This is a genomic window from Dictyobacter aurantiacus (genome assembly GCF_003967515.1).
Classification (GTDB): Bacteria; Chloroflexota; Ktedonobacteria; order Ktedonobacterales; family Ktedonobacteraceae; genus Dictyobacter; species Dictyobacter aurantiacus.
On sequence record NZ_BIFQ01000001.1, the window covers coordinates 57672 to 980417 of the forward strand.

Here is a 922746-nt window from a genome sequence, read left to right on the forward strand (position 1 = left end):
TACCAACCCCGCCTTGACTCGGCTGCTGCTGGCTACACGACAAGTCTCTCATGATATTCCTCTCGATAAAGACGCTGTGCTCATTAACCGTAAGCAGTTCGCTTGCCTGTCGCGCCTTATCCCACCTCGCTGCTATACACCACGGCAGATTCTGCAAGCTTATCAGATTCGGCCTTTATTTGAGGCTGGCATTACAGGTAAGGGTCAGACGATCGCCATTATCGGCTTTTTTCAGAGCCCTCATCTCTTCACCGATGTACATATCTTTGACCAACTCTTTGGGCTACCAGATCCCCATCTCACTATCTTTGCTCCTTTAGGATTAATGCCCCTGGATAGAAGTAACCGCAGTCAATTGCTCGCGGCCCAGGAGATTAATCTCGATGTGGAATGGGCCCACGCCATCGCGCCGGACGCAAAGATCAATCTCGTTTTGAGCAAGTCGGCGGGTATTGAAGACCTGTATGCCACTACCCGCTTCGCTATTCAGCATAATCTGGGTGATGTGCTCACGCAAAGTTTCGGTTTTCCCGAAACCGCCATTGCTGTTAAAATGCTGCGTAAAGAGCATGCCCTGTTTGAGGAGGCACGAGCCAGGGGCATCTCGGTTTTTGCCTCCTCCGGGGATCGTGGAACACTGGAGCCGGTATATAATAATGTGTTGAAGCTTATTTCTCTGGGTCCGGGGGTGGAATATCCCGCCAGCGATCCATTGGTGACCAGTGTGGGAGGTACACATCTATCTTTATCTCCATCAGGGATCTACCAACAGGAAGAAGCCTGGAGCAACAGACTTGGCGCAACAGGAGGCGGCTTTAGCCGGCGCTTTCTACGCCCTTCTTATCAAGATGGCTTTGTTGGCGCTAGCCGCACCCGCGGCGTGCCTGATGTGGCCTACGTTGGAGATCCCAGAACCGGGGTTCCCATTATCTTTAGCCTGAAACAAGGGCCGGCATTTATTCCGATTGGGGGAACAAGCGCGGGCGCGCCACAATGGGCCGCCCTGGCCGTATTGGGTAATCAATTGGCGGGAAGAAGGTTGGGGTTTTTAAATCCTTCACTGTATGCATTGAGTAAAAATCCTTTCTACCCACATGTCTTCCACGATGTTTTGAGTGGTAGCAATACCTTGGCGGTCCATGTCCTGCGTTCAACTGTCTCGTTTCCTGGCTATAATGCTCGGCAGGGATGGGACCCTGCGACAGGACTCGGCTCTCCAGTCGCCAATCGGTTACTGATTGCGCTGGCACAAAACAAGTTATTCAATCCAATCACCCTACACTATACGAAAAAAACAACCTCGGCACGTATGTATATACCGCTGCGGCGGCATTGGCATCTTGCTTTCTATGGATTTACGAGGCATAGACACTACAGGCGCATCTATCGGCGAGCCCTTATTCTCCATAGCGACTACCTCCATTGTCCTCTATACGGCTATGTCTTTTTCCACTTCTACCATACCTATACTCCCAGACGCTTAATTTGCTAGTTACATACGGTATATGCATAAGAAGATATATATCCTGGCACCTCTGGTTTACCAGCCATCTCTCCCTGGAGTCAGTTTTTCTCAAGCGTACCATTGATATAGTCAATTCGGCATTCACATGGTACTCTATGCAGTAATAGAACTTCGATCACGAACAGCAAATTATCTGAAAGTTAGCGTACCTGGACCGGACCTTGTTAACATTGGTCTTTGCTGGCAGTACAAAACTTCATCAGGAGGAACCAGATAAATATGCCGATGTCCAAACGTTGTATCCCCTATACCCCTCGCAATCGAGAGTTAAAAGATACAGTTTTTGCTCTTGTCAGTACTGCGGGTGTCCATCTACGCGAGCAGGAACCTTTTCATGTCGAGGGAGATAATAGCTGGCGCCTCATCCCCGGAGACAGCGAGAGTAGCCAGTTGATGATTACCCATAGCCATTATAATCACCATGATGCCGATGAAGATATCAATTGTGTCTTCCCACTCGACCGCTTACGCGATCTGGCATCGCAGGGAATCGTCGGTGGCGTTAGTGATAAGCATCTGGGCTTTATGGGCTTTACACAAAATTTTCGCGAGCTCTATGAAAAAACAGCGCCCGACATGGCGAAGATCATACTGCGCTCTCAAGCAGATGGCGTGATCTTGACCGCGGGTTGTCCGCTCTGCCATCGGGTGGTCTGTGCCATCGCTCGCGAGATCGAGATGGTTGGCATTCCGACGGTCCTGATTACGGTCGCACCGGAACAATCAAAACAGGCGGGCCCTCCACGCGCTATAGCGCCCCGGCACTTTAAACTTGGCCATAGCCTGGGTGGCCCCCACCAGGTTCAACTTCAACAACAGGTGCTATTGGATGCGTTAAAGCGCTGGGAGGCTCGTGAGGAACCAGGTCAGGTCTGGGATATCCCTTATCCAGAATATGATAGTAGCGACTGGCAACCTATCGATCTACAGGAGAGCTAGACTGATAGGACGAAAAAAGATCGCCTATCCATGAAGTTCGGGCACCCTGGTTTTGTAAGGATATGCCTGATTTAAGAATATTTGCCTTAAGCTGCATTGACCCTTCTAACCATATTTCTCAGGATAAATGCCTTACGAAACAAAATAATCTCGTCCTTCGTATAATATAAAAAGCTAAAAACAGGTGGAAATAGGTCTAGACATTATGGATGAAGAAATCAACAATTCGCCAATCCTGATTGTAGACGATGACGCGGCTCTGTTACAGGCTCTTCCCCAGGTCGTAGATCTGCGTATGAAAAATGTTCAGGTAGAGACAACAGATTCGGCACAACATGCACTTGAGCGCGTTAAAGAGTTCGATTTTGATGCCATTATCAGTGATATAAAAATGCCCGGAATGGATGGCATTGAGTTACTCTCGCATATCCGCGAGCTGCGCCCTGATACGCCGGTGTTGTTGATTACCGGCCACGGGGATCATGGCCTGGCCATTCAGGCTATTAGAGGGGGCGCGTACGATTACATTTTGAAGCCCATTGATCGTGATGCGTTCGTGAATGCGCTACAACGCGCAATCCAGACACGACAGCTGCGGCGTAAGGTTACTGAACAGCAGCTGGCACTATCTCTTCACGCGAGATCACTCGAACGCCTGGTGGAAAAACGCACCAGTGAGCTGGTTACTGCCAATGCTACCAAGGATAAATTCCTTGACATCGTTTCTCAAGAATTGAAATCCCCTCTCTCTAATTTGAAAGGCATGACCCAGTTGATGCTCCATCAGTTAGAACGAGGGGACGCGACAGCAGCGGTACATCAGGCTCTGGTCGACATGGAGCGTTCTATTACACGTACTGAGGTGCTGGTCCAGGATCTGCTTGATACGTCGTTAATGGAGACAAATCTGTTTGTTCTGCATCGTGAGCGCTATAACCTGGTGGATTTGTGCCGCGAATTGCTCGACGCCTATACGACGCGCGCCGTTCTTTCGCTCAATTGCGAACTATTGGGCGATCCTATTGTGGTAGAAATTGACAAGGATCGTTTCTCACAGGTCCTTATTAACTTACTCTCTAATGCGCGTAAATTTTCTAAAAAAGGTTCCCCCATTACCATTACACTTCAGCAGAGTGGCTATGAAGTTATCGTTTCGGTTCAGGATACAGGCATCGGTATACCAGAGGAGTACCTTCCCAATATCTTTGAGCAATTTTTCCGTGTCCCGGATGTTAAGATCCAGTCAGGGAACCGTCCAGGTCTGGGCCTTGGTCTGTTTATTGCTCGTAAGATTGTGGAACGTCATGGAGGTCATATCGAAGTGCAAACAGTGCTTGGGCAGGGAAGCGTTTTTAGCGTGGTACTCCCTGTTTATGTTGACCCAACGGTTATCAACCAGTCGGACCCTCCCCCTTCACTCCACACCCAGGCCGTCTGGACTATTACACATTAAAACTTTCACGCCGTACGCTGGAGCTTTCTCACCTGCAGTGTCTCAAAATCATTTCTGAGGTAGCGCATCAGGGAAACCCATGTATCCCTGTCATACTCACATAAGCCCGGTTTTTTATAGAGGCAATGGAACAAAAAATGGCGCGTGAAGCGCCATTTTTTGTTCCATTGCCTCTATAAAAAACCGGGCTGCCGCATGCGCGGCAGCCCGAGCGGGGGCTATCACGCCCCTGGTAAAAAGCGTGTCTGACACCCTACAGCTTTCGTAAAGATTCAAAGAGATCTTCGTTATCCGGCATCTCCCCTGGTGAATGCTGTACTTCAATATAGCGAATAACGCCTTCTTTATCGATGACAAAGAGAGCTCGCTCAGGCATTCCAGCCATGTGCCGCACCCCATACAGATCAACCACCGCACCTTGAGGATAGAAGTCTGAGAGCAAAGGGAACGTTGTATGCATGGATTGAGACCAGGCATTTAGCGCATGCGTGCTGTCCATACTGATACTCACGACTTCGGTGTCAAAATCATGAAAACGCTCTAGCTCAGCTTCGTATGAAGGCAATTGCGCGGAACACACGCTGCTAAACGCGAATGGAACAAAGGCCAGGACGACGTTTTTCTTGCCACGAAAATCATTGAGATGCCATTGCTCCCCCTTGGCAGTCTTCAGTGTAAAGTCAGGCGCAACGTCCCCTACTTTCAGAGTTTTCGTTTCGGTGCGGTTTTTACTGTCCATGAGAAAATCCTTCCACTAAAATATTCCTGTTTCATTCAGGAGCAACCATACGTCTTGTAGTTATGGTTACGATGAAAGATAATGTTTCTTGAACACGCTGCTCGCGATTGTAGCATTGACACCCAATACTGTCAAATCTGCGTAAAGAGAGGACTTACAAACTTTTGTTACCTGAAAAAGCTATACCTGACATAGAAGATAAAACCAGACTTTCCTATGTAAAAGCACAGCAGAAATTATCTCAATATGGCACCCTGGCAAGCGCTATTCCGGTTGCTATTGTTACTTTGCTGATGTTTATTGGTGCTGCGGCCCAGGGTTTTTGGCCGTTGACCGATCCTGCTCGCTACCAGTGCTACGCCCTTACGTTCTGGCTTGGGAGCAATGCTACCCGCCTGCTTCCATCAGTACAATGTTCTTTTTTGAGCCTGGCAGGCTCCCACCCGGCATTTCATATGCTTCCACTCGAATATCCTCCACTTACGCTACTTCCATTCTCCCTCCCTCTCCTTGCACCTCTGGCTTACTACCAGGTGGCGTTTGCCTTTCTTATGTCGCTCGTTATGGTCTTTATTTACTGGCTGATGCTGCGCTACGGACCTCCAGGAGGAGCAGTCGCTTTTCTGATTTTTCTCGTGATTGGTGCCTGTGCACTGGCCCCTATGCGCTACGACCTGTTGCCGGCCACCTGTACATTGCTTAGTCTGATTATGGCCCACCAGAAACATTGGCGTATGGCTTATGTTATGCTGGCAATCGCGGTACTACTGAAGATTTATCCAATTCTACTCTTTCCCGCTTTCTTTATCGCGGAGCAACAAAGCACTGAACGCATCTATGTGCCTGCGGATAGTCCCTTGCGAAAGCTACCATCCCATCTCTATCGCACATTGTTGGGATGTGTGCGCTGGCGCTGGTCCAACTGCCTGTTCTTCATTGTGCCTTTGCTGGCTGTTACCGGTTTTTTTGCGCTGCTGGATTTCAAAAATGCCGTTGTCAGCCAGTTCTCCTATTTTTTGCACCGCCCCATCCAGGTTGAGTCGCTGGGAGGAAGCCTGCTCTGGCTGGCTCATCTGGGGGGTCTGAGCTGGCGCATTGTCTATGACTTCGGCTCGATCAATATGTATACATCACTCAACGGCCTTGCTGCGCCAGTATTGACCATTCTGTTTGTGCTCGTGGTAGCCTATATTTTCTGGCTGCAATGGCGGTCGCGCCTCACACTGGCTCAGGCAGTCATTGCTCTGACACTGGCGTTTATTACGACGGGTAAAGTATTTAGTCCCCAGTATCTGATCTGGCTTATCCCTCTGCTGGCCTATACAGGCGCCTTTAATAAAGCCTGGACCATCCTCTGGGGATCGGTGTCCGTTCTGACGACGTTCATCTATATAGCTTTTTATTCGCAAATTCTGAACTCGACGCATATTCATATGCCTGTCGGATTTTTTGAGGTCGCATTCGTCCGCAATATATTGCTCGCATTGCTCACCCTGGCCTATCTTTTTAACTGGTTTCGTACACGTGAGCAGCAAACAATCACACCGCAATGCCTTGAATTAACACCACCCTCTTTCTCAACTCCATTCACACCACAGGCACCGGAATAACCTCATACACATCCACATATGTTTGCTTCCTACGCAGCAAACATAGTACCCCCAGAAGAACGGACCGGCGTACTCAGAAAGGAGGGTATGCCGGTCCGTTCTTCTGTGACGTTTCAACCTGTCCTACAGGTTATGCTTGCCTGTTGGAGTGGGCAGTGATAAAACGCAATACCCGATTCCAGGCGTCGGTCGATGCCTCCGCGAACTCGGTGGAACGACGGTCGAAGAAGCTGTGGGGAGCCCCTGGATAGGAGATAATTTCGTGCTCTATCCCCGTGTCGGCTAGCTTCTGGTCCAGCGCCTGCACCTGGTCATTGGGAATTCCCTGGTCGGAGCCGCCAAAGAGTCCAAGTACTGGATACTTAATTTCGCCCGCACGATCGAGCAGGGTCCCCTGGCCGTCCATGTTGCGGCTCATGCCTGCATAGAAACCAACCAGACCGGTAAATCCCAGATCCTGGGTGCCGCTCAACATTGATAAGGTACCACCCAGGCAAAATCCTACGGCAAACGTGGGTGCGTTCCCTCCCTGGCTACTGTGCAGATACTCCTGCGCCGCTTTGACATCTGAGAAGAAGGTTTCAAGATGCAACTGCTGCACATGGGGCATGTACTCAAATGAGTCATCGCGTGCGGTGAGGCCAGCGGTACGCCCAAAATAGTCTATCGCGACTGCCTGAATGCCGGTTTCGGCAAAGCGCAGCGCTAGTTCTTTATAAAACTGATGCAACCCGCGTACATCTGGATAGATAATGACCTGAGCACCCAGCGGTTTATCAGGATAGGCGCTATAGGCAGCAAAACGCGTACCATCGGCAGCGGTCAGTACAATATCTTCACCATGGGCACTACCGCCATCAACAGGGGGCAATGGTGGGCGAGCGTTGTCATCATAACACATATTCTACAATTCTCCTTTTCTTCTGCTTTACAAGTCGTTTCCATGCCACTACTTGCTACATGTATAGGATACAATTTCTAGCACGCATCGGGTTACATCCAGGTTGCATAACAAGGCATGTAAACGTTCCTCGACATGCAAACGTTCCCCCGTAGGTGCCAGGCTTGCCTCGGCTTTGCTAATGATCACACGGTCCTTCGACAGTCCCGGCAGCATATGGTATGATAGCACATACGCTAAAGCACTGATAACACAACTCTCGCTCGTTAGCGATAAATCTAATGACCCCTCTCTTTATTAATGTGTAGTCAGGAGATGCCAATACAAATGAGTACTCAAACGCGTGTTAACATGCAAAAAGGGATTGTGTCAAAATATCGTCCTTTCGCACCTATCAACTTGCCCGATCGGCAGTGGCCTTCTAAGATGATTACAGCCGCGCCTATCTGGTGCAGCGTAGATCTGCGCGATGGCAATCAGGCCCTCCCCATACCGATGAGCGTGGAGGAAAAGCTGGAGATGTTTGACCTCCTGGTGAAAATCGGGTTTAAGGAAATTGAGGTCGGATTTCCTTCTGCATCACAAACGGAATACGATTTTACGCGCCGCTTGATAGAAGAGAATCGTATTCCCCATGATGTAACTATCCAGGTACTGGTACAGGCGAAGGAGGAGCTTATCTATCGCACCTTTGAGTCTCTACGCGGTGCCAAAAGAGCGATTGTGCATATCTATAACTCTACATCGGAGCAGCAGCGGCGCATCGTTTTTGGCCTGGATAAGCCCGCTATCGTGGGGATAGCTGTGCGTGGTGTCCAGTTGATAAAAGAGCTTGCTTCTACACTCCCAGAAACAGATATTACCCTGCAATATTCACCGGAGAGCTTCTCGCTCACTGAGATCGATTTCGCCCTTGAGATCTGTGAGGCGGTCGTGGATGTGTGGCAGCCAACGCCGGAGAAAAAAATTATTTTGAATCTCCCGACGACGGTAGAGGTTTCAACCCCGAATATCTATGCTGATCAGATTGAATGGTTCTGCCGCCACTTGCGCAACCGTGATACGGCTATAGTCAGTCTGCACACCCATAATGATCGTGGAACCGGCGTAGCATCCAGTGAGCTTGGCCTTATGGCCGGAGCTGAACGGGTCGAGGGCACGCTCTTCGGAAATGGTGAGCGTACCGGTAATGTCGATATTGTGACACTGGCCCTGAATATGTATACCCAGGGTGTCGATCCAGGTCTCGATTTCAGCGATATTCAGGCAATCCAACGGGTATACGAGAAATGCACTCGCTTGCCTGTACCTATGCGCCAACCATACGCGGGCGAACTAGTCTTTACCGCTTTTTCAGGTTCCCACCAGGATGCGATTAATAAGGGCATGAATGCGCAGGAGACGTCTTCCAGCGAGCTCTGGGATGTGCCTTACTTGCCTATCGATCCAAAGGATATCGGTCGTTCCTACGAAGCGATTATTCGCATTAATTCTCAATCTGGTAAGGGTGGTGTGGCCTATCTGATGGAAAGCGAGTTTGGCTTGCAGCTACCAAAGGCGATGCATATCGAGTTTGGCAAGGTTATCAAGCAACTGGCCGATACTCGCGGTTCTGAGATTCTCTCCACCGAACTTTTTGCCGCATTTGAAAATGAGTACCTGGCACGCACAATCCCTTTCGCCCTCCAGGCATTTGAAAGCCGGACCATGGTACACGATGATGGATCAAAGGAGATAGAGTGCGTGGCCTGCGTCGAGGTCGATGGCGTCACCAGAGAGATTAGAGCCAGGGGTAACGGTCCCATTGATGCGTTTGTGCGTGCGTTAAATGAACATGACCTGGCTTCCTTTAAACTCCTTACCTATACCGAACATGCTGTTGGTCAGGGCGCTGAAACGCAGGCTGTTGCCTACATCCAACTTCAGACAGTATCGGGCACCTTCTTTGGCGCCGCCATGGATTCCAATATCGAAATCGCCTCGATTAAAGCGGTCTTGAGTGGCCTCAACCGCTCCCAGGCCTATGCCTGATCAGACCCGCTCTTGCTTGTTCTCTCCGGAGACATGCCACATACCTGTGACTGCCCCGGAGAGAACAACCGGCTCTTTTCTTCCACTTTTCCTTAAACCTCCTACCCCTAAAAGTACCACACATTTCTCTTTTTTGCTCGTAGCTTCTAGAATATAAGAAAGATGCTTGTAACATCTTTTGGAATGGATACTTTGAGATGGACCTCGATAGCTACTATGAGAAAGAGAGATCGAGAGTGCAGATAAGCATCGATAACTATGAAATTTCTTTTAATCCACAACATCCTGAACAGATTCGTATTTATGATACCGAAACCACAAATGTATTAGACCTTTCCATAGACGAAGCATTTTCACTTCTTCAGGTTATGCTTAAACATCGTGATGAACTATATACCCAAAAGCATGGCTAGTTCGATATTTTCAGCATAAAAAAGCATCCCGGTGCGAACAGGGATGCTTTTTTATGCTCGTTGGATATGTGTACAACTCATGAAATAAATTTAGCTACTACATCCAGTAATTCATCTATATCAAATGGCTTGGCGATCACTGCGACATAGTTACAGTCTACCTGGCTAAATGCTTTATGTACCGCGGTCATAAAAATGAGCGGGATCGTGTGATAACGCGGGTTAGCAGACATCCTTCGGCATAGCTCTCTCCCATCTAACACAGGCATCATTACATCACACAATACGAGGTCCGGGCGCGTTTCATCTAAGCAAGCTAACCCTTCCTGTCCATTACTAGCGGTCATGACCTCATATCCTTCATCTGCAAGTACATCCTGCAACACTTCGATAATTGATATTTCATCATCGACGACTAGAATAGTGCTCATTGCGGCTCCTTCTGTGAGGTTAGGGGATCACCCATTGCAGATTCTTGACCAGTGCTCTCACCAGAATGTGCAATCCCTGACAAGATGGCTTCCGCACTGGTAAAAGTTGCATCAACATCTAAGCCGCTATCGCTTATACGAAATTCTCGTATAGAAGGATCGTATTTGCTTTGCCGCATTTTCATAATGGAGATCAGTCGGTATAGCTGCGAATACAGTTCGACATGTCGCAAAAGGACAATATTTTCGACCAGGGCGGCCATTTTACTGATCGTTGCAGGCATTATAATGGTTGGATTCAGTAGATCCGCTAACTCTATCGTCCAGATGGTTGTAACATCCAGATTCCGCAGCGTGGTAAATAGCGATGAGAGAAAAAGGTCCATGCGCTCCTGCGACGCGATCGCGTTCTGAAAACCGGATAATCCGTCAATAAATAGCCGCTTCACTTTTTTTTTGCGCACAGTTGCCATAATCTGCTCGCCCAGAACATCAATGATGTCTTCTGTTGGTGACTGCGTCAGAATCTCCAGGTACCGGCTCACCTCTTTGTCATCAATGTTCAATTGTAATTCAGCCAGGCGCCGCTTTAGTTGTACCGGGGATTCATAAAATCCAAAGTAAAGACTCTGCTCTTGCCGCCTGACGCCAGCCCCTAAGAAATGCAAGCCTAACAGCGTTTTCCCGGTGCCCGGTGCCCCTAATACCGCTGTCATTGACCCTGTTGGTACTCCCCCCTCTATCATTTCATCTAAACGAGCCACGTCAAAAGCCATCCTTCCTGCTGGGTGAATTGAGGTTAGTGAAGTTGGCAGAGGAATGGGATTGGTCTTCATGAGCGATTCTGCACGTGGATAAATTTCTATTCCGTGCCTATCAATAATATATGAGTGGCGACCTTCAAGAAAACCACTTCCACGAAATTTGTGTATCTGTATCTCACGAAGCAAACGCCAGTCATGCAGTTGCGCGGTAAGATGAAAAAGACCATCAACCATAGTGTGCTCTGGCTGGTCATAGACACCTCTGTCATACTGGGTTAATAACAGCGTCGTACAGCCGGAGGTTTCCGTGGTTACGCTCAAAGCATGCAGGAACTCTTTGCGCTCTCGTAGAGATGCTGTATTTTGCTCAATAGTCAATACCCCATCTATAACAAGCAATGTAGCCCTCTGCTTGCGGACTTCCTTGCGAATAAGCTTTGTTAGCGCATCCAACCCTTGTTGCTCCAGTGTGGCATAACCGCTGATATAGGTAAGCTTATCAGCTAGCGGATCCTCTGAAAAAAAATCGAAGGTCTGCATATGAGCCAGCATACGGCTATGCATTTCCGCTAGTAATGTTAAATATATAGCGCGCCCTCCAGTGGCGATATGATGAAAACACATTTGATTGCCAAAAATCGTTTTACCAGCTCCCGGTGGTCCCATGAGCAGATATGTCTCTCCCTTGATCAACCCCCCATGTAAAAGCTGGTCAAATCCTTCAATCCCACTGGGTACACGCTCTATTGGTGCAGTCTGATTTGTAGTATCTGTCATTTACACACTCTCCTCATTTAGTTACGACTAAAGTATCAGGAGTCGTTTCAGCTGGCTATTTGGTACTTATAACAGCGGTATATAGACATGGGGTAGCTCTTGAGCTCATTTGCCACGCCAGGATAAAATATTTCTCGCGGTAGTATTGTATGTAAATACTCGATTGCCTTTCAAATAGGATATTAGATGACTACAATAGAGTGGGGATAATTTCTGGCATGTCTATTGTTATAGAAACAAGAACAAATTTGTACGCTTATTTTTGGTTACTCTCCTAAAAGGAATTTACAATGTCACTTCCTCTTTCTATTCTTGATCTTTCGCCGGTCGACTCGGGTTCAACCAGTGCGCAGGCGTTACATAATACGATTAAACTGGCCCGCCTGGCCGATCGATTAGGCTACACACGGTATTGGTTGGCCGAACACCATAATACGAGCATGACGGCTAGTCCAGCTCCAGAAATCATGATTGGGCACGTCGCCCAGGCCACCAACCACATTCGCGTGGGTTCGGGAGGTGTTATGCTACCCAATCATTCTCCCTTAAAGGTGGCTGAAAACTTCCAGATGCTGGAGGCATTGCACCCTGGACGCATTGATCTGGGCCTTGGCCGGGCTCCCGGAACCGATCCCAGAACGGCGCTGGCCTTACGCCGCTCTCGCGAAGCCTTGAGCGCCGACGACTTCCCACAACAGCTGGCTGAACTTCTAGCTTTTTCAGGTGCGGATGAAACCTTCCCGTCTGGTCATCCCTTTAAATCGGTGAGGGCCATTCCAACCGGTATCTCTCTTCCGCCTATCTGGCTATTGGGCTCAAGCGATTTTGGGGCACAGGCTGCAGCTGCAATGGGCGTTGGCTTTGCCTTTGCCCATCATATCAATCCTGATTTCGCGCTGCCAGCCATCCAGATGTACCGCGATCAGTTCACCCCGTCTAAAACCATGCAGTCTTCCAGGGTCATTCTGACAACTGGTGTTATCTGCGCCGAAACCGATGAGCAGGCGCAGGAGTTAGCGGCGGCCATGGCTCTGGCCTGGTTGCGGCTGCGCACCGGTCACGCAGGTCCCCTGCCATCACCAGAAGAGGCCCGCAATTATCACTACACAACGGCGGAACAGGCGGTAGTCAGTGAAACGCGACGACGACAGATCGTTGGTCGTCCCGAGGTGGTACGCGAGAAATTACTTGATCTGGTGCAGCGCACCGGTGCCGATGAGCTGATGATTTCTGCTATGGTCTATGGACATGAAAATCGAAGTAAAGCCTTTGAATTGCTGGCCTCGGCATTTCAATTGCCTGCTTCGATAGAAGGTACGACAGCGCCCACATCCAGCGAAGCTGAATATCAGGTGCCTTCCCTCTAAGCCAGCATGTGTGATCGGTGAGGCATATACATCTGTCCTCGCCGATCATGTTCAAAGATCCTTGTGCCATAGCAACTGGTGATGAGGCAGGAACAACTGACTGCTCACGTGTGTCTTGCACACGTTTGCGTAGGAGAAAGGTAGCAGGATCAGTGAATCTCATTGGGAGGGCTCGGGTAGGGCTTTAAACCCCAGGCCGGACCCAGATGATCCGCTGGCGCCATTAGCTTCCGGGCCTTTTTAGACAGCGCCAGGCAGACAAGCTCTACAGCTGCGTGCAGGTCTAGTATCCCTGTGTTAATAATGATGTCATAAAGGTGGGCATCATTATCATCCCAGCCATATTGTTCTTTAATGCTCTGATGCCTCCGATGTTCTTTCAGCCTGATGCGCTCTCCCGCTGCTTTTGCATCCAGGCCTTCACGCCGCATTACATACACAATGCGCTGTGGCAGTGGAGCTACAATGCGCACATGCATAACACTTCTATCGGTTGCCAGAACGACCTGCGAGGCACGGCCGACAATAACTACGTGGCCCATATCAACCGCTGTACGCAAGACCTGTCCCAACGCATGACTATAGGCGAGATCATTCACTGAAGGTCCAATAACCTCGCTCAAGGCGACCGGTGGCATAAAATATTGGGTCGCCTCGAACAGGCGTTGCGCAAATCCTTCTACCTGCTCATCATGCGACTGCGCAACTGCTCTGCTGATACCCAGTTTCTGTGCCACCAGTTGAATAATCTGTACGTCCAGCAACTTCCATCCCAGGCGCTCAGCTAGCATGCGCGCAATCTCCCCACCCCCACTGCCATATTCTCGCGATACAGTAATACCACGCATTTCATTCATTCGGGATATATCGTTCGCCATAATTTCACCCCTATTGAAGCTAGCAATACTGGCTATAAACAATATATCAGGTTGGTTATACGACGAACTCCTCCAATCAGGGGATTCTACTGGTTGATTTCCGGGCTTTTCAGTGAAGATCCGCCAGGTATAAAAAGAGGCAAAATCATTTTTATAAAAAATCAGTACCTCCCTCATTGTCATATATGTTTTGTGACGATAAAAGCTTGACGTTTTGATTGCAATATGTTATGTATTCAATAGCTATTAGCTATGAAAATCGCCATAATCATCTTTTAGAGCGTTTATTAAACATAGATAGCATCAAATGCCGATGTCGTAATAACACGAGTAGAATGTCCTGAATCATACCCATCATGTTGCCAGTTTAGAATGCTTCGTAGCTTGCCCAAAAGCATGTTCCGTGCCGCTTCCGCAATGGTTGCGTCCATTCCATGCTGGTCTGCAATCTTCCACTCGTAGTACATCTTTCCACCACATGTCACGTAAAACGAAAATTGCGCCGATGCGTCAATGCTCCTCAGCGAATCTAGAAGTTGCAGGGCAGACTCTTCGTTATCAATGTTACCCATCTGGTTCAGAATAGCACCTATCCTTTCATCCTTTATACGAGCAGCAAGCAAAGTCTTTCGCTCTTATCAGGGTATTTCTTTTTTGAATTGCCGAAAGCGGTAATTATCGCATTTTATTGTATATACATCATTTCTTGATGGTTGACGGCTAAGGGAGTAGCATATAATCAGATATGAAGACCTGTAGATCTGTTAGTTATCTTTTTCTTGAGGAGCATGCATGTCCACGAAGGTTATATTAGATACGGACATCGGTAGCGATATTGATGATGCTGTCTGCCTCGCCTATCTGCTCGCCCAGCCGGAATGTGAATTGCTGGGCATCACCACGGTTACGGGAAAGGCGCAGAAACGCGCTATGATGGCCAGTGCGTTGTGTAAAATCGCTAACAAAAACATCCCTATCTTTCCGGGCGCCGAAAAACCATTACTTATCCAGGCACAGCAGCCAGAAGCACCTCAGGCGGCAGCATTAGATAAATGGGACCATGATACGGTATTTCCACAGGGTGAAGCTATTGAGTTTTTGCGCCAGACGATCCGCACTCATCCAGGGGAGGTGGTCCTGTTAGGCATTGGACCCCTGACCAACCTTGGCTTGCTGTTCAGCGTTGATCCTGCCATTCCCAAACTATTAAAGGGACTCGTCCTGATGTGTGGCGTATTTACCGGTCAAGTGGCGGGACGACCTGAACGCGAGTGGAACGCGTTAAACGATCCCCATGCCGCACATATCGTTTATCAGGCCCCGGTACGCCACCATCGTTCACTCGGTCTGGACGTTACCACCAGGGTAAAGATGAACGCTGACCAGTTTCGGGCAAAGTGTACCGCGCCGCTCTTGCGTCCAGTCCTTGACTTTGCTAATGTCTGGTTTAAAGGGCGCGATCAAATCACTTTCCACGACCCCCTGGCCGCGACAACCATCTTTGATCCCTCGATCTGTACCTTTACACCCGGAACGGTAGAGGTAGAGTTGGACGATAAAGAGCTAGCGGGAAAAACATACTGGACGACTCATGAGAACTCCCCAGCGCATGAGGTTGCCCTGGATGTCGATCCCGAACGCTTCTTCGAAACCTATTTCCGCGTCTTTTAATGTTAAAACAAAAAACAGGAGGGCCAGCGTCCCTCCTGTTTTTTTAGACCGTTGGGGTTGGGCTGGCTTTGGGTTTTGCACCGTTCCCGGGCTGCATATCCAGATAGCGATCAAGCGTCTGTGGCTGCTTTAGCATGCGGTTAATCAAAGCATTAACCTGCTTTTGTGTCAGATTACCACTATTGACCGCTGGCTGAAATCCTTGCTGAAAGGCAGTTTTCACCATTGCCTGCAACTGACTGTTGGAGATGCCCTGCGCGGAGGCGACGCTGCTCAGTGTCGCTCCCCCTTTCAGGCGAGATACCAGTTGATCGACAGGCAAGTGTAAACCCTGAGCAATCTGAGTGCGAATCGTACCTCGATACCGCGCCAGATAGGGTGCATAGACGTTTCTGTTCGCGGTCCTGGTAGCTGTCACGGTCGGTGTCACGCTGGTGGTAGGTGTAGCAGCGGGTGCCTGATTAGATGCACTTGCATTCAGGTTGGGTAAGATCACCAGCGCACCAATAACCAGGATGAGCAAGACCAGGATGCCCACACCTCCAATGAGCAGCATGTTGTTGGGCGAACGCTTCCCTGGTACTCCCGTAGTAGCAGGCGGTAGGTTTCCCATAAAAGGGGGAGCTGGCTGAACAGGGTTTTGAGGGAAATCCGGGCCGGACGCCACAAATGGCTCGGACTGCCCATAAGCAACGGTGGGGGCATCATAGTCAGAGGGTGGAAGCCCCGCGGGAGGGGCTTCAAAATCTTTCTGCATGGGAACTGTCCGCTGATCATCTTCTGGCTCAGGATTATTATACGCCTGCCCATCATTGAATGGGAAATTAGGATTATATGACATAGCTCAGTATTCCTCACTTAATGCCGATCTTCATTATCTGCTTGAGATGCGGAGGGGCCAACTGTATGCCAGTTAGCCTGTACCCTGAGCATTATACAGAAGATATCTATTGAAGCCGTTTAGAAAAACTCAAGAAAGCTTCAAAATTCCCTCATGAGCATAAAGACAATGGTAATTGACTATAAGAATATGACACGGAACTTGATCGCCCCCCGCAGGCGCCAGAAGATCGATAACGGTGGAATCAGCACCGATGTAACGATCATCTCGGCGACATGCTCAGGCCGATGATTCGTGTTACGGAGACGCCTCAGACAAAATCGGCTGGTAAACCAGAACCAGAACCCGATCCCTACCACCGTCTGCCGCTTTGATCGCCGTAACAGACTATGCATGACACATAAATACGTGCCAAGGATGCGGTAATAATGCCATGGCGGCTGCGATTGAATCCTGTCTCGATATAGCCGGGGATGCTTCTTGTAGAGCAAAGCATTAAACATGCTTTTTCGCTGCTGCTGTATGCTGATTCCCCATTTGCCAGAGCGAACAGGATGGAGCACAATCGCTTCTGGCGCGTATACCCACCTGCGTTTCTTCTCCAGCAAAGAAAAGAAAAGATCCGAGTCTTCACGCCATGCCGCCGTAAAGCGCTCGTCGAAACCGCCAATGCACTCAAGAGTAGTGCGCAGATAAAAGCAGTTAGCGGTTGCGAACTCGCTATTCTCCAACTGCGCGGTGCTAAGCTCGTAGTCGCTGGGATTCTCTGGCACCGGCACAACGATGCGCCCGGTTACCGCCTCAATGTCCCCGGTGAAGGCGGCTCGTCCCGCCTGTAACCAGTTAGGGGCAGGAAGGCAGTCATCGTCGGTAAACGCAATGATGCGTGCGGTGCTCTGCCTCCATCCTACATTGCGGGCCGCCGCCGGACCCCGGCGTGCCGTGGACAGATAGTGGATGCAGATGCCAGCCTGCTCTCCACACTGCTTCCAGCGCTCGATCTGCTGACGCGTCTGCATAGAGACCGCATTATCCACGATAAGGATGTCATAACAGAAATCGGGATGCCTCTGCAGCAAGAGCGCCTCCAGACAGCGCTCTAATGCAGCAGGACGATTATAGGTCGGTACAACAATCGAGACATCTACACCCATCAGGCCATCTCCCTCGGCTTCTGTAGCAGAAATGAACCAATTACCAGAGCGTTCAGCGGCGAGGTCCAGAAGGACTCGATGGCGTCGCGAGGGGTACACACAATGGGCTCACCGCGAGTATTAAACGAGGTGTTAACAAGTACCGGCACCCCGGTGCGGCGCTGAAAAGCTTTAATCAGGTCGTAATAGAGTGGATGCTGATCACGCCGAATGGTCTGGATACGGGCGGTTCCATCAATATGGCGCACGGCGGGAATCTGTTTAGCTCGCTCAGGGTCGACATCATAGACAAAAAGCATGTACGGGGATACAGAACCATTGACAAACCAGTTCGCGACTTCTTCTTCCAGCACCACAGGAGCAACAGGACGGAAGTCCTCACGATCTTTGATGTCGTTGAGACGATTCTGCATTTCAGCTTGAATCGGCGATGCCAGAATGGAGCGTGCCCCTAACGCACGAGGCCCAAATTCCATCCTCTGCTGATACCAGCCAATAACCTGATTATCGGCCAATATATCCGCAACCTCTTCGGCGATATTGTCCAGCCTACGATAAGGAACATGCGTCCAGCGTAAGAACTGCTCAATTTCATCATCAGCAAAAGCCGGGCCTAAAAATGCATGCTCCATTACATAGCGCCGCTCCTCGCTTTTGCGCTCCTGCGCGTCGATATACAGCGCCGCTCCCAACGCCGTTCCGGCATCATTGGCGGCTGGCTGCACCCATATATCGCGGAAGGGCCCGCGGTCACGCAAACGAGCGTTAAGCACGCAATTTAATGCGACCCCTCCGGCCAGACAGAGATTCTCCATGCCCGTCGCCTGCTGGAACCAGGTAACCAGCTCTAGCACGGTTTCTTCCAACACTACCTGCAGCGAATGCGCGATATCATAGTGGCGTTGCTCTAAGGGCCCCCCCTTTAAGCGCGCTGGTCCAAAGAGCTCTTTCAGGTCTGCCTTGTCTATAGTATAGTGGCCTTCACCCGTGATATGAATCAAGCCGCGAAAGGTATCAGCATAATGTGGCTTTCCATAAGAAGCCAGGGCCATGACTTTATATTCATCAGAGGAATGGAGAAACCCTAAATATTCAGTCACCTGTTCATAGAGAATTCCCAATGAGTGGGGCATGTTGACCTGGCTCAGGCGCTCCAGCCCGTTTTTGTGCCCGATGCTATAACTGGTGACAGCCTTTTCTCCTCGACCATCAAGCACGAGTACGGCAGCATCCTCAAATGGTGAAGCCAGAAATGCGCTGGCCGCATGGGATAGATGGTGCTCTACAAAATGCCACTGGTAGTCTCCCTGGGACCGAAAACCACGGAACCGTGGTTGAAGGTGAAGAGGAACACCACCCGCCAGTTGACGGGGCGCATTGACAATAGATGAAAGAAACAGGGGATCCCAGGGTGATTCCCAGGGGGGCGCAACCGGATGCGCACTCGGCTCAAGCGGCAATACCAGTTCTGTTTCTCGCCCCCCTGGCCCAAGCAATAAAAAAGGATCATATGAATAAGCAATGTGCTCTACATCAGTCAGCCGTATATTGGCTTCCTGCAAACAGTAGTTGATGGCATGGAAAGGTAATTCATATGTGGAGAAAGGAATCGGCCGTTTGCCATGCTTGATATGAGTAAAGCGTTCTTCTTCAGCAGCCGCAAGCACCTGCCCGTCTTTGACCAGGCAAGCCGCAGGATCGTGATAAACCGAGTTTATACCTAAAGTGTACATGTTTTCGTCTCCTGATGAAAAAAATTCCTCGCCTCTACACTAACTCATCCTATTTATGATACGCGATAGGCTAAAAAAAGTGTCTCATCCATTGAAGTACTCAAGCCTAATATCGCACACTTCTTGCTTTTGTGAAACTGTTCCTGTGGCTTCTACGTAATTGTTGTTATAACGCTTATTACTAATAGTTGTGAAACTCAACAACTACAAAGGGGGCTTGTTCAACATTTATAATTTCTGCTTGCGTCTTATGAAAATAAATCTCAGTTGATAAGACAGATAAAAAGTAGAGGCGCACTAATGCAAGAGATAATACAAATACGGAAAGGAGTTTTCTATAGAGCAGCATTATAAGTCAAGCATCTTATGGCGAAGATCGATGGCACCACCCGGTTTCTATAGAAATAGCCTATAACCGTGTGTCGTTATCATATCTGTTGCTCCATTGAAGGCAAAACTCGACCTTCAGCTGCTCCTGGAGCTCCCTCCGTAGATGCAGAGACATGGGTAGTTTTTTAAGTGCAAAAAGGATGAGGCATGGATAGAAAATCACGCATCAGCTCTATGGTTACAACAGCTTCAATGACTGACTCTACGGTTGATTGGGAGCAAAAAATTAAACAGTCACTGACTATACACCATCAGGTGCTTGAGAATGCTTTCCATTCACTCTATTCAGAAGTTTCTTCACTGGCACAGATCGTCCAGAAACTTATCTTCACCCTGCAGTCAGGACACCGCGTCCTTGTGATCGGAAATGGCGGCAGTGCCGCAGAAGCACAACACTTTGCCTCTGAGCTGGTGGGGCGCTTTAAACTTGAACGCAAACCCTACGCCGTTATTGCTCTCACAACCGATACCTCCATTCTTACAGCCATCGCCAATGATTATGGCTACCAGGATGTTTTTATGCGCCAGGTATATGCTCTGGGGCAACCGGGAGATATGTTGCTCGTCTTTAGTACCAGCGGAGAATCCCCTAATGTCCTGAGCGCGATACATGCCGCGGAACATTGTCAAATGCAGACGGTGGCCATCACCGGAACCCATACCAATCAATTGGCGCATTTAGCGCAGTTAACCGTTGGGGTTGCGCAGGAAGATGTGGCCACTATACAAGAAATACATATGGTTGTGACCCATCTGTTATGTAATTTAACCGAGGCTTGCCTTGCCTCACAAGAAACTCCCCGTTGAGGGATGGCATTAGCTATACCAATGATGGGAGAATGCTATGGAAAAATACCACCGTGCCGTTTTCTTAGATCGTGATGGGACGCTTGTACATCCTTTTCATTACCCTTCTCGTCCGGAACATTTACGGGTATATGAGGGCATTGGCCCTGCTTTACATCGTTTACAAGCACAAGAATTTGCCTTGATATTGATTACTAACCAATCTGGCGTTGCACGAGGATATTTTAATGCAGAGGATCTTGCGCGCATGCATACATATCTACAGAATGAACTGGCAATCACCTTTGATGGCATCTATTTTTGCCCTCATCACCCTGATGGCATTATTCCTGAGCTATCTATCCGCTGTAATTGTCGCAAACCCAAACCCGGAATGCTTCTCCAGGCAGCCAGTGACCTTGATCTGGATACATCTGCCTCCTGGTTCGTTGGCGATATTCTGGATGACGTTGAGGCGGGAAATCGGGCAGGCTGCCAGACTATTCTGGTTGATCTTGGAACTGAACAGGTTCCAGAACTGGCCATTCGCAAACCTGACTTTGCGGCCCGTGATACGCTGCATGCACTGACAATCATAGAAACAGTATCATCACTTGAACGCGATGTAGACCTTGCCTATTCGCCTTCTTCATGGCATACAGGATCACCTTATGCATAAAGATGTTATATTCACGCAACAGAAGGTCCCCACCACTGACATACTACATACGGCCATCGAGACGGTCGAGCGCTTTAGCAAGCTACGTATCCTTGTGCTTGGCGATGCGATGCTCGATTCATATCTCGAAGGCACTGCTTCACGCTTGTGTAGCGAGGGACCCGTCCCTGTTGTGGCAAAAACCAGTGAGCAGCACCTGGCAGGCGGGGCCGCCAATACAGCGATGAATATTCGTGCCCTGGGCGCCCATGTTGATCTGCTTGGTATCATTGGGGACGATGGTACCGCAAAGTTGTTACGTACAACGTTACAACACCATCAGATCAATGATCAATGGCTGCTCGCGGACCCAGAAAGGCAGACGCTTCATAAGGTCCGTATCCTGGCCAATAATCAATACGTTGTGCGCTTTGATGAGGGCTACCTCCCCGATCAAACAGGTGACAGCCAGGCGCAACTAACATCTCAGTTGTTGGCACACCTTGAAACGCTTTATCACCTCTGTGATGCGGTTATCATTTCAGATTATTGCTATGGGACGGTGACCGAAGAGGTAATTGCCCGCCTGCAGATGCTACATGAGCGGGATCCCAGACCTCTACTGGTCGATTCGAAGGCGCTCTGGCGTTTTCGTACACTCCCTATGACCGTTGCGACTCCCAATCTCGGTGAGGCGCAACACCTCCTTGCTACGATACGTTCAGGAGGAAGCGGTCAGATCAAGGCTCAGGTTGATCCACGCGATACGGCTCAGGTCTCCTCACTGGCGCAACAACTGCTTGAGATGTTCGCGGCACACTCTATAGTGATCACTCTGGGGTCGGATGGAGCATTGCTCCTGCACGCGGATCATCCACAGCAGGCGCTCCATGTGCCCGCTCATTCAGTGCCACATGCCAATGACGTCGGTGCCGGTGACTCCTTCGCCTCTACCCTGATCACCGCTCTTGCTGCTGGCGCGGATATACAGGATGCGGTCTATCTCAGTCGTGACGCGGCCAGTATTGCGGTAACGAAATCATATACCGCCACCGTTTCCCAGCAAGAACTTCTTCAACATGTTCATCTCAGGCTTAACTTGCCCCTGAGAGACACCTCTATTCATGCTTTACCATATATCATGAAGCAACTGGAACATAAGCGGGGTTCCGGCAATCGTATCGTTTTGACCAATGGTGTCTTCGATATTCTGCACCGGGGACATATACAGTTGCTTCACCAGGCCAGGCAACTGGGAGATATTCTGGTGGTCGCCATTAATAGTGATCGTAGCACGCGTCACCTGAAGGGTCCGACCCGTCCTATTAATGGCGAAGAGGATCGCCTGACATTGGTGGCAGCGCTGGATATGGTAGACTATGCCTTCATTTTTGATGAAGATACACCCGAGCGATGCATCCGCCTTCTTCGCCCTGATATCCATGTGAAAGGTGGCAACTACATGGGAAAAACATTGCCGGAAGAAACGGTTCTTCAGGATATTGGCGGGCAACTGGTCATCTTGCCATTTGTGCCGTCGCATAGCACCAGCCATGTGATTGAGCGCATTGTAGCAATCGCTTCCGCGAGTAAGCACGATGGTTATACGTAATTCTCTCATCTGATCAAGCAAATTTGAGATACATCTTATGTTCTTTTGTCAGTAATAAAATGGAGGTTTGTACAGATCGTGTCGTCACCATGGTTCGCCTGTAAAAATATCTTGCTTGTTCGACTCGATAATCTTGGTGATGTCTTGCTGACAACGCCAGCGTTTCGTGCTGTCAAAACATCGGTTCCTCAAGCGCGGCTGACATTGCTGGCTAGCCCCGTAGGTGCTCAGATTAAGGAGTTCGATCCCGACCTCGACGATGTGATCGTTTATCAGGCCCCCTGGATGGACCCCTGGCACAAGCGTCCCCAGGATAGCCAGTACGAGCAGCAGATGATCTCACTGCTGCGTGAACGGCACTTTGACGGCGCGATTATTTTTACGTCGTTTCGCCAGAGCGCGCTACCATCCGCTTACCTCTGTTATCTCGCGGATATCCCGCTCCGGGCAGCCGCCTCGATTGACGGACCGGGCTCATTGCTCACCATGCGCCATAAACATCCCGAGCAGATGATGCATGAGGTCGAGCGTGGATTGGATCTGGTCGGTGCCCTGGATATGGCATGTGATGAGAAAGATATGGTGCTTCAGGTGCCATCCACAGCAAGGGAAAACCTCAGGCAACGCCTCGCAGCTTTCGAGCTCGATCCGACACATCCTCTCATCGTTGTCCATCCCGGTTGTAGTATGCCGGCGCGTACGTATCCCTGGGAGATGTATGCGGAGGTCATTTCGCTGCTGGTCCGTCAGCTTCAGGCATCTGTCATAGTAACCGGTATGGAAGATGAGCGCCCGCTCGTTGAGAATATTCTCAATCATGTTCCTGTCGGGCAGCGTGATGCGGTCTATGCCCTAGCGGGGGTGCTGCCTTTTACAGAATTCTGTGCTTTGATTCAGCATGCGGATCTTACGATCACAAATAATACCGGGCCTATGCATGTTTCGGCGGCGGTGAAGACGCCGGTGGTCGCCCTCTTTGCGCTGACCAACCCGCCAGAACAGTGGGGGCCGTGGCATGTGCCACATCAGCAGCTCTATCACGAGGTCTCTTGCCGACTTTGCTATCAGCGTATCTGCCCCTATCAACATGAGTGCCTGCGCCTGGTCTCGCCGCAGATGGTTGTTGACGCGGCACAGTCATTATTGAATAGCTCGCCTTCCACTCCCTCAGAGGATGTGAATAGCGACTGGCTTTCCGCCGGGGAGGTGCAGTGATGAATGAGTGGTTGGCAGCAAAAAACATCCTGGCGGTTCGCATGGATAATATAGGCGATCTCCTTATGCTGGGCCCTGCCTTACGGGCGATCAAAGAGAACTCGCCACAGGCACGCCTTACACTGCTGGCCAGCCCCGCTGGTACAACAGCGGCCACACTGTTACCATGGGTCGATGATACGATTACCTGGCGCGCCATGTGGCAGGACATTGGTGATTCTGCGCCCTTTGAACCCGAACGTGAACAGCAGTTGATTCAGCTCTTGCGGGAGCACCACTTTGACGCCGCCTTTATCTTTACATCGTTCAGCCAGGATCCACATACCCCCGGCTATGTCTGCTACCTGGCAGGTATCCCGCTGCGTGCGGGCGATTCCAAAGAGTTTGGCGGCAAGACGCTCTCGACGGAATTACGAAACACACCGACTGAATTGCATCAGGTTGAACGCAATCTGCGCCTGATCGAGCACGTTGGCTTTATGGTTCACGATCGTCGTCTGGTTGTCTTTCTGACGAAAGAGGATCATGCTCAGGCTACTGATATTCTGCGTTCCCTGGATATTCAATCTGGCACGCCATATATCATCATTCATCCGGGGGCCAGCGCTCGCGCGCGTCGCTATCCCATCCAGAAATTTGCCAGTGTAGCCAGTATGCTTGCCGAGCGTGGCTGGCCTGTGCTAGTCACGGGCAATGCTCGTGAAGAAACATTGCTAAAAGAGATGCAGCAAAGCGCTCCCGGTGCGCGCTACCTCCCGGGCCAGACATCGTTGGGCGGCTATGCCGCCCTGATAGAAAAAGCGGCCCTGGTAATCTGCAATAATTCATTGCCGCTGCACCTGGCGGATGCGCTCAATACACCCGTCGTGGCCCTGTTTGCGGGAACGGACCTGGAAGAACAATGGCGCCCCCGCACCACCCGTGCCCGTCTCTTGCGTCGTCCGACCCCATGCCATCCCTGCCATCTATTTACCTGTCCTATTGGTCAACCGTGCCTGGATATTCCACCAGAAGAAGTTGTCGCAGAGGGGGAGGCGATCCTTGAATAACACGATTCGTTCTATTGGCATTTTTCGTGCGCTTCAATTAGGCGACCTGTTGGTGGCCGTTCCGGCGTTGCGCGCTATACGCCACCGTTTTCCACTGGCGGAGATCAGCTTGATCGGACTCCCCTGGGCGGATGCGTTTAGCAGGCAGTTTTCCTGCTATATCGATCGCTTTGTGGAATTTCCTGGCTATCCGGGGATTCGCGAGCTACCCGTTGATCCTGCCAGAACGCAGGCCTTTATTAAGCAGCAACGCGCCTATAAGTACGATATGCTGATTCAGATGCATGGCAGCGGAAAAACCAGTAATCCCTTCGTTACATCTCTTGGGGCCCGCATAACGGTGGGTCACTACGTGGAAGAGGACGGCCCTCCCCGTGATTTAACGCTGGCCGCGCCTTATCCAGAAACGTTGTCGGAGATTCAACGCAACCTGGGCCTGGTCGCGTTGCTCGGCTGCGACGTTTCTGACACCAGCCTGGCATTTCCACTGTCAGCACAAGACTGGCAGGAGGCGGAAACATTGCTGGCTCCCATCCTGGACACTAGTCGTCTCTGCATCGGTATTCATCCAGGAGCACGTCCTCCCTCGCGGCGCTGGCCTGCTTCCTACTTTGCCTTTGTAGCCGATACCTTAGCCGAGCGCTATCAGGCCCATATCGTTTTTACAGGCTCTCCATCAGATCAGCCACTCATTCAAGAGGTGATCGCGTACATGAAAACCCCGGTACACAATCTGGCGGGGAAAACTTCTCTGGGCGGTCTGGCAGCCGTACTCAAACATCTTCACCTCTTTCTCAGCAATGATACCGGTCCAGCACACCTGGCGAGTGCTGTTCGCTGCCCATCAATCACCCTGTTCGGGCCAGCAGACTTTCAGCGCTGGGCACCATTAGATGATCCAGTACGGGTTGCGCTGCGTCGTCCGGTTGCCTGCAGCCCCTGCAGCTTTTTTGAATGCCCCATCGACCATCGCTGCCTGCGCTGGCTAAGTCCATCTCTGGTACTGCGAACAGCACAGGACATGTTGCGGCATTCAATTCCCGCAAACGATCTATCACAAGTCTATAAGAAATACAACGTAGAGTTGTTGAAGAGGAACTGATATGAAACGCTTGAACATTTTGATCTGGCACATTCATGGCAGCTATCTCAATACCCTGGCACGTATTGAGCATAACTGGTACTTGCCAGTAAAAGAAGGGCGACCCGAGGGATATGGAGGTCGCGGCCCTACCTTTGATCTGCCAGACTATGTCCATGAAGTTGCCGCCGATCAGGTCGCGAACCTTCCACTGGATCTGGTTATCTTCCAGACACCCAAAAACTACTTTACCGATCAATATGAGATTCTCAGTCCCGTACAACGTGAATTACCCAGAATATACCTGGAGCATAATACGCCGCGGCCACATGCCTCCGATACATCCCATCCCATCAATGATCCTTCTGTTTTGCTGGTTCATGTGACACACTATAATCGTTTGATGTGGGATAATGGTCAGACCCCCACTACCGTCATTGAACATAGCGTGGCCATCAATCCAGACGCTCACTTTAGCGGTGACTATGCTAAAGGCATCACTATTGTCAATGGGATACAGAAACGGCCACGTATCGCTGGCTATGATCTCTTTCTCCAGGCACGCCAATCTGTTCCACTTGATATCGCCGGGATGCAGACCGAGGAGCTTGGTGGATTGGGCGATATCCCTTATCGCGAACTCCATGGGCGTATTGGACGCTATCGTTTCCTCTTCAGTCCAATACGCTATACGAGCCTGCCTCTGGCCGTCATTGAGGCGATGACCATTGGCATGCCAGTAGTCGCGCTGGCCACAACTGAACTACCGACCGTTATTGAAAACGGCAAAAATGGATATATCTCCTGCGACATAGATGTGTTGATGAAGCATATGCGCCACCTGCTTGATAATCCATCGCTGGCTCGACAGATGGGTGAATCTGCTCGCCAGGTGGCGCTCGAACGCTTCGGCCTTGATCGCTTCATTCGGGATTGGAATGAGGCCTTTGCCAGCGTAACCAGGAATTCAGCCCTGTCAACCTGATTCCGGATAGCGATGGAAAGGATTTGAGTCGGTCAATGTGTAGAATTGCATTTTTAAGTGAACATGCCAATCCCCTGGCTGCTCGTGGAGGAGCAGATGCCGGAGGACAAAATGTCTATATCAGTGAGTTGTGTCAGCAATTAGCACAGCGCGGCTATCAGGTTGACGTCTTTACCAGGCGCGATACTCCTGATGGCCCTGAAATCATTAACTGGCTGCCAGGCATACGAGTCATTTCTGTACAGGCAGGGCCTACGATAGTTTGTCCTAAAGATAGTATCTGGCCATTTATGCACGAATTCATGCTGGGCATCCTGGCTTTTCTCACTCGTGAGCAGCGCCAGTATGATCTCATCCATAGCAATTTCTGGATGTCTGGCTGGGTCGCGGTCGAGTTAAAACGTCGCCTGACCCTGCCGGTCGTTCACATCTTTCACGCGATGGGAAAAACCAAGCAACGCAATCAGGGAACACTGGATAGCAGCCCGGCGGAGCGGCTCGAAATCGAGCAGTATGTCATCAATGGCGTTGATCGCATTATCGCTCAATGCCCGGAAGAGCAACGCGAGCTCATTGAGGACTATGATACGCCAGCGCATAAGGTCGCTGTCATTCCTTCGGCAGTGAACATCAACGTTTTTTCACCGGTTGACTGCCAGCAAGCCAGACATACGATCGGTTTTGATAGTGATGATTTTATTGTCGTTTATGTCGGCCGCCTGCTTCCCCGTAAAGATGTACGCAATGTTGTGCGGGGCGTTGCCCATCTGGTGGAGCTAGTGCGCCGGGATACGCGCCATACATATCCCGGTATCAAGTTTTTGATCGTGGGTGGCGAAACTGATATCCCATCTCCATTACATACTCCTGAAATTGCTGTGCTGCAGGAACTTGCCGCTGATTTGCATATCGACGACGTTCTGCATTTCATCGGCAAACGTCAACAGGAGATGTTGCGTTACTACTATAGCGCTGGCAATGTCGTGGTGACCACACCGTGGTATGAACCCTTTGGGCTGACGCCGTTAGAAGGGATGGCCTGTGGGCGTCCGGTAATCGGCTCAGCGGTAGGTGGTATTACATATACCATTGCTGACGGGATAACTGGCTTTCATGTTCCCGCCAAAGATCCAGCAGCCCTGGCGCGCAAACTCTTTCAGCTCTTTCTGCAGCCATCACTCGGTATACAGATGGGCCATGCTGCGCGCCAGCGTGTGGAACAGCTATTCTCCTGGCACATCACTGCGCAACGCACAGGTGAGCTGTATAATGAGGTCCTGTCCGAAACACAGATATCCTCAAACTTCACAATCAATGAATATAACCAGAAAAAGGAGTTTTGATAATGCCAAAGCAGACATACTCATTAGCGGAAAAAGTGGTGCTCGTGACAGGCGCGGGCAGCGGACTGGGCGAAGCTACCGTCCGTGCCTTTGCCGACGAAGAATGTTCCGTCGCCTGCATCGATCTCGATCCATCTGCCATTAAACGTGTCAACGCAGATATCAAACGACAGGGAACACGTAGCCTCGCCATCACCTGTGATGTGAGTAGCGCGGAAAGCGTTCAGTCAGCAGTTCAAGCTGTAGTAGACCAGTTTGGTCGGCTTGATATCCTTGTCAATTGTGCCGCTATCGACCATACACTCTCAGTCGAGGAGATGTCCATCGAGCAGTGGGACCAGGTCATTAACGTGAATCTTCGTGGTCCATTTTTACTGGCCAAGGCCGCCTGGCCGTTCTTCAAACAACAACACAGTGGACACATCGTGAATATCGCTTCTACGGCGGCACTGCGCTCATGGGCGAACGCCTCGGCCTATCATGCCTCTAAGCGTGGTGTAATCGGCTTTGGTCAGGGTTTAAGCGTCGAGGGCCGCCCATATGGTATTCGCGTCACAACGATTATTCCCGGTGGCATGAATACCCACTTCTTTGATCGCTTCGCCCAACAAGATATCCCGATGCCTGATCCTCAGCATCTGCAGGACCCCGCTATTGTGGCGGCAACCATCGTCCATGCTGCTCATGTGCCTCCTACATCCGCTATCCAGGAAGTATTAATTACGCCGATGACCGAAACAAGCTGGCCATGATCGCTTCAACTGTGGTGGTTGTAATCACTGGTTGCACGCGCACCAGTATCTATCAAAATGTTTTGTTCACTGAAAGGATGGTTCAATGATGTATGTTGATATTCAGCGCTACTGGCAAGAGCTTACCGACGCCTGTGAAACCATACCGCTACAGAAGCTTAATCAGGTGGCCGAAGTCCTGTTCTCCTGTTATCAACGGGATAATACCATCTTTTTAATGGGCAACGGAGGAAGCGCGGCGACCGCTTCCCATTTTGCCTGCGATCTGACCAAGGGGACAAAGAGAGAGGGTATGCCGGCGATACGCGCTCTGGCCCTCAATGAGAATGTGGCACTGATGACGGCCTGGGCCAATGATACCCACTACACCCGTATCTTCGCGGAGCAGATCGCTGCGTTGCTACGCGCCGATGATGCCATCATCGTCATCAGTACCAGTGGGCAGTCACCGAATATCTTGCAAGCTGCTCACAAAGCGCAACAACAAGGTGCGATGGTTATCGCACTTACAGGGTGTCCTGGAGGAGAGTTGGTGAAGCTTGCGGATGTCAGCATTCAGGTTGCTGGCCATTCCATTGAGCAGGTAGAGGATCTGCACCTTATCGTTGCCCATAGCCTGTGTGTGGCGCTGCGCAAACGCCTTGATGAAGCTGCTACCATGGCTCCCGTTGCTTCGCTAGGCAAACGACCTTCCAGAGGCACCCTTTGAACAACCGCAATAGCAAGTGCAATAGCAACTCATATATATTAACCTTTCTCTTCTCCAGTTTCTTCGTTAGATTGCTCCAGGCCTTTGGAAACGGGTGAGTTGCGTTCACGAAAGAAGATAGAGAAGGCAGCCAGTAACCCCGTAGAGAGAAAGCCTGCCTGCCAGTTGCGTGTCGATTGTAGCCAGAAAAACGGATCGCTCACATAGCTCCACAACGAAACTGCAGGTTGGCCATGTTCTAGTTCGGTTGAGTTATAGGACTGCACTCCTACCAGAGCATGGCCCACAAAGGAGGCGAGAAAGAGCAGGAGAAAAGCGAGAAAGAGCGAGTGCTCATACAACCATCGCCACGGCTCATGCATACGCTCGGTGCGATTGCTGGCCTTACCTGATTGGGCTTTGTGGCGCTCCTCCTGCTGCTCTTCCTGTTCATATGGAATGTGCTTCTGCCCTGGCTTGCGGGACTCCTTGGCCCCTTTCTCAACCACAAAACTGGTCAGCATAACATATGCGGCCAGCGAGATAAATTCACCTTCAAAATTTTCAAAGACGGTCTCCCAGTAGTCGCTTCCACCTGCATACTCTAGATAGGAGATTGTTGGCTGATGATGTTGCTGCTGTTGCGTATTATAGTTCAGATAACCTGTGATGCTCTGCACAATGAGGGAGAGTACACAAAGCGAAATCAACAGCGATGAAACGCTATGGTTACGCAAAAAAGACCACATACTCCTCTTCGCTCCTCCTAAAAACTAGCACTATCATTGTCACGAATGTGCTTGCTCGATCGTGCCATAAGGCCGGATCTGAATGTTCCTTACAGCCTGGCTTTTACTGCATCCTCTTATTTACTTACTTCGTACTAGAATTATCTCTATACGATAATCCTTTTGGATAGGAGGGATGATGTTTCTGCAGTATGGCATAAAATTTATTATAGGAGGATTGCTTGTTTGTGCGTTCGCGTTGATCTCCGAGGTCTGCATGCCAAAACAGTTTGCCGGTACCTTTTCTGCTGCCCCCTCAGTCCTGTTGGCAGGGTTGGTTGTTACCCTGATTATGCAGGGTGCGAATAAAGCAACCTTATCTGCAGAAGGTGCGATCGCTGGCGCCATCGGCCTGGTCCTGTACTGCATGGTGGCAACGCCGCTGATAAAGCGCTATACGACGTTGAAAGGATCACTCCTGGCATTGCTCATCTGGGGCCTGGGCTCTCTATGTGCTTTTGTGGTATTGAGTGTACTACTGAAATGGTAGCGGGAAAATGAAGGCGCTTCTGCTCGTGGATGAACACATATATTTTCTGTAGAAGAAAGGTATAGCTCAACAATGGAACTGTGGCACCTGGATCTATCAAAGCTCAAACAAATCAGAATGAAAGACTATATTATTCGCTTCTTCTTTGGAGGTGCCATTTCTGTTATTGCAGCCCTGATTACACAGCTCACAAATGGCCGCATCGGTGGCATATTTATGGCCTTCCCTGCTATTCTCCTCGCCAGCCTGACCATTATCAATCGTAAGGATGGACAACACAAGGCGGAAGAAGATGCCAAGGGGGCGATTATCGGTGCTCTGGCCTTTGTCCTGACCGCGATTGTGCTTAGCCTGACTCTGCAAAAACTTTCTGGCGCTCTATCGCTTTTGCTCTCTTTAGTTGTCTGGCTGCTTTGCGCCTTTGGGCTGTATGCGCTCAGCTACCGCTCCAATTGGCTCCGTGTACGTAAACAGCCATCCCCGCAAGCAGCTAATAAAGAACAACAGCATTAACCTCCACGCCACCAGAAGCTGCTCACCCCTGGTGGCTCAACATCACCCCGCAACCATTCCCCACTAGGATGAACCATCAACTTTCCAGACAATCACGGTCTTGTCGTCTGATGCAGAGGTTACATAGCGACCATCAGGTGACCAGGACAGATCATAGATAATCCCACTATGACCACCCACCTTGCCAAAGGATAGGACAGGTTGTTGCAGACCCGTTCTGGTCTTTCTGGGATGAGGATCTTGTAGGTCCCAGACATATATCAGGGAACTGCTAATATATGTACCCGCGATATAGCGACCATTGGGGGACCAGGCCAGCGCGCCCATCTGTGGCTCATAGAGAGCTTTTATTGTAGCATCGACCATAATCGCTTTATGGGCGGCAGGATCATCAGTCCCAAGCTGATGAAGTATTTTTTTCTGCTTTAGGTCATAAACTACAGCGCTATCAAGATTCGTTGTCACAAACTGATCCGGCGTATGAGGCGCACCTTTGAGCGAAGGGAGCAGTAGCATCACCTGTAGAGGATCATGAGTACCAGACAAGTATTGCGCACGATCAGGCAGATTAACGACCAGCGGCTCCGCGTTCTTCCCATCCTTGATGGCCCATACCAACACGTCGAACACAATATCAGTACCACCGCCCGCATTCAAAGTCATCACATTGGCCCCGTCCTTCGTCCAGTCGAGCGCGCACTGTATGAAGCCACTCTGGTCATCAGGCAACTTCCAGGATATCTGTAAGGATGGTATTCCATTGTTTATCTTCCATGCACCGGTATGGTCGCCATTTATATTGTGATAAAGCGTAGCAACGGTGTTATCGATTGGGGACCAGGCCAGTTGAGCATTATTTGCCTGTAGTTCTGCATCGCTTGCATGCTTAGAAAAAGCGGGCCTGGCATTTGATACGAACACATTAAGTAGGGCTATTTCATGATTATAGTCGATCTGATTAATGGCGGATAACACCGCCAGTTGCTGTCCATCGGGTGACCAGGCCAGGTGATTTTGTGGAAAAGCATTGTCGGCCCATTCACCAAAGGCCCAATCCCTCTCCGGAACGGCGATCGATTGCGTGTTTCCTGTTGCTTTCAATCCATCAATGTTCCATAACATAACATGAGCGTCCTCCCCTCCAGTCGCCAGGTACTGCCCCTGAGGGCTCCAACGCGCATTCTTCACCGTCTTACTATGGCCAGTCAGCTTGAATAGCGCCTGTCCGGCAATGAGTGTTGTGGGTCCGCCCACCTGCCCCTGTTTGTTCAAAAAGGTTGAGAGAAGATAGCCGCCCTCAGCCAGCATCGCCAGCGCCGCCACGCCACCTATCAAGAAGGCGCGTCTCTTTATGCGGGTACGCTGTTTATTGGTTACCTCCTCTGACTCTACCTTTCCTCCGGTCGGATTAGTAGATAGGGGGCGCTCACCAGGCCGGATCATGGGTAGATCAGATGCCGGGATAACGGTCTCCATAGAGTCTAGGCGCGTAGCGGAAAGTTGGGTGGGATAATTGGCTTTGGCCCGCTTGCTCCAGGGAGCCAGCAGGGTGGCTTCAGGATCAGCATCGGCGGGCATAATGTTGGCCAGTGTATCGCGTTGCCAGCCCTGCTCCAATTCCGTAACAAAAGCCAGGCATGAGGAGGGACGATCTGCCGGACGCTTGGCGATCCCCCGTAAAATAGTACGCTCCATCGCCTCTGACAGGTGGGGATTAAACTGACGAGGTGCTGGTGGATCGTTTTGGATGTGCATGACAAAAATTTTAATGGGGTCCTCGTCCTGAAAAGGGACACGACCTGTCAGTAACTGGTACGCAGTGATTGCCAGGCTGTAAAGATCACTGGCTGGCTCAGCCTGTCCCTGAATCTGCTCAGGCGCCATATACTGGGGCGTGCCAGCACCAGCATGAGTATGACTTCGATGGGTAGTGCTGGAAAGCAGTTTGGAGATACCAAAGTCGGTCAGGAAAAGCCAGTTCTCTTGCAAAAGCATGTTGGCTGGCTTGATATCTCGGTGAATGATATGATTGCTGTGCGCATAATCGATAGCCATAGCCGCCTGGCGCAAATAGTTCAGGGCCTCCTCGACGGCAAACAACTGCTGGCCCGCCCTCGACATCCGCTGGCGTAGCGAGCCACCCTCCACCAGTTGCATAATCAGATACGTTACGACCTCGTCATCGCTGGTAATCTCACCAAAATCATGCACCGGCAAAATATGTGGATGTTCAAGCGCGGCCGCCATACGGGCTTCATCGGTAAAGGCTTTAAGGTACGCCTGTTCATTGGCTAACACAGGAGGCAAAAGCTTTACCGCCACGTGGCGATGTAACACTGTGTCTTCAGCGCGCCAGACCTCTCCCATCCCCCCTCTTGCCAATACATCAAGCAGGCGATACCGCCCAAACATCTTTCCCGGTCCTGTGATAGAAGGACGTGAGACCATATTTAGCACCTCATAATTTCCAGATCAAAATCGATGATTGCTGATCAACAAAACTGGCGGCAAGCCATTTTCCATCCTGCGACCACGACAGCTGCTGCACCGCCGCCTGGATACCACTCGTCCTGAGTTTTGTTGGCGGTGAAGATGAGGCAGAATCCGTGGAGAGCTTCCAGATGGAGATCTCGCCCCTACTATCGCCAATCGCAACCATCCGAGAAGTGGCCGCAATGCAAGTATATTCATCAGCTATGGTCGGGAAATCCGGCAGGGTCAGTTCAGAAACAGGCTGAACGGCCTTTTGTGAAGTTGAAGATAAAACATTCTGTATGGGGATAATACCCAGGCTCCATTTATTCATATCGGCATTGGTGGTACCATACACCGCCAGCAAACTCTTCCCGTCAGGCGTCCAGGCCATGCGTTGCATATTCATAGGTACACTGATATGCCCCCTTGCCCGCCAATAGGCTTTATCAGAAATAGTTACCTGCCCTACCGTGATCTGATTATTGTATTGCACCGCCAGCAGAGAGCTGCCTTTGGTCGGATCTGCCAGGATCCGATTGACTGAGGTGATCTGGTAGGGGATACTAACTAGTACGTTAGCGAGTTGTTCAGCTTTCAAAACCCACTGTCGCCGTGGCTCTGCAGGATCAATCACGTACAATGCATAACTGTATTTCCTGGTATCACTTATATTTCCGAATTGACCAAGTCCCACCAGGTAGTTACTCTGTAACCAGGCGGCACCAGCAAAATACTGCACCTGCTGGACATCCAATTTTCTAGGCGCCTGCAGATCTGCCGTGCAGGTAATAATCTGCGTGCTTTTACCCTGAACGATTGCGGTATTGAAAATAGCAATCTTCTGCCCATCCGGTGACGATGCAAGATAAAAAGACAGCAGTGATTTCAGATCATCACTGGCAGGTGTTCCAGCAAGTCGTGCGCTATAGAAGGGCTTACCAGGAGCTCTATCAGGGTACTGTTGTAGACGTCCGATATCCCACAGCAACGTCATCGTATCCTGGTCGATCGATATTAATGAATTCCGAGACCACAGCAAAGACGAAGCCTCCCGCTCATGACCGGTAAGCACCAGTACAGGCTGATTGGGACCGCTCTGAGTCGGACGGGCGGAGATAGAAGTAGGAGCGGTTAATGCTACCTGGTCCGGTGGTCGGTGTGTAAAATATTCCCAGATGTCTAAGCCTGCGCCAGATACAACCACGGCGGCTGTGGTTCCTCCCAGTCCCCACAATACTCTGCGACGCGTAAGCTGCTGGCGTTGTCGCTGCTTCTCCTCCGGGCTCACTTCGGTTATAGTACTATCTTCATGAAAATTTAGAGCGGACAGGTCACGTATGGTAGATAAAGCCGTAGGCTGAAAAGATATATCGGTGAGGGCTCGCTTCAGCTGAGACACAAAATCAACCGCCTGGGCAGGGCGCTGGTTTGGATCCTTCTCCAATCCTTGTAGCAGAATCTGCTCAAAAGCGGGAGTAAGCGCGGGATTGAACTGGCGAGGCGCTGGCGGCGGCTGCAGTTGATGTTGCATCATGGTCGCCAAAGCCGTCTCACCTTGAAAAGGAAGTCGACCAGTGCTTAACTGATAGATAATTACGGCCAGGCTATAATTGTCGCTGGCGATCGTTGCCTTCCCTGATGCCTGCTCAGGAGCCATATAGCCTGGCGTGCCGGCCAACAGGTTTCCCTGCGTCATATGATCTGCGTCGCTCACGATACGCGCAATACCGAAATCGGCCAGCAATACCCAGTCGTTATCCCGTAATAACATATTGGCGGGTTTAATATCCCGGTGAATAAGGCGTTTTTTATGAACATAATCAATCGCCTGGGCGGCCTGTTCTAAGAGCGAAAGCATCTCGAACAACGGCGGCATCATGCGCCGTTGTTCATAATACGCAATACGGTCTGCAAGCGTTCCACCCTGGATATAAGACATCACGATATAGGTCACAACCGACCCATCCAGCATCGTCTGCTTCCCATAATCATGCACCGACAAAATATGTGGATGAGCCAGGGAAGCCGCAGCTTCAGCTTCACGTTCAAAACGCGTTACAAATTCCTGATCACCTTGACTGTGCGATGGCAGAGTCTTAATCGCAACCTGTCGATGCAAGCGCGGATCCTCACATAGCCAGACATCACCCATCCCACCACGCCCAATCCGGCGCAAAACGCGATAGCGTCCTATCATACTCAGGGACGGCACCGCACCCACTTGCTGCTCTTGTTCCATACTACATGCCTTCTACTATATACAATAACAGATGTATTTGATGGCTAATGATAAATTACAATGGGGAAACCAATGCAGATATATTGTGATGCTACTATTATTTCTGCATCTCTTCCGCTATTCTAGCAAAAAAATACACACATGTATATTTACAGGGCAGGTAGTACTGAATGCCCTAAAAATTCGGAATCATTGATACTGGACTTCCTTTTTTACAGAAAAAAATCTTCGCCGGACACACGGTAAGGAAAAACGTCTGGTTGGCTAGCGGTCTCAATCACCAACACAAGGGTCCTGGAGCATTTTACACTGAAGCACCGACCCGGTCGATTTTATCCGACCGGGTCGGTGCTTCAGGCTAGAGGCGTGCTGAGAATGGTATCGTAAAACATAAGCTCGTATTCATGGCTGAGGCGGATCGCACGCGTAATTTTGATGCGCTCCGCAGGGTCGCTATAGCGTTGCAGTAGTTGCTGATCGATAGGGGCAACCTTTTCTTCCAGACTTTCATGTCCCCAGAAAAATTCGACCTGCGCCTCTGTGAGGCCATAGTGCTTGATTAACGCCGGCGCGATGCGCAGACAGATCTGGATAAAAATATCTTCGCTGGCACTCACGGCGGCCAGCCGTTCGCCGGGTGAACCATAGGCGAGCATCCAATAGAAATAGTTCGTCAGAGCCATGCAGCCAGCCAGAGGCTCAACCTGCTCAAAGTCCGGGCGTTGCAATCCGACCGCCTCGCCAAAGCGGATCAGGACCTCGTGCCCACCAACCTTGGGGATCAGCTTTTTGAGCAGCAACACTTGAGCATCAATATCGGTCTCACCAGCAATAGCCAGCGCGTCCAGGCGATACATCTGCATTACAACCAGAGCATCCTGTAAAGCGAACAGGCGCAAGCGTTCGACAGGCAGTGTTCCCTGCTCAATTTCGGTCCACAATGGATGGTATAGCAATTTCTGGCGCAGAGTCGCCAGATCTTCTGTCAATATATTATCCGCGAAACTCATACTAGATTCATCGGTCCTTATCTTAATGTGTACGCTACAAACGAAATTTAGTATCCTTATCCTATCAGAGAGTGCCACAACAATATCAGGAGTAAATGATACTCGTGATCATCTATACTATACACTTTTCTTCTCCAGCATCTCTATCAACTGCTTACTCCCAATAGCCTTCCTGGCAGACGCACGGCTCAAACAGCGTCCCGCACCATGACAGCAGGGACCAAAGCACTACTCCATCAATCCCGGCACGCCGGTCAGCATGAAAGAGCAGCGCCCTATATTTCCGGGAATGAAAACTATGCGGGACTTTTCCAGTATCGCCGAATGTCCCACAGGCAAGTAAGTTTCAAAAGGAATGCAACAGAGAGAAATACATTAAGGCTGGTTGCCTAGGGTGCGCAACCAGCCCTGGCTTGATGCTCTAATACCCGCTACCAGTTACCCTTTTTAGTGCAGGCCCATTGTGAGCAATGGCATATCTCTTCTTTATAATGATGTTTTTCACCGGGCAAGACTGGAAAACAATCTCCTTTTTTCTTCCCGGCTTTCTGACAATGTACACAACTAACTTTCACGCACATTAGCTTTTGATGAGACGTGCATTTCGGCTTTGCTTCTGCTGCGAGCACATGAGTCCGGTGAACTTGACTTACACTCCTGGCATCACTGGCTACGTTTGCTCGCGCATCAGGTGAAATGCTTGTAAAGACAAGCGCTTCACCTAGAAGCAGCAAAACGACTACACCTAAGAGCAGAACGAAGTTCATGACCTTCATGTTGTTTTTCCTTTTCTGCTGTGATCTCGTCGCTGTACCAAACAAACGCTTATCCTCATGGGTAACAGATAAAATATACTTTGCTGGAGAACACGCTGTGATCATAAGATATAAAGCGAGGTAAAGCAAACACATCAACCGCGCCAGGGATGCGCTAAAGAGCAGAGGCTGAGAAAAATTCCTGTCTGGATACGGCACATGCAATCACTTCAGCAAGCGTTCCAGGCTTGGGGCTATATACATACCTCAGCAAACAGTTCCTCTCGGTGATACCACTCACATCCATTGATGTTCATCTACATCTCAGCTTCCATGGTCGGGCGCGCCACGACCAAACTGGGGCGAGGTCAGTTCTTGATGAAGGTACCTCTCGTAAGAGAGATGTCCGCGCGTTACAATGATGATAAGCAACGCTACCACGATGTAGAGAACATACAGCGCCATGTAGACCCGCAGTGATCCAAGACCAGGGATACAGGCATCTATGGATGCATGCAGCAGGATGGCCAGCAACACACTCCCCCGCGTGTGATTGAAGACCCAGGTAAAGACGACGGAAAGCGCGAGCACGCCGAAGAGGAATGGCACCAGGGCACGACCGACCCCAATCATACCTGGTTCAGCCCCAAGGTGGCCTGGAATGAAGAAGATGGGCAGGTGCCAGAACGTCCAGAGTACTCCCAGCAGGAGAGTACCCCGTAGAGGTCCAAAGCGCGGGTAGCGCGAAGCCCCGCCAGCCAGGTTCTTCAAGCAATGGTGTATTCGCAAGGGTCACGAGGTAACTCACAGGATAGAGTGGTAACTCAGCCAACCAGCGGCGAACGAGGACCTGGCCTTCTGGGAAGACCATGAACGCCAGGAGTTGCAGTATCGGGACAGCGACCAGTACCAGCAGGTACCAGTGTACGCCAACGCGCCAGAGCACATAGCGGCGCAACAGGCGACTCACGCCTGCTTTCCCGTCCGTTGTCGCTGTCATGAGAAAAGCGGCGATGGTTGGACCACTGACTGTCAGTTGCCATGCTAGCCAGGATTTTTGTTGGAGCAGGTACAGAAAACCAATACTCCACGTTACGGCATACGCAATGAGAAAGTACCAGAACAACGGGTGGCTCCGCAATACTTGCAACACATACCTGAATGGGGTCATCGCTCGAATGGGGTCATCGCTCGCCCCTGAATGGGTAGATGTATCATCGAACCCTCCTGCTGTCGTTGTACAAAGACCTTTGGCTCCTGCCACGAACCAGGTGAGAGATTTGACTAGCCACGGTAGAGAGGGTGATGCGTCCATTGCCCACGATCTCCCCTCATCTAGTGCACCGATGCTTGAAAAACACAAGCGGCCTAAGAAAGCGCTGGTAGAATCTCTCTCTCTACTTTAATGATGATAAAAGAAATGTCAACATCATCCAAAGCGTTCCCCGAGCATGGAGTGTCTGATATTCTCAACTCCTCTCGCCTGCGATACGCATCCATAGCATTACTCCGCCTGCTCGCTCTTATCCTACCCTCCTTCGTTGATCACTATGATGACGATAGCATCAGTTGTAAAATAGTTTATTTCCTATATATAGATATTTAATATTAATTATTTGTCGCGTTTGCGTTTTTCCTTATTGGAAAATAATATATTTTTGATCGATGCAGCATCACATATCAGAGCAATGACGTAGTTTCGTCTCCTGTACGAAAAAGCCAGCGTAGCTCAAAAGGCAATCCCAAGCAGCAAAGGAAAGGATGAAAGAACCATGATACGTAAGGTAGTGTTCAGAGCACGTTTCTTCCTCTTTTCATGCTTACTGGCAATATCGGCCATTGGCCTCAGCATTGTCATCAGTCATAGTACTGCAAAGGCTGCAACGCCTGGTGCGGTTATATACTCCCGATGCAACTTCACAGGTAAGCACCTCACAGGTAAGCATTGTACGCGACAGGGTGGACTCTATTATGTTCATAATGGTGTGATCCTTGGAGTAACGAAAGGCAATAGAATACATTTTCGCCATTTTGGCAAAAGTTGGCCAAACAAAGATGATTGGTTTATATGTGGAAAGAGCCGGGCAGAACAAGCGGCACTGGATTATCAAAAAGGCAAAAAAAGCCAGGAGAAGTGCGCTGGTGATTGGAATGACGGATCATGGAAACCATGGGTATGGGAAACTTATCATCCTTCTTATGCAGGCATAGCCTTTGGATATCACCTCAACGGCAATGGCACCCATAATGGTGGCTTCACAAACTTCTATAATAAAAAGAAAGGTACATGGTCTAATAAACTCAAGGATGCGCATGGTCAAGGTATACTGTACTATGATCACTACGTTAATCCGACGAAGAATCCAAGTAGTAATCAGGGCTACAGTGTAAAAGCATTTAAGCATCAGTCTACATCGAGAGAAGGAACCATCACGACCAAACCGCTCCCATAGGACAAATAAGGAGGAGAGCTATCTGATGGTTGCATGGCCATATCGTATGCGATATGCATCAAAAGCTTTTCTCATACTGCTCGTTTTCATCTTGCTCACCTGCAATGCGAGCAGAGCACTGGCCCATGCCCTCCCGGTGATGGCACCTTTTCCACCATCGGCGGGCCCCGGTGATTCTCGCGAACTGGAAACCTTTCTGGACCGGGAGCTTGGAGCGCAACTGGCCAAAAAGCATATTCCAGGGGCCACGGTGTCTGTGGTCAAGGATGGCCGCCTCTTCTTCGCCAAAGGCTACGGCTACGCTGACCTGCAGCATGGCACCCGTGTAAACGCGGAGACCACACTGTTCCGCATCGGGTCGGTGAGCAAGTTGTTCACCTGGACAGCAGTTATGCAGCTTGCCGAGCAGGGCAAACTGGACCTGCATGCCGATGTCAACCGCTATCTCAAGACCTTTCAGATTCCAGCGACCTATCCGCAGCCGATTACTCTGGCCCATCTCCTGACTCACACCCCCGGCTTCGAGGACCGAGGTACCGGCATTATGGCACGGACACCAGGAGATCTGGAACCGCCAGGCACGTGGCTTGCTACGCACATCCCGGCGCGCGTGCGTCCACCTGGCACACTGGTCTCCTATTCCAACTATGGCGTCGCCCTGGCTGGCTATATCGTCCAGCAGGTATCCGGCATGCCATTCGATCAGTATGTGGAAGAGAAAATCTTCCGTCCATTGAAGATGACGTACAGTACCTTTCGCCAGCCCGTTCCCGCCAGGCTGGCCCCCAATCTCTCCAAGGGGTATCAATATGAGAATGGAAGCAATCGCGTTCTTCCGTTCGAACTTTTCCAGATAGCCCCCGCCGGTTCCATGAGCAGTACCGCGACGGATATAGCCAATTTTATGCTCGCGCATTTACAAGATGGCCGCTTCAATACCCAACGCATCTTACAGGAGGCAACCGCACGCGAGATGCACCGGCAACACTTCACTTCTGACACGCGTCTGCCTGGCATGGATTACGGCTTCTACGAGATGCAAGTCAATCGGCTGCACCTAATCGGCCACGGTGGTGATACCACCGCGTTTCACTCGTTACTGGCGTTATTGCCCGCGCAACAACTGGGCCTGTTTGTATCCTATAACAGCAGCAGCGGAGAAGGCGCCCGCGAAGAGCTCTTGCAAGCGTTTCTGGATCACTATTTTCCGGTCCCAAAAGTGCAGCAGCATACACCGCAAATTTCTGGCTTCTCGGGTCGGGCCAACCAGATCATAGGCACCTACTGGCCTACCCGTCGAAGCTATACTACCTTTGAGAAGGTCTTCCTGCTCAAAGATCCAGTTACGGTGAGCAATGGGAGCAATAGCGATCTAACAATTACAGGAGTGAGCAAAACGCCGCTGAACATGAGAGAAGTCTCCCCCTGGGTCTTTCAGGAGAAAGGGAAGACAATGGTTGTCGTCTTTCAAACGCATTCTGAGGGCACCACCATGTTCGTGAGCAATTCGCTGAGTCCTTTCATGAAGGTTGCCTGGTACAATACACCTACCTTTCAGTATCCGCTGCTGCTAGTGTGCGCGTTGATCTTCCTGTCAGCCCTCCTGCTCTGGCTTTTCCAAATGGTGCGCGTCAGGCATCGGGGGCAAACACATCCTCCCCTGGCCGGTTTCTGTCTCGCGCGCTGGTTGACTGGAATCGTCTGTTTGCTTAATCTGATCATTTTAGCGGTCCTCATCGTACAGATCCTCGCGGAGCAGGTGAAAGAGATCATGTTCGGCGTACCGCCCTGGCTGGTCGTTCTCTTCATTCTGGCTCTAGCGTCGGCGCTGCTGACTATTGGGGTACTTGTGTGTACGGTCTTGCTGTGGTGGAAACGCTGGTGGAGTCCGGCGGTGCGCATCCACTATACGCTGGTAGCGCTTGCCGCGCTCATCTTTGCGGCTGAACTGGCCTACTGGAACCTGCTTGGCTTTCGCGCATGAGCATTGCCCTGAAGCCCTGAGTCTTCACCCGGCACATAGGTAAACTTGCATGTGGGTATAGAATTTCCTTGTTGGTCAGCCCGCCTCCATCAAGAGGGCGAAAAGCACTTCATGGGGGGAACGCAAGGCAAGAAAGGAAAGGAGCGATGAGACCATTCAAATCACTCCCCACGCACCGCAAGATCTTTGCCCGGCCCCGGGGCAGGAGTATTCTCGCTGTCTTTTTATTGAGCTGCCTTTTGCTCTTTGCTGTCGTGCTCACTCCCCTCAAGCTCGTCCAGGCGGACTCGGCCTCCGAACCTGCTGGCAATCTCTCTGATGGGCATGATCTGCAAACCTTCCTCGATCACACGTTCTCGGCACAGATGCAGGCATACCATATTCCGGGGGCCACCGTCTCCGTCGTCAAGGATGGTCGTGTGCTCTCTGCCAGAGGCTATGGCAAAGCCAATCTCCAGCGCGGGACTCCGGTCTCCGCGAGCACGACCCTCTTCCACATCGCCTCCGTCAGTAAGCTCTTCACCTGGACAGCGGTTATGCAACTGGCGGAGCAGGGCAAGCTCAATCTGCATACCGATGTGAACCGCTACCTCAAGACCTTTCAGATCCCGGCCACCTATCCCCAACCGATTACCCTGGCCCATCTGTTGACCCACACCGCTGGCTTTGAGGAGAGCGCGCCATCCGATTCAACAAATGCCGCTGACCTGGAACCATTGGGGAGATGGCTGGCGGCCAATATCCCGGCGCGTGTGCGCCCTCCGGGTGAGATTGCCTCGTATTCCAATTATGGCGCGACTCTGGCTGGTTACATTGTGCAGCAGACCTCTGGTCTGCCCTTTGAGCGCTATATTGAAGAGCACATCTACCAGCTTCTGGGCATGAACCACAGCACGTTCCACCAACCTATCCCCACCCCTTTGAGCGCTGATCAAGCTCAGGGATATACATACAGAGGCACAAGCTACGAGGCAACCCCTTTTCCCTACATGCAGGATACCCCCGCGGGCTCCATGGCCTCGACCGCGACCGATATGGCCAGGTTTATGCTGGCGCATTTGCAGGATGGGAGACTGGGCACTGCCCGGATACTGCAGTTGGCAACCGCACAGGAGATGCACCGACGCCAGTTTACCAATGATCCTCGCATCCCTGGCATCACCTATGGCTTCTTTGAGCAAGATGTGAATAACCAGCGTGTAATCATGCATTCCGGAGACGATCCATCTTTTCACAGCCTGCTTCTCCTCTTACCAGTTCAGCGGGTGGGACTCTTTGTCGCCTACAATAGCGATGGGGGAAGCGAAGCGCGCGGAAAACTGTGGCACGCCTTCCTCGATCGCTATTTTCCCGCGCCATCACGACACATGAGCATGCCAAAGCCATTACCAGAGTTTGCGCAACGGGTCAAACAGATCACGGGGAGTTACTGGCCAACCAGGCGTAACGACACGACCTTTTGGAAAGTGCCTACACTATTCGAGACAATCAATGTGCAGGACGAAGGCAATGGGAGGATACGGGTCCAGAGAATGTTCCAGGGATCACCAGCGGGGCAAACGGCTGTCGAAGTCCAGCCCTGGCTCTTTCGTCAGGTCAATGGACAGGGGCTCTTCGCTTTTCAAGTAGGACAAAACGGGACCATCATGCTGCAGAATAATGCGCTCGACGCATATACGAAGCTGGGCTGGTATGAGACGCCTCTGTTTCACCTCATACTGGTTTCTTGCACGCTCTTGCTCTTTCTGTCAGCCTTCCTGCTCTTGCTCTGGCTCCTGCTCCAGATGTTCCGCTTCCGGCGCATGGGAGCACCTCAGGTGAAAAGTACGTCTTCCCGGATCGCGCGCTGGATCATGGGACTGGTGAGTGGCGTCAACGTGATGATCCTGCTCTTGCTCGCGGTGCTTCTCCGGTTTGTCGTCATCTTCAACTTCCAGGGCATCACCTTCTTTACGAGATCCGGTCACATCCTGTTGTTCGCACTTGCCCTGGCCTCCGTGATCCTCACAGTTGGCACTGTAGTATGCGCGGCCCTGGTGTGGAAGCAACGGATCTGGGGTCGCGGATTGCGTCTGCATTATACCCTGGTCACCCTCGCGGCTCTGGTCTTTGTCTGGGAGGTAGCGTATTGGAACCTGCTTCGATGGTGAGCCCGCTTTGCGGCGCGCGAGAAAGGCTATGGATTTCCGTATGTTAAGGAAAACCCATCTCCGGTCCTTTTTAACCCTTAACAACCACTATTGGATTCAAACGCACGACGAGACTGGCCAGGCCAGCATTATGCACAACATTGACGGCCTGCTGGGCATCCTTGTAGGCCTGTGGATCCTCTTCGGACAATAGGTTCTTGCTGTGAACACGGATAGCGATGCCTTTCTTCTCTAGCTCCTGAGGAATAGAATAGCGATACACCAATATCCCTTTAAAATAATGCAGTAGTACTTCTTTGCTTATTAATTGATTTGTCTGTATGACTTGACTATTATCTTGAAGATATGTATTTCTACAAAAACATGTGGATCAAAATAATAATCACATGGAGATAGAAAGGACCATTTTATAATGGAAATTATTGGCTCACACAAAGTTAATGCCAGCCAATTACAAGTATTTCAGGCACTGCTGGACCCAGCAACTTTAAAGGAGTGCGTTCCAGGTTGTAACGAGGCTGAATATACGGAGGTTGGCTGGGCTACTGGCCGTCATATTCGCCTGGGTATTTCACTGAATATTCCTGGTCTGTCCGGGACATACAATATCTTTATCAAGCCAGAAGATGTTATCGAACCATCACACCTGGTACTGGTTAGCACGCCCAGCAGTGCTGTTGGCTCCATCAATGCACGCTGCGTAGTTGACCTCGTGGATGAAGGCGCACAGACAGCCGTCAACTATGCCACCGAGGCAATGCTGGAAGGAAAGGTCGCGGCTCTCCCTGAGTTCGTCGTCAAACCCGCCGTTAAAGGCGAGTTGGATCGCTTCTTCAAAAACCTGGAGAAGCATTTCAAATAACGCCTATCAGGAGAGCCTATGCCCTCCCGGTGCGCCCGCCCTGTATGATTACAGGGCGGTTTTTTGATAGTACGCGTCCTTCGGGCTGCGCCCTCACCAGAACGAGGTAAGCTCGTTCCCTACGGTTTTGCCGTGTTTACAAGCTGGGAAAGCTGCTATATTATTTGAGCGCTGTAAAGCTAACCTGGTAGGGGCTCAACGCGATGGTAGAGTTGTTAACGTGCACTTGCACACTGCTGGCAGTCTGATTGACAAGTAGCAGTTGTTTTTGCGATGCCAGAGCTGCAACACTGCCTGGATCAGAGACAGTGGTGCGATAGAGCGTAGTACCTGACCCGAAATTTTCTGTCAGTGCTTTATAACTATCATACCAGGGATTGGCCTGCTCTCTCCCGGCCTTCTGCGTCGGAGACCACAAACCATAATCAGACCCACCATTACCAAAGTTGTTCCAGGACAAGGCGATCCCTCCACCAGCCTCGATAAATTGAAGCATTGTAACGGTCTTGAGCGCGTTATCCTCCTGTAAACTGGTATTATCTGTCTCGGTCCACGAGTACCATTCAGCGAGCCAGATGGGCAACGTGTTTGCGCCGGGATAGAGCGTAGGATTCAGTGAGCGAATCCACCTGACAGTATCAGCAAAGATGCTGGCTGAGACAAACGGTTGCTGGTTCAAAATCTTTCCGGTATCACGATTCTCAAGAGAAGCATCAAAGGTAATAAAGCCCGCGCCAGCCTTATGCTGCAACCAGTACTGCACAACATTAAGGGAACGCTGATCAAAGACGCCATAGGGCTTCACAAGCCTGGATGGGTGACTCTGCTGCGCATTGGAGGACCAGGTATCCATAACTACATAGGGGCCGCCAACGTTGACTTCCTGCTGGGAAACATGTAACGAACTGGCAACGTTCATTAAAGTCGTATAGACCTGATTATACATGTACGTATAACCGTGCCGGGCGTTGGGCCCATCGGGATTGCCAGCACTGGTGGTGAAATCGTAATTGTTGATATCAGGATCGTAATAGCCTTTGAGCTCATTCCAGACCTGGAAATAACGCACATTATACGGAGGCCGCATATAGCGCTGTGCAACCGCCTGCACCAGGTGCGTCCACGCATCCATTTTATTATCCAGGATACGAGATTCATAGGCCTCCACCTGCCACTCCTGATCAGCGGTCAACGGCTGCGTCTTGCCATGACCAACGTACATCCCTTTCATCCACCAGGGGGCTTCGGCCAGCGTAATCACTGGTGTCTCCCCCAGACGCTGCACCAATTGCACACGAGCGTCGAGCGAGTCCCAATCGGTCGGACCAGGCGTGGAGGGATCGGGCCAGGGGTCTGGTAAGCCCCAGGCCATAATTGGCGTATTTACATATTTAACACCTTGCTTGATCATCGACTGCACACTGGAAAGCACACATTGATCACTACTGCCTCCATCCATGATCTGATTATCCGATTGCGTCAGGCCTGCCGCAAACTGCGATACGCTTGTTGCCTGTCTATCATAGGAGACAGTCACTATTTGAGATCCTTGATGACGACGATTGCTGGTTAGAGCACTCTGCTGACCTGTACGAGAGAACATGTTCGACGTGATGGTAGCATCTGCCGGAGTGGAGAACGATTGTGTCGTCTTGCCGCCCCCGGAAGGATTACACTGTTGCGCAACCTGTTTTGTGCTTTGCGGAGCCTGTTTTGATTGATGCGGCTGATTCGCACAGGATGATAGAATTGGGATCACAGCTAATAAGATAAAGCAGAAAGAATACAGGTAGGACCTACCATATGCTTTTATCAAGACAGTTATCCTTTTGATGTTTAGACTGGCTACGTTTCGCTTAACTTAGCAGTCAGCTCTCCCAAACACAAACATGCTTGTCAGAATGACTATCTGCACGCTCCTTTTATCGCTCACAGCGCTCAACATTGCTTGCGCTCTACTTCATCGTAGTGAAGCTGACCTGGTAGGGGCTCAGCGGGATAACAGAGCCATTGACGTGCACCTGTACACTATCAGCAGTCTTATTGACAAGCAACAGCATTCCGCTTGATGCCAGCGCATCCACACTGGCCGGATTGGAAACATTCGTTTGATAGAGCTTTGTACCCACCCCAAAATTTTCCATCAACGCTTTATAGCTATCATACCAGGGATTGGCCTGTCCGCCTCCCACCTGCAGAGTAGAAGTCCAGAGGCCATAATCGGATCCACCATTGCCAGCATTATTCCAGGATAAGGCGGTCGCGCCGCCTGCTTGAATAAATTGAACCATAGTAGAAGTTTTGAGCGCGTTATCCTCCTGCAAAGACGTATTACCCGTCTCAGTCCATGAGAACCATTCCGATAAATTGATCGGCAATGTGGTAGAACCAGGATAAAGTGTGGGATCAAGCGAGCGAATCCACTTAATCGTATCGGCAAAAAGGCTATCTGCCACAAAGGGCTGCTGATGCAGGACCTTCATGGTATCGCGATTCTCAAGAGAAGCATCAAAGGTAATAAAGCCTGCACCAACCTTATGCTGCAACCAGTACTGCAACACATCAAGAGGGCGTTGGTCAAGGATTCCATAAGGCTTCACGACATTTGAGGGATGGCTTTGCTGCGCATTGGACCAGGTATCGACAAAGACATAAGGGCCACCAACTTTTACCGTCGATTGGTCGATCTGGAGTGAACTGGCAACGTTCATCAAAGTTGTATAGACCTGATTATACATGTACGTATAGCCGTGCCGGGCGTTCGGTCCATCAGGATTGCCAGCACTGGTGGTGAAATCGTAATTGTTGATATCAGAGTCGTAATAGCCCTTGAGCTCATTCCAGACCTGGAAATAACGCACATTATACGGAGGCCGCATATAACGCTGTGCAACCGCCTGCACCAGATGCGTCCACGCATCCATCTTATTATCCAGGATACGAGATTCATAGGCCTCCACCTGCCACTCCTGATCGGCAGTCAACGGCTGCGTCTTGCCATGACCAGCGTACGTTCCTTTCATCCACCAGGGAGCAGTGGCCAGTGTAATCACCGGCGTTTCCCTCAGATTCTTTGCCATCTGCACACGGGCATCAAGTGCACTCCAATCGGTCGGGTCGGGCGTGGAAGGATCGGGCCAGGGATCGGGCAAGCCCCAACCCATGATTGGCGTATTTACATATTTAGCACTTTGCTTGATCATCAACTGCACATTTGCGACCGCGGTCGGGTCGCTGCTATTGCCTATATCTAGAGAACCATCGGACAATGTCAGACCTGATGCGAACTGCGAGGTTGTCACGCATTGCTTGTTGATTGTAACGGTTATCTCTGCCGCAGCGGTATTCGTGGGCTGCTTGCCATTGCACATCGCATTATACGTGGCAGTAGCGGTTGCGCTTGTATTGCTTGGAGCACTATTTTTACTCCCAAAACTATGAAACTGTGCATCACCCGGATTTTCTTTGCTAAATGGATTTGAGCAAGAAACCAGTAGTGGAACCAACAAGACGAGGAGAACCAGAGCATTAAAGGAGCGGACCCTCCAGGTTTTCATAACGATCCTCATTCTTCAATAACGCGATACGCAAGTGCCTATCAGTGGGATCTTCAATTTTCTCTTCCTTCATCATTCAGGGTGGTGAAAAAACTTGCACACGCAGTTAAATATAATTTTGATGGCATTTCGGCAAAAAAATATGTCAGAGTCTTACGCTCGTTATTACTAGAGCTTTTTCTAAACTATATTATGCAACAAAAGCGTAAAGATGAGTCAAATCCATAGGAAATATAGAGCATCACCGAATCACGTAAAAGTACTGATCGGCTGAAGTAGCAATCAGCTTTGAGAGTGATAGATAGAAACATATAGTATTTTCTTCTTATTTGCGGAAAAGATGCTAAACACCCAACCATCTATACTGTATAGTAACAGTAAGATCTTATTCCAAGAACCAACGTCGCTATCACAGCAACTGTTACACACTCAGGTTTTCTAATCAGCAGTAAGATCCTATTCTGAAAGCCAACCTACTATCGTTGTGCCATTGTCAAAAGTAATTGACGATATAGCCCAAAAATATTTTTGGTATTGTTTTTTTTTGTTATGGATAATATTATAGATGCGCAAACTTTTTCGACGCTGGTACAGCCACATTAAGTGATGAAGGTCTGCTTATTCAAGCTCATTTTTGAGAACTCTTCACCGGATAATGGGGCTCTACCTCAAAATTTCTATATACTTTAATTATCTTTTATTGTAGTTTTTGTACCATCCATTACACAAGCATCAAAAATGCTTTATGTATGATCGGATCAGCGATAAGCTGGAGGTGTTCTTGATACCGCTTGGCACTAGCGATACGTTATCGCCATATTTAAATACGGCAAATAATGCATATAATGCACGTATTTCTTCCATCATCACCGGTGTGGTGACGCGTTTTCACACAAAGATTGCTCTTATTTCAGCGCAAGAGACGCTCACCTATGATGAACTGAACAGGCGCGCGAACCAACTGGCTCACTACCTCCAATCCCAGGGAGTTGGACCCAATACCCTTGTTGGCTGTTACCTTGAGCGCTCCACCGACTTCATTGTGAGCGTGCTTGCCATACTCAAGGCAGGCGCAGCTTATATTCCAATGGACCCATCATATCCAGTCGGGCGGCTCAACTATATGATACAGGATGCACAGATGCCGCTGGTCGTGACAAAACAGGAGTTGGCGGAACAGCCAGGGCTGGAGTTGCCGCAGGCTATTTTACTGGATACACAGGCAGCATTACTTGCGGCACAAGACCAGTCAGACCCTGAAACAACGGTAACTGGTGAGGACCTGGCCTACGTGATCTATACTTCGGGTTCCACAGGTCTGCCCAAGGGAGTGCAAATTACACACAACAATTTAGCAAACCTGGTTGCATGGCATCACGAAGCTTTTGCCGTCACAGCTGACGACCGCGCAACACAAATCAGCAGTCCGGCCTTTGACGCGGCGGTCTGGGAAATCTGGCCTTATCTCACCAAAGGGGCTAGCCTCTACATTCCAGACGAAGAAACACGTGTGACGCCCGTTGCCCTACGTGACTGGTTACTCCAGAATAAAATTACCATCACCTTCTTGCCAACTGTGCTGGCCGAAAGCTTGCTGCAATTGGAGTGGCCTGGCAGCGCCCCGTTACGCTATCTGCTCACAGGTGCAGACACACTGCACCGCTATCCTACTCCTGCATTGCCATTCGCGCTGGTCAATAACTATGGGCCATCCGAAACAACAGTCGTCGCAACCTCAGGAGTCATTCCCCCCACAGAGCATCCTGAGACGCCTCCTTCTATTGGGCGCGCTATTACGCATGTCGATATTCATATTCTGGACAAAGATTTGCAACCAGTGCCAGTAGGGACAACGGGCGAGATTTACATTGGCGGAGCCAGTGTTGGAAGCGGCTATCTTCACCGTCCTGAGTTAACGGCTGAGCGCTTCATTCAAGATCCTTTCAGCAACAGTACACAAGCGCGACTCTATAAAACCGGAGACCTGGGCTACGCGTTACCGGACGGACAAATTATGTTTATTGGTCGCGAAGACCACCAGATCAAGATCCGTGGCTATCGCATTGAGCCTGGAGAAATCGTCCACTGGCTCAACGAGCTAGAAGATATTCAAGCAAGCGTAGTAGTCGCCAGCAAGGATGAAGATGCTGAGCAGAAGTCATTGATCGCCTACCTGGTCATGCAACCAGAGACAGAGCTAACAGCCAGCGAGATACGCGACGCCTTAAGCAATCACCTTCCCAGCTACATGCTTCCTGCTACATTTGTACAGATTGAGCAACTACCGTTGACTGCCAACGGAAAACTTGACCGCGCAGCCTTGCCGGAACCCGATGATGAGAATATGCTGCCAGATGAAGAAAGCGATGAGCCAGCCACAGTAATTGAAGAGCAGGTAAGCGAGATCATCGGAGAACTGCTGCACATAGAATATGTGGGCAGAGATGACAACTTCTTTATGCTGGGTGGACACTCCTTGCTGGGAACACAAATGATTGCACGTATACAGGCGTTATTCGAAGTCACACTCACCTTGCGCACACTCTTTGAATCTCCGACAGCGCGGCTCCTTGCAGATGAAATTGAGCAGCGCCTGATAGACAAAATCACAGCCATGAGCGAAGATGAAGCGCAATCATTACTGCGTCAAGGGCAAAATCAATAGCTTATACCAATATCATCCCTATTTATTAAGTAGAAGAAGATAAAAGGTTACATTATTATGGCACTTAAAAAGGCTGCAGCGGCAAAGCAGCAACAGACCGCTGCCTTAAGTCTATTTCATCTGCTTGACCCGCAGGTTCTGGGCAATCCGTATCCGCTCTATCAGCGCTTACGTACCGAGGATCCGGTGCACTGGGATCATTTTCTGCATGCCTGGGTCGTCACGCGTTATGACGATGTACGCACGGTCTTTCAACAGTTTTCCGCTGATCGCGCCTTTACTGACGAGCAATTAAGCACAATGGGTCTGGAGAAATTGGCCCCGCTGGCACGCGTGATGGTCAAGCAGATGCTTTTCATGGACCCACCACAACACACTCGTATTCGTAGCCTGGCATCAAAGGCGTTTACGCCACGGCGTGTCGAATTATTGCGCTCACACATTCAAGATATCTGCGATGATCTGCTGGATGCAGTACAAAGTAAAGGCAGCATGGATGTCATCGCGGACCTTGCCTACCCCTTACCCGCGATTGTCACGGCCGAAATGCTGGGCGTCCCAACCTCCGATTGGCGGCAACTTACTGCGTGGTCCGCCGACTTCGCTCAGATTCTGGGAAACTTCCAGCACAATCCAGACTTTGCCGCGCAAGCCTTGAAGACCGTAGAAGAAATGCTGGAATATTTCAGCGCCCATGTCAAAGATCAACATGAACATCCCCGTGAAGGACTGATCAGCGCATTTATCTCCGCCGAAGTAGATGGAGACCATCTGAGTGATGATGAGATTGTCGTCAATACCATCATCACGATGGTAGGCGGTCAGGAGACGACAACCAATCTGATCGGGAATGGGTTGCTCACGCTGTTACGCAATCCAGAGCAACTGGAGAAGTTAAAGACCAATCTGGCACTGGTCCCATCCGCCGTCGAGGAAATGCTGCGCTACGAGAGTCCAAGCCAGCATACCGCTCGTCTGGCACCAGATGATATCGAGCTTGGTGGAAAACAGATCAAGAAACGTCAGGCCGTCATTGCCGTAATGGGTGCCGCCAATCGTGACCCCGAGCGCTTTGAGGATCCGGATCGCTTCGATATTACACGCACCAATAATCGACACATGGCCTTTGCCTGGGGGAATCACTTCTGCTTCGGAGCACCACTGGCCCGCATTGAAGGACAGATCGTCTTCGATACGGTACTCAGGCGTATGCCAGATCTGCAGTTGGTGCCAGAACCGATTCAATGGCGCGATAATCTGGGTCTACGTGGGATCAAGTCACTGCCAGTCACCTTCTAATTATGACGCGCCCTGGCACCGTTTGTATCGGGAAAGTACCAGGCCAGGGCGCTTTTGCCCATTTCGGGGTAAAAACGATATAATTCTTGCGATAAATATAAGGACATGTTTAATGGTGAAGTCAAAAAAATTATCAGATGCACAACGTGCGCTTTTAAAACAATATGTCCAGGGTAAACATCCATCCAATGCACATAAAACAATAGACGCTATCCCTAAACGTCAGCAAGCTAACTGCGCACCGCTCTCATTTGGGCAACAGCAAATGTGGTTATTGGCGCACTTGATCCCCGATGTCCCTGTGTACAATGAGTCCGTGACGGTCCGTATCCCTGGCCAGGTCGATGTGCATGCACTTGAGCAAAGCCTGAATGCCTTTATCCAACGCCACGAGGTGTGGCGTACAACGTTCCCGCTCGTCGATGGAGAACCAGTGCAGATGGTTCATCCTGAATACACTCTACACATGCAGGTGATTGATCTACGCGATCGACCACTTGCCGAGCGGGAACCAGAAGCTATACGTATAGCAACAGCACGGGCCAAACCATTGTTTGACCTGACTGAACTCCCGCTCTTACGGGCGACGCTGATCCATCTGGATGATGATGATCATCGTCTCTACCTGACATTGCACCATATTATCTTTGATGGCACCATCTACAAAATTTTTTTACCAGAGCTCTATAAGCAGTACGAAGCTATCATCACACAGGGACAGCTCGCGGCTCTGCCTGCACTACCAATTCAATACTCGGACTTCGCCGCATGGCAACGTGAACGTGCGCAGGGAAAGCAACAAGAGGAGCACCTGAACTACTGGAAGCAGCAACTCATGGATGCTCCGACGCTTGAATTACCAACGGACCGACCCTATCCAGCACAACAGACCTATAATGGAACCCGCCTGGGCTTTACACTCTCACAAGAACTGACTGAAGGACTGAAAAAGCTGAGTCGCACGCACAGCACAACGCTGTATGTCACCCTGCTTGCGGCCTTCAATATATTGTTATGGCGCTACTCGGGTCAGGATGACTTCCTGGTCGGGAGTACCACAGGCGGACATACCCATCCCGATGTGCAACAACTCATCGGCATCTTCGTGAATACAGTTGTGCTGCGTGCCGATATGTCGGGGAATCCAACCTTTCTCGAACTGCTCAAGCGAGTGCAGGACGTTGTGCTTGACGCCAACGCACACTCAGATGTGCCATTTGAACATGTCGTCCGAGAGCTACAAGTTGGGCGCGACCCGGTACGCAATCCACTTATTCAGGTCATGCTCTCGCTCGAACCACCACTACCAGTGCTGTCCTCAGGTTGGACTATTACACAATCCGATGTTGAAATCAAGACAGCAAAGTTTAATCTTGTGATGCAACTTGATGATCGGCCAGATGGCTTTGATGCCTGGTTGGAATACAATACGGATCTCTGGCGACCAGAGACGGCACAACGCATCGTCGGACACTGGCGTACCATTCTGGAAGCCGTCGTGGCTGATCCAACCCAACATATCGCCAGCCTGCAACTGCTGACCGCAGCAGAGCAGCAGCAAATCATAGTAGACTGGAATGATACAGAGGTACGCTATCCAGAGGAATGGTGTCTGCATCAGCTCGTTGAGCAGCAGGCTGAGCGTACACCACAGGCTATCGCGGTACACTTTGAAGAGCAAACATTAACGTACCAGGAACTCAACCAGCGTGCGAACCAACTGGCTCGCCATCTTGATAGCCTGGGAATCGGGCCCGATATGCTTGTTGGAGTATGTATGGAGCGCTCACTAGAGCTCGTCATCGCCATACTCGCCATCTTGAAAGCGGGAGGAGCCTATGTACCGCTCGATCCCGACTATCCGGCCGATAGACTCGCATATATGATCGAAGACGCGCAGCTCTCACCAGTTCTGACACAAAGCCATGTACGCCAGGTCATCGCCGCAACAGGCGTCCACATGATTTGTCTGGATGAGCATCATTACCTGACGGCAGCGCTGGATAGCAGCAATCTGCATAAACCGGTGCAGCTAGATAATCTGGCCTACCTGATCTACACCTCCGGCTCCACCGGCAAGCCCAAAGGGGCCATGAACACGCATCGAAACATCTACAACCAGTTAAGCTGGCGCCAGGCAGCATCGTGTCGCATCACGGCTCAAGACCGTATCTTGCACAAAACGTCCTTCAGCTTTGATGTCTCGGTCTGGGAGTTCTTCTGGCCCTTAATAGTGGGAGCTAGAATCGTCATCGCACGTCCAGAGGGACATCGTGATCCAGCGTACTTGAAAGAAGTGATCATCAAGCAAAAGATCACCACCATGCACTTTGTGCCATCGATGCTGCAACTTTTCCTGCAGGAACCAGGCCTGGAGCAGTGCAGTAGTCTACGACAGGTCATGAGTGGTGGCGAGGCACTGACGCCAGAGCTACAACAAACCTTCTTCGCGCGCTTCCCCGAGCCAGTCCGTTTATACAATATGTATGGGCCTGCCGAGGCAGCCATTGACGTCACCGCATGGGAATGCCGACGCCAGGAAAAGGATCAGAGAACCATCCCCATCGGCTATCCAATCGCCAATACGCGAATATATATACTCGACCCTCGACTTCAGCCCGTGCCCATCGGAGTCGCTGGTGAACTGTACATCGGAGGTATGAGCGTTGGTCGTGGCTATTACAGACGCCCGGATTTGACCGGGGAGCGTTTCATACCCGATCCATTCAATAACGTGGCTGGTGCGCGGCTCTACAAAACCGGAGACCTGGCACGCTATCGCCCGGATGGCGCCATTGAGTACCTGGGACGTATCGACTACCAGGTCAAACTGCGTGGCTTCCGTATCGAACTGGGTGAGATCGAAGCGTTATTACAACAGCAAGCTGGCATTCAACAAGTCGTTGTCATCGTACGTGAGGACAAACCCGATAACAAGCAACTGGTAGCCTATCTGGTCGCGGACCAGACTCATGCCAGCAAAGAGAGTCTGTATACCGTCCTCAAAGAGCATCTGCCGGAGTATATGGTGCCATCTGCATTCGTTTTTATCGATGCACTTCCATTAACGCCTGGCGGAAAAGTTGATCGGCGAGCATTGCCTGCTCCAGACATGAGCCAGGCAACCATCGGAGACAATAACTATAGTGCGCCCACCGAGATCATACACTACCAGTTGCTCAATATCTGGGAAGAGCTTCTGGCAGCTCGCCCCATCGGTATCAAGGACAATTTCTTCCATCTCGGGGGACATTCATTGCTCGCCGCCCGTCTCGTCATGCGTATCGAGCAGGTCTTTGGCAAGAAACTCTCATTATCAACACTCTTTGCCGGGCCAACGATCGCAGATATCGCGCGTGAGTTAACACAACACACACAGGCAAGACCACGCTCACCATTGATTCCAGTGCAAACAGCTGGAGCAATTGGGCAAGTTGGAGCCAAGAAACCTTTCTTCTTCTTACATGGGGATTGGACAGGAGGTGCATACTACTGTTTCAAACTGGCTAAGCAAGCAGGGCCAGATCAACCTTTTTATGTATTAGAGCCCTCGGCCTTCTTTGAAAAAGGCTATGACATCCCAACGATTGAAATGCTCGCCGCATCATATCTGCAACTGGTTCGTTCGGTACAACCCGAAGGTCCTTATTATCTGGGAGGATATTGTAATGGTGGTATGATTGCCTATGAGATGGCACAACAATTGCAGCAGCAGAGCCAGCAGGTTGCATTTCTCCTGCTCGTCAATCCATCCGCGCAGTCACTTGCGACAAAATTTGTCACTATTTTTGACCGTATACTGCATTTACCCAAACGGCTACAATGGAAACTCTATCTGCAACTGCGTCATGTCTTTATCCGCAAAGTACGGCCAGCGCTGTTACATCTGACACAGCAAGTTGACCAGCAATTAATGGCGGGTATCGCGGTCCTTATCAATCAAGATCCAGCGTTTAGACGGCTTATAGCACCGATACAGACGCTCAAGAAAGACTACAGCACCGCCTTTTCCTGGGCCTTAGAGCACTATAGATTCCAGCCCTATCCGGGCAAAATCACCTATCTATGGTCACGTGAAGACCTTATGAGCGGAACTAAGGATGCCTGGTTACACCACGTCCAGGCCAGGGAGAGCGAATCATTTCTTATTCCCGGCACACACTATAGCATTTTAACCAAAGAGATTGAGGCCTTTGCACGCTTATTGGGCAATAGTTTACAAGTCGCGCAGGAGCAGCAAAAAATAGCAGAAGATGCCTAATTACTGTCTGAGAGCGAGAAGGATGCATCTACCAATCGTAGTACTTTACAAGCATGCCGATTTTAGTAAAAAATTAATTATAAGTTCGAACAGGATGAAATTTCATGCAAGAAGCAAAATATTATCCTAATATTAGTGTTGTCATACCAACGCGAAATGAAGCAGAAAACCTCTACCATACACTACCGATGATTCCCTCGATAGTAACGGAGGTCATACTCGTAGATGGTCATTCTATTGACAATACAATAGAAGTAGCAAAATCTCTTTATCCATCGATTCGCATTTTAGAGCAGACAGGAACAGGCAAAGGGGACGCGATGCGTCTGGGTTTTGCCAATTGTACAGGAGATATTATCATCATGCTGGATGCCGATGGTTCGGCACATCCAGCAGAGATTTATCGCTTTGTTGAAGCCTTGATGGCCGGCTATGACTTCGCCAAGGGCTCCCGCTTTATCAAAGGTGGAGGCAGCGATGATCTTACATGGCTCCGCCGCCTGGGAAACTATGGGCTATGCGCATTCGTCAATATACTCTTTGGGCAAAAATATAGCGATCTCTGCTATGGCTATAACGCGTTCTGGCGTCGGAGCCTTGACTACGCGCACCTGGATTGCACGGGGTTTGAGATTGAGACGCAGATCTGTTTGCGCATGTACAAGTCCAAAATGAAGATCACGGAAGTTCCCAGCATGGAGCACGCGCGCATCCATGGTCAAAGCAACCTTCGCACATTCCGCGATGGGTGGCGTGTCTTGAAAACCATTATACGTGAGCGCAGCTTGAGTGGAGTCACGCCAAAACCGCAGGACGTCTCATTTACGTCGGAATATGAGAGCCGAACATCATCGCCATCTTTATCCACAGAAGTCACACTGTAGAAGATCATCTGCTCCTTATGCGTTAGCAGCTATAGTAAAAGAATTGCATATATGAATACAGCAACCGAACTTACGGTATCAGTAATTATTTGTGCCTATACACAAGACCGCTGGGACTGGCTGGTGCAAGCAGTAGAATCGGTGCAAAAGCAAACACGGCCAGCATCTGAAATTATTGTCATTATCGATCACAATCCATCTTTACTCGTAATGGCTCAGACGCAACTACGAGAAATTATAGTCAGTGGCAATCGCGAGACACGTGGTCTATCGGGTGCACGTAACAGCGGTATTGCCCTGGCACGAGGTGAAGCGCTTGCGTTTCTTGACGATGATGCGATAGCGGCTCCAGATTGGTTGGAACAACTCACGCAGAGCATGCATGATCCACAGATATTGGGAACGGGAGGAGCAGTGCAGCCATACTGGACAAAACAGAAACCAGCGTGGCTACCGGAGGAATTTTACTGGGTTGTCGGCTGTACGTATCGAGGGCTACCAGACACAACAGCACCCATACGCAACCCCATCGGTGCCAACATGTGTATACGACGCGAAGTCTTTAGTACAATCGGAGGATTCCGCAGTGGCATCGGGCGTGTAGGAACGCGTCCAGTCGGATGTGAGGAGACAGAGCTGTGCATTCGAGCGCGCCAATACTGGCCGCAGCGCACATTCCTCTTCCATCCACAGGCGCAGGTTAGCCACGTAGTACCCGAGCAGCGAGCGAACTGGCGCTACTATCGGTCACGTTGTTACGCGGAGGGCATCTCAAAGGCATTTGTAGCACGCTTTGTAGGGGCGAAAGACTCCCTCTCGTCAGAGAGCGCCTACACATTACAAACACTGCCCGCCGGGGTGCTCAAGAATATCAAAGCAGCGCTTGTTGGGCGTGATAGAGCAGGCTTCGCGCGCGCAGGTGCAATTATCATGGGGCTACTGATCACGGCGATCGGCTACCTCGTAGGACGTTGTTTCGCGCAACCAACTAAAGATGAGCAGCAACTTACCCCAATACCTGTCGTTGACGACACACTACAGGCACCAACAATATGATGTCGAATGTCTAATTATCAACAATAAGACTTATTAAAACCTCTAAATTGCAACGGGAGCTTTTGTTCGTGAAAATTTCGTTACTCATACAATGGTTCAAAAAGAATAGCGTCATGCTGTTGAATACAGGGTCGCTTATTGGTACCATGTTAGTAACATCGGGTCTGGGCTTTGCCTACTGGTTCGTTGCAGACCGACTCTTCCCATTAAGCGCGGTGGGTCTGGCATCAGCCGCCACATCGACCATGATGTTGCTCTCAAGTATCTGTTTGCTAGGTCTAAGCACCCTGCTGATTAGCGAAATACCACGCAATCGAGGGAAAGAAGGCACGATTATTAGTGCCGCCCTTCTCCTGGTAGGCGGAGTTGGCACCATTGTTGGCATCATCTTTGCCCTGCTGACTCCGCTCATTTCCAAGAATATGGCACCCATCGGAGCCAGTTTCACGAACATCATCCTGTTTGCACTCGGCATCGGCCTGACCTCGATGACGATCATCCTGGACACATGTATGATCGCGGTACTGCGAGGATCATTACAGTTCTGGCGTAATGCGATCTTCGCAGTCCTCAAGCTTGTCCTGCTCTTCTTTGCTTCAATCTTTATAGCAGAAAAGACTGGCATCAATATTTATGCAACCTGGGCCGCCAGTAATCTACTTTCAATGGTTCCCCTTGTTATCTATGGCGTAATCAAAGCCAGAAAGACCGGACGCAGCCTTCGCCCACAATGGAGCATGCTACGCCGACTTGGTCGCTCCGCCATCCAGCACTATATTTTAAATCTGGTCTATCAGACACCGGCCCAAATTTTGCCGGTCATCGCCACAATCATGCTTTCAGCATCAGCTAATGCCTGGTTCTATACGGCATCGATGATCGCCAATTTCCTGTTCGCGGTTATCGGCTCGCTCACCACAGTCCTGCATGCCACCAACGCGGCCCAAATACATACATTAACCCAGAAATCACGTATGACCGTCGGGTTAGCAACCGCAGTCAGCGCATGCGCGGGCTTGATACTATTTCTAGGAGCTCATATCATTCTGAGCTTTTTCGGGCAAAGCTATGCCGACCAGGCATCCTGGAGCCTGCGTATTCTCGCCCTTGGCGCATTTCCCCTCATCATCAAATATCACTATCTCGCGATACATCGTATCAAGGATGAGGTTTCAAAAGCCATCATTCCCATTAGCGTTGGGAGTGTTTCAGAATTGATTATGGCTGTAATATTCACACACTTTTTCGGACTCACCGGACTGAGCCTGGGTTGGGTTGCCGGCATGTATCTAGAGGCAGCTATCATGAGTCCGGTTGTTGTGCGCACACTGCGTGGAGTCGATACACAGGTCGAGTTTATTAGCTCGACAGGTGAACTGGCAACAGAAGATATCTTCGGTGTCGGCGACTTGGAAGAAAGACCAACTGAAATCTCGATGAAGATCATGGCCATTGAAGCAACAACCGATATGATCCGTAGCATCGTGATCATGGATGCACCAACAATCAAAATACAATCCTCACAACTGTATGGAGACGAGGATATGAATACGCCAACGATCAGACTCAACGAAGGGCAAATACATAAGGGTCTGGCCGAAAAGAGAGAGCGCGTACAAAAAGGTACAGCGATCCAGCCCAGACAGGTTGTCGAGTTCATGAACGCACCAACCATTAAGATGCAAAGTATTAAGCGACTAGGTTCGTCTAAGCCTATCAAGAAAACGCATGTGGAACGCTTAGACACGGCCGAATTTCAGAAAATAACAGCAGCCAGGCGTGATCAAGAAGAAAGAGAGCAAATGAAGCATTGATAAAGAATAACTTATGTTCTATAAACATAGCTATTTATCATAGTGAAAAAAGGATAGAGAATAAATAAATGATAAAAGTTAGCTCAATGCCAACTGAAAAAACGCACCGTGGGCTACCGGATCTACATCTCATGGATATTATATGTTGCCTCTTACCACTGGCTATTTTTGTACTCTGGTTTGCCTCGCTGGAAAATGTACATATGGGGCAGATCACAGATTACGGATTGGTCTCGGTTATGCCGCCCATGATGATTGCGGCAATTGCGCTAATGAGTCTCAGTTTCTGTATCACCTTACAGCGTAGTACATACCGGGCCCCCCTTTTGCTATTGCACGTGGCACTTATCATCTTTATTCTGTATGGTGTCACACCACTGATCGAGCAAATGCCACGTTTTGACATTGTCTATCGCCACGCAGGCTACACTGAATATCTGCAGCGAACCGGGACGACCAATCCTAACCTGGACGCCTATTTTAGCTGGCCTATATTTTTCACACTGGCAGCTTTTTTTAATAGTAGCGCAGGCTTCAGCAATATCCTGCCATACGCGGACTGGGCACCAGTTGCATACTGCATCATGTACCTGGGTCCACTCTATATGATCTTTTCATCCTTCACAAGGAATAAGCGCATTGTCTGGCTGGCCATCTGGTTCTTCTACCTGGCAAACTGGATCTGGCAGGATTATTTCTCGCCACAGGGCTTCAACTTTTTCATTTATCTTCTGATCATTGCCATCCTGGTCAAATGGTTTAAAACACCAGTGGATCTCCCCGCGCGTCCACTCTGGCGACGTTTGCGGCGTATTCCTTTCGCGACAGAGATCTATGACTGGCTCACAGCGCCCGATCCATTACAGACACAGGCCAGCCCGGCATTACGCGTTGGTCTGCTGCTTTTTATCCTGGTTATTTTCGCCTTCGATGTAAGCAGCCACCAGCTCACACCTTTCTTTACGATATTAAGTGTCGGAGGGCTGATCATCTGTCACCGCACACCGCTCTGGTGGCTACTCATCGCAATGATTGCGATGACAGTTTTCTGGCTCCTTGTAATGGCCCAAACATTCCTGGTTGGACATACAAGTATGGTCTTCTCCGGCCTCCATATCTTCTCGTCCTTCAGCGACAATGTCTCCAACCGCGTAGCAGGCAATCCTGGTCATACACTGGTTGCAAAACTACGTATTTATATGTCGGTACTCATCTGGGGTCTGGCATTTTTGGGTGCGCTGGCTCGCCTGCTCAATAAAGAACGCGATGCCTCGCTTGTCATCCTGGCAATAATGCCTTTTCCATTATTTATCATTCAACCATATGGCGGCGAGATGTTGCTGCGCAGCTACCTCTTCGCGTTGCCTGCGATGGCCTTCTTTGGTGCATCACTATTCTATAGCTATAGCGCGCCGATAGCTATGGCGCGGCGTCTGCCATTCCTGCGACGCCTACCACTAGCATTTCTGCAACGACCAGCCTGGCACTATCTCTCACTTATATGCGTGAATATGTTGCTGGTAGCCCTCTTTCTTTTCGCACGCTATGGCAATGAGCGCGACGACTATATCACCTACAATGAGTTCAATGGCGTCAACTACCTGTATAATAGTGCGCCGCCAGGATCGTTGTTTATGACCGCGTGGCTGGGAGGCCCCTGGCAGTACAAAGACTACGAAAAATATACACTCGATAACCTGGGGGCAACCGAGACAACGGATGTTGCCATTTATCCGATCAATGTACCAGTCATTGTCAAATATATGCAACAGGAAAGTACCGGAGGTCACGCCTACCTCATCTTCACGCGCAGTGAAATCGCAACCTTTGACGCAACCTCAGGTATGCCGGCCGGGAGCCTGGCCAAATTGGAGCAGGCAGTAACAAAATCGGGCGACTTCAATTTGATCTACCGCAATCCAGACGTGCAGATATTCGCCCTGGTCAGTTCAGCACAAGGAGGTCAATAGACATGAGATACGCACGATGGTTCTGGCCGATCATTATCATCTGCTTTGCACTGGCCGCGCCAATCACGATGCGTGTCCTTCCAAGTAGCCCACTACGGCCACTTGTCATGATGGTGTTTCTCTTCATCTGCCCTGGTATGGCACTTATACGCTTCCTGCATCTGCGAGAGCGCGCATCAAAACTGGCACTGGCACTGGCAGTAAGTTTCTCGGTTGATGGTCTTATCGCTGGCGTCTATCTATATAGCTATCACTGGTCCCCACTGGGGATTATGAGTACCCTGGCACTCATAAGCATCGTCGCGGTAATTGTTGAGGTCACGAATGCCCACGTGGCACTTTACCAGCACATCAGCGTGCTACGGCGACTTGGAACCCTGCTCACACATCCATTGATCATTGGCACGAGCCCCGTCAGGCATGTACCACTCGATATCGTCGAGACACCAACGGTTCAGATCCCCAGTATGCAAGTACATGCTCAGGCAAAAGGGAGATCGTACCAGAATGGAGATGCTCCATGTATTGAAGAGACGCCAACGATGCTTCTCCCAAGCTCACAGGTCACAAATGGAGGGATAGAGGATCGACCTACCGCTCGGGAAGAGATTGGGCACACACCAAAGATAGCAGCGGAGGTTGAGGACCTTCCTACCGCTCAGTTAGGGGCTGTAGCAGCCCCGCAATCAAACGCAGAGATCGAAGATCTCCCTACCACGCAACTAGGCGCTGTAACAGCCGAAAAAACGCCGCCACAAATAGTAGAGAACACTGCCCAGGTAGACCAGGGAGCCGCCAATAAAAAACGGCCTCCTATGCAGTTTGTCATACACAAAAAAGCCAGAGAGGAAGAGATCGAGCATAAGCCCGCCAGGCTAGAGGATGAGATGGTACAGAAACCTGCCATAGAGACACCCAGAAACGAGTCAGGCAAAACAGATGCACCTGGTCATGATATAGCCTCTACCAGCCAACCACTCCAGATGCCTGGTCAACGACCCCGCATTGGCCGGTCACGCCTACAAAGCGCACCAAAGGAAAGTAATCCTAAATGATGAAAACCATGGTAAAGCCTATACAATGATACTTATCTGCCAGTAGAAGATAATGATCGATTATTAATCGTTATAGCCGGCTACGCCACGCTACATCCTGCTGGAAGGAGATAAAAAATAAGCGCATCTATCTCCAGGAAACCTACGAATACATATCAATTTACTTATAAATGTATATTTCTATATTGTTATGCTGGTCTGAAAGGTTTTTTTGTGTACCAAAAGCAGAAGCCATTAAAAGTATTGATGGCAACGCCCCGCTACTTCCCAGAGACGGGTGGAACGGAAATGCATGTTTATGAAGTAGGACGGCGCCTTGTCAAAAGTGGAGTTGATGTAACATTATTAACGACCATCCCTCATACACACATAGGGTCAATACCCACAGAAGAAAAAATAGAGGGCATGCGCGTTGTACGCTTGCATGCATGGTCACAGCCGCCAGAATTTTTTATCACACCAGGTATAAGCTCTTTTATACAACAAGAACATTGGGATCTGATCCACTGCCAGGGATGTCATACATTGTTTCCAGTATTAGTTATGCGTGCGGCCAGAAAAGGAAAGATACCGTATGTCACCACATTCCACTCAGGAGGTCACTCATCGCACTTGCGCACACGGCTGAGAGACACCCAATGGAAAGTTATTCGTCCACTGCTGGCAAACGCGGAAAGGCTGGTTGGCGTATCCAGCTTCGAGGCCAACTATTTTCGCAATGTGCTACAACTGCCAGAAAAACAGTTCACCGTCATTCCTAATGGATTTAGCGTATCAGATCAGCCATCACCAACAGAAAAGAAAGCTATTGAACCTGGCTTAATCGTCTCAGTTGGACGCCTGGAGCGCTACAAGGGCCATCATCACCTTATTCAAGCGCTTCCTCGAGTGCGTGAGACCCATCCTGATGCGCACTTATTGATATTAGGAGCAGGCCCTTATGAAACGACCTTGCGCAAACTTACACAGCAACTTGGTATGACCGAGCATGTAACGATCCGTGCAATACCCGCGAACAGTCGTCAGGAAATGATGTCGCAGCTCTCACAGGCCGCTCTGGTTACTTTGTATAGTGAGTACGAATCGCAAGGCATCGCGATCATGGAGGCCCTTGCACTACAACGTCCAGTGCTCGTAGCGAATACCTCCGCCCTGCAAGAGTTCGCAGAGAAAAAGCTGGTGCGTTCTGTCGCCCTTAATAGCACGCCAGAAGAGCTAGCAGCCGCGATTGTCAGACAGTTAGATGATCCGCTCATTCCAGAGCAACTTGACTTGCCCACCTGGGATGATTGCGCGAAAAGCCTCAATATGCTTTATCATACAGCAACCAGACAAACATCGAACTGCTTTTAAATCCCCCTTTTCCAGCGATGCATTTAAAAAGTCTGCCCGTCAGATTGTCTGACGGGCAGACTTTTTAAATGCATCGCTGGAAACAAGCGACGAATTACCCTCATAATATGAAGCACCCGCCGCTTACGTTTCCATGACCGTTATGTCAGTTAGCCTTTCACGACGATAATCGGCTTCAGCCGTACAACCAGGCTGGCCAGTCCGGCGTTGTGCACAACATTGACCACCTGCTGGGCATCCTTGTAGGCCTGGGGAGCCTCTTCAGCTAGCAGGTTCTTGCTGTGAACACGGATGGCAATGCCTTTCTTCTCCAGCATCTCCAGCAGTTGCTTGCTCCCCACGGCCTTTTTGGCGGCGGTCCGGCTCAAGCGGCGCCCCGCACCATGGCAGCAGGAGCCAAAGCTCTGCTCCATCGATCCCGGCGCGCCGACCAGCATGAAGGAGTAGCGTCCCATATCACCGGGGATGAGCACCGGCTGGCCGACCGCGCGGTACTTCTCTGGTACCGCCGGATGTCCCGCAGGAAAAGCACGGGTCGCGCCCTTGCGGTGGACACAGACACGCTTCATCTCACCATTGATCTCATACTCCTCCATCTTGGCGATGTTGTGACAGACATCGTAGACCATTGGCATGTCTTTGGGACGTGCTTTACGGCCAAAGACGCTGGAGAAGGCCTGGCGCACCCCATGCATGAGCAGTTGACGATTGGCCCAGGCGAAGTTGGCGCCACAGGCCATCGCTCCCAGATACGCCTGCCCCTCTTCAGACTGCAAGGGCAGGCATGCCAGTTGACGGTCGACCAGGTGAAATCCATATTGCTGCTGCTTCGATTCCGCCAGCTTGATATAGTCTTCCGCCACTTGATGACCGAATCCGCGTGAGCCGCAATGGATCGTAACGACGACCTGGCCTTTCTGTGCAAGTCCAAGCGCCTCGGCGGCTTTTTCATCGTAGATGTGATCCACGACCTGCACTTCACAGAAGTGGTTGCCTGATCCCAGGCTGCCCAACTGTTTCATGCCGCGCAAAACAGCCTGGCGACTCACCGCCTCGGGCCTTGCTCCAGCCAGGCGCCCATTCTCCTCGGTAACCTCAAGGTCAGCGGCGGTCCCATACCCCTCGTCCACAGCCCATTCCGCCCCACGCACCATCACTTCGCGCATCTCTGTCTCGTTGAGCAGACGCATACCGTCTCCGCCCACTCCAGATGGCAGATTACGGTAGAGCTCGTCGGCAAGCCGGTCAATGCTGCCTTTAATCTGGTCGCGCAGCAGGTCAGTGGCAAGCAGGCGCACACCACAGTTGATGTCGAAGCCAATACCGCCGGGAGAGACAACGCCCTTCTCTGCATCGGTCGCCGCCACACCTCCCACCGGGAATCCATAGCCCCAGTGAATATCAGGCATTCCCAGAGAATGACCGACGATCCCAGGTAGCGTCGCCACATTCGCCACCTGTTGCAAGGCATTGTCATTCAGAATCATTTCTATCAGTTCGCTATCCGCATAGACGATCCCCGATACGTTCATAGCGTCATTATAGCGCCGGGGGATGCGCCAGCGGTTGTCATCAATGCGTTCCAATGGGATTTTATCGCCCATTCGTTCTCCTCTTCTCTATGTACGGTGGGCAGATACGGCGGCATTGGTGCATTCTCATACATATACGGCCGTATCTGTCCTTGTCTCAGTTACTGATCTGTGTAATCAGTCTTTTCGCCGAACAGATAGGTGTCGCTGACATATTTCAGAATGACGCGGCCAATCTTGGGATTGTTCCGCTCGACCAGCGGCCGAACCACCAACCCTTCACGCATGTGAGCGCCATTCTCCATCAGTAAGGTTTTACCTTCGCTATAGCGCTTGACCTCCTGCAGATCAAATGGGATGGTGGCCACGACTGGCACGGTTTCGATCCCATACTGCTGACAGATGGCCAGAAAATCCGGCCAGTTCTGATACTGGCCATCGATCATGAGATCGAAGGCACGGAAACCCAGGATACCTTTGTGCCCATAGTGCAAAGACTGTATCTTGCTCCCATAGACTTCCCCGAATAGTATGATCTGCCGATGATATTTTCCCAGTTCCTCCAGTACGTTTCGTACCGGCTCCAGGGCTAGTGGCGACCAGTAGATGTTCGAGGAAAAAGCATCATCGGCCGGACGCTTGCGCCTGACGGCTTTTGAGCCCCCCATCAATTCACCCTCGATCAGACCAACGCGGCTATTAGTGCCGTGAATTTTCTCGGTCAGCACAACGGTCTCACCCTCTTCAAAGATGGCTGGATAGTTGCGCATGTTTTCGATATCTGTGTATTCCATGAATAATGGATGATCCTGCTCGGCATCGCCCTGACCCGGCCGGATAGGTGGCTCGAACTTTTTGGCGCCATAGTAGTCGGCTACGTTTTCCCCTATCTCCCAGCTTTCATCGTCAGATCGAACAGCCAGGCCGAATGAAGGCTCCCCCCGTAGCCTGGCACAGCGAATGCGCTGCTTTGAGAGATATTTCGTTACGCCAAATCTCTCACTGACCTCAAGCGGCAACACAGTATCTACCGGGAAGTAGACGATCTTATCACCCACCTCGTACTGGTCCTTCTTGATCACCAGCTGCCAGCCTAAGACCTGAGCCAGTTCTAATGCATCGGCATTACTGTGCGGCGTTATCTTTTCAATCACGGCGACCGGCACAATAAGTGTACTCACAATACGCACCTTTCTTCAGGTATCTATACATAACTCATCTATGCAAAGGCACATGAATACTTCACAGGTAGATAAAAATTTGAATATCCCACTTTTGGGCACAAGATTACCCCGGGACATGATAAAGTCGTGATGAGACAAGCATGCCACAACACGGAATATGCTCCTGGGATGCAGGACCCGATAAAAAAAAGATTCGCTCTGGCAGCATAAAAAAAGAAGTGTGTGACGCCCCGATCTTAGAGATCGAAGATGATGCGGGCCCGGTAGCCCTCGTCGGTATGCATAATGGAGGCTTCGTGCCAGGTCACGGCTTTGATGGCGCTGCTCAAGTCGTGGCGCTGAGCATCGTAGGGCTCTCCACCAGCCCGGCCCTTCACCTGCGTCTCTGTGATGGCCTCTATCTCGAAGTGGCGAAAGAGAAGATATTCAGTATCGAATAAGAAAATCAGTTCGTTGAGCCAGGCGATAAGAAGAGAGACGGGATCATGCCCTTCAACGCTGATCTGGCGACTGGTCATAACACGTACCTGCTCGGGCACAACCATCAAACTTTCCATGCCTTGCGCGGCATGGCAAAAAAGCTCTTCAATGGTATCTCCAAAGGCGTGTATACCAATATCGGCGGTGTGTTCGAATACTTCATAAGGCTTTCGCATTACTATCGTGCTGCCAGGGTACTACGCGCGTTACGCGGTCTTTCACACGTGCTGCTTTGATATCCAGAATGATATGTTTGCATACGTACCCTCCTTTTCCTTTCGTGAAGTATTCATATCTCCATTTCATAGTAATCAATTATTTGTTATTTGTCAATACAACGAAGGACCAATTTGTGCCGCTCATAACCTTTTCGCTAAAATTGATGGTATCATGGCTAACACTGCTCATCCTTTAAAAAAGCTGGAGCGACCGACCAGAGTAACGAATGTAGTTACTCTGGTCGGTCGCTCCAGCTTTTCTCCGTCTTTGTGGTGTATGTTTTTTAAGGATGAATCTGGTGCGCCCAGAACTCGAGCAGATCGCTCTTGGTGACAATGCCTGCAAGCACATCTCCATGCATAACGGCGACCGCTGATGTGCAATCGCTAAACACCGGGTAAGCGTCTTTAGTTGGTGTATTGGCTCCAAGGGTCGGGAAGGCGTCCCCTTGAATTTCGCCTACCGCGCTACTGTCCAGTGGCTCTCCACTGGCCAGGCGGCGCAGTAACAGATCTTCGGTCAGGCTGCCGATCATGCGACCATCCTGCATCACGGGTGTCTGGCTGATACCATAGCGGCGCAACAGTTCCACAGCATCGGCAACCGAATCGTTGGGGGCGACGCTGACGACAAGCGGCATGCTACGGCTATGCGTGCGGCGGTAGCTCAACACGTCGGATAATGTGGGCTGCTCACTTTCAGCCTGCACCATCAGATCGTTCTCGCGCATCCAGGTCTCGTTGAACTGTTTACTGAGATAGCCACGACCAGTGTCGGGCAGCAGGATCACGACTACATCGTTGGCGGTCAGGCGTTTGGCATAAACCATGCCGGCGGCCAGCGCCGTTCCGGCGGAACCACCGGTCAGGATACCCTCTTCGCGTGCCAGGCGCTGCGCCCAGTGGAACGAGGTACGATCGTCAACTCGGATCACCTCGTCTACCAGTGTGGGATCATAGTTGCGCGGGAACATATCCATACCAATACCCTCAACCTTATAAGGCTTGGGAGTATCACCTGAATATACCGATCCCGCGGGGTCAGCGCCAATGATCTTGATATTGGGATTGACCTCTTTTAAATAACGACCCGTGCCAGAAATCGTGCCGCCGGTACCGATACCTGCTACAAACGCAGTCACCTTGCCCGCCGTATCGCGCCAGATCTCGGGTCCGGTCGACTTATAATGGGTAGCAGGATTGGCTGGATTGGAATATTGGTCAGGACAACAGGCGCCTGGAATCTCTTCGGCAAGCCGGTGCGCGACGTTTTTGTAGTAATCGGGCGATTCGTGGGTTGCACTGCTCGGACAGATCACCACCTCCGCTCCATAGGCGCGCAACAAACTACGCTTCTCTTCACTGGCCTTGTCCGTCATGACAAAAATACAGTGGTAGCCTTTAATCGCGGCCGCGATTGCCAGGCCATGCCCTGTATTACCACTTGTAGGCTCAACGATCGTACCACCGGGTCGTAATAACCCCTGTTGTTCGCAGTACTCGATCAGATTGGGACCAATGCGATCCTTTACACTGCCGCCTGGATTCATCATCTCCATTTTAACAAGGACGAGCGGTGCAACGTCGCTGGCAATCCGATTGAGGCGTACGAGGGGAGTATTCCCGATTGTGTCGAGTACCGTTGGGAAGTAATGCATCTCTCCCATCGCAGGTTCTGTTGTTTCTTTCACGTATTTTTGCCTCTTTGAGGTTAATTCCTGATGAGCACAAAACGAACCGCACAAACCAGGCGCTCTGGTCCCGTGCGGTCCTTCGACAGGCTCCAGTGCCAAGGACGCTCTTAATCTCTCTGCCTGAGAAATATCGTATCTACCCACCAGGTCTAATCTATATGAGTGTATAATCTAGCCCATAGTATAGCACATGGGCGCTCCTTCGTCTGTAATGATTCTATGGCTATAAGAATTCAGCCTGTTGCTTGTCAGGGAGATTCATTTCTTCTATGATAAGCATCTATATTCTTATTGATATCTATCTACAGCTATGTTTCTGCTCAAAAGGATAATCTATGGTGCAAAAAAAAAGATGGCTTTCTGATGGTTCACTGTTGCTCATTGCTGCTATCTGGGGCCTGACGTTTGTGCTGGTGCAGGATGCGATCGCGACGCTTCCTCCGTTTTCGTTTGTGGCTATACGCTTTAGCTGGGCTGCTCTGTTTCTGCTTCCATTTCTGGCCAGAAAAACGCGCGAGTCCGCGACACCAGTGGCGATTTCACGCTGGCGCATTCTGATCAGTGGAGGCGTGCTGGGCTTTTTTCTCTTTCTCGGCTATAGCCTGCAGACCTTCAGCTTGCTCTATACAACCTCTGGCAAATCAGGCTTCTTATTGACCTCAGCATAAGGTTCTAAAGTCGTCCATACTCAAACCGATAAAAGGAGGTATGAGCAAGAAAGAACAACATCCCAACGATTGGCGTGAATGGCGACGACTGCGCGCTTGGCAGCTGTATACGCAGGGCTGGAGACAAAAAGACATCGCCGTAGCCCTTGGAGTAACCGAAGGAGCGGTGAGTCAGTGGATGAGCCGAGCCAGGAAAGAGGGCTCGGAGTCCTTGCGACAACAACCGCCACCAGGTCCCCAGCCCAAACTGACCGAAGAACAGCGAGCCCAGTTGCCCGATCTGCTGGCCAAAGGGGCCGAGCACTATGGGTTCCGCGGCCAGGTATGGACCACAGCCCGCGTGGCAGTGCTTATCAGGCAGCACTTTGGGGTCAGCTATCATCCCGCCCATTGCAGTCGCCTCCTGCGGAGCCTCAAGCAGAGTGTCCAAAAACCGGAGGAACACGCCAGCCAACGCAATGAAGAGGCGATCAACGCCTGGACAGACGAACGGTGGCCCGCGCTTAAAAAAAAGCCGAGCAGGAACAGCGGCAGATCGTCTTTGTAGACGAGTCGGGCTTTTACCTGCTGCCGATGGCGGTGCGCACGTATGCTCCGGTGGGCCAGACACCAGTGTTGCGAGTGCCGCTGACACGCGATCATGTCTCGGCGATTGGGGCGATTACCCCGCAGGGACGTCTCTTTATGCAGACGCAATCTCATTCCTACAAAGGAGAGGATGTGGTTGGTTTTCTCAAGCACCTGCTTCGCCAGATTCCCGGGAAGTTGCTGGTGATCTGGGATGGATCGAGCATCCATCGCTGCCAAGCGGTCAAAGACTTCTTGGCGCAGGGAGGCGCAGCTCGCCTTCACCTGGAACGCTTGCCTGCCTATGCGCCTGAGTTCAATCCGCAGGAAGGGGTGTGGAATTTGCTCAAACGTCGTGAACTTAAGAATGTGTGTTGCAAGGATTCCACCGAGCTGAGTTATGCCTTGCTGCTGGCTCTTGCCCGCCTTCGGCATCGCAAGCAGACCTTGCGTCACTGTTTCGTTCATGCTGGCTACTCACTTTAGCTTTTTATGCTGAGATCAATAACAGGCTTGTCGGTGGCCCTGGTTCCACTACTGGCATGGCTCATCTTACGTTCACGCCCTCCACTTCTGACACTGGTTGGCGTGGGAGTCGCAACCATCGGGCTTTATTTATTGGCCTTTGTCAATATCAGTACCATCAATCCAGGAGACCTGCTGGCGTTTTTATGTGCCATCGCCTTCGGATTACAGGTCGTTTATACAGGAAAATATTCGGGGCGCGCCCCGGCTCCTATGCTGACGCTGATTCAACTGGCAACGGTAGCTGTACTCAGCACTGTGGCGGCCCTTATCTTTGAACCCTGGCAAGCAATTTTTCAGCACTCTATCCTGCTACAACCTCCGGTAATTGTAGCGCTGATCGTGACCTCTGTCTTCGCGACCGCACTGGCATTCCTGGCGCAAACCCACATTCAACAATATACAACCCCCAGCAGAGTCGCCTTGATCTTCGCGACCGAACCGGTCTTTGCGGCTCTGGCAGACTACCTCTGGCATGGCACTACACTTGGACCACGTGCCCTCCTCGGCTGCTTCCTCATCCTTAGCGGTACCCTGCTTACAGAGGTCAAATGGCCCTGGCGTACAGCCCCAGAACATCCATAAAGGTAGAGTATCATCCGGCGTATATAAATACTGCCCAACTACAAACCATCTTCCACAAATCTGAGCGGCTATAATCATAGCTCCATATGCCCTTACGATCGACGTTGTCAGGGCGTATGGGGCTATAAAACAGGAAATTTCTGCCTTATAATATGATATTCCCCATCACAGTCGTCCAGGGCTCTATGTCACGGTGAATCTCATCTGGATTGCTGTGCTTGATGCGAGCAATCTCAGCGGTTAAACGCTGCAAGGGAACGATAGAAACCAGGGGCCGCACCAGGCGTTCAACGGCGCTAAAGAGCAGATCTGCCTGTTGAGTTCCACAGCTATAGACTTCCGCGCCCAGCTCTCTCAGACTGTCCAGCAACAGATGGCTGCGCTCACCGTCTTCCCAGTCCGGCATGATAACAACTGCACCCATGCCCGGTCGGATGGCCGCTGGTGGACCATGCAAGGCATTTTCCGTCTCAAAACCTTCGGCCCACTGGTAGGTCCCCTCTTTGATCTTGAGGGCCGCCTCGGCCGCTGTAATGGCGTCTATACCCATTCCCGCCAGCATGATCGGTTCTCGACTCACCAGCTTCTCAGCAATGGTGCTCGGGGCTGACTGCTCCAGCGTACGTTCTATGGCATCGGGAACACCCTGGATGGTTGAGAGGAAGTGGCGTCCCGCCTCTTCTGTAACACTGGCAGCCAGGTGCGCCAGCGCGGTCAGGGCGGTTGTATATGAAACCGTATGCGTCCCCGCTAGCTCTCCGGGACAGGTGTGGATGGTATGGTCAGCATCCTGAGCAGGTGCGTCGCTGCTGGTGATAGCGATCGTCAGCGCACCTGCCTGACGCGCGCGTGTCAATGCCTGGCGTGGGAAACGCTTGGTACCACGATGACTGACGACGATTACCTGATCCTGGCTTGAAATAGGCGCAGAAAGCGCCAGGTCATGAGAGTTGAGAACGCTGGCACGGATACGCCCGGCGCTGAGTTCATACAACCAGTATGCCGCCACGCGGCAGGCGTGCCAGGAGGTGCCGATGCCAGAAAAGATAAATGGTCGCTCACTATCAAGAACGGGCACACTGATATGTTCCATCAATGAACGAATCGCATCAGGCTGGGAGACAATCTGTTTATCAAGCGCAAATTCCATGCAATACTTGCTCCTTCTCCTGTTAGAATGACTCGCGTTAAAAAATGCCACCACCTGCAAATGCAGGTGGACTTATGATAGAGCAAAAGTGGACTTGTGAACAGAACCAGTTTCTCTTATAATAACCATACCACTTCAGGCCTATAGAAAGATGGAGCGCAAATTGATGGACAATAATATATTAAGAGCTTCGTTACTCTCACCGATGCTTGATCCAGCATCTGGGGTTGCACTCTATCGACAATTGTATGAGACGATGCGACAGGCAATACTGAAGGGAACCTTAGCAGCGGGAACAAAGTTGCCATCCACGCGCACACTGGCTCAGACGCTAGGTATCTCGCGTACAACGGTGATACAGGCCTTTGATCAATTGCTGGCCGAGGGATATATCTACGGCAAAGCCGGCAGTGGTACCTATGTGGCGCAGGCTCTGCCGGATGAGTTGCTCCGCTTACCGGCCCCACAGGCGCATAGCGATGATATAGAAGAAGTCTCCCCTCCATCCAACCCTCTTTCGCAGCGTGGAAAGACGATCGCGTCCTCGGCCGTGGCTCCAGTTCAAAAATGGGATCAGGTAATACAACACCAGGCATTTCGTCACGGCATACCTGCATTACACGAATTTCCATTTAAGCTCTGGTCTCAGTTGGCGACCCGCAGATGGAAGCATATCGAGCCCGCCAGCTTTGGCTATAGCGATCCCGCCGGCTATCGTCCATTACGACAGGAGATTGCCAGGTATCTGCAGGCGGCGCGTGGAGTCCACTGCACTGAAGAGCAGATCATCATTATGGCTGGTTCGCAGCAAGCCCTGCATCTGGCGGTGCAGCTTTTGATTGATCCTGGGGATGAGGTATGGATTGAAGATCCTTGCTATATGGGAGCAAGGGGAGCCTTGCTAAGTGGAGGGGCGCGACTGGTATCGGTCCCCATTGATGATGAGGGGCTGAACGTGGCACAGGGAATCGCCAGCAGCCCCCGGGCACGCATGGCTTATGTAACCCCTTCGCACCAATTTCCTGTTGGGGCGGTAATGAGTCTGGCGCGCCGCCTGGCCTTATTGCACTGGGCCTCGCAGACCGCGCGTTGGATTCTCGAAGATGATTATGATAGTGAATATCGCTACACGGGCCATCCCCTGGCGTCTTTGCAGGGACTCGACCAGGGGGGCCGCGTCATTTACATCGGGACGTTTAGCAAGGTTCTCTTTCCAGCTCTGCGCCTTGGCTACCTGGTCTCTCCGCCTGAACTCATCGATGCCTTCAGGGCGGCTCGCGCCGCCGCCGATCGCCACGCCCATATGCTGGATCAGATGGTGCTGACCGATTTCATGGCACAGGAACACTTTGCTCGTCATCTGCGCCGCATGCGCTCTCTCTATGAGGAGCGCCAGGGCATCCTGCTTGACACTATTCTAAAAGAACTGGGGGATATACTCTCCGTCAAAGCGGCCTCGGCTGGTATGAATCTACTCGCCCACCTGCCATCCTATCTTCAGGATACTATGGTAGCGCAACGAGCAGCAGACAATGAAGTTTCCGTTACGCCTATCTCAAAATACTACATTCAGCATCCTCCATTCAATGCCCTCCTGCTCGGCTACGCTGCCTACAACCAACAAGAGATCCATCAGGGCATCCATAGACTTGCCCTTACGCTGAGGTCGCTATCACCCTCATACATTCAAGAAAACACATAGAAACGAATGAGAAACAAGATAAGACCGCTATGGCTCTACCTCAACAATAAATCCCTTTGATTTGAGGCCTGCAGCCAGGCCAAAGAGACGTGCGTCTCCTTTAACCACCCATATGAGTTCAGGCTGCCTGGCTTTATTTGCATTCTGCTCCCATTCGCATTCATACGTACCCGTCCATTGACGATGCTGCACCCTGCCCTGATATTGCCACGCATTAGCCATCGGACGGCGATTATTAAAACCAAATCCAGACCCCTCAACGCTGGCAAAATCTTTACTCCTAAAAATAACCTTCATTTTGCTCCTCTTAAACATTATTTGCTAAACCTGATTGCGCACGCTGACAGGCCACCCTGTAGTATACAACCTCTCCCACCCTATCAGCATAGTCTCCTTGTAGACAACCAATTGCTATCAATGATAATTTCTGAACTGTCCTCAAAAATCGAAACAAAATGAAAAAAAGTAACGTATCATTAAGCGTATACAGACCTACAGAAGCGATCAATACTGATCGATCTCTGTGTTTAACCTGTGTATCAACTGGTTGACGCTATTTGCGATAGATGAAGAAAGAGAGCACTATGTCAACACTTGTATTCTGGATCGATGTCGATAATACCTTACTTGATAATGATAGGGTTAAAGAGGAGCAGAATCAGTTTCTGCTATCAGAGTTGGGGCCAGCCCTGACGGAGCATTATTGGAACCTCTATGAAGAAGTGCGCAAAGAACGGGGCGTGGTCGATATTCCTCTGACCCTGCGGCGCTTCCGCGAAAAAACTTCTCAAGACGAGTTAGACGCGCAAACCTATCAGCATGTGGTCTCAATGTTTGAGAATTATCCTTTCCAACAGGCGGTATTCCCTGGCGTCTTTGAAACATTGCAGTATTTAAATACTATTGGTACCGTCGTCATTGTCTCTGATGGAGATTTAAATTACCAGGCTGAGAAAATTTTTAATAGCGCGCTCGCTGACGCAGTTAATGGTCGTGTCATGCTATTTGTCCATAAACAGGAACACATCGATGAGATCACGAAACGCTATCCTGCGGATCATTATGCCATTATTGATGATAAACCCAGGATACTGGTTGACGTTCAGCATCTTATGCATGATCAGACTACTACGGTATTTGTAAAGCAGGGCAAATATGCAAAAGAAGCGTTTCCAGATGGCTTTGTTCCAGATATCGCGGTAGAGCATATCGCTGACCTCAAGAACATACCGGCGGAACAGTTCTGGCATCAGAAGCAGGGCTCTCGCTAGTACGATTGTATCTACGATACTATAGCAGACTACCATATCAGGGATAAGCCAGTTCGATAGCTCATCAACTGCCTTTATCCCTGCTCCTCCTATATTTGTACCCAGATATCTGTACAACCATACATCTTGCCAGCTATGCTATAGTAGCTAAAAACATACATCATAAGCCAGGCGCATCCTTTATTTTTTTGGACACCAATTGGGAATCCTTTCAAGGAGTATGTATGAATCAATATCCCGCCCCGTATCTCTCACTTAAGAAAGAAACTCTTTCTACCTTGTTTGAGGATATTTCACAGCGCCCGGACATAGAAGCCTGCGGTGTACTGCTAGGCTCTATTGATGCTCATGGGAACTGGCATGTCGATCAGGCCTATCCTCTGCGAAATACGGCAGCTTCACCCGTGTATTTTGAGTTTGCGCCAGATGAACTGCTGCAGATCGAGCTTCTATCCCCGGGTCAGGTCATTGGCGTTTATCACAGTCATCCAACCGGCTTTCCCAGAGCCAGCGCTACCGATTGCGAGAATATGCAACGCGTCAATCAGGACCAGCAGATCCCATGGGCCTGGATTATTATCAGAGGCCCTTTCGATGCGGCTTCCCTTCACACCATGCATGGAGAAATTACCCCTTCTTCTATGATCGCCTACCATCATTTTGAGTGCACTGGATTAAAAATTATCCCTATCGTCATTCAATCGTCTTAATACGTATCAGGCGCATAAAAAGTTGGTCATACATCTAGCCACACTTCTGTAAATGCGTTATAATCGATTTCCGAGGCGGTGTGTACGAGATGGACTCGCTCCTATCTTCATTGCAGCATCCTTTATCCCCGTAAGGGGTAAGGATAATAGTTCACGTCACAGACGGTCCTTGACGAGAAATACAATGCGCTAAAGCACATAGAAGGAGGCGTGCATCGATCCCTTGTCTTATGGCAGGGGTAGCTGCACAATAGAGCGAATGAAATGTTCAGGCTGTGGCAATGAGCTACAATCCGCAGGAGAGGTCTGTAGGGATTGCGGAAACACACCAGCATTTGATCCAACCTATGTGACACCTGGTGTTTCCAGCGAGTTTCATCAAGGTGAAACGGAAGCGATCAACCTTCCTCGCCGAAACAGCCAGCAGCTGCCTCATCAGCGTAACCCTTATCCACCGGATCCCAACTATGAAGCATTCCAGCACCAACCGTATAACGCTCAATCCGGTGGTCCGCCTTCTATGGCCAGACTACGCCGGGGACCTTCTCATTCAACCATCCTGGTCGCATGTATTTGCCTGGTACTGGTATTTATAGGGGCCATTGGCCTTTCTACCATGTATGTGACCAGCCAGGGTAATCAACAAAAAGCAACACAGGAGCCACTTCATACGTATAAGACTACGGTGGCTATGCCTACTACTACCACTGCTGTAATGTCCGCGACAGCGACACCGCTAGTTGTCCCAACAACGGTTCCAGAGGCCGGTTTTACATGGTGTGGTAGTGATTGTGCTCCAGATGGCTTTATAGATCAGTTCCCTGTCGGATGGCAGGCCAGCGCGCTTTCTGGCGTTACTGGTTTCCAATTTGTCAATCTGCAACAACCGGATCAGGTCGCTGTCTTTAAGCGTCTGGATAATCCGACAGGGACCGCGGATCAACTATTGGCGACCGAGATTCAAGCAGTATACGCCAGTAAGCCCGGCTATGAGGCCCCCCAGCCACCCACCGGTCAGACGGCAACGATTGGAGGCGAAACCTGGTCAACCACAGCTATTGCGTATATGAATAATCAAACCAAAGAACATGTTACTATCTGTGCAACTGTTCATCAAGGAAAAACCTTTGTGCTGGAATTTCAGGCGCCAGATGCTCAATTTGCACAAGTAAGTACGGCGTATTACAATATCATGATTGGTAAGTTCCAATTTACACAAACCGGGACACCATAATCGGAGGAAATGTTGAAATACTTTCTGAGCGGACTGGTGTTCGTAAGTGGCATGACAAGTTTAGCTCTTGAGATGTGCGCATCACGTCTCCTGGGGGCCTATTTTGGTACCTCACTCTTTATCTGGGGCAATCTCATCGGTCTGATTCTGCTTTACCTGATGGTGGGTTACTTTTTGGGTGGACGCATTGCCGATCGCTATCCTCATACACAGGTGCTGTGTGTGATTACGGCGACCGCGGCTCTCTCCATTATCATTATTCCCTTCGTATGTCAAAGCATTCTCACCTGGTCTGTCACTGGGCTCGAACAAGTTTCCGTCGGCATTTTTCTTGGCTCGCTGGTTGGCACAATGTTACTGTTTGCTATTCCAGTTATTTTGCTTGGACTCGTTTCGCCGTTTGCGATCCGCTTGATTACAAGTGATGTGAAAAAGAGTGGCCGGATCAGTGGCTCACTCTATGCTATTTCTACCGTTGGTAGTATTCTGGGCGCCTTTTTACCGGTGCTCTGGCTGATTCCTACCTTCGGCGTACGGCGCACACTGCTTATTTTTGGCGTTGTTCTCTTCGCGGCCTCGCTATGGGGCATCTTTCCCCGCTGGCGACGCGCCACATCGCTCCTGCCTGTGCCAGCGGTGATTATCCTGTTGATCGCGGCCCTGGCAGTGCCACTGGGCCCTTTGAAAGAGATCCCCGATCTGATCTATGAACAGGAATCTTTCTATAACTACATTCAGGTAACGCAAACTCCCGATGGCACACGTCAACTCATTCTGAATGAGGGAGAAGCGATTCACTCGGTGTATAACCCCAATAACCCCACCCAGTTGACTGGCTGGTACTGGGACTACTTCCTGGCAGCGCCTTATTTTAATCGGGGATTTAAGCCTGATCAGTTGAAACGCGTGGGCATTATCGGCCTCGCTGGCGGTACGGTAGCACGCCAGTTTTCTCAGGTCTACCCACGGGTGCAGATTGATGGCGCCGAGATTGATCCCGCTATTGTCAATGTGGGACGCCGCTACTTCAATATGAATGAACCCAACCTTCATGTATATACCCAGGATGGACGAACATTCCTGGCTTCATCCCACCAGACCTACGATGTCGTGGCTATTGATGCGTTCCAACAACCATATATTCCTTTCCAATTTACAACGCGTGAGTTCTTTACCCAGGTTCGCGAGCATCTTTCACCAACGGGCGTGGTCGCACTGAATACTGGACATACCGCGCATGACTATCGTCTGGTACAGGCCTTTGTCAATACGTTAAGTACGGTTTTTCCCAATGTCTATGTGTTCAATGTGCCGGGTACCATCAATACTGAGATTATGGCTACTATGCAACCAACCTCACTTGAAACGTTCCATTCGAATCTTTCTCAGTTCCCAGTCGATACAACCCTGGGGCAACTCGCCAGTGAAGTTCTACCTGTAGCTACACGTGGTCGCACAGACGGAGGCATCGTCTTTACTGATGACAAAGCACCAATTGAACAGATTACAGATCAGTTGTTGCTCAACTATATTTTGCAGCCCTGAATATTGACAGCAGCAAAGTAAATTTGTTGTAATGGGATAAGGGTTCTCTATCAGGCCTGAATAGATGAACATAGAAAGCTGAGAGGATATACGATCATGGCGGTAGTAGCAGTTATTGGTGCGCAATGGGGAGATGAGGGCAAAGGCAAGGTTGTTGATGAGCTGTCGATGCGGGCCGATTATGTGGTGCGTTATCAAGGTGGCAACAATGCCGGCCATCGTGTGGTGCATGATGGAGGTGAGTTTTCCTTTCATCTCGTCCCTTCGGGTATTCTTTTCCCTAATACTACTTGCATCATTGGCAATGGAGTCGTTGTCGATCCTAAAGCTCTGCTCGATGAGTTGGCGTTGTTACAGGCACAGGGCATAGACGTTTCGCGACTCTATATCAGTGAACGGGCGCACGTCGTTATGCCATATCATTTTGTGTTGGATCGTCTGGAGGAAGAATCACGCATAGGAGAGAAGTTAGAGGGAACACCACGTGGTATCGCTCCCGCCTATGTGGATAAGCACGCACGCACAGGGATCAGAATGGCGGAATTGCTCGATGTCGATGCCTTTCGCGCGAAATTGTCGATGATTCTGCAACAGAAGAATCGCATGATCACCCAGATTTATGGACAGCCAGCCCTTTCATTGGAAGAAATCCACGGCGAGTATTTTAAATATGGCCAACAGCTCTACTCACACGTGGCTGATACACAAAAAATGCTGCTAGATGCATTATCAGAACATAAGACGATCCTCTTAGAAGGTGCGCAAGGCGCTCTGCTGGATATCGATTTCGGCACCTATCCTTACGTTACCTCTTCTTCTACCATGGCGGCTAATGCGGCCGTAGGGGCGGGACTGCCCCCCCGCTGCATCGATCGCGTGGTGGGTATCTATAAAGCTTATACGACCCGCATCGGCAGCGGTCCGATGCCCACCGAGATCTTCGATGCCGCCACCGCTGATGTGCTACGCGAACGCGGTCACGAATATAAGATCCATAATGGCCGTGAGCGTCGCTGTGGCTGGTTTGATGGCGTGGCGGGACGCTTCATCGCTCAGATCAATGGCCTGGATGCCGCTGTCATCACCAAACTGGATGTGCTGGATACGCTCCCCACTATCAAAATCTGTACCGCCTATAGTCTGCGGGGACAGACCATCCATAGCCTCCCCGCCGCTCCCAACGATCTGGCTGCATGCGAGCCAATCTACGAAGAGGTCGAGGGCTGGCAAAGCAATACCAGCGGCATCAGCACATACGATGAACTGCCCGCCGCGGCCAAGAACTACTTGAAGCGGCTAGAGGAGGTGCTGGAGACCCCGATCGTCATGGTTTCATTGAGCCCACAGCGCGGCCAGACCATTCAGATCCAGGATATTCTGGCCGAACCTACCTATGATAATCATTATCCACGCAATGCGTTTAAATAGGCATGTATCTTGTGCGCATAATCGGCGCCAGTAGCATGGGGGCACGTGAGCACCCCCGCAACGCGGCCGCACGTTTTTTGTAGTGGGTGGGTGCATGAGGTGCGCGGATGCGCACCTCATGCACCCACCCACTACAAAAAACGGCTGCACTAACTCAAACCAGGGGGCTTTTGGTGAGGGCAGCCCAGGAGCGAGGATATTGCGTAGGACAGGCTTTATACTGTTCCCAATATAAGAGCCTACGACCATCGTCCAGGCCGTTCAGAGTCACTGGTACGTCGCTCTTCAAGCGTATCCCCAACAGGCGCGCTGCCCCCTTCCCCTGTAGCAGTTCTTCCCCCATCTCCCCCTTCTTTGGCAGCACAATAGCCCCTCCTACACGACAAAATGGGGCGCTACATTCAAGCAAGGCTGATAGCGAGGAGACAGCCCGCGCCGTCACCAGGTCAAAATTTCCACGATAGCCACGCTTATGCGCGAAGTCTTCAGCCCTGCCGTGGATAATCTCAACATCTTTTAAGTGAAGCAGGTCAACCATGTGTTGCAAAAATGTTGTTTTCTTACCTGTTGCCTCGATCAAAGTGACCTTCCACTCAGGGCGCGCAATCTTTAATGGCAGACCAGGAAATCCTGGTCCTGTACCAATGTCAAGTAGACGTATTTCCTTTTGTACATCATAGATCTGCAGCAACGACAATGAGTCGAGGAAGTGTTTGATCAACACTTCCCCTGGATCTTTGATTGCTGTCAGATTAAACCGCGTATTCCAATCCAGCAGTTCCTGCCGGTAGAGCAAAAAGGCCCCCTCAAGTGATTGAGGAAGACCCAGTTGCTCTAATCCTGATTGGAATACGGATAAGAAATCTTCAGACATATTACGATACTAACTTCCGCTTACTATTGAGATAATCAACCAGGAGATACTCTCCCAGATTGTCTTTATCCGCGTAAAATGTGCGGCCATGGTTGATCTGGGCCAGCTGGTTGACGAACGCTACCATCCAATGATCATCATAGAGCATGAAGGTATTAATGGTAATGTTCTCACGCGTGCAGCGCTGTACCTCCAGCAGGGTCTGCTGCTCGGCAAAAGGACTTGGGTAGGCAAATTGCCAGCCATATTCTTCCTCGTGCCAGACAGTTGGCCCACCATCAGTAATCATGATGATCTGCTTGTTGGCCGAGCGCTGTCGGGCCAGCAATTGACGCGCTAACATCAGGCCATGCGCCATATTGGTGCCGCGATCATTGTCATATCGGCTGAGCTCTATCAGCTCGTTGGGCTTGTATTCCCTGGCCATATAGGAAAAGCCAACGATATACAGGTTGTCACGTGGAAACTGTGAGCGAATCAGACTTTCCAGGGCAACCGCGACCTTCTTGGCCGCCTGCTGGCAGCCGTTATAGACCATACTAAGGCTCATGTCGATCATCAGCACGGTCGATGATTGGGTCGTCAGCTCAGTACGATAGACCTCGAAATCTTCTTTGGTCAGGTTGACGGGCGTGCCGGTGCCGCGGCGGTGCACGGCATTCATCAACGTTTTTTCCAGGTCCAGCAGGAATGGATCACCGAATTGATAGGCTTTGCTCTCATCGGTACGTTCACCACCGACACCACGGAAAGGACTGACATGCCGGCCAAAGCCGTCGCGCTTCATCTTGTTGAAGATATCCTGCAAGGCTTTCTGGCCAATTTTTCGAATACCACGAGCCGTGAGCTCCCAGCGGTTACCCTTTTTCTGGATGTAGCCAGCTTCTTCCAGCGTCTTCATCAGCTGCTTTAGCTGCTCGACCGATTGGTATTCTTCATCACCCAACAGGTCTTTCACCTTCTGGCTGTCGATGGCTTCCATATTCTCCAGGCGCCGCGCCTCTTGAAGCTGCTCCTCCAGCCCCTCCATCTGCTGCATACGTCCCATGACGCGCATAGCTTCGTTCAGGGGCAGGGACTCCTCGCCACGGAAAGGGAAGCGCGTGCGCATCTGATCTGATGGGGCAAGCGCCTCCAGATTCTGCGCCAGTTCCATCATGTCTACGCGAATGCGATCGTCTCCCATCAGCTGGTCCATCAGGTCCTGTAGTTCCTGACGTTGTTCTGGCGAGAGATTATCCATAATCCCTTGCATGGCTGCGGATTGCTGCTGCATCTGCTCGATCAGATCGTCCAGCGAGTTGACCCCTGGAAAGTACTGACCATGCTTCTGCATAAATGAGTCGAAGTCGGGCTCAAGACCCTGCTGGCGCTCGCGCAGCATCTTATTCAGATCACGGATCATTTCACGCATGTTGGCGATGTCTTCCGGGGACATATTCTGCAATGATTGCTGCATACCCTGGAAGAATTGCTGCATCATCTGCTGCTGCAGGCTTTGCATCAACTCGTTGAACTTTTCACGCGCCTGATCGTCCATGAAGTCGTAATCAGATAAACCTTTGATCTGGCCGGGAATATCCTTCGGCAGCCCATTGAGAAAATCTTGCTTGCGCTTGGCGATCATCTCCAGCATGCGCTGCTTCTGTTCAGGCGTTAAGCCATCCCCCTCTGCGCCACCTTGATCTGACTGACCTTGCTGGCCAGCCTGGCCCATCTGACCTTCACCCTGGCTTCCCATCTGAGACTGTTGACCAGCCTGGCCTTGCTCACCCCTCTGAGATTGCTGGCCCTGCTGGTTGCCCTGTTCAGATGGATTTGAGTGGGACGCTGGCTGCTTGCCATCCAGACGCTGTTGGATGCCTTCACGCTCAAGCTTTTTGATCTCTTCGAGCTTTTCACGCAGATCATCCATGACGCCCGACGCCATGTTGTAACGATTGAGCTGCTCCCTGCGCGTGTTGCGCATGCGCTCCATCATTTCACGCAACCCCATGGTGCGCTGACCATCCTGCCCCTGAATGCCGTCCCGCATTAGACGCTTTAACGCCTGCTGCAGATTGCCATCCTCCATGTAGTCATCGGCAAGAGCGTTGAGGATATCATCCGCATCGATCCCTTCGATCTTTTGCGTTCCGTCCCAACGGCTATAACCATAGCGATTTCGGTAAAATCGATTGAACATGCTTGCGTCCTCTAGCGTCGATAGCGCGTTTTACCACCTACTTCATCCTTATTAAGACGTCGGTTCAGATGGAGGCCTTCGAGGATAAACTCAATGCTAGACGCAACTAAAGCTGGATTTCCCCGGCCGTGCAGTTTGTCAATCGCTTTGCTCAGACCACCGACCTTTGAGAGTTGGTTGACATATTCCATCGAGGGCATGTCTTCACCAACCTGAACATTTAGTCCACGCTCAAAACCTGCTACTAATTGCTCAAATTCACGCTGCTCGAAGTACTGTCCAAACACGCTGAGAATAGCGTTATTAATCAACTTCTGAACGACACGCTCTTCTTTGATATCACCAACAGCGTCCAACTCGATCTTGCCGCTGGTCGATGCCATGATGGCCTCCAGGTCACTAACGCGGGGCACAACCTGCCGCTCCTTTAAGCGGAGCGCCCTGCGACTGGCATTGCTGAGCACATTTTCGTAGTTCGAAACGGTGACACGCACACTCACACCAGAACGCTGGCTGATGTCGTTGCTGTGCCGGGCCAGGTGGGTCACTTCCGCGATCACTTCTTTCATAAATTGCGGGACCACCACATCCAGACCCTCGGTCAGGAATTTGCTGCTCTCCTCTTCCATGATCGCAATTTCATGATCAATGGTGAGAGGATAATGGGTACGAATTTCTGAACCAACTCGGTCTTTCAGTGGTGTAATGATACGACCACGATTGGTATAGTCCTCCGGGTTCGCGCTGGCAACTACATATACATCCAGTGGCAGGCGAATCTTATATCCACGGATCTGGACGTCGCGCTCCTCCATAATATTGAGCAGACCAACCTGGATACGCTCGGCTAGGTCTGGTAGCTCATTGATACAAAAGATGCCACGATTCGTGCGCGGGATCATACCATAGTGGATGGTCAGCTCATCGGAAAGATAACGGCCTTCAGCCACACGGACCGGGTCAACCTCACCCACAAGATCGGAGATAGTGATATCAGGAGTCGCTAGCTTCTCACCATAACGACGATCCCTTGAAATCCACTCGATTTCCGTGCGATCACCAAATTCGGCGATTTTATCGCGGCCAGCCTTGCTTATCGGATCAAACGGATCATCATTGATTTCACTGCCGGCAATAATTGGAATATATTCATCTAATAAATTCACCAGGCTGCGTGCGATACGCGTCTTGGCCTGACCTCGTTCACCAAGGAAGATAATATCTTGCCCTGAGAGGATAGCATTCTCAATCTGAGGAATCACGGTGTCCTCGTAGCCAATGATCCCTGGGAATAGCTCTTCTCCATCACGAATCTTCTGGATAAGATTTTTCCGCATTTCTGCTTTCACGGAAAGCACCTTATATCCACTATCACGCAATTCACCAATAGTGCGCGGTCGTGTAGTGATAGTCATTCAGTTTATGCTACCTTTCTTGGGGGGTTGGCTCGTGTGATACATGTCTGGGATTGAGGGCGGGTAACCGATCCGGCATGTTCCAACGGGACCAAAAAACATGTGGAACCATACTTGATTCTACAGCCTGCAATGAGAAAACGCAAGGGTAAACCATCTGTAAACGTTTGCTACAGTTGCATTTTCATGCCTTTTTCTGGTTTATCCTTGCGTTTTTTGTCGCAGAGTGCGTTTTAATCCGCTACGCTAGACCGCTCTGGCCATGCGTGTGGGCAGATGCTGTGGTACGCTGGTGACGACGATGCCCGGCCGGAAGAGCAGGGCAGCCTTGAGGGTCAGCGCCGTCTGGTTGTGCAAAAGGTGCTCCCATAGATGGGTCACGATAAATTCCGGTAGTAATACGGTCAGCGTGTAGTCCGGATACAGTTCATGAACGGTATCAATATACGCCAGTAAGGGGCGTCTCAGCGAGCGGTATGGTGATTCGATAACCACCAGTTCGGTCTTTTCGCTGGCCCCGATATTGGGACGCCACTGCTTCCATGCTTCACGCACGCGCTGCTCGTCTTCCGCATCGATCGCGACATGGACAGCGATGACATTATCAGAGATCGAACGGGCATAGGAGAGACTCTGGACAGAAACCCGGTCCATACCCGCGATCGGTACGATGAACAGGTGCTTGATGTCAGCCGGTTTGGCTGGAATGTTCGTGGTACGCTCCTGTTCGACCCGCTTGTAGTGAGCATGAATTCCCATGAACATTAATACCAGCACGGGGATCAATACGACAACGATCCAGGCGCCGGATAAAAACTTGGTATACGCGATGACCAGCGCTACCAGGGCCGTCGTCAGGGCACCCGTTCCATTGATAATGGCGCTGCGTATCCAGTTCTTTTGCTGGCCTCGCAACCTCCACCAGTGCAATACCATACCACTCTGGGAGAGCGTGAAGGACATAAAGACGCCCACTGCATATAAGTCAATCAGATGGTCGACGCTGCCATCAAAGACCAGCAACAGGGTGCTGGCCATAATCGCCAGGCAGACAATGCCGATCGAGAAGGCCAGGCGGTCCCCACGAAAGGCGAACTGATGGGGCAAGAAGTTGTCGCGCGCCAGCAAGGATGCCAGGCGTGGAAAATCCGCGTAACTGGTGTTGGCCGCCAGCGTCAAGATCAACAGGATTCCGAGCTGGAAGACGGGAAACATGAAGGCCAGCGGACCACTGAAGACATGGGTGGCGATCTGCGCAATCACGGTCTGGTTACCGCTGGGATCTGGCGCGATCCCATTGGTGAGGGTAAGGATGGTGATGCCGCCGAATAAGAAGCCAAGGATGATAGCCATCCACATCAAGGTGGTTCTGGCGTTTCTGGTTTCTGGCTTCTTAAAGGCTGGTACCCCGTTGGAGATCGCCTCAACACCTGTCATGGCGGAACAGCCCGAGGCAAATGCCCTCAGGACCAGGAACAGCGAAACGGATTCGGTTACTTTGACCGCCTGGTTATTTATCGTGTGAAACGTGCCAATCAACGGCTGATGATGGATCACAAAGGCATCAAAAATACCTACAATAATCATCAAGGCCGCGCTAAAGACAAAGAAGTAGGTAGGAATGGAAAAAATAGAGCCCGACTCACGTACACCGCGCAGGTTTACGACTGTAATGAGAATTACCAGCGCCACATCCACCCAGGCCTCTAAATGGGGCGCATTCAAAAAGTGAAAGAAAGGAATTGAAGCAAGATTTTGCACACCCGAAGCCACGCTTACCGAGACGGTTAACACATAATCGATCAGGAGCGAGGCGGCTGCGATCAGTCCAGCCTGTACACCCAGATTGTCTTTAGCCACTATATAAGAACCACCACCGTTGGGATAGGCAGGGATTGTCTGGCTATATGATAGGGCAACGATTGCTAATAGGACAATGATGGCGATACTGATGGGCAAGATCAAATGTAAAGAGGTTAATCCCGCGAAGATGAGAACCCCCATACAGGCTTCAGTGGCATAGGCTACTGAGGAGATCGCGTCCGACGAGAGGACCGCCAGCGCTTTGAATTTGGTCAGCCGCTCATGTTCCGCCTGCGAATTAGCCAGTGGGGCACCAATCAATGCCCTTTTAATATAGTAAAAGATGCGACTCCCACCCTGCGGCGGGGCTAGCATCTCATCGGTAGCCTTGAGTAATCCAGGACTGACGCTCTCCAGAGCCTTTTTACTGGGCCGAACCGTTCGAATCCGTTCGTAACTGGGATACTTCCCTCGAATAATTTCTGTACGAACAATGCGAGCAGGATCATCTTCATCGATGAAACCTGGAGCCTCCAGCATATCTTCTTGTACGTTCTTGTCAGAGGTATTGAGGATCCGTGTTTCCTTCTGATCCATCGCTTGTGCTCTCCTATAGTGCCACAGCATCGAGAATAAGGTGGACAGCGATTCCAGCAGTGTTCAACATACATAGCGTATCCTGTACACAAAGTCGCCGGGCAGCGTCCAGCTTCACATAACTGATGAATTATATGGCATAGGATCTCAAGAAACCCTAAAGAAAAGAAGCGATTCTCTCAATATTTTATCAGCGCTCTTTTTCTATTGTCCTGGTAGTGTTCAGGCGTCCGTCACTACCGGGTGCGCATCTATGTCTGCGGCATCAATGCTGGCTTCTTTTTGCTCGCCCGGGACATACGCGACAGCCAGAAAATAGAGCGCTCTTTCCATCTCTGCCATGTTGGATATCTGAGAGGCAAACTAACAATGAGGAGAGGAATGTGGCTGTTGAACAGTAATTGCTGCATCTCCTCATGGCTGATTAGCAGCGCTTTTTTGTGGCGCATAAATAGTAAGATGGCGTCACATTCCATTTCGCTGGATAGAGCCTGCATGCTTTTAGCGCTATCGATGCTATAGAACTCTATCGATTCAACCGGTACCTGAAAGCGCCGCGCTTTGTAATCAGCCAGAATCAAAAAATCTTGCGATTGCTCGATATGACCTGGCAATGGACGTTGCGATTTTCGATCTGTAGATCGCGTAAGCCACGATCCCACAACCAGTGTCGCCTGCGTCTGGCGCGCAAATAGAAACGCATAATCGAGGGCGGGGCCATCGATGCCATGCGTAAAAGGAAGCAACAAACGTCTCATCGAGAACGTCTCCCCACTCTAGCAACTGTTGGATCTTACTACATCACAGTTTCAAAAATAAAATATCAGCGCATGTATATGCTTTGTAAACAACAACAGTCCGCACCTATCAGGTCATTCCCGAACTTATTCCTGGCGCCCGGGTCTACGTTTGAGGGGAACCAGGTGGATATCGGCATCAGAGGTTAAACGCAAAACGCGATTGGTGACCGAGCCATACAGCAGGACCTCCCACCGGCTATGCGCTGGCTGCCCCAATACGACCTGGGTAACATGCTTTTGCTTCACCAGATCCGCAATAGTGCCAGCGATGTCGGTGCTGCTACGCCGAATAATTTCCGCGCCCAGGTCTTCAGCCAACAAGGCATGCTCGTCTACTTTCTTTTGGATCTCTGCGTATCGCTTCTTTATATCGCTGCCATATTTAATGAATGCGATGGCTTTACGTAGAAATGCAGGATAGCCGGTTAGCTGGATCGAGACCGCGATCAGGTCCGCATGCAGTCCATGCGCTAGTCTCCAGGCGTCGCGAATGATTTCGCGGCTCTGTGGCCGGTGGTCAAAACCAACCAGCACGCGCTCGGTAGTGGGCCACTGCGCTTTGATGTCATGTTCGGTCATATACCTCTGCAGCTGTGACTCTGCTTTATTCGCCGTTAGACGCAGAGCTAACTCGCGCAGAGCGGTCAGGTTCCCTTCGCGGAAAAAGTTTTTTAAGGCCGGCTCAATACGTTCCGGCGGATAAATATTGCCGTGCTTCATGCGCTGACGCAAGGCGTAGGGTGCGATATCAATCAGCTCAACTTCGTCGGCCTGGTCCAGAATACGGTCAGGCAGGGTTTCGCGCACGCGCACACCAGTGATGCTCTCCACTAAATCATTGAGGCTCTCTAAGTGCTGCACATTGAGCGTGGTTACGACATCGATTCCGGCATCCAGGATATCCAATACGTCCTGATAACGCTTATGGTGCTTCGAGCCCGCGACGTTGGTGTGAGCCAACTCATCTATCAACACGATCTGTGGATGACGCGCGATAATAGCTCCAGTATCCATCTCCTCAAGATGCACTCCTCTATAGGCGATGGTTTGACGAGGGATGATCTCAAGGTCACCTATCTGCGCCTGAGTCTGCTCGCGCCGGTGGGTCTCCACATAGCCGATCACGACGTCAGAGCCTCGCTCTTTGCGGCGGCGCCCTTCGTTGAGCATGGCATAGGTCTTTCCGACACCCGCTGATGCGCCAAGGTAGACGCGTAAACGTCCACGGCGCTTGTCTCCTTGATCGTGGTCGGTATGCGCAATGCTGCTGGATTGCTGATCACCATCATCCTCACGCAAGCGATAGCGGTCCAGCAAAGCCTCTGGATCTGGACGGCCGTCATCCTGTATGCGTTTATCTGGAGGCAGTGCACCCATATGTCTCTATCCATCTCCCCATCATTGGTAGCTTGCTTACCGTTTCTTCCCTACTTTACCACACTATAGGGCCGCGACAGCTCTGGTGTTGGCGTCGCAGTCCATGGGTGTGCGGGCCCATTTATTTTTCCAGGGCATCCAGTGCCAGGTTCAGATCCAGTACATTGACATGATCTTCGCCCAGGATACCCAGGAAACGACCCTGTACATGGTTCATCACCAGCGTCTTCACGGCCTCCTGACTCAGACCACGCTCTTTAGAGATACGGGGTATCTGGAAGAGGGCCCCTGCCACCGAGATGTCCGGGTCCAGACCCGATCCAGAAGCGGTAACCAGGTCAACCGGTACCGGCGTGCCAGGATTCTCCTTCTGCAACGCCTGAACGTTCTGCTGCACATTTTTTAGCAGCGTGCTGTTCGTGGGTCCGAGATTGGAGGCCGATGAGTTCTGCGCATTATAGGGCTCGCTCTTACTGGAGTCCGTCTCCGAGAGGGTCGCGGATGGCCGGCCATGAAAGTAGCGAGCCGATGTCCAATATTGTCCGATAAGGTCGGAGCCAACCTGCTTCCCATCTGAAGTCGTGTGGATACTGCCGTTGGCCTGATAGGGAAAAATCAGCTGAGATAGACCTGTGGCGATTCCCGGATACAGAAAGCCTGTGACGATTGTGAACACGAGTGTTAAAACAATCGCTGGCCGAATATTTTTTTTGATGGTCTTCATTTCACTTCCCCTATCCTTGCTAGGCGAGATGCAGCAACACTAGCAAGAGGTCAATAAGTTTGATACCTATAAATGGAACAATCAACCCACCCAGTCCATACATCAATAGATTACGCCGCAGGAGCGGGCCCGCGCCCAATGGACGATAAGTCACTCCGCGCAGAGCCAGTGGGACCAATGCGATAATGATCAGGGCATTAAAGATTACCGCCGACAAGATGGCGCTATGTGGTGTAGCCAGGTGCATAATATTTAAGGCGCCCAGTTCGGGAAAAGCGACCGTAAACATAGCCGGAATAATCGCAAAGTATTTGGCAACGTCGTTGGCGATACTGAACGTGGTCAACGCTCCCCTGGTCATCAATAACTGCTTGCCGACTTCGACAACTTCAATTAATTTGGTGGGATTCGAGTCGAGGTCGACCATGTTGGCGGCCTCTTTGGCGGCCTGGGTGCCCGTATTCATGGCGACACCGACATCGGCCTGCGCCAGCGCGGGAGCGTCATTGGTGCCGTCACCAGTCATAGCCACCAGACGTCCACCGGCCTGCTGCTCTCGAATCAGCTGCATCTTGGTCTCAGGTGTGGCCTGCGCCAGGAAATCATCAACACCAGCCTCTTTGGCGATAGCGGCGGCCGTCAGCGGATTGTCACCGGTGATCATAATGGTGCGAATGCCCATGCGACGCAACTGATCAAAGCGCTCATGCATGCCACCCTTGACGATATCTTTGAGCTCAATGACGCCCAGGACTCTGGCCTCTTTCTTCGTCGCTCCATTGGAACCAATGCGCTGGGATTCCGCGACTACCAGTGGCGTGCTGCCACCACGAGCAATCGAACTGACCAGTTGCTCCAGTTCACTGTCCGCTGAACCTCCCAGTTCTTTGACATAGTTCAAAACCGACTCGGACGCGCCTTTACGCACCGAGTGCATCGAGCCGTCGGCATGACCATTGAGGTCCACGCCGCTCATGCGCGTCTGGGCAGAGAAAGGGACAAAGGTCGCATGCCCGTCAGCCTCTTCATGCAACCCATAGCGCTCATTCGCCAGCGCCACAATTGAGCGCCCTTCAGGCGTCTCGTCCGCCAGGCTGGACAGGAGCGCGGCATGCGCCAACTCTTTCTCCTCCACACCTTTCAGTGGGACAAAGCGACTGGCCATGCGGTTGCCCAGCGTAATCGTGCCGGTCTTATCCAGCAGGAGCACGTCGACATCGCCAGCGGCCTCAACCGCGCGCCCGCTCATGGCCAGTACGTTGCGCTGCACCATACGGTCCATCCCCGCGATGCCAATGGCGGACAACAGACCACCAATAGTAGTCGGGATCAGGCAGACCAGCAAGGCCACCAGCGTGGTGATCGAGACCGGACTGTGCGAGTAGATGGCAAAAGGTTCCAGGGTTACAACCGCCAGCAAGAAGATGATGGTCAGGCTGGCCAGCAGAATATTCAAAGCAATCTCGTTCGGCGTTTTCTGACGCGCCGCGCCTTCCACCAGGGCAATCATCCGGTCAAGGAAAGTCTCGCCGGGATTGGCGCTGATCTGGACTACAATCCAATCCGACAGGACCCGCGTGCCACCGGTGACAGCGCTGCGATCACCACCACTTTCGCGGATGACCGGGGCCGATTCTCCGGTAATAGCGGATTCATCGACCGACGCGACACCTTCTACTACATCACCATCACCCGGGATGACGTCACCGGCCTCAACCAGCACAAAGTCTCCTTTGCGCAGGTCCGGCGCGGCTACCTCTTGATAATCAGACTGCCGTCGGCCCTGCTTAAGTCGCTTCGCCATCGTGGTGGTGCGGGTCTTGCGCAGGGTGTCGGCCTGTGCTTTTCCTCGTCCTTCCGCCATGGCTTCAGCGAAATTGGCAAAGATGACGGTAAACCAGAGCCAGATCGAAACAGCCAGCACGAAGAAGGTTTCACTGGCGGGACCGATAAAGAGGTAACGCACAAATTCCACCGTTGTAATCACGCTGCCGATCTCAACCACAAACATGACCGGATTCTTGAGCTGCCAGCGTGGATCCAGCTTCTTCAGCGAGTCCACCAGGGCACGGCGTATAATCGGTCCATTAAAGATGGAACTGGCACTTTTGCGCCGCGTCTTCCATTGCTTTGCTTCTAGTGAATCAGTACTCATCTCTTAAAATCTCTTTCCAACCAGCATCAGTAGATGTTCAACCACAGGACCCAGCGCATAGGCCGGGAAGTAGGTTAGAGCACCCACAATCAAAATCACACCGATTAGCAGAACCACGAACAAAGGTCCTGTGGTTGGGAACGTACCCGCGTTGGCCGGCACCACTTTTTTCTTCACGATCGCTCCCGCCAATGCCATGACAGGTACCACAAAGGCGAAACGCCCGATCAACATCGCGAAACTCAACGTCCAGTTATAGAATGGTGTGTTCGCACTCAAACCGCCGAATGCAGAGCCGTTGTTACCTGTACCGGATGTATAGGCATACAGTATTTCTGATAAGCCATGCGGACCTGGATTCAAAATCGAACTCATACCCGCCTGCAACACAGCCGCGATAGCCGTAAAGCCCAGGATGGATGCTGGCAAGATCAAAATCGCCAGGGCGGCCATCTTCATCTCTTTCTGCTCGATCTTTTTGCCCAGGTATTCGGGCGTACGGCCAACCATCAAGCCAGCGATAAACACAGCCAGGACCGCGAAGATGAGCATGCCATACAGTCCAGAGCCAACGCCACCAAAGATGATCTCGCCTAAAGCGATGTTGAGCATCGGAATCATGCCACCAAGAGGCGTGAAGCTATCAAAAAAGCCGTTAACAGCACCACACGAGGCATCGGTGGTGATGGTCGAGAAAAGCGCGGTCTGGGTAATCCCAAAGCGTACTTCCTTGCCTTCCATATTGCCACCCGCCTGATATGCGGTGACCGCCTGGTTAGCTCCTAGATGTGTCAGGAGAGGGTTGCCAGACTGCTCGGCAGGCAGGATCACAAACACCCCGATCAGGAAGAGAATCCCCATCGCCGCCCAGATCGCCCAGCCCTGTCTGGTGTTACCCGCCATCTTGCCAAACAGGTAGGTCAGACCTGCCGGGATCGCAAAGATGGCTAGCATCTCGACCATGTTGGTAATAACATTTGGATTTTCAAATGGATGCGCCGAGTTGGCATTAAAGAAACCTCCGCCATTGGTGCCGAACTCTTTGATAATCTCCTGTGAGGCGACCGGTCCCTGAGCAATCACCTGCTTGACCCCTTCCAGGGTCACGACCTGGGTATAAGCATTAAAGTTCTGAATCACTCCCTGTGAGACCAGGACCAGGGCGCCAACAATTGAAATCGGTAACAGAACATAGAGAATGCAGCGAGTAATATCTACCCAGAAATTCCCCAGATGCTGCGCGCTGCGCCTGGTCAGACCACGCACAAAAGCCAGCGCCAGGGCGATGCCGGTCGCCGCCGAGGCGAAGTTATGGAAAGCCAGGCCCGCCATCTGCGTAAGATAGGACATGGTCTGCTCGCCAGCATATGCCTGCCAGTTGGTGTTGGAAGTAAAGCTGGCAGCAGTATTAAAGGCCAGTTGCGGCTCGACCGCGCCAAATCCCTGGGGATTGAACAGGGGACCATGCCACTGCTGGGTGCGCTCGAAAAGATAGAGCAGCAACATGCCGGCCACGCTGAATAACAGCATCGAAATGGTATAACCGGTCCATTTCTGCTCTTCCTCGGCATCAACACCCGAGAGACGATAAAACACACGCTCTACGGGAGCGAACACAGGGGTTAACCAGGTTCGTTCACCCGTAAAGACTCTTGTCATATAGAGACCCAACGGCTTGGTAATCAGTAAAAGAATTACCAGGTAGATAAGAACCTGTATGACGCTATTGGGCGTTATAGGCATCTTTTCTTCCTCAATTTCAATCTATTAGAACTTCTCAGGTGCCAGTAAGGCGATAAACAGATAAACAGCAATGATCAGTGTCACAAGACCAACCAGCAGATACTCCAGCGGCGTGTTCATTGCGCTCACTCCCTATAAATGCTCACACCCGAAGGTGAAGCCGATACAACAAAGAAAAAAAACAATGCTGACAAGCATAATCAGGATATCAAGCATGAAATCCCTCCCCGTTCACTTTCATTCTGGCGCACAGCTCGCGCCTCTCAGCTGCTTCAGCTGCCAGGCGCAACACCGCTTCCATGGGAAATGGTTTCGGCAGGTAAGAGAGAGGATGAAATTCTGCCAGGCGGTGTGGACTCACCCTGACCGCCGAAAGCACTACCACAGGCAACTTCCCCTGCAGCATTTCATCTTCCTCTCCTAAAGAACATTCGCCACATTGAATGGCTCGCAATACATCCCACCCGGTCTGATCCGGCAGATTGATGTCTAGCAATATGAGATCGATTGTTTTGGTACGCAGATAATGAAGAGCACTTTGAACATTGGTGGCACAACTTACTTCGTGTCCCCGCGCCAGCAGATTGCGCTCTACCACATTGCGTAAGACATCATCATCTTCAACCAGCAGAATTCGCGCCCCTGTCATATCTATAAATCTTTCTATGGTGAGACCATCAAATCTTCCTCATACCTGCTCCGAGATCAAATATATCCCCTATCTGCTCAATGCGCGGTCAAAAGAAAAAAAACAATCCTCAAAAATCCCTCAAGATATCCTGAGCATGAGCCTGACCATTGCCATTGTGGTGGAACGTGAACGCCCCCGCACTCGCGTCCGCTACGCGGCCGCATTGTTATTTTGAGATGGTGCCTGGAGGGCGCGGATGCGCCCTCCAGGCACCATCTCAAAACAGGCTTGGGAGCATCCCCAGGTATCAAAATAGCCCATATGGTAGTACAGCCAGGGCGCATCCACATCCTTCGGGCACCGTCTCAAAACAGGCTTGGGAGCATCCCCCAGGTGTCAAAATACCCCATATGGTGGTGCAACAGAGCACATCCGCGCCCTCCAGACACCATCTCAAAACAGGCTTGGGAATACCGCTGGTATCAAAATAGTCCATACGGTGATGCAGCCAGGCACATCCGCGCCCTTCAGGCACCACCTCAAAACAGGCTTGGGAGCACCATCGGTGTCAAAATACCCCATATGGTGGTGCGTCCAGGGTGTATCCGCCCTCCATGTACCGTCTCAAAACAGGCTTGGGAGCATCCCCAGGTATCAAAATAGCCCATATGGTAGTACAGCCAGGGCGCATCCACATCCTTCGGGCACCGTCTCAAAACAGGCTTGGGAGCACCATCGGTGTCAAAATAGCCTGTATAGTGGTGCAACCGGGGCGCGGATGCGCCCCGGTTGCACCACCATCACAACCAGCGCGGCCGCGCAGCGGACGCGCGTGTGAAGGTGCTTACCTCAAAGATTTATCAGAAAAAAAGCCATTATTATCAAAAATGGGTCAAGAGAACTAGCCAAAAGCTAAAAATTATGTCAAAATTTACCCTTAAAAGGTTTTACTTGTCCTATCCTGCTGTGCTACACTATGGAAGCGTACATTGTTTCGACTACGTATATTGTTATAGGGCTATTCGTAGTGTGGTAAGGGTAGTCCACACGTTGTAGTAGGAACATAGATAATTTCCCCCTTTCAAAGGACGATTAAATAGTATGGCACAGGAATCTGTGACTCAGAACACACACACCATCGTGCAAAACCAGGAAGACGAACATTCGTCAGGCAAAAATTTGCTTGGACCCCTTCTCTGCTGGGCTGTTGTCTTCGCAGATATTGGCACCTCTGTCTATTACACCCCCGGTATTCTTTACCAGACGGTACAGGGACTGGCGGGCTTTTTCGTATTTCTGACGATGTCCGTCTTTATCTTGCTCGCCCTGAAGTACGCGGAGGTAACCCATCGTTTCCCTCAGGGTGGCGGTGTCGTAACAGTAGCCGCGCAAGCCATCAACCCCTGGTTCGGGGCCTTGGGCGGTATGTTTATCCTGGTAGACTACTTTCTGACTGCCGCGATCAGTAGTCTGTCAGGTATCCTCTACTTTAGCGTGGTCTTCCCCGCTATCGGTGGTGTGACTATCCCGCTCTTTATTACTATTGGCGTGTTGATACTTCTGGGTATCTTGAACTGGGTTGGTATCAGCGAAAGCGCGAAAGTAAGTCTGATAGGTGCGATCATCGCCTTCGTCAGCGATATTGCCATCCTCGTGACTGTTTTTACCCATCTTTCACTGCCGGAATTCTTTGGCTTGATCGGCAAAATGTTTACCAGCCACAATCTGACGCCATTTTCGCTGCTGGCTGGTTTCGCGGGTTCCTTCCTGGCTTTCTCAGGCCTGGAGAGTATCTCGCAGCTCTCACCGGTCATGAAAAAGCCGCATAAGAAGGTCGCCGGGATCGCATTGACCCTGGTCGTCCTGACAGTTGGTATAACCAGTCCGCTGTTAACGATGCTTTCGACGCTGTTGCTTCCCAGTGCCGCGCAGAACGCGACGCAGTCGGCACAGATCATTTCTTTGCTGGCGGGCAAATGGGGTGGGCAGGTGTTACAGACAGAGGTGGCCATAAGTGCCAGTGCCCTGCTTGTCTTCGCCAGCAACACCGCGATCATCGGCGCCTATCACGTCTTCATCGCCCTGTCACGCATGGGATTTCTGCCAGAATTTATCCTGCAGCGCAATAAACTACGCGGTACTCCTCACCTCTCCATTGCCCTGGCGACCGGTATCCCCATCGCCGTGCTCCTGCTGGTATGGGGAAATATTAATATTCTTGGCGATATGTACGCCTTTGGTCTGCTCGGCGCGTTCTCACTGACCTGCCTGGGACTGGACATTGTACGTCTACGGGATTTGAAGCGTGCGCGAGCATTAAAGCAGGCAGCGAGCACGCAGCGCGAGACGCAAGAAAAAGAGACGCACAAGGCCGTCGAAGTGCATGATTTGATGAAGTCTAACGTTCAGCCAGCAACAACTGCAGTTGATAAGCACTCCAATGAAATGGGCGGCCTGGGAGGCCAGGTCAATGAGACATATGAAGCAACCAGGCTGTGGTTTAAAATCAATCTAGGTCTGGGTATTCTCACGACGGTGCTGGTAATTGTGGCCTGGAGCACTAATCTGGTCACCAAGCCGCTGGCCACAGCCTTCGGCGGCGGTGTCACAGTCATTGGCATGGGTCTCGCATACTATAATCATAATCGCCAACAAAAGGAAGGAAGGGTACCTGTACCGGTTGTGGTTACGCGACTTCAGGGTACCTATCCTAAAACTACCCTGGCTATCCTTACACCGCACAATCCACACAATGGCGCGGTCATCCGAGCGGCGATCAACAATGCCAGCGCCGATACCCCATTGCTGTTCCTGTACCTGGCTGGTAAGCGGCCGCGTCCAAGTGCTCCACGTATGATGGAAATTATCGATCCTTACCTGGACGATCAGGAGGCTAAAGATACCTTCAGTAAGGCCGAGGCTTTAGCCATTAAAGCCAAAGTCCCGAACCGAACCTATATCTATCTCCAGGAGGAGCCTGAATTAGCTACACAGATCTGGCAGTCGATCCATCCACGCGATACCCTGGTTGCTATTGAAAATGATAGTCAATTTAAAGATATCAACCCGGATCGCGTTCGCTATGAATTAACGCCGGAAGGGAAAGTAGCGCATCTGCTGAAGCGGTGGTAATACCGCTTCAGCAGATGGCTGGTCCCGGACGTTACGCACCTGGGTACCATAAGAAGAACGTGAGCGGTGGTCTAAAAAAGCGTGCTGAGCACGCTTTTTTAGACCACCGCTCACGTTCTTCTTATGTTCTTTATTCTTCGGTATTAAAGCGGTAGCCAACTCCCGATACGGTCAGGATAAAGCGGGGATGAGCAGGATCGGGCTCGATCTTGCGTCGTAACTGACCAACGTAAACGTGCAGGTAGTGCGCTTCGGTTCCATATCCCGTTCCCCAGACCTGTGACAGCAGCATCTGGCGCGTCATGATCTTTCCCCGGTTCTTGATTAATGCCTTCAATAGATCATACTCTGTAGGGGTAAGCTTGACCTCTTTTCCGTTCACCTGTACACCCCGTTGCGCGAAATCCACTCGGAGTGGTCCAGCCGTAAAGATCGGCTCGGTGCCAGACTGGATCTGAGCCGTATGCCGCAGGGCAACCCTGACGCGCGCCAGTACCTCGTCTATACCAAATGGCTTGGAGACATAGTCATCAGCACCCAGGTCAAGCGCCAGCACTTTGTCGCGCTCGGTGTCTTTAACGGATAAAACAATGATCGGCAGGTTGGACTGTTCACGTACCTTACGGCAAACCTCCAGGCCACTGATACCCGGTAGTCCCAGGTCCAGGAGTATGAGATCCGGCCTGTGCTGCCCTACTTCTTCCAACGCCACTTCACCGCTTTCAGCGGTAAATACATCATAACCATGGGCGACAAGACTACGCTGCAGCGCACGTAAAATTTCGATCTCATCGTCAACAACCAGTATACGGGCTCCACTTTTACTCATGCGTGTGTCCTTCTATATGTGCCAGAGGCAAGGTAAATCGGAAAATAGCACCACCGCCAGGCCGATTCTCTGCCCAGATACGACCACCATGGGCCTCGATTAATCCGCGGCATACCGCTAATCCCAGGCCGGTCCCCATGATACTCGTTGCTCTCCTTGTAGCACCAGAGACTCTGTAAAATTTATCAAAAATACGTTCTAGATCGGATTGGGGAATACCAGGTCCACGATCCGCCACACTCACTCTGATCTCACTATCAGTGACATCAACAGTAATGTCTATTGGAGAGTCAGGAGGAGTATAGCGTACGGCGTTTTCTAGCAGATTGGTAATGACCTGGTCTATCTGTAAATAATCCAGTTGCACCGGCGGCAAATCATCGGGCATATGGATAGTCACATTTCTATCCCGCAATACTCCTTGCATATGTCCACTTACGTCGTGAATAAGCTCACCAATAGGATACCACTCTTTTTCGGCTTTGAGGGCCCCTCCTTCAATACGTGACATATCTAATATATTGCCAACCAGTCGATTGAGCCTGTCTGTCTCTTTTTCAATGGCCTGCGCAAAACTTTTCTTGGACTCCTCATCCCATTCTACATCTTCCTGCAGCAAACTACTGGCGGCCGCTTTAATCGATGAGAGCGGTGTGCGCAGATCGTGTGAGACCGATGAAAGCAGCGCGGAACGTAGAGCATCGGTACGGCGCAGCAACTCGATCTGCAATGACTCGCGATGCAGCCTTGCTCTCTCAATCATAGCGGTCGCCTGGTCAATAAAGGCCCAGAAAAAAGCATTCTGGTGGTTGAGGTCTTTTCCCTCATCGATGAGTGCTCGCTCGATTGGGAAACGGCGCGACCCACCTACCATCAGGAGGCGCGCCACCCCTACGACTTTCTGCGCCTGGTGCATAGGTACCAGGCGCACGTAGCTGTGCGCCGAAGGAGTTGCCTGAATTACGCGCCGAAAGCGAAATGGGAGCGCCTTGTCCGTGTCGATATAGAAGTCAATGATCCTTCCCTCCAACATAACAGATTCAGCTGTCTTAATCTCATCTGAAGAGAGTTGCAGGTGTGTGGCATCTTGCAACGCATCCGCCTGCAAGCTCAGTTGTCCGTGTTCGTCCGGCAATAAGATAGCACAGTCGATCACTCCAGCCGTCAAGAAGTTATTCACAATCGCATGCGCTATGATATCGAGTTGCCGCTCCAGATGCTCTTCATTGGTGGTGGCGTTGACCAGTTCATAGAGCGCCCGCGTCTCCTTCTCGCGCTGCGTTGCTTGCTCAGCCCTCCGACGCAACGCGGAGGCGAGTTCACCCGTAATAATCGCAGTGACCAGAAATATAAAGAGCGCCAGCCATTCTTCAGACTTCTGAATTGAAAAAGTAAAGAACGGGGGTACCAGAAAGAAATCAAAGGAGAAAAAAGCGATTATCGATGCAATGACTGCCGCATATAGTCCGCGCGTCGTGGCCAGACCCAGGACCACCAGTAAATAGAGAAACGAGATATTTGGAATAGCAGGATAGAGCCTGGCAAGGTAAATGATGCCAGTAATCAGCAGCGTGAGCAAGACAGCCAGGCAAGCATCGATGATCACCCTTCGCGTATGGTGTTCTTCGGTAACGCCCAAAAAGAGAACTTGTTGCATGTTTTTCATGGCTTCAGCTTCATCATCCTCTACCATTTTGGGATCAATACTGTCGTATTCTTGATATTTTACGATGAGAGCATATCACATAATCGATAGAAAAAAGGAGACATTCTTTTATGTCCAGTCTCTTGACCAGGCTTATTTACGCCCTCTATACTCAACATATAAAAAAATGCATTATTATCCTTCTTCTTCTCATGCTGTGTCAGTTGCTCGTGGCCTGTACCCCCGGACACACAGGGAGTAACCTGGTGGCTTTCCTCCGGGATGGACAACTCTGGACCAGTGATCCCGATGGGGCCAACACATTCTCAGTGGTTTCTCAGTCAACACCGGTCGTTGGCTATGCCTGGTCACCTAACCACCAGTTGTTGGCTTTCCGTACATTGGATACGGACTTCGCCAAGACACCGGCCGCCAGATCCCTTACACACTATCCACAGGCGCCAGTGATAAAAGATGTGCCCGGAACATTGAACACCATTGGAGTCGATGGAGGAACGCCTATTGCGATCGCCTTTTCCAGTCCAGATTTTAGCTATAATAACCCTCAATGGAATAGTAATGGTGCTCGTTTGATCTATCGGCAGACCCCCAAAAATTTTTCAGCCAATCCTGCCAATGCTCAATGGTGGATCGCTCAGAATGATCAGCCAGGCGGCATTGCGGCGAAACCCTTTCCCCATACTTTTTCTATCCCTTCTTTCTCCTATAATAGCCAGCGTTATTTGCTAATCGGCAATGCGGACAAGGGGGTATTTACAACAACGATTGCTAATACGCAAAAAACTCAGCAGGTCGGTCCCCTGGCTGGTCATCCATTACCGGCCTCCCTTGAACGTCTCCTGTGGCGCCCGAACCACCAGAATCAAAGCTTCTTATACGCGATCGAGGCAACCACGGCCAGCCGTACCAATCAGCCAGCCGCTCAACTCATGGTAAAGCTGATGTGGCACACACTGGAGGGTCCTGCCACTACCGTTGCGACATGCGCCTGCACACAATTCTCCTGGTCTCCTGATGGAAACTATATCATATATAGCACTGGCACGAAGATAACTGTTCTCAACGTTATACACAACACTTCATTTACGATCAAAACCGAAGCCAATGCCGTTCCTTACTGGTCACCCGATAGCAAGTTCTTACTGCTAGACAGTTCTCAAACCCTCTCCCTCGTCAATATCTCAAGCAAGCAACAAACACTGCTATTGACGAGATCGGACGGACAAACGGTACAACCATCAGCGCTTTCTTCTACAAATAGCCTGTTACAGCCTGTGCCTAATAATGTATGGTCCGCTGATAGTCGCCATTTTATCTTTGTCAGTTATAGTCATTCAAGCTGGCAACAACATACACTATTGAATGGTCAGGCGCTCTATATGGTTGCGCTAAATGATAGCGGAAAGCCAGCGGGAGCGCCGACGAAAGTCGCTAGCGGGGCTATCAACCAACCTGGATGGACATATGAAGATCCCAATACATCTTTTCTATTCTAAGCATCAAGCCAGAACCATAGCTATAAACAACCCCGTTCATCGTCTCTAGATTAGAGAAAGTTATTGTCTGTTTGTTATATAAGAATGTGTCTTACTTCTGTCACCTGGGAGTACATGATAGCCCCTTCATTCGCGTCCGCTACGCGGTCACGCTTTTTTTATGTGTTACTGTAGCAGAAGTGCATTCGCGTTCCTGCTGCCCCAACACCCTATAGGGTATTGAGGACTACAGGATGACGGGAGTCAGATACGCTCTCAAGAGGAGAGTTTCTATGCAGGAAGAGGTACAGCACCTGGCAGGAGAAGATTTTTGCTATCTCACCACCACTGGCCGCCGTTCGGGCAAAGCACATACCATCGAGATCTGGTTCGCATTGAATGACACGACGCTCTATCTCCTCTCAGGTGGTAGAGACAGGGCAGATTGGGTGAAAAATATCCACCAACAACCCGCAGTACAGGTCAGGCTCGGCCCGACGACATACATGGGGCGGGCACGGATTCTTGCCAGGGGGACTGAGGATGAACTGGCGCGCCAGATCGTGTTCGCCAAATATGCAGCGCGTAGTACCGATGATCTAACAGAATGGTCGCGCGCTTCGCTGGCTGTTGCGATCGATCTCCTCAATGAGGTAAAGTAATGAAAGGAACTTTCATGATACAGGCCCGCTACAATGAATGTATATGCTACATAAAGAGGAGAGACGTGAGTAAGAAAGAACCCAGGCTACACCTGGTCGGCCAGCAGCCAGAGCCGACCGATGACTTTGACGATTCAGACGAACTTGATGCCATGGAGCAATTAGAGCTCCTGGAATCTCTACGTGAAGATATGGAGGATCTAGGAGTGACAACGCTGGCAGAAGTGATCGAGCGCATTTCAGAACTGCATCGCCAGTTGGATAAGCAGTAAGCGCACGTCAGAAGTTCGTCATGAAAAAGAAAGTTAAGCATCCACCTTTGGATGCATATACTTCTTGTCTGGATGGATACGGCCTCTGTGTTTTACATAGCAGCCATATCCATCCAGGCCTTTTTGTTATCTCCGTTATCCACCTAGATATGCCTGGCGTACCAGGTCGTTGGTCAGCAGGTTTTTCGCTGTATCGCTCAAGACGATTTTGCCCGTCTGTAACACATATCCACGATCGGCCAGGCTTAAGGCCATTGATGCGTTCTGTTCTACCAGAAAAATGGTCATGCCCTCTGATCGAATGCGTAGAATAGTATCAAAAACGGTCTCCACCAGCTTGGGAGAGAGTCCCATGGATGGCTCGTCCATACAGATCATCCTGGGGCGCGACATGATGGCACGCCCCATTGCCAGCATCTGTTGTTCGCCACCAGACATGGTGCCCGCCAGCTGCTTTAAGCGCTCTTGCAGGCGCGGAAAAATCTGGCAGACATGATCCATATCGTCCGCGATCTCTTTCTTGTTGGCGCGGGTAAACGCTCCCATTTCCAGATTTTCTCGTACCGTCATGCGAGGAAAGATGCGTCTCGCTTCAGGCACCAGGGCCAGGCCGGCCTTAACAATGTCACCGGTTAACTTGCGTTCAATATCCTGGCCATCAAAGTTGATCGAACCACTGCTGGGACGTACCAGGCCAAAAATGGTCTTCATGGTGGTTGTCTTGCCCGCGGCATTGGCCCCAAGCAGGCAAACAATCTCGCCCTTTTCTACATCAAGCGAAATATCCTGTAAGACATGGCTGGGACCATAATATGTGTTGACATTAACCAGTCGTAACATCGTAGACCTCTTTATCGTTTTTTTGCATCGCTATGCCTCTGATTCCGACGTGGATTCTGTCTCCGATTGTCGACCCAGATACGCTTCGATTACCCGCTTGTCATAGCGTACTTCTGCGGGCAAGCCATCGGCAATCTTTTGCCCATAATCCAACACAGCAATATGGTCGGACATACCCATCGTTACCGCCAGTTTATGCTCAATCAAGAGAATCGTCAGTCCAATCTCGTCGCGCAAACGGCGAATATATTTCACGGCCTCTAACGTTTCAGCCTCGTTCATACCTGCCGTTGGTTCGTCAAGCAACAGAAGCTTGGGATTCGCCGCCAGGGCACGAGCGATCTCAACACGCCGACGGTCCGCATACGAGAGATTCATGACATACTCATCCTGCCGTGCTACCAGGGCCGTCCCAAAAAAGCCGAGCAATTCTAATGCTCGCTCGCGCGCACGTCGCTCCTCTTCAACGACATGGCGCGGACGGAACAGCGAGCCCAGAATTCCTGCCTTCAGGCGCGTATGCTGACCAACCAGCACATTCTCCAATACGGTCATATTGTTGAACAGGCGAATATTTTGAAAGGTACGCGTGATCCCCTGCACGACAATCTTATCCGGCGATAATCCAACGACAGATTTTCCATCGAGAATGATATCGCCGCTCGTAGGCTGATAAATCCCTGTAATCAGGTTAAAGACCGTAGTCTTGCCAGCTCCGTTAGGACCAATCACGCTGACAATTTCGCGCGGCCTCACTATCAGGTCTACCCCGGACACTGCTGTCAGTCCGCCAAACCTCTTGGTGACCGCTTTAAGTTCTAGCAAGGCGTTCGTTGTAGCTAGAGCGGATGCAGAGTGGCCATTCAGCTTTACCTGTTCAGAACTCATCTTTTTTCTCCTTCATCGCTGCTAGTCTACGGGCATTTCCGCTTCAAACTCAGGGGTTCCAGGCGGCTGATCCAGGCTCGATTCCTCTAACTTTTCGTCCTCGTTCTCTGTATGATGTAGCTCGCGCCTGCGCCTCGCACTTGGGATCAAACCTTCCGGTCGGAAGATCATGATGGAAATCAGGATGATGCCAAACAGCAGGTTGCGGATATTGTCAAAGGAGAAGTTAGAGAGATGTTGAGGCAGGAAGTGCAAGAAATTGTTCGGATCAGCTGCGTAGGTATCCAATTGATTGAGAATAAGCAGATTGATCGCGTACACTACGACCGCGCCTACCAGGACACCAGGGATACTCCCCAGCCCACCAATAACAACCATCGCCAGATAGATGATGGAGTCGCTTGAGTTAAAATCGCTGGGAGTCACAGTCCCTAATTTTGCCGCGTGATACACGCCGGCAATGCCAGCAAAGAAGGCTCCAGCCGCGAAGGCAAACAGCTTGGTGTTCACCAGGTTAATGCCTGATGAAGAGGCCGCGATCTCATCCTCACGAATGGCGATCCAGGCGCGTCCCAACTTGGAATCACGCAATCTGACGTTAGCAAAAATGCAGGCGCCAATGATAATCAAAATGAGATAGTAGTATGGTGTGGGGCTATTGGACCAGTTGATGCAAAACGAACCAATACATGGCGTCGCCGGTGGATACACGCCAGCGATTCCGTCGGTGCCGTTAGTGTACTTGTCCATCTGTGTAAAGACGATGGGAATGATTTCTCCAAAGCCCAGCGTCACAATGGCCAGATAGTCGCCGCGCAGGCGTAACGTTGGCGCCCCAAGCAGAATCCCCCATAAAGCGGTAATCAGCGCTGCAATGATGATCATCGGCCAGAAAAACCAGGAGAAGGTGCTGGGATTGGCAATAATGCCGGTCAATTTGTAGAACTGAGTGGAACCAACCAGCGACCAGGAATAGGTACCAATCACAAAAAAAGCGACATAACCCAGGTCAAGCAGGCCGGCGAAACCAACGACGATATTCAGTCCCAGAGCCAGAATAACATAAAACCCGAGGTCTCCGTAACTGGTGATGCGTCCCTTGGAACCAGATCCAAACAAAATAGGGTCCAGAATGGGATAAAGCACAACAAATACCATGAGCATCAACATGTAGATGCGGGTCGCGCCCCTACTTTGGAGCGGCCTGTCGTTGGGGACGACATCCTTTGCTTCCTCTTTAGCACGGCTCGCGGACAGGCTATGCAATTGTTGTTCACGACTGACTTTACGCGCATTACTGCGCCAACCCTGGCGCCCATTCTCAGCCTGACCGTTGTTCTGCTTCTCTTCAACACCCTCATCAGGTTTGACGACATAGCGCAAAGCAATGATGCCACCCAGGTGCCCAAGGAAATAACCCGCAACCGGCAAGAGGATAGTACGCGCAACAACCCAGATCATCAACAAGTCGGGTAATGCGCCAGACGCATAAAAAATCAGGTCAGCCACCAATGAAATGACGGCAAAGATGGTCGCGAACCAGAAACCAGCCTGTCGTGCCACCCGGACCAGCACGGTCCTCCCCTGCTCATCCATTACATGCAGGCTCTCCAATGGCGGTGGCGGCGTATAATGCATAGCCCGACGCACACGATTACGCACAAAGAGATAGATTCCCCAGATTACAGCGCCAAGCCCCAGGCTAATTAACAGGTCAGTGGTGATGGTGAGCAACACCAGCGGAACCACTACGGCAAACAACACATCACACCAGATCTCTATCATGTTACGGCGGCCGCTATCGGCCGCCACCAGATAACCAGCTAACACGATAGTTGACAGGTAAATGATCAACATGAAGACGGATTGCAGGAACAGAGACCAGAGATCATGATCATAAAGCTGATTCTGCGGATAGAGAATACCCAACCATATCTGATTGACGATCTGTTCGCCTATCCAGACAAAGGTAAATACACAACTGGGCACAAGTAAAGCTATAATCCATTTTATAAGGAGCGCGCGCGTCTCGGGCGTTGGAAGTAGCCTTCTGGGGCTTTCTGATACAGCCACGTTTTATCACCTCGCTTTTACACTTGATTTGTTTTGCTTTTGCGTAAAGTGTTCTGCTACACTTTCTCAGGCGTGTTCTGTCCAAAGAGGCCAGATGGACGAAAAACAAGGATCAAAATCAAGATGGCAAAGATTACGGCATTGTTCCAGGCATTGCCACCGTGTGGCAAAACCGTTGGCGGGATCAGGGTAACCAGCGAATAGATCAAACCAATCAGCAACCCACCAAACATAGCACCGACCAGATTCCCGATACCACCCAGGACCGCGGCGGTAAAAGCGATCAGACCTTGCTGAAAACCCAGGTAGAAATAGGTGTTCGGAAACTTGAGGCTGTAGATAAAGGCGGCAGCACCAGCTAAACCTGCACCAACGAAAAATGTGAAACCAATGATCAGGTTGACATTTACGCCCATCAGGGCCGCCGCATCACGATCCTGGGCAACAGCTCTCATCGCTCGCCCAATACGGGTGCGAGTAACCAGCAGGTGCAGGGCAACCATCAGCACGATAGCCACCACCAGAACAAAGATATTGATGACATCAATATCGATGAGCCCCGTATGCACAACGCCGATTGGCAAGGAGACGAAAGCGACGTTTGTATCGCCAAACCAGAGCTTACCAACGTCCTGGAGAACAAGAGAAACGCCGATGGCAGAAATAAGGGGAGCCAGACGAGGCGCATTACGCAGGGGACGATAAGCGACACGCTCAATGACCACACCTAATACAGCGCAGAAGAGAAATGAACCAATACAGGCCAGAGCCAGTTCACTGACCAGCACCCAGCTCATAACGGAAGGAGGATTGGCCGCCGTCACTCCCAGCGCGCTGAGAATGGCAATGGTCACAAACGTGCCCAGAGTAAAGATATCGCCATGAGCAAAGTTGATCAGCTCGATAATGCCATAAACCATCGTATAACCCAGCGCGATCAGTGCGTAGATAGCACCCGTGGCCAGACCTACGATTAACAGGTTTAAGAAAGTAGCCATTGGCTGGTTACTCCTTATCTTCGAGTAGTAACAGATTACAGGAACACCTGGAGAGGATTAAAATGAAAAACCTGGAGAAGTATCAGCCAGAGAAGGATCCTGCTAATACCTCCCCAGGTACCTTGCACTCCTTTTTATCTTTCGAGATAAAAGGTTCGAATTGTCTTCACCTCGTTACTGCAAGGTGCTGGTGTCGATCTGTTCCAGATACTTCCAGCCATCACCTGTATTCAAATCACCAATGGTATACAGTGAGACGAAGTGATTAGAGGTGTCGCCATTCTTGTCGAAGCTGTGGTGACCGGTGACTCCGTCATACTGAACATTCTGTACCGCATCGATCACTGCCTGGCGGAAGCTAGAGGCACCACTATCATCGTTCGAATCCTTTGGTGCTGTGGCTTTTTTGTCCTGAACAGCAGACTTAATAGCCTGCAACAGAATCTTGGCGCAGTCATAACCACCCGCGCTATACGCACCAATGGCACCGGCACCAAACTGCTTGGTATAGGCATCAAAGAAGGTCTTGGAGGCCGGAGATTGGCTTGGATCAATACCCGGGATCGAGGTAAAAACGGGTCCGCCACCCAGGGGCTTGACCGCTTTGGCCAGGGCCGACGTCTTGGTACCATCACCTCCCATGAACGGTGTGTTCGCCAGGCCAGCGACACTCTTCATCTGCTGACGAATCGTGATACCACCAGTCGAGTCGTTACCACCAAACATGATAAAGTCGGGCTTCTTGGATGCGATCTCGGTCAGAATGTTCTCGTATGAGTTCGTCTGCTTGATGCTGGCACTACCAAGGATTTTACCACCCAGCTTCTGCCAGTAGGTTGTAAAGTTCTTCGCCAGACCTACACCATAGGCTTCAGTATCATCAATCACATACGCCGTACGGTAGCTCTTGTTTTTGTACGCATACACGGCTAACGCAGCACCTTGATACTGGTCAATGGTGGCGGTACGGAAATAGGTCACCTTCCCGGTTGGACGCAACGCAGCAAGCTTGCTGTTGGCGCCACCACATTCAAATGCGGGAGTCTCTTTGGTCAGGCAGTCATTGGTGTTTGAAGGACTGATAAGAGCAATCGGAGCCTTGTTTGTGGTTGGAATCTCAGCCAGGGCCACGCTACTATTGATAGGACCAACAATACCAGCTACCTGGGCATCGCCGATCAGGTCGGTTACGTTTTTCTGGCCAACAGTCGGATCGTGGGTGCCATTGGCACCAACGTCGTCTTTGGCTACCAGCGCGAATTTGTAACCGGGTAAGAAGTTAGAGTCGTTGGCCTCTTTAACAGCCAGCTCCACACCATCTTGAGCCGGCTTACCCGTTGAAGCATCACCCGATGTTGTAGGGAGTTCAGAACCAATCTTGATGGTTATTGTCTGCTGGGTACCACCATTACCATTACCATTGCCGGTATTTGTTGACGGGGTACCAGCACCACAAGCCGCAAGAATGGTAATAATGAGCGAGAAGCCTATCATAGAGGCTAAAATACGGGACGGAGGTCGTCGCATAATGTAGTCAGCCTGCCTTTCATCAAGTGCCTCACTGTCGAATTGAAACACTTCCACCTTTAGATAACCAATAAAAACAATGCGGAAAAGGGGTCACAGGTTGATGTCTAATAGTAAGGACGTTGATACCTTACAAAAATAAATACGTCTCCTGAAACTCTGATCTCACCAACTTTCGTAAACTCATCATATTGGTCCCGTTAGCGATCGGGCGCTATCAGCTTACACGGGCAAGAAAAGCTTCAGCTGCGTAATTACCGTTGCTCTCTTGAACAAGGAAAAGAGATTGAGGGAATTATACGTATTGTCATTTTCACTGTCAATACGTATATTTTATCCTAGATAGGCGTCGAAGAATTGGTCTACGCGCGTTTCGTACTCGGTCGGGTCCAGGGAAAAAGATTGCGCGTGCCCCGCCCCATTAACTACCCAGGATTGCTTAGGACTCCCTGCCGTGTTGTACAACGCATACATACCGTCGAGAGGAGTCTGATAGTCTTTGTCTCCGTTAATGAAAAAGATCGCTGTACGCCCGCTTAGTTTGTTGACCACATCAATGGGACGCGCCAGGGTGATATCAACCCCATACACCTCTTCTACAAGCTGCCGATCCGCGTCGCGCACCTGATCATTGGGGACATCACCCGGCACACGCGTAGCATCCACAGGACAGCTTTCGGCCACCAGCGCGCTGATATCCGTGCTGCGCGCCGCCGCCAGGACAGACGCGGTCGCTCCCATTGAGAGTCCCAGCACCCCTATTTTACTATCGATAGTGTCGGGATATGAATGGAGAAAAGCGATCGCGGCTAAAATATCTCCCGATTCAACCATTCCTAATGTCGACATGACGCCCTGGCTCTTGCCATAACTTTGAAAGTCAAATAATAATACCGTATATCCATGCTTAAATAGGAATGCAGCCCTCTTCACCATATCGACACGATCACCTGGTGTTCCATGCGTTAAGATGATGACCGGCGCATGTGGAGAAGATATCGCCAGCCATCCTGAAATAAGATTGCCTCGCTCGTTATAGAACGAGACATCAAAGACAGGGATATCCTGCACATCCTTTGCATCAGGTATCGGCTGACTTTGCCCCGGCCTTAGCGCTCCTGTCAATTGGAAGAGCTCTGATTTTGTAGAGCTATTCAAAGTGGAAGCATTTCCGGTATTATGCATTTCTGACTGTAATGTTGATTCAAGTAGCTTATTTCTAGCCTGGACCTGTGTTGTCTGTTTTAAAGTACTGGCTGCGCTATTGACAGGCGAGACATAAACAGCATGAATACACCAGACTACAGAAACAACAAAAACCATACAAATACTTACAGCATATGTACGTAAAATTGACGATCTGTGCATCTCATAATCTCCACATATAGACTATACAATGGAAAATTGTGAGCAGAATCTTTTGAATGCTGCTGCAACTTGCTGGTAAGTAGCCTCAGAAGTTCCTCCATTGTCAATGATCTCATCAACCATGGCTCGTTTCGCGGTAATGTCCGGTTGAGCCCTGATACGCGCTCGGGCCTCATCTAGACTAATGATATTTCTCCGCATCAAGCGTTGCAGTTGCTGATCTTCGGGGCATTCGATCAGCCATTTTGCATGACAAAAAGCGCTGGAACCACCTTCCAGCAACTTGACAGCATCCAGAACCGCGATTCCATGAGGACTGACGCTTTCCAGCTCCTCTTTGACCGCTTTATGCACCTCTGGATGAACTATGCTTTCTAGTTGTTTCATCGCCTTCGGATCATGAAAGACGATGGCTCCTAATGCTTTACGATCAATACTTCCATCCTCTGCAACCACCTGCGACCCAAATAATTCTGCGACCCGTATAGCAATAGGTTGGCCCCGTTCGTACAATCGGTGTACTAACAGGTCCGCATCAATATACCTTTCAGCCCCCAATTGCACTAGCATCTGCCCTACAGATGTTTTACCACAGGCGATATTGCCAGTAATGCCTATCACATACGACATACCAGGTTATTTTAACCTTTCTTAGCTACTCACTATATAATAGTTTAAACGTACTATCCTAAGGAAGAGCATACACTTTTTTATCAGTAACATCATTCTTCGCGATTGTGGGCCACAAAAAGATCTGCCATCTCATTCATTGTATCAAAGGTCACAACGCCTTTTTGTGTCTGACACATATTAGTAATATGGTGTTGATGGAAAAGACAAAAGTCCTCATTTTTTTAATATTCCTTCACTCGATGGTGTATACTTGCGATGTAACCTTACAGCACTATTGGCAGTTACCAAGCATCAAATCAGATATCTCTTGTTTTCATGTCGATGTTTGATGTGGGGATTGATTCCACTAAAAACAGCCCCCTCCCGGGACTACATGTGCAATGAGAACGAAGAACATATATGCCACTCCCACTCAACAACAGGGGGCATAAACACATAATGATGAGGATATCTTATCTCTCCCCGTTCATTATGGAGAGGTAAGGAAAAAATATATTGCTATATCAACACTGGAAGGAACAAAATGTATTCTGGAGAGTTGACAAGAACGCCGCCAGAGAAGAGGGCATCAAGGCATATCGGGCTCATTGTTGGTATGAACCGCTATCAGGATAGTACGTTTCAGCAGCTACAATTCGCAGAAAACGATGCCCGAGCCCTCGCTCAATGGTTGGTGAATAATAAGGGGGGCAAGTGGTCTCCCCCGGATGTGCAGCTCGTACAGGGTCAACATGCCACCAGGGAACTTATTGAATCTCTGATTACGCAAATATGCCTTCATAAAGCAGAGGAAGGGGATTCAATCCTGCTTTATTTTGCGGGTCACGCCTTTATCGACGAACGTTCAGGTGAGGGGTACCTGGCCCTGACGAATTCACGCTACCAGGACCCGAACACCAGCTTGAGCCTGCAGGCTTTTTCTCAACATGTCTTGACCCAAAGCCGAGCAACACAGATTCTGTGTATTTTTGATTGTTTCCAGACGGGGCAACTCTGGAGTATGCGTCGGACCTCTCCCTTTGACTCCAAACCGTTATTGAACAGTTCGGTACTCTCTATCCTGCAATCATACCCCAATCGATTGTTTATGTGCTCATGCCGAGGAAATGAACATGCTCCAGAAAGCGGCGCACGTGGGCTGAGTCCATTTATCCATCAAATGATCCTCGGCCTTTGCGGTCCGGCGATCGACCAGGCTACGGGGGTAGTTACGCTATCCAGATTACATGCCTACCTCTTTGGAGCCCTCAGCGAGCAGCAGCGCCCGCAACTCTTTGGGCAGCAGGAAGTTCCTTTTAGCATTGTCGGGGATATTCCAGAGGTCACCGCAACCAGACAGACAACGGCGTCGAACTTCACTGCCGGGTTTCAACCAGGAACAGAATCACCATCCAGTAGCATGCTCCTCAAAAAAAGCGGGCCCTTTGGAGCAGCGGCATTAACAGCAACAGCCCCTCCAGTACAGACAACTTCTCCGTCCACATCAGGACATCTTTTGTCTTCGGCGCTGGAGCAGCAACGAGAGCAGCAAAGCCAGCAGATGGTGGCACAGGCACAGCAGCTATTTCAGGCCCAAAACTATGGGGAGGCCTTTAATCTGGTAGAACAAGTTCTGCAGAATATGCCCAATAATGTGCTCGCTTTAATATTAAAGGGACAGTTGCTGGGTACGGCAGGCCGCTACGCCGAAGCACAACAGGTCATCGAGCACATTCTCCAGTTGGATCCAAATAATGCCATGGGCTGGAGCATGCAAGCTGTAGTCTCAAGCAATCTAGGACAGCACCAGCAGGCACTCACTGCAGTCGAGCGTTCGCTGGAACTGGATGCTCAAAATCCAGAAACCTATGCCATTAAAAATAATATTATGAGCAACCTGGCGGTAGCCCAGACACAGACACCAGAACAACCTAAAAGTAAGCAGCAGAGTGATACAGCGCCGCAGAAAGCCTCGCAGGGCTTTATCCGCGGACTCGCACTCAGTATTCTCGGGATTGTCGCGGGGCTAATTGGTTTCGGACTGATGGCCTTTATCGCCTCAATCCCTTATATCGGGCTCTTCGTGATCTGTATCAGTGTTGCAATACTGTGCGTAAATGCGGCCAGAGGCACATTCCGTTACGGATTGGCCCTGCTCGTAGAAACGATTCTGGTCTCAGTGGTGCTGGCAGGGATACTAGGAGCCATGTATAAAGTTGGCCAGGCATCCTTGATACATCAGATCAATCTGCACCCATCGCTGTTTATGCCCCTTCTGGCATTGGTAGCATGGCTGATCATCGCGGCTGCAGTACCTCCTATCCTGGCACTGGGAGGCTTTGTCGGCGGCTTTGCCAGCCGCCAGCGCCATAAAAAAAGCAGGTAGCATATGCTACCTGCATGCCAGGCGTAAACGTCGGGCTTTTTCTAGCTGACCATATCCGCCAGTTGTTCCCACTCTTGCAGTAATTCGTCTACCCGCGCTCGCGCCTGTTCATAATCCGCTGAGAGCCGGGTTAGCTCCTCGGCGTCAGCTTGTAGAGCGGCCTGCGAAAGTGCCTCTTCCAGGCTCTTTACCTTCGCCTCAGCCTTCTCAACATCTTTCTCAACGTCTTCCAGAGTGCGGGCTTTGACTTTTCCGTTCTTCTTGCTGCTGGTTTTAGCGGGCGCGGCTGCCTTAACAGGGGCGACCTTGACAGGTGTCTTAGAGCCGGACGCATTCAATACTATCTGCTGATGGCGGGTCCGGTATTCGGTGTAGTTACCCACGTAAGGATAAAGTACCCTGTCTTCAATGGCCCAGACTTTCGTGGCCAGGCTATCAATAAAGTAACGGTCGTGTGAGACAAAGAGCAGCGTGCCTTCAAACTCACTCAGTACCTCTTCCAGAAACTGGCGCGACTGGAGGTCGAGATGGTTGGTCGGCTCGTCGAGTACCATCAGGTTTGGCCCCTGTAAGGTCAATTTGGCCAGGGCGACCCGGCTTCTTTCGCCACCACTCAGGCTACCAATCGATTTGAAGACGTCATCACCTGAAAAGAGGAAACGCCCCAAAAAGCTGCGAGCCCCTTCCTCACTTAATACACTGACCTGGCGTATCTCATCGACAATGCTGCGCTCCATGTTTAGGCCAGCATGCGTTTGAGAGTAGTATCCGATGCGCACACCATGGCCGATGTGGACCTGGCCACTCAGTGGTGGCAACTCGCCAATCAAGGTACGCAACAGCGTCGTTTTCCCCGTACCATTCGGTCCGATCAGGCCAACCCGATCACCCCGTAACATTTCTAGATCAGCCACCTGAACAAGGACGTTGGTATCATGCTCTCCAGGTCGGCCCGCTTTTGCGCCCGTACCATAACCAACAGCTAGTTTCTGCGTCGAAATGACGACCAGGCCGCTATCGGCGACTGGTGTGAACTCAAAGTTCAGTTCCGGCATATCCTGCGGACGAGCCACGCGCTCCATGCGATCCAGTAAGGTTTGCCTACCTCGCGCCTCGCGACTACGCTGACCCGCTTTATAGCGCCGTATAAACTCTTCAGTATGTGCAATATATGCCTGTTGTGCCTCGTACTCACGCCGTCGGCGCTCCATGCGTTCTTCACGTAGCGAGAGGTATTTGGTATAGTTGCCCGGATATTCCTCAATACGCTCAAAGGCGAGCTCGATGGTACGCGATACCACTTTATCCAGAAAGTAGCGGTCGTGTGCCACAATGACCATGGCCCCCTTCCAGGAGGAGAGGTAGGTTTCGAGCCATTCCAGGGTAGCCAGGTCCAGGTGATTGGTCGGCTCGTCGAGTAGTAATACTTCCGGCTCCTGTAGCAGGAGCTTCCCCAGCGCAGCGCGTGTCTGCTGCCCACCGCTTAATTGCATGATGGGCGCGGCCTGCTGCTCACGCGTGAATTCCAGGCCGTCCAACACCTGGTCAACCCGATTTTCATAAGTATAGCCGCCAGCATGTTCATAACGCGCCTGCAGTTGATCATAACGCTGCAACAACGATTGGTGCTGGTCCGTCTCCGGCTGCGTTGAGGACATCTCGATAGCCAGTTCACCCAGCTCCTGCTCCCACTGACGCAGTTCTGCAAAAACGGAGATCATCTCTTCGCGTAAGCTATTATCTGGTCGAAAATCCGTCACCTGTGTGAGGTATCCAATGCGGGTGTTACGAGCAATAGCAATTGAGCCTTCATCAGGTTCTTCCCGTCCAGCCAGAATGTTGAGCAAGGTAGACTTTCCAGCTCCATTGGGTCCGACGAGGCCGATTCGGTCTTGAGGATCAATTTGAAAATTGAGACCAGAAAATATTCTTTCCGCCCCAAATGACTTTCCTAAATTTACGACACTGATTACTGGCATATGTCTTCACCCAAATTCAAACCATTATTTTATCATATACGTTTTGAGCTAGCGTATCATATCAGCCCGCCCTACGCAAGAGTTCATGCGGGATGCGTCCCATTGCAACCCGACGCATAACCTGATCGTATACAATGGCTAGTATCATTTAGTGTTAATATAATGAAATGTAACCCATTGTATTCAATCTCATAGGTTAGGCGACAATCGATAAAAGGTTGGCTGAACTTATGCGATTATGATATACTTATGAAACAAATCCTTCTGCTAAGAGAAAGGATGCTGAGGTGGCGAAAGAGCAGTCTCTGGATAATTTGTGGTTGGCACAGATCCTATTTGATCTGGGTGGAGTACAATTTGGCAATTTTACAGTGAGTGAATCCGCTGTAAGCTCGCCCATTTTCGTAAATCCCAAAGTTTTAATTAGTAACCCAACCGCGCTACGTGTTGCAAGCAAGTTGATGCAACAGGAAATTGATTTAGCCCAATCATTACGTCGTCCACGTGTTCACCCCTTCTCCGTTATTGCGGGGGTTCCAGTCGGTGGACTCCTATTGGCCACAGCCTACTCATTAGAAACAAATATTCCCCTGATCTATGCACGCAGCCGTCCCGAAGGCACCGGCAAGCGTGGGATAGAAGGACATTTTAATCAAGGTGATACGGCTATTATCATCGACGACCTCATCACTCGTGGTGGCAGTATCCTTGAAACAACATCGCTCCTTGAGGAAAATGGTCTGAAAGTAAAAGATGTCATCGTTCTTATTGACCGCGAACACGGCGCAGCCGAGCGTCTACGCCGTCATGGATATAACCTGATAAGCATCTTGAAGCTTGATATCATGCTGACTCACTATATGTCGAAGGGCTTGATTACAGAAGAGACCTATCGTACATGTGCTGAGTATCTGCGTTCCAAACAGGGTGAGCCAAATACCGGCCCTCTCGGTTTGTAGTTTACGAATCAAACAATGGATCAGGGGTGGTCAGTGAATCGCTGACCACCCCTGATCTGTTTTGGACCTGGCTATGATGTCACGCGAACGACCTGTGAGAAATGGTTTCAATCGGCGCATGCTACGATTGCGCCGATGAAATCGCGTCCCAGTTGATTGGTAACCCCTCCATTTGCATGATGCGTAACGCATTGCGCGTAGGACTCGGCCCTTCACGCAGCAGATACTCGAATACCATATGTCCTTCGATAATATTCTCACGGAAATGGGCATTTTTGATGATCGGGAACAAATCCGCAAGTTTGACCAGTTCAAGATCATGGGTTGAGATGGCGCCGGTACACTTCTTTTCAACCAGGGCCCGTATATATGCTTCGCTGCCGATGAGGCGCTCGTAGTTATTAGTGCCCTTAAAGATCTCGTCAATTAAGAAAAAGATGGGATAGCGTAGATCCTCATCAATGGCATCCAGCAATCCCTTCAGACGCCGTACCTCGGCATAGAAGTATGAGTAGCCGTCCGCCAGTGAGTCGGTGACGCGTATACAGGCATAGATCTCAAACAATGAGAGGCGTAACGAACTGGCATTCACCACGCTACCTGCATAGGCAAGACACATGTTAACGCCTAAAGTTCGTAAAAAGGTACTTTTCCCGGCCATATTGGAGCCGGTAATCAGCAAAATTTCTCCATCTTCTTCCAGTTGGAAATCATTGGCCACTTTGTGCTCTTTCGCGATCATTGGATGACCCAGTTCTCTGGCCTGAAAAACGGTAGCCCTGCTGTTCTTTTTGTCCACCACAATCTCAGGAAAGACATACTCTGGATTGAGATAGGCGAAGTTGGCCAGAGAACAGGTGGCCTCCAGTTCATACCAGACATCAAGCCAGATTGGTAGATACTGCGCGATCAACGCTTTACACTGGTCCAGTCGATAAGCGGTAAGAGCTCCAATGGGGAGAATGGCGTTGGCAATAGCCCAGGCTTCCGGACTACGCGCCAGCGTGGCCAGGCTGGTGATCCGTTCCAATTGCTTTAAAAGCAGCGAGGGACGCCGATCCCCGTGCTCAAAAAATGGGGCGCACAGGGTACGCAACTGCGATTGCCTGGCATAGGGATATTTTTCGAGATAGTTGAAAATGAATTGCAGTTGTCCGAAAGCAACGCGCTGCGCGTGCGTATCCTCGGCCAGGTTGCCCTGCTCCTTCCTAGTCATTAGATACCAGACGAAGGAAGCGATCAAGGTCACCGCACAAAACAGGGGCGAGGTATGCTCAAAAACGAACAGGAGCACGGATAGATAAAATAAGACCGCCAATCCACAGGCCACCAGCAGCGAGGTAAGAGTCTGTTTGGATTCAGCCTGCGCCTCCAGCCAGTCTAACAGACGATCTCCATCGACCGGACCACTGGTAAAGCGCGTCGCGAAGGATGAATACAGGAGCAATTTATCACGAAAGCGGGTTAGTGGGGTTAACTCACGTACCAGTGCCTGCCGATCGTGAATGATGTCAGGGTCTGGCTCAAGCTCCAATAACCAATCGCGTAGACGCAGCGTTCCTTCTAAGGAGACAGCAGTATTGAGTAAGCGGTGTACAGAGCGTTCTCCACTGATATCCAGGTCAATCTCAAAGGGATGGTCGATTTCTTGCTCCTCGCGTGGCGGCACCGACGGCATACCGTCCCAATCGAGCCGCAAGCGCGCTTGCTGGGTCTCTAAAATGCGCAGCCAGACCTGGTAACGCAGGACGCTTTGATTGACGTTGGGCTGAAAACGCGCCAGAAGATAAAAGCCCAGACAGGTGGCTAGCAAAAAAAGAAAGCCCAGCCAGTGTACCGTGGCCAGGCCAACAATGGTCAGGAAGATCCCTCCACCAATAACGCCCAGGGTTCTCACTTTATTATTCTGGTCGAGTTGCCGCGTTTGCGCCAGGCGCCGCTGGACATGCCCGATCTGACGCTCAAGAAGCTCTTGCTTTGAGAACTGTGATTCCATATCCGAATCCTTAGAGGATAATGTGAAGAAAGTACTTCACATGACCACAAACAGAAAATGCGTCTCACAATAAATATATGTTTTGCCGGCCGCCTGGTTGCGGATCGACAACAGGCTACAGGGCATTGAGCAGTCCATGAATAAAACCTGTGCTTACCGAGAGCCAATCAAATGATTGCGTCCAGGCAACCCAATCCTGCTGCCTGGGCCAACCCGGTCGATAGCGCGGCAACATATCCTTTGGCATCACGATCGCCCATTTGCTTCCTTCCCCAAGTCCTCCCGGCGTAATCCGTACGGAAATATTAAAGACCGTCTCATCAGGCAGGTGCTGCTTCCAGTCTGGCATCTTCTTGAGCAATGGTTCATGCCGCCATTGGCTAAACAGGACCGGGCGATCCTCTCCCTGGGGAGTTCGCTGCAGGGTCAATACCTGCCCAACAACCACGCTGCGCTCCCACTCCGGAAAACGCAATGAGACGCTATAACGGTACTCGTTCAGGCCGGCTGCGCTAATAAACGTGGCCAGATTTTCAGGCTGACAGCGTTTTTCGGTATCGCTTTGCCAGATCTTCACCATGGCGTCCAGGCGTTTTTTTTTGTCTTCGGCACTTAAGCAGGCCAATGAACCAGTATCGGGCGGGTATTCTTCGGTTCCCATTGCTGTTATACCTTTCGTCATGTCTGCGCGTTCAATATCAGCCAGGCCTTCCAGAGCGCTGGACAGTTCTGCTTTAGCCAGTCACAAAGATCCGCGGGCAGCGCTGCCCTGAAGTGGCAGGTATCATTTTGAGGATAGCGCCGCAGGGTCAGGCTATACGCGTGCAGAAACTGCCGCGTCAGGAGAGGCGTGTGCGCGAGCACATGTTCAGGCGGCGCATACATCTGATCGCCCACGATGGCCATCCCGGCGGCGGCCAGGTGAGCCCGAATCTGGTGGGTACGCCCCGTGATAGGCTGTACTTCCAGCAAGGCGAACGGCTCAGCTACCGCCAGTACCCTCACCGCCGTACTCGCAGCCTGTCCGTCTGGACCAACAATACAGCGTCGGCGCTCATCAGGGTCGCGCTGTAAGGATCCATGCAGCATAAATACATCACTACCGGTGGCGGCATAGAAACTCGTGCCATCAACCGCTGTCGTCTGGCCGCCTGCTGAATGCCTGGTAATGGTAAATGTGGCTCGTGGCTGCGCCCACCCACAGGCGCCGCGCGCAATAACGGCCAGGTAGCGCTTCTCGATGGTGTGATCATGAAATTGCTTGATCAGGTGTCGTCGCGATCGCTCGGTTCGTGCCAGAGCAACAATGCCCGATGTATCTTTATCCAGGCGATGCACCAGACATGGCCGGGGGAGCAGGCCATCTTCTTTCCACAGGCGTTCACGGCGTTTTTCACGCAACATATCTCTGATAGCAGGCGGCGCCCCGGCCCACTCAGGATCATCAGGCAGGAGCGGTGGTTGCCAATCATCTCTCCCCTGCTTGTCTAAATAGGCCAGCACAGCATTCCACATCGTGCCATCTGAGTGTTTATATGTGGGATGAATAACCAGCCCGGCCGGTTTATTCACGATCAGCAGGTAGTGATCTTGATAAATAAGTGAGACGTCAGCAGTTTCCATGCCGTGAGTATAGGTCTTTCTCCGTCAGACGTCAATATCGCTACACAAAATAGAGCAGTACTTTCTTTCCATCATACCGATAGACAGGCATAATACGATAAAAATTGATGTAGAATGGCTTGTGGAGCGGTTTCAAGTAGATAAGGGATTGTGTAGCTGTGATAGAATGGTAACAACATATTTGCTTGGAATAGAACCAGACAGGCAGATAAAGAGGGATGGACATGTCACAAATACACTATCATAATCAGCCAGAATTGCGTGAACCGATTGTTGTGGTGGCCTTTGGAGGCTGGAACGACGCCGCCGATTCAGCAACGACAGCCATAAAATTTCTTGTCGATCGCTGGCTACCAGAAAAAATTGCCGAGATAGACGCCGAAGACTTTTTTGTGTTTACTGAAACACGCCCAACTATTAAGTATTCCGATGGAAACCAGCGTAGCATTACCTGGCCAGCCAATCAGTTCTTTGCTCATACTGACCCGGACCTCAACCGTGATGTGATCCTCTTTCTTGGTACCGAGCCGCAACTGAAATGGAAAACGTTTTGTACGGCATTCCTGGATGTATGTAAAAAGTTTCATGTGTCCGAGGTGGTGTTTTTGGGTGCATTGCTCGCCGATGTCCCCCACTCCATTACTGTTCCCATTACCGGAGCTTCAACGGATAATGATGTCATGGAACGACTCCACGAGATGGATGTCAATAATTCGCGCTACGAGGGTCCAACTGGCGTCATTGGAGTGCTCCACGATGCTTGCCATCGCGCGCACATCTCCTCGGCTACACTGTGGGCCGCCGCTCCTCATTACCTGGCGGCAACCCCAAACATAAAGGTAACGGCGGCACTCCTTACCTATCTCAATCAGTTCCTCTCCTTCGGACTCGATCTCCATGAGATCCAGTCGGAGGCTGTACGCTTCGAAGAACAGGTGACAGCGCTGGTCGCCAAAGATCCTGAGGCACGTGAATATGTACGCAGGTTGGAGGAGCAGATAGCCAACGGGGTCGACCTGGATGACAACGAAGAGGACGATGATGAGGCGCTGCTGTTCGGCCCCGATCATACACTGAATAGTGGTCCGCTACCCAGCGCTGATAGCCTTATTCGCGACGTGGAGGAACTCCTACGCGAACAACGTGGGAACGGACAATCCCAACAATCTGACGATGAAGAGGAGAGTGAATGAGTATTTCACCCTATCTATTAGAAGAGGTTCTGCAACCGCGCTCAGTAGCGATACTGGGCGCATCTCGTGCCCCGCAAAAATGGGGACACGTTGCGGCCAGACAATTGATCGCCGGGGGATTCGCCGGCGATATTTATTTGATCAATCCATCGGTCTCTGAGATTCTGGGCAGGCCAACCTATCCCAGCTTGCGCGATGTTCCTGGGCACGTCGACCTGGCCGTGATTGCGACGTCGTTTAATCACGTTGAGAAAGGGATCGACGATTGTATTGCCCATGGCGTAAAAGGGATCGTTATTATTACCGCCGGCTTCAGCGAGACGGGTCCCGAAGGCCGCGAATTGGAGCAACAGATCGTCGCCCGTTGTCGTGAACACGGTATCCGCGTGATTGGCAGTAACTGTATGGGCCTGTATGTCCATCGCTCCAAATTGAATGCCCTGGGCATGGTCTTTCCCCTGCCAGTCGGCCCTATCGGGTTGGTATCTCAAAGCGGAAATCTGGGCATGTACTGGTACGCCCAGGCCCACCTGGATGGACTGGGCTTCAACACCTTTCTCAGCGTGGGAAACGCTGCCGATGTATCGTTCCCAGAATGCATGCAATACCTGGCTCGCGATCCACAAACGACGGTAATCGCCGGCTACGTCGAAGCCATTCAGGAGGATACGCTACGCCAGGTAACCAGAGAGATGTATGCCAACGGCAGCTATAAACCGACGGTGATCTTTTTAAGCGGTGCCACCGAGGTTGGCGTGCGTTCAGCATTAGCCCATACCGGTACCCGGGGAACTGTGCGGCCAGATAATGATACCAGCCTGCTTGGTAGCGGCGTTGTACGTGTCTTGCGCTCTGATGAGCTTTTCCCTGTGGCACAGGCACTGGCCCTGCAACCACCTACCCCAAAAGGTGGGCGGCGTATCGCCATCGTCGGCGACGGCGGTGGGAGCTCGGTCGCGACCGGAGACGCGGCAGCCCGCGCCGGCATGGAGGTGGAGATTCTCTGCGAGGAGACGCAGGATAAATTGCGTCAGCTGATGCCCGCACGCGCAACCCCGACCAATCCCATCGATGTCGCCGGGGCAACCGACGAGGATCCCCTATCATTCGCAACGATTACAGAGGTGTGCCTGCAAGATCCGACGGTGGATGGCGTCATCATTACTGGACTCTTTGGCGGCTACAAGATGCTGCTCACTGAGGATTTCGGGGCTCGCGAAGAAGAGGCGGCCCGTATGCTGGGTCAAATGGTCAGGAAATATAAAAAACCAGTTCTGGTCCAGACGGTGTATGCACGCCACGATATTCCGGCACTCAAGCTCCTGCGCGAAGAGAACATCCCCTACTACGAATCAGTCGAGATCACCTGCCGCGCCATGGCGGCGCTGGCAGAGGTTGGCCAATTTCTGGAGACGGCACAGGAATACTAGATTATAGCAGACAGGCAGGTCTCACCCCAATTATGTCTCGGGTGAGACCTGCCTGTGCATTTAACGCTTAAAATATTTGCTGCAGACGCTGAACCTGAGTATAAGCCTCCCGTACGGTGCGCTCAATCAGCTCCTGCGCGGTTGGAATATCATGGATCAGTCCAATCATCTGACCGGCCCATACGAAACCTTCATCCAGCTTCCCTTCAAGTGAAGCTCGGGTATTTACTTCGCCTCGAATATGCGGTAACAGGCGCTGTAAACGCTCCTCCGGTGTGGCCTGGGAACGTTCCAGTTCCTGCTCTATCTGTAAGATGGCATCTGGAACCGGTCCCTTGAGCACACGCGCAGGCCGGCCAATGGCCCGCTCGATCACCACGGTATCCGTTTCCTTTGCCTCCACCAGGGCCTGCTGATAGGCTGGATGAGCGTTGCTTTCACGTACTGCAACAAAACGGGTTCCCAGTTCGATGCCATCAGCTCCCAGCGCCAGGGCGGCGGCCAGCCCACGTCCGTCGGCCAGGCCGCCGCTGGCCAGAACGGGTATACGTACCGAGTCCAGAATGCGTGGTACCAAAACAGTGGTGCCGATATCATCTCTGCCTAGGTGCCCACCACCCTCGAAACCTACCGCGATCACGGCGTCGGCCCCCAGGCTCTCAGCCTTCTGAGCCGCTCTGACACCAGCCACCAGCACCATGGTGCGTACGTTGACACCGCTTTGCTGAATGCTGCGCAGCAGCTTTTCGGGATTGCCTCCCGTAATGCTGATAGCCGCCGGTGCCTCTTCCAGAGCTACTTCTAAAAAACCATCCAGCGGAACATGGCCAATGGGGAAATTAACCCCGAAGGGCTTATCCGTCAGTCTTTTGACCTTCTGCATATCGGCGCGAAGATCTTCCGGTGTGGCAAAGCACGCGCATCCAAGCTGGCCCAGACCACCAGCATTAGAGACGGCAGCGGCCAGTTCAGCATATGAAAGGTGAGATAGCCCACCCTGTACGATCGGGTAGCGAATATTCAGCAATTCGGTGAAACGCGTATGCATCTTTGCGGGTAGCGTTGACATAGACCCGTACTCTCTTTCCTCGCTTAAATATGCATGCCTGGACATGGAACATGTACCAGGCATACTATTCCTTCAAAAGGATAATGTACATATCTAAGCTACATCATACCGTACCGGGCGTTAGAGGACAACCGTAACCTGGCGTCGTTTCCCTCCGCGCAGAAAGGTAATAATAGCTTTCTCGCCAGTCTTATGGCGGCGGATCAGCCGCTGCAGGTCACCGGGCTCACTGACGACCTCTCCATCGGCAGCGATGATGATATCCTGCCGCTTCAGCTCGGCCTGTTCAGCAGGAGTGTGGGGACGGATCTCGACGATCTCCATCCCTGCTGGCTGCTCCAGCCCGAGGGCGCGCCGTACCTGCTCATCAAGGGATACGCGCATGCCACCCACACCCAGGGAGGCGCCTGTGATCGTAGCCTGACGTTTTTGCGCCAGCCGGGCCAGCACCGTCTTAACCGTGTCCAGTGGGATAGAGAAGCCAAGTCCTTGCGCCATCGGCAACATGGCCGTGGTAATGCCCACGACACGACCGGCGCTATCCAATAGCGGCCCTCCAGAGTTACCAGGATTGATTGAGGTGTCCGTCTGTATCAGGTTCACCATTTTTTTGGAGCCGGGTACATCCAGAGTGCGCCCCAGGGCACTAACAACGCCAGCAGTAACGGTCCAGTTCAGGCCGTAAGGATTACCCACAGCGATCACCAGCTGACCGACACGCAGCGGTTGACGGCCCAGCTCAGCCACCGGGAGATGATCCGCGCCAATGCGTAGTACAGCCACATCTACCTCGGAATCACTGCCGACCAGGCCAGCGGGGAATTTGCGTCCATCCGCCAGTGTGACAAAGATCCGCCTGGCCTTTTCAACTACGTGTGCATTGGTGAGAATCTGCCCATAGGAGGAAAAAATGAAGCCAGATCCAAGTCCCGCACCAGGAGGCGGCGCGTAGCGTCCATAACGGGGCGCCATGTCACGTTCTATATCTATACGTACAACGGCCGGGCCCACTCGCTCGGCAGCGGCGGTTACAGCGTTGGAATATGCATCCATAGCCAGCGCATCTCGCTCATATGTACTCATGCCATGCTAACTTTCTGTGGAACCCAATGGAGTTTATCGTGCGTGCGAGGCAGCAACTCATTAAGTTTGATATCTATTGTATCACATTTTGTGACAATAATAGACGCGGCAGTCTTAAACGTAGAACATCGCAAGAGGAGACCATCTTGTTAAACATTGCGGTTAGCATAAAAAAGTCCTGCTCTCAGGATAGAGATCCTTACCCGCCCAACCCCATATCATGCCATTAATCAAACCCGAGCATTAGTTCTCGCGAATACTTAATGCGCTGCTGATTGCCGAAATCAACTCCTGAAACGTGAATGGCTTTTCAATAAAGCTTGCTTGCGGTGCGATACTCAGCGCGCTTGCAACTTCAGAAGAGGATGCAGCGGTACAGAAAATCAGCGGTAAAGATTGCGTACGCGGATTGGCACGTAAAAAGCGCAAAACATCGATGCCAGTCATATCGGGTAGATGCAGATCTAAAATCAACACATCAACCGGCAGAAGAGCCAGAGCTCGAGATGCTACAGGGTGATATGCAACAGCTGATCTGCCCGCTCTTTCGGGCATGAGCGCATCTAAACATTCACGAGGATGCTCATATACAATAACATGATGACCAGCATATTGCAGCATTGTTGCACAAAGCTTTGCGATACGTGCATTATCTTCAAGTAGACCTACCTGGGCCATAGAATATCAAAAGTCCTTATCTGATGGCAACTTCGTCCAAATTGTAATGTTTCTATACACGTATGTCAAGAAAATCCATTCTTTTGCCCCATCTCGGCTAGTTGCTCATCCATTTATACGAGATTTTTCCAGCATTTCCGTTATCCTCCCTCGACGCTTTCATAAACTTAGTGTACAATCTAGGCAATACTTTTGATTTTCAAATAAACGGAACAACGCATGAGTGATAATGAAATAGTACGCAAACATCCGATTAGCGTCGTACGCTTTGGTATGGGCAAAGAGATCCAACTCTATTATGATGAACTTGTCGTTACCGGGATCGAACAGGACCAGGAATTACGTGTACAGTTGGATGCCATGCGGCGCCTGACACTGGTTCCCGGTGAACCAACACCCTCCAAACTCGTCTTGATGGCTGATATGGATGACGGCGAAACGATTATTCTCGCTGAAGGTATGACGAATGCCAAAGACTTTCGTGAAATGCTGCCCAAAATTACAGAGATTTGTCCTGATCTACAACTCGATCCACCCGATATGGCTGAGCAGTTACGGCAGGCCCTCAACAACAAGCGGGCCTGGAATATTACGTGCTATGTCGCCTGTATCATGGTTTGCGTCCTGATCTATGCCCTCTATCTGCTGGTCGCTTTTCTGGGCTCCCTCCACCATTAATATTGGAGATAGAATGTTACGGCTCTGGTGGAGCATCGGACTCTGATGTCGTGCTCCCCTCTTTGGGATTCGACGCGGATAACGTGTTCATCCGACGCTTACGTCTCCCCTGGGCAAAATAATAGAGTAGAGCGAAGAAGCCAATAAAGAGCACGATGGGGAAGATATTTGAACCTGAACCTCCACTATTGCCCGGGTAAAGATAAATGTCATTTACGGCCGCCAGCAACTGGGCGTAGTGGTCTCCCCCCAGCGCAAGGGCATTGACGGTTGTAATCTTTGGCAAACCAGGAGCAACAGCGCGCCAGGTCTGCCCTTGATCATCGCTCTGCAAAGCGCCGGCCCCGGTACCGATATAGATGGTTCTGGCATCCCTCGAACGAAAATCCAGCACAATAGATGTAACAGGCACCACCGAGAGACTATCTTTGCCACGGGCCCAATGGGCGCCGCTATCGGACGAGATAAAGAAACCCTGCTCACTTCCAGCGTAGATCAAGCCTTGCTCCCCCCCATTGAGGGTGGCGGGCACCACCGCATTGATGGCGACGTGCGCGGGTAAGCCTGCATTGAGCGCTGTCCAGGTGGCACCCTGGTCAGCCATTCGATAAATGCCCGTTGAGGTGGCGGCCCAGAGTTGATGCTGATCAGAATCGTAGGTCAGAGCATTGACAATGGTCTCAAGTGGAAACGTTTTAACAACGCCGGTCCAACTATTCCCTCCATCAGAGCTCATGAAAATTCCGTGTCTGGCTGTTCCTACATAGAAATGGTTCGCTGCCTCCAAATCGAAGGCCAGTGCAGTATATTTATCGGCAGGCAATGTCTGCTTGACAATGGCATTCCATGTCTGCCCACTATTAGCGCTTGACCATAAGCCACTATCGCTGGCAACATATAATTGTTTGCCGGCCTTATCAAAGCTCAGTGCATTAATGGCCGCCAGATGGGGAATATCAGCTTTGGTACGCACCCAGTGTTCACCACTATCGGCAGTGACAAAAATAGCGCCCTGCTCACTACCGGCAAATATCTTCTGGGGATTGTTGGGATCTGTGGTCAGGGAGCGGAAACGATAGCCTGTAATGCCACCAGGCTGCCAGTTACCACCAGCACTTAAAATGCCAGAACCGGTACCGCAACCGGCCAGCAACAATAATAATCCAAGGCATAGGATGCCCAGCGCGAAAAAACGCGGAATACGAAATATTGTTAGCGGATAATACATAGCATCCTCTTCTGCAGCGAATATCTGGTTGCAATGATAGCATACCTCCAAGGATTTGTGCCATACCACCCAGCCACCATATCCGTGCAAAGAGAAAGACAAAGAGCTTAAAAACGAAAATGCCCTCGTAGGTGCTGGGCTTGCCCCAGCTTGGAGCCATCAGGCGACCCCGTACCCGGGCGCATACGTTTCATTAACGATGACCATCTTCCCTGGGAACGATCCAGTATTGAATGAATCGTACGCGCCCGGGTACGGAGCCGCTTCGCGGCAAGCGTCCGCAAGGAGCGCACCTACTAGTTGGTACGGCGAATAATGCGGCGTACCGCCACCACCGTCTCTTCGATCTCATATCCCTTTGGCAGGCGAGTCGTTTTATTGTTCTGTGGAAATACCAGATCTCTCATCTCTCCAAGAGCTGGCAGTCCACGTTCCACGCTGCGCTTTGGCTGTAAACGGGCCAGCAGATTTCGCCGTAATAGTTCAATTCCTACACCAACGGCCACCGCCCCCACACCCGCGGCAACATTGCGAGGCACGGGAGAATGATAGAGTAAAGCGGGCAGGTTGGTCTGTATGGGGATGATACTGGTCGCTTTCTTTGTCAGGTCAGCTCCGCATTGCTGGCAGTACAGATCATCCTCGGTATAGTTCGCATGACAATTAGGACACTGCATAAGTCGTATTCCTCCAGAGTATATGGTTTTACTGGTCTTTTGTTCGTCTGTTGCCGCCTTTAATCTGCACACGCTAGAAGAAACATCTCCCCACTCATAATACAGAAGAACGGAGCAATACAGGATACACTGATCTAAATATGTTCGTAATCAATGATAATAGAGAGCCTTTTCTGTAAACCTGTATACCTTTACGTTTTGGGTGCAAGCGCAACATTCCATTTTCAATTCATCATATGCTTGTACAATACTCCAGATAACGCTACCATGTGAGGAGTTATCGGAGGCGATGGCGATAAATTTGGCCCTCTCTTTAAAGTACGTTCCCTCTGCTACATTATACTACTTCATAGCCCCTAAGTCCCGCAATTCAAGCCTTGCGGGAAGATAGTACGCTACTTCCCCTCTCAAAACCTGTACACAGGGCATATTGAAGTGTTCCCAGCGCCTGTAGAGCGTGATTAACCGAACTACTGTGTAACTTTCCCAACCATAGAACCGTGTCACTTATAATGACCAATTATACCAGGCATATTTGCCAATCTCCAATAGAGACGAATTCAGATAAAACAGGCAGATATGTATTTTCCCCTTGCCATCATTTTCATGACCGAAAAAGAAAAAGGAGATAACGACAATTTCATGGCAGAAACACAACGTAACCCTATCTGGCGTGTGAAGCCAGTTGATCTTATTTTAAAACAGGGCAATGAAGGTGAGCACTCCCTGAAACGCACGCTGGGGCCGCTCAGTATCACGGCCATGGGGATCGGGGCCATTGTAGGCACCGGTATCTTTGTTTTAACGGGGGTAGCCGCGGCCAAATATGCGGGGCCAGGCTTGATCCTCTCATTCATTGTTGCGGGCATTGCCAGTGGACTGGCGGCGATCTGCTACGCGGAATTCGCCAGTACGGTGCCGATCTCCGGCAGCGCCTATACATACTCATATGCTACACTGGGCGAATTAATCGCCTGGATCATTGGCTGGGACCTGATACTGGAGTACGCCGTAGGTGCGGCGGCGGTCAGTATTGGTTGGTCAGGCTATTTCACCGATTTTCTTAAAAGCCTGTTTGGCATCACCATTCCCAAGGCTTTGATAGCCTCTCCTTTCTCAGGAGGCATCGTTAATCTACCAGCAATGCTCATTATCCTGCTGATTACCGTGCTCCTGGTTATTGGTACATCCGAAAGTAGCGGCTTTAATAACATTATGGTGGGCATCAAACTGCTGGTAATCCTCTTTTTTATCGTCGTTGGTGCCTTTCATGTCCATACGATGAACTGGCAGCCATTTCTCCCCTTTGGAGTGGGTGGAGTCTTCAGTGGAGCCAGCATCATCTTCTTTGCTTATATTGGCTTTGACCAGATCTCCACTTCCGCCGAGGAGGCACGCAATCCTTCCAAAGATCTACCGATTGGCATTATCCTGAGCCTGACAATATGCACGCTGTTATATATCCTGGTGACGGCGGTCTTAACCGGCATGGTATCGTATAAACAGCTAGATGTATCTTCACCGGTATCGCACGCCCTGATCCTCGTCGGCCTCAATACCGCGGGCTCAATCATTTCAGTCGGGGCCATTTGTGGACTGACTACCGTTCTGCTGGTTCTACTCTACGGGCAGAGCCGCATCTTCTTTTCCATGGCCCGCGATGGATTGCTCCCGGCATTTTTCTCACACGTCCATCCTCGCTTCAAAACCCCTTACCTGTCCAGCATACTGATCGGCGTTGTGGTGGCGCTCGTTGCAGGACTGACACCCATTGATATCGTAGCTGAACTGACCAACATCGGGACCCTGACCGCCTTTGTGCTCGTTTCCGCGGCGGTGTTGATCTTGCGGCGCACGCAGCCGGACCTGCGTCGCGGCTTCCGCGTCCCATGGGTTCCCGTCATACCGATCCTTTCGATCCTGGCTTCACTGATCTTGATTGTCAGCCTTCCCCTGGTAACAATCCTGCGTTTTATTATCTGGCTTGTGCTAGGGCTCATCGTCTACTTCCTATACAGCAGGCACGCCAGTAAATTGGAGAAAAACTATGCTGATTAAACAATAGTAGATGCAATCAGCATTCAGGCTTCATGCCGCAGAATTTTACTGTGAGTCCTGCAGCATGAAGCCTGATTTAATGGGGCAAGGCGCTTTTATAGAAACATAACCTCGCGATGATTCGTGTCAGGATCTGAAGTTATTTTCCATCTGATCCAATCGATCTTCCATCATTTACGCCGTTTAACTGTTTTTTTTCGGCGAGGAATTCACAAACGTGATATATTATTCAGTGGCAAACATATGCGAGATACAACAAGCATATTGAATGCGAAAGGAGAGCCATCGTCCACCACGTTCGAAATGCCTGAACTGGCTCTCTACTTCGTAGGGAGATATTTTCTTGCTTTGTTCGCATTACAATCCAGGGTTTGATTATGTATATCCTCATAAGAAAATGCGAACATGCCAAATAAAGAAAGGAACATCTTATCATGGAACTTGGAATGATTGGAATTGGTCGAATGGGCGCCAATATGGCGCAGCGACTGGTACGTGCCGGACACAAAGTTGTCGGTTACGCCCGTACAGCGTCTACCGTTGAGCAGCGAGTTAAAGAAGGCGCGATTTCAAGCGGTGCTACCTCGCTTGAAGATGTGGTGCATCAGCTGAGCACCCCCCGCATCCTCTGGCTGATGGTACCAGCTGCTTCTGTCGACGATACGATCGCTCAGTTACTCCCTCATCTGTCCGAAAACGATATCATCATCGATGGCGGTAACTCTAACTATCAGGATGATATTCGGCGCGCGGCTGAACTGAAGAAGCACAATATTCACTATGTTGACTGCGGCACCAGCGGTGGCGTATGGGGACTGGAGCGCGGCTACTGTGAGATGATCGGTGGCGAAGTGGAGACGGTCAAATATCTAGACCCCATTTTTAAAGTTCTGGCTCCTGGCATCGAGGCCGCTTCTCGTACCCCAGATCGTACGACTCAGGGTGGTACGGCTGAGTATGGCTACCTGCACTGCGGCCCTCATGGCGCCGGCCACTTCGTCAAAATGGTACACAACGGTATTGAGTATGGCATCATGGCCGCCTACGCCGAGGGACTCAACATCCTGCGCCATGCCAATATCGGCAAGAATCAGGGTCTGATCGATGCAGAGACCGCCCCGGTGCAGAGTCCTGAGCATTATCAGTATGATATGGACCTGCCCGAGATCGCCGAGCTCTGGCGCCGTGGTAGCGTTATCAGCTCCTGGCTGCTCGATCTGACTGCCCACGCGTTCCAGCAGAGCCGCGACCTCAGCAATTTCTCCGGTCGCGTATCTGACTCCGGTGAGGGTCGCTGGACGGTAAAGGCCGCGATCGACGAAGGCGTACCAGCACACGTGTTGAGCGCTGCCCTCTATGATCGCTTCGAATCCCGCAACGAGGCCGAGTTCGCCAACAAGGTTCTGTCGGCTATGCGCTTCGAGTTCGGTGGCCACCACGAGCGCTAAGCATCTGGTGACGCCATCTATCGGCAGGTAAGCATATGCTTTGCCTGCCGTCGCACCAGTCCGGCCGCGCTATACAACAGTAAGGCCGGGCTGCTCTAGTTATATACTTTAGCTATCACGCTTGCTCCACAGCACCTGCACGCTCTGCGCCACCTGCTCGGCAGCCGCATCGACCTCCTTTTCAGTCGTCCAACGTCCCAATGTCAGGCGTAGCGCTCCCAGGGCGCGTTCGCGCGAGAGTCCCATCGCGGTCAGCACGGCGGATGGTTCAGTATTGCCTTCATGACAGGCTGATCCTGTAGAACTGGCAATCCCCGGAGTCGCCTCAAGCACCTCTTCTCCCAGAACACCATCAATGCTGATGTTCAAGGTATTCGGCAATCGATCCGAAGGATGCCCGTTCAGATGGGTGGCATGCGGCAAGCGTTGCTCCAGTTTCTGCTGCAATCGGTCGCGCAGTTGCTGCAAGCGCGCTTTGCTACTCGGAAGCTTCTCGCGCGCCTGGCTGGCCGCCGCTCCCAGCGCGACCATAAAGGCAACATTTTCGGTACCGGCACGCACACCAGACTCCTGCCCTCCACCATACAGGAGTGGCTCTAGCTGGAGCCCACGCCGCACATACAAAGCACCAATACCCTTGGGCGCGTACAACTTATGACCTGTCAGCGTTAAAAAGTCGACGCCCAGGCTCTCAATATCTACAGGGACCTTCCCGACGGCCTGTGAGGCGTCTGTGTGCAGGAGAACGCGATGCCGACGAGCGATATCGGCCAGTTCGGCGATCGGCTGTATGGTCCCCGTCTCATTGTTGGCATACATGATGGAGATCAGCGTCGTCTGCTCGTCAATGGCCGCCTCTAATTCAGCGGGATCGATACGCCCATATTTATCGACCGGCAGATAAGTAATGCGAAAACCGTGCAAGCGCGCCAGCGACTTACATACGTTGATGACCGCGGGATGCTCGGTGACCTGGGTAATAATGTGGTTGCCATGAAAGCGATTGGCCAGGGCGGCCCCCCGGATAGCCAGCGCATTACTTTCTGAGCCACAACTGGTAAAAACTATCTCCTCAGGGATACATCCGAGCAACAGTGCCACCTGCTCTCGCGCCGTAGCCATCGCCATACGAGTTACCTGTGCGTATGCATGCGCGCTGGACGGATTACCAAAGTAGGTGGAGAGATACGGCAACATCGCGTCAACAACACCTGGATCAACCGGTGTTGTGGCGTTATAGTCAAGATAGATCGGACCGTCTTTGAGACCTGGATGAGCCATAATGTTAATCCCCTCCAACGTAGCTATCCTAAGCTACAGCTTCTTCGTAATTATGCTTTTTTATAGCATAGCGCACATGTATAGATTACGCTACCAGCCCACAAAAAGCTCCTATCCACGTCTGAGCTTTTGCACCCGCTCACAAAAACCAGTACGGCCGCGCAGCGGACGCGCGTGCGGGGGCACTCACCTGTCCCCAGCGTGACGCGAGAAAAATACGAAAAGAGCGCCAGCAACGCGTGTCAGGCACGCGTTGCTGGCGCTCTTTTCGTATGAGAGGGGCTGTGCTTCGCGGTCAGTACACTGACCGCGAAGCACATAGCTTCTTATTTCGCCAGCTCGGGAAACTTGGCAGACAGATCGCGGGCGTTGGGCTCAACCAGGACCGATCCGTCGGGGAAGACGATGGTTGGAACGGTACGCGAACCGCCGTTGACCTTCGTGACATAGTCAGCAGCCTGCTCGTTTTCCTCGATATTAATATAGTCATACGCGATACCATGTGAATCAAACCAGCGCTTGGCGAATCGGCAATCACCACACCAGGTAGTTGCATACATAGTAATCTTTTTTTCCGTTTGTGGGGTCTCCACGTTAGCTTCAGACACAGTCTTCTCCTTGATATATCCCGCGTGGGTTGTGCATATAACTTCTGCTATCTCTAACACTCAGCCATGGGCGCTTATTCCCATTCAGCTCTATTGGACGCTTACCGCCACAGGTTTGTTGATGCGCTCTAGCATCCTGTCAAGGAAGCGCTTGCCGCCCGTGGCGATCAGAGACGGATTGCGCGCCAGAATGCCCATCACCAGGCTGGCGGTAAAATCACCGCGTAAAGCCTGGGCAGCCTGAGCCGGGGTGAGGCGCTTGAGAAGATCCAGCGAGCTATCCCACTGGGCATCGCTATATGCCGTGATGTGCTTGTTGATCATATACGCGATATCCATGTCACGCGCAAAGCGCGCACGCCAGCGCTGATCAAAGCGCGACAGATAGGCGCCCGAGGTATCGCCAGCCTGAACGGCTTCAGCGGCAGTCTCACCAGCCATCTGACCCGAATAAATCGCGAATCGAATGCCCTCACCTACCAGGGTGGAACCATGGCCACCGGCGTCACCGGCCAGCAACAGACCATCGCGCGAGAACGCAGGCAGAGTGCCTTCGGAAGGGAAGAGCCCGGTGTGGTATTCCAGGGGGCTGGCGCCTTTAAAACGTTGTGCCAGTTGTGGGATCTCGCGCATGATGCGGTCCAGGTATACACGTGCATCCTCATCATTATCAGGATGGATCACGCCCACGCCCAGGCGAACGCGGCCGTTGCCACGTGGAAAGGCCCAGGCGTACCCCTGTGGAGCAAAGGCGCTCCCCATAATCAGAAACAGCTCATCCTGAGGATAGTTGGGAGCGTAAAGATCGTATTCTGCCCCAAACCCATAGCGATGAAATGCCCCACCCATGTCGGAACGTACACCAATATGACGCGAGAAGCCGGAGGCGTCAATAGTGACATCAGCATGCACCGTCATGCGCTCACTGACGTGGGTCTTGGCCGTGACACCAACGACGCGTCCCTGCTCGAGCAGCGCCTGCTCTACCGTATGACGCACACGCAGTTCCGCGCCAGCGGCTACCGCGCGGGCGGCAAGGTGCTGGTATAAACCACGAATATCTACCACACAGGCAACCGCAGGATTATACTGGAACGAAACTTCCCGATGTGGAGTTAAGAAATAGACAGTTTTGACCGGATGATACAGGTGTTCAGGTATTCCCAGTGCCTGCATATCCTTGATCCAGGTCCCACCACTGGTATGAATAGGATAACCAATTTCGTTTTGACGCTCTAAAACCAGTGTGCGAACGCCTCGCCTGGCAGCGGTCTCTGCAGCCGCCAGACCAGCAGGCCCACCGCCCACTACGAGCACATTATAATCGTCTGACATGGAAGTCCTTCTTTAGGAGAATGATGCATAAAGAAAACGTTGCCCATCATTCCCATGAAACGTTCAAGGGATGCATACAGGGGCATGTTTCTCACTCTTATCGTGGTTAGTATAGTCGAACTATGTTGGACTGTCTATACTGATAGACAAAACACCCTGCTGCATTTCAATACTACCCGTATACTATTCAGTCAGCGTGCCAAGCGGATCTATACCGTCCCAGGTTCCAAAGGAGGCCAGCGGGCGAAAGCGCGCGAACATTTCTTCCCTGTACCACTGCTCCTTCCTCGTTCGTTTGATGACATCAGCATGCGCGGCAGGCCCATATGCAAACTGCTTTACCGAAGGTAATGTAGACCAGATACTCAGCGTTGCCTGGTAAAACAAAGGCGCCTCTCCCACGCCAACCGATTGCAGCAGGGTTGGCTGTTGAAGCAGTTGCTCGGCGACCGCTGGCACAGCCTGCAGAAACGCCCTCACCCGCCCTGGGCGTATGGTGGCACGAGTCAGGATAATCCATGGATCTGATTGAGAGGGAAGAGCAGCCGAGAACCCCTGAAAGGGATCATTACCACCCCATGTGCCATGCCAGCTGACAGGCAGCATATGCACAGTCCAGAATTCTTCCGCGCGTTGATAGATGCGTCCCATCACGGCTGACGTGCTTTCAAAACGCCGCAGATCCTCCAGCGAACGCCAGACGGTAAACAGGGCGTAGCGCTGCAGATCAGCGTGCGGATCAAAGACCCGTCCCTGCCCCACCCCGAGTAAACGCCAGAAACGCAGACCGGGAACGTGCGCGAGCGGCCAGCGATCAAGACCCAGGTGCGCCAGAGTCCGTACACGCTCCCGGCGTGGATATCGAGCCAGGGTGAACGCGACAACCGGCTCGTGATCAGCAATATTCATATACTGTTTTCTTTTCTCTACTATAAGCTCTCAAATAAAATATCCTCACCCTACTTCGATCCGCCTGTAGACTGCCCTGATAGGGCAATGTTTTATTTGACGTAAGCTCGAAAAAATGCTATAATTAGAACAAGATTTCGAACACTTGAGCATTCATTTTTTGGTATCTTTTCATCCTTCGTCCCTCGTATGTTCTCCGTTTTTACTAGCCAGAAAAAGAATTTCCCTATATAGGACGTTACACATCGAACAGGGGGAGCAACGTATATGAGTATTATGCAAATTACCCAGACGGTTCATATCATGCCAACGCTTCTACCCAGATCTAGCAAGAATACTGCTCAGCTTACGTTGCCAGGTATGGAAAAAGAACCTGAACCGACTCCAAAAATTACCAATCGACAGATCGCTGAGGTGCTCTCAGAGATCGCTGATATGCTGTCTGCGCAAAATAGCAATGTCTATCGCATCCAGGCCTATCGCAACGCTGCTCGCGGCATTTTAGAGCTTGATGAACCCGCTGCCGATATCCTGGCGCGTGGAGAACAGTTGCCCATTGCTGGCCTCGGTACACGTTTGCATAGCCGTATTCGGGAACTGGTCGAGTCAGGTACCATGACCATCAACAACGGCTTCTGTATGGACACCCTTCCCCATGGGGTCATTGCATTGATGTCCGTCGAACATGTTGGTCCCTATACCGCCATTCGGCTCAATCAAGAATTAGGGATCGATTCGATCGAAAAGCTCTGGTGGGCGGCTCAGCAGCAACGCATTCGTAAGCTGCCAGGATTTGGCCCCCGCAGCGAGGCGCGCCTGAAAGCGGCCGCGGAACAACTACTGCCAGAGAACAGAACAGCCAATCATAGTGCCCCGCGTGGCGCGGCCTAATAGATTCGGGCTCGAAGCCCGAATCTACGGTATTACCCTTCTTGATACATAATCAAATTAGGGGAGAGAAAATCTTAAGAACGTGTCTGACTCTCACGATCATCGCTCTGAGCATGCTTGAGTTTGCGCACCTGCGGTGCTCAAGAGTCCTTTGTGTGCTGGTGCATCGGGTGCGCGGATGCGCACCCGATGCACCAGCACACAAAACCAGCGCGGCCGCGCGGGGGCGCTGACGTGCCCCTATATGACAAGGGTAAGACATGTTCTAAAAGTTTCCCTGCTCAACCATCTCAATAAAACGTTGCTCCAGCTCATACGTACGCGCTCCTGGTTTTCCATTGCCAATCACTATATCGTTGATCTGCACCACCGGTGTGATCTCTTTTGAAGATGAAGTAATAAATGCTTCGTCGATGCTACCCAACTCATGAAGATGAATGGGACGCTCTTCAACAGCGAACCGCCCACGTGCGAGCTCTAAGACAACATTCCTGGTCACGCCGATGAGCACCTCGTGCTGAGGCGTAATCAATGTGTCACCATGGAAGACAAAAAAATTACTCCTGGTACTTTCTAACACGTGACCATGCTCATTGACAAAGAGCGCGTCACTGGCCTGCTGCTGGGCTGCCTCCTTCAGGGCTCGAATCGCGGAGACGTAATTAGACGTTTTAGCCTCGGGCAAGGCACGTGTGAGATGAGTCGTGATCAGCTTACAGCCACGGCTAAAGCGCTCCATATCTCGCTCAGCTAGCGGCGTAACCATGACGGCCAGTCCGGATTGACCGGCGGGCAACACACCGTCCTCGCTAATACCACCTGTCACCAGCAGACGAATGGTGGTGTGTTCGTACGTATTGCGCTCAATACTCTCTAGCACAATATTCCTCAAAACATCAAAAGAAAAGGTAACATCTAATTCGATCAACTGAGCCGAACGGTATAAACGCTGCAGGTGCTCATCTAGATGGAATGGACGGCGATGATAGGTGCGCAATGACTCAAAGACACTATAGCCACGTAAAACCCCAACGTCATTGATCGAGATGCTCGCCTCATGCGGATGCACCCAGTTACCGTTGACATACCACCATGCCTGCTCATCCATAGCTCTTACCTCTTTCTCGCAAGCTTATAGCTGCTCTATATCATCAAGTTAATGCATTGGCTGGATACTGTTTTTGAAACCAGGCCACAAACGTGTCGGGTACAGCCATCGTTGAAAGTCTGCTCTGACGGATCAGGCTCCAATCATCAAAAAGATGGGTCTCTTTAATCGCTTTCAGGGTGACCGGCTGTGGGAACTGGCGCACAAATGCCATATCAACCACCCAGCTTCTGGCATCATCAACAGCGGGGCGCGGATCAGAGGTCACGCGAGCCAGTCCAACGATCGCCGCGGCACTCATGCTATGATAAATCAAAACCATATCACCGGGATGCATGGTTTGAATAACACGAACGGCCTGCGCATTACGTACCCCATCCCATACCGTCTCTTTCTCCGACGCAAAACGCTCGATTGAATACGTCTCTGGATCAGTTTTTGCTAAAAAATACGCCATCTACATTCCTTCCCTGCATCTTCGCTCTGCTTCAGGCAACAGGTCATTGAGCCGCGAGGATGCAGTATATAATCATAATTTCATCATAGCAAACAAAAATACAGGCGTATAGAGCCACCACGAAAAATATCCTACAAAAGTGCATGCGGATTTATCTAACCAAAAGCCGTTCTGTTACGTATACAAGGTGTAGTCAACAAATTGATGACATCCATGTTCATCGTAAAACAAACCAGGCGCCGGTTGCTTCTACGAGGATACATCTGTTTACGCATCTACTAAATATTGTTGAAGATTCTATCGGAAGCGTTATTGTAGACGCATATAAGGAGAAGCTTTTAGTATGAACCAGACAGATCCAAATCTCGAGCCCAAATCAGGCTATGGAGTAGAAGAGCTACAAGTTGTTGGAGAGCAGCTACTGGCCAAGGTGAAAGAACTTGTCCATGAGGGCAATGTACGCCGCATCATCATCAAGCAGGAGGGCCGCTCAATCATTGAGTTTCCCCTGACCCTTGGCGTTGCCAGTATCGCCATCGCACCCGTCTGGGCCGCCCTGGGCGTTCTGGGCGCATTGATCGGCCAGTGCTCAATTGAAGTGGTTCGTACCGATGCGCCAACGACCAACCCAGCCGATCTGGCCGGGGAGCATAGCGTTGATGAAGTAAAGCTCGACGGTGGCGCCACCCTCTAAGCGACCACATCACATACAGGGAAAAAGCCCTGGCGGAAGAGAGTTTTCCGCCGGGGCTTTTTCGCTTCCCTAGAAACCTCAACTTAATGGTATATAATAACCAGATAACGATGACATTTGTATAAGCGAAAGGATATTCTGTGCATGCCCGTTGCTACAAGTGAACAACTAGAACAATATGCGGCTATTCCAACACAGATTGCCAGGGCCGTCGAAGGATTGAGCAAAGAGCAACTTCTACAAACACCCATTGAGGGTGAATGGACGATTCATGAGGTTATTATTCATCTGGCTGACAGCGAAGCGGTTGGCTTCTGGCGACTACGTAAAACCCTGGCAGAACGAGACTCTCTATTGGCGGTCTATGATGAAGATGCATGGAGCAAAACGCTTTTCTATCGCCAGCAGGATTATCGCCTGGCTCTAAAGCTGTTTACAGATCTCCGCGCCTCCAGCGCGGCTTTGCTCGCCCTTCTACCCTCCCAGTCGTGGGAACTAACCAGCACCCATGCTGAACGCGGCAAACTCAGCCTCTATGACCTCTTCCAGACATATCTAGAACATGGAGAAATCCACCTGCAGCAGATAGAGCGCATCAAGCAAGCCCTGACAACGACAGGCCACCCGTAGGTTCGACCCTCGCGGCCGATTTCTCCTCGCCGCACGAATATGCATCACACATTCGTTTCCATGATCCTCACGTTTGGTGGACATGGGTGTGCGTGAAGCGGAAATCGGCCGCGAGGGCCGAACCTATGGTTCGGGGTCGCGGCGGCGCTCATAACTTGATGATTCTATGCACCGGTCCGGTGACGATCGCTTCTCCTGCATGGGAACGCAAAAAGGTTTTAATATCCGCGGCCTTCTTGACGATGGCCTGTTCATTCTTGCCATTTGCCACAATGATCAAGAAGGTGTCATCTTCTTGCGCCAGCATAGTCTGCACCACATGGTCATTAGCGGCCAATTCAATGGTAAGAACGCCAGCGGTCGCTCGTCCTTTCTGGGCAAATTGACCGATGGGGACCTTTTTAGCTTTTCCACTCTCGGTGACTACCAGCAGGTTGGTCACACTAAAGATATCGCGATCAGCTTCAATGGCCGGCTCGCTATCCAGGTAAGAGGCGCTTACAACAGTACCACCCTTATTCAGGGCAATCGCGGCAACCCCCTGACCGCCACGTCCCTGGCTACGCAGCTGCTCATCACTGAAACGTAACGTCAGGGCGTTATCGGTCGAAACGATGTATTCTCCACGCCCATAAGAGATCAGGGCGGTAGCCACCGTGTCACCATCGGCCAGCTTCATATCCTGAATGCCATCAACATCGGTCGCTTTATACTCACTCAGGGGCGATTTCTTAACCTTGCCAGAAGCGCTAAATATGACCAGGTAGCGGTCCTCGTCATAAGCATCAACCGGGAGCACGCTGACAACCTCTTCATTGGGAGCCAGCATCAGCAGATCATGGATGAACTCACCCTTATTTGAGCGCGTAGTGACCGGGATGCGGTGCGTGGCGATCTGGCAGACCCGGCCGCTTGAGCATACACATAACAGGTAGTCCTGTGTCGTTGCCGCGACCAGCTGGCGCAGCTGCTCATCTCCCCGCACCGGCGTATAGACTGCATTGCCATTTTTGCCTTTCGGCCTGTACGTGTCTATAGGCAACGCCTTCAAGGCATTGTTGCGGGTAAAGCCAATCAGCAAGGGTTCGCGCTCGTGGAGGCTCTCAACCTTCTCAATTGGTGTCAGCACATGGCTTTCAGCATCAATGATGGTGCGTCGCTCATCACCAAATTGTTTGATGAGTTGCTGCATCTCTTTCTTCAAGGCAGTGATCAGAGCCTTACGGTCAGCGAGCAGGTGCTGCAGCTCTTGAATGCGTGTTTGGAGCTCTTCCCGTTCGCGTGCATACTTGCTGCTATCCAGACGCGTTACCTGAGACAGGGTCATCGAAGCGATAACATCAGACTGAATGGCGGTAAGCTTGTAACGGGCCTCGATCTCTCTGCGCGCCGCCGTCCGATCTTCAGCCTGCTGAAAGATCTTGACGATCTGCTCGGCATTGGCGGCACCTATCACCAGTCCCTCGACCACGTGCAGCCGTTCCTGGGCCTTGCGTAGATCATACTGTGTGCGCCGGGTAAAGACATCTATCTGATGCCCATTCCAGTAGTTGAGGAGCTCAACGACGCCCACCTGCTTCGGTTGTCGACCGGGCTGCATCGATTCACCAAAGAGGAAAACCATCTGGAACGAGAGCGCGATCTGCAGATCCGTCTCTTTGAACAGCTGCATCAACGTCTGCGCGGCGTCCGCGTCTTTACGCAGTTCCAGCACGATACGTGTCCCTTTTTCGGTGTCGCTCTCATCACGTAGATCGGGCATTAAACCTTCGAGCTTGCGCGCGTTGATCGCTTTAACGATGGAGGCTTTGAGCTTATCACGGCCGATGGGAGGGATCTGGGTAACAATCAGCGCACGATTGCGCGGCGTCTCTTCCAGCCGCACGTCCGCGCGCACAATGATGCGTCCCTTGCCGGTGGTGAAATAATCTTTAATACCATCAATGCCAATAACGCGGCCGCCCTGCGAGAAATCTGGCCCCTGGATATAGGTCATGATCTGCTCAACCGTCATATCGGGATGATCCAGCAAAGCGATACAGGCCCGCATCACTTCGCCTAGATTATGGGGAGGGATATTGGTGGAAAGTCCAACGGCGATACCGCTTGAAGGATTGACAATGGGCGGTATACGGCCAGGCAGGTAATCCGGCTCCTGCACCTTGGGATCTTGCTTGTAGGTAGGGTGTAGCGGCACGGTGTCGCGCTCGATATCTGCCATCAGGGCTTCTGCCAGCGGCGAGAGCCGCATTTCGGTATAGCGATAGGCGGCGGGCGCATCGCCATCTTCACTCCCCATATTGCCCTGACCCTCAATCAAGGGATAGCGCATGGTAAAGGGCTGCGACATCCTGGCCGCAGCTTCATATACCGAGACATCCCCGTGAGGATGATAGTTTCCGAGAATCAGTCCCACAACTTCAGCGCTCTTGACCGTGGGCCGCGACGAGAGATAGCGCGCGTCAAGCATCCCTGCTAGAATGCGTCGCTGCACAGGTTTGAGACCGTCACGCGCATCGGGCAGGGCACGATCGGTAACCACCGAAAGTCCATAAGTCGCAAAGGCTTGCGACATAATTACAGAAAAATCTTCGCGGATAATTCCCGTTCCAGAAGAATCTGTTTCTGTTATATTACTAGCCATCTGTTATACGTCCAGTTCCTTAATTTTGCGGGAATGTTCGGCCAGGAATGTACGTCTACGCTCCGCATTTTTATCTTCCATCAATTCTGCAACAAGCCTGGCTGCCAGGACTCCATCTTCCATGGTGACACGCTTGAGCATCCGTCTTGCGGGATCCAGGGTGGTATCGCGCAATTCTTTGGGATTCATCTCTCCCAGGCCTTTAAAACGCTTGAACTCGAGATTCTGCGCGTCTGGATGCAGACGAATAAATTGGATGCGTGCCTCGTCATCCAGTAGCCAGTGCACCTTGTTTTTGTATTTGACCGAATAGAGCGGTGGACAAGCGATATAGACATGTCCCGACTCGATCAGCTCGCTGAATTCCTGATGAAACAGGGTTAAGAGCAGACATTGAATGTGCAACCCATCCACGTCGGCATCGGTGGCGATAATAATGCGACTAAATTTAAGACGGCTGAGGTCAAACGTGTCGCGTGTACCGGTGCCCAGCACGTTGATGATGGTGCGAATCTCCTCATTTTCAACGATGCTCTTCAAGTCGGCCTTGGCCACGTTTAGTGGCTTTCCCTTCAACTTGAGCACAGCCTGGAAATCCGAGAAACGGCCCTGACCGGCGCTACCACCGGCGGAATCACCCTCTACGATAAAAAGCTCGGCACGCGAGGAATCACTGGTGTTGCAGCGCAAAAACTTTTTCGACAGACTGGTATCGATCAGTTCGCCACTCTTTTTGTTACCAGCACGCGCCAGTTCTTCTACCAGTTGTGCCTCATTGCGGGCTTTCTGCATCTGTTGGATCTTCTTGAGCCACTCTTTGCCTGCACTGACATTGGACTCAAACCAGTCTTTGAGGCCTTCATCAACCACGGAACGCACCAGACCCTCGACAGGTGCATTGTTCAGGCGATCCTTGGTCTGCCCCTGGAATTGGGGATTGGTGAGCTTCACCGAGATAACAACGTTTAATCCTTGCTGGATCACTTCTGGTCTGAAGCCATCGCGTTCGCGGTTTTTAATGATGTTCCATTTTAACGCATAGTCATTCACGACCTTGGTGAGCGCGGCTTTAAAACCAGTTTCATGTACCCCACCATCGCGTGTTCTCACAGCATTGGCATAGCTGTACATGGAGATTTTATAGCCAGACGTTGGCTGCAAGGCAACCTCGACCCGCACCTCATCTTTCTCTTTCATGATGCTGATGACATGCTTGAATAACGGCGTATTAGTGGTCGTCGCCAGGTCGCGTACATAATCAGGCAAGCCGTCGCGCGAATAGAAGACGCGCTCAACCTGCTCGTTCGTGGCGTCGTCCCAGGCATTAAGATGAAAGGTCACGCCACGGTTAAGATAGGTGGCAGCTTTGAGACGACTCTCTAATGATTCCAGAGAATAATAGACATCTGGATCAAAGATTGAACTATCATATAACCAGCGCAGTTGGGTGCCGTGCAGTTTGGGATCGCATGGTGTAATCTGGTGCGGCATAGCCGTCCCACGACTAAATGTTTGATAAAATTGCTGGCCATCTTTCCAGATCGTCAATTCGAGTTTTTCGGAGAGCGCGTTAATAACTGTCGAACCCACGCCGTGCAAACCACCCGCCGTCTTATATGCCCCCTCAGCAAATTTTCCGCCCGAATGAGGCACCGTCAAAATAACGGTAGCCGCTGGCAAATATTCTCCCTGATAGAGCATTGGATCGAAAGGCATACCGCGCCCTTCGTCGCGAACTGTCACCCACCCATCCCGGTCGATCTGCACCCAGATGTGTTTACCATATCCCGCGACCGCCTCATCCACAGCATTGTCTAATGCTTCCCAGATCAGGTGGATCAGTCCAGAGGTAGACGTAGAACCGATATACATGCCCGGGCGATGTCGGATAGCAGCGATACCTTCCAGTACCTGGATATCTGCTGATGAATAGGTTGTTGCACTCTTTTTGGTGCGTGTCGCTTGTTTTGCTTCTGCTTTATTTAAAATCATTTCTTCAGTATGTTCACCTGTTCTCCTCGTATCAAAGAGAGAGAGTTGCTCATGTGTGGCATCCGACTCATCTCGTAGAGGAGGGAGTGCATTGGGGGAACGAAACATCTACCCTTTTACCTCTCTTCAGAATGCTTTGATTGCTTATTCAGCATACAGCCTTCATTCCTGAAAGTCAAGATGGGATTGGACCAAAAGTTCTAATTCCCAATAGCTTTTTGATCATGTGTTCTCATAAGGCTTGTACGTCTCTATTCTTGTCCTCAAAAATGAAAATGGAAATGCTCTCGTGAGCTGCGGCATTGAACATTATAAAACGACTCGGCAAATGATCAATAACTCTACCCCTTTGGGCTATTTTTGAGTTATCGCATGGAGCGCATGGATGAACATTCCATGCGATAATACACAGTACCAGCGCGGCTGCACATGCGGAGCTCTCACGTCCCCTTATAACTTGCGGCCTGCATGGCGTTTCGCACCTGCGGTGCTCAGCAATCCATGGTGTGTTGGTGCATGGGGGCGCGGATGCGCCCCCATGCACCAACACACCACTTAAAAGAACCAGCGCGTCCACTGCGCGGACGCGCACGCCAATAAAGTGCTATAGTATACAATAGTTCGTTCTTACTACAATATTCCTGGGAATAAGGGGGGGTCAACAATATGAAACCTATTGTTGGTCAATATGAGTGCGTACATAGTTCGGGGGTTGGTCTGGATTACTTTACGTCCCGCATCGATCGACTGGTGCTCCAGTCAAATGGCAGTTTTGTACTGACAACGCAAACCCGGAGCCGCGCTGCCAATGCCGCTCAATCATTGCTCAAAGGGCAGCAGGTTTCACCTGCTGCGCCTGAAACGCGCATGGAAGGGACGTATACACAGCAGGATTTGCTGGTCTATCTGCAGTTTAATAACGGCGGCAGTGAACAGGCTCACCTTCCTCCTGATGGCTCTGGTATACAGGTTGGTCCGAATTACTTTACGAAAGTTTCAGATTCTACGCTGCTGCCCCCTACCCACCGGTTGCAGAAAGATATGGACGATATCGCCAAAGGGTTAAAGATCGCCAGTACGCTGGGTGGCATGGCGGTAAAAGCAGCCAAAACCATTCATGGAACAATTCAGTCGGTTCAGGAGTCTGGCAACCAGCAGCCAGCTGAATCAGCACAGCAACCCGCCGGTCCCTCAGCGGTGGCCCCGGCCAGGCCTGCTTCCGCACCTACAGCAGCGGCGGCTCCTCAGCAACCACCAGCACCACAGCGTGTCGTCAATCCCACGCCCGCTCCCCCCCCAGGGCAGCCAGAGGCCATCTTCTGCGACCAATGCGGAGCACGCTGTCGTCCCGGCAAACGGTTCTGTAATAGCTGTGGAGCACGCCTGGCATAACATATCACCGCGACCTGCCTATCTTACCTGGCATGTTCTTTCGCCAGGTACTCATAGGCAGCAATGATACGCTGCATCTCTTTAGGATCCCCTCCACAATCCGGATGATGGCGTTTCGCCAGTTTGCGATAGCGCCGCTTAATCTGTTCCGGGGTTGCATTCGCAGGCAATCCCAACACAGCCAGAGCCTGTTGCCGCTGTACAATGGGGCGAGCGGGATTGGCACCACTCTGCCAGAACGTCCGCACCCCGATCCGTACCGCATCCCATAATAAAAAGACAAAAGATCTTGGCGGTTTTGAGCTCATTTTCTTCTTTTCTACTCATCGGGCAGATGCTACTGTTACATTTGCCTATACTATACGCTATTCTTTCACACAATGAAACGCCTATCAAGCATCACCCGTAAAATACATAGCAGGAATAGAAGTTCTATAGTATCGGATTTCTGTAGACACCTGACTGGCTGGCTGGCCTGACATTTCATGCTATATAACTGACTATCTCTGCTGAAAACAGACCATTTCACACCGGTATTATCCCAAATACTCTTTTACCAGCTATAAGTGAGGTGTTTCTATGGCAAGTGAGAATTCGAACAAGGATAATTCACTCAAATCAACATCCAAGAATGTGATGTCTACGGCGGAAAAAAATACGAAACCGATGAAGTTGTTTTTGCGCAAGTTCAGCAATGACTGGGGAACGACCTTTTCAGGTGCACTGGCCTATAGCCTGCTAACTGCGATGCTTCCCATCGCCATTGCCATTGTAGCAATTTTAGGCTTTATCTTTATGGCTATTCCAGGCACGCAGCATAGCGCCAACATCCTGGATGCGCTCAGTAAAATCCCTGGGCTGGGTGCGGCACAGAAGGATCTGATTGCCAGTGTTACCGACCGCCTGGCCAAGTCGGCTGGCTTCCTGGCTGTTCTGGCCGTTGTGCTGGCTGTCTTTGGCGGCTCTCGCCTCTTCGTAGCCATCGAGCATGTACTGGATATCATCTATCGCGTACGCCCTCGACCTGCCTTGAGGCAAAACGCGATCGCTATCGGCATGATGTTGATCTTTACCATCCTTGTCCCTATTATGGTCTTTGCGGCTACACTTCCTTCGATAATGCTTAATATCGTTGGTAATAATCCTGCACTAAAGGCTATTCCGTTTCTATCAACCCTGGCCGACAATCCAATCACTATTCAGGTAGGAGGCTACATCGGTGGCCTGATCGCTGCGTTTCTGTTGTTTGAAGCGATCTATATAATTGTGCCTAATCAGCGCATCAATCCCCGTAATAGCTGGCAAGGAGCTATCGTCTCGGCCGTCTTGCTAGAAATCTTTATCGCGCTGTTTCCGTTCTATACGTCTCGCTTTATGGGGAACTACCAGGGACAGATTGGCTTCGCGGTCGTGCTGCTGGTATTCTTCTACTACTTCGCGGTCATCCTGATATTGGGCGCGGAAGTGAACGCCTTCTTCTTCGAGAAGGTTCGCCCCCTGCCCAATGACCTGGCGACCTTCGTGAGCACGATGGGTGGCAAACTCAATCAGGATCGTCCAGAGGCAGAGTCTCCAAGCCATGTCGACTCACAGCCCACGGATCGCGCCGACTACACGCATATTGCGCGCACACGCCAGCACGAAGAGAAAAATCAGCAGCGCAATATGCAGCACCAACAGCAACTTAGTCGTCGTCAGTTGAGGCAGGCACAACAGAACGAGAAAGATAAAGATAAAAATAAGCAACCAGGCAAAGGCTCTACCACACTGGCGGTTGTCGCTGGATCATTACTGGCGATGGTCATTGAGATGTTCCGCATTCGTAGTGGCAAATAACTGCCGCACGACTTCCGCAGCCAGGCCGGGCCGACTCAGCCCATATGCGCAAAGAGCGGCCCCCTGCGCGGCTTCAAAGTCCGCAAGCTCGGTTTCAAGCTGAGGATAATGAAAAAATCGATAGCGATCAGCAAAGTGATCAATGATTACTTCTTTGCGCAAGGCGGCCGGTTGTGTGGTATGATCCAGGACAACAATATCTTCAATGTGATGGATAGCCATCATAGCAGCCAGTTCTCTCGTCAGTTGTTCCAGAAGCGCCTGCCTCTCTACATCTTTTCTCTTCTGACTATCCACTTCTCTGCAATCCGCCACCGGCAATACCTTCCATTCACCAGATCCATCCACCAGCTGTCCATGTTGTAAAACCACCAGCCGATAGGCATTGTCCAGCAATTCCAGGTAGTAGAAGGTAAGCTCTAACCATGGAGCATCTTGCATCCTCATCTGATAGAGCAGATAGGCGATGTGGCATATGCTAGCGGCTGAACCGAGACTCGGGCGCATGGCGCGCTTATGTGCTGCGATTGTGGGTAAATATTGAACAGAAGGCAAAAGATGCCCCTGCAGAGAAAGGGGGAGAAGAAACGAGGCTGCATCTTCACAAATTTGCTCTCCCATTACTGGTTCATCACGCCATTGAGCCAGAGACATAAACCTGTTTTCGCCAGACGTGGCAACCGCGATGCTGATATCAGGATAACGGAAACACGCTTGTTGTAGATAGGTCTGCAGCACACCATCATCCTGAAAATGCTTCCATTCTAAGGGAGTTTCATCCTGTGCCAGGCAGATTCTCCAGTCCGCGGGTAGACAATCGATACCCATATACACACCCATAACGTCTCCTCATTTGACCTCTTACAGCGTTCGCTCACCGTGCCGGTGTCGTGGCGGTATTATAGCATGCACGCAATAATACCACCACGATACCAGCATGGCGTCAGATCCTTTTGACCGCATTGGCGCATTTCTTGACGCGAAGTAGATGAATCTGCTACACTTTGACTCAACAAGACAAAACCTCGTACAGACATGGTTTGCACCGTTGCTGGCAATACATCTCCCTGTCTTTATGCTTTGATAGCATTTCTTATAAGAGGTCAACATATATGCAAAGTAAACGTTTCTCATCTGCGGATAGCCAGGAGCAGAACCGCCTACGCAAAGCTTTGCGCGAAAGTGAACTTTTACGAGATTTGGCAGAATTATTGGCCTCTTCATTGGATCCCACGCGCATTCTGCAGGTGCTTGTAAGGCGCGCTACCGAGGTCTGTGACGTCTCTCGCTGCACGGTCTGGCTCCTCGATGATTCCCACACCACATTTCTTCCATCCGCCTATCATATGTCAACCCTCAATATTAAAAGCAATGTTCTGCAGGCCGCCGACCGCGTGTGGCGCCATAGCTCGATCTCCTTTGAGAATCCCGTCATCCAGCAATTATTACGTGCCAATGGCTTGCTCTCCCTCCCCGATCTTTCCACCGAGACATCCATGCTGCCGCTGGCGGAAAAGTTTTTTGTACGCTCGGTCTTACTGGTCGCGCTTATTCGCGAGGATCGGCCGGTCGGCATGATGTCGCTCGATAATCCGGGACGGTGTACAGAATTTAGCCATGATCAGCTACAGATGGCGCGTGCGATCGGCCAGCAGGCCGCGGTAGCTATTGATAATGCGCGTCTCTACCAGGAAGCTCAAATAGAGCGCAAGCGCGCGGAACGATTGATTGAAAGAGCACAATCTATTTATCAAGTCGCTATGGCGGTCAATTCCGGTGACGAGCTTCCCGATGTACTGGAAGTTGCTGTCCAACATCTCGCGCGAGGACTCCACACAGACCAGGCTGCCATTGCTCTGCTTGAGCACAATCAACTGGTACTCACGAATCGCTCCTGCCTTCCACTCGTGTCCAACGCGCCTGCCGCCCTGATCTCAACCTTTGAGAATTGCTGCGCTGCAATCAGTCAACAATATCCTGTATTTATACATCAAGAGCAGCTCACGCGGGCTGAACAATCCTGGTTTGAGCACCTGAAGATGCACAATATCCTGATCATTCCCTTACTGGTTGGCGGAACACATTATCAGCTAACACATCAGCAGGAATGCACTCCCAGCCATGATAAACATTGTGTCGGCTTTGCATTCGTCAATTACAGTCAGACACCCAGGCCGCCTTCTTCAGGATATCTCGCCTTTGCGCAAGATATCGCCGCCCATTGCGCACTTGCTATTGAGAAAGCACACCACCTGGCCGAGTCACAAAGGGTGCAAGCCCTGGCCAACGAACGGGCAAATACCCTGAACGCAGTGTTCAACGCTATGACCGAGGGACTGATCGTATGCGATACGCAGGGCAAGGTCATGCTCAGCAATGAAAACGCTGAACGCTTTCTGGGACTCACCGGCAAGACACAAAAGCAACTCGCGGACTATCTTCAACATCATCCAGTCTATACACTCACAGGCCAACAAATTGCCCCCGAGCACTTTCCACTTACCAGGGCGTTGCACGGCGAACGCGTCCGTGGTGAACGTTACCTGGATACATCCCATGATGGAAGCGAGCAGGCTATCGAGGTCAATATTGAGCCACTACTCGATAACAACCTGCAAAAGATTGGTATCGTCAGTGCCTTTCGTGACATTACTGAACAGGTCCGGGTCGAACGCCGCATTCGCCGTGCTCTGGACACCATGCTGCACGCGGCTGAAGCGGTATCAGGCCTTACCGATATCAAGGAGATCCTCTATCGCGTCCTCGCGATGACGCTGACCGCCCTCAATTGCGAGCGCGGTGTAGTGCAGATCTATCAGGAAGAGCAGCAGGACTTCGTACCTCTTCTCGCCATTGGCTTTGTGGAAGACGAGGCTAGAGCCTGGTTGGATGAACACGCGGGCTGGTTTTCACCAGACGCGAATCACCATCATGGCATTCAGGAGCAGTTGAGAGAGGGGCATGCAACCCTGGTAAGCGAAGAGCATGTCATATCAGCGCAGGAGCACTCTGACATCATCAATCAGACTCTGGTACTGGCTACTCCGATCACGCACAATAAACACTTGCTCGGTATGATGCTGCTCGATCGCTCAACTTACTATAAGAAAGCCACCTCCCGCACGCCCGGCGCGACCCGCCCTCTTCCTGCACCAGGCTTTAATGCCTGGGATATGGCCGTGGTCGAAGGGATCGCGCAGTTTGCGGCTCTGGCCATTGAGCAGACACGCTGGCAACAAGAAGCAGAAATAGCTCGGACCAATGAAGCGACGATGCGGGAATCCAACGCGCTTAAGGATGAGTTTTTGGCCATTACGGCCCATGAGTTTCGCACCCCTCTGACCATTATTCTGGCCCATAGCCAGATGATGTCCCGCTTGCTTGGAAAAGCCGTGGAGGTGGTACCGGAGCTCAAAGAGCGCCTCAATGAAAGTATTTCATACATTGAGGAGCAGACGCGCCAACTGACAAATATCGTCAACACGTTTTTAGAGGTGACGCGGCTTAATCGTGGACAAATAGAGCTCAACTCTGAAGAGCTCAATCTGGCCGATCTCTTGAAGGAAGCGGTCCATAGTCAGAGCGCGACTTCGTCTATACATCATATTAGCCTGAATATAACCAGGGCCCATAAACCATATATTATACGCGGCGATCGCGCCCGGCTTCAGCAAATTTTTGTTAATCTGCTTCAAAACGCCATTAAGTATAGTCCCGATGGCGGCCCCATTACCATCACGATAGCTCAGACTCAGCGCAATGGCGCAACACCTCAGATCGAGGTGACAGTCGCCGATAAGGGCATCGGCGTCCCGGTGCAGGCGCAGCAGCATCTTTTTGAGCGCTTCTATCGCGCTCCCAACATCAGCCATAGCCAGGCCCGTGGAGTTGGACTCGGTCTCTATGTGGTCGCGGAGTTTTTACGCCTGCACAATGGTACCATTGAAGTAGAGAGTAGTGGCATCGCTGGCGAAGGAAGCCGTTTTACAGTCAAACTGCCACGCTTTGAAAAAGATTCCTCTTCGGCATAAATACATTCCCAAAACCATCAATACCCAATCCACGGCCCGCCACATTCACAATTATATGGCGTTTTTGGTACTTGAGGATGAGCCAGAGAGTGCCATCGGCATCTTTCTGGCAGGCGCTGGCTCTTGTATAGTGATGGTCTCAAGCTTGCGTGGCGTGCGCTCAATACGTTTGCATAATTTTTCACCCAGGCGCATACCTGGAAGTTCCACCCAGCGATACAGTGTAAATGCTAGCGGGATCGTCGTCACCCCTACCCACAACACATAGACGATATATTGTGCCGTACCGCTCCAACCCAGATTCTGAAATCGTGGCAAGAGCGCACTCAAAAAATAAATAACAAATGGATCATGCCACATGTACAGGCTAAACGAAACGAACCCGATCCAGCGCAATGGCGCCCATTCGAATGGCCTCTGCAGCCAACGCGAACCATGCAAAATGGCGAACAAGATAACACCATAGGCAATAGAAAAACCATCCTGCATAACAATATCACGATAGCTTTCCATAAAGTCCTGGTAGGGATCAAGAAAATGAAAGGCGCGATGAATCATGTAGATCACATAATAATGCCAGATATTGACCACAAATAATAGAACCAACCCTACCAGGAGCATAAAAGGGCTGTAGCGCTCCAGGCGCCGCTTGCACCTGCCTGCATCAGGCGCGTTGTGCAGATATACATACAACATGCACACAAACATACCAATCGCGAATGACTCGAAAAACTTACCAACCGTCCCAAAGATGTATGGCCGGAGCATCTGTGCGAAGCTATATGGCACAACAGCATCTAATTGATGCGTATCGGCCAGCTTAAATCCCCAGTAACGCGTCAGAAATCCCCAGGCCAGTAAGAGGATTAAGCATAAACTCATCTTGAACAGGCGCAGACGCAGCGATCCGCCACGTACTACGCGACCCATCAGCCAGGCGACCAATGGCAGAAGCAGATAAAATTGAAACTCGATGGCCAGCGTCCAGAAAGGAGCATTCAACTGCTGATAGGTAGCCGGGAAATCCATGCGAAACGTCAGAAAAAGCAACACTTTATCCCAATTAGCGGCACGTAGATAGTCAGGACTGAGGTAAAGAAGCATCAAAAAGAGGGCGACATAATAACCGGGCAGGATACGAAATATGCGGCGGATATAAAAGCGCCTCAAAGAGGGCCAATCACCATCAAACAACATGGCTTTGGCATAGGGGAGAAAAAGCAGAAAACCCGACAGGAGAAAAAAAAGCAGCACCCCTGTCTCACCAATCAAAGCCAGCGAGCTTACCATAGCTCCGAAGTTGTCTAAAAAGGGAGACCAGACATGACCAACATAGGCCCAGAGATTTAAGTGAAAGCTGACCACACCCAGGCAGGCGAGAGCTCGAACGCCATCCAGCGCATAAATTGTTTTTTTCTGCTTACCATCCTCAAGCGAAAAGGTCACAGACTGGCTCCATGCACGCATGCTGCGCATAAGATCATGAGCAATGGGCATTAATGATGCCTTCCACCACCACATCTCAGTACCATCCTTTACACAACCTTGATCTTACATCACACATTTTAACTTCATTTTTATTTTAAAGCATGCGAAAAATTTTCTCGATATGAAACGGTCACAGCAGCAGGAAAACATGTTGTTGTTTATGAGGTAATGCAACAGAGATCATGAAAAAAAGGGCTAGCCCTGCGGCTAACCCCATCCATGCACTCTGCATGACACAGTAGTCAGGTGTGCAATCTAAAACAATTCACCTAATAATACGATATAGTTAAACGAGGTATGCATCGCGGTGGGTGCCGTCAGATGTACAGTAAACCCCATCTGCGGCTGCAAAGAGACATATTGAACTACGACAGGGCCTGGATTTGAAGTCAGCGTGATCAGTACCACGCTGGCCGCCGTAATATGAGGGTTAGCAACCGTGGCCTCCCTTTGTCCAGGAGCAAAAAAAGCGGTTCCGGATAAGCTCCCCTGGGTAGCGCGCTTTAGCGCTCCCGTGGTCTCAAATCTCGGCATTTCCTTCTCTGCCTCTGATAAACGATTGCCGTTAGAACTCTCTCCCTTTTTTGCATTTACGGTGGGAAGATGCACACTGGTCGAACTGGCATCTTCGCGTCGTAGATGGTGTACAGGAAGATGCATCCCTGTGGTAGTGCTATCTTCCAGATCAAAAAAAGATTTTTGTTCTACAAAATCTTTTTGCTCTATCTCTTCAATAACCTTGTCACTGCTCTGCCCATGCGCTGTTCGCGCAGGCTTATTCTTCTGAGAGGCTGGATTGGGCACTACTTCCAGACGGATGCGCGTGGTCCGACCGGCCAGGCGTTGTCGGGCATGTCCATCCTTCGCCACAATAGGGGACTTTTTCGGCGCCGAAGGCATTGACCCGGTTACGGTTGAGGCGGTGCACACCTCTACATCCGCAATGGCACACAGGGCAGAGGCTTTCATCCCTACGGCAACAGGCTGGCTAAAGTTTGAAGCAGTAGATACCAGCGTAGATGCCTCTTCTGCTGGGAAGGGACCGTTCAAGGCACTAAAAGACGAAGTTAGACGTTGCGCGAAACGCATCAATATGTTCGTATTCTGTGTTGCGGTATTGAGCTTCCCCTCTTCCACTTCACCAGAAGAAACACCAGTATATGAGCTTGCATCAACAATAGTATCCCCTTCAGGTTGGATCGCCGCAATCGCCCTGGATTGCAAACGCAGACGTGGCAGCACCAGCGATGGCTCATGAATTGACTGAGTATAATTTGTCATTCCATGCTCATCGTCTTCTGACCAGCCCAATTCCCCTGAAGAGGCATCCCCCATTGTTTCCTCAACAGAAACAGAGAGGTCTTGCCGCTCCCGTGCTACACGAGAGGACCATGCTTGCTGATTTTGCTCATTATGTTCTTCGTTCAAAATCATCACAGCTCCCGATATATAACACACTTCTTTTTATTATACGATACAATTTAAGATACACAGAGCATTATATCACAGAAATATATACTTACCGCTATCTATAGTATATTTTACTTATTAACGCTAAAAGAACATATAGTTAAATATATCTTATAGGTATAAGGAGCAAGCTAGGAAATTTGGTATGTTCCTATCCCCCTACTTGAAAGTATCGGGAGAAACCGCTACAATAGTGCCTGATCGGATAGATCGACACGAACGCATATAAATGCGTTCGTCAACAGGCGTGGTGGGACGTCATATTTCAAAAAAGAGGAAGGATTTTTCCTACATGAAGCTCAGCGGAACACATAAATTCAAAGCCAGCAGCGTTCAAGTCTTCAATGCAATTCTCAATCCTGAGGTCCTGAAAGCCAGTATCCCAGGTGCCAATAGCGTTAGCTACGAGAACCCCAATACTCTCTATGTTGAGATCACCACATCTCTGCCCGGCCTGCGCGGACCTTATGGTCTCAATCTCAATATCGTGCGTCGCCAGGACCCCAGCTATCTCGAACTGCAGCTCCTGCGCCAGGGCAAAGGCGGTTCGATCAATGCCGTTGCTCAGATAAGCCTGGTTGACGAAGCCGATGGTGCCCTGCTTACTTACAATGGGAATGCGGAGCTCGAAGGTCCTGTTGCTATCGCCAGCAATCCACTTGGCCAGGGTATTGTGAAGAACTCTCTCAGCAGCTTCTTCAAAAACCTGGAAAAGAATATCGCTTAATATCCATATTGTAAGCGTATTTCGTTCAAAACGAGGCGCGTCGTTGCACATTATATGATGTGCAACGACGCGCCTCGTTTTGAACGAAATACGCCCGCCTCTACTCTGCTTTTGTCTCCTGCGGGGCCTGCAGGTTCGTCTTCAAGCACGAAAAAAATTGCCCGGTAAGCTTTTCTGCCGTACTACTCATCAGTCGGGCACCCACACTGGCCAGCGTCCCCCCGACGACGACATTGGCTTTCCAATCCATCTGCGTCTGGTTGGCCTCCAACGATGTCAGGTTCATATTGCCAGACAGGTCTACGGTGCTTCCGGGCGCTTTTCCACGGGCTTTCACAACCATCTTTTCGGGCTCAACCATTTCTGGTCGAGTGACGTCCAGCGTGAATTTTGCCTTCACAGGACCAACCCCAACCGAAACCAGCGCTTTCCAGTGCTCGGGCTCAATGACCTCCAGGCTCTGAAAACCAGGAGCGCAGGCAGCGACTTTGTTAACATCCAGCAGATATGCCCATACCGTCTCGATAGGGGCGGCAATCGTTTGTGAACCAGAGAATTCCATAGTGAACAACTACCTTTCAACCAGGATATTTCACCCACTTTTAGCTCGTGGCACATATAAACACGGATTTAAATCATACCACAGACTGACTTATTGACCGGCAAACGTTACAAGTACTATCAGCATATCATACAATCAAAAACATCAGAAAATGCCGCTATCCAGCGGCTGCCTTCATCACTACACGTCCATCAACCATGATAATCCTGCCGTTTCTAGCCACATGCAGAACTACGAAACGGTTGCGCTCTCCAGACGGGCAGCATATTATTGCACGCGACAGAAAACTGATTTGAGATATGCTGTCTCGGGCATAGCTAAATGAATAGGATGGTCCACGCCATGGGTATAAGACTCAAGCAATTGTACTGAACGGTGCAGGCGTTGCGCGCTAAGCGCCACAGCCCCCAGAAGATCATCCATCCCCACCACGCCAGAACAGGAGCAGGTTAGCAGAATTCCCCCTGGCTTCAACACCTGCATTCCAAGCAGGTTTAGACGACGATAGGCTTTGAGAGCCTGTGTACGGGCGCCCTGTGACTTGGCAAAAGCCGGTGGGTCTAATACTACCACATCAAAGAGCTCACCCCCTTCACGGGCCTCTGCTAGATAATCAAAGACATCCGCGACAAGAAACTGATGAGGAGAACAATCCAGCCCGTTCATGGTAAAGATCTGGCGCGAGGCTTCTATAGCCGGTGCGGAGATATCGACACTGGTAACCTGAGCAGGTGGCGTGTTCAAGGCCGCATAGACGGAAAAACCACCTGTGTAACTGAAGCAATTAAGCAAGCGCTTGCCACGGGTATATTTACGCAGAGCCTCCCGTTTATCGCGCTGGTCCAGAAAAAATCCAGTCTTCTGGCCCTGCCAGAAATCAACGAAAAATGAGACGCCATTTTCGCACACCTGTACCTGCTCGGGGACATCACCCGCAACGACTTGGGGTTCCTCGATCGGTAAACCTTCCCGCCGACGTGACTGACCATCGTTGCGCAGCAGAATGCCATGGGCTCCCGTCTCCTGCATGAGCGCCTCAATCAACAGTGGACGCAGTCGCTCCATCCCCGCTGTGTGGATCTGCGCCACCAGAATATCAGCGTAACGATCCACCACCAGCCCGGGCAATCCATCACCTTCGGAATTAATCAGGCGATACGCATTCGTACGAGCGGAATCGAACACCTCGCGCAAGGACTGCGCGCTGCGGATGCGACGCCGTAAAAAATCAAGGTCGATATCCTCTTCGGCATCGCGTGTCAAGATACGAATCGCGATATCTGTGTTCGGATTATAATAGCCGCGGGCAATAAACTGGCCGGTGGCCGATTTTACATCCAGGATGCCACCGTTTTCAACCCAATGGGGCGGTTGTTGCAAGGCCCCCGAGAAGATCCAGAGATGCCCATTTAATAAGCTCTCATCGCGTCGCGGTTTTAAACTCGTGGCGGGGTAATGAATCGCAGACACTAGACCACATACTCCTTCATCCATACTTGCGCACATGTCATCCTGACTCATTATCGCATAGATAGACAAGCGCGCCAAAACAAAGAGGGGAACGCTTCCAGGAGCGTCCCCTCAGAAAAAAATGAATAATTGCGAGAATAATAAAGATAGCCAGTACTTATTGTTGCTGCAAACGAATTGCGGCAATCAGTGGATCCGTATGTTGCTCGGCCATGCGAATTTCTGCTTTTCTTAAGTTATTGGCACTATTGATAAGAGCTATATGGGTAAAGGCCTGTGGATAATTTCCTAGAGCTGTACTATTTACAGAATCAATCTCCTCAGAAAAAAGTCCCAGACGCCCTGCATAGGTTAATAAACGCTCGAACAGCGAGCGAGCCTCATCTATGCGCCCTTGCATAGCTAGATTATCAACTAACCAGAACGTGCAGATGGCAAATGTTCCTTCGGAACCATCCAGGCCATCCTCAGCATGATAGCGATAGACAAAACCATGTTCATCAGTGAGTTGCTCAATTGTGCGATCAACCGTAGAGCGCATACGTGGGTCATCTGGCGCGATAAACCCAACCAGCGGCAGCAACAGATTTGATGCATCCAGGGTGGCATCCCCATATGACTGTGTAAATGCACCCAGGTTGGTATCGTACCCATTCATCAGAATATCCGCTCTGATCTGGTCACGTACGGCGATCCAGCGCACCAGGTCGGCCTCCAGATGCATTTGCTCAGCCGCTCGAATACCGCGATCCAGGGCTACCCAGCACATGACTTTGGAGTAGACAAAATGACGTAATCCACCACGCACCTCCCAGATGCCGCTATCAGGCTCCTGCCAGTGAGCACACACATGATCTACCAGCGTGCGCATCATTGACCATAGAGGCCCTTCCAGCGTCTCACCATAGCGCTCAAAGCATCCCTGGCGCCGATAGAGATGGATACAGTCTAATACCTCACCAAACACATCCATCTGTTTCTGTTCAGCCGCGCCATTGCCGATACGCACCGGGCTCGAGTTGCAATAGCCGCTCAGATGGTGTAATTCAAATTCCGTTAAATCTCGCTCACCACGAATACCATACATAATTTGCAGATCTTCACCGTTTGCGTAAGAGAGGCGACGCAACCAATGGGTAAAGGCACGCGCTTCTTCAGTGAAGCCCAGTACATTAAAAGCATACAAAGTAAAGGTAGCATCACGTAACCAGGTAAAGCGATAATCCCAGTTGCGTACTCCCCCCATGTCTTCGGGCAGCGATGTTGTCGGCGCCGCGACAATAGCTCCGGTGGGAGCATATGTCATGAGCTTCAGCGCAAGCGCGCTGCGCTCAACCCACTCGGCATACGGACCCTGGTAGCTACTCCCAACGATCCATTTGCGCCAGGCATGAAGGGTATGCGCTAATTCAGCATCAAAGTTACGGGTTGGCAATTCTTCTTCTACCAGCCGTCTGGCTGATTGAGCCGTTCGCCCCATACCAACAGCGAATAAGAGGCGCTCCCCCTCACGCAATGTTACCTGCGCGACAACTGTAGCATGAGCCTCATTATTTTCTTGTACCACCTGCACGGTATATGAAGGCAGCAAGTGCGCCCCTACAATTGCCAGGGCCACGTGTTGCTTACCACTGGAAATAAAGGCTCCCAGATGCTCAGGAATCAGTTCAACCGCGCAGGGGTCGGCTGCGTAGTTCGGGCTGACCTTCAACCTCATGGTAACCGACATTTCTCCGTGGACGCATTCAACGATGCGCACCAGACAATGGCAGGAACCGTCTTCGCGGGTCCAGGTATTATTATTCATTGCCTTATACGGCCATGCACTTAGTGTTTCAACTGGCATAAAATCCGTAAGGACAATCTCACCCGCGATGCTGGCAAAACGTGTCTGCAACACGTTACTTCCGCGCAGGTAGCGCTGTGAGCCAGGAATGTTTCCTTCCGTTGGTGCGATCTGGAAGTAACCCCCACGCTCCGCATCTAACAAACGACAAAAGATGGCCGGGCTATCAAAGTCCGGTAGACATCCCCAGTCTACCGACCCGTCTGGCGATACGAGTACCGCTGAATGGCAGTCCCCAATGACGCCATACGAATTAATCGGCAGATATGTGCGATTGAGTTCGTTCATCCCAACCATTACACAACACTTCTCTCTTTTAAAAACTTTGCGATGACAACACCCTTAGAAAACCATTAAAATTTCCTTAAAAAATCCTTAATAAGGATAGGAGCCTTATACCAAAGAAAAACGCAATAGCATATGGAATGGTAACAGGATTTTGAAGGATTTTCTTTTTTTAATCTTTTAGCTTTTAAAAGTGCTTACAGAGGTGCACTATAGGTACAACGATCAATTTTTTTGCTGTTTCCTATGGACAGCGATAGCCCATATATGCTACCTTACTTTTAGTAGGATTTGCGCCTACGAACCCTACGGAAGAGCCAGACTATCCATGCTAGAGGCAACCACTATTAGTATAAAAGGGCGGCCATACATGCGAGCACTCCAACAAATGATGCGGCACCCCGCGGGTAGAATCGGAATCTCTATCGGCCTGACACTCGGCCTGATCGCTACAGTCATGGGCGAGACAAGTAAAGCCTTACTGTTCGCAGGCCTGTGTCGTTTGATCGCTAGCAAAATGAAGCGACCGGTATAACAATAGCGGCGCTGGTATAGAATATCCAGCGCTGTCTTCCCCTATAATAGTAGCGCTGGCTATCACTGATAACCAGCGCTGTCTTTCTTCGCTACTATAGCATATTCATCAAGCTTTAGCTACGGAGCCAGTGGGCGACGTCGGGGGCGAAGTAGGTAATAATCATGTCCGCTCCCGCGCGTCGAATGCTCGTCAAGAGCTCCATGACGATGCGTTGCTCATCGATCCAGCCGTTCTGGGCGGCTGCCTTGACCATCGAGTATTCACCGCTGACATTGTATGCCACCACGGGCAAATCGCAATGATCTCTTACCTGACGAATAACGTCTAGATAGGACAGGGCCGGCTTGACCATGACCATATCAGCTCCTTCGTTGATATCCTGCTCAAGCTCACGTAAAGCTTCACGAACGTTGGCCGGGTCCATCTGGTACGCTCGCCGATCCCCAAATTGGGGCGCAGAGCCGGCCGCTTCGCGGAATGGACCATAAAAGCCTGAAGCATATTTAACCGAGTAGGCCATGATCGGAGTCTGGTTAAAGCCATGCTCATCAAGCGTATGGCGCAACACCCCGACCCGGCCATCCATCATGTCTGATGGCGCCACAATATCCGCACCAGCTTCCACATGAGAGAGGGCCATCTGGGCTAGCAAATTCAGGGACTCGTCGTTTTGAACGGTGCCATTATGAATGACCCCGCAGTGACCATGGTCGGTATATTCACACAGGCAGACGTCGGTGATGATCAGAAGTTCCGGAATCTCGGCCTTCAAACGACGAATGGCTTCCTGAATGACGCCGTGCTCGGCATAGGCCTGTGAGCCAACGGCATCTTTCTCATTGGGGATACCAAAGAGCAGAATGGCCGGGATACCAAGATCAGCGATACGCCTGGCCTCCCCGGTCACCTGGTCCAGTGGCCATTGCATGATACCCGGCATAGAAGCTATCTCTTGCGGCTCCTGCACTCCCTCGGCGATAAACATGGGATAGATTAACTGGTCCACTCGCAAGTGGGTCTCTCGCACCAGGCTGCGTATTGTTTCGTTTTGACGCAAGCGGCGTAAACGTACATGCGGAAAATTATTCATCACTTCCAAATCCTCTCCTAACTTACTACTCTTATGCATTCACACTTGCGGCCGCTGCCTGAATAGTCTCTTCGATCATATCGTCATCAAGCGCAAGTGAGATAAAACAGGACTCAAATTGAGAAGGAGGAAGGTAGATACCGCGCTTCAACATACTCCAGAAGTAACGGGCAAACCGTTGTGTATCTGAACGCTTCGCGCTGGGATAATCTACAACGGCTTCGCGTGCGAAGTAGAGGCAGAACATGGCACCAATACGTTGAAAGGTTGCCTCAACATTGTTGTCCTGTAAGGCTTTGTTGAAGCCTTCCTCTAAGCGCTGTCCTTTTCTTTCTAATTCTTCATATTGGCCAGCTTTGCGTAGCTCGCTTAGCGTAGCGATGCCTGCTGCCATAGCCAGTGGATTGCCAGAGAGCGTACCAGCCTGGTACATAGGTCCTGCTGGCGCGACCATCTCCATGATCTCTCTGCGACCACCATAGGCTCCTACAGGTAAACCACCACCAATAATTTTGCCAAAACAGGTCAGGTCAGGTGTTATCTTGACGCGTTCTTGCATGCCACCCAGAGCCACACGAAATCCAGTCATGACCTCATCAAAGATCAAGACAGCACGATACTTCTGTGTCAATTCGCGTAGCTTTTCCAGAAAGCCGGCCGCGGGTGGCACCAGTCCGATATTGGCGGCGATCGGTTCCACGATCACAGCCGCGATATCATCGGGATAACTGGCAAAGAGCTGCTCTACTTCGGCTGCATTGTTATAATCGGCGGTCAGGGTGTTCTGCGTCGTCTGCGCGGGGACGCCTGGACTATCTGGCAGTCCCATCGTTGCTACACCCGAGCCAGCCTGCACCAGCAGCATGTCGGCGTGTCCATGATAGCAACCGCTAAATTTGATAATTTTGTCGCGTCCGGTATAAGCGCGTGCCAGGCGCAACGCGCTCATGGTCGCCTCTGTACCAGAGTTCACAAAGCGAATCATTTCAACCGAAGGCACGCACTCGATTACCAGGCGTGCCAGTTCGCTCTCGGCCTCGGTAGGAGCTCCAAAGCTAAAGCCACGCTGGGCGGCCGCCTGCACAGCATCTAGCACCACTGGATGTGTATGGCCCAGGATCATAGGACCCCAGGACTGTACATAATCCAGATAGCGGTGTCCATCTACATCATAGAGATATGGGCCGTCCGCGCGCTCAATGAACACGGGATCACCACCCACCCCTCGAAAGGCGCGCACCGGGCTATTTACGCCTCCTGGCAGGAGTTGCTGCGCCTCCTGGTATAGCTGATGCGAACGCTCCTGCGAAAAGGTTTCAGAATTTGTTGTGAGCATGTAATCTCTCCCTATCATCCCTGTCTTGCTAGGCACCAAGCGCATCCAGAATATCGGCAAATGGCTCGGCAATGCAGGTGTACATGGGAGTGTCGCGCAACGTGTACATGCTGGCCTCGGTCTCGCGCAGTTCCTGTACCAGATCCAGGAAATCCGAGAGGTTGTCAGTTTCAAAGGCTACTACGAATTCCTGGTCGTCGATACCAAATGAATACGTCGTGTTCAGAGAGACACTCGGATATTTGAGGCCTACTCGGATGTGCTCGCCCATCATGCGCTTGCGGTCTTCCATTGGCAGTGCATACCAGGGACGGGTCTTCACAAATGGATAGACAAACAGGTATTTTCTATCTTCAGGTGTAATCACCAGGCGTGGATCGTGTGCGCCACGGGCATTTTTTCCGACATAGACGGAACGCTTCGTCATAGATAGCATTGAACGCTCTTCACGCAGGTATGGCCCCATGATGCTGCGACGTACCAGGCTGCTAAATGCACGTAGCTGCTCGATGTCATAGGTCGCCTGCCAGATCATAAAATCTACGTCAGAGCGCACACCGTAAAGGGCAAAACTGCGGATCAGCTCGTCCTGGGCGGCGTAGTCGGCATACATCTGCTTGAGCTGCTGCTTACCCTGCTCGCGTACATCAGCAGGTAAGCGCTGCCACTGTGGATCCAATTTATAGAAACTAAAGCGAACGAGCTGACGGGGTTGCTTTGGCTTCGGCTGCGACGGTGCGGCCTGTGTCTCGCGCTGAGAAACGTTATCTGTATGTGTTGTGGTTGCTTGATCTACCATGATTTTCCTCATATAAAACTATTGCTTGCACTAACCCCTCGATGGTGAATTCTGTGGCCTCAATATCAACATTGAGGCCCAGTTCACGCGCGGTCTGTGAAGTAATGGGACCAATGCTGGCGACCTGTACGTGCTGTTGTACGTCATCTAACGCGGGGATGGCTCCTTCAACAACACAACTCTGTAGCCAGGCGACAAAATTGCGAACGGTAGAAGAACTGGTAAAGGTCAAAATATCAAGCTGGCCTTGCTGCAATAAGCGTAGTACTTCACGGCCACGCTCGTCGTCCCGTGCCACGGGAACGGTATAGTAGGCTGGCACTTCGTCTACCTGCGCGCCGGACTGGCGTAGCTCGGCGGGGAGAATCTTACGTGCCTCTGCGGCGCGCGCTAACAGGATGCGCTGCCCCGCCAGGGGAACCTGGCGCGCCACAGCATCTTGCTGAAGCGCATTGATGACTCCTTCGGCGATATACTCGTCGGGGATCAGGTCAGCGGTAACTCCGTATTGGGCCAGAGAAGCTGCGGTCGCAGGACCGATAGTGGCGATCCGCAGCCCCTGATTATTTTGCAGGTCGGCTGGCTCGTAGCCGAGCGTTTGCAGGCGCTGCATGCAGATATGCACGCCATTGGCACTGGTCAAAATCAACCAATCATAAGCGGACCCATCATGCGCGTATAAACGCCGGAGGGCTCGGTCCAGTTCCGTCCAGTCCTCTGGCGGCACGATATGAATGGTCGGGAATTCGACGGGAATAGCACCCAGCGAGCGCAGGCGTTCACATAGAGCACTCGCCTGTTCCCTGGTACGGGTCACCAGGATGCGTTTTCCCTGTAACGAGACAATGCTTGGCTTAGACATTGAGATGCTCCCGATCGCGAGGTAAGGCTAACTCCCGGATGATTTCACGCGCACCTTGGGCCAGCGCTTGCTCGGCCAGGGCAATACCCAGTTGTTCAGCCTCGGCTATGGTAGAATGTTCTGTCCAGGAAATCGACTGTCGTACACGGATACGTCTCAGGCCATCCAGGCTGGCCACAATACCGGCGATTTCCAGTATCTGCGCTTTAATGGTACTGTACGCAGCCACCGGTAGGTAACAGCCCGCCCCCAGACGACGCATAAACATACGTTCAGCGGTCGTCGTGGCCAGCACCTGTTCATCCTGAAGCGGAGCCAACAACTCTAGCATGCGATCATCAGCGCGGCATTCGAGGGCGAGGGCACCCTGCCCCGGGGCTGGCAGCAGGTTTTCAACAGGAAAGTACGTCAGCCGTTCCGCCAGCCGCTCTTGCATGCCTAAGCGATGCAGGCCCGCGGAGGCTAAAACGATGCCATCATAATCACCAGCATCCAGCTTACGCAGGCGCGTATCCACGTTTCCTCGCAGCGATAGAATCTGAGCATGAGGTGCCAGATCTCGAATCTGCGCGGTACGCCGCAAGCTACAGGTGCCGATACGCAACGCATCTGAAAGATCGGCAGACTCTTCTACTGGCCCCAGCCTCCCTTCGCTGATCTGAAAGGGGACGCGAGACACAAAGACATCACGTACATCTTCACGCGGGCCGACAATCACCAGCCGTAAGTCGTCTGGCTGTACCGTTGGTAGATCTTTTAAGCTATGAACGGCCAGATCGATGCGGCCCTCATGCAGAGCGTGCTCGATCTCGGTAACGAACACACCATCACTGCCAATCTGAGAGAGGGGCACGCTCGTAACGCGGTCCCCGGTCGTATGAATCTGCTCAATAACAACGTCAAGGTTTGGCCACTGCTGACGTAATCTCTGGACAATCCACTGGGTCTGGGTCATGGCGAGCTTGCTGGCTCGCGTTCCGATGGTCACTCTCATGATTATTCTCTTCTAAATCAAACAGATAACGCATAGCTTCAGCATAAACATGTCCTTGACCGGCCGCCGCCGCGTCCTTTAGTCGTAACATAGGCGTATGCAATAGTTTATTCATAAGGCGTTTTGTCAGTTCTTGTACAGCCGCTACTTCTCGTTCCGAGAGAGTAGAGGAGAACTGGCGTAGTATACGCGTTAATTCCTGCTGGCGTAATTCATCAGCTTTTTGCCGTAGATCACTGATAGTATCCACAACACTGAGGGAGGCTAGCCAGCGCTGGAAGGACTGAACTTCTTCTTCAATAATACTTTGTACATGTTCAGTTTCTAATAAGCGTAGCTGTATTCCTCGTTCTACTTCAGATTGCAGATCATCAAGATTATAAAGATGAATATCTGAAATTGCTCCTACAGCGGGATCTATATCGCGTGGGAGTGCAATGTCAATCATCAATAGGGAGCGCTCTCCGCGCTGCCGCATAACCTGTGCCATTATTTCAGGCGTAAGGATGGCATGCGGCGCTTTGGTTGAGCTGATAACAACATCGGCCTCCAGTAATGCTGCCGATAGTTCTTGAAAGGGTCGTAATGTTGCTTGCAATGACTCCGCTAGCTCGGTCGCGTGCGCCTGGGTACGGTTAACAATGACGATCTGACGCGCTCCGTTGTCCTTTAAGTTACGGGCGGCCAGCTCGCTCATTTTACCAGAACCGATCAGCAGCACACTGGCCTGGTGAAAATCTGGTAAGAGGTGACGCGCGAGTTGGACAGCGACATGACTCAATGAGGCTGCATTTTTACTGATGCCAGTTTCGCTGCGCGCCCGTTTTCCCGCCACAACCGCTGCCCGAAAGAGGGCGGATGTCACAGGACCTGCATAGCCGCTTCCCTGCGCAATCTCCAGTGCATCAACTACCTGCCCTTGAATCTGTGGCTCTCCTGGAACCAGGGAATACAGGCCAGCGGCAACACCGAAGAGATGCGCAGTTGCACGTTCGTCAATAAAACAATAGCAATGAGCTTCTAATTCATCGAGAGCAACCTGACGCATCTCGCTCAGAACACGAAGTAGGTCTATACGCCCTTGAATAGCATCCTGACACACTGCATACAGTTCAATACGGTTACAGGTAGAGAGAAAAACACATTCACTGGCAACCTTACTAGCTGCTTGGAGCTGCTGCGGAATATAACGCGCAGAACACGCGAGGCGCTCACGCAATGCAATAGAGGCGGTAGTATGATCAACGCCAACAACAATGATATGCATGCAAACCTCATAAACCTCTAAATAATTTATAGTCTATAGAGATTTTAGCGTTTTTTTGCCGTTAGTCAAGGCCGAATTGCCCGATATCTTATCAGGAGAACACCCTATATACGATAGTACATTCTGGCTTACGCTGGCGATCACCGATAAAAATACCAGATTCTACATTGGCGTCCGAGAAAAACGAACTTGACACGTAACGCTTGAATCAACAAAGCCTGGACTGGGAGCACCTACACAGGTTACCCATTCTATACACATACAACATCAACATAAATACATAGGATAACGCAGAGGAAAAAAAGAGCATGCCTCCTGTGGTACGCGCTCGGGCTGATGGCCTCTCAAGTCTATCCTATGTCATTTTTATCTCCCACTATCCCTAATAGCGTTTTATTGCCTAAAATATAGAGCAATTAGAGCGTCTTTTATATACCCAAATTTCCTATCGTCATCAAAAACTCTGGCATTTATTTACTTTACGGGTTATTTGTTTACGATCCGAGGTGAGGTATATGCTTTTCTACTAAAATTATTATTCTGAAGTTCCGATCAATGCCCGGGTGTGTCTTCATTGTGGCTTTGGATTAGCTCCTCCTACGTTACAGCGACATCCGACCACGCTGCCACTATTCTTCGGATTGTTAGCAGGATATAACATCTCAAACGAAGAGTCAAAGTAGACTCCGCTCGCGGTCAAAAAGTTGTATCATATCAGCACACCCCTCTGATAAAAACATTGACAGTGTGTGATGAGCTGGCTTAGGTGAAGGGACTTGAGCTGGTTCCAGGACCGTCCATCCAGGAGTAATAGTGCATGATTCACCTTGATCCGCGTTTTACAGCCATTATTAGTATACTTTTTATTGCGATGGGACTCTATAACATCTATGTCGGGCAGAAACGCATGCGGGCGATGCGCAGCCGTGGCGACAAAGTGGCCTGGTACAAACAGGTCGGTATCTTAACCGGTATAGAATATAGCTTGCTTGGCGTGGTCCTTCTTCTTAATCTCGGCATCTCCACCAGCCTCTTCCCCGATTCTATGGCGGCGATTGTTGTACCTCTCTACACTATCGTGCTGGTCCTGGCGGCGGCGGTGCTTCTGCTCATCCTTTTACAGACGCTGGCTGCTACGCGCCGTCGTGCTCGCCGCACGTCCACCCCAACGGCCCGGACAACGGTCTCTGAGGGAACGGAACCACAGGAACGCCCAGCCGACCAACGAGCAACCCAGATACGTCACCGCCGCGAACGGCGCAAGAAAGCTGCAGCGGCGCGGCGGCGCCAATCTGGCAGAGCCAGATAGCGAACATTCCTATATCCTCTTTATATCAATAATCCTGCTATTGCACATTAGATGCATGTCCAGCTTATACTTTTAGCGTGCATCTAATGAATATGCCTCAATCGTTATCATACAAAGAGGGCAGTCACATACGCTGACACCACCTCTCAGAGTGGACCTGAAACACGGGTCTATCTATATATATGGTCTTCATAAAATATTCCACAACATACATATGCACAAATAAAAATAAGCGCTATAGCATGTAAATTGTATCATTGTTACCTTTACTCTACTTTATTGGGCTCCAGGTTCATTACTTACGTCGTTTTAGTGGGGAGGTTTGCATGTCTAATATTAATAAAAAAATCGTGGACCCTGTGTTTGACGAGATCGGGCATTACTTTGGCTTTATTCCTCCTGTCTTTATGGCTGTCCAGGCTGACTTCAATCTGCTAGATGCATTATGGCAACAAACTCGTAGTACCTATATCAATAATCCTCTTCCACCTGTACTTAAAGAAAAATTTTTCCTTTATATATCATATTCTTGTGATATACCTTATGATTTGCGCAGCCATTGCATCTTGCTCAACAAATATGGCATAGCTGAACATGAAATTATGGCTCTGCTCCAAACACCACTCCCTACTGTGGAGCAAATCGATCAGCATCTTCAGCAGCTACACACCATATCTGAGACCCTAGATAGCTGGCCAAAAAACGGTACAAGCCTCGAACCGATATTCTTCTCCTGCATCGTTCATCTCTTTTTGCAGCATACACGTGCCTCAAGCAAGTGCCGCAAGGAGTTGCAACGGCTATTAGGAGAACACTATATGTTTCTCGTCGCACTCTTTAACTATATTCATACCTGCCATCGGTGGATCGAGTCGAATCCGGAATTATATAAAAAAAAAGATGAACAGATCATGAATCACTTCGATGCGGCATTTGGAACCAGTACTCGGTTGCATACTGTTATCAATGAGCAATTTGAACACGCCTCCCAGCTACATCAGCAATCAAACCTTAGTTCTCTTGCCTCCAGACACGGAAAGATAGAGCCCGCGCAGGTCTCACCAGAAGCCGAGCAACATATGAACGATTTTTTAGGTCTTGCAGCCCATGAGATCAAAACTCCCATAACCACAATCAAAGGAACTATCCAGATTTTATTGCGCACAATTGCACGGGAAAGACAAAAAACCTGCATCAGCCCTGAAGAGTATATACGTACAATCGAGGTAGTGCAGCGCTTGCTGACACGTGCGGATAACCAGGTGCGCCGCCTGACCCATCTGATCAATGACATCGTCTATATCTCGCGTATCCAGGATAAAAAACTCGATCCCAGACTTGAGCGGATGGACATTAATAGTATCGTAAGAGAGGTAGTGCAGCAGCAGCGCCAGATAAGTCCTCGCCGCACAATCCAGGCTTCCGATGCTGCAATGCCTGTATTTGTGCTTATAGATCGCAATCATATTGGGCAGGTAATTATGAATTATCTTTCAAACGCGCTCAAATATAGTTCAGAAGAACAACCAGTAGAGGTTTCGCTTAACGTGGAAGGTCCCAAAGTCAGAATCGCTGTCCATGATCATGGTCCTGGTATAACAAAAGAAGATCAGCAGCACATATGGGAGCGATTTTATAGGGTTCAGCATACTGAAGTGCTGAGTGGATCAGGAGTTGGTTTTGGCCTGGGTCTATATATCAGCCGCTCGATCATAGAGAAACACAATGGAGAAATTGGAGTGGAAAGTACGCCTGGTCAGGGAACGACCTTCTGGTTTTCGCTGGCCCAGGTTGAATGAGTTGCGTGCTGTATTTAAGAAGAGATTTTCTCAATACAGCACGTGTTTACTAGATGAACACCTACCTGCAGGGCATCACGCTATCTAACGTGCTTCTGTACGCTGAGCCGCCTGTTGCCAGGCGGCGGCAATACATTGCTTGAACAGCAAGGCATTGGTTAAAGGGCCAACGCCACCAGGGACGGGAGTGATCGCGCCCGCAACCTCCTGCACGGTAGCATAATCTACATCACCGACCATTCCGCCCTCTGGTAAGGCATTGGTACCAACGTCAATGACGGTTGCTCCTGGACGTACCATCTCAGCCTTGACCATGGTCGCGCGACCTACGGCTGCCACCAGTACATCGGCCTGCCTGGTAAAAGACGCCAGATTGGGTGTGCGCGAATGGCAGATCGTGACGGTCGCGTTTTTCTGGAGCAAGAGCAAAGCCAGCGGCTTTCCAACCACGTTGCTTCGTCCCAGCACAACCACGTGCTTGCCTTCTAGCTGAATCTTGCCGCGCTCTAAAATCTCTATCACAGCCGCGGCAGTAGATGGCTGAAAGCTGGGAAGACCCAGGCAGAGGTTGCCAGCATTCTTTGGACTGATCCCATCAATGTCCTTCTCAGGCGCGATAGTGTTTGCGACCAGCTCTTGAGGGAGGTGGGCCGGTAAGGGCATCTGCACAATGATCCCGTGCACACTCTCATCACTGTTGAGCCTCAGCAAAGCGGCTCGCAGTTCCTCGGCAGTCGTCTGCGCAGGTAAGGGCTCGAGGCGCGCTGCGGCCCCGATCTCTCTGGCGATCTTTAAAATGGCTTTGCTATAGAAACCGGACGCGGCATCGCCTTCGACAAGCACAATGGCTAATCCAGGCACATGCCCATACCGGTGCTCGTAACGCTGTACCTCCTGGCGCAGTTCATTTTTCAATTCGGCGCTCATCGTACGCCCATTGAGAATTGCAGCTGTCACGCTCTTTCTCCTACAATCGCGACTACGCGCTGGCTACCTGCCTGGATAGTATCCAGAGCAGCATTTAAGCGGCTATTCAACGCACTAATACGTTCAGCATCCTTCATAGAATTTAGATTAGCGCGTACCATCCAGGCGGCGCCTGTACCTGCTCCAGAAGCCATCATGGCCGCGGTAGCGATATCGCTCAAGACGTTCTTGTTACCGATCTCTGCGATGCGCTGGCAATGCTGAACCAGTTCGGAGGCGCGCTCGACCATTTCCAACGGTACCAGGGCAGCCTCTACAAGTCCAGATTGAATAGCCTGTGTACGGGCCGTTTTCTCTTCAGCTGTTCCACGCGGCAACTTAAAATGTGCTGAAAGCTTGCCATAAGCATCTATATCGGCCTGCATAAGCTCTTGAAAACGTGTACGCAGCCGCTCGGTCTGCGTCAGGATCGTTTCGATTTCGGGATGCACATCCGCGTAATCAGCTTTGCTCAGTGTTAGCCGGGAGACCATACAGGCCAATGCTGAACCCATGGCCCCACTTAAAGCGGCGGTAGAGCCACCTCCCGGAGTAGACTTTGAGGAGGCTAAATCGTCCAGGTATTCTTGTAGCGGTTTATCTAGATACATGTTCTCTCTTCCAAATTCTGTTTAGTCGATCCCAGATACCATCTCTCGCTATACATGTGCGTACTTCTGTATGCAGATAGCTAGAGCCTATCCACCAGGATACTTCCCTTGCATTCTAACATCCCCCCAAAGCTAACGTCGAGTGAGACAACATACATGGACCCCTTCTTCACTTGGTAGTAAAGAAGAGGTCCATAAATATGATGGCTTACTTATTCCTTGTGGTTCAGAATGGCGACACCAGACCAATCCCCAAAATACAGTCCATCACTATTGAGGAAGACTCCCCGTACCCAGTTGGGAATTAACGCAGCCAACTGCCGATGATCGAGCGGAATGATAACGGCGTTGGAAAGAAGCTTCTGTTCCGCCTTGTGGTATAAGCTCAGACGGCTCTTACCAGTGGTCATTTCGGCCTGCGCTATCAGGTGATCATAGTCAGCATTGTGCCATTGCGCAACATTCTGTTGGGAGCTAGCAAGAAATTTTTCCGCGAAAAAGTAGGGATCAGCTACCTGCGCACTCCAGGATACAAAACCGAATTGCACATCGTGATCGGTCAGGGCCTGCTGATACGCCTCGTCCTCTAACGGCCTCAAATTAACCTGAATACCCAGGGACTTCTGCCACATACGCTGGAGAGATTGAGCCATCTGCAGTGAGACCTGTGAATTAGGATAGGTAAACGTTACTGTTGGAAATTTAGACGTATCGGGATAAGCAGTCTTTAAAAGTTGCCGCGCTTTGGAAGTTGCAAACATCGGCTGCTGCTGCTGGTAGCCAGGCATAGACAGAGGAAATAGCGTTTCAGCCGGGGCCACAGAATCTTGCATTACTGTGTGAGCAAATTTCTGCTTATCAAGAGACTGGGCCAAAGCCTGACGTACGGAGAGAGAAGTAAAGGGCGCCTTGCTGGTATCAAAAAACAGCGTGTCGGTCTGTAGCTGCTCGGTGCGCATAAAACCCGCCAGTTTGACCGCAGGCAACTGATCCTGCTGCGCCAGGTCCCAGTCAAGATCGTACCGACCGGCTCGATTGGCAATATACGCAACACGGGGATCATTGACGAAATAAGCGTCGACCTGTTGAATAGTCAGCTTATGTCCATAGTAGTGTGGATTAGGGACCAGCGTCATTTTCACAGCACCGGTCACATCCTTTACTACAAAAGGTCCCGTACCAAGTCCTTTTTGGGCCGCATCGATAGCCTCAGGTTTAAGGCTATATGAATTCCGATATTTCTGGTTGGTGGGGACAAAAATTGAATTGGTCAGAGCAGCCAGGAAGTATGGTGTTGGTCGGCTCAGCGTAACCTGAAGCGTATGAGCATCGATAGCCCTGGCACCTACAAGGGTTTGTGAACGCCCCTCGTGTACATCACGGGCGCCAGCAATAGCATACATCAGACTGGTCACCAACGGTGATTGATTCGCTGGCCGTGCTGCATATGTCCAGGAATCGACATAGCTTTGCGCCGTTACAGGACTCCCATCCCCAAACATAAGCCGCGACTTTAAACGAAATATATATTGTTTCTGATCAGCCGAGATCGTCCAGATCGCCTGATCTGGAATCACCTGAAAATTCTCGTCGGTACGGACAAGACCGCTATAGAGCATATTCATCAATACTTTTGTGCTGGCATTTTGCTCATCGGTTGGATTAAAAGAAGGAACATCTGTCATGCCGATCAGAGGTATCGTCAAATTCTGTTGCGCTGCAAGGGTAGGCTTTCCATTGGTAAGCAGCATCGTTCCGCTTCCAGCGCCACAGCCCGTCAATATTAGAACCGCAACACAAATAAATAGGAGAACAACACCAGACTGGTGTGCGTGTATATACAGGGAACGATGGCACATTCCAGAACCTCTCTTTATCAGTTCTCAATTCAATAAGGACATAATTATCTCTTAAGGCAAGATACAGCATAGATAGCTGTGATCATTATACCGGAGGTTACTCATTATGACAAAGGAGGTGATCAAATTAATGTTTAAATAGGATCTATCACCTATCAATTCTGATATACAACATTTAATAACAAGCGATAAAAAAAGACCTTACTTCCTCAGAAGTAAGGTCTCTTAGTCTTACGCAACTGCATACCATGTATCCTCAATTTTGCCGAGCCATCAGCCAGTCAGAGACTGAAGCAGAAGACACGCATCGCATGCGTCCACGATGAAGATACTGTGTGGTGAAACAAGCCGTACGATCATTAGGGCGACTTCGCTGCGCCTGTTACCAGGTGTCCACGTGTCGTCTATCGACCAGGTCGTCTTCCTGGGATCTTGACTCTTCAAGAGAGTGGGAGAACTCGTCTTGGGTGCGGCTTCGCGCTTAGATGCTTTCAGCGCTTATCCCTTCTCGACATAGCTATCCAGCTCTGGCCCGGGCAGGCCAACTGGCACACCAGCGGTCGAGCCATCTCGGTCCTCTCGTACTGGAGATGACGCCCCTCAATTCTCCTACGCCCACGACGGATAGAGACCGAACTGTCTCGCGACGTTCTGAACCCAGCTCGCGTGCCGCTTTCATGGGCGAACAGCCCAACCCTTGGGACCTACTCCAGCCCCAGGATGCGACGAGCCGACATCGAGGTGCCAAACCTTGCCGTCGATGTGAACTCTTGGGCAAGATAAGCCTGTTATCCCCGGGGTAGCTTTTATCCGTTGAGCCACACTCCTTCCACTCGGGAATGTGGGATCACTAAGCCCGACTTTCGTCCCTGCTCGACCTGTCCGTCTTGCAGTCAAGCTCCCTTGTGCCTTTACACTCTGATGGGTGATGTCCATCCACCCTGAGGGAACCTTTGGGCGCCTCCGTTACGCTTTGGGAGGCGACCGCCCCAGTCAAACTACCCGCCTGATCCTGTCCACGTCCCGGCTCACGGTGACGTGTGAGAAACAAAACACAACGAGAGTGGTATTTCATTGGCGTCTCCCCTACCCCCACAAGGATAGGTTCTCCGACTCCCACCTATGCTACGCACGCTCTGCCTCGTTTCGAGGTCAAGGTGTAGTAAAGCTCCACGGGGTCTTTTTGTCCTGTCGTGGGTAACCCGTATCTTCACGGGTACTTCAATTTCGCCGAGTCCTCTGTCGAGACAGTGCTCAACTCGTTACTCCTTTCGTGCGGGTCGGAACTTACCCGACAAGGAATTTCGCTACCTTAGGACCGTTATAGTTACGGCCGCCGTTCACCGGGGCTTAGATTCGCAGCTACGTACACCGCTCCTCGTAACCTTCCGGCACTGGGCAGGAGTCAGCCCCTATACTTCCGCTTTCGCGTTCGCAGAGACCTGTGTTTTTGGTAAACAGTCGGTTGAGCCAATTTCTTGCAACCCCCTCACGCCACTCCGAAGAGCCTCGCTACTAGGGCACCCCTTCTTCCGAAGGTACGGGGTCAATTTGCCGAGTTCCTTAACAGAGGGTCGCTCGATCACCTGGGGAGTGTTCCCCCTGCCTACCAGTGTCGGTTTGCGGTACGGGCGGAGATGACTCTGGCGAGAGGCTTTTCTTGGCGGCCTAGGGGCCGATGACTTCCGCGGACCAACGTCCGCTCGCTGCACGTGTCATGCACAGGAAGCCGGGATTTGCCTCGGCTTCGCACTTCAACGCACAGACCCATCCTGTCCAATCGATGGGCTCACCTTCCTTACCGCGTCCCCCCATTGCTCATCACGAGCATCTCCGGTGCAGGAATCTCTGACCTGCTTTCCATCGCCTACGGCTATGACGCCCTCGGCTTAGGACCCGACTCACCCTGGGACGTTTGACGGTGCCCAGGAACCCTCAGGCATTCGGTGTGTCTGGTTATCACAGACATGACGCTACTCATTCCGGCATTCTCACTTCTCTTCGCTCCACCAGTCCTTGCGGTCTGGCTTCTCTGCTTGAGAACGCTCCCCTACCAATCTCTCCAAAGAGAGATTCCATGGCTTCGGTAATCCGCTTGAGCCTCGGTACGTTGTCGGTGCCACGACACTCGACCAGTGAGCTATTACGCACTCTTTAAATGGTGGCTGCTTCTAAGCCAACATCCTGGCTGTTTGGGCGTTGTGACCCCCTTTTACACTCAGCGGATACTTGGAGACCTTAGCCGATGGTCTGGGCTGTTTCCCTTTTGACGACGAAGCTTAGCCCCCGCCGTCTCACTTGCATGCATGCTGTCCTGGCATTCGCAGTTTGCTTGGGTTTGGTAACCTGCACGAGGCCCCTAGCCCATTCAGAGCTCTACCTCCAGGATAGTGTGTCATACAGCTGTACCTCAATACATTTCGGGGAGAACCAGCTATCTCCGTGTTCGATTGGAATTTCTCCCCTATCCACAAGTCATCCCCCAGTTTTGCAACACTGGTGGGTGCGAGCCTCGACGGACTGTCACATCCGCTTCACTCTGCTCATGGATAGCTCACACGGTTTCGGGTCGCATCGCCGCAACCGCTCGCCCTGTTCAGACTCGGTTGCCCTATGGCTCCCCAGCTTTAACGCTGGTTAACCAGGCTACGACGATGCACTCGCCGGATCATTCTACAAAAGGCACGCCATCAGCCCTTGGTTCCTCGTGGAACAGTGGCCTCTGACTGCTGGTGAGTACGTGGTTTCAGGGTCTCTTTCATCCCCCTCTCGGGGTGCTTTTCACCTTTCCCTCACGGTACTTGTTCGCTATCGGTCGCTAAAGATGTGTAGCCTTGGAGGGTGGTCCCCCCAGCTTCCCACAAGATTGCACGTGTCTCGTGGTACTCAGGATCCTAGCCGATTCGAGTTCTCCGTCCTTTACGGGACTCTCACCCGCTCTGGTCGCGCTTTCCAACGCGTTCAAGTGGAAATCTCTCCTGTGTTGCTAGTCCTACAACCCCGATGGACCCGAGGGTTCATCGGTTTGGGCTCCTCCCGGTTCGCTCGCCACTACTACGGGAATCTCGGTTGATTTCTCTTCGTCGGGTTACTGAGATGTTTCAGTTCACCCACTGCCCCCCGTCACTGCCTATGTGTTCAGCAGGCGGTCTCCAGACATCACTCTGGAGGAGTTGCCTCATTCGGAATCTCGGGGTTCATCGCTTGTATGCAGCTCCCCCCGAACGTTTCGCCGGTCTCCGCGTCCTTCTTCGGTCTTTAGCGCCAAGGCATCCACCTCGTACTCTGTGTAGCTTGTTCTCTACGTCTCTTTATCATGGTCTATGAATGCTTTGACTTATTCTTTGCGAGAATAAATCGATCCTCTGCTTCAACTCTGGCTGACCTTATCGCTCAGCAAAATTGAAGATACATGGTATTCAGTTGTGAAGGTGCACTGTTGTGGCTCTCGCCACACGCTTGCCGCCTGCGGCGGCGCGCGGAAGAGGGAGAAGATCCTAGGGGACACCCCCAGACCCCTGGCATGGGGACTGCCGTCCCCCTGCACCCCCTGGTGCGCTGTGCGCAAGAGGGAAAAATACTGGGAAAACATCCCCACACCTCTGGTATGGAAACGGTCATTCCCTGCACCCCCTGGTGCGCATGGTTGCGTGTTGCGGTGGTTGTACCCCAACAGCTCAAGAGTGGAAACCAGCGTCGCTTCTGGCAACGCACATCGTACCAATGTCCTGGTCGACCTGGAAGTGGAACACGCTTAGATGTCTGAAGTGTCTTCAGACGCGTGTTCAAGCTCCCTAGAAAGGAGGTGATCCAGCCGCACCTTCCGGTACGGCTACCTTGTTACGACTTCACCCCAATCACTGACCCCACCCTCGACGCTTGCCTCCCAGATGGGTTAGCCCAGCGGCTTCAAGTGTTGCCAACTTTCGTGGTGTGACGGGCGGTGTGTACAAGACCCGGGAACGTATTCACCGTAGTGTGCTGACCTACGGTTACTAGCAACTCCAACTTCATGGAGGCGGGTTGCAGCCTCCAATCTGAACTGAGGCCAGGTTTGACGAGATTAGCTCCCCCTCGCGGGTTCGCAACTCTTTGTCCTGACCATTGTAGCGTGTGTGTCGCCCAAAGCGTAAGGGCCGTGCTGACTTGACGTCATCCCCGCCTTCCTCCGTCTTATAACGGCAGTTTCGCTAGAAAAATCCAACTAACGACAGGGGTTGCGCTCGTTGCGGGACTTAACCCAACATCTCACGACACGAGCTGACGACAGCCATGCAGCACCTGTGAACCCGCCCCGAAGGGACAGCCCGTTACGGCTGGTGCAGGTTCATGTCAAGCCTTGGTAAGGTTCTTCGCGTTGCATCGAATTAAACCACACGCTCCGCTGCTTGTGCGGGTCCCCGTCAATTCCTTTGAGTTTTAATCTTGCGACCGTACTCCCCAGGCGGACCACTTATTGTGTTAACTACGACACTGAAGGGGTCGATACCCCCAACGTCTAGTGGTCATCGTTTACGGCTAGGACTACCAGGGTATCTAATCCTGTTCGCTCCCCTAGCTTTCGCACCTGAGCGTCAGGTACTTCCCAGGACACTGCCTTCGCCTTTGGTGTTCCTCCGGATATCTACGCATTTCACCACTCCACCCGGAATTCCGTGTCCCTCTGAAGCCCTCAAGTCAGACAGTTTCCGTAGTACTTCGTCAGTTGAGCCGACGACTGTCACCACAGACTTACCTGACCGCCTGCGTGCGCTTTACGCCCAGTAACTCCGGACAACGCTCGCCTCCTACGTATTACCGCGGCTGCTGGCACGTAGTTAGCCGAGGCTGATTCCTCTGGTACCGTCCGTTCTCGTCCCAGAGAAAAGCAGTTTACGATCCGAAAACCGTCTTCCTGCACGCGGCGTTGCTCGTTCAGGGTTGCCCCCATTGACGAAAATTCCTCACTGCTGCCCCCCGTAGGAGTCTGGGCCGTTCTCAATCCCAGTGTGGCTGATCGTCCTCTCAGACCAGCTATCGATCGCGGTCTTGGTAGGCCATTACCCCACCAACCAACTAATCGAGCGCAGGCTCATCCTCGGGCGCTCTTGCGAGCTTTCTTCTTACGAAGCTATGCGGTATTGTCGGCGATTTCTCGCCGGTATTCCTCACCCCAGGGCAGATGACCCACGTGTTCCTCACCCGTCCGCCACTCCCTACTTGCGTAGGGCGTTCGACTTGCATGTGTTAGGCACGCCGCCAGCGTTTATCCTGAGCCAGGATCAAACTCGCCATCCAATTGTTTATCTGAACATCGCGCTCAGCGAGCGGATGTGCAATTGCATGTGAATTGCGATCATGGCCAAGTTACATAACATTGGCTTGTTTCGCAGATTATTATGGATACTTGATGGTGATCATCAAGCCTCCGAATTGACAGGAACTGGTTCGTTGTGTTGTTGTTCCAGTTGCTGTTCTGCTTTCCACTCTTCAGTTGTCAAGGTACTGAGTCAACAAAACCGGAGTTTTGTTCTCGGACAGGCGGTTGGTGTTTTTTCGTTCGCTTGTCTCGTGTGCTGTAGTATCGCATATCCGTTGTGCTTTGTCAAGCGGTTCTGGGACCACTTTTGCGAGCCGTCCGAAATCTCGTTGCTCGTCCCGGTTCCGCTGGGAACCACCATCAAAAACGGCCTGAAACGCTCACGGACGCGGTGCTTCCGCGTTGGATAATTCAGAAGGGGAAGTTGATCCCGGAGGCGCTACCTTACCGTAGCACAGCTGCGATACGAGAACAGGAGCACCCACGTATAGTGAGGTGGGTGATTGTTTCGTTTGTTGACAGCTCAATGATTATGCCATAGCTATCCCGCGCTGTCAAGCCTTTTTGAGAGAAAAAATAAAGTGTTGGGTTATTACTTCTCAGAAGAATGCGATGCATGCCATTGCTGTCGTTGTTGCTGGGTTCTGGCAAATGATTCGTCTATATGTTTGTCGTGCCTGACAATATGATCGCGTAGCTCAGAAAGCTTTAAAACATATATATCCAACCAGCGCACAATAGCATCACTATTCGTCAGGCAGATATCACGGTACATCTCGGGATTGCCAGCAGCCAGCCGCGTAACATCTCGAAAACCAGACGAGGCCAGCAATGAGGCATCCCCCCAGGTTGGGTCATCAGCAACAGTAGCCATGAGGGCGGTTGCAGCCAGAAATGGGAGATGGCTGATGCCAGCTACCAACCCATCATGTTCCGCCGGATCCAGGAAACGTAGACGAGCGCCAAGGGTTTCGACTAAGGTAACAACCATGCTTACGGCTGTCGCCGGAGTGTGGCTGGTTGGCGTCAGGCAGTAAATGCAATCTTTGAATAGATCGGCATCAGCGACCGCCACACCACTCATCTCTTTTCCCGCCATGGGATGCCCACCAACAAAAAAGGCGTGCTCGGGCAAAAATTCTTCGGCCCAGTTGATGACCTGGGATTTTGTGCTGGAAACATCCGTAACCACGGTGCCCGGCGTTAATACGGGAGCAATCGTTTGCAATAGGGATCGTACCGCGCCAACAGGTGTCGCCAGGATAACCAGGTCAGATCCTTTCACCGCATCCACTATGCTCTCATAGGCCTGATCGATTGCTCCAACTTTAGAAGCCTGCGCGCTTACTCCACGACCCAGGTCATAACCCGCAATCTGCTTCACCGCGTTCGCTTTGCGCAAGGCTAACCCAATCGAACCGCCAATTAACCCCAGACCGATAATGCTTACCTTATTAAACATAACAAAGCACTCCTTCTCGCACCGTAAATCTCAAACCCCACACGTTCCCAATATGAATTGAGTGCCATTATACTAAAATGGCACCCAAAAGCATAGAGGAAGCGAACACCACTTAAAAGAGAGGAGATAGATGCCAGAATTGAAGATGTTCGCATACGCCATTTAGAGCAAGTGCTCCCGCATAATGCGGATCCGCAGGAAGCGCATAGAGTGTCCAGTGGCTCACAGATTGGGGATCCTCCCGACAATCCAGCAAGCGGGGATCTTGATCAGGCAGTAATGTAACGTCAAAGGAATCCAGTGGAATCGATAGGCCCTTGCCACGTGCCTTGATATAGGCCTCTTTCCTGGTCCAACCCGCGAAAAAAGCTTGCATTTTTTGTTCAATCGACATCGCCTGGAGCTGCGCTTTTTCTACGGGTGAGAAATAATGCTCTGCCAATTCTTCGTATTCAATATTAGTACGCATATACTCTACATCAATGCCAACACGATTAATATATGTGAAGGCGTAGACAATGGTGGTATGTGAATGGGCCAGATTAAAATAGAGTGGAAGGGATAAGTCATTGGAGGCTAAATCAGGCTTGCCAAATTCGTTGTAGCATAACATGATCATTGACGGGTCAAGCGCACAGTATCGCCCCAGTAATACCCGTAGCACCCCCCGAGCGATAATGGAACAGTTGCGGTCCCGCTCAAAGTAAAATTTCTGCGCTCGTGCTTGCTCGTCTGGACTTAAGAAAGCACGCAGTTGTGGTAGCGAAGCAAGCCACTCGTCAACAAAAACGCGCCAGACGTGGATCTCGTCAGGCTTCAAAACCACTGCTGGAGGTGACTGTGTCCATGCTCTTTCCAACTTTACCATCCTTTGGCTCGCTGGCTTTGTCAAACAAAAAAGGAGGGCACGAGCATCCCAACTCCATGCCCCCTTTTCACAGAGAGAAGCCGGTATAGTTCGCAGTTGCAGCAATTAAAAATACACTAATTCTTCTAACCATTCTTCCGATTGAGGCCCGATGGCTTCCACTAACATATTTGTAACCTGATCACTTAACAACTCGGACTGTTCGGTCCGGTAAAGGTTCAAAAAGCGCTGTATCAGTGAAATATCGTAACGAGCTAGCAGGTCTGATGCCAGTTGTTCAAGCAGAAGTTCATAGGTAAGATACTCCTCTGGCGTTGTGTCATCGTACCAATCAAAGCCTCGCACCGTTACCGGCGTCTTTCCATCAGCTTCCGGCTCAAAAGCTTCGCTATATTGCTCGTGCAGATCTTTATTGACCACTCCCTGGACCCCATCAAGCTGCTGTGAAAGCCAGAGGGCGATAAACTTAAACTGCCACTCATCCGCCCACAATGGCGTCACTTCTGGCCAAGGACGAGGATCGTCTTCGAGGTAAGCGACCGTTAGCTCATGGTACAGCATAAAAGCGAACTTTTCCGGCGTAATATCTCCAAAAATTGGATCAAGCTCGGTTGGCACAACTAGCGTCGGCGGGGTAGTGAGATCAGTTATATATGGATGAGGCGCATCAACCTCTTCAGATTCACTATGAGGCACCAGCGGCCAGTCCTCCATATCAACCAGCAAAACTTCAAAATCAGGCAGGTCAATATGAAGAAGATTAGAGAGCCGCTTGCCAGCCAGATCAATCTTTTCAGTTACCTGGCGAGCAAGCACCTCCTCACTCGCCGGATAATAGATAGTGAACGGCTCGTTCAGCGTCTCATAACGGTCATAGGGAAAGAGCATGGGCACGGCTTAAGCCTTTCCTTCTTCCAGAAGTCTGCGGTCAGATTCCTGTACTAATGGTTCTGATTTGCCTGTTTCTATTTCTTTTATCATCTGCTCCTTTAGATCTTGTGGACTGGTATCCTTGCGGAAGCGATGATAGAAGCTTTTATACAGTTGTTGCAAGCGTTTCGGGCTCAACTGCTTGTTCTCTTCATAATACTCAAGTGCAACCTGACCAATGGACCAGGTAGCGGCGCCCGCTATAGCACCGGCCACGAAGTCTCCTCCAAACGGAACGGCTTTAGCAGCCTGTTGGGCCAGGTAACGCAATCCCAGGCCACCGGCAATCGTGGCGATCAATTCACGCGCATGCTTTCTGGAGTCTGCGCTATCCATCTGCTCGCCATATAGCGCGGCCAGGCGCAATACCAGGCGAATCTGCGTACCAAGCAGGATAGGAATATCAACAAACGGAATTGGCTCCAAACCAGCCGCCAGGCTAACCAGAGTTGAATTGCGAATGATACGCTGGGCGGCCGCACGCCGGTAAGCAGGCAACTCTCGTCCAATCGCCAGAGCGGCTTCAGGACTCGATTCAATGATAACCGGTATCAGTTCTTCAGCGATATTTGCACCAGTCTTGGCTGACACTGGAATGACGCCGGGCGCTTCAAGCTGTACGGCAACTTCTGTTGCCAGTTGATCACCACCCTCACCACCTCTAAGCTCATCGATTTTGTTGACCGCGACGATCGTTGGTTTGTCAAAACGCTTGATCACGTTATACAACTCACGATCGGCTGCCTGCAAGCCCTTCGATGCATCGATCAAAAACACAATTACACTGGCCTGATCCATGCCACTCTCCATCACATCGGGCAAGTGCCCCGGGGTATCCACAAGGGTGAACGGACCAAAGTCGGTACGCACCAGGGTGCGGGTCGTACCGGCCTGTGAAGAGGCAGGAGAAAGGTTTTGCCCCTTCAAAGTGTTAAACAGTGTGCTTTTACCTGTATTTGGTTGTCCAACAATAACAACAGTATTGTTCAGGTTCTCTAACACTTCTTGCTGGGCCAGATTCCAATTGACCGCCTTCATCAAGCCTTGCACCATCGAGATATTCGCTGGCAGATTCCGCAGGGTGTGCAGCCCTAGCTCTTTAAAATTCTTGGGCTGTTTCCGTTCACGTAAAATGCTGGCAGCCAGGTCTTTTCTCAGCTTTTCCCTGTCAGCATTTGCATTGGTGAATTTTTTATTAGCCACGCTCAACTTCCTTCCCTGACATCATTTACGAGACTTCTATAAAACAATATGACGTGCGTACAAACTCGCTGTCTGTGCCCGCTGGTTATGTTCAGCAACACAGTTTACAACAATAGTACGAGCGTCTATAAGAGTGCGTTTCATATAACTTACGACATACTGCATAATTCCCATCCACAGATCCCTTAGAGAAATATTTCTCCCCTGATTCTAACATACTGCACAGCTTTTAGACCATGATATTTTCCACCTTACCCCATACGGTATGAATGCAATAAGAGCAGAGCTGGCAGAACACCTTCTCTCCTATCTGCGGTCGCACAGGCAAATTATGAGTCACGTACAGCTATTCTTGACATGTAAGCCTATTTTCTGACATAATCGGACCTGTAGAATGACATTTCAATCAGCGACACTCCGTCTCATTACATTTTCGTTATAGAGGCAATATATGCAGAATACACCGATGCGCAATGATCCAGCAGAGCAAGATTATGTGGCTGGCTTTGAGCGTATTATGTGGTTGTCAGAACAGGCCAGACTTCATGGTTGGCGCTTAAGTGATCGCCAGCTTATTCACGAAATCGTACAGCGCGAACGAGCTGCCCGCATCAGTGAGAAGAGCTCTCTCCCCATTATCGGGTCTGAAGTCCGATCCGCGGCCTGGAATCGGGGTCAGGCCGACGCGTTACGCAATCTGCTACGCGCCCAGCGTGAAAACAATAAGTAATATGAATGTCGCCACACCCATTTATACTGGACCACAACCTGGCTCTCCCGAACAAGTCCAGGCAATCATTACTGAGCTACGTCGTCTCTATCCTGAAGCAACTTGCTCGCTGAATTTTTCAAATCCACTGGAGCTGTTGATTGCGACCCAGCTCTCAGCTCAATGTACTGATGAGCGAGTCAATATTGTCACCGCCAGGCTGTTTAAGAAATATACCAGTGTTGAAGCCTTTGCCGGTGCCTCTCAGGAGGAGCTTGAACAGGATATCCGGTCCACGGGTTTTTATCGCAATAAAGCGAAAAATATTCGTGCAACCTGCCAGCGTTTGATTACCGCCTATGATGGCAACGTTCCGCGCACTATGGAGGATCTGTTGACGCTACCAGGAGTGGCGCGCAAAACCGCCAACGTCGTGCTGGGCAATGCCTTTGGGATTGTAGTTGGTTTCGTTGTTGATACTCACGTGGGACGCCTGGCACGGCGCTTTGGCTGGACAACAAGCACTGATCCAGTCAAGGTTGAACAAGAGCTCATGCTGATTGTGCCAGAAAAAGACTGGCTCGATCTTTCACATCTCCTTATCTTCCATGGACGCGCCATCTGCGATGCCCGTAAACCCTTATGCGAGCGGTGCTCACTTGCCCACCTTTGTCCTTCAGCTTTTAAAGCAACGCCAATACGCGGCGCTAAGCCCAGCTAGATACCAAATGAAGAAAAGGTAGACTGATTAAAATTGTATAAATATAATTAGTACTTCTTTACTTTTTCCAATAAGGGGTAGACAAGTAGTGTATAATAGAAAAACGCCGTAGGTGCGTGATTGCTTAGAGTAGATTGCCTATTGGAAGCAGCGCGATAGCGAGCGTTTAATTACAACACTGGGGTATTACCCCGAGAATTGAGAATGTGAAATGTCATATACCGATCAAATCCTTAACTGTCGCGATTGCAACCAGGAATTTACCTTCACCGCCGGTGAGCAAGAATTTTTTGCTAGCCGTGGCCTGACCAATGCCCCCAGTCGCTGCCCATCATGCCGCGCCGCCCGCAAGCAGCAGGGGGGTGGACAGAGCCGTGGTGGTTACAGCCGCGGTGGCAATGGTGGTTACCGCAGCGAGCCACGCCAGATGTATACCGCTATCTGTGCCGGTTGTGGCAATGAGGCTCAGGTACCTTTCCAACCACGCGAAGATCGCCCTGTCTATTGCAGCGATTGCTTCCAGAACCAGCGCGATAGCCGCTCGAGCGGCCGAGGCGCCCGCTGGTAATCTGTAACCAGTTCGCTGGTACACACAGATAATACTTGTATGGAAACGGCCCAACTTGTAAGTGCGACACGCAGACGTCTGCCAGTGCGCTTAACAGTTGGGCCATTTATGTAACTCATTTATGTGCTCGTCTAGCTGCTCCTCTCGTTACCAGTTTCCACATAGATAAAGAGTCAGTAGGTCAGGCAAGAGCGGATGACTATTCAATAGCACATACTGCTATGTATTTTCCTCACTCAGCGTACACCGGCCATATTTGTAGAGCAGGAAGGATGCTTCATGAAAACCAGCAACCAATCTCGCAATTTCACTAAACAGGTTCAGACAGATTTACTTGCACTCAGTGATGCTGATTTAGCCATTACAATTCATCAATGGATGGGTGGTAAAAATCTGGATGCATCGGTATTGAATGTTGCCGAAGATACATGCCTTGCTCTGGGATATACCCGCGTATCCACTGATTCCGCAACGGAGGTCAGTTGGCTGGCCCCTTCTTCCATACAGTTACGCGCGTTGCTTACAGCGATGGATATCAATCAATTTGCGCACCACGTTATCCCCCTGGCCTTCCAATCTCTGCATACGATCTACCCTGAGTGGTATGAAGGGGTAACTTTTAATGCTCATCTGGCCAATTATTTACGCCGGCTACGCGCCTCCAGGACCACCCAGAATGCTTAATTCAAGGAAAAGGAGGCTATTCGTGCCAGGATAGCTCCCTTTTTGCTGCATCTACAGACGTATCCATAAAGCACCCGGCAAAATGACTGCATCAGCTACAGTTACGCTTGCATCTTCTCCGTCGGCCTGCAACGTAACAGGCCGCTTACTCTCAATATGGATGGATCGCGCTCGATAAAAAGTGACTTCCGGTTCGTTTACGTGTTTGCCCTGCTTGACGCCTGGAAAGATCTGGAGCACACGCCAGAGTGGGGTGTAATCGACGATGCAGACATCGAGCAGACCATCTGTATAATCGGCCCGGGGATTAATCTGAAAGCCTGCACCGTAAGCTGGTCCATTGGTTACAGCGATCAGGACATAGCGTTTCTCAGTCGTCTGCTCAACAATTCCATCATCCAGGCGAAAAGTCAACCATGGACAACGATTGAAACCAAAGATAAGCTGCCTCAGCGCCGCCACATAGTACAGTCCCGCCCCACTCATCAAAGGGATATTCTTCATACGATTGGTAAGCGCGCCAATCTCAGCATCCATTCCGATGCTAAAGCCGTTGGCAAAATAGGTGTCATTCACGCGACCCGCATCGACATCGGTCAGACGACCATTGAGCGCACGTTCAATTGCCGCCTCTGGCTGACGCGGGAGCTTTAACGTATTACAGGCAAAGTCATTGCCAGAGCCAGCTGCTACAATACCCAGAGGCACACGGCGACCAGCGGTTAGCAATCCATTTACAACTTCATGAACGGTACCGTCTCCACCTACAACAATAACCTCCCGATTGGCCATCGCGGCTTGCTGTGCCAGATCTTTAGCCTCGCCGGGTCGGCGCGTCTCGCTATAATCGATGCGCTGCTGATCCCGATGGCGCTGTAACAAGCCGCGATATACCTTCATATTGCCCCGATTGGCAGCCGGATTCAAAATAACAAGAGGTTTCCCTACGGGAGCCGATGTCGCCATGGCAACAACTCCTTCTAAACTGAGATACAATGCCAGCCATTGTAACATCTTCGTTCGTTGACAGCAATGCTCACTCGCTTACTACATCTGCCTGAGATTCAGACCCCTGTTACGCTTTCTACGACTGCCTGCGACAATGGCTAATCCAGGTGAAAAACTTCTTCTAATTCCAGCATAGCCTGATCGGCATGCAGGCCGGGAGTAATCTGGAAGAAGCCATCCATGTACGTTTGCCAGCGTGTATTGATCTCTTCTTGATCCATTCCCTTCAATACAGCCGCGAAGCTATCCTCAACCTCGACGTAACCAAATATCGTACCATCCTCGCGCATGAACAGGGAATAATTGTGCCAGCCGTTGCGACGCAGTGCCTCTTGCATCTCCGGCCAGACTGCGCGGTGCCGTTCGCGATACTCCTGGATCTTTTCGGGTTTAACTTTCAATAAAAATCCAACACGTTTCATAATACAGCTCCTTCTATAACTAGAGACGATAGAATTTTCGTGCATTGTCAACCCAGAGCTTGCGCCGGGCAGTGGGAGAAAGACGTGAGGTCAAAGCATCCAGGGTTTCAACCCAACGCGGATAGCTGGTGGCCTGTAAAGCCACCGGCCAGTCACTACCGTAGAGGATGCGGTCCTCTCCAAAGGAGGAAATAACGTGACCCACATAGGGCGCCAGGTCCTCAAGGGTCCAGTGTTCTGGATCAGCTTCCGTGACCAGTCCACTGATCTTGCAGACGATGTTAGGATGCGCCGCCAGGGCTTCGATATGCTGCCGCCATGGATCTAATAGATGACCTTTGATGTCGGGCTTGGCGATGTGGTCAAGGATGAATGCGGTATCGGGACAACGATGAACCAGTTCGACCGCGCTCTCTAATTGTGTATGGCGCACGCAGATATCAAAAGAGAGTCCATACTCGGACAGGATCTGAACACCACGAATGAAGTCGGGCCTCAAGCAGTACGCATGGTCCTGTTCACCTTGTAACAGCCGCCGCACGCCTTTGATCAGGGGACTGATGCTGACCAGTTCGTCAAGGTAAGATCGAACACGCTCACCATTTTCGACCGGGGCATACGCAACGATCGCACGCAAACGAGGATCTTGTCTGGCCTGCTCAACTACCCATCTTGGTTCGATCAAGGTGTAGTGCGGATCAATATCTACTTCAATGTAAACCATCCCCTCGATATCTATCCCCTCTGTCTGCTGATGATATTCGGGGAGCGCATAGCGACGATTTAATAGTGCATTCTCGTCTAACCAGCTCATGCGAAAGCGTTCGGGGTCCCACAGATGGACGTGGGTATCAATGATCGGGAAGTCAGGCATATGTATGATACTACCTTTCTACTGGCAACGCTGCGTTAAAGGTATAATTTCATATCTGCTATTACGTAATAGCATTCACTTCATAACATACCAGGCGGAGTGAATGGTGATTCCCAGGCATCACCATTCACTCCGCCTTCGACAGACATAGCCATCCATACCCGGACGCTTACAGGCGGATTTTGGGGCGATATTGAATGGCTTCGGCAACGTGATTGGCGGCGATAATATCACATTCAGCCAGGTCAGCAATCGTACGGGCCAGCTTGAGAACGCGGTGAAACGCGCGTGCAGAGAGGTGAAGCTGCTGCATCGCCGCCTTCAACAGTTTCTCGCCACCAGTGTCTACATCACAGAAACTGCGCACCTCTGCTGGCCCCATCTCCGCGTTACAGGTGAGGCTGGTACCTTTCAAGCGATGCAGCTGCCGTTCACGCGCCTGCTGAACACGAGCCTGAATCGTAGCCGATGATTCGGCGTTACGCTTGTCGGCCAGCTTTTCATAGTCGACGCGTGGCACTTCAATGTGAATGTCGATGCGATCGAGCAGCGGTCCGCTGATGCGCTTCTGATAGCGAGCAATCGCGGTGGCCGAACACGTGCATTCGCGCACAGGATCCCCGTAAAAGCCACAGGGACAGGGGTTCATGGCGGCCACCAGCATGAAGTTGGCGGGATAAGTGATGCTGCCATGCGCCCGCGAGATGGTGACGATCTTGTCTTCCAATGGCTGACGCAGTACCTCCAGAACGTTTTGACCAAACTCGGGTAATTCATCCAGAAAGAGTACGCCACGATGGGCCAGGCTAATCTCTCCCGGCCGGGGGATACGGCCCCCGCCAACCAGTCCGGCATGACTGATGGTATGATGCGGCGCACGGAATGATCGTTGACGAATAAGCGGCACGTCGGAAGAGAGCATACCACTAACGCTATAGATCTTGGTCACCTCTAGAGCCTCTTCAATCAGCATACGCGGCAGAATCGAAGGTACAGCACGCGCCAGCAGGGTTTTGCCCGAGCCGGGAGGTCCACTCATCAAAAGATTATGTCCGCCGCTGGCGGCCACTTCCAACGCCCGCTTTACATGCTCCTGCCCACGGATCGCTGACATTTCCTGACCTGTATGAAGCTCACTATCATGGTCAAGCAGGCTGCTATCAGGGGTATATTGTTGAATCCTGGTGACGCCGTTTAAGTGTTCGATGAGTTGATATAACGTTTCAACAGGATAGACCTCGATCCCCTCAACCAGCGTGGCTTCTAAGGCGTCGACGGCTGGCACAAAAACAGTTTTGACATGCCGCTCACGGGCCAGAGCGACCATTGGCAGCACACCGTTGGTGTGTCGTACACTGCCATCCAGAGAAAGCTCTCCCAGAAACAGGGCGTTATGGATTAATTCACCATCCGCTATCTGCTCCGAGGCGATCAAAATGCCGATCGCGATCGGCAAATCATACACCGGACCCTCTTTACGCAGGTCAGCGGGCGCGAGATTGACAGTAATACGCTTGAAAGGAAAGCTACAATTGCTGTTTTTAATCGCGGACCGCACGCGATCCTTGGCTTCGTTCACGGCCGCATCAGGCAACCCAACAATTGTGAAAGCGCTCATTCCGGTCGCCAGGTCCACCTCAACTTCAATCAGAGCCCCTTCCAGCCCTACCACTGCACAGCTACGAGCCATTGACAACATATCTCGTAGGTCCTCCTCTATGTGGTTTTTCTCTCTCTATTAATGCGCATTATGTACAGGCAAAGAGGAAATTGCAAGAGATTTCAGTATCCGTGGCCCTTTATCACAAGCGCCACCACTGCTGATAACGTGTGAGCGCACGCTGAAGCGCCTGCCGGGTATCATGACTGAAGATCGTCTGGCAGGTCTTGAGCTCAGGAGCGGTATCGTATAGGTCAATAATACCAGTATCCGCACCCATCAGGGCCTCAACCGTGGCCGCTGAGCAGTAGGGGGCGTAAGGTGCACTATACCCACCTTCAGTCAGCACAACGAGATGCCCTTCACAGACTTCAGTAGCCAGTTTGACCGTCATTGTAGCCAGATCGCGATACCCATCCATGGTCATCATCATTTGTGCCAGCGGATCCAGCCAACAGGCGTCCTGGCCGGCAGAAATCAGGATCAGTTGTGGCTGATACTGACGTCCAATCGGGAGAATAATGCGTTCAAAGGCGGCACGATAACCACGATCACCGGTGCCAGGTGGCAGGGGAATATTAATAGTATAACCTTCCCCGGCACCACAACCTACCTGCTCTAAGGTTCCGCTATTCTCAGGAAACCAGTCCTGCTGGTGCAGCGAGACAAACAGCACGCCGGCATCTTCATAAAAAGCATCCTGCGTGCCGTTACCGTGATGCACATCCCAGTCGATAATCATGATGCGCTCCAACCCATAGACACGTCGGGCATAGTGCGCGGCCACCACCACGTTGTTAAAGATACAGAATCCCATTGCCTGGTTGCTGGTGGCGTGGTGACCTGGTGGGCGCAAGAGGGCAAACGCGTTCGATACACGTCCTTCCAATACGGCCTGAACAGCATTCATGGCTCCTCCGGCCGCGTAAAGAGCAGCTTCCAATGAACCAGGACTCAACACGGTCTCTTCGTCGATCTCCCCCCAGGGCGCGCGCAGTGGTCCTTGCGTGTTTTCCCTGGCCCATATAGCGATGCCGTCAATGTATTCAGGAGTATGGTAATAGCTCAGTTCAGTGGCGCTGGCGGGACGAGCTGAAATGCGCTGCATCTGCGCGCTCAGGCCGGCTCCATCTAGAAATTCTCTGCTGCGTTGCGTAATAATCGCCGCGGATGGATGGGGCTGGGGCGAGAGTTCAAATGTGCCTGTACGCAACCGTACCCTGGCCTCGCTGCCGGTGTCATGCTCAAGAAACCGCTCATCATAGACCAGCCCCGTACGCAACGTCGTTCTATCCGTGTCGTCCATTCTATTCGCTATCCCTCTCAGAAATATAGAACTTGCTCTATCAGATATGATAAATGATCGATCAACCCGGGCATATATCGAAAATGATCTGCCACACGTGTTAAGGATAGAGGGTCGGTAATCCATTGCGGGGAGGATGATCAAGGAGTCCTACGCCTGGCTCATTAGCGTGTACATGTTTCCCGAACTAGTGTATAATGCGAATGCGGGCTTGAAAGCTGCCCGGGCAAAATAATATTTATTCATACTAAAAAAATCGTCCTGCTTAGCCATACGATGAGCAGTCTCCTCGTCGGATATTTTATAGACTTACAAACTTACAAGCTACAAATTTACGTTTACATGCACATAACATGCGTGCCTTCAATACGTTACATGGCATAACCGTGGGTGCGTAGTTCTTGTTACATGTTGTTATAACAGCGGACGCACAGCTCAAACAATCGAATACGCCGCTCGGCCGTGGCCATTTTGCTCCTTCAGATCAATCTCAGGGGTTGATTGCCGTGTCATAGATACGCACCAGGTCGCTGACATGTAATGGAGCCTTGGACCCGATAGCCCTTGGAAAGCGTTATGATAATAGTATGATGGTGGGGGAAGATAAACATCGCTATTTCCTATTTTCATCCCCCAATACATTCGGTGTTCCCCGTTTACAAGGCAGGGCAATTTCACTGGAGGAACGAATGATAGAGACAGTACCATCTGGTACAATACTCCACGGACGGTACCGTATTGAACGTGTACTGGGTAGCGGTGGCTTTGGCCACGTATACCTGGCGCTCGACCAGATGACAAATCAGCAAGCTGCGGTTAAAGAATATTTAGTCACCGGAACCAGTGGCCAGGAGCAACTGAAGCATGAGGCTCGGGTGCTCAGCCAGCTGCATCATCCTAACCTGCCTGCCTTCATGGATACCTTTATTGAACATGGCCGCTATTACGTGGTCTTGAGCTATATCGAGGGCGAGGACCTGACGGACCTGATTCGCGTGACTCGTCAGCGCAATGAGGTCATTCCGATCGCTCAGATATTAAACTGGATTCTGTCGATCTGTGATGCGGTGATGTTTATGCATAGTCAGCGTCCAACGGTCATCCATCGCGATATCAAACCGGATAATATTCGTATTACCCCCAATGGGACGGCCGTCCTGGTCGATCTGGGTAACGCCAAGGCAGCGGCCGATGGCGCACGAACCCTGTTCTTTATTCGCCACCAGGGCACTCCCGGCTATGCACCGCCCGAACAATATCCAGGTGGCACCGGCACCGATACGCGCTCCGATGTTTATGCGCTGGGTGGCACGCTCTATTTTGCCCTGCTCGCCGCTGAACCTCCCAGTGTCTCTACGCGCAACCAATCGGTTCAGCAGGGTCGCCCGGACCTTCTTTCGCTGCAAGAACACCTGGCCAATAATCCACCGGAAGAAAGTCCAGAGGCGAACGCGGCCCGGCAGTTCCGCCTTGGTGTGAGCAAACCATCCAAGCCAGCACCACGCCATTCACGCCATATTGCTCAACTGGGCAATTTATCGCCACAGGTGCTGAACGCATTGAATCATATCATTCAAAAGTCGATGGCACTGCGTCCAAGAGATCGCTATCAATATGTCGCGGACTTCGCCAACGATCTGAAGAATGTGATCACGGCCCTGCCACAGCCACCATCTCCTCACCGGCCTAAAGATCCAAATAGCACCCAGCCTAACCTGGCTGAGATCTATGATACCCTTCAGGCCAACAAGGGGAATGCCACCAATCAACCCAATCCACCGCTAACGCCACCCGCGTCGCCCGCGCGTGGTTCCAATAGGGCATGCCCACGTTGTAACAACCCGCTGGCTCCCAATGCCTCTTTCTGCCCGCGCTGCGGCCTGTCTTTGACCAATCCAGGCGGCCATCCAAATATACCAACCCAGCATGCCAGTACGTCTGTCGCCCAGGCTGACCAGACCTTGATTATGTCTCAGGAGCAAATGCGGCAGTCGGCCACTACGACACGTGACCATGGGCAGCAGCCTGGCCATATGCAGGCGCCACCAACTACCCCCAGGTCTGAGAACTACCCGGCATATCAACATGGGAGGTCATCTCAGGCGCAGGCAATGGCCATGCCGGCTCCATCGCTTCAATCAAATATGTCAACTGGCCACCATTCATCCTCACATCCAGCCACAGGTCGTGCCGGTAGCAGTAATAACATAGGACAAGAGATACCGCGCTGGCTAATCATTGGCGGCATTATTATTCTGATTATCGTGCTCATAATGATCTTTGCACTTATGCGCCACCTGTAGCTTCGGCCTCCAGGCCTTTATGGCCGGGCCGATTTGCTGAGCTATGCCGCCTTTATTCCCACATTTCTGCGAATGAGCGACGAACACGTCCCAACCAGGACGGCAATGAAGTTGCCCAGGCCAGGCGCTCAAGCAGATCATCAATTACTGCGCTTTCAGCTTCTTCATCAGCATAAAAGAGATCTTCCAGCGGCCCGTTCAGGGTCGCGATGGGTGAGATAAGTGTAAGGGCATCTACCAGCAGATTGGCCTCACCACTGACCGGGGGACAGAGGCCACGATACCCCTGCAAGAAACTACGTACGCGCTCAGGCGCCATCCCACGCTTAACCAGTGGAGGTGTAGCGTTGCTGCCGGGTAACCAGGCCAGAGCGCCGAAATAAAAGAGGGCATACGCAACTTCAAAGATGCGCTTCTCCCAACGCGCCGCTTCCAACCCGGTCACAGCACTAACCCCAAATGGTCCAAACCGCAGGTTTAAGGCATGGTAGTCACCATGGATGTGAAATTCGGGCAGGCTGTGATTGCCTCCAATCGACATCATCGCCTGTGGCAAAACGGCTTCCCATTGGTCAGCCCATTCTTGCAATGCCGAGTTGAGGGCCTGCAGCGACCCTTCCGCTGCCCTGCTGCGGGCGAGGTTGAGGTATCCCTGCACCAGGCTGCCGATCTGAGCCTCAACCGGCCAGCGATTTTGTGCTCCCCTGTATTGTTGAGAAGCCTGGTGGATGCGGCCAAGCATCGCCCCTGCCGACTCAACCCAGTCCAGGCTCCGTTGACTGGAGGTACTGAAAAGCTCTCCTCCAATCTGCTGCTGAATCTCAAACAGGTCTTCGCCTATCTGTACCGTTGGATCACCCTGCGGTGTGCGTAAAAAAGACGGCACCGGGATGCCCGCGTCCTTCAGGTGCTGCTGAAAGGCATAACGAAACTGTATATCTTCTCCCAGTGGACCCTGCGGACGCTCACGCAGTACATAAGGCTGTCCTGCTATTTCAACCGCCAGGCTCAAATTATCACTACCTGGGACCTCTAGCGGTCCTTGATTGTTCCAGGTGGAAATGCCAAAAGCCTGCATGACCTCGTTGAGATCAAGCAGGTTTTCGTCTGTGGCACTATCTTCAGTTGGCTGTTGTTCGAATTCGTTTTCATTCATGAAAGGTTGATTTCGTTCTAGTGCTCTTAGATTTCTACCGGCAGGTCCTGGCGAATCCCCCATTCGTTCCAGGAACCGTCGTAGTTGGTTAACTGTGGATACCCCAGCATGGCCAGGCTAAATAGCACGGTCGTGGCGGCAACCCCACCATTGCAGTACGCGACCACGTGCTGCTCAGGTTCAAGGTTGGCGGCTTTGAAGATGCGCTGCAATTCCTCGGTCGAGCGAAAGGTCCCATCTTCAGGGTTGATTAATTCTTCACGCGGCAGGCTGATAGCTCCGGGAATATGACCGGCGCGGCCCGCGCCACGTACAACGGTGCCTGCATATTGGCCGCTGTCTCGCGCATCCACCAGGATAGTATCCCTCTGGTTGACGAGCGCCAGTACCTCTTCAGCGGTCGCACGCAGTTCTGGCCGTGGTTTTGGGGTAAAGGTGGCACGTGGATAACTGGGAATGATGCGATCCACGGGACGCCCTTCGCGCTTCCATTTGGCAAACCCACCGTTCAACACGACGACGCGCGTGTGCCCATAATAGTTCAAGGCCCACCAGAGCCGTGTGGCAAACTGCGAGGCGGGATGGGTGTCGTAGGCGACAACCAGGTGTTGATCTCCGATACCAACGCGTGCCATGGCGTCGGCAAACTGCGAGGCAGGAGCAAGTTGTGCCTCGACAGGATCATCATGGTTGACGATATCCTGCGTCCAATCGATATACACCGCTCCTGGAATGTGCTCCTGGGCATACTCATCAGGAGCGCCCGTATACACAGCTTCCTGCTTCCCCTCCTTCACTACTGTCTTCACATAACCGCGCATATCGACTACGCGAATAGCTGGATCAAACAGGTTCTCCTCCAGCCAGTCAGTCTCCACCAGAAATTGCGAACGGCGCTCCTGTTCCATATTACAGTTCCTCTTTCTAAGAGAATAAACCGGCCGCGTCAGGATTGTCTGTGCTGACGAAGTGGGCCGGAGAGCCGAAGACGGTCATTGGTTTTACATCCAGGATACGCATGGATGTGTTGGGCGTCTGCGTTGTTACATAACGCTGCACGACCAGGCCGAGCGGCCGCGCCAGCACCAGGGCCGCGGTTGATGCCAGAATGACGTTGTTGGCGGTGCTGTACGGTCGACGTAGTTTGGCAACCGCCATGGAAGAGAGACCCGTTAGCAGACCCGCGACCGCCAGGTTGGTACCACAACGCTCGTGTACCGCCAGTTCAGGCTCGGAGGTGCGCAGCAGTTGCAGAGCCTGCTGGGCCGCCGGTAAGATCGCTTCGGTCGGCACATCCCCAAACACAAAAAAGCCGGCGGCAAACGAAATGCCGGAAAAGCGTACCTCCGGGAATTTACGGGAAAGCAGAACGATGGTGGCATGTTCCAAAGCGTGATTCTGCTTGACCGCGCCACCTAATAACATCTGCTGGGCAACTTGTACGACGGGATTGATCGAACTCATAGTTTCTTGTCCTTCCATAGGAGCAGGCAACCCGGCGCCCCCTGGCGCCCACTTACAAACACGACTGCTTGCATGCTGTTAACAACTTCCTGCTCGCTGTCCATATGTTACGGACCATATGTAATATTAAATACGACTATTTCGTCCCCAAAGTTGATGACATCACCGTCATTGAGCATGACCGCTTGAAAAATTCGTACATTATTTACCAGTGTGCCATTGGAACTCCCCACGTCATCCAGGTACCAATGCCCTTCTGAAAACCAGAGTCGGGCATGTCTGCGCGACACCGAGCGACCAGGAATGATCAGATCGTTCCCATTGGTGCGACCAACAGTCGTCACATCCTGGTGGAAGCGATAAGAACGCCCCACCAGGGACTCCGGTCCGGTCTGTAAGGTCAGACGCGCCAGCACCGGGCGCCCGTTGACCAGATAGGTGTCTTTGCTGGCCCGTGGATTGGACAATTCATCACCACAGGTCGTGCAGTAAAGCCGCGAACTGGGATTGGACGCGCCACAACGGAAACAAATCACCGGGGTGCCCGCCAGGGATCCACTGGGCATAGAGCTGATGTTCACACCTGAGCCGCTGGATTGGTTGGGCAGCGTGCCGGGATGTGAACCTCCTCCCGTGGCAGGGGGGATCGGTGGCGCGACCCTGTAGAGACGTGGCAGCGATAGATGCGACGCAGCCAGCGCGCCCGTCAGGGCTTCTATCAGGTCTTCCGCTGCCTGATAGCGATCAGCAGCTTGCTTGGCGGTCATCTTTTGCACAACCTGGATGACGGGTGCCGGCACACCTTCGGCCGCCATGCGTTCAACCGGCAACGGTTCGTTCAGATGCTTGACGGTAATCGTCAAAGGACTGTCGGCGATAAATGGGACGCGACCTGTCAGACAATGGAAGAGGACAATACCCAACGAGTAGAGGTCGCTGCGGCGATCAACCCTTTGCCCCATGCCTTGCTCAGGCGCCATGTATTGTGGCGTGCCGATACCGGTACCGACCCGGGTTAAACTGGTCGATTCCTCAAGGATCTTGGCAATGCCAAAGTCAGACAAGAGGAGATGTCCGTCACGACGCAGCAACATGTTCGCTGGCTTGACATCACGATGGACGATACCATTGCGATGCGCGCAATCGAGACCTTCGGCCGCCTGAATGATGAAATCAACCGCTTCGGGAACCGGTAACGCGTGCTTGAGACGGTCCTTGAGCGTGCCTCCATCCACGTATTCCATGACGATATATGTTATATTATCCTGCTCACCGAAATCATGTATTTGCACTATATTAGGATGCGCAAGCTTGGCTACTGAACGTGCCTCCTGCACAAACCGTTTCACAAATACAGGATCTTTGGCATGATAAGCAGGTAACACTTTGATCGCCACATGACGATCCAGGGTTGGTTGATATGCTTTGAAGACCGTCGCCATACCACCAGAACCAATACGTTCGACGATACGAAACTGCCCCAGGGATTTCCCTATGAGTGTGCTCATGTCGCCGCTGTTCCCTGCCTGCTGAGGATAGTTATTTCCTGGTTGCATAACCCTGACGACTCCCTCTATTCCTGCCATGTGATGAAATGACCAGCATATCCACTTTTAGCAATATAGTATTCTGCCAACGCTCCATTGCCGGGAAAGCGGGGATGCAAGCGAACATGCCGGGGGACATGCTCAAGCGACGAGCCCCAGGCCGGGGCAAGCCCAGCACCTATGGGGACTCGGGGGCACAGCCCCCGGCAACTCCTCCCCCCTCGCCCACGTAGCGGGTGAACAACACGATCCGTGATCTGGCCCATCATTGGCTGGGCCAGACCAGACGGCCATTGTTTCTTCTCTATCTTCCTGATTATACAGGTATTAACGCGCGATGTCGAGCGAAACAGGGTATCGGATTATCCTTCGAGGAGGAGGGATTCCGGGTCTTCGACCAGTTCTTTGATGGTGGCAAGAAAACGCACGGCTTCACTCCCATCAACAATACGGTGATCATAGGAGAGGGCAACATACATCATCGGACGAATGACGACCTGGCCGTTGAGGGCGATCGGACGCTGCTCGATCTTGTGCATGCCAAGAATACCAACCTGCGGTGCGTTCAGGATGGGGGTAGAAAGCAGGGAGCCAAAGATGCCGCCATTGGTAATTGTAAAGGTTCCACCTTGCAGATCGTTGAGCGTGAGGGCGTTGGCGCGGGCTCGTTTGGCCAGTTCGGCGATCTCACGTTCGATTTGGGCAAATCCTTTGCGGTCGGCGTCACGCACTACGGGCACGACCAATCCTTCATCGGTAGAAACGGCGATGCTGATGTCGTAATAGTGCTTAAGCACAAGGTCGGTGCCCTGGATCTCGGCGTTCAGGCGCGGATAGGCCTTCAAGGCTCCAACGGCCGCTTTGGTAAAGAAAGACATAAAGCCGAGCGAGACGTTATGCTTTTCTTTGAAGGCGTCCTTGCGCCGGCTGCGTACATCCATTACAGCGCTCATATCGATCTCGTTAAAGGTCGTGAGCATAGCGGCGGTATGCTGCGCCTCAACCAGGCGCTGCGCAATAGTTTGACGCCGGCGTGACATACGCACGCGCTCCTCACTTCGCCCATCTGCGGCGGCAGGCTGCGCGGCCTTTGCGACCGGAGGCTGCGCAGCCTGAGCAGGAACAACGGGCGCGGGCGTGGGCGATCCTTGAGCTACGGCGGGCGCGGGCTCTCGTCCGTTTTGCTCCAGGTAACTGATGACGTCTTCTTTGGTCACACGCCCGTGTGGACTACTCCCTCGCACCTGCGAGATATCGACGTGGTGTTCGGCAGCAATACGACGTGCCAATGGGGATGGCGGGCGCTGGGTATCTGAAAATAAAGGTGACTCATTAGCACCTGACGCGTTCTGTGCCTGCTGTTTGTCAGGTGCGGCTTCAGCATTAGCGACTGATACTGCCTGAGATGAGGAGCCATTGGTCGCGGCCGCCGCATCACCTATCGTGCAAATAGCTTCACCGACCGCAACCACGTCCCCAACCTGCTTTAATATCTTCTGAAGAACGCCATCTTGCTCGGCATTCACCTCAACATTAATCTTGTCGGTCTCAAGTTCGGCGAGGGTGTCGCCGCGCTTGACGGCGTCACCCTCTTGTTTTAACCAGGATGCGATGGTCGCATCGACGATTGATTCTCCCAGGGCAGGGACTTTAATTTCAACGGACATAGTTTCCTCCGGGTTGTTTCAGCGGTAAAGTGGAGGCTTCCGTGATGATTTTTTCCTGCTCCGCAATATAAAGATCCCAGAAGCCCGCCGCTGGACTTGATCGTTCGGGACGAGAGATGACATCGATGGTGACCGTGTTGTCGACGATATCGGACAAACGGGGGGAGATATAACTCCACGCTCCCATATTTCTTGGCTCCTCTTGTACCCAGATTATCTCACGCGCATGTGGATAATTTGCCAGGACTTTTTTGATTTCTTCGCCAGGGAAGGGGTAGAGCATTTCTACCCGCACGATGGCGATATCTTCATTATGGGCATGCTTGTCGTACGCAAGCAAGTCGATGGCAATTTTGCCTGTACAGAGGATAACACGGCGAACGTCGTTTGGATGCTGTTGCGCCCTCTGATCATCCAGTACCGACTGGAAGGTGCCCCCGGCCAGATCCTCCAGTTTGGAGGCTGATTGCGCGTTGCGCAGAAGGGCCTTGGGTGTCATGATGATTAATGGTCTTGGATAGTTCTTGAGGTTATAGGCCTGTAAGCGCAGGAGATGATAATACTGGGCCGCGGTCGAGCAGTTGGCAACACGCCAGTTGTCCTGGGCTGCAAGCTGCAGATAGCGCTCCAGACGCGCGCTGGAGTGTTCTGGCCCCTGACCCTCATATCCATGGGGCAAGAGCATTACAATCGATGAGTTCTGCTTCCACTTCGCCCGACCAGAAGCGATAAATTGATCGATAATAACCTGGGCGACATTGGAGAAATCACCAAACTGAGCCTCCCACAACACCAGCGTGTCCGGCGCATGAACGCTATACCCATATTCGAATCCCAGTGCCCCCACCTCGCTTAATGGACTATTATAAATGGAAAATGAGGCCTGTGAATCAACCAGGTGTTGCAGGGGGATATAAGTTTCATTGCTATCGGTGCTATGTAAAACGGCGTTGCGATGGCTAAACGTGCCTCGTTCTACGTCCTGACCCGTCAAACGAATAGGCGTTCCTTCGGCCAGGATAGAAGCGAAAGCCAGTGCTTCGGCCTGTCCCCAGTCGATGCCGCCATCGGGTCCCAGGGCATTCGCACGGCGCTGCAAAATGCGCGCCAGTTTGGGATTGGGCGTAAAGCTCTTGGGCCAGCTCAATAGTTCGTCGTTGTACGCCTGTATCTGTTCGGCGGACACGGTTGGGGGAACCTCCAGGGTTGGGCGCACGCGCTTACTGATCTTCTGCTCCTGCGTGGTATATACCCCCTCGTCGGCCTCGCGCTTGGCCTGCTCCAGTACGGCGAAGGCGTCATTCACCAGCGTCTCGGCCTCTCCAGGTTCGATCTGCTTGTGTTGCTCTAACATGCGAGCATAGAGTTCGCGTACGGTTGGGTGCGTACGGATAATATCATACATCTGGGGCTGGGTAAATGCGGGTTCGTCGCCTTCGTTATGACCCCAGCGACGATAGCCAACCAGGTCGATGACCACATCTTTATGAAATTGATCTCGATATGCATGCGCGATACGAACAGCGGTTAAACAGGCATAAGGATCATCAGCATTGACATGAATTATCGGAATACTAAAACCTTTAGCAAGATCACTGGCAAAAGGAGTAGAGCGGCTATCTTCGGGATCTGTTGTAAAACCTAACTGGTTATTTGCGATAATATGAATAGTTCCACCAACCCAGTACCCACGTAAGTGCCATAAATTCATTGTTTCGGCGACAACGCCTTCGCCCGGGAATGCGGCGTCACCATGGATAAGGATGGGCAACGTCTTATCGACGTCCTGCAGTGGGGCGCCGGCAACGGTGCGGATCTCTTGCGCAGCACGCGCCATGCCTCCGATGACGGGATTGACAAATTCCAGATGACTCGGATTTGGCGATAGCAGAACTTTGAGATCGACGGACGCCCCCTCGCCAAAGAGGTGCTCAGCTCCCAGATGATATTTGACGTCTCCAGTCCAGCCAAAGCCAAAGCTATCGGTTAGTGGCACTCCCTCTTCGTGCTTGGAATGGGCGAACTCGGCCAGGATCGCGCCATAAGGCTTGCCCAGTGTGTGGGCCAGGACATTCAGGCGCCCACGGTGCGCCATGCCGATCACAACTTCTTTGGTCTCTGAGTCTATAGCACCGGAGATGATCTCATCCAACATCGGCACCAGCATATCGATGCCTTCAATCGAAAAGCGCTTCTGACCGGTATAGTTCTGGTGGATGTAGCGCTCAAATACCTCAACCTGGGTCAGGCGCTGTAATAACCTGCGCGCCTCCGCCGTCCTGGGATCGCGATGATATAAATTGAGTCCTACGGCATCGCGCAACCAGCGTCGTTCGTCGGGACTCTTCACTTGGTCGAACTCATAGCTAATGGTGCCCGAGTACATCTGCTTGAGAGCGGCGATCGCCTCCAGGGCGTTCTCAACCCCTTCCGCCGAATGCCCACCTACGACGCGGGGCGACAACTGCGCCAGGTCTTCCTGCGACAGACCATACGTCTCAGGAAGCAGCGCGGGGTCTCCAATCGGTTCGCTCCCCAATGGATCCAGGTGAGCCCCCAGGTGCCCCTTTTCACGAATAGCGTGGGCATAGGTAGAGGCCGCCACGATCTTCATTACCTGGGTACGCGAGTAGGCCGGGGTATCTTCTTCGTGGGCTTCGACTGGCGCGGGAGAAGTTGGCACAACACCTGTACCTCGCGGGCTGGCGGCGACCGCGCCCGCGTCTTCAGCCGCCCAGGAATCAAATGTGGCACGCGTCACAGCATCAACGGATGCGGGATCCTGCTGATAGCGCTCATAGAGTTCCTGCACATAGCCTGCATTTGGACCATAAAATTTCTCTAGGTTTTGCATGTATATTCCTTAGGTTACATTAACACAGTTTGTATAACTTACGGAACACGAAATTGAGGAATGAGCCTCGTTGCTCGTGTCTCTGATCCAGCTATTGTATTCTACCACGTACTATGGTATCATAGCTTTACCATACTCCAAAATATTCACGGTACTAACACCTACAGGACTTAGGACGAACAAACAAGCTCATTCGTTTCTTTATTGCGAAACACCCGAAATCCTACTGTGCAGAGACCGCACGAATAGCGGAGTACAAGCGACAACCTTACGCGTGCAATGCACGAAGAAGCATATATACACAACAATACAATAGATAATCAACAGCGATGACGGAGCCAGTAGGCCGCAGCCCCTGCTATAGAGAGTCCGGGGATGGTGAAACCGGATACAGGTCGCGTGCCGAATATCACTCCAGAGCTACCAGCCGAAACCAGCACGTGTGGTCATGTGATCAACACAGGAAGTAGGCGCAGTCGGGTCCTTCCCGTTATCATGAAGGCATGTAGTCCGCCGTTCCTTTATGCGTTCCAGCACTTCTATACTTTTACAAGATGAGTTGAACCGCCATCACGGAGAAACTCTCGCTGGGGAACTGTCCGGAATATGTGTATTGAGTGAGCCAGGCCATGGAAGTGCCATGCCAGGCTAATCAGGGTGGTACCACGGGAGTTCCTCTCGTCCCTTTGTCGGGCGAGGGGTTTTTTGTTGAGGAAAAGGAAATTACAGATGAAAACCAAACTCCTTTACCATATAAACAGTTTCACGTACGAGTGTACAGCCACGGTTGTGGCTGTGGAGGGTGATGATATCGCGCTGGATGCTACCGTCTTCTATCCCGGCGGCGGTGGGCAGATGGCCGATCGAGGTATGATTACCTGGCCGGGGCAGGATTATCCCGCCAGCGTGATCGCCATGCATAAACGCGACGATGTAGTCTGGCATACCCTGGACTATCCACCTCCTCCTATCGGCACGGAAGTTGTTGGTACCATCGATTGGGATTTCCGCTATCAAATGATGCGTACCCATACGGCGCTCCATATCCTGTGCGGCGTCATCTGGAAAGAGTTCAATGTCCAGGTGACGGGAGGACAGATGTACCCGGATCGCGCGCGCATGGATTTCGCCATGGAAAACCTGGATAAAGAGCGCATCGCCTACATTGAGGAGAAAGTAAACGAGGCAATACAGGCAGACTACCCCATCCGGGTCTATACTCTGCCACGCGAGAAGGCATTCTCTATTCCCGATCTCGTACGCACCAGGGTCAATCTCTTGCCACCCGAGATGGAGGAGATACGTATCGTTGAAATAGTCGGCCTCGATCTGCAGGCCGATGGCGGAACGCACGTGAACCATACCCGCGAGGTGGGCGGCATTCATATTACAAAAACAGAGAATAAGGGCAGAATCAACAAACGTCTGGAGATTATGCTCGATTCTCGACAATAAATATTCTTTTTGGATTTATCAAGGTAGTTATTCTACAGCTGCTATATTCATCTGCGAGGCTATCTCGATATAGCTGTGAACGCAGAGGAGGACACTGTGTCAGTAAAATCTAGTGTATTCAAACCGGTTGTGGCGGCCGATCGCGTCGATTATCCACAACTGGAGCATGCCATCCAGCATTGGTGGGACGAGCAGAATGTTCGTCAGCAATATCTGAAACGCAATGAGAATAGCGACAAAAAGTATTCTTTCCTGGATGGTCCCATCACCGCCAATAATCCCATGGGCGTCCATCACGCCTGGGGGCGCACCTATAAAGATCTGTATCAGCGCTTTAAGACGATGCAAGGCTACAAGCAGCGCTATCAGAATGGTTTCGACTGCCAGGGCCTGTGGGTCGAGGTAAACGTTGAGCAGGACCTGGGCCTGCAAACCAAACGCGATATCGAGAAATATGGGATCGCGGCCTTTGTTGAAAAATGTAAGGAGCGCGTTTTCACATTTTCGAAGCGTCAGACCGAGCAGTCGGTTCGCCTCGGTTATTGGATGGATTGGGGCAACGATTACTTTACGCTCTCAGATGAGAATAACTATACCATCTGGCACTTTTTGAAGCAGTGTCAGGAGCGCGACCTGATCTATAAGGGGCGCGATGTGATGCCCTGGTGTCCGCGCTGCGCGACCGGCATCTCAAATATGGAGATGGAGGCCGAGGGCTATAAAGATCTGACCCACCTGAGCCTGTATGTCCGCTTCCCCCTGGTGGATCGCCCGGGCGAGTATCTGCTGGCCTGGACCACGACTCCCTGGACGCTGGCGGCCAATGTGGCGGCGGCCGTTAATCCCGACCTGACCTACGTGAAGGTTGAGCAGGATGGGGAGTACTACTACCTGGTTGAGCAGCTGCTTTCGGTATTGAAAGCGCTCAAGGGACATGATAAGGGCGACTATAAGGTGGTAGAGACCCTGAAGGGCTCTGATATGGTCGGCTGGAAGTATCGCGGTCCCTTCGATGAGCTGCCCGCCGAGAAGGATGTGGCGCATACCGTGGTCCCCTGGAAAGAGGCTAATGCGACCGAGGGAACCGGCATCGTGCATATCGCTCCTGGCTGCGGTCGCGAGGACTTTGGTCTCTCCAAAGAATTTGGCCTGGCGGTGGTGGCCCCGGTCGATGAGTTTGGCGTCTACAAAGAAGGCTTTGACTGGCTGACGGGCAAGCATACCGCTGAGGTGGCAGACCTGGTGGCGGAGAACCTGACCCAGAAGGGCCTGCTCTATCGCTCTCAAAAGTATAAGCACCGCTACCCTACCTGCTGGCGCTGTAAGACCGAGCTGATCTTCCGCCTGGTTGATGAGTGGTTCATCTCGATGGAGAACCTGCGCTACGAGATCATGGATGTGGTACGCCAGATCCAGTGGATCCCGTCCTTTGGCTTCGATCGTGAGATGGATTGGTTGCGCAATATGGACGATTGGATGATCTCCAAGAAACGCTACTGGGGACTGGCCCTGCCGATCTTCGATTGTCCAAAATGCGGCAATTTTGAGGTCATCGGTAGCCAGGAGGAACTGAAGGAGCGTGCCGTCGCTGGCTGGGAGAAGTTTGAAGGCCATACTCCACACCGTCCGTATATCGACGAGGTCAAGATCGCCTGTAAACATTGCGGCAGCGAGGTCTCGCGCATCAAAGATGTGGGCAATCCCTGGCTGGACGCGGGTATCGTTCCCTATTCGACGCTCAACTATCTCACCAATCATGAGAAGTGGCAGCAGTGGTTCCCGGCCAACTTTGTTACCGAGTCTTTCCCGGGCCAGTTCAGGAACTGGTTCTATTCGATGCTGGTCATGAGTACGGTGCTGCAGAAGAAGGCACCATTCCAGACCCTGTTTGGCTATGCCACGCTGATGTCGGAAGACGGCACGCCGATGCATAAGTCCAAGGGCAACATGGTCGTCTTCGACGATGCGGCCGAGAGCGTCGGTTCGGATACCATGCGCTGGCTCTATAGCAACCATGTGCCCGAGCAGAACCTGAACTTCCCGGCGATCCCCAGTTTGGCGGCTGTGGAGCAGGCTCGCGCGAAGGGCGTTCCGGTGCGCCTGAGCGAGAAGTGGATGCTGACGCGCCGTACACTGGATAAAATCTGGAACGTCTACTGGTTCTTTGTTACCTATGCCAATATCGATCAGTTCGATCCGGCGCAGCATCAACTGCCAGTGGCGCGACGCAGTGAGCTGGATCGCTGGATCATCTCGGAGCTGCATCAGACCATCCGCGAGGTGACCAGCGGCCTGGAGCAGTACGACACGACGAAGCCAGCCGAGGCTATCCAGGGCTTCTTGGAGGATCTCTCGAACTGGTATCTGCGCCGGAGCCGCGAGCGCATCTGGAAGTCGCAACTGGATGATGATAAGGTCGGCGCCTACCTGACTCTCTATGAGAGCCTGACGACGATGATCACCCTGCTGGCTCCCTTTATGCCCTTCCTGACTGAGGAGCTCTATCAGAATCTGGTGCGCAGCGTCGATGAGCAGGCACCGTTGAGCGTCCACCTGCAGGACTGGCCTGAGGTCCGTCCCGAGCTGATCGATGAGAAGCTGACCAACGAGACCCACCTGGTGATGCGTATCGTTGGGCTGGGTCGCGCCGCCCGTGAGAAGGCACAGATCCGCGTGCGCCAACCCTTGAACGCGCTCTACGTCCACGTGCCCACCGGCGCGGAGGAGGAGGCCCTGCAGCGCCTGAGCGAACAGGTGCTGGAGGAATTGAATATCAAGAGTCTGGAGCTGATCAGCGCGGATAGCGATATGCTGGCCTACACGGTGCGGCCGCAGGTGAAGATCCTGGGACCCAAGTATGGACCGCTGGTTCAGAAGATCCTGGCTCACCTCAAAGGTCTATCGGCCCACGAGGCGCAGGAGGCTGCAACCCAGCTCAATACGACCGGCACCCTGACCTTTACGGTTGCCGATAAAGAAGTTAGCCTTACCGCTGATGAGGTTTCCATCCTGGCCACTGCACGACCGGGATTTGTGACCGCTGAAGAACGTGGCTATATCGCTGCCCTGGAGACTACCATCACGCCCGAGTTGCGTGAGGAAGGGATGGTGCGCGACCTGATCCACTTCATACAGGATATGCGAAAAAAAGCCGGCTTCAATATCGAGGACCATATCGGGGTGGCGCTCTACACCGAGGTTGAACTGGCGCATATTCTGCAGCCATATCAGCAGGAGATCATGGTCGAGACACTGGCCTCGAACCTCTTGCTCTCGATCAGCCAGCGCGACTACCCTTCCTTTGAGGAGGTCTATCGCGAGCGCATCTCGCCCGAGTCCAGTAAAAAGCTTGAGAACTATACTATCGAGGTTGTTCTTGGCAATAATGTCCGGGACAATACCCATCTTTCGTCATAGCCGTCATCAAAAAAATGATGTTGTGCCCTCGCGGCACAACATCATTTTTTGCATCTCATTTATTTTATCCCGCGAACATGGCTTCGCACTTAACCAATGGAATATAGCAGGTACATTCATGCATTTGGAAGAAGTTACCATTAATGAGCTACAGGCTTCTATGGCCGCCGGCAAACTGACAGCCCGCCAGTTGGTTGAATACTACATAGAACGTATCCATACCCTCGATCAAAATGGCCCCACCCTGAAATCAGTGATTGAGCTGAATCCAGAGGCTCTGGAAATCGCGGATGCCCTGGACCAGGAACGCGTCAGCCAGGGCATACGCGGTCCTCTGCATGGCATTCCGGTGCTGATTAAGGATAATATCGCCACGGCGGATAAGATGCAGACGACGGCGGGCTCGCTGGCCCTCGTTGGTGCGCGAGTACCACGAGACGCCTTTGTGGCGCAGAAGTTGCGCGCGGCCGGCGCGATCATTATGGGCAAGGCCAATCTGAGCGAGTGGGCTAATCTGCGTGGGCGGTCGTCGATCAGTGGCTGGAGTGGCCGTGGTGGGCAGACACGCAATCCTTATGTATTGGATCGTACTCCCTGCGGTTCCAGTTCAGGTTCAGCAGTGGCGGTCGCCGCCAATCTGACAACGGTCTCTCTGGGCACCGAAACGGATGGCTCGATTCTCTGCCCGGCTTCGATCTGTGATGTGGTCGGCATTAAACCTACCGTTGGCTTAACCAGTCGGGCAGGCGTCATTCCGATCTCACATAATCAGGATACCGTCGGACCCTTTGCGCGCACGGTAGCCGATGCCGCTATCCTGCTAGGCGCAATCGTCGGCGTGGATGCGCGTGATACGATGACCTCCGAAAGCAAGGGGAAATACCATACCAACTATACGCAGTTCCTGGATGCGAATGCTTTGCAAGGGGCACGCATCGGCGTGCCACGCGAAGGTTACTTTGGCTACAGCCCAAAAGCCACCCGCTTGATCGAATCAGCTCTGCAGGCACTTCAGGAGGCGGGCGCGATCCTGATCGATCCGGCCAATATCCCCACCGCGAAACAGATGGAATCTTCATCGGCCGAGAACGTGGTGCTGGTCACGGATCTGAAGGCCGATCTCAATACTTACCTGGGTGAGCTACTGGAGTCACCCGTTCACAACCTGGCTGAAGTGATCGCCTTCAATGAAGCGCATGCTGAGCAGGAGTTGAGCCTGTTTGGGCACGAACTGTTCATCGAGGCTGAAGCAACCGCCGGTATCGACGATCCGGCATATATTCAGGCTCTGGCCGAGAGCCATCGCCTCTCTCGCCAGGAAGGCATCGACGCTATTATGGATCAGTATCAGCTGGATGCCCTCGTTATGCCGACCTGCAGCCCGGCCTGGTATATCGATAATGTGAATGGCGATCACTATACAGGCAGTAGCGCACAGCCCGCTGCCATGGCTGGCTATCCTGCGATCAGCGTCCCGGCAGGACATGTCCAGGAGTTCCCGGTGGGCATCACTTTTATGAGCCGCGCCTACAGCGAGCCCACCCTGATCAAGCTCGCCTACGCTTTCGAACAAAAAACCAGGGCTCGTCAGAAGCCAAAGTTCCTGCCCACCATTTAAACGCCAAAGCACACCTGAACTTTCGCACCTATGGTGCTCACAAGTCCATGGTGTGTATTGGTGCATCGTGTGCGCATCTGCGCACACGATGCACCAATACACAAAAACAGTGCGGCCGCATAGCGGATGCGCGTGCGGGGGCGCGCATGGGGCACAAACATGATGGAAGTCAAACACGCTCTTTGAGCGTTATTGCATGTTGAGAGTTTCGAGCAGGGGCAACAGCTCAGCGAGATGGGTAATAATGGCCGTTGGCTGAATATGAGCAGGCTCGGGCCATGGATAAGGGGTCTTTTTCCAGATGCCGCGCATACCTGCCCCTAAAGCTCCTGAGACGTCGTCGACCAGGCGATCACCAACCATAATGCACTCAGAGGGATCAACCTCCAGCAACTTGCTTACGATGCGAAATACTTCGGGATGCGGCTTGGAGTGGGGAAGCTCAGAGGTATACAACACAACGTCCAGCAAGCTGTCCAGACCGTGCGTGGCCAGGTCGGAGTTATGCCAGGCCGCTGCCCACCAGGTATTGGAGAGCAGGCCAATCCGATATCCCTGCTTGCGCAGGCTGAGCAGGGTCGGGACGGCATCGGGAAAGACCATCGCCCAACCATTGACGGCCTGACCATAACCGTCAAGCGCTATCCGCAATTCAGCATCGCTAACGGTACAGCCCAGAGTCTGAAAACCTTCTTGCAGCACTTCTTCCGGCGTGGCACTGGCCTGAATCGTGTTGACGCGTTGCCAGTGAGCCAGTTCAGCCCCGCGCATCGCATCAACATAACATTCCTTCGCTGGCCAATCTCGATCAGGCGCTTTGGCGCGGAGATAGTCATATGATAATCCCCAGCGACGCAGTACATCCTCATCCCAATCGGGCCAGTCAATCAGCGTTCCACCCAGATCAAAAATCACAGCATGAATAGCCATCCTGCCAGTTCACCCCTTCTAAACCTCTAAAGTTTCGTCCACCAGAGCCAGAACTTCCTTTACAGTTTCGATGCGTGGCCCTTGCCAGCCATCTACCTCTTGCTGGTGTTCACCGTGTCCCTTTTCCTTTTCATGCGGCGCACAGATGAGCACCGCCTGCATACCAGCGTCTGTCGCACCGGTCAGCTCACGGCTCCCCCCGTCTCCCACATACAGGCAGCGCTCGGCGGGAATCCCCAGACGCTCAAAGGCCAGCGCGTAGATATGTGGATCCGGCTTCTTTAATTTAACCACACACGAGAAGATCGGTACATCAATCAGGGGTGCCAGAGCCGAACTTTCCCATAGCTGGGGAATCTCCATCGAACAGTCACTGATCAGTGCGCGAGCATAACCGGCCTCTTTCAAACAGCGCAGCGTCTCTACCGTGTCCACGCGCGGTACCAGGGAACGGCGCGAATAGTCGTAGCGCATGCGCGCCGCCTGTTCTAGCTGTTCTTCTCCAGGCTCTACACCCAGACGGGCACAGACATAGCGGAAGGTTTCGTGCATGGTAGCGAACTCACCACGCACGCGCCTGGGCCAGAGCTCACCATTCCAGATATGAATAAATTCTTCCGCAGGCGCTTGCAATACATCGGCAATCTGGGTCAATAGTTGCCTGAAAGCTATCGGTGGAAAGTTATCTACCAGCGTCCCGAACAGGTCAAATATTACGGCCTCATACTTCATACACCCTCCGCTCAGCTCGGTAAATTTACATACCATTATATCACTATTGCATTTTTTCCTTCTCGAGAAATGTGAGGGGTCCACCTGACACTCAATCTCGGATGGACCCCTCACTATATGTAAACTCAAATTTTTATAATGATGCATGGGATGTGCAGATGCGCATCCTATGCATCATTATAAAAATTTGAGTTTACTCCACTAATCCTTTGCGGCGCATCTGTACCAGGTCGTATTCGACAGGGGCCAGGGGACTGATTCCGGCGGAGACACAGGCCCAGCCGATGAGAGCAAAGCCAGCGGTGAGGCCACGAACGTATTGCGTTGACTCCTGGGAGGAGAGAGCTTCAACCGCTTTCTGACGTAGCTCGTTTACCTGGTTCTCGCTATACTGCGCGATAAAGCCCTGCAGGATGGCGGCGTGCGGGTTAAAATCATCATATTCCATCTGATTGATGGCCGCCAGTAAGAACAGCCAGTATCCTACCTGGCTCCCCTCCAACGTGGTATCCTCCTGCACGCCGGTATGGACGTGTTCACCTGTTTGCACACCCACCAGTTCCCCCAGTTCATCGGCCAGCCGCCCTACGAGGAAACTGTGATTCTTTTCATGCAGCAGGCGCGATGTATTAGAGGTCGTGGTATGATCCTCATCACGCAACAACACATACACGCTATAGAGTCGGCGCAGTGCTTGCTCAAGCTCTAATGGCGTCTGCGATTGACCGTCCTCGGGGATAACAGGCTCGTCCTCGCTCTGTTCAGATACATACACGTCTTCCGGGTCAAAGATGCGTTCAGCCACGGTTTCATAACTCTCATCGGGCAGGATACGTCGGTAATAGCAGCTGTGGTATCCTTCGTGGCAGGCGGCCTCGCCATGCTGCTGGACGCGGATCAGCAGGCTGTTCTCTTCGCAATTGATGAAGATATCTCGTACTTCCTGCATATTTCCCGATTGCTCACCTTTATGCCAGATTTTGTTGCGTGAGCGGCTAAAGAAATGGGTCTGGCCGGTCTGGCGGGTAAGCTGGTAGGCCTCCTGATTCATAAAAGCAACCAGCAGGACGTCTCCGGTGGTGTCATCTACGATTACGGCCGGAATCAGGCCCTGGCTATCAAATTTCAGCATGGTCGTACTATTACCCCTTTTGTTTGCAAGTAGTGCTTGACGTCGCGCACTCGAAATTCACCGAAGTGAAAAATTGAGGCCGCCAGCACCGCATCGGCACCTCCACGGGTAACACCCTCATACATATGCTCCAGCGTGCCAACGCCACCCGAAGCGATCACTGGTACCGTCACGGCGGCGGATACTTTCGCGTTGAGCGTTAGATCATAGCCGCTCTTGGTGCCATCCCGGTCCATACTGGTCAGCAGAATCTCGCCAGCGCCCAACTCGACGCCGCGCTGCGCCCATTCCAATACATCCATTCCGGTGGGCGTGCGTCCCCCGTGCACATAGACCTCGTAGCCGCTGGGCATGTCGGAATTGGAGCGTGCATCTATGGCCAGCACGATGCACTGCGCCCCAAATTGCTCGGAGCCCGCGGTGATCAGTTGTGGATTCTGGACGGCCGCGGTGTTGAGCGAGGTTTTATCGGCACCCGCTCCCAGGGTCGCGCGGATATCTTCAACAGAGCGGATACCTCCCCCGACTGTGACCGGGATAAACACTTGTTCCGCGGTCCGTCGTACAACATCGAGCATGGTGGCCCGGTTTTCATACGATGCAGTGATGTCAAGGAAGGTGACTTCGTCCGCGCCTTCCTGATTGTATAATTTTGCCAGTTCGACTGGGTCACCCGCGTCGCGCAGATTGACAAAGCTGACCCCCTTGACGACACGTCCATTCATGACGTCCAGGCAGGGAATAATACGCTTGGTGAGCATAGTGTTTACCTCTTCTCTATTTCGCCAATCGCTGCCGCGAGGTCGACCGCCCCCGTGTAGATGGCTTTGCCTACAATAGTACCTTCTACACCGCTGTGTGATAAAGCTCGCAGGTCGGCCAGCGAACTGACACCACCGGATGCGATAAGGGCGCTTGTTACCGCCTGCCGCATCTCGTTAAGCGCTTTCAGGTTGGGACCCGTCAGGGCGCCATCGCGGGCGATATCGGTGTAGACGAAACGCTGAACACCCAGCGCCTCCAACTCGCGAGCTAGATCGACCGCAGCGACCTGCGAGGTCTCCAGCCAACCGGAGATGGCGACCAGCCCGTCGCGCGCGTCCAACCCCACGACGATGCGCTCACCCCAGCGCTCCACCGCCTGCCGCAGTAGGTCCCGGTTGGTGATGGCAACCGTCCCCAGAATAACGCGGTCTACACCCAATCCCAGCACCTGCTCAATCTGCGCTGGCGTGCGCATTCCACCACCGACCTCGATATGCATGGTGGTCACCGCCCGGATACGCTTGATCAATTCGGCGTTGACGGGATAGCCCTCTTTCGCCCCGTCCAGATCAACCAGGTGCAGCCAGGAGGCTCCCGCCTCCTGCCAGCGTAGCGCCACCTGTACCGGATCGGTATCATAGGTGGTTACTTGCGCGTAATCTCCCTGAAAAAGGCGCACGCAGCGCCCATCCTTAATATCAATCGCAGGTAAAATGATCATTGCTTCACCCATTTTACAAAATTGTTGAGCAGTTGCAGCCCAACATCACCACTCTTCTCGGGATGAAATTGTGTGCCCCAGACCTGATCGGTGGCAATCACGCTACAGTATGGAGAGCCATAGTCGGTCACGGCGGCTACGCCGGTCTGGTCCTGCGGCTCAACATAATATGAGTGCGCGAAGTAGAAGTACGCGTCGGCTGGCAGCCCGGCGAAAATAGGCTGGTCTGGCTGCAGGGTCTGAATCTGGTTCCATCCCATGTGAGGTATCTTGGGACCATGTGGAATCCGGCGCACCGAGCCGCGAAACAGGCGCAGGCCCTCCACTTCACCCTCTTCGTGGTGATCCGCCAGCAGTTGCATTCCCAGGCAGATGCCTAAAAATGGTTTGCCCTGAAACGTGGCTTCGCGAATCGCCCTGTCCAGTCCGCGCGAGCTCATACGCGCCATAGCCGCCCCCCCGGAACCCACTCCCGGCAGCACCACAGCCTGTGACTGCGCTACTACCTGGGGATCATCCGTCACCTGCACCTGCGCGCCTACATGCTCGAGCGCCTTCTCAATGCTGTGAATATTTCCCGCGCCATAATCGATGATAGCAATCATGCTAGAACCCTCCTGACATAAAATCAACCACTCTTCCCGGTTTTTTATTTAGAATATGTCTTATTCTCATGATCATCACCTGCGGAACGTTTGAACTTTCGCACCCATGGTGCTTACGAGTCCATGGTGTGTTGGTGGAACAGGAGCGCAAATGCGCCCCTGTTCCACCAACACATAAAACCAGCGCGGCTGCGCAGCGGACGCGCGTGTGGGGGCGCTCACGTGCCCCCAGGTGACAGGGGTCAGACCCTTTCTTAAAGGATCGGAATATTCCCCATCTGCACGACCTGTGAGAGTCCCAGCCAGCAAATGGCGGCCGATCGCTTTGTGTCATCTAACAGGTTAACGGTCAGCAAGGGACAGCACAGCAAGGCCAGTCGCACGATCTCTTCCCAGTTCTCTGGCAGCGCGTGCCGCTCACGCAGGAGCTCGATCAGTTGTGGCAATAGATAGGTTCTCTTGGCGTCCAGTATGGCCTGCCGCACTGGTGTCAGGACATAGTTATGCTCGACGATGATCTTTTTATCCCGCACCTCTACAGCGATAGAAAGCTCCTGCTCAATCTCCTTTGGAAAGTACATCCAGGTCGCGAACACATTATGAAAATACGGTTTGACGATATCCAGCAGGGGTGTATGCCGCCCGGCAAAGGCTGGATCAAAGTACTGATAATGCGTCTGCTGCTCCAGGAAAACATTGCCAAAGTGAGCATCACCATGACCGATAACGGTTAACCCTGCCTGGGAGGGATCCAATACATCTTTTGCTCGTTCTAGCAGCTGTCCCAGCGTTCGGCCATATACGCCTATCTCTTCACCATTGATCATCCATTCATACTGTAACAAATCAGCAAAGGATAGTCCCTTTTCTTCTGACTGCGGCTGATCGGGCAAAGGAAACCATTTGTCTTCATAGAAACTGGCCAGCCGTCCACCGGTCAGACGATGCCAGAACAACTGGTGAATGGGAGCCTGCGCGTGTTCCTCGGCTGTACTCTCTTTGAGGGTAGAGCGATAAATCTCTAGCAGGCGCTCGCATTCACGTCGCTCGGTCGCCGCCAACAATTCTACATCCGCCTGCGAGGTGTCGCCAGTCTCGACGGCTCTCATCAGGTCAAACATTACCGGGGCGCCGATTACCGGATAAATGACCATCTGCTGACCCTTTTCGTGCACGGTCCGCAGCGGTCGTACGATGTTATAGCCAGCTTTGTGCAGGAGTTCGGCGTGATAGTACTCTTCAAGGATACCCTGCTCTTCTACATGCGTCTTAAAGAAGTACTCTTCCGCCCCCAATCGATACACGCCATTGAAGGAGTTGAGCGAGACCGCTTTAGGGGTCAAACGCACCTCGTCCACGTCCAGGTCCATATGGTGCATAAACCAGCGCTTCAATAATACTTCAGCCTTGTCGCGCTCCAGAAACTGCATGCGCTGAATCGTCGCCAGGTCATCCAGGCGCTGCAGTAGCTCTGGTACCCTGGTGACATCGGGGATCATAAAGTCGGGCTGGCTCTCTTCCAGCAGGCGACGCGCTTCCAGGGTCATGGCACCGGTCAGAACAGCGATGACCAGGGCTCCGGCCGCATGTCCTCCGCGTACATCGCTGGTGGTATCGCCGACTACAATGAAGCTACCGCGTGCAGGCAGCGGCTGGTGCGGTTGATACGCTGGATCAGCGGCGGCTAAAAATTGATACGGATGGGGCTTGACCAGCGAGGTGTTATCTCCCCGACTCCGCAAACGCTCTTCGGCCTGCGCGACCTCGGCGTGAGTCATTACACGTGCGGGATCAAAATATTCGAACAGGCCGTAATTTTGGAGCGGAACAATGGCCTCACGTCCCGGTCGGCCGGTAGCCACACCCAGCGTATACCCCTGCTTACGCAGGGTCTGCAATGTCGCGCGCAGCACCTCAACGTCCAGAATAGGCTTCTCCAGGTAGATACATCCATAACGAGCCGGTTGCGAAGGGGCGTGATGATATTCCTGCTCAAACAACTGATCACCCAGGTACGCCTCCTGAAACAGATCCTGGCACAGTTTCCAGAAAGGACTGTAGCGGGCGAAGACCCCTTCAACTGGCTGGCCAAGAAGCTCGCTGGCATACTGATTCAGGCGCTCAAAAAGCTCAAAACCACTATAATTTTGAAAAGGAGCTTGTTTCAGTAGCTCATAGCAGGACCTGATAGACACCTCTTCACCCTCCAGTTGACCGAGGGACCGACGGAAGCGCTCAACCCAATGGGCATCCCAGGGCTGCAGCGGAAATAAAGCGGAGCGATCGGGTAGCCGGGACAGTAAATCAACCAGGCAGACGCTGACCGCGGCATAACAGGTATCCCAGTTAGAATTAATCGAGCGGGCCTTAAAGCCCAGCATGATCTCTACCGGCAATACCTCGTGGCTTAAACGGTCACAATCTTCAGCTGTGGCTGGTGGCACATAGCTTTCAACCCTGTGCAAATTCCAGTAGCGAGGACTATATGCGATTTCGTGAAGCACCAGGCCCGCCGTAATCCAGTAGGCCTCTTCACTGGTAATGACACCATCTAAATCAAATACAACAACGTTGCTCAAGACATCCCTTTCAATTGTTTAAACACACTCGGCCACTCTCGGTAATACCTATCTCAAAGATAGTGTATCATCCCGGTGCGAGCTTGGCGATAAACGTACGGGCAGACGGCACAAAAAAGGACAGCCAACGATCTCCTGGCTGTCCCCTTTGACGACTATGCTCGTTGTGCCGTGGCTAGCGAATAATCATTGTGCCCGCACCCTTATCGGTGAACAGCTCGCGCAGCAGGACGTGGGAATCCCCACCATCTACGATATGGACGCGAGGTACCGCGACCAGTGCGTCCAGGCAGGCCGTCACCTTTGGAATCATGCCGCCATGAATCACGCCCTCATCAATGAGCTTTCTGGCATCAGATTCGCGCAGTTCGGAGATCAGGTTGCCATCGGAGCCACAGATGCCGGCTACATTGCTTAAAAAGATGAGCTTCTCGGCGTTTAACGCGCCCGCCAGGTGTGCCGCCACCAGGTCGGCGTTGATGTTCAGGCAGGTACCATCTGGCCCTTCACTCAGCGGGGCCACAACCGGAATATAGCCATCTTTTAACAGGGCTTCCACTGGCGTCGGATCCACCGAGTCGACCTCACCCACAAAACCAAGACGCTCATCTATCATATGCGCCCGCACCATACCGCCATCGGTTCCAGAGAGGCCAATGGCCTTGCCACCCATCTGCGATGCCATCAGAACAAGGCCCTGGTTCACCTGGCCCAGCAACACCATGCGCACAATTTCCAGTGTGGCCGCATCGGTGACGCGCAATCCATTGACGAAACGGGTCGGCAGATTGAGCTTTGTCAGCCATTCATTGATATAAGGACCCCCACCATGCACCAGTACAGGGTAAGCACCCAGCGCACGCAGCCAGATGATGTCTTGCAGAACCGAACGCTGATGCTCCAGGGTGCTCCCACCCAGTTTGATCACCAGCGTTTTGCCCTTTAAAAAGTCAATATACGGCAGCGCTTCACCCAGTACCTGTGCGATAAGATGATGGTCGCTGATAACATCACCCTCTGGGGTGCGTGAAAATGAGATTGCCATAAACTGTACTCCTCAGAATAGATGATTGCAAAAAAATCTTATATGTGATGTAAAAAGTATTATGGATGTACGCCTAGCGAGGACAAACCGGTTGTCTCTGGCAATCCATAGAGCAGGTTCGCGTTTTGGATCGCCTGCCCGGACGCTCCTTTGACCAGGTTATCCAGACAGGAAACGACGATCAACCGTTTTGCTCGCTGATCAACAATAGGATAGATAAAACAATGATTGCTTCCATAGGTCCATTTGGTGTGCGGCGGTTGATCGACCACATGCACAAATGGTTCATTGGCATAGTACTGTTCATAGAGTGCGCGGATCTCGGTGGTTGCTGGCAAGGCCCCATTTTCGCCTTCCTTGAGGTCAGCATAGCAGGTAGCGAGAATACCGCGCGTCATCGGCATTAAATGCGGGACAAATGTAATACGTAACGCTTTCTCAAAAGGATGGCCATGGGCGGCGGCGACCGCCGTCAGTTCTTGCGCGATCTCCGGCATGTGCCGGTGGCCGGACAGGCCATAAGCGCTTACATCTTCATCGGCCTCAGGAAAGTGATAGGCCGCACTCGGATTGCGCCCACCACCACTGATGCCGGTCTTCGAGTCAATGATGACGTCGGGTCGAATGATATCGGCGGCAAAGGCAGGGCTCAAAGCAAGGATCGACGTGGTGGTATGGCAGCCCGGATTGGCTACCAGGCTGGCGTTTCGGATCTGCTCGCGATAGGTTTCGCATAGACCGTAGACCGCGTTCTCCAGCAGGGCTGGCGCCGGATGGGTATGCTTGTACCATTCTTCATAGGTCACGACGTCACGTAGCCGGAAATCGGCCGAGAGATCCACCACCTTTGTTCCACGCTGCAACAACTTGATCACGGCTTCGCCTGCCGCCGCGTGCGGCAGGCACACAAAAGCCAGGTCGGTCTGAGCAGGCTCTTCAGTAATCACGAGCGCTGGATCTATTGCTGGCTGCTGACCCTCCAGGGTAGGGATGCCCGCGCGCAGATAGGGGAATACCTCTTCCAGGCGCTTCCCTACGGTACTACGCCCGGTTACAGAGGTCACCACAAAATCAGGGTGCTGCGCTAATAAACGCAGCAGTTCCGATCCTGTATAGCTTGTTACATTCACAATAGAAACAGTCGTCATTGCCGTCCACCTCGCAAAAAACTTTTACCAATAAAAAAAGCCTTCATCCCTTATACTTCATTCTGCAAGGGACGAAAGCCATTGTTGCTCCCGTGGTACCACCCAGTTTGTCTTCCACATTTATCTGAGAAGTTGCTTAAACAACTACTCTCCTCGTACCACAGTGTAGCGAAGGTGGAAAGACCACTCTTTCTAGCTGTTGTGCTGCATGGGAGCCACCCATCTGTCCTACTTGCCCTGGCACGCTGCCCTTTTTCTTTCATTTGCCCTTCACAGTCTCTCTATTTACTAAAAAGGCTGGCACGAGAAAAAAGAGACACATCGAGCGAATTTTTCAACCAGGACTTTCTTCGGATAGCCGCTCACAAAGGGGTTCTGAGTGGGTACACCGTTCCGAACTCTCACCAGGCGTCGGATCTCTGTTGGCTCCCAATCTCATACTGAGTTTGATCATCGCGGGTCAGTCTTTATATATCAAGTTGTTATCAACAGCATAACAGCATAACATGTCTGTGTCAATTCATATTTTTTATGGTAGTAGTATAATCATATAGCACTATTAACCATATCCGACTGTACGCCTATTCGATCTCGCCCCCAATTAAATTTTTTTGCGTGAATCATTCTATAAAAAGTGGTTACTCTCATGATTATCGTCCAGAGCACACTTGAGCCTTCGTACCTGTGATGCTCAGGAGCTCACTGTGATTTAATGCATGGGGAGAGCTAAGCGCTCCCCATGCATCAAATCACAAAACCAATGCGGCCGCGCACGCGGACGCCTGTGTGGAGGCGCGCAAGTACCCCGATAAGATGAGGGTAAACATTTTACAAAAAATTCTTGCCGTGGATCATTGCATCGAGTAAAATGGGGAACGATGTGCCTGGAAGAGCAGGCACGAGCAAGCATACGCTTTTTTGATAGAGGAGGCAGTCCGAGAGCATGTCACTTTCAAAGAGTGCCCAGCGGGAAAAGACGCTGGCCGCCATGTCGTCGGTAATGGCAGCCATCGGCTTGACAGGCTTGAAAATTCTGGTCGCGGTTCTTACCGGGAGTCTGGGTATTATGGCCGAGGCGGCCCACTCGGGTCTGGACCTGGTAGCGGCGCTGATGACGTTTTTCGCAGTACGCGTCGCCGATCGTCCCGCCGATGCCAATCATAACTATGGCCATGCCAAGGTTGAAAATCTCTCCGCTTTCTTAGAGGCCTTGCTGCTGCTGGGCACGGCCATCTGGGTAATCATTGAGGCCTCTCGCCGTTTACTCTATCACGAGGGCCATGTCGATGCCAGCATCTGGGCTTTTGTGGTCATGCTCATTTCGATTGCGGTTGATGTGACCCGTTCACGCGTGTTGCTGCGCGTCGCCAGAAAGCTGGGAAGCCAGGCGCTGGAGGCAGATGCACTGCATTTCAGTACCGACGTCTGGAGCTCGGCGGTCGTGATCTTTGGCCTGCTGGTCGTTTACCTGACAAATCTCTTTCATTGGCCAGCGTGGCTAGCCCAGGCAGATGCGATTGCCGCATTTGGCGTCTCGGGCATTGTGATCTGGGTAAGCTTGCAACTGGCACGTGAGACCATCGATGCCCTGCTCGATCATTCTCCAGGCGCGCTGGCGACCCAGATCAAACAACGACTGACCAGACTGGATGATGTGATAGAGGTGAGGCGCGTGCGTGTGCGTCGCGCGGGCAACAGATGTTTCGCGGATGTGATTATATCGGCTCCACGCACGCTGACGTTTGAGCAGATTCACCATCTGAGCGATCTGGTCGAGGGTGAAACAACGGACGAGGCACATACCTTTTCAGCCGTGGATGACATCGATGTGGTGGTACACGTCGAACCGGTTACCTCTCCTAAAGAGACGGTCACTGATCAAATTCATTACCAGGCGGAACGCCATGGGGTACATGCACATGATATCCATGTGCGGGAGGTCGCCGGTAAGCTCGAAGCTGACTTTGATGTCGAGGTCCATGCCGATATGAATCTGGAACAGGCCCATACCATCGCCACGCAATTAGAACAGGCCCTGCTCCAGAACAATAGACAGCTGCGCCGTGTAACCACCCACCTGGAAGCGCCCGATGAAAATATCGTGCAGCGCCAGGATGTCACGATACAGTACCCAGAGATGGCCGCCAGAATGTGCCGCATCGCCGATGGGATCGCTGGCGCAGGAAGTGCCCATGATATCCACCTCTACCGGCCGCATAGATTAGTAGCAGAAGTAGGGGGTCATGGTACAAAAGGGGCACCCGAATTAGATCTTGTTTTGCATGCAATTTTCGATGCACATGCGCCCCTCAGTCAGGTCCATATTGACGCAGAAAAAATCAAACGCGCCCTACGCCGCTCATACCCCAATCTCAACACCGTCGTCATACACACAGAACCGCCAGAGGATCCAATCTGCTGAGATTATGTCGCCTCTTTCAACCTCTAGTACCGGGCTCTATCACCCGGCGCCAAGGTTGACGTACACGAAACGTCTATTATAATGGGTTAAGAACTAACACAATCTCACCTTCTATCATCGCCTGCGGCCCACCTGAGGTTTAGCACCTGCGGTGCTCAAAGGTCACATGTTTATTAGTGCATCGGAGGCGCGAATGCACCTCCGATGCACTAATAAACAAAACCGGCGCGGCCGCGCGCACAGGGGCGCGTGAGCGCCTCCTGGCAAAGAAAAAAAAACCATAACTTTTTTCGCACACAACCTTTTCTCCAGCCATACGGCCCGGGAAAAAGTATGGTACCTTATATACATAGGAAAAGCACAGCAAAAGTTGATAGTAAAAAGGTATGAATAGTAAACCAGGAAAATAGGAGCCATTAAGGAAATCACTTGCAACGATTCTGTCCACAATGAAAAGATCGGCCAATACATTTGCCAGGGGCTGGACAGGATGTCAAAGCTACACTCCTTAATTAGAAATCTTTCTCATGCAAACTACCAACCAGTTGATCTATTTCATTGAGAGGAAACACGAGCGTGGTAACAGATAGCAATGAGTTACTAGGGCAAGCGCTCGGAACATGTACACTCCAACGTCTCCTCGGACGCGGTGGTATGGGTGCAGTGTATCTGGCGCGCCAATCACGGCCACGGAGAATCGTGGCCGTTAAAGTACTTTTACCTGGCCTTCTTCTTGAGCAGCGATCACGTAACGAGTTTCTGGCCCGTTTTCGTCGCGAGGCAGATGCAGTGGCGGCACTGGATCATGTCAATATTATGCCAGTGTATGAATATGGTGAGCAGGGGGATCTTGCCTACCTGGTTATGCCCTATGTTACCGGTGGAACGCTGCGTGAGGTACTTGAGAAGCGCGGTATCCTTTCGCTGGAAGAGGTGGTTCCGATCATTGAACAGGCGGCTGCCGCACTGGATAGTGCGCATGCACAGGGCATTGTGCATCGCGACTTAAAACCAGGCAATATTCTGTTGCACGCCGATGGCCGCATCCTGCTGGCCGACTTTGGTCTGGCCAAAATGCTCAAAGATGTAACCGATCAGGAAAATACCAATGGTCACCTCACCAGCATCGGCACTATTGTGGGAACGCCGGAATACCTTTCACCTGAACAGGGAACCGGCAATAGCATTGATTATCGCACCGATGTCTATTCTTTAGGGGTGGTGCTCTACCAGATGCTGGCCGGTCGTGTGCCCTTTACGGGTACGTCTCCGGTGGCCGTGGCCATTAAACATACACTGGAACAGGCACCACCCATTACGCGCTTTAATCCACAGGTCCCAAAGAATGTCGAAGCGGTGGTAATGAAAGCGATGGCGAAATCTCCCGCCGATCGCTTTAACAGTGCTGGCGTCTTCGCGCAGGCATTGCGCCAGGCCGTGGCTGAAGCACTGGGAGATCGCTTCCCCAGCGTCGCGCCTCCCTCCCTTGGAGAACATATCACTCCTGTGCTTTTACCACCATTGAAGATGGAAAACGAATCCGAGACGCCGTTTGAACCAGTGACGTCTGATGATGAAAAGCTCGCTCAAGCAGTGGGGCAGCCAGATCAAAAAGAAGAGGCGACACCAGCGTCAATGTCAACCATGCAGGTCGAGCATGCCAGCGGTGATAGATCAGATGAGCAAGATGAAACCAGACAGGCCGAGGTGACACCTCTCCTTTCCGAACATACACAGAATCGCTTACAGGCAATGCCGACTGTTATCACCGAAATGGATGCTACCATTGCCGATCACGCTCTCCCGGAGACCCTGGCGGTACCGCTGGCACATGCGCCTGTGCACTCGGGCACGCCTACCGTCGATCCACCGGAGGCGCACTACTACCGCGAGGCAGAGACCGTGGGCAAACCAACACCATCACCATTGCCAGCTGCCAGCTCACAGCCACCGCAGGTCCAGTCCGCTCACGAGCTGCGTCAGCCACAGATCCAGGTTTATCCCGAACGGCTTTCTCACGCCAGGCGCCGTCAGCCTGGCGTACTCATGCCGCGCTACCTGGCACTCGCCGGCGCCGTGCTGGCCGTGGTTCTCGTTATCGCGACCGCCAGTATCATTTTCAGCAACCAGCACAGCGGTTCGCCTCATTCCCAGCCAGCTGACATTACCCAGGCCTCATCACCAGGCACGGGCACCGCGGTCAACATCGGCAAGACTGATCCCAGCAAGTCAGCTACGCCTTCACCGACGACGACCGTACACGCGAAATATCCTTTGCCTGATCCCAAAGTGAGCGGCATGGGAAGCCTTATCTATGGTACCAACTATCCAGGCACTTGCGATCCTCAAGGGGCGAAGTGGCAGGATACAAGCATCCAGGCGGTGTGCGGACCGGACGATTTACGTCTATCGAGTCCCTCATCCACTGCCGCCGGTACATTCCTGACCCAGTTACCCAACGGACAGACGCTGCCCGATAGCTATTATATCCAGGCACAGGTAAAGTTGAACACTCCTGGCAGCCAGTTTGGCTTCTATTACCGCTATAAACCTGATGGCGGCTACTACACCGTTATGTTTAACAGCACCAGTTGGACCACGACCTACACCGATAAAAATGGCAATCCATCTCAACTGGCCTCGATTGGATTGCATGGTACCCAGCTGGACAGCGATACCGCCACAATCGATATCCTTGTCCAGGGGAACAACTTCATCTACTACGTAAATGGTGTTCAGCAAGGAACGGCCAGCGGCAACTTCGGTGATAGCAATACCGGTGGCAGCATCGGTCTTACCGTTGCTTCAGGTTCAGATGTCTCCTTCAAAAATGTCGCCATCTACACAGCCTGACCTATACGCACCAACAAAAACGGACCCCGCCGGTGATCGGCGGGGTCCGTTTTGCCATCAGATGGACAGCAAATTAGCCTCTTATTTATTGGTGTAGATCTGTGAGAGATTATCCACAGGGGCGATTATTTTTTGCGATACCAGGAACTGCTCGGTCGATTGCCAGGTCGCGGGATCGTTATACCCCAGCTTTCCTGTGCCCTGGTAAATCGGGATGGTGGCCTTTAGTACCGCCAGCGCCTGATCGGTATTCATACCGGGCACGTAGCTCTTACTGATATCCACCGCTTTCTGGGGATCGGCAATGACATCTTTCAGTCCTTTGATGGTGGCCTCGACAAAGGAATGCACCGTCTGCGACTGGTTGGTGTAGGTGTCCTGGGTGGTAATGATGCCGTTGGAGACCAGTGGCGTGTAATCCGACACCGCAAAGGTGCGCACATGAAAACCATTCCGCTCCAGTTGCAGGGGCTCATTATTGGAGTAGCCAACCACGGCATCGACTTTGTGGGTGATCAGAGCCGAAACCTGGTTGAACCCGATCGATTGCAGCTTGACATCAGATGGCGTCAGTTTGCCCGCCTGCAGCAGAGCGAGCACCCCGGTGTGGGTCGCCCCAAAGGGTCCCGGCTCACCAATAGAATGACCTTTTAGATCAGCCAGAGTGCGAATTGAGGAGTCTTTGGGGACAATGATGCTGACAGGATAACGCTGAAAGATAGTCGAAACATCTATCGCCTGCAGGCTTTTATTTTTATCATGGGCCACCAGCAATTCATCGCCACTGGCAAACACGAAGTTGTTCTTCCCCGCGGCCATGGTGCCGATCAGATCGGTGACGATACCGTGGTTGAAGGTCACATTCAGGCCCGCATCCTTATAATATCCCTTGCTCTGGGCAACGTAAAAAGGGGCAAACTGGATATCCGGATTGTATCCTAACCCGATCGAAATATTCTTCAGCGATTTATCAGAGCTACCGCCGGAGTTGCTGCTGGTGCTATTTGTTGTCCCCACCTCTCCACAGGCGGCCAATAACACGGTGCACAGTACAGCGAGTGCTATCAGTTTCCAGGTCACAGGTAAACGATGAGATATGAATGACATCGAAGTAGTTTCTGCCTTTCAATTCGTTTTAAGACATGAGAATAGTAAACAGGTAGGTGCTTGTTCTACCGGTTACAACAAGATGTTTGCCGGTTGAGCAACACGCACAGCATGAGCGTCTAACGCGTTCTACTGTTTCTCAGTTAAGGGAACAATATGCATAGGCATATCATTCCCCGGTGGCGCTCCCTTTTATTAATAGATCCTATCCGCCAGTTTAATCAGCAGCCAGGTCGCGCTATAGTACAGGGCCGCCAGTATGGCCAGGATGATTACAGTGGCGAACATAAAGGACATGTTGTACTGATGCAGGGCCATCTGGATCAAGGCGCCCAGACCCTTGTCGGGGCTGCAGAAAAATTCCCCTACCAGCGCTCCCGTGATTGAGAGCGTCAGACCCGTGCGCACCGATGCCAGCACGGCGGGTAACGCCAGCGGGAACTCGATGTAGGATAATAATGAGAGCCCCGCCGCACCTTCTAGCCGCGCCGCGTCCAGCAACTCACGATCAATGGTCTGCACGCCAAAGATGGTGTTGATGACCATGGGGAAGAGCACGACCAGCATGCAGATGATCGTTACCGGCAATGGCCCGGTATTAAACCAGAGAAACAGAAATGGTGCGAGCACAATAGCTGGGATCGCCTGGCCGGCCGATAGGTACGGCTGCAGCATATTGGCCAGGAAGCGTGATTTGGCGACCCCATAGCCCAGCGGCAACGCCACCACCACACCCAATAAAAAGCCCGCCAGGCTTTCCTGCACGGTTACAAGAATATGCTCCCAGTACAGTCCTCCAACCAACCCATCAATCAAACTGGCAAACACGTCTTTAGGTGGTGGAAGGATAAACGCGTTAATGCGCCCGGTAGCAGTAGTAATATACCAGGCGAACAAAAGTAGTAGCCCTAAAACAAATGGAGGCAAAAAATTCCAGACGGTATTGAGTTTTTTCCAGGAGCGCGCCCGCCGGGCTGCTCCACCATTCTTTGCGTCCAGTTCAACAGATCTGGCGCGTCGATGTTTGCGCACATCCAGTTGCGCGCTATCAGTTCTTGAAGTTGTAGCACTCATAAGAATTGATATCCCTCGGTTCTTAGCCAATACCGACATCTCTTTTCTGAAAAAGGCAAAAAAGATAGATGTCAATTTAACTAACCCAGGGGGACATAAGAGGGAGATGTGATTAAACCAGGCGCCGGAGTGAATATACGAAAACACTCCATCCGCCACGGCGATGCCGTCAGACGCATGACACTGGTTCACATTATAACCTTCTCCCATCCGGACTATACCGTCGGCTTCGGCTTCTCACCGAATCTGTTCGCCATTGATCAAGAAGCAATCAATGGCAAACTCGCGGGCTCGACACAGCGTTATACGCCCTGTCATACCGCCGGTAGGGAATTTCACCCTGCCCCGAAGGTTTTATTTGTGGTTATTATGCCATATACGAGTCGAAATATGCAAGTGCTTAAGTTCGCAAGCTAACGGTTCTCGACACGATGAAATTCTTCACCATAACTGTAGCCGTACTTCTGGCCTATCTGGGCATTCAGGTCGCGCAGAAATTTTTCGAGCTCGGCGAAGCTCTCTCCCACCTGACTGTCGTGCGCCCGCAGAGCCTCAAGCTTGAGATCGATAGTTGAAGCAATATCAATGCTATGATTTTGCACCGGCGTACCAGAGATGTATACTTCCGAAACTTTGTGCGGCTGCAATCCTTCCTCCAGCAGTTCAGGGAAATCCCAGGGATTCTGGGAAGCGGGATAGATGGCCGATAACGTGGCCTCGCCGGCCGCCAGGTGATCGGGATGATAGCGGGGAATGATCAATTCAGGCGTCCAGGTACGTTCAGGTGACTGGCAGATAACACGCGAGGGACGATAGGTGCGCAATTGGCGTACGATCGAACGGCGTAGATCCAGGTCTGGCTGCAAACGACCATCAGGATACCCCAGAAAGATGACGTCTTTCACCCCCAGGATGCTGGCAGCGGCACGCTGCTCTTTCATGCGAGTCTGACTTACACGCAGCCTTGCTTCCAGACCGACGTCAGTCGCGCTATCGGAACCGCCACCACTGGCATCCGTACAGATAACATAATAGACATCCCAACCCTCACGCACCCACAGCGCCACGCTACCCGCGCAATCAAACTCTGCGTCATCGGGATGGGCAACTACAACCATGGCTACTTTATGCTGTTCTTCTTGCATCGCGATTTCTTTCGTTTGTATTTAAATATGTCCAATATGGAACCTGCAAAGACGCAGGAAATGCCCGCAAGAAGATGCCCACAACCAGCTTTTCATCTATCAGCGTTGCTCGTAGGCCGCACCTTGCGGGCGATAGTCTCTGCCATGCGGTCTCAAAAAACTGTTGCGGCGCACCGTGTTATCATTTGACCGCTCAGGCACCAACTGACCAATGTTTATTGTACACTATACATTAATCATTTTTGTTGGCAAGCACCATCAACAGGCCGCCCAGTGTAGAAAGGTTCTTGAAAAAGTGTACCTGGTGATTGGCACGGCCCGCGGGAGTCTCTTCTTTCCAGAAGGGATGCCCCACAAATGTTGTGGCTGTCAATGAACCAAGCAGCGCTAGCGCGGAGAGCTTTGGCAGCACACCCGCGGCCAGCGTGCTACCCGCGACAACCATCACTGCTCCATTCAAAATGGTAGCCTGCCGTGGCTGCGGCACACCCGCGGCCTCCACTTTTTGTACTCGTCCACCTGGTTCAGCAAACGCTCCTGCTCCACCCACAATAAAGATCGAACCTAGCAGTAATTGCCCCAGAGTCTTAAACATATCAGCTACTCACAATCCTTCGTAACAAAAGTGACTAATTAACACACTCTAGTCAGTCTATATAAAACAAGCAATTTCGCTTGCTCTCTATATAGCGCAATTTCAGGAGCAACGGTTTCACCTACCATACATCCTTCCCACGCCTGAATATTACTTCTATCCATGCGCTACCAGACACCGATCAACTACTTAATCATTATTGCACCTCTGGCTTTACATACCTCCGAATGATGGAACATCATTTATACTAAATGCGTCTTCACTGTAATCATTAAACGCACTGTAAATGCATGTCTATCCACTGGAGGGTAAATAAAGTTATGTGTAATTATGACGTCAGGCAGCATTTGATCACGCCACAACGCGGCTTTCATGCATTACGCAGACTCGCCGTGAGCGCAGTGATCTTTTGTGGTTTGCTGCTGCTATTAACCAACTGCAGGCAGCAGGGACAGCAACCTGTTCGATCACACTCGGTAGCTACGCATCCAGCAGTAAATGACACCAGGCGGCTCACCCAACCAGATGGAGGCGCTATCTCATTTCGTGCCACCACCTCGTATGCCACAGCTTTACGTATCGTAACCAATCTGGGACTGCAGCTCGCTATAGGATGCGCGGGACCGACTCTGCCCTGGCAGCCAATCGGTTCGAAAGATTACTTCAAGGTCACGCATGCCGTGGGCACTTCTGGAAAAATAGGAGCCACGCCCACAGTAACCTACTATACATACTTGCCCACAATCATGGCGAGGTCAACACCTTTAACCCCGGCCAATTGGCAGGCTCGTCTACTCAGCAATCCTGAAGTTGCCAACATTAAACGCCCTTTAGTTCTTCATTGCCCTATGATACCCACCAGACTGCCAGCCGAAGCAATGGGATCACTGACCCAAAAGCAAGCGGGAACCTATGTCAATGTCCATTTTGCCGCTAATGTAACCTATGATGATGCGCTGTATGCAGCACAAAACAATGGTTTTCGCCTGGCTAACTATTGTTATGAGCACGAACCAGGACAGCCGGCTGACTGGTTACCTATGAGTCAGGATCAGATCTTCGCCCATTCACATACACTGATCGTAGCTACCACTATCCTATCGTCAACAGATTGGGCGAAACGCATGGTTAGGGTGCAAGGCGTTATCTCCTTACAATATCCTTTTTCGAGCGCATGCTCATAATACTTTTGCCCGTGCATCAGCATTCACTGTGAGCGACCGGGTAGCTGTTGCTTGGCAGGACCTCTTCAGAGGGGATATAATGTTTTCACGAGGAGGCCTATGAGCACAGAATTACGTATTATACCAGTTACTGGTATTGGTGAGATCGACCCGGGCATTGACCTGGGAGTTCTCATTTATAAAGCATTACAAGAGCAACAGCTAACATTGGAAGCTGGCGATATACTGGTGGTGACGCAAAAAATTGTTTCCAAAGCAGAGGGGCGCCTGGTCAATCTAGAGACGATTGAGCCATCAGAGTTTGCGAAGGCTTTCGCAGAACGCAATCAAAAGGATGCACGCCATGTAGAGGTAGTATTGCGTGAGAGTAAGCGTATCGCGCGCATGGATCGTGGCGTAATGATCTCTGAGACGTATCATGGCTTTATCTGTGCCAACGCGGGCGTTGATGAGTCAAATGTCGAGGGTGGCGAGTTCCTGACATTGTTGCCAGTAGATTCTGATGAGTCGGCCCGCCAGATCCGGGGCCGTTTACAGGCGTTGTCCGATACACAACCACCGCTGGATATCGCGGTGATCATTTCCGATACCTGGGGACGCGCCTGGCGCAATGGGCAGGTGAATATGGCCATCGGCGTTGCGGGCATGGAGGCGATGGCTGATTATCGCGGACAGCGTGATGCCTACGGCTATGAGATGCGCGCCAGCATGATCGCGGTAGCCGATGAACTGTCCGCCGCCGCTGAACTGGTCATGGGGAAAGTCGATCGAGTTCCGGTTGCGCTGATTCGTGGCTACCACTATACACCAGCCGAGGGAACCGTTCACACGTTGACACGCGATAGTGCCACCGATATGTTCCGCTAGTCAAAATGGATTCCGTAGTATTTTCATGAAAGAAACCAATACAACTAATGATAGCGTGGCTGACCGTCCAGTTACCACACCCAAACGTGTCGCTGATCTTGCCACGTTGATGCGCAGTCGCCGTAGTGTTCGCCAGTACCAGGATAAGGCGGTACCGCGCGAGATGCTTCTGCAAATGCTGGAAGCGGCGCGCTGGGCTCCATCCCCACACGGGCGTCAACCCTGGCGCTTCGTCGTGCTCACCAGACCCGATCTCAAACAGCGCCTGGCCGATGCGATGGGCGCAACGTGGCGGGAAAATCTTGAAATGGATGGACAGTCTCCAGAGATCGTTACCATTCGTCTGGAAAAATCGTATCAGCGTATTCTACGTGCGCCAGCTTTGATTATGCCCTGCCTCTATCTGGAGGACCTGGATCAGTATCCCGATGCACGGCGCCAGGAAGATGAGAAGACGATGGCGGTCCAGAGCATCGGGGCCGCGATTCAGAACCTGCTCTTGACCGCCTATGATCTGGGGCTGGATACCGGTTGGATGTGCGCGCCTCTGTTCTGCCCAGAAGTTGCCTGCGCGGCCCTGGATCTGGATACCCGCTTGATCCCACAGGCGCTGATTCCCGTAGGCTATGCTGCGGCGGATCCCAAAAGGCGCCCGCGCCTGCCTTTAGATAGTTTAATAGTTCGCTTTGATTGAGGTAACAGATGATTGTCGTTCTAGCCGGTGGAGTCGGCGCCGCACGCTTCTTACAGGGCCTCGTCCAGGTCGTGCCACAGGAGGAAATTACGGTCATTACCAATACTGGTGATGATCGCGTCTTTTATGGACTCAATGTCTCACCCGATACCGATATCGTGATGTATACCCTGGCCGGTATTGTCGATGAGAAAAATGGTTGGGGGATTCGCGGTGATACCTTCCATACCATGGAACAATTGACCAGCTATGGCCATGAAGACTGGTTCGCGCTGGGAGATCGGGACCTGGCAACGCATATTCATCGGACCGCACGCCTGCGCGAGGGCAAGTCATTAAGCGAGGTGGCCGATGAACTGCGTGCGCACTTCGGCTTAAAGCTACGCATCCTGCCTATGAGTGATCAACCTGTTGCTACCCATATTCAAACGCCGGCCGGACTTTTTCATTTTGAGGAATACATGGTTCAACGCCGGTGTTCTGATGAAGTACAGGATGTTGTTTTTGTGGGGGCCAAAGAGGCGAAGCCCGCGCCCGGCGTGCTGGAAGCGCTTAAAACAGCCGATGCCATCCTGCTGGCGCCCAGCAATCCTATCGTGAGCATTGGCAGCATTCTGGCCGTCCCAGGCATCCACGATGCGTTGCATGAGACCAGTGGCATGATTGTCGCGGTCAGCCCGATCGTGGGGGGTGCGCCCATCAAAGGACCCGCGGATAAGTTGATGCGGGGCCTGCATATGGATGTATCGGCGGTTGGCGTTGCCCGCCACTATCGCGATTTCCTTGATGTCATGGTCATCGATACTCGCGATGCACACCTGGCCGAGGCTATTGAGGACCTTGGCATCCCTACGTCTGTCACCAATACTATTATGAGTGACAGTCAGGCGAAGGCCGAGCTCGCCCGCCATGTCCTGCGTGCAGCGGGCCTGGATAATTGGTGAAGGTAATAGGAAAAGCTTGTGAAATATACAGCCCTTGTCCCTGTGAAATCGCTTGAAGCGGCGAAAAGCCGACTCGCTTCCCACCTGACAGCCGAACAACGCGCCAGTCTTATGCTGGATATGCTCCACCATGTTTTGCAGACCTTGCAGGTAAGCCAGGTCTTCGAGCATGTCTCGGTTGTTAGCGCTGATACTCGCGTGCTACAGCAAGCTCAACATTGGGGGGCGCAGGCTCTGGTAGAAACACAAGCTGGTCACAATCCCGCTTTGACCGCCGCCGCTACCCATGAGCTTTTGCAGGGGGCCGATGCCCTGTTAACCATATCAGCCGACCTGCCTTTGCTGCAGGTGGCTGATATTGGCCAACTTGTTGAAGAATCGAGATGTCACGATGTTGTCATTGCCACATCACAGGATGGCACCGGGACCAATGCCCTGCTTACCCATCCTCCACTGATCCTGCCCTATAAATTTGGCGTGAATAGCCGCTACCATCACCAGAATGAAGCCCAAAAACGCCATCTTAGCTACACGGTCCATCATAGCCTTGGACTTTCCCTGGATATCGACACGATTGAGGATATCTCGGCCCTTGAGCGCTATGATATGACTACATTTGCCTCTTGCGGTCGCCTGGTTCTCTGATACAGGCGTCAACAACACTTTAGTGTGGACCTGCCATGCCAAATTCGGTGCCACAGGGTCCACCATCAGTATTCTCAGCAATGGAGACCTCTTCACCGTTCAGGGTTAGGATCGGTCGGTACCAGAGCGACATGCGCTCGGAGGAGCGGCCAATATAGTGACAGATGAATGAGCGCCGATAGCGGTCCCGGCTGGTGTTGGGCTGCGAACCATGAACCAGGCTGCCATTGAAGAATAAGACATCACCCGGCTCCATATCCACCGGCACCGCCTGCAATCCCTCGGGGATAGGAACATAGTCTTTGGTAAAGGAGACGCTCTCATCAGCCTCTTCTGGACAGCAGATACCCATGTTCTGCGTTCCCGGCACCACCTCCAGACCACCATTCTCTCGATCCACCTTGTCCAGCGCAATCCAGGCCGCGATGCACGTTCCCGGTTCAACACGCAGGAAAAAGTTGTCCTGGTGCAGCGCCTGCCCTTTCCCACCCGCCGGCTTAAAGTAGAGCATGCTCTGCGCGGCCAGCGGTTCCTCTCCGAATAGATCTTCCAGAATATTCCCTAGTCGTGGATCCAGCAGATAGCGCAGAGCCATATCGTTAAAGCGATGTGGATGCATGATACGCGGATATTGCTTGAGTATATCTCCATTGGCCTGCTCGGCGGGAACCGGCTCAAAGTAGCCGGGAACGCGTCCTCGGGCATGCACCTGCATGAAATTTTGGATCAGTGCTTCGACTTCGGAGGGTGCCAACAGGTTCTGTATCACCAGGTAACCATCTTGCTGAAATGCTCGCAGTTGCTCAGCTGTTAGTCGCTTCATCGTCGTTGACATGCTTATCCTCTTCTTTCTCAATAATTAAGCTGGCAGCGTTTCTGACTCCCGTCCCCCTGGGGGCACGTGCGCGCCCCCATGACCGGATAACTGCCCTGCCTTTACTGTAGCTGACCCTGGCAGAAAAAAGAATAGACAGGCCGGTCGAGAACATGTACAATCCTGCTATATGACAATTGAAGAAATGACCTCACCACCACCAGCGATTCTCGTTACAGGCTCCTTTCAAGAGCATGAGGATTACGCAGTTTATCGCGCACATGGATCAGGCAACTGGCTCATCACCTATACACTCGCGGGTCAGGGGCTCTATCGCCAACCTGGCGTGCAGTTGCTGGCCACGCCAGGAACGCTTGTCTTGCTGCAACCGGATGCCGTTCACGATTACTCGGTTCCCCGTGATGGCTATTGGGAGTTTCTCTGGACCCATTTTCAGCCACGTTTGAGCTGGCTGTCGTGGTGGCAACTACCTGAAAAAGGACGCGGATTGTATGCCATCTCTTTATCATCTTCAGCGATACGTGAACGGATACACAATACATTCCTACAACTGCATGCCGATGCCAGCGCTCCCTCAAGCCATCTTTCCACTTCTCGGCCGGAGAACAACTCACCAGGCGTCCAGAGAAGCATGGATATGCTGCAACGTGAACTGGCACTCAATGGGCTCGAAGAGATCTTATTGCTGGCTACCCGTGCATCAGCGCAACAGGTCAGGCAGGCGCTAGACCCACGCATCCAGTCGCTGCTGCAGATGATGGCGGAAAACCTTAAAACACAGTATGATCTGAAGACGTTGGCCGCGCTGGTCGCGCTTTCTCCCTCACGCCTCTCTCACCTTTTTAAACAGGAAACAGGTAATTCGCTGATCAACGTGCTGATCGCCCTGCGGCTGGACAAAGCTACCAGGCTACTGGAGTTCAGCAACCTCACCATCGCCACCATCGCGGAAGAAGTAGGTTTTAGCAGCCCTTTTTATTTTAGCAGACAATTTCATCAACGCTTTGGACAGAGTCCTAGCGAGTACAGGCAGGCATTGGAGCAGCATACTGCACACCAACCACTGACACCATGAAAAGACTCCCTACCAAAACATACATGCCTTTCCATATCCTCATGTACGAATTGCACAAAGCAGGTAACTACAGAAATCCACAAAACACAAAATCAGGTCATCCCTTAAGCAACGATATGAGCGCGAAAGGACATAATACCAGGTTATATTCTTGTATCAACCATTTTTCAGCATGCCACCCATGTAGAGAAACCTATTTTGTGTTTAGTATGCACATCGATTCTGGAGACGACAAATCCCCCTGGCACGGTCGTGGTTGTCTAAATAGACAGAAAGCCGAACATTTTTCAGCACGGATTGTGCATTGTGCACAATTTATGGTCGGTAAGTTTCGGATAAACTGTCTGTAGTATACTCCTCTATAACCGTCATATTATAAAGGCAGGCAAGTACAATCTCGTGGGCACGAGGTTAATGAGCTTAATACTATGTATTAATCGCTTACGGCACTATTGGGCAATGCATGCCATCATTTCCTGCAATGATGCGAGGATACCATGTTAAGAGGAGAACAAGACAGATGACCCCAGAGGAAGTCTTAAAGCTAGCGAAAGAAAACGGAGTCAAGATTGTCGACTTCAAATTTTCTGATCTACCAGGTACCTGGCAGCATTTCAGTGTGCCCGTGCATGTATTATCAGAAGACTTATTTTCCGAGGGCTTGCCATTCGATGGTTCCAGCGTTCGCGGCTTCCAGACCATCAATGAGAGTGATATGCTGGTGATCCCCGATGCCGATACGGCGTTCCTGGATCCATTCACCAACATTCCAACTCTGAGCCTCACATGTGATATCGCTCATCCTGGTCGAGCCGGTAGCCAGAAGCCCTATAGCCGTGACCCACGTTATATCGCGCGCAAGGCGGAAGATTACCTGCGCAGCACAGGCATCGCCGATACCGCCTTCTTTGGTCCGGAAGCGGAGTTCTACATTTTTGATAACGTTCGCTACGCTTCTGGCGATAATATCCAATATGCAGAGGTCGATTCGGAAGAGGCTCACTGGAACAGTAAGGGCCGTGAAGATGCTCGTAACCTTGGACACCTGATGAACGTCAAGGGCGGCTATTTCCCGGTTGCCCCGAGCGATACTTACCAGGATCTACGTTCAGAGATGGTGATGAACCTGGAGAACCTGGGCATTACAGTTGAAGCCCACCACCACGAAGTTGGCGCCGCCGGCCAGTGTGAAATTGACTATAAGTTTGGCACCTTGCTCAACACAGCGGATAAGCTCCTGCTCTTCAAATATGTGATCAAAAATACCGCCCGCAAATATGGGAAGTCGGTCACATTTATGCCCAAACCAGTCTACGGCGATAACGGATCAGGCATGCATACCCATCAGAGCCTGTGGAAAAATGGCCAGCCGCTCTTCTATGAAGAGGGTAGCTACGCCAACCTATCGCAGATGGCTCGCTACTACATCGGCGGCGTGCTGACCCACGCTCCTTCGATCCTGGCGATCGCGGCCTCCTCCACCAATAGCTATAAACGCCTGGTTCCAGGCTTTGAAGCGCCAGTAAATCTGGTCTTCTCACAGGGCAACCGTAGCGCGGCCATTCGTATCCCACGGACCGAGAGTCCCAAAGCGACCCGCGTGGAGTTCCGCCCACCCGATCCAACGGCGAACCCATACCTGCTCTTCTCCGCCTTACTCATGGCCGGTCTGGATGGTATCCGCAACGAGATCGATCCCAGCCAGTATGGCTATGGTCCCGTCGATAAAGACCTGTACAGCATGAGTAAAGAAGAATTAAGAGAGATCAGCTCGGTACCAGGATCACTGGATGAGTCCCTTAAGGCTCTTGAGAACGATCATGCCTTCTTGCTTGAAGGTGGCGTCTTTACCTCGGACGTACTGGAAAAATATGTGGATCTCAAGCGTGAGCAAGCCGACCAGGTTCGCCTGCGCCCAAATCCCATCGAATTCTCTATGTACTACGACGCCTAGTCGATACCATAGCGCAAAAAAAGATCCCGACTATTTTAAGTAGCCGGGATCTTTTTCTTGAAGAACAGCTATCAGTCGCCTCCTGGTATATTGTGTCTGTGCTGTTGGCGCACTGCGCCAACAGCACAGACACAATATACCAGGAGGCGCTCAAACTCCTTTTACAAACGAAAATAAGACATCTTCAAAACAAATTTAATAAGAAGTGCAAAAAATCTTACCTGCTTTGATGCCTCCCATTCATCATTGTAGAGATTGGTAATGCAGCCGGCGAATTCCTTAATAGTCTGTATCCCATACACGTCATAACAGTAGGTATCCCACATGCGTCTACAAACGTGCTATAGTATGACATAAAAGCACGTTCGTTAGACTTACATATAGAGGGGCACAGATATGAAATTACTTGTAGATAGCTATGGACGACGTATTAAAAGTATGCGTATCTCGATTACCGATAAGTGCAATTTTCGTTGCACCTATTGTATGCCTGCGGAAGGACTCCCCTGGCTTAAGAAAGATGAGATTCTTTCTTATGAAGAGATTATACGTATCGCGCGCGTTTCGGTACAGATGGGCATTGAACAGATCCGTCTGACCGGCGGCGAACCACTGGTGAGACGTGATGTTCCGGAACTGGTTCGCCAGTTGGGACAACTTGAGGGGCTACGTAGCCTGAGCTTAACGACGAATGGCATCTTGCTGAAACAACAGGCGAAGGCGCTGGCCGAGGCAGGGTTGACACGCATCAATGTCAGCCTGGATTCTCTCCTGCGCGAGAAGTTCGCACGCCTGACGCGACGCGATCAATTAGATAAGGTTCTCGAGGGGCTGGCCGAGCTAGAACACTATCCTTCTATTCGCCCGATTAAGATCAACGCGGTGGCGATGCGTGGCTACACTGAGGAAGAGGTCCTCGCGTTTGCCCGCCTGGCTCGTGATAAAGCATACGTTGTACGTTGGATAGAATTTATGCCACTAGATGCGGATCAAATCTGGCGCAAAGAAGATATTCTAACTGGAGCCGAAATCAAACAGATTATTGAATCCGAATATGGCCCCTTGCAAAGAATTACCTCTGGAGACCCATCCGAAACCGCTCGTCGCTACACATTTAGTGATGGCATTGGCGAAGTCGGCTTCATTAATCCTGTGAGTGAGCCTTTCTGTTCTACCTGTGATCGTATTCGCCTTACGGCGGATGGGCAATTGCGCACCTGCCTCTTCGGTACCGAAGAAACCGATCTCCGCACGATTGTACGCACACATACGGACGATGAGCCACTCGTGGAAGCGATCCGCCAGGCGGTGCTCAACAAAGAATTAAAACATTATATTGGTGATAAACGGTTTCGTAGAACTAACCGGACGATGTCAAGGATCGGCGGATAGTTCAATCAAACGATTGATAGTACACCTACTTTACATATAAAAGTGATACTTTTTTGTAGCTATCCACCTCGTTACTACAGTGTAAAGATTTGCAAAAAGAATGTTACAAAAAAACGGCAGGATCGTCATTATAGTTAATAGACAAAATATATATTGTCTGACATATTATTTTGTCTTAATGCATTAACATCGTAGTAAATATTCATCCGGTCTGACTAGAATCGCAGGCCAGAAAGAGGAAATTGTGGCAAACGAGGAAGCGGATCTGTTAACAGTTGGCGAGGTGGCAAAGCAACTACGTGTTGACGATACAACCGTTCGCCGATGGATTAAAAGTGGTGTGCTTGAGGCGATCTCACTTCCCCATAGTGGTATACGCCAGGCATATCGAATTCGCCGTTCAACACTGGAAGCCTTACTTGCAGCCCCATCCTCTCTTCTTGAAGAGGACAATGTCGGAGTAGAAACAGATTAGTATCTCAGCTTCCGAACTGCTAGTATTTTCCCCCCCACTAGCAGACGGAGGCTTTTGTGCGCATTTATGTATCCCGCTCTTTGCAGCTCTGCCATTTATTACTATATTTCCATGCGATAGAGTTGCAAGCCATCAATATTAAATTGATGCACGACTGCTAAATCACATTTTACAGCCAGCTGAGACGACGCCTGATCAGCACCTGGGAGTAAGGCCTCAAAGTAGATCGGCACTCCCTCAGCTTCAGCTTCAAATTCGAAATCTGAGGCCAGCAGCCGCGCCCGATTTAAAGCCCCGACCAGTAATGCGCGACCCGCACCTCTACGCCGATGCTCGGGATGAACCGCACCTCGGCAGCGTAAATGATAGCCTTCAGCATCCCTCAGGCATTCTACAATGGTGTAACCGACAATCTCCCCTTCTATCCCTTCCAGCGTTCCTGCCTGCCCCCAGGTTAACAATTCATCGTCGTCATCGGTCATTACGAAGGCATTCGCCTGGGCTTCACGTTCGGGGGCTAGAAACCAGGCAGTGAATGCCTCTTCGCTCGTCGTCGGAATGCGATCGGCAATGGCGGCCGCCTGTCGAATGTTGATAATGGTAGAAATATCTCCCGGACGAAAATAGCGAATACGCATAGACTTGTCCATCTTTCTCTAAGTAAACATTTTCAGCTATGTATACTATACTATGTCGTTCCGGACTCGCATAGCGCCAGTCAGCATCATTCGTATATACCCAGGGAATTGTTCCTTTCATCCATACAAAAGGACGAAATATCCCAGCCCCCCCAACAGCGGAGCAACATATATATGAGTTATACTATAAGCACATACTGTTACTATACAGCCTGCGACCACATATCACTGTTCGCCAAATGTATCACGGTCGCACCTATACTAGAGGAGATCATCTATTTTGGCTGCGCTTACCCATCTTCAAGAAATCCGCCAGGCCCTCCCGGCCACGATCAGACAGATCTATTTAAATACCGGTACCTTTGGTCCTTTGCCCGATTGTGTACCTCAGGCGATAACGGCCCGTATTCAGGAAGAATGGCAGGAAGGTCGCCTGGGACCTCATGGTTTTGGAGGGATCACGACGATCTCTCAGCAGGCACGTGAGCATGTCGCTCGTTTGCTCCACTGCCAGGAAGAAGAGATTACGCTCACGGATAATACCGGTGAAGGTATGAATATCGTGAGTTATGGTATTAACTGGCAGGCCGGCGATGAGGTGATTACAACCAACCATGAGCATATCAGTGCATTGGCCCCTCTCTATCAGATACGCGATCGCACAGGCATCGTCATCCGCATCGCCGATCTGGGTCCCCAGGCCAATCAATCCGCCCGGACCGCTATCGAGCAGTTGATCACGCCACGCACACGTCTCATCTCCCTTTCCCACGTCACCTGGACCACCGGGGCCATCGTGGATGTGCAGGAAGTAGCTGACCTGGGCCGCGCGCACAACATTCCCGTCCTCATTGACGGAGCTCAATCCGCCGGTAACATCCCCCTCGATGTTGCCGCGCTGGGAGTGGATTTCTATGCCATCCCAATGCAAAAGTGGCTGTGCGGACCTGACGGGACAGGAGCACTCTATGTGCGCAAGGATTCGATGCACTACATTCAGTCAACGTATGTAGGCTACCATTCTATGAAGTTTGGCCCTGCTGGAGACTGGGAGTTGCACGATCACGCACAACGCTTCGAGGTTGGTGGCCGTCAGACTGCGGCCATTAATGGTCAGAGCGCCGTTCTGCACTGGCTGGAAACGGTGGTCGGCTATGACTGGCTCTTCGCACGTATCAAAGAGCTGAATAGCTACGCCTACCAGGCACTTAAACAGATCCCTGATCTGACTATCCTCACTCCCGAACCTGGCCACAATGGCATCCTCTCATTTACTATCGCCAATACAGATGAAGCACAGCTCGTTACTTATCTGCGCGAAAAACACAATATCGCCACCCGCAGTATTCCAGACAACAAAGCCCTGCGCATCTCAACCGGTTTCTTCAATACTGAAGAGGAGATCGATACCCTGGTTCGCGCACTTCTAACCCGCGAATAACCTTCATCCACCGCGAAGAGGCACCCTTGAACGGTGCCTCTTTTCCTTTTGCCCCTACATCCTTTACGCTTTTCATGCCAGCTGTAGCTTTTCTCAACTTGAGCAAAAGCGTTTTTAAGTTTACAATAATAAAGTCTATGCTAGATCATAAATCTCTAGTAAAGACCTGATATATTGATCACTTTAAAGCGAAAAACAGGTACAACATTGAACCTTCTGGAGGAGAAAAGACGACATAAAAGCTACAGGCATGCATCCTCTGCCGGAAAAAGGCTGCTGTCTGCCTTGCTTCAGCTCACTCGGTTCGACAGCCTGAGCTTAATTGAAGGAGTTATAGCGTGGCAAAAAACATTCAAGATCATCCAGTCCTGGCACAGTCGTCACCTCGACAAGCCCTGCTGGAAGATTACCTGCGTGTGCGTCGCTTCTCAGAGCAGCTCTGTGTCCCTCTGGTAACAGAAGATTATGTGATTCAGTCGATGCCCGATGTTAGCCCTACACGCTGGCATCTGGCCCACACTTCCTGGTTCTTTGAAACGTTTGTGCTATCATCGTATATGCCAGACTACACGTCTCCTCATCCACAATACGCCTATCTGTTCAATTCTTACTACAATTCGGTCGGTGAGCGCCATTGCCGGCCCAAACGAGGCTTGATTTCACGGCCTACCGTTCAGGAAACATATGCTTATCGCCGGTATGTGGATGAGTGTGTCAGCAACTTTTTATCGACATGTACCGACGAGGCCCTGACCAAAGCTGCGCCAGTGGTAACATTGGGCATCCATCATGAACAGCAACATCAAGAATTGATGGTGACGGACATCAAACATGTCCTCTCCTGCAATCCTTTGCACCCGGTTTATCAGGAGCAAGCGCTTTCTTCCACCACGCCTCCCTCGGCGCTAAGCTGGATCAGCTATCCAGAACAACTGGCCTGGATCGGATATGAGGGTGATGGCTTTTTTTACGACAATGAAGGACCATACCATCGCGAGTTTGTAGATGCTTACCAGTTGGGCTCACGCTTGATCACCAACGGCGAGTATCTCCAATTTATTGAGGATGGAGGCTATCAAAATCCTTTGCTCTGGCTCTCCAGCGGCTGGAATACGGTTCAGAGTGAGCAGTGGCAGGCGCCGCTGTACTGGGAGAAACATGAGGGACAGTGGATGATGATGACGTTGAGTGGTCTGCGACCAGTTGAACCGACCGAACCGGTCTGCCATGTCAGCTATTATGAGGCCGATGCGTATGCACGCTGGGCCGATGCACGCCTGACAACCGAAGCTGAGTGGGAACTGGCGGCCAGGCAGGTACCGACCGAGGGTAACTTTGTTGAAAACCAGCAGTTCCATCCGGTTCCGCTGAAAAAAACGGTCGATCCTATCAAACCGGAACAGATGTATGGGGACGTCTGGGAGTGGACGCAAAGCGCGTATCTACCGTATCGTGGTTATCATCCCGCACCCGGTGCGCTGGGCGAATATAACGGCAAGTTCATGTGCAATCAGTTTGTTCTGCGTGGCGGATCTTGCGCCACCTCCGTTACCCATATTCGTCCCACTTACCGCAACTTCTTCCCACCAGATGCACGCTGGCAATTTATGGGCATTCGTTTAGCACGAGAGGTGTAACATCGTACAGAGCATTCAGGAACAACTTGAGCGGTATGATTTCGCCCCTAAACAGAAAACGGTTCGGATGGAAATTTTGCGAGGCTTGCAGAAGCCGATTAAAGAACTTCCGAGCAAGTACTTTTATGATGAGGTTGGCTCACAATTATTCGATCGTATTACAGAACTCGATGAGTACTATCTTACACGTACCGAGTTGCAGATTATGCAGCAGCAGATCCAGGATATCGCGGCCACCCTGGGACCATGCTGCATGCTCATTGAGTATGGCAGTGGGAGCAGCATGAAGACGCGGCAGTTGTTAGATCACCTGGCGCAACCAGTGGCCTATGTACCTATCGACATTTCTAAAGAACATCTGCTGCAGGCCTCTCTCAGACTGTCACAGTCCTATCCAAAGCTCGAAATCCTACCCATTTGCGCGGACTATACGAGCAATTTCGCCCTGCCCGATCCGACACAGCCAGGAGCTCGTAAAGTAGCTTACTATCCAGGCTCTACAATCGGGAACTTTGATCGAGGGCCAGCCAGAAAATTTCTGGCTCAGATCGCTCATACCTGTGGCCGGGGCGGCGGCCTTTTGATCGGAGTTGATCTGAAAAAAGATTTCGCCATCTTACATAGCGCCTACAACGATCGGGCGGGAGTTACCGCTGCTTTTAATCTGCATCTGCTGGAGCGGCTCAACCATGAGCTCAACACTGATTTTCAGCTAGATCATTTCGGCCATTATGCGTTCTACAATCCAGCTGAGAGCCGCATTGAAATGCATCTGGTAAGCCAGCGAAAACAGCAGATCCAGGTGGGAAAAGAAAAGATCGTATTTGATGAGTACGAGAGCATCTGGACTGAGAGCTCTTATAAGTACACGCTTGATGAGTTTGGTCAGCTCGCTGCCAGCGCTGGCTTTAAAGTTGAACGCATCTGGCTTGATACGCAGAAGTTCTTCAGCATCCAATACCTTTCCGTCATCTAGCCTTTTACCGGTTACCGGCAGGCGCTATCTCTATTAGGGAGTGTTTGACTTCGGTCACTCTGGGGGCACACGAGTGCCCCCGTACGCGCGTCCACTGCGCAGCCGCGCTGGTTTTATATGGTAGTACAGCAGGAGCGCGGATGCGCTCCTGTTGTACTACCATATAAAGAGCTATTGAGCTTCGCAGATGCCCACGAGTCCATTGGGTAGTGCTGGCGCACGCCAGCACCACCCAAAACCAGTGCGGAGGCGCCCATGGGTCCCCACGATGACGGGAGTCAGGCTCACCACTGGTATTTATAGTGCTTTATTTGCCTACGTAGGCAATGACGTCGATCTCTACCATGAAGCCTGCTAACTGGCTACCGACCGTGGTGCGAGTGGGTTTGGGATCGGAGAAATAGCTGGAATAGACCTTATTATAGTCGGCGAACAGGCTGAGATCGCTGAGGTGAACGGTTGATTTGACCACGTCGTCCAGCGTGGCTCCGCCCGCAGCCAGGATCGCTTTGATATTTTCCAGCACACGTGCCGTCTGTTCCTCAATTGTCTGACCCACAATTTCACCAGTGGCTGGATCAATGGGTCCCTGGCCGGAAACAAAGATAAAGTCTCCGGCGCGCAGTCCTTGCGAATATGCGCCTCGCGGCGTCGCACCTTGCCGGGTAGAAATCTGCTGCTTTGGCATACACAATCACTCCTTCTCTGCTGACTACTTCCAATCAATAGCCATACATTCAAAGACTCTGATAGCTCTTATTGTATCAGACCGCGGCAGGCTACGGGCCACGTGACCTCTACCTGCTCATTGCGGATCCCCACGATCTGGTTGAAGAGGTTGGTGACGGTACAGCAGTGATTGGGAATCACGGTCAGGCGCTCGCCAATTGAGGGCTTGTGAGCGCAGGCGGAGAAATCTACGTGACCGTGTTCTTCGGACTGTGAGTAGATGACGGCCTCGGGATATTCCAGAATGAGGCCATAGCCGGGCGCGCTTCCCAGATCAGACGAAAATGTTTTGCTTCCGCCATCAATGATACGTCGGTTATCCGTTGGCTGGCTGACGACCGTGACAGTAACCTTGAAGGCCAGTTCGTCCAGGGTCAGCGCGCCCGATTGCAGAGCATGACGATCTCCATAAACATATTCGCCCGCCCGGTGCTCGTTGATCTCGGAAAAATCCTGCGCCTGCCACGAACAGTGGGTGCTCCCACCGCTGGTACGCTCCAGTGGAAGCTGGTCGGCGGCAAGCAAAGCCCTGGTTTCGCGTACAAAAGTGTTGGCACGTTCACTGCTAGGATAGGTCATCAGGCCAGCGAAGTGGAGACCGGGAGCATCAGCAATCAGACGGGCCAGCGTGGCGGCGGCCTCAGGAGTCTGTACGCCGCAGCGCTCCAGTCCGGTGTCGCATTCAACCAGCACAGGCAGCGTCAGGCCAGTTTGCGCCATCGCCGCCGAAAGGCCACGTACTACGATCTCATCATCAGCGGTAACGCTCATACGGCATCGACGCGCCAGTTCAACCAGGCGGTCCAGCTTTCGCTCGCCGATGATGTTATAGGGGACAAAAATATCCTGAATACCCGCGTCAGCCATGACTTCAGCTTCGCCAAGCTTCTGACAGGTAATACCTACCGCGCCATGTTCAATCTGCATGCGAGCAATCTGAGGGATCTTATGGGTTTTAATGTGCGGTCGATTAGCGATCCCATATCGATCCAGATGCGTCTGCAGACGTGCAATATTGCGTTCTAGCTTATCCAGATCTACCGTGGCAACTGGAGTTTCTAGCTGATCTCTATGCATGATGTGGCGACAACCTCCCTGCTCTCATTACCATACGTTCGGACCTCGCGTCCGATTAAACCTTGTACCACTACGCAACAAAAAAGCCACTCGTGTGGGCAGGTGAGACGGCGACTTCCTATTTTCCCACGCAGTTGCCCACGCAGTATCATCGGAGAGGAAGAGCTTAACTTCCGTGTTCGGGATGGGAACGGGTGTACCCTCTTCGCTATAGTCACCAGCTCACCTGCACATACAAGCGGCTTTTCTTGACAGAGAGAATACTATCACAGCTATCCTCCCCTGTCAATACCTTCGAAATCACTCTTATAAAAAGGTTATCCTGCTTGACCAGGCAGCGGTGGCGGCACCGCAACCGGTTGCAGCCCATAAGCGATTTTGAGCTCTCTCACCTTGTGTGGCCGCAAAATAATAACAGCATTAATAAGCAAAATAGCGCAATATATTCCAGAGCTTAACAACGCCAGGTTTAAGGATGTCGACAAAACCTGTCTGGGATTTACCGTCAATAAGATCAAACCTGGAATGTCTTTTGCCGCATGAAATAAGATGCCCGGCCAGATTGAGCCCGTACGCAGGCGCAGCCCGGATAACAGCACCCCAAAGCCAAACGCGAACAGCGCCTGCCCGAAGACATAGTTCCAGGTAAAACCAGCCAGAATATTACTCAGGTGAACCACACCGAAGAATACCGAGGAGATAAGGACGGCGGGCCAGATCCCCATGGGAAGCGCACTCTGCAAAAGCAGTCCGCGAAAGAGACTTTCTTCGGTAAAGCCTACCAGCAGCGCCGCAATCAAGGCCAATACAATAATTGTTGTGCTGCTCTGCCTGTTGACAAGCGGAAACGCGACGATCGAGGGAAGGACAATAACGATAAACGGTATAATATACAGGGCGATGTCCCTGCCCCGCACACCGCGCGTAAAACCTATCTGCCTCCACCAGCCCAGGAGCGATAGAGGGATGACTGCCAGCACCACATAAAAGCATTCGCCGATAATATTTTTGATGATAAAAGATGGATGCCAACCTTTCATTACCAGCAGGAGAAGATAGCTAAAAAGGCGAGAGGCAATGATGAAATAGAGGAGGAACAATACAGTACTGAGGAAAGGATGCTGCCGACAAAATCGGTTTAAAGGACTATTCTTTTCCTCAACCATAAATCTGCCGGGCTGAGGCCGGTACGATTCAGCCATAGGGTCTTGCATTTCACTTACTTTCCTTTTGATTTTTAGTCATTACCACAGTTGATATGATACGGCTATTCGCCCCAGACATGGCGCAGCAAGCGCAGCCAGTTGCCATGTAAGATAGCTGCACAATCCGCTTCGGCATATCCGCGCTGCGTTAAAAGCGATCTCAACAGTTGCAGGTCTGCGATGGTATCCAGGTCCTGTGGTGATTGCTCACGGCCGAATCCACCATCCAGATCACTGCCAATGCCCACATGCTTGCTATTCCCCGCCAGCTGGCAGATATGATCTATATGGTCCACAACCTGATGCAGGCTGACAGGTGGATTGTGCCGGCCCCCACGAATCCAGCCAAACTGGAGCATAATCAGGTCGAGCGGCATCCCGATCACCCCGTCACGCTCAATGATAAGCTTGAGCTGCTCATCATCAAATTGGCGTTGATGCGGCACCAGTGAACGACAACTGTTATGGCTGGCAATCATAGGACCATCATACAGCCGCGCCGCCTCCCAGAATGCCTGGTCTGACAGATGGGTAGCATCCAGGATTACATTATACCGCTTCATCTCGCTCAACAGCTTGCGCCCCAGAGGCGTCAATGGCAATTCGGTACCGGTACCACCCGCGTACCGTCCTGGACCATAGTGCGCAGGACCAATCAGCCGTACGCCCGCCGCCTGCCACTCGCCCAACTCGTCTGCCTCAAGAATAGGATCGGCACTTTCCATGCTGATAATCAGCCCCAACGGTGGTTGTTTGGCCCCATCGGACTGCTGATCAGCATCCCAGGCCTGCCATTCCTGCATATGCGCATCTAACGCTGCTCGCTCATAAATGATGCGCACATGACCTGTTTTTTCCAATGCCTGGTAATAGGCTAGCTGTCCTCGAGCAACGCCATAGGCCTGGGCGGCAGATCCATAATCGATATATGCTTCTGGTCGACCGGTTGAACGGGCCAGCAAAGTCGCAAAACACAACGCCACCCTTCCTCTGCGCAGCTCGGGCAATGCGGTTGTCCCCATAGCTCTCCCTGGTCCCACTATACCAACTTCCAGCATACGCAGCGTGGATGTGGACAGCTCTAGATTACGATTCCACTGCAAAGCATTCCAGCCTAAATCCAGATGGGCATCTATAATAAGCATATTTATACCCTTTCATCCTATATCAGCATAGTTCAACATCTAAAAATTTAGCTCGCTCGTATTATAGGAGAAAACGTGTTCTCTCAGAAAGGAATATGCTGTTTGTCTTAGCCTTCAAATAAAAGTCCTACACATTAAAGGTGTGCGGGCTATTTATTATGGAGATTATTCAATAATATTCATTAAACACAGCATGGTTTACGCATACCTATGAATAATATTCAAAATGTTATCAGCTTAATTCTAGCTCCTGTGGTGATGATTTCAAGTTGTACACTCTTTATGAATGGATTGCTCCAACGCTATGATTCGCTCAGCGCGCGTCTACGTGCGCTGCATATCGAGCATATGGAATTGTTACGCTCGCTCCAACAAGAACATGCGGCAAATCAATGCGACCCGCGCGAAACTGGTAGTCTCTGCAACTTGAGTAAGGAACGTCTTGTAGAGCTTGAATCCGAGATGCCTCATCTCTTAAAACGGCACCGACTGCAGTGGAACGCTATTCTCGCTGCTGAAATCTCTATCGGGTTGCTGGTTTTCAGTATGTTTGAGATCGGCTTTCATGTTATTAGCCATATGCCATGGGTAGAACCGGCGGCGCTGTTTACCCTGCTGATGGGGGCGCTGGTCTTCTTAACCTGTATTATGATTACCGCGGTCGAATTTGCGACCTCGCCCAAAGCCGTTACCTTTGAAGTCAAACACGGGCTGGAGCTCGGGCGTTGATAGACATGTGATCGGAGGCGTTATCACATCATAGCGCCTCCAGGTATAGATATCGTCAGGCTCTCATCACCCATAAGTTCGGACCTCGCGTCCGATTAAAACCACACAACAAAAAACCGCCCGTGTGGGCAGGTGAGACGGCGACTTCCTATTTTCCCACGCAGTTGCCCACGCAGTATCATCGGGGAGGAAGAGCTTAACTTCCGTGTTCGGGATGGGAACGGGTGTACCCTCTTCGCTATAGTCACCAGCTCACCTGCACATACAAGCGGCTTTTCTTGACAGAGAGAATACTATCACAGCTATTCTCCCCTGTCAATACTTCCTCAGCAATTTCTCGCTAGCGGCTGGCAGAGGCTGGCACCTGCTCAAGACGCAATGAGAGTAGTCGAGAGGCGCTTTCGCGCATGGTGACGCCATAAATGGCCTGCGCCGCCGTCATGGTTACGCGGTTATGGGTGATCACGATAAACTGGGTACGCTGAGCCAGGCGTTTCAGGATATCGCAGAAGCGGGTGACGTTGGACTCGTCAAGGGCGGCATCCACTTCATCCAGCAGGCAAAATGGTGGTGGATTGATCTCTAGCAGCGAGAAAAGCAAAGCGGCCGAGACCAGAGCCCGTTCACCCCCTGAGAGCAGCGAGAGGTCCTGCACCTTTTTGCCGGGCGGCTGAACAATAACTTCGACACCGGCTGGCATACTGGAGGGGACTGCTCCCTCTTCGTCGTTGGTCTTTGCCGCCATCAATTCCAGACGCGCGGTACCACCATTGAAGAGGGTTGTGAAATGCTCTTTGAAGCGCGTATTTACGGCCTGGAAGGTCTCCTCAAACTGCCTGGCCATGGTAACATCGAGCTGGCTGATAATAGTATAGAGTTGCTGGGCCGCCTGCTCCAGATCCGTGATCTGCGCGGTGAGAAAATCATAGCGCGTCTGGGTCTCTATATAGATCTGCGGAGCATTGGCGTCGCAACCACCCATCGCCTTGATGCGCCCCCTCAAGCTCTCTATGCGTCGGCGGTATTTACGCAGCTGCGTCTCTTCCTCTTCCGTCAGCTGATCTACAACGCCTGCCTGCGTGTGCGCGCCGTTATGCATCGTTACAACAAGCGCATGCTGGCCATTGTTTCCATGTACCTGTTCACCCGCATCGGAAATCTTATCCAGCATAACACCTGTGTGTTCAGTATGACGATTCAGCTCTTCTGGATCGGTGATATTCATTTCCTCCTGCAATTGGGTCAGCAGGGATTCAACGGCGTCGCGCGCCTTCTGGCTGTCCAGCAGCGAGCGGCGATAGGCAGACTCCAGTTCACGGGTGTGTTGCTGTACTTTGATGCGCTGCTGCTCCTGAGAAAGGATCTGCTCTTCAATTTCAGTCAGGGATTCCTCTATGACGTGCAGATCCTGCGTCAGCGTATCCGCACGCTGGCGCGCCTGCTCCAGGTCCTTGCGCTGCAGAGTAATGGATTCCTGTACGTCTTGCTGCTGCTGTTCCGCCTCTTTGATGCGCTTGACCTGCTGCTGGATCTGATTTTTGAGATCCTGAGCCTGATTTTGTAGATTTGAGAGTTGCTGGCGCAGGGAGCGCGCCTCCTGACGCTTCACAGCCACCGCTGTGCGCTCACGGCCCAGTTCGTCCTGCTTGCGCCGGTATGTGATGGCCCGCTCCTCTATTTCGATCTGCAGCCCCTCGACCAGGCCGCTCATTTCGCGCTGCGACTTCTCATGGGTGCGCACGCGTTCTTGAGCGGCTGTGACCTCTTGCTCCAGACCCGCTACCTCGGAAGACAACTGCTGCTCGATCGAGGCGGCCATGCGGATCTCTGTCTGTACGCGCTCCAGTTCTCTCTGGGAAGCGCTGATTGTTTTATTCATCTCATGGATGCGGCCGCTAACCTTCTGGAGCTCTTTTTCGGTGGCGTTCTGCTCGGCGCGGCGACCCTCTTGTCTGCGTTGCGCCTCGCTCATCATATCGTGCAACTGATTAATCATGAGATTAATCTCTTCCAGGTGCTGCGGAAGCTCGCGCAGTTCGCGTTCATAGGCCAGCAGTCCCTGTTGCGAGCCAGCTTTGCCATTGCCGCCGGTCAACCAGCCATCTATATGCAAGACCTCGCCCGCCGCCGTGACCAGCGAGGTAAAGGGTAGATCGCTGTCTGATGAGATGCTAAGCTCCATCCCCCAGGCCAATAGTTCCTGGGCGGCGGCCAGGTCCTGGGCCAGGACAACCCCATGCAAGAGGCGCATAAAAATAGGAATGAAGCGGGGCTCACATTGTAACTGCTTCCAGGCAAATCCCAGGATACGTGGCTTCAATTCGGGAACCGTCTCCAGGTAGCGGTCAAGCACCCGTTCTTCGACCTGGCCCTGAATCGTGCGTACCTCATGCATATCCTCATCCTCATCCTCTTCCACGCGTTCCATCCAGATAATCATGGCGCGACCAGCCTGGATTTTCTGTAGATACGCCAGACCCCGCTGGGCATCAGCCAGCGTTCGCACGACGACGGCCTGCATGTACGGTCCCAGGGCGGCCTCCAGTGCCACCTCCATCCCACTGGCAACGACGCCTAACTGTGGCACAGGACCCACCAGGCCGCTGAAGTCAGAGGCGGGGGCCCGCAGCAGCGCGCGTACACCATCGCTATAGCCGCTGAGGCTCTGCCGCCAGTTTTTGAGCATATTCAGGCGATCCACCGTGGTGCGCTTGCGCCGCTCAGCTTCCGTCAAGGCGGACTTCATGCGCTCCAGTTCTTGCTGGGCGTCAGCGATGGTTTTGGCAATAGTTTGTTTGCGCTGGAGGATCTGCTGCTCCTCGGTACGCATCTCATCAAGACGGCCCCGTTCTTCAACCAGGCGCCCTTCAAGGGTGCGCTGGGATTGCTGGGCCTGGGAGATCGTGTCGCGACGACTGGCCAGGGTACGGTTGCGCTCTCCTAGCTGCTTCTGCAAACGTCCTAGTTCGGTCTGGGTTGAACCCAGACGCGCCTGCACCTGTACCAGGTCGCTCTGAGCCGAGCGCAGTCGGCGCTCGTCCATCTCATATTCTTTCTGCGCCTGCGCTACCGTCCCTTCTAAACTGGCAAGTTGCGCGGACCCATTATCGACTGCCTCGTCCGCCAGGTCACACTGCTCCTCCAGATCGATCACTTGCTTCTGCAGGGCAATCGAGCGCTCACGTAGCCGGCGCTCTTCGGTCTGCATCTCGCCACGCTGGCGCTCCAGGCCACCGATACGCTCTTCATTGACGGCCAGGTCGCGCTCCAGCCGCCGCGCCAGTTCATTGGCCTTGTCACAGGATGCACGCGCCTCACCAATCTGGACCTGTATCTGCTGACGCTGGTTGCGCAATGATTGGGACTGCTCTGTGAGTTGCTGCAATTCGGCCTCGACCTGGCGCACCTTCTGACCCTGCTCACGTTCGGCCTGTTCAGCGTATTCGCGTGTCGCGCGTAGCCTCCGCCATTGCAGGGCATACCAGGATAATAGCACCTCATTGAGCTCATCATTTAGTTGCGCGAACTCCAGCGCTCGTTTGGCTTGCTCGGCCAGGGGAGCCAGACGTGGCTCGATCTCGCTCACGATATCACGCAGACGCTCCACATTCTGCTCGGTCTGCTTCAAACGCGTCTCGGCATCGGTGCGCTGCACCTGAAAGGGACGTATGCCGGCGGCATCCTCAAACAACGCACGCCGCTCTTCCGCGCGCAAGCTCAAGGCCGCATCGATCAGACCCTGACCCACTACGGTATAGGAATCATGCCCGATGCGTGCCTGGGCCAGCAGCAATAAGACGTCTTTGAGGCGCACCTTCTGCTTGTTGATCAGGTATTCGTTCTCACCCGAGCGATAGCTGCGGCGCGTGACGGTAATCTCACTGTACTCGGAAGGGACCCAGCCGGTGCTGTTGTCGAGCGTCAGCGACACCTCCGCCATACCAAGAGGGGCTTTTCCCTGTCCACCCGCGAAGATAATATCGTCGCTCTTCTTGCCACGCAACTGTCGCATGCTTTGCTCTCCAAGTACCCAGCGCATGGAGTCCGCCACATTGGATTTTCCCGCCCCATTGGGCCCCACCACCGCTGTGATGCCGGGGCTAAATTCAAGCATGGTGCGTGCAGCAAAGCTTTTGAAACCGAGCATTTCTAATCGTTTAAGATACACCGCCTGGCTTTATCCTCTTCCTGAAAAATATCAAAAAACGTCGCCATGTCGTTCAAATATAGTATACTCTTACACAGCCGTCATGGCAGATAATTGTCGCTTCTCCATGACCATCTTGCTGTACCGTATCTCCTATATCCACTGCGCCCTTTAAGCTATAAGAAACAGCATCTACTGCCAGTAGATATCCGTTTCCGTGGAGAACTTCAACAGGCCGTTCGACACTGGCGACGCCGCGGATAAAATTGTAGAGTCGTCGCGCCCCCCACTCACGGGCATTCACAACATAGTCATTGTCCCCCGGATATGGATGATAGCTACTCAAGGCTTCATCCTGGGCACGTGCATGGCATTGCCCGGACGCTAATGCCCCGACTGTCTGCGCCAGGAGCCGCGCACCTACCCCGGCGCAGAGCACCTCCAGTTCCCCGTAACGAACCCCCTCGGGTACCGCGATCGTTTCCTGCGCCAGGATCGGCCCGCTATCCAATGCCGTGGTTAATCGATGGATCGTGACGCCGGTCTGCTCCTCGCCCGCCCGCAAGGTCCAGAAAAGCGGCAAGGGACCTCGATTGGCCGGGAGCAACGAAGGATGAACATTGATCCCACCCAGGCGCGGTAGCTCTAAGAGAGCACGCGGAATGATCCTGGAGAAACAGGCGACGCAAAGAATATCGGGTTGGTAAGCGGCCAACGTTGCTAGCGTCTCGGGATCTTTCAGCTCGCGTACCTGCCAGACCGGGATAGCATGCGCCCACGCCATCTGCGTCAGCGAGGCGGTAGCGGTCGTAAACATGGGCAGACTGCCACGCCGGCTCCGGGGAGCAACCTTCGGCACTATCGCGGGCGCGACATGTATACCCGGCAAGGTATCTCCATCGGCAGGGATAACGACGGCGCACACCTCAAAGCCGTTCTGGAGTAGCGCGGTGAAGGATGGTAGTGAAAAATCGCACTCCATTCCAAAGAAAAGGATGCGCATCCCTGGTGAAAAAGCCCCTGACATCTTTCTTACCTTTTTCATCGTACTGCCTGCCAGTCCGCTGCTCTGTTTGGACAAACAAACGTTCAAAAATAGTAGCAAATCTCTCACCCACTGTCAAACAGCAACCACGATCAACAGGAGCATGCAGGGCTTTTTAATATTCGTCTGGAGATAGTCGGGAGATCACGAGCAAGCGATACGATGTGTGGAGTGTGTGGTGGGCGGCCGCAGCCACACTCCACACGCCCAACCCGGCGCCGCAGGCGCCAAAGAGGAAAATTAAAAAAACCTTAGATGCATGCGAGAAGGCGTGCAATAATAGCTGCCGACATAGTACAATAATGAGTAAGATGCTACAGGGCATCGGCTGACGTTTTCCATTAACGGCAAGTGCGAGCTGCTCAATGGTTTTTATTATTACCCTTTATGAGGGGGAGTTCATATGCCAAGAATGGTTTATTGCGTCAAGTTGCAGCGTGAACTTCCTGGTCTGGAGAAACCTCCGTTTCCAGGAAAGCTGGGGCAGCGCATTTACGAACAGATTTCACAGCAAGCCTACGATATGTGGCCGGCACAACAGGTGTTAATTATCAACCACTACGGTTTGAATATGGCCGATCCCGAGGCTCGTAAGATCTTACGCGAACAGATGGAGGAATTTTTCTTTGGGCAGGATGCCGCGATGCCGGAAGGATGGGCTCCTGAGACAGCCGGAGCGGGTAGTAAGGGCGCGCCACAGCGCAAAGGGGGGGGAGGCGCGCCACGAAGGAAATAAGAAAGCATGGAGATGTTCTGTTGATCTCGTGCTATGAATTGGGCCATCAGCCTTTCCACCTGGCATCATTGTCGGCCATGCTTGAGCAGTCCGGCTACGCGCCGGTGTGTGTCGATACGTCCATTGATTCACTTTCAGATGAGGCGATTCACCAGGCACGCTTCGTGGCCATCTCGGTCCCTATGCATACAGCGATGCGCCTGGGCGAGCAGGTTGCGCAACGCATTCGTACGCTCAATCCCACGGCGTATATCTGCCTGTATGGCCTGTATGCGCTGCTCAACGCCGATCACCTGCTTGAACAGCACACCATTGATGCAGCCATCGGGGGCGAATATGAGGTCCCGCTGTGTCAACTGATCGCCGCGGTCGAACAAGGTAAAGATGATGGTATCCCGGGCGTCTATAGCCGTGGGCATATCAGCGGACCCTGGATTCAACGTACGCCATTTATAGTACCCGAGCGCGATCATCTACCCGCCCTGGATCGCTATGCGCGTATGGAACGGGGAACAGAGACACGGGTGGTCGGTTACACCGAGTCTACACGCGGCTGCAAGCATACGTGCGTCCACTGTCCAGTCACGCCGATCTATCATGGACGCTTCTTCGCGGTCCCGGCAGATGTTGTGCTGGCGGATATTCGCGCCCAGGTGGCCGGAGGGGCACAGCATATCACCTTTGGCGATCCCGATTTCTGGAATGGTCCCACCCACGCCCTGCGCATCACACGTGCGATGCACCAGGAGTTTCCGGACCTGACCTTCGACGCCACAATCAAGATTGAGCACCTACTCAAGCATCGGCAGTTTCTGCCGGAAATGAAAGAACTGGGCTGCGTCTTTGTGGTGTCGGCGGTTGAATCGTTGAACAACAGGGTACTCCAGGAGCTAGCCAAGAATCATACCGCCGCCGATGTGGCCGAGGCTTTCGACGAGATGGAGCGAGTCGGGATTACGCTGCGTCCATCACTGCTGCCTTTCACGCCCTGGGAGACGCTCGATAGCTATATTGAGCTTCTTAATTTCTTCGAGCAGGGACACTTCATCGAGCATATCGATCCGGTTCACCTCTCGATTCGCCTGCTTATTCCTCCCGGTTCAGCACACCTGGATACCCCGGGCAGTTCAAGCTGGATCGGTGAATTTGATCCTACCGCCTTTGGCTATCGCTGGGCTCATCCCGATCCACGCATGGACGAATTGCAGAAGCAGGTCGCCACGCTGGTCGAGCAGGCCGAACAGATGGGGTCAGACGCGGTAATGACCTTTTTCCAGATCAAAGCACGCGCGCTTGCTATGAAGGGAGAGAAGCTATCCGCCTTCAAAGCCATGCGCCAGTATGGTGAACGGAAAGAGCTTCCCCACCTTACCGAGTCCTGGTTCTGCTGCGCAGAACCCACCAGCAATCAACTCTGCGCCAGGCGCGCATAAAAAACAAGTAGACATAGTTGTGCCGATATGACCGGTACAACTATGGCTGCTCCTACGAAAAAGTCTGGAAATGTGTCACCTGACTCCTGGATACCTTTATGCTTGATACGTCAGCTTATAGACGGTGCCGCTTAGATCATCAGAGATAAAGATGTTGCCCTGCTGATCAATCGCGGTATCAACCGGACGGCCCCAGACGGATGTGTTATCCTGCCAGCCCGTGACCAGGTCGATCTGCTGTCCCGGCTGCTGTGATTGATTATTCCAGGGGAAGTAGATGACTTTATAACCCGTGGGCACGGTCCGATTCCAGGAGCCATGCAGACTGATCAATGCACCGGTGTGTTGTGGGTTTGGCGCAGAAGGATCCTGCAGAAAAACCAGACCCAATGGCGCAGAATGGGCCTGTATCCCTTTATCAATGCGCTGCATCTGATCACAGTTCACATGACCATCGGCATTAAACTCGACATCGCGATCGAATGGCATGTGGTTGACGCCCTGATCGGGATTGGGATTACAGAACGGCCAGCCGTAGTTGGCCCCTTCCTGAATATGGGTAAACTCTTCAGGCGGATGATTATCAACATACGCTGGAATCCGCTGCTGGTACTGACCCGTCGCATCCTGGTGGGGATAAAGGATATTATCGCGATTGTTCACCGCTACCCACAGGTGGTTCGTACCCGGTACAAAGGCCAGTCCCTCGGCGTTACGCAATCCATGTGCGTAGAGATGTCCCTGGGTGCCATCAGCATTATACTGATAGATAGCGCCCCGCAAAGGATTGCTCTGGGTATCCGCCAGACAGGCATTACAGGTCGAGGCGATTGAGACATATAACTTGTTATTGCTGTCCAGCGCGATATTCTTGAGCTCATGCCCATAAGCGCCATGCAATTCAGGACTGCTGCTATCGGGTAATCCCTTCACCACAATCTGGCGATCATGAGCCTGTATATCCCCTTTCTAATAGAGGAAACGATCGATCTGGTTTGTCTCGGAGATATAGACATATGTCTGCTGGTCAATGGTATGAAACACGATATCCTGCGGACGCCGCAAGCCACTGACAAAGGTCGATACGTCAGGGTTTCCCTGTTGATTGGACCGCACCAGGTCAACTTTCCCCTCATCAGGCACCGAGACCAGCAGATCACCAGCCGGTGTAACCGCCATAAAGCGAGCTTTAGGGATGCGTGTATAGACTGAGATCTGCATATGTGGGGGCACGTTCAGATAGCGATCCTGCTCAAATGCTCCACCGCGCATGTCAGAGGCAACAGATACCCTGACACGCTGATTCCCTGCTGTAGGCTGGGCCAGGATCGCTGAAACGGCCGATGGTGAAGTTCCCTGCGTGGACGTTGCCGTCGCACCCGCCGGCGTACTGGTATGGGTCGGTTTTGAAGCGCTCGGTGGTGCGCTGCTAGACCCACAGCCACTCAACACCAGCAGCAAACACAAACAGAGCGTCGTTATCCCCCCGGATATTGAATACCTTCGCACAGCGCAAGCTCCCCTTTCCCAAACATACAAGTGCATTTTCTTAAACTCTTCGCATCTCAAAATCATCTTGTCCCATATACACGTATTTCCAAGCAAATCAATACAAATATAGTGGTAAAGTACTAGCTGCCAGATGCTGGCCTGACCTCAGGTACAGGTGACTGGATATGGGACCCATCCAGAGATTACAATAAAGATACATACTATAGCAAAAGCGAGGTGAACCATGGACCCGGCAGTTAAGAAGCAAGCATTGCGTACATTTACGTATGGACTCTATGTGATTATGAGTAAGGAGGGCGAGGTTGTAAATGCATTTACAGCCAACTGGCTTACCCAGGTCTCTTTTGAGCCCCCTCTGATCGCCGTCTCTATCGAGAACGATGCCAAATCGCTCTCGATGATTCAACATAGCCAGACCTTCACTATCAACGTCCTGAAAACGGGACAGCGTGAGCTGGCTGGCCAGCTCGGTCGACCGTACCTTAAAAATCCGGACAAGCTGGCTGGCATCGCATATACAATGCAGCAAGATGCCTATCCAGTACTCAACGATGCCCTGGCCTGGACCGCCTGTAAAGTACAAAACAGCGTACCAGCTGGTGACTCAACCGTGGTCATCGCAGAGGTCGTCGAAGCCGGCGTACAGTCTGAAGGCGCCTCTCTTACCATGAACGAGGCCGGCTTCCGCCACGCGGGCTAAACCGTCACAACCTCAAAATATCATGTCAGGATGCTATACAAAGGTACAGCATCCTGACATGATATTATATATAGGTATACACATTCTATACCTAAAAGAGGAAAAACAAGCAAAGGAGCTCACCGCATGCAGCGTCAGAGCAGCGCATCGTCAGATACCCATAGCACATCTATGCTGGATATAAAACGCGACTGTACATTCTGTCAGATAGACCGTATCGCTCCACTGATAATGAAGGAAACACCGAATTTACGCCTGGTGGCCGATCATGCCCCACTGGTTGAAGGCCATATCCTGATTATCCCTAAACAACACTATACCTGTTATGGGGATGTCCCCTCCAGCCTGGACGACGAACTGTTCGGACTCAAGCAAGAAGTGCGGCGCTTTTTTGAGCTCTACTATACCGAACCGGTGTATTGGGAACATGGGATCTTCCATCAAACAGTCTTCCATGCCCATCTTCACTGCTTCCCCATCGGCCCACTGACCTATGACCTGGAACACCACGGACATGGTCAACGCATCCATAGCCAGGAAGATATTCGCAGCTGGCATCAACAAAATGGTCACTATTTTTATCTCGAAGATACCCACCACGGCTACCTGTTTCCCCCTGAGCCCGAAACCTATTCATCCATCATCAGAAATGTGCTGGGACCAGCCGTCGCGGCCCACAGCAGCTATAAGCAGTGGCGTCTGCCTCAGGAGCGCCAGATCGATGGCAAGCCGCTGATCGCATCTGCCATGGCCCACTGGAAAGAGTTCGAGCACACAGGGCAGGCTGGTACCCGCTCATCGTAAATAATGGGCCTCATTTCGTTTTTGCAGCAGGGCTCAACAAAAAAAGCGTATACTATAGCTAGCTACTAGCTTATTTTTTGATTTAGAGGAGACTATGGCATCAATGGAAATTCGCAAAGTTGGCGTTATCGGATGCGGCTTAATGGGTGGAGGCATCGCGCAGACCTGCGCGCAGTCGGGTTATACCACGGTTGTGCGCGAAGTTAATCAAGAACTGCTCGATAAGGGGCTGGCGCGCATAGAGGCGGCCTGGCAAAAGATGGAGAGCAAAGGGAAGCTTACAACGCAGCAGGCAGCTGAAACTCGTGAACACCTGCGCGGCACAATCAACCTGGAAGACCTGGCCGACTGCGACGTCATTATTGAGGCGGTCATCGAGAATATGGAGGAAAAATTACGTCTCTATCCCGCACTTGATCGCCTGCTCAAACCCGAGGCCCTGTTATTGAGCAATACCTCATCATTGAGCGTCACCCAGATGGGAGCAGTTACCAAACGACCTGGCAAAGTAGCGGGCCTGCATTTCTTTAATCCAGCCCCGGTCATGCAACTGGTCGAAATCGTACGCACCATCTCCACGTCTGATGAAACGATCGAGACCGTCCAACAATTCGCCCGTTCACTCGGAAAGACGCCAGTACTGGCCAAAGATACGGCCGGCTTCATCGTCAACTTCTTGCTCATCCCTTATTTGATCTCGGCCGTCCGTATGCTGGAAAACGGTGTCGCCAGCCGGGATGACATCGATACAGCCATGAAGCTCGGCTGTGGCTATCCCATGGGCCCTTTTACGCTACTGGACTATGTGGGGCTCGACACAACGCTCTGGGCGGCGGAAGCGATCTATGATGAATACAAGGATCCCCTGTATGCCCCTCCTCCCCTGCTGCGTCGCATGGTGCAGTCGGGATACTATGGAAAAAAGAGCGGCAAAGGATTCTATGATTATCAATAATCTGATTTTTCGTACCCGCGGTGCTCAGAATTTTATTGTGTGTTGGTGCTGGGAGCGCGAATGCGCTCCCAGCACCAACACACAATAACGAGTGCGGCCGCGTAGCGGACACGCTTGTGGGAACACATCTATTTGAGGTGATGATGCATCGGCGGCGCGGAACCTCATCTTGTTGGGACACGAAGACAAAAAAAAAGATGCGAGCATTGCTCGCATCTTTTTTGATGTGCTTAGTCTGCGGCCGCAACACGAGGTGGGAGAGATCTACGTGTATTGTAGCCACGACGGTCAGATACATAGCGCTGAGGAGTCGGACGAACCTCATCAGGATGATATGAGCCAGCCGCATCAGTATTGATACCAGGAAAATTGGGACCATAGTTGTAGTGACCGGTCTCGGCAGGAGATAGCGGACCACGCGCAAACATTGGAACACCTTTTATAGCTGGCACACCATACTCGGGCGACTCATCGTAGAGATCAGCTGGCACACGGTCAAGACTACGCTTGAGCAGATCCACTTCGCTAACCTTCAAACGCACAGTATTATTGATAATGTCATTCTCAATAAAGCGTAACGGCACATAATAGACCTTCATGGAGAAACCACCACGGTCAGCCAGAATGTAATTGCCCATACGAGCCTGCACAGTGCCCAGTGACTCGCCATCTCTATCAATGACAGTTTGACCAATCTGGAATTTCGCCAGAGCTCCGCCCAGCTGTGGAGAAGAAATATACGTTTCTTCAGGCGCAGCCATCGGATCTTCTAGTGCCCATCCCAGAATACCTACCAGAATGAAGACAGCACCAACCAGAGTCAGCCACGGCGCATCAGGAATGAACAACAAGCCAACTATCGAGACCAGAATTGCGACACTGAGTAGTGCAGGCCACAAACTTGGATTCGGTAAGTGGATATGATGTTCCTCCTCAGCAGCCAGTGCATCCTCCTCATAATCAGTGACAACAGTGCTCTCTCTATCGTCTGTAGCGGGATTAGCACGTTGAAGAGAACTATCCATAAGCATTTCCTCTAAGAATGTAGTACGATCTGTGAGGACGAGTATTCCCAATTAATTGTCCTGTTCATAACAATAACACAATTCCCCATTTTTGACCAGAGTATAGCCCCCCACGACGTCCGCATCGCGCTCATCACTCTACAGTTCTTATGCAAAACTAGTTGGCGCTCTCCCTTTTTACACCTGTATTTCTTTCATCTCTAACAAGATGGTATTCACTGGGTAGCTTCATGAACTTCAAAGCAGGAATACGTCTAAAGGGGCTTCTTCGTGGTAAGACTGTCAAGACCATGTATGTTTTTCCACTATAGTTCTACCGGGACATACAGCGTTCTTAAACCAACACCTCCTCTGGAGCCACAGGAGCAACGCCTGGCACCCACGGCTTCTGAGAGCCGGATCTGATTATCACCCAGCCTTAAAACACACCATCTCAAGAGAACGACCTCTTTTGGATCTCTTCTGGACCCCTTCTGGCCCAGAAGAGGCCGTTCTGAAACTGAGCACGCTTCTAACCCGTATTCGCCTCATGGATCAGTTATTATTTTGCAGGGGGAAAAAGATGGGAAACAAAAATGCCTGTATCATCGTTGATCTTAGATCAGGGGAGCACCTGGTGCATGTCCCTGAGATAGTGACCGTTCTAGCCGCCGCGGGATGGAAAACCGACGTCGCCCTGAAGGAATATGGGGGAGAAACACTGCAACTGGCACAGAAAGCCGCCAAAGAAAATTATGCGCTCGTGATCGGCTACGGCGGCGATGGGACCTTGAATGCCGTCCTCAATGGCACCATGTATGGTCAGGGAAAAGGGACCATCGCCGATATACCAGGAGGCACCTTCAACGTGTGGGCAAAGGCCATAGAGATGCCAGAAGATCCTGTGAAAGCCGCCCTGGCTCTCGTAGATAGCGAACCGCGCAGCCTTGATCTCGGCCATCTCGAGGCAACCTGTCTGGCCTCTGCCAATACTTCCAAAGACGCCCAGCTACCATTCTCCAATGGAAAAAAATCGAAAAAGTCAAAAGAATCAACAAAAACCAGACACTATTTCTTGCTAAACGTTGGCATCGGTCTGGATGCAGCAATGATGGCGCATATGTCCAAGCCCCTGAAGTATCGGGTCGGCCCACTGGCCTTCGACCTCGCCGCCGCAAAAGAGCTTCCCAGGCAGCGCCCGTTTCCCGTCGAACTTCAGCAAACAGACGATAAGGGCAATATCACTGCCCACTGGCGTGGAGATGTCTGGGAAGCATATGTGAGCAAGGTACCCCTCTTCGCGGGGGCGATCAACATAGAACCAGGCTCACGCGCCGACGATGGATTGCTCTACGTCACTTTGATTACCGCCAATGGTCCGCTAAAGACGGTCGGCCAGGCTGTTTCATTACTTACGCAGCATAAGCCGGATAGAAATGTCACAACCTTTTTCCACGGCACGCATTTTTCGCTGCGCATCCCCGCCTCTATCAATATCCAGGTGGATGGGAGCACGGTCAAACCCGAAGATCTCCTCTCAACAGCGGAACAGCGTGCCTTACAGCAAAGCAATGATCCAGAACAGATACTGGTCGATTATCACTTCGATGCCAGGCCAAAGGCGCTGCACGTTGCCGTTCCACGCACCTATACAGGTCCATTGTTTGAGAAAACAACGCAGAAAGAAAATACCTCTCCTCATGGACAACTCCTGCTCTCTGAACTGCAGACAGCAAACACGCCACAACAAAATCGTCCACAAGGCGAGGAGCAGACCTCAACCTGGCAGAAACCAGCCTATAACATAGAAGTTATTGGAAGCGTTGCTTCTCGAGGGAAACAGCCAGCTATCATCATCGCAGGCAGGTTCAAAAAACAGGATACAGACGAGGTCCAGGTCCTCGCGGTGCGCGTAAACAAGCGAACGCAGGTACTCAACCAGGCAGGAGAACACGTACCGCCCGCAGGGCTCCTGTCCCTACAGAAGGGCCAGAGTATCCAGGCCGAAGGGAAGAAGACGAAACGCGGCGTCATCAAAGCTACACGAGTGAAGTTAACCAACTGAACCGGTCCAGTGAGTCAGAAACCCCGCACGTGTGCGAAAGCTGCACAAAGAGATTGAAAAAGACAAGGCCACTCACGCTGAGGCATGAGTGGCCTGTTATTAAACAAGACCTCAACTATAGGAAATATGGGGCATACAGATGAGCAAATATTTACAAGCATGAGTCTATAACTTATCCTTGCATAAATTGAAGTGTTATATTTTTTGTTGCTATTTACACAAATGATAGCGCCTCAATTTATGCAACATTTATCTGGAATCTACGATAAATGCCGCATCTTTTCAAACGTTTTAAATTGATACATATAGGAGTAGAACGCATGGTGCGCAGAAAGGGATTTTACTGTCTTTTTGCTCTCGCATTAAGCTTTGCTATTGGACTCACCGCTATTTCGCCTGTAACCCACGCCAGTGCTGCCTCGTATGCTACAAAACCTTCGTCGCCAAACAGTGTTCTATGGGGGACTGACTCCGTGAGTTTCATCACGCCATCGTTCCTGGCACAGATCAAGAAGAGCTATGGAACACCTCAGTTTGTCGGTCGCTACCTCAATGCTAAAACATTTTCACCGATGAACGCGTCTGAAGCCTCTTACATCCATAGCCAGGGTATCCGCATTCTTCCTATTCAATCTGATTTTGGGAGCGATGTCGGTTACAACAATGGGGTAACCCATGCTAATGATGCACTGACAAAAGCGCGTGCCCTGAAAATTCCAAAGGGAACTGTCATCATCGATGATATCGAGAGCAATTCGGCAGTAGACGCCGGCTTCATTGAAGGCTGGTATACAACCATTTCCAGCGCAGGCTATACTGTTGGGTATTACGAGAACCCGTATGCGGGTAGCAGCCACTTCGGTAGCGCTTTTTGTACGGCCGTAGGCAAAAATCCTGCTATCGGCAATTCAATCTTGCATTCTAGCGAGCCGTCTACCGGTCGAACCGCGAGGAACAAGGCTCCCGCGTTTGCACCAAAGGGAATATCTTGTAAAGGACATACTAGCGGTCGTACGGTCATCTGGCAATACGGTCTTGATGCTGGAGGCTCCGTCAGTGTAGATACCGACGAGGCTCAGTCTTCGGTTCCGCTCTGGTAAATACATTGAAATTCTTATATTTAGCTTGCGGCAACAGATTGAAGCATGCTGTTCGGCAAGAAACAGCTTGAGGAGTATCGCTGTTTCAAGAATGCCATCAGACCCCTGTTGTAGAAGGGGTCTGGTGGCATTCTTATTTCATGATAAATCAGGGTGATAGGTAAGTAACTCATATCAAAATATATACTAGCAAAACAATCGCCAATCGTTGAAGCATTGATATTTTTTGAGTAGTCGAGCGTTTTATACACAAGAAGATTTTTTCGCCACTTCATTGCATGTTCTACTAAAGGGGTGCAGCATGTAGAACACAATTTATCAATGGAGATTGCAAGTGTATGAGTAAGCTGGAAGTACAAAATATTTCGAAGCAATACGACAATAAGCTGGCCGTACATGATGTCAGCTTTACCGTCAATGATGACGAGCTTTTTGTGTTGCTGGGACCATCCGATAGCGGCAAGACGACCATCCTGCGTATGATCTGTGGCTTCGAAGAACCCGATACCGGCAATATCTTGCTCGATGGAGAAGATATCACCTTGAAAGAATCCGCTGAGCGCAATATCGCGGTGGTCTTTCAGGATTATGGCATCAATCCAACAATGACGGTATACGAAAACATTGCTCAGAGTCTGCGCTTCCGCCGGTTGCCCAAATCAGAGATCGAGCTACGCGTACAGATGGTAGCAGAGATGCTTGGACTTAAAGAAAAACTGCCACGCTCAACAAGAAATCTGTCCGGTGGTGAGTTGCAACGCGTGGCAATTGGACGCGTCATGGTCAAAGACGCCGATCTTTACCTCTTCGATGAACCAATCTCACAACTGGACCCTTCTACGCGCCGGCGTACGCGCCAGGAAATTTTGATGGTGCAGCGCATTAAGAAAAAGCCAGGCATCTTCATTACCCAGGATCACTATGAGGCCTTCAGCATGGCCAATCATATCGGCGTAATCTCAGAGGGACGTATACAACAAATAGGAACTCCTGATGAGCTTATCCAGACACCGGCCAACCTGTTTGTGGCTCGCTTCCTGGCCGATCCACCCCTCAATATCGTTGAGGGATATATTCAGTTCGTGGGGACGCGCTATCAGTTGCTCACAGACAGCCTGAGCATGTCCTTTCCGCCTCAATGGACGCCCTTGCTCTCACGCCTGGGGCTCCAATCCAAAATCATCATGGGCATTCGTCCCAATATTATTGTGCCAGAGTGGGGTATCAATGGTATGGGGCCAGCACCTCGCGTGATGATGCGCGCCCAGGTTATCCATTCGGGCCCCTTGATGGGTCGCCGTACGGTAATCCTACGCGTGAGCCAGCATACAGAATTGCTGGCTGAATTCAAAGATAACGTTGCTATTCATAGCGGTCAGATCTTGACCATCGCCATCAACCCTGACCAGATATTCTTTTTCCATCCTCATAGCGAAGAACTTTTGAATCCTACGGCTCAGTCGGTTTTTAGCTTGAATCGATAAATTTAAATACAAAGTTCACACATGCTTTATTTTTACCTGCATGGCCGGTCCATACATAACTTCTATAGCATCAACAAAGAGCTAGATAGAAGATACCGCATGGACCGGTTCTTTTCGTCGATAGACGTGGACAGGTTATCCTGGTGAGACGTTAGACGGCGATGTTATCCTCGGCGAGGAGAAGATTCTTTTCGTAGATACGCCGAATAACATCTTCAATTTCCGGCTCCATGAAGGTTACGTCGCGCAGACGATAGCGGGCACCTAACCAGGCAACTAATTCATGCGCCGGCGGCGCAGCCCCTCCAAACCTCAATTCTAACCGTGGCCCCTCTAGCTTTTGTACATACACATCAGCCGGAAGATCGGTCAGCACAGGAAGCCCCGCTTCATCCCGGGGCAACTTTGCCAGGGTAGCGACCTCACTCGGCTCCAGCACGGCCACCAGGATGCGCTGACCCCCAAAGCGCTCACGAATGGCATCGACCGTTCCATCATACAGCTTGCGCCCATGATCTACAATCAACATGCGGGGGCAAAGTGTTTCTATATCATCCATATCGTGCGTGGTAATCAGGACCGTGGTGCCACGTTCCGCATTCAACGATAGCAGAAACTCGCGAATGCGCGCCTTGGCCACAACATCCAGGCCTATGGTGGGCTCATCAAGATACAGCAATGCCGGCTCATGCAGCAAAGCGGCGACCAGGTCGCCGCGCATGCGTTGACCTAAAGACAACTGACGCACCGGTGTATCGATAAACTCGTCCAGGTCCAGCATCTTGCGTAGATGGTTAAGATTCTGCTGGTGGCGCTGCTCTGGCACGCGATAAAGGTGGCGCAAGAGCTGTAGCGAGTCCCGCAATGGCAGATCCCACCACAGCTGCGTTCGCTGCCCAAAAACCACGCCGATACAGCCTGCCAGTTCGCGGCGCTGACGGATCGGTAACAGACCAGCGACACGTAGCCGGCCTGCTGAGGGCATCAGAATCCCGGTTAACATCTTAATAGTGGTACTTTTGCCCGCGCCATTGGGACCTACCAGACCGATCATCTCGCCCTGCTGCACCTGCAACGTCAGGTCTTGCACCGCCGCTACGGTACGCACCTCGGGATCGACGATACTACGTATACCTCCCAGCAGGCCTGGACGGCGTTTGGCGATGCGAAATGCCTTGCTTAGACCTTCAGCCTCAATCATGGTCGTCATGGGGTATTCCTTTCTCTGCTCTATACCAGGCTCACTAACTGCCGGTGCTCTGATAGTGATGAACACCAATAATCCATACCCATCCCGCAATCAGCGCAAAGACCAGCGCGGCCAGCGGAGAAGCAAAGGCCAGCGCACGCGGTAAGCCAAAGGGCAGTGGCCGATCCAGGATGTAGCAGGTTGGCACGTACGAGGCGAAAGCTACAGGTACAATAAAAAGGAAGAAACGCTGCAGTAATTGATGATAGATGGTGATCGGATAGCTGAGCATTTCGCGCGAGCCATATGTCAGAATATTGACCACCTCAGTGGTCTCAACCGTCCAGAAGCACAGGGTCGCCCCCAACAATAAGATTGAGGTAAAGATGACGGTCCCGCTCAGGATACTGACACCCAGCACAATCAGCTTATCTGGACTCCAATGGAGCGGTGGCAAAAAATGCAGCGCCAGGGTGAAGGCCAGGGCTCCCTGGGTGATACGCCCAAGGCGGCGCAGGCGAAAATCGCTTCCGATGACCTGGATAAAGGCGTTCACGGGACGCAGCAGGACGCGATCAAATTCGCCACGCACGATCAGCACGGAGAAATTGTCGATGCCCGCGCCAATCATTTCAGACAGCCCGAAGCTCACCGACATAATCGCGGCCAGTAGGGCCACCTCGCCCACATGCCAGCCCAGCAACGTCGGAAAGGGAATGAAATACAATAATAAGGAGAGAAACTCCAGCCCCGTCACCCCCAGGTAGGTAGAGATGTCCAGGAATAAATTCATCTTATACTGTGTCTGGGATTTCAATTGAATGGCGATCAGCCGCCAGTAGAGATGGAGATCGCTCCAGGTATTCTGTAGTAGCATCTGTCCTTAACCTCCCTGGGCAATCACGCGCTGCTTCGCCACACCGGTTAATAGTTGCACACCCAGCGTGAGAACCAACAACCAGCCAAGCTGTCGCAGCACATCGAAGGCAAGTACCCCGCCCGCGATCTTTCCCAACAATACCTCCACAGGTAGATCCATAAAGCCATGAAAAGGCAACCAGTCGACGATGCCTTGCAGCCACGCAGGCAACAGAGGAATAGGTACATACATACCGGTCAGAAACTGGGCGATGGTAATGGCGAACGTCATCATAGCGCGTGCCTCAATGATCCAAAAAGCCACCACGTTATAGAGAATTCGGTACGCTATGCCAAGCATCGATCCTACGGGCAGAACCAGGGCAAAGACGAGCCAGGATTGCCAGCTTAAGGGAATTCCAAGTTGAAACAGTAGCATACCCACCGCGTAAGTGGGCAGACCGCGAAAGAGCATGTAGTAAACATTGCGCCCCATTTCACGACTAAACCAGTAGATGTAAAAATCGCAGGGTTTACTTAGATCGGAGACCACGTCTCCAGTACGGATGGTTTGCATTAAATCGTTCCAGCTAAATGGGAGCACGATCATCAGCAAGGCCTGCATCAGCCAGCTGTAGCGCAAGGTATCGCGTACATCATAACCAGCTACAGCGGGACGAGCATGATAAAGCGCAATAATGACGTAGCTAAAAATGATGGCGAAAAAAACGTTGGCACTCAGCCCTGCCAGATTAGCCCACCGATAGATGAGCTGGCGGCGAAAGGCCGTACGCGCCACTTCCAGATAAAACCGTAGCATCACCTTATCCCTCATCAAAACTGCAAACAGCAGAATAAACCAGGAATCCTCAACAGACCCTGGTCCAGACTAGTTCTCCATATGCACTTACGCAGGATGGTGCAAAACTACCCTGTGCAGCCGTTCCTTGCCGCTATGCCCTTCCAGATACATGCACAGATAGCCGAAATCAACATCAGGGCAACACGAAACAAAAGATGGGAATCAGTGGTCAAAAAGCTTTTACAGACACAGATAACAGGACTATCAAGTGGTATGGCATCAACAAGGGTGCATGACGCAGAACGGACAGACATTATAATTGAAAGGCAGGTTCCCGTCAATACTTAATCTGAGCATGTTGTTACGTGACAAGCGCTACAAGTCCCAGTACAACCATAGAGAGAAAAAGCACAGCCTTATTCATCTGTACCGCTGGATTCGCTCATTGTTGATCGAGTGCGCGGGGAATGAAAACTATGCAGGGCGGAAGGGCGGTGCACACCGTTCTGTGTCGGATGAGCACGCTCCAGGGGCAGTTGCTGGTGATGATAGAGCCGATTTGAGATCAACGAACTATTGGCGGTCATTGCAACCTGCATCGCCTCAATGAGATGCTCCAGGCGCTCAATGTTTTTCGTAGCATCGGCGGTGGGCTGAGCACCGCTCGCGCTATTTGCTGACGGGGAGGCATTACCCTGCGCTGATGTGCTGGGAGCAGTAGGCATATGTGTAATAAGCGACTGTTGCAGATCCTTCACTGCCGTCAGTATGCTTTCCTGCAACACGGATATGCGTTCTTCCAGCGCATGATCAACCAGCGTCGCCAGTTCATCCCAGGGAATTTCGGTCTGCACCTCAATAGTATCAAACTGGGCCTGCCCTTCCTCTATATCATCGGGGAAAAACTCTGTGGATGGAATGAGAGAAGGTAGGCGCTGATGAATGATCTGCTCGATGGCTAATAACTGGGCGGCAAGAGGACGCTCTATCGAGGCTTCCAGGCGTCGTTGCTGCTCCTGCTGCTGCAACTCTAAACTCTGCTCAACGGACTCGACAAGCCGGGCATGCTGAGCTTCAAAATTTTGCACCAGCATCTCACGTGTCCGGGCATGTTGGTCAATGAGGCGTTGAGATATGGTGCTCAATACATCACTCTTCACCGTTGCTATCCGCTGCTCAAAATCGCGTCTCAACCCCTGCAGGCGCAGATCAAAAGTTCGCTCCAGTTCGTGTCGCTGCGTTGCAAGCTTTTGTTCGAGAATAGTATTTAGCGATTGTAGTTCGTCTTGCGTAAACGCCATGGATGGTACCATCCCTTCTCCGCATCCACATATATACGTATGGTATGCGCTGTACCGTGTACCACATGCTACGACCAGTAGCGATGCGCAGTGAGCCAGCCGCTACGCCGCCCATCTAATTGTACATCAGGTTTGCTATTCCCCTAGTATAAAAACAGCATCACAAGGTGTCAACGTCTCTATATGAATAAACCCACGTTGGCTATTGGGCGCGCTTGTGGCCTGTATGTAGCCAGCATTGACGAAAGATTATATATTGATAAATTCAACACTATGCATACAAATCCATAGTTAATCTGCACATTACAATCTCAAGCTGAAGCTTGTATAATTCGTTTCATAGGAAGGAAACCTCCCTATGAGGCAAGGAGGCCTCGGATAAACATTCACAGCAGAAATGTTCCGAAACTTCCTTCTCCATCAGCATATCTTCAAACAGTAGTCACATCAAATATCATCAATAACTTTTTCTCCCCATAGTCTCTTACTATATCTTATCAACCACATTTTGGGAGTAATCTCCCCCAAAATACCCAGGTATCTATCTCATTTAGAACGTGTCTGGCTTCCGTCATGTTGGAGGTGCATGGGGCGCGCATCAGCGCGCCCCATGCACGAACACACAATGGAATCCTGAGCGCCGCAGGTGCGAAACCCCATGCAGGCCGCAGGCCATCATCATGAGAGTCAGACACGCTCTTAGCTCGACTTTGTACAAAAGTAGCAAAATAAGCTCCCAGAATACGATGATCCAGATCCTTCCTTAGCTCAAAGAATGAAAAATGTACAAAGTCGATCTTCCGTCACTCTGGGGGCACTCATATGCCCCACACGCGCGGCGGCTACGCAGCCGCCGCGCGTGTGGGGCGAGCACGGGCAATCAGGTCGATGGAAGTAGACACATTCTTAGAGGCAAAAAAAATCTTAAACCGGAGGGCGATCCAAGGCTATCTTTAGCCAGTGCCAAACAAAATGTCTATTCTCGCGCTTCTCCCCCTTATGCATTGCCTATAAATCGGATATAATTTCAGTTGAGATGATGACATACTCACAATACGGCCTCTCATTCAAAGGATGCGCATGGTGAACGATAAATTATTAGGTAGCCAGCTCGGCAGTTATGTCCTCGTGGAGGTATTGGGTCACGGGGCCTTTGGCAGCGTCTACCTGGGCAGGCACTTTCTGCTGGAACATAAGCCTCCAGTAGCGGTCAAGGTCTTAAATACAACCTTGAATACTCAGGAGGAAATCGACCGTTTTTTCCAGGAGGCGGTGATCCTTGATAAATTGACCCATCCCAATATTCTTCCCATAATCGATGCCAATCTGTACGAGGGCTATCCCTTTTTTGTGGCGGAGTACGCCCCTGGCGGATCTTTGCGCGATCGCTTAGATGCTCTCAATGGCTCTCCCATGCCATTAATGGATGCGATGCACATCCTTAACCAGGTGGGGCAGGCTCTACAGCACGCCCATGATCTGGATATCGTCCACCGGGATTTAAAACCGGCTAATATCCTGTTCAATGCCGAAGGGGATACGGTGCTGGCCGATTTTGGTATCGCCATCCAGGTTCAGAAAACGCGCCGCGTGGATGAGATCGGGACCCCTCCTTATATGTCGCCAGAGCAGTTTAAGGGGAAGATCAGTAAGAAAAGCGATCAGTATGCACTGGGATGTGTGGCTTATGAACTGCTGACGGGACAGCAGCTCTTTGTGGCTGATGACCCCTATACTATCGGTTACAAGCATATCTATGAGCAACCTGTCCTGCCCAGCGAACTGAACCCGAATATTCCACCCTCGATCGAGGAAGTCATTTTAAAAGCACTGGCAAAAGAGCGCGATGATCGTTTTGAGAATGTGGCCGATTTTGTGATCGCTTTGCGGGAAGCTTTCGGGTTGCCAATAACCGAGAGTACGCCACTCCCACCGCTGCAATCGCCGCCTCCGGTATCTCCACCGTCCATGCAAAAAACCCCGGTGAAGCGACTCAACCCACTGCCTGATCCACATCGCACCCAGGCTGAAGGCAGCGGTGGCCTGGGACAGAGCTCTCTTCGTCCTCCGGCGCAGACGCCGATCGCGAATCGGGCGCAACGTTCACAGGGGCGCAACACGAGTAGCAATCCCGCGCGTACGACGCTGGCCTGGTCTGTTACAACGGGGCTGGATCATACCTATTATTCGGAGCCTGCGGTGCTTAACAGCGTGGTCTATGCGGGAACTTACACCACCAACGTTGATAATCCCCATAAAGAGGCCAATCAGTTGCGCGCACTGGATGCGCTGACGGGACAGCAGCTATGGGCAGTAAACACACACTATGGCATTTATGATGCGCCTGTCATTTCCAACGGGATCGTCTACGTCTGTACCGGCAATATTAATCTACCTGGTGAGATCTACGCAGTGGATGCCGCCTCAGGAGAGGTGCGCTGGTCCTTCCCTACCGATGAATTTATTAAAGTGCGGCCAACGGTCGCCAACGACATCGTCTATGCCTATCCAGATCATGCCGTCTACGCCCTCGACGCCAATAGTGGACGCGAGATATGGGCCGTCACGGTCAAGGCCGGGCTGGCTCACCGTCCTGTTATCGCCAGTGGCCATATGTATCTGATTACAGAGCGTGGCATTTGCTATGAACTGGATGCTTTGACCGGGCAAAAGCTGGAGACGTACGCCGATATGGGGGAGATCCTGGCAGCCGAGACGACCGTTACAGGCATTAATTGCCTCTGCTTCGCCGATGGCGAACTTTACGCCATGGACATGCAGAAACAGCAGCGCGTCTGGGCGACCCGACTCGATATCCAGATCTCGGGTGACCTGATCCTTAGAAATGGCGTCGCCTATGTTGGCTCACATGGAGGCTTTGTCGGTGACTCAGCCAACACAAAGCTACACGCCATCGATACAACCAATGGCAAGATCCTCTGGGTCGCTCATCTGAGACATGAAATTGAATCAGCTCCAGTGATCGCTGATAACAATATCGTCTATGTCAGTACCTTTGGACGCGAGCTCTATGCTATCGATAGCCACAATGGCCACATCCTCTTTACGTCGAAGATCGGTCGGGGTCGCATCAATCGACCGGCTGCCGAACAGGGAATGATCTTTGTGAGTACCGGAGAGATGCACGCCCTACAGATCAGTAATCCCTGACCTTGCCGCGATACACCAGTATCTGATACATGTCACTGATGTACTACGATGTTTATAGGTAGGAAGTATAATTACGACGCTTCTGGTGAAGATTGACATATCCCGGGTCATCTTCACCAGTTCAGTATAATTCACCGTCTATGCCATTAATGGAACAGCCTCATAAAGCATAACCCGCGGATCAAGCGCAACCATGTTCGGCCAGGGTCTGGTCGATCAGGTGCTGCAGGCGCCGAGGCTGGGGCCCGATGTAGCGAGCGATCTCCTGCCCGTGATGGAAAACGATCAGGGTCGGCATTCCTTGCACGTGGTAAGCAGATGGAATGCGGGTATGCTGATCGCAATCAAGCCTGGCAAAGCGGAGCTTACCCGCGAACTGCTCGCTGAGTTGCTGATAGACCGGGTCCAGATTGCGGCATGGAGGGCACCATGTCGCCCAGAAATCAACAATCACAGGTTGAGAGGACTGAAGTACCTTCTCCACGAAATCCTGGTCTCCAACCACAAACAGATTCTCATGCGCGCCAATAACATCATGTACCTGCATAGCTTTTTTCCTTTTCACGTACGATAACTCTCATGATACTTGCGACTTCAGCGTACAAAGTCTACAATAACAGCAGTGTACATGTTCAAGTTAACTTGAAGTCAAGCCCACGTAAAGGACTATTTTCTAAATGGAAGAACTGACGATTAGCCAGGTCGCGGCAAAGGCCGGTCTGCGCCCATCTGCGATTCGCTATTATGAGAGCATCAATGTCTTACCGGCCCCACGGCGCATCAGCGGACAACGGCGCTATGATCCAGCGGTATTAGATCACCTGGCTTTTATTCAGATAGCGCAGAAACTGGGATTCTCGCTCACCGAGATTCAGTTTCTCTTTGAACAGCGGGGAGAGGAGACGCCGCTGGCAGATTACTGGCAGAACGTGGCCCGACAGAAGCTGACTGAAGTTGATGCCTTGATACGGCAGGCGACGCATATCAAACATATGCTGATCCAGGGGATGCGCTGCAACTGTCCCAACCTGTCGGATTGTATCAATTGTGTGCTCACCAATTGCCAGTCCTCCACCCAACAGGCGGGACAGCTGCGCTTAAACGTGCTGCACCCCAACGGCCACCCGGAACCTTAGGTGGCGGTGCTGATCCTGGCTTTGAACAGGCTCGGGACCAGGGCAACGATAATCAGGGTAGAAACCATACAGGCGATCCCACCACTGATAACCGAAAACTGCGTTGTGGTTAAACCGGCCACCAGGCCGGACTCAAATTGTCCAAGCATGGGTCCCCCGACCACGAACATCGCCGTTACAGCTCCCATACGGCCACGGAACTCATCAGGGGTTGTCAATTGCACCAACAGGTGACGCAACACCATACTGACCATATCGGCGGCCCCGGCCCCAGCCAGTAACAGAGCAGACAGCCACAGCGGTCCAGGCGCAATTCCAAATAGAATGATGCAGATTCCCCAACCCATGATTGCCAGCACAACACCCATGCCCTGACGGGCGATGCGACTGATCTTTCCCGTCAACGGCGTCAGAGCCACAGCACCAAAGGAAATAGAGCCGAGTAAGATACCCAGACCCTGCGGCCCGACATGTAAAATATCGCTGGCATAAACGGGTAGCAGCGCTTTCGGCGAACCAAAGAGGGTAGCAAAGAAATCCAACGAGAGAACCGCCAGCAGAAGTGGATGGGTGCGCAGAAAACGAAGCCCATCGCGCATACCGCCCCAGCCAGCCTGAGCACGCTTCTCCAATGGAATACGCGGGACAACCATCAACAATAATGAAACGATGACGATACAATACGAAAAAACATCCAACCAGTAGGTGTTCACGACACCAATCTGGGCAATGGCCAGTCCACCTAACGTGGAGCCACCAATCATCGTTACCTGCATCATAACGGTATTGAGCGAGACGGCATTTGCTATCTGTTCAGGAGGCACCAGCGAAGGGATCATCGATTGCCGCGAGGGAAATTCAAAGGCCGAGACGGTGGCTGAAATCAGTACCACACCGCAAAAAATAGCGATATTAATGATCTTAAATGCCGTCGAGAGAGCCAGAATCGCTGAGGCAGTCGCCAGAATCACCTCGACGATCAATAGCAGTTTACGACGATCAAAAGTATCAGCCAGCACTCCACCAACCAGTGAGAAGATAAGCCGTGGAATGGCCTGCAATAACCCGATAACACCCAGCATGACCGCCGAGTGCGTTAACTGGTAAACCTGCCATGAGACAGCAACGACCTGCATCTGGGTACCAGTCGAGGAAAGCAGTTCCCCCCAAAAAAAGAGAGCGAAATTGCGATTGCGCAATACGCTCCACTGGCCTGGCACTTTGCTGACCGCCGTTTGATCAGCAGCCGTAGCTCGCGGTGTTGCATCTCTTTGTGATTTGAGTGTCATAGCATGTCCAACTCTAGCCAGAAAAATACAACCATAGAAAAATACTTTTTAAGTATACCATGGACGTTCTTCATAGTTGAGTCTTTTAGAGTTTCTTGAAAACTGCACACGCTTTTCTAGAAATAGCATCAGGCGTTGAACGTTGTCGGAAGGACGATCACTTCTTGTCCCGGACTCAGTACGGTCTTCAGGCCTTCATTGCCGCTGATAAGCTGGTTATTCACAAAGATTCTGACATGTTCGCGAATAGCACCCTGTTCGGTGCAGAGGCGCTCCCAGACGAGAGGATGTTCTTTATGTAAAGCGTTCAACAGTTGCTCAACCGTCTCTGCTTCAACTGTGATCTGGCTCTTGCCTCCGCTATAGGCACTCAATGTGGAGGGCAGGCGCAGGGTCGCGGTTACCTTTGCTGAATCGCTCATAGACACCCCTTTAAATAGTTCAAACAATAGCTTTTTTGGTGGTATTTACATACAAAAAGCACAGGCATATACACTGTCTTCTCAGGCTTGGTGAAAGTATACGAGTAAGCGCTCGGGATTGCAAGCCTCCTATGATAGAGACGGGATACTCTCCTCTTGTTGAGGTACCTGGATGCCGCCAATTTTTATATTGGTGCATCATGCATCAGAGGCGCATTTGCGTCCCTGACGCACCAATATAAAAATGACATTCGCACGCTTCAAGTATGAAAATATATACCGTCCGCACAGTTCTAAGAGGTGGTACATCGTGGGCGCGGATACGCCCACGATGTACCACCTCTTAGAACTGTGCGGACGCCCGTGTGGGAACGCTCACGTATGCTAATAGTGTGCAGACAAACCCATACATTGTGTTGACATGTCACAACATAATTTGCTATACTGAATACAGAGAAAGTCGAATTGAGAAAATCGAGGTGCTGATCATGACCATTTCTTGCCAACTACGTCTGATGCTGGCTAGAGCAAATGTTGAGCGAGCCAGGCTGGGCGAACCCGCGTTGAGTTTGCGTCGGCTTGCCGATGAGAGCGGAGTATCATTAAGTGTGCTCGCGGCTCTGCACACGGGAAAGAGCCAGCGTATCGACTATACGACGATTGATCATCTCCTCACGTACTTTAGCCGCTATTTTCGGGTCACCACCGATGATCTTCTGAACTGGGAGTTCCCGCCAGAGCGTGAGAAATCACGGCAATATTCAGAATATGACAGGGACGCAACCCAGAAATCATCATACGCGTGACCCGCTTTCCATGTAAAAAGAGGATAATATGGCAATTTTACTCAAATCTCGCAAAGAGATCGATAAATTACGCGAAGCGGGACGCCTGGTTGCCCAGACGTTTGAAGTGCTTCGCCCCTATGTAAAACCTGGTACAACCACGGCCGAACTAGACAAGATTGCGGAGGATTTTATCCGCAGTCACAATGCTACTCCAATATATAAAGGATATGGTGGTCATCCCGGCGGCAACGGGCGGCCCGCTATTCCACCATTTCCCGGCACGATCTGCGCTTCAGTCAACGAGGTAATCTGTCACGGTATCCCCAGCGACAAACAGGTGCTGCAGGATGGAGATATCATTGGTGTCGATATTGGTGTCATCCTCAATGGCTGGGTCGGAGATTCCTGCATGACCTATGCCGTCGGCAACGTCGATGAGGAATCACAGCGCCTGATGGAGGTCACTCGCAAGAGTATGGAACTGGGCATTGAACAGGCGCGCCACGGCAATCACCTGGGTGATATCGGAGCGGCCATCCAGACCTACGCGGAATCCCACGGGTTCTCCGTTGTGCGCGACCTGGTAGGACACGGCGTAGGACGCTCACTGCATGAAGATCCCAATGTCCCTCACTTTGGCCGTCCCGGCACCAATAAGCGTATTCAGAAGGGTATGGTCTTCACGATTGAGCCAATGATCAACGTTGGCACCTATAAAACCGAAACCCTGGCCGACCGCTGGACCATTGTGACCGCTGACCGCAAGCGCTCAGCCCAGTACGAACATAGTCTGGCCATCACCGATGGCGCTCCTGAACTGTTGACCGTACTATAAACAAACATGCGCGCAGCCCGGACCTGGGCTGCGCTGCCTCATCGCAGATAAAGTACACCCGACTTTATTCCCAGACAATGGCGACCTTGCCGGTCTTGCCACTATCAAAGGTTTCGTAGGCTTCGCGCGCCTGGTCCAGGGTAAAGCGATGGGTGACCATGATGTCGGGATGCAGCTTCCAGCGTACCAGGTGCTCGACCAGCTCTTCCATTTGCTGGATACTACAGACCCAGGAACCAAAGAGGCTAAGCTGTTTGTGGATCAAGAGCGGGCTGGGCGCAAAGGAGACGGTCCCCCCTTCTCCCACATAGACGACGCGGCCCCACTCGCGAGCGGCCTCCAGGCACAGGTGGCGCGCATCGGCGTTGCCGGAACAGTCGATCGCGACCTCAAATCCTTCGTCGTTGGTTTTGGTCTGCAACTGCTCCAACACCGCATGCCCCTCTTCCGGACCCACAACCTCCGCGATACCTAATTGGCGGGCCAGTTCCCGACGCTCGGGCATGTACTCCACGCCAACAACACGCGCCCCCATTGCCTGGCAGAGCAGGGCCACACCCAGACCTACCGGACCAAGTCCAGTGACAAGCACCGCGTCCCGGCCCGAAACGCCGGCGCGCACACAGGCCGCGTAAGCCGTGCCGACTCCACATGCCACCATGGCCCCGTCAAGATATGTCAGTTCATCAGGCAGGGCGACCAGGGTACGTTCCTCGGCTAGCAAGAAATCAGCATGTCCACCATTGCGCTGCCAGCCATAAGCGGCCCGTCCATTTTGCTCTTGCGTACAGCTGATCATCCAGCCGCTACGGCAATTATGACAGACACCACAGCCGGCAATATGATAGAGCACCACCCGATCACCCGCCTTGAAGCGCTGCACTCCCGCTCCCACTTTCTCAATGATGCCGCACGGCTCATGGCCGGCGATCACCCCTTTATAGGCTTCAGGCCCTACACCCTGATCCGTGGGACGATAGATGGCGCGCAGATCACTACCACACAGGGATGATGCCTTCATGCGTACCAGCACCTGCCCATGCCCCGGCTTCGGAACCTCAAAATCGCGCATCTCGACTCGCCGATTTCCCGGTAAAACGACACCCTTCATTGTTGTCATGATAAAAACAGACTCCTTTCGTAATGCCTGATCTTCATCATACAACAATTTATTCAATCAAAGGCATACGCGATATGCTTGCGCGTCTCTTCAAGAAGAGCGGCGGTCGAATCAACGCTAATCGCTCCAGCCTGCATGAGCTGTTGTAGGCAGCGTAGTCCGTCACCACCGGTATAGTCGCGCGCGGCAAAGAGCTGCAATAATTGCGCTACGCCCTCTTTATGACTATCAGAAATCGCGTCAGGGGCGCAGGTGGTCTGCAGAGGAGCCGCGACCAGAATCACGCGCAGACCGTGTCTGGCTGCCCGCAGAGCTTCCTGAAACAGCGGCAGGTTCCCTGGCCCAATCGCGGCTGGACACAGAATTAAGAGATCAACCTGCTGTAAGCGTTGCCGTACCTGCTCCAACACACTGGCGGAGATCGGCGTATAGGGCTGCTCTGTAATCACATCTTCGGCCAGCCGCAGAGCCAGGGTGTGATCGCTGTCTCCAATATTCAACGCACCAGCGCTAAATGGAATATGGGCGTCGGCCAGGGCGCGCATCACCAGTTCACCCGATCCCCCACCGGCAATGAGATGGACACGAGATGCAGGTTTGTTGCTTTTCAAGGGGAGAGCATCTCGACTGGGTGGTAGGACGCTCAGGTGTTCGGCGCCACGCAGGATACCCACCTGTACATCGATGCCGTAGACACGGCTGAGCAGTCCCGGTTCCAATACCTCGGCCGGCGTGGCATCGGCCACGATACCGCGCTGGAAGAGCAGCAGCCGAGAGAAATAGCGCGAAGCCAGGTTAAGATCGTGCATAGCAGCGATAACGGTCATACCACGCTGGCGGTTGAGATGCTGCACCAGTTCCAGCGTCTCGATCTGATACTTGATATCCAGGTGCGAGGTTGGCTCATCCAGCAGCAGGATAGTCGGTTGCTGGGCCAGGGCCATGGCAATCGTAACGCGCTGGCGTTCACCACCGCTCAATTCATTGAAGATCCGTTCGGCCAGCGTGTCGACCCCGGCCTCGCGCATCGCTTGCTGAATGATCTCGCGATCATCGGAATTTCCCGAGCCCCAGAACGAAGACACAAAGGGGGTACGGCCCATACCAACCATCTGCGCTACAGTATAGGCGAAGGGCATGTGTAATTCCTGCGGCACCACGGCGATACGCTGCGCGGCCTTACGCCGTCCCCAGTGCCGCAGTTCGCGACCCTCCAGCAGAATCCGTCCCTGGTGTGGCTGCAGGACACCACTCAGCAAACGCAGCAGGGTGGTCTTGCCCGAGCCATTGGGTCCCAGCAGGCCAACCATCTCTCCCGCCTGGATGGCGAGAGAGACATCGTATAGCAAGGCCTGTTGTTTATAACCAAAGGCAACTTCTTGTACTTCCAGTACCGGTATGGACCTGTCTACCATTTATACTCTCGCTTACTGCTGCGCAATAGAAATAAGAAGAACGGGGCACCCACGAGGGCGGTAAAAACGCCGACGGGAATGACGGTTGGGGCCAGAATGGTGCGCGCCAGCAGATCGGCCAGGGTCAAAAAGATAGAGCCACCCAGAGCCGCCGCTGGCAGCAGGGCGCGATGGCGCGGTCCCAGCAGCAGGCGCATGAAATGCGGCGTTACCAGACCAACAAAACCGATCAGACCGCTGATAGAGACCGCAGCCGCCGTCAGGAGCGAGGCCACTACTACGATCAGGAAGCGCATCCACTCGACATGCAATCCCAGGTGGGCCGCCGCATCTTCTCCCAGCGCGAATACATCCAGCACGCGAGCCAGCGCGAACGCGACCAGCAATCCCAGCAGGACAATGATTGTGACGACGGCCAGTGGTCCCCAGCCGACGATAGCGATTCCTCCCGAGAGCCAGTTATACAGGCCCAGCAGGCGTCCAAAGTCATTGGAGGGCCAGAGGTTTAAAATCAGGGTCTGTACGGCGGTCAGAACTGCATTGACGACAACGCCGGCCAGCAGCAGCATGATCACCGGGGTGCGCCCATCTGAACGTGCCATGGCGTAGACAAATACAACCGTCAGAACGGCCCCGCCAAAGGCCAGCAATGGCGTCAAGGGAAAAAAGTTTCCATAGACAGTATCAAAAGGTAACACAAAGGCGATCGTTGCTCCCAAAGCTGCTCCCGATGAGGTTCCCATCAGGTAGGGATCAGCCAGCGGATTGCGCAACATACCTTGAAAGAGCGTTCCCGCCACCGCCAGGGCTGCTCCAACCAGGACCGCGCTAACCACTACCGGTAGGCGCACCTGCACGATAATGATCTCCAGTGACGGATCCCAGCGCACCGGAAAATGGAACAGGCCCGTGCTGTTCAGCAAAATTTGTACAATCGTCGGTACAGGTACAGGAATAGAGCCAAAGCTTATCGAGATCAGCATCACGATAAGCAGCAATATCCCCAGGCCGCCAAGTACAAATGGTGGCGCGATACGACGTTGCTGTGGCCGCTCAGAACCCGGAGCTGTCCGAGTTGGACGCGTTACTGTTTTCATGTCTAACCGCTCATCCAGGTGTTTTTGTAGCAGTCAGAAGGAGAGGCATCTGCCAGAACTGACGGGGAGGAAAGCTTTGCGCGACTCGCACATCGTAATTCATCCTGGTGGTTCACTCCTTTGACGCGAAGGAACGTGAGCCTCTCACCGGGCAGGTCTCCTGGCTTACGACTATTGACGCGGTTGACACTGGCCTTCCCATCCCCTTCAGCATACGCAGGGACAGTGACTACGATGGTGGAGAAAATATATGAACCGCTCGCCGATGACAGTAGCGCGACTGCGTCGGATTTTCACCGACTTCCCTATTCTGCCTGGATCCTATCCAGGCCACCCGGTAAAGACACTGTTAACATATTTATCTGTACAAGAGTATATCGACCATCACCACCAAAGTCAAGAAAATACCTTAACCGCTCTATTATGTAGGAGGTGGTGCAGATGCGAAACCTACGGCTTTCTGGCGCGTTCAGGCGGTAGCATACATAGCAAAGTTGCTGACGGTAATAGTCCCTCCCTGGTCAACAGCCAGGCCGGCCGTGCCACCACCGTACGTAGCATCACTGACACTGCCCAACGCTTTGCCGTTGGCATAAAAGTTAAACTGCGATCCCTTGACGACAACCGCGAGCTTGCTGGCGGCGTGGATATCGCCGAAGGTCCCTTTAGAAAGTACTTTGGGCGCTCCGGTCGCGTTATCATAGACGGTCGCCTGCCAGCTACCATCGGGCGCGATCAGAAAGGTATAGGTTCCCTGCTGGTTGCCAGGCTGGTTGCGAAAGTAAAGGCCAAAGCTACTATTGGAGCTCTGCGCTTGCTGCACGTTGACTTCGAGCACATAGTCATTGGGATAATTTTTACCCGGCAAGGCGGTCAGAAAAACGCCCTGCAGAACTTGAGAGGTCGCGGTATTGGTAATCTGTGTACCGTTGCCCTGGCAGTCGATGTTCGCGCCATTGTAAATCGTCCAGGTACCACTGCCTGAATCGCAGGCCGGACCAGGACTGGTTGTAGAATAGAGCAATGGTCCAGTGGGCACGTTGCCAGTAGCCGGAGGAGCCTGCGTTGGGACGGTCGTAGGCCTGGGAGCCGGAGTAGCGGTTGGCGCGACGGTTGGCTTGGCGGTTGGTCCACTCGTGGGTGTTGCCTGGGCTGTGGGAGTTCCCGTCACGCCAGTCGCGGCTTTATTTTTAAATAGCTGGGTACCAGTAATGATTCCCGCCAGCACCAGTACCACAGCACAGATCACCAGGAGTGGTACGAGCCACCATGGCCCCTGCGATTTCTGCGGCGCGGGTGCTGGCTGCGGTGGCGATGGCGGCAGAAACACGGGGGTGGGTGTATTGCTAGGCCGCTCGCTAAATGATCCATAATTCATAGCAGACGCATTCGTAGTCGGTGTAGAGTCAGAGATGCCGATGCCAGAGGGGGACGTATTTGCTGCCAGTATCGTTGGCGCTCCACCGGGCTGTATTACGGTTGGTAGCGCATCTTCTCCCCGTACCTGATAGCCGTTCGGCTGCTCAATAGCGGCATGCAGAGCCCGGGCCATATCATGGGCTGAGGCATAACGCTGCGTACGATCTTTGGCGGTCGCTTTCTGGATGACCGCGTCTACACCTGCGGGAATTTCAGGGTGCGCTTGATGTAAAAGGGGTAGCGTCTCTTGCAAATGACGCGTAATCACAGCCAGTGAACTGGAACCGGTAAAAGGCACATGGCCACTCAGGAGCGTATAGAGCACCACCCCCAGTTCATAAATATCAGCCCGATAATCGATCGCCTCGCCCAGTGCCATCTCGGGCGCCATGTACTCGGGCGTCCCTAGCGTCACACCGGTCCTGGTTAAGGTCGCGCCAGGCACAACATCATCAGCAAAGCGCGCGATTCCAAAATCGGTGAGCACCAGGCGTCCATCCGCATGTAGAAGAAAATTCGCTGGCTTCAGGTCACGATGGATCACCCCTTGCGCATGGGCGTAATCCAATGCCGATGCCGCCTGATCCATATAGGAAACGACATCTCTCAGCAGCAATACCCCTTGCCTCTTCAGCCGCTCGCTCAGGCTGCCACCGGTCAGATACGGCATCACCAGGTATGCAAGACCATCCTGCTCACCGTATTCATACAGCGGCATGATATTCATATGCTCCAACCGGGCTACCACATCTGCTTCGCGACGAAAACGTGTCAGAAATTCCTGTGAAAACTCCCCATCGTTGCCGCCCAGGTACGAATGAAGTACCTTAACCGCTACCTGGCGGATCGGACGCTGCTGCCGTGCCAGGTAGACCGCTCCCATACCACCCTTCCCGATCAACTTCTCCAATGTACAGGTTCCAAGCGTCTTCCCGACCAGGTCCTTTGAACTTCCCTGCATAATGCTGTGTGCTCCTCTGACTCGCGTCGTTTTTCTTATCTATTATAAACGATTGGACACCCCAATTATTTATTCTTAACCCATATGCTTAAGTTTAATGACCAGATTGTCATAGAACCATAACCAAACTATTGATTATTACAACTATCTAATACATAGATGTTTCACCAGGCTATCTCTTAACAAAGCCGTCTAACGCTCATGGTCATCGCCTGCAACCTGCATATATTTTCGTACCTGCGGTGCTCAGGAGCCAGTTTTATGTTGGTGCATGGGATCCCATGCACCAACATAAAAAACAGTGCGGCCGCGCCGGGGGACGCCCGTGTGGGGCGCTCACATTCGCCAACACGATGGGAGTAGGGCTTACTATCCTACGATAGTGGGTCGCGGTTAGAAAAAAGATGGAGGGAAAATTATAATGCACGGTGAAGTGCCTCTCAAAACCCTACGACCGGGTGCTGTTTTTATCACCCACGATGGGATATACGCAGTAAAATCACAATATCAGTATAACCGTTCTCACAATGCTCAATCCTTATGTATCCTGCTGGAAAATGGTGAGATCGCGTATTTTGATGATGGTAACAACACGCTTGTTCGCGAAATAAAATGTTCCTTTGATTCTATGCTATTAGTCGATGAACGTGAATCTAGATAACTAAGGAGGGACAACCGGTGCCTGATGCTTTTGTGCCACCGCTATAACGATAGTTTCATGCAGGTTCAAAGAGTCTCATTTTATTGTATGCGGAGGGATGCCCTTCTTTCAGAGCAGGTGCACAACGCATACAGATAGCCAACAGTACCATTTCAGGCCTGTAATCCTGTACGGAAGGTCAGTTGACAAGTGGTTGCGTGCGCGTGATACTCTTAACTAAAGAGTAGTCGCCCTGGCACAATACAACTTCTCTATTTATGGTGATTGAGATGCAGGGGGATGGAACCAACCACTGCGTTCAACGCGGAGCCAATGGCGTTCCTACGTTTTTCTATCTTCCATCTGAAGGAATTATCATGGCTATCGAAAAAGAACTTTTCAGGCAGGTAATGGGGCGCTTTGCTACCGGTGTGACGGTTGTCACGACGAGCAGTAATGATGTCCTTGCAGGCCTGACTGTCAATTCATTTTGTTCGGTTTCTTTAAATCCACCATTGGTTCTCATTTGTATTGATAATAATAGCAGCACGCTACCGTTTCTGCGTGAAAGCAAGATCTTCGCGGTTAACATGCTGACAAAACATCAAGAGCAGTGGTCGCGTGGCTTTGCGACCAATAGCCCCGAACGCTTTGAACATTTCTGCAATGCTCCCCACTATACCGTGGCCACCGGGGCGCCCATTATTAAAGATGTGCTGGCTTTTATCGACGCGCGAATCGTCGCGGAATACCCGGGTGGCGATCATGTCATTTTCCTCGGACAGGTGGTGGCGATGGGAACCCCACAGCAGATGGGGTTTGTTGATGAGCACGGAAATGTTCAACCTGCGCCCGACAGCCAGCCAGCAACCAATGGTCACGGTATTCATAAAGACGAGGAGCCTTTACTGTATTATGGCGGTCAGTATCGGCACCTGGCTCGTCTGTTTCATGAACCTAGTTTGATAGAAGAGCAGCACTCGAAAAATGTTGGAGAAGCAGCACGCAACTAAGGAGACAGCGGAGGCCCTGGCTGAACTCCAGCAGCAGATCCGGAGTTGCCGGCTCTGTCAGGAACATGGATATATTCCCGTAGCCCATCCAATCGTGAGCGGACGCGGCACCGATCGTATTCTGGTCATTGGACAGGCACCCGGCCATCGTTCGGTGGCACAGAACCGGCCGTTCAGTGGTCCAGGTGGTCGCGTACTACAATCGTGGTTGGAGGCTGCGGGTTTTCCACCTGGCTATCTGCATGATCATACCTATCTCAGTTCCCTCACACGCTGTGATCCCGGCCGCCATAAAAGTGGGCACGGCGATCGCAAACCCTCGCCAGCCGAAATGGCTCTGTGCCGCCCCTATCTCAATGCCGAACTACGCTTGCTGCGTCCCAAAGTGGTGCTGCTGGTGGGTACAATGGCCATTGAAGCGTTCTGCGGCAAGGTCCGACTGGAAGAATGTATCGGCTCATATATTGAAGACAATGGGACGCTCTACCTGCCCCTTCCCCATCCCTCGGGCGTGAGTCGCTGGCTCAATGATCCCGAACACAAAAAATTGCACCAGCGAGCCCTGACAATTCTGGCCCACTGGCGCGATCTATATCACTTTTGACATCTACTGTTAGTGCTGATGATGGTCGTAGTTGGCCTTATCGGCGCGCTGGCGCATATCGAATTCGTGCACACCCTTTTTCAAAGTGCCCAGAGCCAGGGTTGCGCACGTAGGCCGGGTCATGACGACCTCGCGGCCCAGCTGGTCCATCAGGTCTTCGAATGTAATATTTTCGATCTCCTCGGCGCTCATCCCCTGCACCATCTCGGTCACATATGAGGCGGCGGCGCGGCTAATGGTACATCCGGTACCATCCCAGGCGATCTCTTTGAGCTTGCCGTCTTCACCAAAGCTGGCCTGCATGGTAATCACGTCGGCACAGCCAGGATTGCCACCATTCAAATTAACATCTGGATGCTCAATTTCGCCTTGATTGCGAGGATTCTCATAGTGATCTAATAGAAAGTCAATTGCTTCTTGACGGTTCATAACTTCTCCTCTTTGGAGGGGTATAGTATCAAAGGGCCCAATGATCTGCGCCCTACTCCATCCACCAATTATAGCATGCTTTTATGAGCATACATGTTCTATCCATAAAATACGATAGTTGAATGCCCGATGTTCCATCTTTTAAATGAAAACACAATCCATACCATGCTTATTCCCACTCACCATGCATTATCTATTCTTAAAAAGGAGGGGGCGCGTCAGCGTATACCTTTTCGAGCAGGCGTTCGGCGAGGCCCGTGTTACGCAAGGCGACGCGATCATTACGCACGGCGTACTCAAGGGCGGCCGGCTGACCGACAATGACACAAAAGCGTTTGGCACGCGTGATCGCCGTATAGAGAAGGTTGCGCTGCAACAGCATATGATGCTCACGCACCAGCGGCAACACGACGGCGGGATATTCACTTCCCTGACTTTTATGCACCGTCACCGCGTAGGCCAGCAGCAATTCATCCAGTTCATGAAACTCATACTCGACCAGCAAGGGACCGGCCTCCTCAGCGAACTCTACTTTGGCCAGTAGATTCTCGCGATCGATGCGCCGGATAAAGCCAACGTCCCCGTTAAACACCCCTTTGTCATAGTTGTTTCTGATTTGCATGACCTTGTCGCCAACGCGCAACAGGCGATCTCCCCATTCTACCTGAGCCGGCGCGTTCGGATTAAGCTGGGCCTGCAGGCGTTCATTGAGGAGCTTCACCCCTACCGCACCTTTGTACATGGGCGCCAGCACCTGAATGTCAGCGATAGGATTAAAGTGATACCTGGCCGGAAGCCGGCGCTGGACCAGGTCCAGCACCAGTTGTTGGGCCCGAAATGGATCGTCTTCGCGCATAAAAAAGAAGTCGCTTTTGGCCTCGATGCGCGGACTGGGGACGATGCCGCTATTGATCTGGTGCGCGGTGACCACGATCTTGCTCTGCTGAGCCTGGCGGAACAGTTCGGTCAGGCGCACCGCCGGGATCGCTTCTGAACGCAAAAGATCGCGCAGGACGTTGCCGGGTCCCACCGAGGGCAACTGGTCTGCATCTCCCACAAGTAGCAGGTGAGAGGTACGTGGCAGGGCCTTGAGCAGGTGGTAGAACAGCAGGATATCGACCATCGAGAACTCGTCCACGATGACAAACTGGTGTGGCAGGGGATTGTCCTCGTTGCGCTGATAGCTGTTGTCGTGAGGCGCATATTCAAGCAGGCGGTGCAGCGTTTTGGCTTGAACACCAGTGGCTTCGGTCAGCCGCTTGGCCGCCCGACCGGTAGGCGCGGCCAGGGCCACGTCCACCTTGCGCGTGCGCAGCAGCATCAGCAGGGCACGCAGGGAGGTAGATTTTCCGGTACCCGGTCCGCCCGTCAGGATAGAAACCTTTTGCTGATAGCCCACCTGGACCGCTTCGCGCTGCTTTTCCGTCAGCTCCATATGGCGCTGCTGCTTGAGGCGCTCAAAGACGAGCTCCCACTGGCGCGCTGTGGTCGGTGGCAGGCAGCTCGGGGCGCCGCGCAGGATGCGCAATAAGCGCGTCGAACCGTTCTCCGCGTACCAGAAGGGTCCATAGTAGATGCGCGACTGCGCTTCAGCTATGGCGGCCTGGGCGCTTGCTGGTTCATAGCTGGCAGGTTCTTCGGCTACCGTATGGTTGTTGGCCTTCTCTATAGTGGCTGTAGTTGTCGTCGCTAGCACGGGTGCGGTCTCGACAAATATATCCCGCTCCAAGCGCAGTTGCTCCATCGCGGCCTGCAATGTTTCTGTGGGGACCTGCAGGATCTGTGACGCGCGCTGAATCAGATCATTTTCCAGCAAGTAGCAATGCCCGTCATCATTGGCTGCCTGTGTCAGCACGTATTTCAAACCGGTCGCCAGGCGCGGGATCCCATCCGCTGGCAGCCCAAGCTTAACCGCGATATCATCAGCGGTGCGAAAACCGATGCCATGTACCTCTTCCGCCAACTTATAAGGATTTTCGCGCACGACCCTGATCGACTCGCGACCGTACTCCTTGTAGATGCGGGTGGCCACGTTCATGGAGACATCGTGAGACTGCAAAAAGAGGTGTAGCTCTTTAATGTCTTCCTGTTCCAACCAGGCCTTTTCGATCCGCTCGCAGTCTTTGGCACTGATCCCCTTGACCTGTGTGAGCAGTTCTGGCTGCTGCTCGATAATGGCCAGCGTCTGCTCTCCAAAATGGTCAACAATGGCCTGAGCCTTCTTCGGTCCAATGCCCTTGATCAGGCCCGAGCTTAAATAGCGTACCATCCCCTCGGTGGAAGCCGGTAGACGCTGCACAAAACTGACGACACGCAGTTGCCGACCGTAGCGTGGATCGCTCTCCCACTCACCCTCTACCGATAGCAATTCTCCTGGATGAATACCGGGCAAAAGCCCTACGATGGTGGTTAGATCATCTCGAAACAGGCGCCCACGATCGTTCAAGCGAAAGCGCGCCACCGTATACTGATTATCTTCATTGCGAAAAACGATATTCTCAACAGAACCTTCGAGCTTTGGCATAATTTATCAATCTATCTATCGGCCCCCTGCGGACACTTCTATTCTTCCTGCACAAAATAACATTCTCGCCGGTTGTAGCAATTCCGGTTATAGACGTCCTGGAATCAATGCGGTCGTCTGATCCTGAAGAGGTGGATAGTTACGTTGCTCATAACGCGAGCCTGAAAAAAACCACTATCTGTGCCATGAGGTGCAGGTGGTCAGGCATATATTCCTTCTATGCCTGCCGCATGGTCCCCCTTCTGGAGACTATATCACTTTTTGGCTCTTTCTTACAATATGACATGCGTCCATTGTATGTTGGTACATGTTGGGAGCGGGGTCCAGGGGCTGCCGCCCCTGGCGGGGTTTCAGGGGTGTCCCCTGATTTACTCTCTCCTTGTGCCGCCGTCAGGCGGCACTTGAAAGGGCGCTACATGCCCCTCCGATATGTTATCCTTCTCTCAATGGAACAAACAACGAAAGAATATACTATAATAGCTTTAATGGTTGTGTTTCAAATCTCGATCAATTTTGCAAAGAAAGCTGTTTCTTATGCCAACCAATTCATCTGATGAAAGCAATGAACAAAAGAAAGCCCAGGTTCAGGCTTATTTTAGTCGAACGGCGGCCAATTATGTTACCAGCACCTCACACCGGACTGGTAGTGACTTGCAGCGCCTGGTCGCTCTGGGAGAGTGGGAACCATCGCTCCGCGCCATCGATCTCGCCACCGGTGGTGGGCATACAGCGCTCGTGGTGGCTCCCCATGTGGCGAAGATTACGGTCACTGATCTGACCCCCGCTATGCTACAGCAGGCTCAGACTTTTCTGCTGGAGCAGGGGGTGACAAATGCCCACTTCCAGATCGCCGATGCCGAGCATTTACCGTTTGAGGATGCGAGCTTTGAACGCGCTACCTGCCGTATCGCACCCCATCATTTCCCCAATGTCACTCAGGCGATCAGCGAAGTTGCGCGTGTCCTCACACCCGGTGGCCTTTTTCTCCTCATCGATAGCTGCGCGCCCACCGATCCCCAACTGGATATTTTTGATAATACGATTGAAAAATGGCGTGACAATTCCCATGGTCGCTCCTATAATCGTCTTGAGTGGAATGCCTTCTTCGAGGGTGCCGGACTCCTGGTCGAGCGCCAGGAGATCTTCCGCCGTACACACCAGTATCAGGATTGGACGGCCCGCTCTCAAATGTCAGACGAAGAGAAACAGAAGCTTGAAGAATATATCCTGAGCAGCACTCCTGCTATACAGCACTATTTTGAAGTGACCAGAGAAGCAGATGGCCGTCTGAAAAGTTTATCTATGGACTTTATCTTGCTCAAGGGCCGCAAGCCAAAGGTATAGCTACATTCTTTTTAGACAATTCAGGACCGATTGTTACCTTTACTCCTGCTATGCTGTACCAGAAACAGAGGAGAAGTACGTTTACAGCCACCCCAGACTGATCCTGGCTGAACAGCAAACTTCTCAGCAGAGCAGTATGTACGAAAAAAGGAGCAAGCGATGAAACTTATCTGTGTCCGTTTGTTGATCAATAACTTTGCGGCCTCGCTCAAGTTCTGGCGCGATATCGTCGGTCTCACTTTAACATACAGTGACGAGACCATGGGCTACGCTTATTTTGAGCTCGATGGAACGGGGCTGGAACTGTTCAAGAGAGACGAGTTTATGAACTCGATTGGAGCAGTAACCACGGGACAAACATCTGGAGAACAGCAATCGGTACTCAATTTCAAGGTGGAAGATGTAGATGCAACCTATGCGGAACTGCTCCAACGCGGTGCCAATGCGATCTCCAGACCTCAGGATCGTCCGGCCTGGCAGGCCCGCACGGCCCATTTCAGCGATCCAGATGGACATATCCTCGAAATTTATAGCCCCCTCAGCAGAAATGATATTCCAACAGCCTGACTGTGTGCAAAAAAGCTATAAGTTTGTTCTAATGGGTTGGTGCAATATAACGGGTGACCGCAGCTGCGGTCACCCGTTATATTGCACCAACCCATTAGAACAGGTGCAGCCGCTTGTGTGAAGCGTGCAAACGCTCCCATACAACGCAAGTTTGGCACATTAAAGAAAAAGTACTAACCTGAATGCACATAATTTATAACATATAGGCTAGGCTATTGTGGGGCCGCCATTAACTAGGTTATAATAGACATTAATACTACACATGTGACATTATTCAGCTATAGAAGGTTATTATTGACCTCTTCACAGCTACAATTTGTCTCAATAGGCAGATAGGGAAGTAAGATGAACGGAAAAGTCACCTATCGCCAGCAATTTACACGCTGCGGAAAAGAACGTTGCCGTAAATGCAAGGAAGGCTCAGGGCACGGACCATATTGGTATGCCTATTGGAGCGTGAATGGCCGTACCGTCAGTAAGTATATTGGGACGAATCTCCCCGAGGCGGTAAAACAGGAACAGCTAGTCACCACTACTCCCTCTACAGCTTCTTCTCCATCCGGGCCTCTTTTGCGCGTGTATGTTCTGGGCCAGTTCAGGATTGAACGAAAAATGGAACAGGGTACCTGGCAGCCTATCGATGGTCGACTCTGGCATCGGCGGCGCGCCCGTTCACTGCTTGGCTGTCTATTGAGCAGTCCTAATCGGCGTTTGAGCCGTGAGCAGGTTATGGATCAGCTCTGGCCCGACCTGGAGATCGATATCGCCGCCAATCGCCTCAATGGCGCGGTTCACGAACTGCGGCAGATGCTCGAACCAGACCTGACCCGACCCGCGGCCTCGCGCCTGCTCAAGCTGGAGCGCGATGTACTTGAACTGGCCGGTCACCAGCAGATCTGGGTCGATGCGGAAGCCTTCGAGAACCTTATTAAGGAAGCGGATACCTCTACAGATCCGGTACGCACGAGGCAGTTGCAGGAGGAGGCGGCAAATCTGTATCGAGGCAGCTACCTGTTAGAGGAGTTATACTCGGAATGGGCAGGCCAGCGCCGCGATGCGCTCCAGCGGGCATGGGTGGGGTTGCTGCTCAACCTGGCTCAGAGCCAGGCGGAAAATGAGGAGTACGCCAGCGCCATTGAGACCCTGGACCGACTGCGCACCGCGGATCCCACCAATGAGACCGCTCTTCAGCATCTGATGATGCTCTTAACACAGCGCGATCGCCGCGGTGAAGCGCTACAGGTGTACAAACGCCATCAGGAGATGCTGGAGCGCGACTATGAGAGTGAGCCCCTGCCCGAAACGATTGAGCTTTATGAGAAGCTCCGCAATGGACACGTGCCCGCGTTATACACACAGAAAACAGAGAGCGCACCGATAACAGAACCATTGGAAGAGATTCAACCGCTTGATCTCACGTTCACGCGCCCTCTCTTCCAGCTGGGCAGGCACTATCAGAGTCGCTTGATCGGCCGCGAGCGAGAAATTCAGACGCTACGGCAGGTTATGCGCTCGCTGGAAAAAAAGGCTGCGCGACCGGCGACCTCCACAAGTAAGGATCACCCTCTGCTGCCGCCCGGTACCCGGCAATCGCAATTCCCACCATCGTCAGCGTCACGGCCCCGTCATACCCATTTTGTCTTGCTACGCGGTGAACCCGGGATCGGGAAAACACGCCTGGCTGAAGAGCTGAGCCTTGAAGCATATCAACATGGCTGGACGGTCGCCTGGAGCCGATCCTACGAGCAGGAGAGCACGATCCCCTATCATCCCTGGACCGATCTATTGCGCACCCTTTGCAAGAGCACATCGATACTTGCTGATATAACCAATCGGAAACAAGATGTTACCACCGATATGATGCTGCGCGAGCTGGCTGCTTCCCCACTAAAGCTGGAACGTCTGGGTACGCTCTTGCCTGATCTGCAAATTTTGCAGCCAGGCACCGGAAAATCAGCGATTCCGATCTCGCTAGAACAGGAACGGCTACACCTATGGGAAGCCGTGCTCGGACTGATCGAAACCTTTAGCAAGCAGCATCCGTTGCTGCTGGTGCTCGACGACCTCCATTGGGCGGATGATAGCAGCATCGATCTTTTGACCTACCTGATCCATCACCTGCAAGAACAGTCCGTCCTGTTAATCGGTACCTGCCGCGAGGGAGAGCTAGCTCCCCAGCATAAGCTGCGCACATTGATCGCGGACCTGCAGCGTGAGCAGGCCGTAGTCGTGGTTCCGGTCCTGCCGCTTACCTCTACCCAGATTGGGACGCTGGTTGCCCACCTGCCACAAAATTTGGTAGAGAGCATTCAATCGCAGGCGGCGGGCAATCCATTTTTTGCGGAGGAGCTGGCACGCTATGTAGATATATCAGCTAATGAGCAGAGCGATGCCAGCAAGCTAGGCGCGCTGACAACCCTAGATGCGACGCCGCCAGCCGGACAGTCTTTCGGCAGCTATAGCACGCACCAGAAGATGAACGGAGGGGCAACCCAACCAGAACCTGAACATCAGCCAGCCTCGATCTCGCTGCCAGAGGCGATCGCGGCCGTGCTGGAACGGCGCCTGGGCAGACTCAGCCAGGGCTGCCAGCAACTCCTCGGTAAAGCTGCCGTTATCGGTGGCTCGTTTGAACTGCGTCAGCTCGTTCCCATGGCAGGCGACGCCGCCGAGGATACGGTCCTGGACCTGCTCGACGAGGCGTTGAATGCTGGCCTGCTAATCGAAGAGGGGGCGGGCGCGAACATTGCCTACCACTTCTGGCATCCACTGATTATTAGCCACCTGTATAGCCGGCTCTCGGCGGCACGCCGGGCCCAGCTCCATCGCAGGGCGGCCGAAACGCTGATCGCCACCTCTAGCAGTCAACCGGAGAAGGCCGCCACCACCATCGTCTATCACCTGAGCAAAGGGGGCGGAGACCGTGAAACCCTGGCCTACTACGCGGAGATTTCGGCGAATCAGGCCTATGGGTTGGCAGCCTATACGGAAGCACAGCAATATTATATCCTGGTCTTTCAAGCACTCAGCGGCAATGAGTTCACGGCCGCCAACCAGATCAATGCCCACCACTATATCCAGCACATCATCGCCAGGGATTGCGAGCAGCTCCCATTTCATGATCCTCTGCACCTCTGCCGTATTTTGGAGCGTATCGCTGAATGCAGCATCATCCTGGGATCGTTCGCTGATGGACGTCAGGTCTACGAGTATATTTTGCACCTGCGCACCTGCGCACGCTTTGAACGCTACCTTTCAATGGAACTAGCCATCTCTCTGGAAGAAGTTGAAGAGCTCAGGAAGAAAGAGGCGCAGATTCAGGCTATGCTCTGGCGCGAAATCGGCAATACCTGGACCTATACCAGCGAATACGAACCAGCGTATCGCTGCTATGAACGGGGTAAGGCGGCCATGGTGCAGGCGGGTATCACCAGTGGAGCGGCCTGGGCCTGCCTCCATCTGCAATATGGCGCCCTCTTCCGCCTGGAAGGCGACTATACGCAAGCCCGGCGCTATTTACAGGAAGCCCTGACTATGCTCGAAGAGGTTGTACAGACTCCGCATCTTCCGTATCAGAGAATGGATATCATGCGCGAACCGGGAGTACAGACCAGGCGCGTCCATGATCTTTCGCTTACCCGCATTGAGCGAGCACTCACTGGCGATCCACTGGAGATTGGCTATGCGCATGAAAGGCTCGGGATCGTGGCGGTCAGCCTGGGTGAAGTAAATAGCGCTCTGGAACACCTGGATGTCGCGCTGACAATCTACGAACAGAGCGAGCTGGTCTCGGAAATGGTTCGGGTGTGCGGCAATCTGGGAGCCGTCAATATCGTTAAGGGAGCGCACGATGAGGCGCGTCGCTATATGCAGCGCGCATTAGAGTTGGCCGAGCGTAGCGGCGATATACCCAACATGACCTTTATCACCCATAACCTGGGCGATGTAGCCCAGAGATCGGGCTCCTTACGGGAGGCGGAGGGCTGGTTCAAACGCAGCCTGGAACTGGGCGAGCTCATCAATGATCGTGAACGTCTGAGCTGGAGCTATATCGCGCTGACCGCCATACAGGCCGATATGGGCAATCTTGAGGAGGCAACCAATAGCATTCGCCGCGCCATCTCTATCAGCCGCGCCATCAAGAGTACGCGCTGTATCCGCTATGCACTGCTGGGATTGGCCGACCTCAGGATTACGCAGGCGATCGCGACCCGCTATTATCCCGATGACGTGGTACGCAATCGCTACCAGGCACAATTGCTCGCCCGGGCCAGCAAAACCTTACAGCGCTCGATTACCCTTGAGGGGATGGAGGCTGAAAACATTATCGACGCCAAACACTCGCTGGCCATGGTGTATTTCTTGCAAGGGGATTTACAGAGCGCCCACGAGGTCGCGCTGCAGACGCTCAAGGATGCCCAGGATTATGAAACCATGCGCATTGTCGAGAGGGCATATCGGCTCCTGGGCCGTATCATGCATGCGCAGAAACAGCCAGAACAGGCCGTAGCTTATTTCCGGCAAGCGCTACACATCTGTCAGGAACATGGTTTGCGCCTTGATTATGCGCGTACCCTGGTCTGCTATGGAGCGCTACTGCTTGAACAGGATCAAAACGTCGCTCCCGCTACACTTGCTCTGGGAAATGATACGTCCGATACGCCTCTTCACCATCGCGGTCTGCACTATATCGAAGAGAGCTATCAGATTTTCCGTGAATGCCATGCCGCTATCGACCTGGCGATGGCGGAACACCTGCTATCCCAGCCAGCCCTGGTCCGTAGCTTGACGTAAACTTATATCTTATGGTACTCTTGTTGATGGGCACCGATCATAGTGTCCATTTTTACCACTTCACTTCCTTCTTCAATAGGAAAGGGCTGCAATTAACGATGGCTAAGGCGAAAGACAAACATCTGTTTGCCCGCTGTGGCTGCCGTCTGTGCATCTTTGCACCCGGACAGCGCCTGATCGCCCATAGCCTCACTATGCCCTTTTTCAGGTCAGGCGCACAATCCATCGTTCCCATCGCAACTCTATAACCTGACCCACTTCGCATAGCAACAACAGCCATCAGGCCGTGGGCGCATACTCCTATACATTCGCCAGAAGCCTGCATGTGCCTGTTTCATACAGTATCCGACCCTATTCGCCTCTTTAAGCAAGCTCTACTATGAATGCATAGGAATGCGCCAATATAAGCATGCGAAGCGTTCGTGAGACTTTTCAACATGAACCATCGATTCCTATGCACCAAAGAATGGAGTATCCCTGATGACCACTATCAACCTACCAACAGATCTGACCGTTCGCGCCGCCCGGCGAGAGGATGCCCAGGCGATTGTCGATCTCTATGCCCTGGTCGAAGAGGCCGAAACCGGACACAGCGACAATTCCATCGACGATGTCTATGACCTTTGGGATGGAGAACACGTGGACCTGGCCCATAACTCTTGCGCCATCTTCGCCGCCCATGGGAAACTGATCGGATATACAGCGGTCGCCAATACCGGCCGGGGCGTGCTATTGGATGTCCATACACAGGCTCACCCGGACTATACTGAACTTTCGCTGTTCAGCTACCTCATTCAGTTCGCCGAGGAACGCGCGCGCGCTTTGCTGGAGACCGACCAAAAGCTGCCACGCCGTCTCTATACCTGGGGCTTTACCCCGGCCAGTACCGCACGTTTTGTCCAGCATGGCTTTACCATCGAGAACAGCGACTACCGCATGGAGGTGGTCTTACAGACAGAGCCACCACAGCCACAACCTCTACCGGGTATCACGATCCGCCCATTTATAGCGGGAAAAGAGGAGGGCGCCGTATATGACGTGATCGCCGAAGCTTTTCCAGATATCGACGGCAAGCCGTATCGGCCATATGAGGACTGGTATGAAAAGGTCTTCGAGAAGACGCCAAGCTTTGATCCGGCCATGCTCTATGTAGCCGTCGCCGATGGTCAGATTGTAGGGACCATCAGCTGCCGTGTCTATCCCCAAAACGGCGAGGGCTTCATCTGGCAGGTCGCGATGCGCCGTGCCTGGCGCAAGCGTGGTATCGCGAGCCTGCTCATGCGTACCGCCCTGGTTGCATACTATCAGCGCGGCATGAAACGCATCCAGCTAGATGTCGATGCCAACAACGCCACAGGTGCCCATCAACTCTACGCCAGCCTTGGCATGCACAAATACTCGCAGGTCGATAGCCTGCAAAAAAGTCTATAATCCTATCTTATGAGTTATCCCGAACTTTTTGAGCAAAAGTTTGGGATAACTCATAATCGGTTTCATCATCTAACATCGTGTCTGACTTCTGTCATGTTTGGGGCGCGTGCGCGCCCTCGCACGCGCGTCCACTACGCGGCCGCACTGGTTTTGTGTATTCTTGCACGGGGCGCGCTGATGCGCACCCCGTGCAAGAATACACAACGGAATGCTGGGCACCGGAGGCGCGAAAACCCATGCAGGCCGCAGGCGATGATCATGAGAATCACTTGCAGCATGCCTGAGCTTTCGCACCTCTGGTGCTCACAAGTCCATGGTATGTTGGTGCAGCAGGGGCGCGAAAGCACCCCTGCTGCACCAACATACCAAAGCGTAGTGGACGCCCGTGTGGGGGCGCGCACGTGCCCCCAACATGACGCAAGTCTGAAACATTCTAAGCATTCATAAATCCCGACAGGTTGATCCCTTTGATGATCTGTTTCTGGAAGATACCGTAGAAAACGAGCGGTGGTATCACAGCGATAGCCATGGCCGCAAACTGAACATTGGCTGGCAGACTATTGGTGTCGCGCAGGTTGACATAAAGAGCGGTCCCGATCGGCCATTTCGCCGCATCGATAATGTAGAGGTATGGACCAAAGAACTGCTGCCAGCTCCCAATAATTGAGAAGATGGTAATCACTGAGATGACTGGACGCGACAGCGGCAGGATGATATGGTAGAGAATCTGTAAAGGGTTGGCTCCATCAAGCACCGCTGCGTCGCTGAGTTCATCGGGGATACTATCGAAAAAAGCCTTCAAGATCAAGATATTAAACGCGCTAAAGGCCCCCGGTAACCAGAGAGACCACCAGGTATTGACCAGCCCCAGATGAACGATATTCAGATATTGGGGAATAATGTAGACGACGCCCGGAATCGTCATCGTGCTTAAGAATAAGACCATGATGGTTCCACCAAATGCTGGCCGCAATTTGGACAAGGCATAGGCTGCGCAAATATTGACGGTCATTGGAATGAACCAACCAATCACGGTGATCACCAGCGTGTTAAAGAAGTAGAGTCCAAAGTTGATGTCGCTCCAGGCCGCTCCATAGGTGCTCCAATCAGTATGCCTGGGAAGCAGGGTTGGTGGCACCTGTAATAATTCCGGTGCCGACTTGATCGCGCCGATAAAGAGCCAGCAGAGAGGCACCAGAAATGAGAGAGAAATCGCGATCAGGATGATCAGGATAAGGTTGAGAATGATGCGCACCCCCAGGTGCTGTCGTTCCAATGGCGAGATCAGTGTACGCTGGCCGCTGTCTGCGTCATCCTTTGGCTTTTTGCGTGCCGCATTACTTGATTTTATGTTCGGTAGAGCTATACTCATTACGAAGCTTCCTCCTATCTTCTGCCCATCCCTCAATAGAGAGAGAGAGAATGGCAAGCTATCCATCGATATATACATATCTATCAATATTTCCCCAACCCGGTTGTGCGGCGCATCAGGTAGAGATATAAAATGGAGAAAATCATCAAGAACGCGAACAGGATCAGCGATAGGGCATTGGCGGCGCCATAGTTTCCCTGCTCAAATGCATATTTGTACACCAGCAAGACAGGGGTGACGCTGGAGTTCACCGGACCACCACCGGTCAGGAGAAATGGTCCGTCAAATGTTTGGAAGGCCCCCATGATGGCAAACATCAGGTTGAGCAGGAGGATGATGCGCATCTGCGGCAGAGTTATATGCCAGAACTTGCGCCAGATACTGGCTCCATCGATCTCGGCCGCATCGTAGAGATGAGGTGGGATATTCTGCAGTGCCGCCAGGTAGATAAGCATGCCACTTCCCGTGCCTCCCCAGATACCAATAAAAGCCATTGAAGGGATTACCGTTGTTGGCGAGTCCAGCCAGGCCAGGGTGGGCAGGTGCAGGGAGGCCAGAAAGACATTAATCAAACCTGCTCCGCTGGGATCATACATCCACTTCCAGAGATAAAAAGTGACAACCGGGGGCAGGATGGCCGGCAGGTAGTAGGTAAAACGCAGATAACCACCCCAACGGGGCAACTCGTTGACAATCATGGCCATGAAGAATGGAATCAGGAAAGGGATCAGAGCCCAGAGCAGAAATGTAAAACAATTCTCCACGGAAATGAGCAACAGCGGATTTCTCAGGACGGTGACAAAGTTGAAGAAGCCAACCCACCTGGGAGGGTTGACCATGTCATAATACTGAAACCCGATGATAAAAGAGCTGATGATCGGGTATACAGAGAAAAGGGCAAACCCCAGCAGCGCTGGCAACAGGAAAAGATAGGCAACCAGGTTTTTCCTTATAACTTTACCCACCGGAACATTATTCCTCTTGACAACCGCTTGCTCCGCCTGCCGATGATCCGCATAACGTTCTTGCTGGCGATCGAGACTTTTTTGCATGTGAGCAATCCTCAAGGTAAAAATATAAATGGAGAGGCAACGATAGGCACTCTAATGGCTACCACGCAAAATTGAAAGCAGTGAGAGGTCCGGACTCTGTTGCTGAGATGAGTCCCTACCCTCTCACTGACCAACTATCACCAGTCGCTACATGGTTGCCTGATCAATAGTATCCTGGAACGTCTGGGCTACGGTGTCTAATTCCTTTTGTGGATCGGCGTTAGGATCGCTCAGCATTTTCTGCACCACGGGGTCCATCAGAGCGTAGTAGGTCTGGCTCTGGATCGCAGGTTCGGGAACGATTTCCTGTTTGGCAGAATAATATGGCTGGGTCATCTCTTCCGGAATATTGGCGTACTTCTTTAAGATCGCCATACGCTGCTCGAGCAGTTGACCACCAAAGGCAGCATTATCAGGGAAACCGATCGCCTTTCCCTGCGATTTTTGTGTCTTAAGATCATCCTCAAAGTTTTTCATGTCAAAATACTTGAATTTCACCCATTCGACGCCACCATTTATCTGCTCTGGCGTACACTTTGGATTGAAGATCCAGATGTTGCCACCTCCCAGACAGCCGTTGCCGCCATTGGTAGGCATCGGCCCCACGCCAAAGGTATCCAGGGGAAGCTTGAAATCATTGATCAGGCTCGCCAGTTCGTCAGAGCCACCAATCACCATGGCGACTTTCCCCTGGCCCAGCGGATGATAGGTATCGCTAACGACCACATTGTCCCCGATCGATTTATCGCGCCAGCGCATATCTTTGTACATCTGCAGAGTTTTTACCCCGGTGGGCGAGTTGACGACGCATTTCAGCTTGCCATCGACCATATCTTCAACCTTGCCACCCGCGGTATAGAGCCAGTTGGTATAGTGCCAGCCGCCCTGATTGTTGGTCGTCAGTTCCATAAACCCTGAAACGCCTTTGCCAGTCAACTGTTTCGCGTATCCCATAAATTCATCCCAGGTCTGCGGTGGCTTATCGGGATCAAGGCCCGCCTTCTGAAATAACTTGCGATTGTAGACGAGCGCTAATTTATAACCATCGATCGGGAAACCATAAATATGCCCCTGAGGTCCGGTTACCACATTCAGTGCCCCCGGCGTAAGATCTTTGAAGTGCTCCCATTTCTTTATCTGATCGGTGATATCCGCAACGAAGTGATGGCTGATCATATATTGAGGTTCGGTGTAGTAGACCCGTACGGCATTTTCCGCCTGGCCTCCAGCGAAACGAGCATAGTAGGTTTTAGAGTCAAAATAGTAGTTATGCCCGACAATCTTGTATTGAGGAAATTGCTTTTGGAAAGCCAGAACCTGTTGTTTGAAGGCGGCCAGATTTGCTTTGTCAGACTCGGCCGGCATATCGGTTACGGTAATGGTGGTTGGACCGCTGCTCGCTGACGTGGCAGAATCACAGGCTGCTATCAGGCTACCCAGTCCGATCAGACCGGCACCAACAGCGGTGGTTCCTTTGAGGAAGTTACGACGGCCCATCGTTCTCGTGTGAAACATCTCTTGTTCCATTATGGTCTCCTTTGATGCATATGATCATGCAAAATAGTATCGAGGAGTAAAAGGCCAGGAATAACAACAAACAAGCAAACGAACAAAGGATCTTGCATGTTAGAGAGAAACCACTATATTCTCTCGCTTTGCAAATTTTTTCATGAAACGGGGTCACCCTCAGAACACTTCTTGAACGTATTCTGCAGAATACTTGCTTCATTTTTACCATGAAGGCGCGCAATTGTCAACTTTTTTCAATAAATTTGCAAAAATACACCTTGACAGCAGATATTCAGCCAATTATATTAATAAAAGTTGTGAAAAATATTTCAAAAAAATAGAGCTCTTCAGAATTGACGGAAATGCATTGTTTTCAACTGGAGGTTTTCATGCATGTTGTCGTTACCGGCGCAAGTGGGCGGCTCGGGAGAACGGTGGTTGCTTTATTGCAGGCAAAGGGTTTTAAGGTGATAGGCATCGATAAGCGTCCCTGTGCCACGCTTCCGGTACCATTGATCCAATTAGATTTATGCAATATCGATCAGGTGCAAAAAGCCATGGCCGGGGCCGATGCTATCGTTCATTTAGGAGCCATTCCTTCACCAGGGGGATTTCCAGCAGAGGTTGTCTATAGCAACAACATCCTGGGCACATTTAACGTTTTCGAGGTGGCCGACAGATTGGGGATTCGCCGCGTCGTCTATGCTTCAAGTGTATCCGCTCTGGGATTCCCATTCCAACGTCTCTGGTCAGAGCCGGCCTATTTTCCCATCGATGAGGCTCACCCTCTGTTGCCACAGGACCCCTATGGTTTGTCTAAGGCCAATGGTGAAGAGATTGCCGCCGCCTACTGCCGGCGAGGAGCTGGCAGCGCAGCCAGTCTGCGCATCTCTACGATTGTTGATGAAGCGGATCTATCCGAGAAGTTCGAGAGCGCGCGCATTGCCCCCGAAAACTGGGCCTCTTCTCTTTGGTCCTACGTTGAGGTGCGCGATGTTGCTCATGCTTGCTTCCTGGCCCTGACCACGCCTTTCGAGGGCCACCTCCCCTGCTTCATTACCGCGGCCGAAACCATCTCTGAGATACCAACCAATGACCTTCTCCAACGCTGGTTTCCACATGTACCGTATGTCGTCGGGGAATCATCCCCCCACTGGTCATTGCTCAATGGTTCATGCGCGCGCGACAGACTCGGCTATGTACCCCGCTATCGCTGGTCTGACCTGCTGCTGCACCACCATGAGAAGGTGAATAACTAGAAAAAGATACAGTCTCACATCAACCGGCTACAGGCGCCGTTGTCCCACGGATGACAAGGTGGGTGGAAAGTTCGGTGCGAGCGAGCGCAATCTCTTGTAACGATCCACCACCCTTGATCTGCTCAATGATGCGGAACAGGGTATCTACAGCGATATGACCGATCTCCATGAGCGATTGATGGACGGTGGTCAGCGCCGGCGTTGTGTATTGCGCGGGAGCAAGGTCGTCAAATCCTACAATAGACAGTTCGTCAGGAACGGCGATGCCGCACTCATGCGCGGCTCGCAATGCACCAATCGCCATAAAGTCGTTAAAAGCGAAGATAGCGCTCGGACGCTCGGGGAGGTTCAGCAACTGCCTGGCACATCGATAGCCACTATCCATGTTTGAGTCACCCTCAACAATGAGATCTGTCCGTACGGGCAGACCAGCAGAGGTAAGCGTAGAACGATAGCCCGCCAGCCTTTCCTGCCTGTACTCCCAGTCGGCTCCAACGATGGCTCCGATACGTTTATGACCGAGCGTTAAGAGATAGCCAACCGCCTGCCTGGCCCCTGCTTCATTGGTTGAAGAAACGACGGGGAGTCCATCCGGTACCCTTCGTCCCGGATCTACCAGCACAAAGGGGATATTGTGTTTTTTCAGATCCATAACCTCAGAGACATCCTCTGAAAATCCCAGCAGCAAGGCCCCCTCTGTGACTGTCTGCATAATACGTTCAGGTAACGGCATCCCTACGCTATACCTCATAGGGATAGGGCAGATCACGGGTCGCGCATTATGATAATGCAACTCCTCTACGACGCCCGCAATGATATCGGGATAGTAGTCACCACGCATACTTGATGAGGTGAGAGCTATCAGTCCGGTTCTCTCGTTGATGAGCCGGGTACTCACATAACCAAGCGCGCTGATGCTGTTGAGCACTTTGGCGCGCGTGTCCGGCGCAACGTTGACGTTCCCGTTGAGTACACGCGAGACGGTAGAAATAGAGACGCCTGACATCTCAGCAACTTTACTGAGAACGATACGCGAGTTCCCTCCTGGCTGCTGATTCGTTTCATCGAGCTGTTTTCTGTCCATAGTTCTCTTCACTTGAAATTTTTTGCAATCTGGATAGTACCACGATCAACCGTCTGTGCGCAGAGACATAGAACGAGTCCCGTCCATTTCATATCTTCAGACAACTATAAGGGGAAGAGGTTTTCCTTGTCAAGCAGAGAGTGGCAGAAATACTGTTTCCGCATGCAGCGCTGCATCCAGCCAGAACACCACTCAGTGCTTGATAGCACCTCAAAAACCAGTAAATCATAAAGCGCATACCCATAGCATTGACAGAATCCTTTTCTACATGTTATGCTAGGCCCAGGCTTATGAAAATGTTCCCGCAAATCATTTCAAAACTATTCCCCGTCGGCTCGTCCTACATCATCTTTTAGCGAAGGAGCGCAAGAGATATGGAACGTTCTGGCTGGCCTGTACGATACAGGCCCTCCACCTACCACGGTGTTCGTATTGTCAGTGCTGTATTGCTTATCTTACTCAGTTGCTTATCTATCTTCATCAGTCCGGTAGCTCATGCCGGTAGTGGAGAGCAGGCTATCAGTGCCGATAGCTTTGTCGATTCCATCGGCATCGATACCCATATGGGTTATACCAATACCCCTTATGGCAACTACAACGCGATCAAACAGAGCTTACAAGCCCTGGGCGTGCGCCACATTCGCGATGGTGGCAGTGCCAACTCTACAGTCAACAACGAATACAATGATCTCGCGAGCATTGGCATCCATTCCAACTTGATTCTCGGTGATGCCAATATTAATTTAAATCCCCCTCCTCCCGGCACGGCCGTCGGTACGTCCTATCCTGGTTGTCTTAATACCCCTTGCTACTATATCAAGGACTATCTCAATATCGTGAAACCTGCCATCGACCAGGTTGAAGGACTCAATGAATACGATGCCTTCAATACTTCGTATCCCGTAACGGCCGAGTTCAGACCCTATCCCAACACCCCCTATGGCAATACCACCTGGTACCGTGTCCTGTGTGACTATATGCAACAGCTACATGATACCCTGCGTAGCGATCCCAACTGGAGCTATCTGCCAATCACTGGCCCATCTTTTGCCTCTTACTCGGCTTCAACCTATATTGCCAATACCTGTGGCGATTGGAGCAGTAAATGGGTTGATAGCGCTACCTTACATGATTATGTCGGTTCACCAATGCAACCTGGTATTCAAGCCAACATTACAAATATTGGCAAGGCCTTCCCAAATGTTCCGTTTGAAACCACTGAAACAGGCTGGAACACGACCGCCAACGCGGCTCATCCGATCAGTGATACGGTGCAGGGAAAGTATATACCCCGCCTGCTATTTGAACAGATCAATCAGGGGATCAAGCGAACCTATACCTACGAATTGATCGATGAGGGGAACGATCCCAACAACTCAGAAGCCAATTACGGTATCCTGCATAACGATTTTTCACCCAAACCCGCGTATACGGCCGAGAAAAATTTGATCTCTCTGCTGTCCGATGCGGGCGATCCGATCCAGCCGGGCAACCTGGATTATACGATCTCGACGACTAATACCAGCGTCCATCATACGTTGTTGCAGAAGCGCGATGGGACCTTCTACCTGGCACTCTGGCAGGACGTGGCCAGTGCCGATAGCGATGTGACCACCCCTGTCACGCTCCAGTTTAACACGTCGATCGCGCAGGTGGATAGCTACGACATTGGCGCTTCGACCACGCCAACCGGGAGCCAGAGTAATCCCACGACAATGACGGTGAATGTGCCCGATAAAGTCTTACTGCTAAAGATTACACCCACAACCCTGGTGCCGCCCGCGAAGGGACAAAATCCTCCTCCTCCCACGCCCTGTCCCGCCAGCGGCTGTCCCAAACCCGACCTGCCTCCTCCACCGCCACCAGTCGGACCGCTGCCAGACCTGACGGTTACCCGGGTGAGCTATAGTGGCAACCCGGTCGTTGGGCAACCATTGAGCTTCACGGCGACGGTGAAAAATATTGGCTATGGTCCCACACCCGATGGTATTACAATAGGCGTAGCCTTCAGCGGTCCCGGCGGTCTGCTCTGCTTTGAGGATCAGTATAGCTCATCGCTGGCGGTGGGCAAATCGGTAGACCTTTCCTGTAACCCAGGCTTTACCTGGACGCCAAAGAACGCCGGACCGGTTACGGTGACTGCCAATGTCGATGATGTCAGTCGCATCCAGGAGACGACAAAGAGCAATAATACCAAAAGCATTACGTTCAACGTTCTCGCCACAGATGACAGGACGACCGATATGCAGGCTACGGCTGGCAATAGCGCTGTCTTCCTGAACTGGGGCGGCACCACCGCGGCCACCGGCTATACTATCAAGCGCACGACAATCGTACCGGGTGGCACGCCGGGTCCACAGTTACCAGAGGTCACGGGCTCTACCGCTGCGGCGCCGGCAACCGTTGATCTGACCAGCGAAGGAACCCTGGACTGGGGGCATTGGGGACTGAGCTCGGGTTCGAGCTTTGATCATAAAGCCAATGTCACATCCCAGATCAGCAATGTCTCCCAGGTCAATGCCGGCTATGTCGATAAGTTCGGCAGTTCGACAACCTTCAACTGGAGCGACGGCACTCCTACGACCAGTGGCAGCAACAATAATGGTATCTACATGGGACCCTACGTTCCCGGCAGCGGCTTTAGCTTTACCGTTCCGGCGGACACACAACCACGAGTGCTGAAAGTCTACGCGGCCGCCCGCAACTTCCGCGCCTCTCTAAGCGATGGTAGCGCGCCGGATTACAACGTCTCGACCGATGGTTCGAATACAACGCAGTTTACCATCATCTACAACGCGGCTTCGGCGGGGCAAAAGTTAACGATTAGCCTGACAGATCCATCGTATAACCATATTAACCTGCTCGGCGCCACCCTGGCAGGTCCGATCGCTCTGGCCCCATTCACCACTATCGCGACTCACGTCAAGGGCACGTTCTACGCCGATACGAAGGTCACTCCCGGCACCACCTACTTCTATACAGCATCGGCTATCACGTCTTCGGGGCAGGGCAGCAATTCGAACCTGGCTGGCGCCACCCCCGTTCCCGGTACGGCCTCGATCCATCCTATCGTGGAATGCGTTAGCAATAATGGAGGTGGAAGCTATACGGCCTACTTCGGCTATCAGAATACCGGTACGGCCGTGCTAGAGATCCCATATGGCCCGCATAATAGGTTCTCGCCCAGAACATCCGATCCGTTAGATCGTTCACAGCCAACCTTCTTCCAACCCGGTCGCACACCGGCGTTCCCACATGCCGCCTTCAGCGTCGACTTCGATGGAAACCCGCTGGTCTGGCAGCTTAATGGGCATACCGCGACGGCGAGCAGCAGTTCTCAGTCCTGTCCACAGGCACAACTGATTGGTAGCATTCAGTCGCAACCGGCCAGCGTCAATCTCACCAGCGAGGGTACACTGGACTGGGCGCATTGGGGATTGAGCACCGCCAGCGACTTTAACCATAAGGCCGGTGTTACGCAGCAGATCAGCAACTATACGGTGGTACAGGCAGGCTATGTTGGCCAGTATGGGAAGGATAGCCCGGCGGTAAGTTGGAGCGATGGTTCACCAACCGCCAGTGCTACGACCGGGAACGGTATATATCTGGGTCCATATGTCGCCAACGCTGGCTTCAGTATCACGGTTCCAGCCAGCACGACTCCTGAGACGCTACGTATCTACCTGGGAACCTATCAATCGCAGGTTAGCTTCCATGCCAGCCTGAGCGACGGCATCGCCGCCGACTATAGCGACTCGACGCTCATTGATCGCGTTGGCTCCAGCCAGGCCCTCTATACGTTAACGTTCCAGGCCTCCAGGCCCAATCAGACCCTGACGGTAACCTTCATCGACGCGACCTTCACCGGCAATATCAGTCTGCAGGCCGCAACACTGGCAAAGGCGACCTGATAACCGGCCTCGCACATAATCCCGGCGATCACTATAAAGCAGAGCTCTGGATTTTGTTGTATGATGGAAACAAGTCTCCGCTGCATCAGTGCCGTTTGAGCGGCACTGATGCAGCTTGATCTTGCTGCTTTATAGCGCCAAAGGAAAGGTGAATCATTGTATGTCCGATAGCACCTTAGAACAGCAAACGCAGAAACGCCATGAGATTGAAGAGCAGATTGCACAGCTCTTTGCCCCCGAAGATGAGGGGCTACGCCACGCTTTGCAGGCCGCTAAAGAAAAAGGCCTGCCAGAGATTCAGATCAACCCTGTTCAGGGAAAGTTGCTCCAGGTTTTTGCCGCCGCCAATCAGTCGCGCAAGATCCTGGAAATTGGTTCGCTAGCCGGATACAGTGGTATCTGGCTGGCCCGGGCCTTGCCCGCCGATGGCCGCCTGATCAGCCTGGAACTTGATCCCAGGCATGCCGAGGTGATCCGCGCCTCATTTGCCCACGCAGGGGTGGCAGAGCGGACAGAGGTGCGTGTGGGAAATGCCCTGGATCTGCTACCAGGACTGCAGGCTGAGGCCCCCTTTGATCTTATTTTCATAGATGCTGATAAGGCCAACTACCCCCATTACCTGGAATGGGCCATTAAACTTAGCCGCCCGGGAAGCGTCATTATCGCCGACAATTGCGTTCGTGATGGCAGGGTCTTCGCGGCTTCGCCCAACATGGATGCCGATACAGCGGGACTGGTCAAATATAACCAGCTCACGCGCGAGCATCCACGCCTGACCACGATCGTACTGGCCAATGACAACGACTATACCGATGGCTTCAACGTCGCCGTCGTTAAATAGTGATACATGAGTTACCCCGAACTTTAAGAACGGGAGTTCAGAGGTAGGAAAAAAGGGGGAAAAAGGCACCAAAGAACCCTTCTGAGATAAAACATATGTAGAACAAACCACTCAGGAGGGTTCTTTGTATGCACACACAGTATCGCACAGTTCCGGAACAGGAACAACTCATGACGCGCCTTGACCAGGAAGTGGCGGGCCAATTCGTCCATCGCTTGGATGCATGGCTCGCTCCGCTCTACGTCCTCTTAGATGCTTATCTCGATCGCCGCCTGGTTCGCACCTTTGCCGATGTGATTGTCAGCATCATCCAACTGCGGCATCGGGAAGCGGGTCTGTTGCAAACAGAATTGGGGGCTATGCTGCTGTCGCCCCAACATGCCCCGGCTGCCAGCAAGCGGATCCAGCGACTCTTGAGCAGCACCAAGTGGGGAGCCTGGCTCATTGACCAGTTTCTGTGGCAGCAAGCGACCAAGCAGTTAGAGACGTTGGAACACCAGGGGTGCCTGGCGCTGGTTCTCCATGATGGCAGTGAGTTGGAGAAACCCGAAAGTGTCAAGGTCGAAGGGTTGTGCCCGGTTCGTTCGTCCAAAGGACGGCGACTGAGCCGCCCGCGCCCCAAAGCCCACTGCATCAGCCCAACCAAGGGGGCTCCCATTCTGGTTCCAGGGATCCATTGGCACGGGGCCGTGCTCATCGGACTGCAGAGCCTGCCAAGTGTCATCAAGATGCACTACTGGAGCAGCCGCGGAAGCCATGCGAGCACGGGCCGGATTGAGGAAGAACGCGTGGTGCGTCACCTGGCTCAGCAGTGGGGCCGGAGGGTGATTCATGTCTTTGATCGCGGATGGGCTGGTGGCCCGTGGTTACAGGTCATGCATCGACTCGGGCAACGGTTTGTTGAGCGTTGGACGGGTCGCTATGAGTTGGTGGATGAGCAAGGTACCAAGCGCAAAGCGTGGGAAATTGCCCGGGGCAAACGCCAGAGCGTGCAAGGAACGCTCTGGTGGGCCGCGTTTGGTCGGGAGATCACCTTGACTATCAAATGGCGCCTCGTGCGGCATGCGGAGGTGGAAGGCATGCCGCTCTATCTGGTGGTGGCCAGTGCCAAAGAATGGAGCAGTCCCTGGTATTTGCTCACCAATGAGCCAGTTGAGGAAGCTGAAGCCGCCATGCGAATCGTGAACATCTACTGCCGCCGCTGGCAAATCGAGTGGAGCTTCCGCTTTGAGAAAAGTGAATTGGGGATCGAGCATATGCGGGTACGTGGATGGGAGAGGCAGCTGAAATTCCTGGGAATGGTAACGCTGGTCTATGCCTTTTTGCTCCAGCTGCTGATGTGTGAAGGGACGCTGGTACGTCTGTGGGCGCTCGATCGCTGGGATCATCAAACCGGCAAGCGGGCGCGTCAGACCCGGCAACCGCTCTATCGGCTGCGCCGAGGTCTCTCACGGTTATGGCAAGCGTACCGTCCGCAAGCGCAGGATCGGCCAGCGTGGCTCGGGGCCGATCTTGCGACGAGGACCCCGAACTTTTGTTCAGAAAGTTCGGGGTAACTCATGTTGAAGGCGATCTTAATTCGCCAGCAGTTTATCCCAACCGATCAATTGCAGGGGCCCCTGTCCGGCTGGAACCGTCAGGGACGTGCGCGTCCCGCTCGTGAGGTCAATGGACCAGAGCTGATAGACCTGGGCCTGATTGGTCCCACCAACAACCAGCTGGCGACCGGTTGGGGAGAGCGCCAGGCTATTATCACAGATAGCTCCATCTGCTGGCGGATTATTACAGAGCGCTTTAGCCTGCCCACCCATAATATCGCTTAACAGGACTTCGCTGGAGGAGGTTTTCTTGAGGTCAAAGCCGCCGGTGCCCTGATTCCAGCTGACATAGACAATGGACCAGGTGTTTGCCGCATCCCTGGAATAGCCAATCGGGGTGCCGTTGGATTGCACGACATAATCCGCTGAAGGTGGCGTGTTGCCCGGATGCATATAAATGTCCTGCTGCGCGGCGGTATTCTTCTTGACGTAATAAATGTTTTCAGAAATCGGATCCATCCAGAACACCCTGGAATCAGCCTGGGATACCACCTGTTGCTCCTGGCTCTGATCATCATCCACGTTGATACGATAGAGGCCCTGGGCGCGCATATAATACAGAAAATGGTTGCGGTAAAAAGCCAGCTTGTCCGCCTGAATAGTCTGCGCCAATCTTGTGGGATCCTTATCGCGATCCTTTGTATCTACCTTCCACAGTGAGCCGTCGTTGGTAGCCAGAAAAACGCTGCTGTCATCGGTCGACCAGACGGCGTTTAAGCCACGTCCGTTAAAGTAGTATTGCTCACCGGAAAGAAAAGTATAGATGGTCTGCTGCGCATTACGATTGTATATGTGATAGATCAGGTTATCGCCGGCGTGTGAAACACTATCTACCGTAGCGGTATTGGCGGCGGTAACCAGCGGAACGGACCGCTTGCGGGCCGGATCGTAATTTTCAACGATCATATTCTTGCCATCCGCCGAAAAATGGGTCATGACAACTGATGACCAGGTAGTGGTTTTGTGTACGCTGGCCGACAACGGGACGGTCTTCTCAGGTACCTTTTTGTGCGCATATCCGGGACTGGATACTTGAGAGGATTGAGCACCAGGCTGATGGGCAAAATGGGCAAACAGCTGCATCGAAGAGACGATGAGTACGGCTGCCGCAACCAGAGCAAACGCCAACCCTGCGCTCTTGCGTGATCGCCTCGCGGCTGACTGTGGCTTCTGAATATATATTGGAGGCCTGGCAGCAACAGGTACGTTGACCTCCTCGACAGCATCTATAGTGGTAGGGAATAAGGACTGCGGCTCACTACGCAGTGCCGCCAGAATAGAGGCAGTTGTTGAAGGCACGGCAACTTCACCTTCAGCCAGATACTGCTGTAAGGCCTGGCGCTGTTGTTTGCGTTTCTTGCGCAATGTCGCCATCGTTGCCTGGCATGTTTTGCAGGTACGTAAATGTTCTTGCAAGAGAGCGATCTGTTCTCTATCACCTGCATTACCCACAACACCAGAGAGATTCGGCGCGGCCTGCGCATGAAGTGCCTCCACTTCATCGAAATAGCGCGCACATGTAGCGCTCATCGGGCAGAGCGGCAGATTGAAACTCTGTGGGTTGGGATAGCTTTCCTTCATTATCTTCCTTCCTGATCGAGACGGTTGTATATGCGTTGGAATGCCTGACGCGCTCGCGATAGCCTGCTGCGCACGGCTGATAGTGAGTCTTGTAAAGCTTCAGCGATTTCATTGTAGGAAAATCCTTCTGCATCCAGAAGCAAGCACATCGCGGAGGACTCGGGCAGTTGCGCCAGGGTACGCCGCACCAGTTCTCGCTGCATCACCTGCTCCTCAAAATGCTCATTGCTGACAAGAAAATCCTCGCCCTGCTGATCATCAAAAGAGCTATCATCATTGACGATTGGTGATGAAAAAGGGACCATCTTGATGTGTTTGTGGCGTCTCCATTCGCTGCGCACAAGGTTCAGGGCAATACGATAGAGCCAGGGCGCAAAACGCAGATCTTTATCTTCCATACGTGGCAGCGCGCGGTACGCGGCTAGAAAGGTATCCTGACAAAGATCCTGTGTTAGCTGTGCATCCTGAGTCATTCCGTATATCATGCGCCTGATGCGCGGTTCATACAGTTTTACCAGAGACTCAAAGGCATCAAGTGACCCCTGGCAGGCTTCCCTGACCAGTTGAGCCTCGTTTTCCACTACATTCATTTAGTCCCGATATCCACTTAGAGCTGCTGAATTCAGATCTCTACAAAGAATAATACAAAACCCACGGTTTTTGTCTCGATTAGAAAGGCTTTTTTCAGTATCTATTCTCTCTTTAGTATGCAGGGTCTTTCACTACAAAACTATGAGCTTCGTCACATTTTGACCGCACAATGGGGCTTCAGTGGCCGTCTTCCTCTTTTGCTTCTTCCGGTGGTGAGATAGCGGTGAGCTGATGCTCGATGATCTCCAGGGTCGTTCGCTGTATCTGATCATAAGCCTGCCCCAGCAGTTGCGCCAGGTTGTACCCTTTGACGTTAAAGGGGGCGTCACCCAGGCGCTTAAGCAGGGTTTTATCCACCGGTGGCAGTTGCGGCAGACCGATATGGGTGTCGATAGAGGGTCCGGCCTGCCAGAAAGTGGCAAGATGGTCCTCCAGGTGAAGCCGGGTGGGGGTCGGTTGCGCTGTGGCTACGCTGGTCTTCTCCTCCTGCACCTGTGGGTCGAATGGGACGTCGGAACGTTTAAGGCGCAGGCTTGAAATGATCTGCTCCTTACCGCGTCCTCGCAGGGCAAAAATCAGGAAAGGATCTGTATCAAACTGCTCGGCCAGAATATAGTACACAGCGGCAACATGTTTACAGGGATTAGCCCAATCGGGACAGCTACAACTGGTACGCAGATCGGAGGCCGCGGTTGGGAAGAGGGGATGGCCAGCTTCGATAAAGGCTTCTTCGATATCACGCGGCATCTCCCCGGCCAGCAATTTGGCGGCAAAGAGGGCCTGCTCGGACATAACGGTGATGACCTGTTCCCATTGTTCATCATCCAGGGGCGATAGTTGAATCTCAATTGTATATGGAGTTCGCAGGGATCCTTGCACGCGCGCATTAACCTGGCCTGCTTGAATATCGATCGAGAGCACCTGTCCCTGGCGCGCATAACTACGACCACGTGTCAGGCGCGATCCCATGCCCAGCGCCTCCAGAGCCCGCAACCAGCGCCTGGACCACCAGCTTTCACCGATACTGCCATAGGCTTTTCGCGTCTTTAAACCGCCAGCTACTTTGCGCGGCCTCTGATCAGAATAATAATCCCACCCCATCTCGTCCACCCAATCATAGCGATTATCCATATACCTGCCTTCTACTCTATGATCGCGAAGCGATCTAACGCGAAAAGCTCTTTGAGCTGATCGGTAGATAGCTCCGTTAGCCAGTTTTCGCCACTACCTACGATGCGCTCGGCCAGGTCGCGCTTCTGTTCTATCAGCTGGTCGATGCGCTCCTCCAACGTACCACTGCAGATAAATTTATGTACCTGCACATGCTTTTGCTGTCCGATACGGAATGCACGGTCCGTGGCTTGATTCTCGACCGCTGGATTCCACCAGCGATCATAATGAAATACATGGTTGGCCGCGGTCAGATTGAGGCCGACCCCACCAGCTTTCAGGGACAGAACAAATAGCGGCACACCACGCTGCTCCTGCTGAAAGCGCTGGATAAACAGGTCGCGGCGCTTCTTGGGCGTTCCGCCATGCAGGAACAGCGTTTCCACCCCTAACGTATCCTGTAGATATTGGTGCAGCAGGCCGCCCATTTCGGCGTACTGCGTAAAGATCAGGGCCTTGTCGCCTTCGGCCAGCACTTCCTCAAGCATTTCGCGCAGACGCTCTAGCTTGCCGGAACGATTGACAAGCTGACTATGATCGTCCAGAAATTGGGCGGGATGATTACAGACCTGCTTGAGCCTGGTGAGCGCGGCCAGAATCAGCCCGCGACGCTCGATCCCCTCGGCCTGGTCAATTTTTTCCATCATGTCCTGGACCACCGCTTCATAGAGCGAGGCCTGTTCGCGTGTCAGATTACAGAAGACCTTCATCTCCATCTTCTCAGGTAGATCCTGGATGATGGCCTTGTCGGTCTTGAGGCGCCGTAACACAAAGGGTTGGATCAGGCGTTGCAGAACATTTGAGCGCTCGGCATCATGATAGAGCTCGATCGGCAAAGCAAAGCGTTTGCGGAAATCGGCTCCTGATCCCAGATAGCCCGCGTTGAGAAAATCCATGATCGACCATAACTCTTGCAGGCGATTCTCGACCGGGGTACCGGTCAGGGCAATTTTGTGCGTTGCCTGCAGCGTTTTGATAGCTTGCGTCTGTTTGGCACTTTCATTTTTGATGTTCTGGGCTTCATCCAGCACGAGCGTCTCCCATGGCACGGCGGCCAGGTGTTCCCGGTCGCGCAGAGCCAGTGTATACGTGGTAATGACGATTGCATATGCATCAACCTGCGCGAGAAACTCTTTTCCACTCAGGCGTTCGCTACCGTGATGAATCATCACAGACAACGAGGGCGCGAAGCGCTGCAGCTCATGATACCAGTTCCCTACTACCGACATGGGACAGACAATCAAATTGGGCCTGGACGCATCCCCCCCGACCTCACGTTGATGGAGTATATAGGCAATCAACTGGATGGTTTTTCCCATTCCCATGTCATCGGCCAGGCAGGCACCAAAACCACACAGCCGTAAAAAGGTCAACCAGGAGACGCCCCTCTCTTGATATTGTCGCAATTGGCCCAAAAAGGTAACGGGAGTGGAAATCTGGGGGATGGTGGCGCGCTGCTCCAGGCGTTCGATAAGCTCCTGTATCCAGCCCTGCGCGCTTAATTCCACCAGTGGCAGGCCCGACTCCCCCACATCTTCCGTCAAGCCAACCTTTAGCGCTTCTCCCAATGTGATATCTGTTTGCCTGGCCTGGCGCTTGAAGAAGGTGAGCGCCTTTTCAACCTCTTCTGGACGCAATTCAACCCACTGGCCGCGTATATTCACCAGAGGTAGCTTCATAGCTGCCAGTTGTCGAAATTCGGCCAGCGTCAGGTCTGCATCCCCGATCGCCAGCGTCCAATCGTACTCAACCAGACTATTCATACCCAGCAGTCCAGAGCTCATATTGATATTCTCTTTCGGCTTGATGCGCAAACGCGCACCCAGACGAATGGGCTTCTTCCACCATGAGGGGACAAGTACGCCAAAGCCACTGGCTTCCAACAGGGGAACGGCCTGACGCAGAAATTGATATGCCTCCTGGGTCGTCACAGTCACCTGCAGTGGATGCGCGACTTTGAGCCCCTGCTCCAGTCTGGGAAAGAGGCGAGCAGCGCGACCCAGGTCCTGCAGCAACAGTTCCTGTGGCTGCTCAATGGTATGCGTCAGCCAGTGCAGGGTGGTCGAGCTCTCTTGCCAGATCTGTTCAGCGGGTAGCAGCAGGCTGGGATCGTGGCGCGCCTGCAAAAAGAATTGAATGGTCCAGGCGTCGTCCCCTCCTTCAGTTGGCGGCTCGACTTTAAAGCAGGTCCGAAATGAGCGTTGGGCCGTTGCCGCCTCATTGGGGGCCAGCCAGCGCTGCAGCTTCTTTGCAAATACCTGCAGGATTTCCGCGTTTTCCATAATTGTGTGGTGGGACGAGGTCAGAGCGGTAAGCCAGCGCTCAGGTAAGGTAGGGGCGGCCGAACGTGTAAAGAGCGTCTGCTGGCTCAGGCTTCCTCGGATAAAAGCGTCGATCCCGCGCTGCAAAAAGTCCAGTATACAATCTTGTAATACGCGGCTCGTGACCTGCTCTTCGGGCTCAAAAAAGGACCAGCATACAGGGGGCATGTGTTCGGCAAAGAGGCGCACCTGCTCGCGTTCACCCTCCGATAGTTCCAGTTGCCAGTATGCATCCCCATGATCGCTGCCGGGGGTATATTGCAGGACAGGAACAAAACTCTGGCGCAGCAGCAATATCTGGGCGAATAGGACCATACGCTGCCAGAAGCGGAGATCGCTTCCGGTTACATGACCTACAGGCAGGGTGTACGGCCACGCCAATAACAGATCCAGGGCATGTCTGGGTTGAAATGCCAGCGTCTCTACGCGCCAGGATGCTAACGCGGGCTCTTCGGTGGAAGCAGCATCGGCCAGCACTTCGGGCGAAGGGAGAGGAGACTCCGCGATTGAGGGCAGGCGCAATATCAGTGAACTGGCCTGTCCTTGATTCGTCAGGGTGCGTGGAATGAGCGGCCGTAGCGTCATGGCAATCTCAGACGTGGGAAGCATGAAAGGATGAAGCCAGGGGTTAAACTCCCTGGCTCTCTTTTTAGCTCGTGCTGATTGTTTTTTAATCAACTCTGAGGATTCGGCCCAGATGTGCAGTTGGCCACTAGAAGAGTCCCAGATCGCATGCCACACAAACATATTTTTCTTATCCTTAGCAGATGGTTTCCCTGACCTCCGCGCATCACTCCCTGCGCTGGTTATAGCGTACCGGATACTCAAGTTAAGGGGTGCAGGGTCCTCCCGCATTGGGAGTGCAGAGGGGTAGCCCTCTGCTTGACTTGACACCAATGGGAACCACCTCGATGGATCTATTGGCTATCGGGCTCGTAGCGGTACACCTTGCTGGCCCGGTTTGAGCGCGAGGATGCTTTTTCACGTCCACGCACCAGCCGCTCTTCATCGGTCGGTATCAGCTTTTTGGTGGCCAGAAAACGCCTGCGCAGTCCCTGTATGTCAATTGACTCATTGGCCGGGAAAAATGCTCGATAGAGGAGAGACGCTTCCGCCAGCGTTACTGTGCCATCTCCGGTTTCCGGCTCTTTCATCGCCTGCAGAGGCATCGTTTCACGGCTCTTTGTAGACCTGGGGCGCTCCTCTTGCTGCCACCAGTCCTGACCCGGTTCCGCCGGACTCATCGTATGCATGTCGGCCAGGTAACGCAGCAGGATTTCAGGCTCATGCTGGATATGGGCACGCAACGATTGCAAGGCAGATAAAAAGCTGGGCTGAATTTCCGGGTCCATCGTCTGCTGCCCCGCTTCTATATCTGCGACCGGCACCCATTGTACATGCAAACTCGGGATCGGCTGGAGATGGAGATTGGGACGTAGCTTATCGCGCTGCGCACGCAAAAGGATGCTATGGATTAAAGAGACGGACGACCCTTGCTCTGAACTTCCCCAGACCTGCACTTGCTGTTCCTGCCACCCCGAACGCAACTGTACCAGCGTAGCGGAATCGGCCCAACACAACAATGCATCCAACGTTCTCGCGACAGCCTCGGCTACCGATTCCCTGCCCAATACTAACCGCATTGGTGGCCCCCACGGACCCACACGGAGCAGGGCCCACAATGACCAATCGCGAACGGCAAACGCGACCACACTGGCCGTCACGATCAAACGCCGTGGAACCGCATCACGTACTGGTCGCGCCGAAAGCGATGACTTCGTCCCGGGTTGCATTGAGCTCAAAATAACACCAATCTACCATACAAAGCACAGCCAAATATTCGCACAGCCTAGCTCAATTGTACTCACTTTCAAAAGTACATGCAAGTACCTCTGTTGCTGGCAGCGAAAAAGAAAGTACCCATCAGAGGATTTTATCCCCCTGACGGGCACCGCGCCTGCCTATAAGGTGATAACTATTGTTTTTGCTTAGCGTCCAAAGATGAGGTGGAGGCCAAGAGCAAAGCCACTAGAAATCAGCAGAGTAATGAACATATAGAGACGATAACGTGCATATTTTACTCGTTCGTCAATTGCTATAGCTTTTGCACCACTAGTTCTACGCTTTGGATCTGGTCTTTGCATCGCCTTCCCCCTGATATCCTAAAAGTAGGAGGGTGACCTACTTAAACTAATTTCTAACTACATTATATACGGTTTAAATAAGGGTTTCGTTGTAGTTAATTTGAGTGTACTTGATCCAATCAAAAAAAGCTATAGAACCTTGATTGCACTTGACAAAATAGCTATGCTGCTCTACAGCATAGTGCCAGTTGTGACCTGCATACAGCCCTGTTTGCTATACGCGAAACGATGATGGTGGGGAGATGGGTTCGTCGTTGGATGGCTCAGGTTGTTCGCCGCATGGTGAGCCCGTCTGCTCAGCAGCCGAAGGGTGATACGTCCATTCATAGTTCATTTCGAGCAGGCGACGAGCCCTGGAAAAATCACGCACCTGCAGGACACGGAAAACTTGCTCACAAACAGCGATAGCTTCAGCGGCCGAGGCACGCGCAATCGCGGTGTACGAGCCAAGCACATCGTGCCGCCTGGCTGAACGAAACGAGAGATGTACTTTTTCGAGCGTCTCTGAGAATTCGGCCTGCAACTGATCGTTCCATTCCTGCTTCTCAACCAACTCCACTGCCCGGCTGAGAAAACGCGCACAGACATTGACCACCTTGTTGTAGTCAGCGTTGCGGCAATCCAGCAACGCATGGAGGATGCGCTGCTCATCAGCGACATCAAGCGCCACTACGGAAAAAATACTGGCCTCGCCTCCCATCTCTTGAATATCGTGGGCTAACTGCCGAAAAAGCTTTTCTACCTCATCTGAGTACGGCAATAGATACACAGAGTTCTGTAACGCATAAGCACCAAGGTTCTGTAGCCGGCGCCAGACCCAGACACGTTTCTGGGACGGCTCACTGGGTACTTTATAAGTAAGTTGTAGCCAGCGCATGACTCCATGCTCTTGCATCTCTGCTCTCCCGCTAGAAAAATGATCGCTTTGTATCCACTGTTACCAATCGTTGCTATCGTACTCCAAAAAAAGCTGTGAAGTCAAGCATATGTCGATGTACAAGCATATCTAAACGGTAGCCGCCCCATCAACCTGGCACAAAATGATATACTGAAGGGCATCCCGAGACTAGATAGGTTTAGCTCTCTATTTTCTAGATAACGAGGTACACGCACGATGCACACATGGCGGCAGAAGTTTGAGCGGATGCGAGCATCCCTGTATGCTGGCCTGCTCGCCCCTCAGATCATCGGCATATTGTTCGCCTGGCAACAAAGGATGTCTCTGAACTGGTTCATGCTGGTCCTGGCCCTCTTGGTGAACCTGATCCTCTTTATGCTGCTGCATAGCTATCTCATCAAACCAGGCGGCGATACAGTCGACTGGTATTGCATCTTCCTTCTCAGTCTGGCCAGTAGTCTATTTGTCGTCAGCACGTGTATCCTGCAAGGAGGCTGGTCCGGCGGCGCCGCTATCCTGGCCGCCGTGCCCATTGGATTTTACACGGCGGTCGTCGCCTATCTGCAGCAATTTTCAGCGCTTCGTTCGAGAACTCGGAGAGAAAACGTAGCACCCGCGGCTAGAGAGGCGCGCCTGACCGGGGCTACCCTGGTCGGCCTTATCACACTGGCGATCTTGCTGGATTGTCTGCTGGGCATCTATCCATGGTATGCCAGCATCGCCATTCTGACGACGTTCCCTCTGCTCTTCGCGCTTTACCAGATTGACCAGGATCTCCAACTACGCATCAGCGCCCGTGGAGCTTTCTGGCAAACCGTTCTCCTCTTCTCTATCGCCCTGCTCGTTCATGGCCTGATCGGCGTTTAAATCCACTTATCGTTCGCAGGCAGGTTACATTTTCTGGAGCGCCAGCGAAAATTGGGCCCCAAAACTCTTTATAAAGCCTTTTTCATTTCTTATAATAAGATAGAACTATAGTTGGAGCGTCAGAATCAGCAGAAACGCCTATCACCTGTCCATTCGATAGGCACTCATTACCGGGCCAACAGCAGAATGTGTTGGTCATTGACATTGAAACCGTAACGCCACCTGTTCTACAATGGAGTATCTATGGTGGGCTGTACAAAGTAGTCAGCAACGTCGCTTTCGCGGCACGCTGCTTCACAGTGCCATGAAACATCTCCGCACAGTCCTTTTGTATTGAGGAGGATACATTGGCCATGAATAATAATCTCTTTGAGGACACCGATTCAATTTTAACAGAGGAGCGTATTTTTACCCCTACCCCGGAAATGGTAGAAAAGGCGAATATCACTGCCTACATGAAATCGAAGGGTTTCGATGACTACGAGGCTTTCTACAAGTGGTCATTAGCGAACCGCGACGAGTACTGGGAGGATCAGGCGAAGGAGCTCCACTGGTTCGAGCCATGGCAGAAGACGTTCGAATGGACCGATAAGCCTTTCTTTAAGTGGTTTGTCGGTGGCAAGTTTAACATCGTCTACAACTGCCTGGATCGCCATATGGAGACACCAGTACGCAATAAGGTGGCGTTCTACTGGGAAGCCGATAATGGCGAAACACGCTCGATGACGTATGAGCAGTTGTACGTGGAGACCAATCGCCTGGCGAAGGGCCTGCAGAACCTGGGTCTGAAGAAGGGGGATCGTGTCGCTATCTATATGCCGGCGGTACTTGAGCAGATTATCGCGGTGCTGGCCGTAGCCCGTCTGGGCGCCGTCCATACGGTAGTCTTCGGTGGCTTCGCTGCCAATGCGCTGCGCGATCGCATCATCGACGCCCAGGCTAAGATGGTGATTACGGCGGATGGCAATCATCGCGGCGGCAAGCTGATTCAGTTGAAAAACATTACTGATGAGGCTGTGGCCGAGACGCCAACTATCGAGAAGGTAGTGGTCTACAATCGCGAGGGGCTCGATGTGTCCATGAAAGAGGGACGCGACATCTACTGGCACGATCTGCTGACCGATATTCCTGCCGATACTGTGGTGCCGTGCGAGCCAATGGATAGCGAGGACCTGCTCTATATCCTGTATACCAGTGGCAGTACTGGAAAACCCAAGGGTGTCGTTCACGTCCATGGCGGCTACGCCGTTGGCGCCTATACGACAACCAAGTTTGTCTTTGATATCAAAGATAACGATATCTTCTGGTGCACAGCAGACGTGGGCTGGGTAACGGGACATAGCTATATCATCTATGGGCCACTGATGACCGGCGTGACCAGCGTACTCTTTGAGGGCACGCCCGCCTATCCCAATCCCGACCGCTGGTGGAGCGTGGCCGAGCGCTTTAAGGTCACGATCCTCTATACCTCCCCAACCGGCATCCGTGGCCTGATGCGCTTCGGCGAGGAGTGGCCGGCCAAACACGACCTCTCCCACCTGCGCCTGCTCGGCTCGGTTGGTGAGCCCATCAATCCCGAGGCCTGGATGTGGTACCGCCATAACATCGGACATGATGAACTGCCAATTATGGATACCTGGTGGCAGACCGAGACCGGCTCGATCCTGATCAGTCCCACGATCATTCAGCCGTTGAAACCGGGGAGCGCGACCCGTCCTCTTCCCACTATCGCCGTCGACATCGTGGATAAAAATGGTAAATCAGTGGGACTGGGCAAGGGCGGCTTCCTGGTGGTACGCCAACCATGGCCCAGCCAGATGCGCACCATCTACAACGATCCCGCCCGCTACCTGACGTACTGGGAGACGTTACCGGATGTCTACTTCGCCGGAGATGCCGCGACGATCGATAAGGATGGCTTCATCCGCGTCCAGGGCCGCGTCGACGATGTGATCAAGGTCAGCGGACACCGTCTGGGCTCGATGGAGATTGAGTCCAGCCTTGTCAGCCATCCAGCGGTAGCTGAGGCGGCCGCCATCGGCAAGCCAGACGAGTTGAAGGGCGAACACGTCAAGGTCTTTGTCATCCTGAAGAACGGTTATGAGCCCTCCGATGAGATGGCTAAAGAGCTCAAGCTGCATGTGCGTACAACAGTTGGTGCCCTGGCGGTGCCTGAGGAACTGGAGTTTACCCCCAGCCTCCCAAAGACACGCTCGGGCAAGATTATGCGCCGCGTTATCCGCGCCCGTGAACTGGGTGAGCCAATCGGCGATACCAGCACACTTGACGCATAACACATTTGTGAACCGGGATACCTTTTCCTGAGAGGGCGGGCAAAAATATGCCCGCCCTCTTTATTATGTTGGGGAGCAGGCCGCGGTGCGCTCAGGCATCCAAAAATGCTTGACCATAGGCACAACCTACGATATAGTAAGTTGCAACATTCAGGTGAAAGAGGGGGTTTGATGACAGTACTAAACGAGGCACATGCTATGACTGAATCAACACCACAAGATATTCATGCATATCTTACTGGTATTATGCAACAGGCGGTCGCGTCATATCTGGAACAGGAACATATCGATTTCGATGCGACCCAGCTACCCATCGACCTGCGACTCTCCGCGCAGGCGAGCTTTGGCGATTACTCTATTCCCGTGATGGCCTGGTCGGGCAAGCTAAAACGACCACCATTGAAGATCGCGGAGGGACTGCTGGCTATTTTACAGGCCAATGCACAGGCCGATATTCAGGAGATCACAGCGACGAAACCAGGCTATCTGAATTTTCGCCTGAACCGGCCTGTGGTTGGACACAACATCATTGAGCGTGTCCTGGAGGCAGGGGCCGACTACGGGCAACATAAAGTTGGCGTGGGTACCAAGGTCATTGTCGAACATACAAACATCAATAGCAATAAGGCCGCCCATGTAGGCCATCTACGCAACTCCTGCCTGGGTGATACGGTCGTGCGCATGCTGCGCTCGCAGGGCTACCAGGTTGAGGCCGATAACTATATCGACGACTCTGGCGTCCAGGTCGCCGATGTCGTGGTTGGCTTTACGCTGCTACAAAAAGGATTGCTTGATCTCCCCGGCGGCAACGAGCAGTTGCCCGATGAGTCCTTTGACTACTTCTGCTCGCGCGTCTATACAACCGTCAGCAGGGTCTACGATGACAAAGAATCCGAACTGGGTCAGATGGCGGCACGCCTGCGCAAAGAGGTCCTGCATTCGATCGAGCATGGCGACGAGCCCCATTCGGGTCCCGACTATCCGGCACTGGCAGCCGATCTATCTCACCAGATCGTGCAGGCCCACTTAAAGACGATGGGACGTCTCAATATCTCCTATGACGTTCTCCCCTGGGAGTCCGCGATCCTACGCGCTGGACTGTGGCAGCATACCTTTGAGATGCTGAAGTCGCGCGGCTTGCTGGAGAAACCCGAGACCGGCCACGCGGCTGGCTGCTGGATCCTGCCCTTTGGTGAAGGTGAGAGCCAGACCAGCGAGGGCGATCGCAATAGCGATAAGATCCTGGTTCGTAGCGATGGTACGGCAACCTATACAGCGAAAGATATCGCCTATCAGCTCTGGAAGTTTGGCCTGGCCGATCAGCTCGGCGTCGAGTTCCATTTTGTGCCCTGGGGCATTCAGCACGATGGGCGCAAGCTGTGGACGATGCGTACACCCAATGATCCCCAGTTGAAGGCTGTCACCGATGAAGCACCCGCCACCAAATTTGGACATGCCAACCGCGTGGTTAACGTCATCGATGTACGCCAGTCCTATCTGCAGCAGGTGGTCTATGAGAGCCTGCGCCGCCTGGGCTATGTGGAGCAGGCCGATAATTCAAAACACCTGGCCTACGAGGTCGTGACCCTCTCCGCCTCGACCGCCGCGCGCCTGGGCATCGATACCTCGGATAACCGCAGCTACTACGCCATGTCGGGCCGTAAAGGCATCGAGATCAAGGCCGACGATCTGATCAATGCCGCCATTCAACGCATGCAGGAGATCAGCCAGGAAGAAGGCAAACAAGAACTTCCGGCAGAAACCGCCAGTGTCCTTGCCGCCTCCGCCATCCGCTACTTTATGATCCGCTTCAATCTACAGCAGATCATCGCCCTGGATATGGACGAGGTGCTGCGACCAAAAGGCGATACCGGCGTCTACATTCAATACGCCTACGCGCGCTCCAACAGCATCCTGCGCCGCCTGCAGGAAACCGGCTATACCATTCCTGCCACCCTGGAAGCGCTACCCGAACAGTTAGAGCAGAGCGAATGGGATCTGCTGCGCCACATCGATGCCTATCCGCGTCGCCTGGCCGAATACGCCGAGCAGATGGCTCCATCCCTGCTGGCCAGCTATGTCTATGACCTGGCCGCTCACTTCACGGACTTCTTCGAGCATACCTCGCCTATCATCCGTGAAGAGAATGAGCAGATCAAAGCCTTCCGCGCCTTCCTGGTCCAGGCTACAGCTCAGACCATGAGCAACGCGATGCGTGTGCTTGGCTTCGAGCCTCTCGAACGCATCTAACACAAAACACTGGCCAGCAACGAAATGGAGCGAGTGCGGCTGACGTCAGCCGCACTCGCTCCATTTCGTTGCTGGCTTTCTCTGGCAGCTACTCTATCCGAGCTGGCACCAGGGCTTCATGCATGAAAGCGGACATTCAGTATAAGGAGAGAGGAGCAAACGTTTACTTGCACCATGAAGCGCGATGGGATAGACTGAATAGTCTACTTTAGACGTAAGAAATGTCCGTATTTTCACGAAGGAGAGTAGTGTATCTATGGCTCACCTGAGTTTCGGCGTGAAGACCGCCCCGCAATGGACAACGTATGAGGATATGCTGGCGATCTGGCAGGCGGCTGATGAGGAGCCCTTGCTGGAGCATGCCTGGCTCTTTGACCACTTTTATCCGCTGACGCCGGATATGAGTGGTCCCTGCCTGGAGGGCTGGTCGGTCCTGTCCGCCTTTGCGGCGGTCACCAAACGCATTCGTCTGGGTCTGATGGTGACGGGCAACACCTATCGCCATCCGGCGGTGCTGGCAAATATCGCGGCCACCGTCGATGTGATCTCGAAAGGACGCCTTGATTTTGGGTTGGGGGCGGGATGGAACGAGTACGAGCATACGGCTTATGGCATTCCGCTATATACAGTTGGAGAGCGCCTGCGCCGTCTGGACGAGGCCTGCGAGGTTATCAAGCGCCTTTGGACCGAGAAGCAGGCCAATTTCGAGGGCCGCTACTATCAGATCAAAGATGCGTACTGCGAGCCCAAGCCGGTCCAGCAGCCCTATCCGCCATTTGTGATTGGCGGCGGCGGCGAAAAGGTCACCCTGCGTATCGCCGCCAAATACGCCAGCGTCTGGAATATGGCTGGTGGCTCGCCCGAAGACTTCAAGCGCAAAAACGCCATCCTCGATGAGCATTGCGCCGCGGTTGGACGCAATCCGGAGGAGATCGCGCGCTCCATCCAGGTTCCCATTAATCCCGATAACCTGGCGGAGACGCGTCAGAACACCGAGAATTATATCGAAGCTGGTGTCAACCACATTGTCCTCAACATTCGCCCTCCCTATCCACAAGGTATCGTGCACCGCCTGGTAGAGGAAGTTGTGGAGCCACTCAAATCCCTACAGATGTAGCCCGCCATGGGCGTGTCTAAAATCAATGCGCCCGCTGCGCGGACGCATTGATTTTATGTGTTGGTGCGTGGGGCGCACGCCCCACGCACCAACACATAACACACTCGTGAGCACCACCTGATGCAAAAAGTCAGTTCTATATTGGTGCATGGAGCGTGCCCACGCACCAACACATAACACACTCGTGAGCACCACCTGATGCAAAAAGTCAGTTCTATATTGGTGCAGGGTGCGCGAATGCGCACCCTGCACCAATATAGAAAAACAGTGCGGCCGCGTAGCGGACGCCCGTGCGGGAGCGCCCATGTGCCCACATGATGGCGAGAGCCAGACACGCCCAATATGTATTTAAAGCACTGCATAGCAAAATATGCCATTTTGATTGATAAATGAAAGTATTCTGGCGTCTATATACTTAGAGTAGGATAGATAAAAAGGATGCTTTACAGCTATGGCGAGAAGTATAGGACGATTGCTGGGTACCTTCATCCTCCTGTTTTTGATCATGACTGGTGGCCTCGTTTACTGGCAGGTGGTTAAGGCGGATAATGTACGCTCAGCAGAGCATAACGTGCGTGACTTCGTCGGCGAGAATTGTCCTCGCCGCGGCCGCATATTTGATCGCAATGGCATCCTGCTGGCGGAGTCGCTAAAAGACCCGCTGGCTCCATGCGGTTATATTCGCCACTATACCGAACCTTCCCTCTCTAATTTGATTGGCTACTATGTCGCGGGCTATCCCCCTTATGGGGTTGAAGCAGCATTCAACGATATTCTTTCAGGGCAGGTCGGGATCACCGCGATGGATCAATTTGTCAGGCATACGCTGCATGAGCCCTCGGTGGGCAATGATATCTACCTGACCATCGATGTACGCATCCAACGCGTCATCAATCGAGACTTTGACACGTTTAATCCGCCCGACAATAAACTGGTCTATGCGTCCAACCGGGGGGCCATTGTCGTCTCGAATCCCCACACCGGTGAAATACTGGCCATGTTGAGCCGCCCCTCCTACGACGCCAATAAGATGGTTCAGACGCTTTCGGCAGGCGGCAAACATCGCGAGGATTACTTCAAGCAGGTGAACAAAGAGAACGCGCTCATCAATCGTCCGCTACAGGCCCGCTATATTCCCGGCTCCATTTTTAAGACGGTGACCTTGATGGGGGCCCTTGATAGTGGGACCTATACGTTGGACTCACAGTGGAACATGCAACAATCGCTAGGACCCATCATTTACGATAGCAGCCTGATCGGGCCAGATAAGAACCTGGGCTATCCCTTTTTTACTCCGAAGTTTCCTATCACCACGCAATATGCCTACTCAAACTCTGATAACGTGGTCTTCGCGCAGATTGGCGTCAAAATGGGGGCGCAAAAATGGCTGGATTATACCAGACGCCTGTATATCAATCAGGATATCCCCTTTGACCTGCCGGTGGTCCAGAGCTCGGTACTCAATCCGGATGGTCACCCGCTCTCAACCTGGCAACTGGCGGAAGATGCCTTTGGACAGGGGGTAGATTTTGTGACGCCGTTGCAGATGTCTTTGGTTGACAACGCTGTAGCCAACGATGGGATGTTGATGAAGCCTTCTCTGCTCACCAGGGTCGTTGACCAGGATGAACAACCAGTAGCGATTACGGAGCCGCAGCAATTGAATCAGGTGATCAGTAGCCAGACGGCCAGTGAGGTTCGGCAGTCGATGTTCGCGGTCACGCGCTGCAACGGTGGCTATCCTTCGATCCCTATTCATACCTCTCCCTGGGGAATTATGGGCAAGACTGGTACCGCCGAACTGGGAACCGGACAGCCTCCTCATAGCTGGATGCTTACCCAGGCCCCCTACTATTCCAGCGACCCAACCCAACAGCCCGCCATCACGGTCGTGGCGATGAAGGAGAACGGTGGAGAAGCCATTAATGCGATCGGACCCATCATCGCTCATATCTATCAGGATATCTTCAGCCAGCAACTGGTCAAGGTCGAAGCTCCCAACAATCCTGACTCGGACATCTATTGTCCAGCCCACCACCTCTGGAAACAATAACGGCGTCATCCCCCAAGATGCATCTCTACCGCGAATATGTGATACATAGCTGAACAGGTACGTACATATTGTAGCGTGCGTTCAACATATGCAAGTGTGTAAATACAATAAAGGATGTGACATGCTTAAATCTCTTCGCCTGCTATTTTTGTGCGCCCTTCTCCTAACGCTGGCAGCCTGTACGACACAGGAAGCGGCCCAACCATCTGCGACCCCTACCCCAACGCCAGCGCCTGCTGCAACACCTACCGCGACAATTCCAGCCATCGCATCAAGCATGGTGCACTTCAAAACCTCGGATAATGTTACCCTGGCTGGCTCACTCTATAAACCACAGAGCGCTCCTACTATCAAAAGTAGCAAAATCTTTGTTATCTGCTCTCATGAAATGGGAAAGACCAAAGAAATATGGAAGGATAGCAGTATACCACAGCGTCTGGCCGCCCTCGGCTACTATGTGCTGGCCTACGACTTTCGCGGCAATGGTGATTCTGAAGGCGCCCCCGATACCTCGATATTAGATACCGATTTAAAGGCGGCGCTGGCCTTTGCGCAGACACAGCAAGCGACAAAGGTCGTACTGTTAGGGTCCAGCATGGGCGGGACCGCGTCATTAAAGGTGGCGGCCCATACCAATGTGGCGGCCGTCATCACCCTCTCATCGCCCGAGATGTTCTCCACTGAGGTTACCGATGCGGATGTCAAGGCCATCAAGGCTCCCAAACTCTTCATCAATAGCGAGGGCGATGGCTATGTTGACGATACCACTCACATGCACCAGGTAGCCAATCCTCCCAAAGAGCTCCATATCTATCCAGGCAACCAGCACGGTGTTGCTATCTTTGGCACAGAAAATAGCGCTGACCTCACTCAGCGCCTCCTGACATTTATTACGCGCTATGCGCCATTAAGTTAAAAGAGTGTCTGACTCACGTCACCCTGGGGGGACGTGAGCGCCCCGCACGCGCGTCCGCTACGCGGCCGCACTGTTTCTGTGTGTTAATGCGCCCCTACTGCATTAACGCACCATGGAAAAGAAGCGCCTCGTATGAGGCGCTTCTTTTGTTGCACTGCTTCAATAGAAGCTGTGCTTGTATGCATGTTAGCCGCGATAGCGATTGATTTCAGCCTCTAAAGCGGCGGTCGCGCTACGGGCGGCCTGGGCAAAGTCGGTAGACGAAGAGGCATAGATAATGCTACGTGAGGAATTGATGATCATACCCCAACCACGACTGTCGCGGCCAGCCTGTACAGTGGCCGCGACGTCTCCTCCCTGGGCCCCGATGCCAGGTATGAGCAGAGGAAAGTCCCCGACAGCCTCACGCACACGTTTGAGCTCAGCGGGATAAGTAGCACCGACGACCAGCGCGCAATTGCCATTGTCGTTCCAGTAGCGGGCCACATTGCGCGCCACGGTCAGATATAGTGGCTCCTTCTGCTCACCCACCAGCAGATCCTGAAATTCGCCCGAGCCTGGATTAGAGGTCTTGGCCAGGACGATCACGCCTTTATCCGCACGCTTAAGAAAAGGCGCCATAGCCTCTTTTCCCAGGTAGGGATGTACCGTGATAGCATCCGCCTGCAGCAGGTCAAATGAGGAGCTGACATAACCCAGGTTGGTGCTGCCGATATCGGCCCGCTTAGCATCCAGGATCACCGGAATCTCTGGCCTGCTCTTCTTGCTGTAGGCAATAGTCCTTCCCAGGGCGCGTAGACCGGCGTCGCCATACGCTTCATAAAAAGCTATATTAGGTTTGTAGGCGCAGACCAGGTCGGCAGTTGCGTCGATCAATTCGCACGCGAAGTGCGTCAACGCCTCTTCCTGGGAACGTCCCTCTTTTACCGATGCTGGCAGACGCTCGTACTCGGGATCGAGGCCCACGCAGACAAAATGGCCCTGCTGCCAGCGCTGCTCTAGCCGCTTTAGAAACGTCATCGACTCATCTCCCATAATCTTTCTCTCTTACTTGCCTTGCGCCTTCTGGCGAGCCAGAAAGGCTTTACCTTTGCCTAGTTCGGTATTCACAGGCACGTTCTGCTGACAGAAAGGACATTCATCCTCACTGTAGGTTTGCAAGGAGAAGGAGACCAGGGCGTGAATGGCCACATCTCCCACGTCCCTGGGCTGCACGCCGCCGCGATTGCAGAGGGCGCTGATGCCGACGACATTGCCGCCATGATGGCGCACCAGGTCAACCACCTGGCGCACCGAGCCGCCAGTCGTCAGCACGTCCTCAACCACCAGCACATTTTTGTCGGTGATAAAACGGTCATAGCCGCGATTAAACGAGAACTGCTTATCGGGACTATCGCTCCCCTTTTCCGCGAATACGGCCAGGGTTTCGCCCCTACTGCGTCGCTGATTCAGATAATGGGCAACCCACTGTGAGAGCACAACCCCTCCGATAACGGGCCCAACCACCACGTCGACCTGATCCGCGTTATATGGCTCGGCCATATAACGGCAGAGTTCTGAAATCACTCCCGTATGCAGGTAGATGGCGTCTTTGTTGATATAGACCGAACTGTGACGTCCAGAGCTATAGACAAAGTGACTGTCGCGCACCACGGCGCCGACATCAGCAAACAGTTGCACGATTTTAGGATCGTTCTGATCATTCATACGAGATTTCCTTCTAGAGTTCGTTGGTCTGATATTCGTCCCAGGCTTTGATGGGAATGGTCGCCAGGTCTTGCTCAACCAGGGCTTTAGCGAAGAGGCGCGCCTGCTTGATCTTGGTAAAGAGCTGGATGTTATGATCTACTGCGTAGCGGCGCATGGCGTAGTCATCGTCCAACTCTTTATTAATGTGCCCCTCGACGATATTGATAGCCAGGTCGATCTTGTTATCGGCGAAGTAGGTCAGGACGTTGGGCGCCTTCTCTTCGTGAATTTTGTAGAGCATGGTGGTCTCTACCCCGTGCTCGCGCAAGAAGGCACTGGTCTTCTCGGTCGCGTACAGCGGTACTCCCAGGGTGCTCAACAGTTTGGCGCTCTCCAGGAACTTGGCCTTCTTTTCATCGCCACCCAGGCTGATAAAGATTCCCTTCCTAGGAATACTACCACCGGTGGCAATAATCGCTTTGAGGTATGCTTCCTCTATGTCATCGCCGAAGCAGGCAACCTCGCCGGTGGAGGCCATCTCTACACGCAGCACCGGATCAGCACCGGTCAGACGTGAGAAGGAGAACTGGGGCGCCTTGACGGCGGTGAAGTTGATACGCGGCAGTTCGACCACCGGGATATTCTCCTGGAAGAGGGCGTCGACAAACAATTCGATGAAGTTGACACCCGTCACCTTGGAGATAAAGGGGAAGGTGCGCGATGCGCGCAGGTTTACCTCGATCACATAGACCTGGTTGTCTTTAGCCAGAAACTGCATGTTGAAGGGACCGGTGATCTTCAAGGCTTTGGCGATGGCGCGACCAACCTTTTCGATACGCTCTTTGGTCTCACTATTGAGAGTCTGGGGCGGCAACACGATGGTAGCGTCGCCTGAGTGGACACCGGCGTTCTCGATATGCTCGGAGATCACGAAGACCTTGATCTCGCCATGCTGGGCCACGGCATCCAGTTCGACCTCTTTCACCTTGCGCATAAATTTGGAGACCGTGACGGGATGTTCGGGAGAGACCGCCGCGGCCTCCTTGACGTACTGCTCCAGTTCTTGCTGGTTGTAGCAGATGTTCATGGCGCTCCCCGAAAGGACATAAGAGGGGCGCACCAGGACCGGGAAGCCGACGCGCTCGGCGAAAGCGGTCAGGCCAGCTACGTCAACGAAGCTGTCCCACTCCGGCTGGCGAATCTCCAGTGAGTCGAGCAGGGCCGAGAACTTGTTGCGATCTTCGGCGCGATCGATGTCGTTGGCGTCCGTTCCTAGCAGGCGGAAGCCATACTTCTGCAGGGCGCGCGCCCGGTTATTGGGAGTCTGACCACCAACAGAGACGATCACACCCTGCGCCGCCTCAAATTCGCAGATGTCGGCGATGCGCTCAAAGGTCAGCTCGTCAAAGTAGAGACGATCCGACGTGTCGTAGTCGGTTGAAACCGTTTCGGGATTGCAGTTGATCACGATTGAGCGCTTATTGTACTTACGTAGCGCCTGCACGGTGCTGACCGAGGTCCAGTCGAACTCGACCGAGGAGCCGATGCGATAGGGACCCGAGCCGATGACGACAACGCCGCTCTCTCCCGTAGGTGTTACATCGTTGTGCTGGCCGTTATAGGTGGTGTAGAGATAGTTGGTCTCGGATGGAAACTCCGCTCCCAGGGTATCGATCTGGAAGACAAACGGGACCACCCCCGCCTGCTTGCGGATGGCGCGAATCTCCAGTCCTGTCTTGCCCAATAACTGGCCGATACGCTTGTCGGAGAGGCCCGCCTGCTTCAAGGTGCGCAGACGGGGCGCTGACAGATCCGCGTCCTGGCTCAGTCCCTCTTCCAGGTTGACGATATGCTTGATGCGCTGCAGGAACCACAGGTCGATGCCGGTAATCTCGTGGATGCTCTCCAGGCTATAGCCGTTGCGCATGGCCAGCGGCAGGACAAACATGCGCTTGGGAGTCGGCGTATAGAGATATCGGTTGATGACGGCGTCGGTGCTCTCGCCGTTATTAAAGACCTTTTCGGAGGTGGCGCCCTCAAAGTCCAGGTCGAGCATGCGAATGGCTTTCTGGTACGCCTCCTCAAAGGTACGCCCGATACCCATCACTTCCCCCACGGACTTCATGCCGGTGCCGATGGTCTCGTCGACGCCTTTGAACTTGTCCAGGTCCCAGCGCGGAATCTTCACCACCACGTAGTCCAGACTGGGCTCGAAGCAGGCGCGCGTGACGCCGGTGACGCGATTGGTGAGTTCGGTCAGGGAATAGCCCAGGGCCAGTTTGGCCGCCACATAGGCCAGGGGATAACCGGTCGCTTTACTGGCCAGGGCGGAACTGCGCGAGAGGCGAGCATTAACCTCGATCACCGAGTACTGTGAGGTCTCGGGATTAAGCGCGTATTGTACGTTGCATTCGCCGACGATGCCCAGGCTGCGCACGATAGCCACGGAGGCCGAGCGCAGCATATGATATTCGGCGTTGGTCAGGGTCTGGCTGGGCGCGATCACCACCGACTCACCGGTGTGGATGCCCAGCGGATCCATGTTTTCCATATTACAGACGGTGATGCAGTTGTCGAAGGCGTCGCGCACCACCTCATATTCGACCTCTTTGAAATGGTGCAGATACTGCTCGATCAGCACCTGGGGCGCGAAGGCCAGCGCGCCATTAACGATGCGCTCCAGGTCGGCCCGCGTTTTGGCGATGCCCGATCCCTGGCCGCCCAGCGCGAAGCCGGCGCGCACCATCACCGGAAAGCCGATCTCCTCGGCGATCTGCAACGCCTCGCCCAGGGTCTCGGCGGTCCGGCTCTGTGGCGTGGGAATATTGATGCGGCCCAGATGCTCGGCGAACTCCTGTCGATCCTCGGTCAGGATAATGGCCGAGATGGGGGTGCCCAGAATCTTCACATTGTATTTTTCTAAGACGCCATTGCGATGCAGATCGATGCCGCAGTTCAAAGCGGTCTGGCCGCCAAAGGAGAGCAGGATGCCGTCCGGCCGCTCTTTCTCGATGATCTTCTCGACGAAGAAGGGCGTTACCGGCAGGAAATAGACCTTGTCCGCCATCGTCTTCGAGGTCTGGATGGTTGCGATATTGGGATTGACCAGTACCGTGGCAATCCCTTCCTCTTTTAATGCTTTGAGTGCCTGTGAACCAGAATAGTCAAATTCACCGGATTGTCCGATTTTAAGAGCACCTGCTCCCAGTACTAATACCTTGCCTGGCTTATTCATGTTCGCCTCTCACCCTCTCCAGAAAGTAGTCAAAAATCCAATCGGTATCCTCGGGACCGGGCGCGGCCTCGGGATGGAACTGTACGGAAAAGAAGGGCAAACTGCGATGTCTGATACCCTCGTTACTGCCATCATTGGCGTTGATAAACCAGGCATCAAAGTCCTGGGGCAATGTGCCAACCGCGAACCCATGGTTCTGGGTCGTGATATAACAGCGCTTGCTTCCCTGCATGAGTGCAGGCTGATTCTGGCTGCGATGGCCGAATTTCAATTTATAGGTGTCGCCGCCGGCGGCCAGGGATAGGATCTGGTGTCCCAGGCAGATGCCCATGGTGGGGATGCCACGCTTCATAGCCTCGCGCACGGTGGCGATGGCTTTATCGGCCATCTTCGGATTGCCGGGTCCGTTAGAGATCAGGATGCCGTCAAAGTCGAAGTCGCACTCGGGCGAGAACAGATCATAATCCCAGGGTACGGTAATCACTCGTACGTGCTTGGCGACCAGGCTGCGCACGATGTTGCGCTTGGCCCCGCAGTCGATCAGCGCGATGGTGGTCTCCCCTTCTCCATGTTGCTGCACCTCGGTACCCGAGACGCGCGCGACCAGGTTCTCGGTGTTGGGATCGTAGAATGGGATGTCTTCGTCAAAGACGATCTTGCCCAACATCGCGCCATGCGTGCGAATATACTGCGTGAGCAAGCGAGTATCCTTGATCTCAAGCGCCGGCACCTTCTCGCGGCGCAGCCATTCCCCCAAACTCATCTTGCTCTGTGGATGCGAAGGGGTGTCGACGTAATTTGAGACGATCAGACCCGATACATGAATTTTATCGTCTTCCCATAAGCTTTCATCCGGCACACCATAGTTGCCCATCAAGGGAAAGGTCATAGTCAGGATCTGACCCGCGAATGACGCGTCGGTCAGGGCCTCCGGATAGCCAACCATTCCAGTACAGAAAACAACCTCACCGGCCGAGGCGCCCTGATAACCAAAGGAGCGACCTTCAAATCGAGTACCATCTTCCAGCACCAGGGCGCCATAGACAGGGGTTTCTGCCTGCCATGATTGGTTGCTCGTCCCGCTCTCCTCTAGCTGCGGCGATTCCAGCAGGTTGCCAGAGGTATTTGTGTTATGCATATATTTATCCTCTCAGAGAAATCATTCTTTTCAGCAAAGTCCGCTCCACGCACCCGAGATCTCAGTCACGTCTGGAGCGGCCCATACGTAGTTACGCTATAGTGTATTGATTTATATTCTGCCCAGAACCAGGGCCAGTAAGGCCATGCGCGTATAGACGCCATTTCTAATCTGTGAACGGAGATAGACGGCTCGCTCATCCGCGTCTACGGCCGGATCAACCGATGCGACACGCGGCAAGGGATCCATTAAGATCATGTCTTTGCTGGCATATTTGTTCAGCAGCTCTGGGGTCGCGACGACGATCTCGCTCTGCGCCTGGCGGTACTCTTCAGCAGAGGCGAAGCGCTCTTTCTGCACGCGGGTCCAGTACCAGAAATCGCAGTCCTGCGGGATGTCCTCTTCGCGATGGATCTCGATCAGGCGGATGCCACGATCCTGCAGACTGACAAAATCATCGCGCGAGAGCTGCAGTTGTCGCGGCGACAGCACATACATGGTGTTATTTTCATACAGTGAGAGTCCACGCAGCAGTGAGTGGATGGTGCGACTGTTCAGGGCATCCCCGGCCAGCAGACCGGTCAGATTATCCAGGCGTCCAAAGCGCTCATAAAGGGTATACATATCCAGCAGGGTCTGGGTGGGATGCTCGTTGTTGCCGTCACCGGCGTTGATAACCGGCACAAAGCTGGCCGCTCGCGCCGCCTGCTTCGCCGCGCCAGAGATGCGATGCCGCAGCACGATCGCGTTGGTGTACGCCTCCATCACCTGGATGGTGTCCTCGAAGGTCTCACCCTTGCTGACCGAAGAAAAGGCTTCCGGATTCTGCATCTCGATGGTCTGGCCACCCAGGCGCTTGACGGCCGCCGAAAAAGAGCTAAACGTACGGCTCGATGGCTCAAAGAACAGCAGACCCACCAGTAAACCTTCGAGCAGCCGCGATGGCTCGTTGTTCTCAGCGATGCGCTTCATCTGACGTGTCACAGTAAACAATGTATTGAGATCCGCTACCTCGAATTGATCGAAGGATACAATATCTTTCCCTTTAAAGTCTCCATGGATCATCTCAATATCTGTTTGTAGATGAGATATAGCCTGGAACATATAACCTCCCCTTAACAGTCGCGACGACAGGTTGATAGGTCATCCTTTTCTGCCTCTACAATCAACAATGGCGAGTTGCCCATTAAAGTAGAGGAGGAGCCTCTTCTTACCGCGCAGCTTGCGCATGCAAAAAAAAATTCCTCACCCCTGGAATGAAAGGGGTGAGGAAAAAATACTTTTCCTATGAATAACAATACCGGGTCCGTCATGGAAATGAAGCGATCGACATATCTTTTGTGATATGTTTTCGATCTGCCATTGCCTGTTTTTTCCCATGCGGATACCCTGCCTTTATTTTTTACTAGTTTTGGGAACCAATTCAAATTGCTAAGAGTATACCTTATACATTTCATCGATGTCAAGCGTAATTGGTAACAACTTTGTGGGGCCGGCTATGGAAAAAACCACTACTCCCTCACCACTCTACGCCACTATGTACATGATCAGAGATTAATCAACCTGAGTTTTTATGTTGTGCTCATTTTTTATTGCTGTATTTAAATCTTGTTGTTAGAATGCGGGAAGCAAACTTTTAGCGCTAATAATCGCCAAAAACAGAAAAGAAGGATTCATTATGTCTTACAATCCTGATCAAGGAAGCTATCCTGGAGCTTTTCCGCCGGGAAGCGGCTATGAACCATATGGACCTGGTGACGTTACAGAAACACCCTCACAACCTTTACCATTGCGCGAGGCCGTCTGCCAGTTACCGATTCAGTATTTCAGGGTACTCACCAGGCCGAACGCGAGCACCTTTATGCGAGAAAAAGGCAAGGCCGCCTGGAACATCATCTGGGCACAGGTTCTTATGCTGACCGTAATTTCGGCTATCTTCACCATTCTCAGGATCATTATCCTGCCACCAACCAGGGTAATCCCCATCCGCAACGGTAGCGTTTTAAATTCTATGTTGATGGCACTTCAGGCGATTAACTCACTTGGACCAGCCTTCGAAGTCATCGTCTATGTGATCTGGGCGGTTGTAGCTTTCTTCCTTAGCACCAGCATCAATTATCTGATCGCCAGGATCTTTGGGGGGCGAGGGACATTTAAGCAATATAGCTATAGCAGCTTATTGATCTCTACACCGCGAAGGGTAGCCGATGGCTTGATCGGATTGATCCCTATCGCGAGCATAAATGCGCTGTTCATTATGGGAACCTTTGTTTATCAGGTTATTTTGCAGATTTACATGACGATGGCGGTCCATCGCCTGCGTGGTGGTCGCGCCACCATGGCTGTCTTGCTCTTGCCCATTATTATAGTTATTCTGGCCTGTATCGCCGCGTTCCTGATCGTCGCCATGCTTCTCGCCAGCCTCCACAAATAAAAATCTATCGCCATTTTTCACGATATAATTAGCAAGCTAACCACTATAACTATAGCTCGAACCCCACAGACTGTAGATAATCTGTGGGGTCAATGAACCTGTACGACATCCTCTTCAAAAATAAACCAATTCCGTTACTCGATACCGATGCATATATTCTGGCAATAACACGTGAGGGCGTTAATATTGACTCATCCTTAGATTGAATTATTTTTATTTTCATATTAAAATGATTTCAGACAGGTCTTTTAGCAATTATTACGTTCTGTTCCATATAGAAGAGAGAAGGGTGTACGATGTCTTACGATCCTAATCAGGGCAATAATCCTGGTTATAATCCACCACCGCAAGGCGAAAATCCCGGTGGCTATCCGCCACCGCAGAGCCCATATACCGGCTATGGCACCCCACCACCTTCGCAGGAAGGCTACCCTGGCGGCTATCCTCCTCCCCCGCAACAGGGTGGGTATCCCGGCTATCCCCCACCTTCGCAGGAAAGCTACCCCGGTGGCTATCCCCCTCCACAGCAAGGCGGTTACTCACCTTATGGACCTGGTGGCTACAACGAACCACCGGCCCAGCCTCTGCCACTGGGTGATGCCATCCGGCAGCTGCCAGCACAGTACCTCAGGGTCACTACAAAACCGGGCGCCAATACCTTCGCCATGGAAAAGGGTAAAGCCGCCTGGAACATCGTCTGGGTGCAGTTGGTTTTCCTGGCCATCGTAACAGGGCTTCTCACCGCCATTTCTACAGTAATCGCCCTGCCCAATGCGTTGAATAGCTTCAACAACAGCAATCTTCCAGCCTCCACAGCGGAGCAGATGAGGACAATCTTTGCCACCCTTCCTGTTCCAATTGGAATCGGCTCAGTCATCCTGACAATTGTCGGATTTTTCATCGGCACAGGAATCTTATTTCTGATCGCCAAGGCTTTTGGTGGACAGGGAACATTCCTGCAATACGTTTATAGCTACTTGCTGTTTGAAGTTCCGCTAGGAATTCTCAGCTCACTGCTCGCGCTAATACCTATATTGGGATCGCTGGCAGCTCTAGCGCTGGGTATCTACCGCATTATCTTGCAGGTATACATGACAATGGCGGTCCATCGTCTGAGCGGTGGCCGAGCCACTATGGCCGTCCTGTTACTGCCAATCATCGGTATCATTCTTGCCTGCATCTTCGTCATCATACTGGTTGCCGCCGTCTCTAGAAGCATACCCAGCCACTAATCAGTAACACATAGGGCAGAGCTTACCTCTAGCTACTGCCACCAAAGAGAGGTGAACGGGTTGTGGTTGTTAACCCGTTCACCTCTCTCTTTGTGCCGGGTCCAGCGACCAACGTGGCTATCATAGTAGCGGATACCGAACTTGATGAGCCCGGTGGTGCTGTCGTAGTAGCCGCTGACGTAGCCCCAGGAGTTGTAGACTCCGCTCTGTACGCTCTTGCTGCCGTAGTTGCCGAAGGGATCGTAGCCGTAGCTGGCCACGATGGCTCCTGTGCTGTCGGTCATGGCCACCACCGAATCCTGGCCGTCGAAGAGGTAGTAGTAGGCCTTGCCGGCTGAGGTGCGCTCGCTATTGAGCAGACCGCAGCTACAGCGCACGTACTCGTAGTTCGTGCTCCCCACCTTTTCGCTGCTCAGGCCCAGATCGGCGTAGATCGTGTTAGCAAAAGTATACAAACTAAGCCCTTCGATTTTTGTATATTGAATAGAGAGAGGGCAATAAAGGCAAAACCTATTCTTTTGTCCACTTTATGCCGTAATAAATAGATAATCCAAATTGTGTTGCACATATACCAGCAAGCACGAGGTCTTGCCTCTGAAAAGCAAGCAATCCTAATGTTACGGTAGTGACAATTAGAATTCCAACTGGGAGCGGCAGCGTTTTTTTCTGTCTATCCATATATTCCTCTCTTCAGAGTATATTTGTAGTATCAGTTATCAATAAGAGCTCGAAGTTGTTGCTTCGAGCGGAATGCAAAACATCAATATGCCGATTTTGTCTTTACACTTGTCTCAACTGGTAGAATGTGAAAAGACTTTTCACATTCTACCAGTTGAGACAATTAAAGGCTTATTGATGTATTTCTAAACACAAACCCAAGAAAGAAGATCAAGAAAACCAGCTACCTGGTAAAAACTGCCCTGTAAAAGGGGGGATTGGGAGTACCAAAGCTACTGGACTCGCGTAAAAGGCCAAGCTTCCATCTTTGCTAAGACCTTGCTCAATCGTTAATGTGGCGCCCACTGCTGGATTCGCGAATGAAGCAATCGTTATAAGTTGAGCACAAGGTGCAGGAAAGAGTACCTTTACGATCAATCCTGAATAATAACCAGACACTCGAATTTTATTCACATCACAATAATCTGCTCCATTCATATCAACATAGTTGACAGGATTATTTCCTGCATATTCATACGGGTTGGCTTTGAGCGTTTCGGCGAGGCTGCCGCCAACGGGGGTGCGCTGGGTCCAGCGACCGACGTGGCTGTCGTAGTAGCGGATACCGAACTTGATGAGCCCCGTGGTGCTGTCATAGTAGCCGCTGACGTAACCCCAGGGGTTGTAGACTCCGCTCTGCACGCTCTTGCTGCCGTAGTTGCCGAAGGGATCGTAGCCGTAGCTGGCCACGATGGCTCCTGTGCTGTCGGTCATGGCCACCACCGAATCCTGGCCGTCGAAGAGGTAGTAGTAGGCCTTGCCGGCTGAGGTGCGCTCGCTATTGAGCAGACCGCAACTGCAGCGCACGTACTCGTAGTTTGTGGTCCCCACCGTTTCGCTGCTCAGGCCCAGGCCACTGTAGACGGCGGTATTGCCGGTGTTGGTGACCCGATCGGTCTGGTTGCTGCCACTGTAGCCGTAGATGTAGTTGGTAGAGGTACCCGAAGCCGTTCCACTCCCGCTGATGTCCTGGTTGGCAGCGTTGTAGGTGTGCGTCTGGGCGTGGGTCAAGGGTCCAGAGCCGCTACTGCCGTTGGTGACCGAGGTCAGGTTGCCGTTGCCATCATAGTTATAGGTCGCCGACCCGCTGTTGCTGCCAGTGGAACTGCCCGAGGTCAGCTCGTTGTCAGCATTATAGCTCATGGTGGCATCGAAGGTCGAGGCACCGGAATAGGTACGCGTCAGGTTGTTGCCGTTGGCATCGTAGCTCAGCGTCCAATGCTGGTTCGGGTTCTGCACGTCGATCAACTGATTCTTACTGTCATAGCTTCGGGTCGCCGTGACCGAAGAACTGTAGTTGTTGACGCTATGAACCGTTATCGTTTGCATCAGCTCCGTCTGGACATTCTGGGAGTTCGTGTAGGTATAGCTGTAGCCGGTCAGCGGCGTACTGACCTGCGACGAGCTGCTACAGGTGAGCCCGTTCATCTTGCCCCCGACGTTGTTGGTCTCGCGACCCGCGGCATCGTAGGACAGCAGCATGCCGATCTGGTTGGGATAGATGATGCAGGTGCGGCGATTGGCGTTGTCATAGCCATAGCTGCTGGTCGCACTGCCCGGATCCTTCAAGCTGGTCATGCGATTGGCGGCATCATAGCTATAGGTCGTGGTACCTGTCCCATCGTTGAGGCTGGTCAGGTTGCCTACCTTGTCGTAGCCCGAGATCACTTTGGTCGCGTTCGGCAGGGTCTTCTGGGTCAGGCGGTTGAGCTCGTCATACTGGAAGCTGGTGATGCCGGTGGCATCCGTCTCCGTCAGCATGTTGCCGTTGTCGTCGTAGGTGTAGCTGACCGATGAGGCATCGGCGTAGGTAATCGAGCGCACCCGGTCCAGATTGTCGTAGGTATAGCTGGTCTTGTGGCTGTTGCCGTCCTGCAGCCAGGTGACGCGGCTGGTCAGTGTATCGGGCTGCAGGGTCGTCTTGCCCATCGGTGCCGGCGGGGTGACCGAAGTCAGATTGCCATGACTATCGTACCCGAACGTAGTGGTGTTGCCATTGGCATCTTTCTGGGTGCTGACCGTCCCATTACTGTTATAGGTATAGGTCAGGCCCTTGCCGGTGGTATGATCGTTCACCGTCAACATATTCCCGGTACCATCATAGGTATAATCCGTCTGATTGTTCTGGGCATCGGTTGACGAGCTGGGATAGTAGGGGGTTGTGCCAGCTGTGTTGTAAGCATAGCTGGTGGTTGCACCCGTAGGGTCCTGGCTCTTCGAGAGATTATTGTAGCCGTCGGTCGAGAACGTCAGATTGGAAAAGTCGTTGAGCGCATCGCCGTACTGATTGATGTTATAGGTCGCGGGATCAATCTTTTGCGATGAAGTGTGCTCCAACGCATCTTTGCTGTAGGCGGGTTGGAACTGCGTGTTGTAGGCGACCGTGGTGTTGTGCCCATTGGCATCGGTGACCACCGTACAGGGCAGGGCCGACTGACCCGAGGGTACGATGCCGCTACACGCGCTGTCCGTGCTGGCATGGTAGGCAAAGCTGGTCTGGCCATGCTGCGCGGTGGGATCGGTGATCGTCGCCACCTGCCCGCTGGTGGTGTAGGCGATGTTGGTGGTGTGGTTCAGCGGATCAGTGATGCTGGTGAGCTGCTCACTGGCATTGTAGCCAAAGGTGGTCACCTTGCCATTGAGGTCTGTGATCGTGGTCAGATCGGCACCACTGTAGCCATATTTGACGGTGCGGCCGCTGGGATCGGTGATCTGCGTGATCTGGCCGTCGCCATCGGCCTCGTACTGGAACGTGGTGGTGCGTCCCTGCGTATCGACCGCGGAATCGACCAGGCGGTTGTCGGTCGCGTTGTAGTTGAAGGTGATGCTGTTGTTATTCTTGTCGGTGATCTTCTGCAGCTGGGTTGAGCCGCTGGTAAAGGTATAGGTGGTCCCACTCTGGTGGAAGAAGATCGTCGACTGCTGGGTATCAGCGTGCCAGACCAGGTCCGCATTCATACCGGGAGGGGAGACCCAGCCATTACTTCCGGGTGTAAAGGTCCAGGGATGACCCGTTGGATCGGTATAGGTCTCAGAACCATCGGCATTGTCAAGGATATTCACCGAGTAGCCGAAGTTCGAGCTCCAATTCTGGCCGTGCGTGGTCCAGGTGTTGCTCTGGCTATTGTAGATGCTCCCCAGAGAGAGATCGATGCCCGTACCCGCGATATGCAGGTCATTGGTAGTGAGCACCAGGTTGCCGCTACCTTCATTGACCTGGAGATTGACGTAGTTATTGATGGTGTGGCTGGTGTAGCCATAGAAGGATGTCTGGCCTACGGCGCTGGTATTGCTGGCGACCATCGGCGTCAACTGGGCGAATGGGCGCCAGGTGGTGGACTGCGCCGTCGCCGTTCTGGTTGCCATGGTCGGTTTGGCGCTGGCGGCGTGCATGACGTTGGGCCCCACGCTCAAGAAGCTATCCTGAATCTGATCCTGCGCATTGAGCGCCAGGACCTCAGGTTCGCCGGAGCGTGTCAGCGCCAGGGTCACCTGCCCGTGCACTTTCTGACTGGCTGGATTGAGCTGTTTCCAGGTGGTGGACTTCCCCTGCAAGACGAGCACATTATCCTTCGCATCCTGCGCAAAGAGGAAGCGCGTGCCATCGCTGCTCACGGCAGACTGCAGTGAGACACTGCCTTTGGGCGCCTGCCCAAGAGCGGTCAGGCTCGTCAGGGTTCCTGTACTCTGGTAGATCTTGCCGGTATTACTCAGGGCCAGCAACGTGAGTGCGCCCTGACCATCAGACTGCAGCACGGGAACAGCTGAGAAAGAAGTCCCGCTCGGCGCGGCCATCCGTGACCACGTTGTGGCTCCTGATCGTTGTGTATAGAGAGCATGGTCTGTTCCAACCACCACGGTTAGCAGAGATCCATCCGAGGTCTCGGTGACCACAGGTGTGCTGGTCAGTGCTGGTGTTCCTTGCGGCGTAACCGGTGTGAAGCCTCCCCAGGTCGAGCCGGTTGCGCTCTGTTTCTTTTGATACAAGACATGATCGGCCCCGATCACAGAGAGCATCAAGCTTCCATCCTTTTGCGGCGTCAGCACCGGCTGGCTGGTGATAGCTACGGCCGGTTTCCCAAGCAGCTGCCACTCGCCCCACATCCCCTGTGTCTGCGTCAGGCTGTAGAGCTGATGATCACTCCCCAGGGCGACCAGCACCACATTCCTGGCGGCATCCTGTGCCGCGGCTAGTGTTCCCGTGAGCGCGACCGGGGCAGGCTTTGCGATGGCCTGCTGGGTGCTCCATCCCTTGCTCACCGTTCCGCTCACCTGCGTGATGGTGTAGATGCGAGCATCGCTGCCGATGGCGAAGACGGTCAGGCGGTTATCCGCAGAGTGAACTGTGGTCAGCGATGAGGGGAGCAGGTGTGGCTTGTTCGAGTTGACGACCGTCCGTTGCTCTGCCGGCTGTTGTGAGAGACCGACATGGTTGGTCTGCATACTGCTCAAGCTCGCGGCATAGGCTGAGGGAGCCAGCGTGGCCAGGTTAGCCAGGGCAGTCAGGGTCGTGAAGATAACAGCTAAGGCGATGCGCAGCCAGAGGCCACCACGCCAGAGCAAGCGTACCGCGGCGGCACAGCGAGCACGCAACTGCTCAGCCTCCGGGTGCGACATGCGTGATTTGGGCATACAAACCCTCCTGTACGGCAGAAGCGCGTACATACATAGGAAGACAAACAGCAATGATATGTGAAAACGAAGCATGACAAACAACACATGGCAGTAACCAGGCATGTGGGGGTTCGCCGTTATGGCTTCGAAACACAACATAATGAGGGCCAGTGCATCCGTACATGGCCGGAGAAAGGGCGTCATGCTCCTTTAACTATTGACGAGAATGAGGTGAAGGAAGGAAAATCGTTTAAAAGAGACAGCTGGCACTGCCATCTCCTTCTAGACGTTAAATAGATAAAGACGTCCTTCAGGAAACATCCAAATCAAAAAAATAAAGATATGCTACTTTACCATTCCGTTGATTGAAAGAAACGGTTGATGTTTTTTTTATCAACATTTGCGTTAAGTACACTATATAGTATAAATAAGCACAATGATAAAAGTCAACCTTATATGTAAATATATTTATTTTTTAATCTTTTTCTAATATTCCTTCTAGAAGGCTAATTGTTCGATAAAAAATTAAAAACATCATTTGCTATTCGTGTTATAAATAGAAATGGCGAAGTGAGAACAATAGTTTTCGGAGTTTGGAGATCGAGGTAAAGCAGAACCCATGGCAGGGATAGTTTCTATGGGAAAAAGAGTAACTGCTTCTCATTGGTGATGTCTGAAGAAGCTTTGGTCATTCACCGCTCTATTTCACTATCCGGGCCTCTGGTTCTCATCGCTGCTTGTGGAAACCACATAGAAATTGAGAGACTTCTCCGTTTGAAAACCTCTCAAAGGACATTGTCAGGCATCCTCTTGAAACCGTCCATGGCTGTTGTGAAAGAGCATAGAGATGACTCCGATATTCAGGCGCATATCAGGCTCACGGCAGCAGTATGATACTGGTCCCGATACGGCGGCAAACCTTCAATCGTGTCATACCTATCTGGCAAAGCACACTGCTTGGTAAGTGGTCATCTGTAGCACATAGAGTAGGATCACTAAAAGTGGGATAGATCCTACTCTTCTGAGAAGCGGCAAAAGCATTTTTATATAAAAAATATACTTTTTCACCTTAGACTTTTTCTAAACCGATAATATCTTGCAGTACACCTGTCAGTGGTTTCGTGAAGGGAGTGCTATGTACATAGCACTGTGGATTGCAAAGGTCGCGAGTAGGATGGTAGAGGAGTATTCCTCCCTGCGTTGCTTGTAGAGATGTCAAAACCTCTTCCGGAGTAGAGATAGAGAGGTGACGCTGTGCCTGATGGCAAAAATGCTCCCAGCACCAGGCAGTAGTCGTAGTGATAGTATACACGCCCTCTGCCTGTTTCCGTGCTACGCAGGCGGCTGCAAGTTGGGTGATCCGCTGCTCGCTCACATTACTCCACCTGGTTGCCCGATCAATGGCTTCAAGGATATCAAAATAGTGATCGATTTCACAGAGGGCTGGATATCCGCATTCCAGACACGGTTGCACTAATTGATGATGGCGTTGCCATGGACGGTAATGAGCCTCAACTAAAACAGTGTTCATCGATGGACTTCTTTCTCTTTTCATATTCGCTTGGGCAACATCGTCCAACTCTGGACAATCCTGTACTCATTGGGGAACACCCATAACTGCTCTCCCCAGAGAGTAAACGCCTATCGAAAAACCAACGATAGCTACCACTACACCAAAACCCGCTTCTGCTGTAGCTATGCCTGCGACACCTATAGGGTAGCCCACAGAAGCGATCCCTAAATCTGCTGGTGCCCATTTATCATGAGTCTATACGTTACATGCACCACTCGGATCCACTTCATTGACAGGATCATTATCCGCATAGACAGTCGGGTTGACTTTAAGCATTTCCGCGAGGCTGCCACCCATCGGTGTTCTTTGGGTCCAGCGACCAACCCGACCATCGTAGTACCGGATGCCGAACCTGGTGAGCCTGGTGGTGCTATCGAAGTAACATGCGTAATTTGGGCATGCAAACCCTTCTGTACGACTGAAAGACGTACACGAATGAGAAGATAAACAACGATGATATGTGAAAACGAAGCACGGCAAACAACACATAGCAATGACCACGTATGTGTGGATTCTCCATTGTGGCTTCGAAATACCTCAAAATGAGGGCCAGTGCATCCATACATGGCCGGGGAATTGCGTCATGCTCCTTTAGCTATTGATGAGAATGAGTTGGAGGTGATGCATAAAAGAGGTAACTGGCATGTTACCTTCCCATACACGCCTGGTTATGGAAATAAAACCTCAGGAAACATTCAAATCAATAAAATAGAAAGTATGTTATGCAAGCTCCATAGTACTGAGAAAGCTACTGCTGCTTCTTTAGCACCAGATGTATTACTATATTATGTAGTATATAAAAGCAGGAGTATAAAAGTCAACCCTTCATGGAAACCTATTTATTTTTCTAACATTTTACATGGAAAGTTATTTTCTCGCACTTAAAAGAAAAAAGCTCATCAGTATACACATGCTACAAATATTGTCAACAGGATGAAGATAAGTGCTTCGGCTTGTTTCTTCTGAAAGTCCCTAAATCTTTCCAGCTCCTTGGTGCGCTGTAACCGCTCTATGATAAGCTGCATCACAAAATCATCTATCTCACTACACTTGATGGTAAAAGAGGCTTTCTTCCTCTCCCCCTGCTCTCAAAGAGCGCGTAGAACGCATACGGGATCGGGGATGCCCCGAGAATGTGATCATGGGCGCCACCATGCACAAAGCCTTTGCGTCCGTGCTCTAACGTGGCTCAGGGAGCCACGTTAGAGCACGGGGGGAGGTGGTTTGTTTTGTCTCCACGGGAGGCAAAACAAGAAAAAACGAGAAGGCAAGCAAATCGAACAAAGGGCTTAACAGTGCTTCCAGCATCTAGAAGCTGGCACATCTCCCAGGATGAGCCTCTATCTCACCCCAGAAGGCCTGACGAGCAAATAACCCATCCTAAGAGTTAGGTGGGATGGGTTGATAGATGGTGTACCCGGGCACGGAAAAGACCCGGTAGGAGAGGTGCTGGTCCTGGAATCGGCGCTTCACGATCCCCGTCAAATCCTTAATATCTTTCATGGATATATAAATCGTTGAGTCAGGCGACGCAGGAATCACATAAGATGCGTAGGGATCGCGCTGGGCCGCCGTCAAATAGGGCGTATACTTATTTTGAAAGAGCCGCAAAGTGTGATCATTGGCGTGATTATAGATGTACGAGGCGCCAGTAACCTGCTCATTGCTATAAAAAGCGATCCGATATGTGAACCAGTATTCCGCATAGATATGCGTAACATGGTGCGCCTGCAGGGTCTGCACAGTTGCCTCGGCGGATTGCTTGGACGCTTTCGCCAGAGGAAGCTGAGTGACCGCGAGCCAGCTGCCATAGACATAAATCGCCAGCAATAAAGTCAAACAGGCAACGCAGGACGCTCGCAGTCCCACAACGGTCCAGCGACGTCTGCCCAGCGAGGAGTTCCGCAATCTGGTCCCTCCGGCCCACAATGGCCACAGCAACGCCGGAAATCCAATCCAGGTTCCGAGCAGATAGCGGGCATTCCCTCCCGGACCAGTTAACACAGGCATACTGCGCAGATAGGGCACAACCACTCCCACAACACCCAACAAGAGCAGGAGATGGGCGGTCAGGCGCACGATATGCTGGTGTTCGGTCAGGGTGAGCACATGTTTCTTGCGCCAGAGCATGAACGCCTTCCCCAGGGCAAAGAGGCCTATCCCACCCGATGCCAATCCCAACGCGCCAAAGAAAAGAGACCAGCCAGCGCCTAGCGCCATACAATGAGAAGACCAGTCGCTTTCAAAACCCCAGTAATGCAAAAAGAGATATTCCGATTTATGGCAGGTGGGCTCGCCACTGATGATCGGGAAGCTGATAGTAAACGTATTGAGAATCTGCTCCTTTAACGTGTGAAGCGTGAGCGGGGCCTTGCCAACAATAGAAAAAAGGACGGTGAGCGTATCATGCCCTGGTTGTGCACCCACATTATAGATGATCAGCGGCGTACTTCCGATGAGCAAGCCAGCCAGGAGGGCGATCAGCCCACCCTTCAACAGCAGTTCACGCCAGCAAAAAATGAGCAGCAACAGACCGCTACAGGCGATCCAGGGTATGATGGCGCTATAACTCCAGAGGCCAACACTGATGGCTACCGCCCACAGAAAAAAGCAAAGATATTGGAGCAGATGCTGCTTTTTTCCTTCTGGAAAAGGGTGGAATGCCGGCCAGAGAACCACCGTAAAGGCCAGAGCGACAAATAGTTCAACTTCAATATAGCCACCAATAGCAACCAGCTGCCGTGACAATATGGCGGTCGAACCAAACCCAAAGAGTGCCACCATCCAAAGCGCGAACTGCTCTGTATAGATTTGACGAACAAACAGATACAAAAAGACGAGGAAGCCGACGTAGAACAGGGTCATGCCCAGGCGCAACGCGAAAACAGAGCTGCCCATAAAGGAAAAGAGCATCGCCCCGATGTACGCCTCCAGGACCCCCATATAATCCTGACCATAAAAAACAACAGGACGCTCCCCTTGCTGAATATGCCGGGCCATGATACCCATGACCCCTTCATCAGCGTTGAAATAGGGCCAGTTATAATAGGCAAGCACCACACGGAGAGCAATAGCAATAAGTAGAATAAGGGCAAGAAAAATATAATGCGGCTTTATAGTGATCGTAAATTTCCCCAATGTATCCTATTTTAGCAGTATTCACAGGATGAAAATTGCTATATCCTTTCTCAAAGTCATAAAAATGATACAGCCCATTTTATTGTATAGCAAGAAGTGTACCCATAAAAGGCTAATAGCAATATATCTCTACAGAATAGAAGTTTTTTTTACAAAGCAGACGAAGCAGTAAAACGAGGGGGAAGAGAACCATACGACGAGAGGGAAACATAAAAAAGACTCGATTGCCAATCACATGGCCTGAGAATGACAGGAATAACTTGTGCTTCATGATTTTTATAGCGATCAAGTGTTATTTGCATTTCGACTTCATAACAATAATCGGATGAAAGAGAGTCAGGGCTTACAAGGAGCAGAATGATATCAGCATTTTTAATATGTTGATCCAACCCTTGAAATCGAGAACTACCTGCTACAATTTTACGATCATGCCATCCTTTAATAAGACCCTCACGTTTCAATTGCTCAAGGTGTTTTTCCAAGCACGCTAACATATCCCAATCATCTTGAGCGTAGGGAAAAAGAGAGTTATAATCATGCCCATGTTAAATGTTGCCCTTAAAAAGTATTATTATTACTCATTATATATGTCATTCTAGCATATTGATGTTTAAGTAAACCAATAAAAAGGCATCCTAGATTACCAAAATTTCCTAAGCGATATAGTCAACTTGCAAAAAACACAACAACCATTATGCTGCTGATCTCTAGGGCTTCCTGGATTTGGAGACCACTCTACTAGGGTCTGGATAAAAGTAGAGCAATGACCACAGAAGCTGGCTGTGAATTACTACAGCCAGCTTCTGTGGTCATTGCTCAGTATCTTAACCTATTTTTTATATTAATTGCTTGATTTTTCCTCTAGAGGCTTGCTAGCTGGTTCTGTCCCGACAGCTGCATCGGCAAAGACCGCTTCATCAGGCTGAGAATTGCGCTCTTTCAAAATCTGGTAGAGGATGATAGAGGCAAAGGTGGCCAGGCCAATGCCATCGATGGCAATGGTGCCAAACTGAACGGCAAGCCCGCCCGTCATGCCAGCGCCGATAACCAGGGCCACGCCAGCCGGAATGAGATTGCTGCTCTTCGAGAAGTCTACCCTGTTCTCAATCCAGATGCGTCCTCCCGTGACAGCGATAAGACCAAAGAGCACGATGGAAAGCCCACCGAACACACCGCTGGGTATGGTGCCTACAACGGCCCCAAACTTCGGACAAAAGCCGAACAGGATGGCGATGCAGCTGGCGATCACAAAGATAAGCGTGGAATAGACGCGGTTGACCGCCATCACGCCGATATTTTCAGCGTAGGTCGTCACACCCGTGCCACCAAAAGAGCCAGCCAGGATCGTGGCTACAGAGTCTCCCAGAAACGCACGGCCCAGGTATTTGTCAAGGTTGTGCCCGGTCATGGCTCCGACCGCCTTGATGTGTCCGATGTTTTCAGCGGCCAGAATGATGGCGACGGGGGCGATAATGCTGATGGCATTCGTGTGAAAGACGGGTGTCGAAAACTGCGGCAACCCTATCCACGCGGCCTTACTGACCTGGGTAAAATCGATCCTGGGGCCGATACCGGCTAATCCAAAGAGAGCATACACGACATATCCCACGATGCCGCCGATCAAAATGGGCAGCCGGCGCAGCAGGCCAGGAGCATAGACGGAAACCAGGGCCACAGCAATAATGGTGACCAGCGCCATCCACGCGTCAAAGGACGTGGTGGCCGCCTGCTTGATGGCGGAAACCGAGAGGTTGAGACCTATCACCATGACAACCGTACCTGTAACAACCGGGGGCATGAGATAATCTAGCCACCGGTATCCTGCTAGCAACACGGCTATCGCGATGATGGCATACACCACTCCGGCCGCGATAATACCACCCAGGGCTACCGAAATATTGGGATTGGGTCCTGTTCCCAGTGGATGGCCCGTCGCGGTAGCGACCACCCCGAGAAAGGCGAAGCTCGAACCGACATAGCTGGGTACGCGTCCTCCAACGAACAGGAAAAAGATAAGGGTGCCGATGCCGGAAAAGAGGATCGCTGTATTAGGAGGGAAGCCCATCAGAAGAGGGGCCACGACGGTCGAACCAAACATCGCCAGCACGTGCTGGAAGCCCAGCAACAAACTCGGTCCCCAAGGTAATCGTTCGTCGGGGGCCACGATTCCACCGCTCGTATTCACCTTCCAGCGGGGAAAATACCTGGTTTTACTATCCATTGTCATTCCTTTCTCCCAGGACAAATCAATAAGTGCAGAGTAAGTACATAAAAAAACTCATCCACCTGGGATGAGAAGTAGAAGAGAGAACCTTGTCTATAGAATGGCCCAATTAATTAAACTTGTGGCAGTATATGTGCTCTGCAGGCAAAAGTCAAGCTACGCTATTTTGAGTATGTCTGACTCTCGTCATCATGGGGGCACGCCAGCGCCTCCGCACAGGCGTCCGCTGTGCGGCCGCCCTGTCTTTGTGCGTGGTGCAACAGGGGCGCGCATGCGCGCCCCTGTTGCACCACGCACAAAACAATGTGTCTGAAAAAAACCGCTGTTTAGCCGGTTGGGGAGCTCTGTTGTGGTGGCTGCGTAAAGGCGACCGCGGTCACGTCAAAAATGAGGGTCGCGTTGGCAGGGATAATCACCTTGCCACTCTGGTCCTTCTGCGCACCGGAGCCATAGCCCAGGCTGGGGGGAATGATCAGGCGACGCGTCTCGCCAATCTTCATGCCGGTGACGCCGTCTTCCCAACCTTTAATGACCTGTCCCTGTCCAAGGGTTACGGCGAACGGCTGACCACCATGATCATAGCTACTATCGAATTTCTTGTTGGTGCCTTTAATCCAACCGGTATACTCAAAAGCAACCGTGCGGCCGCTCTGAATGGTATCACCATCGCCGGCTTTGATAATTTGATACTGCACCCCCGAAGAGGTCTTCTGCACAGGGCTCGTCACCTGGGGAGGAGTATCCGGGCCTTTGGGATTGGCCTTGATCAAGGATTGTACATTGGCGGTGGCCTGAGCGTTGACCGCGTTGGCGGTCTGGGTGGATTGCGCGACCACCGCGTTGGCCGTCGCGGTCGCGTGCGCGTCGGCACGGGCGGCTTGATCACTGCTCTCGCGAGCAGCCATTATGGCCCATGTTACGGCGGCAATCAAGATTAGCAGCGCGACGACACCGCTAATTACTAACTGTCTGCGACGGGCGCGACGTCGCTTCCGTAGCTCGCGCTCCCGCTGGCGCTGCCCCGGACGGCCGGCGCCCGATGGGGAAGAATTTAGATTTTTCGTAGTCTGGGTCACGGAACAATCTTCTCCTCTGGATGATAGGCATAATCATAGCAGGTCGAGGTTACCACTAATTTACATATCTGACAAGGGGTAGAAGCAAGTGAAACACTCACAGTATGCTTCTTCTTGACATTCTTGCTAAAATAGACTCAACTATAGTACTACTCGGTTAAGGAGTATCCATGTGACTGAGTTGTCGTCTATGCATTATCCATCCTCTAGTTCGGAACAGCTGAACAAAAGGTTTTACCATCAGTTTAAGTCTGAACATGCTTATGCCGTCAGACAACTTCGTGGTGCACCAGATGAAGCTGAAGGACACACCTATATCACCACGCTCCTCCTCCGATTGATGGTCCTGTTTTTTCTGCAAGCCCAGGGATTTCTTGATCACGATCAACGGTATCTCTTGCATTACCTTCAACTGGCCCAGCAGCGCTCAGGTTCCGACTGCTTCTTTCGTGAATATCTGTTGCCCCTCTTCACGACATTGTATACGGGTCAGCCCACTACAGCACATCACAGCTCTGGCCATTTGCCACGAGTAGAGATCCCGCTTTTTCTGCCAGAGGCACTGGAATTACGCTCTCCTCACCTCAAACTATCAGATGCCACTTTCTTTCGACTGTTTACCTTTTTGCACACTTACCAATGGAAACTTGATGACCAATCCGAACCGGAAAATAATGCGCTCCGGCCCTCGATTCTGGCTTTTATCTTTGAGCACCACTGTGATCAAAAGCTAACAGGGACCTACTATACGCAGGACGATATCGCGTTCTATATCACCAGCAATACGATCCTGCCGCGTTTGTTTACGCTGGTTGCCGAAGATCAGCCGGAGGATTTAGGGGAGCAAGCACCGTGCTGGCAACTACTCAGCGAACAGCCCGATCGCTATATCCCGATGGCGATACAGACAACAAGCTATCTGCCAGAAGAGACTGAGCGTGAGTATGCATATCGCCAGCAGCGCTATCGCGCTCTTTTGTCCAAACTCAGGACTGGCTCAATCCATGATATTGTAGATCTTACCACCAATGGCCTGGATCTGCAACGCTTTCTGATTGATATCCTCTCGCGTAGCCAGAAGCTGACTTTCTTACAGGCCTTTTTACGGCGGCTACAGCGGCTTACGGTGCTGGATCCTACCTGTGGATCAGGGGCATTCTTGCTGGCTGCGACCAGGCTTCTCTATCCGCTCTACACCTGTTGCCTGGAGCAGATAGATCTGCTTGCAAGCACATCACAGGTCCTCTGTGGTGACGATACTTCCCAACAGTTCGCAGAGGTAACATCGGGCACGGAAGCTCCTCAAGCAGCAACTGTGGGGTGTGTGCTCCCACGCCCGGCAGCCATTATGCGTACGATCCTGTCCTTTAATCTCTACGGAGTAGAGCTCCTGCCAGCAGCCAGTGAGATTTGCCGCCTGCGTCTCTACCTGGCCCTGCTGGCATCGATCAGTCAGATTGAGAATGTGCCCCCGATGAGCGCGCTGCGCCTGCATATTCGAACCGGCAACGCGCTGGTCGGAGAGATACGCCGCACTGGCCCCATACCGCCTCAGGGGTCTGCACCAACCTTACACCATCCGCCAGCGTTTCACTGGCATTTCGAGTTTCCTCAGGTATTTAGCAGGGGTGGATTTGATGTTATCATCGGGAATCCTCCCTACCTGGAACACAGCAAGATCAGACATGAGTACGCGGTTCATGGCTATGAGGAGACGAGCTGTGGCAACATCTACGCCGCCGTTATCGAGCGTTCCCTGGCGCTGTGTAAACCAGGCCAGGGACGGCTGGGATTCATTGTGCCGATCAGCCTGTGCGGCGCGCAGCGCTTTGTCGCGCTGCGCCAGAGCCTGTTGTCGATCAGCACCACCCTGTGGCTGGCCAATTTTGAAATCTTTCCCTGCCGCCTCTTTGAAGGAGCCTTTCAACGCCTCTCGATCCTGCTGCTGCACGTGCAAAACAGTTCACGCGTCGCATCGGTCAGTACCCTCTACGTCACACGCATTCATCGCTGGTATAGTGCTGAACGCCCCTACCTGCTCGCTCTACTCATGTACACGAGTGTGCCATCTATGCCTACCGATTGGCCGCTTGTTTTCCCGAAACTGGCCGCGACCCAGCAAGCTCACCTGCTCAACCAGCTACGTCAGCAAACGCGCGGCATGGATATAGGAAAATCCATCACTGAACGGCCGAGCGATCATTTTATTTATTACCAGGAGGCAACCAATTATTGGACCAAAGCCGTCTGCCATATCCCGTTTTATAAGAAAAACGGGGTGGTTATGATCCCTCCTCACGGTCGCTTGCTCTATTTCGCGCGCAGGAATACTGCATTGAATGTTATGGCTGTCTTGAATAGTTCGTTATTCTATGTCTGGTTTGCCACCTACTCGGATGGCTTCCATCTATCCGATACCCTGGTCAAACATTTTCCGCTCAGCCAGGAGGTATTGGAGTCAACAGAACTGGCAGAGATGGCGGAGCAGTTGGAGGCAGAAATCCTGCGCAATGCTCGCCTGAGCACACGCAATACCAGGCGTAAACAGGGCACAGGCCATCAGATAGAGTTGGCCGAGTATTATATGCGTTTCTCCAAACCCCTGCTGGATGAGATCGATCGCCTGCTGGCCCGGCATTTTCAGTTGACGCCAGAAAACCTGGATTTTATCCTCCACTACGATGAAAAACATCGCATAGCGCGGCAAGGCAAGAGGTAGCCAATCACAAGAGATACGTATAGCACACTTTACGATTTTTTTATATTCGTTAATATTATAAAGTGTAAAATACATTTGCGACAGAACGGGATGAAGCTGTGCTTGATAGTGGACATGATTCAGCTTTTCAAAATATTGAGCAGATCATTAAGCTCTTCTACGAACGCTTTAAAGTTGAAAGGGCAACAGTTCAGCAACAGTTTGTTTGCGAAACTCCAGGTATTACGGTAGCCGAGCAGGAGCAACTGACCTCACTTCTCCTGAATCGCCTGATGTTCATTTATTTTCTGCAAAAGCAGGGCTTTCTCAATCGTGATCATCAATACCTTTCCCATCAGCTCCAGTTGACGCAGCAACGTTGCGGGCGTGATCACTTTTACCGCTCATTCCTACTTGCCCTCTTTCACGACATTCTGGGCAAGCCCGAACGCAGCACGGAGATGCTGGTCCAGTTCGGCCAAATTCCCTATCTCGGCGGTAGCCTCTTCGCAGTGCGGCCAATCGAGCGGCAGTATCCTGAGGTCTCCCTTCCCGACCACACGTTCGAGCGTCTGTTTGCCTTTTTTGATCTCTATCGCTGGTATGTAGATGAGCCAGCGGGACAGGAAAAGAGTCTGCTCACGCCCGATATCCTGGGCTATATCTTTGAGCAGTACGTCAATCAGCAGCAGATGGGGGCCTATTATACACGCGAGGATGTGACGACCTATATCGCGAATAATACCATTATCCCGGCCTTCTTTGATGCCCTGGCTCGCCGCCATCCCTGCGTTTTTGCTGCCGATGGCACGCTATGGCGCCTGGTACAGCAACAGCCAGAGCGCTATATCCACGAGATCCTGGCCGAGACGGATTATCTACCCGATGAAACACCACGCGAACATCTGCAACGCCTCCAGGTATACCAGCATCTGTATGCGCGGCTCGCGGCCGGTCATATCAGAGGCATCGACGACTTTATTACCTACAACCTGCGGATTCATCAATTCGCACGCGATGCTCTGCGCTCACTGGAAGATACTACTCTGTTACAGGACTGCTATCTGCAATTGCAACAGATGACGATCCTGGACCCTACCTGCGGCTCTGGCGCTTTTTTGCTGGCGGGTCTGCGTACCCTCCTGCCTTTGTACGAGACCTGCCTGGATCAGATGCAGCGTGTGAATGGACCTTCCATCTGTGACGAGCAAAAATCTGTACGTCGCGCCAGTATCCTCAAAACAATTATTACCAGGAACCTGTATGGCATAGATATCATGGAGGGGGCGGTTGAAATTTGTAAACTGCACCTCTTTCTTAAATTGATGGCGCAGGTCGCACACGCCGAGGATATCGAGCCACTCCCCGACATTGATGGAAATATCTGCGTGGGCAATACGCTGGCTGAGCTTCATATTCCGTGCCGCTCCATCTCCTTGCGGCAGATCACGGATGAACATGCTGGAACAGCCCTGACTCCCGGCTGGCAGCTGGCGTTCAGGCACATTCTGGAAGATGGCGGCTTCACCGTTATCATTGGCAATCCGCCCTATGTGGAGTACAACGAACAACGTTTTCCCTATAGCCTCGACCACTTTATCACACATGGGTGCGCCAATCTCTATACCTGTATCGTCGAACGCAGCAAGCAGTTACTTTCTCCACAGGGACGCCATGGCATGATCCTGCCTCTGGCCGCCTTTGCCACCAAAAATATGCAGCCATTTCTGAGCGCTTTTCGGTCCTGGTTTCCGGTGAGCTGGCTCTCCTTCTATCATTTTCGTCCCTCAATGCTCTTCTCTGGTGGCAAAGTCGCCAGTATCCCGACTACCATCTACCTGGCCAAACCCGATGGCCCAGTACAGCGCTACAGTACCCATTTGATGAAGTGGACCCACGAGCAGCGTCCGTTTCTCTTTACCCGCTTCCGCTATCACGCGATCAGCGCGCCCATCGACCCTTTAAACCGGCATTACTATCCAAAATTCAGCCACGCGTGCGAAGATAGTATCCTGGCTCGTCTGCTGACGCATAGACCTGTCAGCCACTATATCTCGCGCATCCCCAATCTCAATACTATGTTCTACCGCACCGCCGGGGGCTTATACTGGAAGGTCTTTGTAAACTTTCCCTGGCCCTACCATACAACCTCTAATAAACAATGCTTCTTTCAGGCCAACTTTGACCGCGATGTGTTTGTCGCGCTTTTCAATAGTTCGCTCTTCTGGTGGTACTACACAACCACGTTTGATACCTTTAATCTGAAAGACTATATGCTCTTCGGATTTCGCTTCAACTATCCAGAGCAGCCAGACCTCGTTGAGGCTCTACGCGAGCAAAGCGTGCTTTTGATGGCGGATTTTTGCCGACACGCCCGGCACCTCAAACGTGGACAGACCGGGAGCTATACCATCTATGCCCGTAAGTCGAAGCCCATCATCGATACAATAGATATACTGCTCGCTCGCCACTATGGCTTCAGTGACCAGGAACTGGATTTTATTATCAATTATGACATTAAATATCGCCTGGGTCTGACATACCATACAGAAAATGCTGACGAATAAGCCCAGGCGTTTCTATTGGTGGTACTAGACAAAAGCGAGCCAAAAATTTACTATTATATTACGCGTTGGATCTATACCATTTTGTCTCAAGAATAACCATAATTCGTCAGAATATGTCTATCGTTGCATGCGATGGTCCTTATGTAAGGGCATAGATATTCACCTGCTGGTGCTTAACTCATCCGTTGCCGGGGGGAAGAAGTTCGCAACCACTTAACTGTCACTCTTAGCGACGTTTTGACACTGTGGGAAAGGGCCATTTCGCATGCGTATCAGCCACATGAGCTGGCTCACAACCGTAAGCGCACAGAAAAGGGTTATATATAGCTGTATTGGAATATGCATGCTGATACTCATTAGCTTTGTCTTCTATCGCCTTTCCCTTTCACCATCGCCATCTCATTCCGCCAATGCGTCCATCCGACCAACCATAACCATCGATGCTGGCTTTGAGGATACCTACAGGAGCGGGTACTGGACGCCCGTCAGGGTGACTATCGATAATAGCGGACCAGCCTTTCAGGGTAAACTCTCAGTACAGACGTTTTCAGGCGGGGCCCATCAGCAGCGTATTGACATGCTCTCCCCATGGAGCTTTGAGGAAGCGGTAACCCTGGCCCAGGGTGCGCAGAAGCAATTAACGATCTATGCCCCCCACTATACAGGCAATTTGATTACACGTGGTTTCCTGGCTACCCTGCGTAATGAACGTGGACAAACGGTCAGCATACAGTCCAGCAAACAGGGTTATGAGGTACAGCCAGGAGATACGCTGGTCGGGGTACTGTCGGATAATGCGGATCTCGAACCACAATTAACAAGGATCACCTTGATTAATCAATCAGGCTCACTCAATGTATCACGCTTAGATGCCCATACTATGCCAACAATAGAGACGGCACTGGAAAATTTTGATGTGCTCATTCTAGATAATTTTGCCACCAATACATTGAGCACGCAACAGTTGGCAATGCTGCAGACATGGGTTAATCGAGGCGGCACCCTGATCGAAGTGGGCGGGCTCAACTGGCAGCGTACCCTGAGCTCCTTGCCAGCGCACCTGCTTCCCGTTGACGTACACGGCCTGGATCTGCTGCCCGCGGGCACACACCTGCAATCATTTAATGGCAATACCATAGTCCCGGTCACCAGCGATATTCCACCGAGCCAACCAACGATCAGTACCGCCCGGCTTGCGCGGCAAGAGGTCTTCTCTAACGTCCAGACCGTGCTCAGTAGTGCGCAGACACCTTTGATCGTGCAGGCACATCAAGGGTCGGGAGCGATCTACTACCTGGCCTTCGATCCCGCTGCGCCTCCGCTGGATAGCTGGAATACTTCGGCCAACATCTGGCAGATGATCATACAACGCGCACTGGGCGATCGGCTACTCATTTCTAGCGGCGCCCAGAGCTACGATGACGGTCCCGGTCAGATTTTGACGCGAGGGGGGCTGGTGAGCTTTCTCAACCCTGGCATGTCCTCCACCACCAATGTGCTGCTGTTCTTGCTGATAGGCTATCTGCTCTTCCTGGGGCCTGTCCGCATGTGGTACATCCGAAAACGGCCGGCCGCGCAGATGTACAATGGGCGCATCGTTCTCTCCAGCGTTCTAGTCTTTTCGGTGTTGACGTTTGGCATGGCAGGCTATGAGAAAGAGGCAGGCGTCACCAATAATAGTGTTTCCATGCTGCAGATCAACCAGGATGGGACGGCAGGGCACATCACGACGTACATGAGCGTGCTGGCCCCCAATCAGGGCGACCTCCACATGCAGATCCCAGGGGAGAATCTGAGTGAACCCATTGATATTCAGTACCTGGATCATAATTCGGCCATCAGCACCAGCCAGATGCCGCCTGGAGGCATTCCCACAAAGGTAACCTACAATCCAGATAATACCAGCCTGGCGTTGAGCAATAGCAATCTCTGGTCCGTCGATCCAATCGTCTCAGAACAGGATCTGCAGCTCCAGGGCCAGCTCTCCGGCTACCTGACTGTGCGCGATAACCATGTGCTGGGCAGCGTGCAAAATAACCTGCACACCGCATTGAGTGATGCATATATACTACTTCCACATACTTTTATCACCCTGGGACACATCGACGCGGGTCAGACGCGCAATTTCGATGTCCAGCTCCATGCTACCCGGCCGGTCTCGGAGCAGACCCTGGCTGACCAGATTGCGCACCAGGTCGGCTTGCCGGGACAATACTTCCCATTTCTACAAAAGGCACAACCCCAGACCGAGCTGCAAAAGCATATGGCCCTGCTTTCAGCCCTGAGCGGAGTGGGCTATAACTATACGGCCTGTGAAGGATCATGTATGACGCACGCCATTACCGGCAAAAATACCATCTATGTCACAGGTGGACAGATACCTGATCCAAACCTCAAAAATGATTATGATCCTTTGCTCATTCCCGACGCCCAGGCTACTTTTATAGCCTGGGCCGACCAGTCTCTGAGCGGACAGCCGCTCCCGACAGTCAATGATCAGACGCCTCAGGGCCAGCACACAATGTTTGTGCAGATGCCGATGAAGATTCACTACTCAGGTCTGGTGACCATTCCTCAGGATAGTGTCACCGGCAACGTTGTAGATATCGCCAGCTTTGATGCCGGTGCCATCCTGCCTGGCTCCTATACCCTGACCAGCGGCAATGTAAAATTTGAATTGGATCTTCCGGATGTGCCACGTCTCTACATCGGCGGCCTGACGATCACGATACCCAACCTGATTACCCATCCATCCGGACCCGGCTCTGGCATCACTACCTATAACAACAATATTACGGCCAAAATCTACAACTGGTACACCCAGAAATGGGAGCGCATGCAGACTAACGCGAATGATGCCTTTACGACCAATCAACCAGCGACATACACCGGACCCAACGGGCGCATCCTGGTTCAGGTGGGAAGTAAAAAAGCGACACAGATCTACTTTGGGAAACCGACACTCAGCATTAATGGAAACGCCATCCCATAAGCCATTGCCATGACAAATTCCCATTCTATCTGCTACAATAAGACGCATGTTTAGCCTGGAGGAACAAATACAAGACGCGGTCGAGCTGCTGCAGGAAGCGCACCAGATCGTCGCCCTGACGGGTGCGGGTATCAGTACTGAATCGGGTATTCCGGATTTTCGCAGCCCTGGCTCAATCTGGCAACAGGTGCCACCCGTCAATTATCGAGATTTTATCAGTAAGCCGGAGGCGCGCAGGCAATACTGGCAGACCCGCAGAGAACTATCGGGAAAAATGGCGGCCGCCCGGCCGAATGCCGCACACCGCGCGCTGGCTACGCTGGAGCGAGAGCAGCGTCTGCTCGGCGTGATCACGCAAAATTTCGATGGTCTGCATCAGGAAGCTGGAAATCGGCCCGAGCGGGTTATAGAACTGCACGGGACCTCACACCAGGCGGCCTGTACCCTGTGTGGGCGTCGCTCTTCAATGGCAGCCCTGCAGCGGCGCATAGACGCGGGCGAACCGGATCCAACCTGCGCGCATTGCGGCGGCTATCTCAAGGCCGCGACCATCCTCTTTGGCCAGCGGGTACCAGACGCTGAGCTTCAACGCGCGAAGGCGTTGGCCAATAGCTGTGACCTGTTTCTGGTCATCGGTTCATCGCTCAAGGTCGTACCGGCCTCTATGCTGCCGCGGCTGGCCCTGCGACGTAACGTTCCCATTATTATCATCAATCAGACCCCTACCTCACTGGATACGGTAGCGGACGTTGCCATCCATGCTAGCGCCGGACGCATCCTATCAACCCTGATCGCCCAACTCTAACTCTCCTTAGCAGCGCCTCTCCCCATTAAAGATCCCTGCTGGGATGACGATAGTGTCGTGTACAGAGATCTATACATGCCAAATGGTATTCATATCTTTCTGCGACTTTATGTATGAGGGAGACGATCGTGAAAAATAACGCTGAGATACGCTCAAAACATCTGTCTGTGATCATTCCAGTCTATAACGAAGAGGAGAGCATTCCGCATCTGCATAAGCGCATCCATACGGTCATGGCCGAACAACCCTTCTCATACGAAGTGCTCTATATCGATGATGGTAGCACCGATGATACGCTTCAGCAACTCAATCGCCTGGTGGAACAGGATACACATGTGCGCGTGATCAGCTTCCGACGCAACTTTGGGCAAACTGCGGCCATGTCGGCCGGGGTAGCTTACAGTCGGGGCGAAATCCTGGTCTTTATGGATGGTGACCTGCAAAATGATCCGGTGGACATTCCACGCCTGCTGGAGAAGCTTGAGGAAGGATATGACGTGGTCAGCGGCTGGCGAAAAAATCGTCAGGATGCGCAGTGGAGCCGCAAATTTCCTTCCATGCTGGCCAACAAGTTGATCTCTCAGGTTACCGGTGTGCGTCTGCATGATTATGGCTGTACCCTGAAAGCGTATCGCTACGAGGTGCTGCGCCACGTACGGCTCTATGGCGAGATGCATCGCTTCATCCCCGCGTATGCCGCCCTGGCCGGCGCGCAGGTGACCGAAATGGTCGTGGATCATCACGCGAGGCAATTTGGAAAATCGAAATATGGCATCTCTCGCGTGGTGCGCGTCATATTGGATCTGACCACCTTAAAATTTCTTGGCAGCTTTGGGACCAAGCCACTGTACGCCTTTGGTGTTACAGGCCTGAGCTCTCTCAGCCTGGGATTTGGGACCGGCCTGTACAGTCTTCTGCGCGCCTGCCTGCCCGGTCAAAATAAAGGCCAGCGCTCAGCACTTTTTCCGACCTCATTACTCTTCTCAAGCTTTGGCCTGCTCAGTCTGATTTCAGGATTGATCGCGGAAATGCTTACACGCATCTATTATGAAGCGCAGGACAAACCGACATATGTAGTAAAGCAGGTACAGCCAGAGTCATCTCCGCGCTCACCAGGCAGTGGTGAACGTCCTCAGGCCCCGACGGAATCGCAACATAATGGAAACCGGGAAAGGACGGCTAGCCACTAACCTCCTGCGCCGCGAGCGATCCCATATCCAGAGAGGAGAATGGTTTCATGCTCCTCTCTGGCGGTAAAACAAGCACATTCTGGTCAGGTATCACAGTATCAGCCATACAGATGAAAGGAAAGACGGTGAGAATTTTAATGATTGCTCCTCAACCATTCATGGAGGAGCGTGGGGCGCCATTTGCCATCTATCATCATATCAAAGCACTCTTATGTATGGGGCACACGGTTGACCTGATCACGTATCACATTGGGAAACCAGTGAACCTGCCAGGATTGCGCATTTTTCGGATACCAGCTATCCCAGGCATTCACCAGGTGAAGGTGGGGCCGTCAATGGCGAAGTTTCCCCTGGACCTGCTGGTCTTTTTGCTGGCTCTCGGACAGATGTGTAGCGCGCGCTACGACTGTATCCATACCCATGAAGAAGCGGGCGCCATGGGAGTGCTTTTAAGCGGTATCTTTGGCTGCAAGCATCTCTATTATATGCACTCTGACCTCTCACAACAGATTGTCAGTTCAGAGTTTACGCATAACCGGTTTCTGATCCGTTGTGTCGCGGCCATCCAAAAATTGATCGTGCGTAAAGCCCATGGCGTCATCGCCATCTGTCCCGACATCGCGAGTACGGCCCACAGTATGACAGAGACAACCCCGATTTACATGATTGAGAATTCGGCCGTGGATGAAAATCTACCGGCTCCAGCCCCAGAAGCGATACTGCGGATCCGCCAGGAATTGGAACTGGGCACAGGTCCCGTCCTGCTCTATACAGGTACGCTGGAGAGCTATCAGGGCATCGATCTTCTGATCCACAGCATCCCCGCCGTTCACAAACACTTTCCAGATGCGAGCTATGTGCTGGTCGGCGGGCAGAGCGCGCAGATTGAACAATTCTATGACATGGCCAGGGAACTGGGCATTCATGACGCGATCCGCTTTGTGGGGCAGCGACCGCTGGATGAGATGCCAACGTACATGGCCCTGGCCGATATCCTGTTGAGCCCACGTTGTAAAGGCACAAATACACCATTGAAATTGTATACCTATCTCCATTCAGGGAAACCAATTCTGGCCACTGAAATCTATTCCCAGACCCAGGTGCTCTCGTCAGAGACCGCGCTCCTGGTCCCACCAACGGCGGAGGGATTGGCGCAAGGCGCGATTGAGCTCCTGAGCGATCCACACCAGGCGAGGATACTGGGTGAGAAAGGACGTCTGTTCGCGCAAGAACATTATAGCTGGCAGGTGTTTCTCAAGAAAAGCACACGCATACAGGAAGCATTTGCCGACAACCTTGTAGATACGACCGATAGAGCTGCGTAAAACGTTTACACATGCTCATACGAAGGAGAACTTCATGCGCTGTTTAGTTACAGGTGTCGCAGGCTTTGTTGGCTCTCACCTGGCGGAACGCTTATTGAAAGATGGTCATGAAGTCTGCGGGGTAGATGCCTTTATAGATTACTATGATCGCGCCATTAAAGAAAAAAATCTGGAAGGCCCTCGTTCATGGAATACCTTTTCTTTTATTGAAGGCAACCTGATTCATCTTCCTCTGGAGACGTTACTGGATGGGATCGATTGGATCTTTCACCAGGCGGCCCAGGCAGGCGTACGGGCCAGCTGGGGTGAAGAGTTCGCGCGCTATACTGAGTGCAATGTGCTGGCGACCCAGCGTCTACTGGAGACCGCGCTGCACGGAGGCAGCATTAAACGCTTGATCTACGCGTCTTCATCCTCTGTCTATGGAGATGCCAGGTCTTTTCCCATTCTGGAGGAAAGTCAACTGCGTCCATTCTCGCCCTATGGCGTTACCAAGCTGGCGGCCGAAAATCTCTGTACGCTCTACTACCATAACTTCCAGGTACCAACCGTCTCGCTACGCTACTTCACGGTCTACGGCCCGCGCCAACGACCTGATATGGCCTTTCATAAGTTCTGTAAAGCTATATTGAACCATGAACCAATTCGCATCTATGACGATGGCTATCAGACGCGCGATTTCACCTACATCTCGGATGTGGTGGAAGCCAATATCCGCGCCGCTACCTGTGAGGCCGCGGTAGGGCAGGTGATGAATATCGCCGGAGGTTCCAGAGTCACCTTGCGTAGTGTAATCGATATCCTGCAAGAGGTGAGTGGTAGCCCCGTCAGGGTAACGTTTGAAGAAAGACAACATGGAGATGTCCGTCACACTTTCGCCGATACACAACGAGCTCAGCAATACCTGAACTATAGCCCATTGATCACGCTCCAGCAAGGGCTGGCGGAAGAATTCGACTATGCCCGCTCCATCTATCGTCTCGTCAAGACAGCCTGAATGAATAGCGACAGGAAGGAGCGGTTGACTGCCCATCAGTCAGCTGTCTCCTCTCGTCTGTCGCCACGGAGGTATCATGAGCATCCCACTGCCAGAAACAAGCATGCCTCCTGAGGAGAAAAACAACGTGACTTCTCCCCCGGAAATCGCAGCTGAGGGTCCGCCATCTCCACCCAGACAACGCTTCAAGTGGCTTAAATTTGGGCTCCGCCTCGGTTGCGCATTGGTCTTGCTCACTTTTCTCTTCAAATCCATCTCCTGGTCTATTGTGCTACAGAAATTACAACACCTTGACGATGGAGAAGTAGTAATAGGGCTGATCGTTGGCTTGATCGGTGTCATCTTGAGCTCCTATCAGTGGCAGAGTCTGCTGGATGGAGAAGGGATTCATATCGACTTGAGACGCCTGATCAACCTCTATCTGATCGGCATCTCGTTTAACCATTTCTTACCTACGGGGATGGGAGGTGATGTGATCAAAGCCTACTGTGTAGGCAAGGAAGGACACAATGCCGCTGGTTCGGTCAGCGCGGTCGTCATGAGCCGCGTCACCGGCTTTGCCGGTATGCTCATCATCTCAATCCCGATACTGATCATCTATCACCAGGCCTTCGCCCCCTGGATAGTCGGGACTTTTTTACTGGCCAGCCTGGGTATATGTGGTGGACTGGTGGTCGTGTTTTTTGCCGTTGCCTTGCTGCCAACATTGATTAAAGGAAAATGGACCAGCTATCGCATTGTCTCTTCGATGTTTAACATTGGGATGACGCTGCAGAAAAGCCTCAGGCAACCACGAGCATTGTGTAGTGCAATAGTGTATGGAGTGCTTTTCCATATCAGCGCCGCGCTTAACTATTATGCTTTTGCCATGATTTTGCATATCCAGGTGCCACTTCCTTTCTATATGGTTATCATTCCGTTCGTTTCTCTGGCCGTAGTTTTACCCACTACTATTAATGGCTATGGCGTACGTGAGAGCGCGTTCATCGCCATTTTCGCGTCACTACATGTTGACATGTCGACGGCAGCAGCTCTGGTTCTTCTAATGGACGCGCAGGGCATTTTCTTTGCTCTCATTGGAGGTGCTATCTACCTTTTTACGCATAATCGAAAAGGAAACACGGCTCAGAAAACTCATCTATGTCGCCTGACGGCTGATTAGCCTGTTTACATATCGCAGGCCGCCAGCGCCCGCCAGCCACATCATCATGTATGCAATGGGAACTTTCAACTATGGAGAGATGAAACAATGGATGAAAGACGATCTCAAGTTTTACCAGAATATACGAAACCCTCCTCTGACGATTCAGTTACGGAGACGTTGCCAAAACATGGCAAAAAACAGACTCCAGCTCGAGAAAAAGAGCAAAAGGTTATTGTGTCCGATGGGTTGAATGCTGGTGCAACGAAAAAGAAAGGTGGCAAGGCGGGACGCCCCTTTTCCTCGTTGCTCTATAGCTCAAAGGAAAGCATTCAGCATTCAACAAAGTCTTTTAAGACGCGCTACAAGCGCTCACGGGCGCTGAATGTCGCGGCAATCGCAGCGGGTCTGGCACTATTGATCTTCGCCTTCTATACACTCTGGTATGCCTTTCTGGCCACGCAGCCGGTGACCGTGTTTCAAGTAGGCAGACAGCAGGTGGTGACCCAGAACGTTGGTGGTGGTGGCCTCGTCGATGCTAAACAAAACTTTAACCTGCAATTCCCTCTGGCCGAGCGGGTGATCGGGATCATGGTCAAACCAGGCGATCACATCAAACGCAACCAGGCGCTCATCCACCTGGATCCATCACAGCTCAATGCCCAGGTGCAGCAGGCCTCTAATGACGTGGCGGCCGCCCAGGCCTATCTGAACTCGGTCTCGGCCAGCGCGGTGAATCCTATTACGGTAGCTGCGGCCCAGCAGGCATATCAGGTCGCCAATAACCACTATCACGCCTTACTGGCTCAGACTAATGGTCCGACCCTGCATAACGGCAACCTGATCTCACCGGTCGATGGCGTGGTCATTACGGTTACCATCAATCCCGGCGAAGTCTTTGCCGCCAATACAGTCTTGATGACACTGGCCGATCAGTCTTCCCTGATCGTACATGCCCAGATTCCACTGGCCAATCTGCAACAGGTTCATCTCAAGGCTCCCGCACAGATCACACCATCAGCCCTCCCCGGTGTGACGCTGGATGGCACAGTTAGCGCCATTATTCCGCAGGCCAATGCACAGACCGATACGTTCCAGGTAGATGTCACGGTCACCAACACACAGCAGTTGCTCATCCCTGGCATGAGCGCCTATGTTCGTCTGCAGGGTCAGCAGAATGCCTTTGTTGTTCCACGCATCGCGGTCCTCAATCCAGATCACGAGTCCAGCGTCTACCTGGTCCAGCACGGTCATGTCTATCTGAAGCAGGTTCATGTTGCCGGTAGTGCACCCGATCTCTTCTATGTCGATAGCGGCCTGTCAGCCAGAGACCAGATTGTGGTCCTGCCGCTCAATCGCCTGCATCAGGGTCAAACTGTGGCTATCAATGCGGTTGAACACTAGGGTCGAAAAAAAGAGGGGATATAACATGGCTAGCTCGAAGCAACGACCCTGGTCACCCCAGCATAGCTGGAGACCATACCGGGTCATCATGCCAGGAGCGGCGGGCGTGGTAATGCTGATCGCCAGCCTATGCTCCTGGTTTAACAACCCCTCGGGCACACGCCTGATGGCATGGCAGATGCCGGTCGATCTGGGCTGGCAATTGAGCTTGCCTGCGTTCAACTATGGGGTCCTCTGCGCGTCCTGCGCCCTCTACATCTTTTCTATAACCTACCAATCATGGCGCGCCCTACGCGCCGAGCAGAGCGCTGACCCGGTGCGGGTACTGACCGCGCCCGACTCAATACCTGACCATTGCTATGTACGGGCCATGTTGCTCTGCCTGGTGCCACCCGCCCTGTTCCTCTTTCAGTTTCTCTGCTCGGATATGGTGACTATCGCGGAGGTGACACGACAGCAGGTTCAGTTGGAACTGGCACGCTCGCATCTGGGTTACGCGGCAACGCCTGAATATACTCCAATCCTGCCGTTCCTTTTGGACAGCAGCCAGTTACCCGATCGCTTTGCCATCCTGACCGATCAGTTGGATATCGGCTGGTTTATACCGCTCTTTAGCGCTGGCATACTACTGATGGCACGTGCGTTCCTGCCTCTGCGCCTGCGTCTTGTAGAGACGGCGATCGCTTATCGGCGTCCGCCGCGCCGCGGCCGCTTCGGCATGTTCGCGTTAGCGCTACTGCTGGGCGCGATCATTTTTGGGCGGGCGCCGGCCGCCATGGCCAGTCAGGCCCAGGCCGGGCATCTGCTAAGCATCGGTGATTACAGTGGCGCGCTGAAGTGGTTGGATGCCGCGCGCCTCCTTAATCCAGAACTGGATCAACTGGTTGCGTATCACCTTGCGCGTGGTGAAGCCTGGTTCTACCTGCATCCCGAGCAGCCCAATGCTGAAAGTCGGGCCTACCTGGGGCATTACTATCGTGCCCAGAAGGATTTCTATACTTCCTACCAGACCATGCTCACAGCCTGGCATACCTACCAGCATACCTCCTGGCTGCAGGATGAGGTCAGTCTTTCACTGGCGCAGATGGCCGAAGTGAGCGCCCCCCTGAAGGGCACGCCTAAGGACCATCTGGCCCATGATGAACCCGCTTTGCCCTGGCTAAACGAGCTATTACAGATCAATCAAAACAATTTTTATGCCCAGTTCACTGTGGGACGTATTCTCTATGACTTAGGCGACTACGCAGGCTGTGAAGCGCATATGCGCATGGTCCTCAATATCAGTCCCGGCGCGGAGATGCAGTCGGCCGCCTATACCTATATCGCTTTAAGCAGGTTTGATCTAGGAGATAACAATAATGCACGCGAGTACCTGTATAAAGCCCAGGATCTCGATCCTGCCTATCGTAATAATACCGCTCGCCAACATATGTCGGGGATGCGTTAGTGGATGACGGAATGTCTACGAGACACGGAGAAAGGTAATGAGCGTCACTTCCTCAGGAACTCCAGAATTTCATACACTTTCCAAACAGGCTCCATCTTTACAGGGAAAGATACAGGCGCTGGTCGTACAACGGGCCAGACGGCGCCTGGCCCGTTGTACCCTGTGGTTCTGCCTGCTGCTGGCCTGCATGGGAACCAGCTGGTTCGTCTTCCAGTACAACTTGATTCCCCAGGCCAGAACCTATGTGCCACAGTGGAGAGGTGCTCGCTGGATCGCAGCGGCAGATACCAATGCGCCGGTGGCCTATTATCGCTACACCACCAGTTTACCGGCGACCCCTGATAATGCCTTTGTTATGATCACCGCCAATCAGGTCTTTCAGCTCTATGTGAATGGCATCTTTATCGGTACCAATACGCAAGATTTTGACCATGGTGAAACTCCCAGAACCTATATGTTTGATGTGAATGTAGCGCTGCGCAAGGGAGTGAATGCTTTTAGCACACGCGTGGTGGATGCCGATCAGAAAAATCCACAACTGCGCGCCCTGATCGGCATCGGCTGGGGTGGGCAAATACATTATATTGGGAGCGATGCCTCCTGGCACGCTACAGGCCAGACAACACTGGCCCATCCACGAGGAGCCGCTAAGAGCTTTAGCTGGGCGTTACCGACCTTTGATGATAGTCTCTGGCAACCCGCGAACCGGATCTCGTCGCCCGTGGCCGCCGATTCACTGCTCACAGTCAACCCGATCATCTATACCCGGCCCATGCCTTCTCACTGGCTCAGCGCGGAAGGAGGCCAGGATGGCTACTTTGTGCGTCAGATCGAAGTACCAGCGCACAGCGATAGCATCCTGCTGCGCCTGATCGCCGCCGGACAGGCGGATGTGTTTATCAACAATCACCAGTACATGCAATGGAATGGCCAGGCCACGGTGCCACGAGAAAACCTGACCACCATCCTGGACGACCTGGGTATGCCAGTGGTCTACCGCAACGGCTTGATTACGGGCGTCTACGATATTACCCCCTATGTGCATAAAGGTAGCAATACGCTGGCGATTCATGTTCAGGCACCCGGCACCAGTACAGCTAAGGTGGGGCTGGACGCGCAGAAGAACGCGCTCTCCCTTGATGTACTGGCCAGCAGCGGCAACACAGTTACCAACCTGGCCGAGTCCGACGATAAATGGCATGCATCAACACAGGCTGTTGATAATTGGACAAGCAATGATAGTGCCGCCGCGCAGTGGGCGCCCCCCAATCCTATCGGTCGACCCGGCGCCAGCCTGTCCTACTATCTGCCCGATACCACCACCTTGCGCAATGTGGTGACGCTGCCCCCTATGCTGATCATCGAGCTGATTGTGTATTGCTGCGTCGCTGTACTGGCATTCTGGCTCCTGATGGCCCTGGTGGTCCTACGGCGCTACTATCCATCGCGCGGGGCCGCCCTTGAGGCAGCCAGCCTGGTCTTCCTGCCAGCCCTGGCCGTGGAAGCGCTATTGATTGTGCTGGACCACGAACCGATGCTGCCACAGCCGTTTCCATATACAGCCCCCTGGGGCCTTTTCCTGATCTTTCTGGTTGCCTCCAGCGCGATCGGACTCTGGCTACACGCGCGCCAGCGTCAACGGGTGCCTTATGTCACGACCAATGAATCAGCGGCGCTGAACAACGATTTCCTGGCGCTGGTCGGGAACTCGGTTCCGCTAGAGTCCCAGCCAGTCCCATTATGGAGGTTGCGCCTGCTGGCATGGCTGCGCCAGAACTGGGGCATCATCCCAGTCATGCTATTGATCATCCCCATGGCCTGCTACCATCTGGGCTATGAACCATTCTGGCAGGATGAGCTGTCCAGCTACAACGCGGCGCGCAACATTATGCTCCAAGGCTTCCCGGCCTTCCCCTCCGGCTTTACCTATCCGAAGGGAGAGCTCTACTCCTACCTGCTGGCGGGGTTGATGTTTATCCTGGGGACGAAGGGGACGGTGGTTCCACGCCTGATAAGCATGGTTGAATACCTGGTCAGCATTCCCATGCTGTATATCCTTACACAGCGTATGTTTAACCGTCGGATCGCGTGGCTGGCAGCGGCGATGCTGGCTTTTTCACCCTACGCCATGACCTGGTCGCGTCAGACCCGCATGTATGAGCAGGCCCAGTTTACGTTGATCCTGGTCGTCTTTACACTTTACCAGGCGATCAGGCAACGTGAACGTAAGCGTCCCGTCTACCTGGCCCTCACCTGCATGGTTATCGCGTACCTGAGCCATGAGGAGAATTTCATTACCTTGCCAGCGGCCCTGGTCTGCGCGTTACTGGCCACCCGCGAGGCCCCCTACGGGATGCCCTATATCCTGCGCAAAAAGCACTGGTGGGTTCCGGCATTGATCGCCTGCGCCATTATTATCATCCAGTTGCTCGCCGTATACTGGACGCATCCTCCAACCTTCGCCACCGATCAGAGTCGGCGTCCGCAGATCCAACCCAGCCTGGATAACCTGCCCTATTATGTCTCACTCCTCTTCAAGCCGATCGCCATTAAAGATACGGCGGCGCCCTGGCTGCTTACCCAGCCCTGGCTGCTGATCAACTCATCGCTGATGGTGCTGGGCTGTATCCTGGCCTTTATACGCCGGGATCGACGGGCTCGCTTCCTGGCGCTCTTCCTGATTCTATCAAGCGTCGTCTTGATTACGATCTTCACGATGGAGGCGGACCGCTATTACTATCCACTCTTGCCCATCTACTACATTCTGGGCTCGTACGCTTTCTGGAGCATCTTACAGCAGATCTGGCGCTTCGCGCGGCCCCACCTGCTGCAGGTTGAGCGCAACCTTGATGGTCAGCCACACCCGGTCGTCTCGTTACCGCTGCGGATCGTGCTGGCCACGATGGCGGGAATACTCTGCCTGAGCATATTGCTCTTCCCGGCGCTACCGCTGAGCAACTATAACCTGTTCGTTAGCCGTTCCCTGGGACTAAGCTATCGCCATCACTTCGCTGATTACGATAACGTAGGCCAGTACATGAAGGATCACTTCAAGAAGGGCGACGTGGTCGTCTCGGTCGCGCCGGCGGTCTCGGTACTCTACTATGTGGGACAGGTTGATTACTACTTTTCCATTGACCGGGCCCTCTTCCTGATCGAGCAGAATCGCAAGGTTATCGAAACGACATCTGGAAGCCATCCTTTGTTCAACCAGCAGGACTTTCAGAATGTGCTGGCCGCCCATAGCCGCATCTGGCTGATCACGGACAACGGAGGCTATCAGGGCGGCGTCACGAAAAATGGCCGCTTCACCTTCCCACCGCCCGATTTCCGCATGGTATATGAAGGCTACGGATCAGCGGTCTACTTCCGTGGCGTTGATAACTAAGTCTATGGCACAGATATTCCGATAATAATAAGCAGACAGGCTCGCACAAGAGAAAGTAGGTCATCGTATGCAGCAAACTCCTTCCATGGCAGAGTTGCCCGCTGCCGATTCTTCGTCCACAGATAATCTCGTATGTGAAGATCAAGGGCTACGGTTGCAGGAAACGCCTGTCCAGCAGAAGGCGCAACCGTCCGGACAGGTCTGGGCCTACCGGCTCCTATGGGTGACGTTCTTCATCTTTTTTGCGTCCACCGGCGCCGGCAAGCTCTGGGATCGTGTCTGGCATGCGACGGTTCGCTTTGATACGTTCTGGTCGCCGCCACATTTCTTTGTGTTTGTGATGACGTCGATCACAGCCGCACTGGTCGCCACAATCGCCTTTACGCCCAGATTACGCACCTGGTATGGACCATGTGTGCGCGTGCCCTTCCTGCCCTTTGAGGTCCCTGGTTCGCTGGTGATACTGGGTGGAGGTCTGACCGCGCTATGCATCACGATCATGTTTGATAACTTCTGGCATTCGACCTATGGACTGGATGAGACGCAGTGGTCGGTCCCGCACTGCATGCTGGGCTGGTCGTGGCTGACCATTATCCTGGGCTTCGTAGCAGCCCGTATGGCGTTCCGCCAGTATCGACCCATCAACTGCCTTACCAACCTGGTGATGGCGCTCTTGATCCTTGAATTCCTCTGTCCCGCGGTGCTGGGGCCTTTCTACCTGATGTATTCGCCTCACCTGGTCAATGCGCTGAAGAATATCCCAATCGTGCGTACAGAACCTTCGGCTCAGCATATGTATCGCATCTATGAACACTTTGGGCTGACACGCCAGACCAATCCTTTGTACATTCCTATTGTGACCGGTTTCGCGGGCGCCGCCCTGATGCTGCTGCGCCGTCTGGATGCGCGTAAACGCGTCTTTCTCCTGGCCCCCTTCCTCTGGTCCATCCTCCTGATGGGGCGCGACTGGTATACCATCTACTTCCTGCACTACCAGGGGACACATACGGTCGCGGGTATCTTCCATGTGCTTCCAAAGGAGCCTTCGCTGTGGGTGCCGATTCCGCTTTTTGTGGCGGCCGTCCTCTATACCCTTTTGCGGCGAACCAGCCTGCAAGAACAGCGAGTTCTCATCATATGTGGCGTCGTCTTCGCCATCTGCACCTACTTCATCTGGCATACCACCCCGTGGATGCTGCTGCTGGCTATCCCATCTGGTGGCACGGTCCTCCTGGGTGCCTGGCTCGGCAACTATATCTATGACATGATAGAGAAGCCGCGCCTGCATTCCCTGGTAAGCTTCCTGATGGCCAGTTGCGCGCAGATTCCGGCGGCCCTCGGCATCATCGACCTGTTCATGCGCCGCGCCACCCCATAACAATCTATGTATATGCTTCTTAACGATAGAGATCGAGGTTACCTGCCCCGGCGGTCCGGGGCAGGTAACCTCGATCTCTATCTTGGTATGTCTAAGAAGATTTGATATGCTCGTCAACTGCTCGCCTGTTTGGCGTAGAGGCCAGTTTGCGAGACGTAGATATCATAGGTTTTGCCATCAGCGGGCTCAAAGACACCATTGCCATATGTAGCATCCACAAACGGTTTGGTCAGCGAGTTCCCATAGGTCTGGTTAAAGAAATCGCCGGTCCCTCCGTTGAGTTCAACGACAACGTGATGAGAAGAACTTTCTAGCCTGGCATCATTATATGAGCCTTCCAGGCGGGTCAATTTATAGCTGGAGTGAATACCGAGGATGTTCATCCAGGCCGGAAATTTGATCATGACACATTCCAGGCGCCATAGATCTCCGTTGATCTGGTAACTCTTCGTTGAGGTTGGATTGCCATTTTTATCCAGCATTGTCAACTGCAAATCCATATTATGTGGAGCGTTCTCAAAGCTGGTGGCCTGGACGCGGGCCACTTTGATGTCGTTGGTCAGCCCCAGATAGCTCTGAACGGCAAAGGTGAGCCAGAGCAACGATACAGCCAGGACCAACATGATAATCCCGCTGGCGCCACGCCTCCAGCGTAGCTCGCGGCGGCGCTTGCGCCAGCGGCGATAGCGCTGACCGTATTCATCCTCAAATTCTTCCAGTTCGCGCCGACCACCAAACAGGCCCATGAGCGATGAGATCAGCAGACCAACGCCGAGTACCGCGACCAGGAACAGAACCAGTTGCGGAGGACCAATCTGTACAGGTGTATTCATATGAGTGCAGCCTTTCGGATGATATTCGCTATAAGTTCAAATGAGCTCAAGTATACCTCTTCTTAAATACTATACGAGCAGAACATTTTTTTCAGTTCAAAATACCCTCCTGAGAAAAAAATGCCACTCTCTCAGGCAGAGGCAAGCCTTTGTATATGATTAAACGCAGTCATTGAGGAAAGCTCTAATGTTATTGAAAGGTACCCGTCTTAACAGGTAGATAGGATACACATCCTCTATTTCCACGTAATTTAATCAACGCGGCTTATACTATCTTACAGAAGCTATGAGATATATGCCCTTGTTAAGGGCGTCAGTGTCAACATTTGACGGTGCTCTACGTTTACAATCTAGAGGGCTACGGCGTATGCATAGGCGGGGTGCAGCAGCATCTCAGGCGAATGCAGTTGTAATACTTTTCATACCGTGAATCCGGTATCTATGCTAGCTCACTCCTGTAAAGCAACGAATACGCCATACCAAGATAACAAATAATAAAGAAGGCGAGGAATGAAAGATGCCCAAAGCGAAAGCGATCCTATTCGATTTAGATGGTGTGCTGACCGACACATCGGAATATCATTATCGTGCCTGGAAACAGTTAGCGGATGAAGAGGGCATCCCTTTGACACGTGAGGAAAATGACGCACACCTGCGTGGTGTTGGTCGACGTGATTCGCTGATGTACATTATTCGCGGCCGCCAGTATAGCGAAGATCAGATTCAGGAAATGATGAAGCGCAAGAACGATTATTACAATAAGCTCATTGAGCAGATGAGCCCCAAAGAGGTGGTCGCCGGTGGTCGCGAGCTGCTGCAGGAGATTCGTCAGGCGGGACTGAAAAGCGCGGTGGCCTCGGCCAGCAAAAACTGTCGCATCGTTTTGGAGCGACTGCAGATAATCGATCTCTTCGATGGCATTGCTGATGGCAATAGCGTAGTCAATGGTAAACCTGCGCCCGATATTTTCGTGTTTGCCGCGGGCCTGGTACAGACATCCGTGATTGACTGTATCGGAGTTGAAGACGCAGACGCGGGTATCGAGGCGATTAAAACCGCTGGCATGTATGCGTTAGGAGTTGGTCCCAAAGAACGCTTCAAGCGTGCTGACAAGGTGGTACCAACGATGGAAAATATACGTTTAAAAGATATATTGGCAGATGCATGAGCACCATGAAGGTGTTCTGCTAGACTTCTGCCCACAAAAGCAGAGCTAAGCATGGAGGATGCGACGTGGGAAATCTCTGGCAAGTAAACGAGGAATCGTTTAGTCCCAATCTCAAGCAGATACGCAGCCAGGAGACAGTGTTTACCATTGGAAATGGCTACTTTTGTACACGCGGCACCTTTGAAGAGGGCTATCCGCACGAAACGGCAGCAACCCTCCTTTTTGGTGTCTTCGATAGTGTCCCGGTTTCCAAGGAAGAACTGGCTAACGCCCCCGATTGGGTCGGACTGCAATTGTTTGTCAATGGCGAGCGCTTCCGCCTGGATAAGGGCAAGCTGCTGGCCTATACTCGCTCACTAAATCTGCAAAACGGACTGCTGACGCGTACCGTTCATTGGGAAAGTCCCCTGGGTGTACGGGTACGTATCAATAGTGAGCGATTTGCCAGCCTGGCGGATGAGCACCTGGGCATGATTCGCTATAGCGTCACGATCGATGACTCGCCCAAGGACCTGCCTGTGGCCATTTCATTGCGCGCCAATTTTAACGCGGCCCGCGGCAATTATGATGTGATGCACTGGGAAACCACCGATCAGGGCCATAGCGCGGACCTGCTCTGGCTGCAAAGTGAGACACGCAGCACACACGTAACCCTGGTTCAGAGCATGAGCTTCAACGCGGATACAACCGCCTTCCAAAAGGAATTTGTGGATGGCGATATCGAGCCGAGTATTCGCCTTACCGGCGCGCTGAACCCCCAGGAAAGTGTGGTCGCCGAAAAAGTGGTGGTGATGTATACATCGCGCGATAATGAGGACCCTCGCAAGGCCGCGCTTATCCACCATCAACAAATGCTCAATACGGTTGCGGAGGAGACGCACAGCAACGCCCACAACGTTTTTGTCTTTGACTATCAAATACAAAAACAAGATGAAGCCTGGGCTCGCTTCTGGGAACAGACGGATGTGGTCATCGAAGGCGACGAAAAAGCACAGGTCGGCTTGCGCTACAACATCTATCAGTTGCGCATCAATACCGCCGATAACGATAGCCGCTATAGCATTGCCGCCAAAGGCATGACCGGCTTTGGCTATCGAGGACACATCTTCCATGATACCGAGATCTTTATGCTGCCTTTCTTCACCTACGAACTACCACACATTGCGCGCAATCTCTTGCTCTATCGCTATCATCTTCTTCCTGCCGCGCGCAAAAAGGCCGCCAGCAATGGCTACGCCGGTGCACAGTTCCCCTGGGAGAGTACGCTGAACGGCGAAGAGACCACCCCTCCCTCGATCGTCCACCCGGAAACCGGTGAGGTCATCCCTGTCCTCAATGGCTTTATCGAACTGCATATCACATCCAGCATCGCCCACGCGACCTGGGAATACTGGCGCGTCTCCGCGGATGACGAGTTTATGCGCGACTACGGAGCAGAACTCTTGTTGAGTACCGCCCTGTTCTGGGATAGCCGGGCGGAGAAAAACGGGGAGAAGGATGAATATATCATCACAGACGTGATTGGGCCCGACGAATGGCATGAGCATGTCAACGACAATGCCCATACCAATTTCATGGCCAAACACAATATCCGCATCGCCCTTGACGTGCTTAAATGGTTGCAGCAAACCGCCCCTTCTAAAGCCAAAGCTCTGATTGAACAGTTGGATCTGACAGATGAGCGCCTGGCACATATGCGCGATGTCATGGAACACCTGCGCTTCCCACAGGACCCGGTTACGGGACTGATCGAACAGTTTGATGGCTTCTTCAAACTGGCGAAATTCGACCAGGAAAAGTATCGCGGCCGTAAAGATTCCTATCAGGGTATCCTGGGTGTGCAGGAGGTACAGAAATATCAGCTCATCAAGCAGGCCGACGTCTTAATGCTGCTTACGATGATGCGCGACGAGTTCGACTACGATACCAAAAAGGTTAACTGGGACTACTACTTCCCGATTACCGACCATGACTATGGCTCCTCATTGACGCCTGCCCTGCATGCCATTCTGGGCTGCGAGCTAGGCCATACCGAGGAGGCGTACCGTATGTTTATGAAAGGAACCCTGGTCGACCTGGAAAACCTGCGCGGCAACACACCAGAAGGCGTCCATGCCGCCTGCGCCGGAGCCGTCTGGCAGGCCGCTATCTTTGGCTTCGCGGGACTGCGCATCACCGGTGATGGCTATACGGCCCAGCCCCACTGGCCCGACAACTGGCAGCGCCTCAGCTTCCAGTTTAAACATAAAGGAGAGCCGGTCAACATCGACTTGAAACGCTCGTAATTGCCGAACTCGCCTCCCATTGGCGTTAAATCAAGGGGTGCAGGGTTCTCCCTGCACCTCCCGCTTCGAGACCGAGCAGGGCTATTTAAAAGTAGCAATCAGCGGGGTCAAGGGGCGGCTAGCCCCTTGCGGGGCGTGGGGTGTCCCCACTCACCCTCTTCCCCACTCGCCGCCGCCGAAGGCGGCAAAAAAGACTTTTAAATGCCCCTGGAGACCGAGAAAAAAAGCTTGACAAAAAGCCAGAGCCGGGTTATTATATAACGCGTGATCGATACACAATCACCATAAGGCGCATTCGTCTAGCGGTTTAGGACATCGCCCTCTCAAGGCGGAGATCACGGGTTCGAATCCCGTATGCGCTACCAGGAAAAGAGGCCCAGGTGGAACTTCACCTGGGCCTCTTTTGACACGTTTGCTTTTTCACATCGGTGATAAATAGCAGCGCTTCAACCCCGGCGGATCATCCACCGAATGGGAAAAATGCTGGCTTCTTGTCAATCTGACGTTTTTTTGCTATTGATTATTAAGAAGAGGTCAAGCAGATTAAAAGTAGTGCTTAGCGGGGACGTAAGGGGCGGTGAGCCCTTTGACTGGGGTTGTGGGGCTGTGCCCCCAACTCCTCCTCTCTCCCTTCAGCCGCCGAAGGCGGCAAAAAAAGACTTTAAAATAGCCCCTGTTTTCGGTCTGGCATCTTTGCTATATTGACAACATTTTGCTATAGTAGGAGTGTCCCCAGACAGGATACCCTTGTCATTATTCAATCGATGGAGACGAACAGCTTTCTCAAGGAGGACTTCGAGGAACCCTATGAATAAAAAGATCCTGATTGGACTTTTAGCCCTTTCTCTTATCACCGTTCTATTCTCTGCCTGTAGAGTGATCGACGCCAACTCTATTCCAAAGAACGTGGCCGCCCATATGGGTGCTTCAACATTTATCGAATCCGAGGTGACCGTCCCTAAAGGACAGAAACTGGACCTGATTGACAACGTTGCCGCTCCCCACGTTATCAAAAACGGTACCTGGAATGGTTCCACCCCAGATCCTACCACAGAGCCAGGTGCCCCCACTGTCAATGCGAGCTTCACCGGTAACGATAAACAAACGGTCGGGCCTTTCAATACCGCGGGTACATTCAAACTGTATTGTACGATTCACGGCGGCATGAAGATCACTATCATTGTGAAATAGCGCATTATCCTCTATCTTGAGAAGCACCACTGATTATCAGCGGTGCTTCTTCTCTTTTTCTTCCCTTTTTCCCACCATCTACCTTTCATTGGCCCGCATAGACCTCAAGTATGGAAAGATATAGTACTTTCATGGCAGGTCTGGCACAAATTCAAGGGCGCATACGGGAGGTGTGCTATACTACGCAGCAGTACTGAAAATATTCGAGGGTTATAGTCGATTTATGCAACAGAAAACAACCAATCCGGAAATAAAAGGAAAATCAGACTCGCTTATTCTCAAATGTGGAGCGATGCTGCTGTTTTGTGTACTCAGCGTTGTAGTAGCTGCCTGTGGAGCGAATGCCGATAATACCAACGCGGCCGCCCAGGCGCAACCGACGCCGACTATTAATCTCAATGGAACATCCCTGACTCCCACACCAACCATCCCGCCGCAAGCCTGCGGTGTGTGGATGGTCAATGCGTCCCCCACCTACAGCCCCGGTGGCGTGATCCCTATTTATGCTAAATTTGTTAAGATGGATGCAAATGGCAATCCCGTCGGCATCGGCGGCGCTGGCGTCGCCTTTAATATCGCCTGGGGCGATATGACAAACGAGCCGGTTAACGCGGTAACCACCAGCGACGGTCTGGCAACCATCAAGCTACCCATGGGTAACCACGCCGGCGCCATCAACCGGCTCTCATTGATTACGGCCCACTTCTCCGCCGGAAATGTATCCTGTGATGTGGACAATACGCGACCTCAGTCGTTTGTCATGAGGAGTGTCGGCAAGCCCGGAACCACCACTCCCACGACGAGCACTGGTGGAGTTAACACCGGTGGTGGTGGTAATACCGGTGGTGGTGGCAAGAAGCATCATTGACCGGCGATCAGGGCAATCCAGTTAGTGGTAGTAGTCCTCAACAGTAATATTTTAATTGAGCAAAAAGGTGAGAACGCCATGAACACGTTCTCACCTTTTCACGTTGACAAGCTAACCTCACGTGTGCTACGCTCTTCTCGTTATAGAATTCCTTTTCTGGATGTCCTAAGGGAGGGTCTTGAAGCGGCGGATGGAAAGGTATTCACGTTACCCTTCAGTCAACGGACAAACATTGATGAAATTCGATATTTGGTCGCTATCTGATTCTACATGTGGTAGCGCTGTTGGTTGCTTTATTCCATCTTTCCGTTGCCTTCCTTTGTATGGAATGAAAGGAGTCAGGCCGATTTCTCAAAGTAGCGTACACTGAAGTTAAAGAATGATCAAAATCATTCATTCATTCCTCACGGGCACAAGTAAAGAACAGCAAACTATTTTGTATCGTCAGTTGCAAAGATGCGTCGTGCTCGGACCTTTCCAGGCTGGCGAAAGGGGCACGACTAGCAGAGGTAAAGAAGGTAGTATCAATGACTACGAAGCGTTCAATCACCGTCACCGTCAATGGGCAAAAGCATCAGAGCGAGGTCGAGCCGCGTACATTGCTGGTCCACTATTTACGTGAAACCTTAGATCTCACTGGCACCCACATCGGCTGCAATACCTCACAGTGCGGAGCCTGCGTTGTACTGGTTAATGGCGAGGCTGTTAAGTCCTGTACCGTGCTGGCAGTTCAGGCCGATGGCGCCGAGGTGACAACGATCGAGGGGCTGGCGCCTGAGGGCAGCCTGCACCCCATTCAGGAAGGCTTCTGGGAGAAACACGGCCTCCAGTGTGGTTTCTGTACTCCTGGCATGATTATGGCCTCTTATCAACTGCTCAAAAACAATCCTCACCCAACCGAGGCGGAGATTCGTCGCGGTCTGGAAGGCAATATCTGCCGCTGTACGGGCTATCAGAATATTGTCCGTGCCGTCCAGGACGCGGCCGAGCGCATGAGCACCAGCGCGGAAACCCCGGTTCCCACAGGAGACTAGCACCTTTTTGTTGCGCAAGGATGCTCTCTAACCAGTGTTGTGTATGGAGTAAGTTTCATTTCTCAACGTATGAGAAAGGATATGTATACTCATGGGCATTGCAGCTATGCTTGGGACGCCGATTAAACGGCGCGAGGATCCCCGCTTGATTACTGGTCAAGCAACCTATGTCGATGACATCAAGCTTCTAGGTATGCTCCACATGGCGGTATTTCGTAGCACCTACGGACACGCCAGAATCAACAGCATCAATACGGACGCCGCCCGCCAGCTTCCTGGTGTGGTCGCAGTCTATACCGCGCAAGATCTAAAAGGTACCGTTGGCAATATCCCTGTGGCCGCACCTCTCCCCCCACATATCACCAATGGGATGGGACGGCGCCTGCCGCTGGCCGAAAATAAGGTCCGCTTCTATGGAGATCCAGTGGCCATCGTCATCGCGGAAAACCGCTATGTGGCCCGCGATGCCCTGGATCTCATCGACGTAGATTATGAGCCGCTACCGGCGGCCATCGATATCGAACAAGCTATGCAGCCTGATGCCCCGCTGCTCTATGAAGATTTCAAGAGCAATATCGCTGTCTCGCTTCGTCCTTCATCTGAAGCTATCGACAAGGTATTTGCCGAGACAGTAGCCAATGGTGGCGTCGTCGTCAAAGAGCGCTTTGTCAATCAGCGCGTGGCTCCATCTCCCATGGAGACCAGAGGGGTTGTAGCGGAGTTCAGGAAGTCCGATAAATCGCTCAACCTGTGGAGTTCGTCCCAGATTCCCCATCTACTGCGCAACTACCTGGCGGAACAACTCGGGCTAGCCCAGCACCGGGTACGCGTGATTGTGCCAGAGGTGGGAGGCGGTTTCGGCTGTAAACTGAATATTTATCCAGAAGAGGCGTTGGCCGCCTTCGCGGCCATGAAGACAGGTCGCCCGGTGAAATGGATCGAGGATCGGGATGAGAATCTGGCAGCCACCATCCATGGCCGCGACCAGGTCAATTATGTTGAGGCGGCCGCCACCCAGGACGGAAAAGTCGTCGGGCTCAAATTCCATATCATTTCGGACCTGGGCGCCTATCTACAGTTCTTCACCGACGTGATTGCGATCGCCTTTACGCTGCCCATGCTCAGCGGCTGTTATGATATTCCCAATATCTACAGTAGCTGCGACACCGTCTTTACCAATAAGGCACCAACGGACGCATATCGCGGCGCGGGCCGTCCCGAGGCCACCTATATGGTTGAGCGAGCCATGGACCTGGTAGCCAATGAGCTCAAGCGTGATCCAGCTGAGATTCGCCTGCGCAACTTCGTGCAGCCAGAGCAGTTCCCACATACGATGGCGACTGGCGCCCTCTACGATAGCGGCAACTACGCCGCGGCCCTTGAAAAGGCCATGGATATTATCCACTATGATATGCTGCGCGAGGACCAGAAACGTGCGCGCGCTCAGGGAAAGCTGATGGGCATCGGCATCTCGTCATACGTTGAGATCTGCGGCATTGGACCCAAAGGGACTACCCCCTTCGGCCTGTACGAAAGCGCCCGCGTGCGCATCGAGCAGACCGGAACGGTGATGGTCTATACGGGGTCGTCGCCCCATGGACAGGGTGAAGAAACAACCTTCGCGCAGATCGTGGCCAGTGAATTCGGCATTCCACAGGAGAAGGTCCTGGTCCTGCACGGCGATACAGATTCCACCCCTGAAGGACGTGGCACCTATGGTAGCCGCACCACCGCCGTCGGAGGAACGGCCGTCTATCAGGCATCGACGCGCCTGAAAGAGAAGATGAAAACCATCGCCGCCGCCATGCTGGAGGCCAGCGCCTCCGACATCGAGGTGGAAGATGGCAAGTTTACCGTTGCCGGCTCACCGCAAAAATCTGTCTCGTTCGAAGATGTGGCCGCCACCGCCAATACATCCAATACACTGGCTCCCGGAATCGAACCGGGACTGGAGACCACCGTCTTTTTTGAGCCTGAAGCCTGTACCTTCCCATTTGGTACCCACATCTGCGTCGTTGAGATCGATCAGGATACGGGAGAACCCGAGATCACGCGCTATGTGGCAGTCGATGACTGTGGCAAACAGCTCAATCCTCTCATCGTTGCCGGACAGGTGCATGGTGGCATCGCGCAGGGCGTGGGGCAAGCGATGTACGAAGAAGTGGTTTATAATGAAGACGGACAATTGCTGACGTCGACCTTCATGGATTACGCCATGCCGATCGCGCCAGAGTTGCCGTTCTTTGAGCTAGATCATACCGTCACGCCAACGACCGTCAACCCACTGGGTGTCAAGGGCGTTGGAGAAGCTGGCACGATCGGTTCGACACCAGCGGTCGCGGCTGCCGTAGCCGATGCTCTGAGTGTCAATCATGTCGATATGCCGCTTAAGCCTGAAAAGTTGTGGCGGATCATCCATAAGCAATAGAGAGGAAACATGTATGTCTGTACCAGCAGCATTCGATTATCATCCCGCCACAACGGTGGACGAGGCTATCGCGCTTTTGCAACAGTACGGAGATGAGGCAAAGGTGCTGGCCGGCGGCCATAGCCTGATTCCGGCTATGAAGCTGCGCCTGTCCCAGCCGGAACACCTGATCGATATCGCCAGGATCAGCAGCCTCTCCTACATCCGTGAGGAGCAGGGAAGCATCGCCGTGGGCGCCCTGACGACCTATAGTCAGATTGAAAAATCCGATCTGTTGCGCAAGCATTTTCCTTTGCTGCCAGAGGGAACGGCGATGATCGGCGACCAGCAGGTGCGCAATCGCGGCACCATTGGTGGCAGCATCGCCCACTCCGATCCCGCCGCCGATATGCCGGGTATCGTCCTGGCATTGAAGGCTGAAATTGTGGTGCGGGGACCACAGGGGCAGCGCACAATCGCGGCCGACGATTTCTTCGTGGATACCTTTACGACCGCATTGGAGCCCACAGAGATCGTCGTCGAACTGCGCCTGCCGATCCCGGCTGCCCAGACCGGATCGGCCTATGAGAAACTGGCTAACCGGGCATCTCATTATGCTATCGCTGGCTGCGCGGCCGTCATCACACGTGGCAGCGATGGGACCTGCTCAGCGGCCAGCATCGCCATCACCGGCGCAACCGTACGCACCATTCGTGCCAAAGCGGTCGAGAGCGCGCTGGTGGGCAAGCAGCTGGATGAGTCAACGATCAGCGCAGCCGTCAGCCACGCCACCGACGGTGAGGATGTGATTTCGGACATCCACGGTTCCGAAGAGTATCGCCGCAAAATGGCCGCCGTAGTTGCTCGTCGCACTATTCTCAAAGCCATCGAGCGTATTTAACACATCGTATATCCGCCCGGCGGCATGCTAATTCCCCACATGTTGGGAATCAGCATGCCGCCGAGCGTGTTCTCACCTGCGGTGCTCCGTAATCCATTATATATGGTTTGGTGCAGGGAGAACCTTGCACCTCACGTCTCAAGAGCGCAGAAAGCAGCTTCTCTGCTTAATTTTGTAATCTGGTGCATGGGCTGTGCGAATGCACAGCCCATGCACCAGATTACAAAATTAGCGCATCCGCGAAGCGGATGCGAGTATGGGGGCGCCAGTGCCCCATACTATTGAGAAGCAGCCACCCTCATAAAGTTTGTATAATAAGGAGACATATCTAAGATCTCATCCATCGCTAGAAAGAAGCCATGAACTCATGAACGATATCCGCATAGAGCGCTGGGCGCATACACTGGTCCACTACTGTCTCTATCTCAAGCCGGGGGATATCCTCGCCATCCAGGCAACGCCGCTGGCGACACCGTTAATTGAGGCCGTCTATCGCGAGGCGCTACGAGTCGGGGCCCAGCCGATTCCTCTGATCGAACTTGAAGAATTGACGCAGATCCTGTTACGTGAAGGAAGCGATAGTCAGCTCACAACACTTTCGCCGGTCACCCTGATGATGGCAGAGAAGGCAACCGCTCGCTTGAATATTTCATCCAGCAACAATCCTAAAGCGTTGAGCACCGTTCCACCGGCGCGCAGTGCCAAACGTCAGCAGGCCTCTCGCTCGATCGCATCGACGTTCCGTCAGCGCGAACAGGCCGGTGAGTTTCGCTGGTGTGGCACTCTCTATCCCACCACCGGCTATGCCCAGGAAGCCAACATGTCCCTGAAAGAATTTGAAGAGTTTGTCTTTGATGTCTGCTTCCTGAACGATCCCGATCCTATTGCACGCTGGAAGGAACTGGCCGGCCGCCAGCAGCGCTATGTCGATTGGCTGGTGGGCAAAAAACAGGTCCATGTGCTGGGCGAGGGCACAGATCTCAGACTATCGATCGCCGATCGCATCTTTATCAATAGCGATGGCAAACGCAACTTCCCCAGTGGCGAGTTCTTCACCGGTCCCATTGAGAACAGCGCCAACGGTGTGATACAATTCGATGTCCCGGCCACTTACGGCGGGAGGTCCGTCGAGGGGGTACGCCTGGTATTCCAGGAAGGTAAGGTCGTCGAGGCCAGCGCGCGCCAGGGTAATGACTATCTGCAGCAGATGCTCAATATGGATGACGGGGCTCGCTACCTGGGAGAGTTCGCCTTCGGCATCAATAAGGGTGTCACCCAGGCCACCAAACAAATCTTATTTGATGAGAAGATGGGTGGCACCATCCACATGGCCCTGGGCGCCAGCTATCCCGAGACCGGAGGACTCAACAAGTCCGCCCTGCACTGGGACATGGTCTGCGATCTGCGTACATCCGGTGAGGTATGGATCGATGATACCCTCTTCCTTAAAGATGGTCAGATCTTGATTTAATTCTCGCCAAAAAAAGATACACTATCATTATTCATTGGAAATGCTACCTTAGCACGTTTTGAAAGGCAGGCTTACGTTGGAGCAGGCACAGTTTAGCCAACCGAACAACTTTGCAACGATTGAAGATGTACAACGTGCAATGTCCGAGCAACATTACATCACAGATCGCAGTCTGGCAACTGCTATCTTTCTATCACTCAAACGACGTAAGCCACTCTTACTGGAAGGTGAACCCGGCGTAGGCAAAACAGAGATCGCCAAGGTGCTGGCGACCCTGCTGGGAACGCGCCTGATCCGCCTGCAGTGTTACGAGGGCATCGATATCAATACGGCGGTCTATGAGTGGAACTATACGCGCCAGATGCTACACATTCGTTTGCTAGAGGCCAGCGCCGTTAATCAGCCAGCCGAGATGAAAGAGATCTTTGGCCCCGATTTCTTGATGCAGCGTCCACTTCTGCAGGCCATTGATCCCAGCAACCCTACCCCACCGGTGCTGCTCATCGATGAACTGGATCGTAGCGATGAAGAGTTTGAAGCCTATCTGCTGGAGCTGTTGTCGGACTTCCAGATCACGATTCCAGAGATCGGCACCATCCAGGCTAAAGAGCCTCCATTCGTGATCATCACGTCCAATCGGACACGCGAGATTCACGATGCGCTACGCCGCCGCTGCCTCTACTATTGGATCGATTTCCCGACGCTGGAAAAAGAATATCAGATTATCCTGGCCCGCATGCCCGAGGCACCCGAGCGTCTGGCGAAGCAGGTCACCCACTTCGTCCATGAGTTACGCAACCAGGAACTGTATAAAGCTCCGGGCATCGCGGAGACGCTGGATTGGATGAGCTCGTTACTGGCCCTGGATCAACAGGAACTGACAGAAGGCGCAGTCCGCGACTCGCTGGGCGCCCTGCTCAAATATCAGGATGATCTGCTCAAAGTGGGTGGACTCGACATCGGCAAAATCTTACAGAAACTACGGGGAGCCTCCTGATGACAAACGCACAACCACCAGAGGAGCAGGCGGCTCAGGTGCTCACCCCCAGAGACATCGAGTATGGAGAACGCCTGCTCTATCGCCTGACCGAGTTTGGTCGTCTCCTCTGGGAATCAGGCATCAACGTCGGACCGCATCAACTTCTGGAGGTGGCGGAGACGTTGAATGCTATTGATATCACCAATCCAGAGGATTTTTACGCCGCCCTCAAGTGCAGTCTCCTGACGCGCCATGAGCAGGAACCGATCTTCGACCAGATGTTTAACTACTTCTGGTCGCTGCGGAACAACCTGGATAAAAAGCTTGAGAACAATACCAACAACGCCATCAAGCGCGAGGAGCGCCAGATGCGCCTGCCACCCTCGGAACGCAAACGGCTGGCCGAGCACCTGAAAACCAGTGAGACGCGCAAAGAACTGCGCGGCGAGATGCGTCCCTCGGAACGCAAACGCACAACCGAGGAGGACGACAAAGAGACGAAGAATGACCTGGGCGAGCCGCAGGGAACCGCCTACAGCGCCATTGAACAACTGCGCAAGAAGGACTTTGAGAACTTTACCTGGGAGGAAGTGCAAGAAGCCAAGCGCCTGATGTCCGAGATGCACTGGAATCTGGGACAACGTTCCACCCGGCGCAAGGCTCCAGCTCGCACAGGCTCGTATCCCGACATGCGACGCATGGTCAGGCGCAATCTCAAATATGGAGCGGAAATGATCGAGCTGACGTGGCGTGAGATCAAGCAGAAGCCACGCCCCCTGGTCATTATCTGTGACATCAGTGGCTCAATGAGCCTCTATTCACGCCTGCTACTCCACTTCATTCATACCGTCTCAAACGGCCTGATGAATGTGGAAGCCTTTGTCTTTGGCACGCGTCTGACGCGCATCACGCGCCAGTTGAAGAGGCGCGACGTGGATGACGCCGTGCGCGACGTCTCTAAATCGGTGCAGGACTGGTCGGGAGGAACACGCATCGGGGATGCCCTGCACTACTTTAACTATCACTGGTCAAAGCGCGTCCTTGGGCGCGGCGCCGTGGTCTTAATTATCAGCGATGGCTGGGACCGGGGCGAGGCCGGGACGCTGCAGATCGAGATGGATCGTCTGCAACGCAGCTGCCATCGTCTGATCTGGCTCAACCCATTGCTTGGTTCACCCGACTATCGACCACTCACCATCGGCATGAAAACATCGCTCCCGTTCATCGATGATTTCCTGCCCTCAAACAACCTGGATAGCCTGATCAACCTGGGCCATCTTCTCTCCAACATCAATGAGAGTCGGCCGGATCGCAGCGCGGCCGCACGGCGCAAAGCGGTCGAGGCATGGAGCAAACCCAAAAAACGTTATTGATATTCTATGCAAGAGGCGCTGTTTAGTTAAGCGCGGAGGAAACAGATATGCGCGACGTACTACCCGATATTGAGAAATGGCGTGCACAGGGTGAAAAGGTCGCGGTGGCGACGGTCATCAGTATGATCGGCTCGGCGCCCCGTCTTCCTGGTGCCAAACTGGCCGTCAGCGAAAAAGGTGAGCTAACCGGCTCCGTCAGCGGAGGCTGTGTCGAGCCAGCCGTGGTGCAGGCCGCCATGGAGGTTATCAAAAACGGCCAGCCCCAGTTGCTCGAATTCGGCATCAGCGAAGCCGATAACATCGAAAAAATCGGCCTCGCCTGCGGTGGCACCATCCGGGTCTTCGTTGAACGCCTGGATTGGTAACCCCCAACCCCGCAAACCCCGTAGGTGCCGGGCTTGCCCCGGCTTTGATGCATAACGTTGAACGTATAATCCCGTGCGGGCGCATCATGCCACATACACACAACAAAGGTAGGAGGAGATCCCATGGGTGGACTCTATGAAGAATTCAGGGATAGATTGGGACAGGAGCAAGGTATCGCCATCGCGACAGTGGTGCGCGGCCCGGCACACGTCGGGGCAAAGATGCTTATCTATCCCGACGGCAGCAACCGGGGGACGCTGGGCTCCTCCCACATCGACCAACAGGTAATCGGGGACGCCACGCAGGCCATCTGGAACGGAGTCGCTTCGACCCACACCTATACCACAGAAGAAACGGGTTCCCAACCGCTGGAGGTCTTCATAGAAGGTTTCCCGCCACCCCCCGAACTGATTATCGTCGGAGCCGGTCACATCGCCATTCCACTCACCACCTTCGCGAAAACCCTCAATTATCGCGTCGTTGTGATCGATGCCCGCGCCGCCTTCGCGACCGAAGAACGTTTCCCCCATGCAGACGAATTAATCGTGGCCTGGCCGGACGAAATCTTAGCCCAGCGACCAATCTACCCATCGACATCGATCGCCGTCCTGACACACGATCCCAAGTTCGATGAGCCGACCCTCAAAGTCGTTCTCGAACGACACGCAGGCTATGTAGGAGCAATCGGTAGCCGCAAAACCAGTGCCGAACGCGCCGAACGCCTGAAACAACAGGGACTCAGCGATGAGCAGATCGCCCGCATCCATGGACCCATCGGCCTCAACATCGGTGCCACCTCTCCCGAAGAGATCGCCCTGGCCATCATCGCCCAGATCGTCGCCTATCGCCACAACCAACAACTCTAAACACCATCTTGCGCCGACGCATTTCTCTCTTCCGCGCCGACGCAATCTCACCCCATCCTCTTTCATGTGAGGTGAAGTGGGACCGGCTGCGGCCGGTCCCACTTCACCTCACATATTCCCTTAGGCGCCGAAGGCGCCTGCAATTGCATTAGTACTTTGATGGGATAGATGAGGTCAAAAAAATTAATATGAAACTTCTCCAACCTTGAATCGTCTTTATGTAAGAGTCTATAATTCACGATTCTTTACATTCATGGGGTCAAGCAAATGATCCAAAACATGTATTATGCTATATCATACTAGCGCAACAAATTTCTAAGCAAAGGATATACAATGTCGGATAATCGCTATCGACCGGACGATGCAACCGAGGCATTCCCTCCGCATCAACCACAATCGGGTCAGGGCCAGGGACCTCAGGGAAAGTTGATTCTTGGCAACTTTCATCAGCAGCAGCAGAATCAACGTCCGGCACAACCATTTCCACCACAGCAGCCTGGTGCGCAACCCTTTAACCAGCCGCACCAGCATACGCCAGCGCAACATCAGCAGCACAACTATGTGCCTCAGCAACCCGCACCCAATGCGTATCCTTCTCATCAGCCAGGGCCTGGACCACGACCTGGACAGGGTGGGCAGGCTGGCAATACACCGCAGCCGCCGATGAAGCCGCGTAAGAGAAGGAACAAGCGCAAGATCGGCTGCCTGAGCGTCCTGGCCGTCCTCGTCGTGCTCATCATTGTTGGGGCGATTACGACACAGCGCGCGCTGGCCTTTGGTTCAGCCATCTCCACTCAGGCACCACTTACGACACAGACGGGCTATATGAGCACCGATCAACGCACCAACCTGCTGGTAATGGGTTATGGTGGTGGCACTCATGATGGAGCCAACCTGACCGACTCGCTAGTCGTGATCAGTATGATCCCTTCTACCAGACATACCTCGCTGGTTTCGATACCCCGCGACCTATGGGTGCAGAATCCTCCAAACTCGGGCAACTTTTCAAAGATCAACGCGGTCTACCAAACAGCCTCCAACAACGGGCAGAATCGCACGGCAGGTGCCGATGCAATGACCACCAAGGTTTCACTGGTCACGGGTATGGACGTCAAATATTGGATGATGATCGACTTCACCGGCTTTAAGACGTTTATCGACTCTATTGGTGGCGTCGATGTCTATGTGCCAGACTCATTCAATGCCTGCTATCCCAACAATGACGATGCCGCCAAAGACGCCAGCTGGAGGGTGGTAGATTTCGAAAAGGGCAATCAGCATATGGATGGGGCGACAGCGATTGCTTACGCACGCGCGCGCGAACCCATGAGCGTGTGTAGCGATAAGCCCTCTAAGAATCAGGCCGAATTAACCGACTTTGGGCGTTCCGCGCGCCAGCAGATCATCATCAAAGCGGCCCTGGCCAAGCTGCGCGATATCGGCACCTGGCCGCGCTTCTTCAGTGCGATGGACGCGCTGGAGAAGACCGTCCACACCAACATGTCGCTGGCCGACCTGGGTCTATTCTCACAAAAAATGGACCTGAACGATCCGCATACCGCGCACATCGGTCTGAGCACCAGCAACGTGATGGCTATCGATACCGCCAGCGATGGTGAATCTATCGTTGTCCCACAGGGAAATAACTGGGGGCTCATTCCTGCTTACATCAAGCAACACCTTTACAACTAATAACTGGAGATAGCCTGCACGCATAAGCCCGAAGTTCTTCTCATCCAGAAAGGAGCTTCGGGCTTTCTCTATTATTCTCACTATTCCTGGTTTGTGTTACAATGCCAGCAGCGATACGGCGCATCAGGAAGGTGCGTTCCTCCTCAGTTGAAAGGAATAGCTATGCCACAACGTGATACGCGTCTCATTGGTGGAATTTACCGCATCGGACAAACTATTACAGCCGGCGGCATGTTGACCACAGCAACAGCTTATAACCACAATACAAATGACGTGGTGGGACTGTATGTGCTAAATATTCCTTCTACTGATCTGCTGGATACCCTTCCTGCCCTGCTGAGACCATATGAGAAACGCCGCGGCATCAACTCTCCACATATATTGCGCGTGCTGGATTGGGGTATGGATGGCACACGCATCTATATCGCTACTGATCCTCCACGGGGCATTACACTGCAACATGTGCTGGATACGGAAAACATTAACCTGCCGCGAGCACTGGATTTTTGTCGTCAGCTGACCATTGGTCTGAAGGCATTGCATGCCGCTGACATCTTTGGCCTGGACCTGCGTCCGCAGTTGATTACTGTTGATACCCTCGGTATACAGGACAGGGTGCAGATTGATGATATCGGCCTGCGTTCGTTACTACAGCAGCTGCGTTATGTTCCCCGTCAGAGCAACGAAGACATTGGCTATCTGGATCCCCGGTACGCGCCACCGGAATACATCAATCACCAACCATCCCGCCCTCAAAGTGATATCTACCAGGCGGGTCTGTTACTCTTTACCCTGGTGACGGGTCGGCTCCCATTTGTGGGGCGCACGACCGCTGAGACGGGCATCCTGCAAACCAGTAGCCCGGTTCCATCGATGCGCGTCTTCAAGCACCAGACACCTGACGAGGTACAACAACTGGTTGAGCGGGCAATGGCCAAAGATCCAGCCAGGCGCTTCAGCAACGCGGATGAGCTGCTTATGGCGCTGGAACAGGTGCAGAAACAGACGCAAAGGCAGAGCCCCGTTCCAGGTGCTACCTCCAATGAAAAAGTAGCTGAACTTGACAGGAGTATCAGCTATACGGCGGAGATATCACAGGCGGAAATGGAAGCCGCCTTAAAGGCGCCAGTAAAGCGAACAAAGTCCGCCTCGTCCGCTGATGCCGCAAAGGCGCCCCGATCCATGCAACCGTTACCAGCCAACCTGCCCACCAGCCAGGGCGTTTATGCTTACCTATGTTTTGAGCAGGGAGACTATCCACAGCGCATTGCGCTTACACAGCCCAGCACCATCATTGGCCGCTTGGATCCCAAACGAGGACTGAGCCCCGACCTGGACCTCAGCCATATTGATCCAAAGATGAGCATTTCACGCCAGCATGCGCGTATCCGCTTTGAAGGTACCTTCTTTACATTGGAAGACCTCAAAAGCCGCAATAAGACCCGGATGGAAGATCAGGTGCTGACCCCGCTGAAACCAGAACTGCTCAACCACGGAGCGCAGATCTCCTTCGGCAGTGTACGCCTGCACTTCGAGGTTCCAGGTATGGAGAGTCGCCAGCCCCATAAGCCTGCTAATAATTAGAGCGCCGACCAGGCACGAGTCAGAATAGGTTCCACATCCACGCCTGCAGGCAAGGTGCCAAAGGCATGGCCACTTTCTTCCGCCAGCCGTGATGCACAGAAGGCATCAGCGACCTCTGAGGGTGCATGCTGGACCAATAGAGATGCCTGCCAGAGAAGCGCCATCCTTTCAACCAGGCGGCGTGCCTGCCATTCACGTTCCTCCGGCGCCATACCAACGAGCTCGTGCTGAAAACGGGCACTGGCCCTGTCCAATCGCTGATCGGCGCAACGGCCGCGCGCTATCTCAGCCAGAAACGCATCGAGCGCCTGGGGATCTTTGCTTATCGAGCGCAGCACGTCCAGGCAGATAACGTTGCCAGAACCTTCCCAAACCGAATTGACCGGCATCTCACGATACAGGCGCGGCATCCCGCTCTCCTCCACATAGCCGTTACCTCCCAGGCACTCCAGAGCCTCAGCGGCAAGTTGCGGACCTCGTTTGGTCACCCAGTATTTGGCGATGGCCGTTCCCAGGCGTTGGATAAGGCTCTCGTGCGCATCGGATCGGGACTGGTCGCAGGCATGCGCGAGACGGAAGGCCAGAATAGTGGCGGCATCGGACTCGATGGCCATATCAGCCAGAACATTGCGCATCAAGGGCTGCTCCAACAGGCAGCGGCCAAAGGCCTCGCGGTACGTAGCATGGTGAATGGCCTGGGTCACCCCCTGCCGCATCAGGGCAGCTGTTCCCAGCACACAATCCAGGCGCGTACAATTGACCATCTCGATAATCGTTCGCACCCCACGTCCCTCTTCACCAAGCCGTAGCGCCCAGGCGTCCACGAATTCCACCTCGCTGGAGGCATTGGAACGATTGCCCAGCTTATCTTTTAAGCGCTGCAGAAAGAAGTTGTTGCGTGTACCATCGGGCAAGATACGTGGCAGCAAGAAGCAGGTTAGTCCACCAGGAGCCTGAGCCAGCACCAGGAAAAGATCGCTCATAGGGGCCGAGCAAAACCACTTGTGTCCCGTTAATACATAAGCCGGCTCGCCATGCTCCCACATCACCGGACGGGCCTGTGTGGTATTGGCTCGCACATCTGACCCTCCCTGCTTCTCGGTCATCCCCATCCCACACAACAGCCCCCGCTTCTCCTGAGCAGGTCGTAGACCTGGATCATAGGTATTGGTGATCAGTAGCGGCAGCCAGGGAGCGGTTACCTCGGGATATGCACGCAAGACAGGATACGCGGCATGCGTCATGGAGATGGGACAACCATGGCCGGCCTCGGCCTGGGTACATAAATAAAAAATAGCGGCCCGCGCCACATGGTTGCCCTGGGACTGCTCCTGCCGCCAGGAAAGGGAGTGTGCCCCATGCTTTACCGACATCTGGAGAAGTTCATGCCAGGCTGGATGGAACGCTACCTCGTCGATACGCTGGCCATAGCGATCATGGGTACGCAAAACTGGCACGGACGTGTTGGCTGTCTGACCCCAATCGATGGCCTCCTCGCTCCCCACTAACGCGCCCAATTCAGTCAAACGCGCCTCGGCCCAGTCTGCTCCTTCGCTCCGTACGCAATCCATTAACGTCTGGTCCTGCGTGAACGCATTATAGTTCACCAGCGGCGGCGGCTGATTCAAAACCATATGGGTCGCGTGCAGCCCCGCAGCATGTTCAACTCTATTCACCATAATCTCCTTTGATCTGACCGAATAGCTCCTTCAAAGAATATGATACCTTCAATTTGGGGCGAAAGCCACCGTTTTTCTACAGGAAAACCCGATTATTCCTCTGACTCACCTTTCCGGACAACTAATGAGCAGAGATCATCGTGTAATAAACAGTATGCTACTTATGCTATACCTATACCAGATACAGCCTTGATACTCAAGGTAGCGGGTAAACACATATGCATACGGCCAGATAGATTTTTAGCTATAAGAAAAGAGATAAGAGACATGGGTACAAATCAATATCATGAGCCTGCTGCAGAACTTTCACCTCAGACACGCACATTCGCACGTATCATAACGTCGCTACAGGAGGAATGCGAGGCGATCAACTGGTATCAGCAGCGTATTTCAGTGGAGCCAGATCCAGAGGCGAAGGCGATTATGCAGCACTCGCAGGAAGAGGAGTTCCTGCACTTTTCGATGGACCTGGAATTTCTGCTGCGCCGCACACCTAAGTGGAAGGCGGCCGCGCAAAATATCCTGTTCAAGGATGGCAACATTATAGACAATGCCGAAGAAGGTGAAGAGCAAGAAGAGAAGCTCGATTAATCCGCGAGATAAATACGCCGTACGGGCGGCCGCTGGCTCGGCGGGATCTGGTTTTTATATTACTGCAAGGGCGCGCATTCACGCCCTTGCAGTAATATAAAAATTGACCCCATTGGTGTTATCTGTTTATAGCGTCTTAGCGATGGCGATCACATCGGCCAGCAATCCCTGGCCGGTCTGTAGCCGTCCAGCGCCGGGGCCGCTGATGGTAACGGTAGAGAGGGAGTCACCATGGAAGGTGATGGCGTTCATGGCGCCATCGACATGGGCCAGAGGATCCTCCAGCGGCAAAGCAACGGGTTCGACACTAGCCTGCAGTTGTTCCCCATCGCGGGAGAGCGATGCGATCAGTTTGATGCGTCTGCCATCACGGGCAGCCTGCTGCACCTGTTCAAGCGTAACGCCGGTAATACCCTGACGCTGAACCTGAGCCGGCTTGATAAACTGACCAAAGACCAGGGCGGCCAGGATCACCGTTTTGGCCACCACATCATACCCTTCGACATCCGCGGTCGGATCTGCTTCGGCATAGCCCTGAGCCTGCGCCTCAGCCAGCACCTCGGCATAGCCACGTCCTTGAGCCATGGCGCTCAAGATATAATTCGTGGTGCCATTAAGGATGCCACGTACCGCGTGCACTTCAACGCCGGCCATCCCCTCACGCACCGTGCTCAGCACAGGAGTTCCCGCCATCACAGTGGCCTCCATCCGAAACTGGACCCCTTGCTGGCGAGCCAGATCCAGCAGTTCGCTGGCGGCCAGAGCGGCTGGACCTTTGTTAGCCAGCGTCACGTGCATTCCCTGCTGCAAAGCCGTACGTACATGGCTCAGTCCCGGCTCGGCATCCCGCAGATTCGTCCAGGTCGCCTCAGCCAGTATATCGGCCTGAGTGGCCTGCAAACCTTCCAGCGCACTGGACCAGTGGCGTACACCCGGATGCTGAGTGAGAGGCTGACGCCGCGCAGCCAGTTCAAGCAGGGTAGCGATATCCAGCCCCTCTTCACGATAAATGAAGCCGTGGCGGCTATTGGCCACGCTCACCAGCGCAACATCCAGGTCATACTCACGCCGCAACAGATCCCGCTTCGTCTGCAAAAGTTCGGCCAGGCCCTGACCAACAACGCCAAAGCCGATAAGAGAGAGACGTACTTTTTTCATACACACCAACCAGCCTGAACTATATCCACGATAATTTGAGACGATCCAGAATACGCTTGATGGGTCCCAATTCCTGGATACCCAGGAAGCGCGAAGCGCGTACATACACAAACAGGCCCACAAAAACTTCCACGCCCAGTTTGATCATCGCCTCAATAGTACCGATAAGACCGGTGGACTGTCCATTCGTGGTATCCAGAAGACGGTCGAGCAACTCGCGCGCAACAAAGACCACCACTGCCATGGCCAGCGAGGCCAGCAATACACGTCCGATAAATCGCAACAGTTCTCTGGCCTGCAGACCTCCCAGGCGCTGATTTAATAGCCAGAAAAGAACCGTTGCCTCCAATATATTCGCCGCCGAGGTCGAGAAAGCCAGTGCCGCCAGACCCCAGTTGGTTCCCCAGACTGCCGCGTTGACCACCACCAGACTCAACGCGATCTTAAACACAAATTGCGCTATACTCACAATCACCGGTGTCTTGGTATCGCGTAAGGCATAAAACGAGCGCGTTAATAATTCAACTCCGCAAAGACCCGCCAGGCCGAGCGAAAACGCCGCCAACGGCCAGTAAGTCGCCTGCGCACTATCTAAATTATAATGTCCATGCTGCAAAAGGACCTGAATCACAGGCAGGCCCAGAATGATCAATCCTATGCCGGAAGGGATCGTTGTAAAGAGGACGCTACGCAACGTCTCAAGAATTGTGCTGCGTACACGATCGAAGCGTCCCTTGGCCACGTTTTCGGCCAGCGTCGGAAAGACGGCGGTCGCCGGTGAGAGACCAAAGATACCGAAAGGCAATAGCACCAGTTGGAACGCCTGATAGTACTGGGTGACACCACCACCGGCGGAGCCCACAACCAGCAAGATCAGGTTGCGATCAACGAATGTCGACAGATAGATCATTGCCGAGTTGCCGATACGCGGCAACATTGAGCGTGCGATCTGTATTACCCCTGGATCTTTCCAGTCGAACGAGCGGGTATACTTCATGCCCACCTTCGCGAGTCCAGGGACCTGCGCGCCAACCTGTAGCAGAGCGCCAACGACCACGCCCCAGGTGGCGGAGTAGACAGCCAGCTGGGGGTTGCCCCGGCCAGCAAAGGCAATGAAGATACCAGGGACCAGACCACCGATCAGGCCAACATTATAGAGAACCGAACCGATAGCGGAAAGCTTGAAATCCTGTTGCGCGTTCAGCACTGACGTCACGATGACACCGCCACCCAGAATGACCGATTGCAACAACATGATGCGGGTCAAAGAAGCAATCAGATCCAGCTGAGCAGGTGGGGCTCCAATATTATAAATGGGAACAATTTGACGCGCAAAAATGATGCCAATCAATGCCAGGACGGTCATGATCGTGATCGCCAGGTTTAAGGCTGAACTGGCTACGTGCCAGGCCTTCCGCTCGTCTTTTTCACCAACCATATAATTAGTGAACACAGGGATAAAGGCCGAGCTGAGAGCACCACCGGAAACGATATTAAAAATAAAGTCAGGGATCAAAAATGCCTGCAGGTACGCATCGGAAACAGGACTGGTACCAAAGACATAGGCGAACATTGACGTACGCAAAATACCCAGGATACGACTGGCCACAAACGCGATCGTGAGAATCGACATCGCGCGACCTACGCGCACTTTCTGGATCATACCGGTGTCTTGAGATGAAGACGACGCGGGCTGCAGATTGGCATTAGCGTTAGCCGTAGGTGGCTCACGCCTGGGCAGCCGCAGGCTCTCTGGTGGCTGGGTAGACGCGCGTATCGGAGCCACCGTCTCTTCATTGTCGTAATCTGGCAATGATACCCGCGGCGAAAATTGAGATGGCGGGGCCGGTGTGCGCGGCACCCTGGGACTGGCACTCAACGAGCCACTGGGAGGTGGCAGACTATCAGCCTCGGCCCGTGCCGATCTGTTCCCGCCCTTCCAGGGAAACATGGCCGTGACATCCCCACCACGAATACGGCGCTGTTGACGCCGCATACGCTCTTCGCGCAACTGCTGCAGGCGCTCCTGACGCAACTGGGCCATGGGTTGTGATGGTTGGGGCACGTCAAAGTACTGATATTCGGTCCCCTGACCAAACCCCAGAGTCATGCCCATATCCTGCATCGGTCGCTGGGATTGCTGCTGATATTGCTGCTGATATTTAGAAGGCACCTGTGTCTGTTGAGGATCCTGTGCCTGCGAGGGATGCTGCGGTAATGGCCGTCCTGGTGGAGAGGCAAATGACCGAGGAGGAGCACCTGAAGGAGTGGGAGGCCTCACTTCGGTGGCATCCTGATCATACTGCCATCCATAATACCCTGGCTGTTCTGATTGCCTCTGATCAGATCGAGGCCGCTGTTGTCCTTCGTTTTCCACGTTCTTCTCTATCGATAAATCGCAATGAGCATAATAACTCAATCCAATTACATTTTTATACAGTATTGTGCGTCAAGCATACCATACTGGCACGGCTCCTGACTAGAGGATCAGTATGATGGTACTCATCACTTCTCTTCCCTCTGTCCATTATCGGCAGGCAGCAGCCGGCTGTGAAGCAGTGCATACACAACGAACATAGGAAAATCGGGACCTGTCTAAATCGTGTGAAACAAATCAGAAATAGATTGGCTCTTACTTACATAACAACTGTCAAGATAAGTCACAGATAAGATTCGTCTCGCAGAGAGATGTATGAAATCTAGCAATAGCGCAATCGGAGGTTTGATGAAATCCAGTCCCCTGTATAAAGCTGTCCTTATACTTGTAGTAACACTTCCCTTCCTGGCCACGATATATGCGATGTGGGCCCTCTGGAATAGAGCGGTCTTCCTATCAGATATTGTAATGCTGCTTATTATGTACACCTGCATTACCTTTGGCGTTACCGCCGGCTTTCATCGCATGTTGACGCACCGCAGCTTTCGCGCCCATCCCATCATTAAGTTCCTCTTGCTGGTCTTTGGATCGATGTCCCTGGAAGGATCGGCCTTAGAGTGGGCCTCCACCCACGTCAAGCACCATGCGCAGGCCGATAAAGAGGGTGATCCACATAGCCCAACCGAAGGCTTTGTTCACGCGCACCTGGGCTGGCTCTTCAAAGATCGTATGGCCGATCCCAATGTCTATTGCCGCAACCTGGTCAATGATCGCATGGTTGTCTTTGTCAGTCGCACCTTCCTGGTGTGGGTGGTGCTTTCTCTGCTTATCCCCCTGGCCATCGGTGGCTGGCATGGCCTGCTCTGGGCGGGACTGGTACGTATCTTTATCGTGCACCATGTAACCTGGAGCGTCAACTCTATCTGTCATACCTTTGGCAAGCGCGAGTTTGAAACCACTGATAAGAGCCGCAATGAATGGATCGTTGGACTGCTGGCCTTTGGTGAGGGCTGGCACAATAATCATCACGCCTTCCCCCGCTCAGCCTTCCATGGCCTTCACTGGTGGCAGGTCGATCTCTCAGCTTACCTGATTCGGGCGCTGGAGAAAGTAGGACTGGTCAAGGACGTGTATCGCATCCCTACCGATATGCTCAAAAATCGCTATCAAAATATGACGCCTAAAACAACACTGGCACCTTCAACCCCAATCATGGAAAAAGTGGCAAGCGTCAGCAAATAAGCCCTGTAACAACATCCACCCATGATGCCTATAGTATGCCAGGAGGACTGTCCTGTCCTCCTGGCATTTTAGTTCTACAGTTTGACAGCGGCTGCAAACACCGATACAATCCCCCATAGACTAGATACGCGACAACAGATTTCCGCAATCAGTCATAGTTGACAATGCAGGATTCGCAATAGGAGGCGGATAAGCTCTTTATGAAACATCTTAATGCCGTCATTTTAGCGGGTGGCAGCGGCACACGTTTATGGCCCCTGAGTACACCCAGCTTTCCCAAACAATTTCTCCCACTTCCAAGTGGTCAAAGCATGATACAGGAGACGCTGGACCGTGTTGCTCCACTCGTGACTCCCGAACAGTCCTGGGTTGTCACAGGGGACGGTATGGCGGACCTGGTACAGGAACATCTGCCAACGATACCCGCCAGCCATATTTTACGTGAACCAATGGGGCGCAATTCGGCCCCCGCCATCGCCTGGGCCGCCGCGTCGATCGCCCGGCAGGATCCAGATGCGATTATGGCCATCTTTAGCGCGGACGCGGTGATCACACAGGTCAAAAGCCTGCGTCAAACTCTGGGCCTGGCCTATGAGCTGGCCGAGCAGGGCAAGCTAGTCACGATTGGCATCCAACCGACCTCGCCCGAAACCGGTTATGGCTATATTCGCTTCGCCGATGAGATGGCACAGGGCGCCGGCTACAAAGCATTCCAGGTGGAACGTTTCGTGGAGAAACCCAACCTGGAAACCGCCCAGAGCTATCTTGATGACGGACACTACGTCTGGAATGCGGGGATCTTTATCTGGAGCGTCAAGGCTATTCTGGCCGAGTTTGAGGCCCACCTGCCACAGGTGGCCAGGCAGATACAAGACATCGTCGATGCGGCTCCAACCAAACATAGCAAGGACACGCTGGCTAAGGTATGGCCAGAGATTCAGTCCATCTCCATCGACTATGGTATCCTCGAAAAGACACAGAACCTGGCCGTCATACCGGCACAATTGGGCTGGAACGATGTCGGCAACTGGCAGCAGTACGGCGCGCTCTTCCCCTGTGATGACCAGGGCATCCACGCGGTAGGTTCCCACATCGGCCTGGGCAGCCAGAACGTCATCGTGTACAACAACACCAAACGCCGCGTGTATACCATCGGCCTGGAAGATATGATCGTGGTTGAGATGGATGATATCACCGTCATCTGCCATAAAACCCATGTCCACCGCGTCAAAGAATTAGCCGAGCAGCAGCACAAAAAAGCATAAGGGAAATTTCGTGCTTCTGTAAAAAATGGGCCGATGCGCATGCGCATCGGCCCATTTTTTACAGAAGCACGAATCAATATGCTATAATTGTTCAGAGATTCGTAATGCCTCATTGAAAAGGGGGTTGCCCATGTTACTCTCCAGCGATATATGCTCCGATAAAGATACACGCATCCCATCGCTTTTAGACCTCTCACCGTGGCAACAGACGTATATGTTCCAACACCTGCAGCGCACAACTATGGACCATTAGTACGCAATCAGCAGGTATGTTTCTTCTCAAATAGCAAAGGGATACTCCAGTGAGGCATAAATACATGCAGATACGTGCCATCGATATACAATTGCTCACGACTATGATAGACTTTGGGCGCTACGTCTACTTGGTTACGTTGACCCAATGATATACAGCAGGTATGTCCCACGAAAAGGAACCGCGCACAGCCAGAGTTCCACAGCAGTCACGCAGAGGAAAACAGCACCCGGACATGACTACAAGCAAACACCATACCGTATTCATACGCTGGTGCTTCATCGTTACCCTGTTCGTGACATAAATGGAAGGATGGAATGGGACCAGGAACGTACTTTCGAGGGACTACCGACCCGTATACCCGCTATATCGGGCTGGTAGGAATGTTTCGTGGATAGAGTTTAGAGTAGCAAGGAAGGACATTACAGATGACTACCCGTCCATATCGTCAAAGTATTCCCGAAGAAATTCTCGCGCTTTCGCATGAACGTGACCTCCTTCGGCGTAAAGGACAATACGATCGCGCTGACATGCTCAAGCAGCAGCTTGAGGATGCTGGCTACGTCGTCAAAGATAATCCACATGGAGCCCACCTGGTGATTCTGCCCCACATTTTTGTGGATGGCACGTTGTATCGTACAATCCGCCAGATGCCTTCATTGCTCGATGAAGCTGACCTGTGCACCTTTTCAGTCAATATCCTTGCTCAGAACAACAGCGAGCAGACGCGCCGCTGTGTCGATAGTGTACTCAGCCACGCGGGCAATACGTCGATTGAAGTTATTCTGGTAGATAATGCTTCACAGGATGGCCTCGATATCTGGGCGGAAGCGCTGCAGCACCAGGACAGCCGGGTGCATGTCCTGCGAGCCACGCGCAAGATGGGGATCGCCGAGGCGCGCAACATCGGACTCCAGCAGAGCCGCGGCCGCTATATCCTGTTTCTCGATAGCAATGTCGTGCTCACGGGCGACATCTTTACCCCTCTGGCTAAAACACTTGAGGACCCCCAGGTCGGCCTGACGGGTCCGCGTGGTCTGCGTACCGATGATCTGCGCCATTTTGAGGAGAGCGAGGAGAACGAGGTTGAAGTCATCGATGCACAGTGCATGGCCTTTAAGCGCGCGCTCTTGAAAAAAGCTGGCCTGCTCGATGAGGGATATCGCTATCCAGACTACATGGATGTCGACTTCTGCTTTGCTATCCGCGACCTTGATATGAGTATTGTGCGCACCCCGGATCTGCCCTTGCTGTCTCATCCCGTACCACTCAATCCTGCGCAATCGGAGTCCGAGCGCACGCGCCTGAAGAAGCGTAACTTCTATCGCTACCTCTCCAAATGGGGCGCGCGTGAAGATCTGTTGCTTGAGGGATTTGATGATGATGAGGAGTATGAAGACGAAGAAGAGGAGTAGTGCTTTCATTAGCTTTCACACCTGCGGTGCTACACATACATGGTGTATTGGTGCAACAGGGGCGCTTTCGCGCCCCTGTTGCACCAATACACTAAAATAATGCGGCCGCGTAGCGGACGCGCGTGTGGGGACAGGCACGCTCCCCCAGAGTGGCAAGAGTAAGACACATTCTTACATCTGGCGTCCCCAAAAATTGGTGTTTCTGCCCCTTATTTATGATAAGCCACGCCGCTCTCTCTCCATGGTGGCCTGGCACATTCTCGGTCCAGCGCAGCAACAGCCCCAGGAAAAAGTTCAGATGTGTATATTCCCGCATAGATGGAAGGAATCGGCATCCCGGCGCTCTGAACTATGGGCGCATCCATAGAGGAAACGCCTGTCACCGGGGCTGGGGACATATGATATTATGTGAGTACATCCAGAAACAAACAGGACCGTTTCCTATCATTGATGAAAGGTCGTACCAACATTGCAAACGTTTAAGAAGCGTGAAGAGATCCCTACCGAGTATACCTGGAACCTTGAGAGCATCTATACGCAAGATAACGGCTGGGAGAGTGATTTCCAACATATCCAGCAGCGCCTGCCAGCATTGGAAGCGCTCAAGGGAACACTGGCACAAAGCGGGAGCGCCCTGTTAAAAGTGCTGCAGACACGCGATGAGATCACAGAAGCACTGGAAAAACTGTATGTGTATGCCTCCATGCGTAAGGATGAGGATACCACCAATAGCAAATACCTGGCGATGGCTGATCGGGCGATGCAACTATTCGTGCGCACATCTACGGTCGCGGCATTCATTGAGCCAGAGATCCTCGCTCTTCCGCAGGAGACACTCAATCAATACATCCAGCAGACGCCGGGCCTGGAGCTCTATAATGTCCAGCTTCAGGATCTGAATCGCAAGCGGCCGCATGTGCGTTCCGCTGAAGTAGAGGCCGTGCTGGCGGCCGCCGGCGAAATTAGCGATGCTCCAGATGCGATCTTCTCAATGATTGATAATGCTGACCTGAAGCTGCCCGTGATCCGCAATGAAGAGGGCGAAGAAGTTGAGCTGACGCAGGGCAACTATCTGACCTTTATCCGCAGCAAAGATCGACGCGTGCGTAAGGATGCCTTCGAGGCCCTGCATGGCACGTTCTTGAAGCAGCGCAATACCATCGCGGCCACCCTGGCGGCGCAGGTAAAAACCGATATCTTCTATACACGGCAGCGCAACTACAGTTCCAGCCGCGAACGCGCGCTCTCACGCTACAATATTCCGGAGAGCGTCTACGATAATCTGATCGCTACGGTCAGCGAGCATATCCCACTGCTCAATCGCTACATGAAGCTGCGCAAGCGCATCTTGCAGCTTGATGAATTGCACATGTATGATCTCTATACCCCGATTGTGGAAGAGACCAGCGATACCATTACGTATGGACAGGCTCGCGATACCATTATTCAGGCGCTGGCACCGCTGGGCGAAAACTATATTTCCGTGCTGAAGGATGGCTTTTCAAAACGCTGGATCGATGTGTTTGAAACACCGGGCAAGCGTGGGGGCGCCTATAGCGGCGGCGCCTATGGTACCCAGCCGTTTATCCTGCTGAACTTCCAGGAGAAGCGCGAGAGCATGTTCACCCTGGCGCATGAGCTTGGCCATTCGATGCACTCGTACTTCACCCGCAGCAATCAGCCCTACCAGTATGGAGACTACACCATCTTTGTCGCCGAGGTCGCCTCGACCCTCAATGAGGGCCTGCTGACCGAATACCTGCTGAAAAACACCGACGATAAAGCGCTGCGCATCGCTATCCTCAACCATGCGCTGGAGGATATCCGGGCCACCCTCTTCCGGCAGACGATGTTCGCTGAGTTCGAGCAGCAGATCCACGGTCACGCCGAGAGTGGCGAGGCCCTGACCGCCGATACCCTGACCGCCCTGTACCGGGGCCTCAATGAGAAGTACTATGGTGGCGAGGCCGTCATCGATGATCTGATCGGCATCGAATGGGCGCGCATCCCCCACTTCTACTACAATTTCTATGTCTACCAGTATGCGACTGGCATTTCGGCCGCCTCAGCCCTGGTGCAGCAGATCCTTACCGAGGGTCAGCCAGCGGTTGAGCGCTACCTGAAATTCCTGAGCTCCGGCTCGTCCAACTACAGCATTGATCTGTTGCGCAATGCCGGCGTCGACATGACCACACCGGAACCGGTGCGACAGGCGTTCCAGCTCTTCGAAACCCATCTATCCCAGATGGAAGAGCTTCTGGGCTAATAGCTCTTTCAGAGCAGACGCAGGGCGGCCGCTGACGCGGCCGCCCTGTTTTTTTATAGTAGTGCAACAGGGGTGCGTCCGCACCCCTGTTGCACTACTATAAAATATATAGATATGTTTTATACAACAATATTGTTAAAGCATGTGGATCTATTGATAGTAGAGGTTATTTGTATCCATCTGGTCCCTCTAATGAGTATCACAAGGGAAGGGTGAAAATTACTTCATCCTAACGCAATAAAGCGCAAGAAGCTTCATTCAAAGGAGAAAAATCATATGAGCGACTACAATAACGACCGCAAAGACTTAGGCGACCAGGGCACTGAGGATACCTTGAAGGGTAAGCTGAAAGAGACCGCTGGTAAAGTCCAGAGTAAGCTCGGCCACGCTACAGATAATCCTAAGGAAGAGGCTCGTGGCGATTCTAAGCAGTTCGAAGGCAAGACCCAATCGACTGTTGGTCATACCGAGCGCAAGATTGACAACACCCTCGATCCAAATAAATAAGGTGCCAGTAGCCACTTCTCCCCACTGTTAAAAGTGTATGCTACTACACCAGAAAACAGAAGAGACGAGCAACCAATCGGCTGCTCGTCTCTTCTGTTTGTATCCGGCTACCGCATCAGGGATTCACCCATTCACGGCCATCGCGCTCGATCAATTTATTCGCCTCTTCAGGACCCCAGGTGCCAGCGGCGTAAGGATAAACGGTCTCTGGCCCCATCTTTGCCCAGGCGCTGGTGATACTATCGATGATGCGCCAGGATTCCTCGATCTCGTCACGACGGATAAACAGAGTAGAATCGCCCAGAATACAATCGGCGATCAGACGCTCGTATGCCTCTGGCAGTTCGATACCAAAGACGGTCTTATACGAGGCATCCAGATCGATGCTTGAGAGATCATTGGCCGCGCCGGGTTTCTTGGCGCCAATACAGAGCGAGATCCCCTCTTCAGGCTGGATACGCAAGATCAGGCGATTGGGCTTCATGCCACTGATTTCATCTTTGGAGTACAACTGATGGGGCACACGCTTGAACTGAACCATGACTTCGGTGCTGCGTTTAGGGAGACGCTTGCCGGTGCGAATATATATCGGCACATCAGCCCAGCGCCAGTTCTCGATATACAGCTTGAGGGCCATAAACGTATCAGTCGTGGAATTAGGATCGACCCCTTTCTCTTGTTTATACCCCGGAACCTGCTGACCATCCATGGTACCCGCGGTATACTGACCCCGCACGGTCCTTTCGGCCACCTCCTCGGGTGTCAGCGTACAGATAGCGCGCAACACTTTAACTTTCTCGTCACGAATATCGTTGGCCGAAAAGTCAGCCGGCGCCTCCATACAGGTCAAGGAAAGAATCTGCATCACATGATTCTGCACAATATCCTTAATGGTGCCCGCATGCTCATAATATTCGGCTCGGCCCTCAATGCCCAGGCTTTCAGCAACCACAATTTGAATATGATCTATATACTTTTGATTCCAGAGCGGTTCCATAATACTATTGGCGAAGCGCAAGGCCACGATATTCTGCACGGTCTCTTTTCCCATATAGTGATCGATGCGGTAGATCTGATCCTCATGGAAAACACTTCCGATGACTTTATTCAAAGCTTTGGCCGATTCCAGATCATGTCCAAAGGGTTTTTCTGTGATGATATGCACCCAGGATTTTTTCTCTTGTTGGCCGTTGCTGCCATTCTGGGATGTCTGCTCGGGCTGGGCCAGTCCAGCTTTGCCCAGCGATTTGATAATCTCAACATCCGTGTCGGGTGGCGTCGCCAGATAATAGAGACGGTTCCCACCGGTTCCCTCTTCTTTATCTAATTTCTCGAGTAGTTGCTTTAAACGCTGGTAGCCCTCATCCTCGTCAAAGTTTGACTGGCAATAGAAGAGGCGTTTGGCGAAGGCTTGCCTGGCCTCATCGTCCAGTTTGTCATCTTCAGGCATATATTTATCGAGCGATTCGAGCACCATGGAGCGCCAGCCATCATCACCTAACGGTCGACGGGCAAATGCGACGATACACATAGTCTCGGGCTGGGGATGGTCGTGGATAAGGTGTGCCAGGGTTGGTAGAATCTTACGTTGCGCCAGATCGCCGGTGGCTCCAAATAGCACAATGGCACAGGGATCTGGTGTACGACCACTTTGCCAGATCGTGTGCTTCTTTAAGTGAGGAGCGGTAGCTTGCTGAGTCATAAAGGTTTCTCCTTAAGAATACGAAACAATCTTCCCAACCTGTACGTGTCCCTCTACTGAATGACATTGGCGGACCCGGGCAAACGTACACGTCTATGATATATACGTACCACATATATCACACTTTGACACGTAAACCTTTCAGGTTGTTTTTTTTGTGTAGGTGCAGCCGCTTGACGCGGCTGCACCTACACAAAAAAGCATATTTCACAACGCTCAAGGAGAAGAGAACACTCTTATGAATTATGATCTCACCATTATTGGAGGAGGCTCGGCGGGGCTGACGGCGGCCCGGATCGCGCATTCGCTGGGTGCCCGGGTACTTCTCATCGATAAAGAACGATTGGGAGGCGATTGTCTTCATTATGGATGCGTGCCCAGCAAAAGTCTGATCCATGTGGCTGACCTGGTCATGCAGGCGCGCCAGGTCGCGCGATTTGGCGTACAGGGTGGACAAGGGCAGATCGATATGGAAAAGGTTGGTCAGTATATTCAAGAGGTGATTGGACGCGTTGCCGCCAATGAGCAGGCAGATATTGAAGGGGTAGATATAGCCTTCGGCAAGGTAACATTTCAATCACCCGGTGTACTGCGGCTCAACGACAAGAACATCACCAGCCGCTATACCTTAATCGCGACCGGCTCGCGTCCCGCCATACCGGCTCTCCCTGGTCTGGCAGAGATTGGTTTTTTGACCAATGAAACGGTTTTCGATCTCACCCGCCTGCCGTCTTCTCTGATTGTGCTGGGTGGTGGGCCGGTGGGCGTGGAGATGGCGCAGGCACTGGCCCGGCTGGGAACACGAGTAACCATTGTACAACGCGCGCCGCAATTGTTACCACGCGAAGAGCCAGAAATCGCTGAGACTCTCGCCGATCTGCTGCGCGCGGATGGCATCACTATTTATACCAAGGCCCAAGCACTCCAGATCAGTCAGCATGATGGTCAGAAAAGGCTCAGTATCCAGCAAGATGAGCAGACGCTGCTTTTGGAGGCGGAGGAGGTGCTGGTCGCCACGGGCCGCCGGCCCAATGTTGCGGGACTGGAGCTAGCCTCTATCGGCCTCCATCATACAGAACGAGGTATCGTGGTCAACGATTATCTGCAAACAAATCTACCGCATATCTTCGCGCTAGGCGATGTGCTGGGCGATCTTTTCTTTACCCACGTTGCAGCCTATCAGGCCGGGGTAGCCGTGCGCAATGCGCTCCTTCCGATTGGAAAGCAGAAAGTCGATTATCGCGTCCTTCCCTGGTGCACCTTTACCAGGCCCCAGGTCGCTCATATTGGCCTGACACACGCGCAGGCGCAGGGCCAATATAAACATGTACGCGCGGTTACCTTTCCCTGGCGTGAGATTGATCGCGCTCAAACAGAACATGAACAGGCTGGCTTCATCAAGTTAATCCTCAAGGGTCGCAAGGAGGAGATCGTGGGGGCCCATCTGATCGGGTCACAGGCAGGAGAGTTGCTGGGGGAGCTATCGCTGGCCATGAAACACCACCTCACCATCAGCCATATCTACAATACCATTCATCCTTATCCCACGTACAGTACGGGCCTCCAACAGGCAACATTTCACGCCTACCTGCTTGGAAGCACGGTTAACACCAATCGCAAGCTGATTCAGACGATTCTGCGCATGAAAAAATAAGCGCCTCCCAGGAGGGAGGCGCGTTTCACGCTACTCATGCCGCGTCGGACGAAGAGGGGGCTGCGTATTTCTTCCGCTGCGGCACGCTCTCACGCACATGTTTCAAGAAGCGCACAGGTGGACTGACCATAATCGCCACCAGCAACGCACAAAGAAGAATCGGCAATAAGAGAGATAACGTCACTGCTCCGCCCAGCGCGATATGCAAAAGTGCCAGGCAGACAAACTGAGAAATAACCAGCAACAGGAGCAGACCAGCGGAAGTCGAGAGCGTGACTGTCTTCCAACGCGCACGAAAGCGGTCATCTAAGAGCTTCTGACGCATCTGCGCCTGTTGGGACGCACTCTGTTGTAAGGTAGCCAGCTGGCGCCTCTCTTCATCGAGGTGCTGACGCTCCTTAGATAGCGTATCTGTTATGCGCTCCATCTCGCGCTTCAAATGAACCGCCTCAGCCAGGTATCGATCTCCATCGCTGCGGGCGCGCAGCTCTGCCGATTGCACAAAACGCAACAGGGGGGCTGGCATCTCCGCTTCTACCGCCAGACCATCTAATGTCTGAGCCATTGCATTCAGGCGCTGCTGGATCTCCTCATCGACCGACTGCTCAAAGCGTTGGGCAAAATCCTGCTGCGCCACTTTCAGTGCCGCACACTCATCATGCAGGTGATTGCGCTCATCCATCAATTCTAAGAGATGGGTTTGATAGTGTGCAATATCTTGCTGATGCCCGCTATGGATGACGGCAATCTCCTCCTCAAAACGGCCCTGCAGTTGCGCCTTCTCTTCATCCAGTTGCCTGGAACGTTCCTGCAATTCCTCCAGAGAGATCCGCAGGCGCCGATTCTCTTCACGTAGCTGCACCATCTGTCGCCAGACGAATCTAGCACCAGGGGTTTCCGACCCGAGAGAGGGCAGGGTGTCCGTGTTCTTTTCGACCTGCTTCTGCTGTAAAATGTGTTGACGACGCTCATTCAAAGCACTACGGTGATCGAACGTACGTGGGAGCTGCTCGAGAGACTCAGTCGTCTGTGGGGGCTGCTCGAGAGCTTCAGTCGTCTGTGAAACCTCTTCCATTGGAAACATTTTTACGTTTGCTCCTTCATGTACAGCAAAAACATACATAGATGATAGAGTGCATAGAATGCAACTACAATGTTGAGCGCTTCTTGTAATAGATTATGCACGTAAGTTCGCAAATATGCAAGGGGAGGGATCACAATGTTTATCACAAAATGGCTTTGTGCCTGTTCCAAAGATGGAAAAATATGTTGATGCGGCAGGGTGCGGATCCGCACCCTGCCGCATCAACAGGGATGAGTATGGGGACGTCTGCGTTCCCCATGCCCTGGGCATACGAGGAAGCAGAAACATTTAGAGCTGACGATGGCGCTCAGGCAAAGCATCGGCGAGATGCCTGGCTAAAAATGACTGAATGACCAGGTCATATTGCAAAGGATTCCAGCCGTAAGCACCACAATGGACTTTGGCGTCGACAAAGTAGGTCTCGAGAGGAGCCCCATAGGCAGCCGCTTCAGCCCTGATTTGATGGGCGTGATCTATTGGTATCAGATTATCTCCAGATGAGTGGATTAAGAGTATGGGTATAGGATGATACTTTAAAATCTTTTTCGAGCGTTGCTTCCAGCGTTTAAAGCTGGTGTCGGGTCGCGCGATGACAGTAAAACCATAACGGAGCCGGAACACGATGCGGCTCATGCCAACGATGCTCCAGGCCAGCAGCGTCACCAGCAATTGTGGCAAAGGTTGTCGGGGGTAACGCTTGAGCCATTCATCAACCAGTCGAAAGGCAACCAGGCGGCGTAGAATATCATCTGAGCGAGCATAGGGACTATCAGCAATGATGGCAACCACATCTGGATGTGGAGGAGTCAGCAGGGCAACCGCCGCTCCCATCGAAAAACCATGGATGATAATCTTGCCGGGGAGGGTCTCTGGTTGATGGCCGGCCACAAAGATCGCCGCTTCCATGTCGCGTACCTCGGCATTGCCGGCGGTGGTCATGACGCTTTCGCTATCTCCATGGCCGCGAAAATCAAAGAAGAGAACATTGTACCCTCGCGCATATTCCAGTTGCGCCACCGAACGCAGATGAGAGCGCGAAATGCGATAGCCATGGCAGAGGATAACGGTTGGCGCCGGCTGCGGTTGGGCCCAGAAATCCCCGCAGAGCAGCGTTCCATCGGCAGTACTAAAGAGCAACGAACGCTGCGCCATCTGTGGCGGCTCTTCAATCAGGACCGAGGGCATCCCCCAGTCCATCGCCGAATCCGGGATAGGGGTATGAGGACGTGAAAACTCCTGTACAAAGAAATGCGCTACAAGTGCCAATCCGCTGGTGACTGTCAGTCCCAGAATGCTCGCGGTACTGGTCGCAAGCCCTAGCGCCCATCGATGTTGCCCAGCCATAGACAAACTCCTTTACTTCCAAACTGGATCACCGATTAACACACACATGTCAACCGAACACAAGGAGGTGAAGTGAAGAAATAGAGGATCTCCAATTCTTCACCACACGAAATAGCAGGGCGAGATACGACCTTCTCTATCCCCAAAAACATGTTCTGATATGGGCTATGTTTTCAGGATAAAATCATATCATAACATTCCCTTTGACGCTGGCGCCAGCGACTGCATCGTCTGATCGAATGCGCTAGCTCCAATCATATCTGCTACTATTTTACCCGAACTCATGACCCCAGGTAAACCCGCACCGGGGTGAGTTCCGGCTCCAGCAAAATATAGATTGGAAATATCCTCGCTAACGTTGTGGGGTCGGAACCAGGCCGACTGCGTCAGGATGGGTTCGACGGAGAAGGCGCTGCCAAGATAGCTGTTGAGCTCATTGCAGAAGTGGAGCGGATCAATGTGGTGCTCGGTCACAATATGCCGGGACAGGTCCGGCATGTAGTGCTCTTCCAGATACTGGATGATTGAGTCACGATAGGGCCGGGCAGTCGTGGTCCAGTCGGTATCACTTCCAAGGTGCGGCACAGGCGATAAGACATACCAGGCATCGTGGCCCTCGGGCGCCAGAGAGGGGTCGGTAGCGGTCGGTCGATGCAGGTAGAGCGAGAAATCTTTGGCCAGGACCTTGCGCTTAAAGATATCGTCCAGTAATCCTTTATAGCGCGGCCCCATCAGGATTTCATGATGAGCCATATTCTCATACTTGCGATCGGTGCCAAAATAAAGCACAAACAGCGACATCGAGTATTGCATATTTTTGAGCTTGCGATCGCTATTCTTCTGACGAAAACGCTCAGGGATCAAGCGCATATAGGTAAAGGCCACATCTGCATTGCTGACGACGATATCCGCCGGGAAAAACTCACCCGCGCGCGTACCCACTCCTTCGGCCCGCCTGCTCCCCTCATTGATGACGATCTCGCTTACTTCCTGGTTGAGATGAAGCTGGCCGCCCATATCCTCAAAGAGACTGACCAGCGCACGCACCAGGGCACCGGTCCCCCCCATAGCGAACCAGACTCCAAAGCGCTGCTCCAGCGTATGGATCAGGGCATAAATGGAGGTGCTCTGGAAAGGATTGCCGCCAATCAGCAAAGGATGAAAGCTGAAGACCTGGCGCAGACGCTCGTCTTTGATATACTGGTTCACAAAAGCGGCGACAGATTTCTGGGATTGTAAGCGTACCAGGTCAGGCAAGACCTTAGCCATCGAGCCAAAGGTGGTAAAAGGTTGATCGATCAGCTCAAAACCGGTTTTGAAGATCTTCTCACCCGCGCGCGCAAACCGTATATATCCCTCTTCATCCTCCGGATTAAATTCCCGAATCTGCCGCAGCAACTGTTCACGATCAGCGTTGTAGCGGAAAATCGAGCCATCCTCAAAGCGAATATTATAGAAAGGATCGATGGGTACCATTTTTACATAGTCTTCGGTTTTCTTGCCACACAATTCAAAGAGATCATGAATGAGCCAGGGGGCCGTAATGATGGTCGGACCACCATCGAAGGTGAAACCATCCTGCTCATATACATATGCCCTCCCACCGGGCTTATCACGCTTCTCAAACATGGTTACCTGGTGGCCCTGAGCCTGTAACCGAATGGCGGCGGTTAACCCACCAAAGCCACTACCAATGACAGTGATATTCATAGTTGCTCCTCATCATAAAGGATGGTGATATGTATCTATTCAGATAACCTGCTGCGTGCACGAGTAAGAAGCCGCTGCAATGATGGGCATGCATGAGACCGCTACCACTCGCAGCACTGTGCATGGTTATCTATAGCTGCTAACAAATAAATGCACTGGCTACCCCCGGGGTCGTATTTGATCAACCAGAGCACTATAGTGACGCCAGATGCCTATGAAGAGGGTAGCAGGCTCAACAGATAGCAAGCACACGAATAGTATACAAGAGTGTCCAGCATAACAAAGAAAACCATACTTGTTTCTGTATGGTACAATGGTAGCACTTAGAGTGATATTGTAAAAAATACACTAAGTAGCAGCGCGCAAACGGAAGAAAGGGAGTAGCTATGAATCGTCGTGCCCCTAGTATACATCCAGGATTGATGACAGATATGTACCATCCAGACTCAGCATATGTCTCCTGGCGGACAGGACAGAATGGATCGACCACTTTTGATCTCTACACGCGCAGGGCCCCCTTCGGAGGTGCCTATTTACTGGTGGCCGGGCTTGAGGCGGCGGTAGAGTTTGCTCAGTCATTCCGCTATACAGATGACGAGTTAAAGTTTCTGGCCCATATTCGCGATTACGATGCGGCCTTCCTTGATGAACTGGCGGAACTCCGCTTTACTGGAGAGATCCTGGCCATGCCTGAGGGGAGCATCGCCTTTCCTCACGAACCTATTTTACGGGTCACGGCACCATTTCGTGAAGCCATACTGCTCGAAGCCGGTCTGCTACAGGCCATTGGGCTATCTACCTTGATCGCGACCAAGGCTTCTCGTATCGTTTATGCAGCCGAACAGGGGCGCCCACGACGCGTATCCGAATTCTCGTTTCGTCGCGCACAGGAACCCATGACAGTGGCGCGCGCCTCCTACATTGGAGGTTGTTCCAGCACCTCGCTGCTCAACGCAGCCTATGAATATCGCCTGCCCGCGACTGGCACGGTCCCTCACGCGCTGATCGAGATGTACCCTACGGAGAAAGAGGCTTTTGAAGCGGTGGCTGAGGCGTACAATCGCTATACGCTACTGCTGGACACCTATGATGTGCGGCGTGCCATTCATACCGCGATCGAAGTAGGATTGCGCTTCCAGGAAACGCTGGGGCATACGCTGGCGGCGGTACGTCTGGATAGCGGAGACCTGGTAGCTGATAGCATCTATGTACGAGAGCAACTGGATAAAGCAGGACTGCATAGCGTACGCATCCTCGCCAGCGGAGATCTGGATGAGTGGAAGATCCAGGAAATACTGCAGAAGGGCGCGACCGTCGATTCATTCGGGGTAGGGACGGCATTGGGCAGTGGTGCGGGGTCGCTTGAGCAACAGGTAGAGGGGGGCGCGCTGGGCACCGTCTATAAAGAAGCCTGGTATGTAGATGATCTGGGCAATGAATACCCTAAAATTAAAATCGCCGGCGCCAAAAGTACCTGGCCGGGCAAAAAAGAGATTTATCGCCATCCCGAGTGGAAAGAAGATATCATCCAGCTATCCCATGAGCCACGGCCCGACAGCTATCACCGACTACTCAAACCCGTCGTTCGCAATGGAGAAGTCGTGCCCGGCAGCCTGCCACCGCTCTCGGAGATTCGCGAATTAGCTCAGTATAATCTCAACCTTTTGCCAGAACATTATCGGCAACTCACGGTCACAGAACCATATCCAGTGCACTTCAGTGAAGGCATGCAGGCATTACGCAAACAGGCCTTTGACCTGGTTGGAGGCATCGAGGAATAAACCTGCGGTGCGCCAAAAGTTTATGCAGTGATGGGACACAACGGGGCGCAGATACGCCCCGTTGTGTCCCATCACTGCATAAAGAGGGCCGACCATTAGGATCTCTGGTTGCCAGTGTGCCAGATAGCAGAACTCATTCGTTAGAAGAATAGATTCAACAAAATATAAAGATAAGGCTATTTTTTGTGACGGATACAAACATGCAGTCTTCAACACATTCAGATATTATTTCCCAGCCAGAAGAAAACATAACTGGCACCCAGGCCATCATCTGGACGCCACCGTTTATTGTTTTCTTCGCGGCCTTGCTTGGCTTTGGACTGGGCATTGCCAGCCTGATCACATTCATCTGGCTCAATAGCGGTCTCTACTCGGTTGAGCGAGTGGCCATGGTGTATAGCGTGGTCCTCATGGTTGCCTGGCTGGTGGTATTGCTGACTGGTCACTCCTGGTGGGTACGTGGAGGAGCCCTGTTTGGGCTTATCTGGGCTGCCTGCAACTTTGGAGGATTCTGGTTAAGCAAACATGGCGTGGGTGCGCAGGATCCCTTAACGATTCAGATACACGCCGCTACCAGCAGCGCCTTGCTTGCAGGCGCCCTCTGCCTCTCTGTAGCTCGCGTACGACTGAAGTTATGGGATGCAATCCTGCTCTGGCTGGTACTCCTGGCCTTCTGTGCCTACCTTGGCTATAGCTATCTGAAAGTGCCCGCAGGGACCAGTTCGCTCATATTCATCGAGGGCAGGATCGTATCCTGGACACTCTATCTGAGTCTGGCGGTCTGGTGGCTGCGCCCCTCATGCTGGCGTGATCAGCCCGGGCTCACCTTTCTCTTTGGCCTGGCAACCTTCCTGCTCATCGTTCTTAACAGGTCCAGCACGTTAACCACTGAGCAAAACGTCTTCTTCCTCCAGGTAAGCTTCCTCTGCCTCTTACTCGCTGCCATCAGGGTTTTTCAAGAAGAATGGCGTCTCCATCGTCAGACCAATCACTAACCTGCGAGCAGGAGGCGAAACGGCTGCATACAGGATCAGATATGGACCCCGTGTACAGCCAGAATGATCAGCAGGGCGCTCAGGCCATTGTTTAAAAAGTGTAAGAAGTAGCCGGGCCAGTAAGAGCCAGTCGCCAGGCGCAGAACAGCGAGAGCGATACCAATGAAGAAGAGGACCGGTAGCGAGGCAGGATCACCATGGGCGGCCCCAAAGATCAAGGCGCTCAATATCACCGCCATCACCGGTGGCATACCGTTTTTGAGTCCCATAAATGAGAAGCTTCGGAAAAAGATCTCCTCGCAGAAAGGCGCCACGACAACCGCGATGAACAATGAGACATAGGTCGTGATGGGAGCAGTCTTCGCGCGCTGCAAAACAAGCTGATCATTCGTTTGCAGAGGAAGATGGAACGTCGTAATCAGGTACGAGTAGACCTGGTTCAGTAAAACGATCAGCACCAATGAGCCGAGCACCAGTAGCACCGCCAGGCCCACATTACAACGGCGGAACCCCAACAGTTGCCAGACTGAACGTTGATCGGCTCCAGTTGTCTGACTGTAACGCCGGGCATAAAAGAACGGCGCCATCAAAAAAGCGCTGTAGATAATCAGTGAAAAAATAAGCGAAACCACGGCGTTGGCTATATCTGCCTGTAGATTAAGAGGTTTGGCCGCCTGACCTGTAGTGCTGGTGCTGAATAGAGAGCTTACAACTGTAAATGCAATCCATGGAACCAGGGTCAAGAAAATTCCATTGAAGGTCTGGGTAGTAGTCCAGGGGACGCTATCAAACTTCTGTTTAAGCAAGAGCTTACTCCGGTTTTTTCATAATCAATTATACCATTACACCCCCCACACTGTCTGTAGTCATACCCCTATTACTACAGAAAAGATATGGTATACTAGGTGCAAACCATCGTTTTCACATATAGCACGTCACATATAGTTAGGAAGGATACCTGGTTGGCAGGGACAATCGAAACAAATCCAGCAGAAAATTCCAACTGGCGCAGGCACAAAAATGCTTGCCCGTTTTACCGGGAACGTTGGTTCCCATGCAATGATGTATCGGGAGAACCAATGTATCAGGTGTTCTGTCTCAAAGGCACCCCACCTGAGACCCTTGACGAACAGGAAAAGTGTTTCCGTAGCAAGGCTTGTTGCTGGCGTCTCAGCAAGAAAAGAAAACAAGCTCAGCATGCCACCGCTGAGGAACCTACGGCCGCCGGGGCAACCTCACGTTAACGCATCAGGCGAAAGATACCAGATCGCCGCTATCAATCCACGATCCATGTCCACCTGGAGCACACGTCTCTATCTTGATCCTGGACACGCGTCGACAATTTATCAGGACCTGAGCAAGTTCAGAATACATCTGAACACAATTGTCCTCACCATACATGTTATCGCCTTCACCTCTTCATCCATATAGGGCCTGCTCTGGCAGGATCATATATGTGTGTCGATGTGGCTGCGCTGCATGATACTATGTAAGAAAAGGGCCAGCGAATGCTTTCCCGCCGGGAAAGCATTCGCTGGCCCTTTTCTATAGCAGGCGCTTTATTTAGCGCTCGGTGGAGTTATAGACGTAATCCTGCAGGATGTCGTCGTACTCAAAAAGCTCTTCAGGCTTGAAGAAGCGAGGTACCTCAACCTGCGCGGTCTCCAGGGAATCGGAGCAGTGGATCAAGTTGGCCTGCATGCTCATAGAGAACTCACCACGAATAGTGCCAGGCGTGGCCTCACGGGAGTTGGTAACACCGGCCAGCAGGCGAACGGCGTCCACACATTTATAACCCTCGACACAGATCGCGACGACAGGGGTGCGCTGCATAAAGGACTTCACCTCGGGGAAGAATGGGCGACTAACCAGGTGACTATAGTGCTCATTCAACAGTTCGCTGGAAAGGCTCATCAGCTTCAAGCCGACCAGCTTGAGGCCTTTGCGCTCCAGGCGGGAAATAATTTCACCGACGAGATCTCTTTGTACCGCATCGGGTTTAAGCAAAATCAATGTACGTTCCATAACGTTACAGAAACTCCTTATGTGTATTAATAACTGGCAACCAACTGGATCAGTTGCTGGCAGGCTTTTTTCATCTCTACGCGTACGCGCCCAAGATTTCCTGTGCCCTGTGTGGTAACGATGAGGATCAGGTCACCTGCTTCTTCCATTTGGATTGTACCAGTTTTTGTTTCGACAATCACGTGCCTCGCCTCACCATTATGTACCTGGGTAGTTAAGTCGCTAATGGAGCCAAAAGCGGCGGCCGCCATCGCCCCAGTAACTTCCTCGTCCTCGCTGTGTAGTATACCAGAGACAATCAGGCCATCTTTCCCAACAAGAATCGCGTCATGTACCTCTTCGAGGTCTGTTAAACGTTGCAGGATGGTTTCCACTTAAAGACTCCTTCTTTCTGGATGATGTACCATACTCACCAATATCAGGCTTTCGCCTTCTTGGCCATTGTTAGCGCCTTATTGTATGCTTCCATCGCCTGTAAGTACTCCCCTTGACGCATATACGCGTCACCCAGGACGCGATATCCAGAAGAATAGTTAGGGGCCAGCTTCAGTAACGCGCGTACATTACTAACGACCTCACCAAGCAATTCAGGGGCGTTCCTGATAATCACACGATACTCTTGCATCGCGTTATCAAAATCTCCAATTAATTGCGCCTGGTAACCTCTAATCAAGCGCTCGCGATGGCTGATGTTTCCGCCCTCGGCAACACGCTGTCCCGCCCTTTCACCACTACGTGTACGATTTGCTCCCATATGACCCGCGTCACGGGTGGTCGTACGCTGCACAGGCTGTAAGCGTACAGCCGGTCGCTTCATGGTAGTTTCGAGCTCACTATCCAGTAGAGGATTCACGTGTGCTACAGAGGCCGCCTCAGGTTCTGTGGACACATGCTCCGATGGCTGGAATGCAACCGTTTCAGCCGGTCGCGATGGGGCCGCGTATGGCTGCGCAAGTACAGGAGGCTGCCGCGTATCGGTGGTCTCTGGGGCAGTCTCCACGATCGGCTGCTCAGGGGCTGGAGCCTCTGAGGGCGGCGTATTTCTCGCAGCAGGAACCGTGCCCAGCGCCGCTAACCAGGATGGCTCAGCGGATGGGGCCTGGGTCTCTATTGGAGTTGGCTCAGCCGGTCGCGGGAAGAAGTTCCCCAACTCAGCCAGAGCCGACGAGAGAGAAGGCTCGGACGTGCTTGCGGATGAGGAACGATCGCCTTCTGCCGCCTCTTGCGCTTGTTCCTCTGACTCCTGTCCATTTTCCTGGCTCTGGGCAATGCTAGCCAGTGAATTTGGCTCAAGCGGTGTAAAACCACGCGAGAGCAGTCTTTGCTCTAACTCTTCCAGGGTCGTGACCAGATTTTGCTCCTCGGCGGCTTGCTGGCCCTCATCGGGTTTTTCATCAGGTGCATTGGTTGTCTCTTCCTGTGCTACGGGTTCGCTGGCGGATGGTTGGGTGCCTCCGGCCAGTTGAGCCAGCCAATCATAGTCGATCGACTGCGATTGCGCCTGCTGATTGAGAATAGCCCAGGGATCTTCCACGACGGGCCGGGCAGGTTCAGCAGATGGAACGCTTTCCGCTGGCTGTACGGTCTCTTCACGCGCAGGCTCCGGAGCTTGCTGCTCGTACCAGGAAGGGTTAACCTGCTCGGCTGACTCCTCATATGTTACATCAGAGTTCTGATCGGATGAGGAGGCGCTGCTTTGACTTAGCTGCTGCATCCAGGAAGGCTGCTCAAGTGGCGCAGGCTCACGATTAGACTCAAATGAAGACCAGAAATCCTGGTTCTCAGCCGGCTGCTGCTGCCCTTGAGAAGGAGCATAGGCTGATTGCCAGGCAGCCCAGGGATCAGCGTCCGCCGGTGCACTCTGTGACGCTTCAACCAGCTGGTTCAGTGCGGATTCAGCGGTTGATGAAGCCGCAGGAGATGGTTGCTGGTCAGATGGTTGTGCATCAGGTAGCTCCCATGTAGGACTGCTCTGCTTCTTTTGGGTCTGGGATGGGGACTCCAGTAACCAGGAGGGATCCTGGAATCCCTGCGCTTTTGGTTGCGCGACTGTTGGCCCGGGTTGCTCCCACGAGGCTCCGCTACTCTTCTGTGCCCCGGGTTGCTCCCACGAGGCTCCGCTACTCTTCTGTACCGCAGGTTGTTCCCATGAGGCTCCGCTGCTTTGCTGGCTCGGAGCGGGGATCTCGGGTTGGGGTGATTGAGTTGGCCGAGCTTCAGCAGAAGCGGCCACGACATCTGGTTGAGAGGGGAGATCGCCGGATTGTCGCTGTCGTACTAATTCAGAAAAATCATACGCGCCGGTACCCTCCAGGGAAGCCGCACCAAGAGACTTCAGCCATGCCGGGCCAAAGGGCAATTCCTCCTCCGACTCTTCTTCAGGTTGAGGAGTGTCAGCTCGCTCTGGTGTTGGTTCAGAGGGTTTGGCAAGCTCAACAGAAGGCTGAGACTGGTCCGCCGGTCCCGGCTGAACCGTCTTCTCAGACGAGACAGGTTGCTCTTCCTGGGGCTTCGCTACCTCTGGCTGGTGCGATTCTGTTTGTTTGGCTTCATCTTGAGCGAGCATGTTTAACCAGGCGGGGACCGCCGCATTATTTTTTGCCGCTTCAGGGATCGCAAATGACCATGACTGACCAGCATCCTCCCCTATATGATCATCGGCAGCAAGCTCTGTCTCCTGGCTATCAGAGGCATCGGCATTTGCATGCTGCGGAACAAAGCCAATGCCACTTGTGTCCGGCCACGCTGGCGCGTTGGACTCTTCCAGACCCGGATCGGACGCTTGCCTGGCTGCGTCAGGATTGATGCTATTCAAGGCATTCTGCAAAAGCTGCCACGGCTCCGCCTGGTCAGGTTGCTCAGTGGGCGTCGATGCCTGCTGTGGAGCAGCCGCGTTCCAGGCGTCGTTATTATCCCATGAAGACGTCGTGCTCTGTGATTTAGATGGAATATCCTCAGACATCCACGAGGGTAGCGACGGAATGTCGGGCTGAGAGGCAGCCTGATCTGAACGCGGCTTTACCAGCGTTTCATCGTTATTCCAGCTTGCATTACTACCCCAGGCGGATAAGGCATCAGCGGAAACAGAGGACCCACCGACGTTTAACGCTGCCTGGGCATCTGCCGATTGAGAGGGCGATATGGTAGCCGCTGAGCCAGGTGCCCCCATTACCGCGGGCGACTTGCTTAACAATTTCAGGAAAGGATCGCCAGCCTGATTGGCCATATGGTCAGCAAATAAATCATGGGCAAGCACCAGGTCCGGGTCGAGAGCCTCTACCTGTTTGATCAACTCCTGTGAGCGCAACATATCCTGTGGCGCCCTCATGTAGGCCAATAACAATAACGCCTTGATACATCCCGGCACATCCCGCAGGATCTGTTCCGCCAGTGGGATAGCCTTTTCATAAAGGCCCTGCCGCCAGTAGACTTCCAGTAGACCGGTGCGAGCATCCAGGCGATCAGGGTACATTGAGAGCACAATATCCCACTCTTGAGCGGCCTGGATCAGCAGATCACCTCTCATATAGAGGCGCGCGAGTCCCGCGCGTGAGAACATGAAACCGGGCTGCCCCACCTTCTCACTCAGTTGATTAAATGCCTGCCGAATCTGTCCGTTTCCCCGGCTCAGCTCATAAGCCTGCTGGTAACAATCCAGGGCGGTATCGTAGTCAGACATACGCTCACTGACCAGCGCACGACTACAATAGGCAATGACATTATCAGGATCATTGGTCAATACCCAATCGAACGCCTGCTGCGCATCCTCCAACTTACCTTGAGCCAGATATACCTCACCAAGAAGACGTTGCGCCTCAAGCGATTCTGGAAAAAAAGCCAGAACATACTGACAACTGGCAAGAGCCTCATCGACGCGTTTCGAACTAATTGCGTCCTCGATCTCTTGCAAATAATCACGAAGCGTTATTTGTGCCATAAAACTTGGTCTCCTCTTCCCGCCTATGCCCCCATGAGCAATCTGTTAAATTGCTCAACCCGATGGGGAGAGTCTGGCCCGATAATCGCCAGACGACGCCATTCAGGAGCAAAGCAGTTCCGCGCTACACGCTGTATATCCTCAACAGTGACAGCATCCACCTTTGCAATTACCTCGTCCACGTTCCACACGCGGTTATAGAGGCATTCCTGACTTCCCAACCAGGAAGCCATCTGTTGCGTTCCTTCTAAACCGAGCAGAATGCCACCCCGAACATACGCTTTTATTCGCTGCATCTCATCAGCAGGAACCGGCTCCTGACGCAATCGGGTAAGTTCAGCAATAATTGCGCGAACGGCCGCCGATGCGCGCGAAGGATCAACACCCGCGCTGACTACCAGGCTACCAGTTTCATAATAACTATTGATATAGCTTCCAATATCGTAGGCCAGGCCCTGCTCTTCACGAATCGACTGGAAAAGACGCGAACTCATTCCATCACCAAGGATACCATTAATCAGCAGCAGAGGATAATAGTCTGAGGATGCATATGCGGCTCCAAGCGTGGCTAAACAAATATTTGTCTGCTCCGTATCTTTTTGAATCATACGCACGGGGGAAACACCACGAGGCGGAAAACTTTCCGTCCAGAGAGGATGATCCGCAGGCTCCCAATCCTCAAATAACTGCTTTACCTGCGCGATGACTTGCTCATGGTCAATATTACCCGCGATACTGAGCACCAGGGAGTTGGGTCGATAATAGGTACCCAGGTAGTCCAGCATCTGTTGACGCTGGAGACGCGACACAACCTCCACCGAACCAGCATCATCGCGCCCCAATGGCAAACCCGGCCACATGACCTCATCGGCTAAAAGATTGACCCACTCTTGCGGATCATCCTGAGTGGCACTCAGTTCCTCAATAATAACGCCACGCTCTTTCTCCACTTCCGTGGGATCAAAAAGCGGGCGTCGAATCATATCGGCCATGGCCTGCAGTACCACCGATAAATATTCGCCGGGGACACGCGCGGTATAGTTGGTCAGCTCTTTACCGGTGCTCCCATTAAAATTACCTCCCACCCCTTCGATCGCATCAGAAATAGCCTTCGCACTTGGATACTGCTGAGAGCCCTTAAAAAGCATATGCTCAATAAAATGAGAAACGCCAGAGATCTCCTCTGGCTCATAGCGAGAACCAACATTAAAAAAGAAAGCGATACTCGCAGAGCGCATACCAGGCATATGGGTGGTAAGTAGGCGTAGTCCATTATGTAGTGTTGTTCGCACGTAATTCATTCGCTAATTGGGCACAGAGCCTCATTCATGGTGAAAAGAGTGCCCCGATCTCCTTATAGTACCTGATCAAAAAAATACTGATACAAATCCGATGGTTTAACTGTTCTTCAATTTCCTGCATACAAATTTAGATTACTCGCAGTATTATAGACGGTTTAGCAGGCTGCCGCAACAGAACACAAACGGAATAGGAAGAAAAGCCGCAAGCTTGACTTATGGTTTCATCAGTGCATATGAACACGCCAGCAGCGGTGCGAACGGTGTGGATGGAGTAGATATGCACATACTCCATCCAGAAAGGGGAGATTAAATCAGGCCGATATCGTCAGCCAGTCTACCCAGGCCGCCCAACATTCCATCGTCATCATCACGGCGATGATGGTGACGATGACCCCCCATACCAATATCGCCTTCAATCTGATTTTCGATGCCGTGCATCAACATTTCACCACCCAGCACAGCGGCGGCTCCACCTAACGCACCCATGGCAAATTTACCACCATTGCCTTGCAAAAAACCACCCATACCTCCCTGCTGACCCTGCATGGTAACAGGAGTCGGCACCACGCCAGCCAGGCTGGTTCGGCAACTCACACAGTTGGTCGAGCCAACAGGCGCCATAGCCATACAGGTCGGACAGCGCAGGGCCAGCGGTGGCTGTCCCATCATCGGCTGCGCCTGATAGCCGCCCTGTCCATAGGGCTGAGGCTGCTGGGGATACGGCTGTGCATATGGCTGCTGATAGGCAGGATTAGGCGCTTGTGGAGCGTACTGCCCCGACTGATTGCCCAGGGGTGCACCACAGCCGCCACAAAATCTCATATTGGCGGCATTAGCCTGACCACACTGCCTGCACTGCAGACCTGTGGGCTGGGCCGGTAAACGCATATCCTGCCCACACTGCGTGCAAAACGCACTATCCAATCCCACCTGCGTATGACACGCCGGACACGGACGCGTCGCAGGTGGGGGTGGAGTCACAGGAGCCGCAGCCCCCTTCAATGACGCGCCACAATGCATACAAAAAGACGCATCTGTCCGCACCTCACCCTGACACTGAGGACAGTGCCGTACAGCCGCCGCAGCTGGCTGTACGGCGGTACCACACTCAGGACAAAACTTTTTTCCTGTTACATTAGTTCCACAAAATGTACACGTTGCCATTCCGCGCCTGCCTTTCGCAACGTAGAACGTTGTATTTGCTACCTGTATATTTAAACGCAGTGTAGCATAGTTTCTTCAATTCGTCGAGCCACATATAACAAATCTTCTTTCATCCCCTTTTGCCCTCAAGGAGCTATAGGAGCACCTCTAAACCTTACAAAGGAGTTTTTTATTCATTGGTGCAACACAACGGGTGGGGGCATTTGTCCCCACCCGTTGTGTTGCACCAATGAATAAAAAAACTCTCTACTTTCTCTATTCAGCCAGTAGTTCGCTCAGTTTGGCTTCAATGGTGATGGCGGTTGGATAGAACTTCTCCTCTTCGCTCCCGCTATAGGGTGAGGGAGGAGCGGGAACCGCCGCCAGGAAAGCGGGTGTTCCATCCAGATCATAGAAACAATTTTGCACGATCCAGGAATGAAGGTGGCGACCAAAGCTGGTCAGGTCGATCTCTTCGGTGACAACAATCACACGATTAGCCTCTTTAACGGCGGCCGCGACCGCCTCTTTGTCAAAGGGCTCCAGGGTACGCAGATCCACCACTTCAATGCTCACGCCAGCATGCCGAGCCATATTAACGGCCGCGGTACAGGACTCCAGAACCATCGTGCCCCAGGCGATAATGGCAACGCTCAGAGGTCCTGTGCCAAAACGCAGACGTCGGGCCTTACCGATAGGCAGGGTATAGTATCCTTCAGGCACATTCCAGTATTCAGCCATCTCGGGAATGATCTTGCCGTTGGCGTCCTTCGGTGGCTCAGAGCGATAGAGGCGCCCACGCTCTAAAAAGACGACCGGAGATTGCGCACGAGCCGACTCTAGTAGCAAGCCCTTGGCATCAAATGGTGAAGCAGGACAGACGGTAATCATGCCTGGAATATTAGTGAACCATTGTTCACCTGTATTAGAATGCCCATAGGCACCACCGCCTGCGGTACTACTAGAGATTGGACCACCGCCCCCACTACCGGACTTGGTGCGGATTAACAAGGGGGAATTCCATTTGCCGTTTGTCTGATAAGGGATGCGCGCAGCCAGGCGGATCGTCTGTGTGGCGGACTGATGATAATCGACAAACTGGATCTCGGCACAACGAGCCCTGCCATCACGCAATCCCGCGCCCGAAGCGATGCCCACAATCATTTGCTCATTTAAAGGACTACTGATCGCGCGACCGGGCATTTGTTTGACCAGCGAGGCGGTCGCGCCAAAGACGCCACCCTTGGGACTCCCAACGTCCTGCCCGTACACGAAGAAACCGGGATCACGCTGGGCCAGTTCAACCAGGGCCTCGTTGATCGCCCCCAGCATGGTCAGTGTGCGTCGGTTGCCCCGTGGTGTATTCTCACGCCACTCGGGCACATTCAATATATGCTCCAGCACGCGCTCGGGGCCCGGCTCGGGCTCTTTTAATACATCCTGCTCAATACGCTCAACCTGGGCACGAATTTCCTTCCTGGTCCGCTCTATATCAGCATCTTGCAATATTCCCTGTGCGACAAGCCAGCGACCAAAGTTCTTAACCGGGTCTTTGGTGGCGGTCGTCTCCTCGATCTCTTCCTTTGTACGGTAGGAGCGAATATCGGTGCTACTCGAATGCGCGTCAAGCAGGCCCAGGCGCAGATGCATCAGGGCGGGCCCCCGACCCGAACGAATATGCTGCACCAGGCGGCGGGTCGCCTCATAGGTCCTCATCACATCGGTGCCGTCAACCTCTTCCGCGTATACATTTCCCGCATTCGCCCAATCGACCAATGAACCCGACCATTGATTTCCGCCAGGCTGGGTAATGGCCCAACCATTATCTTCAACGACGATCAAAATAGGGAGACGATGAATACCAGCCTGTCGAAACAGCACGTTAAAATCATTTGTTGCCGCCCCACCATCACCGGTAGAACACAAAATTAAGGAGTCGCTTTTATCCCATTTCAGCGAAAAGCCAACTCCGCCAGCGAAGGGGCACAGGCCAGCAACCTCACTCACCGATGGAAGAATTTGATGTTGCTTACTGGCATAGTGCGCTGGCATATTTCGACCAGCATTCATTGGCCCCGTCACACGCGAGTAGGCCTCACGCAGAGGTCCATACACATCACCCGTCCGTTGTAACCAGGCGCCCAGATCGCGATAATATAATGCGAGCCAATCACTTTCATCCAGAGCCGCCACGACGGCAGCCATTACCTCATGCCCGGCACAACCAATGTAAAAAGGGAATTTTCCCTGTGTCTTACGTGTTTTCAACAAGTCATTAATGACTCTGGCGGTGACCATGGTGCGATAGAGCGTAACGACATCCAGCGGCCCTGCTGGCATCTCTGTCTCTGTTGCTCGAAGATTCGTTGTCATATTTGTACTAATGCCTCCACATATTTGTCTGCGTTGACGCTGTAGGCTTCATCGATGCTCCTAACATAATAAATCACATCACCATTATAATGGTTGATGGCTTTGAAAAGCAATAATCGCTCCTTTTTCGCTACTCGATCGACAAAGCAAAAAACCAGAGCACATACTAGACATTCTCTCTGGTTGAGCACTATAATGTGTCTAACTATTTTTTTCATCGGAACATGTCTCACCAGCGAAATACTGGTTGGTGGCAGAGAAGATCATGGGTACCCAAAGAGATGTATCAGTAAATGACGAGCATAGCTCCATCTTCAGCAGTTTTACGAGATCTCTACACTAAGATGCTCTTAACTCGCATCGTCGATGATTGCGCATGGAGGTTATACGCACAGGGATACATCGATTTTGTTACCAGCAGTCGCGGACATGAAGCAGCCCAGGTAGGTAGCGCGATCTGTATCGAGGTCGGCCAGGATTTTACCCTCCCCTATTACCGGGACCTAGGAGTCGTTCTGACCATCGGAATGACGCCCTATGAGGTTTTCCGGACCTGCCTGCATTCCCAACGCCAGCAGCAGGCAGAAAAAAAAAGGGGGGCCGGACCGTCCTTTCAGCATTGGGGCTATCAGAAACACAATACAATCACCGGTCCAGCACCGGTGGCAACCCAGCTGTTACATGCCGCTGGCATCGCATTTGCCAGCAAACTCCGTAAAGCCACGGTGGCTACGATTGCTTACTGCGGCGATGATGCCATAAAAGAACCGGATTTTGCAGAAGGGATGCGTTTCGCCGCCCAGCATGCATTACCCGTGGTTTTTATCTGTGAACAAGACTGTACCCAGATCTGGGGTACAGATAACTTTGCTACCTCGCTTCCCCCCTCCTGCCTACCCAAAGACGCTCTACCAGCAGGAATCGCCTATCAACGAATCGATGGCACAGACATTGTCGCTGTCTACACTGCGATGCGCCAGGCAATACAGTATGCACGCGAGGGGCATGGCCCGACATTTCTAGAAATGGCGATCACCCGCTCTCAACCAGCTGTACTACTTCCCTATGGTCGGGATCTCTCCAACGTGGTACAGTATGCGCCTCCCCAATCCAATGCAGGAAAGCTCTTTGATCCCCTGGTGCGATGTCAGCACATCCTACAAGAGCAGGGCATATGGGATGAGGAATGGGCCGCCCAACTGTCTACACGCATGATGACTGAGGTTGAGCGAGCACTCCAAAACGCGCTACGCGATACGCTCCAGTCAAAATGAGAAAGCCGAGCAGAGGAGATGACAAATTCACGCCTGGAAAGTATTGATTTGCGACACCTTACCACCAATCAGCCCTTTTGCGCTGGCGTCATTCTACTGCAGCAGGGGCATTTGATCGTAAGGCTCAATACTGACTATCTTCCCTCTCAAAAGGGGAAACAGACTGCCGCGTACCGGATCAAGGGCCTGGGTGGGGATCAGAGGCAAGGAGAAACGATCTGGGAGTGCGCCTTACGCGAGGCACAGGAAAAACTACAGGTTGAGCTTCAACTGCTCCCCTCCCCTTCAACCTATTTCCATGAGATAGATACAGGTGAGCAGTACCCTGTTACATCGACCGATATCGTTCCACCTTTCCTTCTTGAACGCCAGAGCAATCTCTACCCCTACACCCCTTTGCGCCCAGGGCTCCCTACTGGTCCTTATACATATTATTGTCTATTTCTCGCCCGCACCCTGCAGCCACTGACCCATACCGGGACAACAGAGGGTCTGTTGTATATTCGACCTGAACTCTGGCCGACGTTACTACAGCAACCGACGTTAGAGAGCATGCTGCAACAGGGTGCAAGCATCCTTGATGGGTCAGGACTTTCACACCAGCGCCAGCTCTGGGTCCCCTCCTGGGAATCCGTTTCGCTGGCCGCGTCTCTGCTCCAAAGTCATCCAGATCTTCTGGAGAGTGTTTGATGCCCCTCATCATGGGGACAGGTAAGCGCCCCCACACGCGCGTCTGCTGCGCGGCCGCACTGTTTTGGTGTATTGGGGGGCCGCAAGGGCTAATACATTCAACATAACATGCTGGCGCCTCTGTGAGAGGGGAGATGGTATCGTTGGTGGAACGTGCGCGCTCGGGCACGGGGCCGCTTCGCGGCCAAGCTGGGGCAAGCCCAGCACCTACGACGATCTTCATTTGCGATGTTGCTACATTGAATGTATTGGTCGCAAGGGTGCGAATGCGCCCCTGCGGCACCACCATACCAAAACGGCGCGGCCGCGCGTGTGGGATCGCTCAGAAAAACTTAAGCAGGGGAACAAAGATAGCAGCGCTTTGATATAATAGAATACTATAGATGCCTTCCCGATCAGTCAGGAGCGGGGCATCTGTACGTGGCATACACCCATTATTCAAATTGCCTGCTTCAGATAAGCGTAAAGATAATGGTGTCAATCTTTTTCTATGAGGAAGTAGTAAGCTATGCAACATCCATTACCAGGCCATATCTTGTATGGTGGTGATTACAATCCAGAACAATGGTCAGAAGATGTCTGGCTGGAAGACATGCGCCTGATGAAACTGGCCAACGTCAATATGGTCTCGATAAATATTTTTTCGTGGGCCCTGCTTGAACCCAGGCCAGAACACTATCACTTCGAACAACTGGATCGCATTATGGATCTGCTACACGAGCATGGCATCGCCGCGGACCTGGCGACCGCGACAGCCTCGCCGCCAACCTGGATGAGCCGTCTCTATCCATCGATGCTTCCAGTGACCAGAGAAGGGGTGCGCATGTCGCATGGATCGCGCCAGCACTATTGTCCCAATAGCCCCGATTTCCGTCGCAAGAGCGCGGCGCTGGTACAGCGTCTCGCGGAACGCTACGCGCAGCATCCAGCCTTGAAGATGTGGCACCTCAACAATGAATATGGCTGCCATACCAGCCAGTGCTATTGTGATAACTGCGCCGAGGCGTTCCGCGTCTGGCTACAGGAACGCTACAATTCACTGGAGGAGCTCAATACGGTCTGGGGCACCAACTTCTGGAGCCAGCGCTACTACGAATGGGGAGATATCCTTCCTCCGCGCGTCAGTCCGGCGCAGAATAATCCAGGCCAGACCCTCGATTACTGGCGCTTCATGAATGATTCACTGCTCGGCTGCTATCGCATTGAGGAAGACATCCTACGCGCGGTCACGCCAAATGTGCCTCTGACCACCAACCTGATGGTGGCGTTCAAACCCGTTGACGCCTATGATTGGGCCAGGCATATGGATATCGTCTCCTTTGATATGTATCCAGCCCATGGAACCGATCCGGCCTGGAATGCGCTGCACCACGATCTGATGCGCTCCGCCAAAGGAGGTCGCCCTCATATGGTGATGGAGCAGAGCCCCAGCCAGGTCAACTGGCAGCCCCAGAATCCGCACAAGCGTCCCGGTCAGATGCGCCTGCATTCGCTGCAGGGGGTCGCCCATGGCGCCGATGGCATCCTGTTCTTCCAGTGGCGACAATCTAAAACGGGCGCGGAAATGTTTCACAGTGCCGTCATTACCCATGAGGGGGATGAACACAACCGCATTTTCAAACAGGCCGCGCAGGTGGGAGCCGAGCTGGCAAAGCTCTCTGCGAGCGTGGCAGGCGCCAGCACCCAATCCGATGTCGCCATCCTACTGGATTGGGACAACTGGTGGGCGGTCGAATATCTGCCCGGTCCCAGCAATCGGCTGAAGTATATGGAGATTGTGGGGCGCTACTACCATGCCTTCCATCAGCAGAACATCAGCATCGATATCGTCAAGCCGGATAGCGACCTGAGCAAGTATAAAGTCGCGGTAGCGCCATTGCTGTACATGCTGAGTCCCGGTGCCGCCGATAACCTGGAGAACTTTGTAAGTAAGGGCGGAACCTTGCTGACCTCCTTCTTCAGTGGTATCGTTGACGAGAACAATCATGTCGCCCTGGGCGGTTATCCGGGGATGTTACGCAAGCTGCTGGGTATCCACGTCGAAGAATTTGATCCCCTGACACCAGCCATGCACAATCAGGTGGTCATCAAAGAAGGAGCGCTGGCAGGCAGTTATCCCGCAGAGTTGTGGGGAGAGCTGGTGCATCTGGAGGGGGCACAGGCTTTGGGGACCTTCACCGATGATTACTACGCCGATCAGCCAGCGCTGACCGTCAACCACTTCGGTAGTGGCAACGCTTATTACCTGGCCACGCAGAGCAGTCAGCAGTTTCTCGACAGGCTGGCGCAAGAGATCTGTCAGCAGGCGGGCGTCCAGCCCCTGCTGTCACTCGGAAGCGAGATCGAGGTGACGCGGCGCGTCACCAGCAGCGGTGACAACATCTACTTCCTGCTCAACCACCAGCAACAAGATCAGCAGGTCACCCTCCCCGGTGGTACCTACACCTCACTGCTGGATGGCGAGACGGTCAAAGATCAACTAACCATCCCGGCGATGGATGTTGTCATCTTACAGGCCCGTTAGCCTTTGTAGCTATAAGAAAAGCGGCGGTCGAGGAGATCTTTCCTGACCGCCGCTTTTTCTTGCGTCGATTGCCGAACCCGATCAGGATTCAAACGAGCTAAAGAGGTTGTTCAGGGATTCGGCGAGGGTAGGGTGCGCGAAGACGCCATCACGCAATGTGGTGTAAGGCAGCTTGCCGAGCATGGCAATCTCAAGCATCGACATGATTTCTCCGCCCTCCAATCCCAGAATACAGGCTCCCAGGATCTGGTCGTTGTCGGCATCGACGATCGCTTTCATGACGCCGCGTGCCTCATCAACTTCCAGGGCGCGCGCGACATACTCCATGGGCATTTTAGCCACCTTGATCTTGCGCCCCTGCTGCCGGGCCTCTGTTTCGGTAAGACCAACGCGGCCCAGTTGTGGATCGATAAAGACCGTGTAGAGCACGAGGCGGTTGGCGATGCTGGCGTTGCCGTGCTCGATCAGGTTGGTGCGCAGGATGCGGAAGTCGTCATAAGAGATATGGGTAAAGGCGGGGCCACCTTTTACGTCGCCGAGGGCATAGATGCCGGGCACATTGGTTTCCAGATGATCGTTCACCTCGATATAGCCTCTTTGATTGGCTGTAATACCGGCAGCCTCCAGGTGTAGTGAATCAGAGTTGGGAACGCGGCCAGCGGCAGCCAGCAGGTGTGAACCGGTCAGGCTACGCTCACCTTCAGGTGTCTGCGCTATCAGCTGGATATGGCCGTCCGCACTCTTCTTGACGCTCTTCGCCGTGCTCTCCAGGAGAATCTCGATGCCGTCTTCGCGCAAGATCTTGAGGACCTCCTGCGCGATATCGCTATCTTCACGCGTTAACAACTGCTTGCCACGCTGGATAACGGTCACCTGGCTGCCGAAGCGCCGAAACATCTGGGCAAACTCCAGTCCAACGTATCCTCCACCAAGCACCAGCAGGTGCTCGGGGACCTGATCCAGCTCCATAATCGTAGTTGAGTTCAGGTACGGGATCTGTTCAATACCTTCGATACGAGGAGTAGCTGGTCGCTCACCAACATTAAGGCAGATGATCTCGCCTCGCAGCTGGCGCACCTCGCCATTGCGCAGGCGCACCTCGACGACTTTGGGCTCGATAAAATAGGCTTCGCCCAGTAAGAGATCTACGTTCTCCGATTTTTCCAGGCGACTCTGGCTGCCACTGCGGAAGCTCTCTACAATATCACGCTTACGCTTGCGCACAACCGTCATATCAACGCTTACCGATCCATGCGTCTCAACGCCATAATCGGCGGCGCGCCTGGCTAAATACGCGACGCGAGCACTGGCAACCATCGTTTTGGTAGGGGTACACCCCTCATTAATACAGGTGCCTCCGACATGTTCGCGCTCAATAATCGCCGTCTTCTTTCCCGCCTGCCCAAACGCCGTCGCCAGGGGTCCACCTGACTGACCAGAACCGATAATAATCACATCATATGGTGTTACAGCTGGCATTCCATTTTACTCCTCTAGACTAGAAATATTACTACAGGATGACCTTCCCACCCCATCCTCTACACGCCTGCAAATTATCAAAAAGAGACAGGCAGAGGCAAAACCGGCAACCTACTCTAGTGAGAGACGTTGATCATCCTCAGGGCGGCTCAGTTGATTGCGTAGGATAGCCCTTTCTTGCCGTAGCAAAGCGTCTTCCACACGCTGCCGATGTTTGGGTAGCAGGTTACGAGGGAGATCGGCGATTGCGAAGTAGCGGCATTCACTAGACTCTTCCGTGGTGGTGAGGGATCCCCCGATCACGTGACAGCGAAAGGTCAACACCACCTCTTGCTTCTGTGGCTTTGAATAGACTCCTACCAGTTGCTCAATCTCAACTTTCAGACCAGTCTCTTCAAGAACCTCTCGATGTACCGCATCTTCAACGGTCTCGCCAATCTCCATCCCTCCACCTGGCAGATTCCACCACCCGATGTCACGGCGTAACGCCAATAAAATCTGTCCTTCATGAAAAATAAGTGCAGAGACAGCTACACGAAAATTCCTTAGTGCGGAATCGATCATAACCATTTTCTCCCTTAGCAGATGTGCGGGCAGAGGGTACGTTGTTGCAGCGTATCTATACCTAAAGTTTATATACCGCACGTGCGTTCTCGCGTAGGATAAGACGCGCAAACAGGTACGCCTGCTCCTGATCAAGCTCATCGGCCGCCATCATCTCTTGCAATACCTGCCCGATAATAGCACGCCCACGGACCGCCCCGGCCCAGTACATCTCCGGAACGTGGATACCATCCGAACTATACATGAGTTTACTGGCAGGCGCAACACTGAGAGCCTGGCGCGTGAAAGCACACATCTCTAACTTCTCTACCATTGGAATCATATACGATAAATCAAAATAGACGTGTGGATAGATCGCTGCCAGGTAGGCACCCAGCTGGCTGTAAGGATAGCTTTCATGCAGCAGGATAATCGGCATCGTCTGATAGTCGCTGACTTCCAGCACTGCGCGCAGGTGCAAAGGATTCCCCAGCCGCATATCGGTATCACTATCGCCATAGCCAGTGTGAAATTGGATGGGCACATGCTGCTGCGCTGCCTGCCGAAAGGCGCGATGCAATAAATAGTCAATCAACGGCTTCTGCATCAGGCGCAACGTCCCCTGACGCTGCACAATCTGGCGTGCCTCGCGGAAAGCCAGCGCAGCCTCATCCTTACTCCATTCACGAATCTCAAGCCCACAACGATACGCGACAATACTCTTGAGCGAACAATAGCCCTGGCCACGCAAATCCTGCAACGCCTGCTCGAACAGTGCGACAACCGTATCAAAGTCGCTCTGCTCGATCACCAGGCGCTCCATCAACGTCTCTAAGCGCAGCATACGTGCGGTTCGGCAACCTGCGGCCCGTTGAATGGCCTGAGGAGAAAAACAGTATTCTGGAAGGGGATGGCCAACATCCAGAATCAGCGTATCGATATGAGCTGCGCCTACCAGGTGCGCCAGGAGCTCGGTCCCTTGGAAGCGATTGCGGGCGGCCAGCACTTCCTCTTCAATTGGTGCACAAGCGTAAATGGTCGATAGCTGCCTCAGCAGCCAGGTATAATAGATGGTGTGATGCACATGCTTTTGCGCAAAATCGGGATGCGTCGCTTCAGTAAAATAGCCGCGAAAGCGCAACACATCCATCTGCTGCTCAAGAAGAATTGGATGGCAGTGATTATCGACCACAGCAATATGTTGTAAGTCCAGCATACCTTATACCCTGACCTCTCAATGTATATATCGGCACGACTACCGTCAGCACCCTCACCTGAATATGTGTACATTATAGAACAGCGCCGCTAAATTTTTGCATAATTCACATATTCATATCCTGTATATTTATCTATACATTAAAGCCAACCAGGTATTGAAGCGATGGCTTCTACTTCGGTACATAACTATAGCAAAAAATCGCGCAGGCAGGTGCTATAATAAGGATACGATAGACTTTTTCTTTTGCAGCCAGACCAGGAACAGCCCATGCTTGTCGCATATGGTCCCGATCAGCGCACAGTGATCGCCGGAGAGACGCCGTTTACACAGCTCCAGCAGTGGTCCCGCAATCATCAATTATATTGCCCGAACTGCCGTGGCGTTGTCCATATCCGTGGCGGAGCAGAGAAACGTACGCAGGTACATTTCGCGCACCAGAAAGGCGAGTGCGCGTGGAGTACAGAAGCCGAATCAATTCGCCATGCGCAGGGTAAGCTGGTACTGGCCCAATGGCTGCGCCAGCAATATCCACAGGCCTCCATTTCTCTGGAGAAACGGCTACCAGAGCCAAACCGCATCGCCGACGTCTTTCTGCAACACACCAATAGACAGCAATGGGCCATTGAGTTCCAGTGCGCTCCCCTCGATATTGAGGAGTGGAAGATGCGCCACCAGGCATATCGAAAGGCAGGCATCACCGATTGCTGGATCATCGGCAATAATCGGCGTGAAAAACAGGAGGCCTTTATTGAGGCCCTGCTCGTCACTAATCGTGAGTTGCTATTCCTGGATCCACTCGTCAATCCTCCATGGGCCTGGCTGCGCTGGCCCATCACACGCCAGCAGGCGCTGGAAAGGCAGCGGGTCCCAGCAGCCGAACAGGCAGCACATCCTCAGAGCGCCACTATCGATGGCTGGGTGGGGCGCACCGGCTATGGTATGACCATTCTGGGCACACTAAATGAAATTCAACTCGATAGACAGGCCAGGCTGATCCATCCCACACGGGTGGCACTGGAACAGCGCAATACCCTGCTGCAAGAGATGGAGACAGCCACAGCGATAGATGAACAACAGCTTGTGGACTACCTGCGACCAGCCCTCAATGATGCCACGCTCCGCTTATTTGTCATCCCTTTGTTGCATGCTTATCGGCTGGATCCTGAACTGGCACGCCGCTATAACTATGGTCGTGGTCTTCCGGATCAACCGCTGCGCCCGGGCGACCAGCAACGCATTGATAAGGCCGGCCTCTGGCTACGTGGCCTGGTTATCCATGGCTATACGCAGGAAAAACTGCAACTGGTAATCAGAGAGTTCCCTTTTGCCGGACCCTACGCAGCATTCAGGGGCTACGCCGAGACCTTGCTGGCACTTGCCTCACAACGGTAAAATACGTATCCCCTGATCAATATTTCCCACCACTTTTTTGAGTATAGCCTATACTATAGGTATCTGAAACCAAACGCTTTTGCTACACGTAATCTACTCAGTGAGACGGATTAATCTATCAATAATGCCGTAGCGAAGTACGACTTGTGTATAGAGAAAGGATAAACCGCATGAACAGCTTTGTGAAAGGTATTCTCTTTGGGGTTGGTATTGGTTTGCTCGTCGCTCCTATGAAGGGTGATGAGATGCGTCAGCTGGTCAGTGAGCGTCTTGGCGAACTGCGCGGCTACATTCCTGAAAATGAGCAGATCGACGTCTATAAGGGCCAGATCACCGATCGTGTGAACCAGACCGCTGGCGCACTGAAGGATTATGCCCAGCAGGCGGCGACAACCGTAAAGAGTTCAGCCAATAATCTCAGCAACATCGCCCAGAATGCTGGTACGACGTTGAAGTCCAGCGGCCAGGATGTAGCTAGCACTACCAAAGATACCCTGAACTCAACGAAAAACAGCTCGTCCAGTTTATAAGAGCCAACCACCATATAAGTATGGCTTATGTTGGCATAAGCCATACTTATATGATAAAAAAAGATCCGCGTTGCTATTTCTTTCCATTCTATAGCAGCTACAGCGGATCTTTTTTTTATGGAGTGAGTCTGACAAATTAGTATTTATAGAAATGTTGCAGGGCTTCCTCTTCTGGCGATTTATCCGCAAAGAACAAGGCTTCTTCGCGTTTAACAGCGATATAAGATGTGGCCAGCAGTGGCCCCAGCGCGTCGAGCAACACCTGGTCTTGCTCTAAAGCATCCAGAGCTTCATTCAAGGACAGGGGCAGGCGACGGATACCAAGCTGTGCGCGTTCCTCATCGCTATAATTCCCCGGGTCGATCACCTGGGCATCCCCAGGCTCAATTTTGTTGATGATACCATCCAGGCCAGCCGCAATCAGTGCACCTATTGACAGATAGGGATTACCACTGTGGTCGGCACATTTCAGTTCCAGATTGCTCGAATCCTGTTCGCGCCCCTTAAAGAGCGATGGTACGCGAATAGCCCCCTCCCGATTGTCAAAACCATAGGCTCCATAGGCGGAACTCCAGAAATGGGGAAGCAGGCGGCGATAGGAATTAGGACTGGCACAGGTAATGGCAACCAGGGCGTGCAGATGACGCAACACGCCACCGATAAAATAGAGTCCCATCTGGCTCAAGCTGCCAGGCCGATGCTCATCATAAAAAAGATTTTGCCGGGCACGCGCATGGCCCGTCATTCCCCACAGGCTGAGATGAATATGAGCGCCATTGCCTCCCTGGTCCAGAAAAGGCTTGGGAGCAAAGGAAGCGTAGAGCTGAAATAAACGAGACACGCCACGCACCGTCTCGCGCACACGCAGCACCTGGTCAGCCGCGCGCAGCGCGTCCACGTGCGTCAAAGATAATTCTTGCTGGGCCGGTCCCAGTTCAGGATGAAACAGTTCAACGGCAAATCCCTGCGCTTCCAGGGCGGCCAGGATACTATCGACGACCATTGCCTGTTCGTCCATACCAACGCTGCTATAGCAGGCACTATAGTCGGCCGGCACATACTGACCTTCAACATCCCGGGCCAGGTAAAACTCATGCTCAACCCCAACCTCTGCCCGTATATGGTGCTCAGCCAGGCGGGCCAGCATACGCTTCAAGAAGCTGCGGGGACATGCCTCCCAGGCTTCACCATCCAGGCGCACCATATCACATAGCATGCTTGCCGTATTAGGAACATAGGGGAGCACGACAAACGTCGCGGGATCGGGCAGCAGTCGGAACTCGCCAACCGGTCCCATACCTTCCACGGATGCAAGTGTCTCGACGCCGGTGAAAGCCTGCATCGCCAGCGTCTGCCCTATGCCCTCATGTATGCGATTGCCCAGTTTCCGGGCATGGGTCGCCTTGCCGCGAATAATGCCGCCATTGTCACAATATAAGAAACGCACAAGACGTATCTTAGCCGCCTGAACCTGCTGTATCACATCCCGCGTATCCATAACAATATTTTTCTCCTCATTTCAGTCTACTTCAACAGGAAAGAGCAATGACATTATTGAAAGTAGTATAACAGAGCAAGTTTAGCAAAACAATAAAATCATATGTGTAAAACACATATATACAATTAAGCACAAGAACAGAATTATCTGCTTTAAATCGAGCACAAGCATGCTTGACCTTTACTTGTATCATTACTGGTCATTCCATTCGTGCCAAGAGTAGCCTATGAGGTCAAAGTACTTCGGCCGATAAACATGGGAAGTTGATTGAAGAGGGACCCATCAGCGTTGCAGCGGATGGTGATAGCCTGACAGATGCATCTGCAGGAATGCAAGCAGAGAAGGAGGGGAAGCCATGACAGTACAAAAAAAGTTGATAGTGGCAGTCTTTAACGAGCGAGGTAGTGCAGAAAACGCCCTTGAGCAACTATACAATGCTGGTGTAAGCAGCGATCGCATTAGCTATTCTGGTTCTGATGCAGGTAACTCCGAAGGAGGCTTTGTCGAGAGCATCAAAAACCTGTTTGGTGGAACCCACACCCGTACTCCCACTGATGTCATGCACGATCTTTCAAATATGGGACTGGCAGAGGATGAGGCACAATACTATGCGCAGGAGTACGCCACAGGGAGAACAATCGTAGCCGTCCACCCCGATGAACAGAGTCAGAATGTGCTGGCGATTCTACAGAACAGCGGCGGCTATCATTTTCATAGTCCCGAAGGCACAGGGGCGGCCGCTCGCACACGCACAGAAACTGAGGTCAGGGAGAACCTGCCCGATTATACGCAAACAGAAACAGGCGGGCAATCGGCCGGTTACGATGTCAACCAACTCACACCAGCAGAGCGTAATGCGATGGAGCCGGCTAACGGAGGCTATAAGCAAGACAGCAATCGGACTGAGCATAGCGAACAACCAGTGCCAGAAACCAGCCATATCAATGAGCAAGGCGGCAAGGTGCCAGGATATAGCCTTGGCTCCACAGAAAATTATGGGCAGGCTGATACATTGCGTCAGGGTGGCACCTATGAGCAAACTGTGGAGCAGGTAAGAACTCCAGAGCATCCGGCAGGCCCGGCAGGGCCATATAGCCAGGGCATCAAGGGTGAGGTGCATACACCCAAAGAGCCAAATGAGCAGTTTAACCGCAAGCTTAATCGTGAATCCGAACCCAACCCCAACTTCGATTATAGTCGTGAGCAGCGCGAGAATCTTGATCGTGAGGACATCTAGGGAGGTTTCGCGCCTACAGCACTCAATTGTTGTTGAGGAGATAGTGCAACACCAGGGATGAGCGCATTCGCCCTCGTCCCTGGTGTTACACTATCTCCTCAACAACAGGGATTGAAACGTAATAGAAGCAGAGCCAATAACCATCAACTTCAAGGAGACTAATGGATGTTTTATTACATCACGAAAAGCCTGGCAGGGATCTGCTTTAACATACTAAATATGCTCTTGCTGGGTAATCTGCCCCCCTTTGGGGGTGTCTGTGTGATCGTGGAAAGAGATAAGCACTTTTTGCTTGTAGAGCAGCCGGACGGAACCCTGGCGTTTCCTGGCGGATTTATGAAGTGGAAAGAATCACCCGAACAGGCATTGATACGCGAGGGAAAAGAGGAGACAGGATTAGATTTGCGCCTGCACAATCTAATAGGCGTTCAACCAGGCACCTGCCGGACACTGCATCAGATGAGCACGTTGACACTCATCTATGATGGCGAGGTTGCCGGGGGCAGTTTGCGCCCCAGTTCCGAAGGCCGTCCTTTCTGGCTACCGGCGGCCGAACTTCCAAAGAGACTTGATCCATACTTCCAAACCATGCTGGAACAGTATCTGCGCCATCATGCCTTGCACAGCACAACGTCCACAGAACCTAAGAATAAGAAAGCCAACCTGTTATAGGCTATAGCCGAAGTTACAGCATGAAAAGCTAAAGACTTCGGCTATAACTACGACCCGCTATGCGCGCACTTGAAAGGTAACCGGCAGATGGCGCGGTCCCATAATGAAGACACTATGAATAGTTTCGAGAGGCTGGAGCCGCTCACGGCGAATATGCTGAAAGCGCTCTAGCAGGATACTCAAAGCGATCTTCGCCTCCAGGCGTGCCAGGGGCGCCCCCAGACAAAAATGAATACCATGTCCAAAGCCCAGGTGCCGATTAGGGGTACGCCCAATATCAAAGCGCTGAGGATCAGGGAATTGGGCCGGATCAAAGTTGGCGCTGGCCAGCCAGCCAATAATTGACTCTCCAGTAGAAATCTTGCGCCCATGTATTTCAACCGGCCGCGTGGCATAGCGTCCGACCAGTAAGGCGGGTGGACGATAGCGTAAGACCTCCTCGATTGCCTGCGGTATCAACTCAGGACGTGCATGCAACTGCTCCATCACCTCGGGATGCTCGTCGAAGCAGAGCAAAGCATTGCCAATCAGATTGGTCGTCGTGATATTGCCAGCAACCAGTAGTAAGGAACAGAAGGCCAGGATCTCTTGCTCGGACAACGAATCGCCCTCGATCTGTGCCGCCAACAAAGCGCTCACCAGGTCGTGCTGCGGTCGCAGGCGTCTCTCGGCCAGCACCTGCCGGAAATAGTCATACAGCTCATCCAGGGTCCGACGCATGATCGTGCGCACACGCGTATTGTATTCCTCAACATTGTCGCGGCTCAAATCCTCATACTCACTCACCACCATCTGATCCGACCAGTGCTTGAACTGGGCGCGATCTTTCGACGGGACCCCCAGCATCTCAGCAATAACGATAACCGGCAAAGGATACGAGAAGTCCGCGATAATATCCATCTTGCCTTGGCGAGCCACCTGGTCCAATAAGTCATTGGTAATCTCGGCGATGCGAGGCGCCATGCTGGCGATGGCTCGCGGCGTAAATGCCTGAGAGACCAGTGAGCGCAACTGCCGATGGCGCGGCGGATCAGTGGTCAACACACTCTGGCCCTTCGTCATCTCCTCGGGGTACTCGGCAAACGGCGAGCCATCCGAAGAAAACGTCTCATGATCAGAGGCCAGCGCCAGCACATCATCATACCCAAATACTTCCCAGAACTTTCCCCGCTCGTTATAAGAAACGGGACCAAACTCAGTACGCAGGGCGGTAAAGCTCTCATAAGGATGGAGCAGTTGATCTAATAAATCGCGTGGATTCATCGCAGGTCCGGTGCTTCTTCTGGGGATACACTCCCTTGCAAACACCATCTCCTTTCTCTCACCGCTAGCTCTTTAGCATTGTATACCAACACATATTATAGTAGTTCAAATCGTCCCAGAAAACAAATCAGCACAACGACATGTTACAGCTTCTCATGCATATAGCTCAACAAGCTGGCATTACTGAACTGTGCTTGCTTCGTTGATTAAAAAAGAGGGATCAATAACTATTTTCAGGTAGGAGAAATCTTCAATGTCTTCTGAATGGCAACGCGGTGAATATACTATCAGTACCGACAAACAACGCTTAGATATCGACGTGATCCATAACTTCCTCACCCGAGCATACTGGTCAATCGGCGTTCCACGCGAGACGGTGGAACGGGCTCTAGAACATTCAATGCCCTTCGGGCTCTATAAAGATCAGGAGCAAATCGGCCTTGCGCGCATCGTTACCGATTATACAACCTTTGCTTATATCGCAGATGTCTTTATACTGGAACCTTATCGTGGCCAGGGTCTCAGCAAATGGCTGATGGAGGTAATCCTGGCTCATCCTGATCTGCAGGGGTTGCGGCGCTGGCTCTTGATGACCAAAGATGCACATGGCCTTTATCAACAGTTCGGCTTCAGCGCCCCCCATTATCCAGACCGCGTTCTGGAAATACTCAATCTCGATATCTATACTCACGCCAACGAATAGGCGGCGAGAGGGCGTGCAACAGTCAATCTTATACCTCTATGGAAAGCCCGGACAGGTGTTTGATCGGCAGGCAGCATGCGACTTTCATGAGCAATGGAAACGTGCTATACTCAAGCAAAAAGTTACATGAATAAGCACAAGTTTTTTTCAGAGGAATAGAAACACATCCATGCAGCAGCGAGAGACACGGATTATCCAGCTCGATCCCAACCACCTGGACGAACCATATGCACGGCAGCAGATCGAGTATGCGGCCCGGTTATTACGAGAAGGTGAGCTGGTAGTTTTGCCGACCGAGACGGTATATGGCCTGGGCGCCAACGCCTTCAATGCACAGGCAGCCGAGCAGATCTTCATCGCCAAGGGACGGCCCTTGAGCGATCCTTTAATCGTGCATATCGCTGATGAGCATGAACTGGAAAATATTGTGTCCCAGGTACCCGAAGCGGCCCGCAAGCTAGCCGCGGCTTTCTGGCCGGGACCCCTGACGATGATCATGCCGGCCGGTCCCCGCGTGCCCGGTCTGATTACCTCGGGACTCCCAAATGTCGCCGTACGCATGCCCGCCCATCCGATCGCCCGGGCCTTGATTCGCGCAGCGGGAGTGCCCGTAGCCGCTCCCAGCGCCAACCGCTTCATGCACGTCAGCCCCACCACCGCCCGGCACGCCTACACAGACCTCAAAGGACGTGTCCCCTTGATCCTGGATGGTGGTCCCTGCACGGTGGGGGTTGAGTCTACCATCCTGGATCTCTGTGCCGAAATCCCTACCATCCTGCGCCCGGGCGGCGTTGGCCTGGAAGCGTTGCGCCGCGTACTTCCACAGGTACGGCCGCCACGAGCGGGACAGGTACACGACGAAGAAGAGGAGCTCACCCAGGCCCGAGTAGCCCCGGGACAGATGCGCGTCCACTATTCTCCCAGCATACCAGCGTATCTGTTTGAGGGATCGGTAGCAGCTATGCGCCAGGCTATGCTGGCCGAGCTACAAACGCGCCAGGCGCGGGGGGAGCGCGTAGGGGTTTTGATCGCCGATGAGGACCTGAACACATTCCAGGAAAGCGGGGCCATTATCTACAGCCTGGGCCATACGCCCGAGCAAGTTGCCACTCACCTCTTCGCCGGTCTGCGCACCCTGGAAGATGCAGGCGTCAACGTCATCCTCTGCCGCAGCTTCGCAGAACAGGGATTGGGATTGGCCATTCGCGACCGCCTGCTCAAGGCAGCTGGCAGCAAAGTCACAAAAGTCTAGTAGCTCAGTGCTTTTTAAGATGGTGAATTTTGAGGGCGATCTGCAGCGCCAGTCGCAGCTCGGGATCTTCGAGTGAGCGGCCAAGCAGGGCTTCGATGCGATTGAGGCGATAGAGCAGAGAGTTACGATGAAAATGCATGGTGCGTGCCATCTCGCTGAGATTGCCGTTGCAGCGGAAGAAGCCTTCCAGCGTCTCAACGTAGGTGCTATCGTTATTGAGCAGCGGGCCTAGCGTCTCATAGTAAAAATCATCCAGCTCACTATGCCCATTGAGATGGAAGAGCAGGCGATAAATGCCCAGGCGGGCAAACGAGTGCATGTTCCCCTCGCCAAAGAGACGGCGTCCGATCTCCAGCGCTTGTTGCGCTTCGCGGAAGGAGAGAGGGAGACCCTGCAGATTCTTCGCGATCCGTCCAATGCCACAGGAATAGATCGGGCGCGCGGTGCCATTATTTTTCTGGGAAGAGATGCGAAAGACGACGCGCTCCAGGCGCGAATAGAGCGAATTTTCAAGCTCCCGCTCGTTCTCACTCTGATCGTCAAAAGGCGGCAGAGGCAGGATCGCGATCACGCGGCGGGCCTCGCTCTGTACCCAGCAAGCTGGCCATTCGCGCAAAAGCTCTTCGCGAACGCGCTTATTCCACTGGGCATAGGCACTACTGCTCGAAAAATCATGCTCACCAGGCGAAATCTCAAACACGACGATGGACTGTGGGGTCGTTAAATCATAGCCCAGCAAGCGGGCACGCGCCATCATCTCTTCGGGCTGCTGATAGTGGCCCTGAATAACATCAGTAAACGCTTCGACCTGGTAGCGGCTCTCAACCTCGGTGCGATCGCGTTCACGCGCGAACTCAATGGCGATAATCGGAGTAGCCTGCCCCAGAATGATGCGCTCCAGATAATCGAAATCGCTCTCGTTACCGATCAGAGAAAGATAACCAGCGATCTCATGGCGGCTACTGGGGATCGGTTCCACCACGCGCAGCAGCCCCTGACGCCGGAGCTGTTCATCGGTCAGTGGACTGGGCAATGTCAGAGGGGTAGCATTGGCTGGTGCCGCCTGCAGACGCACATGCTGATCAGCATCCTGGATCACCACCCACTTACCGCGATTGGTCGCAAGATACTCACAGACACCCTGAATACCAGCCCCTTGCAAACTTAATTGCATCAACTGGCTGGCAATCTCGGTTGCTTTACGCTCGGTTTCGCCACGAAAACTCACCACGAACGTGATCACTTCCCGCTCAATCTCTTCAAGCAGAGCATTGAGCGGAAGCAAAATCAGAGGCAGATGCATCTGATCGGCGAAATCTCGCGCTTCCGCACCCAAAGCCTCCACAGACGGCGCAGCAACCGCAACAACCGCTACGCCAGCCTGGTGCAGACTCTTCAGGAGATGGGGGAGGGTTTCATCCAGGCGCCGTAACTGTGACAGCGTCAGTAAAGCGAGCTCTCCGCCCTGCACGCTTTCGAATGCAGGCAAGCGAGAACGCATACGACACGCCCACGTGACACGACGCTCCAGACCCCCTCCGCCAGCTACTAATTGTGCGTCACGTGAGGCGAGCAGAGTCAAGATGTTTCGGACTGAAGCCGAAGATTGTGATTGCGACGGGGATAAACTGCTCATAACTCACACGCAAACTAGCAGTGCATAAAGTAATACAAATTAACGGCGAGCTGTTGCGGGAGCCGAAGCGGCCTTCTGAGCACGCTGCTTCTCTTTCAGCTTTCTCGCTTTTTGTAAATGCTTATGCCAGGCAACTTTCTTTGTCTTGTTCATTGTATTATACAACCTTTCATCTAAAAATGTTACTCTTCGATATCGGAATTACCCTCAAATTCGAACTCGTTCAGATCTTCGGAGTCGTCACCACCATCGTAGTACTCATCATCGGTCCCCATTTCGTCATCCTCGTCGCGGTCATGACGCAAAATGGAGTCCTTGATATAAGCACGAACGGTGTCGCCACTCCCTTGAGAGGGGAAGCTGACGGTACCAAACATATTGGGATGCTGATACTCTTCGCGAATAATGATGCGAACAAGATGCAGATCCAGGGTCAGAATACCTGCGGCATACCGATTGCCTTCTTTGATATAGCTGATCAAACGGCCCGCCAGACGAGGCTCAACCTGACCAATCGTCTCTTCGGCCGCATTGCGCACCAACAAACGATGGCTATCGACAACCAGATTAACGCGATCCCCGACACCCAGACGTGAGAGAACAGGAGCGGGGCCCAGGTTTATCAGTTCGGTTGTGCCGGTCTTGCCCGTCTCTTCAATGAAGAGCCGTGGATCGATACGATCTACACCAACGGGTCCAGGAGCGGATGCATCCTGCAACGTCTGCAAGCGATCCAGATTCTTCCTGGCAATAGTGTTTGCCGGGCTATATTTTAAGGTCTGTGAATACGCTTGTCGAGCCTCAGAATACTGGCCCAACTCACTATACGCCTTGCCCAAACGATTGTACGCATCTGGTTCCTGGGAAAACATATTGAGAATATTCTTATTCGTCAACACCGCTTCTCCCCACTGGCCTTCTTGAGCCTGCCGGATCGCCAGATCGGTCCACTGCTTCTTCAGTCGTAACTTTTCTTCAGCAGACATTGCTTGTGTCATTAAAGCCTCCTCCAACTTCGTGGATATGTTGTGTTGTATAGCTTACGCACTTAAACAAAAAGCACGCACGATAACGCAACTTATAGTACAACCGCCTCACCTTGTAATGACCAGGCTGTGGCCCGTTCGATGCGCACGTGTACAAAGTCGCCGGGTTGAAAAACACGCTGACCCTCGGATGATGTGCTATCCGGCACGGGGCAGAACACCAGTTTATTGCCGCGGTTGCGTCCCTTCAACTGCTGGCGCCCATGCGTCATATTTGTGTCCTCAACCATCACTTCCTCTACCTTCCCCACATAAGACTGATTCAGTTCAAACGCGATCTTACCCTGAATTTCCTCCACGGCATGCAGACGGCGCTTCTTTTCTGCCAGGGGAACATCATCCTCCCAGCGGGCCGCGACCGTTCCAGGACGCACCGAGTAAGCAGCGACATGAACGACATCAAAACGGATCTTCTCCAACAAATCCAACGTATGCTGGAACTCTTCTTCAGTTTCACCGCAGAAACCGACAATAATATCAGTCGACAAGGTAATATCTGGCCACAGCTCGCGCACGCGCTCAATGCGCTCGACGTACTCATCCAGGGAATAACCCCGCTTCATACGCTTGAGCATGGCATCGTCGCCGGACTGGACCGGGATATTGAGATGCTCACATACCTTTGGAAGATGCGCCATGCGCTCAATCATACTATCCGTCATGTGGCGCGGATAGGAGGTCATAAAACGAATGCGCTCCAACCCATCGATCTCGCTTAAATTGGTCATCAGATCCGCCAGGTCGGGCTGATCGGGCAGGTCCAGACCATAGGCCTCGACGGTTTGACCCAGCAGGGTCAATTCTTTAGCGCCCTTATCTACCAGCGATCGAGCCTCGATCATCAGCTCATCCATCGGACGGCTACGCTCACGCCCCCGGCGATAAGGCACGATACAATATGTACAGACCTTATTGCACCCAAGGACGATCGGCAGCCAGGCGCTCGGGCTCGCCTTGGCCGGCTCTATCTTAGTCGGATAATGGGCGATACGCTCCCCAGGCTTAGGGGTAATAGCCATGGGAAGCACCGTACGCTTACCGGCACGGCTGGTGGAGGTCGCAAATGTAGGCAGGTCAGGAAAGACGGGGATCTCATCGTCTGTCGTCTCATCGCTGGCATCGGGCATAAATTCAATGTCCAGGCAGCCGGCGCCGGAGATAAGGGTCCATCGCTCTTCCAAAAAACGCGGTAAAATATCTGCATGCTCAACCTTCATAAAAAGATCGATATGCGGATAGCGCTTTTCCAGCGCATCGATCGTCTTCTGGTTGCCAATCATGCATCCCATTAAAGCCACCAGAAGATCGCTACGCTCGTTCTTGGCCCGTTTCAATTGAGCAAGCAGATTATGCGCCTTCTCCTCGGGTGCTTGCCGCACGCTACAGGTGTTCAGCACAACCAGATTGGCCTGCTCCATGCTGGCTTCTTCCCACCCTAATTCATCAAGCATAGTCTGAATGCGCTGAGAGTCAGCCTGATTCATTTGACAGCCAACTGTCCAGATATGATATTTTCCCCGTGGAATACTAATTGTGGTCATTTCAGAGCCTCTCTTCGAGCATCAATAGCCTGTGTAGTAGCATATGGGATATCTTTTACCTACTCGTCCTTATTCTAGGATGGACGGTATTATACACCATGTAAGGTTGCCTGTCACCATTCTAGCGTGCAGATTTTTGATCAATCGTGTACTGTGTCTGGAACAACAGTACACGATTGCTGACTTATTTCTTTGGGCGCCGATCTTCTACCCGTGCGCTGGCAGTCTTGGATTCGCCTCCGGTAGCTCGAGGTAAGCTATCCTGAGGCACGAGCTCAACTTTCGGGGTGTTACCGGTAATCGATTTAACGGCGGCGGCCATGCGCCCCTGAAGCGACGTAACACGCTCCGCGTCCTCAAGCACCGAGCTATCATTGACTTCGACCTTCAGAGCGAAGGTGTCGAGATCATTTTTGCGATCGACGATAATGCGGAAGTTCGAGGCAGTCTCCGGAAACTGTACCAGCGCGGCCTCTACCTGGCTGGGGAAGACGATCAGGCCGCGAATTGAGACGGCATCATCGCTACGCCCCTTGATGGCCGCGATTTTGGGATGGGTGCGACCGCAGGCGCAACGCTCCTCCCACCAGAGGCGAGAGAGATCGCGGCTGCGATAGCGGATCATGGCGCTACCATCGCCCGTCAGCCACGTCCAGACCAGTTCACCATCGGTACCCTCCTCAACCGGTTCACCGGTCTCGGGATTGATGCACTCGACCAGGAAGCTATCAGCCCAGGCATGCATGCCATCGCGCACCTCGCACTCACAGGTCATACCGGGTCCAAGGAACTCGGTCATCCCGAACTCATCATAAGCGGTAATGCCAAAGAGGTTCTCGATCTTCTGACGCGTCTCCCACGGCCACGGCTCGGCTCCGAACAGACCAATCTTTAACTGCGTATCCTTGAAATCCAGCCCCTGCTCGGCCGCCTTATTACCAACATAGAGGCCGACCGAAGGCGTCATACAAAAAGCCTTGACCCCGAAGTCCCTGATAAAATCGAACATGCGCTCATACTGGCGAGCATCGGAACCCATCGGAATGGACATCACATCCATAGCCATCGCGCCATAATGGAAGCCAAAGCCCCCCGTTGGCAGGCCATAGCCATAGCAGTTCATCAACACATCGCCTGGACGCAGACCCACCATCCACAGCTCACGCGCATTTAAATCGGCCCAGTTCTGAATATCCTTTTTGGTCGCGAAGACCGGCACGCTCTTGCCGGTGGTTCCACTGGTCGCATGCAGTTGAAGCGCACCCCCTTCACCACCCATCGAACGCATCGCCGTCCCCAGGGGGTATGCGGCGCGCACCGTCTTCTTCTCCAGAAAAGGAAGCTTACGAATATCATCTAACGTACGGATATCAGAAGGCTTCACACCAGCTTCATCATAGAGATTTCGATAGAATTGATTTTGCGTATACGCGCGCTCAACGATGGCCTGAAGTCGCTCCAGTTGCAGCGCCTGTAGCTTCTGCTTCGGTAGCGTCTCCATCTCCTCATTAAAGAACTTGCGATGACTTACCACAGAATATCCTCCAAATCCATCGCACTTTCATTCCCGGCAAGCGGCAAGTAGACTCCTGTATTTCTACCCATCGCGGGATATGATAGTATCAACATAGAAATATTTCGGTGCCTTCCTTCATTCAGGAAGAGGCATCAATAGTCAAAATATAGGGTATGCTTTAAAGAAAGGCTTATGCCTGGCACCCATTCTACCATGGTCGCCTGATCACGTCCATTATAGGGCGGCAAAATAGGAGTGGGTGCCAGCAGGGTATAAGGGCATACAGGAGTATTTTTAGGCATGACAGATACAATTCGAGCCATCATCTGGGATCTGGACGGTGTCATCATCGACAGCGCAGAGGAGCACAAGCGCTCCTGGTACCGCCTGGCGGCAGAGGAAGGGCTCCCTTTTAGCGATCAGCAATTCTACGATACATTCGGCATGCGTAATGACGCCATCATACCCATCCTGTGGAACATCACCGACAAAGCACGTGTGCAGGAGCTGGCGGATAAAAAAGAAGCCTACTTCCGAGAGTTTGTGCGCGATACGGCCGCTCCCCTGCCAGGGGCCATTGAGCTGCTGGCCGGCCTGAAGGCCGGAGGCTACAAGCAAGCGCTGGCCTCCTCAACCCCCATCAAAAATATCGAAGTCATCAGTGAAGCCCTGGGACTCAAGAGATACCTCAGCGCGCTCGTCTCAGGCGAGACCGTTCCTCATGGCAAGCCAGCCCCCGACGTTTTTCTCAAGGCGGCCGCCGAGCTGGGCATAGAACCAGCCCACTGCCTGGTCATCGAAGACGCCGTCGCGGGCGTTGAAGCCGCCCATCGCGGAGGCATGTACTGCATCGCTGTCGCCGGAGAAAGGGACCTCCCCGGACTCAAGGCCGCCGAGCTCATGGTCAAAGACCTCACACAGGTTAGCCCTGAAATTATCCGTGATCTCGCTTGACAGGCACCTTAAAGCGTGGCATCATGAAAAGGTAGCGCAGCTACAACAACATCATGGAGGTGTAGGGGCCCCGGTGGGTCTCACCGTCTTCAAAACGGCTGGGGGGGCGCTCGGCGCGTTCCCCGGTGGGTTCGACTCCCATACGCCTCTGTTATCCTCTTTTCATAACATTTGGGATTTCCACTGTAACTCCGAAATGAAATAAGATTCCATCGTAACTCCGAAAAAAGTAAAAAATAGAGAAATTTTTTTCTATCATATAAGCCATCTATTACAGATATGTAATCAATAGTCATTTTATTTTTATTGACCTCAGCATAAGGTTCTAAAGTCGTCCATACTCAAACCGATAAAAGGAGGTATGAGCAAGAAAGAACAACATCCCAACGATTGGCGTGAATGGCGACGACTGCGCGCTTGGCAGCTGTATACGCAGGGCTGGAGACAAAAAGACATCGCCGTAGCCCTTGGAGTAACCGAAGGAGCGGTGAGTCAGTGGATGAGCCGAGCCAGGAAAGAGGGCTCGGAGTCCTTGCGACAACAACCGCCACCAGGTCCCCAGCCCAAACTGACCGAAGAACAGCGAGCCCAGTTGCCCGATCTGCTGGCCAAAGGGGCCGAGCACTATGGGTTCCGCGGCCAGGTATGGACCACAGCCCGCGTGGCAGTGCTTATCAGGCAGCACTTTGGGGTCAGCTATCATCCCGCCCATTGCAGTCGCCTCCTGCGGAGCCTCAAGCAGAGTGTCCAAAAACCGGAGGAACACGCCAGCCAACGCAATGAAGAGGCGATCAACGCCTGGACAGACGAACGGTGGCCCGCGCTTAAAAAAAAGCCGAGCAGGAACAGCGGCAGATCGTCTTTGTAGACGAGTCGGGCTTTTACCTGCTGCCGATGGCGGTGCGCACGTATGCTCCGGTGGGCCAGACACCAGTGTTGCGAGTGCCGCTGACACGCGATCATGTCTCGGCGATTGGGGCGATTACCCCGCAGGGACGTCTCTTTATGCAGACGCAATCTCATTCCTACAAAGGAGAGGATGTGGTTGGTTTTCTCAAGCACCTGCTTCGCCAGATTCCCGGGAAGTTGCTGGTGATCTGGGATGGATCGAGCATCCATCGCTGCCAAGCGGTCAAAGACTTCTTGGCGCAGGGAGGCGCAGCTCGCCTTCACCTGGAACGCTTGCCTGCCTATGCGCCTGAGTTCAATCCGCAGGAAGGGGTGTGGAATTTGCTCAAACGTCGTGAACTTAAGAATGTGTGTTGCAAGGATTCCACCGAGCTGAGTTATGCCTTGCTGCTGGCTCTTGCCCGCCTTCGGCATCGCAAGCAGACCTTGCGTCACTGTTTCGTTCATGCTGGCTACTCACTTTAGCTTTTTATGCTGAGATCAATAGTTAGTGTGTAAAAGTACATCGGTACGCATGGAGGATCTACGCCAACCACGAAAGAAGCTCAAAAAAAAGATCTACTGGAAGACTATAGGAATGTGATTTTTTTATCCTGTGGCACTTATCTATTCCAATACACGCATTCTGAAATGGATTAATCCACGATAGTGCTTAGCCAGTTAAGGCAACAGTAAAATAGCATCAGAGATTCCATTTGTTTACTATCATTGTCTTGTAAGAAAAGTTATATTAAGCGCCAAATCATCGCTTTATTCTGCAGATCAGTTGACATAATGTATTTGCCATCAGGCGACCAGGATAACGTTTGTATTTCGGCATCATGCCCAGAACAGGTTATTACCATCTTGCCAGTGAGCGCCTCCCACACATGAATGACCTTATCATAGCCAGCAGACGCGATATAACGCTGATTAGGAGACCAGACCACATCCCTCACAATATCATTATGCCTCTTATACATCGACATTGTCTGACCTGATATCGCTTCCCATACATATACAATATGATCAAAGCCGCTCGAAGCCAGATATTGACTATCTGCGGACCATTTGACAGCCAATACCTCATCAGTATGCTTATGGTAGATCACATCACTTTTGCCAGTGCTCACATTGTAAAGTGTCACCGTGCTCTCTGAGATTGTGGCAATGTGTCGACTATCTGGAGACCAAATACCCGCAGTAGTATCAGATAAGACATGTTGAGGTCGATTAAAAGCATTGGAAGTTAATTTCCCCGGTCCTGCCTGAGGGGGTAACATGTTCCGGTTTGGTAACTCTGATACAGTCCCAGAAAACAATATTCCAGACAACCCCAGAGAAAATTGACGCCGTGAAATTTCCGGTTCTACGTTATCGATCTCTTGGCTGGTTTGCTCTATATTGCGTTTGATTGTTTTTTCGTTTTGCACCCTGAGAAACACCTTTCTGTGAAGTATACCTTCCATCTATCGCACATCTATCTATAATTATATGTTTTTTCTACACTTCCTCCTCATCCGCACCTAATAACTTGAGTGTGTTTTTTTGGACTTCTGTCAATCCCTGCACCCGCGTAATATTCATGTGTTCATAAGGCCTGTCACTTCTCAATGTATGCAAACACTTACTGTTCTGTCTATTCCAAAGCTTAATTACTCCATCAATACAGCCACTGGCAAGGGTCTTGCCATCTGGGTTGAAGGCGACTGATCTCACCCAATGGGTATGGCCGTGGAACGTGTTGAGGCATTGGCCATTACTAATTTTCCACAAGCACACCGTCTGGTCGTCACTACCGCTGATAAGAAGCTTACCATCAGGGCTGAAGGCCACAGACCAGATCAAATTGCTATGACCGTGGAGCGTGTTAAGACACTGGCCACTGACAACGCTCCATAGGCGTATTGTCTGGTCATAACCTCCGCTGGCAAGGGTTTTGCCATCTGGACTGAAAGCCACTGATAAAATCGAGTTGGTATGACCATGCAGGGTGTTAAGGCACTGCCCGCTGGTAACGTCCCACAGGCGTACCGTTACCGTATGGTTAAAATAGCCGCTGGCGAGGGTTTTGCCATCTGGACTGAAAGCCACCGAACTAATATTAATGTGGTCACGGAAAGTATTGAGACACTGGCCACTGACAACGTCCCACAGGCGTATTGTCTGGTCATAACCACCGCTGGCGAGGGTTTTGCCATCTGGACTGAAGGCCACCGACCTGACCGCATTGGCGTGTCCATGGAGAGTATTGAGACACTGGCCACTGACAACATCCCATAGTCGTACCGTCTGGTCACTGCTCCCGCTGGCAAGGGTTTTGCCATCAGAGCTGAAAGCCACCGACCTGACCGCATTGGCGTGTCCATGGAGAATATTGAGGCACTGGCCGCTGGTAACGTTCCACAAGCGTACTGTCTGGTCACTGCTCCCGCTGGCAAGGGTTTTGCCATCAGAGCTGAAAGCCACCCGCCAGACCGCATCAGTATGATCATGGAGCGTGTTAAGACACTGGCCACTGGTAACGTCCCACAGGCGTATTGTCTGGTCATAACCTCCACTGGCGAGAATTTCGCCATCGGGGCTGAAGGCTACCGACCAGACTTCATTAGTGTGGCCATGGAACGTATTGAGGCACTGGCCGTTGTCGATCCTCCACAAGCGTACCGTCTGGTCAAAACTGCCGCTGGCAAGGATTTTGCCATCGGGGCTGAAGGCTACTGACCAGATCGCATTGGTGTGGCCGCGGAGTGTGTTGAGACACTGGCCGCTGGTGACGTCCCACAGACGTACTGTCTGGTCATCGCTTCCGCTGGCAAGGGTTTTACCATCAGGGCTGAAGGCCACCGATTTGACCTCGTTAATGTGGTCGTGGAATGTGTTGAGACACTGCCCGCTGGTAACATTCCACAGACGTACTGTCTGATCATCGCTTCCGCTGGCAAGGGTTTTGCCATCAGGGCTGAAGGCCACCGAGCTAACCCAGTTAGTATGTCCTCGTAAGGTTTTCAGTGGGAGGCCACTTGTCGTATCCCAGACGCGGATCTCCCCTCCCACCGTCCCTGCTGCTAGAAAGTCGCTATAAGGACTCAATGCCACAGAAAGAATACTTCCAAAGTTATCAGTAAACACTGACGTCGATAGATTAGCATACGAAAAATTGACCTCAGGTAAATTTGCTTCTTGCAGATATGCTTGTCGCACTACTAAATGCGAGAAATCAAAGCCACGCAAATTGTAGCCAGTTTGAACCAGTAGATTTAGAATATTTCCTACTTCGTAATCATCTGGCTGTTCTGGCAACCCGCGTAGTACAACAAGTCTTTGCCGGAACTTTTCTTCAAGTTTTCTTCGCCCTAGCATTGTAAAGAGCTTTTGTGCAATGACATTCAGGATCAATTGGAACTGGCTCTCACGGACGAACGCTTTTGCCTGGGACTTGAGCAATGCATGTCTAGCAAACAAATCTGGTTTGCCTGTGATAACTTCCTGGACAACAAGCTCATTAAAACGATCCGTGACAACTTCCATAATTGCTGGTTGCAATGTAAAACTTCCAGCTATGCCCTGTTCAATCAATGAACGACGTTGTAAGGCTTCAAGGGCTTCCAATATTCTCCCTTTAGATACAGGTTGGACACTATTATCACGTAAAGTTTGCAAAGATATTGCTTCACGCTCTATCGCTAACCAATAGATAACCTGTTGCTCTAATAGTGATAATCGTGCAAATTGATCATTTAAAAACTTACGCAGATCGGGATGCTCATTCAATGAAATATCGTCGAGATACTTAGATATATTTCCTCCATAGCTTTCACGAATTGCTAGCGAGACAATCATGAGCATCTGTGGATTTCCAGCTAAACGTTCCACTAAAGTCTTCAAGGAACGTTCCTCCCCTGACAAACCCTTATTCTTTAATATGGCCCGAGCATCGTCTATATTCAACCCTCTTAAATGGTAGGTATGGACAGACGATCCTTCACCTTCTAGCCAGTTGATCTCTTTTAGTTGCTCCCGGCTCGTTACCAACAGACAACTCTGGTGTCTACTTTCTCCAAGGAGAGTTATGAGTTTGCCATACTGCTCATAACCATCTTTGTATTCTGCTGCGCTGCTACCACTTTTTAAGATTGCTTCAGCATTATCCAAAATAATGAGGCAGCGCCTTTTCTGCAATTGCTTCACAAGTAGGCGCATCTGCCCATCCACTTCTTGTGGGATCGGGATCTGTTGTCCACGAGTCAAAAATTGCAGACAATCCTGTAACACGTGCTCAAAAGGTGGAGCATTGAGTAGCCTGCGCCAGAAGATTTTGCTAAACGTCTGCTGTTCTTGATCGATCAGTTTCGCAACCAGGCTAGTCTTACCAATACCACCCATGCCAATTATGGAAACTAAACGACAATGTTCGTCTACAATCCAATGCTTTATCTTCTTAATCTCATCCATACGTCCATAAAAATTTTCAACATGAGGAGCTTCACCCATATCGGTTTGCTCTATGTCATCCGAGGTAAATTTTACTATAGCATCAGTTTTCTTAGCCGATGTAAGTGCTTTTTCTGAAGTATCAGCAAGCACTAGTGATGTATTAAGCATGGCAACATCTGCTGTCTGGATGTTTTGCTCCGGCAAATTATGTTTTTCCTCTTTTTTATCAGACGAAATAGAAGTATGTAACCATTGCCCTAAAGCGATAATAACGCTCAAAGCAGGGACAACAACTGTAAGAAGTACATTATTTAAATTTGAAGGCCAGTAGATAATTTTAAGATTGCCTAGTACAGTAAATACAGTACCAACGATTAAAAACAAGAGCATGACTATTAAAAGTATAATAACAATAATTTCTGATCGAGAATATCTACCTCTTCTATCATTTGGTTTTTGGCCCATCATATCATATCACCTTACATCCATAAAAATAATGCTAAGAATTAATAATATCATTTTGCCTAAAATATAATATAGCATTTTTATATAATAATTAACAGAGCTAGTGAGGAGCTTACAAAGAACAGTTTGTTATTGATCTCAGCATAAAAAGCTAAAGTGAGTAGCCAGCATGAACGAAACAGTGACGCAAGGTCTGCTTGCGATGCCGAAGGCGGGCAAGAGCCAGCAGCAAGGCATAACTCAGCTCGGTGGAATCCTTGCAACACACATTCTTAAGTTCACGACGTTTGAGCAAATTCCACACCCCTTCCTGCGGATTGAACTCAGGCGCATAGGCAGGCAAGCGTTCCAGGTGAAGGCGAGCTGCGCCTCCCTGCGCCAAGAAGTCTTTGACCGCTTGGCAGCGATGGATGCTCGATCCATCCCAGATCACCAGCAACTTCCCGGGAATCTGGCGAAGCAGGTGCTTGAGAAAACCAACCACATCCTCTCCTTTGTAGGAATGAGATTGCGTCTGCATAAAGAGACGTCCCTGCGGGGTAATCGCCCCAATCGCCGAGACATGATCGCGTGTCAGCGGCACTCGCAACACTGGTGTCTGGCCCACCGGAGCATACGTGCGCACCGCCATCGGCAGCAGGTAAAAGCCCGACTCGTCTACAAAGACGATCTGCCGCTGTTCCTGCTCGGCTTTTTTTTAAGCGCGGGCCACCGTTCGTCTGTCCAGGCGTTGATCGCCTCTTCATTGCGTTGGCTGGCGTGTTCCTCCGGTTTTTGGACACTCTGCTTGAGGCTCCGCAGGAGGCGACTGCAATGGGCGGGATGATAGCTGACCCCAAAGTGCTGCCTGATAAGCACTGCCACGCGGGCTGTGGTCCATACCTGGCCGCGGAACCCATAGTGCTCGGCCCCTTTGGCCAGCAGATCGGGCAACTGGGCTCGCTGTTCTTCGGTCAGTTTGGGCTGGGGACCTGGTGGCGGTTGTTGTCGCAAGGACTCCGAGCCCTCTTTCCTGGCTCGGCTCATCCACTGACTCACCGCTCCTTCGGTTACTCCAAGGGCTACGGCGATGTCTTTTTGTCTCCAGCCCTGCGTATACAGCTGCCAAGCGCGCAGTCGTCGCCATTCACGCCAATCGTTGGGATGTTGTTCTTTCTTGCTCATACCTCCTTTTATCGGTTTGAGTATGGACGACTTTAGAACCTTATGCTGAGGTCAATAATCAACTTAACAACGCAACCGCTATCATAGCTGATCCATACAGGACGATGAGGTGCCATCATGCTTGGATAGAAACGCAAAAGCAATACTAGAGTATTAAATTTGCTTTTACTTTTTTCGGAGTTACGCTGGAATTTCCACAAAATTGTTGCTTACAGCTTCATCTGTAGTTTTGTAGATTCTACAAAACTACGCTTCTCAATCAAGCTCCAAAGCAATTCAGCCTTTATTATTCACAAGTAAAGATAAACTAAATGCTGCTGCATTTCGCTCTCCACATATGATAAGAGTATGTATATATGTTACTATAATACAGGTGGTATTTTTGCGGCTAAAGCCAATAAGTGTTTTGTGGCTTCGAAGGAGCAACGATATGATATCAACACCTCCCATGCTTTCTGGCTCTCCCGTAGTTGGTAATCTGCTTGAGTTTATGAAAGATCGTCAGGGTCTCTTGCAAAGAGGTTTTAATACCCTGGGTCCTATCTTCGGCATTCGCTTGCTCAATCAACCAGTAGCCTTCCTGATAGGACCAGAATATCAACAGATATTCTTTACCGAGACAGACAAAAAACTGAGCATGCATAAATCTTATGCCTATCTGAAAGCTGCATTGGGCGAGGTTGGTTTTACAGCCCCCCCAGAGACATACTTCGCGCAACGCCCTATTCTACTCAAACCATTCAAAAGCGAAAAAATGATTAAGTACGTTGCCATTATGCAGCAGGAAGTTCAGCAATGGCTTGATACGCTTGAAGATCAGGGAGTGTTTGAGCTGCGTGCGACAGTAACCCAGGTTGTACAAAATGTGGCAGCGCACGCATTAATGGGCAAAGATTTTCGTGATCGCACAGGACCAGAGTTCTGGAAACAGTATCTGATCATCGGCAAAGCTATTGATCCTGCTCTCTATCCCTATTTGCCCTTGCCAAAATTTATTCGTCGTGATCGCGCGAAAAAGAAGTTGCGCGAAATGATCTGGCCGCTGATCGTCGAGAGACGCTCTCATCCCGAGCGATATGATGATTTTCTACTGGATTTTGCCACTGCCGAATATAAAGACGGCACGCCGATGGAGGATGACGCGGTTATCGCAACCATTATGGGTCTGATGTTCGCCGGGCATGAGACGACCGCTGGCCAGGCTGCATGGACCATTATCCAGCTTCTACAAACGCCAGCGTATTTACAATCGCTCCAGCAGGAGATTAGCGATCGCTTACCTGTGGGCGAACCAATCACAGCCAGAAACCTCAGTTCCATGAAACATGTTTTCTGGGCTGTTCAGGAGACCACAAGGATGCATCCCTCGGCTGATGTGCTGGCCCGTAGAGTTGAGGAAGATATTGAGGTTGGCAAATATCGTATTCCTAAGGGGTGGAACCTGATGGTTGCTGCTGATATCGCTCAACGGCTTCCCGATCTCTTTACGAATCCCACTATCTATGATCCATTACGATATGCTCCTGGTCGGGAAGAAGATCGCCAGCATCGCTTCTCATTGATCGGTTTTGGCGGCGGAACGCATAAATGTGCCGGCATGAACTTCGCGAACAATGAAATGATGATTATTACCGCGCTCCTCTTCCAGCAATTTGACCTTGAATTAATAACAAAGGAGCCACGTGTGGATTATAGCCTGGGCGCGGCCCGGCCAGAAAAGACGTATATTCGCTACAAACGCAAAAGCATCAATCATGATATACAACAGACAGCGGGAGAGACACATACTGATCAAAAGTGCCCCTACGCGACTTCAACGACAGATGATTAGCAAGTAGTTATCTCTCTACCATCCATCCACAACTCCACATAGGGTTTCGCACGGCCAGGATGTGTACCATAAAGTCCTGGCTTTGCTTATATAATGCATAATATATAGCCGTCCGAAGCTATCTACCTGCCATCACTGCTAACTAACCGGGTCCATCGTCACGCACCAATGTTTGGTAGCCTGGATTATCTCTTGCTTTACTTTGCAATATTTATAGACCTTTACATCTTTTTAACAAAAATTCGCCAGAAAATCAAATGCGTTTAACGTTGTTTTAAACGGTGAAGGGTATATCTAAAAAGGCGTACCACTAAACACGAGATGCTATTTATTTTTAGAGAGGTTTTTATCTGATGAAGACCACTTCCTATTTCCTGTCCCGGCGCACGCTTCTGGCCGGGGGGACGCTGGCATGCCTGGTGGCGATGATAGCTGCTCTGGCTATTAATGGTTTTCTGGGAACGACCCACTCCTACGCTCAAACAGCACTCCCTAAACCCAGCCACATTGTAGTCGTCATGGAAGAGAATCATTCCTATAACGAGATCATTAATTCAAGTAGTGCCCCCTATATTAACTCGCTGGCCAGCAGCGGAGCTTTATTTACCAATTCCTTCGCGGTCACCCATCCCAGCGAGCCAAACTATCTGGCACTTTTCTCTGGCTCAACACAGGGGCTGACTGATGACTCATGCCCTCATACCTTTAGCCCTCCTGATCTAGGGGGAGAATTAATCAATGCGGGTTTAAGCTTCAAGGGCTACTCAGAGGGTTTGCCTTCAATCGGTTCGACGGCATGCACCTCGGGCAGCTATGCGCGCAAGCATAACCCCTGGAGCGACTTCACCGATGTCCCATCCAGCGATAATCTGCCCTTCACCAGTTTCCCAACTTCCAACTTCAGCTCGCTGCCAACCATCTCTTTTGTCATTCCCAATTTGAACGACGATATGCACGATGGCACGATTCAGCAGGGCGATACCTGGCTCAAAAACAATATTGATGCCTACGCTCAATGGGCCAAAACCAATAACAGCCTCCTCATTGTAACCTGGGATGAGGATGATAGCTCTCAAAGTAATCAGATTCCCACGATTTTCGTCGGTCAGTCGGTCAAAACTGGTCAGTATTCTGAGCAGATCAACCACTACAATGTGTTAAGGACCATGGAGGACATATACGGATTGCCGGCGGCTAATAATAGCGCGAGTGCCTCAGCAATCGCTGATTGCTGGCAGTCCGGAGTCACTCCGACACCTACGCCAAATCCTTCACCTACGGCAACACCCAGCCCAACGCCGTCTCCCACTCCGACACCTACACCGACGCCCAGCCCAACGCCATCTCCCACTCCTTCACCTACACCGACGCCCAACCCAACGCCATCTCCCACTCCAACTCCCGGTGGAAGCAATATCCTGACCAATGGTGGTTTTGAGAACGGATCAAGCCCGTGGATTGAGAGCTCTTCAGGTGGCTATGAGATCGTCGATAACAGCAATCCGCATACTGGCAGCTATAGTGCTTACCTGTGTGGCTACAATAGCTGCTCTGATACCATCTATCAGAAGATTACTCTGCCCTCCAGTTCCACAAAGGTGACACTGAGTTACTGGCTCGATATCACAACTAATGAGACCAGTACAACTACCTGCTATGACAATTTCCATGCGCTCCTGCGCACAGGCAGTGGATCAACCATCTCAACGGTACAGACGCGCTGCAATACCAACGCGCAGGGGTGGACGCAGTTTACCTTTGATGTGACATCAACGCTATCAAGCTACAAGGGTCAGCAGATTCAGGTCGCCTTTTCGGGGACCAGCGACTACACGCTCTCGTCTAGCTTCTATGTAGATGATGTCGCGCTAACGGTACAATAAGCGTTTATACTGCCATCTCGTTATCCAAAAAGATCAGAGTTGTCCCAAATTACCATGGAAGACAGCTCTGATCTTTTTATGCTCTATGTTATTCCTGGCTCAATGTTGTTCATTGAAGTAAACGATTGTCAGCTTCCAAATAAGAAAGTCGGTCAGGCTGGAAGTGAACCCTCAACTAGAAATATGACGTGTAAGTACATAAGGATAACAGAGAAATTTTTCCAAGACTATGCGCCAAAGGAGTGTCAAATGGTATTGGTACGCTTCCTCCCCCGCAATGAACGCTTTTTTGATTATTTTCGTCAGGCAACCGAGAATAATGCCCGGGTCGCGCGCGCTCTTTGTGAGTTGCTCGAAAATTATAGCGACATTGAACAGAAAACACAGCAGATCCAGGCGATGGAACGCCGTGGTGATGAAATCACCCATCAGATCTTCAAAGCGCTCTATAGTACGTTTGTTACCCCACTCGATCGTGAGGACATCGCTAACCTGGCCAACAGGCTGGACGACTTTGTTGATGCTATTGAGGAGGCGGCACGCCGTATCAGGCTCTATCGCATCGATCAGCCAACCGATCATGCACGCCGCCTGGCCCATATCATTGACCAGCAGGCAACAATCATCGCGAGCACGGTCCCATTGTTAGAAAACAAACGCCAGTGGGATAAGTTACTGCAATGCGCAATATCTATTAATCGATTGGAAGGCGAAGCCGACGAGGCGCTTGACCAGGCACTCGCATCACAGTTTGATGGAGTAGATGACATGAATGATCTCATCAAAGCTATACGTTGGGGAGAGATCTACCACCATTTAGAAGAGGCCGCCGACCGGGCTGAGGATATAGCGGATACATTGGAAGGGCTTGTGGTAAAGAATGCTTGATCAAAACCTTTTCATGCTTGTGCTGATCATCGTTATTGGTCTGATATTTGATTTTATCAATGGCTTCCATGATACAGCTAACGCTATCGCCACCTCTGTCGCGACCCGAGTTCTCAAACCCGGGACGGCGGTTTTGATGGCTGGCATCCTCAATGTAGTGGGCGCGTTAACGGGTACCGCTGTCGCGACCACTATCGGAAAAGGAATAGTGCCTCCTTCTGTAACCACACAACTGCTGGTTATTGCCGCGCTACTGGCCGCAATTATCTGGGACCTCATTACCTGGCGCTTCGGTATCCCTTCAAGCTCCAGCCATGCCCTTATCTTTTCTATTGTGGGGGCAGGTGTGGCATCGGCGGGCTGGCAAGCCATTGAAGTTGGCGGCCTGACCAAAACGTTTCAGGGTCTCATTTTTTCACCCATACTTGGCTTCCTGGGTGCGTTCCTCCTGATGATCCTGCTATTATGGATCTTTGCAAAGATGCGCCCGATGCTGGTCAGTCGCATCTTTGGTAGATTACAGATCCTCTCGGCGGCATGGGTGGCCTTCAGCCATGGAGGCAATGACGCTCAAAAGACCATGGGAGTGATCACGATGGCTCTGGCCAGCTATTATGGCTGGACAGGAAGCAACTGGAGTGTTCCCCTATGGGTAATCCTGGCGGCGGCAACATCTATGGGACTGGGAACCTGTATCGGCGGCTGGCGCGTCGTGAAGACGATGGGACTTAAAGTGGTTGAGCTGCGGCCGATCAACGGCTTTGCGGCGGAAACAGCGTCGGCCGCCATCATTGAGGTGGCCAGTCGCCTGGGCATCCCGGTCTCCACTACCCATGTCATCTCATCGGCGATTTTAGGTATCGGAGCCACCAAGCGCCTATCAGCGGTACGCTGGGGAGTCGCCGGAAATATCGTCGTAGCGTGGATCCTCACTATTCCCGTCTGCGTCTTCTTAGGCTGGATCATCTACTTGCTGCTCCACCTGGTCACCGGCATACGCTGATCCACACCCTGAGATTGTATGAGCTTACATATGAAACACCACCGGGTATCCCGTTTCGTATCAATATAAGATTGATGCCCACAATTAATGGGGAGGAATGTCAGGCAGTCAAGATGGTCTGTCTGACATTCCTCCCCTCTTCTCTACTAGAAAGAAACGAATCCCCATCTAATAGATGCAATACCGAACGGAAATATAATTCATATCAGCAAGATTGCAAAGTTCGAGCGATTTCTCTTACTGTCGATCGCCAGACCTCGTACTCGGGATCAAGCAGTGGCTCAGCCTCTTTCCAGACATCTAGCGCCTGCCGCAACTGGTCACAAACCGCGGGAGACAGCCATTTTCGCAGCAAGCGAGGCGCATAGGGGCGCCAGGCATCATACCAGTACCCATCCTGATCTATCTGCAGGGAACGTTCATCGGTTGGTAATTCATCAATCAGCATACTCAATAAGATAGGCAATGCCTCTTCATCTCCCCACAGGCCAAAAAAGCGCGCGCAGACCCAGCGTTCCTGCTTCACCGTGCTTTGTAGAAATGGATGCAAGAGTGTAGTCGATTCCTGGCAGCCACTGCGACCAACGATACAGATAGCTGCCAGGCGCAAAGCTAACGTTGCTTCCGGTTGTTCGAGTATACTCTTCCAATATGGTAAGGAAAATGCATCATCGCTTTGAGAGGCTGCAACCTTTACACCCTCTCCGATCGTCGTGTGCATTGCATCTTCCATAGAAAGCTCCAAAAGTTCTTCCTCGTCGCTCAGATAGTACGAACGACGAAGGATTTCTTTAAGTTTCACCTCAACATCATCAGAAAGGACAAACCAGTTAAGAGAGTCTGAACGCTGGGCATTATCAAAAAAAGCTGCCAGAACCTGAGATGCGGCAGACAAAGAAACCATGGGTGGGAAAGATAGAGTATCCGAGGAACATGCAATGAGAGGCATATCTCGTTCTGTATCTTGATATTTAATGCAATATGCATTGAAGCTTCGCGCATACTGAACAGTGATGCTTCCTACATCCTGACGAGAAAGGATACACATATCCGCAGTCAATCCATTAAGGTTCGTAAGATGACGGAGTATCAAGGACAAGGAAGGGGCAATCTCATAGATATTGAATGCGTCATAACCTACAAAACCAACTGTCCATTCCCAATCTGGAGGCCGTGTAAAGACGGCCAGAATCCCTTCTTTCGCCTGCTCTGGAAAAAGAACAACAAGTTCCCGATGCGCTTGAGGGTCTGCTTCAACTGCATTTTTTCGTTCAAGGAAAGTAATACTTTCTATCAACGCCATAAGGTACCCTTGCACATCAAGCCACCACCACTTCCCCGACTGAAAAAAAGGAAGATCGGTATGAATAAGAACAACACACCGAGGAGTAACTACAGAATTATACCAGGAACCCAAAGCATCGCGTAAAGCATACCAGCTTGTCCCAACGTAGGCAGGTAAATCCAGACTCTCCCTTAGAAAAGTCATAAGTGCCTCTGCAGACGAGACCTCTGTAGGTATACGGACACAAAGATCATCAGCCTGAGCCTGATATGCAATAGGATCAGCGAGAAATGTCAGGTATGAGAGATTATATTCCATGCCAGGATTGTTATACATATTTCATCACAGCAAAACACGAATTAAACTGCAGTTCCCCAATAGAAAAGGCAGGGAAGCTCATTGATCTGGTACGGAAGGTTCTTCACCTTGAGATGCAGAAGGATGAGCTAATGTATATTGTAAATCATCCATAGCATCGCGCGCTAATTCACTTATCTCAGCATCTTCACTTCGTGTATATGAGCTAAGAACAGAGAGATATCTTTCCCGTCTTGAAAGGCTGAGCATATTAAATGCGTAGTCCAGATAAGGTTTTTCTAAACCCGGCAATGCAGCAACTAATATATCCCAATCAACACGTTCTCCTATCTTTTCTTTCTGATGATGTACAACGGCAGCATTCATCGCATGAAAGAAAGATTCTTTAGCCTCAGGATCTTTCTCCTGTAAGGCAACCACAAGTAATTGGGTAACACTCTCAACTATCTCTTCTTCTTTAAGATCTTGAGCATACTCAAAATTATCACTCAATTGCTCAAGCTTGCTTGCTCGCTCTTGAGGACGAGGTTGTACCAAAGCATCTTTCACTTGTTCGATGAGATTCATCTACCGTCCTACATCAGATAACACATTCCAATTCGGCCCATGATACGCAATAGGGCTCAAGCTATTATTCAAAAGCCCTATCAGATCATCTTCCGAAGTGATCCCACCAGGGACGAGAATACAGATCTCATCGGGACCTGGCTGATACGCTGAGGGATCGGAAAGGAATGTCAGGTATGAAAGATCGTATTCCATTCTCGCTTAAACAGATCCGTTTACCAGAAGCGCAATATCATCAATCGCATCATTCACCCTTCTCTGGGTATATTTATTCGCGTCTGACTGATGGAGATAGAGGGCGGATCGCACGCGATCAACATCCAGGTGATGCTGATGATAAATCAGATGGCTGATACACTCCGCCGCGAAGCCACGCATGCCCGCATTCTCATGCTCCAGCAGTTGGAGACAGTAATCTTGTGTTCTTCTCCAATCGGGATCGTGAAGGGCTAAGGTCAGAAGGGTTCGGCTCATCTCCTTGAGATCACCAGACTGGAAGATACGCTCGATCTCTTGCGTTGGCAGAGGCTCGTATACTTGCTCTGTTATGGTAGATCTGGTTGCAATGACATTTCCACTCGATCCCACGATGTTTCCACGAGCATCCCTTACAATGATACTCCCGTCATCTTTCACCAAACCATTATCGATAAGCGCCTCTCGCATACGTTGTGTCAGTTGGTCCCAGGTACGCACATCTCCCGTGTATCCTCTAGCTGATCCCTGACCAAACACGACAATCTCTCCCGCAACGGTATCTACCCCGATGCGATCATGGGGGTTACCAGATTGCATGCTTACCGAGTTATCCAGTGCACGCTGCCCATGGGTTGGATCTGGACCAACCGGCTCATAGGCTTGTTCCGTGCTATCAACCGACTCTTCTTCTTCAGGATCCCTGGCAGTCATATCTTCTCCATATTCAACAGGAACATGCAAAATTCTTGCAATACTATTCAAAGCCAATTCAACCGTCATGACCACATCCTCGCTTGGATCAGAATGATGCCGATACAACGCGGGCAGGACCAGATCAAGATCTAATTGCTTATGCTCGTTAACCAGAATATTAATGCCTTGAGCAGCGTTGCTGCGTACATCTTCACTAGAATGTTCCAACAACGCTAAACAGTACGCTTCAACTTTGCGCCAATCAGGATCATTAAATGCAAGTTCCGTTATTGTCTGGCTAATCTTAGTTGTATCATCGGACTGGAAGATATGTTCAATCTCCTCAGAGGTTAATGGCTTTTCTTCTTCTCTAGGACGGCGCAGTGCCGGATTGTGCTCAACAGGCACATCCATATATGTCTCAATATCATCAAGTGCATTCTCAACATTGCCTGCAACGTATTTGCCTGGATCTGATTGGTGCCGATACAGTGCGGGCAAAACCAGATCCAGTTCGAGCGTCTGGTGGATACGCGCCAGATTTGCGAGACACGTAGCAGCATCCGCACGCACCCTCGCATCAGGATGCTCCAACGCTTCCAAACAATAGGTTTGCGCTTTTTTCCAATCCAACTCCGAAAACGTCAGTGTGACCAGTACGTGGCTAATCTTGCTAGCATCACCAGACCGGAACACCTGCTCTATCTCTTCACTCGTAAGCGTCGAATTATCTTCCTGCATTTTACTTTCCTTTGATAACATTCATGCCATATCTTTCAAATTTGCCTTTTTTATTCCTCAAAATAATTTCACCTTTCTTGGTGATCAAACCATTATCGACTAGGGCGTTCTTCATATCTTGAGTAAGGCCTTGAAGTTGTGGTGTACTACTATCCCATAGTCGAACATGTGCATGATACGTTCCATTGTTTGTATCATCAATAACAACAAGCTGTCCAGTTTCCGGATCAACTCCAATACGGCGGGTAGTAGTCTCTGAGCTGAAAGTGACAGAATTATTAAGTGCTATCTGCGGATTCTTGGGCTGAGGACCAACATTAGATCTTGGAACATCATGTTTCTCGTTGAGTTTAAACTTCAGCTGCGGATCAACCAGATGTTTAAGATTATCAAGCTCCATTTTGGGAGAATCGGCAGCACGATTTTTTACCGCTTCTAATTGATCAGCGTTTAAGCCTTTGAGCCACTCTGCGCTTTCAGTTGGATCACCCTTCAAATCAGTGAGAATCTTAATATCGCCTGTTGTTTGTGTCAGCCACTTGTCCGTTATTGCCGGGTTATAACCTTTATCCTCATTAATCCATTTGTAAAGCAGTTGAGGATCAGCACCAGTATCAATAAAAGCTTTAACGTTTTCCAGATCTAAGCCATGTTCTATTGCAAGATCAGGAAGAAATGCGAGAACCTCAGGATCAATCTCCCTTCCTCCTGATTTCGCTTTCATCTCATTCCTCAAATCATCTGCAGAAAGAGATTTACCATCTCCAGGCGCATCGCCATGGGCTTGATGGGCGAAGGCATTCTGATTGAAGTGAGGGACGGGATGACCAGGAACCAGGCCAGTAGCACAGCCAGATAAAAAAGTATTATTCAGTGTTGCGATCAACATCGCCATGGCATCAAGAGCCATGCTGACATTGCCGATGGAGGAATTGAGATTATCGATGTCCTGCTTCAACTGTTGCAGTTGTTCAGCCGGGATAGACGCGGCGGCCTGGCTCTGCAGCGTAGCCATGGCGTTAAGTCCGGTTTTAATAGCGCCTCTATGTTCATTGAGGATAGAGCGGAAATCGCTGGGATTTGATCCCATGCCCTGTGTGGGAGAGGTAATGTCTGTTAGCTTACCCTGGGCATGGGTTATGTCGCTCTTGCTGCCAGTCCAGAGATTGGAGAGTGTATCTGTAGCCTGCCCCTTAGAATGGGTTGTAACCTCGGTGACCGCGTTATCGGTGCTGGTATGGATATCACCGAGCTTGCTGGCGTGTCCACTGAGCTTTTTATTGGCGGTATCGATGGAGTCGGCCAGGGTATCGAGCATGGTAAGAGCGTTGGGCGGAATGTCTGGTAAGCTATAAGGAACCGCCGTCGGTGCCGCGACCGGCGTTGGGAGAGGCGATGGATTATTTGACATGTCGAACTCCTTTTCGTAGCATGTGTGCCATTCTTCAGAAACTCATTTGTCACCAGAGTCCAAAGCGGTAGCCAACTTCATCCAGCGGGCTAACCTATATCTTGAACCCATCTCTTTTCATTAAAAAGCAGCGGCAAGTTCAAAAGGGAGCAGCTCTGGTGCAAAGATCGCCGTAGCTCCAACCACGATCACCACTCCAGCCCCAGCCGCGATCTTGCCCCAATCAGGGCCGCTATTGGCATTTTGATTAAAAGTGTTTTGATACGCGGTGTTCAATGCGGCTTGATCGGCTGCTGAAGGCTGGAGCAGCGTGTGCGCGCTGGTGGTGGTGCTGGTATAGTAGCCGAGCTGGGTATCCAGCTGAGCAAAGGTTTTTTTGATGTTCGCATCGGTCGCGGCATAGGCAATCGCCGCCGATGATAGACCGCTGGAAACAACCTGGAGATCGATGCTGACACAGGCCAGAGCTCCCTGCATGTTGTAGCCAAATTCTTCCAACGCGGTCTTGAAATTGGTAACGCTGTTCAAGAAAAAGATGGGAGATGCATCATTGACCAGGTCGCCAAGCGTCTTAAAAATATCATTGACCAGGTTATCATTATCTGTCTTCCCTGTACCCGTGGTTGTTGAGGAGCTGGTCCATGTGCTAGGAGTTACATCAAAACCATTATAAGCCATGCGCTTTTTCTCTCTTTCTCTATATTCGTAACTTACTTATGCTATCGCGTCATCTGGCTGGTGGAAATACTGGCTAATTTTTGTGCCACCTCAATGGTACGAGGATTGTTCTGGCCCAGGGTCAGTTCACGGATGGCACGTGAGCGGTCCAGATAATTTCGCGCCAAAGCGGGATGTCCACGCGCGATCTCGATCTCTGCCAGGCTATTGAGTACCGAATCCAGCAGCATATCCTCTGGCCTTCCCGCCTCTTGATAGATCGCCAGGGCTTGCAAGAGGTATTGTTGCGCCCGTACATACTCTTCCTGGGCACTGTACGCCCGGGCCAGGTGTTCCAGAGGATCAATCAGTTCAGGCTGTTCTTCGCCCACGACCTGGATATGTATCTCCAATGCCTGCTTAGAGAGAGAGACGTTGCCAGATCAAAATGCTCTCGTGCCAGTTCAATTGATGCCGTGGTATCAAGCAATGCGGCCTGGATCAGAGGCTCGGGATCAGGCAGTTGGGCATAGATCTGCTGCGCACGCGCAAGCAAAGCCAATCCCGTATCGTACTCCTGCTCAGCTAGCGCTACCTGGGCGAGTCCGTTCAGGCACGGGATGAGATTGCGATGTTCTTTGCCCAGTTCGCGTTCTTTAACCTCTTGTACATGTTGCAGCTGCTGTTTTGCCTCATCAATTCTATTTAGATGCAGAAAAACACCGGCCTGCTGTTCCAGATAATGGAGCACCGTGGGATGTTCCGCTCCCAACAGTTTCTTCTGAACGGGTAGAATGCGTTTATAAGCTACCTCTGCCATTGTCCAATTTTTGCTCCGCCGACAAACCTCAGCCAGCCGCGAAAAGGCTTCAATAGTATCCGGGTCTTCTGCCCCTAAGGTAACCATCCTGCCAATACTGACCCTGCGCAGCAACTCTTCGGCCCGACCCCAGTTTTTCTGTTCTATATGCAATAGAGCCAGGTCATACCTGAGCGTGTTATAGATAGGATTGCGCGTGAGCTCGACCTTTTCCCCGATTGTCAGCGCTTTTTCATAGCATTGCCGTGCCTCTGGCAGTTTATCCTGATCAGTATAGATATGGCCAAGCAGGTCAAGGGTAAGCAAAACATCGGGATGATTGATGCCCAGGGCGCTGCTCTTGCTGACAACGGCTCGATGGGCAAATGCTTCCGCCTCTCCGTAATTTTTGAGGGCCCGGTTCATGATCGCCAGGTCGACAAGGATGGTAGCTACCAATGGATGGGCATCACCATGCGTATGCTGCCAGACAGCAAGTGCTCTTCTCAGCAAAGGTTCCGCCACGCCAATGAGTTGCTGCTCCCTATACACACCCCCGGCCCAGGCAAAGACCTCGGCCGCCTCGCTGACATTTCTCACTTCATCGAAGAATGACGATTCACTCTCGCTGATAGAGGCTAAATGTCGTATCTGGCTGGCCATGCACAGGTGTAGAGATGGACTCTCGTTCGTCAGTCGGGGCAACAGCTTTTGCCATAGATAAAATAACTGCTTGCTACGTTGCCGCTTTTCATCCTCAGATAGCGTCTGCAAGACGATATCCTGTATCAGGCGATGCATTGTTAATGACGCCGTTGACGCGTCGATAGAAACCAGGCCGCTAGCAAGCAAGATCCCGATATTTGATGGCTCCGATACGCTATCATGCTCTACCAATGTGTCCTGAAATTGGAAGAGTGCGGACGGAATAGCTTCCGGCAGGTGCAAAGCAATCATCTGGAGGAGTTCAACCACGGCAGGATTGGTCTCCCTTAAATAATGAAGGCTACATTCGCAGACGATAGCAAATTCTTCCATCGCGTTCGGGTCCATGCTACCAGATTGATGTTGTGGGGCAGGATAAGAGCGAAACATGTCGAGATAATCATGCCCACTACAACCAGTTACATGCAGATACCTGCCAATAAGGTCGATGGTGATGGGCAGACCACGTACCTCTCTGGATAGTGCCTGTGCTGCCCGTTGCAGTTCAGCATTGATATCGTGTAATCCCTGCTCGGGTGAAAGCAGCCTCGCCTGGCGTAACAATAAAAGCGCGCCATTCTGTGCATCCAACGCTGTGAGTTCCAACCGTGGAATCTCTGGTGGCAGATGCGGTACATGGGTACTGACAATTGTACGCACGCCTGCCTGGCGCTCATGCAATCTCCGAACAGTAAAGTTATAGGCGAAATTATCGATAATCAGCAGCGAATTGTGTTGCTTGCTCAGATACTCATACAGTATGTGAAAGAGGTGCTCTACTTCCTGTGCTTTATCAGTTGGTAGCGAATAAGTTTGCAGGGCCGCAATCAGATCCGCAAGCAAGGTCTCATCGGTCGCTGCATTAAACCAGACGATGGCCTGGTATTGTTGAGAAAAACGTCGGGCATATTCCCTCAACATCGCAGTCTTGCCGCTACCACTACGACCAGCGACAAGTATTAGATGATGACTGGTCCATGTGTCATGCAACTTCTGCAATAAAAGTTCACGATCAACAAAAAAAGTTTCGTTGAGAGAACCCAATCTCCACCTCCATAAATTACTTTTAGTTAAGTAAACAGGTACATAATAGCATAAAACAATAAATATTACATCTATCATCTTAAAAACTATCCATATGGATATTCATTCTGGGAATGATTTGCTATAAAACATAGTCTTATGCTTTTTAATAGCAGTTCAGAGATCTTTTTTGATGAGCTAATATACTGAGCGTTCAAAGGAAGAACCAGCGGGAGAGCAAGGCAAGGAGGTGGATTTGCCACTATTATACCGAACCATACGTACTAATGGTAGGAAGGCGTTGTTCACTGTCCGAAGGCAGAAATGGAAGGAGATCATCTATGTCTAGAAGAGATCGTGGCCGAAGGGAGAAGAAAGGCTCTCCCCTTTTGAAGTGGGTCGCGGAAACAGTGCTTATCGCAGCCGCAGCACGTGTTATCCGCCGCGTGGTGCGTGGTCGCTAACCAGTTTTAATTGCTACATTCGCATAAGCAAATCAGCGTTGGAAGTTATTCAAGACGTATGGTTAACGCTCAAACACTACTTACTCATTTTTAACAGCGCAACCCCGTCAGGTTGCGCTGTTGTGGTTTTGTGCTGGATCCATACCATCTTGCATTTAAGCGTTCTGCGTTTCCCACCAGGTGTCAAACGGCGCAACGGGTACCTGTCGTTTGTGTTCGGTTATGCGGTATCGCTGCTCAATGCGCTGAGCTACTTCGGCGGGCACTTCCTTTCCTTCAAGGTAGTCATCGATCATATCATAGGTGATATTGAGCTCATCCTCATCAAGCTGGCCTGGATTTTCGTCGAGGAGATCGGCGGTTGGCGCTTTTGTGTAGATCTGTTCGTCCGCGCCCAGGTATTGCAACAACAGTTTTCCCTGCCGCTTGGTAAGTCCGGAGAGTGGCGTCAGGTCTACGCCGCCATCACCATATTTGGTAAAGAAGCCTGACACAGCTTCCGCCGCGTGATCGGTGCCTACTACCAGAACGTTGAAATGATTGGCGAAGCGGTAGTGCACCGTCATCCGTTCCTGCGCCTTCTGGTTCCCCTTGTTGTAGTCCGACATCTTGAAACCTGTAGCCTCCTTAAATGAGGCAACCGCGCTATCAACTGCGGGCTGGATATTCACGCTGTAGGTTCGGTCGGGAGCAATAAACTGCAGTGCCCGCTGCGCATCCTCTTCATCCTTTTGCTCGCCATAGGGAAGCCGAAGAGCGATAAACACATAATCTTTCCCTGTCTGTTCACGAAGCTCCTCAACCGCAATCTGGCATAAGCGTCCAGCCAGGCTGGAGTCCTGGCCTCCTGAGATGCCAAGCACAAAGCCATCCATCGAGGCATACGTTACATAGTCTTTGAGAAATTGCACGCGCGAGGCGACTTCTTCTTCTGGATCGATTACCGCTTTTGTATGCAGTGCTTCTATAATATTTTTTTGTTCAACTGTTGTCATAAGAAAACTCCTCAAGCACATAGATATGATCATCATCTGCATTCCACAACATCACGATTGTCTCCATGTTATAGCGCGCGATAACCGCTCAAGGATGCAAAGCATGGCTGACTGGATCTAAGCAAGCGAGATCTAACAACTACAATGAGAGCAAAGATCGGTTTAGAGGTTCCGTAGCAGTTGTTCAACTGTTTCGCCAGGTGTTTGCTCGGAGGTGTCGATCCAGAGTCCGATGCCTTTCATTGTTGTGCGCAATTCATGGTCAAGGTAGGTAGCCCAGGCATAGCCCTGCGGAGTCTTTGAACGGGTCAGATCCCTATGGTGAGCTACAACATCTACTCGCGGTGCCAGCACTACCAGAGAAAAGGGCAGATCATGCAGTTCCTCTTGCAGATGCTGCCAGCGATCTCCAATAATGATGTCATCAAGAACAACCGTATAGCCTGCCTCAAAAAATGATCTGCTCAGCAAGCACATATGTTTGAGCCGCAGGCGAAGCTGCGCGGCAGCCTCGCCTGCCGGTGCGCCAGGCCCACCGACCCACACGCCACCTGAAACGATCATGCGCTGAAGCGCGTCTGCCTCAATATGCACCCCACGCGCAAAACGCTGTGCAAGCAGATGCGCGATGGTTGACTTCCCAGCAGCCATAATGCCGGTCACAGCAATAATTCTGGACTGATTTGAAACCGCAACCCGCGCTTCAGTGGTATTTTTATGCATAATGACCAATTTCCTTGCAGCTATCTCTACGATACGTTCGCTATCTATCTGGTCCCAATTGGAACAGAAGCTCTTCATGAGAGAGCTTCTCCATAGTATACGGTCTTTGCTCCAGTGTTTCACAATACTTGAGCAGATAGGTAAAATAGCGAATTTTTTTATACAAATGCAACGTGTATAGATTGAGTGGTCCGAGTCATAATAAAGATGTGCAAAAAGGACTACAATAATTATTGCTGGCTCCTGTTCACTATTGATTTTTCTTGATAAGAATATAGTGGAAGAGGTGTCGGCGTAAGTCAAACATAAAGGAGAATGTAGTATGGCCGTAATTCCAGAAAAATACAAGGATCTTTTGGAGACGAAATCGGGCGCACACGTTGCTACCATTGGACCCAAGGGAGAGCCTCAAAGCTCACCGGTCTGGTTCGGCTGGGATGGTGAGCATGTGCTTTTTAGCCTGACGAAGAAGCGGCAGAAGTTCCACAATCTGCAACGTGATGCGCGCATCGCTCTTTCGATCACCGATCCCAAGGTGCTGGAGCGCTACCTTGAAATTCGTGGCCGTGTGGTGCGCGTCGATGAAGATCCAGATCTGAAGTTCATCAATTCGATGGCGAAAAAGTATCTTGGCCTTGATAAATATCCCTGGCATCAGCCCGGCGATGAGCGTGTGGTGATGGTGGTTCAGCCCGAACATACCACTTCCCAGGGTTAGCAAGGCGGATAGAAACAGGCACCTGTGATGCCAAAGCTACGAGCGACACTTGTAACTCCTCTGACCGGTTCACTGGCTCCATTTGGGCAGGCATGCGCGGCCGGACTTACCCTCTGGGCCACGCATGCAGCTGATCTCCCGGGGCCGTGGACCGGAATTGAGCTGGATGTGCGCGATGCTGGTCCTACTATGGATGCAGCGATGCAGGCGGCTCTAGCTACCCATCCAGATGTATTATTTGGCCCCTATGGCAGCCACACTATGCTTGCCGCCGCCCGCTCCACCCGGCGCGTGATCTGGAATCATGGTGGTGCGACCTCTCGCCTATCGTATCCTACATTTCCCCATGTCATCAACATCCTCTCTCCAGCCTCCACCTATTTCGTGGGCACGCTTCAGGCGCTGCGCGCGCTCGATCCAACCGCGACCACCGTTGTTCTTTGTCATTCAACAACTGGCTTTGGGCGCGACGTAGCCGATGGCGTGCAAAAAGCTGCCACCGAACTTCACTTCAAACTGCGATCCATCGCATTTAAACCACAACAGGCTACCGCGATAACGTCTGAAGTGCCAGATGCCGATGTGCTGCTGGTGGTGGGAAACTTCGCCGACGAACAGGCACTGGCGCCGCGCTTGCTGACTCGCCCATGGCGGGCCGCGGCCTTTGTAGGTGGAGGCGTAACAGAAGTGCTGACCTCAATAGGACCGCTGCGTGAAGGCCTGCTGGGTCCAGCACAGTGGATGCCTATCATACCAATAGAGCCTGATGAGGGACCCGAAGCAGGCTGGTTTATTAATCACTATAAGAAGTCAATGGGAGGTGATCCTCCCTACCCGGCTACACAGGCATTCGCCGCAGGGCTGATATACGCTCGCTGCCTGCGCGACAGTGGAAGTAGTGAGGAGGGGGCTCTACTTGCCGCGGCCCGCCAGCTCGATTGCAATACGCTGTATGGACGTTTTCATCTCGATTCACAGAGTGGTCTGCAAACGGGTCACCAGGTCCTCACCGTGCAGTGGCAGAATGGAGAGCGCCGTGTGGTCTGGCCTCCCAAATATGCGGAGCGTCCCTTGCTTCTGAAAAGCACAGGCTAAACGCTGAAAACTGGCTCCCGCGCCAAATGATGATACGCACTAGAAGCCCTTGCGATGCCGATGAGCATTAGAGTCGCTACCAGACCGCGGATCTCTATCTCGGGCGCACGCCTGTGAGTCGGCCTCATGGGTTCGCCCCATGCGCGGATCTCGCTCTGGCGGCCTTTTTTCAATCTGAGGCCGTACACCAGGATCGGTTCGTGCCATTGCCTGGACGTGAAATCTAGCTGGCTTCTTGTATGATCCAGTAGTAATAACTGTACTTTTTCGTGGATTGTTCCGACCCGCTGACTTTTTTAAACGCCAGCCCTGATGCTGCTTTGCCATTTCTGCCCCCTCTCAACCATTGAGAATGCAAAAGATAATCAAGCAATTCCATCATAGGATTACACGCCTCCAGCCAGGAAGATTGTGACATCTCACTAATGATCTTTTCCTTTTTAACCGGGTATAACATACTCTTTTGTATCCCCGCCTGCGGCGGGGAGGGGGAGGAGGGAATGTTGGGGACACCCCAAACCCCGGCAGGAGGGGCGCTTCGCCCCTCCTGCACCTCCCCGCTTTTTCCCGGCTTTATTAATTAAAGATCATTGGGGTGTTGAACACCGCAGATGCTCTGGAGTCAGTTATGTATTGGTGCCCGGGGTGCGCATCAGCGCACCCCGGGCACCAATACATAAAACCAACGCGGCCGCAAGTGCGGGGGCGCTCACATCTCCCCAGGGTGACGAGAGTCAGGCACACTCTAAACAAGACCGGGGAAGAAGTCTTTTTTGATCTGGTCGTTTCTGACACCCATGTTCTTCAAAACCTGCTCATAGGCACGAACCATTTCTGGCGGACCCGAGAGGTAGTAGGTACGCTCGGTGTAGTCAGGAACCGTCTGGAGAATCATCTGCTCGTTAAGGCGGCCGACAAAACCAGTCCAATCTCGGGGGACGGCATTGGTATCGGTCAGTGTGCAGAAGGTCTTGATGCCAAGCTGGGTATATGCGGAGTTCAAAACGTCTTTATAGGCGATCTCACTGGCATATCTGTTGGCGTAGAGCAGGATAATGTCGCGTCTCTGCCGCGTGTCAAGGAGATACTTGAGCATGCTCCTGAAGGGCGTAATACCGATGCCACCCGCGATAAACACCAGCTTCTGTTTGGGATCATTCGGGAGGGTGAAATCGCCAGCGATCTGGGCGGCCACCAGTTTTGTCCTGCCGTCCATACGCTGCATGGCATTCTTGAAGCTGCTCCCATTCTCATAGAAGCGCACACCTAAATGAACGTTGTTCTCAGTCGGCGAGGAGGCCAGCGTGAAGTAGCGGCGGTTGCCCCGACTGTCGGCATGGGGATGCTCCAATGTGAACTCCATATATTGTCCAGGAGTAAACGCTAGCTTCTGCGAGGGCTTGAAGACAAAATCCAGGATGTCCGGTCCCATTTTGATTTTCCTGTTGAGCCTGAGCACTACCCTCTGCTTGGGGCTCACCAGGTAAGCAAAGACGTTACCAAACACCAGCGCCAGTTCAGGGGTCAGGTAGAAGCTGCCAACATGGAGTTGCGGAATGAAGAGCACCCCGACAATCAACGCGTAAAGCCGGCGCAGACCTCTGGTGGGAGGAGCTGTCAGAGGCTCGGTAAGCATCACGGTCGCGAAAAAGAACAACGGCGAGAGCAACACCAGCTGATTAATCTCGGTGAGAGCCGATTTCCCCTGTACCAGGTTGATCACACAATCGCAGACTAGCGCGGTCGCGCTAAAGATAGCCACCAGATCTATCTGGCGCAGCTTACGAGCAATCAGCAGGCCACCAACCAGGACGAAAGGGAGCATGCTGGTAGTGCCGATCCACCAGCTGGCCGACTCCCCCAGCACAAAGGAGGTAATTACGACGGCGATGGCGGCCGGATTAAAAACATGCTTCTTGTAGGGGGCCAGTACATATTTGGAGGCCATGGCCAGGATGGCGGCCCAACCCAGAAATTGAAAGCTGGCATGCGATTGTCCAGGATCGATAATCAGAGCCAGGATTAAAGCCGTAATGGTGGCCGATTCAATGTTGGTGGGAACCTCAAAGAAGTAGCCAAAGATGGTGTTTGCTGCCCAGCAGAGAACGATCAGAATGGCTGCAGAGACCAGCAGCGCCAGTGGTGAGAACGGCAGAAACTTGAAGTAAGCCAGAACCGCAGCGACTCCAACCAGCGCAATCAAGACGTAGAGGACCAGGCGGTACATAGTAATGCGATCAAGCACGTAATCTATTTTAGCTATCATGATTTTAGTACATACCTTTCAAATCCACTGGTATAGGTCGCACGAGCATGACTATCAATCATATATCCTTCAAAATCAGCTAATTTTTCAATAAATTGTATTCCCTTCCTCCCCATCGCAAAGGCGGCCGTGGCAAAACGGTCCGCTTCATACACATCTGGACCGATCACGCTGATACTGACAATATCCGTTATCTGCCCCTGCGGATCATGCGGATTATAGATGTGTTGCCCCCGAATAGCCGTACCGGAGGTGGCAATTCCCTGATCTGAAAGGGTCAGAATCTTGACGTTCTGATTACGATTGAAAGGATTGCGTATGCCGATACGCCAGGGGCAGCCATCTTTACTGCCAGCGACCTGCACATCTCCACCGGCATCGATGTAGTAGTGCTGGAAACCCTGTGCCTTCAACAGATTTGCGGCATTACGGATTGCCCAGCCCTTCACAATGCCAGAAGGATCACAGTACCCATCGCGATAGATGTTGAAGTAGCCTTGCGTCTCCTTCCTGGTGTACTCACCGAGCTCCATGATCGTTCGCATATCATCGCTATAGCACTCGGCTGCCAGCTCACCACGATTGATGCGCGAGATTTCGCTATCATTCTTATAGGTGCTAAAACGCTCATCCACCGCAACAAAGTAGTCAAACACCAGGTCCAGCGTAGCTTCATTTGCATCCGGATCTAGCACTTCAACCGTAATCGGCATGCCCATTAATAAACGTGTATCTTTCATGATGTGTTATGCCCTGGCCTGAGACAGCGCGTCACCCAGCGACTGAATAAAAGCTTCGCTCGAATCGGTCGCGCCGGTAACGATATCAACATTATTGGACTGAGCCTGAATAGCTTCCTGCGTCAACTGTGGATCGGCGTAGCTATTGATTGAAACGGAACGATTGCGATCGTTGGGGTACTGCAAGAACTGCACATCTGTAATCTTCCCATTCTGGATGATCGCTTTAACCTGAATATTGCCCCAGTGCGCGTCAGCCACACTGCCCGTGTATGAGCCATCTTTATACTGGCCGCTGCTAGATGAACCGCTATTGCTGGCCGCCGTAGGAGTCGAACCGTTAGAGTTAGAACCGCCTGATGAACCAGAGGAACCCGATGAACCAGAGGAGCTCGACGCGGTCGGGGTAGAGCTTGCGGTGCCGGTAGAAGTTGTCGGCAACGCAGTTACTTGATTCGCGTGGCTGAATAGCAAGCTATAGATAATAAAGGCGCCTACAATCAGTGTCGCCACCGTTACTTTCTTCATAATATTGATATCCCTTCAAGAAATGCCTGAACCACCATATATACCCAAGGCAGAAGGCTCAAAGACTATAGATACAGACAAAGCTCTCTCTATCAACCGGACCAGGACGATACTCATGGCACAATCAGCGAAAAGAGCCGGCATCTGTGCTTCATACTTCTATGTATCCTCAATATATATTGCTTTTATTTGAACTACATTAAAGCCCTACACTTATCTGCTCAGCGTGACTGGAGTATTACCACCATGAGCAAGGGGAGTCCGCACTTGCGCCCCAAATCGGTGGTACTCGCACCCTTTCCACATTAAGCATCTCTCCCATTGCTGCTTATGATACGTTTCTATGTACCACGCAGATATTAAGCAAAGATGAGTGTTCAGGCCAACGTTTCCTTGCGAACAGGTCCTGCCTGGCAATTCCAGCAATATTTCTCAGGGTCAGCATTGTCCCGTAGGTTAGTTAACTTAATATTAAGGCGACAAAATCAAATAAGAGGCTAAAAGCTGTAAAAAAATTGTAAAGCCTTCTCCCTCCAAAAAACCTCTTCCTTTATGCACATGTGATAGTAAAGGAAGAGGCTAGGGGGGGCGGGAAACTAAAGAATTGAGTGGCCTACACGCTAAAGGGAAGGCCGACATAATTTTCGGCCAGACTCATAGAGGCGGCCTGGGAGCCAACGGTATAGTCGAGTTGAGCACGCTGCATGCGTTGCTGAAAAGGATCGTCGTCGGGGAAACGATGGAGCATAGAGGTCATCCACCAGGAGAAGTGCTCGGTGCGCCAGACACGTTTCAAGCAAGTAGCTGAGTACGCGGCCAGCAGATCCTCACGCTGCTGTTGATAAAATCGGGTCAACGCTCTGGCCAGGTGACGCACATCGGCAATGGCCAGGTTCAGACCCTTGGCCCCGATCGGAGGAACGATATGCGCCGCATCACCAGCTAGAAAGAGACGACCATACTGCATCGGCTCGATCACAAAGCTGCGCATGGCCACAATGTTTTTTTGCACAATGGGGCCAACGCGCAATTGCCAGTCATCATCGGTAACCAGCCGCGCCTGTAGCTCTTCAATAATCATCTCATCAGACCAGTTGGCGATATCGTCCTGCGGATCACATTGGATATACATACGCTGAAGCTGCGGTGAGCGTGTACTGACCAGGGCAAAACCACGCTGATGATAGGCATAGATCAATTCTCTGGCGGATGGGGGCGCCTGCAATAGGATACCGAGCCACCCGAAGGGATACGCGCGACTGTATACTTGCTGCACAGATAAGGGGATATACGCACGAGACACACCATGGAAACCATCGCAACCAGCAATGAAGTCGCAATGCAGTTCCACCTGCTCTTGCTCATGCCTGAAATGGATGACTGGCTGATCGCTGTCAACGCCGGCAAGCTGCACATCCTGCACATTGAAGAAGATCTGACCTCCCTGCTGCAGTCGGGCGGCAATACAGTCTTTGACCACTTCATGCTGCGGATAGATCATGATGGCACGTCCATTGGTGAGCTCATGCAGGTTAATACGATGTCCGCGTCTGTCGAAGCGCAACTCGATACCATGGTGCACCACACCCTCGTACCGCATGCGCTCACCGATTCCCATCTCCACCATCAAGTCTACCGTGCCCTGCTCCAGCACACCCGCACGGATGGTCGACTCGACCTCCGCCCGACTGCGATTTTCAATCACGACCGAATCGATGCCCTCTAAGGATAAGAGCAACGCCAAAAATAAGCCAGCGGGACCGGCTCCGATGATGCCAACGGGAGTATGCATATACATAGCAATTCATCTCCTCACTGTGATCCCTGCAATTCCTCTTGATACGCATTAAGCGAACGGTCAATCAAAGCCTCTGTACTCCCCAGGTAAGCGGATGGATCAAGCGCGTGCTCGATGGCATCCGCTGATAGGACGGTATGTATCTGTAGCTCTGCCAGGGCCGCCTGGCGCAAAGATATGCCTGAACTGACGGCGCGTTCACAGGTGGTGTTGACGATGCGCTGCGCTTCCGGTCGCCCCACATGCGGAGCCAGTGCCATCGTTAGCGACTCGGCCATAATCAAGCCACCGGTGGAGGCAACGTTCTCCTTCATTCGTGTCGCATCTACCTGCAAACCATTCAAGGCGGCACCCACATGGGCGACCGCGCCTGCGGTATAACGAAAGAGGGCTGGCAGTGCGCTCCACTCGGTCTGCCAGCCACCTGCCGCGCGCTCGTGCTCCTGAGACATAGCCGCGAGGAGGGCGGGAACTTCACTCAGGGCCCGACGAGCCGAGGCCAGAGCGGCGATCGAGTCAACGGAATTGTGCTTCTGGGGCATGGCCGAAGAACCACCTTTTCCGGCCGTCCTTCCTTCCGACACTTCTCCGACCTCTCCCTGTGACAGCAACACCAGGTCTTGCGCGATCTTCGCCATCGTGCCAGCGATAATACCCAACGTGGTAGCAATGCGCGCCACGCGATCACGCTCTGTGTGCCAGGGCAGATCGGGAGCTGGCAGTTCCAGTTCTTCAGCCAGGAACGCGACCACCTGCAGACCCTGCTCACCAAGAGCCGCCAGTGTGCCGGCCGCACCTCCCAGTTGCACGGCCAGCGCCTCTACCCGCAACGCACGCAACGAGCGTAGCTGCCGCTGGACCGCGTCCAGCCAGCGCGCCGCTTTGAGTCCAAAGGTAACCGGCAGAGCCGCTTGCAGCAGCGTACGTCCGACCATTACGGTATGCCGGTGACGCTCCGCCAGTTGGGCGCAGGCGGCGCATATATCCAGCAATGCCCTCTCAAGCAGGTACAGACCCTGACGCATCTGCAGCATCATAGCAGTATCGATCGCGTCCTGGCTGGTGGCACCCCAGTGGGCATATTTTTGCGCTTCACCCGCGACATGGGCCGTCAGCATACGCACCAGGGGTATAGCAGGGGTGCCGGCCGTGGCGGCCTCACGATAGAGGGTCTCGATATCGAACGCCTCTACCTGGCAGTGGGACGCGATGATCACGGCGGCCTCAGCAGGAATGATACCGGCCCGCGCTTCTGAACGGGCCAGGGCCGCCTCAAACGCCAGCATCCCTTGCACATGCGCCGTCGACGAAAAAGCGGCTACCATCTCTGGTGTACTGAATAAAGCATCTATTGGCTCTGGCATCAGGGTAGCACCTTTCCAGCGTGGGCCTGCTTTGTGCGCGCATGCAGGTCGCGCAGGATCTCTAATTCTGTATCAGTAGGTGGCGGCGTGTACTCCACCGTTTGCGCAAAACGGATCGGCCAGCCAGTGTTCTGTATAACCTCTTCACGCGTGACATCCTGGTGCAGCGAGGTTACCACCAGTTCATGCGTACCAGGTTCTGGCCGCAGCAGGCAGAGATCGGTTACAACCAGGGTGGGCCCCAGCGTCGTAATGCCAAGACGCTCTCGATGATCGCCTCCCTGACCATAGCCAAAGGAGGTAATGAAATCCACCTGCTCAACAAACGTGCGGCGGCTCTGGCGCATGACCACATAGGTCTGACCACACTGGCTGGCGATTTCTGGCGCGCCACCGCCACCCGGAAGCCGTACTTTGGGGCGCTCATAGCTGCCAATCACGCTGGAGTTGATATTCCCAAAGCGGTCGATCTGCGCACCTCCCAGAAAACCAATCGAGATCCGACCCCCTTGCAGCCAGTACTGGAACATCTCCGGCACAGATACCGTCGTCAAAGCGGTTTCACTGAGCTCGGGATCACCAATCGAGAGCGGTAGAACCGCGGGCCGCGTCGCGATCGTGCCCGATTCATAGATCAGCGTAATATCGGGCGCGTGGGTCAGCCGCGCCAGGTTGCAGGCTTCAGAAGGTGCTCCGATACCAACGAAGCAGACATCCTCATTTTTCAAGGCACGCGACGCCGCGATCGCCATCATCTCCTCTGTCGAATACTCCATAGTATACTCTCCCATTCTCATGAAAGCTGGCTCGCGGGCCGCTCGCTCAACACGTGTTCGCTCATCCAGGCGAGAAAGGTCTCACGATCCCTGGCGATAGCATCCCAGGCGGTATAGAAGGCATTGTCGCGTCCATAGTAGCCATGGGTATAGGATGGATAGGCGCCGTTTGGAACCTGAACAACCGCGTTGATAATCCAGGAAGGGAGAACGGTAGCGTTAGGACCCGGCAGGCGCAGATCATCGACGATCTCTTCGACGGTCACGATCACCTGCCGCGCGGCCAGCGCGGCCTCCTTCTGTACGCCAATGATCCCCTCGATAAACACATTGCCGCGACGATCGGCCCGCTGGGCATGGATAATGGTCAGATCGGGACGTACGGCGGGTACGGCCGCCAGTTGCTCACCCGTAAAAGGACACTCGATGTGGCGAATATTGGGATTAATACCAACCAGGTCCGAACCCTGATAGCCACGAAAGATGGCGCAGGGCAGGCCAGCGGCACCGGCAGCGTAGGCATTGGCCAGCGCGGCATGGCTATGCTCTTCAAGCTCCAAAGGTGCTGGCCAGCCATGCTCAACGGCATCCCGCAGTCGGTGCAGGGTCCCAACGCCTGGATTGCCGCCCCAGGAAAAGATCAGCTTGCGGGCACAACCCATGCCGATCATCTGGTCATAGATCAGATCTGGTGTCATGCGAATCAGGCAGAGTTGCTGCTTTCGCTGGTGGATGATCTCATGACCGGCGGCAAACGGGATCAAATGGGTAAAGCCTTCCATGGCAATAGTCATGCCATCCTGGACATACTCCGCGATCGCGGACGGTAACGACATAAAAGCGGTCATCGGCCTTCTCCATCAGACATTGAAAAACGCGGTTTCGTTCGCCCCCTGCAAAATAATATCAAAGCGATAGCGAACCACCCCCCCATCCATATCACATCGGGCCAGCAGCGTTGGGCGCCGCTGCTCAGGGAGGCACAGTAGAACGGGATCGCGGCTATTGGCCACCTCTTCGTCCTCAAAGTACAGGCGCGTCACCAGGTGATTGAGCAGGCCACGGGCAAAGACGGTCACGCAGATATGGGGTGCCTGCAACCGTGACCCATCAAAAGGCACCGGACCCGGCTTCACCGTCTCAAACCAGTAGCTCCCATCTTCAGCGGTACCAGAGCGTCCAAAACCACTAAAAGAAGGATCAAGCTGCGCCGAACCCTGGTCCGCGGGATGGTTATAGCGGCCATGCGCGTTAGCCTGCCAGATCTCAATCAGCGCATCGGGCACCGGCAGATTGTCGCCATCCCGCACGATGCCCTCGATACGAATGCGCTCACCCATAGTCTGGGGACCGGTTAATACGTTGCGCCGGCAATCCTCACGCAAGAGAGCGGGCGCGAAGAAAGGGCCGACCGTCTGAGCCGACGTCAATACAAGCTTATTCATGCTCTATCCTCTCCTGACTCTGACAACTCAAACGGGGTCGCGTGGGGTCCGCGCACAACGATATCCCAGCGATAGCCCAGCGCCCATTCAGGCTCGGTTACATCATGTGCATAGGACGCGATCATACGCTGCCGGGCAGCTTCAGTCGGGACCGATTGCATGATGGGATCAAGTTGATGCAGAGAATCATCGGGGAAATACATCTGCGTCACCAGCCGCGACAGCATCGACGGACCAAACAGGGAAAAATGAATATGCGCCGGTCGCCAGGCATTGGGGTGATTCTTCCACGGATACGCCCCTGGCCGAATGGTCAGAAAGCGGTAAACGCCCTCGGCCTTGGTCAGACAACGTCCCATGCCAAGAAAGTTCGGATCAAGCGGTCCTGGCCACTGGTCGCGCTTATGCAGATAACGACCAGCCGCGTTGGCCTGCCAAATCTCTAGCAGCGTATTGGGGATAGGGTTACCCAGATCGTCCAGCACTCGCCCCGTGACGATGATACGCTGGCCGATCGCCTCACCGCCTGTGCCAGCGTTGCGCGTCAGGTCGGCATCCTCGGGTGTGACCGCGCTGATAGCCGGACCAGGGCCGGTCAGTTCGGAGATGGTCAGCGGCACATCGATCAGTGGCATTAGCGGGGCTCGGCGACGCGTGGATTGATAGGCCTCATATAAATAGGGAGGGAAAATCTCTCGATCACCCCGCACGATATCGCCAATAGTGATATGGCTCATCCATCTCTCCCTTCATCTCGCGTATCGGCGGGAAACTCTTTCTTCGCCAGCTTGAAAGCGGCGTTGGCCGCTGGCACCCCGGCATAGACCCCCACATGTAAGAGCACTTCGGCAATCTCGTGTGGATCGACACCACAATTACGGCTGGCATGCAGATGCAGGGCCAGTTCCTCACGACCCAGCGCCGCCAGAATGGCGATCGTCACCAGGCTACGCGTGCGCCTATCCAGGTCTGGCCGGGACCAGAGGAAGCCCCAGGCGGTCTCAGTAATAAAACGCTGGAAATCGGCATCCAGGGATGTGATATTGGCCTGCGCCCGCTCGACATGCTCGCTCCCGAGCACCTCCTTGCGGACGCGCATTCCCTGCTCATAGCGTGACTCTGTCATGATTACAGCTCCAGTTCCTTAGAAACAGACGGCTGGCTACGAGCCCCAGACCTCGCGCGCCACGCTGGCTACGAGCTCTAATTTGCGGCGCTGATCCTCAAAGGAGATATGGTTGCCTTCCATGGTCGATGCGAAGCCACATTGAGGACTGAGCGCCAGGCGTTCCAAAGGCACAAATTGAGAGGCTTCCCGAATACGATGACGCAGTTCGTCAACGGTCTCCAGCCGCGTCTTCTTGGTCGTGACCAGTCCCAATACTACAAAACGATCATCGGGGACGTGGCGCAGCGGATCAAAGCCACCGGAGCGCGCATCATCGTACTCGAGCAGGAAGCGCTGAAAGTGGGTCTGGCTGAAGATGCGCGAGATGGGTTCATAGTCGCCGCTGGCATAGAACTTGCTCTGATTGTTGCCGCGACAGATATGCATGGAGAAAGTGATACCCGGATGCCCATCGATGATGGCATTATCCATGGCGATGCATTGATCGATGATCTTATCGGGATCGCTGCCGCGCTGTCGGTAGCCCTCACGCATCTGGGGATCAAGCAGGGCGGCATATTGTGGGGCATCGATCTGAATGTAGGTGCAGCCCAAGCGCACCAGTTCCGTGACTTCACGGCGTGAGAAATCCACAATATCGGCCAGGTAGGCATCGCGTGTGGCGTAGGCCGCCTTCGATTTCTCGGGATCATAATAGGCGGCGGCCTGCTGGGCGCTGATCATGGTTACCTTACCGGGGCGAGACTTGCGCGACCGCAGATAGATCCATTCTTCGGCGCACATGCTGCGCTTCCACTGCAACTTCTCCACCACCACCGGACGCCTGAGAACCAGTTCCTCACCACTCTCATCCCTGAAAGGGATGGCCCAACCACCATACTTATCAAAGCCCGACAGAGCATCAACCAGGTGCCCATAAAAAGCATAGCGCCGCAGTTCACCGTCCGTAATTACATCCAGGCCAGCCGCCTCTTGCAATGCGATTGCCTCGTTGACCGCTCGATCCTCGATGGCCTTAAAGTCCGAGGCGCTCAACTGATCTGCCTCAAATTGCTTCCTTGCATCAACCAGGTAGGTCGGCCTGAGCAGGCTACCCACCACCTCACTGTGATAGGTCATCTTTATATTCCTTCCAAAATAAACGCAGTTTCAACCAGAGGAGATAACATTATTTGTTATCTGTTAAGCTGATTAAAGTACTACATTGACAATATTCGAATTAAGAGCAAGCAAGAGTAACGCAATCCCTTTAAGTAATATAGTGTTCTCCTCCATATTAACATAGGTGGACACTACTCTATGAATACCCAAGCAGTAAAAGTGCTCTACGCCTTCCAGGCGGAATTTGTAGGAGGATGAAGATCTACCTGGGGCTTTTCCCAATCAATAGTGCGGTGGGCCAAAACACTAGAAGTCACGATGCTGGTTACTTGATCCCCATGCTTTCCCAGGCGTTCGTTAAAGGCTTCCAGATGCTGCATCGAGGAGACCGCCACTTTTAACAAGGTGCAGTGGCTTCCGCTTAACTTGTGCATTTCCAGAACTTCAGGAAATTGTTCAGCGCTGCTGGTTTTGAAGAGGCAGGCACCTGAAAAACAGCGCAATTGAATAAAGGCCAGCAATGGCAATCCTATCCTGGCCGGATCCACTTGCGCTCCATAACTGGTCAGAACGCCCGCATCTTCTAGCTTATGTACACGCTCAGCCACGCTGGGACTGGACATACCTATGCGTTTCCCTAACTCGTTGAAAGAGATCCGCGCGTCCCTTTGCAATTCACGCAAAATTTTCCAATCGGTGCTATCTAGAGCTTTTTCTGATTGTAACGCCATTGGGCTTTTTTTCCTTTCACTTTTAAAATACTATAGCATATTCTGTTCTATATTTTATTTCCCAGAACTCTATCCGCCACTATCATATATTGCAGAATTCATCACAAATGAGTTCTTACTAATGCATTTACTATCACATCAACTATTGAGCAGATTGCCAGACGAAGCACTCATATTCAATCTGCAAATTTTGTTAGCTAGTTCAGGGATAACGAGGTAAATAAATGGTTCCACAGGAATTACAAGATCTTCTTACGGACCGCCACAATGCAATTGTCGCCATCAATCGGCCCACCAGTGGTCCACAACTTACGCCAGTATGGTTTCTATGGGATAGCGGTGCGTTCTATTTTCGCATTGGCAAAAACACAGCCAAATATCGCAATATAACACGCGATCCATTTATCTCATTGCTGGTACATGACAATGCAGGCTTCAGATACCTGACCGTTTATGGGCAGGCGCAGATTATGGATAATAATCCTACTTCGGTAGCTTCTCAGATCGTGTATAAATATTATGCTCCAACATTAGCGTCACAGAAACTGCCTCCGGAACAGGAACCTGATGTCGTAACAATTAAGCTTCAGCCACAAAAAGTGGTTGCCATAGTTGAAGAGATCGCTCACGAAGCGGCAGATTCCTGGACCTCAAATTCTTAGCACAGCCATCTCACTAATTAAGCACATTCGCTGTAAAAACTGGTATTCAATCTCTGTAGAAAACACAATGGTATTCTTTCCATATAGGAGCAAACAATTATGCATCACCAGAAGGAATATAATAAAACGATTATTGCGGAGTTCCGCGCCAATGGCGGCAGGACGAAAGATTTTGCGGCCACACCTCTACCATTACTCACTACAATTGGGGCTCGCAGTGGTCAACCGCGCATCACGCCACTGGCTTATACAACCGATGGAGATCGGTTTGTTTTGATTGCGTCCGATAAGGGAAGTCCCAATCATCCTGGTTGGTATCATAACTTGCTTGCGCATCCTGTAGTGACCATCGAGATAGGCCACGAGCACTTTCAGGCACGAGCTGTGATACCAGAAGAACCAGAACGCACACGCCTGTACAAACAGATGTCAGATCAAATGTCAGCGTTCGCTGAGTATCAGCAACTAACCAACCGCAAGATCCCAGTCGTAACTCTGGAGCCACTAAGCTCCAGAGCCTGACCTGAAAATATGATAGGCTGTTTTTTCTATGCGTTGTCCGCTACAAAACTAACTGCTGGCTTTGCAGTCGTAGAGTTGTCAGGAGCCTCCGAATCCACCGGTGCTGGATGGTGGACAGGCGCTGGCAGAGCAGCAACACCTTGCCAGGTAAAATGGCAGGCCTTTGCTATAATACGATACATAGATAGAGATTTTTACCAGGAGCTAACAATATATCATGGAACAGCCGGCCAAAAAACGTCGTCTTATCTCTCCCAGAATGGGCACCATCCTGGGTATTATAGTCATCGCAATCGCGGTATATGGTGTGCTTCGCTCGGGTCCACACGAAGTAGAACATGACTCTCTGTTTGCCCCGCCGCCAACACCCACAGTCGTCGTCACCAATCCGGTGGCAAGCACTGACTTGCATCAAAAATACACGTATAATGGGGTCAATATCACCTTTACGAAAGCTGAACTGGCCAGCAAGTTCTCCGATGATTTCAAGCCCGGAGGCACCTATGTTGTACGTGTCTCCTTAAATACTACCAACAACAATAGTGACACCATCGGTGTAGACTACGTCAGTCTGACGCGCTTAATCTTGCCTTCAGGCCAGAGCGTCAAGGGGAAGGTGGCTTCGATCAACGCGGCCGTCTATCCTGGTAAACCCCAGAGCGGCTATATCGATTTCCCCGTCAATGACAAAATTGATCTTTCACAGCTAAAGCTACAATTTGATAAGACGGTATTATCGTGACCAACCTATATAAAAAGAGTGCGGGCACATATGCCCGCACTCTTTTTATATAGCGATACCATAATTGCTCACAGGCCCATTGTTACTATTCTATAAAATAGATATGGCGGCATTGTCCATTGACACGGTTACGGACACGCCGTACCATAGACATCTGAACTATAGATACGCTGCTCAATGAACAGCATGAAATACTATTACGTAAAACTGGTGGGAGGGCCACGCGGTGTCTACACAAAAAGATACGATCACATTGCTTATCTCCTGTCCTGATAAACCAGGCATTGTCTCCGCCGTCTCAGGCTTTATTTTTGAGCACCACGGAAATATTCTGGAATCCGATCAATACTCAACCAATCAGCACGACGGCAGCTTTTTTATGCGCATCAGCTTTGCGGAAAATACCTTTGATCTCGATGAGAAGGATTTGCCTGCGGCGTTTCAATCCATTGCCACCCGATTTCAGATGCGGTGGAACGCCAACTATTCACGCCGACGCAAACGTGTCGGTATCCTGGTCTCCAAATATGATCATTGCCTCGTTGATCTACTCTGGCGCTGGAAGATCGGCGAACTGACGATGGATATTCCTTTTATTATCAGCAACCATCCCAACCTGGAGGGATTGGCCAGCATGTATGGTGTCCCCTATTACCATTTTCCGGTCAAGCGCGAGACCAGGCAAGAGGATGAACGGCACATGCTTGAATTTATTGGCGACCGGATAGATTTCCTGGTGCTGGCACGTTACATGCAGATCCTGGAACCATTCTTTGTCGATGCTTTTCCACAACGCATCATCAACATCCATCATAGCTTCTTACCCGCCTTTGTGGGGGCCAGCCCCTATGACCAGGCCTTCAGGCGCGGTGTCAAACTGATCGGGGCCACCGCCCACTACGTTACCAGTAGCCTTGATGAGGGTCCCATTATCGCCCAGGATGTCATCCACTGTGATCATCGCGATGCCGTAGATGATTTGATCCGTAAGGGTCGCGATGTCGAACGTCGCGTGCTTGCCGAAGCTGTGCGACTGCATACGTCAGACCGTGTGCTGGTCTACGAAAACAAAACCATCGTCTTCTAAACACCGCCCTCTTCAGGGAACCACCTATCCTGCAGGGGGCGATTTCTTCAGGCTACGTAGCTATAAATATAAACGACTCAGTTCTTCATAGATACTTTATCCACATTTTTTGGCATTTATTGTTCACATCTAATTATCGTAAACCCATCCGCAATTTTTTCTCTACTACTTCCGTAGTAATTTATCGATAAACATCCGGTTACATAACGACGCCCTCAATCCTCTCTATAAGCGTATTGACGATTAGAATTATGCACTTAATTGATGAGTTTTTACCAGCAATTTTCTGCATAATGTAGAGCTTAAAAAGGCCATGTAATAAAAACTATATTTTTTGCAACACCTGTTGAACTACTAGAGAAGGATATGATACTATTATGCGAGGTAAAAACGGCAGCCCCCAGATCCAAAAGAGGAGTTCAAATGAACGACGTGCTTCGGTTCGCACCGACATTTCGTAAAGCACCAGCTGAGTTAAGTCTCGAGGAACAGGCTCAACTCAATACTATTATCGATCTACTCATCCCATCTGATAAGGATTTTCCACCCCCTTCCAGTTTGCATTTGATTGATGATATCCTGCTTCATATTTCGCCCAGAGCCGGGCGCAAAAATACCCCGATGTTGAGTGAGAAGCGTTTACGCACGGCATTGCATGAGCTGAATTTATCCGCCGATGGAAATTTCTGTCTCGCCAGCACTGAAAAGCAGCAAAGCTTGCTTCGCCACCTTGAATATCGTGACCCCGCCTTCTTTCAAGCTCTGTGGACTCTTGTCAATCATAGTTATTATGCATTGTTAGCTACACGCTGGCATCCACAAATGGCATAACCTATTTTCGAGACGTCATCAGACAAGGTATTATTTCCCAACACCCATACAACCTATCAATAGAAATACAAAGATCCGCAGAGAAAAGTTGCCATTCTGTCAGAGAGAATGTGCGAACTCAACTGCGGATCTTTGTATGTAAAGCCGCTTGCGTCCACCCGCTGTATTCTTCCTCTTTTAATGGTTTATCAAGATCATCCTGGCACACCAATGTGAGACTTTGCATAAGCATCGTCACAATTGACGTCTGTTATTTGTAACCCCCGACCAGATTGCGCGTAATTCATATTGACAACAATACGATATATCGTATATAGTAAGAATACGATAACGATATATCGCAATCTAGTGGACTCAGAAAGGAGACCCGCTGAAATGTTTAACCGTTTTAACAGACGTTTTGCCTTTGGTTATGAAGGTGGACCCATGGATTGGGAAGGATGGACACCACCATGGTTCAATCGTGATGAGCCTCATCATCACCATCATGGACCTCGCTTCTTTGGAATGCGTCGCGGACCCTTTGGCCCCGGTGGCCCATTTGGTCCTGGCGGTCCCTTTGGTCCTGAGGGTGGCCCTTTTAGGGGTGGGCGGTTCTTTGGACGAGGTGACGTCAAGTACGCGCTGCTTGAACTGCTGCGCGAACGTCCTATGCATGGTTATGAGATGATGAAGGCTCTGGAAGAGCGCTCCGGCGGCTTCTATGCTCCCAGCGCCGGTACCATCTATCCAACACTGCAGTTGCTGGAAGATCGTGGGCTGGTTACGGTCCTGGAGGAGAATGGCAAGAAGGTCTATAGCATTACAGAGGAAGGGAAGAATTTCCTGAATGAGCGTCAGAAAGAGGAGGAAAATTTCACCCCGCCCTGGGCTCGTGGCCGCTTCTGGAATGAGCCGGAGATTCAGGCTATTCGCACCGAGGCCATGGAAGTTGCCCGTCTCTTTGCTATCGCGGGCCGCTCATCTTTCCGTGATGCTGAGAAGCTCGCTCGCCTGCGACTGATCCTGGAACGCACCCACAAAGACCTGAATGACTTCATCTATGGCACTCCGGAAAACACCACCGGACCAGGAAGCGACACGCCACCAACCAACCAAAACGTCTAACTCCAAATTTCTCTCATATTAAGGTGAGTAAATATAGATGAGGGGAAGCATGCTGTGCTTCTCCTCATTTGTCGCAATATACTTTGTTCTAATAGAGAGAACAAGTTAGAAATGAAAAAAGAGGATCAGAAGAATAGTAAGAATATGCAGAGCCTGGTCTAACCAGATAGGATCAATCAGTTTGTAGCGTGCCTTCAAGGGGTCCACAATAAAATGTGTACCAAAGATAAGCGCGGTCGCCAGTAATGAGGGATGGGCAAACAGCACAAAGGTGGCAGTATAAGTTGCGCAGTGGTAAAAGTTAACCTCCCAACTCTTCCCTTTCTCCATACTCATCCACGCGCTCTGAAAGGCGAAGTCCCCGATAAAGTGGCAGGCCAGCCAGATTAATAACGTGGTAACCGAAAATGTAACGTTCATGAAATTCTCCCTGGCAATCTCTTTTGTCCAGTTTAATCGCCAGAGAGAATAATTACAGTGAGCTATATCGCACCCAGATTATGAACCATTGCACAACTTTTTCGGCCCCGGTTAAACACATTATTTATCGCGCCACATATAAGCCAGACCACAGGCCAGCACAACAAGAATCGCAAACACAATGCCCAGCAAACGCTGGCTGGCAGCATAGAGGGCCAGGGCAGCAGAGCCAAAGAAAACGATCTGCAGGAGCAGATACCAGGGGCCTTGCAGATGCCACTGTGATTTTGGCGCACCCCATATGCCCCAGACCACTATCGCCAGTACCGGCGCACCGATACCCAATGCGATCTTCCCGATGATCCCCTGCCCATTGTGGAAGCCCCAATAGCCCAGCGCCACCAGCACGCCCAGCTCCAGAAAAAAGACCAGGGCCAGATTCATATTCTTGAACAGCGACAGAGACATAATCAATAACATCCTTTCAATATATAGGTATAATTGCTTATTTTTGAGAACTTGCTCGCATGATAGACACTATAAGCTGCTTGAACCTTCAAGAGAGGCGATAAACATGGTAATCAGCCAGTGAAAGCTGGCCTCGCGGTCTATGGGCATACCGAAGCCACCGTTTACTTCCAGGGTGATAAAGCCATGTACAAGGCTGCGCAAGCCGCGAATGGCGTGAATGGCGTCCTCATCCTTTAGCTGGTACGGGACCAATATCTGCTGGATAAGCTGCACCAGTTGACGGCCCAACTCCTGCCATTCCTGATCATCAGGGTCGGGCGCCTGCTGGGTAAGCAGATAGCAACCGGGAGCGATTCTGGCATATTCCCGGTAAGCATCGGCCAGCGCCAGGATCGCTTCTCCCTTTGACTTGCCAGCAATCGCATGCAACAGGCGCATCTGCAAGTCACGCAGGCTGTAGAGCACCAGTTCATGCTTGAGGCCTGGCAAACCCGCCACGTGATTATACAGGGAAGGTGTACGCACCCCTAACCGTTCAGCCAGTTTGCCCAGGGAAAGCTGCTCGATCCCTTCCTCATCAATCAGACGGGCCGCCGCCTCAACCACGCTCAATTGATCCAGACCTGCCCTACGCGACATGCGTCCGCTCCCTTTGCTTCTGTGAAAGCTCCCGTTCCAGCACGTGGATAGCGCGCTCCATCGCCACCTGTGGCTGACTCAGCATGCGGCCATGACCGATGGCCAGTAAAGAGGGCTGCAAGTTCAGCAGCTTGCGCGCGCTTTCCAGCGCAATGCCTTTATTCCAGGTAGAGAGAGCGGGCAATGGAAACAACGGCTTGACTGTACCCGCAACCGCCACACCACCTAAGGTCTGGAAAGCGTCGCCAGCAATCAAGGAGCGATCTCGCGTATCCAGGAACGCCACATGGCCCACGGAATGGCCAGGTGAGAAAACAACCTCCAGCGAACCGATACGATCACCTTCGTTCAGCAAAAAGGTAGGTTTCGTCTGGCAGGGGTAGTTGCCGAGCTTCTTGTCCTGCGGCTCAGACGCGTCCAGACTTACGTCTCCGGCCATTAAACGCGCCTCGCGCCCACTGATCGCCACGGGCACATCAGGCAGAGCGGCGTGCAGGGCATCCAATGAGCCAACATGATCGCTATGATCATGGGTCAGCAGAATGCGCACAATCGGCAGACCTAGCTTTTTTGCTTCGGCCAGGATCGCCTGCGCCTGACTTGCCGGCCACGCGGTATCGATCAATGTAAATCCATCGTCCTCGCGTACCAGGTAGCAATTAACCGCCCGTAGATAGGTCAGTTGAAACAGATTATCACCAGCAGCCGTTACTTTCATCGTTTACTCCATCTTTTTTTACTAATCGCATTAGCTATTTGGCTAACCACATTAGCATAGTAAACTAATGCGATTAGTTTGTCAAGGGAAAAGACAAAAAAATACAGGTCACCAAACTGTAGTTTGTGACCTGTACAGCTAAACAACAATGCGTCCTGCATTCCTAATGCTTCAGTCTCAGAGGATTGCTCCAGGGCAGACCGATCTGGGCGCGAATGACCAGCAAAGTGGCCACCAGGAGCCAGAAGCAGAAAGCCAGATCTTGCGCCAGAAATGAGCAATCGACCAGACCCTGGATGAAGCCGGCCAGCATGGCGGCGGCGGCCCCAAGCGTCATCCAGCGCCAGTGCTCGCCCTGATCCACTACGCGACTGGAAAGGTAGCGCAGAATGTGCGCGCATAGCCAGCAGAAGAGGACCAGGAAGGCAATGAAGGCCAGCAGGCCGAAGATGCCGATGCTCACCCAGACGTGCAGGAAGTTGTTGTGTGGATGTGAGAGGCCTGGCTCATCATACATATGCGTCGTTTCGCCATTCACTTCGCTGACGATGTAGTAGTGCGAGGCCAGTGGGCACGAGAGCATCCAGGAATACTGGGGAGCCTTGAGCCCTCCATCTTTCACGAAATTTGGATCAGCCGAGGGGACCACACGTGGATCGGCATAGTGACAGATCCAGTTATCGAGCCCATAGCCAAACAACGGCTGATCGTGTATCATGGCCTCGGCGCTCTGCCACAGGTGTATTCGCCGTTGCAGGGTGGTGACGTGATTTTGATCCATGTGCCCATTAATCACCGTATCCATGAAGACTTGATCCACTTTTTGGTGCATGACACCGTAGCCCGCGGCAGCCAGCACGATGGTGATAGCGCCCCCAATCAACAAAACTTTGCGATTGCGGATAGCAAAAATAATGAGGAATACGAGTACCACAGGAAAAGCCGCAATCGCCGAGCCGCGCGAGTCATTGTGCAAGAGCGCATATACAAATGGTATACACAATAGCAGGATCGGCAGGCGAATCTTCCAGGAGAGACGCGAGAAGACGATAGCCAATCCGATGGGTAGCGTGTAGTCAAAGAGCAGGCCTACGCTGGGGTCGCTTCCATATACAGTATTGTTTTTTCCGAACATGGCATATTGCACAATAGCCATGAAAGCAATGATCAGGCCGCTAGCAAACAGCGCGCCCAGCATGCGAGCAAGTTCCTGGCGCGAGCGCAGGCAGCATAGTATCAAAACGACATACAGCAGGGGATCTATAATCTCCTGCCGCAGGGCGCGCAACGCATCTCTATGAGAACTGGCACCAATCAACGAGATCAAAGCGGCCAGTAAAAAAATAGCGATTGGCCACAAGAAAGGTCCAATGCGCTGCCGCAGTTGGGGCAATGAGAGCCGATAGGGCCAGTGCTGACGCTCCAGCAACAGCTGGAGCACCGCCACCGCGACACAGATCCAGAGTACAATCTCGGCCGGGCTAAATCCGGCCATATGAATCACATCCTTGGGCGCCAGGTAATATGGCAGTGCCAGCGGGAGCAGGGCTACAGCGAAGGATAAACGAGACCAGCAAAGGACGATAAATATGGCCAGAAAAGGCAGGCCGAACCATGGGCTCAGTTGTTCCAGCCCGCCTATCGGGAATTTAAGATTCTGGTTGCCAATCACATAATACAGGGCCATAGAAAGAATCAGGCCACACTCAATCAATCGATTGCACCAGAAGGCGCGGCGTGTTCCCATCGTTCCGCCATCATGATCTACTGGAGGAACATCCGCAACTGAAGGCGGCAGGTCGGCAGATTCGGTTGGGTTGGAAGCCCGCGCTTCCAGGCTTGCCCGTGATAAAGACATAGGTGAATCGCTCATGACACATTTTTACCATTCCGCACGTCAGTGTGCATCGTTTCTATAAACCGCTCACAGCGGCCCCAAAGCAGAAGGCAACGGGGATAAAGGCACAGCTCTATTTAAAACTCGCTGAACTCGCTCCCGTTACATCCTTGCCTGATTTTATAATACCTATAGGTGACGAATAACAAGCTGTAAACAAACAAGAAGTATAACAGAATCCAGAAAGAGAGTCCATTACCTAAGAAGATCGGGGGGCGCCTGTAGGGCTACCTGCGCCCATATTCGCAGGAGGAATTCGAGGTGCCAATCAAACGGCGTTAACATCAAAAGCAGATGGAGGGGCAGGGAGCCCATCTGCTTCTGGTGTCAGCATCATATGGCTATGCCGGAACCACCCACAACTTGGTGGCCGCGTCGGGGCTGATAGTTACGACCCGTTCGTCAACCAGCAAGCGTACCTTTTCTTGTGGCTCTCCGGTCGCAACATCAGCAGAAGGGGTGCTGCTGAACTGTGCCAGCATCATCAGGCGCGTTCCCGGCGTCAGACCTTTCTCATGCATATACATAATCAAAGCCTCCTCATCTTCTACCACCTCGGACACACACAGTATTTTGACGTGAGAGCCGTTGGCGACAGTTGAGAGACGCACCGCGTGATTGTCTTTAAGATATGTGCGCGCATTGGGGACCGAGCCGGGGATAGGATTGCCATGCGGGCAGGTCATAGGGTTATTGAGATTGGCGATCACCCGCGACTCAACGGCACCAGAGATAAAGTGCTCAAGGCGACAGGCTTCTTCATGCACCTCGTGCCACTGCATCCCCAGCATGTCGACCAGAAAGCGTTCCGTCAGACGATGGCGCCGCAACACAGCTTCCGCCGCCTCGTTCCCAACCTCGGTCAAAGTTACATGCCGCTTGGCATTCATCTCTATATAGCCATCTCGCACCAGGCGCTTCAACATCTCCGTTACGGTCGGAGCCGAGACATGGAAACGCTCCGCCAGGCGGGCCCCGATCACCACCTCATCTTCCATGCTCATGTTGTAAATCATTTCCAGGTATTCTTCAACCGTTGCACTTAAAATCTCTTCTGTTTTCATGACACCATGTCCCGTTTCTCTAGTATCTTCGACAAAGCTACGGCATATGTAGCCAGGAGGCGCTGCAGTCTGGAGAGCGGAATGGAAGCAATGAGAGTATCCCTTTCCGTCAATTGTATACACACTTTGCCGGGCGTCCACTCCACTACTAGTGTAACATTTTTTGTGCCTTCAGTCTATATGCATGATACAACGCTTACGCTATAATACACATTTTTCCTATATAGCTACTATGTAATAATTTTACTGCAATTTATAAGATTAGCATTTATAGGGGTACCTGCATTTGTATTTAACAATTGTGAGAGAGCATATAGTAAATGGGAAAGGAGAAGTGGAAGTATGGAGCAGGACCCATTGCAAAAAATACTACGTAAACCTGGTAGTAGCGGCCTTCAGACGAATAGGAGTCAACCAGCTTTTTCCCGTTTCTTCACCCCCAAATATATAGTGCTCATCTTATGTAGCATACTACTTACTGGGAGTACGGTCGTGGCATCTCTGGTCCATCCCGATGCGTTCGCGGCCCCCCACTCACGCGCGTCGGCACATTGTTTCTGGCATCACATCAACGCCGGTGATACGCTGGACGCCATTGCCGCTATGTATCGCGCTAATCTGTGGGCGATCGCACGCGCCAATCAGATCAGCAATATCAATCTGATCTATGCCGGTCGGAGCCTGTGTATTCCATCAAAAGTGCAACGACGAGCCAACGCGGGCATCCAGGCCAACGGTCATGTCAGATGGTACGCCTATCAGGCCCTGGATTGGTCTACCCGGGCGCGAGCCAGTCGCTTATTGCGCAACGCCGCCGCCAGGCATAGGCTCCCGGCCAATCTACTCCTGGCCATCGCCTGGCAGGAAAGTGGTTGGAACCAGCATGTAATCGCCCGCGACGGCGGCATCGGCATAATGCAGATCATGCCCTATACCGCGCAGGCTCTCAATCGGCAGGTCAATGGGCACCTTGATCCCTATAAGCTCTATGACAACATAGAACTGGGAGCTATTTATTTACGCGCCCTCTGGCATGGTTTTCACGGTAATATGAGCAAGATCATCAGCGCCTATAACGAAGGCGGCTGGAACGTGAAGCACCGTGGCATCTTTAACTGGCGCTATGTGCACAATGTGCGCGCCCTGATGCGTTGGTATTAATCTTCATCTCCCATAGGTCTCACGTTGGTTTCACTTGCTCGTACATGGATTACAGACTCAGGAGTAGTTTTCCAGAAACACGAGCATAGTCTTGACACTTGTTTGTATTCCCTTTATACTATTTTATAAATACAAAAGAATAGTGAAGCCACGAACAGGAAGAGTACATAGCTGTGCATGGACACAGAGAGTCGGGGATGGTGGAAACCGACACCAGTCTGGCTATGGAATGGGCCTGGTAGCTAAAGAGCGAACGTTTCGGCAGTGCGCATCGGCGTAGCCGGGATTATTAGTACTCTTTCGGAATGTCCCCCGTTACTGAGGACAGGATATACTGCTCTAACAATTGCGTACTGCTTTTAAGGGCCCGCAACGTTAGTCTAAACGCACCGTATCCGGCAAGAGGGATTATCTGTCTTTTTCAGACAAACAGAGCATGTTAGACAGCTAATCTAAAGCAGGGTGGTACCACGAAAGCGCTTTTTATCACGCTTCTCGTCCTTGTAAGGATGAGGGGCGTTTTTTATTGGAATTTTCTCACTTTGTATAGCCAATATCATTCACGTGGATGAGCCACACCCGATTCGTCGTGGAGGAAAGAAAGAATGACAGTTGAAACCAATCAAGCGGTACAGGAAGCTACCCAGCCAGCGCAGGCGCCGGTAAAGAAACGCGTCTTCTCTGGCATTCAGCCAACAAACAATGTTCACCTGGGCAACTACCTGGGTGCCATCCGCAACTGGGTGGAGACACAGGATCAGTACGATAACATCTTCTGCATCGTCGATCTGCACGCCATCACGCTGCCGATCGATCCCAAGGAACTGCATATCAATACCCGCAAGCTGGCGGCCCTCTACCTGGCCTGTGGACTCGATACCAGGTATTGCAAACTCTTTGTGCAATCGCATGTGCGCCAGCATGCTGAAATACAGTGGCTCTTAAACTGCTACACGCCGATGGGCTGGCTCAATCGTATGACGCAGTTTAAGACCAAAGCAGGCGAGGATATGGATTCGGTAGGAGCAGGACTCTACTGCTACCCGGTGCTGATGGCCGGCGATATCCTGCTCTACCAGACCCACTATGTGCCTGTGGGCGATGACCAGCGTCAACACGTAGAGATGACTCGCGACCTGGCACAACGCATTAACAGTCTGTATGGAAAACAGATCTTTACCATTCCAGAGGCCCAGATCCGGACCACCGGGGCGCGTATCATGTCCCTGGAAGATCCAACCAAAAAGATGAGCAAGAGCGATCCCAATCCTAACGCTTATATCACCTTGTTGGACGATCCCAAAACGATCAAAAAGAAGATCGCGCGCGCCACCACCGATTCGGAGCGCCTGGTCAAATTCGATCCGGCTCGCCCGGGCATCACGAATCTGTTATCAATCTATCAAATCCTCACCGGTCAAACGCAGGAGGTGATTGAGGCCGAGTTTGAGGGCAAAGGCTATGGAGACTTTAAGGCGGCCCTGACCGATCGCCTGGTGGAGACGCTGAGTCCGATTCAGCAACGCTACCAGGAGATTATCAGCGATATGCCCGCACTGGAGAATCTCCTGAAGCAGGGGGCTGACGACTTGCGCCCACTTGCCGAACGCACTACTGAGAAGATGAAGCGGGCAATAGGCCTGGGTTAGAGTTGAAATGACTTCCGCTGGCCTGTCTGTTGACTGCAGCAATCAGGCAGACCAGCGGAGCATACACTGTTGTCGGGGAACTGCGCGGATTCTCCCTGGAATGTGCGCAGCAGTAAATGGAGCAGGTGCTATATGTATTATCCAACATTGGATGAGGTGAAGCAGGTACGGGATGCGGTGCTGGGGGGAAAGAAGAATGATCGCCGGCCACTTTTGCCGCTCTATAGCGATATCCTGGCTGATATGGAGACGCCGGTTTCAGCGTATTGTAAGACGGCGCAGAGACCATACAGCTTCTTGCTGGAGAGCGTCACGGGCGGCGAGCAAGTCGCGCGCTATTCGTTTATCGGTATTGATCCGTACCTGGTGATGATTCATCGCGGCGAAACGGTACGGTTACGACGCATGCATGCTTTCCCTGGCTCCTACAGCGAGGATGAAGTCGCCTGCCACGATCCACTGCAGTTGTTGGAAGAGGAACTGGGCCAATATCAGCTGGTTATGCCGCCCCACCTTGAGCGGTCCCACGATCAGCTCCCCAAGTTCTTTGGCGGCGCGGTTGGCTACCTGTCATATGACGCGGCGGCCCGCTTTGAACGTCTTCCAGAACCCGGACCCAATGAGCTAGACCTGCCCCTGGCGGTCTTCATGCTGACCGAGACGGTGCTGGTCTTCGACCATGTACGCCATAGCGTACGCGTCGTGACACACGTTCACCTGGATGCGCCAGACATCGAGGCCGAGTATCGGCGGGCACAAGAGATCGTAGACGACGTGCAGGCGCGGCTCCAGCAACCGGTGCGCCTGCCTGAGGAGCCGGAGCCAATCTATGATGAAGCCGCCCTCAGGGTCACGTCAAACCGCACGCGAGCTGAATTTGAGAGCATGGTCAGCCGCTCTATTGAGTATATTAAGGCCGGTGACATCTTCCAGGTGGTACCTTCACAGCGCCTGAGCCGCCATGTGAATGCCTCGCCATTCACCGTCTATCGCGCGCTGCGGGCCATCAATCCGTCACCGCACATGTTCTTCCTGGATCTGGAAGACTTCCACCTGGTCGGAGCGTCACCAGAGCTGCTGGTGCGCTATGAGGACAACGAGGTGACCATCCGTCCGATCGCCGGCACGCGGCCTCGTGGCTCTGATAAACAGAGCGATGAGCAACTGGCCATTGAGTTGCAGCAGGATCCAAAAGAACGTGCCGAGCATATCATGCTGCTGGACCTAGCACGCAACGACGTGGGACGCGTCAGTAAGATCGGCAGTGTACAGGTCGACGACTTTATGACCATCGAACGCTACTCACACGTTATGCACCTGGTCACCAATGTATCGGGACAACTGCGCGAGGGCGTCTCCGCCTTTGACGCGCTACGGGCTGGCTTCCCCGCCGGAACGGTATCGGGCGCACCCAAGATCCGGGCCATGGAGATCATTAGCGAGTTGGAGGGCGAGACACGGGGCGCGTACGCGGGCGCCGTTGGCTACTTCAGCCATACAGGCAACCAGGAGACAGCCATCACGCTGCGCACGATGGTCATCAAAGATGGAAAGGCCTATATCCAGGCTGGAGGCGGAGTCGTCGCGGATTCAACCCCGGCCAATGAGTATCAGGAAAGTTTGAACAAAGCGCGGGCGCTGCTGCGAGCACTCGATGAGGCCGAACATATTGCGCAGATCAATCGGCAGACAACCCATGAGTCACCAACCATTGCCCAGGGAGGAAAGAAGAAAGATGCTCCTGTTACTCGATAACTATGATAGCTTTACCTACAACCTGTATCAATACCTGGCAGAGCTCGGGGCAGAGGTTGTAGTAAAGCGCAACGATGAGGTCACACTGGCCGACGTGGAACAACTCCAGCCCGAGCGCATCGTTGTCTCTCCAGGCCCCTGTACTCCCAGCGAGGCCGGAATGTCCTGTGAAGTAATCGCCGCCTTTGGCTCACGCATCCCTGTACTGGGAGTGTGTCTGGGTCACCAATCAATCGGACAGGTGTATGGGGGACGTGTCATCCGAGCCCCCGAACCAATGCACGGCAAGACGTCGCAGATGCATCACAATGGCAAAGGCGTCTTCAGGAACCTGCCCCGGCCCTTTGAGGCGATCCGCTACCACAGCCTGATCGTTGAGGAGGATTCGCTGCCAGAAGTACTTGAGGTAACGGCCAGAACCGACGACGGTCTGATCATGGGCTTAAAGCATCGCGCCTATCCGGTTGAAGGCGTGCAGTTTCATCCCGAGTCGATCATGACCAACGTGGGCAAAGATTTATTACGCAACTTTTTAGAGCGGTAGGCAATCCATTGGGCAGGGATGAGAGATAGATCGCCTGCAGACGGAACCAGAGAGGATAGATTTGAGCATGATTCGCGAAGCTATTGCTCACATTGCGTCGGGCGCAACCCTCGATACAGAGGAAGCCGCCGCCGCTATGGAAGAAATTATGACCGGTGCGGCCACACCATCACAGATCGGCGCTTTTCTAACCGCTTTACGTATGCGCCCCGGTGCGGAAACGGTAGAGGAGATCGCTGGTATGGCCCTGGTGATGCGCGATAAAGCGCTCCAGGTTCATCTCGACGAGCCGGCCGCGAGCCAGGCCATGGATACATGCGGGACCGGTGGGGATGGCTCAGGCACCTTAAATGTCTCAACGGCGGCAGGCATCATCGCCGCCGCCGCCGGGGCCACCATCGCCAAGCACGGCAATCGCTCGGCCACCAGCAAATGTGGCAGCGCCGATGTGCTGGAGGCACTGGGTGTACAGATCAATCTGGAACCAGAAGCGCTGGCCCGTAGCATTAATGAATGCGGCTTTGGCTTTATGTTTGCCCAGGCCTATCATCCGGCCATGAAATACGTTGGCCCCACCCGACGTGAGATTGGTATCCGTACCGTCTTCAATATCCTGGGGCCGCTGACCAATCCCGCCCATACCCCTTACCAGGTGCTGGGTGTGGCGGATAACTCACTGATGCAAAAGATGGGAGAGGTGCTGCTGCGCCTGGGGTGCAAGCATGCCCTGATCATACACAGCGCGGATGGCATGGATGAGTGCTCGATCAGCGCACCCACCCACATCTGTGAGGTACGCGTTGGGCAGGAGCTACACACCTACACGATCACGCCAGAGGACTTTGGGCTGGCCAGTTCCAGCAATCTAGAAGGTATCCAGGGAGGAGATCCAGCACATAATGCCGCCATGCTGCGCGAGATCCTCTCAACGTATAACGCCAACCCGGCAACGGACATGATCTGCCTCAATACGGCGGCGGCCCTGATGGCTAATGAGCAGGTCGCATCCTTTAAGGATGGAATTAAACTGGCGCAGGCAACGTTACAGGAAGGAAAGGCCCGGCGCAAACTGGCCGAGGTCATTGAGTGTTCGCAGGCATATGGTAGGTAAAAACATGTTTCTTGATCGCATCGTTAATCAGACACGCATAGATTTAGCGCAACGCAAAATAGATCTACCACTGGAGCAGATCAAAAAACAGGCACTGGAACAGTCGCGTCCACGGGATGTGCTGGAAGCATTGGATCCTCGGGACCGCGTCCATCTGATTGCCGAGGTGAAACGTGCGTCACCCTCCAAAGGGCTGCTGGCACCCGACCTTGATCCGGTGGCTACCGCGAAGATCTATGAGCAGAGCGGAGCGTCGGTTATTTCCGTGCTGACTGAGCCACATTTCTTCCTGGGCTCGCCTGAATACCTGACCGCCATCAAGAACGCGGTCAGCATACCGGTCCTGCGCAAAGATTTTATCATCGATGAGTACCAGGTCTATGAGGCCAGGGCCTGGGGCGCCGATATGATCTTGCTCATCTGCGCCATCCTGGACGATCAACAGTTGAGGGATCTCCTGGAAGTCGCGACCAGCCTGCGCATGCGCGCCCTGGTCGAAGTTCATAGCCAGGAAGAGGCACAACGCGCCATCGCCGCCGGTGCCGTCATTATTGGCGTAAACAGCCGCAACCTGACCACGTTCGAGATGAATCCCTACCTGATTCGCGACATTCGGCGCATCCTACCAGAGGATCGCGTGATTGTCGCTGAGAGCGGCATCCATAGCGAGGCCGACGTACGCCGACTGGCCCGCTACGATGTACAGGCCATGCTGGTCGGCGAATCGCTGGTCGTCTCTAAAAATATCCCCGACCATATCCAGATGCTCTTGCGGCATGCCAATCACACTACCCAGGTGAAGATCTGTGGCCTGAGCGAGTCAAAACATATCGACGCGGCCATCGAAGCCGGCGCCGACATGCTGGGCTTTATATTTCATAAACCCAGCCATCGCTACATCCAGCCCGAGCGCGTCCCGGAGATACTGGCGGCCAGTCAAAGCTATACACAGCCACGCCAGGGACAGGTGCTCCCGGACCTGGTGGGCGTCTTCGTTAATGAGGACGCGGATACAATCAACGCGATCGCCGACCAGATCGGGCTGCACTATATCCAGTTGCATGGCAATGAGACACCAGATTTCTGCCAGCAGATCAACCGACCCGTTATCAAGGCGCTCTCACTGCGGCAGCCTGAGGATCTGGAACGCCTGGCGGCCTATCGGAATGTTACCTGGCGTCTCTTGATCGACACACCCACACCTGACTGGGGAGGCACCGGTCGCACCGGCGATTGGGAACTGGCGCGCCTGGCGGCACAGCAGAGCAAAATTCTACTGGCTGGCGGACTGACTGTAGAGAACGTCGCCACCGCCATCCAGCAGGTCCAGCCCTGGGGTCTTGATGTTAGCAGCGGAGTCGAAACCGGGCGCAGGAAAGATAGCCAGAAGATCGCGGACTTTATCGCCCGGGTACGCCAGAGCGAGAAGGGTCAGCAAGAGGCGCCGGAGCGCCAGGAAGAGTCCTCGCTGCGCTAAACTCACGCCTTTATCAGTAGTCAATCATAGCAATTATTCATCTGGTCCTTCAGTGGCCACATTCGTATCGCCCTGGTAGCGATAAGGGAAGAAGGCACGTATGCAAGATACAAAAACGCACAATACTTATCAGCACAATCTGTATCCAGATGAGCGTGGACGCTTTGGAGATTTTGGCGGCAAATTTGTACCGGAAAATCTGATGGCGGTCCTGGCGGAACTGGAGACGGCCTATAAAGAAGCGATGCAAGATAAAGCATTTATAGGCGAGCTCAATCAAGAACTCGCCAGCTATGTCGGGCGGCCCACAACCCTGCATTATGTGCCACGCTTTTCTGAGATGGTTGGCAATAACGTCAAAATCTATCTCAAACGCGAGGACCTGGCGCATACGGGAGCGCATAAGATCAATAACGCGCTGGGACAGGGCATGCTCGCCAAACGCATGGGGAAGCAGCGTATCATCGCCGAGACCGGCGCGGGCCAGCATGGCGTGGCGACAGCGACGGTCTGCGCTAAACTGGGCCTCGATTGCATCATCTATATGGGTGAGGTAGACATCCAGCGTCAGTCGCTCAACGTCTTCCGCATGAAACTACTGGGCGCCGAAGTACGCTCGGTGGATAGCGGCACCAAAACGCTCAAAGACGCCATTAATGAGGCCATTCGCGACTGGGTTACCAATGTCGAGACCACCTTCTACCTGTTTGGTACCGCCGCGGGTCCCGCCCCCTATCCACGTATCGTGCGTGACTTCCAGGCCGTCATCGGTCGCGAAGCGCGCCAGCAGATCATGCAACAAGAGGGACGCCTCCCGGATCAGATCTATGCCTGCGTCGGCGGCGGCAGTAACGCCATCGGCATCTTCTATCCCTTCGCCGATGCCAGCGAGGTTGAATTGATCGGAGTAGAGGCCGGCGGAACCAGCATGGATCCCGGCATGCACGCCTCCACGCTGGTCGCTGGTCGCCCCGGTGTCCTGCATGGAGCCATGAGCTACCTTCTGCAAAATGAAGATGGCCAGATCCTGGACACACATAGCATCTCGGCCGGCCTGGACTATCCAGGTGTTGGACCAGAGCACAGCTATATGAAAGACAGTGGTCGCGCCAGCTATGTCACAGCCTCGGATGCTACCGCGCTCAAAGGTCTGGAGGCTCTCAGCCGTACCGAAGGCATCATCCCGGCCCTGGAATCGGCTCACGCCATCGGCTATGTGCTGGAGCAGGGGCAGCAGGGCAAGCTTGCCGAAGGCTCCCTGATCGTCATCAACCTCTCAGGCCGTGGCGATAAAGATATGATGACCGTGGCCAAGGCCTTTAATGTCAATCTGTAATCGTTGAAAGTAGCCTGGAGCAGGCGGGCAGCGGATCAGGCATTGGCTTAAAAAAGAGAAGCAATGGCTGATCCGGCTTGCTACGCCACAAAGAGCAGGAGGAAATAATGGACGCAATCCCAGGAAGCGTTGTTGAAGAACAAGGCAACCAGTATATACCGGCACAGAAAATCACTCGAACCTTTGAGCGCGCCCGGCAGGAGGGGCGCGGGGTACTTATTCCGTATTTCATGTGCGGCTATCCAGACGCAGCATCAACGGTCGAGATCGTACTGGCCGCCGCGGAGGGTGGCGCGGACATCATCGAACTGGGGATGCCGTTTAGCGATCCTCTGGCCGATGGCGCCACCATCCAGCACGCGGGCCACATTGCCTTGCAAAATGGCATGAGCATTCAGGGATGCATGAATATCGCCAGGGAGGTCGCGTCCAAAAGCGATGTGGCCCTGCTCTTGATGGGCTACTACAATCCGGTGCTGGCCTATGGACTGGAGCGCTTCTGCGCCACCGCTCGCGCCAACGGTATCAGTGGTCTGATCATCCCGGATCTGCCAGCGGAGGAAGCCGATCCTTTGCAGGAGATCGCCTATCGCCACGGCCTGGCGCTGATCTTCCTGGTTCCGCCTACCGCACCGGATGAGCGCATCAGCATGGCGGCCCGGCGCACCGCTGCCGGTCCAGGTGGCTTCATCTACTGCGTCTCGCTCAGCGGCGTAACCGGTTCCCGTCAGCAGTTGCCCGCCCATCTGCAAAACTTTATCCAGCGCATCCGCGCGGCGACACAGGAGCAGCGGCTCCCTCTGGCGGTTGGCTTTGGTCTCTCCACGCCCGAGCATATCGCTACCGTCACCAGTTACGCCGAAGGCGCGGTCGTTGGTAGCGCCCTGGTAAAGATTATAGACCAGCATAAGGACGACAACCCGGCGGACGCGGTCAGAGAATATATTCGGTATCTGCGTCAATAGTAGCTCAAGCTTGTAGGTGAGAGGGTTAATGCACCGATCTCTGAAGCGGAGGATCAATACCATCACATATTATCTGCACATAGAAGCGGTTATACTAACGGTCAGATAATACAGATAAAAAATTGCCATCATCCTTTACAATGGAAGGTACATCCGTCTGGCTTTCTCTCTAAAGTTAGAGATGTTACCCATTGTGAAAGGGCAGAAAAAGTGATGTATTGCCGAGGCATTCGTGGTGCAACCACCGTAGAGCATAACGATCGCGAGGAAATTCTCGCGGCGACCAGGGAGCTACTCGAGTTGCTGATCGAGAAAAATGATCTGAAGGTCGAGGATATCGCGAGCGCCATATTCTCCTTAACAGAAGATCTGGATGCCGAATTTCCCGCGGTCGCAGCCAGAGGATTGGGATGGACCGAGACCGCGCTGATGTGCACCCGCGAGATTCCAGTACCAGATAGCCTGCAAAAATGTATTCGCGTGCTCATACATGTAAATACGACCCGTAGCGCTCAAGAAATACAACATGTCTTTATTAAAGAGGCGGTAAATTTACGCCCCACGTTCGGCGTGGATGCGTAGTTGAGGTGGGGTCATTCCCTTGGAAATGGAATGAAGCAATACGATGACAGTGCAAATTATCGGCAATCATGACGAAGAGGTCACGATGGACCGTTCATGCGCCATCCCCCTATGCAATGAACTGGCGCCTGGCGCTTATCGTTGCCCCGACCTCTCTGATTGAATGTAAAGGAGTAATGTTCATGATTGTCGTGATGAAAGCAAATAGTAGTGAAGCCGATATCCAACATGTATTGACTTACCTGGAAAAACACGGCCTGACCGGCCATCTATCACAAGGGGTGGAGCGTACCGTGATCGGTGTACTGGGCGCGATCGGCCCAACCGGCGCACCAGGAAGCATCGGTGGGCTCAATCCCGCGGTTGGCGAGGCTCTTGAGGGCATGCCGAATGTGGAGAATGTCGTTCGTGTCTCCAAGCCCTATAAACTGGCCAGCCGCGAGTTTCATCCAGAGGACACGGTGGTGGAGGTTCCGGCGGCCTGTGTCTCTGGCGGAGTGGTGCGCATCGGTGGTCCCGAGTTGGTCATGATGGCGGGCCCCTGTACCGTTGAAAGCGAAGAGCAGTTGATGACGACGGCCGCCGCCGTACGGAAAGAGGGGGCGGTCATCCTACGCGGTGGTGCCTTCAAGCCGTCCACTTCTCCATATGGCTTCCGTGGTCTGGGCGAGGAAGGCTTAAAGTTGCTGGCGAAAGCGCGCGACGAGTTTGGCATGGCCATCATTACCGAGGTCATGACCCCGACCGATGTCGCGATGGTCTGCGAGTATGCTGATATCCTCCAGATTGGTACGCGCAACATGCAGAACTATATGCTGCTGGACGAAGTTGGGCGCACCCGCAAGCCGGTCGTGCTCAAACGCGGCATGTCTTCTACCTTCGAAGAATGGCTGCTGGCCGCCGAGTACATTCTCTCGCAGGGCAACCGCAACGTGATCCTGTGCGAGCGCGGTATCCGCACCTTTGAGAAGACCACCCGCAACACCATGGATATCAGCGCCTTCCCCTTGATCAAGCGCCTCTCCCACCTGCCGATCATCTCGGATCCCAGTCAGGGAACAGGTCGCCGTGACATCGTTGGTCCCATGTCACTGGCGTCGATTGCCGCGGGCTCGGATGCGCTGCTGGTCGAGGTGCATCCAAATCCAGATGAGGCTTTGAAAGACGGAGCGCAGTCGATCACCATTGAGCAATTCCGTCAGCTCATGCCGCAGGTCCAATCCGTGGCATCCGCGATCGGCCGCCAGTTCATCACCAGGTAACCGGTCTACTATCCAGGCAGAGCCGGGGTACGTCCCCACTGAAAGCGAGACGTACCCCGGCTTTGCCTGGATCCACGGTTATAAATGCAATTCTTGCCGATAAAAAGCCATCTGGGTAGGAGCCTCTTCTACCCCCACCATGATGCTGCGCAGCCCTGCCGTGGGATACTCTTCCAGAACCTGGCAGAGCTTTTCACAGATATACTGCGCCAGCAGCTCAGAGGTAGAATTTTCGATCGGCAACTCGACGACGTCGGAATGTGGAAACACATAACGTCTCTCGCGAAAACGAACTTCCCAACCATCCGACGAACGTGTCAGTTCGAGGTGTGGATTGCGTACAGGCAATAAGAAACGATGGTCTAGCTGCTGGCAAATCTCCTTTGTACGCTTCTTCAGTATCGTAAAGTCAAACACCAGTCCATCGGAACCCAGCTCTCCCTCAACCTCAACTAACACACCGTAATTATGCCCATGCAAGCGCTCGCACTTTCCGCTATATGTAATAAAATGAGCAGAACTAAAATTCAGGTAGCCGCCTTCTACCTTTACCTTTCGCATAACCTGCGTACCAGCCATACCAGGGACCTCGTTTCCTCATAGAATGCTCGCACCGCACAACAAATGCACCACCTCCCGCCAGCCCCTCTCATCTATCTACGATGCCGGCAAAAACTAACCGTACCCACAGAATATCATTGCACAAACAGAGGCACAAGGGCGCGAGCATCTCAGCGCTTACAGCTTGCATCACGAGTCCGTTGTGTGTTGGGTGCCTGCGGAGCGCTGATGCGCTCCGCAGGCACCCAACACACAAACCCATGCGGCCGCGCAGCGGACGCCCGTACGGCGGCGTTCACGTGCCCCCAACGTGATGGAATCAAGACACATTCTTAGCACCATAGACGCGTAGCGTCGGAATAAAGGTCTATCTCAACAAGAATATGATATACTGTGAAAAGGCTAGCAGGAGCCCTTCCTGCTCGAACCACAAAGGAGACAGGTATACATGAAAGTTGTCGACACCTTCGCAGCGATGCAAAAGCTCTTCAATCCAGCGGCGGCGGCTGGCTTGAATAAAACTATTCAATTAAATATTACAGGCGAGGACGCCGGGGTCTATGCCATAAAAATTGAAAACCAGACCTGCGAACTTGTCCCACCCGAATCTGTCAAACCCGATCTCACCCTGACCATGAGCGACCAGGACTGGATCGCCATCACCCAGGGTCAGCTCAATCCAATGAACGCCTTCCTATCAGGTAAAATTAAGGCAACAGGTGATATGATGCTTGCCATGAAAATCCCCAATCTTTTCCCCACAAAATAAGGGCAAGCGTTATTTCACTTGCAATAAAGTGAAAAGGACAGATGCTGCTGCTGCGCAGTATCTGTCCTTTTGACGCTTTTAATGCGCCAAACCTGATCAACCTTGCGGCATGGCAAGGACCTATGGTATACTCCACATAACTAAGTTATGTCTTTGCCAGGCACTTTTAGTATACGGCACACCGTAGAAAGGCGTCCGACATGGTTCTTAGGAGCAGTGAGCTACATCATAATCTTCAATATCTAAATGGCATGTTAACCACCCATGAAGCAGCGAAACATTTAGACCTGAGCTATTGGCACTTTATGCATCTGGTAGAAGCCGGAAGAATCCCAGGCGTACGGGTAGTTGATCGCTGGCTCTTTTCTCCGGACGACCTCAACGATTACAAACGCAGTAAATTCGGAGTCCTGGAAGATATGGCAAAAACAGCTCTCGAAAGCCCGGCCATTGGTCTGACAGAAAAACAGGCTATCATCTGTCACCATCTTGTCGCCAACGAACGTCCCTCTGAAATTGCCCGCAAACTTCAGCAATCCCGCCAGGCAGTCCATTCACAGATATCATTGATACGCGAAAAAGTTACGCGCTTACAAGCCACTTCCATCATTTCATCAGAAACACCCACGATAGGAAACACGCCACCCACCATGAAACGCACAACACGCGGTAAACGCGCACAGGCCTCCCTGTAAATAGAAAGCGAGCGATGCTGCGCTACTCTTGCTTGTTTTCCATTAAACGCCGCCGCACATCCTGCTGATAGGCCTGGAAGACAGATTCAATATGCTCTTTCATAACCTGGACCGTTGCATCTGGCGCCCCATCTTTGAGTGCAGCAAAAATCGCATCATGCTGGTCGGCTGAAGCTAACAGCGATCCGGGCGCCCCACCGGTCGCCATTTTGATGGCCCAGCGTTGCAGGCGCATCACAGTAGCAACGGTTTCAAGCAGGAAGGGATTATGGGCGGCCTCAGCAATACCATAGTGAAAGGCGTTATCGGTTTCCAGAAAAAGATCCCAGTCGCCCGCCTCAGCGGCCTGGCGATTAAGTTGAACGGATCTCTCTAGAACGCGTAGTTCGGAGAGTGTAATACGTTCAGTAGCCAGCCGGGCAGTTAAGGTCTCCTGCAAACTCCGGAACTCGAATAGCTCACGCACGTGCTCTGGATCGACCGGCATAGAGAACTCGATAGCGGCCGCGGCAAATGGACGCGTCTTATCATTTACATAGATACCGCTGCCCCGTCGCGTGCGCACATATCCGCTGGCCGTCAGCATCTTTACCGCCTCGCGTACCACAGCCCGGCTCACACCAAGCTGCTCCGCCAGCTGCTGCTCAGTTGGCAGACGATCGCCGGGCTGCAATTTCGCTTGCTGGATAAATTCAACGAGTCGAGTGGCAATAGACTCGTATTGGGGTTGATAGCTACTTTCAACTCTGGTTGTTGCAGTCATAAGTCCTTTTTCTCTCCGCAGACATCATTGGCTGATAAAATGGCGGCTCACGTCCCCGCACGCCCAGACACCGGCTGAGCAAGGTCCAGAATAAGTATTACTATTTTGTGAGGACAGCATTCAATAAAAGGTCACGCTGCTCTGCATTATAACGAAAAATAACAGCTATGACAAGCGCCGCTAGCAACTCAATAGAAAAGACACTCTTTCAGCCCTCTTTGTGCGTCGAGTCAGTTAGCAGCAAGCGGAGGGGGAAATTATTCATATTTATTAACCTTTGTTCCTCCATATCTACGATCCAGATTCAATAACGATAAAACTCAGCCATCGACGTTCTTTAATACATACGCTACCTGAATACATAAGGAGATATCAGGTTAAAACCCGATGCGCTCCTACACTATCAGCAAAGAACATCCATTAGATGGGTGTAGAACGTATCAAAAAAATAAGGATGTGTCTATCTATTTAAGGAAGCAATGATGCAAGAACAAACTACTTCTCGCCTGAACAACAAGACCTATCAGCCGATCGAGGATTACGGGGTTATCGGGGACCTGCATACGGTTGCGCTGGTGGGAAAAAATGGCGCGATCGATTGGTGCTGTATCCCACGCTTTGATGCGCCTAGCGTCTTTGGTGCCCTGCTCGATGTGAATAAAGGGGGTACCTTCCGCATCAGTCCAGCTTTCGATCAAACCACCAGCATGGGACGCCGACAGATGTACCTGCCCGAGACCAATATTCTGATCACGCGCTTCTTAACCGCCGATGGTGTGGGGGAGATTACGGACTTTATGCCTATCAAACAGCCCGGCTCAAAAGCCCTGCAACATCACATTATCCGTGAAGTCAGGGTGGTTCGTGGCTCTCTCCCCTTTGAAATGGTGTGTACGCCCGCCTTTAATTACGGACGCGATTCACACACACGGACCCTTTCGGAACATGGTGCTGTCTTCCATAGCGACTCGCTCAGCCTGGGACTGGCGTCTACGATCCCGCTTGAAGAGGATGAGGATGGGGGCGTACGTGCGAAGTTCACCCTGCATACCCATCAGCGGGCCTATTTTGTGCTTGAGAGCGCGCAGGATCATGATATAGAGCCGCAACCAATCACTTCCCGCCAGTATGAGCGTGCTTTTCAGGAAACGATGAACTACTGGCAGCGCTGGCTCTCGCAGTGTCAGTATCAAGGACGGTGGCGTGAGATGGTACAGCGCTCAGCCCTGGTGCTGAAGCTCCTCACCTATCAGCCGACGGGCGCGATCGTGGCAGCGGCCACCACCAGTCTGCCAGAAACGCTGGGAGGCGCACGCAACTGGGATTATCGCTATACCTGGCTGCGCGATGCCGCCTTCAGCATCTATAGCCTGCTGATTCTGGGCTTCTATCAGGAAGCAGAAGCGTTCATGGGCTGGCTAGACGCCCGTTGCCATGAGCTTAAAGACAATGGCTCGCTCCAACCAATGTACACCATCAATGGTGGGCACGATCTGCATGAGATCACACTAGATCACCTGGAAGGCTACCGTCAGAGTGCGCCGGTTCGCATCGGTAATGGCGCCTATAAGCAAAAGCAGTTGGACATCTATGGCGAACTATTAGACTCAATCTATATCTTTAATCGCCACCAGGATATCTCTTACGATCTCTGGCATAACCTGCGCCATCTGCTGAAGTGGCTAGGAGAGCACTGGCGTGAGCCAGACGAAGGGATCTGGGAGGTGCGTGGCGGCCAGCAACATTTTGTCCACTCGCGCGTCATGAGCTGGGTCGCCTTTGATCGCGCCATCCGTATCGCCCGCCATCGCGGCCTACCCGCTCCCATAGCCGAGTGGAGCGATATCAGTGCAAGCATCTATGAAGATGTCATGCAGAATGGATGGGATGAAAAGACCAGAAGCTTTGTTCAGTATTATGGCAGCAACGCCATCGATGCCAGTTCGCTACTCATGGTTCTGACCAAGTTCACCGGCCCGACCGATCCACGCATGCAGGACACTATTGACCGCATCAAGAAGGAGCTCACCAGCGACTCGCACGTCTACCGCTACAATCCTACTCATGCGGCGGCCGACGGATTGGGAAGTTATGAAGGAACCTTCAGCCCCTGTAGCTTCTGGCTGGCCGAGACGCTGGCCCGCTCTGGCCGCCTTGACGAGGCGCGACTGGTCCTGGAGAAGATGCTGACGTATTCCAATCATCTTGGACTCTACGCGGAAGAGATCGGCCCAACCGGTGAGGCGCTGGGCAACTTTCCCCAGGCCTTTACCCACCTTTCTCTGATCAGCACCTGCTACAATATGGACCGTGCCCTTAATGGTACTCTGCTGCGCTAACCACCTGCAAATGACAAAGATACGCGTGAGGCAAACATGGGTGGCGCCCTCTACGGGCGCCTTTCTCTTTTTGGTTTTGATATCGCCAGCAACAGGTCCGCTCGGGAGATAAAGAAAACCCGGGAATAGCCAATGTGATGGATTTGTTCTCATATTATGAGACAGATGAATGGAAGATAGAGTATGATTTACTTGCACACTCTCAAACAGGGTGTCAGCACCAGGGCACAGCCTCTACTCACGGCTGACATCACTGTTTTGATAACCCGATACATGTAGAAAAAGAGCAACGCAAGTAGTTTCCGCATAGGAATATACTAATCTGACAGGGTGTCAACTCGACAGAAACCCATTATTAGGATAAAATCTTACGGGAACTCAATGAAGTAAGATGCAATCTGCAAGGACGCATAATTACGAGAATGCGATTTCATGACTTGCGACATTCCGCGGCCACTACCTGGCTATGAGCGTTGACCCCAATGTTGTACTGCAACGACTCGGTCATGCAAGCGTACACAGAGAACTTGCGTTTCGTATGGACTTTATGAAGGCCATGCCTCTAAAAGCACTAAACGCTTCAAAGATTTTTTTAACGTTCGGCAGAAAAACAATTCGTAAATAGTTGTGTCCAGATGAGCGCATGCTGCAAAGCGTGTCGCCTGATCTGTTGTCACACGGAGGGATTAATACATTATTATGCAGGCTGAAACGGCTTTACAGGCGGACTCAAAATTGGTTAAACGAAATGATATTCGGAATGTCGCCATTATCGCCCACGTAGACCATGGAAAGACTACGCTGGTGGACGGATTGCTGAAACAGAGCCATATCTTCCGCGAAAATCAGCAGGTGGGCGAATTAATTATGGACTCAAACGATCAGGAGCGTGAGCGCGGCATCACCATCCTGGCGAAAAATACAGCCATCGACTACCGGGATATTAGAATCAATATTATCGACACACCGGGACACGCCGACTTCGGTGGTGAGGTGGAACGCGTATTAAATATGGCCGACGGCTGTATCCTGCTCGTTGACGCCGCTGAGGGTCCGATGCCTCAGACGCGCTTTGTGTTGCAGAAGGCGCTGGAACTTGATCTACAACCAATTGTGATCATTAACAAAATCGACCGCAAAGATGCACGCATCGATACGGTCATTGAAGAGACACAGGATCTCTTCCTGGAACTGGCGACCTCGGATAGCCACCTGGACTTCCCGATCCTATATGCGATCGGACGCGATGGCGTCGCTATGTATAAACCAGATGACGAGCGCAAGGACCTGCAGCCCTTGTTCGATACCATCGTGAAGACGGTACCCGCTCCTGAAGTTGCGATCGATGCTCCCTTCCAGATGCTGGTAACGGCCCTGGACTACGATGATTATAAGGGTAAATACGCTATCGGCCGTATCATTCGTGGACGGATCACGCCCAATACACAGATAGCGCGTATCAATCGCGAGGGCGAGGTTTCGCGCCAGAAGATCAACCTGGTTATGAGCTATAAAGGCCTGCAGCGCACCGAGGTTTCAGAAGCGATCGCGGGCGATATCGTTGCCCTGACAGGCATTGCCGATGCCAATATCGGTGAGACGCTGGCAGATATCGATCATCCCGAAGCTCTGCCTTCGATTGAGATCTCCGAGCCAACCTTGAAGATGACCTTTGGTGTCAACACCAGTCCATTCTCGGGTCGCGAAGGGAAGTTCTCAACATCACGGCAGTTGCGCTCCCGCCTCTATCGCGAGCTGGAGACCAACGTCAGCCTGCGTGTCGAGGATGGCAATACCCCTGACGAGTTTGTCGTCTCGGGCCGTGGCGAGCTGCACCTTTCGGTCCTGATCGAGACGATGCGCCGCGAAGGCTATGAGCTGCAAGTTTCCCGTCCAGAGGTCATCACACACGAAGATGAGAACGGCCACCTGACCGAGCCAGTCGAACATCTGGTTATCGATACCAAAGATACCTACATGGGCGTGTTAACCGAGGCGCTAGCCATTCGTAAGGCGCAGCTCACCAACATGACCAATGACGGCAGCGGCAACATTCGCATCGAGTACGACATTCCGACCCGTGGCTTGATCGGTTTCCGCAACGCCTTCCTGACCCTGACCAAAGGAAATGGCGCCATGAGCAGCCTGCTCAAAGGCTTCGTACCCTGGATGGGTAAGATCAACAGTGCTCGCATGGGCGCCCTGGTCGCGTCCGAGCTGGGAACCGCCGTTACCTACGGACTCAGCAACGCTCAAATGCGCGGCGATACCTTTATCGAGCCGGGTACACCGGTCTATGAAGGCATGATCGTCGGCCTCAATTCGCGTCCCGACGACCTGGTTGTCAACGTGTGTAAAGAGAAGCAGAAAACCAATATTCGCTCCTCTACATCAGATATCGCGGTGCGCCTGACGCCACCCATTCTGATGAGCCTGGAGCAATCGCTCGACTTCATCAACAACGATGAACTGGTCGAGGTAACACCAAAAAACATTCGGTTGCGCAAGCGCTACCTGACTCAGCACGAGCGCGCACGCATGCGCTCCCGTGAAAATGACTAGTCAGTCCAAATAGTCTGCTACTCTGGTGAAATAGTGCAAGGGGTGCGCGAATGCGCACCCCTTGCACTATTTCACCAGAGTAGCAGACTGGTTTTTATATTGGCGCAGCACCAATATAAAAAACCAGTTTAAATTGTCTTAAAAAATTGTCATTATTGAGCCGTTAAATCTGTCTATATATGTGTACTACTATTCCCGATAGTAATACTTATGACAGACTAGCGCCCGAAACACAGGAACGCCAACGTTCCTTTTCAACCGGTACAACGATAGTACAAAGAAATGGAGAGTTTTATTATGGCAAAATTCCTGCGTAAAGCGGCCCTTGTCCTGTCTATATGCCTATCAGGCTTATTGGCGCCCACAGTATGGACAGGATATAGTGCTCCTTCCCACGCCACTCAGTACACGCATAGCTCCCAGGCAGCATCCCAGCTCACCAGTATACATACTTCCGACGTGCCTAACGTCACCTGCCCGCCACCTCCTCGCGGCTGCTGGTAAAAAACAGGATGGTGCAGGAGGGATAGATAGTGACCTCTTGTACCATCCATTTGCACCCTTGCCTGCAAATTGTGTTATGATTGAAGCAATAAACACTGATAGATGGAGGCAGGGAGCGTGGAAGAACAGGGACCAAACCAGAGGCTGCCACAGGTCACGTTCTATACCAAAGCCGGTTGTCATCTCTGTGATGAGGCCCGCGAGATGCTGGATGAGATCGCGACTCAGGCTGAATACGACCTCACCGAGATCGATATTCGGCGCGATATGGATCTTTTCGAGCGTTATCGCTATCGCATTCCGGTGGTGATGATCGATGAAACCATTGTGGCAGAAGGTCGTATAGAATATAGTGATCTGGCAACAGCGTTTAACATATAATAGTATGACAAGGAAGTAGAGAGCTATGGCAACACAATCATTCAACCATAATCACCAGCCGGGGACCCCTCCCTCACAGCATGTGCTGCCAGGCCGATCGAAATCCACCTTTGAGCGCTGGATTGATCGTGGCGGTGATTTTTTAACCGAATACTGGGCGTTGATTATTACCATTGGTTTAGGGATACTGGTGGCGATCGCGATCGCGATCCCTTTCATGTCCTACCTGGGCCTGGATAGCATCGCCAAACCGCTCTTCTTTTCCTTACACTACGTCTGCGCCCAGATTCCGTCGCACTCGATCTACATCTTTGGGCATCAGCTGGGCCTCTGTGAACGCAACTTCTCCATCTATACCTCTATGTTTCTGACCAGCCTGGTTTTTGTGTTGAGCAAGAAACGGATGCCTGGCATCCCCTGGTGGCTGTGGATCCTGATGCTGCTCCCAATGGCCTGGGATGGCACGACGCAGATGTTTGGCTGGCGCGAAAGCGATTGGATACTGCGGGTGATTACCGGTACCCTCTTCGGCGTTGGCAACATCTGGTTCGCCCTGCCCTTAATGCAAAAAAGCCTGACTGAAGCCATCCTGCCACCCCACGTAAAAGCAACACCACGCCAAGCACCCTCCCACCTGTAAACAAGTTAAGGGGTGCAGAGCGAGCATGCCGGGGGCATGCTAAACTCCCTGCCGGGGTGTGGGCGAACATGCTGGGAGCATGTTCAAGTCCCCACAAAACTTCTTTTTCTCTTTTTACGCGCCGCCGAAGGCGGCAATAAAAATTGGCTGGTAGCCAAACTATAGCGGAATGCGCTATAATCAAGCGGTTAGCAGAATTACCATCATACCATGAGAGCCAGCAAGGCCCCTATGTAAGAGCCAGAAACAAGTAGAGAGAGTATGTCCGAAAATTTAGCACAGCAGGAAACAACCTTTGCCGTAACCACCCTGGGCTGCAAAGTCAATCAAGCCGATAGCGAGGCCATCAGCGACCAGATGGACGCGGCCGGCTTCAAGCAGCGCGACTTTGAGGAGCCCGCAGATGTCTATATCGTCAATACCTGTACCGTGACGCACCTGGGAGATCGCAGCTCGCGCCAGCTGATCGCGCAGGCCCATCGCCGTCATCCCGACGCGCTGCTGGTGGTCACCGGTTGCTATGCCCAGTTGAATCCGCAGGCCGTCTCTGCCCTGCCTGGCGTCGACCTGGTGATCGGAAATACAGAAAAAGAGGGGCTGGTCTCGACTATCCGCGAACGCTTACTGCACCTGGAATCTATAGATGAAGAGGCGCAGACCGCAGGCATGAACAACGAAGCAGCGGCGACACAACCGAAGCGTTCGCTCCCCGTACTGCCTCTCGATACCCAGCATATCGGCAGTGATAACGCACTGACCTTCCGGATCCAGGAAGATGAACCGCAACCCGAAAATCCATCCCGCCTGACACCGTTTACGGACAATGTACAGACCAGCGAGCTGGCCAATAATCGTCTGTTCTCACGTACCCGCGTGCAGATGAAGGTACAGGATGGCTGTGATAATCGCTGCACCTACTGCATCGTGCCATACGTACGCGGTGGGTCGCGCAGTCGCAGCATCGCCTCGGTGGTTGAAAACGTGCAGCGCAAGGCGCGCGCCGGCTTTCAGGAAATCGTGCTCACCGGTATCCACCTGGGTGATTACCATCCCGACCAGGATGAGAAGCTGGACCTGGGCGATCTGATCGCAGCCTTGCTGCGTGACACGGATATGCCGCGCATCCGCGTCTCATCATTGGAACCTGAAGATTTTCAGCTGGAGTGGTTGGAGATGTGGGCCGATCCGCGCATGTGCCGCCACCTGCACCTGCCGATGCAGAGTGGTTCAGACGCCATCCTGCGCCGCATGGCCCGACGCTACAATAGTGAACGCTACCGTACCATCATCACCACGGCCAAAAAGCTGGTCCCCGGCATCGCCATCAGCACAGATATTATCACAGGCTTTCCCGGCGAGGCCGACGAGGATTTCGAGCTGACCTATCAACTGGCAAAAGAGTTGGAGTTCGCCAAGTCACACGTCTTCCGCTTCTCACCACGCCAGGGTACCCCGGCAGCCCGCATGCGTGGTCAGATTAAAGATGTGGTGAAAAAGGCTCGCAGCCAGCGTCTGCTGGAATTGAACGATGAGCATAGCCGTCTGTTCCGCCAGCAGGCGCTCAACCAGACCGTTCCGGTGCTGATCGAACAGTTCAAGCATGGCAAGTGGGAGGGTCTGACCGACAACTATATCCGCGTCGAGGTCAACGACCTGCCTGAAAATCCCGCCGGCTGGCAGCATACCGTGGTCCAGGCTCGCCTCAATCACCTGGTCGACGATGGCGTCCACGGCACCTACATCCAATAACACAGATGACATCTATACACAAACGCCTGCCAGCCTGGAGCCTGGCTCTACTGGTAGGCATCTTACTACTCATCAGCGCGTGCAGTGATATGCCAGTCGGCCAGACTGGCGATCAGGCGCACGCACAAACCAGGCATGTGCAGGGGACCTTTAGTGAGTATCCACTGCCACAGGATAAAAGCGGAATCATGCGTCCTGCGATAGATAGCCATGGCCGCGTCTGGTTTGGCGAGATGGGCCAGAACTATCTGGCCTCATTTGACCCCCGCAGCAAGACCTTTGAGCAGTTCACGCCTCCCCATGGGCAGGCTGGTATCATGGGAGTCATTGTGGCACCCGACAACACGGTCTGGTATGCCGAGCAGTACGCCAACTACATCGGCCATTATAACCCTATCAATAAGCACTTTGATATCTATACGCTGCCCACGGTGACCAAACCAGATCCCACCAGCAACAAGCAGATGCTCAAGCTGCCAGTCGCGCCCAACGAATTATTGCTGGATCGACAGGGGAACATCTGGTTCACCGAGATGAACGCGGATGCCATCGGTAAGCTCAATATCAAGACCGGTACGTTCAGCCACTACCCGCTATCCAATCCCAGAACCGTACAGAAGCTCAGCCCCTATGGTATCACACAGGACAGGCAGGGAAAGATCTGGTTCACCAACTCGGGGACCAATACGATCGGAAGTCTTGATCCAGTCAGCGGTACCCTGCGCTTTTATACCCCACCTACGCCAGCGGGGCAGGATCCTTTTTCATTGATGGAGATCACGAGCGATCCCTCGGGCATGCTCTGGATCAGTACGTTTAACACCAATAAATTAATCCTCTTCGATCCAAACAGGGAGAGCTTTACTACATACACCGCCCCGGGCTCCGGTCGCGGCATTCCGGGCATCTATGGCCTGCTGGTCACTTCCTCAAACGGTATCTGGGCTACCGTCTCGGCCTCCAACTCTATCGTCCACTTTAATGTTAGAACAAAGACGTTCGATTATTACCCCATCCCCAGCCCGAACTGCACCCCTCTGGGTATCAGCCAGGCGCCAGATAAAAGCATCTGGTTTACCGAGTCGGCCACCAACCAGCTAGGCGCCCTCAAACCCTGAGCTCCCTCTCTTAACCTTCTTTGTGGACGAATCTCTCGTACTCAGCGGGCAGGGCAAAACCAAAGTGTTCGCAGAGGACACACACATCGTGATAATCGTTCTCATCCAGTTCATAGCCTGAATGAAACTTGAGCATCCACTCGGGCGAGATGCACTTCACCGCATAGCCCTGTATCGTTCCACGACCGGTCAGGGAATCGGGCGGATATTCAACGCCGAACACCAGCCGGCCCTGCTCATCAAATGTATAAGAATGGAAATCAACCTCGTGCCCCTGCTCATCGCCCATCACAAAGTTACAGTCACGCGTATCATCGCGGAGCACGTCTCTATAGCCATGGGCCTCAAGCAGGGAGCGCAGCGCGGGCACATCCTTATGCTGCAACGCGATATCCAGATCTTCATGCGGACGCGTCTGCTTTCCCACCAGGGCATCGACGCCCCATCCACCATCGACAAAGATCTCGATACCATGCTGCTCACAAAGCTGCAGAAACCACACAACAGCATCTCCATCCATCTCCCGGCGGTCTTTTTGCTCAAAACTTCCAGGACGTTCCATAGGCCTTGTACCTCATCATAAACTACATTGAAGATATATCTGAAACCTGGATTGCGCCTGCGGTGCGCACAATTTATTTATGAGGAGTTGGAACAATACAGTATGTGGATGCTTGAGCATTCGCATACTGTATTGTTCCAACTCCTCATAAAAGGCAGCCGCGTATGCGGCTACACAAGTGGGAGCGATCAATCTCCCATTGACGATGAAGTCAGGCCAGGTAGGTGGCGAACCAGTCCAGGATGTGCTGCAGGCGCACCTGCCGCAGTTTGGGATGACCGCCACGTGAGAGTCCATGGCTCTGTCCTTCGAAGCGCACAAACTTTACATCACGGCCCAGCCATTTGAGGGCCGCGAATAGCTGCTCGGCCTGCTCAATGTTACAGCGCAGGTCCTGCTCACTATGAATAATAAGCAGGGGCGTGTGAATATTCTGAACGTAGGAGATAGGGGACATGTGCATGTAGCTTTCCAGGCTCTCCCACGGTGTCGTACTCAGAACGTCGCTGGCGAGATCCCAGCCGATGTCGCTGGTCCCAAACATAGTAGCCATGTTGCTGACACAGCGATCGGTAATGGCGACTTTGAAGCGATCGTAGTGACCAACCAGCCAGTTTGTCATAAATCCACCATAGCTGCCACCGGTAACCGCCAGGCGCTGCTCATCGATATAGCCCCGCTTGATTACCTCCTCCATGCCCATCATAATGTCGATAGAATCTTTCTCACCCCAGGCATTACGCACGGCATCGGCGAAGTCATAGCCATAGCCCAGACTGCCACGTGGGTTACAGTAGAACACCACGTACCCCTGCGCAGCTAATAGCTGCATTTCGTGGAAAAAGCCATAACCGTAACCTGTATTGGGCCCACCATGAATCTCAACCACCAGTGGATATTTATGGGCGGGCTCAAAGTTCTGTGGCTTGAGAATCCAGCCCTCGATCTCCCAACCATCGGCGCCGGTATAGATGATGCGCTCCGGGTGTGCCAGAAAGATCTCATCGAGCAAGGCATCATTGGCGTGCGAGACACGCTGCAGCTCGGCCTGTGGAGCCAGTGAGCGTACAAAAATCTCCTGTGGCAGCGTGGTTCCGCCAACCAGTAAGGCCAGCCTTTGTGAAGCGGCATCTATGCTGAGATCGCGTACATGTACCTCGCCCGGGGTTAGTACAGGCGGATCGGTATTCTCGCCCTGGCTGGAAAGGGCAAAGACCTGAGAGGCGCCCCGGTACGTGGCGACTGCGTAGAGCGTCTGCCCGTCCGCGGACCAGGCTGGCGCGGGAGCCAGGTGCTCATCACCAACATCAGAGTTGGTCCAATCAGCAAACGCCCCGACAAAGTCGCTAGAAAGGCAGGTGGGGACCGTATCTTGCGCATCGGCGGCAATGCGATACATGCGCAGTTGACCAGCGGCATGCACCTTTGGAGCGGCCAGGAAGGCCAGTTGCTGTCCATCTGGTGACCAGGAGGGCGAGGAGCAGCCCAGTTTACCATCGGTAAGGCGCCGCGGTTCAGAGCTCTGCAGGTCCAACACATAGACATCATCACCAGGGAACTGCCAGCGGTCCTCGTTGTGATTGGAGGTAAAAGCGATGCGTGTCCCATCGGGCGACCAGACAGCTTCGCTATCATCCCAATCCCCATCCGTCAACTGGCGCGGCTCACCACCGGTGCGATCAACTAAAAACAGATGGGAACGCCGCTCGTTGATAAAGCCCACTCCATCCAGGCGATACCAGAGACGATCAATTACGCGTACCTTTGGCAGGGGCTTCCCCTCGGCCGTCTCTTCATCAGCCGGTCCGACCAGAGCATTAAATGTCAATTGCTGGCTGTCAGGGGACCAGGCCGGGGAGGCTGCACCGTGCTGCATATACGTTACCTGCCGGGCTTCACCACCATCGGTGGGCATAACCCAGATCTGTGGCTTCCCTTTCCCCTGCGTCTTCTGCACGGAGAGATCACTACTATATCCTTCACCCGCGCGCTCCGAGACAAACGCCAGCCAGAGGCCATCCGGCGACCAGCTGGGACTATGAGCATTGGCGGGACCGCTCGTGAAGCGTCGTGCCTGCTGATCCTGCAGTGAAGCAATCCAGATCTCAGAATGATACTCATGCTTCTGCTCATCGATGGTCGTTTGCACATAGGCGATTCGCTGCCCATCCGGTGAGATGCGTGGCCGGCTCACAAACTTTAACTGATACAGATCATCAATCGTAATGGATCGTCCCATAACATCAATCCTCTTCCTTAAAAAATTGAAACCCATGGTAATATATACGCTTGCATTCAGCATATTACCACGGGTTTTAAAGCATCTGAGAAAATTACCGGCGACGGCGGCTGCGGCGATCGCGCTCTAGAGCGATATCGAGAGTCTCGTGCAGTCGCTCAAAGTCATCAACATCAAGCTGCAACTCGATAGCAGGCAGATCTTCGGGGCGGCCACGACCCTCCTCGAACAATTGCAGAACCATTACCAGTTCAACCTCGTCCAGGCTCAATAAACCTTCGTCCGTTGGCAGGTCAAGTGGATTTTCGGCCTCTTCGTCCTCGTCGGTCTCCTCTGAAGTATCCGCGCGTGGAATGAACTCGATGTTGGTGCGGGCACATTTCAGCCGTCCGGTAATCTTTAATGCGTCTGTTGACATCTCCTCAGCCAGTTCGCGCACCACTTCCATCATCTGGACGAACGCGTCCTGTAGCTGCTCCAGAGCATCTTCATCACTATCGGCGTCCATCTCTGAAGCCAGTTCGTTATGACCCTGGCTACTGCTAGCCTCTGGAAGGCGCTGGCGCGCCAGTTCATTAAGCTGCTTTAAAGCCTGGGCAAAAGCCGGCGAGAATGAGGTCCCATCTCGTTCAGCTGACCGATTGCCCTCTTCATGCCCACCCTCATCGTAGCTGCGCAAAGGCTGCTCATCCTCCTCCTCATCGTCATCGTTGTTCCCCGCATTCAAGCCAAGAGCTGCCTCAATCATGAGAATCTGCTGATGGAGCTGCTCTGCTACTTCACGGGGGAAGTAAGAAATAACACGTGCCTGACGTGATGCTGCCAGTAATTGAAACTGGGGCCAGTCCCGGTACCGTTCTCGACCACGCAGATAGCGAACTTCGACCACACCCAGCGTGTCCAGCCGCAGCGAAATTTCCATGACTCCCTCCTCATAAACCGAACGAACCGGCTATTGAATCCATTTGAAATACTACCATCCCGCACCGCCCTATCTCACATGCACGTGTTACACATGCTCAAGACAAGACCGAAGTGCCTGTATCAGTCAAAATTCAACGACCGTTTATACTACACCACCACCTGCATATATGAAATACTCTTATGCTCTTTTGCTCTGCACTCTTGAACCTGAAATAATCCTCTTTTCACAGCACTTTCCACTGCTGGCAAGCGGGTCTGGTAAAGAGCAAAAAAGGTGATAGATAGGCAGATGCAATTTGGATATAGCCTGCTTCAGAATATACGTCACCATCATATCACAATGGTGAAGATTTAAGATAATTCTGCTCACCAGTTTCCCCTCACCGATTCCTATCGGGAGGTGTAAGTGCCCCCTCACAGGTATCCGTGCACGTTTTGAGCTGGTGCATCGGGTGCGGCAATGCCGCACCCGATGCACCAGCTCAAAACCATGTTCTCTTTATTCAGCACTGGCCCAGAAGGTGGCCAGGCGAGGACGAACAAGCAGCAACATGGTGGCCAGGATGACTAGCAGAATGCCTAACAGGAAGAGCGCGAGAAAGGTGGGAAGACCCAGTGAGGGTAGGAAGAGCACGTGGATCGCGGTCACGATCACCAGCGCCGCCGAACTGAGGACAAAGAAGCGAATGCGAGTAATAAACCCTGACAATAACAGGACAATGGATTCACCGGCCAGCAACAGCGAGGGTCCCACATTGGCACGCTGGAAACTAAGCCAGAGTGTCGGTCCTAGCAGGAGTATGGCACCAGACACCGAACAGAACTGCCCAAGGGCCTGGTGGTGCTGAATGCGGCCATCACGGCCGATAAACGGCGCAATAACAATAAGATACACGGCCGGCGTGGTGCAGAGGATAGTGAGTTCCGTCTGCCCCAGCGTATGCAGTTCCCAGCTCACAACTAGAGAACAGAGAAACCCTGCAATATAGCGCGGTAGCCTCTGACGCGACTGATCGGGCTGCAACTGACCCCACCATAAGATCAGGCCTGCTAATACAGCCAGCGAAGCAGCAGCAATATGCGAGGACTGTCCATCATTTACCGATAACACAAAGCTGCAGCATACCACCAGCATCTGACCAATAAGCGCCACTCCGCTAGCCAGCAGATCTACCGCAACGATCGAGTAGCGCGGCGTGAAGAGCCGCCAGCCAAACTGAGACCCAAACACCAGGCAGAAGAGCAGGCACAACAGCCCCAGTTGATTCCACTGTCCGATGCTCGCATGCAGAATGGTCCAGGCAGCCAGCACAGTAGCCAGAATTATCAGCTCAGGCACACGCTCTATCAACATGATCATTACCGCCAGTGCTGTAAACATACCCAGCGTCAACAGGAGCCATGACAGGGGAATCACCGATCCCTGCAGCTCACACCAGACACAGGTACTCACCATGCTCCCCAGGGCGATCACGTACCAGATCCAGCCCCAGGCTTGCAACGCAGGGCTAGCAGAAAGCTTTAGTACGCGCAGGGCAACAATCCCCGATACAGTGCATATCAACACACTGCCAACCAGCGCCAACAGGACCAGTTGTGTCTGCATCTGACAACCGACGGGACCGATACCAGACAATACAACGATAGATGAACAGACAATGATCGAGGGTAACAGCAGGATTCCCCAGAATGCCAGCAAGGCGACTAACCAGAGTCCATGTTCCTGCCGCTCAAGCAAAGAGATGCCGTACGCGGCCAAAGCGAAGACAAACAGGAGCAACGGCACCGCGGCATAAAAAGGTGCATTGACCCCGTGGAGGGTGCCCTGTACTCCGGTCAACAGGGCCCCGAAGAGGGCGGTGGCATAGACTGGCAACACATAGCGGATCTGCAAGACACGCTGATTCCCCGTCGCCTCTTCACTCCCAGGGCGCATATAGCGAATGCCCAGGCCGACACCCGCGAAAGCCAGTGTCAGCAGAGGAGGACGATACAGATCTCCTGCCTGTCCGGCCGCGTAAACGGCCCAACAAGCCAGAGCAGCAAAAATCCAGAGTAGGGCCAGTTGCACCCATTCATTGCGTTCAACGACTCCGGCCAGGTATAATAACGCCGCGAAGCCGAGCAGGATCCATGATGCCGCCTGGCTCCAGCCCTGCATCCCTCCCTGTATCTCCATCATCAGGGCCGTACTGATAGCTACAATATACCAGGGGAACGCCCACTTTAAGCTGAATACGCGACTGATCATGACCGCCAGCAGCAAAGCGCCGATCGCGACCCCGGCCAGCCACCAGAATTGATTGCTGGGAATCGATACACTCAACGCAGCGAAAACGGTTGCCACAACCAGTCTCCGGGCGTCATGATTGATAATGGCAGCCGCATACCAGGCTAGCGCCAGCAGGGCTATTTCGATACTCAGTAAAGCGGGAAGCGATATCCAGCAGGACAGCGCATGCCGGGGTGTAGCGTACTCATGGAAAGCAAAGGCAACGCTATACAGAAGTCCCATCACATACAAGGGCCACGTGCGATTCATCAGGAGCGTACCATTCGCCCGCACCGATCGGTGCAACTTCTCCCAACGCGCACAGCTAGCTGCCAGCATGGGCATCGACAACGCCAGACCGAAAAACGGGAGTGGTTGATCGACCAGGGCGAACAGTGAGGTGATCGCCAATACTACCGGCAAGACCAGCCAGTTATCTAACTTCATGTACAGAACCAGAATATAAGAAGCGAAGATATACAGCAGCAGGAACAGGACTACGCTTCCAGAGGGGAGTCTGAAACACAAAAACAGGGATTCACAGGCGATCCAGAGAGACAGGGCCGCCACTGGATACGACCAGGCGGCACTCACCCGGCTATGGATAAAGGCCGCCAGCACTGCCCACGCAATGGCCAGGACGCACAGGCCCCAGATCAGCGGGCTATTGGTCCAGAGCAGGATCTGTATCTGCACAACATGCAGCAACAGACCAGACAATAGGAGTAGCCAGCACCAGCGAGCGACACCACGGCCCGGTATCTTGTGCCATCCCGCATGATTTATAAGTACTCCAAAGAGTGCGGCGCTGCCGATCGCGACGCAGCACAGTTTAATCGGGAGCCAGGCATCAACGGCAAAGGTTGAAAACCTGGCGCCACCATATGACATCCCATACGCCCGGGTGAACATCTGGACCGGTAAACCGGGATCGCTATTATATGCCGTCAACGCTACCAGCAGCACAACCAGGATCTCAAGCTGCAGGTTCATCGCTTTTATGGGCCAGGAGCGTCGCGCACTTACGCGTGCTATCCACCAGTAGAGCACGGCCACCAGGGTCATGGTCAGCACATACCCCATCGTCGTCGCCAGGCCAGCGAAGAGGAGCGAGAAAACAAATGCCAGGAAGAGGTAAGGCAGCAGACGAGCCACATCATAGCGTTTCGATCGCCAGGTAAACAGACCGGTCCAGCTCAACACAAGCAAGGCGTACAGCGCGATCGATAGGCGGCCTTCAAGCTCTACCACGTTATAAACATCCTGGTGAAGCATGACCATCATACTATCGAGCAGTACACCCGTGATAAGCGTCCCGAACACAGCGCTATACATGAGGGCGAGTCCAGGCAGGCGCAGGATCTCCCACTGCTCGTTACTCAACTTTGAGCTTCCGGGACCGGGAATGAAGTAGAGCATGGGAAACGCCAGCAGCATAAAAGCGCAGGGCCACCACCAGAGGCTCAGTTGTAGCGCCGAAGCGACCGCCAGATCGGTAATGGCCAGCGCTACCGCCGCCAGGTATCCAAATGGCTTGAAGCGCTGATAGATGGCCAGCGAACTATAGGCCAGCGTGGCGTAGGTAGCCGAGATCGCAACCAGCGTCGCTGACGATAGCTGCCCATGGCTGACCAACCGATAAAATGAAAAGCCAAGCAGGGGAATCTGTAGCGCAAAGATGGCTGTATAGATAATAGCCACTGTACGCACACGAGGGAAACGGAACGCGATGGCACCGGTAGCTCCGAAAAAGATGTGGACGCCCAGGAGAACCAGGAACGCCAGCAACAGATCGGAGGTGGTAGCAATAAAGCTCAACGAGCCCACCAGGATCAGAAAAGCACCCAGAGAGGCCACGATATTAATCGATTGGTCCGCGAAAAACGAATGCAAAGAAAAGGTCGGTTGCGGCGCAATAGGCGCAGGAGACTGTACAGGTTGGACAGTAGATGGGGCCTGTAGCGGTGCTGCAGGCACGGCCAGACGCTTCTCCTCCACCGGACGTGTAGACGGTGAAACAGATTGAGGATGGGTCAAAGCAGCAGTAGCGGCAGGTTGCTCCTGCCGGACCTGGGACTCAAGTGCCACCAGATAGTCAAGGCGGCGCTCATAGCGGCTTATAAGGTCGGAAACCGTAATCTTCGCGCCACCATGGATGGCGACACGCGCCAGTTCGCCGATCGCCCTGCTCAGGAACGCCTTCTCCTTCACGAGTTCCATCGGATAGCCGCAACGCAAACACTCGCGTTCGCTCCCTGAACCTGGCGACCCGCAACAATCACAGCGGGAAGCATGCAGGTGCATATCTATACTCCTCAAAAAGCCATCAGGTATTTTCATACATCGATACAATAAAGACAATGAATGCGAAAGATGATAATTTCAGTGTACTGTGCTCAGCTCATACTCAGCAGTGTCATATGTCCCATTTGCATAAGCAGGTGCCTCATGCCCATTGGCATGGGACTAACGCAGCGCCCCCGCTCGGGCGGCCGCTACGCGGCCGCCCTGGTTTTTAGTAGTTGGGACCACACAACGAGTGGGTGCTGATGCACCCACCCGTTGTGTGGTCCCAACTACTAAAAACCGAATAAGCACCGTAGGTGCGTAGTGTCAGGGACCAAAGGTTTGCATAAGCAGTTGCCTCATCCTCATTGATATAGGGGCCAACGAGGCTCCCTGGTTTTATATACAGGCTGGAACAAAAAAGGCGCGTTTGACGCGCCTTTTTTGTTCCAGCCTGTATATAAAACTTTTGAGCACCGTAGGTGCGTAGTATCAAGGGCCGAAGGCGCGAAACCTACACTTAAAAGAAAAAACACTGAAGTGATACATTTTTTTCTTGACAAAGCACAATAAATCGGTTAAGCTTTGTCTGCTTAGAAAAGATTGATATACATAGAGGGAGTAACACTGTGGTGAACATACAAGGGCTCGGCTTCCATAATCGTGCCGGTAGGCTGCTTGTGGCCCACAGTCGTACTCTGCCCATTTTCGCGGAAACCTTGGGGTAGCTATCCCTCTTTCTCGCTCATTCACACGACTGTGGACCCCCGGAAAAGTCCACGGTTTTTTGTTGTCCGCATTTCCACCTCATATATACATCTAATCGCCAGGACAGTTCCGGCCCACCGTTTTTGTAGCCAATCATGAGATCATCCGTTGTTGCCTGTTCAGGAAAGGAGTCCTTATGCGCATCCCGCTCAAAGACTACCGGGAGCTCTTATGGCGTTATCTGGCCCCTCAGCGCATACGCGTCTTGTTGCTCGGACTACTGCTCTGCGCTGATATAGCCTTGCAATTGATCAATCCGCAGTTTTTGCGTACCTTTATCGATACCATCACGTCCAGTGGACTGCAACCAGTATTGCTCGGGTTAGCGATCCTCTTTATTATAGTAGCGCTGGTGCAACAGCTGGTGACCATCGCCGCCACCTATATCAGCGAGCGGTTGGCATGGACCGCCACCAATGCGTTGCGCGCCGATCTGGCCCTGCACCTCGTCCGCATGGATATGTCCTTTCATAAGGTACATACACCGGGTGAGTTGATCGAGCGCGTCGACGGCGATGTGACGAATATGGCCAACTTCTTCTCACAATTTGTGATCAAGATCCTGGGCGGACTACTGCTCTTGCTGGGTATCCTGGTCATCCTCTGGTATACCGAGTGGCACGTCGGGCTGGCGCTGAGTGTCTTCGCCATCATCGCGCTGGTCGCCATTAATGCCGCACGCGGTATCGCTATTAAACCCTGGAAAGCCTTTCGACAGACGAGCGCGGAACTGTTTGGTTTTTTGGAGGAGCGCCTGCGCGGCACCGAGGATATCCGCTCCAGCGGAGCACAGCCGTATATTATGCGCCGCCTATTCATGCTTACACGCGAGCGCCTCAGAACAGGCAGACGGGCACGTATCCTCTCATCCATTCCCTGGAGCATGCCCGTCCTCTTCTTTGCCACGGCCTATATGATCGCATTCTCATTGATTGCCTGGCTCTATGGCTCACATAGCATCAGCATAGGCGTGGCCTTCCTGATCTATTACTATACCCAGCAGCTCTCGCAACCTATCATGATGATCTCAAATCAGCTCGACGATTTTCAGAAGGCCAGCGCGGGCATTGTACGTGTACAGGAATTGATGGGAACACATAGCCAGTTGATCGATGGCGAAGGTATCCCCTTACCAGAGGGTCCGTTGAGCGTAGATTTTAAGCAGGTTGACTTCGGTTATGGTGAAGAGGAGATGGTGCTACAAGATGTCTCGTTTCATCTTAAACCTGGTGAGGTACTCGGACTCCTCGGGCGCACAGGCAGCGGTAAAACGACGATTACACGCCTGCTCTTTCGTCTTTATGATCCAGCAGCCGGTAAGATTGAGTTGGGAGGGGTCGATGTTGCTCAGACGCACCTGTCCGATCTACGCCGCCATATCGGAATCGTCACCCAGGATGTGCAGTTGTTTCATGCTACGGTACGCGATAATCTGACCCTCTTCGATAACAGTATTGATGATGTCCATATCGAGCGGGCACTACGGCGGTTGGGTCTGACTGATTGGTTTCATAAGCTGGCGGATGGACTGGATACCATGCTGGCGGCCAATGGGGGCGGACTCTCAGCGGGCGAGGCCCAGCTATTAGCCTTCACGCGAGTCTTCTTGCACAATCCAGGTCTGATCATCCTGGATGAGGCCTCATCCCGCCTGGACCCGGCGACTGAACAGCTCATTGAGCGGGCCGTCGATACCCTGCTCAGCGGTCGCACCGGCATCATCATCGCCCATCGCCTGGGAACAGTCAGAAGGGCCGATACCATCTTGATTATGGACTCCGGGCGTATCGCAGAATACGGGGAGCGGGAGGCGCTACAGGCGGATTCCCATTCTCAATTCGCGCGATTGCTGCTCACCGCACATGAAGCAGAGGTGCTGGCATGAAAACGTGGAAATTCTTCGCGAGCCTGGTTCGCTTTCAGCCCTGGAATTATACCTTCAATTGCCTGGCTATTGTCACAGTCCTGCTGGCCGAAATGATTCCAGGCCTGGTAGGGCAACAATTTTTTGATCGTCTGACGGCACGTCCGGCCGTGAATATCGAGCTCTGGTGGCTGATCGCGCTATTGCTGTTTGCCGCCCTGGGTCGCATTGCCGGCCTTGTCTGCTGCCAGATCACCAATTCGCCGTTCATCCTTTGCAATACAGCCCTGTTGCAGAAAAACATCCTGGCACGCATCCTACAGTTGCCGGGGGCATATGCCCTGCCCGCCTCATCCGGCGAAGCAATCAGCCGCCTGCGCGATGACGTAGACGAGAACTCCGTCTTCTTGATGGCCTTTAATGATTTGATCGCCTTCACCGTTTTTTCACTGGTCGCCATGATCGTTATGCTGCGCATTAACGTCGTCATCACCCTGACCATCTTTTTACCGCTGGTCATGATCACCGCGATAGTTAATATCGCCAGTATGCAGATCAAAAAGCGGCGCGGCGAAAATCGCAAGGCGACGGGCGATGTAACCGGATTCTTAGGGGAAATGTTTGGGGCCGTACAGGCCATTCAGGTCGCCAATGCCGAGGAGCAGACAATTCAGCACTTTCGCCAGCTCAATAAAAAGCGCATGGACATGACCGTACGCGACCGCATCTTTGACCAGGTCTTACAATCATTCTTCGCCAATACTGTGAGCCTGGGGACCGGCATGATCCTGCTGCTGGCTGGTCAATCGATGCATGCGGGTACATTCACCATTGGTGACTTTGCCCTCTTCACCTACTATCTGGGCTGGATTACCGAGTTCACCACCCAGTTTGGTCTCGTGCTGACACGCTACCGCCAGGCGGGTGTTTCGGTGGAACGCATGCTCACCTTGCTCAAAGGGGCACCTGCCCATACACTCGTCCAACCGGGTCCGATCTATACCAAAGGTCCATTTCCAGAGGTACCCGAACTTCCCAAAATTGGGACCGACCAGCTACACATTTTGGAAACCAGAGACCTGACCTATCATCACGCGGGAAGTGGCGCGGGTATAGAACAGGTCAACCTGCAATTGGAGCAGGGGACGTTTACGGTCATTACCGGGCGTATCGGCTCAGGGAAAACAACCTTACTGCAGACGTTGCTGGGTCTCTTGCCGAGGGAGCGAGGAGACATTTACTGGAATGGTCAGTTGATCATGGACCCGTCCGCCTTTTTTGTTCCTCCACGGAGCGCCTATACTTCACAGGTCCCCCAGCTTTTCAGTGATAGCCTGCGAGATAACATTCTGCTGGGGCTACCAGAAGATGAACAGGCGCTGCAGAAGGCCTTACACCTGGCGGTCCTGGCGCCCGATATCGCCGAGATGGACAAAGGGCTGGACACACTGGTCGGACCCAAAGGGGTACGGCTCTCAGGCGGCCAGATCCAGCGCTCGGCCGCCGCCCGTATGTTTGTACGACCAGCCAGCTTGCTGGTGGTGGATGACCTTTCCAGCGCCCTCGATGTCGAGACCGAAGCGCTCCTCTGGCAACGCATTTTTGCGAGTCCCGAACATACAGTCCTGGCGGTTTCTCATCGACGAGCCGCGCTACGCCGGGCCGATCAGATTATTGTTTTGAAAAACGGCAAAATCGAGGCCCGGGGCAAACTTGATGAGCTCCTGACCAGTTGCAGCGAAATGCGCCATCTCTGGCACGGTCAACACAGTCTCCAGTCGAGCACGGATTAACACGGTTCAGCACAAGCGACAGATACGCATTTGACATTTTAACCCCTGGTTATTCTAGTAGAGAGGCTATCAAATCGATAGTCTCCCTACCAGGATTTTTCTAATCCTTCTTGAGAAAGGACTTAGGTATCGTATGAGAACAAATGACGATCAGTCGCTTGATAATGCCCAAACGTACCTGACTGAAATGATCACTGCTCAGCGTGCACGCCGCACCGTTCTGAAAGGAGCTGTCGCGAGCCTGGCCTCTCTTTCGGCCCTGGGAACAGGTGCGCTTGTCAAACCAGGAGCAGTATTTGCACATAGCTTGAATTCAAAGCTCCAGCACATCATTGATATCGCCATCACGCTGGAACAACTAGCGGTCACTACCTACAGCAATGGCATTGCGCAGCTAGGCCTTTCAGGGGACAACCTCAAGTCCCTCCAGGCCGCTCTGGTAGAAGAGCAGATTCATGAGCTCTTCTTCGAGTCTTTGGGCGCACAACCGCTCACCAGTACATTCAGCTATCCTGATGGCAATAGTACGTTTACTAGCTTATCCAATTTTATTGACGCGCAACAACAGCTGGAAGAGCTTCTTGCCTCGGTTTACCTGGCCGGTGTAGTGGAAGTAGCGCAGTTAAACCAGGATCGGCTGGCTCAAATTCTGGCGCAGATCGCCGGTATTGAGTCCGAGCATCGCGTCCTGGGTAGGGTTATTAATGGTTCTGAGCCAATCAATAATTATGCCTATACCCCCGTGCTGATTAAACACGTTGCGGACGCGATAAGTGTACTATCCATGGATGGATACCTGAGCCCGGTACCCGGTAATAGTTACGCGTATTCCCAGGTCAGTACGCATTACCCAGACATTAAGTATCGTACCCCGTACATCACTAACAGCAATCCTGGTAGCACTGGTAGCAGATCCAATACGTCTGGCGCCGGTGGTCCTGGCGGCGCCGGTGGCCCTGGCGGTCCTGGCGGTTCCGGTAGTGTCGGGAGCACTGGTGGTGTCGGCGGGACAGGAAATCCGGGCCCATCTGCAGGGCAGACCGGCCCCGTTGACAATTCTCAGCCCATTTATGATGATAGTGGTGACGACAATGGGCCATCCGGGTTTGCTCACAAGCGGCCAGTTAAGATGGGCTTCTAAGCGCTCAGTCTGATATTCCTGGCAAATGATAGCAGGCTCTATACCTCTACCCATCACATATACCCGCTATGGCATAGAGCCTCTATCGACCCTGGTAAAGCGCATGGCGTACGCTCATGCTCATCACCATGCCAGAAGTATCAGTCTGGCTGCTCTTCTTTCTGGTAAAGATAGTCGATAGCTCCATCCAGTGGCACCACATAATCTGAACGGAGCGCATTCAGCAAGAGGACGCTGTATTGATCTGCAAGGCGAGTAAAAGTTAAAGCATCACTGGCATTGAACCACTGATGAGTCCACTGCAACGCCGAAAGCACGAACAAACAGGCGAGCAAACTATCAGACACACGGAAGACTTTTTCTTTAACACCCGCAACAACAACGCGGTAAAAATATGCATCATACGTTTCACGCATTGCCTGAATCTCCTGGCGCCGGACATCATCGAGAAAGACCCAATCACGCAAAAAGACGCTGACATGATCGCGATCCTGCGATACAACTTCCAGGTGACGATAGATCAACAGATGCAACTGCTCAGCAGGAGAAATCGTACGTGGCACGGTACGCGCCTGGGTCAAAAACAGACCAGCCACGCGTGACACAATATGCCAGAGCATCTCATCCCTGGTCCCGAGCAAGCCAACGACATGGGCCTCACTCATCTCTAGTACACGCGCGATATCGCGCATCGTCGTACCTTGATATCCCTTGTCTCCAAACTGCTTCGCCACGATGGTCCATAGTTCCTCTTTGTTACGCATCTTCACTTCACCCCCACCAGAACAACCACACGTTACAGTACCTTATATGCCGAAAGATATTATTCAACCCTGGCTACTCTAAAGATACCGAAAAGGGTATCCAAAGCGGAAAAGGTAAGTCGAGAATATATATACAGGCGGCCTTGTTGCCCGGAACAGAATAAGATATAGTAGTGGGTGCAAAACAATGTATGTGTAAGAGAGAGTAACATGAACCCATTCGATAGAATATTCACACGCTACCGCAACTTTCCCGAAGTCGATCTGACGCAGGGACGTAGTATCGCCTATTCGCGGAGCACCACGCGCAGAATCATGGAGTTAATCGATGCCAACAGCCAGGGCAACGTTCATGGCGGCGTTATCATGCGCATGGTAGACGAAGCTGCCGCCATTGTCGCCATCAAACACTGTCAGACACCGACTGTCGTCACCGCACGCGTTGAGCGCTTTGACTTTCTCGCCCCCGCCTTTATCGGCGATGTAGTCTCCGTCAACTGCACCATGCACTATGTTGGCAGAACCAGCATGGAGGTCGGTGTCGAAGTGACCGCCGAAGACCTGATCAGCCGCGAGGTGCGCAAGATCGCCAGCAGCTACGTCATCTATGTCGCCCTGGACGAGAACCGCAAACCACGAGCGGTCCCCCCGCTGGTCCCGGCCGACGAGGAAGAAGCCCGCATCATTGAGCATGCACGACAGCGCCGTCTGCGCCGTCAAAAGATCGACGAAGAATTTAAACAACTACAACGCGAAGCCGACGCGCAGTAAAACAACCCAAAAGAAGCGGCATCCAATATGAATGTGTTGGATGCCGCTTGACATATTACTGAAAAAGAGACGTTTAGAGACCCAGGGACTCAACAGTCTCCAACACTTCGTTGGCGTGCTCGTCGGGCTTCACCTTGCGCCAGACTTTGCGCACGATGCCGTCTTTATCGATCAAGAAGGTCTGGCGGTCAACACCCATATATTTTTTGCCGTACATGCTCTTCTCTGTCCAGACATGGTACTGTTCCGCAACCGTCTTTTCGGTATCGGCGAGCAGGGGAAATGGGAGAGAAAACTTATCTTTGAACTTCTGATGGGATGCGATACTATCTACACTGATGCCGAGAACGACTACGCCGCGCTGTTGTAACAGATGGTTGGCATCACGGAAGCTACAGGCCTCCTTCGTACAGCCGGGGGTATCATCTTTTGGATAGAAGTAGAGAACAACAACGTTCTTGCCCTTGAAGTCACCTAAATGTACCTGACCATCTTTGACTATATCTTCGCTACCAATAGCGGGCAATGTAAAATCGGGAGCAGGCTGCTGTTCCTGAATTTCGGTTTCGCTCATAAAAACACCTCTTACATTAGCGTATTTAGTTCGTGTTTAAGACCATCCCAGAAAACGAATTAAAGGGCGGTTTCTGGTACGCTCTTACATGCATTGAAACAGAAGCTATGCCAGAAATATTCCTCGCAGCACTACAGCACAGGCAGCAAGGTATCATTCTCCACCTGCGCTCTGTATAAGATAAAAATTGACAGCCGTATTTCTTTTCCTTATGCTGTAGACAACGGTCGCTAACAGGCGTTCCGAGCAAAATCTACCATCACTACCAGATCGCAAGAAAAGATCCTCTATGTCAAGTCTAAAAAGCGCATCAAGAAAAGCTGAAAGGGGGAAATGAAACTGGGGAAACAAGGACTGCCTTCAACTGAGCATGAAGGAGCATATCATGCCGCAGCGCGGTGTCAAGCCGCTTCACTTTCCTTGACACCGCGCTGCTTGCATGATCAGAAGAAGACATGCTCAGCTGAAGGCAAAAAAACAGGCGGTTTTGCCTTTCAAAGATGGCCCTTTCTATGCGGCTCTGGGAGCATGAGCCAGCTTCGCGGACTGAAAGATGGCAGCGTCATAGCACTCGTGCTTGCTCCAGAGCGCAAAGAGGATTCTCACCCACAGATTAGAAAGGGCACGAACGGCTTCCGTATGGCTTTTCCCTTCACTTCGTTTACGCAGATAGTAATCCCTCGCCCAGGGTTCTTGTTGGGTACTTTGCCACGCAAACTGGTGCAAGGCATTGCGCAGAGGTTTACTACAGGCATAACGGCGGTGGGCTTTCGCGTAGGTTCCACTCTGAAAGATGACGGGCGAGGTTCCAGCCAACGCCTGCAAATTGCTCGCTCGCAGGTAGCGGCTTCTCTCATCCCCAATCTCCGCCAACAGTCGAGGGGCGAGCCGTTTTCCAGCACGGGGCAAACTGCTGAAAATCGGACTGTCAGCGTGGGTCAAAAAAAGGTCTTCAATCACCTTATCATATTCGGCGATCTCTTCCACCAGCGGCAGCAGTTGCTTGACTTGGACCAACATCAGGCGGGACTTGGTCCGCGTTGTAATCGCATCAGCGGTCAAATGGGATTGATGCAGCCTCTGGAAGATCAAGGGCGCTGCCTTTGTCGGATTGGTATGCCTTCCCTGGCGCAATGTGACCTCAATCTCTTGTACCGAGGCCCCCATAGCCGCTTGCGGAGTCGGATAGGTTTGCAAAAACATCAGCGTCGAATGCTGCTGAAGCTTGGCAAACAACTGCAAAGCCACTGGATAGTATGCTTTGAGGCAAGCTGTCAACTGGTTTACCAGTCGGGTCTGGCTCTGAATCAAGCTATCTTGATCGCGGGTCAATGCTTTCAATTCAGCAATGATGTCGCTATCAGGTTTCAAGCGCCGCAAGTCCACCAGTTCAGCCCGTCCATGTTTCGCCAACAGGTAGGCATCAAGCGCGTCCGTCTTTACCCCAGAAGCTGGCCGCCGACGATCAACCGTTTTGGGATGAACTGGATACACGTGCCAACCTGCTTCCAGCAGCGCAGTGATCAGCAGCCCACGAGATGTTTCGATGATGCAAGCCATCTGGTCTCGATCATCTGGGCCAGTAATATCTTCCAAGAAGGCATTCAGGTGATGCAAGCCTTCAGGCGTATGGTTGACGCGCAACGATCCAACTTGGCGGCCAGCATCGTCAATGACCAACACATCGTGGTGAGCGTTCGCCCAATCAATACCAGCATACCACATAGCAAACTCCCTTCTCGAAGAGAACTGTTCCTGGGTCAGCGTGTTCTTATACTGCGGTGCTCAATGAAGGCACGATCCTCTAATGGACGCTCCATCCAGGAACAGCAGGAGGCGAAGCGCGATCTTTTCTAATTGGTCGAGCCAGGTGAAAGAGGTAGACTTTCGCCTCCTGCGTTCGACTCGTTTCTGGAGCAAGTGTACCGCTTGCTCCGTCCCTCTCTCGAGAGGGCTTGTAAACATATTACTGTATAAGAAAGAAGTGAAATCAATGGCTGCATATTTTATTGTTGATGTTAAAGTGCATGATCCCCAGACATATGAGGAGTATCGTAAGCAGGTCGCGGCGACGCTGGAAAAATACGGCGGTAAATTTCTGGTGCGCGGAGGAGCCTTCGAGGTCATCGAGGGCGAATGGCCCCTGCAGCGCCTGGTGATCCTGGAATTTGAAGACGCGGCACAGTTCAGGCGCTGGTACGATTCGCCCGAATATTCAAAGATAAGAGAGATCCGCTTCCGCGCATCTGAAGCCCGGGCCGTGATGGTCCAGGAAGTCGAATAGTTTCTGCTATAGCAGAGCCGCTTCAAGCGGCTCTGCTATTTTTTTGAGATGGTTGCGCAAACATTCAAATCAACGTCAGTGGCTGAACAGGATATTGATGCCGACAATGATCACACAGACGAGGACGGTCGTTGTCAAAGCTAAAACATCAAAGCGTGTGAAGTGCAGGGCACGCAGCCTGGTGCGCCGCCAGCCCGCATAGCGTCCATAACAGCGAGCCTCCATAGCCACGTTGAGAACTTTGACTTTTTTGAAGCCACTGACAAAGAGTGGGATAAGCAACAGGGAAAGCTTTGAGACGCGCTGGAAGAGGTTGCCCTGGTCAAAATTCAATCCCCGAGCCGCCTGGGCTTTCATTAAGCGCTCGACCTCGGTGACAAATATCGGGATAAACTTCAGGGCGATCACCAGTACCATCACCAGGGCATCGATCGGGATGCCAATCTTCTGCAGCGGAGCGGCCAGCACCTCCATACCATCCGTCAGATCGACCATCGAAGTTGTAAAGGACAGCATGGTCGCCAGGTAGTAGAGGAAGAGGACGCGCACAATCGTCAGTACGCTATTGGTGATGCCCTGCCACGTTATGCCCAGGATCCACCAGTGCCAGAGCCATTGTGAGCTATATGGAGGCACATAGAATAGTACCTCAAAGATAAAGGCGATCAACAAGAAAATGAGAAATGGTCTCAGACTGCGCAAGACATAGCCGAACGAGATGCGTGATAGCTGATGCAAAACGATGCAAAACAGCAGGCAGAGCGCAAAGGCCTGAAAGGTACTCAGATAGGAGGTCAGGCCGATCAACAAGACAGCGCAGATCAGCTTGGCCCGTGGGTCCATACGCGCCAGCATAGAGCCGTTGTTCACATACTGCCCAAAGGTTATATAGCGAGAAAGCTCAATCATAGCCACCATCCTTGCAAGGACACTGATAGCTCAAAGAACACTGAAACGTGCTTTCAGCAGTTCCGCTTCTAATTCAGCGCGATCCAGGACATCGGTCCGCAATGTCGGTAACTGCGCGCGCAAGGAGAGCGCGATCTGTGCCGCCTCCGGCAGGGCAATATCCAGGGCGCGCAACTCCGGCGCCCGCGCCAGCGTCTCCCTGGGTGTACCACTAAAGACCAGGCGCCCCTTGTCCAGCACATGAATAGTATCCACCAGTTCGATCACATCCTTCAGGCTACTGGATGCGTAGATAAGCGTTAAACCCGAGCGCTGCTTGAGCGCCCGTATCAGGGCAAACAGCTCATGACGCCCACGTGGATCAAGACCGGCCATCGGCTCATCAAAGATAATCACCTCCGGCTGCAGGGCCAGCACGCCCGCGATCGCCACCCTGCGCTTCTGACCACCGCTCAGGGCATAGGTATAGCGGGTGCGAAAATCCTCATAGGACAGGCCCACCGCCTCCAGAGACTCTTGCACTAGGCGACGCGACTCGGCCAGGGATACCTTGCGCTGACGCGGCCCAAACGAAACATCTTTGCCCACCGTCTCCTCAAAAATCTGCGATTCAGGAGATTGAAAGACAACACCCACACGAGAACGCATGCTGGCCAGTTTAAACGCTTTATCGCCTGTGTTCCTACCATCAAAATAAAAGAGGCCGGAAGCGGGTTTGATCAGTCCCGCCAGCAGATCAATCAGCGTTGACTTGCCCGAACCAGTGGGACCCACCAGACCAACGGCGCTCCCCGGCGTGATCGCTAGCTCCAACTGATGCAAAACCTCCTGAGCGAACGGCGTCCCACCTCTATGTATATAAGAAATATCATACAGTCCGAACAGGAAGGCATCGCCTTTTTCTGTGATCAACTCGGGGGTGAGAGGATGAAGCACATGAGGCTGATCGGTGCGAGCCGGATCGCTCACGCTCACAGGAGCAACCGGGCTGGCGGCTTCGAGAGAAACAACAAGCTGCTCGGGACTCAATACCACAGATGGAAGCTGTGGCCAGCCCTGAGATCGCAAAGTGTTCCCGATATGCGTCACCATCGGGACGTCCAGTCCAATGGTCTGAAGTTCGTCGGTACGAGAAAAGATGGCCGCTGGCGTATCATCCATCAAGATGCGACCGGCATCCATCACAATCACGCGATCAAACGCAATGATCTCAGGCATAAAATGCGTGATATGGATGACGGCAATCCCCTGCTCGTGCGCCAGGTGCCGGATCGTTTCCATCAGTTGATTAGCTGTGTGACCGGAGATCATGGTGGTGGGTTCGTCCAGGATCAGGTAGCGCGGTCGCATAGCCAGCACACCAGCAATAGCCACGCGCTGCTTCAGGCTGACCGAGAGTTCGCTGATCGCGACCTGCGCGTAGTCCTCCAGCTCCAGAGCCTGCATGGCCTCGCGTACACGTATAGCGATCTCGGCGCGCGCCAGGCCAAGATTCTCTGGACCAAAGGCTACCTCATCGATGACCGTGCTGGCGATCAGTTGATCATCTGGATTTTGAAAGACCACCCCAACGCGCTGACGAATGGTCCAGATGTCGTCCCCACCGGCATCGGTGCGCAGGCCATCAACCAGAACTGAACCAGATTGGGGCATCAGGATAGCGGACAGCAATCTGCTGAGCGTGCTCTTCCCCGAACCGTTCTGACCAATAATGGCGACCGTCTCTCCTTCACGGATGGTCAGAGAAATATCGCGTAGCGCAGGCGGCACGTCCGCCTGCGCGCTATAGTTAAATGTAGCGTTCTTGATCTCAATCATAATGGTTAGTACGGCAGTTGATCACGCGGTTTCGTGTCAGGTGCGTGGACCAGACGCGACTCCAGAATGTAGAAGATGCGTACCAGAATAACGGTCAGGATCGCCGCGATAATTGCCTCAATGATGGATTGCACCAGGACGATCGAAATAATGACCTGCGCCGGAAAATAGCCACGAATAATCAGAGCCGCCACAACCAGGATGGTATTGGTGGCCGCGCCTACAAAGCCTGCCGCCGCCGCCGCCAGGTCCCGGTTGATGCGTACCAGGGCGGCAAAAGTAGCCCAGGCGGTCAGACCAATAAAGAGGCGTGGCAAAATAGCGACGCTTGGATCTTTGAAAAACGGCACGGTGGCTCGAAAGAAGCTCACCACCCCAAAGATCAAGCCCGAAATAAGACCAACGACTGGACCAGCGATTACTCCACCCACAATGGTGGGAATGTGCTCAATGGTCGCGTTGCCGATGGCATTGGGAAGAGGGATAAAGCCGAGGTTTGGTATAACGCCAAGGATAATGGTAATGGCAGCCAGTACACCCGCAATGATGATCCGTTCCGTCGTCAATGACCAGGGACGAGTAGTGGAAGGATTAGAGCTTACGTCACTCACATTCTTGCTCCTTCTGAAAGAAAACCAGCTTCCAATAAAAAGGCGGTTTGCTTTACCAGTATAAACCAGATGAGTTCAAAAGAAAAGTGAATATTGTTTTGTGTATTGGAGTGGCAGCGGCGCGAATGCGCCGCTGCCACTCCAATACACAAAACAATATTCGCTTTTCAATCAGAGGAGAGTAAACCACTCTCTATGCCAGATCGAGCATGCGCTGCAGAGCGACACGTGCCCAATGGGCGGTCTCATCATCGACGCTGACCTGGTTGATTACATTACCCTCCAGAAGCTCTTCCAATACCCAGGCGACGTAGGCCGGATGGATGCGGTACATGGTTGAGCAGGGGCAGACGATCGGATCGAGGCAGAAGACAAACTTGTCAGGATTCTCCTGCGCGATGCGGTGAACCAGGTTGATCTCGGTGGCTACCGCCCACTGGCTACCCGCCGGTGCCTTCTCGATCTGCTCGATGATGTATTCAGTCGAGCCGTAGAGATCGGCGGCATTGACCACCTCCTGACGGCACTCAGGATGGACGATGACGTTGATACCGGGATAATCGGTGCGCGCCTTCTCGATCTGCTCAACGCTGAAGCGCATGTGGGTCGAGCAATGCCCTTTCCAGAGGATGATCTTTGAGTTAGCCAACACCTCTTCCGCATCATCAAAGGCCATCGGATCTTTGGGATCCCAGACCACCATCTGGTCGGCGGCGATGCCGTAGTGGGCCGCCGTGTTGCGTCCCAGGTGCTGATCAGGGAAGAAGAGCACGCGCTTACCCTGCTTGAACGCCCAATCGATAACCTTTGGGGCATTCGACGAGGTACAGACGATACCTCCGTTGACGCCACAAAAAGCCTTCAGGTTGGCCGCCGAGTTCATGTAGGTGACCGGAATGATACCGGCGTCATCCCCCAGCGTCTCATGCAGCAATTCCCAGCACTCTTCGACCTCGGCGATATTGGCCATATCGGCCATAGAGCAGCCAGCCGCTGGATTGGGCAGGATGACTTTCTGATGCGGTCCACTGAGCACATCGGCACTTTCAGCCATGAAATGGACGCCACAGAAGACGATATAGTCGGCATTTTTGCGTCTGGAAGCCAGTTGCGCTAGCTTAAATGAGTCACCGCGATAGTCCGCGTACTTGATAATTTCGTCACGCTGGTAGTGGTGGCCCAGAATCACCAGGCGCTCGCCAAGTGCGGCCCGGGCCGCACTGATGCGGCGGTCCAGTTCCTCACCACCCATCTCAGCATAGAACAGAGGGATCGCATCTACGCGCTTTGAAAGGTCATAGCGGGCGCGTTTCTGCGGATTCAGCAGTGGCAGTACATGCGTTTCCTGGCTTACGGCACACTCGGTTTTGACAGCCATGGGTTTGCTCCTTCAGAACATGCTTTATGCAAACTCTAGAGAGATGTTAAAATTGGGCGCTGAATGCGTCAGGGCACCAAGCGAGATAAAATCTACGCCAGTCGCGGCAACAGCGCGTAAACGCTCAGGATTGGTTCCGATATCACCAGAGGCCTCGATCAAAACACGGGAATCTTCACAGCGGATCACATCTACCGCCTCGCCCATCTGTTCAACCGTCATATTATCCAGCAGAATAACATCGGCACCCGCCTCCAGCGCTGTGCGTACCTCGGCCAGCGTCTCACATTCGACTTCAATTTTGAGCAGGTGGGGCGCCATCTGACGCGCACCGGTCACAGCAGCCTTGATGCCACCCGCCGCTTTAATATGATTATCTTTAATCAGAACGCCATCATTGAGCCCAAAACGATGATTGTAGCCTCCACCCAGCAATACAGCCATTTTTTCCAGGGCACGCAGACCTGGCGTGGTTTTACGAGTATCGATGATACGCGTGCGCGAACCTTCAATGGCCCGCACACACTGCGCGGTCAGCGTCGCGACACCAGACAGGCGACCCAGGAAATTGAGGGCCACACGCTCGGCGCTCAAAAGCGAACGAGCGGGACCTGCCAGCAGCAGCAGATTCTCATCAGCCTGCACCGACGCACCATCACGCACCAATTGCTGAATCTGAATGCGCTCGTCTACCTGTCGAAACACTTCGACAGCCACAGCGATACCGGCAACGACGCCCGGCTTGCGCGCCAGGATGCGCCCCTCCGACCACTGCTCCTCGGGTACCGTACTCAGGGTGGTGATATCAGCAAAGGCTCCATCTTCTTCTAACGCCTGCTTGATCAGATCCACAGGTGGTTTATACATGTGAGATAGCCTCCTTCTGCAGCTCCAGTGATCCAAAAGGAACACTGTGCAGAGGCACAAAAGCCAGATGCCGGGCAGCCAGGCGTGTATCAGTTTCCTGATAATCCAGACGCCAGTGGCTCCCCCGACTCTCTCTCCGTTCGAGGGCTGCGGCAATGACCAGCTCAGCCACAAGCAGCATATTCAATGTTTCTAAGGTAAAGGAATCGCATTCTTCAGCCATGGACAACGCGGCGCGCAACCACTGCATCTGGCGCTGCGCTTCGAGCAGCCCTTCCTGATCGCGGCACAACGACACATACTGCCACATCACCTGGCGCACCGTCTGGCGAACCTGTGCTGTTGACAGCTCATGCAACGGACTAGATGCCGATACATCTATGGCGCGAATTTCGTCATTGTATGTTAGAATCCGGGCCGCACGATACAGCGACGACGAGCCCATAGACTCCATGCCACCGGTTTGTACAAGGTGATCAGCGATGCGAATTCCATACACCAGACCCTCCAGCAACGAATTGCTGGCCAGGCGATTGGCGCCATGCACACCGGTACAGGCCACCTCACCAACGGCATATAGGCCATCCACGGTGGTATGACCATAGGTATCCACCAGCACACCACCCATGCAATAATGGGCCGCCGGAGCGATCGGCAATAGATCGGTCGCCAGGTCCAGGCCATGCTGTCGGCAGAAGGCAGAGATGGTCGGGAAGCGCGCATGCATCTTCTCCGCGGGCAGGTGGCGCAGATCCAGATACTGACAATCGGTCTGCTCGCTCAGCATCTCGCTCAAGATCGCGCGTGCCACCACGTCGCGTGGAGCCAGTTCCTCCTGCGGACTGTAGCGCGGCATAAAACGCTCGCCGGCATGGTTGCGCAGATACGCCCCCTCACCGCGCACCGCCTCAGAAATGAGGTTGGAGGCCCCATCAACCACCATCACAGTGGGATGAAACTGCATAAATTCCAGGTCGGTTAGTGCGGCGCCCGCCTCCCAGGCCAGCGCCAATCCATCAGCCGTCGCGCCAGCAGGATTCGAGGTATGTAGCCACAGGCCGCCCGCCCCGCCATTTGCCAGCACTACAACATGAGCCTCCACAGAGAAGGACTCTCCATTGCGGTATGTCGCTTGCAAACCCACACAGCGACCATCACGCATGATCAAATGTTGCACAAAAGTATTTTCGTATACATCAATCGAGGAACGCGCCTGAATAGCAGTCGTCAGCGCGCGCTCAATCTCAGCGCCCGTTGCATCACCACCGGCGTGCAGCACACGCCAGCGGCAATGGGCACCCTCACGGCCTAACAGCAGCCCATCGGGTGTGGCATGAGCATCTTCACCGGGCTGTGCCCGATCGAACTGGACACCCATTTCGATCAACCAGCGCACAGCTCCAGGAGCCTGCTCAACCAGAGTACGTACCGCCTCCTCGTCACATAGTCCAGCACCGGCAACCAGCGTATCCTGCAGATGAAGCTCGGGATCATCATCTTCTCCCAGAGCCACCGCCAGTCCCCCCTGCGCATAGCGCGTATTGCTCTCACCGAGCTGCCCCTTGGTGAAAAGGGCCACACGCACATGCTCGGGCAAACGCAAAGCTACCGAAAGTCCCGCGATGCCGCCACCAATGATAGCCACATCAAACGGTTGGCTGTGAGTCATGCCTTATTCTCCTCCGAATAAGTGTAACTTGTACACTTACGACTCAGACAAAAAAGAAAAGGTGTTTATCTTACACTAAGTCCGACCTTTAGTGTCAAGTGTACCCTATTTTGGGGCGTTTGTCCATGCTAGATTGTGCGAATCTGGCGTTCTTCCAAAATTCTCTATCGGGCAGCAATGTCCAGTTTTACCGAACAAAATCCCAGCACAAATGATGCCAAAATACGCCTGGTTTTGAGCTCAATAAATGGGTATTTCACCCTCTTTCTCACGGATGAATATCAAGAGCATTTCGATTGCATGAAAAAACTAACTCCAGCCGAATTTTAGACTGATGAAGAGTATGGTAAAATATTATCTAGATAAGGTATCTCTCGCGATGTCAGATTTTAATCTGACAATACAGGAATTGCTATGAAAACGACGACGCCATTATTAGTCATTGTTAGCGGGCCTGCTGCTGCCGGAAAAACCTCTTTGGCGAAACAGCTCGCAGAAAAGAAGTCCATACCGGCTATATGCAAGGATGATATTAAAGAGTCTTTGTTTGATAGTCTGGGGTATGAAACGCCTGATTGGGTAGAGAAGCTTGAGATAGCAACCTATGATTTATTATTTTACCTGGCTCTTACCATGCTTAAGGTGTCAACATCACTCATCATTGAAAGTGATGTAACGCCGTATTTTAACGAGGAAAGAATTCAGAAAATCAGAGAACAATGTGATTTCCGAATTTTACAAATTGCGTGCCGAACTGAGGGGGAAACGCTGGTTAAACGATTTCATGAGCGTATGAACAGTGGAACTCAGCACCCTGGCCATTTTGAGGCATACTATCTAGCAAAATCTGAGGAGTTTAGGGAGTCGCTACAGAAAGGATATTCTACTACTCTCGATGTCGACAGTGATGTAATCGTTGTCGATACAACAGATTTTGCAAAAATTGATTACGGCCAACTGTTAAGCAAAATAATAGTATAACAATTGTGCTTATGCCCTGTGCCTTCTCCACCTCTAAGATTTCTGCCCCTGGTGAGGCAGTTGTTTCCTCATTGGAGATATCGGAGACAAAGCCTCCTTGCCTGGTCGCGAATATCCTGTGTCTATCGTTCAGGCCTGCTACCTGATATCTACTATAAGCAACGTTATTATCTTTTTTTGCTTTTTCTTGCTATTGTATAACCAACAACAAAAAGCACGAACATAATCAACGCCAGTTCTGGTATATCGACCCTGGTTTGTTCAAAAGGCATTCCTCCTAAAGAGGAGATAAAAAGAAGGAGCAGAGTGTATCCACCTATGACCAAAAAGAAAACACAAACGACTGCGGTCTTGTCTCTGATGTCTATATAGGCAAGCTTTCGTTTTCCATTTACAGTCGTAAATGCGAAACTTATATCTTTGAAAAATTGTATGGCAGAAAAGCGAGGCACATGCATTCTCCAACAAAAATATGCTTTTTCAACCCCTCTTGTTATACGCACGTTTCACACCAGTTTCAAATTTTATATTAATCGATTAAAAGGAATACAATGGCCGCAATACCCAGTATAAGGCCGATCAGATGGTAGTCGGTGAGCTTTTCGTGATAAATCAGCATGGTCACTACGACAGCTCCATTTTGTTAAGATTGCTTAACCTCTTACCCATAATAAACACATCATTATCACAGATTTCTTTTACTTTTACTCAGGCAAATATATGTATACTGATAACTAGTCTTTTTTGCTTCATCATGATAGATACTATTAGCCGGTAATGTGTGCACGACGCATATATTACTATTTGACACGAGGAATTATGCCAAAACAGGTTTTTGCATTGGATGCAACTGCAACGCATCGTATCACGGTGCATTGGGAGGCGGAGAATAATTCCGCTACCGTACTGGTTAATGGAACAATATTAGGCACGTTTTCTAGCATTGAGGAAAAGGTGGCGGGTAAAGATTTTATCCTGCCCGATAATTCACCACTACATGTGCAATTTTTCAATGGATACCCCCAGGCTTTTCGGGCGGGTGTACCTCTCGCCTCAGTGCCCGATATGGATGCTGTCCCCGCACCCCGACGTAAGCGTGGAGGATGCCTTACCGCCTGGCTCATATTCAACCTGGTCGTTGTCGTGGCTCTGACACTGCTCTATTTTATGGCCACACTGGGCGCCATGGCGAACAACACAACGACGGTCTCGCCATTCGTATTTCTTCTGCTCGGGGTGGTGGGCATCATAGGAATTGTAGGACTCAGCTTATTGCTGGCGTGGAAAAAATGGGGATTTTACCTGGTAGCGGGCTACGTGCTCATCGGTATCGTGCTCTCCTTCGTGACTGGATCTGTTGATGTCAGGACCTTTACACCACTGGTGGGTGTTGTGATCCTCTATTTATGGCTCAATAGAAGTGGCGTATGGGAGCAGCTTAGCTAACCATCACATACGAGAAAGGGCCAGGAGATGCGAATTGACGCTTTTCTCTGGCCCTTTCTCTTGCGTGTAAGAATAGAATCATTTGCCGGGCATGAAGATGAGGCCAACGATGGCGACAATGTAGACGCCTAAAACGAGGACCGAGTCGATACCGACGCGGTGAAAGAGCTGTTTGGGGCGGCGGAAGATAAGTCCATAGATGTAGATGCCGGTGAGCAAACAGCCCAGGCTGGCCAGGTAGATGTCGCTCTTCTGCGCCTGGGGTAGCACCGCCTGCCCAGATAGGAGATCAGCCAGGATGAAAAGGACCGGCAGGAAGGCATTGCCGCCAAAGATGTCGCTGAAGGCCATTTCGTAGTCCGCGATCCAGGTCGATTGCAGACCTGTTGAGACCTCGGGCAGCGAGGTGGCTGCGGCCAGGATGGTCGCACCAAAAAGCACTCCACTCAAGCCAATATCTTTAGAAATAGCATCACCGCTAAACTCCAGGGCCGCACCGGCGACCAGCGTAATGACAGATGCAATGATAAAGGTTAGCAGCGCGCGTCCAGTTGAGGTCTGCTTCGTGCTCTTCTCTTTTTGCTGTTTTTTTGTGTTCTGTGCCGATACATCTTGCGTATCGCCGCCATCCCGATCTTTTTTCACCTGCCAGGACAGGTCTTTACGTGCCTTGCTTAAGAGCCAGAGTCCAAACACCCAGATAACAACAATGAGAAGCGCAGAGGGCGACATGCGCAAAAAAGCTATCCCTTGCGGCAGTTGGGTACCCATAATGGCAACCACCAGGACCGCGATTACCAGGACGCCTTCCAGGACGAGCTCGAGGGAAGAGGCAAGGTACGAGAGCGCATCTTTTTTTCTGGCTCCAAAGGCATCCAGGATCACCAGCACCACCGTCTGAATGGCGATACCACCCAGGATGTTACCGGTGGCGATACCGATGTTGTGGGTCACACCAGCCGTCGCCGTAATAGCGATTTCTGGCAGGTTAGTAGCTACAGCCAGCAGGATCATACCGCCAAGCGCCTGCCCCAGGCCAAAGCGATCCGAGAGAATATCGGTGCTATTGGAGAGTCGAATTCCAGAGAGCCAGACCGCGATGGCCGCAACAATAAAGATCGCAATAAGACCCAATAAAGGCAATGATTGAAGCATGGAATTCTCTCCGTATATAAAAATACCATTTTTCCAGGTACAACGTAGCTATAGATATAAGAAACGCTGCATTTTACACGTAATAGCCCAATCCTTATGATACATGCGTGTATCTGCAACGTGTAGCAAGCTCCAGTTTGAACATTTGCTTCCAAAATTCAGGGTATCTCATAGTATGCTGGCAAGCGGCTGCAGCCGCTTGCCAGCATACGCTACTCCTGGCGAGCCGCGCAACAGAAGCCAGTGCAGGCGTGAGGCACCTGATGAGTTAACATATGTGTATTCATGCTGCTTACAAAAAGAGCATTGGGACAAGAGATAGTACCGGGGAAATATAGCAGGAGATACCGGGTACAGCATGTACGCCCCCTGATCGTTATCAATTTCCAGGGGCGTACATACATGTACAGGCCATAGTACAGAAAGACTAATTGGCCAGACTACCAAGCGTCAAGCCATTACGCCAGTAGCGTTGAAGCATCAGGAAGCCGATAATCAGAGGAACCACAGAAAGCAGCGAGCCGGTCACAATATGACTATACACATTTTGTTGTGAACCACCGCTCGTATACGCCGTATTCCAGGTTTGCAGACCAACCGTCACAGGGAAGAGCGTTGGATCGCTCACCATAACATACTGCAAGAAAAAGTTTGTCCAGACGGCGACGAACTGGAACAGAAAGATCGTCACCAGCGCGGGCGACAGGATACGCAGCACCATCGTCATAAACAAGCGGAACTCGCCCGCGCCATCCACGCGTGCGGCATCCAGCAGGGCATCGGGAACAGAAGAAGCCGCGTAGATACGGGCCAGATAGACCCCAAAGGGGTTCACGATACTCGGCAAAAGGATCGCCCAGATCGTATTAGTTAAATGCACACCGCTCAGCAAGAGATAGAGCGGCAGCACCAGGGCCGGTAATGGAACCAGGATAGCGCCAAGAATAATCGAAAAGATGATATTGCGCCCGGGGAACACGAACTTGGCCAACGCATAGCCGGCCATCGTCGAAAAGAGCGTTCCGACCAGCGCGCTCACACCCGAATAGAAGAACGAATTCAACAGCCAGCGTCCATAGTTGGCGTTATCATACGTAAAAACTTGTTGCAAATTGGTAAACAGATTAAAGTTTGGAGCGAACCAGAGGCCAAAGGAGCCAAAAAGATCCGATGACGTCTTTGTTGAAGAAATAACTAACCAGTAAAATGGCAGCAAAAAGTAAACGGCGAGCACGAAAAGTATAGCCATTACTATAACATTATCGATCGATAGAGACGGCCTCGTCCTATTGCGCGCTTTTGCTACGGGCGTGGCGAGCGCTCCCTGTCGCTGTGATGCTGTTGCCATAGTGCCAACCTCCTTCCTTATACGCCAGAGTAGCGCTGGGTGAACTTCAAGAAACCAAAGGATAAGATGAACGAAACGACGGCCAGCATAACGGAGAGAGCCGAGGTATAGTAGTAATTGTTATTGCTAAACGCCGTGTAGTACGCATAGAGGTTTGGCGTATATCCGGTCGTCACATTATTGGAGATTGAGCTGAGCACCAACGGCTCGGTGAACAACTGCAATGTGCCGATAATGGAGAAGATACAGGTCAACACCAGCGCTGGAGCCACCATTGGTATCTTGATGTAGCGCGCGATCTTAAAACCGGTACAGCCATCCAGGCGAGCAGCTTCGTAAATTTCGGTCGGAATGGCCTGCAGAGCGGCGATAATGATCAGCATATTATAGCCCGTCCACGTCCAGGTAGAGATATTGGCCATCGACCACAAAATCGTACCCGCGCCCAAGAAATCGGGGCCGCCCAGTCCCAGCGACTTCACCAGTTGCACAAATGGGCTGAGCTGTGGGGTGTAAAGATAGCCCCAGATGAGAGCAGCGACGACACCGGGGATAGCATAGGGAATGAAGAAGGCCGTACGGAAGAAGCCCTTCCAGCGCGCCGATTGCGAATCCAGCAGCAGTGCCACCAGCAGCGCCACACCCAACATGACCGGAACCTGCACGATACCAAAAAGAAAAACGCGACCCAGACCAATGAAAAAGGTCTGGTCGCCCAGTACATCTTTATAGTTGCCCAGCCCATTGAACATGATTGTTGGCGCGCCAAGGCCCAGGCCACTGCGCTGCGAACGAAACAGGCTCTGATATAAGGCATAGACAATGGGCACAATAAAAAAAACAATGAAAAAAAGCCCGAACGGAAGTAAAAAGAGATAGGGTACAGCCGTTGTACGCCGTTGTAATGTGTTGCGCCGGCGACCTGACAGGCTGGAAACCACCATCTCTGATGATGAGGCAGATTTGAGCGCCATTGGGTCATCCCTCTCTAATTGCTGTCTGAATCGATTCCATTCAATGAAGATGAGCGTTGAATATCTCATAAGAGAAGTGCAGGCAGGCGTTGCCTGCCTGCACATTCTTCAGGTATCCGCGACAACTCATCGCAACATTGTATGACTACGAATTGACGCTAAAGCCCTGCTTCTTCATACCCTGCACCGTATCGTTCTGCACCTTGTCCAACGCAGCGCTTAACGTTTGTTTACCAGCTACAGCATCGCTAAACTGGTCCCCAACAGAGGTGAAGACATCGCTCATCGTCGGACCCCACTGGAATTTGACATCGACTTGATTGGAGGCATCTTTGAAGACCTGGCTGATATCCTGGCCGCTATAGAACTTCTGGGTCGCCGCGTCGGACGAGCCATTCAATGCGGACTGCAGGGCGGGATAGATTTGGGCACCCGTAACCATACCATTGACGCTATCCGTGTTGGTGTTCAGCCAGCTAGCGAACTCGGCTGCTTCTTTTGGATGCTTGGAATCTTTGAAGACAACCGTGGTCGAGCCACCCCAGTTTCCGGCAACGCTGTTGCTGCTGCTCCACTGTGGCATAGGGGCTACCTTCCATTTGCCGCTGGTCTGAGCTGCATTCGACATGATCGTATTCGCACCCCAGACCGCCGAGATCCAGGTCGCGTTGCGCCCGGTCTGTAGATCATTGTACCAGCCCTGCGAGAAGTCAGGATCGGTGGTTACGAGCTTCTTATCAAGCAGGCCCTGCCAGAAGTCAGTCACTTTCTTAGAGGCGGTGTCATTGATATTGACCTGCCAGCTCTGACCATTGATGTTGAACCAGCGTCCACCAGCCTGCCAGATATAGCCAATAAACTGGCCGGCCTCTTTGGGCGGGAAGTCGGTGATATAGACATTGGGATCAGCCTGGTGCAGTTTCTGAGCAGCGGCTGCGTAGTCATCCCATGTCTTGGGCACAGGAATGTTGTACTTCTGGAACAGATCGGCGCGATAGTACATTGCCATCGGGCCTGAGTCTTCCGGGATCGCATAAATCGCGCTGCCTTGCGTCACCTGATTCCAGGTCCAGGGTACAAACTGATCTTTGAGCGAGCTGGCGCCATACTGGGAAAGATCGGTCAGGCCACCGGTAGCCTCAAATGTAGGAAGGAACTGGTATTCAACCTGCCCAAGGTCAGGCGCGTTGCCGGCCTTGATGGCGGTGAACATTTTTGCGTAGGTGCCATTCGCACCGGAGGGCACGGAGTTCCAGCTCACGTGAATGTTCGGATGCGTCTTGTTGAAGAGCGCGATTGACTTATCCAGATTTGGCACCCAGGACCAGAAGGTCAGGTTCACAACGCCCCCACTGCTCGTGTTGCCGCCGCTGGAAGAACTGGAAGAACTGGAGGTGCTGGTTGAGCTGGTTGAGCTGCCGCCACCACAGGCAGCAAGTAGGAACGAGAGCAAGAGTAAAACACTTATTCCGGTCAACGCGTTTCTTCGGCGCCGCTGAAAAGCTTCTTGCATACAGATGTACTCCTTTGGACTGATTGTGACGATGGATTGATTGTGACGGTCATAGCGCGGGCTGGTATGAAAAAAATCCCTAAAAAGCCCTGTGACGTATGGATACGCCCGGTTTCAGGTGACGTATGGATACGCCCGGCTTCAGGGTCGATACGGGGTTTGGATATTGCACCTGATGTGCAAAGAACGAGCGTGGCTTAATTACTACCATAGATCGAAGTATTCACAAGTATGCATGTAAAAAAGAAGAGCAACCGTGCCTACTTCGCCTCTTGAGCGCATATGGCTTCATTGCCACAAAATATCTGGCGCAACCTCCATTCTCTTTGTGCTGAAAAGATGATGTTTATCGGTAAACGTACCAGAAGTTTACATGGTTTTGTTATTAATTGTCAAGAGTTTTGCCACCGACCAACCTCTGTTTTTGGATATGGGGAGAGAGAGATCTCTCCCGCTACCCTTTTGTTACGTTTACCGGTAAACTTACAATACCATATGCCAATCCGCTCCTGGCATAGACCCATGGTTGTTTCCGTGTAATGCGTGTTACGCGTTCTGTTTTTCTCCATCTACAGGAGGAACGGTTGTCGATGGACGAGGGAGAAGCGTTGGAGGAACAAGTACTGAGGATGCAATATCTTCAATTTTATTCAGTTGCTTCAACAGCAATTCCGTGGCCGCCTTGGCCAATTGTTGCTTTGAAATCGCGATGGTGGTCAAAGGTGGACGCATATGCGCTGATACGACAATGTCATCCAGTCCGATAATAGATACGTCGCGCGGCACCTGTAAGCCCATATCATAAGCAGCCTCCATCGCTCCAATGGCCATCCAGTCGTTGGCGGCAAAGATAGCGGTGGGAGGATGTTCAAGCGCGAACAGGCGCTGGGCCGCGCTATAGCCACTTGCTAGCTCTGAATTCCCTTGTTGGATCATTTCGGGGGCGAGTTGCAATCCGGCTTCCTCCAACGTCAGGCGGAAGCCTTCGAAACGCAGCGTCTGCAAGGGCAGATCTACGATGATCGCCATGCGCCGATGCCCCAACGTTAGCAAATGACGCGCCGCCAACTGCCCGGCCAGCTTGAAATCAACGCTCACCTGGGGAATAATTGCCGACTGCTCGTTTTCTTGCCAGTCGCATAAGACAATGGGTAAGCTCTGCTGGAACTGCGCCTCCAGATCGGCCAGGTTCATACTCAGTCCCATGACAATGACGCCATCCACCCAGCGACTCACCAGGCGATCCAGATATTGACGCCCAAGCTCACCATCATTATGCGTGTTGCAGAACACAACCTGGTAGTTATGCTTGCGCGCGATACACTCGATCTCTTCGGCAATCTCTGGATAAAAGGGATTGGCAATCGTTGGTAACATAAACGCAAGCGTCAGTGTTCTCCGCTGCGTCAGGGCGCGTGCGAGCACATTCGGTCGGTACCCCACCTTTTGAGCATATTCGAGTACGCGGCGGCGTGTCTCGACGCTCACATTGCTTTTTCCCTTTAAAGCATTGGCAACTGTGGTCTGTGAAACGCCAAGCGCCTTTGCGAGGTCATAAATAGTGGCCATAACATCCTTTCTGCACACGTAGTATAAACTAAGGTAGTACATGATTATGCCTCTTGTCAACTCTTCTTCTTTTCGAGGCGGCGTTTTGCAGGCATGTATAGTGTACGAAAGAAAAGAACTATGGAGATGTGGTACGATGAGGAGGACCTTATTTTTACGAGGGAGCTTGCACATATGTCATTAAGCGATCTAGCGAGCATTGCTGTTATTGTACAGGGTACTCTTTTCATTGTTTCTATCATTCTGGTCGGGTACCAATTGCAGGAAAATACCAAACTGGTCAGAGCGGCAAACACGCAAAAACTGGTGGAGCTCTCTACACCTTTCTACATGCAACTGGCCCAGAGTCGCGAGTTAACAGAGGTCTGGCAGCGCGGAGGTCAGCGTTTAAACGAGATGGACGATGTAGATCGAGAGCGCTACTTCTCTTTACTGATGTGCTGGCTGATGCTGCACGAGAATATCTATCACCAGTGGCGCAAAAAGCTGATCGATAAGGATACATACGCCTCCTGGACTCGCGATTTGGAGTATTTCGCACGCAGGCAACACCTCGAAAGGCACTGGAACAACTTCGGCGGCTACTTTGAGGCCTCATTCAGCGAGTATGTGACGACGATTATTACGCGCCTGACACAGGAGGCTGCGTAGCCATGAGATGCCCCGTATCTATTCAGGTTCCCCGCTTGAAATGTGCTCCCCTGGCTCTGTACGCTGAGCACCTGTGGTGCTGAGCCATGGGTAGAGTGTGCTGGGTAAGACCAGCACACTCTACCCATGGCGAGCCGCGCAGCGGGAGCCAGTGACAGGCACGAGGCATCTGAATAGATACAGGATGACTCATGGACCATGAGCATTCAAAACTGCTTGGGGGAGGCAAAAAAGTCCTGCAGCACCAGACAGCCCGCACCGCGTGCCCAGGACTCAATGGTCGTACTCTTCTCACAAATAAGCTGCAGGTTCTTTCCCAGTTGTGAAAATGTATGTTGCTTTAAGGCCGTTTTCATTGATGGTGATAAGAGCGACAGCAGGTGTTCACCTTCGTTACAAATAATGAGACATTCCGGGTTGAAAAGATTGACCAGGCAAGCCAGGCCATTGCCCAGATAGGTACCGGTCAGCTCAAACGCTCGCAGTGCATCCTGATTCCCCTGCATAGCCAGTTCCACCAGTTGCTCAACCAAAGAGACATCCACTGCATCTGCGTGGGAGGAAGCGCCAGCGACAATTTCAGCGTAAGTGCGTAAAATACCATGATCAGAAACATACGCTTCCAGACATCCTTGATTGCCGCATTCGCAGAAGCGCCCGTGTGCATCAAAGGGGATATGACCAAACTCGGCTCCCAGACCCTGCGAGCCACGAAATGGACTATCACGAATAATAGCGGCCATACCCAGCCCACGTCCAAAGGTGACGAGCAAAAAGTTGTGATACATCTGTCCACTTCTAAATAAGCGCTCATAACAGATCAAGCAATTGACAGAGTTGTCCACAAAAACCGGTAACTTGAAATGCTCGTGCAGAGGTGGACCGATGGTAACGTTATGCCAGTCCAGAATCCAGCTATCAACCACCTCACCAAGATGTGTGTTGACGCCGCCAGAAACACCACATCCGATACCCAATAACTTCTCCCGCGGAACCTGTGTCCGGCGAATAAAAGCATCTACGCTGGTAGTAATCCAATCGAGCGCGTACACAGCATTGCTACGGAACTGCGCCTCATAGTGTTCTATGGCAACAATATTGCCATGCAGATTCAGCAATACCATGACCAGTTCATACTCACGGATCTCCAGCCCGAGTACATATCCTCCCTCTGGATAGATTTCTAATAGTTCAGCTTTACGGCCGCCGGTCGATTGAGTCTCGCCCGTCTCGACGATGAGTTGTTGTTCTATGAGACTCGCAGTCATGCCAAAAATCGTGCCCTGGCTTAACCCTGATAAACGCCTGAGCTCGGTGCGCGATATGGGAGCATGTACGCGGATCAGGTTAAGTAAGGTATTCTGGTTGATTTTTTGCATCATCTTGCGATCTACTGGTGGGACCTGCCGATACATAAGTTCAATCCTCTTTTACCAAATGCATCAAAGAACGGTCGCGTGCTTCTATGATATATATCAGTACTTTTTCCATCTTAATGATGTCTATTCTATCATTGACAAAAAAAAGTATAGATGCAATGCCTGATTTTGGCAAGTGCATAGAATACTCAACAGTTCCATCACTCGCCAGCGCTCATAATAAGCGCAATAAGAGTTCAGCTTATTCCTTAACAACCTTCAAACAGAAAAGCTGTACTGGACTGTGAAGGTGAAAAAAAACCTGCCCCGGTAGTATGGCGGGCAGGTTCTCTTTTGCTCGTGTGGTCCGGTAGACACAAGATCGCCGTGTGACCTGCGGATAACTCAGCCTTTGAGGCCGGTCTGAGTATAGCCTTCCACAATATAGCGTTGCAAAAACAGGAAGACAACAATCAAAGGCAGGATGGCAATCAGCGCGGCCAAGAAAAGCTCATGAAGCACTATGGTCTGGGCGGTCAAGAACGTTGAGAGTGAGACCTGCACAGTCCAAGCATTCTCATTTTGACCGGTAATCACCAGCGGCCAGAGGAAAGCATTCCATCCAGCAATAAAGCCCACGACAGCTAAGGCGGCAATAATAGGAAGTGAGTTAGGCACCACAATACGCCAGAGGATACCCCAATAGCCCAATCCATCTACACGGGCCGCCTCCTCCAACTCGCTGGGGAAGTTCAGGAAAAATTGTCGGAAAAGGAAAGTTGTGAAACCACTAAAGAGTCCAGGCACAATCAGACCCCAGATATTTCCCACCCAGCCCAAAAAAGAGACGATCGTATAGGTAGGAATAAAGGTAACAGCTCCTGGAAGAATCAAGGTCGCGAGAATCGCTCCAAAAACCCAGCCATTCCAACGATAAGGGATACGGGCAATACCATAACCTGCGCATAAGGCAACGAGAACAGACCCTGCCGTCGTCGCAAGCGAGCTAAGTGCGGAAATAAGCAAACTATTAGCAAAAGGAACGCTTTCATCACTAAAAAGCTCACTGATATTCTCGAAATGCAGCGTACTCGGAAAAAAGGTCCAGTGAGGTGAGGTAATATCCTGTTCGGTTGCCAGGCCATTACGTAACAGCAGATAAAAGGGAATCAAAAAGAAGATCGCGAGCACAATCAAGACGGTATAACGCACGATGCTACTGATTACTGCACCAGGGCGCGCACCTCTGGATGTCCTTCTTGAGGGTGTGCCAGTTCGAAGCTTCGTCACTGCCATAGATCTTTCCCTGTGTCCTTTCAAAATAATCTTTGGTGCAGCTGCTTAATTCGCTTTGCCAAAACTTAAAAATTTACTCTGCAGCAGCGTAAAGATCATGATTGTCAGGGCGATAATAATCGCACCAGCACTGCCACGACCAAAATCACCACCACTAATCGCTATCTGGTATAGATACAACAGCGGCGGGCGTCCAAGAACGATGTTACCACTGGAGCCAGTAAAGCTACCCAGAATGTTGTAAAATTCATCGTACGCCTGAAAAGCAGCGATCAGGTTGAGAATTAGAACGGCAACGGTCGTGTTACGCAAGAGAGGCAAGGTGATATAACGGAACGTGGCCCAACCTCGTTTGGCGCCATCGACTTCGGCGGCTTCGTACAATTCTCTAGGAATATCTTGCAGTCCGGCAATAAAAAGGATCATGTAGAAGCCTAATTGCAGCCAGAGACGGCAGGTTACCAGGACGATCCAAAATAGCGGGGGGTTAGGGCTGGTAAGCCAGGTGGAGACGCGATCGATACCGAAGACTGCAAGCACCGTATTCATCAACCCTGATTGAAGGCCATTGAAGATATCCAATTTCCAGATCAGCGAAGCCACAACATAAGAACAAGCGGTTGGAATAAAAAAGACTGAACGGAAGAAGCCACGGCCATACCGGACACTATTTACCAGGAGCGCCAGGCCGAGAGCAAAGAGGCAGGTAGTTGGAATAATAAAAAGAGCGAAGAGCACGCCAGTAACCATGGCGTTGCGAAAAGATTCGTCTTGAAACAAATTGAGGTAGTTGCCCAGACCGACAAACTGGGTGGGTAGAATCGTACTGCGAGCATCAAAGAAGCTCAGCATAATACTCCAGACAATAGGTATAAAGGTGAAAACGGTTAGACCAATTATGAGCGGTCCGACCATACTCCAATAAGCCCATGTGGTACGAAGCTGACGCCTGCGCATCTGCTTTCTGGTGCCAGGCTGAACGTGTTGTGGTTTGCTAGAGGCTTCATGCACTGGGACCGAAGAGGAAGCATTCATTATGAGTATCCTTCCTATCTAGGAGGTAGTTGATGAGCGATAGCGAAAGTGGGAGTAGTGGGCGGGTATGAACAGTCCAAAGGCATTCATACCCGCCCACTACTCATTTAAAACTACAGCAACTTCTGCAATTCGGTGTTACACTTGTCCTCAGCCTGTTTCAACTCACTTTGAATGTTAGCATTGTTCTTGACAGCACGAGTGATCACATCGCTAAATGCGGTGCCCATAGTACCATCCCAGATAGGTGGGGTCGCTTTGCCATACTGTTTGGCGATAGTAACGGCATCAGAGGCAGGACCACTCTGTAGCTTCGTCGCTTTGCTCGCCAGGCTGGCACGGGGAGGAATATGGAAGCCGTAGCTGAGACACCAATCTTCTTGATCTTTGGTGTTATCAATCCAGAGCCATTTCACAAAAGCTTTGGCAGCGTCTTTATTTTTTCCTTTGCCTGAGACACAGGCCCCCCAACCACCCAGGAAGGTTGCCGGTGTCCCCTGGGCATCCAATTTTGGCCAGGCCATTACACCAAAGTCATCGCCCAGTGCCTTTTGAATGGCTGGCATCGCCCATAAACCTGTCCATTCCATGGCCGCCAGACCCTGCGTGAACGCTGATGGGTCCCACCAGTCCGTGGTGTTGCCAAGCAGCAGTGCTTTCGTTTTATTCAATTCAACAATTTTTTCAATGGCCGCAGCCGTGCGATCATTGTTGAAAATAATCTTATTGTCTTTACTGACAAAATCGCTGCCCGCGGACCAGACAGCAATATTGCCCAGAGCCCCAATTCCACCGTCATTACCCACGAAGAGACCTTTCACATCCTTCGTGGTCAATTTCTGAGCAGCAGTGATAACTTCAGCGAATGTTGTGGGAGGTTGTACACCGGCCTTTTGCAGCATGCTTTTACGATAGTAGAGCAGACCAGTATCATTGAGCATCTTGATACCATAGACTTTGCCATTAACGGTATATGGTGACAGGCTGACATCGCTAAAATCGCTTTTCGCATCGCCGAATAGATCATCTAGAGGCTCAAAAAAGCCATTTTTGATCTGGTCAACGCCAACACCTGATGTTTCAAACACATCAGGAGGACTATTGCTGATAAGGGCCGAGTTCAGTACAGTAGCATAATCACCCGGAGTCCAACGCACAGTCACGTTAGCTTTGGTGTATTCTTTGGCATAACGCTTCGCAGCAGCTTCTGTACCACTCTCACCATACTGGTGATACCACTGAGATAAAGCGGTTCCCCCACCACTATTTGTAGCACCAGGACCTACCGAGGTATTTCCGCACGCGGCAAGCAACGAACCACTAATGGTTGCTGCACCAGTATATTGCAAAAAGCGGCGACGTGAAATAGATGATGCCATGATTGCTTCTCCATATCCACAGCAAAAGATCCATGGATAAAAACTAATCAATACACGATACAAACTTTTCTGCAGGAAGCACACACTGTGTCCATACACCTGCGGAGATCACCAGATCATATTGTTGAGAAACGTAATTGGCGTTGTTGGAAGAAGTGATGGGTATAGTTGCCGATTATCAGCATGCAACTATCAAAAAATGCATCCACGCATCTTTTTGCCAGGATTTGATTACGATGAAGGCATAAAACGATAGCGCCGCAAAGCAAATAACAGTAATGAAAAGAATCCCAGTTTATAGGCTGTGCTTGTAACGAACCTCTTGTCTGAGACAAAGTTTGGGGAAGGCAATTTATTTGCCTGGAGGTAATTTTTCTGATTTTTGCACTTAAGCAAATCAAAAAGGGTCTTTCCTTTTCCTGCTGCACTACAGTCTATCCTTTGTTATTTGTGAAAGGCAACAATAAAACACCATCGTTTCTTGGACAAGAACCTGAGAAAAGCTCCTTTGAGACTCATACCTCCTTTCCCAATACATTTGCTGGCTGCACACCATAAAATTATTACCGGAAAAGCTGTGCCTGGCTAATCACAACTAGAGGGATCGGTCAGCACAAACATAAATACTGGTGCATCAATAAACAGTATTGTAGTCTTACAACGTTGTAAATTCACAAAAAAAACAACACTGCCTATTCAGCAAATTTATAAGTTGCTCGAAGACGGATAAAGTTACTTCACTCAATGACAATAATATAATGAATAGAAGATAATTTGTCAAGTTTGTTTTGATAGAACTGTGATTTCCAACGTTCTTTGAACATTCAAAGAAATAAGTTAGTATCAATTTTTAAATAACTACAGCAAATACAGAGGCAGCGGATAAAAAGATAGGCCAGAGTGTGGAGCGCTGGCCTATCTCGTCGGAAGTTCATCAAGGGTCAAAGTCGAAAAAGATAGTATGTTAGGATTTCACAGCTCCGGCTACTCCATTGATAAAGTAGCGCTGCAGGAAGATAAAGACCAGCATGATCGGCGCCAATGTGATCACGGCACCCGCTGTCAGGTACGACCACTGGGTCGAGTTCTGACCAATAAAGGCATACATGCCAACGGCGAGAGTCTGCAGTTCAGGATTCGCCAGCGTAAAAACCAGCGGAATAAAGAAGTTATTCCAGGCGCCAATAAAGGTGAAGAGGGCGACCGTTGCCAGCATCGGTCCCGCCAGCGGGAACATAATCATCCAGAAACGCTGGTTAAAACCGGCCCCATCGACGCGGGCAGCGTCCTCGATCTCTTTATCCATTGATGAGAAGTAGCCAATAAAGAGGAAAGTAGGAAAAATCAGTCCACCACCGGTCTCTACAACGATAACCGCTGAAAGACTATTTAACAGGCCCAGGCGCTGGATCAAATCGAAAATGGGCAGGATAGTATAGCCATGGGGCAAGAAAAGGGTCAGCGCGATCAAGCCAAGCAAAAGTTTCTTGCCGGGAAAGCTGGTGCGCGAAATCGCGTAGCCGGCCATCGAGGTGAAAAGCAGAACAAAGGCAACGGTCAGACCAGAGACGATGACCGTATTGATGAAATATTGCCCGAAAGAGGCTTCATTCCAGGCGGCGGGATAGTTTCCCCACGCGATCGTCTTCCCAGGAAAAATATTTAAACCCTGGCTAAAGAAATCCTGGTCGGTCTTGAGCGAACTACCCAGCATCCATAAAAATGGATAAACCCAGATCAGGCCGCCGAGCAGGAGGATGATATGGGTGAGCCACATCGATTTGCCCGTCCGACGTTTACGCCGCCGCCCCATCCCTTTTTGCGTAATAGCAGACATCTTTTTCTTTCCTCTCTAGGATACAAGATCGCGTTGTTGCCTGACATAACGGACGATCAGCAATTGGAAGGCGGAGAAGACCATCAGGATCAGGCCATAAAAGAAGGAGGCGGCCGAGGCAAAGCCGATATTTGGTTGGACGCCTGCACGCGCTGATCCACCAAAGGCCTGGTGGAAAATGTAGGTATTGACGACCTCCGTGGCGTTAAACGGACCACCATCCGTCATGACCATCACCAGGTCAAAAATCTGCAGGCTTCCCAGAATCGCCAGAATAAGAATGATCAGGCCAACTGCGCGCAACATCGGAACGGTAATATAGGCGAAGCGCCCAAAACTGTTGGCCCCGTCAATGGTCGCTGCTTCGTACATCTCGGTGGGAATAGTCTGCAGTCCGGCCAGAAAGTAGACCAGATTATAGCCCAGGGTATTCCAGATACCCACCACGATAATGATGCCCAGCGCGAAGCGGGGATCACCCAGGAAGTCGATCTGATCATGCGTTAGATGCAGGGTCATCAAGACCTTGTTGATGCTATCGCCAAAGTTTGAGACGATCAACTGCACCACAATACCAATAACGGCGGCCGAGGTTACCGCCGGGATGAAATAGACGGAACGATAGAAGGTGGAGAATTTCAATTTGGGGTTATTCAATACCAGCGCCAGCATCAACGCCAGCGCCAATTGTATCGGAACCAGCACTACAGTATAGGTCAAGGTGTGCAAGAATGCTCCCCAGAAGACGGAGTCGTGCATGACGCGGATAAAATTATCAAAGCCAACAAAGTCGCTGGGATCACCAATACCGTTCCACTGATAGAAGGTATATCCTAGAGATGCAATTGTAGGGTAGATCGTAAACGCCAGGATAAGAATCACCATCGGGGCAATATAGAGGTATGACCAGCCACTTGCCATAATCTCCTGCCAGATTGTCCGCTTGAATGGTGTGCGCTGGCGAGATGCAGCTGGCTTCCCTGTAGTTTTAGAGGGCAATGTCGGTGCTTGCATACAATCTCTTTCCTTCTTGCATATACGACGCTTTTTCGCTCCGACGCGAAACCTGTGTGAAATACATATTTCTACGGCTTCCATTTTTTTATCTGCGATGATGCCAGGGGCGGCGGCTGTTGCGCAACAGTCGCCGCTCCCCTCACGGGCGCTCCCGGTTCAACATCAGGCGATGTCTACGAGCCAGGTTTGGTAATGTAGGGCTTGGTGGGGTCCCAATCAGGGAAAGCCCAGTCGCTGGCGTTCACCTTATATCCTTTTTGCTGCGCCTGCTTGACGGCGTCATCCTGAGCCTTCTGCATACGCGCCTGCAGATCGTTGAGGGAGCCCTGCAGATCAGAAATCTGGCCAGTATACCAGCCGGCAGCCAGGTCTCCCAGGTCCGGTTTGACCGCCTGCACCTGCACATTGGCCGTCTGAGGATTACGTACGCTGACATCGGGAGCCGGCAGCGTGAGTTTCGCGGTCGATACATATTGCGCAAAGGGTTTGAATTTCACCAGGGCAGGATCGTTGTTCTGTGAGAAGATCGAGAGGTCCTCACCCATGCTCACCCAGCGCTTGCCCGCTTCTGGACTGTATATCCAATCCATCCAGGCCCATGCCTCATCAGGATGTTTTGTCTTGGATGATAGGGCCACCATAGTGCCACCGGGAGTATAGTTAAAGTAAGCCTTGGGAGTAGCCTGTGGGGAGGGCAGGGTCGTCAGGGTATAGTCGGTAAAGTTATGCTGGCTCCACTCGGCCTGATTCCAGACACCACCAACGGTCATACCAAATTTGCCACGCTCAAAGTTGGCACGGGCAATCTCATCGGTCATGCTCATCGAATTGGGATGGAAATAGCCTTTGGTCTTCCATTCTTTAAACAGGGTCAGGAAGTCCGCGTAGTTGCGATCGCTCCCATAGGTATACTTGCCAACACGATTATCCATACTGTAGGCGCCACCAGGACTACCGGCGCCACGCACAAACAGCTCGATCCACCAGAAAAGCAGGTTGAAGCTACTATTACCAAAGCCAAGGCCATAGGCGTTGCCATTGCTCTTTTTGGTCACCTGCTCTGCGGCATGGGTCACATCATCCCAGGTCTTAGGCACAAAGACCGTTCCATCGGCATTGACCAGTCCAGCATCTTTAAAGACCTTATTATTGATGTAGAGTTGGAGCCAGGGAGCATAGCCGGAAAAAGGGGCCGAGTAGAGCTTGCCATTAAACATGTTGTTCCCCTCATGGAAAGTACCAGTTGGGAACTTTTGTTTCCATGCATCGTTCGCCCACTTATCAATGGGCATAAACCAGCCGTTGCTCACCTGAATATTAAAATTCGGCTTCTGAGGTATCATAGAGACGTCTGGTTGATTGCCACTTTTGGCGGCCAAGGCGTACAGGTTGTCAAAGGTATTACTGGCCTGTGTTGTCTTCTTCACCGTAATGTTTGGATGGGCCTTCTGGAACAGCTTGATCTCATTATCTACCCATGGGGCCTGGGAGACCCACCAGTCCCAGTACTTGATGGTAACGGTAGAGCCACTACTCCCTGAACTTGAACCACCACAGGCCGCCAGGACGCCGCCTAGCGAGGCGGCACCAGCGGTAGCCGCCGCCGTTTGCAGAAAGCTGCGGCGATTCATACGCGAAAAATCACTCATGACCGAAATCGCTCCTTCACTCAAAAATAAGGACGGGACAAACACTTCATCTGCAGGCAAGAATGTGTTGTACACCCACCCCGCTGCATTGAAAAGAACAGCAAATGCAAGGGATAAATCAATCGGTTGTAACCGATTGACCATAACGACAATACCCTTGTTCTAGAACAGAGGTGTAAAAAATACACATACTGTTTTAAATCTGGTAGCAAAAGATAAAAAAAGGCCGATGTATACCAGGTTAAATGCTGAAGTCTTTATTTAGAGAAAAAAGATGCAAGAGAATCAATGCGTGATCCGACGTGTCCAACAATGATAGGTGACAGGCATGCGCTTATGATCAAAACCGGGGGTAAATATTATTAAGGATGGATACGGATGGGTGCCATAGTTATAGATACTACAGGTCATACTTATACTCCTTAGCACTCAGCCCATCAGCGCTTCTTCAATGAAGAGGCCGATACCTTTAAGATCCTACGTCTGGCAAACAGCGCCAACGGGTGTAGGAGTAGAACAGATAAGTAAAAACAAAGAGAACAATCTCTTTTTCCTGAAAACCCATGTCCTAGAACAAGTATAAGGCAGGGATTTATTTATTGTCAAGACCTTATGACCTTAATTCAACATATAACCAATTGGATATGTGACGAGCGCCTTAAATACAGCCAATCCTTCGCATTTAGTGCCATCGCTTCGCATATATGCGCCGCCCTGGACGAAAAAGCTTGACAATAATTCATGCCCAAACTTATAATTGTCCTAGGACAGCAAGATAAAATCCTCAATATATGGACTTAAAAATCGCTGGGAGCCACCTTGAAATCACAACTCAAAGCGGAAACAAAATTTGAGGGTATTTATAAGCAGCTACGCGAACTGGCCTTTACTCGCGGACCAGGGGCGAAGTTGCCGACCATTCGTCAGTTATGCGATGAGTTGAGCACAACACGTGTCACCCTCAGCGATGCGCTCAACAAATTAGAAGCCGAACAAATCCTGTATCGCAAGGAACGCCAGGGCATCTTCGTGTCTTCCACGATTTACCATAAAACGATCGGCATTCTCTTTGATTCGTCTCTTCTGTCAGGGCCCGCGGCTTCTCCTTTCTGGAGTATGCTGTGGATTAATCTAGAACAGGAAGCACAACAGCGAACCGCTTACCGGGACGAAATCTGCATGTTTCGTTTTGTGAAGTCGATCAGCGATCATATCAATCCTCTGCCATATGACGTTCAGGAGATGATCGAGAGCAAAAAGTTTAATGGGTTGCTGGCCGTTGGGGTGCCTACCATCATGGGGCAAAGTTGCGAAGATATGCAGGTTCCTTGTGTTTCCTTTGCGGCTAATAGCCATTGGAATGTTACCCTCGACAGCAGAGAACTGGGCCGCATGGCGACACTGGCACTGATACAGCAGAATTGCAAGCGTATCGGCATCTGGACTCCAACTGTACAGTATCCCTATCTGGAAGATAGGGAGCCTATACTGGCGATGCGGCAGCTACTCAATGAACACAAGCTCCCTTACTATCCAGAATTTACCCGCCAATCGTATGTTCCTCCCTCGCAAAAAACGTTGACCCTGCAGGAGCAGGGCTATCTGCTGGCAAAAGAGGTATTCGGCACGTTTAATCCAACGCGGCCCGATGGCATTTTTATCTCCAATGACATGATGACCGATGGGGCGCTGGTAGCACTGGAAGAACTGGGGATCAGAATCGGGCAAGATGTCAATATTGTGACCCATGCCAACGCGGGCTCGCCGATCCTGTTTGGTCGCACCAAAGATATGACCGTTTTTGAATTTGATCCCGCCTATATCGTTCAGGCAATGTTTTCTCTCCTGGACCAACTTATGCTAGGTCCAGTTCTACCAACAACAACAATTCGTCTGCGACCACAGCTACGCCAGTATCCCTTATCCTCAACCCGCTTTATATAGAATTAAACTTTCTACATAAAATATAGTGAGATAAAAGTCGATTCGAGAGTACTTTATACTATAGACATGCAATTGTTTCACAATCAGATTAGCATTTATAGAAGGATATCCCGGCAGTGCAAATATTGCGGCAGAAAATTACGCACACCCTGAGCAGTACAGGTTTGCTTGTCCTTTGTATATACGCTGGCTATTTGCTTCTGACCTATAGCTTACCTGGCACAACCAGTCATGCGGCATCGGGCCCAACAGGCCAGATAGCTCCCTCAGAGGTGAATAAGGCGGTCATGGTTGATGGCTATCAGAAACGCGTCTTCAGCGATGGGCAAGGACATAACCTGCCTTATTACCTTTACCAGCCGGCCCATTATAATCCCGCGCATAAGTATCCGCTGGTCCTCCTTCTCCACGGTGGAGGTGAACGCGCTCAGCCGCACAATACACCAGCGCAGAATCAGGCCTTACTCTTTGAGCAGGATTACGTCAGGGTATGGAGCGATACCTATACAGGCGCCCACGATCCTCATATCCAGCAACGCTGGCCGACCTTTGTCGTTGTACCCCAGGTCATGATCCCCCATCAGTGGGTAAATAACTCATCACGTGAAGGCTCATACAAGCAGGCTCCCCGCCCAACGAGGGAACTACTGATGGCCAAACAGCTCATTGATAGCCTGCAGAAACAGTATACAGGCATTGATCCACATCGGCTCTATGTTACCGGCGTATCGCAGGGAGGATATGGCACCTGGGATATAATTGAACGCTGGCCACACTACTTTGCGGCGGCCGCCCCTATTTCTGGCGCCGGTGATCCTTCAAAGGTAGGCGTGTTAAAGGATCTTCCGGTCTGGGCCTTTCATGGCGCGAAGGACCCGATCGTACCTGTCTCGGGAACGCGCCAGATGATCGCCGCTATGAGGGCAGCGGGCGAATCACCACGCTACACAGAGCTTCCCCATGGCCAGCATTATATCTGGGGTGAAATCTATTCGTTGAACAATGCCAGCAATCCGGTTCCCAACTTTTATAGCTGGCTTTTCTCACAAAAAAATTAGACTGTGCTATGTCATGTTAGGGGCACATGCGTGCCCCCGCACGGGCGTCCGCTACGCGGCCGCACTGGTTTTGTGTGATCGTGCCTGGGGCGCGCATTAGCGCCCCAGGCACGATCACACAACGGATTTCTGAGCACCGAAGGTGCGAAAACCCATGCAGGCCGCAGGCCATCATCATGAGAGTTAGACACGCTCCAATAAGAGATTGCAAATATTCCATTCAAGTATAGAAAAATGAGTAGAACTATCAGAAGATCTCTAAGTACATTATTTTTCTCGGGGCAAGTTTTATGCTTGACAGGGTACGGAAAGTATGGCATAGTGTGATAACTCTATCTGTTGGTCTATACAACTTAACGACTAGAACACCCCTGTGATGCGAAGATAGAAAGGAAGCATCGATCAATGAAGAGGATGTGGCACTGTCTTCAACACTTATTTCTTCATCTTTTCATAGGTTTTCACCTTCTACAATACAGGCCTCATATGGGAAGGGTATGTATAAACAACTCAATTTTTTAAGGCAGGCGAGTTGATACGACATATGTTCCATATCAAGGCAGTTGCACTTTCTTCTTACTATGTGCATCGCACTAATCCCTGTATAGCTGTAACAGAGGACATCATTTTCGCTATTCCCGATCTTTATTTCATCGAGGAGACACCAGCATGAGTTCGATAACACGACGACAATTCATGATTGACGGCGGCAAAGTTGCAGTTGGTACCAGCGCACTGGCAGCGCTACTGGCGGCATGTGGAGGAGGTTCTTCCGGTTCTTCTACCCCACAGGCGCAAACCTTACGCTATTGGGCCCTGGGTTACCAGCCAAATGGCGCTAACGCAACTGGCAAGCTGACTGATGCCGCGGTTCAGGCTTATATGAAGAGCCATAAAGACATAACGGTTAAGGTCACTGGCTATACCGGAGATAATGCGGGCTTTACCAAAGTCACGCAGGCTGTCAATGGTGGTTCATCGGTAGATGTCTTCCGTATTCCATCCGACAATCTTCCTCTACTCGTCAAGCAGGGATCGGTGCAGCCAATTGACGATTATTTGACCGCCGATGACAAGGCCGATATCTATCCAAACCTGCTTGATGCCGTTAAAATTAACGGCAAAGCCTATGCCTGGCCACTCTGGGTCCCTCCCGTTGGTATGTATTTGAACCTGGATATCTTTAAAGAGCGTGGTGTCCCTGTACCAGCAGATGATTGGACCTATGAACAATTTGTGGAGATCGCGCAGAAGCTGACCTTCACGCGCGCTAATGGTCAGAAGGTCTATGGCTTTACCGGCATGATCGATCCAGGCGTGGTCAATACCTGGCCGTTCATCATGGGTGATGGTGGCGTACCCCTGACACCGGATAATAAGAAATATGCCTTTGATTCTCCCGAGACTATTACTGGGCTGCAAAAGCTGGTCGACCTGGCACAAAAATATAAAGTGACGCCACCCGATTTCGGCACCCAGGCAGCTGAGGATATTTCTACCGGCTTTAGCCAGCACAAAAATTATGCCATGTATTGCGCTCCCAGTGGCGACTCAAGCGGCTATGCGGCGATGAACATGAACTTCACCGTCAAACCGATGCCGATGGGGAAACTGGGCAAACACCTCACCACAGGCGGCATTGGCTTGATCGCTGTCGCGAAATCTAGCAATAGTGATAGGATCAAGGCTGCCATGAATATGGCGAGCTACCTCACGGGTAACCAGGTCGCCAAGGATGTGCCCAAGTACTACCTGGCTCCGGGTGCGCGCAAGTCAATTACGGTGACCGATCCCATCAATAAGTTCACGCCCATGGTGTCGTATACCTATCTGATGCCGCTGATCGCGGAATGGACACAGATTCGTACACTGATACATACCCATCTCCAGAATGCGGTGTTGGGTAAAGAAACACCAGAGCAAGCCCTCAAAGCACCTGCCAATGAGATCAACTCAATTCTCGCCGATAGTCAGTCCTGATGTTTTCCACATGTAGATAGATACAATTGAACCGGGGAGCATGTCGTGCTCCCCGGTCCCGCTTTTCCTTCACTGCTGTTTCGTGGAGCCAGCATTTTCAGCCCTTATGAGGAGGATGGTCATGTCAGACCTACAAGTAGCGGAGGCCGCCGAAACGCGCTCTGTCTACCGCCCCAAACACAACAAATTTCAGCGCTTTATCAAGGACCATGGCTGGAGCTACGCCTTTGTGCTTCCCAGTATGCTGGCCTTTACTATTTTTACCCTCGTTCCGGTTGTCTGGGCCCTGATTATCTCTTTTCAGCAAGGCGACATTGTTTCGAGTACTGAATGGGTTGGCTTCAGAAACTACCTGCGGGCCTTTACAACTGATAGCGGGGTCTTTACCAGGGCCATCGAAAATACGCTGTACTATACAATCATTACCGTTTGCGCCAATATCTTTATTGCCCTGATCCTATCAGCCTTGATTCAAGGCAGGCATAAACATGTGAAGACGTTCTTCCTGGCTGCCTTCTATCTGCCGGCTGTAACCAGTTCGGTGATTGTCGCCATCGTCTGGAAGTTTATCTATAACTCAGAATATGGCTTTTTGAACTATTTGCTGAGTCTGTTCCACATCGCACCGATGCGCTGGCTCTCTGATCCTGCCCTGGTGCTCAATAGCATTACACTTTCGACGATCCTGACTGTTCCAGCGACGGGCGTGGTGCTCTTTAACGCGGCCATGGGCAGCATTCCACCTGAATACTATGAGGCGGCACAACTCGATGGCGCAGGTCCTATCATGCGCTGGTGGCATATTACGCTACCGCTGATCAAGTCTACAACGCTTTATGTAGTGGTACTCTACACCATCGCCAGTTTCCAGGTGTTCGAAAAGGTGTTTATCCTGGTCCCCAGTGGCGTGGGTAATAACACACAGTTTATCCTGACGCAAATCTACCAGAACGCCTTCCAGCAGTTCCAGTACGGCATTGCCTCCGCTCAGGCCTTTATCCTGTTCTTAATGATTGCCGCGGTAACCATTGTACAGTTCCGCTTTCTGAGAAGCGATGTGGAGTATTAAACTATGGCACAATCTACCGTAAAAGTCAGCCGTACCACCCGGCCATTCAAGTGGACCACGATTGGAGCCTGGGCAGTTTTGATTGTGGCTGCCATCATCGCGCTGTGGCCAATGTACTGGCTCTTTGTCACCGCCATCACTCCTACAACTTATGCGATTAAGACACCACCCGATCTCATTCCTGTGCATGCCAGCCTATCGAATTTTCAACGCCTGCTTTCCGACGCCAGCGATTATTGGTCCTGGGGAAAAAACAGCCTCTTCATCGCGCTCACGATCACCGTCTTCCACATCTTTTTTGATACCCTGGCCGGCTATGCCTTCGCGAAAAAGCAATTCCCGGGACGCGATATCCTGTTCTGGATTCTGGTCGCGACGATGATGATCCCTTCCTATGTGACCTTTATCCCGCTCTACGTTGAGACACGTAATCTGGGATTGCTGGACACGCTGCTAGCCGTTATTCTGCCGGGCATGGCGGGTGTCTTTGGGATTTTTCTGATGCGTCAGTTTATCCAGACGCTACCCACAGAGCTGCTGGAGGCCGCACGCATGGATGGTTGCGGCGAGCTACGCGTCTTCTGGCATGTAATCCTGCCACTCTCGAAACCAGCCATTGGCGCCCTGGCCATCATGGTCTTTGTACAACACTGGAACGACTTCTTCTGGCCGCTGGTTGTCCTGCAGTCCAGCAGCAACTATACACTGCCGGTAGGCGTCGCAGGATTGCAAGGTGAGTTCACAACCGACTATGGCATTATCTTCGCGGGAGCCGCATTGGCCGCGCTACCAATGATTATCTTTTTCATGATCTTCCAGCGCAACTTCTTGAGTGGCGTACGTATGGGAGCTATTAAGGGGTAGTAGTGAGACAGACACGGGCACATGTAGAGTCCGGGCTGGAAGTGTTTCTGGCAACGGATATACCACAATTAGCCGGAAAACGCGCTGGCCTGCTGACAAATGCGACGGGTATCGATCGGCGGTTTCGCAATACGGTGGATCTGCTGCAGGCACACGGTAAGGTTGAGCTGTGTGCCCTGTTTGGACCCGAGCATGGTATTCGTGGAGATATGCAGGCGGGCGTCAAGGTAGCGGGCCAGGTGGACCAGCGTACCGGACTGCCGATGTATAGCCTGTACGGAGAAACGCGCCGACCGGATCCAGAAATGCTGGCCGGTCTGGATCTCCTCATCTACGATATGCAGGACCTGGGCGCGCGCTACTCGACCTATATCGCCACGCTGCAACATGCCCAGCAGGCGGCGGCTCAGGCGGAACTGACCTTTGTGGTCCTCGATCGCCCCAATCCACTGGGCGGCAACCGGGTCGCGGGCAATATCCTTGATAACGCCTTCAATTCATTTGTGGGCTGTCATCCACTGCCGATTCAGCATGGGATGACGAGCGGAGAGCTCGCGCGGCTGTTCGCGGCTAACTACGGCTGGCCAGAGCCGCTGGTGGTCCCCATGCACGGCTGGCGGCGTTCGCTGCGCTTTGAGGAGACAGATCTTCCCTGGGTGCAGCCTACGCCCAATCTACCGACCCTGGACTCGATCAAGCTATATCCAGGCACCTGCCTCGTTGAAGGCACTCCCTGCTCTGAAGGCCGGGGAACGACACGCCCCTTTGAACTGATCGGAGCGCCGGATCTCGATCCTTTCGCGCTGGCTGAGGAACTGGATAAGTATCAACTGCCAGGCGTGGCCTTTCGCCCAACCTATTTTACGCCGACCTTCTCCAAACATGCGCAACAGATATGTGGTGGGATACAGGTACATATAGTGGAGCCTGACCTGCTGCAGCCGGTTGAGATGGGGATATATCTGATCTATGGACTACATAAGTTCTCTCCGGCTCCCTTCAACTGGATTAGTGGGGCTGAGGGCAAGCATTTTATTGATCTCCTATACGGCAGCAATGCGCTGAGGCTGGCACTCGACGGCGGCGCGGAGGTTCCAGATATCCTCGCGACCTGGGAACCGGCGCTAACCGCCTTCCAAGAGCGGCGACGTCCATTCCTGCTCTATGGCGCAGAGGAGGAATAACATGTACGTCATTGGCATGAACTCGGGCACCTCGGTGGATGGGATTAACCTGGCGCTATGCGAGTTTTTACCGGGCCCTCAACCCCAGACCATCTCTTTCCGCCTGCTGGCCCAGCGCGAGTATCCTCATGAGGCCGCGCTACGACAACAGGTGCTCAATCTGTGCCACTCCAAACAGGGCGCGCTGGATGAGTTGACGGAGCTCAACTTTCGGCTGGGCGAGGCTTTCGCCAGTGCCTGCCTTGCCTTTCTGGACGAGGAAGGTCTACGGCGCCAGCAGGTGGATCTGATCGCGTCTCATGGTCAGACGCTCTATCACCAGGTCGAGGCTGGACACGTGCTCTCGACCTGGCAGATGGGCGAGCCGGCGGTGATTGCTCAGCGCACCGGCATTACTACGGTCGCTGATTTTCGCGTGGCCGACATGGCAGCTGGTGGACAGGGCGCACCCCTGGTCTCTTTCTTTGACGCGCTGCTTTTCGCTGATGACGCGAAGACGCTGGCGCTGCAGAACATCGGTGGCATCGGCAACGTGACGCTTCTTCCCGCTGGAAAGGGACTGGCAGGGGCCAGCGCCTTTGATACCGGCCCTGGCAATGTCTGGATCGACTATGGCGCGCGCTACTTCTCACAGGGACGGGAGACCTTTGATCGCGGTGGACAGATGGCGCGCTCGGGGCAGGTCGATCAATCCCTGGTCTCAGAGGTACTCACTCATCCTTATTTCCAGCAGCCCCCCCCAAAAACGACAGGCCGCGAGCTGTTTGGGGATGCCTTTGCCCACGACCTGATCAATCAGGCCGCACAGCGCCAGTTGACAGACGCCGATACCATGGCGACTCTGACCGCCATTACCGCAGAGAGCATCGCCCTGGCCTATCAACGCTTTGGCCCGCCACACATTGATGAGGTAATTGTCAGCGGCGGTGGCAGCTACAATCCAGTCCTGATGGCCCGCATACAGGCGCTGCTACCTGCCAGCCAGGTTAAAACGCTGGAGAGTTATGGATTGACCGCCAGCGTAAAGGAAGCTGTGACCTTTGCTTTACTCGGCTATGAAACTATCTATGGGCGGGCCGCCAATCTTCCTCAGTGTACAGGAGCGCAGGCCAGGGCGATACTGGGAAAAATCATTCCCGGCTCCAATTATACTGCTCTTTTGGGGCATCTGGCCAAAGATTATCAAGGGCAACCTTCTCAATCGGATCAGCCAGCTCAGCTTACCCGACTGTATTTCTTATCACAGTAAAGGGGATCCATGCATGAGTCAGTTTCATGGTGGTGCGGCAGGCGCGCACACGCGCCTGCCGCACCACCATGAAAAAAAGAATGGGACGCCTGCGCTCCCCAGTTCTGGGCGTAGTCATACAGAACGCGTATCATGATACAGACATACCAGCTAGAGAGAAGAGATAGAATAAAGCTATGAATACCATTTATCGCAAGGGGCCGCTCCCCCGCTATTATCAGTTGAAAGAGATTATGCGGGAGAAGATCAGCAATCGCGATTGGCTGCCTGGCCAACTGATTCCTTCGGAGCGGGAGCTAAGCGAGCAGTACGGCATGAGCCGCATGACGGCGCGCCAGGCGATTACCGAACTGGTCAACGAAGGGCTGTTCTACCGGGAACAGGGAAAAGGCACGTTTGTCAGTCGTCATAAGATCACACAGCAGCTCCTGCACCTGACTGGTTTTACAGAAGATATCCGTGCGCGCGGCCAGCGTCCCTCTACCAGGGTTCTCTCGATGAGCATGAGTCCGGCCGACGAGAAGACGGCGGACTATCTACGCATCAAGCCCGGGCAGCTTGTCTTTACACTGCAGCGGCTACGTCTGGCCGATGATGAGCCGCTGGCCATCGAGGTCTCCCACCTGAATTTTATTGGCTGCGAAAAATTGCTGGAAGAGGATCTGGAGCAGCATTCCCTCTATCAGCTATTGGAAACAAAATACGGCATGCTCTTACTTGAGGCCGAACAGGAATTAGAGGCCGGTTTGATCAGCAGCAAGGAAGCAGAAAAACTCAAGGTGCCCATAGGTAGTCCTGCGCTCTACACCAGGCGCACGGCCTATATCGAGCGCAATCAGCCAATTGAATACGCCAGGTCGATCTACTGCGGCCATAAATACGTGTTCTACACCAGCTTGAAACGCGAGCAGCTCCTCTCCTAGCAGCTATCCGAAACTTCTGCAGCCAGTTCCACGACCATATCGATACAACCGCGAGCCGCTAGCTATCTTACTACTGGGAGTATTTTACGATGTCACAACAGCCAGCCCACACAGAACGCTCATTGAGCACACTGGAAACAGAACAGACGAATCCAGCTACCAGCCACATTGACCTGATGACACCTTTAGAGATCGCCCGGGTGATAAATAATGAGGATGCCAGGGTGGCATTGGCCATTCAACCGGAGTTGCCCAAAATCGCGCAGGCCATGGAGGGTATCGCCGCCCGCATGCGCCAGAGTGGCCGCCTGATCTATATCGGAGCAGGCACATCCGGACGCCTGGGTATTCTCGACGCCTCGGAGTGTCCACCGACCTTCAATAGCTCACCAGAGCAGGTGATCGGGGTAATCGCGGGTGGCGAGCGCGCCCTCACCAATGCCATCGAGGGAGCGGAAGATGATCCGTCCGGTGGAGAAGCTGCCCTGGCCGCGCTACAGGTTACGGCTAATGACAGCGTTGTGGGATTGGCGGCCAGCGGTCGCACGCCCTATGTGCTGGGAGCCATGACGTACGCGCGCGCACGGGGCGCCCTGACGATCGGCATCGCCTGCACCAGCAACTCCCCATTGGAGCAGGCCGTTGAGATTATGATCGCTCCCATCGTTGGACCCGAGGTTATCAGTGGCTCCACGCGACTCAAAGCGGGCTCGGCCCAGAAGATGGTGCTCAACATGCTCAGCACCGGTGCAATGATCCTGTTAGGCAAAACTTACGGCAACCTGATGGTCGATGTACGGGCGACAAACTATAAACTGGTCCAGCGTGCCATGAAAATAGTACAGTTAGCGACAGGATGCGAGCGGGAACAGGCGGTCTCTCTGCTTGAGCGAGCCGGCGGTGACACCAAAGTGGCCATATTCATGGGCCTGACGAATGTCGATGCCGATATTGCTCGCGAACAACTGACTGCCCATGGCCAGATCCTCCGGTCCGCCCTGAACGATGCCCATCCAACAGCATGATAGCAATGGCTCCCAGGGGATACCCGGGAGCCATTATCTGGATCATCTAGCGTCCAATACCGGTAATCGCTTGCTGACCATCGCCCGGCGTCCAGCGCGTAATAACCACTTTACTCTCCGTGAAGAAACGCACGGCGTCACGTCCCTGGGGATGCAAGTTGCCAAAGAATGAGCTCTTGGCGCCACTGAAAGGGAAATAGGCCACGGGGGCCGCGACGCCAACGTTGATGCCGATATTGCCCGTTTCAACACGATAGCGGAATTCACGGGCGGCAAAACCGCTTTGAGTAAAGATCGAGGCGGCGTTGCCATATTCTTTGGCGTTGATCAGCTCGATCGCCTCGGCTAACGTGTCGACCGGCACCAGTCCAATCACCGGACCAAAGATCTCTTCTTCATAGACACTCATCCCCGGTCGCACATTATCCAGCACAGTAGGACCTACAAAGTAGCCCTGTGGGTAATCAGAAATATGCACCTGGCGCCCATCCAGCACGGGTTCGGCCCCCTCTTCAATCCCACGCGCAATAGCGGCCGCGATGCGATCGCGCGCAGCCGACGAAACAACGGGACCCATATCGGTCCCCTTGTCCAATCCATTGCCGAGCCGTAGACGGGATGCGGCTTCGCCAATACGGGCACGCACCGCTTCATGGGCACTGCCAACCGTCAAAATGAGCGAATTCGCCAGGCAGCGCTGACCGGCCGCCCCGAAGCAGGAGTTCATGATGGTGCCCAGGTACATATCCAGATCGGCATCTGGCATCACGACGATCGCGTTTTTGGCTCCCCCCGAAGCCTGTACGCGCTTGCCGTGCGCGGCCGCCTGCGCATACACGTATTGCGCGGTCCGCGTCGAACCGACGAATGAGATACCTTTGATGCCTGGATGCTCCAGCAGGGCATTCACAGCCTCCTTGCCACCGTTGACCATATTAATCACACCGGCTGGAAAGCCAACCTGCTCGATCAGCTCAAAGACCCGTTTCTGAACGATCGGGTCCTGTTCGGATGGCTTGAGAATAAAGGTATTGCCGCAGGCCACCGCGTAGGGCCAGAACCAGAACGCGATCATAAAGGGAAAGTTAAAGGGGGTAATGCCGGCAAAGGCGCCCAGCGGTTGATAGATAACCTCTTCATCGATGCCATGGGCGGCCCCGTCCTCCAGGCTATACCCCATCATTAATGAGGGGATGCCGCAGGCCGTCTCGACGTTTTCGATGCCGCGCTGGACCTCGCCGCGGGCGTCATCCAGCGTCTTACCCATCTCGGTCGTAATCAGGCGAGCCAGTTCGTCGCGATGCTCATCCAGCAACTGGCGCAGTTTGAAGAAGTAGCGCGCACGCTCCTGGGGCGGAGTCGCTCGCCAGGCGGGAAAAGCCTTCCTGGCAGCCTCTACCGCCTGGTCAATATCGCTGCGGTTTCCCAATGGGACCAGAGCCAGCACCTCGTCAGTGGCGGGATTGTGAATCTGCTGGGTCTCATCAGAGGTCGATGGCACCCATTGGCCTCCGATATAGTTGTGTAGAATCGGTGCTTGCGTTGGCTGCGAAATAGTCATAAATAATTCGCTCCTCGAACTATAGGAAACACGGCTTTAACGGCAGGCTTCCAGGGCGTGTTCAATAATCTGCAGGGCATGGGATAGTTGTTCGCGCGTGATGACCAGCGGCGGCTGCAGGCGCAGAACATTGCCAAACTGGCCCCCTACCCCGATCAATAGACCAGACTCACGGCACAGGGCGCGCATCCGCACAGCCTCGGCCGCGGCAGGTTCTTTTGTCTGACGATCCTTCACCAGTTCTATCCCCAGCATCAGACCCTGACCACGTACATCACCAATCAGAGGGAAGCGTTGCTGCAATTCTCGCAACGTCGACAGCACCCACTGTCCCATCTCGGCCGCGTGCTGGATGATTCCCTCATCCTGCAACACTTCGATATTGGCCAGCGCCGCCGCGCAGGAAACGGGATTGCCGCCAAAGGTACTCAGATGCTCACCCGGCTGGAAACAATCGGCGATCGCCTCTGGCGCGATAAATGCGCCCAGTGGAAAACCATCCGCGATCCCTTTAGCCAGTGCCAGAATATCTGGCTCAACACCTTCATGATGCTCGATAGCAAACATCTTTCCGGTGCGCCCAAAACCTGTCTGCACCTCATCCACTAGCAATAAAATGCCCGCGCGCTCCAAAATCTGTTTGACGCGTGCGAGATACCCCTGCGGCAACGGAATCAGTCCGCCCTCACCCATGATGGGTTCAACGATGAAGGCGGCTACGTCTCCACTGGTCTGAGTTCGAATGACATCCTCAACGGCGTCGGCACAGGCCAGGCCACAGTTCTCTGGCTCCAGTTTCAGAGGACAGCGGTAGCAGTATGGCGCTGGGGCAAAGGCTACGCCCGACATATAGGGTCCTCCACGCGTCTTGCGTGCCATATTCCCCGTCACGGACAGGGTGGCATAGGTGCGCCCATGAAAGGCCATCTGTAACGAGATAACCTCACGCTTTCCGGTGGCCACCTTCGCCATGCGTAGCGCTCCCTCAATGGCCTCGGCACCCGAATTGCAAAAAAAGGTCTTCTGCAGTGCTCCGGGGGTAATTTTCGCCAGTACCTCGGCCAGGTCGGCCGTGGTTGGCACGTAATAGATATAACTGGCGGCATGGACCAGACGATCAATCTGAGCTTTGGCCGCTTCAGCCACACGGGGATGAACATGGCCGGCATTCACAACCGCGATACCGGCAAAACAATCCAGGTAGGTGCGCCCATCGGCCGCGAATATCTCTGCTCCCGCCGCGCGTTCTACCACCACCGGCTCGATGCTCTTCACAAAACTTGTGTTCACATAACGCTGGTATTTTTCAACCGTATCCATTATCAAACCTCTAACGCTAGCAGCAATATTTTGCACAACTCCAGTATTCAGGTAATGTACCCGCCCACAAAAACCTTTGTCAATGCGCAACCATCTACAATCGCCCACAGTAACCACATCGCCATTGCAAAAAGGTCTAATAGGAAAAGGCAAAAACACCATGTTATTGATATCGGTCGGAGAAATATGAAAGAAAGACTATTTTCTGTAACTATTGCCAGAATATGTTTTCCTATGTATAAATACAATGATATGTGGACGGCTATCATAAATTCGCTTAAAGTTACTAATAGGATCACCAGGCGACTGGAGAAGAATTTTGAAAACACTCTCTACCGATCTACCCGTAGGGGTCAGCAAAAAAGCAAAGTTTGAAGGATCACGGTTTAACCTGGTCTTTTCGTTGTCAACCGCCTGGTTCCTGGCAGGAGCCTGCCTGGATGCCTGGGCCCATAGCCACCTGGCCCGGCTAGAAACGTTTTTTACCCCCTGGCACGCGGTCCTCTATTCCGGATTTCTGGTGACGGCACTGGTACTGGTCATTACCATCTGCCTCAATCGCACGCGCTGCTCTTCCTGGTACGAGGCCATTCCTTCCGGTTATGAATTGACCGTGCTGGCGGTGGCGGGCTTCGCCATTGGCGGTGTCGGCGATATGCTGTGGCACATCTTCTTTGGAATCGAGCGCGACATCGATGCCGAGCTCAGCCCTACCCATCTCTTGCTCATGATGTGTGGCTGTGTCTTCCTGGCCAGCCCCTATCGCTCCCTCTATCATCGCCAGGGCGGTTCCTTGCATGGTATCCAACGCCTGAATCTGGTGCTGTCGCAGATCCTGCTGATGGCCCTGCCAATCCTGGTCTCAACCGGCTTCCATCCACTTGCCCACTTCTGGCCGACGAATACCCCCACAGGTGATGGTGAAGGGCAGATGCTAGCGGTAGTCAGCATCTTATTTCAGGCCGTCGTCGTGACCGGCTTTGCCCTCTTTGCACTCCAGCGCTGGCGCTTATTCCCCGGATTTTTCACACTTACCTGGGGGATCACAGCCATCATCATGGCGGTAATGTCAGATAGCATGTTGAGCATCGCGATTGCTGCTCTTGGTGGCGTGCTGGCGGACTGTGCCTATCACTTTCTCCAACCTGATCCAGAAAAGGACCTGACCAACTATCGACTGTTCGCCCTGCTTACACCTATGTGCTTCTTCCTGGCCTACTTCCTGGTACTGCAGTTTGCCACCCCGAGCGGTGTGATCTGGACGATTCATCTGTCGGCGGGCTCAATCGTCGTCAGTGGCCTGCTTGGACTACTGCTCACCTACCTGATCAAACCACCCGTGGTCAAAAATGAGATCACTGCGCGGTAAGCTGGAGCAGAGCCCAACACCTACGATGATGATGGTCTTGTTTCTAATGCATTGAGCATGAGATCCTGGTATCGGATCTTTATCGATACCAGGACCATTTCTCTCGCCAATGATTAACTCAGATTTTCAGACGTTACTCGCCAATCACCTTGACGATCACCTTCTTATCGCGCTGGCCATCAAACTCCATGTAGAAAATACGCTGCCAGGGACCCGAGTCGAACTGACCATTGGTAATCGGGATAACGACCTGGTGATGCAATAAGAGATTTTTCAGGTGGGCATCACCGTTGTCCTCACCGGTACGGTGGTGCCAATAATCAGGATTTTCGGGCGCCACCCTCTCAACCCATTCCATAATGTCGTGCCAGAGACCCGACTCTTCGTCGTTTACAATGATGGAGGCCGTAATATGCATGGCGGAGACGAGCGCCATCCCCTCCTGTATACCACTGGCGGCGATAATACGCTCGACATCATCGGTAATCGGTACAATCTCCTTACGGTGACGCGTATGAAAAGTGAGATATTCCGTGTGTGATTTCATCTGTTCTACTCTCCTGATAATTCAATTTCCTGGCTGCCAATGACAATATAGCAGCAAGACATACAGGAATTGTACCCAACCGGCATAAAAGCCGCCCGCTACACCGGCCAGCTATATGTTTTCACGATGAGGGTAGCAGATAGGGAGAAAGTAAGCGTTGTCGTCAAAAATCAGTTTGCGTGAGGCACGCACGCCCACAGCTGAAGGCTGACCGGCGGTAACAAAACAGTTATGCACCAGGCTGACGTCCTGCTGGCCATGCTCGGTCTGCAACGTGGTTGTCGGTAAGGTGACATACTGTTGATAGACTTTGAACTGCTCGTCATAGAAGTTGAGCTCGCTATGCTCGACGACACGTCGCTGATCCACAATGGTAATCGAGGAACCTTCACGACCATAAACAGGCTTGACGATATAAGGTCCATTAAAGACTGGCTTCCCCTGCGCATCAAGTGCCTCCAGATACGTTGGCAGCACGTATTGCTCAATCCAGCCGTGCTCTTCCGCGCTAAAAATCTCGCTCTGCGCGAGGTGTAGGGCCCATAACAGCGCCACCAGGGCTTTGTTCTGCAGAATAAACGCGATGGGTGGATTGATGATAGCCAGGCGCCGCCTGCGTACAAGGTCCATTAAAGCCAGACCCACGGGGGTGCCGTCCGCCGCCATATCTTCGATCAGATGCTCGGTTGGATACAGCTTATAGAGCACATCTACAGGATCACCCGCGACGGTCATCAAACGATCCCGTGTCACGCGTAGTTTATCGAGGCCCTGGAAAGATGTACGATAGGGCAAATTTCCCTGGTTTTCAAGCAGGTTGCGATAAAACTCGGTGGTGCCACGCTCCTCTTTACGTCCCGCATAGGCGCTAAAGACTACCGACGCGGGTGACTGCGGTGGTGGTTCAAGCCAGGCAAGGCCAGCCTGGATTGAGGTATGGATGGCCTGTGCCAGTTGTTGCTGGCATTGTGGATTAGGATCTTCCAGGCCAAAATCAATGCAGACCTGGCCGTTCATGTGGAATAGCTCCATGACAAAGGTGGGCGTCTCGGCATTGAATTCGATCAGGCGTGGTCCCTGAGCGGTCCAGGCGAACTCGAAGCGACCACACATCACGGCCGGCATGGCGGGCATGAGGATATGGCAATAAGGGATAGCCGGGGATGGAATACCTATATCCATAAGCGCCTGATCATCGGCCTGCTGCAGCAAGGTAGCCAGGCGTGTCATGATCCCATATAGTCTGCTGGACGCCAGGCGCAACGCCTGAACGTGGTTATGGGGCACCTCAAGCGCCCCATAAACCGCGTATTCTTCGACCTTGCTGCCAGGCAGCGTGCCCCAGAATGAGGGGAAGCGATTGTAATAGGCACGCCGCCAGTTTCGATAGTCCTCAGCGAAGTGCTGCCCTCGGGTACGGGGGTCAGGATGTGGAGAATCAGCCACCCTCGCCTCCACCGCCATGGGCTCCTCCTCCTTCACCCCCACCCTCACCTCCACTTCCGCCGTGATCGCCACCAACACCGCCATGTCCATCATCACCACCCACTCCGGATGCACCTGGCCTGGGATTTACGCCGTCATCGCTTGGCACCCAGCCACCACGGCTTGGATACCAGAGATAGTGGCCACCGCTGCTGTTTGTGCACGAAATGGGCTTGCTACTGCTGCTATCATTGGTCGCTGTAGGAGTTGGACAGGGAACATCGCTGGTGGAACCGCAGCCACCAAGGGTTCCCAGTAGGGCCGCCCCCAGGCTGACAGCCGAAATCAGGCGCGCGATATGCCCCGAAAGCTGGCGGCTACCGCCCTCAGAGGTATGAGCGATAGACTTTACCGCTCCATCACGAATAACCGAGAAAAAAGGAGCTTCAACCTCAGTGCTCCCCGCTATACCAGGTATAGATTGCGGAGTCTGCTCTTGCATATCATGACAATCTGGAGCCGTCCACGTCGTCGGCCGCAACGATGATGATTCTTCAAACATATACTTTTTCTCTTTTTATTAAAAAAAGTTAATAATTATAGAATAAGATATATATACTCTATTTTATATTGAAATGCAAGCATGTTGTTTTTCTTGTATTGTGGCAGAAAAGGGTCGGCGATGCCGGCCCTTTTCTGCCACAATACAAGAAACATCGTGCATCAAGGATGCAGGTCATTCTGATTTTTTTCGCTAAGGATGCGAAGTGCGTGGGCAACATCGGCATCGATAACCTGTGAATCAGCGTGCACCGCGCTAATGCCTTCCGAGGTAAAAGCCGTGCCAGGTTGAGAGCTATCTTCAATCCTCATCCGCGCACCTGGTGCGGGAGCGAAAGAGAGATGAGGATGGCTCGCATAGTCGTAACCGCCATGGCTGATAAGGATAACTTTCGCCTGCTCAACATATATCCCCGCCCGGACCACCAGCAATGTCATCCCGGCCTCGTAAGCACGTTCATAAAAGTGTATCTCTGTCAGGGGAGTTCCAATCGACTCCAGATCAGCTTCGAGCTCCTCAAAGCTCTCATAGCGACGACTAAACATGTGTAAAAGCTTCCAGTGGTCCGTCTTGCGTGTGCACTGGATAGATTTGCGCGAAATGCCACACTGGTGTAGCTGATTAATCGCATGTTCCGCATGAGCGTAATTATCAAAAACGGCGATGAGAGGCTTCGATAGCATAAACATCACCATCCTCCTTCTCATGATCCACAAATACAGTTCTATCTCTGCGAAATCCCGATAGCTTCTCTGTTGTCACGAGAAAATTGGAAGAAAGGAGACAAGCTATGAAAATCTGGATTGCTCCACCTTCCATAGCTCGGCTAGAGACACAATATTCAAACGTATAAACGCGCCTATCATCGCTGTAAGGCAACACTACGAGGCCTGCTGCTTATCCATGATCCGCTTTAATACACCGAGCAGGGCGATGGTGCCAAACCACGCGCCCGTAATCAACCAGTTGCGCTTCTTTGCACGCGAGTCATTCATGAGGTACCTCCTATTTACACATCCTGGCGTTTTTTCTGTACCTCCGGATCTGCGAAACGATCTTTCATAAGATTATTATACGCCGACGAAGTCATGTCTTGATAGTTCGGAATCACTGTTTCGGCCAGAGGTTGTGGATCAGTGCGCGCTTGCTGAACGGGCGAGGTGCGCTGCGCTGCAGGGTTGCTGGGACGGTCCATGGTCTGGCGCCCCATTGTATTCATCACCAGCATATTCCGCTCAGCCAGTACCTGGTGAGGAACAAATGTATAGAGTGGACTCTGCATGTCCGCACGCTGCTGCTCAATCTGATCCGGCCGATGCCCATACTCTGCGCAGGCCTGCTGGACCTGCCGCGAAAGCTCTTCCGAGGAAAGCGCAAAGAGGGCATCTAGCATCCGGGTCAGGTTGTTCTGACGGTTAAGCATCACCTTACGGCCATAGATCAGGCGCTGTATCTGCGTCTCCGCTGTATCCGCTCGCCGAGCCTCTTGAATCTGCCTGGTAATCTCAACAATAGGCAGCATATCTAATTTGCGATAGAGAAAAGCGACGACGGCCGCGACATCCCCATCTTCCTGCCAGTTCTGCAATAGACTCAGGCAGAATAGACCATCATATTCTTTGACTGTACGCGGGATACTCAACAGGCTGGTCTTGCATTCACTGGTCCACAGCGCATGCAGGTAACGCACAACATCGGCGACCGAAAGTGAGTCAAAACGCTGCTGCCCCTGTACCTGTTCAATAAAAAGAAAGGAACGCTCAAATTCAGGCTGCAACTGCTCGAAGGCAGCCAGTTTCTGCACCACCAGTTCTGGCGGATCGGTCCGCACGGACATAACACTTCCCCTTTCCGCTATGCACAAACATGAGCTACTCTTAAAGCACGTCTGAAGGCGTTCAGAAGGAGACAAAAAGATAGAGAGCGAGGTGCGCAAATGGGGCCGGAGCCCCATTTGCGCACCTCGCTCTCTATCTTTGGGGTACTAGTCGATAGCGATCTTGCCTTCGGTCACCTGGCCCTGGACGTCGATCTTGAAGACGCGGGCGTAGGGCGGCTCGGGATGGTGACGGTGAGAGAAGATAATATAGAGGTAGCCGCTGCGTCTGGCATAATCGATGTCGCGTGGAGAAGGATAGGCTTCGGTGATCGGGTGCGAATGATAATAGATCAGTTCTCCATCATAGGTATCGATATCATCATAGATGCGTATCAGATCTGTTTCGCCGATGATCGAGAAGTCATCCGGTCGCTCGGCGGCGTTGGCGGTTGGATAGTGCTTGATCGTCCGCCCATCGACGCTCCCTAGCGCGCCACAGGTTTCATTGGGATATCCACTGCTCACATGCTCGACCATCTCTTGATAAATGGTCGAAGGAACATGCACCACAAAACTTGTTTCAGCTACCATAAGATTTTTGCCTCTAATGTATCTTCGATCTGCTCAATCGGGAGCGTCCAGAGATCTTCACTCAGGTACTTCCAGCCACCATCAGGCAGCAGGGCGACGATCTTGCCCCGATCCATACTATCGGCCACACGTAAGGCCGCGTGGAGAGAAGCGCCACACGATGGTCCGGCGAAGATGCCCTCTTGATCCTTTAACTGACGCGTGCGCTGAATAGAATCGATGCTGGAGACCAGTATCTTGCCATCCAGCATCGATTGATCCAGTACAGGAGGCACAAAACCATCCTGCAGGCTGCGCAGACCCTGCACCCCTTCGCCCTGCTGCGGCTCGGCCGCGACGACCTTGATGGCGGGATTGTATTCTTTCAGGCGGCGGGCGGTCCCGGTCAGGGTACCACCAGTCCCCAGGCCTGCTACAAACACATCAATGTCGGGGAGGTCCTGGATAATTTCAACCGCCGTGGTCTCGTAGTGGGCACGGGGATTGGCCGGATTGCCATACTGGTACAGCATCACGTAGCGGTCATCGGCCTCAGCCAGTTCCCTGGCCATTTTCACCGCTCCATTACTACCCAGGCGACCATCGGAATAGATGATTTTTGCGCCATACAGCTCAAGCATCTTCTGGCGTTCACTCGTTACATTATCCGGCAGTACAGCGACAAACTGATATCCCTTAATACGAGCAATCATCGCCAGGGCGATACCGGTATTGCCACTTGTTGGCTCCAGCAAGATCGAACCTGGATGTAGCTTCCCGGCCGCCTCTGCCTCCTCGATCATCTTCTTCGCTACCCGGTCCTTCACGCTGCCTGTAGGATTGCTGCCCTCAAGCTTGGCATAAATCTCCACCCCCGGTCGCGGGCTGAAGCTCTTTAGCTCAACAAGTGGCGTGTTTCCAATTGTTTCCAGGAGGCTGCCATAGCGCATACGTCTTCTCTCTCCTAGCGTCCACCAGCCATGGCTGGCAGCAAAGTAATGGTATCGTTCGTGCCTACCTCGGTCTGCAGACCTTGTAGATAGCGAACATCTTGATCATTGACATAGACATTGACGAAACGGCTCAGATCCTGCTCGGGCTGAATCTGCTCCTTCAGGGAAGGATGAACCTGATACAGATTGCTCAGGACCTCAGCCAGGGTTGCGCCTTGCGCACTGACCTGTTTGGAGCCGCCCGCATACGAGCGCAGTACCGGTGCTAAACGAATATTTGCCATGATGCTTTCTCCAGCTTTTCGAATTTTTGCTTTTTTGATTTTTCGTATCCGACCACCACCCGGTGGTGAAATAAGGTGGGAGCACAGGCCCCCGTACTCCCAGGCGGAGAACGTTATGCTCTCCGCCTACCTTTATTGCTATCAATACGTTACGCGGGAATCGCGCAAACGTCCGCATAGGTTGGCAGATCTTCTGGATGCCCATGCTCACCACAGGCGGCGCAGTTAGGATCACGGAAGAGCTTTAGCTCCATGAACTCGCCCGCCAGTGCATCATAGGTTAGCAGGCGGCCAACCAGGGGCTCACCGATACCCAGCAAGACCTTGATGGCCTCGGTTGCCTGCAGAAGTCCAATGATACCAGGCAACACACCCAGGACACCGGCCTCGGCACAGCTAGGCGCCAGTGCTGCTGGTGGTGGCTCAGGATACATACAGCGATAGCAGGGGCCCTCGTAGGGCTTAAACACCGTTACCTGTCCCTCGAAACGGAACACACTGCCATGGATTACCGGCTTGTTGAAGAGCAGTGCCGCATCGTTGAGCAGGTAGCGCGTCGGGAAGTTATCGGTGCCATCAATGATCAGATCATATTCAGAAACCAGCTGCTTGACGTTGTTCTCGTCCAGACGCTCAATATAGGTAATAACATTGACATCAGGGTTGAGCGCATTGATGGTTGTACGGGCCGATTCAGCCTTATACTGGCCAATGCGCTCGGTGTTGTGGATTACCTGGCGCTGCAGGTTACTATCATCAACCACATCGGCATCGATAATGCCAATGGTGCCAACGCCGGCCGCGGCCAGATACAGAGCCGCAGGAGAACCCAGGCCACCCGCGCCGATGAAAAGTACTTTGGAGTCGAGCAGCTTTAACTGACCCTGCTCACCAACCTCCGGCACGAGCAGATGGCGGCTATAGCGCTTTGACTGGGCATCGTTCAATGTGCGCGGCTGCGTAAAACCCAGACCACTGCCCTTCCACTGGCCAAAGCCACCAGCCATCGATACGACATCCTGATAGCCCATCTGCTGTAAGGTGCTTGCTGCCATGAGTGAACGCACGCCGCCAGCACAATACAGGACAACCTTCTTTGATTTATCGGGAACCGTCTCTTCGATCTGCGACTCAAGATGTCCCCGCGGAACATGTATAGCCCCGGGAATGTATCCTTCATTCCACTCGGTCTTCTCACGCACATCTACCAGTGTGAAATCTGCATTTCCCTGCTTACGCTGGTTTAATACCTCATTCACCTGCGATGCAGACCATTCGGGTACATGTTGCCGTGCTTGCCGCAATATCTCGCGAAAAGCATCACCCATGTTACATCACCTCAATGTTGACTAAGTATATCAAATTTGTTTTTATCTAACTAACCAAAGAGTACCATGTAAGATTTTTTCTTGTCAAGAAAGCTGAGCTAACTACCGTTCTTCATGGGGCCCATCTGGTTTGTTGAAGGTAGCGAAAAGGAAGGAAAATAGAGCAGGGATAGAATTTATCCCTGACCTTTACGCTCTCATGTATATCAACACTCTGCCAGCAGCTATTATTCCAGATAAGCGGCATTTCAAAGACAAATCCACACCGCCTGGCCAAATCGATCAGGCGGTGTGGATTTGTCTTTGATCGGGTTCACTCGGTCGCGGATAATTCGCGCGTCGATGACTGTAATACTTTGTCCTGCTCTATATGCCGCAGCGTTTTTTGGGCGGTATATCCGGTACCGATTTTGAAAGATGATTGCTGCATTTCCTGCACTAGCGGTGACAGATAGGGCTGCAATCTGCGATAGCGCAGGTAAAGCTGATGCAATACATATGAACCTGTCTCGGCCAACCAGGGAGAAGTGTCGGAGTTTATCAATACCTGCAAAGTTGGCACAACGGTCAATTTACCAAATTGAATAAGTTCTTTGGCGGCCATCCAGGCCACACCGTGGTCCGGATCGTTCAAGCTCTGAGCAAGGACGGGGACGGCCCTGGCGTCGTTGATTTCACCCAGGGCGCGCACGCAATGCCAGCGCGTCCAGGCTGAGACGCTACTACACTCGGCGATCAACGCCGGTACGGCCGGTCCACCTATCTGCACCAGCGCCTGAAAGATCTGCGTCCCCACAAACTCATCAGCGCTATGCAGGGCCTCCAGTAGCTCCGGCACCGCCGCAGCAGCGCGCATGCGTCCCAGAGACCTGGCCGCCTGCAGGCGCACCACAGGAACAGCGTCCTTCAAGGCCTCAATCAGCACCGGTACATCATGCTGATTTCCAATCAGGCCTAGAATGTAGGCCGAGTTCTCGCGCATGTGGAAATTGGGAGACCGCATGCCAGCCAGCAAAACCTCGCGCGCTCGTTGACTATCCATGCCCGCTCCCGGCATAAAAAGGGTACGCAGGCGTGTACGAGCATAAGGTGAACGTAGAGGCAGCGGTACCGCGAATGGTTTACCAGCCCAGGTACCCAGAGCAATAAATTCCAGTAGATTGCGAGCCAGGCGATCATCATTCAATGAAGAGACGGCAATCACTGCGCGTGGATCATTTTTAAGGATCCAGATCATCAAGCGCCAGGCAGCGCCACGATGGCCCTCGGCGGCCTGTTCGGCTAAGACCTGTGGGGGAGTCTCTCCCATTGGTGGTGTAATATCAGAAGCCGGTGGCATTGAAGCCGGGATGGGTTGCTGCTCTATATTATGGGAATTTTGCGTATAAGGATCCGAATGGGGCGTCATCATAAGCTCTCCTGAACAGGATGAAACAACGCACCGTCAGAGAGGAAGATCCTAAAAAGAGACTACACTAAAGTATATCATATTCTCACCTCACGGATGCTATACATCCATGGGGTGATTGAGGGAATAGCGTGGGTGACTTGATCGTGCCCCCAGCACGCTCGCCCACACCCCGGCAGGAGGACTAGCCGTCCTCCTGCACTCGTATCCGTGGAGTGAGAATATAATCAGCTTATTGGTGGAGCGCGTTAAAGAGACGCTCGGGGGTGATAGGAATCTCGGTCGGGCGCACGCCAACCGCGTCAGAGATGGCGTTGGCGATTGCACCAGCTACCGGAATAACCGGGGGTTCACCGACACCTTTAGCCCCATAAGGACCAGGCCCCGAGGGGACCTCGATCAGGAGTGGCGTGATATTGGGCACATCAAAGCTATGTGGCAGGGCATAATCCATGAAGGTAGCGGTAAGCAACTGACCATTTTCGTCGTGCTCCAGACCTTCAAAGAGCGCCCACCCTAGCCCCTGGGTGACGCCACCGTGGATCTGTCCCTCAACGGCGGGTGGATTGATAGCCTGACCGACATCCTGAGCCGCCACATAATCCAGTACGCGCACCTCTCCAGTATCGGGATCAACCGCGACCCTGGCCAGGTGGGCCGCATACATCGGCGAACCTTCAGGCACTGGCGTGCGACCCTGACCGTAGACAGGTCCGCGACGGCTGAAGCTGGTCGAAGCCTGGGCGATCTTTTGCAGCGACAGCGATTTGCCCGGTACGCCTTTTACCGCCACGCTATCATTCTTGAACTCCAGATCGTCTACCGCCGCCTCCAGCATATCGCTGGCGATCTGCAAGATCTGTTGGCGAGCATCGCGTGCCGCCGCCATCACAGCGGGTCCCATCGAGTAAATCGTCTTACTACCGCCTGTGGCACCGCTATATGGCATAGTATCGGTGGCGTCGTGGGCTACATTGACCTGGGATGAGGGGACTCCCATTGCCTCGGCGGCGATCAAGGCCAGCGAGGTATCTGATCCGGTCAGATCAACGGTGCCAACGACCACAGAGACCGTGCCGTCGGATTCCAGGCGACAGGCAGCAGCGGCCACATCATTTCCACCGGGCCAACCACCAACGGCCAGGCCAAAGCCGATCTTCCAACCAGCCAGTTCAACGGGAGGCTCTTTCAGTTTCTGGCGCTCCTTCCACAACGGATGCCGCTCGATACCGTCCAGGCACTCAATCAGACCCAGGGGTGGCAACGTAGGACGGCGGGGATTGCCAGAAGGATCACCACCCCGCAGGCCATTCTGGCGCCGGAACTCGATTGGATCGATCTGCATCTCCTGGCAGAGATCCGCCACCGTCGACTCAAGCGCAAAGGCCGTTTGAGGCGCGTCAGGAGCTCGATAGGCACCTACGCTAACCTTATTTGTCAACACCTCGTAGCAGCGAATGTCGGTATTGGCACAGCGATAGACGCTCGAGATCAGGTAACCGGCCAGACCTGCCGCCGCACCCGGGAAGGCACCAGAGTCAAGAATAATCCTGGCCTGCAACGCGACCAGCGTACCATCACGCTTTGCGCCCAGTTTGACTGTGATCACCGATTGGGGAGCAGGATTACCAGCCAGCAGTTCATCCTGGCGCGTATAGACCAGGCGCACAGGCTTACGAATAGCGTAGGCCACCGCCGCTGCCAGAGGCTCAACCAGGCCAAACTTACCGCCAAAGGCGCCACCGATCGGCATCGGCTCGACCAGGATCTGGCGCTCCGGCAGGTTCAGGGCATTCGAGATATCTGTGCGTGCGTTGTAGAGACCCTGCGTACTGGCATAGACGCGCATTTTGTGTCCAGAGGTCTGCTCTGGCACAACCGTGATCGACTGCGGCTCCATATAGGATTGATGGACCGAGTGCGTGCGATAGGTGCGCTCAACCACCACGTCGGCCTCGCGTAAACCAGCCTCGATATCGCCAGTATGCATATGCACATGGTCGCTGACGTTCTGCGACAGTTCTTCCTGCTCTTCCTCCTCAGCCTGCGTGTTTCCCACATCAGCATGCGTGCCACCACCAGCAATCTCAGAAGTCTCATCTTTGGAACGTGGCCGCGTCAAGGGCGAGTCTGGTTGGAGCGCCGCCAATGGATCAATTACCACTGGCAACGGATCATAATCGACATCCACCGCCTCCGCGCCATCCTGTGCCAAGGCCTCGGATTCCGCCAGCACAACCGCTACCGGATGACCGCACCAAAATACTTCATCGCGAGCCAGGGGAGCCTGCGAACGCGAACTCTCATGCGCTTTCGCCATTTTCAGCGTATCAGCGGTGTAAACAGCAACCACTCCTGGAATAGCCAGGGCCGCGGTCGTATCAATCGAGACAATGCGCGCATGGGCATATGGACTCAATACCAGCCGCGCATGAAGCAAACCTGGAAAGGACAGGTCACCAGAAAAACGCGCGCGACCTGTCAATTTCTCTTCCGCATCCATACGGCGCGTGGGCTTACCAACCGCAACGCGATTTGTCTCGTGATCAATTGTTTGTGCCATATTGGAAAAATACTCCATCCGATGATCTAAAACAGTACATACGTTCACCAGTTATGGGCGCTGAGCCTTCTTCACCCGGCAGTGCCTGCGAGCAAGCGGCAAAGCCGCGTCATGTAAGCTTTTCAGAACTTGCATAGACCTTCACCATAGCAGTGTATCACACCCATGGGTTTTATGTCAGACATAATCTATGCCAAATAGCATAAGTGTAGAACATATCTATACAAAATGTGGAACAACAAAATGTGGAACAACATGGGCTACGAAATGTTGCAAGGACTCCACGTCCAGAATGCGGAACATAAAGTGCGAAACCCCAATGGAGCGAAACTGCTCCAGCTCGCGTATCACTTCCTCACTGCTGCCAGCGATAAAATGCTTGTTTGGATTGCGCTTGACCCGCGCGGGATCGTCCGAGACACTGATGGTGCTAAGATAGGAAAGGGTAATCTCTGAAAAATCCCGGCCAACGTGGCGACAGTGCTGACGCAGAATCGCCAGCTTGCGCTCGTATTCCTCTACTGTACAAGAATTGAAGTTCCACCAATCCGCGTAACGGGCCACGATAGCCAGGGTGCGCTGCTCGCCGCCGCCACCAACCAGCAAAGGGATCATAGGGTTGGGCCGAGGGGCACCATAGGCGTTATGCACCTGATAGTGCTTCCCCTCATAAGTAGCTGGCTGCGTGGTCCACATTGCGCGCAACACCTGAATCGCATCTTCCAATTCCTCCATCCTCGTCTTCACAGATGGATAGGGGTAGTTATAGGATCTATACTCGTCTTCTTTCCAGCCCGCCCCGATACCCAGGATCAGGCGGCCCCCCGTCAGGGCCTGCAGGTTGGCGGCCATCTTAGCCAGCAAGGCGGGATTGCGATATGACTGGGACAGCACCAGGGAGCCAATCTTAAACTGTGGATATTGGGCCGCCAGGTAGCTCAGGGTGGTCAGACACTCCAGTGCATCGGTCTCGCCAACCTGCACATGATCCTCTAGCCAGAGCGTCGTAAAACCCCTCTTCAGCTCTTCAATACAATGGCGGTTAAAATCCATCAACTCGCGCAACCCATGCCCTGGATCATTCTGACGCAGCATCAGACCAAATTCAACTGCAGCCAACTCCATACCTCCATTTTCATTGCTCTTAGGAAACAAACGCGGAAAGCACTTGCCCGACTCTCCCCTATAGGTTATATCTCTCTACAGAGCACATTCGCTTCACGTTGCAGCCTATCATGTTTGGGAGGAAAGAAGCAAGGAGGGAAAAAGCAAAGGGCCCGGAAAACAAAGCACTAAAACAAGCCGGGAGAAACAATACGCTTCATCCTGGCCTGCATCCATTCACAATTGAAGAAGGAGCCGGCTAAATACTCATAAATCGTAAGCGCTGCTTACTCGCTATCAGATGGCGCAATGGCCTCTAAGCCTGGATTGCGAGTGTCTTTATCCAACACAATGCTCGCCATGCGCGGGTCTGTATCACGTTCTTCTTGCAAGGCAAGCAAGGTTGGCCGATAAGCGGTAATAAAATCCAGCAGACCCAGCGCCTCCTCAGGTGTCAGATCAAAACTGATGCCTGAAGGATGCTTGAGGACCAGACCTGACTCTTCCATATGGGCGCGGTAGCGCCCCACGATTGCATCCATAATTATTGGCTCCTTCCTGCCGAGACAATATCTCGCCAGATACATCACATCACTAGTCTGCAATGAGCGATCCTACTTCCATTCTAGGTGGATACCAGAGGCATAGTCAACAAACAGCCAGCACTTTATACATCTTTTGCATTTTTTATTCTAAACACACTCAGAACACAAAAATTGTGTTTTGGAGGGAAAAAATATACACGCCGCAAAAAATGGTTGGCATCCACGCTATCAGGAAGACATGAGTGACCCATGCCCCCTCTAGCATCCTTAGCTCGACTTTGTACATTTTTCGCTCGTTGAGCTGAGAAATGACCTTGATGGTCGTTCTTCTGCGAGCTCACTTTGCTACTTTTATACAAAGTCGAGCTTCGAGCGTGTCTGACTTCCGTCATGTTGGGGGCGCTCACGCGCCCCCCGCGGCCGCGCTGTTTTTGTGTGTTGGTGCATAGGTTGCGCATCAGCGCACCCCATGCACCAACACACAATGGAATTCTGAGCACCGCAGGTGCGAAAACCGATGCAGGCCGCAGGCCATCATCATGAGAGTCTGACACCCTCAAATAATTGGCCAGTCGAGGCCAGCCGCCTCATAGATGGCTTCGATGGTAGCCAGGTTCTCCAGCGTCTCGCTTAAAGAGAGCTGCGGGTCTTGATGGGAACGAATGCATTGCGCGAAGTGTTCCACCTCTAACTGATACTGGTCCACACCCGAGAAAGACTGCTCCTGCATCTGGCCGTCCTTTGTGATAAAGGCGGTCATATCGTAGTTGCCCGGCGTAAAAGGGACGGGCAGCGTGATCATGCCAGCCTCGCCGATGATCTCCGCGCCCTGGCGCGAGGGCAGGCCAAAACTGCTATCGAGAATGCCGAAGCAACCATCGCCATAGTCCAGCACAGCGTTGGTGGCCAGATCGACGCTTACCGGGCCGGTTACATGTACTCGGGCGGCCACTGAACGAGGTGAACGCTCATAGATGGCGCGGAAAAGGTTGATAGGATAGCATCCCACATCCATCAACGAACCACCGGCCAGATCAGGCTGCAAACGGATGTTTTCGCTGCGCGTCCGAATATCGAAAGAGAATGAGGAACGCACCAGGCGTACGGGTCCAATCACACCCGCCCTGATCTGTTCCAGTGCCCAGACAATCTGGGGATGAAAGCGATACATAAACGCTTCCATCAACAATACTCCGCTATCACGAGCCACCTGCACCATCTCCTCGCCCTCCTCACGCGTGATAGCCATTGGCTTCTCACACAGGACATGTTTGCCCGCCTGCAAGGCTCGTATAGACCACTCGGCATGCAAGCTGTTGGGGAGAGGAATATAAACCGCCTCGATCTCAGGGTCCTCGATAATTGCATCGTAAGAATCATATATACGCACGTTGGGGGCAAAAGAATACGCCTCGGTGGCATGGTTTTTATCACGGCTGCCAACGGCGATCAGCTTTCCATTTGAGGAGGCTCGAATGGCCGGCGCCACGGCACGCACACCGATATTGGCCGTACTTAAGATTCCCCAACGAACAGGGTCTTTTCGAATCAAAATCCTGGGTTCCATAGCAGGAAATTCCTTTCGGTAAAATTCACTCTCAATTATAAGCGCAAACAACAGATCATGTTCAATAGCATTCAACAGATTTTCGCATCAACGGTGGATAAAAGCCAGCTGAAACTTGCAACCTGTATTAAAACGTGCTTACATTCAGAGAGGCGTGGAGGATTACCATGCCCCTAGCATAGAGAAAGGATATATATCTCGTGCCACAAATGACAAAAAAATATCCACTAAAGGTGGGAGTTCAGTTACACCCACAGCATACTTCTTACGAAGATTTCGCCAATGCGGTAAAACGCGTTGAAGAGCTGGGAGTGGATACCATCTGGAACTGGGACCACTTCTTCCCGCTCTACGGCGATCCACAGGGCAATCACTTTGAGGGTTGGACCCTGCTGACCGCCATGGGTATGCTGACCAGCAAGGCTCAGATTGGTTGTCTGGTTACCTGTAACACCTACCGCAATCCCGCCTTGCTCGCCGATATGGCCAAAACGCTCGACCATATTACCAATGGACGCTTGATTCTGGGCATCGGTGCGGGCTGGTTCGAGCGCGACTATAAAGAGTACGGCTATGACTTCGGTACCGCGGGCAGCCGCCTGAACGCGTTGGAAGAGTCGCTAGAGATCATCAAAAAACGCTGGGAGGTCGATGTCCCCAAACCTGTACGGGGCTCGGTTCCCATACTGATCGGTGGTGGTGGCGAGAAGAAGACCCTGCGCCTGACCGCTAAGTACGCCGATCTGTGGCATGGCTTCGGCGATCCCGAGACTATTACACATAAGATGGAAGTACTCAACGACTGGTGTCAGAAAGAGGGCCGGGATCCCAACGAGATCGAGCGCACATGCGGCACCGACAAAGAGGATAGCGACGAGAAGCGCGACGCCCTCGTCAATGCCGGTATCAGCCAGCTCATCCTGGGCCTGGGTGCTCCCTGGGACTTTGAAGCGGTTCAGAAACTGGTACGCTGGCGCGATTCTCGCAAGTAACCGCCTCTCACTATATCTCAATACATCAGGTGTCCCCGGCCGTGTAGCTCACAGTCGGGGACGCTTTTTTGTCTGGTCCTCTCATCACCTGTAGAGATAATAGCTACGTACGAGTGAAAAGACAAACAAAAAAGCGCTGCCTTCCATTTGGGAGGCAGCGCTTTTAGTGGGGTGACCGATGGGGCTCGAACCCACAACCGCTGGAGCCACAATCCAGAGCTCCGCCTATTGAGCTACGGTCACCAGACTGTTTTTGTGTGCTCATTTCTTAGCACGTCGACAGTATACCGGAGCACTTGCGAATTGTCAATAGCTAAACAACACAATTTTTGTTAAATTTGGAAAACTCAATAAAGTGCTGGTGGTTACCCACTTTCTGCCGCCCCGCGTGATCTATGCACAGGCTAAGGAAGAGCGGCGCGATTAAACACCGGCTTGATCGAGCGGTCCAAAAACAGGTATCCGAGCGCGAGGGCACTCATCGCGATACCGAAGATGGGCCCGAACATATGGATGATGTTTCTGTATTCGGGCCGGGTCAACAGATAGAGCTCATAGAGCACTTCGCTGCACTCATAGGCCACTGTGGCCCAGTATGCCCAGTACTGCACGGTCCACAGGCCAAAGACCACCACAAAGCCGAGCACGGCTCCCAGCAAAAGAGCAATAAAATCACGCGATCCAGCACTGGTAAAAGGCAACAAGACAAGGCAGCCCAGTGATCCCATCAGCTCAAAAATGGCGAAGGTGGTAATGCTGCGAGGACGCGAACGGCGAACTAATTTCATGCCAATCTCTCTTCAAAACATTTTGATATATAACGTGTCACAAACGAATATCCTGAACATACTCTTCATATTTTATACAGCACAGTCTGTCCATAAGTCAAAAAAAGGTCAATCTACTGGTACCAACACAAAAAAACTCGCATTCGGCCTGTACGCTTTTCCGCTCCTACGGGGCACATATATTATTTCACACTAGCATCGTCGCGGATGCGTGAGTGCGCATTCACGGCGCCACTAGTGAAAAAAGAAGTGGAGACACTTGACAAGCAGAAATCCCTGTCCTACACTCCAAAGAGAAGACATAGGCCGAAATTTGGTCATCGAGAGAAAAGGACACAAGCAGGTATGTCACAGGGACCACAGAGTGCTTCAAACGGAACAGATATTCCTGAGAACACACAAGCAAGCGACCAGAAATCCACTATTGATGGAGATGAACTGGCGTCCTTGCCAGAATTGCCTCCAGGAATTTTTATTCCTGTTCCAGCCAAGACACCTCGTCGCAAAACGCGTTGGCCAGACGCCATCGATGTTATCTTTGAAAAAGATCCAGCCTGTAAAAATATCTTTGAGGCGCTGCTGTATCAAGGTCTATGGGCCATCCTGTTTCATCGCGTGGCGCATGAGCTCTATAAAAAACATATACCGCTCATCCCACGCCTGATCTCTCAGTTCGCACGCTTCATTACCAGCGGCATTGAGATCCATCCAGGAGCCCAGATCGGCAAACGCTTCTTCATTGATCATGGCGCAGGCGTAGTGATCGGCGAGACCGCCGTAATCGGTGATAATGTAATGCTGTATCACCAGGTCACGCTGGGTGCCACCGGATGGTGGAGGCCGAGTCCATTTCGTAAGCAGCAGAAGAGGCATCCTACCATTGAGGACGACGTCACCATTGGCGTTGGAACGGCCATTCTGGGTCCCATCACCATTGGCAAAGGCAGCAAAATCGGCGGCATGACCCTGGTGCTCGAATCGGTACCACCAAACTCGGTGGTCGTCTCCAAGCCAGCCGAGCTCCTGGTCAAAGGTGGCGAGATGCTGGAGAAGCACCAGGAGCTAACCCAGGGCTGGAACGGCAAAGATCCCTGGGAGATGGATTACCAGATCTAAGCCACACTGGTTTTTGATAGTGGTGCAGCAGGAGCGCATCTGCGCTCCTGCTGCACCACTATCAAAAATAACACATTCTCCTATTCATAACCTTGAATGGTATCCAGAAGCAGGTCCCAGAAGCGGTCCACCTGCAGCGCATAACCGACGCGCGCGTTCGCGGCCAATCCTGTTTTCGCATAGATATCACAGACGGTGCGCCCCACCGTCCATGCTCCCTGCGTTTCAATCTCCACATGCATCTCTTTCGCCAGAATAATGTCTGGCTCGATAACGGCGGCTACAGCGCAAGGATCGTGCAGGGGCGGCGCGGGAAAACCAAAGACCTGGCGGTAGGAATCTGCGAAATAGTGCAGTAGATCGGCAACAAAAGTGGGCACAGGACGCTGCATGGCACGCAGACGGCCGATAATCTCTTCTGTCGCCAGTGCCTGGTGCGTCACTTCCAATGGAATCATCGTGATCGGCCTGCCGCAGGCAAAGACAATGGCCGCCGCCTCCGGATCAGCCCAGATGTTGAACTCGGCGCTAGCCGTGACGTTGCCTACGCTAATCGCGCCACCCATCAGCGAGATAGCCTGAATTTTCGGCACAATAGCTGGCTCGCGTCTGATAGCCGCTGCTATATTGGTCAGCGGCCCGGTAGGAACCAGCACGATATCGCCATCGGAATGTAAGAACAGGTCTATTAACAGGTCGACAGCATGCTGAGCCGCCAGGGGAAAAGCAGGGGGAGGCACATCGGGACCATCCAGGCCCGATTCGCCATGGATGTCTGCAGCGAAGTGTGGCGGATGAAGCAGCGGGCGCTGCATGCCGCGGGCCACCGGTATATCTAAGATACGAGCCAGCGTGCAGACCTTTAGCGCGTTGGTTGAGGTCTTCTCCACCGATTGATTACCGGCCACGGTGGTCACAGCCAGCAGTTCCAGCGCGGGATGACGAGCCGCCAGCAACAGCGCGATCGCATCATCGTGCCCCGGATCGCAATCCAGGATGATCTTCTGTCTCATGTATTCTATCCTTTGTCAGCTACCTCAGCATCGATAGTCAGCCTGAATCGATAGATGTCGTCTATACAGATGAGCATGTTTATCGTAACATGTTGACATAATAATTTTCAACTCTACACACATCATAAATAAGCCTGAATAGAACGGGCTCTTCTCACATTTAGCACTCGACGCCAATCGATGGCATTGTTATAATGACCCTGAAAAACCATAGCTGCGACAGCTAGTTGAAAATAGAGGGTATTGTATTGTCAGCAAAAAAACCGGGCAATTTGATCATTGGACAATCCGGCGGAGCCACCGCCGTCATTAATGCCAGTCTTGTCGGTGCAGTGGAAGCCGCGCTCGCCGATCAGCGTATCGGCGGCATCTATGGCATGCACCATGGCATTGAGGGTCTTCTCAAGGAAGACATTATCGACCTGGGCAATCAACCGAACTCTGTATGGTCACAGCTTTTACATACACCATCGGCGGCTCTAGGTTCATGTCGCTATAAGCTCCAGGAGCATGACCTGGAGCGAACAATTGAAATTCTGCGCCGCTATGATATTCACTATATGCTCTATATCGGGGGCAACGACTCTGCCGATACGGCCCACCGCCTGGCGGGGGCGGCCCGGCAGAGCAACTATGAACTCCAGATTATAAGCATTCCCAAAACCATTGATAATGATCTTCCCTTTACCGATCATTGTCCGGGTTATGGTAGTGCCGCTCGCTTCCTGGCACAGGCCACGCAGGACTCTACCATGAACACGCTGTCGATCCCCTGGCACTATCCCGTCAAAGTCATCGAAACCATGGGACGCGACGCCGGCTGGTTGACGGCCTCGGCCGCGCTGGGTAAGCGCAGCGAGAGCGATGCGCCACATATCCTGCTACTCCCAGAAAAACCGTTCAATGAGCAAAGCTTTCTGACACAGGTTGAAGATATTTATAAGCAGTTGGGCTTTGTGATTGTCGTGGTGGCCGAAGCCATGCGCAATGAAAAGGGCAACGCCCTGGGTAGCTCGGGACAGGCTGGCATGGATGCTTTTCACCATCCTTTACTCAGCGGGGCTGCTCAGTACCTGGTAGAACTGGTTAAACGTGAATTGAAGCTACGCGCGCGCTTTGATAAACCTGGCGATCTACAGCGTATGTCCAGCACCCACATCTCTGCGCCGGATCGTGATGAGGCGTACCTGGTTGGTAAGATGGGCGTACATGCCCTGCTCGCCGGTGAAAGTGATAAGATGATAACATTGGTACGCGACGCACAGGCGCCTTATCACTGTACGACTGGATTAGCGGCCTTAAGCGAAGTCGCCAACGTACAGCGTCTGATGCCGGATGAGTACTTGAATGCATCCAAAACAATGGTCACGCAGGCATTCTACGATTATGCGTTACCATTGATTGGCGAACCATTGATACACCATACCCAACTGGAAATGACGAGGATACGGTCATGACACACCTGACGCGAGCGATCCTGATCGTGCTCGACGGCGTAGGGGCGGGCGAAAATCCCGATGCCCGCGCCTACGGCGACGAAGGGGCCAGTTCGCTCGAACACTGCGCCCAGGCCATTGGCGGCCTGGAACTGCCCAATCTCGGGAACCTGGGAATTGGCAATATTACGCCCATCGTTGGGACACCACCTCGTGACAGGGTCGCGGGTGCTTATGGACGTATGGCCTCGGCCTCGGCCGGAAAAGATAGCACCACGGGCCACTGGGAAATGACTGGCGTGGTCCTCTCCAGACCACTACCCACCTATCCGCATGGTTTTCCCGCAGATATCGTCGCCGCATTTGAGCAGGCGATTGGACGTAAGGTTATCGGCAATAAAGTTGCCTCAGGCACCGAGATCATCAAAGAACTGGGCGAGGAACACGTACGCACCGGCTATCCCATCCTCTACACCTCCGCCGATAGCGTGTTTCAGATCGCGGCCCACCAGGATGTGATTCCCCTCGCGGAGTTGTATCACATCTGCGAGATTGCCCGTAGTATGCTTACAGGTGATCATGCAGTCGGGCGGGTTATCGCGCGTCCCTTTATTGGTGAGCCGGGTGCCTTCAAGCGCACGGAACATCGCAGGGACTTCTCGCTGGCCCCTACCGGCATTACCTTGCTGGATCGCCTTAAGGACGCTGGCAAGGACGTGATTGGCCTGGGTAAAATCGAAGATCTTTTCGCCGGACGCGGCTTAACCCAACGCGATCACACTGAGACGAACCGCGAAGGAATGGATGCTACCTTGAAATGGCTGGAGACAGATTTTTCGGGTCTCCTGTTTGTCAACCTGGTGGAATTCGATATGCTCTGGGGCCATCGTCGCGATAGCCAGGGATACGCGCAGGCTTTACGTGATGTCGATCAGTGGCTCCCACTGGTCCAGCAGCGTATGCGACCCGGTGATGCGCTCTTCTTTAGCGCGGACCACGGGGTGGATCCCACCTATCGTGGGACAGATCATACCCGAGAATGCGTGCCCTTACTTGCCTATGGAGAACCCATTCGTTCCGGTGTCGATCTCGGCGTTCGTCCAACCTTCGCGGACCTGGGGCAGACGTTAGCGGAAGCATTTGGTGTCGAACCCCTGGCCGCTGGAACGAGTTTCGCACCTACACTGGGGTTATTATGACAGAATTACAACGGGATAACAAAGCAGATGTGGCCCAGGGACCCTATCTGCGTGGTGAACGCATCCAATTGCGCCGACCATCGATGAAAGATGCAAACTATGTCTTTCACTGGGAACGCGACGATGAGGTGTGGCGCTACGATATTCATCGGCCGTATTCACGTACCATGGGCGAATTCTTGCCCACATTCGAGCGCAACTATATCCGTGGCAATGGACGCCAGTTCTGGTTCATTATTGAAGATGAGAACCGCATCCCGATTGGCACCATTACTTACTTTAACGTTGATACTCGCCTGGGGCAAGCCGAGCTTGGCCTGGGATTAGGTGATAAGACCCGTTGGGGTCAGGGATATGGGCCAGAAGCGATTCGCACGTTGGTACGCTATATCTTTACGCTGCCCGGCATCCGGCGTGTCTATGCCGAAACGGCCCTGGCCAACCATCCCTCGCGTCGAGCCTTCGCGAAAGCGGGCTTTACTGAGGTCGGGCAGATCTATGATCCCCGCAGCACGGGCGAGCCCTGGGTGCTATTGGAGATTTGGAAATCTCATACCGTGTAGTTCAGATAGAAGAAAGGAGCTGAGCTTTCTCCGATGATCTCATTGACTCGGGAAGGGTCTTTTATCAGAGAAAGCTCATACATAATTCATTATGAGCACTTCTCATACCGCTGTTGATCCATCCATTTTTAAAGCATATGATGTGCGTGGCGTTTATGGTGAGACGCTGCACGCCGAGACCGCCTACCGCATTGGGCGGGCGGCCGCCCAGTATCTCAATGTGCCTGAAATCGCGGTTGGCCGCGATATGCGCGTCTCGTCTCCCGAAATCGCCGAGGCTCTGATTCGTGGTATCAGCGACCAGGGTGTCAATGTGGTTGACCTGGGACAGATCACGACCGATGGGCTGTATTTCGCCGTGGGCAAATTTAATTACTCGGCCGGCGCTATGGTGACCGCCTCACACAATCCCGGCAAATATAATGGCATCAAGTTCTGCCGCGCCCAGGCCTTCCCGATTAGCCTGGATACCGGTCTGGGCGATATCCGCGACCTGGCGGTCAGCGGCAACTTCGCCGAGCCAGCCAGCAAAGGCGAAGTCACAAAGCGCGATGTGATCGACGACTATGTACAACATGCGCTCTCTTTCATCGATGTCAGCAAGATCAAACCACTCAAAGTGGTCATCGACGCCGGCAACGGTATGTCGGGTTTGATCATGCCTCGCGTGTTCAAGCACCTGCCCTGCGACCTGGTTCCGCTCTACTTTGACCTGGACGGCACATTCCCCAACCATCCCGCCAGCCCGATCGAACCAGAGAACATGGTTGATGTGCAGAAGAAGGTGCGCGAGGTCGGGGCAGACGTTGGTGCCGCCTTCGACGGCGACGCCGATCGCATGTTCCCGGTCGACGAAAACGGCAACCTGGTCGATGGATCTCAGGTGACGCTGGCCGTCACCAACAGCCTGCTGCAAAAAAAACCGGGCTCAACCATCCTCTACAACCTGATCGTCTCTAAGAGCGTTCCTGAACTGATTGAGAAGCTCGGCGGCAAGGGGCTACGCACCCGTGTCGGCCACTCATTTATTAAAGCCGACATGCGCAAAGCCGATGGCATCTTCGGCGGCGAGCACTCCGGACACTTCTACTTCCGCGACAACTGGTTCGCCGATTCCGGTCTGATCGCTCTGCTGATCATGCTGGAACTGATCTCGGTCGAGAACAAGCCCCTCTCCGAGATTATCCAGCCATTGGATCACTGGGTGCGCAGCGGTGAGGTGAACAGCACCGTCCAGGATGCCCAGGGCAAACTGCAGGCCCTGGAGGAGCACTTCGGCAAGTCGGCCAAATCGGTCGATAAGCTGGACGGACTGACCGTTGACTACGGTGACTGGTGGTTTAATGTTCGCCCTTCGAACACCGAGCCCTTGCTGCGTCTGAACGTCGAGGCCAGAGACAAAACCCTGATGGAACAGAAACGCGACGAGGTGCTGGCCTTCATTCGCGGCTAGCATCTGGAACGGCCTGTAATAAGAGAGATAACTCCAACCCCGGATCAGGATTCCCTGTACTCCTGCCGGGGTTGCTCTCCGCGTGGTATATTACAAGCAGAGAAAAAAGCGCGAGTATAACCGGCAACGCTCTAAACAAGGCTATTTAAAAGTAGCGCTCAGCGGGGCCAAGGGGCGGCTAGCCCCTTGCGGGGTGTGGGGTGTCCCCACTCTTCTCATTTTCCCCACGTCGCCGCCGAAGGCGGCAAGAATAGACTTTTAAATAGCCCGGGCTATCCATATATTCCCTTGCGCATAATAGGTAATTTCTTTAAAATAGTGGGGAGTACAATGACGTACGACAAGTATCACAAGGAGCAACTATTTTGAAAATTCATGAATATCAGGCCAAAGGTATTCTGGGCAAGTATGGCATTCCGGTCCAACCGGGGAAGGTCGCCTATACACCAGAGGAGGCCGAAGCTATTGCCCGTGAACTGGGTGGACCAGTTGTCATTAAAGCTCAGGTCTATGTCGGTGGACGCGGCAAAGCTGGCGGTATCCAATTCGGGGATACACCCGAGCAGGCCCGCGAGGCGGCTTCACGTGTCATTGGCATGGATATCAAAGGGCTCACGGTCGAAAAGGTTCTGGTAACTTCTAAAATCGATATTAAAGAAGAATACTATCTGGGCATCGTGCTCGATCGCAAATCGCAAGCGCCCGTGGTGATGGTTTCAACGGCCGGCGGCATCGATATTGAAGAGGTCGCGGAGAAGACACCCGAAAAGATCATCCAGCAGCCGATCGATATGCGCTGGGGTCTGCGCCATTTTGAGGCCCTGGACATCGTGGCCCGCGCAGGCTTCCCCTCCTATGTTTTACGCCAATCAGCGGCCATCCTGGCGGCCCTGGCCAAAGCATTCATTGAGAGCGACGCGAACCTGGCCGAGATCAATCCATTGGCCTATACCGCTGACGGCAAGGTGATGGCCGCCGACGGTAAAATTGTCATTGACGATAATGGTCTGTTCCGCCAGAAAGAATACGCCACCTGGGCCGAGCCCGAAGAGGCCAATCCCCTGGAATATGAAGCCAAACAGGCCGGCCTGACCTACGTCAAGCTGGATGGAGATGTCGGCATCATCGGGAATGGCGCGGGCCTGGTGATGACCACGCTGGATATGGTGGCCCGCTCGGGCGGCAAACCGGCCAATTTCCTGGACATCGGCGGCGGCGCCAAGGCCGAGGTCATGTATAAGTCACTCACGTTTGTGGCCCGGGACCCACAGGTCAAGGGCATCCTCGTTAATATCTTCGGCGGCATCACCCGCGGTGAAGAGGTCGCCAAGGGCGTCATCATGGCCCAGGCCGAGCTTCCCAAGGGCATGCCTATCGTGGTTCGCCTCTCGGGAACGGGTGCCGAAGAGGGACGTGCGCTGCTCAAAGACGCAGGACTGGACTGGGGTAAAGATATGCGCGACGCATCAGAGAAGATTGTGGCCGCGATCGCTCAAACGGAAAAAGGACTGTAAGGGACATGAGTATTCTATTAGATAACACTACACGCGTCATCGTTCAGGGTATTACCGGCCGCGAGGGTCAATACCATACCCGCAATATGCTAGCCGCCGGAACCAACATTGTGGGTGGCGTGACGCCATCCAAAGGTGGACAGAGCGTCGAGGGTGTGCCGGTCTTCGATACCGTTTTCCAGGCCAGAGCCGCCACCGACGCCACAGCCAGCTGCATCTTCGTGCCCCCGGCAGGAGCCGCTGACGCGATTATGGAGGCCGCCACAGCCGGCATCGAGCTGATCGTATGTATCACCGAGGGCATTCCCGTCATCGACATGACGCGTGCCATGCTGGTGGTGCGCGAAAAAGGCGCTCGCCTGATTGGCCCCAACTGTCCTGGCATGTGTACCCCTGGATTTGGCAAGATCGGCATCATCCCCTACCAGATCTTCAATCCCGGTCCAGTAGGTTTTATTTCACGCTCAGGTACGCTGACCTACGAGGTCGTCTCCTTGCTGACGGGGGCTGGCATCGGTCAGTCCACCTGCATCGGCATCGGCGGCGATCCCATCATCGGCTCAACCTTTGTGGACTACCTCAGCCTCTTTGAGCAGGATCCACAGACGAAGGTTGTGGTGATGTGCGGTGAGATCGGTGGTAGCGATGAAGAAGATGCCGCTGAGTTCATCAAAACGATGACCAAGCCTGTGGTAGCCTTCGTCTCTGGCCGCACGGCGCCGGCTGGCAAGCGCATGGGGCACGCCGGAGCGATCATCTCCGGCAACACCGGTACCGCCCAGGGAAAAGTGGCGGCCCTGCAGGCCGCCGGTGTTCCTGTCGCCGATACCATTTTTGATATTCCTGACCTAGTCAAAAAAGTACTCTAACGCAACGCTGGGATACCCATGCCTGACAGACATGGGTATCCCACCTAGAAAATAACCAGGCACTTAACGAAGTAGCCTGACCAAGGGAAATCTATGACAACGGCCCTCGTCTACGATCCAATATTTATGGAGCATCGTCCTCCCAAGGGACATCCTGAACGTCCTCAAAGGATGGAGATGTCGATCGGCTATCTGCGCGCCCTCAACTGGCTGGAACGTCCAGAACTCGTGCAGCTAACGCCGCGCGCCGCCAGTATCGATGAACTGGCAACTGTGCATGAGCGCGAATACATCCAGGAAATCGAAGAGCTCAGCCAGCAGGCCGCCGAAACCGAAGCGGCCACTGGAGTCCCCACCAGCCTGCAGGCAGGCACCGATACATATGTATCCGCTAAAACCTATGAAGCTGCCCGCAAGGCAGCGGGAGCTCCCCTGACAGCCCTGGATGCCATTATGAATGGCGAGGTAAAAAATGCCTACTGTCTGGTTCGCCCTCCGGGTCACCATGCCGTGGCGGAAGCTGGCTTCGGCTTCTGCATCTTCAACAACGTCGCCATCGCGGCTCGCTACGCGCTAGATCGCTATGAGCTGGAGCGCGTCATGATCATCGATTATGATGTACATCATGGCAATGGTACCCAGGAAACCTTCTATGATGATCCTCGCGTGCTCTACTTTTCGATCCACCAGGCTCCCTTCTTTCCCGGCACCGGCCTGTCCGATGAGCGTGGAGAGGGAGATGCGGTAGGTACGACCATCAATGTTCCGCTGCCAGCTGGCTCAGGCTATGAAATCTACGAACCCATCTTCCGTCAGGTCCTGGCACCGGCCGCCGACCGCTTTAATCCACAATTGATCCTGGTTTCAGCTGGCTATGATGCTCACTGGAAAGAGGCGGAAGGTCACACCGGCGTTCAACCGGGCATGCGCATCTCTACCGCCGGCTTCTCCAAGCTTAATGAGATCATTCTCAAGCTGGCCGATACCCTCTGTGAAGGCCGATTGATCATGGTACAGGAGGGCGGCTATGACCTGGATGTTGTCGCCAGCGGCGTCGCCACCAGCCTCAATCAGCTCCTTGGCGGCACCGAAGCCGTTGATAAGTATGGGCAGGCACCCGATATCGCCTTTCAGCTCAACACCGATGTTGTGATTTCAGAGCTGCGGCGCATTCACCAGCTCACTGGCTATCGCATGCGCAACCAGCCTAAACCGGACCGCGAGAAGCTGCTGCGTGAGATGAAGGGTCCCGTCATCACAAAGACACCGGCCACCTCCCAATCCTCAGATGATGCCAGCGATACCTGCTGCCAGAACGAAGAATAAATCCTTAACAACAGCAAGAAGGGGTTCTCGGTTCCTACGAGAGGAACCGAGAACCCCTTCTTGCTGTTGTCCGGTTCAATGTTGACGCGTAGGGATATGAAAGGATACACTAAAAGCACGTAACAAGGGCCACTTTGAGCATATACAATGTTCAAAAGCACCTATCACTATAGGAAAACACATAACAGCTTTGCGGCACATTTTGTGGCACATATAAAGGCCGCCAGCACAGAGGATATATGAGAAATAAAGAGAGACAGATACGGTTGCTTGGTGAGGAGGATATCCCTGCTATTGAACGGCTATTGCGTACATCGGAGTATGTCTACCAGCGGTTTACGCTCAGTGAGCTGCCTCTATTGCTGAAGCGCTATCCGGCGGTTGGTCTGTGGAACGATAGCACGCTCTATGGCTTTCTGCTATCACAGATTATCAGTTCGTCTCTGGCCTGGTTTAGTGGCTTTGGAGTCAGCTGGACAGAGAGCAAAGAATATGTGTCGGTGCTGAGTCGCTTGCTTGATCAGCTCTACGAGCCATTACGGTCTCAGGGCGTGCAGTATTTTCACTATTCCGGAAATGATAGTGACAACGACTGGCTGCGCTCCCTCCTTCTGGGGCAAGGCTTCATCCCCTATCGCAATCTCTATTCGTACGACAAATTTGATTACAAGATTCCAACCACTGGCAATCAAGCAGTGGCTATACGCAATGTAGATCTGGCAAGTGATATGCCCGCGCTACTACGCATCGAAGAGGCCTGTTTTGAAGATCTATGGCGCTATGATCCCTTCTCTTTTCAAGATATTGCCAGTACGCACCCTTACTTCGTTGTAGCCGAACTCAATGGCGAGGTCGTAGGCTATCAGTTTAATGCGTTGGATGATGATTATGGCTATCTGGTACGTATCGCGGTACATCCTTCGGTGGCGGGTCAGATGATTGGTGCGCGCCTGATGGCCGAGGCCATCTACTTCTTTGAGCGCGCCCGCGTCTCACGCATTATGCTCAATACCCAGGAAGATAACTATCATGCCCACCGCCTCTACGAGTGGTTCGGCTTTATCCGCTTGCAGCAAAAAGGGTTTGTGCTGCGCAAGCGTCTCTAATTTTGGCTGCGGTGTACCGCGAGCTTGAGCGCCCCCGCTCGGGCGTCCGCATACGCAGACGCCCTTTTTAAATAGAAGCACTGGTACAAAAAGTAAGCGCTGGGCGCTTACTTTTTGTACCAGTGCTTCTATTTAAAACATGTTGAGCGCTTTAGCGCTCGCGTGGGGGTCAAAGGCGCGTGCCTTTTAAGACATGTTGGGCGCTTTAGCGCTCGCGTGAGGGACCGGAGGCACGTGTCTCTGGCTTTCTTTAGCGCAGGCCCAGAACGTAGCGCACAGTGAGGGGGGCGCTCTTGTTTTTTACAGTCAGGGAGAAGGGTTTGCCAGTCTGGATCTGGTTTTGGACCTGTTGATATGTGGGATCGTTGAGCAAGATGTTGTTGTCGGAGACATTATTCTGCAACCGTGAAGCGACATTGATGGCATCTCCAATGGCGGTGTAGTTCTGCAGACGTTCGTGCGCGCCTACATTTCCTACTGTTGCCAGTCCGGTATTGACCCCGATGCCAAAGGAGACCTGCACCTCCTGCGGCTGCGAACGCTGGTAGTCAAGCACCGCCATGCGCATCTTCCAGGCCGCGCGTACCGCGCGCAGAGCGTGATCGGCTTGTGGCAAGGGCGCGTTAAAGATAGCCATTAAGGCGTCACCCTGAAATGCTGTCAGGGTACCCGCCTCCTCCCAGATGGCATCGCACATGATCTTGAGGTAGCGATTGATCAGGTGCATGACCTCTTCCGGGCGCATGTTTTCGCTCAAACGCGTATAGCCACGAATATCGGCAAAGATGACCGAGATCTCTTTAGTTTCACCACCCAGATTGAGGGCCATGGGATCGCGGATCAGTTGCTCAACAACATGGGGATGTACGTAACGCTCGAAGATACCGCGTATCTGCCTGGCGCGTGCCTGTGAGCGCTTCAATTCGGTCTGGTCGTCGATAACCAGCGCCATACCGATATGCGAGCCCTGCACATCACGCAGAGAGCTGACATAATAGCTTAAGCTCACCATCTCGTCCCGCTCACGACCAGGAATCCTGCAGTTGATAGCCTGGTTAATTAATGTGCCATGTTCGTGGTGAGCCTGCGCATTGTAGAGCATATCAATAACACCAACATCAGGTGGCAGATTTTTAAAGGCATCGCGGTAGTGCTTGCCCAGGGCCTGATTGGGATGTATATGCAGGATGATGCTGGCTGCCGCGTTAAAGGTGGTAATGATCCCGGCGGAATTGGTCGTGATCACCCCATTGGCGATAGAGCCAAAGATGTTATCCATGTATTGCTTATCTTCGCGCACCGTACGAATGGCACGGTTAAGATCGGCGAACAGACGAGCATTATCGATGGCGATGGCGGCCTGATTGCAGAAAGCCAGCAATAATTCCAGATGCTTACGGTTAAAGAGACGAGTATTATAGCGACTATCAACGTACACGGCCCCGATACAGTTGTTGCGCACGATCAGGGGCGCGCACATAATGGAGCGAATGCCATACACCAGGATGCTCTGGTTGTCCTTCAAGCCCTCATCCAACTGCGCGTCATCGGTTAGCAATGGCTGACGAGTCTCGATGACTTTCTTGATCGTGTTGCGGCTAATCTGTGCGGTAGCGAACGCGCTGTCGGGAATGTTGCTGGCGTTTTTGTCGCGCGCGACGGTCAACTCCGAGGCGCCCGAACTGGTATTTACCAGCATCAACACGCCTCGTTCGGCCTTCACGAATTGGATGACAAGGTCCATGACCAGCGACAAAACCTCATCAAACTCCAGGGTCGAATTGAGCGTGCGCGCGATCTCTGACAGCGTTTCCAGTTCATCACGCTGCTGCTCCAGATGTAAAATACTGGTCGCCATAGCCTGACGCTCATTTTCAAAGGAGGGACGAGACAGGGAGGCCTGACCAGGCAGGTCAACATTCTTCTGCTCTGGCCCCCTGGCGGGCAACTGGGTCCTGGCTTCATTTACTGTACGCTGTATAGCCTGGTAGATACGCCCTAGCTCCAGGTCCGCATTGCGGCTTACATTCAGGGCATCGCTCAACAGACGCACACGAGGATCACCTCCATCGCTCGCAAAGGTCCCCTCGACAGCGATCCCTAATCGCTCAGAGCTTTCGTGGATGAGGCGTGAAATGCGGATCACCCTCTCACTGATAGCGCGTAATTCATCGCCTGCTTTGCCAGATAAATCGGCAGAGATCACGCAGATTCCTCCCTCCAGATAGAGCGTTGCCCCTCCCCGGGCCATGGCGAAAAGTTAGCAGTGGTCGTCAGTATGTCAATCGATAGAGTTACGACACAGCCATACGTTCAACAGCGCACATGAAAAAGTGGACATATTCTCGTAACTGTAAACGAATATGCCCACCTATTATAGCACAGCAACGTTTTGCTTGCTTTATAATCTTCAGCCGCGCCTGCCTTTTACATCCAGCTACACTCCTTGTGTCTCCAGGTAAGTTTTGAAGGATTGTGGTTTGAAACCAAAGTCACGTTCGACGCTATCCAGGTCGGTGGTGTTATTGAATGAGAACAAGGCCATAGCAGCCTTCGTCAACGGTGGTTTGGGCAAGACAGCTTCCATTACGGCGGCCCCCACACCAACCAGGGGGGTAGGAGCATACACCTTGGGTCGGCTATGATGAGTGGCCTGAAGCAGCATATCAAAGATCTGGCTGAACGAATAGTATTCTGGTCCGCCAATCGTAAAGATCTTGCGGTTGGTCCGATCCGGATCTTGCAGGACCTTGATAATCACCGTGACCACATCATCCACGGAGATAGGTTGGAACATGGTTTTGCCCCCACCAATCAACGGCACCACCGGGGCGGTCTCAATCAATTCCGTTAAGCCCTTAATAAAGGGTGCACCTTTACCGAAGAGCACAGAGGGACGAATAATAGTCCAATCCAGTCCACTCTCCATCAGCATCTTCTCGGACAGGTAGCGACCCTGCATGTAACTCCCCGGTTTGTCCGGTTTGGTCCCCAGGCCGCTGATCTCAATCATGCGTTTGACGCCGGCGGCCCTGGCCGCCAGAATCAGATTAGAGGTGCCCCCCACATTGGTCTCTTCATAGTTATTGCCAGGAGACTGCTTACGATCAGCGGTCATAAAGGCCGCGTGAATAATGGTGTCGACCCCCTGTAAAGCAGGCTCCAGTGTAGCTGGCTGCGTGGTGGCCCCCTGCACTAATTCCACGCTCTCCACTGGCAAACTGCTGGAAGCCTGACGCAGATCGCGTACCAGGCAACGTGGCCGTTCCCCCTGAGCAACCAGGCGAGCTACCAACTGCCGTCCAATAAAACCAGTGGCCCCCGTAATGAGTAACATTGGCTCGTCCCCTTTCTTTCGAAATACATTCTTCACGTTAGAGATGCCGGATCGTCAGTCTTCAGGTAGCATTAGCTTCCTTATCCAGAACAGTTACCATAACGTCTTAGCGGCACCATCAGACACAAACCGGTGGCATCTAAATGTGTCTTACTCTCGTTACCCTGAGGGAACGTGAGCGCCCCCGCACGTGCGTCCACTGCGCTGCCGCGCTGGTTTTTTTGTGTGTTGGTGCATGCAGGGGCACTGATACACCCCTGCATGCACCAACACAATGGACTCGTGAGCATCGGAGGTGCGAAAGCTTATGCAGGCAGTAATCGATGAGCATGAGAGTCAGCCACATTTTAAGCGCAGTAGCTATTTTTACTATAGTATGAGGTCGCTTCTGAAACCAGGGCACTGGATCATGAATACGTTCATGAGCAGGCACATCCATTGTAGGTGCCAGACATCGTTGGCGGAAAGGAGTCGCCCAGCAGGAGGGCCAGGCCGCCGCTCCGGCGGAGGGCGGCAAAGCCGGGGCAAGCCCGGCACCTACTGCAAGCAAAGCCGGGGCGAGCCCGGCACCTACTGCAAGGCATCGATGGGAAGGAAGATGCGTACGCTGACGCCTTCATTAGGGGTTGTCTTGACGGTCAGGGTGCCACCAGCGATGGCTAGCAGAGCGCTATGCGTGAGCAGTCCACCACCCGTTCCAGTGGTTGAGCTACTGGGAGAAACGATGCCGACTCCATCATCGGCCACAATAACTTCCAGGTGCGGATTACAGGACGCAGAGAGGGTGAGTCGTAACCGCCGGTGGATATCAGTCCCCCGGGCATGGCGAGCGGCATTGCGTAAAGCCTCCTGCACGGCCGCAAAGATCAGTTCAGCGATCGCGGGCGGCACAAGATCATCAATAACCTGCATGGTCTCCTCTGACACCTTCCATTCGACCACGTCAAAAGCCTGCTGAAAATCCTGTTCCAGCATGGTATGGATGGCAGTCATCATGCCATCACGCTCAAGGCGATGGGGTGCGCCGGTCGACATGGCCCGCATCATCGAGGCCAGCTGGCGATGGACAGTGCTGATCGAGCCAATGGCCTCGTGCAAAGTCTGCTCGACGCGCTCAGATTTTTCGCTATCCTGCCCGTGGAGGGAGCGCACCGTCTCCAGCCCCAGAAGAGCCAGGTGCAGCATCGGCAGGGTCTCATCGTGCAGCACACGCCGTTGCTGGGCGCCCAATAACTTGACGTCCACCACACGCCGTCGCAGCAGGCCAGCCACCGCCAGCATGGCTTCGTGATCGCGCAACGTATCCAGGATGCGCTGGCCGCAAGCCTGGGCCAGGTCCATATCTTCATTGGTAAACGCGCCACCATCCTGCCGGGGACCCAGATAAAGCCGGGCCACCAGACCCAACTCATCATAGATCGGCAAGACCCAACAGATCACCGGCATACCCTGCAATGACACGCGGATACGATAGGAGTGCAGGTCTGAGCGCAGAACTTTCGGATTCTGAATCTCGCCAGATACCGGCTCATGCAATCCACCACGGCTCAACTCCTCCACCTGATCAGATGCGTCTAAGATCGACCAGCGATAAGAGAAGCTTCTTCTCACGGGACCGGTCAGAACAACCAGGCGCGCGCAGCGTACCTCTAAGACTTCTTTACACAGGTGAAAGAAGAGCGCCTCCATGTTTTGTTCGGTCTTTTGCAGGTCAGTATTGAGCCAATGGCGAACGCTGGTACTACGCAAGAAGGGTCCGAGCAATGAAACATAGCGATCGTGCGCGGTATAGCTACTCCAGGTAAAGAGAGCATAGGCGCCAGTGGCAATAATCGTGATCAGTAGCAGGCTCCCTAGCGAACTATGCGTAATCCACATCAGAAATGAGATGAACAGCGCGCTCGCCGTCGCCACAAATACGATACCGCGCCACTGCTCAAAAAAACCACGTCGGGCCAGGGGACGCTCAATAAGGATGCCATGCCTGACAATCGAGTAACCAATCAGCAAGACGATCACAGCCACGCAGCCGGTCGCATAGATATCCAGCAGGATCAGGTTCATGGGGATACTATTGGGGTCGGCTGGTTGGGAAGCGGGCAGACCACCATTCGCCTGCATTCTTACCCAGGTAATGATCGACCAGACACCCAGCATACCCAGGCTGAGGGTCAAACAGACCATCAACAGGGCCGCCAGCAAGAGTACCGGACGCGCAAGGTGCCAGGATAATACGGGCTCATCCAGATTTTCCACGTCGATCTGGTCGTCCCAAAAAGCATCGACCAGGGCGCGCCGCAAAGAGTGGGTACGCACGCGCAGAACACCAAAGCGCCAGAGCGCGCCAAGCAGGCGCCCCACTCGCGCTGGTGTAAACCAGGGTCCGATCACACAGAATGTCACATAGGTTAAAAAGATCGGCAAAACCAGCAGCGGTAAAGATGGCCCCTGGGGCACAGCACCATTGACATCACTTCCATAGGCCAGCAGCAATAACGTTCCCCTGAACGTAAATACCGTCCGGTTGATGATCAAGATCGTCAACACGCTACAGCCCAGTAGCGCGCTACTCACCAGCAAATAGGGACGCCGATGGCGCCATTTACTATTGAGGAAAGAGGCATAGTACAGACCAATAACAAACCAGATATAGGGCACGCCAATGGCAGGGAACCAGACCAGGCGCCACAAAAAATCGGAGGATATGGGTCCGCTCGTTGTCCTGGAGAGAGAGCCAGAAATCAGCAACGCATGAATAAAGAAAAAGAGCGCCGCCAACCCCAGCCCTACCACACCTACACGCGCGATCATGCTGCGCCGATCCCCATTGAGCCACACGGTAAACGCCAGCCATAAAAAAGCGATCAGATTAAAAATCGATAAAGCCAGAGAGAGAGATTGTAGAAGCAGAGCCGAAGTCTGAAAAAATGGTACAGGCATTAGTTTTCTTCTTTATAGAGAGGGACCCATTCACCCCGGCGATCCTGTACCAGGGCCACGCCCTCTTCATCCCACATCACCATACGATTGAGCATATAAATCAGCGTCGCACGGGCACGCGCCACCTTATCATCGACGGCATTCTCGCTCAGTCCCCAGGCTGCGTAGATACGCCCATTGGTACGACTAACAGCTCGCTTATCATGCAAATTGAGGCGCGTCGCGATCTGCTCGTTGGTCATGCCCTGGGCCATCAACTCGGCCACGCGTAGTTCATTGGGCTCCAGAAGCGCTCGTGGAGACTGCTCATCCAGGTCGCGTACCTCTTGCACGCGATCCTCAATCTCCGGATCAACCAGGCTGCGACCGCTGACGGCATCGCGTAACAGCGGAACCAGCATGCTGGGCAGAAGATAATTGCTCTTGCGCACATAAGCATAGTGCGTCAGGATGCCGGAAGCACGAAACTCACGGTAATATTCGTCGTCATCCTGGATCGAATAAAACACCACCGGCATACGCGGCCGCTCACGGCGAATGGCGACCGCGGCCCCCACGCCACTTAAAGCCCGCCGACCCTCCCTGGGATCGCGCAATTGTACATCCATCAGGATGACGTCCACATCCAGTTCGAGCGCGCGCGCGACCGCTTCACGACCGGTGGCGGCCTCGCCCAGCACATGCACCTCTCTGGTAGCCTCTAATCCCTCGTACAGCGCTTTGCGCAAAGGACCGTGATCATCAACGAGCAATACATTTAATGTTCCCATATAAAAACGTGGCTACTCCATGCGCTGATATCAACCATTGGTCAGATGCACGCCGCACTGACCAATTACCTACTCCCCATAACTCCACCATACGTACTGCCAAGTATAGCAATTTTTGGCTGAAGAAGATAGCATCCGAAACCCCAAAATGTGCACCCGCGAACCTGGCTTCGGACATCTCATACTATCGCTTGAGAAAAATATCGTCTTGAAATCAAGCTAAGAAAACTATACTATAACACCGTACATAGTTCGAAGCTATGCATACAAAATATAGAGGTTGAAGAGAACATGACAACAGCTCCAGAGCAGCAAAAAAGCATCCATATCGGACTGCTTTTACATAACCACCAGCCAGTCGGAAACTTCCCCTGGGTATTTCAGCAGGTATTTGAAGAATCCTACTTACCCATGATCCAGGCCCTGGAACGGCATCCAGGTGTACGTCTCTCACTCCATTATACGGGATCACTCCTGGATTGGTTGGAAGAAACACATCCAGAGTTTCTCCGTCGAGTCGCCGCCCTGGTAGCACGCCAGCAGGTTGAGATTGTCGGCGGCGGTTACTACGAGCCGATTCTGCCATCGATTCCAGATAACGACAAGGTTACCCAGATTCGTCGCCTGACGGAGCGCGTCGAGGCCGACTTCGGCACACGTCCCACCGGCATGTGGCTGGCCGAACGCGTCTGGGAGCCGAGCCTGCCACGCTACTTAACTGAAGCGGGCATCCAGTGGACGATTCTGGACGATATCCATTTCAAGAATGTGGGCCTGGAAGATAAGGATCTCTATGGTTACTATGCCACCGAGGATCAGACCGGCATTCTGAAGGTCTATGCGACCAGCCAGTCACTGCGCTATACGATTCCCTGGCGCCCTCCTCAAGAAACCATCGAGACCCTACGCAAACTGGTCACTACGGCGGGAGATCGCATCGTGGTCATGGGCGACGATGGCGAGAAATTTGGTAGCTGGCCCGACACCCACCCCTACTGCTGGGGACCTGATGGCCACTCTGGCTGGGTCGACCAGTTCTTCGCCGCTCTGGAGGAGAATAGCGACTGGCTGCATACCACTCCTCTGGGCGAGTATGCGAACCAGCACGCGGCTCTGGGACGCGTCTATATCCCAACCTCATCATATATCGAGATGACCGAGTGGGCCCTTCCTCCACAACGCTCGTATCAGTTCTCTCAACTCTTACATCAACTGGAGAGCGAGCACCGCAACGACATTATCCAGTTTATGCGCGGCGGCTTCTGGCGTAGTTTCCTGGTTCGCTATCCAGAGATCAACAACCAGCATAAAAAGATGCTGCGCGTGCACGACACTGTCTATACCGCAGGTGGTAATGAAGAGGCCGGCCTGACCCATCTGCTCAAAGCCCAGGCCAACGATACTTACTGGCATGGGCTCTTCGGGGGCATCTATATGGCCCACGTGCGCTCAGCTATCTATCATCACCTGATCAAAGCCGAAAACGCCGCCGATCGCATCAACCATGGCCAGCAATCCTGGCAACGCTACGAGTTCACCGATTTCGAGCGCAACACGCTACAGCAATTGATCATTGAGAGCGATCAGCAAAACCTCTACCTGGATCCACAGCATGGTGGGAGCCTGTTTGAATGGGACCTGCGGCGCAGCGCCCATAATATGCTCAGCGTCATGACCAGGCAGGAGGAAAGCTATCACCAGACGTTACGCGCCTATGAGCAGGAACGTCGTCGCCACGTGACCGCGAAAGAAGAGACCCCGGCCAGCAGCGACCCGGGCAATCCACACAGCACCATCCGCACGAAAGAGGCCGACCTTGATCAATACCTGGTGCTGGATCGCTATCGCCGCAGTAGCCTGGTAGATCATTTCTTGCCTGCGGGCCTGCCTCTATCCAGCTATGCACAGGTGCGCTACGAGGAGCAGGGCAACTTCGCCAATGAACCGTATCAGGCCGACGTCAAGCAGGAGGAGGCGGGCATCACCATCGTGTTGAGCCGCGAGGGAATGGTCAAACGTCCCGGCGCCCTGAGCCCCCTGCCAGTCTCCCTGAGCAAAACCATCTTCGTTCCCAAAGGGGAAGAGAAACTGGTCATCCGCTACCAGATCGCCAATCAGGGGCAGGCCCGGCTTCAGAGCATGTTTGCCACGGAATTCAATATCAATCTGCTTGGTGGTGGCGGCAATCCACAGGCCTACTGCACCGTTGACGACCAACAACTGGAGAGCCACAGCTTTGATAGCACTGGCGAGGTCGCCAATGTGAGCTCGATGCATATCGGCAACAACTGGTTGCAGCAGGACCTGGGCATCGCGCTCAGCCAGCCAGCCAGCCTGTGGCGCTTCTCCATCGACACGGTCACCGGTTCAGAAGCAGGTTTTGAACGTACCCACCAGGGAAGCAATTTCACCTTCCTCTGGCCCATCACCCTGGACGGCGGTGAAAGCTGGAACGTCGAAATCACCGCACAGGGAACCCCGGCCTCAGTAGCCCGAAACTCCTAGGTCTATAGGACCAAACAGGCGTAGTTGCATGAGAGATCGATCTGTAACGTTGACTATATGGGGGAGAATCAATCTGACAACCCATGATTCTTCCTCTACGTAGAAACTACGTCATAGATTTGTCTCTTTTTCTTACCATTCACTGTATTAATAAAAAACGGCCAGGGAAACGGCGACAAATACACCTGTTGATATCTGGCATTCAGGCTGCCGGGATATTTATCGATTATTGTGTATGTGGAACAGGAAGGAGCAAGGACTGTGCAGAAGATCCTGGTGCTGCAACATGAACGAGAAGACCCCAAAGGATACCTGGGTGAGCTTCTGGAAGCTCGTGGTATCGCCCATGATGTAGTAGAGATCGAGAAGATGGCCCTCCCTGATCCATCACTCTATACGGCAATTATCGCGTTAGGTGGTTCGCAACATGTCTATGCGGAACAGGCATACCCGTACCTGGTCCAGGAAAAAGCCTGGCTACGCACGATTGTAGCGCGGGAGATTCCATATCTGGGCATCTGCCTGGGAGCGCAATTGCTGGCGGATGTATTGGGAGGACAGGTACGTCAGCATATTATGACAGAGATCGGCTTCTTTGATGTTCAGCTGACGAGCTCCGGTCAACAAGATCCTTTGTTTGCCGGCCTGCCCGGCTGTCAGAAGGTGTTCCACTGGCACGAAGATACATTTGACCTGCCGCCAGGCGCCCGGCTCCTTGCGACCAGCACGAATACGGAAAACCAGGCCTTCCGCCATGGGCGTTGCGCTTATGGATTACAGTACCATATAGAGCTTGACCACGACACGCTTAATACCTGGCTCTATCATCCGTCAATGAAAGAGAGTATGATTGCCATTCTGGGAATTTCAGCATATCAAAAGATCGAAGAAGAACGGGAAATACATTTTTCCATCTATCAACAACATACGAAAATGCTATTTGAGAATTTTCTAAGAATATGTAATCTGATCCATTGAAATGATATTCAGGAGTGCAAAACCCTTTTCTTTTCATCCTGCGATCTGCTATACTTGCACACAATAAGTTTATGCGACCCACACAACGGTTCGCCACATATGCTAATCCAGCGAACCAGCACTATATGCGGCAGGCACATCAGGGGTTGTGACAAAGTAGAGCATGTATAAGGATGTAGAGAATCAGCTTTAAAGGTATTCCTGGACCAAGTGGTCTGTTCTATTGTAAATGGTATAGACATGAATTATCAAGTGATGAGAAAAAGTACAACATCTATAGTAAAATCATTCGAAAGGCAGCAATCGACGAAGATGCCACACCAAACCAGACATAATAAGCGTACTACTATCCATCATCTTCATAAGCGATCACCTTTCGCTACTTCTAGTCGCAGCATCGCCAACGAACGCCATCCAACCCGTAATGAAGACAGCATGATCGTCGACGAGATCGGAGGTCTCTTCGCAGTCTTCGATGGCGTAGGAGGCAGCGCAGCCGCTGAAATTGCTTCGCAGACAGCCGCGAACTCAACACGCGAAGCCTGGAAGCTGATAATGAGCAGGAATCCTCATCGGCGCAAGATCTATACATTTCTAGAAGATTGCAATAAACGTGATCTCTGCAAGATCCTGGAAGACCTGATCCTGAAATCAGATGAGCAGGTACGCACCAGCGGCGCCCAACGTGCGGGCACAGATGATCTGGCCACCACCGTTGCACTGGCTGCTTTTTGCCGCCGGCCAGACTCTCACGAATATACAATGGTCTATGCACATGTGGGTGATAGCCGCGTCTATCTACTACGTGGAGATGAGCGTATCAAGCGCCTCACCAGCGATGATGGTCTCCTGACCAAGCTGATCGAAAATCAGATCGTTAATGAATACCATGCATTCCGCATCGATCAGGCAATGCGGGCCGATCAACTTTCTGAGGTCGAATACAACTACTTCCGGTTGCGCGGCGGTATTACCCAGGCCCTGGGCGGACCTATACCACCAACCATTCACACCAACAAAATAAGCATACGACCAGGGGATCGCATCCTTCTCTGTACAGATGGCATTCACGATAATCTGACCGACGAAGAGATCGAAGATATTCTAAGGACGAGTCCACGTTCATCGGCATCCCGCATCCTCGTTGAAAGCGCCCGCCAACGTTCCCATGAAGACCGTACCCAGACAATTCGCTCCAAACCCGACGACATGAGTGCTATTGTGCTTACCTGTCGTTTTTAGCAGGCGTTGATCAACAGGCGGCGTTAGCAGTAACATAGCATAAATATAGCGAGCACTTACAGGCAATGCATACCAGCGCTTGCTCGTAGCTCGCTGCGTCATCACGCCGCCACCCCAACAGCACCGCAGATCCCCCATCATCTACCAACAAGTATGTGAGTCACCGCCATGCGGACACCAACGCTGAGGCACGCTATCTTTTGCCGCCTTTTTGTCCTCAATCTAATTTTACCCCGCTCAAAAAGCATGCCGGAAGGAGAGATCAAGCTCCCAATATTGCAGTATGTCAATATTTCTGCCCGGTGATCCGATAAAGAATAGTGCTTGAATATCCTAGCACATAAGGGAGGGCTCATGAACTCTGTTGATATCGCACGTGCCTTTGTACAGCAAACATTCCCGAATTGTAAGGCCGCCATCCTTGCCGGGAGTGCTTCTCGAGGAGAAGAAACCGATACATCTGATCTGGACATCCTGGTGATTGTCGATAAGACACAGTCGGTCTATGAAGAGTCGCTAAACGCATTCGGGCGAGCGATCGACGTTTTGTTCTATACCCATGATGCCTGTCGCAAGCTCTTCAAAATGGAAATCCAACGCCGTCGACCGGTGGTGACGCATATGTGCGCGCACGGCATCATTTTAAAAGATCCGACTGGATTGGCGCTACAGATCCAGGATGAAGCCTGGCAGGTGCTACGCTATGGTCCAGAGGTGATGTCGCAGGAAGAACTGGACATGCATCGCAATGAACTGACGGATCAGCTTGACGATTTTATTGGCGCAAAGGATTGGCACGAGAGCAATATCGTCGCGTTTTCTTTGATCGTTGGCTCCATCAACCTTGTACTCAGCTCACGTCGCCACTGGATTGGGGCGGGCAAGTGGCTGCTGCGAGAACTGCAAGACTATGATCCTCAACTGGCACAGCAGTGCGTTCGCGCCATGGACAGCTTCTACAAGCAGGGGCGCAAAGATGATTTAATCGCCTTCGTAGAGCAAGCACTGGATCTGGTAGGTGGGCGGTTAGATAAAATTATCCACGGCAAAAAAGACACGCGTCCGAATGAAGGCCTGCTGGTATCCGAGACGTGATATAAAAAAAGAGGCGCAAAAAGAAGAGGCTTCAACCATGCCGGACTGGTTGGAGCCTCTTCAGCGTAAATTATGCCTGCGCGACGACAGCTTCAAACTGATCGCGATCAAGCTGCTCGTGTTCTATCAATGCGGCGGCCAGCGTTGTCAGCATATCACTGTGCTCTGTGAGAATGGCATGGGCCATAGCATGACCGTCCTGCAGGATACGCTGAACCTCCGCATCAACCAGAGAGTTCATCGTTACGCCACTGATGGACCTGGAGGGCATCGTTTGCGCATAATACCGGCCTGGAATGGGCCGGGCCACGCCATGTAGATGCAAATTGCCCTGTGCATCAGCGACCAGGGTCCTGGCCTGCGCAGGCACCGCGTCGGGATCGATCTGACGTAGATTTAGCTCATAGGATTCTTCCGGACGGTAGTCCGCGAACATTACGCCTATGCGCTCACTCATCCCCCAACGCGTAACCATCTTACGGGCCAGGTCGGTCACCACCTGCAAATCGTTTTCCGCCCCGGTAGTCACCCGTTCCACCCCAAAGGTTAGTTCTTCCGCCACCCGGCCTCCCAGGCCGACCGCGATCCGCGCCATCAACGTTTCACGGCTGTAGTTATAGCGATCCATTTCGGCGCTAAACTGTGTTACGCCCAGACTCTGTCCGCGCGGCAAAATGGTCACGCGATTCACTCGATCAGCTTCGGGAAGGTAGTGCGCAACCAGCGCATGACCACCTTCGTGAACCGCAATAATGCGGCGCTCATCCTCGCTCATCACCAGGGGTCGTAACGCACCCAGTTGAATACGGGCCAGCGCCTCTTCGAAACATTCGTGGGTGACCGCCATTAAATCTCTTCGCGCCGCGGAGAGGGCAGCTTCATTCACCAGGTTGGCGAGATCAGCACCAGTCATGCCAGTGGTCAGACGGGCCAGACGCTCTAACGAGACATCCATAGCCAGAGGCGTCTGACGCGAATGCACGCGCAAGATGGCTTCGCGACCAACACGATCCGGTGCAGACACCGTGATGCGCCGATCAAAACGACCGGGTCGCAGTAGCGCCTTATCCAGGATATCTACCCGGTTGGTGGCCGCCATCACAATCACAGCCTGCCGCGCATCAAAACCATCCAGTTCAACCAGCAGCTGGTTCAGAGTCTGGTCTCGTTCATCGTTGCCTGTAGCACGCACCGAGCGCTTGCGCCCTACCGCATCGATCTCATCGATAAAGATAACACACGGTGCTACGTGGCGCGCTTGCTGAAAAAGATCACGCACGCGGCTGGCACCAACACCGACAAACATTTCAACAAATTCAGAGGCACTGATACTAAAAAAAGGAACATGCGCCTCGCCCGCGACCGCTTTGGCCAGCAGGGTCTTGCCAGTGCCAGGGGAACCCACCAGCAGGGCGCCTCGTGGGATGTGAGCTCCCAGACGACTAAATTTCTCCGGTTGGCGCAGAAACTGCACCATCTCTACCAGTTCAGATTTAACTTCATCGATACCAGCAACATCGGCGAACGTCACCGAAGGAATATTGGCAATCGGGGCCGCTCCAGATTTGCTCGCGGCCGTAGAGGAACCACGTATACCGGATAGGGGCTTCGCGTTATGGGATTGAGTCGGTGGAGGTGATACACCCTCGGGTAAACGATCAAAGCGCCTGGCCCGGCTTTTACCTATCTGACTGACGCGATCATCCATGAAGCCAGGCGAATTACGCCTGTTGCGCAGCACAAAAAACACCAGCAGCAAACCAAGCAACAGCAGTAAAGGCGCGAAACGCAGCAGCATGGTGAAGAGCAAAGATGGCTGTGGCGTAGAAAGAACGTGAACATCGACGTGCGAAGACTCTAGCTGGTTCATGAGCAGATCTTTGCCACCGGCTGGGATGCGCACATAAAGCGTGTGCTGCTCAAAAGCAGTGGTATCCTGTGAAGCAGACAGGGTGCTGCCATTATTGGCTAAGGTATTATACCATCCCGCAGGATCAATCTGAGTCTCTTTTCCAATTTTAGTTATATCTTTAGATGGTTGAAGCGGATATTTAAGTAAGGCATGAACATCGTCATCTTGAATGGCCACCGCCGAAACATTTCCACTTTGCAACTGATGTATCAGGGTCGTGTAGTCAACAACTTGCGATCCATCGTTCGGGTCATTCGCACCTGGTGCTGGTAGACGCAAACAGATAGCAAGCAGTAATACGCATAAAACTACAATGAGTGTACATGTAAGAGCAGCATTACGGTGATGACGAAAAAATTGCCCCATCCTCCGCCCATAATCACGTATAGGTCGCTGTTGACGCCTCCAATTACCCGGCTTCATGCGGCGACTAGCCTTATCATCCATACCTTCACCTCGCCTAAAACAGGTTGTTCTATTACTAAGATCTCGATGCTAGTTCCCATGAAAAGAGAACTATCTATAAACCAGAAAAGAAAATGCTGTCTCGTCAGCACTTTATAGGTATAAAAAAAAGCATTCTATATCATCATCACAACCCTGTGGTTGTGAGCTTGCTTTCTTTCATATACTATTTCTACTATTTCAGGCCGCCACATCCACGTTCGCAGTCAGAAATAGACAACCATCAACCTACGTTGGGAAAACAAACGCTGCTTGGAGTTAAACTAGCTGTAGTTTATCGCGTTTCACCACGCACCGTACTACCCACAGTACTTTCTTCTTAGCACATATTATGTCAAGCCATCTCAAAGTGTATCACCGCATAGTCTTTAATAGCCTTAGAAGAAGCCACGCTTCCGACACATTCCCTATTTATAATGGTAGATAACATGAATAGCGCCATCGATAAAATCGACCGCGCTGTTTAGGGTAACGTATTCGTATAACCTGGCACACGCCATCCTTACTTCTATTACGTTGCCATTCTCTCTACATGATACACATTTCACCCATAATGGGTACCACTTGAAACAAAAAGAGGCAAGACGCCTCTACAGGTGTCTTGCCTCTTTTTGTTTCAAGTCCCAATTCACTGGGGCACATAAGCGCCCCAGCGGCCGCTACGCGGCCGCCCAGTTTATGTGTGTGATGGTGCGGCAGGTGCGCATGCGCACCTGCCGCACCATCACACACATAAACTGGGCGCATCTGCAATGCTCACGAGTCCATTTTATGCTAGTACAGAAAGGAGTACGCATGCGCACCTGTCGCACCATCACACATGACCGGTAAGCGCCGGTGATACTCATGAGTCTTGTTTTATGTTAGTGCATTGAGGGCGCGCATGCGCACCTGTCACACCATCACACATGACCGGTGAGCATTGCAGATGCTCACGAGTCCATTTTATGCTAGTACAGAGGAGGGCGCATGCGCACCTGTCACACCATCACACATGACCGGTGAGCATTGCAGATGCTCACCGGTCCATTTTATGCTAGTACAGAGGAGGGCGCATGCGCACCTGTCGCACCATCACACATGACCGGTGAGCACCGGTGGGACCCATGAGTCTTGTTTTATGTTAGTGCATTGAGGGCGCGCATGCGCACCTGTCGCACCATCACACATGAGCGATCTCACACCTACAGTGCCCAGAAGTCCGTTTTGTGGTGGTGCATCGGGTGCGCATGTGCGCACCCGATGCACCACCACAAAAATAACAGCGCGGCTGCGTAGCAGCCGCGCGTGTGGAGGCGCTCATGTACCCCTAAAATGACAAGATTAAATCACTCTCTAGGAGAGTTGTTGCTCCAGGAAGCGGGCAATAGCGGGATAGGCCAGCAGGCGATTGCTGCGCTTAATCAAGCCATGCCCTTCATCTTCAAAACGCAGGTATTCCACAGGAACCTGGCGTCGCTGGAGCGCGGCGACGATCTGTTCGGCTTCGCCCACGGGGACGCGTGGATCATTGGCACCATGCACCACAAACAGTGGAGCGGTAATTTTATCGACGGAACGGATCGGCGAAATCTGCTCCAGAAACTCGCGATCGTTCTCAAGGCTACCATATTCGGCTTCGCGCAGCTTGCGACGCCAGGGTCCCGTGTTTTCCAGGAAGGTGACAAAGTTGGCGATACCCACGATATCAACGGCCGCCGCCCACAGATCGGGGTAGGTAGTGATCGCCGACAGGACCATGAAGCCACCGTAGCTTCCTCCCATCACGACGATGCGCTTGCTGTCGGCGATACCACTATCGCGCAGCCAGAGGGCCGCATGCTGTAGATCTGCCACAGAGTCCATACGCAGGCGTACATCGTCCAGGCTCTGATAATCATACCCATAGCCAGTACTGCCGCGTACATTTGGGGCCAGCACGGCAAATCCTTGAGACACAAAATACTGGGTTACCGGATCAAAAATGGGACGCGCCTGTCCCTCTGGCCCACCATGAACATTGATAATGACAGGCAGCTGCTTTTGCTGTCCTGTCGGGAGATAAAGAAAACCGGGTATCTCGCGACCATCAAAGGTGGGATAGTGCACCAGCGAAGGATTGACAAAGGATGCTTGCGGAATGCCGCCGCGAGAGCTCTGGGTCGCGCGCACGATAGCCTCCGCCTCCAGGTCCCAGACCCAGACATCCATGGCATCATCAGCGGTAGCATACGTCAAAGCCAGCCGTGAGCCATCTTCAGACCAGGTTAAATCATAGATGACGCCTCGGGGAAGGGTCGGCGTCAGCAACGACCGTCGCTGCTCCCATCCCTGCGAGACATCGAACAGCGACAGCGTGGAATAGCCATCCTCATTCACAACCATCGCCAGACGGGTGCCGTCTTTACTCACTTGCAGCTGCTCCACATCCCAGCGATCTTCGCCCAGATAGCGCATGGCCAGGGTTGACAGATCCAGGTAAGCCAGTGAACGGAACTGGCGCTCATGGTTGCTCAAGAGATACAGTCCCTGGCGATCAGCTGACCATGCCGCCGAGTGATAAACCGCCCCACGCCCATCCAGTTTCATTTCGGGGGTCAGCGCCCGCTCGGTAGCAGTTGCGCGATCCACTAGTAGCAGCTGACTGCGTGTGTTGGAGAGCCAGCGCGTCAAATAGACCTGTGAGCCATCTGGCGAATAACCATGGGCATAGTTAGTCCCATCGTGCTGCAACAGCAAACGCTGCTCACCGCTAACGATCTCCATCTCATAAATATCGAAGTAGCGGGCATCGCGCTCATTGCTGCTATAGGTGATGTAACGCCCATCCGGGGACCAGTCACCAAAGATGTGCATCACCTCAAGGTTTGAGGTAAGCGCGGTCAGTTGTGAGCCATCAGCCGCCAGCAAAAAGAGCTGAGCCCGCTCATTGCCACCGATATCACCCGAGACCAGTATGGTGTCTTCATGAGGAGCGTACACCGCGCCGGACACGCGCTCACCACGGAATGTCAACTGCTCTGGCCAGGATGGGATCGCGGCCTGCATATTCAAGTCGACGCTCCAGACCTCCGCCACACCGGTAATATTGGTCAAGAAACTTAGCTTCTGGCCATCCGGAGAAAAATGTGGTCCGAAAGCGGTACGCACATTGAGATAACGCTCAAAACTATACGTCTCTTTTGCCATGCCCGATTTCTCCAATTCCTTTTGCATTTGTATTATGCGTTGATGCTACGCATACTCAACTGTATCCGGCTGCGCTTGATGTCGATATCCAGCACGCGCACCTGTACCACCTGCCCAACCGAGACCACGCTGAGAGGATCACGTACGAAGCGGTCAGCCATCTCAGAGACGTGAACCAGTCCATCATGCTTGACGCCGATATCGATAAAGGCGCCAAAATCAACCACATTGCGCACCGTTCCCTGCAAGATCATACCTGGCTGCAGATCCTCCATCTTCAACACATCGTGTCGCAGGATAGGCGCGGGTAGCTCATCGCGGGGATCAAGTCCGGGCTTCTCCAGGTTTTCCAGGATATCGTTGAGCGTCGGCAAACCTACGCCGATCTTTTCCGCCAGGTCCCGCCAGGCTGCAGCCTCACCGGACGCACCAGCGTTGTCCCGATTGCGATTTGAGCGGCCCAGGCTATGCTGCAGCTTGATGAATTGCCGGAACTGCGCGATGCGCTCGGCCGGTCTGGCGTTCTTCTGCTCCCCTTCGGGCAGCATCTTCAGCAGCGCGCGCGCCGCCTCGTAACTTTCGGGATGGATGAATGTATTATCCAGCGGCTCACTGCCATTGGCGATCTTCAGGAAGCCCGCCGCCTGCACAAAGGTAGCCTGGCCCAGACCCGCCACCTTCAGCAGTTCCTTGCGCGTCTTAAATGGACCGTTGGCCTCGCGGTACTTCACAATCGCGTTAGCGACGCGTGTATTGATGCCAGAGACATGCTTCAACAGGGCAGCCGAGGCCGAATTGACCTCGACACCGGCGAAGTTGACGCACGAAGCCACCACCCGCTCCAGTGCCGCCGCCAGTTCCTTTTGATCCACATCATGCTGGTAGAGCCCAACCCCAACGGCCTTGGGATCGATCTTCACCAGCTCGGCCAGGGGATCCTGCAGGCGGCGCGCGATTGAAATGGTACCGCGTTGGGTCGCGTCCAGGGTAGGAAACTCTTCACGCGCGGCCTCCGATGCTGAGTAGACTGAGGCGCCCGCCTCGTTGACGATCATATATCCGATTGTTTCCGCGTCCGGATTGTGTTCGGCCAGTTCCCGTAAAAGATCGGCCACAAGTTGTTCGGTCTCACGTGAAGCCGTACCGTTGCCGATGGCGACCACGGTAATCTGATAGTCGGTCAACATCTGCCGTAACAGCTTGCGCGCCTTATCCGCCTGGTGCAGATACATGGTATCGGAGGTAATATATTTGCCTGTCTCATCCACGATGGTAAGCTTACAGCCCGTACGGTAACCCGGATCAATGCCCAGCACCTTTTTGCCGCGCAAGGGAGGCTGGAGCAACAGGTTACGCAGGTTGGTGGCAAAGACATTAATGGCATGCTCTTCAGCTTTGCGCGTCAGTTCCACGCGCACCTCGCGCTCCATCGAGGGTGAAAGCAAACGTTTATAGCCATCCTCCATGGCCTCACTCAATAGTGGAGCAAATGGTGAAGTGGCCTTGATCGGATAATGGGTCGTAATGTCCCGCTGGGCCTGCTCATAGGGGAGTGAGATATTGACGCGCAGCACATCTTCGCGCTCACCACGATTGAGCGCCAGAACGCGATGGGGTACCAGCTTCGTCACATTCTCATTAAATTCATAGTAGAGCCGGTAGACACCGTTTGGATCTTTCTCCGCGACCTTCTCGGGATCGGTCACGCGCGCGCCCACGGCGGAGTCCCTGAAAAAGGTGGTGCGTACCGAGCCGCGCACATTGGCATCTTCAGCGATCATTTCCGCCACGATATCGCTGGCCCCGGCATACGCTTCCAGACTGGTATCAACCCCTTTCTCGGCGTCCAGAAATGGCTGCGCGTGTTCTTCCAACACCGCCTGGGCATCTCCCATTATCTCCGGCTGACGTAAAATGATTTCGGCCAGCGGAGCCAGCCCTTTTTCACGCGCGACGCTAGCGCGCGTCTTACGCTTCGGTCGATACGGAAGATAGAGATCCTCAACCTCCTGCAAGGTCTTTGCCGCCTCAATCTGCGCGGCCAGTCCGGGCGTCAGCTTGCCCTGCCCCTCAATCAGCCGATGCACGTCCTGCTTACGCTCAAACAGCGCCCGCAACGCCGCCGCCCGGTCGGCGATCATCTGAATCTGCACCTCATCCAGACTACCCGTTACCTCTTTACGGTACCGCGCAATAAATGGCGTCGTATTGCCTTCATCGATAAGCGCAATCGTGCGCGCGATCTGTCCCGTGCCAAGATTAAGCTCGGCAGCAAGGGTGCGGGCAATATCGTCAACCGACAACACAGCAATCGTCTCTGCCGCAGCCCTCGCTGCATGGTCAAGTGGTTCTTGAGTCGTCAATTATCTAAGCCTACCTTCCCTGAACAATTAGAGAGGTTCTTTTTTTCATTGAAATAGAAGTAAACGTTTCCTCCCATCGTCGGGAGAACGTCCACCCAGTATAACACTTCATTCAGGCTGTTTCTATACGTCATGATGACTATACGATCGTCGGCCAGGCCCGTCTCCTTTTATTTCAATGGAGGTGCAGCAGGGGCACGGATGCGCCCCTGCTGCACCTCCATTGAAATAAAGAATGGGGATGCCTGCATTCCCCACGCTCGGGGGCATGCAATCTAAACATTTTAGATACGTTGCGCTTCCTGACGATGGGCGCGGCCCCATAGACCACCCAACCAACCAAGGATCCAGGCAATGAGCAGGCCCAGCAACATAAGAAACAAAAAATTGACGAAGGGCGTTTGTTTGGTCAGGAAAGCGGGGATTACGGGCCAGTGTGGCTGCACAAAACTCCAGGCCTGCGTGAATAAAGCGCGCGAATCGCCCTGAGGATTATAGGTCATTAAGGTTTGATAGCGTTGGGTGGCACCAATCAACAGACCCAGCAGCATACCGACCCAGAAAACAACGGTGCCCCAGATACCGGTCCAATAGCCGGCCCAGGCTCCGCGAATCGAGCTACCACCCCGACGCGTGGTTATAAAACCAGCAAAGACATAGAACAGGAAGCCGAACACCGTCGCCAGATAAAAATCTGCCGCTTCCTTCAATGCCAATACCATCAGGGCCGCCAGGCACCCCTGAATTAATCCCCACAGGCAGCCCTGGCTGGACGGATTGGGTAAAGGCCGATTCTGAGCCGCATACGCACGGGCGCGCTTCTTCTGTTCCGCCGGAGATAACGGGGGAGGATAAGGATATCCCGGCGCTGGTTGTGGGACTCCTCCCTGACCCGGTGGCAAAGCGGGATAACTGATCTGCTGCTGAACTCCATTTCCGTTATAGCCATAAGATTGTTGCGGTTGCATAAATGGATATGGTGCTTGATTGTAAGCTGAAGGACCTGCGCCTGGCTGAACCGGTGGCATCACCTGAGACGGTGAGCGGACGGCGATGGTTGGATCATTGTGTGGTCCCGCGTAGCTGTGCGCGGGAGGAGGAGTTAGAACGGAACCCGCTGGCCCCATCTGGACCGCGATAGTTTGATCATTATAGGCATCAAATGATGGCTCACGCAAGATCCGGGCCAGTTCGCCCATGCTCTCAAAGCGCTGGTCCGCGTGGAGCGACAGCGCCTTCAGCAGAACCCACTCCATCTTTGGTGAGATCGATGGGTTGAGCAGGCGTGGAGCAATCAACTCATCATGCACACTGCGACTGGTGGCGACGGGAGGGAGACGATTCGTCAGTAAAATATACATCGTCGCTCCCAGCGAATAGATATCTGACTGCGGTGAAGTCTTGCCGATATATTGCTCAAGCGGGCTGAACCCTTCGCTCACCGCGCGCCCCAATGTCTGTGTGCTCGCGTTAGGATCGTAAAGCTTGGTCAGGCCAAAATCAAGCAGGACGGCGGTATTGTTTGGCGTCAGCACGATGTTGCCCGGCTTGATGTCGCGGTGCATCACTGGTGGGCGACGATTATGGAGCTCTTGTAGCGCATCCATCAGCGGGAGTAGCCAGTTTAAAACCTCCTGCTCGCTACAGGGACCACTGGACAACTGACCTGGCACCTGCTCGCCCACCCTGCCACCAGGAACCCGCGAACGCAACACCTGCAGCAGGTTCTGCCCCTCAATCATCTGCATAATCAGATAAAAACGCCCATTGGCTTCAAGGGCGTCATATACCTCCGGCAGATGGGGGCTTCTCACGGTAAATAGTACGCTCGCCTCCATCAACGCCTGGCGGCGGGCGGCGGGCGTGACATCGTACGTCTCTTTGATCGCGCACGGACGATTCTTTTCGCTCGTATCAACCCCGCTATAGACCGCGCCAAAGCCACCCTGATTAATCAGATTGCCAACAATATAGTGGCCCCCGATAAGCGTTCCTGGTGTTAATGCGACTGGTAAGCTCATGAGCGAGCATGGACCTCTACTTTCCACGAGACATAAACAGGAATGACAACCAGTTCAGAAATGCGCAACATATTTACGTTACAAGGCAACAGGCGGTTACAGTAAATATTCTTTTTGTTAAGCATTTGTGTCGGCGACCCCAGCCACTATCATAGCACACCATACACTATCAGTGAATAATTTACCCGTTTTCTTACCATACTCCTGTATGGCCGTGCCTTCAGCCATCCGGGCACGCAAAAAAGATCCCTTTAGATAGGTTTTGATAGGTTCACTGGAATAACGCAGCACTCTTTGCTGTTCTCATGGGTATACTAAAAAAGGCGCAACACTTCACGTGGCCAGGTGTACAGACCCTGTTGAGAACAGACAGGCAGCCGACACAATAATAAACAGAGTAAACGTGGGTGGCAATCTTCAAAGAGAGGATGTTGTTGCTTGCAATACCATATACGTATGATACAATAAGCCAAGACTGAACTGATCTACGTACATGTTGCAGAAGAAGAGAGCAAGCACTTGGAACGAAATGTGATGTTTAACGCAGAACGCGACCGTGATAAGGCGGCTGAACCTGAACGCGAAAATGTAGCGGAAGCTGATATCAGTAACCTGGCACAAAGCGATAGCTTACGCCTCTATCTTCGTGAGATTTCACGCATTCCTCTGCTCTCTGCAGCAAGCGAGTCGCGCCTTGCAGAGAGAGCCGAACAGGGCGACAAAGATGCACGAAACCATCTCATCGAAGCGAATTTGCGCCTGGTTGTCAGTATTGCCAAAAAATACGTCGGCCAGGGTCTTTCTCTGGAAGACCTCATTGGTGAAGGCAACATCGGTCTCATCAGAGCGGTGACCAAATTTGATTACCGCAAAGGTTTTCGTTTTTCTACCTATGCGACATGGTGGATTAAACAGGCTATCACGCGTGCTATCCTTGAGGGGACCCGTGTTGTGCGACTCCCTGTGTATATTATGGAAGAGGTGATGCGCGTCAAACGCACCACGCGCCAGTTATACCAGGAAATGGGACGCGAGCCAACACCTGAGAGTATCGGTGAGCGACTCGGCATGACCGCAGAGCGTGTGAGTGAATTACTTATTTGGGCAGAAAAGGTCTTTTCACTCGATGCCCCTCTTTCGGAAGAAGAGGAAAATACCCTCGGCGATATCATCGAGGATATGCACGAGCGGGGGCCGACCGAAATTACAGATCAGCAGTTACTACGTGAAGAAATTCGCAAGGTCCTGGGACAACTTACAGTGCGCGAACGACAGGTCATCGAATTGCGCTTCGGCCTCATCGACGACCATGATCACACGCTGGAAGAAGTGGGCAAAAAGTTAAAAGTTACGCGTGAACGTGTACGTCAGATAGAAGAACGGGCGATTCGTAAATTACGACACCCGCAGGCCAGCCGAATTTTGAAAGATTATCTGGACTAAATAGTGCCGACTACGGCATTGAGGGTGCAAGGCATAGCATGGCTTTGCACCCTTTTTTATCTAGAAGCGTGTCAGACTCTCGTCACTCTGGGGGCGCGTGGTCGCCCCCGCACGCGCGTCCGCTGCGCAGCCGCACTGGTTTTATATGTTGGTGCATGGGGTGCGCATCTGCCCACCCCCCCATGCACCAACATATAAAGAGGTGGTGGGCTCACCGAAATCAAAAGCTCATGAGGAAAGAAGGCGTACACAACGCAAGTCAGGCACGTTCTAAACAATGTGTCTTACGCTTGTACAAAAGGGACCTTCTTCAGCTACACTCTTTCGGTGGGGACAGAAAATCTGGACGTATAATGTATTGGAATATAAAATAACGTAAGATAGATATAAATTTAGTAGCCCCTTCACGTTTAAATAATGATATATAATCGTAGGTATATATAGTCGCTCTGCTGGCACAATGCAGCAGGTGGCCTGATCCTACAACTGGTTGGCATAAGTAATGCGTGCAGAAAACCAGGGCGCGCATTTTACCATTTTAAAAGGAGAGAAACTCACGGCTACACATTTCATGGGCAAGGTACTTTTGGTCGCGGCTACTCTAGAAGCAGGCATCATCCGTCTAGTTCACTAGCAGTAGTTGTACTATGGGGGAACCAGAGAGTCTTTGCGATAGCCGTAGAGCCGTTATCCATCACTACAGATGGACAATTCTTCATACCAGAAAGGAGAGCGACATGCGGCGTGCTGTTTACCGTATAGCGCGCATTTGTCGCAGCCTACTATGAATGAACTGGCAGGGCACATTCTTGGCGGATATTACCTGGAAGAGGAAGTTGGTCGGGGAGCAATGGGGGTTGTTTACCGAGCGAAACAGTTGGCTTTGGGACGTGAAGTCGCCATTAAAGTGCTCCCACAGGGTCTGGCCCGTGATGCATCCTATGTGGCACGCTTTACCCGTGAGGCCCAGATTATCGCGGGCCTCAATCACCCCAATATTGTACAGATTTATGATGCGGGGCAGCAGCAAAAATTGCTCTATTTTGCCATGGAATTTGTACAGGGCCCAACATTGGCCAGTCTCCTGAACCTAGATGGCGCGATCGCTCCTTATTTTGCCGTAGAATATGCAGCCCAGATTGCCGATGCGCTGGATGCCGCCTATCGTGAACGCAACGTTATCCATCGCGATATTAAACCTGAAAATCTTATGCTCAATCGCTGGGGCAAAATTAAAGTAATGGATTTTGGGCTGGCGCGCGCTCCTGGTCTGCAGGTCATTACGGTGGCACGTACACTGGTTGGTAGCATTTATTATTCTTCGCCAGAACAGATCTGGGGCTACACCCTGGATAATCGGAGCGATATCTATGCCCTGGGAGTCGTACTTTACGAGATGGTGTGCGGACGCCGTCCATTCACCGGCAGGTCAATGCCTGAAGTCACCCAGGCCATCATTCAGGGTCAACTACGGCCACCCCGCATGCATAATGCCGCGCTACCCGAGGCGTTGGAGCAAATTATCCTCAAAGCCCTGGAACGCGACCGCCATTATCGTTATCGCGAGGCGGGTTTGATGGCGCACGAGCTCCGTGAGCTTCACCTGCCACCTCCCAGCAATGATCCCCGTGCGTCGCAATCGCCCTATGGTCAGCCGCAGCAGAAAAAAATGGCTCAACCACCAAGAAGGCCGCAGGCAGCATTTCCAAGCTATCGGGCCACCATAGAGCAGCAACATACCCATCGGACACCAGCGGTACGCCCACAATCGACCCAGGGCTTCGCGCCTATTTCTGTACCTCCACAACAGCGGGCAGCCCAGGCAACCCAGGGCTTCGCGCCCCTCTCCCATGGCAATACGCAGCCCATGTTCAGGCAGTCCTCACAAGGTCTGGATAGGCTATCCCCTCCATCGCAACAGCCTGTGGGCCCATCACAATCCACACAGGGCTTCACGCGTATGCCTGCGCCTGATCAACAACAGTACAATACCTCCCCAGCTCAATCTACGCAGAATTTTTCACGCCTGCCTGCCGAACAGTCACAGCCAGCACAGGGGGTACCAACCACACCCATCCTGCCAGTAGACGGAGATGGAGAACAAAGAGTGAAAAATCAGGACGGGAGCGCAAATTCCTCGCAGAGGGAAAAAGAGGAACCAGGTCTCAGCTTCTGGGATCAACTGCATAAGTTGTTCAAAACTCCTGAGCGCTAATAGCTTACAGGAAATAAAGCAATTCAGAAAGGGCGGGCGCACGTCAATAAAAACGACAACAATTTGGCAACCCGGTTACACTAATAAAGGCACCGTTCACAATGCTTATTGACGGTGCTACATGTGCTGATCTCTTGTATTTAAATAATGGCCACCGCACGAACAACCAGCAGTCTATGCAAAAGAAAGCGTATTTGTAGTCTATGCAGCAAGAAAGTATTCAAGCAGCACTCGCACTTCTTCTGGGTCCGAAAACGGAATATCGGACACGTTTACGCGCCACACGCAGGCTTGCCAAACAGGGATCTACGATCCTCCCCCTGGTTCTGAGTACCTTCAGCAATTATCCGGAAATCACCAGGCCTGAATGGCCCTGGTGGCCACCACAATACGAGCATACCAGTCGCCTCTTGCTGCAATTGAGTCAGCATGAAAAGATGCCATTAGAAGATCTCTTGCGCCATCCTATCCTGGGCGACGCCCCTGGACCCGTCTTATGGACCAGCATTATGGAGGCGGCAGGGCTGATACCGCAGGAGGATAATGAAGCATTGCTCTGCCTGGGGTTGCAGACAGCCTGGGGCTCGGTTCGTTACGCGGCCGCCATGGCGCTGGCTACACGAGCCAGAGCACATAACCTGCATCCTTCTACCTGTACGCAACTGCACCAGCACCAGGAAGAGCAGGAAAGCTATCCAGTGCGTCTGACCGCCTCATATGCCCTGTTAAATAATGGAGATCCGGCGGGCCTCGAGCAGCTCATATGCTTCTTATCAGCCGATGTGCCGGATGAAATACGAAAAGCAGCGACCTTTATCCTGGCGACTGAGCGTCTGTTGCAGGTCACGCACGAAGAGCAGGAGCGATTGGCGACGCGCCTGATCGAGCTTTTGAACGATGATGACGTTGAAATTGCCCAGCATGCCGCCCATGCCCTTGGCAAGGTCTCCATGTCTCAGACTATTTTGCAACTCTACCCGTTATTGGAGACCAGCGATGAACGCTTACAAATCCTTGTACTCACCATCCTGGAAGAGAGCGCACAGCGCGACAAGACACTGCGTCATCAAATGCGCCAGCATACGTTAACCATGCGCCTGCTGCCTATGCTTAAATCAGCCCATCCTGACCTGCGGCGACAGGCCTGCTATACCCTGGCAGCCTGTGGAGGTGAGTATATCGCGGCTGTGTTTGGAACTATTGTGATGAATAGAGAGCATCCGGGGCAGGGAGAAGTTATCGAGTGCCTACGCTGCTTCCACAGTGCCTTGCGCGCGCCACTGCGGGGACACATCGTGCGCTGGCTACTGCGCGCACTGGCCACCTCCGAAGAAAACCTGCAGGTGACCGCGCTGGACTCGCTGGCGCAACTGCTCTGGCAGGCGCGCAACAACGGCCGCCAGTCCGCCTGGGAAGAGATAGGGCAGGAGGTTATAAAGAACGATGTCTTCAAGGCCTTACTTCATGCGTCCAGTCCCCTGCTGAGGCAAAGGGCGCTGGAATTATGTGCGGCCCTGGGCAAGCTCTTGCACGCCACACCAGAACTACGCCCATATATCCAATCGCTCCTGCTCGATGACAGCGATAGTGGCGTCCGCGCCTGCGCCGCCTACATTTGTGCTAAGACAGATGCGCGCTGGGCTATTCCCGACCTGCTACAGGCTCTGCTCGATAGCGACGAGTATGTCGCCTCTACCGCCCTGCATGCGCTGGCAGATATTACATTCGCTCAAGACACGATCGTCGTCTACGCGTTCACCGAATTGGCGCGCCTGCAAGAAGATACATTGCCTTCAATCCAGAATCTGGCCCTTGAAGCGCGCTCAATCCTCAAAAAATGGCAAAAAGCACAACAGAACGAGGAGCATAAGACGTTGCACAGTTTGAGCTAAACCCCTATACTATAAGGCAAAGAGCAAGCAAAAGACAGCGGAATTGTTCAAGGAGCATGTATGAATCCAACACAGATTAGCCTGAGCATAGCATTTATCGCGGGGTTAGCCTCGTTTCTCTCTCCCTGCGTGCTACCTCTGGTCCCTATCTATCTCGCCCAACTCGTAGGGCCCAGCGTTTATCAGGCCTCCGCGACCAAACAAACTATTTCAACACGCCTGACAACATTCTTGCATGCCGCGACCTTTGTGCTGGGATTCACGATTGCTTTTGTGGCACTTGGGGCTACGGCCAGTACGCTGGGGAGCTTCTTGCGTGACCACCTGACCATCCTGCGCCAGACTGGTGGTATCATCATGGTAATCTTTGGACTCCATCTAACAGGATTGCTGCATATTCCGTTTCTCAATCAGCAGAAACGCATCACCTTTATTCCAGAGCATCCTGGCTATCCAGCCTCGCTCGCGATGGGGCTGATCTTTGGCATCGCATGGACCCCGTGCATCACGCCTATCCTGGCAGGCATCTTGATCCTGGCAGCCAATGCCACTACGCTCCAACATGGCGTTGGTCTGCTCCTGGTCTATTCACTGGGACTGGGCGTTCCCTTCCTCCTGCTAGGGCTGGGCATTAACCAGATGAGCCAGGCACTCAAGTGGTTCAAGCCACATCTGGGCAAGATTGAAACCGCCACGGGTATTCTGATGATGATCGTCGGCTGTATGATCTTCTTCAACGTACTGACCTATATCAATTCAATCTTTACCTCGGGCATCAACTTATAAACCAATACAGAAGAAGCATGCGAGAGGACGTTATGGAGCACCGAGTTCAGCAGGAAATGTCCGCAGGAAATACGTGCTATCCCTGGCTTAACGGCCTGCTTGCCGTATGCTATCTTGCACTGCTGGCCACCGCGATATGGTGTCCAGGCGCAACCCTGCTGGAGCGATTACGCTGGCTGGATAGTGGGATCTGTGCCCAGTTGCTCACCCATTCACTGTATCCAGGCGGAGAGAGATTGCCACTGTGCTCACGCAACACAGGCATCTACCTGGGCTTTTTTGTGACAATGATCATGGTATTTATCAGGAAACGCGGACGCGCACAGGTTCTTCCTAAAAAATCTCTGATTATCGCGCTCTGCGTGGGTATCTGTTTTCTAGCCGTCGATGGCATCAACTCGCTGTTCGTTGACCTGGGCATCTCGCACCTCTATCAACCAAACAACCTGTTGCGCCTGGCCAGTGGTCTGCTCGCCGGTCTTGCCATGGGCGTCTTTGTGCTCCCGGTCATCAATGGGCTCATCTGGCGCCATAGCAATACACAGCGCAGCCTGCCAGCGTGGATAGAGTTAGGCTGGTTCCTTCCTGTCTTGCTCTTATGCTTCTACGCCGCCGCCTCCCAGAGTGGCCTGGCTCTCTACCCGCTGGCAATACTGAGCACACTTGGTTTGCTCACCGCCGTCGGCGGTGTCAACCTCATCTTCATCCTCTTGCTCAGTAAACGCGATGAATCGTTCACGCGCTATAAAGAGCTCATTCCATTCTGTGGCCTCGCGCTGCTGACAGCCACAGGAGAACTGCTTCTGCTGGCTCAGCTCAAATTATCCCTCTTTCAGGCGCTTGGAATTCCTTTATCTTAATTCATTCGATAACATAGTCTGATGCGATAAAATACCCGCATGCCTACTTACGACTGCGTGCAGTTTAGAAATTCCAGGAGAACTAGCAACCCTCAAGATCAGCCTTGATTTCCCGCTTGATCTCATGCGCCAGATCAGCATCAATCTTGCCACGCTCGCCACGAGCCAGGCGCATCACGGCCTCTCGCAAATGTGCCGGAGCACGCTCAATCGTACAGCGCTCATGGATGAGCCTCTTTACTTCTAAATCAAAATGAAAACGACATTCACAATGTGGGCAACCCACCAGGTGTTGCTGAACGATCGCAACCTCCTCGGTGCTCAATTCGCGATCGATGTAAAGATGCAAACGTGCTGTCGCCTCAACACAATCTAAACATTCCATAGTAAAACTTCTCCTACACTAGCTCGCCACTCTATCTGTTCATTCTAACATAATTAGGTAGCCCTTTCATTCCCTGGACCTATAAGATATACTGATAATACTTTCCGAAAGAAAGTAGGAGGACCTCGTGGTGAGCCCCTTGTCAGAGGAGTGTTTAATGCAGGATAAGTCACAATTCAACGAGCTACCTACAGAAGATTTAACAGCGACGTCTGAAGAAGATAGAGAGAATGAGCAAGTACAGGCTACAGAGCCGCCCTCGGAAGACTTTGAGGCTGGTCTGCTTGCCCAGCTAGATAGCCTCTACCGTACCGCGTTACGCATGACCAATAATCCGCAGGAGGCGGAAGATCTGGTGCAAGAAACCATGCTAAAAGCCATCCGCTTTTCTCATACCTATCAACCAGGTACGAATCTACGCGCATGGCTTTTTCGCATACTTAATACATCGGCCATCAATCGTTATCGTAAACAGGCGAATCATCCAACGCCCGTGGCCCTACCGGAAGGTGAAGAGTTTTATCTCTACAACCAGATTCGCGATTTAAGCGGCCAGGAGCGTAGCCAGGGAGCTGAAGAAGAAGTTTTAAACCAGTACCTGGACGAAGATGTCTATAAGGCGCTGAATGATCTCCCCCCCAATTTCAGAATGGCCATCATCCTTGCCGATATTGAGGGGCTATCCTATAAAGAGATCGCGGAAGCATTACAGATTCCGATCGGAACCGTAATGAGCCGCATTTCGCGTGCCCGCCGCCAGTTACAGAAATCACTATGGCAATACGCTAAAGATAGAGGGTATGTCAGGACGGAAGTATCGTAAACGCATTTCTGCTTACGGGAATGGTACAGAACTTCCGTACTGGCAATACCGCCAGATATTTCATCTCAAAGAGGTGCTATTTATACTTATACAGGTTTTGCAGTGTGACGTATAGCCTCATTTCCGGCACGTGTAATGCGCACATTAACGCACCGCCGATCCATGATATCCACTGAACGTGTTACTAATCCCTTACGCTCAAGACGAGCAATCGCTTTTGTCGCTGCCGCGGAGCTTACTCCTAGAGCGGATGCGACCTCACCTACAAGCCAGTGCTCACGCCGTGTCAAAAAAGCCAGAACTTCTAACTGACGAGAGGTAACACTGGTAGATGTTCGGCGCACCGTAGTCATACGCATTTTCTCCTACACATCAAATTTCTATGCACATATACCAACTATATGCATTCATCAAAAATGACGTTGTGTACAAGAAAAGCGGGTACCACCTCAAAGAGGTATCCCAGGAGAAATACGATCAGCAATATTTGCCTCTCCAATCGGCTTGCACCAAAGGGAAAGCGCTCATCGTTATATAAAAAGCAAGCCATCAACAATAGAACAGATACCAGGGAAGGGTGCGAATCAACCGATATTACCTATATCATTTATCCATTGATGGACGAATGATTGACGAAACCCGGGTTTGTTTGTAGAATCGAAGCGAAAAAAGCAGAGAGGCAGGACCATGTCAGAGCTTACATACGGACCCGCGGAGGATGGTAGTAATACAATACGACAGGCAACCGATCCCCTGGGTATCCTGACCAGCATACGCGCGGTGGTTGATCAGGCCAGGAATGTCCGGATCAACCTGGAACAGGTCGAACAGCTCGGGAAATACTGGCTACAGGAAGAGGCACAGGGACAAACACCACTCATGCCTCTATGGGATGAACGCTACCATTTCTCAGATGGCACGGCTCGTACCGTCAACTGGTTATTGCTGTTGGATGCGCTCAATTTCTGTTTCTGGGCCGAGAAAGACCAGCCACGCTGGACCATTGATTACCAGGGACAGACACTCAATGGTTATTGGGCCGAGGCGGCGGCCTTGAAACGCGCGGTCGAAGAGGGTCTGCCCCTGTGGGACGCAGAATATCTGCGCAGCATCTCAGAACAAACAGTAGCCCATATTTTTCGTGGCTCCGGCACCATCCCTCTCTTTGAGCAACGCGTTCAGAATGCGCGCGAAGTCGGTCACGTCCTGCTTGAACGTTACGGGGGCCAGTTCACCAATGCAATTGAGCAGACCGCACACGATGCGATTCAACTCGTGCTCTTATTAGAGCGAGACTTCCCTTCATTTCGCGATGTCGCCGTCTATCGCGGGCAACCGGTGCGTTTTTTGAAACGCGCCCAGATTACCATCGCTGATATCAATGGCTCTTTCCATGGCCAGGGTTGGGGAAACTTTACCAGACAGGACCAATTAACCATTTTTGCCGATTATAAGCTCCCCCAGGTGCTGCGAGAATATAATGTATTGGAATACGATGTTCACCTGGCCCGCAGGGTTGATGCGAAAGAACTTATTCAGTCTGGTAGTGAGGAAGAAATAGAGATTCGCGCCTGCACAATCTGGTCCTGTGAACTTTTGCGGCAATCTTTACAGCGTCAGGGACACGTAATAACCGCAGCCGAAATTGATATGCGACTCTGGTTACTGGGGCAAAGCTCGGAAGAGATGCGTCCCTACCATCGGACACGCACCATGTATTATTGACACGCATGGTGTGTGCGTCTGTCTTTGCTACCTGACAACCAGTCGTCGCTACTACATACAAATATTGATGGTAAATAACAACTTATGCAATTACATACATTACTCGATGCGCTACAAGAATATTCGTGGCGCGAGCAACAACAACAATATACTTTTGATCCAACCAGCGAGATCACGTCGATCGCCTATGACTCTAGAAAGGTCACCCAACAAGGACTCTTCGTGGCTGTCCCTGGTACCCATACAGATGGACAATTCTATCTCCCCGATGCCGCCGCACGCGGCGCGCGCCTGGCTATAGGCGAAAAGTTGCAGTCAGATGATCAGGCACCACCACTACCGTACATCGAGGTCCCAAACGTCCGCGTCGCCCTGGCCGACCTGGCCCGTGCTTTTTATGGCTATCCAGCCGACCAGCTATGCACCATCGGTATCACCGGTACCGACGGCAAAACCACGACCAGCAATCTGATCAGCACGTTATTCGAAACCGCGGGTCGGCGCAATGGTTTGATGACAACGGCCAATTTCAAGATGGATGGAAAAGAGTGGGAGAATACCACTCGCCAGAGCACGCTGGAAGCCCTGGAGATCCAGGAATTTCTGAGACGGCTGGTCGACGCACAGGTTCCCTATGCCATCGTTGAAGCAACCTCCCATGGACTGGAGCTCGGCCGTGTCCATGGCTGCAACTTCGATGTCGGCGTGGTCACCAATATTACCCATGAACACCTGGACTTCCATAAGACGATCGAAGCCTATCGAAGAGCCAAAGCTCGCCTGTTTGAGATGCTCGATCCCGAACGAGATAAGGGCATCAATAGCCGCCCGGTCGCTATCTTGAACCGCGACGATGTAAGCTACGATGTGCTGAAGCCGTATTGCAAAGTTCCTATACTGGATTATGGGATCGATACACCGGCGGCTGTGCGCGCCGTCGATCTGCACCTTGGAGCGCAAAGTACCAGTTTCCGCGTTGTGCTACCCGATGGAGAGGCGCACATCGAAACACGCCTGGTTGGTCGCTTCAACGTCAGCAATAGCCTGGCCGCCATAGCTACCGCCTACAGTCAGGGGATCTGCGTCGCCGATATTGAACGAGGAATGGCGACTATCTGGGGCATCACAGGACGAATGGAGACCATCGCGGAAGGACAACCCTTCTCTGTTATCGTGGATTACGCCCATACGCCCGATAGCCTGCAAAAAGTCATCGCCACCCTGCGTCCATTGACAACGGGCAAAATGATCCTGGTGTTTGGATCGGCCGGTGAGCGCGATCTGCAGAAACGACCGATTATGGGACGCATCGCAGCCGAGCAATCTGAGTTCTTCGTGATTACCGATGAAGATCCGCGCGATGAAGATCGCGAGAAGATTCTGCGCGAAATCGCCGATGGCGCGATCGCGGCGGGAAAACGGGAAGGCAAAGATTTCCTGTGCATCGCGGACCGCACCCAGGCCATCGCCGCCGCCTTTAAGCATGCCGAAGCTGGCGATACGGTGCTCCTGGCGGGCAAGGGACATGAGCAGAGCATCATAATGGGACGTGAAAAACTCCCCTGGGACGATCGTAAGGTCGCGCGTGAACAGCTGAACAAACAGGGGTGGCACGATGCAAGATAGCAACACCTGGACCTGGCAGCACGGCCAGGTGAACGCCCCCTTTTCAGGGGCAGTGCAACAACCATTGTTTGTATAGGCCATCATTACGTCTTGGGAGTACTTATGAATCCGAATTCTCCGTGGTTATTACTAGTCGTCTTTGTCGGCTGCGCTATTGCAAGTACGTTACTCTGCCAGGCGGCCAGGCTGCTTTTTCCCAAGTTTCGCAGTGGTGAGCACAAACCCGGCACTCATCGCGCCGACCTGCCAACAGGGAAACGCGAGATCAGAACGATTGAGCTGCCGCTGGTTGGCGGGCCCGCCTTTACCCTGGCGATTATAGGGATCGGCATTGCTTCGGGATATCTCCTCAACTTTGGACGCGAGCAATGGATCTTACTCTTTATCTCATTGGGAGCGATGCTGGGCTACGCCCTGGTAGGATTTATTGATGACTGGCGTAAAGTATATCGCAGTGAAGGGCTCTCTGAAATCGCCAAGTTCTCTGGCGTCTTTCTGGTTGGAGCAGGCGCGGCCGCGCTTTATTTTTACCTGCTTCCTCAGAGTGGACAGATCTCTTACAGTCTGTGGAAGGATCTACCGATCCTGAATACCTTCCTCTGCCCCACGCCGATCCCGCATCATCCAGAAATCTGCTCGGTGGCTGGTAACTCTGTTGGCTATTATGGCTGGCTCATTTTCCTGATGGTAATGACCGGCGTAGTCGGAAGCCTGACCTCGGTCTCAGTGGACTTCAGCGATGGATTGGATGGTCTGGCCGGTGGACTGGTATTTAGCGCGTCACTGGGACTGGGCATCGTCGTGACCGGCCTGGTTGGAACGCAGCCAAATGGGGTTGTGCTGGAAGTATTGTCGCTACTGGGAGCCGGTGGGATTCTGGGCTATCTCCCCTGGAACTGGCCATCGGCCTGGGCCGCCCGCCGTGGACACGCCACACGTCGCGCGAAAATTTATATGGGAGATAGCGGAGCCCTGGGAATGGGTGGATTGCTGGCGATGATCGCGATCTTTTCGCGTAACGAGACACTCTTGCTCATGATCGGGGGCGCGTTTGTTCTGGAAGGCCTGTCCGCATTGATCTCCGCCCGCCTGCTGACGCGCTTCTTCCGCCGCTATCTCACCATTCTGCGCTTTTCCCATGCCAATACCTTTGTGCCGCATACCGAATTTCCCCTGCCGTTCCTGGCGACGCCACTCCATCATCACTTCGATCTGCTGGGCTGGGATCGTCGCCGCCTGGTATATGCCGCCTGGGCGCTAGGCGCCTGCTTCGCGGTCCTTGGCATCATGGTCAGCCTGGTACCATTCTCATGGCAGCGCTATATCGGGCGCTTCCTGATTATTTTGCTGGCCATTTTGATCTGGTCCAGTGGTTCCTGGTCGAAGAACTATTTTGTGGGCAAACACTTTGTAGCTGGAGCCCGGCGTCATCGGCTGGCCCTCTACTATGGCTATCCTTTCCGTATCATGGGCCTCAAACTCTATCACCTGGTCGAAGTAGTAGAGGCCAGCGAAGATGTCATCGAGACGCCCGCGGAAGAACTGGCCCTCTGGCAGCGTATGACGATCTTTGATGCCAGGTCCATGCTCGGCCTCTATTGCTATCGCGCAGGCTACTATCCGGCCGCACAGGCACAATGGACCCGTATTCCAGAACGCAACCGTGTCCTGCGGCCGGAGATCGTCCATCTGCTTAATGAGCTGGAAAATCAACTGGCCCTGGAAAAACAGGAGACGCAGCCCATTCGGCGTCAGGATATCTTGCGCCACAAGGAAGAGCCTATTCTGGAGGGCAACCTGCCCCCGGCCGACCTGCCCAACCCATACGAACCGGTCAGCGAAGAGGAAAATCAAACTGGACCACTCAAAGTATGGACCGCCAATACGCCCGATTATCCCATTGAGAGCAACAATGAAGAGATCAAGGTAACCTCGCCTCTCAATAGCGACGTGCTGTTAAGCAAGCCTGTGTCAGAGCGACGCCCGGATAGCGGCCCCACCACCAAAGACCATCTATCCCGTCCCCAACACATGCCAAAGAAATAACAAGGTTCGTGTTGGTAATAATAGAGTGCAGGTGTGGCGCGGATGCGCCACACCTGCACTCTATTATTACCAACACGAACGCTACAGGCGAGGAACTGTATGGGAGCTTGAGTAATAAAAAAGGTTGCTTCTCTCTATGGAAGCAACCTTTTTTATTACCTGCATTTGCTTATTGTGGCATCTTTTGTCATAATGTCTAGTAAATTTTAAGCGTTATAAAATCATCAAAAAAGAGGGTCACACTAATAATGTCCAGGGTCCCCACCTTACCAGAAGAACCTTCACAGGAACGTGTAGCCAGGCGCAGGATCTCTCCACTACGTGCCTTACGCTACCGGGATTTTCGATTGTTATGGATCAGCCTGATTGTCTCATCAGTTGGCACCTGGCTGCAGATTGTCAGCCAGAGCCTGTTGGTATTGAAGATTACGCATAACTCGCCCATCGCGCTGGGAATCGTCTCGCTGGCGCAGGCCGCATCATTCTTTATATTTGCCTTTATAGGAGGAAGTATCGCCGATCAAAGCGATAAACGTCGCTTCTTGTTGATCACACAAAGCCTGTCTATGCTCCTGGCGTTTATCCTGGGCATCATTACGATCACCGGTATCGTACAGGTCTGGATGATTGTCCTGCTGGCCTTCTGCTCAGGCACGGTGCTTAGCTTCGACCAGCCCGCGCGCTCTTCGCTGGTACCAACGCTGGTGCCACGTGAAGATCTCATGAATGCAATCTCACTGCAGTCAATCGTCTTCAATGGTTCGGCATTTGTTGGTCCCACCCTGGCCGGCGTCATGATCGTTGTATTTAGCAATGCCAGAAACGGCAATAGCCTCTTCCCCTATGCTGGCAACTTCTTCCTTAATGGCATCAGCTTTCTAGGAGTTCTGGTCGTACTCTATCTACTGCGCATTCCCCAGGACGCGGCAGAACAAAGCACGGCCAGGCGAGGCCCATTGCTGGCTTCTATCAGGGCATCACTCGGCACGGTACGCAGGGATGAAGCGCTTCCATGGGTTCTGTCTGGCTATGGAGCACTGCTCTTCTTTGGTCCATCGAATACGTTAATTCTACCAATCTTCGGGACGCAGATTCTGCATTTGAACGCAGCTCAACTGGGACTGCTCTTCTCGGCGGCGGGACTCGGTACTATCCTGGGGGCGCTGGTAGTGGCTTCGTTAGGGGACTTCAAATATAAGGGCCTGCTGCTACTCTGTTCATTGCTGGTGTGGACAAGTTCGCTCCTGATCTTTGCGCTCAGCCACTTCTTTGGCATCTCATTGCTAGCACTACTGCTCTTTGGCATCTCCCAGAACGGGGTTGGCGCAACGACGATTACCCTCCTGCAGACACGGGTGCCTCCTCAAATGAGAGGACGCGTCATGAGCCTGAACACGCTGATGATTATGGGCATCCGGCCGCTCGGCGATTTTCCGGCCAGTGGGTTGATCGCGCTGATTGGCGGCCCGCTTACAGTATTGCTGTGTGCCGCCATCGTGGGTCTATACTCGCTGTACCTGCTACTGGCCCGACCAGTTCTACGCACCCTGTAGACGCCAGGCGATAAACGATCTGATAGCCATCTACATACAGTACCCAGGCGAGCCAACAAAAAGGGGGATACCCGTAAAGACAGGTACCCCCACACCAGGAACAGGCACTACACCAGGTTGAAGCGATTGCGCGAGGCACGATACTCGGCCTCCAGGTGTTGATCAGCAACCAGAGCCTGTACCTTATCCTGAATATCTCTATACAAGGTTGAGGATTCCTCCACGCCTACCACCAGAGCCTGTACCCAGGTATCCAGGGCCTCTTGATAGCGCTGCTGCGTCTGATAGAGCATGCCTAACTGGTACAGGATATTCAGGCGCTCCCGATTTAAAGAGAAACCCGACAGCAAGCGCTCAGCCTCATGATAATGGCGTTCCGCGTCAGTGAACTGCCGCAGTACAGCCGCGACGTCTCCCTGGCCGGCCAGCGCCAGACCCTGAATGTAGGAAATAACACTCTCCTGAGCCAGGAACTGCGCCTGCTCATAATTATTTCTCGCCTCCAGGTAGGTACCTTCCAGAAAGAAGAGGGACCCGATGAGGTACATCGTTAACGCTATGTTCATGCGATCACCCAGGGCGTTAAAGAGCGCCAGGGATTCACTATAACAATTGTGCGACCGCTGTAACTCCTTCTTCTGCCGATAGAGATCCCCCATTGTACGCAAGGTCAGGGCCTCACCACGCCTCAGGTGCCGCTCGCGGAAGAAAGGCAGTACCTCCTGGCAGGACTGTTCCGCCAGGTCCAGTTTTCCTTGCAGGATGTAGATGGAGCTCTTATCCACCATCACCCATGATTGGTCAACCGGGCGATCGAGCGCGTTAAACAGGCGTAACGACTCTTCGAGATCACGTACGGCCCGACTGTATTGGCCCAACGCACCATAGGCGGTAGCGCGATTATGCAGGGCTCTAGCCTGGCCCAGTCTATCTTCCTGCTGCACACAGATGCCGATGGCCTGCTCAAAGCAACGCAGCGCTTCAGCGTAACGAGCCTGGTCGCGGTACACCATCCCTTGAACATCCAGGACACGGGCCAGGCCACACTCCTGTCCGCACTCCTTAAACTGTGTTTCCGCTTGCTGGATACAGGTCAGCGCCAGAGGGAAATCCCCCTGGTCATGGAGCAAGAGGGCCAGTTCATACTGCGACCAGCCAATATACTCGGTCTCTTCTGGATGGCGCTGATGGGTCGCGAGGCTGCTCCTCAAATATACTTCAGCTTCGGCGTAACTGCCCAGTTGCCGCAACAAAGCGCCCAGGCAACACTGTATTAAGCCCGTGCTTGTCCGATCTCCCAGGCGGGTCGCATAACTGGCGGCGCGGCGCAATAGTTTCTGCGCGGCCTCAAAATGACCCTGCCCCTCAAGGGGGGGCGCCGCCCTCAAAGCGACCTGGATCGCTTCGTGTAGATCCAGCGGCTCGCCCGCCGCTTCCAGGTGCTCAAACGCCTCGATCCATTCCTCCATCTTCGGATGGGACAGGCAATAATAATAAGCAGCTACCACTCGATGCACCCGGCGACGCTCCTCCAGCGGTAAGCGCAAGAGGGCGAAGTGGCGGATCTGTGGATGAATAGAGTACGCATATCCATCAAATAAAACAATCGAGGCCTGCACCAGCTCATCACGAGCGGCCCGCCACCTCTGGGGCAGCAGCGCCGATAGGTGTTCGGGCCGCTCCTGCTGCGCATCACCATTCACCGGCGGCGATATCGTCTCATGGGCAGTCGACAGGGTATCAGGAGAGACAAGCATCGCGATCTGCTCGCGATTAAACGGAATGCGGAACGCGGCCAGGTATGAGAGCAACAGGCGAGCCGATGCGCTTAAACGCTGGTACGAGACCTCCAGAACAGACATAATACCGGCCAGGGGATTGCCATAGAGCTCATCGCGAATCTCCTCCAGGGAACGCGTAGCCGCTTCTGGCGTATAGATGTGGCCCCCGATGGTGCGGGCGGTACCAAAGATCAGCTCGGCTCCCAGGGGATATCCATCCAGAAGGGCACAGATCTCTTTTAAAATGAACTGCTGGCGGGGTTCATTCAATTGGATGCGCTGATCCAGGCCACTGGCCGCCGCCAGATCCGTGAAAAGCATCAATAAATCGCTATTGGTCATCTTCCCAATGCGATATTCATACCAGCGGCCCAATGTTCCATCCGTAACCAGCATGCTCTCGGGATTAGAGTGCGAGGTAACCACCACAACAACTTCGAGCGGCAGGCTGTTCAAAAACGTTAGCCACTGCTCCAGCTCAGATCGATCTGTGATTGATTCAAAGCCATCGAGCAGAAGGAGACAGGGAAGCTCACGGCTGGCCAGCGAACGCAAAGTACCCTGGACGAGGCGAGAACGCTGACGAGCATCGCTGCTGGCGACATTGCGCGCCGGAATCTGCAAGGCATGAATAATCTCCAGTAATGCATCGTTAAATAATTTCCCATTCTCCAGTGAAACGCCGATGATACCGCCAGGGAACTTATCGCGATTACGCCGAATGGCTTCCAACACCAGCGCGGTCTTACCAATGCCGGGCGAGCCCGTCAACGCGATATGCTGATAGCCCTGGGGCTTGCGCATACTCCGGCGAGCAGATGAAGAAGGCCGATTCGTCGCAGCCAGCGTCAGCAGTTGCTCAACGTCCCGCAACTCGCGTTCACGACCCACAAATGATATTGAGGGCCCCAGATGGGACAGGGGATGGGCATGGTCATCTTGCGTATCAGATGTTACCATCAAAGCTACTGGACCCTCATCGTCTTCGGCAACATGGCGATAGAGCACAGGGATAAACCAGCTCTTCTGCTGCATGGGCAACATCGCCTGTCGCGCCCGGGATAGCGCCTCTTCCAATGTACGGCCATCCGCCAGTGCCTCATAAAAATGATACATGAAGGTCGGGCTGAGGTCATCCTGCAAAGAGAATGGCATGGCGACTACGGCCGGTACCTGGGCGGTCACTAAGGAGGTCGCCAGTGTTGAGTCGACTGCGGCCAGATGTTGAGTTGGCGGTGCGTTTCCACCAGAGGACCTGTCGTTGGTGATCAGAGCGGTCTCACAGGCCGCAAAGACGCCGAGATGGACATCGCTACTTACCAACACGCCCCGCAACGACTGTGTATCAATAAAGTTGTTGTAGCCATCCTCATCGCAGAAACAGAGATATGTTTGTGGCTGTATGCGGCTCAATGAGGTTCCACATTCCACACATTTACGAGCATCTGGATTACTGACCGTCTCACAACCATCCTTCGGGCACAGCTTGCCATAGGCTCCATGGCCATCGAAATGCACGACATAACAGGGCAGCGTTGTATCGCTATCATCGAACGTGCCCGCTCCCCCATACGAGTTCAGGTAGCGCACAAACTGACTGAAGGTAGGGGGCTCCAGGCGGTCCAGGAATATCTGGCCGGTCTCGATCAAAGGATTTAACGCTTCCTCCATCGCCTCAAAGCTACGCTCGGTCTCCAGGGGCGCAAAATTGATGGGGGAGGCGCTGATATATAATATGCGAAAAGGGGGGTGTACAGGCAATTCAGAGCCGATGGGGGCATCTGGACGCATGAGGGCGCGGCTGAGCGTAAAAATCCCGGAGGCAATCAAAAAGTGATTGCCATTATGGAGCAATTCCCAGGGGAGGCGCACAAACTCCTCGCAGCCCGGAGCAAAGATCAGCGTTAACGCGACCGTTCCCCGCCGCTTCAATGTGCGCTGGATAATGTTACGCAGCACAAATGCGACCGAGGACTCAGCAGGCTGCAGCGGCTGGCGCTGGGAAGGATCAATGTCGCAAATAGAGCAAAAGAGACGATAACCAATTCCACGTAATTCCGCGTCGCTGCTTTCAAGCGTGTTCAGCTTTTTCTGTAACGCGCTTATCTGCCTGGATGCATATGGAGGCACAAAACGTCCGCTTACCACATGCCCCGACCAGCTATCCTTTATTTGTACCTCGTACGAACCATCATCACACGTACAGAATAATAAGCTAAGTGTTTCTCCCATGGGCTTCAGTGATCTCGCATTCCATTGCTTTGCGTTCCAGTACACGATACTAAATGTGGGATATGCCGCTTTCTCAGGTATAAGTATACCACAGATGTGTTTGCTATGGCCCTATAAAGTGGTCATAACCAACACATCTGCAAGCTATTCACCCCAGTAGAGCTCAACCTTCCCAAAACGTACGGTATCGCCGACCTGTACGCCAGCTTCTTCAAGCGCCTTCGTGACACCCAGCTTTTCAAGCTGCACCTGCATGCGGTCCATACCTTCTTCGCTCTCCTGATTCGTCATACTGACCATGCGCTCGACACGCTTGCCGCGTACAACGTAGATCCCCATTTCCTTAGAAACGGTGAACGCATCGTCGGGCATAGGGCGTAAGACGGGGCTCTCACCCTCACGGAGATCAACCACCGTCTGTGCGGCGGCACGCTCGGCCTCTTCGCGGGCAAGCTCATGCAGACGCCGTGAGGTCTCGGCGATCAATTCATCCGTTCCCTGATGAGCGGCCGCCGAGATAGCAAATGCACTATAGCCCGCTGCCTCAACTTTAGCCTTAAATTCAGGCCAGCGCTCTTGAGCCTCGGGCACATCCATTTTGTTCAGCACAACCAGTTGGGGACGCTTAGCAAGCTCAGCATCATATTCGCGCAACTCTTTATTGATCGCTTCAAAATCCTGCCAGGGATCGCGCTCGACCGCGGAGCCATCAACCATATGAATCAACAGACGCGTACGCCGAATATGGCGCAGGAATTCATGTCCCAGGCCAACTCCCTGGGCCGCTCCCTCAATCAGACCTGGAATATCAGCCATCACAAAGCTATAGCCATCGCCACTGCGTGGCTGCCCGACCTCAACCACACCCAGGTTGGGCTCCAGTGTCGTAAAGGGATAATTGGCAATCTTTGGATGGGCGGCGGAGCAGACTGATAATAGCGTCGACTTACCCGCGTTTGGATATCCAACCAGGCCTACATCGGCAATAACGCGTAGCTCCAGCTTAAGCCAGCGCTCCTCGCCAGGCTCGCCACGCTGAGATTCCTTTGGGGACTGACGTGTCGAGGTCGCGAAGTGGACATTGCCCAGACCCCCACGCCCGCCGCGAGCAACCATCACTCGCTGTCCCGGCTCAGTCAGGTCAGCAATCAGCGCATCCGTCTCCGCATCTCGAATAATCGTGCCACACGGCACGCGCAAAACAATGTCTTCTCCTTTGGCCCCGTGCATCTTCTGACGCACACCCGGGGCGCCCGCATCAGCTTTGAACTGCTGTTTATAGCGGTAGTCAATCAGGGTATTTAAACCATTGGTAGCTTCAAAGTAGATACTTCCACCTCGCCCACCATCTCCACCATCCGGGCCGCCAAATGGAGCGAATTTCTCGCGGCGGAAGTGCGTTGATCCGTCACCTCCATTCCCGGCTTTGACATAAATCTTTGTATGATCGTAAAACATAAACCATCCCCAATGCGTTCTGCAGGCGTTAAAATCTGTATCTTTGTGGCGAAAGGCAGTATATCACAAAAGGGCCTCAGGCACAAAAATAGCCTGACGACGTCACGCGTGTGTGCGTGACGTCGTCAGGGCTTGATGTATGGGGACAAGAGGCGCGCTTTACAAGCTTGACGCGCTCTCCATTTATCTGTTTCTACAGCAGTCCGTTGTCGTTATTCTGATTTCCACCACCAAAGCCGCCCTGATTTCCTCCGCCAAAGCCACCACCCAGGAACTGTTTGGCCGCCAGAGCCGCCACACCCGCAACGGCCATTTTCGCCCAGGGACTACCTAATGCCCCACCTGGCGCAAACACCTGGTGCAATACATCGGGCTGCTGCTGCTGCGCATAGCCGGTCACGCGAGCGGCCTCCTGCGGGGACATGGTATACGGATCGGTATTCTGAATGCCTATCTGCTGTGGAGTTACCCCACGCTGCGTCAGGCCATTTAAAATGTTCTGGAGTAAACCACCGCGCTGCTCGGGAGGCATCTGGGCATACACCTGCTGATGTGCCTGCTCAAGCTCCTGTGGCGGAACATTCTGTGCAAACTGATTATAGTTTTGCCATGCGTCCTGATGAGGAATCTGATTATAGGTTCCCTGGTCCCAGGCATTGGCATATTGCTGACTCATTTGAGGATTATTTTGATATGGATTCATATATATTTCACCCTCCTTTTTCAGGATAAACAATATTATTAGTTAATTTCATTCGTGTTTGCAGTTGACCGTTGTAATACGCGATGTATTGAGTCAAAGTTTCACAGCAGATTGCGCTCCATCCACCTCTCCAGATCAGCTTGTCGCTCGCCCATAGCGAACAACGCCGCTACAGGAGGAGCTGATGGGACCAGGGATCCCGAACTTCCCCCGCTGGGACTGACCTGCCAGCTCCCATATCCCCCATTGGCATTGTTACATTGATTATTCTGATAGCTACAGTACGTACCGCTAATAGAGCCATCGCTCTGGATCTGGCCCTGGAAAAAGAGGGGCAGATGCCCGGCATAGCTTGGCACCAGAAACTGGATCTGTTTATTGCTACTCACCTGACCGGTAAAGTCGCCATCACCCTGCAAGCCTGCTCCCAGCGTCAAATGGCCATTGATGGTCCCCTGCTGCTGCCTCATGCTGGTGAGCGACATGGTTGAATCTACGGCGGCCGGTGTATTATGGATGGTGCCAGTGTAGGCAGAAGCAATGGTTGGGAAACCAGCAGGCGGCGGCGCGGGTGTGCTGGTCGGTACCGGCGCTTTCGTGGGTTCCGGAACTGGCGCTTTCGTCGGCTTTGGCGTCGGCGTCTTCGTTGGCTTTGGCGTCGCTGTACTGGTCGGTGTTGGTGCTACCGTCTTTTGAGCTATTGGGGTAGATCGAGTCGTGGCTGGAGGGAAAAGTCCCGCCATGGGCAGCATATGGTACCAGGACAGCGCAGCTGTTCCACCTCCCACCAGCAGAAGCAACGCAACAAGCAAGACGATCAGTCCCGTTTTGCGTCGTCGCCGCGGCGGGGGCAACGTTTGAGGATCTCCACCAGGTTCCGCAGGTCCACCGGTTACGGGAAAATCCTCGGTTTCGACAAAATCGTTACGCCTGTCGGAATCGGATATGGTAGAAACCGCAGATGAATGTTCTATCCTGCCATTAGCAGGCAAGAGGGCCGCTGCCAGCGCCGGTTGCGCCTCTTCCTGTACCGGTAACGAGCTGGTTCGCTGTTTTGCACGTTCTTCTGGACTCTGCATAGCGGCCTCTAACGCCTGCCAGAACTCATCCACGGTAGCGAAACGATCATTACTATTGACCACCAGCGAGCGATGAATGGCCGCGGCAAAATCGGCTGGCATTTCCGGGACCAGGTCACTGATCGGAACCAGGGGATCGTCACGATTCACACTCAGGCGTGTGATACGGTAGAGCGCATCAATCGGGATGGTCCCTGATAAGAGGGTATAGAGGGTAGCGCCAAAGCCATAGATGTCGGTTCGGATCTCCGTTCCACTCACATACTGTTCAGGAGCGCCATAGCCAGGAGAACAATGCCGGATCGCGGTTGTTGTGGCATCCTGATCGTATTCCTTGGCGATACCAAAATCGACAAGGACAGCATTTTCGCCAGAAGTTGGGATAATAATATTGGATGGCTTGATATCCCGATGAATAATGGGAGGATGCTGTGCATGCAGGTAAGAGATAGCCGAAGCAATTGGCGCCATCATCTCCATCACCTGGTGTATCTCGAAACGTTTACCAGGCTGTTCGGAACGCAGTTGCTCCAGATTCGGGCCGGCAACATAATCCATCAAAATACAGATGCGGTCATGCTTCGGCTCTTCAAAAACACGGTAGACACGAGGCAGGGCAGGATGATCCAGGCGACGGAGAACTTCCCCTTCAAACAGGAAGCTCTCCTTCTGACGCCGCTCCAGACTTTCTACCTCTTTAAGCGCAAAGACATTTCCATTGACTCGTCTATCCCTGACACGGTATACCGCGCCAAATCCACCCTGCCCCAGTAGATCTTCAATAATATAGCGGTCCCGGACTATCTTGCCCTTTGGAAACTCTTGCATCCCTTCACCTCAAGTTCTCCTTGTTTAGTACTTGTGACACTTTGTACACGAAGGGGCGCAAAAAGAAGTTCTAGCTTGGTTGCAATTCCCGCTCCACAGACTTCGCTTTTGTCACCACTGGCTGCTGCTCGTGGGTTATTAAACGAGCATTACGCTGGAAAGTGACATATCCCCAGAATGACTGGAAAAGTACCAGAAAACGGTTGCGGAAACCAATCAAAAAGAAAATGTGGGCCACGATCCAAAAGACCCAGGCCGGAAAACCGGTAAATTTTACCTTTCCCAGATCGGCAATGCCATAAGAACGTCCCACAGTTGCCAGATTGCCCCTATTATGATAACGGAACGGCTGACTATTTAGTTTACCTGCCACACGATCTTTAATGACGCTAGCAGCATATGTGCCACCCTGCATGGCGGCCGGGGCAATCCCTGGGACAGGCTTGCCATCCTGGGTTGCAGATGAGGTATCACCCACAATAAAGATATTGGGGTAACCGGGCAGGTTTAAATGGTCATCGACTTTAGCACGGCCCGCGCGATCTAACTCCGCCCCTAACCACTTACCAGCCGGAGAAGCAGAAACGCCCGCAGTCCAGATCACTGTGCCAGCTTCAATCTGCTGGCCCCCGATTACCACCCCGTGCTCGTTTACCTCCTGCACGGGAGAACCGGTACGGACTTCGACACCCAGATTATGCAAACCGTCCTGTGCCTTTTTAGCCAGGTGCTCATCGAAAGCCGGCATAATACGCGGTAAAGCCTCGACCAGAATAATGCGAGCCGATTTAGGGTCAATATTGCGGAAATCTGATGCCAGGGCGACATGGGCCAGTTCAGCTATCGCGCCAGACATCTCAACACCGGTAGGACCCGCGCCGATCAGAATAAAGGTGAGCAGCGCACGCTGGCGATCGGGATCGGTCTCCTGCTCGGCCTCTTCAAAAGCCAGCAGAATCTTGTGCCGCAGTGCCGTGGCATCGGCTATCGACTTCAAGCCAGGCGCGAAAGGTGCCCACTGATCATTACCAAAGTAACTGTGGCTGGCGCCCGTAGCCACAATCAGATAGTCATATGGGATCGCACGATCGGCGGTCAATACCACTTGCTGCTCGCGATCAATCCCGGTCACTTCAGCCAGCACAACCTTCGTATTTTTTTGCCGACGCAAAATGTGCCGAATAGGAGCCGAGATATCGGCTGGCGACAATACAGCCGTAGCCACCTGATATAATAAAGGTTGGAAGAGATGGTGATTATTGCGGTCGACCACAGTGATATCAACAGGTGCATCCTTTAGAGCCTTGGCAGCATTCAGACCGCCAAATCCAGCACCAACAATAACAACATGAGGTCGTTTTGCAGCACCATTAATAGTTGTCGAGCCACGTTGAGTGTGTAAAGCGTCCAAAGTGTGTCTCTTCTTCCTAAGCTCATCCAAGAGATAATAGTTCTTCACTGAACAGTTCGATTAATTTACTCTAATGAATTGATAAATATATACCAGTCTATGAAAAGCGTCACCAGTATACCTACCTATGCCCTCTAGCTTATCATGTTTTCTCTTTTTGCAAAACACCTTTCCCTATTTACCTATCTTTTTCGGGGAAACTCAATAAAGATTGCTTCACTACTGTGTATGAATTATCCATAGCAGACAAACTTGGACAATTGCATTGAGATCTTGTATCATGGAGACATACAAGTCACCTGCTAAAAATGCTATCCGTGCTACCTGCCAGCAAAGAGGAGCGCGTTCTCCATCGGTACGATGGAAAAGAATATATCGTTATTCAGGAGCCAATATGAGCAAATTCAATCCACGTGATCCAAAGTGGATCAAAGAATCTCGCGATTTTCTGGAGCCAAGGGGGATCATTCCTTATGTGGTGGAAACAACGCCGCGCGGCATTATCAGCCATGATCTCTTCTCCCGGCTGCTCCAGGACCGCATCATCTTCGTAGGTACACAGATCGATGATATGGTTGCTAATAGCGTTGTGGGCCAGTTACTGTATTTGCAGAACGAAGATGCCACCAAAGACATCAGCATGTATATCAATAGCCCAGGTGGCGTCATTTATGCTGGTCTGGCCATCTATGACACCATGCAATCGTTGAAAGCTGATGTCTCAACGGTATGTATGGGGATGGCAATGAGTATGGGAGCGGTACTACTGGCTGTCGGCGCCCATGGCAAACGCTTTGCGCTCCCCAATTCAACTATCCTGATTCACCAGCCACTGGGCGGTGCCGAAGGGCAGGCCTCTGACATCGAGATCACGGCACGCGAGATCATTCGCCTGCGCCAGAGTCTGCTGGGCATCCTTTCCAAGCACACCGGCCAGCCAATTGAACGCATTCAAAAAGATGCCGACCGTAACTACTACCTTTCCGCACCCCAGGCTGTGGAATATGGCATCATCGACGAGGTACTCACCAAAGGAGAGTAGCCGTTCTACACACAAATACCCAAACAGGGAGCCAGCGAACAACGTGTTCGCTGGCTCCCTTTGGGTTGCTTATACGCCTAACTATAAGCATTGCTCATTGCTGGCTCCGTATCAAAACCCTGACTAGTGGCTAGAGCTGTGGTGTCCATGATGGTGCGTGCTGTGAGCATGGTGTCCACTGCTACCGGGCATCGGAGATGCAGAGATCAAAGCGCCACTAACAATGTGATGAGCCGAGGTGTGATGGTGGGTTGAACTGTGCGTGGTACCGTGATGGGAGCCATGAGTGGATGATGTGCTATGGTGGTGTCCGCTACCACCAGGCATTGGAGCTGCATGGATTGCTACCTGGGCAGGAACAAAAGCCAGACATCCACCAAGGGCTGCTCCAGCGGCGACCAAAGCCAATTTACGTGTAATATCATGCATAGACATCTAAAGGAAACCTCCATCAAACAAATCGTTTACTATAGGTAAGATTTTGTCGGACCGAGAATGTACGTACAATGTAGAAACCATACGGCGGCCCTAAAAACCATTTCCATTACATGCCATGCATGTTTTGGAAATCTAGTATTATTTATCGGTAAGGCTGATCTATTCAATAGAGGAAACAAGAGGGGAGAGACAACGGCGGCGGCGTGTCAGGTACGCCGCCGCCGTTGTACCTCCCCTCTCTTCAGGCCTGCAACAGGGTTAACTATTCTTTAATGAAGACAAAACCATAGTGACCGGGTACTTCCACCTCGAACATCTGGTTCTCTTCAGAGACCTCGATCTCATAGGGCTCGACACGCTTCTGGTGATCGATCATCTCGCGATAGGTGCCTGTACAGGGGAACGGCACACCTATCGTCTGGGGCTCGTCCGAGAAGTTGAGGAAGACAAGCGCGACCTGGCCGTTTTCACTATGGTGACGTCGATAGGCCACGATTTTGTCTTCAATGCGCGATTCAGCGCTATAATAGAAGGACTCTCGACTACGTAGCGCGGCATAGTTGCGGCGCAGCGAACCCAGCGTGCGGTAGAGCTGCACCAGAGGGATTCCATATTCATCATAGAAGTATTCCCAGCTGACGTTGCGCTGATAGCAGACACGCGCCCGGCCTTTAGTTGGCAGGACATAATTTTGCGCGAACTCCTGACCCTGCCAGAGCATTGGTGTGCCCTCACAGGTATATAGCGCAATAGCAAAGGGCTGCAGCTTATAGAACTGGCTGCGGTCCCCGAATGGCACATCATCGGGAAGAATGGCAACGTGTGAAATCAACTGACTGTTATCATGGTTCTCCAGGTACTGAAACGGCATCACAGGCATATCAACTGGCTGCCCTTCTATGTCCTGCACAGTCTTGGTGTAAGGGTAGCCGGTATAGTTCTGATCCAACACAACATGATGGACAAAATGTTCATCCACCGTCCCGGTCTCCGCCATGCCTTCCGCCATACAACGCAGGCTATCCTGCCAGGTGCTGGTCGAGAAAGTATCCTTGAGAATCTCCTGTGGCCGATTTTGGGCCTCGGTACACTGGATCAGGCGGCTATATTCACCCGCACTACCGGTAGGAGTAAAGCGTGGGATCTTGAGCGACTCATTATAGGTATTGTAAGCGATGTGCGCGTATTGAATGCCCATCGGGCCATCGTAGAGGTCCGTCACCTCGTCATAGCGGAAGCCATCAACATGGTACTCATGCAGCCAGTGACAATTGGCGGTCTGAATATATTCACGGGCAAAATCTTTCGAGAAATCGATCTCGGGACCAAAGGGGCCATCGCCGCCAATCATGGGGCTCTCCAGCCCTGTATCCTTATAAATAAGGTTATAGGGGAAGCTGGCGTCCACATGCTGGTAAACAACGTCCAGAATCACGGCGATTCCCTCGTTGTGGCAGGCATTGACCAGCTGCTTCAGTCCCTGGATACCACCCCAGCGCTCATATGGAGCGAAGTAGTGCAGCGGCTCATATCCCCAGTTGAAGTTTAGCTTCAAACTGGTAATCGGCATCAACTCCAGGCAGTTCACTCCCAGGCTCTTCAGGTATGGGATACGCTCAATGACGCCCGCGAAGTTGCTATTAAACTCTTCCACGTTCAGCTCATAGACCACCAGGTCGGCCAGTTCAGGTGTCTTCCAATCCTGATCGGTCCATTCAAATGGTGGAAAGCTCTCTGGCGTCACAACTGAAGATAGCAGGCCGATATCGGTTGCCAGGGCGAAAGGATCAGTGAACCAGCGCGTCACAACGCGCTTCTCCTCACTATCAGGCTCTTTTTGCAGCAGCTGATAACGGTAGAGGTACGTGCCGGAGAGACCAAAATGGGTTCCCTCCTCTAATGAAAGATGCACATCTACATGCCAGAGATCGTTGGCCGCCCCCTCCTGGTAGTGAAGGGAAAAGTCGCGCGGCAGAATATTCTCATAAAAGTGATCCGCTTTATGCAATACCTGTACATGCACTTCATAGCCATCCTGTGCAGTGATACCAGGTAGATAAATGCCAAAAGTGATATCCACCCCATCTTGATTGGCCGGCCTGGCATAGGCGCCAACTTCACGCAAATTGATCATGGATGCTCCTCAATTAAGATCTTCTGTATCATAGGGGATTGATAATGCTCCTGGTGGGAATCGCTCAGTCCTCCACGTATCGCCCCCGGGTAAAACCCCAACCATATCTAGCACGTAGCAGAGCTTTTACAGGTTTCAAACCGCCCCTCTACCATACCTAAACTCATCACGATGTTCGTATTTCTTGAAACATAATGTCAGCATCATTTGATATCGATGATGCTTTTTGCTACTACGTTATATAACAGGGGCTCGCAAGCGCCTCCGTACGGGCGGCCGCACCACAGGTGCGAAAAACCATGCAGGCCACCAGCCATAATCTTGGGAGTCAGGCAGCTCTAAAAGCCTGCCTGACTTTCATAATCATAGCCTATAGCATGCTTGAGCTTTCGCACCTACGGTGTTCAAGGTTCATATATGTGTTGGTGCGTCCGCGCACGCGGACGCCTGTGCGGGGGTGCTGACGTGCCCCTATATGACGAGAGTCAGGCGCTATTTAATAATAGGGTAAGATATGTAAGAAAATGTTGATATGACATACTGGTTCTAGATAAAGATAGGAAAGAGTATGCAACCCAAACCCGACAATTTCGATCGCCAGTTCGCGAAATCGTTTCAAAATCAGCAGGTGGTGGATGCCTACCGCCATCGTGCACCATATCCACCAGAAACGTTCTCTATCCTGGCTGATCTGATCACAGATGAGCCGCGCACAATGCTAGATGTGGGAGCCGGTTCGGGCGATATCGCCCGCCAGTGCGTTCACTTTGTGGAACGCGTGGACGCGGTCGACTTCTCGCAAAACATGATTGAACGGGGGAAACAGTTGCCAGACGGCAACCACCCTCATCTGCACTGGATCTATGGCAAGATCGAAGAGGTCCCCCTTAGCCCACCCTATGCTTTGATCACCGCAGGCTCCAGCATTCACTGGACGGAGTGGGAAATAGCCTTCCCGCGCTTTCACGATCTCCTCACGCCACAGGGTATGCTGGCTCTGGTCCACCGCCGTACCCTGTCGATGCCCTGGAACGAGGAGCTCTCACAGTTGCAGGCTCGCTACGCTATCCATCGTGGGCATCGCTCAACCTATGTGCGTAAAGAATTGGAGGAGCGCGGCCTGTTCCACATGATTGGTGAAACCGAGACCGCGCCAATCGATTTTCACCAGAGCATTGAGGACTTTATTGAAGGTCTGCACTCGCGCAGCAATTTTACGCATGAGCGCATGGGCCAGCAAGCGGCCGAGGAATTTGATCAAGAGGCCCGCTCCCTCCTCTTACGCTACCATCCTCATAGCACGATCCCGCTCCAGGTCATCGGCACCGTAGCCTGGGGGCATCCACTCAAACCAGCCCGCTAAAACGAGAGCAAACGGGATTGCGCTGGTCTACATAGATCGGTGTGATCCCTCGGCTCAACCAACCAATCACAGTGCTAAAAGAAACTGGCAACGTACGGCCAGAAAAAATAGAGCAGGCAGAGCAGAATAATCACAACAACTAGAAGGATAAGGCGGATAAAACGCGCCCTGGGATAGTTTTCCCGGGTATACGATGGACGTCGATGGCGCTCTTCCATAAAATTCAAGCACTCCTACAATCTTTTTGAGATATGGACCACCAGGTAAAATCACTGATCCGTTGCTGACCGACCTTCCCCGTTAATACAATAGTTATTCGTTCAAAGGAAGGATACGCGAGATGCGTTCAGGCGAAACAAAGCGACCAAGAATGTTCCAGGCTTTAATAGTATGGTCATGACCACGGGCCGTGACAATGTAGGTAACATTTTCGGGATCCAGATACCAGCGTTGAATGGCCCCGTCCTGGTCCTCCATGGGACCATAGACGCCCCCGCGTAGGAGCACACGGCGCACCACCCCTTCACGGGCACAGGTCTCATCGCGCACAAACTGGACACGGTCCCCTTCGCTATATTCAGGGGCTGGCAGCGAGCCCGCGTCAAAACCCTCGGGCCAGCCGACAACCCTCTGACCACGGCGAAAATCCACGGCCTCCCATTGGTTCAGCGCTCCATTCCAGACTGGCGTGGGCAGGTATTTCTCAGTCATTACTACAGATCCACCTCTCAAATATGGTCGTTATCCGGCTCTTCTTTAGCATACATCTTACACGCAAGATCACTGCCTGCCGGGTGCCTGGATTTTCACACCTATGGTGCTCAGAGGTTATTGATGTGTTACTGCATCGGGTGCGCGAATGCACATTCGATGCAGTAACACACTCATCGCCAGTGCGGACTTATTGTAACCGCTAGACAGAAAACTGGCCAATCAGAATACAATGCTGACTGCCACGCGCAACACAATTTGTGTCCAACTTCAAAGGTGTAACGTTAGACGAAACGAACATGTAGTCGATGCGAAAAAGCGTCCATACCCGATTGAAATAGTTGATCCCCCAGGATTGGCCAGAGCCGCCTCCTGCCTGTAGCTGACTATCAATCAAGCCAGCGGAGAGATCATGGTAGGCTGGCTCGCGATCAGTAAGATTCATATCGCCAAGTAGCAGTAAGTGCTCTCCATGGGCCAACATTGGCTGCAAAAACTGGTGGAGCGCCAGTACCTGATTATCACGCCGCTGAGGACAGTACGTACAGCCATATACTGTATTGACAGCTGAAATGGGATGCGCATTGACAACCATCATGGTACGACCATGGCCCAGGTCCAGGCGCACCCAGAGGACACGTGGAATATCCCACACTGCCCGCGATCCATCCGCAGCCTGTACGCTCCCATGGTCCACAATCGGATATTTACTGAGCACGGCCTCACCAGGAGGAACATCATTTGGTCGATACAGATGATAGGGATACGCCTGCAAAAGATCCGTCGCCACGTCGATACCGGTCCAATCAGCCTCCTGCAACGCGATGATATCAGGACTGGTTTCATTGATGATCTGTCTGAGATATCCGTCGCGCTTGTTTCTACCCCGGTAGTTCCAGGTCAGCGCGGTAATCTTTTGTCCTGAGGCAGACTCCTGCGCATTTCCACCACCCATGCGCGGTGGAAACCAGAGACACAACAGCACGATCCCTGAAACAAACACAATGCGTAGCACCATGGTAAAACGCCAGAACAAGAAAGGGACCACGATGACCAGCGGTATAAACAGGTAGGGGGCAAAGATAGAGACCAACGGCAACACACCTGCCCGCTGGGGCACCAGGGTCTGAATCGTCAGCAATGTGGCCAGTATCAAAAGATAGCTCAGGGTTCCAACGATCAAAGCTTTGAAGCGCTGCTTCTTCCAAACTCGAAAAAACCAGTTCCCGATCATTCTTCATGAATCCTCTATTCAGCCAATGTAGAGTTATGATGCTATATGACCGCTCATCAATGCAGCATTTTATCTTTTTATCATATTGTGCTTTCCAAGCATCAATATTCATGCTCCTTACCTTATACCGTAATTGATTTACGCGATCGAGTCAAGGTAGGGGATTACTATTCAGCAATCGGGCATAAACCGTGTGCTAGTCGGCGGCCTCAGTGACGATGTGAGATGATGCGTATAATGGTAGGTGGATGAAAAATGTTGAACCTTCGTGCAGCTTGCTTTCAACCCAGACACGACCACCGTGGCGATTAATAATTTCCCTGGTCACATAGAGTCCGATACCGAAGCCACTTAAAGAAGAGTTGTTGGTTACACGCGCCCGATAGAAGCGTTCAAAGATGCGCGAGCATTCATCGGGAGCGATCCCCATCCCTTGATCTTTCACCCACATCCAGGCCTCGCGATGCTTCTCGCTCCGCCTATCGATAGGAACCACGCGTAAGCCGACCTCGATCTCTCCTCCATCAGGACTGTATTTGACCGCGTTATTGATCAAGTTGCTGATTACCTGGATAATGCGCTCTTTGTCAAAGACGCCGAGTAGCGGCTCTTGCTCGTGCAGTCCCTCTACCGTCAGGTAGATTTGGTGGCGGCTGGTCGTCATCACCTGGCTATCGACAACCTGCCTTAAGAGATGGTGAAGATCGTGTAACCCTCGATCAAGATGCAATTGCTGCTGCTCAATCCTGGTAATATCCAGCATCGCATCAATTAGCCGGGTCAGGTATTCGCTCTGATCGACGATATGCATAAGCGCCGACTGCGTCAACTCGTTGAGGGAACTTGCCTCCAGGGGCACATGCGCTAAGAGATCCGCAAATCCCTGGATAATGGTGATGGGGGTGCGCAATTCATGGCTGGCGATGGAGAGAAATTCATTTTTGTGCTGCTCAATATTTTTTGTTTTTGTAATGTCTTGAAAAAGAATGATTGCTCCGGTCAGGATCTGCTGTTTCTCGTGCTTAACCGAGATAGGGGCGCACGAAATCAGCACAACGATTCTCTGACCATCGGGGGTAACAAGCGTTGCCTCTTTACTGCGAATGATTTCACCGCTTAACGCCTGAATCAGAAAAAAATTCCAGGGCGGGAGCACCCCCTGAACCATATGCTCGGGTACAGGCTGACGTGTAAACTGATGCACCGGCAAACCAATCAACTGAGCGAGGGAGGTTTGCAATAAGCTGGCAGCCGCCTCATTGGCATAACGAATAGAGCCACTGATAGCATCGGCGATCAGCGCCCCCTCAGGAATTTGATCCAGAATAGTATACAGGCTTGTCTGCTCGCTCTGAATCGTCAGCTTCATACGCGCCTGTACCAGCGCGGCCGCAATGTATGTGCCGGCCGCCGTTAATGCGGATAGCAGCGTTGTTTCCTGAGGTAGCCCGCTAGCAAAAGCCGCCGTCAACATGCCCTCATAATGGTTGCCAAACCACAGTGGAATAAAGATGATGCTCTGTATCTGCTTGTGATCCCAAAACCTCCACTTCTCCCCCCGCTCAGCGCGCATGTCAGCCTGCACATCCGCGACCACCAGCGGTTGCTGCCGATTACGTGGCCACTCGTTGAATGGGCAAACATGTTCTGATAAGGTATGTAAACGCTGTGCCAGAACATCGTCATCACAGGTGGAATGAATGCCCAGCAAACGATAGCTCTTGCGAGTATCATCTACAACGTGGAAGCATGTGACGCTTGTATGCAAATGGGTATGAATCGTCTCCAGTGTCCTATTGATAATAACCGAAATGTCGGAAGACTCACGTACGCTCTGCGCCACGCTATCAATGATCTGCTGGCCTATTTGCGTATGATCCATTGCAAGCCTCACTTCAAAATAACATTTGCACACGTATCCCAATAAGCACGCAGCCTATTGCAAGCAGCTACACACGCAATTATTGTTCAGGTTGTGTTTATCTTTGTTATAACTTACAAACAATGAAATACTATACGTTCCTTTAACAAACGTGTCAAGAAAAGTTTATTCTTGCATAAAAAGTAACATATCTTTATACTAGCAAGTACTATTCTTATCACGTTTGAACAGACGAAAACGCCTATTACTATAGGATACGCTATGATCTCTACCTATATATTCCTGACAGTTACAGTAAAAGGGGAAACACAATGGCAGATTTAGAGCATACTCCTTCACAGGGAGAGGCGTACTACACTGATCCAGAGAGTGCTTCTGAAATGGCCAGGCTTACGAAGCAGGCTCGCCTGCTCACCAGGGCTATGGGAGGGCCCCTGGATGAGGCAATTGACCAGGTTGACATCATCGATGTGCTGGATGTAGCCTGCGGACCCGGCGAGTGGGCTCTGGAAATGGCTGCGCTTTATCCCAATAAACAGATCACCGGCGTCGATATCAGCCAGCTCATGATCGAATATGCCCGCTTTCAGGCGTCGCAGCGCTCCTTGTTTAATACCCACTTCCACACTATGGATATTCTGCAGTCACTCGATTTTCAGGCTGATAGCTTTGACTTTATTAATGTTCGCCTGATCGCTTCTTTCATGTTCCGCTCCAGCGACAACTGGCCCAGGTTCTTACAGGAATGTGTCCGGGTAGCCCGCCCGGGTGGCATCATTCGCCTGACAGATTGCGAGTGGTTTATCAGCAACAGTCCAAAGACTGAAACGTTATTTGGCTTATGTACACGAGCCATCCATCTCAGCGGCAATACCTTCTCACAGGATGGCCGTCAATTAGCGATCACGCCTATGCTCAAGCGCTTCCTGCGCAATGCCGGGTGCCGCAACGTCCAGCACAAAGCGTTTGCGGTTGACTGCTCCGCTGGCTCGGATTCGCATCAGAGCTTCTATGAGGATATGCAGGTCTTTCTCAAGCTTCTGCAGCCCCTGGTCATCCACACAGGGATCGCCAGTAAAGATGAAGTAGAGTCGCTCTATACCCAGGCACTGGAAGAGATAAAGATGGACAATTTTAACTGCCTGTGGTACTACCTCACCACCTGGGGAGAAAACGCAAAGTAAATATGCGGTACAGCCCCACCTATAGTATTTATGCCTTGAATCGGTTACCATCAATACATGATAACTGGCAGGCAATATTAACGTTTCAATAGTCGGGTGTAAAGCCGGAGGAGATTCTCATGGATCAGCAGGATAATGTATCGACCCGGACCGTCACATCTCCAGAGATAGCGATAGAGACCATAGTCAGCACTCAGGGGCCGAGCTTGCGCCGCAAGAAAGACGCGGATTATGTCTTTCTCGAACTGACCCGCAGTATCTGTCCCGACTGCCGCAAAGTGATTGATGCACATGTACTTGTGCGCGCAAATAAAGTATATATGCGCAAGCGCTGTCCCGAACATGGAGTATTTGAAGGGCTGGTCTATGGCGATGCACAGGCCTACCTTTCCGCCACCCGCTTCAATAAACCGGGCACCATCCCCCTGGCTTACACTACTGAGGTACAACATGGCTGTCCGCACGACTGCGGGCTCTGTCCAGATCATCAGCAGCATGCCTGTCTGGGCATCATTGAGGTCAATAGCGCCTGTAACATGGATTGTCCGCTCTGTTTTGCCAATGCGGGAGCGGGTTTTAATCTGACCCTGGAGGAAGTTGAAGGCATCCTGGATCACCTGGTAGAGACAGAGGGCAATCCCGAGGTCGTGCAGTTCTCAGGCGGCGAGCCGACCATCCACCCGCAGATTATCGAGATGATCAAGGCCGCCAAAAAGCGCAACATTCGCCACGTCATGTTGAACACCAATGGGAAACGCATCGCCGACGATAATGAGTTCTTGCAACAACTGGCCGATCTACGCCCTTCCATCTACTTCCAGTTTGACGGCTTTGAGGCTGAGACCTACCGCATCCTGCGCGGCGAGCCCGCTATCCTGCCGCAAAAACTGCGCGCGCTGGATCGGCTAGCAGAGATCGGCGCTCATGTCGTCCTGGTGCCCGCGGTGGATCGCTTTGTGAATCTGCACGAAGTTGGCGCCATTGTCAACTTTGGCCTGCAGCATCCAGCGGTACGCGGCATTAACTTCCAGCCCGCCTTCCAATCTGGTCGCCATGGTGAAAACGATCCCATGCAGCGCCTGACCATCCCCGGTATCCTACAGGCATTGGAAGAACAGACCAATCAGACCCTGCTGGTCTCGGACTTCGTACCGGTCCCCTGCTGCTTTCCTACCTGCAACTCAGTAACGTATGTACTCAAAGATGGTGATACTGTCCTGCCACTGACACGCGTTCTCAATGTCGAGGATTATCTGGATTACATTACCAACCGGGCTGTGGCTGATCTCTCAGAGGATATCAAGGCCGCCCTGGAAGGTCTGTGGTCATCTTCCGCTGTCCCGGGATCGGATAAGGCTGCGCAGCAGTTCGCCCTTTCCTGCGCCGCCTGCGGGCTGCCCGATAATGGATTAGACCTGCAGGCGTTCGCGAACAACATCTTTATGATCATGCTCCAGGATTTTATGGATCCCTGGACATTTAACCAGAAGAACCTGATGAAGTGCTGCAAAGAGATCCTGTTACCAGACGGCAAACAGATTCCGTTCTGCGCCTATAACAACGTGGGCTATCGTGAGCAGGCCCGCGTTCAGCTACAGGCACGTGAACGCCAGCGCAACCAGGCCAGGCGCGCCGATATTCCTTATACGCCCGAACCACTGACCTTCACCTTTGAGCAGAAATGAGGTTGGCCAATGAATACAGAGCATACATTTGACGCGACAGAGGTAAAGGCGTGCTGCGCGCTAGCCTATCAGAGCGATGCCGCCAGATTGCTGCTAGGTGATTCATTCCATCCAGGCGGCATCCAGCTGACCGAATACCTGGGTTCCCTGCTACGCCTTGAACAAGGACACCGTGTGCTGGATGTAGCATCGGGACAGGGAGCCAGCGCGATCGCGCTGGCCCGGCGCTTCGGCTGCCAGGTTCTAGGGATCGAGTACGGTGCGGAAGCGGTCCGGCAGGCAAGCCGGGCGGCAGTTGCCGAGAATCTGGCCCATCTCGTCACATTCCAGCAGGGGGATGCCGAACACCTGCCCGTACCAGACAACTCTTTTGATGCGCTCATCTGTGAGTGCGCCTTCTGTACATTCCCGAATAAAACGCTGGCGGCCTTAGAATTCCAGCGCGTCCTCAAGCCAACGGGCCAGCTGGGTCTGAACGATCTCACGTGTACAGGCGCGGTGCCCGAGGATTTACAGGATCTGCTCGCCTGGATTGCCTGCATCGCGGATGCACAGCCAGTAGAGTCCTATATCCGCTACCTGGAAAAGGGAGGACTGAACATCACCCGCATTGAAAACCATGACTCGGCACTGCATGACATGGTTGAACAGATTCAAGGCAAGCTACTAGGGACAGAGCTACTGCTACGCCTGCGCAAAGTCGAGCTACCAGCTTCGTTTGACATAGAACAGGCAAAGAGGCTGGCCCGTGCGGCCAAAGCAGCTATCCAATCCAACACGTTTGGCTACGTGACGCTCCTGGCACGTAAAGAGTATTAAAAATTGCTGCCCGGCCCAGGAAAACGCTTATGAGGAGGCTGGCGGCCGTATATTTTCTATCAACTGGGCGATGGGCGAGGCCATTAATAGACATATGGCAATGTAGAGCAACGGAGTAGCCAGAAAATGGATGTGGATAGCCAGTGAAGCCGGCAGCAGCAGATAGAGAAAGTAGAGGCACTGCGCCAGTCCGGCAGCTCTGCCCCACCAGGTTGAGCCAAAACGTACCGGATGGGCCAGCGCCAGGTAGCTCACAAGCGCCGCCAGCAGGGGCAACAGGAAGCGGAGCAGCATGATCGCGCCGATCCAAAGCGGCAACATGCCGTCTCGCAGAAAGATGATCGTGAGCGTCAGATAGAGGCAGAAATCGGCCTCTCCATCGGCGATCTGCCCCAGCCTGCTCTGCGTACGCAGATGGCGGGCCAGATAACCATCCAGCATATCGGTCGCGATGCCAGATAAAAAGATGACCAGCGTCAGAGCGGGAAAAATGGTCAATCCGCCCACGAGCCGGCCCAGCAGATAGCATGTTCCCAGGCCGCGCAACCAGGTAAGCGTATTGGCGATTCCCACATGGGGCAATAGCTGACCATCAGATACAGAGCGGTTCAGACCCAGGTGCCAGAACAGGTCACATTGCTGCCAGGCGAGACAGATAGCAAAGACCGGCAGTAAGTACATGGTATCGGCAATGCCCAGCAACAAGGTGTTGGCTAGCAAGATAAGCAGGGATAGCGCGCCAATGAGACAGGTGACCCGCAGCCAGGAGCATCTCAAGGATGGATGCTCACGGGCCGTCTGGCAGGCCATCAGCCAGGAATGTAGAAAGAAACGCCCCCAGGCACGCGGACTGAAGCGACCATTGCGCAGCGTCGTTAACAGTTCAACCACAAAGGTCTGTTCGGTGCCTTTTTGCATAGGACACGGCTCTCCTGGTACTGTTTTATATAAGAATCATGCATTTCAAAAGGTAGCACTCACACTATTGTCTCACACGAGCACTGCGGGGCGCTATCATAACATGACCGCGTTTACATGTTCGCAAAGCGTGTAAAAATATCCAGGCTCAGACGTGTTGTAGTATTAGAAAACAAAAGGGAAGATAGCATTGGAAACACAAACATCCACTGGCGCAAACGCTCCTGGCAATAAGGGAGGCGCTCCTCAGGGTATTGGCATGGCCGTCGCCTTTGACTGGGGACTGGCCGTACAGATCCTGTTTACCCCTGTGTACCTGCTCCTGTTCCACTCCTCAAACACGCGCGCAATCTCCGGACTTGATTCCGGCATCAGCGGCATACTGTTTTTTATTATCGCGCTGATCGTTGCCTGTCTGCCAGCGCTCTTCGGCGAGATGATCCGCAGTGGACGCAATTGGGCCCGGCGCATACAGATCGTGGCCAATATAGTCCTATCGCTAGGCGGCCTGATCTCGCTTGTCAATCTGTATCAGAGCGCCAGAATTGGCAACTACTGGCCCTTTGTAACGGAAATCATCCTGCTAATCTTCTCGCCCCTGATTATATGGCGCCTGAGCCGTCCGGTCACCGCTCAATGGTTTAAAACGGTAACGCCGCGCGAGGCACGCCAGCGGCATGGGGGTAGCTGGATATTTTTCATTATTCTGTGGGCTTTAGCTGGTGGCATCTTACAAACCTTCGCCGCCATGAGATAGGCTAATCAGAAACATACATAGAGGAAACACGTATGGTCAGATCATCTTCTGTAGCGCGGATCCATCCCGATCAGCGCCAGGCCTATATTCTGCTCCTGCTAGGAATCATCGCGCTATTAATAGCCTGGCTACTGCATCCCGATCCCTTCAGATATCCGCTCGGGGTACTATCTCTGGGTATAGGCATGCTGATCGCAGCGCTGTTCAATCCCGGCCGCCTGGTAATCGCCAGTAGCCTGACGACGGCCATCGGGATCGCGGTCTTCTTTACCTTTAGCGGCCAGTTGCCCGGCAACCTGGTCTTTCCAGTCTACATCCTCGCGCTCGGCATCGGGCTTCTCATCATCGCCTTCGCTGCCAGGCGTGGCTATGTGGGACGCGGCGCCCTATCCCCGGCCATTATTGTCATGGGAGTAGGCATCATCGAAGTACTGCTGGCCAGGCACCTGACTCCAGCGAACTTTATCCCTTTCATGCTCTCATTCTGGCTTCCCGGACTGGGTCTGCTGATACTCGGCATCATCTATCTTCTGACCAGCCTGCGATCCAGAACAGTTAAACACGAAAGCCAGCCTACCAGATGAGCACATATTACCAGGGGAAACGAGCCACGACCTACAATCGCACCTGGAAAGCTTTTTCAGAGAAAACGCTAACCGCCACCCTCGACTACGTGGACACATTAAGACTATACGAAACACCACGCGGCCAGGAAAAGCCAGTACGCATCCTGGACGCCGCCTGCGGCACAGGACTCCTCTTGAAGAAGCTTGCCAGCCTATTCCCACAGGCCGAGCTCTATGGCATTGACCAGAGTCCTGATATGCTGACCCAGGCACAGAAACTGCTGGCGGATGAGCCGCGCTTTCACCTGACGCAGGGATCTCTATCCAGCAGCCGGATACGTGCATTGCCATATCAACCGGCTTCTTTTGATCTGATCACCTGCACCAACACCTTTCATTATCTGGATGATCCACAGGCTGTGCTACGGGGACTGACTACCCTGCTGACGCCCGGTGGACAACTGGTCGTAGAGGATTACGCACGCCGTTCTTTTCCTTTCCCCTGGCGACCCTTCGAATGGCTGATCAAACGTGTAGATCCACAGCATAACAGAGCTTACACCAGGCTCGAAGCGCAGCAGATCTGCGAGGCCGCCGGATTCCATATCCTGGCCGCCAGCGATTTCTCGGCTGGCCTCCTCTGGCAATGCTGGGTCATACGTGCAGCGTTGAAATAGACACAGATAAACGCTTGTACAGAGTATTGAGGATATAAAGATTCAAATAACCAGTAATCATACTCAATCCAACACCATGTCAATAGCACATTCAGCAAGAGGACATCTCGTGTCCTAAAGCATGACATTGGCGTGCAATACATGAATTTTCTGTCAGGCAATAAACGCCGTACCGGCCGGAGCAGGAATGGACCGATGACCACCAAAAACAGAGAGAGCCAGCCAGGCATTTCTCTGCCTGAAACTGGCTTTCTGAGCAATAGGGTGGGCCCAGCTGGATTCGAACCAGCGACCAATCAGTTATGAGCCGACTGCTCTAACCGCTGAGCTATAGGCCCTTGCGCACAGTATTGTAGCATATCTTCTGGCGTTTGTGAAGGGCTTTCAAGCAGATTTTTTCGCCTGTCTCACGTTTTCTCTTTGCTACTCTATGATGTGGATTATCTTTCTTTAACGAAAAGAGGCCTTTTTTGTGAATTTTAATTAATACTACAATAGTACAATGTTTACGTAGATTCCTATGTTTAATCCTACGCTGTTAAAATTTTATCTTTCATGTTAAAATTTTATAGCGTTTTTTGTTTTTTATCGTCACATTTATTCATTGAGAGTGCCGCATGAGTTTTGTGCAAAGAGTTAAGGAGCCAACCCTCCACCATTATTTTGCTGGACGCATAGCACGCATCAGTATGAGTGCGACCATGATTGTCTTTGTAACATTCTGCCTGAGTGGCCGGGCAGTTTCAGATTTGCAGCTGATCCCTGAAGACATTCACAACTGGTTACCCATGACCCCTCCCAGCTGGCCTCTGGTGGTGCAGCAACATAAATCTCCCCTGCAGGTGTTAACACGTGGGGTAACTACATACAACGAGACTTTGAAAACGGTCGGAGGTCCCGAACATGCGAGTGTGTTAAACGTCGACCTGAGTAGTAAAAATGTGCGCCTGGGCGTGGTACAGGCCCATGAGCAGTTGTTAAGTTCCGATGAGACCGTCAGTTCGATGGCCAATCGCTCCCATGCCATAGCGGGCATCAATGGCGATTTCTTTGAGATCCACGGCACCGGCGACCCCATCAATATGGTGATGCGTAATGGTCAGTTGCTCCAGAGCCCGGGAAACTATGCCGTTCTGGGCGTCACCAGCAATGGACAGATCACCATGGCCCACGAGGCGTTCTCTGGCACGGTTACCGCGGGCGGGGCGAGCCACGTGTTGAACTCGGTCAATCGCTACACGGGTGCTCGAGATAACGGCCTCACGCTGATTACGCCCGCGCTCGGTAATATGCTGGTCGCCAATAATACAGTAGCGCTCCTCCAATCAGGGGCGCCTGGGACCAATACTTATATCGTCCGGGCGGTGCAAACAAAGCTAGCTACGTTGAAGAAACTACCCGGGGGTACACAGGCTCTGGTGGGTGGCGGCACGGCTGGTGCGTGGTTGAGGTCAACGCTCCATAAGGGCGATACCTTATCGATCGCACAACAGGTTGTGCCGGATAACAACCTGGTCCAGGCCATAGGTGGCGGCCCGATCCTGATCAAAAACGGGCAATTCTACAATGATCCGGTCGCTCCCAATCCAGGCGATACGAATGTGCATAATCCATTGACGGCCGTGGGATTGGCTCAGGATGGCAGGCATGCTATCTTCGTAGTGTTCGATGGTCATGAGGCGGGCGTTACGCGGGGCCGTGGTCTGACGCGGCCACAGATGGCGGGCTATCTTCTGGCCCATGGCGCTTACCAGGCGATGATGTTCGATGGTGGCGGCTCCTCAGAAATGGTGGGGCGCCTCCCCGGCCAGAAAAAGGTCTCTATTCTCAACACCCCGTCCGATGGCAGTGAGCGGCCGGTGGCCAACGGACTGTTCGTCTACAGCACCGAAGAGCGACCTGGCCGGGCAACTTCGGTGGTCATCAATAATAACAAACCGATTACACTGCTGACAAACACGTCGATAGCTGTCAAAGCCTATGCCCGCGACGCAATGAATAATACGGTGGACCGTGCGGTCCAACTAACGGTCCATCCCAGCACGCTGGCCAGCATAAAGCAGGGAAGGTTGCTCGCTGGCAACCGGGCAGGCAATGGCCTGCTCGTTGGACGGGTGGATAAGGCATTGAGCGGCCTGCCGATAACGGTAGTGGATCATGTAGATAGCCTGCATATCACTCCCCCCAACCCGGATCTGGATAATGGGCAAAAGCAACAATTTCAGGTGTCGGCGACTGTTCATGGAACGGACATCGCGGTCCCAAGCGATGCGGTTCACTGGAGCGTCACGCCCGACGGTCTGGGTACCATCACACAGAATGGCCTCTTTACCGCTTCGGGAACGGCGGTAACGCTGGGACAGGTTACGGCCACCCTTGGCGGCACGAACGCCTCGATCAGCGTGGCGGTGGGCAAAGAACCGGAGATGATTACTCCCTTGATCGATCTCAACAACTGGGGAGTCACCGATCGCTATCTCAATATCAACCCATGTCCTTATGGCCTGGTACCGGTGCAACATATCACTCCGGACGGGTCGATCTCCCTGAGCACCAGTGAGAAACAGGCTCCTGGTGATGTGGGGTCACTGGATCTACATTATGACTTTGCCAGCGCCCAGAAGGTCTACAACATCAGCGCCTATCCCGCCGCGCCCGAAAATATACTGATCGGCTCGAAGAATGGTCAGTATCCTTCCGCCCTCGGGTTATGGGTCAAAGGGAACACGGCCCTGGGTGCGCTGAACACGACGAACGTGACCTTAAAGGTGGGATTCTACCAGAGCGATAATACCGCCACCAATATCTATCCGACGGTTGCCATCGGCAATTACTGGCAATATGTCACCATCCCTTTGCAGTCAACCTACTCATTTCCATTGCGCCTGAACTACCTGGCCCTGGTAGCCGACAATCCAGAAAGCGAGCTCAAAGGGGATATCTACTTTAGCAAGCTGACGGCATTATACTCACCTCGCCCGCTGGCGGCCACACCTTACCAGCCATTTCCCCAAAATCCCGATTGGCTACAGTTCAAGCAGAGTCCCACTCAGTTCAGTCAGGATGGGACAACCATTGCCGTCTTTGACGATGCGCACACCGCAGCGGCCGCCCCAGATGCGGCCGGAACGATGGTCCTCAAAGCCATCGGTGATCAGTTACAGCGCTGGCCAGGCCTGATTCGGCCAGCGCTCGTCCAATCGTTGGGCGATATGGTAGAAAATGGGCAACTGCCCAATCTACAGCATGTAAAGTCGATCATGGATGGCTTTGGCATACCATATCATATCGCGGTGGGCAACCATGAGATTACGCAGGGGGCCACACCTGAGGATCAGAACTTTACCGCGGTCTTCGGACCAACCCATTACGCGTATACGGTGGGGAACTCACGCTTCATTGTGCTGGACAGTTCGCATATCGGTCTGTTATGCTCCGATGCCTATCAGGTGCCCAGTGAGCCCCAATACGAGTGGTTGAAACAACAATTGGATACCAACACCTCGCAGACCGTCTTTATCACCACCCACGTACCCGCTTACGATCCCCATCCCGCCAAAAATAGTCAGTTCAGAAATAGTTTTGAAGCGGCCATGTATGAGGAACTGGCCCATCGTTATGAGCAGACACATATAGGAAAACACGTGATCCTGTTGTTTGGGCATGCGCGTGGTTTCTCAGAACAGCGACTGGATACCAACGGAATTGACGTCAAGAATGGGATCCCCAATTTCGTCGTCGCCGATGTTGGGGCGCCAGCCTATGCACCGGCCGATCAGGGTGGCTTTTCGCACTATGCCCTGTTCCATATTCGTCCCAACGGGGCGGTGCAGTTCGCGGTGTTACCCGTACTGAACAAGATCGAGGTCAAGGCCAACCGCAGTCGGCTCAAAGTAGGGCAGACCGTACAGGTTAAAGCTACCGGTACCACCGTGACCGGCAACGATCTACCAGCCATCAAGGTGCCGATCCAGAATCCGGCCTCACACCTCTGGTCAAGCTCTGATACACATGTAGCATCCATCGACACGGTCACTGGACTGGTTCAAGCTCGTCATCCCGGGACCGCCACCATTACCAGCACATCGGGACAAACAAAAGGCAGTATGACATTGACTGTCACCAGGTAAGCAAAGAACACAGGCAAAATGTTTCAAAACATTTCATCTGTGTTCTTCCGCTTTTAGCGCTCAGCAAAAAGATGCCTGATCCATTTATTAGCGCGACATTGCTGCTATTTTTCCTACTTGAATCTGCAAATATGCCATCAAATATAGCCATGTTTAAGCTCTAATTGGATGCAACTTGTTATATATAACGTAATTTCACCATTTTGTGCGTCCACTCATCCATTTGGTATGCTATAATAGAAATAGTCAGGTGCTATGTTTACCTATATACAGTCGAGTAGAATGGATAGTTAGATTGAGGATATATCCGCTCAGTCAGCTAGGAACGGATATGGTATTATGCACTTGCTGATACTGACCGTCTGGTGTTGTCTGGCACGTGGAAGAAGAATCTGTATTCACAGAACACCTATATCCCTTATTTATAAACAGGGATATATAGATGCTATTGTGACAAAAATCCCCAACTTAAAGCACAGCCCGACTTTGTACATACCGCGCTATGCTCTGACGAGTGGCGCGGTCAACATTTTTCCAGGGGGCATTCAATGGAGAATGAAGTAACTATTCGTATTGGCGGTGAGTCCGGTGAGGGCACCATCTCAGGTGGTGATATTCTTGCCCTGGCCTCCGCTCGCTGGGGGTATCATGTCTATACCTTCAGGACATTCCCAGCCGAAATTCTCGGCGGGCCTTGTATGTTTCAGGTTCGCATTAGCGATCACCCGGTAAAATCGATGGGTGATTACGCAGATGTCCTGATCTGCTTGAATAAAGAAGCTTATGATCGTAACGTCGGTGAACTACGCCATGGTGGCGTGCTTATGTATGATCCCTCCGACTTTACGCCCGAAGCAGGTGACTATATCACGTATGCCGTCCCCTTTAATGAGATTGCGCGTAAAGAGGTTCAGCTCTTCCAGACCAAAAATATGGTAATGCTGGGAGCTATCTGCGGGTTATTTGGTCCCCCTCTTGAGGCCATCATTCAAGTAGTGCAGTCGAAACTCTCTCGCTCACGTAAGGCCAACGCAACGCTGATGGAAAAGAATTTGCTGGCCCTTGATGTCGCGAAGAAGTATGTTAGCGAAAAGATCACCAAAAGCGATCCTTACCTGCTTGGTCCTGTGGAGAAGGCCGATCGTGTAGTGCTGAATGGAAATCAGGCTATTGTTGCTGGCGCCCTGGCAGCGCAATGCCGCTACTTCGCAGGTTATCCTATCACGCCGGCCAGCGATATCATGGAGGGGATGGCGAAGGAGTTGCCACAGGTAGGTGGCACCTTCCTGCAGGCTGAGGATGAAATCGCGGCCCTGGCCTCCGTGCTGGGAGCCTCATTTGGTGGTGTGCGCGCGATGACGGCTACTTCGGGTCCGGGCTTCTCTCTAATGACCGAGTTAATCGGCCTGAGCTCGATGGCCGAGTTGCCGGCGGTTATCGTTGATGCCCAGCGTGCCGGTCCCAGCACCGGTATGCCGACAAAAATGGAGCAATCGGACCTTAGCTTCGCGCTTAACGCCGGGCATGGCGATACGCCGCGCATCGTCATGGCTCCTTCGAACGTGGCCAATTGCTACGAGTTGATCATTCAAGCCTTCGAGATGGCCGAGCGCTATCAGATGCCAGTCCTGTTCTTGAGCGATCAGTCTCTAACAGCGCGTGTTGAAAGCGTCGATAGTCACGTCTTCAAAAAGCCTGAGATTCACGGGCGCATCCAGTACAATGGCAAGCACGCCTCCAATGGCAGCAACGGCCATCAGGCGGAACCTATGCTGGTAGGCGCGGGCGCGGGCGCCCATGAGTATGAGCGCTATGCCAATACGCCAACCGGTATCTCGCCCATCAGCACTCCTGGAGCGGGTGCCCCCGCTTATGTAGCAACCGGACTGGAACACGATGAGGCCGGGCATCCTAACTATGAGCCGGAAGATCACACTGAAATGATGCAGAAGCGCTTCCGCAAGCTGGCGACGGCCGCGGCGGAGATGCCAAAGCCACAGCGCTATGGGGACGCGGACGCCACCATTGGTGTGATTGGCTGGGGCTCAACCGAAGGCACTATTCAGGAAGCCGTGGATCGCGCGCGGGCCAAAGGCCTGAAGGTCGCTTCACTCCATCCCACCATTCTCTCCCCGCTTCCCGACGAGGCGATTCAGGAGTTTATCTCCTCGGTACAAAAGGTTATCGTGCCGGAGAACAACTACTCTGGCCAGTTCGCGAATCTATTGGGCGCCAAATATGGGCTGCAGGCTGTTCGCCTGAATAAATATGGGGGAATTCCATTCACCGCCGCCGAAATCCTGCGGGCAATTGAGGAGGTTCACTAATCATGACGCAGACACTGATTAATCCTACCCCGAAAGATTATAAGAGTGAAGTAAAACCTACCTGGTGTCCCGGCTGTGGAGACTTTGGCGTGCTCAATGCGGCATTCCGTGGCCTGGCTGAGATGAAGTTGCCAACCGACCAGACGGTAGTCGTCTCGGGCATCGGTTGCTCCAGCCGCTTCCCTCACTTTATGAAAACCTTTGGTTTCCATAGCGTGCACGGTCGTGCCCTGCCAGTGGCACAGGGGCTCAAGATGGCACGCCCGGACCTGAATGTGATTACGGTCGGTGGCGATGGTGACTTCTTCAGTATCGGCGCCGGGCACCTGATCCATGCCGCCCTGCGCAATATCGATATTACCGTTGTCGTCATGGATAATGAGATTTATGGATTGACCAAAGGCCAGACCTCACCGACGTCGCCACATGGTCATGTCACAAAGTCAACGCCGTATGGTTTGTTGGCATCCCAGTTTAATCCGATCGCGACCGCGCTTTCATTAAATGTCAGCTTTGTAGCACGCGGCTACTCAGCCAAGCCGAAGGACCTGGCGGCGTTAATCCAGCAGGGAGTTCAACATAAAGGGTTCTCATTCATTCATGCGCTTAGCCCATGCCCAACCTTCTATCATACCTTCGATGCCTGGGACGCAGCGGTTACCCCGATTGATTCCGGTCATGATACCCAAGATAAAGCACAGGCCATCGCTTTAGCGCTGGAGACAGAAAAACAGTATACAGGCATCTTTTATAAAGAGGAACGCCCAACGATGGACCAGGCAGCACATCAACTGGTACAGGAATCTAAATCATTTGATATCGCACAATATATGCAGCGCTACGCCTGATCATCCTATGTAGGAATTATAAAGAGGGACTGGCCAATAAAGCCAGTCCCATCTTTATGACTAAAATGCAACACATCCATCATGGGTGTTAGCGAGTATAAAGCGATGCTTATGAATATACTCTACTGTTGCTGCTGGGGTAGCCGCGTATAGGTGGAGACGCTAAGAGAATTGGCTACGCCCTGGGCGAACAACTCACCACAGGTGCGACAAAAAACGCCGCTTTCATTGTGATAGGTGCCACCAATAGCCGTGAGCTGCCTCTCGGCAGGCTTACCACACCATTCGCAGACGCTACCACGTGGAGCAAAATCTACGGAGACGGGCCGCTGGAATTCATTGGACATGAGGAGCCTCCTCTACTGTGCTGATCAGTGGTACTGTTCATACATATAAAAGACAAACAGCACACAACAAAGGGGGACTATCGTATCCAGTGGTAAGCACACGCCTTTGAATACACCCCACAATGATACGCAAATCCGCTACGTCTTTGCCCATGAGCCCCATTGCTCTGCTACTCAACTCCGTTGAAGATAAAATAGTGGAGTTGAGTAGACATACTATACCATAATTTGACACAAGTTACTAGATCTACTGATGACAGAGCAACAAAATAGTTTCTCTTATTATCCCTCAGGTAGGTCAGGATTTTGCCTCTCCTGGGTATTACGTTCGGCTGCTTCAGAAGTTACATTCGCATTGGCACGCATAGCCGCCAACTGCTGCCTGGTGGTAATGTATGCCCCCCAGATCCAACCAACAAGCCCCAATCCAACAGTGATCCCCAACCAGATCAGCAAGACGGTGTTGAAGGCAACGTTAAAGCCTGCAGCCAGCACACCGGCTAACACGATACCAATGATCAGTCCCAGCGTCACACCAATCAGACAACCGGGATGGGCCAGGTTGCGCCCTTCTAAACGTTTCATCATGATGACAAATGATACCTCTACGAAAAATACTATTGTATAGGATGATAGCGCGACTGCCTGGGAGCGTCAAGGGATTTTTTTCTGACGAAGCATTTTGGCTGCCTGCTTCTGACTATACGGCAGAAATTGGTATGCCAGCGACCTCTGCCGATATCTATCAGACCAGGGTATAGCGCAGAACCAGCATGTCACGTAAGAGAATGCCCTCATTAACGACAGGTGGTTGGATATAGGAAAAGTAATCGGGCCGCACGTGATCCATACGGAAACCCGCCTTCTGATAAAAACCGATAGTTCCAAGCGCGGTATTGTCGGTCCCTACGATAACCGAGCGGACGCCACGCCGACGTGCCTCGGTTATCATCTGCGCCAGCATAGCTTTACCATGGCCGTGTCCCCGTAACTGCTCAGCAACGGCGATATATTCGACCTCACCGCACTCCTCCCCCCAACGCATGACCACCGCCCCGACCATCTTCCCCTCCTGCCACCAGACGTAAGAAGTGTGGTGACCATCCGTGACAAGGCTGCGAATACGGTCGTCATCTTCATCAGCGTCATGCAATAAAGGTAACAGCTCAGCATAATCGGCCGGGGTAGCCAGCCGCCACTGTATCTCCATAAGGCAATGTCCTTTTCTTTTTTTGATCCAACGTAAAGAGGGGTGCCGAAACGCGCTCCAGCACCCCTCTTTACGTTGGATCTTTATTTGCCAGAACGGCGTTTTACCACCATCTTGATCGGATCATGGGGCCGGATGGTGATCGTCTTATTGGGATCGGGCACGATATGTTGTCCCGGTATCAACTCGAAGGAGACGTGCTGAGCCAGATTGGCTAACAGCAGATGACCTTCCATGAGGGCGAAGTGATTGCCGATGCAGATGCGCGGACCAGCCCCGAAGGGCATGTAGGCGTAGCGCGGCAGTTGCTTTTCGCGCTCGGGCGTGAAGCGCTCAGGATCAAACACGTCGGGATTCGAGAAGTATTCAGGGCGACGATGGATGGCGTAGATGGCCGCCAGCACGAGATCCTGCTTTTTAATGGGATAGCCATTGAGGTCGCAGTCTCTTAAGGCGACGCGCGAAACCGCATAGGCCGGTGGGTAGAGGCGCATGGCCTCTTTGAAGACCTGCAGTGAATAGGGCAATTGAGCCAGGTCCGCATAGGTGGCGGTGCGCCCCTGCAGGACTGTATCAACCTCACGCTGCACCTTCGCGAAGATCTCGGGATGCTGGGCCAGCAGATACCAGGTCCAGGTCAGAGCGGTAGCGGTCGTCTCATGTCCGGCTCCAAACAGAGTCAGAGATTCGTCACGCAACTGCTTGTCATCCATACCGCTCCCATCTTCGCGGGCGCGCAGCAGAACCGAGAGGAAATCGTTCTTCTCACTGTCACTGGCACGGCGATCGGCGATCATCTGGTTAATGCGCCGATCAAGCACCGCCAGAGCCTGGCGCGCCTTGTTGCTGCGCGGCACCGGCCACGTTATCGGTATTGGGAACAGGTTTGAGAGGGAGTAGTTGACGAACGAGAGCACTGTGCTCATGGCCGAGCCCAGTTCATCCGCTTCGGTGAACACCTCGGCATCAAACAGAACCTTGCCAACGATACTCATCGTCAGCTGCGTCATTTCATGGCCGATGTCCACCACCTGCCCATCGTGCCAGGTACGTTGGATCTGCTCACTGTAGCGTACCATATCGTCGGCGTAGCTCACAATGTGGCGCGGCTGGAATGATGGCGCCATGAGCTTGCGCTGCTTGCGATGCAGTTCACCCTCGCTGATAAACAATCCATTGCCAATAATAGGATGAAAAGCTTTGTGCATCCCATCGCCCTTGTCGAAATCGGCGGTGTGCTCAACCAGCAGACTGCGCACCAGGTCTGGTGAGTTAAGCTGGACAAGACGGAAGGGACCATAGTGCATCAACCCGATATCGCCATATTCGCGCGCGACACGCTGATAGAGTGTCAGGCGATCGGCGTTGTGCTTGAACATAGAGCCAACCAGTGGTGGCTCGGGAATTTCGGGAATGCTTTTCGCGCCGGGAGCATCTTTTATCGCTGTAACCATTTTCTTCTGCCTTCTGACATACATCCCTGTCAACCTAGGGCATGCGCATACAACTGCATTGTCAGATTCAAAATTTATTTATCTACATCATCATTTACACATCAATATTATAGCACTCGTGATACACCCGGAGACAACTTTTATGGCGGCGCGCCAGGCTCCTCATACAGGGCTCCCAACCCGCATCTCACCTGCCGCCGCGCAGCAAGAAACCTGTACTGACATAGTACAGGTTTCTTGCTGCGGTTCACACAGCACATTGATCGACGTTACCAGGCGGTTGAGCCACCATCGACCACGACGGTCTGCCCGGTCATATAGGCCGCGGCGGGCGAGGCCAGAAAGACGATCACGCCCTTGATATCGTCGGCTCTCCCAAAGCGAGCCATGGGAATATCGGCCAGCATGGCCTCTCCGTAACGCTCCAACAGGGCATTCGACATGCGCGTGGGAAACCAGCCAGGGGCAATGGCGTTGACAGTGATCCCGTATTGCGCCCAGCTGGTCGCCAGATCGCGCGTCATGTTGATGACTGCTGCCTTACTGGCATGGTAACCAACCACCTGGATATATTTGGGATTACCGCCGGTCAGGCCGGCGACCGAGGCGATATTGATGATCTTGCCACCCTGACCACGGTTGATCATACGCCGTCCAACCTGCTGGCTCATCATAAACGTACCTTTAATATTGACATCGATGACCTGCTGGAACTTTTCCAACGGCATATCTTCAGCCGGCGCTCCCCAGGTAGCCCCGCTATTGTTGACCAGGATATCGATGGCGCCAAATTTTTCTTCCGTAGCCTCCACAACGTGCTCAACATCGCTCAACTTCGTGATATCACAGGCCAGTGACAGCGCATGACCGCCGCTGGCCTCTATCTCACGCTGCACCTCTTCGCAGGCGGCCAGTTTACGTGAGCAGAGCACCACATTGGCGCCCGCATCGGAAAGAGCCTGCGCAAAATACTGTCCCAGACCACGTCCACCACCGGTAATAATCGCGGTCTTGCCATCCAGGCGAAATAGATCCAGTGTCCCCAATGTAAAACCTCCTTGTGTGCATTAAAAACTTCTTCGTCATTCAGTTTGCGATTCATGTTCCAAACATGTTATCATCACTGTAACACATACTCGAGATTTTATCCGCTTACCGCTACCATAAGGAGATTTTTCTATTACTACCAATAATATTAAAATACAATTTACGATGGGCGCGGAAGATCGCCATCGGCTGGAGGGTCTGCCCTGGGACATCCAGTTGGAGGAATGGGAAAAGCAAGGAGTACCCGTGCTGGTGGTGCGGCGCGGTGACTCTCGCCATCCGGTGATCTTCGTTGAGCGGCAGGGAGCACGCTATGCGATTAAAGAGACCACGCCACGCATGGCGGAGCGCGAGATCCGCAATCTGCATGAAATTGAGCAGCGCGGCATTCCAGCATTGAGTCCTATTGGGACTGTGCTGGTGTCGGCCCCCCCGATCGCGATCGAGGTACCAGGCTTAAGGGGAATGCGTCAGTATATCAGCGGCGATCGCGGCTATACTGTGACCCGTCTGGCACCACGCGTGGTACCGCATGTCTTGCTCTATCGTCTGCCACTGACCAAGCGCACCAAGCAACGTATGCTCTCGGCCGTCGCCGTCCTGATGGTTGAGCTACACGAGCATGGCGTCTACTGGGGTGATCCCTCGCTAGCCAATGCATTGATCCGCATCGATGGCAAACAGATACTCTCGATTATGGCCGATGCGGAAACAGTAGAGCTGTTTCCTGGACCTATCAGTGAGGGACTGCGCGAACAGGACCTGGCCCAGTTTGGTGAATCGCTGGCCTGGCAGGCTGAAGATCTGCGGCAGGCGAAAGGATTGCCGGAAGACGTGCAGGTATTGGACGACGCCGATTATCGCTACTTCTGCCAGCGTTATCGCACGGTACGCCGCGAACATTCGCGCGTCACGGGTCCGCACGATCTCAATACTATCTATCATACCCAACGCCTGTTCCGCGCCATGGGTGATTGGAGGGATGTACTGGCGGAAAAAGCCAGCAGCGCCATGCACCAGATTACGCCGATCCTGCCAGGCTGGTATCAGCAGGCCATCTATGAACTGCTCCACGTAACCATTCCACGCGCCTACGCGCGACGCTTCTACAATCTGATCGTCGGACACCAGGCGATCATGAGTAAGAACGAGCAGCGGGAAGTCAGCCTGGAGGAGGCTGCCCAGGATTGGTACGAGAAATATCACCTGCCCACAATCCTGATGCTACGCCAGCGTCTGACGAACGAGCAAGATCCGATGCAGGCCTACTTTGCCATTATGCAGCATAAGTGGGAAATGAGTATGAAAGCGGGCTACGAGGTGCCACTAGAAGAGGCGATTCTGGACTGGGAGTTACAGACAGCCCAGACCGGTCAACTGGGTCCGGTCGATCCTGCCGCCATTGCTACCTGGTGGCGACATCGCCAGCCGGTGACCACGGTACTGGAACCACCGATGATCGAAAGCGAGGAACTGGATCCACTGCTCTCAACGGCCGAACGTCCCCTGGTGCACCTGGATCCGCCGCAACTGGAGCAGGAGATGCCGAAAATCCTGAATAAGGAGAACAAGAGCGACAAATAAAAATCTCCCTCCTTCCCTTAAGGGAAAGGAGGGAGAAACAAGCTAGGCCTCTTCATCCATACCGGCTTCAGCCAGAGCTACCTCTTCGGGATCATCCTCTTCTTCGACCCCTTCGGCTTCAGCTGCCTTGAAGGCCAGGATGTTGCCACGAATCTGATCTTCGATGGCGGTCGCTACATCGGTATTCTGGCGTAAGAACTCTTTGGCGTTCTCACGGCCCTGACCCAGGCGAATATCGCCCACGGTAAACCAGGCCCCACTCTTCTTCACCAGGCCCATCTCAAGACCCAGGTCGATCAAGCCACCCTCGCGCGAAATACCTTCGCTATACATGATGTCGAACTCGGCAGTGCGGAATGGAGGGGCCACCTTGTTCTTGATCACGCGCACGCGGGTGCGGTTACCGACGACGTCCTGACCCTGCTTGATGGAATCGGTACGGCGAATATCCAGACGTACCGAGGCATAGAACTTGAGAGCCTTACCACCGGCAGTGGTCTCTGGATTGCCAAACATAACGCCAATCTTCTCACGCAGCTGGTTGGTAAAGATCACGGTCGTGTGGGAGTTATTGATCGCGCCGGTCAGTTTACGCAGCGCGTGGCTCATCAAACGTGCCTGCAGACCAACGTGCGAGTCGCCCATCTCGCCTTCGATTTCGGCGCGCGGTGTCAGGGCGGCCACCGAGTCGACAACGACCACATCGATAGCGTTACTGCGTACCAGCGAGTCAACGATCTCTAGCGCCTGCTCGCCATTATCTGGCTGCGAGATCAGCAGGTTGGCGGTATCGACACCCAGTTTGGCCGCGTATGAAGGGTCAAGGGCATGCTCGGCGTCAACAAAAGCGGCAAAGCCACCAGCGCGCTGCGCATTCGCGATGATATGCAAACACAGCGTCGTTTTACCAGATGACTCAGGGCCATAGATCTCGGTAACACGGCCACGTGGTACACCGCCAATACCCAACGCCAGGTCGAGCGCGATTGAACCGGAGGGGATAGCTTCGATCTGAACTTTGGCGGCATCACCAAGTTTCATAATCGAACCCTTACCAAAGCGCCGCTCGATCTGGCTCAAAGCCAGGTCGATCGCCTTCTCACGTTCACTCATACCAGCGGTATTGGTGTTACTGGCCGCAGCTGCTGCGTTTTTGTCCTTCTTGCTTATTGCCATGTTTTATTTTGGCAAAGCATGGAAAAGGTTGCTATGGGCCACGCCATATCCCCCGGGAACCATACCCTGCCTTCCTCCTTTTTTCAATCCTCGCAAAAGGCGACACTTTTCAAAAAGTATGTGTAACAGAGCAAACCCATAGCACACAGACATCTGTGATAGGATAGCCACCATGGTGCTCTTGATAAATGTTCCTACAAAATAACTATTCTTTAGCAAAGGCAAAAAGCGGAAATTGATTGGATGTTTTTCTCTTTCCCGTGCAAAGTAGAACAAGTGTACCACGAGGCAATACATGTGTCAAGTTGTTTAAAGACTCGCGTCATCGGTGCGAACGGCGCTCAAGAATAGGGTGAAACAGGATACAGGGGATGCCCGGTTGAGACATCCCCTGTATGTTTATATTTCGCGACGGCCTTCAAGGGCGCGGCTGAGCGTACCCTCATCAGCGTATTCGAGGTCACTACCCAGTGAGAGTCCACGTGCCAGCGTGGTTACCTTCACCGGGGTCGCGATCCCATTCTTGATATCGTCTTTGATGACGCCTGCTGTGTAGTCGCCCTCAAAACTCGGGTTGGTGGCCAGAATGATCTCGCGCACATTGCCGGCCGAGAGGCGTTTGAGAAGTTCATCGATGCGAATATCTTTACGCCCGATGCCCTCCAGTGGTGAGAGCGCGCCATGCAGAACATGGTACAGACCCTTATAGACGCCCGTCTTTTCCAGGGCCAGCACGTCAAGGGGCTCTTCAACCACACAGATACAATCCTGGTCACGACCCGGGTTGCTACAAATAGGACACGGATCGGTCTCAGTTATATTATAACAACGCGAGCAGTAGATAATGCTCTCTTTGAGGCGCAAGATAGCCTCGGCCAGGCGACGAGCCTGATCATTGGGGCTACGCAAAATGAAAAAGGTCAGACGTTGCGCCGTTTTTACGCCGACCCCTGGCAGCTTCGAAAGTTCTTCAACTAACGCTGCCACCGGAGCTGCGACATCACTCATGTTTAAAACAGTCCAGGAATTTTCATTCCACCAGTGGCGCCGGATACAAGCTTCTGCTGCGCGTCGGTCACGCGGTCGTGAGCGTCTTTAGCAGCTGCCTTCACCATTACCTCTAGCTCTTCGATATCATCGGCACTAAAAGCTTCGGGATCTACTTTGACTTCGGTGATTTCATACTTGCCGCTCATGGTGATGGTCACGGCACCACCACCAGCGGTACCGGTAAACAGGGTAGACTCCAGCTCTTCCTGCATTTTCATCAACTTTTGCTGCATTTTTTGAATTTCACGCATGTTCATGGAAACAAAAACTCCTTTATTTTGGGTGTATCTCTTTGATCTCTGCTTTAAACATACGAATGAGTTCTGTTACAACTGGATTGCTCTCCGCATGTTGCTTGATATTGTGCAAACGTGATCCATTGTTTGCAGGTGCTTGTATAGTATTCTCTCTCACAGCCTCACTTCTGGCAAGTGGCGGGGCACTGACCTTCACCGGTTCAACCGACGCGGTAGCCTGCGGAGTTTGCACTGGTGACGCTGGCCGCGCTACTTCCATCTGCTGCCGCATCTCTGGAGCCTGGGGAATTGGCGCTGGTGACGCTGGCCGCGCCGACGATTGCTGCCGCATCTCTGGAGCCGGTGATGCTAACTTTGGCGACTGCACGGGCGCAGATGGCGACTCGACGGGCGGATGCGGTACCGCTGGTTGGGACGGCACTACACCGGGTCTTGGAAAGGTCGAGATCGAGACGTTGGCATTAGGAGGAAGCAGACGAATATTGCATTCTGTCTTTAGCTCCACCTTGAGTGCCCAGCGAATAACCTCGTAGTAATTATCGTTTTGCAAGGTTTTGTAATGGAAATCCATGTTAGCTTTGCACACGACAGTAGGGAGCTGGCTGGTACCCTCAATACCCAGGACGGTATATCCACCCAGCAAAGCCGCTATCTTTGGTCCATCAGCCTTTGGGCGTGAGTGAATGCGCCTGCGCACCATCTCCCATTTATCTTTAACATCGGCTAGTGTCAGAGTTGGGAAGTCATCAGCCGGGATGCTCTCAGCAACTGGCGGCTCCTCGGCAGCAGGAGATGGCTCCTCGGCAACAGGAGTAGGTAACGCTGCTACAGTCTCTTTGACTTCAACGGAAGCCGAATCTCTTTTTTCTGAACGCGAAGCGGCAAGAGGCGTCAATGAGTTCGTCATCTCGAGATCAGCAGATGCAGATGCTGGCGCGGCAATATCTTTCACCTCTGCTCTGGCCGGGGCTCGATGTTCGGCCTCGGGGGCAGTCGTATAGGAGACTGCTGGCGTAGCTACACGTGGACGAGCCGGGGGCTGCGTGGGCGCACCGGGTCGCGCTGGAGCAACTACACCAGTTTGATCCGGACCATCTTGAGCGCGCCGATGTAGTTCTACACAGGCCAGAAAAGCCAGCTCCAATCCTAGCTGAGGAGTTCCCTGTCCTTTCTGCATCAGCTCATTCTGAGCGAAGGCGCGCGCGCACTCGGTCAATTCATGCAAGCCAAAGTGCTGGGCAGCCTGCTGGATATCTTTGATCTCGTCCTCTGTATTGTCCAGGATCTCGCTAATGTTCGCGCCGGCCTTTGACAGCATCATGGCGCGCCAGAACTCGGCGACCTGCGTGTTGATCTGGCGCAGGTCGGCACCGGCTTCAGACAACTCATTGATAAGATGCAGCCCGGCGGCGCTATCTGTGTTCGCCACATGCAGGATTAACTTCTGGATCGCCTGGGGATCGGCCACGCCCAGCATGGCCTGTACCTGCTCCAGGCTAATTACGTTGCCGCAGTAGGAGATAGCCTGGTCAAGCAGGCTCACGGCGTCGCGCATCCCACCGGCGGCGGCACGGGCAATCAGTTCCGCGGCTCCGGACTGCAACTCAACCTGCTCCTGCTGCGCCACATAATGCAGACGGCTGACCAGCTGGCGCAGACTGAAGCGCTTAAAGTCGAAGCGCTGGCAGCGCGAGAGCACCGTAGGCAACATTTTATGTACATCGGTAGTCGCCATTACAAATATGGCATGTTCTGGTGGCTCTTCCAAAGTCTTGAGCAGAGCGTTAAAAGCCTCAGTCGTCAGCATATGTGCTTCGTCGAGGATGTAGACCTTGTACTTGCCGGTGGTGGGCGGTATCATGACTTTTTCGCGCAGTTCACGGATGCTATCGATACCGCGATTGGAGGCCGCATCTATTTCAGATACATTGAAGGAGCTGCCATTGGTAATCTCACGGCACTGCTCGCATTGATTGCAGGGTTCACCGTTCTGGGGATTGGTGCAATTGATGGTTTTAGCCAGAAGGCGGGCCATACTCGTCTTACCAGTACCCCTTGGGCCGGTGAAGATGTATGCGTGCGCGAGATTGCCACTACTGAGCGCATTCTTGAGAGTTTTAATAACGGGCTCTTGACCAACGAGATCGCCAAAGGTCTGAGAGCGCCACTTTCGGTAGAGTGATTGTGAGGCCATATTCTTTACTCCCGCCTATGTGTCCTCATGACGGGCCACGAGCCCACCCGCTGCCAGAAGAGTAGATGACACGCTTGACATAGAAAACCGATTTTCTCCCGGTCCTGCCGGTTAGCGCAATCAGGAACCCCTACGTCACCCAGAGAGGTCCATTTACCGTTGCTTCCTCACGGACCTAGCGGAGTTCACAAACATCTGCCGCGCAGGACCCGATCACGCCAACCGACAGGACCGGAAGAAAATCGGTCCATCCCACTGGAAGTTTTTTCCTTTTCCCTCGTGGGATGAACCCATTTTACATCTGATTGGAACAGTTGTCAAGAGATATAACGTCCAATTAAGAGGTCGTATTTTTCTTTGACTTCGGCCGGGATGCGGGCGGGATCGGTCATGATGGTGGAGGCCACGGCGTGCTCACAGATACATGTTTGCGCGCTACGGTCGGCTGGAAGTTTCTGCGCGACTTTCTGCAGAATGCGTTTGGCATTCTCGATATTGGCGCTGAGATTCCCGACCACCATGTCCACCGATACGCTCTCCTCCGACTCGTACCAGCAATCGTAGTCGGTGGCGCAGGCGATGATGGCATAGCACAACTCGGCCTCGCGTGCCAGTTTGGCCTCAGGTAAGGCGGTCATGCCGATAATATCCATTCCTAACTTGCGATAGACGTTGGATTCCGCCTTCGTCGAGAAGAGTGGCCCCTCCATACAGACATAGGTGCCCCCCTGGTGCACGTTGACGTTCCCCAACTCGCGCGCCGACTCCAGCAATAGCGAACCGAGCGTAGGGCAAAATGGCTCGGCGAACGAGCAATGCACGACTACGCCACCCTCATAAAAGCTCTTCACACGATCTTTGGTGCGATCAAAAAGCTGGTCGGGAATAACCAGGTCGCGCGGCACGATGTCCTCGCGCAGACTACCGACAGCACTGACCGAGATCGCCCACTCTACGCCCAGACTTTTCAAGGCCCAAATGTTGGCGCGCGAGGGCACTTCTGACGGACTGAGCCGATGGCCGCGTCCATGTCGGGGCAAGAAAGCCATTGAGACACCTGAAACCTTGCCAATGGTGATCACATCGCTAGGATCCCCAAAGGGGGTTTGAACTTTGACCTCTTCGACATCGGTCATGCCCTCCATATGATAGAGGCCGCTCCCACCAATCACCCCGATCTTTGCCTGTGGCATAGAAAGCCCTCCTTGAAAATTGAAGAGAAAAAGATTTTTGTGGGGACACCCCACACCCCGGCAGGAGGGGCTAACCGCCCCTCCTGCACCTCCCCGCTTTCTACCTGCTTGTTTTGTTAAACATCATTGCACAAGCAGGCACTCATGCCTTGATGCGGATGTACTGGCGCTTGCCGACTTTGAGGATCGCGCCATCAATGACGTCCAGGGTGTAATTGGGGTCAGAGATGCGCTCGGCATCTCCTGATGCTCCCTTCGGGAAGAGAGAGACGCCGCCCTGCTTGATCAGCTCACGTGCCTTGTTATTGCTGGCGGCCAGTCCGGCCTCCACGATAACTTCTACGATATTCTTAGACGCCTCCAGGTGGTAATCAGGGATATCGGTTGGCAGCTTGCGCTCAGAAAACTGGCGAATAAACGCTTCCTGCGCATCAACAGCCTCGGCCACGCTATGGAACTCTGCCACGATCTCACGCGCCATGCGCAGCTTGACATCGCGGGGATTCAACGTGCCCTCAGACATCTTGCGATCAAACTCGTCCAGTTCCACGTCTTCGACGTCAGTGAGCGCCTCAAAGTAGGAGCGCATGGTTGGATCGGGCAAGGACATCAGTTTGCCGAACATGTCTTTGGCTGGTGCGGTCATGGCGATGTAGTTATCCAGCGATTTTCCCATCTTCTTGACGCCATCGAGGCCCACAATCAGATTCATGGTCAGAATCTGCTGCGCTGGCTGACCAAAGATCGGCTGCAGGTCGCGACCAACCAGCAGATTAAAGGTCTGGTCGGTACCACCAATCTCCACATCTGAACGCAAAGCTACCGAGTCATAGCCCTGCAACAGGGGATACATAAACTCGGCCAGAGAGATCTCGATGCCGCTTTTGTAGCGCTTGGCGAAATCATCGCGCTCCAGCATCTGGGCCACCGTCTTGAAACCAAGCAATTTAATTGCATCGCCAAGATCAAACTTGTCGAACCACTCCGTCTGGCGGCGTACCTCGGTCTGATCCTTATCCACGATTCTAAAGAACTGATCAAGATAAGTCCTGGCGTTGGCATTCACTTCTTCAGCGGTCAGGGGCTTGCGCGCCTCCACGCGACCGCTAGGATCACCGAGGCGCGCGGTCCAGTCGCCGATCACCACCACGGTCTTATGACCCAGGCGCTGAAACTGGCGCAACTTGCGGAAAACTACCGCATGCCCGATTGTCAAATCATAGTGCGTCGGGTCAACACCCAGCTTAACCCGCAACGGCTCTCCCTTATTGCCCTCTATCAGTAACCGACGCAGGTCGGCCTCTTTTTCCACCAGCGAGACACCGCGCGTTAATAGATGGTCGATCTCTTTCTTTGTTGAGGACTGCTTCAACACCAATCTCATTCCTCCCGATATGCATAGTTTTGAACTTCACCGTAATGCGGTGAAGCTCCATTGCCAGGATCGCTTGTTAGCTGCATTGTAGCAGAATATACGAATGTCGTCGAGAGCGTCTCTCTGGCAGCTTACTTGATAGTGTTACTATCAAGTTTTCTAACAAATCTCTTACATTATACTTACGTTCCTCTAACAGAAGGTAGAGTATAGTATCAACAGAAAGAAAAAACACAGAGATGAAGGGGCGGGAACAGGGACGAGTGCAGAGAAGATCCGCTTCCCCCTCCTCAGATCTGAGGATAATCGATGTGCTGATGAGAGAGCACACTCATTCAAAATGCGTTACCAGATAGTCAACATAGAAGAAAAGAAGTGAAAAGGAGTTACTTCCATGGCTAACATCTCACGTTACAATCCATTTGGCGAGGTTGTTTCACTGCGCGAGGCGATGGATCGCCTGTTTGAGGATAGTGTTATCACCCCTCGTGTCAGCAACGGCAGCAGCCGTGGTGTCGCCGCTAATCTGTATGAGACAGCCGAGGGCTTCATTCTTCAATTGCCCATGCCTGGCGTAGATCCCGAACATGTTGAGATTACTGTTCAGCAGGATGTGGTCCAGTTGAAATGGGAGACCAAAGTGCAGGTTCCTGAGGGCGCAACCGTTCATTGGAATGGTTTCCAGTCCGGTCAGTACCACCAGGCACTCACGGTGCCAGCTCCCATTAACGCGGAGCGCGTTGAGGCCAGCTATGCCGATGGCATCCTGACCCTGCGCCTACCAAAGGCTGAACATGCCAAAGCCCGCACCATCAAGGTAAACGCTCGCTAATTTCATCGCACACTGAGACGGATATAAAAGGAGCGCGCAGAACCTATCCAGTTCTGCGCGCTCCTTTTATATCCGTCTCACAACCAGCCCTGTTCAATAGCCTGCGCCACCACGCAGGCATAGGATGTACCTAAGATGCCGGTACGATAGTATTTGTGCATACACCCCATCAGGACCCGCATGGCGGTGTCATGCAGATGCTTGCGCTGACTATAGGCAGACATACGTAAGAGGCAGGATGCGGCCAGCGCGTTCTCGGTCAGAGGCTGCTCGCGTATGGCAAGGCGCCCGATCGCTTGAGGGTCAGTCGGATAATCATAGAATAGCCCGCTATCGGGATCTAATAGTTCCTGGCAGCTAAAGTGCATCAAGGCGATCGCGGTCTCCAGATGGTGTTTTGAGCCCGATACAGCATAGGCATCCAGCAGCGCCTGCGTCATCCAGACCTGGTCGGCCAGCTGGCCCGGTAGCGAAGCCTGACCATCAATGGCATAGTGGAGCATACTGCCGTCCCGATGCATAAGATGCGTGCATAAATAGTCCAGCGCCTGCAGGGCCTGAATGCTCAGTGAGGCATCTTCTAATACCTGCGCAGCCAGCAGGTAGGAAGAGATCATGCGTGCATTCCAGGATGTGTAGATGGCATGGTCCACCTGTGGAGGTATACGCGAAGCGCGCGAATACATGCCAGGTTCGTAGTACTCCTCATCCGCGCATTGGCTACCACTGAAGATCCCCTTATCAGGCTGCCAGAGGGTCGTATTAATATAGGCGATCAACTGCCTTGCCAGTTCGCTCCATTGGTGATCCCCTGAGGCCTGGGCCGTCAGGACGAGCAGGCGCAGCATGGCCGCGTTTTCATCCAACATCTTCTCTGTATGCGGCATGCTCCAATCGCTGGCGGCGGAATAACGGAAAAACCCTCCCTCTTCATGGTCCCATAATCCTCCATCACGCATCTGAACCAGCGAATAGCGCACCAGTTCATAGTTGCCTGCATCTTTTAACAAAAGCTCGAGCGCATCGGGATGAGGAAACTTTAGATGGGGATGGATTGTAAAGCCACCCTGCTCATGATCATAGAGATCAATGAGAATAGAGCTGGCCGCAGCCGGTAGTTCTTGTAAAGTGAGTTGCTCTTCTAATTCCAGGGGGCGCAGGTCATAGCCAGCTAGCGTCTGCGTAAGCGCGCGTGTGCGCCGTTGCTCCTGCAGTTCAGACGCCTGGGCCGAAATCTCGTCACCGTGATCCGCATAATATCGTCGAATATAACCCAGATAGTACAGCAGGGTTGTCGCGGGTACATACATGCCGCCCCAGAGTATCTCCCCCTCGGCTGAGAGCAGCAATACGCTGGGCCAGCCATTCTGATTGTAGCGCTGATTAATGTCGGGGCGTAGATCACTATCAACCCGAATTGGAATATAGTCCGCATTAATAACATCGATTACACGAGCCTCTGACAGCGTTGTTTCATCCATCAGCTGGCATCCCTGGGACCACACAGAGGAGATCAGTAAAAAGATGGGCTTATCCGCCTGGATAGCTTCGTCGAACGCGGCCTTACTCCAGGCGCGCCAGTGAATCTTGTGGGCCTGATTAGGATGAGAAGAATAACGGAATACCGCAGGCATGGAAGCAAATGACCACGAATTGCTGGCGATCACATTGCCGCTCATAGGAGAGCCTCCTTCGTGTCAAGCCTGTTTTGCATAGTGGAGTCAAAAGTGGGAAGATAGGCATACCTCATACAACAAAATCCGTTCGGCTTTAAGTATACCATAAAAATGTGCTTTGCTACTATACACCAATATGAAATACATCTATACCAGAATGGGACGATCTCGTCAGCTATCTATTCATTAAAAGTGATGACCTGCCGATCATGTATCGGAGAAACTATACTTCTCATTTTATTGTTCACTTGCAAAGCTCGTTTCCAGGTAGTATACTTGAACAGACCGTTTGTGGCAGGTATTTTGTGCTGGGCAAAATTAATTGCTACAGAATACCCCCACGAACCTGACACCTCATTGTTGAACGCAACTACCAATTAGTAAATTAAGAAGAGGAGAATAGCCCTATTAATAAGGATTTTCGGGGGAACGACCGCTCAAGAGAGACACGCGTGAACGAACGCATTCGCACGCGTGAAGTACGCTTAATCGATGAAAATGGCGAGATGCTAGGAGTAATGCCTCCTATGCGCGCGTTGGATATCGCGCGCGACCGGAATCTGGACCTGGTCGAAGTTTCGCCACACGCAATGCCACCTGTCTGTAAGTTGATGGACTATGGTCGCTACAAATACGAGCAGGCCAAGAAAGAAAACGAGGCCCGCAAAAACCAGAAGACCATCACGCTTAAAGAGATTCGCATGCGTCCACGTACCGATGACCATGATGTAGAAGTGAAGACGCGCAAGATCCAGGAATTTTTAGCTGATGGCGATAAAGTAAAAGTCAGCGTGCAGTTCCGTGGACCTGATATGCGTCATCCTGATATCGGGCGTAAGTTGCTAGACGGTATAGCGGAAGATTTAAAAGGTATAGCGACCATCGAACGCTCCCCGGCAATGGAAGGCCGTTTGATGTCGATGATCGTCTCCCGTGCACCTGGCTGGGAACCACCGAAGAAACAAGCGGCTCCCGCCGCAGGTAAGAATAAAAGTGCACAGGCAGCTGCGGCAACTGAGCAAGCGCCAGTGACTTCTGCAATATCTGAAGCAACCGAAACACCCGGTGGATCACAGGAACAGTAGTACATATTCACCTCATAATACACTGCATCCTATCTCAATCGCTCGTAGGTTGCTCAACAGTGGATTTCTAGAAAAACAGTAAAAGATGGTATAGTTCGTGAAGACTATACCATCTTTTTTACCTGTTTAGCCCTCCGATCATTTGACTTTTAAAGAAACGACCACTAAGATAGAACTAAACATTCGGGTATATAAGGATCACAAGAAAATACATAAGCGCACTCAAAGCAACGGTGCCTTAGGAGGCAATTGGTGAGCAGATACGATGACCCAGGCTGGTATGAACAGCAACCAGAGGATGATCGAACGAAATCTCCACAATCACATGCGCACGCGGCAGATGACTTCGATCATTATCCGTTTCTTCCATCGCAAGATGCGAATAACTTTTCTTCCCATCAACGAGAAGCTGTGACCTACCCTCCGTTACATGAGGCATCAACAACCCATCGGTTCCAACATATGCTCGGTCGCATACTGGCTCTGGTCGCACTGGTTGTTGTGGCCTTTTTAGGGGGCTGGTTCGGGCACCAGTACTTTGGAGAGGCCTACTTTAATCAAAATAATCCCTCCCAATCCTATGAAGCCCTGTTTCAACAAGCATGGAATAAAGTTGATCAAAACTATGTGGATCGCAAATCCATAGACTATAAGAAGATGTCCTACGCCGCCATCAACGCGATGATCGCGACTCTCGGCGACAAGGGTCATACACGCTTTATGGATCCACAGGCGGCGCAGGCTGAGAATCAGCAGTTGAGCGGCAAGTTCACCGGCGTTGGGATCTATTTAAGCCAGGACAAAACGAGCGGTAAGTTGATTGTAACGGCACCGATTCCGGGCTCTCCCGCGGAAAAAGCTGGCATTAAACACGGCGATGTTATTATCGCGGTAAACGGCAAGAGTACAGCCGGTAAAGATACAGCCGGCGTGAGCAGCATGATTCAAGGAAAAGTCGGCACAAACGTTACCATTACGGTTCAGCGAGCCGGAGAGGCGCAGCCACGGACATTCCAGTTGACGCGCTCGGAAATCAATGTTCCCAATGTAATCATGCACTATATCCCGGAAACCCACACAGCGCATATTCAGGTAGTCCAGTTTGCTGATGGGGTATCTGGACAGGTGAAAGACCAGCTGGCAAAGGCCAAAAGCATGGGCGCAACCAACATCATCCTCGATCTGCGTGATAACCCAGGCGGCTTCTTGAATGAAGCGGTCAATATGACCAGCCTCTTTGTTAAAAGTGGACATGTTCTACTGCAGCAGGATAGCAGTGGGAAGCGCGTCCCCATTGATGTGACGGGCAATACCGTCGATACGACATCGCCGATGGTTGTGCTGGTCAACGGCAACTCGGCCAGTGCCGCTGAAATTGTGTCCGGTTCGCTGAAGGAGAATGGACGAGCCACGGTCATTGGTGAGCGCACCTACGGAACCGGTACGGTCCTGCAGCCCTTCAATCTGGCCGACGGCTCACAGTTGCTAATCGGTACCCAGGAATGGCTGACCCCTCAAGGCCACTTTATCCGCAACAGTCCCGATAAACACGATGGGGGCATTACCCCAAATATTGAGGTCAAGCTGCCGGCCACAGGCACGATCCTGACCCCCAACGATGAAAACCAGGGGAACTTAAACGCCCAACAGATCCTAAAAAGTAAGGACACCCAGCTGATCAAGGCTATTCAGTACCTTCAAGAAAAAAAATAAGGTCTGATCCGGAAAACAGTTTAGTGGGGTTCACAGGGTGGCTAGCCGCCCTGTGAACCCCACTAAACTGTTTTCCGGATCATGTTATACCGCGAGGAGCGGCCCTCCTTTTACCGCGTCGTTGCAGCGCCGGCAATCCTCGTCGGAGCAATGCGTGATGTCAGGCTGCTCGCGAATGGCGCTGGACGCCAGTTGCAAGGTCTCACCGGCCACATATGCCTGCCAGAGGCTCTGTCCCACTTTCAGCTTTTGCTGGGCGGGCGCCAGCACCGCCTCCAGCCTCCCAAAACCTTCTGAGCAACTCCCAACCGCTACCAGCATGGGCTGAAAATCGGGTCCATTGGCGCAGCGGCGGAACAACTCACGGCCCGCGACCTGCTCCGCATAATGCAAAAAGGTCATCCGCTCCAGTCCAACGCCCATCAAAATAATGGAGCCATGCATCAGAGTCAGGGTATGCAGGGGAGCATAGACATTGAGTGGGTCCTGCCCCCCGATCAAATTTTCCGCCAGCGGACCCAGGGCCGCAAACGAGTTCAAGGGATGATTGCCTCGCACATGCTGCGGATGCTCAACAACAAACTTTGGGATCAATCCCATGGTGATGTTCAGCTCACGTGAAGCCGGTGTATAGACTGCATTATTTCCCATATAAATTCTGGAAGCGAGCTGTGTATAGTCGATACCGTTGCGCGGCGGCCGCATAGCGGGCCGATCAGGTGGAGCGATCGCATAGGCGGCATCTGAAAAGGTAGGGACCAACACGGTGCAGCCTTCAGCCAGAAAGCCAGAGACAATGGTTTCAGCGCCGTGGGCCACAGGTCCAAATGAACGCAGAGAGGAGTGGATGCACACAGGCATACCGGAGACGCCCAGTATTTTTACGGCCTGGCGCACATCATTCATGGTAACAGTCATTGATCTTTTCCCGTCGCGGCGATAGCAGCCTGGTAATATTTACTGAGGGGTGGATGATCCAGGTACGGAGCGATAAAGCGCGTCGCCTCCACCACTTTATCCAGGTCAACGCCAGTCTTAATACCCATGCCATTAAGCATATAGAGCAGATCTTCTGTGGCCAGGTTTCCGGCCGCGCCTGGAGCGTAAGGACAGCCACCCAACCCACCGGCGGAAGCATCGATGGTGGTAACCCCCATCTGTAACGCGACCAGGACATTGGCCAGCGCGGTCCCACGGGTATCGTGAAAATGAACGCCGATCTGATCCAGTTCAATATCCGCCTGCAGCATCAAATTCAGAACATGGGCAACCTGCATGGGATTCGCCACGCCAATGGTATCACCCAACGAGATTTCGGCGACCCCCATCTCAAATAGTGCGCCTGCTACCTCAACGGCCCGGTGCGGATCTACCTCTCCTTCATAGGGACAACCAAAGACAGTCGAGATATAACCACGAACCGGGATGGCTTCTTTACGGGCCAGATCGAGGATAGGGCGAAAATTAGCCAGGCTTTCAGCGATGCTGGCATTGATATTATGGCGGGTAAAACTATCACTGGCAGCGGTAAAAACAGCAACAGCACGCACTCCAGACTCCAGGGCGCGCTCCATCCCTTTGAGATTGGGCACCAATACGGGATATTCAACCGCTGGCTGACGCCGCAACGAGGTCATCACTGTTGCGGCATCGCTCAATTGGGGAATAGCGCGCGGGCTGACAAACGAGGTAGCCTCAACCACCGGCAGACCAGCTTCGGCCAGCAATTGAATAAACTTGATTTTCTGCTCGGTTGGAATCTGGCTCTTTTCGTTCTGCAGACCGTCGCGCGGCCCTACTTCCACGATCCGAACCGTATCTGGCAATGTTGCGTTCACTAACTGCATACTCTTTACGCACCTTTATATTCGAAACGAGACGGCTGTTCAGTCAGATCGCCCTTATCTTCCACCTTCTTATCTTCAGATGCCTGCGGCTCTTCCTCAACTGGAGCAGGTAGCAACAACACATCTGACTCTTCCTGCTGCTGCTGGCTCTTCACGCACACGCGTATCTTGAGGATACGGCGTCCCCGCGTCGCCAGGACGGTCAGGGTGAGGTTCTCAAACGTGATGGTATCCCCAACCCCAGGAATCTTATCCAACTGCGCATAGACAAAGCCACCCAACGTCTCGTAGTCGCTATCATCCATGTCGGTTTTCATCAGTTCGTTGAAGTCGTAAATGCTCATTTTGGCGTCAATGATATACTCATTCTCATTTACAACCTCAAACAGCTTCTCTTCATGGTCGTATTCATCCTGAATATCGCCCACGATCTCTTCCATCAGGTCTTCAATGGTGACCAGTCCTGCCACCGAACCGTATTCATCGATGACCATGGCCATATGCGTGCGACTCTGACGCAACTCGCGCAAGAGATCATCCAGCTTCTTGGTCTCTGGTACACAATAAGCGCTGCGCACGAGATTGTGTACCGGCAGTGAACCATGATTTTCACGCAGCTGGCGCAGCATATCCTTGGTGTACAGAATACCCAGGATATCATCCATGCCAACGGAGGCTTCATAGACCGGGATACGAGAGAAGCCGCCCTGCATAGCCAGGTCTACAGCCTGGTTGACCGTCGCAGTGCTGGGTAGCGTCACCATATCGATACGCGGCACCATCACTTCACGCACGGTAGTATCAGCGAACTCAAAAATGCTGCGGATCATCTCGGTCTCTTCTTCTTCGAGGACGCCCTCCTCTTCACCCACAGTTACCAGCAGGCGCAGTTCGTCTTCGGTGATGAATGGCCCACGATGCTTCATCTGGCCTCCCAGTAGACGCACCAGGCCCGAAGTGATCGCGCTGAGCAACCAGACGATTGGCCGCAAGACCCATGCGGCGGCGCGCACCGGATCAATGAAGAAGCGAGCCCAACGCAAGGGATTCTGCACAGCAGCCGTTTTAGGTGAGATCTCACAGAAAATTAAAACCACCAGTGAGGTAGCCACAGAAGAGATTACTTCACCCAGGGAGGCGGAAAAGAAGCGCAGCGTTAAGACCGTTGCCATGCTGGATGCCACCACCACAGCAACACTGTTGACAATCAGAATCGTTGAGAGGAAAACATTTGGCTCAGCTAACAGACGCTCAATTTTAAGCATCTGCGTATCGCCCTCTTCGGCCAGATTTTTTAGCTTGATGCGGTTGACCGAGGTAAAGGCGGTCTCAGCGGCCGAAGCCAATGCACAGAGCACTAACGCGACCAGCATGATAATCAACTGGAGCCAGGCCTGTGCATCAAATTGCGATGTGTGAAAATTAATATTGGCGGCTAAGCTCGATAAGCCAGGGCCGTCCATATATACACCTATTCCTTTTTGCCACCATCCGTTGCCCCATCTTCCGATACTGGCAACGTACGCACCTGTCGTGCTGGAACACCATACACTAACGTGTGGGGTGGAACATCTTTATTAACGAGCGCGCTGGCCCCGGTCATGGCGTGTTCACCAACGGTTACAGGGGGTACCAGCACGGTATCACACCCGATAAAGGCGTTATCGCCAATCGTTGTGCGATACTTTTGTTTGGTGAGGCCATTATAGTTGGATGTAATGGTTCCCGCACCGATATTGACATGGGCACCAACGGTTGCATCACCCATGTAACTGAAATGATGCATATCTGTTTCGGCGCCAAGATACGAGTTTTTAACTTCCGCGTAATTGCCCATCTTTACACCACTCGCCAGGTGTGCCCCCGGGCGACAATGGCTAAATGGGCCCATACTTACTTCTTCCTCTAATACGGATTGCTCAAGCGCCGAGTTGCGAATGACACAGCGATCCCCAATGGAAGATTGATAAATAGTTGTCGACGGACCAATCTTACACCAGGAGCCGATGGTTGTCTGACCCGTGATCATTGTACCCGGCAAGATAACGGTGTCGGTCCCAATCTGAACCTCGTCGTCTATGTAGGTCGACGCTGGATCGATGATGGTGACGCCGGCGTACATATGACGCTCAAGGATACGGTGACGCATAACCTGCTCGGCCTCAGCCAGTTGCACGCGATTGTTTATTCCCAGCGTCTCATCTAACGAACCCTTCACGGTGGCGATTCTACGCTCCTGCGCTCCTGCGACCGCGATCAGGTCGGTCAGATAATATTCGCCACTGGCGTTGCGCGGCAGCGCCTGCAGAGACTCCCACAGCCAGGCTCGCTCAAAGCAATAGACACCCGAGTTGACCTCGATGATCTGTAGCTGCTCGGGGGTGGCTCGCTTAACCTCCACAATCTCTTTCACCTGCCCATGGCTGTCACGAACAACACGCCCATAGTCTGATGAAGGATCGGCATCGGCGGTCAAAAACGTCACGGTGGCCTGCTGCGTGAGATGCTCAGCCAGCACACTGGCCAGCATCTCGCTTCTCACCAGCGGTGTGTCTCCGTAACAGACAAGCACGGTATCGGGCAATGGATCCAGCGCATTAACGGTCTCTTGAGCCGCAAGTACAGCGTGACCAGTACCTAGCTGCTCATGCTGCATCGCATACTGGCAACGCTCACCAAAGACGGACAAGATCTGCTCGGCCTCGTGGCCCAGAACCACTACAGGGCGCGATGTAGTAACACTGTCACCCCAGGGAGCAAAGACAGAGGTGGAAGGGATAGCCTCAACAGATTTGAGCACATGAGATAATAACGGCTGACCCGCCAGTGGATGAAGGAGCTTTGACAACGTTGAACGCATCCGCGTGCCTTTGCCTGCGGCAAGGACGACGGTCGCATATCTATTCATAGTTTGTTTCGCAAACCCTTTATATTTTTATATGATTTCTGGAGGGAACATGTAAAAATAGTTGCTTATTTTTCAACTAGATCAGCTTAATCCCTACTTTTACACATGTATAGTACACGAAAGGAAAGCTTTCTGTCAACCAAACCTTGTGCCACCAGGAGGGTGGCGGCTCTCGCCAGCGATTCGTGCCTCCGGCCCCTGACTCTACGCGCCTACGGCGCTCAAAAGGTATTATATATGTGGGTTGAGGCAAAAAACGCGCGTTTGACGCGCGTTTTTTGCCTCAACCCACATATATAATACCTATGGCGGCCGCACCTATGGCGCTCACGTAATTGAAAAGGAAGGAGTTGGTGCCATACAACAGGAGGTGCGACTGCACCTCCTGTTGTATGGCACCAACTCCTTCCTTAAAAAAATGGCGGCCGCGCAGCGGACGCGCGTGCGGGGGCGCTCAGGCCCCGACAGAAGAGGGAGCCTGACACCCTGTCACATACTCTCTTGACGGGCACAGGACTGGATGATATGCTCATTTACAGCGCAATGACGCGCAACAATAAACACAAAAATCCTATTCTATCATCGTTGTTGAGAGGATATAGACACTATGGCAGTCATCGAAACCCACATAGATCGTCATGGCCCCGATTTTGTGGAGAACAGGCAATATTTCCAGCAGCTCATCGAACAACTGAACCTCAATATTCAACGCGTTCAGCAGGGTGGCGGCGAGAACGCCATCGCTAAGCACCGCAAACGCAATAAGCTACTCGCCCGTGAACGCATTCAACTTCTCTGCGATCCCAACACACCTTTCTTGGAGCTCAGCCCGCTGGCAGCCTGGGATATGTATGATAACGATGCGCCTGCCGCCGGTATCGTGACCGGTATTGGCCTGGTTGAGGGCCAGGAGTGCATGATCGTGGCCAACGATGCCACGGTTAAAGGCGGGACGTATTATCCAGAAACAGTCAAAAAACATCTGCGCGCGCAGGAAATTGCGGAACAGAATCATCTTCCGTGTATCTACCTCGTCGATTCGGGCGGCGCCTTCCTGCCATTGCAGGCAAAGGTATTCCCCGACCGCGATCACTTCGGGCGTATCTTCTATAATCAGGCGCGCATGTCTAGCAAGCGCATTCCTCAGATCGCGGCGGTGATGGGATCCTGTACCGCCGGCGGGGCCTACGTTCCGGCAATGAGCGATGAAACAGTGATTGTGCGCGGCAATGGCACGATCTTCCTCGGCGGCCCTCCCCTGGTGAAGGCTGCCACAGGCGAAGAGGTCTCGGCGGAAGATCTAGGCGGAGCCGACGTGCACAGCCGTACGTCGGGGGTGACCGACCATTACGCCCTCAATGATGAACATGCCCTGGCTATCTGCCGCAGCATCGTGTCCCACCTCAATCGGCGCAAGTATATTCCGTGGGAGATTCGGCCGGTGGTTGAGCCACGCTACGCGGCCGATGATCTGCTGGGTATTGTGCCGGGCGATAATCGCCGCAGCTACGATGTGCGCGAGGTGATTGCTCGCCTGGTGGATGGTAGCGACTTTCATGAGTTTAAGGCGCTGTACGGCACGACCCTGGTGTGCGGATTCGCGCGTCTGATGGGCTTTCCCGTCGGTATTATCGCCAACAACGGCATCCTCTTCTCCGAGAGCGCATTGAAGGCGACTCACTTTATCGAGCTGTGCGAGCAGCGCCAGACGCCTTTAATCTTCTTGCAGAACATTACTGGATTTATGGTGGGGCGTCAGTATGAAAATGGGGGCATCGCCAAAGATGGCGCCAAGATGGTAATGGCGGTCGCTACAGCGGCGGTTCCCAAGTTCACGGTAATTATCGGCGGCTCCTTCGGAGCGGGCAACTACGGCATGTGTGGACGCGCCTACTCGCCTCATCAGCTCTGGATGTGGCCAAACGCGCGCATCTCGGTGATGGGAGGTCAGCAGGCGGCAACGGTACTGGCAACGGTACGCAAAGAAGGGCTGGCGGCACGCGGTAAATCTATGAGTCCAGAAGAAGAAGCCAGCTTTATGCAACCCATCCTGGACAAGTATGAGGCGGAGGGCAATCCTTACTATAGTACCGCGCGCCTGTGGGACGACGGCATCATCGATCCACGTGATACGCGCACTGTTCTGGGACTGGGCATCGCGGCGTCGCTTAACGCTCCAATACCTGAGACGCCCTTCGGCGTGTTCAGGATGTAAGCTGTACAACTACAACTGACTGCCTGAGATAGCGAAATACTCTACCCGTTGCGTATATCATTTGAGGGTCAAGAGCGGTTGCCATTTCCTGCTTCAGGATAGACATGCGCTCTTCTTTCTCAGGTTTGTAGAACGATCTTGTCAGGAAGGGTACAGCGAAAAGTATGCAACAGTGTATTGTCTGGCGGGAGGGATCGTTGATAGGCGATTGTTCGCTTGAGCAATTGCATGATGCGCTACAAGATCCCCATGCTACGATCTGGCTCGATATTCAAACAGAGCATTGTCCAGAAAAATATAGTAATTTACTGACAGAAGAATTTCATTTACAACCATTAACCATCGAGAAGATACAGGAAAAAGGGGAGCGCGCCAAGCTCACTAGCCAGCACAATTACTTTTACCTGGTTGTCCACGGCCTGGAATTTGATGGTGATGAGGTAGAGGCAGCGACGCCAAAGTTAGATATTATTTTTAGCAAGCAGTTCCTGATTACGATCCATCCCGATCCGCTCCCCTGGCTCGCAGAGTTATGGCAGGCGACTCGTGAAGATGATTCGGAAGATTGCTTGATGCGACTGGGCGTTCCCTATCTGCTCCATCAGGTACTGGATACGCTGGTTGATAGCTACTTTCCAGTACTGGATGAGATCGATGACCTGGTTGATGAACTGGAGAACGCGACGGTCGAGCAGGATAGCCAGGATACCCAGAAACGCATCTTTGGCATGAAGCGCGTGCTGGCACAGATGCGACGCGTCATCAGTCCCCAGGTGGAGGTGTCGAACTCGTTGATTACACGCACTGGCGAAACAATCCCAACCGAGGTTGAGCCGTACTTCGCCGATGTCCATGATCACCTGGTGCGTACCTTTGAGGTACTCGATTCATATCGCGATCTTATGAGTGGCCTGCTTGACGTCTATCTGACAACGGTCGCCAATCGTCAGAATGAGATTATGAAGCAACTGGCATTGATCTCAACCATATTTTTGCCAATTACTTTCGTCACAGGCGTCTTTGGTCAGAACTTCGGGCATTCCCCCCAGGTGGATCACGATGCGGGCTTTAACTTCTGGTTTGTCCTGCTCTTTATGGCACTGGTAACGATTATGCAAATCTGGTATTTCCATCATCGAAAATGGATATAGGCTTCAATTGAGAAGGAGGGAAAGGAATTGGCCGCGATATTTCAACACTTGAGTGTGGATTATAGCTTTGAGAACAGGATCGCCGTCGTCACGCTACGGCGTCCTCAGGTGCGCAATGCCCTCAATGCGCACCTGATCCAGGAGCTAACTGAGGTCTTTACGCAGCTCAGTGTAAATGGGCAACTCCATGGCGTGATTCTGACAGGTGAGGGCAAATCCTTTTGCGCCGGCGCCGACATTAAGATGATGCAGGAAGCTGTCGATTATACGGCGGCCCAGAATATCGAGGAGGCTCTACGGCTATCGGATATGCTACACGCGATCAATTCTTTTCCCTGCCCGGTCATCGCGCGTGTCAATGGCGATACGCTGGGGGGTGGTGTGGGACTGATCGCCGTGTGCGATATTGTGATCGCGGCTGAGCATGCCCGCCTGGCTTTTAGTGAAGTGAAGCTTGGCATCGCGCCCGCCGTTATTTCACCGTATGTATTGCGCAAAATTGGCGAGAATATGGCTCGCGTCCTGTTCGTCACTGGTGAGCGTTTCAGCGCGGCCCGCGCCCATGAAATTGGTCTGGTACATTCGGTCGTGCCCATGGAACATATTGACGATGCTGTCTCGCGTGCCGTCAATGAACTGCTCAGTGGAGGACCTCAGGCCATCCGCGCCTGCAAGGCCCTGGCACTCCAGGTGGGGCAGATGGATACTGAAAATGGTCGTCGTTATACAGCTGAGGCCATCGCCCAGCTACGCGTCAGTTCAGAGGGACAGGAAGGACTGCGAGCATTTCTGGAGAAGCGCCCTCCACGTTTTGCCATATCCTCACAGGGATCGAAAGAAAAATAGTAACCACCTCTCCTGTTAACTGCGGGAGGGGCTATACTAAATCAAGGCCGATGAGGCCAGATGATTTTGCATCAGGTTGATAAGGGAACTATGTTCAAGAAAATTCTTATTGCCAATCGAGGTGAGATTGCAGTTCGGATCATGGCGACTTGCCGTGAGATGAACATCCGCAGCGTCGCGGTCTATTCCGAGGCTGATCAGCACGCTCAGCATGTATTGTGTGCCGACGAGGCCTACCTGATCGGACCAGCGCCTGCCAGCCAGAGCTATTTGAATACAGCCGCCATCCTGGAGGTTGCCCGCCGCAGCGGAGCGGAGGCGATCCACCCGGGCTATGGCTTCCTATCCGAAAACGCCGAATTCGCCGAGGCCTGCGAACAGGCCGGGATCGTCTTTATTGGTCCTTCGGCCGCCGCCATGCGTCTGATGGGCTCAAAGATCGCCGCCAAGCAACTGGCGCGCCAGGTCGATGCGCCAACGGTCCCTGGCTATAGTGGAGAGAGTCAGGATCCGCAGGTATTGCAGCAGGAGGCGCTCAACATCGGGTTCCCCCTCCTCATCAAAGCCTCGGCCGGTGGCGGTGGTAAGGGAATGCGCGTCGTACAACGGGCCGAGGAGTTTCCAGAACAACTGGCCGGAGCCAGGCGCGAGGCGCAGGCAGCCTTTGGCGATGGGACCGTATTTCTTGAGCGCTACCTGCAACAGCCACGCCACATCGAGATTCAGATCCTGGCCGATACGCATGGCCATATCATCCATCTGGGCGAGCGCGAATGCTCGATCCAGCGCCGCCATCAAAAAATCATCGAGGAGAGCCCTTCAGTGGCGCTCACCCCGGAGTTGCGCGATGAGATGGGACGCGCGGCCATTCGCATCGCGCAGGCGGCCAGCTATGTCAACGCGGGCACACTGGAATTTATGCTGGATGCCGATGCACGCTTTTACTTTCTGGAAATGAATACACGTTTGCAGGTAGAACATCCCGTCACCGAGCTGGTCACTGGACTTGACCTGGTACGGCAACAACTGCTCATCGCGGCCGGTGAACCCCTGGCCCTGACACAGAAAGATATTACATCGCGCGGGCACGCGATCGAGGCACGGCTCTACGCGGAAGATCCAGAGCAGCAGTTTCTGCCATCCACCGGCGTCGTTAGCGGCTTTATCACACCTGAAGGTCCTGGTGTACGCCTTGATAGCGGCGTCAAGGCTGGCGATGAGATCACCCAGTATTATGATCCGATGATCGCCAAGCTGATTGTCTATGGTGAAGATCGCCAGGCGGCCATCGCTCGCTTACGGTCCGCGCTGGAGCAGTGCGCCATCTTTGGAGTAACCACCAACATTCCGCTCCTGCATCGCATCAGCATACATTCGGCATTCAGAGATGGCGCGACCACCACCAGTTTTCTGGACCAGCATGGCCTGCTTGCCACCACGGCCAGCGATGAAGAAGATCAGCATCTGCCCTATACCATCCTGATGGCGGCGGCCATTAGCGAACTGCAACAAGAAAAGCACAACCAACCCTTCACGCCTATCTCCAGTAGCGATGGGCGATACGATCACTATAATCCCTGGCAGAAAGTGGGACCCTGGCGGGTAGCAGGCAGCAGCCGCACCTTCACCTATACATATAAAGATCGTGATTACAAGGTCGCGATCCAGCCCTCTCCTGCTGATCCAACAATCTGGCGCCTCAGCATTGATGGGGGAGCAACTCAGGATGTGACAGGCATCAGCGCCGGTCAGCAGAGGCTCATCCTGCGCACCCGGACCGGGCAACAGGCGATCAGTGTACAATCGGGCCAGTCAGAGGTACAACTCGCGCTGGCAGGACAGCACTATCGCCTCTATAAACATCAACCTCCGCAGGTGGATAGCGCGGCTCATGGAGCAGGCGCAGCCCATAAGCAAAAAAGCCTGACCGCTCCCATGGCGGGTACTATCGTCAAAGTCCAGGCCCAGGATGGTGATATAGTAGAAGCGCACCAGGTATTGGTGATCCTTGGTGCAATGAAGATGGAACACGCTATTACCGCACCTTACGCGGGCAAGGTCAAACACATCTACTATACAGAAGGTGCCGTGGTGCAGGGTGGCGCGGTCGTCGTCGAGATGGAGGAGGATAGCTAAAAGCGCTTAACTGTCCTCCCTCCCACCGATCGAAACGCCCTTCAGAAGCCCTAACGGCATCAAGCGATCATCCTATACAGCGAAAGGACAGACAGGTATGCAGGTAGGTTTTATCGGTATCGGAGTCATGGGGCGTCCAATGACGCTCAATCTGCTCAAAGTAGGCCATGATGTCACTATTTACGCGCGCCATCCCGAGAAGGAAGAGGTACAGGAAGTACTGAAAGCAGGTGCGAAACAGGCTCCATCGCCACGCGCCGTCGCTATGGCTTCCGAGATTGTCATCACCATGGTCTCCAACTCTCCCCAGGTTGAAGAGGTGGTGGCGGGCCCAGGCGGTATTTTAGAGGGCGCGCGCAAGGGTCTGATCATCATCGATATGAGCACGATCGCTCCCTCTGTCACCCGCGCCCTGTCTGAAAAAGCCTCCGCTCAGGGCGTACACTTTCTAGACGCCCCGGTCAGCGGAGGCTCCCAGGGTGCGATCAATGGGACCCTCTCGATCATGGTTGGTGGTGACAAAGAGGCCTTCGATCGTGCACTGCCTGTGCTGGAAGCCATGGGCAAAAAAGAGAATATTACCTATGTGGGACCCAGTGGTTCAGGTGAAGTGGTCAAGCTGATCAACAATATGCTCGTCGGGACGATCACAGCCGCCACCGCCGAAGCCCTGGTGCTGGGTGTCAAGGCCGGCGCCGATGTGGCAACGATGGCGAAGATCATTGGCACCAGTACCGGGGCCAGCTGGCAACTCGCCAATCAGTTCCCTCTGCGTGCGTTCAACGGCAGCTTCAAGCCAGGCTTTATGACCGACCTGTTGCATAAAGACCTGGGACTGGCCCTCGACCTGGCCGCCGAAAATAAGACTGAGGCCGAGATGACCGCTCTGGCGCGCCAGTTCTATGAACAGGTTCAGGCCGCCGGCCATGGCAAAGATGATTATACCTCCCTACTCAAAATTCTTGAGGAGAAAGCAGGCGTCGAGGTACGCATCAAATAACACCATCAGATCAGCATAAACAATACAACGGAGCCGCCTTTCACATTGAAGGCGGCTCCGTTGGTTATCGACTATTATTGAATTCCAGGTATCAAGCCATGGGAGATGGTCATGCCTAAGAAAAGGACCGCGACCAGGCCAAAGTACAGCAGTCCCATCAGGATGCGGGAGCTGAGCGGTACATCATAGTAAGCTCTGGTCTGCGCGCTCTGTGGTCCGAAACCACGCGACCATAACTGCATGGCGGCCATAACGACAAACAGTAGCAACCAGGGATAGAAGTTGCCGGTCATCCACTGCCAGATCTGGTACGCCAGCAACAGGATAAAGCCAATAATCCAGATGCGGCGATCAATGGCGGCCAGCACGCGTCCACCATCAAAGGGCAGAATAGGGATCAGGTTGAACAGATTCAAGAAGAAACCAAAGTAGGCCAGTGGTCCCCAGATGCTGCCAGGATGCTGGTAAGCCAGAAGCAAACAGGCGCTGGCGGCTAGCGCGCCCGCGATCGGGCCGGCGATACCGACCTCGGCTTCATCTTTGGCGTTCTGCGGCATCTGTCGCATCGTCACCGCCGCACCCAACAGCGGCACAAAAATCATGCCGCCCATGGGGATTCCTTTGATGCGCATAACAAGAGCGTGCCCCATCTCATGGATAAAGAGCATCACCACCAGACCGATGGCAAATGGCCAGCCAAAGAGCAGCGAATAGACGAATACGGAGGCCAGGGCCGAAAAACCAAACAGGCCAAACTTCAACAGCCAGCCAAACTTGAGCAGTAGACCGCCAAGCGCGATCAGCAGGCCACCCAGCCCGGCTGCGCCTTTTTTACGCGCGCCTCCTTGAGCTGTTCCAGCCTTCTCTTGCTGCTGCGCGGTATAGTCCTGCACACTCTGTGGCCCGCGATACTCTGGCGTCGGTTCGCCATAACGCGGTTGATACGGAGGCTGGTCCTTATAAGGATTATACCCCTGCGGCTGCTGATACTGGGCGTACGGATCGGCATAGGGATTGGGTGTCGTACCCGCATACGGATCAGGTTGCGGGGCCGGCTGAGCAGAAAAGGATCTCGGCCGCTCAGAGGGAGCATGATAGTACTCCGGGTGAGCATAATCTATTTCTTGAGCACTCCCATCACGATAGGCAGAATAATCTTCGGGATTGCTGTTATACACAATTATGCCTCATTTCTGGGTATCAAAACATGGTGTTGTGCATAAGTTTACCATATATTATTGTAAACAGCGAACTCGCCTGTTCTATTCCCGGATGGTCCTATTCTTGCCCGTAAAAATCGTTAAAGCATGTTGCTGTTGCTAACGTAGCAACAGCAACATGCTTTAAGACTTCTCTTTTTGCAGTGCTCAGGCATCTTGAAGTATAAGCTCGACAACAGGCAGGATAACGTCTGGACGCTGCGCTGGTAGTTCCAGGGTGAGTACGTCCTCGGCCAGGTCTGTAGGTGTGGTGTGGCTGCCCGCTCGGACGCCACTTTCAAAATGGAGTGCGGAGTTATCGTTCATAAAGCGGGCGTATTTGACCTTGTTGGCCAGGCCGGGCAAAAAGATGTGCCCCATCGGCCAGGAGAAGAGATGCAGGTAGAGACGATCTCCGCGCTGCGTGTAACGGCTGTCTGGTGGAGGAGTAAAGCGGCTGGCGGTTGTCCCATAGATCGCCTTGCCGTGATGCTTCATCCATTCTCCAACCTCTTGCAGGATGGCGCGCGCGTGCACATCTATCTCGCCACGCGCGGTTGGACCTACATTCAGCAGCATATTGCCGCCATTGGAGACCGATTCGATCAGCATGCGGATCAGAAGATCTGGCGATTTCCAGTTGGTATTATCGCGATCATAACCCCAGCTTCCATTGAGGGTCTGACAGGCTTCCCAGGTCACACGTTTACCATTTACAGTCAACCAGCTGCGTGGCTGGACCTGCTCCGGCGTAATAAAGTCGGCCGCCTCCGGCAGGTCGAGGCGATTGTTGAGGAGCACATCGGGCATCAGTTCGCGCACCAGCTCGACAATCTGCTCTGATTGCCAGTCCTCATGCCCTTTTCCACGCGCCCAACCCCAATCCATACCGGGATAGGAGAAATCGAACCAGAGCACGTCGATCGGGCCATAGTTCGTTAGCAACTCCCGCACCTGTCCGCTTAGGTATTCGCGATAGATCGCCATATCGCGTTTTTCTTCGCGCAGGGCCGTATCTTCTCGCCTGGGATGCAGGCCATCAACCGGAAAGTGGGGATGATGCCAATCGATCAGCGAATAGTAAAAACCGACCCGTAGCCCTTCGGCACGAAATGCCTCGACCCAGGGGCGGATCAGGTCCCGTCCGGCAGGCGTGTTGGGAGCCTTATAGTCCGTCAACTGCGTATCCCAGAGGCAGAAACCATCATGATGCTTGGTGGTAATCACCGCGTACTTCATACCGGCCGCCTTCGCCATCCGGGCCCATTCACGAGGATCGTAGAGGTCGGGCTCAAATGTGTCGAAATACTGCTGATAGTGCTCTTCACTGATCTGATCCAGGCTCTTCGACCACTCGGCCAAACCACCTCGACCATAACGGGCGATGGCCGAGTAGATGCCCCAGTGAATAAACATCCCGAAACGATCGTGGACAAACCACTGCGCACGCTCTGGCACTACTGGAAATTCAATATCCGTCTGGTTATCGCTCATAAAACGCTCCACTTCCGAAATAATTGATCTTTCGATTGCTGTACAAACCTTTAGTTACCCATTCCCGTGGAAATATAGGGGTAAATATCGATTGTATCTGGCCAGTATTGCGGGCGATGAAGAGGATAAGGTGCGAAATAAATAGCATTAATACCACATCGATTCAAGCAATGAACCATGCCTATTATGCTATATAGAAGCCAAGCAAAATACTATATCATCGTCCACTCTGACAGTATTGTACGCGTACAACTTCGTTACATGTGTAACATATAACATGTCAAATGCACCAATGTCAAGCTAACGACAATGCTATGCTTCTTTAATCAGTCTCTCTCTCACAATTCCTACATAATTAGTATGATCTATTTCAGAATCATACCATGTTTGCCTGATTTGCCTAAAAAGATCCGCCATATGCTAAGCTGTAGTATAGGAATACGGAAACCTAAGGAATCAAAACTTATCTCTTTAGTGGGAGGATTCGTAACTATGCGCTTACAGAATAAAGTCGCTTTAATTACAGGTTCAGCTAGAGGCATGGGAAGGGCGGCTGCCGAGTTATTTTCTCGTGAAGGGGCCAGTGTTATCCTTACCGATATTGCTGAGCAGGAGGGCGCAGAGGTGGCGCGAAGTATTCAGGCGGCCGGCGGCAATGCCATCTTTGTACCGGCCAACGTGTCCCAGGCGACAGATGTAGAGGCGCTGGTAGAGGCCGGCATTAAACGCTTTGGCTCGATCGACATTCTGTATAATAACGCGGGTATCATGCCGGCCGCCGACACCAGCGTGATTGAAACCAGCGAAGAGACGTGGCAACAGATTATGGACGTCAACTTGAAAAGCACGTTTCTGTGCTGCAAATATACCCTGCCATATATGGTGCAGCAGCGGCGCGGCTCGATCATCAACATCTCTTCATTCGTTGTCTTCATGGGATCGACCGTACCGCAGGAAGCTTATGGCGTCTCCAAAGGAGGATTGCTCGCCCTGACAAAATCGCTCGCCGTCCAATATGGTCCGGTGGGTATTCGTTGCAATGCCATCTGTCCGGGACCCATCAATACCGGCTTGCTTGATCATCTCTGGGCCAGCGATGAAGAGCGCAACCGCCGTCTATCGCGTATCCCCCTCGGGCGCTTTGGCATGATCAACGATATCATCTACTTCGCCCTCTATCTGGCCTCTGATGAATCCTCCTGGACAACAGGCACCTGGATGACGATCGATGGCGGGATCTCATCAAACTACTTCTAAGATGGGTCTTACTCTCATCACCCTGAGGGCACGTAGCACCCCCGCACGCGCGTCCGCTGCGCGGCCGCGCTGTTTTTTGAGTTGAGTGCATCGGGTGCGCGGATGCGCACCCGATGCACTCAACTCAAAACAGACATGCTAGCACCGCAGATGCAAAAGCTCATGCAAGCCGCAAGCGATGATCGGGAGCGTCGGGTCCATTCTAAGTCAGCATATTTCTACCAGGTCCAGTATAGGCACCATGCTTTGGATCTATATGGCAAAGATAAGCGTGATAAGTAAAAGTGGAAGGAGGAATTTAAAAATGCCAGAAGGTCATGCACCATCAGCAAACGTTGGAGTTTCTGTTCTGATTAAAAACGGAGATCGTATTCTGCTGGAGAAACGCGTTAACACCCATGGCGCGGGCACGTGGGGACCACCAAGCGGACATATCGATTTTGGAGAGAGCCCGGAAGAGGCGGTACTGCGTGAGACTCAGGAAGAGACGGGGCTGCAAATCAAAGATGTAAAGTTTCGCTGTATCACCAACGATGTCTTTCAAGATGAACAAAAACATTATATTACACTCTGGTTTGAAGCGCACTATGCCTCCGGAGAGCCCCGTGTCAAAGCTCCTGAAGAAGAGTCCGGAGTACGCTGGTTTACCTGGGATGGGCTACCCGAGCCGCTGTTCTTACCAGTCCGGCATCTGATGGAAGGGAAAACATATCCTTCCCAGACCACACAGGACAAGATTGGCTCGGCGATCGAAACTCCTCCATTAAGGTCCGAAGCATAGTAGCTCAAAGAGAAACCGCGATATTCAGCGAGCGAATCTTCCAGCTCATAGGCAGGATTCGCTCTTTCTTTTTTTGAATGGGCCTGACTTCCGTCATGCTACGTTCTCTGGAATCGCCTGAACCAGGTTGACAATCCGGTGCGTATGGATGAGTCAGAAAATCCTGAGGTGTGAAAAGCAAAAAAGAAGAGATGTAGTGATACCTACATCTCTTCTGATGACGCCGATGGCTTACGATATTTGCGATCCCATTCAGCTTTTTTGCGCTGTGTCTGCGCTTGATCGACCAGCGCATCATACAGGTTTTGGCGTTCATTGCGTGTGGCTGAAGCAGAGGAAAAAGGATGATCCTCGGCATAGTGATCAAACCACCAGAGCTGTTCTTGAGCACGCTGCGCAATCAAACTCAACAGCTTATCGGCCTGCAATGAACTGGCGACATAGAATGCGGAGACCAGCGCATGGTAAGAGGCCTCAAAGAGTCCCCCGGCAAAGGTTTCGCGATTAAGAGCCATTAACTGATCATATATTTTTTCAGCCTCGATATCAGGCATATAGATTCCCTTATAACACGACACATGGCAAATGCAACTTCCTGGCATATTCAGTTTATTATAGTATAGCAACCAACGAATCTATCCCATAATATTCGGGAAGATGGTGGTAACCAGGAGTAGAGCAACCAGCACAGTGACCAGAACCACCGTTCCCCAGGAGATAATGTTAAAGACGAGCCCATTAACGTGGCGCCCCATCAGACGACGATTATTCACCAGCAAAGTAATAAAAATCAGCAAGATAGGCACCATGGCGGCATTCAGGCTCTGCAGGATCACCAATACCTGGATGATGGGGAGGCCAGGAATCAAGGTCACCAGCACGCTGAGAATAATGAGCCCGGTAAAGATGCTCTGGAAGACTGGAGCTTCGCTAAAGCTGCGGGAGACTCCACGCTCAAAACCAAAGGCTTCGCAGATCCCATAGGCTGTAGACAAGGGCAAGACTGCGGCCGCCAATAAAGAAGCACCAAAGAGACCGATACCGAAAAGAATCGATGAGAAACCACCAGCCAGTTTATCCAGTGCCATGGCGGCATCCAGCGGAGTTTGAACTGGATGGTTAGGGAAAAGGGCCGCCCCGGTGGTAATAACTACAAATCCAGCGATGAGCACGGCGAAGATGGTGCCACTATAGACATCGAGTTTCTCGTAAAGGTATTCGCTGGCGGGAATACCTTTGTCGGCCACCGAAGATTGTACAAAAAATTGCATGTATGGACTGATGGTGGTACCAACCAGGGCTACCGCGGCCAGGATGTACGCATTGCTACCAGTAATGTGGGGCAAGATGATACTATGAGTAACCGCTCCCCAGTTAGGGCGAGACGCAAAAGCAGCCGGGATATATGCCAGAAAGCCCAGCGACATAAATAAAAAAATCTTTTCTACACGGCGATAGGAACCTTTGATGACCAGCCACCAGAGAGCAATGCCGCACACAGGCACAACAAGATAGACCCATGGCGTATGTACGTCATTGGCGAACACCTGGACGCTGGCGGCGATTCCCAGGAACTCAGAAATAGTAACACCGGTATTGGCAACCAGCAGGGCCAGCATGGCCACTACGGTCCAGCGCACCCCAAATTCTTCTCGGATGAGATCGGCCAGTCCCTTACCTGTGATGACCCCCATACGGGCGCACATCTCCTGCACAATAGCCAGGCAGAAACCGGCTAACACCAGGGCCCACAGCAGATTATATTGATAGGTTGCTCCCGAAGTAGAAAAGGTGGCGATACCACCAGCATCGTTGCCCGCATTGGCGGCGATTAAACCGGGTCCGAGAATGGCAAAAAGCTTAAACACAGAAGATGAACGATTGAGACGAAAACGAGACCGCCCACGCGACTTGCGCTCGGTGCGGTCTTTTTGAGGTTTCTGTGCTTTCTGACATGTTGTATCCATAGGGTGCACACACTGGGGTATGGCATCAACGTCATTCAGATGCTCGCGTACCCGCCCTTTCGTCCGTGTTATTTCTTGGCCTGATCATAACACGCTCAACCTGTAGAGACAAGTAGAAAATCAGGCATACTATCAGGCTTGCTTCTTAAAACTACACGGGTGAGCCCCCTATAAAAGATACTTTATTCCGGAGTGATGGACCCTTCCAGATAGCGCCGTAATAGATTGAGAGCCGTGAGAACAGCATGGCGTTTATTATCGGCCCTTCCACCACGCCAGCCGGGTCCCATGCCTGTGATGGTCCCCTCTGGACCTTCTATGGCGATATGAACGGTGCCAACAGGTTTATCATCCTGCTTGCCAGGGCCGGCTACCCCCGTGACACCGATGCCAAAGTCCGTTCCCAGCCGTTCGCGTACAGCATGGGCCATGGCACGGGCGGTTTCTTCGCTGATCACGCCATAGCGATCGACGGTCTCCTGCGGTACCCCCATCTGCACCTTGAGGTCGGTACTATAGGTGACGATGCCGCCGATAAAGTGTTTGGAACTACTCTGGAAATCGGTGATGGTGCTGGCTAACATACCACCAGTCAGCGATTCCATAACAGCAAGGGTTTGCTGGCGCGCCTGTAGCGCTTTACCAATAACGCTGGCCAGGGTATCCCCTTCGATGCCAAAGACATGATCGCCCAGAAGATCGCGGGCCTTCTCCTCCATCACCGCTACCATCTGAAGCGCATCCTCGGTCCGTTCAGCTTTGGCGGTGATGCGCACGTCGACGGCGTCAATTTTAGCGTAGGTGGCAATGGTGGGATTGGTTGAAGGCAGCAGGGGGGTCAGAATCTCTTCAACGGCGGATTCCCCCAGGCCATAGACGCGCAGCAGACGTGTAAAAATCAGGCCACCGGTATATTTAGCCAGGCGGGGAACGATCTCTTCCTCCCACATGCGGTACATTTCACGCGGCACACCGGGCATCGCCACCAGAATATGCCCCTCCTTTTCAACCCACCAGCCCGGCGCGGATCCAACCGGATTGGGAATGCTCTCGGCCGACGGGATGAGCGTGGCCTGCTTGAGGTTGCGCTCTGGCATGGTTCCTATATGGGCGAAGCGGGCTCGTAACTGCGCCTCCAGCTGGGGATCAACGGTCATCTTTTCGCCCATCAGCTCGCTAATCGATTCGCGGGTCAGGTCGTCTTCTGTAGGTCCCAGACCGCCAGTCATAATAATCAGGTCGGCACGCTGCCAGGCCTGGCGCAATAGCTCAACAACACGTCCTTGATTATCGCCCACCTGCGACACATTATACAGATCAATGCCCTGGGCCGCCAGGCTCTGAGCCAGATAGGTAGCATTGGTATCGGTAATATGACCTAATAACAGTTCAGTGCCACATGATAAAATTTCTGCGCGCATGCAACCTCCTGCTTGCAAGGCAAGCATAGCCTTTTTCGATAGTACCCGGGCGGTGAACTCTTGCTAACCGTAACGGGTAGTCTTATAATATCATACTGTGTCTTGCATCAACATATTGTGTTATTCATAACTTTCAAATCAATATATTGTGTCTAGAGGGTTGTTTTTGGCAAGATTTACGAGTATACTGAGTGCGGTAGACAAAAAACACAAAAAATCCACCTGCTAGAGATTAGCAAGGCATACTTTCTTAACTCCATACAATAAAATAAAGAAATGAAAAGAGGAGTAGTTCAGGATGCTAGAGCAAGAAGCCCGCTCAGTTGAAAATAGTGGTGATAACGGCAAATCGACGATGACCCAGCTGGAAGGGATTCGCCAGAAAGTCTTTATGGATCGCTATTCCCTAAAGGATCCAGATGGCAAGGCGTTGGAATTTTACCCGGAACAGATGTGGCAACGGGTAGCACGCGGCATCGCCGAGGTAGAAAAGACCGATGAGAAGCGCGCCGAGTGGGAAAAACTTTTTAACGAAGCCCTGACCAATTTTCAGTTTGTGCCCGGTGGCCGTATCCTCGCTGGCGCCGGCACCGGACACCAGGTAACATACTATAACTGCTACGTGATACCTAGCCCTGAAGATAGCCGGCAAGGGATTCTTGATAACCTCAAAGTCATGACAGAGATTATGGCGCGTGGTGGTGGTGTGGGTATTAATCTTTCAACCCTTCGTCCTCGTGGCTCTTATATTAAAACTGTCAATGGGACAGCTTCGGGTCCCTGTTCATGGGCCCAACTTTACTCGGTTGCCACAGGTGACGTTATCCAACAAGGTGGATCGAGGCGAGGGGCGTTAATGCTCATGCTCGACGATACGCATCCCGACATCGAAGAGTTCATTACGGTGAAGCGTACAGCGGGCAAGATCGAGCACGCCAACCTGTCCGTCTGTATCTCTGACGCCTTTATGCAGGCCGTGAAAGATGACGCCGACTGGAACCTGATCTGGCAGGGCGAGGTCAAAAAGACCATTCGCGCCCGCGAACTGTGGGATCTCATCTGCACCTCCGCCTGGGAGTCCGCTGAACCCGGCCTCGTCTTTATGGACCGCTACAACAAAGAGTCCAATACCTGGTACTACGAGAACATCCGCTGCGTTAATCCCTGCGTCACCGGTGACACGTTGATCTATACCGATAACGGTCTCTTCCCGGCCAGTGAATTAGCTGAAATTGGCACACCTATCACAGTGGTTTCAAGCAACGAAGATGGGGTAGCTCTGCGACAGGCCAGCCATGTATTCCCAACCGGGGTAAAGCCCGTCTATCGCTTACAGACAAGCGAAGGATATACGATTCGCCTGACCAAAGATCACAAAGTCCTAACCGTTAACGGTTGGAAAGAGGCTGGTGAACTGGTCGCGGGTGATAAGATCAAACTGCTCAACGGTGAAGGACACTTTGGCACTACAGGTAACCAGGATCTAGGCTATGTGCTGGGCTGGTTGGTCGGCGATGGCTATATCAATACCAAGCGCGAAGGGAGCGCGGTGCTCTCCTTCTTTGGTAGTGAGCAGTCGATCGCGCCCCGCTTTGCCGAGTCCGTCAATCGTCTGGTGAGCAGCCCTGAGGGACAGCGTCAGTACCAGGTGGGCACATTGAAAGTAGCGGGGCGCGAAGAGACACGCGTCGAATCAGTACGGCTCTTACGCCTGATCGATCCCGAACTGCTGGTCAATAAGTTGCAGGTGCCACCATCGGTCTTCCGTGGCTCTCACGAGATGCAGAAAGGCTTTCTGGCCGCTCTCTTTACAGCTGATGGTTCCGTTCAGGGCAGCATTGAAAAAGGCGCGTCAATCCGCCTGACATCAATAGACCAGCATCTGCTGGAAGGTGTGCAACAACTGCTCCTCAACTTTGGCATCTACTCGCGCATCTATACAGAGCGCCGAGAAGCTGGCGAGCGGAATCTGCCAGATGGAAAAGGTGGTTCGGCCCCATATAACTGCCAGACGTACCATGATCTGGTCATTTCAAAGGGAAGCTTTGTGGCCTTCGCCCGTCAGATTGGTTTCTTAATCCAGGAAAAGCAAACGAAGCTTGAAGATCTCATCGCAGCATATCAGCGCGGACCCTACAAAGAAGAGTTCGTGGCTACGTTTGAAAGCCTGCTCGCAGATGGTGAGGAGACCGTTTATGATCTTACCGAGCCACAGGATCATCGCTTCATAGCCAATGGACTCGTGGTCCATAATTGTGGAGAGCAGGGTTTACCGCCATTCGGCGTTTGTAACCTGGGCGCCATCAACCTGTCGGCCTTCGTAAAAGATGGGACAATGGATTATGAGCGGCTGGCCCACATCAGTAAGATCGCCATGCGCTTCCTGGATAATGTGATCGATTCAACCGAGTACTTCATCAAAGAGAACGCGGAGGCCCAGCTGGGCACACGCCGTACCGGTCTGGGAACAATGGGCCTGGCCGATGCGCTGATCAAGATGGAAGTGGCCTATGGCAGTGAGCAGTCGATCCCGATCATCGAGCGCATCTATACCACCATTCGCAACGCCGCATACGAGGCTTCAGCGGATAATGCCGCTGAGAAAGGGGCCTTCCCCAAATTCGATCGTGACAAATATATACAGGGCAAGTTCATCAAGCGCCTGCCGAAGAATCTGCAGGAGAAGATTCGCAAGCAGGGTACTCGCAACGCCGTTATCCTGACCCAGGCACCGACTGGTACCACCAGTCTGCTGGCCGGCGTCAGTTCCGGCATCGAGCCCGTCTATGACTTCGCGATGATCCGCCGCGACCGTACCGGCGAGCACATCATGTACCATCCATTGCTGCAGGCATGGCGCGACGCGCATCCCAACGAGCCAACGCCAGACTACTTTGTCTCTTCGAAGGACCTCACTCCTGAAGAGCACGTTCGCGTCCAGGGCATGATCCAGCGCTACACCGACTCCAGCATCAGTAAGACGGTAAATGCACCGAACAACCACACGGTTGAACAGGTGCAGACGCTCTACCGCCTGGCCTATGAGATGGGCTGCAAAGGTGTGACCTACTATCGCGATGGTTCGCGCGATGCTGTGCTAACACGTGTCGAGGATGAGCAGAAGGCCAGGCAGTCTGCCGCAACGCCTGAAACGGCGCCAGCCCCGATGTTTGAGCCGGTGACCTCGATTCAGCAGGGCATCAAGCAGCGACCAGCCGTTGTACAGGGCTATACGCGCCAGGTCGTTGCGCCTGAGGGCAAGATCAACATTACCATCAACAGCGATGAGCACGGACCCTTCGAGGTCTTTGTCAACGTTGGTAAGGCTGGTAGCGATATCGCGGCGCTCTCTGAAGCCCTGGGTCGCTTGATCTCAATCAATCTGCAACTGCTCAGTCCGCTCTCGCAGACCGATCGCGCGCAGGAGATCACCAATCAGTTGCGCGGCATCGGTGGGAGCCGCTCGGTCGGCTTTGGTGCCCAGCAGGTACGCTCTCTGCCGGACGCCGTCGCCCGTGCTCTCGAACTGCACCTGGATACCTTGCAGGAAGCGATTAACACGGCTGAATCCCATACCGAGGTTAAAGCCAGCGCCGCTGTGCCCCCCCTGGCACCGGCAAACGGACACTCATCCGATGTGAACCTGAGCCAGCTTAAGCTCACCGGTAACCTGTGTCCTGAGTGTGGCTGCAACACCATGGTCTATGAGGAAGGCTGCCGCAAGTGCTATAGCTGCGGCCATAGCGAATGCTAATTACGTTGCGATCCATTTCCCACAAGCGTGGGAAATGGACCCGCATACTGGGGGCAGGTGCCAACGCGCCTGCCCTCAGTATATAGTTTAAGGGGCATGCGCCTTAAACTATTACTTCATAGCTTTTGCGTAAGCCTACATCAACCTATTCCTTCAAATTGGCGGCATAGCTGATGCCTCCCCAGAGATGGGACAGGAACAATGGCTCGGAATAACTGTCAGGGGTATGGCCCATGGCGGTATACCAGGAACGCCCCCCTTCAAAATCATGGTACCAGGCAATTGGATGGTCAGTGCCCATCGTACCCCCCTGATACGTTTTCTCGTCCACTGTCAGCAAGACATGCACATGAGCACGTGGATTCTCATGAAAGTTATACCATTCATCGGTACGCACCCACTGCGCAGGTAGCATGGAGGTTGAACTTGTCTGGGGATCCTCTACATGCACGATCGCCTGAGCAATGTGTGGATGGTTACTAAAAAAAGCTCCTACTAGCTGGCCATACCAGGCCCAATCGTGCTCGGTATCACTGGCGGAATGCACTCCCACATAGCCACCACCCGCGTGTATATAGCGTTGAAAAGCAGCCTTCTGGTCATTATCTAGAATATTGCCTGTCGTATTTAAAAAGATAACGGCCCGGTAACGGGCAAGGTTTTCATTAGTAAAGACAGCGGCATCTTCAGATGCCTCTACACCAACGTGATGCTCCGCGGCAAGCCGTCGGATAGCAACGATACCATTTTCAATCGATGCATGCCTATAACCAGCCGTCTTCGAAAAAATTAATAACATTGGAGAGCCTCCCTTGCTTATTGCTGCCGCTGTACTTTTTGGTGCTGGTCCACTATTGCTTTCAGATGATAAACGATACATTCCAAAGAGAATAAGTCCACCAAACAGCAGCAAGCACGCCCCCACGCTGCCTATAAGGCCAAATTGCTTAGACATTCCCCCTCCGGAGCTATCTAACCAGACAACATATTCTTCCTACCAGTCTACCATATATGCATTTTTTCTGGCATCCAGCCCGCTTCCGCACGTCGTTAAAGAACAGCAGAGCAAGCAGGCCAGGTTTCTTGACATAATTCACATGGTGAACGTATGCTATAGAAGCTCGCTTCACTTTATGAAGTAAAGGAAGCAGGACAATCACATGAATGAAAGAAGGTTTTCTCTGATGAGTACAAAAGAGGCAAGTGTAACCAACATCAACTTCCACTTTGATCCGCTCTGCCCTCTGGCCTGGCGTACCGCGCTATGGGCACGCGAAACACGTCAGATACGCCCACTTCACATTACCTGGCGCCTCTTTAGCCTGGAGATCGTTAATCGAAAACCAGATGCGCAGCCTGATTACGTCAATGGTAACGGCTGGGCGGCGCTACGTACCCTGGCATTAGCGCGCCGTCTGCATGGCAATGAGAGCATTGAGAAGCTCTATATCGAACTGGGGAACGCCGCCCATGGGCGCAAAGAGGATATTCGGACGCGCGCGGTGGTTGAGGCGGCGGCCGAAGCTGCGGGATTGGGGAAAGATTTCGTAGAGCAGGCCCTAACCGATGATTCAACCATTCAGGACGTCATCCAGGACCATGAAGAGGCGGTCAACAGATATCATGCCTTCGGTGTACCAACCATTGCGCTTGAGGATTCGAACGTCGGCTACTATGGTCCGGTGATCCACAGTGTACCGAAGGGCGAGGATGCGGCCGCGCTTTGGGATCATTTCATCTGGTTCCTGCACAACGACAATATCTATGAGTTGAAGCGCGATCGCGCCGGCGCACCTCCCTTTGGACCCGTATCGGCCTGAACCGTTGCCCGTAGGTACGCCCCTCGCGGGCGCTTTTATGCGCCCACAAGGGGAGACACACCTGCGAATCAGGCATGTTTTTTAACGAAGCGCTCAATACGCACCAGAGCCTCTTCTAGTTTCTCGTAGGCTGTGCAATAGGTCGCGCGCACATAATTCTGACCGGCCGCTCCAAACGAGCTCCCGGGCACCACGGCTACCTCTTCTTCAAAGAGCAGTTTTTCCGCGAACTCTTCATCATTCATTCCCGTATTACCGATATAGGGGAAGGCATAGAAGGCGCCTCGCGGCTCACAGGCTGGCAGTCCAATGCGATTTAAACCATCAACAAACATACGGCCGCGGCGCGCATAGTCGGCATACATGCGCTGTACGTCGGGCTCTCCATGGCGCAGAGCCTGTAGAGCCGCTTCCTGTGCGGCCGTACCCGCGCACATAATCGTATATTGGTGCACCTTGAGCATCGCGCTCAGGATCTCCGCTGGCGCCAGCACATATCCCACTCGCCAGCCAGTCATAGCATAAGCCTTGGAAAAGCCATTCAGGATAACGGTACGCTCTTGCATCTGCGGCATATTGGCGATACTGACATATTCAGTGCCATACACCAGGCGGCTATAGACCTCATCACTGGCGACAATCAGATCGTGCTCTACCGCCAGTCTGGCGATCCCTTCCAGTTCTTCCCGTGGAATAACCGCCCCGGTCGGATTATTCGGGTTTCCCAGCAGGATCATTTTGGTGCGCGGCGTAATGGCGGCCTCGATCTCGGCGGCGCGTACCCCGAAGTTATACTGCGCGTACGTAGGCACAGGAACGGGCACGCCACCGGCAAAGATGATATCAGCCTCGTAAGCAACATAGCCTGGATCAGGTGAGATAACCTCATCACCTGGATCAAGGATGGTGCGCATAACCAGGTCAACGCCTTCACTCACGCCAACGGTCACCAGGATCTGAGAAATAGGATCGTAGGTCAAGCCATAGTGCCGCTGCACCGTGCTGGCGATCTCTTCACGCAGTTCGACGGTCCCGGAATTCGATGTATAGCGTGTACGCCCTTGCTGTATAGACTCGATGCCGGCCTGGCGAATATGCTCAGGTGTCACAAAATCTGGCTCGCCAACACCTAACGAGATCACATTGGGCATGGTGTTGATGATATCAAAAAATTTACGGATGCCCGATGGCTTTACCTGACGTACCCGCTGAGATATAATTTCTCGCTTGAGCGTATCCATTGTTAATATGTTACCCCTTCTTTCGAGTTAGAACGTTAAAACATCCAATCAACAACCATACAACTTCTGGTAGGGGATCATGCAATGACAGTAAACTACATACATGCCCATCCACCGCTACCCTCAACATTCCTCTTCTCATGGTAACATAAACTCTGTGAATGACACAATAATGAGGTGACCCTCCTCGTCAGGGGGTCACCTCATTGCATTCTCTTTTATGGCGAGCATGGGCGTCCCTCTTTCGGGCGTCCGCATACGCGGCCGTATTAATTTTATTTATTGGGGCGATAGTGCTAAAGAGGTGCGCTGAACGCACCTCTTTAGCACTATCGCCCCAATAAATAAAATTGTTTGAGCACCGTAGGTGCGTAGCGTGTAGGCGCTGGGCTTGCCCCAGCTTTTACCCTCTGGCGGATCAAGGGCCGCGGGCACGAATCCTCTAGCTTGATATGAATTAGATGCCGAGCCCGCGCAAGCGCTCGATGATGCCAGGCAGGGCATCAATAACAGTCTCAATCTCTTCTTCGGTGTTGCGCTTGCCCAGCGTCAGGCGCAGACTACCGTGGGACCATTCGGGAGGAAGACCCATGGCCACCAGGACGTGCGAGGGATCAACGGAACCCGAGGTACAGGCCGAGCCTGTTGAGGCAGCTACTCCTAACAAGTCTAGATTTAAAAGGATGGATTCGCCTTCAACGCCTTCAAAGGCAAAACTGGCATTATTAGGCAGACGCCGGGTGGGATGTCCAGTGAGCCGGCTACGAGGGATTCGCAGGATGCCCTCGATCAGGCGATCGCGTAGAGCCTGGATGCGGGGCGTTACCTGGGGTAGTTCGGCGTACGCCAGTTCCAGGGCCGTCGCAGCCCCCACAATGCCCGCTACATTTTCTGTGCCAGCGCGCCGTCCTCGTTCCTGCGAGCCACCCTGCATCTGCGGAAGAATGCGCATGCCCTGGCGTGTATACAGGATACCGACGCCCTTGGGACCATAAAACTTGTGCGCCGACAGGGATAACATGTCCGCCTTGAGCTCCTGAACATCAATCGGCAAGGCGCCACCCGCCTGCACGGCATCTACATGGAAAGGAACCTTACGGGCGCGGCAGATACGGCCGATTTCAGCGATGGGCTCGATGGTCCCTACTTCATTGTTGGCATACATAACAGAAACAAGACATGTCTGATCGGTAATCGAGCGCTCAACATCATCCGGATTGACCATACCATACTCGTCCACAGGCAGATAGGTGATGGTAAAGCCAAAGCGTTCCAGATACTGGCAGGTGTGCAGCACCGCGTGGTGTTCGATCGGCGTGGTGATAATATGCTTACCCTTCTTTTGCTGCGCAGCAAATGCCATCCCTTTAATAGCAAGATTATCACTTTCCGTGCCACAGCCTACAAAGGCAATTTCAGAGGGGCGAGCATGCAAAAGCTCGGCTACCTGCTCACGCGAGTGGTCGATCGCCTGCATGGCGTGACGTCCAAGCGTATAGATACTGCTGGCGTTGCCATACTCAGTGGTAAAGTAGGGCAACATAGCATCAAGGATACGTGGATCTAGCGCGGTTGTAGCTGCGTGATCGAGATAGATAATGCGCTCTGACATGGTATCTTTTTCCTGTTATCCAGCTGTTAGCAAGATATGCTTCTATCATTTAACGAGTATTTGTGTTCTTATTCAACACATAAATTATATCACAGAGGGTACTGAGCAGGCCGGCTGGCGCGCTGGAAACGCGTCATCTGATACAGCCATGCCCATCCTGCATCTGTAGTGATCAGGCGTCGGCCGGCTTCTTTTTCTTTTTAAAGAATGTCTCGTTCATGCTGCCAGTACGATAACCCAGTAGATCCATCGTTACATAGGTGTACCCAATTTTGCGCAGGCCATCGGTGACCTTGAGGCTCATTTCAGGTTCCACCAACAGAGGAATCTCTGAGCGCTCTACCTCGATGCGGGCAATCTTATCGTGATGGCGCACACGCAGTTGATGGAAACCCAGTTCATGCAAGAACTTTTCCGCCTTATATACCATCTGCAGCGATGCCACATCTACCTTGCTGCCGTAGGGAATACGAGAAGAAAAGCAAGCCATGGCTGGTTTATCCCAGACCGGCATGCCAAGCAGGCGAGCAACGGCACGGATTTCTTTCTTCCCCATCTCCGCTTCCTTCAATGGTCCGCGCACCTTAAACTCACGAGCCGCGCGCTGCCCCGGTCGAAAATCACCATCATCGTCTTTATTGACACCATAGGCGATATGCGCCAGCTGGTGCTCTTTAGCCAGTGGTTCTAGATTGGTGAAGAGCTCGGTCTTACAGAAGTAGCAGCGATTAACATCGTTTTTGACGTAGCGCTCATCTTCTAATTCATGGGTCTCCAGCGTGATCAAAGGCAACTGCAGCTGACGCGCAACAGTGATGGCCTCCTCCGTTTCCTCAGAGGCATAGGCCGGCGAAGAGGCAATGGCCCCCATAGCCCGATCGCCAAGCACATCATGGGCCACTTTGAGCAGGAGCGCGCTATCTACTCCACCCGAATAGGCGACCAGCACCGAGCCCATCTCGCGTAGAATCGCCTGTAGGTGCTCGTATTTTGCTTGCGTCTCGGCATCCAACGCTACAACATTTTTGTCTTCATGTATCTGGGAGGTATTTACCATTTAAAACTCCTGAACGCATACAGTCTACGGCCAACGTAACTGCAGTCTGGAAGAGGGTGGTTTCAGCCACATAATTCTGCAAGAAATAGCCATCCACGTCATTGTCAGGGTGACTAGCCGTTATTATATCATCAAAAAACCGCGTGAAGACTCATCTGCCTGCAAAGCAGCGGAAGAAATGTATCAATAATCTTCTTCTTTCCAGCTTTGAGTGCGTAAAATACAAGTGTACAAACAATCAGCCATCCAACATTATGTCAAACATTCCATCACCCAAAGAAAAGAGTGCCTGATGTCAACATTAGATTCGGTCGCCGCCTTAATCCTGGCGGCTGGCAGTTCGAGCCGCATGTCACATGGCCACCACAAGTTGCTCCTACCGCTTGGTGAGCGGCCGGTGCTCTCCCATGTGGTTGAGGCGGCCCTGCAATCTCAAGCCACCCCGGTGCTTGTTGTGCTGGGACACCAATCTGTCCAGGTTTCCGCCGCGATCTCTAGGTATATGAACCATAACAAATTACACGTCCAGGAAAATCCCGATTATCGCTCTGGAATGAGCACATCTCTGCGGACAGGCATCCAGACGCTTACTCGCTACCCTGACTGCTTGGCAGTCCTGGTGCTGCTGGGCGATCAGCCTTTTGTCAGCGCGCAACTGATTGATCGCCTCCTCGCGGCCAGGCAGCAGAGCGGGAAACGCATCATCGCTCCGTGCTATCATGGAAAGCGTGGCAATCCCGTTCTCTTTGATGCCAGCTTATTTTCAGAACTGGCCACCGTTAGTGGAGATGAAGGGGGGCGCAGCGTGATCGCTCGCCATGCCGATGAAGTGGAGCAGGTCGAGCTAAGCGACGCTGTGGCCCAGCATGATGTTGATACCTGGGAAGCCTATCAGATGGCGCTTACCATCTGGCAGAACCAGAAAATCACCTAAAAGGACAAGATAATGGAGATATCAGAAGCACAGAAAAAACAGGCCCTGTTCTGGCTTGACTACAGTCAGCAGCTTTCCAATTCGATCCGATACGCGGAGGCGCTGACAGCGGCCCAACGCTCGGTCAGGCTGGATGCCAGCAACGCCGACGCCTGGTATGCCCGCGGCACCTGCCAGGCCATGCTCGCCCACTATGAGGAGGCGCTGTCCGATTTCGAGCAGGCCATACAGCTGAATCCACGCCATGTGGAGGCCTGGGATGGTAAAGCCTGGGTGGAAGGGATTCTCGGGCATAAAGAAGCGGCCCTAGCAGCGGTAAACAAGGCGCTGGAGATTGAACCGGATTACCGCGAGGCCAGGCAACGCAAAAAAAGACTGGAGGCCCTGTAAGGGCGATGCCACCCGGCTGGTGGTATCACCCTTACAGGGGGAGTTGATCGCCCCCGCTCGGGCGTCCGCATACGCGGCCGCCTTTGTTTTTTGTGGAAGTTGGTACAACAGCTGGGATGGGTGCAGCCGCACCCATCCCAGCTGTTGTACCAACTTCCACAAAACAATTGAGCGCCGTAGGTGCGTAGCGTGTAGGTGCTGGGCTTGCCCCAGCTTTACCGCCTGGCGGAGCAGAGGCCACAGGCACACAACTCCAGCTTTTTGATTTTTTCTAAGCACGGGCAGTTGTTATCTGCGGGATAAGCCTATGGCCGCATCTCGGCCTGGATGGCGTTCAGGAGATATGGGAGTGACCTGAGGGGCGCGCCCTTTTTCGGTCAGAATCAGCAGGCCGATCCCGCAGCATGCAAGGGTGATGCCGAGTAGATAGCCAGCGATGGTATCGGTAATAAAATGCACCCCGATATAAAACTGCATAAAACCACCCAGAAACGAACCAATGGTGAAGATAAACGCCAGAATTTTCCCTAAAAAGCGCGGTCGCAGATAGCGAGCCGTGATCCAGGCCAGCATTAATCCTGCCAGGCACCAGCGGGTCGCATGCCCTCCTGGATAGCTGCTCTCACTATCGTCCATCACCGAACCAATCGGCATCTGTGCTACGTCGTGCGCCCAGCTTACCTGTTTGCGGGGAGGATCTGGTACCTGCCCCAGCAGTCCCAATCCGGCGGCAACCTGCACCGAAGCAGGTTGGCCATCCATCTGTGGACAGGTCAATACAGTCATGCCCGAACGCAGGGTGCGGGGCATCGGCTGGTCAAACGCCATCTTTCCTCCAAGTTCGAACGCCACACTCACACCCAGAAGCAGCAAGAAATAGATCAGTACCCGCTTTTTATGTCCGGCCAGCATACATAACACACCTAATATTAACAGGACGGCAGCGGTAACCTGGGCCTCCCCCAGGTGACGCCATTCATAGAAGGAACAATCCAGTCGCGTGATAGGGCGCCAGAGCAGCCAATGTTCAATTGCCAGCGTCGATTGACTCAACACACCACTGGCATACACAGCCGTATAGATCAAAAAAACGATCCCCGCACCAATAGCCGCCATAAACCATGGAAACGCAGAAGCTTTTTTTTGAGAAGGTACACGTCTCTGCATCAGTCAAATTTCCTATCATCAATCACATAAGCATCAATGTTTATCATATATCAGCATATTTACAAAAATTGTAGTGATTTTGTTGATGAATGGCAAGATTATTAGGCATTTTAGGCAAAAAGGAAGAGAATAAGCTGGTTGTGGCGTCTCAGGGGCTAATCGCCCCTGAGACGCCACAACCAGCTTATTCTCTTCTTGAGACTTTATTTGTTGTCGTCGGATGCGGAGACAGGTTGCTCAGGGGCTGCCCTCTCCCGGTCTGCCTGCGTTGGTCCGCTTTCATCAGCGATGGCTTGTTCACGATTTTTATCAGGCGGTGAAACCGAGATGATATTGTTGCGCGGCAACGCACCGGTAGCGACTGGCGTGCGTCGACGCAGCATGCCAGTGACTGATCCCGGCGCTTGCTGCTGCCTGGACTTCCCTGAGGACGGGGAGGGTCGCTTTAGCGTCCAGGGCGCCCGCTTGCGGGCCAGGATCTGATCCGCGGTCTCGCCTCTAGCCGAACGATAAAGACTGGCGACAACTACCCATGCAGCGGCCACAATAGGGGTCGCAACCAGAGCACCAATGGCGCCACCAAAGGGTCCATACGAGGCGCCGAATAATTGAGCAAAAACGACCAGAGACATAATCGAGACAACGGGGTGCAGACCAACGGCATGGCCAACGATACGCGGTCCCAGGATATTGCTTTCAAGAATCTGAATAACGATAAAAGCGACCACCACAATCAGGGTACGTGGAAAAGGATCGGGCAGCAACAGCGAAACCACGATTGGTGAAATCGAAGCCAGACCGGGTCCGACCATAGGGATCGTTTCAAATAAGAAACCCAGCACGCCAAAGATGACCGCGAACTGCCCCAATCCGGTCATCCAGCAAACAAGAGCAACCGCGACCCCAATGATCAAAGCCAGCGTCAATTGTCCACGAATATAGTTTCCAACCACTCGTGTCAGCGCATCCTCAAACAGTAGCGCAGTCGGGAGAGAGCGTTTGGGCATCACACTCATGATGCTATTGCGAATCCGTTTGCCATCCAGGGTCAGGTAGAAGCTCACCATTAAAACAATCAAAAAATTCAAGAATGTATTGGTTAAAACAAAAATGATATTAATGGTGTTGGTGACCGCGGCATTGGCGAAACTGGTGACCTGAGAATTCAACTGGCCCAGCATCTCATCAATGCGCGCCTGTGGGATACCCGCCTGCTTATTCAGGAAGCTCAAAAAGTTACTGAAGGTTTGCGGAATATGCTGGGTGAAGCTTACGATGGTGTCGGAAAAGATCGTGACCTGATTAACAAACGAGGTTACTAGAATATAAGAAAAAAGTCCAAGGAGCACCAGTACACACACATAGGAAACGATGGTCGCGAACAGTCGGGGCAATCCTCTACGTTCCAAAACATTGGCCATAGGCGTAATCAGGAATGCGACCGTCATTGACAATAATAATAGGAAGACTGCATCGATAAACTGATTGACGAGATTCCAGGCTGTCCATATGATCAATCCCATACAGATGATGCAGATCAAGATATCTCGCCGTTGTTGCCAATTTATTTGGCCCATGCTTTTTATCCTTCTCGCTCAATAATACCGGGAGAAAAAGTCAGTATCTTTGATAAACCTAAAATTTGTAACCCTTTCTCTAAGGGTAATACGATCCAGTGCGTAAGATTGCTGCAATGTTGTTGAGCTAAATAGCGCCCTGGCTCTGATTGAGGCGAGGCCTTATAAGCTCCACAATATGCTGATGGATGCGTTCAACAGATTGGGTAGCGTCGATAACTTTGATACGTTGAGGTTCAGCCTGCGCAAGAGCCAGAAAAGCCTGGCGCAAACGGGTATGGAATTGTTCCGAGGCACGATCAAAGCGGCTCTGCTCCTGACGGCCGCTATCTAAGGCGCTGGTACGTTTATGCACCAGGGCCGGATCGAGATCAAGAAAGATGGTAAGATCAGGTGCATGCCCCTGCGTGGCGATACGAGAAAGTTGAGTGATCAGGTCGGTTCCCAGACCCTGCGCGGCTCCCTGATAGGCAATGCTCGAATCAAAACAGCGATCCGATAGCACAACCTTGCCCTCTGCCAGCGCGGGCAGGATGCGAGTCTGGAAATGCTGCGCCCTGTCCGCCTGGAAGAGAAAAGCCTCGGCCAGCGGCGTAATCGTCAATTCGGGCTGCTGGAAGAGCAGGCGCCGGATCTCTACTCCCAGAGGTGTACCGCCGGGCTCACAGGTACGTATATATTCCATCCCCTGTCGCTGCAACCAGCCTGCCAGTAGTTCCATCTGGGTCGTCTTGCCAGCGCCATCCAGACCCTCGAACGAGATAAAATATCCCTGGCCCATGCTCAAAATCTACCTTCCTGCTACATTCCAGATATACATTCCAACTCACATCCACCAGCACGAGCTAGCGCACCCGGTCGGTACGATAGACATCGTAGTCCCAGTCAAAATAGGGTTTAGGCAGCATGTCCTCGGGCGACCACTGCTGATCCCTCTTCCCATATTTACCATGATACTCCTTCAGGGTCTCGCCCACATACTCAAAGGTAAGCTGACAGATGCGGAACCCCACCGGGACCCAGATGGTCGTCTGTGTATGGTTGCTGATCTCCATCGTCCAGCGGCTGATGTAGCCAACATCACCCACACCCGCGCAGCGGCAAACCGAGAGGCCCGAGCGCGCTACCGTACTGCGCGAATACATCTTGGCCAGATAGCCATTGTGCCCACCGATGACCTCCTGCGTATGCGCCAGAATGGTGGTGCCGGGGCGAATAGCGATCTTGCCATCTTTGGCCTGGCGGGGCTCTCCCCAATAGCCACGAATCTCTTCCGGAATATCCAGGTGCATCACCTCTACATTGGCGTTGCCCTGGAAATACCAGTCCCCCAATCGGCAATCGTACGAATTCGGTCCCAGGTGACGCTCATTGAACGGCTCAATGATAATGTTGCCGTTTTTCATCTCTTCCACAATACGCTTATCGGACAGTAACATGAAACTATAGCTCCTCGTGTCAATTTGACTGACTATTGATGGTATCCCCAATCGCTCTATGCCGCGCTAGTGCAGGATGAAGATAGATGTTGAACAGGGGTAGTTTGACCCACTTGTATGCTTATTAGTCAGCTTATTATAGCGCATCGTATTCAGATGGAGTAGTCCCTGCGATGAGCATTTCCGCTTCATCACTTTCAACTGTCAGTGTGAGCGCACGTGTCGCATCTACTTCACGCCAGATACGCTGAACCAGGAACCCCATCTCTTCAGAGCTGCTCAACGCGTGCTGGAATGGAAAGAAGGCTCGATCATTGCTGTGATGATGCAGCCAGCGACTGATGATATTGATCTGGTCAACCTCGGCATTGCCCACTACGGCAGGCGGCTCACCCAGTTCGAGAGCCCGCTGGAGCAGCCGGTTGATCGCCACCCTCATCTGCTCTACCTCATGAAAGATACAACACTGCTCGATCAGGCGACCATGGCGGATAAAAAAGATCTCGTTACAGCCTTCCTGGGAAGAGGGATAGACGATAAAGAGATTATTGGCCTCGACGGCGCCCGTGATCAGGCGTTGGCCAATCAAGACTTCGTCGGCGCTACGGATGGCGTCGCGCAACCAGGCCGCGCGCTCAAAGTTGAGCTGCTGCGCCGCCTCCAACATCTGCCTGCGCAGGCGTTCCAGCAGATCTTCGCTCTCTCCACCCAGAAACGCGCATACCTGCTGGATGACGCGCTGATACGCCTCAACATCTCCATCGCCACGGCAAGGGGCTGAACAGCGTCCCAGGTGGAAGCGTAAGCAGGGATCGCTGGATTTGGCGGCCGGTGGCAGGCTGCGTGTACAGGTACGCAGGGGAAAAATCTTCTGCAATAGTTCAATGGTGAGATCTACCATGCGTCGGCTACGAAAGGGTCCAAAATAGCGCGCACCGTCCGCCGCCACCTCGCGGGTCGCGTACACACGCGGGAACGTGTGGTGCACGTCAATTTTGATAAAAGGATACAGTTCGTAGTTGCGCAACTGTACATTATAGGCCGGTTGTAGCTCTTTAATCAGGCGCGACTCTACCAGCAGGGCTTCTAACTCTGAACCCAGGACGCGCGTCTCGATCTCTTTCACATTTTGTAACAGCCCATCCATTTTCCGCGTATAGCCCAGTGGCTGGCTATAGTAGGATGAGAGGCGATCTTTCAGACATTTGGCCTTGCCCACATAGATAACCTGCCCATGCTCATCCTTCATTAAATAGACACCGGGTTTGGTCGGAAAGGTCCGTTTCCAGGCTGGATTTAGAAACAGGGCGCCATTGGGACGCGCGCGGGCAGCGGCCGTGGGTGAGAGGCTCCCATCAGCGCGCCATTGCGCTTCCTCTTTCTTAGAAAGAACCTGCGTGATGTCGCCACTCCAGGTGACGGGCAGTTGTAAGCGACGCCGCAAATGTCCCAGCGTCAGGATGCCCTCGTTACAGGCCAGAGATAGAATGCGCAAAAATACTTCCGCCGTCACCTCGGCATCCCCAAAGGCTCGGTGCCGGTGCCGGGTTTCGATGTTGAGATGAGCGGCCACCATGTCCAGCTTAAAACGCTTCAAGGCGGGCAGGAAACGGCGCGCCAATGGGATGGTATCGAAGCCATCAATTGGGAAGGAGAGGTCAAGCAGCCGGGCCTCAAAGTTTAAGAAGTTGAGGTCAAAGCCCAGATTATGCCCCACCAGCGGCGCGCCATCGATAAAGGACAGCAGTTCGGGCAGCACCTGGTCAGCCGTGGGAGCCTCGTTGATCATAGACTGCGTGATGCCGGTAAAGCGCTCAATAAAAGGAGGGATGCGCCGGCGCGGATTGATCAGGCTGTGATACGAACCCAAAATCTGGCCTCGACCGACGCGAACGGCCGCGACCTCAATAACTCGATCCGAACCTGGACGCAGTCCCGTGGTTTCGGTATCGATCACCACAAACTCAACCGTATCCAACGCTTGCTGCGTACTGCGCCAGGCGCGTAAAGACCAGCATAGCGCGACACCGGTAGCGGGATCGCCCTGCTCTTCAAATAAATCCGAACTCCGCAGTGCCTGCCGCAGCAACATCGTCCAGAAAGCCACATTGCCGTGCGCCCCAAATAATTGCTGGATCAACAGATCTTCACCCGTTGGCTGCCCCAGGACCTCCAACAGTTCATAGGCGCGGCGCAACAAAACACTGCGCTGCGGAGATCCACTCTCCCCTTCCTGCACCATAACAGCATGTCTCCTCGTACAAACAGGTCAAAAGCTACTAGATCATATGTCCGAGAATAACATGCATAAAACAGTTTGGCAAGCGAAGAAACAACAGGGCTATGCGGGCGCAGCGTGGTCGTCAGGAACGTAGCCAACGATCCAGCCAGCTATAGGCAAGTTGACGCACCTCGGAGGGAAAACTATGGCCGGATGGAAATTCATGATAGCGGAAAGCCGAGAAAAGTGCGGAGCGCTCTTCGTAGGCCTGACGGGCTCCCTGAGCGATCTGGCGTACCCCATCGATCGGAAAGATCCAGTCCTGCACCCCCGCTGACATGAAAAAAGGAGTCGGCGCGATCTCGGCCACCAGCACATCCATATCGCCCACCTCCAGCATCCCTGGAATATAGGCCGCGAAATTATGGTTGATGCCGTTGCGCAGAATCGCTTCAAACATGCTAATGCCACACGAACAGACGCCCGCTTTGACGCGCCGATCAAATAAGAGGAGCCAGCATACTTCCTGTCCACCCAGCGAATGCCCGAGCGTCCCAATACGCCCGGCATCTACGTCAGGGCGGCTAGAGAGATAATCCACGGCCCGCGACAGATCCCAGACATAGCGCGCCTGCAGGGTGCTCCCATGCAGCAAATATTTCATCGCCAGATATTGCTCATACGCTCCTGCTGACAGAACCCTGGGAGCGGTACGCTTCCACAACTCTATGTCCTCGGTAGAGGCCTGGCGCTCCTCAAAACCTTCCTGATCGGGGGCGATCACAATATAACCGCGCCTGCAAAGTTCAAGGGCATAAAATACATCGGGGTTGCCGGTCAGGCCAACCGGTTCGCTCTTCCCCATATGGAACTCGCCATTATGCTGGTGGATGCATACGACGGCCGGCGCCAGTCCCGTCAGGTGCCGGGGAATTAAAACATACGCGGGTACCCGCACGCCCGGACTCGCCTGATAGCTGATGCGTTCGCGGGTATAGGTATCTCCCTCATATCGTTCCTCCACTACCACATCCAATGAGCAGGATAGTGGCAGTGTTCCCAGGCGCGCCAAAAATGCCTCGCGGCGTCCGGATGGTTGTAGATCATTTTCCGATATCGACATAAACGATAACTCCTCTTTAAGATACAGCGAACGGCTTGCGAGCAACCAACAATGGCTTTTCTCGTTCTATCTACAGAACGTTCGTTAACCTCGTCATTTTGCTATATACCATTAGCAATAGTACCATGCAGGGGTATTTATGACATTGGATAGGTATTTTCTCTCTCAACAGCCTGATTTTGTGGTACAATCTCAATAATAGCACAAATGTTCGAATACGAAAGGGAACGACCATGACGCAACAGTATTCCGCCGACGAGCAAGCACCTGAAGACCTGCGGCGCCGGCCCGTTGTTTATACCATCCCTGAAATGGAGAAGGTCGAGATCCAGACCAATATCACATATAAAACGGTAGAAGATACCGCGTTGAAGCTGGATGTCTATTATCCACCTCACTACCAGAAACAAACAGCGCTGCCCGCGGTCATCTTCATTCATGGAGATGGACCGGCTGATTTTCTGAAGGACATTAAAGACAGCGGCCAGTATACCTCCTGGGGCAAATTGATCGCCGCCTCCGGCTTGATCGCCGTCGTCGCCAACCATCGTTCTACGGAAGGGCTCAACAATGTCGTTGGCGTGGCCAACGACGTTGATGATCTGATGACCTATATCCGCGAACACCATAAACGGTTCCACATCAACGCGAACCGTCTTGGCATCTGGACCTGCTCGGGTGGTGCTCCCTTTGGATTGCGCAGCGCCCTGTACGAGACCCCAAAGTTTATCCGCTGCATCGTTTGCTACTACGGTTTTGTTGAGCTTAAAGCCTATTACCAGGGGCTTTATGGGGAAACAAACTATAGCGCGCCGGTCTTCAGTGAGGAAGATTTCGATGAGTTTTCCGCCAGCGATCTCTTATTGCGCCGAACACGCGATATCGCTCCGCTCTTTATTGCTCGCGCCGGACTAGATTACGCGGAGCTTAACGCCGCGCTGGACGGCTTTATCGGCGAGGCGCTCTCGCAGAATGTAGCGCTCACTGTCATGAACCATCCCACCGGGCAACATGCTTTTGACGTGCTTGATGCCGATGCGCGCACCGAAGAGATCATAGAAGAGACACTGGAATTCTTGCAGACACATTTGCTACAATGAGCCTTAACGTACCAATAAACAGAAACGAGGAATCGTTCTTTGGCAGATGACAGGCTTGAAGAGATCACACGCCGCTTTCGGCACTTCGTTGCTGAGCAGGGCTGGTCGATCTGCGATGAAAAAGCCATTGCCCATGGCTATCAGTGTACGGTTATCGATGGCCAGGCCAGGGTGCCAGTCGCGCTGTATGCGACTGGCAAGACCCTGGTGCAGGGCAAAGCCAGCGCGCTGCAGACCGCGCTCAAAGCCTGGGATCAACCACGACAGATGCAGAATACCCTCCTCTCAGCCGCCGAACCCTCTCCCTTAACCGTTACGCGTACAGCCATACCACAGGCGACCGGCGTGGCGCGTATCGGCTCCGATGAATCGGGCAAAGGAGATTTTTATGGGCCGCTGGTGATCGCGGCTGTCTTTGTCGATGAGCACAATGAACCACAATTGCTGCGGCTTGGCGTGCGAGATAGCAAAAAGTTGACCGATAAGAACATATCCGCGCTGGCCCGGGAGATACAAACACTATGCCAGCATAAGATCCTGACCTACGCCCCGGTCTCCTACAATCAGCTCTATCAACGCTTGCCCAATCTCAATCGATTGCTGGCTCAGGCGCACGCGAGGGTAATCACCGAGTTGTCCAAAAACGTTCCGGCACGGCTTGCCATTGTTGATCAGTTTGGTGACGAGTCACTCGTGCGCCTGGAACTGCAAAAAGCCGCTTCTCCTCTGCGCCTGGAGCAGCGCTATCGTGCCGAAAATGATACCGCCGTCGCCGCCGCATCAATTCTGGCACGCGCCAAATTTGTGCGCGACCTGGCCGCGCTCTCGGATGAGATCGGCGTCCAGCTCCCCAAGGGCGCTTCCAATCCGCAGATCGTCACCATTGGTCGTCAGATTGTGGTCCGGCACGGTAAGGACGCCTTAAGCGCCATCGCCAAACTCCACTTCAAGACGGCCACGACCATCCTGCAAACAGTGCCAGAAGATGAAGCATAAACGCCCGCGAACGCATTGTGGTTGCCCCTCCATACTTTCATTGCGACGCTGCTCTTCATAGGTTATAATGAGGGAAATATAAGGAAGGAGTATTCATGATTTTCTGCGGTCAGTGTGGCCTGCAATTGGCCCCTGGAAGTACACGTTGTCCTCGCTGTGGCGCGACAGTCGAAGAGACCGGTGCGGGCGGCACAGGAGGAGAACTACATACCGATGATGCCACGGTCGCCACACCCTCGCTGCTGGCACAAAATCAGTTACCATCGCAACCCCAGAGTGGTGGTCAGCAACCCTTGATTTTGCGTCCGGGCGCCAGCGCCCCCGGCAATAATAACACTTATGGCACTCAGACGCCCTATGATGCAACCAGCATGATGGATGCGACCAGCCAGACGCAGTCGCCACCGAGGGGCAATTCCTACCCGGGCTATCCACCTCAGAGCGGTCCGGCATATCCTTCACAAAGCGGCCCCAATTACGCTCCAGTTCCACAAAGCGGCAGCAACTATGGTACGCAAAATGTCTATCCGCCAGAGTATACGACCCATGGCGCGAGCTCCTATGGCAGTGGGATGTCGTATCCTCAGCAGCCCATGGGATATCCACAAGCTACCAATCAATATCAGCTTCAACAAGATGAGCACGCGATGCGGGCAGCCCGTGGACGTACCACCGGCCTGATACTGGTCCTGTGCGGCCTCATCTTTATTCTCACCGCGGTAGTGCTCTTCGCCCTGCAAAGCGGCCTCTTTGGAGGTAATAAAGCTCTTATCCCCGGTGAAGCTGAGCACCTGTTCGCGCTCGGCATGCTTCACACAACCTCCGTCATCGTCCATTAACCGCTATTATCTATTATTCTACCTTTACCGCCAGCCAGGCATTATTCTCTCCTGGCTGGCGGCTCGCATTTACCGCTTCCTCGCTCTCTATCTATCTCCAAACACATTTTGCGCGCATGTTAGAATAAAACAGGATTGATAGAAAGTGGAGAGGATGAACAGGGGATATGCAAAAAAAACAACAGGAGCTACGGCCGGAAATGGCCCATACAGTACGGCGTCGCAGATGGCGACCCAGGCTCTTGATCGTTGTCCTGGCGCTGCTCGCCCTGTTAGCCGCGGCCCATTTTATAGCCGTCTCTCATCTCAGCCATCCCAGCCTGGCCTCCACCCAATCCTGCGCCTCCCTGATCCATAATACCGATTATACCCAGATCGTGCAGATACAACCCAGAACGCAACGCATGGCCGCGGTACAATTTGTGAATGAAGTAACCGGGGGTCAGCCATCAGCCCTGATCCAGGTGGAAGATTTAAGCTCGCAACAGAAGCTAGACGTCTATCTGTATACCTGCACACGCCAGCAAAGCAAACCGGTACTAAACCTGATTTTTAAGCAGCAGGGATTGATCAAAGGCATGGTTGATATCACCCAGGCACATACCTTGAGCGTCGGCCAGATCGACACGACGCTGCCGGCGGATAGCGATGCCTTGCTTCTGCCGCTGCAACAGAATGTCTTTCAAGAATATGGCTGGCAAAACGGCTCGCTGCACCAACTCGTCTTCCCAGGCCTTTATCCCGTAACCAGCCGGAGCGAAGCGGAGGCGCTGCAGGATGAAGCCAATAACGGGCAGTCGCTGCCCTGGACAGATCCGCTGTCAACCGCGCGCCAGATGGCGCAGGATCTTTTCCAATGGCCATCGAAAGCGATTCAAGCCACTTTGAAAGACAAGGGCACAAATGAAGCCCATGTGCTATTGGAGAAAAAAGACACCCGCATAGAAGTCGCGGTGACACTTGATCGCCTGATTCAGGCCAACAGCAAAGGACTCTGGTGGGTCACCAATGCCCAATCACCCGGGATTACCCTCGATCAGACACAATTCAATAATCCGCAATCATCTCCCTTGCAGATTCAAGGGACGATCATCCCAACCCATGAAAAGATCACCGCCACCCTGTTCAACCATACCCTATCCACCATTCCCCTGCAACATAATAGCGATCTGCAAGCGGATAGTGCCGGTCACTTCTCAGGCACCCTCACCTACGACAATCTCTTTCCGGATCAACCCGCCCTGCTCCTCATCACCACCTACCCCAGAGATGAAGACGCCCGCCTCTTCCTCACCAACCTCATCCTCAATTAACTTTTTTATATGTAGTATAGCGGGTGTGGCAGGCGCTGCACGCGTCTGACACACCCGCTATAAAGTGATTTTGTGATGTAGTGCATAGGAGGCGCAAATGCGCCTCCTATGCACTACATCACAAAATCAGTGCAACCCCTTCCACGCACGGGGCGTATAAAAAGAGGAACCGCGCGCCGCGCAACCCTTATATTTCAAAATATTTGTGGAAGGAAATACAATGTCTGAAACACCATACAGACCCTTTGCTCATGTGCCACTGGCCGTCTTTCGCCAGATGCGCCAGAATGATCCGGTCCATTTCGATCCACGCATGCGCGGATGGGCCGTCTTTCGCTATGATGATGCGCAATATGTATTGAGCCATCCGCAACTATTTTCTTCCGAGGCCATCCTGCCGGGACAGCCACATCTGCCCAGTTTTCTCGGTATGGACGATCCGCGCCATCGCAAATTGCGCAACATTGTGTCACAGGTCTTCACCCCCCGCATGATCGAACAACTGACGCCACAGATCACTGCCGTCGTCCATCAGCTATTGGATCAGGTAGCGCCGCAGGGCCACATGGATGTTATTCGTGACTTCGCCTATCCGCTACCAATCACTATCATCGCTGGCCTGCTGGGCGTACCAGCCGAAGACCAGGATACCTTCCGCTCCTGGTCCGACTCGTTAACCGCCGCCAACGGGGCAAATGATACGCCAGAGGCACGCGCCACCAATGCGCAGAGCTTTCAGGACTACTTCTTGCAGAAACTGGCCGAACGACGCAGACAACCACAGCAGGATCTTATGAGCCGCTTGATTGATGCCGAAGTGGATGGAGAGAAGCTCAGCGACGAAGAACTGCTGGAATTCTGTCGCCTGCTGCTCATTGCGGGTTATGAGACCACCGCTAATCTCCTGGGCAACGCATTTGTCTGTTTTGATCAGTATCCAGAGGTAGCAGAAGAACTACGGCAACATCCTGAATTTATGCCCGGCGCCGTCGAAGAGATACTGCGCTGCTTCCCATCGGTGGCGGGTGATACCCGCGTGGCGCTGGAGGATGTAACCCTGGGAGGGAAACAGATCCAGAAGCACCAGATTGTAAGCGTGGTAGCCACGTCCGCTAACTATGACGAGTCGCAGTTTCCTGATTCCGAACGCTTCGACATTCATCGCGATCCCAATCGCCACCTCACCTTCGGCTATGGCGTCCATTTTTGTCTTGGTGCTCCCCTGGCCAGACTGGAAGCGCGCATCGGACTCACCATCGCCCTGCGGCGGCTACACAACATCCAGCGCGACCCTGGTCAGCCAATCGAGCCTGTGCAAAGTCCCTTTATCATTGGCGTGCGCAACTTTCCCATCACCTTTACAGCAACCGCGCGCGAAGAATATACAACGCCATAGAAATCATGCTAAAATATCCGCTATGAGTGAATTGACAAATCGAATCGAACGCCTCCAGGGACGCGTCGAGAAAACTATGGTGCGTCTTTGACCTGGCGACAAAAGCTGAACAAATTCAGACCTTAGAAGCTGAAAGTATGGAGCCGGACTTCTGGTCAGATAACCGGAAGGCCCAGTCCACCATGCAGCAGTTGAACGCCCTGCGCGAAGAGGTCACAACATGGGAAGGGATCGCCACCCAACTTCAAGACCTGCTTGGATTAGCCCAATTACTGGAAGAGGAGCCAGATGAGGATATGCAGGCAGAGGTTGAGCAATCCCTCCCCCCAATCGAGGAACAGATCGAAAAACTGCAGTTCTCACTGATGCTCAGCGGTGAGCATGATGAGAGCGATGCTATCATCAGTATTCATGCCGGTAGTGGTGGCGTCGATGCCCAGGACTGGGCGGAAATGCTCCTGCGCATGTATCTACGCTGGGCCGAGCACCATCACTTCAAAACGGAGATCTATGATTATAGCGAAGGTGAAGAAGCAGGACTGAAAAGCACCACAGTCGAGATCAGCGGACGCTATGCGTATGGCTATCTACGCTCGGAAGCGGGCACCCATCGCCTGATCCGTCTCTCGCCTTTTGATGCCGCCCATCGGCGCCATACGTCTTTTGCCAAGGTCGAAGTTCTTCCCGATATTGAAAATACGATCGAGATTAACATTCGACCAGAAGACCTCGACGTGGATACCTACCGTTCAACCGGGGCAGGTGGTCAGCACGTGAACAAAACGGATTCCGCCGTACGCATCCGCCATATCCCAACCGGTATCGTGGTCACCTGTCAAAATGAGCGCTCACAGATTCAAAATCGTGAGGTAGCCATGAAGCTGCTCAGGGCCAAACTCTTTGAGTTGGAACAGAAGAAACACGAAGAAGAAACGGCCCGACTCAAAGGAGAACACGTGCAGGCGGACTTTGGCACCCAGATTCGTTCGGTAACGGTGCACCCGTATAGTATCGTCAAAGATCATCGCACCAATTTTGAAACAGGCAACACCGATGGCTATCTGGCCGGGGATATCGATCCTTTCATCCAGGCATATCTACAGGACAAAGCCGGTGGGGTCGCGACCACCGAGTAGCCAGATACTTATCTTATCCAGCATAAAGAAGCATCGCCTGGTTGTAGATCAGGCGATGCTTCTTTATGCTGGATAAGATAACATGAGAAGCGCCGTCCAAAAATGAAAATATTTCAAGAATTGAGGCATTTTACACAACGTTCATGACAAGGGCATTTCAATAGATATGAATGCTTGACTAGAGTTGTATCACCTGTTATGCTGAAGGTAAGAAGCAAAGAACTATGCTTCCTACCACTTCTACTGCCAGAAAAAAAGGTGAAGAATACCTCTTTTTTGCCCGACTAAATGAATAAATCTTCACCTAAATGCTGACAGAGGAGGGGACTTATGGTATGATAGGTAGGGCATGGGTTACTTACACCCTGCTGTGGGGACGCGGATGCAGCGGCGGAGGCTCCCCCTAGGCTTACTATCTCGCTAAGCCACGCTTGTTCACAAAATCGACAAGCGCATATTACCTCCAGAGAGAAGGAAGGAGGCGATTTCGTGGAAAACGCTTTTCCCCGGTGTCGCAAATGTAGTGAAGGTGATCTGGTTCCGCTTTCGGATTTCGGTAGCCAGGGAGCTTCCATAGAGTACAAGGCCTGGGTTTGCACCAACCCTTCTTGCCTGTACAATATCAAGATCCGCAATGGAGATATCATCATTAATGAGCCTATTAGTGATGGTTCACTCCATACCTATCGCGGCAGTCGGCAGTAGGGGTGTTCACAACACCAAAATAGCGCTTGCGGGCAATTACGATTGCTCGCGAACGTAAAAAGGAGGCAAAAGGTTGGCGATATACACACATCCTTTTGCCTCTCTATATATTGAGGGGGAGCCACCCAAAAGGCCGCGGCAGTGACCTGAAAGGGTGATGACTATCCCTCTATTTGGCTTTTTCACAACAAATACGGTATAAAGTCATAGAGTATCAATCATTTAGATTTTTTTAACTTATTAAAAGGAGTCAATGCTGACGTGCTCAATCGCTTCTTTGGGCAGAAACCTCAGGAAGACCCAAAACAAAATCAACCAAAAGGCGATACTGCTCCAGCACCAACAACTGGACAACAACCGCCTGCGGAACAACGTTTTAGCTTCTTGGGTCGCACCCGTCAAATTTTTAACCGGCTGGGCAATACTGTTCAGGAAACCGACACCATCACAGATAGCCTATGGGATGAGTTGGAAGAGTCATTGTTGGGGGCTGACGTGGGACCAAGCACGACGCTATGGCTCATAGAGCGCCTGCGCCAACGCGTGAGCGACGAAAATATGCGTACAGGCGGCCAGGTACAACAAGCCTTACGAGAAGAATTATCCGCCCTCCTTGGAAAATCTTCATCTCTGCGTTTCTCCAAACAATCTCCTCTTACAGTGATCCTTGTGATCGGTGTCAACGGTTCAGGGAAAACTACCAGCATCGCTAAAATGGCTTATCGCCTGAAACGCGAGGGACATAGCGTCATGCTGGCTGCCGCCGATACCTTTCGCGCAGCCGCTATTGATCAGTTACAGGAGTGGGGTAATCGTGTTGAGGTACCGGTCATTAGCCAGAAACCAAATTCTGACCCCGGCGCCGTCGTCTTTGACGCACTTCAAGCCGCCCAGAGTCGTGGCAGCGATGTGCTGATCGTCGATACAGCCGGTCGCTTACACACCAAGTTCAACTTGATGGAAGAATTAAAGAAAATTAATAAAATTATTCAGAGATTCGTTCCAGATGGTCCACATGAGCTGCTGATGGTCATCGATGCCACCACGGGCCAGAACGCCCTGCTGCAGGCACGCAAGTTTGCGGAGGACATTGGCCTGACCGGTGTTATCATTACGAAGATGGACAGTACCGCGAAAGGTGGTTTTGCGTTTGCGGTCGCAGACGACTTAGGTGTGCCAATTAAATTTATTGGTACGGGTGAAAAAGTAGAGAATTTGATGCCATTCGAACCGCAAAATTTCGTGGCAGCGCTCTTCGCACAACAGTAACCGGAGGTTTCTTATGGCAAAAGAAGCTGCTATCCCACTCACCAGGCAGGCTTCCTCCCCCACTGAGGATAAGCCTGCTCTGCCCTCAGTGGGCAATATAGCTGTCAAATGTCCGAAATGTAAAGAGATTTTGTACAGTCGCGATTGGGAAAAGAATCTGAAGGTGTGTTCACGTTGTAACCACCATTTCAGACTGACCGCCCATGAGCGTATCGATCTATTGGTTGATCCTGGAAGTTTTGCTGAATTGGATGCGGATATTATTTCTGTCGATCCCCTCCAGTTCACAACCTTTCCTCCTTCGTATTCGGATCAACGCAACTATGCCGATAAGCTAGACGCGGAACGAAAGAAGGCCGGGATCAATGAGGCGGTGGTCATTGGCCACGCGACCATTGAGAGCAAACCATTGTCCATGGCGGTGATGGATTTCCACTTTATGGGGGGCAGTATGGGCTCCGCCGTAGGCGAGAAGATCACGCGCGCCATTGAGTTGGGGATTGAACGCCATGTCCCTGTGCTGATTGCCTCTACTTCAGGTGGCGCACGCATGCAAGAGGGACTCTTCTCTTTGATGCAGATGGCGAAAACCTCGGCCGCCCTGGCCCGCCTGGGTGAGGCCAGACTTCCCTATATTAGCCTGCTTACCGATCCCACAACCGGCGGCGTATCCGCCAGCTTCGCGATGCTGGGTGACATCATCCTGGCCGAGCCAGGCGCCCTGGTGTGCTTTACCGGTCCACGTGTTATCGAACAGTTTATGCATATCAAGCTGCCTGAAGGAACGGTGAACTCCGAATTCGGGCTGCAACACGGTATGATCGACGCTGTCGTACATCGACGCGATCTACGTTCAACATTGGGACGGATCCTGAGTCTCTATTCGTGAGCGGTCGTCCGGAACGTGCCATTCGTGGTTACCTCCGGACAATGCGAGACTGGAAAGCATAATAGAAGGGAAAGTGATGGCCTACGATCTTGAATTTGAGAAACCACTGGCGGAGTTAGATAAAAAGATCTCCGCCCTGCAGCGCAAAGGTGATCGCCTGAAGGCGGATGAACAGGTTCAGCTCCACGAACTGGAGCGAGAGCTGCGGAAAAAGACTGAGGATCTCTATAAAAATTTAACTACCTGGCAAACTGTGCAGGTGGCACGCCACAAGGATCGTCCTTACGCCGCCGACTATATTCGGCTGATGTGTGAGGACTTTTTTGAGCTACATGGGGACCGCTCCTTTGGTGATGACCACGCCATTATGGCGGGCCCGGCAAAACTTGGCAAGCAAACCGTAATGCTGGTCTGCCATCAGAAGGGCCGCGATATGAAGGAGAAGCAGTTCCGTAACCTGGGAATGCCCCATCCTGAAGGATATCGCAAGGCGTACCGCCTGATGGAGCAGGCCGAGAAGTTCCAGATGCCGATTGTGTCGTTGATCGATGCCTCCGGCGCCTCGCCGGGCCTGGTCGATGAGGAGCGTGGACAGGCCGAGGCGATCGCTTCCACGCTGTATCTAATGCCCCGCTTGAAGGTTCCCATCATCGCCACCGTAATCGGTGAAGGGGGAAGTGGCGGCGCCCTGGCTATTGGTGTGGCCGATCGCGTCTTGATGCTCGAACACAGCATCTATATGGTGGCCGCGCCTGAGGCGGCGGCCTCAATTATGTGGCGCGATGCGGCCTATGCGTCCTACGCAGCCACCGCAATGCGCATCAGTGCACGAGAATTGCTACCGCTGGGCCTGATCGATGAAATCTTGCCAGAACCAGTTGGTGGCGCCCATCGCAACTATCAGCAGATGGCAAGCACGCTAAAAGCGGCCCTGGAACGTCACCTGGAAGAGACGAAAAGCCTGCCAACCGACAAATTATTGGAGCTGCGCTACCAGAAGTTCCGCAACATAGGCAAGTATGGTTCAGTTCAAGAGCTCACGCTCACCAGCGCGCAACCCTAGTCATTGACATCTGCGGCTCAAAACCAGACAGAAACATGAGACATCCCGAATTTTAAGGTCGGGCTTGTAAAAAGACACCTCCTGAGCGAGACTGAAGAAAGCAACCAACCATCATTCAGTCAATCCAGGAGGTGTTGTTCATGTCATCCCAGTATCTCACACGGCTTGAGGAGCCACAAGTTCCACCATATCCCCCTGCCGAGATGGCTCAGGGATTGTACACCGCTCTCGCTCGGTTTCTAGCTCCGTTGCTCATGGAAGCTGATACCCGCATGGACAAACGACTGGTGCGCACGATGTTGCACACGGTCGCAGTGATCTTGACCTTTCGTGATCGCGTCAATGGCTTGCTCCTCTCGGAAATGGGCGGCTATCTCGAAACGCCTGACAAAGCCCCGGCAGGCACCAAGCGCCTGTCTCGGCTGCTGCATTGTCGCAAATGGTCCGCTGAGCTGATCCGCTCGTATCTGTGGCATCGAGCCAGCCAGCGCCTCACAAGGTGGAAACAGATGGGAAGGGATGTGCTGGCGCTGTGGGATGAGAGCGCCTGGGAGAAACCAGAAAGTATCGCCTCCGATGATCTTGCCCCGGTGCGCTCAAGTAAAGCGGCGCGACTCACCCATATCAAAAAGGGCTACTACACCCCACCGCGTGGCCCCATTTTTGTGCCGGGCCTCCATTGGCTGGCCGTGGTCCTGGTCGGTAGCGAGCAGCAAGACGACCCGCCTGAACTAGCCAGCATGCGGTGGTGGACCAGCCGTGGGGCGCGCGCCTCCTTCAAACGCGATGAGCAAGCCAAACTGTTGCTGCAAGGCGTTCTGCTCTGGGGACGCGAGGTGATGCATGTCTTTGATCAAGGCTTCGCCAGCAGTTTCTGGCTGGGTCTGTTGCTGGCGTTCTCGTTGCGCTTTGTGCTGCGCTGGAACAAAGACTATCAGCTCGTGGATGCCCAGGGTCAGCGACGTGCAGCCTGGAAAATCACCCGCGGCAAACGAGGATGGCAAGAACGCTGGGTGTGGGATTGCCGTCGTCACCAGTGGGTCATGGGCAGCATTCTTGCCTTTCCGGTGACGCACCCCGACCATCCTGAGCAGCCCTTGTGGTTGGTCGTAGCTCGGCGCAAAGGTGGCTTGCCCTGGTATCTGCTCACCGCCGAGTCCATCACCACCGCGGAAGATGCCTGGCGGATCATGTTTGCCTATGCGCGCCGCTGGCAGATCGAACTGACCTGGAAAGAAAACAAGAGCGAATTGGGCTTCCAAAGCCCGCGGCTCTGGGAGTGGGAGACGCGAGAAAAACTGCTGCTGTTGGCGGCGCTGGCCTACGCCTTTCTGCTGAGCCTGCTGGCGCCGTTTTACGAACTCTTACGCCGCTGGCTGTTGCGGCACTACTGTCATCGCACAGGCCGTCATGCCCGGCAAGCACACCAGCCGTTTGCACGGCTGCGCCTGGCCTTGAGTCGGTTGTGGCAACGGATCCCTGCGCGCTGGGAGGAGGTAGCTGGCCGGCCCCGGCCCCAGCCTCGCGTCCAGATCATTATGCTCTGAGGCGGTGTGGAGGTTCCCCACGTGACGAGAGACGCTCTGGTCGGCATCGGCTGACCATGTGGGCGTGTGTCCGGTGTTCATCGGGTACAACGCGTCTTGCCAACAGAGGATGCGAATGCGTGCAAAAAGAGCATACCCCTAGGCCCTGTGGAAGCCGCTGGGATGCTTTGGGAGTGGAAAGTCGGTTGACCAGCTCCTTTCTCTTTTTCCGTTTTTTGGCACAGTGGTGCTTTTCAGCGAGCCAAACGGGGAAAGCACGTTGTTCTGCAAGAGAAGAGAAGCGAGCAGTTCTCCTTCAAAAATGGAGAACTGCTCGCTTCTTTCACAAGTTCATCCCTAAAATTTGGGATGTCTCATGTTTCTGTCTTTGCTTAGACCTCTCGATATTCACCTTCGACGGTGCCGCTATCTTCTGGAGTGGAACGACCCGCACCAGATCCGGCCGCGTTCTGGCTATCGTAGATCTCCTGTCCTACACGCTGCAGTGTCTGCTCCAGATCGCTGGTCAGCGATTGCAGGCTGGCCGTCTGGTTCGCGGTCAACGCGTCACGTAGAACCTTAATCTTCTGCTCCACATCCGAACGCAGGCTGGCGGAGATTTTGCCCTCAACGTCCTTCAGCGTCCGTTCGGCCTGGTAGGCAACGCTATCAGCCCTGTTGCGCAGTTCAATCTCCTCTTTGCGGGCGCGATCCTCCTGTGCATGCATCTCGGCCTCACGCACCATGCGCTCAACCTCAGACTTGGAGAGTCCGCTGGAGGCGGTAATCGTGATGCGTTGCTCACGGCCAGTAGCTTTGTCTCGGGCGGTCACACTCAAGATGCCGTTGGCATCGATATCGAAGATAACCTCAACCTGCGGCACGCCACGTGGAGCGGGCGCGATCCCTTCCAGGCGGAAGTGTCCCAGACTCTTGTTGTCGCGCGCCAGTTCACGCTCACCCTGTAAGACGTGGATCTCAACGGCCGGCTGGTTGTCCTCCGCCGTGCTGAAGACCTCGCTCTTACGTACCGGGATGGTCGTATTGCGCTCGATCAAAGGTGTCATTACTCCGCCCAGGGTCTCAACGCCCAGAGAGAGCGGGGTGACGTCGAGCAGGAGTACATCTTTTACATCGCCCTGCAACACACCAGCCTGGATCGCGGCACCAATCGCTACCACCTCGTCCGGGTTTACTCCCTTATGGGGCTCTTTGCCGAACAGCTTGCGTACCATATCTACCACAGCAGGCATGCGTGTCTGTCCACCAACCAGCACCACCTCATCGACATCGGCGGGACGAATCTCCGCATCCTCCAACGCCTTCAACACTGGACCCCTGGTGCGCTCAATCAATCCGCTGACCAGCTGCTCCAGTTTGGCACGACTCAGATTCATGACCAGGTGCTTGGGACCGCTGGAGTCAGCCGTAATAAAGGGCAGATTGATCTCGGTCTGCATAGCGGACGAGAGCTCTATTTTCGCTCTCTCAGCCGCCTCTTTAAGACGCTGGATAGCCATGCGATCGTTGCGCAGGTCAATACCATTTTCGCGCCGGAACTCGTCTGCGATCCAGTCCATAATCACCTGGTCGAAGTCATCACCGCCCAGGTGCGTATCGCCATTGGTCGACTTGACCTCAAACACGCCCTCGCCCAGTTGCAGAATGGAGATATCAAAGGTACCACCACCCAGGTCATAGACAGCGATCGTCTGGTCGCTCTTCTTGTCCAGACCATACGCCAGGGACGCAGCGGTCGGCTCGTTAATGATACGCAAAACTTCCAGGCCAGCGATGCGTCCGGCATCTTTTGTTGCCTGGCGCTGCGCATCGTTAAAGTAGGCGGGAACCGTAATTACGGCTTGTGTCACCGGCTCACCCAGGCGCGCCTCGGCGTCCGCCTTCAACTTCTGCAGGATCATAGCCGAGATTTCAGGAGGGCTATATTCGCGTCCGGCCAATCCTACACGTGCATCACCATTAGCGGCACGCGATATCTTATAGGGCACACTCTTGATGGTGCGCTGCACTTCAGCATCGTCAAAGCGGCGACCCATCAGACGCTTCACCGAGAAAATGGTGTTATCTGGATTCGTGACGGCCTGGCGCTTGGCCACCTGCCCGACCAGGCGCTCACCACTCTTTGTAATCGCCACGATTGAAGGGGTCAGACGCGAACCCTCGCTGTTCTCCAGTACGGTGGGATCGCCCGCCTCGATAATCGCCACAACAGAGTTTGTGGTGCCCAGGTCAATACCAATAACTTTTGCCATAATTAAGGTCCTGCCATTCTTTTTGTGTTTAAACATACTCGATTGCTGTGAATACTCAGCACACCGCACGAGCGAGCTCGTGTGGCCCTAGCCGGGCAAGGAACATTGGTTCCTGGTATGTTCCATAAACCTGAGATGAATGCTCAGGGATCGCATTTCTGCGAAACGATCCATGATTCGCTGTTCATGAATTTACGGTTGCATGGTCAGCCGACTATCCGAGCTCGCGGGGCTCGAAGTGTTCACAGTGAACACATAAGATTCCTTAAGCTGTGATCTTTCTGTATGTCACCTGCGTGGCAGGGTAGAATATAGGAAGGATCATTTTCGTTAAGGGGACTCCGTGAGTCCCCCTAATCTGTCTATTGTGCTGGCACAGAGCTTATTTGGTGCCGGACTCAACAACCTGTTTGGGCTCGGTCTTGCGGCCGGATACCGCAATCTTGCGTGGGCGGCTCTCTTCCGCAACCGGTATAGTGATGGTCAGTACACCCTGCTCATAGCTGGTTTCGATACCGTCAGCGTTAATGGGCTTGGGGAACGTAATGCTGCGCTCAAATTTACCGGAGCCGCTCTCCTGGATCAGCCAGTTCACCTTTTCTTCCTGGCTCGTCCAGGGATGGAATGTACCCTTCAGGAAGAGGGTGTTGTCGCGTACGGTCAGTTCAATATCTTCTGTTTTGACACCCGGCAGCAGAGCCCGCACATGGTATCCTTGCTCGGTCTCGTACGCGTCGATCATCGCGTGCATACCCTGAGAAGACTGCCCCCAGGTCGGACGGACAAAGCTCTGCTCAAACAACTGATCCATCGCATTGCGCAGACTGACAAAATCACGGAATGGGTCGTGCCGCATCATCATTGACATAGTAACAGCCTCCTTCTTTATAACGAGTTTTCTAAATGAGCTACTCACCTTCGCAATTTTGATTGAGGAACAGTACCGCGCTTGTTTGCTTCTACATTCCTGCCTTCCTCAATCACCTTACGACCATATTATGCGTCATCTTACAAATTTTGTCAAGTCACCTACAAACAAATTTTCACTATTCTAACAGATCTCTAACAATTAATACATAGTATTATGTAAATCAGGTGATGTATGTCCAGGTAACGCCCCGGCGCGCGTATATTACAAACGAGGTAAAAAGATAACGAGGGGTGATGCGGAATGCCCGCATCACCCCTCGTTATCTTTTTACCTCGTCTAGTCCTGTTCCTTCTTTTCTTCAGAAGATTCAACAATATATCTGGTGTGTTGTACATGCATAAGTAAGGTACGGACCTCGTGCACCTCTTGTTCGAGGCTGATGACCTGTTGACGCATCTGAAGGATATGGCGGATGCCCACAGCATTAACCCCCTGATCGGCCAGTTCCGCGATCTCCTGTAACAAGGCGAGGTTTTCATCTGAGTAAAGGCGATTCTTGCCATCCTGGCGCGCGGGATCCAGCAGTCCAGCTTCCTCATAGCGGCGCAACGTCTGTGGAGGTATACCAACTAATTGCGAAACCACACCAATAGAATACTTGGGCAGACGACGATGCTCATCATCGCTCATCGGCTGAGACGCACGAAAACGTCTCTTCATGGCAACCTCCTTCTAGCCACCCTTCTTATCATAGAAAAACGAGCATGACTATCATTTTCATCATGCTCTCCATGGCAGGCTTATTTATAATTATTATAATATGATTTAACATTTTTTGTCAAGTAACATAGACAAAAACAACAACCTGCAGCTTTTTTTGCTTTTATTTTCGCCATTGCATCTTTATAGATACTCTGTTACCATAAAAGAGTATTTCTATCAATAGAAATGTAGCGAACAATACACCCGTCAAAGGAGAATGTATCAATGTTCACAAGTTTAGATCCCGGAGCTATTGGTGTTTCAGTATCATTTGAAGAAGCACTCCAACTTGCTCAAGATGCCGGCTTCGAGGGCTTAGATTTGCCATTGAAAGAATTGCTGACCCGCGCCCAGCAGACTTCCATACAAGAAATAAAGGAGCGCTTGCAGCAGGCTCAGTTGCAACCTGGCGCCTGGGGGCTGCCCGTTGATTTTCGAGGAGATGAGGAAAGCTATCAGACGGGGCTGGCACAGTTGCCAGCATATGCGGAGCTGGCGCAGGCGCTGGGTAGCAGCCGCTGTTCAACCTGGATTCTACCGTTTTCAGATACACGCGACTATCAATCCAATATGGAGTTTCATGCCAATCGCCTGCGGCCCATTGCCAGGATTCTAGCCAACCACGGCCAGCGCTTTGGCCTGGAGTTTGTTGGCCCTAAAACAATGCGCAATGGTCATCAATATGAGTTTATTTCGACCATCGCAGGTGCACTCGAACTGGGACAGCAGATCGGCACTGGTAATACCGGTCTGTTGCTGGATAGCTACCACTGGTTTACCTCACATGGCACAGTAGCGGACATCCAGCACCTGTCCAATCAGCAGGTTGTCTATGTCCATGTCAATGATGCACCAGCCAGTCGCGATGTAGATGAACAGATCGACAGCGAACGCCTCCTTCCAGGCGCCAGCGGTGTTATCGATATCGCCGGATTCTTACAAGCGCTGCAGAGCATTGGCTACGATGGTCCGGTGGTTGTCGAACCATTTAATGCCGAGCATCGCGCCCTGCCTTATGCGGAACGCGTCAAAGCTACGCGTGCCAGCCTGGCCAAAATCTGGCAACAGGCCGGAATTAAAGCGTAAAAAAAAATATGCGCGGTGGCTCTGATGCACCAAGCCAGTAGTACGCAAATTATTTTGCATGTAACCGTGCCGCAAAGACGCCAGATGCGTCTTTGCGGCACGGTTACATGCAAAATAAGATAAAAACTTAGGGCATTATCATTATCATTCCACACTTAATGCCTCCTATGTCTTGTCATATAAATGACTCTAGACAGACGAGGAAATAGTCCTGAATCTGGGATATGTATCGGCAAAAAAGATATAATATATAATTGTCCTGGTAGTTGTAGCTATATGGTTTACATTGCATGTCTGCTACTCTGCAAGTGGGGACGATGACCCGGGTATCGATAGAGCCCTTTTCTTGACTTTTCAGCACCCGACTAGTAGCATGATGATACTGTTGAGAATACATTTTGTTTTTATTAGTACTTATGCGATCAAGCAGAGGAACCACCATTGCTAAATGTTCGTCTATTAAATCGAAAGCTTAATGCATACAGCCTGATTGCAGCGGCGATCATTGCATTCGCCCTGGGCTTACGCCTGATCCTTATCCTTTTGCATTGGCCGGCGACCAATAGCGACGAAGGGATCATGGCTATTATTGCCAATGACATCGCCTACCATGGGAAGTGGCCTTTGATGTTTTATGGCCAGGATTATATGGGTGTCATTGAAGCATACCTGGGAGCCCTTTTTTATCATCTCACAGGGGGGCTATCCATCACTGCTCTGCGGCTGGGCGTCGTCTTGCTCATCGGGCTCTTCTTCATTGTTATGTATCGTCTCACCAGTCTCATTTACTCGCAAAAGATGGCCCTGCTTACCCTGGCAATCCTTTGCTTTAGTACGCTTTCCTATGTGGGTCGCCTGGTTTTAGCGACCGGTGGTTCCGCCGAGACGATTTTATTTGGCTCGCTCTCTTTCCTGATAGCTGCACGTCTCGCATATACATATGAGCGTCAGGCAACGACGCGTACCAGGCTCTTGCGCTTACCAGGCTATCTACTCTTTGGCATCGTTGTTGGACTGGGGATCTGGAGCGATATGGTCGGCCTGGCTCTCTATCTGATGGCTACTCTGCTGCTAATCATCTTCTGCTGGCGCGAAATATTTATCTGGGGTGGCTGGCTGATCGGGCTGATAGGCGGCACCATCGGCTTACTGCCAACTATTATCTATTCAATCCAGATCGGCAGCAGCCCCATCGCGGACCTGCTGGGCAAGGCTGAAAGCCCCCCGCTCACTGCGACACCTGAACAATTAACCCTCTGGCATAAAGTCGTGGAAACCTTCCAGGTCAGCCTGCCGACCGCGACCAGTTCTCCTTTCTGCCCGGTCATTGAATATCCTTTTATGGGCGATAATACACCTCGTACTTTAAACTGCGGCATCATTCAATCTAGCTGGAGCATTGGCTATGTGCTGTTGCTCATCGCGTCGATCGCAATAACAATCCTGGCACTCAAATATCTCAGAAAAAATCAAGAAGGCTTGAGCCCACGAGAACAGCATCAACAGAGGGTAAGATATGTCACGCGACTCTGCATGCTGGGTTCCGCTATCTTATCGCTCTTGATCTACATCAACAGTGCGGGGCCCGTTAACCAGCCCGGCTATCATGCGCGCTACATTATCAGCCTGGTTGTGATTACACCTGCCATTCTGGGACCCCTATATGAGGCAGCAAGCCATCTGCGACCAGAACTGAAATGGGCCAGGGTGCGGTTCTATGGTGGTCGCGCCGTTCTGGCAGCGCTAGCCGTTACCTTTATCGCGGGAACATATATTGCGTTTACTGAAGTACCGAAAGCTCAGGCAGCCAGCAATAGACGCGAGCATCTCATCAAGCAATTAAATGCATTGCATGTGAGCTACCTTTACACTGATTACTGGACCTGCTATAGCCTGGTTGTTGCGACCATGAATACGAAACATCCCATTATCTGTGCAGTTGTTGATGATCAGCTGAGCAATAAGCATAATCGTATCAAAGACTATGAAGCAATGGTAAAAAAGTCAACAAGACCTCCCTTTATGTGCGCAACTGATCTCAGCCTTACTACGAAAGAGACCTATAACTGTGTACCAGCCGCCGAAAAACTGGCCAGGGATACAAATCGCAAAATAGGTCACTATTTTGTAATCCATAAACTCGATGGCTATCTACTCTTCAGGGCTGAGCCAAAATCTTAAACTCTCAGAGAGTGTTAGCCACATTTTTTGCAGGTAATCGCCTGCGGTGCTCAAGGGTTTTGTATATGTTGATGCCTCGGGTGTGCACCCGAGGCATCAACATATACAAAACCGGTGTGGCCGCTTACGCGGCCGTCCGGGTGGAGTGCTCAGGATGCCATGCGTTCCGCCAGAGCCTTAACGAGATGCCCCATCTTGGGATGCTCTGGAACAACGTGCGGGGTGACGCCATATCCTTCTAACACACCCGTACAGGTAGGGCCAATCGAGGCCACGATGGTCCTGCTATTTAAGGCCGCGATGAGCTCGCTGGTACAGTTCAACTCGGCAGCGATCATAAAGAGGTGGCGGACCTGTACCTGGCTGGTAAATATGATGGCGTCGACATTGCCCGCGATCAGTTCATGCATCAGTGTACGCAGTAAGGTAGTGTCATCTGGCAATTGCCATTCATACAGGCTTAACTCGGCTAAAATGGCGGCGCGCTCGCGCAGAAATTGGACGATCTGGTCGTTGCGCTCACCATAATGCACAATCCCCACGGTCCGGCCTGCGACGTCAAAAGGCTTGAGCACCTCCAGCAGCTCAACTGTGGTGTAGGGCTCCTTAGCACTGGCGGCGATTGGGATCTGTTCTTTTCGCAGTACCGCCGATGGTTTGGGGCCCCGACAGATAACGGTGCTTCCTCTTAAAGCGATTACCAGTTCGTCTCGCCGCCTCAGTTGATCTGCCGCTTGCAGCAAGGCTTTTACACCGACGCCGGTGAAGAAAATAACCAGGGTAATCTCTCCCGCTCTCAAGCGATCAATAAAAGTCGCTACCGGCTCCGAGGCTTCGATAACCGCCTCGCGCACAGCAGGGACGCTCCAGGCGGTCCCACCGTTGCGCCTGATGAGATCAGCCATCTCATTGCTCATGCGCGCTTCCAATACAGCAATCCGAGCATTGTGAAAAGCCATGTTTTTACTCCTCATCTTTTCATACATTCCCAGAGAGGAGAAAGACGCATCCTGAACATACTGACTATCGATCCAGGCTGAGCAAGATTTCTCCATTCGCTCCCAGCGAAACATTATATGTTTTGAGGGGCGCACAGGTATTGCCAAGTGGTTCACCGCTCGCCAGGCAAAATTTATAGCCATGCAGGGGACAAACAACTTTACCATCGCCAGTCATCCCATCGGCCAGCGGCCCATTTTTATGGGGACAACCGGCCTGAAGCGCAAACACCTCACCACTACGGGTGCGAAAAAGGGCGATTTTTGCCTCCCCGATCTGAAATGTGCGTCCTTCTCCCAGGGGAAGTCTATCCAATGGGCCGAGATTATACATAACTCGGCCAGGCGTCATCATAATGCTCATACGTAACCACACCTTCCTCAACTTGTAAAGTTGCTATCGTTTCTAGTGTACGCTTACTTCTTCAATTGGATGCAAAGCTTCTGCGAACTGGGCTGGCGTGGCCGGAAGTATGGCCTCTTGCCAGGGGTCAACATACGTGTCGACGGCCTCCTGCATATCCAGGTCCAGCTGCTGGCAGATATGATCACAATCTTCGATGAGCAACTGGCGCAGCCTTTGTATCCCGATGCGTTCAACAAAGCTGTGGGTGCGCTCAAGGTATTTCGCCTGTTCACGGTAATACTGCATAAAGCGTCCAATATAAAGTAGCGCCTCTTCACGGGTATCAACTGCACAGAGCAGATCCCCTTTGCGCACCGAAGATCCAGCGGCCCCACCTATATAGATCTCCCACCGCCCCCCTTCGATGGCAACGACGCCGATATCTTTAGTCGTAGACTCCGCACAGTTGCGTGGACAGCCCGATACCGCCAGCTTTAGCTTGTGAGGAGATTCGATTCCCTGGTAGCGCTTCTCAATGTCAATGCCAAGTGTTGTGCTATCACCCAGGCCATAGCGACAAAATTCAGAACCCAGGCAGGTTTTACAGGTGCGAAAGCTCTTGGTATATGCATGGCCGGAGGGCATACCGAGATCCTTCCACACCTCGGGTAGTTGTTGCTTGGAAATCCCAACCAGGTCGATACGCTGTCCACCAGTAAGCTTTACCATGGGGACCTGGTACTTTTCCGCGACATCCGCGATGCGACGCAATTCTCGCGCGGATGTGACTCCACCATACATGCGTGGTACGACACTGAACGTTCCGTTGTTCTGGATATTGGCGTGCACCCTGTCGTTGATAAAGCGGGCATCACGCTGATCCTCATAGGCACTGCCCCAGATCGTCTTGAGCAGCGAGGCAAGTCCGGCTTTGCTGGCCGGATCTTCTTTGCCTCCGGCCAGGGCATCAAAGACAGCGGCAACACTATAAAGCTGCCGCTCTTTGATCGCCTTGATCAATTCCAGCTTGGTTAATGCCACTCCGGGAACGTAATAGTGGATCGAGGGATCTTCAACCACCAGTCCATCCGAGGCAGATTCCAGCAACGCCTGCACCTGTGACATGCAGGAACCACAGCCGGTACCGGCCCGGGTTGCGTCACAGAGCATCTTGAGGCTGCGCTTCCCCTCTTTAACACATTGCACGATCTTTCCTTTTGAAACACCATTACAGTTGCAGATCTGCGTCTCGTCGGGTAGATCCACCACATTTGTGGCCTTTTTTTCTCCCGAGAGAGAGAAGAGGAGTTCAGAACGGTTCTCCGGTAGTACCGAACGGCGATCAAATAACTGGGATAGTCGGGGGATAACCTCTCCGTCACCCAGCACAATGGCACCCGCGATCCTACCATCGCGTATAATTAATTTCTTGTACACGCTACGCGCGGGTTCGGAATATACTACAATCTCATCATCGGCATGCAGAGGCTCCTTGTCACCCATAACGGCCAGGTCGACCCCCATCACCTTGAGCTTGGTTGATTCGCGCGATCCCTGATAGATTCTCTGAGAAGTGGAACTGGTGAGGCGTTCCGCCAGGCACTGCGCCTGTTCCCACAGCGGAGCTACCAATCCATATGTACGCTCCCGGTGCTGGATACATTCGCCAAGCGCATAGATGTCGGGCACGCTGCAAGACAGGTCATCTTCCACCAGAATGCCTCGATCAACTTTGATGCCAGCCTGGCGAGCCAATCCTACATTCGGCCGAATACCTGTTGAAATGACGACCATATTGCAATCCATACTGGTACCATCTTCAAAACCCAAGCCCTCCACCTGTTCGTGGCCGAAGACAGCGGTGGTGCGCTTCTCCAGGTGCAGTTGAACGCCCATGCGCTCCAAAGAAGTGCGGAGCATCTTGCCCGCCGCCATATCGAGCTGGACGTTCATCACATGGGGTGCGACATGTACGACGCTCACATCCAGCCCTTGATTGAGCAGACCACGAGCCGCCTCCAGGCCCAGCAGTCCACCACCGATCACTGCCGCCCTGCTCGACCTGGCGGCATATTCCAGCATCGCAGTACAATCATCAATGGTGCGGAAAACAAACGCGCCCCGCTTGAGCGCCCCATTTACGGTAGAAAGGTTAACCAGAGCGGGGATGGCTGGCGAGCTTCCCGTGGCCAGGACCAGTTTGTCATAGGTCATCACCGTACCATCGGAAGCATACACCGTCTTTGAGCGGTGATCGATGGTATGGATGCGGTTTCCAGCATAGAGTGTGATCCCATTGTCCTGATACCAGGCCAGAGAATTGATGAAGATATCGCCAGGATCGTGGCTGCCTGCCAGTACATTTGATAGAAGGATGCGGTTATAATTACCGTATGGTTCATCACCAAAGACAATGATCTCGTATTGATCGCGACCTTGATGCGCTAACACCTCTTCAATCAGGCGTGCTCCGGCCATGCCGTTCCCAATAACAATCAAACGTTGTTTCTGCATCCTGCTTAAACCTCCATGATTGATGAAGCGTTTGCACGCTCTATACGAACCGCGCAGACCTTGAACTCGGGCATACGGCTCTCTGGATCGAGCGCGGGATTGGTAAGACGATTGGCAGATTGTTGTCCACCCCAGTGGAATGGCACAAAAATGGTGTCCTCACGGATAGCACCGGTAACTTTAGCGCGAAATACAGCGGAACCACGCCGCGTGGTCGCCTGTACCGGTTCGCCGTCGGTGATACCATATGTACCCGCAGTTGTGGGATGCACCTCGAGCCAGGGCTGAGATGCACTGGCGTTCAACTGCTCAACGCGACGCGTCTGGGTCCCTGACTGATATTGCGCCAGGACACGGCCAGTAGTCAGATACAGGGGATATGTGGCATCAGGCTCTTCGGCTGACGCCTGGTGGGTAATGGCATGGAAGCGTGCGCGCCCCGATGGCGTGGGAAAACGCTCCTGAAACAGGCGAGGCATACCCGGATGTTCTGTCGAGGGACAGGGCCAGAAAACCCCATCCTGCTCATCAATCTTCTCATAGCTGATCCCGGCGTAATCAGCCGGCCCACCCGCGCTGGCCCGCGCCAGTTCATCAAAAATCTGGCTCGCCTCCGTATACGAGAAATAATCGCCCTTGCCCATGGTGGCGGCCAGCATGCAAAGGATCTCACTATCAGTATAGATGCCCTGCGGTGCGGGGAAAGCTCTCCGGCGCCGCAGCACGCGTCCTTCGAGGTTGGTGATCGTTCCCTCTTCTTCCGCCCATTGCGTTGCGGGCAGGACAACATCAGCCAGCCGAGCGGTTTCAGATAAAAAGAAGTCCACCACAACCATAAATTCGGCGGCTCGCAACCGCTCTTGAATATGCAGCGCATTGGGAGCGGATACCGCCAGATTAGTTCCCATGATCAGAAGCGCATAAATACCATCCGGTCGCCCCAACGCCTCCAGCATCTCATAGGCGGATCTACCTGGACCTGGCAGCATCTCTTCGGCGACACCCCATACACCAGCGATATGCCGTCGCGCGATTGGATCTGTGATATGACGATAACCTGGCAACTGGTCTGCTTTCTGACCATGTTCTCGACCACCCTGGCCATTCCCCTGGCCCGTCAGGCATCCATAACCACTACCTGAACGTCCAACCAGGCCCAACGCCAGAGCGATATTGATATAGGAAAGCACATTATGCACTCCCTGATGCTGCTGCTCGGCGCCACGCGCGGTCAGTATAATGGCGGAACGGGCCTCCCCCAGCATGCGCGCCACCTGGAATAATTGCGCTTCCGCAATGCCAGTAATGCGTTCGACACGCTCAGGCCAGTACAGGGCTACATTCGCTTTGACGCGTTCAAAGTCGGTGGTGCGCTGCTGAATATACTGATAGTCCAACCAACCCTCACGGATCAAGATATGTAGAATCCCGTTTGCCAGGGCGGCATCGGTACCGGGGGTCAGGCGCAGGTAAACGGTAGCAGTCTGCGCTGTGATCGATGCGCGTGGATCAACCACAATCAAATACCCACCCTGTCTGCGCTGAGATTCGAAGTACTGCATAAGCGGTGGCATGGTTTCTGCTGCGTTGCTGCCCACCAGCATCACCACATCAGCCTGTGGGATATCAGAGACAGGAAAAGGCAGTCCGCGATCAAGACCAAAGGCGGCCTGTCCAGCCGTAGCTGCTGAAGACATGCAGAAACGTCCATTATAGTCGATCTGCGATGTCCCTAAAGCCACGCGAGCGAATTTTCCCAGCAGATAGGCTTTCTCATTGGTCAGGGAGCCACCACCCAGCACCCCTAACGCATCCTTCCCATAATGGGTCTGCACCCGTCGAAAGTTGTCAGCAATGGTAGCCAATGCTTCTTTCCAGGAGATCGGCTCGAACGTGCCATCTGCCGCACGTCGTAGTGGTGTGCGCAAGCGCTCAGGATGCTGGAGGGTCGCCGCGGCATGCCAGCCCTTAATACACATACGGCCATTGTTTACCGGAAACCGGGGATTGCCCCCAATTGTGGCTTCTTCACGCGGTCCGCTAATGTACATGCCACACTGCAAGGCGCAGTATGGACAATGGGTAGCAACCTTGTGTTGATCAGGAGCCCACCCTACCTGCGGGTCAACACTATTCTGCATGTCGCACTTCCTCTCAGGACCTGTCATGTGTACGTCAGTAATACAGGATATAATTAGCTATCCTGATAACCAATGTCTTATTGGTTTCTCTGATAGGTCATTCTATTGAGGTCTATGTGCGGAACAAGCAGCATTGCGAGACCGGCTAACGGTATAAACGCGAACGAATTCACATATATTTGTATAAATTACACAAATATATCGTTCGAAGATATACTATCATCAAACTAATTTTGTTAGAACGGCTGAAAAGCATAAAATATTCTGACCATTATTGTGCAAATTGCACAATAATGGTCAGAATGGCGGTTACATAATTCCAATCGCGTGAATATATGCTGCTTTAAAAATACATTTAAAGCATTTGCAACATCACATATTTGTGCTTTATTTACAAAGCGGGGGCTTATTCATGAAACGGATCTATGCATTGTCCTTGTTGCTGACGCTGGCCTCAGAGAAGGTGGCCATCTCTTTGTGCGTACGCAGGGCCCCCTCAATAATGTGCATGGCCAGCACAGCACCGGTGCCTTCACCCAGCCTCAAGTTCAGGTTAAGCAGTGGCTCCAGGTCTAGCTTTTCGAGGATCAGGCGGTGGCCTCGCTCAACCGAAAGGTGGCCGGCGAAAAGATAGTCGCGTACTGTGGGAGCAAGGGACCAGGCTACCAGGGCCGCCGCGCTGGAGATAAAGCCATCGATAATAATCGGGATGCGCCGGGAGGCGGCGGCCAGAATCACGCCAACCAGGCCAGCTATCTCAAGACCTCCCAGCTTTGCCAGCACGTCGAGCGGCTGAGAGATGTCAGGCGCGTTGTGGGCAATGGCACGCTCAATGATGCGAACCTTGTGCGCCAGCTGCTGGTCATCAATACCTGTACCTCGACCGGTGACGTATTCAGCCGGTACGTCCAGTAGACAGGCGCTCAAGGCGCTGGCCGCGGTCGTATTGCCGATCCCCATCTCACCGGTGGCCACCAGGTCCAGACCCTGCTCGGCCAGATTTTCAAGCACCGCAATACCGATGTTGATGGCCTGCAGAACTTCGACCTCGCTCATAGCCGCTTCACGCGCCATATTGGCGGTCCCACGTCGTACTTTACGCGAGAGGAGGTTTGGGTGCTCAAGGTCAGCGGCCACACCGATATCGACTACGATCACATCGGCATGCGCCTGGCGGGCCAGTGCGTTGATAGCCGCGCCGCCAGCCAGAAAGTTGAGTACCATCTGGGGCGTCACGTCTTTGGGATAGGCGCTCACACCCTCGGCGGTTACCCCGTGGTCGGCGGCCATCACCACAACCGCGCGTCGCTGTACAACTGGAATCACGCTCCTGGTGATGCCCGCCACCTGCGCCGCGATCTCTTCCAGGCGTCCCAGACTCCCAGCTGGCTTGGTCAACTGCGCCTGCCGCGCACGAGCCTGCTCGACATAGTTGAAGTCAAGCGGTGTAATACTGCCAATTAAAGCCTTCAGATCAGTCATAAATATACCTTTTTCACAACGATTCAGTTGCCTGATTGATGCGGGAGGTGCAGGAGGGCGGCGAGCCCTCCTGCCGGGGTATGGGGTGTCCCCATAAAAAACTAGAAATCTATGCCCTTCTGGGCCAGGATCCCTTCATGATAAGGATGTTTGATCTCTGTCATCTCGGTAACCAGGTCGGCATAGTCGATCAAAGCCTGAGGGGCGTCGCGCCCGGTGATAATCACATGCATTTTGGGATTGCGGGCCTGCAGCGTGCTCAGTACCTCATTCACGTCGAGCCAGCCGTAATTAATGGCATAGGTGATCTCGTCCATAATCACGATGTCATACTGATTGCTCTCGATCTTTTCGCGACAGAGCTGCCAGCATTGCCGGGCCAGCGCCTTATCATGCTCCAGGTTATCACTGTTCCAGGTAAAACCTTCGCCCAGCGGGATAATCTCTACACCCATTTTCTGGGCGGCGCGAATCTCACCCCATTTGCCAGTCTGGGACTTCAAGAACTGCAACATCACCACGCGCATGTTCTGTCCCCAGGCACGGAACAAGACACCGAGAGCCGCCGTGGTCTTGCCTTTGCCATTGCCTGTGTTGATGATCACCAGTCCTCTGGCTGGCTTGCGATGAGCACGCATCTCGGCCTGCTCTTTACGAATGCGCGCACGCCCATCTTCAGTTAATTCGTCAACTTCGACGGACTCGTTGTGAGTCTCAGAATATTGCTGTTCTTCCATTCTTTTTTTATCCTATTCCATTAAAATTCAGGGTGTACAGAAATACCGCATGGCTTCAGAGCCTGGATCAAACATTCTCTGACCGTAAGTCCGATAAGGTAGCCAACCTCTGTTCCTGGCCCCGCATATGGCAGCGGATCACCACGTCCTGTACAGGCGATGACAAGCGCGTCCGTTGATGTTCCGGTCGCCAGTTCTCCCTGGGACGATCGTACATTACAGGCCGCCAGGGTAGCAACTTTGGACTCCGTAGCCGTGATGACGGCGTTCACCATGGCCGCGACTTCCAGGTTAGCATCTACAAACACAACCATATTAATGGTGCCAGGCGTAAAAACAACTGGCGTGCTGATCCCCGCTGTCATCGCGTTACTGACACCGGCAGTAATAACACTGGCGACCGTCAGATCATCAGAGCGCTGAGTCACACAACGTGTGCCATTGATTGGTACGCCGGTTAGCAGACCGATAAATGGCTCATTCCATGCAACCTGACGAGCAAAACGCTGGAGATCCAACGCTGGCTGACGACAATCATAGTCTCTTGAGACATGGCGATTGAGCACCAGGCGCACGGACTGAAAGCCTCCGCCAACCACTGCCGAAGAGAGTGTGAGTAACCCCGTCTCACTCAATAGCCAGCAAGCCTCGTCTGTAAGCGTCATCGTTACCCCGGGAAAATCCAGCATTCCTGGCAAATATCCTTCTCTATTGATCAACCTACAAACCACATACTTCTTTTAAACGCTCAAGGTTGAGCGAGGAACGCAATAAGTCAGCCAGCTTGTCGTATTCGCTCTGCATAGCCTCAACATATCTTCATCACCTCCTTCAAAGCCTCAACCAGGCGCGACCAATCGGCCTGCGGACGAGTGGCGACTCTGATAAACTGTGGCAGGCCAAAAGAGCTGCAGTCTCGCACTAGTAATCCACGCCGTAGCAACTGTTGACGTACAGACCACGCTGAGCCGGCCTCAAGCAGGCAGAAGTGGGTTCGCGATGGTATAACCCGCCATCCACTCGATCGCAAAGCTTCAAAGAAAGCATGTCGTTCTTCTATCAATCGCAGCATACAGTCTTGTAAATAAGATCTATCAGCCAGAGCCGCCTCGCCAGCGGCGGCAGCTACCGCGCTGACATTCCAGGCCGGTAGCTGCTCCTGAATGCACCGTATCTGTTCAACAGCTCCCACAACATAACCCAGGCGCACGCCTGCCAGGGCGAAATCCTTGGTCAGTGAGCGCAGAACCAGGATATGGTGCATATAGGAGCTATGCAAGAACTCTATAGCAGAGAATGCGTCATTCGGCCACAAAAAATGCCAGTAGGACTCATCCACGATCAGCAACGCATTAAGGCGCTGGCAGGCCGCCAATAGAGCTAAAACCTGTTCGCGTCCCAACCAGCCTCCAGTGGGATTGTTGGGATTGCACAACCAGACCAGGCGTGGCCGTTGCTCATAGAGCCAGTTACAGCAATGCTCAATATTCAGTTGAAAGTCATCGACTTCACAGGTTCGGTAGTCGATGATGCTGGCGCCAGTTACCCTGGAAGCCGCTGCGTATTCGCCAAAGGTAGGATTCAGCAAGGCAGTGGTCTCGCCTGCGCTCAAGAAAGCTCTGGCGATGGCCCAGATCAATTCGCTACTGCCATTACCGCACACAAGTGTATCAATGGATAACCCGGCGGCAACCAGTTCATGCTGCACGATTGCACGGCGCAATTGTCTGCATTCACGATCTGGATAACGATCCAATACTACATCATTCAAAGCTATACGCACTCGTGGGGAAGGGCCATAAGGATTGGAATTGACGCTAAAATCCAACACGTCGTCCGCCTGTAAACCCAGCTGTTCTAGCTCGGCATAATCGATAGCGCCATGAATTGCACGTGAGGATGGGTGAATAGCATCAGACATGGCATTTGCTTTTCCAGAGATAGGTGGTCAACATGGTGCATACCACTGCGATCGCACCTACATAGCCAACGAGGCGTTCAGCTCGCTTGATATCCAATACCCCCACCATATGTTCAGCATCACCCAGGCAATAAGACCCTGCCTTTTCCAGTTGTATACCCAGGGCTCCCGCAGCTGCCGCCATTGGCTGCCCAGCATTGGGACTCTCGGTCTTATACCTATCGCGCAACCAGATGCGGCAGGCCCGGCCGCTCTCTCCACCATAAAAAGGAGCCAGGACGATAATGAATACAGAGGTCAGCCGCGCGGGGATAAAATTGAGCAGATCATCCAGCCGCGCCGACGCTTTTCCCAGATATTCATACTGGTCATGATAGCCAATCATCGAATCAAACGTGTTGATCAACCGATACAGCATAGCCCCCGGTAAGCCAAAAAGGGTATAGTAGAAGAGAGGAGCCACCACCGAGTCACTCATATTTTCGGCCAGTGATTCTACAGCCGCAGCCGCCGCCAGCTCCTCTGACAGCTGAGTACGATCACGACTCACCAGACTACGCAGGGCCTCCCGGGCCTCCGGAAGATCTTGCTGTTCCAGGGCTACCCGCACCGATTTTCCTGCGCCGGCCAGCATGCGCCAGGCAAAAAATGGTTTGAGCATACCACCCAGCAACATAGTCGAACCCACAAACGCGATACGTGGACCATACCAGCGCCGCACTGCGCTATAAAACCAGTTTACAACCTTTTGCAGCAGCAGGGCAAAAGGACAAACAATACCGGTAGCTAGCAACGGCATCAGGATTCCATAGACCAGCTGTGCACGAGATCCACGAGGCGCGAAGCCCTGCAGCCAGCGAATCAGATATCCATACCAGACCACGGGGTGCAGAGGAGAGGGAGGCTCGCCGAGTACATCAAATCCACAGGCGACCAGCAGAGCCAGCGCCCCCTCCAGCGCATACCGTTTTTGTTTTTTCTTCTGCCCATTACTTCTCATAGAAGAGAAACCTTCTTCAACGAATTACTATACGCTGGCCGTACAATAGCTCGGCAGCGCGCCGGAAAACTTGTCGGGATGCACAACCTGGGCCAGGCAGCGCAATCCCTGCACGATGCGGGGGCCAGGACGCTGCATGATATCAGAATTAATGTGATAGACATGGTGGGATTTTACCGCCGCGATGCCACCCCAGTTTGCTCGCTTGTATACTACAGATGGCTGACCACCATACATCGGATCCTCGGTAAGGATGATATATTGCGGATTGGCGGCGATAATGGCCTCATCGGTTACCTGCGGATAGCCGCCATTGGTGGTATTGCTGTGGAAGATATTGGTGGCGTTGGCATAGCTGGCCATCTCATCGCCAAAGGAACCTCCACCAAAGACATAGGGCTTGCCGGGCGTGCTATCGTCAACTTCCAGCAGGGTTTTGGTCGCGGCTGTCCCTTTGACCTGACTCTGCACCTGGGCGATCTGCTGCTTCATCTGCGCCACCAGCGCATTGGCCACGCTCTCGGTATGCGTCAAGCGGCCGATCAGCACGATCTGATCCAGCGTCTGCGCGATATTGGGTGACGGAAGATCGACCACCTGCAACCCTAATTGAGACAACTGGGTATCATATTTCTTGGACAATCCGCCTGAGCTCAAAACCAGGTCCGGCTTCAGGGCCACGATGGCCTCCACATTGATGCCCGAACTACTCGAAACCTTTTTCAGGCCGGCCAGCGAGGCTGGATAGTTGGTGAACGCATCGACGCCAACGACCCGCTTCTCCAGGTGGAGGGCGCCCAGAATTTCACTGATGCTGGGTGCCAGCGACACGATGCGCTGCGGTGCCGTTTTCGGGATCGCGATCGGAGTTCCATACGCGTCCAGCGCGGGAGTTGGCGTGGGGGTAGCTTGCGCGGCAGGTGTGCTGCCGCCCGACGTCTGGGAATTATTGCCCTGCCCACAGGAGGCCAGAATGAGTACCAGGCCCAGTAAGAAGACGCTTAATAAACGTAGTGAGATGACATGGGTGCGCATATGATGTGTATCCTTCTAAATAACGCCCACGGTCACCTCGCGAAAAATAGCAGCCAGCCAGGACAACAAAAGGCAAAAGAGAAGAATGCCTGGGTAGCTCGCTCCTTTTACGCGAAGGATGAAGAGCATCACTCACCAGGCAGGTCTCCTGACTTCTGGCATACTTACGCGGCCTTCCCATTCGAGCAAGAAAGAACAGTGGCAAGAGGTGCAATAAGCCTGTACCAGTTACAGTAGCGCGACTGCGTCGGATTTTCACCGACTTCCCTATTCTGTCAGGACTTCTTGTCCTGACCACCTGGTGAACCAAAAAAGTTGAGTTATTTACTCAGCTAGTATACCGAGGTTTATCCGCTTATGTCAATAAACGCGTTACTTCCCCAGGGCCATTCAAAAGTCTTTTTTGCCGCCTTCGGCGGCGGCGAGAGGGTAAGTGGGGACTGATCATGCCCCCGGCATGCTCGCCCACGCCCCGCAAGGGGCTAGCCGCCCCTTGACCCCGCTGAGTGCTACTTTAAAATAGCCCTGTTACTTCCCTAATAGCCGCGTTCCTTATTGACTGTGTTGTAAAGCGGCTCGCCCTTGAGATAGCGGCGCAGGTTTTCGGTAAAGATCATGGCCACGCGATCATTATAGTGAGGCGTCATACCCGAGATATGGGGACTCATGATGACATTGGGAAGGCCGAAGAAAGGGCTGCTGTCGGGCAGCGGCTCATCCGCAAAAACGTCCAGGGCGGCCCCGGCAATCTCTTTTTCCTTTAAGGCCTTGATCAGGTCGGGCTCCTTACATACGTCGCCGCGCGCAATGTTTATGAATAATGCGCTCTCCTTCATGGCGTGAAACGCCGTAGCATCAAACATCCCCCTGGTATCGGGTGTCAACGGCACCGCGGCGACGACCACGTCGCTCTCGGCCAGGGCCTGCTGGAACTGATCTTTTGTATAATAGTGATCAGGCAGCTTCCCCTCTGGATCCCCAATATCCGGGAAAAGAAATCCGCGATCACGATGATCTGGTCGCTGCTCCATGGCGATGATGCGCATACCAAAGGATTTGGCCAGCCGGGCAACTTCACGACCGATACTACCATAGCCAACCACGTTAAGCGTTTTACCACGCAATTCTTCAGGCATGAACAGATCGCGTCCATGCTCGTCGGGCCAGTGCCCCTCCTGCTTCCAGCTACCGAACTGGTGATACCGATGGAACCAGGTCAGCATCGTCGTCAAGACGTATTCGGCGATATTAACCGCGTGCACGCCGCTGGCCGTGGTAATAATAGCATTGGACTTCGCCAGCGGACCGGTAAAAGCCTGGTTGGCACCAGCGGAATAAAGCTGAACCCAGCGCAGGTTGGGCGCCTGTTCTGGTGTGGGGAAAGCTCCCAGGGTAAAGAGGATCTCCACATTTTCCCACAACTCATCCGGAATATCGGCCGCCTTCGCCCAGGGCCGTAGTTCAATAGTAAAATCGGGCGCAATCTCTTTTATCCGATCATTCCAGCTATCCGCCAGCTGAGCGGTAATCAGGATGGTGCGCCGGGAATCATTGATGTGCTCCAAAGCAAAATCCTCCATGCATTTTTCCTTTTTATGTTATCACGCACAAACCCTGTACAGCAGATTAACCATTGCCCGGTAGAGTTAGCCAATGAGCACTTTTTTTACTCCCTTTTGATCAATCGTTCGTACTACATAGAGATGGTCATATGTGTAAGTATCAGTCAGCTGGTTTCATGATAGCTGGCTGAAAACGAGAGGATTGTATGAAGCAAACTTCGCTCCGTTTGTACATGTTCTTATCAATCGCTGCCGCGCTAGCCACCATGGCGGTGAAGTTTATCGGATATTTTCTAACCGGGTCGGTGGGACTATTTTCAGACGCGGCCGAGTCAGTGGTGAATCTGGTGGCGGCGCTGGTTGGACTGTGGGCCCTAACACTGGCCGCGCGTCCGGCTGATGAAGATCATGCCTATGGGCATACCAAGTCCGAATATTTCTCCAGCGGAGTCGAGGGCGCGCTCATCCTGGTGGCGGCCTTGATTATCGCCATCGAGTCGGTTCCCCGCCTCTTTCATCCCGAACCAATTGACCAGCCATTTCTGGGTCTGGGCTTCTCGGTCTTCGGCGCCATCATCAACGGTGTGCTGGCCTGGTTTATGCTGCAGGCAGGCAGGCGACAGCGCTCGATTACCCTGGAAGCAGACGCCCACCATTTGTTCGCCGATGTGATGACAACGGTGGGCGTGCTGGTGGGAGTTCTGCTGGTCGCCATCACCAGGTGGTACATCCTGGACCCGATTGTGGCGCTACTGGTCGCCATCAACATTATCTGGACCGGCACAAAGCTGCTGCGCCAGACAGGTCTGGGATTGCTCGATACGGCCCTGCCAAAAGAAGATATCGACATCGTCAATAACGTCATAGAGCCATATCGCCAGCAAGACATCGATTTTCATGCCCTGCGCAGCAGAATGGCCGGGCGCAGGCGCTTCGTGTCCTTCCACGTGATTGTGCCAGGCGATTGGACAGTACAGAGAGGGCACACCATCTGTGAAGAAATAGAGATCGCCATTCATAAAGCCCTGCCGGATAGCACGGTCTTCACCCACCTCGAACCGAAAGAAGATCCCGTAACCTTCCAGGATATAGAACTGGATCGAGATCCAATCAAGTCTTGAGCATTTCCCAGGCTGGGCTGATGGGGCGGGACGGTAATTAAAGCGTTGCCGCTTCATCCAACCGCTTGATGTCTACGCCCAATCCTGCCACCATCAGGTAGACGCGGGTGGCGGCGGCAGCGATGCGTTGATTGACCAGTCCTAACACGTCACGATAGATGCGTCCGAGGGCATACGCCGGGACAATGCCAAGGCCGACCTCATTGCTCACCACGACCAGGGTCTTGCCCGGCTCCAATTCTGAAACCGCCTGCAGTAGGGCATCAATCTCCTGCAGAGCTCCAGCATAGTGCCGCGCGCTGATCGTATTGTCGTTCTCCAATTGCGCGCTATTATCCTGCGAGAAGAGCCAGTTGGAGAGCCAGACCGTCAAACAATCCAGGATCACGACGTCGGCCGCAGCGGCCGCCTGCCGTAGCGCCGCTGCCAGGTGAAGCGGCTCTTCGATCGTTCGCCAGTCAGCGGGACGGGAAGACTGGTGACGAGCGATGCGATCGCGCATATCTTCATCAATCGCTATGGCGGTGGCAATGAAGGCCACGCTGCGCCCGCTCTTTGTGGCCAGTCGCTCAGCAAACGTACTCTTCCCACTGCGCGCTCCACCCAGCAGGAGCACCAGGCCTGGGCCCTCGTCTATATCCGCATTTCTATCAGTCATACTTTCATCTCTTCCCTATTTATAGCCAGAAGCGTAGCAGCGTCCACAACAGGAGTAACGCCACCTCCATCAGTTCAGCGAACGTGCCATAGCTATCCCCGGTCAGACCACCCAGTTGAGCGGTAATCCATCTACCTACCAGCCAGGTTAACAGCGTGGCCACCAGGCACAAAACCAGTCCCATCACATGACCTATCAGGCCGGCAATCAACAGCGCCAGGACAGTGGCGCAGACCAGGCGCGTACGCGTCACAGTCTGGCGAAAGGCCACTCCCAACCCCTCCTTACGAGCGGGGGGAAAAGCATACATCGCCAGCACCATGGTCCAACGCGAGATTGGGAGAATGGTCAGCAGAGCCCAGGGCACGAACTGGCGATCTAGACTCGCCAGCAACGCGAATTTGAGCAGGAGGATGCTGCCGCCCCCCAGCATGCCAAAGCTGCCGAGGCGACTATCGCGCATAATCTCAAGCTTGCTCTCGCGATTGTGTCCCCCGAACAGGCCATCGCAGGTATCCATTAAACCATCCAGGTGTAGGCCTCCGCTCAATATAATCAGGAGTACGACCAGTAAAGCGGCCAGCACCAGCGGAGAAAGCAGCGCGCCAGCCACCTGGACCAGCAAAGCAGGCGCGACCGCCAGCAATAAGCCTACCAGCGGGAAATAAGCGCTACCCAGAAACAACCTGCTATCGGCCTGGCTACCGTCGGTACGAAAAAGCCGGTTACTGCCCGGAACCGGCAGAGTTGTCAGGAAACGGATAGCGGCCACCAGCTCTTTATATTGATCAAGCCACCAATTGCGGCGCACTGCTACTTCAGGATCAGTAGCAGGGTAGGTCTCAGGCATCCGTCATCGCTTCTCCATCCTCTTATTTTCTATGTCTATATGAATTTCTGTCTGATGATAATTGAGCAATGCCAGTGTTGTGGTCGCGGGCACATCTCTTGCCTCGGCCACAAAATCGATGGCACTGATCGAGCCGTGGGCAAACTGTAACTGCCACTGACGCTCAAACGGTATGCCCAGCAGCGAACAGAGCAGCACACGCAGTGGGCCCGCGTGGCTGACTAATGCGAGCTCTCCAGATGGTAAGCGCAAAGAGTCCTGTACCAGTTGCGCGAAGCCTTCCTGCACGCGCTGCTGTAGCACGGCCAGGGTCTCTCCACCTGGAGGTGAAAACTGCATAGGCTGCTTAAAGAAGCCCAGTTGATCCGGATAGCGCTCCGCCACCTCCGCATAAGTCAACCCTTCCCACGCGCCAAATGAAAGCTCACGCCAGGCGGCGGAGGTCTGCACTACCAGAGGTTCTGGTAACTGAAGCGCCAGGATCGACGCGGTCTGACGCGTCCGTCGCAGATCGCTGGCATATAGAGCGACCAGCGGTCGTGAGCACAGATAGATCCCCACCCACCGAGCCTGTGAAGTGCCCACGTCAGATAGAGGAACATCATGCTGCCCGCAGAGACGCCCCTGGCTATTCCAGTCGGTCACTCCGTGACGGACCAGCCAGAGTCGGCGTACATAGGGCTCATCGCGCGTCCCTTCCGTTCCTCTTACCGCTGCTAGTGGTGACTGATCTGCCATGTTGTCTTATTCCTCTTCACTCGAAATATTATCCACCAGAATAGCAGCATCAGCAGGGTCAGGGCAAGATTATAGGGCAACAGGGACCAGATGCCAAAGTACTGCGCCAGGATACCAGCGATACCAGGAAAGACGGAGGTGCCAAAGATACTCAAGCTCACCAGAAAACCGATCGCACTGGTCACAACACGACCTGGAACGAGGCTGGGGGTGAGCGCAACCGTCGTCGGATAGATGGGTCCCAGACAGTAGCCAATGATGCAAAAACCAATGGCTGCCACGCTATCAAAGGGTAACCACCAGATCAAGATGGCACACAGCGCGACAATGATCGTACAGATATACAATAGGCGCACGTCGCTCATGCGCAGACGCCGGGCAAGCTGGCTCAGGGTAAAGCGCCCCAGGGTCAATCCCAACCAGTAGCCACTGACGATCCAGCTGGATAAGGCGATCTGCTGATGCCGCCCTTCAACCAGGAAGCTATAGGTCCAGTTACCAACGCTCACCTCCACCCCCACATAGAGTAACAGAAATATACACAAAAGCCAGACAATCGGCAACTTCAATGCCGCTATCCAGGCACTGCTGGTCCCTGTGTTTTCGACCTCACTACCGACGACGCGAGGCGGCTCCGCGCTAAAGGTCAGTGCCACACCCAGTAAGAAAGGGATACTGAGCAGCATCCAGAGATAAAAGACACTGCTCCAACCCCAGGCGGTTGTGAGCAGGAATGCCGCCACCAGCGGACCAAATAATGCTCCCGCTCCATAGAAAGCATGCAGGGTATTGAGCTGAGAAGCATGGCGTGCCTGCGCTACGACATAAGCATTCAGCCCCATCTCGATCATGGCAACCCCAAGACCCATAAAGAGCCTTGTCGCCAGCACAATGCCGAAAGCAGGTTTGATGCCAAGCGTCAAGGCCCCAAAAAAAAATGTAATGGTGCCAACCACCAGAAAAAGACGCATGCCCAGACGTTCTAATATAATACTACTGAACAAAGCCGAAATAAAATAACCTATTGAAGAAGTAACAAAAATAAGGCCGATGACAGATTTATCCACCCCATAATAACGACTCATGTCGGGCAACAATACCCCAAAGGCTCCGCTATACAAACCAATCAATACAAAACCGAAAAAAGACAATAGCATTTGTAGAAACGATCGTTTCACAGCATCCATCCTTGCTATAGCATCGTGAGACATCATGCAAATATGCATTTTAGTATAACATCAACGCTGCTCGCTGAGGGGTATAAAACCAGGGATTCGTGCCTCCGGCCCCTGACACTACGCGCCTTCGGCGCTCACATTTATTTTTTAATGGATGGTGCCACATCATGGCCGGGTGCGAATGCACCCGGCCATGATGTGGCACCATCCATTAAAAAATAATAAGGCGGCTGCGTATGCGGGCGCACGAAAGGGAGTGGCCATGCTGACAAACGCACGAAAGGGGGCGGCCACGCTGACGAACGCACGAAAGGGGGCGGCCATGCTGACGAACGCACGAAAAAAGGGGGGGCTTGCTGCCTTTCAAGTATAGGTTTTTAGCAGACAAGCGGGGATGCAAGGGGCGGCTAGCCCCTTGACTGGGGGTTTGGGGGCTGTGCCCCCAACTCTTCCCCCTCTCCCGCCGCCCGAAGGGCGGCATTACAGGGCCTGGGGGCGTAGCCCCTGAAAAAACCTATACCTGTAAGGGGCTTGCTGTCCGCACGGAAAGCACAAAAAGAACTACGTATTTTGCATCTTTAATGCTCCACTAAACCGTACCATACTTATGATGGAGTTTATTGGGACACAGTTGGGGAATTACCGCATCTTGAAGCGTCTGGGGCACGGTGGATTCGCGGATGTCTATCTTGGTGAACATGTCTATCTCCATACACAGGCGGCAATCAAAATTCTACATGCACAGATTGCGCAGGAGGAGATAGATCGTTTTAGCAATGAGGCACAGGTCATTGCACACCTGATACATCCACATATTATCCGCGTGCTGGACTTTGGTGTGGAGAATAGCACGCCCTTTCTGGTAATGGAGTACGCGACCGGGGGAACGCTGCGCCAGCAGGTGCCACGAGGTACGCGTCTGGGAACCGCGGCTTTTATGCCCTATGTGCAACAGGTGGCCTCTGCCCTGCAATATGCCCATGACCAGAAATTGATTCACCGGGATGTGAAGCCGCAGAACATGCTGCTGGACCAGCATGGAGAACTCAGGCTCAGTGATTTCGGGATTGCCGCCATTGAACAGACATCGCAGAACCAGCAGACTGAGGAAGCTGTTCTTGGCACTATCGCATACATGGCCCCCGAGCAACTCCAGGGCAAAGCCCGGCCAGCCAGTGATCAATATTCTCTGGCTATCGTGGTCTATGAATGGCTGGCCGGTCATCGACCATTTGCGGGCTCCCATGTCGAATTGATCACCCAGCATCTGACCGCTCCACCACCACCAATCGATGAACAGGCATTGCAGATACCGCACGCGTTCACCGAGGTACTCTTCAAAGCCCTGGCAAAAGATCCACATGCGCGCTTTGCGTGTGTACAGAACTTCGCCGATGCATTGGAGCAGACCCTTGATCCCAGAAGAACACCTACCACCATCACGACGCCGCCCACATCCAGAACTGATGCGGCTGAACAGAGAACATCACACGTATCGACAACCCGGTTACCCGCAGCCGCGAGTCTTCCACAGACGGCAGCAGTAGGATTTCAACCACAGATGGCTCAGAGTATCAGTAGCGATGGACGCTTTACATCGATCATGACAAGATCAAAGCCGGTGGTTAAAAAGGCAGCCGGCTGCACACGCAATCTGGTTCTAACCCTGCTGATCATCCCCTTGCTGCTCTGTGGGCTGGGATTTGCGGGGTATAGCTACCTCATCAATCGCAATCCTCCGTCGCAAGCCACCGAGATTGCCAATAACTTCATGGGTGCCCTGCGCGCCCGCAACTACGAGCAGGCATACAACGATCTAGGCGCCACAGTCGGCGAACACGACAGCTTCATCAAACAGGCCCAGGGAGAAGATCGCTGTTATGGGCCGGTCACCAACTATACCGAAACCAGCTCAATCGCCCCCAATGGCACCCAGGTTCATAACTACACGATTACGCGCTCCCACCTGAGCAAATCCTATCATCTCCATCTGACACTGGGCAAAGACTTCTGGGGAAACTGGCACGTCACCGATTACAATAGCGACGTCTTGAGCGGCAATCCAGCCTGCAACGCTTGATTCTACTACTTAGAATACCAATCCCTACCGTCTGTACTTGACATTTTGCCTCTCCATCAACCTTAAATAAAGATGGTAATCGTTTTCTACCTATTTAATACAATCTGGAAAGAAAGGGGTATCTACCTGATGGCTTTAAAATTTGGTGTGATTGTTCCCCAGGGGTGGCGCATGGATCTGGTGGGCATTACAGATCCGGTGGAAGGTTATGAGACGATGACGCGTGTGGCCCAGGAGGCTGAGAACCTTGGCTTCGATTCGATCTGGCTGTTTGACCACTTCCATACGGTTCCCCAGCCCACGCAGGAGCCAACGTTTGAATGCTGGACCAGCACGGCGGCGCTATCCCGCGACACAAAGCGGGTACGCATCGGTCAGATGGTGACCTGCAATAGCTATCGCAATCCCGCTTTGCTGGCGAAGATGGCCAGTACGGTGGATGTACTCAGCCATGGACGCCTGAACTTTGGCATCGGCGCCGGCTGGTATGAGCATGAATACAATGCCTATGGCTATGACTTTCCCGATGGTCCCACGCGCCTGCGCCAGTTGCGCGATGCCCTGCGCATTATTCGGGCGATGTGGACAGAAGAGGAAGCTACGGTCGAGGGCAAATATCTGCACGTCAATGGTGCCATCAATCAGCCCAAAGGAGTACAGAAACCGCATATCCCCCTGCTGATCGGAGGCGCGGGCGAAAAAGTGACCCTGAAGCTGGTAGCGCAGTACGCGGATGCCTGTAACATTCAACATCTGGACAATGAGGGTCTGGCCCGCAAGTTCTCCATCATCAAAGAGCACTGCGACAACGTTGGTCGCGATTACAACTCAATCTGGAGGACAGTGCTGTTCAACTGTGCCATTGCGGAAACCGATCAGGAAGCGCTGGCCAAAAGCGCCCCATATCAGCGCAACGTCCCGGCGGATCGCATCCGTCAGCAGGCACTGGTTGGTACTCCGGACGCCATCTACAAGCGCGTCCAGGAGATTGAGCAGGCCGGCGCCCAGGAATTGATTATCTTCCTGCAGGACTCCGCCCAGCTGGAATCCTTGCGTATGTTCGCCAAAGCCTGTATCAACAGATAACCAATAAAAAGTGTGTCTAACACTTTTTATTGGTTATCATGAATACTCACGCCCGGGCAGCCGCCCTGGTTATCAGGAGGTGCATCGGGTACGCGAACGCGTACCCGATGCACCTCCTCCTATGGGTCAAGATGTAGCACCGGATCTATCTGGCAGCGATTGGGTGGGCTCACCAATCAAGGCATTCAAAGCTTCTACCAGAGCAGGGCCAGACGAGCGTAATTCAGTTCGATGAAGCAGCGACAGTTTCTTCAGGATGTCTTCACCGGTTGGGGTCAGCGTGATGAACACACGGCGCTGGTCAACGGTGTCACGAGTGCGCTCAATCAGACCATGCTCAGCCATGCGGTCGAGAAGTTCAACCGTGCTGTGGTGCCGCAATTGTAAACGCTCAGCGATATCGCGAATCGTGGGTGAACCACGCAGGGAAAGTCCTTTAACAGCCAGTAACAGTTGATGCTGCTGTGGTTCCAACGCGGCCGCGCGAGCCGCCTCCTCACTGAAATGGAGAAAGCGGCGGATCGCATAGCGGAACTCACTCAAAGCGGAATAGTCATTATCAGTCAACACTTCATCAAACATAAACAAACTCCATTCTTAGGAATGCACTCGTTCGCCAGGCTCCTGCTCCTCTTCTCCCCCTACGTTCTCTACTTCTTCCACAACCTCTGTTGTGTTCGGCTGTCCACGTCTCGGCAAGAACAGGCGCAGACGCAAAGGACGTTCACGCCGGCGCTCCTCTTCCAGATTATGCGAACGGGCCTTGAGGAGCGCGCTCAGCGAAATTATGCCCAGTAATTTTGATGAGGTTTCGCTCTCGACAACCGGGAAACAGGTATAACCGCTGGCAGCCATTCGATTGATTACATAACGCAATGGCTCATCAGCATAGGCCACGACAGGCTGCTGCTTGATCAATTTACCAATCGACTCCGATGAAGCACTCTCTTGCTGTATGAAACGCTGCAAATCATGGCGCGTTACCACGCCCACCAGCAATTCCTCCTCGTTCAGGACCGGGAAGAGATGCTGTATACGCTCCTGCTTCTCCAATTCATCTTGCACCGATTGGGGCAAGGCCGTTGGCAAAAGCGAATCAGACAAGGCTACCACATCGGTGCGCATCACTTCACGTACAAAGAGCAATTCCAGTGGATCAATCGCGTACTCTCGACTAAGGTGGTAGCCACGGCGACTAATCTTTTCCGTTAAAATCGAGCGGCGCATCAATAATACGATAAGAGCATAAGCAACCATTACAGCAATGACCAGCGGTATTAACGCGTTGAAATCGTGCGTCAACTCCAGGGCAAAGATAATGGCAGTAAAAGGCGAGCCTATTGTAGCACCCAGGACAGCCGCCATGCTAATTAACGCCCAGAAACCTGCTCCTTCATTGGGGAGGAACATCGCTTCAATACCACCCAGCGCACACCCTACCATGAGCAAAGGTGCCAGCACACCACCCGATGTACCAGAACCTAGAGAAACACTCCAGATAATGGATTTGACCAGCAGTACCCCTAGTATGATCTTGATCGAAACATCCCCTTGCAGCAATGCACCAATTGTATCATAACCCACACCCAAAGCCTGTGGGAAAATCAATCCACCAATGCCGATCACCAGACCACCCAGCATCGGCCACCACATCCAATGAATAGGCAGGCGATGAAAAAAATCTTCACTGCCATACACCATCATCGTTAGCAAAGCCGCGGCACCGCCACCCAGCAGTCCCACCAGCACACAGCCGAGAAAACCTACCGGGCCAATAAAAGCGCTATGCGGTGGTACGGGAAAAAGTGGCCCATTCCCCAGCAGGTAGTGGCGCAGGATGGCAGCGGTGGCGCTGGCCAGCGCCACCGGCACCAGGCTGCGTGGCTTCCACTCAAACAGTAACAATTCCACCGCCAGCAGGATGGAAGCGATGGGGGCGGCAAATGTCGCCGACATGCCGGCCGCCGCTCCCGCAACCAGTAACGTCTTGCGCTCCACGCTGGTCAGATGAAAAAATTGCGCCACCATCGAGCCAAACGCCCCACCGGTCATAATAATGGGGCCCTCAGCACCAAAAGGACCACCGGACCCGATCGAGATGGCCGAGGCAATTGGCTTGAGGAGCGCTACCTTTGGCTCAACCTTACTCCCATTGATCAAAATTGATTCAATGGCTTCAGGAATACCATGACCTCGAATGCGTTCAGAGCCATAGCGCGCCATCAAACCGATGATCAAAGCCCCCACTACAGGTACCAGCACTTCCAATAGCCCCAGTTTGTTCCCCACTGGCGAGACCAGATTCAAGCCCCAACGTTGATAAAAGAAAAGATTGGTAAATAACCCGATGAGCTTCAATAAAATGACGGCAATAAATGCACTACAAATACCAATACCAATAGCCAACACCGCGATAAAGAGCATGCGTGGAGTGGTAGTAAAATCCCCCAGCTTCTTCACAGGGATAGAATCTTCTAATAAATCTGCCTGACCATCAGAATGAGTTGATGCCATAGACCAAACCTCTCCCTTGTAATTACAAAGTATGATCGTTTAAACTTCTTAATTATATCGTACCACGATACAAATGCCAACAGTAAAAACATGAGACATCCCGAATTTTAAGGTCGGGTTTGTAAAAAGACACCTCCTGAGCGAGACTGAAGGAAAAACAGACCACCATTCAGTCAATCCAGGAGGTGTTGTTTATGTCATCTCAGTATCTCACACCGCTTGAGGAGCCACAAGTTCCAGCATATCCCCCTGCCGAGATGGCGCAGGGATTGTACACTGCTCTGGCTCACTTTCTGGCTCCCTTGCTCATGCAAGCCGATAGCCGCATGGACAAACGACTGGTGCGCACGATGGTGCAGACCGTGGCGGTGATCTTGACCTTCCGTGATCGCGTCAATGGCTTGCTCCTTTCGGAAATGGGCGGCTATCTCGAGACGCCCGACAAAGCTCCGGCAGGAACCAAACGCCTGTCTCGGCTGCTGCATTGTCGCAAATGGTCGGCTGAACTGATCCGCTCGTATCTGTGGCATCGAGCCAGCCAACGTCTCACAAGGTGGAAACAGATGGGAAGGGATGTGCTGGCGCTGTGGGATGAGAGTGCGTGGGAGAAGCCAGAAACTATCGCCTCGGACGACCTTGCCCCGGTGCGCTCGAGTAAGGGCGCTCGACTCACCCATATCAAGAAAGGTTACTACACCCCGCCCCGTGGCCCCATCTTTGTGCCGGGCCTCCATTGGTTGGCCGTGGTCCTGGTCGGCAGCGAGCAGCAAGACGACCCGCCTGAACTAGCCAGCATGCGGTGGTGGACCAGCCGTGGGGCGCGCGCTTCCTTCAAACGCGATGAACAAGCCAAACTGTTGCTGCAAGGCGTTCTGCTCTGGGGACGCGAGGTGATGCATGTCTTTGATCAAGGCTTCGCCAGCAGTTTCTGGCTGGGTCTGTTGCTGGCGTTCTCGTTGCGCTTTGTGCTGCGCTGGAAAAAAGATTACCAGCTCGTGGATGCCCAGGGTCAGCGACGTGCAGCCTGGAAAATCACCCGCGGCAAACGAGGATGGCAAGAACGCTGGGTGTGGGATTGCCGTCGTCACCAGTGGGTCATGGGCAGTGTTCTCGCTTGTGCGGTGAGGCATCCCGACCATCCTGAGCAGCCGTTGTGGTTGGTCGTGGCCCGGCGCAAAGGTGGCTTGCCCTGGTATCTGCTCACCGCCGAGTCCATCACCACCGCGGAAGATGCCTGGCGGATTATGTTTGCCTATGCGCGTCGCTGGCAGATCGAACTGACCTGGAAAGAAAACAAGAGCGAATTGGGCTTCCAAAGCCCGCGGCTCTGGGAGTGGGAGACGCGAGAAAAACTGCTGCTGTTGGCGGCGCTGGCCTACGCCTTTCTGCTGAGCCTGCTGGCGCCGTTTTACGAACTCTTACGCCGCTGGCTGTTGCGGCACTACTGTCATCGCACAGGCCGTCATGCCCGGCAAGCACACCAGCCGTTTGCACGGCTGCGCCTGGCCTTGAGTCGGTTGTGGCAACGGATCCCTGCGCGCTGGGAGGAGGTAGCTGGCCGGCCCCGGCCCCAGCCTCGCGTCCAGATCATTATGCTCTGAGGCGGTGTGGAGGTTCCCCACGTGACGAGAGACGCTCTGGTCGGCATCGGCTGACCATGTGGGCGTGTGTCCGGTGTTCATCGGGTACAACACGTCTTGCCAACAGAGGATGCGAATGCGTGCGAAAAGAGCATACCCCTAGGCCCTGTGGAAGCCGCTGGGATGCTGTGGGAGTGGAAAGTCGGTTGACCAGCTCCTTTCTCTTTTTCCGTTTTTTGGCACAGTGGTGCTTTTCAGCGAGCCAAACGGGGAAAGCACGTTGTTCTGCAAGAGAAGAGAAGCGAGCAGTTCTCCTTCAAAAATGGAGAACTGCTCGCTTCTTTCACAAGTTCATCCCTAAAATTTGGGATGTCTCATGTGGTTAAGAACGATACTGTTGCGTGAGCAGCATTAATCACCCTGTGCAGAGCGGTTAGTCAACGCCGTGGAACGGATGTGTACCAGCAAGTAGCTGGTGATGCTTCCGATGACCAGGGCTCCTGCGGTCCAGCTATAGACAATGCTATAACTTGAGCTGGTTAATCCCAGCCCAAAGAGCGGAAAGAGCACGATCATCGCCAGGCTGAACATTCCGGTTTCAAATGAGAGCACCATCGCGCGCTGTGCCTCCGGACTATCTTCGTTCAGGCACGTACTGACAGTGGGATAGAGGATAGCGCTTGCGGCCTGCAGAAATACCAGGAAACCGAACAGGCTAAGCACGGCACCAGGCATTATCATCAATACAACACCGGTGAGTTGACAAAGGACACAGGCCGGGATCAAGACGCGTACTGCCATGCGTCGCATCAAAGCGGGAGCAAGAGCGGTAAACAGACACTGACTCAGGCTGCTGATGGCCATAATAATACCAATACTGCTCAGCGCAAATCCGAGGTTATGAAATTGTAGCTGGACGAAAAAGTAGATGGTGGTGCCACAACTTTCAACCAGGCCAGAAATCAAGATCAGTCCGAGCAGGCGCGGCGAGTGCCAGACTACGCGCAGGCCCTCCTTAAGGTGCAACAAGGGATGTGGACGCTCACACGCTTCTATCTGCTGGGGCTCAGTAACCGCCTTTGGCAGCAGCAGCAAAGGAATGGTCGCCAGCAAGCAGGCGATTGCACGGCAGATAAACGGCCACGTCTGCATTATATTGCCCAGATAGCCGCCCAGCGTGGTACCAATCATCTCGCTGATTACACTGAGCATCAAAGTCACACTCAACAATCTGCTGTAGCGCGCCGGTTGCTGCTGCACATCGCCGGGGGCAGCATAGCTGGTCAGGGACCACAAAACAGCCTCGTTGGCGCCCCCCAGGAAAGCATACGAGATACCAGAGAGCGCGAAGCTGATAAACAGAAATGGCAAGGTTGGCAGCAGGAAGAACAGCGTCTCAATGGCACCCAGCAAACAATAGAGCATCAAGCTTTTGCGCCGTCCCAGCAGGTCCGCGAAGATACCGGTTGGCACCTCGGCCACGAACTTGGCCAGGTGAAAAGTCATCTCCAGCAGACCAATCATAAACGGCGAGTAGCCGTGGGAGGCCAGGTAGATCATCCAGATGGCGCTAGTAAAGAGCAGGCGCATGGTGCCGTTATAGCAGAAAAAAGCGACCAACCAGCGGCGCCAGGGGAAAGGTTGTTGAGCCAGCAGCTCCGATAGCGCGGATGGCTCTATCACAGGTTTGTTCATACTTCATCAGGCCCTTTCAAAACATGAAGTTTAGCGATGGAACGGGAACAGGAGCGACATATTGAGGGCCTGGCGTAAATACCAAACGGAGAAGAGGCGCTGTTCGTCTCTTATATCTTCTGCCTTCGCATAATAGGCGGCATCATTCAAATGGAGAGAACAATACACAGCCACACAGGAAAGAAGATTGTCAGAAAGGAGGGAAATAGCTCCACGCCAAACAGAGCATGCTTATCAAAAGCAAGCATGCACGATGATCAGCGCTACTATTCGCCGCACAAGCATTTCAGCGCCAGGCTGCTTATGCGGCACGCACATGTGTAATGGCTTTATAGGGGTAGTGGTAAGCCAGAAACTGAGCAATCTTGTCTTGCTCGGCACGGCAAATGTATTCATCCTGCATAATGTAATGAGCATACCTGATCCATAAACTGCTGTCAAGCAAAATGCACAAACAAGGTATGTCTCATATGACCAGGCACCCTATTTGTAATCAGTGGCTACAAGCACTGATCCATACGCCAATGAATTGCAGCGTGGTTTCTCTAGCTAATACCAATCTAATACTTATCGCGTTTTACAAAAAGCTAAGCTGTATACATAACGGATAGAGCAAGAATGAAGATGCAGCACTGGCGATTCTACGTCCCTTTGATGCAATTCATGCCAGAAGTCGGATGCAGTGAAGCTCGCGGGGCTTTTGTCGCGTAGTAAGAAAAACGAGAGTTTCTTTGTAGATACTATTGCTAAAAGGATGCAGTTGTTATGTCGCTCGATCATAAAAGTGAACAAACACACGATAATAAAACGATTCTGGTCATTGAAGATGACGGCAGCGTCGGCTCCAGCCTGGTGCAAATTATTGTGGAAGAGACACAGCACCTGGCTTTTTTAGTTACTGATCCAGAACAGGCGCTGAAAGTATTTGAAGATTTACTGCCGGACCTGTTAATCATCGATTATCATCTGCCGCATATGAATGGGATTCAGCTTTACGACTTTTTGCAGCAGCGCCGCGAGTTCCAGCATGTTCCCACCATTATCATCAGCGCAGCATTACCCGAGGGAGAGGTCACAGCACGCCACCTGTTCGCGCTGAATAAGCCATTTGATATCGATGATCTTCTCTCGGCGATCCATGATTTCCTGGATACTCCTGACTAAAGCTTCACCCTTTCGTCATCTCGCCACTGCCCTAAAAGAATTATCCCATGAAAAAGCTGGCATAGCACCTATCGATGTACATAAACCGCACATCTCAATGCCATACCAGCTCTTGTAGGTATGCGCTACCTCTTCTTCGCCTGTGCCCCTGTAGCCAAGGAGAGAAGCGACCCTATCGCTTTAGCACCCAGTCACCATTCTGTTTGACAACGGTCGAGGGCGGTCCCGGGAATTTAATGATTGGCTTGTTCTGGTTCAAGTAGAGCTGAACATCATGCCAGATTGGTCCGGCTCCGTCAACACCAGTCACATTGACCATTTGAGAGTTGTCATTATTACCAGCCCACACACCTACGGTATAGCGGGCAGTATACCCCATGGTCCAGTTATCGACAAACGAGTTAGAGGTGCCGGTCTTAGCGGCAGCCGGAATAACCTTGCCCGGATTACCGGCGTAACACTGCGAGGTACTGCTGGTATAGAGGTAGAGCGAGCTACACGGTCCAAACTCGAGGTTACGAGAAGGATTATCCGAGAGCACGTTCGTGATCATGAAGGCGGCGGCCGGACTCAGGACACGCTTGCCGGTTGTATCTGGCTTGAAAACGGTTTTGCCATTCTGATCAGTTATCTCGGTGATGGCGTGGTAAGGGACGCGCACCCCACCATTAGCAAAAGTGGCATATCCCTGTGTATTGTCAATCAAGCGTAAGCTGAGGGCGCCCAGCACCATAGTGATGTTGGGGGTGCCATAGAAGACATTAGCAGCCTTAGATTGGCTCCCATCGCTAATATTCATCATGTTTTCGGCCGTCTTTAAGGAAGCGTCAATGCCAGCGGTCTGCTCGATCTTAATGGCCGGAATATTTAACGAGTTGTCCAATGCGAGCCGATACGGCATCCAGCCACCATAGGTCATACTATAGTTATGTGGCTGATAAGGAGGCAGACCACAGCACATCGGCACGGTAAGCGGAGCATCCAATACCTTGCTGCCAGGGCTAGCCGTTCCCTGCTCAAACGCCGTCGCATAGACGTATGGCTTAAAAGAGGAACCGGGCTGGCGATAGCCCTGTGTAGCCACGTTAAAGGAACCATATTTGGGATCATTGGGATCGATGTTGCCAACGATGGCACTGACCGCCCCTGTATGCTGGTCCATTACCACCACGGCGGCATTGGTGATATGGTGGGCCGTCATCTGCTGCACATGCAATTTGGCGCTGGCCTGCGCATAGTTCTGCAGCTTCAAATCCAGAGCCGTCTTCACCACCAGTCCAGATCGTGGCAGGTCCGCGGGCTTGACATGCAGATCGTTGGTCAGCTCGCTGAGCACATAGTTAACATAGGTTGAGGCCTGTTCGGGTGGCAGACCTGTACGCTTAATAAAGCCTAGTTTCTGTAGCTCCTTAATAGCATCAGCCTTTTGCTGCCCGGTTATATAGCCTTGAACATACATCTGCTGCAATACCTGCAGGGTGCGACTATAGCTATTGCGCGGATAGGCGATGGGATTGCGCAGTTCTGGATTACTGGGGATGCCGGCCAGGGTTGCAGCCTGCGCGATATCCAGTTGCTGTGCCGCTGTCTGCGTGGGTGTATCTTTCAAGCCAAAGTAGCGGGTGGCCGCCGCTTCGGCCCCATAGACCATATTGCCATAATAGATAGTATTGAGATACATCCCCATAATTTGTTCTTTGGTATAATGCCGCGTTACTTCGGGCGCCAGAATAACCTCCTGCAATTTACGCAGGGCTGTATCTTTGTTACCGACGATCGTGTTCTTCACCAATTGTTGCGTTATCGTACTACCACCAGCCACTACCCCATGAGCGGTCAGGTCAGCAATGGCTGCTCGCACAATACCGGTAATGTCAAAACCGCTATTTTTCCAGAAATTCTGATCTTCGATCGCAACTTCAGCATTCACCAGATTCTTCGAAATCTTGTTTAGCGGTAGCGTTGTCTGGACACCATCATCAGCTCGCTGAAAAAGCAGGTTGTTCTGCGAGTCATATACTTTTAAGTTGTCTTTGGGTAACATGTCTTGCAGGGTTAAGATGCTGCCATGATACTGCTTATTAACGGCATTGGAGAAGCTCACGTAGGAAACAAAAATGATCACGACCACCAGCAGAACAGAGAGCCCGCTAACGATGACCGAAAGCATGGTGCGCGTCGTATTGCGCGCCCTGGTTTCCACCTGTGTATTGGTACCACGTAACGATTTACGCTTAAAATAGCGCTTGGTATGCCAGCCAGCTTCATGTACACGCTTGTGTGAAGCCTCATACATAACTCCTGGAGTTGGCGGCTCTGGTGCTTCGCCCAGGCGCTGGGCAACGGCAGCCTGGCTATAAGCGGGGAGCTTCATGGGTCGGCGTTGAGGGGAAGATGTCCCTTCAGTCTGCGGAACCATTGGAAGTGTATTCTTTTCTTCTTCTTCTTCTTCTGGCTTCGGGGTGTTCCCGGGGCGCATTCCGGTTGCCATATTACTCTGTCTTTCTAGCTTAATAGAAGTTCTTATTCTAAGAAAAACTATGGTGTACAGAAAAAAGTTTCGATTGATATAATAAGTTCTAGTAAGCAATCTGGGTAGAGAAACGCATGGCAATTGAGCTAATAAGGAGGCAAATATGATGATAAAGATGCTCTATGCCTGATGTTGCGTTTACCAGATTCCCTGGTTTTTATACTCTCCAGCCATAAGTATACCAGAGAAATATCGCAATCTCCGCATATACCACTTTTATACCAGCCAAATAGGACTTTTTATATCCTTACGCAACCATCATGGAAATGGTGACAGGGGCATAATACTGCCTATCCGCTTTTTCGCTTATCTCTGGTACCTCACCAGGCATGACACGCAATGGTGTTCAGCCAGGCTGGACGGCCTGTGATCCAACCAGTTCACGCAGGCGCAGGGCGTTGTAGATAGCATAAGCATCTGGATCATTATTGAAATAGGCATAAACATCGCGCCCCTGCTTTGACGCATCTTTTAAGCGCCGGGCCCAAAACGTTAATTCTTCTTCGCTAAGTCCAATCCCATGGGCCCCATGATGGAAACGGACATAGGTAAATGGACCAACAACAGGCAGATCAAGGGGAGTAGGAAGAGAGCCGCCAACGCTCTGCACCAGCGCAAACCCGGCGTCATGGAGAATCTGTGCCAGGCGAGGAAAATGCTCCGACTGCAACCAGCTGGGATCACGGAACTCAAAAGCTGCCCGATGATGAGAGGGCAATTGCCGCACGAAGTCCGCCAATCGCTCCAGGTTTACATGCCAGCGTGGGGGCAATTGATAGAGAAAAGGTCCCAGGCGCTCCTGCAATCCTTCCGCGGCGGTAATGAGACGCTGAATACCCTCCGCGGGATCGTTGAGCTTCTTCATATGCGTCAGGTAGCGGCTCCCTTTGACGGCAAATACAAAATCTGGATGATCCTCGGTCTGCTGGTATAAGGCGGCGAATTGCTCACGCGTTGGTAGCCGATAGAAACTCCGATTGAACTCGACGGTCGGAAAACGCTGAGCATAGTAGGCCAGCTGAGCGCGCTCAGGCAGCTTTTTGGGATAGAAACGCTCCATCCAATGCGGATAGACCCAACCCGAAGTCCCGATCCAGATCATATACCACCTCACGTATTTCAATCAAACGCCATCAAAAAAAACCAGGCCCGATGAAGATATAAAACGTTCACTTATTGTGAATACGCATACACGAACAAATTCGCTACCAGGCTCCCCACTGCTATTCTCTTCCTAACCACACTATGCTACTATTGGCACAACATCCCCCAATGTTTGATTATTGAGCTTTTTATAGAATAGGGGACCGTCTGAATGAGCGAATATCAGCGTTACGAATTCATGACCATTGACCAGCCTCTGACAAGAGCGCAGCTGGATGAGGTCGAGAACCTTTCCAGCCATATTGAGGCCAACTCTACCTCCGCCTTTATTGAGTATAACTGGGGAGATTTCAAGCATAATCCCATCAAAGTTTTGCATAAATACTTCGATGGTTTTCTCTATTGGGCAAACTGGGGATCGCCCAGGTTCGCCCTGCGCTTTCCCCACGGCGTCTTACCCGATGATCTGTTGCACGACTACCGTTGTGGTAAAAATGTCACATTCACACGGCACGAGGATTACGATATTCTGCATTTCAACTTCGAGGAGCTAGAAGCCCCGGATGAATGGATAGAATACGACCTGGCCGGTCTCATTTCTATCCGCGAAGAACTCATAAACGGTGATTTGCGATCTCTCTATATCGGCTGGTTAGCCAGCCAGCCATTGCTCGATGAAGACAGCTATGATGATAGCGAGGAAGACGAGTGGGATGAGGAGGATGAGTGGGATGAGGAGGATGAGAAGGAGGATAATTCTAACCAACAGGAGGAGCCAGATCAACAGGAACCACGTAAGGCGGCTGAAGTGCCCCCCAACTTTAAGAAGTTGACCGCGGCGCAAACGACCCTGGCGAACCTGCTACAGGTACCCCTAGAGATACTGGCAGCTGCCGCAGTGCACAGCAGGGATGTAAGCAAGACAGGAGCCAGCGATGATTTCGCGGCCTGGATTGACTTACTGCCCCAGGAACGCCAGAAAGACTACCTGCTGCGCCTGGCTCACAACGAGCCCGGACTGCATCTACGTCTGACCGAAGAGCTACGCACGTTGGGGCAGCCCGACACACAAGGGTCAACCAGCGCAAATGCGGAGATCCCTTACGCTACCCTCCTTGCCGAGAGCAAGGAGATCAGGGCCAGGCATGAGCGAGCGAAACGCGAGAAACTGGAGCGAGAACGCCATCAACGCTTACGAAACATTCAGGAACACCAGAGCGATTACTGGCTTCAGGTAGACCAGGCGGCACAGAGTAAAAATGCTGCGCGTTACGACGAAGCAGTCAGGATATTAAGAGACCTGCGAGAAGCCGCCAGATACTTCGACCAGAGCGACGAATTTCAGCAACGCTTCCGCAAATGGTTGCTGCCATATTTACAATTACGCCGTCCCGGGCTCATGCAACGCCTGCGGGCTAATGGTTTTCCAATTTCCGAATCCTGACCACAAAGAGCATTAGACTCTCATGACCATTGCCTGCGGCCTGTACGAGATTTCACACCTGCAATGCTCATAACACAGCTGACCCATAAGAACGTGTCTTACACTCATGATCATCGCCTGCGGCACTCCTGAATTTTCGCACCTCCGGTGCTCACGAGTCCGTTGTGTGTTGGTGCATCGGGTGCGCGGATGCGCACCCGATGCACCAACACACAAAACCAGCGCGGCTGCGTAGCGGACGCGTATGCGGGGGCGCTCACGTACCACCATGGTGACGGGAATCAGACACACTCGACAATAAACGGGGATGGGTGGCATCGAGCCACCCATCCCCGTTTATTGTCGAACGCTATGCTAGGGCATAGCATTGACGTCTTTAACGAAGTTTTTGGGCGTGCCCAGACCAGTGATATAGTCATAACCGGGTTGGGCTGTACACTGGAAGCCACAGCTACCATTGCTACCGCTGGTAATGTCGCGGAAGGCATCTGGATGCTGCTTGGCTACGCTATAGATCAGATCTGGCGTGAGCTGCTTGTTCACCAGAGCGGCGATACCGGTCCAGATTGGGGCAGCTACGCTGGTACCAACCATGCCGTTCCAGCGGCCCTGATAGAAGATGGACATATGTGTTCCGGAGACCGCGGCCACATCAGGTACCGCGCGCTTACCGTTGGCCTGGGGAACGCCATAGGCTTTCTGACCAGCAGGCTCTGCATAGGTCGTTGAACCACCACCAGAACCGCTCCAGGCGGTCTCGACGCCATGGTTAAGGACAGTACCACCAACAGCGATCACCCCTGGATAGCTGGCGGGAAAGGAACCTGGTACGTGACCATTATCACCACTGGCAGCGATGAGCGCAACATGGTTAGGATTGTTCGCATACAGCGACGCAAACTGCGAGGCAGTGTTGCGATCAAAACCATAGCTCATGTTGATAGCCTTAAGGCCGGGAGTTTTGATGATCTCCGATGGTCCTGTCGCCAGGGCGTTGCTGCTCTTCTGCACGTTGTAAAGCAACAGCTTTGCCTTTGGCGCCACAGCGTGGATCGTCTCAATGTCCAGGGTACCCTCAGCCTGGTCCGCTCCCGGAGAGATGGTCTGGCCGCCCTGATATTTGATGGTCAGACAGCCACTGGCAACGGTACACTGTGGTAGACCAAATTTTGTGCTATATGCAGCCAGGTCAGATTCAATGGTCGGAAGGCCGCCGTCAATAACAACGGCCACCAGTTGGCCTGCACCACCATTTGCACCGGGTAAATTATATTGCTTCCAGAGATCCTGCGGTGTTAAATAACCGGCGATAGGAGCACTACTGGCACCTGGACCTCCTGGACCTCCTGGACCTCCTGGACCTCCTGGACCCCCTGGGCCTCCTGGACCCCCTGGGCCTCCTGGACCCCCTGGGCCTCCTGGACCACCACCTCTAAAACCTCCTGGGCCAGCCATGTGCTGAAAATTAGAATTGGTAGGCACCCTACTGCTTAGTCTGGAGTAGAGAAAAGTAGAGCTCAGCAATACGATCGTAACCAGCGCAAGTAGAAGGAAGCGAACAGAAAGTTGCCCGTTCCCTTCATATTGAGCTGAATAAGCGCTCTGTCTAACGGTATCGTAGGTGTTTGGGGGAGTTTTCATCGTCAATCGGTTGTCCTGACGTAATTGAAACATGATAACCTCTTGTACATACTAGTGATACTCCTCCTCGCCCGTGTAACCATCCTAAGTCAGTATGGCTCGGAGAACTCAAAGCTTAAAGTCGCTATATCAGTCACTCACATATGTTGAATGGCTGCTATCGCCCTCACAGTAAGCACTCTACAGATGCCGGCTTCATCTTGAAACAAACAGTTTATACTCTGCTTGCTTACTGTTGTGAACAAGCATAACATGGATCAGATTGATACATATTGATACACAAATAAACGTAGCCCAAATGGGCTAATAGTTGAGTGATAAGCATGGGGCAGAATATACCTGGTACAACAGCAGTTTGTATTTGGTGCAAAAAGAGGAGAGTCCCTTATAGTTTTCTTATTTCATTAGATTTCCCTTAAAATTTATCTGAAATGCAGATTTTCCATGGAATTCCATAGAAAAATAAGTTACGCTACACATCATAAGGTTAAAAAACACATGTACTGTGTTTTCTGTGATGATAGTAAGAGGACGAAAGATATTATGATTCAGCAGCAATCACCTATAGGTAGAGAAACAGCACGGGAAATCCCTTCGCACGAAAGCCTGCTCGCGCTGCAAGTGCTTTCCGGCGATCAGGAGGCATTTGCGCATTTTGTGAAATATTATAGTGGCCCACTATACAACTATATTTATCATGTTTTGCAGGATGCAGAGCTATCAGCCGATATATTGCAAAATGTATTTACGCGCTTCTATACGTTTCTTCCGCAGATGAATCTAGATAAACCCTTCAAGCCATGGCTCTTTCAAGTCGCCCATAACTTCTGCATAGACGAAATCCGTAGTAAACGCCGGCGCATGACGCAGACTTTTTCTACCCTGATCATCATGGATGAGGAGGCGCACACGGAAGGGCTTCTGGATATTGAAGATCCCCACTCAAGCATTGAAGAGATATGTGAACGGCATGATATACAAACTTCAATACGCAGGGCGCTCAAGGCGCTCTCATTAAAAGCTCGCAATGTGGTTATCTTGCGCTGCACCTCCAATATGACATTTTCACAAATCGGCAAAGCACTCGATATGCCGGAACAAACGGCAAAGACCTATTTCTGTCGTGCAAGAAAAATACTGCGTCAGGAATTGATGAAAGACGGGATTATTGATGAGTAGATCGCGGGGCAGCGACTATCCCATGCAGGCCTAAAAAACGCAGCAGTTCTTTCATCCCGCGCTTACTGAGCAATAGCCTCAAGAAGAGAAGACATAAACACACCTGGGAAGCTGGCAAAGGCTTTTTTCACCATGAGCAAGGCCTGCGTCGCTATTGCCTGGTTATTCTGTACGCTATGCATGCGTTGTTCAAGGATAGTAGCATAACGCAGATAAAGCCGCAGTAAGTAACTGGCGTCCAGATCCTGGTTGGGTACTATACGCGAGGCGGTAGTGAGAGCCACGTGGAAACAATGATCCGCCAGGTCGAAACGTTTGAGCTGATCACTGCTCTTCCCGTCTACTTCAGCCAGGGCGATTTCTTCGGCCAGGATGCCAAAGGCAAAACATATATCCGCTAATGTAGCTGTATCATCGGTCAGGGAGTCCTTTATATGCTCAAAGGTCTGTGCCAGATCAAATGACCGGTTACAGTCTTGCACGTCATTGTCGGATATGTGCGCGCAACACCGAATGACATCCCAGGCAACATCGGGATCATTGAGGAAGCACAATACCCACTCACACATACAGACGGCCAGCCGTCTCTCTTTATCCGCAATACTGCTGTGTTTATTCAAGCGAGCAAGCATAGCACGCCATGCCGTGACATGTATAAGATAAGCCAGAGCGGTGGTAGCGGTCTGACGCATATCGGCAGGAAATTCGGCTTTCGCTTCGTAGCGCTCCATCAATTTCAGAAAAATCTTGCGGCATTGCTCATATGCATCATCAAGCGGCCGCGAGGGAATGGACGAGCCAACACTATGTTCATTGCTAAGAAGGATACCCGCAAAGACGGAAGCATTCCAGTAGCCCCAGTCGATCAGGATCATCGTCTGCATCAGGCGAGCATGCATCTCACCCACTATATCGCTGCTGATCTGATACAAGCTACAGCTCTGAGATAGATAGGTTACTGCCTGATGGAAACCCTGCTCGATCTCAGCGGTCGATAAGTCTTTCTCGGCCTCCAATCGATGGGGAGAAGCTTGAGGTAAAGCCGCATAGATACAATAACCCCATCCAAGATAGAGCTTACCAGCACTGGCGAGATTACTGGTGGACTGCAGATACCGATTTGCTTCCTCAAAATAGAGGCAGGCTTTAACATGGTAGCTCAGAGCCCGGCAATCATCACCACAACGATATGCCACCTGTTGCAGTAAATCCTCATTGGCAGGGTTATGCTCTTTCAGCAAGGTCAGGGCACGCTGGTGATAGCGCAGTGCGCTGATATAGTCATACTCGCGGGCATAATTGTTTCCCAGAACATTGCTGATAAAAGGATGGTAGTCGGAGGTAGCTAACGCCAGCGCTTGCTCCAGTGGCGCGCGCGCCCTGGCAAATTCACCATCCTCTTGTAGAACAAGGCCATTTAAGAAAAGGAGCCTGGCCTGCCGCTCCTGCCAGGTCAATCCTTGTGAAGATGAGAAAAGAGAAGAACTTCTCAATTGCGTGGGAAGCGAAAAAGGGATCTTCTGCTGACCTTTAAGGACCATATCCAGTAGAGAGATAATTTCTTGATCATCTTCTTCCTGCTGCACAGGGGAAACAGGTTGTGGGAAGTATTGATTTTTCGTCTCCGCGTCCTGTAAGTGCCTCTCAAAATCCTCTGGCGCTTGCTCCAATTTTTCTGCAAAGTGTAACAAAGCACTGTGCGACGGAATAATACTATTGCGCTCAACTGCGCTGACATACGATTTGGAAAACTGGTCAGCCCCTAACTCACTCTGAGTGAGGCCTTGCTGACGGCGCAACAGGCGAAGATATTCGCCAAAGGATTGTCGCATTAAAAACACCTCTTTCAGCGGCGTTGTTTACATCTTCATGTATCAGAAAAGCTTATTTCTATATATTGAGCATTTTAAGTAACATGTTAAAGCAACTAGAAATGTAGTATACGCAGTTCTTTCGGAGCCGTCAAGAAAGTGAAAGAAACACAGAATTTTCATTAATGGCTATCTGTCAGGTGTTCTGATACTATAAAATGATCGCCTGGCTCATGGTAAACCAGGCGATCAAGCTCTGGTGGAGATTTGCCTCCACACTACGCGAGCTAGAGATGAAAGCTAATAATGATGCTTTTTGTGGTGCGTCTGGGTACCCTGACCACCATTCGTGTTCTGGTTACCCGAATTTGTAACCGGGGCACAGGTAGCCGCGGTTGACATAGCGGCAGGAGTCGTGCCTGCCACAGGAGTTGTTCCCGCTACTGGCGTCGCGCCCGCCGCTGGATTAGCTGGAGTGCAGGCGGTGGCTACTGTTCCCAGTGTCGCCGTTCCGGTGGTGCCATTGGCGGTCACCGAGCCACAGCCAACCACCATGTTGTTCTGGGCCGGATCGGTTACAGTAAAAAACCAGTTATTGGGGATAGCCTGTATCCCCTGTAAATTGTTGATCACCGTGTTAGCCATGTTCTGGCTGTTGCCATTGGTGTTTTCCTGCTGCGTAAAGATAGGCGTACCTGTGCAGCTGTTGGTCGCGACATTCACGTTAATTAACTGATTGGGATGGTTTGGATAGGTAATATTCAATGCGACAGGCGCATTACCAGCGGCCGTGTCTAAATTGATGGTTGCTCCACCGGTTGCGATCTGCTGAACACCACCAGCGCCTGTGTTGCCGTTTCCATTACCGGTATTACCATTTCCGTTAGCCGGGAGCGGTTTGACGGTGATGGTAGCAGCCGTTACCACGCCATTACCATTCGTGGTGAGCGCGACAGGATTCTGAATGTTCAATGCACCAACGCAATTGAGTCCACCCGCACCCAGTGTCGTATTCAGGCGGTTAGCCAGGAAGGTGAACAGGCTATTAGCCATGGCGCCACCATCAGGCGATGGCACATTCTGGAAGTTCTGCATATCCAGATTCAAGCGTGGCAGCGCAACATTGACGATATTCTGGCAGTAAGTGGTTGTGCTGGCATCGTTAAGGGTCGCGGCGGGATTCTGATCGACGCCCGCCCGATAAGCATTGATCTTATTCAGGTTGGTTTGACCATTGGCGAGCACGAAGTCATCCATGGAAGGGATTAGCGCAACAGGAGGTTGCTGCTGAGCGGCGGCCTGCAACTCGTCAGTGGGCAGGGTAGCCGTCGGAGTACCTGGATTTACCTGGTCAGGAATGGTAAACGGTGTACAGCCAAGGGCCGGGTCAAGGATCTTGGAGACCAGCGCGTTATCGCTGGGATTACCCAGAGTGGTTGCGCCTTGCAGTTTGGCCTGGTTGGCAGCATTTAACTGGGCAATCTGGCCATTGGCCGTAGCAAGATACTGAGTCTGCACATTGTCGCTCTGGTCCATATCAACGATACCGAAATCGCGGGTCGAAGGACAGGTCATGCCATCTTTGGCCATACCCAGCGCTGGAATCGTGATCTTTCCTGCGGCGATCAGCTGATTCGCCGTCTGAAAGAAGTTGACCGCGTTACAATAGCCGAACTGCCCAAAGGGTGAGTTGGCGAGACCATTCACACAGTTACCCGTATTCATACCAGGTCCGGCCACCTGCATCTGTCCCTGTTGGGCGACATTCTGGGCCTGGGCCTGGGTCTGCTGCTGATTCTGGGCAGCATTGGCATTCGCCTGCTGGGCGGCTGCGTTCGTATTCTGGGTCGCGGCATTGTTGTTCTGGGCGGCCGCCTTAGCATTGTTCTGCAGTGTCAAAACGGTTCCGTTATCACCAAACCAGATGCCCACGACCGCCCCGGCCGGTAGCTGAGGCGCGACCGGCGCTACAGCTGGCTGCGTCCCCTGGTCGACAACCACTGGCTCATAGGCAGACATCTGCCCGGTCTGCGGATCCAGGATCACCGCCTGCACAAAGGCGGCCTGATTGACGTTGGCTTCATGACAGGCGCCCTGAGCCGGATTGGTAGCGACGAGCTGATAGGGGGTTGCCAGTCCCTGTGCCGTTAACGGGTTAGCAGGAATTATCAATGTACAGTTCATATTAACCGCTGCGGCCGCGTGTGACGCCAGGCGCGGTATGATAACAAATACACTGACGCCAATAAGCATGACAATCGCTGTAACTGCGGCTCCGATGAGCATCAAAGGCGAAAAACGTTTCTGCTTGCGCATGCTCGCAGAACTTCTTAACATTTTTGCCGGATCGCGTGGTTTCGTCAACATATGCTTTTTAACCTCTTCAGTAACTTGCGCGGCTTATAACCTGACAAGCCGCCTTCACTTCATGATCTCTTGTCGTCAACCGCTAAAACTTCAGGTGCGCTGCCGGGGTAGCGTTGGTAATTGGTGGTGTGGTGGTCGTTGTCGACGGCACTACGGTAGGCATCGTCATGGTTACACCCGCTCCCGTAGTGGAGACGGCGTGGAATTCAAAGGTGTTGTCTTTGCGAGGCGAAAGGTATCCCGCCCCCTTGAGGAACGCGGGCGCGGCGGCAACATTCTTGAGCAACAATGGTGGGAATGCCTCGTTATCGATCGGCAGCATGGCTCCGATGAGCCGCCCTACTACGCGATGCTCAGACTCAATCGCGGCCAGCTGCGCGGCTACCTGCGCCAGGTCTGGCCGCCCCAACATCGCCAGCTCTTTTACCGCAGCCAGGTATGCAGCCACGAAAGCCGATTCCAACTGCTGCTGCGTCTTGAGGAAGAGCTCAAGATTTTTAAAGGTGTCGCGACCGAAGGGGAAGCTGAAGTTCTTAGCCGCGGACTTTGCTCCCTGCTTGTTCAAAAATAGGAGATGGAGCTGTTCCTCGACCAGGGTGGCTTTGAGATTGATACGCGTGGCCTCCTTCAGTCCTAATTTATCAGCATGGGAAAGGACCAGTGAATAGAAAGTCACAGCCAGGGTTTCGGCCGTTGCTGCAATGTTCAGGATGGCTGTAATGGCCTGATTATTGGCTACCGGTGTCGCCTGATTAGGAGCAGCGGCATGCGCACCCTGGCTGGGCTGCTCGGTAAATAGTACGCCTGCTCCAACTGCACCACCAGCAACGGCCAGTCCTGTTACTCCAACAAAGGCGCCTTTCAAGGCGGAACGGCGCGAGTGGTTGCGCGTTGGCATATTCAAACCTGGTTTCATGATTCTTAATCCTTTCTTTACCTGAAGAACTATTACTTTCTGTCATTGAGAGCAGAAATGTTAAACATAGTCTGACAGCCTGTTTTCCAGTCATCCTTGCCATATTCACTGATGCCATGAACGTTGTCCACTGGCCTCTGTGCCAGGCTGCACCAGGTCACCATCGCGTGACTTTTAAGAAGCATAACATACGTAAAAGATCTCTACTATCAGAGAATGCAAGTACCCATATTAAAGTACTAATATGGTATTGAGAAAAATTAACCGCTTTAAATTATTTTAGGGGTAATAGTACTAGAGAAGAAGGGTATAGTAAAAATATGGCTCTTTAAACGTGAAGGGAATATCACATCCATTATGGGATCGATATGGCGGCGGCGAGAGGACATTATCGATGTGAAGTGGGTAATGTAGTACTATTTCTACTGTGCATAAAAATGGCGCGGTGGTCTATGCCGCTACTTCAGTAGCATAACATATTTCACCGCGCCTGTACGGATGATTAAGATATCATTAACCGGTTTGCTCAGGATGTGGCAAGGACAGGGGTACGATTGGCCAGATAGTTCTGAAGCAACTCTTCCCCCTGAGGACTTACCAGAAACGTGACGGTATCACCAGCCTGAATCACGCTGCTCCCACGTGGAAAGATTAATTCGCCATTGCGTCGGATCGACACAATCAGACATTCGGAAGGGAGATGGGCGTCGCGCAACGGTTTGTTTACCAGAGGGGCATGTTCCTCTATTTTCGCCTCTAACATGACCGTACCCTCTACCACCCCACGCATGCGGCGAGAGTCCTTGGCCAGCGTCCGCCGATATATCTGCGCGATGCTGGCGGCTGAGAGGATACCAAGAATCTTGCGCGCCGGCGATAGTGGATCACTATCAACAACAGGAGCCCAGCTCACGCGGGCACTGGTTAATTGCTCCAATGCTTCATCAAGGGTAGCATAGGAATCGAGCGTGACAACATTCGTATTCATAATCTCTTTCAGGGATTTGTCCGCACGCTGGTTCGCTGGCAGGCGTTGGATATCCGTAATGGTTACGACACCCCGTAAATTGCCATCATGATCAACCACAGGGGCACCGCTAACAACACCGTCCGCCAGCGCCTTTTCAGCATCGGCTACCGTTTGAGAGGTTAAGAAGCATTGCTTTAACGGAGTCATCGCCTGGTGTACAGACAGGGTGGACAGCAGTGGAAATGACATCTGCAAGCGGTGCGCCGGCGAATCAGCTTTGGTATTGACCTGGCTACTATAGATGGTATCTTTTCCAACTAAGATTGATGAGATACTGACCGCGATCATGGCTGGAGCGAGCAGCGAAAGGTTGCCAGTCATCTCAGCAACCATGAGCATAATGGCCAGGGGCGCATGCGCGATCCCCCCGAAGAGGGCCATCATCGCCACAATCACAAAGGGTCCTGGAATAGCCGGTACCCCGGGCAGGACATGGTAGCTAAGACGCCATACGGCGGCGCCCACCATGCCTCCGATCACCATACCGGGACCAAAGATACCGCCAGATCCGCCAGATCCTACCGTGAGTCCAGTGGTGAGGATCTTCACAAATGGGAGCAACAGGATGATCCAGATGGGCAATGAGAGCAGGCCAGTTCCCATGCTAACCTGAACCCAGCCATATCCCATGCCAATCGCCTGCGGAATAACCAGGCCAATCAGGCCAACAAGCAAACCACCAATGCCTGGCTTCACCCAGTTTGGCAACGGCAGATGATGAAATTGATGGGTAAGGCCATAGAAGCCACGCGCATAAAGACGACCAATAAATCCACACAGAATACCAATTACCACATAATAGAGTAGCTGTGGTGGCGAGCTGAACGCGAGATCTCTAGGCACCGAAAAGATTGTGTGCCAGCCAGAATAAGCGCCAAATATGCTATAGCCAACAATCGAGGCGATCAGCGCGGGCATGATAGCTTCCACCTCAAGATCGTCTTTATACAGGATCTCGGCGGCGAGGATAGCGCCTCCTAGAGGCGCGCTAAAGATAGCGCCAATACCAGAACCCATACCAGTTGCCAGCGCGATGCGCCGATCCTGAGCGTCCAGGTGCAGCACATTAGCCATAATCGAGCCGAAGCCCGCGCTGATCTGGGCGGCCGGTCCTTCACGTCCAGCAGAACCACCCGTGCCAATGGTAATGGCCGATGCCACCAGCTTGATGAGAGGAATGCGCGCCCTGATCGAGGTGCCTTCATGAAAGGCTTTAATCGCAGCGTCCGTACCATGTCCCTCAGCCTCAGGTGCCCAGGTAAATACAATAAAACCAGCCACCAATCCACCCAGCGTCGTGACAACGGGCAACAGCCAGGGGCGCGCCGAGCTCCAGAAAGACATGATAGTCGTTGGCCCCTCACCCGCTGGGCTGGGCTGTACATAGCCAACCAGTTCTTCGATAAACCAGTGGTTGGCATAATGGATCGCGGTATAAAACACGATAGCCCCTATCCCGGCAACGATTCCGATGAGAGTACTTAAGACCAACCACTTCAAAAGATAGCGAGGACTTTCAAAGCTGCGATGCAGACGATTAAAACGAAATAAGCGCCGCACCAGGCCGGCATTCCCGGCCGATTCTGAAACCATAAGTTATACTCCATATATGTTCATTTTGATAAAGTAAGCAGAGTATTAATCCCATGTTTAATGAATGGTTGCCCACTCATTAAACATGGCAAAAGGGAACGACCTGATACAACAAAGGGAATATACATGCTACAACCTTAACATCAATCATAGGAGGATCCTTAAATCCTATGTACGAGCTTCTTCCAGGTCGCTGTAATCAGTATACAACATAAATGGGCAATCGGTCAATAAAAACCTTTCAGCGCCTGCTCATGGCGTTGTACGGCGCAGTATCAAATCGATCACGCCTTGAAAGGTGGGAATCTGCGCGCAAAAGATCAACAAAAACGTCGCGAGTTTGTCAGGCGTGGGCTGGCTGAGCATTGAATAAAACCAGCTTCCAATGCGCGCCCCGATGAGCATGGTCCCAATAGCTGGCGGCACCAATAATATCATCCAGAACGTTGTATGCCAGATCGCAAATGTGCAGCAGCTAAAGACAACGCCGCAGATGATATAGCAGACCTGATTTCTTAAACCACACCTGCGACATAGTTCAAACGCCACCGCTGCCACCAAGAGGGGAGCTGGCACCCAGATCGAGGGCTCATGCCATGCCACAGCCAGGATGTCGAGTGGATGAGAGGCACCATGGTAGTGCAACAGCATGAGGGTGTAGAGGTTGCGTGTGGCGATAAAGCACGTCCAGCATAAAGGAGCAACCAGAAAAATTCGTAAGCGCCGGTCCATACAACGCAGTAAAGCCAGCGCAGCACCGGCAAAGAAAGCCACCTGCGGAATGAACAGGGGACAGGTCTGCCTCGTCAGGCCATGATTCAAGTAGATGCGATACATGTGTTGCGCGTCAGGCTCTGTGCGCACAACCGGGAGATTTGCCAGCGCATGCAGTAAATGCGGGGAGTAGTTCAGGTAGAAGGGTCCTAACATAGGAGGACACATGAACTCTATCACGAGCACCGCGATTACAATGTTGGTAAACCAGGATAGGGGACGGTAGTGTCTGAAGGCGATGCGACAGGCGGCAAAGCCAAAGATGATGGTAAACCAGCACCATCCCAGCATATCGTGCGGCATGGACCACTGGGTCTCGTCCAGGCCAAATGCCGAATGCCAGAAGTTATCCAGTATAATCGTAATACATAACAAGGCCAGCCCACTTCCCAGTATGAGAAGGGCCGCTGGAACGCGAAAGGGGATGCGAGGCAACCGCACTGAGGGACCAAACCAGATACGCAGCGAGGGGGTCAGAGCCAGGATCGCCACCAGTGCTCCCGTACTGGCTGTGACAACGAAGACAAAAAAGTGAGGAGGTGACCAGAAGGTATCAAAACGCCTGGTCGCGTGCCAGATACGATCCCAGAGCTTTCCGCTACCGGTTCCGACAAAGAACAGCACAAATGTAAACCAGAAAAGACCATAGGCCCACTTTACACTCCGGGGTTCATTACGTCTCCTATATGACATTGTGTGCAGAGGCAAGTAAGCATCAGGTTCCTGATTTTCATCAGCAGCGGGCGTGTATGTTAGATCATTCATAGTGTATTGCCTCCTGACATGCTAACTTTGGCTGTATCTCTATAGACCACAAAATCAGCAATGCCAATAAAAGCTGACCACCAAGTCATCGTAAAACTATAAGTCAGAGGTTAGTAGCATCAACTATACATGCTGAGAATAGTGTGTGAGATGCTCCTCTTCTTTTTATGAATGATCGCCCACCCATAATTTTTCTGAAGGGGTCAAAGAGCGCCTACTTTGCATTGAAGAAAATACTTTGACTTTCTCAATAAAGTGTGATACACCAGTATAGAAGCTGAGATCATTGCGTGTCGCGAAGATCCATTGCTTATTCTGTCGCGATATTGGAGTTGGGCAAGCTGTTCCATGCGCCTTGCAAAGATAGACATGCGGCCCGGTCATCCATACCGCTATAATTGGCCAGCATTTTTACTGACTACCGGCCCACCAATGTGATACGATAAAGGATACAGAAGGAAACAAAAGCGAAAACCAGGGAGGAACTGATGCCAAAAATCGTAGATGAGCAAATGCGAGAGGCCACACGCCAGCATATTATCCATGAGGCGGCCCACGAGTTTGCTCGTCTCGGCTTCGACCAGGCAAATATCAATCTTATCGCGGAGAAAGCTGGCATCGGCAAAGGAACAATCTACCTTTATTTTGAAAATAAACGCGAGCTTTTCCTGGCCATGTTGCGCTTCATCGCCCAGACTCAACTGGCAGCCATTCGTGGTGCTCTGGCTCAGAATGGAGATCTTCAGACGCGCCTGGAACAGCTCTTTCTGGCATTCGTCCGCCTGGCAGAAGAAGAGAGCGACTCCTTTAACGTCTATATGAGCGCCCTGTATGGCGTCAATCGCGCGTTCAGGACGGAAGCCACAAAACTGCTGCGTGACTACGTGGCGGTAATTGCCATGGTGCTAGAGGAGGCCCAGGCTCGTCATGAAATTCACATCGATGATGTTGATACCACAGCACTGATGGTGCTCTCACTTACAGAATCCTTTATTCTATCTGCCCGTGTCCTGGGTCAGTCACAACAGAGCCTGATGGCGCAGGCCACACGCACTGCGCAGTTCATCCTGCAAGGACTGGGCACACCTCTCCAACCAGAATGATTATTTGAAACTTTCTTGGGCGCTCAAAAGTGTCACTATAAGAAATTCTTTCGTTCCTCACCGAATTTCGAGGGTGAAAAAGATGCAATACCAGGAAAGTAGTATGAAAGAGCCCGACAACCAGGAGAAAATCATCTTAGTTGTTGAGGACGATAAACGTATAGGTTATCTACTTAGCGAAACTATTGAAGAGGAAACACCCTATCGCGTTATGCTTGTGCCGGACGGCTTCCAGGCATTAAAAATTATCCGAACAATAAAACCGCACCTGTTTCTGGTTGATTATATGCTTCCATCTATGGATGGCTTAGAGTTGTATGACCAGCTTCATGCCTTAGAAGAATTTAAGCATATACCAGTTCTTTTTATGAGCGCGACCCCTCCAACACGGGCTCTTCAAGAGCGTGGTGGTATCTGCTGCATCAAGAAGCCGTTTAACCTGGAAGAGTTATTACAGGCTATTGAACGCTGCCTCTTAGAAGATAAGGTCTCATAAAGCAACACGGGTAGTCAGTTTCTTCTGATGATACGATCATATGATCCTGACTACCCATGTTATGTGTAGCGGGAACGTTTTAGCTGCAGATCCTTCTTCCTGAGGTAGAGGTAGAATAATGGAAAAAGTGCTACCTTCTCCGGGGACGCTCTGAACCTCCATGTGTCCTCCATGTTGTTCCACAATCGCACGCGTAATATAGAGTCCCAGACCCAGACCGGTAAATTCGCCCTCTTGCACATTGCTATTGGGAACACGATAGAATTGCTCGTAGATATGTGAGAGGTGTTCAGCGGAGATCCCTGAGCCACAATCAGTTACCGACAGACAGACCTCCGTTGACTGTTGCTGCAAGGTGACCGTGATAGGTGTTCCTTTGGGCGAATATTTGCGCGCATTGGAGAGTAAATTGAGAAATGCCTGTCTGATACGATTGCTATCAATGTTCACTTCAAGGGTCTCATGCTGGTCCAGACAACAAGGGGTGGCGATATCAGCCACCATGAATTCATCCAGCACATTCTGACATAATTTGATCAGGTCATACGAATCGCGTTGCAGGATAAACTGGCTTGTCTGAATATGGATCGCATCGCGTAGATCCTGGATCAGTACACCCAGATGATCGGCCGAAGCCTCCATGGTCTCAATATCGCGAATAACCTTGTCAACGGCCCCGTGGTTTAGCCGTCGATGTGCCAGTTGAAGCAATCCTTTTAAGCTGGTCAGTGGGGTCGCCAGTTCATGTGCAACCATACTGAGCATACGATCCTTGGCCTCATTGACCGACATAAGCTCCCTGGTGCGTTGCTCAACCTGGCTCTCCAGGGAATGTGCATACTGCTCCAAAGCCTGCTGCTTCTCTTGCACCAGGCGCAATAGCTGACGCGTTTGCAGAGCACGTCGGACGGATGCTACGAAAAAATCGCGATCAATGGGCTTCAGGGTATAGTCATACGCACCTTCCTGCAAAGCCTGCATTGCCAGTTCATGCTCGCCATGGCCGGTAATCAGTAAGACCGGTATCTCAGGCATATTTTCATGCAGATTCGCCAGCAACTGCATCCCGTCCATGCCGGGCATCTTGATATCGCTTATCACCGCGTCGTAATCTTTAACCTTGAGCAGCGAAAGCGCTTCAAAGGCTGAAATGGATGTGTCCACCTCAATATCACGCATGCGCAGCCGGAACGTGCGAGAAAGGGCGCTTAATGCCGCGCTGTCATCATCGATAAGCAGGATGCGCGGGGTACGCTTCTTTTTCTCTTGCTCCATCTCCATTAAAGGAGTGGTCGAGCGTGGGCATATCATGTTTTGTTCTTCTCGATACTGTTCCACTTTTGTATGTCCTCCTACGGAACTGCTTCCTCAGCCTGCTGCAAAAGAGGAAGGTGGATTACAAAGGTGGCCCCTTCACCCGGATGGTTTTCAAGGACGATGGTTCCTCCACAATCTCGGATAATGCCATAGGTGATAGAGAGTCCCAATCCGGTTCCCTGCCCAACCTCCTTCGTGGTGAAGAAAGGATCAAAAACGCGCCTCTCCAGTTCCGGTGGAATTCCAGTTCCTGTGTCGCTCACACGTATCTCGACAATATCCTCGTTAACCGTACAACTGATGGTGACACGTTTCTGTTGACTCTTGACCATAGCATCGCGCGCGTTGGTAAGCAGGTTCAGAAATACCTGCTCCAATTGAATCGCGCTTCCAAATACTTTGACCTCATCAGGCGGAAAATTGAGGCACACCTCTATCTGACGCAGGCGCAGCTGTTCCTGAATGAGCATCAGGGCTTCGTGCACAACGAAGCCGAGCAAGATCGGTTCTCGGCGCGCTGATGCTGTTCGGCCAAAAGTACGCAGGTGGGAAATGATGCTGGTGGCCTTCCCAACCTGCTGCATGGTGTTGCGCAGTTCTTGCAAAAGGTGCTGGGGTTCTGTACTCGCCAGACCCAGTTCGACCATGTCGATGGCATTGCCCACAAACAGATTAATGCCGTTCAACGGATTATTCAGCTCATGGGCTACCCCGGTCGTCAATTCACCCAGTGTGGCGAGCTTTCCGGCCTGCACCAGTTGCTCGTGCTTCTCGCGCAACTCCTGCTCCTGACGTTTGATCTCCTCGGTAGTCTCCTTCAGGTCAGTCATAATATGGATCATCGCTTTACGACTTTCCTCCAGGCGCAGATTAGAATGATGAGAGTCCTGCAGAATATGCAGAAGCGTACGGCGCGAATTATCCAGGCGCACCGTCTGTTGAGCCATGCCACGTCGGTCCTGCTCATAGTCGGCCAGGATGTGAATCATGGCTTTGCGTTGATCCGATAGCTGCTTATTGAGCTTATTCAAACCATGCAAGATATGGATCAGGGCACGCCGCCTCTCTTCGCTCCTCATGATGCGCGTCTCAAGCGTCTGATGGTACTCTAACTGACGCTGGTATTCCCGTTCTAACCACTGGCGGTCATGCAGCTTATCGCCGGCCCCCATCATCACAGTGTCTGATGGATCGGAGGTGTTCATTGTTTAATTCCTTGCTCCCGATTATCTACCTGCAGCAAAAGGCTCTCAATGCGCTTTTCAAGGGCAATCATCTTTAGCTCACGGCCAACCACCACCTCTTCAAACTTTTCCAGGTCCAGGATCTTTTCCTGCAATTCTGCTTTCGACTCCTGAAGATCCTGTAACACCTTCTCATAAGCACGCATATCACGCAGGATACCAATGGCACCAATAACGCGTCCGTCGGTATCGCGCAAGGCTGAAGCATTCAGCGTGGTGGGAATCACTTCACCCGAAGCGCTGCGGGGATTGAGGCGCGCATTACGCGTGACGCCACGGGCAATTACCTCGCGTAAGGCGGCCAGAAACTCTCGCGTCTCTTCTGGACCAATGAAGCGCGAGAGCGATTGCTCCAACACTTCATCAGGACGGAAGCCGAGCAGTTCATAGACCGCGTCATTGGCCTGCAGGATCTTACCTTCCAGATCTGAGACAAACACCGGGTCCGGCGCGTTCTTAATCAAACTATCGGAATAGGCCAGGGCCTTATCCAGTTCGCGCATGTCACGCAGAATACCGATGGCACCGATAGCTCGTCCATCAGCATCGCGCAGAGCCGAGGCGTTCAGACTGGTGGGGATAATCTCACCCGAAGCGCTGCGGGGATTGAGGCGCGTATTGCGCGTGACACCGCGCTCAATTACTTCACGCAGGGCGGCGGTAAATTCCCTGGTCTCCTCCGGACTGATGAAGCGTGAAAGCGATTGCTCCAGCACCTCGTCGGTGCGAAATCCCAGTAGCTCATAGACCGCGTCGTTGGCCGAAAGGATCTTACCTTCCAGATCTGAGACAAATACCGGGTCCGGCGCGTTCTTAATCAGGCTATCGGCATAGGCCAGGGCTTTATCCAGTTCACGCATGTCACGCAGGATACCAATGGCGCCGATGACATGTCCATCACTGTTACGCAGAGCCGAGGCGTTCAGACTGGTGGGGATAATCTCACCCGAAGCGCTGCGGGGATTGAGGCGTGCATTGCGCGTGACACCGCGCTCAATTACTTCACGCAGGGCGGCGGTAAATTCCCTGGTCTCCTCCGGACTGATGAAGCGTGAAAGCGATTGCTCCAGCACCTCGTCGGTGCGAAATCCCAGTAGCTCATAGACCGCGTCGTTGGCCGAAAGGATCTTACCTTCCAGATCTGAGACAAATACCGGGTCCGGCGCGTTCTTAATCAGGCTATCGGCATAGGCCAGGGCTTTATCCAGTTCACGCATGTCACGCAGGATACCAATAGCGCCAATAGCGTGACCATCGGCATTGCGCAGAGCCGAGGCGTTCAAGCTGGTAGGAATGATCTCGCCTGAGGCGCTGCGAGGATTAAGGCGCGTATTGCGCGTGACACCGCGCTCAATTACCTCGCGCAGGGCGGCGGTAAATTCCCTGGTCTCCTCCGGACTGATGAAGCGCGAGAGCGATTGCTCCAGTACCTCGTCGGTGCGAAATCCCAGCAATTCATAGACCGCGTCGTTGGCCGAAAGGATCTTGCCTTCCAGATCCGACACAAATACCGGGTCCGGCGCATTCTTGATGATGATATCAGCGTCAAGCGATCCATGCGATTTTACCGGGTAATGCCTTGTTGAAGAGGTATTCGCTGCGGTTGCGGGCATATAATCGGACATACAGGCCTCCACTTTATATCAAAGCGACATGCAAGCGGCAATGTTCTTTTAGTAAAACATCTTCTAACTAGCAGGCAACTCTACGAGTGACGCTATACTAATCTGCTCATACCGCGAACAGCCTCGCGGCTACCGCCATAGGCTCATCTATAAATAGGAGAGATCAACGTATAGATCATAATATAATGTCTATACGAATGTCAACCAAATAAAATTAACTGTAGACCTCTATTTAACAATCTGATTCATATTTAATGCATGCAATTTTCGGCATTTTATTATTAGTAAATCTCTTACCAAAGAAACACATTACTGCAAAGAAGAATTTATTGACAGCAGTTTCCCGGTGACAAGCCAGAATCGACATCACCACTCAGAGTGTGTCTTACTCTCTTCTCCCTGGAGGCACATGAGTACCTCCGCACGCGCGTCCGCTACGCGGCCGTGCTGGTTTTGTGTGTTGGGGCAGTGCGTACGCACTGCCCCAACACACAAAGGACTTTTGAGCACCACAGGTGCGAAAACACCTGCCCCCCAGGGTGACGGGAGTAAGACACATTCTCATTCCATGCGGGGTGGTCCCTGTTGAATGCGGGTACGCATACCTTCTATTCCTCCCGTACTCTGTGGCGTATCCCAAATAGCTTCTATCCACCAGGTAACCCCTGCCTGGGCATATGGACGCACCGTAGCGGCAGCCTGCTCAGGATCATCACCAGAAGTTTGACCTTCAGTGATGATATCAAGCGGGGCTGCTGTAGTGCGCTGTGCCATAATAGTCTGCCTGGCTTGCTGAATCTGGTCCGCGGTCCCACTTAATTTCACTCCATCCCAGCGTGCCGCGCGGCGCAGCTGGCTTTGTTTGTCACTTCCGTGCACCCAGATCGGGATGCGCGGCCTCTGCAGCGGCGGCATACCATTGACCTCATTGATCTGATAGTAAACACCGTCATAGGAGAATGTTTCTCCATTCCACCACCTGTCGACAATATCCAGCCCTTCATCTAGCATCTGTGCACGAATCTTATAATCCTTCACGATACCCATTCTTTCGAGTTCAACAACCCCTAATCCAACCGGCAGAATAACCCGCCCTTGAGAAAGATGATCAAGTGTGGACGCTTCGCTGGCCACCTTCCAGGGTTGCTGACGCGGTAATGGCGTGACCATCGTGCCCAGGCGTACACGATCCGTGTGCAGGGCCACAGCAGTCAACGCAACCCACGGATCGGTCCCTCCACCATCCCAGTAAAAGACTCCATCCCATCCCACGTTTTCAGCCTCTTGAGCTAATTCAACCAGTGTATGGGCGTCCACATAAGGGAACGCAAGTCCATATTGCATCGATAACTCCATTTCCTTCTCATGACAATTTTATATAGAGCTCACATAGTGTACGTGTCATTTCATGACACCTTTCGTCATATACCGGCCAGGGAATATTTGGAGGATATGCATTTTGGTATCTGTGTCTATTGACAATACGAGCAGATAAAAACACATAATAGCTATACCATAAAAGTCGGATTTGGCAGAAAAACTATGATATCGTGTCCGTGATGCATAAGAGAGGAACACTTCATTCATGGCACCGACGCGTACTGGTAGCAAACGGCTACTGCATGATCTCAATCAGAGCATTGTATTTAATCTGATCATGGAACATCAAGCAATTTCACGCATAAAGCTGGCTCGTAAAAGCGGTTTACCAGCATCAACCATCACAAAGATTGTAGGCAATTTACTGGCCGCCGGGCTAGTGCTGGAAGTCAGCGCTGATGAGTCCAGCGGTGGCAGGCGGCCTGTGCTATTGAGCATCAATGCGTCCGCTGGTTATGTCGTTGGAGTGAGATTGCGTGAAGCGACAATCACATTAACGATATGTGACCTCCAATGCAATAGTACCTATACCAGAGAATGCTCATACCAGCCTGGCACTGCTCCACAGCAAGTAATTACCATCATGGCGACGGCGATCAGAGACCTGGTTGCTGAAGCAGGACTTACCATGCAGCAAATTTTTGGGGTTGGTATCGGCCTCTCTGGCCTGATCGATTCGGCCCGGGGCTTATGCCGCGTCTCTACAATCCTTGGCTGGCAAAACGTTGAGCTTGGACCAGCATTGGAACGTCAACTCAAGATACCGGTGCGCGTCGATAACGATGTCAATACGCTCAGCATCGCCGAACACCTGTTTGGGCAGGGACGGGAGGCGGATAATTTTTTACTGGTAACTATTGGACGCGGGATCGGCATGGGCATTGTTCTGGGAGGTGCGATTTATCGCGGCTCATTTGGGGGCGCAGGTGAGTTCGGGCACATGACAGTTGATGTGCGACCGGATGCGCCTCTCTGTAATTGTGGAAAACGTGGCTGCCTGGAGGCGCTGGCCTCCGATTACGGGATTGTGCGTACCGCGCTGGGAACCGATCCCGGCCATGCCATTGAAGATGCGATCGTGAACTTAATAGCCCGCGCCCATGCTGGGGAGTCTGAAATCGTAGCAATCTTCCGTCAAGCCGGGATAACCATGGGCATCGCCATCGCTAACCTGATCAATATCTTTGAACCCTCTCATATCTTAATCGCCGGTGAGGGTCTGAGAGCAGGCGATCTTTTCCTGGAACCTATGCGGCAGACCATTCCGCGGCATACCTTTGATGCGCGCGACGATATCGAGCTTCTCATCTGCCCTACCAGCGATGATTTATGGGCTCGTGGCGCAGCCAGCCTGATCTTACATGAGATTTTTCAATCCCCTATCTATGAGGACGAAGAGGCGCTCGCGCTTGATGATCTTGTTTCACAGGCTAGCAAAGCGCAGAAACACCATAAAAAGTAGGATGTGAGAGCGCGACGTCTGCTGTCTTTATCTATTGCCCGGCGGCAGCTAGCACAGGTTGAAACGCATAGATCGGTCCAATCGTATCTTATGCATCGAGAGATGCTAACACAAGAAATATGGGACCATAAAAGATTATGAAGCGTGATAAACTCTTGCTCATTGGTGCATTGACGCAATTTACCCTTTTTATTCCTGCGACGATCTGGGCGATCAGGCAAAAACAACCTCGCATTGAGGTAGCTATCGCCCGCCGCATGCAACAAAAACAATCTCCATTTTCACATGGTACTGTACATGTGTTAAATAAAATCCTATGTTCTTCTGCCGCCCTTGATATTCTGATATTTCCAATGGCAGGATTATTGTGGAAGAAACATCGACAATATGATGCACTGCTCACCCTGGCAACGTACTGGTTCAGTCAGCTCATCAAGATGGGAATCAAATATGCAGTCAGGCGCCCTCGCCCTGATCCTCAACTCATGCGTACCACAAAACCCAGGAACAGCAAAAGCTTCCCAAGCGGAGATGTTGCCTCTACGGTACACTTCTGGGGATGGCTGATGACCCTGATGCTCGGCTCAAAAAACATCAGTAAACCGCTTAAAGCTTTATCAGTGAGCATCGTCGCGCTATTGACAGCGTTTGTCGGTCCAGCCCGCATCTATCTCGGTGACCACTGGACCTCAGATGTTCTCGGCGGCTACCTGCTGGGCGGCGGATGGCTGTGCCTATCACTGTATACATATAGGAAATGGCAAGCGGCAGACACCTCCTGCGTATACCCACCCATCCGTCGACTCCAATGAAAAGATCGGCTGCGACCTGGCATCTGGACCAGGTCGCCGTCACCTTCACTATTGCCTACCAGTTAGTATAAGGAGGATTGTCGTAGAACGAGCGCCAGTCAGCGTGTAGATGTGGCTGGTCAGACTGCCAGGGTTCGATGTAGCTGGCATTCTCCTGATTGGCGTAACCCTGCAGGGTGGTCCATTCACTATAAGAGCTGACGGCAATATCTACCGCCTGCCCGAATGTATGCGAGCTGCAGGTGGCCGATCCGCTCACCAGTGCGTTGTGCGCCGGGTCACGGTAACCGCTGGTGATCGTGAGCGGACCACCCCAATCGCTACGGATATTCTGCACGTGCTGCACCATGATAGGATCGACCACAGCATCGGAAACAGTGATATTGTGTAGAAACTCGCTCAGCTGAAAATTGGTGGCCACATGGTACGCACCGGTGGTGCTATCGTTAGGGATAAACCAGATTGGCGTGTTGTAGCAGGTATCATTATACTGGGCATATTGGGCGGTAAGGCTGGCATTGGTCTCCATCCTGATAACAACACCACTGGGATACTTGGCAGCACCCACCACATTACTCGTCGCCACACGATTTCCGCTGGCATCATAAGCCTGCAGCTGGAAATAGCGATAGCCGATTGAGGAGTCAAGTGAAAGGGTTGAAGATGAACTGCTGCCAGCAATTCGTTGCTGGACCGTGAAGGCGTTTGTCATCCCTGGACGCATGGAGGCGATGAGGTTGTATGTACTGGCCCCCACGCTATTGTTCCATGAGAAGCTCAGTTGATCACCAGTATAAACCTCCTGCGATATTCCGAGGCTCAGGGTCGCCGCATGTGCCGCCGAGCCATTGTAAATAGCACAAATAGCGAGGCCTAGTAGCAACAGGACCGCAACCAGAGCAGATCGCAGGCGAGTGAAATACTTTCGCATGAGAGTTTCCTTTCCATAAAAAAATGATGGTGATGACTCTCCAAAAAAGGACAGGCTATGCAACGATCCCGCCAACCAGCGCGCACCATGTATTCGTCTGCACATTGCCATTGACTGGCAAACCCATATTGCGCTGGAAACTTTGCACCTGGCCCATAGTGGCGGGGCCAAATTGCCCATCAACGCTACAGGCATAGCCCTTGCTGTTCAACTGGCTCTGAACAGCCTTTACCCCATCACCCGAGCTCCCATTTGTGAGAGGTGTAACAAGTGCCTCCCACGTCTGCTGGCCAACGATGCCATCCGCGCCAAGTCCTTTCGACGACTGGAAACTGGTCACACTCGCGGCCGTACCACTTCCAAAGCTTCCATCCACGCTCGTACTGTACCCATGGGAACTCAGCAAATATTGAATGGTGCTCACATTCTCGCCACTGATCCCATTTTTAATCAGGGGCCACGTACGCGCGGGCAGGGTCTGGCCCAGCCTGGCGAGCACCTGCAGACGCAGATCACGCAATCGTCCGTACAACTGTGTGCCAGGACAACCGGTGTTGTAGAAGTCGCGATGTCCAAAGATGGCATTGGCATTGAGGCCATACTGCTGGCAGATATAGGTACATAAATTGATCAGCGAGTTCCAGAGAACATCGGGTGGAAGGATTGAGTTGTAGCTTCCTTCATCTTCAATACCGATTGCATAATCGTTGAGCACCGGACAATGCGCCCCCTGCACCATCTGCATTCCCCCTTGTAGTGTTTGCAGGCTCTGGTGGCGCCCCTCCATAATGTAACCGCCACGGCTGATGGTGAAATGTTGACCTGTATCGATCCATCCATTGGCGAAGTGAGATTGTTGGATCGAACGGGCCAGCGCATAGGCCGCACTTTGTGAGTTGTCAGTCGTATTGGGAGTATCGGTATGATGCACGAGAATGGTAGTAGGCTTATACGAGAAGACAGTAATCGGTGCTCTAGCCGGTTGCGCGCCCCAGGCCGTGGTGCCGGAGATCGTAGGGGCCGCCGACACATCGGGCGAAAAACAGAGTATGAGTTGAGCTCCACCCAGCGCGGCTACGGTACCAGCGCCAAGCTTGATCAACGTGCGGCGATCCAGCGTCCATGTCTGTGGATCGCGCGCCACAGAGGAATGTTCCATAGCGTAATCCTTTACACTCATAGATCAACAACATTGTAGGCGAGGGAATAGTAAGAACCATCAGGCACATCTGGCACTGATGATGCGGTTCTCTCATAGAGAGCATATCCATTTTCATGAAAAAGCTAGTTTTTAGGACCAGGACTTGATGTAGCTGCGTTTCTTTAGGCTACCATGCCACCGACCAGCGCACACCACGTATTCGGACCAACATAACCTACAACCGGCAGCCCCATGTTGCTTTGAAATTGTTGCACCACGCTTGTAGTGATGGGACCAAACCGACCATTAACAACGCAGGCATAACCCTTACTATTTAACTGGCTTTGGAGCGCCAGGACCCCATCTCCTGCGCTTCCAATCGCCAGCGGCGTAATCAACGTCTCCCATGTCTGGGGGCCGACAAAGCCGACTGCGCTGAGACCTCTGGCTGCCTGGAACTTGGCGATATTGCTCGCTGTGCTATTCCCGAACATGCCGGTCACATCCGTGTGGTAACCATACGAGCGCAGCAAATATTGAATGGTCTTTACATTTTCGCCGCTGATCCCACTTTTGATGACAGGCCAGGTGCGCGTAGGCAGCGCCTGGCCCAGTCTGGCGTGAACCTGCAGGCGCAGGTCACGCAGTCGTCCATAGAGTTCCGTCCCCGGACAATCGGTCCCATAAAAGTCGCGATGCCCGAAAATAGCATTGGCATTGAGGCCATATTGTTGACAGACATATGTGCATAAATTGACTAAAGAGATCCAGAGAGCATCAGGAGGAAGAGCAGCATTATAGTTGCCTTCATTTTCAATGCCCACCGCGTAGCTGTTAAGTATGGGGCAATGAGAACCGCGCACGAAGTAGTCTCGCGCCTGCAGCATTTGCAGGCTCTTATGACGCCCTTCCATGATGTAGCCACCACGGCTGATAGTGAAATGCTGGCCTGTATCGATCCACCCATTGGCGAAGTGATATTGCTGGATTGAGCGTCCCAGCGCATATGCTTCGCTGCGCGAATAATTGATCGTATTGAGGGTATCGGTATGATGAATCAGGATGGTGGTCGGCTTATAAGGGAGGATTGTATTTGGTCCCTTGGCTGGCTGCGCGCCCCACGTAGCGGTACTGGCAATCAAGGGAGCCGCGGAAACATCTGGTTGAGAGAAGAGCATGAGTTGCACACCACCCAGTGTGGCCAGGGTTCCGGCGCCAAGCTTGATCAACGTGCGACGATCCAACCTACAGGTCTGTTGATTCGCTTTCGCGGGGGTATCATCCATCGCTTGATCCTTTACTTTCATAAGACAAACAGCATCATGCAACAGACAAAGAGCGCGAACCTTCAGAGGCACTGCACTTGAGTTATTCCATTTCTCTTACAAAGAAGCATATCCGATTTTTATCAATAAATCCAGCTTTCAACCCCTTTGTTTTATAACAAATTTACTTTCTAATTTTTGCTTGTGCTACATAGTGATAAGTAAATGAAGCTCTATGAGGAATGGAAATGGAATATTAAAGAGGAGAGATGCAAGAGAATATATCAATATTCTCTTGCATCTCTCCTCTTGGCTGGTATCTGGTGGTTCTTCAGGTGCCAGATCAGAGAGCCTTCAGCTTATATATTCCAGTCGCCGTATTGCAGGACATAGACGAGGGCCCAGTCCTGGTCATTGGCCACAGGGTCCGCTATATGTGCCGGGTTTCCGTCAACACAGCCAGGATAGACGAAGGCGCATGTAGCGGAACCGTCATCGGCAAAATTAACCAAGTTCGCCTTCAAAATGGCGTCCGCCATCGCTTTTGCATTGGGGCAATCGATCCTTTTTGGTAGCCGCTCCAGCACAGCCGCATTCAATACGCTCCAATAGTGAGGGAAGACATCCCCCCACAGATGCAATGCTCCAAACCAGTAGCCATCCCAGTGACGGATAGGAATGTGGCGCAGGCGCGCATGTGGTTGCGGACCCGCGAAGGCCAGCAGCCAGGGCAAGCGCTCCTGAATCGCGGCCAGATATGTATCAGAAGGGTTAAGGTGATACGCCGAGATCAGGAGCTGCAGCAGAGGAGCCACTATAGATTGTTCGTAATTAACCTCGTGCGCGGGCAGATCAATTCCCACCGATAGGAAATAATCTGCGTGGACCAGCACCTGTTGGCGCAAGCGCTCGGCTCGCTCTTCCTCGGCCCGTTCTCCTCAGTTGCGCAATGACCGCTTCAGCGCTCTCTGCTACTCCAACCGCCAGGAATTTGGAGCCACCCAGTTCATAGTAGCGCTCAAGAATAGAGCAGGCGGTCGACCAATCTTCGTGATTACTATAGAGGTGATAATGATTCAAAAAGTAATCAACAAACCAGGGTTTATTTTGTTTGCAATCAATTTTTGGATATCGCAATATACACTGAGATGCATGTTACTTTTCTATGCATTTCGTCGTATTTTCACTATAGAAAATTTCATCTCTATTTCCTGATATATTATTCATTTCCCACATAGAAAGATAGTTTATGAACACAGAGGCTACAGAGAGTGCGTTATTGACTCCACACGCAACAACTTCTAATCGCCACCCTCATCAACCTGATATTGATCATCTGTTACCATATACACCTGGCGAATCGTTGCAGACCTTTAGCCAACGCACCGGCATTCCTGCGAACAAAGTCATTAAGTTGAACGCCAATGAAAGTCCTTATGGTCCAGTTCCCTCTGCATTACAGATGTTACGAGACCATGACTGGTATAATCAGTATCCTGACGTCCAGGCCCAGGTGCTCACCGAAGCGATCTCTCGCTATACGGGAGTTGAGGGTGCGCATGTTGTACTGGGTCATGGCAGTATGGAGGTGATCCGCCTCCTCTGGTCTTTGTTTCTCAGTCCAGGGGATGAGATCATTACCTGCTCGCCGACGTTCTCGCTCTATACTTCAGCGACTCGCGAACGGAGAGCACATTTACGCAATATCCCACGTCGGGCTGATTACTCTATCGATCTGGCTGCGGTCCTGGCCGAGTTGACGCCAGCAGCCCGCATGATCGTACTGTGCTCACCCAATAATCCGACTGGAAATCCGCTTCCGGAAGAGGAGCTTCTTACTCTGCTCAAGACGGGACTGATCGTGGTTGTGGACGAAGCATATGTCGAGTTTTCGAGTCATCCAACCGGCTATGCACACCTCGTTCCTCACTATCAGAATCTGGTCGTCATCCGCACATTCAGCAAGTGGGCTGGTCTGGCAGGTCTACGTGTGGGCTATGGACTCTTTCCTGAGTGGATTGTAAACTCTGCTCGACAGGCCCAGTATCCCTTTGCGGTTAACGTCGCCGGTCACCTGGCTGCTACAGCTACCTTGAACCATCTTGATGAGGCACGTGAACGTGTACAGTGGATCATTGAAGAACGTGAACGGCTCTCCCACGTCCTGGCGAGCTATCCTTTCCTGCACCCAATCCCTTCGGAGGGCAACTTTATTCTGGCCCGCATAGATCATCAGCAGGTTAGCCTCTGTCAGTTCCAAAACACAATGGAAAAGCATGGTCTCCTGCTGCGCTACTTCCCACTTCTAGATAAACACCATGACTACGTTCGTGTTACTGTGGGCCTGCCAGAACATACTACCCGTCTGGCACAAGCCATTGAGCAGATAGATGTGGCTCTATAAATATGCATAGAGGTTACCTTTTTTCTTTAAGCCGTGTTCTGTATAAGACCCGAAATAGGAATATAAATTTGTATAAGAGTGAATTAAACCAGCAATCCGATATAGAATTGAAAGGACCAGCACAAGATGAACAATTTATTGCCCGCCTTCAATCAGATCTGCTGCCTTATCCCTTGCCCGGCCGCCCTCCTCGCCTTTGCGCTTCCATTGATGTCTTTAGCTGTACAAAAAAGACGCCAGAAATCACATACAGCAATTGACAGTTAAGTATACACAAAAGAGGGAGGCCATTATACATATGCATGATGGCCTCCCTCTTTTGTGTGGCTCTATCAGCTATTATTCTATTCCTATCCTTAGACGGCTGTTGTTCTATTGGTGGCAACGATATCCTCATGTACAAAGAAGCCAACCGCAATAGCGACAATACCAATAATGAGATGGAAGACATTGTCGCCCGCGTTAACGTGCATAAGACCAAACCAATCACAACAAAGATGATCCCAAGGGTCAACAATACGATTCGGTGTCCAAACCATAATCATTCCTCCTCATTAATATTAGACATACATATACAATTCCTCACGTAATTTCTTATAAAAATTTTCATTCTCCTATTACTATACTTTTATATGATATCCTCTTGATTCTTCTATTATCCACAACTAATACATAAAATAGATCATAATCTATAGACTCCGCGCCTCCAGCCCTGATACTACACGCCTGCGGGGCTCAGATGCCTGTGTAGCGTTGGTGCATGGGTGCGCGAATGCGCACCCATGCACCAACGCAAAAAAACCGTGCGGCCGCTGCGCGGCAGCACGGGTGAGAGCGCTCACGTGTCCCCACGATGACGAGAGTCAGATACATTCTACAAAAAATAAGCAATAATCAGATGAGAATCTTGATCAGCGGAAATGCTATCTGAATGGTCATTTAACTGTTACTCTAATTCGAGGGAGTAGATGATGAGCTTATTGTAATTTACTGCCGAAGATAGCATCTTTCTTGAGCTCTTCACGCAGATAGCGCTTGGCACGATTAAAGTATGTTTTAGCTGTGGCTTCTGGAATACCCATGATGCGTCCAATGTCTCCAAAGCGAAGGTTTGATGTATAGCGTAAAAGCACAACGGTCTTCATTTTTACAGAAAGGGTCGAAATGGCGCGCTCCAGCTTTTCCTGCAAGACATGTTGTTCGCATAGCTCGTCGATAGGCGTTGCTGCATCAGGCATATCAAAAGCCACCTCCTCTCCACGGTCATTCTCAGAGATAAGCTGGGAGAAATGCATGCAGAGCTTATTATGACCGTGCCTCACTTCATCAACACAGCAATTATGAGCCACGTGATATAGCCAGGGCTTGAGAGGCTTGGAGGCATCTAATTGTGGTAGAGCGATATAAAATCGCAGAAACACATCCTGTAATGTATCACCAGCTTGCTCATAATCATTCAGAAAATGATAGATGAAATGAAACAGCGGCTTTTCATAGCGCTTTACAAGATCAGCAAATACCTCCCGATTCCCAGCAAGCACAAGTTTTACTAATGCCGCATCAGAAACGGTAGCCTCGTTTTTATGTGAATATTGGGTATGGACCATAAGCAAAGTTTCCTTAACTACCAGCTATCTATCTCAAGTTGGGGTTATAACATCTTTAAGAGGTTTATGCCAATAAGGTTACCACCTTAGCAATAAAAAGTCTATGGAATTTCCAGGAATTAAAAGTGATCAATACCCATTTTAATCGAATACTAATCGAATACGCCGATTATTAGAAACAGCAGAGCAATGCCATGTACTGCTGAGAATAAATGCATAAAGCAGCTTTTTTGCCTGATCAATACAGGAGATACCTGATCAATACAAAACATAAATGAGAGCGTGTCTTACTCTCATCGTATAGAGGCACGTGAGCGCCCCCCCCGCACGGGTGGCCGCTGACGCGGCCGCGCTGGTTTTGTGTGTTGATGCAACAGGAGCACGGGTGCAACCCCCGTTGCACCACTCGGTTGAGCACCGCAGGTGCGAAAACCCATGCAGGCCGCAGGCCATCATTATGAGAGTCAGACACGTTCTGAATCAGCACCTTTTCAATGTTCTTCTGCACTAAAACAGCGCTCAAGCATCTGCAGTCGGAGAGCGCCATTGTGAATACCACGTCAGTAGCGGCCGATCAAGGCAATCCAACGCTCCTTGATTACGCCAGCACGAAAGGCGCCATTGTCGCCTTCACTCGCTCACTGTCGCAGGCATTGGTTCAAAAGGGGATCCGTGTCAACGCGGTCGCCCCAGGTCCTATCTGGACCCCGTTAATCCCCGCGACGATGCCAGAGGAGCAGGTCAAACAGTTTGGTCGGCAGACGCCAATGCAACGAGCGGGCCAGCCAGAAGAGGTGGCAACAAACTATGTCTTTCTGGCGTCAAATGACGCTTCCTATGTGACCGGCCAGGTTCTCCATGTTGATGGTGGCATGAGCACCAGCAGCTAGAACCAGTCACGACCAGGGGAACCAGAAGCAGCATGTTGCAGTCATCCTCTCAAAAGGGTGGCTGCAACATAAGATAGTAGAGACTCAGACAAACGATCGAACGGCTGCGGCCAGTTCAGCGGGTGAATTATAGTTCACATCGTGGGCCGCTCTTTTAATTACGGTCAGTTTTCCCTGCGGAAGCATCTGTGTTACATATTCGGCCCACTCCTGCGGAACCACCGTATCCCATGTGCCACGTACGACCAGGGTAGGAAGCTCCATCTGCGCCAGGTATACCTCTATGCTATCCTCAAGCCCATAGTGAAAGGTGGCCGCGAAACGGCGAAAGCCAATCTCCATGAAATCTCGCAGCACCATGGGATAGAGCGATACAGGCTCACGAAGCACATTCACCAGCCAGCGGCCGATCTCCTGGCGGGCGGTACGCGCGCGTACATCCATAGTAGGGCTAACCAGGATGGCCGCCTGGATGCGATCTGGATGACGAACGGCAAAGCGTGCAATGATCTGACACCCCAGGGAATTCCCGAGCAAGACCGCCTGTGGGAGTCCGACCGTTGTCATCCATGCCGCCAGGGTGTCGGACATCTCGTCCAGATCCTGGTAGTGATCCGGCTTCTGGCTTTTACCGAAGCCCGGCAATTCGGGAAGATAGACATGATAGTCAGGCGCCAGTTGCTCTGCCGTTGGCGTCATATATCGACTCGAAACGACCAGCCCATGAACCATGACAATGGTTGGCCGATCGGGAACGGGGCGCTGATATGGAACACGATAATGCATGGCACAGCCTGCTACCAGCGCCCATTTACTTTCCATGTTTTTTTTCGCCTGTCTCATTGTGTATAGATACGAAGTGCAACGCGAATGGGATGCAGATCGTGAAAAAAAGGGACGGCAAATTGCTTCTCATTCTCTATGAATGCACCTATATAAAAAAAGCTAGATATCTATTAAAAAGGAGCTCAATATCGATACGCAACAACTTAGAACGCCAGAGCTACGGATGGTGCAGGTCGAGGACTACCAGGTGCGCTACCAGGTATTGGGAGAGGGAGAGCCGTTGATCCTGGTACATGGTCTCTCGGGTTCGATGCGCTGGTGGAACCGCAATGTTCAGGCACTTGCGCAGGATCATCGCGTCTATCTGATCGATCTGCCAGGCTTCGGCACTATGAGCCGGGTGCGCAATCGCTTCGCCATCGTACATGTCGCTCGCTGGCTGCTCGCATGGATGGAAGCGGTAGAAATCCAACGAGCGCATTTTATCGGGCACTCCATGGGGGGATACATCTGTATCTGGATTGCGGCCCACCGTTCCGAGGTTGTTGAGCGCCTGATCTTGATCTCACCTGCGGTACTCTCGAAGATCCATACGGTATGGGGGTATACACGTCCTCTGCTAACAGCCGTGCGCTATATAAAGCGGGGCTTCTTCACTATTCTGGCGTTTGATGCCCTGCGAACTGGCCCTTTCACCCTGCTCCGGGCTGCTCATGACCTTCTCTCAGTTGACGCGCAAGAGGATATTATCAATATTCAAGCCCCTACCCTCCTGATCTGGGGAGAACATGACACGCTGGTTCCACCATCTATAGGAAAAATATTGTGCACCAAAATCACAGATTCCTACCTGGTGGTATTAAAGGATGCCAGCCATGTGAGCATGTATGACCAACCAGAACAATTTAACCGGCTCGCAGAGGCCTTTCTTAAAGGCCAACCGCTTGATGAAGCCTCCTCCTGTTAGCCTGTCCCCACGCTCCTGGCGTGGGGACGCCTGCGTTCCCCATTCTTTTTTGATAGTGGTGCCGCAGGGACGTGTCATACATTCTCCTAAAATGTCAATAGATCACATTAGTAACACGGAGATGATTCAAAAACGTGTCAGTTTGCGCCATTGCCAGTACGAAGCAAGGAAATAAAGATACTTTTCCCTCACCATTAACGTGTTCACTGCGAGGAGCTGAGTGCTCATTGAAATTCCAGAGGGGAGCATGCTATGACAGAAACTCGTGTAACGATGGTCGCGGATGCCATTCGAGAGGTAGCCCATCCGCTCACTGGTGCTATTGCAGACTATGATCACTTATTAGATATGATTGGTGATGCGCGCTTTGTACTAATCGGTGAAGCCTCTCATGGTACCAGAGAATTCTACCGGGAACGAGCCATGATCACGCAACGCCTGATCCAGGAGAAAGATTTTACCGTTGTCGCCGTTGAAGCCGATTGGCCGGATGCCTATCGCGTCAATCGCTATGTCCGTGGTGTCAATGATGATAGCGATGCCCGCATGGCGCTGGATGGCTTTAAACGCTTCCCCAGCTGGATGTGGCGCAATACAGAGGTGCTCGCGTTTGTAGAATGGCTGCGCAACTACAATATGCAGCTGCCAGCTTCGGCCACCAGAACAGGATTTTATGGCCTCGATCTCTATAGCCTCTATGCATCCATGGAAGCTGTGATTGATTATCTGCAACGCATAGATCCTGAAGCAGCTAAACGGGCCCGGACACGCTATGCCTGCTTTGGATCACCCACACAAGATAGCCAGTCTTATGGGTATGCCGCTAACTTCGGTCTGACCCCAACCTGCGAGAATGAGGTGATCGGCCAGCTCCAGGAACTGCAGCAGAAGGCGGCTGACTACGTTCAGCGTGATGGACGGGTAGCGGAGGATGAATTTTTCTACGCGGAACAAAACGCACGCCTTGCCTGGGATGCGGAGAAATACTATCGCAGCATCTATAGAGGATCGGTCGAGTCGTGGAATATACGTGATCGCCACATGGCAAGAACGCTTGATGACCTGGTCGCCTACCTTGATCACTATCACGAGCCAACAAAGGTGGTGGTCTGGGCCCACAACTCTCATCTTGGCGATGCCCGCGCGACATCCATGGGAACAGAGGGCGAATTAAACGTCGGGCAGCTTGCGCGTGAAGCTCATGGGGAGCAGGTGCGCAACATCGGCTTTACCACCTATAGCGGCACGGTTACGGCTGCCTCGAACTGGGACCGGCCGGTGGAACACAAACGAGTGCGACCCGCGCTCGACGATAGTTACGAAATGCTGTTCCATCAAACCAACCTGCCGAAATTCTGGCTGGATCTTCATGCCAATGCACGGGTGGTAACCAGCTTAAAGGGTCCGCATTTAGAACGTGCTATCGGAGTAGTCTATCTCCCGCACAGCGAGCGCATCAGTCATTACTTCTATGCACGCCTACCCGAACAATTTGATGCCATCATCCACTTTGACCATACCCATGCCCTGGAACCCTTAGAACCAACAGCATTGTGGCATGACAAAGAGGTTGAGGAAACCTTCCCAACCGGCATATAAGTTTGCCGTTCTAAAAAGATTGATGCACACGAATAACACCAAAAAGAGAAAATAACGTGTCAGTCTGTATGTAGCAGTGCTTGTATTTGGATGCCACGAGGAATGTATCGCATTGCGATACATTCCTCGTGATAATCATTGTAGAGCAACCTGTTTGACTAGAAAAGAGTCAGCTGATGGAAAACAATATGAAACAAGAGACGGCGGTCGTCATATTTCGGCGTGGGTAGTCGCGCTCATCGTGGCGATGCTCCTCATTGTGCTCATCGCTATGCTGCTGGCCGGCTTGATCATCGGCATCATACTGCTTGGAATCCAGTTATGGATGCTCACGGTCGCCCTCAATCAGTATCTCCAGGGTCAGACCACAGGCTCATGGCAATTAGTGATCATCTCAGGCCTGGTCCTGATCGGTGGCATCATCGTCTGACGCGTGATGGACCGCCAGATCCCAGGTCGCTCTAAAGAGATGATCCACTAACGTCAGCGCTAAGCGCTACATATATATATAAAGGAGAGAAGACAAGTACAGCCGACCTGCCTTCTCTCTTGCTTGTCCACAAAGGCACCACTATTAATGAAGGATAGTCGGAATCCGGTTGTGGCTGCCTGTACTGATCGCGTATTCACCCTGACTGGTACGGCTACCATGCATGAGCGCCAGACCTGCTGACGCCGTGTCAATGGTCTCGTTGAAAGTGCTTCCTGTAGGTGCGGTGGCAACAGCAAAGATGGGGAAGGCCTTACCATTGGCGAAGGAGGTCGAGATATAATCACCGACCATACGCCCCTGGCTGGTATTGGCGATCCAGGACAGACTAATAGGGGTGCTGGTAAGCGTTGTGGCGGTTGACCAGCTGGCTCCACCATTGTTTGAGGAAACAAAACCGACCTGCAACTGGCAACTACTCGAACAGTAGTAATATGTCAGGGCGAGATGCGTAGAGCTACCAGAAGTCGCTTTATCGACGGCGATACCTGGAATAACATGGTCGATGCCGCTCCCGACAGCATCCGTGGGGATGCGCGTAACCGTTGACCAGGTGCTTCCATTCGTTGAAGTGCTCATCACGATATCGTTCGCGCTGCACCCTGATTCAAAGCGGCAATCTTGCCAGACGACATAGACCTTGCCCGCACCATCGATCTCGGCCGAGGGGAGCGCCTCCGTGCGCAAACCAGAGACTCCGTGATCATTGACAGCAGAAACCGCCACCGCTCTCGTCCAGCTTGTTCCTCCATTGCTGGATGTAAAGGCAGCGATATTACCTGAAGAGCTCAGATAGGGAACGATCACCGTCCCATTAGGCTGTACCAGAGGCTGACCTCCCAGGCCATGGTTATTGCCGGCGGTCGCTTTAGCGGTCCCCCAGGTGATACCTCCATCAGTAGAGGTACTCATCTGCAGCAGATTACTGGAGCTCGTTCTATCCCATTCGGTATAGCAGTGTCCATAGTAAGGACTGCTCGCCGTATTATCACAGACGATCCAGTTTTTATCGAGCGAGCCGCTGGCTACGGTAATAGGATTGGACCAGGTGTGGCCCCCATCGGCTGAACGACTCGTCACTACCACTTCTGTATTGGATGTGGTAATGCCCAGACTTGAAATCAGCCAGGCGTTGTGGGCCGCGTCATAGGTGACGCTCGCATCGCTGATGGCGGTAAAAGATCCAGCGGGAGTAGCGAACGTGGTTGTGCCTGGCAAAAAGCCATGCGACCACGTCGTTCCATTATCATTGGAGGTGGCCCAACCAATATTTGAGCTACCACCTCCGTAGATACGGCCAACCTGAAAGGCTGCTACAATGGTTGATCCAAAAGAAAAACTATCGGGCTCAACCTCAGTCTGGTGCTGGCTACTGGAATTGGAATAGGGATCGGAACTTAATTGAACAAGGGTCGTTGCCGCGCTGGCGAGCGGCGAAAAGACAAGCGCACCCAGCCAGACAGCGATAAGGGGGAAAACAAGAAACAGGCGTCCACGCCCATGCCGAAAAGCATCCATGCATACTCCTCCTGCAGTGGTAACGCACCACACAAACAATCATGTGAAGGCGCACAACAATAGGGATCATATTGAAGCAATAGGGCAAAATACGTTTCATTAAATGCATAGCGGGATCTGGCACATCACCTGCTATTTATATATCATACTATATATTTAAAGTCAATGATATTACAAGATGCATTATACTATAAATTTCTTAGCATAGTACTCCTGGGCTATTATATACAGACGATCTTAACGAACGATGATGTGAGGATCTTGGGAATGGTCATCCCCGAGATCCTCACATCATCGTTCGTTCGGTTTTTTAAGAAATCCTGAATGACTCCCAGACCTTATTGCCCCTCTGCTTTTTGTTCGCCGTTTTCTTTACCCTTATCTTCTTTGGAAGCTTCGGTAGCTACCTGCCCATAATTGAGAACAGCTACAAGGGTGACGCCACCAACAATATTGCCAATGAGTATAGGAAAAAGATACGCTCCTAATGCATACCAGAATCCGATTTTGCCAAGGCTCACCAGATAGAATGCGCTCACTGCATCAACAATAACGTGAGCAAAGGCGGCAACCCCAATAATGTAGGCTTCAATTGCCTCTTTGCGTGTTTTATTTCATAGAGAAGATCCAAAGTTATAAGTGATTGTCCTGGCAATGACAATCATCTCTCTATAAAGGGAGAGCAAAATGGAAATTTACCCGTATATCCATATATACTCTTTATATTTTACAGTGTATTCATAATCGTTAGTGTTCACCAGACAAAGAGAAAAAAAGTACTAGAATCACATTGCCAAATAAATATTTAATTGTTATAGTATATTAAACCCTTGCTGCTAGTACTAACATATTTTATATAAGCTCGACTTTGTACAAAAGTAGCAAAGTGAGCTCGCAGAAGAACGACAATCGAGGTCCTTTCTCAGCTCAACGAGCAAAAAATGTACAAAGTCGAGATAAGAGCGTGTCAGACTTTCATGATGATGGCCTGCGACCTGCATCGGTTTTCGCACCTGCGGTGCTCAGGATTCCTTTGTGTATTGGTGCATCGGGCGCGCGGATGCGCGCCCGATGCACCAATACACAAAACCGGTGCGGCCGCGCAGCGGACGCCCGTGCGGGGGCGCTCATATGCCCCCATGATGACGGGAATCAAATACATTCTAACAGGCGAACGAAAGGATGCAGCCATGGCTCACTCATCATTTGAACAGGATATTTTCATACACGCCTCACCAGAAGAGGTTAAAACATTTCTATCTACCCTGGACAATCATACCCAGATTCACCCGTTGATCGTGAATATTCGGCATACACATACAAGTACCGCTCAGGATGGCACAACGATCGACCACTATATTATTCGTGATCGTATGAAGCAGGGGCCTTTTCTTATGACATTCTCCTATCGTGTCGAGATGAGCATCAACGCGCAGGGAACCATCGTCTATGATGCCCATCAAACTCCGGGCATCTACCTGCATAACACAACGCAGTGCCTGGCTGAAGGGGACGGTACGCGTGTCAAAGAACGGGTTGAGATTACCTCTCCCGGACTGCTGGCAAAAACAGTGTATACCCAGGCCCTGGCCTCACATCAAGAAATGTTCATCAAGCTAAAGCAACTTCTCGAAGAGAGATATACCAGAACCGTATCCTGAGGTCGAAAGGATAGGAAAAAGCAGAAAGAAGCAAGACAATGTTACAACCTCCTATGTCTGAACAACCTGTAGATCACCAACCAGACCCAAAGGCATCCCCGCCACCCCGTGTCAACTGGTGGATACGCCACACAAGCTCGGGCTGGGATCAGCCTCAGGACACCATTGAGCAACGTGAAAAAACGCGCCGTAGTCGCCTGATGGCCTGGATTTTCCTGGCCATGTTATTATGCCTGGTGGCATATATTCCTGCTATATTCAGCGATCGAGCATCGGCTATTACCGTGGTGGCTACAACTATTTGCGTGCTCATTGCCATTGTGTTGAATCGCAAAGGATTTGTCACCATAGCCGGAACATTTCTGGTTGTGTTGACTATCGCGGCGGTCATGGCCGTGATTGTTGGCTCTACCGATGGAAAGATCCACCTGGTCTATCTGCCAGCTTTCGACATTCTTGTGGTCTCAGTCATCCTTGGGGCCTCGATTCTGCCGCGTTACGCGGCCTTTATCATCGCCCTTGTGAACGTTATTTTGATCTATACCGATCTACTGCTCCAACCATGGTCTCCCGACCTGCACCAGGCCATCGCCCAATATGGTATGCCGGTTATTGCGGGACGGCCAGTCACGATCCTGATCGTTGCCGCCATCATTGCTTTCCTCTGGACACGTGGCATGGATCAGGCGATCAGGCGTGCGGACCGCGCTGAAGAGTTGCGCGCCCTGGAGCAACGCTTCAAGGAATCGGAGGCCGAGCATGCCAGGCTTATCGAGGAATTTATTCGCAATGTGATTACAGCGGTTGAGGCGCTTGCCAACGGACTCGAAGGGACGGTGCAATTGCCACCCAACCATCCACTTCAGGGGCAGGCGGCATTCGTCAACACACAGCTCAAGCAGTTCTACAAACTCAAGCAGTCCAATAGCATCGCGAATGAACAGACGCTGCATGCCGCCAGAATACTCTTGACAATGCTGCAACGCATCAATAACGATCGAGTCATGATCAACGGACTTGATCCAAGGCAATTTACCACACAGGTACCAGTCATTGATGAGATCGCAAGGTACCTCTACTACTTCTTGCATGGGCAACATGTTCCGCAGCAATCAGCGGTGGCAGGACCATACGGAGCAGGGGTAAGTCCCAGCCAACAACGCTTCACCAATCCTAATCAACATACCACCAATCCCAATCGGCGTTCGATGTATCCCAATCAGCAATCATGGTAGGCAGAAAAAAAATCCCCTGGCCGCTGGCTCGTCCGCATGGATGGGCCAGCATTTTTTTCTCCTAACCCGCCATCATTATCCTCGCAGATGCATTCCTTTCTCTGTCAGCGCACCCAACGTTACTTTTCTCACCCAATGCCGTACTGTCGGAGTAGGATTGGCCGCCATGGCGGCCAGTGATGTACCATTAATCGCTTCACAGGTCAGCCACCCTAAATCCTGAGGAATCTCTGGCTGGGCCTCCGACCTCATCCCCCACCTGATCTATGGATTAGTGACGGCCACAACTTATGAATCAATAAAAGACAATGGATGAGAAAAACTGGTTCAGCGGAATGCATGAAAGCGGTTAGTCCTTGTATACCCCGCTGAACCAGTTTTTTCGGCTTTTTTCAAGCTAAACAACTAACCCAATTTTAACCAGAGACCGTTACGCTTATTTCTAATATAGAAAGAAAACAATAATCTGAAGCTATGGGTAAAACATCATATATGATAAAGCAGCAGGCATCAGGAACAGAAAGTTCTACGCGAAGAGCATTGTTGTTGCGGCGCTGTGGCGCTGAGGCCGTTGGCACCTATGCGTATGTCTTTATTGGATGTGGGGTGAAAATCGCTGCCACAAATACGAACGGCACTATCAATCTTCTTTTGAATGCTCTTGCCTTCGGGCTCACGCTCTTCATCATGACTTTTGCCCTCAGCCATATTTCAGCTGCCCCCTTTAATCCAGCCATGACCCTTGGGTTGGCAGTCTCCAAACGTTTCCCCTGGCGTTATGTCATCCCATACTGGATCGCCCAATGTATTGGGACCATCGCGGCCAGCGCCACCCACGCCTGGCTGCTGCCCAAGCAGGCCCGGGCCGGCTTTTATGGAGCGACCATTCCCACGGTAAGTTATGGAAAAGCGGTCATGATTGAGGTTCTTATTACCAGCTTTCTCATGATCGTCACGCTAGCCTCATCAACTGATCGGCGCGTCAGTCGCGCCGCGATCGGGCTGGCGACGGGCACAACTGTGGCAGTCTGCATCTTATTCGCGGGACCATTAACCGGGGGGAGTATGAATGCAGCCCGGAGCCTGGCACCCGCGCTCTTCGCGGGTGGAGCAGCGCTGAAGAGCCTCTGGATCTACTGGGTTGGGCCGCTGGCCGGTGCTATTCTGGGAGCCCTCATCTATGAAGGTGTGCGCGGAGGAACCAGGTATGCAACAAACATCCCTGAAGAAAGCGCTGAAAAAAACGAACAGACCTGAAGAGCACCCTATAACAATCCATAGTTTCTTCAGTTTGAAGTTGCCTATGCTAACAATCCACTCTCCAGGCGCCAGTAGCCTATAGTTTTGTCGGCTGTACGCATGGTACGGATGAGATACGAATTAGCGCGTACATCCGTGTTATAGCATGAGGACTGTTGAGCCCACCTGCCAGAGGGCAAGACCGATACTCTTTATGAAGCGAATGGTGAGACAGCCCAAAAAACAATAGAGGATTTTACTACTATGTTCTGGACCAATCTTCTTGCCGCACGTACCCAGATGGGCGTCTCTTTTGTCTTTCATATCATCTTTTCAGTGCTCGGCGTTGGCCTACCGGTCCTGCTCTGCATCTCCGAGGGGCTGGCACTTTTCCGTAAAGATGCACATATGATGATGCTTGCCCGTCAATGGACGCGCGCCTTCGCCATTCTCTTCGCCATCGGCGCGGTCTCTGGCACCATCGTTGAGTTTGAGATCAGCCTGGTCTGGCCTATCTTCGCGGGTAAGGCAGGTGCGATCATCGGGCTTCCATTCGCGACCGAAGGCTTCGCCTTTTTTATGGAAGGCATCTTCCTCGGCCTGTATCTCTATGGCTGGGGACGACTCTCACCAAAGGCACACTGGCTCTGCTCATTCCCTATCGTGCTTAGTGGAAGTAGCTCCGCCTGGTTCATTACCAGCGCCAACTCATGGATGAATTCGCCCACTGGCTTCCAGATGGTCAATGGGAAGGTGACCAATATCGATCCCTTCGCCGCGATCCTCAATCCCAGCACGCCATTTGAGACAGTGCATATGATTCTGGCCTGCTATGTCGCGACCGGCCTGGGGGCTGCGGCTATCTACGCCTTTGGCATGCTGCGTGGGAAGCGCGATGATTATCACCATCGTGGCCTGCTCATTGGACTCGCGCTGGGAGGGATCGCGATCCCACTCCAGATTGCATGCGGAGACTTAAACGCGCGCTCAATCGAAGATACGCAGCCCGCCAAGTACGCCGCGATGGAAGGGGCGATGTATTCAGGCAATGGCTTGCCGCTCTATATCGGCGGCATACCAGATCCAAACACGAAACAAACGCGATACGCGATCATCATTCCCCAGGGTGAAAGCCTGCTATCCCATTTTACGATCAACTCTCATACAACAGGACTCGACGCCTTTCCACCCGCCGACCGACCCGATCCGGTCCGCGTTCATCTCGCTTTTGATGCTATGGTGGGCTGTGGATTTTTCATATTCTTCGTCAGCGCGCTCTTCTGGTTTCTCTATCTTAAGCGCAAGGGGAGGATCCCAGAAAATAAATGGCTTCTGCGCGGCGTGGTCGTGGCCGGAGTATGTGGCTTTCTGGCGGTTGAGCTTGGCTGGATCACGACCGAAGAAGGTCGTCAGCCATGGATCATCTATAATATTATGCGCGTGGGAAGCGCGGTTACGCCCAATCCATTGATGACCATCAGCCTGATTGTCTTTTCCTGTATCTATATCCTGCTCGGGGTGACGCTGGTAGCGTTCTTAATTCTGATAGCCCGCCGCAGAGAAGCACAACGTTCGTGGTCTGAACTAATTGTGAAAGATACAGTAAAGGCTGAACCTATCAAATAAAGGAGCACCATTTCATGATTCTGGCATATGCGGTTGCGGTCCTGCTCTGGCTCTCCTTAATTATCTATGCTGCTCTGGAAGGGGCTGACTTTGGAGGTGGCGTCTGGGACTTGCTGGCCTTTGGTTCGCAAAAAGATGCGATGCGCAACCTGATTAAAAATGCCATCGGGGCGGTCTGGGAGGCCAATAACGTCTGGTTGACCTATCTCATCGTTGGCCTGATGACGGCGTTCCCGTTTGTGGCCCAGACGCTGACAACGGCCTTTTTTATCCCACTGGTGCTGATCCTGATCGGCATTGTGCTGCGTGGTGCCGCGTTCGTTTTTCGTACCTTCAGCGCAAATACCAAGCTGGTGAGCGCGGCCTGGGGCCGGATCTTTAGTATCTCAAGCACATTTACGCCTTTTCTCTTTGGAGCGATGGCCGCGGCGGTCGCCAGCGGGCAGGTCCGTATCGTGAATGGACAGCCCCCGGTGGGCCTGGTCAGCGTCTGGCTAACCCCGTTCGCGATCGTCGTTGGTCTGATGGGTATCGCGTTGAGCGCCACCATTGCCGCGACATACCTTACGGTCGAGGCGCAGGGACAGGGCGATACGGCCATGACGGAGGCCTTCCGCATTCGTGGCCTCATCTCCGGGGGTGTTATGGCTGCGTTAGGAACCGTGGGCATCGCTCTCTCTCCCTGGGAGGCGCCCATTCTCTGGAATGGAATGATCGCGCATGCCATCTGGGCCGTAGTGATTACTGTCCTGCTGGGCCTGACGGTCGCCGGAGCCCTTTTCTACCGGCGCTATCGGCTCTCGCGCATCTTGATGATCTTTGAGACGGGGGCCCTGCTCGGTACCTGGGGATTAGCGCAGATCCCATACATTATTCCACCGGATCTGACCATCTCCAATACGGCCAGTCCTCCGACAACGCTTACCGAGCTCTTCATTTCCGCGCTCATCGGCATGTCCATGCTCATCCCATCGTTCTGGTTCCTCTTCCACATCTTCAAAGGGGCGCTCGTCATGCCGCCGATCCGCGAAGCAGAGGTGAGAGAAGAAGGCGAAAGGAGTTAATACCATGACGCAGAAACAACTCATTGAATCCGTGCTCGTTTATTCACTGATCCCACTCTTCACGATTGGGCTCCTTTTTCTGGTCGCGATCATCGCTCATTATCAGCAGGGCTTGCTGGCACAGAACCCGCTGAAAAAAACTGAACGGTCGTTTTCGCCGCTTCCCTACATTGTAACGGCGCTCCTGTTCGTGCTGTTTACGGTGGGGGCTGTTGCCAGTAGCAGAAGGAAAAAGGAATGAGTCAATCATTGCATCCGAGAGCACAGCAGAAGTCACAATCACAACGGCAGCTAGAGTTTCAGCAAGAGGAAAAGCTCTCTGCCTCTGTCAAAACGGAAGAAGAATTAACGAGGCAGATGGAGGATGCATTGGTCAAAGCCCTGATCTTTCTCAGCATAGCCTGGTTTTTTCTGACGGTCGGGGTGTTTACAGTCAATCCGGTCGGCCCTGTCGGCATCTTCTCTCTGTGCGTGGGGATTCCCTGCGTGATCATCTGTATTACCCACTTTATCCGTTATGAGCGGTTCACGGTGAAGATTCTGCGCCAAAGAAAAGATAGAGAGGCCATCGAGGAGCTACAGAAACAGACCCAATAGGTTCGGACCTTGCGCCCGATTTAATCTCTATGAACGATGATGCACGTATTTAAGAATGGATGATATAGGGATGATGCGGTAGACACTACGTATATGAGAAACGCGAGATACCGCCTTTCCCTCTATCCCCAATGCCAGCCAGTTCCTTGTCCGGCACCTACCAGCGTTCTGTCTGCAGGACCTGCTGTTGTTGCGTCCAGAGATGCCAGTATAAACCCTCGATCTGCAAGAGCTCATGGTGCAAACCTCGTTCGATGATCCTCCCGGCCCGCATTACCAGGATTTCGTCCGCGTACTCAAGCCCAACCAGCCGGTGCGTAATGATGATGGTTGTGCGTCCACGCATAAATGTACGCAGCGCCTCAAGAATGCTTTGCTCGCTAACGGTATCCAGGTGCGCGGTGGCCTCGTCCAGAATCAGCACGGGCGCGTCTTTGAGGATGACGCGAGCAATGGTCAGGCGTTGGCGCTCCCCTCCGCTTAATTTAACCCCTTGCTCTCCAATGCGTGTCTCGTAGCCGTCGGGGAGTTCCTGGATAAAGTCATGCAGCATAGCCTGTCGCGCCGCGTGTTCAATCTGCTCCTGTGTGGCATCGGGACAGCCGAGCAATAGATTCTCACGAATAGTGCCATTAAAGAGATGAGGATGCTGCTCGACTACCCCTATATAGCGGTGAATATCTTGCTGCTGAAACTCATGCAATTCATGTCCACCCAACCTGATCGATCCTCGCTCGTACTCCCAGAAACGGACCAACAGGTTCGCCAGCGTCGATTTCCCGGCGCCACTGGGCCCGACAATGGCGAGACAATGTCCCTGTTCAACCTGGAAATCAAGATCCTTGATGACGTCTGCCTCCTGCGCTTGATAGCGAAAAGAAAGGTGCCTCACCTGTATATCGTAGTGATCTAAGGTGGGAGCAGGAGCCTCGGGATCTCTTACGGGGGGCGGTTCATCAACGACCATGAAGAGCCTTCGGGCTGCGGCGAGGCTATTGCCGAGTTGCTGGGCGGCATTGGCTAATGGACGGATGGCTTCGAAGCTGCTCAATGCGGCCAGGATGATCAGGGCAAGGTAGATACCATTCAACTGCCCCGTACGAACGAGCGGAATGGCCACGATAAGCATAGCCCAGGCACACCCGTCAGACAGCATGATATCCAGGCCCTCACGCAGTCCATCGATAGCCGCCTGCAGCGCCTGATAGCGAATAAGCTGGCGGTTAAGCTGCAACGTTCTCTGCAGTTGTTCGTGTTGACGGTCAAAGATAAGCAGATCCGCCACACCCTGAATACTATCCACCAGGGAGGTATTTAAGGCCGCGCGCGCCATGATCAAGCGCTGCCCTAACTTGCGGCTCATCCAGTACAACGCCATGGGGATGATAAGTCCTCCTAGCAACATAAAAGCGAGCAGCACAAGAGCAAAGCGCACATTGTAGGCGCCCAGGATAAAATACATGCCCGCGCCGATGATCAGCGCAATGACTGGCGGTGAAATGACGCGCACATAGAACTCCTGTAGCATCTCGACATCAGCAACCAGCCGGCTTAACAGATCACCACTGGTATAGTTCGTGGTGCTCAACGAACCTTCAGTGGACAAAAGACGTGCAGGAACCAGGGGTTCAAGCGCCCGATAGAACCAGACACGAAACCGTGCCAGCAAGCGAAAGGTGAGGTCATGCGAGATCAGGCGTTCAATGTAACGCACAACGCCACGCACAACGCCAAAGATACGCACGCCGAGCATGGTAACCGCCAGCGCGCTGAGTGAGGGATGCTGGGCTGCCACAGAGATGAGATAGGCGGAAAGTGTCATCAGGCCGATGCCGCAGATGATGGTAGCCAGCCCTGCGCAGATCGCCAGCAGCATCCAACCGGATAGCGGCTTGACCTGTCGCAGTAAACGTCCTAAGATAGCGAGTGAAGCACTCATCCTTCACGATCCATCCTTTCCGTTGTCTGATAGCTCATCAACAACTGCTGATACATCTTTGATTCCTGCAACAACGTACGGTGGTTGCCTCGGGCCGCCAGCCGCCCCTTATCAAGCACAATGATCTGGTCGGCATCGAGCACCGTACGCAGACGATGGGCGATCACCAGTATCGTGCGCCCCTGCTGAAGATGGATTATAGCGTCGAGGATCTGGGTCTCATTCTCGGCATCCAGATATGAGGTCACCTCGTCCAGGATAACGAGCGGTGCCTGCTTTAAAAACGCGCGGGCCAGGCTGATACGCTGCGCCTCCCCTCCGCTGAGCCGGGCACCACGCTCCCCAATAATGGTCTGATAGCCCTGCGGCAGATGGCGAATGAACTCATCCGCATGGGCGGAGCGAGCCGCCTCAACGACCTGTTCCATCGTTGCACTGGCACACCCGAGGCGGATATTTTGTTCGATCGTCGCGTTAAAAAGGTAGGGATGCTGAGGAACCCAGGCCACCTGCTCGCGCCAGGTAGCGCGCTCAATATCTTGCAACGGCTGATCTCCCACCAGGATACTTCCCTCATCAACATCGATGAAGCGTAATAATATCTGTACGAGTGTGCTTTTACCAGCGCCGCTGGGTCCTATGAGCGCGATCTTCAGTCCCGCATCGATCTGAAACGACACGTCATGGAGCGCGTGACGCTGACCATCATAGCTATAGCTGATGTTCTCCAGCCGAATGGTGTCCCATGTAAACGGAGTCGGCTCCATCGTCTCTTTGGAGCCATGCTCTATAACAAGAGACGTATCTATAGGGGCCGGCGTCTCCAGTATTTCGATGATGCGCTGAACCGCTACCGAGCCAGTCATCCCGGCATGGTACTTCGTTGCCAGCAACCGTAAGGGTTGGAAAAACTCGGGTGCCAGCAGGAGCACAAAGAGCGCCGTAAAAAAGGACATATTGCCGATGAGAAGCCGCAATCCGACCTCGACCGCAACAATAGCAGTACTGATGGTGGCGCATTCTTCGAGCACAAAGGACGAAAAAAAAGCGATGCGTAACGTACGCATCGTGGTCTGGCGAAAATCGTCACTGACCCTCTGTACCTCAGATGCCTGCTCCTCACTACGCCCCAGCAGTTTCAAGGTGGTCAGACCCTGCACCGCATCAAGGAAAGCAGCGCTCATCACACTCAAGGCGCTCCAGTGCTTCTTTGTCTCGGCACCTGCCATCATGCCAGCCATCGCCATTAGAAAGAGCAGAATGGGAGTCATGATCAGCAGGATAATGCCAGAGGGAAGATCCGTCCTGAGAACCACAAAAAATATGACCACGGGAATGATACAGGACAGGAAAGCCTGAGGCAGGTACTGACTGAAATAGGGGTCCAGCGCTTCCACTCCCTCAACGATGGTGTTAATCAATTCACCGCTGCGCTCTCCCCGCGTATAGGCTGGCCCCGCCGAGAAGATATGGGTAAGCAGTCTGGCGCGCATATTGATTTTAAGGCGCCCCGCCAGCCGATTGGCCAGCCATGTATTCCCCCAGGTAAGCAACGCACGAATCAAAATAATCGTTAGCAGCAACAGCAACGGGGGCCAGACCTGCTGCATGTGCCGGGCATCCAAAAAGACTCCACTCACAACATAACTGAGATTATAATCCTGCCAGATAATCAGGCTACCGGCAACAGAACCAATCACAATGATGATCGCCAGATAGTATTTCGCCTCCGGTATTTGACGTAATAGCTTCTTGAACATTTTCATATCAGCATGCCTGTCTCTCCTTCTCCCTGCGTCCTCCAGGCCTCAAATATATAGCCAGAACTGCGCTTGCCAGGAGCCATACGTGACTTGCCGCCCACATTCATGAATAACATATCTTTCCTGCCCCCTCATGTATTCATCTGTATCACGAGCAAGCTCGGACAAAAGGTAACAATGTTTACTGCTATCTCTATAGGGACCGTCTTCAAAAAAAGCCAGGAATAGGCTTCCTTCTCTTAGCGGTCCTGCTCATCTATATCGTGGCGTTCGCGATTAGCCTGGGACCGGTGTACTGGGTTATGAGCTCCGAGATTTTCCCCAATCGCTTACGAGGGACTGCGACGAGCTTCTGTACATCCGCTAACTGGGCCGCCAATCTTTTGATCAGTGTCACCTTTCTGTCGCTGGTCGGCTTCATCGGGCAGGCATTCACCTTATGGTTGTATGCCGTCTTCGCCATTATCACCTTTCTCTTCTGCTGGTTCCTGGCTCCCGAAACCAAAGGGAAACGCCTGGAACAGATTGATGACTACAGGAAAAATGGTCGCAAGTGGCCTGAGGAAGACCAGCAGGGAAAGCCATCACAAAAGCACGGCAATAGTAAGCATAGCGCAGCATAATATCATACTGGTTTATGATGCAGGTTGGCATGATAATTGGTTTTGGCACCAGCTATCCATCCAATGAATTGGTAGTTGATCAAAACAGGTATCAAGGAGGCCATGTAAGCGGAGAAAACACACCAGGCAAAGAGAGAGCCGGGCCAGTCGTTGAATACTTCTGGCCCGGCTCTCTCTTTTGCAACTGCGAACGTTTAGAACAATCTATTTGTGTCCCTCATGCCATTCAGTTGTATTGTATTCGTGTGTATCAGCCGTAGAGTCGGCGGATTTCCGGCCGGCGCGCACCCACTCCATACGTAAGATGAAGCCACCAATCAGCACCAGCAGGGATGATGCGATGGTCAGGGAACGAGAGTCGGTCTTCCTGGCCAGCCGTTTCCCGATGTTCAGGCTCAAAGGCAGGGCCATGCCAGCCCCGACCGAACCAACGGTAAAGAGCAGCGAGTTCTTGCCTTTGAAGAGCGGCTTCCCAAGCGATCCCAGCATAGGCACAAGAGAAGCGATCAGGCCAAGTTCACTCGCCGTGGTAATTAATTCGGCCCGCTCTAAGCGCTCAACCGTATCGTGTTTGGGACGACCAAATGAGAGGATCAGCGACAAAGCAGCCAGCGCGGTCGAAAGGCCCGAGGTCACAAACAGCGGACCCAGCACGCGCCTGGCCCTGGCCCAGATCGGTACCGCTGTCGAGGAGAGCAGTACACCCGTGTAGGAGCCGACGAACAATCCCAGCATCGATCCTACAAATTCGAGCAGCTTCACCGGAATCAACTTGTTCGCCAACCAGGCCAGAGGCTTACACCAGTTAAGCAGACCATCACTGGCCGCCTGGTGAACGGTCACCAATCCATTGCACAGACCAAAGGTTGTGATGCCCCATGTTCCCAGCGACATCACCGAGCGCAGCTTAAAGACGCGCAGCATATGCAAGAACCGTTCGGGCCGGCCCAGATCCTTAATCAAGAGCACCGGGCTGATCAGGATCGCCACAAACGAGAGGTAGCGTCCCGCCCGCACCAGCGGAACGTCGCGCTCGGCGCCAAAGAAGTGCGCAATGGACGATATCAGGAAGGCGCCACCGCTCAATCCTCCTAAAAAGAAGTAGAGCATAATCTCCCACGTCCAGTGCGCTTTCTTGAGCAGAGGAATGTTATAGTACGTGTTCGCCGGGCCCTTCCACTCGATGCGCGAGTCGACAAGTGGAGTGCTCGTCTTTGACTCATCTAAAGGATCAGGCACCTTGTAGCCGACAACGGCACCGGCACCATTGCGGATATCCTGTGATTGCGCTTCATTATACTTATCCATCAACCATTACCTCTTTCGTGGCCATAACGACACCACGGTCGTCAGCGTCACAAAACTGGCCATCACCAGACTGGCAAGGAAACCGGTGGCGATATTATCCTGCGGCAACTTTGGCTTCTCCGGCAGATTGTAGGCAGAGGGCCGATCGGTCAGCAGGAAGAACGCGTTGAGATCTCCCACCGACGTATCCTCATCCACGCCATAAAGGTAGGCGCTCTCTTCGCCACGCTCATGCAGTTCCTGCACGCGCCCCTTCGCCCTGGTACGCAACTCGTCGACATCGCCAAAGGTAATCGAATCGGTCGGGCACGCCTTGGCACAGGCTGGCTCGATACCGATCTTCTGTCGATCATAACAGAGCGTACATTTGAAGGCGCGCCCATCATCCATCTTCTGATCGATGACCCCAAAGGGACAGGACGGCACACAATAGCCACAGCCATTGCAGATGTCCGGCTGCACATAGATATCCCCGAACTCGTTGCGAATAATCGCGCCGGTCGGGCACGCCTCCATACAGCCGGGATTGGCACAATGCTTACACACATCGCTCATCATCAACCAGTCGGTCATCTTGCCGCTCTTGTCCTGCTGGACATGTGGCTTCTCGACGAATGCCACATGCCTCCAGGTCGTCGGCCCGAGCATTTTGGTATTATCGTAGCTGTTACCGGTCCAGTTATAGCCATCGGCAGGAAGTTGATTCCACTGCTTACAGGCAACCTCACATGCCTTACACCCGATACACAGCGTTGTATCGGTAAAAAAGCCCATATGGCCCATGTGGCCTCCTTTCTTCCTGCTTACTGCTGTTTTTGCTCTTGTTCTGGAGCACGATAGATCGGATCGGTATGGCGGGAAAGATCACTGCCGGCTGTTGGATACAGATTCGAGTGATGGCGGCGTCCGGCCCGGATATTGCAGGCGAACGATTTAGCCTCGTGCATACTGACATTACGATCAGCAACCAGTAAAGCCAGATCATTGACAATATCCCCTTTCACCACACCTTGATAGCCCCATTGAAAAGGGATACCGACCTGGTGCACAGTTCGCTTGCCCATACGCAGCGGTCGCATGCGATCAGTTACCAGTGCCCGGGCCTCAATCTCAGCGCGAGCAGTCCAGATGACGATCCAGTCGCCATTCTTTACTCCGTGCTCCTCCGCCAGTTCGGGACTGATCTCAGCGAAGAGCGATGGTTGCAGCTCGCTCAACCAGGGGATCCAGCGCGTCATGGCGCCACCAACGTGATGCTCGGTAACACGATACGTTGTAATCGCATACGGATAATCAGGATTCGCATTACCCGAGATGCGGTTATCGGGGCGCGGCCACATCTTGACGACAGGATTGTGCGAACGCTTGGGATAGAGCAGATTCGTCACAGGTGAATCGATCGGCTCGTAGTGCGTCGGAAGGGGACCATCGGCGATGCCGCGCGCGACATAGAGCCAGCCACACCCATCCGCCTGCATGATAAAGGGCTGAGCGCCCGAAAGAGCATCCATTCCCATTCCCTTGGGGTCGGCAGGCTTGTCGGGAGACTTGGTTTCAGGGAAATCCGGTACGTCATAGCCGACCCAGCGTCCCTTTGAACCATTTCCGTTATCATGCTCGGCATCCCACCACACGTACTTCTTGCGTTCTGACCAGGGCTTGCCATCGGGATCGGCGGAAGCGCGATTATAGAGGATATGGCGATTCGCCGGCCAGGTAAAGCCCCAGTTGAGACTCACATACTCATCCGCGTTTCTGTTTTTAGAAAGGTTTTTCCCCTCCTCGGGCGTGATGCCGCCCCAGATCCAGCAACCGCTGGCCGTGCTACCATCCGCCTTTAACGCGGTAAAGCTGCGCACAACCTTGCCATCCGCGACCGTATAGCCATTGATCTCCTTGACGATGTCATCAACGACCGGTTCACGGTTGGGTCCCTCTCGTCGATAGGGCCAGGTGAGATCAAGGATCGCACGATCCCGTGGCCTGGTACTATCTTTGTAAAACTCCTTGACGCGCTCATAGAGTTCGGCGACAAACCAGTTTTCGGAACGCGCATCATCTGGCGGCTCGACCGCCTTTTCGCGATATTGAATCAGTCGCTGTGTATTGGTAAAACTGCCCTCTTTCTCCACGTGACCTGCGGCTGGAATGAAGAAGACCTCTGTGGGGATCGTCTCCGGATCCATCCCTTCTTCCTTCCAGAAAGTCGAGCTCTCGATCTCAAACAGATCGCGCACCACCAGCCAGTCGAGCTTGGAGAGCGCCTCGCGGTGGAAACGGCTATTGGGGCTGCCGACTGCAGGGTTCTCACCCATCAAGAAGAAGCCGCGTACCTTGCCGTCCATCATATTGATAAAGGTTGGAATCTCAGAATGATCTCCGGTAATCTTCGGCAGGTAATTATAGGCGAAATCGTTCTCTTTGGTGGCCGCATCGCCATACCAGGCCTTCAGGAAGCTGATAAAGTACTCTGGATAATGGTGCCACCAGCCGGTATCCTGAGTGGCATGGTCCAGGTAGGTCTTCAGATCGAGCTCGTTACGACCAGCGTGAGGCATCACAAGATAACCCGGGAGGAGATCATAGAGGGTTGCAATATCGGTCGAGCCCTGGATATTGGCATGGCCACGCAAGGCCAGCACACCACCACCGGGCCGTCCAATATTACCCAGCAGCAACTGGAGGATACTGCCGGCTCGGATCATCTGGACGCCAACCGTATGCTGTGTCCATCCAACCGCATAGACCAGCGAGGTCGTACGTTCACGACCGGAATTCTGCACCAGCGTATTGGCGATCTCCAGGAATACATTCTGTGGCACGCCGGTAATCTGCTCCACTACCTCTGGCGTATAGCGCGCAAAGTGGCGCTTCAAAATCTGTAGCACACAGCGGGGATGCTGCATCGTCTCATCACGTTCAACCTGGCTGGGATGTAAATGGGGCAACATACCTTTGCCCTCCATACCAGAAGGCATCATCTGCTGCTCATCATGATGCTCTTCAGCAGCACGCCTGGCCTCCTCGGAATTTCCATCCTGTTTAAACTCATCTTTAAGTTCGAACTGCCAGCTCTCGCTATTATAGATGTCTCTCTCTGAATGTAAGCCCGAGAAAACCCCTTCCAGATCTTCAGTATCCTGAAAATCTTCTTTGACGATCGATGTAGCGTTGGTATATGCCTTAACGTACTCCTTAAAGTAGAGCTCGTTTTGCAGCACATAGTTAATGATGCCACCCAGGAAGGCGATATCGGTACCTGTGCGGATTGAAGCGTGAATATCGGCCATTTGCGAGGTACGGGTAAAGCGGGGGTCAACGTGAATAATCTTCGCGCCCCTCTTTTTGGCGGCCATGGCAAAACGGAAGCCGACCGGATGACATTCGGCCATATTGCTTCCCTGAATTAGAATACAATCGCTATTTTGAATATCCTGCTGGAACGTATTAGCGGCACCACGGCCAAAGCTTGCGCCGAGACTCGGCACTGAGGCGCTGTGTCATATACGGGCCTGGTTCTCGATGCTCACCATACCCCAGGAGTGGAATAGCTTGGTGATCAGATAGTTCTCTTCATTATCAAGGGTCGCGCCACCCAGCGATCCCATACCCAGCGTGCGATTGATCGGCCGGTTCTCCTCATCAACCTCTTCAAAGGTCGCTTCGCGCGTCTGATACACACGCTCGGCAATGCGCTGCATCGCCCACTCAAGCGGCTTCTCCTCCCAATCCCGGGCATAGGGTGCGCGGTACTTCACCTTCGTCACACGATTGGGATTATTGATCAACCCGAAGCTGGCCGATCCCTTGGGACACAGGGTGCCTCCGCTAATCGGGCTATCGGGATCACCCTCAATATCAATGACCTTATCGTCCTTGACGTAGACGCGCTGGCCGCAACCAACAGCACAGTACGGGCAGACGCTGTGGAACATCTTCGCGTCCTCAATACGAGGCTTGAGCTCTTTACTATGCTTACTGATCGGATTCGGCACAACCCCGACATGGGACTGCAATGTATCACTGATCTTGCCCTTCGAAAGGCGTTCAGCGAGCCGACCAAAAGTCGTCGCAAATACAGCCATCTCTATTTCCTTTCATAAGTAGAAAGATCCCTATTCTTAAGACAGTGCTAACTAACGTACAGCCCTAAAGTTATAATTCGGTTAGAGCCCCGTTTAACCGCGCTATCTCCTTATATCACGGTATATTTACATCCAGTGTAGACATTATTAGTCACATCAGGTCGGATACCTGTACCTATACCACCAATCCACCCACTATCTCCTTCGGATTCACAGAAAAAGCGCCCTGGTATCCTATCAGGGCGCGCAACATATTTTTTACCAAATCTTGCCGCTTACCTGTCTAATAGATGCTCAGTACGTGCCGTGGTCTTCCTGAAAAGAAATAGTATACTTTTCTTCTGTATCGCTGCAATCTAAGTGGGATGGATGGATACCATTAAGAGTAGGAGAAACGTATGTCACGAAAAAGGCATTATCAATTATCTACACACGTTTCTCAAAAAAAGACGACAAGGGGAAACACCGGGTCTATTTCGCAGAGAGAAGAACACAAATAACCAGAATGCCTCAACAATATGGAGAACAGGCCCATATACGAATCTGCGTTCCCGCACGTGCAAAGAGAAGGAGTGCGATCATCGAAACCCGTTGCAAAATCCTACATTCAGGAGCACGATTTATGTCTAAAGAAAATCGAGGTTTGACAAGCCAGATCGGCCCTGTCGAGATCGATTAGCCGCATACTATTGGCTATTATGGGGGAATTGGTCTGGCCATAGCCTTTGAACTCATCGAGCCGCCGCTTGCCCTTTTTATTGCCACGGTGCCTTTTTTAAAATGCTCAACGTGCCTCAGGCATCGCGCCCAATGCGTTTTATCGCACAAATCCTTGATGGCGCGGCAAAGCCCGTCGGCGGGAGCGCTGAAGCTACCTTACGCTTATCGACTGCTCCCTCGCAACACCTTTCGCTCTTACAAGAGGCGCGTCAGCTGGCAAGGCATATAGGAATGGAAAAAGGGGAGGAGGATGGCTGATATCAGGCTTACAACTGTCATTGACCAGGTTTCCCCACAAAAAAGTCGTTGCTCTTAAGACCCGATGGCCAACCACTTCACGAGAAGTGCGCGTGAGGGGGGCCTTGAGAGAGAAGACTCTTGAAGCACTATAATCGATCCCCTCCCCAATTTCAAGGCAGGCAGTATGTCTCAAGATGCCAAATTGGAGGAAATTTTTGTTCTTCTGAGGCTACAGGCCACACGATCTCAAACCTATCCAGATCACCAATACCTTGAATCACCACAAATGGCATGATCCTAACGACACACATAGACTTACCGGTTAAACCAGTTGGTGACGATACTGCTACTATTGAACGTGTATCCAACCATTGTTATCAACGGGTATGCCTAGCTGTTTACCCCAGATGACATGGGCAAGAAGTTCTGCCGATTCTACCAGGCGTGGTCCAGATCGGTTGAGATAGGCGTTGCCATCAAGCGCGAAAACGCGCCTGTCGCGTACTGCTTTTAACTCTGCCCAGGCAGAATGTTTTTGCAAAAGTGCAACATCCTCCATTGTGCGCTCAAGCCCATAGCCACAAGGAGCAAGGACGATTGCATCTGGGTCAGCAGCTTGAAGTTCCTGCCAGGTCAGCCAGGGTGAGTGCTGTCCAACCTCACCGAAAAGGTTCTTGCCTCCTGCATAGGCCACCAATTCAGGAGTCCAGTTGCCTGCACCCATTAAAGGGTCAAGCCACTCCAATACGGCAACCCCTGGTTTGGAACCGAATGAGGTAGTTTGGCTGGCCAGATTTGTGAGCCGTTGTTGGAGCTTTTCCACAAGAACTTGAGCCTGATCACGCCTGCCTAATACCAGACCTACGCGTAAGATATCTTCCCAGACATCCTGAAGGCGATAGGGAGAAAGTGAGACAATAACAGGCTTATAACCTATAAGCTGTGCAACTGCCTTCTGGACATCTCGTTCGCTCACCGCACAAACCTCGCATTGGGTTTGCGTGAAGATTACGTCCGGACGCAACTCGTGCAATGTTGCCACGTCAATGGCGTAGATGCTCAATGCTTTCAGCGCAGGATCCTCTGGTTCGTGCTGTTTCCGGGCAAGTTGTTTCACCTGTGCATCAATCTCAGCGCTGCTGACGGTGGTGTCTATCTGGACAGTGCTCACGATGGGCAGGACACGGATCTGTGGAGGATAGTCGCATTCATGAGAGCGTCCAACCATCTGATCAAGACAGCCAAGCATGGCAACTATCTCTGTGGCACTAGCTAAGAGGGAAAGAATACGCATACCGCCTCCTTCTGATCTCATCTGAGACTTTGCTGATATGATTATTGTAGCATTTTAAAACAAACTCTAGTTCAAAAAAGATGGATCTACTTCGGGCGAACAAAAAGCCTTAGGTGAGCTTGCTCTTCTACTTGACAGACTACTACATCTTGTATTAATATAGACCACACGCGCTACATATTGTGTAAAAAAACACAACAAGAGAGCGCCAGAGGATACCAGGCTTCAGAACCTGGACGACCGCAAGGTTTGGATAGGGAAATGTGGTGCGAATCCACGCTATGCCGTAACTGTGATATCTTCTGGGCGAGATGCAAAGCTCATGCGCCAGAAGAGTAAGCCAGACTGCCTATTATCTTTCTTATTCTTCGAGCAAGGAGCATGGCGCTGATATGTCCAGAATCAGAGATTACTCCCCCTCTCGAAGCTGGTCTTTTTTTTTGCCCAAACGGGCTTACCCGCTAATGGCCAGGGTGTGTTTGCTGCTGCCCAAAAATGGATGAAGGAATGTATGATGCAACTTACTGTAGTAAAGCGCGACGGTTCGCGAGAGCCATACGATGTGAACAACATATACAAAGTGTTGGAAAAAGCCAGTCGTGGCCTTGACGATCAGATTACGAAAGTGGTGCAGATCGCCACCGAGGTGCAGCTGACGCTGTTCGATGGCATCACGACGCAGCAACTGGATGAACTGGTTATCCAGATGGCCTTGCAGAACGTCAAAGATGATCCCGACTTCGGCACGATCGCCGCACGCCTGCTGCTTAAGACTATTTACAAGAGTGTTCTGGGTGAGTATGAGACAGACGAGGATTTGAAGCGGCTCCATGCGGATCACTTCGCGGTCTATCTGCAGAAAGGCATCGAAGCAGGCCTGCTCGACGAACGTATGAACGACAGGCTGTTTCATGTTCAACGCCTTGCCGAGGCACTCGATCCCTCGCGTGACAAACGCATGAACTATCTCGGAGTCATCACCAGTAAGAATCGCTACGCGCTACGTAGCGGTGATGGTGAAGCGATGGAAACACCGCAGATGAGTATGATGCGTATCGCCATGGGCTTGAGCTACAACGAACCTGATCCCACCGAGGCCGCGCTTGACTTCTACGACCACATGAGCAGACTGGAATACTCACCGGGCGGTTCCACCCGCATTAACGCCGGTACCTCGTTCCCACAGCTATCCAACTGTTTCCTGATGGAGATACAGGACGATATGGAGTCTATCGCCAAAGGTATTCGCGATGTGATGTGGATGAGCAAAGGCACAGGCGGCATCGGCATTGGCATGACGAAATTGCGCGCCGAGGGCTCGCCGGTCAAAAGCACCAACACCGTCTCGACTGGCCCAATTCCGTTTATGAATGTCGTTGATGCCGCCTTGCGCGCTGTGAGCCGCAAAGGCAAAAAGGCCGGAGCCGCCGCCCTCTATATGGAGAACTGGCACATTAATTTTCCGCAGTTCCTCGACCTCAAACAAAACTCTGGTGATCCCTACCTGCGCACCCGCACCGCGAACACAGCTGTCTTCATAAGTGATGAGTTTATGAAGCGCGTTGAACATGATCAGGACTGGTACCTGTTCGATCCGGCTGAAACGCCTGACCTGTGCGAGCTCTACGGCTCTGCATTCAGTCAACGCTACGCGGAATACTGCGAGATGGCGGATGCTGGTACGCTGCGTGAGTTCGCGAAGATAAAAGCGAGGGAACAATTCCGCCAGATTCTAATTGTCCTCCAGGCGACCTCTCATCCCTGGCTGACCTGGAAAGACACGATTAATGTACGCGCACTCAACAATAATACCGGGACGATCCATCTCAGCAATCTGTGTACAGAAATTACGTTGCCACAGGACGCCGAGAATATCGCCGTCTGCAACCTGGTCAGCATCAATCTGTCAGCACATTTGCGCGCGGACAAAAGCTGGGATTGGGACCGCCTGACCTCCAGTATCCGCTCGGCGATCCGCCAACTCGATAATCTGGTGGATATTACAAAGACACCTATCCCAGAAGCGATGCACGCCAACCAGCAGAATCGCGCGTTAGGGATGGGGATCATGGGCTTTACCGATGTAATTGAAAAACTTGGCTACAGTTACGAAAGCGAACAGGCCTATGAACTCATTGACCAGCTTACCGAGTTTATCAGCTTTTACGCCATTGATGAAAGCGCTACCCTGGCTGAGGAACGCGGCAGTTATCCAAACTTTCAGGGCTCCGGCTGGAGCAAGGGCCTCCTGCCCATCGATACCCTCGCGACTGCCGAGGCTTCTCGCCAGCTACCGATAGATATTGCCCGCACGCAGAAACTCGACTGGGAGCAACTACGGGCCAAAGTCAAGCGGGGCATGCGTAACGCAACCCTCATGGCTATTGCGCCAACCGCCAACATCGCGCATGTGGTTGGCACGACTCCCGGCCTCGATCCGCAGTTCAGCCAGATCTTTAGCCGCACCACGCTCAATGGCAAGTTCCTGGAGGTCAATGCAAACCTCGTGCATGACCTGAAAGCGCTCGACCTGTGGAATGAGGTAAAGGATGATATCTTGCGCCTGCAAGGCGATCTAACAGACATTGAAGCTATTCCACAACACATCAAGGAGATCTACAAAACAAGCTTCCAGCTCAGCCCATACGCATTCATTGAAGTCGCGGCCAGGGCACAAAAATGGGTAGACCAGGCCATCAGCCGCAATATGTATCTGGAAACACGCGACATTGATGACATGGTAAACATCTATAGCAGCGCCTGGAAGAAGGGGCTGAAAACGACGTACTACCTGCATGTGAAACCACGGCACACCGCCGAACAGAGCACGGTCAAAGTAAATAAAGCGGCAAGCCTTGGGCCAAAGAAAACCGGCTTTGGCTTTGCCAGTATGAGCTAATAAAAGGAGAAAAAAGACGATGGAAATGAACCAGCACGCACAACAAGAGACCCAGGATGACATCACCGCTCGCCTCGCCTTGATCAGTAAGGCCGTCGAAGCAAAGCTGCTCAGCCAGCAGCAGGTTGCCCCGGCGCAGAAAACCTCCGGGCAAGAGCCCGTATCCGCCTGCCCCATTGATCCCATGGAGCGTTTACAATGCGAAAGCTGCCAGTAACCCTGGCCAACAAACGATGAGAAGGAACAGTATATCATGAGCATCTTAGGCACCGGCATCCAGGACGGGCTCTTGTTAAAACCAATCCAGTACCAGTGGGCCTATGACCTGTATCAGCAAGCCGTCGCGAATACATGGTTCCCCAATGAGATCCAACTGGGGCAGGACATGTCTGACTGGAAAAAGATGAGCGAGGAAGAACGCCACGCGCTGACGTTCCTGATGAGCTATTTCAACCCGAACGAACTGCTCGTCAATAAAGCGCTGGCGCTCGGCGTCTATCCCTACATTCATGCACCGGAGTGTCATCTCTACCTGGCCAAGCAGATGTGGGAAGAGGCCAACCACTGCATGAGCTTCGAGTATGTGCTCGAAACCTTCCCCATCGACCGTAACCAGGCATACGCCTCCCACGTTGAGGTGCCAAGCATGGCGCGCAAAGAGGCGTTTGGTACCAAATACATCAAGCGCATGACAGAGCAGAAGCTGGATATCACGACAACTGAGGGCAAGAGAGACTTTGTCCGCAACCTTGTCGCCTATAACATTATCCTGGAGGGTATCTGGTTTTACAGCGGCTTTATGGTTGCTCTCAGCTTCCGACAACGTAATCTGCTGCGCAACTTTGCCAGCCTCATGGACTGGGTGGTGCGTGATGAAAGTCTGCACCTGAAGTTTGGCATCAACTTGATCCTCACGGTCCTTGAGGAAAACGCAGATCTCCAAACACCAGAGTTCGCCAGAGAAATCAAGCAGATGATCCTGGATGGGGTGGAAATGGAAGAGCAATATAACAAAGACCTGTTACCCCATGGCCTCTTAGGCTTAAACGCGGATTATGTCAACCAGTATGTGAAGTACCTGACCGACCGTCGTCTGGAGGAACTGGGGTTTGGCCCGCACTATCACGTGAATAATCCGGCCAAGTGGATGGCGGCGGCAAACGATGTGTTGCAACTCGTCAATTTCTTTGAAGCCACAAACACCAGCTATGAAGTCAACGCTGGTTGACTTTTTCCAGAAAAAAATAATAAGCCTGACTTTTGAAATGGCCCGGTGCTGCTTTCTCCAGAGCCACAGGGATACTGATGTCGTATCTGCCATCGTGTATTCGGGTCATGATATGACGCGAATGGGCAAGGAAAGGCTGCCGTTGACTATCGGCAATGATTGGTTATGTGGCCCGGAGGTCGCCTGGCTTCACATTATTGTCGCATACCTGAGATTGGCGTCCAACCTATTCTTCGTGTAGACTGGACGCCTTCTGCGAGCACCTGTTCAACAAGTTATCTTTATGGCCACACCTCCAGTTTCCAGGCCATGTTCCAGAAGAGCCATTCGTAGCGTGTACTCGTCAAGAAGATCTCATGCAGGCGTGCTTCCTAGTGATTATTGAGGAATAGAGCCTGGCGCGGGTAGAAACCGCCTGGCATAATCAAGTGAATAAGACCAACCAGGAGATCCTGGCGACGCGCACAGGCTTGACTTTAGAGGCGAGCGAGACTCCAGAGGCGCTACTGTATCGGCGTCTGCGCCTGTTACGCGCGGGGATGACCTTGTATGAGGCGATAGAGGCCTCGGATTTTGAGCACTTGCCTGCCCTCCATCAGGAGATGCAGGAGCTTGACCAGGACGAGGAAATCATCTGGCACATGCTTCCACTCTTCTGTAACGTCGTCTACTATACGGCCCGGCAGGAGAGGGCCACGCTTTTGCCGCAACTGCTAGACGCCAGACAACGAGTACGCCGGTCGGGGAGCCACTTTGCGGCTACCAGAGTCATACAGTGGTTGGCGCTCGCTGCAGAAGAGGCAGGACAGTTGCACCTGGCCTATCAAGAGAGCCTGGATCCTGGTGATCGCACTCCCCACCGTCAAAAAGCACGTCAGCAACCTGCTCGGCAAACTGGGAGCCACCAGCCGAACCCAGGCAGTTGCCCTGGCACGGACTCGTTCTCTGCTCTAACGAGATTCCTCCCAGCAGGTGGTCTTTCTCCTCAAGTGGCTACTCCCTTTGGTATCCTTTTGGAGACTGTAGAATGGCTCACATTCTGCTATTCTTTATGAAGACGCGCGGAGACGATCCTGATGATCTTACTGGTTCGTTTTTCCGATAACTGAAGGATTGACACTCTCAGGATTTATTCGAAGAGTGTCAATCCTTCAGTTACCCAAACGCTCCCTCTCCAATACTCCACCATTCTTCAGCTGCTCCACCCTTAAGCAGCATAGACTACATAGTGTGCAACACGAGGACATTATCCTTCTATCAAGTGAGGACGGTGATAATATCCAGATAGAGCGAGCAATCTCTCTCTACCTATGTCCCGCTACACGCACACCCATACCTGTAACACACGTCATTGACGTGCTATACTTGAGCTGAGGATTGTCACTGTCCTCTGGAGAGATCGTTATGCCGTTTTCGACTCGTTGGGCTCATCGTTTTCACCGTCTGCGATGGAAGCTGACCTTTTTTTACCTTCTGACGACCCTACTGGTCCTGATCGCACTCGAACTGCTTGGCGGGCTACTGCTCCTGTTCGGCTTGACCACGTCTCCGATGACTGGTTTTGCCTTCCAGGTGGGCACTGTGGCACAAAATATTGGTGCAAACTTTCTTGGCCCGTTTGCCAACCGGGCGGCTTTGAGCGAAGCGTTGAACGAGTGGCGCCATGACAGTGGGATCGAGTTTCAGGGCTTTGTGGTCGTCATCGATCCTACTGGGCAAGTGCTGGCTGCGGCAGGAGATCACCCACCGACTCCCGGCACCCATCTTTCATCGCATATCCCTGCGAGCGTACAACGGCTCTTGCGAGAAGCCTTCACCCATGATCCCTCGACAGTCACGAATCAGACGACCTCGAGCTGGCAGAGCAATGGCACGATCTATCTGGTCGCTCCGGTGGTAAGTGAACATCACATCAGGGGTGCGTTACTGGTAGAGGCGCACCAGGTGCAGGTCTTTTCCTCTACCTTCTGGAAATCTGCCCCGATGCTCCTCCCATATATTAGCAGCAGTCTGCTCTTCTTCTTTGTTGGTACCGGAGCGGTTGGCCTGGCCTTTGGGATGGTAACAGCGCGTAGCCTGATCCGCCGCATTCGGCGTATCCTGGCCTCAGCGGAGGTATGGGGCCAGGGAGACTTCTCCGCCTTCGTCGAGGATACATCTGCCGACGAACTGGGGCAACTGGCGCAGCGGCTCAATCGCATGGCTCAAGAGTTTCACGACCTGCTGCATACGCGCCAGGAGTTGGCAACTCTACAAGAACGCAATCGCCTGGCGCGTGAGTTACACGATAGTGTGAAACAGCATGTTTTTGCGCTCTCGATCTGGATCAGAAACACAAAAACCCTGATCGGTCACGATGAGAAAGCCGCACAAGCACAACTTGCTGAAGCCGAACAGGCAATTCGCCAGACACAGCAAGAGCTGACCGCACTCATTCGTGCCTTGCGGCCAATGGCCCTCACTGGGCATGATCTCAGCCAGGGCTTACAGGAGTATGGCCAGTCCTGGCAAAAGCAAACGGGTATCCGTGTCGCCTTTGAGGTCAATGGAAAGCGGGAGATCGCTCCAGCCATTGAGGAGGCCTTCTTTCGGATTGCGCAAGAGGCGCTGGCAAATGTGGCTCGGCATAGCCGGGCGCATCTCGTCACGCTCCAGCTGGACATTGGCCCAGAGATGCGCCTCACGATCAGCGACAATGGCTGCGGTTTTGATGTCAGAAGAGTGGATAGACCTGGCGTTGGCCTGGCCTCAATGCGCGAACGAATGGACGCACTACATGGGCACATCGAGATCCACAGCCAGCCAGGCCGGGGAACCAGCATCACGGTTCGCTGCGCGCAACCGCCAGAATACGAACCGAATGACATGGTAACGAAGGAAAGCCGATGATGAGTGAACAAGAGCCGATAACCATTCTTCTTGTGGACGATCATGCCATTGTGCGCCGGGGCTTACGCGCTCTCTTCGCGCTCCAGCCGGATTGCCAGGTGGTAGGAGAAGCTAACTCGGGCGAAGAGGCTATACGTCTTGCCGCTAAACTGGTGCCAGACATCATCCTCATGGACCTCGTAATGCCTGACTTCGATGGCATTGAAGCCACCAAACGTGCCAAAGAGGTGAGTCCTCGGTCACAGGTGATTGTGCTCACCTCCTTTCACGATGATGTTCACATTTTTCCAGCACTGCATGCTGGCGCCCTCTCCTATGTTCTCAAAGATGTTGATCCCGACGAACTGGTCGAGACGGTCCATCGAGCCGTGCGCGGAGAATCGATACTGCATCCGCAAGTAGCAACGCGCGTGCTGCAAGAACTACGTCAATCCAGGCAACCATCGACCAACCCGTTTGCACAACTGAGCGAACGCGAGCAGGACGTGCTGCGCCTGATTGCGGATGGGCGTTCCAATGCTGAAATTGCCACACGGCTGGTGATCAGCGAGAAAACCGTCAAAAACCACGTCTCAAACATCCTCTCAAAGCTGCACCTACTGGATCGGACCCAGGCTGCAGTCTTTGCCTGGCAACAGGGCTTCATGCGCCAGGAGGAATAGCGAGCACTGTAACACAATAAACTGGCGGCTTACACATCATGGAACAGGTCTCCAGTCTCATCCTCAAAATAGGTCTTCAGCCTCATCCATCCCAGCCATTTCTGCGTTATCCTCTTTCTGAAAGAGAAAGGTTCTGGTGATCTTCTCTCCTTCCCTCGAAAGGCGATCCAAAGCATCGCCATTCATGAACCCAAAGTAGGTGGATGCAGAAAGGGATTTTCAAATGCGCAAAACCAAGTTCATCATAACGATAGTAATCTCGCTTATCGGGATGCTTCATGTGGCACTAACTCCCATGCTTCACGGGGCCACCCCTACAGTTGCTGATATCTGGTTCGCCAGTTTCGGCCTGATGCTCATGTTTCTGGCCTTCTTGAACTATACCCTCATGAATGTCGCGCAGAACCCAACGAAACTATTTGTTCTTGGGCATATCGCGAATGTACTGACCGCTCTCATGGTAGCAGTTCTTCTCACCCTTGCTCTCTACCCGCACATCATCCTGATCCTGGTGCTCCTGGTTGTCGAGACAGTCCTGCTCTTGCATACCCATCTGACAGCCACACCATCTGTAGCCCGGGCAGCCCAGAGGGGATAAATAGAGATCTCGTCGTCTTCTTGATGAATTCAGGAATGGCGACGTTGGCAGAGTATGAGAAACAGATACAGAAGGAAAGATTGAGCATTTATGAAAAAGCGAAGATATCTCACCATTTCTCTCATCCCGGCAAGGTGGACAGCGGGAGTCGGATACGCGGCCTGTCTCTGGGCAATGCTCTTCGCCGCCGCACATCTCTATTGGGCAGTGGGGGGAACGTTTGCAATGAATGTGCAGGAAGTGGCGCAGGGCAAAAGGTGGTTGACCCAGGCACCAGTGCCCTATCTGTTCAGTTGGACGATCACCATCGTCATGTTCATGGTTGAAGGGCTGTTTCCCCTGGCTCTGGTCTGGCAGGGGAGCCGCGTGAAACAGAGAGGGCGTCACATACAGATCGTGACGCTGATTCTGGCCTATACAGGCATGATCGTGTTCGCACTGGGTGACTTTCTCGTGGTGCACCAACCCCTATTGGGACTCGTCGCTCTCGTCATCTGTGCATTGGGGAGTCTGGTCGCCTTCGTGCGACCACGCAGCCAACCCAGCATGCCCCAATGGATGGTCCTTGTCGCAACCTGGGTGATGGCGGGAGGCAACCTGCTCAACGGATTGATCTACTATAGCATAACACTGCTGGCCCCTATCGGAGTGGTAAGGCCACCGCTGATCCCAGCGCTCCCATTGGGAGAAGTCATCTGGCAGGGAGTGGTGACCGGATCGATCTTTTGTTCTGGAGGCGTCCTCTTGTTGCTGACCGCTGTTCTTATAAGCTGCCAGTACCAAAGGAATGCCTCGGATACGGACTGTGGTATCAGCCACAAAAGGTAGAATAGGCATTATCTTCCAATACTTTGCGATTGTCCCGATGCGCAGCCTTTCGTTCTGGCCAGGCCTTAAAGAGGCCATCAAAGCCGATACCCTGTCACTCACGGCATTTGAAGTCGGACTCTTCGCCTGGATGGCGTTGTCCAGCCTGGTCTTCTTTCATCCGGCCCTCCATCCCGATTCTCCTGTTTACTGGTTTATGATGCAGGTTGGTATGGTGATTGGCTTTGGCACCAATTATCCGATGAACTGGTAGCTGATCAAAACAGGCGTCAAGGAGGCCATGTAAGCAAGGAGAAAGCTCAAGACAAAAGAGAGAATAACCAGAATATGACTGTCTGGTCAATCTCTCTTTTGGTCACGAGGGTATTTTATATCTTTATTTGCATGCACCAATCCTGGGTTCAGAGGGTCCCTCTAAGGCCGCAACCAGAGATGCCATATCAGGATGGACTTCTCTGTCAAGCACTGAATCACGCAAGGTATCTGGAACAGGCAAGAGTTGCTTTGCTTTGACCATCGCTTCAATATAGTCATAGAGAGCACTGACCTGTTCTGCTGTATTAAAAGAGTGGAACCAGAGGGGTTTCCCTTGAAAGATCAGCAAAACGGTATTTCCCAATGCGCAGAGCCCAAGGCAACCGGATGGGGTCAGATACACCGTTTGGCCCAACTTCCGCCGGTGCCACTCCGCTTGATGAAGCTCACGCAAGTCCGGTCCATAACCACGTTCAGCTTTTCCACAACACAGTCCATGACTACAGACAAACACATTGCCAAGGTGTAGAACCACATCCACTTTTTTGCCATCTAAGCGCTGGATCCGTGTTTTCTTCACTGCGCTGCTCCTTCCATCATACGCTCAACCCATCTTTCCGGGAAAACGATTCGAAAAAGAAGAGTGCTACCTTGACTCACCCCTTCAGCACAACATGCTTTACCCATACCCACCGGGTATGGGTAAAGCATACCATAACAGCAGTGTATATTGCAAGGTATGAATACAGGAAGTTCTGTGCGTAACACATTTTTATGCAGATGGAGAAAGCGCTGATACCAAAGTATGATTGGATGAACAGGTAGAGCTTTATACCCTAACGATCATGAAAGAACAGCAAGGCACAAAGCTCCAGCAATCGCTCCGTTTTCTGCCCCAGTTGTCACGTATCAGTCGGCGTTACCCAATCAGGGTAGTGACGACATATGCAAATGCGGCGCCAAGCACGGTAAGCACCAGCGTAAAGATACTGCTTTTTTCCTGATGGGCTTCTGGGAGAACGTGAGAGGCGCCTATGTACAGGAGAAACCCCGCCAGGAAACCAAGGTATAAGGGCATCTGTCCCTCGGGGATCTTGATCAAGAGCGTTGATGCCGCCCCAAGGATTGGTGCCACCGCGACCAACAGGAGCAAGCGAAAGGCCTGGAGTCTGGTGAGCTTGTTCAGCAGGAGCAGGGTCATCGTATTGAGGCCATCACCAATGTCGTGCAGGATCACGGCGAACGCGACCAGCAATCCCAGGCTCGGACTCACCTGGAAACCAGCGCCTATTTCGATCCCCTCTAAAAAGCTATGGCCCGCAAATGCCAGGGCAGAGGCTACGCCGATCACAGGGTGGTGATGCGCAACAACGTCTTGCCGGCCTTGGCGCGCCTGAAGCAGCAGAAATAGCTTCTCCAGAATATAAAAGAATAGAAAACCTACAACCAGCATTGCAAAGGCACTCACGCGCATACCATGGGAGAGCCCTTCCATCGCTTCAAACATGGCGGGCAACAGATCAAAGCAGACCACGCCGATCAGAACACCCGCGGTAAATCCCATAATCAGATGCAGCTTGCTGCGAAAACGGAGCGCAAACAGGCCTCCAAAACACGTCGAAAAAAAGGTTGCAAATGAAAGAAGGATCGCATTCATATCGTTCTCCCTTACACCATTTCCCTCTCGCTCTCTCGAGCGTACCTCAACATGAGCAAAGCGATGCACTACCTTGTATGCACAAAAGAGCAAAAACACGCTTCATACGCAATAAACATTTTATTCTTGCCTATTATACTATATAGTATCATTGGCGATAGTAAGATACGCGCCCTTGATAGCGTCATAGCAGGAAAGTACCAATCATGGCGCGGTTGATACGGCAGCGACAGAGAACCTGTCCGCATCCGCGTATCCCGATTACTGATCAACGAGAAACATCTCTCGCCTTTCTCCTCTCCTACCCTCCTATGGTACAATGTACGATAGAGTAGGAGCAATTCGGCTAAAAATGATATAATGGGACAGACGATATCTCTTCTGGCACTTCATTTCGTTCACCCATCACAGTCATCCATGCCAGCCATCAGCAGTATGCGGCAGTGGGGAGAGGAGGCAGGGCACCGTGCATACACTGATCGAGGGGGTTATTTTTCTTTCGCTCGTCCTTGGCGGGAACGCCACGCTCAAAAACCTGAACATGATTATCCCGTGGTCACAGCGGCGCAAGCTCCAGCTCCTGATTCTTGCCCTGCCCTTCTTCCCGTTCGGTTTTAGCCTGTTCTGCCTCTATCATTTTGTGGAGCATCTCTGCCTGGCTGGCGATCCCTTGTGGGATGAACTGCTGGCCAGTATGCTGGCGCTTCTCACCTCGACACTGCTGCTCGGAGCGCTGCTCAAGGCCCTGCTCAGCATCTTTTTGATGCGCCGCTTCCTCTCCTCCTATCGTCAACGCGCGACCCCGGACATCCATCAGCGCGTTGATCGGCTCGTTGGGGGACGATACACCAGACCTATCCGGGTATGTCTGCTTCCTATTCACCATCCCATTGCGTTTACCTGTGGTTTTTTTCGTCCTGTGATCTTTCTCTCTCCCTGGATGATCCACCAGCTTGATACCCATGAGTTGAACGCGGTGCTGGCACATGAAGTCGAGCATGTCATCCGACGCGATTATGGCGTGCTGTTCCTGGCCACCTTTTTACGCGATGCGTTCCTCTACCTTCCCAGCAGCCATCAGAGCTACCATCACCTCCAGCGAGAGAAAGAACTGGCCTGCGATGAGCAAGCCGCATCCACCACCCAACGCCCGCTGGCCCTGGCCAGTGCGTTAACCAGGGTGTGGTTGCATGGAACAAGCGAAGGGCATTCCTTCTCGATGGGATTGGGGCAGCCGCTGCTCCCCCAACATAGCGCCATGAAATATCGCGCCGAGCGATTGCTGGAGGTACCTTCCCCGCTCCCACCACAGAGGAGCAACAGGTATCGCTGGAATATCTCTGGCATTGGCCTGCTCGTACTGATCCAGATTGCCTTCTTCTTTTTCGGGATGAAACTCATCGGCTGTAATCCAGAAATGGTCATCATGCACCTGCTCCAACACTAACACCGTGGCTTGCACAAACGGGCGCGCTATGCTATACTTTCTCTATACCCATACCGGGTGGGTGTGGGTATAGAGAAAGGGGAAAGCACGATGAATGCAGACAAACAGGATGTCCTCAAACGACTCAATTATATTGAGGGGCACCTGGGCGGCATCCGGAAGATGGTTGAAGAAGATAAGTATTGTGTCGATATCTTGCGGCAAACCTATGCCGTCCGCAAAGCGATCGAGAAACTTGAGGGGATGCTGGTTGATAGCCATCTGCATACATGCGTCCCCACCGGCATCGCAGAAGGCAGAGGTGACGAGATCATTCAGGAACTCGTTCAGCTCTACAATCTCGCCGGCAATCGATAACGATAGATAGCGGTTTACTCGCTGTCTTCCCATGACAAGGAGAACGAGAATGGCACAGGATATCACGCTTTCGGTCCCAGACATCAGTTGTGAACATTGTGTCAGGACCATCAATGGCGCCTTAGGCGCGCTCACTGGAGTCGAACAGGTTTCGACCGACATCTCCACCAAAAGCGTCCAGCTCCGCTTTGATCCAGCTCAGGTCTCGCTGCAGCAGATTGAGGCGACCCTGGACGATGCCGGGTACACCGTCTCATCACAGCCTGCCCCAACCCCACGCACCACTGGCAAGCCCTTGAATCTGCTTTAGCAAGATGTGTCATCTTCTGAGATGCATACAAAAGTCAACGCCCCCTCCCAGGATTCCATATTCCGGGAGGGGGCGTTCCTTCATCATGCTTCTATGATATGACAGCGACGCTCTGCTTCATGCCAGCTTCGTAGTGACCTGGAAGATAGCAAGCCAGTTCTGGATGCGAACCAGCAGACGAGGACGGAAAGGTATACTCCAGCGTTCTGGTTTCGCCTGGATTTAGATTGCCGAGGGAGGCCAGCGCCATGTGATCCATGTCATCCATCGACATCCCCCCCATACTGCCTTGCGATGACGGCATGATCATGAATTCGTGAACAGTCTTCCCATGATTCGTGACGACAAAGTGATACCTGGTGCCAGGTGAAAAACTGGTCAGCGCGGAATCGATATGGAAGTCGGTTTCGCTCACCGGGACATTGATGCCTGACGTCTTCTCTGACGTGTTTCCTGGTGTGCCTCCACAGGCGACCAGGAAAAGCGTCAGCAGAAGAGCCCCAAGTATCATCAAGGATCGTTGTTTCATATCTGTTCCTCTCTCTCCCTTTTCACTGTTCTCTATACCTCACGCGAACGACCAAAGCGGCGCAAGCGTAGCGAATTGCTGATGACCGTCACCGATGAGAGCGCCATGGCGGCCGCCGCGAAGATTGGCGCTTGCTCTTTCAAGAAGGGGATCAACGGAGACAAGATCGCCGTTGGGATCAAGATCACGTTGTAGGCAAAGGCCCAGAAGAGGTTCTGCTTGATGGTGCGCAGCGTTGCCTGCGAGAGAGCCAGCGCCGTCGCAATGCTCTTCAAGTTTCCCTTCACCAGCGTGATATCGGATGCCTCCATCGCCACATCGGTTCCGGTGCCCATCGCGATCCCGGCATCAGCCTGGACGAGGGCGGGAGCGTCATTGATGCCATCACCCGCAAACGCGACCAGCATACCCTGCTCCTGCAGCCGTTTGACCTGATTGGCTTTATCGCCGGGCAACACTTCCGCCAGCACATGCTCGGAGGGAATGCCAACGCTCTCGGCGATGGCCAGGGCCGTTCGCCGATTGTCCCCGGTAATCATCCAGACCTGCCGTCCCTGCGCATGCAGGCGCGCCACCGCTTCCTGCGACCCCACTTTGATCGTATCAGCGACCGCGATGATGCCCGCCAACGTGCCATCAACTGCGATCAGCATGGCCGTTTTCCCCTGGGCCTCCAATCGGGTCAGGTACTCCTCCGCGCCTGAGGTCTCAATGCCCTGCTCGCCAAGCAGGCTCCGTGTTCCGATCAGGAGCGTATGCCCCTCCACCGTGGCGTGCAGACCTCGCCCGGCCAACGCGGTGATATGCTCAGGATAGTGGCTGAGAGCAAGTCCTCGGTTCTTTGCCCCCTCGACGATAGCCGCGGCCAGCGGATGCTCTGATCCCTGTTCCGCCAGCGCCGCCAGGCGCAGCACCTCCTGCTCGGATAGATCAGAAAGGGGAAGCAGATCCGTCAGTTCGGGTTTCCCTTTGGTGATCGTCCCCGTCTTGTCCAGGAGCACGGCCCGCACGGCCTGAATGCGCTCCAGGCTTTCACCGCCCTTAATGAGGATACCCTGTTCGGCCCCCTTGCCTGTCCCCACCATAATGGCCGTCGGCGTCGCTAATCCAAGCGCACAGGGACAGGCCACGACCAGGACCGCTACCGCCGCCACGATGGCGGTAATCCAGGCGTTGCTGCTCCTGGTATCCATCATGCTCATGCCCGCCATAGGAATACCGATGGTGTGACCGACAATGGCCCAGACGATAAAGGTCAGGGCCGCAATGGCCAGCACGATGGGAACGAAGATGCTCGAAATGGTATCCGCCAGGCGCTGAATAGGAGCCTTGGAGCCCTGCGCCTGCTCCACCATGCGAATGATATGAGCCAGCACGGTATCGGCACCGACTTTGGTCGCCCGCATCTGCAAGAGCCCCTGCTGATTCACCGTCGCGCCAACGAGCGCGTCACCCACACCTTTTTCGACCGGGAGACTTTCGCCGGTAATCATCGACTCATCAACGGACGAGTGACCAGAAATCACCTCGCCATCCACCGGGATCTTCTCACCAGGACGCACCAGCAGGGTCCACCCTGCCTGGACCTGCTCAATGGGCAGATCCATCTCGTGGCCATCACGCAAGACGTGGGCGGTACGAGCCTGCAAGCCGATCAGCTTTTTGATGGCATCATTGGTCTGCCCCTTCGCGCGCGCCTCCAGGTATTTTCCCAGGAAGATGAGGGTAATAATCAACGCCGTTGTATCGTAAAAGGTCATGCCTCCCACAAGCTGTGGGAAAAACGTGGCGACCACGCTCAGGAAATACGAGGCGGTCGAGCCCAGCGAGACCAGCGTATCCATATTGGCACTCCCGTGGCGCAGCGTCTTGAGCGCCCCACGGTGGAATTCCCATCCTACAAGCGCCCAGACGGGAGTGGTAAGGATCAACAAGAGAAGATTTTCTCCAGCGAAGCGATCCATGAAAAACATGCTCAGGATCACGACCGGCAGAGATAACACGATCCCCAGGATGAGCAGGTTCCGCTTACGCCGCAGTTCAGCCTGCTTCTTGTGCGCTCGCTCGTCTTCCTGATCAACAGGGGAATTCGTTATTTCTAGCTGCTCCACAGGAGTGGACACCCCATGTGTGTCAGGCGTGCGTTCCAGCGGCTCCGCCTTGTATCCAATGGCCTCGACCTTTTGCACCAGCGCATCCAGATTGGTCTGGGTGGGATCATAGGTCACCACGCCACGCTCGGTGGCCAGATTGACCTGCGCATCCATGACACCAGCGACCTTCTTGAGTCCCTTTTCAATCCGCATGGCGCAGGAGGCACAGGTCATCCCTTCCAGCGCCAGCGTCGTTTGTATCTCATGCTCGGACGCTGAAGGTGATGTGGCAGGAGCAGTCAGGGGGATGGCTTTGTAGCCTACAGCCTCCACCTTCTGCACCATCGGCTCGACGCCAGTCAGCCCGGGATCATACGTCACAGTGGCCTTTTCCGCGGCCAGGTTCACCTGCGCGTCGATCACTCCGGGAACTTTCTTCAGTCCCTTCTCCACACGCATGGAGCAGGATGCGCAGGTCATGCCCTCGATCGCAAAGGCCGCCTGGCTCATAACGCGCTCAGATTCTTTTTCCTGATGAACATCTATCGTCATACTGCATTCTCACCTATCTTGTATCAATACCCACACCCCCCGCATAGGGGTATGAGAAGAGTATAGTCAACGACATGCGCATTGTCAACAGTCTGCCATCACAAAAAAAATGAGTTCAGCGAGATATGTGAAACATGGATGGGATGATGATGCAGAAAAAGTTAAATCCATCCGGTAGTGTGGTCTGCTTTTGCGGTATGAGGAGCAATCTATGGCGGAGGAAGTTCGACAAAGAGACAAAAGCGAACAGGTAAGAACAGGCAAGGTTTCTTGAGCAGAAGAGACAGAGACCCGGTGCTACTCAGCCTCTTCCTGGCGTCGTCGACGTGCGATTTCCTCATAGAGCTGGCGCGCCTGTTTTGCTGCCTGGGGATCCTGGATGGTATGAATGCCATCGAGCATCTCTCCCGAGAAACTGACAAAGAGATCTTCAAGAATCCGCCCCACGAAGTGCGAGATGAATTCCTGCTGGGTATAATTTGGGTAATACACATAGGCCTGATCCCACTTTTCCACACGCAGCAGCTTCTTCTTCGCCAGGCGCGCCATCGTGCTCATCACCGTTGTGTAGGCAATGCGCCGTCGCTCATAGAGCACCTCAAAAATATCTCGCACCATGGTCCCCTCATCGACTGGCCGGGCCCAGATAAGCTCCATGATTTCCGCTTCCAGATCACCCAACACTTTGCGAATGCCGGGGCGGTCAGGACGAAAACGACTCAAATCGACCACTACGTCCATACGAGTCGCCTTTCTCCCTTTTTCCTGGATACCAACCGCTGTTAACGGATCTTGATCACGCGCATCATACCAGCCGCCTGATGATAAGCATTGTGGCAGTGGAACGCCCAGACACCAGGATTATCTGACACCCAGGTAATGTTGACCTTCTGCATCGGATCAACCAGCACCGTATCCTTGATCGGCCCCCGGCCGGTCCCATTCTCGACCTGAAAAAAGTGTCCATGCAGGTGCATGGGATGGGGCATCATACTCTGGTTACTGAACTGGAATTGCACCAGACGATCTTTTTGTAGCGCGATCTGATCGGCTTGCGAAAACACCTGATCATTGATTTTCCAGACGTACTGTCCCATGCCCCCACTCAACTGTATCGGGAGGGTTTGATCAGGTTGGCCTGTCGGTGGCGTAGAGGTACCAGGGGCGGCTTGTAACATGGCGTACGTTAACATGTTGCGCTGCAATTCTGGTGGCAAAAAATCAGCGGGAGGTGGCGTTGCCGTACTTTCCTGATAGCGAAACAGCGCACGGGTCATGTTTTTTGCCCCCTCGACCTGCGCCGCCAGTTGCCAGACGCCCGGATTGTTTGCGGTCACCAGCACATCATAGCGTTCTCCCATGCCAATACGGATAGTATCAACATCCACGGGCTCAACTGGCTGCCCATCGGTGTGCGTGACGGTCATGCGATGACCATTGAGAGCCAGATGATAGATGGTTGCCGCGGAGGCATTGATGAAGCGCACGCGAATCCTGTGTCCCTTGCGGACGTTGATCGTGAAGGGATGGTCGCTGGCTTTCCCATTGATAAGGTACAGGGGATACAGAAGATCTGGTGGGACCTGCATCGCCATCGAACCGCCCATCCCGCCCATCCCATTCATACCCGACATGTTATCGCCCCCGGCGATCAATTGTTTCAAAGCGGCCGACGGGTTTCCCGGTCCTCCGGGTACTCCATCCAGCCAATCATCCAGAAGCAGCACCACATCTTGATCGTAATTTTTCGTTTCTTTCGGATCTTCAACAATGAATGGACCGTATAACCCGCGATCCAGTTGCAATCCCACATGTGAATGGTAAAAGTACGTTCCAGCACTGGGAACGACAAAATGATAGGTAAATGTATGCCCAGGGTTGATGGCGGGTTGCGTCACTCCATCAACCCCATCCATGGCATTGACAATCGGGACCCCATGCCAATGAATCGTTGTTCCCTCACTCACATGGTTATTGACGGTAGCCCGAAGTGTATCACCCACATTCACCCTGATTTCAGGACCGGGAAGACCTCCGTTATATGCCCAGGTGGAAACCAGGTGTCCACCCACAAGAAGCTGTGTTGGCGCCGGATTCAATGTATAGACATGAACTTTCCCGGTGCTGGAGGCATGCGGGAATGTCGATCTCCCATCGGCTTGCGTCGGTTGCACCCCACAGGCATCCAACGCGATCATACCTGCCACCATACCGCTCCCTACACCCACATATTTTAAAAACTGACGGCGTGTTACGCCTGTGCATTGCATTTCATTGTTCATACATATTTCTTCCTACTATCGAACATGACAATCATCGAGCCTCATTCCTTTGGCTCGACGCCTCCAACCAACGCATATCCTCAGGGCTTCCATGATCGAGCAAGATGCCTTATCATGGAAGAGCGCAGTCCTACTACCAGGTAGTATACTACCGCCAATAGTATCTGTCCCGTAAAAAATGTTCTCATAGGAAATTCAGGTAATCACACTGGCAACAGTTCTCAACGATTGTGCCGTCAATGTACACGAACAGGAGCCGTATTGCCTTTTCCTATGATGATCGATAGAAGTCAGCATTGATTTGAATAAACTGCTTCCACTCGTTGGGAACAGCCGACTCTTCAAAAATGGCAGTGACAGGGCATGCTGGCTCACAGGCACCACAATCAATGCACTCATCAGGATTGATATAAAGCTGTTCCGCCTCCGCGAAACCTGGCTCTGCTGGCGCCGGATGAATACAGTCAACAGGACAAACATCAACACAAGAGGCGTCTTTGACGCCAATGCACGGAAAGGTAATGACATAGGTCATGGTTTAGTTCTCCTTGCTGGACAAGCAGCAGCCATCAATACACACAAAACGTCATTGTTGTCATAGCGAAGAGATACATCATAGCGTACAGAAAATATATCGTCTGCTGCTGATGCTCCCCTGAGTGCATGCTGAATGTGAGCTGAAGATATGACACAGCGCCGATGCGCCCAGGAACAACCCTTTCTGCTTGTCTGATTGCCTCCACTATTCTCAGACATTTGCCAGGTGCCACGGTGAGTAAACACCCCATCGAACAGACACGGCACGTCAGCCAATCCACAGGCCTCCCTCAGCCCTCCCTCAGTTGGCACACCCACACTAGAGAGAGAAACTATTCTTTAGGCAGACGTGATAGGAAACAAGCACAGCCCGATGCGATGAACTCATCGAAAAAACACATTGAAAGGTAACCTCCCATGAAGACACAGCACATAACCATTCCCATAGAAGATCTCCGCTGCGGTGGATCGCTGCAGGTAGAACGAGCACTCGCGCATCTACCTGGTATAATCTACGCCTATGTCAATCCCACAATCGAAATGGCGTACATAGAGTATGATCCGAATCAGGTGAACCAGGAACAGTGCACACACACCATAGAGCAAGCAGGATTTCGGGCGGGGCCCCCATGTCTCCGCTGAAAAGAGTGCGTCCCCACCGCATTCGACTTTGAATCGAGCGTTTGTACTCAGTCACCAAGTAGCAGGGTTCTACCGTGTTACTAAGAAATGACTATAGTACAAGCTCACGATGAAAGGTTTTGTAACGTGTCTTCTCATCATTTCCACGCAATGTATTCCTCAATAGCAAGGCAGGCAGATTCCATACAGGGCCAACAAATGATTCTTCAACAGAAGGTGAAATGATTATGCAAATCATCAATAGTATTGGGCAGGCCCTTTTTATGGCTTTCAGCATGTTCTGGGAGATTCTGTGGCCGCTGATTCTTGGCTTTACCCTCTCTGGCATTATTCAGGCCGTCGTATCCCATCAATCGATCGCCAGGGCGTTGGGTGGTGACTCGCCAAAGCACCTGGGGCTGGCCACGCTCTTTGGTATCGCTTCCAGTTCCTGCTCGTATGCAGCGGTTGCCCTGGCGCGCTCCATCTTTCAAAAAGGTGCCAGCTTTACCGCAGCCATGGTCTTTCAATTATCCTCCACCAACCTGGTCATCGAACTGGGCATTATTCTGATCGTCTTAATGGGCTGGCAGTTTATGGTGGCCGAGTATCTCGGTGGTCTGCTGATGGTGATCTTGCTGGCGCTGATTTTCCGATTGACCCTGACTCGGCGCATGGTAGAAAGAGCACGGGCGCAGGCAGAAAAAGGGATGATGGGAAAGATGGAGGGGCATGCTGCTATGGACATGAGCGTCTCGGGCAGCTCATTCTGGAATAAGCTCTTCAGCGGCAAAGGTTTGACCGCGGTCAGCAACTACTTTGTGATGGATTGGGCCTCGGTCTGGGTCGATATCGCTCTGGGTCTACTCATCTCGGGTGCGCTGGCAGCCTGGGTGCCGGATTCGTTCTGGCAGGCCTTCTTCCTCTCTAACAATCCCACCCTGGCAAAGATCGAGGGCCCGCTGATGGGTCCGCTGGTGGCCATGGTAAGTTTCGTCTGCTCGGTAGGCAATGTGCCGCTGGCCGCGGTCCTATGGCGCGGAGGGATCAGCTTTGGTGGTGTCGTCAGCTTTATCTTTGCCGACCTGATTATCCTGCCTATTCTGGATATCTATCGCAAGTATTACAGTTGGAAGACAATGGGCTACATTCTGGTTACCATGTATATCACCATGGCCGTCGCGGGTTATGTGATCGAGTTCCTGTTCGCCGCGCTGGGGATTATCCCTCAGAACCGCAACGTCGTGGCGATTACCGAAGGGGTTCATTGGAACTACACCACCGTCCTCAACATCATCTTCCTGGTACTGGCGGCCCTGATGGTGATCCGCTTCCTGCGCACCGGTGGCCTCTCCATGCTCAAAATGATGAACACACCGGCGGAACAGATGGATCATCATGACCATGAGCATCACAGTATGGATGGGGCTGATTAATCTCTCATTGAAACAACGGACCAGGCCAATCTTATTACACGTTGGCCCTTGTACATCTCACCGTTATTAGAGTTGGAGTACACGCTGCTCACCAGTACGGTACATTATATGCTGTAGAACAATAGAAAGGTAGAACCACATCATACTATGCATCGGGAAAGGAGAAGAGAGGCATCAGCCCTGGAACCAGAGCACTTCCTTCTCTCTCCTACTGCAGGTGATCGTGTTCATCTCTCCTTGCTTTATCTCAGGCTTCCCTCAAGCTTCCCTGTCGATGCAACGCGATCCGCTTTCCGCTAAAAGTTTCCCAACACCAACCAAACAGATAGGCGCTCAACCATGCTATCACCACCAGTACGATCCCTCCAAGGAAAAAGTTGCCCCAGGTAAGATGCCAGGTCCCCATCACCGTCAATCCATGCATCCACCAGGTGGTCACGTCAAGCGCAAAGGCTGGAAAGATCGCAACTACAAGCGAGCAGACGGTCCAAAGAATAGCGACAGTGACAGCAAATGCATTTGCCAGGGCGATTTTCTCTTCTTTCATAACTACTCACCTTTCTTCATGCAACCGTAACAGAAACTGGCCTACCTGCTACCTGGTTTCGAGATCCAATTGAGAAGCATCAGAAAAACGATCACACACAGAATCACCAGGGCAATAATGATGACATCGATGAATGGCCCCATGAGCCTTCCTCCTTCCGCGCTTTTCCGCGGTCACCTACCTTCCAGGAGCAACACCGGTCCATCTACAGGAACTATAGCTCCCCTTTCTGAGGCAGCGCTGAGTAGCCCCTGAGGGGCACCTGAAGATGCGGATCAGGTGTGACGTTGTTGTGACCCGGTGGAGAGAGCTTGTGACAAGATGGTGATAATTCCGATCTACAATCTCTCTGGGACAATGATTAGAGGGAGGCTTGGATCTGGAAGGAGAGCATTCCCCATGTCTATGCAACACCATATTCTGGTCATAGATGATGATCCGGCGATCACGAGCCTGTTGAAACGTGGCTTATCGTATGAAGGCTTCGTGGTCGAAACCGCCTGCACAGGGCGCGAGGGGCTTGCCGCTGCCCGGGAACGTCCCTCAGATCTGGTAATCCTGGATGTGATGATGCCCGGTCTGGATGGCTATGAGGTGCTGAGCCGGTTGCGTGCAGCCGATGAGCAGATGCCCGTGCTCATGCTCACCGCAAAGGATGCCCCATCCGACCAGGTACAGGGGCTCTCTGCGGGGGCCGACGATTACGTCACCAAACCATTCCCATTTGAAGTCTTGCTGGCACGCATTCGATCGCTATTGCGGCGGCAACAGCTCGACCACCCGTCCGTGCTCCACTTTGCGGACCTTTCCCTGGATACAGGTAGCCATGTGGTGCAGCGTGGGTCGCGCGAGGTTTCCCTGACCAGTCTGGAATTCAAGCTGCTCCAGGAATTCCTCATCCATCCGCGTCAGGTGCTTTCTAAGGATGTACTGCTCGATCGGGTCTGGGGTTACGACTTCGATGCCAACGTGGTAGAGGTCTACATCAAGCAGCTCCGGCAAAAGTTGGAGGCGAGGGGCGAGCCGCGCCTGATCCAGACGATCCGCAATGTTGGGTACGTGCTGCGGGAGTCCTGACTGATGTCCATTCGCCTGCGACTCGCCCTGTGCTATGGCGCGCTCTTCGCACTCATCCTTCCTTTCGTGACCGGGCTGAGCTACGCGATTCATGCGCGCGGCCAATACGATGACCTCGACCGCACACTTATCGTCAGTACTGAACACGCGGCAGTCGAGGCGGCGAGCTCGGCCAGTGGCCCTCACCTTGCCCAGGGAGAAAAAGGCTTCGAGATCGCGCTGCGCCTCTATAGTCCGAATGGGCTCTTGCAGGATCAAACCCTGGGGACGGCCTCGCTTCCGTCGATCGATCCTCGTCTCATCCTCCGAACGCCAACCGGGCCAGCCTTCGATACCATGGCGCGCCTGTTCCCCCCACTGCTGGGAACCGCTGCAGTGACTCCTGATCGCGGAAGCGCCTTTGGCCTGATGAGCACGCCACAACAGCGCTGGCGCGTCTACGTCCTGCCGTTTCACGCTGGGCAGCGGGCCGGCTACCTTGAAGCCGTCACCCCTCTTGGGCGTCTGGATGATTCCATCCAGATATTTCGGCTCACGTTGCCGCTCGTGGGACTGGTCAGTCTGCTGGTGGCGCTGCTGGGAAGTTGGGCCATTGCGGGCAATGCCTTGCGTCCCGTCACGCAGATGATCCAGGCCGCTCAAACCATCACGTTCTCACGGGATCTGTCCCGCCGTATCGCGGCGCCTATGCACCACGATGAGCTCGGACGGCTGGCGGCAACGTTCAATGAGATGCTGGTCAGCATCAACACTGCCCACCAGACCCAGCAGCGCTTTGTGGCAGATGCCTCCCATGAACTGCGCGCTCCACTGACAGCTATCCAGGGCAATATCGAACTCCTGCGCCGGAAGCCTGAGATGCCAGACATCGATCGCGCGGAAGCATTGATAGAGTTGGAACGCGAGGCGGCTCGTCTCTCGCGTCTGGTCGCTGATCTCTTGATCCTGGCCCGCGCAGATGCTGGAATCGCCCTCAAACACTGCCCGTTAGATCTGGATCTTCTAGTCCTGGATGCCTTCCGTGAGACGCGCTATCTTGCACACGGGCAGACCTTGCAGCTGGCGCCATTTGAGCCCGTTCAGATCGAGGGCGACGAAGATCGACTCAAGCAACTGCTCTTGATCCTGCTGGACAACGCACTCAAGTATACTCCTGTCGGTGACCAGGTCACCCTTGGATTATGCCGCCACGGATGCGAGGTCGACATGCTGGTGCGAGATACGGGGATTGGGATCGAGCCGGAAGTATTGCCCCACGTCTTCGAACGATTCTATCGGGCCGATCCTGCGCGCAGCCGCGATCCTGGTGGAACGGGCCTGGGCCTGTCTATCGCGCAGTGGATCGTCGAGCAACACGCGGGGAAGATCTGGTTGGAAAGCCAACCCAGACAGGGCACCCTGGTCACGGTACGTCTTCCTCTCAGAGACCACTCCTCTCATTGATATCCAGGCGTACCCATAATGGTGCTTTTATATTTCCACGATGGCGCTATTCATGCAGTGCAGCGATAGCGTCCTGCAGGCGGTGTTTGGCCTCCTTGGCAATGGCAGTAAGCCGTTCATTCTCAACAATACCCAGCATCACCTCTGGATCGGCGACCTCAACACGGTACCGATCGTCGATCGCCCTTACGACCACATTGCACGGCAAGAGAAGCCCTATTGCTGGCTCTATCTCCAGCGCACGATGCGCCAGGTGTGGATTGCAAGCTCCCAGAATAAGCGTGGGTGGCATCTCCAGACCCAGTTTCTCGTGCAGCGTGTGCCGAACATCGATACCGGCATAACCCCGCTTCTGGAGTCCATCGAGGTCTATCCCGTGCTCAAATTCCCTCCCAAATTCTACTGGTTTCTACAAAAATCCCTGTTCGTCTCCCCCTTTTCCTGTCAACTTTCCTGTCAGGATTCGGAGCGTGAGACGTGCGTAAATTAAGGTAAGAAAACAGCCCGCTATCCGCTAGCAGACAAGGAAGAGGACCATAGCAAAAAACAACAATTTCGCTATGGTCCTTTTCTCACATATAAAGACTATTCGCATCAACAGCAATTCACTAAAAGCTATCTATCTGAATGGTTCCTTTGCACATTTGTAATTCTTGATGCCAGGATACAAAAATCTTTCTTTTGTTTCTCCTATCAGTTTCATAGGGTCCTTGGGTTGCGGACTTTTTGTATTTTCCATAATTTCACGGAGGCATCAATTTTATCAAGCGTATTCTTCTCAGGGTCTGCATCCACATTTTTGTAAAACTCCACGCCAGTTGTCATGATCAATCTGTCATTTGGGGACCAGTCAATTGAACCAATAACGGTACTATAGGGACCCATATCACTTAGATGAGCAGAGAATGTCAATATCGGATTCTGATGCGCTACATCCCATATCCACACGGTCCCATCACCATGAGCAAGCGCTAAGTATGTTCCATCAGATGAATACGCAATATCCGCAATGCCATAGATAGATCTTGGGAGATCAAAGGATCCTATGAGACGTAAGGAAAAGGCATCAAATATCTGTAACGTACCTGGTAGAATAGACAGTAAAAGAAGAGAGGTACGAAAATAGTGCGTCCGTAGAGCGCCCTTCTTCATCGCTTCTCATGAAGTTACGGGTAGAGAGATCCCGTATGGTCAACGAGATTACCGGAGATGGAAACGTCACAAGGGAACTAAGCATGCTCGTAAAGCGTCAGCCCTGGAAACCAGGAGACAGAGTGTGATGCAAGACCAAGGATGGTATGGCCAAGGCTTGATCGCTTGAAACCCAGTTTCTTAGCCTTAAGTACCGGGGTGGACGAAGACTGGTTGAGACGTCCACAGAAGATGTTTACAGGGGTTACATGTTTCGACTCCTGTACTCTCTAACTCTTCTCAGCGTGGAAGACGCCACGATAAAGGAACGAACGGGAGCCTAACCCATCCGTATATGGGAGGAGCGTCAAACGGAGATCACCTACGTTGTGGGTTCTGATAACTTTGTGCCGGAGCCGCGATAGGGTGACAGAGCTTCCATAGTAATCTGAGACGGTAGCACCGTTCACATGGTGAAGGGAAGCAGGCCATTGCGTTGAACACAACCAGCGGTATGCGTAAGGCAAAGAAGCTCATGGGAGAGGTTCAACACCAGGAATTTCCTGAGAATGGCTGGAGAGCCGTATACATCGAAAGGTGTCCGTGCGGTTCGGAGGGAAACAGAGCGAAACCTACTCTGGCAACAGATCAAGGCGCGCTCTGTTCACCCTATTGGCAGGCAAACGAAAAACATATACCCCGGAATTCAAGTTCAAAGTGGTCATGGAAAGTTTTCAGCGTGAGACCACCCTGGAAGAAGTGTGCCGAAAGTTTGGCCTGGCCAGCTCCGTCATCAGTCGCTGGCGCCAAGAATTTCAGCAAAAAGGGCCAGAGATCTTTGCTGATCAACGTGATCTCCAAACGCGCAGCAAGGCTCAAGGCCATGCGCCAGGGGAATCTCCGGAAGAGTTGAAGCAGCTCATTGGCGATCTGACCGTTCAAAATGACCTGCTAAAAAAATCCCGCGGGCTACTGGGCAATTAAGCGCACACGAGAAAGTGGAACTTGGGCGAACCCTCTGCGCTTCTGGTGGTCCGATCAACAAAACACAACTCGCCCGTGCCCTTGGCATCGCTCGTAGCAGTCTGTATCTGCATCCCAAGCGGCCGCAGATGGATAAAGCCTTGGTTGTCAGTATTGAACAGTGGCATGAACTGGATGATACGTTGGGACATCGCAAGCTGGCCGTGCTCACCAACACCGGCAAGAATCGGGTCAAACGGGTGATGCACAAATATGGCATCGCCGCCCGGCGCAAAAAGAAGAAGTACGTCTATCCGGGCAAGGCAGCTGAGATAGCTCCGAACCTGGTCCGAGAACTGAGCGAGGATGCCACGCAACAGGTCATCTTTTCTGACATCTTTGAGGTTCATCTGGCCGATCAATCCCGCGTGCGAGGCTGCTTTGCCCTGGAGAAGCAGACGCGCCAGATTTTCGGACTGGCCTTTGATTATCATATGCGCGCCGACCTGGTGACGAGCGTCATAGAGACCATGACCTTTCCCACAGTGGGAGCTATTTGGCACAGCGATCAAGGCAAACAATACGGAGCGCACTGCACCCAAAATCTGCTGTTACAGAAAGGATTTCTGCAATCGATGAGCCGTGCTGGCACACCCACAGATAATGGCTATGCTGAGCGGTTTGTGGGCACGTTCAAGCTTGCGGTGGCGGATCGCCGTTCGTACCGAACCCTGGGTCACTTTCTGGGCGCTGCAGAAACATGGATCAATTTTTACAATACGCTACGTCCTCACGAGGGCGTCGGCAATTGTTCACCCTTGCACTATGCGCAAGAGCATCAGTTACATGGTGCTCCTTTGATTTCCTTATGAGAGTGTCTCTTTTACTGGGTACTTTACAGTGTAAACGCACTCATCTTCTCGCAGAAGCCAAAAATCATGATACATGGCCATTGTCTATTTTCCTGGTACATTCCTCACTCAATGAATAAGATTGCTCTCGATTATAAACACTAATCTTCGAACAGTACTACAATCTTCACAGTAGCTGATTAATTTTCTACTGATGGGTTTACCATTGTTTTATCCATGTCACCTGAAGAGCATGGCTAATCTCATCAAGGGCTTCAACATCACGCACTGCAACACTAAATCCCCAGAGGTTAAGCGCCTGGCCATCACGTATGAATAAGGGAGGAAGAAACTCATCAGGAACTTCGTCGCTTACACCAAAAATCATGCGGCCAACACTTGTGCTGCACCAATGTTGTTCCAGCCATGCTTTCTGATGTTCTTCGTTCCCTGTGTTTTTGGTGTGCCCAACGTAGCCACCATGAATAGCTCCCCCACAAAGAGCATGATGATAGGCCAGCGTGTCAAGAAAGTCTGATACATGGGTATGGCTGAGCATCCAATTGAGTGGTGCATCAAGTTCCCCCCAATCCCAATTCTGGTGACTATACGCAACGATGACTGGGGGATTGGTCAGGGCCAGATCTTCTCGTCGTATTGCCCAGGCGCAAACCGCCTGATTCTCGAAACAGAAAATGAGCGCGTCTGATCGCACAATCAGGTGATCAGGTCCAACCAATGCTTGATTGGATCGAGTGAAATCCTTGCGGCGACCCCAGGCCGCGTAAAAAGTTCTGAGGGGAGTCGGTAAGCGGCAACCAAGTTGAGCTTCTGCTGTTTGAATGATGTGTTCGTCGTACCCATCGCCAGATTGCCAGGGACGGTACAGCGTGCGAATGTGGGAAGAACGTTCTGACCAATCGAGTTCCATGAATATTTCTACTCCTCATGAACGAGTCATGTAAATCACTCTAGTGTAGAAATATATCATTTTTGTATTGCTATGTCATATTAGAAACAAAAAAAGCTAGCTGCAGGACCATCTCAACAGGTATTCGCACCTCCCTAAAGATTTCTGTGCGCTCGGAAAAATCGCCGCAGATAGGAGATGCCCAGACACACCATTGCAACAGCAAAGATAAACCCATGATTTGATTCGTACCTATTGCAGATTTTGCAAGCAGATAAAATCCACATGCGAGAATAAAGAAACCAATAGCCTCAAGGCCCCAGATATATGTTGCTTGTTCCTGTGCATAGGGGTGCGGCACGTTTTTTTGCGTCGATCCCATTGGGCCTCTTTCCCTCTTGCTTGTGCCTGCCTGCGGCTCTATCCTGTTTGTGAAACAGGACGGATGACCATGGCTTATGTTGCACACCCACAATGCACGTCATGGAACACCAACAAGACAGGAAAACAGGATGCCATTCGAAACGCCCTCTCATCACGAACACTCAGCAACGATCAATCCTCAAGACCTTCATCGGCCAACGGGTGATGGTGGGTTTGGTTGGTATACGCCGACAGCTAGGACAGATATCATCAGGACAACAACTGGGGAGCGATCGTCGCTGCAACAGCAGCAGGAAAGTCCTCATGTTCCGCATGATCTCTATAGACGGCACCAGGAACAGCAGCAGGAAAGGGAAATGCAGCACGACTTTTCTACACAGCAGCCCTTCGACACACACGACGCCCCTGAGCAGTCCATTTTCTCTGAACCGACTGAGCAGGCCCTCCAGGGCAACCCGGAGGCTCTCAGGAGCCTCTTCGCCCGTGAGCCGCCCTCCGACGCCTACAACCTACAGCGTGCTGTCAACATGCCAGAAGGGGAGAGCGTCAATCCTCAACTTCTTCAGACAGCCAGCGCGGCCCAATTGCAGTTCGTCGATCGCCCTCAAGCCTCCGGTGTGGAAACTGCCGCTCAGGACCCTTCCCGCCGACGCTTAACAAGCCCGGGGGGGAGCAGCTATGATCTGGCTACATATGCTACCCAGACCGATTTTGTGCGAGGCCCCGGCACGTATCAGCACTATAAAACGGAAAACCAGACCCTACGACCTGAGACGGAGCAATTAAAGAATAAAACGCAGGTGTCTGATCTTCTCACTGGAAGATCCAAACAAAGCAAACGTTGGGTCGCGACAGATGGACGGCCTGTCTATCAGCCCGCTGCGGACCGCAGTGCGGCGGCCAGGAAAGCCAATGAGGCCCGTGGCGCCGAGGGACGCAGTGCGGCGGCCAGGAAAGGCAAGGAGACGCTGGGCCCCGAGGGACGCAGTGCGGCGGTCAGGAAAGCCAATGAGACGAGAAGACGGTGAGATGCAGCCCAGGAAGATTGATCGTTGGTGAGCGTGTGGCAACGCGTATCGTGCTATGGGGGATTGATGCGACAGCACCTTCCCCTGCTCCCTTTCATCCTTCATCGGTCCCGGCTTCAGCTCGGCGCAAAAAAGCTTGCCGCACCCGAAGAGGGTTATGGTCTCGACGTTTGCTCCAGCGCTACACTACTGGTTCTGCTGCTGTTGGCGGTCAGCCGCTGATTGCGCCCGTTCGGAAAACCCACTTTGGGCTGTGCGCGACTCGGGATTGCGGTCGGCTGCACTTTGGACACGAGCGGCATCTTCTTTTGAGGTTGAGCCTTTCCCTCCACGGCCCATCCCACCACCTCTTCCGGCTCCACTTCCCTTGCCGCCAGATCCACCATGTTTGGACATGATTCGTTCCTTTCTGTGCTAACAAGCTGAACAGATGAAGGACCTCCCTTCACCTGTTGGAACACGATGCCATATGGGGATAGGTGGAATTGCCCCGAATGTAGAGAGTGGGAGAAAAGAAATTTGCTAGAATGAACACAAGAGGGTTCTATGGGCAAATCACGATACCATGCAGAGTATTGTGTAAAGATGAGTCAGGATAGCGTTTCTGATATTTGGCTTTAAACGCTGCTAGATTGAGCAAGGCATCCTCTTTCCTCTCCTGCTTGAAGATCTCACTGAGCTCAGAACTGATCTCTTTGCGTTCGCGATAAGCAATAGCGTTAAGGACATTGCGCTGTTTATGGACGACACAGCGCTGCCTTGGGGTTGCTGAAAATAACGAGCCAACTGCCGCCAGGAGCCCATCATGCCCGTCAGTTATGATCAGATCGATCAAGTTGACTCCACGGTTGCGCACATCTTGCAAAAGGCAACACCATCTGACTGATCATATTGACACGCTCCTCCACAGTGTGACAATAGATCATGTTTCCTCCCTGAGAGCGGTGATGGTTTTGATATGTTCACCTTATCTCTCAGGGATCTTTTCGTCAATTGTCACATTGGTTAAGCTCGTTTGAGCCATGTCTTCATGAGAAGTTCACTGAGTGTTTTGCATGTTTAGGAGGTATTCCAGTGCAGAAATCCATCGAAATGCACCCTGTCCCTAGCAGCCAAAGAACTCGCAAGCCGAGGAGGAGATGGGGTATACGTCTCGCCCAAGTATTCACAGCCACAGTCACGCTTTTGGCTATGATGGTGACATTCGGAGCAACACCTATTGCACATGCGAGTTCATCGTGTACCTACCCGCTCTGCTCCGAAACCTATAATAAATCGCAATATGGCGTACTCGTAGCCCACGATTGGTGTGGCAATTCGGAGACACTGTACCAGGACACAGCTCCCTGTGGATCAGGAGATCCCACAGAATGGTTGTACACGAATCAGCATACAGATAGTCATCAGGACTGGGATGTGTTGCGAATCGACAAGGGGTGGCACTACACTGTCCAGGTCTATTCAGTGATTTGGGGATGGTCCTCAGTCGGAAGTTGCGACAACCGGCATGGATCAACTCAAATGTGGGTTCGAATACACAATGATGAGACTATGTATGTGCTGAGTCAGTGTACAGCGTGTTGAGCCAGAGGCTATAGTTACTCATGTAAACGTATCAAACTCCACATGATCTGCCTCATGTCCCAATTTGAAACGTCCTGTGTTGAGAGCGCATAACGTTTCAAATTGAGAAAGATGCACAACTCAAACGCTATCTGCGCACCCTGGATAATTTGATTCTGATCTTTCGTCTTCTCGAAAGACAAACGTGAGAAGGAGGCCATTCAATGGCAGATCAATGGCAACTCGCAATGCTTCTACAATGCTCGCTCGACACCCTGACGCATCTGCGCCTCTGTCGCCTCCCGGCCACCAATCAGGAACTGGCCTACATCGCGCACCGCTTCCACGTTGACCAGACTGCGCTCTCCGTGCTCCTGGTACTCCTTGCGCCAGCGCGATAGCACGCTCTCGGCCAGGCCATGTTCACGGCAGACCTGGGCGGGCCGCTTATCTCTAGAAGCGACTTGCCGAACAACATCCAATGTAAACTCAGGACTGTGCTGGTGGTTGTGCATCGTCTCTTCTCCTCTGCTTGTGCTGTTCTCAGTCTACGACATTTCGGAGAAGTCGACTTCCTTCACTGTCCGGTCTTGGGGGTTCACTCCAATGCCCTTCCACCATCAACTCTCGTGGAAACTAGAGGTTTTTCTCACGAGAGTTTATCATTACATTTCTATCCGTCAAAAGCAAACAAAAGCTGTTTCACCAAACTTGTGTGAACTGTTTTATTCGACAAACAACACAAAGGCTGGAATGAGGAAGCGTCGAAAGCCTCTCATCTGAAATGAGTTCGAAGATGCCGCGCAATTATCAAATGACCAGATCCGTCCGTTTCCTGGCCCTATTGACCATTGCGCTCCCTTCGTGTGGGCTATAGTATCAATAGGTGGTTGATTGGTCCTGATTCAACCATCCAACCATGGAAAGAGATCCATAAGCGTAAAGGAGAAAGAGAGCCATGCCGGTCTTCGACTCGTTCCTGGCGACTACCCAGCAAGCGGGAGAGACTGTGTATCAAGGATGAGGTATGTGAAAGGGGACATGACGACATGAAATCTATAACCGAAAAAAGAAAATGGGAAGAGAAGAGCAACGAGCAGTATGCGTTTATGGATGCGCTGCCACAATTGATCTGGATCGTTCAACCGGATGGTTGGGTTGCCTATACGAATCAACGCTGGCGTAACTATAGCGGTGAACAACAATTGCCTTCCCGTGCAAACCTTCTCTTGCAGCAAGAGATATGGCCTGAGAACCTTCATCCTGAGGACCGAGCATACGTTCTGGCACTGCAGCAACAGGCTTTTGCGACCAGTGAACCGCGTACCGTGAGGTATCGTCTGAGAGAGGGACATACAGGTACCTATCGCTGGTTTCTCGCACAGGTTGTCCCCTACTATAATGAAGCGGGAAAGATTGCACGATGGATGGTCAGCTGCACCGACATCGATGACCAGAAACAGACCGAAGATACATTGCGTCAGAGCCAGGAACGTGTGGACCTGCTGATGCGCTCCAGCTTGATTGGCATCTTTGTCGCTGAGGATAATGAGATTGTGGATGCGAATGCCACCTTTCTCCGCATGACAGGCTATAGTCAGAAGGACCTGGATCGGCGGAATATTCAGTGGACAACAACAACGCCGGCACTCGCCTCATTTTCGGAACAGGTCCATCAGGAAGTAGTGGTGCAACGCTACAAAACCCCGTTCGAAACGGAATTGGTGTGTAAAGATGGCAGCAAATTGCCTGTTCTAGTGGATGGCATCGCCGTTCATGACCAGGTGTTACACGGCATGGGTCTTGTCATGGATAATGCTGCTCGTCATGAGTTGCAACAGCGGAAAGACTCTTTTGTAAGTATCGTGAGTCACGAACTGAAAACGCCCATCACCTCTTTAAAACTGCAAAATCAAGTGTTACGAAAAAAACTCAAGAAGCAGGGCCTTTCTGATCTCGAGATCGCGTCTGATCGCATGGACGTGCAACTGAATGCGATTACACGCATGGTCGACGAGTTACTTGATGTCTCACGTATTCAAGCGGGAAAGCTGGAATATGCCAGAGATCTGGTCGATCTGGATATGGTGCTCAGAGAGGTTATTAGCCTTTTTCAGCGGATGCAAACAACTCACACCATTGCCCTTCATCGCACCCCGGCACCCATTTTTATCATCGGAGATCGTGACCGCATCGAGTGCATCTTTTTGAATATTCTGAGCAACGCCATTAAATACTCGCCCTCTGCTCCGTTGATCGATGTGCTGCTGACGACCTCGGGAGAGAGCGTCACCGTCAGTATCCGTGATCAGGGCATCGGCATTCCACAGGAGCTACAAGAGAAAATTTTTGACCGCTTCTACCGGGCGGCTCCCTTGCAGCAGCACGCCTTTCCAGGTCTCGGGCTGGGTTTGTATATTGTCGCAAAAATTATCAAGCATCATGGGGGAACCATTCGCGTTGAAAGTGAACTGGGAAAAGGTGCAACCTTTCATATCACGTTCCCCTTGTCCGCGCCGGAACACCTTCCTGTAGGAGAAAGGAACTAGAGCAATGGGGAAGAAGCAACAGATACGCGCTCAACAGACCAGCGGCAACCATATTCTCATCGTCGACGATGATCCTATCCTGGGTGGCCTTCTTGTGGATATCTTCCAGGAGGAATCCTATCAGGTCTTGCACGTACTGAGTGGAGAGAGGGCGCAGAATGTGTTGCAAACAGAAACTCCAATGTTAGTGCTCCTGGATTACCATCTTCCAGGCATGAATGGTCTGGAACTTGCCCATTGGCTGCGCAAGAGAGAGGCATCTCGCCATATCCCCATTATTCTCATGAGTGCAGATATGCCAGCAGCCGCTCACGATGAGAGGCACCTGAGAACCTTGCGGAAGCCTTTTGAATTGGAGAGGATCCTCCAATGGGTGGCTGAATTGCTTACTGCATGAACCACAGATAGTCCCGAGAGGGTCTCACTTCTCGGGGCTATTTCGTTATCTGTCCACAGCGGCATCATTTGGACCGGAGATATCACCCGTGCTGCTTCGGTTTCAGCATCGCTTTCCCGTTGTATTTTTCCGCGACCGTGGAATTGACCCGCTTTTGTAGAGTGCCCAAAGATGAAAGTTGAGCAAGAGGAATTACGCAAAGTGAAAACTGCACTGAGAAAACGCTTAGGGGAGAAAGTCAGAGTGGTGCGTTGACAACTCAAACAAGACGTGCTGGAAGCACAGGCAGAAACGCTTGAGCGGTTGAAGGTACTGGATGATTAATGCCGTGTGCATCCAGGCCGCCCTCAATCGGGATGGAACACTGCCATTTGAGTATCCAGCGGTGCAAGCGAGTGAAGACCTCGATGAAATAGCGGAGAGCCTCTGTCGGCTCGAAGAAAAAAGGGAGCGAATTCTGCAGTCGGATACCGCCTAGCACGGCTGATTACCATTGTCCAGGAGCACTTGATTTGGCGTAAAGCGCTTCTTCAGGTGAAGCAAATACAGCAATGGATTCTTGCATTGATGTATGCAGTGAGAAACGTGCGAGCAGTACGACGGGCGAAATCGATCAACAAAGGACCTCTACCAATGAGTTCGTTGCACCCCTCAATATGGTGGTGAGTACTGAAGGCGTGATGCCCCCTGTCCATGCAATAAAGACAAGGGTGGGCCGCTCACCAGAATGGGAACTCTTTTCTCTACATTAGAGCCCTTCCTGGTTGATATCGGGAATGCTTTTTTCAGGATCAACGGGGCCAGCAACAATGAACAGGTACGCTACCTTTTCCATATGGCCACTCGCCAGCGAGAACACATGGAAAAATGGTATCGTGGTGGCGTTGTCTGGATCGGTTTTGGGCGCCAGTATCGCCTTTCCCTGGATCAATTTGGTGCTTCCCCCATCCCAGAAGCGCTCTACTATGTGTTTGGTATTTAACGGACTATCAATGGTGCGAAAGAAGTCCTTTATCGCCGCGATTCCCTGTATCCTGGCAGTTCCAAAGATCATCTGCACTTCGGGAATAAAGATATCAAATCCATTGCCGAGCTTGAGATCATCAAGGTCGGCGTAGAAGTCGCGAATCCAGCCAGGTATATTGGTGTGCTCATTTACCGTTACGCTCTGCATCATATATTCCTCTTTTCTTTCAAACACAAAACTCTTCACAAGTTTGCTCTGTCCTCTATCTCGCTACCGCAAGCAGGTGTTGTAAACGTTTCTAAGAAATGATGGCAAACGATGTCAGATGATGCCAAAAACGCTTCTTGACAGGGCTACTGCTCTTGGTTATACTTCTCTCTTAAGATAGAGGTTTCTCTCAAAATCGGGAGAGGAGTAAAATCGATCCGTCTTCAGTTCACTCCTTCTCGCAAGCCACTTCCCTAGGAAGTGAAGCATTTTCGCGAAGTGAACGATGTGTCACGTAGCTCCAACCCTTTGCAATTGGGGCGAGGAGTAGTGGACACCGCAGTTTGCCCTGCACGGCTGGCCGTGCGAACGGATGGCAGATGGGCACATGTGTCATCATTTCAAGATACTGTATGGGCTCTGCCAGCTTTTGCTCCAGGCAGGCACCGTTCAGGATGGATTTAGTGAACTGCTTCAATAATCCACCTTCTGCTTTCCTCGGTTCCGACGCCTGGAGGCTCTAAGAAAACAGATCAAGGTCAGGTTCAGCCATATCAGGCCTCAGGTATCTTAAATGCGAGAGGTTCAGTTAAGCCTCGCGCATCAAGCAGTGCGTGTTTCATCTGCTCTTTGGTGGCATTCAAGGATGCTAAGCCCAGGTCGTTACCAGCAGTCACTCTAAGAGGGCGCGTCCCTCGTGGCCGGGCAATAAGGTCAGCAACCAGGTTGGCAACGATCTGGGGATCTTGTGCGGCTGGTCCATTGTTGGCGGACGGCGCTCTTCCGGGAATGTCCTTGAGGACTCCATAACCGAGCAGACACTCCTGATCACGCGGCTCTTGTTGGCTCTTACTCAAATCTGTTGCAAACGCTCCTGGCTCTATAATGACCGATTCGATGCCTAACGGGGCCAGTTCATAATGATAGGCCTCGGCCAGCGCTTCCAGAGCCATTTTGCTGGATGACAACAGTGTTAAGTAGGGAAGAACTATGCCACCGGCAATCGAGGTGATATGGATCAGTAATCCATTGCGCTGCTGGCGCATGTGCGGAAGGACCATGCGATCCAGGTGCAGAGGTCCGAAAAAGTTGGTCTCCATAATCGTGCGCGCCTGCTCAACCGTAAATCCCTCAGTGATTCCTCTATACATGATACCTGCATTGTTCACTAAGACATCAATATGGCCAGCCTGCTCAATCACTGTCTCAACGGCCTGCTTGACTGATTGTTCGTCATTTATGTCGAGTTCAAGAACGGAAAGATCAAGCCGCTCGCGTTGCGCGAAGCCACGTAATGCGTTAGCATGCTCTGCGTTGCGTCCATTGACGTCACGCAGAGAAGCAAACACCCGATAACCTTGCGTTGCCAGGGTTTCAACAATTCTGCGACCAAACCCGCTTTTACTTCCTGTCACCAGGACAACCTGCTGCGAATTCATACTATCAACTCCTCTTGTTTGCATAGAAAGAAATGACCGCTCATCATCTTTGAGGTGGCTCGATCCCCGCTTGCGCATGCCGATCGGCGCATCGAGACGATCACAGGGATCTGGCGCGCTGCTTTATGCGCGCGATGCCACTTGAAAATCGATGTCTCTGGCGGTTAACTGAGCCACATCTTCTCCAAGGAGACGTTCGACAACATGCAGCGCCATGTTGAAACCCGATGTGACCCCTCCCGCGGTGACAATCGTGCCCTCATCGACAAACTTGCCTGCCCGCTGAAGCTGGATCTGAGGAAAGCGTTGCTCAAACTGATCGAACGCAGACCAATGGGTGGTGGCTCGCTTCCCATCGAGCAGACCAGCCTCGGCGAGCAAAAAGGCTCCCGTGCACACGGATGTCATGAGTTGACAGTGAGTGGAAGCCCGGGCGATCCAACGGATCACTTCCTTCTCCTGCGTGCAGATCTGGTCAAGGACAATAAGGCTGCTCCCAGGGATAACCACGATATCAAACTCAGGCGCCTGCTCAAACGCATAATCCGGCTGGAGACGAAGTCCATTATTGGCTCGAAGTAGTTGACCATTGGAAGAAACGGTCCTGATAAGAAAGGGATGCTTATCGGAAGTAGTTCGCGCCGGGAGCAGCTTTGGAGCATCGTCCACGGTATGCGCGGCAATATGAAACACCTCGTAAGGACCAGCAACGTCAGTCAGATCGACATGATCGTACAGTAAAATACCAACGTTCCATTGTTGCTTCATAATATGTTTCTCCTCTCAGTGATGAAGCCTATGACTTTTTTATTCAGTACTAGTATCACAGAGAACGCGCCTGGAGACGAGGGCAAATCGAGTCTGATTGCGGACGGATTCGGCCACCATCACATAGCCTGCCGCAAGATGTTCGTTTCGGCTATGAGCTGGACCCCATGCGAAGCATACATGCTCTAGAGATGGAGCACGCGCTCAGCATTGACGTGGGCGATGCGTGCTTTATCAGCTGGACTGAGCGGCAGCTGTGCAAGAAAGGTCTGCGCCTGCTCCATTGAAACGAAGGGATAGTCGGCCGAGAACATGATGCGCTCGACCCCGATCTCAAGCAGCATGGTCAGGAAGGATGGCAGGAAGTTGAAGCCGCTGATCGTGTAGTAGACGTTCTCGCGCAGGTAGGAGCTGACGGGTCGCTGCAGTTTTGTCAGCTGCTGTGGGAAGCGTAGATTGAGCCGGGACAGCATAAATGGCAGTGCCTCGCCCAGGTGGCCGATGATCAGTTGCAGATCCGGGTAGCGGTCGAACACGCCGCCGAGAATGATGCGCAACACATGAATGGCGGTCTCGATATGCCAGCCCCAGCCCGAGGTGGCCAGTCCATCGCTGATCTCCGCCGAGAAGTGGCCAGTATAGAATGCGTCGATTACCGCCTGTGGCGGCGGTGTGGGATGGATATAGAGCGGAACCTGCAGGTGGGCGGCGCGTTCAAGGATCGGCCAGAAGTGTGGATCGTCGAGGTAGCGTCCGTGACTGTGACCGTTGATGAGCGCGCCTTTGAAGCCGTAGATCTGTACGGTGCGCTCCAGTTCGTCGGCCGCCGCCTCGGGGGCTGCGGTTGGCAGTGTGGCGAAGGCTGCGAAGCGCTCTGGATGGCGTCGCACCGCAGCAGCGAGGTAATCATTGGTATCGCGCGCAAAGGGCACTGCCTCGCCCGCTTCAAGCTGCTCCGTGCCGGGCGTGGTCAACGAGAGCACCTGCATATCGATGCCGGCGGCGTCCATCTCTGAAAGCCGCAGTTGATCGAGATTGAGCAGCCGATCGAGCAAATGAGATATGTCCGCTCCCGGTATCGGCGCTTGCGACTTGAGTGTGCTGCCCGGACCGTCGATAAACGCTGGCGAGGCGTAATGTTCCTCCAGCGTGATTGTGCGTAGATGCTTGTCGCTTACTGTTTGAGACATAAGCGCTTGCCTTCCTTCTGTGTAAGCTGTATAAGCTTTATATATCCTGCAGTCGAATGTGAAACGGCTGTGAGAGTGTGCTGCGTTCTATGATACAGCAGGGGTCCGATCGCCTGCTTTCGCCTACTATCCATCAGCGAGCAGCCGTTGACACCAGGCAATGACGACATTGGCAACCTGCTCCGGCTGTTCGGGAAAAAGCGCATGGCTGGCGTCGGTGACGATTTCGGTAGTCACCCGGTCGCCCAGTTGCTGGCGAAGTTCTCCCCAGTACGCGCGCGGCTTGAAGGGATCGGAATCCGGAATGATCTCCAGTATCGGGGCCGATCCAGCAGACCAGTACTCCGCCTGTGATACCGTACCGGCACAGTGTACCTCCATCTGCATGGTCTCGGGATACCAACCCTGGATCCAGACAGCGGGGTCATGGCCAGGCGCGAAGAATCCCTTCCGGAGCGCGGCCAGTCGCTCTTCGACCGGTGCATTGAGGTCGCACGCCTGGTGTGGCGTTTTGCTGATCTCGGGCGACACCGCACTACATTGCGCGGCCGCCATAATGATGCCCTGGACCAGGGAGGGATGATCCACCGCCAGCATGCGCGCGACCCCCTGGCCGAACGCGTGACCCAGCACGATCGCCTGACCAGACCCGAGCGAACGGATCACCAACGCGATATCGGCGGCAAGGTCGTGCACGGTCAATCCACTCATCGTGCCCTGTGAACCTCCGATGCCGCGCGGTTGCGGACGCAGAACGGTGAAGCCAGCCGCGCTCACCATCTGTGCGAAGGCGTCGAAGTCCTCTCCACTTCCGCGCCCATAGGATGGCAGCACAACCAGGGCGGGACCACTGCCGTCGACAAGGACTTCAAGCGTCACGCCAGTTCCCCGGATACATTCGCTCCGTTTCTTTTGTATCATATATTTCCTCCATTGAATCTAGAGTCGTAGCACACTTCTCATGGCGTTACTACTGCAGAACCTGCGGCACCTCTATACGCAGCACCTTCGCCGAACGGCGCACTCCGTCGGCCGGCGGCGAGACGGTGCCGCCATCGGTGGCGAAATAGGCGATGCGGCCAGTCTCACCGACTTGCCGACTCCACGCGCCACTGGTGGGTCCCACCAGTTCTGTATTGAACGGCTCACCTGCAATGATGATGCGTGCGTCGTTTTTGGACGGCTCCAGCGAGACGCGGTCGAGAGTGTTTTCCCGGTGCGTGGTCAGATAGGCCACTCCGGCCTCTTCGTCGATCCAGAAGTCGTCCGCCATGCGTCCCACCGAAACATGCTCCGGCTCGCCGATCGCCTCCAGCGTCTCAGGGTTGACCCGCACGCGCATGAACAGCTTCTTGGCGGTCGCCGTGTAGTAGATATAGCCCAACTTCGCTGCGTAGCGGATGCCGTTGATGCCAGGCTGCTCAGGCTTCATCTGACCCCGATAGTATCCCATGCTCTCATGCTGCAACCAGACACGTGCGACTGGAGTTCCACCATCGCTGGGCAGATCGACTCTCCAGATCAGACCGGCGAACGAGTCCGCCAGCAGAATGACGTTGGGCGCGAGGAGGCAACTGCCGTTGAGGCCACGCACGTTCTTAGGGAATTGCAACACCTGCTCCAGCTGCACCGCCATGCCGGGCGTCCAGCCGCGCAGATCCAGCCGCTCCAGAAACGCTTCGTCCGTGTTGTAAAACTTGCCCGTCGAAATGTAGAAGACGTCGGGCTCTGTCTCGACAATGCCGGTTGGGAGGGTGGCAAAGGTAGACAGTTTCAGGGGTTCAACCGGGATGGCCGTAGCGGGTGAAGGAATAAACCAGAGTTCACGGTGACTCGGAACGGTGACGAGCATCGAGTTGTCACTCCGTACGGCGATGTTCTCCAGCATGAATCCCTGGGGAAACTCGGCGATCGTGGTCAGCTTCACGTGTGGCATAGTGTCAGATATCATGATATTCTCCTTGAATATGGTTCCAAAGCCTGTGCACAGACTTTACTCTCCTAGAAAGGTTGGAAGTGCCTCCGGTTGAGGGGATCCTGGCTCTCATCTCAAGCCCGTGGCACGCTTATGAATACTTCGTTTAGAACTGTTCGGAAGGCGCAGGAATGTCAAAGGCGTTCAACAGCGCACAGGTGATGTGGTAGATCCCGACGAGATACGTGAGATCGGCGACTCCTTGCTTGCCAAAAGCTTGCTCGGCAGCGCTGTACAGAGCCGCATTCACACGATGCTCAGCAGAAAGGTTCCGTGCGTACTGTTGAGCAATCTTCTCCTGCTCACTCAGATCATCCGGGAGCCCACCAGTCGTAAGCGTTCGGATGGCGTCCTCAGAAAGACCAGCCTGGCGTGCCGCGGCTGCATGAGCGTACAACTCGTAGTCCGACTCCCACACAGCGCCGACGGCAAGAATCACCACCTGGCGAACTCGCTCGCTGAGCGACGTATACTTCTCTTCAGCATCGTGTAAATCCAAAAAGGCCGTGCCAATGCCAGGGCTGTACAGCCCCGGGTTGAACGGACCAATCAGTCTTCCATCGTCAGTCTTGCTCTGAAATTGAGTGCGGTCGGCCCATTGAATCATGGTCTTATTGAGGCGATCATAGACCTCTTTTTGTGCCGCCGACATCGTTGCTGGATTGAGCAGGGGCAGACGACCGCCCATTCTTTCAGGTTGGTGAGACATCGTACCTTCTCCTCTCGCAGTGATCAAAACATGTGATCTTGAAATGTGTGCATATTCTGGCAATCCTGCTCGCCAACGCTAGCAGCCTGGGAAAAAAGGAGGCATCAACGCTCTAAACCAATGGCATTGGAGGGAACGTCGTACGCCCGCAGTGTCAGCGAGACGCTGGTAAAGTACCCGATGAGAACGGTTAAATCCGTCAGGCCGGTGTGCCCCAGCAACTGAACGGCACGTCGATAGAGGCCGGTAGGGACCACGCGTGGCGCGATCAGCGCGGACGTGATTTCATAGACGACCTGCTGCCGGGGGTCCTCGAACGACGTGGGCAGTCCAGCAATCAACGCCTCGACCTTCTCCGCTGGCAGACCACCGAGCTGTTCGGCGATCCATTCGTGTTCGTAGTTCGAGTACGCCGCTAACCACCGGGCATTTATCAGGTTCGTGGCAATCTCGATCTCCGCTTTAGAGAGCGATGAGCTCCCCTGGTAGTAGGCCCCCAGAGGCACCATGACATCGATCAGTTTCGGGTTTTGTAGCCAGATCTTGTACGGCCCGGGCACTTGCCCGCGTGTTTTCACGGTGAACTCATACGCTTTTTTTTGCTCAGGGGTCATCTCCTCCAGGGAGAGTTCCTTATAGCGACCAAACGTTCCGAAATCAGATGTTTCCGTCATCTGTCTGTTTCCTTTCTTGAGAAACCTCAAAGTCTGAGTGAAGCCACACAAGAGCCAGCCTTCCTGTTTCGACAGGGTGGCTGGAAGCGTGGAAGCACCACTCAGACTCTCTCGTTCTTTCGACTGGGGAGTCTTCAGATTAGACTTCTAGAGAAGAGACCTGCTACTCTTGTTAGAGAAAAATGTGTTGAGTCGTTGGAGCAGTTCTTCTGGTTGTTCCTCCGCAATATAATGGCCACACTCGGGGATGATGCCGCCGGAGACGTTGTCGGCGAGTTGAGCGAAACTATAGAACGGCCAGCCAGCTCCACTATATTCGCCTCCCAGCGCTAAGACCGGGATGTGTAACTTTTCTTTGCTGTATGCTCTAAATTGCTGCGCATTGGTTGAGAACGAGCGGTAATACTCAAATCCAGCTCGTAAGGCATCTCGACCAGAGTAACAACGAACGTACTCGGCGATATCCTCTTGCGTGAAGGCAGCCGAATTTCTCGCGCGGGCGAAGAACCACTGCAGCAGGATGTGCTCACGTCCCTCAACCAGGGATTCCGCCAGGCTCCTGGGAGCCTGGAACAAGCCATAGTGCCAGACACTGTTTTTGGCGGCATACTCTTCGCGCCCAAAGCCTTCGAGGGGAGCATCCAGGATCACGAGACGCTGCACAGCCTCCCGGTATCGTGCGGCATAGGCATAGGCGGCTGAGACACCCAGGTCATGACTGATGAGGAAAATATGCTGGAAACCCAGAGAGCGCACCAGCGAGAAGGCGTCCTCAGCCAGCGTGGAGGCATCATAGCCGCTGTCGGTTCTTTCAGAATCGCCCATCCCACGTGAATCTGGCGCGATCACCGTATACTTCTCGGCGAGTGCAGGCATGATTTTGCGCCATGCGTACCAGGTCTGAGGCCAGCCATGGAGCAGCAGCACAGGAAATCCTTGACCGCCAATAACATAATGCAAACGGACCCCATTGACCTGTGCTGTTTGATGGGTAAAGAGAGGCTCTAGCTGAGCTGGAAGTGGTGTCGTCATTTTGTTCCTTTCTAGACGTTGAATTTCTAACGAAGATCTTATCTGAAAACCAACGCCGCGCTAGCGCGGCGTTGGCGTAGCCAACGGATGATCGCCGGTTCCCAGAGCCCCCTCCTGCTCTCCTCACTGTTGATTTGCAGACCAGGCACAATCAAGATCGCCTGGCTGGAGGGGTTCGAGCGGCTGGAGATGGGCACAGACCAGTCCTTGTGCACTGAACACCTTCGGTCGATGGGCACAGAAGATCAGCCTGTAGGGCATGCCCAGCCGCGCTGCGGCGTCATAGACCTGCGCTGGTCCCACCAGGTCCAGCAGGTTGATCTGCGGCAGCATCAGGAAAAGCACGCGCCGCTCCCGCGTCTCCAACACGCCCGCGTGCTGGGTAGTCGTTAGAAACGAGTCGAAGACCGGCATGACTCTCATTCTCCTTTGCCCTTGCGGATCTCTTTCCATGCTTGGATGGTTGGACCAGGATCAATCAACCATTTGTTGATATGATAGCCCCCGGCGAAGGGAGCACCAATGGTCGATCAAGCCAGGAAGCGGACGGATCTGGTCATCTTGAGAAAAATTTGAGTTTTTCTTCTCTTTCAGGAAAAACATGCTCGGGGGCCAGACGCTACTTTGCAACTCGTCGCAGCTAGCGTAGCTCTGTGTCCACAGCAAGTTGATCAACTTACAATGGTGACGTTCGACTCTCTAGCACAGAAATGTCGGTTTCGCGTGGCACGCGCGTCGAAAGAAGGATACGACTGAGCATGTTAAACCATGAGATCGCAATGATATATTTCGTGGTAACGGCTGGACCAAACTGCTTCAAAAGCTGCGAAAGGGTTTCGTCGCTCAGGGTAGCGGTCCGAGTTATTTCATCAGTTGCACGAGAGATAAGATTGCTGACTGAGTCCAGAGCAGTGACCGGCTTATCGCTGCAGAGCTGAGCTATCTGCTCTTCGGTCAGCCCAACGTTTCTGGCAAAAACGACGTTTGCTTCCCACTCGTAAGCACAATCGGTCAAGTACGCCGTACGCAGAATGATGATCTCACGCAGCCGAGGATCAATCCCCTCGGCGGTAAAAATTGCCTTAATAAGGGCGAGAAGAGAGGGGAATAAATCCTCGGCTCCTGCAAGCATACGTCCAATATGGATCGGAGCTCCCAGAGAAAGCAATTTCACCGTTTCAGGAGAAAGAGTTTCATCATCCGGCAAAGGGACTACGACGTTGTTGGGATGAAACTGTGGAGCATTATAGATGGGATGTTGTTGTGTCATGAGTACTTCCTTCCTTTTTTGATATCCATTCATTGCTCTTAGTATATTCTGAAAATAACCGGTAGTCAACTGGTTGATTTTTATATCAACCTATGATATGCTATGCACGAAGTTTGTTCTGAGAAAGAGAGAAGCGCAAAATGAATACACATGACTATCTGACTGCACGCGAAGCCGCCGCCGAGTTGGGTATTACCCTGAAAACTTTGTATGCCTACGTCAGCCGAGGAGAAATCCGTTCGGAAGCGGCCAGCGGTTCGCGTCAGGTGCGGGTATATCTGGGCGAGGATATTCGGCGATTGAAAGAGCGCAAGCAGATACGTCAGCACCCTGAGCTGGCTGCCAGTCAGGCACTCTCCTGGGGAAACCCTGTGCTTGATTCTGAATTATTTCTCGCACGAAATGCTCGGGTGTATTATCGTGGGCATGATGTCATCTCACTGGCAGATACCTGGAGCCTTGAGCAGGTCGCACTCTTGCTCTGGAGCGATGAGCATGCAGTTCAGGAGGCATCACAGATCTTTGTCACACAGCAACCGAGGAAAGAGTTTTTACACTCATTGGCTAACTTCTGTGCGCAGGAGTATGTTTCTCAGCTGACGCCACTTGAGCGCCTTCAAATGATCCTTCCCTGGGCAATGAGTCAGGACCCGGTTGCTTACGATATGAGCAAGGAGGCACTTCTCTCCACAGGAGCGCGATTACTCTGGCTTATTACCGTGTTTCTGTCTCAGACAGTTGCACCACAAGCCACTATTGCCGGGACACTCCAGCAGCGCTGGGCAGCGGATGACCAAAAGGCCATTCGTCTCTTCAATGCAGCGCTTATTTTGAATGCAGACAATGAATTGAGCTCTACGGCTTTTACTGCTCGCTGTGTCGCCTCGGCAGGAGCTCCGCTTTATGGAGTGGTCCAGGCTGCGCTCAGCGCCCTCCAGGGGATACGAAGCGCTGGTCGTATGCTCCAGACCCTCAAGTTCCTGCATGAAACCAGACAACCGTACCACATACGAGAGGTAGTTATCACGCGTCTCAAGCAAGGAGAACAGCTGCCAGGTTTCAAGCATCGTCTCTTCCCTGGCGGAGATCCGCGACCACTCAAGTTACTCGAACTGTTACGCACCTCCTATCCCAATAGAAGAGCAACTGAGCTTGCCTGGACGATGGTCGATGAAGTTGAGCAATTACTTGGACTTCATCCGCGTATGGAACTTGCCTACGCGGTGCTAGCGGATGTATTCGATCTTACAGATGAAGAAGCGATGGCCCTTTTTGCGCTTGCACGTTGTACTGGTTGGATTGCCCATGCCATTGAGCAATATACGATCGGGCAGGAGATCCGCCCACGTGCACGCTACACGGGTATACAACCGCAAGAATGAAGGCTATGGTGGGTATCCACTTTCTTTCTCGTGCTATCGCCAGGGATGTGCCTGAAATTTCTATCACGACAACGTTGTCCTCAGGCGACCCAGTAATGACTGATGAACCATACGACGTTGAAGGTAAAGAGTGCGAACGATCCTGCCAGGCAGAGGGTGGCTAGCCGTGGCTGCTTCCAACTGGCACTGATGATCACAAGGAGAAACACAATGAGCATGTAGCGCGGCAGGGCAGATAACGCATCAGCGGTGCTGATAGGATAACAGAGCGGGAAAACGATGAGCACCAGCGCGAAAAGCGCATAGTGGAGCGGTACACGTTTCCAGTTACTCACAAGGACGATGGCGAACACGAACAGGCTGGCGATGTTGATTGCATTCAAAATTTGCAGCGAACCAGGTACAAAGACGGAACTCAGAGTTCTCGATGACATCGGCGTTCAGACGTGCTACCGACAGATGTGCCGTCCACCGCCGGACATTTGGATTTGAGCAATTCAGCTCTAGCCATAGGATGCAGAGGTTGCAGGGCAATAACATACACGTCTTCTGCTCTTCCCTGCTTTCCGACCATGCTCTTGTTCCCTTTCCCTTTCGGGTCGAGGTAAGGTTGGTCGTCTCAGAGTCTTTTGCCTTGAACTCCGGCCACCTGCGGTGGCAATTCACTCAATACGTGACATGGCGCACCTTCTCGCGGCATAAGGCTCTCCACTTGGCTTGAGTACTGGCTTATGAGTTCTCGGGACAGCATCAGCCTCTCTCCCGGACAGAAAATATGTTCGAAGTACAAGGGGCACAGAAGCAGAAAAAAGGAGGCAAAAAAAATGCATTCATGAGCGTCTTATAAAAAAAAGAAACATTTGGAGGACACGCATAAGTGCATTCGATCTTGTTATAGACCAATGGAGCCGACAAGTCAAGGAACTCTTCCCAAATTTACATGCCTATCGACAAAACGCGCTCGCCTTTTGTGTGCAAGGCATTGTGCTGGCAGGAAACGCCGTCATGCAACGGGTGGCTGAGGCCGTCTGGGAATACAGCGACAAGCCAACCAAGATGGAGAGCTATGAAAAGCGGCTGCAACAATTTGTGGAAAATGAGCGCATTGATGTGGAGCAGTGCTGGGGCCAGTTTCTCGCACAGGTCTTGCCTCATTGGAAAGGCAAAGATGTGACACTAGAGCGTGTCCAGGAAGGCTGCTCAAACGGCGCGACGCCGTTGGGCATTTTCCCTGGTCGTTTCAGAGGTGTCCGTCAGTCTCCTGAGCATCAAACGAATCATTGTCAGACACACCATACTTTCGCTGCTGCTTGTCAAGTACTCATAATCCTTACTCATACGGCGAGAGCGTCCCATCCACGCAAACGTTCGTTCTACTACCCAGCGCTGGGGCAAGACCCCTCGAAATTTCTTGGGTTCTGGTTTGATGCGCTCATAGGTGAACCAGACGGTGCTCACGTCTGAGAGATCCCCATGAGGGACCCACTCTCCACAGGCTGGCCAGCTATGGCGGACGATCTCCACTTCCCATCCCATCTGCTCTTTGATCCATCCTCGTCCTTTGCCCGTGTATCCCTGATCCGCCCAGACTTTTTTCATGCGGGGGAAGCGTCCTTTGACGGGTTCTAAAAGGAACGGGACACCTTGCCGATCCTGGATATCAGCCGTATGGACGACCACTTTCAGAAGGAGTCTGGTGGTATCGACGAAGATGTGTCTCTTTCTGCCAGACAACTTCTTGCCGCCATCGTAGCCGTGCGGTCCCTCTCGGTCCGTGCTTCGTATCGATTGGCTATCGATGATGCCAGCTGAAGGGGTGGCTTCGCGTCCAGCCTCCTGGCGGCAGCGTTCCCGCAAGCTTGCCATGATCTGTTCCCATACTCCCTCAGTGCGAAAGAGAGCAAAATACGCATATACCGTTGATTTCGGTGGATAGTCATGAGGAATCATGCGCCAGGCGCAGCCAGCTCGCAGGACGTAAAAAATCCCATTGAGCACCGCCCGCATATCGATTTTGCGTGGCCTTCCACCTGGCTTCTCAAGTGGGATGAGTGGTTCAAGAATCACCCACTCTGCATCAGTGAGATCAGAAGGATAGCGTTCCATATGGCATTCCAACCTTTCCTGTATAGACGCTCTTTTCTCCCCTTTTCTCATCTATTTTAGCAGACTGCGCCCATCTTCCTCTCGTGATTCTGTCAATCGGCTTCCGGGGCCTTCCTAGACACGCTCTAGTCTTGGATCTGACGCCCTACAACGAGGAGGCAAGTATCGTTTATATCGAGTTGCTGGTCCACTCACGCATCTTACTGCTCGCCTGGCGTGTGATGCCTCAGAAAGAGACCTGGGAGCAGGCCAGTGGGATCTGCTGCGTCCTCTCTTTGACAGCCTGGGCGACATGCTTAAAGACTCGACCTGTACGCTGCTAGCGGATCGTGGGCTCAGTTGCTTGCCCCTCATTCGGCTCTGTAAGCAGGTGCGATGGCAGTATGTGCTACGCATCAAACAGGGAGAGGGGTTTCGCAAAAAATGGGGACACCTGTATCGGGATTGGCAGCAATGCCAGCACAGCATTACGCAACCCGGGCACGCCTGGTATGGAGAGGTCCTCCTCTGGCAAGAGCACCAGTTTCCCACCAACTTGAGCATCTGTTGGGAAGCAGGCTATGAGGAACCATGGATTCTCGTGTCGGATCTGCCAGCCTCCCATGCTCGGGTCACCACGTATGGCAAACGGATGAAGGTGGAAGCCACCTTTCAAGATTACAAGCGTCGAGGATGTGAGATCGAAGACTGCCGCTTCCGCCAACGCGAACACTTGCATCGCTGGCTGCTGGTGGTTTTTTTCTAGGGCCGCATTGTTTGCTGGTAGAGTTTTTCTTCCAAGGCGGCCAGATACTCCACAGGCGCCTTTCTGAAACGATACTGCTCACGACGAGCTTCGTGGCGACCATCCACCTGAGTATGCAGTCTTCGTCATTGCGTGAGGTCGTGTGGTTGGAGTTCTGGCCCACTGAAGTGATAGCGCTGGCTGGCAACCGAGGCAACGATTCGCACGGCACCTCGTACAACGAGGCCAGGGGATGCCTGTTTCCGACCGGTGCATCGCCGTTCATGATAGCGGGTTGAGCCAAAGAGATGTTCCAAGTCATTGTTTGTACGTGGAAGATCAGACATATCATAACAAGGAAAGAGTCCCGACCAGTAACTGACAGTCACTTTGAGAAATGTGGCGATCATCTGACGAAGCGGCTCAGATGCGCATGTTTCCTGGTGCATTTCGTCGAGGAGGGATTGGTAGAGCTGCTGCACCTCACTAGCAGATCGTTGTTCAGTATTGGTAAGGAGGCGTGCGGCCCGATGGACCCCATTGATATCCAGCCTGCACATCGGGCCAGAGGTCAGCAGTTGTAGTTAACCCCTTCGTCAGAAGATGGTGCAAACGCCCAAGCGCGGTTGGCAAGCCTCTTTTTTGCGCCACGCGTTCGAGGGAAGCAGCGATGAGTGTGAGGCGCTCGTGCAACTTGAGCCCGACCGCAGAGAGCGGAGGATGCCCATCATCCGTGAGAGCAATACGCACTGTCGAACAGTAGCTGCGAATGATTGCCGCTTCGTCATCATTCTGTTTCTCGATCGTGCGCTCAATGGGACGGACGCCACGCATCTGCTTCTTCAATTCTTTCTTGGCGTGGCGATCAGCCTCATAGATCGGCTTGGCCGCTTCTCGAAGGTAATGAAAGTGGCAGAGTTGATGGGGCACTTCTGGCAGCGCAGAGGCGACCGCGTTGCGAATGGAGGGTTGTCCGTCAGAAATCACTCCCCGAATCGGTACGGGCAAAACGGCCTGCACTTCCGCAATCAATGCTGCCAGATCAGCTTCGCATTCACTGAGGAGAGGGCGTGCTAGCAGAATTTCTCCAGACACACATTCACGAAAGACCCACAACACCTCATGGCCTACATCGGGGCGCAACCCATCAAGAGCTAAAAAGGCTGAGTTTTGTTGGGCAAAAATCTTTTGGATGCGGGGCTTTTCGGCCAGATGGAGGGACACCAATTCCTCATAACGGGCCAGAAGGTTGAGCACCGTTCGTTCTCCAATGGCAATTCCACGATCATATAAGGCCAGGTGCAGTTCTGCCAGACTGTGGTGATGACGATAGCGTAACATCCAGATGAGTGCAATCACATCCAGGCCGTATTCTCCATAGGGCAGTGCCCACCGTCCCTCCTCTTCAGGTCGGTAAGGCTGGTGATAACGGGGGCAGGATTCCTGATGACACCGTCGAACTGTCAGTGAGAGACGGAAATGGCCTTGCAGGATTGTTACACTCCGCTGTGTATGATAAGCAACCCGCGCTGTGTTGCCGCACGCAAGGCATTTTGTCGAAAGTGGTTGTAAAGAGACAACCGTTTCCGTATCGGAAACTCGCGTTGGGCGACCCACGTCGTCCTCCTCAATCTGTTGAACTGCACCTTGCCACGTGTCATGGACCGTAGCGCGCGTTTCCATGATACGCGGCAGCACGGCCAATGGCATTCATCTGAGCACTGCCAGGGAAGAAGCATCGTTGCGGTCTTAGATCACCGAACGGATCGTGCCACCATCGACGCGGAGCGTTGCGCCACTCACATAATTAGCGAGCGGGCTCGCCAGATATGCCACTGCTGCAGCGATCTCCTCTGGCTGTCAAAATGAAGAGCTGCTCGGCATACATTTCACATCATGTAAAAGCCGCTGCCATAAGAGAGGGAAGGCCTGCCGTAATGGTGGGAAAGTCATTACATATGCTATACTTGAGAAGCGTGATTGCAACCACTCAGTTCATCCGTTTCAGGGTAATACCTACAATGCTGAAAGAACATGGATTCAGTGGTAAGGTAAAACAAACCCGCTCATAATCGTCCGAAGACAAACGGCTTCTTCTTGCTCTACTGATTGATCCTGGATGCCCACTGCCATTTGCGCGTTTTGATACTCAACCAGTTGCACCTGTGATGGTGCAACTGGTTGAACGTCCTGGTGCGTTACGAGTTTCCCTCCACGTGGTCATTAATGGAGCCAAAAGGAGGCTTTGCACCACAAATTGTACCACACCATCACGCGTTATTTCTGAAGGAACATCAGCACATCATCCCACGATGGAAGTGCTGACATTGCCCCGATCCGCGTGGTCACCAGTCCGCCTACAGCGTTCCCTATGGACAACGCATACTCAATCGCGGATCGCTCCAGATTTAGGTCTGCCATAAGCAGACCATGCAGAAGGCCGGAAACAAAGCCATCCCCGGCACCTGTGGTATCTTTCGCTGCTACGGCAAAACCAGCGACGTGACCGCTGGTAGTTGGTGTGAAATATATTGCCCCTACTTTTCCTTGCGTCACTACCAGAAGACGCAGACGCTCATGCCAGAGTGCACGTGCCGCACGCTCAAGGGACTGCTCCCCTGTCAGAAAGAGCAGTTCTTCTTCACTGACCTTGACTAGTTCCGCATGCTGCCAGCCCTCCAGAATCCTGGTCTTCGCCGCCTCAGCCGAGGGCCAGAGGGGAAGACGCAGATTGGGATCGTAGGAGATCAGCGCGCCACTCTCCCTGGCATACTGAAGCACCGTCAACGTCGCACTACGGCTCGGCTCGTGAATCAACGAAATCGAACCATAATGGACAATACGTGCCCGCTCAACATACGACCGCGCAACATCTTCAGGACGCCAGAGCATATCCGCGCTCGGATGGCGGTAGAACATAAAATCCCGCTCACCTTGCTCAAGCAAAGAGACAAAGGCAAGTGCGGTGCGAGCCTGCTCCGAGAATCGCACTGCGGAAACATCCACGCCATCACGATGCAATGTATCCACCAGGCAATGTCCAAACTCATCCTCACCCACCTGTCCCAGAAATCCGACACGCCTGCCCAGACGAGCAAGGCCAACCACCACATTCGCAGGCGCGCCGCCCGGAACCTTTTGAAAGAGTGACGCCTCTGCCAGCGTCATCCCCGCCTCCGTCGCCACAAAATCAATCAGTAGTTCGCCGCAACTGATGACATCCAGAACTGAATCTGTCATCGTCTCTCTTCCTCTCGAATCCTGAAGCTCTTCTCTATGCATTCAGCACAATCTGGGTTTTCACTCCTTCACCACGTCGTACCATATCAAGCGCCTTCGGAAAATCATCCAGCGGCAGGGCAGTGGTGAGCATCGCCTGGGTGTCGATCACGCCTGCGCTCATGACATCGAGGGCAGCTTGAAAAGAGAAGAGAACGGCCATCGAACCAACAATGGTAATTTCATCGTTATAGATCCGGAAAGGGGAAAGCGAAACGCGTGCCTCATGTGATGCGACCCCAAAGATCATAAACTTTCCACCCCGCTTCACCGTCATGAAGGCTTGTTCGATGACGGGCGCAACACCGGTCGCATCAATCACGCAGTTAAAGCCCAACGGCTCATCCTTGAGTGCGTGTTGAATATCGGTGTAGACACGCGTCGCGCCAAGCTGTTCCGCGCGCGCCAATCGCTGTGTATTCACGTCGACGACAGCGATCCGCGAAGCCCCACCCCGTACTGCCAGTTGCAAGAGCAGCAGTCCCATGGTTCCGGCCCCTACAATCAGAAAAGTATCGCCGAACCTGGGATTGAGACTATGCATGCCGTGAACAGCACACGATACCGGTTCAATCAAAGCCCCCTCACGGAATGAGAGGGTTTCAGGAAGCACATAGGCTTTGGCCGCAGGTACCGTCACATACTGGGCAAAAGCTCCGTTTATGGTGACGCCGATCGCCGCGTAGTTGAGGCACAGGTTTTCATGGCCTGTACGGCAAAACTCACACTGTCCACAATAGAGATTCGGCTCGACAGCAACACGGCTTCCCACCGTAATGGGCACTCCCGCCTTCCCCTCGCTTTGTAGACCACTTCCCACAGCCACTACTTCACCGGCAAACTCATGACCCGGAATCAGAGGATACCGGGCCAGGGGCGAATCCCCACCAATAATATGCAGATCAGTTCCACAAATCCCGCTCGCACCCACACGAATCAACACTTCACTCGGACCCGGCATGGGCTCAGCCACATTGTCCACTCGTACCTGCTCGGGTGCATCAACGATGACAGCACGCATATACATTACCTTCTCTCTTCTAGCATAGAATATCGTGATTATTGATCGGTTCCCAAAGATCCTATTTCAAGGCACCACCAGCTCATCCCTGCACCAGGTGCTTCTGTGCATAAATGCCGATTGCCACCGGCACCAGGATAATCAGCGCCGAAAGCACGGACAACTTCGCCAGGAACAGTCCCTCATTACTCATGAATGTCGCCACCATAATCGGCAACGTCGGAGAATTGGTATCCGTCAACGTCACCGCAAAGAAGAAATCATTCCACGCAAAGAGAATGGACAACAGCGCAGCCGCCGCCAGGCCGGGAGCAGCCATCGGTACCACAATCCTGATCGTCGTCTGTATGGTGGTACATCCATCGACCCACGCACTCTCCAACACTTCCTTGCAATTTCTCCTTATCCGGATACATCAATGCAGTAAAAAAAGAGAATGTTTCACATTCGCAACTGAATAGAAAAAACGATTAGCTAATCGTTTTGCTAAAAAATAACATAGCAAAGTAAACCTTGTCAAGGATTATTCGTACACAATCTATCTATACACCATTTTTTGTCCCTACATCTCTCGATATATATGAATCCAGTACAATATTTACCCTATCCATGGATAGGGTACTATCCATGGATAGGGTCGGACACAACATATGCTGGACCAGGATGAGCGCCATACAGTGTCATCCCTCACTGCTTGAGATGTAAAGGTTTTACATATTCTAGGATGAATGACTCTTATGTGTCTCTTGCTGGAACTTTTGCACTGCCCTGTAATGTCAAGCTCCTTACACTTGACATGAATAGCCTCGTATGTTACTTTACAGCTAAACGATTAGCTGGCTTATGATGGAAAGCGAGTTGAAGAGAATATGGTGCACTCGATTGGTCGCCCACCAACGATTAAGGATGTTGCAGCGCATGCGGGTGTCTCTGTTGCAACGGTATCGGCAGTGCTCAATGCCAATAAATATGTCAGCCCGGAGCTTGCTCAACGAGTGCATGCAAGTGTTGAGGCTCTGGGATATGAGCGTAATAGCCTTGCTCAGAGCTTAAAAACACAGACCAGTCATACGATTGGCCTGATTATTTCCGATATTATGAATCCGTTCTTTACCCATGTTGTGCGTGGGGTGGAGGACGTGGCCAATCAGCATGGGTATGCGCTGATTCTGGGCAATACGGATGAAGATCCTGAAAAGGAAAAAAATTATATTCGTCTCCTGGAGAGCAAGCGCGTTGATGGGCTTATTCTGGCTGCTGCTGCTGGCGACCATACCTATCTCCGCCCATTACCTCAACAGCGACTTCCTCTGGTCAGCCTTGATCGTTCGCTTTTCGAGTGGGGAATTGATTCAATCCTGATCGACAATATGGCCGGGGCACGAAAAGCGGTTGAGCATCTTATTCAACTCGGCCATCAGCATATCGGCATCATCACAGGCATTGCTGGCATTACGACGACACAAGAACGTCTCGCCGGTTATAAGCTGGCCCTTGCATCACATAATATTCCAATCGAACCAACGCTGATTGCCTCCGCAAACTCACGGATCGAGGGTGGAGCGTATGCGGCCCGTCAACTTCTGACGCAGGCGGCAGTACGTCCGACTGCGCTCTTTGCAATGAACGGTTTGCTGGCAATTGGCGTGCTGCACACACTCAAGGAACTGGAACTCCGTTGCCCAGAGGATATTGCCCTGGTCTCGTTCGATGATTTCGCGTGGTCATCGGTTCTCCGTCCCTATTTGACTGTTGTAAGCCAACCGACGTATGAGATGGGGCAGAAAGCGGCTCAGATCCTCTTCGAGCGTCTGGAGAAACGCAATGCATCCCCTCAGGAGGTACGTTTACAGGCGAATCTAATCATCCGCGAATCCTGTGGGGCGTTGCTGCACTCGTCGGCGTCATCCCTACACGATGTTGGGATAGAGCCAGCCTCTCTTTCGATCCGTAGTGCAGAATAACGAGTTCCACTAAATTGGGCATTCCCTTGAAATAAGAAATAGTGTATCGCCGACTGCGATGTTCGAGAATATCGTCGAACATCGTCAAGCATATAGCTCACCAGCCGTGCGCCAGAGGAGCATTACCAAGATTGAGCGCGTAATCGGCAATGGTGGTATGCAAGCTATAGCGGCCTGGCCCATCGCTTTCCAGCAGGCCTGCATCCCAGAGTTCATCGAGTACGTCGACCGGTAACTGACAGACGGCGAGGGCTGCCTCTTCAGAAAAACTGTTCGGTTTGGCCGGAAAGATTGCCAGAGCGGACAGAGCCGCGTGGGCCTGTTTGCTTAAAGCGCGATCACTGATCGCGATCGTGCGCTGTACCGATAGCGGCGCACCTTTAAATGGAGTGAGCGCGGGGGTGAGTGAAGGGGTAAGCACGGAATTGGAGGGTTCGAGTGATAAGCGCTTCCCAGCATCTTGCAACTGTGCCAGAGCCGTACGGAGACGTTGGGGCTGAGCCGGGCGGAGTATATTCTCCAGATGTCTACCAATCTGTACCAGCGCCAGCGGCAGTCCTCCTACAGCCCGTACCAGAGCGCGGGCGATCGTATTCTCTCGCGACACAACCTGGGGAACAAAGCGCGCCAACAGAGCCAGACCATCCGTTTCTGTCAGTTCGGGGACGGTGATAGTTCCTTCCTGGGCGAACGTGAATGCCACCTGAGGATGACGCGTGGTGAGCAGATACACGCAGTTCTTGCCTCCAACCTGGAATGTCAGAGCATCCTCTCCATTCCAGGCATCATCGATGATCAGCAGCATACGGCGCGAGCCAATCGTCGCATGCAGAATGCGGATCCAATCCTCTGGGCTCTCGGCATTCTCTACTTCCGCAGGCTCGATGCCCAGGAGTTTGCCCCAATGAATCAGCAAGCCCAGCACATTCGGTTCAGGTCCCAGACCAACCCAGAGGATACCATCGGAAAAATGCGCCTGAACTTGCTGGTCGGTGGCAAGCGCGATCGCGATCGCCGTTTTGCCTACGCCGGGCAGGCCCTTGAGTGCTATACGCGCAAGATTGTTTTCATTTCCCGTGGTGAGCCACTCTTTAACCTGCTGTAACAGCGTACCGCGCCCTGTCAGGCTCTGGGTCGTGCCTGCGCGCGGCATGGGACCAGTCGGCGAGTTTGCTTGCGCTGAGGAGAGAGATAGAGCAACGCTATTACCGAGTTTGTTCGCCTCAGCGCCAGTATCCTCCTGTGCCAGCAGGCCCAGTTCTCTGGTATTCTTGCCGAAGAGATTACACAATTGCTCTCGATAGTGAGGATAAGGCGTGGTCCGTCCCTGTTCCCAGCGCATCACGGTCTGGACGGAGACACCTAAGATCTCAGCTAGCCTGGCCCGTGACCAGCCATGCTTCTCTCGTTCTACTTTTAATGGATGGATATTCACCAGGATCCCTCCCGTATCTTTGTGATCTCTTCAACTGAGCGTACCATATCTGCAAGTTACATTACGATACTTTGTAACAAATAAGTAATAATACTTACTTGTCTAAAAATAGAATATCTGGCTGTTCTGGCGCAATATTGAAAACTATCAAGTAGGTGACATCTTTCTCATGCATATGGGTGGTGAGAAAGAATGACTTTCGCGAAGGCAAATTCTGTCCCTCTATTCCTCTCGTTCTTCCATCATTATTGGGATACTCTCAATAAAGTAACGCTACCACAAACAGTGGAGAAAAATATGAAATGCATGTTGAAGACCGCACTCATTGGGGGCGTGACGCTGCTGCTTATCGTTATGCTCTGGCCATGTGTTGTTCAACCACCGTCGAGTGTTAGAGCGGACAGCGGTGGGATACGCACATTTTCGTTTGTCAACGACACGTCGGAAACCATCTGGGCGGGATCCTCAGGGAACCCCGGCTTTCCGGCTCCCGCGGGCGGGGGATGGGAGATGGCTCCTGGCTCAACCTTCTCGGTGACGGTATCGAATAACTGGCAAGGCCGTTTTTGGGGTCGCACATACTGTTCTTTTAATGGCACGGGCACCGGCCGCTGTGAGACCGGGGACTGTGGCGGCGTCTTGAAGTGTAACGGCGCGGGCGGAGCTACCCCCGCTAGCCTGGCTGAGTTTACTTTGGACGGAGCGGACGGCCAGGATACCTATGATGTGAGCTATGTGGATGGCTTCAACGTTCCCATGACCATTTCCCCCATTGGAGGTGCTTCCCCCAGGGCAGGTGACCATTACTGGTGCGGTGTTGCCGGCTGTGGAACGGATCTGAACGTTGGCTGCCCCAGTCCGTTGCGCATCATCGATTCCAGCGGACGCACAGTTGCTTGCAATAGTGCCTGCAACGCCTTCAATACCGATCAATATTGTTGTAGGGGCAATTATAACGCCACCAACTGCAAGCCCACTACCTGGCCCGTCAACTATGCCGCCTATTTTAAAAGCGGCTGTCCCGATGCCTATAGTTATGCCTATGATGACCTGACCAGCACATTTTCCGATAGCGGCGCGAATTACTTGATATCCTTTGGTCCTCCCCCTGGAGGTGGTAAAACTGTCGTCAGTACCGGTGGGGGTGGCGTCACGGGTGCTCCCCCTGCAATCGTGATGCCGCAAGAACACATGGCTTTTGCCGAGAACAACCCGAATAGCGCAACAACGAAGATCACGAGCGGACCGTTTCACGTGCAAGTAACCAGTGCCGGCAGCGGCGCTCTTCACTTCACCTTTACGCCCGATGGTTGGAGTCCTGGTGCCGTAACCATACGCTATGACGCGCTTGGAGGGGCGATGCATGAGTCGCAGATGAGCAACGAAGATGGGAGTTGGCAGTATACCGCGAACAACCTGGGCCAAAAAGGGCCTGTCGCCTACTGGTTTAGCTTTCAGCAAGATGGAGTTCAGTACACCACCGACAGTTGTGCCGTCTGGACCTCTTCCTGAACGGAGGGCTAAGGTGCGTATGGGGGGACGGTCTGGCGGCTGTCCTCTCTTCTGTTCTTTTTTATATATTTTCTCTATCCCTATCTAAGATTAGAATGTGTCTGACTTCCGTCATGCAGGGGGTGCATGCTCGCCCCCGCACGCGCGTCCGCTCCGCAGCCGCACTGGTTTTATGTATTCGTGCAGGGGCGCGCTGATGCGCGCCCCCTGCACGAATACATAACGGAATTCTGAGCACCGAACGTGCGAAAACCCATGCAGGCTGCAAGCCATCATCATGAGAGTCAGACACGCTCTTATATAAATTGAAAAATAAAGTGAATTAATAAATATTTTGCGCAAAATGCGTATATCAGAAAGGAATGAAGCTCAATGGATAGAATTTTCAGAAGAAATAACCGGGGAGGAACAGGTAACCGGGGGGATGCAGGCAGGCAGCGAGAAACAGGGAACCGGCAGAATAATGGGGACAATAGATCAGCGTTTAATCCTATTCGAGATGGTACGGATGAACCTCTTCCTCGTTATGAAGAGCGTGAATCCCATCAACAACTCCATGAAGTCGCTCCACCCACTCTTTCACCTGATGGCGTTCGATACACTGTTTCAACTAGAATTCGGGCTATGCAGCTTCATGAATGTGGATCACAGCTGTATGAAGCACGGCGGCGTGCCGCACAGGAGAGATCAGGAATGACGGAAACGGGGCAAGGGGGAGATGGATGGACAGCGGATGAACAGCGAAGAATGCAAGAGGAGGCCAATGCTCGTCGTAGGCTGCGAGGATTAGGAACGGGGGATTCTGCTCAAGAGTCAGGAGGGCTGCGACGGATGGATACAAGAGCCAGGGAAGAAGCACGACTTGCAGCAGAATACTACGCGACGCATGATGGTGGAGGAAGTAACGACGGGTCTGGAAGGCTGCGACGGATGGATACAAGAGCCAGGGAAGAAGCACGACTTGCAGCAGAATACTACGCGACGCATGATGGTGGAGGAAGTAACGACGGGTCTGGAAGGCTTCGGCGGACGGATACAAGAGCCAGAGAAGAAGCACGACTTGCAGCAGAATACTACGCTCTAGAGACACCTGATGGTGGAGGAAGTAACGACGGGTCTGGAAGGCCTCGGCGGACGGATACAGGAGCCATTCGAGACGAGAGGAGGAATATAATGATCGATTTCGCTTCAGGAGGGGCAGATATTGGATTTTACGGCTCGCCGGATGTTATTCGAGATATACAGCCAACGCAGTAGGAAGCGGTAGAGGGAACGCCTGCTTCCTCACGCTCCGGTGTCAAGTACCCAATTCTATATACACCCAATGATGGATATATACGGAGGACGAAACTGATCACGAAATGGAAGCCAAAACCATTTCTGTTTTTTAATTGGCACGCACTTTTCGTACCATATTGACGGAAGAAGTCAAAGGCAAAAGCGATAGCGCCCCTTGGCTTCTTTTGTCAATATGGTACACTCTTTGCTGCCAATGCTGCGTTTGCCTGTACAGAAATCCGATTCGGTGCCGTCGTTAATCGTATTTCCCCAGCAATGGGGAGTCCATGCGCTTGTGCATACTGATCGGGCGAGAGATCATTCAGTCCCTCATGTGGTCGGATTTCATTGTAGAAGTTGATCCAATCTTCTGCTGCTTGAAGAAACACCCCAAGCGTTTCATACCGCCGACGCTCCGCAACGGAGAGCTTAAACTGTCCCACAAATCGCTCGGCATAGCCATTATCCGTTGGCGTCCCTGCACGACTCATCGAACGAAGAAATCCCTTTTCAAGTAAAGCTGCTTGTGTTACCGCTGCTCCAAATTGGCTTCCCTGGTCTGAATGAAAGATGGCCAGCGGGATCGCATCGTTGATCAGGTTGATCGTGTTCACCACCAGTTCAGCACGCATATGGGACTCGAAGGCCATCACCAGAATGTGCCTCGTCTGTTTCCACAGCGCAAAGCATCCACGAATCCTGGTTTGGTCAGCCAGTTTGATCTCAAAAATGTCGGAAAACATCACTTCTTCTAGACCAGGAAGGATGGCCTGATCGGTTGAAATACCCGTTTGTTGTGCGAACTGCTCACGGATTTTTTCAGGGTTACGGAGCAAATTGGGCACCGTACTCTTCGCTTTTCCCGGATAGGTGTACTTTCTTCTCTTTCTCCGCGCAGTGATACCATATTTCTTCATCACTCGCTTCACCCGATTTTTCCCCATATGCAGAATTTTTCCGAGCTTGCGATGCCCCATGGTATCGTCTTTTTCATACCAGGCTTGAGTCTGTCAAGACTTTTGTGTATGTATTTTGCTCTATTGGGGAAAACGCTCCCCAAAGAGCAAAGCAAAGCAATTGAGCGCTGGCACCCAATGGTAAATGGGCATGGTCCACTTTTTGGCAATATTGAACATGGCCAGGTACACGACTTTGTAGACGGCTTCCTCGGAGGGGAACATGCGGTGGTTCCGTGTCACCTTGCGCAATGACATGTTGACTGACTCAATTGCGTTGGTGGTATAGATCACTTTGCGAATATCTTCTGGATAGGTAAACAACGGGATAACATGGCTCCAGTGGCTTCTCCATAACTTACTGATGCTCGCATATTTTGGGTCCCATTTCTCTGCAAACAGTTCTAACTGAAATTCCGCTTCCATTTCCGTGGCGGCGGCATAGATCTGCTTCAAGTCGGCGGCCACCTCCTTGCGGTGCTTGTAGGACACATATTTGAGCGAGTTGCGCACCATGTGCACCATACACAGTTGGACCTGGGTCTGCGGATAGAGCGTTTCGATGGCTTCGGGCAAGCCAGTGAGCCCATCCACACAAGCGACAAACATATCTTTGAGTCCCCGATTGTGCAACTCGGTGAACACGGAAAGCCAGAATTTGGCGCCTTCGTTGTGGCCTAACCACATTCCAAGCAATTCTTTTTGGCCCTGCATGTTGACCCCTAAAGCCAGATAGAGGGCGCGATTGATGATGCGCTGGTTCTCCCGTACTTTGACCACCAGGCAGTCCACGTAGACAATCGGGTAAAGCACCTCCAGCGGGCGATTCTGCCACTGACGCACCTCATCAAGCACGGCTTCGGTGACATTGGAGACAAACGTGGCTGAAATGTCAACACCATAGAGCTCCTGGATCTGCGCTTGAATATCACGGGTCGTCATGCCACGGGCGTAGAGCGCCAGGATCTTCTCGTCAAAGCCCTCCAGCCGTGTTTCATGCTTGGGGATCAAGACAGGCTCAAAACTGGCATCACGATCCCGTGGCATGTCAATGCTCACCTCTCCTTGTGATCCTTTGAGGGTTTTGCGGCTGCGTCCATTGCGGACGTTGGTGCATTCTTCAGTGCGCTTGCCATGCTTAGGATAGCCGAGATGTTCTTCCATCTCTGCTTCCAAACAGCGTTCGATCAACGCGCCAGTGAGTTGTTTGAGAAATCCGCCTTCAGCGAGCAGCTGTTTCGGATCGCTGCATTCTTTGAGCAGTTCATCAATGAGTTCGCGTCGAATGGTCATACGTTTTTCCTCTTCTTCCATCTTCCTCATCCTATTATACGTTACGTCTTACGTATCACGTATTACGTATTATTTACACAAAATATTGGCTCTTCCGCACTTTCCGTGCTGGGCTTGCAACCCCTATTCGTAGAAAAAGATGGAGGGAAATTGTTTTGCCTCCAATAAAATCATGAATGAGGTGCTCCTTCTTGCCAATGCTTCCGTTCTCGTTATCCGGTTTTGCCATTCAACACATCACACATATCAGGGAGATCCTAACTATTACGGCCTGTGCCACTAGTCCCACAGCGGCTTGCCCATCTTGCCAACACGTTTCGTCTCATATCCATAGTTATTACACACGCTCACCACAAGACTTGCCGGTCAGCGGTCACATTGTCCAGCTTGTTTTACGAGTGCGGCGTTTCCGCTGCTTGAATCACACTTGCCAGCGACAAACCTTTGCCGAACGCTTGCCTAGTCTTCCCGTTTCAGCCCGGCAAACGACTCGGTTAGCAACATTGCTGGATGGCATCGCTGTTGTTCTCAGTGGACAAGCAGGCTCACGACTCACCGAGCAATTAGCCATGCCAGTGAGCGCCGATACACTTCTCCGACGAGCCAAAAAGAAGGCCCCACCGTCACCAACGCCCCGAATCCTGGGTGTGGACGATTTTGCTTTTCGACGCGGGCGCACCTATGGGACGATCCTCATCAATTTAGAAAGTCACCAACCAGTTGATGTGCTGGAAGATAGGAGCGCAGAAACCTTTGCCGACTGGCTCAGGAAGCATCCAGGCGTCGAAATTATCAGCCGAGATCGTTCCAAGGACTACCTACGTGGGGCAACTGAAGGCGCACCACAAGCCCAACAAGTCATAGATCGCTGGCATCTGTTAAAAAATCTTCGGGAAGCTGTCGAGCGATTTCTCAGTCATACCCAAATGCCAGAGGAGGTAAGAGCGGAAATCAGCTTGACGATTGCGCCGCGTCAGAAGAGAACCAGTGGCGAGCGAGCTCGCTCCGAGGGCTCACGAAACCGACGCCTGGCACTCTACAATCAGGTGGTGGAGTTATCCAAGCAAGGAGGGACTATTCAGGGGATCGCCAGACAACTCCAGATCAGCCGGCAAACGGTTCGCAAGTTTGTTCAGGCCTCCACTTTTCCTGAATTTCAGCGAGTTCCTCGCACCAAGAGCGCGATTGACCCATATCGCCCATATCTGCAAGAGCGTTGGGAAGCAGGATGCCGCACCATCGACCAGTTATGGAAGGATGTGCAAGAGCGTGGATTTACTGGTAGTTGGATGATGGTCTACCGCTGGGTTCAACTTCAACAGGACGAGAGAGCTGAGGCAGCCGACCAAACGCAACAAAACACGCAGACGAGAACAAACAAACTGGCTCCGCGCCATCTTGCCTGGCTGTTTCTTCACAATCCTGAACATCTGGAGAAGCAAGAACGAGAGGCCCTTGCTCTGCTGCGAAAAGTACCAAGCATCGAAACAGCCTATGGATTAGTCCAACAATTTGTCGTGATGCTCACAGTGCACAACGCCAAACCACTGGATACCTGGCTCTGGGACTGCCAACTGAGCGGGATTAGCGACCTGGTGACCTTTGCTCAGGGCTTGGAAAAAGAAGGTTCTGCTCTCCACGCAGCGTTCACTCTTCCGTACAGCAATGGACCTGTCGAAGGAAAAATAAATAAATTGAAATATATAAAGCGATCCATGTATGGGCGAGGTGGTTTCCCGCTCTTACGCCAAAAGGTTTTGAAAGCTGGATGATGGAGCACGGAAAGTGCGGAAGAGCCAAAATATTTTACACACTCCGTATTGGCGAAATCCAGACAGATATCTCCACCAACCAACTCAAATTCTTTGGTGATGACTGTGCTCACATCCTTCTTCCTTTATTCCTTTTTGGTAACCATTAAAAATGACTTGACAGGTTACCATCAATAGCTCTACACTGTAACGTATAAATAGCATAATAACAGGTTACAATCACCTGTCAAGGAGATATGTTGGATGCAACAAGAACCATTCACTATCAGCATTGCGCAAACAATTCTTGATGATGTAACGAAGCGTTTGGAGCGAGTACGGTGGCCTGATGAGGTCGAGGGGGCGGAATGGGATTATGGAGCAAACCGTGAATATATGCGGGAACTGGTTGACTACTGGAGAAACACGTTTGATTGGCGCGCCGAGGAAGCACGGCTGAATCAGTGGCACCATTATCGAGTTCTTCTAGACGATATGCAAATCCATTTTATCCATGAACGAGGGCGAGGACCCAATCCGCTTCCATTAATTATTACTCATGGGTGGCCGGGCTCATTCGTTGAGATGCTCAAGTTGTTGCCTCTTCTTATTGATCCTGCTGCGCATGGCGGTGACCCGGAAGACGCCTTTGATGTCATTCTTCCCTCTTTGCCCGGCTTCGGGTTCTCCGATCGACCAGTGAGACAAGGTATAACCAATATGCAGATTGCCGACCTGTGGAAACGCTTGATGGTGGACGTTCTTGGTTATCCACATTTCGGAGCAGGTGGCGGTGATATTGGTTCCGGCGTGACGCAACGCCTGGCACTCATGTATCCTGATCGGCTCATTGGTATGCATCTCACGTACCTGGGATCTGCACTGTCATCGCTTGATCCACAGGGACTATCAGAGGCAGAAAGGCACTATCTCCACGAGGTTGAGCGCTGGTCAGCGAAGGAGGGAGCCTACTCACATTTGCACGCAACCAGACCTCAAACACTGGCGTATGCTTTGAATGACTCGCCGGCTGGTCTAGCAGCATGGATTGTCGAGAAGTTTCGCGCCTGGAGCGATTGCGAAGGAGAGGTGGAAAGGCGTTTTAGCAAGGATGAATTACTCACGAATATTATGTTGTACTGGGTGACAGAAACAATCTCATCTTCAATGCGTCTCTATTTTGAAAATGCTCGTAACCTTTCCCCTTTACAGTCGGGACAACATATTGAAGTCCCGACAGCGTTTGCCCTCTTTCCCAAAGAGATCAACCAGCCACCACGTGAGTGGGCAGAACGCACCCTGCGGCTGCAGCGTTGGACACAGATGCCACGAGGTGGTCATTTCGCTGCGATGGAAGAACCAGCATTGCTTGCGGAAGATCTTCGTGCCTTCTTTCGTCCTCTGCGCACACATAATGTGACAAAGCAAACGTTATAGGTAAAAGCTTCCAGCTCTTTGTCCAGGGCTGTCCTCAATCCCTCTCTGCGTCGCTGGTAACGGTGGGGTGGAAAGCGAGGGGTAATGTCCAAGGAAGCTTCTAGTCGAAAGAGGCAACCGGGCTAGAGGAAAACGGAGAGGATGAAATAACTGAACCTTCGATGAGGTTGCGTTAGACCAGGTCATCGGAACGGCTAAGTCGATGATGCCGGAGCAAGGAAACCGTAGCATTTTTATGCGGCCAGGGACATCCAGCTCCCGCAGCAAAGAAAGAAGAAAGAAAGAAGGGACACCATCCCGATTGTTGTGTAATAGCAGAAACGTTCTATTGAGAAAACGTTTTTGCGAGATCAAGCAAACGAGCGAATAAGTGGGAACAGCAGATCAACGGAAACATCGTGGCCCACACAATCGTGAGACACGATGTTTCCGTCGTGAAGCTGTCACTCTGATCCGTTCGCTGCCTCACATTGCTAAAAAAACGTTCAATGGCATTGGCCGTGCGAATGTAGCGGTGCATAACTGGCGGAAAGTCATAATAGGTCAGAAGGTGCTCCTCATCTTCGCACAGGCTTCGTATGGCGTTGGGTAGGGAGCCAGCGCCTTTTCCTGTTTCCAGGCTAGGTTTCTGTCACCCCCCCACCGAATGAAGTAGGATACCGGGGAGGTCCCTCACGGGCCTTGTCCGTTACCCTCTTCCCGAACCGGACTGGACCGTTTCCGTGTCATCCGGCTCTCCGGTCCCTGTTTCCGAAATGCTGCGGTGGATGTTCCTGCATGGATCTCCTCGTGACATTTCCGGCATACCACCAGGGTTTTGCGTCGGCGTGTCGCCATTTGTTTGACCCATCCAGGTTTCTCTCTTCGTCCGGGCTTTTCCAAGTCGGCTAGTTTGCGGATATGATGGACCTCTACTTTCTCGCTGGATCCGCAGAGTTCGCAGGTGTCGGCTAACATCCGCTGAAGTAATTCGCTCCGGTTAGTCATGACGAATTGAGGGAAGCGATCAACAAGGATAGCATCTTGTTTCCGTTTGAGAGGAATTCCCCCAAAATGCGTAACAAGTGGCTTCTTGTTGTCTCGTTGCACCACTACTTGCAGGCATTTTCTTGGTCCATGAGGCGTTTCGATGGTGGCTTTGTATTTCTTTGCCATCTTCGTTACGCTCGATCGATGCTTGCCTGCCAGCGTTTTGAGCAACGATGTTTCTGCAATCCAGTGCAATTTGTTGAACCAGCCAACATTGTGAGCCAAGAGATAGTACTGGACAATCCCTCGATATTCCGACTGATATTTGCTGACAATGCTGTAATCACTGTCGCGGATCAGCACGCCTCGTTGAGCTGGTTTTCCTCGTTGCATATACAATGCACATTTTTGTTCAATGACTTCTTTGGGAACTCGTAAGGCTACCATCTCGTTGACTTGTCGTTGCCCTCGATGGTCGAGCTTGTCATCGACATGTTGACTCACGATCTGATACCCAAGAAATTTCGCTGCTCCTGTTCGCGCATGCGTCAGCAACGTTTTCTCCTCGGACAGTTCCAACTTGAGCGTATCGTGCAGGAATGTCCTCAGTTCGCGTTTGATTTCCTCGGCTTCTTCCTTTGGGCCACTGAAACCAAGCACCCAATCGTCGGCATACCTCACATAACGGAGTCTGCGGTAGTTGGGGTCTTGAGGATGTTGACTCGGCAGCTTTCGCCGCTGCTTCCGCAACATGCGGATAGCTTGTCGATCTCCTCGACGCTTGGCACGGGCAATGGCATTTTCAATGTTCTGGTACGCAGGATTTTTGGCTCGTCGCTTCCCTTGATTGTATTTGGGAAGCAACACCGTCTCGACAAATTTGTCCAGCTTATCCAGGTAGATATTACTGAGTATTGGGCTGCACACACCGCCTTGCGGTGCCCCGCTCAGCGTTTCATGCCAGCGCCATTCTTCAAGATACCCTGCCTGGAGCATGTGTCGGATCAATCGCAAAAATCGGTTATCGTGGACTTTTTCTCCCAGGATAGTCATGAGTACTTCATGGTCCAGGCTGCCGAAACAGTCGGAGATATCGCCCTCAATATACCAATGCACGCCTTTCCAGGTTTGCACAATTTCGCTGAGTGCCGTATGGCACCCGCGCCCTGGGCGAAACCCGTGAGAATGCTCGCTAAAGCGCGGTTCAAAGTAGGCATCGAGCAATTGACGCACCACCTCTTGCATCACTTTTGACGACCAAGACGGAAGTCCGAGCGGGCGTAATTTTCCATTCTTTTTGGGAATGGAGATCCGTTTCACAGGTGTCCATCGCCACCGTTCTTGACGGATGAGGCCAATCATGGCTGCGATTTTCTCCCTGGACATACCATCCACGGTTTCTCCCGTGGTGTCTGGCGTCATGGCTCCGTCATTGGAGTAGAGACGCGCATACGCCCGGAGGTACAACTGTGGATTGTAGAGCTGTCGGTAGAGCCTGGTTACTGGTAATCCTCGCTCACCGCGGTTTCGGATGATACTCAGGACTGTTGTGGCGTCCTGCATTTTCGCATACCTCGCTTTGCTGAGTATCTAGGTTCCTGTGCCCCTTTGCCCTGTACGCTGCTTTCCAGCGCTCCCTGGTGGGACGTGATCCCCACGACTCATATGGGCACTCTGTTACCCTAAAGGTCGCCCTTCGTAGGTAATCCCGTGGTACGTCTTTGAGATACGTTCTAGCCGCACGTTAGGGTCTCCACTCATCTCTTGATCTGACTTCGTTCGTCTTCTTTCACCTTCAGGGATTGCCTCGGCCTCCGGTTCAAGCCAAAGCAGAAGATGACATCGTTTTCAAGCGTTCTTCCGATGGGCGGGCCACTTACACCAAGTCGAGATTGGAGTTTAAGCAGTCTAGCTTTACCCGTGGTGGGCGAGCCATATGACGCTCATGCTTTACAACGCTTTCAAGCATGGGTCATTTTTTTTTCAGCATGCTCTTGTTCCGTTTGGCTTTCGCCGCCGGGTTAGCTGGTGGCTCAAGAACATTTCCCTAGTTCCTCCTGTCTGTAACAGGAATATCTCAAAGCGCCTCACGGCGCACACCGGACTGACCAATTTCTCAGTATCCGGCTCTCCAGCTCTGCATGGTTTTTCGGGTCGGTTTGTTTGCATTACGCATGCCTCACCGTTGTATCCATACATCACCTGCGTCCCTTCGCCGTGTGGTGGGCGTTACCCACCTCTGACTACTACGAACGCTCCGTGGCCCTGTCGGGTTTTCAGGGTCTCTTCCATAGCCTTAAGGCATCCCGATGTAGGCCATCTCCGTTTACTCTTACCTGCACTGGATATGGTTTAGGTTCCCGTTCGTGTCCTTGCACGTGCTTCTTCACGCCGTTTGAGAGCCAGAGAGTGTGGAGACTCCCGAAGCTGGTCTCCACAGGCTCTTCTGTATACACGTTAACCAGCGTGTGTATACCCCCGCTATTAGGGCTAGGGCACTGGGTTTAAGGCAGTATAGCTTTGACCATGCCGTATCTTGAAATCGCCGAGCAGCCAGCTTGCTGATTTCACTAGCTCTCGGCTTTACCAACATGCTCTGTTCCCTTCTGACGTTTCCATCTCCGGTCAGTTGGTTTTTCACGCAAGCCCTCTCTACTTGCTGCAACATTATGCATTACAGGCAAAAACATTACGGACGCACCTCGGGATAGCGCTTCTGGTATTTGGCTTTGAACGCGGCCAAATTGAGAAGTGCATCCTCATTGCTCTCTTGTTTGAAAATGCCTGCAAGTTCCGTACTCACCTCTTTACGCTCACGATGTGGGATGGCATTCATCACATTGCGTTGTTTATGCACCACACAGCGTTGTCGCGGGGTTGCCGCAAAGAGCGTGTCAACCGCCGAAAGAATCCCCTCATGTCCATCAGTCACAATCAGATCCATCTGCGTGGCCCCACGTCGGCGCACATCTTGCAAGAGGCAACTCCAGCCATCTTTGCTTTCCTCTGCACAAGCACGCAGCGCCAACACTTCTTTGTTTCCCTCCAGGTCAACACCGAGCGCAGTTAAGAGCACCGTCGAATCGGTTTGGTCTCCATGGCGTGCGGTGAAGTACACCCCATCGAGATACAGGATCCGCCAATGCTCTTGCAGAGGGCGTTCACGCCAGGTTTCAAATTGGTGTGTCAACGTGTGATTGAGGCGACTCACCGTGCTAGAACTGGGCGCGACGCCCGTCAAGGTTTCCGCGACTTCTCCGACCTTTTGGGTACTGACTCCGGCCACGAACATCTGCGTCAAACCCTCTGCGATATGAGGTTCATAGCGGCTGTAGCGATCGAAGACCTGCGTATGAAAGTGGCCTTCACGAACCCTGGGGATCTTCAGGTCTTCAATGGAGCCAGACGAGGTTGCCAGATCGCGCGTGTAGGTTCCATTGCGATACTCTTTCCTCTCAGCCATGTTCTCGCCCCAGGCGGCGCCGAGAAATTGCTCCAGTTCCTCGCGCATAACTTCTTCGATGACCACGCGTACCGCACTGCGTGTGAGAGCGCGTAAATGCTCATGGAAGGCGTGTTGGTCGGGGAGTGGTGGAACTTCTGGCTTTGACGTTGAGAGGCCGGTGTCTGATGTGGTACTCTTTTTCTTAGCAGCAGGCATAGTTTTCTCCTTTTCCAAGAAATGAAGAATGTGTTGAAAAGGGACAACCTATGCCTCTATTATTGTCTCACACCACTCTATTTGGGAAGGCTTTCCTTTACACACAACTCGGGATGGTGTCAGAAAATCTGTCCCTACATCCCCCTCGTTATCTCATCCCACTTCTGATATTCTCGAAAAAAGCGGGCAAATCTATACAGGCACTGGAGAGAAATTCTACAATGGACGAGGGTCACAATCTACTACAGGTGAAGGATACAGATGATCTGCTGGGGAACAGAAAACAAGATATACGACCTGAGATTGATGTCCCGCATAGGCAGAACGGTAACAGCGATACCGGTGAACTTGCCTCTTCCACGCCATCATCGTTTCCAGTGACCGAAACTGATATCGCCATCGCCACTGCTGAAATACGCGATGATCGGCCAGGTGCGCAGATGTCAGCGCAGGAGGAAGCAAGAAAACCAGTATTTCCCTTTAGCGAGGCGGACTCCGGGAAATATCAAAACATCTTGACCTCTCTTCGCGAGCAAGAGTTTAGCACACAGCCGGAATTGGACACGTCAGCGTTGCTACCACTACAGATACAACTCAAAGAAGGGATAGAGACTGACGAACTGCAAGTGCTGGCGACACCTGAGCAACTCCATGATCTGGAAGAGTCTGTCGAAAGCGGAGAGACTGACGAACTGCAAATATTAAGAGAGCTTGAGCAGGCTCTTGATCTGGAGATGATAGATGCGCTTGAGGATGCGGTCAAGCCAGAGACGGAGCCGGAAGCTACTATGCACTATTCACAGCCCGTCGACCTCCCTCTTGAGTCAGCGGCCGTAGCCTGGGATCAGCACCAGATATCCCCAACGGTTGTCCATACTAGATTGAAACGCCATGCGGTACAACGTAAGCCATCATCTATGCTCTTACTATCGCTGGCGCTCTCCACCGCGTTCATCGGCACTTTGAGCGGGGGTATCTTCAACAACTCGCTGGCTGCGAACAACTTGTTGGTGCCGCGCCCGATTGCCAGTCATTGGTCAGGCAATGCGCCAGCACAGACACCAACACTGCGACCGACACCGAACCAGACCGCACGACCAGAACCGCGACCGACACCGAACCAGACCGCACGACCAAAGCCGCAACCGACAGGGTCAAAACCTGCTCCGCAGCCTGCAACACAATCTCCTCGGCAGCCTGATGGCCAGCAGACAGCGTCGGTGCAACCACAGTCCACAAATGCCCCGCTCACCCAATCGCCAACGGTGCCATCAGCACCAGCATCAGCACCAGCCCGGACTCCGTCACCACCGTCCCCCCCGGTTCCGAGCAACAGTTTTACACAGGGTGCAACCAGCACCAGTGGAACGACCGCCCTTTTTGATTTTACGCCCAACGGTTGGACGGCGGGCTATGTGATTCTGCATTACACAGCAGCGGGTGCAATGCAGCAGAATGTGACTATGAGCAACAACGGAGGGAACTGGCAATACACCGTAGGCGGTCTGGGGTCCGGCACCACCATCACCTATTCATTTACCTATCAGAGGGATGGCGTTCAATATGATACCGGTTCATACTCCTGGACTTCCGCTGGATCTTCCAGCGGAAGCGGTTTCACTCAGAGTGTGACGCGCATTAGCGCAGGAGCTGCCAGCTTCACATTTACGCCTGGTAGTTGGACGGCGGGCTATGTGATCTTGCACTATACCGTAGCCGGATCAAGTCAGCAGAATGTGACTATGAGCAACAACGGAGGGAACTGGCAATACACCGTAGGCGGTCTGAACGCCGGTGCCACCATCACCTATTCATTTACTTATCAGAGGGATGGCGTTCAATATGACACAGGTTCTTATTCCTGGATGTTTCCGTAATGTGTTTGAAATGGGCAAATTAGAGCTTCCACACTTTCGCATTGCGGAACTGCAGGGTCGTTGGACTTCCTCCAGCGATCACAAAGATGCCGATATTGCCGCTACTGGAGGAAGAATCGTGGCAATGCATGACAATCTGGCTGTTCACATACAGATAAAGATCGCTCCCTTTTGCTACTACCGTCAACAGATTCCACTGATGGAGGCCGGTATAGATCGGCGCCTCATTTCTCTGGTAGAGAATACCTTCAGGCGCGACACCAGCCAGATCGTAGGTGCCATTTGCGTGGACGCAAAAGCGATATTCCGTGTTGGCATTAGAACGAAAGACCAGGCCTCCGCCATCGCCGGCGATCACGGACATTTCCACCTGGTAGGCGAAGTTACTAACTTTCGTAGTCTGAGACATGCACTGGACAAAATGTCCAGTGTTCGAGATTGTAGCCTGATAGGCTTCGCCTGTAAAGTTGCAGCCATCTTCATTGTGCCCCGTGGACTCGATCTGCCATTGATTCTCATCCTCCACCGTCAATGGATCATCGAGCACAGGCGTCCCGCCAGCCGCTTGTGTATATATCTGTTGTCGAGCAGTCGCGGTCAGCGTCGGGGCTGGCACTATGGGAGCCGCTCGCCATGCCAGATAGCCGCTCGGCACGAAGAAATAGGTAGACAGGCTGCTCACGACAACCAGAAGGAGAATCAGTGCCAGGAGCAACAGAAGCGACCATCTGGAGCGAAACCAGGGCTTAAATACAGCCACAGCTACGTGCGAACTCTTCGAACCATCGCTGGCTTGTGATGGTAGCACAGGTTCGGCAAGCGTATCGGCCTCCATCTCCAGCGCGTTTATGTACGGCATCTCCAGTATCATCTGTGGTTGTGCTTTCGGCTCTCCCAGGAATGGTGGTTGTACTTTCGGCTCTCCTGAACCATCCATGTCCTCTAGCTCAAGCGGGAAGAGAGCACGGTGATAGCTAACTGATGACTCTCGCACGAAAGGGAAAACAAAACGATTCTGTTGCGGAGGATCGGAACGGGTAATAGAAGTACGAGGAGACCCAGAGCTACATTCAGAGAGGGGCCATACGTGAGAGCGTGAGGAGGGCATGTTCTCATCTGGTATGGATATTGCCTGCAGGGCTTCGACCAGTCGGTTTACGCTCTCGTAACGTGCCATTGGCTCGCGGGCCAGGGCTTTGAGCAGAGTCGCGTCTAACGACTCCGGTATATGCGGGGCCAGGAGAGAGGGCGCAAGCGGAGAGCCAGACGAAACGTCGGGGAGTGTCCCCGTGAGTAATTCATAGAGGAGACAGCCAAGCGAGAACTGATCGCTTTTTCGACTCACCAGATGCATAAGCTGTTCTGGCGCCCGGTACGCTGCGCCTTGAGACTGAAGCGTATCGTCGGAGATGCTCTCATCGATGAGGGACGCGAGTCCGAAATCGGCAAGCTGCACCGTCTCATCGTCCGCGAAAAGCACATTATCCGGCGTGAGATGGCCGTGGAGAAGATTGTTGGCGTGGCAGTAGTTGAGAGCCTGCCCGATCTGAATCCCCATCCGCAGTGTTTGGGCCACCGACAACCGGGGAGGTGGGAGCGTACGTAGGTGGTTGCGTAACGAACCATGGGGAAGATGGGGACTGACCACAAATGGTTGCTGCTGCTCGACATCGGCATCGAGCACTGGTAGCAGATAGGGATGGTTCAGTTGTTGCAGGCGCGCCGCATCGCGCAAAAAGTCTCTTGCCTCATAGCCGGGTCCCAGGCATGAAGCATGAAAGATCTTGATCACTACCTCGCGCTCCGTCAGGCCAATGGAAGAAGCAAGATAGGTATTACTTAAAGGCGACTTTCCAATCTGCGTCACCAGAGAATAAGAGGCGAACTTCATAAATACACTTATTATTATCCAAAAATATCTTGAACGATAGAGAAATCGCGCCTCTGCCCTTCTGGAGGGCTTACGCGATGTAATCGATGCCAGTATAACACAAAACAGGGGGCAATAGGCTGGAAGGTAGGAATAGAAGTCTAAGTTCGTATCCTGATGGAACTATTTCAGAAGGGACCAGAAGCGGATATGGGGACGACGCCATAACACGTCGCCCCCCTCCAATGAGATGGGGTTGAGCTAATGGCGCGCCAGGAGCGCGAAGAAGCCACCAACAACCGGGCGAGCCTGGAAGCCAATTTGCCGGCCCGTAACAGTATCATACCAGTCCGTCGCTGGCACTCGGGATGGGCTGGTTTGATAAAAATGGTAGAGCGCGTCAATCAGGAAATGGCGCAGGTCAACCACATCCGTCGCGGCAGCCGTCCACATCTGCCAGTCCGCTTTCGTGTACGTATGCCGTGAGTCGAGCGGAATGCCATATGCCTGTTCCATCTTCTGATACCAGGTAGCCTCCTCAGCAGCAACTGCTGATGGGATCAGATGTAGATCAAGCAATGTATCGGGGAAGGCATTGTATTTCAAGCTATAGGAACCTATGCCGGTATCTGGTGGAGTATCAAACTCGCTATACGCGATATTCAGGTGCGCCTGAATTGGATCCTGGCTAAATTGCTGCCACTGTTTTATCAAGCTGTTGGCTGTATCGGTGTAGAACTGCTGGTCCGCGAGATTTCCCGCCGCCTTCGCGATCTTACTCATCGCGCCAATCGCAATGATTCCCTTGAGGGCCAGATTGCTACTATGTGCGATCGAGCCGGTAAAGTCATCTGTCTGATACTGATACAACGGATCCAGCGCGTTTGGCCGGCTGGGATCTTTATTTGGAGTATTAAGATAGTCGGCCCATTGTTTGAGCACTTTATAATGCTTCTGGCTAAAAGTCGCGGCTGCGTCGGCTTCGGCCCGCTGCACATGGGCCGCGGCCATAATTAGCATATTCGCGGATTCCTCAACCGGCATATTCTTCCCACTCCCGCTTCCCCCATCGTTATGGCCAGCAGCATTCGGATAAGATGTGCCAATATCATGAACACAGAACCGCTCTGGCCAGAGGCCACTTTCCACATATGTAAGGATTGGCGAGAGTAACAGACTGATGAGTGTGGGATTGAGATAATAGAAAATAGGAAATGCGGGATAAATGGCATCGACCGTTGAGATATTGCCGTTTTTCAAGAACAGCCAGGGCTTCACGGCAGTGTTCACCAGTTCTATGCCCCCAAACGCCTGGCGCGTCGCCAGAGCGCAGAGCGCGGCATAGTGAACGCCGTTCGCCGAGATCGCTGCCGCTGTAATATGTGTGTCGAGGGCATTGGCTCGGTTCACTGCCCCAACGACATCATCGTAAAAGTCTCCCAGCATGTGTTGCCAGCTCGACCAGTATGCCTGCCAGAGCGGAGGCAGAGGTTGACCCAGATAGCTCGCGGCTGGCTGGCGCACATGGCCTAGAGTCAGCACCAGCGGACTGCTTGCCACCCCATTTACCGCGCCGAGCGCGAAATGAAACGCGAAAACCGGCCAGTTGTCATTGATCGCACGCGGCATATTGGTATCCATGCTATTGTTCAGCTTCCCTTGCGTCACGAACTGCGTACGTACGGTAGGAGCCAGGCCGCTCTGGTAGGTCAAATTGGCGGTTGTGTTTGCGGCCCAGACAGCCTGGCCCCACGAGGGATAATCCTTCGTTTCCGCCAGCAGCGTTGGGGAATCTGGAGTGATAGTGAACGTTGTCAGCGTTCCCGTGCGATGCGCAACTTGCTGCACCTGCCAGTTGATCAAGGTCGAACTCGCGCCATGAGCCCATTCGCCAGAAATATCAAAATAGAGATGTACCGTATGTGTAGCGCCATCGTTGCTCTGCGCCTGCGCGAGAATGTAGCCAAAGGGCTGTGAAAGCCGCTTGAGGTCCGTCGCCTCGACTGGCGAAAGAAATGTCAGGTAGAGTGTGATCCCGCCTCCCTGGAAGACATAGCGCGATTGTGTCGGCGTGATCTCCAACTGGTTTTGCTCCATCGCATTTATACCCGGCGAGCCCAAAAAGCAATAGACGTTCTCATCGATGCGCGCAATGCCTGTAATAGCCTTGATATCGCCAGTCCAGAAGATTGGCCAGGTGCCGGGAGCGATATCGCTACACTGCCAGGTGTTCACATAGGGGCTGCGTACAATCAGTGGTACAGCGGGAGGCCGTATCGGTGAAATCATCGGTGCAGATTTGCAGAGATTGCCGATCTCTGTTGCTCCCAGGGCTTGATTGTAGAGACGTACCTCATCGATCAAGCCTGACCAGAATTCTACATCCCTCTCCCATCTGGCTCGCCCGATAACCGTTGTACCACCGGCGTTCCAGGCCGCTGGAACGCTCTGGGTGCTCTGAAGGACACCATTCACATATAGACTGCTCTGCTTTGTGCTGGCATTATATACACCGACCAGGTGATACCAGGTATTGATGACCGGGTTGAAATTTGAGGTCGCGCGGATCGTCGTTCCGGAGGTCGAGTCCGTATCTACCAGGCTGAAGGCAAATTGTCCGCTCTGCGTGAACTGGAGATAGAAGCCGCTAATATTTGTGCCATCCTGACTGACGGCTGTGTGCCAGTTGCTCAGATCAGAGAGTTGCACCCAGGCCGCGACGGAGAAGCTCTTGCTGGTATCGAGCACGCTCTGACCGATATCAACGCTTGTGTTCGTGCCTTGAAAAGCCAGGGCCGCGCCAATTTTGCCACTCATCCATACGGGACCATTTTTCAGCTCTCCATGATAGCCATTGCCGGAGAGATCGGCTACCTGGTTGCCACTCGCATCATCTAACGGCCAGTAACCAACCAGACCCGATGCTGCTCCATTCGTTTTCCCGACCGCCTCCCCGTGTGTTAACACCATATCCTTGATCCACTCTTCACTTGCTAACATCGCCAGACCCAAACTCGCGCCTGCATGTAGCAATCTACGACGTCTTATTTTCCGTTCCAGAATAAATGCCTGTGCTTCATTTTGCTTAGACATCCAATATTTCCGTTTCTCTACTTCATCTATCAACACTATGAGTCATCCCTAATTTTTGAAAAATCTGAACAGGGATTTCACGTTCCCAATGCGGGAGGTGCAGGAGGGCGGCCTGCCCTCCTGCACCTCCCGGTTTTGTGAACTTTTTCAAAAGTTCGGGGTGGTTCATATCTGCTTCGCTATCTACCCTACCCACCCTTCACAGTTTTCGCGAAATTGTAATTATTGAATGCATCCCAGTTGATCGACCAGATCATCACATCCTGAATCGCGTAGTTCTGGGAGGGCTTGAACGAGCCACAGCTTTGTCCGCTGGACAGACAACTGATTGCGGACTTGACCACCGAGGGATTGACATAGCCGCTCCCGGCAGCAGGCGTAGACGCGGGCAAGCCCAGTCCGATCTGGCTGGGACTCAATCCTCCCTGGGCCTGCAGGCATGCCTGCGCAGTCAGGAAGTCGACGCTTCCCTCTGAATAGACATTGCCATCGCAGCCACTCATCGTACCCGAGTTGTAATACTGCATATTCACGATAGTCAGGATATGCTTGATCTTCAGCGCCAACTGGAAGTACGAGGCCTGCGTCGATTGCATATCCACGGTCTGTGGTGCCAGGGTGATAATCAGATGGGTGACGGAGTTTGGCGAAACGCCCATGGAAGACTGCTGACCGGACTGAACCAGATCGGACAACTGTTGGAGCGCGCTGGCCATATAGGTTGCGTTGAGGCCATTCTCCAGGTCAATATCGACCCCATCAAACCCATACTTCTGCATCAAGCTATAGACACTATGGGCAAAGTTCGTTGCCGCCGTTGCGCTGGCGACACTGATCGACCCATTTTGTCCACCGACCGAAAGAATGACTTTCTTGCCCTGCTGGTGCAGCGAGGCGATGTCGGAAATGAACTGAGTATCGCTGTAGCCGCCGAGCGCCCTTGAGAGATTGGGATCGACGCTAAAGGTCACTCCTCCTTCATTAGTCGGATCGGCGTTGGCAAAGGCAACGGCGATCAGGTCATAGTTGGTATTGATATCGGTCAGCCGCAGCGGCTTCGCGCCATTGGTAAAGTTTTGCCAGTAGCCGGTCAGGGTATGCGCGGGCAGACCACTAGACGTTGAAGGACCTGGATTGCTCGTAGTATTTTTCGTATAACAGGCCGGCGGATTCTTCGGCGCTGGTATCAGTTTCCCTGGCTCACGTTTAATAAGCGTATACCGATCCGCCGCTACAGATGGGTCGGTCAGATTGCCCTGGTCCGTAATTGCGGTCGAGATCAAGGACAATGTTGCGCTTGCGCCATGGATTATTATGTGGTAGAGAGATTCGCCGCTGGTGGCCCATCCCTCGTTGTCGCTAATAAAATTGAGATTAACCAGGGAGACATTGAATGGTCCGGATTGCTGTGAGGGAATGGTCGCATCAGGTTGCACGTTCAGCTTCTGCCATCCTCCATTGACGAGCTCATACAGATTCGCATTGCCATCGGTGTTGCCGTTGGTGTTGTATTCATAGCCGATCACAAAGACATGTTGCGCATCTGGCGCGGACAATGTATGTGCCAGATCAACGATCGGCGAGTCGAAATTGCTGGTTGGGCCTGCATCCGTTATGGTATATGAGCCAGTGGGATCTATCTTCATGGAAAATAAGTGTACAAAGAGGTGCGACAGATCACCGCCTTTGGGATTGATCTGCACTGGCACGATACCGCTCCCATCCCCAAATATTGTCGGGGGCGAAGAGACAAAGAATGAATCGTTGTTTTGGTCAGGTGCACCTCCTGGCGCGAGCAATGCATTCGTATAATCTTGCGACCAGTCGATACCATCACGAGTATCCATGAGTAACGTGTGCCCTGTATTTACCGCCCCGGCCCATCCCACAATCGACTGCGTCGGTGTGACCGTACAGCCCTGCACCGTTGAGCCATCATCTTGCGCACAAGGACTATAACTGAGAGGACCTTGCGAGTCCGGTGGGCAAGGCGCTGAACTCGCGACGGTCATGCCAGTAACACCATCCTGGGCAGAGATCACGGATGCGACTGAAGCCCCGGTCCCGGTTAAGTTGGTCGTCTGTGAGTCCCAGGTTACACCACCGTCCGTGGTATGGTACAGGTTGCCGACAGAGGTGCCTGAGCTGGCAATTTTTGTTGCCAGTTCCATCCAACCTTCATGCGGATTGATAAAATGTATCTCGCTGGACCCTGCCGGATTGTCTATAGACAGGGTATTGGAGGTCATCCAGGTCTTGCCACCATCCACTGTAGAGCGCACATAGATAGACATACTTATCGTGGGCATATGGCTTGTATCAATGCTTGGCTGACCATGAACATCCACTGTCGGCACCGGGTTAGCGGCAATATTGCTCATAGCGGTCGCCTGGGCATTCATATCTGCTTGCGACATTTTTTCTGCTACGGCAAGCCAGGCATGATTGGCATCTAAGAAACAGGTGGCGATGATGCCCTGGAGGTTCGGCTTCGACTGGTCCGATGCCTCCCAATCGGCTGGCGTCACCTCTACCCAGGTTTTTCCACCGTCGGTCGTTCTCATGACCGCATCAATGGTGGTCGCCCAACCGTTATTTTCGTCAAACATTTTGAGATGATTAAAGTTGTTTGCACTGAATGTGTTTGAGTTTGAGAACTGCATGCCTCCTGGTGCCTGTAAATTTGACGTAGGGGGACCCAGGTTACAAAGCGCTCCCATCATCAAAGGCGCTGTTATTACCAGTAATAACAGCGCGAACAATTTGCGTTTCTGACGCGGAGGAGACGGTTGCTCTTCCATCATTGAATCTCCTTACTCATGGCTTTTTTTCTTGAGCGATTGTGCCTGTACTACTTTTTTTTCTGCTCCTCTTTACCTTGACGGCTTGATCCGGACGACTATCGTCGCGACTGGCCTTCTCCACCTGATCTTTGTCTTCTTGCTCTTTTGTGCCACTGCCACCATCATCGCTGTTAGCCTTTTTTGTGTGAGCGCTGTCATCCTGTTCTTTCTTAGTATTGCTTTGAGGAGCGCTGCCTGCCTTTTTTGCTGTTTCGTCGTCATTCTGTTCTTTTTTATCTCTATTGCTGCTGCTATCCATTTCTTCTTTCAAGTTACTGTTATCCACCTGGTTGGCCTGCGCTTGCGCGCGGGCGTTTTGCATCTCTTGCACATCGCGCATCAGGTCTATATCGTAACTAAAGATTTCCGGAAGATTGTCAGCCAGCGGATCGCCGTAGACGAAGACCGTTTCCTCCTCGACGATGGCTGGAGTGAGCTTTTCTTCTTGCTCTGTCTCATCTGGATCAGAGGGCAGATCGAAGATAGCCGCGCTCATATCAAATGGATTCTGCTCATCCTCGTCCGCGTTGGCGGTGTCCGGTGGCGAAGAGGCGTCTGCCACGTCCTGCTCTCTGGACGGCGCGGGCATCGGAGCTAGAGCGGGCACGTTGGCGACGCTCAAGGCAGGGGCGCTGCGCACCTGCCCTGGAGTATCTTTGAACGCGAGGACTTCGCGCACGACGACCAGCGCGAGTATCGCCCAGGCCGCCAGAAAGCACAATACTTGCAGGAGCAAGATCGCGAAGGGAGCAAACATGGCGCTCCCGCTCGCTGCCTGCAATGTGCTCCATGCTCCCACCATCTGCATCAGGCGTGCCCACGCCAGCGGGAAAGCCTCTACTGAAAGCCACACGACGATCAGCCCGACCACGATAAGTAAGAACCAGGTACGGAACTGGGGCGACCGCACTTTTGCTAGAAGCCCTGAGTCCTGTAAATCCTCCACCCTGGTACTGGATGATGAACTCTTCATCTCAAGCGCCCGCCTCACTATTTTTTGCTACTTATACTTTTGTCATCAACAAGCATTTGCGCGTTCAGTTGCCCTGTCTCTCTTGCTGGCTGTTTCGAATTCGGTTTGCTCTCGTATGCCTGCGCTTGTTGGTAGTTTTGCTCAAGATCGAGCGCGGCCTGCTGCGCCGAAGAGAGGCGGGAAACAACGGTAGTATTCGCCATTTTGGCCTCCATCGGCGAGGAAAGCACTTCCATCTGTGTCCAGCTTTTAATAGAGAACAGACCTTCACCACGCCGGGCGCCTAGCAAAAAGGCCCTCTGCCCCGGACTCAAGTGGAAAGTGTTTGTGACAGAGTCGATGGTGCTGGGATCCTGTTTCATTAAAAACTTCATCGTGGACATCGCAAGAATCGTCTTGCCCTCATCGGAACTCAAGAAATCGTCCGAGTTCTGCGTCGTACACCACAAACCGCCGCCGTATTTACGGATACGACGGGCCATCTCTTCGAGGAATTTCGCCCCCTGCTGAAATTGCATCAGTAGCCACGCTTCGTCGATGAGGATGATCGTATTCGGCTGCGGAGTTTTTGCCTGGCGGGCCTGGCGAATCTTGGTCCACAGGAAATCCGCGATCAGGAAGAGGCCGATCGGTTTGAGCGCATCATTCAGCTCACGAATATTGAAGTCGATAAAGCGGTTATTGAGGACCACGCGCGTTCGCGTGGGGAACAGGTGCAGGTAGCGCTCTAAGCGCTCACTCAGACCGTAGGTATCCTGGCCCATGCCGAAGCGCTCATCGCCGCGTAGCGCGCTCGACATAATCACATAGAACTCCTGCATATTCGGTGGGACACGATGATGGGTTGAGCGATCCATCGTAATGCCCCGGTTCTCATAGGTTTTCATCAGGCACCGATAGAGGAAAGCTTTTTCCTTTTGTGGCAGCACACCTTCATCGGAGAGTAGCAGTTCCAGTAGGGTCAGCAGATTGAGCAGTTTCTCACGAAAGAAGTTGATTTCGTCCTTTGTTCCGCCCTCATCCGCAAGATTTGTTCCTGAACCATATAACTCAAACGGGTTGATTTGCAGTGATTCGGAGGCCAGGCGCACATTCTGTCCCTTGACGACATCACACATATTGCCGTACTCGGCCTCCGGGTCAATGACGTAGACGTTGCAGTCGGATAGCAGACGGCTGGTGACGACTTTGAGGAAGAAGCTTTTCCCAGAGCCCGATTTGGCGAACACAACCATATTAGCATTCTCTAATTGCCGGCTGTCAAAGGGATTGAGAATGATCAGGCCGCCGTTGGGGTGTGCGCCAAACATGACGCCCGATTCCATGCTAATATCGCTGTTGGTGAAGGGATAAAACGTGCTCGCCGCGCCGGTGCCGAAGAGGCGGCTTCGCCCTAACTGATTGTTCGCGTCGGGCAGACAGCTCATTAAACCAACATGATGCTGCCAATGCGCGGGCAGGGCACGAAAATCTGAGCTGCGAATCGCACCGGTAATGCGATTGCTGCGCTCCGTGAGTTCGCGGCGATTGCGGCCACGTACCTGCACGAAGGCCGCGATGCTGAAGACACGCTCAGTGCCGCGCGCGATATTCTCGCGCAGCTTCTCTACATCACCCAGAGCGATCGCGGTTTCCGGGTCGGGCGTTCTCCCCTGGCGTTGCGCGACCATGGCTGCGCCGCGAAATTCTACCGCCCGTTGCCCCAGACTCGTGGCGACCTGCTGCGGTGACAGCGGCTTGATGTGGATGCTGAAATCAATATTTGGCTCATCAACCTGGATAATGTTATCAAACCAGCCTGGATACGCGTTGCGCGGATAGCTTGCCATCGCCAGCGTCCGGACGTATTCATGGTCCATCTCGCCATCAACACGGATGTAGGAAGGGAAGATCTGAATGCTGCTCGGCGTGATCAAATCCGGGATGTTGACGAACGTGGGAATCTTCTCCTTTTGTTTCTTGTCTCGTGCTTTCAGCTTTGCCTGCTTTTTCTCCTGCTGGCGCTTCGCTCTGCGCTCACGAGCGGTAAGGGGCGCGGCATCGTTCTCCGCTTCTTCATCGCTTTGTAAGGCAGGTTTGACTGCAGTGAGGGCATCAACCTGAGGCTCAAAGGCGGAAACGGTCGGGCCGCCATGTGCCCCTTCGATCATCTTCTCGGTGACTGGTCTGAGACGAGCCTCCCAGGGCGTATAGCAGCTCTGGTAGAGCTGGACGATCTCGATATCGTTTAAGCGCCTCCCGGTCAATCCCATCCGTTCCAGTTGCCGTAGCAATTCCTCCATGCGCAGGCTCAGTTGCAACTGCGCGTTGATTAAGGCTTCGGTTTTATCCCGGGTCGCTTGTTTATCGGCGGGAACGATAATATAAAATTCGCGCTTAACCAGTG

726 protein-coding genes, 4 tRNA genes, 4 rRNA genes, 1 other RNA gene, 7 pseudogenes, 3 riboswitches and 1 other annotated feature (2 of these 746 running past the window's edge) are annotated in these 922746 nt (G+C 52.5%); of the genes and pseudogenes, 333 read left to right on the forward strand and 409 right to left on the reverse strand.

Features of this window, described 5'->3' with window-relative positions; genetic code table 11:
• From KTT_RS00270 to KTT_RS00280, 3 genes are all read left to right on the forward strand, one after another.
• On the forward strand, positions 1-1492 hold the 3' portion of the coding sequence (locus KTT_RS00270; protein WP_126594079.1) for a S53 family peptidase. Its footprint begins 92 nt before the window's first position; the window shows 1492 of its 1584 coding nt (coding positions 93-1584); the start codon falls outside the window, past its left edge; the stop codon is at positions 1490-1492.
• Between the two features lie 252 nt (positions 1493-1744).
• Positions 1745-2464: a glycine/sarcosine/betaine reductase selenoprotein B family protein gene (locus KTT_RS00275; RefSeq protein WP_126594080.1), complete on the forward strand. Its 720-nt coding sequence runs from the start codon at positions 1745-1747 to the stop codon at positions 2462-2464.
• A gap of 205 nt (positions 2465-2669) precedes the next feature.
• Positions 2670-3917, forward strand: coding sequence for an ATP-binding response regulator (locus tag KTT_RS00280; RefSeq protein WP_126594081.1), 1248 nt, complete (start codon positions 2670-2672; stop codon positions 3915-3917).
• A 253-nt stretch (positions 3918-4170) separates the two neighbouring features.
• Here the strand turns inward: KTT_RS00280 and KTT_RS00285 are convergent, their stop codons facing one another.
• A complete protein-coding gene (locus KTT_RS00285; RefSeq protein ID WP_126594082.1) occupies positions 4171-4656 on the reverse strand; it encodes a peroxiredoxin in 486 nt (161 codons plus the stop codon).
• Between the two features lie 164 nt (positions 4657-4820).
• On the opposite strand from KTT_RS00285, the gene KTT_RS00290 reads away from it, so the two are divergent.
• Positions 4821-6266, forward strand: a complete 1446-nt coding sequence (locus KTT_RS00290; protein ID WP_126594083.1) for a glycosyltransferase family protein — start codon at positions 4821-4823, stop codon at positions 6264-6266.
• Between the two features lie 130 nt (positions 6267-6396).
• Here KTT_RS00290 and KTT_RS00295 read toward each other — a convergent pair whose 3' ends face one another.
• Positions 6397-7167: a dienelactone hydrolase family protein gene (locus KTT_RS00295; RefSeq protein ID WP_126594084.1), complete on the reverse strand. Its 771-nt coding sequence runs from the start codon at positions 7165-7167 to the stop codon at positions 6397-6399.
• 351 nt (positions 7168-7518) lie between these two features.
• Here KTT_RS00295 and leuA point away from each other — a divergent pair, with 351 nt between their 5' ends.
• Complete coding sequence (gene leuA, locus KTT_RS00300) at positions 7519-9198, forward strand: 2-isopropylmalate synthase (RefSeq protein ID WP_126599309.1); 1680 nt, start codon at positions 7519-7521, stop codon at positions 9196-9198.
• Positions 9199-9395: 197 nt separating this feature from the next.
• Positions 9396-9611, forward strand: coding sequence for a hypothetical protein (locus KTT_RS00305; RefSeq protein ID WP_126594085.1), 216 nt, complete (start codon positions 9396-9398; stop codon positions 9609-9611).
• A gap of 77 nt (positions 9612-9688) precedes the next feature.
• Here the strand turns inward: KTT_RS00305 and KTT_RS00310 are convergent, their stop codons facing one another.
• The gene (locus tag KTT_RS00310; RefSeq protein ID WP_126594086.1) at positions 9689-10042 is read right to left on the reverse strand and encodes a response regulator; all 354 of its coding nucleotides are present in this window, start codon (positions 10040-10042) and stop codon (positions 9689-9691) included.
• Positions 10039-11583 (reverse strand): DUF7125 family protein, encoded by a 1545-nt coding sequence (locus tag KTT_RS00315; protein ID WP_126594087.1) that lies wholly within the window; start codon positions 11581-11583, stop codon positions 10039-10041. Before KTT_RS00315 ends, KTT_RS00310 begins: the two co-directional genes overlap by 4 nt.
• Before the next feature lie 290 nt (positions 11584-11873).
• On the opposite strand from KTT_RS00315, the gene KTT_RS00320 reads away from it, so the two are divergent.
• Positions 11874-12950 (forward strand): LLM class flavin-dependent oxidoreductase, encoded by a 1077-nt coding sequence (locus tag KTT_RS00320; RefSeq protein ID WP_126594088.1) that lies wholly within the window; start codon positions 11874-11876, stop codon positions 12948-12950.
• 149 nt (positions 12951-13099) lie between these two features.
• Here the strand turns inward: KTT_RS00320 and KTT_RS00325 are convergent, their stop codons facing one another.
• The gene (locus KTT_RS00325; RefSeq protein WP_160145546.1) at positions 13100-13828 is read right to left on the reverse strand and encodes a cytidylate kinase-like family protein; all 729 of its coding nucleotides are present in this window, start codon (positions 13826-13828) and stop codon (positions 13100-13102) included.
• 287 nt (positions 13829-14115) lie between these two features.
• Positions 14116-14451 (reverse strand): hypothetical protein, encoded by a 336-nt coding sequence (locus tag KTT_RS00330; protein ID WP_126594090.1) that lies wholly within the window; start codon positions 14449-14451, stop codon positions 14116-14118.
• Between the two features lie 169 nt (positions 14452-14620).
• Here KTT_RS00330 and KTT_RS00335 point away from each other — a divergent pair, with 169 nt between their 5' ends.
• Positions 14621-15499 (forward strand): nucleoside hydrolase, encoded by an 879-nt coding sequence (locus KTT_RS00335; RefSeq protein ID WP_126594091.1) that lies wholly within the window; start codon positions 14621-14623, stop codon positions 15497-15499.
• Positions 15500-15542: 43 nt separating this feature from the next.
• Here KTT_RS00335 and KTT_RS00340 read toward each other — a convergent pair whose 3' ends face one another.
• The 3 genes from KTT_RS00340 to KTT_RS00350 form a co-directional block, all read right to left on the reverse strand.
• On the reverse strand, positions 15543-16340 hold the full coding sequence (locus KTT_RS00340; RefSeq protein WP_126594092.1) for a hypothetical protein: 798 nt from the start codon (positions 16338-16340) through the stop codon (positions 15543-15545).
• Positions 16341-16519: 179 nt separating this feature from the next.
• Entirely contained in the window at positions 16520-17494 is a 975-nt protein-coding gene (locus KTT_RS00345) for a glycosyltransferase family 2 protein (protein WP_126594093.1), read from the reverse strand.
• Positions 17494-19227 (reverse strand): carbamoyltransferase family protein, encoded by a 1734-nt coding sequence (locus KTT_RS00350; protein ID WP_126594094.1) that lies wholly within the window; start codon positions 19225-19227, stop codon positions 17494-17496. The genes KTT_RS00345 and KTT_RS00350 overlap by 1 nt, the downstream gene beginning before the upstream one ends.
• A 537-nt stretch (positions 19228-19764) precedes the next feature.
• Here KTT_RS00350 and KTT_RS00355 point away from each other — a divergent pair.
• From KTT_RS00355 to KTT_RS00400, 10 genes are all read left to right on the forward strand, one after another.
• Positions 19765-20424 carry a D-sedoheptulose-7-phosphate isomerase gene (locus KTT_RS00355; protein WP_126594095.1) on the forward strand — a complete coding sequence of 220 codons (660 nt, stop codon included), beginning with the start codon at positions 19765-19767 and terminating at the stop codon, positions 20422-20424.
• 37 nt (positions 20425-20461) lie between these two features.
• Positions 20462-21082 (forward strand): D-glycero-alpha-D-manno-heptose-1,7-bisphosphate 7-phosphatase, encoded by a 621-nt coding sequence (locus KTT_RS00360; protein ID WP_126594096.1) that lies wholly within the window; start codon positions 20462-20464, stop codon positions 21080-21082.
• Positions 21075-22673, forward strand: a complete 1599-nt coding sequence (locus KTT_RS00365) for a PfkB family carbohydrate kinase (protein ID WP_126594097.1) — start codon at positions 21075-21077, stop codon at positions 22671-22673. Before KTT_RS00360 ends, KTT_RS00365 begins: the two co-directional genes overlap by 8 nt.
• Before the next feature lie 78 nt (positions 22674-22751).
• Positions 22752-23888, forward strand: coding sequence for a glycosyltransferase family 9 protein (locus tag KTT_RS00370; protein ID WP_218030798.1), 1137 nt, complete (start codon positions 22752-22754; stop codon positions 23886-23888).
• Positions 23888-24937 (forward strand): glycosyltransferase family 9 protein, encoded by a 1050-nt coding sequence (locus KTT_RS00375; RefSeq protein ID WP_126594098.1) that lies wholly within the window; start codon positions 23888-23890, stop codon positions 24935-24937. Before KTT_RS00370 ends, KTT_RS00375 begins: the two co-directional genes overlap by 1 nt.
• A complete protein-coding gene (locus KTT_RS00380; protein WP_126594099.1) occupies positions 24930-26039 on the forward strand; it encodes a glycosyltransferase family 9 protein in 1110 nt (369 codons plus the stop codon). The genes KTT_RS00375 and KTT_RS00380 overlap by 8 nt, the downstream gene beginning before the upstream one ends.
• Before the next feature lies 1 nt (position 26040).
• Positions 26041-27003: a glycosyltransferase gene (locus tag KTT_RS00385; RefSeq protein WP_126594100.1), complete on the forward strand. Its 963-nt coding sequence runs from the start codon at positions 26041-26043 to the stop codon at positions 27001-27003.
• 35 nt (positions 27004-27038) lie between these two features.
• Entirely contained in the window at positions 27039-28346 is a 1308-nt protein-coding gene (locus KTT_RS00390) for a glycosyltransferase (RefSeq protein WP_126594101.1), read from the forward strand.
• A 2-nt stretch (positions 28347-28348) separates the two neighbouring features.
• Complete coding sequence (locus KTT_RS00395; protein ID WP_126594102.1) at positions 28349-29098, forward strand: SDR family oxidoreductase; 750 nt, start codon at positions 28349-28351, stop codon at positions 29096-29098.
• A gap of 85 nt (positions 29099-29183) precedes the next feature.
• A complete protein-coding gene (locus KTT_RS00400; RefSeq protein ID WP_218030799.1) occupies positions 29184-29807 on the forward strand; it encodes a D-sedoheptulose-7-phosphate isomerase in 624 nt (207 codons plus the stop codon).
• A gap of 38 nt (positions 29808-29845) precedes the next feature.
• Here the strand turns inward: KTT_RS00400 and KTT_RS00405 are convergent, their stop codons facing one another.
• On the reverse strand, positions 29846-30535 hold the full coding sequence (locus KTT_RS00405) for a DUF6766 family protein (protein ID WP_126594103.1): 690 nt from the start codon (positions 30533-30535) through the stop codon (positions 29846-29848).
• Positions 30536-30713: 178 nt separating this feature from the next.
• Between KTT_RS00405 and KTT_RS00410 the strand changes: the two genes are divergently transcribed.
• Positions 30714-31064 carry a DUF3147 family protein gene (locus KTT_RS00410; protein WP_268904520.1) on the forward strand — a complete coding sequence of 117 codons (351 nt, stop codon included), beginning with the start codon at positions 30714-30716 and terminating at the stop codon, positions 31062-31064.
• A 72-nt stretch (positions 31065-31136) separates the two neighbouring features.
• Entirely contained in the window at positions 31137-31577 is a 441-nt protein-coding gene (locus KTT_RS00415; RefSeq protein ID WP_126594105.1) for a DUF3147 family protein, read from the forward strand.
• A gap of 63 nt (positions 31578-31640) precedes the next feature.
• Here the strand turns inward: KTT_RS00415 and KTT_RS00420 are convergent, their stop codons facing one another.
• The 7 genes and pseudogenes from KTT_RS00420 to KTT_RS36905 form a co-directional block, all read right to left on the reverse strand.
• The gene (locus tag KTT_RS00420) at positions 31641-34025 is read right to left on the reverse strand and encodes a serine/threonine-protein kinase (protein ID WP_126594106.1); all 2385 of its coding nucleotides are present in this window, start codon (positions 34023-34025) and stop codon (positions 31641-31643) included.
• A gap of 10 nt (positions 34026-34035) precedes the next feature.
• Positions 34036-36291 (reverse strand): serine/threonine-protein kinase, encoded by a 2256-nt coding sequence (locus KTT_RS00425; protein WP_126594107.1) that lies wholly within the window; start codon positions 36289-36291, stop codon positions 34036-34038.
• Positions 36292-36644: 353 nt separating this feature from the next.
• Positions 36645-37301, reverse strand: a complete 657-nt coding sequence (locus tag KTT_RS00430) for a thiaminase II/PqqC family protein (protein ID WP_126594108.1) — start codon at positions 37299-37301, stop codon at positions 36645-36647.
• 117 nt (positions 37302-37418) lie between these two features.
• Positions 37419-37514: pseudogene (locus tag KTT_RS37600) on the reverse strand (hypothetical protein); the annotation flags it as partial.
• 218 nt (positions 37515-37732) lie between these two features.
• A complete protein-coding gene (locus KTT_RS00440; RefSeq protein WP_126594109.1) occupies positions 37733-38077 on the reverse strand; it encodes a hypothetical protein in 345 nt (114 codons plus the stop codon).
• Between the two features lie 303 nt (positions 38078-38380).
• On the reverse strand, positions 38381-38764 hold the full coding sequence (locus tag KTT_RS00445) for a CPBP family glutamic-type intramembrane protease (protein ID WP_235845820.1): 384 nt from the start codon (positions 38762-38764) through the stop codon (positions 38381-38383).
• Entirely contained in the window at positions 38697-39371 is a 675-nt protein-coding gene (locus KTT_RS36905; RefSeq protein WP_235845855.1) for a hypothetical protein, read from the reverse strand. Before KTT_RS36905 ends, KTT_RS00445 begins: the two co-directional genes overlap by 68 nt.
• Before the next feature lie 457 nt (positions 39372-39828).
• Between KTT_RS36905 and KTT_RS00455 the strand changes: the two genes are divergently transcribed.
• The 3 genes from KTT_RS00455 to KTT_RS00465 all read left to right on the forward strand — a co-directional run bounded on the left by KTT_RS00455 (position 39829) and on the right by KTT_RS00465 (position 44643).
• Complete coding sequence (locus KTT_RS00455; RefSeq protein WP_126594112.1) at positions 39829-40509, forward strand: hypothetical protein; 681 nt, start codon at positions 39829-39831, stop codon at positions 40507-40509.
• 25 nt (positions 40510-40534) lie between these two features.
• Entirely contained in the window at positions 40535-42493 is a 1959-nt protein-coding gene (locus KTT_RS00460; RefSeq protein WP_126594113.1) for a serine hydrolase domain-containing protein, read from the forward strand.
• Positions 42494-42639: 146 nt separating this feature from the next.
• Positions 42640-44643, forward strand: coding sequence for a serine hydrolase domain-containing protein (locus tag KTT_RS00465; RefSeq protein ID WP_126594114.1), 2004 nt, complete (start codon positions 42640-42642; stop codon positions 44641-44643).
• 70 nt (positions 44644-44713) lie between these two features.
• Here KTT_RS00465 and KTT_RS00470 read toward each other — a convergent pair whose 3' ends face one another.
• The gene (locus KTT_RS00470; RefSeq protein WP_235845545.1) at positions 44714-44905 is read right to left on the reverse strand and encodes an RtcB family protein; all 192 of its coding nucleotides are present in this window, start codon (positions 44903-44905) and stop codon (positions 44714-44716) included.
• Between the two features lie 150 nt (positions 44906-45055).
• On the opposite strand from KTT_RS00470, the gene KTT_RS00475 reads away from it, so the two are divergent.
• Positions 45056-45505: an SRPBCC family protein gene (locus KTT_RS00475; RefSeq protein WP_126594116.1), complete on the forward strand. Its 450-nt coding sequence runs from the start codon at positions 45056-45058 to the stop codon at positions 45503-45505.
• Between the two features lie 160 nt (positions 45506-45665).
• Here the strand turns inward: KTT_RS00475 and KTT_RS00480 are convergent, their stop codons facing one another.
• Together KTT_RS00480 and KTT_RS00485 are read right to left on the reverse strand one after the other, a co-directional pair.
• Complete coding sequence (locus tag KTT_RS00480; RefSeq protein WP_126594117.1) at positions 45666-47042, reverse strand: hypothetical protein; 1377 nt, start codon at positions 47040-47042, stop codon at positions 45666-45668.
• A 418-nt stretch (positions 47043-47460) separates the two neighbouring features.
• A complete protein-coding gene (locus tag KTT_RS00485; RefSeq protein WP_126594118.1) occupies positions 47461-49062 on the reverse strand; it encodes a hypothetical protein in 1602 nt (533 codons plus the stop codon).
• A gap of 745 nt (positions 49063-49807) precedes the next feature.
• Here KTT_RS00485 and KTT_RS00490 point away from each other — a divergent pair.
• The 9 genes from KTT_RS00490 to KTT_RS00530 all read left to right on the forward strand — a co-directional run bounded on the left by KTT_RS00490 (position 49808) and on the right by KTT_RS00530 (position 65419).
• Entirely contained in the window at positions 49808-51727 is a 1920-nt protein-coding gene (locus KTT_RS00490; RefSeq protein ID WP_126594119.1) for a non-ribosomal peptide synthetase, read from the forward strand.
• Positions 51728-51784: 57 nt separating this feature from the next.
• Positions 51785-53026 (forward strand): cytochrome P450, encoded by a 1242-nt coding sequence (locus tag KTT_RS00495; protein ID WP_126594120.1) that lies wholly within the window; start codon positions 51785-51787, stop codon positions 53024-53026.
• Between the two features lie 112 nt (positions 53027-53138).
• Positions 53139-57287 (forward strand): non-ribosomal peptide synthetase, encoded by a 4149-nt coding sequence (locus tag KTT_RS00500; protein ID WP_126594121.1) that lies wholly within the window; start codon positions 53139-53141, stop codon positions 57285-57287.
• A 104-nt stretch (positions 57288-57391) separates the two neighbouring features.
• The gene (locus KTT_RS00505; RefSeq protein ID WP_126594122.1) at positions 57392-58171 is read left to right on the forward strand and encodes a glycosyltransferase family 2 protein; all 780 of its coding nucleotides are present in this window, start codon (positions 57392-57394) and stop codon (positions 58169-58171) included.
• Positions 58172-58222: 51 nt separating this feature from the next.
• Positions 58223-59227: a glycosyltransferase family 2 protein gene (locus tag KTT_RS00510; RefSeq protein WP_126594123.1), complete on the forward strand. Its 1005-nt coding sequence runs from the start codon at positions 58223-58225 to the stop codon at positions 59225-59227.
• Between the two features lie 113 nt (positions 59228-59340).
• Positions 59341-61041: a lipopolysaccharide biosynthesis protein gene (locus tag KTT_RS00515; protein WP_126594124.1), complete on the forward strand. Its 1701-nt coding sequence runs from the start codon at positions 59341-59343 to the stop codon at positions 61039-61041.
• A gap of 131 nt (positions 61042-61172) precedes the next feature.
• Positions 61173-63011 (forward strand): hypothetical protein, encoded by a 1839-nt coding sequence (locus tag KTT_RS00520; protein WP_126594125.1) that lies wholly within the window; start codon positions 61173-61175, stop codon positions 63009-63011.
• 2 nt (positions 63012-63013) lie between these two features.
• On the forward strand, positions 63014-64066 hold the full coding sequence (locus KTT_RS00525; RefSeq protein WP_126594126.1) for a hypothetical protein: 1053 nt from the start codon (positions 63014-63016) through the stop codon (positions 64064-64066).
• 213 nt (positions 64067-64279) lie between these two features.
• On the forward strand, positions 64280-65419 hold the full coding sequence (locus tag KTT_RS00530) for a glycosyltransferase family 4 protein (RefSeq protein ID WP_126594127.1): 1140 nt from the start codon (positions 64280-64282) through the stop codon (positions 65417-65419).
• Positions 65420-65568: 149 nt separating this feature from the next.
• Here the strand turns inward: KTT_RS00530 and KTT_RS00535 are convergent, their stop codons facing one another.
• The 4 genes from KTT_RS00535 to KTT_RS00550 form a co-directional block, all read right to left on the reverse strand.
• Positions 65569-67023: an RtcB family protein gene (locus KTT_RS00535; protein ID WP_126594128.1), complete on the reverse strand. Its 1455-nt coding sequence runs from the start codon at positions 67021-67023 to the stop codon at positions 65569-65571.
• Between the two features lie 89 nt (positions 67024-67112).
• Entirely contained in the window at positions 67113-68132 is a 1020-nt protein-coding gene (locus KTT_RS00540; RefSeq protein ID WP_160145548.1) for an RNA ligase (ATP), read from the reverse strand.
• 239 nt (positions 68133-68371) lie between these two features.
• The gene (locus KTT_RS00545; RefSeq protein WP_126594130.1) at positions 68372-68791 is read right to left on the reverse strand and encodes an archease; all 420 of its coding nucleotides are present in this window, start codon (positions 68789-68791) and stop codon (positions 68372-68374) included.
• Positions 68792-69117: 326 nt separating this feature from the next.
• Entirely contained in the window at positions 69118-70491 is a 1374-nt protein-coding gene (locus KTT_RS00550; RefSeq protein ID WP_126599317.1) for a cystathionine beta-synthase, read from the reverse strand.
• A gap of 371 nt (positions 70492-70862) precedes the next feature.
• On the opposite strand from KTT_RS00550, the gene KTT_RS00555 reads away from it, so the two are divergent.
• The 4 genes from KTT_RS00555 to KTT_RS00565 are packed head-to-tail and all read left to right on the forward strand — an operon-like array spanning position 70863 to position 72872.
• Entirely contained in the window at positions 70863-71195 is a 333-nt protein-coding gene (locus tag KTT_RS00555; RefSeq protein WP_126594131.1) for an EamA family transporter, read from the forward strand.
• 40 nt (positions 71196-71235) lie between these two features.
• On the forward strand, positions 71236-71742 hold the full coding sequence (locus KTT_RS36910) for a winged helix-turn-helix domain-containing protein (protein ID WP_235845550.1): 507 nt from the start codon (positions 71236-71238) through the stop codon (positions 71740-71742).
• A gap of 20 nt (positions 71743-71762) precedes the next feature.
• Positions 71763-72248 (forward strand): transposase, encoded by a 486-nt coding sequence (locus tag KTT_RS36915; protein WP_307720655.1) that lies wholly within the window; start codon positions 71763-71765, stop codon positions 72246-72248.
• Positions 72249-72281: 33 nt separating this feature from the next.
• Positions 72282-72872 carry a DMT family transporter gene (locus KTT_RS00565; protein WP_160145549.1) on the forward strand — a complete coding sequence of 197 codons (591 nt, stop codon included), beginning with the start codon at positions 72282-72284 and terminating at the stop codon, positions 72870-72872.
• 145 nt (positions 72873-73017) lie between these two features.
• On the opposite strand, the gene KTT_RS00570 is transcribed toward KTT_RS00565, so the two are convergent.
• Positions 73018-74022: an SIS domain-containing protein gene (locus KTT_RS00570; protein WP_126594133.1), complete on the reverse strand. Its 1005-nt coding sequence runs from the start codon at positions 74020-74022 to the stop codon at positions 73018-73020.
• A gap of 166 nt (positions 74023-74188) precedes the next feature.
• Between KTT_RS00570 and pdxR the strand changes: the two genes are divergently transcribed.
• A complete protein-coding gene (gene pdxR, locus KTT_RS00575; protein WP_126594134.1) occupies positions 74189-75724 on the forward strand; it encodes a MocR-like pyridoxine biosynthesis transcription factor PdxR in 1536 nt (511 codons plus the stop codon).
• A 27-nt stretch (positions 75725-75751) separates the two neighbouring features.
• Here pdxR and KTT_RS00580 read toward each other — a convergent pair whose 3' ends face one another.
• Positions 75752-76021, reverse strand: coding sequence for a hypothetical protein (locus tag KTT_RS00580; RefSeq protein WP_126594135.1), 270 nt, complete (start codon positions 76019-76021; stop codon positions 75752-75754).
• Positions 76022-76308: 287 nt separating this feature from the next.
• Between KTT_RS00580 and KTT_RS00585 the strand changes: the two genes are divergently transcribed.
• The 5 genes from KTT_RS00585 (at position 76309) to KTT_RS00605 (ending at position 81912) form a co-directional block, all read left to right on the forward strand.
• The gene (locus KTT_RS00585) at positions 76309-76995 is read left to right on the forward strand and encodes an HAD family hydrolase (RefSeq protein WP_126594136.1); all 687 of its coding nucleotides are present in this window, start codon (positions 76309-76311) and stop codon (positions 76993-76995) included.
• A 224-nt stretch (positions 76996-77219) separates the two neighbouring features.
• Positions 77220-77705, forward strand: coding sequence for a M67 family metallopeptidase (locus KTT_RS00590; protein WP_126594137.1), 486 nt, complete (start codon positions 77220-77222; stop codon positions 77703-77705).
• Positions 77706-77964: 259 nt separating this feature from the next.
• Complete coding sequence (locus KTT_RS00595; protein ID WP_126594138.1) at positions 77965-78939, forward strand: hypothetical protein; 975 nt, start codon at positions 77965-77967, stop codon at positions 78937-78939.
• A 51-nt stretch (positions 78940-78990) separates the two neighbouring features.
• A complete protein-coding gene (locus KTT_RS00600) occupies positions 78991-80484 on the forward strand; it encodes a spermidine synthase (RefSeq protein WP_160145550.1) in 1494 nt (497 codons plus the stop codon).
• 96 nt (positions 80485-80580) lie between these two features.
• Positions 80581-81912, forward strand: coding sequence for an adenylosuccinate synthase (locus KTT_RS00605; protein WP_126594140.1), 1332 nt, complete (start codon positions 80581-80583; stop codon positions 81910-81912).
• A 154-nt stretch (positions 81913-82066) separates the two neighbouring features.
• Here KTT_RS00605 and rsmG read toward each other — a convergent pair whose 3' ends face one another.
• The 11 genes from rsmG to KTT_RS00660 form a co-directional block, all read right to left on the reverse strand.
• Positions 82067-82786, reverse strand: a complete 720-nt coding sequence (gene rsmG, locus KTT_RS00610) for a 16S rRNA (guanine(527)-N(7))-methyltransferase RsmG (protein WP_126594141.1) — start codon at positions 82784-82786, stop codon at positions 82067-82069.
• A gap of 1 nt (position 82787) precedes the next feature.
• Positions 82788-84971, reverse strand: coding sequence for a vWA domain-containing protein (locus KTT_RS00615; RefSeq protein ID WP_126594142.1), 2184 nt, complete (start codon positions 84969-84971; stop codon positions 82788-82790).
• 11 nt (positions 84972-84982) lie between these two features.
• Entirely contained in the window at positions 84983-86386 is a 1404-nt protein-coding gene (locus tag KTT_RS00620; protein ID WP_126594143.1) for a sigma 54-interacting transcriptional regulator, read from the reverse strand.
• Positions 86387-86632: 246 nt separating this feature from the next.
• Positions 86633-88786, reverse strand: coding sequence for an APC family permease (locus KTT_RS00625; RefSeq protein ID WP_235845554.1), 2154 nt, complete (start codon positions 88784-88786; stop codon positions 86633-86635).
• A gap of 251 nt (positions 88787-89037) precedes the next feature.
• Entirely contained in the window at positions 89038-89544 is a 507-nt protein-coding gene (locus tag KTT_RS00630; RefSeq protein WP_126594144.1) for a hypothetical protein, read from the reverse strand.
• A 126-nt stretch (positions 89545-89670) separates the two neighbouring features.
• On the reverse strand, positions 89671-90963 hold the full coding sequence (locus tag KTT_RS00635; protein WP_126594145.1) for a universal stress protein: 1293 nt from the start codon (positions 90961-90963) through the stop codon (positions 89671-89673).
• A 121-nt stretch (positions 90964-91084) separates the two neighbouring features.
• A complete protein-coding gene (gene kdpC / locus KTT_RS00640; RefSeq protein WP_162511805.1) occupies positions 91085-91678 on the reverse strand; it encodes a potassium-transporting ATPase subunit KdpC in 594 nt (197 codons plus the stop codon).
• Between the two features lie 28 nt (positions 91679-91706).
• A complete protein-coding gene (gene kdpB, locus KTT_RS00645) occupies positions 91707-93842 on the reverse strand; it encodes a potassium-transporting ATPase subunit KdpB (RefSeq protein ID WP_126594147.1) in 2136 nt (711 codons plus the stop codon).
• Between the two features lie 3 nt (positions 93843-93845).
• The gene (gene kdpA, locus KTT_RS00650; RefSeq protein ID WP_174844770.1) at positions 93846-95585 is read right to left on the reverse strand and encodes a potassium-transporting ATPase subunit KdpA; all 1740 of its coding nucleotides are present in this window, start codon (positions 95583-95585) and stop codon (positions 93846-93848) included.
• A gap of 24 nt (positions 95586-95609) precedes the next feature.
• The gene (locus tag KTT_RS00655) at positions 95610-95705 is read right to left on the reverse strand and encodes a potassium-transporting ATPase subunit F (protein ID WP_126594148.1); all 96 of its coding nucleotides are present in this window, start codon (positions 95703-95705) and stop codon (positions 95610-95612) included.
• An 88-nt stretch (positions 95706-95793) separates the two neighbouring features.
• Entirely contained in the window at positions 95794-96234 is a 441-nt protein-coding gene (locus KTT_RS00660; RefSeq protein ID WP_126594149.1) for a response regulator, read from the reverse strand.
• A 1083-nt stretch (positions 96235-97317) separates the two neighbouring features.
• On the opposite strand from KTT_RS00660, the gene KTT_RS00665 reads away from it, so the two are divergent.
• Positions 97318-99348, forward strand: a complete 2031-nt coding sequence (locus tag KTT_RS00665; RefSeq protein WP_126594150.1) for an APC family permease — start codon at positions 97318-97320, stop codon at positions 99346-99348.
• A 130-nt stretch (positions 99349-99478) separates the two neighbouring features.
• On the opposite strand, the gene KTT_RS00670 is transcribed toward KTT_RS00665, so the two are convergent.
• Together KTT_RS00670 and KTT_RS00675 are read right to left on the reverse strand one after the other, a co-directional pair.
• Positions 99479-100177, reverse strand: a complete 699-nt coding sequence (locus tag KTT_RS00670; RefSeq protein ID WP_126594151.1) for a response regulator — start codon at positions 100175-100177, stop codon at positions 99479-99481.
• The gene (locus tag KTT_RS00675) at positions 100170-101870 is read right to left on the reverse strand and encodes an ATP-binding protein (protein ID WP_126594152.1); all 1701 of its coding nucleotides are present in this window, start codon (positions 101868-101870) and stop codon (positions 100170-100172) included. The genes KTT_RS00670 and KTT_RS00675 overlap by 8 nt, the downstream gene beginning before the upstream one ends.
• 83 nt (positions 101871-101953) lie before the next feature.
• On the opposite strand from KTT_RS00675, the gene KTT_RS00680 reads away from it, so the two are divergent.
• From KTT_RS00680 to KTT_RS00690, 3 genes are all read left to right on the forward strand, one after another.
• A complete protein-coding gene (locus KTT_RS00680) occupies positions 101954-103339 on the forward strand; it encodes a TolB family protein (protein ID WP_126594153.1) in 1386 nt (461 codons plus the stop codon).
• A 272-nt stretch (positions 103340-103611) separates the two neighbouring features.
• Positions 103612-103980 (forward strand): nitroreductase family deazaflavin-dependent oxidoreductase, encoded by a 369-nt coding sequence (locus KTT_RS00685; RefSeq protein ID WP_126594154.1) that lies wholly within the window; start codon positions 103612-103614, stop codon positions 103978-103980.
• 65 nt (positions 103981-104045) lie between these two features.
• Entirely contained in the window at positions 104046-104252 is a 207-nt protein-coding gene (locus KTT_RS00690) for a hypothetical protein (RefSeq protein WP_126594155.1), read from the forward strand.
• A gap of 135 nt (positions 104253-104387) precedes the next feature.
• On the opposite strand, the gene KTT_RS00695 is transcribed toward KTT_RS00690, so the two are convergent.
• The 7 genes from KTT_RS00695 to coaE all read right to left on the reverse strand — a co-directional run bounded on the left by KTT_RS00695 (position 104388) and on the right by coaE (position 112576).
• On the reverse strand, positions 104388-105092 hold the full coding sequence (locus KTT_RS00695) for an ABC transporter ATP-binding protein (protein ID WP_126594156.1): 705 nt from the start codon (positions 105090-105092) through the stop codon (positions 104388-104390).
• Between the two features lie 30 nt (positions 105093-105122).
• Positions 105123-105980 carry an ABC transporter ATP-binding protein gene (locus KTT_RS00700; protein ID WP_126594157.1) on the reverse strand — a complete coding sequence of 286 codons (858 nt, stop codon included), beginning with the start codon at positions 105978-105980 and terminating at the stop codon, positions 105123-105125.
• A gap of 21 nt (positions 105981-106001) precedes the next feature.
• Positions 106002-108053: a branched-chain amino acid ABC transporter permease gene (locus tag KTT_RS00705; RefSeq protein ID WP_126594158.1), complete on the reverse strand. Its 2052-nt coding sequence runs from the start codon at positions 108051-108053 to the stop codon at positions 106002-106004.
• A gap of 56 nt (positions 108054-108109) precedes the next feature.
• Positions 108110-109051 (reverse strand): branched-chain amino acid ABC transporter permease, encoded by a 942-nt coding sequence (locus KTT_RS00710; protein ID WP_126594159.1) that lies wholly within the window; start codon positions 109049-109051, stop codon positions 108110-108112.
• Between the two features lie 174 nt (positions 109052-109225).
• On the reverse strand, positions 109226-110629 hold the full coding sequence (locus KTT_RS00715; protein WP_235845556.1) for a branched-chain amino acid ABC transporter substrate-binding protein: 1404 nt from the start codon (positions 110627-110629) through the stop codon (positions 109226-109228).
• 282 nt (positions 110630-110911) lie between these two features.
• Complete coding sequence (locus KTT_RS00720) at positions 110912-111649, reverse strand: alpha/beta hydrolase (RefSeq protein ID WP_160145551.1); 738 nt, start codon at positions 111647-111649, stop codon at positions 110912-110914.
• A gap of 318 nt (positions 111650-111967) precedes the next feature.
• Positions 111968-112576 (reverse strand): dephospho-CoA kinase, encoded by a 609-nt coding sequence (coaE, locus tag KTT_RS00725; protein ID WP_126594161.1) that lies wholly within the window; start codon positions 112574-112576, stop codon positions 111968-111970.
• Between the two features lie 526 nt (positions 112577-113102).
• Here coaE and KTT_RS00730 point away from each other — a divergent pair.
• A complete protein-coding gene (locus tag KTT_RS00730; RefSeq protein ID WP_126594162.1) occupies positions 113103-114944 on the forward strand; it encodes a tetratricopeptide repeat protein in 1842 nt (613 codons plus the stop codon).
• A 41-nt stretch (positions 114945-114985) separates the two neighbouring features.
• Here the strand turns inward: KTT_RS00730 and KTT_RS00735 are convergent, their stop codons facing one another.
• Positions 114986-116923: an ABC-F family ATP-binding cassette domain-containing protein gene (locus KTT_RS00735; protein WP_126594163.1), complete on the reverse strand. Its 1938-nt coding sequence runs from the start codon at positions 116921-116923 to the stop codon at positions 114986-114988.
• Between the two features lie 287 nt (positions 116924-117210).
• Here KTT_RS00735 and KTT_RS00740 point away from each other — a divergent pair, with 287 nt between their 5' ends.
• Positions 117211-117882 (forward strand): orotate phosphoribosyltransferase, encoded by a 672-nt coding sequence (locus KTT_RS00740; protein ID WP_126594164.1) that lies wholly within the window; start codon positions 117211-117213, stop codon positions 117880-117882.
• Positions 117883-118003: 121 nt separating this feature from the next.
• Here KTT_RS00740 and KTT_RS00745 read toward each other — a convergent pair whose 3' ends face one another.
• The 3 genes from KTT_RS00745 to KTT_RS00755 form a co-directional block, all read right to left on the reverse strand.
• Positions 118004-119878: a MutS family DNA mismatch repair protein gene (locus KTT_RS00745; RefSeq protein WP_126594165.1), complete on the reverse strand. Its 1875-nt coding sequence runs from the start codon at positions 119876-119878 to the stop codon at positions 118004-118006.
• A 115-nt stretch (positions 119879-119993) separates the two neighbouring features.
• Positions 119994-120539: a hypothetical protein gene (locus KTT_RS00750; RefSeq protein WP_126594166.1), complete on the reverse strand. Its 546-nt coding sequence runs from the start codon at positions 120537-120539 to the stop codon at positions 119994-119996.
• A 17-nt stretch (positions 120540-120556) separates the two neighbouring features.
• Positions 120557-121501: an RluA family pseudouridine synthase gene (locus KTT_RS00755; RefSeq protein ID WP_126594167.1), complete on the reverse strand. Its 945-nt coding sequence runs from the start codon at positions 121499-121501 to the stop codon at positions 120557-120559.
• A 224-nt stretch (positions 121502-121725) separates the two neighbouring features.
• Between KTT_RS00755 and KTT_RS00760 the strand changes: the two genes are divergently transcribed.
• Complete coding sequence (locus KTT_RS00760) at positions 121726-122694, forward strand: PAC2 family protein (RefSeq protein WP_160145552.1); 969 nt, start codon at positions 121726-121728, stop codon at positions 122692-122694.
• On the forward strand, positions 122691-124124 hold the full coding sequence (locus tag KTT_RS00765) for an acetate--CoA ligase family protein (RefSeq protein ID WP_126594169.1): 1434 nt from the start codon (positions 122691-122693) through the stop codon (positions 124122-124124). The genes KTT_RS00760 and KTT_RS00765 overlap by 4 nt, the downstream gene beginning before the upstream one ends.
• 67 nt (positions 124125-124191) lie before the next feature.
• On the opposite strand, the gene KTT_RS00770 is transcribed toward KTT_RS00765, so the two are convergent.
• The 3 genes from KTT_RS00770 to KTT_RS00780 form a co-directional block, all read right to left on the reverse strand.
• On the reverse strand, positions 124192-125172 hold the full coding sequence (locus tag KTT_RS00770) for an NAD(P)H-dependent flavin oxidoreductase (protein ID WP_126599325.1): 981 nt from the start codon (positions 125170-125172) through the stop codon (positions 124192-124194).
• A gap of 141 nt (positions 125173-125313) precedes the next feature.
• Entirely contained in the window at positions 125314-126276 is a 963-nt protein-coding gene (locus tag KTT_RS00775; RefSeq protein ID WP_126594170.1) for a S1C family serine protease, read from the reverse strand.
• Positions 126277-126519: 243 nt separating this feature from the next.
• Positions 126520-126954, reverse strand: coding sequence for a response regulator (locus tag KTT_RS00780; RefSeq protein ID WP_126594171.1), 435 nt, complete (start codon positions 126952-126954; stop codon positions 126520-126522).
• Between the two features lie 219 nt (positions 126955-127173).
• Here KTT_RS00780 and KTT_RS00785 point away from each other — a divergent pair, with 219 nt between their 5' ends.
• Positions 127174-127632, forward strand: a complete 459-nt coding sequence (locus tag KTT_RS00785) for a hypothetical protein (RefSeq protein ID WP_126594172.1) — start codon at positions 127174-127176, stop codon at positions 127630-127632.
• A gap of 16 nt (positions 127633-127648) precedes the next feature.
• On the opposite strand, the gene KTT_RS00790 is transcribed toward KTT_RS00785, so the two are convergent.
• Both KTT_RS00790 and KTT_RS00795 read right to left on the reverse strand, forming a co-directional pair.
• Positions 127649-128860, reverse strand: a complete 1212-nt coding sequence (locus KTT_RS00790; RefSeq protein ID WP_126594173.1) for a WD40/YVTN/BNR-like repeat-containing protein — start codon at positions 128858-128860, stop codon at positions 127649-127651.
• Positions 128861-129156: 296 nt separating this feature from the next.
• Positions 129157-129537 carry a zinc-ribbon domain-containing protein gene (locus KTT_RS00795; protein WP_126594174.1) on the reverse strand — a complete coding sequence of 127 codons (381 nt, stop codon included), beginning with the start codon at positions 129535-129537 and terminating at the stop codon, positions 129157-129159.
• A gap of 642 nt (positions 129538-130179) precedes the next feature.
• On the opposite strand from KTT_RS00795, the gene KTT_RS00800 reads away from it, so the two are divergent.
• Both KTT_RS00800 and gnd read left to right on the forward strand, forming a co-directional pair.
• Positions 130180-131595, forward strand: coding sequence for an amino acid permease (locus KTT_RS00800; RefSeq protein WP_218030801.1), 1416 nt, complete (start codon positions 130180-130182; stop codon positions 131593-131595).
• A 434-nt stretch (positions 131596-132029) separates the two neighbouring features.
• The gene (gene gnd, locus KTT_RS00805) at positions 132030-133043 is read left to right on the forward strand and encodes a phosphogluconate dehydrogenase (NAD(+)-dependent, decarboxylating) (RefSeq protein WP_126594175.1); all 1014 of its coding nucleotides are present in this window, start codon (positions 132030-132032) and stop codon (positions 133041-133043) included.
• Positions 133044-133151: 108 nt separating this feature from the next.
• Here the strand turns inward: gnd and KTT_RS00810 are convergent, their stop codons facing one another.
• The 4 genes from KTT_RS00810 to KTT_RS00825 form a co-directional block, all read right to left on the reverse strand.
• A complete protein-coding gene (locus KTT_RS00810) occupies positions 133152-134324 on the reverse strand; it encodes a cysteine desulfurase family protein (protein WP_126594176.1) in 1173 nt (390 codons plus the stop codon).
• A 326-nt stretch (positions 134325-134650) separates the two neighbouring features.
• Positions 134651-134884 (reverse strand): mycoredoxin, encoded by a 234-nt coding sequence (locus KTT_RS00815; protein WP_126599329.1) that lies wholly within the window; start codon positions 134882-134884, stop codon positions 134651-134653.
• 138 nt (positions 134885-135022) lie between these two features.
• Positions 135023-136267 (reverse strand): NAD(P)/FAD-dependent oxidoreductase, encoded by a 1245-nt coding sequence (locus KTT_RS00820; RefSeq protein WP_126594177.1) that lies wholly within the window; start codon positions 136265-136267, stop codon positions 135023-135025.
• Between the two features lie 183 nt (positions 136268-136450).
• The gene (locus tag KTT_RS00825) at positions 136451-137176 is read right to left on the reverse strand and encodes a spheroidene monooxygenase (protein WP_126594178.1); all 726 of its coding nucleotides are present in this window, start codon (positions 137174-137176) and stop codon (positions 136451-136453) included.
• 267 nt (positions 137177-137443) lie between these two features.
• Here KTT_RS00825 and KTT_RS00830 point away from each other — a divergent pair, with 267 nt between their 5' ends.
• A complete protein-coding gene (locus KTT_RS00830; RefSeq protein WP_126594179.1) occupies positions 137444-138067 on the forward strand; it encodes a helix-hairpin-helix domain-containing protein in 624 nt (207 codons plus the stop codon).
• A 265-nt stretch (positions 138068-138332) separates the two neighbouring features.
• Here KTT_RS00830 and KTT_RS00835 read toward each other — a convergent pair whose 3' ends face one another.
• Entirely contained in the window at positions 138333-139175 is an 843-nt protein-coding gene (locus KTT_RS00835; protein WP_126594180.1) for an aminotransferase class IV, read from the reverse strand.
• A 43-nt stretch (positions 139176-139218) separates the two neighbouring features.
• Positions 139219-139632, reverse strand: a complete 414-nt coding sequence (locus tag KTT_RS00840; RefSeq protein ID WP_126594181.1) for an EVE domain-containing protein — start codon at positions 139630-139632, stop codon at positions 139219-139221.
• Between the two features lie 343 nt (positions 139633-139975).
• Between KTT_RS00840 and KTT_RS00845 the strand changes: the two genes are divergently transcribed.
• Positions 139976-140326 carry a DUF4342 domain-containing protein gene (locus KTT_RS00845; RefSeq protein WP_126594182.1) on the forward strand — a complete coding sequence of 117 codons (351 nt, stop codon included), beginning with the start codon at positions 139976-139978 and terminating at the stop codon, positions 140324-140326.
• Between the two features lie 144 nt (positions 140327-140470).
• Positions 140471-140956: a DinB family protein gene (locus tag KTT_RS00850; protein ID WP_126594183.1), complete on the forward strand. Its 486-nt coding sequence runs from the start codon at positions 140471-140473 to the stop codon at positions 140954-140956.
• 148 nt (positions 140957-141104) lie between these two features.
• On the opposite strand, the gene KTT_RS00855 is transcribed toward KTT_RS00850, so the two are convergent.
• Both KTT_RS00855 and KTT_RS00860 read right to left on the reverse strand, forming a co-directional pair.
• Complete coding sequence (locus tag KTT_RS00855) at positions 141105-143531, reverse strand: DNA gyrase/topoisomerase IV subunit A (RefSeq protein ID WP_160145553.1); 2427 nt, start codon at positions 143529-143531, stop codon at positions 141105-141107.
• 72 nt (positions 143532-143603) lie between these two features.
• Positions 143604-145700, reverse strand: coding sequence for a DNA gyrase/topoisomerase IV subunit B (locus KTT_RS00860; RefSeq protein WP_235845560.1), 2097 nt, complete (start codon positions 145698-145700; stop codon positions 143604-143606).
• 558 nt (positions 145701-146258) lie between these two features.
• On the opposite strand from KTT_RS00860, the gene KTT_RS00865 reads away from it, so the two are divergent.
• Positions 146259-146984: a zinc ribbon domain-containing protein gene (locus KTT_RS00865; RefSeq protein WP_126594185.1), complete on the forward strand. Its 726-nt coding sequence runs from the start codon at positions 146259-146261 to the stop codon at positions 146982-146984.
• 23 nt (positions 146985-147007) lie between these two features.
• Here the strand turns inward: KTT_RS00865 and KTT_RS00870 are convergent, their stop codons facing one another.
• Positions 147008-147292: a J domain-containing protein gene (locus KTT_RS00870; RefSeq protein ID WP_126594186.1), complete on the reverse strand. Its 285-nt coding sequence runs from the start codon at positions 147290-147292 to the stop codon at positions 147008-147010.
• Positions 147293-147563: 271 nt separating this feature from the next.
• Between KTT_RS00870 and KTT_RS00875 the strand changes: the two genes are divergently transcribed.
• On the forward strand, positions 147564-148820 hold the full coding sequence (locus KTT_RS00875) for a YihY/virulence factor BrkB family protein (RefSeq protein ID WP_126594187.1): 1257 nt from the start codon (positions 147564-147566) through the stop codon (positions 148818-148820).
• Here the strand turns inward: KTT_RS00875 and KTT_RS00880 are convergent.
• Complete coding sequence (locus KTT_RS00880; protein WP_126594188.1) at positions 148773-149660, reverse strand: hypothetical protein; 888 nt, start codon at positions 149658-149660, stop codon at positions 148773-148775. The genes KTT_RS00875 and KTT_RS00880 overlap by 48 nt on opposite strands.
• Before the next feature lie 272 nt (positions 149661-149932).
• Between KTT_RS00880 and KTT_RS00885 the strand changes: the two genes are divergently transcribed.
• Positions 149933-152851, forward strand: a complete 2919-nt coding sequence (locus KTT_RS00885; RefSeq protein ID WP_126594189.1) for a sensor histidine kinase — start codon at positions 149933-149935, stop codon at positions 152849-152851.
• A gap of 51 nt (positions 152852-152902) precedes the next feature.
• On the opposite strand, the gene KTT_RS00890 is transcribed toward KTT_RS00885, so the two are convergent.
• Both KTT_RS00890 and KTT_RS00895 read right to left on the reverse strand, forming a co-directional pair.
• A complete protein-coding gene (locus KTT_RS00890) occupies positions 152903-154372 on the reverse strand; it encodes an acyltransferase family protein (RefSeq protein WP_126594190.1) in 1470 nt (489 codons plus the stop codon).
• A 222-nt stretch (positions 154373-154594) separates the two neighbouring features.
• Positions 154595-155767, reverse strand: a complete 1173-nt coding sequence (locus tag KTT_RS00895) for a hypothetical protein (protein ID WP_126594191.1) — start codon at positions 155765-155767, stop codon at positions 154595-154597.
• Positions 155768-156101: 334 nt separating this feature from the next.
• On the opposite strand from KTT_RS00895, the gene KTT_RS00900 reads away from it, so the two are divergent.
• Positions 156102-156536, forward strand: coding sequence for an SRPBCC family protein (locus tag KTT_RS00900; protein WP_160145554.1), 435 nt, complete (start codon positions 156102-156104; stop codon positions 156534-156536).
• A gap of 100 nt (positions 156537-156636) precedes the next feature.
• Here the strand turns inward: KTT_RS00900 and KTT_RS00905 are convergent, their stop codons facing one another.
• The 9 genes from KTT_RS00905 to hemA form a co-directional block, all read right to left on the reverse strand.
• Positions 156637-157098, reverse strand: a complete 462-nt coding sequence (locus KTT_RS00905) for an SRPBCC family protein (protein WP_126594193.1) — start codon at positions 157096-157098, stop codon at positions 156637-156639.
• A gap of 267 nt (positions 157099-157365) precedes the next feature.
• A complete protein-coding gene (locus KTT_RS00910) occupies positions 157366-158568 on the reverse strand; it encodes a class I SAM-dependent rRNA methyltransferase (RefSeq protein WP_160145555.1) in 1203 nt (400 codons plus the stop codon).
• A 157-nt stretch (positions 158569-158725) separates the two neighbouring features.
• The gene (locus KTT_RS00915) at positions 158726-160711 is read right to left on the reverse strand and encodes a glycoside hydrolase family 15 protein (RefSeq protein ID WP_126594195.1); all 1986 of its coding nucleotides are present in this window, start codon (positions 160709-160711) and stop codon (positions 158726-158728) included.
• 638 nt (positions 160712-161349) lie between these two features.
• Positions 161350-162327, reverse strand: a complete 978-nt coding sequence (gene hemB, locus KTT_RS00920; RefSeq protein ID WP_126594196.1) for a porphobilinogen synthase — start codon at positions 162325-162327, stop codon at positions 161350-161352.
• 31 nt (positions 162328-162358) lie between these two features.
• Positions 162359-163663 carry a glutamate-1-semialdehyde 2,1-aminomutase gene (gene hemL / locus KTT_RS00925; RefSeq protein ID WP_126594197.1) on the reverse strand — a complete coding sequence of 435 codons (1305 nt, stop codon included), beginning with the start codon at positions 163661-163663 and terminating at the stop codon, positions 162359-162361.
• A 28-nt stretch (positions 163664-163691) separates the two neighbouring features.
• On the reverse strand, positions 163692-164462 hold the full coding sequence (locus tag KTT_RS00930) for a chlorite dismutase family protein (RefSeq protein WP_126594198.1): 771 nt from the start codon (positions 164460-164462) through the stop codon (positions 163692-163694).
• The gene (locus KTT_RS00935) at positions 164428-165324 is read right to left on the reverse strand and encodes a uroporphyrinogen-III synthase (protein WP_126594199.1); all 897 of its coding nucleotides are present in this window, start codon (positions 165322-165324) and stop codon (positions 164428-164430) included. Before KTT_RS00935 ends, KTT_RS00930 begins: the two co-directional genes overlap by 35 nt.
• Positions 165317-166318 (reverse strand): hydroxymethylbilane synthase, encoded by a 1002-nt coding sequence (gene hemC, locus KTT_RS00940; RefSeq protein ID WP_126594200.1) that lies wholly within the window; start codon positions 166316-166318, stop codon positions 165317-165319. The genes KTT_RS00935 and hemC overlap by 8 nt, the downstream gene beginning before the upstream one ends.
• Positions 166224-167585, reverse strand: coding sequence for a glutamyl-tRNA reductase (gene hemA, locus KTT_RS00945; RefSeq protein ID WP_126594201.1), 1362 nt, complete (start codon positions 167583-167585; stop codon positions 166224-166226). The genes hemC and hemA overlap by 95 nt, the downstream gene beginning before the upstream one ends.
• 817 nt (positions 167586-168402) lie before the next feature.
• On the opposite strand from hemA, the gene KTT_RS00950 reads away from it, so the two are divergent.
• Positions 168403-168894, forward strand: coding sequence for a hypothetical protein (locus KTT_RS00950; RefSeq protein ID WP_126594202.1), 492 nt, complete (start codon positions 168403-168405; stop codon positions 168892-168894).
• A 326-nt stretch (positions 168895-169220) separates the two neighbouring features.
• Entirely contained in the window at positions 169221-170693 is a 1473-nt protein-coding gene (locus KTT_RS00955) for a sensor histidine kinase (RefSeq protein WP_126594203.1), read from the forward strand.
• An 84-nt stretch (positions 170694-170777) separates the two neighbouring features.
• On the opposite strand, the gene KTT_RS00960 is transcribed toward KTT_RS00955, so the two are convergent.
• From KTT_RS00960 to KTT_RS00975, 4 genes are all read right to left on the reverse strand, one after another.
• A complete protein-coding gene (locus KTT_RS00960; RefSeq protein ID WP_126594204.1) occupies positions 170778-171650 on the reverse strand; it encodes a bifunctional 5,10-methylenetetrahydrofolate dehydrogenase/5,10-methenyltetrahydrofolate cyclohydrolase in 873 nt (290 codons plus the stop codon).
• The gene (locus tag KTT_RS00965; RefSeq protein WP_126594205.1) at positions 171647-172270 is read right to left on the reverse strand and encodes a cyclodeaminase/cyclohydrolase family protein; all 624 of its coding nucleotides are present in this window, start codon (positions 172268-172270) and stop codon (positions 171647-171649) included. The genes KTT_RS00960 and KTT_RS00965 overlap by 4 nt, the downstream gene beginning before the upstream one ends.
• Positions 172271-172482: 212 nt before the next feature.
• Complete coding sequence (locus KTT_RS00970) at positions 172483-174021, reverse strand: peptide ABC transporter substrate-binding protein (RefSeq protein ID WP_160145556.1); 1539 nt, start codon at positions 174019-174021, stop codon at positions 172483-172485.
• Positions 174022-174468: 447 nt separating this feature from the next.
• Positions 174469-177429 (reverse strand): 23S ribosomal RNA (locus tag KTT_RS00975).
• A 112-nt stretch (positions 177430-177541) separates the two neighbouring features.
• Here KTT_RS00975 and KTT_RS00980 point away from each other — a divergent pair.
• Entirely contained in the window at positions 177542-177895 is a 354-nt protein-coding gene (locus KTT_RS00980; protein ID WP_126594207.1) for a hypothetical protein, read from the forward strand.
• A gap of 32 nt (positions 177896-177927) precedes the next feature.
• Here KTT_RS00980 and KTT_RS00985 read toward each other — a convergent pair.
• The 5 genes from KTT_RS00985 to KTT_RS01005 form a co-directional block, all read right to left on the reverse strand.
• Positions 177928-179406 (reverse strand): 16S ribosomal RNA (locus tag KTT_RS00985).
• The 16S and 23S rRNA genes sit together here, the layout of an rRNA operon.
• A gap of 614 nt (positions 179407-180020) precedes the next feature.
• The gene (locus tag KTT_RS00990) at positions 180021-180890 is read right to left on the reverse strand and encodes a prephenate dehydrogenase (protein WP_126594208.1); all 870 of its coding nucleotides are present in this window, start codon (positions 180888-180890) and stop codon (positions 180021-180023) included.
• Between the two features lie 112 nt (positions 180891-181002).
• Positions 181003-181749, reverse strand: a complete 747-nt coding sequence (locus KTT_RS00995) for a 4'-phosphopantetheinyl transferase family protein (RefSeq protein ID WP_160145557.1) — start codon at positions 181747-181749, stop codon at positions 181003-181005.
• A gap of 114 nt (positions 181750-181863) precedes the next feature.
• Entirely contained in the window at positions 181864-182652 is a 789-nt protein-coding gene (locus tag KTT_RS01000; RefSeq protein WP_126594210.1) for a hypothetical protein, read from the reverse strand.
• Positions 182653-182655: 3 nt separating this feature from the next.
• Positions 182656-183891 (reverse strand): GTP-binding protein, encoded by a 1236-nt coding sequence (locus KTT_RS01005; RefSeq protein WP_126594211.1) that lies wholly within the window; start codon positions 183889-183891, stop codon positions 182656-182658.
• A gap of 451 nt (positions 183892-184342) precedes the next feature.
• On the opposite strand from KTT_RS01005, the gene KTT_RS01010 reads away from it, so the two are divergent.
• The 4 genes from KTT_RS01010 (at position 184343) to KTT_RS01025 (ending at position 186573) form a co-directional block, all read left to right on the forward strand.
• On the forward strand, positions 184343-184621 hold the full coding sequence (locus KTT_RS01010) for a hypothetical protein (RefSeq protein ID WP_126594212.1): 279 nt from the start codon (positions 184343-184345) through the stop codon (positions 184619-184621).
• Position 184622: 1 nt separating this feature from the next.
• Positions 184623-185321, forward strand: coding sequence for an endonuclease III (gene nth / locus KTT_RS01015; RefSeq protein WP_126594213.1), 699 nt, complete (start codon positions 184623-184625; stop codon positions 185319-185321).
• Between the two features lie 211 nt (positions 185322-185532).
• A complete protein-coding gene (locus tag KTT_RS01020; RefSeq protein WP_126594214.1) occupies positions 185533-185889 on the forward strand; it encodes a CxxC-x17-CxxC domain-containing protein in 357 nt (118 codons plus the stop codon).
• 279 nt (positions 185890-186168) lie between these two features.
• Positions 186169-186573 (forward strand): hypothetical protein, encoded by a 405-nt coding sequence (locus KTT_RS01025; RefSeq protein WP_126594215.1) that lies wholly within the window; start codon positions 186169-186171, stop codon positions 186571-186573.
• A 51-nt stretch (positions 186574-186624) separates the two neighbouring features.
• Here KTT_RS01025 and KTT_RS01030 read toward each other — a convergent pair whose 3' ends face one another.
• The 5 genes from KTT_RS01030 to KTT_RS01050 all read right to left on the reverse strand — a co-directional run bounded on the left by KTT_RS01030 (position 186625) and on the right by KTT_RS01050 (position 191843).
• Positions 186625-187539 (reverse strand): diacylglycerol/lipid kinase family protein, encoded by a 915-nt coding sequence (locus KTT_RS01030; protein WP_126594216.1) that lies wholly within the window; start codon positions 187537-187539, stop codon positions 186625-186627.
• A 140-nt stretch (positions 187540-187679) separates the two neighbouring features.
• Positions 187680-188003, reverse strand: a complete 324-nt coding sequence (locus KTT_RS01035) for an L-rhamnose mutarotase (RefSeq protein ID WP_126594217.1) — start codon at positions 188001-188003, stop codon at positions 187680-187682.
• 19 nt (positions 188004-188022) lie between these two features.
• On the reverse strand, positions 188023-188877 hold the full coding sequence (locus KTT_RS01040) for an amidohydrolase family protein (RefSeq protein ID WP_126594218.1): 855 nt from the start codon (positions 188875-188877) through the stop codon (positions 188023-188025).
• A 169-nt stretch (positions 188878-189046) separates the two neighbouring features.
• Positions 189047-190576 carry a YifB family Mg chelatase-like AAA ATPase gene (locus KTT_RS01045; protein WP_126594219.1) on the reverse strand — a complete coding sequence of 510 codons (1530 nt, stop codon included), beginning with the start codon at positions 190574-190576 and terminating at the stop codon, positions 189047-189049.
• A gap of 103 nt (positions 190577-190679) precedes the next feature.
• Positions 190680-191843 carry a class II histone deacetylase gene (locus KTT_RS01050; RefSeq protein WP_160145558.1) on the reverse strand — a complete coding sequence of 388 codons (1164 nt, stop codon included), beginning with the start codon at positions 191841-191843 and terminating at the stop codon, positions 190680-190682.
• A gap of 689 nt (positions 191844-192532) precedes the next feature.
• Here KTT_RS01050 and KTT_RS01055 point away from each other — a divergent pair.
• The gene (locus KTT_RS01055; protein ID WP_160145559.1) at positions 192533-194146 is read left to right on the forward strand and encodes a serine/threonine-protein kinase; all 1614 of its coding nucleotides are present in this window, start codon (positions 192533-192535) and stop codon (positions 194144-194146) included.
• Between the two features lie 52 nt (positions 194147-194198).
• On the opposite strand, the gene KTT_RS01060 is transcribed toward KTT_RS01055, so the two are convergent.
• The 6 genes from KTT_RS01060 to KTT_RS01085 all read right to left on the reverse strand — a co-directional run bounded on the left by KTT_RS01060 (position 194199) and on the right by KTT_RS01085 (position 202834).
• Positions 194199-195302 (reverse strand): phosphotransferase enzyme family protein, encoded by a 1104-nt coding sequence (locus tag KTT_RS01060; protein WP_160145560.1) that lies wholly within the window; start codon positions 195300-195302, stop codon positions 194199-194201.
• 26 nt (positions 195303-195328) lie between these two features.
• Positions 195329-196210: a sulfurtransferase gene (locus KTT_RS01065; protein ID WP_126594223.1), complete on the reverse strand. Its 882-nt coding sequence runs from the start codon at positions 196208-196210 to the stop codon at positions 195329-195331.
• Positions 196211-196226: 16 nt separating this feature from the next.
• On the reverse strand, positions 196227-196766 hold the full coding sequence (locus tag KTT_RS01070) for a DUF6391 domain-containing protein (protein ID WP_126594224.1): 540 nt from the start codon (positions 196764-196766) through the stop codon (positions 196227-196229).
• A gap of 107 nt (positions 196767-196873) precedes the next feature.
• A complete protein-coding gene (locus KTT_RS01075) occupies positions 196874-198322 on the reverse strand; it encodes an FHA domain-containing serine/threonine-protein kinase (RefSeq protein ID WP_160145561.1) in 1449 nt (482 codons plus the stop codon).
• A gap of 353 nt (positions 198323-198675) precedes the next feature.
• Positions 198676-199980 (reverse strand): 2-oxoglutarate dehydrogenase complex dihydrolipoyllysine-residue succinyltransferase, encoded by a 1305-nt coding sequence (odhB, locus tag KTT_RS01080; protein ID WP_126594226.1) that lies wholly within the window; start codon positions 199978-199980, stop codon positions 198676-198678.
• Positions 199970-202834, reverse strand: coding sequence for a 2-oxoglutarate dehydrogenase E1 component (locus KTT_RS01085; RefSeq protein WP_126594227.1), 2865 nt, complete (start codon positions 202832-202834; stop codon positions 199970-199972). Before KTT_RS01085 ends, odhB begins: the two co-directional genes overlap by 11 nt.
• 320 nt (positions 202835-203154) lie before the next feature.
• Positions 203155-203523, forward strand: a binding site (T-box leader).
• Between the two features lie 40 nt (positions 203524-203563).
• Between KTT_RS01085 and KTT_RS01090 the strand changes: the two genes are divergently transcribed.
• The 3 genes from KTT_RS01090 to KTT_RS01100 all read left to right on the forward strand — a co-directional run bounded on the left by KTT_RS01090 (position 203564) and on the right by KTT_RS01100 (position 209324).
• Complete coding sequence (locus KTT_RS01090) at positions 203564-204289, forward strand: alanyl-tRNA editing protein (RefSeq protein WP_126594228.1); 726 nt, start codon at positions 203564-203566, stop codon at positions 204287-204289.
• 96 nt (positions 204290-204385) lie between these two features.
• Positions 204386-207706, forward strand: coding sequence for an isoleucine--tRNA ligase (gene ileS, locus KTT_RS01095; protein WP_126594229.1), 3321 nt, complete (start codon positions 204386-204388; stop codon positions 207704-207706).
• Positions 207707-207824: 118 nt separating this feature from the next.
• On the forward strand, positions 207825-209324 hold the full coding sequence (locus KTT_RS01100; protein WP_126594230.1) for an amidase: 1500 nt from the start codon (positions 207825-207827) through the stop codon (positions 209322-209324).
• Positions 209325-209513: 189 nt separating this feature from the next.
• On the opposite strand, the gene KTT_RS01105 is transcribed toward KTT_RS01100, so the two are convergent.
• The 9 genes from KTT_RS01105 to argC all read right to left on the reverse strand — a co-directional run bounded on the left by KTT_RS01105 (position 209514) and on the right by argC (position 218981).
• Positions 209514-210254: an HAD family hydrolase gene (locus KTT_RS01105; protein WP_126594231.1), complete on the reverse strand. Its 741-nt coding sequence runs from the start codon at positions 210252-210254 to the stop codon at positions 209514-209516.
• An 18-nt stretch (positions 210255-210272) separates the two neighbouring features.
• Positions 210273-210986, reverse strand: a complete 714-nt coding sequence (locus tag KTT_RS01110) for an HAD family hydrolase (protein ID WP_160145562.1) — start codon at positions 210984-210986, stop codon at positions 210273-210275.
• A 193-nt stretch (positions 210987-211179) separates the two neighbouring features.
• Positions 211180-212118: a phosphoribosyl-AMP cyclohydrolase gene (gene hisI, locus KTT_RS01115; RefSeq protein ID WP_126594233.1), complete on the reverse strand. Its 939-nt coding sequence runs from the start codon at positions 212116-212118 to the stop codon at positions 211180-211182.
• Positions 212112-212879 (reverse strand): imidazole glycerol phosphate synthase subunit HisF, encoded by a 768-nt coding sequence (gene hisF / locus KTT_RS01120; RefSeq protein ID WP_126594234.1) that lies wholly within the window; start codon positions 212877-212879, stop codon positions 212112-212114. The genes hisI and hisF overlap by 7 nt, the downstream gene beginning before the upstream one ends.
• 5 nt (positions 212880-212884) lie before the next feature.
• Positions 212885-213604, reverse strand: a complete 720-nt coding sequence (hisA, locus tag KTT_RS01125) for a 1-(5-phosphoribosyl)-5-[(5-phosphoribosylamino)methylideneamino]imidazole-4-carboxamide isomerase (protein WP_126594235.1) — start codon at positions 213602-213604, stop codon at positions 212885-212887.
• Complete coding sequence (gene hisH, locus KTT_RS01130; RefSeq protein ID WP_126594236.1) at positions 213601-214209, reverse strand: imidazole glycerol phosphate synthase subunit HisH; 609 nt, start codon at positions 214207-214209, stop codon at positions 213601-213603. The genes hisA and hisH overlap by 4 nt, the downstream gene beginning before the upstream one ends.
• A gap of 254 nt (positions 214210-214463) precedes the next feature.
• Entirely contained in the window at positions 214464-216788 is a 2325-nt protein-coding gene (locus KTT_RS01135; protein WP_126594237.1) for an HAD family hydrolase, read from the reverse strand.
• Between the two features lie 175 nt (positions 216789-216963).
• Positions 216964-217833, reverse strand: a complete 870-nt coding sequence (gene argB / locus KTT_RS01140; protein ID WP_126594238.1) for an acetylglutamate kinase — start codon at positions 217831-217833, stop codon at positions 216964-216966.
• A 59-nt stretch (positions 217834-217892) separates the two neighbouring features.
• Entirely contained in the window at positions 217893-218981 is a 1089-nt protein-coding gene (argC, locus tag KTT_RS01145) for an N-acetyl-gamma-glutamyl-phosphate reductase (protein ID WP_126594239.1), read from the reverse strand.
• A 943-nt stretch (positions 218982-219924) separates the two neighbouring features.
• On the opposite strand from argC, the gene KTT_RS01150 reads away from it, so the two are divergent.
• On the forward strand, positions 219925-221403 hold the full coding sequence (locus tag KTT_RS01150; protein WP_126594240.1) for a cation diffusion facilitator family transporter: 1479 nt from the start codon (positions 219925-219927) through the stop codon (positions 221401-221403).
• 576 nt (positions 221404-221979) lie between these two features.
• Positions 221980-224256: a protein kinase domain-containing protein gene (locus tag KTT_RS01155; RefSeq protein WP_126594241.1), complete on the forward strand. Its 2277-nt coding sequence runs from the start codon at positions 221980-221982 to the stop codon at positions 224254-224256.
• An 81-nt stretch (positions 224257-224337) separates the two neighbouring features.
• On the opposite strand, the gene KTT_RS01160 is transcribed toward KTT_RS01155, so the two are convergent.
• From KTT_RS01160 to KTT_RS01175, 4 genes are all read right to left on the reverse strand, one after another.
• The gene (locus KTT_RS01160; protein ID WP_126594242.1) at positions 224338-225363 is read right to left on the reverse strand and encodes an ABC transporter substrate-binding protein; all 1026 of its coding nucleotides are present in this window, start codon (positions 225361-225363) and stop codon (positions 224338-224340) included.
• Between the two features lie 195 nt (positions 225364-225558).
• Positions 225559-226437 carry an ABC transporter permease gene (locus KTT_RS01165; protein WP_160145563.1) on the reverse strand — a complete coding sequence of 293 codons (879 nt, stop codon included), beginning with the start codon at positions 226435-226437 and terminating at the stop codon, positions 225559-225561.
• Between the two features lie 194 nt (positions 226438-226631).
• Positions 226632-226794, reverse strand: a riboswitch (FMN riboswitch).
• Positions 226795-226850: 56 nt separating this feature from the next.
• Positions 226851-227582: a PIG-L deacetylase family protein gene (locus KTT_RS01170; protein WP_126594244.1), complete on the reverse strand. Its 732-nt coding sequence runs from the start codon at positions 227580-227582 to the stop codon at positions 226851-226853.
• A 232-nt stretch (positions 227583-227814) separates the two neighbouring features.
• Complete coding sequence (locus tag KTT_RS01175) at positions 227815-228177, reverse strand: DoxX family membrane protein (protein ID WP_126594245.1); 363 nt, start codon at positions 228175-228177, stop codon at positions 227815-227817.
• Positions 228178-228497: 320 nt separating this feature from the next.
• Between KTT_RS01175 and KTT_RS01180 the strand changes: the two genes are divergently transcribed.
• The 5 genes from KTT_RS01180 to cofC all read left to right on the forward strand — a co-directional run bounded on the left by KTT_RS01180 (position 228498) and on the right by cofC (position 232511).
• Positions 228498-229361 carry a hypothetical protein gene (locus tag KTT_RS01180; protein WP_126594246.1) on the forward strand — a complete coding sequence of 288 codons (864 nt, stop codon included), beginning with the start codon at positions 228498-228500 and terminating at the stop codon, positions 229359-229361.
• Positions 229362-229460: 99 nt separating this feature from the next.
• Entirely contained in the window at positions 229461-230228 is a 768-nt protein-coding gene (gene cofE, locus KTT_RS01185; RefSeq protein ID WP_126594247.1) for a coenzyme F420-0:L-glutamate ligase, read from the forward strand.
• Between the two features lie 25 nt (positions 230229-230253).
• Positions 230254-230922, forward strand: coding sequence for a nitroreductase family protein (locus tag KTT_RS01190; RefSeq protein ID WP_126594248.1), 669 nt, complete (start codon positions 230254-230256; stop codon positions 230920-230922).
• Positions 230923-230930: 8 nt separating this feature from the next.
• Positions 230931-231866: a 2-phospho-L-lactate transferase gene (cofD, locus tag KTT_RS01195; RefSeq protein WP_126594249.1), complete on the forward strand. Its 936-nt coding sequence runs from the start codon at positions 230931-230933 to the stop codon at positions 231864-231866.
• Between the two features lie 18 nt (positions 231867-231884).
• Positions 231885-232511, forward strand: a complete 627-nt coding sequence (gene cofC / locus KTT_RS01200; RefSeq protein WP_126594250.1) for a 2-phospho-L-lactate guanylyltransferase — start codon at positions 231885-231887, stop codon at positions 232509-232511.
• 19 nt (positions 232512-232530) lie between these two features.
• Here cofC and KTT_RS01205 read toward each other — a convergent pair whose 3' ends face one another.
• On the reverse strand, positions 232531-233346 hold the full coding sequence (locus KTT_RS01205) for a phytanoyl-CoA dioxygenase family protein (RefSeq protein ID WP_126594251.1): 816 nt from the start codon (positions 233344-233346) through the stop codon (positions 232531-232533).
• A 169-nt stretch (positions 233347-233515) separates the two neighbouring features.
• On the opposite strand from KTT_RS01205, the gene KTT_RS01210 reads away from it, so the two are divergent.
• The 4 genes from KTT_RS01210 to KTT_RS01225 all read left to right on the forward strand — a co-directional run bounded on the left by KTT_RS01210 (position 233516) and on the right by KTT_RS01225 (position 238242).
• A complete protein-coding gene (locus tag KTT_RS01210; protein WP_126594252.1) occupies positions 233516-234421 on the forward strand; it encodes a helix-turn-helix domain-containing protein in 906 nt (301 codons plus the stop codon).
• Between the two features lie 520 nt (positions 234422-234941).
• Positions 234942-236375, forward strand: coding sequence for a type I glutamate--ammonia ligase (gene glnA, locus KTT_RS01215; protein WP_126594253.1), 1434 nt, complete (start codon positions 234942-234944; stop codon positions 236373-236375).
• A gap of 396 nt (positions 236376-236771) precedes the next feature.
• Complete coding sequence (moaA, locus tag KTT_RS01220; RefSeq protein WP_126594254.1) at positions 236772-237767, forward strand: GTP 3',8-cyclase MoaA; 996 nt, start codon at positions 236772-236774, stop codon at positions 237765-237767.
• A gap of 244 nt (positions 237768-238011) precedes the next feature.
• Positions 238012-238242 carry a helix-turn-helix domain-containing protein gene (locus tag KTT_RS01225; RefSeq protein ID WP_126594255.1) on the forward strand — a complete coding sequence of 77 codons (231 nt, stop codon included), beginning with the start codon at positions 238012-238014 and terminating at the stop codon, positions 238240-238242.
• A gap of 101 nt (positions 238243-238343) precedes the next feature.
• On the opposite strand, the gene KTT_RS01230 is transcribed toward KTT_RS01225, so the two are convergent.
• The gene (locus tag KTT_RS01230; RefSeq protein ID WP_160145564.1) at positions 238344-238880 is read right to left on the reverse strand and encodes a GNAT family N-acetyltransferase; all 537 of its coding nucleotides are present in this window, start codon (positions 238878-238880) and stop codon (positions 238344-238346) included.
• 280 nt (positions 238881-239160) lie between these two features.
• Here KTT_RS01230 and KTT_RS01235 point away from each other — a divergent pair, with 280 nt between their 5' ends.
• From KTT_RS01235 to egtD, 3 genes are all read left to right on the forward strand, one after another.
• On the forward strand, positions 239161-240321 hold the full coding sequence (locus tag KTT_RS01235) for an aminotransferase class V-fold PLP-dependent enzyme (protein ID WP_160145565.1): 1161 nt from the start codon (positions 239161-239163) through the stop codon (positions 240319-240321).
• Positions 240322-240659: 338 nt separating this feature from the next.
• Positions 240660-241958 (forward strand): ergothioneine biosynthesis protein EgtB, encoded by a 1299-nt coding sequence (egtB, locus tag KTT_RS01240; protein WP_126594258.1) that lies wholly within the window; start codon positions 240660-240662, stop codon positions 241956-241958.
• A 67-nt stretch (positions 241959-242025) separates the two neighbouring features.
• Positions 242026-242934, forward strand: coding sequence for an L-histidine N(alpha)-methyltransferase (gene egtD / locus KTT_RS01245; RefSeq protein WP_126594259.1), 909 nt, complete (start codon positions 242026-242028; stop codon positions 242932-242934).
• Positions 242935-243241: 307 nt separating this feature from the next.
• On the opposite strand, the gene KTT_RS01250 is transcribed toward egtD, so the two are convergent.
• From KTT_RS01250 to KTT_RS01270, 5 genes are all read right to left on the reverse strand, one after another.
• Complete coding sequence (locus KTT_RS01250) at positions 243242-243622, reverse strand: RidA family protein (protein ID WP_126594260.1); 381 nt, start codon at positions 243620-243622, stop codon at positions 243242-243244.
• A gap of 68 nt (positions 243623-243690) precedes the next feature.
• The gene (locus KTT_RS01255; RefSeq protein WP_126594261.1) at positions 243691-244740 is read right to left on the reverse strand and encodes a D-TA family PLP-dependent enzyme; all 1050 of its coding nucleotides are present in this window, start codon (positions 244738-244740) and stop codon (positions 243691-243693) included.
• Positions 244741-244845: 105 nt separating this feature from the next.
• Positions 244846-244962, reverse strand: a 5S ribosomal RNA gene (rrf, locus tag KTT_RS01260).
• 95 nt (positions 244963-245057) lie between these two features.
• Positions 245058-245954 (reverse strand): CPBP family intramembrane glutamic endopeptidase, encoded by an 897-nt coding sequence (locus tag KTT_RS01265; protein ID WP_126594262.1) that lies wholly within the window; start codon positions 245952-245954, stop codon positions 245058-245060.
• Between the two features lie 53 nt (positions 245955-246007).
• On the reverse strand, positions 246008-247090 hold the full coding sequence (locus KTT_RS01270) for a dipeptidase (RefSeq protein ID WP_126594263.1): 1083 nt from the start codon (positions 247088-247090) through the stop codon (positions 246008-246010).
• A 210-nt stretch (positions 247091-247300) separates the two neighbouring features.
• Here KTT_RS01270 and KTT_RS01275 point away from each other — a divergent pair, with 210 nt between their 5' ends.
• The gene (locus tag KTT_RS01275; RefSeq protein WP_126594264.1) at positions 247301-247819 is read left to right on the forward strand and encodes a DUF2721 domain-containing protein; all 519 of its coding nucleotides are present in this window, start codon (positions 247301-247303) and stop codon (positions 247817-247819) included.
• Between the two features lie 135 nt (positions 247820-247954).
• Here the strand turns inward: KTT_RS01275 and rrf (KTT_RS01280) are convergent.
• From rrf (KTT_RS01280) to KTT_RS01290, 3 genes are all read right to left on the reverse strand, one after another.
• Positions 247955-248071, reverse strand: a 5S ribosomal RNA gene (gene rrf / locus KTT_RS01280).
• Positions 248072-248159: 88 nt separating this feature from the next.
• Positions 248160-251987: a chromosome segregation protein SMC gene (smc, locus tag KTT_RS01285; protein WP_126594265.1), complete on the reverse strand. Its 3828-nt coding sequence runs from the start codon at positions 251985-251987 to the stop codon at positions 248160-248162.
• A gap of 52 nt (positions 251988-252039) precedes the next feature.
• Positions 252040-252993: a methionyl-tRNA formyltransferase gene (locus tag KTT_RS01290; protein ID WP_160145566.1), complete on the reverse strand. Its 954-nt coding sequence runs from the start codon at positions 252991-252993 to the stop codon at positions 252040-252042.
• Positions 252994-253414: 421 nt separating this feature from the next.
• Here KTT_RS01290 and KTT_RS01295 point away from each other — a divergent pair, with 421 nt between their 5' ends.
• Both KTT_RS01295 and KTT_RS01300 read left to right on the forward strand, forming a co-directional pair.
• Positions 253415-253747: an oxidative damage protection protein gene (locus KTT_RS01295; RefSeq protein ID WP_126594267.1), complete on the forward strand. Its 333-nt coding sequence runs from the start codon at positions 253415-253417 to the stop codon at positions 253745-253747.
• Entirely contained in the window at positions 253744-255180 is a 1437-nt protein-coding gene (locus KTT_RS01300) for a CUAEP/CCAEP-tail radical SAM (seleno)protein (protein WP_268904521.1), read from the forward strand. The genes KTT_RS01295 and KTT_RS01300 overlap by 4 nt, the downstream gene beginning before the upstream one ends.
• Positions 255181-255276: 96 nt before the next feature.
• Here the strand turns inward: KTT_RS01300 and KTT_RS36400 are convergent, their stop codons facing one another.
• Entirely contained in the window at positions 255277-256116 is an 840-nt protein-coding gene (locus KTT_RS36400) for a PQQ-dependent sugar dehydrogenase (protein ID WP_162511798.1), read from the reverse strand.
• 33 nt (positions 256117-256149) lie between these two features.
• Positions 256150-256689, reverse strand: coding sequence for a hypothetical protein (locus tag KTT_RS36405; RefSeq protein ID WP_162511799.1), 540 nt, complete (start codon positions 256687-256689; stop codon positions 256150-256152).
• Between the two features lie 253 nt (positions 256690-256942).
• On the opposite strand from KTT_RS36405, the gene KTT_RS01310 reads away from it, so the two are divergent.
• The 3 genes from KTT_RS01310 to KTT_RS01320 all read left to right on the forward strand — a co-directional run bounded on the left by KTT_RS01310 (position 256943) and on the right by KTT_RS01320 (position 259151).
• The gene (locus tag KTT_RS01310) at positions 256943-257392 is read left to right on the forward strand and encodes a flavin reductase family protein (RefSeq protein WP_235845565.1); all 450 of its coding nucleotides are present in this window, start codon (positions 256943-256945) and stop codon (positions 257390-257392) included.
• 126 nt (positions 257393-257518) lie between these two features.
• Positions 257519-258196 carry an HIT family protein gene (locus tag KTT_RS01315; protein ID WP_126594269.1) on the forward strand — a complete coding sequence of 226 codons (678 nt, stop codon included), beginning with the start codon at positions 257519-257521 and terminating at the stop codon, positions 258194-258196.
• Positions 258197-258299: 103 nt separating this feature from the next.
• Positions 258300-259151 carry a 3-hydroxyacyl-CoA dehydrogenase family protein gene (locus KTT_RS01320; RefSeq protein ID WP_126594270.1) on the forward strand — a complete coding sequence of 284 codons (852 nt, stop codon included), beginning with the start codon at positions 258300-258302 and terminating at the stop codon, positions 259149-259151.
• A gap of 230 nt (positions 259152-259381) precedes the next feature.
• On the opposite strand, the gene KTT_RS01325 is transcribed toward KTT_RS01320, so the two are convergent.
• A complete protein-coding gene (locus KTT_RS01325; protein ID WP_126594271.1) occupies positions 259382-260176 on the reverse strand; it encodes a PRC-barrel domain-containing protein in 795 nt (264 codons plus the stop codon).
• A 562-nt stretch (positions 260177-260738) separates the two neighbouring features.
• Here KTT_RS01325 and KTT_RS01330 point away from each other — a divergent pair.
• The 3 genes from KTT_RS01330 to KTT_RS01340 all read left to right on the forward strand — a co-directional run bounded on the left by KTT_RS01330 (position 260739) and on the right by KTT_RS01340 (position 264804).
• Positions 260739-262220: a diacylglycerol/lipid kinase family protein gene (locus KTT_RS01330; protein WP_160145567.1), complete on the forward strand. Its 1482-nt coding sequence runs from the start codon at positions 260739-260741 to the stop codon at positions 262218-262220.
• A gap of 473 nt (positions 262221-262693) precedes the next feature.
• Positions 262694-263320: a glycoside hydrolase domain-containing protein gene (locus KTT_RS01335; RefSeq protein WP_160145568.1), complete on the forward strand. Its 627-nt coding sequence runs from the start codon at positions 262694-262696 to the stop codon at positions 263318-263320.
• A 338-nt stretch (positions 263321-263658) separates the two neighbouring features.
• Entirely contained in the window at positions 263659-264804 is a 1146-nt protein-coding gene (locus KTT_RS01340; protein WP_126594274.1) for an ABC transporter ATP-binding protein, read from the forward strand.
• A 151-nt stretch (positions 264805-264955) separates the two neighbouring features.
• Here the strand turns inward: KTT_RS01340 and KTT_RS01345 are convergent, their stop codons facing one another.
• The 4 genes from KTT_RS01345 to KTT_RS01360 all read right to left on the reverse strand — a co-directional run bounded on the left by KTT_RS01345 (position 264956) and on the right by KTT_RS01360 (position 268954).
• Positions 264956-266014, reverse strand: coding sequence for an ABC transporter ATP-binding protein (locus tag KTT_RS01345; RefSeq protein ID WP_126594275.1), 1059 nt, complete (start codon positions 266012-266014; stop codon positions 264956-264958).
• 34 nt (positions 266015-266048) lie between these two features.
• Positions 266049-266870 carry an ABC transporter permease gene (locus KTT_RS01350; RefSeq protein ID WP_126594276.1) on the reverse strand — a complete coding sequence of 274 codons (822 nt, stop codon included), beginning with the start codon at positions 266868-266870 and terminating at the stop codon, positions 266049-266051.
• Between the two features lie 6 nt (positions 266871-266876).
• The gene (locus tag KTT_RS01355; RefSeq protein ID WP_160145569.1) at positions 266877-267671 is read right to left on the reverse strand and encodes an ABC transporter permease; all 795 of its coding nucleotides are present in this window, start codon (positions 267669-267671) and stop codon (positions 266877-266879) included.
• 398 nt (positions 267672-268069) lie between these two features.
• On the reverse strand, positions 268070-268954 hold the full coding sequence (locus tag KTT_RS01360) for a hypothetical protein (protein ID WP_126594278.1): 885 nt from the start codon (positions 268952-268954) through the stop codon (positions 268070-268072).
• Between the two features lie 1080 nt (positions 268955-270034).
• Here KTT_RS01360 and KTT_RS01365 point away from each other — a divergent pair.
• A complete protein-coding gene (locus KTT_RS01365) occupies positions 270035-272125 on the forward strand; it encodes a serine/threonine-protein kinase (protein ID WP_160145570.1) in 2091 nt (696 codons plus the stop codon).
• A 181-nt stretch (positions 272126-272306) separates the two neighbouring features.
• On the opposite strand, the gene trxA is transcribed toward KTT_RS01365, so the two are convergent.
• The gene (gene trxA / locus KTT_RS01370; protein ID WP_235845567.1) at positions 272307-272672 is read right to left on the reverse strand and encodes a thioredoxin; all 366 of its coding nucleotides are present in this window, start codon (positions 272670-272672) and stop codon (positions 272307-272309) included.
• A gap of 130 nt (positions 272673-272802) precedes the next feature.
• On the opposite strand from trxA, the gene KTT_RS01375 reads away from it, so the two are divergent.
• Positions 272803-273261, forward strand: a complete 459-nt coding sequence (locus tag KTT_RS01375) for a MerR family transcriptional regulator (protein ID WP_126594280.1) — start codon at positions 272803-272805, stop codon at positions 273259-273261.
• Here the strand turns inward: KTT_RS01375 and KTT_RS01380 are convergent.
• Positions 273258-274550 carry an MFS transporter gene (locus KTT_RS01380; protein ID WP_126594281.1) on the reverse strand — a complete coding sequence of 431 codons (1293 nt, stop codon included), beginning with the start codon at positions 274548-274550 and terminating at the stop codon, positions 273258-273260. The genes KTT_RS01375 and KTT_RS01380 overlap by 4 nt on opposite strands.
• A gap of 128 nt (positions 274551-274678) precedes the next feature.
• Positions 274679-274972 (reverse strand): MoaD/ThiS family protein, encoded by a 294-nt coding sequence (locus tag KTT_RS01385; RefSeq protein ID WP_126594282.1) that lies wholly within the window; start codon positions 274970-274972, stop codon positions 274679-274681.
• A gap of 488 nt (positions 274973-275460) precedes the next feature.
• Between KTT_RS01385 and KTT_RS01390 the strand changes: the two genes are divergently transcribed.
• Together KTT_RS01390 and map are read left to right on the forward strand one after the other, a co-directional pair.
• Positions 275461-275778 carry a helix-turn-helix domain-containing protein gene (locus tag KTT_RS01390; protein WP_235845568.1) on the forward strand — a complete coding sequence of 106 codons (318 nt, stop codon included), beginning with the start codon at positions 275461-275463 and terminating at the stop codon, positions 275776-275778.
• 28 nt (positions 275779-275806) lie between these two features.
• The gene (map, locus tag KTT_RS01395; protein WP_126594283.1) at positions 275807-276595 is read left to right on the forward strand and encodes a type I methionyl aminopeptidase; all 789 of its coding nucleotides are present in this window, start codon (positions 275807-275809) and stop codon (positions 276593-276595) included.
• Positions 276596-276659: 64 nt separating this feature from the next.
• Here the strand turns inward: map and KTT_RS01400 are convergent, their stop codons facing one another.
• The 4 genes from KTT_RS01400 to KTT_RS01415 all read right to left on the reverse strand — a co-directional run bounded on the left by KTT_RS01400 (position 276660) and on the right by KTT_RS01415 (position 282607).
• Positions 276660-277706: a zinc-dependent alcohol dehydrogenase family protein gene (locus KTT_RS01400; protein ID WP_126599338.1), complete on the reverse strand. Its 1047-nt coding sequence runs from the start codon at positions 277704-277706 to the stop codon at positions 276660-276662.
• 62 nt (positions 277707-277768) lie between these two features.
• Positions 277769-279130, reverse strand: coding sequence for an ABC transporter ATP-binding protein (locus tag KTT_RS01405; RefSeq protein ID WP_126594284.1), 1362 nt, complete (start codon positions 279128-279130; stop codon positions 277769-277771).
• Positions 279124-280227, reverse strand: coding sequence for a FecCD family ABC transporter permease (locus tag KTT_RS01410; protein WP_218030805.1), 1104 nt, complete (start codon positions 280225-280227; stop codon positions 279124-279126). The genes KTT_RS01405 and KTT_RS01410 overlap by 7 nt, the downstream gene beginning before the upstream one ends.
• 133 nt (positions 280228-280360) lie before the next feature.
• A riboswitch (cobalamin riboswitch) is annotated at positions 280361-280580 on the reverse strand.
• A 116-nt stretch (positions 280581-280696) separates the two neighbouring features.
• On the reverse strand, positions 280697-282607 hold the full coding sequence (locus KTT_RS01415; RefSeq protein WP_126594285.1) for a serine/threonine protein kinase: 1911 nt from the start codon (positions 282605-282607) through the stop codon (positions 280697-280699).
• A gap of 421 nt (positions 282608-283028) precedes the next feature.
• On the opposite strand from KTT_RS01415, the gene KTT_RS01420 reads away from it, so the two are divergent.
• From KTT_RS01420 to KTT_RS01430, 3 genes are all read left to right on the forward strand, one after another.
• A complete protein-coding gene (locus KTT_RS01420) occupies positions 283029-283268 on the forward strand; it encodes a hypothetical protein (RefSeq protein WP_126594286.1) in 240 nt (79 codons plus the stop codon).
• A gap of 356 nt (positions 283269-283624) precedes the next feature.
• Positions 283625-284260: a flavin reductase family protein gene (locus tag KTT_RS01425; RefSeq protein WP_160145571.1), complete on the forward strand. Its 636-nt coding sequence runs from the start codon at positions 283625-283627 to the stop codon at positions 284258-284260.
• Positions 284235-284864 carry a uracil-DNA glycosylase family protein gene (locus tag KTT_RS01430; RefSeq protein WP_126594288.1) on the forward strand — a complete coding sequence of 210 codons (630 nt, stop codon included), beginning with the start codon at positions 284235-284237 and terminating at the stop codon, positions 284862-284864. The genes KTT_RS01425 and KTT_RS01430 overlap by 26 nt, the downstream gene beginning before the upstream one ends.
• Before the next feature lie 9 nt (positions 284865-284873).
• Here the strand turns inward: KTT_RS01430 and KTT_RS01435 are convergent, their stop codons facing one another.
• Both KTT_RS01435 and recD2 read right to left on the reverse strand, forming a co-directional pair.
• On the reverse strand, positions 284874-285293 hold the full coding sequence (locus KTT_RS01435) for an iron-sulfur cluster assembly scaffold protein (protein ID WP_126594289.1): 420 nt from the start codon (positions 285291-285293) through the stop codon (positions 284874-284876).
• Positions 285294-285492: 199 nt separating this feature from the next.
• Entirely contained in the window at positions 285493-287817 is a 2325-nt protein-coding gene (gene recD2 / locus KTT_RS01440; RefSeq protein WP_126594290.1) for an SF1B family DNA helicase RecD2, read from the reverse strand.
• Positions 287818-288351: 534 nt separating this feature from the next.
• Here recD2 and KTT_RS01445 point away from each other — a divergent pair.
• From KTT_RS01445 to KTT_RS01460, 4 genes are all read left to right on the forward strand, one after another.
• Positions 288352-289161, forward strand: coding sequence for a class I SAM-dependent methyltransferase (locus tag KTT_RS01445; RefSeq protein ID WP_126594291.1), 810 nt, complete (start codon positions 288352-288354; stop codon positions 289159-289161).
• Positions 289162-289320: 159 nt separating this feature from the next.
• A complete protein-coding gene (locus KTT_RS01450) occupies positions 289321-289728 on the forward strand; it encodes a VOC family protein (RefSeq protein ID WP_126594292.1) in 408 nt (135 codons plus the stop codon).
• 345 nt (positions 289729-290073) lie between these two features.
• Positions 290074-294522 carry a DUF6788 family protein gene (locus KTT_RS01455; RefSeq protein ID WP_126594293.1) on the forward strand — a complete coding sequence of 1483 codons (4449 nt, stop codon included), beginning with the start codon at positions 290074-290076 and terminating at the stop codon, positions 294520-294522.
• A 480-nt stretch (positions 294523-295002) separates the two neighbouring features.
• Positions 295003-295953: a GNAT family N-acetyltransferase gene (locus tag KTT_RS01460; RefSeq protein WP_126594294.1), complete on the forward strand. Its 951-nt coding sequence runs from the start codon at positions 295003-295005 to the stop codon at positions 295951-295953.
• A gap of 433 nt (positions 295954-296386) precedes the next feature.
• Here KTT_RS01460 and KTT_RS01465 read toward each other — a convergent pair whose 3' ends face one another.
• The 3 genes from KTT_RS01465 to KTT_RS01475 all read right to left on the reverse strand — a co-directional run bounded on the left by KTT_RS01465 (position 296387) and on the right by KTT_RS01475 (position 299904).
• Positions 296387-297325, reverse strand: a complete 939-nt coding sequence (locus tag KTT_RS01465) for a carbohydrate ABC transporter permease (RefSeq protein WP_160145572.1) — start codon at positions 297323-297325, stop codon at positions 296387-296389.
• Between the two features lie 83 nt (positions 297326-297408).
• Positions 297409-298377 carry a carbohydrate ABC transporter permease gene (locus KTT_RS01470; protein ID WP_126594296.1) on the reverse strand — a complete coding sequence of 323 codons (969 nt, stop codon included), beginning with the start codon at positions 298375-298377 and terminating at the stop codon, positions 297409-297411.
• Positions 298378-298524: 147 nt separating this feature from the next.
• On the reverse strand, positions 298525-299904 hold the full coding sequence (locus KTT_RS01475; protein ID WP_126594297.1) for an ABC transporter substrate-binding protein: 1380 nt from the start codon (positions 299902-299904) through the stop codon (positions 298525-298527).
• A gap of 371 nt (positions 299905-300275) precedes the next feature.
• On the opposite strand from KTT_RS01475, the gene KTT_RS01480 reads away from it, so the two are divergent.
• Positions 300276-301145 carry an NAD-dependent epimerase/dehydratase family protein gene (locus KTT_RS01480; RefSeq protein ID WP_160145573.1) on the forward strand — a complete coding sequence of 290 codons (870 nt, stop codon included), beginning with the start codon at positions 300276-300278 and terminating at the stop codon, positions 301143-301145.
• A gap of 19 nt (positions 301146-301164) precedes the next feature.
• Here the strand turns inward: KTT_RS01480 and KTT_RS01485 are convergent, their stop codons facing one another.
• The gene (locus KTT_RS01485) at positions 301165-302229 is read right to left on the reverse strand and encodes a LacI family DNA-binding transcriptional regulator (RefSeq protein WP_126594299.1); all 1065 of its coding nucleotides are present in this window, start codon (positions 302227-302229) and stop codon (positions 301165-301167) included.
• 374 nt (positions 302230-302603) lie between these two features.
• Between KTT_RS01485 and KTT_RS01490 the strand changes: the two genes are divergently transcribed.
• The 3 genes from KTT_RS01490 to KTT_RS01500 all read left to right on the forward strand — a co-directional run bounded on the left by KTT_RS01490 (position 302604) and on the right by KTT_RS01500 (position 308537).
• Positions 302604-306140, forward strand: a complete 3537-nt coding sequence (locus KTT_RS01490) for a CARDB domain-containing protein (protein WP_126594300.1) — start codon at positions 302604-302606, stop codon at positions 306138-306140.
• 160 nt (positions 306141-306300) lie between these two features.
• Positions 306301-306981, forward strand: a complete 681-nt coding sequence (locus KTT_RS01495) for an O-methyltransferase (protein ID WP_126594301.1) — start codon at positions 306301-306303, stop codon at positions 306979-306981.
• A 128-nt stretch (positions 306982-307109) separates the two neighbouring features.
• On the forward strand, positions 307110-308537 hold the full coding sequence (locus KTT_RS01500; RefSeq protein WP_126594302.1) for a transposase: 1428 nt from the start codon (positions 307110-307112) through the stop codon (positions 308535-308537).
• An 18-nt stretch (positions 308538-308555) separates the two neighbouring features.
• On the opposite strand, the gene KTT_RS01505 is transcribed toward KTT_RS01500, so the two are convergent.
• The 6 genes from KTT_RS01505 to KTT_RS01530 form a co-directional block, all read right to left on the reverse strand.
• Positions 308556-310160 (reverse strand): anti-sigma factor family protein, encoded by a 1605-nt coding sequence (locus tag KTT_RS01505; RefSeq protein ID WP_126594303.1) that lies wholly within the window; start codon positions 310158-310160, stop codon positions 308556-308558.
• Positions 310160-310750, reverse strand: a complete 591-nt coding sequence (locus KTT_RS01510) for an RNA polymerase sigma factor (RefSeq protein WP_126594304.1) — start codon at positions 310748-310750, stop codon at positions 310160-310162. The genes KTT_RS01505 and KTT_RS01510 overlap by 1 nt, the downstream gene beginning before the upstream one ends.
• Positions 310751-310928: 178 nt before the next feature.
• Positions 310929-311882 (reverse strand): SWIM zinc finger family protein, encoded by a 954-nt coding sequence (locus KTT_RS01515; protein ID WP_126594305.1) that lies wholly within the window; start codon positions 311880-311882, stop codon positions 310929-310931.
• 11 nt (positions 311883-311893) lie between these two features.
• A complete protein-coding gene (locus KTT_RS01520; protein ID WP_160145574.1) occupies positions 311894-314989 on the reverse strand; it encodes a DEAD/DEAH box helicase in 3096 nt (1031 codons plus the stop codon).
• A 170-nt stretch (positions 314990-315159) separates the two neighbouring features.
• Positions 315160-316044 (reverse strand): hypothetical protein, encoded by an 885-nt coding sequence (locus KTT_RS01525; RefSeq protein WP_126594307.1) that lies wholly within the window; start codon positions 316042-316044, stop codon positions 315160-315162.
• Positions 316045-316600: 556 nt separating this feature from the next.
• The gene (locus KTT_RS01530) at positions 316601-317281 is read right to left on the reverse strand and encodes a Chromate resistance protein ChrB (protein ID WP_126594308.1); all 681 of its coding nucleotides are present in this window, start codon (positions 317279-317281) and stop codon (positions 316601-316603) included.
• A gap of 219 nt (positions 317282-317500) precedes the next feature.
• Between KTT_RS01530 and KTT_RS01535 the strand changes: the two genes are divergently transcribed.
• From KTT_RS01535 to KTT_RS01560, 6 genes are all read left to right on the forward strand, one after another.
• A complete protein-coding gene (locus KTT_RS01535) occupies positions 317501-318151 on the forward strand; it encodes a hypothetical protein (RefSeq protein ID WP_126594309.1) in 651 nt (216 codons plus the stop codon).
• 353 nt (positions 318152-318504) lie between these two features.
• Complete coding sequence (gene acs / locus KTT_RS01540) at positions 318505-320445, forward strand: acetate--CoA ligase (protein WP_126594310.1); 1941 nt, start codon at positions 318505-318507, stop codon at positions 320443-320445.
• Positions 320446-320643: 198 nt separating this feature from the next.
• Complete coding sequence (locus KTT_RS01545) at positions 320644-322695, forward strand: arginine--tRNA ligase (RefSeq protein WP_160145575.1); 2052 nt, start codon at positions 320644-320646, stop codon at positions 322693-322695.
• Positions 322696-322951: 256 nt separating this feature from the next.
• A complete protein-coding gene (locus KTT_RS01550) occupies positions 322952-323812 on the forward strand; it encodes an LLM class F420-dependent oxidoreductase (RefSeq protein ID WP_174844771.1) in 861 nt (286 codons plus the stop codon).
• A gap of 451 nt (positions 323813-324263) precedes the next feature.
• A complete protein-coding gene (locus KTT_RS01555; RefSeq protein WP_126594312.1) occupies positions 324264-325865 on the forward strand; it encodes a penicillin-binding transpeptidase domain-containing protein in 1602 nt (533 codons plus the stop codon).
• A gap of 121 nt (positions 325866-325986) precedes the next feature.
• Entirely contained in the window at positions 325987-326781 is a 795-nt protein-coding gene (locus KTT_RS01560) for an alpha/beta hydrolase (RefSeq protein WP_160145576.1), read from the forward strand.
• 186 nt (positions 326782-326967) lie between these two features.
• Here KTT_RS01560 and pyrF read toward each other — a convergent pair whose 3' ends face one another.
• From pyrF to pyrB, 5 genes are all read right to left on the reverse strand, one after another.
• Positions 326968-327816, reverse strand: coding sequence for an orotidine-5'-phosphate decarboxylase (gene pyrF, locus KTT_RS01565; protein WP_218030806.1), 849 nt, complete (start codon positions 327814-327816; stop codon positions 326968-326970).
• 12 nt (positions 327817-327828) lie between these two features.
• Complete coding sequence (locus tag KTT_RS01570; RefSeq protein WP_126594314.1) at positions 327829-328488, reverse strand: phosphoribosyltransferase family protein; 660 nt, start codon at positions 328486-328488, stop codon at positions 327829-327831.
• A gap of 13 nt (positions 328489-328501) precedes the next feature.
• Positions 328502-331705, reverse strand: a complete 3204-nt coding sequence (gene carB, locus KTT_RS01575; RefSeq protein WP_126594315.1) for a carbamoyl-phosphate synthase (glutamine-hydrolyzing) large subunit — start codon at positions 331703-331705, stop codon at positions 328502-328504.
• Positions 331698-332843 (reverse strand): glutamine-hydrolyzing carbamoyl-phosphate synthase small subunit, encoded by a 1146-nt coding sequence (gene carA, locus KTT_RS01580; RefSeq protein ID WP_126594316.1) that lies wholly within the window; start codon positions 332841-332843, stop codon positions 331698-331700. The genes carB and carA overlap by 8 nt, the downstream gene beginning before the upstream one ends.
• Positions 332844-332954: 111 nt before the next feature.
• Complete coding sequence (gene pyrB / locus KTT_RS01585; RefSeq protein ID WP_126594317.1) at positions 332955-333947, reverse strand: aspartate carbamoyltransferase; 993 nt, start codon at positions 333945-333947, stop codon at positions 332955-332957.
• 574 nt (positions 333948-334521) lie between these two features.
• On the opposite strand from pyrB, the gene KTT_RS01590 reads away from it, so the two are divergent.
• A complete protein-coding gene (locus KTT_RS01590; protein ID WP_126594318.1) occupies positions 334522-335277 on the forward strand; it encodes a YIP1 family protein in 756 nt (251 codons plus the stop codon).
• A 296-nt stretch (positions 335278-335573) separates the two neighbouring features.
• Positions 335574-336509, forward strand: a complete 936-nt coding sequence (locus KTT_RS01595) for a Yip1 family protein (RefSeq protein WP_126594319.1) — start codon at positions 335574-335576, stop codon at positions 336507-336509.
• Positions 336510-336541: 32 nt separating this feature from the next.
• Here the strand turns inward: KTT_RS01595 and KTT_RS01600 are convergent, their stop codons facing one another.
• From KTT_RS01600 to KTT_RS37605, 4 genes are all read right to left on the reverse strand, one after another.
• Positions 336542-336964: an RHS repeat-associated core domain-containing protein gene (locus KTT_RS01600; RefSeq protein WP_126594320.1), complete on the reverse strand. Its 423-nt coding sequence runs from the start codon at positions 336962-336964 to the stop codon at positions 336542-336544.
• Between the two features lie 433 nt (positions 336965-337397).
• A complete protein-coding gene (locus KTT_RS01605; RefSeq protein ID WP_160145577.1) occupies positions 337398-341858 on the reverse strand; it encodes a DUF8189 domain-containing protein in 4461 nt (1486 codons plus the stop codon).
• Between the two features lie 1051 nt (positions 341859-342909).
• Entirely contained in the window at positions 342910-343371 is a 462-nt protein-coding gene (locus KTT_RS01610) for a hypothetical protein (RefSeq protein WP_126594322.1), read from the reverse strand.
• Between the two features lie 237 nt (positions 343372-343608).
• A complete protein-coding gene (locus KTT_RS37605; protein ID WP_371864890.1) occupies positions 343609-343902 on the reverse strand; it encodes an RHS repeat-associated core domain-containing protein in 294 nt (97 codons plus the stop codon).
• A 63-nt stretch (positions 343903-343965) separates the two neighbouring features.
• Here KTT_RS37605 and KTT_RS01620 point away from each other — a divergent pair, with 63 nt between their 5' ends.
• Positions 343966-344298 (forward strand): hypothetical protein, encoded by a 333-nt coding sequence (locus KTT_RS01620; RefSeq protein ID WP_126594324.1) that lies wholly within the window; start codon positions 343966-343968, stop codon positions 344296-344298.
• A 495-nt stretch (positions 344299-344793) separates the two neighbouring features.
• Here the strand turns inward: KTT_RS01620 and KTT_RS01625 are convergent, their stop codons facing one another.
• The 4 genes from KTT_RS01625 to KTT_RS36640 all read right to left on the reverse strand — a co-directional run bounded on the left by KTT_RS01625 (position 344794) and on the right by KTT_RS36640 (position 349851).
• Entirely contained in the window at positions 344794-346413 is a 1620-nt protein-coding gene (locus KTT_RS01625; protein WP_126594325.1) for a glycosyltransferase family protein, read from the reverse strand.
• 287 nt (positions 346414-346700) lie between these two features.
• Complete coding sequence (locus tag KTT_RS01630; RefSeq protein WP_160145578.1) at positions 346701-347033, reverse strand: toll/interleukin-1 receptor domain-containing protein; 333 nt, start codon at positions 347031-347033, stop codon at positions 346701-346703.
• Between the two features lie 359 nt (positions 347034-347392).
• Positions 347393-348778, reverse strand: a complete 1386-nt coding sequence (locus KTT_RS01635) for a solute carrier family 23 protein (protein ID WP_371864835.1) — start codon at positions 348776-348778, stop codon at positions 347393-347395.
• Positions 348779-349101: 323 nt separating this feature from the next.
• Entirely contained in the window at positions 349102-349851 is a 750-nt protein-coding gene (locus KTT_RS36640) for an FKBP-type peptidyl-prolyl cis-trans isomerase (RefSeq protein ID WP_218030807.1), read from the reverse strand.
• A gap of 172 nt (positions 349852-350023) precedes the next feature.
• On the opposite strand from KTT_RS36640, the gene KTT_RS01645 reads away from it, so the two are divergent.
• From KTT_RS01645 to KTT_RS01700, 12 genes are all read left to right on the forward strand, one after another.
• Positions 350024-352570: an Eco57I restriction-modification methylase domain-containing protein gene (locus KTT_RS01645; protein WP_126594328.1), complete on the forward strand. Its 2547-nt coding sequence runs from the start codon at positions 350024-350026 to the stop codon at positions 352568-352570.
• 98 nt (positions 352571-352668) lie between these two features.
• Positions 352669-355116, forward strand: coding sequence for an Eco57I restriction-modification methylase domain-containing protein (locus KTT_RS01650; protein WP_126594329.1), 2448 nt, complete (start codon positions 352669-352671; stop codon positions 355114-355116).
• A 343-nt stretch (positions 355117-355459) separates the two neighbouring features.
• A complete protein-coding gene (locus KTT_RS01655; protein ID WP_126594330.1) occupies positions 355460-358108 on the forward strand; it encodes a DUF8815 domain-containing protein in 2649 nt (882 codons plus the stop codon).
• Positions 358109-358154: 46 nt separating this feature from the next.
• Positions 358155-358913: an SIR2 family NAD-dependent protein deacylase gene (locus tag KTT_RS01660; protein WP_126594331.1), complete on the forward strand. Its 759-nt coding sequence runs from the start codon at positions 358155-358157 to the stop codon at positions 358911-358913.
• 128 nt (positions 358914-359041) lie between these two features.
• Entirely contained in the window at positions 359042-360103 is a 1062-nt protein-coding gene (locus KTT_RS01665) for a glycosyltransferase family 2 protein (RefSeq protein ID WP_218030808.1), read from the forward strand.
• Between the two features lie 125 nt (positions 360104-360228).
• On the forward strand, positions 360229-361428 hold the full coding sequence (locus KTT_RS01670) for a glycosyltransferase family 4 protein (protein ID WP_160145579.1): 1200 nt from the start codon (positions 360229-360231) through the stop codon (positions 361426-361428).
• A 34-nt stretch (positions 361429-361462) separates the two neighbouring features.
• Positions 361463-362425 carry an NAD-dependent epimerase/dehydratase family protein gene (locus tag KTT_RS01675; RefSeq protein ID WP_126594334.1) on the forward strand — a complete coding sequence of 321 codons (963 nt, stop codon included), beginning with the start codon at positions 361463-361465 and terminating at the stop codon, positions 362423-362425.
• 76 nt (positions 362426-362501) lie between these two features.
• Positions 362502-363587, forward strand: a complete 1086-nt coding sequence (locus KTT_RS01680) for a lysylphosphatidylglycerol synthase transmembrane domain-containing protein (protein ID WP_126594335.1) — start codon at positions 362502-362504, stop codon at positions 363585-363587.
• Positions 363588-363803: 216 nt separating this feature from the next.
• Positions 363804-364970: an efflux RND transporter periplasmic adaptor subunit gene (locus KTT_RS01685; protein WP_160145580.1), complete on the forward strand. Its 1167-nt coding sequence runs from the start codon at positions 363804-363806 to the stop codon at positions 364968-364970.
• 25 nt (positions 364971-364995) lie between these two features.
• The gene (locus KTT_RS01690; RefSeq protein ID WP_126594337.1) at positions 364996-366417 is read left to right on the forward strand and encodes a tetratricopeptide repeat protein; all 1422 of its coding nucleotides are present in this window, start codon (positions 364996-364998) and stop codon (positions 366415-366417) included.
• A gap of 37 nt (positions 366418-366454) precedes the next feature.
• Positions 366455-369805 (forward strand): glycosyltransferase family 39 protein, encoded by a 3351-nt coding sequence (locus KTT_RS01695; protein WP_126594338.1) that lies wholly within the window; start codon positions 366455-366457, stop codon positions 369803-369805.
• 67 nt (positions 369806-369872) lie between these two features.
• Entirely contained in the window at positions 369873-371183 is a 1311-nt protein-coding gene (locus tag KTT_RS01700) for a hypothetical protein (RefSeq protein WP_126594339.1), read from the forward strand.
• Between the two features lie 113 nt (positions 371184-371296).
• On the opposite strand, the gene KTT_RS01705 is transcribed toward KTT_RS01700, so the two are convergent.
• Positions 371297-372016, reverse strand: a complete 720-nt coding sequence (locus KTT_RS01705) for a hypothetical protein (RefSeq protein WP_126594340.1) — start codon at positions 372014-372016, stop codon at positions 371297-371299.
• A 517-nt stretch (positions 372017-372533) separates the two neighbouring features.
• On the opposite strand from KTT_RS01705, the gene pgmB reads away from it, so the two are divergent.
• The 15 genes from pgmB to KTT_RS01780 all read left to right on the forward strand — a co-directional run bounded on the left by pgmB (position 372534) and on the right by KTT_RS01780 (position 390201).
• Positions 372534-373184, forward strand: a complete 651-nt coding sequence (gene pgmB, locus KTT_RS01710; protein ID WP_126594341.1) for a beta-phosphoglucomutase — start codon at positions 372534-372536, stop codon at positions 373182-373184.
• Positions 373185-373249: 65 nt separating this feature from the next.
• Entirely contained in the window at positions 373250-375469 is a 2220-nt protein-coding gene (locus KTT_RS01715) for a glycoside hydrolase family 65 protein (protein WP_126594342.1), read from the forward strand.
• Between the two features lie 288 nt (positions 375470-375757).
• Positions 375758-375834, forward strand: a tRNA-Glu gene (locus tag KTT_RS01720).
• Between the two features lie 442 nt (positions 375835-376276).
• Entirely contained in the window at positions 376277-376660 is a 384-nt protein-coding gene (locus tag KTT_RS01725) for a cupredoxin domain-containing protein (RefSeq protein ID WP_126594343.1), read from the forward strand.
• A 223-nt stretch (positions 376661-376883) separates the two neighbouring features.
• A complete protein-coding gene (locus KTT_RS01730) occupies positions 376884-377528 on the forward strand; it encodes a hypothetical protein (protein ID WP_126594344.1) in 645 nt (214 codons plus the stop codon).
• Between the two features lie 527 nt (positions 377529-378055).
• Positions 378056-378562, forward strand: coding sequence for a (2Fe-2S)-binding protein (locus KTT_RS01735; RefSeq protein WP_126594345.1), 507 nt, complete (start codon positions 378056-378058; stop codon positions 378560-378562).
• A gap of 91 nt (positions 378563-378653) precedes the next feature.
• Complete coding sequence (locus tag KTT_RS01740; protein ID WP_126594346.1) at positions 378654-380990, forward strand: xanthine dehydrogenase family protein molybdopterin-binding subunit; 2337 nt, start codon at positions 378654-378656, stop codon at positions 380988-380990.
• Between the two features lie 13 nt (positions 380991-381003).
• Positions 381004-381870, forward strand: coding sequence for an FAD binding domain-containing protein (locus KTT_RS01745; protein ID WP_126594347.1), 867 nt, complete (start codon positions 381004-381006; stop codon positions 381868-381870).
• Positions 381871-382237: 367 nt separating this feature from the next.
• Positions 382238-383341, forward strand: coding sequence for an aminopeptidase (locus tag KTT_RS01750; RefSeq protein ID WP_126594348.1), 1104 nt, complete (start codon positions 382238-382240; stop codon positions 383339-383341).
• A 139-nt stretch (positions 383342-383480) separates the two neighbouring features.
• On the forward strand, positions 383481-384338 hold the full coding sequence (locus tag KTT_RS01755) for an AAA family ATPase (RefSeq protein WP_126594349.1): 858 nt from the start codon (positions 383481-383483) through the stop codon (positions 384336-384338).
• Complete coding sequence (locus tag KTT_RS01760) at positions 384338-385693, forward strand: vWA domain-containing protein (protein ID WP_126594350.1); 1356 nt, start codon at positions 384338-384340, stop codon at positions 385691-385693. Before KTT_RS01755 ends, KTT_RS01760 begins: the two co-directional genes overlap by 1 nt.
• Positions 385694-385740: 47 nt before the next feature.
• The gene (locus tag KTT_RS01765; RefSeq protein ID WP_126594351.1) at positions 385741-386058 is read left to right on the forward strand and encodes an XdhC family protein; all 318 of its coding nucleotides are present in this window, start codon (positions 385741-385743) and stop codon (positions 386056-386058) included.
• 123 nt (positions 386059-386181) lie between these two features.
• Entirely contained in the window at positions 386182-386925 is a 744-nt protein-coding gene (locus tag KTT_RS01770; protein WP_126594352.1) for an XdhC family protein, read from the forward strand.
• 333 nt (positions 386926-387258) lie between these two features.
• Positions 387259-388617, forward strand: coding sequence for an LCP family protein (locus KTT_RS01775; RefSeq protein ID WP_126594353.1), 1359 nt, complete (start codon positions 387259-387261; stop codon positions 388615-388617).
• A 162-nt stretch (positions 388618-388779) separates the two neighbouring features.
• Complete coding sequence (locus KTT_RS01780; RefSeq protein ID WP_126594354.1) at positions 388780-390201, forward strand: FHA domain-containing serine/threonine-protein kinase; 1422 nt, start codon at positions 388780-388782, stop codon at positions 390199-390201.
• Here the strand turns inward: KTT_RS01780 and KTT_RS01785 are convergent.
• The gene (locus KTT_RS01785) at positions 390198-391880 is read right to left on the reverse strand and encodes an isovaleryl-CoA dehydrogenase (protein WP_126594355.1); all 1683 of its coding nucleotides are present in this window, start codon (positions 391878-391880) and stop codon (positions 390198-390200) included. The two genes, KTT_RS01780 and KTT_RS01785, sit on opposite strands and share 4 nt — an antisense overlap.
• 267 nt (positions 391881-392147) lie before the next feature.
• On the opposite strand from KTT_RS01785, the gene KTT_RS01790 reads away from it, so the two are divergent.
• Positions 392148-392471, forward strand: a complete 324-nt coding sequence (locus tag KTT_RS01790) for a ferritin family protein (protein ID WP_126594356.1) — start codon at positions 392148-392150, stop codon at positions 392469-392471.
• Between the two features lie 126 nt (positions 392472-392597).
• Here the strand turns inward: KTT_RS01790 and KTT_RS01795 are convergent, their stop codons facing one another.
• Both KTT_RS01795 and murJ read right to left on the reverse strand, forming a co-directional pair.
• Entirely contained in the window at positions 392598-393629 is a 1032-nt protein-coding gene (locus KTT_RS01795) for a homoserine dehydrogenase (protein WP_160145581.1), read from the reverse strand.
• 19 nt (positions 393630-393648) lie between these two features.
• On the reverse strand, positions 393649-396006 hold the full coding sequence (murJ, locus tag KTT_RS01800) for a murein biosynthesis integral membrane protein MurJ (protein ID WP_126594358.1): 2358 nt from the start codon (positions 396004-396006) through the stop codon (positions 393649-393651).
• Between the two features lie 315 nt (positions 396007-396321).
• On the opposite strand from murJ, the gene KTT_RS01805 reads away from it, so the two are divergent.
• The 5 genes from KTT_RS01805 (at position 396322) to KTT_RS01825 (ending at position 402954) form a co-directional block, all read left to right on the forward strand.
• Positions 396322-397248: an acyl-CoA desaturase gene (locus tag KTT_RS01805; RefSeq protein ID WP_235845570.1), complete on the forward strand. Its 927-nt coding sequence runs from the start codon at positions 396322-396324 to the stop codon at positions 397246-397248.
• A 200-nt stretch (positions 397249-397448) separates the two neighbouring features.
• On the forward strand, positions 397449-398513 hold the full coding sequence (locus KTT_RS01810; RefSeq protein ID WP_126594359.1) for a mannose-1-phosphate guanylyltransferase: 1065 nt from the start codon (positions 397449-397451) through the stop codon (positions 398511-398513).
• Positions 398514-399194: 681 nt separating this feature from the next.
• Positions 399195-400181: a glycosyltransferase family 2 protein gene (locus tag KTT_RS01815; protein ID WP_126594360.1), complete on the forward strand. Its 987-nt coding sequence runs from the start codon at positions 399195-399197 to the stop codon at positions 400179-400181.
• Positions 400182-400650: 469 nt separating this feature from the next.
• Positions 400651-402447 (forward strand): oligoendopeptidase F, encoded by a 1797-nt coding sequence (pepF, locus tag KTT_RS01820; protein WP_126594361.1) that lies wholly within the window; start codon positions 400651-400653, stop codon positions 402445-402447.
• 276 nt (positions 402448-402723) lie between these two features.
• Complete coding sequence (locus KTT_RS01825; protein ID WP_126594362.1) at positions 402724-402954, forward strand: CsbD family protein; 231 nt, start codon at positions 402724-402726, stop codon at positions 402952-402954.
• A 115-nt stretch (positions 402955-403069) separates the two neighbouring features.
• Here the strand turns inward: KTT_RS01825 and zwf are convergent, their stop codons facing one another.
• The gene (gene zwf, locus KTT_RS01830) at positions 403070-404656 is read right to left on the reverse strand and encodes a glucose-6-phosphate dehydrogenase (protein ID WP_126594363.1); all 1587 of its coding nucleotides are present in this window, start codon (positions 404654-404656) and stop codon (positions 403070-403072) included.
• A gap of 238 nt (positions 404657-404894) precedes the next feature.
• On the opposite strand from zwf, the gene KTT_RS01835 reads away from it, so the two are divergent.
• Positions 404895-406310, forward strand: coding sequence for a dihydrolipoyl dehydrogenase family protein (locus KTT_RS01835; protein ID WP_126594364.1), 1416 nt, complete (start codon positions 404895-404897; stop codon positions 406308-406310).
• Positions 406311-406344: 34 nt separating this feature from the next.
• Here KTT_RS01835 and KTT_RS01840 read toward each other — a convergent pair whose 3' ends face one another.
• The 3 genes from KTT_RS01840 to KTT_RS01850 form a co-directional block, all read right to left on the reverse strand.
• Complete coding sequence (locus KTT_RS01840) at positions 406345-407394, reverse strand: hypothetical protein (RefSeq protein WP_126594365.1); 1050 nt, start codon at positions 407392-407394, stop codon at positions 406345-406347.
• Between the two features lie 288 nt (positions 407395-407682).
• Positions 407683-408738, reverse strand: a complete 1056-nt coding sequence (locus KTT_RS01845; RefSeq protein WP_126594366.1) for an alpha/beta hydrolase — start codon at positions 408736-408738, stop codon at positions 407683-407685.
• A gap of 189 nt (positions 408739-408927) precedes the next feature.
• Positions 408928-410448 carry a phytoene desaturase gene (locus KTT_RS01850; RefSeq protein WP_126594367.1) on the reverse strand — a complete coding sequence of 507 codons (1521 nt, stop codon included), beginning with the start codon at positions 410446-410448 and terminating at the stop codon, positions 408928-408930.
• Between the two features lie 386 nt (positions 410449-410834).
• Here KTT_RS01850 and pncB point away from each other — a divergent pair, with 386 nt between their 5' ends.
• Positions 410835-412229, forward strand: coding sequence for a nicotinate phosphoribosyltransferase (gene pncB / locus KTT_RS01855; protein ID WP_126594368.1), 1395 nt, complete (start codon positions 410835-410837; stop codon positions 412227-412229).
• Positions 412230-412429: 200 nt separating this feature from the next.
• Positions 412430-413224 (forward strand): hypothetical protein, encoded by a 795-nt coding sequence (locus tag KTT_RS01860; protein WP_126594369.1) that lies wholly within the window; start codon positions 412430-412432, stop codon positions 413222-413224.
• A gap of 35 nt (positions 413225-413259) precedes the next feature.
• On the opposite strand, the gene KTT_RS01865 is transcribed toward KTT_RS01860, so the two are convergent.
• The 7 genes from KTT_RS01865 to KTT_RS01895 all read right to left on the reverse strand — a co-directional run bounded on the left by KTT_RS01865 (position 413260) and on the right by KTT_RS01895 (position 424003).
• Positions 413260-414030, reverse strand: a complete 771-nt coding sequence (locus KTT_RS01865) for a CPBP family intramembrane glutamic endopeptidase (RefSeq protein WP_126594370.1) — start codon at positions 414028-414030, stop codon at positions 413260-413262.
• A gap of 757 nt (positions 414031-414787) precedes the next feature.
• The gene (ndk, locus tag KTT_RS01870) at positions 414788-415249 is read right to left on the reverse strand and encodes a nucleoside-diphosphate kinase (RefSeq protein WP_126594371.1); all 462 of its coding nucleotides are present in this window, start codon (positions 415247-415249) and stop codon (positions 414788-414790) included.
• A 26-nt stretch (positions 415250-415275) separates the two neighbouring features.
• Positions 415276-415623: a roadblock/LC7 domain-containing protein gene (locus tag KTT_RS01875; protein ID WP_126594372.1), complete on the reverse strand. Its 348-nt coding sequence runs from the start codon at positions 415621-415623 to the stop codon at positions 415276-415278.
• Between the two features lie 44 nt (positions 415624-415667).
• Positions 415668-419186, reverse strand: a complete 3519-nt coding sequence (locus KTT_RS01880) for a tetratricopeptide repeat protein (protein WP_126594373.1) — start codon at positions 419184-419186, stop codon at positions 415668-415670.
• A gap of 23 nt (positions 419187-419209) precedes the next feature.
• Positions 419210-420478 (reverse strand): M16 family metallopeptidase, encoded by a 1269-nt coding sequence (locus KTT_RS01885; protein ID WP_160145582.1) that lies wholly within the window; start codon positions 420476-420478, stop codon positions 419210-419212.
• Positions 420479-420793: 315 nt separating this feature from the next.
• Positions 420794-421651, reverse strand: a complete 858-nt coding sequence (locus KTT_RS01890) for a double zinc ribbon domain-containing protein (protein ID WP_126594375.1) — start codon at positions 421649-421651, stop codon at positions 420794-420796.
• A gap of 255 nt (positions 421652-421906) precedes the next feature.
• On the reverse strand, positions 421907-424003 hold the full coding sequence (locus tag KTT_RS01895) for an alpha-ketoacid dehydrogenase subunit alpha/beta (protein WP_126594376.1): 2097 nt from the start codon (positions 424001-424003) through the stop codon (positions 421907-421909).
• A gap of 293 nt (positions 424004-424296) precedes the next feature.
• Here KTT_RS01895 and KTT_RS01900 point away from each other — a divergent pair, with 293 nt between their 5' ends.
• The 3 genes from KTT_RS01900 (at position 424297) to KTT_RS01910 (ending at position 428491) form a co-directional block, all read left to right on the forward strand.
• On the forward strand, positions 424297-425277 hold the full coding sequence (locus KTT_RS01900; RefSeq protein WP_126594377.1) for a thiamine pyrophosphate-dependent dehydrogenase E1 component subunit alpha: 981 nt from the start codon (positions 424297-424299) through the stop codon (positions 425275-425277).
• Positions 425278-425295: 18 nt separating this feature from the next.
• Positions 425296-425967: an NUDIX hydrolase gene (locus KTT_RS01905; RefSeq protein WP_126594378.1), complete on the forward strand. Its 672-nt coding sequence runs from the start codon at positions 425296-425298 to the stop codon at positions 425965-425967.
• A gap of 508 nt (positions 425968-426475) precedes the next feature.
• Positions 426476-428491 carry a beta-galactosidase gene (locus tag KTT_RS01910; RefSeq protein WP_126594379.1) on the forward strand — a complete coding sequence of 672 codons (2016 nt, stop codon included), beginning with the start codon at positions 426476-426478 and terminating at the stop codon, positions 428489-428491.
• Between the two features lie 81 nt (positions 428492-428572).
• On the opposite strand, the gene KTT_RS01915 is transcribed toward KTT_RS01910, so the two are convergent.
• From KTT_RS01915 to KTT_RS01925, 3 genes are all read right to left on the reverse strand, one after another.
• Complete coding sequence (locus tag KTT_RS01915; RefSeq protein WP_126594380.1) at positions 428573-429970, reverse strand: mercuric reductase; 1398 nt, start codon at positions 429968-429970, stop codon at positions 428573-428575.
• A gap of 111 nt (positions 429971-430081) precedes the next feature.
• Entirely contained in the window at positions 430082-430534 is a 453-nt protein-coding gene (locus tag KTT_RS01920) for an NUDIX domain-containing protein (protein ID WP_162854189.1), read from the reverse strand.
• A gap of 61 nt (positions 430535-430595) precedes the next feature.
• On the reverse strand, positions 430596-431729 hold the full coding sequence (locus KTT_RS01925) for an amidohydrolase family protein (protein WP_126594382.1): 1134 nt from the start codon (positions 431727-431729) through the stop codon (positions 430596-430598).
• A gap of 270 nt (positions 431730-431999) precedes the next feature.
• On the opposite strand from KTT_RS01925, the gene KTT_RS01930 reads away from it, so the two are divergent.
• Both KTT_RS01930 and KTT_RS01935 read left to right on the forward strand, forming a co-directional pair.
• Positions 432000-433124 carry a competence protein CoiA gene (locus tag KTT_RS01930; protein WP_126594383.1) on the forward strand — a complete coding sequence of 375 codons (1125 nt, stop codon included), beginning with the start codon at positions 432000-432002 and terminating at the stop codon, positions 433122-433124.
• A 170-nt stretch (positions 433125-433294) separates the two neighbouring features.
• Positions 433295-433654, forward strand: a complete 360-nt coding sequence (locus KTT_RS01935) for a YtxH domain-containing protein (protein WP_126594384.1) — start codon at positions 433295-433297, stop codon at positions 433652-433654.
• Positions 433655-433790: 136 nt separating this feature from the next.
• Here KTT_RS01935 and KTT_RS01940 read toward each other — a convergent pair whose 3' ends face one another.
• Complete coding sequence (locus tag KTT_RS01940; protein ID WP_126594385.1) at positions 433791-435152, reverse strand: glutamine synthetase family protein; 1362 nt, start codon at positions 435150-435152, stop codon at positions 433791-433793.
• A gap of 355 nt (positions 435153-435507) precedes the next feature.
• Here KTT_RS01940 and KTT_RS01945 point away from each other — a divergent pair, with 355 nt between their 5' ends.
• Together KTT_RS01945 and KTT_RS01950 are read left to right on the forward strand one after the other, a co-directional pair.
• Positions 435508-436389 carry a general stress protein gene (locus KTT_RS01945; protein ID WP_126594386.1) on the forward strand — a complete coding sequence of 294 codons (882 nt, stop codon included), beginning with the start codon at positions 435508-435510 and terminating at the stop codon, positions 436387-436389.
• Between the two features lie 165 nt (positions 436390-436554).
• Positions 436555-437061 carry an NUDIX hydrolase gene (locus KTT_RS01950; RefSeq protein ID WP_126594387.1) on the forward strand — a complete coding sequence of 169 codons (507 nt, stop codon included), beginning with the start codon at positions 436555-436557 and terminating at the stop codon, positions 437059-437061.
• A 57-nt stretch (positions 437062-437118) separates the two neighbouring features.
• On the opposite strand, the gene KTT_RS01955 is transcribed toward KTT_RS01950, so the two are convergent.
• Positions 437119-438324 (reverse strand): cytochrome P450, encoded by a 1206-nt coding sequence (locus KTT_RS01955; RefSeq protein WP_126594388.1) that lies wholly within the window; start codon positions 438322-438324, stop codon positions 437119-437121.
• A 253-nt stretch (positions 438325-438577) separates the two neighbouring features.
• Here KTT_RS01955 and KTT_RS01960 point away from each other — a divergent pair, with 253 nt between their 5' ends.
• Both KTT_RS01960 and KTT_RS01965 read left to right on the forward strand, forming a co-directional pair.
• On the forward strand, positions 438578-439027 hold the full coding sequence (locus KTT_RS01960) for a GNAT family N-acetyltransferase (protein ID WP_126594389.1): 450 nt from the start codon (positions 438578-438580) through the stop codon (positions 439025-439027).
• A 169-nt stretch (positions 439028-439196) separates the two neighbouring features.
• Positions 439197-440279, forward strand: a complete 1083-nt coding sequence (locus tag KTT_RS01965) for an L-threonylcarbamoyladenylate synthase (protein ID WP_126594390.1) — start codon at positions 439197-439199, stop codon at positions 440277-440279.
• Between the two features lie 4 nt (positions 440280-440283).
• On the opposite strand, the gene KTT_RS01970 is transcribed toward KTT_RS01965, so the two are convergent.
• The 4 genes from KTT_RS01970 to KTT_RS01985 all read right to left on the reverse strand — a co-directional run bounded on the left by KTT_RS01970 (position 440284) and on the right by KTT_RS01985 (position 446036).
• Positions 440284-441915 carry a helix-turn-helix domain-containing protein gene (locus KTT_RS01970; RefSeq protein WP_126594391.1) on the reverse strand — a complete coding sequence of 544 codons (1632 nt, stop codon included), beginning with the start codon at positions 441913-441915 and terminating at the stop codon, positions 440284-440286.
• Positions 441916-442097: 182 nt separating this feature from the next.
• Positions 442098-442913 carry a tetratricopeptide repeat protein gene (locus tag KTT_RS01975; RefSeq protein WP_126594392.1) on the reverse strand — a complete coding sequence of 272 codons (816 nt, stop codon included), beginning with the start codon at positions 442911-442913 and terminating at the stop codon, positions 442098-442100.
• An 80-nt stretch (positions 442914-442993) separates the two neighbouring features.
• Positions 442994-444502, reverse strand: a complete 1509-nt coding sequence (locus KTT_RS01980; RefSeq protein ID WP_126594393.1) for a MiaB/RimO family radical SAM methylthiotransferase — start codon at positions 444500-444502, stop codon at positions 442994-442996.
• 184 nt (positions 444503-444686) lie between these two features.
• Positions 444687-446036, reverse strand: coding sequence for a phenylacetate--CoA ligase family protein (locus tag KTT_RS01985; protein ID WP_126594394.1), 1350 nt, complete (start codon positions 446034-446036; stop codon positions 444687-444689).
• A gap of 282 nt (positions 446037-446318) precedes the next feature.
• Between KTT_RS01985 and KTT_RS01990 the strand changes: the two genes are divergently transcribed.
• The 4 genes from KTT_RS01990 (at position 446319) to KTT_RS36925 (ending at position 448346) form a co-directional block, all read left to right on the forward strand.
• Positions 446319-446972 (forward strand): HAD family hydrolase, encoded by a 654-nt coding sequence (locus KTT_RS01990; RefSeq protein WP_126594395.1) that lies wholly within the window; start codon positions 446319-446321, stop codon positions 446970-446972.
• 55 nt (positions 446973-447027) lie between these two features.
• Positions 447028-447123 (forward strand) — tRNA-Sec (locus KTT_RS35990).
• A gap of 210 nt (positions 447124-447333) precedes the next feature.
• Complete coding sequence (locus KTT_RS36920; protein WP_235845550.1) at positions 447334-447840, forward strand: winged helix-turn-helix domain-containing protein; 507 nt, start codon at positions 447334-447336, stop codon at positions 447838-447840.
• 20 nt (positions 447841-447860) lie between these two features.
• Positions 447861-448346, forward strand: coding sequence for a transposase (locus KTT_RS36925; protein WP_307720655.1), 486 nt, complete (start codon positions 447861-447863; stop codon positions 448344-448346).
• A 260-nt stretch (positions 448347-448606) separates the two neighbouring features.
• On the opposite strand, the gene KTT_RS02000 is transcribed toward KTT_RS36925, so the two are convergent.
• From KTT_RS02000 to KTT_RS36935, 4 genes are all read right to left on the reverse strand, one after another.
• The gene (locus KTT_RS02000; protein ID WP_160145583.1) at positions 448607-449293 is read right to left on the reverse strand and encodes a WD40 repeat domain-containing protein; all 687 of its coding nucleotides are present in this window, start codon (positions 449291-449293) and stop codon (positions 448607-448609) included.
• 70 nt (positions 449294-449363) lie between these two features.
• Positions 449364-452765 carry an NACHT and WD40 repeat domain-containing protein gene (locus KTT_RS02005; RefSeq protein ID WP_126594397.1) on the reverse strand — a complete coding sequence of 1134 codons (3402 nt, stop codon included), beginning with the start codon at positions 452763-452765 and terminating at the stop codon, positions 449364-449366.
• Between the two features lie 148 nt (positions 452766-452913).
• Entirely contained in the window at positions 452914-453432 is a 519-nt protein-coding gene (locus KTT_RS36930; protein WP_307720656.1) for an IS630 family transposase, read from the reverse strand.
• Positions 453420-453926, reverse strand: coding sequence for a winged helix-turn-helix domain-containing protein (locus tag KTT_RS36935; protein ID WP_235845550.1), 507 nt, complete (start codon positions 453924-453926; stop codon positions 453420-453422). The genes KTT_RS36930 and KTT_RS36935 overlap by 13 nt, the downstream gene beginning before the upstream one ends.
• 430 nt (positions 453927-454356) lie before the next feature.
• Between KTT_RS36935 and KTT_RS02015 the strand changes: the two genes are divergently transcribed.
• From KTT_RS02015 to KTT_RS02035, 4 genes are all read left to right on the forward strand, one after another.
• Entirely contained in the window at positions 454357-455757 is a 1401-nt protein-coding gene (locus KTT_RS02015; RefSeq protein WP_160145584.1) for a cytochrome P450, read from the forward strand.
• Between the two features lie 353 nt (positions 455758-456110).
• The gene (locus KTT_RS36600) at positions 456111-457640 is read left to right on the forward strand and encodes an alkaline phosphatase family protein (protein ID WP_218030809.1); all 1530 of its coding nucleotides are present in this window, start codon (positions 456111-456113) and stop codon (positions 457638-457640) included.
• A gap of 249 nt (positions 457641-457889) precedes the next feature.
• Complete coding sequence (locus tag KTT_RS02030) at positions 457890-458528, forward strand: DUF47 domain-containing protein (RefSeq protein WP_126594399.1); 639 nt, start codon at positions 457890-457892, stop codon at positions 458526-458528.
• Complete coding sequence (locus KTT_RS02035) at positions 458521-459531, forward strand: inorganic phosphate transporter (RefSeq protein ID WP_126594400.1); 1011 nt, start codon at positions 458521-458523, stop codon at positions 459529-459531. The genes KTT_RS02030 and KTT_RS02035 overlap by 8 nt, the downstream gene beginning before the upstream one ends.
• Before the next feature lie 205 nt (positions 459532-459736).
• Here KTT_RS02035 and KTT_RS02040 read toward each other — a convergent pair whose 3' ends face one another.
• The 7 genes from KTT_RS02040 to KTT_RS02070 form a co-directional block, all read right to left on the reverse strand.
• A complete protein-coding gene (locus KTT_RS02040; protein ID WP_126594401.1) occupies positions 459737-461152 on the reverse strand; it encodes a HEAT repeat domain-containing protein in 1416 nt (471 codons plus the stop codon).
• Between the two features lie 60 nt (positions 461153-461212).
• The gene (locus KTT_RS02045) at positions 461213-461701 is read right to left on the reverse strand and encodes a hypothetical protein (protein WP_126594402.1); all 489 of its coding nucleotides are present in this window, start codon (positions 461699-461701) and stop codon (positions 461213-461215) included.
• Between the two features lie 201 nt (positions 461702-461902).
• Positions 461903-463333 carry a hypothetical protein gene (locus KTT_RS02050; RefSeq protein WP_126594403.1) on the reverse strand — a complete coding sequence of 477 codons (1431 nt, stop codon included), beginning with the start codon at positions 463331-463333 and terminating at the stop codon, positions 461903-461905.
• 1 nt (position 463334) lies between these two features.
• Positions 463335-464744 carry a hypothetical protein gene (locus tag KTT_RS02055; protein ID WP_126594404.1) on the reverse strand — a complete coding sequence of 470 codons (1410 nt, stop codon included), beginning with the start codon at positions 464742-464744 and terminating at the stop codon, positions 463335-463337.
• A 120-nt stretch (positions 464745-464864) separates the two neighbouring features.
• Positions 464865-465422: a hypothetical protein gene (locus KTT_RS02060; protein ID WP_126594405.1), complete on the reverse strand. Its 558-nt coding sequence runs from the start codon at positions 465420-465422 to the stop codon at positions 464865-464867.
• Between the two features lie 41 nt (positions 465423-465463).
• The gene (locus KTT_RS02065; RefSeq protein WP_126594406.1) at positions 465464-465814 is read right to left on the reverse strand and encodes a tetratricopeptide repeat protein; all 351 of its coding nucleotides are present in this window, start codon (positions 465812-465814) and stop codon (positions 465464-465466) included.
• Positions 465769-467949 carry a tetratricopeptide repeat protein gene (locus tag KTT_RS02070; protein ID WP_160145585.1) on the reverse strand — a complete coding sequence of 727 codons (2181 nt, stop codon included), beginning with the start codon at positions 467947-467949 and terminating at the stop codon, positions 465769-465771. Before KTT_RS02070 ends, KTT_RS02065 begins: the two co-directional genes overlap by 46 nt.
• Positions 467950-468269: 320 nt before the next feature.
• On the opposite strand from KTT_RS02070, the gene KTT_RS37350 reads away from it, so the two are divergent.
• Positions 468270-468392: a hypothetical protein gene (locus KTT_RS37350; RefSeq protein ID WP_268904490.1), complete on the forward strand. Its 123-nt coding sequence runs from the start codon at positions 468270-468272 to the stop codon at positions 468390-468392.
• Between the two features lie 155 nt (positions 468393-468547).
• Here the strand turns inward: KTT_RS37350 and nadE are convergent, their stop codons facing one another.
• The gene (nadE, locus tag KTT_RS02075; RefSeq protein WP_126594408.1) at positions 468548-469387 is read right to left on the reverse strand and encodes an NAD(+) synthase; all 840 of its coding nucleotides are present in this window, start codon (positions 469385-469387) and stop codon (positions 468548-468550) included.
• A gap of 162 nt (positions 469388-469549) precedes the next feature.
• A complete protein-coding gene (locus KTT_RS35995) occupies positions 469550-470110 on the reverse strand; it encodes a phosphotransferase-like protein (protein WP_160145586.1) in 561 nt (186 codons plus the stop codon).
• Positions 470111-470432: 322 nt separating this feature from the next.
• Here KTT_RS35995 and KTT_RS02085 point away from each other — a divergent pair, with 322 nt between their 5' ends.
• Together KTT_RS02085 and KTT_RS02090 are read left to right on the forward strand one after the other, a co-directional pair.
• Positions 470433-470828, forward strand: coding sequence for a PPOX class F420-dependent oxidoreductase (locus tag KTT_RS02085; RefSeq protein ID WP_126594410.1), 396 nt, complete (start codon positions 470433-470435; stop codon positions 470826-470828).
• A gap of 27 nt (positions 470829-470855) precedes the next feature.
• A complete protein-coding gene (locus KTT_RS02090; RefSeq protein WP_126594411.1) occupies positions 470856-471923 on the forward strand; it encodes an ABC transporter substrate-binding protein in 1068 nt (355 codons plus the stop codon).
• Between the two features lie 223 nt (positions 471924-472146).
• Here the strand turns inward: KTT_RS02090 and KTT_RS02095 are convergent, their stop codons facing one another.
• From KTT_RS02095 to KTT_RS02155, 13 genes are all read right to left on the reverse strand, one after another.
• Positions 472147-472380, reverse strand: a complete 234-nt coding sequence (locus KTT_RS02095; protein ID WP_126594412.1) for a hypothetical protein — start codon at positions 472378-472380, stop codon at positions 472147-472149.
• 288 nt (positions 472381-472668) lie between these two features.
• Positions 472669-474189, reverse strand: coding sequence for an RnfABCDGE type electron transport complex subunit D (locus tag KTT_RS02100; RefSeq protein ID WP_126594413.1), 1521 nt, complete (start codon positions 474187-474189; stop codon positions 472669-472671).
• Positions 474186-474929, reverse strand: coding sequence for an FAD:protein FMN transferase (locus KTT_RS02105; protein WP_126594414.1), 744 nt, complete (start codon positions 474927-474929; stop codon positions 474186-474188). Before KTT_RS02105 ends, KTT_RS02100 begins: the two co-directional genes overlap by 4 nt.
• 6 nt (positions 474930-474935) lie before the next feature.
• Positions 474936-475457, reverse strand: coding sequence for an FMN-binding protein (locus tag KTT_RS02110; RefSeq protein ID WP_126594415.1), 522 nt, complete (start codon positions 475455-475457; stop codon positions 474936-474938).
• Positions 475458-476070: 613 nt separating this feature from the next.
• Complete coding sequence (locus KTT_RS02115) at positions 476071-477249, reverse strand: 4-hydroxybenzoate 3-monooxygenase (protein ID WP_126599350.1); 1179 nt, start codon at positions 477247-477249, stop codon at positions 476071-476073.
• A 20-nt stretch (positions 477250-477269) separates the two neighbouring features.
• The gene (gene pcaB / locus KTT_RS02120) at positions 477270-478619 is read right to left on the reverse strand and encodes a 3-carboxy-cis,cis-muconate cycloisomerase (RefSeq protein ID WP_126594416.1); all 1350 of its coding nucleotides are present in this window, start codon (positions 478617-478619) and stop codon (positions 477270-477272) included.
• Positions 478619-479395: a CoA-transferase subunit beta gene (locus KTT_RS02125; RefSeq protein ID WP_126594417.1), complete on the reverse strand. Its 777-nt coding sequence runs from the start codon at positions 479393-479395 to the stop codon at positions 478619-478621. Before KTT_RS02125 ends, pcaB begins: the two co-directional genes overlap by 1 nt.
• Positions 479396-479412: 17 nt before the next feature.
• Entirely contained in the window at positions 479413-480243 is an 831-nt protein-coding gene (locus KTT_RS02130; protein WP_126594418.1) for a CoA transferase subunit A, read from the reverse strand.
• Between the two features lie 12 nt (positions 480244-480255).
• Entirely contained in the window at positions 480256-480840 is a 585-nt protein-coding gene (gene pcaG / locus KTT_RS02135) for a protocatechuate 3,4-dioxygenase subunit alpha (RefSeq protein ID WP_126594419.1), read from the reverse strand.
• A complete protein-coding gene (gene pcaH / locus KTT_RS02140) occupies positions 480837-481577 on the reverse strand; it encodes a protocatechuate 3,4-dioxygenase subunit beta (protein ID WP_126594420.1) in 741 nt (246 codons plus the stop codon). Before pcaH ends, pcaG begins: the two co-directional genes overlap by 4 nt.
• Positions 481574-481966: a 4-carboxymuconolactone decarboxylase gene (pcaC, locus tag KTT_RS02145; RefSeq protein ID WP_126594421.1), complete on the reverse strand. Its 393-nt coding sequence runs from the start codon at positions 481964-481966 to the stop codon at positions 481574-481576. The genes pcaH and pcaC overlap by 4 nt, the downstream gene beginning before the upstream one ends.
• 36 nt (positions 481967-482002) lie before the next feature.
• Entirely contained in the window at positions 482003-483088 is a 1086-nt protein-coding gene (locus tag KTT_RS02150; RefSeq protein ID WP_126594422.1) for a cobalamin-independent methionine synthase II family protein, read from the reverse strand.
• 206 nt (positions 483089-483294) lie between these two features.
• Positions 483295-483801, reverse strand: coding sequence for an Lrp/AsnC family transcriptional regulator (locus tag KTT_RS02155; protein WP_126594423.1), 507 nt, complete (start codon positions 483799-483801; stop codon positions 483295-483297).
• A 224-nt stretch (positions 483802-484025) separates the two neighbouring features.
• On the opposite strand from KTT_RS02155, the gene KTT_RS02160 reads away from it, so the two are divergent.
• The 6 genes from KTT_RS02160 (at position 484026) to KTT_RS02185 (ending at position 488752) form a co-directional block, all read left to right on the forward strand.
• Entirely contained in the window at positions 484026-484463 is a 438-nt protein-coding gene (locus tag KTT_RS02160) for a TIGR03618 family F420-dependent PPOX class oxidoreductase (RefSeq protein ID WP_126594424.1), read from the forward strand.
• Positions 484464-484562: 99 nt separating this feature from the next.
• The gene (locus KTT_RS02165; protein WP_126594425.1) at positions 484563-484985 is read left to right on the forward strand and encodes a nitroreductase family deazaflavin-dependent oxidoreductase; all 423 of its coding nucleotides are present in this window, start codon (positions 484563-484565) and stop codon (positions 484983-484985) included.
• 217 nt (positions 484986-485202) lie between these two features.
• A complete protein-coding gene (locus KTT_RS02170; protein WP_126594426.1) occupies positions 485203-485727 on the forward strand; it encodes a hypothetical protein in 525 nt (174 codons plus the stop codon).
• 226 nt (positions 485728-485953) lie between these two features.
• Complete coding sequence (purU, locus tag KTT_RS02175) at positions 485954-486814, forward strand: formyltetrahydrofolate deformylase (protein ID WP_126594427.1); 861 nt, start codon at positions 485954-485956, stop codon at positions 486812-486814.
• A gap of 423 nt (positions 486815-487237) precedes the next feature.
• Positions 487238-487645 carry a hypothetical protein gene (locus KTT_RS02180; protein ID WP_126594428.1) on the forward strand — a complete coding sequence of 136 codons (408 nt, stop codon included), beginning with the start codon at positions 487238-487240 and terminating at the stop codon, positions 487643-487645.
• Positions 487646-488020: 375 nt separating this feature from the next.
• The gene (locus KTT_RS02185; protein ID WP_126594429.1) at positions 488021-488752 is read left to right on the forward strand and encodes a PadR family transcriptional regulator; all 732 of its coding nucleotides are present in this window, start codon (positions 488021-488023) and stop codon (positions 488750-488752) included.
• 105 nt (positions 488753-488857) lie between these two features.
• Here the strand turns inward: KTT_RS02185 and KTT_RS02190 are convergent, their stop codons facing one another.
• The 6 genes from KTT_RS02190 to KTT_RS02215 all read right to left on the reverse strand — a co-directional run bounded on the left by KTT_RS02190 (position 488858) and on the right by KTT_RS02215 (position 493961).
• On the reverse strand, positions 488858-489172 hold the full coding sequence (locus KTT_RS02190) for a DUF3307 domain-containing protein (RefSeq protein WP_126594430.1): 315 nt from the start codon (positions 489170-489172) through the stop codon (positions 488858-488860).
• 120 nt (positions 489173-489292) lie between these two features.
• The gene (locus tag KTT_RS02195; RefSeq protein WP_218030811.1) at positions 489293-489640 is read right to left on the reverse strand and encodes a YrdB family protein; all 348 of its coding nucleotides are present in this window, start codon (positions 489638-489640) and stop codon (positions 489293-489295) included.
• Between the two features lie 69 nt (positions 489641-489709).
• Entirely contained in the window at positions 489710-490282 is a 573-nt protein-coding gene (locus KTT_RS02200) for a TetR/AcrR family transcriptional regulator (RefSeq protein ID WP_126594431.1), read from the reverse strand.
• On the reverse strand, positions 490272-491000 hold the full coding sequence (locus KTT_RS02205; protein ID WP_126594432.1) for an MBL fold metallo-hydrolase: 729 nt from the start codon (positions 490998-491000) through the stop codon (positions 490272-490274). The genes KTT_RS02200 and KTT_RS02205 overlap by 11 nt, the downstream gene beginning before the upstream one ends.
• A gap of 163 nt (positions 491001-491163) precedes the next feature.
• Positions 491164-492858 (reverse strand): O-antigen ligase family protein, encoded by a 1695-nt coding sequence (locus KTT_RS02210; protein ID WP_160145587.1) that lies wholly within the window; start codon positions 492856-492858, stop codon positions 491164-491166.
• 380 nt (positions 492859-493238) lie between these two features.
• The gene (locus KTT_RS02215; RefSeq protein WP_126594434.1) at positions 493239-493961 is read right to left on the reverse strand and encodes a metal-dependent transcriptional regulator; all 723 of its coding nucleotides are present in this window, start codon (positions 493959-493961) and stop codon (positions 493239-493241) included.
• A 342-nt stretch (positions 493962-494303) separates the two neighbouring features.
• Between KTT_RS02215 and KTT_RS02220 the strand changes: the two genes are divergently transcribed.
• From KTT_RS02220 to aroF, 10 genes are all read left to right on the forward strand, one after another.
• Positions 494304-495122, forward strand: coding sequence for a lytic transglycosylase domain-containing protein (locus KTT_RS02220; protein ID WP_126594435.1), 819 nt, complete (start codon positions 494304-494306; stop codon positions 495120-495122).
• A gap of 605 nt (positions 495123-495727) precedes the next feature.
• Positions 495728-496771, forward strand: coding sequence for a tryptophan--tRNA ligase (gene trpS, locus KTT_RS02225; RefSeq protein ID WP_126594436.1), 1044 nt, complete (start codon positions 495728-495730; stop codon positions 496769-496771).
• A gap of 132 nt (positions 496772-496903) precedes the next feature.
• On the forward strand, positions 496904-498526 hold the full coding sequence (gene trpE, locus KTT_RS02230; RefSeq protein WP_126594437.1) for an anthranilate synthase component I: 1623 nt from the start codon (positions 496904-496906) through the stop codon (positions 498524-498526).
• Positions 498507-499070 (forward strand): anthranilate synthase component II, encoded by a 564-nt coding sequence (locus KTT_RS02235; RefSeq protein ID WP_126594438.1) that lies wholly within the window; start codon positions 498507-498509, stop codon positions 499068-499070. The genes trpE and KTT_RS02235 overlap by 20 nt, the downstream gene beginning before the upstream one ends.
• 67 nt (positions 499071-499137) lie before the next feature.
• The gene (gene trpD / locus KTT_RS02240) at positions 499138-500181 is read left to right on the forward strand and encodes an anthranilate phosphoribosyltransferase (protein WP_126594439.1); all 1044 of its coding nucleotides are present in this window, start codon (positions 499138-499140) and stop codon (positions 500179-500181) included.
• A 4-nt stretch (positions 500182-500185) separates the two neighbouring features.
• Positions 500186-501658: a bifunctional indole-3-glycerol-phosphate synthase TrpC/phosphoribosylanthranilate isomerase TrpF gene (gene trpCF, locus KTT_RS02245; protein ID WP_160145588.1), complete on the forward strand. Its 1473-nt coding sequence runs from the start codon at positions 500186-500188 to the stop codon at positions 501656-501658.
• A gap of 100 nt (positions 501659-501758) precedes the next feature.
• Complete coding sequence (gene trpB / locus KTT_RS02250; RefSeq protein WP_126594441.1) at positions 501759-502994, forward strand: tryptophan synthase subunit beta; 1236 nt, start codon at positions 501759-501761, stop codon at positions 502992-502994.
• Between the two features lie 107 nt (positions 502995-503101).
• The gene (gene trpA / locus KTT_RS02255; protein WP_126594442.1) at positions 503102-503959 is read left to right on the forward strand and encodes a tryptophan synthase subunit alpha; all 858 of its coding nucleotides are present in this window, start codon (positions 503102-503104) and stop codon (positions 503957-503959) included.
• Between the two features lie 213 nt (positions 503960-504172).
• On the forward strand, positions 504173-504541 hold the full coding sequence (gene aroH, locus KTT_RS02260) for a chorismate mutase (RefSeq protein WP_126599354.1): 369 nt from the start codon (positions 504173-504175) through the stop codon (positions 504539-504541).
• 182 nt (positions 504542-504723) lie between these two features.
• Entirely contained in the window at positions 504724-505803 is a 1080-nt protein-coding gene (gene aroF, locus KTT_RS02265) for a 3-deoxy-7-phosphoheptulonate synthase (protein WP_126594443.1), read from the forward strand.
• Positions 505804-505881: 78 nt separating this feature from the next.
• Here aroF and KTT_RS02270 read toward each other — a convergent pair whose 3' ends face one another.
• The gene (locus KTT_RS02270; protein ID WP_126594444.1) at positions 505882-506382 is read right to left on the reverse strand and encodes a 6-pyruvoyl trahydropterin synthase family protein; all 501 of its coding nucleotides are present in this window, start codon (positions 506380-506382) and stop codon (positions 505882-505884) included.
• Between the two features lie 430 nt (positions 506383-506812).
• On the opposite strand from KTT_RS02270, the gene KTT_RS02275 reads away from it, so the two are divergent.
• Complete coding sequence (locus KTT_RS02275; RefSeq protein WP_126594445.1) at positions 506813-507133, forward strand: SCP2 sterol-binding domain-containing protein; 321 nt, start codon at positions 506813-506815, stop codon at positions 507131-507133.
• A 200-nt stretch (positions 507134-507333) separates the two neighbouring features.
• On the forward strand, positions 507334-507828 hold the full coding sequence (locus tag KTT_RS02280) for a helix-turn-helix domain-containing protein (RefSeq protein WP_126594446.1): 495 nt from the start codon (positions 507334-507336) through the stop codon (positions 507826-507828).
• A 22-nt stretch (positions 507829-507850) separates the two neighbouring features.
• Here KTT_RS02280 and KTT_RS02285 read toward each other — a convergent pair whose 3' ends face one another.
• Positions 507851-508591 (reverse strand): FadR/GntR family transcriptional regulator, encoded by a 741-nt coding sequence (locus KTT_RS02285; protein WP_126594447.1) that lies wholly within the window; start codon positions 508589-508591, stop codon positions 507851-507853.
• Between the two features lie 479 nt (positions 508592-509070).
• On the opposite strand from KTT_RS02285, the gene KTT_RS02290 reads away from it, so the two are divergent.
• From KTT_RS02290 to KTT_RS02315, 6 genes are all read left to right on the forward strand, one after another.
• Positions 509071-510930, forward strand: coding sequence for a glycoside hydrolase family 15 protein (locus KTT_RS02290; protein ID WP_126594448.1), 1860 nt, complete (start codon positions 509071-509073; stop codon positions 510928-510930).
• A 699-nt stretch (positions 510931-511629) separates the two neighbouring features.
• On the forward strand, positions 511630-513492 hold the full coding sequence (gene typA, locus KTT_RS02295) for a translational GTPase TypA (RefSeq protein ID WP_126594449.1): 1863 nt from the start codon (positions 511630-511632) through the stop codon (positions 513490-513492).
• A 621-nt stretch (positions 513493-514113) separates the two neighbouring features.
• A complete protein-coding gene (locus tag KTT_RS02300) occupies positions 514114-514377 on the forward strand; it encodes a glutaredoxin family protein (protein ID WP_160145589.1) in 264 nt (87 codons plus the stop codon).
• Positions 514378-514402: 25 nt separating this feature from the next.
• Entirely contained in the window at positions 514403-515017 is a 615-nt protein-coding gene (locus KTT_RS02305) for a DUF2085 domain-containing protein (RefSeq protein ID WP_126594451.1), read from the forward strand.
• A 261-nt stretch (positions 515018-515278) separates the two neighbouring features.
• Complete coding sequence (gene mtaB, locus KTT_RS02310; protein ID WP_126594452.1) at positions 515279-516766, forward strand: tRNA (N(6)-L-threonylcarbamoyladenosine(37)-C(2))-methylthiotransferase MtaB; 1488 nt, start codon at positions 515279-515281, stop codon at positions 516764-516766.
• 5 nt (positions 516767-516771) lie between these two features.
• Positions 516772-517884, forward strand: a complete 1113-nt coding sequence (locus KTT_RS02315; RefSeq protein ID WP_126594453.1) for a Vgb family protein — start codon at positions 516772-516774, stop codon at positions 517882-517884.
• A 10-nt stretch (positions 517885-517894) separates the two neighbouring features.
• On the opposite strand, the gene KTT_RS02320 is transcribed toward KTT_RS02315, so the two are convergent.
• The 4 genes from KTT_RS02320 to KTT_RS02335 form a co-directional block, all read right to left on the reverse strand.
• The gene (locus tag KTT_RS02320) at positions 517895-518446 is read right to left on the reverse strand and encodes a nucleotidyltransferase domain-containing protein (protein ID WP_126594454.1); all 552 of its coding nucleotides are present in this window, start codon (positions 518444-518446) and stop codon (positions 517895-517897) included.
• 211 nt (positions 518447-518657) lie between these two features.
• The gene (locus KTT_RS02325; protein ID WP_160145590.1) at positions 518658-520685 is read right to left on the reverse strand and encodes a S9 family peptidase; all 2028 of its coding nucleotides are present in this window, start codon (positions 520683-520685) and stop codon (positions 518658-518660) included.
• A gap of 94 nt (positions 520686-520779) precedes the next feature.
• Entirely contained in the window at positions 520780-521607 is an 828-nt protein-coding gene (locus KTT_RS02330; protein WP_126594456.1) for a hypothetical protein, read from the reverse strand.
• A gap of 501 nt (positions 521608-522108) precedes the next feature.
• On the reverse strand, positions 522109-526185 hold the full coding sequence (locus KTT_RS02335; protein ID WP_126594457.1) for a hypothetical protein: 4077 nt from the start codon (positions 526183-526185) through the stop codon (positions 522109-522111).
• An 886-nt stretch (positions 526186-527071) separates the two neighbouring features.
• Here KTT_RS02335 and KTT_RS02340 point away from each other — a divergent pair.
• The 3 genes from KTT_RS02340 (at position 527072) to KTT_RS02350 (ending at position 531733) form a co-directional block, all read left to right on the forward strand.
• Positions 527072-528820: an ABC transporter ATP-binding protein gene (locus KTT_RS02340; RefSeq protein WP_126594458.1), complete on the forward strand. Its 1749-nt coding sequence runs from the start codon at positions 527072-527074 to the stop codon at positions 528818-528820.
• The gene (locus KTT_RS02345) at positions 528817-530592 is read left to right on the forward strand and encodes an ABC transporter ATP-binding protein (RefSeq protein WP_126594459.1); all 1776 of its coding nucleotides are present in this window, start codon (positions 528817-528819) and stop codon (positions 530590-530592) included. The genes KTT_RS02340 and KTT_RS02345 overlap by 4 nt, the downstream gene beginning before the upstream one ends.
• A gap of 133 nt (positions 530593-530725) precedes the next feature.
• A complete protein-coding gene (locus tag KTT_RS02350) occupies positions 530726-531733 on the forward strand; it encodes a ferritin-like domain-containing protein (RefSeq protein WP_126594460.1) in 1008 nt (335 codons plus the stop codon).
• Between the two features lie 140 nt (positions 531734-531873).
• On the opposite strand, the gene KTT_RS02355 is transcribed toward KTT_RS02350, so the two are convergent.
• Positions 531874-532497 (reverse strand): TetR-type transcription factor C-terminal domain-containing protein, encoded by a 624-nt coding sequence (locus KTT_RS02355; protein WP_126594461.1) that lies wholly within the window; start codon positions 532495-532497, stop codon positions 531874-531876.
• 210 nt (positions 532498-532707) lie between these two features.
• Here KTT_RS02355 and KTT_RS02360 point away from each other — a divergent pair, with 210 nt between their 5' ends.
• Entirely contained in the window at positions 532708-533268 is a 561-nt protein-coding gene (locus KTT_RS02360; protein WP_126594462.1) for an acyl-CoA thioesterase, read from the forward strand.
• 73 nt (positions 533269-533341) lie between these two features.
• On the opposite strand, the gene bcp is transcribed toward KTT_RS02360, so the two are convergent.
• Entirely contained in the window at positions 533342-533842 is a 501-nt protein-coding gene (gene bcp / locus KTT_RS02365) for a thioredoxin-dependent thiol peroxidase (RefSeq protein WP_126594463.1), read from the reverse strand.
• A 510-nt stretch (positions 533843-534352) separates the two neighbouring features.
• On the reverse strand, positions 534353-535567 hold the full coding sequence (locus tag KTT_RS02370; protein WP_126594464.1) for an IS110 family RNA-guided transposase: 1215 nt from the start codon (positions 535565-535567) through the stop codon (positions 534353-534355).
• Between the two features lie 268 nt (positions 535568-535835).
• Here KTT_RS02370 and KTT_RS02375 point away from each other — a divergent pair, with 268 nt between their 5' ends.
• Positions 535836-536126 (forward strand): DUF1330 domain-containing protein, encoded by a 291-nt coding sequence (locus KTT_RS02375; RefSeq protein ID WP_126594465.1) that lies wholly within the window; start codon positions 535836-535838, stop codon positions 536124-536126.
• A gap of 75 nt (positions 536127-536201) precedes the next feature.
• Here the strand turns inward: KTT_RS02375 and KTT_RS02380 are convergent, their stop codons facing one another.
• The 6 genes from KTT_RS02380 to nadB form a co-directional block, all read right to left on the reverse strand.
• Positions 536202-537035 (reverse strand): energy-coupling factor transporter transmembrane component T family protein, encoded by an 834-nt coding sequence (locus tag KTT_RS02380; protein ID WP_160145591.1) that lies wholly within the window; start codon positions 537033-537035, stop codon positions 536202-536204.
• A 30-nt stretch (positions 537036-537065) separates the two neighbouring features.
• A complete protein-coding gene (locus tag KTT_RS36940) occupies positions 537066-538853 on the reverse strand; it encodes an ABC transporter ATP-binding protein (protein WP_167838167.1) in 1788 nt (595 codons plus the stop codon).
• Between the two features lie 5 nt (positions 538854-538858).
• On the reverse strand, positions 538859-539464 hold the full coding sequence (locus KTT_RS02390; protein WP_218030813.1) for an ECF transporter S component: 606 nt from the start codon (positions 539462-539464) through the stop codon (positions 538859-538861).
• Positions 539465-539657: 193 nt separating this feature from the next.
• Positions 539658-540842, reverse strand: a complete 1185-nt coding sequence (gene nadA / locus KTT_RS02395; RefSeq protein ID WP_126594467.1) for a quinolinate synthase NadA — start codon at positions 540840-540842, stop codon at positions 539658-539660.
• Between the two features lie 24 nt (positions 540843-540866).
• On the reverse strand, positions 540867-541709 hold the full coding sequence (gene nadC / locus KTT_RS02400) for a carboxylating nicotinate-nucleotide diphosphorylase (protein WP_126594468.1): 843 nt from the start codon (positions 541707-541709) through the stop codon (positions 540867-540869).
• Positions 541702-543378 (reverse strand): L-aspartate oxidase, encoded by a 1677-nt coding sequence (gene nadB / locus KTT_RS02405; RefSeq protein WP_126594469.1) that lies wholly within the window; start codon positions 543376-543378, stop codon positions 541702-541704. The genes nadC and nadB overlap by 8 nt, the downstream gene beginning before the upstream one ends.
• Positions 543379-543792: 414 nt before the next feature.
• Between nadB and KTT_RS02410 the strand changes: the two genes are divergently transcribed.
• On the forward strand, positions 543793-544359 hold the full coding sequence (locus KTT_RS02410; protein WP_126594470.1) for a P-loop nucleotide/nucleoside kinase family protein: 567 nt from the start codon (positions 543793-543795) through the stop codon (positions 544357-544359).
• A gap of 167 nt (positions 544360-544526) precedes the next feature.
• On the opposite strand, the gene KTT_RS02415 is transcribed toward KTT_RS02410, so the two are convergent.
• The gene (locus tag KTT_RS02415) at positions 544527-544862 is read right to left on the reverse strand and encodes a hypothetical protein (RefSeq protein WP_126594471.1); all 336 of its coding nucleotides are present in this window, start codon (positions 544860-544862) and stop codon (positions 544527-544529) included.
• Between the two features lie 316 nt (positions 544863-545178).
• Here KTT_RS02415 and KTT_RS02420 point away from each other — a divergent pair, with 316 nt between their 5' ends.
• Positions 545179-545805, forward strand: a complete 627-nt coding sequence (locus tag KTT_RS02420) for a hypothetical protein (RefSeq protein ID WP_126594472.1) — start codon at positions 545179-545181, stop codon at positions 545803-545805.
• Between the two features lie 78 nt (positions 545806-545883).
• Here KTT_RS02420 and KTT_RS02425 read toward each other — a convergent pair whose 3' ends face one another.
• The 5 genes from KTT_RS02425 to KTT_RS02445 form a co-directional block, all read right to left on the reverse strand.
• Positions 545884-546960 (reverse strand): sodium:calcium antiporter, encoded by a 1077-nt coding sequence (locus KTT_RS02425; RefSeq protein ID WP_126594473.1) that lies wholly within the window; start codon positions 546958-546960, stop codon positions 545884-545886.
• Between the two features lie 427 nt (positions 546961-547387).
• The gene (locus KTT_RS02430; RefSeq protein WP_126594474.1) at positions 547388-548308 is read right to left on the reverse strand and encodes a carbohydrate ABC transporter permease; all 921 of its coding nucleotides are present in this window, start codon (positions 548306-548308) and stop codon (positions 547388-547390) included.
• A 17-nt stretch (positions 548309-548325) separates the two neighbouring features.
• Positions 548326-549282: a carbohydrate ABC transporter permease gene (locus KTT_RS02435; RefSeq protein ID WP_126594475.1), complete on the reverse strand. Its 957-nt coding sequence runs from the start codon at positions 549280-549282 to the stop codon at positions 548326-548328.
• Between the two features lie 145 nt (positions 549283-549427).
• On the reverse strand, positions 549428-550795 hold the full coding sequence (locus KTT_RS02440) for an ABC transporter substrate-binding protein (RefSeq protein ID WP_126594476.1): 1368 nt from the start codon (positions 550793-550795) through the stop codon (positions 549428-549430).
• A gap of 546 nt (positions 550796-551341) precedes the next feature.
• Positions 551342-552364, reverse strand: a complete 1023-nt coding sequence (locus tag KTT_RS02445; RefSeq protein WP_160145592.1) for a LacI family DNA-binding transcriptional regulator — start codon at positions 552362-552364, stop codon at positions 551342-551344.
• A 174-nt stretch (positions 552365-552538) separates the two neighbouring features.
• On the opposite strand from KTT_RS02445, the gene KTT_RS02450 reads away from it, so the two are divergent.
• Positions 552539-553015 carry a hypothetical protein gene (locus KTT_RS02450; protein WP_126594478.1) on the forward strand — a complete coding sequence of 159 codons (477 nt, stop codon included), beginning with the start codon at positions 552539-552541 and terminating at the stop codon, positions 553013-553015.
• A gap of 206 nt (positions 553016-553221) precedes the next feature.
• Here KTT_RS02450 and KTT_RS02455 read toward each other — a convergent pair whose 3' ends face one another.
• The 7 genes from KTT_RS02455 to KTT_RS02485 form a co-directional block, all read right to left on the reverse strand.
• Complete coding sequence (locus KTT_RS02455) at positions 553222-554430, reverse strand: ROK family protein (protein ID WP_126594479.1); 1209 nt, start codon at positions 554428-554430, stop codon at positions 553222-553224.
• A 348-nt stretch (positions 554431-554778) separates the two neighbouring features.
• Complete coding sequence (locus KTT_RS02460) at positions 554779-555669, reverse strand: carbohydrate ABC transporter permease (protein WP_126594480.1); 891 nt, start codon at positions 555667-555669, stop codon at positions 554779-554781.
• Between the two features lie 45 nt (positions 555670-555714).
• Positions 555715-556626, reverse strand: coding sequence for a carbohydrate ABC transporter permease (locus KTT_RS02465; RefSeq protein WP_126599361.1), 912 nt, complete (start codon positions 556624-556626; stop codon positions 555715-555717).
• Positions 556627-556817: 191 nt separating this feature from the next.
• Positions 556818-558083, reverse strand: coding sequence for an ABC transporter substrate-binding protein (locus KTT_RS02470; protein WP_126594481.1), 1266 nt, complete (start codon positions 558081-558083; stop codon positions 556818-556820).
• A 964-nt stretch (positions 558084-559047) separates the two neighbouring features.
• Positions 559048-559920 (reverse strand): carbohydrate ABC transporter permease, encoded by an 873-nt coding sequence (locus tag KTT_RS02475; RefSeq protein ID WP_126594482.1) that lies wholly within the window; start codon positions 559918-559920, stop codon positions 559048-559050.
• Between the two features lie 15 nt (positions 559921-559935).
• Positions 559936-560934 (reverse strand): carbohydrate ABC transporter permease, encoded by a 999-nt coding sequence (locus KTT_RS02480; RefSeq protein ID WP_126594483.1) that lies wholly within the window; start codon positions 560932-560934, stop codon positions 559936-559938.
• Positions 560935-561110: 176 nt separating this feature from the next.
• A complete protein-coding gene (locus tag KTT_RS02485; RefSeq protein ID WP_126594484.1) occupies positions 561111-562586 on the reverse strand; it encodes an ABC transporter substrate-binding protein in 1476 nt (491 codons plus the stop codon).
• An 819-nt stretch (positions 562587-563405) separates the two neighbouring features.
• On the opposite strand from KTT_RS02485, the gene KTT_RS02490 reads away from it, so the two are divergent.
• The 9 genes from KTT_RS02490 (at position 563406) to murQ (ending at position 573882) form a co-directional block, all read left to right on the forward strand.
• A complete protein-coding gene (locus KTT_RS02490) occupies positions 563406-564530 on the forward strand; it encodes a LacI family DNA-binding transcriptional regulator (protein WP_126594485.1) in 1125 nt (374 codons plus the stop codon).
• Between the two features lie 116 nt (positions 564531-564646).
• Positions 564647-565588: a carboxylesterase family protein gene (locus tag KTT_RS02495; RefSeq protein ID WP_235845573.1), complete on the forward strand. Its 942-nt coding sequence runs from the start codon at positions 564647-564649 to the stop codon at positions 565586-565588.
• Between the two features lie 669 nt (positions 565589-566257).
• A complete protein-coding gene (locus KTT_RS02500) occupies positions 566258-567568 on the forward strand; it encodes an extracellular solute-binding protein (protein ID WP_126594486.1) in 1311 nt (436 codons plus the stop codon).
• Positions 567569-567689: 121 nt separating this feature from the next.
• Complete coding sequence (locus KTT_RS02505; RefSeq protein ID WP_126594487.1) at positions 567690-568637, forward strand: carbohydrate ABC transporter permease; 948 nt, start codon at positions 567690-567692, stop codon at positions 568635-568637.
• A 3-nt stretch (positions 568638-568640) separates the two neighbouring features.
• Positions 568641-569501 carry a carbohydrate ABC transporter permease gene (locus KTT_RS02510; RefSeq protein ID WP_126594488.1) on the forward strand — a complete coding sequence of 287 codons (861 nt, stop codon included), beginning with the start codon at positions 568641-568643 and terminating at the stop codon, positions 569499-569501.
• Positions 569502-569503: 2 nt separating this feature from the next.
• A complete protein-coding gene (locus KTT_RS02515; protein WP_126594489.1) occupies positions 569504-570685 on the forward strand; it encodes an exo-beta-N-acetylmuramidase NamZ family protein in 1182 nt (393 codons plus the stop codon).
• A gap of 1 nt (position 570686) precedes the next feature.
• Entirely contained in the window at positions 570687-571934 is a 1248-nt protein-coding gene (locus tag KTT_RS02520; RefSeq protein ID WP_160145593.1) for an anhydro-N-acetylmuramic acid kinase, read from the forward strand.
• Positions 571935-572110: 176 nt separating this feature from the next.
• The gene (locus KTT_RS02525; RefSeq protein ID WP_126594491.1) at positions 572111-572857 is read left to right on the forward strand and encodes a GntR family transcriptional regulator; all 747 of its coding nucleotides are present in this window, start codon (positions 572111-572113) and stop codon (positions 572855-572857) included.
• 89 nt (positions 572858-572946) lie between these two features.
• On the forward strand, positions 572947-573882 hold the full coding sequence (gene murQ / locus KTT_RS02530; RefSeq protein ID WP_126594492.1) for an N-acetylmuramic acid 6-phosphate etherase: 936 nt from the start codon (positions 572947-572949) through the stop codon (positions 573880-573882).
• A 46-nt stretch (positions 573883-573928) separates the two neighbouring features.
• On the opposite strand, the gene KTT_RS02535 is transcribed toward murQ, so the two are convergent.
• Positions 573929-575443 carry a CoA-acylating methylmalonate-semialdehyde dehydrogenase gene (locus KTT_RS02535; RefSeq protein ID WP_126594493.1) on the reverse strand — a complete coding sequence of 505 codons (1515 nt, stop codon included), beginning with the start codon at positions 575441-575443 and terminating at the stop codon, positions 573929-573931.
• 36 nt (positions 575444-575479) lie between these two features.
• Complete coding sequence (locus KTT_RS02540) at positions 575480-576763, reverse strand: aspartate aminotransferase family protein (protein WP_126594494.1); 1284 nt, start codon at positions 576761-576763, stop codon at positions 575480-575482.
• 319 nt (positions 576764-577082) lie between these two features.
• Here KTT_RS02540 and KTT_RS02545 point away from each other — a divergent pair, with 319 nt between their 5' ends.
• Complete coding sequence (locus KTT_RS02545) at positions 577083-578132, forward strand: hypothetical protein (RefSeq protein ID WP_126594495.1); 1050 nt, start codon at positions 577083-577085, stop codon at positions 578130-578132.
• 133 nt (positions 578133-578265) lie between these two features.
• On the opposite strand, the gene KTT_RS02550 is transcribed toward KTT_RS02545, so the two are convergent.
• From KTT_RS02550 to KTT_RS02615, 14 genes are all read right to left on the reverse strand, one after another.
• Positions 578266-578679 carry a secondary thiamine-phosphate synthase enzyme YjbQ gene (locus tag KTT_RS02550; protein ID WP_126594496.1) on the reverse strand — a complete coding sequence of 138 codons (414 nt, stop codon included), beginning with the start codon at positions 578677-578679 and terminating at the stop codon, positions 578266-578268.
• Between the two features lie 111 nt (positions 578680-578790).
• Positions 578791-580143 carry a glutathionylspermidine synthase family protein gene (locus tag KTT_RS02555; protein WP_160145594.1) on the reverse strand — a complete coding sequence of 451 codons (1353 nt, stop codon included), beginning with the start codon at positions 580141-580143 and terminating at the stop codon, positions 578791-578793.
• A complete protein-coding gene (locus tag KTT_RS02560; RefSeq protein WP_126594498.1) occupies positions 580118-580666 on the reverse strand; it encodes a hypothetical protein in 549 nt (182 codons plus the stop codon). Before KTT_RS02560 ends, KTT_RS02555 begins: the two co-directional genes overlap by 26 nt.
• A 161-nt stretch (positions 580667-580827) precedes the next feature.
• Positions 580828-581349 carry a hypothetical protein gene (locus tag KTT_RS02565; RefSeq protein ID WP_126594499.1) on the reverse strand — a complete coding sequence of 174 codons (522 nt, stop codon included), beginning with the start codon at positions 581347-581349 and terminating at the stop codon, positions 580828-580830.
• 326 nt (positions 581350-581675) lie between these two features.
• Positions 581676-582503, reverse strand: a complete 828-nt coding sequence (locus KTT_RS02570; RefSeq protein WP_126594500.1) for a hypothetical protein — start codon at positions 582501-582503, stop codon at positions 581676-581678.
• Positions 582504-582650: 147 nt separating this feature from the next.
• Complete coding sequence (locus KTT_RS02575; protein WP_126594501.1) at positions 582651-583076, reverse strand: M67 family metallopeptidase; 426 nt, start codon at positions 583074-583076, stop codon at positions 582651-582653.
• Positions 583070-584005 (reverse strand): PLP-dependent cysteine synthase family protein, encoded by a 936-nt coding sequence (locus tag KTT_RS02580; RefSeq protein WP_126594502.1) that lies wholly within the window; start codon positions 584003-584005, stop codon positions 583070-583072. Before KTT_RS02580 ends, KTT_RS02575 begins: the two co-directional genes overlap by 7 nt.
• Positions 584006-584019: 14 nt before the next feature.
• Positions 584020-584292 (reverse strand): MoaD/ThiS family protein, encoded by a 273-nt coding sequence (locus KTT_RS02585; protein WP_174844772.1) that lies wholly within the window; start codon positions 584290-584292, stop codon positions 584020-584022.
• Between the two features lie 149 nt (positions 584293-584441).
• Positions 584442-585620, reverse strand: coding sequence for a molybdopterin-synthase adenylyltransferase MoeB (gene moeB / locus KTT_RS02590; protein ID WP_126594504.1), 1179 nt, complete (start codon positions 585618-585620; stop codon positions 584442-584444).
• Between the two features lie 313 nt (positions 585621-585933).
• Entirely contained in the window at positions 585934-587031 is a 1098-nt protein-coding gene (locus tag KTT_RS02595; RefSeq protein WP_126594505.1) for a HEAT repeat domain-containing protein, read from the reverse strand.
• A 229-nt stretch (positions 587032-587260) separates the two neighbouring features.
• The gene (locus KTT_RS02600; protein ID WP_126594506.1) at positions 587261-589591 is read right to left on the reverse strand and encodes a xanthine dehydrogenase family protein molybdopterin-binding subunit; all 2331 of its coding nucleotides are present in this window, start codon (positions 589589-589591) and stop codon (positions 587261-587263) included.
• A gap of 219 nt (positions 589592-589810) precedes the next feature.
• Positions 589811-590710, reverse strand: coding sequence for an LLM class flavin-dependent oxidoreductase (locus KTT_RS02605; RefSeq protein ID WP_160145595.1), 900 nt, complete (start codon positions 590708-590710; stop codon positions 589811-589813).
• 272 nt (positions 590711-590982) lie between these two features.
• Positions 590983-591237, reverse strand: a complete 255-nt coding sequence (locus KTT_RS02610; RefSeq protein WP_126594508.1) for a hypothetical protein — start codon at positions 591235-591237, stop codon at positions 590983-590985.
• 559 nt (positions 591238-591796) lie between these two features.
• Positions 591797-592807, reverse strand: coding sequence for a Gfo/Idh/MocA family protein (locus KTT_RS02615; protein WP_126594509.1), 1011 nt, complete (start codon positions 592805-592807; stop codon positions 591797-591799).
• A 209-nt stretch (positions 592808-593016) separates the two neighbouring features.
• On the opposite strand from KTT_RS02615, the gene KTT_RS02620 reads away from it, so the two are divergent.
• A complete protein-coding gene (locus KTT_RS02620; RefSeq protein ID WP_126599365.1) occupies positions 593017-593799 on the forward strand; it encodes an LLM class F420-dependent oxidoreductase in 783 nt (260 codons plus the stop codon).
• A gap of 167 nt (positions 593800-593966) precedes the next feature.
• Here KTT_RS02620 and KTT_RS02625 read toward each other — a convergent pair.
• Together KTT_RS02625 and KTT_RS02630 are read right to left on the reverse strand one after the other, a co-directional pair.
• Positions 593967-594042 (reverse strand) — tRNA-His (locus tag KTT_RS02625).
• A 161-nt stretch (positions 594043-594203) separates the two neighbouring features.
• Positions 594204-594587 (reverse strand): hypothetical protein, encoded by a 384-nt coding sequence (locus KTT_RS02630; protein WP_126594510.1) that lies wholly within the window; start codon positions 594585-594587, stop codon positions 594204-594206.
• A 345-nt stretch (positions 594588-594932) separates the two neighbouring features.
• Between KTT_RS02630 and epsC the strand changes: the two genes are divergently transcribed.
• Positions 594933-595703 carry a serine O-acetyltransferase EpsC gene (gene epsC, locus KTT_RS02635; protein ID WP_126594511.1) on the forward strand — a complete coding sequence of 257 codons (771 nt, stop codon included), beginning with the start codon at positions 594933-594935 and terminating at the stop codon, positions 595701-595703.
• An 80-nt stretch (positions 595704-595783) separates the two neighbouring features.
• Here the strand turns inward: epsC and KTT_RS02640 are convergent, their stop codons facing one another.
• Positions 595784-596716, reverse strand: coding sequence for a nucleoside hydrolase (locus KTT_RS02640; protein ID WP_126594512.1), 933 nt, complete (start codon positions 596714-596716; stop codon positions 595784-595786).
• Between the two features lie 248 nt (positions 596717-596964).
• Here KTT_RS02640 and KTT_RS02645 point away from each other — a divergent pair, with 248 nt between their 5' ends.
• From KTT_RS02645 to KTT_RS02680, 8 genes are all read left to right on the forward strand, one after another.
• Positions 596965-598173, forward strand: coding sequence for a 6-phosphofructokinase (locus KTT_RS02645; RefSeq protein WP_126594513.1), 1209 nt, complete (start codon positions 596965-596967; stop codon positions 598171-598173).
• The gene (locus KTT_RS02650; RefSeq protein ID WP_126594514.1) at positions 598170-599351 is read left to right on the forward strand and encodes a phosphopentomutase; all 1182 of its coding nucleotides are present in this window, start codon (positions 598170-598172) and stop codon (positions 599349-599351) included. The genes KTT_RS02645 and KTT_RS02650 overlap by 4 nt, the downstream gene beginning before the upstream one ends.
• Entirely contained in the window at positions 599348-599914 is a 567-nt protein-coding gene (locus tag KTT_RS02655; protein WP_126594515.1) for a GNAT family N-acetyltransferase, read from the forward strand. The genes KTT_RS02650 and KTT_RS02655 overlap by 4 nt, the downstream gene beginning before the upstream one ends.
• Before the next feature lie 91 nt (positions 599915-600005).
• A complete protein-coding gene (locus KTT_RS02660) occupies positions 600006-601367 on the forward strand; it encodes a phosphohexomutase domain-containing protein (protein WP_126594516.1) in 1362 nt (453 codons plus the stop codon).
• Positions 601368-601732: 365 nt separating this feature from the next.
• Complete coding sequence (gene sucC, locus KTT_RS02665; RefSeq protein WP_126594517.1) at positions 601733-602881, forward strand: ADP-forming succinate--CoA ligase subunit beta; 1149 nt, start codon at positions 601733-601735, stop codon at positions 602879-602881.
• Between the two features lie 5 nt (positions 602882-602886).
• The gene (gene sucD / locus KTT_RS02670) at positions 602887-603750 is read left to right on the forward strand and encodes a succinate--CoA ligase subunit alpha (protein ID WP_126594518.1); all 864 of its coding nucleotides are present in this window, start codon (positions 602887-602889) and stop codon (positions 603748-603750) included.
• 93 nt (positions 603751-603843) lie between these two features.
• Complete coding sequence (locus KTT_RS02675; RefSeq protein WP_126594519.1) at positions 603844-605076, forward strand: histone deacetylase family protein; 1233 nt, start codon at positions 603844-603846, stop codon at positions 605074-605076.
• Positions 605077-605315: 239 nt separating this feature from the next.
• Positions 605316-606182 carry a GNAT family N-acetyltransferase gene (locus tag KTT_RS02680; RefSeq protein ID WP_126594520.1) on the forward strand — a complete coding sequence of 289 codons (867 nt, stop codon included), beginning with the start codon at positions 605316-605318 and terminating at the stop codon, positions 606180-606182.
• A gap of 250 nt (positions 606183-606432) precedes the next feature.
• On the opposite strand, the gene KTT_RS02685 is transcribed toward KTT_RS02680, so the two are convergent.
• From KTT_RS02685 to KTT_RS02700, 4 genes are all read right to left on the reverse strand, one after another.
• Positions 606433-608388: an adenylate/guanylate cyclase domain-containing protein gene (locus KTT_RS02685; protein WP_160145596.1), complete on the reverse strand. Its 1956-nt coding sequence runs from the start codon at positions 608386-608388 to the stop codon at positions 606433-606435.
• Positions 608389-608619: 231 nt separating this feature from the next.
• Positions 608620-609519, reverse strand: a complete 900-nt coding sequence (locus KTT_RS02690; RefSeq protein WP_126594522.1) for an SDR family oxidoreductase — start codon at positions 609517-609519, stop codon at positions 608620-608622.
• A 570-nt stretch (positions 609520-610089) separates the two neighbouring features.
• Positions 610090-612459 (reverse strand): sensor histidine kinase, encoded by a 2370-nt coding sequence (locus KTT_RS02695; protein ID WP_126594523.1) that lies wholly within the window; start codon positions 612457-612459, stop codon positions 610090-610092.
• The gene (locus tag KTT_RS02700) at positions 612459-613229 is read right to left on the reverse strand and encodes a response regulator transcription factor (RefSeq protein WP_126594524.1); all 771 of its coding nucleotides are present in this window, start codon (positions 613227-613229) and stop codon (positions 612459-612461) included. The genes KTT_RS02695 and KTT_RS02700 overlap by 1 nt, the downstream gene beginning before the upstream one ends.
• Positions 613230-613520: 291 nt before the next feature.
• Here KTT_RS02700 and KTT_RS02705 point away from each other — a divergent pair, with 291 nt between their 5' ends.
• From KTT_RS02705 to KTT_RS02720, 4 genes are all read left to right on the forward strand, one after another.
• Positions 613521-615734, forward strand: coding sequence for an alpha-amylase/4-alpha-glucanotransferase domain-containing protein (locus KTT_RS02705; protein ID WP_126594525.1), 2214 nt, complete (start codon positions 613521-613523; stop codon positions 615732-615734).
• A 261-nt stretch (positions 615735-615995) separates the two neighbouring features.
• Entirely contained in the window at positions 615996-616712 is a 717-nt protein-coding gene (locus KTT_RS02710; protein ID WP_126594526.1) for a type 1 glutamine amidotransferase, read from the forward strand.
• Positions 616713-617024: 312 nt separating this feature from the next.
• Positions 617025-617954, forward strand: coding sequence for a PP2C family protein-serine/threonine phosphatase (locus tag KTT_RS02715; RefSeq protein ID WP_160145597.1), 930 nt, complete (start codon positions 617025-617027; stop codon positions 617952-617954).
• Positions 617955-618308: 354 nt separating this feature from the next.
• Positions 618309-619049 (forward strand): nucleotidyltransferase domain-containing protein, encoded by a 741-nt coding sequence (locus tag KTT_RS02720; protein ID WP_126594528.1) that lies wholly within the window; start codon positions 618309-618311, stop codon positions 619047-619049.
• A gap of 70 nt (positions 619050-619119) precedes the next feature.
• Here KTT_RS02720 and ftsH read toward each other — a convergent pair whose 3' ends face one another.
• The 4 genes from ftsH to KTT_RS02740 form a co-directional block, all read right to left on the reverse strand.
• Entirely contained in the window at positions 619120-621408 is a 2289-nt protein-coding gene (ftsH, locus tag KTT_RS36950; RefSeq protein WP_371864836.1) for an ATP-dependent zinc metalloprotease FtsH, read from the reverse strand.
• A gap of 1353 nt (positions 621409-622761) precedes the next feature.
• Complete coding sequence (locus KTT_RS02730) at positions 622762-624594, reverse strand: S9 family peptidase (RefSeq protein WP_126594530.1); 1833 nt, start codon at positions 624592-624594, stop codon at positions 622762-622764.
• 32 nt (positions 624595-624626) lie between these two features.
• Positions 624627-626900: a Tex family protein gene (locus KTT_RS02735; protein ID WP_371864891.1), complete on the reverse strand. Its 2274-nt coding sequence runs from the start codon at positions 626898-626900 to the stop codon at positions 624627-624629.
• A 341-nt stretch (positions 626901-627241) separates the two neighbouring features.
• The gene (locus tag KTT_RS02740) at positions 627242-628978 is read right to left on the reverse strand and encodes a serine/threonine protein kinase (RefSeq protein WP_126594531.1); all 1737 of its coding nucleotides are present in this window, start codon (positions 628976-628978) and stop codon (positions 627242-627244) included.
• A gap of 519 nt (positions 628979-629497) precedes the next feature.
• On the opposite strand from KTT_RS02740, the gene KTT_RS02745 reads away from it, so the two are divergent.
• The 5 genes from KTT_RS02745 (at position 629498) to KTT_RS02765 (ending at position 636174) form a co-directional block, all read left to right on the forward strand.
• Positions 629498-630421: a sigma-70 family RNA polymerase sigma factor gene (locus KTT_RS02745; RefSeq protein ID WP_235845575.1), complete on the forward strand. Its 924-nt coding sequence runs from the start codon at positions 629498-629500 to the stop codon at positions 630419-630421.
• A 769-nt stretch (positions 630422-631190) separates the two neighbouring features.
• On the forward strand, positions 631191-632636 hold the full coding sequence (locus KTT_RS02750) for a serine/threonine protein kinase (protein ID WP_160145598.1): 1446 nt from the start codon (positions 631191-631193) through the stop codon (positions 632634-632636).
• Between the two features lie 203 nt (positions 632637-632839).
• On the forward strand, positions 632840-634528 hold the full coding sequence (locus tag KTT_RS02755; RefSeq protein ID WP_126594533.1) for a HEAT repeat domain-containing protein: 1689 nt from the start codon (positions 632840-632842) through the stop codon (positions 634526-634528).
• A gap of 60 nt (positions 634529-634588) precedes the next feature.
• Positions 634589-635314 carry a cytochrome c biogenesis CcdA family protein gene (locus KTT_RS02760; protein WP_126594534.1) on the forward strand — a complete coding sequence of 242 codons (726 nt, stop codon included), beginning with the start codon at positions 634589-634591 and terminating at the stop codon, positions 635312-635314.
• A 32-nt stretch (positions 635315-635346) separates the two neighbouring features.
• Positions 635347-636174, forward strand: a complete 828-nt coding sequence (locus tag KTT_RS02765) for a DUF2085 domain-containing protein (protein ID WP_160145599.1) — start codon at positions 635347-635349, stop codon at positions 636172-636174.
• A gap of 82 nt (positions 636175-636256) precedes the next feature.
• On the opposite strand, the gene KTT_RS02770 is transcribed toward KTT_RS02765, so the two are convergent.
• The gene (locus tag KTT_RS02770) at positions 636257-636559 is read right to left on the reverse strand and encodes an anti-sigma factor family protein (RefSeq protein ID WP_126594536.1); all 303 of its coding nucleotides are present in this window, start codon (positions 636557-636559) and stop codon (positions 636257-636259) included.
• 157 nt (positions 636560-636716) lie between these two features.
• Here KTT_RS02770 and KTT_RS02775 point away from each other — a divergent pair, with 157 nt between their 5' ends.
• A complete protein-coding gene (locus tag KTT_RS02775) occupies positions 636717-637382 on the forward strand; it encodes a sigma-70 family RNA polymerase sigma factor (protein WP_126594537.1) in 666 nt (221 codons plus the stop codon).
• An 86-nt stretch (positions 637383-637468) separates the two neighbouring features.
• On the opposite strand, the gene KTT_RS02780 is transcribed toward KTT_RS02775, so the two are convergent.
• Positions 637469-637735, reverse strand: coding sequence for a MarR family transcriptional regulator (locus KTT_RS02780; protein ID WP_160145600.1), 267 nt, complete (start codon positions 637733-637735; stop codon positions 637469-637471).
• A 334-nt stretch (positions 637736-638069) separates the two neighbouring features.
• Here KTT_RS02780 and KTT_RS02785 point away from each other — a divergent pair, with 334 nt between their 5' ends.
• The 4 genes from KTT_RS02785 to KTT_RS02800 all read left to right on the forward strand — a co-directional run bounded on the left by KTT_RS02785 (position 638070) and on the right by KTT_RS02800 (position 644332).
• Positions 638070-639107, forward strand: coding sequence for a queuosine 5'-phosphate N-glycosylase/hydrolase (locus KTT_RS02785; RefSeq protein ID WP_126594539.1), 1038 nt, complete (start codon positions 638070-638072; stop codon positions 639105-639107).
• A gap of 84 nt (positions 639108-639191) precedes the next feature.
• The gene (locus KTT_RS02790; protein ID WP_126594540.1) at positions 639192-640733 is read left to right on the forward strand and encodes a UDP-N-acetylmuramoyl-L-alanyl-D-glutamate--2,6-diaminopimelate ligase; all 1542 of its coding nucleotides are present in this window, start codon (positions 639192-639194) and stop codon (positions 640731-640733) included.
• Between the two features lie 102 nt (positions 640734-640835).
• On the forward strand, positions 640836-642779 hold the full coding sequence (locus KTT_RS02795; RefSeq protein WP_126594541.1) for an MraY family glycosyltransferase: 1944 nt from the start codon (positions 640836-640838) through the stop codon (positions 642777-642779).
• 248 nt (positions 642780-643027) lie between these two features.
• A complete protein-coding gene (locus KTT_RS02800) occupies positions 643028-644332 on the forward strand; it encodes an MFS transporter (RefSeq protein WP_126594542.1) in 1305 nt (434 codons plus the stop codon).
• Between the two features lie 107 nt (positions 644333-644439).
• Here the strand turns inward: KTT_RS02800 and KTT_RS02805 are convergent, their stop codons facing one another.
• From KTT_RS02805 to KTT_RS02825, 5 genes are all read right to left on the reverse strand, one after another.
• Positions 644440-648345, reverse strand: coding sequence for a tetratricopeptide repeat protein (locus tag KTT_RS02805; protein WP_126594543.1), 3906 nt, complete (start codon positions 648343-648345; stop codon positions 644440-644442).
• 144 nt (positions 648346-648489) lie between these two features.
• Entirely contained in the window at positions 648490-649803 is a 1314-nt protein-coding gene (obgE, locus tag KTT_RS02810; RefSeq protein WP_126594544.1) for a GTPase ObgE, read from the reverse strand.
• A gap of 193 nt (positions 649804-649996) precedes the next feature.
• Positions 649997-650506 (reverse strand): hypothetical protein, encoded by a 510-nt coding sequence (locus KTT_RS02815; RefSeq protein ID WP_126594545.1) that lies wholly within the window; start codon positions 650504-650506, stop codon positions 649997-649999.
• Positions 650507-650607: 101 nt separating this feature from the next.
• A complete protein-coding gene (locus KTT_RS02820; protein WP_126594546.1) occupies positions 650608-652413 on the reverse strand; it encodes a serine/threonine protein kinase in 1806 nt (601 codons plus the stop codon).
• A 70-nt stretch (positions 652414-652483) separates the two neighbouring features.
• Positions 652484-653824, reverse strand: coding sequence for an NAD(P)/FAD-dependent oxidoreductase (locus KTT_RS02825; protein WP_218030817.1), 1341 nt, complete (start codon positions 653822-653824; stop codon positions 652484-652486).
• 394 nt (positions 653825-654218) lie between these two features.
• Between KTT_RS02825 and KTT_RS02830 the strand changes: the two genes are divergently transcribed.
• Positions 654219-654866, forward strand: coding sequence for an ATP-dependent Clp protease proteolytic subunit (locus KTT_RS02830; protein WP_126594547.1), 648 nt, complete (start codon positions 654219-654221; stop codon positions 654864-654866).
• A gap of 700 nt (positions 654867-655566) precedes the next feature.
• Here the strand turns inward: KTT_RS02830 and KTT_RS02835 are convergent.
• Positions 655567-657438 carry an alpha-amylase family glycosyl hydrolase gene (locus tag KTT_RS02835; RefSeq protein WP_126594548.1) on the reverse strand — a complete coding sequence of 624 codons (1872 nt, stop codon included), beginning with the start codon at positions 657436-657438 and terminating at the stop codon, positions 655567-655569.
• 568 nt (positions 657439-658006) lie between these two features.
• Between KTT_RS02835 and KTT_RS02840 the strand changes: the two genes are divergently transcribed.
• Positions 658007-658801 carry a class I SAM-dependent methyltransferase gene (locus KTT_RS02840; protein WP_126594549.1) on the forward strand — a complete coding sequence of 265 codons (795 nt, stop codon included), beginning with the start codon at positions 658007-658009 and terminating at the stop codon, positions 658799-658801.
• A 74-nt stretch (positions 658802-658875) separates the two neighbouring features.
• Here the strand turns inward: KTT_RS02840 and KTT_RS36000 are convergent, their stop codons facing one another.
• From KTT_RS36000 to KTT_RS02855, 4 genes are all read right to left on the reverse strand, one after another.
• A complete protein-coding gene (locus KTT_RS36000; RefSeq protein WP_160145601.1) occupies positions 658876-659019 on the reverse strand; it encodes a hypothetical protein in 144 nt (47 codons plus the stop codon).
• Between the two features lie 94 nt (positions 659020-659113).
• Positions 659114-659512, reverse strand: a complete 399-nt coding sequence (locus KTT_RS02845) for a hypothetical protein (RefSeq protein WP_126594550.1) — start codon at positions 659510-659512, stop codon at positions 659114-659116.
• 202 nt (positions 659513-659714) lie between these two features.
• Positions 659715-660746, reverse strand: coding sequence for an endonuclease/exonuclease/phosphatase family protein (locus KTT_RS02850; protein ID WP_126594551.1), 1032 nt, complete (start codon positions 660744-660746; stop codon positions 659715-659717).
• Positions 660747-660942: 196 nt separating this feature from the next.
• Positions 660943-662628 (reverse strand): ATP-binding protein, encoded by a 1686-nt coding sequence (locus KTT_RS02855; protein WP_126594552.1) that lies wholly within the window; start codon positions 662626-662628, stop codon positions 660943-660945.
• Between the two features lie 311 nt (positions 662629-662939).
• On the opposite strand from KTT_RS02855, the gene KTT_RS02860 reads away from it, so the two are divergent.
• The 3 genes from KTT_RS02860 to KTT_RS02870 all read left to right on the forward strand — a co-directional run bounded on the left by KTT_RS02860 (position 662940) and on the right by KTT_RS02870 (position 666316).
• A complete protein-coding gene (locus KTT_RS02860; RefSeq protein WP_126594553.1) occupies positions 662940-663812 on the forward strand; it encodes a class I SAM-dependent methyltransferase in 873 nt (290 codons plus the stop codon).
• Between the two features lie 119 nt (positions 663813-663931).
• Positions 663932-665497 carry a radical SAM protein gene (locus KTT_RS02865; RefSeq protein ID WP_126594554.1) on the forward strand — a complete coding sequence of 522 codons (1566 nt, stop codon included), beginning with the start codon at positions 663932-663934 and terminating at the stop codon, positions 665495-665497.
• A gap of 9 nt (positions 665498-665506) precedes the next feature.
• On the forward strand, positions 665507-666316 hold the full coding sequence (locus KTT_RS02870; RefSeq protein WP_126594555.1) for a class I SAM-dependent methyltransferase: 810 nt from the start codon (positions 665507-665509) through the stop codon (positions 666314-666316).
• 27 nt (positions 666317-666343) lie between these two features.
• Here the strand turns inward: KTT_RS02870 and KTT_RS02875 are convergent, their stop codons facing one another.
• Positions 666344-667234: a CDP-alcohol phosphatidyltransferase family protein gene (locus tag KTT_RS02875; protein ID WP_126594556.1), complete on the reverse strand. Its 891-nt coding sequence runs from the start codon at positions 667232-667234 to the stop codon at positions 666344-666346.
• 190 nt (positions 667235-667424) lie between these two features.
• Here KTT_RS02875 and KTT_RS02880 point away from each other — a divergent pair, with 190 nt between their 5' ends.
• The 3 genes from KTT_RS02880 to KTT_RS02890 are packed head-to-tail and all read left to right on the forward strand — an operon-like array spanning position 667425 to position 669234.
• The gene (locus KTT_RS02880) at positions 667425-667991 is read left to right on the forward strand and encodes a hypothetical protein (RefSeq protein ID WP_126594557.1); all 567 of its coding nucleotides are present in this window, start codon (positions 667425-667427) and stop codon (positions 667989-667991) included.
• 32 nt (positions 667992-668023) lie between these two features.
• Positions 668024-668575 carry a hypothetical protein gene (locus KTT_RS02885; protein WP_126594558.1) on the forward strand — a complete coding sequence of 184 codons (552 nt, stop codon included), beginning with the start codon at positions 668024-668026 and terminating at the stop codon, positions 668573-668575.
• Positions 668572-669234: a class I SAM-dependent methyltransferase gene (locus KTT_RS02890; protein ID WP_126594559.1), complete on the forward strand. Its 663-nt coding sequence runs from the start codon at positions 668572-668574 to the stop codon at positions 669232-669234. The genes KTT_RS02885 and KTT_RS02890 overlap by 4 nt, the downstream gene beginning before the upstream one ends.
• 265 nt (positions 669235-669499) lie before the next feature.
• On the opposite strand, the gene KTT_RS02895 is transcribed toward KTT_RS02890, so the two are convergent.
• Positions 669500-669572 (reverse strand) — tRNA-Ile (locus KTT_RS02895).
• A gap of 279 nt (positions 669573-669851) precedes the next feature.
• Between KTT_RS02895 and KTT_RS02900 the strand changes: the two genes are divergently transcribed.
• From KTT_RS02900 to KTT_RS02910, 3 genes are all read left to right on the forward strand, one after another.
• Positions 669852-673364, forward strand: a complete 3513-nt coding sequence (locus tag KTT_RS02900) for a phosphodiester glycosidase family protein (RefSeq protein ID WP_126594560.1) — start codon at positions 669852-669854, stop codon at positions 673362-673364.
• Positions 673365-673912: 548 nt separating this feature from the next.
• The gene (locus tag KTT_RS02905; RefSeq protein ID WP_126594561.1) at positions 673913-675691 is read left to right on the forward strand and encodes a 2-oxoacid:acceptor oxidoreductase subunit alpha; all 1779 of its coding nucleotides are present in this window, start codon (positions 673913-673915) and stop codon (positions 675689-675691) included.
• A gap of 2 nt (positions 675692-675693) precedes the next feature.
• Complete coding sequence (locus tag KTT_RS02910; protein ID WP_126594562.1) at positions 675694-676539, forward strand: 2-oxoacid:ferredoxin oxidoreductase subunit beta; 846 nt, start codon at positions 675694-675696, stop codon at positions 676537-676539.
• Positions 676540-676661: 122 nt separating this feature from the next.
• On the opposite strand, the gene KTT_RS02915 is transcribed toward KTT_RS02910, so the two are convergent.
• The 5 genes from KTT_RS02915 to KTT_RS02935 all read right to left on the reverse strand — a co-directional run bounded on the left by KTT_RS02915 (position 676662) and on the right by KTT_RS02935 (position 680596).
• Positions 676662-676886: a hypothetical protein gene (locus KTT_RS02915; RefSeq protein ID WP_126594563.1), complete on the reverse strand. Its 225-nt coding sequence runs from the start codon at positions 676884-676886 to the stop codon at positions 676662-676664.
• Positions 676887-677168: 282 nt separating this feature from the next.
• Positions 677169-677474, reverse strand: a complete 306-nt coding sequence (locus KTT_RS02920) for a hypothetical protein (protein WP_126594564.1) — start codon at positions 677472-677474, stop codon at positions 677169-677171.
• Positions 677475-677631: 157 nt separating this feature from the next.
• Positions 677632-678096 (reverse strand): GNAT family N-acetyltransferase, encoded by a 465-nt coding sequence (locus tag KTT_RS02925; protein ID WP_126594565.1) that lies wholly within the window; start codon positions 678094-678096, stop codon positions 677632-677634.
• Positions 678097-678179: 83 nt separating this feature from the next.
• The gene (locus KTT_RS02930) at positions 678180-679550 is read right to left on the reverse strand and encodes a cytochrome P450 (protein ID WP_160145603.1); all 1371 of its coding nucleotides are present in this window, start codon (positions 679548-679550) and stop codon (positions 678180-678182) included.
• A 269-nt stretch (positions 679551-679819) separates the two neighbouring features.
• Positions 679820-680596 (reverse strand): SDR family oxidoreductase, encoded by a 777-nt coding sequence (locus KTT_RS02935; protein ID WP_126594567.1) that lies wholly within the window; start codon positions 680594-680596, stop codon positions 679820-679822.
• 166 nt (positions 680597-680762) lie between these two features.
• Between KTT_RS02935 and KTT_RS02940 the strand changes: the two genes are divergently transcribed.
• Positions 680763-682181 carry a DUF4032 domain-containing protein gene (locus KTT_RS02940; protein WP_126594568.1) on the forward strand — a complete coding sequence of 473 codons (1419 nt, stop codon included), beginning with the start codon at positions 680763-680765 and terminating at the stop codon, positions 682179-682181.
• A gap of 42 nt (positions 682182-682223) precedes the next feature.
• Here KTT_RS02940 and recA read toward each other — a convergent pair whose 3' ends face one another.
• The 7 genes from recA to tyrS all read right to left on the reverse strand — a co-directional run bounded on the left by recA (position 682224) and on the right by tyrS (position 689423).
• Positions 682224-683294, reverse strand: a complete 1071-nt coding sequence (recA, locus tag KTT_RS02945; protein WP_162511807.1) for a recombinase RecA — start codon at positions 683292-683294, stop codon at positions 682224-682226.
• Positions 683295-683756: 462 nt separating this feature from the next.
• Positions 683757-684365, reverse strand: coding sequence for a recombination mediator RecR (gene recR / locus KTT_RS02950; protein WP_126594570.1), 609 nt, complete (start codon positions 684363-684365; stop codon positions 683757-683759).
• A gap of 2 nt (positions 684366-684367) precedes the next feature.
• Positions 684368-684664 (reverse strand): YbaB/EbfC family nucleoid-associated protein, encoded by a 297-nt coding sequence (locus KTT_RS02955; protein WP_126594571.1) that lies wholly within the window; start codon positions 684662-684664, stop codon positions 684368-684370.
• 16 nt (positions 684665-684680) lie between these two features.
• Positions 684681-686858: a DNA polymerase III subunit gamma/tau gene (dnaX, locus tag KTT_RS02960; protein WP_126594572.1), complete on the reverse strand. Its 2178-nt coding sequence runs from the start codon at positions 686856-686858 to the stop codon at positions 684681-684683.
• Positions 686859-686973: 115 nt separating this feature from the next.
• Positions 686974-687073, reverse strand: an RNA gene (ffs, locus tag KTT_RS02965) — signal recognition particle sRNA small type.
• A gap of 102 nt (positions 687074-687175) precedes the next feature.
• Positions 687176-688051 carry an S-methyl-5'-thioadenosine phosphorylase gene (gene mtnP / locus KTT_RS02970; protein ID WP_126594573.1) on the reverse strand — a complete coding sequence of 292 codons (876 nt, stop codon included), beginning with the start codon at positions 688049-688051 and terminating at the stop codon, positions 687176-687178.
• 142 nt (positions 688052-688193) lie between these two features.
• Positions 688194-689423, reverse strand: coding sequence for a tyrosine--tRNA ligase (gene tyrS / locus KTT_RS02975; RefSeq protein ID WP_371864892.1), 1230 nt, complete (start codon positions 689421-689423; stop codon positions 688194-688196).
• A 397-nt stretch (positions 689424-689820) separates the two neighbouring features.
• On the opposite strand from tyrS, the gene KTT_RS02980 reads away from it, so the two are divergent.
• On the forward strand, positions 689821-690258 hold the full coding sequence (locus KTT_RS02980; RefSeq protein ID WP_126594575.1) for an Hsp20/alpha crystallin family protein: 438 nt from the start codon (positions 689821-689823) through the stop codon (positions 690256-690258).
• Between the two features lie 77 nt (positions 690259-690335).
• Here KTT_RS02980 and KTT_RS02985 read toward each other — a convergent pair whose 3' ends face one another.
• On the reverse strand, positions 690336-691937 hold the full coding sequence (locus KTT_RS02985) for a DUF255 domain-containing protein (protein ID WP_126594576.1): 1602 nt from the start codon (positions 691935-691937) through the stop codon (positions 690336-690338).
• Between the two features lie 449 nt (positions 691938-692386).
• Between KTT_RS02985 and infC the strand changes: the two genes are divergently transcribed.
• A complete protein-coding gene (infC, locus tag KTT_RS02990; protein WP_235845581.1) occupies positions 692387-693019 on the forward strand; it encodes a translation initiation factor IF-3 in 633 nt (210 codons plus the stop codon).
• Between the two features lie 252 nt (positions 693020-693271).
• Positions 693272-694732 (forward strand): S41 family peptidase, encoded by a 1461-nt coding sequence (locus KTT_RS02995; protein ID WP_126594578.1) that lies wholly within the window; start codon positions 693272-693274, stop codon positions 694730-694732.
• A gap of 84 nt (positions 694733-694816) precedes the next feature.
• On the opposite strand, the gene KTT_RS03000 is transcribed toward KTT_RS02995, so the two are convergent.
• The 4 genes from KTT_RS03000 to glmU are packed head-to-tail and all read right to left on the reverse strand — an operon-like array spanning position 694817 to position 699487.
• Positions 694817-695650 (reverse strand): AAC(3) family N-acetyltransferase, encoded by an 834-nt coding sequence (locus KTT_RS03000; protein WP_126594579.1) that lies wholly within the window; start codon positions 695648-695650, stop codon positions 694817-694819.
• A complete protein-coding gene (locus KTT_RS03005) occupies positions 695647-696579 on the reverse strand; it encodes a hydroxymethylglutaryl-CoA lyase (RefSeq protein WP_218030818.1) in 933 nt (310 codons plus the stop codon). The genes KTT_RS03000 and KTT_RS03005 overlap by 4 nt, the downstream gene beginning before the upstream one ends.
• 5 nt (positions 696580-696584) lie before the next feature.
• Positions 696585-698042, reverse strand: a complete 1458-nt coding sequence (locus KTT_RS03010; RefSeq protein WP_126594580.1) for a hemolysin family protein — start codon at positions 698040-698042, stop codon at positions 696585-696587.
• Between the two features lie 8 nt (positions 698043-698050).
• Positions 698051-699487: a bifunctional UDP-N-acetylglucosamine diphosphorylase/glucosamine-1-phosphate N-acetyltransferase GlmU gene (gene glmU, locus KTT_RS03015; RefSeq protein WP_126594581.1), complete on the reverse strand. Its 1437-nt coding sequence runs from the start codon at positions 699485-699487 to the stop codon at positions 698051-698053.
• A gap of 607 nt (positions 699488-700094) precedes the next feature.
• On the opposite strand from glmU, the gene KTT_RS03020 reads away from it, so the two are divergent.
• The 5 genes from KTT_RS03020 (at position 700095) to KTT_RS03040 (ending at position 706835) form a co-directional block, all read left to right on the forward strand.
• A complete protein-coding gene (locus tag KTT_RS03020) occupies positions 700095-701702 on the forward strand; it encodes a carboxyl transferase domain-containing protein (RefSeq protein WP_126594582.1) in 1608 nt (535 codons plus the stop codon).
• A gap of 164 nt (positions 701703-701866) precedes the next feature.
• The gene (gene corA / locus KTT_RS03025) at positions 701867-702853 is read left to right on the forward strand and encodes a magnesium/cobalt transporter CorA (protein WP_126594583.1); all 987 of its coding nucleotides are present in this window, start codon (positions 701867-701869) and stop codon (positions 702851-702853) included.
• A gap of 27 nt (positions 702854-702880) precedes the next feature.
• Positions 702881-703699 (forward strand): enoyl-CoA hydratase-related protein, encoded by an 819-nt coding sequence (locus KTT_RS03030; protein ID WP_235845582.1) that lies wholly within the window; start codon positions 702881-702883, stop codon positions 703697-703699.
• 90 nt (positions 703700-703789) lie between these two features.
• Positions 703790-705835, forward strand: a complete 2046-nt coding sequence (locus tag KTT_RS03035; protein WP_126594584.1) for an acetyl/propionyl/methylcrotonyl-CoA carboxylase subunit alpha — start codon at positions 703790-703792, stop codon at positions 705833-705835.
• A 97-nt stretch (positions 705836-705932) separates the two neighbouring features.
• Complete coding sequence (locus tag KTT_RS03040) at positions 705933-706835, forward strand: NAD(P)-dependent oxidoreductase (protein WP_126594585.1); 903 nt, start codon at positions 705933-705935, stop codon at positions 706833-706835.
• Positions 706836-706909: 74 nt separating this feature from the next.
• On the opposite strand, the gene KTT_RS03045 is transcribed toward KTT_RS03040, so the two are convergent.
• Both KTT_RS03045 and KTT_RS03050 read right to left on the reverse strand, forming a co-directional pair.
• Positions 706910-708013, reverse strand: a complete 1104-nt coding sequence (locus KTT_RS03045; protein ID WP_126594586.1) for a site-2 protease family protein — start codon at positions 708011-708013, stop codon at positions 706910-706912.
• A gap of 189 nt (positions 708014-708202) precedes the next feature.
• Entirely contained in the window at positions 708203-709528 is a 1326-nt protein-coding gene (locus KTT_RS03050; RefSeq protein WP_126594587.1) for an alpha-L-fucosidase, read from the reverse strand.
• A 492-nt stretch (positions 709529-710020) separates the two neighbouring features.
• Here KTT_RS03050 and KTT_RS03055 point away from each other — a divergent pair, with 492 nt between their 5' ends.
• Positions 710021-710785, forward strand: coding sequence for an SDR family NAD(P)-dependent oxidoreductase (locus KTT_RS03055; protein WP_126594588.1), 765 nt, complete (start codon positions 710021-710023; stop codon positions 710783-710785).
• A gap of 304 nt (positions 710786-711089) precedes the next feature.
• Positions 711090-711566, forward strand: a complete 477-nt coding sequence (locus KTT_RS03060; RefSeq protein WP_126594589.1) for a nucleotide triphosphate diphosphatase NUDT15 — start codon at positions 711090-711092, stop codon at positions 711564-711566.
• Positions 711567-711769: 203 nt separating this feature from the next.
• On the opposite strand, the gene KTT_RS03065 is transcribed toward KTT_RS03060, so the two are convergent.
• The 3 genes from KTT_RS03065 to KTT_RS03075 all read right to left on the reverse strand — a co-directional run bounded on the left by KTT_RS03065 (position 711770) and on the right by KTT_RS03075 (position 714954).
• Complete coding sequence (locus KTT_RS03065; protein WP_126594590.1) at positions 711770-712120, reverse strand: hypothetical protein; 351 nt, start codon at positions 712118-712120, stop codon at positions 711770-711772.
• An 81-nt stretch (positions 712121-712201) separates the two neighbouring features.
• A complete protein-coding gene (locus tag KTT_RS03070) occupies positions 712202-713533 on the reverse strand; it encodes an Nramp family divalent metal transporter (protein ID WP_126594591.1) in 1332 nt (443 codons plus the stop codon).
• A 182-nt stretch (positions 713534-713715) separates the two neighbouring features.
• The gene (locus KTT_RS03075) at positions 713716-714954 is read right to left on the reverse strand and encodes a competence/damage-inducible protein A (RefSeq protein ID WP_160145604.1); all 1239 of its coding nucleotides are present in this window, start codon (positions 714952-714954) and stop codon (positions 713716-713718) included.
• A gap of 298 nt (positions 714955-715252) precedes the next feature.
• Here KTT_RS03075 and KTT_RS03080 point away from each other — a divergent pair, with 298 nt between their 5' ends.
• A complete protein-coding gene (locus KTT_RS03080) occupies positions 715253-718708 on the forward strand; it encodes a ribonucleotide reductase barrel domain-containing protein (RefSeq protein WP_126594593.1) in 3456 nt (1151 codons plus the stop codon).
• Between the two features lie 145 nt (positions 718709-718853).
• Here the strand turns inward: KTT_RS03080 and KTT_RS03085 are convergent, their stop codons facing one another.
• Positions 718854-719507, reverse strand: coding sequence for a ThuA domain-containing protein (locus KTT_RS03085; protein WP_235845584.1), 654 nt, complete (start codon positions 719505-719507; stop codon positions 718854-718856).
• A gap of 385 nt (positions 719508-719892) precedes the next feature.
• Between KTT_RS03085 and KTT_RS03090 the strand changes: the two genes are divergently transcribed.
• Entirely contained in the window at positions 719893-720528 is a 636-nt protein-coding gene (locus tag KTT_RS03090) for a mycothiol-dependent nitroreductase Rv2466c family protein (protein WP_160145605.1), read from the forward strand.
• Positions 720529-720596: 68 nt separating this feature from the next.
• Here the strand turns inward: KTT_RS03090 and KTT_RS03095 are convergent, their stop codons facing one another.
• From KTT_RS03095 to larE, 3 genes are all read right to left on the reverse strand, one after another.
• Positions 720597-721769, reverse strand: coding sequence for an aminotransferase class I/II-fold pyridoxal phosphate-dependent enzyme (locus tag KTT_RS03095; protein ID WP_126594595.1), 1173 nt, complete (start codon positions 721767-721769; stop codon positions 720597-720599).
• 457 nt (positions 721770-722226) lie between these two features.
• Positions 722227-723381 (reverse strand): cysteine desulfurase NifS, encoded by a 1155-nt coding sequence (nifS, locus tag KTT_RS03100; protein ID WP_126594596.1) that lies wholly within the window; start codon positions 723379-723381, stop codon positions 722227-722229.
• Between the two features lie 172 nt (positions 723382-723553).
• Positions 723554-724438, reverse strand: coding sequence for an ATP-dependent sacrificial sulfur transferase LarE (gene larE, locus KTT_RS03105; protein WP_126594597.1), 885 nt, complete (start codon positions 724436-724438; stop codon positions 723554-723556).
• 292 nt (positions 724439-724730) lie between these two features.
• On the opposite strand from larE, the gene KTT_RS03110 reads away from it, so the two are divergent.
• Positions 724731-725372 (forward strand): nucleotidyltransferase family protein, encoded by a 642-nt coding sequence (locus tag KTT_RS03110; RefSeq protein ID WP_126594598.1) that lies wholly within the window; start codon positions 724731-724733, stop codon positions 725370-725372.
• Positions 725373-725384: 12 nt separating this feature from the next.
• Positions 725385-725762 (forward strand): tetratricopeptide repeat protein, encoded by a 378-nt coding sequence (locus KTT_RS03115; RefSeq protein ID WP_126594599.1) that lies wholly within the window; start codon positions 725385-725387, stop codon positions 725760-725762.
• A gap of 288 nt (positions 725763-726050) precedes the next feature.
• Here the strand turns inward: KTT_RS03115 and KTT_RS03120 are convergent, their stop codons facing one another.
• The 6 genes from KTT_RS03120 to KTT_RS03145 all read right to left on the reverse strand — a co-directional run bounded on the left by KTT_RS03120 (position 726051) and on the right by KTT_RS03145 (position 733289).
• Positions 726051-726929, reverse strand: coding sequence for a phosphatase PAP2 family protein (locus KTT_RS03120; RefSeq protein WP_126594600.1), 879 nt, complete (start codon positions 726927-726929; stop codon positions 726051-726053).
• A gap of 203 nt (positions 726930-727132) precedes the next feature.
• A complete protein-coding gene (locus tag KTT_RS03125) occupies positions 727133-728506 on the reverse strand; it encodes an AI-2E family transporter (protein WP_126594601.1) in 1374 nt (457 codons plus the stop codon).
• A 127-nt stretch (positions 728507-728633) separates the two neighbouring features.
• On the reverse strand, positions 728634-729287 hold the full coding sequence (tmk, locus tag KTT_RS03130) for a dTMP kinase (RefSeq protein ID WP_126594602.1): 654 nt from the start codon (positions 729285-729287) through the stop codon (positions 728634-728636).
• Positions 729288-729351: 64 nt separating this feature from the next.
• Positions 729352-729945, reverse strand: a complete 594-nt coding sequence (dcd, locus tag KTT_RS03135) for a dCTP deaminase (protein ID WP_126594603.1) — start codon at positions 729943-729945, stop codon at positions 729352-729354.
• Between the two features lie 136 nt (positions 729946-730081).
• Entirely contained in the window at positions 730082-732187 is a 2106-nt protein-coding gene (locus tag KTT_RS03140; RefSeq protein ID WP_126594604.1) for an exonuclease domain-containing protein, read from the reverse strand.
• Between the two features lie 121 nt (positions 732188-732308).
• On the reverse strand, positions 732309-733289 hold the full coding sequence (locus KTT_RS03145) for an alpha/beta hydrolase family protein (RefSeq protein ID WP_126594605.1): 981 nt from the start codon (positions 733287-733289) through the stop codon (positions 732309-732311).
• 233 nt (positions 733290-733522) lie between these two features.
• Here KTT_RS03145 and KTT_RS03150 point away from each other — a divergent pair, with 233 nt between their 5' ends.
• The 11 genes from KTT_RS03150 to KTT_RS03200 all read left to right on the forward strand — a co-directional run bounded on the left by KTT_RS03150 (position 733523) and on the right by KTT_RS03200 (position 745542).
• Positions 733523-734389: an alpha/beta hydrolase family protein gene (locus KTT_RS03150; RefSeq protein WP_126594606.1), complete on the forward strand. Its 867-nt coding sequence runs from the start codon at positions 733523-733525 to the stop codon at positions 734387-734389.
• Between the two features lie 39 nt (positions 734390-734428).
• Complete coding sequence (gene rnhC / locus KTT_RS03155; protein ID WP_218030819.1) at positions 734429-735385, forward strand: ribonuclease HIII; 957 nt, start codon at positions 734429-734431, stop codon at positions 735383-735385.
• A 95-nt stretch (positions 735386-735480) separates the two neighbouring features.
• Positions 735481-736224 carry a zinc ribbon domain-containing protein gene (locus KTT_RS03160; RefSeq protein ID WP_126594607.1) on the forward strand — a complete coding sequence of 248 codons (744 nt, stop codon included), beginning with the start codon at positions 735481-735483 and terminating at the stop codon, positions 736222-736224.
• Positions 736225-736391: 167 nt separating this feature from the next.
• Positions 736392-737537: a hypothetical protein gene (locus KTT_RS03165; RefSeq protein WP_126594608.1), complete on the forward strand. Its 1146-nt coding sequence runs from the start codon at positions 736392-736394 to the stop codon at positions 737535-737537.
• 220 nt (positions 737538-737757) lie between these two features.
• Positions 737758-738933, forward strand: coding sequence for a cytochrome P450 (locus KTT_RS03170; protein ID WP_126594609.1), 1176 nt, complete (start codon positions 737758-737760; stop codon positions 738931-738933).
• Positions 738934-738955: 22 nt separating this feature from the next.
• A protein-coding gene (prfB, locus tag KTT_RS03175; RefSeq protein WP_174844773.1) for a peptide chain release factor 2 occupies positions 738956-740069 on the forward strand; the annotation gives its coding sequence in 2 pieces (ribosomal slippage) (positions 738956-739021 and positions 739023-740069; 1113 coding nt in all).
• Between the two features lie 489 nt (positions 740070-740558).
• Positions 740559-740774, forward strand: a complete 216-nt coding sequence (locus KTT_RS03180; RefSeq protein ID WP_126594610.1) for a hypothetical protein — start codon at positions 740559-740561, stop codon at positions 740772-740774.
• A 261-nt stretch (positions 740775-741035) separates the two neighbouring features.
• Positions 741036-742043: a signal recognition particle-docking protein FtsY gene (gene ftsY / locus KTT_RS03185; RefSeq protein WP_126594611.1), complete on the forward strand. Its 1008-nt coding sequence runs from the start codon at positions 741036-741038 to the stop codon at positions 742041-742043.
• Positions 742044-742056: 13 nt separating this feature from the next.
• Positions 742057-742932, forward strand: coding sequence for an acetyl-CoA carboxylase, carboxyltransferase subunit beta (gene accD, locus KTT_RS03190; RefSeq protein ID WP_126594612.1), 876 nt, complete (start codon positions 742057-742059; stop codon positions 742930-742932).
• A 76-nt stretch (positions 742933-743008) separates the two neighbouring features.
• Positions 743009-743995, forward strand: a complete 987-nt coding sequence (locus KTT_RS03195; RefSeq protein ID WP_126594613.1) for an acetyl-CoA carboxylase carboxyltransferase subunit alpha — start codon at positions 743009-743011, stop codon at positions 743993-743995.
• A 140-nt stretch (positions 743996-744135) separates the two neighbouring features.
• Entirely contained in the window at positions 744136-745542 is a 1407-nt protein-coding gene (locus KTT_RS03200; protein WP_126594614.1) for a transposase, read from the forward strand.
• 371 nt (positions 745543-745913) lie between these two features.
• On the opposite strand, the gene dnaK is transcribed toward KTT_RS03200, so the two are convergent.
• From dnaK to KTT_RS03215, 3 genes are all read right to left on the reverse strand, one after another.
• Complete coding sequence (gene dnaK / locus KTT_RS03205) at positions 745914-747794, reverse strand: molecular chaperone DnaK (protein WP_126594615.1); 1881 nt, start codon at positions 747792-747794, stop codon at positions 745914-745916.
• Positions 747795-748176: 382 nt separating this feature from the next.
• Complete coding sequence (locus tag KTT_RS03210; RefSeq protein ID WP_126594616.1) at positions 748177-748662, reverse strand: Hsp20/alpha crystallin family protein; 486 nt, start codon at positions 748660-748662, stop codon at positions 748177-748179.
• A 339-nt stretch (positions 748663-749001) separates the two neighbouring features.
• Positions 749002-749385, reverse strand: a complete 384-nt coding sequence (locus KTT_RS03215; protein ID WP_218030820.1) for a MerR family transcriptional regulator — start codon at positions 749383-749385, stop codon at positions 749002-749004.
• A gap of 267 nt (positions 749386-749652) precedes the next feature.
• Here KTT_RS03215 and KTT_RS03220 point away from each other — a divergent pair, with 267 nt between their 5' ends.
• Positions 749653-750513 carry a sugar phosphate isomerase/epimerase family protein gene (locus KTT_RS03220; protein WP_126594617.1) on the forward strand — a complete coding sequence of 287 codons (861 nt, stop codon included), beginning with the start codon at positions 749653-749655 and terminating at the stop codon, positions 750511-750513.
• Between the two features lie 441 nt (positions 750514-750954).
• A complete protein-coding gene (locus tag KTT_RS03225; protein ID WP_126594618.1) occupies positions 750955-752694 on the forward strand; it encodes an ArnT family glycosyltransferase in 1740 nt (579 codons plus the stop codon).
• 149 nt (positions 752695-752843) lie between these two features.
• On the opposite strand, the gene KTT_RS03230 is transcribed toward KTT_RS03225, so the two are convergent.
• The 11 genes from KTT_RS03230 to KTT_RS03280 form a co-directional block, all read right to left on the reverse strand.
• Entirely contained in the window at positions 752844-753653 is an 810-nt protein-coding gene (locus tag KTT_RS03230) for a uroporphyrinogen-III synthase (RefSeq protein ID WP_160145606.1), read from the reverse strand.
• A gap of 64 nt (positions 753654-753717) precedes the next feature.
• Positions 753718-754056 (reverse strand): Rieske (2Fe-2S) protein, encoded by a 339-nt coding sequence (locus KTT_RS03235; protein ID WP_126594620.1) that lies wholly within the window; start codon positions 754054-754056, stop codon positions 753718-753720.
• Positions 754057-754098: 42 nt separating this feature from the next.
• The gene (nirB, locus tag KTT_RS03240) at positions 754099-756552 is read right to left on the reverse strand and encodes a nitrite reductase large subunit NirB (protein WP_126594621.1); all 2454 of its coding nucleotides are present in this window, start codon (positions 756550-756552) and stop codon (positions 754099-754101) included.
• Between the two features lie 5 nt (positions 756553-756557).
• Entirely contained in the window at positions 756558-758693 is a 2136-nt protein-coding gene (locus KTT_RS03245) for a molybdopterin oxidoreductase family protein (RefSeq protein WP_126594622.1), read from the reverse strand.
• A 423-nt stretch (positions 758694-759116) separates the two neighbouring features.
• Complete coding sequence (gene cobT, locus KTT_RS03250) at positions 759117-760175, reverse strand: nicotinate-nucleotide--dimethylbenzimidazole phosphoribosyltransferase (RefSeq protein WP_126594623.1); 1059 nt, start codon at positions 760173-760175, stop codon at positions 759117-759119.
• Between the two features lie 101 nt (positions 760176-760276).
• Positions 760277-760912: a cob(I)yrinic acid a,c-diamide adenosyltransferase gene (gene cobO, locus KTT_RS03255; RefSeq protein ID WP_126594624.1), complete on the reverse strand. Its 636-nt coding sequence runs from the start codon at positions 760910-760912 to the stop codon at positions 760277-760279.
• A 20-nt stretch (positions 760913-760932) separates the two neighbouring features.
• Positions 760933-761601: an adenosylcobinamide amidohydrolase gene (locus KTT_RS03260; RefSeq protein WP_126594625.1), complete on the reverse strand. Its 669-nt coding sequence runs from the start codon at positions 761599-761601 to the stop codon at positions 760933-760935.
• A 119-nt stretch (positions 761602-761720) separates the two neighbouring features.
• The gene (locus tag KTT_RS03265) at positions 761721-762833 is read right to left on the reverse strand and encodes a pyridoxal phosphate-dependent aminotransferase (protein ID WP_126594626.1); all 1113 of its coding nucleotides are present in this window, start codon (positions 762831-762833) and stop codon (positions 761721-761723) included.
• On the reverse strand, positions 762826-763833 hold the full coding sequence (cbiB, locus tag KTT_RS03270; RefSeq protein WP_126594627.1) for an adenosylcobinamide-phosphate synthase CbiB: 1008 nt from the start codon (positions 763831-763833) through the stop codon (positions 762826-762828). The genes KTT_RS03265 and cbiB overlap by 8 nt, the downstream gene beginning before the upstream one ends.
• 27 nt (positions 763834-763860) lie before the next feature.
• Positions 763861-764868 (reverse strand): ABC transporter substrate-binding protein, encoded by a 1008-nt coding sequence (locus KTT_RS03275; protein ID WP_126594628.1) that lies wholly within the window; start codon positions 764866-764868, stop codon positions 763861-763863.
• A gap of 121 nt (positions 764869-764989) precedes the next feature.
• A riboswitch (cobalamin riboswitch) is annotated at positions 764990-765185 on the reverse strand.
• Positions 765186-765404: 219 nt separating this feature from the next.
• Complete coding sequence (locus tag KTT_RS03280) at positions 765405-766448, reverse strand: D-2-hydroxyacid dehydrogenase (protein WP_126594629.1); 1044 nt, start codon at positions 766446-766448, stop codon at positions 765405-765407.
• A 188-nt stretch (positions 766449-766636) separates the two neighbouring features.
• On the opposite strand from KTT_RS03280, the gene KTT_RS03285 reads away from it, so the two are divergent.
• Complete coding sequence (locus KTT_RS03285) at positions 766637-767551, forward strand: cation diffusion facilitator family transporter (protein ID WP_126594630.1); 915 nt, start codon at positions 766637-766639, stop codon at positions 767549-767551.
• Between the two features lie 37 nt (positions 767552-767588).
• Here the strand turns inward: KTT_RS03285 and cobU are convergent, their stop codons facing one another.
• From cobU to KTT_RS03305, 4 genes are read right to left on the reverse strand one after another with little or no spacing between them, the layout of a single operon-like run.
• A complete protein-coding gene (gene cobU / locus KTT_RS03290; RefSeq protein ID WP_126594631.1) occupies positions 767589-768209 on the reverse strand; it encodes a bifunctional adenosylcobinamide kinase/adenosylcobinamide-phosphate guanylyltransferase in 621 nt (206 codons plus the stop codon).
• A 19-nt stretch (positions 768210-768228) separates the two neighbouring features.
• Positions 768229-769059 (reverse strand): adenosylcobinamide-GDP ribazoletransferase, encoded by an 831-nt coding sequence (cobS, locus tag KTT_RS03295; RefSeq protein ID WP_126594632.1) that lies wholly within the window; start codon positions 769057-769059, stop codon positions 768229-768231.
• 3 nt (positions 769060-769062) lie between these two features.
• Entirely contained in the window at positions 769063-769797 is a 735-nt protein-coding gene (locus KTT_RS03300) for a histidine phosphatase family protein (protein ID WP_126594633.1), read from the reverse strand.
• Positions 769776-770975, reverse strand: coding sequence for an MFS transporter (locus tag KTT_RS03305; protein ID WP_160145607.1), 1200 nt, complete (start codon positions 770973-770975; stop codon positions 769776-769778). Before KTT_RS03305 ends, KTT_RS03300 begins: the two co-directional genes overlap by 22 nt.
• A gap of 607 nt (positions 770976-771582) precedes the next feature.
• Here KTT_RS03305 and KTT_RS03310 point away from each other — a divergent pair.
• Both KTT_RS03310 and KTT_RS03315 read left to right on the forward strand, forming a co-directional pair.
• Positions 771583-773055 (forward strand): serine/threonine protein kinase, encoded by a 1473-nt coding sequence (locus KTT_RS03310; RefSeq protein WP_126594635.1) that lies wholly within the window; start codon positions 771583-771585, stop codon positions 773053-773055.
• A gap of 129 nt (positions 773056-773184) precedes the next feature.
• On the forward strand, positions 773185-774141 hold the full coding sequence (locus KTT_RS03315) for an LLM class F420-dependent oxidoreductase (RefSeq protein WP_126594636.1): 957 nt from the start codon (positions 773185-773187) through the stop codon (positions 774139-774141).
• Positions 774142-774267: 126 nt separating this feature from the next.
• Here the strand turns inward: KTT_RS03315 and KTT_RS03320 are convergent, their stop codons facing one another.
• Together KTT_RS03320 and KTT_RS03325 are read right to left on the reverse strand one after the other, a co-directional pair.
• Positions 774268-774723, reverse strand: a complete 456-nt coding sequence (locus tag KTT_RS03320; RefSeq protein ID WP_126594637.1) for a MarR family winged helix-turn-helix transcriptional regulator — start codon at positions 774721-774723, stop codon at positions 774268-774270.
• Between the two features lie 15 nt (positions 774724-774738).
• Positions 774739-776655 carry a chloride channel protein gene (locus tag KTT_RS03325; RefSeq protein ID WP_126594638.1) on the reverse strand — a complete coding sequence of 639 codons (1917 nt, stop codon included), beginning with the start codon at positions 776653-776655 and terminating at the stop codon, positions 774739-774741.
• A gap of 194 nt (positions 776656-776849) precedes the next feature.
• On the opposite strand from KTT_RS03325, the gene KTT_RS03330 reads away from it, so the two are divergent.
• Positions 776850-778256, forward strand: coding sequence for a transposase (locus KTT_RS03330; protein ID WP_126594639.1), 1407 nt, complete (start codon positions 776850-776852; stop codon positions 778254-778256).
• Positions 778257-778646: 390 nt separating this feature from the next.
• Here the strand turns inward: KTT_RS03330 and KTT_RS03335 are convergent, their stop codons facing one another.
• Positions 778647-779930, reverse strand: coding sequence for an MFS transporter (locus tag KTT_RS03335; protein ID WP_126594640.1), 1284 nt, complete (start codon positions 779928-779930; stop codon positions 778647-778649).
• Positions 779931-780695: 765 nt separating this feature from the next.
• Between KTT_RS03335 and KTT_RS03340 the strand changes: the two genes are divergently transcribed.
• Positions 780696-781094, forward strand: coding sequence for a response regulator (locus KTT_RS03340; RefSeq protein WP_126594641.1), 399 nt, complete (start codon positions 780696-780698; stop codon positions 781092-781094).
• A 172-nt stretch (positions 781095-781266) separates the two neighbouring features.
• Here the strand turns inward: KTT_RS03340 and KTT_RS03345 are convergent, their stop codons facing one another.
• Positions 781267-783585: a transglycosylase domain-containing protein gene (locus tag KTT_RS03345; protein WP_126594642.1), complete on the reverse strand. Its 2319-nt coding sequence runs from the start codon at positions 783583-783585 to the stop codon at positions 781267-781269.
• 388 nt (positions 783586-783973) lie between these two features.
• Positions 783974-784729 (reverse strand): DUF72 domain-containing protein, encoded by a 756-nt coding sequence (locus KTT_RS03350; protein ID WP_126594643.1) that lies wholly within the window; start codon positions 784727-784729, stop codon positions 783974-783976.
• 213 nt (positions 784730-784942) lie between these two features.
• Here KTT_RS03350 and KTT_RS03355 point away from each other — a divergent pair, with 213 nt between their 5' ends.
• A complete protein-coding gene (locus tag KTT_RS03355) occupies positions 784943-786175 on the forward strand; it encodes a hypothetical protein (RefSeq protein ID WP_126594644.1) in 1233 nt (410 codons plus the stop codon).
• A 354-nt stretch (positions 786176-786529) separates the two neighbouring features.
• Here the strand turns inward: KTT_RS03355 and KTT_RS03360 are convergent, their stop codons facing one another.
• On the reverse strand, positions 786530-787408 hold the full coding sequence (locus KTT_RS03360) for a S53 family peptidase (RefSeq protein WP_160145608.1): 879 nt from the start codon (positions 787406-787408) through the stop codon (positions 786530-786532).
• 62 nt (positions 787409-787470) lie between these two features.
• On the reverse strand, positions 787471-787605 hold the full coding sequence (locus KTT_RS37355) for a hypothetical protein (protein ID WP_268904492.1): 135 nt from the start codon (positions 787603-787605) through the stop codon (positions 787471-787473).
• Positions 787606-788359: 754 nt separating this feature from the next.
• Between KTT_RS37355 and KTT_RS03365 the strand changes: the two genes are divergently transcribed.
• A complete protein-coding gene (locus tag KTT_RS03365; protein WP_160145609.1) occupies positions 788360-788995 on the forward strand; it encodes an RNA polymerase sigma factor in 636 nt (211 codons plus the stop codon).
• Between the two features lie 62 nt (positions 788996-789057).
• On the opposite strand, the gene KTT_RS03370 is transcribed toward KTT_RS03365, so the two are convergent.
• From KTT_RS03370 to KTT_RS03390, 5 genes are all read right to left on the reverse strand, one after another.
• Positions 789058-790827, reverse strand: coding sequence for a helix-turn-helix transcriptional regulator (locus KTT_RS03370; protein ID WP_126594647.1), 1770 nt, complete (start codon positions 790825-790827; stop codon positions 789058-789060).
• Between the two features lie 279 nt (positions 790828-791106).
• On the reverse strand, positions 791107-793122 hold the full coding sequence (locus tag KTT_RS03375) for a hypothetical protein (protein WP_126594648.1): 2016 nt from the start codon (positions 793120-793122) through the stop codon (positions 791107-791109).
• A 133-nt stretch (positions 793123-793255) separates the two neighbouring features.
• Positions 793256-794089, reverse strand: coding sequence for a ferritin-like domain-containing protein (locus KTT_RS03380; protein WP_126594649.1), 834 nt, complete (start codon positions 794087-794089; stop codon positions 793256-793258).
• Positions 794090-794615: 526 nt separating this feature from the next.
• Complete coding sequence (locus tag KTT_RS03385; protein WP_218030821.1) at positions 794616-796712, reverse strand: chloride channel protein; 2097 nt, start codon at positions 796710-796712, stop codon at positions 794616-794618.
• A gap of 252 nt (positions 796713-796964) precedes the next feature.
• On the reverse strand, positions 796965-798251 hold the full coding sequence (locus KTT_RS03390) for a hypothetical protein (RefSeq protein WP_126594650.1): 1287 nt from the start codon (positions 798249-798251) through the stop codon (positions 796965-796967).
• A 488-nt stretch (positions 798252-798739) separates the two neighbouring features.
• On the opposite strand from KTT_RS03390, the gene KTT_RS03395 reads away from it, so the two are divergent.
• Both KTT_RS03395 and KTT_RS03400 read left to right on the forward strand, forming a co-directional pair.
• The gene (locus KTT_RS03395; RefSeq protein ID WP_126594651.1) at positions 798740-799354 is read left to right on the forward strand and encodes a TetR/AcrR family transcriptional regulator; all 615 of its coding nucleotides are present in this window, start codon (positions 798740-798742) and stop codon (positions 799352-799354) included.
• A 103-nt stretch (positions 799355-799457) separates the two neighbouring features.
• On the forward strand, positions 799458-799850 hold the full coding sequence (locus KTT_RS03400) for a response regulator (RefSeq protein ID WP_235845587.1): 393 nt from the start codon (positions 799458-799460) through the stop codon (positions 799848-799850).
• 36 nt (positions 799851-799886) lie between these two features.
• Here KTT_RS03400 and KTT_RS03405 read toward each other — a convergent pair whose 3' ends face one another.
• The 4 genes from KTT_RS03405 to KTT_RS03420 form a co-directional block, all read right to left on the reverse strand.
• A complete protein-coding gene (locus KTT_RS03405; protein ID WP_126594653.1) occupies positions 799887-801188 on the reverse strand; it encodes a hybrid sensor histidine kinase/response regulator in 1302 nt (433 codons plus the stop codon).
• Positions 801189-801202: 14 nt separating this feature from the next.
• Positions 801203-802372, reverse strand: coding sequence for a sensor histidine kinase (locus KTT_RS03410; RefSeq protein WP_126594654.1), 1170 nt, complete (start codon positions 802370-802372; stop codon positions 801203-801205).
• Positions 802369-804036 (reverse strand): PAS domain-containing protein, encoded by a 1668-nt coding sequence (locus tag KTT_RS03415; protein WP_126594655.1) that lies wholly within the window; start codon positions 804034-804036, stop codon positions 802369-802371. Before KTT_RS03415 ends, KTT_RS03410 begins: the two co-directional genes overlap by 4 nt.
• A 561-nt stretch (positions 804037-804597) precedes the next feature.
• Entirely contained in the window at positions 804598-805380 is a 783-nt protein-coding gene (locus tag KTT_RS03420) for an LLM class flavin-dependent oxidoreductase (RefSeq protein ID WP_126594656.1), read from the reverse strand.
• Between the two features lie 241 nt (positions 805381-805621).
• On the opposite strand from KTT_RS03420, the gene KTT_RS03425 reads away from it, so the two are divergent.
• Together KTT_RS03425 and KTT_RS03430 are read left to right on the forward strand one after the other, a co-directional pair.
• Entirely contained in the window at positions 805622-806878 is a 1257-nt protein-coding gene (locus KTT_RS03425) for an ROK family transcriptional regulator (RefSeq protein WP_126594657.1), read from the forward strand.
• Between the two features lie 137 nt (positions 806879-807015).
• On the forward strand, positions 807016-807690 hold the full coding sequence (locus KTT_RS03430) for a phosphatase PAP2 family protein (protein ID WP_126594658.1): 675 nt from the start codon (positions 807016-807018) through the stop codon (positions 807688-807690).
• Positions 807691-807745: 55 nt separating this feature from the next.
• Here the strand turns inward: KTT_RS03430 and KTT_RS03435 are convergent, their stop codons facing one another.
• From KTT_RS03435 to KTT_RS03450, 4 genes are all read right to left on the reverse strand, one after another.
• Positions 807746-808621: a D-Ala-D-Ala carboxypeptidase family metallohydrolase gene (locus KTT_RS03435; protein WP_160145610.1), complete on the reverse strand. Its 876-nt coding sequence runs from the start codon at positions 808619-808621 to the stop codon at positions 807746-807748.
• Positions 808622-808676: 55 nt separating this feature from the next.
• A complete protein-coding gene (locus KTT_RS03440; RefSeq protein ID WP_126594660.1) occupies positions 808677-809780 on the reverse strand; it encodes a peptidoglycan recognition protein family protein in 1104 nt (367 codons plus the stop codon).
• Between the two features lie 164 nt (positions 809781-809944).
• Positions 809945-811048 carry a peptidoglycan recognition protein family protein gene (locus tag KTT_RS03445; RefSeq protein ID WP_126594661.1) on the reverse strand — a complete coding sequence of 368 codons (1104 nt, stop codon included), beginning with the start codon at positions 811046-811048 and terminating at the stop codon, positions 809945-809947.
• A 338-nt stretch (positions 811049-811386) separates the two neighbouring features.
• Positions 811387-811932 carry a hypothetical protein gene (locus KTT_RS03450; protein WP_126594662.1) on the reverse strand — a complete coding sequence of 182 codons (546 nt, stop codon included), beginning with the start codon at positions 811930-811932 and terminating at the stop codon, positions 811387-811389.
• A 344-nt stretch (positions 811933-812276) separates the two neighbouring features.
• Between KTT_RS03450 and hisC the strand changes: the two genes are divergently transcribed.
• Entirely contained in the window at positions 812277-813431 is a 1155-nt protein-coding gene (hisC, locus tag KTT_RS03455; RefSeq protein WP_126594663.1) for a histidinol-phosphate transaminase, read from the forward strand.
• Between the two features lie 356 nt (positions 813432-813787).
• Here hisC and KTT_RS03460 read toward each other — a convergent pair whose 3' ends face one another.
• Together KTT_RS03460 and KTT_RS03465 are read right to left on the reverse strand one after the other, a co-directional pair.
• A complete protein-coding gene (locus KTT_RS03460) occupies positions 813788-813970 on the reverse strand; it encodes a hypothetical protein (RefSeq protein WP_126594664.1) in 183 nt (60 codons plus the stop codon).
• A gap of 438 nt (positions 813971-814408) precedes the next feature.
• On the reverse strand, positions 814409-815038 hold the full coding sequence (locus KTT_RS03465; RefSeq protein ID WP_126594665.1) for an RNA polymerase sigma factor: 630 nt from the start codon (positions 815036-815038) through the stop codon (positions 814409-814411).
• 488 nt (positions 815039-815526) lie between these two features.
• Between KTT_RS03465 and KTT_RS03470 the strand changes: the two are divergent.
• Positions 815527-815928, forward strand: a pseudogene (locus tag KTT_RS03470) (SDR family oxidoreductase); the annotation flags it as partial.
• Between the two features lie 84 nt (positions 815929-816012).
• Here KTT_RS03470 and KTT_RS03475 read toward each other — a convergent pair.
• On the reverse strand, positions 816013-816750 hold the full coding sequence (locus KTT_RS03475; RefSeq protein WP_160145611.1) for an alpha/beta fold hydrolase: 738 nt from the start codon (positions 816748-816750) through the stop codon (positions 816013-816015).
• A 187-nt stretch (positions 816751-816937) separates the two neighbouring features.
• Between KTT_RS03475 and KTT_RS03480 the strand changes: the two genes are divergently transcribed.
• From KTT_RS03480 to KTT_RS03490, 3 genes are all read left to right on the forward strand, one after another.
• Entirely contained in the window at positions 816938-817681 is a 744-nt protein-coding gene (locus KTT_RS03480; protein ID WP_126594668.1) for an alpha/beta fold hydrolase, read from the forward strand.
• Positions 817682-817933: 252 nt separating this feature from the next.
• Positions 817934-819280 carry an erythromycin esterase family protein gene (locus KTT_RS03485; RefSeq protein ID WP_126594669.1) on the forward strand — a complete coding sequence of 449 codons (1347 nt, stop codon included), beginning with the start codon at positions 817934-817936 and terminating at the stop codon, positions 819278-819280.
• A 154-nt stretch (positions 819281-819434) separates the two neighbouring features.
• A complete protein-coding gene (locus KTT_RS03490) occupies positions 819435-819710 on the forward strand; it encodes a hypothetical protein (protein WP_126594670.1) in 276 nt (91 codons plus the stop codon).
• Positions 819711-819854: 144 nt separating this feature from the next.
• On the opposite strand, the gene KTT_RS03495 is transcribed toward KTT_RS03490, so the two are convergent.
• Together KTT_RS03495 and KTT_RS03500 are read right to left on the reverse strand one after the other, a co-directional pair.
• Positions 819855-821288, reverse strand: coding sequence for a sialidase family protein (locus tag KTT_RS03495; RefSeq protein ID WP_126594671.1), 1434 nt, complete (start codon positions 821286-821288; stop codon positions 819855-819857).
• 338 nt (positions 821289-821626) lie between these two features.
• The gene (locus tag KTT_RS03500) at positions 821627-821809 is read right to left on the reverse strand and encodes a hypothetical protein (protein ID WP_126594672.1); all 183 of its coding nucleotides are present in this window, start codon (positions 821807-821809) and stop codon (positions 821627-821629) included.
• Between the two features lie 669 nt (positions 821810-822478).
• Here KTT_RS03500 and KTT_RS03505 point away from each other — a divergent pair.
• Positions 822479-822949, forward strand: a complete 471-nt coding sequence (locus KTT_RS03505) for an SRPBCC family protein (protein ID WP_126594673.1) — start codon at positions 822479-822481, stop codon at positions 822947-822949.
• A 38-nt stretch (positions 822950-822987) separates the two neighbouring features.
• Positions 822988-824184 carry a hypothetical protein gene (locus tag KTT_RS03510; RefSeq protein WP_126594674.1) on the forward strand — a complete coding sequence of 399 codons (1197 nt, stop codon included), beginning with the start codon at positions 822988-822990 and terminating at the stop codon, positions 824182-824184.
• A 75-nt stretch (positions 824185-824259) separates the two neighbouring features.
• Here the strand turns inward: KTT_RS03510 and KTT_RS36010 are convergent, their stop codons facing one another.
• Positions 824260-824436 (reverse strand): hypothetical protein, encoded by a 177-nt coding sequence (locus KTT_RS36010; RefSeq protein ID WP_160145612.1) that lies wholly within the window; start codon positions 824434-824436, stop codon positions 824260-824262.
• 240 nt (positions 824437-824676) lie between these two features.
• Here KTT_RS36010 and KTT_RS03515 point away from each other — a divergent pair, with 240 nt between their 5' ends.
• From KTT_RS03515 to KTT_RS03535, 5 genes are all read left to right on the forward strand, one after another.
• Positions 824677-825441, forward strand: a complete 765-nt coding sequence (locus KTT_RS03515) for an MIP/aquaporin family protein (RefSeq protein WP_160145613.1) — start codon at positions 824677-824679, stop codon at positions 825439-825441.
• Positions 825442-825687: 246 nt separating this feature from the next.
• Positions 825688-827049 (forward strand): cytochrome ubiquinol oxidase subunit I, encoded by a 1362-nt coding sequence (locus KTT_RS03520; RefSeq protein WP_126594676.1) that lies wholly within the window; start codon positions 825688-825690, stop codon positions 827047-827049.
• Between the two features lie 14 nt (positions 827050-827063).
• Complete coding sequence (locus KTT_RS03525; protein ID WP_126594677.1) at positions 827064-828113, forward strand: cytochrome d ubiquinol oxidase subunit II; 1050 nt, start codon at positions 827064-827066, stop codon at positions 828111-828113.
• Positions 828114-828117: 4 nt separating this feature from the next.
• A complete protein-coding gene (locus KTT_RS03530) occupies positions 828118-828354 on the forward strand; it encodes a hypothetical protein (protein WP_126594678.1) in 237 nt (78 codons plus the stop codon).
• On the forward strand, positions 828351-828710 hold the full coding sequence (locus KTT_RS03535; RefSeq protein WP_126594679.1) for a hypothetical protein: 360 nt from the start codon (positions 828351-828353) through the stop codon (positions 828708-828710). Before KTT_RS03530 ends, KTT_RS03535 begins: the two co-directional genes overlap by 4 nt.
• A gap of 157 nt (positions 828711-828867) precedes the next feature.
• Here KTT_RS03535 and cydC read toward each other — a convergent pair whose 3' ends face one another.
• Together cydC and cydD are read right to left on the reverse strand one after the other, a co-directional pair.
• Positions 828868-830649, reverse strand: coding sequence for a thiol reductant ABC exporter subunit CydC (gene cydC / locus KTT_RS03540; protein WP_126594680.1), 1782 nt, complete (start codon positions 830647-830649; stop codon positions 828868-828870).
• Complete coding sequence (cydD, locus tag KTT_RS03545) at positions 830646-832415, reverse strand: thiol reductant ABC exporter subunit CydD (RefSeq protein ID WP_218030822.1); 1770 nt, start codon at positions 832413-832415, stop codon at positions 830646-830648. Before cydD ends, cydC begins: the two co-directional genes overlap by 4 nt.
• Positions 832416-832555: 140 nt before the next feature.
• Here cydD and KTT_RS03550 point away from each other — a divergent pair, with 140 nt between their 5' ends.
• Positions 832556-833035, forward strand: a complete 480-nt coding sequence (locus KTT_RS03550; protein WP_268904523.1) for an MFS transporter — start codon at positions 832556-832558, stop codon at positions 833033-833035.
• A 204-nt stretch (positions 833036-833239) separates the two neighbouring features.
• Here the strand turns inward: KTT_RS03550 and nrfD are convergent, their stop codons facing one another.
• The 4 genes from nrfD to KTT_RS03575 form a co-directional block, all read right to left on the reverse strand.
• Positions 833240-834343, reverse strand: a complete 1104-nt coding sequence (nrfD, locus tag KTT_RS03555) for an NrfD/PsrC family molybdoenzyme membrane anchor subunit (protein WP_126594682.1) — start codon at positions 834341-834343, stop codon at positions 833240-833242.
• Between the two features lie 6 nt (positions 834344-834349).
• Positions 834350-835126, reverse strand: coding sequence for a 4Fe-4S dicluster domain-containing protein (locus KTT_RS03560; RefSeq protein ID WP_126594683.1), 777 nt, complete (start codon positions 835124-835126; stop codon positions 834350-834352).
• Positions 835127-835146: 20 nt separating this feature from the next.
• Entirely contained in the window at positions 835147-838338 is a 3192-nt protein-coding gene (gene fdh, locus KTT_RS03565; protein WP_235845824.1) for a formate dehydrogenase, read from the reverse strand.
• A 1399-nt stretch (positions 838339-839737) separates the two neighbouring features.
• A complete protein-coding gene (locus KTT_RS03575) occupies positions 839738-840682 on the reverse strand; it encodes a cobalamin-binding protein (protein WP_126594686.1) in 945 nt (314 codons plus the stop codon).
• Positions 840683-841196: 514 nt separating this feature from the next.
• Here KTT_RS03575 and KTT_RS03580 point away from each other — a divergent pair.
• From KTT_RS03580 to KTT_RS03625, 9 genes are all read left to right on the forward strand, one after another.
• Positions 841197-843581 (forward strand): ribonucleoside-diphosphate reductase subunit alpha, encoded by a 2385-nt coding sequence (locus KTT_RS03580; RefSeq protein ID WP_126599384.1) that lies wholly within the window; start codon positions 841197-841199, stop codon positions 843579-843581.
• A 19-nt stretch (positions 843582-843600) separates the two neighbouring features.
• Entirely contained in the window at positions 843601-843798 is a 198-nt protein-coding gene (locus KTT_RS03585; protein ID WP_126594687.1) for a hypothetical protein, read from the forward strand.
• Positions 843799-843834: 36 nt separating this feature from the next.
• Positions 843835-844809 carry a ribonucleotide-diphosphate reductase subunit beta gene (locus tag KTT_RS03590; RefSeq protein ID WP_126594688.1) on the forward strand — a complete coding sequence of 325 codons (975 nt, stop codon included), beginning with the start codon at positions 843835-843837 and terminating at the stop codon, positions 844807-844809.
• Positions 844810-845237: 428 nt separating this feature from the next.
• Positions 845238-845864 (forward strand): hypothetical protein, encoded by a 627-nt coding sequence (locus KTT_RS37915; RefSeq protein WP_235845592.1) that lies wholly within the window; start codon positions 845238-845240, stop codon positions 845862-845864.
• A 349-nt stretch (positions 845865-846213) separates the two neighbouring features.
• Entirely contained in the window at positions 846214-847698 is a 1485-nt protein-coding gene (locus KTT_RS03605; protein WP_126594690.1) for a HAMP domain-containing sensor histidine kinase, read from the forward strand.
• On the forward strand, positions 847698-848360 hold the full coding sequence (locus KTT_RS03610) for a response regulator (protein ID WP_126599386.1): 663 nt from the start codon (positions 847698-847700) through the stop codon (positions 848358-848360). Before KTT_RS03605 ends, KTT_RS03610 begins: the two co-directional genes overlap by 1 nt.
• Before the next feature lie 223 nt (positions 848361-848583).
• Entirely contained in the window at positions 848584-848958 is a 375-nt protein-coding gene (locus KTT_RS03615) for a hypothetical protein (RefSeq protein ID WP_126594691.1), read from the forward strand.
• 90 nt (positions 848959-849048) lie between these two features.
• Positions 849049-849786, forward strand: a complete 738-nt coding sequence (locus tag KTT_RS03620) for a DUF3995 domain-containing protein (RefSeq protein WP_126594692.1) — start codon at positions 849049-849051, stop codon at positions 849784-849786.
• On the forward strand, positions 849764-850039 hold the full coding sequence (locus tag KTT_RS03625; protein ID WP_218030825.1) for a DUF4396 domain-containing protein: 276 nt from the start codon (positions 849764-849766) through the stop codon (positions 850037-850039). The genes KTT_RS03620 and KTT_RS03625 overlap by 23 nt, the downstream gene beginning before the upstream one ends.
• 123 nt (positions 850040-850162) lie before the next feature.
• Here the strand turns inward: KTT_RS03625 and KTT_RS03630 are convergent, their stop codons facing one another.
• Positions 850163-850621, reverse strand: coding sequence for a (2Fe-2S) ferredoxin domain-containing protein (locus tag KTT_RS03630; protein ID WP_174844775.1), 459 nt, complete (start codon positions 850619-850621; stop codon positions 850163-850165).
• A 339-nt stretch (positions 850622-850960) separates the two neighbouring features.
• Positions 850961-851698 carry a ZIP family metal transporter gene (locus KTT_RS03635; RefSeq protein ID WP_126594694.1) on the reverse strand — a complete coding sequence of 246 codons (738 nt, stop codon included), beginning with the start codon at positions 851696-851698 and terminating at the stop codon, positions 850961-850963.
• Between the two features lie 466 nt (positions 851699-852164).
• Between KTT_RS03635 and KTT_RS03640 the strand changes: the two genes are divergently transcribed.
• From KTT_RS03640 to KTT_RS03650, 3 genes are all read left to right on the forward strand, one after another.
• On the forward strand, positions 852165-853145 hold the full coding sequence (locus KTT_RS03640; protein WP_126594695.1) for a M56 family metallopeptidase: 981 nt from the start codon (positions 852165-852167) through the stop codon (positions 853143-853145).
• A gap of 90 nt (positions 853146-853235) precedes the next feature.
• Complete coding sequence (locus KTT_RS03645; RefSeq protein ID WP_126594696.1) at positions 853236-853502, forward strand: metal-sensitive transcriptional regulator; 267 nt, start codon at positions 853236-853238, stop codon at positions 853500-853502.
• 49 nt (positions 853503-853551) lie between these two features.
• Positions 853552-853812: a heavy-metal-associated domain-containing protein gene (locus KTT_RS03650; protein WP_126594697.1), complete on the forward strand. Its 261-nt coding sequence runs from the start codon at positions 853552-853554 to the stop codon at positions 853810-853812.
• A 91-nt stretch (positions 853813-853903) separates the two neighbouring features.
• Here KTT_RS03650 and KTT_RS03655 read toward each other — a convergent pair whose 3' ends face one another.
• From KTT_RS03655 to KTT_RS03675, 5 genes are all read right to left on the reverse strand, one after another.
• Positions 853904-854341, reverse strand: coding sequence for a cupredoxin domain-containing protein (locus KTT_RS03655; protein ID WP_126594698.1), 438 nt, complete (start codon positions 854339-854341; stop codon positions 853904-853906).
• A gap of 32 nt (positions 854342-854373) precedes the next feature.
• Positions 854374-856986: a heavy metal translocating P-type ATPase gene (locus tag KTT_RS03660; protein WP_307720635.1), complete on the reverse strand. Its 2613-nt coding sequence runs from the start codon at positions 856984-856986 to the stop codon at positions 854374-854376.
• A gap of 297 nt (positions 856987-857283) precedes the next feature.
• On the reverse strand, positions 857284-857727 hold the full coding sequence (locus KTT_RS03665; RefSeq protein WP_126594699.1) for a BlaI/MecI/CopY family transcriptional regulator: 444 nt from the start codon (positions 857725-857727) through the stop codon (positions 857284-857286).
• Positions 857728-857768: 41 nt separating this feature from the next.
• Positions 857769-859268: a multicopper oxidase family protein gene (locus KTT_RS03670; protein WP_126594700.1), complete on the reverse strand. Its 1500-nt coding sequence runs from the start codon at positions 859266-859268 to the stop codon at positions 857769-857771.
• Between the two features lie 271 nt (positions 859269-859539).
• Entirely contained in the window at positions 859540-859803 is a 264-nt protein-coding gene (locus tag KTT_RS03675; protein ID WP_126594701.1) for a 4Fe-4S dicluster domain-containing protein, read from the reverse strand.
• 865 nt (positions 859804-860668) lie between these two features.
• Here KTT_RS03675 and KTT_RS03680 point away from each other — a divergent pair.
• Positions 860669-861862 (forward strand): permease, encoded by a 1194-nt coding sequence (locus KTT_RS03680; protein WP_162854190.1) that lies wholly within the window; start codon positions 860669-860671, stop codon positions 861860-861862.
• A 247-nt stretch (positions 861863-862109) separates the two neighbouring features.
• On the opposite strand, the gene KTT_RS03685 is transcribed toward KTT_RS03680, so the two are convergent.
• Entirely contained in the window at positions 862110-862409 is a 300-nt protein-coding gene (locus tag KTT_RS03685; protein ID WP_126594703.1) for a DUF5676 family membrane protein, read from the reverse strand.
• A gap of 405 nt (positions 862410-862814) precedes the next feature.
• Between KTT_RS03685 and KTT_RS03690 the strand changes: the two genes are divergently transcribed.
• Complete coding sequence (locus KTT_RS03690) at positions 862815-863486, forward strand: response regulator transcription factor (RefSeq protein ID WP_126599390.1); 672 nt, start codon at positions 862815-862817, stop codon at positions 863484-863486.
• Positions 863487-863489: 3 nt separating this feature from the next.
• On the forward strand, positions 863490-864929 hold the full coding sequence (locus tag KTT_RS03695) for a sensor histidine kinase (RefSeq protein ID WP_126594704.1): 1440 nt from the start codon (positions 863490-863492) through the stop codon (positions 864927-864929).
• 46 nt (positions 864930-864975) lie between these two features.
• On the opposite strand, the gene KTT_RS37615 is transcribed toward KTT_RS03695, so the two are convergent.
• Entirely contained in the window at positions 864976-865221 is a 246-nt protein-coding gene (locus tag KTT_RS37615) for a DUF302 domain-containing protein (protein WP_126594705.1), read from the reverse strand.
• Positions 865222-865628: 407 nt separating this feature from the next.
• Positions 865629-866081 (reverse strand): WD40 repeat domain-containing protein, encoded by a 453-nt coding sequence (locus tag KTT_RS37620; RefSeq protein ID WP_126594706.1) that lies wholly within the window; start codon positions 866079-866081, stop codon positions 865629-865631.
• A 582-nt stretch (positions 866082-866663) separates the two neighbouring features.
• Between KTT_RS37620 and KTT_RS03710 the strand changes: the two genes are divergently transcribed.
• Both KTT_RS03710 and KTT_RS03715 read left to right on the forward strand, forming a co-directional pair.
• A complete protein-coding gene (locus KTT_RS03710; protein ID WP_268904493.1) occupies positions 866664-867044 on the forward strand; it encodes a transposase in 381 nt (126 codons plus the stop codon).
• 14 nt (positions 867045-867058) lie between these two features.
• The gene (locus tag KTT_RS03715) at positions 867059-867895 is read left to right on the forward strand and encodes an IS3 family transposase (RefSeq protein WP_160145614.1); all 837 of its coding nucleotides are present in this window, start codon (positions 867059-867061) and stop codon (positions 867893-867895) included.
• A 199-nt stretch (positions 867896-868094) separates the two neighbouring features.
• Here KTT_RS03715 and KTT_RS03720 read toward each other — a convergent pair whose 3' ends face one another.
• On the reverse strand, positions 868095-868805 hold the full coding sequence (locus KTT_RS03720) for a hypothetical protein (RefSeq protein WP_126594709.1): 711 nt from the start codon (positions 868803-868805) through the stop codon (positions 868095-868097).
• A 70-nt stretch (positions 868806-868875) separates the two neighbouring features.
• A complete protein-coding gene (locus KTT_RS03725) occupies positions 868876-869166 on the reverse strand; it encodes a hypothetical protein (RefSeq protein ID WP_126594710.1) in 291 nt (96 codons plus the stop codon).
• A 130-nt stretch (positions 869167-869296) separates the two neighbouring features.
• On the opposite strand from KTT_RS03725, the gene KTT_RS03730 reads away from it, so the two are divergent.
• Positions 869297-870196 carry a hypothetical protein gene (locus tag KTT_RS03730; RefSeq protein WP_126594711.1) on the forward strand — a complete coding sequence of 300 codons (900 nt, stop codon included), beginning with the start codon at positions 869297-869299 and terminating at the stop codon, positions 870194-870196.
• Positions 870197-870382: 186 nt separating this feature from the next.
• Here the strand turns inward: KTT_RS03730 and KTT_RS03735 are convergent, their stop codons facing one another.
• The 3 genes and pseudogenes from KTT_RS03735 to KTT_RS03745 form a co-directional block, all read right to left on the reverse strand.
• A complete protein-coding gene (locus KTT_RS03735; protein WP_126594712.1) occupies positions 870383-870592 on the reverse strand; it encodes a hypothetical protein in 210 nt (69 codons plus the stop codon).
• 190 nt (positions 870593-870782) lie between these two features.
• A pseudogene (locus tag KTT_RS03740) lies at positions 870783-871073 on the reverse strand (transposase); the annotation flags it as partial.
• Positions 871074-872013: 940 nt separating this feature from the next.
• On the reverse strand, positions 872014-872274 hold the full coding sequence (locus KTT_RS03745) for a transposase (RefSeq protein ID WP_126594713.1): 261 nt from the start codon (positions 872272-872274) through the stop codon (positions 872014-872016).
• A gap of 534 nt (positions 872275-872808) precedes the next feature.
• Between KTT_RS03745 and KTT_RS03750 the strand changes: the two genes are divergently transcribed.
• The 3 genes from KTT_RS03750 (at position 872809) to KTT_RS36015 (ending at position 875183) form a co-directional block, all read left to right on the forward strand.
• Positions 872809-874308: a sensor histidine kinase gene (locus tag KTT_RS03750; protein WP_126594714.1), complete on the forward strand. Its 1500-nt coding sequence runs from the start codon at positions 872809-872811 to the stop codon at positions 874306-874308.
• Between the two features lie 4 nt (positions 874309-874312).
• Positions 874313-874705 carry a response regulator gene (locus KTT_RS03755; protein ID WP_126594715.1) on the forward strand — a complete coding sequence of 131 codons (393 nt, stop codon included), beginning with the start codon at positions 874313-874315 and terminating at the stop codon, positions 874703-874705.
• A gap of 316 nt (positions 874706-875021) precedes the next feature.
• Positions 875022-875183 (forward strand): hypothetical protein, encoded by a 162-nt coding sequence (locus KTT_RS36015; protein WP_160145615.1) that lies wholly within the window; start codon positions 875022-875024, stop codon positions 875181-875183.
• Positions 875184-875453: 270 nt separating this feature from the next.
• Here KTT_RS36015 and KTT_RS03760 read toward each other — a convergent pair whose 3' ends face one another.
• The 11 genes from KTT_RS03760 to KTT_RS03810 all read right to left on the reverse strand — a co-directional run bounded on the left by KTT_RS03760 (position 875454) and on the right by KTT_RS03810 (position 884936).
• Positions 875454-875882, reverse strand: coding sequence for a nuclear transport factor 2 family protein (locus KTT_RS03760; protein WP_126594716.1), 429 nt, complete (start codon positions 875880-875882; stop codon positions 875454-875456).
• Between the two features lie 551 nt (positions 875883-876433).
• Entirely contained in the window at positions 876434-877318 is an 885-nt protein-coding gene (locus KTT_RS03765) for an SDR family oxidoreductase (protein ID WP_126594717.1), read from the reverse strand.
• Between the two features lie 123 nt (positions 877319-877441).
• Entirely contained in the window at positions 877442-878086 is a 645-nt protein-coding gene (locus tag KTT_RS03770) for a DJ-1/PfpI family protein (RefSeq protein WP_218030826.1), read from the reverse strand.
• 185 nt (positions 878087-878271) lie between these two features.
• A complete protein-coding gene (locus KTT_RS03775; RefSeq protein ID WP_126594719.1) occupies positions 878272-879276 on the reverse strand; it encodes an amidohydrolase family protein in 1005 nt (334 codons plus the stop codon).
• Between the two features lie 126 nt (positions 879277-879402).
• Entirely contained in the window at positions 879403-880197 is a 795-nt protein-coding gene (locus KTT_RS03780; protein ID WP_126594720.1) for an alpha/beta fold hydrolase, read from the reverse strand.
• Positions 880198-880246: 49 nt separating this feature from the next.
• Positions 880247-881227 carry a hypothetical protein gene (locus tag KTT_RS03785; protein WP_218030827.1) on the reverse strand — a complete coding sequence of 327 codons (981 nt, stop codon included), beginning with the start codon at positions 881225-881227 and terminating at the stop codon, positions 880247-880249.
• 130 nt (positions 881228-881357) lie between these two features.
• Positions 881358-881960 (reverse strand): carboxymuconolactone decarboxylase family protein, encoded by a 603-nt coding sequence (locus tag KTT_RS03790; protein WP_126594721.1) that lies wholly within the window; start codon positions 881958-881960, stop codon positions 881358-881360.
• A 104-nt stretch (positions 881961-882064) separates the two neighbouring features.
• Positions 882065-882634 carry a carboxymuconolactone decarboxylase family protein gene (locus tag KTT_RS03795; RefSeq protein ID WP_126594722.1) on the reverse strand — a complete coding sequence of 190 codons (570 nt, stop codon included), beginning with the start codon at positions 882632-882634 and terminating at the stop codon, positions 882065-882067.
• Between the two features lie 147 nt (positions 882635-882781).
• Positions 882782-883666 (reverse strand): alpha/beta fold hydrolase, encoded by an 885-nt coding sequence (locus KTT_RS03800; protein ID WP_126594723.1) that lies wholly within the window; start codon positions 883664-883666, stop codon positions 882782-882784.
• A gap of 123 nt (positions 883667-883789) precedes the next feature.
• Positions 883790-884080, reverse strand: coding sequence for a type 1 glutamine amidotransferase family protein (locus KTT_RS03805; protein ID WP_126594724.1), 291 nt, complete (start codon positions 884078-884080; stop codon positions 883790-883792).
• 262 nt (positions 884081-884342) lie between these two features.
• Positions 884343-884936, reverse strand: coding sequence for a carboxymuconolactone decarboxylase family protein (locus KTT_RS03810; RefSeq protein WP_160145616.1), 594 nt, complete (start codon positions 884934-884936; stop codon positions 884343-884345).
• A 140-nt stretch (positions 884937-885076) separates the two neighbouring features.
• Here KTT_RS03810 and KTT_RS03815 point away from each other — a divergent pair, with 140 nt between their 5' ends.
• The gene (locus KTT_RS03815) at positions 885077-886318 is read left to right on the forward strand and encodes a citrate synthase family protein (protein WP_126594726.1); all 1242 of its coding nucleotides are present in this window, start codon (positions 885077-885079) and stop codon (positions 886316-886318) included.
• 80 nt (positions 886319-886398) lie between these two features.
• Here the strand turns inward: KTT_RS03815 and KTT_RS03820 are convergent, their stop codons facing one another.
• The gene (locus KTT_RS03820; RefSeq protein WP_126594727.1) at positions 886399-886701 is read right to left on the reverse strand and encodes a hypothetical protein; all 303 of its coding nucleotides are present in this window, start codon (positions 886699-886701) and stop codon (positions 886399-886401) included.
• An 817-nt stretch (positions 886702-887518) separates the two neighbouring features.
• Positions 887519-888424 (reverse strand): IS5 family transposase, encoded by a 906-nt coding sequence (locus KTT_RS03825; RefSeq protein WP_126594728.1) that lies wholly within the window; start codon positions 888422-888424, stop codon positions 887519-887521.
• A gap of 262 nt (positions 888425-888686) precedes the next feature.
• Here KTT_RS03825 and KTT_RS03830 point away from each other — a divergent pair, with 262 nt between their 5' ends.
• A complete protein-coding gene (locus KTT_RS03830) occupies positions 888687-889169 on the forward strand; it encodes a transposase (protein WP_371864894.1) in 483 nt (160 codons plus the stop codon).
• On the opposite strand, the pseudogene KTT_RS03835 reads toward KTT_RS03830, so the two are convergent.
• The 5 genes and pseudogenes from KTT_RS03835 to KTT_RS03855 all read right to left on the reverse strand — a co-directional run bounded on the left by KTT_RS03835 (position 889166) and on the right by KTT_RS03855 (position 893833).
• Positions 889166-890642: pseudogene (locus tag KTT_RS03835) on the reverse strand (ISNCY family transposase). The gene KTT_RS03830 and the pseudogene KTT_RS03835 sit on opposite strands and share 4 nt — an antisense overlap.
• Before the next feature lie 255 nt (positions 890643-890897).
• Positions 890898-891008: pseudogene (locus tag KTT_RS37360) on the reverse strand (SDR family oxidoreductase); the annotation flags it as partial.
• Positions 891009-891425: 417 nt separating this feature from the next.
• Positions 891426-892388 carry a PfkB family carbohydrate kinase gene (locus KTT_RS03845; protein WP_160145617.1) on the reverse strand — a complete coding sequence of 321 codons (963 nt, stop codon included), beginning with the start codon at positions 892386-892388 and terminating at the stop codon, positions 891426-891428.
• 34 nt (positions 892389-892422) lie between these two features.
• Positions 892423-893448 carry a zinc-dependent alcohol dehydrogenase family protein gene (locus tag KTT_RS03850; RefSeq protein ID WP_126599394.1) on the reverse strand — a complete coding sequence of 342 codons (1026 nt, stop codon included), beginning with the start codon at positions 893446-893448 and terminating at the stop codon, positions 892423-892425.
• A gap of 82 nt (positions 893449-893530) precedes the next feature.
• Complete coding sequence (locus KTT_RS03855) at positions 893531-893833, reverse strand: ABC transporter permease subunit (RefSeq protein ID WP_160145618.1); 303 nt, start codon at positions 893831-893833, stop codon at positions 893531-893533.
• Between the two features lie 484 nt (positions 893834-894317).
• On the opposite strand from KTT_RS03855, the gene KTT_RS03860 reads away from it, so the two are divergent.
• A complete protein-coding gene (locus KTT_RS03860) occupies positions 894318-895412 on the forward strand; it encodes a LacI family DNA-binding transcriptional regulator (RefSeq protein WP_126594732.1) in 1095 nt (364 codons plus the stop codon).
• 97 nt (positions 895413-895509) lie between these two features.
• On the opposite strand, the gene KTT_RS03865 is transcribed toward KTT_RS03860, so the two are convergent.
• Positions 895510-896847 (reverse strand): helix-turn-helix domain-containing protein, encoded by a 1338-nt coding sequence (locus KTT_RS03865; RefSeq protein ID WP_126594733.1) that lies wholly within the window; start codon positions 896845-896847, stop codon positions 895510-895512.
• Between the two features lie 297 nt (positions 896848-897144).
• On the opposite strand from KTT_RS03865, the gene KTT_RS03870 reads away from it, so the two are divergent.
• Positions 897145-898359 (forward strand): thaumatin family protein, encoded by a 1215-nt coding sequence (locus KTT_RS03870; RefSeq protein ID WP_160145619.1) that lies wholly within the window; start codon positions 897145-897147, stop codon positions 898357-898359.
• A gap of 862 nt (positions 898360-899221) precedes the next feature.
• Positions 899222-899443 carry a hypothetical protein gene (locus KTT_RS03875; RefSeq protein ID WP_126594735.1) on the forward strand — a complete coding sequence of 74 codons (222 nt, stop codon included), beginning with the start codon at positions 899222-899224 and terminating at the stop codon, positions 899441-899443.
• A gap of 382 nt (positions 899444-899825) precedes the next feature.
• On the opposite strand, the gene KTT_RS03880 is transcribed toward KTT_RS03875, so the two are convergent.
• Together KTT_RS03880 and KTT_RS03885 are read right to left on the reverse strand one after the other, a co-directional pair.
• The gene (locus tag KTT_RS03880; RefSeq protein ID WP_126594736.1) at positions 899826-900614 is read right to left on the reverse strand and encodes an integrase core domain-containing protein; all 789 of its coding nucleotides are present in this window, start codon (positions 900612-900614) and stop codon (positions 899826-899828) included.
• A 60-nt stretch (positions 900615-900674) separates the two neighbouring features.
• A complete protein-coding gene (locus KTT_RS03885) occupies positions 900675-901886 on the reverse strand; it encodes an IS256 family transposase (protein WP_126599396.1) in 1212 nt (403 codons plus the stop codon).
• Between the two features lie 197 nt (positions 901887-902083).
• Between KTT_RS03885 and KTT_RS03890 the strand changes: the two genes are divergently transcribed.
• Together KTT_RS03890 and KTT_RS03895 are read left to right on the forward strand one after the other, a co-directional pair.
• Positions 902084-903658, forward strand: a complete 1575-nt coding sequence (locus tag KTT_RS03890) for an ISL3 family transposase (RefSeq protein ID WP_235845818.1) — start codon at positions 902084-902086, stop codon at positions 903656-903658.
• A 243-nt stretch (positions 903659-903901) separates the two neighbouring features.
• Positions 903902-905074, forward strand: a complete 1173-nt coding sequence (locus KTT_RS03895; RefSeq protein ID WP_126594737.1) for an epoxide hydrolase family protein — start codon at positions 903902-903904, stop codon at positions 905072-905074.
• 325 nt (positions 905075-905399) lie between these two features.
• On the opposite strand, the pseudogene KTT_RS03900 reads toward KTT_RS03895, so the two are convergent.
• From KTT_RS03900 to KTT_RS03910, 3 genes and pseudogenes are all read right to left on the reverse strand, one after another.
• Positions 905400-905663, reverse strand: a pseudogene (locus KTT_RS03900) (transposase); the annotation flags it as partial.
• Positions 905664-905746: 83 nt separating this feature from the next.
• Entirely contained in the window at positions 905747-907606 is a 1860-nt protein-coding gene (locus KTT_RS03905) for a reverse transcriptase/maturase family protein (protein ID WP_126594738.1), read from the reverse strand.
• 1138 nt (positions 907607-908744) lie between these two features.
• A pseudogene (locus KTT_RS03910) lies at positions 908745-909704 on the reverse strand (IS256 family transposase); the annotation flags it as partial.
• 221 nt (positions 909705-909925) lie between these two features.
• On the opposite strand from KTT_RS03910, the gene KTT_RS03915 reads away from it, so the two are divergent.
• The gene (locus KTT_RS03915; RefSeq protein WP_126594739.1) at positions 909926-911581 is read left to right on the forward strand and encodes a hypothetical protein; all 1656 of its coding nucleotides are present in this window, start codon (positions 909926-909928) and stop codon (positions 911579-911581) included.
• 19 nt (positions 911582-911600) lie between these two features.
• On the opposite strand, the gene KTT_RS03920 is transcribed toward KTT_RS03915, so the two are convergent.
• The 5 genes from KTT_RS03920 to KTT_RS03940 form a co-directional block, all read right to left on the reverse strand.
• Entirely contained in the window at positions 911601-913472 is a 1872-nt protein-coding gene (locus tag KTT_RS03920; protein WP_126594740.1) for a serine/threonine protein kinase, read from the reverse strand.
• Positions 913473-913712: 240 nt separating this feature from the next.
• The gene (locus KTT_RS03925) at positions 913713-916421 is read right to left on the reverse strand and encodes a glutaminase domain-containing protein (RefSeq protein WP_160145620.1); all 2709 of its coding nucleotides are present in this window, start codon (positions 916419-916421) and stop codon (positions 913713-913715) included.
• A gap of 311 nt (positions 916422-916732) precedes the next feature.
• Positions 916733-919348, reverse strand: coding sequence for a glycosyl hydrolase family 18 protein (locus KTT_RS36655; RefSeq protein WP_218030829.1), 2616 nt, complete (start codon positions 919346-919348; stop codon positions 916733-916735).
• A gap of 13 nt (positions 919349-919361) precedes the next feature.
• Positions 919362-920360 carry a hypothetical protein gene (locus tag KTT_RS03935; protein WP_126594742.1) on the reverse strand — a complete coding sequence of 333 codons (999 nt, stop codon included), beginning with the start codon at positions 920358-920360 and terminating at the stop codon, positions 919362-919364.
• Positions 920361-920377: 17 nt separating this feature from the next.
• Positions 920378-922746 carry the 3' portion of a VirB4 family type IV secretion system protein gene (locus KTT_RS03940; RefSeq protein ID WP_126594743.1) on the reverse strand. It continues 373 nt past the right edge of the window, so 2369 of the gene's 2742 nt are visible here — the last part of the coding sequence; its start codon lies off the right edge, out of view — the gene reads right to left on this strand; the stop codon is at positions 920378-920380.

What these genes read in the sequence shown, in the direction of transcription:
- pcaH (WP_126594420.1), bottom strand. Translation starts at nt 481,577, where the DNA reads ATGAGCCATATCACTATTGGCGATATCGTGCGGGGTGATCGAGAGATT.
- dcd (WP_126594603.1), bottom strand. Translation starts at nt 729,945, where the DNA reads ATGTTACTGTCCGATAAGCGTATTGTGGAAGAGATGAAAAACGGCAAC.
- moeB (WP_126594504.1), bottom strand. Translation starts at nt 585,620, where the DNA reads ATGGGTGATGCTTTTCGCGAGATATTGCGGCAAGCACGGCAACATGTA.
- KTT_RS03480 (WP_126594668.1), top strand. Translation starts at nt 816,938, where the DNA reads ATGGTGCAGGTCGAGGACTACCAGGTGCGCTACCAGGTATTGGGAGAG.
- KTT_RS00360 (WP_126594096.1), top strand. Translation starts at nt 20,462, where the DNA reads ATGGAAAAATACCACCGTGCCGTTTTCTTAGATCGTGATGGGACGCTT.
- KTT_RS01590 (WP_126594318.1), top strand. Translation starts at nt 334,522, where the DNA reads ATGTCTTACAATCCTGATCAAGGAAGCTATCCTGGAGCTTTTCCGCCG.
- KTT_RS01050 (WP_160145558.1), bottom strand. Translation starts at nt 191,843, where the DNA reads ATGGACGACACGGATAGAACGACGTTGCGTACGGGGCTGGTCTATGAT.
- typA (WP_126594449.1), top strand. Translation starts at nt 511,630, where the DNA reads ATGCAGGCTGAAACGGCTTTACAGGCGGACTCAAAATTGGTTAAACGA.
- KTT_RS00585 (WP_126594136.1), top strand. Translation starts at nt 76,309, where the DNA reads ATGTCAACACTTGTATTCTGGATCGATGTCGATAATACCTTACTTGAT.
- KTT_RS03390 (WP_126594650.1), bottom strand. Translation starts at nt 798,251, where the DNA reads ATGAATGATCTAACATACACGCCCGCTGCTGATGAAAATCAGGAACCT.
- KTT_RS02345 (WP_126594459.1), top strand. Translation starts at nt 528,817, where the DNA reads ATGAAAACGTGGAAATTCTTCGCGAGCCTGGTTCGCTTTCAGCCCTGG.
- KTT_RS01035 (WP_126594217.1), bottom strand. Translation starts at nt 188,003, where the DNA reads ATGAAACGTGTTGGATTTTTATTGAAAGTTAAACCCGAAAAGATCCAG.
- KTT_RS03300 (WP_126594633.1), bottom strand. Translation starts at nt 769,797, where the DNA reads ATGGCAGATCAGTCACCACTAGCAGCGGTAAGAGGAACGGAAGGGACG.
- argB (WP_126594238.1), bottom strand. Translation starts at nt 217,833, where the DNA reads ATGGCAATCTCATTTTCACGCACCCCAGAGGGTGATGTTATCAGCGAC.
- hemA (WP_126594201.1), bottom strand. Translation starts at nt 167,585, where the DNA reads ATGCATATCATTGTTGTTGGCGTTGATCATACTACCGCCTCTATTGCA.
- KTT_RS02155 (WP_126594423.1), bottom strand. Translation starts at nt 483,801, where the DNA reads ATGGCGTTACAATCAGAAAAAGCTCTAGATAGCACCGATTGGAAAATT.
- KTT_RS01785 (WP_126594355.1), bottom strand. Translation starts at nt 391,880, where the DNA reads ATGGTGAATAGAGTTGAACATGCTGCGGGGCTGCACGCGACCCATATG.
- KTT_RS00745 (WP_126594165.1), bottom strand. Translation starts at nt 119,878, where the DNA reads ATGGAATCACAGTTCTCAAAGCAAGAGCTTCTTGAGCGTCAGATCGGG.
- KTT_RS02040 (WP_126594401.1), bottom strand. Translation starts at nt 461,152, where the DNA reads ATGTATAACAATCCTGGCATGGAATATAATCTCTCATACCTGACATTT.
- KTT_RS00425 (WP_126594107.1), bottom strand. Translation starts at nt 36,291, where the DNA reads ATGGAACAAGAGCAGCAAGTGGGTGCGGTGCCGTCCCTGAGTATGATA.
- KTT_RS01365 (WP_160145570.1), top strand. Translation starts at nt 270,035, where the DNA reads ATGGTGAACGATAAATTATTAGGTAGCCAGCTCGGCAGTTATGTCCTC.
- KTT_RS01765 (WP_126594351.1), top strand. Translation starts at nt 385,741, where the DNA reads ATGCGCGACGTACTACCCGATATTGAGAAATGGCGTGCACAGGGTGAA.
- KTT_RS02875 (WP_126594556.1), bottom strand. Translation starts at nt 667,234, where the DNA reads ATGCAAAAAGGCACCGAACAGACCTTTGTGGTTGAACTGTTAACGACG.
- KTT_RS00505 (WP_126594122.1), top strand. Translation starts at nt 57,392, where the DNA reads ATGCAAGAAGCAAAATATTATCCTAATATTAGTGTTGTCATACCAACG.
- KTT_RS00345 (WP_126594093.1), bottom strand. Translation starts at nt 17,494, where the DNA reads ATGGGTGTAGATGTCTCGATTGTTGTACCGACCTATAATCGTCCTGCT.
- KTT_RS01555 (WP_126594312.1), top strand. Translation starts at nt 324,264, where the DNA reads ATGGCGAGAAGTATAGGACGATTGCTGGGTACCTTCATCCTCCTGTTT.
- KTT_RS01835 (WP_126594364.1), top strand. Translation starts at nt 404,895, where the DNA reads ATGAATTATGATCTCACCATTATTGGAGGAGGCTCGGCGGGGCTGACG.
- KTT_RS00755 (WP_126594167.1), bottom strand. Translation starts at nt 121,501, where the DNA reads ATGGAAACTGCTGACGTCTCACTTATTTATCAAGATCACTACCTGCTG.
- hemB (WP_126594196.1), bottom strand. Translation starts at nt 162,327, where the DNA reads ATGAATAATTTTCCGCATGTACGTTTACGCCGCTTGCGTCAAAACGAA.
- KTT_RS00710 (WP_126594159.1), bottom strand. Translation starts at nt 109,051, where the DNA reads ATGGCTACTTTCTTAAACCTGTTAATCGTAGGTCTGGCCACGGGTGCT.
- KTT_RS00845 (WP_126594182.1), top strand. Translation starts at nt 139,976, where the DNA reads ATGAACCAGACAGATCCAAATCTCGAGCCCAAATCAGGCTATGGAGTA.
- KTT_RS01790 (WP_126594356.1), top strand. Translation starts at nt 392,148, where the DNA reads ATGGGTACAAATCAATATCATGAGCCTGCTGCAGAACTTTCACCTCAG.
- KTT_RS02565 (WP_126594499.1), bottom strand. Translation starts at nt 581,349, where the DNA reads ATGCTATCGAAGCCTCTCATCGCCGTTTTTGATAATTACGCTCATGCG.
- KTT_RS02360 (WP_126594462.1), top strand. Translation starts at nt 532,708, where the DNA reads ATGAACCCATTCGATAGAATATTCACACGCTACCGCAACTTTCCCGAA.
- KTT_RS03895 (WP_126594737.1), top strand. Translation starts at nt 903,902, where the DNA reads ATGCAACAAGAACCATTCACTATCAGCATTGCGCAAACAATTCTTGAT.
- KTT_RS03610 (WP_126599386.1), top strand. Translation starts at nt 847,698, where the DNA reads ATGAGTGAACAAGAGCCGATAACCATTCTTCTTGTGGACGATCATGCC.
- KTT_RS00730 (WP_126594162.1), top strand. Translation starts at nt 113,103, where the DNA reads ATGTATTCTGGAGAGTTGACAAGAACGCCGCCAGAGAAGAGGGCATCA.
- nadE (WP_126594408.1), bottom strand. Translation starts at nt 469,387, where the DNA reads ATGACAACAGTTGAACAAAAAAATATTATAGAAGCACTGCATACAAAA.
- mtaB (WP_126594452.1), top strand. Translation starts at nt 515,279, where the DNA reads ATGTCCGAAAATTTAGCACAGCAGGAAACAACCTTTGCCGTAACCACC.
- KTT_RS02610 (WP_126594508.1), bottom strand. Translation starts at nt 591,237, where the DNA reads ATGGATGCAATCGTGGGGCGCTACCGCGCCCATATGGAAGAGTCAGGT.
- KTT_RS01955 (WP_126594388.1), bottom strand. Translation starts at nt 438,324, where the DNA reads ATGAATCCACGCGATTTATTAGATCAACTGCTCCATCCTTATGAGAGC.
- KTT_RS02770 (WP_126594536.1), bottom strand. Translation starts at nt 636,559, where the DNA reads ATGGAATGTTTAGATTGTGTTGAGGCGACAGCACGTTTGCATCTTTAC.
- hisI (WP_126594233.1), bottom strand. Translation starts at nt 212,118, where the DNA reads ATGCTGAAATTTGATAGCCAGGGCCTGATTCCGGCCGTAATCGTAGAT.
- KTT_RS01470 (WP_126594296.1), bottom strand. Translation starts at nt 298,377, where the DNA reads ATGCAAAAAAGTCTCGATCGCCAGCAAGAACGTTATGCGGATCATCGG.
- KTT_RS01990 (WP_126594395.1), top strand. Translation starts at nt 446,319, where the DNA reads ATGACAGATACAATTCGAGCCATCATCTGGGATCTGGACGGTGTCATC.
- KTT_RS00750 (WP_126594166.1), bottom strand. Translation starts at nt 120,539, where the DNA reads ATGGGAACCGAAGAATACCCGCCCGATACTGGTTCATTGGCCTGCTTA.
- cydD (WP_218030822.1), bottom strand. Translation starts at nt 832,415, where the DNA reads ATGAAAATGTTCAAGAAGCTATTACGTCAAATACCGGAGGCGAAATAC.
- sucD (WP_126594518.1), top strand. Translation starts at nt 602,887, where the DNA reads ATGAGTATTCTATTAGATAACACTACACGCGTCATCGTTCAGGGTATT.
- KTT_RS03070 (WP_126594591.1), bottom strand. Translation starts at nt 713,533, where the DNA reads ATGGATACAACATGTCAGAAAGCACAGAAACCTCAAAAAGACCGCACC.
- KTT_RS02860 (WP_126594553.1), top strand. Translation starts at nt 662,940, where the DNA reads ATGGCAGATTTAGAGCATACTCCTTCACAGGGAGAGGCGTACTACACT.
- KTT_RS03800 (WP_126594723.1), bottom strand. Translation starts at nt 883,666, where the DNA reads ATGACGACACCACTTCCAGCTCAGCTAGAGCCTCTCTTTACCCATCAA.
- KTT_RS02760 (WP_126594534.1), top strand. Translation starts at nt 634,589, where the DNA reads ATGAATCCAACACAGATTAGCCTGAGCATAGCATTTATCGCGGGGTTA.
- KTT_RS02050 (WP_126594403.1), bottom strand. Translation starts at nt 463,333, where the DNA reads ATGCAGGAAGATAATTCGACGCTTACGAGTGAAGAGATAGAGCAGGTG.
- KTT_RS01405 (WP_126594284.1), bottom strand. Translation starts at nt 279,130, where the DNA reads ATGGTAGACAGGTCCATACCGGTACTGGAAGTACAAGAAGTTGCCTTT.
- KTT_RS00295 (WP_126594084.1), bottom strand. Translation starts at nt 7,167, where the DNA reads ATGTGTTATGATGACAACGCTCGCCCACCATTGCCCCCTGTTGATGGC.
- KTT_RS02755 (WP_126594533.1), top strand. Translation starts at nt 632,840, where the DNA reads ATGCAGCAAGAAAGTATTCAAGCAGCACTCGCACTTCTTCTGGGTCCG.
- KTT_RS02730 (WP_126594530.1), bottom strand. Translation starts at nt 624,594, where the DNA reads ATGGCAAAAGAGACGTATAGTTTTGAGCGTTATCTCAATGTGCGTACC.
- KTT_RS03165 (WP_126594608.1), top strand. Translation starts at nt 736,392, where the DNA reads ATGCAAAAAAAACAACAGGAGCTACGGCCGGAAATGGCCCATACAGTA.
- KTT_RS00775 (WP_126594170.1), bottom strand. Translation starts at nt 126,276, where the DNA reads ATGAGTACATATGAGCGAGATGCGCTGGCTATGGATGCATATTCCAAC.
- KTT_RS03805 (WP_126594724.1), bottom strand. Translation starts at nt 884,080, where the DNA reads ATGCCGGTCTTCGACTCGTTTCTAACGACTACCCAGCACGCGGGCGTG.
- KTT_RS03330 (WP_126594639.1), top strand. Translation starts at nt 776,850, where the DNA reads ATGTCATCTCAGTATCTCACACCGCTTGAGGAGCCACAAGTTCCAGCA.
- KTT_RS02815 (WP_126594545.1), bottom strand. Translation starts at nt 650,506, where the DNA reads ATGAATCCATATCAAAATAATCCTCAAATGAGTCAGCAATATGCCAAT.
- KTT_RS03215 (WP_218030820.1), bottom strand. Translation starts at nt 749,385, where the DNA reads ATGAAGAGACGTTTTCGTGCGTCTCAGCCGATGAGCGATGATGAGCAT.
- KTT_RS01325 (WP_126594271.1), bottom strand. Translation starts at nt 260,176, where the DNA reads ATGGATAGTTCTCTTCAACGTGCTAATCCCGCTACAGACGATAGAGAG.
- KTT_RS01840 (WP_126594365.1), bottom strand. Translation starts at nt 407,394, where the DNA reads ATGTTTCCAATGGAAGAGGTTTCACAGACGACTGAAGCTCTCGAGCAG.
- KTT_RS03530 (WP_126594678.1), top strand. Translation starts at nt 828,118, where the DNA reads ATGACGCAGAAACAACTCATTGAATCCGTGCTCGTTTATTCACTGATC.
- trpCF (WP_160145588.1), top strand. Translation starts at nt 500,186, where the DNA reads ATGTTTCTTGATCGCATCGTTAATCAGACACGCATAGATTTAGCGCAA.
- KTT_RS02765 (WP_160145599.1), top strand. Translation starts at nt 635,347, where the DNA reads ATGGAGCACCGAGTTCAGCAGGAAATGTCCGCAGGAAATACGTGCTAT.
- KTT_RS03035 (WP_126594584.1), top strand. Translation starts at nt 703,790, where the DNA reads ATGTTCAAGAAAATTCTTATTGCCAATCGAGGTGAGATTGCAGTTCGG.
- KTT_RS00795 (WP_126594174.1), bottom strand. Translation starts at nt 129,537, where the DNA reads ATGCAGTGTCCTAATTGTCATGCGAACTATACCGAGGATGATCTGTAC.
- KTT_RS02160 (WP_126594424.1), top strand. Translation starts at nt 484,026, where the DNA reads ATGGTTCCACAGGAATTACAAGATCTTCTTACGGACCGCCACAATGCA.
- KTT_RS02270 (WP_126594444.1), bottom strand. Translation starts at nt 506,382, where the DNA reads ATGGCTGGTACGCAGGTTATGCGAAAGGTAAAGGTAGAAGGCGGCTAC.
- KTT_RS00695 (WP_126594156.1), bottom strand. Translation starts at nt 105,092, where the DNA reads ATGTTACGACTGGTTAATGTCAACACATATTATGGTCCCAGCCATGTC.
- KTT_RS00390 (WP_126594101.1), top strand. Translation starts at nt 27,039, where the DNA reads ATGTGTAGAATTGCATTTTTAAGTGAACATGCCAATCCCCTGGCTGCT.
- KTT_RS01730 (WP_126594344.1), top strand. Translation starts at nt 376,884, where the DNA reads ATGCAACAGAAAACAACCAATCCGGAAATAAAAGGAAAATCAGACTCG.
- KTT_RS03005 (WP_218030818.1), bottom strand. Translation starts at nt 696,579, where the DNA reads ATGCAGTTAGTGAACGCAACATTGCCAGATACGGTTCGGATCGTGGAA.
- KTT_RS02475 (WP_126594482.1), bottom strand. Translation starts at nt 559,920, where the DNA reads ATGTCTGCTATTACGCAAAAAGGGATGGGGCGGCGGCGTAAACGTCGG.
- KTT_RS03750 (WP_126594714.1), top strand. Translation starts at nt 872,809, where the DNA reads ATGAAATCTATAACCGAAAAAAGAAAATGGGAAGAGAAGAGCAACGAG.
- KTT_RS02045 (WP_126594402.1), bottom strand. Translation starts at nt 461,701, where the DNA reads ATGAATCTCATCGAACAAGTGAAAGATGCTTTGGTACAACCTCGTCCT.
- KTT_RS00840 (WP_126594181.1), bottom strand. Translation starts at nt 139,632, where the DNA reads ATGGCGTATTTTTTAGCAAAAACTGATCCAGAGACGTATTCAATCGAG.
- KTT_RS02375 (WP_126594465.1), top strand. Translation starts at nt 535,836, where the DNA reads ATGGCTGCATATTTTATTGTTGATGTTAAAGTGCATGATCCCCAGACA.
- KTT_RS03790 (WP_126594721.1), bottom strand. Translation starts at nt 881,960, where the DNA reads ATGTCTCACCAACCTGAAAGAATGGGCGGTCGTCTGCCCCTGCTCAAT.
- KTT_RS01700 (WP_126594339.1), top strand. Translation starts at nt 369,873, where the DNA reads ATGCAGCAAACTCCTTCCATGGCAGAGTTGCCCGCTGCCGATTCTTCG.
- hemL (WP_126594197.1), bottom strand. Translation starts at nt 163,663, where the DNA reads ATGCTCACAACAAATTCTGAAACCTTTTCGCAGGAGCGTTCGCATCAG.
- KTT_RS02740 (WP_126594531.1), bottom strand. Translation starts at nt 628,978, where the DNA reads ATGAGCTTACCAGTCGCATTAACACCAGGAACGCTTATCGGGGGCCAC.
- KTT_RS01350 (WP_126594276.1), bottom strand. Translation starts at nt 266,870, where the DNA reads ATGCTACTACAGAATACCTGGAGCGATCTCCATCTCTACTGGCGGCTG.
- pyrB (WP_126594317.1), bottom strand. Translation starts at nt 333,947, where the DNA reads ATGTTCCAGGCTATATCTCATCTACAAACAGATATTGAGATGATCCAT.
- KTT_RS03770 (WP_218030826.1), bottom strand. Translation starts at nt 878,086, where the DNA reads ATGAAGCAACAATGGAACGTTGGTATTTTACTGTACGATCATGTCGAT.
- KTT_RS01550 (WP_174844771.1), top strand. Translation starts at nt 322,952, where the DNA reads ATGGCTCACCTGAGTTTCGGCGTGAAGACCGCCCCGCAATGGACAACG.
- KTT_RS00520 (WP_126594125.1), top strand. Translation starts at nt 61,173, where the DNA reads ATGGATATTATATGTTGCCTCTTACCACTGGCTATTTTTGTACTCTGG.
- KTT_RS00875 (WP_126594187.1), top strand. Translation starts at nt 147,564, where the DNA reads ATGGCAAGTGAGAATTCGAACAAGGATAATTCACTCAAATCAACATCC.
- recA (WP_162511807.1), bottom strand. Translation starts at nt 683,294, where the DNA reads ATGAGTGAACGTGAGAAGGCGATCGACCTGGCTTTGAGCCAGATCGAG.
- cobO (WP_126594624.1), bottom strand. Translation starts at nt 760,912, where the DNA reads ATGGAAGAACAGCAATATTCTGAGACTCACAACGAGTCCGTCGAAGTT.
- KTT_RS01085 (WP_126594227.1), bottom strand. Translation starts at nt 202,834, where the DNA reads ATGCAAAACCTAGAGAAATTTTATGGTCCAAATGCAGGCTATGTGCAG.
- KTT_RS03335 (WP_126594640.1), bottom strand. Translation starts at nt 779,930, where the DNA reads ATGAACAAACCTGTGATAGAGCCATCCGCGCTATCGGAGCTGCTGGCT.
- KTT_RS02150 (WP_126594422.1), bottom strand. Translation starts at nt 483,088, where the DNA reads ATGACCTATCACAGTGAGGTGGTGGGTAGCCTGCTCAGGCCGACCTAC.
- KTT_RS00315 (WP_126594087.1), bottom strand. Translation starts at nt 11,583, where the DNA reads ATGACAGATACTACAAATCAGACTGCACCAATAGAGCGTGTACCCAGT.
- KTT_RS03845 (WP_160145617.1), bottom strand. Translation starts at nt 892,388, where the DNA reads ATGACAGATTCAGTTCTGGATGTCATCAGTTGCGGCGAACTACTGATT.
- KTT_RS01880 (WP_126594373.1), bottom strand. Translation starts at nt 419,186, where the DNA reads ATGGCACAAATAACGCTTCGTGATTATTTGCAAGAGATCGAGGACGCA.
- map (WP_126594283.1), top strand. Translation starts at nt 275,807, where the DNA reads ATGGCAATTTTACTCAAATCTCGCAAAGAGATCGATAAATTACGCGAA.
- KTT_RS01750 (WP_126594348.1), top strand. Translation starts at nt 382,238, where the DNA reads ATGAACGATATCCGCATAGAGCGCTGGGCGCATACACTGGTCCACTAC.
- KTT_RS03065 (WP_126594590.1), bottom strand. Translation starts at nt 712,120, where the DNA reads ATGCCTGATATCGAGGCTGAAAAAATATATGATCAGTTAATGGCTCTT.
- KTT_RS03195 (WP_126594613.1), top strand. Translation starts at nt 743,009, where the DNA reads ATGGCCTACGATCTTGAATTTGAGAAACCACTGGCGGAGTTAGATAAA.
- KTT_RS37605 (WP_371864890.1), bottom strand. Translation starts at nt 343,902, where the DNA reads ATGTGTTGTTTGCCGTGCTTCGTTTTCACATATCATCGTTGTTTATCT.
- KTT_RS00855 (WP_160145553.1), bottom strand. Translation starts at nt 143,531, where the DNA reads ATGTCGCAAGCCTTTGCGACTTATGGACTTTCGGTGGTTACCGATCGT.
- KTT_RS01895 (WP_126594376.1), bottom strand. Translation starts at nt 424,003, where the DNA reads ATGACAACGAATCTTCGAGCAACAGAGACAGAGATGCCAGCAGGGCCG.
- KTT_RS02680 (WP_126594520.1), top strand. Translation starts at nt 605,316, where the DNA reads ATGAGAAATAAAGAGAGACAGATACGGTTGCTTGGTGAGGAGGATATC.
- KTT_RS02055 (WP_126594404.1), bottom strand. Translation starts at nt 464,744, where the DNA reads ATGTCAAATAATCCATCGCCTCTCCCAACGCCGGTCGCGGCACCGACG.
- KTT_RS02585 (WP_174844772.1), bottom strand. Translation starts at nt 584,292, where the DNA reads ATGGCAAATATTCGTTTAGCACCGGTACTGCGCTCGTATGCGGGCGGC.
- KTT_RS02090 (WP_126594411.1), top strand. Translation starts at nt 470,856, where the DNA reads ATGCCAAAGCTACGAGCGACACTTGTAACTCCTCTGACCGGTTCACTG.
- trpS (WP_126594436.1), top strand. Translation starts at nt 495,728, where the DNA reads ATGACAGTTGAAACCAATCAAGCGGTACAGGAAGCTACCCAGCCAGCG.
- KTT_RS01165 (WP_160145563.1), bottom strand. Translation starts at nt 226,437, where the DNA reads ATGAGTGCTACAACTTCAAGAACTGATAGCGCGCAACTGGATGTGCGC.
- moaA (WP_126594254.1), top strand. Translation starts at nt 236,772, where the DNA reads ATGAAATTACTTGTAGATAGCTATGGACGACGTATTAAAAGTATGCGT.
- KTT_RS03660 (WP_307720635.1), bottom strand. Translation starts at nt 856,986, where the DNA reads ATGACGATAGATGTTCATCAGGAAAAAGAATCTGAGCGCGTTATGAGC.
- KTT_RS03890 (WP_235845818.1), top strand. Translation starts at nt 902,084, where the DNA reads ATGCTTCCGTTCTCGTTATCCGGTTTTGCCATTCAACACATCACACAT.
- KTT_RS01950 (WP_126594387.1), top strand. Translation starts at nt 436,555, where the DNA reads ATGTTTTATTACATCACGAAAAGCCTGGCAGGGATCTGCTTTAACATA.
- KTT_RS03685 (WP_126594703.1), bottom strand. Translation starts at nt 862,409, where the DNA reads ATGAAAGAAGAGAAAATCGCCCTGGCAAATGCATTTGCTGTCACTGTC.
- KTT_RS02805 (WP_126594543.1), bottom strand. Translation starts at nt 648,345, where the DNA reads ATGGGAGAAACACTTAGCTTATTATTCTGTACGTGTGATGATGGTTCG.
- KTT_RS03150 (WP_126594606.1), top strand. Translation starts at nt 733,523, where the DNA reads ATGACGCAACAGTATTCCGCCGACGAGCAAGCACCTGAAGACCTGCGG.
- KTT_RS02380 (WP_160145591.1), bottom strand. Translation starts at nt 537,035, where the DNA reads ATGATTGAGCTTTCTCGCTATATAACCTTTGGGCAGTATGTGAACAAC.
- KTT_RS00405 (WP_126594103.1), bottom strand. Translation starts at nt 30,535, where the DNA reads ATGTGGTCTTTTTTGCGTAACCATAGCGTTTCATCGCTGTTGATTTCG.
- KTT_RS01560 (WP_160145576.1), top strand. Translation starts at nt 325,987, where the DNA reads ATGCTTAAATCTCTTCGCCTGCTATTTTTGTGCGCCCTTCTCCTAACG.
- KTT_RS02840 (WP_126594549.1), top strand. Translation starts at nt 658,007, where the DNA reads ATGCAACCCAAACCCGACAATTTCGATCGCCAGTTCGCGAAATCGTTT.
- KTT_RS03430 (WP_126594658.1), top strand. Translation starts at nt 807,016, where the DNA reads ATGAAGCGTGATAAACTCTTGCTCATTGGTGCATTGACGCAATTTACC.
- KTT_RS02110 (WP_126594415.1), bottom strand. Translation starts at nt 475,457, where the DNA reads ATGAAGAAAGTAACGGTGGCGACACTGATTGTAGGCGCCTTTATTATC.
- KTT_RS01100 (WP_126594230.1), top strand. Translation starts at nt 207,825, where the DNA reads ATGCATTTGGAAGAAGTTACCATTAATGAGCTACAGGCTTCTATGGCC.
- KTT_RS02480 (WP_126594483.1), bottom strand. Translation starts at nt 560,934, where the DNA reads ATGCAAGCACCGACATTGCCCTCTAAAACTACAGGGAAGCCAGCTGCA.
- KTT_RS02620 (WP_126599365.1), top strand. Translation starts at nt 593,017, where the DNA reads ATGACAAAAAAATATCCACTAAAGGTGGGAGTTCAGTTACACCCACAG.
- KTT_RS03160 (WP_126594607.1), top strand. Translation starts at nt 735,481, where the DNA reads ATGATTTTCTGCGGTCAGTGTGGCCTGCAATTGGCCCCTGGAAGTACA.
- KTT_RS00375 (WP_126594098.1), top strand. Translation starts at nt 23,888, where the DNA reads ATGAATGAGTGGTTGGCAGCAAAAAACATCCTGGCGGTTCGCATGGAT.
- trpA (WP_126594442.1), top strand. Translation starts at nt 503,102, where the DNA reads ATGGACGCAATCCCAGGAAGCGTTGTTGAAGAACAAGGCAACCAGTAT.
- KTT_RS02100 (WP_126594413.1), bottom strand. Translation starts at nt 474,189, where the DNA reads ATGATAGCTAAAATAGATTACGTGCTTGATCGCATTACTATGTACCGC.
- KTT_RS03760 (WP_126594716.1), bottom strand. Translation starts at nt 875,882, where the DNA reads ATGATGCAGAGCGTAACGGTAAATGAGCACACCAATATACCTGGCTGG.
- pcaB (WP_126594416.1), bottom strand. Translation starts at nt 478,619, where the DNA reads ATGCCAGAGCCAATAGATGCTTTATTCAGTACACCAGAGATGGTAGCC.
- hemC (WP_126594200.1), bottom strand. Translation starts at nt 166,318, where the DNA reads ATGAGAGTGACCATCGGAACGCGAGCCAGCAAGCTCGCCATGACCCAG.
- KTT_RS01725 (WP_126594343.1), top strand. Translation starts at nt 376,277, where the DNA reads ATGAATAAAAAGATCCTGATTGGACTTTTAGCCCTTTCTCTTATCACC.
- KTT_RS00285 (WP_126594082.1), bottom strand. Translation starts at nt 4,656, where the DNA reads ATGGACAGTAAAAACCGCACCGAAACGAAAACTCTGAAAGTAGGGGAC.
- KTT_RS02655 (WP_126594515.1), top strand. Translation starts at nt 599,348, where the DNA reads ATGACAGAATTACAACGGGATAACAAAGCAGATGTGGCCCAGGGACCC.
- KTT_RS03040 (WP_126594585.1), top strand. Translation starts at nt 705,933, where the DNA reads ATGCAGGTAGGTTTTATCGGTATCGGAGTCATGGGGCGTCCAATGACG.
- KTT_RS00475 (WP_126594116.1), top strand. Translation starts at nt 45,056, where the DNA reads ATGGAAATTATTGGCTCACACAAAGTTAATGCCAGCCAATTACAAGTA.
- KTT_RS03815 (WP_126594726.1), top strand. Translation starts at nt 885,077, where the DNA reads ATGAATACACATGACTATCTGACTGCACGCGAAGCCGCCGCCGAGTTG.
- KTT_RS02440 (WP_126594476.1), bottom strand. Translation starts at nt 550,795, where the DNA reads ATGCAAGAAGCTTTTCAGCGGCGCCGAAGAAACGCGTTGACCGGAATA.
- KTT_RS01960 (WP_126594389.1), top strand. Translation starts at nt 438,578, where the DNA reads ATGTCTTCTGAATGGCAACGCGGTGAATATACTATCAGTACCGACAAA.
- KTT_RS01060 (WP_160145560.1), bottom strand. Translation starts at nt 195,302, where the DNA reads ATGAATGAAAACGAATTCGAACAACAGCCAACTGAAGATAGTGCCACA.
- KTT_RS01030 (WP_126594216.1), bottom strand. Translation starts at nt 187,539, where the DNA reads ATGGCGACATCGGCTCCCGTAGGGAAACCTCTTGTTATTTTGAATCCG.
- KTT_RS01070 (WP_126594224.1), bottom strand. Translation starts at nt 196,766, where the DNA reads ATGAGTTCGATCAATCCCGTCGTACAAGTTGCCCAGCAGATGTTATTA.
- KTT_RS01150 (WP_126594240.1), top strand. Translation starts at nt 219,925, where the DNA reads ATGTCACTTTCAAAGAGTGCCCAGCGGGAAAAGACGCTGGCCGCCATG.
- KTT_RS01500 (WP_126594302.1), top strand. Translation starts at nt 307,110, where the DNA reads ATGCACACACAGTATCGCACAGTTCCGGAACAGGAACAACTCATGACG.
- KTT_RS02170 (WP_126594426.1), top strand. Translation starts at nt 485,203, where the DNA reads ATGGAACAGCCGGCCAAAAAACGTCGTCTTATCTCTCCCAGAATGGGC.
- KTT_RS03645 (WP_126594696.1), top strand. Translation starts at nt 853,236, where the DNA reads ATGAATGCAGACAAACAGGATGTCCTCAAACGACTCAATTATATTGAG.
- KTT_RS02790 (WP_126594540.1), top strand. Translation starts at nt 639,192, where the DNA reads ATGCAATTACATACATTACTCGATGCGCTACAAGAATATTCGTGGCGC.
- KTT_RS01385 (WP_126594282.1), bottom strand. Translation starts at nt 274,972, where the DNA reads ATGAGCGATTCAGCAAAGGTAACCGCGACCCTGCGCCTGCCCTCCACA.
- KTT_RS03310 (WP_126594635.1), top strand. Translation starts at nt 771,583, where the DNA reads ATGATGGAGTTTATTGGGACACAGTTGGGGAATTACCGCATCTTGAAG.
- KTT_RS01455 (WP_126594293.1), top strand. Translation starts at nt 290,074, where the DNA reads ATGAACGGAAAAGTCACCTATCGCCAGCAATTTACACGCTGCGGAAAA.
- KTT_RS01205 (WP_126594251.1), bottom strand. Translation starts at nt 233,346, where the DNA reads ATGTCAACGACGATGAAGCGACTAACAGCTGAGCAACTGCGAGCATTT.
- KTT_RS02235 (WP_126594438.1), top strand. Translation starts at nt 498,507, where the DNA reads ATGCTCCTGTTACTCGATAACTATGATAGCTTTACCTACAACCTGTAT.
- KTT_RS03140 (WP_126594604.1), bottom strand. Translation starts at nt 732,187, where the DNA reads ATGGTGCAGGAAGGGGAGAGTGGATCTCCGCAGCGCAGTGTTTTGTTG.
- KTT_RS03810 (WP_160145616.1), bottom strand. Translation starts at nt 884,936, where the DNA reads ATGACACAACAACATCCCATCTATAATGCTCCACAGTTTCATCCCAAC.
- KTT_RS02940 (WP_126594568.1), top strand. Translation starts at nt 680,763, where the DNA reads ATGGGCGCGGAAGATCGCCATCGGCTGGAGGGTCTGCCCTGGGACATC.
- hisC (WP_126594663.1), top strand. Translation starts at nt 812,277, where the DNA reads ATGAACACAGAGGCTACAGAGAGTGCGTTATTGACTCCACACGCAACA.
- KTT_RS36600 (WP_218030809.1), top strand. Translation starts at nt 456,111, where the DNA reads ATGAAGACCACTTCCTATTTCCTGTCCCGGCGCACGCTTCTGGCCGGG.
- KTT_RS03340 (WP_126594641.1), top strand. Translation starts at nt 780,696, where the DNA reads ATGTCGCTCGATCATAAAAGTGAACAAACACACGATAATAAAACGATT.
- KTT_RS03485 (WP_126594669.1), top strand. Translation starts at nt 817,934, where the DNA reads ATGACAGAAACTCGTGTAACGATGGTCGCGGATGCCATTCGAGAGGTA.
- KTT_RS02915 (WP_126594563.1), bottom strand. Translation starts at nt 676,886, where the DNA reads ATGTCCAATGAATTCCAGCGGCCCGTCTCCGTAGATTTTGCTCCACGT.
- KTT_RS00325 (WP_160145546.1), bottom strand. Translation starts at nt 13,828, where the DNA reads ATGGCGAACGATATATCCCGAATGAATGAAATGCGTGGTATTACTGTA.
- KTT_RS37615 (WP_126594705.1), bottom strand. Translation starts at nt 865,221, where the DNA reads ATGCCACCCACGCTTATTCTGGGAGCTTGCAATCCACACCTGGCGCAT.
- KTT_RS03785 (WP_218030827.1), bottom strand. Translation starts at nt 881,227, where the DNA reads ATGATATCTGACACTATGCCACACGTGAAGCTGACCACGATCGCCGAG.
- KTT_RS00600 (WP_160145550.1), top strand. Translation starts at nt 78,991, where the DNA reads ATGACAAGTTTAGCTCTTGAGATGTGCGCATCACGTCTCCTGGGGGCC.
- KTT_RS02505 (WP_126594487.1), top strand. Translation starts at nt 567,690, where the DNA reads ATGTCAGACCTACAAGTAGCGGAGGCCGCCGAAACGCGCTCTGTCTAC.
- KTT_RS01110 (WP_160145562.1), bottom strand. Translation starts at nt 210,986, where the DNA reads ATGAAGTATGAGGCCGTAATATTTGACCTGTTCGGGACGCTGGTAGAT.
- KTT_RS03125 (WP_126594601.1), bottom strand. Translation starts at nt 728,506, where the DNA reads ATGGGCCAAATAAATTGGCAACAACGGCGAGATATCTTGATCTGCATC.
- KTT_RS02015 (WP_160145584.1), top strand. Translation starts at nt 454,357, where the DNA reads ATGATATCAACACCTCCCATGCTTTCTGGCTCTCCCGTAGTTGGTAAT.
- obgE (WP_126594544.1), bottom strand. Translation starts at nt 649,803, where the DNA reads ATGTTTTACGATCATACAAAGATTTATGTCAAAGCCGGGAATGGAGGT.
- KTT_RS00280 (WP_126594081.1), top strand. Translation starts at nt 2,670, where the DNA reads ATGGATGAAGAAATCAACAATTCGCCAATCCTGATTGTAGACGATGAC.
- KTT_RS02520 (WP_160145593.1), top strand. Translation starts at nt 570,687, where the DNA reads ATGTACGTCATTGGCATGAACTCGGGCACCTCGGTGGATGGGATTAAC.
- recD2 (WP_126594290.1), bottom strand. Translation starts at nt 287,817, where the DNA reads ATGCCAAAGCTCGAAGGTTCTGTTGAGAATATCGTTTTTCGCAATGAA.
- KTT_RS01930 (WP_126594383.1), top strand. Translation starts at nt 432,000, where the DNA reads ATGCTTGTCGCATATGGTCCCGATCAGCGCACAGTGATCGCCGGAGAG.
- KTT_RS00535 (WP_126594128.1), bottom strand. Translation starts at nt 67,023, where the DNA reads ATGGGCGATAAAATCCCATTGGAACGCATTGATGACAACCGCTGGCGC.
- KTT_RS00355 (WP_126594095.1), top strand. Translation starts at nt 19,765, where the DNA reads ATGGATAGAAAATCACGCATCAGCTCTATGGTTACAACAGCTTCAATG.
- KTT_RS03505 (WP_126594673.1), top strand. Translation starts at nt 822,479, where the DNA reads ATGGCTCACTCATCATTTGAACAGGATATTTTCATACACGCCTCACCA.
- KTT_RS00630 (WP_126594144.1), bottom strand. Translation starts at nt 89,544, where the DNA reads ATGAGACGTTTGTTGCTTCCTTTTACGCATGGCATCGATGGCCCCGCC.
- KTT_RS02575 (WP_126594501.1), bottom strand. Translation starts at nt 583,076, where the DNA reads ATGGTAGCTGAAACAAGTTTTGTGGTGCATGTTCCTTCGACCATTTAT.
- KTT_RS02455 (WP_126594479.1), bottom strand. Translation starts at nt 554,430, where the DNA reads ATGTATCGGCAGGTCCCACCAGTAGATCGCAAGATGATGCAAAAAATC.
- KTT_RS03315 (WP_126594636.1), top strand. Translation starts at nt 773,185, where the DNA reads ATGGCTTTAAAATTTGGTGTGATTGTTCCCCAGGGGTGGCGCATGGAT.
- KTT_RS02450 (WP_126594478.1), top strand. Translation starts at nt 552,539, where the DNA reads ATGTCATTAAGCGATCTAGCGAGCATTGCTGTTATTGTACAGGGTACT.
- KTT_RS01105 (WP_126594231.1), bottom strand. Translation starts at nt 210,254, where the DNA reads ATGGCTATTCATGCTGTGATTTTTGATCTGGGTGGAACGCTGATTGAC.
- KTT_RS03425 (WP_126594657.1), top strand. Translation starts at nt 805,622, where the DNA reads ATGGCACCGACGCGTACTGGTAGCAAACGGCTACTGCATGATCTCAAT.
- KTT_RS00765 (WP_126594169.1), top strand. Translation starts at nt 122,691, where the DNA reads ATGAGTATTTCACCCTATCTATTAGAAGAGGTTCTGCAACCGCGCTCA.
- KTT_RS02525 (WP_126594491.1), top strand. Translation starts at nt 572,111, where the DNA reads ATGAATACCATTTATCGCAAGGGGCCGCTCCCCCGCTATTATCAGTTG.
- KTT_RS01315 (WP_126594269.1), top strand. Translation starts at nt 257,519, where the DNA reads ATGCAGCGTCAGAGCAGCGCATCGTCAGATACCCATAGCACATCTATG.
- KTT_RS00880 (WP_126594188.1), bottom strand. Translation starts at nt 149,660, where the DNA reads ATGGGTGTGTATATGGGTATCGATTGTCTACCCGCGGACTGGAGAATC.
- KTT_RS03420 (WP_126594656.1), bottom strand. Translation starts at nt 805,380, where the DNA reads ATGCAATATGGACTTGCGTTCCCTTATGTGGACGCCCATACACTGGTT.
- KTT_RS00680 (WP_126594153.1), top strand. Translation starts at nt 101,954, where the DNA reads ATGTCCAGTCTCTTGACCAGGCTTATTTACGCCCTCTATACTCAACAT.
- KTT_RS02690 (WP_126594522.1), bottom strand. Translation starts at nt 609,519, where the DNA reads ATGTTACTCATTACGGGGGCCACTGGTTTTATTGGACGGCAGTTGGTA.
- KTT_RS03905 (WP_126594738.1), bottom strand. Translation starts at nt 907,606, where the DNA reads ATGCAGGACGCCACAACAGTCCTGAGTATCATCCGAAACCGCGGTGAG.
- KTT_RS01860 (WP_126594369.1), top strand. Translation starts at nt 412,430, where the DNA reads ATGCAGTCTTCAACACATTCAGATATTATTTCCCAGCCAGAAGAAAAC.
- KTT_RS00440 (WP_126594109.1), bottom strand. Translation starts at nt 38,077, where the DNA reads ATGAAGGTCATGAACTTCGTTCTGCTCTTAGGTGTAGTCGTTTTGCTG.
- KTT_RS03320 (WP_126594637.1), bottom strand. Translation starts at nt 774,723, where the DNA reads ATGTTTGATGAAGTGTTGACTGATAATGACTATTCCGCTTTGAGTGAG.
- KTT_RS36940 (WP_167838167.1), bottom strand. Translation starts at nt 538,853, where the DNA reads ATGATTGAGATCAAGAACGCTACATTTAACTATAGCGCGCAGGCGGAC.
- KTT_RS03210 (WP_126594616.1), bottom strand. Translation starts at nt 748,662, where the DNA reads ATGTCAATGATGATGCGGCACGACCCATTCCGTGATTTTGTCAGTCTG.
- KTT_RS02560 (WP_126594498.1), bottom strand. Translation starts at nt 580,666, where the DNA reads ATGTTTGAAGAATCATCATCGTTGCGGCCGACGACGTGGACGGCTCCA.
- KTT_RS01770 (WP_126594352.1), top strand. Translation starts at nt 386,182, where the DNA reads ATGGGTGGACTCTATGAAGAATTCAGGGATAGATTGGGACAGGAGCAA.
- KTT_RS03730 (WP_126594711.1), top strand. Translation starts at nt 869,297, where the DNA reads ATGCCATTCGAAACGCCCTCTCATCACGAACACTCAGCAACGATCAAT.
- KTT_RS02925 (WP_126594565.1), bottom strand. Translation starts at nt 678,096, where the DNA reads ATGGAGATACAGTGGCGGCTGGCTACCCCGGCCGATTATGCTGAGCTG.
- trpE (WP_126594437.1), top strand. Translation starts at nt 496,904, where the DNA reads ATGTATTATCCAACATTGGATGAGGTGAAGCAGGTACGGGATGCGGTG.
- KTT_RS01625 (WP_126594325.1), bottom strand. Translation starts at nt 346,413, where the DNA reads ATGGCCCGGCATATTCAGCAAGGGGAGCGTCCTGTTGTTTTTTATGGT.
- KTT_RS02185 (WP_126594429.1), top strand. Translation starts at nt 488,021, where the DNA reads ATGTTTAACCGTTTTAACAGACGTTTTGCCTTTGGTTATGAAGGTGGA.
- KTT_RS03735 (WP_126594712.1), bottom strand. Translation starts at nt 870,592, where the DNA reads ATGTCCAAACATGGTGGATCTGGCGGCAAGGGAAGTGGAGCCGGAAGA.
- KTT_RS36000 (WP_160145601.1), bottom strand. Translation starts at nt 659,019, where the DNA reads ATGGAAGAGCGCCATCGACGTCCATCGTATACCCGGGAAAACTATCCC.
- KTT_RS00510 (WP_126594123.1), top strand. Translation starts at nt 58,223, where the DNA reads ATGAATACAGCAACCGAACTTACGGTATCAGTAATTATTTGTGCCTAT.
- KTT_RS01915 (WP_126594380.1), bottom strand. Translation starts at nt 429,970, where the DNA reads ATGCCAGCTGTAACACCATATGATGTGATTATTATCGGTTCTGGTCAG.
- KTT_RS36920 (WP_235845550.1), top strand. Translation starts at nt 447,334, where the DNA reads ATGAGCAAGAAAGAACAACATCCCAACGATTGGCGTGAATGGCGACGA.
- KTT_RS00465 (WP_126594114.1), top strand. Translation starts at nt 42,640, where the DNA reads ATGAGACCATTCAAATCACTCCCCACGCACCGCAAGATCTTTGCCCGG.
- kdpB (WP_126594147.1), bottom strand. Translation starts at nt 93,842, where the DNA reads ATGAGTACTGATTCACTAGAAGCAAAGCAATGGAAGACGCGGCGCAAA.
- KTT_RS36010 (WP_160145612.1), bottom strand. Translation starts at nt 824,436, where the DNA reads ATGAGGTCGGAGGCCCAGCCAGAGATTCCTCAGGATTTAGGGTGGCTG.
- KTT_RS02675 (WP_126594519.1), top strand. Translation starts at nt 603,844, where the DNA reads ATGACAACGGCCCTCGTCTACGATCCAATATTTATGGAGCATCGTCCT.
- KTT_RS01530 (WP_126594308.1), bottom strand. Translation starts at nt 317,281, where the DNA reads ATGCAAGAGCATGGAGTCATGCGCTGGCTACAACTTACTTATAAAGTA.
- KTT_RS01340 (WP_126594274.1), top strand. Translation starts at nt 263,659, where the DNA reads ATGAGTAAGCTGGAAGTACAAAATATTTCGAAGCAATACGACAATAAG.
- KTT_RS03615 (WP_126594691.1), top strand. Translation starts at nt 848,584, where the DNA reads ATGCGCAAAACCAAGTTCATCATAACGATAGTAATCTCGCTTATCGGG.
- trxA (WP_235845567.1), bottom strand. Translation starts at nt 272,672, where the DNA reads ATGCAGGTACATGATGTTATTGGCGCGCATGAGAATCTGTTTGTGGTT.
- KTT_RS00570 (WP_126594133.1), bottom strand. Translation starts at nt 74,022, where the DNA reads ATGGAATTTGCGCTTGATAAACAGATTGTCTCCCAGCCTGATGCGATT.
- cobT (WP_126594623.1), bottom strand. Translation starts at nt 760,175, where the DNA reads ATGACTGATCTGAAGGCTTTAATTGGCAGTATTACACCGCTTGACTTC.
- KTT_RS01595 (WP_126594319.1), top strand. Translation starts at nt 335,574, where the DNA reads ATGTCTTACGATCCTAATCAGGGCAATAATCCTGGTTATAATCCACCA.
- KTT_RS03495 (WP_126594671.1), bottom strand. Translation starts at nt 821,288, where the DNA reads ATGGATGCTTTTCGGCATGGGCGTGGACGCCTGTTTCTTGTTTTCCCC.
- KTT_RS00500 (WP_126594121.1), top strand. Translation starts at nt 53,139, where the DNA reads ATGGTGAAGTCAAAAAAATTATCAGATGCACAACGTGCGCTTTTAAAA.
- KTT_RS03535 (WP_126594679.1), top strand. Translation starts at nt 828,351, where the DNA reads ATGAGTCAATCATTGCATCCGAGAGCACAGCAGAAGTCACAATCACAA.
- KTT_RS02535 (WP_126594493.1), bottom strand. Translation starts at nt 575,443, where the DNA reads ATGACTATTTCGCAGCCAACGCAAGCACCGATTCTACACAACTATATC.
- hisH (WP_126594236.1), bottom strand. Translation starts at nt 214,209, where the DNA reads ATGATTGCTATCATCGATTATGGCGCGGGAAATATTCACAGCATTGAG.
- corA (WP_126594583.1), top strand. Translation starts at nt 701,867, where the DNA reads ATGCAACAGTGTATTGTCTGGCGGGAGGGATCGTTGATAGGCGATTGT.
- KTT_RS03395 (WP_126594651.1), top strand. Translation starts at nt 798,740, where the DNA reads ATGCCAAAAATCGTAGATGAGCAAATGCGAGAGGCCACACGCCAGCAT.
- KTT_RS02955 (WP_126594571.1), bottom strand. Translation starts at nt 684,664, where the DNA reads ATGAACATGCGTGAAATTCAAAAAATGCAGCAAAAGTTGATGAAAATG.
- KTT_RS03090 (WP_160145605.1), top strand. Translation starts at nt 719,893, where the DNA reads ATGAGTACAAAAGAGGCAAGTGTAACCAACATCAACTTCCACTTTGAT.
- larE (WP_126594597.1), bottom strand. Translation starts at nt 724,438, where the DNA reads ATGGTAAATACCTCCCAGATACATGAAGACAAAAATGTTGTAGCGTTG.
- KTT_RS03720 (WP_126594709.1), bottom strand. Translation starts at nt 868,805, where the DNA reads ATGGAACTCGATTGGTCAGAACGTTCTTCCCACATTCGCACGCTGTAC.
- KTT_RS03350 (WP_126594643.1), bottom strand. Translation starts at nt 784,729, where the DNA reads ATGATCTGGATCGGGACTTCGGGTTGGGTCTATCCGCATTGGATGGAG.
- KTT_RS00950 (WP_126594202.1), top strand. Translation starts at nt 168,403, where the DNA reads ATGATTCACCTTGATCCGCGTTTTACAGCCATTATTAGTATACTTTTT.
- KTT_RS03055 (WP_126594588.1), top strand. Translation starts at nt 710,021, where the DNA reads ATGCGCTTACAGAATAAAGTCGCTTTAATTACAGGTTCAGCTAGAGGC.
- KTT_RS00935 (WP_126594199.1), bottom strand. Translation starts at nt 165,324, where the DNA reads ATGTCTAAGCCAAGCATTGTCTCGTTACAGGGAAAACGCATCCTGGTG.
- KTT_RS02355 (WP_126594461.1), bottom strand. Translation starts at nt 532,497, where the DNA reads ATGCGTAACAAAGAGGAACTATGGACCATCGTGGCGAAGCAGTTTGGA.
- KTT_RS01320 (WP_126594270.1), top strand. Translation starts at nt 258,300, where the DNA reads ATGGAAATTCGCAAAGTTGGCGTTATCGGATGCGGCTTAATGGGTGGA.
- KTT_RS02340 (WP_126594458.1), top strand. Translation starts at nt 527,072, where the DNA reads ATGCGCATCCCGCTCAAAGACTACCGGGAGCTCTTATGGCGTTATCTG.
- KTT_RS02435 (WP_126594475.1), bottom strand. Translation starts at nt 549,282, where the DNA reads ATGGCGCTCAAATCTGCCTCATCATCAGAGATGGTGGTTTCCAGCCTG.
- KTT_RS00800 (WP_218030801.1), top strand. Translation starts at nt 130,180, where the DNA reads ATGGCAGAAACACAACGTAACCCTATCTGGCGTGTGAAGCCAGTTGAT.
- nirB (WP_126594621.1), bottom strand. Translation starts at nt 756,552, where the DNA reads ATGCAGAAACAACGTTTGATTGTTATTGGGAACGGCATGGCCGGAGCA.
- pncB (WP_126594368.1), top strand. Translation starts at nt 410,835, where the DNA reads ATGAATCGTCGTGCCCCTAGTATACATCCAGGATTGATGACAGATATG.
- KTT_RS03860 (WP_126594732.1), top strand. Translation starts at nt 894,318, where the DNA reads ATGGTGCACTCGATTGGTCGCCCACCAACGATTAAGGATGTTGCAGCG.
- KTT_RS00900 (WP_160145554.1), top strand. Translation starts at nt 156,102, where the DNA reads ATGAAGCTCAGCGGAACACATAAATTCAAAGCCAGCAGCGTTCAAGTC.
- KTT_RS03075 (WP_160145604.1), bottom strand. Translation starts at nt 714,954, where the DNA reads ATGCGCGCAGAAATTTTATCATGTGGCACTGAACTGTTATTAGGTCAT.
- KTT_RS02650 (WP_126594514.1), top strand. Translation starts at nt 598,170, where the DNA reads ATGACACACCTGACGCGAGCGATCCTGATCGTGCTCGACGGCGTAGGG.
- KTT_RS02220 (WP_126594435.1), top strand. Translation starts at nt 494,304, where the DNA reads ATGGAGCAGGACCCATTGCAAAAAATACTACGTAAACCTGGTAGTAGC.
- KTT_RS03515 (WP_160145613.1), top strand. Translation starts at nt 824,677, where the DNA reads ATGATAAAGCAGCAGGCATCAGGAACAGAAAGTTCTACGCGAAGAGCA.
- cobU (WP_126594631.1), bottom strand. Translation starts at nt 768,209, where the DNA reads ATGACTGATAGAAATGCGGATATAGACGAGGGCCCAGGCCTGGTGCTC.
- KTT_RS01850 (WP_126594367.1), bottom strand. Translation starts at nt 410,448, where the DNA reads ATGAATATCACTGTCATTGGTAGTGGCTTTGGTGGGTTAACCGCCGCC.
- tmk (WP_126594602.1), bottom strand. Translation starts at nt 729,287, where the DNA reads ATGGGCCAGGGATATTTTATCTCGTTCGAGGGTCTGGATGGCGCTGGC.
- KTT_RS00385 (WP_126594100.1), top strand. Translation starts at nt 26,041, where the DNA reads ATGAAACGCTTGAACATTTTGATCTGGCACATTCATGGCAGCTATCTC.
- KTT_RS01760 (WP_126594350.1), top strand. Translation starts at nt 384,338, where the DNA reads ATGACAAACGCACAACCACCAGAGGAGCAGGCGGCTCAGGTGCTCACC.
- KTT_RS02180 (WP_126594428.1), top strand. Translation starts at nt 487,238, where the DNA reads ATGAACGACGTGCTTCGGTTCGCACCGACATTTCGTAAAGCACCAGCT.
- KTT_RS03525 (WP_126594677.1), top strand. Translation starts at nt 827,064, where the DNA reads ATGATTCTGGCATATGCGGTTGCGGTCCTGCTCTGGCTCTCCTTAATT.
- KTT_RS37350 (WP_268904490.1), top strand. Translation starts at nt 468,270, where the DNA reads ATGTCTAGAAGAGATCGTGGCCGAAGGGAGAAGAAAGGCTCTCCCCTT.
- KTT_RS02775 (WP_126594537.1), top strand. Translation starts at nt 636,717, where the DNA reads ATGCAGGATAAGTCACAATTCAACGAGCTACCTACAGAAGATTTAACA.
- KTT_RS01170 (WP_126594244.1), bottom strand. Translation starts at nt 227,582, where the DNA reads ATGCAAGAAGAACAGCATAAAGTAGCCATGGTTGTAGTTGCCCATCCC.
- KTT_RS02305 (WP_126594451.1), top strand. Translation starts at nt 514,403, where the DNA reads ATGGCAACACAATCATTCAACCATAATCACCAGCCGGGGACCCCTCCC.
- KTT_RS02900 (WP_126594560.1), top strand. Translation starts at nt 669,852, where the DNA reads ATGAGTTTTGTGCAAAGAGTTAAGGAGCCAACCCTCCACCATTATTTT.
- KTT_RS03635 (WP_126594694.1), bottom strand. Translation starts at nt 851,698, where the DNA reads ATGAATGCGATCCTTCTTTCATTTGCAACCTTTTTTTCGACGTGTTTT.
- KTT_RS01490 (WP_126594300.1), top strand. Translation starts at nt 302,604, where the DNA reads ATGGAACGTTCTGGCTGGCCTGTACGATACAGGCCCTCCACCTACCAC.
- KTT_RS03780 (WP_126594720.1), bottom strand. Translation starts at nt 880,197, where the DNA reads ATGATACAAAAGAAACGGAGCGAATGTATCCGGGGAACTGGCGTGACG.
- KTT_RS02280 (WP_126594446.1), top strand. Translation starts at nt 507,334, where the DNA reads ATGGTTCTTAGGAGCAGTGAGCTACATCATAATCTTCAATATCTAAAT.
- KTT_RS02865 (WP_126594554.1), top strand. Translation starts at nt 663,932, where the DNA reads ATGGATCAGCAGGATAATGTATCGACCCGGACCGTCACATCTCCAGAG.
- KTT_RS02910 (WP_126594562.1), top strand. Translation starts at nt 675,694, where the DNA reads ATGACGCAGACACTGATTAATCCTACCCCGAAAGATTATAAGAGTGAA.
- KTT_RS01945 (WP_126594386.1), top strand. Translation starts at nt 435,508, where the DNA reads ATGACAGTACAAAAAAAGTTGATAGTGGCAGTCTTTAACGAGCGAGGT.
- KTT_RS01425 (WP_160145571.1), top strand. Translation starts at nt 283,625, where the DNA reads ATGGCTATCGAAAAAGAACTTTTCAGGCAGGTAATGGGGCGCTTTGCT.
- KTT_RS02930 (WP_160145603.1), bottom strand. Translation starts at nt 679,550, where the DNA reads ATGGTTACAGCGATAAAAGATGCTCCCGGCGCGAAAAGCATTCCCGAA.
- dnaX (WP_126594572.1), bottom strand. Translation starts at nt 686,858, where the DNA reads ATGGCCTCACAATCACTCTACCGAAAGTGGCGCTCTCAGACCTTTGGC.
- KTT_RS01890 (WP_126594375.1), bottom strand. Translation starts at nt 421,651, where the DNA reads ATGGCAACGTGTACATTTTGTGGAACTAATGTAACAGGAAAAAAGTTT.
- KTT_RS01810 (WP_126594359.1), top strand. Translation starts at nt 397,449, where the DNA reads ATGAAACATCTTAATGCCGTCATTTTAGCGGGTGGCAGCGGCACACGT.
- KTT_RS02695 (WP_126594523.1), bottom strand. Translation starts at nt 612,459, where the DNA reads ATGCCTGTACCATTTTTTCAGACTTCGGCTCTGCTTCTACAATCTCTC.
- KTT_RS01805 (WP_235845570.1), top strand. Translation starts at nt 396,322, where the DNA reads ATGAAATCTAGCAATAGCGCAATCGGAGGTTTGATGAAATCCAGTCCC.
- KTT_RS01655 (WP_126594330.1), top strand. Translation starts at nt 355,460, where the DNA reads ATGCTGATACTCATTAGCTTTGTCTTCTATCGCCTTTCCCTTTCACCA.
- KTT_RS03060 (WP_126594589.1), top strand. Translation starts at nt 711,090, where the DNA reads ATGCCAGAAGGTCATGCACCATCAGCAAACGTTGGAGTTTCTGTTCTG.
- KTT_RS03765 (WP_126594717.1), bottom strand. Translation starts at nt 877,318, where the DNA reads ATGAATTCGCAGCAGGTTGTCCTGGTGACAGGAAGTAAAAGCGGGTTT.
- KTT_RS01445 (WP_126594291.1), top strand. Translation starts at nt 288,352, where the DNA reads ATGCCAACCAATTCATCTGATGAAAGCAATGAACAAAAGAAAGCCCAG.
- KTT_RS01745 (WP_126594347.1), top strand. Translation starts at nt 381,004, where the DNA reads ATGTCTGTACCAGCAGCATTCGATTATCATCCCGCCACAACGGTGGAC.
- KTT_RS00460 (WP_126594113.1), top strand. Translation starts at nt 40,535, where the DNA reads ATGGTTGCATGGCCATATCGTATGCGATATGCATCAAAAGCTTTTCTC.
- KTT_RS02210 (WP_160145587.1), bottom strand. Translation starts at nt 492,858, where the DNA reads ATGTCTTTATCACGGGCAAGCCTGGAAGCGCGGGCTTCCAACCCAACC.
- trpD (WP_126594439.1), top strand. Translation starts at nt 499,138, where the DNA reads ATGATTCGCGAAGCTATTGCTCACATTGCGTCGGGCGCAACCCTCGAT.
- KTT_RS02095 (WP_126594412.1), bottom strand. Translation starts at nt 472,380, where the DNA reads ATGTTATACCCGGTTAAAAAGGAAAAGATCATTAGTGAGATGTCACAA.
- trpB (WP_126594441.1), top strand. Translation starts at nt 501,759, where the DNA reads ATGCAAGATACAAAAACGCACAATACTTATCAGCACAATCTGTATCCA.
- KTT_RS01740 (WP_126594346.1), top strand. Translation starts at nt 378,654, where the DNA reads ATGGGCATTGCAGCTATGCTTGGGACGCCGATTAAACGGCGCGAGGAT.
- KTT_RS02035 (WP_126594400.1), top strand. Translation starts at nt 458,521, where the DNA reads ATGCTTGATCAAAACCTTTTCATGCTTGTGCTGATCATCGTTATTGGT.
- KTT_RS03085 (WP_235845584.1), bottom strand. Translation starts at nt 719,507, where the DNA reads ATGTTATTAATTTTTTCGAAGACGGCTGGTTATAGGCATGCATCGATT.
- KTT_RS02205 (WP_126594432.1), bottom strand. Translation starts at nt 491,000, where the DNA reads ATGAAAGTAACGGCTGCTGGTGATAATCTGTTTCAACTGACCTATCTA.
- KTT_RS03355 (WP_126594644.1), top strand. Translation starts at nt 784,943, where the DNA reads ATGAGCGAATATCAGCGTTACGAATTCATGACCATTGACCAGCCTCTG.
- KTT_RS03380 (WP_126594649.1), bottom strand. Translation starts at nt 794,089, where the DNA reads ATGAAACCAGGTTTGAATATGCCAACGCGCAACCACTCGCGCCGTTCC.
- KTT_RS00395 (WP_126594102.1), top strand. Translation starts at nt 28,349, where the DNA reads ATGCCAAAGCAGACATACTCATTAGCGGAAAAAGTGGTGCTCGTGACA.
- KTT_RS00930 (WP_126594198.1), bottom strand. Translation starts at nt 164,462, where the DNA reads ATGGTAGATCAAGCAACCACAACACATACAGATAACGTTTCTCAGCGC.
- KTT_RS03230 (WP_160145606.1), bottom strand. Translation starts at nt 753,653, where the DNA reads ATGGCTTTTCACAATGCTCGGATTGCTGTATTGGAAGCGCGCATGAGC.
- cofE (WP_126594247.1), top strand. Translation starts at nt 229,461, where the DNA reads ATGAGCACAGAATTACGTATTATACCAGTTACTGGTATTGGTGAGATC.
- KTT_RS01330 (WP_160145567.1), top strand. Translation starts at nt 260,739, where the DNA reads ATGGGAAACAAAAATGCCTGTATCATCGTTGATCTTAGATCAGGGGAG.
- KTT_RS01465 (WP_160145572.1), bottom strand. Translation starts at nt 297,325, where the DNA reads ATGAGTATAGCTCTACCGAACATAAAATCAAGTAATGCGGCACGCAAA.
- KTT_RS00410 (WP_268904520.1), top strand. Translation starts at nt 30,714, where the DNA reads ATGTTTCTGCAGTATGGCATAAAATTTATTATAGGAGGATTGCTTGTT.
- KTT_RS02780 (WP_160145600.1), bottom strand. Translation starts at nt 637,735, where the DNA reads ATGACTACGGTGCGCCGAACATCTACCAGTGTTACCTCTCGTCAGTTA.
- KTT_RS03000 (WP_126594579.1), bottom strand. Translation starts at nt 695,650, where the DNA reads ATGACTGTTACCATGAATGATGTGCGCCAGGCCGTAAAAATACTGGGC.
- KTT_RS03465 (WP_126594665.1), bottom strand. Translation starts at nt 815,038, where the DNA reads ATGGTCCATACCCAATATTCACATAAAAACGAGGCTACCGTTTCTGAT.
- KTT_RS01965 (WP_126594390.1), top strand. Translation starts at nt 439,197, where the DNA reads ATGCAGCAGCGAGAGACACGGATTATCCAGCTCGATCCCAACCACCTG.
- mtnP (WP_126594573.1), bottom strand. Translation starts at nt 688,051, where the DNA reads ATGCCACAGGCAAAGATCGGGGTGATTGGTGGGAGCGGCCTCTATCAT.
- KTT_RS01160 (WP_126594242.1), bottom strand. Translation starts at nt 225,363, where the DNA reads ATGTCATTCATATCTCATCGTTTACCTGTGACCTGGAAACTGATAGCA.
- argC (WP_126594239.1), bottom strand. Translation starts at nt 218,981, where the DNA reads ATGACGACTGTTTCTATTGTGAATGTAACAAGCTATACAGGATCGGAA.
- KTT_RS00830 (WP_126594179.1), top strand. Translation starts at nt 137,444, where the DNA reads ATGAGTATTATGCAAATTACCCAGACGGTTCATATCATGCCAACGCTT.
- KTT_RS03585 (WP_126594687.1), top strand. Translation starts at nt 843,601, where the DNA reads ATGGAAATGAACCAGCACGCACAACAAGAGACCCAGGATGACATCACC.
- KTT_RS02275 (WP_126594445.1), top strand. Translation starts at nt 506,813, where the DNA reads ATGAAAGTTGTCGACACCTTCGCAGCGATGCAAAAGCTCTTCAATCCA.
- KTT_RS01605 (WP_160145577.1), bottom strand. Translation starts at nt 341,858, where the DNA reads ATGCCCAAATCACGCATGTCGCACCCGGAGGCTGAGCAGTTGCGTGCT.
- KTT_RS02335 (WP_126594457.1), bottom strand. Translation starts at nt 526,185, where the DNA reads ATGCACCTGCATGCTTCCCGCTGTGATTGTTGCGGGTCGCCAGGTTCA.
- KTT_RS03475 (WP_160145611.1), bottom strand. Translation starts at nt 816,750, where the DNA reads ATGGAAAGTAAATGGGCGCTGGTAGCAGGCTGTGCCATGCATTATCGT.
- KTT_RS02660 (WP_126594516.1), top strand. Translation starts at nt 600,006, where the DNA reads ATGAGCACTTCTCATACCGCTGTTGATCCATCCATTTTTAAAGCATAT.
- KTT_RS01970 (WP_126594391.1), bottom strand. Translation starts at nt 441,915, where the DNA reads ATGAGCAGTTTATCCCCGTCGCAATCACAATCTTCGGCTTCAGTCCGA.
- cydC (WP_126594680.1), bottom strand. Translation starts at nt 830,649, where the DNA reads ATGAGTGCTTCACTCGCTATCTTAGGACGTTTACTGCGACAGGTCAAG.
- dnaK (WP_126594615.1), bottom strand. Translation starts at nt 747,794, where the DNA reads ATGGCAAAAGTTATTGGTATTGACCTGGGCACCACAAACTCTGTTGTG.
- KTT_RS02550 (WP_126594496.1), bottom strand. Translation starts at nt 578,679, where the DNA reads ATGAAATCACACACGGAATATCTCACTTTTCATACGCGTCACCGTAAG.
- KTT_RS03325 (WP_126594638.1), bottom strand. Translation starts at nt 776,655, where the DNA reads ATGGCATCAACTCATTCTGATGGTCAGGCAGATTTATTAGAAGATTCT.
- KTT_RS01190 (WP_126594248.1), top strand. Translation starts at nt 230,254, where the DNA reads ATGAAAGAAACCAATACAACTAATGATAGCGTGGCTGACCGTCCAGTT.
- KTT_RS03870 (WP_160145619.1), top strand. Translation starts at nt 897,145, where the DNA reads ATGAAATGCATGTTGAAGACCGCACTCATTGGGGGCGTGACGCTGCTG.
- KTT_RS02165 (WP_126594425.1), top strand. Translation starts at nt 484,563, where the DNA reads ATGCATCACCAGAAGGAATATAATAAAACGATTATTGCGGAGTTCCGC.
- KTT_RS03440 (WP_126594660.1), bottom strand. Translation starts at nt 809,780, where the DNA reads ATGGAACATTCCTCTGTGGCGCGCGATCCACAGACATGGACGCTGGAT.
- KTT_RS03385 (WP_218030821.1), bottom strand. Translation starts at nt 796,712, where the DNA reads ATGGTTTCAGAATCGGCCGGGAATGCCGGCCTGGTGCGGCGCTTATTT.
- KTT_RS02370 (WP_126594464.1), bottom strand. Translation starts at nt 535,567, where the DNA reads ATGTGGTATGCTGGTATTGATTGGGCGAACGCTCACCACGATGTGTTG.
- KTT_RS03850 (WP_126599394.1), bottom strand. Translation starts at nt 893,448, where the DNA reads ATGCGTGCTGTCATCGTTGATGCACCCGAGCAGGTACGAGTGGACAAT.
- KTT_RS03885 (WP_126599396.1), bottom strand. Translation starts at nt 901,886, where the DNA reads ATGACCATTCGACGCGAACTCATTGATGAACTGCTCAAAGAATGCAGC.
- KTT_RS01695 (WP_126594338.1), top strand. Translation starts at nt 366,455, where the DNA reads ATGAGCGTCACTTCCTCAGGAACTCCAGAATTTCATACACTTTCCAAA.
- KTT_RS35995 (WP_160145586.1), bottom strand. Translation starts at nt 470,110, where the DNA reads ATGCATAAAAATACCACTGAAGCGCGGGTTGCGGTTTCAAATCAGTCC.
- KTT_RS36905 (WP_235845855.1), bottom strand. Translation starts at nt 39,371, where the DNA reads ATGGACGCATCACCCTCTCTACCGTGGCTAGTCAAATCTCTCACCTGG.
- KTT_RS00835 (WP_126594180.1), bottom strand. Translation starts at nt 139,175, where the DNA reads ATGGATGAGCAGGCATGGTGGTATGTCAACGGTAACTGGGTGCATCCG.
- KTT_RS00915 (WP_126594195.1), bottom strand. Translation starts at nt 160,711, where the DNA reads ATGGTTGGGATGAACGAACTCAATCGCACATATCTGCCGATTAATTCG.
- KTT_RS02630 (WP_126594510.1), bottom strand. Translation starts at nt 594,587, where the DNA reads ATGAAATTAGTTCGCCGTTCGCGTCCTCGCAGCATTACCACCTTCGCC.
- KTT_RS01180 (WP_126594246.1), top strand. Translation starts at nt 228,498, where the DNA reads ATGTGTAATTATGACGTCAGGCAGCATTTGATCACGCCACAACGCGGC.
- KTT_RS01845 (WP_126594366.1), bottom strand. Translation starts at nt 408,738, where the DNA reads ATGGCTGGGCAACATCGATGGGCGCTAGGGCTTGCGACCAGTACCGCG.
- KTT_RS02510 (WP_126594488.1), top strand. Translation starts at nt 568,641, where the DNA reads ATGGCACAATCTACCGTAAAAGTCAGCCGTACCACCCGGCCATTCAAG.
- hisF (WP_126594234.1), bottom strand. Translation starts at nt 212,879, where the DNA reads ATGCTCACCAAGCGTATTATTCCCTGCCTGGACGTCATGAATGGACGT.
- KTT_RS02330 (WP_126594456.1), bottom strand. Translation starts at nt 521,607, where the DNA reads ATGGAAATTTCGCTGCGGCTGGACACGCTGGGTGTGGTCGAAGTTCGC.
- aroF (WP_126594443.1), top strand. Translation starts at nt 504,724, where the DNA reads ATGATTGTCGTGATGAAAGCAAATAGTAGTGAAGCCGATATCCAACAT.
- KTT_RS00685 (WP_126594154.1), top strand. Translation starts at nt 103,612, where the DNA reads ATGCAGGAAGAGGTACAGCACCTGGCAGGAGAAGATTTTTGCTATCTC.
- glnA (WP_126594253.1), top strand. Translation starts at nt 234,942, where the DNA reads ATGACCCCAGAGGAAGTCTTAAAGCTAGCGAAAGAAAACGGAGTCAAG.
- KTT_RS00340 (WP_126594092.1), bottom strand. Translation starts at nt 16,340, where the DNA reads ATGTCATATAATCCTAATTTCCCATTCAATGATGGGCAGGCGTATAAT.
- KTT_RS00550 (WP_126599317.1), bottom strand. Translation starts at nt 70,491, where the DNA reads ATGCATTACTTCCCAACGGTACTCGACACAATCGGGAATACTCCCCTC.
- KTT_RS02705 (WP_126594525.1), top strand. Translation starts at nt 613,521, where the DNA reads ATGACAACAGCTCCAGAGCAGCAAAAAAGCATCCATATCGGACTGCTT.
- zwf (WP_126594363.1), bottom strand. Translation starts at nt 404,656, where the DNA reads ATGACTCAGCAAGCTACCGCTCCTCACTTAAAGAAGCACACGATCTGG.
- KTT_RS01355 (WP_160145569.1), bottom strand. Translation starts at nt 267,671, where the DNA reads ATGCTACGGTTTTATCTGGAAGTGGCGCGTACGGCCTTTCGCCGCCAG.
- KTT_RS00870 (WP_126594186.1), bottom strand. Translation starts at nt 147,292, where the DNA reads ATGAGCTCAAAACCGCCAAGATCTTTTGTCTTTTTATTATGGGATGCG.
- KTT_RS02315 (WP_126594453.1), top strand. Translation starts at nt 516,772, where the DNA reads ATGACATCTATACACAAACGCCTGCCAGCCTGGAGCCTGGCTCTACTG.
- KTT_RS00970 (WP_160145556.1), bottom strand. Translation starts at nt 174,021, where the DNA reads ATGCTGCTTACCAATGGAAAGCCTACCCTTGCAGCGCAACAGAATTTG.
- KTT_RS01535 (WP_126594309.1), top strand. Translation starts at nt 317,501, where the DNA reads ATGCACACATGGCGGCAGAAGTTTGAGCGGATGCGAGCATCCCTGTAT.
- KTT_RS00320 (WP_126594088.1), top strand. Translation starts at nt 11,874, where the DNA reads ATGTCACTTCCTCTTTCTATTCTTGATCTTTCGCCGGTCGACTCGGGT.
- KTT_RS01925 (WP_126594382.1), bottom strand. Translation starts at nt 431,729, where the DNA reads ATGCTGGACTTACAACATATTGCTGTGGTCGATAATCACTGCCATCCA.
- cofD (WP_126594249.1), top strand. Translation starts at nt 230,931, where the DNA reads ATGATTGTCGTTCTAGCCGGTGGAGTCGGCGCCGCACGCTTCTTACAG.
- KTT_RS00335 (WP_126594091.1), top strand. Translation starts at nt 14,621, where the DNA reads ATGTCCACGAAGGTTATATTAGATACGGACATCGGTAGCGATATTGAT.
- KTT_RS01980 (WP_126594393.1), bottom strand. Translation starts at nt 444,502, where the DNA reads ATGACCACAATTAGTATTCCACGGGGAAAATATCATATCTGGACAGTT.
- KTT_RS02215 (WP_126594434.1), bottom strand. Translation starts at nt 493,961, where the DNA reads ATGAAAACAGAAGAGATTTTAAGTGCAACGGTTGAAGAATACCTGGAA.
- KTT_RS02430 (WP_126594474.1), bottom strand. Translation starts at nt 548,308, where the DNA reads ATGGCAACAGCATCACAGCGACAGGGAGCGCTCGCCACGCCCGTAGCA.
- KTT_RS03445 (WP_126594661.1), bottom strand. Translation starts at nt 811,048, where the DNA reads ATGGATGATACCCCCGCGAAAGCGAATCAACAGACCTGTAGGTTGGAT.
- coaE (WP_126594161.1), bottom strand. Translation starts at nt 112,576, where the DNA reads ATGTCGTATGTGATAGGCATTACTGGCAATATCGCCTGTGGTAAAACA.
- KTT_RS01415 (WP_126594285.1), bottom strand. Translation starts at nt 282,607, where the DNA reads ATGCAGGGAAGTTCAAAGGACCTGGTCGGGAAGACGCTTGGAACCTGT.
- KTT_RS01570 (WP_126594314.1), bottom strand. Translation starts at nt 328,488, where the DNA reads ATGAATGATCAGAACGATCCTAAAATCGTGCAACTGTTTGCTGATGTC.
- KTT_RS03825 (WP_126594728.1), bottom strand. Translation starts at nt 888,424, where the DNA reads ATGGAACGCTATCCTTCTGATCTCACTGATGCAGAGTGGGTGATTCTT.
- ndk (WP_126594371.1), bottom strand. Translation starts at nt 415,249, where the DNA reads ATGGAACGTACATTGATTTTGCTTAAACCCGATGCGGTACAAAGAGAT.
- KTT_RS02720 (WP_126594528.1), top strand. Translation starts at nt 618,309, where the DNA reads ATGAACTCTGTTGATATCGCACGTGCCTTTGTACAGCAAACATTCCCG.
- KTT_RS01520 (WP_160145574.1), bottom strand. Translation starts at nt 314,989, where the DNA reads ATGTTTGTGTGGCATGCGATCTGGGACTCTTCTAGTGGCCAACTGCAC.
- KTT_RS01345 (WP_126594275.1), bottom strand. Translation starts at nt 266,014, where the DNA reads ATGACGACCATGATTGAGGCTGAAGGTCTAAGCAAGGCATTTCGCATC.
- carA (WP_126594316.1), bottom strand. Translation starts at nt 332,843, where the DNA reads ATGCATAACACAAATACCTCTGGCAACCTGCTGGAATCGCCGCAGCTA.
- KTT_RS02470 (WP_126594481.1), bottom strand. Translation starts at nt 558,083, where the DNA reads ATGGCATCATCTATTTCACGTCGCCGCTTTTTGCAATATACTGGTGCA.
- KTT_RS00655 (WP_126594148.1), bottom strand. Translation starts at nt 95,705, where the DNA reads ATGAACACGCCGCTGGAGTATCTGCTGGTTGGTCTTGTGACACTGATC.
- KTT_RS01795 (WP_160145581.1), bottom strand. Translation starts at nt 393,629, where the DNA reads ATGAAAAAAGTACGTCTCTCTCTTATCGGCTTTGGCGTTGTTGGTCAG.
- KTT_RS03590 (WP_126594688.1), top strand. Translation starts at nt 843,835, where the DNA reads ATGAGCATCTTAGGCACCGGCATCCAGGACGGGCTCTTGTTAAAACCA.
- KTT_RS03415 (WP_126594655.1), bottom strand. Translation starts at nt 804,036, where the DNA reads ATGTCCGATTATATGCCCGCAACCGCAGCGAATACCTCTTCAACAAGG.
- KTT_RS01905 (WP_126594378.1), top strand. Translation starts at nt 425,296, where the DNA reads ATGACAAATTCACGCCTGGAAAGTATTGATTTGCGACACCTTACCACC.
- KTT_RS36015 (WP_160145615.1), top strand. Translation starts at nt 875,022, where the DNA reads ATGATTAATGCCGTGTGCATCCAGGCCGCCCTCAATCGGGATGGAACA.
- KTT_RS03285 (WP_126594630.1), top strand. Translation starts at nt 766,637, where the DNA reads ATGAAGCAAACTTCGCTCCGTTTGTACATGTTCTTATCAATCGCTGCC.
- KTT_RS03680 (WP_162854190.1), top strand. Translation starts at nt 860,669, where the DNA reads ATGATTATGCAAATCATCAATAGTATTGGGCAGGCCCTTTTTATGGCT.
- KTT_RS02445 (WP_160145592.1), bottom strand. Translation starts at nt 552,364, where the DNA reads ATGGCCACTATTTATGACCTCGCAAAGGCGCTTGGCGTTTCACAGACC.
- KTT_RS02985 (WP_126594576.1), bottom strand. Translation starts at nt 691,937, where the DNA reads ATGAGCGGCAATGTGATCGCCAGCAATTCGTGGTCATTTGCTTCCATG.
- pyrF (WP_218030806.1), bottom strand. Translation starts at nt 327,816, where the DNA reads ATGGGAGATGAGTCGATGACGTTTCTAAAGCGGCTAGAGCAGCGCTGG.
- KTT_RS02600 (WP_126594506.1), bottom strand. Translation starts at nt 589,591, where the DNA reads ATGGCACAAACAATTGATCACGAGACAAATCGCGTTGCGGTTGGTAAG.
- KTT_RS03675 (WP_126594701.1), bottom strand. Translation starts at nt 859,803, where the DNA reads ATGACCTATGTCATTACCTTTCCGTGCATTGGCGTCAAAGACGCCTCT.
- KTT_RS01360 (WP_126594278.1), bottom strand. Translation starts at nt 268,954, where the DNA reads ATGGCGTTTACGCAAGACGAACTACAATCGCTAAATACTATTCTCGAA.
- KTT_RS03115 (WP_126594599.1), top strand. Translation starts at nt 725,385, where the DNA reads ATGGAGATATCAGAAGCACAGAAAAAACAGGCCCTGTTCTGGCTTGAC.
- KTT_RS03095 (WP_126594595.1), bottom strand. Translation starts at nt 721,769, where the DNA reads ATGGATACGCTCAAGCGAGAAATTATATCTCAGCGGGTACGTCAGGTA.
- KTT_RS01025 (WP_126594215.1), top strand. Translation starts at nt 186,169, where the DNA reads ATGAAAACCAGCAACCAATCTCGCAATTTCACTAAACAGGTTCAGACA.
- KTT_RS01010 (WP_126594212.1), top strand. Translation starts at nt 184,343, where the DNA reads ATGCAGAATACACCGATGCGCAATGATCCAGCAGAGCAAGATTATGTG.
- KTT_RS03605 (WP_126594690.1), top strand. Translation starts at nt 846,214, where the DNA reads ATGCCGTTTTCGACTCGTTGGGCTCATCGTTTTCACCGTCTGCGATGG.
- KTT_RS00760 (WP_160145552.1), top strand. Translation starts at nt 121,726, where the DNA reads ATGTCACAAATACACTATCATAATCAGCCAGAATTGCGTGAACCGATT.
- KTT_RS03665 (WP_126594699.1), bottom strand. Translation starts at nt 857,727, where the DNA reads ATGGACGTAGTGGTCGATTTGAGTCGTTTTCGTCCTGACCGCCCCGGC.
- bcp (WP_126594463.1), bottom strand. Translation starts at nt 533,842, where the DNA reads ATGAGCGAAACCGAAATTCAGGAACAGCAGCCTGCTCCCGATTTTACA.
- KTT_RS01270 (WP_126594263.1), bottom strand. Translation starts at nt 247,090, where the DNA reads ATGCTTATTATAGATGCCCATCTGGATTTAGGCTGGAATGCTTTGCAG.
- KTT_RS00420 (WP_126594106.1), bottom strand. Translation starts at nt 34,025, where the DNA reads ATGGTCTCACGTCCTTCTATCACAGGACCGGGAAAGATGTTTGGGCGG.
- KTT_RS03560 (WP_126594683.1), bottom strand. Translation starts at nt 835,126, where the DNA reads ATGGGCCATATGGGCTTTTTTACCGATACAACGCTGTGTATCGGGTGT.
- KTT_RS01510 (WP_126594304.1), bottom strand. Translation starts at nt 310,750, where the DNA reads ATGAATGTAGTGGAAAACGAGGCTCAACTGGTCAGGGAAGCCTGCCAG.
- KTT_RS02855 (WP_126594552.1), bottom strand. Translation starts at nt 662,628, where the DNA reads ATGGATCATACGCAAATAGGCCAGCAGATCATTGATAGCGTGGCGCAG.
- KTT_RS02460 (WP_126594480.1), bottom strand. Translation starts at nt 555,669, where the DNA reads ATGGCAGTGACGAAGCTTCGAACTGGCACACCCTCAAGAAGGACATCC.
- KTT_RS03235 (WP_126594620.1), bottom strand. Translation starts at nt 754,056, where the DNA reads ATGAGCATTATGATGACGCCTGGCCGAGTTATGTATAATCTCGGCCCA.
- nadA (WP_126594467.1), bottom strand. Translation starts at nt 540,842, where the DNA reads ATGGCTGTCAAAACCGAGTGTGCCGTAAGCCAGGAAACGCATGTACTG.
- gnd (WP_126594175.1), top strand. Translation starts at nt 132,030, where the DNA reads ATGGAACTTGGAATGATTGGAATTGGTCGAATGGGCGCCAATATGGCG.
- KTT_RS00815 (WP_126599329.1), bottom strand. Translation starts at nt 134,884, where the DNA reads ATGTATGCAACTACCTGGTGTGGTGATTGCCGATTCGCCAAGCGCTGG.
- KTT_RS01515 (WP_126594305.1), bottom strand. Translation starts at nt 311,882, where the DNA reads ATGGATAATCGCTATGATTGGGTGGACGAGATGGGGTGGGATTATTAT.
- KTT_RS02890 (WP_126594559.1), top strand. Translation starts at nt 668,572, where the DNA reads ATGAGCACATATTACCAGGGGAAACGAGCCACGACCTACAATCGCACC.
- KTT_RS00615 (WP_126594142.1), bottom strand. Translation starts at nt 84,971, where the DNA reads ATGTTCAATCGATTTTACCGAAATCGCTATGGTTATAGCCGTTGGGAC.
- KTT_RS03690 (WP_126599390.1), top strand. Translation starts at nt 862,815, where the DNA reads ATGCAACACCATATTCTGGTCATAGATGATGATCCGGCGATCACGAGC.
- KTT_RS02800 (WP_126594542.1), top strand. Translation starts at nt 643,028, where the DNA reads ATGTCCAGGGTCCCCACCTTACCAGAAGAACCTTCACAGGAACGTGTA.
- ftsH (WP_371864836.1), bottom strand. Translation starts at nt 621,408, where the DNA reads ATGGATGATAAGGCTAGTCGCCGCATGAAGCCGGGTAATTGGAGGCGT.
- KTT_RS00770 (WP_126599325.1), bottom strand. Translation starts at nt 125,172, where the DNA reads ATGCATACGCGTTTCACCGAATTGCTGAATATTCGCTACCCGATCGTA.
- KTT_RS03110 (WP_126594598.1), top strand. Translation starts at nt 724,731, where the DNA reads ATGTCAACATTAGATTCGGTCGCCGCCTTAATCCTGGCGGCTGGCAGT.
- KTT_RS03170 (WP_126594609.1), top strand. Translation starts at nt 737,758, where the DNA reads ATGTCTGAAACACCATACAGACCCTTTGCTCATGTGCCACTGGCCGTC.
- KTT_RS02115 (WP_126599350.1), bottom strand. Translation starts at nt 477,249, where the DNA reads ATGCATACTCCCGTTGGCATCATCGGAGCCGGTCCCGCTGGCTTATTT.
- KTT_RS00965 (WP_126594205.1), bottom strand. Translation starts at nt 172,270, where the DNA reads ATGTATCTAGATAAACCGCTACAAGAATACCTGGACGATTTAGCCTCC.
- KTT_RS03080 (WP_126594593.1), top strand. Translation starts at nt 715,253, where the DNA reads ATGCTAGAGCAAGAAGCCCGCTCAGTTGAAAATAGTGGTGATAACGGC.
- KTT_RS03520 (WP_126594676.1), top strand. Translation starts at nt 825,688, where the DNA reads ATGTTCTGGACCAATCTTCTTGCCGCACGTACCCAGATGGGCGTCTCT.
- KTT_RS00785 (WP_126594172.1), top strand. Translation starts at nt 127,174, where the DNA reads ATGAGTGATAATGAAATAGTACGCAAACATCCGATTAGCGTCGTACGC.
- KTT_RS01920 (WP_162854189.1), bottom strand. Translation starts at nt 430,534, where the DNA reads ATGATCGATTCCGCACTAAGGAATTTTCGTGTAGCTGTCTCTGCACTT.
- KTT_RS03880 (WP_126594736.1), bottom strand. Translation starts at nt 900,614, where the DNA reads ATGGGGCATCGCAAGCTCGGAAAAATTCTGCATATGGGGAAAAATCGG.
- KTT_RS36910 (WP_235845550.1), top strand. Translation starts at nt 71,236, where the DNA reads ATGAGCAAGAAAGAACAACATCCCAACGATTGGCGTGAATGGCGACGA.
- KTT_RS00790 (WP_126594173.1), bottom strand. Translation starts at nt 128,860, where the DNA reads ATGTATTATCCGCTAACAATATTTCGTATTCCGCGTTTTTTCGCGCTG.
- murQ (WP_126594492.1), top strand. Translation starts at nt 572,947, where the DNA reads ATGTCACAACAGCCAGCCCACACAGAACGCTCATTGAGCACACTGGAA.
- KTT_RS01935 (WP_126594384.1), top strand. Translation starts at nt 433,295, where the DNA reads ATGAACAGCTTTGTGAAAGGTATTCTCTTTGGGGTTGGTATTGGTTTG.
- KTT_RS01775 (WP_126594353.1), top strand. Translation starts at nt 387,259, where the DNA reads ATGTCGGATAATCGCTATCGACCGGACGATGCAACCGAGGCATTCCCT.
- KTT_RS02195 (WP_218030811.1), bottom strand. Translation starts at nt 489,640, where the DNA reads ATGTCTCTGTCGCTGTTCAAGAATATGAATCTGGCCCTGGTCTTTTTT.
- KTT_RS01705 (WP_126594340.1), bottom strand. Translation starts at nt 372,016, where the DNA reads ATGAATACACCTGTACAGATTGGTCCTCCGCAACTGGTTCTGTTCCTG.
- KTT_RS00490 (WP_126594119.1), top strand. Translation starts at nt 49,808, where the DNA reads ATGTATGATCGGATCAGCGATAAGCTGGAGGTGTTCTTGATACCGCTT.
- KTT_RS00555 (WP_126594131.1), top strand. Translation starts at nt 70,863, where the DNA reads ATGGTGCAAAAAAAAAGATGGCTTTCTGATGGTTCACTGTTGCTCATT.
- KTT_RS01230 (WP_160145564.1), bottom strand. Translation starts at nt 238,880, where the DNA reads ATGCGTATTCGCTATTTTCGTCCGGGAGATATTTCTACCATTATCAAC.
- KTT_RS02715 (WP_160145597.1), top strand. Translation starts at nt 617,025, where the DNA reads ATGCCACACCAAACCAGACATAATAAGCGTACTACTATCCATCATCTT.
- KTT_RS03510 (WP_126594674.1), top strand. Translation starts at nt 822,988, where the DNA reads ATGTTACAACCTCCTATGTCTGAACAACCTGTAGATCACCAACCAGAC.
- glmU (WP_126594581.1), bottom strand. Translation starts at nt 699,487, where the DNA reads ATGAATAGATATGCGACCGTCGTCCTTGCCGCAGGCAAAGGCACGCGG.
- KTT_RS03400 (WP_235845587.1), top strand. Translation starts at nt 799,458, where the DNA reads ATGAAAGAGCCCGACAACCAGGAGAAAATCATCTTAGTTGTTGAGGAC.
- KTT_RS00700 (WP_126594157.1), bottom strand. Translation starts at nt 105,980, where the DNA reads ATGAGTTCTGAACAGGTAAAGCTGAATGGCCACTCTGCATCCGCTCTA.
- KTT_RS03435 (WP_160145610.1), bottom strand. Translation starts at nt 808,621, where the DNA reads ATGCGAAAGTATTTCACTCGCCTGCGATCTGCTCTGGTTGCGGTCCTG.
- KTT_RS02285 (WP_126594447.1), bottom strand. Translation starts at nt 508,591, where the DNA reads ATGACTGCAACAACCAGAGTTGAAAGTAGCTATCAACCCCAATACGAG.
- KTT_RS01485 (WP_126594299.1), bottom strand. Translation starts at nt 302,229, where the DNA reads ATGGACAGAAAACAGCTCGATGAAACGAATCAGCAGCCAGGAGGGAAC.
- KTT_RS00400 (WP_218030799.1), top strand. Translation starts at nt 29,184, where the DNA reads ATGATGTATGTTGATATTCAGCGCTACTGGCAAGAGCTTACCGACGCC.
- pcaC (WP_126594421.1), bottom strand. Translation starts at nt 481,966, where the DNA reads ATGACAGAGTCACGCTATGAGCAGGGAATGCGCGTCCGCAAGGAGGTG.
- KTT_RS01410 (WP_218030805.1), bottom strand. Translation starts at nt 280,227, where the DNA reads ATGAAAACAGTAACGCGTCCAACTCGGACAGCTCCGGGTTCTGAGCGG.
- KTT_RS02290 (WP_126594448.1), top strand. Translation starts at nt 509,071, where the DNA reads ATGATGCAAGAACAAACTACTTCTCGCCTGAACAACAAGACCTATCAG.
- carB (WP_126594315.1), bottom strand. Translation starts at nt 331,705, where the DNA reads ATGAATAAGCCAGGCAAGGTATTAGTACTGGGAGCAGGTGCTCTTAAA.
- KTT_RS03925 (WP_160145620.1), bottom strand. Translation starts at nt 916,421, where the DNA reads ATGGTGTTAACACACGGGGAGGCGGTCGGGAAAACGAATGGAGCAGCA.
- KTT_RS03795 (WP_126594722.1), bottom strand. Translation starts at nt 882,634, where the DNA reads ATGACGGAAACATCTGATTTCGGAACGTTTGGTCGCTATAAGGAACTC.
- KTT_RS00595 (WP_126594138.1), top strand. Translation starts at nt 77,965, where the DNA reads ATGAAATGTTCAGGCTGTGGCAATGAGCTACAATCCGCAGGAGAGGTC.
- KTT_RS02005 (WP_126594397.1), bottom strand. Translation starts at nt 452,765, where the DNA reads ATGATGGGCCAAAAACCAAATGATAGAAGAGGTAGATATTCTCGATCA.
- kdpA (WP_174844770.1), bottom strand. Translation starts at nt 95,585, where the DNA reads ATGCCTATAACGCCCAATAGCGTCATACAGGTTCTTATCTACCTGGTA.
- KTT_RS00605 (WP_126594140.1), top strand. Translation starts at nt 80,581, where the DNA reads ATGGCGGTAGTAGCAGTTATTGGTGCGCAATGGGGAGATGAGGGCAAA.
- KTT_RS02885 (WP_126594558.1), top strand. Translation starts at nt 668,024, where the DNA reads ATGGTCAGATCATCTTCTGTAGCGCGGATCCATCCCGATCAGCGCCAG.
- KTT_RS01075 (WP_160145561.1), bottom strand. Translation starts at nt 198,322, where the DNA reads ATGCAACCAGGAAATAACTATCCTCAGCAGGCAGGGAACAGCGGCGAC.
- KTT_RS03275 (WP_126594628.1), bottom strand. Translation starts at nt 764,868, where the DNA reads ATGCGCACCCATGTCATCTCACTACGTTTATTAAGCGTCTTCTTACTG.
- cbiB (WP_126594627.1), bottom strand. Translation starts at nt 763,833, where the DNA reads ATGAGAAGTAATGGGCAGAAGAAAAAACAAAAACGGTATGCGCTGGAG.
- leuA (WP_126599309.1), top strand. Translation starts at nt 7,519, where the DNA reads ATGCAAAAAGGGATTGTGTCAAAATATCGTCCTTTCGCACCTATCAAC.
- KTT_RS01505 (WP_126594303.1), bottom strand. Translation starts at nt 310,160, where the DNA reads ATGAAGGAAAGCTATCCCAACCCACAGAGTTTCAATCTGCCGCTCTGC.
- KTT_RS01375 (WP_126594280.1), top strand. Translation starts at nt 272,803, where the DNA reads ATGGAAGAACTGACGATTAGCCAGGTCGCGGCAAAGGCCGGTCTGCGC.
- KTT_RS02410 (WP_126594470.1), top strand. Translation starts at nt 543,793, where the DNA reads ATGAAAACGACGACGCCATTATTAGTCATTGTTAGCGGGCCTGCTGCT.
- KTT_RS02820 (WP_126594546.1), bottom strand. Translation starts at nt 652,413, where the DNA reads ATGCAAGAGTTTCCAAAGGGCAAGATAGTCCGGGACCGCTATATTATT.
- KTT_RS03935 (WP_126594742.1), bottom strand. Translation starts at nt 920,360, where the DNA reads ATGAAGAGTTCATCATCCAGTACCAGGGTGGAGGATTTACAGGACTCA.
- KTT_RS01815 (WP_126594360.1), top strand. Translation starts at nt 399,195, where the DNA reads ATGACTACCCGTCCATATCGTCAAAGTATTCCCGAAGAAATTCTCGCG.
- KTT_RS00515 (WP_126594124.1), top strand. Translation starts at nt 59,341, where the DNA reads ATGCTGTTGAATACAGGGTCGCTTATTGGTACCATGTTAGTAACATCG.
- KTT_RS03220 (WP_126594617.1), top strand. Translation starts at nt 749,653, where the DNA reads ATGTTCACAAGTTTAGATCCCGGAGCTATTGGTGTTTCAGTATCATTT.
- KTT_RS00525 (WP_126594126.1), top strand. Translation starts at nt 63,014, where the DNA reads ATGAGATACGCACGATGGTTCTGGCCGATCATTATCATCTGCTTTGCA.
- KTT_RS01480 (WP_160145573.1), top strand. Translation starts at nt 300,276, where the DNA reads ATGCATGTTGTCGTTACCGGCGCAAGTGGGCGGCTCGGGAGAACGGTG.
- KTT_RS01265 (WP_126594262.1), bottom strand. Translation starts at nt 245,954, where the DNA reads ATGCAAGACCCTATGGCTGAATCGTACCGGCCTCAGCCCGGCAGATTT.
- KTT_RS02465 (WP_126599361.1), bottom strand. Translation starts at nt 556,626, where the DNA reads ATGCGCAGGCGTCAGCTTCGTACCACATGGGCTTATTGGAGTATGGTC.
- KTT_RS01295 (WP_126594267.1), top strand. Translation starts at nt 253,415, where the DNA reads ATGCCAAGAATGGTTTATTGCGTCAAGTTGCAGCGTGAACTTCCTGGT.
- KTT_RS02640 (WP_126594512.1), bottom strand. Translation starts at nt 596,716, where the DNA reads ATGAGACAGAAGATCATCCTGGATTGCGATCCGGGGCACGATGATGCG.
- KTT_RS00625 (WP_235845554.1), bottom strand. Translation starts at nt 88,786, where the DNA reads ATGGATCAGAAGGAAACACGGATCCTCAATACCTCTGACAAGAACGTA.
- KTT_RS01255 (WP_126594261.1), bottom strand. Translation starts at nt 244,740, where the DNA reads ATGCATAGAGATCAGCTAGAAACTCCAGTTGCCACGGTAGATCTGGAT.
- KTT_RS01675 (WP_126594334.1), top strand. Translation starts at nt 361,463, where the DNA reads ATGCGCTGTTTAGTTACAGGTGTCGCAGGCTTTGTTGGCTCTCACCTG.
- KTT_RS00365 (WP_126594097.1), top strand. Translation starts at nt 21,075, where the DNA reads ATGCATAAAGATGTTATATTCACGCAACAGAAGGTCCCCACCACTGAC.
- KTT_RS02060 (WP_126594405.1), bottom strand. Translation starts at nt 465,422, where the DNA reads ATGGCTTATAATGGTTTTGATGTAACTCCTAGCACATGGACCAGCTCC.
- hisA (WP_126594235.1), bottom strand. Translation starts at nt 213,604, where the DNA reads ATGATCATTTTACCTGCGATTGATATTAAGGATGGGCGCTGCGTGCGC.
- KTT_RS00635 (WP_126594145.1), bottom strand. Translation starts at nt 90,963, where the DNA reads ATGGGTGCACTGCCTCCAGATAAACGCATACAGGATGACGGCCGTCCA.
- KTT_RS01400 (WP_126599338.1), bottom strand. Translation starts at nt 277,706, where the DNA reads ATGAAGGGTGTCGTTTTACCGGGAAATCGGCGAGTCGAGATGCGCGAT.
- KTT_RS01460 (WP_126594294.1), top strand. Translation starts at nt 295,003, where the DNA reads ATGACCACTATCAACCTACCAACAGATCTGACCGTTCGCGCCGCCCGG.
- KTT_RS01090 (WP_126594228.1), top strand. Translation starts at nt 203,564, where the DNA reads ATGAAAACCAAACTCCTTTACCATATAAACAGTTTCACGTACGAGTGT.
- KTT_RS00620 (WP_126594143.1), bottom strand. Translation starts at nt 86,386, where the DNA reads ATGACTATCACTACACGACCGCGCACTATTGGTGAATTGCGTGATAGT.
- KTT_RS01680 (WP_126594335.1), top strand. Translation starts at nt 362,502, where the DNA reads ATGAGCATCCCACTGCCAGAAACAAGCATGCCTCCTGAGGAGAAAAAC.
- KTT_RS02795 (WP_126594541.1), top strand. Translation starts at nt 640,836, where the DNA reads ATGAATCCGAATTCTCCGTGGTTATTACTAGTCGTCTTTGTCGGCTGC.
- KTT_RS01175 (WP_126594245.1), bottom strand. Translation starts at nt 228,177, where the DNA reads ATGTTTAAGACTCTGGGGCAATTACTGCTAGGTTCGATCTTTATTGTG.
- KTT_RS00810 (WP_126594176.1), bottom strand. Translation starts at nt 134,324, where the DNA reads ATGGCTCATCCAGGTCTCAAAGACGGTCCGATCTATCTTGACTATAAC.
- KTT_RS00980 (WP_126594207.1), top strand. Translation starts at nt 177,542, where the DNA reads ATGGTATTCAGTTGTGAAGGTGCACTGTTGTGGCTCTCGCCACACGCT.
- KTT_RS02125 (WP_126594417.1), bottom strand. Translation starts at nt 479,395, where the DNA reads ATGGAGTATTCGACAGAGGAGATGATGGCGATCGCGGCGTCGCGTGCC.
- KTT_RS02200 (WP_126594431.1), bottom strand. Translation starts at nt 490,282, where the DNA reads ATGTCGCGTAGGGCAGGTCTGGATCAATTGAGCGTGGTTGAGGCGGCG.
- KTT_RS00310 (WP_126594086.1), bottom strand. Translation starts at nt 10,042, where the DNA reads ATGAGCACTATTCTAGTCGTCGATGATGAAATATCAATTATCGAAGTG.
- KTT_RS00670 (WP_126594151.1), bottom strand. Translation starts at nt 100,177, where the DNA reads ATGAGTAAAAGTGGAGCCCGTATACTGGTTGTTGACGATGAGATCGAA.
- KTT_RS03755 (WP_126594715.1), top strand. Translation starts at nt 874,313, where the DNA reads ATGGGGAAGAAGCAACAGATACGCGCTCAACAGACCAGCGGCAACCAT.
- KTT_RS03915 (WP_126594739.1), top strand. Translation starts at nt 909,926, where the DNA reads ATGGACGAGGGTCACAATCTACTACAGGTGAAGGATACAGATGATCTG.
- KTT_RS02420 (WP_126594472.1), top strand. Translation starts at nt 545,179, where the DNA reads ATGCCAAAACAGGTTTTTGCATTGGATGCAACTGCAACGCATCGTATC.
- KTT_RS02105 (WP_126594414.1), bottom strand. Translation starts at nt 474,929, where the DNA reads ATGAAAGATACACGTTTATTAATGGGCATGCCGATTACGGTTGAAGTG.
- KTT_RS36935 (WP_235845550.1), bottom strand. Translation starts at nt 453,926, where the DNA reads ATGAGCAAGAAAGAACAACATCCCAACGATTGGCGTGAATGGCGACGA.
- KTT_RS00580 (WP_126594135.1), bottom strand. Translation starts at nt 76,021, where the DNA reads ATGAAGGTTATTTTTAGGAGTAAAGATTTTGCCAGCGTTGAGGGGTCT.
- KTT_RS02570 (WP_126594500.1), bottom strand. Translation starts at nt 582,503, where the DNA reads ATGTCCGTGCGGACCGATCCGCCAGAACTGGTGGTGCAGAAACTGGCT.
- KTT_RS01660 (WP_126594331.1), top strand. Translation starts at nt 358,155, where the DNA reads ATGTTTAGCCTGGAGGAACAAATACAAGACGCGGTCGAGCTGCTGCAG.
- KTT_RS00905 (WP_126594193.1), bottom strand. Translation starts at nt 157,098, where the DNA reads ATGGAATTCTCTGGTTCACAAACGATTGCCGCCCCTATCGAGACGGTA.
- KTT_RS01430 (WP_126594288.1), top strand. Translation starts at nt 284,235, where the DNA reads ATGTTGGAGAAGCAGCACGCAACTAAGGAGACAGCGGAGGCCCTGGCT.
- KTT_RS01045 (WP_126594219.1), bottom strand. Translation starts at nt 190,576, where the DNA reads ATGTTGTCAATGGCTCGTAGCTGTGCAGTGGTAGGGCTGGAAGGGGCT.
- KTT_RS01610 (WP_126594322.1), bottom strand. Translation starts at nt 343,371, where the DNA reads ATGAACACTGTTTTAGTTGAGGCTCATTACCGTCCATGGCAACGCCAT.
- KTT_RS03775 (WP_126594719.1), bottom strand. Translation starts at nt 879,276, where the DNA reads ATGTCTCAAACAGTAAGCGACAAGCATCTACGCACAATCACGCTGGAG.
- KTT_RS02325 (WP_160145590.1), bottom strand. Translation starts at nt 520,685, where the DNA reads ATGGGACGATCCATTACGATTGATGATCTGTATCAGTTAAAGTTTGTG.
- KTT_RS02485 (WP_126594484.1), bottom strand. Translation starts at nt 562,586, where the DNA reads ATGAGTGATTTTTCGCGTATGAATCGCCGCAGCTTTCTGCAAACGGCG.
- KTT_RS00955 (WP_126594203.1), top strand. Translation starts at nt 169,221, where the DNA reads ATGTCTAATATTAATAAAAAAATCGTGGACCCTGTGTTTGACGAGATC.
- KTT_RS03120 (WP_126594600.1), bottom strand. Translation starts at nt 726,929, where the DNA reads ATGCAGAGACGTGTACCTTCTCAAAAAAAAGCTTCTGCGTTTCCATGG.
- pcaG (WP_126594419.1), bottom strand. Translation starts at nt 480,840, where the DNA reads ATGAATAAGCTTGTATTGACGTCGGCTCAGACGGTCGGCCCTTTCTTC.
- KTT_RS01435 (WP_126594289.1), bottom strand. Translation starts at nt 285,293, where the DNA reads ATGAACCGTCAAGAAGCAATTGACTTTCTATTAGATCACTATGAGAAT.
- pgmB (WP_126594341.1), top strand. Translation starts at nt 372,534, where the DNA reads ATGCCCAAAGCGAAAGCGATCCTATTCGATTTAGATGGTGTGCTGACC.
- KTT_RS03575 (WP_126594686.1), bottom strand. Translation starts at nt 840,682, where the DNA reads ATGCGTATTCTTTCCCTCTTAGCTAGTGCCACAGAGATAGTTGCCATG.
- KTT_RS03265 (WP_126594626.1), bottom strand. Translation starts at nt 762,833, where the DNA reads ATGTCTGATGCTATTCACCCATCCTCACGTGCAATTCATGGCGCTATC.
- KTT_RS02830 (WP_126594547.1), top strand. Translation starts at nt 654,219, where the DNA reads ATGAGCAAATTCAATCCACGTGATCCAAAGTGGATCAAAGAATCTCGC.
- KTT_RS36655 (WP_218030829.1), bottom strand. Translation starts at nt 919,348, where the DNA reads ATGATGGAAGAGCAACCGTCTCCTCCGCGTCAGAAACGCAAATTGTTC.
- KTT_RS01065 (WP_126594223.1), bottom strand. Translation starts at nt 196,210, where the DNA reads ATGGAACAGGAGCGCCGTTCGCAATTTCTGGTGGAGACTGACTGGCTG.
- KTT_RS03245 (WP_126594622.1), bottom strand. Translation starts at nt 758,693, where the DNA reads ATGCAGAATAGTGTTGACCCGCAGGTAGGGTGGGCTCCTGATCAACAC.
- KTT_RS02555 (WP_160145594.1), bottom strand. Translation starts at nt 580,143, where the DNA reads ATGGCGGTGGAGGCGAGGGTGGCTGATTCTCCACATCCTGACCCCCGT.
- KTT_RS00350 (WP_126594094.1), bottom strand. Translation starts at nt 19,227, where the DNA reads ATGTACACTTTAGGTATAAACTCGGTTTATCACGATCCTGCGGCTTGC.
- KTT_RS01040 (WP_126594218.1), bottom strand. Translation starts at nt 188,877, where the DNA reads ATGCCTGACTTCCCGATCATTGATACCCACGTCCATCTGTGGGACCCC.
- KTT_RS00430 (WP_126594108.1), bottom strand. Translation starts at nt 37,301, where the DNA reads ATGAGTTTCGCGGATAATATATTGACAGAAGATCTGGCGACTCTGCGC.
- KTT_RS03745 (WP_126594713.1), bottom strand. Translation starts at nt 872,274, where the DNA reads ATGCACAACCACCAGCACAGTCCTGAGTTTACATTGGATGTTGTTCGG.
- KTT_RS00495 (WP_126594120.1), top strand. Translation starts at nt 51,785, where the DNA reads ATGGCACTTAAAAAGGCTGCAGCGGCAAAGCAGCAACAGACCGCTGCC.
- KTT_RS02850 (WP_126594551.1), bottom strand. Translation starts at nt 660,746, where the DNA reads ATGATCGGGAACTGGTTTTTTCGAGTTTGGAAGAAGCAGCGCTTCAAA.
- KTT_RS01495 (WP_126594301.1), top strand. Translation starts at nt 306,301, where the DNA reads ATGTCCGATAGCACCTTAGAACAGCAAACGCAGAAACGCCATGAGATT.
- KTT_RS01055 (WP_160145559.1), top strand. Translation starts at nt 192,533, where the DNA reads ATGATAGAGACAGTACCATCTGGTACAATACTCCACGGACGGTACCGT.
- KTT_RS03050 (WP_126594587.1), bottom strand. Translation starts at nt 709,528, where the DNA reads ATGAGCGATAACCAGACGGATATTGAATTTCCAGTAGTGCCAGAGCGT.
- KTT_RS01450 (WP_126594292.1), top strand. Translation starts at nt 289,321, where the DNA reads ATGAAACTTATCTGTGTCCGTTTGTTGATCAATAACTTTGCGGCCTCG.
- KTT_RS00860 (WP_235845560.1), bottom strand. Translation starts at nt 145,700, where the DNA reads ATGTTTCGTTCCCCCAATGCACTCCCTCCTCTACGAGATGAGTCGGAT.
- KTT_RS03375 (WP_126594648.1), bottom strand. Translation starts at nt 793,122, where the DNA reads ATGCGCAAGCAGAAACGTTTTTCGCCTTTGATGCTCATCGGAGCCGCA.
- KTT_RS03460 (WP_126594664.1), bottom strand. Translation starts at nt 813,970, where the DNA reads ATGGTTTGGACACCGAATCGTATTGTTGACCCTTGGGATCATCTTTGT.
- KTT_RS02350 (WP_126594460.1), top strand. Translation starts at nt 530,726, where the DNA reads ATGAGAACAAATGACGATCAGTCGCTTGATAATGCCCAAACGTACCTG.
- KTT_RS00885 (WP_126594189.1), top strand. Translation starts at nt 149,933, where the DNA reads ATGCAAAGTAAACGTTTCTCATCTGCGGATAGCCAGGAGCAGAACCGC.
- KTT_RS02190 (WP_126594430.1), bottom strand. Translation starts at nt 489,172, where the DNA reads ATGAACGTTACATTTTCGGTTACCACGTTATTAATCTGGCTGGCCTGC.
- KTT_RS00735 (WP_126594163.1), bottom strand. Translation starts at nt 116,923, where the DNA reads ATGCCAGTAATCAGTGTCGTAAATTTAGGAAAGTCATTTGGGGCGGAA.
- KTT_RS03920 (WP_126594740.1), bottom strand. Translation starts at nt 913,472, where the DNA reads ATGAAGTTCGCCTCTTATTCTCTGGTGACGCAGATTGGAAAGTCGCCT.
- KTT_RS02595 (WP_126594505.1), bottom strand. Translation starts at nt 587,031, where the DNA reads ATGATGACGCCCCATTCGGATCCTTATACGCAAAATTCCCATAATATA.
- egtD (WP_126594259.1), top strand. Translation starts at nt 242,026, where the DNA reads ATGGAAATTTTGCGAGGCTTGCAGAAGCCGATTAAAGAACTTCCGAGC.
- KTT_RS00485 (WP_126594118.1), bottom strand. Translation starts at nt 49,062, where the DNA reads ATGAAAACCTGGAGGGTCCGCTCCTTTAATGCTCTGGTTCTCCTCGTC.
- KTT_RS01420 (WP_126594286.1), top strand. Translation starts at nt 283,029, where the DNA reads ATGCACGGTGAAGTGCCTCTCAAAACCCTACGACCGGGTGCTGTTTTT.
- KTT_RS00665 (WP_126594150.1), top strand. Translation starts at nt 97,318, where the DNA reads ATGGCACAGGAATCTGTGACTCAGAACACACACACCATCGTGCAAAAC.
- KTT_RS03620 (WP_126594692.1), top strand. Translation starts at nt 849,049, where the DNA reads ATGAAAAAGCGAAGATATCTCACCATTTCTCTCATCCCGGCAAGGTGG.
- KTT_RS02785 (WP_126594539.1), top strand. Translation starts at nt 638,070, where the DNA reads ATGTCAGAGCTTACATACGGACCCGCGGAGGATGGTAGTAATACAATA.
- KTT_RS02500 (WP_126594486.1), top strand. Translation starts at nt 566,258, where the DNA reads ATGAGTTCGATAACACGACGACAATTCATGATTGACGGCGGCAAAGTT.
- KTT_RS01475 (WP_126594297.1), bottom strand. Translation starts at nt 299,904, where the DNA reads ATGGAACAAGAGATGTTTCACACGAGAACGATGGGCCGTCGTAACTTC.
- KTT_RS02980 (WP_126594575.1), top strand. Translation starts at nt 689,821, where the DNA reads ATGGCTAACATCTCACGTTACAATCCATTTGGCGAGGTTGTTTCACTG.
- KTT_RS03725 (WP_126594710.1), bottom strand. Translation starts at nt 869,166, where the DNA reads ATGGGATCGACGCAAAAAAACGTGCCGCACCCCTATGCACAGGAACAA.
- KTT_RS01020 (WP_126594214.1), top strand. Translation starts at nt 185,533, where the DNA reads ATGTCATATACCGATCAAATCCTTAACTGTCGCGATTGCAACCAGGAA.
- KTT_RS02920 (WP_126594564.1), bottom strand. Translation starts at nt 677,474, where the DNA reads ATGATGAAACGTTTAGAAGGGCGCAACCTGGCCCATCCCGGTTGTCTG.
- KTT_RS02845 (WP_126594550.1), bottom strand. Translation starts at nt 659,512, where the DNA reads ATGACTGAGAAATACCTGCCCACGCCAGTCTGGAATGGAGCGCTGAAC.
- nadB (WP_126594469.1), bottom strand. Translation starts at nt 543,378, where the DNA reads ATGACTCACAGCCAACCGTTTGATGTGGCTATCATTGGTGGCGGCATC.
- KTT_RS03655 (WP_126594698.1), bottom strand. Translation starts at nt 854,341, where the DNA reads ATGAAACAACGATCCTTGATGATACTTGGGGCTCTTCTGCTGACGCTT.
- KTT_RS01975 (WP_126594392.1), bottom strand. Translation starts at nt 442,913, where the DNA reads ATGACACAAGCAATGTCTGCTGAAGAAAAGTTACGACTGAAGAAGCAG.
- KTT_RS02700 (WP_126594524.1), bottom strand. Translation starts at nt 613,229, where the DNA reads ATGGGAACATTAAATGTATTGCTCGTTGATGATCACGGTCCTTTGCGC.
- odhB (WP_126594226.1), bottom strand. Translation starts at nt 199,980, where the DNA reads ATGTCCGTTGAAATTAAAGTCCCTGCCCTGGGAGAATCAATCGTCGAT.
- KTT_RS03650 (WP_126594697.1), top strand. Translation starts at nt 853,552, where the DNA reads ATGGCACAGGATATCACGCTTTCGGTCCCAGACATCAGTTGTGAACAT.
- aroH (WP_126599354.1), top strand. Translation starts at nt 504,173, where the DNA reads ATGTATTGCCGAGGCATTCGTGGTGCAACCACCGTAGAGCATAACGAT.
- KTT_RS01275 (WP_126594264.1), top strand. Translation starts at nt 247,301, where the DNA reads ATGAATAATATTCAAAATGTTATCAGCTTAATTCTAGCTCCTGTGGTG.
- KTT_RS03010 (WP_126594580.1), bottom strand. Translation starts at nt 698,042, where the DNA reads ATGGACGGCCCTGGCTTATCGAGCTTAGCCGCCAATATTAATTTTCAC.
- KTT_RS00660 (WP_126594149.1), bottom strand. Translation starts at nt 96,234, where the DNA reads ATGACAGGGGCGCGAATTCTGCTGGTTGAAGATGATGATGTCTTACGC.
- KTT_RS03670 (WP_126594700.1), bottom strand. Translation starts at nt 859,268, where the DNA reads ATGAACAATGAAATGCAATGCACAGGCGTAACACGCCGTCAGTTTTTA.
- KTT_RS01780 (WP_126594354.1), top strand. Translation starts at nt 388,780, where the DNA reads ATGCCACAACGTGATACGCGTCTCATTGGTGGAATTTACCGCATCGGA.
- recR (WP_126594570.1), bottom strand. Translation starts at nt 684,365, where the DNA reads ATGAGTGATGTCGCAGCTCCGGTGGCAGCGTTAGTTGAAGAACTTTCG.
- KTT_RS03365 (WP_160145609.1), top strand. Translation starts at nt 788,360, where the DNA reads ATGATTCAGCAGCAATCACCTATAGGTAGAGAAACAGCACGGGAAATC.
- KTT_RS00675 (WP_126594152.1), bottom strand. Translation starts at nt 101,870, where the DNA reads ATGGTAGAGGATGATGAAGCTGAAGCCATGAAAAACATGCAACAAGTT.
- KTT_RS02085 (WP_126594410.1), top strand. Translation starts at nt 470,433, where the DNA reads ATGGCCGTAATTCCAGAAAAATACAAGGATCTTTTGGAGACGAAATCG.
- KTT_RS00890 (WP_126594190.1), bottom strand. Translation starts at nt 154,372, where the DNA reads ATGTGGTGGTGGAAGGCATCATTAATGCCCATTGCTCATGATCTTATG.
- KTT_RS01210 (WP_126594252.1), top strand. Translation starts at nt 233,516, where the DNA reads ATGACAATTGAAGAAATGACCTCACCACCACCAGCGATTCTCGTTACA.
- KTT_RS02870 (WP_126594555.1), top strand. Translation starts at nt 665,507, where the DNA reads ATGAATACAGAGCATACATTTGACGCGACAGAGGTAAAGGCGTGCTGC.
- KTT_RS00545 (WP_126594130.1), bottom strand. Translation starts at nt 68,791, where the DNA reads ATGCGAAAGCCTTATGAAGTATTCGAACACACCGCCGATATTGGTATA.
- KTT_RS00305 (WP_126594085.1), top strand. Translation starts at nt 9,396, where the DNA reads ATGGACCTCGATAGCTACTATGAGAAAGAGAGATCGAGAGTGCAGATA.
- KTT_RS01290 (WP_160145566.1), bottom strand. Translation starts at nt 252,993, where the DNA reads ATGTCAGGGGCTTTTTCACCAGGGATGCGCATCCTTTTCTTTGGAATG.
- nifS (WP_126594596.1), bottom strand. Translation starts at nt 723,381, where the DNA reads ATGTCAGAGCGCATTATCTATCTCGATCACGCAGCTACAACCGCGCTA.
- KTT_RS00865 (WP_126594185.1), top strand. Translation starts at nt 146,259, where the DNA reads ATGAAACCTATTGTTGGTCAATATGAGTGCGTACATAGTTCGGGGGTT.
- KTT_RS01380 (WP_126594281.1), bottom strand. Translation starts at nt 274,550, where the DNA reads ATGACACTCAAATCACAAAGAGATGCAACACCGCGAGCTACGGCTGCT.
- KTT_RS00780 (WP_126594171.1), bottom strand. Translation starts at nt 126,954, where the DNA reads ATGGCCCAGGTAGGTCTACTTGAAGATAATGCACGTATCGCAAAGCTT.
- KTT_RS01635 (WP_371864835.1), bottom strand. Translation starts at nt 348,778, where the DNA reads ATGACAATGGATAGTAAAACCAGGTATTTTCCCCGCTGGAAGGTGAAT.
- KTT_RS02615 (WP_126594509.1), bottom strand. Translation starts at nt 592,807, where the DNA reads ATGGAACCCAGGATTTTGATTCGAAAAGACCCTGTTCGTTGGGGAATC.
- rsmG (WP_126594141.1), bottom strand. Translation starts at nt 82,786, where the DNA reads ATGTCTGAAGATTTCTTATCCGTATTCCAATCAGGATTAGAGCAACTG.
- KTT_RS00820 (WP_126594177.1), bottom strand. Translation starts at nt 136,267, where the DNA reads ATGTCAGACGATTATAATGTGCTCGTAGTGGGCGGTGGGCCTGCTGGT.
- KTT_RS02580 (WP_126594502.1), bottom strand. Translation starts at nt 584,005, where the DNA reads ATGCGCTATGGCAGCCTCCTGGAAACAATTGGAAACACGCCACTTGTT.
- KTT_RS03580 (WP_126599384.1), top strand. Translation starts at nt 841,197, where the DNA reads ATGCAACTTACTGTAGTAAAGCGCGACGGTTCGCGAGAGCCATACGAT.
- KTT_RS01390 (WP_235845568.1), top strand. Translation starts at nt 275,461, where the DNA reads ATGACCATTTCTTGCCAACTACGTCTGATGCTGGCTAGAGCAAATGTT.
- KTT_RS02130 (WP_126594418.1), bottom strand. Translation starts at nt 480,243, where the DNA reads ATGACCGCTTTTATGTCGTTACCGTCCGCGATCGCGGAGTATGTCCAG.
- KTT_RS01825 (WP_126594362.1), top strand. Translation starts at nt 402,724, where the DNA reads ATGAGCGACTACAATAACGACCGCAAAGACTTAGGCGACCAGGGCACT.
- KTT_RS00275 (WP_126594080.1), top strand. Translation starts at nt 1,745, where the DNA reads ATGCCGATGTCCAAACGTTGTATCCCCTATACCCCTCGCAATCGAGAG.
- KTT_RS00990 (WP_126594208.1), bottom strand. Translation starts at nt 180,890, where the DNA reads ATGTTTAATAAGGTAAGCATTATCGGTCTGGGGTTAATTGGCGGTTCG.
- nrfD (WP_126594682.1), bottom strand. Translation starts at nt 834,343, where the DNA reads ATGGATAAGTATAATGAAGCGCAATCACAGGATATCCGCAATGGTGCC.
- KTT_RS02425 (WP_126594473.1), bottom strand. Translation starts at nt 546,960, where the DNA reads ATGCTTCAATCATTGCCTTTATTGGGTCTTATTGCGATCTTTATTGTT.
- KTT_RS03020 (WP_126594582.1), top strand. Translation starts at nt 700,095, where the DNA reads ATGGCAGTCATCGAAACCCACATAGATCGTCATGGCCCCGATTTTGTG.
- KTT_RS03410 (WP_126594654.1), bottom strand. Translation starts at nt 802,372, where the DNA reads ATGAACACCTCCGATCCATCAGACACTGTGATGATGGGGGCCGGCGAT.
- epsC (WP_126594511.1), top strand. Translation starts at nt 594,933, where the DNA reads ATGTCACAGGGACCACAGAGTGCTTCAAACGGAACAGATATTCCTGAG.
- KTT_RS00415 (WP_126594105.1), top strand. Translation starts at nt 31,137, where the DNA reads ATGGAACTGTGGCACCTGGATCTATCAAAGCTCAAACAAATCAGAATG.
- KTT_RS03370 (WP_126594647.1), bottom strand. Translation starts at nt 790,827, where the DNA reads ATGCGACAATCCTTTGGCGAATATCTTCGCCTGTTGCGCCGTCAGCAA.
- KTT_RS01250 (WP_126594260.1), bottom strand. Translation starts at nt 243,622, where the DNA reads ATGCCAAAGCAGCAGATTTCTACCCGGCAAGGTGCGACGCCGCGAGGC.
- KTT_RS01735 (WP_126594345.1), top strand. Translation starts at nt 378,056, where the DNA reads ATGACTACGAAGCGTTCAATCACCGTCACCGTCAATGGGCAAAAGCAT.
- KTT_RS03695 (WP_126594704.1), top strand. Translation starts at nt 863,490, where the DNA reads ATGTCCATTCGCCTGCGACTCGCCCTGTGCTATGGCGCGCTCTTCGCA.
- KTT_RS02540 (WP_126594494.1), bottom strand. Translation starts at nt 576,763, where the DNA reads ATGGATACGGTTGAAAAATACCAGCGTTATGTGAACACAAGTTTTGTG.
- KTT_RS00850 (WP_126594183.1), top strand. Translation starts at nt 140,471, where the DNA reads ATGCCCGTTGCTACAAGTGAACAACTAGAACAATATGCGGCTATTCCA.
- nadC (WP_126594468.1), bottom strand. Translation starts at nt 541,709, where the DNA reads ATGTATAAACCACCTGTGGATCTGATCAAGCAGGCGTTAGAAGAAGAT.
- KTT_RS02835 (WP_126594548.1), bottom strand. Translation starts at nt 657,438, where the DNA reads ATGATCAATTTGCGTGAAGTTGGCGCCTATGCCAGGCCGGCCAATCAA.
- KTT_RS01545 (WP_160145575.1), top strand. Translation starts at nt 320,644, where the DNA reads ATGACTGAATCAACACCACAAGATATTCATGCATATCTTACTGGTATT.
- acs (WP_126594310.1), top strand. Translation starts at nt 318,505, where the DNA reads ATGAATAATAATCTCTTTGAGGACACCGATTCAATTTTAACAGAGGAG.
- nth (WP_126594213.1), top strand. Translation starts at nt 184,623, where the DNA reads ATGAATGTCGCCACACCCATTTATACTGGACCACAACCTGGCTCTCCC.
- pdxR (WP_126594134.1), top strand. Translation starts at nt 74,189, where the DNA reads ATGGACAATAATATATTAAGAGCTTCGTTACTCTCACCGATGCTTGAT.
- KTT_RS37620 (WP_126594706.1), bottom strand. Translation starts at nt 866,081, where the DNA reads ATGAAGAAGGGCGCTCTACGGACGCACTATTTTCGTACCTCTCTTCTT.
- KTT_RS01900 (WP_126594377.1), top strand. Translation starts at nt 424,297, where the DNA reads ATGACGAGCATAGCTCCATCTTCAGCAGTTTTACGAGATCTCTACACT.
- KTT_RS01940 (WP_126594385.1), bottom strand. Translation starts at nt 435,152, where the DNA reads ATGGATACGCGGGATGTGATACAGCAGGTTCAGGCGGCTAAGATACGT.
- KTT_RS02320 (WP_126594454.1), bottom strand. Translation starts at nt 518,446, where the DNA reads ATGGAACGTCCTGGAAGTTTTGAGCAAAAAGACCGCCGGGAGATGGAT.
- cobS (WP_126594632.1), bottom strand. Translation starts at nt 769,059, where the DNA reads ATGCCTGAGACCTACCCTGCTACTGATCCTGAAGTAGCAGTGCGCCGC.
- KTT_RS01690 (WP_126594337.1), top strand. Translation starts at nt 364,996, where the DNA reads ATGGCTAGCTCGAAGCAACGACCCTGGTCACCCCAGCATAGCTGGAGA.
- KTT_RS03260 (WP_126594625.1), bottom strand. Translation starts at nt 761,601, where the DNA reads ATGCTGGATTTTCCCGGGGTAACGATGACGCTTACAGACGAGGCTTGC.
- KTT_RS03280 (WP_126594629.1), bottom strand. Translation starts at nt 766,448, where the DNA reads ATGGAGGATTTTGCTTTGGAGCACATCAATGATTCCCGGCGCACCATC.
- KTT_RS00455 (WP_126594112.1), top strand. Translation starts at nt 39,829, where the DNA reads ATGATACGTAAGGTAGTGTTCAGAGCACGTTTCTTCCTCTTTTCATGC.
- KTT_RS03200 (WP_126594614.1), top strand. Translation starts at nt 744,136, where the DNA reads ATGTCATCCCAGTATCTCACACGGCTTGAGGAGCCACAAGTTCCACCA.
- KTT_RS00590 (WP_126594137.1), top strand. Translation starts at nt 77,220, where the DNA reads ATGAATCAATATCCCGCCCCGTATCTCTCACTTAAGAAAGAAACTCTT.
- KTT_RS02030 (WP_126594399.1), top strand. Translation starts at nt 457,890, where the DNA reads ATGGTATTGGTACGCTTCCTCCCCCGCAATGAACGCTTTTTTGATTAT.
- KTT_RS01910 (WP_126594379.1), top strand. Translation starts at nt 426,476, where the DNA reads ATGCAACATCCATTACCAGGCCATATCTTGTATGGTGGTGATTACAAT.
- KTT_RS03145 (WP_126594605.1), bottom strand. Translation starts at nt 733,289, where the DNA reads ATGTCGATATCGGAAAATGATCTACAACCATCCGGACGCCGCGAGGCA.
- accD (WP_126594612.1), top strand. Translation starts at nt 742,057, where the DNA reads ATGGCAAAAGAAGCTGCTATCCCACTCACCAGGCAGGCTTCCTCCCCC.
- KTT_RS01755 (WP_126594349.1), top strand. Translation starts at nt 383,481, where the DNA reads ATGTCCGAGCAACATTACATCACAGATCGCAGTCTGGCAACTGCTATC.
- KTT_RS03345 (WP_126594642.1), bottom strand. Translation starts at nt 783,585, where the DNA reads ATGGCAACCGGAATGCGCCCCGGGAACACCCCGAAGCCAGAAGAAGAA.
- KTT_RS00825 (WP_126594178.1), bottom strand. Translation starts at nt 137,176, where the DNA reads ATGAATATTGCTGATCACGAGCCGGTTGTCGCGTTCACCCTGGCTCGA.
- KTT_RS02905 (WP_126594561.1), top strand. Translation starts at nt 673,913, where the DNA reads ATGGAGAATGAAGTAACTATTCGTATTGGCGGTGAGTCCGGTGAGGGC.